Source organism: Microbacter sp. GSS18 (genome assembly GCA_029319145.1).
In the GTDB taxonomy this organism is placed as follows: Bacteria; Actinomycetota; Actinomycetes; order Actinomycetales; family Microbacteriaceae; genus Microbacterium.
Genome location: CP119753.1, coordinates 2,240,668 through 3,163,413, shown reverse-complemented (window position 1 = coordinate 3,163,413; position 922,746 = coordinate 2,240,668). Strand labels below are relative to the sequence as shown.

At 70.4% G+C, this 922,746-nt stretch carries 836 protein-coding genes, 4 tRNA genes, 3 pseudogenes and 1 riboswitch (2 of these 844 cut by a window edge); of the genes and pseudogenes, 495 read left to right on the top strand and 348 right to left on the bottom strand.

Features of this window, described 5'->3' with window-relative positions; translation table 11 throughout:
* From P0L94_14615 to P0L94_14600, 4 genes are all read left to right on the top strand, one after another.
* Nucleotides 1-1,169 carry the 3' portion of an amidohydrolase gene (locus P0L94_14615; GenBank protein WES63690.1) on the top strand. Its footprint begins 46 nt before the window's first position, so the window shows 1,169 of its 1,215 coding nt (coding positions 47-1,215); its start codon lies off the left edge, out of view; the stop codon is at nucleotides 1,167-1,169.
* Nucleotides 1,170-1,447: 278 nt separating this feature from the next.
* Entirely contained in the window at nucleotides 1,448-2,746 is a 1,299-nt protein-coding gene (locus P0L94_14610; protein ID WES63689.1) for a SufS family cysteine desulfurase, read from the top strand.
* The gene (locus P0L94_14605; protein WES63688.1) at nucleotides 2,743-3,201 is read left to right on the top strand and encodes an SUF system NifU family Fe-S cluster assembly protein; all 459 of its coding nucleotides are present in this window, start codon (nucleotides 2,743-2,745) and stop codon (nucleotides 3,199-3,201) included. The genes P0L94_14610 and P0L94_14605 overlap by 4 nt, the downstream gene beginning before the upstream one ends.
* Nucleotides 3,202-3,344: 143 nt before the next feature.
* The gene (locus tag P0L94_14600; protein ID WES63687.1) at nucleotides 3,345-5,372 is read left to right on the top strand and encodes a molybdopterin-dependent oxidoreductase; all 2,028 of its coding nucleotides are present in this window, start codon (nucleotides 3,345-3,347) and stop codon (nucleotides 5,370-5,372) included.
* Nucleotides 5,373-5,393: 21 nt separating this feature from the next.
* On the opposite strand, the gene P0L94_14595 is transcribed toward P0L94_14600, so the two are convergent.
* Together P0L94_14595 and P0L94_14590 are read right to left on the bottom strand one after the other, a co-directional pair.
* The gene (locus P0L94_14595) at nucleotides 5,394-6,380 is read right to left on the bottom strand and encodes an SRPBCC family protein (protein WES63686.1); all 987 of its coding nucleotides are present in this window, start codon (nucleotides 6,378-6,380) and stop codon (nucleotides 5,394-5,396) included.
* A 1-nt stretch (nucleotide 6,381) separates the two neighbouring features.
* Entirely contained in the window at nucleotides 6,382-6,747 is a 366-nt protein-coding gene (locus P0L94_14590; GenBank protein ID WES63685.1) for a winged helix-turn-helix domain-containing protein, read from the bottom strand.
* Between the two features lie 492 nt (nucleotides 6,748-7,239).
* Between P0L94_14590 and P0L94_14585 the strand changes: the two genes are divergently transcribed.
* The 5 genes from P0L94_14585 to P0L94_14565 are packed head-to-tail and all read left to right on the top strand — an operon-like array spanning nucleotide 7,240 to nucleotide 13,774.
* A complete protein-coding gene (locus P0L94_14585) occupies nucleotides 7,240-7,677 on the top strand; it encodes a hypothetical protein (protein WES63684.1) in 438 nt (145 codons plus the stop codon).
* Nucleotides 7,563-8,213 (top strand): N-6 DNA methylase, encoded by a 651-nt coding sequence (locus P0L94_14580; GenBank protein WES66328.1) that lies wholly within the window; start codon nucleotides 7,563-7,565, stop codon nucleotides 8,211-8,213. The genes P0L94_14585 and P0L94_14580 overlap by 115 nt, the downstream gene beginning before the upstream one ends.
* On the top strand, nucleotides 8,210-9,337 hold the full coding sequence (locus P0L94_14575) for a restriction endonuclease subunit S (protein ID WES63683.1): 1,128 nt from the start codon (nucleotides 8,210-8,212) through the stop codon (nucleotides 9,335-9,337). Before P0L94_14580 ends, P0L94_14575 begins: the two co-directional genes overlap by 4 nt.
* Nucleotides 9,338-9,340: 3 nt before the next feature.
* Nucleotides 9,341-10,414 carry a hypothetical protein gene (locus P0L94_14570; protein ID WES63682.1) on the top strand — a complete coding sequence of 358 codons (1,074 nt, stop codon included), beginning with the start codon at nucleotides 9,341-9,343 and terminating at the stop codon, nucleotides 10,412-10,414.
* A 48-nt stretch (nucleotides 10,415-10,462) separates the two neighbouring features.
* Nucleotides 10,463-13,774 carry a DEAD/DEAH box helicase family protein gene (locus P0L94_14565; GenBank protein ID WES63681.1) on the top strand — a complete coding sequence of 1,104 codons (3,312 nt, stop codon included), beginning with the start codon at nucleotides 10,463-10,465 and terminating at the stop codon, nucleotides 13,772-13,774.
* Nucleotides 13,775-13,835: 61 nt separating this feature from the next.
* Here the strand turns inward: P0L94_14565 and P0L94_14560 are convergent, their stop codons facing one another.
* The 4 genes from P0L94_14560 to P0L94_14545 form a co-directional block, all read right to left on the bottom strand.
* Nucleotides 13,836-14,543 carry a DCL family protein gene (locus tag P0L94_14560; protein ID WES63680.1) on the bottom strand — a complete coding sequence of 236 codons (708 nt, stop codon included), beginning with the start codon at nucleotides 14,541-14,543 and terminating at the stop codon, nucleotides 13,836-13,838.
* A 113-nt stretch (nucleotides 14,544-14,656) separates the two neighbouring features.
* The gene (locus tag P0L94_14555; protein WES63679.1) at nucleotides 14,657-16,141 is read right to left on the bottom strand and encodes a ThiF family adenylyltransferase; all 1,485 of its coding nucleotides are present in this window, start codon (nucleotides 16,139-16,141) and stop codon (nucleotides 14,657-14,659) included.
* On the bottom strand, nucleotides 16,138-16,497 hold the full coding sequence (locus P0L94_14550) for a hypothetical protein (GenBank protein WES63678.1): 360 nt from the start codon (nucleotides 16,495-16,497) through the stop codon (nucleotides 16,138-16,140). Before P0L94_14550 ends, P0L94_14555 begins: the two co-directional genes overlap by 4 nt.
* Nucleotides 16,497-16,763, bottom strand: coding sequence for a hypothetical protein (locus P0L94_14545; protein WES63677.1), 267 nt, complete (start codon nucleotides 16,761-16,763; stop codon nucleotides 16,497-16,499). The genes P0L94_14550 and P0L94_14545 overlap by 1 nt, the downstream gene beginning before the upstream one ends.
* Nucleotides 16,764-16,925: 162 nt before the next feature.
* On the opposite strand from P0L94_14545, the gene P0L94_14540 reads away from it, so the two are divergent.
* The 4 genes from P0L94_14540 (at nucleotide 16,926) to P0L94_14525 (ending at nucleotide 19,962) form a co-directional block, all read left to right on the top strand.
* Entirely contained in the window at nucleotides 16,926-17,222 is a 297-nt protein-coding gene (locus tag P0L94_14540) for a hypothetical protein (protein WES63676.1), read from the top strand.
* An 11-nt stretch (nucleotides 17,223-17,233) separates the two neighbouring features.
* A complete protein-coding gene (locus tag P0L94_14535; protein WES63675.1) occupies nucleotides 17,234-18,325 on the top strand; it encodes a HigA family addiction module antitoxin in 1,092 nt (363 codons plus the stop codon).
* 59 nt (nucleotides 18,326-18,384) lie between these two features.
* The gene (locus tag P0L94_14530; GenBank protein ID WES63674.1) at nucleotides 18,385-19,107 is read left to right on the top strand and encodes a hypothetical protein; all 723 of its coding nucleotides are present in this window, start codon (nucleotides 18,385-18,387) and stop codon (nucleotides 19,105-19,107) included.
* A gap of 330 nt (nucleotides 19,108-19,437) precedes the next feature.
* Complete coding sequence (locus P0L94_14525) at nucleotides 19,438-19,962, top strand: GNAT family N-acetyltransferase (protein ID WES63673.1); 525 nt, start codon at nucleotides 19,438-19,440, stop codon at nucleotides 19,960-19,962.
* A gap of 78 nt (nucleotides 19,963-20,040) precedes the next feature.
* On the opposite strand, the gene P0L94_14520 is transcribed toward P0L94_14525, so the two are convergent.
* Genes P0L94_14520 through P0L94_14510 form a run of 3 tightly spaced genes read right to left on the bottom strand, consistent with a single transcriptional unit; the run spans nucleotide 20,041 to nucleotide 22,324 of the window.
* Nucleotides 20,041-20,517 (bottom strand): DNA alkylation repair protein, encoded by a 477-nt coding sequence (locus P0L94_14520; GenBank protein WES63672.1) that lies wholly within the window; start codon nucleotides 20,515-20,517, stop codon nucleotides 20,041-20,043.
* A 56-nt stretch (nucleotides 20,518-20,573) separates the two neighbouring features.
* Nucleotides 20,574-21,338, bottom strand: a complete 765-nt coding sequence (locus tag P0L94_14515; protein WES63671.1) for an SDR family oxidoreductase — start codon at nucleotides 21,336-21,338, stop codon at nucleotides 20,574-20,576.
* 53 nt (nucleotides 21,339-21,391) lie between these two features.
* A complete protein-coding gene (locus P0L94_14510) occupies nucleotides 21,392-22,324 on the bottom strand; it encodes an NAD-dependent epimerase/dehydratase family protein (protein WES63670.1) in 933 nt (310 codons plus the stop codon).
* 51 nt (nucleotides 22,325-22,375) lie between these two features.
* On the opposite strand from P0L94_14510, the gene P0L94_14505 reads away from it, so the two are divergent.
* Entirely contained in the window at nucleotides 22,376-22,981 is a 606-nt protein-coding gene (locus P0L94_14505; GenBank protein ID WES63669.1) for a TetR/AcrR family transcriptional regulator, read from the top strand.
* Between the two features lie 201 nt (nucleotides 22,982-23,182).
* On the opposite strand, the gene P0L94_14500 is transcribed toward P0L94_14505, so the two are convergent.
* From P0L94_14500 to P0L94_14490, 3 genes are all read right to left on the bottom strand, one after another.
* Entirely contained in the window at nucleotides 23,183-24,013 is an 831-nt protein-coding gene (locus P0L94_14500; GenBank protein WES63668.1) for a hypothetical protein, read from the bottom strand.
* Nucleotides 24,010-24,939: an ABC transporter ATP-binding protein gene (locus P0L94_14495; GenBank protein WES63667.1), complete on the bottom strand. Its 930-nt coding sequence runs from the start codon at nucleotides 24,937-24,939 to the stop codon at nucleotides 24,010-24,012. The genes P0L94_14500 and P0L94_14495 overlap by 4 nt, the downstream gene beginning before the upstream one ends.
* Before the next feature lie 76 nt (nucleotides 24,940-25,015).
* Nucleotides 25,016-26,011, bottom strand: coding sequence for a DUF389 domain-containing protein (locus P0L94_14490; protein WES63666.1), 996 nt, complete (start codon nucleotides 26,009-26,011; stop codon nucleotides 25,016-25,018).
* A 125-nt stretch (nucleotides 26,012-26,136) separates the two neighbouring features.
* On the opposite strand from P0L94_14490, the gene P0L94_14485 reads away from it, so the two are divergent.
* On the top strand, nucleotides 26,137-26,826 hold the full coding sequence (locus P0L94_14485; protein WES63665.1) for a thioredoxin domain-containing protein: 690 nt from the start codon (nucleotides 26,137-26,139) through the stop codon (nucleotides 26,824-26,826).
* A gap of 31 nt (nucleotides 26,827-26,857) precedes the next feature.
* Here the strand turns inward: P0L94_14485 and P0L94_14480 are convergent, their stop codons facing one another.
* Nucleotides 26,858-27,754 (bottom strand): TerC family protein, encoded by an 897-nt coding sequence (locus tag P0L94_14480; GenBank protein WES63664.1) that lies wholly within the window; start codon nucleotides 27,752-27,754, stop codon nucleotides 26,858-26,860.
* A 69-nt stretch (nucleotides 27,755-27,823) separates the two neighbouring features.
* Between P0L94_14480 and P0L94_14475 the strand changes: the two genes are divergently transcribed.
* The 4 genes from P0L94_14475 (at nucleotide 27,824) to P0L94_14460 (ending at nucleotide 31,969) form a co-directional block, all read left to right on the top strand.
* Nucleotides 27,824-28,444 carry a DUF4395 domain-containing protein gene (locus tag P0L94_14475; GenBank protein WES63663.1) on the top strand — a complete coding sequence of 207 codons (621 nt, stop codon included), beginning with the start codon at nucleotides 27,824-27,826 and terminating at the stop codon, nucleotides 28,442-28,444.
* Between the two features lie 41 nt (nucleotides 28,445-28,485).
* Entirely contained in the window at nucleotides 28,486-30,831 is a 2,346-nt protein-coding gene (gene purL, locus P0L94_14470) for a phosphoribosylformylglycinamidine synthase subunit PurL (protein ID WES63662.1), read from the top strand.
* Nucleotides 30,832-30,862: 31 nt separating this feature from the next.
* On the top strand, nucleotides 30,863-30,997 hold the full coding sequence (locus tag P0L94_14465) for a hypothetical protein (GenBank protein WES63661.1): 135 nt from the start codon (nucleotides 30,863-30,865) through the stop codon (nucleotides 30,995-30,997).
* A 108-nt stretch (nucleotides 30,998-31,105) separates the two neighbouring features.
* Nucleotides 31,106-31,969 (top strand): hypothetical protein, encoded by an 864-nt coding sequence (locus P0L94_14460; GenBank protein ID WES63660.1) that lies wholly within the window; start codon nucleotides 31,106-31,108, stop codon nucleotides 31,967-31,969.
* A gap of 10 nt (nucleotides 31,970-31,979) precedes the next feature.
* On the opposite strand, the gene P0L94_14455 is transcribed toward P0L94_14460, so the two are convergent.
* From P0L94_14455 to P0L94_14440, 4 genes are all read right to left on the bottom strand, one after another.
* The gene (locus tag P0L94_14455) at nucleotides 31,980-32,897 is read right to left on the bottom strand and encodes a glycine betaine ABC transporter substrate-binding protein (protein ID WES63659.1); all 918 of its coding nucleotides are present in this window, start codon (nucleotides 32,895-32,897) and stop codon (nucleotides 31,980-31,982) included.
* 145 nt (nucleotides 32,898-33,042) lie between these two features.
* Complete coding sequence (locus P0L94_14450) at nucleotides 33,043-33,954, bottom strand: proline/glycine betaine ABC transporter permease (protein ID WES63658.1); 912 nt, start codon at nucleotides 33,952-33,954, stop codon at nucleotides 33,043-33,045.
* Nucleotides 33,954-35,261 (bottom strand): glycine betaine/L-proline ABC transporter ATP-binding protein, encoded by a 1,308-nt coding sequence (locus tag P0L94_14445; protein WES63657.1) that lies wholly within the window; start codon nucleotides 35,259-35,261, stop codon nucleotides 33,954-33,956. The genes P0L94_14450 and P0L94_14445 overlap by 1 nt, the downstream gene beginning before the upstream one ends.
* A 394-nt stretch (nucleotides 35,262-35,655) precedes the next feature.
* Nucleotides 35,656-35,949 carry a chorismate mutase gene (locus P0L94_14440; protein ID WES63656.1) on the bottom strand — a complete coding sequence of 98 codons (294 nt, stop codon included), beginning with the start codon at nucleotides 35,947-35,949 and terminating at the stop codon, nucleotides 35,656-35,658.
* Between the two features lie 158 nt (nucleotides 35,950-36,107).
* Here P0L94_14440 and P0L94_14435 point away from each other — a divergent pair, with 158 nt between their 5' ends.
* Complete coding sequence (locus P0L94_14435; protein WES63655.1) at nucleotides 36,108-37,253, top strand: AI-2E family transporter; 1,146 nt, start codon at nucleotides 36,108-36,110, stop codon at nucleotides 37,251-37,253.
* 42 nt (nucleotides 37,254-37,295) lie between these two features.
* Here the strand turns inward: P0L94_14435 and P0L94_14430 are convergent, their stop codons facing one another.
* The 3 genes from P0L94_14430 to P0L94_14420 form a co-directional block, all read right to left on the bottom strand.
* Nucleotides 37,296-38,486, bottom strand: coding sequence for a beta-propeller fold lactonase family protein (locus P0L94_14430; protein WES63654.1), 1,191 nt, complete (start codon nucleotides 38,484-38,486; stop codon nucleotides 37,296-37,298).
* A gap of 1 nt (nucleotide 38,487) precedes the next feature.
* Complete coding sequence (locus tag P0L94_14425; protein ID WES63653.1) at nucleotides 38,488-39,774, bottom strand: adenylosuccinate synthase; 1,287 nt, start codon at nucleotides 39,772-39,774, stop codon at nucleotides 38,488-38,490.
* A gap of 102 nt (nucleotides 39,775-39,876) precedes the next feature.
* Nucleotides 39,877-40,824, bottom strand: a complete 948-nt coding sequence (locus P0L94_14420) for a DUF1254 domain-containing protein (GenBank protein ID WES63652.1) — start codon at nucleotides 40,822-40,824, stop codon at nucleotides 39,877-39,879.
* Nucleotides 40,825-40,917: 93 nt separating this feature from the next.
* Here P0L94_14420 and P0L94_14415 point away from each other — a divergent pair, with 93 nt between their 5' ends.
* The 4 genes from P0L94_14415 (at nucleotide 40,918) to P0L94_14400 (ending at nucleotide 46,958) form a co-directional block, all read left to right on the top strand.
* Nucleotides 40,918-41,655 (top strand): Pr6Pr family membrane protein, encoded by a 738-nt coding sequence (locus P0L94_14415; protein WES63651.1) that lies wholly within the window; start codon nucleotides 40,918-40,920, stop codon nucleotides 41,653-41,655.
* 214 nt (nucleotides 41,656-41,869) lie between these two features.
* Complete coding sequence (locus P0L94_14410; GenBank protein WES63650.1) at nucleotides 41,870-42,607, top strand: Pr6Pr family membrane protein; 738 nt, start codon at nucleotides 41,870-41,872, stop codon at nucleotides 42,605-42,607.
* A gap of 60 nt (nucleotides 42,608-42,667) precedes the next feature.
* Entirely contained in the window at nucleotides 42,668-44,110 is a 1,443-nt protein-coding gene (gene argG, locus P0L94_14405) for an argininosuccinate synthase (protein WES63649.1), read from the top strand.
* 223 nt (nucleotides 44,111-44,333) lie between these two features.
* Nucleotides 44,334-46,958, top strand: a complete 2,625-nt coding sequence (locus P0L94_14400) for a penicillin acylase family protein (GenBank protein WES63648.1) — start codon at nucleotides 44,334-44,336, stop codon at nucleotides 46,956-46,958.
* 1 nt (nucleotide 46,959) lies between these two features.
* Here P0L94_14400 and mnhG read toward each other — a convergent pair whose 3' ends face one another.
* The 7 genes from mnhG to P0L94_14365 form a co-directional block, all read right to left on the bottom strand.
* Nucleotides 46,960-47,316 carry a monovalent cation/H(+) antiporter subunit G gene (mnhG, locus tag P0L94_14395; GenBank protein WES63647.1) on the bottom strand — a complete coding sequence of 119 codons (357 nt, stop codon included), beginning with the start codon at nucleotides 47,314-47,316 and terminating at the stop codon, nucleotides 46,960-46,962.
* A complete protein-coding gene (locus P0L94_14390) occupies nucleotides 47,313-47,582 on the bottom strand; it encodes a monovalent cation/H+ antiporter complex subunit F (protein WES63646.1) in 270 nt (89 codons plus the stop codon). The genes mnhG and P0L94_14390 overlap by 4 nt, the downstream gene beginning before the upstream one ends.
* Complete coding sequence (locus P0L94_14385) at nucleotides 47,579-48,169, bottom strand: Na+/H+ antiporter subunit E (GenBank protein ID WES63645.1); 591 nt, start codon at nucleotides 48,167-48,169, stop codon at nucleotides 47,579-47,581. Before P0L94_14385 ends, P0L94_14390 begins: the two co-directional genes overlap by 4 nt.
* A complete protein-coding gene (locus P0L94_14380) occupies nucleotides 48,166-49,770 on the bottom strand; it encodes a Na+/H+ antiporter subunit D (GenBank protein WES63644.1) in 1,605 nt (534 codons plus the stop codon). The genes P0L94_14385 and P0L94_14380 overlap by 4 nt, the downstream gene beginning before the upstream one ends.
* Entirely contained in the window at nucleotides 49,767-50,327 is a 561-nt protein-coding gene (locus P0L94_14375; protein WES63643.1) for a Na(+)/H(+) antiporter subunit C, read from the bottom strand. Before P0L94_14375 ends, P0L94_14380 begins: the two co-directional genes overlap by 4 nt.
* Nucleotides 50,324-53,248: a Na+/H+ antiporter subunit A gene (locus tag P0L94_14370; protein ID WES63642.1), complete on the bottom strand. Its 2,925-nt coding sequence runs from the start codon at nucleotides 53,246-53,248 to the stop codon at nucleotides 50,324-50,326. The genes P0L94_14375 and P0L94_14370 overlap by 4 nt, the downstream gene beginning before the upstream one ends.
* A 68-nt stretch (nucleotides 53,249-53,316) precedes the next feature.
* On the bottom strand, nucleotides 53,317-54,372 hold the full coding sequence (locus P0L94_14365) for a substrate-binding domain-containing protein (protein ID WES63641.1): 1,056 nt from the start codon (nucleotides 54,370-54,372) through the stop codon (nucleotides 53,317-53,319).
* A gap of 70 nt (nucleotides 54,373-54,442) precedes the next feature.
* Between P0L94_14365 and P0L94_14360 the strand changes: the two genes are divergently transcribed.
* Genes P0L94_14360 through P0L94_14345 form a run of 4 tightly spaced genes read left to right on the top strand, consistent with a single transcriptional unit; the run spans nucleotide 54,443 to nucleotide 58,363 of the window.
* Nucleotides 54,443-55,678 carry an MFS transporter gene (locus P0L94_14360; protein ID WES63640.1) on the top strand — a complete coding sequence of 412 codons (1,236 nt, stop codon included), beginning with the start codon at nucleotides 54,443-54,445 and terminating at the stop codon, nucleotides 55,676-55,678.
* Nucleotides 55,679-55,687: 9 nt separating this feature from the next.
* The gene (gene nucS / locus P0L94_14355) at nucleotides 55,688-56,386 is read left to right on the top strand and encodes an endonuclease NucS (GenBank protein WES63639.1); all 699 of its coding nucleotides are present in this window, start codon (nucleotides 55,688-55,690) and stop codon (nucleotides 56,384-56,386) included.
* Nucleotides 56,387-56,424: 38 nt separating this feature from the next.
* On the top strand, nucleotides 56,425-57,108 hold the full coding sequence (locus P0L94_14350; protein WES63638.1) for an HAD hydrolase-like protein: 684 nt from the start codon (nucleotides 56,425-56,427) through the stop codon (nucleotides 57,106-57,108).
* Nucleotides 57,101-58,363 (top strand): hypothetical protein, encoded by a 1,263-nt coding sequence (locus P0L94_14345; protein WES63637.1) that lies wholly within the window; start codon nucleotides 57,101-57,103, stop codon nucleotides 58,361-58,363. Before P0L94_14350 ends, P0L94_14345 begins: the two co-directional genes overlap by 8 nt.
* A 31-nt stretch (nucleotides 58,364-58,394) precedes the next feature.
* Here the strand turns inward: P0L94_14345 and P0L94_14340 are convergent, their stop codons facing one another.
* Complete coding sequence (locus P0L94_14340; GenBank protein ID WES63636.1) at nucleotides 58,395-58,601, bottom strand: cold-shock protein; 207 nt, start codon at nucleotides 58,599-58,601, stop codon at nucleotides 58,395-58,397.
* 353 nt (nucleotides 58,602-58,954) lie between these two features.
* On the opposite strand from P0L94_14340, the gene P0L94_14335 reads away from it, so the two are divergent.
* Both P0L94_14335 and P0L94_14330 read left to right on the top strand, forming a co-directional pair.
* Nucleotides 58,955-59,614, top strand: a complete 660-nt coding sequence (locus P0L94_14335) for a GntR family transcriptional regulator (protein WES63635.1) — start codon at nucleotides 58,955-58,957, stop codon at nucleotides 59,612-59,614.
* A 10-nt stretch (nucleotides 59,615-59,624) separates the two neighbouring features.
* Nucleotides 59,625-60,116 (top strand): GNAT family N-acetyltransferase, encoded by a 492-nt coding sequence (locus P0L94_14330; protein WES63634.1) that lies wholly within the window; start codon nucleotides 59,625-59,627, stop codon nucleotides 60,114-60,116.
* A 75-nt stretch (nucleotides 60,117-60,191) separates the two neighbouring features.
* On the opposite strand, the gene P0L94_14325 is transcribed toward P0L94_14330, so the two are convergent.
* Nucleotides 60,192-60,275 (bottom strand) — tRNA-Leu (locus tag P0L94_14325).
* A gap of 160 nt (nucleotides 60,276-60,435) precedes the next feature.
* Here P0L94_14325 and P0L94_14320 point away from each other — a divergent pair.
* The 7 genes from P0L94_14320 (at nucleotide 60,436) to pknB (ending at nucleotide 69,269) form a co-directional block, all read left to right on the top strand.
* Nucleotides 60,436-61,170 (top strand): DUF3662 and FHA domain-containing protein, encoded by a 735-nt coding sequence (locus P0L94_14320; GenBank protein ID WES63633.1) that lies wholly within the window; start codon nucleotides 60,436-60,438, stop codon nucleotides 61,168-61,170.
* Nucleotides 61,167-61,679: an FHA domain-containing protein gene (locus P0L94_14315; GenBank protein ID WES63632.1), complete on the top strand. Its 513-nt coding sequence runs from the start codon at nucleotides 61,167-61,169 to the stop codon at nucleotides 61,677-61,679. The genes P0L94_14320 and P0L94_14315 overlap by 4 nt, the downstream gene beginning before the upstream one ends.
* Nucleotides 61,680-61,697: 18 nt before the next feature.
* Entirely contained in the window at nucleotides 61,698-62,933 is a 1,236-nt protein-coding gene (locus P0L94_14310) for a protein phosphatase 2C domain-containing protein (protein WES63631.1), read from the top strand.
* Nucleotides 62,933-64,318, top strand: coding sequence for an FtsW/RodA/SpoVE family cell cycle protein (locus P0L94_14305; protein ID WES63630.1), 1,386 nt, complete (start codon nucleotides 62,933-62,935; stop codon nucleotides 64,316-64,318). Before P0L94_14310 ends, P0L94_14305 begins: the two co-directional genes overlap by 1 nt.
* 1 nt (nucleotide 64,319) lies before the next feature.
* The gene (locus tag P0L94_14300; GenBank protein WES63629.1) at nucleotides 64,320-65,777 is read left to right on the top strand and encodes a penicillin-binding transpeptidase domain-containing protein; all 1,458 of its coding nucleotides are present in this window, start codon (nucleotides 64,320-64,322) and stop codon (nucleotides 65,775-65,777) included.
* Nucleotides 65,774-67,498, top strand: coding sequence for a serine/threonine protein kinase (locus P0L94_14295; protein WES63628.1), 1,725 nt, complete (start codon nucleotides 65,774-65,776; stop codon nucleotides 67,496-67,498). Before P0L94_14300 ends, P0L94_14295 begins: the two co-directional genes overlap by 4 nt.
* Before the next feature lie 67 nt (nucleotides 67,499-67,565).
* The gene (gene pknB, locus P0L94_14290) at nucleotides 67,566-69,269 is read left to right on the top strand and encodes a Stk1 family PASTA domain-containing Ser/Thr kinase (GenBank protein WES63627.1); all 1,704 of its coding nucleotides are present in this window, start codon (nucleotides 67,566-67,568) and stop codon (nucleotides 69,267-69,269) included.
* A 10-nt stretch (nucleotides 69,270-69,279) separates the two neighbouring features.
* Here pknB and P0L94_14285 read toward each other — a convergent pair whose 3' ends face one another.
* Genes P0L94_14285 through P0L94_14275 form a run of 3 tightly spaced genes read right to left on the bottom strand, consistent with a single transcriptional unit; the run spans nucleotide 69,280 to nucleotide 70,882 of the window.
* On the bottom strand, nucleotides 69,280-69,918 hold the full coding sequence (locus tag P0L94_14285; GenBank protein ID WES63626.1) for a gamma-glutamyl-gamma-aminobutyrate hydrolase family protein: 639 nt from the start codon (nucleotides 69,916-69,918) through the stop codon (nucleotides 69,280-69,282).
* The gene (locus P0L94_14280; GenBank protein ID WES63625.1) at nucleotides 69,915-70,070 is read right to left on the bottom strand and encodes a hypothetical protein; all 156 of its coding nucleotides are present in this window, start codon (nucleotides 70,068-70,070) and stop codon (nucleotides 69,915-69,917) included. The genes P0L94_14285 and P0L94_14280 overlap by 4 nt, the downstream gene beginning before the upstream one ends.
* Nucleotides 70,070-70,882 carry a class E sortase gene (locus P0L94_14275; protein WES63624.1) on the bottom strand — a complete coding sequence of 271 codons (813 nt, stop codon included), beginning with the start codon at nucleotides 70,880-70,882 and terminating at the stop codon, nucleotides 70,070-70,072. Before P0L94_14275 ends, P0L94_14280 begins: the two co-directional genes overlap by 1 nt.
* Nucleotides 70,883-70,936: 54 nt before the next feature.
* On the opposite strand from P0L94_14275, the gene P0L94_14270 reads away from it, so the two are divergent.
* Nucleotides 70,937-71,173, top strand: a complete 237-nt coding sequence (locus P0L94_14270; GenBank protein WES63623.1) for a cell division protein CrgA — start codon at nucleotides 70,937-70,939, stop codon at nucleotides 71,171-71,173.
* 142 nt (nucleotides 71,174-71,315) lie between these two features.
* On the opposite strand, the gene P0L94_14265 is transcribed toward P0L94_14270, so the two are convergent.
* Both P0L94_14265 and P0L94_14260 read right to left on the bottom strand, forming a co-directional pair.
* Nucleotides 71,316-72,194, bottom strand: coding sequence for a rhomboid family intramembrane serine protease (locus P0L94_14265; GenBank protein ID WES63622.1), 879 nt, complete (start codon nucleotides 72,192-72,194; stop codon nucleotides 71,316-71,318).
* Between the two features lie 14 nt (nucleotides 72,195-72,208).
* Nucleotides 72,209-72,781: a peptidylprolyl isomerase gene (locus P0L94_14260; protein ID WES63621.1), complete on the bottom strand. Its 573-nt coding sequence runs from the start codon at nucleotides 72,779-72,781 to the stop codon at nucleotides 72,209-72,211.
* A 96-nt stretch (nucleotides 72,782-72,877) separates the two neighbouring features.
* Between P0L94_14260 and P0L94_14255 the strand changes: the two genes are divergently transcribed.
* Nucleotides 72,878-73,468, top strand: coding sequence for a hypothetical protein (locus P0L94_14255; protein WES63620.1), 591 nt, complete (start codon nucleotides 72,878-72,880; stop codon nucleotides 73,466-73,468).
* Nucleotides 73,461-73,934: a YbaK/EbsC family protein gene (locus P0L94_14250; GenBank protein ID WES63619.1), complete on the top strand. Its 474-nt coding sequence runs from the start codon at nucleotides 73,461-73,463 to the stop codon at nucleotides 73,932-73,934. Before P0L94_14255 ends, P0L94_14250 begins: the two co-directional genes overlap by 8 nt.
* A gap of 6 nt (nucleotides 73,935-73,940) precedes the next feature.
* On the opposite strand, the gene P0L94_14245 is transcribed toward P0L94_14250, so the two are convergent.
* Nucleotides 73,941-74,369 (bottom strand): NUDIX domain-containing protein, encoded by a 429-nt coding sequence (locus P0L94_14245; protein WES63618.1) that lies wholly within the window; start codon nucleotides 74,367-74,369, stop codon nucleotides 73,941-73,943.
* 97 nt (nucleotides 74,370-74,466) lie between these two features.
* Here P0L94_14245 and P0L94_14240 point away from each other — a divergent pair, with 97 nt between their 5' ends.
* From P0L94_14240 to P0L94_14230, 3 genes are all read left to right on the top strand, one after another.
* Complete coding sequence (locus P0L94_14240; protein WES63617.1) at nucleotides 74,467-75,081, top strand: hypothetical protein; 615 nt, start codon at nucleotides 74,467-74,469, stop codon at nucleotides 75,079-75,081.
* A complete protein-coding gene (locus P0L94_14235) occupies nucleotides 75,078-75,293 on the top strand; it encodes a DUF6186 family protein (GenBank protein WES63616.1) in 216 nt (71 codons plus the stop codon). The genes P0L94_14240 and P0L94_14235 overlap by 4 nt, the downstream gene beginning before the upstream one ends.
* A gap of 134 nt (nucleotides 75,294-75,427) precedes the next feature.
* Nucleotides 75,428-76,609, top strand: a complete 1,182-nt coding sequence (locus P0L94_14230) for an IS481 family transposase (protein WES63615.1) — start codon at nucleotides 75,428-75,430, stop codon at nucleotides 76,607-76,609.
* Nucleotides 76,610-76,661: 52 nt separating this feature from the next.
* Here the strand turns inward: P0L94_14230 and P0L94_14225 are convergent.
* Nucleotides 76,662-76,734: transfer RNA gene (locus tag P0L94_14225), tRNA-Ala, on the bottom strand.
* Between the two features lie 12 nt (nucleotides 76,735-76,746).
* Nucleotides 76,747-76,820, bottom strand: a tRNA-Ile gene (locus P0L94_14220).
* A gap of 131 nt (nucleotides 76,821-76,951) precedes the next feature.
* Between P0L94_14220 and P0L94_14215 the strand changes: the two genes are divergently transcribed.
* Complete coding sequence (locus tag P0L94_14215; protein ID WES63614.1) at nucleotides 76,952-77,671, top strand: VIT family protein; 720 nt, start codon at nucleotides 76,952-76,954, stop codon at nucleotides 77,669-77,671.
* A gap of 10 nt (nucleotides 77,672-77,681) precedes the next feature.
* On the opposite strand, the gene P0L94_14210 is transcribed toward P0L94_14215, so the two are convergent.
* The 7 genes from P0L94_14210 to dnaA all read right to left on the bottom strand — a co-directional run bounded on the left by P0L94_14210 (nucleotide 77,682) and on the right by dnaA (nucleotide 87,574).
* A complete protein-coding gene (locus P0L94_14210) occupies nucleotides 77,682-78,083 on the bottom strand; it encodes a DUF3566 domain-containing protein (protein WES63613.1) in 402 nt (133 codons plus the stop codon).
* Complete coding sequence (gene gyrA, locus P0L94_14205; protein ID WES63612.1) at nucleotides 78,080-80,635, bottom strand: DNA gyrase subunit A; 2,556 nt, start codon at nucleotides 80,633-80,635, stop codon at nucleotides 78,080-78,082. Before gyrA ends, P0L94_14210 begins: the two co-directional genes overlap by 4 nt.
* A 32-nt stretch (nucleotides 80,636-80,667) precedes the next feature.
* Nucleotides 80,668-82,698 carry a DNA topoisomerase (ATP-hydrolyzing) subunit B gene (gene gyrB / locus P0L94_14200; GenBank protein WES63611.1) on the bottom strand — a complete coding sequence of 677 codons (2,031 nt, stop codon included), beginning with the start codon at nucleotides 82,696-82,698 and terminating at the stop codon, nucleotides 80,668-80,670.
* Between the two features lie 130 nt (nucleotides 82,699-82,828).
* On the bottom strand, nucleotides 82,829-83,344 hold the full coding sequence (locus tag P0L94_14195; protein WES63610.1) for a DciA family protein: 516 nt from the start codon (nucleotides 83,342-83,344) through the stop codon (nucleotides 82,829-82,831).
* The gene (gene recF / locus P0L94_14190) at nucleotides 83,337-84,494 is read right to left on the bottom strand and encodes a DNA replication/repair protein RecF (GenBank protein ID WES63609.1); all 1,158 of its coding nucleotides are present in this window, start codon (nucleotides 84,492-84,494) and stop codon (nucleotides 83,337-83,339) included. The genes P0L94_14195 and recF overlap by 8 nt, the downstream gene beginning before the upstream one ends.
* 40 nt (nucleotides 84,495-84,534) lie before the next feature.
* Nucleotides 84,535-85,683, bottom strand: coding sequence for a DNA polymerase III subunit beta (gene dnaN, locus P0L94_14185; protein ID WES63608.1), 1,149 nt, complete (start codon nucleotides 85,681-85,683; stop codon nucleotides 84,535-84,537).
* 427 nt (nucleotides 85,684-86,110) lie between these two features.
* The gene (gene dnaA, locus P0L94_14180; GenBank protein WES63607.1) at nucleotides 86,111-87,574 is read right to left on the bottom strand and encodes a chromosomal replication initiator protein DnaA; all 1,464 of its coding nucleotides are present in this window, start codon (nucleotides 87,572-87,574) and stop codon (nucleotides 86,111-86,113) included.
* A gap of 306 nt (nucleotides 87,575-87,880) precedes the next feature.
* Here dnaA and rpmH point away from each other — a divergent pair, with 306 nt between their 5' ends.
* From rpmH to P0L94_14135, 9 genes are all read left to right on the top strand, one after another.
* A complete protein-coding gene (gene rpmH / locus P0L94_14175; GenBank protein ID WES63606.1) occupies nucleotides 87,881-88,018 on the top strand; it encodes a 50S ribosomal protein L34 in 138 nt (45 codons plus the stop codon).
* A gap of 8 nt (nucleotides 88,019-88,026) precedes the next feature.
* Complete coding sequence (rnpA, locus tag P0L94_14170; protein ID WES63605.1) at nucleotides 88,027-88,362, top strand: ribonuclease P protein component; 336 nt, start codon at nucleotides 88,027-88,029, stop codon at nucleotides 88,360-88,362.
* Nucleotides 88,359-88,715 (top strand): membrane protein insertion efficiency factor YidD, encoded by a 357-nt coding sequence (gene yidD, locus P0L94_14165; protein ID WES63604.1) that lies wholly within the window; start codon nucleotides 88,359-88,361, stop codon nucleotides 88,713-88,715. Before rnpA ends, yidD begins: the two co-directional genes overlap by 4 nt.
* 8 nt (nucleotides 88,716-88,723) lie before the next feature.
* A complete protein-coding gene (gene yidC, locus P0L94_14160) occupies nucleotides 88,724-89,827 on the top strand; it encodes a membrane protein insertase YidC (protein ID WES63603.1) in 1,104 nt (367 codons plus the stop codon).
* 25 nt (nucleotides 89,828-89,852) lie between these two features.
* Nucleotides 89,853-90,362 (top strand): R3H domain-containing nucleic acid-binding protein, encoded by a 510-nt coding sequence (locus tag P0L94_14155; protein WES63602.1) that lies wholly within the window; start codon nucleotides 89,853-89,855, stop codon nucleotides 90,360-90,362.
* Between the two features lie 24 nt (nucleotides 90,363-90,386).
* Nucleotides 90,387-91,010 (top strand): 16S rRNA (guanine(527)-N(7))-methyltransferase RsmG, encoded by a 624-nt coding sequence (rsmG, locus tag P0L94_14150; GenBank protein ID WES63601.1) that lies wholly within the window; start codon nucleotides 90,387-90,389, stop codon nucleotides 91,008-91,010.
* Nucleotides 91,011-94,617: 3,607 nt separating this feature from the next.
* Entirely contained in the window at nucleotides 94,618-95,457 is an 840-nt protein-coding gene (locus P0L94_14145; protein WES66327.1) for a ParA family protein, read from the top strand.
* Nucleotides 95,457-96,452 carry a ParB/RepB/Spo0J family partition protein gene (locus P0L94_14140; GenBank protein WES63600.1) on the top strand — a complete coding sequence of 332 codons (996 nt, stop codon included), beginning with the start codon at nucleotides 95,457-95,459 and terminating at the stop codon, nucleotides 96,450-96,452. Before P0L94_14145 ends, P0L94_14140 begins: the two co-directional genes overlap by 1 nt.
* A 30-nt stretch (nucleotides 96,453-96,482) precedes the next feature.
* A complete protein-coding gene (locus tag P0L94_14135) occupies nucleotides 96,483-96,827 on the top strand; it encodes a hypothetical protein (GenBank protein ID WES63599.1) in 345 nt (114 codons plus the stop codon).
* Between the two features lie 63 nt (nucleotides 96,828-96,890).
* On the opposite strand, the gene trxA is transcribed toward P0L94_14135, so the two are convergent.
* From trxA to P0L94_14115, 4 genes are all read right to left on the bottom strand, one after another.
* The gene (gene trxA, locus P0L94_14130) at nucleotides 96,891-97,214 is read right to left on the bottom strand and encodes a thioredoxin (GenBank protein WES63598.1); all 324 of its coding nucleotides are present in this window, start codon (nucleotides 97,212-97,214) and stop codon (nucleotides 96,891-96,893) included.
* Nucleotides 97,215-97,285: 71 nt separating this feature from the next.
* Nucleotides 97,286-98,269, bottom strand: coding sequence for a thioredoxin-disulfide reductase (trxB, locus tag P0L94_14125; GenBank protein ID WES63597.1), 984 nt, complete (start codon nucleotides 98,267-98,269; stop codon nucleotides 97,286-97,288).
* Nucleotides 98,270-98,339: 70 nt separating this feature from the next.
* Entirely contained in the window at nucleotides 98,340-99,944 is a 1,605-nt protein-coding gene (gene murJ, locus P0L94_14120) for a murein biosynthesis integral membrane protein MurJ (GenBank protein WES63596.1), read from the bottom strand.
* Nucleotides 99,941-102,145 (bottom strand): DUF6049 family protein, encoded by a 2,205-nt coding sequence (locus tag P0L94_14115; protein WES63595.1) that lies wholly within the window; start codon nucleotides 102,143-102,145, stop codon nucleotides 99,941-99,943. Before P0L94_14115 ends, murJ begins: the two co-directional genes overlap by 4 nt.
* Nucleotides 102,146-102,249: 104 nt before the next feature.
* Between P0L94_14115 and P0L94_14110 the strand changes: the two genes are divergently transcribed.
* A complete protein-coding gene (locus P0L94_14110; protein ID WES63594.1) occupies nucleotides 102,250-103,794 on the top strand; it encodes a methyltransferase in 1,545 nt (514 codons plus the stop codon).
* A gap of 10 nt (nucleotides 103,795-103,804) precedes the next feature.
* Complete coding sequence (locus P0L94_14105) at nucleotides 103,805-105,232, top strand: CCA tRNA nucleotidyltransferase (protein WES63593.1); 1,428 nt, start codon at nucleotides 103,805-103,807, stop codon at nucleotides 105,230-105,232.
* A 124-nt stretch (nucleotides 105,233-105,356) separates the two neighbouring features.
* Here the strand turns inward: P0L94_14105 and P0L94_14100 are convergent, their stop codons facing one another.
* Nucleotides 105,357-106,742, bottom strand: coding sequence for an aspartate aminotransferase family protein (locus tag P0L94_14100; GenBank protein ID WES63592.1), 1,386 nt, complete (start codon nucleotides 106,740-106,742; stop codon nucleotides 105,357-105,359).
* 231 nt (nucleotides 106,743-106,973) lie between these two features.
* On the opposite strand from P0L94_14100, the gene P0L94_14095 reads away from it, so the two are divergent.
* The 11 genes from P0L94_14095 to P0L94_14045 all read left to right on the top strand — a co-directional run bounded on the left by P0L94_14095 (nucleotide 106,974) and on the right by P0L94_14045 (nucleotide 121,709).
* Nucleotides 106,974-108,479, top strand: coding sequence for a lipoxygenase family protein (locus P0L94_14095; protein WES63591.1), 1,506 nt, complete (start codon nucleotides 106,974-106,976; stop codon nucleotides 108,477-108,479).
* Between the two features lie 90 nt (nucleotides 108,480-108,569).
* Nucleotides 108,570-109,910, top strand: a complete 1,341-nt coding sequence (locus tag P0L94_14090) for a GAF domain-containing protein (GenBank protein WES63590.1) — start codon at nucleotides 108,570-108,572, stop codon at nucleotides 109,908-109,910.
* A gap of 102 nt (nucleotides 109,911-110,012) precedes the next feature.
* Nucleotides 110,013-110,249 carry a hypothetical protein gene (locus tag P0L94_14085; protein WES63589.1) on the top strand — a complete coding sequence of 79 codons (237 nt, stop codon included), beginning with the start codon at nucleotides 110,013-110,015 and terminating at the stop codon, nucleotides 110,247-110,249.
* Nucleotides 110,250-110,347: 98 nt separating this feature from the next.
* Nucleotides 110,348-112,531, top strand: a complete 2,184-nt coding sequence (gene malQ, locus P0L94_14080; GenBank protein WES63588.1) for a 4-alpha-glucanotransferase — start codon at nucleotides 110,348-110,350, stop codon at nucleotides 112,529-112,531.
* A gap of 94 nt (nucleotides 112,532-112,625) precedes the next feature.
* Nucleotides 112,626-114,173, top strand: a complete 1,548-nt coding sequence (locus P0L94_14075) for an aldehyde dehydrogenase (protein ID WES63587.1) — start codon at nucleotides 112,626-112,628, stop codon at nucleotides 114,171-114,173.
* A gap of 144 nt (nucleotides 114,174-114,317) precedes the next feature.
* On the top strand, nucleotides 114,318-114,707 hold the full coding sequence (locus tag P0L94_14070) for a DUF779 domain-containing protein (protein ID WES63586.1): 390 nt from the start codon (nucleotides 114,318-114,320) through the stop codon (nucleotides 114,705-114,707).
* A gap of 175 nt (nucleotides 114,708-114,882) precedes the next feature.
* Nucleotides 114,883-115,971 (top strand): mechanosensitive ion channel family protein, encoded by a 1,089-nt coding sequence (locus P0L94_14065; protein WES63585.1) that lies wholly within the window; start codon nucleotides 114,883-114,885, stop codon nucleotides 115,969-115,971.
* Nucleotides 115,972-116,236: 265 nt separating this feature from the next.
* Nucleotides 116,237-117,868, top strand: coding sequence for an ABC transporter substrate-binding protein (locus P0L94_14060; protein WES63584.1), 1,632 nt, complete (start codon nucleotides 116,237-116,239; stop codon nucleotides 117,866-117,868).
* 88 nt (nucleotides 117,869-117,956) lie between these two features.
* Nucleotides 117,957-119,045, top strand: coding sequence for an ABC transporter permease (locus P0L94_14055; GenBank protein WES63583.1), 1,089 nt, complete (start codon nucleotides 117,957-117,959; stop codon nucleotides 119,043-119,045).
* 1 nt (nucleotide 119,046) lies between these two features.
* The gene (locus P0L94_14050) at nucleotides 119,047-120,039 is read left to right on the top strand and encodes an ABC transporter permease (protein WES63582.1); all 993 of its coding nucleotides are present in this window, start codon (nucleotides 119,047-119,049) and stop codon (nucleotides 120,037-120,039) included.
* The gene (locus P0L94_14045; GenBank protein WES63581.1) at nucleotides 120,039-121,709 is read left to right on the top strand and encodes an ABC transporter ATP-binding protein; all 1,671 of its coding nucleotides are present in this window, start codon (nucleotides 120,039-120,041) and stop codon (nucleotides 121,707-121,709) included. Before P0L94_14050 ends, P0L94_14045 begins: the two co-directional genes overlap by 1 nt.
* Before the next feature lie 26 nt (nucleotides 121,710-121,735).
* Here P0L94_14045 and P0L94_14040 read toward each other — a convergent pair whose 3' ends face one another.
* A complete protein-coding gene (locus tag P0L94_14040) occupies nucleotides 121,736-122,944 on the bottom strand; it encodes a hypothetical protein (protein ID WES63580.1) in 1,209 nt (402 codons plus the stop codon).
* 74 nt (nucleotides 122,945-123,018) lie between these two features.
* On the bottom strand, nucleotides 123,019-124,716 hold the full coding sequence (locus tag P0L94_14035; protein WES63579.1) for an FAD-binding protein: 1,698 nt from the start codon (nucleotides 124,714-124,716) through the stop codon (nucleotides 123,019-123,021).
* A gap of 178 nt (nucleotides 124,717-124,894) precedes the next feature.
* Here P0L94_14035 and P0L94_14030 point away from each other — a divergent pair, with 178 nt between their 5' ends.
* The 9 genes from P0L94_14030 to P0L94_13990 all read left to right on the top strand — a co-directional run bounded on the left by P0L94_14030 (nucleotide 124,895) and on the right by P0L94_13990 (nucleotide 131,580).
* A complete protein-coding gene (locus tag P0L94_14030) occupies nucleotides 124,895-126,088 on the top strand; it encodes an acyl-CoA dehydrogenase family protein (GenBank protein WES63578.1) in 1,194 nt (397 codons plus the stop codon).
* 157 nt (nucleotides 126,089-126,245) lie between these two features.
* Nucleotides 126,246-126,620, top strand: coding sequence for a 30S ribosomal protein S6 (gene rpsF, locus P0L94_14025; protein WES63577.1), 375 nt, complete (start codon nucleotides 126,246-126,248; stop codon nucleotides 126,618-126,620).
* Between the two features lie 4 nt (nucleotides 126,621-126,624).
* Nucleotides 126,625-127,119, top strand: coding sequence for a single-stranded DNA-binding protein (locus P0L94_14020; protein ID WES63576.1), 495 nt, complete (start codon nucleotides 126,625-126,627; stop codon nucleotides 127,117-127,119).
* Between the two features lie 93 nt (nucleotides 127,120-127,212).
* A complete protein-coding gene (gene rpsR / locus P0L94_14015; GenBank protein WES63575.1) occupies nucleotides 127,213-127,467 on the top strand; it encodes a 30S ribosomal protein S18 in 255 nt (84 codons plus the stop codon).
* 11 nt (nucleotides 127,468-127,478) lie between these two features.
* A complete protein-coding gene (rplI, locus tag P0L94_14010; GenBank protein ID WES63574.1) occupies nucleotides 127,479-127,931 on the top strand; it encodes a 50S ribosomal protein L9 in 453 nt (150 codons plus the stop codon).
* 531 nt (nucleotides 127,932-128,462) lie between these two features.
* Nucleotides 128,463-129,833, top strand: coding sequence for a replicative DNA helicase (gene dnaB / locus P0L94_14005; GenBank protein ID WES63573.1), 1,371 nt, complete (start codon nucleotides 128,463-128,465; stop codon nucleotides 129,831-129,833).
* A gap of 106 nt (nucleotides 129,834-129,939) precedes the next feature.
* Nucleotides 129,940-130,650 carry a lysophospholipid acyltransferase family protein gene (locus tag P0L94_14000; GenBank protein ID WES63572.1) on the top strand — a complete coding sequence of 237 codons (711 nt, stop codon included), beginning with the start codon at nucleotides 129,940-129,942 and terminating at the stop codon, nucleotides 130,648-130,650.
* Nucleotides 130,651-130,789: 139 nt separating this feature from the next.
* Nucleotides 130,790-130,996: a dodecin family protein gene (locus P0L94_13995; GenBank protein WES63571.1), complete on the top strand. Its 207-nt coding sequence runs from the start codon at nucleotides 130,790-130,792 to the stop codon at nucleotides 130,994-130,996.
* 278 nt (nucleotides 130,997-131,274) lie between these two features.
* A complete protein-coding gene (locus P0L94_13990; protein WES63570.1) occupies nucleotides 131,275-131,580 on the top strand; it encodes an SHOCT domain-containing protein in 306 nt (101 codons plus the stop codon).
* A gap of 43 nt (nucleotides 131,581-131,623) precedes the next feature.
* Here P0L94_13990 and P0L94_13985 read toward each other — a convergent pair whose 3' ends face one another.
* Entirely contained in the window at nucleotides 131,624-132,661 is a 1,038-nt protein-coding gene (locus P0L94_13985) for an LLM class flavin-dependent oxidoreductase (protein WES63569.1), read from the bottom strand.
* 191 nt (nucleotides 132,662-132,852) lie between these two features.
* Between P0L94_13985 and P0L94_13980 the strand changes: the two genes are divergently transcribed.
* The 7 genes from P0L94_13980 (at nucleotide 132,853) to P0L94_13950 (ending at nucleotide 141,760) form a co-directional block, all read left to right on the top strand.
* On the top strand, nucleotides 132,853-133,005 hold the full coding sequence (locus tag P0L94_13980) for an SHOCT domain-containing protein (GenBank protein WES63568.1): 153 nt from the start codon (nucleotides 132,853-132,855) through the stop codon (nucleotides 133,003-133,005).
* Between the two features lie 246 nt (nucleotides 133,006-133,251).
* Entirely contained in the window at nucleotides 133,252-136,392 is a 3,141-nt protein-coding gene (locus P0L94_13975) for a M14 family zinc carboxypeptidase (protein WES63567.1), read from the top strand.
* Between the two features lie 127 nt (nucleotides 136,393-136,519).
* The gene (locus P0L94_13970) at nucleotides 136,520-138,298 is read left to right on the top strand and encodes a GNAT family N-acetyltransferase (GenBank protein ID WES63566.1); all 1,779 of its coding nucleotides are present in this window, start codon (nucleotides 136,520-136,522) and stop codon (nucleotides 138,296-138,298) included.
* 86 nt (nucleotides 138,299-138,384) lie between these two features.
* On the top strand, nucleotides 138,385-139,512 hold the full coding sequence (locus P0L94_13965; GenBank protein ID WES63565.1) for an NAD(P)-binding domain-containing protein: 1,128 nt from the start codon (nucleotides 138,385-138,387) through the stop codon (nucleotides 139,510-139,512).
* A 69-nt stretch (nucleotides 139,513-139,581) separates the two neighbouring features.
* Entirely contained in the window at nucleotides 139,582-140,286 is a 705-nt protein-coding gene (locus P0L94_13960; protein ID WES63564.1) for a GNAT family N-acetyltransferase, read from the top strand.
* A 57-nt stretch (nucleotides 140,287-140,343) separates the two neighbouring features.
* On the top strand, nucleotides 140,344-141,075 hold the full coding sequence (locus P0L94_13955; GenBank protein WES63563.1) for an alpha/beta hydrolase: 732 nt from the start codon (nucleotides 140,344-140,346) through the stop codon (nucleotides 141,073-141,075).
* A 31-nt stretch (nucleotides 141,076-141,106) separates the two neighbouring features.
* Nucleotides 141,107-141,760 carry a hypothetical protein gene (locus P0L94_13950; protein ID WES63562.1) on the top strand — a complete coding sequence of 218 codons (654 nt, stop codon included), beginning with the start codon at nucleotides 141,107-141,109 and terminating at the stop codon, nucleotides 141,758-141,760.
* Nucleotides 141,761-141,778: 18 nt separating this feature from the next.
* On the opposite strand, the gene P0L94_13945 is transcribed toward P0L94_13950, so the two are convergent.
* A complete protein-coding gene (locus P0L94_13945; protein ID WES63561.1) occupies nucleotides 141,779-142,684 on the bottom strand; it encodes a LysR family transcriptional regulator in 906 nt (301 codons plus the stop codon).
* A 111-nt stretch (nucleotides 142,685-142,795) separates the two neighbouring features.
* Between P0L94_13945 and P0L94_13940 the strand changes: the two genes are divergently transcribed.
* The 7 genes from P0L94_13940 to P0L94_13910 all read left to right on the top strand — a co-directional run bounded on the left by P0L94_13940 (nucleotide 142,796) and on the right by P0L94_13910 (nucleotide 149,601).
* Nucleotides 142,796-143,824 (top strand): amidohydrolase family protein, encoded by a 1,029-nt coding sequence (locus tag P0L94_13940; GenBank protein ID WES63560.1) that lies wholly within the window; start codon nucleotides 142,796-142,798, stop codon nucleotides 143,822-143,824.
* A gap of 10 nt (nucleotides 143,825-143,834) precedes the next feature.
* Entirely contained in the window at nucleotides 143,835-144,527 is a 693-nt protein-coding gene (gene ligK, locus P0L94_13935; protein ID WES63559.1) for a 4-carboxy-4-hydroxy-2-oxoadipate aldolase/oxaloacetate decarboxylase, read from the top strand.
* A gap of 2 nt (nucleotides 144,528-144,529) precedes the next feature.
* On the top strand, nucleotides 144,530-145,483 hold the full coding sequence (locus tag P0L94_13930; protein ID WES63558.1) for an amidohydrolase family protein: 954 nt from the start codon (nucleotides 144,530-144,532) through the stop codon (nucleotides 145,481-145,483).
* A 1-nt stretch (nucleotide 145,484) separates the two neighbouring features.
* Entirely contained in the window at nucleotides 145,485-146,900 is a 1,416-nt protein-coding gene (locus P0L94_13925; GenBank protein WES63557.1) for a protocatechuate 4,5-dioxygenase subunit alpha/beta, read from the top strand.
* 72 nt (nucleotides 146,901-146,972) lie between these two features.
* A complete protein-coding gene (locus tag P0L94_13920; GenBank protein WES63556.1) occupies nucleotides 146,973-147,929 on the top strand; it encodes a Gfo/Idh/MocA family oxidoreductase in 957 nt (318 codons plus the stop codon).
* On the top strand, nucleotides 147,926-148,900 hold the full coding sequence (locus tag P0L94_13915) for an aldo/keto reductase (GenBank protein WES63555.1): 975 nt from the start codon (nucleotides 147,926-147,928) through the stop codon (nucleotides 148,898-148,900). Before P0L94_13920 ends, P0L94_13915 begins: the two co-directional genes overlap by 4 nt.
* Nucleotides 148,897-149,601: a substrate-binding domain-containing protein gene (locus P0L94_13910; protein WES63554.1), complete on the top strand. Its 705-nt coding sequence runs from the start codon at nucleotides 148,897-148,899 to the stop codon at nucleotides 149,599-149,601. The genes P0L94_13915 and P0L94_13910 overlap by 4 nt, the downstream gene beginning before the upstream one ends.
* Nucleotides 149,602-149,611: 10 nt before the next feature.
* Here P0L94_13910 and P0L94_13905 read toward each other — a convergent pair whose 3' ends face one another.
* Nucleotides 149,612-149,785 carry a hypothetical protein gene (locus P0L94_13905; GenBank protein WES63553.1) on the bottom strand — a complete coding sequence of 58 codons (174 nt, stop codon included), beginning with the start codon at nucleotides 149,783-149,785 and terminating at the stop codon, nucleotides 149,612-149,614.
* On the bottom strand, nucleotides 149,782-150,444 hold the full coding sequence (locus tag P0L94_13900) for a DsbA family oxidoreductase (GenBank protein ID WES63552.1): 663 nt from the start codon (nucleotides 150,442-150,444) through the stop codon (nucleotides 149,782-149,784). The genes P0L94_13905 and P0L94_13900 overlap by 4 nt, the downstream gene beginning before the upstream one ends.
* 128 nt (nucleotides 150,445-150,572) lie before the next feature.
* On the opposite strand from P0L94_13900, the gene P0L94_13895 reads away from it, so the two are divergent.
* Both P0L94_13895 and P0L94_13890 read left to right on the top strand, forming a co-directional pair.
* Nucleotides 150,573-151,268: an aspartate/glutamate racemase family protein gene (locus tag P0L94_13895; protein WES63551.1), complete on the top strand. Its 696-nt coding sequence runs from the start codon at nucleotides 150,573-150,575 to the stop codon at nucleotides 151,266-151,268.
* A gap of 100 nt (nucleotides 151,269-151,368) precedes the next feature.
* A complete protein-coding gene (locus tag P0L94_13890) occupies nucleotides 151,369-151,509 on the top strand; it encodes a hypothetical protein (protein ID WES63550.1) in 141 nt (46 codons plus the stop codon).
* A 36-nt stretch (nucleotides 151,510-151,545) separates the two neighbouring features.
* Here P0L94_13890 and P0L94_13885 read toward each other — a convergent pair whose 3' ends face one another.
* Both P0L94_13885 and P0L94_13880 read right to left on the bottom strand, forming a co-directional pair.
* Nucleotides 151,546-152,433, bottom strand: a complete 888-nt coding sequence (locus P0L94_13885) for an LLM class flavin-dependent oxidoreductase (GenBank protein WES63549.1) — start codon at nucleotides 152,431-152,433, stop codon at nucleotides 151,546-151,548.
* Between the two features lie 57 nt (nucleotides 152,434-152,490).
* On the bottom strand, nucleotides 152,491-153,222 hold the full coding sequence (locus P0L94_13880; GenBank protein WES63548.1) for an aspartate/glutamate racemase family protein: 732 nt from the start codon (nucleotides 153,220-153,222) through the stop codon (nucleotides 152,491-152,493).
* A gap of 122 nt (nucleotides 153,223-153,344) precedes the next feature.
* Between P0L94_13880 and P0L94_13875 the strand changes: the two genes are divergently transcribed.
* Nucleotides 153,345-154,547, top strand: coding sequence for an ROK family transcriptional regulator (locus tag P0L94_13875; GenBank protein WES63547.1), 1,203 nt, complete (start codon nucleotides 153,345-153,347; stop codon nucleotides 154,545-154,547).
* Nucleotides 154,548-154,576: 29 nt separating this feature from the next.
* On the opposite strand, the gene P0L94_13870 is transcribed toward P0L94_13875, so the two are convergent.
* The 5 genes from P0L94_13870 to P0L94_13850 all read right to left on the bottom strand — a co-directional run bounded on the left by P0L94_13870 (nucleotide 154,577) and on the right by P0L94_13850 (nucleotide 159,811).
* A complete protein-coding gene (locus P0L94_13870) occupies nucleotides 154,577-155,407 on the bottom strand; it encodes a carbohydrate ABC transporter permease (GenBank protein ID WES63546.1) in 831 nt (276 codons plus the stop codon).
* Nucleotides 155,404-156,378 (bottom strand): sugar ABC transporter permease, encoded by a 975-nt coding sequence (locus tag P0L94_13865; protein WES63545.1) that lies wholly within the window; start codon nucleotides 156,376-156,378, stop codon nucleotides 155,404-155,406. The genes P0L94_13870 and P0L94_13865 overlap by 4 nt, the downstream gene beginning before the upstream one ends.
* A 1-nt stretch (nucleotide 156,379) precedes the next feature.
* Nucleotides 156,380-157,681: an extracellular solute-binding protein gene (locus tag P0L94_13860; GenBank protein WES63544.1), complete on the bottom strand. Its 1,302-nt coding sequence runs from the start codon at nucleotides 157,679-157,681 to the stop codon at nucleotides 156,380-156,382.
* Nucleotides 157,682-157,766: 85 nt separating this feature from the next.
* On the bottom strand, nucleotides 157,767-158,654 hold the full coding sequence (locus P0L94_13855) for a sugar phosphate isomerase/epimerase (protein WES63543.1): 888 nt from the start codon (nucleotides 158,652-158,654) through the stop codon (nucleotides 157,767-157,769).
* Nucleotides 158,651-159,811: a Gfo/Idh/MocA family oxidoreductase gene (locus P0L94_13850; protein ID WES63542.1), complete on the bottom strand. Its 1,161-nt coding sequence runs from the start codon at nucleotides 159,809-159,811 to the stop codon at nucleotides 158,651-158,653. The genes P0L94_13855 and P0L94_13850 overlap by 4 nt, the downstream gene beginning before the upstream one ends.
* A gap of 129 nt (nucleotides 159,812-159,940) precedes the next feature.
* On the opposite strand from P0L94_13850, the gene P0L94_13845 reads away from it, so the two are divergent.
* Nucleotides 159,941-160,363, top strand: a complete 423-nt coding sequence (locus tag P0L94_13845) for a DUF2255 family protein (protein WES63541.1) — start codon at nucleotides 159,941-159,943, stop codon at nucleotides 160,361-160,363.
* On the opposite strand, the gene P0L94_13840 is transcribed toward P0L94_13845, so the two are convergent.
* Together P0L94_13840 and P0L94_13835 are read right to left on the bottom strand one after the other, a co-directional pair.
* Nucleotides 160,360-161,061, bottom strand: coding sequence for a hypothetical protein (locus P0L94_13840; protein WES63540.1), 702 nt, complete (start codon nucleotides 161,059-161,061; stop codon nucleotides 160,360-160,362). The genes P0L94_13845 and P0L94_13840 overlap by 4 nt on opposite strands.
* A 204-nt stretch (nucleotides 161,062-161,265) precedes the next feature.
* Nucleotides 161,266-161,691 (bottom strand): nuclear transport factor 2 family protein, encoded by a 426-nt coding sequence (locus tag P0L94_13835; GenBank protein ID WES63539.1) that lies wholly within the window; start codon nucleotides 161,689-161,691, stop codon nucleotides 161,266-161,268.
* A 182-nt stretch (nucleotides 161,692-161,873) separates the two neighbouring features.
* Here P0L94_13835 and P0L94_13830 point away from each other — a divergent pair, with 182 nt between their 5' ends.
* The 12 genes from P0L94_13830 (at nucleotide 161,874) to P0L94_13775 (ending at nucleotide 171,000) form a co-directional block, all read left to right on the top strand.
* Nucleotides 161,874-162,557 carry a hypothetical protein gene (locus tag P0L94_13830; protein ID WES63538.1) on the top strand — a complete coding sequence of 228 codons (684 nt, stop codon included), beginning with the start codon at nucleotides 161,874-161,876 and terminating at the stop codon, nucleotides 162,555-162,557.
* Nucleotide 162,558: 1 nt separating this feature from the next.
* Complete coding sequence (locus tag P0L94_13825; GenBank protein WES63537.1) at nucleotides 162,559-163,560, top strand: MerR family transcriptional regulator; 1,002 nt, start codon at nucleotides 162,559-162,561, stop codon at nucleotides 163,558-163,560.
* A 79-nt stretch (nucleotides 163,561-163,639) separates the two neighbouring features.
* Nucleotides 163,640-164,074 (top strand): DUF1801 domain-containing protein, encoded by a 435-nt coding sequence (locus P0L94_13820; protein WES63536.1) that lies wholly within the window; start codon nucleotides 163,640-163,642, stop codon nucleotides 164,072-164,074.
* Between the two features lie 63 nt (nucleotides 164,075-164,137).
* Entirely contained in the window at nucleotides 164,138-164,986 is an 849-nt protein-coding gene (locus tag P0L94_13815; GenBank protein ID WES63535.1) for a PhzF family phenazine biosynthesis protein, read from the top strand.
* 18 nt (nucleotides 164,987-165,004) lie between these two features.
* Complete coding sequence (locus P0L94_13810; GenBank protein ID WES63534.1) at nucleotides 165,005-165,478, top strand: hotdog domain-containing protein; 474 nt, start codon at nucleotides 165,005-165,007, stop codon at nucleotides 165,476-165,478.
* Between the two features lie 35 nt (nucleotides 165,479-165,513).
* On the top strand, nucleotides 165,514-166,755 hold the full coding sequence (locus tag P0L94_13805; protein ID WES63533.1) for an amidohydrolase: 1,242 nt from the start codon (nucleotides 165,514-165,516) through the stop codon (nucleotides 166,753-166,755).
* Nucleotides 166,756-166,792: 37 nt separating this feature from the next.
* Nucleotides 166,793-167,524: a tyrosine-protein phosphatase gene (locus P0L94_13800; protein ID WES63532.1), complete on the top strand. Its 732-nt coding sequence runs from the start codon at nucleotides 166,793-166,795 to the stop codon at nucleotides 167,522-167,524.
* A gap of 73 nt (nucleotides 167,525-167,597) precedes the next feature.
* Nucleotides 167,598-168,395: an alpha/beta hydrolase gene (locus P0L94_13795; GenBank protein ID WES63531.1), complete on the top strand. Its 798-nt coding sequence runs from the start codon at nucleotides 167,598-167,600 to the stop codon at nucleotides 168,393-168,395.
* Nucleotides 168,396-168,463: 68 nt separating this feature from the next.
* Nucleotides 168,464-168,853, top strand: coding sequence for a VOC family protein (locus P0L94_13790; GenBank protein WES63530.1), 390 nt, complete (start codon nucleotides 168,464-168,466; stop codon nucleotides 168,851-168,853).
* Nucleotides 168,854-168,862: 9 nt separating this feature from the next.
* A complete protein-coding gene (locus P0L94_13785; protein ID WES63529.1) occupies nucleotides 168,863-169,861 on the top strand; it encodes a hypothetical protein in 999 nt (332 codons plus the stop codon).
* 99 nt (nucleotides 169,862-169,960) lie between these two features.
* A complete protein-coding gene (locus tag P0L94_13780; protein WES63528.1) occupies nucleotides 169,961-170,677 on the top strand; it encodes a hypothetical protein in 717 nt (238 codons plus the stop codon).
* On the top strand, nucleotides 170,674-171,000 hold the full coding sequence (locus tag P0L94_13775) for a hypothetical protein (GenBank protein WES63527.1): 327 nt from the start codon (nucleotides 170,674-170,676) through the stop codon (nucleotides 170,998-171,000). Before P0L94_13780 ends, P0L94_13775 begins: the two co-directional genes overlap by 4 nt.
* 287 nt (nucleotides 171,001-171,287) lie before the next feature.
* Here P0L94_13775 and purB read toward each other — a convergent pair whose 3' ends face one another.
* Nucleotides 171,288-172,670 carry an adenylosuccinate lyase gene (gene purB, locus P0L94_13770; GenBank protein WES63526.1) on the bottom strand — a complete coding sequence of 461 codons (1,383 nt, stop codon included), beginning with the start codon at nucleotides 172,668-172,670 and terminating at the stop codon, nucleotides 171,288-171,290.
* Nucleotides 172,671-172,716: 46 nt separating this feature from the next.
* Complete coding sequence (locus P0L94_13765; protein ID WES63525.1) at nucleotides 172,717-173,223, bottom strand: low molecular weight phosphotyrosine protein phosphatase; 507 nt, start codon at nucleotides 173,221-173,223, stop codon at nucleotides 172,717-172,719.
* Nucleotides 173,224-173,384: 161 nt separating this feature from the next.
* Between P0L94_13765 and P0L94_13760 the strand changes: the two genes are divergently transcribed.
* Nucleotides 173,385-173,678: a hypothetical protein gene (locus P0L94_13760; GenBank protein ID WES63524.1), complete on the top strand. Its 294-nt coding sequence runs from the start codon at nucleotides 173,385-173,387 to the stop codon at nucleotides 173,676-173,678.
* Nucleotides 173,675-175,045 (top strand): hypothetical protein, encoded by a 1,371-nt coding sequence (locus P0L94_13755; protein ID WES63523.1) that lies wholly within the window; start codon nucleotides 173,675-173,677, stop codon nucleotides 175,043-175,045. Before P0L94_13760 ends, P0L94_13755 begins: the two co-directional genes overlap by 4 nt.
* A 96-nt stretch (nucleotides 175,046-175,141) precedes the next feature.
* Here P0L94_13755 and P0L94_13750 read toward each other — a convergent pair whose 3' ends face one another.
* A complete protein-coding gene (locus P0L94_13750) occupies nucleotides 175,142-175,531 on the bottom strand; it encodes a phage holin family protein (protein ID WES63522.1) in 390 nt (129 codons plus the stop codon).
* Nucleotides 175,532-175,595: 64 nt separating this feature from the next.
* Between P0L94_13750 and P0L94_13745 the strand changes: the two genes are divergently transcribed.
* The 4 genes from P0L94_13745 to P0L94_13730 are packed head-to-tail and all read left to right on the top strand — an operon-like array spanning nucleotide 175,596 to nucleotide 180,224.
* Nucleotides 175,596-176,702 (top strand): histidinol-phosphate transaminase, encoded by a 1,107-nt coding sequence (locus tag P0L94_13745; GenBank protein ID WES63521.1) that lies wholly within the window; start codon nucleotides 175,596-175,598, stop codon nucleotides 176,700-176,702.
* Between the two features lie 9 nt (nucleotides 176,703-176,711).
* The gene (locus P0L94_13740; protein ID WES63520.1) at nucleotides 176,712-177,854 is read left to right on the top strand and encodes a thiamine pyrophosphate-dependent enzyme; all 1,143 of its coding nucleotides are present in this window, start codon (nucleotides 176,712-176,714) and stop codon (nucleotides 177,852-177,854) included.
* Nucleotides 177,851-178,840 carry an alpha-ketoacid dehydrogenase subunit beta gene (locus P0L94_13735; protein ID WES63519.1) on the top strand — a complete coding sequence of 330 codons (990 nt, stop codon included), beginning with the start codon at nucleotides 177,851-177,853 and terminating at the stop codon, nucleotides 178,838-178,840. The genes P0L94_13740 and P0L94_13735 overlap by 4 nt, the downstream gene beginning before the upstream one ends.
* Before the next feature lie 13 nt (nucleotides 178,841-178,853).
* Entirely contained in the window at nucleotides 178,854-180,224 is a 1,371-nt protein-coding gene (locus P0L94_13730) for a dihydrolipoamide acetyltransferase family protein (GenBank protein WES63518.1), read from the top strand.
* Nucleotides 180,225-180,252: 28 nt separating this feature from the next.
* Here the strand turns inward: P0L94_13730 and P0L94_13725 are convergent, their stop codons facing one another.
* Complete coding sequence (locus P0L94_13725; GenBank protein ID WES63517.1) at nucleotides 180,253-180,903, bottom strand: hypothetical protein; 651 nt, start codon at nucleotides 180,901-180,903, stop codon at nucleotides 180,253-180,255.
* Between the two features lie 133 nt (nucleotides 180,904-181,036).
* On the opposite strand from P0L94_13725, the gene P0L94_13720 reads away from it, so the two are divergent.
* Genes P0L94_13720 through P0L94_13685 form a run of 8 tightly spaced genes read left to right on the top strand, consistent with a single transcriptional unit; the run spans nucleotide 181,037 to nucleotide 187,980 of the window.
* Nucleotides 181,037-182,005: a zinc ABC transporter substrate-binding protein gene (locus tag P0L94_13720; protein WES63516.1), complete on the top strand. Its 969-nt coding sequence runs from the start codon at nucleotides 181,037-181,039 to the stop codon at nucleotides 182,003-182,005.
* Entirely contained in the window at nucleotides 182,002-182,814 is an 813-nt protein-coding gene (locus P0L94_13715; protein WES63515.1) for a metal ABC transporter ATP-binding protein, read from the top strand. The genes P0L94_13720 and P0L94_13715 overlap by 4 nt, the downstream gene beginning before the upstream one ends.
* Nucleotides 182,811-183,680, top strand: coding sequence for a metal ABC transporter permease (locus P0L94_13710; GenBank protein WES63514.1), 870 nt, complete (start codon nucleotides 182,811-182,813; stop codon nucleotides 183,678-183,680). The genes P0L94_13715 and P0L94_13710 overlap by 4 nt, the downstream gene beginning before the upstream one ends.
* 53 nt (nucleotides 183,681-183,733) lie before the next feature.
* Nucleotides 183,734-184,147, top strand: coding sequence for a transcriptional repressor (locus P0L94_13705; protein WES63513.1), 414 nt, complete (start codon nucleotides 183,734-183,736; stop codon nucleotides 184,145-184,147).
* Nucleotides 184,134-185,162 (top strand): permease, encoded by a 1,029-nt coding sequence (locus P0L94_13700; GenBank protein WES63512.1) that lies wholly within the window; start codon nucleotides 184,134-184,136, stop codon nucleotides 185,160-185,162. Before P0L94_13705 ends, P0L94_13700 begins: the two co-directional genes overlap by 14 nt.
* Complete coding sequence (locus P0L94_13695) at nucleotides 185,155-185,913, top strand: TIGR03943 family protein (protein ID WES63511.1); 759 nt, start codon at nucleotides 185,155-185,157, stop codon at nucleotides 185,911-185,913. The genes P0L94_13700 and P0L94_13695 overlap by 8 nt, the downstream gene beginning before the upstream one ends.
* Nucleotides 185,903-187,318, top strand: coding sequence for a hypothetical protein (locus P0L94_13690; protein WES63510.1), 1,416 nt, complete (start codon nucleotides 185,903-185,905; stop codon nucleotides 187,316-187,318). The genes P0L94_13695 and P0L94_13690 overlap by 11 nt, the downstream gene beginning before the upstream one ends.
* A complete protein-coding gene (locus tag P0L94_13685) occupies nucleotides 187,315-187,980 on the top strand; it encodes a DNA-3-methyladenine glycosylase (protein ID WES63509.1) in 666 nt (221 codons plus the stop codon). Before P0L94_13690 ends, P0L94_13685 begins: the two co-directional genes overlap by 4 nt.
* A gap of 40 nt (nucleotides 187,981-188,020) precedes the next feature.
* Here the strand turns inward: P0L94_13685 and P0L94_13680 are convergent, their stop codons facing one another.
* Nucleotides 188,021-192,769: a hypothetical protein gene (locus P0L94_13680; protein WES63508.1), complete on the bottom strand. Its 4,749-nt coding sequence runs from the start codon at nucleotides 192,767-192,769 to the stop codon at nucleotides 188,021-188,023.
* Between the two features lie 387 nt (nucleotides 192,770-193,156).
* On the opposite strand from P0L94_13680, the gene rpmB reads away from it, so the two are divergent.
* The 5 genes from rpmB to P0L94_13655 all read left to right on the top strand — a co-directional run bounded on the left by rpmB (nucleotide 193,157) and on the right by P0L94_13655 (nucleotide 196,501).
* On the top strand, nucleotides 193,157-193,393 hold the full coding sequence (gene rpmB, locus P0L94_13675) for a 50S ribosomal protein L28 (protein ID WES63507.1): 237 nt from the start codon (nucleotides 193,157-193,159) through the stop codon (nucleotides 193,391-193,393).
* On the top strand, nucleotides 193,393-193,563 hold the full coding sequence (rpmG, locus tag P0L94_13670) for a 50S ribosomal protein L33 (protein WES63506.1): 171 nt from the start codon (nucleotides 193,393-193,395) through the stop codon (nucleotides 193,561-193,563). Before rpmB ends, rpmG begins: the two co-directional genes overlap by 1 nt.
* A gap of 2 nt (nucleotides 193,564-193,565) precedes the next feature.
* Nucleotides 193,566-193,871, top strand: coding sequence for a 30S ribosomal protein S14 (rpsN, locus tag P0L94_13665; GenBank protein ID WES63505.1), 306 nt, complete (start codon nucleotides 193,566-193,568; stop codon nucleotides 193,869-193,871).
* Nucleotides 193,872-194,151: 280 nt separating this feature from the next.
* Entirely contained in the window at nucleotides 194,152-194,439 is a 288-nt protein-coding gene (locus P0L94_13660) for an HU family DNA-binding protein (GenBank protein WES63504.1), read from the top strand.
* Between the two features lie 82 nt (nucleotides 194,440-194,521).
* Entirely contained in the window at nucleotides 194,522-196,501 is a 1,980-nt protein-coding gene (locus tag P0L94_13655; protein WES63503.1) for a cytochrome c oxidase assembly protein, read from the top strand.
* 7 nt (nucleotides 196,502-196,508) lie between these two features.
* Here the strand turns inward: P0L94_13655 and P0L94_13650 are convergent, their stop codons facing one another.
* Nucleotides 196,509-197,582, bottom strand: a complete 1,074-nt coding sequence (locus P0L94_13650) for a hypothetical protein (GenBank protein ID WES63502.1) — start codon at nucleotides 197,580-197,582, stop codon at nucleotides 196,509-196,511.
* Between the two features lie 43 nt (nucleotides 197,583-197,625).
* Here P0L94_13650 and P0L94_13645 point away from each other — a divergent pair, with 43 nt between their 5' ends.
* The 4 genes from P0L94_13645 (at nucleotide 197,626) to P0L94_13630 (ending at nucleotide 201,418) form a co-directional block, all read left to right on the top strand.
* Nucleotides 197,626-198,993, top strand: a complete 1,368-nt coding sequence (locus tag P0L94_13645; protein WES63501.1) for an AAA family ATPase — start codon at nucleotides 197,626-197,628, stop codon at nucleotides 198,991-198,993.
* Nucleotides 198,994-199,057: 64 nt separating this feature from the next.
* Nucleotides 199,058-200,329 (top strand): serine hydrolase, encoded by a 1,272-nt coding sequence (locus tag P0L94_13640; protein ID WES63500.1) that lies wholly within the window; start codon nucleotides 199,058-199,060, stop codon nucleotides 200,327-200,329.
* Nucleotides 200,330-200,339: 10 nt separating this feature from the next.
* Nucleotides 200,340-201,209, top strand: coding sequence for an EamA family transporter (locus P0L94_13635; protein WES63499.1), 870 nt, complete (start codon nucleotides 200,340-200,342; stop codon nucleotides 201,207-201,209).
* A 32-nt stretch (nucleotides 201,210-201,241) separates the two neighbouring features.
* Complete coding sequence (locus P0L94_13630) at nucleotides 201,242-201,418, top strand: hypothetical protein (GenBank protein WES63498.1); 177 nt, start codon at nucleotides 201,242-201,244, stop codon at nucleotides 201,416-201,418.
* A gap of 25 nt (nucleotides 201,419-201,443) precedes the next feature.
* On the opposite strand, the gene P0L94_13625 is transcribed toward P0L94_13630, so the two are convergent.
* Entirely contained in the window at nucleotides 201,444-202,403 is a 960-nt protein-coding gene (locus P0L94_13625) for a nucleoside hydrolase (GenBank protein WES63497.1), read from the bottom strand.
* Between the two features lie 89 nt (nucleotides 202,404-202,492).
* On the opposite strand from P0L94_13625, the gene P0L94_13620 reads away from it, so the two are divergent.
* A complete protein-coding gene (locus P0L94_13620) occupies nucleotides 202,493-203,329 on the top strand; it encodes a ribokinase (GenBank protein ID WES63496.1) in 837 nt (278 codons plus the stop codon).
* A 5-nt stretch (nucleotides 203,330-203,334) separates the two neighbouring features.
* Here P0L94_13620 and P0L94_13615 read toward each other — a convergent pair.
* Together P0L94_13615 and nhaA are read right to left on the bottom strand one after the other, a co-directional pair.
* Nucleotides 203,335-203,405 (bottom strand) — tRNA-Gly (locus P0L94_13615).
* A gap of 71 nt (nucleotides 203,406-203,476) precedes the next feature.
* Entirely contained in the window at nucleotides 203,477-204,775 is a 1,299-nt protein-coding gene (gene nhaA, locus P0L94_13610) for a Na+/H+ antiporter NhaA (GenBank protein WES63495.1), read from the bottom strand.
* Nucleotides 204,776-204,880: 105 nt separating this feature from the next.
* Here nhaA and dcd point away from each other — a divergent pair, with 105 nt between their 5' ends.
* On the top strand, nucleotides 204,881-205,486 hold the full coding sequence (dcd, locus tag P0L94_13605; GenBank protein ID WES63494.1) for a dCTP deaminase: 606 nt from the start codon (nucleotides 204,881-204,883) through the stop codon (nucleotides 205,484-205,486).
* Nucleotide 205,487: 1 nt separating this feature from the next.
* On the opposite strand, the gene P0L94_13600 is transcribed toward dcd, so the two are convergent.
* Entirely contained in the window at nucleotides 205,488-206,240 is a 753-nt protein-coding gene (locus P0L94_13600) for a hypothetical protein (protein WES63493.1), read from the bottom strand.
* Nucleotides 206,237-207,034 carry a winged helix-turn-helix domain-containing protein gene (locus tag P0L94_13595; protein WES63492.1) on the bottom strand — a complete coding sequence of 266 codons (798 nt, stop codon included), beginning with the start codon at nucleotides 207,032-207,034 and terminating at the stop codon, nucleotides 206,237-206,239. The genes P0L94_13600 and P0L94_13595 overlap by 4 nt, the downstream gene beginning before the upstream one ends.
* Before the next feature lie 135 nt (nucleotides 207,035-207,169).
* Between P0L94_13595 and P0L94_13590 the strand changes: the two genes are divergently transcribed.
* From P0L94_13590 to P0L94_13575, 4 genes are all read left to right on the top strand, one after another.
* Nucleotides 207,170-208,207, top strand: coding sequence for an ABC transporter ATP-binding protein (locus tag P0L94_13590; GenBank protein WES63491.1), 1,038 nt, complete (start codon nucleotides 207,170-207,172; stop codon nucleotides 208,205-208,207).
* A 100-nt stretch (nucleotides 208,208-208,307) separates the two neighbouring features.
* A complete protein-coding gene (locus P0L94_13585; GenBank protein ID WES63490.1) occupies nucleotides 208,308-209,489 on the top strand; it encodes an extracellular solute-binding protein in 1,182 nt (393 codons plus the stop codon).
* Nucleotides 209,490-209,556: 67 nt separating this feature from the next.
* Nucleotides 209,557-210,465 (top strand): ABC transporter permease, encoded by a 909-nt coding sequence (locus P0L94_13580; GenBank protein ID WES63489.1) that lies wholly within the window; start codon nucleotides 209,557-209,559, stop codon nucleotides 210,463-210,465.
* A 9-nt stretch (nucleotides 210,466-210,474) separates the two neighbouring features.
* Complete coding sequence (locus P0L94_13575; protein ID WES63488.1) at nucleotides 210,475-211,275, top strand: ABC transporter permease; 801 nt, start codon at nucleotides 210,475-210,477, stop codon at nucleotides 211,273-211,275.
* A gap of 21 nt (nucleotides 211,276-211,296) precedes the next feature.
* Here the strand turns inward: P0L94_13575 and P0L94_13570 are convergent, their stop codons facing one another.
* The 6 genes from P0L94_13570 to P0L94_13545 all read right to left on the bottom strand — a co-directional run bounded on the left by P0L94_13570 (nucleotide 211,297) and on the right by P0L94_13545 (nucleotide 217,727).
* Entirely contained in the window at nucleotides 211,297-212,262 is a 966-nt protein-coding gene (locus tag P0L94_13570) for an NAD(P)/FAD-dependent oxidoreductase (protein ID WES63487.1), read from the bottom strand.
* Nucleotides 212,259-213,647, bottom strand: a complete 1,389-nt coding sequence (locus tag P0L94_13565) for an FAD-dependent oxidoreductase (protein WES63486.1) — start codon at nucleotides 213,645-213,647, stop codon at nucleotides 212,259-212,261. The genes P0L94_13570 and P0L94_13565 overlap by 4 nt, the downstream gene beginning before the upstream one ends.
* A complete protein-coding gene (gene cobA, locus P0L94_13560; protein ID WES63485.1) occupies nucleotides 213,644-214,435 on the bottom strand; it encodes a uroporphyrinogen-III C-methyltransferase in 792 nt (263 codons plus the stop codon). Before cobA ends, P0L94_13565 begins: the two co-directional genes overlap by 4 nt.
* Nucleotides 214,436-214,445: 10 nt before the next feature.
* Nucleotides 214,446-215,189: a phosphoadenylyl-sulfate reductase gene (locus P0L94_13555; protein ID WES63484.1), complete on the bottom strand. Its 744-nt coding sequence runs from the start codon at nucleotides 215,187-215,189 to the stop codon at nucleotides 214,446-214,448.
* Entirely contained in the window at nucleotides 215,186-216,919 is a 1,734-nt protein-coding gene (locus tag P0L94_13550; GenBank protein ID WES63483.1) for a nitrite/sulfite reductase, read from the bottom strand. The genes P0L94_13555 and P0L94_13550 overlap by 4 nt, the downstream gene beginning before the upstream one ends.
* A gap of 118 nt (nucleotides 216,920-217,037) precedes the next feature.
* Entirely contained in the window at nucleotides 217,038-217,727 is a 690-nt protein-coding gene (locus P0L94_13545) for a CbiX/SirB N-terminal domain-containing protein (GenBank protein WES63482.1), read from the bottom strand.
* Nucleotides 217,728-217,891: 164 nt separating this feature from the next.
* Between P0L94_13545 and P0L94_13540 the strand changes: the two genes are divergently transcribed.
* Entirely contained in the window at nucleotides 217,892-219,808 is a 1,917-nt protein-coding gene (locus P0L94_13540; protein WES63481.1) for a BCCT family transporter, read from the top strand.
* 51 nt (nucleotides 219,809-219,859) lie between these two features.
* Here P0L94_13540 and P0L94_13535 read toward each other — a convergent pair whose 3' ends face one another.
* The 3 genes from P0L94_13535 to P0L94_13525 form a co-directional block, all read right to left on the bottom strand.
* Nucleotides 219,860-221,716, bottom strand: coding sequence for a substrate-binding domain-containing protein (locus tag P0L94_13535; GenBank protein ID WES63480.1), 1,857 nt, complete (start codon nucleotides 221,714-221,716; stop codon nucleotides 219,860-219,862).
* 166 nt (nucleotides 221,717-221,882) lie between these two features.
* A complete protein-coding gene (locus tag P0L94_13530) occupies nucleotides 221,883-222,440 on the bottom strand; it encodes a hypothetical protein (protein WES63479.1) in 558 nt (185 codons plus the stop codon).
* Between the two features lie 111 nt (nucleotides 222,441-222,551).
* On the bottom strand, nucleotides 222,552-223,949 hold the full coding sequence (locus P0L94_13525; GenBank protein WES66326.1) for an MFS transporter: 1,398 nt from the start codon (nucleotides 223,947-223,949) through the stop codon (nucleotides 222,552-222,554).
* A 127-nt stretch (nucleotides 223,950-224,076) separates the two neighbouring features.
* Here P0L94_13525 and P0L94_13520 point away from each other — a divergent pair, with 127 nt between their 5' ends.
* The 7 genes from P0L94_13520 (at nucleotide 224,077) to P0L94_13490 (ending at nucleotide 230,654) form a co-directional block, all read left to right on the top strand.
* The gene (locus P0L94_13520) at nucleotides 224,077-224,565 is read left to right on the top strand and encodes a TrkA C-terminal domain-containing protein (GenBank protein ID WES63478.1); all 489 of its coding nucleotides are present in this window, start codon (nucleotides 224,077-224,079) and stop codon (nucleotides 224,563-224,565) included.
* Nucleotides 224,566-224,569: 4 nt separating this feature from the next.
* Nucleotides 224,570-225,772, top strand: coding sequence for a cation:proton antiporter (locus P0L94_13515; protein ID WES63477.1), 1,203 nt, complete (start codon nucleotides 224,570-224,572; stop codon nucleotides 225,770-225,772).
* Between the two features lie 51 nt (nucleotides 225,773-225,823).
* Entirely contained in the window at nucleotides 225,824-226,429 is a 606-nt protein-coding gene (locus tag P0L94_13510; GenBank protein WES63476.1) for a hypothetical protein, read from the top strand.
* A 184-nt stretch (nucleotides 226,430-226,613) separates the two neighbouring features.
* Entirely contained in the window at nucleotides 226,614-228,485 is a 1,872-nt protein-coding gene (gene dnaK, locus P0L94_13505) for a molecular chaperone DnaK (GenBank protein ID WES63475.1), read from the top strand.
* 2 nt (nucleotides 228,486-228,487) lie between these two features.
* Nucleotides 228,488-229,114, top strand: a complete 627-nt coding sequence (locus P0L94_13500; protein ID WES63474.1) for a nucleotide exchange factor GrpE — start codon at nucleotides 228,488-228,490, stop codon at nucleotides 229,112-229,114.
* 15 nt (nucleotides 229,115-229,129) lie between these two features.
* The gene (locus tag P0L94_13495) at nucleotides 229,130-230,131 is read left to right on the top strand and encodes a DnaJ C-terminal domain-containing protein (GenBank protein WES63473.1); all 1,002 of its coding nucleotides are present in this window, start codon (nucleotides 229,130-229,132) and stop codon (nucleotides 230,129-230,131) included.
* 40 nt (nucleotides 230,132-230,171) lie between these two features.
* A complete protein-coding gene (locus P0L94_13490) occupies nucleotides 230,172-230,654 on the top strand; it encodes a MerR family transcriptional regulator (protein WES63472.1) in 483 nt (160 codons plus the stop codon).
* A 115-nt stretch (nucleotides 230,655-230,769) separates the two neighbouring features.
* Here P0L94_13490 and P0L94_13485 read toward each other — a convergent pair whose 3' ends face one another.
* The gene (locus tag P0L94_13485; GenBank protein WES63471.1) at nucleotides 230,770-232,146 is read right to left on the bottom strand and encodes a DUF2252 domain-containing protein; all 1,377 of its coding nucleotides are present in this window, start codon (nucleotides 232,144-232,146) and stop codon (nucleotides 230,770-230,772) included.
* A gap of 25 nt (nucleotides 232,147-232,171) precedes the next feature.
* Nucleotides 232,172-233,491: an ion channel protein gene (locus P0L94_13480; GenBank protein WES63470.1), complete on the bottom strand. Its 1,320-nt coding sequence runs from the start codon at nucleotides 233,489-233,491 to the stop codon at nucleotides 232,172-232,174.
* Between the two features lie 101 nt (nucleotides 233,492-233,592).
* On the opposite strand from P0L94_13480, the gene P0L94_13475 reads away from it, so the two are divergent.
* From P0L94_13475 to P0L94_13465, 3 genes are all read left to right on the top strand, one after another.
* Complete coding sequence (locus P0L94_13475) at nucleotides 233,593-234,672, top strand: hypothetical protein (GenBank protein ID WES63469.1); 1,080 nt, start codon at nucleotides 233,593-233,595, stop codon at nucleotides 234,670-234,672.
* A gap of 62 nt (nucleotides 234,673-234,734) precedes the next feature.
* Nucleotides 234,735-235,475 (top strand): ion channel, encoded by a 741-nt coding sequence (locus tag P0L94_13470; GenBank protein ID WES63468.1) that lies wholly within the window; start codon nucleotides 234,735-234,737, stop codon nucleotides 235,473-235,475.
* Nucleotides 235,472-236,584 carry an AI-2E family transporter gene (locus tag P0L94_13465; protein WES63467.1) on the top strand — a complete coding sequence of 371 codons (1,113 nt, stop codon included), beginning with the start codon at nucleotides 235,472-235,474 and terminating at the stop codon, nucleotides 236,582-236,584. The genes P0L94_13470 and P0L94_13465 overlap by 4 nt, the downstream gene beginning before the upstream one ends.
* A 27-nt stretch (nucleotides 236,585-236,611) precedes the next feature.
* Here the strand turns inward: P0L94_13465 and P0L94_13460 are convergent, their stop codons facing one another.
* The 4 genes from P0L94_13460 to P0L94_13445 all read right to left on the bottom strand — a co-directional run bounded on the left by P0L94_13460 (nucleotide 236,612) and on the right by P0L94_13445 (nucleotide 238,948).
* Nucleotides 236,612-236,965: an SHOCT domain-containing protein gene (locus P0L94_13460; protein ID WES63466.1), complete on the bottom strand. Its 354-nt coding sequence runs from the start codon at nucleotides 236,963-236,965 to the stop codon at nucleotides 236,612-236,614.
* Between the two features lie 33 nt (nucleotides 236,966-236,998).
* Nucleotides 236,999-237,412, bottom strand: a complete 414-nt coding sequence (locus tag P0L94_13455) for a DUF6325 family protein (protein ID WES63465.1) — start codon at nucleotides 237,410-237,412, stop codon at nucleotides 236,999-237,001.
* A 94-nt stretch (nucleotides 237,413-237,506) separates the two neighbouring features.
* Nucleotides 237,507-238,358: an LLM class F420-dependent oxidoreductase gene (locus P0L94_13450; GenBank protein ID WES63464.1), complete on the bottom strand. Its 852-nt coding sequence runs from the start codon at nucleotides 238,356-238,358 to the stop codon at nucleotides 237,507-237,509.
* Nucleotides 238,355-238,948 (bottom strand): hypothetical protein, encoded by a 594-nt coding sequence (locus tag P0L94_13445; protein WES63463.1) that lies wholly within the window; start codon nucleotides 238,946-238,948, stop codon nucleotides 238,355-238,357. The genes P0L94_13450 and P0L94_13445 overlap by 4 nt, the downstream gene beginning before the upstream one ends.
* Before the next feature lie 125 nt (nucleotides 238,949-239,073).
* On the opposite strand from P0L94_13445, the gene P0L94_13440 reads away from it, so the two are divergent.
* From P0L94_13440 to P0L94_13405, 8 genes are all read left to right on the top strand, one after another.
* Nucleotides 239,074-240,291, top strand: a complete 1,218-nt coding sequence (locus P0L94_13440; GenBank protein ID WES63462.1) for a glycosyltransferase — start codon at nucleotides 239,074-239,076, stop codon at nucleotides 240,289-240,291.
* A 6-nt stretch (nucleotides 240,292-240,297) separates the two neighbouring features.
* Complete coding sequence (locus P0L94_13435) at nucleotides 240,298-241,647, top strand: glycosyltransferase (protein ID WES63461.1); 1,350 nt, start codon at nucleotides 240,298-240,300, stop codon at nucleotides 241,645-241,647.
* Nucleotides 241,648-241,951: 304 nt separating this feature from the next.
* Nucleotides 241,952-242,971 carry a helix-turn-helix domain-containing protein gene (locus P0L94_13430; protein WES63460.1) on the top strand — a complete coding sequence of 340 codons (1,020 nt, stop codon included), beginning with the start codon at nucleotides 241,952-241,954 and terminating at the stop codon, nucleotides 242,969-242,971.
* Between the two features lie 25 nt (nucleotides 242,972-242,996).
* The gene (locus tag P0L94_13425) at nucleotides 242,997-243,290 is read left to right on the top strand and encodes a SelT/SelW/SelH family protein (protein ID WES63459.1); all 294 of its coding nucleotides are present in this window, start codon (nucleotides 242,997-242,999) and stop codon (nucleotides 243,288-243,290) included.
* An 88-nt stretch (nucleotides 243,291-243,378) separates the two neighbouring features.
* A complete protein-coding gene (locus tag P0L94_13420) occupies nucleotides 243,379-245,592 on the top strand; it encodes an AAA family ATPase (protein WES63458.1) in 2,214 nt (737 codons plus the stop codon).
* 181 nt (nucleotides 245,593-245,773) lie between these two features.
* Nucleotides 245,774-247,180 (top strand): MBL fold metallo-hydrolase, encoded by a 1,407-nt coding sequence (locus P0L94_13415; GenBank protein ID WES63457.1) that lies wholly within the window; start codon nucleotides 245,774-245,776, stop codon nucleotides 247,178-247,180.
* On the top strand, nucleotides 247,173-247,469 hold the full coding sequence (locus tag P0L94_13410; protein ID WES63456.1) for a rhodanese-like domain-containing protein: 297 nt from the start codon (nucleotides 247,173-247,175) through the stop codon (nucleotides 247,467-247,469). Before P0L94_13415 ends, P0L94_13410 begins: the two co-directional genes overlap by 8 nt.
* 55 nt (nucleotides 247,470-247,524) lie before the next feature.
* Nucleotides 247,525-248,304 carry a sulfite exporter TauE/SafE family protein gene (locus P0L94_13405; protein ID WES63455.1) on the top strand — a complete coding sequence of 260 codons (780 nt, stop codon included), beginning with the start codon at nucleotides 247,525-247,527 and terminating at the stop codon, nucleotides 248,302-248,304.
* A 114-nt stretch (nucleotides 248,305-248,418) separates the two neighbouring features.
* Here P0L94_13405 and P0L94_13400 read toward each other — a convergent pair whose 3' ends face one another.
* Complete coding sequence (locus P0L94_13400; GenBank protein ID WES63454.1) at nucleotides 248,419-249,000, bottom strand: nitroreductase family protein; 582 nt, start codon at nucleotides 248,998-249,000, stop codon at nucleotides 248,419-248,421.
* Between the two features lie 102 nt (nucleotides 249,001-249,102).
* Nucleotides 249,103-250,443, bottom strand: coding sequence for an MFS transporter (locus P0L94_13395; protein WES63453.1), 1,341 nt, complete (start codon nucleotides 250,441-250,443; stop codon nucleotides 249,103-249,105).
* A gap of 58 nt (nucleotides 250,444-250,501) precedes the next feature.
* On the opposite strand from P0L94_13395, the gene P0L94_13390 reads away from it, so the two are divergent.
* Nucleotides 250,502-251,014, top strand: coding sequence for a winged helix-turn-helix domain-containing protein (locus P0L94_13390; protein WES63452.1), 513 nt, complete (start codon nucleotides 250,502-250,504; stop codon nucleotides 251,012-251,014).
* A 189-nt stretch (nucleotides 251,015-251,203) separates the two neighbouring features.
* Nucleotides 251,204-251,668: a ribonuclease E activity regulator RraA gene (gene rraA / locus P0L94_13385; protein WES63451.1), complete on the top strand. Its 465-nt coding sequence runs from the start codon at nucleotides 251,204-251,206 to the stop codon at nucleotides 251,666-251,668.
* A gap of 6 nt (nucleotides 251,669-251,674) precedes the next feature.
* On the opposite strand, the gene P0L94_13380 is transcribed toward rraA, so the two are convergent.
* The gene (locus tag P0L94_13380) at nucleotides 251,675-253,042 is read right to left on the bottom strand and encodes a glucose-6-phosphate dehydrogenase (GenBank protein ID WES63450.1); all 1,368 of its coding nucleotides are present in this window, start codon (nucleotides 253,040-253,042) and stop codon (nucleotides 251,675-251,677) included.
* Nucleotides 253,043-253,097: 55 nt separating this feature from the next.
* Here P0L94_13380 and P0L94_13375 point away from each other — a divergent pair, with 55 nt between their 5' ends.
* Complete coding sequence (locus tag P0L94_13375) at nucleotides 253,098-254,891, top strand: glycoside hydrolase family 15 protein (protein WES63449.1); 1,794 nt, start codon at nucleotides 253,098-253,100, stop codon at nucleotides 254,889-254,891.
* 3 nt (nucleotides 254,892-254,894) lie between these two features.
* Here the strand turns inward: P0L94_13375 and P0L94_13370 are convergent, their stop codons facing one another.
* The 6 genes from P0L94_13370 to P0L94_13345 form a co-directional block, all read right to left on the bottom strand.
* Entirely contained in the window at nucleotides 254,895-255,989 is a 1,095-nt protein-coding gene (locus tag P0L94_13370; protein ID WES63448.1) for an ABC transporter permease, read from the bottom strand.
* Nucleotides 255,986-256,867 (bottom strand): ATP-binding cassette domain-containing protein, encoded by an 882-nt coding sequence (locus P0L94_13365; GenBank protein ID WES63447.1) that lies wholly within the window; start codon nucleotides 256,865-256,867, stop codon nucleotides 255,986-255,988. The genes P0L94_13370 and P0L94_13365 overlap by 4 nt, the downstream gene beginning before the upstream one ends.
* A gap of 44 nt (nucleotides 256,868-256,911) precedes the next feature.
* A complete protein-coding gene (locus P0L94_13360) occupies nucleotides 256,912-257,448 on the bottom strand; it encodes a nitroreductase family deazaflavin-dependent oxidoreductase (protein WES63446.1) in 537 nt (178 codons plus the stop codon).
* A 168-nt stretch (nucleotides 257,449-257,616) separates the two neighbouring features.
* A complete protein-coding gene (locus tag P0L94_13355; GenBank protein WES63445.1) occupies nucleotides 257,617-258,456 on the bottom strand; it encodes an exodeoxyribonuclease III in 840 nt (279 codons plus the stop codon).
* A gap of 171 nt (nucleotides 258,457-258,627) precedes the next feature.
* Entirely contained in the window at nucleotides 258,628-260,028 is a 1,401-nt protein-coding gene (gene pntB, locus P0L94_13350; GenBank protein ID WES63444.1) for a Re/Si-specific NAD(P)(+) transhydrogenase subunit beta, read from the bottom strand.
* The gene (locus tag P0L94_13345) at nucleotides 260,025-261,578 is read right to left on the bottom strand and encodes a Re/Si-specific NAD(P)(+) transhydrogenase subunit alpha (protein ID WES63443.1); all 1,554 of its coding nucleotides are present in this window, start codon (nucleotides 261,576-261,578) and stop codon (nucleotides 260,025-260,027) included. The genes pntB and P0L94_13345 overlap by 4 nt, the downstream gene beginning before the upstream one ends.
* Nucleotides 261,579-261,727: 149 nt before the next feature.
* Here P0L94_13345 and pyrE point away from each other — a divergent pair, with 149 nt between their 5' ends.
* The 7 genes from pyrE to P0L94_13310 all read left to right on the top strand — a co-directional run bounded on the left by pyrE (nucleotide 261,728) and on the right by P0L94_13310 (nucleotide 267,061).
* The gene (pyrE, locus tag P0L94_13340; GenBank protein WES63442.1) at nucleotides 261,728-262,306 is read left to right on the top strand and encodes an orotate phosphoribosyltransferase; all 579 of its coding nucleotides are present in this window, start codon (nucleotides 261,728-261,730) and stop codon (nucleotides 262,304-262,306) included.
* Nucleotides 262,307-262,364: 58 nt separating this feature from the next.
* Nucleotides 262,365-262,520, top strand: coding sequence for a hypothetical protein (locus P0L94_13335; GenBank protein ID WES63441.1), 156 nt, complete (start codon nucleotides 262,365-262,367; stop codon nucleotides 262,518-262,520).
* 33 nt (nucleotides 262,521-262,553) lie between these two features.
* Nucleotides 262,554-263,225: a class I SAM-dependent methyltransferase gene (locus tag P0L94_13330; protein WES63440.1), complete on the top strand. Its 672-nt coding sequence runs from the start codon at nucleotides 262,554-262,556 to the stop codon at nucleotides 263,223-263,225.
* Between the two features lie 39 nt (nucleotides 263,226-263,264).
* A complete protein-coding gene (locus P0L94_13325; GenBank protein WES63439.1) occupies nucleotides 263,265-263,726 on the top strand; it encodes a MarR family transcriptional regulator in 462 nt (153 codons plus the stop codon).
* On the top strand, nucleotides 263,726-265,009 hold the full coding sequence (locus P0L94_13320) for a glycosyltransferase (GenBank protein ID WES63438.1): 1,284 nt from the start codon (nucleotides 263,726-263,728) through the stop codon (nucleotides 265,007-265,009). Before P0L94_13325 ends, P0L94_13320 begins: the two co-directional genes overlap by 1 nt.
* 79 nt (nucleotides 265,010-265,088) lie before the next feature.
* Complete coding sequence (locus P0L94_13315; GenBank protein WES63437.1) at nucleotides 265,089-265,787, top strand: phosphoribosyltransferase family protein; 699 nt, start codon at nucleotides 265,089-265,091, stop codon at nucleotides 265,785-265,787.
* Nucleotides 265,766-267,061: an erythromycin esterase family protein gene (locus P0L94_13310; protein ID WES63436.1), complete on the top strand. Its 1,296-nt coding sequence runs from the start codon at nucleotides 265,766-265,768 to the stop codon at nucleotides 267,059-267,061. Before P0L94_13315 ends, P0L94_13310 begins: the two co-directional genes overlap by 22 nt.
* 123 nt (nucleotides 267,062-267,184) lie before the next feature.
* Here the strand turns inward: P0L94_13310 and P0L94_13305 are convergent, their stop codons facing one another.
* Nucleotides 267,185-267,757, bottom strand: a complete 573-nt coding sequence (locus P0L94_13305) for a YdeI/OmpD-associated family protein (protein ID WES63435.1) — start codon at nucleotides 267,755-267,757, stop codon at nucleotides 267,185-267,187.
* Between the two features lie 3 nt (nucleotides 267,758-267,760).
* On the bottom strand, nucleotides 267,761-268,570 hold the full coding sequence (locus tag P0L94_13300; protein ID WES63434.1) for an HAD-IIA family hydrolase: 810 nt from the start codon (nucleotides 268,568-268,570) through the stop codon (nucleotides 267,761-267,763).
* A 76-nt stretch (nucleotides 268,571-268,646) separates the two neighbouring features.
* On the opposite strand from P0L94_13300, the gene P0L94_13295 reads away from it, so the two are divergent.
* Nucleotides 268,647-269,606, top strand: coding sequence for an SDR family NAD(P)-dependent oxidoreductase (locus P0L94_13295; protein ID WES63433.1), 960 nt, complete (start codon nucleotides 268,647-268,649; stop codon nucleotides 269,604-269,606).
* Nucleotides 269,607-269,612: 6 nt separating this feature from the next.
* Here the strand turns inward: P0L94_13295 and P0L94_13290 are convergent, their stop codons facing one another.
* Nucleotides 269,613-270,248, bottom strand: a complete 636-nt coding sequence (locus tag P0L94_13290) for a metal-dependent transcriptional regulator (GenBank protein ID WES63432.1) — start codon at nucleotides 270,246-270,248, stop codon at nucleotides 269,613-269,615.
* Nucleotides 270,249-270,274: 26 nt separating this feature from the next.
* Nucleotides 270,275-271,702 carry an Nramp family divalent metal transporter gene (locus tag P0L94_13285; protein ID WES63431.1) on the bottom strand — a complete coding sequence of 476 codons (1,428 nt, stop codon included), beginning with the start codon at nucleotides 271,700-271,702 and terminating at the stop codon, nucleotides 270,275-270,277.
* 652 nt (nucleotides 271,703-272,354) lie between these two features.
* On the opposite strand from P0L94_13285, the gene P0L94_13280 reads away from it, so the two are divergent.
* Nucleotides 272,355-272,999 carry a TrmH family RNA methyltransferase gene (locus P0L94_13280; protein WES63430.1) on the top strand — a complete coding sequence of 215 codons (645 nt, stop codon included), beginning with the start codon at nucleotides 272,355-272,357 and terminating at the stop codon, nucleotides 272,997-272,999.
* Between the two features lie 9 nt (nucleotides 273,000-273,008).
* The gene (locus P0L94_13275) at nucleotides 273,009-273,917 is read left to right on the top strand and encodes an alpha/beta fold hydrolase (protein ID WES63429.1); all 909 of its coding nucleotides are present in this window, start codon (nucleotides 273,009-273,011) and stop codon (nucleotides 273,915-273,917) included.
* A 294-nt stretch (nucleotides 273,918-274,211) separates the two neighbouring features.
* On the opposite strand, the pseudogene P0L94_13270 reads toward P0L94_13275, so the two are convergent.
* From P0L94_13270 to P0L94_13255, 4 genes and pseudogenes are all read right to left on the bottom strand, one after another.
* Nucleotides 274,212-274,661: pseudogene (locus tag P0L94_13270) on the bottom strand (glycosyltransferase).
* A gap of 105 nt (nucleotides 274,662-274,766) precedes the next feature.
* Nucleotides 274,767-274,979, bottom strand: a complete 213-nt coding sequence (locus P0L94_13265) for a hypothetical protein (GenBank protein WES63428.1) — start codon at nucleotides 274,977-274,979, stop codon at nucleotides 274,767-274,769.
* 128 nt (nucleotides 274,980-275,107) lie between these two features.
* Nucleotides 275,108-275,929: a polyphosphate kinase 2 gene (gene ppk2, locus P0L94_13260; protein ID WES63427.1), complete on the bottom strand. Its 822-nt coding sequence runs from the start codon at nucleotides 275,927-275,929 to the stop codon at nucleotides 275,108-275,110.
* A gap of 65 nt (nucleotides 275,930-275,994) precedes the next feature.
* Nucleotides 275,995-277,320: an MATE family efflux transporter gene (locus P0L94_13255; GenBank protein WES63426.1), complete on the bottom strand. Its 1,326-nt coding sequence runs from the start codon at nucleotides 277,318-277,320 to the stop codon at nucleotides 275,995-275,997.
* Nucleotides 277,321-277,461: 141 nt separating this feature from the next.
* Here P0L94_13255 and P0L94_13250 point away from each other — a divergent pair, with 141 nt between their 5' ends.
* Both P0L94_13250 and P0L94_13245 read left to right on the top strand, forming a co-directional pair.
* A complete protein-coding gene (locus P0L94_13250) occupies nucleotides 277,462-279,438 on the top strand; it encodes a M13-type metalloendopeptidase (GenBank protein WES63425.1) in 1,977 nt (658 codons plus the stop codon).
* Nucleotides 279,439-279,527: 89 nt separating this feature from the next.
* A complete protein-coding gene (locus P0L94_13245; protein WES63424.1) occupies nucleotides 279,528-280,442 on the top strand; it encodes a class A beta-lactamase-related serine hydrolase in 915 nt (304 codons plus the stop codon).
* Between the two features lie 13 nt (nucleotides 280,443-280,455).
* Here P0L94_13245 and purU (P0L94_13240) read toward each other — a convergent pair whose 3' ends face one another.
* A complete protein-coding gene (gene purU, locus P0L94_13240; protein ID WES63423.1) occupies nucleotides 280,456-281,337 on the bottom strand; it encodes a formyltetrahydrofolate deformylase in 882 nt (293 codons plus the stop codon).
* A 128-nt stretch (nucleotides 281,338-281,465) separates the two neighbouring features.
* On the opposite strand from purU (P0L94_13240), the gene P0L94_13235 reads away from it, so the two are divergent.
* On the top strand, nucleotides 281,466-282,482 hold the full coding sequence (locus P0L94_13235) for a hypothetical protein (GenBank protein ID WES63422.1): 1,017 nt from the start codon (nucleotides 281,466-281,468) through the stop codon (nucleotides 282,480-282,482).
* A gap of 36 nt (nucleotides 282,483-282,518) precedes the next feature.
* Here P0L94_13235 and P0L94_13230 read toward each other — a convergent pair whose 3' ends face one another.
* A complete protein-coding gene (locus P0L94_13230; GenBank protein WES63421.1) occupies nucleotides 282,519-283,124 on the bottom strand; it encodes a hypothetical protein in 606 nt (201 codons plus the stop codon).
* A 286-nt stretch (nucleotides 283,125-283,410) separates the two neighbouring features.
* Between P0L94_13230 and P0L94_13225 the strand changes: the two genes are divergently transcribed.
* The 5 genes from P0L94_13225 to P0L94_13205 all read left to right on the top strand — a co-directional run bounded on the left by P0L94_13225 (nucleotide 283,411) and on the right by P0L94_13205 (nucleotide 287,804).
* The gene (locus tag P0L94_13225; GenBank protein ID WES63420.1) at nucleotides 283,411-284,394 is read left to right on the top strand and encodes an ABC transporter substrate-binding protein; all 984 of its coding nucleotides are present in this window, start codon (nucleotides 283,411-283,413) and stop codon (nucleotides 284,392-284,394) included.
* A gap of 82 nt (nucleotides 284,395-284,476) precedes the next feature.
* On the top strand, nucleotides 284,477-285,304 hold the full coding sequence (locus tag P0L94_13220; protein WES63419.1) for an ABC transporter permease: 828 nt from the start codon (nucleotides 284,477-284,479) through the stop codon (nucleotides 285,302-285,304).
* Nucleotides 285,301-286,125, top strand: coding sequence for an ABC transporter permease (locus P0L94_13215; protein WES63418.1), 825 nt, complete (start codon nucleotides 285,301-285,303; stop codon nucleotides 286,123-286,125). The genes P0L94_13220 and P0L94_13215 overlap by 4 nt, the downstream gene beginning before the upstream one ends.
* The gene (locus tag P0L94_13210) at nucleotides 286,118-286,924 is read left to right on the top strand and encodes an ABC transporter ATP-binding protein (GenBank protein ID WES63417.1); all 807 of its coding nucleotides are present in this window, start codon (nucleotides 286,118-286,120) and stop codon (nucleotides 286,922-286,924) included. The genes P0L94_13215 and P0L94_13210 overlap by 8 nt, the downstream gene beginning before the upstream one ends.
* A 49-nt stretch (nucleotides 286,925-286,973) precedes the next feature.
* The gene (locus P0L94_13205; GenBank protein WES63416.1) at nucleotides 286,974-287,804 is read left to right on the top strand and encodes a PaaX family transcriptional regulator C-terminal domain-containing protein; all 831 of its coding nucleotides are present in this window, start codon (nucleotides 286,974-286,976) and stop codon (nucleotides 287,802-287,804) included.
* A 74-nt stretch (nucleotides 287,805-287,878) separates the two neighbouring features.
* Here the strand turns inward: P0L94_13205 and P0L94_13200 are convergent, their stop codons facing one another.
* Genes P0L94_13200 through P0L94_13190 form a run of 3 tightly spaced genes read right to left on the bottom strand, consistent with a single transcriptional unit; the run spans nucleotide 287,879 to nucleotide 291,051 of the window.
* Nucleotides 287,879-288,364, bottom strand: coding sequence for a helix-turn-helix domain-containing protein (locus P0L94_13200; protein WES63415.1), 486 nt, complete (start codon nucleotides 288,362-288,364; stop codon nucleotides 287,879-287,881).
* Nucleotides 288,365-288,414: 50 nt separating this feature from the next.
* Entirely contained in the window at nucleotides 288,415-289,602 is a 1,188-nt protein-coding gene (locus P0L94_13195) for a thiolase family protein (protein ID WES63414.1), read from the bottom strand.
* 15 nt (nucleotides 289,603-289,617) lie between these two features.
* The gene (locus P0L94_13190; GenBank protein ID WES63413.1) at nucleotides 289,618-291,051 is read right to left on the bottom strand and encodes a hypothetical protein; all 1,434 of its coding nucleotides are present in this window, start codon (nucleotides 291,049-291,051) and stop codon (nucleotides 289,618-289,620) included.
* Between the two features lie 191 nt (nucleotides 291,052-291,242).
* On the opposite strand from P0L94_13190, the gene P0L94_13185 reads away from it, so the two are divergent.
* Together P0L94_13185 and menE are read left to right on the top strand one after the other, a co-directional pair.
* Nucleotides 291,243-291,653 (top strand): acyl-CoA thioesterase, encoded by a 411-nt coding sequence (locus P0L94_13185; GenBank protein ID WES63412.1) that lies wholly within the window; start codon nucleotides 291,243-291,245, stop codon nucleotides 291,651-291,653.
* A 72-nt stretch (nucleotides 291,654-291,725) separates the two neighbouring features.
* Nucleotides 291,726-293,396, top strand: coding sequence for an o-succinylbenzoate--CoA ligase (gene menE, locus P0L94_13180; GenBank protein ID WES63411.1), 1,671 nt, complete (start codon nucleotides 291,726-291,728; stop codon nucleotides 293,394-293,396).
* A 57-nt stretch (nucleotides 293,397-293,453) separates the two neighbouring features.
* Here the strand turns inward: menE and P0L94_13175 are convergent, their stop codons facing one another.
* A complete protein-coding gene (locus P0L94_13175; protein ID WES63410.1) occupies nucleotides 293,454-294,221 on the bottom strand; it encodes an IclR family transcriptional regulator in 768 nt (255 codons plus the stop codon).
* A gap of 420 nt (nucleotides 294,222-294,641) precedes the next feature.
* On the opposite strand from P0L94_13175, the gene P0L94_13170 reads away from it, so the two are divergent.
* From P0L94_13170 to purU (P0L94_13160), 3 genes are all read left to right on the top strand, one after another.
* The gene (locus tag P0L94_13170) at nucleotides 294,642-296,024 is read left to right on the top strand and encodes a DUF6351 family protein (protein WES63409.1); all 1,383 of its coding nucleotides are present in this window, start codon (nucleotides 294,642-294,644) and stop codon (nucleotides 296,022-296,024) included.
* A 148-nt stretch (nucleotides 296,025-296,172) separates the two neighbouring features.
* Entirely contained in the window at nucleotides 296,173-297,042 is an 870-nt protein-coding gene (locus P0L94_13165; GenBank protein WES63408.1) for a methylenetetrahydrofolate reductase, read from the top strand.
* A 16-nt stretch (nucleotides 297,043-297,058) separates the two neighbouring features.
* Nucleotides 297,059-297,943, top strand: a complete 885-nt coding sequence (purU, locus tag P0L94_13160) for a formyltetrahydrofolate deformylase (protein WES63407.1) — start codon at nucleotides 297,059-297,061, stop codon at nucleotides 297,941-297,943.
* A gap of 28 nt (nucleotides 297,944-297,971) precedes the next feature.
* Here the strand turns inward: purU (P0L94_13160) and P0L94_13155 are convergent, their stop codons facing one another.
* Together P0L94_13155 and P0L94_13150 are read right to left on the bottom strand one after the other, a co-directional pair.
* The gene (locus tag P0L94_13155; protein ID WES63406.1) at nucleotides 297,972-299,171 is read right to left on the bottom strand and encodes a cytochrome P450; all 1,200 of its coding nucleotides are present in this window, start codon (nucleotides 299,169-299,171) and stop codon (nucleotides 297,972-297,974) included.
* Nucleotides 299,172-299,186: 15 nt separating this feature from the next.
* Complete coding sequence (locus tag P0L94_13150) at nucleotides 299,187-300,170, bottom strand: PDR/VanB family oxidoreductase (GenBank protein ID WES63405.1); 984 nt, start codon at nucleotides 300,168-300,170, stop codon at nucleotides 299,187-299,189.
* A 111-nt stretch (nucleotides 300,171-300,281) separates the two neighbouring features.
* Here P0L94_13150 and P0L94_13145 point away from each other — a divergent pair, with 111 nt between their 5' ends.
* The 15 genes from P0L94_13145 to P0L94_13075 all read left to right on the top strand — a co-directional run bounded on the left by P0L94_13145 (nucleotide 300,282) and on the right by P0L94_13075 (nucleotide 315,939).
* Nucleotides 300,282-301,088 carry an IclR family transcriptional regulator C-terminal domain-containing protein gene (locus P0L94_13145; GenBank protein WES63404.1) on the top strand — a complete coding sequence of 269 codons (807 nt, stop codon included), beginning with the start codon at nucleotides 300,282-300,284 and terminating at the stop codon, nucleotides 301,086-301,088.
* A 414-nt stretch (nucleotides 301,089-301,502) separates the two neighbouring features.
* A complete protein-coding gene (locus P0L94_13140) occupies nucleotides 301,503-302,435 on the top strand; it encodes a LysR family transcriptional regulator (protein WES63403.1) in 933 nt (310 codons plus the stop codon).
* A 106-nt stretch (nucleotides 302,436-302,541) separates the two neighbouring features.
* On the top strand, nucleotides 302,542-303,915 hold the full coding sequence (locus P0L94_13135) for a hypothetical protein (protein ID WES63402.1): 1,374 nt from the start codon (nucleotides 302,542-302,544) through the stop codon (nucleotides 303,913-303,915).
* 129 nt (nucleotides 303,916-304,044) lie between these two features.
* Entirely contained in the window at nucleotides 304,045-305,034 is a 990-nt protein-coding gene (locus P0L94_13130) for a phosphate/phosphite/phosphonate ABC transporter substrate-binding protein (GenBank protein WES63401.1), read from the top strand.
* A gap of 14 nt (nucleotides 305,035-305,048) precedes the next feature.
* The gene (gene phnC / locus P0L94_13125) at nucleotides 305,049-305,843 is read left to right on the top strand and encodes a phosphonate ABC transporter ATP-binding protein (GenBank protein WES63400.1); all 795 of its coding nucleotides are present in this window, start codon (nucleotides 305,049-305,051) and stop codon (nucleotides 305,841-305,843) included.
* Nucleotide 305,844: 1 nt separating this feature from the next.
* On the top strand, nucleotides 305,845-307,482 hold the full coding sequence (phnE, locus tag P0L94_13120) for a phosphonate ABC transporter, permease protein PhnE (protein WES63399.1): 1,638 nt from the start codon (nucleotides 305,845-305,847) through the stop codon (nucleotides 307,480-307,482).
* Nucleotides 307,482-308,699: a cytochrome P450 gene (locus P0L94_13115; GenBank protein ID WES63398.1), complete on the top strand. Its 1,218-nt coding sequence runs from the start codon at nucleotides 307,482-307,484 to the stop codon at nucleotides 308,697-308,699. Before phnE (P0L94_13120) ends, P0L94_13115 begins: the two co-directional genes overlap by 1 nt.
* 42 nt (nucleotides 308,700-308,741) lie before the next feature.
* Complete coding sequence (locus P0L94_13110; GenBank protein WES63397.1) at nucleotides 308,742-309,296, top strand: HtaA domain-containing protein; 555 nt, start codon at nucleotides 308,742-308,744, stop codon at nucleotides 309,294-309,296.
* 43 nt (nucleotides 309,297-309,339) lie between these two features.
* Entirely contained in the window at nucleotides 309,340-310,512 is a 1,173-nt protein-coding gene (locus P0L94_13105; GenBank protein ID WES63396.1) for a cytochrome P450, read from the top strand.
* Nucleotides 310,513-310,807: 295 nt separating this feature from the next.
* The gene (locus P0L94_13100) at nucleotides 310,808-311,443 is read left to right on the top strand and encodes an iron-sulfur cluster-binding domain-containing protein (GenBank protein ID WES63395.1); all 636 of its coding nucleotides are present in this window, start codon (nucleotides 310,808-310,810) and stop codon (nucleotides 311,441-311,443) included.
* Between the two features lie 134 nt (nucleotides 311,444-311,577).
* Nucleotides 311,578-312,558 carry an ABC transporter substrate-binding protein gene (locus tag P0L94_13095; GenBank protein WES63394.1) on the top strand — a complete coding sequence of 327 codons (981 nt, stop codon included), beginning with the start codon at nucleotides 311,578-311,580 and terminating at the stop codon, nucleotides 312,556-312,558.
* A 149-nt stretch (nucleotides 312,559-312,707) separates the two neighbouring features.
* A complete protein-coding gene (locus P0L94_13090) occupies nucleotides 312,708-313,475 on the top strand; it encodes an ABC transporter permease (GenBank protein WES63393.1) in 768 nt (255 codons plus the stop codon).
* A complete protein-coding gene (locus tag P0L94_13085) occupies nucleotides 313,472-314,296 on the top strand; it encodes an ABC transporter permease (protein WES63392.1) in 825 nt (274 codons plus the stop codon). The genes P0L94_13090 and P0L94_13085 overlap by 4 nt, the downstream gene beginning before the upstream one ends.
* Entirely contained in the window at nucleotides 314,289-315,095 is an 807-nt protein-coding gene (locus P0L94_13080) for an ABC transporter ATP-binding protein (protein WES63391.1), read from the top strand. The genes P0L94_13085 and P0L94_13080 overlap by 8 nt, the downstream gene beginning before the upstream one ends.
* Before the next feature lie 28 nt (nucleotides 315,096-315,123).
* Complete coding sequence (locus P0L94_13075) at nucleotides 315,124-315,939, top strand: PaaX family transcriptional regulator C-terminal domain-containing protein (GenBank protein ID WES63390.1); 816 nt, start codon at nucleotides 315,124-315,126, stop codon at nucleotides 315,937-315,939.
* 34 nt (nucleotides 315,940-315,973) lie between these two features.
* On the opposite strand, the gene P0L94_13070 is transcribed toward P0L94_13075, so the two are convergent.
* Nucleotides 315,974-316,441, bottom strand: coding sequence for a DUF3237 domain-containing protein (locus P0L94_13070; GenBank protein ID WES63389.1), 468 nt, complete (start codon nucleotides 316,439-316,441; stop codon nucleotides 315,974-315,976).
* 77 nt (nucleotides 316,442-316,518) lie between these two features.
* Between P0L94_13070 and P0L94_13065 the strand changes: the two genes are divergently transcribed.
* On the top strand, nucleotides 316,519-317,682 hold the full coding sequence (locus P0L94_13065) for an acyl-CoA dehydrogenase family protein (protein ID WES63388.1): 1,164 nt from the start codon (nucleotides 316,519-316,521) through the stop codon (nucleotides 317,680-317,682).
* A gap of 67 nt (nucleotides 317,683-317,749) precedes the next feature.
* On the opposite strand, the gene P0L94_13060 is transcribed toward P0L94_13065, so the two are convergent.
* The 4 genes from P0L94_13060 to P0L94_13045 all read right to left on the bottom strand — a co-directional run bounded on the left by P0L94_13060 (nucleotide 317,750) and on the right by P0L94_13045 (nucleotide 321,714).
* The gene (locus tag P0L94_13060; GenBank protein WES63387.1) at nucleotides 317,750-319,276 is read right to left on the bottom strand and encodes a long-chain fatty acid--CoA ligase; all 1,527 of its coding nucleotides are present in this window, start codon (nucleotides 319,274-319,276) and stop codon (nucleotides 317,750-317,752) included.
* A 67-nt stretch (nucleotides 319,277-319,343) separates the two neighbouring features.
* Nucleotides 319,344-319,796: a MaoC family dehydratase gene (locus P0L94_13055; GenBank protein WES63386.1), complete on the bottom strand. Its 453-nt coding sequence runs from the start codon at nucleotides 319,794-319,796 to the stop codon at nucleotides 319,344-319,346.
* A 58-nt stretch (nucleotides 319,797-319,854) separates the two neighbouring features.
* Nucleotides 319,855-320,736, bottom strand: a complete 882-nt coding sequence (locus P0L94_13050; protein WES63385.1) for an amidohydrolase family protein — start codon at nucleotides 320,734-320,736, stop codon at nucleotides 319,855-319,857.
* Between the two features lie 48 nt (nucleotides 320,737-320,784).
* Nucleotides 320,785-321,714, bottom strand: coding sequence for an SDR family oxidoreductase (locus P0L94_13045; GenBank protein ID WES63384.1), 930 nt, complete (start codon nucleotides 321,712-321,714; stop codon nucleotides 320,785-320,787).
* A gap of 97 nt (nucleotides 321,715-321,811) precedes the next feature.
* Here P0L94_13045 and P0L94_13040 point away from each other — a divergent pair, with 97 nt between their 5' ends.
* Together P0L94_13040 and P0L94_13035 are read left to right on the top strand one after the other, a co-directional pair.
* Nucleotides 321,812-322,279 (top strand): MarR family winged helix-turn-helix transcriptional regulator, encoded by a 468-nt coding sequence (locus P0L94_13040; GenBank protein ID WES63383.1) that lies wholly within the window; start codon nucleotides 321,812-321,814, stop codon nucleotides 322,277-322,279.
* An 87-nt stretch (nucleotides 322,280-322,366) separates the two neighbouring features.
* Nucleotides 322,367-323,479 (top strand): 5-methyltetrahydropteroyltriglutamate--homocysteine S-methyltransferase, encoded by a 1,113-nt coding sequence (locus P0L94_13035; protein WES63382.1) that lies wholly within the window; start codon nucleotides 322,367-322,369, stop codon nucleotides 323,477-323,479.
* Nucleotides 323,480-323,654: 175 nt separating this feature from the next.
* On the opposite strand, the gene P0L94_13030 is transcribed toward P0L94_13035, so the two are convergent.
* Nucleotides 323,655-324,683 carry a VOC family protein gene (locus P0L94_13030; protein ID WES63381.1) on the bottom strand — a complete coding sequence of 343 codons (1,029 nt, stop codon included), beginning with the start codon at nucleotides 324,681-324,683 and terminating at the stop codon, nucleotides 323,655-323,657.
* Between the two features lie 186 nt (nucleotides 324,684-324,869).
* On the opposite strand from P0L94_13030, the gene P0L94_13025 reads away from it, so the two are divergent.
* Together P0L94_13025 and P0L94_13020 are read left to right on the top strand one after the other, a co-directional pair.
* Nucleotides 324,870-326,279 carry a hypothetical protein gene (locus P0L94_13025; GenBank protein WES63380.1) on the top strand — a complete coding sequence of 470 codons (1,410 nt, stop codon included), beginning with the start codon at nucleotides 324,870-324,872 and terminating at the stop codon, nucleotides 326,277-326,279.
* A 66-nt stretch (nucleotides 326,280-326,345) separates the two neighbouring features.
* On the top strand, nucleotides 326,346-327,122 hold the full coding sequence (locus P0L94_13020; GenBank protein WES63379.1) for an IclR family transcriptional regulator: 777 nt from the start codon (nucleotides 326,346-326,348) through the stop codon (nucleotides 327,120-327,122).
* Between the two features lie 63 nt (nucleotides 327,123-327,185).
* Here the strand turns inward: P0L94_13020 and P0L94_13015 are convergent, their stop codons facing one another.
* Nucleotides 327,186-328,805: a tannase/feruloyl esterase family alpha/beta hydrolase gene (locus P0L94_13015; GenBank protein WES63378.1), complete on the bottom strand. Its 1,620-nt coding sequence runs from the start codon at nucleotides 328,803-328,805 to the stop codon at nucleotides 327,186-327,188.
* 343 nt (nucleotides 328,806-329,148) lie between these two features.
* Here P0L94_13015 and P0L94_13010 point away from each other — a divergent pair, with 343 nt between their 5' ends.
* The gene (locus P0L94_13010; GenBank protein WES63377.1) at nucleotides 329,149-330,750 is read left to right on the top strand and encodes an AMP-binding protein; all 1,602 of its coding nucleotides are present in this window, start codon (nucleotides 329,149-329,151) and stop codon (nucleotides 330,748-330,750) included.
* A gap of 60 nt (nucleotides 330,751-330,810) precedes the next feature.
* Here the strand turns inward: P0L94_13010 and P0L94_13005 are convergent, their stop codons facing one another.
* The 5 genes from P0L94_13005 to P0L94_12985 form a co-directional block, all read right to left on the bottom strand.
* Nucleotides 330,811-330,984: a hypothetical protein gene (locus P0L94_13005; GenBank protein ID WES63376.1), complete on the bottom strand. Its 174-nt coding sequence runs from the start codon at nucleotides 330,982-330,984 to the stop codon at nucleotides 330,811-330,813.
* Nucleotides 330,985-331,027: 43 nt separating this feature from the next.
* Nucleotides 331,028-332,050 carry an alpha/beta hydrolase gene (locus P0L94_13000; GenBank protein ID WES66325.1) on the bottom strand — a complete coding sequence of 341 codons (1,023 nt, stop codon included), beginning with the start codon at nucleotides 332,048-332,050 and terminating at the stop codon, nucleotides 331,028-331,030.
* A 188-nt stretch (nucleotides 332,051-332,238) separates the two neighbouring features.
* A complete protein-coding gene (locus P0L94_12995) occupies nucleotides 332,239-333,039 on the bottom strand; it encodes a DUF1932 domain-containing protein (GenBank protein WES63375.1) in 801 nt (266 codons plus the stop codon).
* A complete protein-coding gene (locus P0L94_12990; protein ID WES63374.1) occupies nucleotides 333,021-333,920 on the bottom strand; it encodes an IclR family transcriptional regulator in 900 nt (299 codons plus the stop codon). Before P0L94_12990 ends, P0L94_12995 begins: the two co-directional genes overlap by 19 nt.
* Before the next feature lie 79 nt (nucleotides 333,921-333,999).
* Entirely contained in the window at nucleotides 334,000-335,385 is a 1,386-nt protein-coding gene (locus P0L94_12985) for a hypothetical protein (protein WES63373.1), read from the bottom strand.
* A gap of 311 nt (nucleotides 335,386-335,696) precedes the next feature.
* On the opposite strand from P0L94_12985, the gene P0L94_12980 reads away from it, so the two are divergent.
* The 5 genes from P0L94_12980 to P0L94_12960 are packed head-to-tail and all read left to right on the top strand — an operon-like array spanning nucleotide 335,697 to nucleotide 340,433.
* Nucleotides 335,697-336,452 (top strand): ABC transporter ATP-binding protein, encoded by a 756-nt coding sequence (locus tag P0L94_12980; GenBank protein ID WES63372.1) that lies wholly within the window; start codon nucleotides 335,697-335,699, stop codon nucleotides 336,450-336,452.
* Nucleotides 336,439-337,149, top strand: coding sequence for an ABC transporter ATP-binding protein (locus tag P0L94_12975; protein WES63371.1), 711 nt, complete (start codon nucleotides 336,439-336,441; stop codon nucleotides 337,147-337,149). The genes P0L94_12980 and P0L94_12975 overlap by 14 nt, the downstream gene beginning before the upstream one ends.
* 1 nt (nucleotide 337,150) lies before the next feature.
* Nucleotides 337,151-338,065, top strand: coding sequence for a branched-chain amino acid ABC transporter permease (locus P0L94_12970; GenBank protein ID WES63370.1), 915 nt, complete (start codon nucleotides 337,151-337,153; stop codon nucleotides 338,063-338,065).
* Nucleotides 338,065-339,150, top strand: a complete 1,086-nt coding sequence (locus tag P0L94_12965; protein ID WES63369.1) for a branched-chain amino acid ABC transporter permease — start codon at nucleotides 338,065-338,067, stop codon at nucleotides 339,148-339,150. Before P0L94_12970 ends, P0L94_12965 begins: the two co-directional genes overlap by 1 nt.
* Entirely contained in the window at nucleotides 339,147-340,433 is a 1,287-nt protein-coding gene (locus P0L94_12960) for an ABC transporter substrate-binding protein (protein ID WES63368.1), read from the top strand. Before P0L94_12965 ends, P0L94_12960 begins: the two co-directional genes overlap by 4 nt.
* 108 nt (nucleotides 340,434-340,541) lie before the next feature.
* Here the strand turns inward: P0L94_12960 and P0L94_12955 are convergent, their stop codons facing one another.
* From P0L94_12955 to P0L94_12925, 7 genes are all read right to left on the bottom strand, one after another.
* Complete coding sequence (locus P0L94_12955; protein ID WES63367.1) at nucleotides 340,542-341,198, bottom strand: GntR family transcriptional regulator; 657 nt, start codon at nucleotides 341,196-341,198, stop codon at nucleotides 340,542-340,544.
* Between the two features lie 206 nt (nucleotides 341,199-341,404).
* Nucleotides 341,405-342,013 (bottom strand): PadR family transcriptional regulator, encoded by a 609-nt coding sequence (locus tag P0L94_12950; GenBank protein ID WES63366.1) that lies wholly within the window; start codon nucleotides 342,011-342,013, stop codon nucleotides 341,405-341,407.
* Between the two features lie 97 nt (nucleotides 342,014-342,110).
* Entirely contained in the window at nucleotides 342,111-343,517 is a 1,407-nt protein-coding gene (locus P0L94_12945; GenBank protein WES63365.1) for a hypothetical protein, read from the bottom strand.
* A 61-nt stretch (nucleotides 343,518-343,578) separates the two neighbouring features.
* Nucleotides 343,579-344,463 (bottom strand): formyltetrahydrofolate deformylase, encoded by an 885-nt coding sequence (gene purU / locus P0L94_12940; protein ID WES63364.1) that lies wholly within the window; start codon nucleotides 344,461-344,463, stop codon nucleotides 343,579-343,581.
* Between the two features lie 16 nt (nucleotides 344,464-344,479).
* Nucleotides 344,480-345,346: a methylenetetrahydrofolate reductase gene (locus P0L94_12935; protein ID WES63363.1), complete on the bottom strand. Its 867-nt coding sequence runs from the start codon at nucleotides 345,344-345,346 to the stop codon at nucleotides 344,480-344,482.
* A gap of 258 nt (nucleotides 345,347-345,604) precedes the next feature.
* Nucleotides 345,605-346,159 carry a helix-turn-helix domain-containing protein gene (locus P0L94_12930; GenBank protein ID WES63362.1) on the bottom strand — a complete coding sequence of 185 codons (555 nt, stop codon included), beginning with the start codon at nucleotides 346,157-346,159 and terminating at the stop codon, nucleotides 345,605-345,607.
* A gap of 86 nt (nucleotides 346,160-346,245) precedes the next feature.
* Nucleotides 346,246-347,745, bottom strand: a complete 1,500-nt coding sequence (locus P0L94_12925; protein ID WES63361.1) for an aldehyde dehydrogenase family protein — start codon at nucleotides 347,743-347,745, stop codon at nucleotides 346,246-346,248.
* A 241-nt stretch (nucleotides 347,746-347,986) separates the two neighbouring features.
* On the opposite strand from P0L94_12925, the gene P0L94_12920 reads away from it, so the two are divergent.
* From P0L94_12920 to P0L94_12840, 17 genes are all read left to right on the top strand, one after another.
* A complete protein-coding gene (locus P0L94_12920; protein ID WES63360.1) occupies nucleotides 347,987-348,862 on the top strand; it encodes a transketolase in 876 nt (291 codons plus the stop codon).
* Nucleotides 348,862-349,824, top strand: coding sequence for a transketolase C-terminal domain-containing protein (locus P0L94_12915; GenBank protein ID WES63359.1), 963 nt, complete (start codon nucleotides 348,862-348,864; stop codon nucleotides 349,822-349,824). The genes P0L94_12920 and P0L94_12915 overlap by 1 nt, the downstream gene beginning before the upstream one ends.
* A 26-nt stretch (nucleotides 349,825-349,850) precedes the next feature.
* Nucleotides 349,851-350,915, top strand: a complete 1,065-nt coding sequence (locus P0L94_12910; GenBank protein WES63358.1) for an alcohol dehydrogenase catalytic domain-containing protein — start codon at nucleotides 349,851-349,853, stop codon at nucleotides 350,913-350,915.
* A complete protein-coding gene (locus P0L94_12905; GenBank protein ID WES63357.1) occupies nucleotides 350,912-352,429 on the top strand; it encodes a sugar ABC transporter ATP-binding protein in 1,518 nt (505 codons plus the stop codon). The genes P0L94_12910 and P0L94_12905 overlap by 4 nt, the downstream gene beginning before the upstream one ends.
* A 2-nt stretch (nucleotides 352,430-352,431) precedes the next feature.
* On the top strand, nucleotides 352,432-353,421 hold the full coding sequence (locus P0L94_12900; protein ID WES63356.1) for an ABC transporter permease: 990 nt from the start codon (nucleotides 352,432-352,434) through the stop codon (nucleotides 353,419-353,421).
* Between the two features lie 93 nt (nucleotides 353,422-353,514).
* Nucleotides 353,515-354,507, top strand: a complete 993-nt coding sequence (locus tag P0L94_12895; protein ID WES63355.1) for a sugar ABC transporter substrate-binding protein — start codon at nucleotides 353,515-353,517, stop codon at nucleotides 354,505-354,507.
* 86 nt (nucleotides 354,508-354,593) lie between these two features.
* Nucleotides 354,594-355,364, top strand: a complete 771-nt coding sequence (locus P0L94_12890; protein ID WES63354.1) for an SDR family NAD(P)-dependent oxidoreductase — start codon at nucleotides 354,594-354,596, stop codon at nucleotides 355,362-355,364.
* Nucleotides 355,365-355,373: 9 nt separating this feature from the next.
* Nucleotides 355,374-356,297 carry a sugar phosphate isomerase/epimerase gene (locus P0L94_12885; GenBank protein ID WES63353.1) on the top strand — a complete coding sequence of 308 codons (924 nt, stop codon included), beginning with the start codon at nucleotides 355,374-355,376 and terminating at the stop codon, nucleotides 356,295-356,297.
* 31 nt (nucleotides 356,298-356,328) lie between these two features.
* Entirely contained in the window at nucleotides 356,329-357,813 is a 1,485-nt protein-coding gene (locus tag P0L94_12880; protein WES63352.1) for an aldehyde dehydrogenase family protein, read from the top strand.
* Nucleotides 357,814-358,126: 313 nt separating this feature from the next.
* Nucleotides 358,127-359,131: an ABC transporter permease gene (locus P0L94_12875; protein ID WES63351.1), complete on the top strand. Its 1,005-nt coding sequence runs from the start codon at nucleotides 358,127-358,129 to the stop codon at nucleotides 359,129-359,131.
* On the top strand, nucleotides 359,128-360,051 hold the full coding sequence (locus tag P0L94_12870; GenBank protein ID WES63350.1) for an ABC transporter permease: 924 nt from the start codon (nucleotides 359,128-359,130) through the stop codon (nucleotides 360,049-360,051). The genes P0L94_12875 and P0L94_12870 overlap by 4 nt, the downstream gene beginning before the upstream one ends.
* 405 nt (nucleotides 360,052-360,456) lie before the next feature.
* Entirely contained in the window at nucleotides 360,457-360,933 is a 477-nt protein-coding gene (locus tag P0L94_12865; protein ID WES63349.1) for an ATP-binding cassette domain-containing protein, read from the top strand.
* On the top strand, nucleotides 360,923-361,699 hold the full coding sequence (locus tag P0L94_12860; protein WES63348.1) for an ABC transporter ATP-binding protein: 777 nt from the start codon (nucleotides 360,923-360,925) through the stop codon (nucleotides 361,697-361,699). The genes P0L94_12865 and P0L94_12860 overlap by 11 nt, the downstream gene beginning before the upstream one ends.
* A 73-nt stretch (nucleotides 361,700-361,772) precedes the next feature.
* On the top strand, nucleotides 361,773-363,362 hold the full coding sequence (locus P0L94_12855; GenBank protein WES63347.1) for an ABC transporter substrate-binding protein: 1,590 nt from the start codon (nucleotides 361,773-361,775) through the stop codon (nucleotides 363,360-363,362).
* 214 nt (nucleotides 363,363-363,576) lie between these two features.
* Nucleotides 363,577-364,398, top strand: a complete 822-nt coding sequence (locus tag P0L94_12850; GenBank protein WES63346.1) for an IclR family transcriptional regulator — start codon at nucleotides 363,577-363,579, stop codon at nucleotides 364,396-364,398.
* A 104-nt stretch (nucleotides 364,399-364,502) separates the two neighbouring features.
* On the top strand, nucleotides 364,503-365,078 hold the full coding sequence (locus tag P0L94_12845; GenBank protein ID WES63345.1) for a UGSC family (seleno)protein: 576 nt from the start codon (nucleotides 364,503-364,505) through the stop codon (nucleotides 365,076-365,078).
* Nucleotides 365,075-366,112: a hypothetical protein gene (locus P0L94_12840; protein WES63344.1), complete on the top strand. Its 1,038-nt coding sequence runs from the start codon at nucleotides 365,075-365,077 to the stop codon at nucleotides 366,110-366,112. The genes P0L94_12845 and P0L94_12840 overlap by 4 nt, the downstream gene beginning before the upstream one ends.
* A 53-nt stretch (nucleotides 366,113-366,165) precedes the next feature.
* On the opposite strand, the gene P0L94_12835 is transcribed toward P0L94_12840, so the two are convergent.
* Together P0L94_12835 and P0L94_12830 are read right to left on the bottom strand one after the other, a co-directional pair.
* The gene (locus P0L94_12835; protein ID WES63343.1) at nucleotides 366,166-367,278 is read right to left on the bottom strand and encodes a hypothetical protein; all 1,113 of its coding nucleotides are present in this window, start codon (nucleotides 367,276-367,278) and stop codon (nucleotides 366,166-366,168) included.
* Nucleotides 367,275-367,823: a UGSC family (seleno)protein gene (locus tag P0L94_12830; protein WES63342.1), complete on the bottom strand. Its 549-nt coding sequence runs from the start codon at nucleotides 367,821-367,823 to the stop codon at nucleotides 367,275-367,277. Before P0L94_12830 ends, P0L94_12835 begins: the two co-directional genes overlap by 4 nt.
* A gap of 240 nt (nucleotides 367,824-368,063) precedes the next feature.
* Here P0L94_12830 and P0L94_12825 point away from each other — a divergent pair, with 240 nt between their 5' ends.
* Nucleotides 368,064-368,918 (top strand): SDR family oxidoreductase, encoded by an 855-nt coding sequence (locus tag P0L94_12825; protein ID WES63341.1) that lies wholly within the window; start codon nucleotides 368,064-368,066, stop codon nucleotides 368,916-368,918.
* 35 nt (nucleotides 368,919-368,953) lie between these two features.
* Complete coding sequence (locus P0L94_12820; protein ID WES63340.1) at nucleotides 368,954-369,811, top strand: SDR family oxidoreductase; 858 nt, start codon at nucleotides 368,954-368,956, stop codon at nucleotides 369,809-369,811.
* Nucleotides 369,812-369,843: 32 nt separating this feature from the next.
* On the opposite strand, the gene P0L94_12815 is transcribed toward P0L94_12820, so the two are convergent.
* Entirely contained in the window at nucleotides 369,844-371,049 is a 1,206-nt protein-coding gene (locus P0L94_12815; protein ID WES63339.1) for an MFS transporter, read from the bottom strand.
* Nucleotides 371,050-371,099: 50 nt separating this feature from the next.
* On the opposite strand from P0L94_12815, the gene P0L94_12810 reads away from it, so the two are divergent.
* The gene (locus P0L94_12810) at nucleotides 371,100-372,362 is read left to right on the top strand and encodes an MFS transporter (GenBank protein ID WES63338.1); all 1,263 of its coding nucleotides are present in this window, start codon (nucleotides 371,100-371,102) and stop codon (nucleotides 372,360-372,362) included.
* 60 nt (nucleotides 372,363-372,422) lie between these two features.
* Here the strand turns inward: P0L94_12810 and P0L94_12805 are convergent, their stop codons facing one another.
* The 4 genes from P0L94_12805 to P0L94_12790 form a co-directional block, all read right to left on the bottom strand.
* Nucleotides 372,423-372,638 (bottom strand): dodecin family protein, encoded by a 216-nt coding sequence (locus P0L94_12805; GenBank protein WES63337.1) that lies wholly within the window; start codon nucleotides 372,636-372,638, stop codon nucleotides 372,423-372,425.
* A 219-nt stretch (nucleotides 372,639-372,857) separates the two neighbouring features.
* Nucleotides 372,858-374,237, bottom strand: a complete 1,380-nt coding sequence (locus P0L94_12800; protein WES63336.1) for a sulfatase — start codon at nucleotides 374,235-374,237, stop codon at nucleotides 372,858-372,860.
* Nucleotides 374,238-374,330: 93 nt separating this feature from the next.
* Complete coding sequence (locus tag P0L94_12795; GenBank protein WES63335.1) at nucleotides 374,331-375,518, bottom strand: 4-hydroxybenzoate 3-monooxygenase; 1,188 nt, start codon at nucleotides 375,516-375,518, stop codon at nucleotides 374,331-374,333.
* Between the two features lie 414 nt (nucleotides 375,519-375,932).
* Nucleotides 375,933-376,685 carry an IclR family transcriptional regulator gene (locus tag P0L94_12790; protein WES63334.1) on the bottom strand — a complete coding sequence of 251 codons (753 nt, stop codon included), beginning with the start codon at nucleotides 376,683-376,685 and terminating at the stop codon, nucleotides 375,933-375,935.
* A gap of 42 nt (nucleotides 376,686-376,727) precedes the next feature.
* On the opposite strand from P0L94_12790, the gene P0L94_12785 reads away from it, so the two are divergent.
* From P0L94_12785 to P0L94_12775, 3 genes are read left to right on the top strand one after another with little or no spacing between them, the layout of a single operon-like run.
* Nucleotides 376,728-377,504, top strand: coding sequence for an IclR family transcriptional regulator (locus P0L94_12785; protein ID WES63333.1), 777 nt, complete (start codon nucleotides 376,728-376,730; stop codon nucleotides 377,502-377,504).
* A gap of 24 nt (nucleotides 377,505-377,528) precedes the next feature.
* Nucleotides 377,529-378,911, top strand: coding sequence for a lyase family protein (locus tag P0L94_12780; protein ID WES63332.1), 1,383 nt, complete (start codon nucleotides 377,529-377,531; stop codon nucleotides 378,909-378,911).
* Nucleotides 378,908-379,699: an alpha/beta fold hydrolase gene (locus P0L94_12775; protein ID WES63331.1), complete on the top strand. Its 792-nt coding sequence runs from the start codon at nucleotides 378,908-378,910 to the stop codon at nucleotides 379,697-379,699. The genes P0L94_12780 and P0L94_12775 overlap by 4 nt, the downstream gene beginning before the upstream one ends.
* 14 nt (nucleotides 379,700-379,713) lie before the next feature.
* On the opposite strand, the gene P0L94_12770 is transcribed toward P0L94_12775, so the two are convergent.
* Complete coding sequence (locus tag P0L94_12770; protein ID WES63330.1) at nucleotides 379,714-380,538, bottom strand: LuxR C-terminal-related transcriptional regulator; 825 nt, start codon at nucleotides 380,536-380,538, stop codon at nucleotides 379,714-379,716.
* A gap of 100 nt (nucleotides 380,539-380,638) precedes the next feature.
* Between P0L94_12770 and hxlB the strand changes: the two genes are divergently transcribed.
* The 4 genes from hxlB (at nucleotide 380,639) to P0L94_12750 (ending at nucleotide 382,613) form a co-directional block, all read left to right on the top strand.
* Nucleotides 380,639-381,217, top strand: a complete 579-nt coding sequence (hxlB, locus tag P0L94_12765; GenBank protein ID WES63329.1) for a 6-phospho-3-hexuloisomerase — start codon at nucleotides 380,639-380,641, stop codon at nucleotides 381,215-381,217.
* 49 nt (nucleotides 381,218-381,266) lie between these two features.
* Nucleotides 381,267-381,890, top strand: a complete 624-nt coding sequence (locus tag P0L94_12760; protein WES63328.1) for an orotidine 5'-phosphate decarboxylase — start codon at nucleotides 381,267-381,269, stop codon at nucleotides 381,888-381,890.
* A 100-nt stretch (nucleotides 381,891-381,990) separates the two neighbouring features.
* Nucleotides 381,991-382,227, top strand: coding sequence for a hypothetical protein (locus tag P0L94_12755; GenBank protein ID WES63327.1), 237 nt, complete (start codon nucleotides 381,991-381,993; stop codon nucleotides 382,225-382,227).
* Nucleotides 382,224-382,613 (top strand): type II toxin-antitoxin system VapC family toxin, encoded by a 390-nt coding sequence (locus tag P0L94_12750; protein WES63326.1) that lies wholly within the window; start codon nucleotides 382,224-382,226, stop codon nucleotides 382,611-382,613. Before P0L94_12755 ends, P0L94_12750 begins: the two co-directional genes overlap by 4 nt.
* Before the next feature lie 45 nt (nucleotides 382,614-382,658).
* Here the strand turns inward: P0L94_12750 and P0L94_12745 are convergent, their stop codons facing one another.
* The 3 genes from P0L94_12745 to P0L94_12735 form a co-directional block, all read right to left on the bottom strand.
* Complete coding sequence (locus P0L94_12745) at nucleotides 382,659-383,336, bottom strand: hypothetical protein (GenBank protein ID WES63325.1); 678 nt, start codon at nucleotides 383,334-383,336, stop codon at nucleotides 382,659-382,661.
* A gap of 134 nt (nucleotides 383,337-383,470) precedes the next feature.
* Nucleotides 383,471-384,610, bottom strand: coding sequence for an NDMA-dependent alcohol dehydrogenase (locus P0L94_12740; GenBank protein ID WES63324.1), 1,140 nt, complete (start codon nucleotides 384,608-384,610; stop codon nucleotides 383,471-383,473).
* Between the two features lie 182 nt (nucleotides 384,611-384,792).
* A complete protein-coding gene (locus P0L94_12735) occupies nucleotides 384,793-385,755 on the bottom strand; it encodes a LysR family transcriptional regulator (GenBank protein WES63323.1) in 963 nt (320 codons plus the stop codon).
* A gap of 203 nt (nucleotides 385,756-385,958) precedes the next feature.
* Here P0L94_12735 and P0L94_12730 point away from each other — a divergent pair, with 203 nt between their 5' ends.
* The 8 genes from P0L94_12730 to P0L94_12695 are packed head-to-tail and all read left to right on the top strand — an operon-like array spanning nucleotide 385,959 to nucleotide 393,404.
* The gene (locus P0L94_12730) at nucleotides 385,959-386,927 is read left to right on the top strand and encodes a fumarylacetoacetate hydrolase family protein (GenBank protein WES63322.1); all 969 of its coding nucleotides are present in this window, start codon (nucleotides 385,959-385,961) and stop codon (nucleotides 386,925-386,927) included.
* Nucleotides 386,924-387,916, top strand: a complete 993-nt coding sequence (locus P0L94_12725; protein ID WES63321.1) for a cyclase family protein — start codon at nucleotides 386,924-386,926, stop codon at nucleotides 387,914-387,916. Before P0L94_12730 ends, P0L94_12725 begins: the two co-directional genes overlap by 4 nt.
* A gap of 42 nt (nucleotides 387,917-387,958) precedes the next feature.
* A complete protein-coding gene (locus P0L94_12720) occupies nucleotides 387,959-389,092 on the top strand; it encodes an FAD-dependent monooxygenase (GenBank protein ID WES63320.1) in 1,134 nt (377 codons plus the stop codon).
* Nucleotides 389,089-390,093, top strand: coding sequence for an amidohydrolase family protein (locus P0L94_12715; GenBank protein WES63319.1), 1,005 nt, complete (start codon nucleotides 389,089-389,091; stop codon nucleotides 390,091-390,093). Before P0L94_12720 ends, P0L94_12715 begins: the two co-directional genes overlap by 4 nt.
* Nucleotides 390,090-391,121, top strand: a complete 1,032-nt coding sequence (locus P0L94_12710; protein ID WES63318.1) for a fumarylacetoacetate hydrolase family protein — start codon at nucleotides 390,090-390,092, stop codon at nucleotides 391,119-391,121. Before P0L94_12715 ends, P0L94_12710 begins: the two co-directional genes overlap by 4 nt.
* Nucleotides 391,121-392,056, top strand: a complete 936-nt coding sequence (locus P0L94_12705; GenBank protein WES63317.1) for a VOC family protein — start codon at nucleotides 391,121-391,123, stop codon at nucleotides 392,054-392,056. The genes P0L94_12710 and P0L94_12705 overlap by 1 nt, the downstream gene beginning before the upstream one ends.
* Nucleotides 392,057-392,088: 32 nt before the next feature.
* Nucleotides 392,089-392,607, top strand: a complete 519-nt coding sequence (locus tag P0L94_12700) for an RpiB/LacA/LacB family sugar-phosphate isomerase (GenBank protein ID WES63316.1) — start codon at nucleotides 392,089-392,091, stop codon at nucleotides 392,605-392,607.
* Nucleotides 392,607-393,404, top strand: coding sequence for an SDR family oxidoreductase (locus P0L94_12695; GenBank protein ID WES63315.1), 798 nt, complete (start codon nucleotides 392,607-392,609; stop codon nucleotides 393,402-393,404). Before P0L94_12700 ends, P0L94_12695 begins: the two co-directional genes overlap by 1 nt.
* Before the next feature lie 9 nt (nucleotides 393,405-393,413).
* Here P0L94_12695 and P0L94_12690 read toward each other — a convergent pair whose 3' ends face one another.
* From P0L94_12690 to P0L94_12675, 4 genes are all read right to left on the bottom strand, one after another.
* Nucleotides 393,414-393,785 (bottom strand): hypothetical protein, encoded by a 372-nt coding sequence (locus tag P0L94_12690; GenBank protein ID WES63314.1) that lies wholly within the window; start codon nucleotides 393,783-393,785, stop codon nucleotides 393,414-393,416.
* Between the two features lie 41 nt (nucleotides 393,786-393,826).
* Entirely contained in the window at nucleotides 393,827-396,175 is a 2,349-nt protein-coding gene (locus tag P0L94_12685; GenBank protein WES63313.1) for an arylsulfatase, read from the bottom strand.
* A gap of 96 nt (nucleotides 396,176-396,271) precedes the next feature.
* A complete protein-coding gene (locus P0L94_12680; GenBank protein WES63312.1) occupies nucleotides 396,272-397,045 on the bottom strand; it encodes an IclR family transcriptional regulator in 774 nt (257 codons plus the stop codon).
* Nucleotides 397,046-397,115: 70 nt separating this feature from the next.
* A complete protein-coding gene (locus P0L94_12675) occupies nucleotides 397,116-397,637 on the bottom strand; it encodes a carboxymuconolactone decarboxylase family protein (protein ID WES63311.1) in 522 nt (173 codons plus the stop codon).
* A 138-nt stretch (nucleotides 397,638-397,775) separates the two neighbouring features.
* Between P0L94_12675 and P0L94_12670 the strand changes: the two genes are divergently transcribed.
* The 8 genes from P0L94_12670 (at nucleotide 397,776) to P0L94_12635 (ending at nucleotide 406,787) form a co-directional block, all read left to right on the top strand.
* The gene (locus P0L94_12670) at nucleotides 397,776-398,534 is read left to right on the top strand and encodes an SDR family oxidoreductase (GenBank protein ID WES63310.1); all 759 of its coding nucleotides are present in this window, start codon (nucleotides 397,776-397,778) and stop codon (nucleotides 398,532-398,534) included.
* 28 nt (nucleotides 398,535-398,562) lie between these two features.
* Complete coding sequence (locus tag P0L94_12665) at nucleotides 398,563-399,348, top strand: SDR family oxidoreductase (protein ID WES63309.1); 786 nt, start codon at nucleotides 398,563-398,565, stop codon at nucleotides 399,346-399,348.
* 34 nt (nucleotides 399,349-399,382) lie between these two features.
* Entirely contained in the window at nucleotides 399,383-400,258 is an 876-nt protein-coding gene (locus tag P0L94_12660) for a fumarylacetoacetate hydrolase family protein (protein WES63308.1), read from the top strand.
* Nucleotides 400,255-401,097, top strand: coding sequence for a fumarylacetoacetate hydrolase family protein (locus P0L94_12655; GenBank protein WES63307.1), 843 nt, complete (start codon nucleotides 400,255-400,257; stop codon nucleotides 401,095-401,097). The genes P0L94_12660 and P0L94_12655 overlap by 4 nt, the downstream gene beginning before the upstream one ends.
* A gap of 265 nt (nucleotides 401,098-401,362) precedes the next feature.
* The gene (locus P0L94_12650; GenBank protein ID WES63306.1) at nucleotides 401,363-402,928 is read left to right on the top strand and encodes an ABC transporter substrate-binding protein; all 1,566 of its coding nucleotides are present in this window, start codon (nucleotides 401,363-401,365) and stop codon (nucleotides 402,926-402,928) included.
* A gap of 54 nt (nucleotides 402,929-402,982) precedes the next feature.
* Nucleotides 402,983-403,924 (top strand): ABC transporter permease, encoded by a 942-nt coding sequence (locus P0L94_12645; GenBank protein ID WES63305.1) that lies wholly within the window; start codon nucleotides 402,983-402,985, stop codon nucleotides 403,922-403,924.
* The gene (locus P0L94_12640; protein ID WES63304.1) at nucleotides 403,921-405,945 is read left to right on the top strand and encodes a dipeptide/oligopeptide/nickel ABC transporter permease/ATP-binding protein; all 2,025 of its coding nucleotides are present in this window, start codon (nucleotides 403,921-403,923) and stop codon (nucleotides 405,943-405,945) included. The genes P0L94_12645 and P0L94_12640 overlap by 4 nt, the downstream gene beginning before the upstream one ends.
* Nucleotides 405,942-406,787, top strand: coding sequence for an ATP-binding cassette domain-containing protein (locus P0L94_12635; protein ID WES63303.1), 846 nt, complete (start codon nucleotides 405,942-405,944; stop codon nucleotides 406,785-406,787). Before P0L94_12640 ends, P0L94_12635 begins: the two co-directional genes overlap by 4 nt.
* Before the next feature lie 20 nt (nucleotides 406,788-406,807).
* Here the strand turns inward: P0L94_12635 and P0L94_12630 are convergent, their stop codons facing one another.
* On the bottom strand, nucleotides 406,808-407,734 hold the full coding sequence (locus tag P0L94_12630) for a LysR family transcriptional regulator (protein ID WES63302.1): 927 nt from the start codon (nucleotides 407,732-407,734) through the stop codon (nucleotides 406,808-406,810).
* A gap of 160 nt (nucleotides 407,735-407,894) precedes the next feature.
* Between P0L94_12630 and P0L94_12625 the strand changes: the two genes are divergently transcribed.
* The 6 genes from P0L94_12625 (at nucleotide 407,895) to P0L94_12600 (ending at nucleotide 414,494) form a co-directional block, all read left to right on the top strand.
* Nucleotides 407,895-408,461: a quercetin 2,3-dioxygenase gene (locus P0L94_12625; protein WES63301.1), complete on the top strand. Its 567-nt coding sequence runs from the start codon at nucleotides 407,895-407,897 to the stop codon at nucleotides 408,459-408,461.
* Nucleotides 408,462-408,465: 4 nt separating this feature from the next.
* Nucleotides 408,466-409,239 carry an alpha/beta hydrolase gene (locus tag P0L94_12620; protein WES63300.1) on the top strand — a complete coding sequence of 258 codons (774 nt, stop codon included), beginning with the start codon at nucleotides 408,466-408,468 and terminating at the stop codon, nucleotides 409,237-409,239.
* Between the two features lie 40 nt (nucleotides 409,240-409,279).
* Nucleotides 409,280-412,024 carry a family 78 glycoside hydrolase catalytic domain gene (locus P0L94_12615; protein ID WES63299.1) on the top strand — a complete coding sequence of 915 codons (2,745 nt, stop codon included), beginning with the start codon at nucleotides 409,280-409,282 and terminating at the stop codon, nucleotides 412,022-412,024.
* Nucleotides 412,021-413,283 (top strand): family 1 glycosylhydrolase, encoded by a 1,263-nt coding sequence (locus P0L94_12610; protein ID WES63298.1) that lies wholly within the window; start codon nucleotides 412,021-412,023, stop codon nucleotides 413,281-413,283. The genes P0L94_12615 and P0L94_12610 overlap by 4 nt, the downstream gene beginning before the upstream one ends.
* A gap of 181 nt (nucleotides 413,284-413,464) precedes the next feature.
* The gene (locus P0L94_12605) at nucleotides 413,465-414,061 is read left to right on the top strand and encodes a hypothetical protein (GenBank protein WES63297.1); all 597 of its coding nucleotides are present in this window, start codon (nucleotides 413,465-413,467) and stop codon (nucleotides 414,059-414,061) included.
* Nucleotides 414,051-414,494, top strand: a complete 444-nt coding sequence (locus P0L94_12600; GenBank protein ID WES63296.1) for a HEPN domain-containing protein — start codon at nucleotides 414,051-414,053, stop codon at nucleotides 414,492-414,494. The genes P0L94_12605 and P0L94_12600 overlap by 11 nt, the downstream gene beginning before the upstream one ends.
* Before the next feature lie 20 nt (nucleotides 414,495-414,514).
* On the opposite strand, the gene P0L94_12595 is transcribed toward P0L94_12600, so the two are convergent.
* The gene (locus tag P0L94_12595) at nucleotides 414,515-415,345 is read right to left on the bottom strand and encodes a class I SAM-dependent methyltransferase (protein WES63295.1); all 831 of its coding nucleotides are present in this window, start codon (nucleotides 415,343-415,345) and stop codon (nucleotides 414,515-414,517) included.
* Nucleotides 415,346-415,396: 51 nt separating this feature from the next.
* On the bottom strand, nucleotides 415,397-416,392 hold the full coding sequence (locus tag P0L94_12590) for a formylglycine-generating enzyme family protein (GenBank protein WES63294.1): 996 nt from the start codon (nucleotides 416,390-416,392) through the stop codon (nucleotides 415,397-415,399).
* Between the two features lie 179 nt (nucleotides 416,393-416,571).
* Between P0L94_12590 and P0L94_12585 the strand changes: the two genes are divergently transcribed.
* Nucleotides 416,572-416,892, top strand: a complete 321-nt coding sequence (locus P0L94_12585; GenBank protein ID WES63293.1) for a hypothetical protein — start codon at nucleotides 416,572-416,574, stop codon at nucleotides 416,890-416,892.
* A gap of 4 nt (nucleotides 416,893-416,896) precedes the next feature.
* On the opposite strand, the gene P0L94_12580 is transcribed toward P0L94_12585, so the two are convergent.
* The 3 genes from P0L94_12580 to xylA form a co-directional block, all read right to left on the bottom strand.
* The gene (locus P0L94_12580; protein WES63292.1) at nucleotides 416,897-417,670 is read right to left on the bottom strand and encodes an SDR family NAD(P)-dependent oxidoreductase; all 774 of its coding nucleotides are present in this window, start codon (nucleotides 417,668-417,670) and stop codon (nucleotides 416,897-416,899) included.
* On the bottom strand, nucleotides 417,667-418,989 hold the full coding sequence (gene xylB, locus P0L94_12575) for a xylulokinase (protein WES63291.1): 1,323 nt from the start codon (nucleotides 418,987-418,989) through the stop codon (nucleotides 417,667-417,669). The genes P0L94_12580 and xylB overlap by 4 nt, the downstream gene beginning before the upstream one ends.
* A 124-nt stretch (nucleotides 418,990-419,113) precedes the next feature.
* A complete protein-coding gene (xylA, locus tag P0L94_12570) occupies nucleotides 419,114-420,304 on the bottom strand; it encodes a xylose isomerase (GenBank protein ID WES63290.1) in 1,191 nt (396 codons plus the stop codon).
* A gap of 52 nt (nucleotides 420,305-420,356) precedes the next feature.
* Here xylA and P0L94_12565 point away from each other — a divergent pair, with 52 nt between their 5' ends.
* Together P0L94_12565 and P0L94_12560 are read left to right on the top strand one after the other, a co-directional pair.
* The gene (locus P0L94_12565; protein ID WES63289.1) at nucleotides 420,357-421,475 is read left to right on the top strand and encodes an ROK family protein; all 1,119 of its coding nucleotides are present in this window, start codon (nucleotides 420,357-420,359) and stop codon (nucleotides 421,473-421,475) included.
* 303 nt (nucleotides 421,476-421,778) lie between these two features.
* Complete coding sequence (locus P0L94_12560) at nucleotides 421,779-423,488, top strand: CocE/NonD family hydrolase (GenBank protein ID WES63288.1); 1,710 nt, start codon at nucleotides 421,779-421,781, stop codon at nucleotides 423,486-423,488.
* 77 nt (nucleotides 423,489-423,565) lie between these two features.
* Here P0L94_12560 and P0L94_12555 read toward each other — a convergent pair whose 3' ends face one another.
* Nucleotides 423,566-425,005, bottom strand: coding sequence for an MFS transporter (locus P0L94_12555; GenBank protein WES63287.1), 1,440 nt, complete (start codon nucleotides 425,003-425,005; stop codon nucleotides 423,566-423,568).
* Between the two features lie 49 nt (nucleotides 425,006-425,054).
* Complete coding sequence (locus P0L94_12550; GenBank protein ID WES63286.1) at nucleotides 425,055-426,389, bottom strand: condensation domain-containing protein; 1,335 nt, start codon at nucleotides 426,387-426,389, stop codon at nucleotides 425,055-425,057.
* 63 nt (nucleotides 426,390-426,452) lie between these two features.
* On the opposite strand from P0L94_12550, the gene P0L94_12545 reads away from it, so the two are divergent.
* Both P0L94_12545 and P0L94_12540 read left to right on the top strand, forming a co-directional pair.
* Nucleotides 426,453-427,295 carry an alpha/beta fold hydrolase gene (locus P0L94_12545; protein WES63285.1) on the top strand — a complete coding sequence of 281 codons (843 nt, stop codon included), beginning with the start codon at nucleotides 426,453-426,455 and terminating at the stop codon, nucleotides 427,293-427,295.
* 9 nt (nucleotides 427,296-427,304) lie between these two features.
* The gene (locus tag P0L94_12540; protein ID WES63284.1) at nucleotides 427,305-428,024 is read left to right on the top strand and encodes a hypothetical protein; all 720 of its coding nucleotides are present in this window, start codon (nucleotides 427,305-427,307) and stop codon (nucleotides 428,022-428,024) included.
* 41 nt (nucleotides 428,025-428,065) lie between these two features.
* On the opposite strand, the gene P0L94_12535 is transcribed toward P0L94_12540, so the two are convergent.
* Nucleotides 428,066-429,370, bottom strand: coding sequence for a hemolysin family protein (locus P0L94_12535; GenBank protein ID WES63283.1), 1,305 nt, complete (start codon nucleotides 429,368-429,370; stop codon nucleotides 428,066-428,068).
* Between the two features lie 202 nt (nucleotides 429,371-429,572).
* On the opposite strand from P0L94_12535, the gene P0L94_12530 reads away from it, so the two are divergent.
* The 6 genes from P0L94_12530 (at nucleotide 429,573) to P0L94_12505 (ending at nucleotide 435,295) form a co-directional block, all read left to right on the top strand.
* Nucleotides 429,573-429,722: a hypothetical protein gene (locus P0L94_12530; GenBank protein ID WES63282.1), complete on the top strand. Its 150-nt coding sequence runs from the start codon at nucleotides 429,573-429,575 to the stop codon at nucleotides 429,720-429,722.
* Nucleotides 429,723-429,753: 31 nt separating this feature from the next.
* A complete protein-coding gene (menC, locus tag P0L94_12525) occupies nucleotides 429,754-430,887 on the top strand; it encodes an o-succinylbenzoate synthase (protein WES63281.1) in 1,134 nt (377 codons plus the stop codon).
* Nucleotides 430,888-431,043: 156 nt separating this feature from the next.
* The gene (locus P0L94_12520; GenBank protein WES63280.1) at nucleotides 431,044-432,471 is read left to right on the top strand and encodes an FAD-binding oxidoreductase; all 1,428 of its coding nucleotides are present in this window, start codon (nucleotides 431,044-431,046) and stop codon (nucleotides 432,469-432,471) included.
* Between the two features lie 91 nt (nucleotides 432,472-432,562).
* Entirely contained in the window at nucleotides 432,563-434,023 is a 1,461-nt protein-coding gene (locus tag P0L94_12515; GenBank protein ID WES63279.1) for an aldehyde dehydrogenase, read from the top strand.
* Between the two features lie 56 nt (nucleotides 434,024-434,079).
* The gene (locus P0L94_12510; protein WES63278.1) at nucleotides 434,080-434,859 is read left to right on the top strand and encodes a TIGR01458 family HAD-type hydrolase; all 780 of its coding nucleotides are present in this window, start codon (nucleotides 434,080-434,082) and stop codon (nucleotides 434,857-434,859) included.
* 61 nt (nucleotides 434,860-434,920) lie between these two features.
* Nucleotides 434,921-435,295, top strand: a complete 375-nt coding sequence (locus P0L94_12505; protein WES63277.1) for a DUF4870 domain-containing protein — start codon at nucleotides 434,921-434,923, stop codon at nucleotides 435,293-435,295.
* Nucleotides 435,296-435,341: 46 nt separating this feature from the next.
* Here the strand turns inward: P0L94_12505 and P0L94_12500 are convergent, their stop codons facing one another.
* A complete protein-coding gene (locus P0L94_12500) occupies nucleotides 435,342-437,933 on the bottom strand; it encodes an MMPL family transporter (GenBank protein WES63276.1) in 2,592 nt (863 codons plus the stop codon).
* Nucleotides 437,934-438,036: 103 nt separating this feature from the next.
* On the opposite strand from P0L94_12500, the gene P0L94_12495 reads away from it, so the two are divergent.
* From P0L94_12495 to P0L94_12470, 6 genes are all read left to right on the top strand, one after another.
* Nucleotides 438,037-438,630 carry a TetR/AcrR family transcriptional regulator gene (locus tag P0L94_12495; GenBank protein WES63275.1) on the top strand — a complete coding sequence of 198 codons (594 nt, stop codon included), beginning with the start codon at nucleotides 438,037-438,039 and terminating at the stop codon, nucleotides 438,628-438,630.
* Between the two features lie 46 nt (nucleotides 438,631-438,676).
* Complete coding sequence (locus P0L94_12490; protein WES63274.1) at nucleotides 438,677-440,527, top strand: substrate-binding and VWA domain-containing protein; 1,851 nt, start codon at nucleotides 438,677-438,679, stop codon at nucleotides 440,525-440,527.
* Nucleotides 440,528-440,539: 12 nt separating this feature from the next.
* Nucleotides 440,540-441,565 carry a hypothetical protein gene (locus tag P0L94_12485; protein WES63273.1) on the top strand — a complete coding sequence of 342 codons (1,026 nt, stop codon included), beginning with the start codon at nucleotides 440,540-440,542 and terminating at the stop codon, nucleotides 441,563-441,565.
* Between the two features lie 127 nt (nucleotides 441,566-441,692).
* Complete coding sequence (locus P0L94_12480) at nucleotides 441,693-444,155, top strand: VCBS repeat-containing protein (GenBank protein WES63272.1); 2,463 nt, start codon at nucleotides 441,693-441,695, stop codon at nucleotides 444,153-444,155.
* A gap of 128 nt (nucleotides 444,156-444,283) precedes the next feature.
* Nucleotides 444,284-444,625, top strand: coding sequence for a hypothetical protein (locus tag P0L94_12475; protein WES63271.1), 342 nt, complete (start codon nucleotides 444,284-444,286; stop codon nucleotides 444,623-444,625).
* Nucleotides 444,626-444,752: 127 nt separating this feature from the next.
* Nucleotides 444,753-446,138: a glycine--tRNA ligase gene (locus P0L94_12470; protein ID WES63270.1), complete on the top strand. Its 1,386-nt coding sequence runs from the start codon at nucleotides 444,753-444,755 to the stop codon at nucleotides 446,136-446,138.
* Between the two features lie 46 nt (nucleotides 446,139-446,184).
* On the opposite strand, the gene P0L94_12465 is transcribed toward P0L94_12470, so the two are convergent.
* The gene (locus P0L94_12465; GenBank protein WES63269.1) at nucleotides 446,185-446,607 is read right to left on the bottom strand and encodes a DUF1801 domain-containing protein; all 423 of its coding nucleotides are present in this window, start codon (nucleotides 446,605-446,607) and stop codon (nucleotides 446,185-446,187) included.
* A gap of 1 nt (nucleotide 446,608) precedes the next feature.
* On the bottom strand, nucleotides 446,609-447,181 hold the full coding sequence (locus P0L94_12460; GenBank protein WES63268.1) for an HhH-GPD-type base excision DNA repair protein: 573 nt from the start codon (nucleotides 447,179-447,181) through the stop codon (nucleotides 446,609-446,611).
* 62 nt (nucleotides 447,182-447,243) lie between these two features.
* Here P0L94_12460 and P0L94_12455 point away from each other — a divergent pair, with 62 nt between their 5' ends.
* The 7 genes from P0L94_12455 (at nucleotide 447,244) to P0L94_12425 (ending at nucleotide 452,629) form a co-directional block, all read left to right on the top strand.
* On the top strand, nucleotides 447,244-448,746 hold the full coding sequence (locus tag P0L94_12455; GenBank protein ID WES63267.1) for an FAD-dependent oxidoreductase: 1,503 nt from the start codon (nucleotides 447,244-447,246) through the stop codon (nucleotides 448,744-448,746).
* A gap of 102 nt (nucleotides 448,747-448,848) precedes the next feature.
* The gene (locus P0L94_12450) at nucleotides 448,849-449,220 is read left to right on the top strand and encodes a hypothetical protein (protein ID WES63266.1); all 372 of its coding nucleotides are present in this window, start codon (nucleotides 448,849-448,851) and stop codon (nucleotides 449,218-449,220) included.
* A 1-nt stretch (nucleotide 449,221) separates the two neighbouring features.
* On the top strand, nucleotides 449,222-449,623 hold the full coding sequence (locus tag P0L94_12445) for a phage holin family protein (protein WES63265.1): 402 nt from the start codon (nucleotides 449,222-449,224) through the stop codon (nucleotides 449,621-449,623).
* The gene (locus P0L94_12440) at nucleotides 449,613-449,891 is read left to right on the top strand and encodes a hypothetical protein (GenBank protein ID WES63264.1); all 279 of its coding nucleotides are present in this window, start codon (nucleotides 449,613-449,615) and stop codon (nucleotides 449,889-449,891) included. The genes P0L94_12445 and P0L94_12440 overlap by 11 nt, the downstream gene beginning before the upstream one ends.
* Before the next feature lie 197 nt (nucleotides 449,892-450,088).
* A complete protein-coding gene (locus P0L94_12435; GenBank protein WES63263.1) occupies nucleotides 450,089-450,889 on the top strand; it encodes a uroporphyrinogen-III synthase in 801 nt (266 codons plus the stop codon).
* Nucleotides 450,886-451,887, top strand: coding sequence for a 2-phospho-L-lactate transferase (cofD, locus tag P0L94_12430; protein WES63262.1), 1,002 nt, complete (start codon nucleotides 450,886-450,888; stop codon nucleotides 451,885-451,887). The genes P0L94_12435 and cofD overlap by 4 nt, the downstream gene beginning before the upstream one ends.
* A 1-nt stretch (nucleotide 451,888) precedes the next feature.
* Nucleotides 451,889-452,629, top strand: a complete 741-nt coding sequence (locus P0L94_12425; GenBank protein ID WES63261.1) for a sulfite exporter TauE/SafE family protein — start codon at nucleotides 451,889-451,891, stop codon at nucleotides 452,627-452,629.
* Between the two features lie 215 nt (nucleotides 452,630-452,844).
* On the opposite strand, the gene cofC is transcribed toward P0L94_12425, so the two are convergent.
* The 4 genes from cofC to cofG are packed head-to-tail and all read right to left on the bottom strand — an operon-like array spanning nucleotide 452,845 to nucleotide 458,460.
* Nucleotides 452,845-453,570 (bottom strand): 2-phospho-L-lactate guanylyltransferase, encoded by a 726-nt coding sequence (gene cofC, locus P0L94_12420; protein ID WES63260.1) that lies wholly within the window; start codon nucleotides 453,568-453,570, stop codon nucleotides 452,845-452,847.
* The gene (gene fgd / locus P0L94_12415) at nucleotides 453,567-454,580 is read right to left on the bottom strand and encodes a glucose-6-phosphate dehydrogenase (coenzyme-F420) (GenBank protein WES63259.1); all 1,014 of its coding nucleotides are present in this window, start codon (nucleotides 454,578-454,580) and stop codon (nucleotides 453,567-453,569) included. Before fgd ends, cofC begins: the two co-directional genes overlap by 4 nt.
* A complete protein-coding gene (locus P0L94_12410; GenBank protein ID WES63258.1) occupies nucleotides 454,577-456,058 on the bottom strand; it encodes an NAD(P)/FAD-dependent oxidoreductase in 1,482 nt (493 codons plus the stop codon). The genes fgd and P0L94_12410 overlap by 4 nt, the downstream gene beginning before the upstream one ends.
* Entirely contained in the window at nucleotides 456,055-458,460 is a 2,406-nt protein-coding gene (cofG, locus tag P0L94_12405) for a 7,8-didemethyl-8-hydroxy-5-deazariboflavin synthase CofG (GenBank protein WES63257.1), read from the bottom strand. Before cofG ends, P0L94_12410 begins: the two co-directional genes overlap by 4 nt.
* A gap of 184 nt (nucleotides 458,461-458,644) precedes the next feature.
* Between cofG and P0L94_12400 the strand changes: the two genes are divergently transcribed.
* From P0L94_12400 to P0L94_12370, 7 genes are all read left to right on the top strand, one after another.
* Nucleotides 458,645-459,673 (top strand): LLM class flavin-dependent oxidoreductase, encoded by a 1,029-nt coding sequence (locus tag P0L94_12400; protein WES63256.1) that lies wholly within the window; start codon nucleotides 458,645-458,647, stop codon nucleotides 459,671-459,673.
* A gap of 364 nt (nucleotides 459,674-460,037) precedes the next feature.
* On the top strand, nucleotides 460,038-461,006 hold the full coding sequence (locus P0L94_12395; protein ID WES63255.1) for a transporter substrate-binding domain-containing protein: 969 nt from the start codon (nucleotides 460,038-460,040) through the stop codon (nucleotides 461,004-461,006).
* A gap of 86 nt (nucleotides 461,007-461,092) precedes the next feature.
* Nucleotides 461,093-462,301 carry a hypothetical protein gene (locus P0L94_12390; protein WES63254.1) on the top strand — a complete coding sequence of 403 codons (1,209 nt, stop codon included), beginning with the start codon at nucleotides 461,093-461,095 and terminating at the stop codon, nucleotides 462,299-462,301.
* On the top strand, nucleotides 462,298-463,170 hold the full coding sequence (locus tag P0L94_12385) for an amino acid ABC transporter permease (GenBank protein ID WES63253.1): 873 nt from the start codon (nucleotides 462,298-462,300) through the stop codon (nucleotides 463,168-463,170). The genes P0L94_12390 and P0L94_12385 overlap by 4 nt, the downstream gene beginning before the upstream one ends.
* Nucleotides 463,171-463,229: 59 nt before the next feature.
* Nucleotides 463,230-463,985, top strand: coding sequence for an amino acid ABC transporter ATP-binding protein (locus tag P0L94_12380; GenBank protein ID WES66324.1), 756 nt, complete (start codon nucleotides 463,230-463,232; stop codon nucleotides 463,983-463,985).
* A 41-nt stretch (nucleotides 463,986-464,026) separates the two neighbouring features.
* Complete coding sequence (locus tag P0L94_12375) at nucleotides 464,027-465,244, top strand: hypothetical protein (protein ID WES63252.1); 1,218 nt, start codon at nucleotides 464,027-464,029, stop codon at nucleotides 465,242-465,244.
* Nucleotides 465,245-465,266: 22 nt separating this feature from the next.
* Entirely contained in the window at nucleotides 465,267-465,572 is a 306-nt protein-coding gene (locus P0L94_12370) for an antibiotic biosynthesis monooxygenase (protein ID WES63251.1), read from the top strand.
* 74 nt (nucleotides 465,573-465,646) lie between these two features.
* On the opposite strand, the gene P0L94_12365 is transcribed toward P0L94_12370, so the two are convergent.
* From P0L94_12365 to P0L94_12345, 5 genes are all read right to left on the bottom strand, one after another.
* On the bottom strand, nucleotides 465,647-465,931 hold the full coding sequence (locus P0L94_12365) for a TIGR04076 family protein (GenBank protein ID WES63250.1): 285 nt from the start codon (nucleotides 465,929-465,931) through the stop codon (nucleotides 465,647-465,649).
* The gene (locus P0L94_12360) at nucleotides 465,928-466,206 is read right to left on the bottom strand and encodes a TIGR04076 family protein (GenBank protein ID WES63249.1); all 279 of its coding nucleotides are present in this window, start codon (nucleotides 466,204-466,206) and stop codon (nucleotides 465,928-465,930) included. The genes P0L94_12365 and P0L94_12360 overlap by 4 nt, the downstream gene beginning before the upstream one ends.
* Nucleotide 466,207: 1 nt before the next feature.
* Entirely contained in the window at nucleotides 466,208-467,119 is a 912-nt protein-coding gene (locus tag P0L94_12355; protein WES63248.1) for a hypothetical protein, read from the bottom strand.
* Between the two features lie 32 nt (nucleotides 467,120-467,151).
* Complete coding sequence (locus P0L94_12350; protein ID WES63247.1) at nucleotides 467,152-467,934, bottom strand: SDR family oxidoreductase; 783 nt, start codon at nucleotides 467,932-467,934, stop codon at nucleotides 467,152-467,154.
* A gap of 102 nt (nucleotides 467,935-468,036) precedes the next feature.
* Nucleotides 468,037-468,930, bottom strand: coding sequence for a PaaX family transcriptional regulator C-terminal domain-containing protein (locus P0L94_12345; protein WES63246.1), 894 nt, complete (start codon nucleotides 468,928-468,930; stop codon nucleotides 468,037-468,039).
* A gap of 197 nt (nucleotides 468,931-469,127) precedes the next feature.
* Between P0L94_12345 and P0L94_12340 the strand changes: the two genes are divergently transcribed.
* The 11 genes from P0L94_12340 (at nucleotide 469,128) to P0L94_12290 (ending at nucleotide 479,051) form a co-directional block, all read left to right on the top strand.
* The gene (locus tag P0L94_12340) at nucleotides 469,128-470,003 is read left to right on the top strand and encodes a tryptophan 2,3-dioxygenase family protein (protein ID WES63245.1); all 876 of its coding nucleotides are present in this window, start codon (nucleotides 469,128-469,130) and stop codon (nucleotides 470,001-470,003) included.
* Nucleotides 470,004-470,005: 2 nt separating this feature from the next.
* Nucleotides 470,006-471,268: a kynureninase gene (gene kynU, locus P0L94_12335; GenBank protein ID WES63244.1), complete on the top strand. Its 1,263-nt coding sequence runs from the start codon at nucleotides 470,006-470,008 to the stop codon at nucleotides 471,266-471,268.
* The gene (locus P0L94_12330) at nucleotides 471,265-471,768 is read left to right on the top strand and encodes a flavin reductase family protein (protein ID WES63243.1); all 504 of its coding nucleotides are present in this window, start codon (nucleotides 471,265-471,267) and stop codon (nucleotides 471,766-471,768) included. The genes kynU and P0L94_12330 overlap by 4 nt, the downstream gene beginning before the upstream one ends.
* Before the next feature lie 200 nt (nucleotides 471,769-471,968).
* Nucleotides 471,969-473,297: an AMP-binding protein gene (locus P0L94_12325; protein ID WES63242.1), complete on the top strand. Its 1,329-nt coding sequence runs from the start codon at nucleotides 471,969-471,971 to the stop codon at nucleotides 473,295-473,297.
* A 23-nt stretch (nucleotides 473,298-473,320) separates the two neighbouring features.
* Nucleotides 473,321-473,524, top strand: a complete 204-nt coding sequence (locus tag P0L94_12320; GenBank protein WES63241.1) for a hypothetical protein — start codon at nucleotides 473,321-473,323, stop codon at nucleotides 473,522-473,524.
* Between the two features lie 22 nt (nucleotides 473,525-473,546).
* Complete coding sequence (locus tag P0L94_12315; GenBank protein ID WES63240.1) at nucleotides 473,547-473,984, top strand: cupin domain-containing protein; 438 nt, start codon at nucleotides 473,547-473,549, stop codon at nucleotides 473,982-473,984.
* The gene (locus P0L94_12310) at nucleotides 473,981-474,844 is read left to right on the top strand and encodes a thioesterase family protein (protein ID WES63239.1); all 864 of its coding nucleotides are present in this window, start codon (nucleotides 473,981-473,983) and stop codon (nucleotides 474,842-474,844) included. The genes P0L94_12315 and P0L94_12310 overlap by 4 nt, the downstream gene beginning before the upstream one ends.
* Before the next feature lie 23 nt (nucleotides 474,845-474,867).
* The gene (locus P0L94_12305) at nucleotides 474,868-477,240 is read left to right on the top strand and encodes a bifunctional salicylyl-CoA 5-hydroxylase/oxidoreductase (protein ID WES63238.1); all 2,373 of its coding nucleotides are present in this window, start codon (nucleotides 474,868-474,870) and stop codon (nucleotides 477,238-477,240) included.
* 15 nt (nucleotides 477,241-477,255) lie between these two features.
* Nucleotides 477,256-477,672 carry a RidA family protein gene (locus P0L94_12300; protein WES63237.1) on the top strand — a complete coding sequence of 139 codons (417 nt, stop codon included), beginning with the start codon at nucleotides 477,256-477,258 and terminating at the stop codon, nucleotides 477,670-477,672.
* Nucleotides 477,669-478,544, top strand: a complete 876-nt coding sequence (locus P0L94_12295; protein ID WES63236.1) for a fumarylacetoacetate hydrolase family protein — start codon at nucleotides 477,669-477,671, stop codon at nucleotides 478,542-478,544. The genes P0L94_12300 and P0L94_12295 overlap by 4 nt, the downstream gene beginning before the upstream one ends.
* 108 nt (nucleotides 478,545-478,652) lie before the next feature.
* On the top strand, nucleotides 478,653-479,051 hold the full coding sequence (locus P0L94_12290) for a hypothetical protein (protein ID WES63235.1): 399 nt from the start codon (nucleotides 478,653-478,655) through the stop codon (nucleotides 479,049-479,051).
* Nucleotides 479,052-479,063: 12 nt separating this feature from the next.
* On the opposite strand, the gene P0L94_12285 is transcribed toward P0L94_12290, so the two are convergent.
* Both P0L94_12285 and P0L94_12280 read right to left on the bottom strand, forming a co-directional pair.
* Complete coding sequence (locus P0L94_12285) at nucleotides 479,064-479,885, bottom strand: hypothetical protein (protein WES63234.1); 822 nt, start codon at nucleotides 479,883-479,885, stop codon at nucleotides 479,064-479,066.
* Complete coding sequence (locus P0L94_12280) at nucleotides 479,882-481,420, bottom strand: ATP-binding cassette domain-containing protein (protein ID WES63233.1); 1,539 nt, start codon at nucleotides 481,418-481,420, stop codon at nucleotides 479,882-479,884. The genes P0L94_12285 and P0L94_12280 overlap by 4 nt, the downstream gene beginning before the upstream one ends.
* Nucleotides 481,421-481,514: 94 nt before the next feature.
* On the opposite strand from P0L94_12280, the gene P0L94_12275 reads away from it, so the two are divergent.
* The 4 genes from P0L94_12275 to P0L94_12260 are packed head-to-tail and all read left to right on the top strand — an operon-like array spanning nucleotide 481,515 to nucleotide 484,908.
* Nucleotides 481,515-482,576, top strand: a complete 1,062-nt coding sequence (locus P0L94_12275; GenBank protein WES63232.1) for an enoyl-CoA hydratase/isomerase family protein — start codon at nucleotides 481,515-481,517, stop codon at nucleotides 482,574-482,576.
* A gap of 4 nt (nucleotides 482,577-482,580) precedes the next feature.
* The gene (locus P0L94_12270) at nucleotides 482,581-483,402 is read left to right on the top strand and encodes an LssY C-terminal domain-containing protein (protein WES63231.1); all 822 of its coding nucleotides are present in this window, start codon (nucleotides 482,581-482,583) and stop codon (nucleotides 483,400-483,402) included.
* Complete coding sequence (locus P0L94_12265; GenBank protein ID WES63230.1) at nucleotides 483,399-483,941, top strand: hypothetical protein; 543 nt, start codon at nucleotides 483,399-483,401, stop codon at nucleotides 483,939-483,941. Before P0L94_12270 ends, P0L94_12265 begins: the two co-directional genes overlap by 4 nt.
* 37 nt (nucleotides 483,942-483,978) lie before the next feature.
* The gene (locus P0L94_12260; GenBank protein WES63229.1) at nucleotides 483,979-484,908 is read left to right on the top strand and encodes a DnaJ domain-containing protein; all 930 of its coding nucleotides are present in this window, start codon (nucleotides 483,979-483,981) and stop codon (nucleotides 484,906-484,908) included.
* Between the two features lie 12 nt (nucleotides 484,909-484,920).
* On the opposite strand, the gene P0L94_12255 is transcribed toward P0L94_12260, so the two are convergent.
* Complete coding sequence (locus tag P0L94_12255; protein WES63228.1) at nucleotides 484,921-486,483, bottom strand: hypothetical protein; 1,563 nt, start codon at nucleotides 486,481-486,483, stop codon at nucleotides 484,921-484,923.
* Nucleotides 486,484-486,615: 132 nt separating this feature from the next.
* Nucleotides 486,616-486,725: riboswitch (TPP riboswitch) on the top strand.
* On the opposite strand from P0L94_12255, the gene P0L94_12250 reads away from it, so the two are divergent.
* The 9 genes from P0L94_12250 to P0L94_12210 all read left to right on the top strand — a co-directional run bounded on the left by P0L94_12250 (nucleotide 486,717) and on the right by P0L94_12210 (nucleotide 496,475).
* Nucleotides 486,717-487,355 (top strand): ECF transporter S component, encoded by a 639-nt coding sequence (locus tag P0L94_12250; GenBank protein ID WES63227.1) that lies wholly within the window; start codon nucleotides 486,717-486,719, stop codon nucleotides 487,353-487,355. It overlaps the preceding riboswitch by 9 nt.
* A gap of 4 nt (nucleotides 487,356-487,359) precedes the next feature.
* Nucleotides 487,360-488,820 (top strand): ATP-binding cassette domain-containing protein, encoded by a 1,461-nt coding sequence (locus P0L94_12245; protein ID WES63226.1) that lies wholly within the window; start codon nucleotides 487,360-487,362, stop codon nucleotides 488,818-488,820.
* A complete protein-coding gene (locus P0L94_12240) occupies nucleotides 488,817-489,605 on the top strand; it encodes an energy-coupling factor transporter transmembrane component T (protein ID WES63225.1) in 789 nt (262 codons plus the stop codon). The genes P0L94_12245 and P0L94_12240 overlap by 4 nt, the downstream gene beginning before the upstream one ends.
* A gap of 50 nt (nucleotides 489,606-489,655) precedes the next feature.
* A complete protein-coding gene (locus tag P0L94_12235) occupies nucleotides 489,656-489,952 on the top strand; it encodes a UBP-type zinc finger domain-containing protein (protein WES63224.1) in 297 nt (98 codons plus the stop codon).
* Between the two features lie 69 nt (nucleotides 489,953-490,021).
* Nucleotides 490,022-492,289 carry a PAS domain S-box protein gene (locus tag P0L94_12230; protein ID WES63223.1) on the top strand — a complete coding sequence of 756 codons (2,268 nt, stop codon included), beginning with the start codon at nucleotides 490,022-490,024 and terminating at the stop codon, nucleotides 492,287-492,289.
* A 5-nt stretch (nucleotides 492,290-492,294) separates the two neighbouring features.
* Complete coding sequence (locus tag P0L94_12225; GenBank protein ID WES63222.1) at nucleotides 492,295-493,953, top strand: FAD-dependent oxidoreductase; 1,659 nt, start codon at nucleotides 492,295-492,297, stop codon at nucleotides 493,951-493,953.
* 59 nt (nucleotides 493,954-494,012) lie between these two features.
* Nucleotides 494,013-494,774: an SDR family oxidoreductase gene (locus P0L94_12220; protein ID WES63221.1), complete on the top strand. Its 762-nt coding sequence runs from the start codon at nucleotides 494,013-494,015 to the stop codon at nucleotides 494,772-494,774.
* 8 nt (nucleotides 494,775-494,782) lie between these two features.
* Nucleotides 494,783-495,559 (top strand): enoyl-CoA hydratase/isomerase family protein, encoded by a 777-nt coding sequence (locus tag P0L94_12215; protein ID WES63220.1) that lies wholly within the window; start codon nucleotides 494,783-494,785, stop codon nucleotides 495,557-495,559.
* An 82-nt stretch (nucleotides 495,560-495,641) separates the two neighbouring features.
* Nucleotides 495,642-496,475: an NAD(P)-dependent oxidoreductase gene (locus tag P0L94_12210; protein WES63219.1), complete on the top strand. Its 834-nt coding sequence runs from the start codon at nucleotides 495,642-495,644 to the stop codon at nucleotides 496,473-496,475.
* Nucleotides 496,476-496,505: 30 nt separating this feature from the next.
* On the opposite strand, the gene P0L94_12205 is transcribed toward P0L94_12210, so the two are convergent.
* From P0L94_12205 to P0L94_12185, 5 genes are all read right to left on the bottom strand, one after another.
* Nucleotides 496,506-497,321 carry a hypothetical protein gene (locus P0L94_12205; GenBank protein ID WES63218.1) on the bottom strand — a complete coding sequence of 272 codons (816 nt, stop codon included), beginning with the start codon at nucleotides 497,319-497,321 and terminating at the stop codon, nucleotides 496,506-496,508.
* A 46-nt stretch (nucleotides 497,322-497,367) separates the two neighbouring features.
* On the bottom strand, nucleotides 497,368-498,207 hold the full coding sequence (locus tag P0L94_12200) for an HAD family hydrolase (GenBank protein WES63217.1): 840 nt from the start codon (nucleotides 498,205-498,207) through the stop codon (nucleotides 497,368-497,370).
* A gap of 120 nt (nucleotides 498,208-498,327) precedes the next feature.
* Nucleotides 498,328-499,752: a glycoside hydrolase family 1 protein gene (locus P0L94_12195; GenBank protein WES63216.1), complete on the bottom strand. Its 1,425-nt coding sequence runs from the start codon at nucleotides 499,750-499,752 to the stop codon at nucleotides 498,328-498,330.
* Between the two features lie 79 nt (nucleotides 499,753-499,831).
* Nucleotides 499,832-501,697 (bottom strand): beta-glucoside-specific PTS transporter subunit IIABC, encoded by a 1,866-nt coding sequence (locus P0L94_12190; protein ID WES63215.1) that lies wholly within the window; start codon nucleotides 501,695-501,697, stop codon nucleotides 499,832-499,834.
* Between the two features lie 249 nt (nucleotides 501,698-501,946).
* Nucleotides 501,947-502,813, bottom strand: coding sequence for a PRD domain-containing protein (locus tag P0L94_12185; protein ID WES63214.1), 867 nt, complete (start codon nucleotides 502,811-502,813; stop codon nucleotides 501,947-501,949).
* Between the two features lie 91 nt (nucleotides 502,814-502,904).
* Here P0L94_12185 and rlmN point away from each other — a divergent pair, with 91 nt between their 5' ends.
* The 5 genes from rlmN (at nucleotide 502,905) to P0L94_12160 (ending at nucleotide 508,250) form a co-directional block, all read left to right on the top strand.
* Nucleotides 502,905-504,140, top strand: coding sequence for a 23S rRNA (adenine(2503)-C(2))-methyltransferase RlmN (gene rlmN, locus P0L94_12180; GenBank protein WES63213.1), 1,236 nt, complete (start codon nucleotides 502,905-502,907; stop codon nucleotides 504,138-504,140).
* Nucleotides 504,141-504,196: 56 nt separating this feature from the next.
* Complete coding sequence (locus tag P0L94_12175) at nucleotides 504,197-506,161, top strand: AarF/UbiB family protein (GenBank protein WES63212.1); 1,965 nt, start codon at nucleotides 504,197-504,199, stop codon at nucleotides 506,159-506,161.
* Between the two features lie 49 nt (nucleotides 506,162-506,210).
* Complete coding sequence (locus P0L94_12170; protein ID WES63211.1) at nucleotides 506,211-507,224, top strand: aldo/keto reductase family protein; 1,014 nt, start codon at nucleotides 506,211-506,213, stop codon at nucleotides 507,222-507,224.
* A gap of 10 nt (nucleotides 507,225-507,234) precedes the next feature.
* On the top strand, nucleotides 507,235-507,711 hold the full coding sequence (locus tag P0L94_12165; protein ID WES63210.1) for an NUDIX domain-containing protein: 477 nt from the start codon (nucleotides 507,235-507,237) through the stop codon (nucleotides 507,709-507,711).
* 167 nt (nucleotides 507,712-507,878) lie between these two features.
* Nucleotides 507,879-508,250 (top strand): VOC family protein, encoded by a 372-nt coding sequence (locus P0L94_12160; protein ID WES63209.1) that lies wholly within the window; start codon nucleotides 507,879-507,881, stop codon nucleotides 508,248-508,250.
* 3 nt (nucleotides 508,251-508,253) lie between these two features.
* On the opposite strand, the gene P0L94_12155 is transcribed toward P0L94_12160, so the two are convergent.
* The 3 genes from P0L94_12155 to P0L94_12145 are packed head-to-tail and all read right to left on the bottom strand — an operon-like array spanning nucleotide 508,254 to nucleotide 511,285.
* Nucleotides 508,254-508,712, bottom strand: a complete 459-nt coding sequence (locus tag P0L94_12155; protein ID WES63208.1) for a helix-turn-helix domain-containing protein — start codon at nucleotides 508,710-508,712, stop codon at nucleotides 508,254-508,256.
* Nucleotides 508,713-508,721: 9 nt separating this feature from the next.
* Nucleotides 508,722-510,332: a hypothetical protein gene (locus P0L94_12150; GenBank protein ID WES63207.1), complete on the bottom strand. Its 1,611-nt coding sequence runs from the start codon at nucleotides 510,330-510,332 to the stop codon at nucleotides 508,722-508,724.
* Nucleotides 510,329-511,285: an ABC transporter ATP-binding protein gene (locus P0L94_12145; protein ID WES63206.1), complete on the bottom strand. Its 957-nt coding sequence runs from the start codon at nucleotides 511,283-511,285 to the stop codon at nucleotides 510,329-510,331. The genes P0L94_12150 and P0L94_12145 overlap by 4 nt, the downstream gene beginning before the upstream one ends.
* A gap of 157 nt (nucleotides 511,286-511,442) precedes the next feature.
* Between P0L94_12145 and P0L94_12140 the strand changes: the two genes are divergently transcribed.
* From P0L94_12140 to P0L94_12105, 8 genes are all read left to right on the top strand, one after another.
* A complete protein-coding gene (locus tag P0L94_12140; GenBank protein WES63205.1) occupies nucleotides 511,443-512,564 on the top strand; it encodes a hypothetical protein in 1,122 nt (373 codons plus the stop codon).
* Nucleotides 512,565-512,664: 100 nt separating this feature from the next.
* A complete protein-coding gene (locus P0L94_12135; protein ID WES63204.1) occupies nucleotides 512,665-513,333 on the top strand; it encodes a GntR family transcriptional regulator in 669 nt (222 codons plus the stop codon).
* Nucleotides 513,330-514,856 (top strand): MmgE/PrpD family protein, encoded by a 1,527-nt coding sequence (locus P0L94_12130; protein ID WES63203.1) that lies wholly within the window; start codon nucleotides 513,330-513,332, stop codon nucleotides 514,854-514,856. The genes P0L94_12135 and P0L94_12130 overlap by 4 nt, the downstream gene beginning before the upstream one ends.
* 136 nt (nucleotides 514,857-514,992) lie before the next feature.
* Nucleotides 514,993-515,892 carry a methylisocitrate lyase gene (gene prpB / locus P0L94_12125; protein WES63202.1) on the top strand — a complete coding sequence of 300 codons (900 nt, stop codon included), beginning with the start codon at nucleotides 514,993-514,995 and terminating at the stop codon, nucleotides 515,890-515,892.
* 84 nt (nucleotides 515,893-515,976) lie between these two features.
* Nucleotides 515,977-517,170 carry a bifunctional 2-methylcitrate synthase/citrate synthase gene (locus P0L94_12120; protein ID WES63201.1) on the top strand — a complete coding sequence of 398 codons (1,194 nt, stop codon included), beginning with the start codon at nucleotides 515,977-515,979 and terminating at the stop codon, nucleotides 517,168-517,170.
* Complete coding sequence (locus P0L94_12115) at nucleotides 517,167-517,628, top strand: hotdog fold thioesterase (protein WES63200.1); 462 nt, start codon at nucleotides 517,167-517,169, stop codon at nucleotides 517,626-517,628. Before P0L94_12120 ends, P0L94_12115 begins: the two co-directional genes overlap by 4 nt.
* A 39-nt stretch (nucleotides 517,629-517,667) precedes the next feature.
* Nucleotides 517,668-518,852, top strand: coding sequence for a thiolase family protein (locus tag P0L94_12110; GenBank protein WES63199.1), 1,185 nt, complete (start codon nucleotides 517,668-517,670; stop codon nucleotides 518,850-518,852).
* A complete protein-coding gene (locus P0L94_12105) occupies nucleotides 518,776-519,651 on the top strand; it encodes a fructosamine kinase family protein (protein WES63198.1) in 876 nt (291 codons plus the stop codon). Before P0L94_12110 ends, P0L94_12105 begins: the two co-directional genes overlap by 77 nt.
* A gap of 90 nt (nucleotides 519,652-519,741) precedes the next feature.
* Here the strand turns inward: P0L94_12105 and P0L94_12100 are convergent, their stop codons facing one another.
* The gene (locus P0L94_12100; GenBank protein ID WES63197.1) at nucleotides 519,742-523,488 is read right to left on the bottom strand and encodes a S8 family serine peptidase; all 3,747 of its coding nucleotides are present in this window, start codon (nucleotides 523,486-523,488) and stop codon (nucleotides 519,742-519,744) included.
* Nucleotides 523,489-523,660: 172 nt separating this feature from the next.
* Between P0L94_12100 and P0L94_12095 the strand changes: the two genes are divergently transcribed.
* Nucleotides 523,661-524,605: a helix-turn-helix domain-containing protein gene (locus P0L94_12095; GenBank protein ID WES63196.1), complete on the top strand. Its 945-nt coding sequence runs from the start codon at nucleotides 523,661-523,663 to the stop codon at nucleotides 524,603-524,605.
* Between the two features lie 70 nt (nucleotides 524,606-524,675).
* Here the strand turns inward: P0L94_12095 and P0L94_12090 are convergent, their stop codons facing one another.
* A complete protein-coding gene (locus tag P0L94_12090) occupies nucleotides 524,676-526,331 on the bottom strand; it encodes a choice-of-anchor I family protein (protein ID WES63195.1) in 1,656 nt (551 codons plus the stop codon).
* Between the two features lie 236 nt (nucleotides 526,332-526,567).
* On the opposite strand from P0L94_12090, the gene P0L94_12085 reads away from it, so the two are divergent.
* The 3 genes from P0L94_12085 to P0L94_12075 are packed head-to-tail and all read left to right on the top strand — an operon-like array spanning nucleotide 526,568 to nucleotide 529,424.
* Nucleotides 526,568-527,728: an acyl-CoA dehydrogenase family protein gene (locus P0L94_12085; protein ID WES63194.1), complete on the top strand. Its 1,161-nt coding sequence runs from the start codon at nucleotides 526,568-526,570 to the stop codon at nucleotides 527,726-527,728.
* A 1-nt stretch (nucleotide 527,729) separates the two neighbouring features.
* Nucleotides 527,730-528,638 (top strand): 3-hydroxyisobutyrate dehydrogenase, encoded by a 909-nt coding sequence (mmsB, locus tag P0L94_12080; GenBank protein WES63193.1) that lies wholly within the window; start codon nucleotides 527,730-527,732, stop codon nucleotides 528,636-528,638.
* A gap of 9 nt (nucleotides 528,639-528,647) precedes the next feature.
* Nucleotides 528,648-529,424, top strand: a complete 777-nt coding sequence (locus P0L94_12075) for an enoyl-CoA hydratase (GenBank protein WES63192.1) — start codon at nucleotides 528,648-528,650, stop codon at nucleotides 529,422-529,424.
* 293 nt (nucleotides 529,425-529,717) lie between these two features.
* Here the strand turns inward: P0L94_12075 and P0L94_12070 are convergent, their stop codons facing one another.
* The 6 genes from P0L94_12070 to P0L94_12045 are packed head-to-tail and all read right to left on the bottom strand — an operon-like array spanning nucleotide 529,718 to nucleotide 535,052.
* Nucleotides 529,718-530,254, bottom strand: coding sequence for a MarR family transcriptional regulator (locus P0L94_12070; protein ID WES63191.1), 537 nt, complete (start codon nucleotides 530,252-530,254; stop codon nucleotides 529,718-529,720).
* A 44-nt stretch (nucleotides 530,255-530,298) separates the two neighbouring features.
* Complete coding sequence (locus tag P0L94_12065; protein ID WES63190.1) at nucleotides 530,299-531,360, bottom strand: branched-chain amino acid ABC transporter permease; 1,062 nt, start codon at nucleotides 531,358-531,360, stop codon at nucleotides 530,299-530,301.
* Nucleotides 531,357-532,235, bottom strand: a complete 879-nt coding sequence (locus tag P0L94_12060; GenBank protein ID WES63189.1) for a branched-chain amino acid ABC transporter permease — start codon at nucleotides 532,233-532,235, stop codon at nucleotides 531,357-531,359. The genes P0L94_12065 and P0L94_12060 overlap by 4 nt, the downstream gene beginning before the upstream one ends.
* A gap of 7 nt (nucleotides 532,236-532,242) precedes the next feature.
* Nucleotides 532,243-532,950 (bottom strand): ABC transporter ATP-binding protein, encoded by a 708-nt coding sequence (locus tag P0L94_12055; GenBank protein ID WES63188.1) that lies wholly within the window; start codon nucleotides 532,948-532,950, stop codon nucleotides 532,243-532,245.
* Nucleotides 532,947-533,717, bottom strand: a complete 771-nt coding sequence (locus tag P0L94_12050) for an ABC transporter ATP-binding protein (GenBank protein WES63187.1) — start codon at nucleotides 533,715-533,717, stop codon at nucleotides 532,947-532,949. The genes P0L94_12055 and P0L94_12050 overlap by 4 nt, the downstream gene beginning before the upstream one ends.
* 60 nt (nucleotides 533,718-533,777) lie before the next feature.
* Nucleotides 533,778-535,052, bottom strand: a complete 1,275-nt coding sequence (locus P0L94_12045) for an ABC transporter substrate-binding protein (GenBank protein ID WES63186.1) — start codon at nucleotides 535,050-535,052, stop codon at nucleotides 533,778-533,780.
* A gap of 359 nt (nucleotides 535,053-535,411) precedes the next feature.
* On the opposite strand from P0L94_12045, the gene P0L94_12040 reads away from it, so the two are divergent.
* The 7 genes from P0L94_12040 to P0L94_12010 all read left to right on the top strand — a co-directional run bounded on the left by P0L94_12040 (nucleotide 535,412) and on the right by P0L94_12010 (nucleotide 542,890).
* Nucleotides 535,412-536,188 carry an electron transfer flavoprotein subunit beta/FixA family protein gene (locus P0L94_12040; protein WES63185.1) on the top strand — a complete coding sequence of 259 codons (777 nt, stop codon included), beginning with the start codon at nucleotides 535,412-535,414 and terminating at the stop codon, nucleotides 536,186-536,188.
* A gap of 16 nt (nucleotides 536,189-536,204) precedes the next feature.
* Complete coding sequence (locus P0L94_12035) at nucleotides 536,205-537,173, top strand: electron transfer flavoprotein subunit alpha/FixB family protein (GenBank protein ID WES63184.1); 969 nt, start codon at nucleotides 536,205-536,207, stop codon at nucleotides 537,171-537,173.
* Nucleotides 537,174-537,185: 12 nt separating this feature from the next.
* Nucleotides 537,186-538,985 carry a cytochrome b/b6 domain-containing protein gene (locus tag P0L94_12030; protein WES63183.1) on the top strand — a complete coding sequence of 600 codons (1,800 nt, stop codon included), beginning with the start codon at nucleotides 537,186-537,188 and terminating at the stop codon, nucleotides 538,983-538,985.
* A gap of 33 nt (nucleotides 538,986-539,018) precedes the next feature.
* On the top strand, nucleotides 539,019-539,894 hold the full coding sequence (locus tag P0L94_12025; GenBank protein WES63182.1) for an LLM class flavin-dependent oxidoreductase: 876 nt from the start codon (nucleotides 539,019-539,021) through the stop codon (nucleotides 539,892-539,894).
* A gap of 178 nt (nucleotides 539,895-540,072) precedes the next feature.
* Complete coding sequence (locus P0L94_12020) at nucleotides 540,073-541,338, top strand: histidine kinase (protein WES63181.1); 1,266 nt, start codon at nucleotides 540,073-540,075, stop codon at nucleotides 541,336-541,338.
* On the top strand, nucleotides 541,326-542,030 hold the full coding sequence (locus P0L94_12015) for a response regulator transcription factor (protein ID WES63180.1): 705 nt from the start codon (nucleotides 541,326-541,328) through the stop codon (nucleotides 542,028-542,030). Before P0L94_12020 ends, P0L94_12015 begins: the two co-directional genes overlap by 13 nt.
* Entirely contained in the window at nucleotides 542,027-542,890 is an 864-nt protein-coding gene (locus P0L94_12010; protein ID WES63179.1) for a hypothetical protein, read from the top strand. Before P0L94_12015 ends, P0L94_12010 begins: the two co-directional genes overlap by 4 nt.
* Nucleotides 542,891-542,955: 65 nt before the next feature.
* On the opposite strand, the gene cofE is transcribed toward P0L94_12010, so the two are convergent.
* Both cofE and P0L94_12000 read right to left on the bottom strand, forming a co-directional pair.
* Nucleotides 542,956-543,747 carry a coenzyme F420-0:L-glutamate ligase gene (cofE, locus tag P0L94_12005; GenBank protein WES63178.1) on the bottom strand — a complete coding sequence of 264 codons (792 nt, stop codon included), beginning with the start codon at nucleotides 543,745-543,747 and terminating at the stop codon, nucleotides 542,956-542,958.
* Nucleotides 543,748-543,773: 26 nt separating this feature from the next.
* Nucleotides 543,774-544,280, bottom strand: coding sequence for a GNAT family N-acetyltransferase (locus tag P0L94_12000; GenBank protein WES63177.1), 507 nt, complete (start codon nucleotides 544,278-544,280; stop codon nucleotides 543,774-543,776).
* Between the two features lie 152 nt (nucleotides 544,281-544,432).
* Between P0L94_12000 and P0L94_11995 the strand changes: the two genes are divergently transcribed.
* Together P0L94_11995 and P0L94_11990 are read left to right on the top strand one after the other, a co-directional pair.
* Nucleotides 544,433-544,984 carry a thioesterase family protein gene (locus P0L94_11995; protein ID WES66323.1) on the top strand — a complete coding sequence of 184 codons (552 nt, stop codon included), beginning with the start codon at nucleotides 544,433-544,435 and terminating at the stop codon, nucleotides 544,982-544,984.
* A gap of 147 nt (nucleotides 544,985-545,131) precedes the next feature.
* Nucleotides 545,132-545,749 carry a hypothetical protein gene (locus P0L94_11990; GenBank protein ID WES63176.1) on the top strand — a complete coding sequence of 206 codons (618 nt, stop codon included), beginning with the start codon at nucleotides 545,132-545,134 and terminating at the stop codon, nucleotides 545,747-545,749.
* A 1-nt stretch (nucleotide 545,750) separates the two neighbouring features.
* On the opposite strand, the gene P0L94_11985 is transcribed toward P0L94_11990, so the two are convergent.
* Nucleotides 545,751-546,656: a LysR family transcriptional regulator gene (locus tag P0L94_11985; GenBank protein ID WES63175.1), complete on the bottom strand. Its 906-nt coding sequence runs from the start codon at nucleotides 546,654-546,656 to the stop codon at nucleotides 545,751-545,753.
* Nucleotides 546,657-546,743: 87 nt separating this feature from the next.
* Between P0L94_11985 and P0L94_11980 the strand changes: the two genes are divergently transcribed.
* The 7 genes from P0L94_11980 (at nucleotide 546,744) to P0L94_11950 (ending at nucleotide 557,938) form a co-directional block, all read left to right on the top strand.
* On the top strand, nucleotides 546,744-550,472 hold the full coding sequence (locus P0L94_11980; protein ID WES63174.1) for a bifunctional proline dehydrogenase/L-glutamate gamma-semialdehyde dehydrogenase: 3,729 nt from the start codon (nucleotides 546,744-546,746) through the stop codon (nucleotides 550,470-550,472).
* A 319-nt stretch (nucleotides 550,473-550,791) separates the two neighbouring features.
* Complete coding sequence (locus P0L94_11975) at nucleotides 550,792-551,829, top strand: LacI family DNA-binding transcriptional regulator (protein WES63173.1); 1,038 nt, start codon at nucleotides 550,792-550,794, stop codon at nucleotides 551,827-551,829.
* A gap of 160 nt (nucleotides 551,830-551,989) precedes the next feature.
* Nucleotides 551,990-553,324 (top strand): extracellular solute-binding protein, encoded by a 1,335-nt coding sequence (locus P0L94_11970; GenBank protein ID WES63172.1) that lies wholly within the window; start codon nucleotides 551,990-551,992, stop codon nucleotides 553,322-553,324.
* A 168-nt stretch (nucleotides 553,325-553,492) separates the two neighbouring features.
* Nucleotides 553,493-554,422 (top strand): sugar ABC transporter permease, encoded by a 930-nt coding sequence (locus tag P0L94_11965; protein WES63171.1) that lies wholly within the window; start codon nucleotides 553,493-553,495, stop codon nucleotides 554,420-554,422.
* Entirely contained in the window at nucleotides 554,422-555,369 is a 948-nt protein-coding gene (locus P0L94_11960; GenBank protein ID WES63170.1) for a carbohydrate ABC transporter permease, read from the top strand. Before P0L94_11965 ends, P0L94_11960 begins: the two co-directional genes overlap by 1 nt.
* Nucleotides 555,370-555,431: 62 nt before the next feature.
* A complete protein-coding gene (locus P0L94_11955) occupies nucleotides 555,432-556,943 on the top strand; it encodes an alpha-N-arabinofuranosidase (protein ID WES63169.1) in 1,512 nt (503 codons plus the stop codon).
* Nucleotides 556,944-556,948: 5 nt separating this feature from the next.
* On the top strand, nucleotides 556,949-557,938 hold the full coding sequence (locus tag P0L94_11950; GenBank protein ID WES63168.1) for an arabinan endo-1,5-alpha-L-arabinosidase: 990 nt from the start codon (nucleotides 556,949-556,951) through the stop codon (nucleotides 557,936-557,938).
* Nucleotides 557,939-557,951: 13 nt separating this feature from the next.
* Here the strand turns inward: P0L94_11950 and P0L94_11945 are convergent, their stop codons facing one another.
* Nucleotides 557,952-558,407 (bottom strand): hypothetical protein, encoded by a 456-nt coding sequence (locus P0L94_11945; GenBank protein ID WES63167.1) that lies wholly within the window; start codon nucleotides 558,405-558,407, stop codon nucleotides 557,952-557,954.
* Between the two features lie 231 nt (nucleotides 558,408-558,638).
* Here P0L94_11945 and P0L94_11940 point away from each other — a divergent pair, with 231 nt between their 5' ends.
* From P0L94_11940 to P0L94_11915, 6 genes are all read left to right on the top strand, one after another.
* On the top strand, nucleotides 558,639-559,505 hold the full coding sequence (locus P0L94_11940) for a patatin-like phospholipase family protein (GenBank protein WES63166.1): 867 nt from the start codon (nucleotides 558,639-558,641) through the stop codon (nucleotides 559,503-559,505).
* Entirely contained in the window at nucleotides 559,502-560,548 is a 1,047-nt protein-coding gene (locus tag P0L94_11935; protein WES63165.1) for a hypothetical protein, read from the top strand. The genes P0L94_11940 and P0L94_11935 overlap by 4 nt, the downstream gene beginning before the upstream one ends.
* Before the next feature lie 182 nt (nucleotides 560,549-560,730).
* Nucleotides 560,731-561,606 (top strand): hypothetical protein, encoded by an 876-nt coding sequence (locus P0L94_11930; GenBank protein WES63164.1) that lies wholly within the window; start codon nucleotides 560,731-560,733, stop codon nucleotides 561,604-561,606.
* A gap of 14 nt (nucleotides 561,607-561,620) precedes the next feature.
* Nucleotides 561,621-562,847, top strand: a complete 1,227-nt coding sequence (rocD, locus tag P0L94_11925; protein ID WES63163.1) for an ornithine--oxo-acid transaminase — start codon at nucleotides 561,621-561,623, stop codon at nucleotides 562,845-562,847.
* A gap of 107 nt (nucleotides 562,848-562,954) precedes the next feature.
* Nucleotides 562,955-563,248: a putative quinol monooxygenase gene (locus tag P0L94_11920; protein ID WES63162.1), complete on the top strand. Its 294-nt coding sequence runs from the start codon at nucleotides 562,955-562,957 to the stop codon at nucleotides 563,246-563,248.
* A 62-nt stretch (nucleotides 563,249-563,310) separates the two neighbouring features.
* Nucleotides 563,311-564,297 (top strand): VOC family protein, encoded by a 987-nt coding sequence (locus P0L94_11915; protein ID WES63161.1) that lies wholly within the window; start codon nucleotides 563,311-563,313, stop codon nucleotides 564,295-564,297.
* Nucleotides 564,298-564,324: 27 nt separating this feature from the next.
* Here the strand turns inward: P0L94_11915 and P0L94_11910 are convergent, their stop codons facing one another.
* A complete protein-coding gene (locus P0L94_11910; protein WES63160.1) occupies nucleotides 564,325-565,950 on the bottom strand; it encodes a molybdopterin-dependent oxidoreductase in 1,626 nt (541 codons plus the stop codon).
* 135 nt (nucleotides 565,951-566,085) lie between these two features.
* On the opposite strand from P0L94_11910, the gene P0L94_11905 reads away from it, so the two are divergent.
* From P0L94_11905 to P0L94_11885, 5 genes are all read left to right on the top strand, one after another.
* Entirely contained in the window at nucleotides 566,086-567,762 is a 1,677-nt protein-coding gene (locus P0L94_11905) for a circularly permuted type 2 ATP-grasp protein (GenBank protein ID WES63159.1), read from the top strand.
* A complete protein-coding gene (locus P0L94_11900) occupies nucleotides 567,756-568,688 on the top strand; it encodes an alpha-E domain-containing protein (protein ID WES63158.1) in 933 nt (310 codons plus the stop codon). Before P0L94_11905 ends, P0L94_11900 begins: the two co-directional genes overlap by 7 nt.
* Nucleotides 568,685-569,530, top strand: coding sequence for a transglutaminase family protein (locus P0L94_11895; GenBank protein WES63157.1), 846 nt, complete (start codon nucleotides 568,685-568,687; stop codon nucleotides 569,528-569,530). Before P0L94_11900 ends, P0L94_11895 begins: the two co-directional genes overlap by 4 nt.
* Nucleotides 569,531-569,630: 100 nt before the next feature.
* Entirely contained in the window at nucleotides 569,631-571,928 is a 2,298-nt protein-coding gene (locus tag P0L94_11890) for a glycoside hydrolase family 3 C-terminal domain-containing protein (GenBank protein ID WES63156.1), read from the top strand.
* A gap of 99 nt (nucleotides 571,929-572,027) precedes the next feature.
* On the top strand, nucleotides 572,028-572,519 hold the full coding sequence (locus P0L94_11885; GenBank protein WES63155.1) for a MarR family transcriptional regulator: 492 nt from the start codon (nucleotides 572,028-572,030) through the stop codon (nucleotides 572,517-572,519).
* A 7-nt stretch (nucleotides 572,520-572,526) separates the two neighbouring features.
* On the opposite strand, the gene P0L94_11880 is transcribed toward P0L94_11885, so the two are convergent.
* On the bottom strand, nucleotides 572,527-572,994 hold the full coding sequence (locus tag P0L94_11880; protein WES66322.1) for a MarR family transcriptional regulator: 468 nt from the start codon (nucleotides 572,992-572,994) through the stop codon (nucleotides 572,527-572,529).
* Between the two features lie 120 nt (nucleotides 572,995-573,114).
* Between P0L94_11880 and P0L94_11875 the strand changes: the two genes are divergently transcribed.
* Nucleotides 573,115-573,462 (top strand): hypothetical protein, encoded by a 348-nt coding sequence (locus P0L94_11875; GenBank protein WES63154.1) that lies wholly within the window; start codon nucleotides 573,115-573,117, stop codon nucleotides 573,460-573,462.
* The gene (locus tag P0L94_11870) at nucleotides 573,459-573,806 is read left to right on the top strand and encodes a hypothetical protein (GenBank protein WES63153.1); all 348 of its coding nucleotides are present in this window, start codon (nucleotides 573,459-573,461) and stop codon (nucleotides 573,804-573,806) included. The genes P0L94_11875 and P0L94_11870 overlap by 4 nt, the downstream gene beginning before the upstream one ends.
* 15 nt (nucleotides 573,807-573,821) lie before the next feature.
* On the opposite strand, the gene P0L94_11865 is transcribed toward P0L94_11870, so the two are convergent.
* The 7 genes from P0L94_11865 to P0L94_11835 all read right to left on the bottom strand — a co-directional run bounded on the left by P0L94_11865 (nucleotide 573,822) and on the right by P0L94_11835 (nucleotide 581,443).
* Nucleotides 573,822-574,190, bottom strand: coding sequence for a hypothetical protein (locus P0L94_11865; protein ID WES63152.1), 369 nt, complete (start codon nucleotides 574,188-574,190; stop codon nucleotides 573,822-573,824).
* A 97-nt stretch (nucleotides 574,191-574,287) separates the two neighbouring features.
* On the bottom strand, nucleotides 574,288-575,277 hold the full coding sequence (locus tag P0L94_11860; protein ID WES63151.1) for a serine hydrolase: 990 nt from the start codon (nucleotides 575,275-575,277) through the stop codon (nucleotides 574,288-574,290).
* 122 nt (nucleotides 575,278-575,399) lie between these two features.
* Nucleotides 575,400-576,839, bottom strand: a complete 1,440-nt coding sequence (locus tag P0L94_11855; protein WES63150.1) for a rhamnulokinase — start codon at nucleotides 576,837-576,839, stop codon at nucleotides 575,400-575,402.
* A gap of 133 nt (nucleotides 576,840-576,972) precedes the next feature.
* The gene (locus P0L94_11850; protein WES63149.1) at nucleotides 576,973-579,009 is read right to left on the bottom strand and encodes a bifunctional aldolase/short-chain dehydrogenase; all 2,037 of its coding nucleotides are present in this window, start codon (nucleotides 579,007-579,009) and stop codon (nucleotides 576,973-576,975) included.
* An 18-nt stretch (nucleotides 579,010-579,027) separates the two neighbouring features.
* The gene (locus P0L94_11845; protein WES63148.1) at nucleotides 579,028-579,888 is read right to left on the bottom strand and encodes an alpha/beta hydrolase fold domain-containing protein; all 861 of its coding nucleotides are present in this window, start codon (nucleotides 579,886-579,888) and stop codon (nucleotides 579,028-579,030) included.
* On the bottom strand, nucleotides 579,885-581,051 hold the full coding sequence (gene rhaI, locus P0L94_11840) for an L-rhamnose isomerase (protein WES63147.1): 1,167 nt from the start codon (nucleotides 581,049-581,051) through the stop codon (nucleotides 579,885-579,887). The genes P0L94_11845 and rhaI overlap by 4 nt, the downstream gene beginning before the upstream one ends.
* A complete protein-coding gene (locus P0L94_11835; GenBank protein WES63146.1) occupies nucleotides 581,048-581,443 on the bottom strand; it encodes an L-rhamnose mutarotase in 396 nt (131 codons plus the stop codon). Before P0L94_11835 ends, rhaI begins: the two co-directional genes overlap by 4 nt.
* Before the next feature lie 110 nt (nucleotides 581,444-581,553).
* Here P0L94_11835 and P0L94_11830 point away from each other — a divergent pair, with 110 nt between their 5' ends.
* Both P0L94_11830 and P0L94_11825 read left to right on the top strand, forming a co-directional pair.
* On the top strand, nucleotides 581,554-582,561 hold the full coding sequence (locus tag P0L94_11830) for a LacI family DNA-binding transcriptional regulator (GenBank protein WES63145.1): 1,008 nt from the start codon (nucleotides 581,554-581,556) through the stop codon (nucleotides 582,559-582,561).
* Nucleotides 582,562-582,697: 136 nt separating this feature from the next.
* Complete coding sequence (locus P0L94_11825) at nucleotides 582,698-582,985, top strand: DUF4242 domain-containing protein (protein ID WES63144.1); 288 nt, start codon at nucleotides 582,698-582,700, stop codon at nucleotides 582,983-582,985.
* 10 nt (nucleotides 582,986-582,995) lie between these two features.
* On the opposite strand, the gene P0L94_11820 is transcribed toward P0L94_11825, so the two are convergent.
* The 10 genes from P0L94_11820 to P0L94_11775 form a co-directional block, all read right to left on the bottom strand.
* The gene (locus P0L94_11820; GenBank protein WES63143.1) at nucleotides 582,996-585,572 is read right to left on the bottom strand and encodes an AAA family ATPase; all 2,577 of its coding nucleotides are present in this window, start codon (nucleotides 585,570-585,572) and stop codon (nucleotides 582,996-582,998) included.
* Between the two features lie 399 nt (nucleotides 585,573-585,971).
* Nucleotides 585,972-588,872: an FAD-binding and (Fe-S)-binding domain-containing protein gene (locus P0L94_11815; protein ID WES63142.1), complete on the bottom strand. Its 2,901-nt coding sequence runs from the start codon at nucleotides 588,870-588,872 to the stop codon at nucleotides 585,972-585,974.
* Entirely contained in the window at nucleotides 588,869-590,161 is a 1,293-nt protein-coding gene (locus tag P0L94_11810) for a four-carbon acid sugar kinase family protein (protein ID WES63141.1), read from the bottom strand. The genes P0L94_11815 and P0L94_11810 overlap by 4 nt, the downstream gene beginning before the upstream one ends.
* Nucleotides 590,154-591,410, bottom strand: coding sequence for a RuBisCO large subunit C-terminal-like domain-containing protein (locus P0L94_11805; GenBank protein ID WES63140.1), 1,257 nt, complete (start codon nucleotides 591,408-591,410; stop codon nucleotides 590,154-590,156). The genes P0L94_11810 and P0L94_11805 overlap by 8 nt, the downstream gene beginning before the upstream one ends.
* Before the next feature lie 4 nt (nucleotides 591,411-591,414).
* Nucleotides 591,415-593,409, bottom strand: coding sequence for a glycoside hydrolase family 127 protein (locus P0L94_11800; protein ID WES63139.1), 1,995 nt, complete (start codon nucleotides 593,407-593,409; stop codon nucleotides 591,415-591,417).
* On the bottom strand, nucleotides 593,406-594,086 hold the full coding sequence (locus P0L94_11795) for an aspartate/glutamate racemase family protein (protein WES63138.1): 681 nt from the start codon (nucleotides 594,084-594,086) through the stop codon (nucleotides 593,406-593,408). Before P0L94_11795 ends, P0L94_11800 begins: the two co-directional genes overlap by 4 nt.
* Complete coding sequence (locus tag P0L94_11790; GenBank protein ID WES63137.1) at nucleotides 594,083-596,686, bottom strand: family 78 glycoside hydrolase catalytic domain; 2,604 nt, start codon at nucleotides 596,684-596,686, stop codon at nucleotides 594,083-594,085. The genes P0L94_11795 and P0L94_11790 overlap by 4 nt, the downstream gene beginning before the upstream one ends.
* Nucleotides 596,687-596,847: 161 nt before the next feature.
* Entirely contained in the window at nucleotides 596,848-597,756 is a 909-nt protein-coding gene (locus P0L94_11785; GenBank protein WES63136.1) for a carbohydrate ABC transporter permease, read from the bottom strand.
* Nucleotides 597,757-597,768: 12 nt separating this feature from the next.
* Nucleotides 597,769-598,650 carry a sugar ABC transporter permease gene (locus P0L94_11780; GenBank protein WES63135.1) on the bottom strand — a complete coding sequence of 294 codons (882 nt, stop codon included), beginning with the start codon at nucleotides 598,648-598,650 and terminating at the stop codon, nucleotides 597,769-597,771.
* A gap of 108 nt (nucleotides 598,651-598,758) precedes the next feature.
* A complete protein-coding gene (locus P0L94_11775; GenBank protein ID WES63134.1) occupies nucleotides 598,759-600,066 on the bottom strand; it encodes an extracellular solute-binding protein in 1,308 nt (435 codons plus the stop codon).
* Nucleotides 600,067-600,209: 143 nt separating this feature from the next.
* Here P0L94_11775 and P0L94_11770 point away from each other — a divergent pair, with 143 nt between their 5' ends.
* Nucleotides 600,210-602,528, top strand: a complete 2,319-nt coding sequence (locus P0L94_11770) for a glycoside hydrolase family 3 N-terminal domain-containing protein (GenBank protein ID WES63133.1) — start codon at nucleotides 600,210-600,212, stop codon at nucleotides 602,526-602,528.
* A gap of 94 nt (nucleotides 602,529-602,622) precedes the next feature.
* Nucleotides 602,623-603,639 carry a substrate-binding domain-containing protein gene (locus P0L94_11765; protein WES63132.1) on the top strand — a complete coding sequence of 339 codons (1,017 nt, stop codon included), beginning with the start codon at nucleotides 602,623-602,625 and terminating at the stop codon, nucleotides 603,637-603,639.
* Between the two features lie 20 nt (nucleotides 603,640-603,659).
* Here P0L94_11765 and P0L94_11760 read toward each other — a convergent pair whose 3' ends face one another.
* Nucleotides 603,660-604,925, bottom strand: coding sequence for a trehalase family glycosidase (locus tag P0L94_11760; GenBank protein WES63131.1), 1,266 nt, complete (start codon nucleotides 604,923-604,925; stop codon nucleotides 603,660-603,662).
* 109 nt (nucleotides 604,926-605,034) lie between these two features.
* On the opposite strand from P0L94_11760, the gene P0L94_11755 reads away from it, so the two are divergent.
* From P0L94_11755 to P0L94_11745, 3 genes are all read left to right on the top strand, one after another.
* Nucleotides 605,035-605,874, top strand: coding sequence for an NAD(P)-dependent oxidoreductase (locus tag P0L94_11755; protein WES63130.1), 840 nt, complete (start codon nucleotides 605,035-605,037; stop codon nucleotides 605,872-605,874).
* Nucleotides 605,875-605,947: 73 nt separating this feature from the next.
* Nucleotides 605,948-606,319 (top strand): hypothetical protein, encoded by a 372-nt coding sequence (locus P0L94_11750; GenBank protein ID WES63129.1) that lies wholly within the window; start codon nucleotides 605,948-605,950, stop codon nucleotides 606,317-606,319.
* A gap of 121 nt (nucleotides 606,320-606,440) precedes the next feature.
* A complete protein-coding gene (locus P0L94_11745; protein ID WES63128.1) occupies nucleotides 606,441-607,013 on the top strand; it encodes a YdeI/OmpD-associated family protein in 573 nt (190 codons plus the stop codon).
* A gap of 64 nt (nucleotides 607,014-607,077) precedes the next feature.
* On the opposite strand, the gene P0L94_11740 is transcribed toward P0L94_11745, so the two are convergent.
* From P0L94_11740 to P0L94_11730, 3 genes are read right to left on the bottom strand one after another with little or no spacing between them, the layout of a single operon-like run.
* A complete protein-coding gene (locus tag P0L94_11740) occupies nucleotides 607,078-607,665 on the bottom strand; it encodes a flavin reductase family protein (protein ID WES63127.1) in 588 nt (195 codons plus the stop codon).
* Nucleotides 607,649-608,710, bottom strand: a complete 1,062-nt coding sequence (locus P0L94_11735; protein ID WES63126.1) for a methionine synthase — start codon at nucleotides 608,708-608,710, stop codon at nucleotides 607,649-607,651. The genes P0L94_11740 and P0L94_11735 overlap by 17 nt, the downstream gene beginning before the upstream one ends.
* On the bottom strand, nucleotides 608,707-609,696 hold the full coding sequence (locus P0L94_11730; GenBank protein WES63125.1) for a DUF1852 domain-containing protein: 990 nt from the start codon (nucleotides 609,694-609,696) through the stop codon (nucleotides 608,707-608,709). Before P0L94_11730 ends, P0L94_11735 begins: the two co-directional genes overlap by 4 nt.
* A gap of 123 nt (nucleotides 609,697-609,819) precedes the next feature.
* Between P0L94_11730 and P0L94_11725 the strand changes: the two genes are divergently transcribed.
* Nucleotides 609,820-610,761 (top strand): LysR family transcriptional regulator, encoded by a 942-nt coding sequence (locus tag P0L94_11725; GenBank protein ID WES63124.1) that lies wholly within the window; start codon nucleotides 609,820-609,822, stop codon nucleotides 610,759-610,761.
* Nucleotides 610,762-610,979: 218 nt separating this feature from the next.
* Here the strand turns inward: P0L94_11725 and P0L94_11720 are convergent, their stop codons facing one another.
* Nucleotides 610,980-611,255 (bottom strand): hypothetical protein, encoded by a 276-nt coding sequence (locus P0L94_11720; GenBank protein WES63123.1) that lies wholly within the window; start codon nucleotides 611,253-611,255, stop codon nucleotides 610,980-610,982.
* Between the two features lie 259 nt (nucleotides 611,256-611,514).
* Between P0L94_11720 and P0L94_11715 the strand changes: the two genes are divergently transcribed.
* From P0L94_11715 to P0L94_11700, 4 genes are all read left to right on the top strand, one after another.
* A complete protein-coding gene (locus tag P0L94_11715) occupies nucleotides 611,515-612,537 on the top strand; it encodes a mechanosensitive ion channel (GenBank protein WES63122.1) in 1,023 nt (340 codons plus the stop codon).
* Between the two features lie 68 nt (nucleotides 612,538-612,605).
* Complete coding sequence (locus tag P0L94_11710; protein ID WES63121.1) at nucleotides 612,606-613,799, top strand: NAD(P)/FAD-dependent oxidoreductase; 1,194 nt, start codon at nucleotides 612,606-612,608, stop codon at nucleotides 613,797-613,799.
* A gap of 292 nt (nucleotides 613,800-614,091) precedes the next feature.
* Entirely contained in the window at nucleotides 614,092-614,496 is a 405-nt protein-coding gene (locus P0L94_11705; GenBank protein ID WES63120.1) for a YciI family protein, read from the top strand.
* Nucleotides 614,496-615,659: a sigma factor gene (locus P0L94_11700; protein WES63119.1), complete on the top strand. Its 1,164-nt coding sequence runs from the start codon at nucleotides 614,496-614,498 to the stop codon at nucleotides 615,657-615,659. Before P0L94_11705 ends, P0L94_11700 begins: the two co-directional genes overlap by 1 nt.
* 62 nt (nucleotides 615,660-615,721) lie before the next feature.
* Here P0L94_11700 and P0L94_11695 read toward each other — a convergent pair whose 3' ends face one another.
* The 3 genes from P0L94_11695 to P0L94_11685 form a co-directional block, all read right to left on the bottom strand.
* Complete coding sequence (locus P0L94_11695) at nucleotides 615,722-616,114, bottom strand: VOC family protein (GenBank protein WES63118.1); 393 nt, start codon at nucleotides 616,112-616,114, stop codon at nucleotides 615,722-615,724.
* 3 nt (nucleotides 616,115-616,117) lie between these two features.
* On the bottom strand, nucleotides 616,118-616,396 hold the full coding sequence (locus P0L94_11690) for a metalloregulator ArsR/SmtB family transcription factor (protein ID WES63117.1): 279 nt from the start codon (nucleotides 616,394-616,396) through the stop codon (nucleotides 616,118-616,120).
* Nucleotides 616,397-616,658: 262 nt separating this feature from the next.
* Nucleotides 616,659-617,225: a dihydrofolate reductase family protein gene (locus P0L94_11685; protein WES63116.1), complete on the bottom strand. Its 567-nt coding sequence runs from the start codon at nucleotides 617,223-617,225 to the stop codon at nucleotides 616,659-616,661.
* A 288-nt stretch (nucleotides 617,226-617,513) separates the two neighbouring features.
* On the opposite strand from P0L94_11685, the gene P0L94_11680 reads away from it, so the two are divergent.
* From P0L94_11680 to P0L94_11665, 4 genes are all read left to right on the top strand, one after another.
* Nucleotides 617,514-618,149, top strand: coding sequence for a CPBP family glutamic-type intramembrane protease (locus P0L94_11680; GenBank protein WES63115.1), 636 nt, complete (start codon nucleotides 617,514-617,516; stop codon nucleotides 618,147-618,149).
* Between the two features lie 303 nt (nucleotides 618,150-618,452).
* A complete protein-coding gene (locus tag P0L94_11675; protein WES63114.1) occupies nucleotides 618,453-619,595 on the top strand; it encodes a ring-opening amidohydrolase in 1,143 nt (380 codons plus the stop codon).
* A 233-nt stretch (nucleotides 619,596-619,828) separates the two neighbouring features.
* A complete protein-coding gene (locus tag P0L94_11670; GenBank protein ID WES63113.1) occupies nucleotides 619,829-621,034 on the top strand; it encodes an amidohydrolase in 1,206 nt (401 codons plus the stop codon).
* Complete coding sequence (locus tag P0L94_11665) at nucleotides 621,031-622,488, top strand: chlorohydrolase family protein (GenBank protein WES63112.1); 1,458 nt, start codon at nucleotides 621,031-621,033, stop codon at nucleotides 622,486-622,488. The genes P0L94_11670 and P0L94_11665 overlap by 4 nt, the downstream gene beginning before the upstream one ends.
* A 17-nt stretch (nucleotides 622,489-622,505) precedes the next feature.
* Here the strand turns inward: P0L94_11665 and P0L94_11660 are convergent, their stop codons facing one another.
* From P0L94_11660 to P0L94_11650, 3 genes are read right to left on the bottom strand one after another with little or no spacing between them, the layout of a single operon-like run.
* Nucleotides 622,506-623,174: a GntR family transcriptional regulator gene (locus P0L94_11660; protein WES63111.1), complete on the bottom strand. Its 669-nt coding sequence runs from the start codon at nucleotides 623,172-623,174 to the stop codon at nucleotides 622,506-622,508.
* Nucleotides 623,174-624,964, bottom strand: coding sequence for a 2-oxo-4-hydroxy-4-carboxy-5-ureidoimidazoline decarboxylase (locus P0L94_11655; protein ID WES63110.1), 1,791 nt, complete (start codon nucleotides 624,962-624,964; stop codon nucleotides 623,174-623,176). Before P0L94_11655 ends, P0L94_11660 begins: the two co-directional genes overlap by 1 nt.
* Nucleotides 624,964-625,746 (bottom strand): aspartate/glutamate racemase family protein, encoded by a 783-nt coding sequence (locus tag P0L94_11650; GenBank protein WES63109.1) that lies wholly within the window; start codon nucleotides 625,744-625,746, stop codon nucleotides 624,964-624,966. The genes P0L94_11655 and P0L94_11650 overlap by 1 nt, the downstream gene beginning before the upstream one ends.
* Nucleotides 625,747-625,940: 194 nt before the next feature.
* Here P0L94_11650 and P0L94_11645 point away from each other — a divergent pair, with 194 nt between their 5' ends.
* The 6 genes from P0L94_11645 (at nucleotide 625,941) to P0L94_11620 (ending at nucleotide 632,252) form a co-directional block, all read left to right on the top strand.
* Complete coding sequence (locus P0L94_11645) at nucleotides 625,941-627,503, top strand: ABC transporter substrate-binding protein (protein WES63108.1); 1,563 nt, start codon at nucleotides 625,941-625,943, stop codon at nucleotides 627,501-627,503.
* 3 nt (nucleotides 627,504-627,506) lie between these two features.
* On the top strand, nucleotides 627,507-628,547 hold the full coding sequence (locus P0L94_11640; protein WES63107.1) for an ABC transporter permease: 1,041 nt from the start codon (nucleotides 627,507-627,509) through the stop codon (nucleotides 628,545-628,547).
* Nucleotide 628,548: 1 nt separating this feature from the next.
* Complete coding sequence (locus P0L94_11635; protein ID WES63106.1) at nucleotides 628,549-629,484, top strand: ABC transporter permease; 936 nt, start codon at nucleotides 628,549-628,551, stop codon at nucleotides 629,482-629,484.
* 1 nt (nucleotide 629,485) lies between these two features.
* Entirely contained in the window at nucleotides 629,486-630,397 is a 912-nt protein-coding gene (locus P0L94_11630) for an ABC transporter ATP-binding protein (GenBank protein WES63105.1), read from the top strand.
* Nucleotides 630,397-631,230 carry an ATP-binding cassette domain-containing protein gene (locus P0L94_11625; GenBank protein ID WES63104.1) on the top strand — a complete coding sequence of 278 codons (834 nt, stop codon included), beginning with the start codon at nucleotides 630,397-630,399 and terminating at the stop codon, nucleotides 631,228-631,230. The genes P0L94_11630 and P0L94_11625 overlap by 1 nt, the downstream gene beginning before the upstream one ends.
* A gap of 113 nt (nucleotides 631,231-631,343) precedes the next feature.
* A complete protein-coding gene (locus P0L94_11620) occupies nucleotides 631,344-632,252 on the top strand; it encodes a TIM barrel protein (protein WES63103.1) in 909 nt (302 codons plus the stop codon).
* 181 nt (nucleotides 632,253-632,433) lie between these two features.
* Here P0L94_11620 and P0L94_11615 read toward each other — a convergent pair whose 3' ends face one another.
* On the bottom strand, nucleotides 632,434-632,673 hold the full coding sequence (locus tag P0L94_11615; protein ID WES63102.1) for a hypothetical protein: 240 nt from the start codon (nucleotides 632,671-632,673) through the stop codon (nucleotides 632,434-632,436).
* Entirely contained in the window at nucleotides 632,670-632,933 is a 264-nt protein-coding gene (locus tag P0L94_11610) for a ribbon-helix-helix domain-containing protein (protein WES63101.1), read from the bottom strand. Before P0L94_11610 ends, P0L94_11615 begins: the two co-directional genes overlap by 4 nt.
* Before the next feature lie 152 nt (nucleotides 632,934-633,085).
* Between P0L94_11610 and P0L94_11605 the strand changes: the two genes are divergently transcribed.
* A complete protein-coding gene (locus tag P0L94_11605) occupies nucleotides 633,086-633,757 on the top strand; it encodes a DUF4304 domain-containing protein (protein ID WES63100.1) in 672 nt (223 codons plus the stop codon).
* A 188-nt stretch (nucleotides 633,758-633,945) separates the two neighbouring features.
* The gene (locus tag P0L94_11600) at nucleotides 633,946-634,395 is read left to right on the top strand and encodes an SRPBCC family protein (protein WES63099.1); all 450 of its coding nucleotides are present in this window, start codon (nucleotides 633,946-633,948) and stop codon (nucleotides 634,393-634,395) included.
* Between the two features lie 240 nt (nucleotides 634,396-634,635).
* On the opposite strand, the gene P0L94_11595 is transcribed toward P0L94_11600, so the two are convergent.
* Together P0L94_11595 and P0L94_11590 are read right to left on the bottom strand one after the other, a co-directional pair.
* Nucleotides 634,636-634,830, bottom strand: coding sequence for a hypothetical protein (locus tag P0L94_11595; GenBank protein ID WES63098.1), 195 nt, complete (start codon nucleotides 634,828-634,830; stop codon nucleotides 634,636-634,638).
* Nucleotides 634,827-635,060: a hypothetical protein gene (locus tag P0L94_11590; GenBank protein ID WES63097.1), complete on the bottom strand. Its 234-nt coding sequence runs from the start codon at nucleotides 635,058-635,060 to the stop codon at nucleotides 634,827-634,829. Before P0L94_11590 ends, P0L94_11595 begins: the two co-directional genes overlap by 4 nt.
* Nucleotides 635,061-635,156: 96 nt before the next feature.
* On the opposite strand from P0L94_11590, the gene P0L94_11585 reads away from it, so the two are divergent.
* Nucleotides 635,157-635,717 (top strand): GNAT family N-acetyltransferase, encoded by a 561-nt coding sequence (locus tag P0L94_11585; GenBank protein WES63096.1) that lies wholly within the window; start codon nucleotides 635,157-635,159, stop codon nucleotides 635,715-635,717.
* Between the two features lie 407 nt (nucleotides 635,718-636,124).
* On the opposite strand, the gene P0L94_11580 is transcribed toward P0L94_11585, so the two are convergent.
* The 7 genes from P0L94_11580 to P0L94_11550 are packed head-to-tail and all read right to left on the bottom strand — an operon-like array spanning nucleotide 636,125 to nucleotide 643,286.
* Nucleotides 636,125-637,867 (bottom strand): hypothetical protein, encoded by a 1,743-nt coding sequence (locus P0L94_11580; GenBank protein ID WES63095.1) that lies wholly within the window; start codon nucleotides 637,865-637,867, stop codon nucleotides 636,125-636,127.
* Nucleotides 637,867-638,622, bottom strand: coding sequence for an SDR family NAD(P)-dependent oxidoreductase (locus P0L94_11575; GenBank protein WES63094.1), 756 nt, complete (start codon nucleotides 638,620-638,622; stop codon nucleotides 637,867-637,869). The genes P0L94_11580 and P0L94_11575 overlap by 1 nt, the downstream gene beginning before the upstream one ends.
* 21 nt (nucleotides 638,623-638,643) lie before the next feature.
* Nucleotides 638,644-639,507, bottom strand: a complete 864-nt coding sequence (locus P0L94_11570; protein ID WES63093.1) for a phosphogluconate dehydrogenase C-terminal domain-containing protein — start codon at nucleotides 639,505-639,507, stop codon at nucleotides 638,644-638,646.
* Nucleotides 639,504-640,298: a TIM barrel protein gene (locus P0L94_11565; GenBank protein WES63092.1), complete on the bottom strand. Its 795-nt coding sequence runs from the start codon at nucleotides 640,296-640,298 to the stop codon at nucleotides 639,504-639,506. Before P0L94_11565 ends, P0L94_11570 begins: the two co-directional genes overlap by 4 nt.
* Nucleotides 640,295-641,062, bottom strand: coding sequence for a triose-phosphate isomerase (locus tag P0L94_11560; protein WES63091.1), 768 nt, complete (start codon nucleotides 641,060-641,062; stop codon nucleotides 640,295-640,297). Before P0L94_11560 ends, P0L94_11565 begins: the two co-directional genes overlap by 4 nt.
* Nucleotides 641,062-641,544, bottom strand: a complete 483-nt coding sequence (locus P0L94_11555; GenBank protein WES63090.1) for a ribose-5-phosphate isomerase — start codon at nucleotides 641,542-641,544, stop codon at nucleotides 641,062-641,064. The genes P0L94_11560 and P0L94_11555 overlap by 1 nt, the downstream gene beginning before the upstream one ends.
* Nucleotides 641,541-643,286 (bottom strand): dihydroxyacetone kinase family protein, encoded by a 1,746-nt coding sequence (locus P0L94_11550; protein WES63089.1) that lies wholly within the window; start codon nucleotides 643,284-643,286, stop codon nucleotides 641,541-641,543. Before P0L94_11550 ends, P0L94_11555 begins: the two co-directional genes overlap by 4 nt.
* 127 nt (nucleotides 643,287-643,413) lie before the next feature.
* On the opposite strand from P0L94_11550, the gene P0L94_11545 reads away from it, so the two are divergent.
* The 8 genes from P0L94_11545 (at nucleotide 643,414) to P0L94_11510 (ending at nucleotide 650,748) form a co-directional block, all read left to right on the top strand.
* Nucleotides 643,414-644,151 (top strand): FCD domain-containing protein, encoded by a 738-nt coding sequence (locus P0L94_11545; protein ID WES63088.1) that lies wholly within the window; start codon nucleotides 643,414-643,416, stop codon nucleotides 644,149-644,151.
* A gap of 32 nt (nucleotides 644,152-644,183) precedes the next feature.
* Nucleotides 644,184-645,434: an FAD-binding protein gene (locus tag P0L94_11540; protein ID WES63087.1), complete on the top strand. Its 1,251-nt coding sequence runs from the start codon at nucleotides 644,184-644,186 to the stop codon at nucleotides 645,432-645,434.
* A 20-nt stretch (nucleotides 645,435-645,454) separates the two neighbouring features.
* The gene (locus P0L94_11535; protein ID WES63086.1) at nucleotides 645,455-646,486 is read left to right on the top strand and encodes a Gfo/Idh/MocA family oxidoreductase; all 1,032 of its coding nucleotides are present in this window, start codon (nucleotides 645,455-645,457) and stop codon (nucleotides 646,484-646,486) included.
* Nucleotides 646,486-647,376 (top strand): transporter, encoded by an 891-nt coding sequence (locus P0L94_11530; GenBank protein ID WES63085.1) that lies wholly within the window; start codon nucleotides 646,486-646,488, stop codon nucleotides 647,374-647,376. The genes P0L94_11535 and P0L94_11530 overlap by 1 nt, the downstream gene beginning before the upstream one ends.
* Nucleotides 647,373-647,690 (top strand): hypothetical protein, encoded by a 318-nt coding sequence (locus P0L94_11525; GenBank protein ID WES63084.1) that lies wholly within the window; start codon nucleotides 647,373-647,375, stop codon nucleotides 647,688-647,690. The genes P0L94_11530 and P0L94_11525 overlap by 4 nt, the downstream gene beginning before the upstream one ends.
* Nucleotides 647,647-648,129 carry a heme-degrading domain-containing protein gene (locus tag P0L94_11520; protein WES63083.1) on the top strand — a complete coding sequence of 161 codons (483 nt, stop codon included), beginning with the start codon at nucleotides 647,647-647,649 and terminating at the stop codon, nucleotides 648,127-648,129. Before P0L94_11525 ends, P0L94_11520 begins: the two co-directional genes overlap by 44 nt.
* A gap of 100 nt (nucleotides 648,130-648,229) precedes the next feature.
* Nucleotides 648,230-649,288 carry a nucleoside hydrolase gene (locus tag P0L94_11515; protein WES63082.1) on the top strand — a complete coding sequence of 353 codons (1,059 nt, stop codon included), beginning with the start codon at nucleotides 648,230-648,232 and terminating at the stop codon, nucleotides 649,286-649,288.
* On the top strand, nucleotides 649,285-650,748 hold the full coding sequence (locus tag P0L94_11510; protein WES63081.1) for a DUF1593 domain-containing protein: 1,464 nt from the start codon (nucleotides 649,285-649,287) through the stop codon (nucleotides 650,746-650,748). The genes P0L94_11515 and P0L94_11510 overlap by 4 nt, the downstream gene beginning before the upstream one ends.
* On the opposite strand, the gene P0L94_11505 is transcribed toward P0L94_11510, so the two are convergent.
* Nucleotides 650,735-651,394, bottom strand: a complete 660-nt coding sequence (locus P0L94_11505; GenBank protein ID WES63080.1) for a helix-turn-helix domain containing protein — start codon at nucleotides 651,392-651,394, stop codon at nucleotides 650,735-650,737. The two genes, P0L94_11510 and P0L94_11505, sit on opposite strands and share 14 nt — an antisense overlap.
* Nucleotides 651,395-651,471: 77 nt before the next feature.
* Here P0L94_11505 and P0L94_11500 point away from each other — a divergent pair, with 77 nt between their 5' ends.
* From P0L94_11500 to P0L94_11485, 4 genes are all read left to right on the top strand, one after another.
* Nucleotides 651,472-653,931, top strand: a complete 2,460-nt coding sequence (locus P0L94_11500) for a glycoside hydrolase family 3 C-terminal domain-containing protein (protein WES63079.1) — start codon at nucleotides 651,472-651,474, stop codon at nucleotides 653,929-653,931.
* Between the two features lie 7 nt (nucleotides 653,932-653,938).
* Nucleotides 653,939-656,686 carry a glycoside hydrolase family 3 N-terminal domain-containing protein gene (locus P0L94_11495; GenBank protein WES63078.1) on the top strand — a complete coding sequence of 916 codons (2,748 nt, stop codon included), beginning with the start codon at nucleotides 653,939-653,941 and terminating at the stop codon, nucleotides 656,684-656,686.
* Nucleotides 656,687-656,715: 29 nt separating this feature from the next.
* Nucleotides 656,716-657,726: a PHB depolymerase family esterase gene (locus tag P0L94_11490; protein ID WES63077.1), complete on the top strand. Its 1,011-nt coding sequence runs from the start codon at nucleotides 656,716-656,718 to the stop codon at nucleotides 657,724-657,726.
* Nucleotides 657,727-657,788: 62 nt separating this feature from the next.
* On the top strand, nucleotides 657,789-658,550 hold the full coding sequence (locus P0L94_11485) for a phosphatase PAP2 family protein (GenBank protein ID WES63076.1): 762 nt from the start codon (nucleotides 657,789-657,791) through the stop codon (nucleotides 658,548-658,550).
* Nucleotides 658,551-658,618: 68 nt separating this feature from the next.
* On the opposite strand, the gene P0L94_11480 is transcribed toward P0L94_11485, so the two are convergent.
* The 8 genes from P0L94_11480 to P0L94_11445 all read right to left on the bottom strand — a co-directional run bounded on the left by P0L94_11480 (nucleotide 658,619) and on the right by P0L94_11445 (nucleotide 670,867).
* Complete coding sequence (locus P0L94_11480) at nucleotides 658,619-660,406, bottom strand: glycoside hydrolase family 3 N-terminal domain-containing protein (GenBank protein WES63075.1); 1,788 nt, start codon at nucleotides 660,404-660,406, stop codon at nucleotides 658,619-658,621.
* 52 nt (nucleotides 660,407-660,458) lie between these two features.
* The gene (locus P0L94_11475; protein WES63074.1) at nucleotides 660,459-661,970 is read right to left on the bottom strand and encodes a family 43 glycosylhydrolase; all 1,512 of its coding nucleotides are present in this window, start codon (nucleotides 661,968-661,970) and stop codon (nucleotides 660,459-660,461) included.
* Between the two features lie 38 nt (nucleotides 661,971-662,008).
* Complete coding sequence (locus tag P0L94_11470) at nucleotides 662,009-663,142, bottom strand: serine hydrolase (protein WES63073.1); 1,134 nt, start codon at nucleotides 663,140-663,142, stop codon at nucleotides 662,009-662,011.
* A complete protein-coding gene (locus tag P0L94_11465) occupies nucleotides 663,139-665,523 on the bottom strand; it encodes a glycoside hydrolase family 3 C-terminal domain-containing protein (GenBank protein ID WES63072.1) in 2,385 nt (794 codons plus the stop codon). The genes P0L94_11470 and P0L94_11465 overlap by 4 nt, the downstream gene beginning before the upstream one ends.
* Nucleotides 665,524-665,636: 113 nt before the next feature.
* The gene (locus P0L94_11460) at nucleotides 665,637-666,476 is read right to left on the bottom strand and encodes an ATP-binding cassette domain-containing protein (protein ID WES63071.1); all 840 of its coding nucleotides are present in this window, start codon (nucleotides 666,474-666,476) and stop codon (nucleotides 665,637-665,639) included.
* Nucleotides 666,473-668,338, bottom strand: a complete 1,866-nt coding sequence (locus tag P0L94_11455; GenBank protein ID WES63070.1) for a dipeptide/oligopeptide/nickel ABC transporter permease/ATP-binding protein — start codon at nucleotides 668,336-668,338, stop codon at nucleotides 666,473-666,475. Before P0L94_11455 ends, P0L94_11460 begins: the two co-directional genes overlap by 4 nt.
* Nucleotides 668,335-669,276 (bottom strand): ABC transporter permease, encoded by a 942-nt coding sequence (locus tag P0L94_11450; protein ID WES63069.1) that lies wholly within the window; start codon nucleotides 669,274-669,276, stop codon nucleotides 668,335-668,337. The genes P0L94_11455 and P0L94_11450 overlap by 4 nt, the downstream gene beginning before the upstream one ends.
* Before the next feature lie 61 nt (nucleotides 669,277-669,337).
* The gene (locus tag P0L94_11445; GenBank protein ID WES63068.1) at nucleotides 669,338-670,867 is read right to left on the bottom strand and encodes an ABC transporter substrate-binding protein; all 1,530 of its coding nucleotides are present in this window, start codon (nucleotides 670,865-670,867) and stop codon (nucleotides 669,338-669,340) included.
* 194 nt (nucleotides 670,868-671,061) lie between these two features.
* Here P0L94_11445 and P0L94_11440 point away from each other — a divergent pair, with 194 nt between their 5' ends.
* Together P0L94_11440 and P0L94_11435 are read left to right on the top strand one after the other, a co-directional pair.
* A complete protein-coding gene (locus P0L94_11440; GenBank protein WES63067.1) occupies nucleotides 671,062-671,760 on the top strand; it encodes a TetR/AcrR family transcriptional regulator in 699 nt (232 codons plus the stop codon).
* Nucleotides 671,757-674,174, top strand: coding sequence for a glycoside hydrolase family 2 TIM barrel-domain containing protein (locus tag P0L94_11435; protein WES63066.1), 2,418 nt, complete (start codon nucleotides 671,757-671,759; stop codon nucleotides 674,172-674,174). The genes P0L94_11440 and P0L94_11435 overlap by 4 nt, the downstream gene beginning before the upstream one ends.
* 27 nt (nucleotides 674,175-674,201) lie before the next feature.
* Here the strand turns inward: P0L94_11435 and P0L94_11430 are convergent, their stop codons facing one another.
* The 3 genes from P0L94_11430 to P0L94_11420 are packed head-to-tail and all read right to left on the bottom strand — an operon-like array spanning nucleotide 674,202 to nucleotide 677,676.
* Nucleotides 674,202-675,560 (bottom strand): MFS transporter, encoded by a 1,359-nt coding sequence (locus P0L94_11430; GenBank protein ID WES63065.1) that lies wholly within the window; start codon nucleotides 675,558-675,560, stop codon nucleotides 674,202-674,204.
* On the bottom strand, nucleotides 675,557-676,015 hold the full coding sequence (locus P0L94_11425) for a MarR family transcriptional regulator (protein ID WES63064.1): 459 nt from the start codon (nucleotides 676,013-676,015) through the stop codon (nucleotides 675,557-675,559). The genes P0L94_11430 and P0L94_11425 overlap by 4 nt, the downstream gene beginning before the upstream one ends.
* A gap of 50 nt (nucleotides 676,016-676,065) precedes the next feature.
* A complete protein-coding gene (locus P0L94_11420) occupies nucleotides 676,066-677,676 on the bottom strand; it encodes an MFS transporter (protein WES63063.1) in 1,611 nt (536 codons plus the stop codon).
* A 67-nt stretch (nucleotides 677,677-677,743) separates the two neighbouring features.
* Between P0L94_11420 and P0L94_11415 the strand changes: the two genes are divergently transcribed.
* The 7 genes from P0L94_11415 (at nucleotide 677,744) to P0L94_11385 (ending at nucleotide 684,896) form a co-directional block, all read left to right on the top strand.
* The gene (locus P0L94_11415) at nucleotides 677,744-678,595 is read left to right on the top strand and encodes an alpha/beta fold hydrolase (GenBank protein WES63062.1); all 852 of its coding nucleotides are present in this window, start codon (nucleotides 677,744-677,746) and stop codon (nucleotides 678,593-678,595) included.
* A 131-nt stretch (nucleotides 678,596-678,726) separates the two neighbouring features.
* Nucleotides 678,727-679,056, top strand: a complete 330-nt coding sequence (locus tag P0L94_11410; GenBank protein WES63061.1) for a hypothetical protein — start codon at nucleotides 678,727-678,729, stop codon at nucleotides 679,054-679,056.
* Nucleotides 679,057-679,128: 72 nt separating this feature from the next.
* Nucleotides 679,129-680,178, top strand: coding sequence for a biotin/lipoate A/B protein ligase family protein (locus P0L94_11405; protein ID WES63060.1), 1,050 nt, complete (start codon nucleotides 679,129-679,131; stop codon nucleotides 680,176-680,178).
* A gap of 105 nt (nucleotides 680,179-680,283) precedes the next feature.
* Nucleotides 680,284-681,357, top strand: a complete 1,074-nt coding sequence (locus P0L94_11400; protein ID WES63059.1) for a LacI family DNA-binding transcriptional regulator — start codon at nucleotides 680,284-680,286, stop codon at nucleotides 681,355-681,357.
* Complete coding sequence (locus tag P0L94_11395; GenBank protein ID WES63058.1) at nucleotides 681,354-682,862, top strand: sulfatase; 1,509 nt, start codon at nucleotides 681,354-681,356, stop codon at nucleotides 682,860-682,862. The genes P0L94_11400 and P0L94_11395 overlap by 4 nt, the downstream gene beginning before the upstream one ends.
* A gap of 126 nt (nucleotides 682,863-682,988) precedes the next feature.
* Nucleotides 682,989-683,834 carry a site-specific DNA-methyltransferase gene (locus P0L94_11390; protein WES63057.1) on the top strand — a complete coding sequence of 282 codons (846 nt, stop codon included), beginning with the start codon at nucleotides 682,989-682,991 and terminating at the stop codon, nucleotides 683,832-683,834.
* 66 nt (nucleotides 683,835-683,900) lie between these two features.
* Complete coding sequence (locus P0L94_11385; protein WES63056.1) at nucleotides 683,901-684,896, top strand: LLM class F420-dependent oxidoreductase; 996 nt, start codon at nucleotides 683,901-683,903, stop codon at nucleotides 684,894-684,896.
* On the opposite strand, the gene P0L94_11380 is transcribed toward P0L94_11385, so the two are convergent.
* Both P0L94_11380 and P0L94_11375 read right to left on the bottom strand, forming a co-directional pair.
* Complete coding sequence (locus P0L94_11380) at nucleotides 684,893-686,380, bottom strand: carboxylesterase family protein (protein WES63055.1); 1,488 nt, start codon at nucleotides 686,378-686,380, stop codon at nucleotides 684,893-684,895. The genes P0L94_11385 and P0L94_11380 overlap by 4 nt on opposite strands.
* Nucleotides 686,377-686,970 carry a helix-turn-helix domain containing protein gene (locus P0L94_11375; protein ID WES63054.1) on the bottom strand — a complete coding sequence of 198 codons (594 nt, stop codon included), beginning with the start codon at nucleotides 686,968-686,970 and terminating at the stop codon, nucleotides 686,377-686,379. Before P0L94_11375 ends, P0L94_11380 begins: the two co-directional genes overlap by 4 nt.
* 126 nt (nucleotides 686,971-687,096) lie before the next feature.
* Between P0L94_11375 and P0L94_11370 the strand changes: the two genes are divergently transcribed.
* Nucleotides 687,097-689,403, top strand: a complete 2,307-nt coding sequence (locus P0L94_11370) for a glycoside hydrolase family 3 C-terminal domain-containing protein (protein ID WES63053.1) — start codon at nucleotides 687,097-687,099, stop codon at nucleotides 689,401-689,403.
* A gap of 124 nt (nucleotides 689,404-689,527) precedes the next feature.
* On the opposite strand, the gene P0L94_11365 is transcribed toward P0L94_11370, so the two are convergent.
* The 7 genes from P0L94_11365 to galT all read right to left on the bottom strand — a co-directional run bounded on the left by P0L94_11365 (nucleotide 689,528) and on the right by galT (nucleotide 695,503).
* Nucleotides 689,528-690,280 (bottom strand): ABC transporter permease, encoded by a 753-nt coding sequence (locus P0L94_11365; GenBank protein ID WES63052.1) that lies wholly within the window; start codon nucleotides 690,278-690,280, stop codon nucleotides 689,528-689,530.
* A complete protein-coding gene (locus tag P0L94_11360; GenBank protein ID WES63051.1) occupies nucleotides 690,277-690,993 on the bottom strand; it encodes an ABC transporter ATP-binding protein in 717 nt (238 codons plus the stop codon). The genes P0L94_11365 and P0L94_11360 overlap by 4 nt, the downstream gene beginning before the upstream one ends.
* Nucleotides 690,990-691,565 (bottom strand): helix-turn-helix domain containing protein, encoded by a 576-nt coding sequence (locus P0L94_11355; GenBank protein ID WES63050.1) that lies wholly within the window; start codon nucleotides 691,563-691,565, stop codon nucleotides 690,990-690,992. Before P0L94_11355 ends, P0L94_11360 begins: the two co-directional genes overlap by 4 nt.
* An 11-nt stretch (nucleotides 691,566-691,576) precedes the next feature.
* Nucleotides 691,577-692,209 carry a YdcF family protein gene (locus P0L94_11350; protein WES63049.1) on the bottom strand — a complete coding sequence of 211 codons (633 nt, stop codon included), beginning with the start codon at nucleotides 692,207-692,209 and terminating at the stop codon, nucleotides 691,577-691,579.
* A gap of 5 nt (nucleotides 692,210-692,214) precedes the next feature.
* On the bottom strand, nucleotides 692,215-693,051 hold the full coding sequence (locus P0L94_11345) for an alpha/beta hydrolase (GenBank protein ID WES63048.1): 837 nt from the start codon (nucleotides 693,049-693,051) through the stop codon (nucleotides 692,215-692,217).
* A gap of 110 nt (nucleotides 693,052-693,161) precedes the next feature.
* Nucleotides 693,162-694,334 (bottom strand): galactokinase, encoded by a 1,173-nt coding sequence (galK, locus tag P0L94_11340; GenBank protein ID WES63047.1) that lies wholly within the window; start codon nucleotides 694,332-694,334, stop codon nucleotides 693,162-693,164.
* Complete coding sequence (galT, locus tag P0L94_11335; protein ID WES66321.1) at nucleotides 694,331-695,503, bottom strand: galactose-1-phosphate uridylyltransferase; 1,173 nt, start codon at nucleotides 695,501-695,503, stop codon at nucleotides 694,331-694,333. The genes galK and galT overlap by 4 nt, the downstream gene beginning before the upstream one ends.
* Nucleotides 695,504-695,607: 104 nt before the next feature.
* Here galT and P0L94_11330 point away from each other — a divergent pair, with 104 nt between their 5' ends.
* The 3 genes from P0L94_11330 (at nucleotide 695,608) to P0L94_11320 (ending at nucleotide 699,200) form a co-directional block, all read left to right on the top strand.
* Nucleotides 695,608-696,594 (top strand): substrate-binding domain-containing protein, encoded by a 987-nt coding sequence (locus tag P0L94_11330; GenBank protein WES63046.1) that lies wholly within the window; start codon nucleotides 695,608-695,610, stop codon nucleotides 696,592-696,594.
* A gap of 63 nt (nucleotides 696,595-696,657) precedes the next feature.
* On the top strand, nucleotides 696,658-697,635 hold the full coding sequence (gene galE / locus P0L94_11325; protein WES63045.1) for a UDP-glucose 4-epimerase GalE: 978 nt from the start codon (nucleotides 696,658-696,660) through the stop codon (nucleotides 697,633-697,635).
* Between the two features lie 440 nt (nucleotides 697,636-698,075).
* Complete coding sequence (locus P0L94_11320; GenBank protein WES63044.1) at nucleotides 698,076-699,200, top strand: glycerate kinase; 1,125 nt, start codon at nucleotides 698,076-698,078, stop codon at nucleotides 699,198-699,200.
* Between the two features lie 311 nt (nucleotides 699,201-699,511).
* On the opposite strand, the gene P0L94_11315 is transcribed toward P0L94_11320, so the two are convergent.
* The 8 genes from P0L94_11315 to P0L94_11280 form a co-directional block, all read right to left on the bottom strand.
* Nucleotides 699,512-700,957 (bottom strand): aldehyde dehydrogenase (NADP(+)), encoded by a 1,446-nt coding sequence (locus P0L94_11315; GenBank protein WES63043.1) that lies wholly within the window; start codon nucleotides 700,955-700,957, stop codon nucleotides 699,512-699,514.
* Nucleotides 700,958-701,064: 107 nt separating this feature from the next.
* Nucleotides 701,065-702,141, bottom strand: a complete 1,077-nt coding sequence (locus tag P0L94_11310; protein ID WES63042.1) for a mandelate racemase/muconate lactonizing enzyme family protein — start codon at nucleotides 702,139-702,141, stop codon at nucleotides 701,065-701,067.
* On the bottom strand, nucleotides 702,138-703,037 hold the full coding sequence (locus P0L94_11305; GenBank protein WES63041.1) for a 5-dehydro-4-deoxyglucarate dehydratase: 900 nt from the start codon (nucleotides 703,035-703,037) through the stop codon (nucleotides 702,138-702,140). Before P0L94_11305 ends, P0L94_11310 begins: the two co-directional genes overlap by 4 nt.
* Entirely contained in the window at nucleotides 703,034-703,981 is a 948-nt protein-coding gene (locus P0L94_11300; GenBank protein WES63040.1) for an NAD(P)-dependent oxidoreductase, read from the bottom strand. Before P0L94_11300 ends, P0L94_11305 begins: the two co-directional genes overlap by 4 nt.
* Nucleotides 703,978-705,327 (bottom strand): Gfo/Idh/MocA family oxidoreductase, encoded by a 1,350-nt coding sequence (locus P0L94_11295; GenBank protein ID WES63039.1) that lies wholly within the window; start codon nucleotides 705,325-705,327, stop codon nucleotides 703,978-703,980. Before P0L94_11295 ends, P0L94_11300 begins: the two co-directional genes overlap by 4 nt.
* 320 nt (nucleotides 705,328-705,647) lie before the next feature.
* A complete protein-coding gene (locus P0L94_11290) occupies nucleotides 705,648-706,646 on the bottom strand; it encodes a LacI family DNA-binding transcriptional regulator (GenBank protein ID WES63038.1) in 999 nt (332 codons plus the stop codon).
* Nucleotides 706,647-706,704: 58 nt separating this feature from the next.
* Nucleotides 706,705-707,742, bottom strand: coding sequence for a LacI family DNA-binding transcriptional regulator (locus P0L94_11285; protein WES63037.1), 1,038 nt, complete (start codon nucleotides 707,740-707,742; stop codon nucleotides 706,705-706,707).
* Nucleotides 707,743-708,063: 321 nt separating this feature from the next.
* The gene (locus tag P0L94_11280; protein WES63036.1) at nucleotides 708,064-708,945 is read right to left on the bottom strand and encodes a sugar phosphate isomerase/epimerase; all 882 of its coding nucleotides are present in this window, start codon (nucleotides 708,943-708,945) and stop codon (nucleotides 708,064-708,066) included.
* Between the two features lie 18 nt (nucleotides 708,946-708,963).
* Here P0L94_11280 and P0L94_11275 point away from each other — a divergent pair, with 18 nt between their 5' ends.
* The gene (locus tag P0L94_11275; GenBank protein ID WES63035.1) at nucleotides 708,964-709,095 is read left to right on the top strand and encodes a hypothetical protein; all 132 of its coding nucleotides are present in this window, start codon (nucleotides 708,964-708,966) and stop codon (nucleotides 709,093-709,095) included.
* A gap of 81 nt (nucleotides 709,096-709,176) precedes the next feature.
* On the opposite strand, the gene P0L94_11270 is transcribed toward P0L94_11275, so the two are convergent.
* Nucleotides 709,177-710,394, bottom strand: a complete 1,218-nt coding sequence (locus tag P0L94_11270; GenBank protein WES63034.1) for a dihydrodipicolinate synthase family protein — start codon at nucleotides 710,392-710,394, stop codon at nucleotides 709,177-709,179.
* 5 nt (nucleotides 710,395-710,399) lie between these two features.
* Nucleotides 710,400-711,599, bottom strand: a complete 1,200-nt coding sequence (locus tag P0L94_11265; GenBank protein WES63033.1) for a Gfo/Idh/MocA family oxidoreductase — start codon at nucleotides 711,597-711,599, stop codon at nucleotides 710,400-710,402.
* Nucleotides 711,600-712,143: 544 nt separating this feature from the next.
* On the opposite strand from P0L94_11265, the gene P0L94_11260 reads away from it, so the two are divergent.
* Nucleotides 712,144-715,611: a family 78 glycoside hydrolase catalytic domain gene (locus P0L94_11260; GenBank protein ID WES63032.1), complete on the top strand. Its 3,468-nt coding sequence runs from the start codon at nucleotides 712,144-712,146 to the stop codon at nucleotides 715,609-715,611.
* 135 nt (nucleotides 715,612-715,746) lie between these two features.
* Here P0L94_11260 and P0L94_11255 read toward each other — a convergent pair whose 3' ends face one another.
* From P0L94_11255 to P0L94_11200, 12 genes are all read right to left on the bottom strand, one after another.
* Nucleotides 715,747-716,757: a LacI family DNA-binding transcriptional regulator gene (locus P0L94_11255; protein ID WES63031.1), complete on the bottom strand. Its 1,011-nt coding sequence runs from the start codon at nucleotides 716,755-716,757 to the stop codon at nucleotides 715,747-715,749.
* A 175-nt stretch (nucleotides 716,758-716,932) separates the two neighbouring features.
* The gene (locus P0L94_11250; protein ID WES63030.1) at nucleotides 716,933-720,469 is read right to left on the bottom strand and encodes a PQQ-binding-like beta-propeller repeat protein; all 3,537 of its coding nucleotides are present in this window, start codon (nucleotides 720,467-720,469) and stop codon (nucleotides 716,933-716,935) included.
* A gap of 160 nt (nucleotides 720,470-720,629) precedes the next feature.
* Entirely contained in the window at nucleotides 720,630-722,153 is a 1,524-nt protein-coding gene (locus P0L94_11245) for an alpha-L-arabinofuranosidase C-terminal domain-containing protein (GenBank protein ID WES63029.1), read from the bottom strand.
* 85 nt (nucleotides 722,154-722,238) lie between these two features.
* Nucleotides 722,239-723,519, bottom strand: a complete 1,281-nt coding sequence (locus P0L94_11240; GenBank protein ID WES63028.1) for an extracellular solute-binding protein — start codon at nucleotides 723,517-723,519, stop codon at nucleotides 722,239-722,241.
* A gap of 93 nt (nucleotides 723,520-723,612) precedes the next feature.
* A complete protein-coding gene (locus tag P0L94_11235) occupies nucleotides 723,613-725,676 on the bottom strand; it encodes a beta-galactosidase (protein WES63027.1) in 2,064 nt (687 codons plus the stop codon).
* 48 nt (nucleotides 725,677-725,724) lie between these two features.
* Nucleotides 725,725-726,411 (bottom strand): hypothetical protein, encoded by a 687-nt coding sequence (locus tag P0L94_11230; protein WES63026.1) that lies wholly within the window; start codon nucleotides 726,409-726,411, stop codon nucleotides 725,725-725,727.
* Nucleotides 726,412-726,439: 28 nt separating this feature from the next.
* A complete protein-coding gene (locus tag P0L94_11225; GenBank protein WES63025.1) occupies nucleotides 726,440-727,384 on the bottom strand; it encodes a carbohydrate ABC transporter permease in 945 nt (314 codons plus the stop codon).
* Nucleotides 727,381-728,379 (bottom strand): sugar ABC transporter permease, encoded by a 999-nt coding sequence (locus tag P0L94_11220; protein WES63024.1) that lies wholly within the window; start codon nucleotides 728,377-728,379, stop codon nucleotides 727,381-727,383. The genes P0L94_11225 and P0L94_11220 overlap by 4 nt, the downstream gene beginning before the upstream one ends.
* An 86-nt stretch (nucleotides 728,380-728,465) precedes the next feature.
* Nucleotides 728,466-729,761: an extracellular solute-binding protein gene (locus P0L94_11215; GenBank protein WES63023.1), complete on the bottom strand. Its 1,296-nt coding sequence runs from the start codon at nucleotides 729,759-729,761 to the stop codon at nucleotides 728,466-728,468.
* A gap of 223 nt (nucleotides 729,762-729,984) precedes the next feature.
* Nucleotides 729,985-730,941: a family 43 glycosylhydrolase gene (locus P0L94_11210; protein WES63022.1), complete on the bottom strand. Its 957-nt coding sequence runs from the start codon at nucleotides 730,939-730,941 to the stop codon at nucleotides 729,985-729,987.
* Between the two features lies 1 nt (nucleotide 730,942).
* Nucleotides 730,943-732,031 carry a Gfo/Idh/MocA family oxidoreductase gene (locus P0L94_11205; protein WES63021.1) on the bottom strand — a complete coding sequence of 363 codons (1,089 nt, stop codon included), beginning with the start codon at nucleotides 732,029-732,031 and terminating at the stop codon, nucleotides 730,943-730,945.
* A 19-nt stretch (nucleotides 732,032-732,050) separates the two neighbouring features.
* A complete protein-coding gene (locus P0L94_11200; protein WES63020.1) occupies nucleotides 732,051-733,829 on the bottom strand; it encodes an ABC transporter ATP-binding protein in 1,779 nt (592 codons plus the stop codon).
* 54 nt (nucleotides 733,830-733,883) lie between these two features.
* Here P0L94_11200 and P0L94_11195 point away from each other — a divergent pair, with 54 nt between their 5' ends.
* Complete coding sequence (locus tag P0L94_11195; protein ID WES63019.1) at nucleotides 733,884-734,558, top strand: rhamnogalacturonan acetylesterase; 675 nt, start codon at nucleotides 733,884-733,886, stop codon at nucleotides 734,556-734,558.
* Here P0L94_11195 and P0L94_11190 read toward each other — a convergent pair.
* A complete protein-coding gene (locus tag P0L94_11190) occupies nucleotides 734,551-735,564 on the bottom strand; it encodes a LacI family DNA-binding transcriptional regulator (protein WES63018.1) in 1,014 nt (337 codons plus the stop codon). The genes P0L94_11195 and P0L94_11190 overlap by 8 nt on opposite strands.
* Nucleotides 735,565-736,036: 472 nt before the next feature.
* On the opposite strand from P0L94_11190, the gene P0L94_11185 reads away from it, so the two are divergent.
* Nucleotides 736,037-742,375 (top strand): fibronectin type III domain-containing protein, encoded by a 6,339-nt coding sequence (locus P0L94_11185; GenBank protein ID WES63017.1) that lies wholly within the window; start codon nucleotides 736,037-736,039, stop codon nucleotides 742,373-742,375.
* 195 nt (nucleotides 742,376-742,570) lie between these two features.
* Here P0L94_11185 and P0L94_11180 read toward each other — a convergent pair whose 3' ends face one another.
* From P0L94_11180 to P0L94_11135, 10 genes are all read right to left on the bottom strand, one after another.
* Complete coding sequence (locus P0L94_11180; protein WES63016.1) at nucleotides 742,571-743,317, bottom strand: cupin domain-containing protein; 747 nt, start codon at nucleotides 743,315-743,317, stop codon at nucleotides 742,571-742,573.
* Entirely contained in the window at nucleotides 743,314-744,216 is a 903-nt protein-coding gene (locus tag P0L94_11175) for a PmoA family protein (protein WES63015.1), read from the bottom strand. The genes P0L94_11180 and P0L94_11175 overlap by 4 nt, the downstream gene beginning before the upstream one ends.
* Complete coding sequence (locus P0L94_11170) at nucleotides 744,209-745,330, bottom strand: Gfo/Idh/MocA family oxidoreductase (protein WES63014.1); 1,122 nt, start codon at nucleotides 745,328-745,330, stop codon at nucleotides 744,209-744,211. The genes P0L94_11175 and P0L94_11170 overlap by 8 nt, the downstream gene beginning before the upstream one ends.
* 401 nt (nucleotides 745,331-745,731) lie before the next feature.
* A complete protein-coding gene (gene phnE, locus P0L94_11165; protein WES63013.1) occupies nucleotides 745,732-746,604 on the bottom strand; it encodes a phosphonate ABC transporter, permease protein PhnE in 873 nt (290 codons plus the stop codon).
* Nucleotides 746,601-747,419, bottom strand: a complete 819-nt coding sequence (gene phnE / locus P0L94_11160; GenBank protein WES63012.1) for a phosphonate ABC transporter, permease protein PhnE — start codon at nucleotides 747,417-747,419, stop codon at nucleotides 746,601-746,603. Before phnE (P0L94_11160) ends, phnE (P0L94_11165) begins: the two co-directional genes overlap by 4 nt.
* Nucleotides 747,416-748,222 (bottom strand): phosphonate ABC transporter ATP-binding protein, encoded by an 807-nt coding sequence (phnC, locus tag P0L94_11155; protein ID WES63011.1) that lies wholly within the window; start codon nucleotides 748,220-748,222, stop codon nucleotides 747,416-747,418. The genes phnE (P0L94_11160) and phnC (P0L94_11155) overlap by 4 nt, the downstream gene beginning before the upstream one ends.
* A gap of 65 nt (nucleotides 748,223-748,287) precedes the next feature.
* The gene (gene phnD / locus P0L94_11150; protein WES63010.1) at nucleotides 748,288-749,277 is read right to left on the bottom strand and encodes a phosphate/phosphite/phosphonate ABC transporter substrate-binding protein; all 990 of its coding nucleotides are present in this window, start codon (nucleotides 749,275-749,277) and stop codon (nucleotides 748,288-748,290) included.
* Between the two features lie 149 nt (nucleotides 749,278-749,426).
* Entirely contained in the window at nucleotides 749,427-750,113 is a 687-nt protein-coding gene (locus tag P0L94_11145) for a hypothetical protein (protein WES63009.1), read from the bottom strand.
* The gene (gene pgm / locus P0L94_11140; protein WES63008.1) at nucleotides 750,110-751,753 is read right to left on the bottom strand and encodes a phosphoglucomutase (alpha-D-glucose-1,6-bisphosphate-dependent); all 1,644 of its coding nucleotides are present in this window, start codon (nucleotides 751,751-751,753) and stop codon (nucleotides 750,110-750,112) included. The genes P0L94_11145 and pgm overlap by 4 nt, the downstream gene beginning before the upstream one ends.
* A 44-nt stretch (nucleotides 751,754-751,797) precedes the next feature.
* Nucleotides 751,798-752,298, bottom strand: coding sequence for a flavodoxin domain-containing protein (locus P0L94_11135; GenBank protein ID WES63007.1), 501 nt, complete (start codon nucleotides 752,296-752,298; stop codon nucleotides 751,798-751,800).
* A gap of 69 nt (nucleotides 752,299-752,367) precedes the next feature.
* Between P0L94_11135 and pheA the strand changes: the two genes are divergently transcribed.
* A complete protein-coding gene (pheA, locus tag P0L94_11130; protein ID WES63006.1) occupies nucleotides 752,368-753,330 on the top strand; it encodes a prephenate dehydratase in 963 nt (320 codons plus the stop codon).
* A gap of 222 nt (nucleotides 753,331-753,552) precedes the next feature.
* Here pheA and P0L94_11125 read toward each other — a convergent pair whose 3' ends face one another.
* Together P0L94_11125 and P0L94_11120 are read right to left on the bottom strand one after the other, a co-directional pair.
* Nucleotides 753,553-754,611, bottom strand: coding sequence for an LLM class flavin-dependent oxidoreductase (locus tag P0L94_11125; protein ID WES63005.1), 1,059 nt, complete (start codon nucleotides 754,609-754,611; stop codon nucleotides 753,553-753,555).
* A 222-nt stretch (nucleotides 754,612-754,833) separates the two neighbouring features.
* Complete coding sequence (locus tag P0L94_11120) at nucleotides 754,834-756,195, bottom strand: deoxyribodipyrimidine photo-lyase (protein WES63004.1); 1,362 nt, start codon at nucleotides 756,193-756,195, stop codon at nucleotides 754,834-754,836.
* Nucleotides 756,196-756,363: 168 nt separating this feature from the next.
* On the opposite strand from P0L94_11120, the gene P0L94_11115 reads away from it, so the two are divergent.
* The 4 genes from P0L94_11115 to P0L94_11100 all read left to right on the top strand — a co-directional run bounded on the left by P0L94_11115 (nucleotide 756,364) and on the right by P0L94_11100 (nucleotide 760,466).
* Nucleotides 756,364-756,753 carry a hypothetical protein gene (locus P0L94_11115; protein ID WES63003.1) on the top strand — a complete coding sequence of 130 codons (390 nt, stop codon included), beginning with the start codon at nucleotides 756,364-756,366 and terminating at the stop codon, nucleotides 756,751-756,753.
* Nucleotides 756,653-758,281, top strand: a complete 1,629-nt coding sequence (locus P0L94_11110) for a LuxR C-terminal-related transcriptional regulator (GenBank protein ID WES63002.1) — start codon at nucleotides 756,653-756,655, stop codon at nucleotides 758,279-758,281. The genes P0L94_11115 and P0L94_11110 overlap by 101 nt, the downstream gene beginning before the upstream one ends.
* A 150-nt stretch (nucleotides 758,282-758,431) precedes the next feature.
* A complete protein-coding gene (locus P0L94_11105) occupies nucleotides 758,432-759,526 on the top strand; it encodes a methyltransferase domain-containing protein (protein WES63001.1) in 1,095 nt (364 codons plus the stop codon).
* Nucleotides 759,527-759,635: 109 nt separating this feature from the next.
* The gene (locus tag P0L94_11100; protein ID WES63000.1) at nucleotides 759,636-760,466 is read left to right on the top strand and encodes an alpha/beta fold hydrolase; all 831 of its coding nucleotides are present in this window, start codon (nucleotides 759,636-759,638) and stop codon (nucleotides 760,464-760,466) included.
* 36 nt (nucleotides 760,467-760,502) lie between these two features.
* Here P0L94_11100 and P0L94_11095 read toward each other — a convergent pair whose 3' ends face one another.
* On the bottom strand, nucleotides 760,503-761,126 hold the full coding sequence (locus P0L94_11095; protein WES62999.1) for an HAD family hydrolase: 624 nt from the start codon (nucleotides 761,124-761,126) through the stop codon (nucleotides 760,503-760,505).
* A 55-nt stretch (nucleotides 761,127-761,181) separates the two neighbouring features.
* On the opposite strand from P0L94_11095, the gene P0L94_11090 reads away from it, so the two are divergent.
* The 7 genes from P0L94_11090 to P0L94_11060 all read left to right on the top strand — a co-directional run bounded on the left by P0L94_11090 (nucleotide 761,182) and on the right by P0L94_11060 (nucleotide 766,607).
* Nucleotides 761,182-761,538, top strand: coding sequence for a metalloregulator ArsR/SmtB family transcription factor (locus tag P0L94_11090; GenBank protein ID WES62998.1), 357 nt, complete (start codon nucleotides 761,182-761,184; stop codon nucleotides 761,536-761,538).
* Nucleotides 761,535-762,194, top strand: coding sequence for a cation transporter (locus P0L94_11085; protein ID WES62997.1), 660 nt, complete (start codon nucleotides 761,535-761,537; stop codon nucleotides 762,192-762,194). Before P0L94_11090 ends, P0L94_11085 begins: the two co-directional genes overlap by 4 nt.
* Nucleotides 762,195-762,563: 369 nt before the next feature.
* Complete coding sequence (locus tag P0L94_11080; GenBank protein WES62996.1) at nucleotides 762,564-763,205, top strand: hypothetical protein; 642 nt, start codon at nucleotides 762,564-762,566, stop codon at nucleotides 763,203-763,205.
* Nucleotides 763,206-763,279: 74 nt separating this feature from the next.
* Nucleotides 763,280-764,119 carry a hypothetical protein gene (locus P0L94_11075; GenBank protein ID WES62995.1) on the top strand — a complete coding sequence of 280 codons (840 nt, stop codon included), beginning with the start codon at nucleotides 763,280-763,282 and terminating at the stop codon, nucleotides 764,117-764,119.
* Between the two features lie 48 nt (nucleotides 764,120-764,167).
* Nucleotides 764,168-764,881, top strand: coding sequence for a GTP pyrophosphokinase family protein (locus P0L94_11070; protein ID WES62994.1), 714 nt, complete (start codon nucleotides 764,168-764,170; stop codon nucleotides 764,879-764,881).
* Between the two features lie 27 nt (nucleotides 764,882-764,908).
* Entirely contained in the window at nucleotides 764,909-766,114 is a 1,206-nt protein-coding gene (locus P0L94_11065) for a cation:proton antiporter (protein WES62993.1), read from the top strand.
* Nucleotides 766,115-766,118: 4 nt separating this feature from the next.
* Nucleotides 766,119-766,607 carry a hypothetical protein gene (locus P0L94_11060; protein ID WES62992.1) on the top strand — a complete coding sequence of 163 codons (489 nt, stop codon included), beginning with the start codon at nucleotides 766,119-766,121 and terminating at the stop codon, nucleotides 766,605-766,607.
* On the opposite strand, the gene P0L94_11055 is transcribed toward P0L94_11060, so the two are convergent.
* Entirely contained in the window at nucleotides 766,604-767,350 is a 747-nt protein-coding gene (locus tag P0L94_11055) for a hypothetical protein (GenBank protein WES62991.1), read from the bottom strand. The two genes, P0L94_11060 and P0L94_11055, sit on opposite strands and share 4 nt — an antisense overlap.
* A 115-nt stretch (nucleotides 767,351-767,465) precedes the next feature.
* Here P0L94_11055 and P0L94_11050 point away from each other — a divergent pair, with 115 nt between their 5' ends.
* Genes P0L94_11050 through P0L94_11035 form a run of 4 tightly spaced genes read left to right on the top strand, consistent with a single transcriptional unit; the run spans nucleotide 767,466 to nucleotide 772,639 of the window.
* The gene (locus P0L94_11050) at nucleotides 767,466-768,086 is read left to right on the top strand and encodes a sigma-70 family RNA polymerase sigma factor (GenBank protein ID WES62990.1); all 621 of its coding nucleotides are present in this window, start codon (nucleotides 767,466-767,468) and stop codon (nucleotides 768,084-768,086) included.
* Nucleotides 768,073-768,543 (top strand): hypothetical protein, encoded by a 471-nt coding sequence (locus P0L94_11045; GenBank protein WES62989.1) that lies wholly within the window; start codon nucleotides 768,073-768,075, stop codon nucleotides 768,541-768,543. Before P0L94_11050 ends, P0L94_11045 begins: the two co-directional genes overlap by 14 nt.
* Before the next feature lie 13 nt (nucleotides 768,544-768,556).
* A complete protein-coding gene (locus P0L94_11040) occupies nucleotides 768,557-770,116 on the top strand; it encodes a S8/S53 family peptidase (protein ID WES62988.1) in 1,560 nt (519 codons plus the stop codon).
* A 48-nt stretch (nucleotides 770,117-770,164) separates the two neighbouring features.
* Nucleotides 770,165-772,639, top strand: coding sequence for a CHAT domain-containing protein (locus P0L94_11035; protein WES62987.1), 2,475 nt, complete (start codon nucleotides 770,165-770,167; stop codon nucleotides 772,637-772,639).
* A 202-nt stretch (nucleotides 772,640-772,841) separates the two neighbouring features.
* Here the strand turns inward: P0L94_11035 and P0L94_11030 are convergent, their stop codons facing one another.
* Nucleotides 772,842-773,615 (bottom strand): LysR family substrate-binding domain-containing protein, encoded by a 774-nt coding sequence (locus P0L94_11030; protein ID WES62986.1) that lies wholly within the window; start codon nucleotides 773,613-773,615, stop codon nucleotides 772,842-772,844.
* A gap of 35 nt (nucleotides 773,616-773,650) precedes the next feature.
* Here P0L94_11030 and P0L94_11025 point away from each other — a divergent pair, with 35 nt between their 5' ends.
* Nucleotides 773,651-774,049, top strand: coding sequence for a DUF1304 domain-containing protein (locus tag P0L94_11025; protein ID WES62985.1), 399 nt, complete (start codon nucleotides 773,651-773,653; stop codon nucleotides 774,047-774,049).
* 13 nt (nucleotides 774,050-774,062) lie between these two features.
* Here the strand turns inward: P0L94_11025 and P0L94_11020 are convergent, their stop codons facing one another.
* From P0L94_11020 to P0L94_11005, 4 genes are all read right to left on the bottom strand, one after another.
* Nucleotides 774,063-774,671: a thermonuclease family protein gene (locus P0L94_11020; protein ID WES62984.1), complete on the bottom strand. Its 609-nt coding sequence runs from the start codon at nucleotides 774,669-774,671 to the stop codon at nucleotides 774,063-774,065.
* Nucleotides 774,672-774,713: 42 nt separating this feature from the next.
* On the bottom strand, nucleotides 774,714-775,121 hold the full coding sequence (locus P0L94_11015) for a hypothetical protein (protein WES62983.1): 408 nt from the start codon (nucleotides 775,119-775,121) through the stop codon (nucleotides 774,714-774,716).
* Between the two features lie 247 nt (nucleotides 775,122-775,368).
* Nucleotides 775,369-776,742 carry an aspartate aminotransferase family protein gene (locus P0L94_11010; protein ID WES62982.1) on the bottom strand — a complete coding sequence of 458 codons (1,374 nt, stop codon included), beginning with the start codon at nucleotides 776,740-776,742 and terminating at the stop codon, nucleotides 775,369-775,371.
* Between the two features lie 13 nt (nucleotides 776,743-776,755).
* On the bottom strand, nucleotides 776,756-778,243 hold the full coding sequence (locus P0L94_11005) for a CoA-acylating methylmalonate-semialdehyde dehydrogenase (GenBank protein WES62981.1): 1,488 nt from the start codon (nucleotides 778,241-778,243) through the stop codon (nucleotides 776,756-776,758).
* A 91-nt stretch (nucleotides 778,244-778,334) separates the two neighbouring features.
* On the opposite strand from P0L94_11005, the gene P0L94_11000 reads away from it, so the two are divergent.
* On the top strand, nucleotides 778,335-779,987 hold the full coding sequence (locus tag P0L94_11000; protein WES62980.1) for a PucR family transcriptional regulator: 1,653 nt from the start codon (nucleotides 778,335-778,337) through the stop codon (nucleotides 779,985-779,987).
* A 235-nt stretch (nucleotides 779,988-780,222) separates the two neighbouring features.
* Here the strand turns inward: P0L94_11000 and P0L94_10995 are convergent, their stop codons facing one another.
* The 10 genes from P0L94_10995 to P0L94_10950 form a co-directional block, all read right to left on the bottom strand.
* The gene (locus P0L94_10995) at nucleotides 780,223-781,347 is read right to left on the bottom strand and encodes a P1 family peptidase (GenBank protein WES62979.1); all 1,125 of its coding nucleotides are present in this window, start codon (nucleotides 781,345-781,347) and stop codon (nucleotides 780,223-780,225) included.
* 16 nt (nucleotides 781,348-781,363) lie between these two features.
* Nucleotides 781,364-781,720, bottom strand: a complete 357-nt coding sequence (locus P0L94_10990; protein ID WES62978.1) for a cupin domain-containing protein — start codon at nucleotides 781,718-781,720, stop codon at nucleotides 781,364-781,366.
* Nucleotides 781,717-783,147 carry an FAD-dependent oxidoreductase gene (locus tag P0L94_10985; protein ID WES62977.1) on the bottom strand — a complete coding sequence of 477 codons (1,431 nt, stop codon included), beginning with the start codon at nucleotides 783,145-783,147 and terminating at the stop codon, nucleotides 781,717-781,719. Before P0L94_10985 ends, P0L94_10990 begins: the two co-directional genes overlap by 4 nt.
* A gap of 181 nt (nucleotides 783,148-783,328) precedes the next feature.
* Nucleotides 783,329-785,035, bottom strand: coding sequence for an amidohydrolase (locus P0L94_10980; protein WES62976.1), 1,707 nt, complete (start codon nucleotides 785,033-785,035; stop codon nucleotides 783,329-783,331).
* A 136-nt stretch (nucleotides 785,036-785,171) separates the two neighbouring features.
* On the bottom strand, nucleotides 785,172-786,080 hold the full coding sequence (locus P0L94_10975; protein WES66320.1) for an ABC transporter permease: 909 nt from the start codon (nucleotides 786,078-786,080) through the stop codon (nucleotides 785,172-785,174).
* A gap of 2 nt (nucleotides 786,081-786,082) precedes the next feature.
* Entirely contained in the window at nucleotides 786,083-787,030 is a 948-nt protein-coding gene (locus tag P0L94_10970) for an ABC transporter permease (protein WES62975.1), read from the bottom strand.
* Nucleotides 787,023-788,216, bottom strand: coding sequence for a spermidine/putrescine ABC transporter substrate-binding protein (locus P0L94_10965; protein WES62974.1), 1,194 nt, complete (start codon nucleotides 788,214-788,216; stop codon nucleotides 787,023-787,025). Before P0L94_10965 ends, P0L94_10970 begins: the two co-directional genes overlap by 8 nt.
* A gap of 37 nt (nucleotides 788,217-788,253) precedes the next feature.
* The gene (locus P0L94_10960) at nucleotides 788,254-789,417 is read right to left on the bottom strand and encodes an ABC transporter ATP-binding protein (GenBank protein ID WES62973.1); all 1,164 of its coding nucleotides are present in this window, start codon (nucleotides 789,415-789,417) and stop codon (nucleotides 788,254-788,256) included.
* Between the two features lie 252 nt (nucleotides 789,418-789,669).
* A complete protein-coding gene (locus P0L94_10955) occupies nucleotides 789,670-790,464 on the bottom strand; it encodes a DNA-formamidopyrimidine glycosylase family protein (GenBank protein ID WES62972.1) in 795 nt (264 codons plus the stop codon).
* On the bottom strand, nucleotides 790,451-795,220 hold the full coding sequence (locus P0L94_10950; GenBank protein WES62971.1) for an ATP-dependent helicase: 4,770 nt from the start codon (nucleotides 795,218-795,220) through the stop codon (nucleotides 790,451-790,453). The genes P0L94_10955 and P0L94_10950 overlap by 14 nt, the downstream gene beginning before the upstream one ends.
* Nucleotides 795,221-795,386: 166 nt before the next feature.
* On the opposite strand from P0L94_10950, the gene P0L94_10945 reads away from it, so the two are divergent.
* Nucleotides 795,387-796,211 carry a hypothetical protein gene (locus P0L94_10945; GenBank protein WES62970.1) on the top strand — a complete coding sequence of 275 codons (825 nt, stop codon included), beginning with the start codon at nucleotides 795,387-795,389 and terminating at the stop codon, nucleotides 796,209-796,211.
* A gap of 68 nt (nucleotides 796,212-796,279) precedes the next feature.
* On the opposite strand, the gene P0L94_10940 is transcribed toward P0L94_10945, so the two are convergent.
* Nucleotides 796,280-797,977 (bottom strand): ATP-binding cassette domain-containing protein, encoded by a 1,698-nt coding sequence (locus P0L94_10940; GenBank protein ID WES62969.1) that lies wholly within the window; start codon nucleotides 797,975-797,977, stop codon nucleotides 796,280-796,282.
* Between the two features lie 251 nt (nucleotides 797,978-798,228).
* On the opposite strand from P0L94_10940, the gene P0L94_10935 reads away from it, so the two are divergent.
* Nucleotides 798,229-798,450, top strand: coding sequence for a hypothetical protein (locus tag P0L94_10935; GenBank protein WES62968.1), 222 nt, complete (start codon nucleotides 798,229-798,231; stop codon nucleotides 798,448-798,450).
* Here the strand turns inward: P0L94_10935 and P0L94_10930 are convergent.
* From P0L94_10930 to P0L94_10920, 3 genes are all read right to left on the bottom strand, one after another.
* Nucleotides 798,447-799,115: an alpha/beta hydrolase-fold protein gene (locus tag P0L94_10930; protein WES62967.1), complete on the bottom strand. Its 669-nt coding sequence runs from the start codon at nucleotides 799,113-799,115 to the stop codon at nucleotides 798,447-798,449. The genes P0L94_10935 and P0L94_10930 overlap by 4 nt on opposite strands.
* A 70-nt stretch (nucleotides 799,116-799,185) precedes the next feature.
* On the bottom strand, nucleotides 799,186-799,614 hold the full coding sequence (locus P0L94_10925; protein WES62966.1) for a CHRD domain-containing protein: 429 nt from the start codon (nucleotides 799,612-799,614) through the stop codon (nucleotides 799,186-799,188).
* A 113-nt stretch (nucleotides 799,615-799,727) separates the two neighbouring features.
* On the bottom strand, nucleotides 799,728-800,351 hold the full coding sequence (locus P0L94_10920) for a hypothetical protein (protein ID WES62965.1): 624 nt from the start codon (nucleotides 800,349-800,351) through the stop codon (nucleotides 799,728-799,730).
* A gap of 91 nt (nucleotides 800,352-800,442) precedes the next feature.
* Between P0L94_10920 and P0L94_10915 the strand changes: the two genes are divergently transcribed.
* The 3 genes from P0L94_10915 to P0L94_10905 all read left to right on the top strand — a co-directional run bounded on the left by P0L94_10915 (nucleotide 800,443) and on the right by P0L94_10905 (nucleotide 804,802).
* Entirely contained in the window at nucleotides 800,443-801,030 is a 588-nt protein-coding gene (locus P0L94_10915; GenBank protein ID WES62964.1) for an NUDIX hydrolase family protein, read from the top strand.
* Nucleotides 801,031-801,064: 34 nt separating this feature from the next.
* A complete protein-coding gene (locus tag P0L94_10910) occupies nucleotides 801,065-802,984 on the top strand; it encodes a Zn-dependent oligopeptidase (GenBank protein ID WES62963.1) in 1,920 nt (639 codons plus the stop codon).
* Nucleotides 802,985-803,218: 234 nt separating this feature from the next.
* Nucleotides 803,219-804,802 (top strand): DivIVA domain-containing protein, encoded by a 1,584-nt coding sequence (locus P0L94_10905; protein WES62962.1) that lies wholly within the window; start codon nucleotides 803,219-803,221, stop codon nucleotides 804,800-804,802.
* A gap of 76 nt (nucleotides 804,803-804,878) precedes the next feature.
* Here P0L94_10905 and P0L94_10900 read toward each other — a convergent pair whose 3' ends face one another.
* Entirely contained in the window at nucleotides 804,879-805,949 is a 1,071-nt protein-coding gene (locus tag P0L94_10900) for a low specificity L-threonine aldolase (protein WES62961.1), read from the bottom strand.
* 72 nt (nucleotides 805,950-806,021) lie between these two features.
* Between P0L94_10900 and P0L94_10895 the strand changes: the two genes are divergently transcribed.
* Nucleotides 806,022-807,506, top strand: coding sequence for an MFS transporter (locus P0L94_10895; protein ID WES62960.1), 1,485 nt, complete (start codon nucleotides 806,022-806,024; stop codon nucleotides 807,504-807,506).
* A 150-nt stretch (nucleotides 807,507-807,656) separates the two neighbouring features.
* Here P0L94_10895 and P0L94_10890 read toward each other — a convergent pair whose 3' ends face one another.
* Nucleotides 807,657-808,343 carry an SDR family NAD(P)-dependent oxidoreductase gene (locus tag P0L94_10890; protein WES62959.1) on the bottom strand — a complete coding sequence of 229 codons (687 nt, stop codon included), beginning with the start codon at nucleotides 808,341-808,343 and terminating at the stop codon, nucleotides 807,657-807,659.
* Between the two features lie 96 nt (nucleotides 808,344-808,439).
* Nucleotides 808,440-809,873: a DUF6421 family protein gene (locus tag P0L94_10885; protein ID WES62958.1), complete on the bottom strand. Its 1,434-nt coding sequence runs from the start codon at nucleotides 809,871-809,873 to the stop codon at nucleotides 808,440-808,442.
* Nucleotides 809,874-810,002: 129 nt separating this feature from the next.
* Here P0L94_10885 and P0L94_10880 point away from each other — a divergent pair, with 129 nt between their 5' ends.
* Entirely contained in the window at nucleotides 810,003-810,488 is a 486-nt protein-coding gene (locus P0L94_10880; protein WES62957.1) for an Lrp/AsnC family transcriptional regulator, read from the top strand.
* An 18-nt stretch (nucleotides 810,489-810,506) separates the two neighbouring features.
* On the opposite strand, the gene P0L94_10875 is transcribed toward P0L94_10880, so the two are convergent.
* The 12 genes from P0L94_10875 to P0L94_10820 all read right to left on the bottom strand — a co-directional run bounded on the left by P0L94_10875 (nucleotide 810,507) and on the right by P0L94_10820 (nucleotide 823,941).
* Complete coding sequence (locus P0L94_10875) at nucleotides 810,507-811,625, bottom strand: NAD(P)-dependent alcohol dehydrogenase (protein WES62956.1); 1,119 nt, start codon at nucleotides 811,623-811,625, stop codon at nucleotides 810,507-810,509.
* Nucleotides 811,626-811,921: 296 nt separating this feature from the next.
* Complete coding sequence (locus P0L94_10870; protein WES62955.1) at nucleotides 811,922-813,454, bottom strand: CoA-acylating methylmalonate-semialdehyde dehydrogenase; 1,533 nt, start codon at nucleotides 813,452-813,454, stop codon at nucleotides 811,922-811,924.
* A gap of 88 nt (nucleotides 813,455-813,542) precedes the next feature.
* Entirely contained in the window at nucleotides 813,543-814,853 is a 1,311-nt protein-coding gene (locus P0L94_10865; protein WES62954.1) for an aspartate aminotransferase family protein, read from the bottom strand.
* Between the two features lie 68 nt (nucleotides 814,854-814,921).
* Nucleotides 814,922-816,097 (bottom strand): ABC transporter substrate-binding protein, encoded by a 1,176-nt coding sequence (locus tag P0L94_10860; protein WES62953.1) that lies wholly within the window; start codon nucleotides 816,095-816,097, stop codon nucleotides 814,922-814,924.
* A gap of 76 nt (nucleotides 816,098-816,173) precedes the next feature.
* Nucleotides 816,174-817,004: an ABC transporter permease subunit gene (locus P0L94_10855; protein WES62952.1), complete on the bottom strand. Its 831-nt coding sequence runs from the start codon at nucleotides 817,002-817,004 to the stop codon at nucleotides 816,174-816,176.
* Nucleotides 817,001-817,834 (bottom strand): ABC transporter ATP-binding protein, encoded by an 834-nt coding sequence (locus tag P0L94_10850; GenBank protein WES62951.1) that lies wholly within the window; start codon nucleotides 817,832-817,834, stop codon nucleotides 817,001-817,003. The genes P0L94_10855 and P0L94_10850 overlap by 4 nt, the downstream gene beginning before the upstream one ends.
* On the bottom strand, nucleotides 817,831-818,781 hold the full coding sequence (locus tag P0L94_10845; GenBank protein WES62950.1) for an ABC transporter permease subunit: 951 nt from the start codon (nucleotides 818,779-818,781) through the stop codon (nucleotides 817,831-817,833). Before P0L94_10845 ends, P0L94_10850 begins: the two co-directional genes overlap by 4 nt.
* Complete coding sequence (locus P0L94_10840; GenBank protein ID WES62949.1) at nucleotides 818,778-819,833, bottom strand: TIGR03842 family LLM class F420-dependent oxidoreductase; 1,056 nt, start codon at nucleotides 819,831-819,833, stop codon at nucleotides 818,778-818,780. Before P0L94_10840 ends, P0L94_10845 begins: the two co-directional genes overlap by 4 nt.
* Nucleotides 819,834-819,897: 64 nt before the next feature.
* A complete protein-coding gene (gene hydA / locus P0L94_10835; protein ID WES62948.1) occupies nucleotides 819,898-821,334 on the bottom strand; it encodes a dihydropyrimidinase in 1,437 nt (478 codons plus the stop codon).
* A 186-nt stretch (nucleotides 821,335-821,520) separates the two neighbouring features.
* Complete coding sequence (locus P0L94_10830) at nucleotides 821,521-822,369, bottom strand: nitrilase-related carbon-nitrogen hydrolase (GenBank protein ID WES62947.1); 849 nt, start codon at nucleotides 822,367-822,369, stop codon at nucleotides 821,521-821,523.
* A 196-nt stretch (nucleotides 822,370-822,565) separates the two neighbouring features.
* Entirely contained in the window at nucleotides 822,566-823,255 is a 690-nt protein-coding gene (locus tag P0L94_10825) for a hemerythrin domain-containing protein (protein ID WES62946.1), read from the bottom strand.
* Nucleotides 823,256-823,428: 173 nt separating this feature from the next.
* Nucleotides 823,429-823,941 carry a hypothetical protein gene (locus P0L94_10820; GenBank protein ID WES62945.1) on the bottom strand — a complete coding sequence of 171 codons (513 nt, stop codon included), beginning with the start codon at nucleotides 823,939-823,941 and terminating at the stop codon, nucleotides 823,429-823,431.
* A 39-nt stretch (nucleotides 823,942-823,980) separates the two neighbouring features.
* Here P0L94_10820 and P0L94_10815 point away from each other — a divergent pair, with 39 nt between their 5' ends.
* Complete coding sequence (locus P0L94_10815; GenBank protein ID WES62944.1) at nucleotides 823,981-824,631, top strand: 2-phosphosulfolactate phosphatase; 651 nt, start codon at nucleotides 823,981-823,983, stop codon at nucleotides 824,629-824,631.
* A gap of 208 nt (nucleotides 824,632-824,839) precedes the next feature.
* Here the strand turns inward: P0L94_10815 and P0L94_10810 are convergent, their stop codons facing one another.
* The 3 genes from P0L94_10810 to P0L94_10800 all read right to left on the bottom strand — a co-directional run bounded on the left by P0L94_10810 (nucleotide 824,840) and on the right by P0L94_10800 (nucleotide 826,828).
* Nucleotides 824,840-825,328, bottom strand: a complete 489-nt coding sequence (locus P0L94_10810; GenBank protein WES62943.1) for a SprT-like domain-containing protein — start codon at nucleotides 825,326-825,328, stop codon at nucleotides 824,840-824,842.
* A 30-nt stretch (nucleotides 825,329-825,358) separates the two neighbouring features.
* On the bottom strand, nucleotides 825,359-825,886 hold the full coding sequence (locus P0L94_10805) for a tetratricopeptide repeat protein (protein ID WES62942.1): 528 nt from the start codon (nucleotides 825,884-825,886) through the stop codon (nucleotides 825,359-825,361).
* 78 nt (nucleotides 825,887-825,964) lie between these two features.
* On the bottom strand, nucleotides 825,965-826,828 hold the full coding sequence (locus P0L94_10800) for a fused MFS/spermidine synthase (GenBank protein ID WES62941.1): 864 nt from the start codon (nucleotides 826,826-826,828) through the stop codon (nucleotides 825,965-825,967).
* A gap of 51 nt (nucleotides 826,829-826,879) precedes the next feature.
* Here P0L94_10800 and P0L94_10795 point away from each other — a divergent pair, with 51 nt between their 5' ends.
* Both P0L94_10795 and P0L94_10790 read left to right on the top strand, forming a co-directional pair.
* Complete coding sequence (locus P0L94_10795) at nucleotides 826,880-827,635, top strand: LamB/YcsF family protein (GenBank protein WES62940.1); 756 nt, start codon at nucleotides 826,880-826,882, stop codon at nucleotides 827,633-827,635.
* A gap of 16 nt (nucleotides 827,636-827,651) precedes the next feature.
* Nucleotides 827,652-829,325, top strand: coding sequence for an urea amidolyase family protein (locus P0L94_10790; GenBank protein WES62939.1), 1,674 nt, complete (start codon nucleotides 827,652-827,654; stop codon nucleotides 829,323-829,325).
* 4 nt (nucleotides 829,326-829,329) lie between these two features.
* On the opposite strand, the gene P0L94_10785 is transcribed toward P0L94_10790, so the two are convergent.
* From P0L94_10785 to P0L94_10775, 3 genes are all read right to left on the bottom strand, one after another.
* Nucleotides 829,330-831,504, bottom strand: coding sequence for a caspase family protein (locus P0L94_10785; protein ID WES62938.1), 2,175 nt, complete (start codon nucleotides 831,502-831,504; stop codon nucleotides 829,330-829,332).
* On the bottom strand, nucleotides 831,494-833,824 hold the full coding sequence (locus tag P0L94_10780) for a CHAT domain-containing protein (GenBank protein WES62937.1): 2,331 nt from the start codon (nucleotides 833,822-833,824) through the stop codon (nucleotides 831,494-831,496). Before P0L94_10780 ends, P0L94_10785 begins: the two co-directional genes overlap by 11 nt.
* 137 nt (nucleotides 833,825-833,961) lie before the next feature.
* Nucleotides 833,962-834,543 carry a hypothetical protein gene (locus P0L94_10775; protein ID WES62936.1) on the bottom strand — a complete coding sequence of 194 codons (582 nt, stop codon included), beginning with the start codon at nucleotides 834,541-834,543 and terminating at the stop codon, nucleotides 833,962-833,964.
* Between the two features lie 325 nt (nucleotides 834,544-834,868).
* On the opposite strand from P0L94_10775, the gene P0L94_10770 reads away from it, so the two are divergent.
* The 3 genes from P0L94_10770 (at nucleotide 834,869) to P0L94_10760 (ending at nucleotide 843,088) form a co-directional block, all read left to right on the top strand.
* Nucleotides 834,869-838,363 (top strand): DNA-directed RNA polymerase subunit beta, encoded by a 3,495-nt coding sequence (locus P0L94_10770; GenBank protein ID WES62935.1) that lies wholly within the window; start codon nucleotides 834,869-834,871, stop codon nucleotides 838,361-838,363.
* A 49-nt stretch (nucleotides 838,364-838,412) separates the two neighbouring features.
* The gene (gene rpoC / locus P0L94_10765) at nucleotides 838,413-842,285 is read left to right on the top strand and encodes a DNA-directed RNA polymerase subunit beta' (protein WES62934.1); all 3,873 of its coding nucleotides are present in this window, start codon (nucleotides 838,413-838,415) and stop codon (nucleotides 842,283-842,285) included.
* Nucleotides 842,286-842,476: 191 nt separating this feature from the next.
* Nucleotides 842,477-843,088: a hypothetical protein gene (locus P0L94_10760; GenBank protein WES62933.1), complete on the top strand. Its 612-nt coding sequence runs from the start codon at nucleotides 842,477-842,479 to the stop codon at nucleotides 843,086-843,088.
* A 2-nt stretch (nucleotides 843,089-843,090) separates the two neighbouring features.
* Here the strand turns inward: P0L94_10760 and P0L94_10755 are convergent, their stop codons facing one another.
* Nucleotides 843,091-843,684 (bottom strand): hypothetical protein, encoded by a 594-nt coding sequence (locus P0L94_10755; GenBank protein WES62932.1) that lies wholly within the window; start codon nucleotides 843,682-843,684, stop codon nucleotides 843,091-843,093.
* A gap of 136 nt (nucleotides 843,685-843,820) precedes the next feature.
* On the opposite strand from P0L94_10755, the gene P0L94_10750 reads away from it, so the two are divergent.
* The 16 genes from P0L94_10750 to P0L94_10675 all read left to right on the top strand — a co-directional run bounded on the left by P0L94_10750 (nucleotide 843,821) and on the right by P0L94_10675 (nucleotide 868,016).
* Nucleotides 843,821-844,876 carry a hypothetical protein gene (locus P0L94_10750; protein ID WES62931.1) on the top strand — a complete coding sequence of 352 codons (1,056 nt, stop codon included), beginning with the start codon at nucleotides 843,821-843,823 and terminating at the stop codon, nucleotides 844,874-844,876.
* Complete coding sequence (locus tag P0L94_10745; protein WES62930.1) at nucleotides 844,876-845,367, top strand: hypothetical protein; 492 nt, start codon at nucleotides 844,876-844,878, stop codon at nucleotides 845,365-845,367. The genes P0L94_10750 and P0L94_10745 overlap by 1 nt, the downstream gene beginning before the upstream one ends.
* A 55-nt stretch (nucleotides 845,368-845,422) precedes the next feature.
* Nucleotides 845,423-846,079 carry a hypothetical protein gene (locus P0L94_10740; protein WES62929.1) on the top strand — a complete coding sequence of 219 codons (657 nt, stop codon included), beginning with the start codon at nucleotides 845,423-845,425 and terminating at the stop codon, nucleotides 846,077-846,079.
* Nucleotides 846,080-846,202: 123 nt separating this feature from the next.
* Entirely contained in the window at nucleotides 846,203-847,339 is a 1,137-nt protein-coding gene (locus P0L94_10735) for a serine/threonine-protein kinase (GenBank protein WES62928.1), read from the top strand.
* Entirely contained in the window at nucleotides 847,339-853,299 is a 5,961-nt protein-coding gene (locus P0L94_10730) for an Ig-like domain-containing protein (protein ID WES62927.1), read from the top strand. Before P0L94_10735 ends, P0L94_10730 begins: the two co-directional genes overlap by 1 nt.
* 16 nt (nucleotides 853,300-853,315) lie before the next feature.
* Nucleotides 853,316-854,281, top strand: coding sequence for a MoxR family ATPase (locus P0L94_10725; GenBank protein WES62926.1), 966 nt, complete (start codon nucleotides 853,316-853,318; stop codon nucleotides 854,279-854,281).
* Nucleotides 854,278-855,651: a DUF58 domain-containing protein gene (locus P0L94_10720; protein ID WES62925.1), complete on the top strand. Its 1,374-nt coding sequence runs from the start codon at nucleotides 854,278-854,280 to the stop codon at nucleotides 855,649-855,651. Before P0L94_10725 ends, P0L94_10720 begins: the two co-directional genes overlap by 4 nt.
* Complete coding sequence (locus tag P0L94_10715) at nucleotides 855,648-858,146, top strand: transglutaminase-like domain-containing protein (protein ID WES62924.1); 2,499 nt, start codon at nucleotides 855,648-855,650, stop codon at nucleotides 858,144-858,146. The genes P0L94_10720 and P0L94_10715 overlap by 4 nt, the downstream gene beginning before the upstream one ends.
* Nucleotides 858,143-859,588 (top strand): DUF5684 domain-containing protein, encoded by a 1,446-nt coding sequence (locus P0L94_10710; GenBank protein ID WES62923.1) that lies wholly within the window; start codon nucleotides 858,143-858,145, stop codon nucleotides 859,586-859,588. Before P0L94_10715 ends, P0L94_10710 begins: the two co-directional genes overlap by 4 nt.
* Entirely contained in the window at nucleotides 859,575-860,081 is a 507-nt protein-coding gene (locus P0L94_10705) for a hypothetical protein (protein WES62922.1), read from the top strand. Before P0L94_10710 ends, P0L94_10705 begins: the two co-directional genes overlap by 14 nt.
* Before the next feature lie 294 nt (nucleotides 860,082-860,375).
* The gene (rpsL, locus tag P0L94_10700) at nucleotides 860,376-860,744 is read left to right on the top strand and encodes a 30S ribosomal protein S12 (protein WES62921.1); all 369 of its coding nucleotides are present in this window, start codon (nucleotides 860,376-860,378) and stop codon (nucleotides 860,742-860,744) included.
* Between the two features lie 5 nt (nucleotides 860,745-860,749).
* The gene (gene rpsG, locus P0L94_10695) at nucleotides 860,750-861,220 is read left to right on the top strand and encodes a 30S ribosomal protein S7 (GenBank protein WES62920.1); all 471 of its coding nucleotides are present in this window, start codon (nucleotides 860,750-860,752) and stop codon (nucleotides 861,218-861,220) included.
* A gap of 131 nt (nucleotides 861,221-861,351) precedes the next feature.
* Nucleotides 861,352-863,415 (top strand): elongation factor G, encoded by a 2,064-nt coding sequence (gene fusA / locus P0L94_10690; GenBank protein WES66319.1) that lies wholly within the window; start codon nucleotides 861,352-861,354, stop codon nucleotides 863,413-863,415.
* 156 nt (nucleotides 863,416-863,571) lie between these two features.
* A complete protein-coding gene (gene tuf / locus P0L94_10685; protein WES62919.1) occupies nucleotides 863,572-864,765 on the top strand; it encodes an elongation factor Tu in 1,194 nt (397 codons plus the stop codon).
* Between the two features lie 119 nt (nucleotides 864,766-864,884).
* Nucleotides 864,885-866,729, top strand: coding sequence for a DUF4012 domain-containing protein (locus tag P0L94_10680; protein ID WES62918.1), 1,845 nt, complete (start codon nucleotides 864,885-864,887; stop codon nucleotides 866,727-866,729).
* Nucleotides 866,730-866,906: 177 nt separating this feature from the next.
* Nucleotides 866,907-868,016 carry a glycosyltransferase gene (locus P0L94_10675; protein WES62917.1) on the top strand — a complete coding sequence of 370 codons (1,110 nt, stop codon included), beginning with the start codon at nucleotides 866,907-866,909 and terminating at the stop codon, nucleotides 868,014-868,016.
* Here P0L94_10675 and P0L94_10670 read toward each other — a convergent pair.
* Together P0L94_10670 and P0L94_10665 are read right to left on the bottom strand one after the other, a co-directional pair.
* Complete coding sequence (locus P0L94_10670; protein ID WES62916.1) at nucleotides 867,963-869,129, bottom strand: glycosyltransferase; 1,167 nt, start codon at nucleotides 869,127-869,129, stop codon at nucleotides 867,963-867,965. The genes P0L94_10675 and P0L94_10670 overlap by 54 nt on opposite strands.
* Nucleotides 869,126-870,676 carry a sugar transferase gene (locus P0L94_10665; GenBank protein WES62915.1) on the bottom strand — a complete coding sequence of 517 codons (1,551 nt, stop codon included), beginning with the start codon at nucleotides 870,674-870,676 and terminating at the stop codon, nucleotides 869,126-869,128. The genes P0L94_10670 and P0L94_10665 overlap by 4 nt, the downstream gene beginning before the upstream one ends.
* Before the next feature lie 525 nt (nucleotides 870,677-871,201).
* Here P0L94_10665 and rpsJ point away from each other — a divergent pair.
* The 24 genes and pseudogenes from rpsJ to P0L94_10545 all read left to right on the top strand — a co-directional run bounded on the left by rpsJ (nucleotide 871,202) and on the right by P0L94_10545 (nucleotide 884,309).
* A complete protein-coding gene (rpsJ, locus tag P0L94_10660) occupies nucleotides 871,202-871,510 on the top strand; it encodes a 30S ribosomal protein S10 (protein WES62914.1) in 309 nt (102 codons plus the stop codon).
* Between the two features lie 8 nt (nucleotides 871,511-871,518).
* A complete protein-coding gene (gene rplC / locus P0L94_10655; GenBank protein WES62913.1) occupies nucleotides 871,519-872,178 on the top strand; it encodes a 50S ribosomal protein L3 in 660 nt (219 codons plus the stop codon).
* Between the two features lie 5 nt (nucleotides 872,179-872,183).
* Complete coding sequence (gene rplD, locus P0L94_10650) at nucleotides 872,184-872,843, top strand: 50S ribosomal protein L4 (protein ID WES62912.1); 660 nt, start codon at nucleotides 872,184-872,186, stop codon at nucleotides 872,841-872,843.
* A complete protein-coding gene (gene rplW / locus P0L94_10645; GenBank protein WES62911.1) occupies nucleotides 872,840-873,139 on the top strand; it encodes a 50S ribosomal protein L23 in 300 nt (99 codons plus the stop codon). The genes rplD and rplW overlap by 4 nt, the downstream gene beginning before the upstream one ends.
* A gap of 24 nt (nucleotides 873,140-873,163) precedes the next feature.
* On the top strand, nucleotides 873,164-874,003 hold the full coding sequence (rplB, locus tag P0L94_10640; protein ID WES62910.1) for a 50S ribosomal protein L2: 840 nt from the start codon (nucleotides 873,164-873,166) through the stop codon (nucleotides 874,001-874,003).
* A 12-nt stretch (nucleotides 874,004-874,015) separates the two neighbouring features.
* Entirely contained in the window at nucleotides 874,016-874,297 is a 282-nt protein-coding gene (gene rpsS, locus P0L94_10635; protein ID WES62909.1) for a 30S ribosomal protein S19, read from the top strand.
* 28 nt (nucleotides 874,298-874,325) lie between these two features.
* Complete coding sequence (gene rplV / locus P0L94_10630) at nucleotides 874,326-874,721, top strand: 50S ribosomal protein L22 (protein WES66318.1); 396 nt, start codon at nucleotides 874,326-874,328, stop codon at nucleotides 874,719-874,721.
* Entirely contained in the window at nucleotides 874,721-875,479 is a 759-nt protein-coding gene (gene rpsC / locus P0L94_10625) for a 30S ribosomal protein S3 (GenBank protein ID WES62908.1), read from the top strand. Before rplV ends, rpsC begins: the two co-directional genes overlap by 1 nt.
* A complete protein-coding gene (gene rplP, locus P0L94_10620; GenBank protein WES62907.1) occupies nucleotides 875,479-875,898 on the top strand; it encodes a 50S ribosomal protein L16 in 420 nt (139 codons plus the stop codon). Before rpsC ends, rplP begins: the two co-directional genes overlap by 1 nt.
* Nucleotides 875,898-876,101: pseudogene (rpmC, locus tag P0L94_10615) on the top strand (50S ribosomal protein L29). Before rplP ends, rpmC begins: the two are co-directional and overlap by 1 nt.
* A gap of 176 nt (nucleotides 876,102-876,277) precedes the next feature.
* Nucleotides 876,278-876,544: a 30S ribosomal protein S17 gene (rpsQ, locus tag P0L94_10610; protein ID WES66317.1), complete on the top strand. Its 267-nt coding sequence runs from the start codon at nucleotides 876,278-876,280 to the stop codon at nucleotides 876,542-876,544.
* A gap of 35 nt (nucleotides 876,545-876,579) precedes the next feature.
* Nucleotides 876,580-876,948 carry a 50S ribosomal protein L14 gene (rplN, locus tag P0L94_10605; GenBank protein WES62906.1) on the top strand — a complete coding sequence of 123 codons (369 nt, stop codon included), beginning with the start codon at nucleotides 876,580-876,582 and terminating at the stop codon, nucleotides 876,946-876,948.
* A gap of 3 nt (nucleotides 876,949-876,951) precedes the next feature.
* Nucleotides 876,952-877,311: a 50S ribosomal protein L24 gene (gene rplX, locus P0L94_10600; GenBank protein ID WES62905.1), complete on the top strand. Its 360-nt coding sequence runs from the start codon at nucleotides 876,952-876,954 to the stop codon at nucleotides 877,309-877,311.
* Nucleotides 877,312-877,346: 35 nt separating this feature from the next.
* Nucleotides 877,347-877,904, top strand: coding sequence for a 50S ribosomal protein L5 (gene rplE, locus P0L94_10595; GenBank protein ID WES66316.1), 558 nt, complete (start codon nucleotides 877,347-877,349; stop codon nucleotides 877,902-877,904).
* A 95-nt stretch (nucleotides 877,905-877,999) separates the two neighbouring features.
* Entirely contained in the window at nucleotides 878,000-878,398 is a 399-nt protein-coding gene (rpsH, locus tag P0L94_10590) for a 30S ribosomal protein S8 (GenBank protein WES62904.1), read from the top strand.
* Nucleotides 878,399-878,404: 6 nt separating this feature from the next.
* A complete protein-coding gene (gene rplF / locus P0L94_10585) occupies nucleotides 878,405-878,941 on the top strand; it encodes a 50S ribosomal protein L6 (protein WES62903.1) in 537 nt (178 codons plus the stop codon).
* 2 nt (nucleotides 878,942-878,943) lie between these two features.
* On the top strand, nucleotides 878,944-879,303 hold the full coding sequence (rplR, locus tag P0L94_10580) for a 50S ribosomal protein L18 (protein ID WES62902.1): 360 nt from the start codon (nucleotides 878,944-878,946) through the stop codon (nucleotides 879,301-879,303).
* A 161-nt stretch (nucleotides 879,304-879,464) separates the two neighbouring features.
* Nucleotides 879,465-879,983 (top strand): annotated as a pseudogene (rpsE, locus tag P0L94_10575) (30S ribosomal protein S5).
* On the top strand, nucleotides 879,983-880,168 hold the full coding sequence (gene rpmD, locus P0L94_10570) for a 50S ribosomal protein L30 (protein ID WES66315.1): 186 nt from the start codon (nucleotides 879,983-879,985) through the stop codon (nucleotides 880,166-880,168). Before rpsE ends, rpmD begins: the two are co-directional and overlap by 1 nt.
* 92 nt (nucleotides 880,169-880,260) lie before the next feature.
* Nucleotides 880,261-880,689: a 50S ribosomal protein L15 gene (gene rplO / locus P0L94_10565; protein ID WES66314.1), complete on the top strand. Its 429-nt coding sequence runs from the start codon at nucleotides 880,261-880,263 to the stop codon at nucleotides 880,687-880,689.
* 103 nt (nucleotides 880,690-880,792) lie between these two features.
* The gene (secY, locus tag P0L94_10560) at nucleotides 880,793-882,118 is read left to right on the top strand and encodes a preprotein translocase subunit SecY (GenBank protein ID WES62901.1); all 1,326 of its coding nucleotides are present in this window, start codon (nucleotides 880,793-880,795) and stop codon (nucleotides 882,116-882,118) included.
* On the top strand, nucleotides 882,115-882,723 hold the full coding sequence (locus P0L94_10555; GenBank protein WES62900.1) for an adenylate kinase: 609 nt from the start codon (nucleotides 882,115-882,117) through the stop codon (nucleotides 882,721-882,723). The genes secY and P0L94_10555 overlap by 4 nt, the downstream gene beginning before the upstream one ends.
* Before the next feature lie 13 nt (nucleotides 882,724-882,736).
* Nucleotides 882,737-883,570: a type I methionyl aminopeptidase gene (gene map, locus P0L94_10550; GenBank protein WES62899.1), complete on the top strand. Its 834-nt coding sequence runs from the start codon at nucleotides 882,737-882,739 to the stop codon at nucleotides 883,568-883,570.
* A gap of 55 nt (nucleotides 883,571-883,625) precedes the next feature.
* Nucleotides 883,626-884,309 (top strand): thioredoxin domain-containing protein, encoded by a 684-nt coding sequence (locus P0L94_10545; GenBank protein ID WES62898.1) that lies wholly within the window; start codon nucleotides 883,626-883,628, stop codon nucleotides 884,307-884,309.
* Nucleotides 884,310-884,433: 124 nt separating this feature from the next.
* Here the strand turns inward: P0L94_10545 and P0L94_10540 are convergent, their stop codons facing one another.
* Nucleotides 884,434-885,921 carry a hypothetical protein gene (locus P0L94_10540; protein ID WES62897.1) on the bottom strand — a complete coding sequence of 496 codons (1,488 nt, stop codon included), beginning with the start codon at nucleotides 885,919-885,921 and terminating at the stop codon, nucleotides 884,434-884,436.
* A 221-nt stretch (nucleotides 885,922-886,142) separates the two neighbouring features.
* Here P0L94_10540 and infA point away from each other — a divergent pair, with 221 nt between their 5' ends.
* The 7 genes from infA to P0L94_10505 all read left to right on the top strand — a co-directional run bounded on the left by infA (nucleotide 886,143) and on the right by P0L94_10505 (nucleotide 890,536).
* A complete protein-coding gene (gene infA, locus P0L94_10535; GenBank protein WES62896.1) occupies nucleotides 886,143-886,364 on the top strand; it encodes a translation initiation factor IF-1 in 222 nt (73 codons plus the stop codon).
* Between the two features lie 83 nt (nucleotides 886,365-886,447).
* Nucleotides 886,448-886,564, top strand: a complete 117-nt coding sequence (rpmJ, locus tag P0L94_10530; GenBank protein ID WES62895.1) for a 50S ribosomal protein L36 — start codon at nucleotides 886,448-886,450, stop codon at nucleotides 886,562-886,564.
* Nucleotides 886,565-886,733: 169 nt separating this feature from the next.
* Entirely contained in the window at nucleotides 886,734-887,108 is a 375-nt protein-coding gene (rpsM, locus tag P0L94_10525) for a 30S ribosomal protein S13 (protein WES62894.1), read from the top strand.
* Between the two features lie 34 nt (nucleotides 887,109-887,142).
* On the top strand, nucleotides 887,143-887,541 hold the full coding sequence (gene rpsK, locus P0L94_10520) for a 30S ribosomal protein S11 (GenBank protein ID WES62893.1): 399 nt from the start codon (nucleotides 887,143-887,145) through the stop codon (nucleotides 887,539-887,541).
* A gap of 175 nt (nucleotides 887,542-887,716) precedes the next feature.
* Nucleotides 887,717-888,706, top strand: a complete 990-nt coding sequence (locus P0L94_10515; GenBank protein WES62892.1) for a DNA-directed RNA polymerase subunit alpha — start codon at nucleotides 887,717-887,719, stop codon at nucleotides 888,704-888,706.
* A gap of 52 nt (nucleotides 888,707-888,758) precedes the next feature.
* Nucleotides 888,759-889,277, top strand: coding sequence for a 50S ribosomal protein L17 (gene rplQ / locus P0L94_10510; GenBank protein ID WES62891.1), 519 nt, complete (start codon nucleotides 888,759-888,761; stop codon nucleotides 889,275-889,277).
* A gap of 209 nt (nucleotides 889,278-889,486) precedes the next feature.
* Complete coding sequence (locus tag P0L94_10505) at nucleotides 889,487-890,536, top strand: GNAT family N-acetyltransferase (GenBank protein WES62890.1); 1,050 nt, start codon at nucleotides 889,487-889,489, stop codon at nucleotides 890,534-890,536.
* Nucleotides 890,537-890,555: 19 nt separating this feature from the next.
* Here P0L94_10505 and P0L94_10500 read toward each other — a convergent pair whose 3' ends face one another.
* Entirely contained in the window at nucleotides 890,556-892,898 is a 2,343-nt protein-coding gene (locus P0L94_10500) for an acyltransferase family protein (protein WES62889.1), read from the bottom strand.
* A 146-nt stretch (nucleotides 892,899-893,044) separates the two neighbouring features.
* On the opposite strand from P0L94_10500, the gene P0L94_10495 reads away from it, so the two are divergent.
* The 3 genes from P0L94_10495 to P0L94_10485 all read left to right on the top strand — a co-directional run bounded on the left by P0L94_10495 (nucleotide 893,045) and on the right by P0L94_10485 (nucleotide 896,477).
* Complete coding sequence (locus P0L94_10495; GenBank protein WES62888.1) at nucleotides 893,045-894,679, top strand: hypothetical protein; 1,635 nt, start codon at nucleotides 893,045-893,047, stop codon at nucleotides 894,677-894,679.
* Nucleotides 894,680-894,749: 70 nt separating this feature from the next.
* On the top strand, nucleotides 894,750-895,589 hold the full coding sequence (locus P0L94_10490; GenBank protein ID WES62887.1) for a universal stress protein: 840 nt from the start codon (nucleotides 894,750-894,752) through the stop codon (nucleotides 895,587-895,589).
* A 33-nt stretch (nucleotides 895,590-895,622) separates the two neighbouring features.
* Nucleotides 895,623-896,477: a tRNA pseudouridine synthase A gene (locus tag P0L94_10485; GenBank protein WES62886.1), complete on the top strand. Its 855-nt coding sequence runs from the start codon at nucleotides 895,623-895,625 to the stop codon at nucleotides 896,475-896,477.
* 3 nt (nucleotides 896,478-896,480) lie between these two features.
* On the opposite strand, the gene lepB is transcribed toward P0L94_10485, so the two are convergent.
* Nucleotides 896,481-897,188, bottom strand: coding sequence for a signal peptidase I (lepB, locus tag P0L94_10480; GenBank protein ID WES62885.1), 708 nt, complete (start codon nucleotides 897,186-897,188; stop codon nucleotides 896,481-896,483).
* A 159-nt stretch (nucleotides 897,189-897,347) separates the two neighbouring features.
* Here lepB and P0L94_10475 point away from each other — a divergent pair, with 159 nt between their 5' ends.
* Entirely contained in the window at nucleotides 897,348-898,040 is a 693-nt protein-coding gene (locus tag P0L94_10475; GenBank protein WES62884.1) for a hypothetical protein, read from the top strand.
* Between the two features lie 9 nt (nucleotides 898,041-898,049).
* Here P0L94_10475 and P0L94_10470 read toward each other — a convergent pair whose 3' ends face one another.
* From P0L94_10470 to P0L94_10455, 4 genes are all read right to left on the bottom strand, one after another.
* On the bottom strand, nucleotides 898,050-899,330 hold the full coding sequence (locus P0L94_10470) for a sulfotransferase (GenBank protein WES62883.1): 1,281 nt from the start codon (nucleotides 899,328-899,330) through the stop codon (nucleotides 898,050-898,052).
* Between the two features lie 175 nt (nucleotides 899,331-899,505).
* Nucleotides 899,506-900,138: a sulfotransferase gene (locus P0L94_10465; protein ID WES62882.1), complete on the bottom strand. Its 633-nt coding sequence runs from the start codon at nucleotides 900,136-900,138 to the stop codon at nucleotides 899,506-899,508.
* Nucleotides 900,139-900,484: 346 nt separating this feature from the next.
* Entirely contained in the window at nucleotides 900,485-901,396 is a 912-nt protein-coding gene (locus tag P0L94_10460; protein ID WES62881.1) for a rhodanese-related sulfurtransferase, read from the bottom strand.
* Between the two features lie 96 nt (nucleotides 901,397-901,492).
* Complete coding sequence (locus P0L94_10455) at nucleotides 901,493-903,157, bottom strand: DUF222 domain-containing protein (protein ID WES62880.1); 1,665 nt, start codon at nucleotides 903,155-903,157, stop codon at nucleotides 901,493-901,495.
* Nucleotides 903,158-903,706: 549 nt separating this feature from the next.
* Between P0L94_10455 and P0L94_10450 the strand changes: the two genes are divergently transcribed.
* Entirely contained in the window at nucleotides 903,707-904,606 is a 900-nt protein-coding gene (locus P0L94_10450; GenBank protein WES62879.1) for a DUF2690 domain-containing protein, read from the top strand.
* 41 nt (nucleotides 904,607-904,647) lie between these two features.
* Here P0L94_10450 and P0L94_10445 read toward each other — a convergent pair whose 3' ends face one another.
* The 4 genes from P0L94_10445 to P0L94_10430 all read right to left on the bottom strand — a co-directional run bounded on the left by P0L94_10445 (nucleotide 904,648) and on the right by P0L94_10430 (nucleotide 909,873).
* Nucleotides 904,648-905,619, bottom strand: coding sequence for a hypothetical protein (locus tag P0L94_10445; GenBank protein ID WES62878.1), 972 nt, complete (start codon nucleotides 905,617-905,619; stop codon nucleotides 904,648-904,650).
* The gene (locus tag P0L94_10440; protein WES62877.1) at nucleotides 905,616-907,103 is read right to left on the bottom strand and encodes a choice-of-anchor L domain-containing protein; all 1,488 of its coding nucleotides are present in this window, start codon (nucleotides 907,101-907,103) and stop codon (nucleotides 905,616-905,618) included. The genes P0L94_10445 and P0L94_10440 overlap by 4 nt, the downstream gene beginning before the upstream one ends.
* A gap of 248 nt (nucleotides 907,104-907,351) precedes the next feature.
* Nucleotides 907,352-908,305, bottom strand: coding sequence for a hypothetical protein (locus tag P0L94_10435; GenBank protein ID WES62876.1), 954 nt, complete (start codon nucleotides 908,303-908,305; stop codon nucleotides 907,352-907,354).
* A complete protein-coding gene (locus P0L94_10430) occupies nucleotides 908,302-909,873 on the bottom strand; it encodes a hypothetical protein (GenBank protein WES62875.1) in 1,572 nt (523 codons plus the stop codon). The genes P0L94_10435 and P0L94_10430 overlap by 4 nt, the downstream gene beginning before the upstream one ends.
* A 423-nt stretch (nucleotides 909,874-910,296) precedes the next feature.
* Between P0L94_10430 and P0L94_10425 the strand changes: the two genes are divergently transcribed.
* The 3 genes from P0L94_10425 (at nucleotide 910,297) to P0L94_10415 (ending at nucleotide 920,446) form a co-directional block, all read left to right on the top strand.
* Nucleotides 910,297-914,076, top strand: a complete 3,780-nt coding sequence (locus P0L94_10425; protein WES62874.1) for a hypothetical protein — start codon at nucleotides 910,297-910,299, stop codon at nucleotides 914,074-914,076.
* Nucleotides 914,073-918,968, top strand: coding sequence for a hypothetical protein (locus tag P0L94_10420; GenBank protein ID WES62873.1), 4,896 nt, complete (start codon nucleotides 914,073-914,075; stop codon nucleotides 918,966-918,968). The genes P0L94_10425 and P0L94_10420 overlap by 4 nt, the downstream gene beginning before the upstream one ends.
* Before the next feature lie 233 nt (nucleotides 918,969-919,201).
* The gene (locus tag P0L94_10415; GenBank protein ID WES62872.1) at nucleotides 919,202-920,446 is read left to right on the top strand and encodes a hypothetical protein; all 1,245 of its coding nucleotides are present in this window, start codon (nucleotides 919,202-919,204) and stop codon (nucleotides 920,444-920,446) included.
* A 69-nt stretch (nucleotides 920,447-920,515) separates the two neighbouring features.
* On the opposite strand, the gene P0L94_10410 is transcribed toward P0L94_10415, so the two are convergent.
* Both P0L94_10410 and P0L94_10405 read right to left on the bottom strand, forming a co-directional pair.
* Nucleotides 920,516-921,079: a hypothetical protein gene (locus tag P0L94_10410; GenBank protein WES62871.1), complete on the bottom strand. Its 564-nt coding sequence runs from the start codon at nucleotides 921,077-921,079 to the stop codon at nucleotides 920,516-920,518.
* An 87-nt stretch (nucleotides 921,080-921,166) separates the two neighbouring features.
* On the bottom strand, nucleotides 921,167-922,746 hold the 3' portion of the coding sequence (locus P0L94_10405; GenBank protein WES62870.1) for a DUF4012 domain-containing protein. It continues 172 nt past the right edge of the window; only the last 1,580 of its 1,752 coding nucleotides appear in the window; its start codon lies off the right edge, out of view; it ends in the stop codon at nucleotides 921,167-921,169.

Genomic DNA, 922,746 nt, shown 5'->3' with positions numbered 1-922,746 from the left:
CCGAGCTGTCGTTCCAGGAGACCCGCACGGCGGGCGTGATCGCGTCGAAGCTGACGGAGCTGGGAATCGAGTTCGAAGAGGGCATCGGGCGCACCGGCATCGCCGCGATCATCCGCAACGGCGAGGGTCCGGTCGTATGGCTTCGCGCGGACACCGACGGCCTCCCCGTGCACGAGCTCAGCGGGCTTCCGTACGCGAGCCTGGCGCGCGGCATCGACCCGGCCGGCACCGATGTCCCGGTCATGCACGCGTGCGGGCACGACATGCACATCACCGCGATGCTCGGCGCGCTCGAGCAGCTCGTGAGCTCGAAGGACGAGTGGTCCGGGACGATCGTGACCGTCTTCCAGCCCGCCGAGGAGTACGGCGCCGGCGCCCACGCGATGATCGCCGACGGCGTGCTGGACCGGTATCCGAAGCCCGACGTCGTCCTCGGCCAGCACGTCACCCCCCTGCCGGCCGGCACGATCGGCGTGCGCAGCGGCACGCAGATGGCGGCCTCCGATGGCCTGCGCGTCGTGCTGCACGGTCGCGGCGGCCACGGGTCCCGGCCCCACTCGACGATCGACCCGATCGTGATGGCGGCGGCCACGATCATGCGCCTGCAGACGATCGCGTCACGCGAGGTCGACCCGCGCGACGTCGCCGTGGTGACCGTGGGATCGATCCATGCGGGCCTGAAGAACAACATCATCCCCGCCGAAGCGACCCTCGAGCTGAGCCTGCGCTACCCCGACGACGCCGCGCGCGACAAGGTGATGCAGAAGGTCGAGCGAATCATCACGGCCGAGGCCGCGGCATCCGGCGCCGAGATCGCACCCGACATCACGATCGACCACACGCTCCCGCCGACGATCAACGACGTCGACGCGACCGCGCGCCTGCGCGCGGCCTTCGAGCGCAGCTTCGGCGAGGGCACCGTGGTCGACCCGGGCATGTTCACCGGCAGCGAGGACGTGTCGTGGTTCGCGCGCGAGTCCGGCGCCCCGCTCGTCTACTGGTTCTGGGGCGGCGTGGACCCGGAGAAGTACGCCCACGCCCTGTCCGAGGGGACGATCGAGAAGGACATCCCCACGAACCACTCGCCCTACTTCGCCCCCGTCATGCAGCCCACGCTCTCCAACGGCGTCGCGAACATCGTGGTGGCCGCCCGCGAGTTCCTGGCCTGACCCGCAATCCGGACGTCACCGCGCAACAGCACCTTCCAGGGTGCAGTTGCAGTGCTATCCCACCGTCACTGCGCAACAGCAGCTCCAGCGGGCGGGTTCCGGTGCAATCCCGACGTCACGGCACAACAGCACCTCCCCCGCCGGCAGCCCGTGCTCTCCCGCCGTCACGGCACAACAGCACCTCCCGGGCGCTGAAACCGGTGCTACCGCGCCGTGACGACCAGACAGGGGCGGATGCGGTCGGCCCGGGTTCAGGCGCGCCAGCGTAGCCTGGAGGGGTGAGTTCCCCCGTTTCCGCCGCTGACGCCCGCGCGCTCGACGCCGAGGCGCTGCGCGCCGACTTCCCCATCCTCCGGCAGGAGGTCAACGGGCACCCGCTCGTCTACCTCGACTCGGGCGCGACGAGCCAGAAGCCGCAGGCGGTCATCGACGCCGAGGTGGAGTTCCTCACCCGCACGAACTCCGCCGTGCACCGCGGCGCGCATACCCTCGCTGCCGAGTCCACGGACGCCTTCGAGGACGCCCGCGAGGCCGTCGCCGGCTTCGTCGGCGCGGATGCCGAGCAACTCGTGTGGACCTCGGGCGCGACGGCCGGCCTCAACCTCATCGCGTACTCGATCGGCAACGCCACCGCCGGCCGCGGCGCTCCGGCGAGCGCCCGCTTCGCGCTGAAGCCCGGCGACGAGATCGTGCTGACCGAGTCCGAGCATCACGCCAATCTCATCCCGTGGCAGGAGCTCGCCGCCCGCACGGGAGCACGGCTGCGCCACATCCCGGTGCGAGACGACGGCACGCTCGACCTCGAGGCGGCATCCGCCCTCATCGGCGCACGCACCCGCATCGTGGCGTTCCCGCACGTGTCGAACGTGCTCGGCATCGTCAACCCCGTCGCCGAGCTCGTGGCGATGGCGACGGATGCCGGCGCCCTGACGGTGCTCGACGCGTGCCAGTCCGTTCCGCACCTGCCCGTCGACCTCCCCGCGCTCGGCGTCGACCTCGCGGTGTTCTCGGGCCACAAGATGCTGGGCCCCTACGCCGTCGGCGGCCTGTACGGACGCGAGGACGTTCTGGCCGACCTTCCGCCGTTCCTCACCGGCGGATCCATGATCACGACCGTCACCCTCGACGAGGCCGACTACCTGCCGCCGCCCCAGCGGTTCGAGGCGGGCACGCAGCCGGTGTCGCAGGCGATCGGGCTGGCGGCGGCCGTCCGCTACCTCGAGGACATCGGGATGCCGGCCGTGCACGCGCACGAGGCGCACCTCGAGCGCCGCATGCGCGACGGCCTGCGCGAGATCCCCGGCATCCGCCTTCTCGGCGACGCCGAGGGCGTCGAGCGCGTCGCGCTGTCGGCGTTCGATGTCGAGGGAGTCCACGCGCACGACGCCGGCCAGTTCCTGGACTCGCGCGGCGTCGCCGTGCGGGTCGGACACCACTGCGCCCAGCCGCTGCACCGCCGCTACGGCCTCACCGCCACCGTGCGCGCGAGCGCCGCCGTGTTCACCACGGATGCCGACGTCGACGTCTTCCTCGACGCCGTGTCCGGAATCCGCTCGTTCTTCGGAGTCACCGCATGAGCCTCGAATCGCTCTACCAGGAGTTGATCCTCGACCATTCCAAGCGCCCCAAGGGCAAGGGCCTGGCCGACGAGGAGGGCCGCTCGGCCACCTCGTTCCAGCGCAACCCCGTGTGCGGCGACGAGATCTCGCTGCGCGTGCGGCTGACCGACGACGGCTCGGCGATCCGGGACGTCACGTGGGACGGGCAGGGATGCTCGATCTCGCAGGCTTCCGCGTCGATGCTCGTGTCGCTCATCGAGGAGGACGGCGGGGACGACGGCCTTCCGACCGAGGACGCCACGGCGCTCATCGACGGCTTCCGCGAGGCGCTGCGCTCGCGCGGCAAGATCCCGCTCGACGAGGAGACCTTCGCCGACGCCGCCGCCCTGTCGGGGGTGTCGAAGTTCTCGGCGCGCGTCAAGTGCGCCATGCTCGCGTGGGTCGCGCTCGAGGACGCGATGGCGCGCGCCTGACGAGCTTCACCCGATCGAGGTGCCCAGATCGCCTCGTCTGTGGATAACTTCTTCACGGGAGTCGCCGCCCGCGCTACGGTCGGAGCCAGCACCGCTCGAACGATCAACTGCGCGACGACGACGACACACGTGGAGGTGTCCGGTTGGCAGAGCCGCTTCCCCTCATCGTCCGGGGCGCGTGCCCCCATGACTGCCCCGACACGTGCGCCTGGCATGTGAGCGTCGAGGGCGACCGCGCCACAGCGCTCGTGGCCGATCCCGACCACCCCGTGACCCGGGGCACGCTCTGCGCGAAGGTGAATCACTACCTCGACCGCGTCTACTCCGACGCGCGTGTGCTGCATCCGCTCAGACGCACCGGCCCCAAGGGGTCGGGCGAGTTCGAACAGGTGTCGTGGGAGACGGCACTCACCGAGATCGCCGCCGGTCTCCAGACGCGCATCGACCGGCACGGCGGCGAGACGGTCCTCCCCTTCAGCTACATGGGCACCCAGGGGCTCCTGCAGGGCGCGACCGCCGGATCCCGGTTCTTCGCCGGCCTCGGCGCCACCCGGCTCACGCGCGCCGTGTGCGCCGCGACCGGCTCGACCGGGGTCTCGCAGGCGATCGGCACCAACACGGGAATCCTGCCGCAGGAGATCGTGCACTCGCGGTTCATCATCCTGTGGGGAACCAACACCATCGTCACGAACGTGCACCTGTGGCCCCTCATCCGGGAGGCCCGAGCCGCGGGGGCGACCGTGGTCGTGATCGATCCCGCCGCCACCCGCACCGCTCGATCGGCCGACTGGCACGTCCAGCCGCTTCCCGGGAGCGACACGACCCTGGCGATGGCGATGACGCACGTGATCATGCGGGACGGCCTGCAGGATGCCGACTACCTGGACCGGCACTCGACGGGTTTCGACGACTTCGCCGCCCAGCTCGACGAGTTCTCTCCGGAGCGTGCGTCCGAGGTCTGCGGGGTCCCGGCGGACGAGATCGAGCGTCTCGCTCATGCGTACGCGACCACCCCGTCGTCATGCATCCGCCTGCTCGTGGGGATGGAGCACCGATCTTCGGGCGCCGAGACCTTCCGGACGATCGCCTACCTGCCGGTCGTCACCGGTGCCTGGCGCAGTCGGGGCGGGGGACTGCTGTTCCTGGCTGGAGGCGCGCAGTGGGACGCCATGAACGTCGCGCCGCTCGAACGCGAGGACCTCGTGCCGCCGGGAACGCGCGCGGTCAACATGATCCAGATCGGCCGAGCGCTCACCGACCCGGCGCTGGATCCACCGGTCACCGCCCTGATCGTCTACAACGCCAACCCGGTCGTCACCATGCCGAACCAGACGGTCACCATCGCCGGTATGAAGCGCGGTGATCTGCTCACCGTCGTGCACGAACAGTTCCTGACCGACACGGCCCGGCATGCCGACTACGTGCTGCCGGCCACCACCCAGGTGGAGAACCTCGACCTGATGTGGTCGTGGGGCCACGACCACATCGCCCTCAATCAGCCGGCCGTCGCTCCGCTCGGCGAAGCGGTGTCGACGACGGAGTTCTTCCGCAGGCTGTCCGCGGCGATGGGCCTCGAGGACGATCACCTCCATCTCACGGACGACGAGATGATCGACATCGCACTCGACAGCGACGGGTTCCGGAACATGGGCATCACCCGTGGGCTGCTCGATCGCGAAGGCTGGGCTCAGGTCCACGACGACCGCGCGGCGGCGCCCTTCGCCGCCGGCGGCTTCCCGACCGATGACGGCAGGTGCGCCTTCGTCGTCCCCACGGCGGGACGACCGCCGGAATCCTCCGACGCACGATGGCCGCTTCACCTCCTCACGGCGAAGGGCTCGATGCACTTTCTGAACTCCAGCTATGCGCACATGCCCTGGCACGCGAAGGCCGAGGGCGAGTTGGCGGTGGCGATCCATCCCGACGACGCACATGCGCGCGGCATCGCGGACGGCGACCGCGTCGAGGTGGTCAATGAGCGTTCGGCCGTCCGTGCCCGCGCCCACGTGGGGAGCGTGCGGAAGGGCGTGGTGTCGCTCCCCTCGGGGTGGGCGCGCGGGTCGGGCGGCACCTCCGCAAACGCCCTCACCCCGGACGGCCTCAGCGACGCGGGGGGCGGCGGCGACTTCCACGACGCCTTCGTCGACGTCAGGCCGGTCGCCGGCACATAGTCCCGCGACCGACCCCGTCGGTCACCGCCCGGACGACAGCAGCTCGCGCTCGAGGCGTGAGTACGAGGCCTCCATGCCGTCGGTCATCCCGGTGGCGAGCACCATGTCGCGCGTGGCGGCATCCGGATACTCGATCACCATCGTGATGAGCGTCGCGCCGTCCTCCTCGTACAGCTGAAGGTCGTTGAGGGTCGGCGGGTATTCCGTTCCGGTCATGTGCTCGGTCGAGACCATGCGGCGCGGCTCCTCCATGAGCGTCACCTCGCCGTCGAAGCCGAACGCCTCGCCCTCGCCGCCGGCGACGGGCGCCCACGCGTAGCGGTAGGGCCCGGGCGCGGATGCCGGCATCTCGCACGCCGTCATCTCCCAGCCGTCCGGGCCCAGCAGCCACTTCTTCATGAGCTCGGGCTCGGTGTGCGCGCGCCACACGAGGTCGCGGGGGCCGTCGATCAGGCGCGTGATCCGCACGTGCTGGTCGGTCAGGATCTCGGTCTGCGTGCCGCGACCCTGCGAGTACGCCCGCAGATCGTGCAGCACCCGGTCGAGCTGGCCCATCGCCAGGCGCGTGCCCTCGATCGAGCCCATCGCGATGACCTGCTCGAGCGCCTCGACCGACGTGAAGTGGCTCACGCACCGCACGCGTGTGCCGACGGGGGTCTCCTCGAACCCGAACACCATGCGCATCGAGGGCATGCCGGGAAGGGCGTCGCCGTCCTCGTCCACGAACGTGTCGAGCACCTCGAAGCGCACGGGCTCCTCGATCGCGAGGAACTCCCACGCTCCGCGAGCGACCTCGCCGCGCGGACCGTTCATGGCGTAGAGGGCGCGTCCGCCGACGGTCAGGTCGTACGCCGAGAACCGCGCCGGCCATCCCGGCGGGCCCCAGAAGCGCTCGAGCTGGCTCGGGTCGGTGTACGCCTTCCACAGGCGTTCGACGGGGGCGTCGAACTCGGCGACCACGGTCATGGTGAGCGACCGGGGGTCGCTCGTGATGTCGATGACGGGCATGTCAGTCTCCTTCCTCGGAGTCGGTGCCGGCGGGGTCTTCGGCCAGCAGCGCGTCGAGACGGTCGATCCGTCCGCGCCACAGGTCCTCGTACTCCGTGAGCAGGATGCGGGCGCGCGCGATCATCGCGGGATCGGCGCGGACCAGGCGCTCGCGCCCCTCGGCGCGCTTGACGATGAGCCGTGCCTCTTCGAGGACGGCCACGTGCTTCTGCACGGCCGCGAACGACATGTCGTAGTCCGCCGCGAGCTGCGACACCGACTGTTCGTGCACCGCGGTGCGGCGCACGATGTCCCGGCGCGTGGCCGCGGCCAGCGCGTGGAAGACGCGGTCGGTCTCGGCATCCGTGAGCTCATTTTGTGCAACCATTTGGTTGTACGTTAGCCCCGCCGCCGCAACACGTCAACACTCGGATTGTCGGGAACGGGTTTAGGTGACACAAACGGGCTTTAGGTGACACACGCCTCGGATTACGTGACACACGGTGTCACGTAACGACACGCCCGGGCGAGATTCTCAAGAGACTTCGCGTGCCTGTGAGCGACCAGGCGCAGTTCGTACTCATGTATGAGCACCTTCGCCCCGCCAATGAGCCCCCCGAGCGGAAGAAATGGCTGCTCCCGCGGCAGAACCGCGATTTCCCCTCCACGATCGGCGTCTAGGTTGCATCGCAGGAAGGGAGCCTAGATGAGACCGGTCGAAGGCGCCAAAGAGATCACGACCCGCCACAGGTCGCGGCACACCGAGTTGCACTGGATCCCTCGCGTAGGCGAGCGCACTCCGGGCGGGCTCTCTCAGGAGTTCGCGCCAGTGAGCCGTGCACTTGGCGACCGGGACTGGGCAGCGACCGACCCTATGAGAGTGCGCGCCTCCAAGGGGGTGCGGCGCAAGTCAACACCGGCGATGTACTACTGGCAGCGAACCGCCTCCCATGTGTGGTGCGAATCCCAAGAAGAGCGCTGGGCGGTTCTGTGGCTCGACTACGGCGGTCAGGTGGAGCGGTTGTGGGCTCAGCCGATGGCGATCGGATTCGGGCACGGATCCCGGCTCTGGCAGCACTGGCATATACCTGACCTGCTGGCGCAGTTCGCCGACGGCAGCTACGGGTTGTTCGATGTCCGTCCGGCCGAGCGAATCGACGACCTCGCCCAGGCTCAGTTCAACGCGACTGCGGCGGCACGCTCATCCTCGCCAACCCGCCCTTCGCCGGGTCACTCGATTACGAATCGACCGCGAAAGACCTACAGCGCACCGTCAAGACGAAGAAGACCGAACTGCTCTTCCTCGCTCTCTTCCTGAAGCTCCTCAAGCCGGGCGGTCGCGCGGCGGTCATCGTGCCCGATGGTGTGCTCTTCGGATCGAGTACCGCGCACAAGGCGCTGCGCAAGATGCTCGTGGAGGACCAGAAGCTGGATGCCGTCATCAAGCTCCCCTCGGGCGTCTTCCGCCCCTACGCCGGGGTCTCGACGGCAATCGTCTTCTTCACGAAGACGAACTCGGGTGGCACCGATGACGTGTGGTTTTACGACGTGCGCGCCGATGGGTTCTCGCTCGACGACAAGCGCAACCCTGTGGAGGCGAACGACCTGCCCGATGTGCTTGCTCGGTGGCACGCGCGGGATGCCGAGACAGATCGCGCTCGCACCGACCAGTCCTTCTTCGTGACGAAGGCCGATATCGTTGCGCAGGGCTACGACCTCGCCCTCAACCGCTACAAAGAGGTCGTTAGCGACGAGGTCGAGCACCGCGCCCCGCTCGACATCATCGCCGACATCGAGAAACTGGATGCCGAGATCGCGGTAGAGCTTGCCGAACTGAAGGCGATGCTCGCGTGAGCACAACTCGCATCAGCGCGCTGGTCGAGCGCGTGCAGACGTGGAACCCGGCACGGGAGCCCGAGCGCGAGTTCGACTACATCGATCTCAGCGCGGTCGACAACTCGAGCAAAGCAATCACTGGCGCTACGCGAGTGAGCGGCGTCGAAGCTCCGAGCCGTGCGCGTCAGCTCGTTCTTGCTGGCGACGTGCTGGTTTCGACCGTTCGCCCAAACCTCAACGCTGTCGCGGTGGTGCCGCCGACGCTCAGCGGAGCAACCGCCTCAACCGGTTTCACAGTCCTGCGGCCGAGTCCGAGAATCGACGCCAGGTACCTATTTCACTGGGTCCGATCCCCGCAGTTCGTCAGCGACATGGTGCGCAAATCGACGGGCGCGAGTTACCCCGCCGTCTCAGATCGGATCGTGAAGGACTCACTGATCCCAACTCCAGACCTCGCCGAGCAGCGACGGATCGCCGCGATCCTCGACCTCGCCGACGCGATCCGTACGAAGTGGCTTCAAGCCCTCGCTCACCTCGAATCGCTTGAGCTGTCCCTATTCCGTGACACGTTCGGACCACCACACCACTGGACCTCCGCGCCCGTAGGCGATCTCGGGCGGGTAACCACCGGAAGAACACCCCCGACGGGAGCGGCCGGGATGTTCGACGGTCCAATCCCCTTCGTCACACCTGGGGATCTTTCATCCGGCGTCCCCGTCGTCCGGAAGGTTACAAAGCAGGGGGCCGCCGCAAGCCGTCTGGTCCGGGCAGGGTCAACTCTCGTGTGTTGTATCGGAGCGACGATCGGCAAGGTGGGTGTAACGACGGAGCCGTCCGCCTTCAACCAGCAGATCAACGCGGTTGAATGGGGCGATTCGATCGACGATGCGTACGGACTTGCGGCTATGCGAAATCTGAAGCCCGTGATCGTCGCACGGGGTGCCTCCACGACGCTCCCGCTCCTCCCCAAGGGACAGTTCGTCAAACTGCAGATTCCAGTGCCGCCGCTCGCGGTACAGAAGTCCTTCGCCTCGCGCATCGCTCAAACTCACACGCAACGTGCCGTGATTACCCGCGCCCTCGCAGTCGCCGACGAGCTCTTCGCGTCGCTCCAGACCCGCGCGTTCCGAGGGGAGCTATGACCCATGCCGGTTGAGATGAGGATGTGGCGGATCGACGGGCAGACGCCGAAGCCGCTGTCGCCTGCGGCGCTGCCGACCGAGAACGAGCTGCACCAGTTCCTGAAGAAGGATCCGTCGCTTCTCGGCATCCCGCTTCTCGTGATCGGCAGTGAGGTGCCGACACCGTACGGCAAGCGTCTCGATCTGCTCGCGGTCGACGGTGACGGCAACCTGCACGTGCTGGAACTCAAGCGTGAGAAGACGCCGCGCGAGGTGGTGGCGCAGGTGCTCGACTACGGCTCGTGGGTTGCGACGCTCTCGCGCGACGACGTTATCGACATCTCCGAGAAGTACCTTCCCCAACCGTTCGAGACGGCGTTCGAGGAGGTCTTCGGGTCGGCGCCGCCCGATGAGCTGAACGCCGAGCTCCAGCTCAGCGTCGTAGCGTCGGCGCTTGACTCCAGCTCGGAGCGCATCGTCACCTACCTGCGCACCTTCGGCGTGCCGATCAACGCCGTCTTCTTCACCTACATCGAAGATGACGACCGGCGATACCTGGCGCGGTCGTGGCTCGCGGCATCCGTCGATGCTCCTGTTGGCAAGACGACGAAGTCGTCGTCGAAGAGGGCGCCGTGGAATGGCGTCGACTGGTATGTCTCGTTCGGTGGGGATCGGCCGTGGGAAGACGCGCGCCGCTTCGGTTTCGTGTCTGCCGGCGGTGGCAAGTTCTACTCTCAGACGCTCCGGTCGCTGCCCGTCGACGCCCGCGTGTGGGTCAACGTGCCGGGCACCGGCTTCGTTGGTGTAGGCACCGTTGTCGGCCCTGCGGTGCGATTCGAAGACGCATCCGTGAACGTCAACGGCGATCTCGTGCCGCTCAGCGCGCAGCCTCTTGCCGGGGCGTACGTGCATCAAGGCGACGAGATCGACGAGAACGCGGAGTGGGTCGTGCCGGTCGAGTGGCTCGCCACTGTGCCCGAGAAGCACGCCTACTGGGTGAAGGGCATGTTCGCGAGCCAGCACAGCGCGTGCAAGCTCCGGCAGGAGTTCACACTGGATCGCCTCGCCGAGCATTTCGGCATCCACGACGACGAGTGATGTGACGACATGGGGAACTTCGATTTCGTTCGGCAGACGCTGCCGTCAATGCATGACGACTGTGCACGGGCGGAGTCGTATCTGTCCTCAGACCCTCGATCGGCCTGCTTCTACAGCCGCCGCGTCATCGAGGAGCTCGTGGGGTACCTGTATGAGGTCCTGTCCCTCCGGGCCCCCTATCGCGATGACCTCGCCGCGAGGATCAGCGACGCCGGCTTCAAGACGAAGGTGCCCGCCGGCATCACCCAGAAGCTGACGTCGATCCGCCGGATCGCGAACACGGCCGTGCACGAAAACCGCCAGGTCGGCGCCGATGTGGCCCTCATGGTGCTGCGGGAGCTGTTCCACGTGGTCGTGTGGGCGTCGTATCATCACTCCCCGCAACCGGCAGTTGTCCCGCTGCAGGCACAGTTCGATCCGTCGCTCGCGGCGAAGGCTGCGCCGCTGTCCCGTGAGGACATCGCGCGGCTTGCTGCGAAGTTCAAAGAGCAGGACGAGGCACACGCACGTGCGCTCGCGGCGAAGGATGAACGACTCGCAGCCCATGAAGCGGAGATCGCGAACCTCAAGGCGCAGATCGCTGCTGCGCAGGCGGCCGTGGCCCCGGATACGCGCGACTACGACGAAGCCGGGGCGCGCGACCTGTTCATCGATGTCCTGCTCCACGAAGCGGGCTGGGAATTGAGCGACGACCGTGATCGCGAGTACGAGGTCACGGGGATGCCGAACGCTGAGGGCAAGGGCTTCATCGACTATGTCCTGTGGGGCGCGGACGGGTTGCCCCTCGCCGTTGTCGAGGCGAAGCGCACATCGAAATCCCCGGAGGTCGGTCAGCAGCAGGCGAAGCTGTACGCCGACTGCCTGGAGAAGCAGTTCGGTCGCCGTCCCGTGATCTTCTACACGAACGGGTACGAGCATCGGATCTGGGATGACGCTGGCGGCTACCCGCCGCGCGAGACTCAGGGCTTCTACACCCGTGACGAGCTCGAACTGCTCATCCAGCGGCGCAGCACGAAGCAGCCTCTGTCGTCCGCCCCTGTGAACACCGAGATCGCGGGCCGCCCGTACCAGGCGCGTGCGATCAAGGCTGTGGGCGACACGTTCGACCGGAAGCAGCGTGAGGCACTGCTTGTCATGGCGACCGGGTCGGGGAAGACGCGCACCACCATTGCACTGGTTGACCTGCTGCAGAAGGCGAACTGGGTCAAGCGGGTGCTGTTCCTCGCCGATCGCACGGCTCTGGTCCGTCAGGCCGCCAACGCGTTCAAGGCTCATCTGCCGGGTTCTACGACGGTGAACCTGGTGACCGACAAGGTGGTCGACGGCCGCGTCTACGTGTCGACCTACCCGACGATGATGAACCTCATCGACGACGTCGACGGCGGCACCCGCCGGTTCGGGCCCGGCTACTTCGACCTCATCGTGATCGACGAAGCCCACCGCTCCGTCTACGCGAAGTACGGTGCGATCTTCGACTACTTCGACGCCATGCTCGTCGGTCTCACCGCGACACCCAAGGACGAGGTCGACCACAACACCTATCGGCTGTTCCACCTCGAAGACGGCGTCCCGACGGACAACTACTCGCTCGACGAGGCAGTAGACGCCGGCTACCTGGTGCCGCCGAAGGGCATCAGCGTCGGCACCCAGTTCCTCCGCTCCGGCATCCGATACGACGACCTCAGCGAGGAAGAGAAGGACCAGTGGGATGCACTCGACTGGGGCGAGGACGGCCCTCCCGACGAGGTGGGCGCTGAGGAGCTGAACCGGTTCCTGTTCAACGAGGACACAGTCGACAAGGTCCTCGAGACTCTCATGGTGCAGGGCTACAAGGTCGCCGGCGGTGACCGGCTGGGCAAGACGATCATCTTCGCCAAGAGCCAGAAGCACGCCGAGTTCATCGAGAAGCGGTTCAATCTCGCCTACCCCGACCTCGCCGGCCACTTCGCACGCGTCGTCACGCACGGCACCCCGTACGCGCAGTCCCTCATCGATGACTTCTCGATCATGGACAAGGCCCCGCACATCGCGATCAGCGTCGACATGCTCGACACCGGCATCGACGTCCCCGAAGTCGTGAACCTGGTGTTCTTCAAGATGGTGCGATCGAAGTCGAAGTTCTGGCAGATGATCGGACGCGGCACCAGGCTGCGCCCCGACCTGTTCGGCCCCGGAGAGGACAAACAGGACTTCCTGGTCTTCGACTTCTGCGGCAACCTCGAGTACTTCAGCCAGGACCTCCCCGGATCGCAGGGGCAGGTCCAGAAGTCGCTCTCTCAGCGCCTCTTCGAGTCCCGCCTCGGGCTCGTGACCACGCTCAAGGACTCCGAACCGGAACTCCGAGAGTCCACGATCGAGACCCTGCACGAGTTCGTCGCAGGAATGAATCTCGACAACTTCGTCGTCCGCCCTCACCGGAGGACTGTCGAGGAGTTCGCCGACGCGGATGCCTGGACCACGCTGACACCCGACAAGACCGACTCGGTTCTCCTGCTCGCGGGCCTGCCTTCGTCGGTGCGGGATGACGACGAGGACGCCAAGCGATTCGATCTGCTGGTGCTGCGCCGCCAGCTCGCCCAGCTCGACGGCGACGCCATACTGTCGGAACGGCTTCGCGAGACCATTCAGCAGATCGCCACCGCCCTGCTCGGGAAGACCACGATTCCGTCGGTCGCGGAGCAGGCGGTCCTGCTGGAGTCGGTGGCGGGCGACGAATGGTGGGTGGATGTCACACTCCCCATGCTCGAGCTCGCCCGGCTCCGCATCCGTGGCCTCGTGCGATTCGTCGAGAAGACAACCCGCAACCCGGTCTACACGGACTTCGAGGACACCATCGGCGAAGGCGTAGAGGTCGTCCTGCCAGGCACCACGCCCGGCACGAACTTCGAACGCTTCCGTTCCAAGGCCGAGGCGTACCTCCGCGAGCACCTCGACAACCTCGCCCTCCAGCGGCTTCGCCGCAATAGGCAGCTCACGCCGAGCGACCTCACCGAGCTCGAAGGAATGCTCGTCGAATCCGGAGGGCAGCCGATCGACATCGTCTGGGCTAACGAACAGGTCGGCGGCCTCGGTGTCTTCATCCGGCAGCTCGTCGGACTTGACCGCTCCGCCGCGACAGAGGCCTTTGAGGGCTATCTCGACAGCACGAGGTTCTCTGCGGATCAGATCCGGTTCGTGAGCCTGATCGTCGATGAGCTCACGAAGAACGGGGTGATGGAACCAGCGCGCCTCTTCGAGTCCCCGTATACCGATCACGCCCCGACAGGACCGGACTTCTTCTTCACTGACTCCGACGTTGACGTCATTGTGGGCACGCTCCGCCAGATCCGGGAGACCGCAGTTCCCACAGCAGTGGCATAGGCACCTAGAGCGCCCCTCGCTCGCGACACGGCCGTTACGGCCGGATGTCAGGTTTGGGCTGCTAGGGCGTCCACGCGTCTTGCTGAGGTCGCGGACGGGCGGCGGACTCGCTTGCGGTCGCCAGCCGGCGGTTTGCGTATCGGTCGTAGAACTCGAGCCATCTCGTGTGGACGTCCGTGTCCATGAGGTGGCTGCCAATGAGCACGCCGCCGTACCCCGAGTGGACGAGGATTCGGTCCCATCCGCCCTCGGCCTCGGCGAACCGGTAGGTCAGCTGTCCCCATGAGGGCTCGTCGTAGATGACATGTGCCTCGTTGCGGTCTGAGAAGACGATTCCGGAGATATCGCTCGCGAACGTCCCCTCCTTGATGCGGTCGTCGCGGTACGACAGTCGGCGGTCTTCGACTGCGAGTCGTAGCCCCTCTTTCGCGTCGGATTCTTCTGTGTGGTTGCTGATGCAGGTGCGGTAGCTGAAGTCCACCTGCGACCCGTCCACGCGTTTGATCCAGATGCCCGTTGCGTCAGACCGCACGTTGAACTTGTCGCCGTCGCTAGTCAGGCCGACGTAGAAGTAGTCGACTCCTCCGCCGATCTTCTCAGAGGCGTCGGGGTGAAGATCCAGCACTTCGCGAAGCATCAGGTCGTGTGAGGGGTCGGTGATGCGGTCGTAGGGGGCGTAGGGGCCGCCGGTGTGCAGGAGCCTGAAGTCGTCGAATGCCGCCTTCTTGGAAGGCCAGCGGAATGATGGAAGGACTACGGGGATCGCCATGGCGGTGTCTCCTTGTTGATGTGGTTGGTCAGATTGGTGGAATGGGCTAGCTGGCTAGTGTCGGATGCCCGGTCGACATCGGCCCGGTAGCGAGTTTCAGCGATCGGGACGCCTCAGCTTCCGTAGCTGTCGGCGAGCCACCCTCGCAGCCGGCGGAATCGCCCGCGGAGTGTGCGCGCGGCGCGGTGCCGCGACAGGACGATGTCCTCGGCGTGGGCGTGCCCCGTCGCAATCGGAATCCGTGAGTCGCCAACGGCGAGTGCCGTCTCCCACGGACAGCATGGTGCCGAAGCGTCTTCGAGCTTTTCGAGGACGTGCGGGCGATAGTGGTAGCACACCGGACCTGGTACGCCACGCCCGCCAGGCGCGACGGTCAGACTCACGAACTGAGCGAGAAGCAGTGCGCTGACCATCGCGGAGAGCGTCGCGACGTTCTGGCCAGCGCGCTCCAGGTCGATTTCAGAGCGGCGAACGTACTCAGGGTCATCGAGCAGCCCCTCCCGATCCAGCGCCACTCTGGCTGGTTTCAGCTGACGCGTGCAGGCCATGCATGGCTGGCCGGGAACCAGCGTGTGCGCGCGCGCAGTTGCCCGGTTGAATGTGTCGTCGTCGGCGACCTCGATGTTGATACCGCCGTCGATGACCGGGATGAGGTCCGCGTAGGCGATCTGGTTGAGCACCGCTCGCGGCCACGGTCTGTCCACGCAAGAGAAGACGATGTCGTAGTCCAGCGCGACGCGCAGCCCGTCCGGGTCACAGATCGACATCTCGTGCCGGCGGATGTCCGGATGGGCTGCGGTGGCCTGTGCCCGGAGGAGCCGGGCAGCGACGTCAACCTTCGCGACCTGATCTCGGGCGTCCTGGCGGCGGGCCCCGATCATCCGGTCGAGGTTTCGGTGTTCCACGGCATCGAAATCCATTACGCCGACGGTGCGGATCCCGGACGCCACAAGTCGCTGTGCGACGTCCAAGCCAACACTGCCTGTCCCCACCACCAACACTCGGATCCGGGCGAGATCCGCCTGTACAACCGAGCCCCAGGCGCTCACCGTCCGGATCTGCGCCGACGTTGCTTCCGGCGCTGGGACAAGAACCGGGTTGAACGAGGGAGCGAACGTCGCCCCAACCACTCGCACCGATTCCGCGTCAACCACGCTCGTCCGCGAGAACCAGAACCGTGCCGACCACACCTGCCCAGCACCTCCCCAGGTCATCCCAATCACTGGGAGCCGGGTCGCCGCACTTCCGAGTCCGGCGTACCCCGACTCAGTCGCTCGGTCCGTCGTGCTCATCGACTGCCACGTCGTCCCTCGAGGGTGGGAGTGCAGCAGAACCAGGCCCTCCCCTGCAGCCACAGCTTCCTCTGTGACGCGCATCACGTAGTCGGCAGTGAAGGATGCGTTCCCGTGTACGTGCCGCTCGCCGGGTTGCGGGAGAAACACACGGCGCAGGAGCGCCGAGGTTCGTTCCCGTCCCGTCGAAGGAGCGTAGGTGGCGAGGACCACATCCTCCTGCCCGTCCTCTCGGTCCAGATGCGCCGTGAGGATCTCGGCTACCGCGGCCGGCATCGCGACCGAGTATCGCCGCTCGCCCGTCATGATGCCCCGGCCAGGGTGGCGCGGGCGTGACCGAGCCAGGCGCGGCCCGGTTCGGTCACCTGCTCCCATCGCTCGATCTGTCGCGAGTGTCGCGTCCACCCCGGCTGCGTGTCTGACTGATCGGCGTGCACCTGCGGGAGCGTCACCGACGACGGGAAGTGGACCCAGTGGGGAGGGACCAGCGGCCAGGATGCGAGCTCATTCGCGGCGACTGCACTCTCGAGCACCTCGCCCTCCAGCACACCACTCGGCGCACGCACCGGGAACACAACCCAGGACTCCACGACTCTTGCAGGCGCGCCCCACTCGGCGAGGTCGTCGATGAACCCCTGCACGCCCTGCCCCGCGGTGCTCATCAGGCGACGGGTCCGTCTTGCTTGACGGACTCGAACTCGTCGCCATCCTCGACCTTGACGATCTGCCGGTCCTTGAACCGCTTCAGCGTGCCGTTGCGCTTGATCTGAGCCAGGTCATACTCGGCCGGATCAAGGCCTGCGAGGAGGAGCAGGGCGCGCGCCTCCCAGTCGTCGTCGTTCACCTGGTACTGCTTCGAGTCGATCGTGATCGTCATCACCGGGTTCTTCTTGTTGCTCGCATCCGCGAGGTTCGGCTGCGTCGTCATGCGACACTCCTTTGTTTGTAGATCTATATCTGGTCATCACCTAATCACCCTTGGGGTGATGTTACTAGTGTAACATGGAGACACGGGGGTGAGTTTTCACCACCCACACGGACGTCGGTTATCGTTGCAGTATCAGTTCAGGGGTGAAGAGCGGAATGCGCGTTGCAACTGCAGTTCGGGGACGGGGAGTTGGAACGCCTCGCGTATGAGACCGCGTCCACCGCGGGCGGTTGGTCCGCATCGCTCCTGCGCCGCTACCGGCGAGTCCTTCAGATGATCGGCGCCGCGACCGGGCCGGGCGATCTGGAGGCACTGATGAGCCTGCGGGTGCAGCCTTCGACAACGCGAGGGGTGCGCGGCGCGACACTGCGGATCGACGACGAGCATCAGCTGCGCGTTTCCTACCCGGATGCCAGCGGTACCCCCACAGCCGTCATCGAAGCCGTCGAACAGCACTGAGGAGGAGCACTATGGACAAGCACCTTGCCGACCAGGTTCCACCCGGAGAGCTACTCGCGGAGGAGCTTGAGGCGCGGCATTGGTCCCAGGCAGAGTTCGCAGAGATACTCGGGCGCCCCACCCAGTTCGTCTCCGAGATCATGTCCGCGAAGAAGGAGATCACCCGCGAGTCGGCCGCACAGATCGCGGCCGCGCTCGGGACGTCGGCTGAGTTCTGGTTGAACCTACAGAACCGGTACCTACTGTCTCGTCAGGCCCAAGACACCGAGACGCAGAGCCAGCTTCACAGCGTGAAGGTGCGTGCCCAACTGAACCAGCTCGCACCCGTCTCCGTGCTCCGTAAGCGTGGCTACATCACCGGAAACAGTCTCGACGAGCTCGAAGCCGAGATTCGAGACCTGTTCGAGATCGAATCGATCGACGAGGAGCCCGTTTTCGCGGCCGCCGCTCGACGCGCCAACCCCGACGTGCCGCTCACTCCTACCCAAAAGGCCTGGCTTGCGGTCGCCCGTCGGCAGGCACGCAGACTCACAGTTGGGGCCTTTGACAGGGGGGCCCTCGGCGAGCTCGCCGAGAACCTCGCGCGCAAGGTGCGAGATGTCTCATCCTTCGCGGATCTGGCGACGCTCTTTGCCGACGTTGGTGTGCGGCTTGTCTACATCGAAGCGTTCCCCGGCAGCAAGATGAACGGGGCCACGTTCCTCCTCGACGACGACGAAACCCAGCCGGTGATTGCGATCTCCGGACGAGGTAAGCGACTCGACAAGGTTCTGTTCACCCTCCTGCACGAGCTCGCGCACCTTGTCCGCGGTGACGTGCGCCCCGGCGGCATCATCCTCATCGACGACGGTGAAACGCACACCATGGGAGACGAAGAGGCGACCAACCAGCTTGCCGGCGAGTGGGCCATTCCAGGCGGCCTTCCCGCCCCGCCTCGCCCGATTCGGCAGAACTGGGTGTCCACACAAGCCGAACGGCTTGGTGTTCACGAGATCGTCATCGTGGGGTTCCTGCAGCACCACGGCCACCTCGACTGGCGCACCCAGCTCGCCAAGGGCGCCCCTTCGGTTACAGAAGAGCTCAGCAGGTGGGCGTCCGCGTAGGCTGCTGGCGCCTGTGAGCGCGGAATCACAGACGGCTGATGCCGCTATGGTCATCTCTCATGGACATCGACCAGCACAGCCTTCGCCTTCTGTTCGCGGTCGCTGATGACCCTGACACGCCGGCCCCGCTTTTGGAAGAGCTCGCGCGTTCCCCCCACTCGGCGGTCCGGTTCAAGGTCGTGTACAACCCCAACGTCACAACGGAGATTCTCCATGACCTCGCCCGTGACGAGAATGACCCGATTAGGGATGCGGTCGCCGGCCACAGGAAGACCACGACCGAAGACCTTCGCATGCTTGCTCTTGACCCGTACCCATACGCGAGGGCGTCCGTCGCCGCGAACCCGCGAACACCAATCGACGTTGCTGAAGTGCTCGCCTCGGACGACGATGCGGTCGTCCGCGCTTCTGCCGCCAACTGGGCTGACCTGTCCGAGTCGACGCTGCGACTGCTCGCGCGGGATCTGGACGACGAGGTTCGACGAGGTGTCGCCTACAACCGCAGAACCCCCTCGTCGGTGATGACAGATCTGGTTGACGACCATTTCGAAGGTGTGCGCTTCTACGCTGCGGTGAACCCGGCGACACCGCCAGCCGCCGTCATCATGCTCACTCGAGACCAGAGCAGTCAGGTTCGCCGAAACGCTCGCGCGAGCGCGTGGCGGTCCCCGGAAGTCATCATGCGGATACTTCGCGTGAGCGACCTGGCGGCGGTTGAACGTGACATGCGCGAGCGGCCAGAGGTCGTTCGCAGCGCCCTTGGCTGGGAGTCGGAGAGCTGACACAAGTTCAGCGCGATCCGGCGACGAGAGTGCCGAGGTGCAGGCGTAGGCGCGATGGGCGTTGTCACGATCCGGTCGCCCGGCGGGTGTGGTGCTCGGGAAAGTGTCACGACAAAGTCGCCTCGGATCGTCCAGGTCCGCCCGCTATTCGTGACATCTAGTGTCATCTCACTCCGTTCCCGACACGGATGTCGGAACGCGTCGCGGTGACGGTCGGCTCGATCCTGTTCCTCGTCTGCGGGGGCGAGTTCCGCTGCGCCGATCGCCTTCCTGCAGGCGCGCTGAGGCCCGCCACCGATTCGCCGACTCCCGCGTGACTAGGCTCGTGCCATGCCCGAACCCGCACCGCCGTCCGTCGCGCCGACGCAGGATCGCCCGGTCGAGATCGTGTCGGTGGCGCACGACGACGACCGCGGGGCGCGCCTGCGCGACGCCCTCGACGCGGAGCTCGACGCGCGGTACCACAGCGACGACCCCGAGCCGCCCGACGTCACGGCCGCGCGCGCCGAGGCGATGCGCGTGCATCCCGACCAGCTCGTCGTGACGCTGCTGGCCGTCACCGCAGACGGCGAGGCCGTGGGGCACGCGATGGTGCGCCGGCTGGGCGACGATTGGGAGCTCAAGCGCCTCGTCGTCGCGACCGATCTCCGCGGCACCGGCGTCGGGCGCCGTCTCGTGCAGGCGGCGATCGACCGGGCCCGTGCGGGCGGGGCCCCGCGCATGATCCTGCAGACAGGGCCGGCCCAGCCCGAGTCGGTGGCGCTGTACCGATCGTTCGGCTTCACTCCGATCCCGGTGTACGAGCCGTACATCGCGACGATGCCGGATTCCCTGTGCTTCGCGGTCGCGCTCTGACGACCCGTCGCCGCAACGCCGTCGCGGCGACAGCACGGGCGTGAGCGTCCACCCACGGCCGTTCCCGCCCACGGCCGGTCACAGCAGCGCAGCCGCTGTGCGGAGCTCCTCGGCGTCCGCCGCGGCCCACCGGGCCACGATGCGCCGGGCACGGTCGGCCTCGGCGCCGGTCAGGCGGGCGAGCAGTGGCCTCACCACGTCGACGGCGAGCGGCTCGATCAGGCCGGGTGTGCGGGCATCGCGGAGGAACCCCTCGACGCGGGTGAGGTCCTTACCGGTGAGCGTTTCGACCTGACCCTGCAACAGCACGATGGCCGCGAGGCGACGCTCGAACACCGGCACCGCCCACAGCTCCGACGCGAGTGCCGTGACGTCGTCGTGCCCGAGACCCCGATGCCGCCGAAGCGCGTCGCGGACGGTGCCGCGGATCGCGCCGACCGAGGCGCCGTACACCCGCAGTCCGCCGACAGTCGCATCGCCGTCGGCCCACGTGCGCCACTCGGACGCCTCGGCCCGCAGCGTGCGGTCGATGAAGGCGGCGGCGGGGGACTCCACCCCTCCATCCTCGCCCGAAGCCGGGCAGCGGGGGCGGCCGCCGTCCTCTGCTGCGCTCAGGTGCCGCCGGTGACCCGCAGGTCGGCGCCGGAGGTGAAGGCGGCGCCCGCACCGAAGAAGTAGGCGACGGCGTCGGCGACCTCGTGGGGATGCGCGGCGCGCCGCAGGGGGATGGCGGGAGCGCGCTCTTCGGGAGCGTTCGGACGGCCGCCGTCGGCGTGGATGGTCGTGTAGGTGGTGCCGGGCGATACGGTGTTGACGCGCACGCCCTGGGGGCCGAACTCCTTGGCGAGGCCCGTCGTCATCGCGTTGATCGCGCCCTTGCTCATCGCGTACGGCACGTACGTGTTCGGCGCGCCGCTCGTCGCGGCACCGGAGGAGATGTTGACGACGGTGCCGCCTTCGCCGCCGCGCTCGGTCGACATGGCCTCGAGGGCGTCGCGCGTGATGGCGATCGGGGCGAGGACGTTGATGCGCAGCATCCGCTCGACCTCCGGGAGGTCGATGCCGATGAAGTCGCCGATCCGCATGGTGACCCCGGCGTTGTTGACCAGGCCGGTCAGCCGGCCGAACTCGGCGAGCGCGGCGGGCACGACACGGGCGGCGTCCTCCAGGTCGGCGAGGTCCGCCCGGACGAGAAGGACCCGGGCTCCCAGGGCCCGGCACGCCGTCGCCACGGCTTCGGCCTCCTCGCGGGCGACGCGGTAGGTGAGCACGAGATCGTGGCCGTCTGCGGCGAGCCGTTCGGCGACCGCCGCGCCGATGCCGCGGCTTCCGCCGGTGACGATCGTGACGGGTCGGGGTCCGGTGGAGGGCGCCATACCGCCAGCCTAGGTTCTGTCCGGGCGCGCCGGCGGCGAGGGGGAAGAGCTCGTCACCCCATCGCGAACGCGTCGAGTGAGGCCCGGACCGCCTCACCGAGTGGAGTGGGGCGGATGCCGAACGCGGACTGGATTCGCGACGAATCCACGACGAACGGCTCCTCGAACTCGTACATCATCTCGGGCAGCTCGCGCACAAGAGGGGAGAAGAGCCCGAGGACGGATGCCGTGCGCCGGCCGAGCACCGAGATGCGCGGATCGCCTTCGCGACCGGCGGCCCGCCACACCAGGCGCGCGAGTTCGCGCGGCGTGACGGCGGGCTGCGCCGGCGCGATCCACGCGGCTCCCCAGCCGTCATCGCTCGTTCCGACCGCGGCGAGCGCACGCCCCGCGTCAGGCACGTACGTATACGCGTGCGGCTGATCCGCGCCGCCGAGGAACGTCATCCGCCCGCCTGCGAGCGCGGGCCGGAAGAGCTCGACTCCGCTGCGCTCGTAGCGGGGGCCGAAGAAGTTCGAGGGTCGCACGAGCGCGACGCGCAGCCGCCCCGCGCGATGCGCCTCGAGCGCGGCGTCGGCCATGCGGGCGCGCAGGGCGCCCTTGCGGGACACCGGCTCGCGCGGGCTGTCCTCGTGCAACACCCCGACCGGGCGCCCGTAGCCGTACAGGTTGTCCGCGACGACGAGGTTCGCGCCGGCGCGCGCCGCAGCCTCGATGACCGCGGTCTGCAATGGTTCGAAGTCCTCGAGCCACCGGTGGTACGGCGGCTGAGCGCACTGATAGACGCACGCCGCCCCCGCGACCGCCCGGTCCAGCGACTCCGGGTCGCGCACGTCCGCGGCGACCGACTCGACTCCCTCTCGCTCCGGCGCTCCGGCTCCCGTGCGGCTGACCACGCGCACCCGCTCGCCCCGTTCGACCAGCGCCTCGGCGGTGGCTGCTCCCAGCGCTCCTGCGCCGATCACGACCTGCATGAAGACCTCCATGTTACCAGTGGATACATTGTTCGAGGGCGACACTATGGCACAATGTGACCGATGTCAACATCAAGCGGCTACCACCACGGCGACCTGCGCAACGCGCTCCTGGAGACCGCCTCGCACATCGCCGCGGAGGGCGACCCCGACGCGCTCACGCTGCGCGCGGTCGCGCGCCGCGCAGGCGTGAGCCACGCCGCCGCCTACCGCCACTTCGCCGACAAGCGCGACCTCCTGCAGGCGCTCGCGCTGCGCGGCTTCGCGGCGCTCGGCGATGCGATGGCGTCCGCAGGCGACGGAGCCGAGCCGACCCTGGCCGATGTCGCCGCGGCGTACGTGCGGTTCGCGCGCGGCCACAGGGTGGAGTTCCGGCTCATGTACGACCGGGCGCTGTGCGCCCCGCCCGGCGCGCCCGACCCGCTCGCCGATGCCGGCGCCCGCGCGCTGGCGGGACTGGAGGAGTTCCTCGGCACCCGATGCGGCGTGCCGGCCGACGTGCGCGAGGATGCCGCCCTCGCGGTGCTCAGCCAGATGCACGGACTGGCGACGCTCATCCTGGAGACCCCCGCGCTCAAGGACGTCGACGACGCCCGCGCCGACGCGCTGGCGCGACGCTGCGCGGACTTCCTCGTCCTGGGAGACCCGGCACGCGGGGCTCGTAGCTGACGGCCCGCGGCCGGGCGCGCGGTGCGGGGCGCTGGCGACCCCTCGACGCCCAGGTGGCACGTGAGGCCGCCTCGCGAGCGCGCGAGCGGCACAACGCGCCACCTTCGCGCCCGCGAAGGTCGCCGAGGTGGCAGAAGTGTCCACATCGGCGCACGGGAGGCGGCAGGTGCTGCCACCTCCGGCGCGACGCGGGCGCGCAGCTCAGCCCAGGATGTCCCGGCGCGACAGCGCGAAGGTGCCCGCCGCGATCAGCAGCACCGAGCCGCCCCACAGCAGGCCGAGACCACCCCAGTCGTATCCATCGACGAGCGGATTCGCGTAGAAGGCCCAGTCGTACGGCGAGAAGCGGTGCAGCCAGTCGAGGTCTTCGCTGTTGTTCGCGACGGCCTGCATGACGAACCCGACGATCGCGACGGCCGAGCCGGCACCGACCGCCCACGCGCGGCGTCCGGTCGACGTGCCGACCACGAACGACGCGGCCGCGGTCAGCATCCCGAGCCCCATCCACGCGACGGTCGCCGCGAGGAGGTTCCCGGCGTCGAGCTCCAGCTCGGCGGGGGCGTCGTACAGCCACACCATGCCGTAGCCGACCGCGCCGATCACGATGACGCGCACGAGCAGCACGCCCGCGGTCTCGAGCGCGTACTGCACACGACCCACGCCGTGCCCGAGCGTCAGCTCGAGGCGCCCGGACTCCTCGGCGCCGCCGGTCAGCGACGAGCCCCACCCGATGCACGCGATGCTCAGCAGCGCGAAGCCGGTGAGGCCGAAGAACGTGGCCTGCACGTAGCCCGCGCCCGACGTGATGTCGCCGTAGTTGAGCGTGTTCACCAGCTCGGGCGGCAGCGAGTCGAGCATGCCGGCGAGCTCGGGCGACGCCATCGTCGGGAACAGCGGCACGTACACGCTCACGACGGCGGCGATGCCGATGATCCAGCCGAGCAGGCCCCGCCACCCGTCCACCAGCGCGCGGCGCATCATGGGCAGCGGCGCGGAGACGATGCGGGGAGCGGATGCCGCGACCGCGGTCATGACGCCCCCTCCGTCCGGGCGTACAGATCGAGGACCGACTCCTCGAGGTCGGGCTCCTCCACCGTGAGGTCGCGGATCTCCCCGAGGGTGAGCGCCCGCATGACCGCATCGATGCCGTTGTGGGCCGTCGCCGACACGAGCACGAGGTCCGCGGCTCCCGGCGAGTCGGCGACGTCGAGGTCCTCGACCTCGGGCACTGCGGCGAGCGCGGTGCGCAGCGTCTCGGCATCCGCCCCCGCGACCGTCGCGCGGATGCGGCGCACGCTCGCGATCCGCAGCGACGCGACGTCGCCGCGGGCGACGATCCTCCCATCGGCGAGCACCGCGACGTCGTCGGCCGCCTGCTGCACCTCGCTGAGCACGTGCGAGCTCAGCAGCACGGTCTGCCCCGCCTCGCGCGCCTCGCGCAGCATCACGAGGAACTCGCGCTGGATGAGCGGGTCGAGGCCGCTCGTCGGCTCGTCGAGCACGAGCAGCTCGGGTTTGTGCATGAACGCCTGCACGAGGCCGAGCTTCTGCTTGTTGCCCTTCGAGAGCGTGCGCACGGGGCGCGTGAGGTCCAGCGAGATGCGCTCGGCCAGCTCCTCGATCGCGCCGGGCGCGACCGGGCCGCTGATCTCGGCGAGATGGCGCAGCAGAGCGCCGCCCTTGACGCGCCCCTCGAGCCGCAGCTCGCCGGGGATGAAGCCGATGCGTCGCCGCAGATCGGCGCCGCCGGCGCGCGGGTCGACGCCCAGCACCGTCATCGACCCCGCCGTCGGCCGGATGATGTCCAGCAGCAGGCGGAGCGTCGTGGTCTTGCCCGCCCCGTTCGGACCGATCAGCCCGAACACCGAACCGCGCTCGACGGCCATGTCGAGCTCGCGGATCGCGGTGTGCGAGCCGTAGCGCTTGGTCAGCGCGGTGGTGGTGATGGCCGCGGTCATGGTGCGGAGGCGTCCCTTCGTCTGCCGGGTGCGGACAGCGCCGGTGCATCCGATCGTCCGCCGGTCGTGTGGGGTCTCACAAGGACCATCGTCCCGCCCCTCCGCCGGGCCCGCGGCGGCGGAGCCACCGGGGATCGCCCCAGCGGCGCGACAGCCGGCGGCGCAGGGGATGGCTGACGTGCAGCTGCACGGCGAGCGTCGCCGTGCCGGCGATCAGTAGTCCCAGGATGTTGATCCCGAGCTGCGCCGCCGCCGCGATCGCTTCGTCCCACGCGCCGACGGCCAGGGTCAGTGAGATGGTCCCGGCGGCGGGAACGGTGGTGATCGAGATGAACACCCCCACCAGCGCCGAGGACTTCTCGGTGGTCAGGGACAGCACTCCGGCGACGCCCGCGAGCACGGCGATGACGAACGACCATGCGTTGGGCTCGATGATGAATGAGGTCCGTGCGCCGGTGGTCGCCGCCGTGAAGGTGATCCAGCCCGCGCCGTACACGACCGCCCACACCGCCCACGAGATGACGATCGCGGCGGCGAACCCCGCGACGAGGGTCAGCACGGCCTCGCCGGCGATGCGGCGCTTGCCCCGCACGATGGCGTAGCAGAGGGCGGCGATGGGGGCGAACTCGGGCCCCACGACCATCGCCCCGATGATGAGGATCGGCTGATCGAGGATGCGGCCGACGCCCGCGATGAGGGTGGCCAGCAGCAGGAACACGAAGAACACCCACGAGGGCCGCGCGTCCTCCTGCGTCCGGTCCGACAGCTGCGCCCACACCACACCGTCGGCGGGGTGCCCGGGCGCCACCCGTTCGGCGGCGGCGGCGTCCTCGGAGATGACCGTCAGCGGCTCCGAGACGACGATCGAGCCGTCCTCGGCCACGCCGGCGTGCCGGAGGTCCTGCATGACGTCGTTCGCGCTCTCACGCGCGAGGTCGAAGAAGAGCAGATCGTGCTCTCCGCCCGCCGCGGCGGGGACGATGATCAGGTCGCTGACGGTCGGCTCCGCCTCGAGCATGACGCGGACCCGCTCCGACACCTCTCGCGTCGCCGTGACGCGCACCGTCAGCATGCGATCATCCTGCCCCCGCTCGGCGCCCCGGCGCGGAAGCGACATCGCGCTTCGCGACTCCGGGGGCGATTCCGACCCGACTCGGGCGGCCAAGTGTGGTCAGACCACAGGTGTATGATTCCCCCGTGCGCACTTCATTCCGCCGCGTCGCCGTCGCGGGCGCCTTCGCGCTCGCGACCGCCTCCCTGCTCACCGCCTGCACGTCGGCGGCTCCCGCCGACTCCACGACGCCGGAAGCGGCGTCTGCACTCATCGTCGATGGCATCCGCGTCGGCGACGGGCCTGTCGAGGTGGTCGTGTTCGGCGACGCCGCGTGCCCGCACTGCATGGTGCTCGACGCCGAGGTGGGCGACGCCCTGGCCACCGCCGTCGACGCGGGCGAGATCACGCTCGTCCTGCATCCCATGACCTACGTCAGCGAGAAGCGCGGCGACACGACCGACTACTCGGCCCGCTCGGCGGCGCTGCTGTTCGCCGCGGCCGACGCCGGCGAGGTCGACGCGATCCCCGAGCTGTACGCGCTGATCCAGGAGAACCAGGTCGACGAGACCGGCGCACCCTCGGATGCCGACCTGCTCGCCTACGCGGCCGAAGCGGGCGTGACCGCCGACCTCGGCGACGCCCCCGCCGGCGAGGAGTATCTGACACTCGCCCGCGCCGCCAACGACTACTGGCTCGGCCGCGAGATCCCCGGCACGGGCGTCACGCTCGAGTTCGTGCCGAGCGTCGCCGTCGACGGCGCGTTCTTCGAGGTGCGCGAGGACGGCACCGACCTCGCGCGGCTGCAGACCGCCATCTCCGACTCGGGCGCGTGACGGGCAGCGACGGCACCGACGCGCGGTCCGCTCAGCCGAGCCCCGCGCGCTCCTGACCGTCGCCGGCCTCGCCCGCCACGGGCTTGCGCGACAGTCCGACCGACCCGGAACCGGGCCCGGCCGACAGCGCGGCCGACACGGCGACGGACTCGTCGACGTCGGGATACTGCGGGCGCAGCCGCACGGCGCTGCGCCGCTTCTGCTCGCGCTTGGCCCGGCGCGACGCGGCCAGCAGGTTCAGCGCCTCGACGAAGATCGCGAAGGCCATCGGCCCGTAGATGAACGCCTTGTCGATGTGGAATCCGAACCCCTCGGCGACGAGGAAGACGCCGATCAGCAGCAGGAACGACAGCGCGAGCATCTTCACGGTGGGGTGGTTGTTGACGAAAGCGAAGATGAAGCGCGCGGCGAACAGCATGATGCCGAACGACAGCACCACCACCGTGATGATGATGAGCAGGTTCTCGGTCATGCCCACCGCCGTGATCACGGAATCCAGCGAGAACACGATGTCCAGCAGGAGGATCTGCGCGATCACCGAGCCGAAGGTGATCGCCTTCGTCCCGCCGGCGCCGTGCTCCTCTTCGGCTCCCTCGAGCTTGTGGTGGATCTCGGTCACGGCCTTGTACACGAGGAAGAGGCCTCCGGCGATGAGGATGATGTCCTTCCACGAGAAGCCCATCCCCCACAGCACGAAGATGTCCTCCTTGAGCGTGATGATCCATCCCGCGAAGAGCACCAGGATCACCCGCATCAGCATCGCCAGCGTCAGGCCGAGGTTGCGCGCCTTCGCCTGCTGCTCCTGCGGGAGCTTCGAGGCGAGGATCGAGATGAAGATGACGTTGTCGACGCCCAGCACCACCTCGAGCACGAACAGCGTCAGGAACACGGCGATGAGGTCGGGCGTGAAAGCGAAGGAGAAGTCCACCAGATCATCGTAGGGAGCGGCGGCCGCGATCCGACATCATGGCAATACCCCCTGGGGTATACTGCTTCCATGAGCGATGCCACCGCCGACCGCACCGTCCGCCCCGTGATCGGCCAGTGGGTCGACGGCATCGACGTACCCGTCGTCAACGAGCGCGCCGTTCGGGCATCCGCGGGCATCCTGTTCCTGCTCGGATTCGCCGCGTGGATGTGGGGCTTCGCCACCGGCGACCTGCAGCCGATGCGGGGATTCGGCATCCTCTTCGCCGTCGAGATGATGCTCCGCCTGTTCGTCGGTACCCGCTACACCCCGACCCTGGCGCTGGGCACGCTCATCACCCGGCCGCAGCGCCCGGAGTGGGTCGAGGCGCGCTCCAAGCAGTTCGCGTGGGGCCTGGGCCTCGGGATGGCCCTGCTGGGATGCTTCAGCCTCGGCTGGCTGGGGCTTCCCGCCGTCATCGCCCAGACGATCTGCGCCGGATGCCTGCTGCTGCTTTTCGTCGAGGCCGCGTTCGGCATCTGCGTCGGGTGCGAACTGGCCCGCCGGTTCTCCCGCGAGAAGCCGACGATGTGCGCCGGCGACACCTGCACGTACACGCCCCCGAAGCTCGGCGAGCGCCACAGCGTGCTGCCCTCGCCACCCTCGGACCCCGATCCTCTGGGGTCGCACTCGCCGGCCCGGATAGACTGAAGCGTCCGGCATCCGCAGAAATCCTGGAGCTCAGCCGCGTCATGACTTCCCTCGACACCGCCGCGGCCGCGCGTCCCGCCGCAGACACGGTCGACAACGCCGCCGCCACCCCTGAGAAGGAGCAGCCGTACGCGGCACTCGGCCTCAAGGACGACGAGTACGCCGAGATCCGCTCGCTGCTGGGGCGCCGCCCCACGTCGGGCGAGCTGGCCATGTACTCGGTGATGTGGAGCGAGCACTGCTCGTACAAGTCCAGCAAGATCTACCTGCGCCAGTTCGGCCAGAAGGTCTCGGACGATATGCGCGAGCGCCTCATGGTCGGCATGGGCCAGAACGCCGGCGTCGTCGACATCGGCGAGGGCTGGGCGGTGACCTTCAAGGTCGAGTCGCACAACCACCCCAGCTACATCGAGCCGTTCCAGGGCGCCGCCACCGGCGTCGGCGGCATCGTCCGCGACATCATCTCGATGGGCGCGCGCCCGGTCGCCGTCATGGACCAGCTGCGCTTCGGCGCCATCGACAACCCCGACACCGCGCGCGTCGTCCACGGCGTCGTCAGCGGCATCTCGTTCTACGGCAACTGCCTGGGGCTGCCGAACATCGGCGGCGAGACCGTCTTCGACCCGGTGTACCAGGGCAACCCGCTCGTCAACGCCCTCGCCGTCGGCGTCCTCCGCCACGAGGACCTCAAGCTCGCCAACGCCTCGGGCGCCGGCAACAAGGTCGTCCTGTTCGGCGCGCGCACCGGTGGCGACGGCATCGGCGGCGCGTCGATCCTCGCCTCCGACACCTTCGCCGACGGCGGCCCGACCAAGCGCCCCGCGGTCCAGGTCGGCGATCCGTTCGCCGAGAAGGTGCTCATCGAGTGCTGCCTCGAGCTCTACAAGGGCGAGCTCGTCGAGGCCATCCAGGACCTCGGCGCCGCCGGCATCTCGTGCGCGACGAGCGAGCTCGCCGCCAACGGCGGCTCGGGCATGCGCGTCGACCTCGAGAACGTGCTGCTGCGCGACCCCACGCTCACGCCCGAGGAGATCCTCATGAGCGAGAGCCAGGAGCGCATGATGGCGATCGTCGCGCCCGAGAAGCTCGACCGCTTCCTCGAGGTCGTCGCCAAGTGGGAGGTCGAGACGAGCGTGCTCGGCGAGGTCACCGGCGACGGACGACTGCAGATCTTCTGGCACGGCGAGGAGATCGTCAATGTGGATCCGTCCACGGTCGCCGTCGACGGGCCCGTCTACGAGCGCCCCGTCGCCTACCCGACGTGGATCGATGCGCTGCGCGACGACTCGGCGCAGGCGCTCCCCCGCCCGTGCGACGGCGAGACGCTGCGCTCCCAGTTCACGCAGCTGGTCTCGAGCCCCAACCTCGCCGACACGTCGTGGATCACGAACCAGTACGACTACTACGTCATGGGCAACACCGCCCTGTCGTTCCCGGACGACGCGGGCATGATCCGCGTCGACGAGAACTCCGGACTCGGCTTCGCGATCGCCACGGACTGCAACGGACGCTACTGCCAGCTCGACCCGTACGAGGGCGCCAAGCTCGCCCTCGCCGAGGCTTACCGCAACGTCGCCGTCACGGGCGCCGTGCCGACGGCGGTCACGGACTGCCTCAACTTCGGGTCACCGGAGAACCCCGAGGTCATGTGGCAGTTCTCGCAGGCCGTCGAGGGCCTGTCGGACGGATGCCTCGAGGTCGGCATCCCCGTCACGGGCGGCAACGTGTCGTTCTACAACCAGACCGGCGACCAGCCCATCTTCCCGACCCCGGTCGTGGGCGTCATGGGCATCATCGACGACGTGGCCCGTCGCATCCCCAGCGGCTGGCAGGATGCCGGCGAGAACATCTACCTGCTCGGGGTCACGGCCAACGAGCTCAGCGGCTCGCAGTGGGCGGCCACCGTCCACGGTCACCTCGGCGGGCGTCCGCCGCGCGTCGACCTCGCCGGCGAGAAGCGCCTGGGCGACCTGCTCCACGCCGCGGGCCAGCAGGGACTGGTCTCGAGCGCCCACGACCTGTCGTCGGGGGGCCTCGCCCAGGCCCTCGCCGAGGGCGTCATGCGCTTCGGCGTCGGCGCGCGCGTGTGGCTCGACGAGATCATGGAGCGCGACGGCGTCGACGCCGCCATGGCTCTGTTCTCGGAGTCGACCGGCCGCGTCATCGTGTCGGTCCCGCGCGAGGACGACGTGAAATTCCGCGGGCTGTGCGAGGGCCGCGACTACCCCGTGCTGCGCATCGGCGTGACCGACGCGCCGGTCGACGGCAGCCCGGCCTCCCTCGAGGTGCAGGGCCTGTTCACGGTGTCGGCGCCGGAGCTCGCGGGGCTGTCCACCGCGACGCTCCCGGCCGCCTTCGGCCCCACCGTGGTCGAACCGACCGCCTGACCCGCACCCGCACCGAATCCTGAGGGGGACCATGACCGACGACGAAGAGTACGGCGTCTACAGCGATGCGCGCCAGCGGCGCATCAAGGTCGTCGCGTGGGTCGTCATCGTCGCACTGATCCTCGTGGGCGGCGGCGCCACGGTCTTCGCGCTCCTGTTCGGCTGATCCAGGACCAGGCCCGGGCCCCAGGTCCGGATGCCGCACGAGGCTCGCGCCGACGACTGAGGGTCCATCGTCCCGCGCCGCCCGGGACCCGCCGGTTAAGATGGCCCCGTGGACCCGTGGCTCGAGCTCCTCGGCGCCTGGTGGTGGGTCGCTCCGACCGCCATCGGCGCCGGCGCTGTGGGCTATGGGGTGATCTCAGCGCCACGACGGCGGGCGCGGCGCCTCGAACTCGACGCCGCGCGTCATGAGGTCTCGACCGCCTACAACGCGCTCCAGGCCGCACGCGCCCACGAGCGCGAGGCGAAGGCCCGCCTGCAGGCCGCGCAGACGCAGCCGGGCGTCGTCGTGCCGGGGCTGCCATCGGTGTCGCAGGCGCGCAGCGAGCTTCAGGCGGCCAAGGCCGAGCATCGCACCGCGACGCTGCGGCTTCGCGCCAAGCGCAGCAGCGTGAAGTCCGCACGTGCCCATCTTCACGCCGCGACCGGTGAGACCGGTCTTCCGATGGCGCGCCTGCTGGCGCGCCACGATGCGGTCACGGCGCGCTGGATGGAGTACGAGACGGATGTCGCCAAGCAGATCGCGTTCCCTCAGATGAGCGATGCGCGGCATCCGCTCACCGGGGCTTTCCTGTCGACGCAGCAGTACGCCCTGCAGCTGCGGCCGGCGACGGCCCGCGCCCGCATGACGCCCGACGAGTTCGTGCGCTACCGCGATGCGGTCGCCGCCGTCGAGACCTCGTTCGCCGCGGCGGAGAGCGCCGCGTGGCAGGAGGCGCGAGCGAGCGGCGCGGTGCCCCCGAATCCCGAGCCCCCGCCGGTCACCGCGTGGTCGGCGGTCGCGCAGCAGGTCGTGTCACTGTCGGCCGAGGCGATCGCGCAGGCCGCCGAGGCTGCGGCGACGGCGCTCGCGAACCGCCCGCCCCGAGACATGACGAAGGGCGGGCGGCCCGAAGGCCACCCGCCCCGTCAATGAGCGCGAAGACTCAGGACGTCAGGGAGTCGACGTAGTCCTGGTTCTCGGCGATCCAGTCCTGCACGACGGGACCGTAGTCGTCACCGTCGTACTGGTTGAACATCGCGTCCTCGAGCGAGTACAGCAGGTCGCTGGGCATGGCCCAGTTCGACAGCCACTCGTTGACCTCGGGGAAGTCCGACTCGAACGTCGTCGCCGTCAGGGTGTGGATGCCCTCGGCACCGCCGAGCGCGCCCTCGGGGTCCTCGAGGTTCTTGATCGGGAACGCGTTGTAGGCCCAGTGCGGGGTCCACAGCGTCACGACGATGTTCTCACCGGCGTCGGTAGCCGACTGCAGCTCGGCGAGCATGGCCGGGGTCGACGACTCGATGAGGTTCATGTCCTCGAGGCCGTAGCCCGGCACGACGGAGTCGCGCATGGCGCCCATGAGGCCCGAGCCGGGCTCGATGCCCACGATCTCATTGCTGAAGTCGTCGGCGGCGGCCGCGAGCTCGGTGAGCGAGTCGATCGGCGCGTCGGCGTTCACCGCGACGGTGAGGGCGGCGTCCTCGTTCCAGGGGCCGAGGTCGACGAGGTCGTCGCCGTACTCCGTCATGTAGTCCGCGTGCGTGACCGGCAGCCAGCCGTCGAGGACGAAGTCGAAGTCGGCGTTCGCCAGACCCGCGAAGACGGGAGCGACGTCCGCGTAGGTGAGCTCGACCTCGTAGCCGTGCTCGGTGAGGATGGCCTCCCACAGGTAGGACGCGGCGATGCCCTCGTCCCAGCCGTTGAAGACGGCCAGCTCGATGGCGCGGTCGGCGCCGCCGGTGCTGTCGCCCGAGTCACCCGAGTCGCTCGAGCCGGAATCGCTCGAGCAGCCCGTCAGGACGAGTGCAGCCGCACCCGCGAGGGCGATGCCGGTTGCCAGGTGCTTTCTCTTGGTCATCATGATGACGTCCTCTCCATCCGCGTTGCTGTCCGCGGAACGGTCGTTGTGTGTCAGACACGCGGGTCCCGCGCGTCTCCGGCGAGCTGATGGGTCTCGCCTGGTCTCTCTGTGGCGCGGATGCCGAGGCTTCCGCGCGTGTTGTGGGTCAGGCCGTCGCCGCGGGCTGCGGCTGGGCCTGGTCGTCGGCCTTCTCGTCGTCGGAGGAACCCGACGACGCCGGACCGCGGTTCTTGCGCGGCTGCGCCAGCGCCGACGTGATGCGGTCGAGGATCATCGCGAGGATCACCACGGCGATGCCCGCCTCGAAGCCGAGTCCGACGTCGATGCGGCCGATGGCGCGCACGATCTCGCCGCCGAGACCGCCAGCGCCGACCATGCCGGCGATGACGACCATCGACAGGCTGAGCATGATGACCTGGTTGACACCGGCCATGATGCTCGGCAGTGCCAGCGGCAGCTGGATCTGTCGCAGGATGCGGCCCGGCGTGGCGCCGAACGCGTTCCCGGCCTCGACGACCTCCTTGTCCACGCCGCGGATGCCCAGCTCGGTGAGCCGGACGCCCGGCGCGAGAGCGAACAGGATCGTGGCGATCATGCCGGGGACGGCGCCCACACCGAAGAAGATGATCGCCGGGATCAGGTAGACGAACGCCGGCATGGTCTGCAGGAAGTCCAGCACGGGGCGCACGGCGCGAGAGACGTGGTCGTTGCGCGCCGCCCAGATGCCGACGGGGATGCTGATCGCGGTCGCGATGATCGACGCGACGAGCACCAGGGCCAGGGTGTCCATCGAGGTCTCCCACTGATCGAGGAAGACGATCAGGAGCAGTCCCAGCGCGGTTCCGAGCGCCAGCTTCCATCCCTTCACCCAGAAGGCGACGGCGGCGATGACGATGATGATGACCCAGAACGGCGGCGTGACCAGGACCCACGAGAGGCCGTCGTACACGGCGCCGAGCACCGTGGCGATGGCGTCGAACAGCCAGCCGAACACGTCGCCGAGGAAGTCGACGAACGCCTCGACCCAGTCACCGAGGGGGATGCGGAGGTTCTCCATCACACGCCCCCTTCCGTCGCGGCCTGGACCGGCACAGCCGGCTCCTCGACCGCGGCGATCGTCTGGTCCAGCTCCAGCGCCGAAGCGGGCGCCACCACGTCGACGATCGGGATCGAGCGGGTCTCGGGCGCGACGTTGCCCAGCGCCGCCAGCAGCGTGACGCGGGGGATGACGCCGACGAGACGATCGGTGCTGTCGACGACCGCGACGGGGATGTGGGACTCGACCGAGCGATCCAGGACCTCGGTCAGCGGGTCGTCGGGGTGCACCGTGGGCTGGACGTTCTCGACGAGGCTGCGCAGGTCCGTGCGCCCCTCCTTCACCGCGCGGATGACCGCGCGGTCGGTGACGGCGCCGATGAACTTGAGGTTCTCGACGATCGAGACCGAGCTCGCCTGGCGGTCGCGCATGACCTTGAGCGCACCGCGCACGCCGGCATGCAGCGTCGAGACGGTGGTGGGCTGCTCCATGACCGAAGCCGCGGTGAGCACGCGCGCGCGATCGACGTCCTGCACGAACTGCGCGACGTAGTCGTTCGCGGGGTCGGTGAGGATCTCCTCGGGAGTGCCGTTCTGCACGATGCGGCCGTCGCGCATGACGGCGATGCGGTCACCGAGGAACATCGCCTCGTTCAGGTCGTGGGTGATGAACACGATCGTGCGGCCGAGCTCCTGCTGCAGGGTGATCAGCTGCTCCTGCATCTCGCGGCGGATCAGCGGATCCAGGGCCGAGAAGGCCTCGTCCATGAGCATGATGTCGGTGCCGGCCGTGAGGGCGCGGGCGAGGCCGACGCGCTGCTGCATGCCGCCGGACAGCTCGTCGGGCATCGCGTACGCGCGGTCGCCGAGTCCGACCTTCTCGAGGATCTCGAGCGCACGGGCGCGGCGCTCGTCCTTGCCGATGCCCTGGATCTCGAGGCCGTAGGCGGCGTTGTCGATCACCGAGAGATGGGGGAGCAGCGCGAAGTGCTGGAAGACCATCGAGATCGAACGCTGGCGGATCTCCCGCAGCTCCTTCGGCGAGGCCTTGCCGATGCTGTGGCCCTGAACGGTGACATCGCCCGACGTGGGCGGGTTGAGACCGTTGAGCATGCGGATGATGGTCGACTTGCCTGAGCCCGACAGGCCCATGATGACGAAGATCTCACCCTTGTTCACGGTGAAGCTCGCGTCGATCACGGCGGCGGTTCCGGCATCCGCGACGTCGGCACGGGTCTCGCCGGCCTGAAGCCGGCGCACGGCGTCCTGGGGGTTCTTTCCGAACACCTTGTAGAGATTCTTCGCTTCGAGAGCGACTTCGACGGTCACGTTTTCACCTCGGCTGTGTGGGGGCCACACGTGCATCGGTTTCGTCCGGGTCGGGATCATCGGCGTCGGCATCACGCTCTCGAGAACGCGGCAACACTCCGGCGGGGCACATCGGGAGCCCCGTCAAGACCGCCGGCCATACGCCCGCGACGCACGTCCCCTCGGGGAAATCCCACGCGCCACGACCGCGGACTGGTCGTCAGTGGGCACTGAGGCCCACTTCGACGCTAACCACGTTGCCGTCTCGTCGCAAACGCGCGCCTCCGCCCTCGGAGGGACGAAGCGTGGTATCGCGCGCGCGTCAGCGCGGATAGAAGCGTTGACAACAAGTTGGTAACGGGCTCGCGGGCGCTGCGATGTCGTTACCGCCCGGACGCGGGTGCGCCGGCTCTCCTCAGCGGGCGTCGGCGGCGGCCGTGTGGTGGCGGATGACCTCGGCGACGACGAAGTTGAACCACTTCTCGGCGAAGGCGGGGTCCAGGTCCGCCTCTTCTGCCAGCCGCCGCAGGCGCGCGACCTGCTGCTCTTCACGGGCGGGGTCGGAGGCCGGCATGCCGTGCTCGGCCTTGAGCTGACCGACCTGCTTGGTCGCCTTGAACCGCTCGGCCAGGAGGTGGATGAGCGCGGCGTCGATGTTGTCGATGCTGCCGCGCAAACGCAGCAGCGTCGTCCCGGGGTCCTCGGTCACGGCGTCCTCCACTTCCTCGTCGCCACACGATACCCCGCGGGCGCGTGCGCGCCCGCGGGTGTTTCGTCCGGCGACGCGATCCGGCCCCGTTCTCCGGGGGCCGCGACGCGGCGATTCTGCATGGTCGCCGACGCCGCGGCGCCCCTAGAGTGTGAGGCATGACCGACGCGAACCCGACCGCTCCGGCTTCTCCCGAGGCATCCGGCGCCGACTCCTTCTACGAGCCGACACCCAAGATGAAGTCGGCCCTGCAGCGCTGGGCGAACCTGAACAACCCGTTCACGATCGGCTTCACCCTGACACTGGGCGGGCTCGTCGCGCTCGCACTGGGCCTGGCGTTCACGAGCCTGTCCACGATCGTCATCTACGTCGCGCTGGCGCTGTTCGTCGCGCTCGGGCTGGACCCGGCGGTGCGCATGCTGGGGCGCCGCAACGTGTCACGGGCGTGGTCCATCGTCATCGTCTACTCGGCCTTCGCGATCGTCCTGATCGGCGTCCTGCTGCTGATCATCCCCACCGTCGTCGCTCAGGTCGCTCAGTTCTTCCGGGATCTGCCGTCGCTCGTCGACGACTTCCAGCAGACCGCGGTCTACCTCTGGGCCACGGGGATGTGGGGCGATCCCATCGAGACGCTGACCACCGAGATCACGAAGTTCATCTCGGACCCGGGGAACATCGCCACCGTCGGCGGAGGCGTGCTCCAGGTGGTCGTGGGCATCGGCACCGCCGTCTCGGGCGGCATCATCGTCATCGTCCTGAGCCTGTACTTCCTGGCCTCGCTCGATGCGATGAAGCAGGGGATGTACCAGCTGGCCGCCGCACACAACCGTCCCAAGGTCGCCTCGCTCACCGAGCAGATCACGGGGTCGATCGGCGGGTACCTCGTGGGGATGGTGATGCTCGCGTTCTTCAACGCGACCTTCACCTTCATCATGTATCTGATCCTCGGGCTGCAGTTCGCAGCGCTCATGGCGGTGACGTCGTTCTGCATCACGATCATCCCGCTCGTCGGTCCCGTGCTCTTCTGGATCATCGGGTCGAGCGTCGCGCTGTTCCTCGACCCCCTTGCCGCGCTGATCTTCGCGATCGCGTACCTCGTCTACATGCAGGTCGAGGCCTACGTGCTCACGCCCCGTGTCATGAACAAGGCGGTGTCGGTGCCGGGTGCGCTCGTGGTGATCGGCGCGCTCGTCGGCGGAACGCTGCTGGGGCTCCTCGGCGCGCTCGTCGCCGTGCCGGTGACCGCGTCGCTGCTCATCATCCTCAAGCAGGTCGTCATCCCGCGCCAGGACGCCAAAGTCTGACGCCGCGCGTTCGCGCGGCGGACGGGAGTGCTCGCCGGACCGTCAGCGCCCGACGTCGGGCGTCAGGCACGTCGGACTCGGCACCGCCACCCGGTGACGCACACGGCCGGGGACACCGGTTCTGGCGTCGAGCGCGAGCGACACGACCTCGTGCGACAGCTGTCCGGCCACCAGCAGCGTGTCGCGCACCACGACGTGGTGCCGCGGCCACCCTGCTCCCGCCTCGACGAGCGCGATCGGCTCGAGCTGCGAGCCGTCCCCCCGCACCCGGACGGTGGCGATCGTGTCACTGCCGCGCAGTCCGGCATAGAGGAAGGCGCCGTCCCGCGACGCGGCGAGCTCGGCGGCGGCATCGCCCGCGAGCATCCCCGGGCTGAGGGCCGTGCCCGCGACGATCCGCCACACGCCCTCGCGATCCGCGGCGAGCGCGAACACCTCGCACGAGTGCTCGCACACCACGTACAGATGCCCGCTGGGGTGCCACACGGTGTGGCGCGGCCCTGAGCCGCGGGGGAGCGCCACCCGCTGCACGAGCTTCATGCCCGCGACGCCGGCCCGCCAGATCCGGACGACGTCGAACCCGAGGTCGGTGGTGGCGACCAGCCCGCCGTCGAGGAACCGGGCCTGATGCGCGCGTGACACGCGCACCGCATCCGCCTCATCCGGCTCGTCCTCGGCCGCAGCGGCGGGGGCGTCGTGGGCGGGGATGAGATGCGCGTACTCCTCCCCCGCCGCCTCCCGCAGCGCCCGTGCGGCGGCGGCGAGGTCGAGGTCGGGCGGCCCCTCCGGGACGGGGGCGCCGGCATCCGCTCCGTAGGGGTCCTCCGCCGCCGGCGCGACCGTCGGCGACGACGGCCGCCCCTCCGCATCCAGCCGCATCCGCACCAGGTGCCCGTCGCCCCAGCAGCTCGCCAGCAGCGACCCGGCGTTCGGGGCGATCGCCACGTGGCACACGAGCTCCCCGACGGGCACGGCCGGCCCCAGTCGTACGAAGGACTCGTCGCCGGTGCGGCGGAACGCCTGCACGGCGCCGGTCCCCTCGAGGGCCGCATAGAAGACGTCGAGCGAAGGATGGGCCGCCACCCATGACGGCGACGGCGCCTCGACGATCGACTCGGCGAATCCGAGCTGTCCGCCCGCGAGCGGGGAGTCGGCCTCGCCGGCGGTGAGCATTCCGATTCCGGAGGCGGCGCCGTCCATATCGGCGGTGTAGCCGCCGACGAGGAACCGCACGTCAGTCGATCAGGTCGTGGCGCACGATCACCGCGTCGCGCGCGGGACCGACGCCGATGACCGAGATCCGGGTGCCGCTCATCGCCTCGAGGGCCAGGACGTAGTCCTGCGCGGCCTGCGGGAGGTCCTCGAAGGTGCGGGCCGTCGAGATGTCCTCGCTCCAGCCGGGGAGGTACTCCAGGATCGGCGCGGCGTGGTGGAAGTCGGACTGGTTGACCGGCACCTCGTCGAACCGCGTGCCGTCCACGTCGTAGGCGACGCAGACGGGGATCTGCTCGAGGCCGGTGAGGATGTCGAGCTTGGTCAGCACGAGGTCGGTGATGCCGTTGATGCGGGTGGCGTAGCGCGTGATCGGCGCGTCGTACCAGCCGACGCGGCGCGGACGGCCCGTGGTCGTGCCGAACTCGAAGCCGCGCGAGCGCAGCCAGTCGCCCTGCTCGTCGAACAGCTCGGTGGGAAAGGGGCCCGACCCGACGCGCGTCGTGTAGGCCTTCACGATGCCGACGATGCGGTCCAGCCGCCCGGGTCCCACGCCGGAGCCGGTGGCCGCCCCTCCGGCCGTCGCCGACGACGACGTCACGAACGGATACGTGCCGTGGTCGACATCGAGCATGGTCGCCTGGCCGCCCTCGAAGACGACGACGTCCCCGGCGTCGAGCGCCTCGTTCAGCATCAACGACGTGTCGGCGACCATGGGGCGCAGGCGCTCGGTGTAGCCGAGCAGATCCTCGACGATCTCGTCGACGCCGATGGCGCGACGGTTGAAGACCTTCACGAGCAGATGGTTCTTCTGCTCGAGGGCGCCCTCGACCTTCTGGCGCAGGATGTTCTCGTCGAAGAGGTCCTGGACGCGGATGCCGACACGGTTGATCTTGTCGGCGTAGGCGGGTCCGATGCCGCGCCCGGTGGTGCCGATCTGGCGCTTGCCGAGGAAGCGCTCGCTGACCTTGTCGAGCGTTCGGTGGTAGTTCGTGATGATGTGCGCGTTCGCGCTGATGCGCAGACGCGACGTGTCGAGACCGCGCGCGTTCAGCGCCGTGAGCTCGTTGAAGAGCACCTCGAGGTCGACCACGACGCCATTGCCGATCACCGGGTTCACGCCGGGCGAGAGGATGCCGGAGGGCAGCAGGTGCAGGGCGTACTTCTCGTCGCCGATGACGACGGTGTGACCGGCGTTGTTGCCGCCGTTGAACTTCACGACCCAGTCGGTCCGGTCCCCGAGCAGGTCTGTCGCCTTGCCCTTGCCCTCATCGCCCCACTGGACGCCGACGATCACGATGCCTGGCATGGCCTACTCCCCCGTTGTCGGACGGTTACACCCGATCCTATCGGGCGCGCCCGCAGGCCCCGTGAGACCCGGCCGGTCGCGAGGCCGACCGGGGGCCGCCCCTCACGCGACCGGCTCGATGTCCGGGAGGGTCCAGGAGCCGTCCGTCAGCGCGTTCCGGGGACGATAGAAGCGCACGACGACGTTCCAGCCCTCGGGCACGGGGATCGCGTTGGGCACCGAGGTCCCGGTGTCGGCGGTGAAGCGGACCGTGACCGCGCCGTCGGGGTCCGGGATGCCGGTGACGCTGTTCACCGTGTAGCGCCCTGCCGGGTTGGCGGCGAAGAAGCCGTGTGCGTCGTAAACCGACACCGACCAGAACGCGTCGACGGGGACGTCCTGCATCGTCAGCGCGTACTCGCCCGGCTCGAGGTCGGGGTTGATGGCCGTGTAGATCGTCTCGGAGTTCGGCAGTCCGCCCCATCCGGACGCCGTTCCGATCAGGTGCCTGACCGGATCGACCTCGTGCGGCGTCCCGAACGCGCGGTCGTAGTCGCTCATCCCCGCGGCGAGGGTCAGCAGCGCTTCGCGCGTGGCGTCCATGCTCGCGGTGTCATAGTCCGGCAGGACGAACGGGCGCGAGGCCCCCGCCTCGACGCCCAGCCCGTCCTGCAGCGCGGCGACCGCCGCGAGATCGTCGGGATCCCCCGGATCGACGAGGATGCGGACCGCGACGAGCGCGTACTCCGAGCCGCAGTTCGCGGCGCTGAGCGAGAAGTCGCCGGCGGAGTGGTGGATGGCCATGACGTAGTGGTCCTCGTTGACGACCATCGCCGAGAGGTACCGGCCACCGGCGTCGGGAAGGGTCACGGTCGCGCCCTCCGACACGTCGATGAGCGCGAAGCTGTAGAGGGTGTCGCGGTTCATGCGGATGACGGTCTGCTGATCGATCGGCGTCGGCTCGCGGTGATGACCGAAGACGCCCACCCCTCCGGCGACGGCGGCCATCCCGGCGAACATGCGATCGGTCTCTGCGCGGACGAAGTTGTCGACGTTGACATGGATTCTCATATCATCACTGTCGCGGCGGTGGTCGCGACAGGGCGGGACCTTGGTCCCTTTGACTATCTGTACGGCGGGCAGGCCGTGGCTCACACTGATCCCATGATCTGGGCAACGATGCGGATCGCAGCCGCCGTCCTGGCTGCATCGGGGTGGATCGCGGGGTTCGTCGTCAACGTCTCACGTGCGCAGCGATTCGATGAGGATCTCGGCCTCGTGATCATGAACTACTTCAGCTTCCTGACGATCTTCACCACCCTGCTCACGGTGATCATCCTGACCGTCGCGGGAGTGTGGGATCTGCGGCATCCGGGCACGTCGCCCGAGCCCTTCGCGGTAGCGCTCAGCGTCGCGATGGTGACCGCGCCCGCGATCCTGATCGGCGTGGTGTACAACATCCTGCTGCGGGGGCTCCCGTCCGAGGCGGCTCTCACCGACCCGCCGTTGATCTACTTCTGCGATCGGTGGGCGATCGAGGTGATGCACGTCGTGCTGCCGCTGTATCTGCTGGCCGACCTGCTGTTCGCCTCGCGCCGGCGCGCACTGCCGTGGTGGTCGCTCTCGGTGCTGGTCGGGTATCCGCTCGTGTGGACGGTGTACACGATGATCCGGGGCGAGCTCGTCGTCAGTCCCGACGGGAACAACCCGTGGTGGTATCCGTACCCGTTCCTGGACCCCCACGGCGAAGGCGGATATGCCTCGGTGTTCATGTACATCGGAGCCATCACCGGCGCTTTCATCGTCATCGGCGTGATTCTCATCGCCGTCGGACGTCACCGGGCGCGGCGCGCGGCGCGGTCCGCGCCGGCGATGGTCGACACCGGTTCGCCGACGCCCTGAACCCGCCACCGATTGCGCGGAGATCGGCTGCTCGACTGTCGGATCCTCACGTCGATTTCGCTGTCTCTTGTATGTATCCGACAGATTCTTGACCCGGTATACGGCACGCGCACGATCCTCGGCGCCAATATTCCGTGAGGGGCGACTACTGAGCCGCTAGATCTGATCTCGGGAGAGGGTCGACAGGTATTGGGTGAGCCGAAGGGTCGTCGACATGTTCTGGAGTCAGATGAGGATCGCAGCCGCCGTCATGGCGCTGTGCGCAGTGGGTGCCGGGCTCGTGGTCAACGTCGACCGCGCGGCTCGGCAGGGGCAGGATCTCGCGGCGGTGCTCGCGAACTACTTCAGTCTCTTCACGATCGTGTCGTCGTCGCTCGGCGCCGCTGTCCTCGTCGCCGCCGCAGTGTGGGACATGCGCAATCGCGGCGACTCGCGCGAGCCGGTGGCCATCGCCCTGGCTCTGGCTGCGGTGTCGGGCCCGATCCTGCTGCTGGGCGTGGTCTACAACGTCCTGCTGCGCGGCATCCCGTCCGCCGTCGCCCTCGGCGACACCGCCGGCATCGCGATGCTCGACGAGTTCGCGATCGAGGTGCTGCACGTGGTGCTCCCGCTCTACGTGCTGTTCGACCTGCTTGCCGCGCCGCGGCGACGCGGACTGTCGTGGCGGATGCTGCCGGTGATCGTCGGGTATCCGCTGACGTGGACCGTGTACACGATGGTGCGGGGAGAGCGGGTCGCGAACCCCGACGGCACGACGCCGTGGTGGTACCCCTATCCCTTCCTCGACCCGCACGGCGCCGGAGGCTACGGCACGGCGCTGACCTACATCGGCGGCATCCTCATCGCCTTCCTCGCGATCGGATCGGGCATCATCGCGATCGGCCGGTACCGGGAGCGCCGGGCCACCCGGCGCCACACCGCGACGCCGATGATCGGCGCGGCACCCGCGTGACCGGTCGCTGGCCGTCACCGAGTAGGGCGGCCGCGGGCTCGCTCGGTAGAATCGTGATCCATGTCCAAGGTGCTTGAGTCCCTGCCCATCGGCGAGCGCGTCGGCATCGCCTTCTCGGGAGGTCTCGACACCTCCGTCGCGGTCGCGTGGATGCGCGACAAGGGCGCGATCCCCTGCACCTACACCGGCGATCTCGGCCAGCCCGACGAGGACGACATCGAGTCGATCCCGGGTCGCGCGCTCGAGTACGGCGCCGAGGTCTCTCGCCTCGTCGACTGCAAGACGGCGCTCGTCGAAGAGGGCTTCGGCGCCCTCGCGTGCGGCGCGTTCCACATCCGCTCGGGCGGCCGCACGTACTTCAACACCACGCCCATCGGGCGCGCCGTCACCGGCACGCTGCTGGTGCGCGCGATGAAGGAGGACGGCGTCGACATCTGGGGCGACGGCTCGACCTACAAGGGCAACGACATCGAGCGCTTCTACCGCTACGGGCTGCTGGCGAACCCCGCGCTGCGCATCTACAAGCCGTGGCTCGACGCCGAATTCGTGTCGGAGCTCGGCGGGCGCCAGGAGATGAGCGAATGGCTCGTCGCGCACGGCTTCCCGTACCGCGACTCGGCCGAGAAGGCCTACTCCACCGACGCGAACATCTGGGGCGCCACCCACGAGGCGAAGACGCTCGAGCACCTCGATGTGTCGCTCGAGACGGTCGAGCCCATCATGGGCGTGCGCTTCTGGGATCCGGCCGTCGAGATCGAGAGCGAGGACGTCACCGTCACGTTCGAGGACGGCCGCCCGGTCGCGCTCAACGGCGTCGAGTACACCGACCCGGTGCAGCTCGTCTTCGAGGCGAACCGCATCGGCGGCCGCCACGGCCTCGGCATGAGCGACCAGATCGAGAACCGCATCATCGAAGCCAAGTCGCGCGGCATCTACGAGGCGCCCGGCATGGCGCTGCTGTTCATCGCGTACGAGCGCCTCGTCAACGGCATCCTCAACGAGGACACCCTGGCGACCTATCACGAGCAGGGCCGGCGCCTGGGCCGCCTCATGTACGAGGGACGCTGGCTCGAGCCGCAGTCGCTCATGCTGCGCGAGTCCATCCAGAAGTGGGTCGGCTCGACGATCTCCGGCACCGTCGCGCTGCGCCTGCGCCGCGGCGAGGACTACACGATTCTCGACACCACGGCGACCCGCCTGTCCTACGCGCCCGAGAAGCTCTCGATGGAGCGCGTCGGCGACGCCGCCTTCGGCCCCACCGACCGCATCGGTCAGCTGACCATGCGCAACCTCGACATCGCCGACTCCCGTTCGAGCCTGGAGTTCTACGCGTCGCGCGGCATCATCGGAGGCGCCACCGGCGACCTGGTGGGCTCGCTCGAGCAGGGCGGAGCCGCCGAGATCACCGAGCACGCCGTGGAGTACAGCGCCGAGCGCGAGGAGCTCGCCGAGGCCACGGACGCGGTCAACGAGGCCTCGGCGTTCGACGCCGGCACCGACTGACGCGCCTCGCCTGAACGTCCCGCGCGGTGTGCGTGCCGCTCGGGGCGATGAACGCGCGTGCTCTGACACCGCGGCGCACCGGGGGTGCGCCTGCGTCTCGTTGGATCTGCGGGCGACCGCGGGTTACGATGCGAATCACCTCTCATGCGACCCGAACCCATGAGAGCGAGTGTCGTGGAGCCCGAAACCGCGTTCGCTCACGCCTGCCCCCGAAAGGCCCCCGATGACGGTCCCCCCTGCGCTGTTCGCCGACGACGACGCCGGCGCACCGCCCCCTCGCTCCCTCGGCCGCCGCGTGGCGATCACGCTGTACATGATCGTGGCCTCCGTCACGGTGCTCGCCCTCGTCGCCGCCGGCTTCGTCGTCTTCACGATCCAGCGCTCGTTCCCGCAGCTGGAGGGCACGGCGGCCGCCGCGGGCCTGAGATCGGACGTCGTGGTGCAGCGGGACGAACTCGGCGTCCCGACGATCACGGCGGCCAACACGCACGATCTGTTCTTCGCCCAGGGCTACGTCCACGCGCAGGACCGGTTCTGGGAGATGGACTTCCGCCGCCACGTCACCAGTGGACGTCTGTCGGAGCTGTTCGGCGCCTCGCAGGTCGCCACCGACACCTTCCTGCGTACGCTCGGCTGGCATGCCATCGCCGAGCTCGAGGTCGAAGCCCTCGACGAGACCACGCGGGCGTACTACGAGGCGTACGCCGATGGCGTCAACGCCTACCTCGCCGAGCGCGACGGCGCCGACGTGTCGCTGGAGTACGCCGTGCTGGGCCTGCAGAACCCCGACTACGAGATCGAGCCGTGGACGCCGGTCGACTCGGTCGCGTGGCTCAAGGCCATGGCGTGGGATCTGCGCTCCAATGTCGAGGACGAGACCGAGCGCGCGATCACCGCGCAGAACCTCTCCCCCGAGCAGATCGCGGAGCTGTACCCCGCCTACCCGTTCGATCGCAATCCGGTGATCGTCCCCCGCCTGACGTCTCTGCCCGACGTCGCGACCGCTTCGCACGACGGCGGCGAGGACACCGACGCGTCGACGGCCTCGGCGTCGATCGAGTGGACCGAGGTCGGCGGCGTGATCGAGGCCGTGGGCACCCTCGTCGGCGATGCGGGCGAGGGCATCGGCTCGAACTCGTGGGTCGTGTCGGGCAACCTGACCGAGTCGGGCATGCCCCTGCTGGTCAACGATCCGCACCTCGGCGCCTCGCTCCCGAGCGTCTGGCACCAGGTCCAGCTGCGCTGCCGGACGGTCGACGAGAGCTGCCCGTTCGACGTGGCGGGCTTCTCGTTCTCGGGTCTGCCGGGCGTCATCATCGGCCACAACTCCCGCATCGCATGGGGTTTCACGAACCTCTCCAGCGATGTCACCGACCTGTACGTCGAGCGCATCGAGGGCGATTCGTACTGGCGTGACGGCAGCCTCGTCCCCCTCGAGACCCGCAGCGAGACGATCCGGGTGGCCGGCGGCGACGATGTCACGATCCAGGTGCGCAGCACCGTGCACGGGCCCATCGTGTCCGAGGCCGCACCCGATTTCGACACCATCGCGACCGAGCCGTACGTGGGCGAGACCGATGCGGCCGTACAGCCGTCGTCGGCGCCCGCCGGGGAGTACGCGGTGAGCCTGCGCTGGACGGCCCTGGACCCGGGGACCACCGCATCCGCGCTCTTCGCGCTGAACATCGCCCGCGACTTCCCGGCGTTCCGGGCCGCCGCGTCGATGTTCGACGTGCCCGCGCAGAACCTCGTCTACGCCGATGTGGACGGCAACATCGGCTACCAGACCCCGGGCCGGCTTCCGGTGCGGGGCAGCGGCGACGGCTCCATGCCCATGCCCGGGTGGTCGTCGGCGTACGACTGGCAGGGATTCATCCCCTTCGAGAACCTGCCGGTCCTCTTCAATCCCGATGACGGATACATCGTCACCGCCAACAACGCCGTCGTGACAGACGACTTCGGCTACGACCTCACCCGCGACTGGGACTACGGGTGGCGCGCGGCGCGCATCACCGAGCTGATCGAGCGGCGCATCGCCGAGACGAACGGCGTCCTCACGGCCGAGCAGATGCGCGACATCCTCGCCGACAGCGAGTTCTTCATGGGCAAGCGACTCGCGGCGGTCTTCCTGACGCGCACCTCGGAGGACCCTCAGGTCGATGCCGCGCTGGACCTGCTGCGCACGTGGGATGCCCACAGCTCGGCCGACTCCGCCGCGGCCGCCTACGCCAACGTCCTGTGGGACGAGCTGGTGCGCAATCTGTTCGTGCTCGGCCGTGAGTCCGCCGCCCCGATCAGCGACCACAGTCGGCTCTTCCTGCTCGTGGACCAGCTCTTCGACGATCCCGAGTCACCGTGGTGGACCAACGTGGGCCTGGGCGTCGAGGGCATGGACGACATGCTCGACCGCAGCGCCGCCGACGCCTACCGCCGCCTCTCGGTCGCCCAGGGTCCGAAGCCCTCGCGCTGGCGCTGGGGCGCGCTGCACGCGCTCGAGCTGCGCAGCGAGACGTTCGGGGAGTCCGGCATCGCGCCCATCGAAGCGCTCTTCAATCGGGGACCGTACGAGACCTCGGGCGGCACGTCGCTCGTCAATGCGACCGGCTGGCGGCTGGGCGGCGACTTCTCCACCGTCACGGTTCCCTCGATGCGCATGATCATCGACCTGTCCGACTTCGACCGGTCGAGCTGGAACCACCTCACCGGCAACAGCGGGCACGCGTTCCACCCGAACTACATCGACCAGACGCAGGCGTGGCAGCAGGTGCGCCTGACGCCCTGGGCGTTCTCGCGGGATGCGGTGGATGCCGCCGCGACGCACACCCTGACGCTCACGCCGGCCGGCTGATTCAGCCGCCGGATCCCGGCGGCGTCTCGTGGGACTCGGCGAGGTCGTCCGCGACCAGACCCGGACGGTCGATCGTGCCGTTGCGATAGGCCTGCCGGCCGACGATGTGGGCTGCCAGCGGCGCGGTGGCCAGCTGGATGAGCACGACCGGGACGAGGAACGCCACGACCGGCCACGATCGCAGCGACAGTGCGACGGCGACCGCGATCAGGAGGAACCCCAGCACCTGCGGCTTGGTGGATGCGTGGAGCCGGCTCGGGACGTCGTGGAAGCGGACGAGCCCGATGGCGGCGGTGAGACACAGGATCGCGCCCGCCAGGATCAGGGCGAGCGAAAGGATGTCGAGCAGGACGGTCATCGGTCTGTCTGGTCCCTCCGCGCGACGAATCGGGCGATCGCGATGGAGCCGAACACCCCCACCGCGGCGATGATCAGGAGAACCGGGAGCGAGCGCGTGTGGTGGTTGATCGCCATCTCGACCCCGAGCACGCACATCACCTCGGTGAGCAGGACGTCCGACGCCACGGCCCGATCGAGGATCGATGGCCCGACGACGATCTTGTAGACGGTCACGAGAGCGGCGACCGCGAAGATCACCGCCGCGATGATGAGCACGACGTTCATGTGCCGCCCCCTCCCCCGGCCCGCGCGGCCCGCAGCTGCGCGACCTGCGCCCGCGAGCCGACGGCCATCACGATCCGCCGCTCCCAGCGCAGCACGCTCTCGCGCTGACGCTCGACGTCCCGCTGGTCGCTCACGCCGATGACGTGCAGGTAGAGCACCCGTCGCTCGCGGTCGGCCTCGAGGACGAGCGATCCCGGGATCAGGGATGCCGTGACGGCCGTGTGAGTCATGATGAGGTCGTCGTCGGTGACCAGAGGCACGGCGATGATCGCGGCGCCCGGCTGCCCGCGGGGGCTCACCGCCTGCCATGCGACCGTGAGCGATCCGGCCACGAGCGACCCGAGGAACTCGACGACGAACACGAGCCCGTACCAGAGGTTCACGCGGCCGGACAGCTCCACGGGGGGCAGCCGGAACACGCGCGTCACCACGATCGCGGCGATCAGCCCGGTCAGGAACGCCGTCCACGTGAACTGCCCCCACAGCAGCATCCAGAGCACCACGAGCCATACGAAGAAGGGCAGCTGGCGCCGCAGGCGCGTCAGCGCCTCGCGAGCACGCGGCGGAGCGGGGTCGATCGGGGTCATGGCACCTCCTCCAGCGGCTCGGTCTGACCGGTGCTGTCGTCGTGCTCCTGTTCCAGCTGCACGACCGAGGCGGGTTCGAGCAGCGCGCCGCCGATGCGCGCGCAGATGTCATAGAGCGGGCCGGCGAACACCGTCAGCGCGACCGTCACCACGACCATGCCGGTCGTGGCCGCGGTCATGATGCGCGGGATGACGCGCTGCTCGGTCATGAGGGCGGCGTCGGGGGCGTCATCCAGGTACGCGATGCGCTCCTCGGTCTCGGCGGAGTCGTCCTCCTCGCGCCAGAACGAGAGGTTCCACGCACGCATGAGCGCGTACAGCGTGAGCAGCGAGGTCACGACGCCGCCGACGATCAGGACGATCATGAGCGGCGTGCCGACCTGCGCCGCGGCGTCGAACAGCGCGAACTTGCCGATGAAGCCCGAGAACGGCGGGAGTCCTCCGAGATTGACCGCGGGGATGAAGTACAGCACCGCGATGACCGGCGCTGCGCGCATGAGCCCCTTGACCCGCAGGATCGACGTGGAGCCCGCGCGCCGCTCGACGAGGCCCACCGCCAGGAAGAGGGTCGTCTGCACGACGATGTGGTGGACCATGTAATACACCGTGGCGCCGATCGCTGCGGGCGTCGCGATCGCGAGCCCGAAGATCATGTAGCCGATATGGCTGACGAGCGTGAACGACAGGATGCGCTTGAGCTCGGCCTGGGCGACGGCGCCGAGGACACCGACGATCATGGTCGCGAGTGCGGCGTACATCAGCACGGTGTTGACGTCGCTGTCGAGGAACAGCTCGGTCTCGGTGCGGATGATCGCGTAGACGCCCACCTTGGTCAGCAGGCCCGCGAAGACCGCCGTCACCGGTGCCGGCGCCGTGGGATACGAGTCGGGGAGCCAGAAGGACAGCGGGAACACCGCCGCCTTGATGCTGAACGCCACGAGCAGCAGCACATGCAGCACCAGCTGGGTCTCAGTCGGCAGCTCCGACATCCGCTGGGCGATATGGACCATGTTGACCGTGCCGAGGGCGCCGTAGATCATCGCGATCGCGGCGAGGAACAGGATCGACGACACCAGCGAGACGACGATGTACACGGCGCCCGTGCGGATCCGGGACCGGGTGGAGCCGAGAGTGATGAGCACGTAGGACGCCACGAGAAGGATCTCGAACCCGACGTACAGGTTGAACAGGTCTCCGGCGATGAAGGCCGTGAAGATCCCGGCCGCGAGCACGAGGTAGGTCGGGTGGAAGATCGACACCGGCGTGTCGTCGTCGCCGTCCGCCGCGCCCTGCCCCACCGAGAAGAGCAGGACCGCGAGCAGCACGACGGAGGAGACCATCACCAGCAGCGCCGCGAACCGGTCGACGTAGAGCACGATGCCGTACGGGATCGGCCAGCCTCCGACCGAGACCGCGATGGCCTGGTCCCCGAGGTCGACGACGGCCAGCAGGACGCCCGCGATCGCGCACACCACGGTCAGGGTCACGATCGACACCGTCACCTGCACGCGACGGTGGCGTCCGGCGATCAGCGCGATCGCCGCACCCAGCAGGGGCAGGGTGACCAGCAGCGGCACGAGCGCGGGGGCGACCGGGGTCATTCGTCGCCCCCGTCCTGGTCGCGCGGCGATCTGCGGCGGCGTCCCGTCACGCCCTGCGCGCCGCGCGCCGCGCGGCCGGTGGGGATCGTGATCGGCCGCGTCTGGACCTCGACGAAGTCGGTCGTGGCATCGGACGCCTCGACCTCGGTCTCGGCGTCCAGCGACTCCTCGTCGGCGACGCCGCGCTCGCGGACCTCGCGGTCGGCCTCGTCGTCCTCGACGGTGTCGGCCTGCCCGAGCTGCCACGACCGGTAGATGAGCGCCAGCAGGAACGCCGAGACCGCGAACGTGATCACGATCGCGGTGAGCATGAGCGCCTGCGGAAGGGGGTCGGACATCTCGCCCGGCTCGCCGGAGTTCGCGAAGGGGGCGATGCCCGGCGCCCCCATGACGATCAGCAGGAGGAGGTTCGCCGCGTTGCCCAGCAGCAGGAAGCCGATCAGGACGCGCGTGAGGCTGCGCTCGAGCATCGCGTAGACGCCCGCCGCGAACAGCACCGCCATGATGACGATGAGCACCATCGACACGCTGAGTCCGGAGTCGGCCGCCTCGTTCATGCACGCACCTCCGCAGGCTCGCCGGCCAGGCGCTGGCGGTCGACCTCGGCGCCGAGGCTCCGCAGGACGTCGAGGACGAGTCCGATGACGACGAGGTACACGCCGATGTCGAACAGCGTCGAGGTGACGAACTCGACGTGTCCGAGAACCGGCAGCGTCGTCTCGACGAAGCCGCGTGTCAGCGGCGCTGCGCCGAACAGCAGGGGAACGACGGCGCATGCGACGGCGATCGACATCCCGACGCCGAGCAGTCGCCCGGCATCGGCCGGCGCCGCAGCCCCCAGTTCGTACCTGCCCCCGGCGATATACCGCATGACCAGGGCCATTCCCGCCACGAGACCGCCCGCGAAGCCGCCACCGGGAAGGTTGTGACCCGCGAAGAGCAGATACAGCGAGATGACGATGATCGTGTGGAAGAGGATGCGCACGATCACCTCGAGCATGATCGACCGCTCGCGTGCGCGCACCCGCTGTCCGCCCAGGAGCCAGGCCGTGCGCGTGGAAGACCCCTCGGCGCCGCCGTCGGCCCCGTGCGTCTCGACGATCGGGCGGCGGTGCCGCGTGATGTCGCGGGGGAGCGGCTGCGTCAGGTCCGACAGCGTGTCGGCGCGGTGAGTGACGAACACCAGCGATGCCACGCCGGTGGCCGCCAGGATGAGGACCGACAGCTCCCCCATCGTGTCCCACCCGCGCAGATCCACCAGCGCGACGTTGACGACGTTCGTGCCGTGGCCGATCTCGTAGGCCAGGTCGGGGAACGCCTCGGACACCGGCCTGTACACGCGAGCCGACACCGCCACGACGGCGACCGCGGCCATCGTCGCCCCGACGGCCGCGCCGAGGATCGCCCGCAGCGCGGGCTTCACCGACGCGTTGCGCTCCCCCAGCCGCGCCGGGATCCGGCGCAGCACGAGCGCGAAGGCGATCATCGTGACGGTCTCGATCAGGATCTGGGTGAGCGCGAGGTCGGGCGCGCCGCTGGTCGCGAACAGCACCGTCATGCCGATGCCGGTGACCGAGACGAGGACGACGCCGGTGTAGCGCTTGCGCGCACGGACGGCGATGATCCCCGCGGCGATCATGAGCGGCGCCACGACCCACTGCATCGGATTCTGGAACACGCTGAGCTCGAGGTCCCACGGTCCGCCGGCGACGAGCGCGACCGCCTCGGCCGAGACCAGGACGGCGAAGATCGTGCCGACGTAGATGGGCAGCGAGCCGCGCTGCGTGACGCTCGTCGTTGCAACCGACAGCCGGGCGATGCCGCGCAGGACGCCGTTGTACACATCCCATGCGGTGAACGGAATAGAGCGTCGCGTCGGCGTCCACCGGCGGGTGAGCGCGAACACGCCGACGCCGAGGGCGAGCGTCGCCAGCGAGATCCACAGGGCCGGCTCGAACCCGTGCCACAGGGCCAGGTGCGCGGGGTGCGCCGGCGGCTCGACACCCGCCGAGGCCGCGGGCGCCGTATCGGCGTACGGTGCGAGCACGACGTCGAGCGGAGCGGCCGCGAATCCACCGGCGAGGCTCAGCGCCGCCAGCAGGACGGGTGCCGTGACGAATCCGAACGGCGGACGCGGCCACTCGGTCGGCGCCTTCATGCCGCCGTCGGCATTCTTCTTCGTCGCGAACGCCCCCCACAGGAACCGGATGCCGTAGGCGGCGGTGAACACGGACCCGACAGCGACGCCCGCCAGCGCCACGACGCCCCACACGGCCCCGCCGAGGGCTTCGTCCAGGAGAGCAGCGAGCGCGCCCTCCTTCGCGACGAATCCGATCGTCGGGATGACGCCCGTCATCGAAGCGATCGCGATCGTGGATGCCGCCGCGGTCACCGGGGCGCGGCGGCCGAGGCCGCTGAGCTCGGCGATGTCGCGCGTCCCCAGCTGCCGGTCGATCACGCCGACCACCAGGAACAGCGCTGACTTGAACAGCGCGTGTGCGATGAGCAGCGCGAGCCCGGCGAGCGCCGCGTCGCGGGTTCCGTAGCCGAGCACGACGGTGAGCATGCCGAGCTGGCTGACCGTTCCGAACGCGAGGATCCGCTTGAGGTCGGTCTCGCGCAGCGCCTGGAAGCCGCCGAGCAGCATCGTGAACACTCCGAGACCGATGACGATCGGTCGCCACGCGGGCGATTCGGCGGCAACCGGGGCGACGAGGGCGATCAGGTACACGCCCGCCTTGACCATCGCGGCGGCATGGAGATACGCGCTCACGGGCGTGGGTGCGGCCATTGCCCCCGGGAGCCAGAAGTGGAACGGGAAGATGGCCGACTTGCTCAGCGCCCCGACGAGCACCAGCACCAGCGCGACGTTCACGAGTGCGCCGACGGGGGGATCGGCGAGCATGGCCGAGATGCTCGAGGTGCCGGAGCGGACGACCAGCAGCACGACGCCGATCAGCATCACGAGCCCGCCGAGCGTCGTGACCAGCAGCGCCTGGAGGGCGGCGCGCCGGCTCGGAGCCCGGCGGTTGTAGTGCCCGATGAGCAGGTACGACAGGACGCTCGTGATCTCCCAGAACATCACCAGCACGACCAGGTCGTCGGTGAGCACGAGTCCGTACATGGCGCCGGCGAAGGCGAGCAGGACGGCGGCGAACCGGCCGAGCCCTGATCCGCCGTCGACGAAGTACCACCGGCAGTAGAGCAGCACGAGCGCGCCGACACCGGTGACGATGAGCGTCATGACCCAGGACAGCGTGTCCATCCGCATCGACAGCTCGATGCCGAGCGACGGGATCCAGTCGAATGCCTCGAACGGAATCTCCCCCGCCAGGACGGCCGGCGTCTGGACGAGGGCGTGGATGAAGGCGGCGAAGGGCAGGACCGCCGCGATCGTGAAGGCGCGCGGGCCGAGGCGGGCGACGAGCCACGGAACGAGGATCGGCAGGATCGCGAACGCGGCGAGGACGAGGAGCATGGCGGCCTCCTCGGCTCGTCGGGGCGGGAGATGTCCCGGCTCAGGCGATCAGGTCGTGGTGGCTCAGTCTATCGGTCGCGGACCGGTGGGGGACCGGTCGTATTGCCCTCGCGGAACGTGCTCGTGAATGAGATCGAGTCGGCCGGGGCCCCCTCGATCAGGGCTGCGACAGCGCGACCGGCCGCCCGTCCCTTCTCGTTCGCCGGCTGCACGAGGGTCGTGAGCCGATACGGCGCGAGGCCGTCGACGACGATGCCGTCGAACCCGGTCACGCTCAGGTCGGCTGGAACGGCGAGACCCGCCTCCTCGGCGGCCCGGATCACACCGGCGGCCAGCAGGTCGCTCTGGGCGATGATCGCCGTCGGCCTCGTCTCGGGGTCGGCCAGCAGCACGCGCCCGGCAGCCAGGCCCTCGTCGATCGAGCTCGCCGCGGCGGCATAGGCGGGCACGTCGGGATACACGTCGCGGATCGCCTCCAGCCGGTCGCGGGTCACCTCCACGCGGATGTCGTCACCGGGTCCGATCCAGCCGGCGGTCCACCCCGTCCGCACCGGCAGCGCCAGCGCCGCCACGCGCGTGTGCCCCAGTTCGCGCACGTGCGCGGCCGCCTGACGCTCCGCCTCGCGGTTGTCCAGGTCGATGCGTGGCACGCCGGGCCCGGCGTCCCCCTCGATGACCACGACGGGGATGCCCCGGGCACGAACGGCGTCGAGCGACTCGCGCAGCATGCCGCTGCATCCCACCAGCACCGCGGCGTCGAGCGGGGCCGACAGCAGCGTCGGCGCGGCAGCGGCCGGCTCCTGATCGCGCAGGAGGAGCAGACCTGCGCCCAGCGGAGCCACCGCGTCGGCGAGGCCGTCCATCATGAGGGTCTTGACGGGGTCGAGGAAGGCCCTGCCGAGGTGCTCTTCGAAGACGACGCCCACGATCCCCGACCGTCCCGTGCGCAGCGATGCCGCGACCGGGTCGGGCCCGGTGTAGCCGAGCTCTGCCGCGGCGTCGAGGACGCGGGCTCGCGTCGCCTCCGACACGGCGGTCTTCCCGCTGAAGACGACAGACGCCGTCGACGCCGCGACGCCCGCCCTGCGGGCGACGTCGGCGATGGTGGCGCGTCGCGGGCTCATGTCGGCGATGCTACCCGGCTTCGCCCTCCGCGTGGTTCCGCGGTTCGAAACGATTCGATATCCTTCTCGGGTGGATCTCGTCCTCTCCCCCTCGCAGTTGCTCCGCTGGCGCGTCGCGATCTTCGCGATCTTCCTCAGCAGCGGGCTGAGCGTAGCCACGTGGGCCGCGCGGGTCCCCGAGATCAAGGACGCCGTCGCGGTCGATCGCGCGCAGCTCGGCCTGATGCTGCTGGTCGGCGGCATCGCCGCCATCGCCGGGCTCTCGGTGTCCTCCGTCGTCCTCGCGCGCTTCGGCGCCCGGCGGGGGATGATCGGCTCGATCGTGCTGTTCGCTACGGGACTGGCGATCATCGGCATCGGCGCCGACACGCTGCACTCGGCGCCGATCGTCGCGCTGGGCCTGGCCGTGTGGGGATTCGGCAACGGCGCGGTCGACGTCATGATGAACGTCGAAGGGGCGGCGATCGAGAATCAGACCGGAAAGACGCTCCTGCCCCTCTTCCACGCCTTCTTCAGCTTCGGCACAGTGCTCGGCGCAGGCCTCGGCCTCGTCGCCATCGCCTGGACGATGGCCCCGATCGTGCACCTGCTCGCCATGGCGGTGCTCATCATCGCGATCGGCGTCGTGAGCGTGCTGAACGTCCCGCGACGCGAGGCCGCCATGGACCCGGACGCGGGGGAGGGGCGCGCCGGCTGGCGGGACCGCCTCGCGCTGGCCCTGTCCGCCTGGCGCGAGCCGCGCACCTACGCCCTGGGTGTCATCATGCTCGGCATGGCCTTCGCCGAGGGCGGCGCGAACGACTGGCTCGCGCTCGGCGTGGTCGAGGGCCATGGCGAGAGTGCGGCGCTGGGGGCCGCCGGGCTCGCCGTCTTCTCGATCAGCATGACCGTGGTCCGCATGTTCGGCGGACCGCTCGTCGACCGCTTCGGTCGCGTCGCGGTCCTGGCCGTGCTGTCGGTGCTGGCGGCCGCCGGGCTGCTGCTGTTCATCTTCGCCCCGAGCGCGCCCCTGATCTTCGTCGGCGCCGCCCTGTGGGGCGCGGGCGTATCCCTCGGATTCCCCCTCGGCATGTCCGCGGCCGCCGACGACCCGGCCCGCGCCGCGGCGCGTGTGAGCGCCGCCGCGACGATCGGCTACATCGCGTTCCTCGCGGGCCCGCCCCTGCTCGGCCTCATCAGCGAGCACATCGGTCTGCTGAACACGCTGCTGATCCTCGTCGTGCTCATCGTCGCCTCGGGACTGGCCTCGCCGGCCGCGCGCCCCCTGGCGCGCACGGGCGTCGGCGCCGGACCGCGAGCCGACTAGGATCTTCGGGTGCGCCTCGTCATCGCCCGCTGCTCGGTGGACTACACCGGACGCCTCAACGCGCATCTGCCCCTCGCGACGCGTCTGCTGGTCCACAAGGGCGATGGGAGCCTGCTCGTGCACTCCGACGGCGGCTCCTACAAGCCGCTGAACTGGATGAGTCCGCCCTGCCGGCTCGAGGTCGAGGATCCGGATGCCGACTCCGCCGCCGCGGGTGTCCTCGAGCACTGGCGCGTCACGCACGCGAAGACCGGCGACGCCCTGCTGGTGCGCATCTACGAGGTGCTCCACGACTCCTCGCACGAACTGGGCGTCGACCCCGGATTGCAGAAGGACGGCGTCGAGGCGGACCTCCAGCGCCTGCTCGCCGAGCAGGTCGACGTGATCGGCGACGGCCTCAGCCTGGTCCGGCGCGAGTTCCCGACGGCGATCGGACCGGTGGATCTGCTGCTGCGCGACCCCGCATCGGGTGGCACCGTGGCCGTGGAGGTCAAGCGCCGGGGCGACATCGACGGTGTCGAGCAGCTGACGCGCTACCTCGAGCTGCTGGGTCGCGACCCGCACCTCGCGCCCGTCACCGGCGTGTTCGCCGCCCAGGAGATCAAGCCGCAGGCGAAGGTGCTCGCGACCGACCGCGGCATCCGCTGCGTCACGCTCGACTACGAGGGCATGAAGGGCGTCGAATCGGGCGCTCCGCGCCTCTTCTGAGCGAGCCGGGCGCGAACCGCGGCGGGTAGCGTAAGGGCATGCCGATGCGCTCACCCTGGTCATGCATCCTGTGGGATGTCGACGGCACCGTCGTCGATGCCTCGGACGGGATCCTGCGCCGACTCACGATCTGCCTGGAGCACTTCGGCAAGAAGCCTCCGACCCGCAGCGAACTGGTCCACTGGATCGGCCCGCCCATGTACGACTCGTTCCAGGTCAATGTCGGCATGACCCAGGCGGAGTCGGCGGAAGCCGTGACGTTCTACCGAACGCTCGGGCGGGCGGACGGCTACACGACGGGTGCACGGCTGTTCGACGGCATCGGGGACCTCATCCGCGAGCTCGCCGACGCCGGCATCCCGCAGTCCACCGCGAGCTCGAAGCCCGAGGTCCAGGTCGATGCCCTGATGGACCATTTCGATCTGTCGCCGTGCCTGACCGCCATCGTCGGCGCGACCCCCGACGAGAAGACGCTGAGCTCGAAGGCCGACGTCGTCGGGGAGGCGCTGCGGCGGCTCGCGGCGGCGGGCGTCGACACGAGCCGCCCCGTGCTCGTCGGGGACCGCCACCACGACGTCGACGGCGGCGCCGTGCACGACGTCCCGGTGATCTTCGTGCGCTGGGGGTTCAGCTGGCCGCACGAGTCCGAAGGCGCGCAGGCCGCGGTCGACACCGTGGACGAGCTGCGAGCGCTCCTGCTCCTCGAGGACGTCGATGCCTGAGCTCGTCGGGGCCGTGCTGGGCTGGCTCGTGCCGGCCGTGGTCGTCTTCGGCGTCACGGCCATCGCCGTCACCGTGGCCGTGTGGGCGATCCGGCGCGCTCGTCGCTCCCCCCGTGCACGCGCGGCCGCCGAGCCGCTGCGCGCCGCCGCCGGCGTGGAGCTGGTCCGACTGGACGACGCCGTCGAGGAGCTCGACCTCGAGGTCGGGCTGTCGGGGGCGCTGTACGGCGGCACAGCGCCGGCCTCGCTGCGCCGCGCGCGCATGACCGCTCAGCACGTGCGCGACGAGTCCTTCGAGGAGTACCGGCGCCTGGGGGAGGACGGCGTCCACCCGGTGGAGATCCGGCGGGGATCCACCCGCATCCAGCGCCGCACGGGCGAGGCGCTGGCCGCCATCGCCGCGGCCCGACGGGAGCATGCGGCGTGGGTGGCCCAGAACGTCTCGGCTCCGCGTCAGGTCGCCGCCGCGCGCGAGCGCCTCACCCGACTGCGGGCCGAGATGGGCGACCCGACCGCGCTCGTCACGGCGCTCGCCTCACGGTTCGAGGAGGACGAGTGGGCCGACGCGCGACGCGCGTCGGCATCCGCCCGGCAATCCGCGGACACCGCCCAGTCCCTCCTCGCACGGGCGTCGGCCGCCGCGGAGGATCCGAGCACGTCGGTGCTCGGCGATCTCGCCGCCGCCGAACGGGCGCTGCGCCAGGCGGAGGCCGACTCGCGCATCCTCGAGGAGACCCACCGGCTCGTGACGCAGGCGGCCCAGGCCCTGCCGGGGGAGTTCGAGGCCGCGCGCGCGGCGCTGCGCCAGGCGATGGTCACGCGCGAGCATCTCGAGCCGGCGGACGCCGCGCGCCTGGGTGCCGAGGTGCGCGCGCTCGGCGAGCAGCTCGACACGCTCGAGACGCAGGCGGCACGTCGCCCGACCCGGACCGTGGACGCGATCGCGCGCGTGCGGGATCGGCTCGATCTGGCGCTGGGGGACGCGCGTACTGCTCAGCAGCGTCTGCGGGGCGCCCGCACCGCGCTGCCGGGCACACTGGCGGCGGCGCGGCAGGCGATCGCCCATGCCGAGGCCGCGATCACCCGGACGCGGGCGGGGGCGGATGCGCGCACTCGGCTGCTGTCGGCGCAGACCGAACTCGCCGGCGCACGTCAGGCCGCCGACCCGGTCGAGGCCCTGGACGCGGCGAGGCGCGCGATGCGGGATGCCGAGGATGCCAAAGCACTCGCCGACTACCAGCGCGTGAACCGCTGATCGCCGGAGGCCGGCGGCATCCGCTCAGGGCTCAGATGGCGCGGATGTTCTCCGCCTGCAGACCCTTCGGGCCCTGCGCGATGTCGAACTCCACGCGCTGGTTCTCCTCCAGCGAACGGTAGCCCTTCGCCTGGATGGCCGAGAAGTGCGCGAACACGTCGGCACCACCCTCATCGGGTGCGATGAACCCGAAGCCCTTCTCCGAGTTGAACCACTTCACTGTGCCCTGCGTGCTCATCCAACGCCGTCCTGTGCGATCGCCCCGCGCCGACGACGCGGGATCGGCTCCCACGCTAACGAATCGGGGCGGCGTGTCGACAACCCCCGTGGAATTCAGTGACAAAAACGTTGCACAACGGATCCGGGCCCATCGCGCGCCCGGGCTGAGCTGAGCTCGAAGCCCGGGCGCCGACGGATCCCCCCGGATAGGTCACGCCGGAAGCGTGACACCCGCAGTCTACTCGCCGAGCACCGCCTCCGTCGCGCCGCGCAACGCCGTACGGATGCTTCTTTCCGCCGGTCAACGCCTGTTTTCGGTCACCCGAAGCCGCGCCTGGCCCTCGCTGGTCGCGGGCGTACACTTGAACACCCATGTCGTGCTCACTCTCCCCCCTGGATCCGCGCGGCACCGTCCTCGGCGACGAGGTCTACCGCCGCCTCGGCGAGGCCATCCTGTCGGGAGAGCTGGCGCCGGGCGAGCGGCTGCGAGATCACGATCTCGCGCGCCGGCTCGGCGTGTCCCGCACCCCGGTGCGCGAGGCACTGCAGCGCCTGGAGATCAGCGGCATCGTCGAGGTCATCCCGCACCGCTATACGCGCGTGTCGATACCGAACGACCAGGCGCAGACCGACACGTTCGCGCTGATCGCCTATCTGATGGGGAACGTCGTCCACATCGTCTGCACGACCGGGTGCGCTCCGGACGCGGTCGAGACCGCCCTCGCGGACGCCGACGCGATGGTGGCGGCGTCCCGCGCAGACGACCACCGGGCGCTCGCGGACGCGAGCTTCGCCTTCTTCTCCCAACTCACGCGCGCCGCCGGCAACCTCGCGATCCTGCGGTTCATGCAGGCGTCGGAGTTCGCGCTGCGGCGGCACCTGCAGCGCTGGCATCCGCGCATCGTCGACCCCATCGTGCGCACGGCGCGATACGAGGAGTTCCGCGACGCGATCGCCGCGCACGACGCCGCCCGCGCCGAGGAGCTGCTGCGCGAGATCAACGGCCTGGCCGCGGACGCGCCGGCTCGCTAGCGTTGGCCCCGTGGCCCATATCGATCTCCGGGCGGTCGACGACGACGACATCGACGCGATCTTCGACATGATGCGCGATCGCGAAGCCATCGCGATGGCGGCGTTCACCGCGGAGGACGCCGACGACCGGGCGGCGTTCGACGCGTGGTTCGAGCGTGTGACGTCGTCGCCCGACGTGACCTACTTCGTGGTGACGGAGGACGGCGGCTTCGCCGGCACCGCCGCGGCCTTCACCGTCGGCGACGATCGCGAGGTGACGTACTGGATCGCCCGGCACGCATGGGGACGCGGTGTGGCGACCGAGGCGCTGCACCAGCTGGTGGCGCACGAACCCGTCCGCCCTCTCTTCGCGCGCGCGGCGGCGCGGAACACCGCCTCCATCGCGGTGCTGCGCAAGGCGGGCTTCACCGAGGTCTCCCGCGCGCGGGCCTACGCGCCCGGCATCGGCGAGGACGCCGAGGAGGTCGTGTTCACCCTGGTGCCGAACCTCGACGGTTCGTGACGCTTCCCGTGAAACACGCGCCGGGATCGTGGAATGACGAAAGGGCCCCCGATCCGGGAGCCCTTTCGACGTGTGTGCGCGAGGGGGGAGTTGAACCCCCACGCCCTTTCGGGCACTGGCACCTGAAGCCAGCGCGTCTGCCTATTCCGCCACTCGCGCGAGTCGCGGCATCCCGGGGATCCCGCGAACTCAACCTCCCGATCGTAACATGACACCCGCACAGCCGACGAACCGGGGACGACTCCGGGCCGTGGACACCGCCGCGCGGCGACTGTGCAATTAGCATGTTTCAAACCGGCACCCGAGCCCGAGGAGCCCCGTGGGACTACTTGACAGCTTCGAGAAGGGTCTCGAGCGCGCCGTCAACAGCGCGTTCGCCAAGACCTTCCGCAGCGGCATCCAGCCCGTCGAGATCGCCTCGGCACTGCGCAGCGAGCTCGACAAGAAGGCGGCTGTGGTCTCTCGCGACCGCATCCTGGCGCCCAACACGTTCACCGTGCGGCTGTCTCCCACCGACGAGGCGCACATGTCGGGATTGGGCGAAGCCCTCGGCGATGAGCTGCACACGCTCGTCACCGAGCACGCCAAGGCGCAGGGCTACACGTTCGCCGGCCCCGTCTCGATCACCCTGCGGCGCGACGACCAGCTGTCGACGGGAACCCTGGGTGTGGACAGCTCGACCGCCGCGGGACGGGTGTCCTGGCGCGGCATCCTCGAGATCGACGGCAAGCGGCACCCGCTCGTGAAGTCCCGCACCGTGATCGGCCGCGGGTCCGACGCCGACGTCACGATCGCCGACTCCGGCGCCAGCCGAAAGCACGCCGAGATCCTGTGGGACGGCGAGCGGGGCATGGTGCGCGACATGAAGTCGACCAACGGCACCAAGCTCGACGGCCAGCCGATCACCGAGGCCCGGCTCACCGCGGATTCGACCGTGACGATCGGCCGCACCGATATCGTGTTCCGCGTAGTGGCGCAGGCGGCGCCCCCGAAGCCGCCGCTTCCCGACGCCACGCGCGCCTACGACATCCGCGAGCAAGGGCCCCTCACGTGAGCGAACTGACCTATCTGCTGCTTCAGATCGGCTTCCTGCTGCTGCTGTGGTTCTTCGTGTTCTCGGTGGTCTACTCGCTGCGCGCCGACCTGTTCGGCGTGAAGGTGCGTCGTATGCCGGACGCCGCCCCGGCCCCGGCCCCGACGGGCTCGGGATCGGCACCGGTCCGACCCGCGACCCCGCCCGCGCCCAAGAAGGGCGGGAAGGCCACCGCCGACGCCGTCTCGCGCATCGTGATCACGAGCGGCCCCAAGGCCGGGCTCGAGCTGCCCCTCGGCGACGAGCCGCTGACCATCGGGCGGTCCAGCGAATCGGGCCTGGTCATCCGCGACGACTACACCTCGAGCCACCACGCGCGCCTGCTGCTGTGGGGGGAGCAGTGGATGATCCAGGACCTGGACTCCACCAACGGCACGTGGCACGACGGCGTGCGTGTCAGCACGCCCGTCCCGGTCGTCGTCGGCGCGCCGATCAAGGTCGGCGCCACGACGTTCGAGCTGCGGAAGTAGCGAGCGGGTCCGTCCTTCATGGTCTTCCAGGGTTCGAGCGCGGCGATCTCGCACACCGGCCGCGTGCGCTCCAACAATCAGGACTCCGGCTACGCCGGATCCAACCTCTTCGTCGTCGCCGACGGCATGGGCGGTCACGCGGGCGGCGATGTCGCCTCCAGCATCGCCGTCCACCGGCTCGAGCGGATCGACCACCCGTACGACGGGACGGCGGCGGCGGAGCGCGAGCTGCGCGACTCGATCGTCGACTGCGCGACCGAGCTGATCGACACCGTCGTCCAGCGACCCGAGCTCGCGGGCATGGGGACGACCGTCAGCGCACTGCTGATGGTCGATCAGTACGCGGTCATCGCCCACATCGGCGACTCGCGCATCTACCTGTACCGCGACGGAGCCCTCACGCAGATCACGACGGACCACACGTTCGTGCAGCGCCTGGTCGACTCGGGCCGGATCACCCCCGAGGAGGCGCGCTACCACCCGCGTCGCTCCGTGCTCATGCGCGTCCTCGGCGACATGGACCCCGACCCCGAAGTCGACACCTTCATCATGCCGACCGAGCCGGGGGACCGCTGGCTGCTGTGCTCGGACGGCCTGTCCGGCGTCGTCGACGACGCGCACACGTCCAAGGCGCTCGCCCTCGGTCTCGCGCCGGGTCGCACCGCCGACGTCCTGCTCAAGCAGGCCCTGGACGGCGGCGCCCCGGACAACGTCACGATCGTGATCGTCGACGTCGGGGGAGCGCACCCGGTGTTCTCGGGGACGGCGTCGATCGTCGGCTCCGCCTCGACGCCCGAGGGCGTGGAGGTCCCTGCGGCGCGCCCGGGTCGCACGAGCTGGCTGCACCCGGGCCGGCAGGCGGCCAACGAGCCGACCCACTTCGAGCCGGCCGCGGAGTTCCTCGAAGAGCTCATCGAGGAGGATCGCCGACGCGCCCGCGGTCGCCGGATCGGGTGGATCGCGGGGCTGGTCCTGGTCCTGCTGCTGCTCGGGGCGGGGCTGTTCGGCGCCTACCAGTGGTCGCAGACGCGGTTCTTCATCGGGGCGGATGCCGACTCCGTCGTGATCTACCAGGGAATCCAGCAGGACATCGGTCCGATCTCGCTGTCGACGGTCTACGAGGACACCGGCATCCTGCTGGACGATCTGTCGCCGTTCACGCGGGCTACGGTGGAGAACACCATCAGCGCGGACTCCCTCGAGAACGCCCATGCTGTGGTCGATCGACTGCGTGCCGTCTCGGGAGGTGACTGATGAGCGCCACCGAGGAGCTGAGCACCGACACGGCGGTCGTCCGCGCCCTCAAGCGCATCCGCGTGCCGCAGACGCAGCGCAACCGCGAGCTGTTCCTGCTCGTGTTCGCGTTCGCCGTCAACGGCGCCGCCATCGCGCTCGTCCAGCTGGGCGCCGTCGGCGCCATCGACTGGACGTTCCTGGTCTACTGCGTCGGCCCGACGGCGCTGGTGCTGGCGCTGCACATCGTGCTGCGTCTGCGGGCACGCGACGCCGACCCCTTCGTCGTCCCGATCGCCACGCTGCTGACCGGGATCGGCCTCGCGATGATCTACCGGCTCGACCTCGCAGCCGATCAGCACGGGTGGGGTGCCTTCTCGACGCGGCAGCTCGCGTGGGCAGCGATCGCGATCGTCCTCGCCATCGTCGTGGCCGTCGCGCTGCGGAACTACCGCGTGCTGTTCCGGTACACGTACCTGTCGGGGCTCGCGGCGATCGTGCTGCTGCTTCTCCCTCTCGTGCCGGGCCTGGGCACCGACGCCAACGCCGACGTCTGGGTGTCGTTCGGCATCTTCTCGTTCCAGCCGGGTGAGATCGCGAAGATCCTGCTGGCGATCTTCTTCGCCGGCTACCTGGTGCGCACCCGCGAGAGCCTGTCGTCGGTCGGGACGCGCTTGCTCGGCATGACCTGGCCGCGGGCGCGCGAGCTCGGCCCGCTGCTGGTCGTGTGGCTGATCTCGGTCGGCATCATCGTCCTCCAGCGCGACCTCGGCACCGGCCTGCTCATCTTCGGCATGTTCGTCGCGATGCTCTACGTCGCGACCGGCAAGACGAGCTGGGTGCTCATCGGCGTCTCGCTCGCCGTGGCCGGCGCCGTGCTGGCGGCGCAGGTGCTCACCTACGTCGGCTGGCGCTTCAACAACTGGCTCAACGCCTTCGACCCCGAGGTCATCGACGCGACCGGCGGCAGCTATCAACTGGTCCAGGGCATCTTCGGCCTCGCTCAGGGCGGACTGCTGGGAACGGGACTGGGGCAGGGCCGGCCGTATCTGACGCCGGTCGCCGAGAGCGACTACATCTTCGCCAGCCTGGGCGAGGAGCTCGGCCTCGTCGGCGTCTTCGCGATCCTGTGCCTGTACATGGTGTTCGCCAGCCGCGGCGTGCGGATCGGTCTGGCGGGCCAGGACGACTTCGGCAAGCTCCTCGCGACCGGCCTGTCGTTCACGCTCGCGCTCCAGGTCTTCATCATGGTCGGCGGCGTGACGCGCGTCATCCCCCTCACCGGCCTGACGACGCCGTTCCTGGCCGCGGGCGGATCGTCGCTGGTGGCCAACTGGATCATCGTCGCGCTGCTGCTGCGCATCTCGGATGCCGTGCGCTCGCGTCCGCGGGTGGTGATCGGCTGACATGACGAAGGAGCTCCGCCGACTCAGCATCATCATGCTGCTGATGTTCCTCGCGCTGTTCGCGTCGACGAGTGTCATCCAGGTCGTCCAGGCCGAGACGCTGTCGGACAATCCGCGCAACACCCGCGCCCTGTACGACTCGTACGAGGTGCAGCGCGGATCGATCATCGCCAGCGGCTCGGCCATCGCGTCGTCGCTGCCGTCGCCCGACGTCTACAGCTGGCAGCGCGTGTACACGGATGCCGAGATGTGGGCTCCGGTCACCGGCTACATCAACCCCGCGCTCGGCTCCGCGATCGGCATCGAACGGGCGATGAACGGCGTGCTGTCCGGCCAGGACGACTCGCAGTTCTTCGCGCGGCTCGAGCGGATCTTCACGGGTCAGCCGCCGCGCGGATCGAACGTCGTGCTCTCGCTCGACGCCGAGGTGCAGCGGGCCGCGTTCGAGGCGCTGTCGGGGCTGCAGGGGGCGGTCCTCGCGATCGAGCCGTCGACCGGGCGCGTGCTCGCGATGGCCACGAGTCCCAGCTACGACACGAATCTGCTGGCCTCGCACGATTCGGCCGCCGTGAACACGGACTACGACGCGCTCATCGCCGACCCGTCCGATCCGCTGTACAACCGCGCGATCGCGGGCGACCTGAATCCGCCCGGCTCGACCTTCAAGCTCGTGACGGCCTCGGCGGCCCTCGCCTCGGGCGAGTACACGCCGCAGTCGACGCTCCCGAACCCCGCGACCTACACGCTCCCCGGTTCCACCGCGGTCATCCGCAACGCCGGCGGCGGCACGTGCGGCGGCGGCTCCGAGGTCACGATCGCCGACGCGCTGCGGCTCAGCTGCAACATCCCGATGGCGGAGCTGGCGGTCGAGCTCGGCGACGCCGCCATCCGCGAGGAAGCCGAGAAGTACGGGTTCAACCAGTCGTTCGAGCTGCCCCTGGTGTCGACGCCTTCGAGCTACCCGCGGGCGCTGGACGACGCGCAGACGGCGCTGACCGGGTTCGGGCAGGGACAGGTCACGGCAACGCCCCTGCAGATGGCGATGGTGTCGGCGGGGATCGCCAACGGTGGCGTGGTGATGGCGCCTCGCATGGTCGACCGCGTCATCGGCGCGGACCTGTCGGTGCAGCAGACTTTCGACGACATCGAGTACGGTCGCGCCCTCGACCGCGGCCTCGCGGCGGAGATGGTGGCGATGATGGTCGCCAATGTCAGTGAGGGCGTCGCGTCGGGTGCAAGAATAGACGGGGTCGAGGTGGCCGGGAAGACCGGCACCGCAGAGAACGGAGACAGTGAGCCATACACGCTGTGGTTCACCGGCTTCGCCCCGGCTGACGATCCCGAGGTCGCCGTCGCCGTGGTCGTCGAGGACGGCGGGGGTCTGGGACAGTCGGGCAGCGGCAACACGGTCGCCGCTCCTATCGCGAAGAAGGTCATGGAGGCGGTGCTGGGACGATGAGACCGACGCAGGGTGTGACCTTCGGCGGCCGCTACGAGCTTGATACTCGGATCGCCATCGGCGGTATGGGCGAGGTGTGGGAGGCGACCGATCACGTCATCGGACGCACGGTCGCGATCAAGATCCTCAAGGACGAGTACATGGGGGACCCCGGGTTCCTCGAGCGCTTCCGCGCCGAGGCCCGGCACGCCGCCCTCGTCAACCATGAGGGCATCGCGAGCGTCTTCGACTACGGCGAGGAGAACGGCAGCGCCTTCCTGGTGATGGAGCTCGTCCCCGGCGAGGCGCTCTCGACGATCCTCGAGCGCGACGGAACGCTCTCCACGGACCGCACCCTCGACGTCGTGGCGCAGACCGCGGCCGCGCTGCAGGCCGCCCACGCCGCGGGGCTCGTCCATCGCGACATCAAGCCCGGCAACCTGCTCATCACGCCCGACGGCCGCGTGAAGATCACGGACTTCGGCATCGCGCGCATCGCCGACCAGGTCCCCCTCACGGCGACCGGTCAGGTGATGGGCACGGTGCAGTATCTCTCGCCCGAGCAGGCGTCGGGCCACCCGGCCTCGCCGGCCACCGACATCTACTCGCTGGGCATCGTGGCGTACGAGTGCCTCGCCGGCAAACGTCCGTTCACCGGCGAGTCGCAGGTCGCGATCGCGATGGCGCAGATCAACGAGCAGCCGCCTCCGCTTCCGGCGACGGTGGCCGAGCCGGTGCAGAACCTCGTCATGGCCATGATCGCCAAGAAGCCCGAGGACCGGCCGGCGTCGACCGCGGCCGTGGCGCGCGCCGCCACCGCACTGCGCCGCGGCGATCTCGAAGCCGCTGCGGCGGCCGTCCCCGCGCTGGCTGCAGCGGGCATGATCGCCGACGATTCGACGAAGCTGCTGACCTCGAGTGCAGACACGGCCGCGGCGACGCAGCTGATGGCCGCTCCGGTCCCGCTCGAGGGCGAAGAGGCGATGGCCGCCCCGAAGAAGCGCAGCCCGTGGACGTGGCCGCTCATCGCGCTCATCGTGCTGCTGCTGCTCGTGCTCGGCGGGACGGTCTGGGCGCTGCTGGCGAACCAGCCGGGAACCCCCACCCCGAGCCCCAGCGAGAGCAGCGCGAGTGCGACCCCCACCCCGTCCCAGACGCCGACGCCGACCGATGACGGCCGCGTCAACGTCAGCGAGCTCGACCTGGACGGCAAGACCTGCGACGAGGCCCGCGCCCTCGTCGAGGACGCCGATCTGGTGGCCAGCTGCGTCGCGGGCAACCCCGCGCCCACGGCGGCGGACGAGAACGTCGTCTACAACGTAGACCCGACCGGTCGCGTCGAGACGGGCACGACGATCACCCTGACGTACTACGCCGCGCAGCAGGCGATGAACGTGCCCGCCGCCCCCGTCCTGAACGCCGCGACCGTCGCCCCGGGCGCGACGATCGAGGTCACATGGGAGGGCTACACCTGCATCGCCGGCGAGGGTTCGGTCAGCAGGTACGACTTCACGGCGACCAACGGGATCTTCACGGACTCCGGCGCTGCGACAGCGACGTTCGACCCGGTCCGCCGCACGGCGAGCATCACGATCCCGGACACCGCGTCGGGAACGCTCATCGTGACATACACGGTCACGTGCTCCGGCGGGCCGTCGGGCACGCGCACGTCGGATGAATCGCCGGAGGCGACCGCGACGATCGTGATCCCGCCGTCGCCGTCCGCGTCGGGCACCCCCTGACCGGTCCACAGCCGCGCCGACCACTGCGCGAGGCTCGGCTAGTCTTGCGGAAGGTTCTCATCAGGGAGTGACGTTGACTGCTGCCACGCGCGTGCTTGCCGGCCGCTACCGCGTCGACGAGCCCATCGGCCGCGGCGGCATGGCGAGCGTGTTCCGGGGCTACGACATGACGCTCGGGCGCGAAGTGGCCATCAAGGTCCTCGACCGCGAGCTGGCGGGCGACAACGCCTTCCGCACCCGCTTCCGGCTCGAGGCGCAGGCCGCGTCGCGCATGTCCCACCCCACGATCGTCCGCGTCTACGACGCGGGAGAGGACTCCGAGACGCTTTCCGACGGCACGACCCGCGCCGTCCCGTTCATCGTCATGGAGCTCGTGCAGGGGCGCCTGCTCAAGGACATCATCGCCGACGGCCCCGTACCGGTCGACGACACGGTCCGCTACGTCGACGGCATCCTCGAGGCGCTGGAGTACTCGCACCGCGCCGGCGTCGTCCACCGCGACATCAAGCCCGGAAACGTCATGGTCACGCCCGCCGGTCAGGTGAAGGTCATGGACTTCGGCATCGCCCGCGCGGTGTCCGACAGCTCGTCGACCGTGGCCGAGACGACGGCGATCATCGGAACCGCCGCGTACTTCTCGCCCGAGCAGGCCAAGGGTGAGCCGGTCGATGCGCGCGCCGACCTGTACTCGACGGGCGTGGTGCTCTACGAGCTGCTCGCCGGGCGTCAGCCGTTCCGCGGTGAGACACCGGTCGCCGTCGCCTATCAGCACGTGAGCGAGGCGCCGGTGGCTCCGTCGGAGATCAATCCGACGGTTCCGCGCACGCTCGACGCCGTCGCACTGCGCGCGCTCGCGAAGGATCCGTTCCAGCGCTACCAGGACGCGGCGGCGTTCCGCTCGGCCCTCGATGCGACCGTCGACAGCAAGGCGCCCTCCAAGCGTCAGATGGGCGCTCTGACCAGCGAGCTCTACGGACCGAACCCGCGTCAGGCGGCGGAGACGGCGCGGTCGCTGCGTCAGCTGAGCACCGACACGACGATGAAGCGCACGCAGTCGGGTCCTCCCGTCGCGTGGATCTGGACAGGCGTGGCGCTGCTGGCCGTTCTGCTCATCTCGCTGCTGTTCTGGGTGCTGTCGATCCAGCCCGAGGCGGAGGTGCCGTCGAACGCCCGCATCGTCCCCGACGTCACGGGCATGACCTACGAGCGCGCCAACGGCGAGCTGGGTGACGAGGACCTCGTGGCCTTCCGCATCGACGAGCCCAACTCCGACATCGCCGAGGGCAATGTCATCCGCACCGATCCGATCGCGGGCGAGTCGGTCAATCCGGGTCAGGAGATCCGCGTGTACGTCTCCGAGGGTCAGGAGATGGCGACCGTCCCCGACATCCAGGGTCTCGGTCTGGATGCCGCGGAGTCTGCACTGAGCGATGCCGGCCTGTCACTCGGCTCGGCGAGCGCCGAGAACGATCCCGACCTCGCCGAGGGGACCGTGATGTCCTCCGACCGGAGCGCCGGCGCGTCCGTTCCGGTGGGAACCGTCGTCAACGTGGTTGTGGCCTCGGGCCGTGTGACCCTCGTGGATGTCACGGGATACACGCTCGATGCGGCGCAGCGGGATCTCGAGGCGATCGGACTGGAGGTCTCGACGTCCGAGGATCCGGGCTGCGAGGCCAGCAGCCCCCCGACGGTGTCGAACCAGTCGCTGACGCCCGGAGACGTCCCGATCCATTCGTCGATCACGCTGACGTACTGCACCGGAACCCCCTGACGCGGAGTCGTCAGCGGTGCGGATGCAGTGTCGCGCCGATCGCCGGAGCAGCGGGGTAGCCGACGCGCGCGAGCCAGTTGCCGAGCAGCCGGTATCCGCCCTCGGTCAGCACGCTCTCGGGATGGAACTGGACGCCTTCGATCGACAGCGTGCGGTGGCGCAATCCCATGATCACGCCGCTGTCCGTGCGGCTGCTGACCACCAGCTCGTGCGGAACCGACTCGGGGAGGACGGCGAGGGAGTGGTATCGGTTCGCCGTGAAGGGCTCCGGCAGGCCGGCGTACAGCGGCGACCGGTCGTGATGGACGGGTGATGTCATCCCGTGCATGAGCTCGGGAGCATGGTCGACGCGGGCGCCGAACGCCTCGGCGATCGCCTGGTGGCCCAGGCACACGCCCAGCAGGGGGACGCCCGCCCGCGCCGCCGCGCCCACCATCGCGATCGAGGCTCCCGCGCGCGCGGGTGTCCCGGGCCCGGGGGAGATCAGCACGCCGCGGCGGCCGGCGAGGAGGCTGCCGGGGTCGCTGACGGCATCCGCCTCGATCATGTCGGTCTCCGCGCCCAGCTCGTGCAGGTAGCCGACGAGCGTGTGGACGAAGCTGTCGTGGTTGTCCACGACGAGCACGGGATGCGGTGTCGGCCGGCTCATTCGACGATCACGTCCTGCGGCGCGACGATGTCGGCGACCCAGGGGAAGACGAGGAAGAACAGCCCGTACAGAACGGCGGCGAGCAGCAGCACGAGCAGGAGAACCCTGATCCACCAGGGTCCGGGCAGGATCCGCCACAGGGCCGCGTACATCAGGCGCCTCCGCCGAGGGAATCGGGCGCGCCGTCCGCACGCGGTGTGAAGGACTCGAAGACGCTGTACGCGATGATGCGCTCGGCCGCCGAGTACAGCGGGCTGCAGCTGGTCATGGTCATGTACCGCGAACCCGCGGGAGCGGCGTCGATCTGGGGCACCGGCAGCAGGACCTCGACGGCCGACGGGACGACGTACTCGAGATTGCGAAAGCGGTACGTGTACCACCCGACCGCGGTTTCGATCACGAGCGCGTCTCCCACGTGCAGCTCTGCGATGCGGTTGAACGGCGCACCATAGGTCGTCCGGTGTGCGGCGACGGCGAAGTTCCCCACCTCGCCCGGCATCTGCGTCCCGGGGTAGTGACCGATCCGCTGCCTGTCCAGGGTCCCCGCGCGCGTGACTCCTCCCGCCATCGGCACGGCGTAGTCCGCGCCGAAGCGCGGGACGTGGAGCACGCCGAAGTCCTCGGCTCCGGCCGGCTCCTCGAGGATCACCGGCGCGACCGCGTCGACCTCCGGTCCGCCCGTCGGCGAAGGGGTCGGGGAGGGAGCGGTGGCGGGCGGCGACGGTGCCGGCGCGCCGTCGTACTGCTGCGCCCATGCCTGCGACAGATCCTGTCCCTGTGCATTCGCCTGCGCGCCGTAGATGACGTCGCCCAGCCACAGCTGCCAGACGACGTAGAGCAGAACGACGGCGCCGGCGGTCATGAGGATCTCGCCGATGACGCCGGCGACGGATGTGCCGGTTCTGCCGGCCGATCGTCCAGCCGGTTTCGGCGCGACGCGCGACGGCACCCGATCCTCCTCCACATCGGGATTCTAGTCAGGGTCGGGCGTACGCCCGTCGCCGGTTAGACTGGGTGCATGGCAAGACCCGGCAACGACGACGAGCTCGTCGAGCGCGCAGAAGGTGACGCGGCACCCAACCCCGTGTGGTTCAAGCCGATCATGATCGGACTCATGCTCGTGGGTTTGATCTGGGTGATCGTGTTCTACCTCAGCGGCATGCAGTACCCGATTCCGGGCATCGATGCCTGGAACCTGGTGATCGGCTTCGGCATCGCCTTCCTCGGCTTCCTCATGACGACGCGCTGGCGCTGACGCACAGCGTCGATCCTCTTCTCCGAGCGCAGGACCCACGCGGGTCCTGCGCTCGTCGCATGTGGGCTCCCGGCGAAGTTATCCACAGGTTCTTCCACAGCTGGGGATGAATCACACACGTGTAATTCCTGTCATCCCCGGGTCAGAACATCACCGCCGGCGGCAGCAGCAGGAGTGCGATGAGCACAGCCTCGAGCCCCGCCAGCAGACCGATCTGAAGACCACGCTGACGCGCGGACCGCGTTCGGGCGTAGATCAGACCGACCAGCGCTCCGGCCACCAGTCCTCCCACGTGCGCCTGCCACGACACGTTGAAGCCGGGGATGAATCCGATGACCAGGTTCAGTCCCAGGATGATGGCTATGCCGGTGATGTCGGCTCCGATGTGCCGACCGATGACCAGTAGCGCGCCGAAGAGTCCGAAGATCGCGCCCGATGCCCCCACGACGGGGGTCGTGAACGACAGCAGCGTCACCGCGACCGAGCCGCCGAACGCGCTGATGAGGTACAGCACGAGGAACCGCCAGCGTCCGAGCATCGGCTCGAGGATGCGTCCGATCATCCACAGGGCGAGCATGTTGAGTCCGACGTGCCAGAAGCCGTCGTGCACGAGCGAGACCGTCAGCAGCCGCCACGGCTGGAACGTCCCGGTGAGAGCGGGGTAGAGGTACGGCGCCCAGAAGAGCAGCCAGTCGCGCACCGCCGACCCCAGCCCCGGGATCAGCCCGATGAGCCAGAACAGCGCGCTGATCGCCACGATCGCCTGCGTGACGATCGGACGCCCCGCGGCGGGAGCGAGGAAGCGCGGACGTGACCACCGCCGCTGTGCCTTCCGCTGAGCCGGGGTTCGTCCGGACTGCTGATTGCGCAGGCACTCGGGACAGATGACCCCGACGGGGGCGGGGGTCTGGCACTCGGTGCAGATCGTGCGCAGGCAGCGCTGGCACAGCACGAAGCTCTGCCGGTCGGGATGGCGGTAGCAGAAGTCGTCGCTGTTGCGACGCGGCGCGTCGGTGGTCACGCGGTGGCGGGGCCTCAGGCTGCGGCGATGTCGATCGAGCTGATGACCACCGGCTCGACGGGACGGTCGCCGGCGGCGGTCGGCACCGAGCTGATCGCATCGACGACGGCCTTGGACGCGTCGTCGGCCACCTCGCCGAAGATCGTGTGCTTGCCCTGCAGCCACTCGGGGCCGCGGCCGCCCTGGCCGGGCACCGTGATGAAGAACTGCGAGCCGTTCGTGCCCGACGGCTTGCCGGTGAGCGCGTTGCGACGCAGACCCGCGTTGGCCATGGCCAGCTTGTAGGGCTCGGTGAAGGTGAGCTCGGGGCTGATCTCGTCGTCGAACATGTAACCGGGGCCGCCCGTGCCCATGCCGAGCGGGTCGCCGCCCTGGACCATGAAGCCGGAGATGATGCGGTGGAAGACGACGTCCTTGTAGAGCGGGCCGTCGCCCGGCTTCCCGGTCGCCGGGTCGGTCCACTCGCCGGTGCCGTCGGCGAGTCCGACGAAGTTCTTGACGGTCCGGGGGGCCTGATCCCCGAAGAGGTTGACGACGATGTCGCCGTGGTTGGTGTGGAACGTGGCGACAGCAGTGTGAATCGGCATGACGACATTCTCTCAGAGTTCCCCCCAACCCCTCCCGACACCGATCGGGTCTGGCAAGATGAAGACAACGACATCCCCATCTACCGGGAGGGCACCGTGAGTCTCAGCCGCAAGCGCAAGAAGGAACTCGACAAGCTCCAGAAGCAGGCGACCAGCCTGTGGGAGTCTCAGCAGGTGCTGGCGGGTGAGGCGGCGACACTCGCGCGCGAGGCCGGTCGCCAGATCGGCAACTACAACCGCGAGCAGATCGTTCCGACTGTGCAGGCAGGGTATTCCAAGTACGCGGCGCCGTACGTCGACAAGAGCGCGAAGTACTCCAAGCACGTCCTCCAGGACAGGATCGTCCCGACGGCGGGCGCCGTCGTCGGCAGCGCGCTGTCGGTGTGGGATGCCGCCAACGACACGCGCGCGCGACTGTCGTCGGGCAAGGGCTTCGCGATGCCCGACGGCGCGGTCTACGCCAAGAAGGCGGACAAGTACGCCAAGGACGCCGCGGGCAAGCTGGCGGCCAAGCTCAGCGTCATCGAGCCGGCCCCCCGGAAGAAGGGTCTGGGCGCAGGCGGCGTGATCGCCATCATCCTCGGTGCGGCCGCGGCCATCGGCGTGCTCTACGCCGCGTGGCAGACGCTGCGAGCCGACGACGAGCTGTGGGTCGCCGACGACCCGCTGCGCGCCCCGGATGCCTGACGGGCTCGAACGCGTCAGAACCGCCGCCGCCGACCGGGGCCTGGAAGTCGCCTTCCACGAGCGCCCGGCGGCGAAGAGCCTGCCCGAGGCTGCCGAGCTCCTCGGAATTCCAGAGTCGGGGATCGTGAAGACCCTGGTGGTCAAGCGCGCCGACGACACGTATCTGTTCGCGCTGGTGCCGGGGGATCGGGTCATCTCGTGGCCCAAGCTCCGCGCCGTGGTCGGCGTGAATCGTCTGCAGCTCCCGGATCCCGAGCGAGCGCTCGCTGCGACCGGGTACGAGCGCGGCACCATCGTGCCGATCGGCAGCTCGACCGACTGGCCGGTGTATGCGGACGAGCGGATCGTCGGTGAGCGGATCGCGATGGGCGCGGGCGCTCACGGTTACAGCCTCTTCGTGGACGCCGACGCGCTGATCGCCGCGTACGGCGCAGTCGTCGCGGACATCACGGACCTGCCGCGCTGATCCTCGTCAGAGCCTCAGTCCGGCCATGTCCAGAGCGATGTCGACGAGTTTGACGCGCTGCAGGGATCGCAGGTGGTGGCGTTCGAACCACGCCGCCCGGTCGGTGCTGCCGTCGATCTCGTTGCGGAGTCTTCCACCCGTGATGCGTGCGCGATAGACGATGCGCAGAGTGTGCAGGGGCACGCGACTTCCCGCGGTGATGCGCCGTCCCGGCGGGATGACACGCGAATGGATCCCGAGCAGGTCCTCGACCGCGACCTTGTAGCCGGTCTCCTCCCGTACCTCCCGCACCACGGCGTGCGCGGGGTCCTCGCCGTCCTCGAGCCCGCCGCCGGGCATCGTCCAGCCGGACCGGCCGCTGTCGTTCCAGTGCGCCAGAAGGACGCGGTGCTGGGCATCGACGATGACGGCATAGGCCGCCACGCGAAGATCCATGGGGTCACCATACCGAGCCCCGCCGATCTCGGAGCGTCGATCGGGGCCTCGACCACGCCCTCTGCGCGGGCCAGGATGGGGCCGAAGGGGGCGTGACATGTCCAGCGACGAAGCCGGGGCCGCGACCCCCGGCGCCGCCCGACGGAGACCGAGCCGCGGCGCCATGCTGTGGCTGACGGTGATCCTGCTCGTCGGGATCGTGCAGCTCGGACGCGGTCAGTGGGGCGATGCCGCACTCTTCGCCGTCGCCGCCGGTGTCGTTCTCGTCTCGGCGCTCACGCCGACGTCGGGCAGGCCGGCCGGCATCGCGATGCTGCCGCTCGTCGCCGGCGCGGCCGTGCCCGCGGTGGTCCTGAGCGTCGTGCCGCGTCACTCCGCCTGGTCCGCCATCGCGGTCATCACGGCGGGGATCGCGGCGGCCGCCGTCGCGTGGCGGGTACCCGGTGAGCGGACGGCCCCCGCCGCGAGCCGGTGGACGCCGGCACTCCGCGCGCTGGCGTGGAGCTGGGCGATCGTGATCGTCGTCGCATGCCTGTGGGAGCTGCTCCAGGTCACCCGCGGGCGCACTCTTCCCGGTGGTCGCGCAGCCTATCCGGCGCTCAGCGATCTGCTGGATCCGCTCATGACCCCGCCCGTGGGCCAGGCGATCTTCGCCGTCGGCTGGCTCGCCGTGGGGATCTTCCTCGTACGGCGGGGGGCGACCCGGCGATGATCCTCAGCCCGATCGTCTTCGCGTTGTGCGCCGCGGCACTCGTCGTGTCCGCCGTCGTGGTTCATCGACGGGATGCCGACGCGACCGCCATCGCGATGTTCGGCGCAGCCATGGCGGATCGATCGGTGAGACTGGCCGTGCTCATGTGCTGGTGGTGGCTCGGCTGGCACTTCCTCGTCGCGCAGACCGTCGATCCCGGCTTCGGCCAGTGACCGCGGGCGGCGGATGCCGCGCGCGCCCGCAACCGGGCCGTCCTGTGATGTGGAGCCTAGGATGTGTGGGTTCATGACATAGGTGACGGGTGATGGGTGACACGTGAGTCGCGTCATCGGCGACAGTCACGTGCATGTCGAAGCATCGGGTCGTGGTGTTGAAGGTCGTCTCGGGCGAGCTGTCGGTCTCGGCCGCGGCCGCGGAGTACGGGATGAGCCGTCAGCATCTGCACCGTCTGCTCGTCCGCTACCGGGAGGGCGGGCTCGATGCGCTCGAGCCGCGGTCGCGGGCCCCGCTGTCCAGCCCGCATCGCACGACCGACCGGGTGCGGGAACGCATCATCGTGCTGCGGCTGAGCCTGTCGGCATCCGGGCTGGATGCCGGACCGGTCACCATCGCCTGGCACCTCACCCAGGAAGGACTGCGGGCACCATCGACCTCCACGATCCGGCGGATCCTGACCGACGCGAACCTGATCACCCCCGAACCACGCAAACGCCCCCGGTCCTCCTACATCCGGTTCGAAGCCGCGCAGCCGAACGAGACCTGGCAATCCGACTTCACACACTGGCGACTCGCGGACGGCACCGACGTCGAGATCCTGAACTGGCTCGACGACCACTCCCGCTGCCTGCTGTCCTGCACCGCGCACATCCCGGTCACCGGCGATGATGTCGTCCACACCTTCCTCACCACCATCGACGTCCACGGCATCCCCGCCTCGACCCTCACCGACAACGGCCGCGTCTACACCGCCCGCTCCGGTGGCGGCCGCAACGCGTTCGAATACGTCCTCCCCGTCCTCGGCGTCCGGCAGAAGAACGGCTCCCCGAACCACCCGCAGACCCAGGGGAAGATCGAACGCTTCCACCAGACCCTGAAACGCTGGCTCGCCCGGCAGCCCGCCCCCACCACGCTCCCCGACCTGCAGCACCAGCTCGACCGGTTCCGCGAGTACTACAACCACCACCGGCCGCACCGCGCCCTCGACGGACACACCCCCGCGACCGCCTACAACGCCACACCGAAAGCCGTTCCCGCCGGCTCCCGAAACCCGGTCCACTACCGGCTCCGCTACGACAAAGTCGGCGACGGCGGCAAGATCAGCTTCCGACGCGCCGGCCGCATGCACCACCTCGGCATCGGAACCAGCCACGCCGGCAAACGCGTCCTCGCCCTCGCCGACGACCACACCATCACCGTCGTCCACCTCGACACCGGCGAGATCATCGCGACCAACACCATCGACCCCACACGCGGCTACTGGCGCAACACACAAAAAGAGCCCGGCCGATGGCCGGGCTCTCTCACTTGATGTCTCCCATGTCGCGACTCAGATGTCATCTATGTCGCGACTCATCACAATGTGGAGCCTAGGAGATTCGAACTCCTGACATCCTGCTTGCAAAGCAGGCGCTCTACCAACTGAGCTAAGGCCCCGGGGCGAAGGAGTGGGGCTACCAGGACTTGAACCTGGGACCTCTTCATTATCAGTGAAGCGCTCTAACCGCCTGAGCTATAGCCCCGTCTGCTGCAGCGCTTCCGCGCTGGCAACCTCCAAGACTTTACCTGAATTCGCACGAATTCACGAATCGACGACGATGAGGGCAGGCGATCCTACGTTGCCCCGCCCGTTCGCGATTGCTTGACTGACCGCATGACCGATTCCGGCGCCCTGCACGAGGCCGAACCCCATCGCACCGATGTCAGTCAGCGGCTGAACTGGCTGCGGGCAGGAGTGCTCGGCGCCAATGACGGCATCGTGTCGGTGGCGTCCCTCGTCGTCGGCGTCGCGGGGGCGACGACCGACACGCCGGCGCTGCTCCTCGCGGGCACGGCAGGACTCGTCGGCGGCGCCATCTCGATGGCGCTCGGCGAGTACGTGTCGGTGAGCAGCCAGCGCGACTCGGAGCGCGCGCTCATCGCGAAGGAGAAGCGCGAGCTCGAAGAGATGCCCCAAGAAGAGCTCGAAGAGCTCACCGAGCTCTACCGGCAGCGCGGGCTGTCCCACGAGACCGCTCGTCAGGTGGCCGAGGAGCTGACGGCGCACGATGCCCTGGCCGCTCATCTCGAGGTCGAGCTGCACATCGACCAGGACGACCTCGTGAATCCGTGGCACGCTGCGCTGTCATCGGCGCTGGCGTTCACCCTCGGTGCGCTTCTGCCTCTGCTCGCGATCCTGCTGCCCCCGCCCGAGTGGCGCGTGCCGACCACCTTCATCGCCGTGATCATCGCCCTCGGGCTGACCGGGACGATCTCGGCTCAGGTCGGCGGTTCGGGTCGTCGCCGATCCGCGGTCCGGCTCGTGGTCGGCGGCGCGCTCGCGCTGGCCGCGACGTGGCTGATCGGAACCCTGCTGGGAACGACCGTGATGTGACGCGATCCGCTCAGTTCGACGTGAAGCCGACCAGCAGGCCGCCGGTCACCTTGACCGCGAGGTTGTAGATGCCGGCGACGACAGCGCCGAGCACCGTGACCACGATCAGGTTCAGGATCGCCAGGATGGCCGAGAAGGCCACGACCTGCGGGAAGCTGATGAAGTCCGATACGAGGATGCCGTCGGTGAGGCTCCCGATGAACTCGTCGGCCTGATCGATGAGACCCGTCGTCTGGATGACGAGGAACACCATGACGATCGACACGACCGTCACGATGGCGATGGCGATCGCCGCGAGGAAGGAGAGCTTCACCGCGGACCAGAAGTCGATGTAGACCAGACGCAGCCGCACCTGCTTCGCATTCGTGCGCGCGCTGGACTTCTTCGCGAGCTTGTCGGCTACCGTGCTCATGCGTCAGTACTCTCTTCGGGGGTCTCGGGGGCGGCGTCGGGGGCGCCGGTCGGGGCCTCGGCATCGTCGCCTGCATCGGCGAGGCTCCGTTCGCCGTTGCGTGCGATGGCGATGATGCGATCATCGTCTCCGGCGCGGGCGAACACGACACCCATGGTGTCCCGACCCTTGGCAGGGACCTCAGCCACGGCAGAGCGTACCACCTTGCCGCTGGCAAGAACCACCAGGACCTCGTCGTCCTCGGCGACGATGAGACCGCCCGCGAGGCTGCCGCGATCGTCGCTGAGGCGCGCGACCTTGATGCCGAGTCCGCCGCGACCCTGCACGCGGTACTGACTCACCTCGGTGCGCTTGGCGTAGCCGCCTTCGGTGACGACGAACACGTAGGCGTCGTCACGGGCGACGGACGCCGAGAGGAGGCTGTCTCCTTCGCGGAAGGCCATTCCCTTGACACCCTCGGTCGAGCGTCCCATCGGTCGCAGCGCCTCATCGGTCGCCTCGAAGCGCAGAGACATCCCCAGCCGGCTGATCAGCAGGATGTCGTCGCCCTCGTCGACCAGCATGGCCGAGACGACCTCGTCGCCTTCGCGCAGCTTGATGGCGATGACGCCGCCCTGGCGGTTGGTGTCGTACTCGGTCAGACGCGTCTTCTTCACCAGTCCGCCGTGCGTGGCGAGCACCAGGTACGTGGCGACGCCGTAGTCCCGGATGTCGAGGATCTGTGCGATCTCCTCGTCGGGCTGGAGCGCGAGCAGATTCGCCACATGCTGTCCCTTGGCATCACGGCCGCCTTCGGGCAGCTCGTAGGCCTTGGTTCGATAGACGCGACCCTTCGTGGTGAAGTACAGCAGCCAATGGTGCGTCGTCGTCACGAAGAAGTGCTCGACGACGTCGTCGGCGCGCAGTTGCGCACCCTTGACTCCCTTGCCGCCGCGATGCTGCGATCGGTAGCTGTCGCTGCGCGTGCGCTTGATGTAGCCATCGCGCGTGACGGTGACCACGACCTCCTCCTCGGCGATGAGGTCCTCCATGGACACGTCACCGTCGAAGCCGTGCAGGATGTGCGTGCGGCGGTCGTCGCCGAAGCGGTCGACGATCGCGGTGAGCTCTTCGCGCACGATGGCACGCTGGCGAGCGGGGGTCACGAGAATGTCGTTGAGGTCGGCGATCTTGGCCTCGAGCTCGGCGGCCTCGTCGATGATCTTCTGGCGCTCGAGCGCGGCGAGACGGCGCAGCTGCATCGCGAGGATCGCATCGGCCTGGGTGTCGTCGATCTCGAGCAGCTTCTTCAGCCCCTCGCGAGCGTCGTCGACGGTGGGAGAGCGACGGATGAGGGCGATGACCTCGTCGAGGGCGTCGAGAGCCTTGAGGTAGCCGCGCAGGATGTGCATGCGCTTCTCGGCCTCACGGAGACGGTAGGTCGTGCGCCGCACGATGACCTCGATCTGATGATCGAGCCAGTGCGTGATGAACGCGTCGAGCGGCAGCGTGCGCGGCACACCGTCGACGATCGCGAGCATGTTCGCGCCGAAGTTCTCCTGCAGCTGGGTGTGCTTGTACAGGTTGTTGAGCACGACCTTCGCGACGGCATCGCGCTTCAGAACCACCACGAGTCGTTGGCCGGTGCGGTCCGAGGTCTCGTCGCGGATGTCGGCGATGCCGGTGATCTTGCCCTCACGCGCGAGATCGCCGATCTTGACGGCGAGGTTGTCGGGATTCACCTGGTAGGGGAGTTCGGTGATGACCAGGCACGTGCGGCCCTGGATCTCCTCGATCGCGACGACGGCGCGCATGGTGATCGAACCGCGTCCCGTGCGGTAGGCCTCGCGGATGCCCTTGGTGCCGAGGATCTGGGCCCCGGTGGGGAAGTCGGGTCCGGGGATCCGCTCGAGGAGCGCGTCCAGCAGCTCCTCGCGGGAGGCGTCCGGATTCTCGAGCGCCCACAGCGCTCCCGCCGAGACCTCGCGCAGGTTGTGCGGGGGGATGTTCGTCGCCATGCCGACGGCGATGCCGACCGATCCGTTGACGAGCAGATTGGGGAATCGGGCCGGGAGGACCGACGGCTCCTGGGTCTGACCGTCGTAGTTGTCCTGGAAGTCGACGGTCTCCTCTTCGATGTCGCGCACCATCTCCAGCGCGAGGGGAGCCATCTTCGTCTCGGTGTATCGGGGCGCGGCGGCGCCCATGTTGCCGGGGGACCCGAAGTTTCCCTGGCCCTGGGCGAGGGGGTAGCGCATCGACCACGGCTGCACGAGGCGGACGAGGGCGTCGTAGATGGCCGTGTCGCCGTGAGGGTGGTACTGGCCCATCACCTCGCCGACGACGCGGGCGCACTTCGAGAACGACTTGTCGGGCCGGAATCCGCCGTCGTACATGCCGTAGATGACGCGGCGGTGCACGGGCTTGAGCCCGTCGCGCACGTCCGGCAGCGCGCGGCCGATGATGACCGCCATCGCGTAGTCGAGGTAGCTGCGCTGCATCTCCAGCTGCAGGTCGACCTGGTCGATGCGGCCGTGGTCGTGCTCGGGGACGGGACGTTCTTCGTCAGCCATGTGCTCTCGTTCTCAGTTCCTTCAGCGCCCGCTCAGATGTCGAGGAAGCGCACATCCTTGGCGTTGCGCTGGATGAAGCCACGTCGCGACTCGACGTCCTCGCCCATCAGGACCGAGAAGATCTCGTCGGCCGCAGCGGCGTCGTCGATCGTCACCTGCTTCAGGGTGCGGGTGGTGACGTCCATGGTCGTCTCCCACAGCTCCTTGGCGTTCATCTCGCCGAGGCCCTTGTAGCGCTGAACGCCCGAGTCCTTCGGGAGCCGCTTGCCGCTCGCGGTGCCGTCGGCCAGCAGCGCGTCGCGCTCGCGATCGCTGAACACGTACTCGTGGGGTGCGTTCGACCACTTCAGCCGGTACAGGGGCGGCTGCGCGAGATAGACGAACCCGGCCTCGATGAGTCCGCGCATGTAGCGGAAGAGCAGCGTCAGCAGCAGCGTGGTGATGTGCTGGCCGTCCACGTCGGCATCCGCCATCAGCACGATCTTGTGGTAGCGCGCCTTGGCGATGTCGAAGTCCTCGCCGATGCCGGTCCCGAAGGCCTGGATCATCGCCTGCACTTCCTTGTTCGACAGCGCCTTGTCCAGTCGCGCGCGCTCGACGTTGAGGATCTTCCCGCGCAGCGCGAGGATCGCCTGCGTGTGCGGGTCGCGACCCTGCACCGCCGAACCGCCGGCGGAGTCTCCCTCGACGAGGAAGATCTCGCTGATCGAGGGATCCTTGCTCGTGCAGTCCTTGAGCTTGTCGGGCATCGCCGCGGACTCGAACACGCTCTTGCGTCGTGCCGTCTCACGCGCCTTGCGGGCCGCCATGCGTGCGGAGGCGGCGTCGATCGCCTTGCGGATGACGTTCTTGGCCTGCGCGGGGTTGCGGTCGAACCAGTCGCCGAGCTGATCGCCCACGACCTTCTGAACGAACGCCTTCGCCTCGGTGTTGCCGAGCTTGGTCTTGGTCTGGCCCTCGAACTGCGGCTCGGAGAGCTTGACCGAGATGACGGCCGTCAGACCCTCGCGGATGTCCTCGCCCGTGAGGTTGTCGTCCTTGTCCTTGAGCAGGTTGTTGGCACGCGCGTACCGGTTGACCAGCGCCGTCAGCGCGGCACGGAACCCCTCTTCGTGCGTGCCGCCCTCGTGCGTGTTGATCGTGTTCGCGAACGTGAAGACGTTCTCGGTGTAGCTGGTCGTCCACTGCATCGCCATCTCCATGGCGATCTTGCGCTCGGTGTCCTCGGATTCGAAGTCGATGATCTCGTCATTGACGGCATCCGCGTGGCGCACCTTGTTGAGATAGCCGACGTAGTCGACCAGTCCCCGCTCGTAGAGGAAGCTGTCATGTCGCACCTCGGGCTCGGCGACGGCCGCCTCCTCCACGTCATCGACGACCTCGAGGGCGCGCTCGTCGCGAAGATCGATGCGCAGGCCCTTGTTGAGGAACGCCATCTGCTGGAAGCGCGTGCGAAGCGTGTCGTAATCGAAGTCGACGGTGTCGAAGATCCCGGCATCGGGCCAGAACGTGATCGTGGTGCCGGTTTCGGAGCTGGCCTCGCCCTGCGCGAGGGGCGCGCGCGGAATGCCGCCGCCCTCGTAGGACTGGCGCCACACGTGACCCTGGCGGCGGACCTCCACCTCGAGGCGAGACGACAGGGCGTTGACGACCGACGATCCGACGCCGTGCAGACCACCCGAGACGGCGTAGCCGCCGCCGCCGAACTTGCCGCCGGCGTGCAGCACCGTCAGCACGACCTCGACCGTCGACTTGCCCTCGGTCCGGTGCATGTCCACCGGGATGCCGCGGCCGTTGTCGACGACCCGCACGCCGCCGTCGGCGAGGATCGTCACTTCGATGGCGTCGCAGTACCCCGCGAGCGCCTCGTCGACCGAGTTGTCGACGATCTCGTAGACGAGGTGGTGGAGCCCGCGCTCACCGGTCGAGCCGATGTACATGCCCGGACGCTTGCGGACGGCCTCGAGACCCTCGAGCACCTGGATGGCGTCTGCCCCGTATTCGGTGGGTGCGCTTCCGCCGGATCGCTTCTCGGGGTCCTCGGGAGCGCTGTCGGGGTTCACGGACGTCATATTCTCGAGCGCTCCACATCTGTCGGCGGCGTTGCCGACAGTCTATCAAGCGGATGCCGCTGTACGCGGTTCTACGCCCGTGTGCGGCGATGAAAATGCTCAGGGCAGGTACGGACGTGCCTCAACCGTAGGTATCGCGCGGGCCGCGGCCTGGAATGGCTCTGGGACCCCATTTCCAGGAGGGGACGTCCGGTCCGATGAAACGGATAGTCTCGACGCCCGCCTCGGGGAACCGCCTCATGATCTCGGTCAGGATGTGGGCGCGCATCAGCTGCAGCTGCTTCGCCCAGGCGGTCGAGTCGGCCTGCACGGTGAGCACGCCGTCGTGGAACGCCACCGGGCGCGTGCGCCGGGCGGTGTCCGCGCCGGCCACTTCGTCCCACGCGCGGACCACGTCCTCCCGTGCGAGCTGCGGGTCCCAGCCCGACTCTCGCGTCAGGTTCGACAGGACGTCTCCGAGCCCGTGGGGGTCGCGTCCCGGCGTGAACGGCTGATTCTCGTCGTCGCCCGAGCCGGCGCGCCGCCGCCGGCGCCGGTACGCGCGCGGCGAGGGCTCGAGTCCGCGCAGGCGCAGGTATGTGGCGATGGTCTCGGGGATTGCGCCGGCGTCCTCGGGTGCCGCACCGTGCTCACTCATCGTCCGCCTCCGCGATCGTCCCCGCTTCAACGCGCACGAGGCGGGTGCGCAGCGCCGCCGGAACATCGGCCTCGACGGCGGCCGTCACGATCACCTGCTCGTAGTCGGCGACCAGTCCGGCCAGTCGCGCACGCCGGCCGGCATCCAGCTCGGCGAAGACGTCGTCGAGGATGAGCACCGGATCGCCCAGGCGCGACTGGGCGCGCAGGAGCTCGGCGGACGCCAGTCGCAGCCCGAGGGCGACCGACCACGACTCGCCGTGCGAGGCGTACCCCTTCACCGGCAGTCCGCGAAGCTTCAGCCGCAGGTCGTCGCGGTGGGGTCCGACGAGCGTCAGTCCGCGCTCGACCTCGGTGCCGCGCCGATCGGCGAGGGCCGCGCGGAACGTTTCGGCCAGACGAGCGGTGTCGGCGAGCGTTCCGACGTCTTCGGGATCGTCCTCCGGGTCGCCGCCGGCGATCGAGAGCGCCCAGCCGATCTGCGGGTCGTGATCGTCGCCGGCGATCGCCTCGTAGGCGGCCCCCATCGGTCCCGCCAGTTCGGCGGCGAGCAGCAGGCGCGACTGGATGACCTCGCTGCCCAGCGCGACGAGCTTGTCGTCCCACACGTCGAGCGTCGGGAGGGCATCGGCGCGCATGCCGCGCGCTCGTGCGGATTTCAGCAGCGCGGTCCGCTGTTTGAGCACGCGATCGTAGTCGCCGAGGACTCCGGCCATGCGCGGGGAGCGCTGGATGAGCAGCTGATCGGCGAACCGCCGCCGGGCGGAGGGATCGCCGCGCACGATCTGCAGATCCTCGGGGGCGAAGAGCACGACTTGGGCGTACCGCGGCAGCTCGGCGGGCTTGACGGCCGCGCCGTTGACCCGCGCCTTGTTGGATCCCTGGCGATTGATCTGCACCTCGAGCTGGACCCGCCGGTCGCCGTGCGCCAGACGCTCACGCACGATGGCGGCATCCGCCCCGTCTCGCACCATGGGAGCATCGGCCGTCACGCGGTGCGAGCCGAGGGTGGCGAAGTAGCCGATCGCCTCGGCCAGGTTGGTCTTGCCCTGCCCGTTGCTGCCGACGAACACGTTGGCTCCGGCGCCCAGGGAAACGTCGGCCGCCGCGTAGTTGCGGAAGTCGACGAGACTCAGGTGCTCCACGATCACCGGTCAAGCCTAATGACGGGTGCGGACGTCGGCCGCTGCGTCAGCGAAGGAGCAGATTCGGCTGCAGGAGGTACTTGAACGACTGCTCTCCGGCTGTGTCCGCCGACGTCTGCGGCGTGATGAGGACGGGACTCAGCTTGTTGGCGTTGTCGCTCGACGTGAACGTGATGCGCACGAACTCGCTCCGCACGGCGCCGAGCGACTCCAGCAGGTACTGCGGATTGAGGCCGAGCGTGACGTCCTCGCCTGTGAGGTGCGCCTCGACCGACTCGGTGGCACGCGCCTGCTCGGAACCTGAGGCGTCCATCGACACGCTGTCGAGCGCGAAGGTGAACCGCAGCGGGGCCGAGCGGTCCAGGACGAGGGCGACGCGGCGCACGGCCTCGATGAGATCCGCCGTGTTCGCCACGGCGTGGTGCTCGGTCTGCTCGGGGAACAGTCGTCGCACCGGCGGGAAGTTGCCCTTGATCAGCAGCGACGTGACCGTCTTGTTGCCGGCCGTGAACGCGATGATCTCGCGATCGCCCGAGCCGGAGAAGGACACCGAGATTTGGCCCGAGTGCGCGAACGTCTTGCCGACCTCGGTGAGCGTGCGAGCGGGGACGAGAGCGGTGGTCGTGTCGCCGCCGCCGTCGGGGCCGTCCCAGGGGATCTCGCGCAGCGCGACGCGGTAGCGGTCGGTGGCGACGAGGCTGAGCGCCGTGCCGGTCACTTCGAGCTGCACCCCTGTCAGCACCGGGGTGACGTCATCGCGCGAGGCCGCGAAGGCGACCTGCGAGATCGCGGTGGCGAAGTCCTCGGCCGGCACGAGGCCGGACTCGCCCGTCACCTCGGGGATGGCCGGGTACTCCTGCACGGGCATGGAGGCGAGCGTGAATCGCGCTGAGCCGCAGGTCAGCAGGATGCCGCCGTCCTCGTCGACCTCGATCTGGATCGGAGCGTTCGGCAGGCGACTGGCGATCTCGGAGAGCAGGCGGCCGTGGACGAGGATCGTCCCGGGATCGTCGACCGTCGCCTCGATCGTGGTGCGGGCCGAGGCCTCGTAGTCGAACGCGGCGAGAGACAGTCCGTCATCGGATGCCTCGATCAGGACGCCCGCGAGGATGGGCTGCGGATTCCGCTGGGGCAGAAGCTTGACGACGAACGACACGGCTTCGCTGAACACATCGCGGTTGACGTGGAACTTCACGAACGCTCCCTCTTGCGCGGGTTGGGCTCTCTCATGCTAGTGGTCTGCGCGCTGTGCGCCAGTGCGCGTCGTCGCGTCGGTCGATGCGAGGACGGCGCGGGCGTCCGAGGTGATCGGCCCACCTGAATTCTCTATCTCTCTGTCATGTTGTTAACAGCTGTGGAAACTGTGGATAACTCGGCTGATGCCTTTCCCGGCCTGGGAACCACATCCGTGTCATTTGTGGATGGGCTGCGGATGGCGTCGGGGACGGGGATCGCGCGGGTTGCGCCTTTGCGATGCGATTCCACAGACAGTCGAGCCTCCACTCACAGGTTTTCCACGCCGCGACGAGTTATCCACAGGTTTTCCACACTGTGAAGAACGGGGCATGATGGCCCCGCGCCGCGTCGATGTCAAGTTCCGATGCGGGAATGGGGCGCGGGGTTCAGCGTCCGTTGCGACCGAGCTGCGCGGTGATCTCGGAGACCTGGTTGTAGATCGAGCGACGCTCCTTCATCAGATCGCTGATCTTCTTGTAGGCGTACATGACGGTGGTGTGGTCGCGGTTGCCGAAGAGCTGGCCGATCTTCGGCAGCGACAGGCTCGTGCGCTCGCGGCACAGGTACATGGCGATCTGCCGCGCGGTGGCGACGGACTGGGAACGGCTAGACCCGTAGAGATCATCGACGGTGAGCTTGAAGTACTGCGCCGTCGCGCTGATGATGTCGGTCGGCGAGATGATGTTGGCGTCGTCCTGGTCGACGATGTCCCTCAGCACGGTCTGGGCGAGCGACATGTCGAGGTTCGAACGGTTGAGACTGGCGAACGCCGAGACGCGGATGAGCGCGCCCTCGAGCTCGCGGATGTTGCTCGAGACCGCGCCGGCGATGTATTCGAGCACCTCGTCGGGGATGTGCAGCCGCTCGCTCTGCGCCTTCTTGCGGAGGATCGCGATGCGGGTTTCGAGGTCCGGTGCCTGAACGTCGGTGATGAGGCCCCACTCGAACCGGCTGCGCATGCGGTCCTCGAACCCGGTGAGGTGCTTGGGCGGCACGTCGCTGGTGATGACCACCTGCTTGTCGTGGTCGTGCAGCGTGTTGAACGTGTGGAAGAACGCCTCCTGGGTCTCGGCGCGCCCCTGGAGGAACTGGATGTCGTCGATCAGCAGGATGTCGACGTCGCGGTACCGCGCCTGGAAGGCGGATCCGCGGTTGTTCGCGATCGAGTTGATGAAGTCGTTGGTGAACTCTTCGCTCGAGACGTACCGCACCCGGATGCCCGCGTACAGGCTGAGGGCGTAGTCGCCGATCGCGTGGAGCAGGTGCGTCTTGCCCAGTCCGGAGTCGCCGTACACGAACAGCGGGTTGTAGGCCTTCGCGGGCGCTTCTGCGACAGCCACGGCTGCGGCGTGGGCGAAGCGGTTCGACTGGCCGATGACGAAGTTGTCGAACGTGTACTTCGGATTCAGGCGTGTGTCGGTGCGGAACGGCGTCGGCGCGGCATCCGCCGCGCCGTCCATCGCGGGGCGTCCGATGACCGGCGCGATCGGGGGAGCGGGCTCGGCTGTGGATGAAGCCGTGGACGGATCTGTGGACGCGATCGTGATCGGGGCCGTGAAGTGCATGTCGGCCAGGTCCGGGTTGACGACGACGCGGAAGTTCGACGCCGGCTCGGTGACGTCGTCCTCGACGTTCGCGAGCGCCTCCATGATGGGTGTCCTCATGCGCTTGGTGAACTGCGCAGCGGTGAGGTCGTTGGGGACGTCGAGGTACAGGGTTCCGCCCATCACGCCCTGTGCGACCGCCAGGTTGAGGAAGCCGTGGAGCTGCGGCGTGATGCGGTCGTCGTCGGCGAGGCGGCCGAGGACGGCCGACCACACCGGGACGTCCGGCGCTTCAAGAGATGACATGAACCCCCCCGGGTCGATGATGCGCCACAGGCTGTGAGTGAAGCTCCGTGCGAACCTGTGGATAACTGCCGGAGCCACGCTAGTCACGTCCCCCGGCGGGGGCAACTCCACTCTTCGCCACGCGCGTGTCATTCCCGCCGGCGCAGTGGCGAAGATGAGAGGATGCCGGGCTGATCGCGGTCAGTTTGAGTTATCGTCCATCTCGACGTAGCCTTAATCGGTTGACTTATGCCCGTTTCGGGCTGTCTCTGTACGTCGTCCCCGGTCTGAGCGTCCCGAGGACACCTGACCCGGAAGTGATTTCCCATGAGCAAGCGCACCTTCCAGCCCAACAACCGCCGCCGCGCCAAGAAGCACGGTTTCCGCGCCCGCATGCGCACGCGTGCCGGCCGCGCGATCCTGTCGGCCCGTCGCGCCAAGGGCCGCACCGAGCTCTCGGCCTGACCCGAGCGGTGCTCGCGAGGCCGAACCGGCTCACCCGCGGTGCGGATTACAGGGCCGTCGTCCGTCGGGGCCGTCGTTGCGCGGGTGCGCACACGGTCGCGTATGTGGTGACGACCGAGTCGGGACGGCCTTCGAGGTTCGGGTTCATCGTGAGTCGTCAGGTAGGTTCAGCCGTCGTGCGCAACACTGTGCGCCGACGGCTGAAGGCCGTGTGCGCGCAGTCTCTTCCGGGTGTGCGCGCCGGCAACGACATCGTCATCCGTGCTCTTCCGGCTGCGGCGACGGCGTCGTTCGCCGAACTCCGCGACGAAGTGTCGCGCTGCCTGGCTCGGCGGGCGGCATGAGCGTCCTTCCCGCGTACGCCCTCGGCGACGCGCATCTCGACCCGGCCCATCTCGTCCGTGCGGTTCCCCTTCTGCCGCGGAACGCCGGCCTTCTCCTGCTGTACGCCTACCGTGCCACCATCTCGCACACCTACGGCGATGTGTGCAAGTACTATCCATCGTGCTCGGCCTACGCTGTGGGCGCTGTGCAGCAGCACGGTCTTGCGAAGGGCGTGGTCATGACGGCCACGCGCCTCGCGCGCTGCCATCCCTGGGCGGAGGGCGGCGTCGATGACGTCGCTCCTCATCCCTCGTTCCGCCACGGACTCACCCGACACGGGTTCGTCGTCCCCGCTCCCCCCGGAAAGGACTGATCCTCCTCATGGATCTCTTCCTCGCTTCCACGCCCGCCCCGGACGCCGGGGGTGGGTTCGATCTGTTCGGAACCATCCTGTGGCCGCTGAAGTGGGCGGTCGAGGCCGTCCTCGTCGCGTGGCACTGGCTGCTGACGGCGATCGGCATGCCGCCGGCCGAGGGCTTGACGTGGGTGCTCTCCATCGTCGGCCTCGTCGTCGTCGTGCGCGCCGCTCTGATCCCGCTGTTCGTTCGCCAGATCAAGAGCCAGCGCAAGATGATGGAAATCGCTCCTGAACTGCGGAAAATCCAGGAGAAGTACAAGGGCAAGAAGGATCAGCTCTCTCGCGAGGCGATGAGCCGCGAGACCATGGCGCTCTACAAGAAGCACGGCACCACGCCGGTGTCGAGCTGTCTGCCGCTGCTGGTGCAGATGCCGATCTTCTTCGCCCTGTTCAGCGTGCTGAACGACGTGACCCGTCATGCGGCGGCGGGTGTGGGTGGCGTCGGACTGCTCAACGCCGAGCTGACGCAGGAGTTCTACGACGCCCAGCTGTTCGGTGTGGCTTCGCTGCACGAGACGCTGATCGACGCGGTGAACTCCAACAACACAGCGGCAATCACCATTCTCGTCACTCTCGTCGTTCTCATGATCGCGTCGCAGTTCTTCACGCAACTCCAGATCATCTCGAAGAATCTGTCGCCCGAAGCCAAGACGGGCCAGGCGTACCAGATGCAGAAGATCATGCTGTACGTCCTTCCGTTCGCGTTCGTCTTCTCGGGTGTCTTCTTCCCCCTCGGTGTCGTCATCTACTGGTTCGTGTCGAACCTCTGGACGATGGGTCAGCAGTTCCTCGTCATCCGTGAGATGCCCACTCCAGGGTCGGATGCGGCAAAGGCGCGCGAGGAGCGCCTGGCACGCAAGGGCAAGGCGCTCGACGCTCACGGCAAGGTCATCCCGATGGAGAAGTACGTCGCCGAGCAGCAGCGCCTGCTCGAGGAGGCCGAGGCGGCGAAGGCGGCTCAGCCCAAGCGTCAGCAGCCGATGAGCAAGCAGCGTGCGAAGAAGCAGTCCCAGAAGGGTCAGAACAAGCCCGCGGATACCGGCGACGCCTCGGGCGCCGCTTCCTGATCCCGCGCTTTCGAACGGAGACACGATGACTTCCGAAACCGCTCCCGCCGTCGGCGACGACCGCGCTCCGGCCACCGTCGAGCAGCTCGAGGAGGAGGGCGACATCGCCGCCGACTTCATCGAGGGTCTGCTCGACATCGCCGACATCGATGGAGACCTCGCCCTGGACGTGCGCTCCGGCCGCGCCTACGTGTCGGTCGAAGGCGACGACGACGCCTCGCTGACGGTTCTGTCGGAGCCGACGACCGTTCAGGCGCTTCAGGAGCTCACGCGCATCGCGGTGCAGAACAAGACGGGCCGGTTCTCGCGACTGATCCTCGACATCGGCGGCTCGCGTGACACCCGTGAGCGCGAACTCGAGACGCTCGTCGACCGCGCGATCGCGCGCCTGGACGACGGCGCTTCGCAGGCGTCGCTCCCGGCCATGTCGAGCTACGAGCGCAAGCTCGTGCATGATGTCGTGGCGCGCCGTGGCTTCGTGTCGGAGTCGTACGGCGACGGTGCCGACCGGCACACCGTGATCCGACGCGGCTGACGCGACGTTTCACGTGAAACGACGATGATCGACATCGAGCCCGAGCCCGCGGTCGCCGCGGAGGTCTTCGGCGACCGCATCGAGCAGGCGCGTGCGTTCACGGCGACCCTCGGCCAACAGGGGGAGGAGCGGGGTCTGATCGGCCCGCTCGAGCCCCCGCGGCTGTGGACCCGCCACATCCTGAACAGCGCGATCGCGGCGCCCCTCTTCTCGGGACGCGTCGGTGACGTCGGATCGGGTGCAGGTCTCCCAGGTCTGGTCCTTGCGATCGCGCGGCCGGACGTGGAGTTCGTGCTCATCGAGCCGATGGAGCGGCGGATCGCCTGGCTCTCGGAGCAGGTCGCATCGCTGGGTCTCACCAATGTCGAGGTGCTGCGGGCCCGTGCGGAGGACTGGTCGCGAGGCCCGGTTCTCGATGCGGTGACGGCTCGAGCCGTGAGTGCGCTGCGCACGCTGATTCCCATCACTGCACCCCTGGTCCGAGATGGGGGCGAGCTGGTTCTGCTCAAGGGGGTTTCGGTCGCGAACGAGATCGAGTCGGCGCAGAAGCAGATCCGCAAGTTCGGTCTGTCGGATGTCCGCGTCGAGATCCTCGGCGAGGGCTTGCTGAGCGAGCCGACCCGAGTCCTCCGTGCGACGGTTCGCTGACGCCGACGAGCAGTACGACGGGTGCCGGCACCAGATTCCGTGGCGGAGCCGCTCACGATGCCTGATGATCGGCTGACGTCGCATGGGGTTTCACGTGAAACATCTCCGAGCCGGCCGGGCTGAGCCGATGGCGTTGAGTCGGAACCCGTCACGGGAGCACGACCGATCGAGGTCGCACACGAGCCGGCGGGGACGCCGCGCGCGGCTGACGTCGTCCGACCTTCGGACCTGCGGGCACATCGTGATGCGGCCGTCGGTCGGGCGCGGCGACCATCGCTCGGGCTGAGGCCGAGTCCGGAAGGACGGTCTGCTCCGTGGCGGGTGGGTTCACGGCGCCCGGCGGCTGCGACAACCTGGCGCCGAACGCGCCGTTTCACGTGAAACATCGCGGTCGTGGGGGTCATCGGTGGGTGCGTTCCGGGCGAACCAGTCAACGACGGTGAACGCCGCAGTATGCCTCGACTCGGCGAGAAGCGTGTCCGTGTCCATGTCGGAGGCGCGGTGCCGCGGTGCTGCGGGTATCGCCGAACGCGGCGGCATCGGGCGCGTGACCCACCTACGGGTCCGGCATGCGGGCGTCCTCGTTAGCGCGGCGGCGGGCGGTTGCGTCGATGCTGCGGACGGATGGAGTCCGGAGCCGTCTGGGCAGCGTCGGGCACGAGACCGCCGCCACGGGCGGTATGCGACGCGTGCGGTGGCCGGGGCAGGGGCCCGGCTGACGCACTGCCTGCGGGCCTGCAGCTGTCCGTGCGACGCCGCGTCGGCGCGCGAGACGTGGGGATGGCCGCCCATGCATTGCCGATGGCCCTCAGGGAATCGGGCACTCGCACAGCGCCGGTGAACCGTTCCGGCACCGCGGCGACGGCCCTGGCGTGTACGCCGTGCACCGCGGGGTCGCGCACCGTGGCGATCGCGGGAAGCCACCGTGACGCAGACCCACTGCGACACGCACCCACTGTGGCGCGATGGTGCGGCGCGATGGTGCGGGGTAGGCGTTGGTTGGCGGCATCGCCTCGAAAGCGATGCCGCAGCCGTGTCGCGAGAGGTCACCGCGGACGAGTCGCACGTCGGACGAACGGGAGAATCGAGCGTCGACGTTGTGGCGTGCGCCGTTTCACGTGAAACGGGTCATGACCAGTTCGCGCCGCTGTCTGCGGCCCGCTTGTGCCGTCACCAAGCACGAGCGCGGTCTTGGGGGCATGATGGACGCAATGGATCGGATGAATGCCACGCCGGCGTGGCAGCGGGCCCATACCGCGGTGAAATCCGGTGAGGCGAAGGCAATCGTCGTCGTGTCCGGGAAGAGGCGTCGTCCCGATGCGGGGGAGGAGGGGGACAGATCCGAAGACGAGGAGGCCACCGTGGGCTGTTGGCCCGCCGGCATCGAATGCCGCTCTTCGAGCACGGGGGATGCCGGAGCGGACGGGACACGGCGAAAGGCATGCTCTTGTGTGGCCCGCGCATTCCTCGGCTTCGGTGTTCCCCACACATGTGCAGGCGATGAACCGGGGTCGGACGGGCATCGGACGTGCTCGGCCAGTGCGCGGAGAGCGTAGGGCTCGCGCCCGCTGTCTGGACGTAGGCCCCGATGCGGCACAGTCTTGTTCGGCCGGCGTGACCCCGCGAATGCAGGCGCGCTCGGCACGGACGTCTCGTTGCCCGCGGCTGGGATGTTCGTGACCTTGTTTCGAGGAGAGGAGACCTCCTGGCTTCGTGGAGCTGTCCAGCCCGCACGGCCAGGAGGTCTCGTGTTCAACCCCACCGCGCCGTCGACACGCGGCGGGTTGTCGCTTGTCGAGCAGCGATCGGCGGTCGATCCGTCGCTCACGCGGCGAAGCAGCTCGGTGTGTCGGGGCGGCGCGCACATCGCTGATCGGGCGGCTCCGCCGTCTGGGTGCGGGCGGATCGGCTGAGCGGTCGTTCAGGCCTCGTGCCTCACCGAGGCGGACGGCGCCGTGGGTCGAGACGTGGGTGCTCGCGCTGCGGTGCGAGCTGCGGCAGGGGCCGGACCGGATCGGAGCTGCGTTGGAGTGCCGGCGCGTACGGGGGCGCGATCGTTGTTGGCAACGCGATGCCCCGCCTGTCGGAGTATGACCCGCTCACCGCAGGGTGATCCGGGCGTTCAGCTCGACCCCGAACCGCGCCTGAGCATTGTCGAATCAAGAAGCTGGAGTCCTTCGCGGCGGCATCACGGCGAGGGCCGGCTCGGGTGGGCACAGGACAGCGAGGTTTCACGTGAAACATGAATCGCAGCGGGGCCGAGGCGCGCGCCCGGTTCCGAAAGTGGTGCTCCCGACGCGTGGTCGATCAAAGAGGAAGCGCGCCTACGGGGGCGACCGGGGGATGACCGGGGTCTCGCGGGGACCGGGCGACCGGGACCGGGGGGCGACCGCGGGCCCCGGGGGGTGCGAACGGGACCGGGGGGCGAACGGGACCGGGGGCACGCCCGGGACTCGGGGACGACCGGGGGGCGGGGGGCGACCGGGACTCGGGGACGACACGGGCGACCGGGGGGGGCACGCCCGAGACCGGGGCGACCGGGACCGGGGGCGACCGCGGGCAGGGGGGACGAAAGAGGGGGCGACCGGGGCCACGCCCGGGGCCACGCCCAGGACGCCACGACGGCGAGGCATCGACGGGGGTGGTCCGAGCCGGACGGCAAGGCACATGTGCCTGCCGCGCCCTCGTATCGGTCGCGTGCATCCGATACGCCAGCGACGACCGAAACGAGCGGAGCGCCGATCGATGCGCGGTGCCCGATCGACCGGGCGTGCACACAGCCACGACGATCGGTGGGCGCAGCCGCCGCGCACGGCCTGGCCGGTTGTCGCGCTGGAGGAATGGTCGCTCAGGCGCCAAGGGCGGTTCGATCGCGGAGCGGAGCTGAAGACCGAGGGAACGGTCGATGCTGAGGGCATGCGGGGAACTGCCGAGGCGATCGCCGGTGAGAGCTCTGGCGCGCTTCGACGCGGGATGAGAGCGACACGTCCCGGCTGGTCGACGGGCAGGGATGTTTCACGTGGAACAGTGCCGGCATACGCGTGAGTGCGCTGCCACGCGCAGAGCGTGGCGATGAGAGTGCACGACGTGCGACGCTTCCCTGGCATCCCTCCGCGGCCACGGGTGGTGCATCCTCGCGGCCATGGGGGAGGCGAGATGGTGCAGGAATGCTCGAGTTGCGGGGCGAAGAAGACCATCGATCACTCGCCCGGTCCGACACGGGGTCCTCCGCCTCGCGAACCGGTGACAGAGAGCGGCTCGTCGGCTCGCCACGACGCATGCTGCACGACGGTGAGTGTGCCCGGGGGCGTTGGATCGGCGGGCATCGGAGGCGTGTTTCACGTGAAACGGCAACGGGACCGAAGGTGTCTCGACGGGCGGAATCGGTTGGCCGGGAAGGTCCGGACGGCGCCATCGGAGGCGGATGATGTCGACCGCGGCGACTAGAGTGGAGGACGTTGTTCTTCGCCGTGCGAATGGGAGAGTGTTTCACGTGAAACAACCCGACGAGACGGACGCGACGACCTCCTTCTCGTTCGATGACACCCCGCTCGCACGCGAGATCGCCGACCTTTCAGCTCGGCGTCGTGTGCTGGACACCATCGACGTGGAGTTCACGGGTCGCACGCGTGTCCTCACCATCTCGAACCAGAAGGGCGGTGTCGGCAAGACGACCACAACGGTCAACATCGCCGCCGCTTTCGCCGCGCTCGGTGCTCGCGTCCTCGTCATCGACCTCGACCCGCAGGGCAACGCATCCACCGCCCTCGGGGTTCCGCACTCCGCCGATACGGCGAGCATCTACGACGTCCTGATCGACGGCATGCCGCTGCGCGAGATCATCCAGACGAGTCCCGAGTCCGACAACCTGCTGTGCGCGCCGAGCACCATCCACCTCGCCGGCGCCGAGATCGAGCTCGTCTCGCAGGTCGCGCGCGAACACCGCCTTCGGACGGCGCTCACCACCTATCTCGACGAACTCGACGAGCGACTCGACTTCGTGCTCATCGACTGCCCGCCGTCCCTCGGTCTGCTCACGATCAACGCCTTCACCGCAGCGGGCGAGCTGCTCATCCCGATCCAGTGCGAGTACTACGCGCTCGAGGGACTGAGCCAGCTGCTCGGCACCGTGACGATGATCCAGCAGCACCTGAATCATGGACTCGAGCTGTCGACCATCATGCTCACCATGTATGACGGACGCACACGGCTCGCCCAGCAGGTCGCCGACGAGGTTCGAGAACACTTCCCGAGCCAGGTTCTCGACACGATCATCCCGCGATCCGTGCGCGTCTCCGAGGCACCGAGCTTCGGTCAGACCGTGATCTCATATGATGCGCAGTCCGCAGGCGCGATCGCTTACAAGGAAGCCGCCGTCGAGATGGTCCGACGAGGCGAGCGGAATCTCGGCGAGGCAGAGCAGCACACGAACGAAGGGGAGTCCTGATGGCCAAGCGCACGGGTCTGGGACGAGGCATCGGGGCACTGATCCCGACGACGGAGCAGACGGAGGGCCGACCGGCCGACGTCTTCTTCCCCCGGGGTTCCGAGGATGCAGGCAAGCCGGCGCCGGTCGCCGACCTCGCCGGCGAATCGGTCGAGCAGGTCGACGCCGCCGAAGAACTCGTCGCCGTGCCCGGGGCCCGGCTGGCGCACATCGATCCGCACGCGATCGTTCCCAACCCGCGTCAGCCGCGCACGAACTTCGATCCAGATGACCTCGCCGAGCTCATCCACAGCGTCCGTGAGTTCGGGGTCCTCCAGCCCGTCGTCGTGCGTGCCAGGGGTGGCGACGAGTATGAGCTCATCATGGGGGAGCGGCGCACGCGTGCTGCTCGCGAGGCCGGGCTCACGTCCATCCCCGCGATCGTCCGCGATACCTCCGACGAGCATCTGCTCCGCGATGCGCTGCTCGAGAATCTCCACCGCTCCGAGCTCAATCCGCTCGAAGAGGCGTCGGCATACCAGCAGCTGCTCGAGGACTTCGGCATCACGCAGGAGGAGCTCGCGGGGCGCATCGGACGCTCCCGGCCCCAGATCAGCAACACGATCCGTCTCCTGAAGCTCCCGGTTCCCGTGCAGCAGCGAGTGGCGGCCGGTGTCCTGTCGGCGGGGCACGCGCGCGCGATCCTGTCGCTGTCGAACCCCGAGGCGATGCAGCGGCTCGCCGACAAGATCGTCAACGAGGATCTTTCCGTCCGCGCCGCCGAGGCAGCGGCCAAGACCGAGGACTCGGCGCAGTCCCGGTCGATCAAACCTCAGGCGGGTGCCCGTCGGGCATATCTCGACGAGGTGGCAAGCCGACTCGGCGATCGGCTGAACACGCGCGTCCGCGTCTCCCTCGGTGCACGAAAAGGCCAGATCAGCATCGATTTCGCCAGCATCCAGGATCTGAACCGCATCCTTGAGGAAGTGGGAGAGAACGGTTACGGATCGGCCTGAGCAGTCGCACGTCCGTCGTACCCTTGATAGGTGACGGATGACGATCGGACGCAGCGGCGAGCCAGTCTCGAACTGCTGCGCGCCGAGGCCGGCGACGAACTCGCCGCGCTGATCGCCGAGCGCCTTCGCGCCGGTGAGGATCCGTGGGACTTCATGGACGAGCTGCCGAGCGTGGACGAGCTCGTGGTGTTCCTCCTGCGCGCCGACAACATCGCCGCCAACGGCGGCGTCCGCCCGAATCGCGCTCGGCACTATCGCGTGCTGCGCCAGATCGCGCTGGACTATCCGCCCCTGACCCCGGCCGTGTGGCGCCTCCTCGGCGACGCGGAGCACCATCGGCGCTGGGATGCCACCGTGCGGGCGGACGTGTCCTGAACGACAGAGCCCCGTCCCTCCCGCATGACGCGGGAGACACGGGGCTCGATCAGATCGGGAGGCTCAGCCGATGTAGGCGGCGAGGTCCTTCTCGAGGGCGAACTTCGGCTTCGCACCGATGATGGTCGTCTCGACCTCGCCCTTGTTGAAGACCTTCATCGCCGGGATCGACGTGATCTGGTACTTCATCGCCAGGTCGGGGTTCTCATCGACGTTGAGCTTGAGGACCGTGATCTTCTCCGGGTGCTCGCTCTGGATCTGGTCGAGCACGGGTGAGACCATGCGGCACGGGCCGCACCACTCTGCCCAGAAGTCGACGAGCACAGGGCCGTCGGCGTTGAGGACGTCTTCGGTCCAGGTGGCGGAGGTGGTGTCCTTCGCGGTCATGGGTTCTCCTTCGGAAGTGGTCGGTCGATAGCGATGTGAACGTGTGCGCGAGGTGCGTTGTTCCCGTGGCCTCAGGCGACGACGGGCGCGACGCTCGCGATCTGGTCGCCCTCGGGGTCCGGAGTGCCCGCCTCGCCCAGCGCGGCGAGGTAGTGCTCGACGTCCAGGGCGGCGACCGTTCCGCTCGCAGCGGCGGTGACGGCCTGCCGGTACGTGGGGTCGACGACGTCCCCGGCGGCGAACACGCCCGGAACCGACGTGAGCGACGACCGACCGTCCACCCAGATCGTTCCGTCCGCGGTGAGGTCGAGCTTGTCGTGCACGAGGTGGGTGCGGGGGTCGTTCCCGATCGCGACGAAGACGCCGTCGAGCGGGAGCTCGGAGCGGGTGCCGTCGACGGTGTTCTCGAGCACGACGCCGGTGACCGCGTCCTCGCCCGTGATGTCGACGACCGCGCTGTTCCACACGAACTCGATCTTGTCGTTCTTGAACGCGCGCTCCTGCATGATCTTCGAGGCGCGAAGCTCGTCACGGCGGTGGATGATGTACACCTTCGACGCGAACTTCGTCAGGAAGGTGGCCTCTTCCATGGCCGAGTCGCCGCCGCCGACCACGGCGATCGTCTTCTCGCGGAAGAAGAAGCCGTCGCACGTGGCGCAGTAGGAGACGCCGCGACCCGACAGGCGCTGCTCGCCTTCGATGCCGATCTTGCGGGGCGCCGAGCCGGTTGCGAACACGACGGACTGCGCCTCGTGCGACGCGCCGCTGCCGAGCGTGATGCTCTTGACCGGTCCATCGACATCCAGTTCGACGACGTCGTCGTAGACGACCTCGGCACCGAACTTCTCTGCCTGCTCCTGCATCTTCGCCATGAGCTCGGGGCCCATGATCGCCTCGGGGAAGCCGGGGAAGTTCTCGACCTCGGTGGTGTTCATCAGCTCGCCGCCGGCCTCGACGGAACTCGCGACCACGAGCGGGCTGAGGTTGGCACGGGCGGCGTAGATGGCAGCCGTGTAGCCCGCGGGACCGGATCCGATGATGATGACCTGACGCACGAGCGCCCCTTTCGATTGGTTCCCAGTGCAGAACAAATGGTAGCGGCGGAAGATTCCGCGCTCCTATGAGTCAGCCGCGGGGCGGAAGCACGCGGCGGGCCATCGAGACGGCCGGCCCGAGTTCGGGTGCGCGCAGAAGCGCGAGAAGTCCGAGGTAGACGGCGAGCACGACCAGGCCGATGATGCCCGAGCCGATCGCGCCCAGCAGGGGACCCGAGACCGTCCATCCGGCGTCGCCGCCCAGCAGCACGTACGTGCCGAAGCCGGCGGCGCCGGCGGGGATCGCCGCCAGGGCGAAGCGACCCAGCGCGAGCGTCCACGAGGCTGTGCCGATTCCCCCGAGCCGGCGTTCCAGCAGCCACGTGGCGATCACCACCTGCACGGTGCTCGAGAGGGATTGGCCGAGGGCGATGGCCGCGGCGAGCTGTTCCACCGGCGCCACAGCCGATGCGATGAGTGCTGTGACGATGACCAGAGCGGCCTGGACGAGCGTGAAGAAGAACGGCGTGCGGGTGTCGTCGTACGCGTAGAACGTGCGCTGGATCACGAAGAGGACCGACAGCGGGATGAGCGACACCAGGAAGCACAGCAGCACCGGAGCCGCCTGCTGCGCCTGCTCCGCCGAGTTGGTGAAGATGCGCGAGGCCGGGACCGCCGCCGCGGCCAGAGCGGCCGTCGCGACCACGATGAAGAGCCCGAGGGTGCGGATGCTGCGGCCGATGTCGCCGCGCACCTGGTCGTCGCGCCCGGCGGAGGCGTGCTCGCTGAGCTGGGTGAAGTAGGGGGTTCCGATCGACAGAACGATGATCGAGTACGGGAGCATGAACAGCAGCCACGCGTTCTGCGACGCCAGCGTCGCGGGCCCGCTCCCGGATGCACCCGACAGCACGCGCGACTGGACGAGACCGGCGAGCTGGCCGGCGATCACCATGAGGAACGTCCAGCCGGCCATGCGCCCGACGTGGTTCAGGCCCACACCGCGCCAGCGGAAGTCGGGGCGGACGGGCAGATTCGCCCGGCGCCAGAACAGCAGCAGCACGATCGACTGCAGCACGATCCCGCCGGTCGCCGTGCCCGCCAGAAGGGTGATCATCGCGGGTGTCCAGTCCGCGACCTCGGTGACGGGGCCGCCGAAGACGACGACGAACACCGCGAAGCCGGCGATCGAGACGATGTTGTTCACGATCGGCGCCCATGTGAACGGTCCATAGACGCGACGGGCGTTCAGAGCCTCGCCGACCAGCGCGTACAGCCCGTAGAAGAGGATCTGCGGCAGGCACCAGTAGGCGAAGGCCGTCGCCAGCGCGATCTGGTCGGGGGCGAACTCGGGGCCGTAGAGCTGGACGAGCCACGGCGCGCCGATCGTGGCCAGAGCCGCGGTCGCCAGAAGCACCACGGTGCCCAGCGTGAAGAGCTTCGACACGAACGCGCTGCCGCCGTCCGAGTGCGCGGCGGCCTTGACGATCTGGGGGACGACGACGGCGCTGAGCAGCCCTGCCGAGATGATCGCGTAGACGATGTTGGGCAGCTGGTTGGCGAGCCCGAAGGCGTCGCCCGCGCGGGATCCGACAGATCCGATCGCCGCGACGAGCACCACTGAGCGCAGGAGGCCCGTCACCCGCGAGACGACGGTGCCCGCCCCGATGAGGACGCTCGCGCGCCCGATGCCGCTCACGCGTCGTCACCCGCGCCGGGCGCGGCACCGGGCGTCGAATCGACATCCGTCGGTTCTGTCGAGGCGGATTCGGATTCGCGACGACGGGCGCGCAGGCGCAGCACGGTGCGGATCGCGCCCGCGACGACCAGCCCACCGACGAGCACGGCGAGCACGGCGATGCCCACGCCTTCCCACTCCGCGCGAACGTTCACCACCACCGTCTGCGTGGACCCGATCGGCACGCCGGTCGGGCTGTTCAGCTGAAGCTCGAGCGACACCTGGCCGTTCCCGATGCGCGCCTGCACCGGAACCACGACCCGGCTGTTGCTGTCGGCGGTCGCGGCGACCGGGATCCCCGATTCGACGGACAGCCGGAGGTTGTCGGACGAGGTCAGCAGCACGACGTCGGCCGGATAGGGGAGATCGTTGCGCACCCAGAAGCGCAGGGAAGCAGTCGAGCCGGCGAGTGTGATGTCGCTCGTGGGAAGGAGGGCGACCGAGTCGAGGGTCTCGCGGACGTCTTCCTGATGAGCGGTCGTCGCCGAGAGCGCCGCGAGCGGGTCGTCGGACCAGGCGGTACCGAGCAGCTGGAGGATCTCGGCGCGCTCCGGGCCCGTCAGCAGCGTCTGATCCTGCAGGATCGTGGCGAAGCGGGCGATCGCGGCTTCGCCGTCGAGCAGACGCCTCACCTCCGCGACCCGCGCCGCGTCCGCGTCGGCCTCGGTGATCGTGACGCGGCGCTGCGTGGCCGTCGGCAGGACGTCGATCGATGACAGTGCGATGCCCGGTGCACCTTCTGCCGCCGACATCGCCAGGGTCGAACCGGTGCGCGTGGGCAGCTCCGCGCGATCGAGAGCGATCGCGATCGGCCGGCCCGAGGATTGCGCCGCGGCGAACGACAGCTGCGCCGTGGCGGCCGCGATCGCCGCGCTGCGGTCGATGGGATCGTCGGCCGATGCCGCGGCGCTGAGCGCTTGCGAGGAGTCGGCGTCGAAGACGAGCACGGAGGCGGCGTCGGCCGCGGCGCGCGCACTCACGGTGGCGCCTGTCGCGCCGCCGCCGGTCGAGCGGGACGACACGACCGTGAGCGCATCCGCGTCGGAGCCGGATGCGGCGAGCATCGCGACCGTCTCCGGCGTGACCGAGCTCGTGGCGGGCCAGTAGACGTCGCCGAGCGCCTCGCCGATGTCGACGAGGTCTTCCAGCGAAGGGATGCCGGGGCCCGCGTCGTCCGCGGACTCGGTCGGCTCCGGAGTGGGCAGACCCGTCGGCTGAGGCTCGTCCGTCGATTCGTCGACGCCGGTGAAGTCGTTGGGATCGATGTACGCGGTCAGATCGAGCGGAGCAAGCGGCCCATCCAGTCCGGCCTGGAGCTGGACGCCCGGGTCGGCGTCGCCGAACTGCAGCGCGAAGCGGTCGTTCGGAAGGGCGAGCAGGTCGACCAGCCACTCCTGCGCCGAGACGGGTGCGTCATCTCCGAGCACCCGGATCGCGGCCGGGATGGCGGGATCGACCGCGAGGACGGCGGGTGTGCCCTCGGCGGCGGCGAGCTGAGCCGTGAGCGAGCCGTCGAACGCGGTGAGCGTCTCGAGCTCCGCGGCGGTGAGGAGTCCCGCGGTCCGCGGTCCGGCCGTGATGGGCATGATGACCACGGTCTCGGCGTCCGGGGTGTCGGGGTCGGGAACCACTACGGCGCTGGTCGCCGTGGTCGCCGGATCGCCGTCGACGCCGAGTACGGCGGCGAGGGGGTACACCCCGGGATCCAGGTCCTGCAGCGCGTCGGACGATGCCGGCACGGTGATGGACCGCACGGAGGCGTCGGCGGGCTCGGCTGCCGAGAGGCTCGTCTGCGCCAGTGACGTCGTCTCGACACCCGACACCGTGCCGGCCAGCCATGACGACAGCGCGGTGCGGCTGCGGAGCGGCTCCGTGCCGATCCCGAGGGTGACCGGCGACTCCGGCACGACGGATGTCGTTCCGTTGGCGAGCCGCATCGTGACCGTCAGGCTGTCGCCCGGCTCCAGGACGCCGCTGCGGACGGGAGCGAGCGTGAGGTCGACCGTTCCCGACGCGTCGGCGCCCGGTGTCGGCTCGGGGGTCGCGGTGGCGGCGGCGGCCGGCAGCGCCGACAGCGATGAGAAGGCGAGCAGACCGGAGACCGCCACGGCCGCGATCGCGCGACGGCGCGACGCACGCGGGGGCTGAGAGGTCACGGTCATTGCAGATTCGCTTCTTGTGCGATGTCCGGACCGCACGATCACATGAGATTCTACGGAACCGAACCCGGACGCACGTCGAGCCGCGACCGCGGTTGAATGGATGCGTGCTGCCAGAACCGGATGCAGACCGCTGCCGCGCACTCGCCGGCGATCTCGCGGATGCAGGATTCGAGGCCGACGCGGTGCGCGCGGCGTGGGGACCGATCGCCGACGACGCCGTCGGGAGGGGACTGCGAGCGCCTGCGCTCAGGGCGCTCGCGGGGCGCGGCGATCCGCTCGCCGTCCTCGCGCGGATGTTCGTGATCGGGATGCCGCAGCCGATCGCGGCCGTCGATGCGGCGCTCCCGCGGACGCGCGCATCGGGACTGTCTGCGCTCGGCCTCGCCGTCACCGAGCAGGATGAGGTCGTCCCCACCGCCCTGGTGCATCCCCAGGCCTTCGCGGATGCGCACGGCGATGGGCACTGGTGGATCGCGAGCGACCTCGACGAAGCCGCCGTGGGCGGTCCGCTGCCCGAGGACCATGTGCTGGGGGTGGGCGGTGCATCGCTGACGCTCGCCGGTCTGCAGCTGCCGCTGCCGGCACGGCGCGCGCTCGACGTCGGCAGCGGGTGCGGCATCCAGTCTCTGCGCGCTCGTCGTGACACGGCGGAGGTCGTCGCGACCGACATCTCGGAGCGCGCTCTGCGCTTCACACGGCTGAACGCCCTGCTGAACGGTGTCGACGGCATCCGGATCCGTCGCGGCAGCCTGTTCGAGCCGGTGGCCGGCGAACGATTCGATCGCATCGTCTCCAACCCGCCGTTCGTGATCACGCCCCGCCGGGACGGGGTGCCCGCCTACGAGTACCGCGACGGCGGCATGGTCGGCGACGATCTGGTGGCGGCGTTCGTGCAGGGAGTCGGAGCGCATCTCGAGCCCGGCGGCGTCGCGCAGCTGCTGGGGAACTGGGAGACGCGGCGAGATGGCGCGGGCCTCGACCGGGTGCGTGAGTGGGTCGCGGGCTCGCCGGTGCCGCTGGATGCATGGGTCGTGGAGCGGGAGTCGATCGATCCGCTGGCCTATGCCGAGCTGTGGGTGCGGGACGGCGGCACCGCGCCGGGCTCGCCCGGATACGGAGCTCTCATCGAGGCCTGGCTCGAGGACTTCGGCTCTCGAGACGTGTCGGCGATCGGGTTCGGGTACATCCTGCTGCGACGCCCCCGGAACGCAGAGCCCACACTCGCGAGGTACGAGAGCGTGTCGCATCCCGTGCCGGACGGTCTCGGCGCGCACCTCGCGACGGCGCTGGCCGTCCACGACAGGCTGAGCGGGCTCGACGACGATGCGCTCGCGGCGGCGGTCCTCACCGTCGCGTCGGATGTGACCGAGGCGCGACACCACGTGCCCGGCGAGCCGGATCCCTCGGTGATCGAGCTGCGGCAGGGCGGGGGATTCGCCCGGTCGCTGTCGGTCGACCCGGCCCTCGCCGCGCTCGTCGGAGCGTGCGACGGCGACCTGCCCGTCGGGCGGCTGATCGATGCGATCGCCGGGCTGCTCGAGGTGGACGCGTGCGAACTCCGAGCCGACCTGATGCCCCGCGTTCGCGAACTGGCGTTCACCGGATTCCTCGCGCTCCCCGCCGTCACGGACGGATCGGCGCCGGATTAGGCTTGAATCCATGCTCAACATGGCCGAGGGCGTCGCGCGCCTCGGCGCGCTCGCCGAGTCACCCGTCGTCTCGACGCTTGCGCGCGCCTTCGCCGACGCCGGTTTCGACCTCGCGATCGTGGGCGGTCCGGTCCGCGACGCGCTGCTGGGTCGCGAGACGAACGATCTCGACTTCACCACGGACGCGCACCCCGACGACATCCTGCGCGTCATCAAGCCCATCGCCACCGCGCACTGGGACATCGGCCGAGCGTTCGGCACGATCGGCGCCAAGGTCGCGGGCGAGACGGTCGAGGTCACGACGTACCGGGCCGACAGCTACGACGGCGTGACCCGAAAGCCGACCGTCCAGTTCGGCGACGCGCTCGACGGCGACCTCGTCCGCCGCGACTTCACCGTGAACGCCATGGCGCTGCGCGTGCCCGCCCGGGCGCTCGTGGACCCCACCGGCGGCGTCGAGGACCTCATCGCCGGACGGCTGCGCACCCCGGCAGATCCTCACGTGAGCTTCGGCGACGACCCGCTGCGGATGCTGCGGGCGGCGCGCTTCTCGTCGCAGCTGGGCTTCGACGTCGACGAGGGCACGATCGCGGCGATGATCGAGCTGCGCGCGACCCTGGGGATCGTGAGCCCCGAGCGCATTCAGAGCGAGCTGGTGCGGATGCTGCAGACCGCCGACCCGGTGCGCGGCATCCGACTGCTCGTCGAGACCGGGCTGGCCGACGAGTTCCTGCCCGAGGTGCCGGCGCTGCGTCTCGAGGTCGACGAGCACCACCACCACAAGGACGTCTACGAGCACTCGCTCACGGTGCTGAACCAGGCCATCGAGCTCGAGCGGTCCCGGCATCCGGAGGAGGCGGCCGATGTTCCGCTGCGCCTCGCGGCGCTCCTCCACGACATCGGCAAGCCCGCGACGCGCAAGCTCGAGCCGGGCGGCGGCGTGACGTTCCATCACCACGACATCAAGGGCGCGCGCATGGCGCGCAAGCGTCTGAACGCGCTGCGCTTCGACTCCGACACCACCAAGGTCGTGACGCGGCTCATCGAGCTGCACCTGCGGTTCTTCGGCTACGCCGAGGGGGCGTGGACCGACTCGGCGGTGCGCCGGTACGTGCGCGACGCCGGCGACGAGCTCGAGCGGCTGCACATCCTCACGCGCGCCGACGTCACGACGCGGAACAAGCGCAAGGCGACGCGTCTGCGCAAGGCCTACGACGACATCGAGGAGCGCATCGCCGAACTCGCCGCGCAGGAGCAGCTCGATGCGATGCGACCCGAACTGGACGGCAACCGCATCCAGGAGCTCCTCGGCATCCGCCCGGGCCGCGAGGTCGGGGAGGCGTACCGGTTCCTGCTCGACATCCGCCTGGACGAGGGGCTGATCGGCGAGGACGAGGCCGCGCGGCGTCTCAAGGACTGGTGGTCAGCGCGCGCCTGAGGCGATCGCCGGCGTGCCCGTCGGTGGAGAATCGGGTTCCGTCCCCGTCCCGCGGCACCGGTGATCCCGACGACGAGCGCCCGCCCCGATGACCGGGACGGGCGCTGCGTGACGCGGGATCGGGTTACTTCGTGAGCTCCGACGCCAGCTCCTCGAACACCGCGACGTAGGCGTCGATCGCCTCATCGGTGTGGGTGACCGACAGCGTCCACTCCTCTTCGCGGCCAGGCGTCATGAAGATGCCGCGGTTGAGGTTGAACAGCCACGCGAGGTTCGCGAGGTCGGCGTCCTGGTTCTCCTTGAACGACTCGTAGTCGACGACCTTCGTCGTCGAGAACGTGACGCAGCCCTTCGAGCCGATGCCGAGCGCGTAGCCGGGCAGCTCGTAGCGGTCGACGACGTCCTGGCAGCCGCTCACGATGCGGTCGTTGAGGTGGCCGAGGTGCGCGTACGCCTCGGGCGTGAGCACCTGCTCGAGCGAGGCGCGCGCGGCGACCATCGACAGCGGGTTCCCGTTGTAGGTGCCCACCTGGTAGACCGAGCCGTCCTCGACGACCGACATGACCTCTTCGGTGCCGCCGATGGCACCCGAGGGCAGGCCGCCGCCGAGCACCTTGGCCATCGTGACCATGTCGGGCGTCACGCCGAACTTCTCGGTCGCGCCGCCGGCGGCGATCGCGAGGCCGGTCTTGACCTCGTCGAAGATGAGCACGATGCCGTGCTTGCGGGTGATCTCGCGAACGGCCTCGAGGTAGCCGGGCTCGGGCAGGACCACGCCGAGGTTCATCATGGCGGCCTCCATGATGACGCACGCGGGCTTGCGGCCTTCGGCGGTGAGGCGCTCGATGCGGCGCTCCATGGCGCCGGCGTCGTTGAAGGGCACCGCGACGGTCATGTCGACGACCGACTGCGGGATGCCGGCGCCGTAGGCCAGCGATGCGAGGTTCTCGCGGTCGCCGATCTTGTCGTACTCCACGCCGATCGACACCATGACGGTGTCGTGGTGGCCGTGGTACGAGCCGAAGATCTTCATGACGGTGTCGCGGCCGGTGAGGGCGCGGGCGATGCGGATGGCGTCCATCGTCGCCTCCGAACCCGAGTTGGTGTAGCGCCACTTGGGGAGCCCGAAGCGGCGGGCCAGCTCATCGGCGACGAAGACGTCGTCCTCGGTGGGGCAGCCGAAGTGCGTGCCCATCGGGTAGCGCTCGGCGATCGCGGCGCCGATGGCCGGGTGCGCGTGACCCTGGACCATCGAGCCGAAGCCGTTGTGGAAGTCCCACATCTCGTTGCCGTCGACGTCCCAGACCTTCGGACCCGAGCCGCGCGAGATGTAGATCGGCCACGGGTCGCGCAGCTGGTAGCTGGATGCGACGCCGCCGGCGAGGTGGACGCTCGCGCGCTTGTACATCTCACCGGATGCTCCGGTTCGCTCGTCGAGGCGGGCGGCCTCGCGTGCCGTCAGCTCGGCGATGCGAGCGCGATCGATGCGTGTTGTCGTAGGGGTGCTCATGCTTCCTCCCGCATGATGACTGCCGATCGGCCTGGCATCGACGGGTTGCGGAAAGCACGGCCCTCCGGTCGGCCTGGCGCCGGAGGCGGTCAATATGACGGGGACATTCTACCAAGCCGGCGACGGGCGTGAGAATCCCCGGTCAGGGGTCATTCGGCGGTCCGTGTCAGGCACACCTCCGACGACGCTCGACCATGGCGCCCGCGGGGCGGGATCAATAGCATGCCGACCATGGTCAAGATGTGGGGTGCCAGACGCCGGCTGTGGAACCGGATCGCGACGCTCAAGTTCGCCGGGGCGAAGGTCGTCGACATTCGCGTCCCGGACGGTGGCGGAGCACACGTGCGCGCGGTTCCGCTGTCGACGCGGTTCCCAGGCATCGGCATCCACGAGGTCCTGGTGGCGGACCGGATACCCACCGGGGAGGGCGATGCACGCGCCGAGCGCTTCTACCGGCTGATGGCGCGTCTGTTCCGGGTGTTCTCGCCCAACGTGCCCGGCCTGCCGTCGATCGACGCCGATCGCCGGGCGGCTCTCGGCGCGGCATACACGGACCGGCACCGCGCACTCTTTCCGGCGCCGGAGTTCCCCGACGAGTTCCGCGACCTGGACCTCGGCCTCATGGCCACGACCGGGCCCTACGCCCACTACGTCACGGCGACCGGGCCCGACACGTACGAATGGGATCTGCGCGCGCTCGGCGACTACGACGTGCACGACGGGCTCGTGCGCCTCGGAGTGCACGTCCGCTTCGTGCAGGAGGGCACCCGGCTGCGTGCCACCGAGATCGCCAGCGCACTCGGAACCGTGGTGCCCGGCGACACCGACTGGGACCGATCCGTCGGCCTCGCACTGTGCGCGGCGACCACGCACACCTCGCTCATCCGCCACTACAACTGGGTGCATCTGATCCCCGGCGCCGCCTTCGCGATCGCGACCCGCAGCGCGCTTCCGGCGGACCATCCGCTCACGCGACTGCTGTGGCCGCACATCTACCGCACCGAGTTCAGCAACTGGGTCACCACCGTCGGGCAGCTCAGCCCCGGGGGCGACTTCGAAGAGATCTTCAGCTTCACTCGCGAGTCGCTCCTGCGGCTCTTCGACGACACGTGCCGCAGCTTCGACGCGACCGTCGTCGACCCGTGGGCGGATGCCGACAGGCGCGGCATCGTCGGGCGCGGCCTGGACCTCCCCGTCCTCGAGAACTCGCTCGCCCACCACGACGTGATGCGAGCCCACGCCGAGCGCTATCTGCGCGCCTACTACGCCGATGACGCGGCGCTGGCCGCCGACGCCGACGTTCAGCGCTGGTTCGCCGAACTGGACCACCTGATCCCGAACGGCGCGGAGCCGCTGGGCGGCACCACGACACTGGAGTCGGCATCCCGCCTCATCGGCTCGCTGATCCACCTCGTCGCCTACCAGCACGAGGCCTACGGCACCCTGCTGTGGAACTACCAGCTGTGGACCCAGGTGCAGCCGATCCGGGTCCGCGCCGACGGCGCCCCTGAGCCGGTCGACGTCTATCAGCGGCTCGTCAACGCCGACTTCGGCCTCAACATCCGGCGCTCGCCCATGATGCAGGACTTCGCCTTCCTCGCGCTCGACGGCCGGGGCCGTGCGGCCTTCCGCGCCTACCTGTCCGACCTGCTCGCGCTGCAGACGCGGCTCGAGGCCGAGCCGCACGCGCTCTACAACGTGTATCCCGACATGCTCGAAGCGAACATGAACGGCTGAACGCGGCGCCCGGCCCCGCCTCCCCACCTCGGGGTCGCACGATCCGGCCTACACTTGACCCACGCTCCCGCCAGAGACGATCGGAGCCGCATGTCATCGCCGTGGACGCCGAGACGTGACGTCTCGCCCGAGACCTCCCGCCTGCTGATCGAGCGCGCCCACGAGGAGATCCTCGCCGGCAACGCCGCCGACCAGCGCCTGCGCGACGTGCGCCCGCTCGTGCGCGAATCCTGGACGCGCGCGCTCGCCGATCTCGTGGGCGCCGAGGCGCTCCCGCCTCTGGACCTCAGCGCCGCCGATCTCGAGGAGTACCGCCGCGCGCACCCGCTGTCGGGTGTCATGGACATGGTGCGCGGTCTCCTGCTCCCCGGCGAGCAGGACGACTCCGGTGTGGTCGTCGCGGTCGGCGACGCCGCCGGGCGCCTGCTGTGGGTCGAGGGCGATCGCAGCATCCGCTCCCTGACCGGTGCGATGGGCTTCGTCGAGGGCGCCAACTGGTCGGAGGAGGCCGTCGGGACCGCCGCACCCGGAACCGCGCTGCGTCTGGACCGATCCGTCCAGATCCACGGCGCCGAGCACTTCAACCGGCTAGTGCAGCCCTGGTCGTGCACGGCCGCGCCGGTGCACGATCCCGAGACCCGCCGCATCCTCGGTGTCATCGACGTCACCGGGGGCACCGAGGCCGTGTCGGCCCAGGCCCAGCTGCTCGTGGACGCCACCGCCCGTGCGATCGAGGGTGAGCTGATGGTGTCGCGGCTGCGGGCGCGCGCCGAGGCTCGGCCGAAGCCGCGTCGCTCCCAGCCGCCGCGCGAGGCGACGCGGGCGACGCTGCGCGTGCTCGGGCGCGACCGCGGACTGCTCGACGTCGTCGGCGCCGAGGGGGAGCGCGTGCACGAGCTGTCGACGCGGCACGCCGAGATCCTCCTCATGCTCGCCACGCACCGGCAGGGGCTGTCGGCCGAGCGGCTCGGGGAGCTCGTGTACGGGGGAGCGGATGCCGCCGACACGCTGCGTCCCGAGATGGTGCGGCTGCGCAAGGTGCTCGAACGGTCAGCGCCCGCGCTGGTGCCGGCATCCCGCCCGTATCGACTCACCGCCGAGCTCGAGACCGACGTGCAGCAGGTGATGTCACTGCTGGACCGCGGCGCTCACCGCGTCGCGCTCGCCGCCTACCGCGGGGACGTCCTGCCCGACTCGGTGGCCCCGGGGGTGGAGGAGCTGCGCGACACCGCCCGCCTGACGCTGCGCGAGGGACTGATGGCCGAGGCGTCCGTCGACGTGCTCCTGGCGTACGCCGAGACCGCGGCCGGCGCCGAGGACGACGAGCTGCTGCGGCTGTGCCTCGGGATGCTGCCGCCGCGGTCGCCCAAGCGGGCCGCGATCGTCGCGCGGCTGGAGCGCATCGAGGCCAAAAAAGAGGAGATTCCCTGAAAATCATTCTCATGAATGGTTATCGCTAGCCAAACTAGGAATTATTCGCTAGTTTGACTAGCGAAGCACAAAGCGGTGCTTCGAGATTCGAAGGGGAATGACATGCGCAAGAAGATCGTCGCAGCACTCGCAGGCGGGGCTCTCGCCATCGGCGCAGCGCTCGCCGCCCCGGCCGCCGCCTCGGCCGCGGGCTACGGAAAGCAGATCAACGACGGGTGCGGGGCCAGCTACGGCCAGCTCGTCTCGATGGCCCGCGACGTCGGCCACGTCACGGGATCGGTCGGCGGAGCCAAGAACTTCGTCGAGAGCGGCCTCGCCGCCGCACACGGGTGCAGCTGAGACTCATCCGCCCGGGGGGAACGGAAGGACGTCGCGGCCCGGCCGCGACGTCCTTCTCTCATGCTCCCCAGACGGCCTGATTCCTGGCAGGATCGGGCATGACGGGGGAGGACGCCATGACCGACCACAGCGGCACCGACGAGATGCCCACACCCGCACTCAGCGCGCTCGCCGAAGCGCACGGCATCGCGACGTCGTACTGGTCGTTCTTCGGCCAGCATGTCCAGGTGCCGGCCGCGACCCTCCGGGCGGTGCTGGCCGCCATGGGCGTCGATGTCGAGGCCGACCCGCAGGCCGTGCTCGACCAGATGGAGGAGGCCGCGTGGTGGGAGCTGCTCCCCCCTTCGCGGGTGGTCCGCCAGGGGAGCGGCGAGATCGTCGTGAACGTGCAGGACGGTCACGACGTCCGGCTGGAGGTTCGGCTCGAGGACGGCTCGTGGCGCGACATCCCGATCCCCGGACAGCAGCCGCAGGCGCGCGTCGTCGACGGCGACATCGTGTGGCGCCTGCACGTCCCCATCCCGGGTGAACTGCCGCTGGGCTGGCACGAGCTGTACGCGCAGCAGATCCCGCACGGCTCGCACGGCGCCGACCGCACGGCGACCTGCACTCTCGTCGTGACGCCCACGCGTCTCGCCCCGCCGCCCTCGCGGCCCGGGAAGGGCGGACGGGCGTGGGGCCTCATGGCCCAGCTCTACTCGGTGAGATCGACCGGGTCGTGGGGCCTCGGCGACTTCGCCGATCTGGCCGATCTGGCCGCGGTCGTCGCCGACAGCGGCGCCGACTTCCTGCTGGTCAACCCCATCCACGCCGCCGAGGTCGTGCCGCCGATCGAGCCCTCGCCCTACCTCCCCGCGACCCGCAGGTTCGTCGCACCCCTCTACATCCGTCCCGAGGACATCCGCGAAGTCGCCTATCTCGCTCCCGCCGACCGGGCGCGCGTCGCCGAGGCGCACGCGGGCATGGCCGCATCCAACCGGGACCCCGAGCGCGTCGATCGCGACGCGGCGTGGGAGGCCAAGCGCGCCGCCCTCGAGATCGTCTTCACGGCGCCGCGGACGCCGGCCCGCCAGGCGGCCTTCGACGCGTTCGTCGCCGAGCACGGCGAGCACCTGGCGGACTTCGCGCTGTGGTGCGCCCTCGAGGAGCACTACGCCGACGTCGACGAGCGTCCCGACGAGGCGTGGAACATCGAGTCGCCGCTCGTCGCGCAGCTGCGCATCGACCTCGGCGACCGCGTGGCCTTCCACACGTGGCTGCAGTGGATCGCCCAGGAACAGGCCGAAGCTGCCCAGGCAGCCGCGCGCGGCGCCGGCATGCGCATCGGCGTCATGCACGACCTCGCGGTCGGCGTGCACACCGAGGGATCGGATGCGTGGTCGCTGCGCGACATGTACGCGCAGGGCATCACCGTCGGCGCCCCACCCGACATGTACAACCAGCAGGGTCAGACGTGGGGCCAGCCGCCGTGGATGCCGGGGGCGCTCGCGCGCGCCGGGTACGCGCCGCTGCGCGACATGATCCGCGGCCTGCTGAAGCACGCCGGCGCGCTGCGCATCGACCACATCATCGGGTTCTTCCGCCTGTGGTGGATCCCCGACGGGCTGGGGCCGGCGGCCGGGACGTACGTCCGGTACGACCACGAGGCCATGATCGGCGTGCTCGCGCTCGAGGCGCACCGCGCCGGCGCCGTCATCATCGGCGAGGATCTCGGCAACGTCGAGCCGTGGGTGCGCGAGTACCTGTCGGACCGCAACATCCTCGGCACCTCGGTGCTGTGGTTCGAGATGGAGGGCGACCGCCCCCGTCCGCCCGAGCAGTACCGGAAGGCGCTGCTGGCGACGGTCAACACGCACGACCTGCCACCGACGGCGGGCTACCTCGCCGGCGAGCACGTCGACTTGCGCGCCCGGCTGGGGCTGCTCGAGCAGCCCGTCGAAGAAGCCCGCGCCGAAGCGCGCGCCGAGCAGGAGGCCGTGCTGTCGGTGCTGCGCGAGCGGGGGCTCATCGCCGAGGACGCCTCCGAGGAGGAGATCATCCAGGCGCTGCACCTCTACCTCGTCGCGGCGCCCAGCGAGCTGCTGGGCGTCGCGCTCGTCGACGCGGTGGGGGAGCGGCGCGTGCAGAACCAGCCGGGAACCGACAAGGAGTACCCGAACTGGCAGATCCCGCTCGCCGACTCCGACGGCGAAGCGGTGCTGCTCGAGGACATCCCGGGCATGCCGCGCTTCCGCGCGCTCACCCGTGCCGTGGACCGGGCGCTGCGGGACGCCGCCTACTGAGACGCTCGCAACTCGATGCAACGTTGCCCGTTCTAGCTTCGACGCAACTCAACCGCGACGACCGACGTCGCGGACGCAGTCGAAGGAGACAGCAATGACCATCGTCGAAGAAGGCGTCTCGAGCGTCTACGCCGCCCCGGGCGAGCGCGGCAGCGTCGCCCAGTACCGCTCCCGCTACGGCCACTTCATCGGCGGCGAGTGGGTCGAGCCGATCAAGGGCCAGTACTTCGAGAACATCACCCCCGTCACCGGCAAGCCGTTCGTCGAGGTCGGCCGCGGCACCGTCGAGGACATCGACCGCGCCGTCGAGGTCGCATGGAAGGCGTTCGAGTCCTACAAGCGCACCACGGCCGCCGAGCGAGCGATCATGCTCAACAAGATCGCCGACCGCATGGAGGAGAACCTCGAGAAGATCGCCGTCGCCGAGACGTGGGAGAACGGCAAGCCGGTCCGCGAGACCCTCGCCGCCGACATCCCGCTCGCGATCGACCACTTCCGCTACTTCGCCGGCGTCCTGCGGGCTCAGGAGGGCTCGCTCAGCGAGATCGACGGCGACACGATCGCGTACCACTTCCACGAGCCGCTGGGTGTGGTCGGCCAGATCATCCCGTGGAACTTCCCGATCCTCATGGCGACGTGGAAGCTCGCCCCCGCGCTCGCCGCCGGAAACTGCGTCGTGCTCAAGCCCGCCGAGCAGACCCCCGCGTCGATCCTGTTCCTCATGGAGCTGATCCAGGACCTCATCCCCGCGGGCGTCGTCAACGTCGTCAACGGCTTCGGCATCGAGGCCGGTGCGCCGCTCGCGCAGCACAAGCGCATCCGCAAGGTCGCCTTCACGGGTGAGACCACGACGGGCCGCCTCATCATGCAGTACGCGTCGCAGAACCTCATCCCCGTCACCCTCGAGCTCGGGGGCAAGTCCGCGAACGTGTTCTTCGAGGACGTCTGCCGTGCGAACGACGACTACTACGACAAGGCACTCGAGGGCTTCACGTTCTTCGCCCTCAACCAGGGCGAGGTGTGCACGTGCCCGTCGCGCGCGCTCATCCAGCGGTCGGTCTACGACCAGTTCCTCGGCGACGGCCTCGACCGCGTCGCGAAGATCAAGCAGGGCAACCCGCTCGACCCCGAGACGATGATCGGGGCGCAGGCCTCGAACGACCAGCTCGAGAAGATCCTGTCTTACATCCAGATCGGCAAGGACGGCGGTGCGAAGCTGCTCGCCGGCGGTGAGCGCGTCGACCTCGGCGGCGAGCTGTCGGGCGGGTACTACGTCGCCCCGACGGTGTTCGAGGGCACGAACGACATGCGGATCTTCCAGGAGGAGATCTTCGGGCCCGTGGTCTCGGTCACGAGCTTCGACGACTTCGATGACGCGATCGACATCGCCAACGACACGCTGTACGGCCTCGGCGCCGGTGTCTGGAGCCGCTCGGGCGACACCGCCTACCGCGCCGGCCGCGCAATCGAGGCCGGCCGCGTCTGGACGAACACGTACCACCAGTACCCCGCGCACGCGGCGTTCGGCGGGTACAAGCAGTCCGGCATCGGCCGCGAGAACCACCTGAAGATGCTCGACCACTACCAGCAGACCAAGAACCTGCTGGTGTCGTACGCCGAAGGCTCCATGGGCTTCTTCTAGAAAGCACGGCGGGTGCCCGAAGTCCCCAGCGCGGGCGCCCGCCGCGTGCCGCAGCGCAGGAGATCCGCGCCGTTGATCGGGGGATCCGGCCCGGGACCTCCTTCTTCCTGCGTTGCGGCACACCCCTCTCGGAAAGGTGATCCCATGCCCACCCTCACGCGCGTCGCCGTGACGGACGACGCCGCAGCCCTGCTGCGGCAGCTGACCGCCCAGCACGGCAAGCTGATGTTCCACCAGTCCGGCGGATGCTGCGACGGCAGCGCCCCCATGTGCTACCCGATCGGGATGTTCATGACCGGCCCGAGCGACGTGCTGCTCGGCACGATCGAGGTCGGCCTCGACGACCCGATCGAGGTGTACATGTCGGAGTCGCAGTTCGAGTACTGGAAGTACACGCACCTCACGATCGACGTCGTCCCCGGCCGTGGCGCCGGCTTCAGCGTGGAGGGTCCGACGGGCATGCGGTTCCTCATCCGCTCCCGCATGCTGGACGACGCCGAGCTGCAGCATTTCGGCCTGAAGGAGCCCGCGTGACTGCCGGCGATGAGGCCGTCACGGCGCGATAGCACCGGACCAAGGTGATTCCGCACCGGCTTGCCGGGGATTCGGGTGCGATTGCGCCGTGACGGCTCAACCGCCCGGGGCGCGCCGGTTTGCACCGCGCCCGCCGCTCTGCCTAGCGTGAGTCCACGCCGATAGAAGGAGTGCCGTGGACGACTTGCTGGCCAGTGCCGACCCCTGGGAGCAGTGGAGCGCGTGGGGGATCGTGCTGGGGATCCTGATCGGCGTCGTGATCGTCGTCTCGATCATCGCCGCCGTAGTGCTCGCGGTCATCGGCCGCCGGCACAGCTGGCCGAAGGCGCTGAGCGACCGCACGAAGTGGCCGTTCCGCGTCACCCTGCTGCTGATCGCCCTCATCATCTCGACGGTCGTCGCCCCGATCGGCGAGGACTGGATGACCGGGATCGTCCACTTCTTCGTGATCCTGCTCATCATCTCGGTGTCGTGGCTGGCGGCGCAGCTGTTCCTGTTCTTCCTGGACTCGGGGGCGCGCCGCTACAACATCATGGAGAAGGACACGGCGTCGGCGCGCAAGATCCAGACGCAGATGCAGATCGTGCGGCGCCTGGTCATCGCGACGCTGGTCATCTTCGCGGTCGGTGCGATCCTCATGACCTTCGACGGCGTGCGTGCTCTCGGGGCGAGTGTCCTGGCGTCCGCGGGCGTGGCGTCGATCGTCGCCGGTCTCGCGGCCCAGTCGGTGCTCGGCAACCTCTTCGCCGGCGTGCAGCTCGCCTTCAACGAGGCGATCCGCGTCGGCGACGTCGTGGTCGTCGAGGGGGAGTGGGGCCGCATCAACGAGATCACCCTCAGCTACGTCGTGATGCAGGTGTGGGATCAGCGCACACTCGTGCTGCCGTGCACCTACTTCACCAGCACGCCCTTCGAGAACTGGACCAAGCTCGGCCGTGAGCTGCTGGGCACCGTCTACTTCGACCTCGACTGGCGCATCGACGTCGACGAGATGCGCGACGAGCTCGACCGCATCCTCGAGGGCACCGACCTGTGGGACGGCAAGACCAAGGGGATCGCCGTGACGGATGCCGTCGGCGGTGTGCTGCAGGTGCGCGTCACCGTCAGCGCGGCCGACTCCGGCGCACTGTGGGATCTGCGCGTGCTCGTGCGCGAGAAGCTCGCCGCGTGGGTGCGCCGCGAAGCGCCCGACGGCCTTCCCGCCCGACGCATCCTGGCCGCGGGCGCGATCACGACCGAGCCGGAGTCTCCGCCGGCGGGCTGATCTGAACCGAGGCCCGACATGGTCGCCGGCCTGCCCTCTTCTGCGCCGCTCGCGAGGAGAGTACCGTGGCGCGCATCGACGACCTGTGGGGGGTCGGCCGTTCGGCGTGCCCGCGCACATGAGCCCGAGTCCGACCGTGGCTGGGACCACGTTTCAGTCTGGTTACGGTTCGTTCACCGGATTGCCGATCTGCGTGGAGCGGGCGCAAGATTGCCGAGGGTCGCGCCCACCGACGCGACCGACTCCTTCACAGCAGAGGTGGAACATGTCACTTCATCACAGCGCGCGCGGCCGTGCGGGCCTCGCCGTCGCAGCGCTCGGCGCTTCGGCACTCCTGCTCGCCGGCTGCTCCGGCGGCGGCAGCACAGATGACGGCGGCACGTCTTCGGGCGAGCCGATCATCGTGGGCACCACCGACAAGGTCACGACCCTCGATCCCGCGGGATCTTACGACAACGGCTCGCTCGCCGTCCAGACCCAGGTCTTCCCGTACCTCGTGAACACCGACTACAACTCGACCGAGGTCGTGCCCGACCTGGCCGAGACCGCGGAGTTCACATCGGAGACCGAGTACACCGTCACGCTGCCGGCGGGCCTGAAGTGGGCCAACGGCAACGACCTGACCTCGTCGGACGTGAAGTTCTCGTTCGACCGCAACCTCGCCATCGCCGACCCCAATGGCGCGTCGAGCCTGCTCTACAACCTCGACAGCGTCGAGGCGCCCGACGACACCACGGTGGTGTTCCACCTCAAGTCGGCGAACGACCAGGTGTTCCCCTTCATCCTGACCAGCTTCCCCGGCGCCATCGTCGACGAGGAGGTCTTCGCGGCCGACGCGATCACGCCCGACCAGGAGATCGTCGACGCGAACGCCTTCGGCGGTCCGTACACGATCACGTCGTGGGACTTCAACAAGACCGTCGAGTTCACGCCCAACGAGGACTACGTGGGCCTGCTCGACGCGCCGGTCAACAGCGGCGTCATCCTCAGCTACTTCGCCGAGTCGTCGAACCTGAAGCTGGCCGTCCAGCAGGGTGACATCGATGTGGCGTACCGCTCGCTGTCGGCCACCGACGTCGAGGACCTGAGCACGAACGACGCCGTCCAGGTCATCGACGGCCCCGGCGGCGAGATCCGCTACATCGTGTTCAACTTCAACACGCAGCCGTACGGAGCGACTACGGCAGAGGCCGACGAGGCCAAGGCGCTCGCGGTCCGCCAGGCCGTCGCCGACCTCATCGACCGCGACGCTCTGTCGGAGCAGGTCTACAAGGGCACCTACACCCCGCTGTACTCGTACGTCCCCGAGGGCTTCGCCGGCGCGACCGAGTCGCTGAGGGGTCTCTACGGAGACGGAGACGGCGGACCGGATGCCGAGGCGGCCGCAGCGCGGCTCGCGGACGCCGGTGTCGAGACGCCGGTTCAGCTGAGCCTGCAGTACAGCCCCGACCACTACGGCCCGTCGTCGGGTGACGAGTACGCGCTGATCAAGTCGCAGCTCGAGGCCGACGGTCTGTTCGAGGTCGACCTGCAGTCGACCGAGTGGGTGCAGTACTCCAAGGACCGCACCGCCGACGTCTACCCCGCGTACCAGCTCGGCTGGTTCCCGGACTACTCCGACGCCGACAACTACCTCACGCCGTTCTTCCTGACGAACAACTTCATCGGGAACCACTTCAGCGACGCTGAGACCGAGGAGCTCATCCTCGCGCAGGCGGTCGAGACGGACCCGGACACCCGCATCCAGCAGATCGAGGCGATCCAGGACCGCGTCGCCGAGCTGCTGTCCACGGTGCCCTACCTGCAGGGCGCCCAGGTGGCGGTCGCGGGCACCGACGTCGACGGGGTCATCCTCGACGCGTCGTTCAAGCTGCGCTACGCGCCGATCACCAAGTAACGCCGACGGCGGCGGGGCGGTCCGCATTCATCCGGACCGCCCCGCCGCCCCACTCCCGGCGCGCCCGGTGCACAGTTAGGCTCCCCCCATGACCAGTGACGTCGCTCCGGCGTCGATGCAATCGCCTCCGGCGCTCGACCCCACCAAGACAAGATCGCGCGGCACATTCGGCCGCTACATCCTGGTGCGGTTCCTGCTGATGATCCCGACGGTGCTGATCCTGGTCACGCTCGTCTTCTTCCTCATCCGTCTGACGGGCGACCCCATCACGGCGGCGCTCGGCGGTCGGCTGCCTCCCGACCAGCTCGCCGAGCGCATCAGCGAGGCCGGCTACGACCGGCCGATCATCGTGCAGTACTTCGAGTACCTCGCGCAGATCCTGGTGTTCGACTTCGGCACGACGATCACCGACAATCAGCCCGTGAGCCAGGTGCTGCTCACGTACGGCGGCGCCACCCTCGAACTCGTCTTCTACTCGCTTATCGTCGCCTTCATCCTCGGCATCCCGCTCGGCATGGTCGCCGCGGCGATGCGCGACCGGTGGCCGGACGCGGTGCTGAGAGTCTCGGCGATCCTCTTCTACGCCACGCCGGTCTTCTTCTCTGGCCTGGTCGCCAAGCTCGTCTTCTCGGTCTGGCTCGGCTGGTTCCCGGTGAGCGGCCGCGCGAGCGTGCGCACCGAGATCGCGCTGACCCGCGACGGCGGGACGGGCCTGTACCTCATCGACGCCATCGCGTCGGGCAACCCCGCGTACGTGTGGGATGTCCTGGCGCACGCGGTGCTGCCCGCGATGACCCTGGGCCTGCTGACAGCCGGCATCTTCCTCCGTCTGGTGCGCACCAACGTCATCGGCACGTACAACATGCCGTACGTGGACGCGGCGCGGTCGCGCGGGGTGAGCGAGTTCCGGCTCGTGCGCAAGCACGCCTACCGTCCGGCGCTCATCCCGATCATCACGGTGATCGGTCTGCAGATCGCACTCATGCTCGGCGGCGCCGTGCTGACCGAGACCACGTTCGAGTGGAAGGGCCTGGGCTTCCAGCTCGCGGCGTACCTCTCGGCCCGAGACTTCGTCGCGGTGCAGGGCATCGTCGCGATCATCGCGATCATCGTCGCGGTCACGAACTTCGCCGTCGACATCATCGCGGCGTTCATCGACCCGAGGGTGAGGTTCTGACATGGCGAAGCGCCGCATCGTCGACCGCCTGCCGGTCGTCCACCAGTTGCGCCAGAGCGTCGGTCTGCAGCGCGGGATGCTCGTCGCCGGTCTCGTCCTCACGGCGATCTTCCTCTTCTTCGCGGTCTTCGCTCCGTGGCTCGCGCCGTACAGCTACGACCAGCTGAGCGGACCCGACGGCAACTTCGGCGCGCAGCAGCCGCCGAGCGCCGAGCACTGGCTCGGCACGACGGTCGGCGGGTACGACGTGCTGTCCCGCGTCATCTGGGGTGCCCAGACGGCGCTCATGGTGATCGTCGTCGCCCTCGTGCTGTCCGTCTTCCTCGGCATCCTGCTCGGCCTGCTCTCGGGGTACCTCGGTGGCTGGGTCGACCGTGTGCTCGTCGTCGTCGCCGATGCCATCTACGCGTTCCCGACGCTGCTGCTGGCGATCGTGGCGGCCATCGCGATCTCGGGCGGGCAGTCCGGCCTGTGGCCGGGGATCATGGCCGCCGCGGTGTCGATCACAGTGGTCTTCATTCCGCAGTACTTCCGTGTCGTGCGCGCCGAGGTGGTGCGCGTGAAGGCTGAGGCGTTCGTGGAGTCCGCCAAGGTCATCGGCGCTTCGACCCCGCGCATCATGTTCGTCCACGTGCTGCGCAACTCCACCCGCACGCTGCCGCTCATCGTGACGCTGAACGCCTCGGAGGCGATCGCGACTCTGGCGGCCCTGGGCTTCCTGGGCTTCGGCATCGAGCCGACGGCGGCCGCCGAATGGGGCTACGACCTCAACCGCTCGATCAGCGACGTCGCGGCGGGCATCTGGTGGACGGCGATCCCCCCGGGCACCGCGATCGTCCTCGCGATCCTCGGCATCACGCTCATCGGCGAGAGCCTCAACGATCTCGCCGACCCGCGTCTGCGCGCGCGTCGGCGCGCGGCGGGCGGCACGCCGGCCGACGCGGTCTCGGGATCCGAGACAACGACGCAGGAAGAGCTCGGGGAGGTGCCGTGATGACGACGTCGGCTGTGAACTCCGGCGACATCGCCGTCGACATCCGTGACCTCGAGGTCACCTTCGCGACGGATGCCGGAGGCGTGCGCGCGGTGCGCGGTGTGACCCTGGACGTCCGGCAGGGCGAAGTGCTCGCGATCGTCGGTGAGTCCGGCAGTGGCAAGTCGGTCACGGCCCGCTCGATCATCGGGCTGCTGCCCGAGACGGCGACCACGAGCGGCGCTGTCGTCCTGGACGGCACGGATGTGATCGGTCTGGATCCGCGAGGACTGCGTCAGGTGCGCGGCTCGAAGGCGGCGATGATCTTCCAGGAGCCCTCGACGGCGCTCAACCCCGTCTACACCGTGGGCTGGCAGCTCATCGAGGGCCTGCGCGCCCACGGCAAGTACACCGCCGCCGAGGCGAAGGAGCGAGCGGTCGAGATGCTCGGACGCGTCGGCATCCCCGACCCCGAGCACCGCGTCGACGACTACCCGCACCAGTTCTCGGGCGGGCAGAAGCAGCGCATCGTCATCGCGATGGCGCTTGCGCTGAACCCGGGTGTGATCATCGCGGACGAGCCGACGACGGCGCTCGACGTCACCGTCCAGGCCGAGATCCTGGATCTGCTGCGGCGGCTGCGCGACGAGGACGGCACGGCGATCGTGCTGATCACCCACAACATGGGCGTGGTCGCCGATCTGGCCGACCGCGTGGCGGTGATGCTCAACGGCGAGATCGTCGAGACCGCTCCGGCGGTCGAGCTGTTCGCCCAGCCGAAGCACGAATACACGCAGCGGCTGCTGGCGGCGGTGCCGAGACTCGAGATCGCCGATCGACGGATGGCCGAGTCCAAGGCATCCGTCGCTCCCGTCGTCGAGGCCACGGGTCTGGTCATCGAGTATGCCGGGCGCTTCGGCCGGGCCGGTTTCCGCGCCGTTCAGGGGATCGACTTCTCGATCGCGCCGGGTGAGGTCCTGGGGCTCGTGGGAGAGAGCGGTTCGGGCAAGACCACCATCGGCCGGGCGATCGCAGGGCTCACCCCGGTCTCGGGCGGCTCGCTGCGGGTCCTCGGCACCGAGATGCTCGGCGTGAAGGAGCGCGCGTTCCGCGCGAAGCGCAAGGAGCTCGGCTTCGTCTTCCAGGATCCGGCGACGAGCTTCAACCCGCTGCTGACGATCGCGCAGAACGTCGCGGAGCCGTTGATCGTGCACGCCGGGGCGCGGGATGCCGCCTCTGCGCGCGGCAAGGTCGACGAGCTGCTCGAGGCGGTGCAGCTGCCGAAGGACTTCGGCGATCGGTTCCCGCACGAGCTGTCGGGCGGTCAGCGGCAGCGGGCGTCGCTGGCGCGCGCGTTGGCCCTCGACCCGAAGCTCCTCATCGCCGACGAACCGACGAGCGCCCTCGATGTCTCGGTGCAGGCGCGGGTACTGGACCTCTTCCGCGATCTGCAGGAGCGGTTCGGGTTCGCGACGCTGTTCATCACGCACGATCTCGCCGTCGTCGACATGCTCGCCCACCGTGTCGTGGTACTCCACCACGGCGCGATCGCCGAGGAGGGCCCGACGGCGAAGGTGCTCGGCGACCCGCATGACGACTACACGCGGAGGCTGATCGCGTCGCTGCCGGTGCCCGACCCCGCCGAGCAGGCCATACGGCGCGAGCAGTGGCGCGAGACCCGCGACGCCTGACGCCGCCCGAACGGCACCCGCCGCGCTCAGGGCGCGAATCCGCCGAGGAGCCCACCGAACAGCAGGGCGAACCCGCCGAACTGGGCGAAGATCCAGAAGCCGACGACCACGCCGATGATGATCACGACCGCCCACGGCACGCCGCGGCGCAGCCGCCTTCCGGGCGCGGCGACCCCGGGCGGCGGCCGCAAGGCGGTGGGCGGCGGCTGGAAAGGCACCGCCTGGTGTCCCCCCGGAGCCGGCATCCGCCCGGCGGGGGGAAGGGGAGCGGATGCCGCCCGCGCCGCTGCGGCGGCATCCGCCCTCAGCCGTTCGTCGCGCCACCGCGCCCACTGCTCGAGCTTGTCCAGCAGCGCGCCGACGACCGAGAACAGCCAGGCCCACATCGCCGGGTCGAGCGTCGAGAAGTCGCGCTTGGCGTAGAGGAACAGCCAGTCGTCCACGATTTCGACGTCGAGGGCGGCGGCGTTGTCGATGAAGCGCGCCATGATGTCGGGCGTGAACAGGTAGAGCGCGTCGCGCTCGTAGCCGCGCGGGCAGTACAGCGCGAAGTAGCGGTCGAAGTCGCCCTCGAGACTCAGCCGCTGGCCGCGGTCGAAGGTCGACGGCAGATTCGAGCCGAACAGGGTGTTGTTGCTCGTGGCGTCGAGCACGATGTGCGGCAGGGGCACGTCGAGCTTGACGGCGACGTACCCCCACGTGTGGGTCGTGCTGTTCTTCCCCGAGCCGGTCGTGTACCGGTAGTTGGCGAACTCGACGAAGCGCGGACGGTCGCCGCGCACCAGATCCAGCGACTGACGCGAGTGACCCTGCCCGAAGATCATCCCGGGCAGCGGCGGCGTCTTCAGCACGGGCACGTAAGACATGCCGTTGGCGCGCGCGAAGCGGTCCAGCCGGTACCGCTTCTCGCCTGCGCCCCGCATGCGGCGGAACACGAAGATGCCGACGGCGGCGAACACGCCCATGATGAACAGGATCGGCACGAACGCGACGAACGGGACGAAGGCCAGCTCGCCCTCTCCGAGGGCGACGATCATCGCCCCGATCGCGCCGACCAGGATGAACCCGAACATGCCGACGAAGACGACGGCCATGACCGCGAACACGACGGCCACGACGATGTTCGTGCTCGACGGGACGCGTCCCGAGGCCCGCATCGCCCGCGCGTGGGCACGCACCGCAGTCCGATCGACCGGTTCGATCAGCGGGCGTGCGTCGAAGGGCGCGGCAGCCATGCGGCCAACCTATCGGCGGACGCCGTCTGCGCAGCGGGTTCGCGACGGACGTCCCGTCCGGCCGCCGGAGAGTGTCAGCGCGTTGCGGTGACCGGCGCGTCCCCGGGCGCGACCGTGCTCGTGTCGGCCGCCGCGCTGCTGCGCACGCCGGCCATGGCGCGCGCAGCCCGCATCCCGAACACCATCGCGGGGCCGATCGTCGACCCCGGCCCGGGGTAGGTGCGACCCATCACGGATGCCGAGTTGTTGCCGGTCGCGTAGAGCCCCTCGATGACCGAGCCGTCCGCGCGCAGGGCGCGCCCGTCGGCATCCGTCACCACGCCGCCCTTGGTGCCGAGGTCGCCGACCACCAGCCGCACGGCGTTGAACGGGCCCTTCTCGAGAGGGCCGAGGCACGGGTTCGGCCGCACGGTGGGGTCGCCGTAGTAGCGGTCATACGCGGACTTGCCGCGCCCGAAGTCGCCGTCGACGCCCGCTCGCGCGAAGCCGTTGAAGCGTTCGACCGTCGACCGCAGGCGCTGCGGGGCGACGCCGATCGCGGTCGCGAGCTCTTCGATCGATCGAGCCTGCCGCGTGATGCCCTGGTCGGCGAGCGCCTTGTTCGCCCGCGGATCCATGGCCCACGCGCGCAGGTACCGCCGTGCGTGCCGCGCGTCGGCGACGAGCCAGTAGGCACCGTCGCGGTCGTGCTCGAGCATGCGGTGGCCGATGTCGACGTAGGACTCCGACTCGTTCGCGAACCGGTCGCCCTGCGCGTCGACGATGATCGAGAACGGCAGCGACCGCTCCGACACCAGGAACGTCGGCTCCCCGCCGGCGGGCGCCATCGTCGAGGCGCCCCACCACGCGTCGTCCATGAGCTCGAGAGCCGCGCCGGCCGCCTCGGCCATCGCGATCGGATGACCGAGGGCGCCCGCGCACCCGGACGGCGAGCCGTCGACGCCCTGGTACTTCTGCCGCCACTCGACGTTGCGGTCGAAGCCGCCCGCCGCCAGCATGACGCCATGGGTCGCGCCGATCGCGACCGGCCGGCCCTCGTGCGTCGCGCGGATGCCGACGACGCGGCCGTCCTCGATGATGAGGTCCTCGACGGGGGACTCGAGCCACAGCGGCACCCCCAGGCGCTGGACGACGGCGTCGAGGTACGCGGTGCCCAGGGCCGCGCCCATCCCCACCAGCAGCTTTCCGCGCGCCAGGCCCAGGGCGGTGCGGCCGGCCAGCTGCACACCGCGCGCGAACCCGCTCGACGTCGACCAGGCGCGGCCGAGGAGCCAGAAGTCGTCGGTCTTGGCCGGGAACGGTATCAGTGCGGTGCTCGAGCCCCACCAGTCGCCGATCTTCCGGCGGTCATACGGGGTCGGCTCGATCGCGCGGCCGATCTTGCCGCCGGGGAGCTCCGGGTAGTAGTCGGGGTAGTCGGTGGCGCGCGAGAAGCGGATGCCGTGCTTCTCGCTGGTCAGCACGAGGTCCGCCACGCCGTCGACGAACGCCTCCTTGCGTGCGCGGGAGGTGCTGCGTCCGGTTTCGCCGACGGTGGCCTCGAGATAGGTCAACGCCTCCTCGCGCGAATCGCCCGCACCGGCGCGCTGCATGAGCGGGTTGTTCGGCAGCCACATGCCGCCGCCCGACATGGCGGAGTTCCCACCCCACTTCTCGGTGGACTCGAGCATGAGCACCGACAGCCCGGCGTCTGCAGCGCCGAGCGCGGTGGCGAAGGCGCCGGCTCCCGAGCCGACGACGACGACGTCGTATGTGTGGTCGAACGTGGTCACGATCATCTCCTCGGGCAGGACTACCGGACATCATGGTCCGGTTCACATGCTTCACGATAGACGCGCCCTGGCGAAGGGCGAAAGTCCCCCCGTGGCCTCATCGTGGATGCGTCCCGCCGGCCGGTCGCCCACACTGGAGGAGCACGCGCCACGGTGGCGCGGCGGCGAGGAGGCGGCAGTGGAGCCCAGGGATCCCGACGACATCGCGATGCTGCGCACGGCATCGGACGTCCTGGACATCGACGCGCTGCTGACGGACGACGAGCGGGCGGTGCGCGATCGCGTCCGCGGGTTCGTGGACGCCGAGATCCGGCCGCACATCGCCGACTGGTTCGATCGCGCCGTCTTCCCGGCCGAGCTGGCGCCGAAGCTGGGCGAACTCGGTGTCCTCGGAATGAGTCTGGACGGCTACGGATGTCCCGGTCGCGGCGCGGTGGAGTACGGTCTCGCCGCCCTCGAACTCGAGGCCGGCGACTCGGGCGTGCGCACGTTCGTCTCGGTGCAGGGGTCGCTCGCGATGAGCTCGATCCACCGCTGGGGATCCGAGTCGCAGAAGGCGCGGTGGCTGCCTCCGATGGCGCGCGGCGAGGTGATCGGATGCTTCGGGCTGACCGAGCCGGGGTCGGGCTCGGACCCGGCGAGCATGACGACCCGCGCCCGGCGCGAGGGTGCCGACTGGGTGCTCAGCGGGTCCAAGCGCTGGATCGGCATGGGGACGATCGCGCACATCGCGATCGTGTGGGCGCAGACCGATGAGGGCGTTCGCGGGTTCATCGTGCCGACGGATGCCGACGGGTTCGCCGCGCGCGTGCTCGAGCCGAAGGGGTCGATGCGGGCATCGATCCAGACCGAGCTGACCTTCGAAGGTGTGCGGCTGCCGGCGGACGCCGTGCTGCCCGGCGCGCGGGGGCTGCGCGGGCCCTTCTCGGCGCTCAACGAGGCGAGGTACGGCATCGCGTGGGGCGCGCTCGGTGCCGCCCGCGACAGCTACGAGGCCGCGCTGCGGCATGCGCTGCGCCGAGAGCAGTTCGGCCGGCCGATCGCAGGGTTCCAGCTGACCCAGCGCAAGCTCGCCGACATGGTCGTCGAGCTGCAGAAGGGCGCGCTGCTCGCGCTGCACCTCGGGCGGCGCAAGGAGGTGGGCGCACTCACGCCCGAGCAGATCTCGCTGGGCAAGCTCGCGAACGTGCGCGCGGCGATCCAGATCGCGCGTGAGGCCCGCACGATCCTCGGCGGCGACGGCGTGCTGCTGGAGAACCCACCGATCCGCCACGCGGCGAACCTCGAGTCGGTGCGCACGTACGAGGGCACCGACGAGGTGCACACCCTCGTCCTCGGCCGACACCTGACCGGCATCCCCGCCTTCGCCTGACCCGGTGGCCCCGATGTGCGGTGCGCTACGGCATCCGGTACCATAGGAGGGTTGTCTGCGCATGCGCACGCCCGTGCGCCTGCCGGACGACGTGCAACACACCCTCCTGCTCACGGGAAATGCCCGCGAGCCGTTCTAGTCCGAAGGAGGTGGGTTAGTGACGCACACGCACGAGTACGAACTCATGGTCATCCTGAACCCTGAGATCGACGAGCGCCAGGTCGGCGCCAACCTCGACAAGTTCCTCGCAGTCATCACGAACGACGGTGGCTCGATCGACAAGGTCGACATCTGGGGCCGCCGCCGTCTCGCCTACGAGATCCAGAAGAAGACCGAGGGCATCTACGCCGTCGTCAACTTCACCGCGACCGCCGACGCCACGCAGGAGCTCGACCGCCAGCTGAAGCTGAGCGAGCAGATCATGCGCACCAAGGTGCTGCGCGCCGAGGAGGCCATCGCCCAGGTCGCCGCCGAGGCCAAGCGCGCCGAGGAGAAGGCTGCCCGCAAGACCGCCAAGGCTGCGAAGGCCTGAGTCGATGGCCGGCGAGACGATCATCACCGTCGTGGGAAACCTCACGGCTGATCCCGAGCTGCGCTACACGCAGAACGGTCTGCCCGTCGCGAACTTCACCATCGCGTCGACCCCCCGCACGTTCGACCGCCAGGCGAACGAGTGGAAGGACGGCGAGGCGCTGTTCCTCCGCGCGAGCTGCTGGCGCGACTTCGCCGAGCACGTCGCAGGCTCCCTCACCAAGGGCATGCGCGTCGTCGCTCAGGGTCGCCTGAAGCAGCGCTCCTACCAGGACCGCGAGGGCAACAACCGCGTTTCGATCGAGCTCGAGGTCGACGAGATCGGCCCGTCGCTGCGCTACGCGACCGCGCAGGTCACCCGTGCCGCCGGTGGCGGCGGCGGTGCCCCGCGCCAGCAGGCGCAGGTCGCCGACGAGCCGTGGTCGACCCCCGGTTCGTCGAACAGCGGCGCAGACGCCTGGAGCACTCCGGGCTCCTACGGCGACGACACTCCGTTCTAAGAGATCTCACACACAAACTCCGGATGCTTCATCCGCTCGGTCCGTTGAGCGAGCGCAGCGAGACGAAGCATTCACCTCACACGAAGGAAGACCATGGCTGGAAAGTCGAGCGGCGACCGCCGCAAGCCGCGGAAGGGCGCGAAGAACGCCGCTCCCGCGAAGTCGATCCGCGTGGGCGTCATTGACTACAAGGACGTCGCCACGCTTCGCAAGTTCATCTCGGAGCGCGGCAAGATCCGCGCCCGTCGTATCACCGGTGTCTCGGTGCAGGAGCAGCGTCTGATCGCCAAGGCGATCAAGAACGCGCGCGAGATGGCGCTCCTGCCTTACGCCGGCGCTGGCCGTTGAGGAGTACCGGAATGGCAAAGCTGATTCTCACGAATGAGGTCGCCGGGCTCGGGAGCGCCGGTGACGTGGTCGAGGTCAAGAACGGGTACGCCCGCAACTACCTCATCCCCCAGGGCTTCGCTGTGGCGTGGACCCGCGGTGGCGAGAAGCAGGTCGCGTCGATCCGCGCCGCTCGCGACGCCCGCGCGATCCACGACCACGAAGAGGCCGTGGCGCTGAAGAACACCCTCGAGTCGAACACCGTCCGCCTCTCGGTCAAGGCCGGTGGCGAGGGTCGTCTGTTCGGTTCGGTCAAGCCGGCCGACGTCGCCGACGCGGTCAAGACCGCGGGCCTGGGTGACCTCGACAAGCGCAAGATCCACATCACCGCACCGATCAAGTCGGTCGGCGAGCACGAGGCCACGGTCCGTCTGCGCGACGACCTGACCGCTGTGATCACGCTGCAGGTCGTCGCCGCCAAGTAAGGCACGCGCGCCCTCTGCGACATCGACGGATGCCGCAGCCCCCGCTCTTCGGAGCAGTGGGCTGCGGCATCCGGCGTTTCCGGCGCGGTGAGCGCGCGGCGGCTGCATACCGCCGCGGGAATACTCCGCGAATCGGCATCTGAGCGCTCGGGATCCGAACTCTAGACCTCACTCGGGCCGCGCGCCAGACCTGATTCTCGGGGCGACGTCGGCCAAAAGGCCGACTTGCGCGAACGGCGAAGTTGTGCACAGGTGAACCCTCACCCACCAACCTTCAACCACCACTTCAACCGCAACGTTATCCACAGTGTGTGGAAACACAAACCCCTGGTCAAGGTGGGTAAAGTCCGAGAGAACCCGGGTGTGAATGGAAATTGTCCACAGGCCCTGTCCACATGACACTCGGCGTTTCACGCAGGATGTCCACAGAGTTATCCACAGGGCGTGTTGCGGGTGTCGGAGGCCCTCCATAGCTTGGACTCGGCCCTCGGGGGGAGGGCCCCTGCGTCATTTCGAGAGGAACTGCCATCTATGGCGATCGCTGACATCTCGGACGACCGGCTCGGTGCTCCGCGCGAGCAGGAACGGACGCCCCCGCACGATCTGCTCGCCGAGCAGAGCGCCCTGGGCGGCATGCTCCTGTCGAAGGACGCCGTCGCCGACGTCATCGAGACCCTGCGGGGAACCGACTTCTACATCCCCAAGCACGAGGTCATCTTCGAGGCGATCCTCACGCTCTACTCGCACGGCGAGCCGACCGACGTCGTCGCCGTCACGGACGAGCTGATCAAGACCGGCGACCTGCAGCGCGCCGGCGGCGCGGACTACCTGCACACGCTCACCTCCATCGTCCCGACCGCCGCCAACGCCGGCTACTACGCCTCGATCGTGTCCGAGCGCGCGCTGCTGCGCCGCCTGGTCGACGCCGGCACGCGCATCGTGCAGCTCGGCTACCAGGGCCAGGGCGATGCGGTCGAACTGGTCAACAACGCGCAGGCCGAGATCTACGGCGTCACCGGCGCGGAGGCCGCCGAGGACTACGTTCCGCTCGAGGTCGCCGTCAGCGCCGCCGTCGACGAGATCGAGGCCGCTCGCGGCCGCGACGGTCAGATGACCGGCATCCCGACGGGGTTCCAGCAGTTCGACGAGCTCACCAACGGTCTGCACCCGGGCCAGATGATCGTCGTGGCGGCCCGACCTGCGATGGGCAAGTCGACGCTCGCGCTCGACTTCGCCCGGGCCGCGTCGATCAAGCACAAGATGCCCACGATCTTCTTCTCTCTCGAGATGGGCCGCAGCGAGATCGCGATGCGCCTCATGAGCGCCGAGGCGTCGGTTCCGCTGCAGAACATGCGCAAGGGCACGCTGGACTCGCGCGACTGGACGACCATCGCCTCCACGCGCGGCCGGATCAACGACGCACCTCTGTACATCGACGACAGCCCCAACATGACGCTCGTCGAGATCCGCGCCAAGTGCCGTCGGCTCAAGCAGCGCGCGGGCCTGAAGATGGTGATCATCGACTACCTGCAGCTGATGTCGAGCGGCAAGAAGGTCGAGTCGCGCCAGCAGGAGGTCAGCGAATTCTCGCGTGCGCTCAAGCTGCTCGCGAAGGAGCTGCAGGTGCCGGTGATCGCGCTGTCGCAGCTGAACCGTGGTCCCGAGCAGCGCACCGACAAGCGCCCCCAGGTCAGCGACCTTCGCGAGTCGGGTTCGATCGAGCAGGATGCCGACATGGTCGTCCTGCTCCACCGCGATTCGGTCTACGACAAGGACACCCGACCCGGCGAGGCCGACCTGATCGTCGCCAAGCACCGCAACGGCCCCACCGCCACCATCGAGATCGCCTTCCAGGGCCACTTCTCGAGGTTCGCCGACATGGCGGTCGGGGAGTTCGGCTGATGTCGAGGTGACGATCACCAGGCGCTGACCCGTCGATCCGGTCCCCGTGAGCGCAGGCAGACAGGGCTTGGAAATCGAACGCGACGACGACGGATAGGGTGGCGAGGTGACAGCGTCCGCCCCGCAGAGTCCCAGCCCGGTACCGCGGCCGGGTGCCATCTACTTTCTCGGCCGCGTGATCCTGCGGCCGCTGTTCTGGCTGATGTACCGCCCGCGCATCGAAGGTCGCGGGAACGTGCCTGAACGTGGGCCCGTGCTGCTGGCCAGCAACCATCTTGCGTCGCTCGACACCGTCATCATCCCGACATCCGCGACCCGTCCTGTGCAGTTCCTCATCAAGTCGTCGTACTTCACGGGTACCGGGACGCTGGGCCGCTTCAAGCGCTGGTTCTTCACCTCGATCGGCGGTGTCCCGGTGTACCGCGCGACCGGTCGCGATGCCCGCGCGGCGCTCGACGCGGGCAGCAGCATCCTGCGGGCAGGGAGCGTCTTCGCGGTGTTCCCCGAGGGAACCCGCTCACGCGACGGCAAGCTCCACGCCGGTCACGGTGGCGCGGCGTGGATGGCGCGCGACACGGGCGCCGCGGTCGTGCCCGTCGGGCTGATCGGGACCGGCACCGTCAAGCCGCTGAGCCATCTGCTGCCGGGGCGGCCGCGGCTCGAAGTTCACTTCGGCCGGCCGCTCGACCTCGCGGACCTCGACGGCGTGCCGGACGGCAAGGCCCGTCGCGAGATCACCGAGCGCATGATGGCCGCCATCTCACGGCTGAGCGGACAGGAACGCTCGGGCAGCGTCAACGCGACCTCGCGCGACTGAGCCGCTCGGCGATGAACGCCCCGTGCGCCGAGACCCCGCGTCTCCGGCGCAGGGATCGAAGCCGCAACGGAAGCCCTTCCGCAGGGGCGAGCGAAAGAGAAGGATGGAGGAGTCAGCGTCGAGCGACAAAGGAGTCAAGATGAGCGTCTATCGAGTAATCGACGTCGTCGGCACGAGTGAGTCGTCGTGGGAGGAAGCGGCCCGAGAAGCCATCACCACCGCCGGAGGATCGCTGCATGACCTCCGCGTCGCAGAGGTGGCGAAGCAGGACATCGTCGTCGCTGAAGACGGGACGCTGCTGTTCAGGTCGCGGATCCAGCTCTCCTTCAAGTACGTGCCCGAGTAGGCCGACCTGCCGCAGCCCGACACGCGTGGCGTCGCGGTTCGGCGCCGCGAGCCGTGCCCACGCGCGCCCGCGCGGCGCCACACGAGGGTGCGACAGAGCCGCGGGAGATCTCGCCGCTCCGAGCATGGATCCTGCGCCATGACGTCGTTCGAGGTCGGGACCTTCGTCCCACGCCGGCAGTCGTCGAGCGACGTAGCCTGGACTCGGCCGCAGATACCCGCAGGGGGTATCTGGCCGAATCGGTCGACGGCTGCGCCGACGGCGAGGAGTGAGTCCAGATGATGTGGGACTGGGACGACGATGGAGGCTTTTGCGGGATGGGATTCGGCATGGGCGGGGGCTGGTGGGGCATTCTGTGGCTCATCCTGCTGCTCATCGGGATCGGTCTGCTGGTGTTCGTCGCGATCCGTCTGAGTATGCGATCCAAGAGCGGGCAGAATCCCCCGGCGACACCGACCACGACCGGATCGGAAGCAGGCGCGCCCGGCGGCTCAGCGCGGCAGATCCTCGAGGAGCGATACGCACGGGGAGAGATCGACACCGATGAGTTCACAGAACGGATGCGTGCGCTGACCGACCGGTGATGCGGGTGGACGCGAGGATCCCGCGCGCACCTGGACGAGTCGGTCAGGCGGTCGCGAGCAGCTCGCGCACGCGAGGCACCACCTGCGTGCCGTACAGCTCGATCGAGCGCATCAGGTGCGCGTGCGAGAGCGGGCCGTTCGAGAACTTCAGGTCGAATCGGTTCAGGCCCAGCAAGCGCACCGTGTCCGCGATCTTGCGTGCGACGGTCTCGGGCGATCCTGCGTAGACCGCGCCCTCCGGACCCAGATCGCGCTGGAAGGCGAGACGGCTGTAGGGCGGCCAACCGCGCTCGGCGCCGATGTTGTCGCGGTTCACCTTGAGAGGAGGGAAGAGCGCTTCCCAGGCCTCCTCGTCGGTGTCGGCGACATGTCCGGGGGAGTGCACGCCCACCGGGAGGCTTCCATGGCCGAACCCGGCGGACTGCCGGTGGAACAGGTCGACGTACGGGCGGAAGGCCGCCGCGGGACCTCCGATGATCGCGAGCATGAGCCCGTACCCGTAGCGCGCGGTGCGCACCACCGATTCGGGCGAACCGCCCACGCCCACCCATGCGCGGATGCCGTCGCCCTCGGTCTTGGGGAACACGTCGGCATCCTGGAGCGGGGCCCGAGTGCGCCCCTGCCAGCTCACCGGCTGCTCCTTCAGCAGCTCGCTGAACAGCTCGAGCTTCTCCTCGAAGAGCGCCTCGTAGTCCGACAGCGAGTAGCCGAACAGGGGGAACGACTCGATGAACGATCCGCGACCGAGGATCACCTCGGCGCGACCGCGGGACACGGCGTCCAGTGTGGCGAAGCGTTCGTACAGGCGCACCGGGTCATCGGACGAGAGGACCGTCACCGCCGTGCCCAGATGGATGCTCTGCGTTCGCGCCGCCGCTGCGGCCAGCACGATCTCGGGGCTCGAGACGGCGAATTCTCGTCGATGATGCTCGCCCACCCCGAAGAACGACAGCCCGACGGCGTCGGCGAGCTCCGCCTGCTCGACCACGTTGCGGATCGTCTGAGCGTCCGAGAGAAGCTCGCCGTTCTCGTCCGCCGTCACGTCGCCGAAGGTATCCAGCCCGAATTCCACGTCACCCATTACGCCCTCTTTCATTCGCACGCATATAACGCGCGCGGCACGAGGCTATTCCACCCGACCGGCCGCGGCGACCCCGCGAGGCGAACGAGCGCCGCCTCTCGCGAGGTCGCTGTCGCGCTGTGGATGAACACAGGCGCGGTGCATCGCCGACGGGTATGCTCAAGCGTCTGCCCGAGACATGGAGGCATCCCATGGAGGACGCTGCGCGCATTTTCCGGCCGCCACCCGCGGCCGAGCGCACACCGGTATACGAGTTCGCCAAGCTCGCTCAGCTGTACGACGCCGGCGTGATCAGCCTCGACGAGTTCGACGCGCGGATGTCCGACCCCTTCCGAGCCGCCTGAGCGACGTCATGTCGTGATCGAACGGCCTCCGGCTGGGCCGCGGCCGTTCTGACCGGAACGGCCGACGCCCGGCGGAGCCGCGGGCGCATGCCCGCCGTCGACGAGTGACGTGCCTGATCAGTGACCCCGTTTCGCCGGACCGAAAGATCCGGTACGGTCATGCCCACGTGCACGATCCGACTGCGGGACCGGTGGCCGCAAGGAAGCGGCCGAAGGGGGAAAGCACCAATGATCACGCGTTCGCGGGTGAAGTATCTTGCCCTTGCAGCTACAGCCGCTCTCGGCCTGGCCCTGCTGCCGACCACCGCTCACGCCGACCCGCCGGACACGTCACCGCCCGAGCATTCGGATGCGGGTGGGCGCCTCGACCTCTACGAGTTCGACGCCACCGCCGATGTGCTCGCCGCGATGATCGCCGAGGGATACGACGTCGTCTCCACGGAGCCGAACGGCGACGACACCCTGCACGTCGAGGTGGTCATGTCGCCCGCCGAGGCCAACAAGGCGAACAAGGCGTACGACCTCGACATCGACCTGAAGCGCAACAAGGACGGGGTGCCGACGGTCGACGCCGCCTTCGAGGAGGGCGACGACGGCTACGACGTCTTCCGCAAGTGGTCGAGCCCCGGCGGCCACAAAGAGGAGATGGAGTTCCTCGCGCAGAAGTACGACGACCTCACCGAGCTGATCACGATCGGCCAGTCGGTGCAGGGCCAGGACATCTACGCCATGCGTGTGACCGAGAAGGCCGACACGAAGGCCGCGGGCTCGCGCCCCGCCGTGCTGTACATCGCGAGCCAGCATGCACGCGAGTGGATCACGCCCGAGGTGAACAGCCGCCTGCTGAAGTACATCCTGTCGAACTACGGCAGCGACCAGCAGGTGACCGACATCGTCGACTCGACCGAGCTGTGGTTCGTCATCTCGGCGAACCCCGACGGGTACGACTGGACGTTCGAGGACGGCCAGCGCCTGTGGCGCAAGAACCTCGCCGACAACAACGGCGACGGCGAGATCACGACGATCGACGGCGTCGACCTCAACCGCAACTTCGCGACCAACTGGGGCTACGACAACGAGGGGTCCAGCGACAATCCGAGTGGCCAGACCTACCGCGGCACGGCACCGCAGTCCGAGCCCGAGACGCAGGCGATGGACGCCTTGATGGGGTCGATCGACTTCTCGTTCATGGTCAACTACCACTCGGCCGCCGAGCTGATCCTCTACGGCACGGGCTGGCAGGTGGACTCGCCGAGCCCGGATGACATCATCAACATCGCGCTCGCGGGTGACGATGCCGATCCGGCGATCCCGGGGTACGACCCCGACCTGTCGGCCGAGTTGTACATCACGAACGGCGACACGACCGATCACGCCGGTGACGCTCACGGGATCATGGCGTACACGCCCGAACTGGCGACGTGCCAGACGGCGCTGACCTACCCCGAGAGCACGCTCCCCGGCGACTACTGCGTCGGCCGTTCGCAGTTCGAGTTCCCCGACGACGAGGCGCTCGTCCAGGCGGAGTTCGAACGCAACCTGGATTACGCCCTCTCGCTCGCCGAGTCGGCGGAAGACCCCGCCAACCCGATCTCGTCGCTCGGCCTCGAAGCGGCCGACTTCGAGATCCAGGAGTTCGACGAGAGCTGGGGCAGCTCGCAGGAGGTCGCCGTATGGGCCAAGCGCGAGTTCAAGCAGCTGCGCATGCACAGCTCCATCAACGGCGGCACGGCGACCAGCCAGGCGGTCAGCGAATGGGCCGGCGGCGAGGTCTACGGCAATGAGGGCAACCTCTGGTACGGCGAGTACCGGGGGACGGTGTCGGGGCTCGCTCCGGGTGACTCCGTGGAGGTGTGGTTCAGCGCGGTCGACACGCCCTCCGGCGGCGGGGGCGCGAAGGCGACCAAGGTCGAGAGCGATCGATTCGCCTTCGACGTGTCGGCCGAGGGCACCGGAGCCGACGTGCTGATCGTCTCGGACAACAGCCCGGGCACCGGGCTCGGCGGCGGCGCCCCGCTGCAGTACCTCGACTACTACACCGATGCGCTTGACGCCAACGGCGTGAGCTACGACGTGTACGACGTGGGGGTCACCGGGCCGGCGCCCAACGCCACCGGCGTCCTCAGTCACTACGACGCCGTGATCTGGTACGAAGGCGACAAGCTCGTCACCGACTACCAGGGCGGACTCGACACCACCCTCGTCGCGCACGAGATGAACATGGTCATGCGCGACTACCTCAACGAGGGCGGCAAGATCCTTGCGACCGGCAAGAACCACGGCTTCGAGGAGTTCTTCCCGTTGGATTACGGCACCAACGGCGCGCCCGATCAGGTGTGCCACGGCGGTGACTGCCTCGTGATGACCGACGACGTCTACCAGTACTGGTTCGGCGCGAACAGCAGGGCCCGCCGCGGTGGCCTCGCGGCCGACCTGACGGCGCTCGACGTCCGCGGCAACGGCGGAGTCTTCGACGGCTTCACGTTCGGTCTCGACGGAGGGGACAGCGCCAACAACCAGGGCGCGGGCGACGGTGCCCCGAACCCCACCGGCGGCACGGGAACGGCATCGTTCATCGTGACGTCGAGCGTGCTGCCCGAGGACGAGTTCCCGCAGTTCGCCTCGGAGCGGTTCGCCAGCTGGGACGTCGGGGGCCTCACCCCATACGAGCCGGTCACCGGTGAATGGCAGATGGCGACCGATCACGCGGATGCCGCCTACAAGCGGCTGGCGCGCACGATCGACCTGACGGGAGCGACCGCCGCGAGCCTGGAGTTCTCGACGTCGTACGCCATCGAGGCCAACTGGGACTACATGTTCGTCGAGGTCCACACGGTGGGCCAGGATGACTGGACCACGCTGCCGGACGCCAACGGCCACACCGGCACCGGCACCGGCGACTCGTGTGATTCCGGTTGGGCCGACGAGCTGCATCCGTTCCTGTTCCGCTACCAGGATGCCGACTGCAACCCGAGCGGCTCGACCGGCGCGTGGAACGCCGCCACCGGTGCGTCGGACGGCGTCGAGGAGTGGTCGATCGATCTGTCCGCCTACGCGGGCAGCGAGATCGAGGTGTCGATCAGCTACGCCACCGACTGGGCGACGGGCGATCTCGGTGTCTTCATCGATGACGTCGTGGTCGACATCGACGGCAGCGCGACGACAGAGAGCTTCGAGGATGGTCTCGGCGCGTGGTCGGTGCCCGGAGCGCCCGAGGGCAGCGCCGGCAACGCCAACGACTGGGAGCGCGTGGGCGTCCTCTTCGAGGTCGCCGCGATCGTCGCCACCGACGACACGCTGCTGTTCGGCTTCGGCTTCGAGGGCATCTCGACGGCGGACGAGCGCAACGAGGTCATGGCCCGCTCGCTGGAGCACCTGCTCGGCTGACGGTCGAATCCACCGCCTGATGCGGGGCGGATCCACCTCGGTCCTCCGAGCGGATCCGCCCCCGCATCGCTGTCGGCGCGGCCCGGCGAGGATGCGTGGAGGAGATTAGCTGACTAAAGTCAGAGGTATGTCGGACAGCCCCCCTCGTGGAACAGACCGCATCAGCATTCTGCGCGCCTTCAACCGCACGGTGACCGAGCGCATCGGCGTCCTCGAAGATCACTACCTCGACCGCGGGCGCTCGCTCGCCCTCGACCGCCTGCTGTGGGAGATCGGCAGGGACGGCGCGGACGTGCGCGAGCTCCGCGCGCGGCTGGACCTCGACTCCGGATACCTCAGCCGCCTGCTGCGGTCGCTCGAGACCGAGGGACTGGTGGAGACGGTCGCCTCCGGCGACGACAGCCGGGTCCGCCGCGCCGTGCCGACACCCGCGGGCCGGGCCGAGATCGACGTCCTGGACGACCGCTCGGACGAGCTCGCCGACGCCATCCTGTCGCCGCTCACCGAGAGCCAGCAGCAGGAGCTCGTCGACGCCGCGTCGACCGTGCAACGGCTCTTCACGGCATCCGCCGTCGAGGTCGGCGAGGCCGACCCGGACTCCGTCGAGGGACGGTTCGCCATCGGCGAGTACTTCGCCGTGCTCGCCGAGCGGTTCGACGTCACCTTCGACCCGGCTGTCACGCGGCCCACTCCCGGCGACTCGATGCGCCCGCCGGCCGGACGGTTCCTGCTCGCGACCCTCAAGGGCGTGCCCGTCGGATGCGTCGGGGTGAAGCTGCATCACGACGGCGTCGGTGAGATCAAGCGCCTGTGGGTGGCGCGGCAGGTGCGTGGAACGGGGCTCGGGCGACGCCTGCTCAACGCGATCGAGGACGTCGCCCGCGACGCCGAGGCGACGGTCGTGCGGCTCGACACCAACCGCAACCTCACCGAGGCGATCCGGCTGTACCGCACGGCCGGCTACACCGAGATCCCCGCGTTCAACGACGAGCCGTACGCGCATCACTGGTTCGAGAAGCATCTGACGCACGGCCGGGCCGGATTCCTCGGGCTCGGGCTGATGGGGTCGATCATGGCGCGGCGGCTCGTCGGGGCCGGCGTGCCGCTCACGGTCTGGAATCGCTCGGATGCCGCCCTGCGCGACCTCGAGAGCGCGGGCGCGGTCGCGGCACCGACACCCGCCGATGTGTTCGCGGCATCCGACACGGTCATCATGATGCTCCGCAACGAGCAGGCCATCGACGCCGTGATCCGCGACGACACCGGGGCGATCGGCTCCTTCGTCGCGGGCCGGACCCTCGTGAACATGGGGACGATCGCGCCGGAGGCATCTCGGCGGCTCGACGAGGACATCCGCGCCGCCGGCGGCACCTACGTCGAAGCGCCGGTGTCGGGCTCGCGCGTGCCTGCGCAGAACGGCGAGCTCCTCGCGATGATCGCGGGGCCGGAGGACGCGGTCTCCCGCGTCCGTCCCCTCATGACCCCCCTGTGCGCGCAGGTCACACCGTGCGGCGAGGTGCCCGGCGCCCTCACGATGAAGCTCAGCGTCAACGTCTTCCTCGTGTCGCTGCTGACCGGCCTGGCCGAGTCGTTCCACTTCGGGCGGGAGCACGGGGTCGACCTCGCCGTGCTTCGTCAGATCCTCGATGCCGGGCAGATGTCGTCGCCGATCTCACGCGTCAAGACCGACAAGCTCGTGCGGGCGGACATGTCCGCGCAGGCGTCCGTCGCGGACGGGGCCGCCAACGCCGGCCTGATCCTCGGGGCGGCCCGCGCCGCGGGGATCGCGACACCCGTGATCGACGTGTGCGCGCAGCTCTTCGCCGACGGTGTCGCGCGGGGCGATGGGCACCTCGACGCCATCGCGGTCATCGAGACGATGAGCGACCTGAACGCGCAGGCGTAGAGCGCGACGGTGCGGTCCGGCGATCTTCATGCATAGGAATGGAAGTCGGTCGCGAGGCGTTGTCCTCGAGCGTGGATGACGACGGCATGCGGACCGGAGGCTTGGGGGAGCCCGCGCGCGCGACGGTCGTGGTCATCGGGGCCGGCCAAGCGGGCCTGTCCGCTGCCCACCACCTGCAGCGGCGCGGCTTCACCAGTGCGGTCGCCGACCCGGCCGGCGACCGCACCTTCGTCGTCTTCGACGCGAACAGCCGGCCCGGCGGTGCGTGGCAGCACCGGTGGCCGTCGCTGACGATGGAGACGGTCAACGGCATCTTCGACCTGCCCGGGATGGCGCAGCGCGACGTGGATCCCCACGCCGCCAGTCGGCAGGCCGTCCCCGACTACTTCGCAGACTATGAACGCGCGTTCGATCTGCCGATCGTCCGGCCCGTGCACGTGACGAGCGTCGCGCGCGTGGATGTCGACCCGCACGGCGACCTGCTCGTCGAGACCGATCGCGGGGCGTGGCTGGCCGGTTCCGTCATCAACGCGACCGGCACGTGGGACAACCCGCTGCGCCCCGAGTACGCCGGCGCCGCGACGTTCCGCGGACGTCAGCTGCACACCCGCGACTACGCGTCCCTCCAGGAGTTCGCGGGCCACCGCGTCGCGATCGTCGGCGGAGGCATCTCGGCGGTGCAGCATCTCGAGGAGATCTCGCGGGTCGCCCCCGTGTTCTGGTACACACGCCGCGAGCCGCGATGGCTCGACGTCGAGTTCGAGCCCGAGACGGTGGGGCGCGAGGTGATCGCCCGGGTGACCGCGGACGCCGAGGCAGGGCGTGCCCCGCGGAGCGTGGTCTCGTACACCGGGCTCCCGCACACCTCGTACACCCGCGCCGCCGAGGAGCGCGGCGTGCTCGACCGCCGCCCGATGTTCAGCGCGATCGAACCCGACGGGGTGCGCGAGGCGGACGGGTCGTTCACGCCGATCGACACGATCGTCTGGGCCACCGGCTTCCGGCCCGCCCTCGCCCACCTCGAGCCGCTCGGCCTGCGCAACCCGGCCGGCGGCATCGCCGTCAGCGGCACGCGGGTGCAGGACGAACCGCGGCTGCACCTGATCGGCTACGGGCCCTCGCAGTCCACCGTCGGCGCCAACCGAGCGGGCCGCGCGGCCGTCGCCGAGATCACCGCCGCGCTGCGTCCGCGCACCGCTCGGTCCGTCGCCTGATCGAACGGCGGCGCGCTGCCGCGACAACACCCGGGCGATCCCAACCGGTAGAACGGGAGGGTGACGGTCATGTCCGAGGAGCTGTCTTCGCGGGCTCGGGAGCGCATTCTGGCGGCATGGGCGAGCGCCGTCGGCACCCCTCCGGATGAGCTTCGTCGGGGCGAGGAGACGATCGTCGAGCGCCCGGACCTCGCCGCCGTCATCGTCGCCGAGGTCGACGGCCACCGCCTGGTGGCCGCGCCCCCGATCGTCGTGGACACCGTGCGCGCCGCGGCGTGGGAGGCGCTGATCGACGCCCATGCCTTGGCCCGGATGCTGCCCGTCCCCGCCGCGCCCATCGGCACCGCAGACCTGCTCTTCACCGAACGCCGTCCCGACCGGCCGTGGGTGCGGGTCACGGAAGCCGGCCCGGCAGACCTTCGCGCGGTGCGCACCGGGGTCGCCGAGTCGGAATGGCAGGAGAGCGGCCTCGATGAGATGCACCGAGCATGGGTCTCGTGGGCGGCAGAGGGCCGACCGGCAGCCGTCGCGGGCTTCTCCCCGTGGCACACGCACCTGGCCCAGCTCGGCGTGATCGCCCGCGCCGAGGGCCGCCGCGCGGGCTTCGCGAGCGCGGCCGCCGCCACGGCTGTGCGGGCGGCGATCGAGGCGGGCCTGATCGCCCAGTGGCGGAGCCGCCGGGGGAACGACGCATCGATGCGCCTCGGGCAGAGGCTCGGATTCGTCCGTCTCGGCGTCCAGTCGGCCGCGGCGCTGACCGCCTCGCGTCCCTGATAGCCTCCACACGTCGCTCGGCGTTCTGAGGCGACGCCACTCGAAGGAGAGCCCGACATGCCCGCAGCCAAGCCACCGATCGTCCTCGTGCACGGCGCCTGGGGCGGCGGCTGGATCTGGCGCCGCGTCATCGGCCCGCTCCGCGACGCCGGCCACGAGGTGCACGCCGTCACCCTCACCGGAGACGGCGAGCGGGCCCACCTGCTGCGGCCCGACATCGACCTGGACACCCACATCGCCGACGTGGTCGGTCTCATCGCGGCCGAGGAACTCGAGGACGTCGTGCTGGTCGGCCACAGCTACGGCGGCATGGTCATCACCGGCGTCGGCGCAGCGCTCCCCGGGCGCCTCGGCGGCATGGTCTACGTCGATGCCATGGTGCCGGCCCCCGGCGAGGGGTGGGGCGTCGCGCATCCGCCCGAGATCGTGGCATCGCGCCTGGCCGCCGCCGCCGAGAACGACAACTGCCTTCCGCCGCCCGACCCCGAGGAGGGCTTCGGGCTGAGCGAAGCGGATGCCGCGTGGCTGCGGCGCCGGCACGTGCCGCATCCGTTCGGCATGTACCGCCAGCCGCTCCATTACGACGCCTCGCTGCTCGAGTCGCTGCCGCGGCTGTTCGTCGACTGCAACCAGCCCGCCTACCCGACGATCGCGCCGAGTCGCCAGCGTGTGCGCGAGGAGCCGGGCTGGCAGGTGACCGAGATCCCGACCGGCCACTTCGTGATGGTCACCGAGCCCGACGCGCTGGTCGAGAAGCTGCTGGCGTTCGCCGGCGGCATCGCCGGGTAATCACTCGACGTGGCGGCGTTAGGCTCATCACATGGCTGAATCCACGCCGAACCAGGCGACGCGGTGGGAGCGGCTCGACGCCGCGGATGTCGCGGAGCTGCTCGCTCCGACCCCCGTCCGCTGGTGGCTCTCGGGCGGATCCGCCTACGACCAGTGGATGGGCGAACCGCTGCGTGAACGCGACAAGACGACCGTGAGCCTGCCGTACGCTCAGGTCGCCCAGCTCGTCGAGGCGCTGCCGGTGGGAACCACCGCGTGGGTCTCGGACGACGACGAGCTGACGCCGTGGACGGACCTGCCCGAGGATGCCACCTACCTCGCCGTGCGCCTCTACGACGCCCAGAGGGATGCGTGGGTGCTGCAGGTGAACATGGAGGACGGCACCGCCGACCGCTGGGTGTATCGCCGCGACCCCCGCCTGCAGCTGCCGTGGGAACGGGCCGTGCTCGACGTCGACGGCATCCCCACGGGTGCTCCCGAGGTGCAGCTCATCTGGAAGGCCTTCCACCCCAAACCCGAGGACGAGGCCGACAAGGACATCGTGCTGCCGCTGCTGTCGGAGGAGGCGCGGACCTTCTGGGAGAAGGCGATCCTCTCGATCCACCCGCACTCGACGTGGTCCATCCACGTGCGCAGCCCCTTCGCGCCGGCGAAGGCCAGCTGGAATCGCTCGCGGCGCTCCTGACCCGTCCTCGAGCCGCGGTCATACCTCGCTGCCGGGTTCCACGACCGCGCCGTGGACGAGACGGCGGAACCATCGTTGCGCCGGGGACAGGCTCGACTCGCGCCTGGTGAAGACGGCGACGGGCGTCGAGTGACCGGGCCACGGGAGCTCCGCGATCCGCAGCACCGGGAACCATCCGCGGAACACCTCGGCCACGTGCCGGGGGAGGAATGTCACGAGGTCTGTGTCCTGCAGGACCGCGGGGAGGGTTCCGTACTCCTCCACGGTGAGGGAGACCTGCGGCATGAGGCCGTGCTCGAGGAGGAGCTGCAGCGGGTAGACGTGCCCGCCGCGCGACGACACGCGCACGAAGCCGCGGCCGGCGAACATCTCGGGCGAGGTCGGCGGGAGCGGATGCCGGCCCGACGACAGCGCGACGTACTCGACATCGCGCACCGGTGTGCGCCACAGTCGCGAGGCATCCATCAGCGACACCGTGATCGCCAGGTCCAGGGTGCCGCGCACCAGCTCCTCCTCGACCTGGTCGGCATCGAGGCGGTTCACCGCCAGCCGCGCGCTCGAGTTCTCGCGGGCGAGCGCGGCCATGATCGGGGGGAGGAACGTCTGCTCGCCGATCGACGTCAGTCCGAGCGAGAGCTCGCCCGTGAAGCCCCTCGGGTCGAAGTCGGCGACATTGCTCACGGTCGATTCGATCTGGGCGAGCGCTTCGTGCAGAGGGCCGAACAGCTGCGTGGCCCGCGTCGTCGGCACCATCACGTGGCCCTCGCGGCGGAAGAGGTCGTCCGCGAACCTCTCACGCAGGCGTGCGAGCGTGTAGCTCACGGTCGGCTGGGTGACATGCAGGAAGTCCGCCGTGGCGGTGAGACTGCGCAGCTCGTAGAGCACGACGAAGGTCCGCAGCTGGTTGAGGTCGGGTATTGACATCCATTGATCCCATCTATGGAAGTGCCTACCAGAATCTATTGGACCATGAGAAACGGCCGCCGTACAGTCGGCGTAACGGACCGCCCCATCCAGTGACAAGGACGACACTCGGTGATCATCGACATCCACGGCCACTACACGACCGCACCCGCTCAGCTGGGCGCGTGGCGTGACCTGCAGATCGCCTTCACCGAGGGTCAGGGCGAGGCTCCCGATCCCGCGACGCTGAAGATCAGCGATGACGACATCCGCGAGACCATCGAGGCCAATCAGCTGCGGCTCATGAACGACCGCGGCACCGACTTCACCGTCTTCAGCCCACGTGCCTCGTTCATGGCCCACCACATCGGCGACCTCGCGGTCAGCAAGACGTGGGCCCGCATCTGCAACGACCTCGTGGCCCGCGTCAGCGAGCTCTTCCCCGACCGCTTCCTCATGGGCGCCATGCTGCCGCAGTCGCCGGGCGAGGACCCCGCGACCGCCGTGGACGAGCTCACGCGCGCCGTCGAAGAGCTCGGCGCCGTCGAGATCAACCTCAACCCCGACCCGTCCGGCGGCCTGTGGACGGCGCCGGCGCTCACCGACCGCTCGTGGTATCCGATCTACGAGAAGCTCGTCGAGTACGAGATCCCCGCGATGATCCACGTCTCGACGTCGTGCAAGCCGCAGTTCCACACCACCGGCGACCACTACCTCGGCGCCGACACGACAGCGTTCATGCAGCTGCTCAAGGGGGACCTCTTCCGCGACTTCCCCGACCTGAAGTTCGTCATCCCGCACGGCGGCGGGGCGGTGCCGTACCACTGGGGACGGTTCCGGGGCCTCGCGATGGCGCTGAAGAAGCCCGAACTCGAGGAGCACCTGCTGAACAACGTGTTCTTCGACACCTGCGTCTACCACCAGCCGGGCATCGACCTGCTGACGAACGTCATCCCGACCGACAACATCCTGTTCGCGAGCGAGATGATCGGGGCCGTGCGCGACGTCGACCCGCGCACCGACCACTACTTCGACGACACCAAGCGCTACGTCGACGCGACCCCGAACCTGACAGGCCCCGAGCGCGCGCAGGTGTTCGAGGGCAACGCCCGCCGGGTCTACCCGCGCGTCGACCGAGCCCTGATCGCCCGAGGACTGTGAGGAAGAGAACATGCGACTGAACAACCTCGGCATCGTCCACACCAAGATCGAACGTCCCGACCCCGCCGACGTCGAAAGGCTGTCGCAGTTCGGCGTCGCGACCATCCACGAGGCCATGGGCCGCGTCGGCCTGCTGCGCCCCTACATCCGCCCGGCCTACACCGGCGCGAAGCTGTGCGGCCCGGCCGTCACGGTGCTGCTGCAGCCCGGCGACAACTGGATGTTCCACGTCGCCGCCGAGCAGGTGCAGGAAGGCGACGTCATCGTCGCCGGCTGCACCACCGAGAGCGAGGACGGCTTCTTCGGCGAACTGCTCGCCACCTCGCTCACGGCGCGCGGCTGCAAGGGCCTGGTCATCGACGGCGGCGTCCGCGACGTCGCCGACCTGGAGAAGATGGACTTCCCCGTCTTCTCGCGCGCGATCAACTCCAAGGGCACCGTCAAGGCGACCCTCGGCTCGGTGAACATCCCCGTCGTCGTCGCCAACGCGCTCGTCAACCCCGGCGATGTGGTCGTCGCCGATGTGGACGGCGTCGTGGTCGTCCCGCGCGAGCTCGTCGGAGCGGTGGCGGATGCCAGCCAGAAGCGCGAGGACAACGAGGAGGCCAAGCGCCAGAAGTTCCGCGAGGGCGTCCTGGGCCTCGACATCTACGGCATGCGCGAGCCGCTCGCCGCCGCCGGCCTCGAGTACGTGGAGGACTGACGATGACCGAAGAGCTCACGATCGCACACGGCGAGACCAGCGGCGGCTTCGAGAAGACGCCCGGCTGGCTCGACTGGTACGACGGGCCCACGACGCCGACGTTCCAGGTGCCGGCCGGCGCCGTCGACGCGCACTGCCACGTCTTCGGCCCCGGGGCGCAGTTCCCCTACGCGCCCGAGCGCAAGTACACGCCGTGCGACGCATCCGCCGACCAGCTGTTCGCGCTGCGCGACACGCTCGGCTTCGACCGCAACGTGGTCGTGCAGGCCACGTGCCACGGCGCCGACAACCGCGCATTGGTCGATGTTCTGCGGCGCAGCGAAGGTCGGGCACGCGGCGTCGCGACCGTCCGCCGAGACGTCTCCGCCGAGCAGCTCGCCGAGCTCCACGAGGCCGGCGTCCGCGGTGTGCGGTTCAACTTCGTCAAGCGCCTCGTCGACCGCGTGCCCACCGAGTCCCTCGGCGAGATCGTCGAGAAGATCGCCCCGCTCGGCTGGCACGTCGTCATCTACTTCGAGGCCGAGGACCTTCCCGACCTCTACGAATTCTTCTCGAGCATCCCGACCGACGTCGTCGTCGACCACATGGGCCGGCCCGACGTCACGAAGGACCCGGACGGACCCGAGTTCGGGCTGTTCCTTCGCTTCATGCGCGAGAACCCGAACGTGTGGACCAAGGTGTCGTGCCCCGAGCGGCTCAGCGTCACCGGCCCGCGCGCCCTCGATGGCGAACAGCACGCGTACACCGACGTCGTGCCGTTCGCCCGTCGCGTGGTCGAGGAGTTCCCCGACCGCGTGCTGTGGGGAACGGATTGGCCCCACCCCAACCTCAAGGACCACATGCCCGACGACGGGCTGCTGGTCGATTACATCCCGCAGATCGCCACGACGCCGGCGCTGCAGCACAAGCTGCTCGTCGACAACCCGCGGCGGCTGTACTGGCCCGAAGGAGAATGACATGGGACTCGAGAAGCCGTACAAGGACATCCCCGGCACGATCATCTTCGATGCAGAACAGGCCCGAAAGGGCTACCACCTGAATCAGTTCTGCATGTCGCTGATGAAGCCCGAGAACCGCGAGCGGTTCCTCGCGGATCAGGAGGCCTACCTCGACGAGTGGCCGCTGAACCCCAAGCAGCGCCAGGCGGTGCTCGACATCGACCTCAACGCGGCGATGGCCGAGGGCGGGAACATCTACTTCCTCGCCAAGCTCGGCGCGACCCACGGCCTGAGCTTCCAGCAGATGGCCGGTTCGATGACCGGCATGTCCGAGGCGGCCTACCGCGACATGATGATCGCGGGTGGCCGCAACCCGGAGGGCGTGCGGCTGAAGGACCTCGACGGGTGGACGCCTCCCGCCAAGGGCGAGAAGGCCGAGACCATGCGCCCGAACGCGCCGGCGAAGTACACCTCGGCGCTGTTCACGCCCCACGTCCCGGCGATCGGCGCCGCGATGGACCTCGGCAAGGACCACGAGCCGTACTGGCAGAAGGTCTTCGCCGGGTACGAGTGGACGCGCCAGTGGGCCAAGGAGAACACCCCCGACGTCGTCATCATCGTCTACAACGACCACGCGACCGCGTTCGACTCCTCGATCATCCCGACGTTCGTGCTCGGCACGGGCGCGGAGTACCCCGTCGCCGACGAGGGCTACGGTCGCCGTCCGGTGCCGGACGTGAAGGGATACCCCGAGCTCGCGGCGCACATCGCGCAGTCGGTCATCCAGGACGACTTCGACCTGACCCTCGTCAACGAGATGGTCGTGGACCACGGACTCACCGTGCCGCTGTCGCTCGTCTACGGCAAGCCCGAGGAGTGGCCGGTCCGGGTGATCCCGCTCGCCGTGAACGTGGTGCAGTACCCGGTCCCCTCCGGACGCCGCTGCTACGAGCTCGGCAAGGCGCTGCGTCGCGCCCTCGACAAGTGGGACGGCCCCGAGCTCAACATCCAGATCTGGGGCACCGGCGGCATGAGCCACCAGCTCCAGGGTCCGCGCGCCGGTCTCATCAACAAGGAATGGGACAACGCGTTCCTCGACCACCTGATCGCAGACCCGCTGGGCCTGACCGAGTGGCCGCACATGGAGTACGTCGACGAGGCGGGCTCCGAGGGCATCGAGCTCGTCGACTGGCTCATCGCGCGCGGCGCCATGGACGACCAGTTCGGCGGCGGCGCTCCCGAGGTCAACCACCGCTTCTACCACGTGCCCGCCTCCAACACCGCGGTCGGCCACCTGGTGATCTCGAACCCTGTCGCCGCCACAGACGGTGTCGCCGAGCAGGCCGACGAAACGCAGACCTCCGACGACGGGACCACCCCCGCCGAAGGTGAGACGGTGAAGCCCTCGTGGGACCCCGTCGGCTCCCTGGCCTGAGCACCATAATCGCTGAGTGGAGGGAGTGGGCGGCTCACGCGGCCGTCCGCTCCCCGCGAAGGAGATACGAAGATGAGCAGTGACAAGGTCCGCGTCGCGGTCGTCGGCGCCGCCGGCGCCTTCGGCATGAAGCACCTCGACGGCCTGGCGAACATCGCCGACGCCGAGGTCACCGTCGTCAGCGGCACGAAGCCCGAGCCCACACAGGCCGTCGCCGAGAAGTACGGCGTTCCGAACGCGGTCGTCGGCTACGACGCCGTGCTCGAGCGCGATGACGTCGATGCGGTGATCCTCGCGACGCCCACCGGCCTGCACGCCGCGCAGACCCAGGCGGCGCTCGCCGCGGGCAAGCACGTTCAGGTCGAGATCCCGCTGGCGGATTCGCTCGCGGATGCCGAGGCCACGTTGGCCGCGGCCGAGGCATCCGATCGCGTCGCGATGGTCGGTCACACCCGGCGCTTCAACCCGTCGCACCAGTGGATCCACAACAAGATCACCGACGGCGACTTCAACATCCAGCAGATGGATGTGCAGACCTACTTCTTTCGTCGCACGAACACCAACGCCAAGGGCGAGCCCCGCTCATGGACCGACCACCTGCTGTGGCATCACGCCGCGCACACGGTCGACCTGTTCGGCTACCAGGCGGGAAAGATCGTCCAGGCCAACGCGATCCAGGGCCCGATCAACCCCGACCTCGGGATCGCGATGGACATGTCGATCCAGCTGAAGGCCGAGTCGGGCGCGATCTGCACGCTCTCGCTGTCGTTCAACAACGAGGGACCGTTCGGCACGTTCTTCCGCTACATCGGAGACACCGGCACCTACATCGCCCGCTACGACGACCTCGTCAACGGCAAGGAGGAGCCGATCGACGTGTCGCACGTGGCCGTCAGCATGAACGGCATCGAGCTGCAGGACCGCGAGTTCGTCGCGGCGATCCGCGAGGGCCGCGAGCCCAACTCGTCGCTGCGTCAGGTGATCGACTGCTACCGCGTGCTCGGCGCCCTGGAGGAGCAGCTCGCGTGAACCTGCCCCGCATCGGACTCGGATGCATGGAGCTCAGCCACGCCTACGGCGTTCCGCCCTCGTTCGAGGACGGGGTGCGGATGCTGCGTGAATCGCTCGACGCGGGCGTGACGTTCCTCGACACCGCCACGCTCTACGGGGCCGGGCGCAACGAGGAACTGGTCGGGGCGGCGATCGCCGGGCGGCGTGACGAGATCGTGCTCGCCAGCAAGGGCGGCATGGCCCCCGTCGACGGGGTCAAGACCATCGACGGCCGCCCCGAGACCCTCAGCGCCCAGGTCGACGCGTCGCTCGAGCGCCTCGGCGTCGACCACATCGACCTGTACTACCTGCACCGGTGGGATCCGAACGTCCCGATCGGAGACAGCGTCGGCGCGCTCGCGGACGCCGTCGCGTCGGGCAAGATCGGCGGCATCGGGCTGTCCGAGATCTCGGTGGCGCTGCTGCACGAGGCGCTCGCCGTCGCGCCGATCGCGGCCGTTCAGAACGAGTACTCGCTGTGGACCCGCAACGCGGAGCTCGGGATGCTGGAGGCCACGCGCGAGGCGGGAGCAGCCTTCGTCGCCTTCTCGCCCGTCGCCCGGGGATTCCTCGCCGACGCCGTCGCCGATCCGGATGCGTTCGCTCCGAAGGACATCCGACGGTCTCACCCGCGGTTCCAGCCCGCCAACTGGCCGGCCAATGCCGCGCTGCTGCCCGGCTGGCGCTCCCTCGTGGCCGAGGCGGGATGCACGCCGGCACAGCTCGCTCTGGCGTGGGTGCTCTCGCGCGGCGAGCATGTCGTCGCGATCCCCGGCACCACACGCGTCGAGCACCTGCGCGAGGATCTCGCCGCTGCCGAGATCGTCGTGGACCCGGCGATCCTCGCGCGGGCGGGCGAGCTGATCAGCACCGCGACGGTGTCGGGTCCGCGGTACAACGAGGCCCAGTCGCGCGAAGTGTTCGCCGAGACGTTCGAGGATGCCGCGTGAGGGGCATCTCCTCGATGGCGACGCGCCACGTGCTCGCCGACCTGCTCGCCGCGGCCGAGAACGCCGGGCTGCCGGCCGTCGACGTCGAGTCGGTCGGCGGTGTGGATGCCGCGACGCGCGTGCGCGCGGGGGAGCTGTTCGACCTGGTGTTCCTGGCCGATGGCGCACTCGCGAAGCTCGCGGCCGACGGTCACGTCGACGCCGCGACGCTGACCCCGCTCGTCGTCTCGAGCGTCGCGGCGGCGGTGCCCTCGTCGGACGCCGGGCCGGCGGCCGACCCCTCTGCCGCTGCGTTCGCGGACGCGGGCGCGATGCGCGACGCCATCCGGCGCGCCGAGAGGATCGGCTATTCGACGGGCCCGAGCGGCACGGCGCTGATCCGGATGATCGAGGACTGGGGCCTGAGCGACGAGGTGGGCGACCGGCTCGTGCAGGCGCGCCCCGGCATCCCGGTCGCGAAGCTGCTCGCCGACGGCGAGGTGGACCTCGGGTTCCAGCAGCTGAGCGAGCTCGTCGGCCAGCCCGGCGTGCGCATCCTCGGCTCGCTCCCGCCCGACTGCGCGATCGTCACCGTGTTCAGCGGCGCGGTCGCAGCGGTATCCCCGGTCCCGACGGACGCCCGCGCGGTGCTCGACTTCCTCTCCTCGAACGAAGCCGCACCGATCGTGCTCGAGCACAGCTTCGAGGTCCCCGCGCGCTGAGCGGGCACGGTCACGCGGCGGGGGCGGCCGGCGGAGCCGGCGCTTCACCTCCGGCCTCCGACGGCGTGGAGGGGGCGGTGGTGGGCACGAAGCACACGTCGCCCTCGCAGACATACGCGCCGGTCCCGACCATCATGAGCGGCTGGAACGTGTCGGGCGTGGACGACGCGGTGCCCTCGCTCACGCCGCCTCGGTCTCGGCCTTGACCGTGGTCAGGACATCCGCGAAGGTGCTGCTGGGCTGAGCGCCCGACACCCCGTACTTGCCGTCGAAGACGAAGAACGGCACGCCCTGGATGCCGTAGGCCCGCGCCTGTGCGACATCCGCCTTCACCGCGGGGAGGTGCTCCTCGGACTCGAGGGAGCGCACGACATCGTCGCGATCGAAGCCGATCGAGGCGGCGAGGTCGGCGAGGTCGGGGATCCGGCCGACGTGCCCGCCGTCGACGAAGTAGGCCTTGAGCAGCGCCTCCTTCATCTCGGCCTGGCGCCCCTGCGCCTTGGCGTAGTGGAGCAGTTCGTGCGCCTTGACGGTGTTGGTCTGGTGCGTGTGGTCGAAGTCGTACGCGAGGCCCTCGTCGGCGGCGAGCTTCGTGACGTGCGCGAGCATCTGCTCGACCTGCGGGCGGGCGAGGCCGCGACGCTGCATGAGGTAGTCGGCGGGCGTGCCGTCGTAGCCGATGGGCGTGTCGGGGGAGAGCTCGAACGAGTGGTACTCGATCTCGACGTCGACGCCCGAGGCCGTCACCGCGCTCTCGAAGCGCCGCTTGCCGATGTAGCACCACGGGCACTGAACATCGGACCAGATGTCGACCTTGACGGGGGTTCGGGACGTCTCGCTCATGGGAGAGGCCAACCGCGGAGGAGGCGATTGTATTTCCGCGCATAAAACGCACCCGCGGGATCATCCGCCGCGCGTGCGCCCCGCGAGGCGGGCATGAACTCCGCGCTACCCGTCATAGGCTCACCGTGATGAAGACGATCGGCGTGCTCGGCGGTATGAGCTGGGAGTCGTCCCTCGAGTGGTATCGCCGCGCGAACGAGGCCGTGCGCGATCGGCTCGGCGGCTATCACTCGGCGCGCATCCTGCTGGACTCTCTCGACTTCGCCGAGATCGAGCAGCTGCAGGCGTCAGGGGAGTGGTCTGCGGCAGGACGCATCCTCGCGACCCACGCGAGCAGGCTCGAGACCGCCGGGGCGGACGTCATCGTGCTGTGCACGAACACCATGCACATCGTTGCGGACGACATCGAGGCGGCCATCGACGTGCCGTTCCTCCACATCGCCGACACCACGGCCGCAGCGATCACGACGGCAGGCATCCGCACCGTCGGGCTCCTCGGGACGGCCTTCACGATGGAGCAGTCCTTCTACCGGGATCGCCTCGCCCGTCAGGGCATCCGCACTCTCGTTCCGGGTGCCGATGACCGCGAGACCGTGCACGGCGTCATCTACTCGGAGCTCGTCCACGGCGTGGTGAACCCGCTCTCCCGCGAGCGGTATCGCGACGTGATGGCGCGACTGGTCGAGGCCGGGGCCGAGGGAATCATCCTCGGGTGCACCGAGATCGAACTGCTCGTCTCGCAGGACGACAGCGCGGTCCCCGTCTTCCCGACGACCGCCCTGCACGTCGTGGGCGCGATCGACGTCGCCCTGCGCCCCGGGTGACGGGCCGCCCTCGAGTCGGTCGGGTTCAGGCGCGCCGTCGCGACCTGGGAGAAGCCGATGAACCCGTCTCGACGTCGCACGGGATCCGTAGGCTCTCACCATGACGGTGCGTGCGGGGGATCCGCGTGGCTGCCCGACCTGCGGCGATGCTCTGACGTTCGAGATCCTCGACGATGAGCGATTCCTCGTGGCTTGGTCGTGCATGAACTGCGGTCTGATCCGCACCACCGAGCCGGCGTAGCGGGCACTGCGGCCGACGGTCGGGCGGCCGGTCGCGTCAGCGCAGCGAGGGAAGCAGTTCGGCGACCTCCTCGAGCACCGCCTCGCTCCCGGCGTAGAGCCCGTGGGCTCGCGGCCGGTGCGACACGACGTCGGTGAAGCCCAGCCGCCGCGCGCGGCCCACGGCATCCTCGAACGCGGCGGCGCTCGCCATCGAGTAGCGGGCCTCGCCGTCGAGCGACAGGAAGCGGTCGAGCTCGCCGGGGTCCCGGCCTTCGGCCGCGCACGCGTCCTCGAACCGGGCCACGAGGTCGGCGACGCCCGCCCACCACTGGTCGTGCGACTCCTCGTTCCCGCCGGTGGTGACCCATCCCGACCCGTGGCGTGCGGCGAGCCGCAGAGCCCGCGGGCCTTGGCCGGCCATCACGAACGGCATGCGCGGATGCTGTGCCGGCTCGCCGACCATGCGAGCCGAGACCGACGTGAACCGCTCGCCGGCGTAGGAGATGCCGTCACCCGAACCCCGCTCGAATCGCAGCAGCGCGTCGAGGGCCTCGGTGAACTCGCGGAAGCGCTCGAAGCGCTCCCGGGGCGACAGCGCGTCCTGGCCGAGCACGAACGCGTCGAAGCCCGTGCCGCCGGACCCCAGGCCCAGCAGCATCCGACCACCCGAGATCTGATCGACGGACGCGATGTCCTTCGCGAAGGGCACGGGGTGGCGGAAGTTCGGACTCGCGACGAACGTGCCGAGCCGGATGCGCTCTGTGACCATCGCCGCTGCGGTCAGCGTCGGCACGGTGGCGTGCCAGAGCTCGCCCGCGAGCCCCCGCCACGACAGGTGATCGTAGGTCCAGGCGTGGTCGAAGCCGAGGTTCTCGGCCTGCCGCCAGAGGCGGCCCGCCTCGGGCCAGTCGAACTGCGGCAGGATCACGAGGCCGAAACGCATGCTCGGAGTGTACGACGAACGCCCGACCGGGGCGCACGCTGCCGGCGGCTAGCTCGGCTAGCTCGACCGGGCGGCGAACGGCGACCAGCCGGCCCAGCGCTTGTCGCGATCGACCGGCGCGAACGGGCCCTTCTTGCTCGTCGTCTTGCCGAGCCGCACGAGGCTCTCCGCCAGGACGACCGCCGAGGCGACCCCGTCGAGCACGGGGACGCCGAGACGTTCTTCCAGAGCGCGGTCGAGTCCGGCGAAGCCGGCGCAGCCGAGGACGATCGCATCCGCCCCCTGCGCGATGAGAGGCTGCGCCGTGGCCGCGAGGGCGTCGACGGCCGCCGGGGAGTCGACGTGGATCGAGAGCACGGGCGTCTCGGCTGCGGCGACCGCACTGCACCGGGACAGGATGCCCGCGCCCTCCAGACTCTGGCGGATGCCCGAGAGGGTCGAGCTGACGGTGGTGACGACCGCGAACCGGTCGGCCACGAGAGTCGCGAGATACGCGGACGCCTCGGTGACGTCGACGACGGGGACGTCGACCAGCTGGCGCACGCCTTCTCGGCCATGCTCCCCGTACCCTGCCATCACGATCGCGTCGTAGTCGTCTCGGCGCGAGATCGCATCGATGACGGCCGCGGCCGTCATGAAGCTCTCCAGATATCCCTCGGCCGACGCCGGGCCCCACGAGGGCTGGATGGTGATCACCTCGGTGTCCGGCGACGCGGCGGCACGCGCACCCGCGTCGATGGAGGCGGTGACGTCCTCGGACGTGTTGCAGTTGACGACGAGAAGTCTCATCGGTGGGCCTTTCCGGGGTGGAGGTCGCGCGTGTGTGCGTCGCGAATCCCGAGTTATGTCCGGGAATCGTACTGAAGCTGTCGAAATTCGTTCTGCTGAACGAAGTGTGAGATAAAGAACGGGTGACCGATACGTCCCGCAGACCGCGCGCGAGCTCGTGGGGCGATGCGAGCGACGTCCTTCGGCTTCTGCTGGACCGGGGCGAGTGGACGCGGTCGGACATCGCGCGAACCCTGTCGCTGTCTCGATCGACGATCGCGCTGCGACTGGACGCGCTCCGCGATGCGGGTTTGCTCCGCGACGCGGGCCGGCTCGCCCCCGAGGGCGGTCGGCCGACGACGAAGATCGCGCTGAACGACGCCGTGCGCAGTGTCGCCGCGATCGAGCTCGGCCACTCCTCGAGCAGGGTCAGTCTCGCCGACCTCGGCGCCTGCCCCCGCGGCACGGTGGAGCTGCCGGTCGCTCAGACCGACGGCTTCGAGCAGATCCTTCGCGCCGCCTCCGAGGGCCTGCGCACCCTCTTGCGCGAGCAGGCGGAGCGCCTCGGTCCGCTCAGCGGCGTCACGCTCGGTGTGCCGTTGTCGGCCAAGGTCGGAGCGGTCGGGATGCGCAACCCCTCCGGTCAGACGGGCTGGGCCAGCTTTCCCGCGCAGGAATGGCTGCAAGAAGAGCTCGGAGTGCCCGTCCACGTCGAGAACGACGTCAACCTGATGGTGCTGGGCGAGCAGCTCGAGGTGTTCCCCGATGCGCGCGACCTGATCCTCCTGCACGCAGGAGACGGCATCGGGCTCGGCGTCATGGCCGACGGAGCTCTGATCCGCGGCGCAGCGGGACAGGCGGGCGAGATCGCGCACGTTCCCGCGCTTCGCGACAACGACGAGCAGTGTCTGTGCGGCAACATAGGGTGTCTGGGCGCCGTGGCCACGCTCCCCGCCATCCTGAAGATGCTGAGGGGCGAAGGGGTGGACATCGACTCGATCGAGGGGCTCACCTCCGCCGTCGCGGCCGGAGACGCTCGCGCCGGACGCGCGGTGCGTCAGGCCGGACGTGACGTCGGCGACGTCGTCGCGTACGCGATCGCGACGACCAACCCGGGTCTGCTCGTCGTCGGCGGCGAGCTGTCCGCCGTCGGCGATCACTTCGTCGCGGGCGTCAAGGAGTCGCTGTTCCGCCGCGGCGCCCCCGCGCTCACCGACGGCCTCCACGTCACCCGCTCCAGCCGATCGGCCGGCGCAGGGACCCTCGGGGCGCTTCGGCTCGCCGCCGACGGCGTGCTCGCCGGGCGGGCGCTCTTCGACCTTCTGGGGACGTCGAGCGCGAACTGAGCGCCCCACCGCCCCTTGCCGCAGCGGCACTACTTCAGGCCTGCCGTCGCAACGCCCTGGATGAAGTAGCGCTGCAGGAACAGGAACAGGATGAGCACCGGCAGGAGGATCACGACGGCTCCGGCCAGGAGGATGCCGTAATCGAGGGTGTTGGACCCCTGCGCTGCGGACGCCAGTCCCACGGGGAGCGTGTACGTGTCCTGCGACTGGGCGACGATCAGCGGCCAGAGGAACGCGTTCCACGCGGCGAGGAACGACAGGATGCCGACGGTCGCCAGAGCCGGCCCCGCGAGAGGCATGAAGATGCGGGCGAAGATCCGCCACTCCCCGGCGCCGTCGACGCGGGCCGCTTCGAGCAGTTCGCCGGGGATGGAGTACGCGAACTGGCGCATGACGAAGACGCTGATCGGCAGCACGAGGATCGGAAGCACGATTCCGAGGAGCGTGTCCACCGCGCCGAGCTGAACGACCACCACGAACTGCGGCACGAACACCGCGACGTAGGGGACCGCCATCGCGATGATCACGCCGGCCATGACGAGCGGCTTGCCGCGGAACTCGAGCTTGGCGAGGGCGTATCCGGCCATCGCGCTGAGCACGATGTTCGCCAGGACCGCGATCGCGACGACGATCCCGCTGTTGGCGAAGTAGGTGCTGAAGCCCTTCTCGGTGAACAGGGCGACGTAGTTCTGCCACTCGAAGCTCTCGGGCAGCCATCCGCCCGGGTTCGACATGAACTCCGCCTGGCTCTTGAGGGAACCGGAGAGCACCCAGACGAACGGCAGCAGCATGAAGACCGCGACGATCGTGAGCGCGCCGTAGGACAGCGCGGTGCGGACGCGGGAGGAGGAGGAGGTCAATGCTTCGGCCTTAGAACGCGGAACTGAACAAGTGCGACGATTCCCACGAGCAGGAGCAGGATGAACGAGCCGGCCATCGAGCCCGCCACGTTCCCGAATCCGAACTGCTCGTAGACCCACAGGGCGATCGACCGCGTCGAGCCCAGCGGTCCCCCGCCGGTGAGGAGATACGGCTCCTCGAAGATGTTGAGGAACGCCACGGTCATGAGCACGCTCACCAGGAGCGTGGTGGGCCGCAGGAGCGGCAGCGTGATCGACCACGCCGAGCGCAGACCGCCGGCGCCGTCGAGGGATGAGGCCTCGTACAGTTCGTTCGGGACGGCCTGGAGGCCGGCGAGGAACAGGACCATGCACGTGCCGATGTTGCGCCACACGCTCAGGATGACGACGTTCGCGACGGCCCACGCGGGATCGCCGAACCAGTTCGGTCCTGCGACCCCCAGGGACTCGATGGCGGTGTTCACCGGACCTGATGGTGTGAAGGCGTACTGCCAGATGACCGCCGCGGCGACGATGTTCGCGATGACGGGGACGTAGATCACCGCGCGGAACGTGCTGCGGAGGCGACGGATCCCGGTGTCCAGAGCGAGAGCCAGCACGAAGCCGATCACGAGGCTGAGAGGCACGCACAGCGCGACGAAGACGAGGGTCGTCAGGAGCGCGCGCTGGAAGGTCGGGTCCGAGAGGACGTCGATGAAGTTGTCGAACCCGACGAAGTCGACCGCGAGAGGGTTTCGGATCTCGCGTGAGCGGATGTCGGTGAAGCTCATCGCGAACGAGGTCGCGACGGGGATGGCGGTGAAGAGTGCGAACAGGATCAGGAACGGCGCGACGAACAGCCACCCGGTCCGGCTCTGAACCGCGCCCGCACTGTGCCACGACCGGCGGCGGGAGGTGGCCCGCACGACGGGGGGCCGGGGGGAGCCGGCCTGGCCGGCTCCCCCTGTGGTGCGAGTGAGGGTGAGAGACACGTCAGTCTCCGACCCCGATCGCCTCGGCCTGCGCCTGGGCCTGGTCGAGGGCTTCCTGGGGCTCCGCCTGGCCGCGGGCCACGCGCTCCATCGCCTCGGCGACGACCTCGCCGACCTCGCCCCACGTCGGGACCTTCGGCACGGTCACGCCCACCGAGATCGAGTCGCGGATCGGTGCGAGAACGGCGTTGTCCGCGATCTCGGGCTCGTCCCACACGCTCTCGACGGCGGGGAGGTTGCCGAAGATCTCGTACCAGTGCAGCTGGTTCTCGGGCTCGGACATGAAGCGCGCGAACTTCCACGCGGCGTCGGGGTTGGCCGCGTCGACGGGGACCGCCCAGTTGCCGCCACCGACCTGCGCGGCACGCCCGCCGTCGGGGCCGGCGGGCGGCTCGATGAGGGCGATGTTCTCGTCCACCCACTCGGCGCTGTTCGCGTCGACGAGCCAGCCGCGGAACCACGGTCCGTTGTAGAGGCCGGCCGATCGCCCGCTGGACAGGTACGACACCCAGTCCATCGTGACCGGCTCATCGGGCGACGCGAGGCCGTCGGCGTACAGGGAGCCCCAGAACTCGAGCGCCTCGACGTTGGCGGGGTCGTTGATCGTCCACGCGCTGAGGTCGTCGCTGATGAGTCCGCCGCCGGCCTGGTGGGCGAACATGTCGAACTGCAGCGACGTGTACTGGTTGAAGGGGATGACGAGGTCGAGCGGGGTCTCCACACCCGAGTCCTGCAGCGTCTCGGCCCACGCGCGCAGGCCGTCCCAGTCGGTGGGAACCTCGGCGCCGGCCGCCTCGGTCAGGTCCGTGCGGATGATGAACGGGCGGGCGTAGGTGTACCACGGCACGCCGTAGGCGACGCCGTCGACGACCGAGGCATCCCAGGCGGTGTCGAAGAACGCCGCATCGTCGACGAGACCGCTGGGAACGGGGCTGAAGCCGCCGGTGTCCAGAAGCGTCGGCTGGAACTCGGTGAACAGGTACACGAGGTCGGGCACGGATCCGCCCGAGATCGCGGCGGTCATCTTCGCCACGAAGTCGTCCTCGGGAACCTGGGTCATGTTGATCTCGACGTCCGGGTTCTGCTCCTGGAACAGGTCGAACATCTCGGGGAGCTGCTCGCCGTCGCCGCCGGCGGCCCAGATCTCGATCGTGCCCGTCGCGGGGGCGTCGTCGATCGCCTGAGGCGAGGCGGCGTCTTCAGGGGCATCGGCGCGACCGCAGCCGGCGAGGACCACGGTCAGGGCGGCGATTCCGGCCGTGGCGGCCATGAAGGTGCGCGGCCGGGGGGACCTGCTGTGCATGATGGTGTCCTTTCTTGGATGGTACTTCTGGGGCACGCGGCGGGATACCCGCGTGGTCGGAGGGGTGCGCGGACGCACGGGGGTGCTAGCCGTCGGCCCGGGGCTCCCAGGTCACGCCGCTGAAGCGGGACGTGAAGGCGGTGCGACTCTGCGCGACGGAGTCGAGTTCGGAGAGCTGCGTGTGGTCCTGCTCGAGGAACATGTAGTCGAACGAGGGGAGGGTCGCGACCTCGTCGAGGATGTCCTGGATGGGGAGGATGCCGGTGCCGATCTCGGTGAAGCAGAGCGGATCCTTCCGGCCCTCGAAGACCTCCTGCGTGATGTTCTCCGTCGGGGAGATGACGCCGTCGAAGAGGTTGAGGGGCTGCGGCGCGTCGGCCGGGAAATCCTTCTGGTGCGACAGCACCACTCGGTCGGCGCACTTGCGCATCCACTCGATCGGGTCGTGTCCGCCCCGGTAGATCCAGTACGTGTCGAGCTCGAGCTTGACCAGGTCGGGATCGGTGTTCTCGAGGATCAGGTCGTAGACGAGGTCGTCGCCGAACCGCTGGAACTCCTGGAAGTGGTTGTGGTAGTAGAACCGCATGCCACGCTCGGCGGCGAGGGCGCCCACCTGATTGAAGATCTCGGCGCGGCGCAGCACGTAGTCCCGGTCGCCGTACGGGTAGAACTCGATGTCGCAGCCGAACTGGAGGTTCCCGAGCTCGGCCTGGTAGTCCAGCGCGCGCGGGAGGATGTCGACGTCGAGCGGGTTGATGTGGCAGCCCACGATGCTCATGCCGAGGTCGGCGAGGCGATCGCGCAGGCTCGCCGCGTCGACGCCGAAGCCGACGCCCGGGTCGGTGCGTGCGGAGTGGTTTGCCGCCTCGAGGGTGCGGAAGCCGAGGGCGGCGAGCTTCTCGAGCGTGCCCCACGGGTCGGCGGCGAGGGACTGCCGGACCGAGAACAGCTGAAGGCCGATGTTGACGGTCAAAATGCGAGCTCCTCTGCGAGGGTGGTGTCACGGACGGGGGCGGGGCGCTCTGCGGACGAGGCGATGCTGATCACGCTGTGCTCGGCGCTGGAGCGGTCGATCGCGGCGAGCACCTCGAGCACGTGGAGCGCCAGCTCGCCGCTCGCGCGGTGCGGGCCGCCGCGCAGCGCGCCGACGAGGTCGTCCACGCCGATGCCGCGGAGGATCTGCTCGGGCGTGCCCGGCTCGCCCGTGAGGGGGAAGGCCGGCGGCAGCGTGCGCCAGTCGTCGTCGGAGTGCAGGCGCACGCGCACCTCGGTGTCGTACTCGTTCGGGTCGCCCATCTGCAGGGCGCCCTTCGTGCCGTGCAGCTCGATGAACGGGATGTCGGTGTCCCAGATGTCGAAGCTCGAGATCAGGGTGACGACGGCGCCGCCGGCGAAGCGCAGCGAGGCGGATGCGTGCGTGGGCACGGTGACCTCCACCGAGTCCACGCGCCGCTCCGAAGCCGTCACGGTGCGCGTCGGGGCGCCGATGCGGCTGAACGCGCTGACCTCGGAGACGGGGCCGAGGAGGTTCACGAGCGCCGAGACGTAGTAGGGCCCGAGGTCGAGCGACGGTCCACCGCCCTCCTGGAAGAGGAAGGTGGGGTCCGGGTGCCATTCCTCGGCACGGGAGTAGCGGATGCAGGCCACGGCGCCGATGACGTCACCGATGAGGCCCTCGTCGATCGCCGCGCGCGCCGTCTGCGACGTGCTGCCGAGGAACGTGTCGGGAGCGGCGCCGACGCGCAGGCCCGCGGCCGCGGCGGCGTCGAGGACTCCGGCAGCGGATGCCGGGTCGACGGTGATCGGCTTCTCGACGTACACGTGCTTGCCCGCGCGCAGGATCTCCAGCGTGACCTGCTCGTGGGCATTCGGTGTCGTGATGTTGACGACGATGTCGATCGCGGGGTCGGCCAGCAGCTCCTCCGGCGATGCGTAGGCGCGGATGCCGGAGCGCTCCGCGAGCGCGGCGGCTGCGGCCGGGAAGATGTCGGCGCATCCGACGATCTCGAGGGTGTCGAAGCGGCGCATACCCGTCACGTAGCGATCGGCGATGTTGCCGCAGCCGATGATTCCGATGCCCGCCGGCTCGGCGCTGCCGAGTCCGGTGAGGCGTCCCTGGTCTGATTGCATGAGGACTTTCTAGCAGTCCTCGACAGCTAATGTCCGAAAATCAGACATTAGAAACAAGGGCTTTACATGCCCGCAATCCAGCGCGCTCACGGAGGAGCTTTCGCGGGGCGGCGGAGCAGAATGGCCACCATGGGCGACGATGCATCCGAGAGGCGCTGGAGTGACGAGGAGCTGCGTCACCTGTCGGGCCTTCGCGAGCTGCAGATCTGCGTGCTGCGCGCAGCCGGGGGGTGCGGGCCCTGGACGCCGATCTGGGTCGTCGTCGTCGACGCCGGTGTCTACGTGCGCACGTGGCGCCGACGAGAGACCGGCTGGTACGGGCAGGCGCGGCGCTCGTCCAGCGCCCGCATCCGGGTGTCGGGCGTTCCGCTCGACGTGAGCGTGACCGCGGTGGCCGGCGATCGCTCCGATGCCGTGAACGAGGCCTATCTGGGCAAGTACGGCGCGGCGGGCGCGCGGTCGATGGTGACCGCGGAGGCGGTGGCGACGACGCTGCGGCTCGCGCCGGCCGGTGCGGCAGGGGGCGACCGCCCGCAGTCGTCGCTCGGCTAGTGCGCGAGCGCCGCGGCGATGGCGTTCTCGACCGCGTGACGGTCGATGCCCGGCACCTCGGTGGCGAGGGTGCCGAACGTCGCCGGATCCCAGTCGAGGTCGAGCGCCGCGTTGACCTGGGTGAGGACGTCCGCGAAGCGCGTCACGTCGCCGAGGGGCACCATCCCGCTGAGCAGGCGCGCGCCGCGGACGGCGCGCTGGGACGTGCCGATCAGCTTCACGACGCCGCGTGCGTTGATGCTGAACTCGCCGGGGCAGTACTCGCCGGGCACGTCGCCGACCCGGGCGTCGACGCCCAGACTGCGCAGAGCCCGCGCGAGCGCATCGCCGATCTCGCGGAAGAACCGCGCCTGGTCGATCGCATCGCCGTGCTCGCGCGTGACGATGTCGAAGACGACGCACGTCTCGTCATAGGCGACGGCGCGCCCCCCGGTGGGGCGGATCGCCGGGGCGAAGCCGTGGAGGCGAGCCAGGCGCTCGGCGGTCTCGAACCCGGGGAGCCGACTCTCGCGACGGCTCATCGCGACGGTCGCCACCGGCGTCGACAGGCGCACGACACGGTCCTCGGCGATCGCTCCCGCAGCCACGGCGCGCAGCAGCTCGACCGAGCGGGCGAGGTCGGCGTCTGCATCGGGCCGGTCTTCTTGACGGATGACGCGGGTCCGCTCGTGCGCGGATGAAGCGTCGGTGACAACCATGGGGGAACACTCTCACAGCGGCTCGTGGGGCGGGGCTCGCTTTCACCTCCGGATCGGTGGGGCAGGGCTAGCGTGGACGAGACGGGCGCCGGGAAGGCGAAGGATGCGGGCGGACCCTCGTGCGGACGCGGAGCGCGGCGCGAGTCACGTGGCTCTCGCCGACCGGTAGCGCACGCCCCCATCCGCCGGTGGCACTCCGGCGTGTCAGCCTTCGAACGACTGCCCGTCTGCCTGCGCGCTGTCGGGTGCGGACAGGTGCGTCTGGACGAAGCGCCAGCCGTCGTCCGTTCGGACGAGCCCCGCCGTCATCCGGAGCCCCGACATTTCGAAGGACTGACCGCCCGCGGAACCGGCGACCGCCACGTCGCAGTAGGCGAAGGCGGCGTCGCCGACCGTCGTGACGCGCATGTTGGTGAACGTGAACGCGGCCTCATCGGCCTGCGAGAAGTCCCGCAGCGCCTGGGTGCGGAACTCGTCGAGCCCGAACCGGACCTCGTCGGCGCCCGTTCCGACGAGCTGCAGATCGTCGCCGATCGCCGTTCGCAGCAGCGCGTCGATATCCCGTGCTCGGTAGGCGTCCGACCATTCCGCGATCAGTTGCTCCACCTCGTCGACAGCTGTCGTACTCATCGTGACCTCCTCGTCAGCGGATGAACAGCCTCAGTTTCCCACCGGGCGAGGTCGTCAGCCAGAGGGTCGGCGTGCCGGTGACTGCGGGTGATGGCGGTCGCGCCTGCCGCTCGATTCCCCGGATGCTGGACTTGACCTTCACACGGTGTCAAGGTCTTGAGTGGAGGCAGGAGGTGTCCACCGTGACCACGAACACCATGACCTCGTCCGCCCCGGCCGCGCCCGACCGGCTGCGAGCCGCGCTCGCGCACGAGGCGCCATCCGCACGCCTGCAGGCTGCGCTCGCCGCAGGGACCGCACCGGACCCCGCGTACGTCGACGCGCTCGTGGAGCGCTGCGCCGTCGAGCCGGACTTCTTCGTGCGCGACATGCTGACCTGGGCTCTGCTGCGGCATCCGTCCGACGGGACCGTGACCCGGCTCGTCGACGAGGCGGCATCGGCGAGCCCGCAGGCGCGCAGCCAGGCGCTGCACACGCTGTCGAAGATCGGCGACGCTCGGGGATGGGCGGCGATCACGTCCGGCGCAATCGCCGATCCTGATGACGTGGTGGCGACGACGGCCTGGCGCGCCGCGGTGCGTCTGGTGCCCTCGGGCGCGGAGTCGGCGCTCGCCGCAGCGCTCGCCGCGCAGCTGGGTCGCGGCGACCGCGACGTGCACCTGAGCCTCAGCCGCGCGCTTGTCGAGCTGGGGGATGCCGGCGACGCCGCGCTGGACACGGCCGCAGTGCATGCAGACCCGCGCATACGCGCCCACGCCATGGCCACGCGGCGACTTCGCGAGAACCCCGACGAGGCCTTCGACGCCGCGATCGACGAGGCCAAGCGCCACGTCGCCCTGGCGAACGCCCCGACCCCGCGGGACTGACGTGCTGATCGGCGAGGTGTCGAAGCGCACGGGCATCAGCGCCCGGATGCTGCGGCACTACAACGCGATCGGCCTGGTCGAGCCGAGCGGCCGGACGACCGGAGGGTACCGCGAGTACTCCGACGCCGATCTGCGTCGGCTCTTCCACGTGGAATCCCTCCGGTCGCTCGGACTGTCGCTCGCCGACGTCGGGCGCGCGCTCGACGACCCCGCCTTCGCGCCTGCTGCGCTCGTGGACGAGCTCGTCGCGAGCACACGGGAGCGCATCGAGCGGGATGAGCGACTGCTTGCGCGGCTCGCCGGGGTGCGCGCCGGCGAGCCGGCGGCGTGGGACGACGTGCTCGAGCTCGTCGCCCTGCTGCGCGGGCTCGAGGCAAGCAGCCCCGAAGAGCGGCAGCGGGCCGCGCTGAGCGACGAACGGCTGCGACTGCCGGCAGCGGCGCTCGCCGAAGCCGTGCTCGACGAGTCCGACCCGAACGTGGCCGGGGCGCTGCAGTGGGCGCTCGCGCGAGCGGGTGACGGTGCCGTCCCGATCCTCGCGCGAGGACTGCGATCCCCGGATCCCGTCGTGCGAACGCGCGCCGTGCGCGCGCTGGCGAAGCTCGACACCCGCGACGCCGAAGGCGTGCTCACGCATGCGCTGCGGCATCCCGACGATGACGTGCGCGCCGCCGCGGCGCTCGCCGTCGGCGGCCGTGGGAGCGAGGCGGCCATGCCGGAACTCGTGCGGATGATCGTCGCCGGCATCGACGACGTGGACGCGGCGGAGGCGCTCGGGGGATTGGCGCGCCGTCACGGCACCGCACACCGGATCGTCGCTGACATCCACGGCGAGCTGTCCCGTTTCGGTGTCGCAAGCGAGGCGAGAGTGCGCCTCGCGCAGGCGCTGGCCGAGCTGCCGGCCGATGCCGTGAGCCACGTCCTCGACGAGCTCGTCGGCGACGACGATCGCCGAGTGGCGCTCATCGCCACGTACCTGAGGCGCCATCGCGCCGACCGGTGAACCGGGCGAGACATCGGCGACCGGGAGACGTACCGTATGAGGCGACGAGAGTGAACGCCGGAGCACGGAAGGTGACGACATGGCCGAGGATTCCCGCGGAGGCTTCTCCGCCGACGAGAAGGCAGCGATGAAGCAGCGCGCGGCCGAGCTGCGCGCCGAGGAGAAGCGGGGCAGGAACCGCGCGGCGGGGCTCGCCGACGTCGAGAAGACGATCGCCGGACTGCCGCCGGAGGACCAGGCCCTCGCCGAGCATCTGCACGAGCTCGTCACCGAGGTCGCACCCGACCTCGATCCGAAGACCTGGTACGGCTTTCCGGCCTACGCCCGAGACGGAAAGGTCGTGGTCTTCTTCAAGCCCGCGTCGAAGTTCAAGAGCCGCTACGCGTCGGTCGGGTTCGAAGAGGCCGCGAATCTCGACGACGGCGCGCTGTGGGTGACGTCCTACGCCATCGTCGGCTGGGACGCCGCCGTCGAGAAGACCCTGCGCGACCAGGTCGCGCGCGCCGCGGGCTGAGGCGTCCACGCGGGTGCCATTGGCCCGCGACGACCCGCATCCGCATCGCATACCGTGGTGGGCATGAAGCGAGAGTTCCGTCAGATCGACGTGTTCGGGCAGGACCCGTACACGGGCAACCCCGTCGCCGTGGTGCTCGACGCCGACGGCGTCGACACGGAGGACCTGCGGCGGTTCTCGGTGTGGTCGAACCTGTCGGAGTGCACCTTCGTGCTGCCGCCGACGGACCCCGCCGCCGACTACCGGGTGCGCATCTTCAACCTCGCCACCGAGCTCCCGTTCGCCGGACACCCGACGCTGGGGACGGCGCGCGCGTGGCTGGACGCCGGCGGTGTGCCTGCCACCCCGGGCGTCGTCGTGCAGGAGTGCGGCGTCGGTCTCGTGCCGGTGCGCATCGACGACGACGTGCTCGCCTTCGCGGCACCGCCCCGCATCCGCTCCGGTCCGGTCGAGGCCGACCTCGTCGGAAAGGTCGCCGACATCCTCGGCATCCGCGTCGACGAGATCGTCGCCGCCGAGTGGCTCGACAACGGGCCATGGTGGATCGGCATCCTGCTCGCGGACCACGAGACCGCCCTCGCGCTCACGCCGGACGTTTCGCGGCACCCCGGTCCGTGGGACATCGGCGTCATCGCGCCGATCACGGGGGCGGATGCCGGCTCGCCGGCGTTCGAGGTGCGCGGGTTCTTCACCGACGGCAGCGGACCGCTCATCGAGGATCCCGTCACCGGCAGTCTCAACGCCGGCGCCGCCCAGTGGATGATCGCCAGCGGCCGTGCGACCGCGCCGTACACGACGCGGCAGGGGACGGCGCTCGGGCGCCGCGGGCTCATCCGCATCACCGAGGGTGACGGCGAACTGTGGATCGGCGGATCCACGCACGTCGCGCTGTCGGGAACCGCCGATCTCTGAATCGCTACGCTCGATCGCATGGCGAGTCGAAGCGACGCGGAGTGGTACTGGTCCGACGAGGGCGTGAACTTCCACACCCGCAAGTGGGTGCGGCCCGAGGACCTCAACGCCAACGGCTCGCTCTTCGGCGGGAGCCTTCTGCGCTGGATCGACGAAGAGGCGGCGATCTACGCCATCATCCAGCTCGGCAACCACCGCGTCGTCACCAAGCTCATCTCCGAGATCAACTTCGAGGCGTCGGCGCTGCAGGGGGATCTCATCGAGATGGGCCTGACCGCGACGCACTTCGGCCGCACGTCGCTGACGATGCGCGCCGTTGTGCGGAACATGATCACGCGGGACCGGATCCTCACGATCGAGCGCATCGTTTTCGTGAGCCTCGGCGAGGACGGAAAGCCCAAGCCGCACGGGTACAGCGCCATCACGTACGACCGCGATCGGATGCCGCGCGAGCACCCCGCGACCGGCACGCTGAAGCTCCCTCCGGCCTGAGCGGGCCCCTCGGGTCGCCGACCTAGGCTGGACCCATGAGCCGTACCCTCGCCGTCACCGGCGGCCGCGTCGTCCCCGTCAGCGCCGATCCGATCGAGGGAGGGACGGTCATCGTCACGGACGGGGTGATCGCCGCCGTCGGCGGGCCCGAGACGCCGATCCCGGACGGAGCCGAGATCGTCGACGCGACCGGCAGCTGGGTGCTCCCCGGCTTCGTGGAGGCCCACGGCCACCTGGGAGTGCACGAGGACGGCGAGGGATGGTCAGGGGAGGACACCAACGAGATGACCGACCCGAACGGCGCCCGCTTCCGAGCGCTCGACGGGATCGACATCGAAGATGTGGGCTTCCGCGATGCGCTCCGCGGCGGCGTCACCACCGCGGTCGTCAAGCCCGGCTCGGGCAACCCCATCGGCGGGCGCACCGTCGCCCTCAAGACCTGGGGCGGGCGCACCGTCGACGAGCAGGTGCTCGCGCGCGACGTGTCGGTCAAGTCCGCGCTCGGCGAGAACCCGAAGCGCGTGTACGGAGACAAGAAGCAGACCCCGTCGACGCGCCTCGGGGTCGCCGCCGTGCTGCGCGAGGCGTTCGTCGCCGCGCACGCCTACGCCCGCAGGCGCGACGCCGCGGCCGAGAAGGGCGAGCCGTTCGAGCGCGACCTCGGCAAGGAGACGCTCGCCGCCGTCCTCGACGGAGACCTGCTGTGGGACCAGCACTGCCATCGCCACGACGACATCGCCACCGCGATCCGCATCGCCGAGGAGTTCGGTTACACGCTGATCGTCAACCACGGCACCGAGGCCCACAAGATCGCCGATGTGCTCGCCGAGAAGGGGATCCCGGTGATCTTCGGGCCCATGCTCACGTCGCGCTCCAAGGTCGAGCTGCGCGACCGTGCCATCGGCAACCTCGCGCTCATCGCCGCCGCGGGCGTCGAGGTCGCGATCACGACCGACCACCCGGTCGTCCCGATCGACCAGCTGCGCCTGCAGGCGATCCTCGCCGTCGGCGAGGGGCTGCCGGCATCCGTCGCCCTTGAGGCGCTCACCGTCAACCCGGCCCGGATGCTGCGTCTCGGCGACCGCGTCGGCGCGCTCGAGCCGGGCCGCCACGGCGACCTCGTGGTGTGGTCGGGCGACCCGCTCACCGTCGGCGCCCGTGTCGAGCGCGTGTGGATCGAGGGGATGCCGGTGGTTCAGCCCACCGCCGTCGACGACCCGACTCCCCGCGTCGTCGAGCGCTGGGAGCGCTTCGGCCGCACGTCGTGGCTCGTCTGAGCTTCCGGCAACCATCCGCGATCCGCGAAGGGACACCATGACCGCTCTCGTCGAGCGCCTCGACATCTCGGGCACCTACAACTTCCGGCAGGTCGCGCCCGCCGGCATCCGCCCCGGGCGCCTGTACCGCTCCGACGCCATCGCGCGCCTGGGCGACAGCGGCCGCGCGCAGCTGGCGGGCCTGGGCATCCGCCGGATCCTCGATCTGCGCACCGAGGAGGAGGTCACGCAGCACCCCGATGACGTCGACGCCGAGGTCGTCGAGGTCATCGCGAACCCGCTGTTCGCCGGGTCGCTGTCGTCGATGCTGCAGCCCGGGTTCGGTCTGCGGGACCTCTACCGCCTGCTGATCGAAGACACCGGACTCGCCATCGCCGAGGCGCTGCACCGCATCGTGGACGCCGACGGCGCCGTGCTCGTCCACTGCACGGCCGGCAAGGACCGCACCGGCATCGTCGTCGCTCTGGCTCTGGCCGTGGCCGGAGTCGACCGCGACGTGATCGTCGCGGACTACGCCAGCACCGAGGGGTTCCTCGCCGGGGAATGGGCCGAGGCGATGATCGCGCGGGTGCGAGGGTACGGTGTCGAGCCGAGCGTCGAGCTGACCGAGATCCTCGTCGGGAGCCCGGCGCCGGCGATCGAGCACGTGTTCACCCTCATCGATGACACGCACGGCGGGCTCGAGGTGTACCTCGACGGCATCGGATTCGGCGCCGACGCCCGAACGGCGCTCGCGGACGTGCTGCGCGAGGTCGACACGGCGGAGTGAGGCAGGGCGCCCGCGTCGGACCGCCGCGCGAGCCCGATGCGCCGCAATCCGGGCGAACCGCCACAATGGGACGATGAACTCCGCCGTGCCCGCGATGACCCAGATGCCGTCGCCGCAGTTCGTGATGTCGGCCGAGGGCCACCGCATCGCCACCTACACGTGGGGCGACCCCGACGCCGAGCCGGTGCTGTGCGTGCACGGCTTCGCGTCGAGCTGCCGGGACAACTGGGTCGCCACCGGCTGGGTGCGCGACCTCATGCGCGCCGGCTACCGCGTGATCGGCGTGGACCAGCGCGGCCACGGTGCGAGCGACAAGCCGCACGCACCGAACGAGTACTCGATGGACGCGTTCGTCTCGGACCTGCTCATCGTGCTCGACACGTATCTGCTCGACACGGTGCGGTACGTCGGCTACTCGCTGGGCGCCCGCGTCGGCTGGCAGTTCGCCGTCGACGCCCCGATGCGCGTCGAACGGGCCGTGCTGGGCGGCATCCCCGACGGCCGCCCCCTGGCGCGGCTGCAGATCGAGCAGGCCCGCGCCTACGCCCTCCACGGCGAGCCGGTCCACGATCCCGTCACCCGCAACTACGTCACCCTGGCCGAGCGTGTGCCGCACAACGACCTGCGCGCGCTGGTGGCGCTCGCCGAGGGGATGCGCCGCGGCGACGCCGATCCCGACCCCGACATGCCGCCGCGCCAGCGGATCCTGTTCGCCACCGGCACCGACGACGCCATCATCGAGCGGTCCCGGGGCCTTGCCGCGGCCACCCCGCGCGGGACGTTCGCCGAGATCCCCGGGCGTCACCACTTCAACGCGCCCGGGTCGCGCGACTTCCGGCGCATGGCGGTGTCGTTCCTCGGCAGCGAGTGATCGGCGGCATCCGGTCGCGGGGAGCGTCGGCGGGTGACGAAGCGCCGGTCGCGCCGTAGCCTGGCCTCATGCTCGTCGTCGGCGCCATCGTCATCAGGGTCGACGACCTCGAGCGCCAGCTCGCGTTCTGGACGAGCGCCCTCGACTACGTCGTCCGCGAGCCGCGCGGCGACGACTTCGCCCTCCTGAAGCCGAGGTCGGGGTCGGGGCCGAACGTGTCGCTGGACGCCGCGCCCGCCGAGCGCGTGCTGCCCCCGCGCATCCATCTCGATCTGTACGCCGAAGACCACGACGCCGAGGTCGCGCGACTTCTTCGCCTCGGCGCTGCGCGCGTGGAGTGGAGCCGGATGCCTCCCGACGCCGACTACGTGATCATGGAGGACCCCGAGGGCAACCGGTTCTGTGTCATCGACGCGACCGGGTGGCCGGGGTGGGAGCGCGTCGGAGCCCGCGAGTAGCGTTCCACCATGCCGATCGACCGAGAGCTCCTGGAGTGGATGCTCGACTCCGACCCCGCACTGCGGTGGCAGGTCGAGCGGGATCTCGCCCACGAGCCGCCCGTGATGTGGCGGGCGACACGCGCCCGCGTGCCCGACGAGGGGTTCGGCGCGGCGCTGCTGTCGAAGCAGGATCCTGACGGGCAGTGGGCGGGCGGCGCGTTCTTCCCCGCCGATTTCGACTTCCACGGCCCTGAGGCAGTCCCCGGCGCCGGCCAGCCGTGGACGGCGACGACGTGGTCCCTGAAGTCGCTGCGCGAGTGGGGCGTCGAGCCCGACCGCCTCGCCGGAACGGTCGAGAAGCTGCGCGCGAACTGCACATGGGAGTACGACGACCTGCCGTTCTGGGACGGCGAGGTCGACGCGTGCATCAACGCGTGGACGCTCGCGGCCGGTGCGTGGCTCGGCGCCGATGTCACGGGAATCGCGCAGTGGTTCGTTGACCACCGGATGCCCGAGGGCGGCTGGAACTGCGAATGGGTCGAGGGGTCGACGCGCGCGTCGTTCACGTCGACGCTGAACTCGATCGAGGGGATCCTCTTCTACGAGCAGGAGACGGGAGGCACGCCCGAGCTGCGCGCGGCGCGGAGGGCGGGCGAGGAGTACCTGCTGCGCCGCCGACTGCTGTACCGCGAATCGACCGGCGAGATGTTCGCACCGTGGGCGAAGCGGTTCGCCTACCCGTTCCGCTCGTTCTACAGCGCGCTGCACGCCGTCGACTACTTCCGCGCGGCGTCGCTGCACGATGGCACGGCGCCCGATGAGCGCATCGCCGACGCCGTCGCGGTGATCCGCGCGGCCCGGCGCGCGGACGGCACGTGGGAACAGGAGCGGCGGCATCCGGGCCGCGTGTGGTTCGAGATCGACGTCCCCGCCGGCGAGCCTTCGAAGTGGCTCACGTTCCATGCGCTGCGGGCGCTGGAGTGGTGGGATGCCGCGCACGCCGCGGTCGACGAACCGGCGGCCTGACCCGCACCGGGGTTCGCGGTCTGACCGGCGCTTCCTCGGCGCGACGTAGACTGGAGGGGTCCGTGCCGTCCGGCATCCGCTCGCTCCATCAGGACCCTCGTGACCTCCACCCCCGCCAGCCGCAGCTTCGACGTGCGCCACGTGCAGTTCGCCCGCGCGGCGTTCCTCGCGCTCGCGGCCGTCATGATCACGTTCTCGCCCGATCACTCGGCCGCCGTCGGCCTCGCCGTCTTCTCGGGCTTCGCGATCGCGACGGGACTCGTCCTGATCATCTCGCTGTGGCTGGTCTATCCCGCCGGCCGCCGCATGACGCCGGCGCTCCTGGGCGCCGCGACGCTCATCGCCGGAATGGCGGGCGGGCTCGAGCCGCTGCGCACCGTGACCGGGTACTTCGTGATCGTGATCGCGTGGGCTCTCGTCACCGGAGCGATCGAGGCGGTGTCGGGCATCCGCACGCTGCGCCTTTCGGGCCGAAGCATCGACCCCGCACGACCGTGGGAGCAGGATGCCGTCGCCGCGGCGTCGGCCGTTCCCCGCGGCGAAGCGCGCGACGGCGCGACGATCGGCATCCTGACTCTCGTGCTCGGGATCGCGCTCGCGCTCGTCCCGTGGGACTACTCGCTCGACTACACGATCGCCGAGGCGGGACAGTCGTTCACGCTCACCGGCGTCACGATCGGCGTCGGGATCTTCGGCGGCTACGCCGCGATCGCCGCCGTCTACTTCGCCATCGCCGGCTTCTCGCCGCGCCCCACCGAACCGCTCACCGACGAGGCGGCGGCACTGCCCGCCGCCGACCGCAAGGAACACCCGTGACTGAAGAACGTCCCTCCCGCCGCGACCTCCTCAAGCCCGTCCAGCTGCTCGGGCTCGCCTTCGGCGCGGCGATCTTCGCGGGCGTCATCACGCTCATCTCGATGGGGTTCTTCCAGCAGCGCGGCGACGCGATGAACGCGATCGTCGTCGCGCTGATCATCGCGGGCGTCTCGTTCATCGCCGTGCTCGTCATCGTCTCGCTGCTGCTGCTCGCGATCGACCCCTCGCAGCTGTCGAAGTCCGTCGACAAGCCCGTGCTGCTGCCCGACGAGGACGAGGGCACCGACGCCTCCGGCGACGCGAAGGGCTCCGACAAGGGCTGAGCCCCGAGGCTCCTCGGCCCTCAGCCCGCACCGGGCCTCTTCGGCGCGCAGCCGCACCGGGCCGCCGCGACACCCGCGTGAAGGTGGCAGGAATGGTGGTCTCGCATCTGCCCAAGCGACCACACGCGCCACCTCTTCTGCGTGGGCGTGGAAGAAGGTGGCGCGAATGGTCGTATCCGGCTGGGCGAGATGACCACGATCGCCACCTTTGCGGCGCGCGCCATGAGGGCGCGCCGCAGCCGGATGCTCCGGCTCCGAGGCGGAGCGGGGCTTCGCGACGCCGCGGCTCAGTCCAGCTCGTCGACCAGGGCGGAGGCCAGGCCCGCGTACGTCGCGGGCGTGAGGGAGAGCAGGCGCTCCTTGGCGGCGTCGCCGATGTCGAGACCCTGGACGAACTCGGCGAGCTCGGGTCCGCCGACGCGGCGGCCGCGCGTGAGGTCCTTCAGCAGGGCGTACGGGTCGCTGATCTGCGAGCGTCCCGCGGCGATCTCCGCGCGGACGACGGTCTGGATCGCCTCGGCGAGGACCTCCCAGTTCGCATCGAGATCGGCGTCCAGCACCGACTGCGCGAGAGCGATCTCGCCGAGGCCGCGCAGCAGGTTGTCCAGTGCCAGCAGCGAGTGGCCGAACGCGACGCCGATGTTGCGCTGCGTGGTCGAGTCCGTCAGGTCGCGCTGCATGCGCGAGGTCACGAGCGTCTGCGACAGCGTCGACAGGATGCCGCCGGAGATCTCGAGGTTCGCCTCGGCGTTCTCGAAGCGGATGGGGTTGATCTTGTGCGGCATCGTCGAGGACCCGGTGGCGCCCGCGACGGGGATCTGGGAGAAGAAGCCCAGCGAGATGTAGGTCCACACGTCGGTCGCGAGGTTGTGCAGGATGCCGCCGGCGTGCCGCACGCGGTCGTACAGCTCGACCTGCCAGTCGTGCGACTCGATCTGCGTCGTGAGGATGTTGAAGTCCAGCCCCAGGCCCTCGATGAACGTCCGCGACACCTCGGGCCAGTCGACGTCGGGGGCGGCGGCCAGGTGCGCCGACCAGGTGCCGGTGGCACCCGAGAACTTCGCGAGGAAGGCTCCGGTGGCGATCTGGTCGGCGACGCGGGCGAGGCGCCACGCGAACACGGCGAGCTCCTTGCCCATCGTCGACGGCGTCGCGGGCTGGCCGTGCGTGCGCGAGAGCATCGCGGCGTCGCGGTGGTTCACCGCCAGGTCCTTGATGGCCTCGATGACGTCGCGGAGCTTCGGGAGCCACACCTGCTCGACGGCGCGGCGGACGGTCAGCGCGTAGGCGGTGGAGTTGATGTCCTCGCTCGTGCATGCGAAGTGGGTGAGCTCCGCGATCGCGTCCAGGCCCAGCGTCGACAGGCGATCGCGCACGAGATACTCGACGGCCTTGACGTCATGGCGGGTGACCGCCTCCTTGTCGGCGAGCCAGTCGATCTCGGCCTGCCCGAACTCGAGGTAGAGCGCGCGCAGCCGCGCCTTGTCGTCGTCCGACAGCGGCGACGTGCCGAACAGCGAGCGGTCGGTGAGGGTGATGAGCCATTCGACCTCGACCTCGACGCGGGCGCGGTTCAGGCCCGCCTCGGACAGGTAGTCGGCGAGGGGCGCGACCGCAGCGCGGTAGCGGCCGTCGAGGGGGCTCAGGGGCTGAGGGGGGAGAGAGGTCACGGGACTCCCGTCGTGATTCGCGTCGCGGCGCGGCGATCGCCCGGCGTCACACCGCCGGACGGATCGCGGGTTCGAGCTGCCGGAAGAGCGCCCGGCACGCACCCTCGATCATACCGAGCACCTCGTCGAACATCCCGGGTCCGGCGTAGTAGGGGTCGGGGATGTCCAGCGTCGGCGGGTTGGGGTCGAACGACATCAGCAGCGCGATCTTGTCGGCATCCGACTCCCGGCGCGCCCAGCCCCGCAGGATCCGCTCGTGCGTGCGGTCGAGTGCGACGACGAGGTCGCTGCGGGCGAAGTCCTGCTGCGTGAACTGGCGGGCACGGTGGTGCGAGCCGTCGAATCCGCGGCGCGCAAGCGAGTCGAGCGTGCGCTGGTCGGCCTGCTCGCCCACGTGCCAGTCGCCCGTGCCGGCGCTCGTGGAGGACACCCGCGAACCGAGCCCAGCGGCGTCGGCGTAGCCCCGGAAGACGACGTCGGCCATCGGGGACCGGCAGATATTGCCCGTACACACGAACACCACACGAAACGGGTCGGCGGCGCTGGCGGTCATGACCTCCATTGTGTGCACGCCGAGGCCCCGGTGAACAGTCCGAGGTTTACCGAATCCCGCCCGCCGGCTCGTTTCCTCCCCAGGAGCGACCGCGCAGCGCATGCTCACAGGTCCGCCGCCCGGCTGCGAGGCGCCTGTGGAGCGGCAGGACGATGGCCGGCATGACTCTCAACCTGTGCTCGGACACCGCGGCGGCGGCGTTCGCCGCGCACCGTCTCGACGTCGTGCTGCGAGACCTCGACGCGGTCCTGGTCCGGCTGGCCGACGCGGGCCTCGAGGCAGGAAGCCTGTCGGCCGGCACGGACTGGTCGGCCAAGGCGGCGCGCGCCTTCCACGAGGCTGCCGAGACGTGGGCCGTCGAGGTCCGTGCCCTGGAGGATGCGGCGCTCGACCTGCGCACCGACGTGAGGATCGCCCGCGATCGCGCCGCCGCGGGCGGGGCGTGGTGTCGGTGAGCGCAGGGGATCCGCTCCAGATCACCGGGGGCGGTGCCGTCGCCGTCGACACCGGGACCCTGCGTCGCACCGCATCGCGCTTCGCGCTCGCCGCCGGGGAGCTCGACGCCGTGGGTGCGCGCCTCGGGCCGCTCGGGAACATGCTGCTCGAGCATCACGCGTTCGCGTGGGACGCGGCGTGCGCCGCGTCCGCCCTCGCCGCGCGGATTCGCGAGGCGGTGGCCGGGGCCGAGCTCATCGCCCAACGGCTGCGCGAGGCGGCGGCCGTCTACGAGCTCGTGGAGCTCAACGTCGAGCACCGGGCGGCGTTCTTCGCCGGCGATCACCGCGCCATGGCGCGCATCGACGCGCAGCGCGAGGCGCTCATCGCCCTCCACCCCGATGCGGTGTGGGATGCGCGCGAAACGGAGTTCGGCCGCGCGATCATGTGGCCGGGCGACCTCGTCCGCCAGGCGACCGAGGCGGGGGTGGACCTGGGCACGCTGTTCGGGCCCGAGGGCGGCGCCATCGGCGGCGTCGCGCTGGGCGGGGGCGCGATCCTCGCGACGGCGGTGACGGGGATCGGCGGCTTGGGCATCATCCCCCGTGAGGCCCGGCTGACCGGCGCCGTCCCGGCGGTGACCCTCGTCCCGACGACGCCGACGGCAGCGGGCTCGCCGTCGCCGCTCGGCCTCGCCGGCGCGGCGGAGCGCATCCCGCGCGACGGGGACGCGCGCGTCCGCGTGGAGAAGTACACGATGGCCGACGGGTCGAGGCAGTTCGCCGTGTACGTCGCCGGCATGCGGTCGGCGGGGATGGGCGGCCAGGACCCGTGGGACGGTCTGTCGAACGTCGAGCTGTACAGCGGACAGCGCTCGGCGTCGTATCAGGCGACGGTCGCGGCGCTCGAGTCGGCCGGTGCGCAGCCGGGGGACGTCGTGCATGCGTTCGGCCACTCGCAGGGGGCCATGGTCGCCTCGCGGATCGCGCTCGAGGGCGGGTTCGACACCCGCACCCTCGTGACGTTCGGCTCACCCGTCGATGCGGATGTCGGTCCCACGACTCTCAGCGTCTCGGTCCGTCACACCGACGACCCGGTCGTCGCGCTTGCGGGCGGAGGTCACATGGGGGCGGTGGGCAGCGACGGCTCGATGGTGATCGAGCGGGAGGCGCATCCCCAGGTCGGGCCCGAGGATCTGCTGGCCCCCGGGCACGATCTCGTCGGCTATGCAGACACCGCGGCCCACGTCGACGCATCGACGGATCCGCGCGTCGACGCGCTGCGCGACGTGTTCGGCGAGCTTCGCCACGCCACGCGGGTCGAGGCCTTCGAGTTCGGCGCCGAGCGCGGTGAGCCGGTGCGGCCCGCGCCGCCGCTCATGGGGTGAACCGCCCCGCCGCCGATGGGCTGCGGGTCGGCGGGACAGGCAGAACGCGCCTCCGCACCCGGGACCGGTGCGGAGGCGTCCGATGTCAGCGGAGGCTCAGTCCTTCTTGGGGCGCAGGATCAGGCCGAAGATCCAGTTGAGCAGCGAGATGATGATCGCCGCGACCAGGCCCCACCAGAAGTCCTCGACCCGAAGGCCCCAGTTCCAGAACTCGGTGATCCAGGCGGTCAGCCACAGCAGGAACGCGTTGATGACGAGGCCGATCAGGCCCAGGGTCAGGATGTACAGCGGGAACGCCAGCACCTTGATGACCGTTCCGATGATCGTGTTCACCAGCGCGAAGATGGCGGCGACGATCAGCAGGGTCAGCACCAGCTGCAGCGTCTCGCCCGGGGGGAACGCGATGACGGTCACCCCCAGAGCGGGGATCAGGGTGACGATCCAGATGGCGAACGCATTGATGACGACGCGGATGAGGAAGCCCATGGCCGGAAGTCTGTCACGCCATCGCCGCCGCGTGCGAGAACGGATGCGCGCATAGACTCGGGGGGTGGCTGAGGCATCCGATTTCCCCGTCCGCGTGCGTCCCGAGATCGCGGCGCTCCCGCCCTACAAGCAGGGCCGGCAGGCGGCGGCCGACGCGTTCAAGCTGTCGAGCAACGAGAACCCCTTCGAGCCGCTCCCCGGTGTCGTCGATGCCGTGCAGGCGGCCACCGCCTACAACCGGTACCCCGATGCGACCGCGGGGCGCCTGCGCGAGTCCCTCGCCGAGCGGTTCGGCGTGACGATCGACCACGTCCACATCGGCGCGGGAAGCGTGTCGATCCTCACCCAGCTGGTGCAGGCCACCGCCGGCGCCGGCGACGAGGTGATGTTCGCGTGGCGCTCGTTCGAGGCGTACCCGTGGCTGGTCGTGCTCGCGGGGGCGACGCCGGTGATGGTGCCGCTCGCCGAGGGTGCCCGCCACGACCTCGATGCGATGGCGGATGCCGTGACCGACCGCACGCGGGCGATCATCGTGTGCAGCCCCAACAATCCCACCGGCCCCGTCGTCACCCAGGCCGAGTTCGACGCGTTCGTGGCGAAGGTGCCGTCCGACGTGCTCATCATCCTCGACGAGGCGTACGCCGAGTTCGTCACCGACCCGGAGGCCGTGGGCGGGCTGCGCGAGCTCGGGGCGCCCAATCCCGACAACGTCGTGGTCCTGCGAACCTTCTCGAAGGCGTTCGGGCTGGCAGGGCTCCGCGTCGGCTACGCGATCGGACACCCACGCGTGCTCGACGCCGCACGCAGCACCGCGATCCCGCTGTCGGTGACGGGGCAGGCCGAGACCGCGGCCCTCGCGAGCCTCGAGGCCCAGGCCGAGCTGGAAGAGCGCGTCGCGGTCGTCGCCGAGCGCCGCGACCGGCTCGCCGCGGCCCTGCGCGCCCAGGGATGGGCCGTCCCCGAGGCCCAGGGGAACTTCGTGTGGCTGTCCACGGGCGCCGAGACCATCGAGATCGCGGATGCCTTCCACGACGGCGGCCTGGTCGTCCGGCCGTTCGCCGGCGAGGGCATCCGGGTGTCGGTCGGCGAGGAGGAGTCTGTGGAGAAGGTCCTAGCGGTCGCAGCATCCATTGTCGAAGACCTCCCAGAGGGGCACGCGGCGAGGGGCTAGCGTGGAGGAGTGACCCCAGCGGCTCCCATTGAAGACCCGCGCCTGGTGCGCGTGCTCGCCGCGGACGGATCGTTCGCGCCGACGCCCGCCGCCGAGCGATATCTCGACCTCATCGACGGCCTCGGCGAGGCCGAACTCGGGGGTCTGTACCGCGATATGGCGGTCATCCGCGCCTATGACCGGCAGGCCACCAATCTGCAGCGGCAGGGCCAGCTTGCGCTGTGGCCGCCGAGCCTCGGCCAGGAGGCGGCTCAGGTCGGATCCGCCCGCGCCGCGCGGCCGCAGGACCACCTGTTCCCGTCGTACCGCGAGCACGTCGTCACCCGCATCCGCGGTGTCGACGGGATCGACATCATCCGCCTGATGCGCGGCCTGACGCACGGCGGGTGGGACCCGACCGATCCCAAGAACGGCAACACGCACATCTATACGCTCGTGCTCGGCGCGCAGACGCTGCACGCGACCGGGCTCGGCATGGGGCTCGTGTTCGACGGGCGCTGCGGGACCGGCGACCCCGAGCGCGACGAGGCTGTCATGGTCTACTACGGCGACGGCGCGTCGAGCCAGGGTGACGTCCATGAGGCGATGGTCTTCGCCGCGAGCTACCGCACGCCTGAGGTCTTCTTCCTGCAGAACAACCAGTGGGCGATCTCGGTGCCGGTGGAGACGCAGTCGCGTTCGCCGCTGTACCGGCGCGGCGACGGCTACGGCATGGAGTCGATCCCGGTCGACGGCAACGACGTGCTGGCCAGCTACGCCGTGACGCGGCTCGCGCTCGACGAGGCCCGCGCCGGCGACGGCCCCCGGGCGATCGAGGCGATGACCTATCGCATGGGCGCCCACACCACCAGCGACGACCCGACGAAGTACCGCACGTCCGACGAGGAGGCCGGCTGGGCCGGGCGCGATCCGATCGACCGCATGGCCGCGTATCTCCGCTCGCGCGGCGCCGGGGACGATTTCTTCGCCGGCGTGGACGCCGAGGCGGCCGCGGTCGCCGACGACATACGCATGCGCACCAACGAGCTCGACGGCCTCGAGCGCGACACGATGTTCGCCCACGCCTACTCCGAGCCGCACCCGCGCGTCGATGAGCAGCGGGCGTGGCTCGCCGACTACGAGGCGTCCTTCGACGGGGGGGGTGCGGCATGACCGCCACGACCGTGACGACGATGCCCTTCTCCCGCGCGCTCAACGCCGGGATGCGCAAGGCCATGACCGACAGCGACCGGGTCCTGCTCATGGGCGAGGACATCGGCCGCCTCGGCGGTGTCTTCCGCGTCACCGAGGGGCTGCAGGCCGAGTTCGGCGAGCAGCGCGTGCTCGACACGCCGCTGGCCGAGTCGGGCATCGTCGGGACGGCGATCGGGCTGGCGATGGCCGGCTTCCGGCCCGTCATCGAGATCCAGTTCGACGGGTTCGTCTTCCCCGCCTTCGACCAGATCACCTCTCAGCTGGCGAAGTTCACCAACCGTCACGAGGGCGCGGTGTCGATGCCCGTCGTCATCCGCATCCCCTACGGCGGTCACATCGGCGCGGTCGAGCACCACCAGGAGAGCCCCGAGGCGTACTTCGCCCACACACCGGGTCTGCGTGTCGTGAGCCCCTCGACCCCGAACGACGGCTACTGGATGATCCAGGACGCGATCGCCTCGGACGACCCGATCATCTTCCTCGAGCCGAAGGCGAAGTACTGGATGAAGGGCGAGGTCGACACCGCCGCCCGCGCCCTGCCGCTGCACGCGAGCCGCATCGTGCGCCGCGGCACCGACGTCACGCTCGTCGGGCACGGCGCGATGGTGCATACGCTGCTGCAGGCGGCCGCGCTCGCCGAGTCCGAGGGCACCAGCTGCGAGGTCGTGGACCTGCGCTCGCTGTCGCCGGTGGATTACGGGCCGATCCTCGAGTCGGTGCGCCGCACCGGCCGCATGGTCTACGCGCAGGAGGCCCCCGGCAACGTCTCGGTGGGCAGCGAGGTCTCGGCGACCGTCATGGAGCAGGCGTTCTATGCGCTCGAGGCTCCGGTGCTGCGGGTGTCGGGCTTCGACGTGCCGTTCCCGCCCGCCAAGCTCGAGGGCGTCTACCTGCCCGACCCCGACCGCATCCTCGAGGCCGTCGACCGCGCCCTCGCCTACTGATCCGGGAGATCCCATGAGCACGCAGACATTCGTCCTCCCCGACGTCGGCGAGGGCCTGACCGAGGCCGAGGTCGTGTCCTGGCGGGTCGCCCCCGGCGACACCGTCGCGGTCAACGACGTCCTCGTCGAGATCGAGACCGCGAAGTCGCTGGTCGAGCTTCCCTCGCCGTTCGCCGGCGTCGTCGGCGAGCTCATCGCGGCCGAGGGCACCACGGTCAACGTCGGCGCCCCGATCATCACGATCGAGTCCGCGGCGACGGCGTCCGCTCCCGCGACCGTCGGGCAGAGCGAGCACGGCGCGCCCCCCGAGCCGGCGGCGGGTGAGGGCGCCGTCCTCGTCGGCTACGGCAACGCCGGGGCCGTCGCCTCGCGGCGGAAGAAGCCGGCGGCCTCGCCCGTCGAGCGCGTCGCGAAGTCGGTCGGCGTGGTCGCCAAGCCGCCGATCCGCAAGCTCGCGCGCGACCTCGGCGTCGACCTCGGCGCGGTCGCTGCGAGCGGCCCGGCCGGAGAGGTCATCCGCGAGGACGTGCTGCGGCACGCGCAGCAGGCGTCGGTGTTCCGCAATATCGAGACGCCGGCGTGGAGCGAGGTGCGCGAGGAGCGCATCCCGGTCGCGCCCGACGTCGCCGCGACCGCCGTCGCCCCCGTCCAGGCCGAGGCGCCGTCGCAGCTGGCGGCGTCGGGCCGCGAGGAGACGATCCCGGTCAAGGGCGTGCGCAAGGCCGTCGCCAGCGGCATGGTCAAGAGCGCCTACACGGCGCCGCATGTGTCGGTGTGGACGGATGTCGACGCCACGCGCACGATGGAGCTGGTCAAGCGCCTGAAGGCGTCGCCGGACTTCGCCGACATCCGCATCTCGCCCCTGCTGATCATGGCCCGCGCCGTCATCTGGGCGGTGCGTCGCACGCCGCAGGTCAACGCGGCCTGGATCGACACCGAGGACGGCGCAGAGATCCGCGTGCGCCACTTCGTCAACCTGGGCATCGCGGCGGCGACGCCGCGCGGCCTGCTCGTGCCGAACATCAAGGACGCCCACACGCTGTCGACACGTGAGCTGGCCAAGGCCCTCGAGAACCTCACCCGCACGGCCCGTGACGGCAAGACACCGCCGGCCGACCAGCAGGGCGGCACCATCACGATCACCAACATCGGGGTGTTCGGGATGGACGCAGGGACGCCGATCATCAACCCGGGCGAGGCCGGCATCGTCGCGATGGGCGCGATCCGGCAGAAGCCGTGGGTCGTCGACGGCGAGGTTCGGCCCCGCTGGGTGACGACGGTGTCGGGCTCGTTCGACCACCGCGTCATCGACGGCGACGGCATGAGCCGTTTCGTGGCCGACGTCGCCTCGGTGCTCGAAGAGCCTGCGCTGCTGCTCGATTGAGGTCCGGGCCCCGGCCGATCGCGCAGCGTCAGACCGGCGGTGCCTCCGCGCGGCGCTGCGCGAGCGAGTCGGGGACGATGCTGCGTGGCCGCGGAACGACCATGACGACGGCGACGGTCGCGAGGCCCCCGAGCGTGCCGGCGAGCATGTCTGTCATCGTGTCGTGCAGTCCGCCCTGCGCGACGGTGCCGACGAGGGCGTCGCTGGCGTACTCGCAGATCTCCCACGCGGCGGCGAAGGCCATCGGGGTCATCGCGGTCACGGTCAAGGCGAACCATCGCGGCGAAGGCGCTTCGCTGCGCTCCTCGGCCCGGCGGACGAGCAGCAGCCCGAGCCAGGCAAGCAGCACGCCCGAGTCGGCGTGCACGATGGTGTCCCAGTTCGGGAACGCGCGATAGAGGCTCAGAGCGCTGCCGGCGAAGGCGCCCGCCGTGAGGAAGATCAGGAAGTGCACCTGGAAGACCAGCGGCAGCGTCGTGCGGAAGACGAGCTCGGCGAGGGTGGGCGTCCACAGCGCGATCACGAGCAGTGCGACGAGCCACGGCTGGACGGGGGCGCCGGCGAGCCCCAGGACGGCGGCAGCCACCACGTAGCCGATCTGCAACGGCAGGGCCCGCAGCGCCGACCGGCCCAGATGCGCGGCCGGGGGGAGCGCGCTCGACGCGTCCGCGCGGGTCATGCGCACACCATAGCGGGGGTGCGACACCGGTTCCATGCCCGGGCCGGACGCGTGCCCGCTCCGGGTGCACGCGAGATCACCGGAGCATGTCGTGAAGTTGAGAATCATTATCGATAACACGTACGATGGATGCATGACCTTCGCTCGACGTGCTCTTCCCGTGCTCGGCCTCGCCGCGGCATCCGCCATCGTCCTCGCCGGCTGCGCCGGAGGGGAGGGCGCGGACGCGGGCGGTGCCGACGACGGCATCACCGTCGTGACCTCGACCAACGTCTACGGCGACATCGCGGAGCAGGTCGCGGGCGGTCTCGTCGAGGTGACGAGCATCATCGAGTCCGCATCGATGGACCCGCACTCCTTCGAGGCCAGCGCCGCCGATCAGCTGACGGTCTCGCAGGCCGACCTGATCGTCGCCAACGGCGGGGGCTACGACAGCTTCATGGACGCCATGATCGAGTCCACCGGCACCGAGGCGCACGTCATCACCGCGTCCGAGCTCTCGCACGCGTGGCCCGGAGCGGAGTCCGGGGACGACCACGCCGACGAGACATCCGCGGACGACCACGACCACGTCGAGGGCTTCAACGAGCACGTCTGGTACGACCCCCACACGATCGAGGCGGTCGCCGAGGCGGTCGCCGCCGAGCTCGGCGAGCTGCAGCCCGAGAACGCCGACGCCTTCGCCGCCAACGCCGACGCGTTCGCCGCCGAGCTCGCGGGCCTCGAGGGCGACCTCGACGCGATCTCGGCTGCGCACGCCGGTTCCGGCGTCTTCGCGACCGAGCCGGTGGGGCTCTACCTGCTCGAGGCGGCGGGCCTGGTGAACCTGACGCCGGACGCGTTCAGCGAGGCCGTCGAGGAGGGGCAGGACGTTCCCCCGGCCACGCTGCTGGAGGCCCTGACGATCCTGCGCTCCGGCGATGTCGCGCTCGTCGTGGCCAACAGCCAGACCGGCGGGGCCGAGACGAACCAGGTCATCGACGAAGCGGATGCCGGAGACATCCCGGTCGTGGAGTTCACAGAGACCCTGCCGGACGGCCAGACTTACATCTCGTGGATGCAGGCGAACATCGACGCGATGAGCGAGGCGCTCGCAGCGTGACCGACGAGCCCGTTCTGCAGATCAGCGGCGCCGGACTCCACCGCGGCGACCGCGAGCTGTGGAGCGGGCTGGACCTCGACGTCGCGCCCGGTGAGCTGATCGCCGTGCTCGGCCCGAGCGGCTCGGGCAAGACCACGCTGCTGCGAGCGATCCTCGGTCTGGAGCCGTTGAGCTCGGGCACGGTCACCGCGCTCGGGGAGCCCGTGCGCCGCCGCGGCAGCCGGCGCGTCGGATACATCCCGCAGCAGCGACCGCTGCCGCGGGAGACCGCGCTGCGCGGCCGCGACCTCGTCACCCTCGGCGTCTCGGGTCACCGGTTCGGTCTGCCGATCCCGCGCCGCGACGACGCCGAGCGCGTCGACCGGCTGATCGCCGCCGTCGGCGCGACCGACTACGCCGACCGGCCCGTGGGGCTCCTCTCGGGCGGCGAGCAGCAGCGACTGCGGGTCGGGCAGGCCCTCGCCGACAACCCGCGCCTGCTGCTGTGCGACGAGCCGCTGACGAGCCTGGACCTGGCGAATCAGCGCGCGGTGATGAACGTCATCGACCAGCATCGTCGTCATGCCAAAGCGGGCGTCCTGCTGGTCACCCACGACATCAACCCGGTGCTCGGCATGGTCGACCGCATCCTCTACCTCGCCGGCGGCCGCTTCACCCTGGGCAGGCCCCACGAGGTGCTCACGTCGGCGGTGCTCAGCGATCTGTACGGCGCTCCGGTCTACGTCCTCGAGGCGGGCGGCCGGCTCGTGGTCGTCGGCGCGCCGGATGCCGAGGAATCCCATCACCACCACGACGAGGACCCGGCATGAACTGGAGCGACATCGCCGACGCGATGTTCGGCGGGATCCCGGTCTACGGGCAGATCCTCGCGCTCGTGTCGAACTCGGTGTGGGCGGGCGCCGTGCTGGGTCTGGTGGGCGGGTTGATCGGGGTCTTCGTCATGCAGCGCGACATGGCCTTCGCCGTGCACGGGATCAGCGAGCTGTCGTTCGCGGGAGCCGCTGCGGCGCTGCTGCTGGGCTTCGACGTCGTCACCGGTTCGATCATCGGCTCGGTCATCGCGGCGGGGCTGATCGGCTGGCTCGGCGCGCGAGCGCGCGAGCGCAACTCGATCATCGGCGTGCTGATGCCCTTCGGCCTGGGCCTGGGCATCCTGTTCCTCTCGCTGTACAGCGGGCGCAGCGCCAACCGATTCAGTCTGCTGACCGGACAGATCGTGTCGGTCCAGTCCGACCAGCTCGGGTGGCTCATCGCGATCGGAGCCTTCGTCCTGGCGGGCCTCGTCGTCATCTGGCGCCCGCTCCGGTTCGACTCGCTCGACCCGCAGGCAGCGGCCGCCCGCGGGGTGCCCACCACCGCGGTGTCGCTGACCTTCATGCTGCTGCTCGGCCTCATCGTCGCCGTCGCCGTCCACATCATCGGGGCGCTCCTGGTGATGGCGCTCGTGGTGACGCCGGCCGCCGCCGCGATGCGCGTGGCCACGGGGCCGGTGACGGTGCCGCTGCTCGCGGCGGTCTTCGGGCTGGTGTCGGCGGTCGGCGGCATCCTGCTCGCGATCGCCGGCACGCTGCCGGTGAGCCCGTACATCACGACGATCTCGTTCGTGATCTACCTGGTCTGCCGGGGCATCGGGTCGCGGCGCGGCCGGTTCGCCCCCGTCGCCGAGAGCGCGTGAGCGCGCGGGGGTTCCCAGGGACCGGTGGGGAGCGCGCGGGTAGACTCCCGCGCATGGCCCAGCGGAACACGTGGCAGCGCGAGCGCGTGCGCGAAGCCCTCGCCGACGCACGCGGGTTCGTCAGCGCGCAGTCGCTGCACGCGACGCTGCGCGGCGAGAACACCGGCATCGGACTGGCGACGGTCTACCGGGCCCTCGCGGGGCTCGCCGCACAGGGCGAGGCCGACTCGCTGCAGAGCCCCGAGGGCGAATCGCTGTACCGCGCGTGCCAGAGTACGGGACACCACCATCACCTCATCTGCCGGTCGTGCGGGCTGACCGTCGAGATCGCGGCCACCGACGTCGAGGAGTGGGCGCGACGCACCGCCGCGACCCACGGCTTCCGCGACGCCGAGCACGTCGTGGACATCTTCGGTTTGTGTGAGCGCTGCGCACAGATCCAGGACGGCGAGAGTGACGAAGACTGACCCGTACCGCACCGCGCGTCTCGAGCCGTCGCGGAGCGCGCGGGCGACGCTGTGGCTCGGGGTCGGGGCGGCGGTCATCGCGGCGCTGTTCCTGATCGACTGGCTCGCCCCAACGCTGTTCCCCGAGGCTCTGCCCACGCGCGCCCAGGACGGGCTCACGCTCGCCATCAGCGTTCTGATCGAGTCGCTGCCCTTCATCGCGCTCGGCGTCGTGCTGTCGATCGTCGTCCAGGTCTGGGTGCCCCCCGGGGTCCTCGAGCGATGGCTGCCGCGGTCGGGGTGGGGGCGCCGCGCGGTGCTGTCGATGCTCGGCATGCTGATCCCGGTGTGCGAGTGCGGAAACGTCCCCTTCGCGCGCGGCCTCCTGATGCGCGGCTTCAGCGTGCCCGAGACGCTGACGTTCCTGATCGCGGCGCCGATCGTGAACCCGATCGTCATCATCACCACGCACGCGGCGTTCGGCTTCGACGACGGCATCCTCGTCGCGCGCATCGTCGGCGGCTGGCTCATCGCCAACCTGATCGGCTGGCTGTACAGCCGGCACCCGTCGCCGGACGCGCTGCTGACCGAGCGGTTCCGCGACACGTGCGACATCGTCACCCATGAGCCGGGCGGCCGCTGGCGTCGCAGCCTCGCGCAGTTCGTCATCGAGCTGAGGGCCGTCATGCCGGCCCTCGTGATCGGCTCCGCCATCGCCGGCGCCGTGCAGGTGCTCGTGCCGCGTCAGGTCCTGCTCGAGATCGGATCGAACCCGGCGCTTTCGATCGTGGCCATGATCGCCCTGGCGATGGTGGTGTCGATCTGCTCGAACGTCGACTCGTTCTTCGCGCTGTCGTTCGCCTCGACGTTCACACCCGGATCGATCGTGGCCTTCCTGCTGGTGGGACCGCTCGTGGACGTGAAGATGCTGGCCCTGCTGCGCACGACCTTCACGACCCGCACGCTGACCGGAATCGTCATCGTGGTCGTGCTGACCGGCTTCGCCATCGGAGCGGGGGTGAACCTCCTTGTCTAGAACCCACGCGCTCGCGACGCGCTGGCTGGGCGTCGGGCTGTCGACGGTCCTCGCGGTCGTCACCATCGCCCTGGCCCTCACCGGGCGTCTCGGGCTCTACATCAATCCCGAATCGTCGTGGTTCGCCGTCGGGATGGCGGTCGTCCTCGTCATCGGCGCCGTCGCCTCGTTCCTGCTGCCGCTGGGGGCCGAGGAAGACCATGGTCACGACCACGGCGACGGTCACGACCACGGCGAGGCTCACCGGGAGCATCCTGTGGCCGCCGTCGCCACCGGCGTGGGCGGAGTCATCGCCTCGGGGGTCGTCGTGCTCATGCTGGTGCTGCCGCCGACGTCCCTGTCGGCGGAGCTCGCCGTGGCGCGCGACGTCGGCGCGGCCCCGCTGTTCGCCGGCGCGGACGCGGTGAATCTGGCCTCGACCGGCGACACCGCGACCTTCGGCGTGGGGGAGTGGTCGGCGGTGTTCGCCAGCACCACCAACCCCGAGGCCTTCGACGGCGCCCCCGTGGAGCTGACCGGCTTCGTCACGCCCGGCGAGGACGGGGACTTCGATCTGACGCGGCTGGTCATCACGCACTGCGTCATCGACGCGCAGCCGGCGACGCTCCCCGTCGTGGGCGGCGACGTGTCCGAGACCGGGCAGTGGGTCACCGTCACCGGCACGGTGCGATCGAGTTCGGACGGCCGGCTCGCCATCGACGCGTCGAGCGTCGAGGTCATCGACGAGCCCGAGGACCCGTATGAGTACTGAGGCCCCGACGCGGCGCTCGAGCGCGCGCAAGCGTCAGGGGCGTGCGTTCGCGGGTGCGTTCGCTGTCGTCGTGGCGGTCCTCGCCGTCATCGGCGTCGCGGCGGCCGCGACCAGCGTCGCCCTCGGGCCCCGTGTCACCGACGTGTCGGTCGACCCCGAGGCGGCGGTCGCGGCATCCGGGTCACGCGTCATCTTCACCACGACGCAGTCGCTCGCCGAAGTCGACCCCGCGCAGGTGACGATCACCCCCGAGACGCCGTTCGCCGTCGACACGTCGGGCCGCACGGTCGGCGTGCGGTTCGGGCTCGCGCTGCGCGAGGACACCGAGTACACGGTCCGCATCGACGATGTGACCGGCGTCGGGGGCGGGCCCGCGACCACGATCAGCGAGACGTTCCGCACCGCCGGCGCCGAGATCTTCCTGCTGCAGCGCGGCGGTGACGGCGCCGACGACACGATCTTCGCGTCGGGGATCGACGGCGAGAGCGCCGTGGCCGTGTTCACGCACGAGCACATCGAGGACTTCCGGGCGACCGCCTCGCACCTCGTGGTCTCGGTGCTGGGGTCCGACGACACCGCGGCGCTGATCGTCACCGCGCCGGACGGCTCGGGCGCGCGCGAGCTGCCCCTTCCCGGCGACGGCTACGTCACGAACCTGCAGGCGGCCGACCGGGGCGAGCGCATCGGCTACACGTACTCCGACCGCACGCTCACCGCCGATTCGGGGCTCGAGTCGATCCTCTTCACCGCGTCGCTCTCCGACGCCGCAGCCGATGCGGAGCCGACCCGGATCGAGCCCGACGGCGTGGACTCGCGCGTCGCCGAATGGCGGTTCGTGCCCGACACCGACAGCGTGCTGATGCTCACCTTCGACAGCACGCTGCTGCTCGCCGACGCCGAGGGCGCGAATCCCACGACCCTCGGCACCGCCGTCTCGATCGACGGCATCGCCGGAACCGAGGCGATCGTGGAGCGCATCGAGGGCTCGATCGTGATCGATCTCGCCGACGCCTCGGAACAGCCGCTCGTCGAGGCGGAGCCCACGTTCGGCATCCAGGGGGACGTGACCCCGGTGCCCGGCGGCGGCACGCTTCGCACGATGTCGATCGTGGGTGACGACGGTCTTCCCGAGCGCTCGGCGGTCGCTTTCGTCGAGGACGACGGGACGGCGCGGCTCGTGGCCGAGGCAGAGGCGGGCGATGCCGTGCTCGGCACGTGCGTGTCGCCGAGCGGGCGGTATCTCGCGACGCTCGTGGCCCCCGACGCGGTCGACAACCCCTACGACCGGTATCTGCTGCCGCTGCCGGCACGCGTCGAGACGCGCGTGACCGAGATCGACGACGGCGCGGAGGTCGTGGCGCTGGCGGGCTCCGACATCTCGTGGTGCCGGGTGCCCCCGCGTTGAGCGATGCGCTGCGGCCGGCGGCGCGCGACGACCTGCTCGCGCTGCCCCTCGAGGTGGCGCCGCGCCTGCTGGGCGCCGTCCTCACGGTCGCCGTCGACGGCGGCGAGGTCGCGGTGCGCCTGACCGAGGTCGAGGCCTACCACGGGCTCGGCACGGGACCGGTGCCCGATCCCGGATCGCACGCGCGCAGGGGCCGCACGGCCCGCAACGCCACGATGTGGGGCGAGCCGGGCCACCTCTACGTGTACCTGAGCCATGGCATCCACTCGTGCGTGAACGTCGTATGCGGTCCCGAGGGTGTCGCCGGCGGAATCCTGCTGCGCGGCGGCGAGATCATCGAGGGAGCGGATGCCGCGGCGAGCCGCCGCCGGGCCGCGCGGTCACCGCGAGAGCTCGCCCGGGGCCCGGGGCGGCTCGGGGATGCTGTGGGGTTGCGGCATCCGATCCACGACGGCCTCGACGCCGTCACGGGCGCCGCGCAGGCGGGCGCCACGGCGCGCCTGGCACTGCGCGACGAGCCCCTGCACCGCATCGCATCGGGGCCCCGGGTCGGCGTGGCCGGCCACGCCGGGACCGGTGCGTTCCCCTGGCGCTTCTGGATCCCGGGCGACCCGACGGTGTCGGCGTTCCGCTGGGGCCGCGGCGCCGGTCCGGTGCGCTGAGCGGGTGCGCACCCCTGTCAGCGCAGCGTCGTGACCGCCGTCAGCGCAGCGTCGTGACCGCCGTCACCGCGGTGCGGAGGGCCCGAATGTTCTTCTCGTATCGCGCGGCCAGCAGGATCAGCAGCGCGCCGCCGATGCCGAGCCACAGCCACCACGGCACCGCGTCATAGGCCGTGGAGATCCACGGCCACAGCTGCGCCACGGCATGCGCAAGGGCGACGACCGACCCGATCACGAGCGGGGCCTGCAGGCGCAGCACCGCTCCGACGACGATCGTGGCCACCGCGACGATGCCGAGTGCCACGATCCGCCACAGTGCGCTCTCGCCGAGGTCGTAGACCAGCGACGGCAGCAGGAGGAGCACCAGCCCCGGGCTGAGCGCGGGCCAGGATCGCGTGGACCGCGTCCGCCTCAGCGCCAGGGCGCCGAGCAGCAGCAGCCCGAGAGCCGGCGCGGCAGTGACGACCTCGACGGGGCGGGCGCCCACCGCGAACGCCGCCGCGCCGAATACGGCTGCCGCCACTGCGGCGGTCCCCGCGAGCGCCACGCCGACGCGCCGCCGCTGGAGCCAGCCCACGACGCCCGCGCCGCTCAGGACGGTCATCACGATCGCCGTCCGAGTCGCGGCCCCGTCGGAAGGCGCCGCGGCGAGCAGGGCGAATTCGGCCGCGGCGAACAGCGCGGTCGCCAGCGCGAAGCCCGCGCCGGCGACGGAGGCCACGCGCGGCGATGAGGACGCTCGCAGTGCCATGACGCCCACCGCGACGACGATGCCCACCGCGCTCGCCGCCCACAGATCAGGCTCCACACCGAACTCCCGCGGATCGGACACCCGCACGAAGCGCACGCCGATCGCCGCGACTGCGATTGCCGCTGCGCCGAGCGCGGTCACAGCCGCTGTCCGGACCCATTCCGCTCGACCGAGTACGGCCGCCGCGCCGACGGCCGCCGCGCCCGCGACCGTGCCGACGACCGCTGTGAAGGCGAGCTCACCGCCTCCGCGCACGGCGATCGCGATGGCGGGGACCACCGTGCCCGCGGCCGCGAGCAGAGGCGCCACCACGTCCCGCCCCTCGAGCCTCATCCACACCGTCACGGCGCCCAACCCGACCGCCCCCGCGCCGGCCACGACGAGCGGCATGACGCCCTGCCACCCAGCGGTCGGCACCGTCGCGTGCACGCCGATGCCGACAGCGCCGAGGCCCAGCAGCAGCGCCGACCGGGCACGCAGGCGTGAGGCCGGCGCCACCTCGGTCAGGGCCAGCCCCGCGCCGGCGAGCAGGGCCGCCGGGATTCCGAGCCAGACCCGCGGGCCCTCCACCGAGGCGAGCGATGTGGGGACGACCGCGAGCAGGATGCCGGTGAGCCAGGGGACCTCCTCCGGGCCGGGCCAGGGGCCACCCGCCCGTGCACGACGAAGCATGGCCAGCGCCGCGCCCGCCAGCAGCGCGAGCGCCAGCGGCAGGCTCACCGCCTCGATCGCGCCGTTCACGAGGCCCGTGGCTGTCGCACCCACGACGAGCGCGCCCGCGAAGGACGTCCAGCGGGTGGTCGCACCCAGAGGCACGGCGTCGAACGCCGCCGCCCCCAGGTGAAGGACGAGCAGGATGCAGACGGCTGCAGCGGCGACCGACCCGGCATCGTCGGTGAGGAGCACGATGAAGGCGACCGTGATCGAGGCCGCGGCGAGGCTCAGCGCCGGGGCGACGACGGCGAAGACCCGCTGTCCGATGGCGCCGGCGCGCGCGAACCCGGCGGCTGCTCCGTAGGCGGCCGCGACGAGGACCAGCAGCCACCATGCGTCGGTGGCGTCTGCGCTCCATCCTCTCGTCAGGGTGATCGTCGCGACGGCGACGAGCGCTGTCGTCGCCCCGGCGAGCGAGGCGGGTACGAGCCGGCACGCCCGCGTCCAGGCGAGGAGGCCCGCGCACAGCGCTGCGACGGCCAGCAGGATGATGCCGCGAGGGTCCTCGGCACCCGCTCCCGTCAGCGTCGGCCAGACGAGGCCGACGGCGAACGACAGCGCGATCGCGATGGCGGCCTCCGGATGCCGGCGGAGCCACGTGAGCGCCACAGCGAACAGCGCCAGCGCGACCGCGGGGGCGACGGTGTACGCCTCGATGGGCAGGTCGGCAGCCGCGGGAAGGTCATCGATACCACGCCACATCGCCCACGTCGCCACCCCCACCGCGGGCCAGGACAGCAGACGCCGCGGGGCGCGTGCGAGAGGGAAGCCGGTTCCGGGTGCGGAGGCGATGCCCTCGACGGCACGCGCCGTCGGCGCCGCCCAACCGCGGGTGACCGACGCCGCGGCCAGTGCCGCCGCCCCCAGCAGGAAGACCGCCCACGACACGTCGGGCGCGGCCTGGAGCATCAGCACCGCGGCGGTGCTGGGCGCGCCGGCATCCGCTGCGGTGCGCACCAGCCGGGCGGCGTCTGCGCCGGGTCGGACGAGGGCGAGCACGGCGCCCACGATGCACACGGCCAGGGCGACCGCGGCCGCGACGGCCGGGCGCGCGTCGGCGGCTCCCGCTGCGGCGATCGGCGCCGAGACCGCGGCGGTCGCCGTGCCGGCGATCAGAACCGCCGCAGCGGCGCGAAGCCCGCCCTCGACACGCGAGCCGCCGATGGCGATCAGGGCGAGGATGGCCACCCCCAGCACGCCCCGCACCGTGGCCGCCCATGGCTCGCCCAGGAGCGTCGAGACGGGCAGCTGCTCGTACGGCAGCAGGAGGCCGACCGAATCCGTCAGGAGCGTGATCAGCGAGACCGCGAGCAGGGCGACGCCCGCGACGACCACCGCACGCCGCACCTCGCGGAGAAGGGGCACCCACGCGCCGATCGCCAGCGTCGCGACGGCCACCCACTGCAGGAGCACCAGCGACGCGCGCAGGTCGCCGGTCGTTCCGGCGGCGGTGGCGATCGCACCGGGGGCGAGCAGGCATGCGACCGTCGCAACGGCGATCGACGCCAGTGCCAGCGCCGCCGATGCGCGCGGCACCGGGCGCGCGACGAGGGCTGCCGCGACCGGGACGAGCACGGCCGTGACGACGCCGGTCGCCCACAGTGACGGGCTCGCGAGGCCCGCCACGAACGCCGTGACGGCGCCGATACCGGCCACGACCCCCCACGCCCACCGGGAGTGCAGGCGCGACGGCGGACGCGACAGACCCCACAGCGCCACGGCGGCGAGGGCGATCGCGGCGGTCACCACGACGATCGGGATGCCGGTGCGCCAGGCGGCGGCCAGCACGAGCGCCGACGCCACGGCGATCCGGACGCCGCGCAGGCGCGGGCGGTCGAGCGCCGGCGCGAAAGGCAGCGCCAGCGTGATCGCACCGGCCGCGATCAGCGGAAGCCAGGCCCCCTCGACAACCGGAGCGGCGAGGGGGTCCGTGGTCCACATCGTCCATGTCGCGGCGGCGGTGACCACCCCCGTGATCGACCACGTGATGAACGAGCCCGCCGCGCTGAGCGCCGCGAGCACGCTGGCGATCACGGCGGCGGGCAGGAGGCGCCGCCATCGTGCGCGCAGACGATCGGTCAGCACCGCCACCGCGACCGCGACGACCGGGCCCGCGAGCAGGGCGAACACCGCCAGGTCGCTGCGCAGCGCGAGCTGCCACCCCGCGGTCGCGATGGACGCAACGCCGACGCTGGAGGCGACCCCCACCGCGACGGATGCCGACGGAAGCGCCGTCGTCGCACGCCGCACGGAGCCCAGCGCGGTGTAGGCGCCGGCGATCGCGGCGGTCGCCGGCGCCGCCCATACCGGCACCCAGACGATGTCGGGCGCGACCACCAGCGATGCCGCGGCGGCGGCGGTGAGCGACGCGATGCCGCCCCAGGCAAGGACCTCGCGCTCGGGGACCGCAGGCTGTCGCGCCGCCGACCACGGGGCCGGAAGCGCATGGGCGAGTCCGCCGGCCGCCCCGCCGAGCAGTCCCACGATGACGGCCTGCCCGTCGGGAAGTTCGATGACGCCCGCGGCGAGGAGGGCGAGGCCCGCCGGAAGTGCGAGCACCGAGGCCATGTCGGGCGCCCGCAGCTTCGAGTACCACGCCCAGGTGCGGCAGACCGCGGCCACAGCCAGGGTCGCGACGCCCGCGTACACCACGGCGTCCGTTCCGGCCGCGCCGAAGAGGTCGTTCGCGCGCACCGCCCATGCGTCGAGGGCGAGCAGCAGCACGCCCAGGACGGCGAGCGCCTCCGCGGTGGCCGTGAGCGTCCTGCGGCGCAGCAGCGACGCCCCCGCGATGGTGGCGAGGGTGATGCCGCCGATGATGAGTGCGCGCACGGCGATCCCCGCGACGAACCACGCGATGGTGAGGAAGAAGACAGCGGCGATCCCGACGAGGGACACGCCGACGATGAGCAGGAGCACCGGCACGGTCAGGCGGCGCGCAGGCCGTCGAGGCGACAGGACCGGTGTCGGCGGAGCGGGTCTGGGCGGCACTGCCGCCGTCCGCGCGTCGTGCACCGCCTCGAGCGGTCGCGACGGGATCGGCGGCGCGGCCGGCGCCCGCACCGCAGCAGCGCGCTCGCGCGCCGCCCGCTGCTCCGCCTCCGCTGCCGCGAACACCTGCCCGATGAGCTCGCGCCGCTCTCGCTCGAGCGCGATCATCTGCCGGCCGAGGCTCAGCACCTGCCCGGCGCGAGGGTCGGCGAACACGAACCCGCACGTGCCGCATCGAGGAAGCACGACGTCGGCGAAGCAGACGGGGCATCGCTGCGGATTCCCGAGGTCGACCGGCGACGCGGGCCAGGAAGGGTCAGGTGAGTGTGTCATCGAACCTCGCTCTGTGCAGAAGGGGGTTCCCCCAGGACGGCACCATGCTGGCATCGACAGCGAGCCAGCCCGCGGAATCTTTGTAGAATCGAGACAGCCGATTCGCGGATCGGTATGTAGAAACAGGCCACTTCCACGGGGCTGTCCGCCGAAAAGGGGACATCTCGACCGCGCGCCTGTTCGGGGCTCCGTCACGGGGGAGCCGGCCGCGGGTCAAGGCGACACGCCCGGCCGTGCTAGACTGTCTCTTTGTCTGCGCGCACTCCAGCACGCAGTTCGCATCCCCTCTCGACGATCAGGCCGGAAACGGCCGGGTTCCGTGCGGGGTGCAGACAAGGGATCTTGGGTGGAGCCGTCCGGCTTCACGGTATTGAAGGAGAAACCACCATGGCAGCAGTGTGCCAGGTGACCGGAGCGGTTCCCGGCTTCGGTCACAACATCTCGCACTCGCACCGCCGGACGAAGCGCCGCTTCGATCCGAACGTGCAGAAGAAGACCTACTACGTGCCTTCGCTCGGCCGTAAGGTCACCCTCAACGTGTCCGCCAAGGGCATCAAGGTGATCGACGCTCGTGGCATCGAGTCGGTCGTGAAGGACCTGATCGCGAAGGGTGTGAAGCTCTGATGGCGAAGAAGGCTCAGGACGTTCGTCCGATCATCAAGCTGCGTTCGACCGCCGGCACGGGTTACACCTACGTCACGCGCAAGAACCGCCGCAACAACCCCGACCGCATCGTGCTGAAGAAGTACGACCCGGTCATCCGCAAGCACGTCGACTTCCGAGAGGAGCGCTGATCATGGCCAAGAAGAGCAAGATCGCGCGCAACAAGCAGCGCCAGGAGGTCGTCGACCGCTACGCCGCCAAGCGCGCCGAGCTGAAGAAGCAGCTCGTCGACCCCACCTCGACCGACGAGCAGCGCGAGGCCGCTCGCGTGGGCCTGCAGAAGCTGCCCCGCAACGCTTCGCCGGTTCGTCTGCGCAGCCGCGACGTCATCGACGGCCGCCCGCGCGGTGTCCTCACGAAGTTCGGCATCTCGCGTGTCCGCTTCCGTGACATGGCACACCGCGGCGAGCTGCCCGGCGTGACCAAGTCCAGCTGGTAATCACAGCCGGTCCGCACCACAGCAGCGAAGGCCCCGACGTTCACGCCGAACGTCGGGGCCTTCTGCGTGCGACGGCACCGCCGTCACATCGGTAACAATCATCACTTCAGCCACCGACACGCCGTCCGGATCGGTGCGATTCCCGCGGAAATCCGCGGAAATCCGCGGATCGTGGCTATAGTCAAGGCGGTCGATCCGACCAGCCGGGGGGCAGCTAGGCCATCCGGTCCGAGTTATGAAGGGCGGCGGATCCCGCCTCTCCTTTGGAGGACACATCCCAATGGCAGACAAGTCCATCACCAAGACCGAACTCGTCGCGAGCATCGCCAGTGCGACGGGTCAGAGCCAGTCCACCGTCTCGGGCGTGCTCGACTCGCTCTTCTCCACCGTCTCCGACGCGGTCGCCAAGGGCAGCAAGGTCTCGATCCCCGGGTGGATCGCCTTCGAGCAGGTCGAGACGTCGGCTCGCACGGGCCGCAACCCGCAGACCGGCGAGGAGATCTCCATTCCCGCCGGCAAGCGCGTGAAGGTCACCGCGGGCTCGAAGCTGAAGGCCGCCGTCAAGTAGGTCACGCACGACGACGCCCGTGCGAAGGGGGATGCCGCAGACCGCGGCATCCCCCTTCGTCTCGCGCGATTAGGCTTGTCGGGTGAATTCCCGCGCTCTGCGGGCCGCCGGCCCCGCGATCCTCGTCGCGGCAGGTCTTGCCGTTCTCGTCTGGGCCCTCGCCTACGGCGGGGGAGCCGAGCCCCTCGTCATCGCCGATCCCGGTCCGGTCGTGCGCTGGGGGCTGCCCGCGTCGTCGCTGCTGTTCAACCTCGCGGCGGCGGGCCTCGTCGGCGTCCTGGTCACCGCGCTGTTCACGCTTCGGGCCGGGGAGCGCGAGTTCGACGTCGCCCTCGACGCCGCCTCCATCGCGGCATCCGTCTTCACCCTCGCCGCCGCCCTGACCGGCTTCCTCACCTTCCTCGACGCCTTCAACCCCGAACTGAGCCTCGGCCCCCAGTTCGGGGCGCAGCTGGCTCGATTCGTCGTCGAGACCGAGCTCGGCCGAACGTGGCTCATCACGACCGTCGCCGGCGCGATCCTCACGGTGCTGACCTTCGCGGTGCGCTCGTGGACGCCGACGTTCCTCGTCGCCCTGCTGGCCGTCGCCGCGCTGGTCCCGATGGCCACGCAGGGGCACTCCGGCGATGAAGCCGATCACAACTCCGCGGTCGTCGCCACCGTCCTCCACGTCATCGGCGCCGCGGTCTGGGTCGGCGGCCTGCTCCTGCTGATCATCGTGCGTCCCGTGCTCGAGCGCGGGCGGCTGGCCGACGCCGTCGCCCGCTATTCGAGCCTCGCCTTGGCCGCGTTCGTGGTCGTGGCACTGTCGGGGGTCGTGCGCGCGGTCATCGGGCTGCGGGTGTGGGACGCGCTGTTCTCGCCATACGGGATGATCCTGATGGTCAAGGTGGCGGCGCTCGTGGGCATGGGGATCCTCGGCGCGTGGTACCGGCGCCGGATCATCGGGCGCATGCGCGCCGACGACGCGGTCGCTCGTTCGTTCTGGACCCTCGTCGTCGCGGAGCTCGTGCTGATGGGCGCGGCCTCCGGTGCGGCCGCGGCGCTGGCCCGCACACCTCCGCCCGCGGACGCGCTGCTGCCGCTGTCCCTCACGCCCGCCGAGATCCTGACCGGCGCGAAGCTGCCCGACGAGCTCGTGCTGAGCAGCTGGATCACGGCGTGGGACATCGACTGGCTGTGGGCCGTGCTCGCCGGCTTCGGCGCCTTCTTCTACATCGCCGGCGTGCTGCGCCTGCGCCGCCGCGGCGACGCCTGGCCGGTGCACCGCACCGTGATGTGGCTGGTCGGCCTCGCGCTGCTGGTGTGGGTCACCGGCGGTGTCGTGAACGTCTACCAGGACTACCTGTTCAGCATGCACATGGTCGGGCACATGCTGCTGACGATGGCGATCCCGATCCTGCTCGTCGTCGGATCACCCGTGACGCTCGCCGCTCGCGCGATCCGCAAGCGCACCGACGGAACGCGCGGGGGACGCGAGTGGATCCTGTGGGGCGCGCATTCGCCGTTCGCGCGGGTCGTGACCAATCCGTTCGTCGCCGCGGGCCTGTTCGTCGGCTCGCTGTGGGTCTTCTACTACACGGATCTCTTCCGCTGGTCGCTCTACGACCACCTGGGTCACGAGTGGATGACCGCTCACTTCCTCATCACCGGATACCTGTTCGTGCTGACGCTGATCGGCGCCGACCCCGTGCCGTACCGGCTGCCCTACGCCGGCCGGCTGCTGCTGCTGATCGGCGTCATGGCGATGCACGCGTTCTTCGGCATCGCGATCATGATGCAGGAGGGTCTGATGGTCGCGGACTGGTTCGGCGCCATGGGACGGACATGGGGCGCGGATCCTCTCGAGGATCAGTACGTCGGCGGTGGCGCTGCGTGGTCCATCGGCGAGATCCCCACGCTCGCGCTGGCGGTGACGGTCGCCATCCAGTGGTCGCGCAGCGACAGCCGCGACCAGCGCCGAAGCGACCGCCACGCCGACCGTACCGGCGACGCCGAACTCGAGGCGTACAACGCGCATCTCGCCGCCCTCGCCGAGCGCGACGCGCGAACCCGCAGCTGATCCGTCGTCAGCCCTGACCGCCGACGGCGATCGACACGCTGCCGTCGGGCAGCACGGTGATCGTGCCCGTGACGGTGAACGGCACCGTCTCGGAGAGGTGGTAGATCGTGCCGTCGAACAGCGACTTCACGTCGACCTCGAGCGTCGCCGTCGCCTGCGCCGCGGGGATGGACCACACGGCGCCCGACGGGACGACGTCGACGGCCGGATGCGCCGTGATCGACCAGGCCGGGGCGGAGACGACGCGATCCTGCAGCACGTAGCCGAACGGGCACGATGTGGGCTGCAGGACCTCTTGCGTCGCGCACGCGTCCAGGAACTCGGTGACACGCTCCTGCACCACCGAGATGAACTGCTCGGTCGCGCGCGCCTGGATCGAGACGGGGATCTCGCGGAACGGGCTGTCCGAGAGCACGGCGACGCCGGGGCTGGACGAGATCGACGTGTCCACCGAGACGGAGTAGATGCCGGGGGAGAACACGAGCATCGGCAGGGGAGCCGTCGGATCGGCATCCATCCCGTCGACCGAGACCTGGCGCTTGTCGATCGTGAAGCCGTTGACGTCGAAGCTCATCGATCCGCCGACGGCGAGCTGCATGACGGCCAGCGGACTGCGCGCGAAGCGCCACGTCGGCGCGGGGCCGACCCAGCCGTCCTGCTCCACGGCGAAGGACGTCGTGCCGGGGTAGCCGGCGGCGCGGTACGACACGGCGACGGTGGTGATCCCGGAATCGGGATCCGTCGACTCGGACACGACCTCGATGTCGGTGATGGGGGCCAGGGCGGCCTGGCGCAGCAGGGCGTCCGACGCGGTCATGGGCAGGCCCGCCGCTTCGAGCTCCACCGAATCGACGGCGACACCGGGGACCGCGAGGGCCTCGGCCGCGCGGCCCTCGGCGAGAAGGCCGACATAGCGGCCGGCGAAGGCCGACGGGCTGTACAGCTGGTTGTACAGCACCGACACGGTCGCCCACAGCGCGCCCGCGAGGACGACGAACCCGAGGCCGATGAGCGTCAGATCGACCGCGAGCGGGCGACGACGCGCGCGCTGAGCGCTGCGCCCGGTCTCTCGCTGATCCACGCAGCAAGTCTAGGAAACGGCCGCTGAGAAGTAGCATGAACCGGTGACCGTCGCCTCGCTGTCCCCGGAGCAGGAGGCGGTGTACCGGCTCATCGAGGACACCCGCGAGCACGTGTTCGTGACCGGCCGCGCCGGCACCGGCAAGTCGACGCTGCTGCAGCACCTCGCGTGGAACACGTCGAAGCAGATCGCGGTGTGCGCGCCGACGGGCGTCGCGGCGCTCAACGTCGACGGCCAGACCATCCACTCGCTGTTCCGTCTCCCCATCGGGCTCATCGCAAGCAGCGACCTCGACCAGTCCGATGCGACGCGCAAGATCCTCAACGCGATCGACACCCTCGTCATCGACGAGATCTCGATGGTGAACGCCGACCTCATGGATGCCATCGACCGCTCGCTGCGACAGGCCCGCGGGCGACGGGGCGAGCCGTTCGGCGGCGTGCAGATGGTGATGTTCGGCGATCCGTATCAGCTGGCGCCCGCGCCGCCTCGCGGCGACGAGATGCGCTACATCCGCGACCACTACCGATCCTTCTGGTTCTTCGACGCCAAAGTGTGGGCGGGCGAGCGCAGCGACGACGGCGCGCCGGCGCTGCTCGAGATGGGCCGCTACGGCGCAGAGCTGCATGTCCGCGAACTCGCCGAGATCCACCGCCAGTCCGACCCCGCGTTCAAGGAGATGCTCAACGCGGTCCGCTACGGCCGGGTCACAGCCGACATCGCCAAGATCCTCAACGACACCGGCGCACGCACGCCGCCCGAGCCGGCCGACGGCGAGACGCCGATCATCACGCTCGCGACGCGCAACGACATCGTCAACACCATCAATCGCCGGCACCTCGACGCGCTACCCGGCAGGCTTCAGACCGCGAACGCCGAGATCAACGGAGACTTCGGCCGGGGCGAGGCCGCGTATCCCGCGGACGCCGAGCTGCGCCTCAAGGTCGGCGCTCAGGTGATGTTCCTGCGCAACGACGCGTCGAACTTCGGCGAGCCGCCGCGGTGGGTCAACGGGACGATCGGAACGGTGACGCGCATCGCCGGCGGCACGGTCCGGGTCGAGATCGACGGTGAGAGCGTGGACGTCGAACCGGCCGTGTGGGAGAGGTTCCGCTACGCGTACGATCCCGGATCCCGATCGCTCACGCGCGAGATCGTGGCCGAGTTCACGCAGTTCCCGCTGCGCCTGGCGTGGGCGGTGACGATCCACAAGTCGCAGGGCAAGACGTACGACCGCGCCGTGATCGACCTCGGCTCGGGCGCCTTCGCCCCCGGCCAGACCTATGTGGCGCTGTCGCGCCTGACATCCCTCGACGGCCTGTATCTGTCGCGCCCGCTGCGTCCCAGCGACATCCGCGTCGATCCGGACGTGCGGCGCTGGATGGCCGAGGCACGTGGGGCGTCGGTCTGACGCCGAATGCGCCGGTGGGCGATCCGTGTGTTTGAATCGAGGGGCACGATCACCGGGGGGTGGAATGCCACGTCGACTCATCACAGGCCGCGCCGGAGCGGCCATCGCGGCCGTCGTCGCGCTCACGCTCGGCCTCACCGCGTGCTCCGGCTCGGAGTCGATCCCGATCGACCTCCCCACGCAGGTCCCCGGGGAGTTCCCCGCCGACACCCAGGCGGAGCTGGAGGACGCGGTCTCCACGGTCATGACCGCGACCGGCTCTTCCGGGGCGATCGTCGGCGTCTGGGCGCCCTGGAGCGGCAGCTGGGTCGCGGGTCTCGGCACGACCACTCCCGGCGGCGCCGCTGTGACGGCCGACATGTCGTTCCGCGTCGGCAAGATCACCCGTGCGATGACGTGCGATGTGATGTACAAGCTGGCAGAGGAGGGCACGCTCCGTGTGGATGACGACGTCAGCGACTACGTCGGCGGCGTCGCCGGTCTCACCGATGTCACGTTGAAGGAGCTCTGCGACAGCACGAGCGGCATCGGGTCGTACACGGACTCCAAGCTCCTGTCGATGTGGCTGGAGAACCCCGAGCGCTCCTGGGATCCGCTCGAACTCGCCTCCTACGGCCTGGGCGCCGCGGGCGAGAGCACACCCGGCACCCGGTACCAGGACTCAGACGCCGGCTACCTGCTGCTGGGCCTCGCCCTCGAGCGCGCGAGCGGGCGCGGCGCCGCCCAGCTCATCCAGGACTACGTCGCCGGCCCGCTCGCGCTGGAGTCGACCTACCTCGAAGAGGGCGTGCCCGCCTCGGACGCCGGCCTGCTCACGCCCATGCGGTCCGAGCGGGTCGACGGCAGCTTCTCGTGCACCGAGCTGCAGGATCTTTCCGACCTGTCCGGCAGCACCGGCTTCACCGACTCGGGCGTGGTCTCGACGGTGGGCGACCTCGGACGGTACGCGCAGGCGCTGGCGGCGGGAAGCCTGATGCCGTCGGGCACGGATCGCTTCGACGACACGAAGGAGGCGTTCACGAACGCGCCGTCGTGGTTCACCTACGGCGGCGGGGTCTACCAGGCCGGGACTCTCGTCGGCACCTACGGGTCGACGCCCGGCTACCTCACCGGCGTGTTCGCCGACCGCGAGTCGGGCCTGACGGTCGTGGTCGTGCTCAACAACTCAGCCGCGGACGATCGGTACGGCCGGTGGCTCTCGTGGCAGCTCGCGGCCATCGCCTCCAAGGCGCCGGCCAGCGCCGGAGGCGCGCTCCCGGCCGCCGGCCTGCCGTGGACGGCCGACCAGGATCAGGACGTGATCGCCGAGAACGCGATCTGCCAGCCGGCGGAATAGCGATGCCGGCATGAGGCGGGGCGCCGCTCCCGCCGTCCTCTTCGTCGTCGTGGGCCTGGCATGCCAGGAGGTCGGCGCATCGCTGGCCGTGCTGCTTTTCCCCCGCGTCGGGCCACTCGGCATGGTGATGCTCCGCCTGGTGTTCTCGGCGCTGCTGCTGCTCGCGATCGCCCGGCCCCGCGTGCGCGGGCACTCTGCGACGGCGTGGCGCGCGGTCGCGCTCTTCGGCGTCGTGCTGGCGACGATGAACGGGCTGTTCTACCTCGCGCTCGAGCGCCTGCCGCTCGGCATCACCGTGACGATCGAGGTGCTGGGGCCCCTCGTGCTGTCGATCATCGCGAGCCGACGCTGGACGGCATGGGTGTGGGCGCTCGTGGCATTCGCGGGAGTCCTCTCGCTCGGCGGCGGGGGGTGGGACCGCCTGGACCCGCTGGGCGTCCTGTTCGCCCTCGGCGCGGCGGCGAGCTGGTCCGGGTACATCCTCGCGGCGGCGCGGGTCGGTCGGGAGTTCGCCGGGCTCGACGGGCTTGCGCTGGCGATGTCGGTCGGGGCGCTCATCGCGGTGCCGTTCGGGATCGCGGATGCCGGCGAGGCGCTCCTCGACCTCCCGCTCGTGGCGATCGGGGCCCTGGTGGCCCTGCTGTCGTCGACGATCCCGTACACCCTCGAGCTGCTGGCGCTGCGGCGGCTCGCCCCCGCGGCGTTCGCGATCCTGATGTCGCTCGCGCCCGCAACCGCGGCGCTGGCCGGGTTCGTGCTGCTCGGTCAGCATCTGTCCTGGCTCGAGGTGGTCGGCATCGCCCTCGTCATCGCCGCCAGCATCGGCGCGGTGCGTTCGTCGGCACGTGCCGCCCGCGGAGCCGCCGAACCCGTGGGCTGAGCACGCGGCGCGACGGGTGTACGCTCACGCCCATGACCGTTCAGGACGTCGACGCCACCCCGCGCTGCCCCGGGTGCGGAGCACCGATGACCGAGGTCGAGGGGGCGTGGGAGTGCACGAGCTGCAACGACATCCTCACGCCCACCGGGCCGATCCGGCTGCCGATCTCCGACGAGCTCTCGGCCGAGCGCGGATCGCGGGAGCGCTGACGGGAGCGCGGAGCGGTCCGAGGGCTCAGCCGCCGCCCAGCAGCGTGTCGAGCAGGTGCTCTGCAACGCTGTCGTCGGCATCCTGCAGCACGCCCGTGCGCACGCCGTCGTGGTCGCGCGGTCCCAGACGCTGACCGCGCATGTCCGCGATCGTCTGACCCCGCCCAGGACCGTCCGTCGTGTCGACGACGACGGGGACCCGCAGGCGCCGGCCGATGCCGGGGGCGCCCGCCGCGGCCAGCGCCGCCAGCGGGTCGTGCAGGGGCGAGAGCCGCTCGCCGAACTGCGGCAGATAGAAGTCGAAGTAGTGATCGAGGATGTGGCCGACCGCGCGCGCAAGTGGGTCGGCGGCGGCCACCAGCCGCAGCCGGTCGTCGTCGTGCAGCGTGTGCTTCATCGTGACATCCAGCGGAACCAGCGTGGTGTCCCAGTCGGCCGCGAGGACGGCGGCAGCTGCTTCGGCGTCGTTGAAGACGTTCGCCTCGGCGACCGGCGAGATGTTGCCCGGCGCAAGGATGGCGCCACCCATCGCGGTCACGCGGGAGACCCGCCCGGGGAGCGTCGGGTCCTCGGCGAGAGCGCGCGCCACGTTCGTCATCGGTCCGATGGTCAGTACGTGGAGGTCCCCGGCGTACGTGTGCGAGAGGTCGAGCAGCAGCCGGACGGCGTCGCGGGAGTCGGGCCGGGCGGGCGCGGACGGGAGTTCGACGCCGCCGATGCCGTTCGCGCCGTGGACGTGCGCAGCACCGCCGCCGTAGGGCTGCGCGAGGTGGTCGTGGGACCCGACGGCGACCGGGACGTCGGGGTGCCCGGCGAGGGCGAGCAGGTCGAGCGTGTTGCGGGCGGCGCGCGCGGCAGTCGTGTTCCCGCTGACCGTGCCGACGCCGACCACGTCGACGGCATCGGAGCGCAGCAGGTAGGCCAGGGCCACCGCGTCATCGACGCCGGTGTCGCAGTCGAGGTAGACGGGGATGCGGTCGGTCACGTCACTCCTGAGGGTCTGCGGTGGCGAACGGCGCGTACCCGTGCGCGAGCACTCCCTCGGTTATACCCCGTCGTGATGGAATGGACGGCGTGGCACCCCACGACTTCGGACCGCTGTGCGTGGTCGGCAGCGTCAACGTCGATGTGACCGCATCCGTGCTCGATCTGCCCGCGCCCGGCGAGACCGTGCGCGGGCTCTCTCTCGCGCGCGGGCCCGGAGGAAAGGGGGCGAACCAGGCGGTCGCGGCGGCGCGTCTGGGCGCCCGCGTGCGCATGGTCGGTGCGGTCGGCGACGACGCCGACGGGGGCGACCTGGTCGCCGCGCTGAGGGCAGCGGGCGTCGATGCCTCGGCGGTGCGGGTCGTCGGCGCGCCGACCGGCATGGCGCTCATCACGGTTGATGCATCCGGTGAGAACACGATCGTCGTCAGCGCCGGTGCGAACGATGCCGTCGTCGCGGACGTGCCGTTCGACGAGGCCGAGGCGGTCCTGGCCCAGCAGGAGATCCCCGGGGAGGTCGTCGCCGCACTCGCCGAGCGCGTCCGGGGCTTCTTCGCACTCAACGCTGCGCCGGCCCGCGATCTGGCCCCCGCCGTCATCGCGCGCGCGGACCTCATCATCGTCAACGACTCCGAGCTGGCGGCTCAGCCCGAGCTGGGCGCTGCACGACTGGTCGTCGTCACGCACGGTGCGCGCGGAGCCACGCTCCGGCGCGCGGGTGTCGAGGTCGCGAGCGCCCCGTCGCCGTCGGTGGAGGCGGTGAGCGCCGTCGGCGCGGGGGACGCGTTCTGCGCGGCGATCACGCTCGCCCTCCACGCGGGCTGGCCCGACGAGGACGCGCTGCGCGCCGCGTGCGCCGTCGGCGCGGACGCGGTGACGCATCCGTCCGCTCAGCCGCCGCTGAGGCCGCTCGGAGAGTATCGGTGAAACGGAGGGGCTGACGGGAATCGAACCCGCGCTGTCTGCTTGGGAAGCAGAAGTTCTGCCATTGAACTACAGCCCCGAATCGCCGGGAGGCCCGGCGACCCTGCTACCTTACCCCAGCCGATCGGCGAATCGGCCATCCGGTGCACGTCACGCCTCGGCGGACGCCTGAGCCTCGGCCCGCTTGTACGCGCGGTTGCGCGCGCCGAGCACGATGGCGGCGAGCACGGCCGCGATCACCGAGGCGATGAGGATCGCGACCTTGGCGTGGTCGTAGTCCGCGCTGCCGGACGGGAAGCTGAGCTCCGCGATGAGCAGGGACACCGTGAACCCGATGCCCGCCAGGATGCCGACCCCGACGAGGTCCAGCCACCGCAGGCTCGGATCGAGCTTCACGCGCGTGAGGGTCGCGACGAGCCAGGTCGTCGCCACGATGCCGATCGGCTTTCCGAACACCAGGCCGGCGATGATCGCGAGCGTGAGGGGACTCGTCAGGGCTGAGGTGAGCCCCTCCAAGCCTCCGATCGCGACGCCGGCGGCGAAGAACGCGAAGACCGGCACGGCGAACCCGGCCGAGAGCGGACGGAAGCGATGCTCGAACTCCTCGGCGAGACCGTGCTCGTCGGCATCCGCATCCTTGGGGGGCCGGACCGGGATCATGAATCCCAGCGCCACGCCGGCGATGGTCGCGTGGATGCCCGAGGCGTGCATGAACGCCCACGCGACGATGCCGATCGGCAGGAGGATCAGCCACGCCGCGAACGGACGGTGCTTGAACAGGTGCGGGAAGCGGTACGCGAGAACGCCGTACACAGCGATGACCGCGACCGAGATGATCAATGGGACGACCTCGATGTGGTCGGTGTAGAAGACGGCGATGATCGTGATCGCGATCAGGTCGTCGACGACGGCCAGCGTCAGCAGGAAGATTCGCAGCGCGCTCGGCAGATGCGAGCCGATGATGGCGAGCACGGCGACGGCGAAGGCGATGTCGGTGGCGGTGGGGATCGCCCACGCGCGGGTCAGTCCCTCACCCTGCGAGGCGATTGCCAGGTAGATGAGCGCGGGCACGGCGACGCCGCCGATGGCCGCCATGATCGGCACGACGGCCGTGCTGGGGTTTCGCAGGTCGCCGGTGACGAACTCGCGCTTGAGCTCGAGGCCGACCAGGAAGAAGAAGACGGCGAGCAGGCCGTCCGCCGCCCACGCGCCGAGGCTCAGCTGCAGGTGCCACGGCTCGTAGCCGATCTCGAAGTCGCGCAGCGCGAAGTAGGACTCCGACCAGGGCGAGTTCGCCCAGATCAGCGCGATCGCCGCCATGCCCACGAGGAGCATGCCGCCGACGGTCTCCTTGCGCAGCAGCTCGGCGACGCGCGCCGTCTCAGCGCGCGAGACGATGGCGGGGAAGACGCGCAGTCCGCGCGGTCCGGAGGGTGCCGGCGTTGTCATGGCGTATGGGTCCTGCGTTCGTGAGTGGGTGAGCGGGCCGGGTTCCAGCCTACGGGGCGGTCCTGAAGACGGGTGCCGGGCGGGCGCCGCCGCTAGGCTGAACGCGTGCTGCTGAGCGATCGTGACATCCGGGCCGAGGTCGAGGCGGATCGCATCGGCCTCGCGCCGTGGGAGCCCGAGATGGTCCAGCCCTCGAGCGTCGACGTGCGCCTGGACCGCTACTTCCGGCTGTTCGACAACCACAAGTACCCGTTCATCGATCCGGCGGTCGACCAGCCAGACCTCACCCACCTCATCGAGGTCGATCCCGATGAGCCCTTCATCCTCCACCCCGGCGAGTTCGCCCTCGGCTCGACCTTCGAGCAGGTGACGCTCCCCGACGACGTCGCGGCCCGGCTGGAGGGGAAGTCGTCGCTCGGGCGCCTCGGCCTGCTGACGCATTCCACCGCCGGCTTCATCGATCCCGGCTTCTCCGGCCACGTCACCCTCGAGCTGTCGAACGTCGCGACGCTGCCGATCAAACTGTGGCCGGGCATGAAGATCGGCCAGCTGTGCTTCTTCCGGCTATCGTCGGCGGCCGAGAATCCGTACGGCTCGGGTCCGTACGGCAATCGCTACCAGGGTCAGCGCGGCCCGACGGCGTCGCGCTCGTTCCAGAGCTTCCACCGCACCGACGTGGGCGTGACCGAAGCCGGCTCGCGCGGCGCCTGAGTCAGCAGCCGACGACGAGCACGAGCGAGGTGTCGCCGCACGCGAGCACTTCGCACCCGCCGCCGAGAGCGACCGGTGACACAGGCGGCTTGCGTGCCACCTCGGCGAGGCCCGGGAGACGCAGGATCGAGCCGGGCTCCCGGTGGGTGTCCGTCGACGTGACGACGCGGGCCGACGCGTTGACCACGGTCGCCGGGAGCGTCGTCGAGCCGAGCACCGGGAGCAGTTCTCGCTCCAGCCGGTCGACCAGTGCGTCGGCGCCCACCACGCCGACCATCGTGCCGTCTACGACCACCGGCGTGGTGATGGTGACCGTGTAGTCGTCGGTGCACACATAGTCCACGTACGGCCCCGTGAGGTGGCGGGCGCCGGTCGATGCGGGGACGCGCCACCACTCCAGTGCCGTGTAGTCGCGGAACAGCTCGCTGGAGGGGTCCTCGATCGCCCGCAGACGGTGCGCCGAGGGATCGGAGGCGGTCTCCCGCAGCCACCAAGCGAGGTGGTACGGAGCGTCCGGGAGGACCCCCGGGGTGGCGACGAACCCGGCGCCGGTCAGCAGCGTCTGCTCCGACACGGCGGGGACCGCGAAGGATGCGACGAGGGGATCGAGCGCCTCGGCGGTCAGCGAGGTCTCGCCGCCGAGCCTCTCGGTCAGCATCGCCTTCCAGTTGTCGATGGTCGCGAAGATCTCGTCGAACCGGGCGGCGACCCCTTCGGCGGCGGCCGCTGCGGCCCGGGCGTCGACCGTGGTCATGACGTGCCCTCCCTGGTCGATGTGGCGGATGCCGGCTCGGCGCCGAGCGGATGTCCAAGACGAGACCGCTCGACGATCAGCCAGCGGAACGCCGAGTCGATGTGCGCGACGGTCAGAGTGCGCGCCGTCTCGGCGTCTGCGTCGGCGATCGCGGCGATGACGCGCTCGCGTGAGCGCGCTCCACGGTCACGGTACTCCTGCTCGCGCAGGCACAGCCAGAGGAGCGGTCCCGCCTCGCCCTGCAGGCGCACCTCTTCGCGCACCAGGCGCGGGGACTGGCTGACGGCCGCGACCTCGAGTTGGAAGCGGGTGGTCGCGCGGCGGGCGCCCCCGGCGGTCGTCAGGTCCGCCGCTTCGGAGATGCGGCGAAGCGTGGCGACGTCGTCATCGCTGGCCCGATCGGCCGCAGCCTCGGCGGCCATGCCCGCGATGGCCGAGACGTGCAGGGCGAGGTCGCGCAGCTCGATGCGACTGATCGTGCGAAGGCGGTCTGAGTGGACGTGACTCGCGGACTCGCGGTCGAACGTGACGAAGCTGCCGCCCTCGCGTCCCCGGCGCGTGAGCACGAGCCCCTGATCGCGCAGCATCTCGAGGGCCTCGCGGGCCGTCACCAGCGCGACGCCGAGACTTCGCGAGAGCTCGGATTCACTCGGGAGGCGCTCGCCGTTGCGCAGCACGCCGCTGACGATGGCGTCGGTCAGACGCTGCGCCACGAGCTCTGCGCGGCCGGTCGGGTCCAGCGGTGCGAAGACGACCGCGCGGGCGGCGTCGAAGCGGCCGGTCGCCTGCGGCATGCGTCTCCTCGGGGATCGGCGAGGCGGATCGAGAGTGTTCCGCCTCATGCGTGACATGACCGTAACACGCTCGCCCATCTTTTGACATATGGCTCCATATGATTAAATTCACCTCGACATCGAAGGGGATCGTCCATGACCGCAGCACCCGGCACCGAGCCGCAGCCCGCCATCCGGCTCACCGGTCTCGCCAAGCACTTCGGCACCGTGAGCGCCGTCGACGACGTCGACCTCGAGATCGCCGCCGGCGAGTTCTTCTCGATGCTCGGGCCCTCGGGCTCGGGCAAGACCACAGTGCTGCGCATGATCGCGGGCTTCGAGCAGCCCACGGCCGGCACCATAGAGCTGTTCGGCGAGGATGTGACCGGCCGTGCGCCGTTCGATCGCGACGTCAACACCGTGTTCCAGGACTACGCGCTGTTCCCGCACATGACGGTCCTCGAGAACGTCGCGTACGGGCTCCGAGTGCGGGGCATGAAGCGCGCCGAACGCCGCGACCGGGCGATGCGCGCCCTCGAGTCGGTGCGGCTGGGGCAGATGGCCGAGCGCAAGCCGTCCCAGCTGTCGGGCGGGCAGCGACAGCGCGTGGCCCTCGCCCGCGCCACCGTCGTCCAGCCCAAGGCGCTGCTGCTGGACGAGCCGCTCGGGGCGCTCGACCTGAAGCTGCGCGAGCAGATGCAGGTCGAGCTCAAGCAGATCCAGCGCGACCTCGGCATCACGTTCATCTTCGTCACGCACGACCAGGAAGAGGCGCTGACGCTGTCGGACCGCATCGCGGTGTTCAACGCCGGGCGCATCGAGCAGCTCGGGACGCCGCGTGAGCTGTACGAGGCCCCGGCATCGCGCTTCGTCGCCGACTTCGTCGGCACGTCGAACCTGCTGGACACCGCGCACTCCGAGGCGCTGCTCGGCCGCGCGGGCGACCACTCGATCCGCCCCGAGAAGCTCACGCTCGCCGACGCCGCCGCGACCGCGGACGGCGAGCGGTCCGCTCCCGGAACCGTCGTGGAGTCCATCTACGTCGGCACCGGCATCCGTCGCGTCGTCGACCTGGATGCGGGCCTGCGCGTGACCGTCCTGGAACCCAACGACCGATCGCGCGCGGCCGATGACGAGCGCGGCGATCGCGTGCACGTCATCTGGCACGACGCCGACGTCGTCTCGCTGAGCTAGCGGGTCCCGCCACCGATCTCGCCGGATCCGCTCCGGCGCCGAGACCCCGGGCGATCGCCCGGGAACCACAGCACCACACAGCAACACCGAGAGGAACAGCATGATGAAGATCACGGGACGGGCGCGCAGCGGCGCGCTCGCCGCGATGGCGGCGACGTCGATCGTCGTCCTGGCCGGCTGCGGCACCTCGTCGGGCGGCACCGCCGCTCCGTCCGAGGCCGCCGCCGAGCTCGGCGACTACGAGGGCAGCGTCTCGATCCTGGCGTGGCCCGGCTACGTCGAGGATGGCAGCAACGACCCGAGCGTCGACTGGGTGTCCGCGTTCGAGGAACTCACCGGCTGCACGGTCGAATCCAAGACCTACGGCACGTCCGACGAGGCCGTGAACCTGATGAAGACCGGCGACTACGACGTCGTGGCCGCCTCGGGCGACGCGACCCTGCGCCTCATCGCCGCGGGCGATGTGACCCCGGTCAACACCGACCTCATCTCGAGCTACGCCGGCATCTTCGACTTCCTGAAGGACAAGGAGTGGAACTCCGTCGACGGCCAGTCGTATGGCGTGCCGCACGGGTACGGCGCGAACCTGCTGCTGTACAGCACGGACGTCTTCAGCGAGGCGCCCACCTCGTGGGACGTCGTGTTCGACGACGCGGCCGCGAACTCCGGCAAGATCACCGCGTACGACTCGCCGATCTACATCGCCGACGCGGCGGTGTACCTCATGGCGCACCAGCCCGAGCTCGGCATCGAGAACCCGTACGCGCTGGACGAGACCCAGTTCGCCGCCGCGGTGGACCTGCTCAAGGCCCAGCGCGAGCACATCGGCGAGTACTGGTCGGACTACCTCAAGGAGATCCAGGCGTTCCAGACCGGCGACTCGGTCGCCGGCACCACGTGGCAGGTCATCCAGAACGTCCTCGCGGGCGAGGGCGCGGCCACCGACGTCGTGCTCCCCGAAGAGGGTGCGACCGGCTGGTCGGACACCTGGATGATCGCGTCCGACGCCGAGAGCCCGAACTGCGCGTACGCATGGCTCGACTGGATCGCCAGCCCCGAGGCGAACGCGCAGGCGACCGCCTACTTCGGTGAGGCTCCCTCGAGCATCGAGGCGTGCGACTACCGCGACGACTGCGAGGCGTACCACGCCGGAGACGCCGAGTACGCGTCGCAGATCTGGTACTGGACGACCCCGATCGCCGAGTGCGTCGACGGTCGCACCGACGTCGAGTGCGTCGACTACGGCGCCTGGACGCAGGCCTGGGCCGAGATCAAGGGCTGACGCCCGCCCGAACGCCGGGGGCGGCGACGACGAAGCCGCGTCGCCCCCGGCCCGTCCCGAGGACACCATGACGACCGAATCCCTGCGCGTCGTACCGCCGCCGCGGCAGACCCCGCAGCGCCGCATGTCGGCGTTCCTGAGCGCCCACCCGCGCGCGCGCCTGACGCTGCTGCTGACCGCGCCCCTGTTCTGGCTCGGGCTGGTCTACATCGTCGCGCTCGTGCTGCTGCTGGTGACCGCGTTCTGGAGCGTCGACACCTTCACCGGCCAGATCATCACCGACTGGACCCTCGACAACATCATCACGGTGGTCACCGGCGCGCTGTACCAGACGGTGACGCTGCGCACGGTCGGCGTGGCGCTGCTGGTGACGATCATCGACGTCGCGCTGGCGCTGCCGATCGCCTTCTACATGGCCAAGGTCGCCTCGCCGCGCGCGCAGCGCATCCTCGTGATCGCGGTGCTCATGCCGCTGTGGGCCAGCTACCTCGTCAAGGCGTATGCATGGCGCTCGGTGCTGTCGTCCGAGGGCATCCTCGAATGGCTTCTCGCGCCCTTCGGCCTGCACACCCCCGGGTACGGACTGCCCGCCGTCGTCATCACGCTGGCCTACCTGTGGCTGCCGTACGTGATCCTCCCCATCTACGCCGGCCTCGAGCGGGTGCCCGATTCGCTGCTGGAAGCCTCGGCAGACCTCGGCGGCAAGACGTGGCGCACCCTCGGCAGTGTCGTGCTGCCGCTGGCCTTCCCCGCGATCATCGCGGGCACGATCTTCAGCTTCTCGCTGTCGCTGGGCGACTACATCACCGTGAACATCGTCGGCGGCGCGAACCAGATGCTCGGCAACCTCGTCTACACGAACGTGGGCGCGGCCAACAACCTGCCGCTCGCGGCGGCGATCGCCCTCATCCCGATCGTCATCATCTTCGGCTACCTGGCACTGGTGCGACGCACCGGCGCCCTGAACAACCTGTAGGGGGACCGAATGCGACTGGGAACCGGCGCCCGCGTGACGCTCGCCATCGTCACCGGCCTCATCCTGCTGGCGGTCTACCTGCCGCTGTTCGTGGTGCTGGTGAACTCCTTCTCGACGTCGACGTCGCTCACGTGGCCGCCGCCCGGCTTCACGCTGGAGTGGTGGGGGCGCGCGTTCCAGAGCGCCGGCGCGCTCGAGGCGGTCGGCACGAGCGTCTTCGTGGCGATCATCTCCACCGCCGTCGCGCTCGTGCTCGGCACCCTCATCTCGCTCGCGCTGCAGCGGTTCGAGTTCTTCGGCCGCGAGGCGGTGAACCTGCTGGTGATCCTGCCCATCGCGCTGCCGGGCATCATCACCGGCATCGCGCTGAACAACTTCTTCACCACGATCATGGGCGTCTCGCTGTCGATCTGGACAGTGGTCGTCGCCCACGCCACGTTCTGCATCGTGACGGTGTTCAACAACGTCATCGCCCGCCTGCGCCGCACCGGCACGAACCTCGAAGAGGCATCCGCCGACCTCGGGGCAGGCGTGTGGACGACGTTCCGCCTGGTCACCTTCCCGCAGCTGCGCTCGGCGCTGCTGGCGGGAGGCCTGCTGGCGTTCGCACTGTCGTTCGACGAGATCATCGTGACGACGTTCACGGCGGGCTCGGGCGTGACGACCCTGCCGATCTTCATCCTCAACAACATGTTCCGGCCGAACCAGGCGCCCATCGTCTCGGTGATCGCCGTGGTGCTCGTGATCGTCTCGATCGTGCCGATCTACCTCGCCCAGCGCCTGTCGGGGTCGGAGCAGACGCGCCGCTGACCGCGCCGCTGACCGCGCGGCTCAGTGCGCGGTGACGACACCCACCTGGTCGTGGACGAGCACGGCCGCGACGCGCGCGCCCTGGCCGGCGGCGACGATGAGCTGCTGCGGGCCGGGCGCCGCGGCGTCGCCCGCGGCGTAGAGACCGGCGACGCCCGTGCGACCGGACCGGTCGACCACGAGGTGGCCGTCGGCGTCGCGCTCGGCGTCGATCCCGTCGAGGAAGCCGAGTGCCGGGTCCCAGACCGGGCGGACGAAGCCGCCCTCGACGGGGACGACGTCGCCGTCCTTGAGGCGCACGCCCGACACCGCGCCGCGCTCACCCTCGAGGTCGGCGATCTCGCGTCGCTCCACCGCGATGCCTGCCGCCGCCAGCTCGGCCTCTTCGACCGTGTCGACCGCATCCGATCCGTTCGTGAACACCGTCAGCGCATCGGTCCATCGCGCCAGCAGGCGCGCGCGTGCCGCCAGGTCGCGCGTCTCGCCGATGAGCGCGAGTGGACGGTCCTGCAGCTCCCAGGCGTCGCACGCGGCGCAGCTGAAGACCGAGATGCCGTAGTACGAGCGCAGCGACTCGATCGCCGGCAGGGTCTCTCGCAGCCCCGTTGCGACGAGCACCGAGCGCGCGGCCACCGCCGGAGGGATGCCGTTCCCCCGGCCCGACAGCGCCACGACGAAGCGCTCGTCGCCTCCCCCGGGCTGTTCGATCACCCGTGTGGCGACGGCGCGGTCGAACACGCGGAGCGTCGGATACTGGGCAAGCTCGGCGCGCGCGAGCTTGCGCAGCTCCAGCGGCGGGACCCCGTCGCGCGTGAGGAACCCGTGGGAGCGCAGGGTGGCGGCGTTGCGGGGGCGCCCCGCGTCGATGATCGCGACCGAGAACCGTGCACGACCGAGGTTGAGCGCCGCCGAGAGGCCGGCGGGGCCCCCGCCGATGATCACGACGTCGAACACGGCGCCGGGGGCGGGACGGAGTGCCTCGCTCATGATTCGATCAGCGCTCCGGTGCGGGCGATCGCCACCTGCTCGTCGCGGGGGACGACCTTCACGCGCTCGCGGGTGTGCAGGTGCGAGGCGCCCAGCTCCCGCTCATGGGCATCGAGCGCACGCCACCCATCCCACGTGGTGAAGGCGACCTCGCGCTCGGTGAGAAGGTCGAGCACGTCGCCCTCGACGATCCGGGATGTCAGGCGCCCCGCCTGCGCGTCGGAGACGAGGTGGCCGATCGTCTCCATGGCGTCGGACTTCGTGTGGCCGATGAGCCCCACCGGACCGCGCTTGATCCAGCCGGTGGCGTAGAGACCCGCGACCGCGGCGCCGTCGTCGCCCGTCACGCGGCCCTCGACGTTCGGCACGACGCCCCGCGCGGCATCGAACGGTGCGCCCAGCACGGGCGTGCCGTAGTAGCCGACCGCTCGGTAGACCTGCTGAACCGCGATGTCGCGGAACTCGCCCGTGCCCGAGAACGTGCCGTCGCCGTTCGGGGCCGTGCGCTCGAAGCGCACGCTCTCCACGCCCGCGTCACCGAGCACCTCGACGGGGGAGTGGTGGAAGTGCAGGTGGAGGCGGCGCGTGGCGTCCGTGCGCTCCCGGCCCCGCCACGAGTTGAGGATGCGCAGCATCACCTTGAGCTGGTTGTTCTTCGCCGACGACGGATCCGCGTCGGCGAAGTCCTCGTCATGCACGACGATGTCCACACCGGGCACTTCGCCGAGCTCGCGGAGCTCGATCGGCGTGAACTTGATGTCGGCAGGGCCCCGGCGGCCGAACACGTGCACGTCGGTCACGGCCGAGGCCTCGAGGCCGGCCAGGACGTTGTCGGCGATCTCGGTCGAGCGCAGGTCCTCCGGGTGCTTGGCGAGCACGCGGGCGACGTCCAGCGCGACGTTCCCGTTGCCGATGACGGCCACGGAGGCGGCGTCCAGCGGCCAGTCGCGCGGCACGTCGGGGTGCCCGTCGTACCAGGCGACGAAGTCCGCCGCGCCGAACGAGCCCGGCAGGTCGATGCCCGGGATGTCGAGGTCGGCGTCGCGGATCGCGCCGGTTGCGATGATGACGGCGTCGTAGCGCTCGGCGAGCTCGTCCAGCGCGATGTCGCGGCCGACCTCGACGTTGCCGATGAACCGCGTCGTGCCGGCATCCAGCATCTCGTGCAGCGACGTCACGATGCCCTTGATGCGGGGGTGGTCGGGCGCGACGCCGTAGCGGATGAGACCGTAGGGCGCCGGCAGCGACTCGAACAGGTCGATCGCGACGTCGCCGCCGGCGTCGCGGACGGCGCCGGTGAGGATGTTGCCGGCGTAGATGCCCGCGGGGCCCGCGCCGATGATCGCGACGCGGAGGCTGGCGAGGGAAGAGGAGGCGGAGGTCACTGCGAGGGGCCTTTCACGGGGTCGAACGATGCGAGATCGAGGGTCTTGAGGTCATCGGGGGCGTACGGGCTCAGTCGCACCACATCGCCGACCACCACGACCGCGGGCGAGCGCACACCGCGCTGGGCGGCCTGCGCGGCGATGGTCGAGAGGGTTCCGATCGTCACGCGCTGGCCCGGCCCGTAGCCGTCCTCGACGATCGCGACGGGGCAGTCGGCGCCGCGCTCGCCGCGGGCGAGCGTGAGCGCGGAGTGGGCCAGCGTGCCGATGCCCATCAGCAGGACGACGGTGTGGTCGCGTGCGCCGCCGAGGTTCTGGATCTGGTCGTGCGCGGTCGCGACGGTGAAGGCGGTCGCCACGCCGCGGTGGGTGAGCGGGATGCCGGCGACGGCGGGCACCGACACGGCGCTCGTGATGCCCGGGACCACCTCGACGGCGATGCCGGCCTCCTGGCAGAACGCGAGCTCCTCGCCCCCGCGGCCGAAGATGTACGGGTCGCCGCCTTTGAGGCGCACGACGCGCTTGCCGTCGTGCGCGAGCTGCACGAGCAGCGCGTTGATGGCGTCCTGGGGCACGGCGTGATGGCCGGGACGCTTGCCGACGTCGACGACGTCGGCGGAGAGGCGGATGCCGTCGGCTTCGAGACCGTCGAGCACGGCGCGCGCCCCGAGCCGGTCGGCGACGATCACGTCGGCGGCTTCGAGGGCGCGCAGGCCCCGGAGCGTGAGGAGGCCGGGATCGCCGGGGCCGGCGCCGACCAGCTGGACGAGTCCGTTGGTGTCGGTCATGATCTCTCCGTCAGATGTGCAGACCGCACTCGGTCTTGCTGAAGTTGGCCCAGCGGCCCGAGCGCGGATCCTCGCCCTCGGCGACGGGCTGCGTGCACGGCTCGCAGCCGATCGAGGGGTAGCCCCACGACAGCAGCGGGTTGACGACGATGTCGCGCGTCGAGGCGTAGGCGGCGACGTCGTCTTCGGTCCATGCGGCGATGGGGCTGACCTTGACGAGGCCGTTGCGCTCGTCGAAGGCGACGAGCGGCGTGGTCGCCCGGCTTTCGGTCTCGTCACGCCGGACGCCCGAGAACCACACCTCGTAGCCGGCGAGCGTCTTCTGCAGCGGAATCACCTTCCGGCGCTGGCAGCACAGTCCCGGGTTGCGTGCGAAGAGGTCGCGACCGAACTCCTCGTTCTGGGCGGCGACCGTCTGCTCCGGGTAGACGTCGATGAGGCGCACGTCGAGCGTCCGCTCCACTTCGTGGCGCGTGAAGATCGTCTCGGTGAAGTGGTAGCCGGTGTCGAGGAAGATCACGTCGACGCCCGGAAGATGCTCCGAGACCATGTGGGGGATCGTCGCATCCGCCATCGAGGACGCCACCGCGGCGGCCTCGACGGCGAAGTTGCGAGCCACCCAGTCGAGCACCTCGTCGGCGGTCGCCTCGTGGTCGGTGAGGCTGCCGAGCTCGGCGTTGCCCGCTTCCGCGAGCGCGCGCAGCTCGTCGTGCGAGCGCAGGTGCTCGGCGCGAGGGGCGAGTGTCGCCGTCACTGCAGCGCCTCCTCGTCGGCCCGGTGAGCCCACTGGGCGAACGTCTCATCGGCATCCGCGTCGCGCTCCGCGAGGAAGCGGCGCACCACGCGCTCGGTGTAGTCCGCGATCCCGTCCGCCGCGACCTTGAGGCCGCGGACGGTGCGTCCGAGCCCGGCCTCGTCGCGGTCCTTCGAGGCGAGGCCGCCCCCGAGGTGGACCTGGTAGCCCGGAACCTGCGCGCCGTCGATGGTGACGAGCTGGCCCTTCAGGCCGATGTCCGCGGTCTGGATGCGGGCGCACGAGTTCGGGCAGCCGTTGACGTGCAGCGAGATCGGATGCGGCAGGTCGAGCCCGGCGAGGCGCTCCTCGAGCGCCAGTACGGCCGCGGTGGCGTTGCCCTTGGTCTCGACGATGGCGAGCTTGCAGTACTCGATGCCGGTGCAGGCGATTGTGCCGCGGCGGATGAGGCTCGGGCGTGCGGACAGCCCCAGGGCGTCCAGCTCGGCGACGAGCGACTCGACGTTGTCTTCGGGGATGTCGAGGACGACGAGCTTCTGGTGGGGCGTGGTCCGCAGTCGCGTCGAGCCGTGCGCCTCGACGACGTCGGCGAGCCTGGCCAGGGTCGGGCCCGAGACGCGGCCCACGATGGGCGTGACGCCGACGTAGAAGCGGCCGTCCTTCTGCCGGTGGACACCGACGTGGTCGCCGGGCGTCACCGGCGTCGGGGCGGCCGGCCCGTCGGGCAGCGCGTCGCCGAGGTACTCGTCCTGCAGAACCTGGCGGAACTTCTCGGGGCCCCATTCGGCGAGCAGGAACTTCAGTCGGGCCTTGTTCCGCAGCCGCCGGTAGCCGTAGTCGCGGAAGATCTGCGCGACGCCGTGCCAGGCCTCGGCCACCCGCTCGGGGGCGACGAAGACGCCGAGGCGCTCGGCGAGCCGGGGCGCGGTGGACAGGCCGCCGCCGACCCACAGGTCGTAGCCGATGCCGAGTTCCGGGTGCTCGACGGCCACGAAGGCGACGTCGTTGATCTCGTGGACGACGTCCTGGCTGGGGTGCCCGGTGATCGCGGACTTGAACTTGCGGGGGAGGTTCGCGAGGGACTCGTCGCCGATGAAGCGCGAGGTGATCTCGTCGATCTGCGGCGTGGCATCGATCAGCTCGTCGGCGGCGATGCCCGCGACAGGAGAGCCGAGGACCACGCGCGGCACGTCACCGCACGCCTCGGTGGTGCCCAGGCCCACTGCTTCGAGGCGTCGCCAGATCTCGGGGACGTCCTCGACCCGGATCCAGTGCAGCTGCACGTTCTGGCGGTCGGTGAGGTCGGCGCTGTCGCGCCCGAAGTCCTGCGAGATGCCCGCGATGACGCGCAGCTGCTCGGTCGTGAGCTGGCCGCCGTCGATGCGGACGCGCAGCATGAAGTACTCGTCCTCGAGCTCGTGCGGCTCGAGCGTCGCGGTGCGCCCGCCGTCGATGCCGGGCTTGCGCTGCGTATACAGACCCCACACGCGGAAGCGCCCGTGGAGGTCCGTGGGGTCGATGGAGGCGAACCCGCCCTTCGAGTAGATGCGCTCGATGCGGTCGCGCACGCTCAGGCCGTTGTCGACCTGCTTCCACTCCTCGTTGCCGTTGAGCGGGGCGGTGCCGTCGATCTTCCACTGCCCGTTCGGCTTGCTGGAGGGGCGCGGACGTGCGCGGCCGCCCTCGGGGCGGGCCGCGGGGTTGCGGGTGGAGGAGTCGCTGATCGTCACCTTGGCGAGATTACGGACGTCGCCCCGGCGCGGCCCGCCCGTGTGTCAACGACGGTTAATCACCGCAACACGGCGTCACACTCGCGTGTTGCGGGAATGCATCCGGGAACGGGTCGGATCAGCGGGCGGCTCGGTACCGGTCCACCACGAGTTCGACCAGCGCGTCGTCGGGAGCGTCGTCGTCCAGCAGGGGGCGCGCGACGACCGACCCCTCCGCGACCCGCACCGCGAGATCATGGAAGTACCCCGGCGCGAGCAGGTAGTCGGCCACCACGACGCGGTCGGCTCGCGTGCGTGCCGCGGCGACGGCGTCGGCGAGACGGGGCTCCGCGGCGGCGAGGAAGCCGACGTCGACCGGGCGGTCCATCAGTTCGGCGAGCATGCGGGCGGTCGCGCGGCAGTCGTCGTTGGCCCGTTCGTCGCTCGAACCCGCGACCGCCAGGACGACGGCGTCGTCGGGGCCGGGATGCAGGTCCCCCAGCCGTCGGGCGAGCAGGCCGGCCAGCCGGGCATCGGGGCCCAGGGCGCCGGCGATGGTCACATCGGCCCGATCCGCGGTCTGCTCCACCAGGTCGACGTGCACGTGGTACCCGGCCGAGAGCAGCAGCGGCACGACGACGACCGGTCGCCCCTCGCCGATCGCTCCGAGCGAGGCCGGCACGTCGGGCTGCTGCACGTCGACATGACCGAGACGCACCGGGACGTCGGGGAGCCGAGCGGCCACCGCGTCGACGAGGGCGGCGACGGCGGCCTGACCGTCCGGCGAGGCCGTGCCGTGCGAGATCGCCAGGAGAGCGGGCGTCGTCATGACCCCCATTCTGGTCCGTCGTCGCCACGCGCAGGGGCAGCCCGGCCGCGCTCGCCCTTCGTGGGGCGGGCCGACCGGCACTCGCCCGGCGGGTGATTCCGGGTTACGATCCCACACCGCTCTCGGTACGGTGAAGTCAAGACGAGCCGTCCGGAAGGTGCGAGATGACCAGCGAATCACCGACCACCAAGGCCCAGGATCCCCAGCCGCATCCGGGGATCGTCGCTCCATGGGTGATGTGGCCCGCGTCGATCGTCGTCGTGGCGTTCAGCGCATTCTGCCTCATCGCGCCCAGGGCGGCGGAGGCGATGTTCGGAGCCATCCAGTCGACGATCGTCAACGCGTTCAACTGGTACTACGTGCTCATCGCGGTCTTCTTCGTCGCCTTCTGCCTCGTCATCGGGTTCAGCAAGTACGGCGACATCCGACTCGGCGCCGACGATGATGAGCCGGAGTTCTCGGTCGGCGCCTGGTTCGGTCTGCTGTTCGCGGCCGGAATGGGGATCGGCCTGGTCTTCTACGGCGTCAGCGAGCCGCTCAGCCATTTCGTCTCTCCCCGACCCGGCGTGAGCGGAACGCCGGAGCAGCTCGCGGCGCAGGCGATGGGCCAGACGTACCTGCACTGGGGCGTGCAGGCCTGGTCGATCTACGTCGTCGTGGGTCTGGGACTGGCGTATGCGATCCATCGCCGCCGCCGGCCGATCTCGATCCGGTGGATCTTCGAGCCGCTCCTCGGCGAGCGGGTCAACGGCGCATGGGGCAACGTCATCGATGTCGTCGCCCTCGCCGGGACGATGTTCGGTGTCGCGACGTCGCTCGGGCTGGGCGTGCTGCAGATCAGCTCGGGCCTCGATTCGGCGGGCCTTGTCGAACCGTCGACGATCTCGCAGATCATCATCATCCTGGTCATCACCGTGTTCGTCCTGGCATCCGTGCTCTCGGGCGTGACCAAGGGCATGAAGTGGCTGTCGTCGACGAACCTGATGCTCGCCGGCGTCCTGGTGCTCCTGTTCCTGGTGCTCGGGCCCACCGAGTTCCTGCTGCGCGAATGGGTGCAGTCCATGGGCTACTACATCCAGAACTACGTCGCGCTGTCGTTCAACGTCAACGCCTGGCAGGGCGAGGCCGGCGAGATCTGGGAGGCCGGCTGGACGGCGTTCTACTGGGGCTGGTGGATCTCGTGGGCGCCCTTCGTGGGGATCTTCATCGCGCGCGTGTCGAAGGGCCGCACGGTGCGCCAGTTCATCATGGGCGTGATCATCGTGCCGACGCTGATCGGCATCCTCTGGTTCGCGATCCTCGGCGGATCGGCGGTCTACCAGGAGCTGACCGTGCCGGGGTCGATGACTCTGCCGGACGGCTCGGTGGACCTCTCGGGAGCGCTGTTCACGCTGTTGGGGTACATGCCGGCGACCACCTGGCTCACGATCGGCGTCATCATCCTGGTGGGAATCTTCTTCATCACGTCGTCCGACTCGGGTGCGCTCGTCATGGGCATGATCGCCACCGGCGGGCAGATCAATCCGCGCAAGCGCATCCGCACGCTCTTCACGCTGCTGACTGCGATCCTGGCGATCGCGCTGCTGCTCTCGGGCGGGCTCACCGCGCTTCAGACGGCGGCGATCATCATCGCGCTGCCCTTCAGTTTCGTCATGCTCGGCATCTGCTGGGCGACCATCGTCGCGTTCAGCCGTGAGCGCCGAGCCTACGATCGGGCGCAGCGGGCTCTCTTCGTGGACCGCATCGGCGAGTTCTACGGGCTGGAGACCGGCCCGGTGGACATCATCGGGCGCCGACGTCCCCGGTGGCAGCGTCGGCCGGCCGCCAAGGTCGGCGTTCCGACGGGCGCCGGCGAGGAGAAGGAGGAGCACATGGACCCGTTCGTCCTCACCCATGTCGACGGCGACCGCCCGCCGCGGCGCGCGTCGGCTGCGGCCCTCGAGATGGAGAACGCCGCGGTCGGAGGGGTGTCGACCGAGGACGTCGACGAACTCGTCGACCACGACCCGAGAGCGGCGGGCGATTCGCACCACATCCCGGATCGCAACGCCGACGACGACGGCAAGGACCCGCTCGGCTGAGCGGGCGCGGACGCGCCCTGCCGGATGGTCGGGCGCGTCCGGGCGTGGGCGCTAGAAGCTGGTGACGAGGTCTCCCAGCACCGACTTGACCTTGGTCGGGTCGGTGGCGTCGTAGTAGTGCGCGCCGGTCGCGCCCGAGATCGACTGCAGCGTCGCGACGTCCGCATCCGACCCGTAGGCCAGCGTGAACACGAGCACCGGCGAGTTGTGGTGCAGGTCCTCGAGGTGCGTGAGCATCTCCTCAGCCCCGATGGTCGGGCTCTCCGGCGTGTAGTTGGCCCCGTCGCTCAGGAGGACGATCGCGTTGATCCGGTCGTCGGTGGCCGACTCCGCCATCTGGGCCGCGTATTCGTCCACGGCTTCATAGAGCGGCGTGTGGCCGTACGCCTCGAGGGCCGACAGCGCGTCGAGGAAGTCGTCGCGGTTTTCGCTGATGTCGGCGACGGGCGCGACGATACCGGGTGTGAGGGCACCGCCAGGACCCTGGGCGAATGCGGCGAGCCCGACGTTGTCGCCGGCGGTGAAGTGGTCCAGGGCCAGCTCGATCGCGTCCTGCGCCGCCGAAAGCCGCGTGTCGTTGTCGTTGATGTCGTCCCCCATCGACCCGGAGGTGTCGATCAGGAACAGGACGTCGGCGCGCTTGCGCACGTCGGGGAACGCCTCGTTGACGGCCGCGACCACATCGGAATCCGGGAACTCCAGTGCTCCGACGGGTGCGGCCTGCAGTGCGCCCACCTCGAGCACCGACGTGTCGAGCTCGCCGTTGAGGTCGCGATAGCCCGATTCGCGCACAAGCTGCTGCCCCTGCGCGGTGCGCGCGTAGCGGAGGAAGTCCGCGGCGGCCTCGGCCTGCACATCGCTCACCCAGTCGCCGGTGAGCACCACCGCCGGGCTGTCGGAGACGTAGAAGCCATCGGTGGGGTAGATCGTGACGAGCTTCTCGCGCGGCGGCTCGGACTCGATGCGGGTGGCACCGTCGCGGCTCGTGATGCCGCGGTTGTAGTCCCACACCGACTTCTCGTCGACGATGACCGCAGAGAGGAAGTCGGCGGCCGAGCCGGCCTGCTCCGACTGGCGGGCGTGCCACAGGAAGTGCTCCGGGGTGGACATGTAGTGGCTCACCGACAGCTCCTGCTCGGTGACCGCCGCGGTCACCTCCGGATCGGCGATCGTGGCGGCGCTGAGGCCCTCGATGGAGCCGGATGCGGTGCCGTACGACGCGAACATCGCCGCCTCGCCGGAGGTGGCGGCCACCGGAGACGTCTTGCCGAGCTTGAACGAGCCCCACTCCGGATAGCCGAGATCCGACCAGAGGTTCTCGTCGGCGGCGGCAGTGAAGACGTCCGCCCACGACGGCGCCTCGTCCTCCCAGCCGATCGCCGCAGCGAGCGGCTGCGGCATCGCCAGGACGATGTTCGACTCGGCGGTGCTCTCTCCGCTGGCGGGGACGATGTCCTCGGCGCCCATGTCGCGGGCCACCGCGAGCCACGTGGAGGCATCCGGCATCCAGACGGTCGGCTGCTCCATCGCGGTGAGGCTGAAGCCGTCCGCGGCCTGCTCGGCGGCGAAGCCCGACTTCTCGCGCTCGGCGGTCACCGTGACGCAGGAGCCGCCGACGTCGCGGGGCTCGGCGTTGTAGCCGGCGGCGAGAGCCGCGACCATCTCGGCGTTCTCGAACGACGACAGCACCGAGACCTCGGTGCACGGGCCTGCGCCGGCCGCATCGGCCGGCTGGTCGTCGGGGAAGGCGATGGGCTCGTCGCTCGTGGCACGCACGATGAGCACCGACAGCGTGCCGATCGACGCGATCATCAGCACGATCACGGCGGCCGTGGTCCAGATGAGGATGCGGCGACGGCGCGCGGCTCGTGCGGCGCGTCGTTCGTCGATGGCGGAGGGAGTGCTCACCGGTGCCTCCGGCGGGTCGTGTGCGTCGGCGGCCTGGTCGGCGGCCGCCGCGCGTGCGGCTTTGGTCGGGGTGGCGCGGGGGCGCCGGGAACGGCGGGCGAGCCCGTCCGTCGTTGCCGAGCCTAGCCGACCCCGTCTGGGAAGGAACCGCGCGTGTGATCGCTCGTCAGCGCATCGCGGTGTTCAGCATCCCGATGATCACGGCGGTCCACCAGCTGACCTGCGAGACGGTGGCGCTCCAGATCGCCCAGGACCGCATGCGAAGCGGAAGCGCGCCGAACCGCACCCGCTGGGGCAGGCGCGCCAGCTCATCGGTCAGGCGCGTCATGGCGACCCCGTTCATCGCGGCCGTCAGCACGGCGGCCATCTTCAGCACCGTCAGCGGCTGCGTCAGGTCGGGCTGCAGGAAGGCGCCGGATGCCAAGAGGGCGAAGATCCCCATCCAGGCCAGCGGCGAGACCGTGTGCTCGATGCGCCGCACGTCCTCGACGGTGTTGCGCCCGACGGCCCACAGCAGGCCCTTCATCTCGAGCAGGACGGCGGCGCCGAGGCCGACGATGACACCGCCCAAGTGGACGAACAGTGCCGGGATCCGCATCCACTCCGGCGGGACGGCGGTCGAGCCGACCCAGAGCGAGAGGATCATCGCCAGCAGCACGGCCCAGTAGGCCAGAGCGCGTTCGTGGCGAGCGATACGGCGCGATTCGCGGAGTCGGTCGGACACGATCGGGAGGGGCTCTTTCTTCCGTGCGGACGGGGCACACCCCCCGCAAGGCAGAGTATCGGACTCCGGGGAGCGTGTCGTCGCGCCTGTGGAGCGGTGACGCCTCGCGCTTCAGTCGATGACCGCCTGCTTCGCGCGCACCGGGAGCATCAGCAGCAGACCTGCCAGCAGCACCAGCACGATGCCCAGAATGCCGAGGCGCGTGCTGCCCGACACGGCCACGGACAGCGCGAACAGGCCGGGCGCGAGGAACGAGACGGCACGGCCGGTCGTGGCGTAGAGCCCGAAGATCTCGCCCTCGCGGCCCGAGGGGGTGATGCGCGCGAGGAACGAGCGGCTGGCCGTCTGGATCGGGCCGACGAACGCCGTGAGGATGAGGCCCGCGATCCAGAACCCCAGCGCCGCGGTGCCGATGAAGAGGACGGCGGTGCCGGCCACCACGAGTCCGCCCAGCGAGGTCATGATGACGGCCTTGGGGCCGAACCGGTCGTCGAGCCGCCCGGCGAGGATGGTCGTGACGCCCGCGACGACGTTGGCGGCCACGGCGAAGTAGAGCACCTCGGACGACGAGAAGCCGAACACCTGGGCCGCGATGATGGCGCCGAATGTGAAGACCCCCGCCAGGCCGTCGCGGAACACGGCGCTCGCCAGCAGGAACATCAGCACCTGGCGGTTGCCGTGCCAGAGCTTCGTGATCGTGCCCCACAGCACGGCGTACGAACGGAAGAATCCGGGGTGGCGGCCCCGCTCGCGCGCGGGAGCCTCCGGCACGCGCACCAGCACCGGGATCGCGAACACGGCGAACCAGATTGCCGAGGCGAGCACGGCGACCCGGATGTAGAGCCCGTCGTCGGTCGGGATGCCGAGTGCTCCCGCCCGTCCGTCGACGCCGAAGCTCTGGATGAACAGTGCCAGCAGCAGGATGAGCAGCACGATGCCGCCGACGTACCCCATGCCCCAGCCGAAGCCCGACACCCGGCCCATGTTCTCCCGCGTGGAGACCTGGACGAGCATGGCGTTGTAGCTCACTCCGGCGAACTCGAAGAAGATGTTCCCGACGGCCAGCAGCGTCGCGCCGAGGACGAGGTAGGCGGGGGCGGCCTGCACGAAGAACATGGCGACCATCGCCAGGACGACGACGAAAGTGTTGATCCCGAGCCACAGTTTGCGGCGCCCGCTGCCGTCCGAGCGCTGGCCGAGCACCGGCGCGAGCACGGCGATGAGCAGGCCCGCCAGCATGAGCGCCCAGCCGACGACGCTGGCATTGTCGGCCAGCGCCCGCACCAGCGCCGGGTCGGAGTCGTCTCCGCCCGCCGCGGCAACGATGGCCGGGTCGACGAATGCCGTCGAGGCGAGATACGTGGAGAACACGAAGGTCGTGACCACCGCGTTGAAGGCGGCCGAGCCCCAGTCCCACAGCGCCCACGCCAGCACTTCGCGCTTGCGGGTGTTCGCGCCGGCCGGTGGCTCGGGGGCGGACTCGGGTGACGGGTGCTCGGGCAGCGGCATGTCGGTCACGGTAGGACCCTTCGGTGAACGGCGGGTTCCGCCACGGGTGCGCCGCTCCGTCGCGGCATGCGCCAGGGTACACGCGCCGACGGTCGGGTGGCCGCGCCGCTGATGCCATGATGGACGCATGTCCGTGCACGTCGAACGCGCCGAGCTGCCTGGGATCGGCACCCGTCATGACATCGAGACCGACGGCGGTCGCCGCCTGTCGGTCATCACCTTCCGCGAGGGCGGCCGCGAGATATCGGTCGCCGACGAGGATGATCCCGACCGCGCGGCGGAGACCGTGGCCCTCACCGACGAGGAGGCCACGGCGCTGTCGGAGGTCCTGGGCGGGTCGGTCATCATGACCCAGATCGCGGGCCTGCGCCAGCAGGTGGACGGGATCTCGACGAAGCAGATCACGCTGCGGGCGGACTCTCCCTACGCCGGACGGCCGCTCGGCGACACGCGCGCACGCACCCTCACGCGATGCTCGATCGTCGCGATCGTGCGCGATGCCGGCGTGATCCCCGCCCCGGCGCCCGACGAGGTGCTGCACGTCGGCGACACGCTCGTGTCGGTGGGGACGAGCGAGGGGCTCCAGAAGCTCGCGGACATCGTCGACGGAGTCTGACCCGATGTCTCATGGCGCGCTCGTTCTCATAGAGATCGGTGCGCTCCTGCTCGGGATCGCGCTGCTGGGCCGGCTCGCCGGCCGGCTCGGGATCTCGCCGATCCCGCTGATCCTGCTCGGCGGGCTCGCCTTCGGCGAGGGCGGCCTGCTGCCCTTCAACACGGGCGAGGAGTTCATCGAGATCGGCGCCGAGATCGGGGTGATCCTGCTGCTGCTCATGCTCGGGCTCGAGTACACGCCGCAGGAGCTCATGGGCAACCTCAAGACCTCGCGCGTGGCCGGCGTGTGGGACATGGTCCTCAACGCCACGCCGGGTGCGGTGCTCGCGCTCGCCCTCGGATGGGGGCCGGTCGCCGCCGTCGCGCTCGCGGGCATCACGTGGATCTCCTCGTCGGGCGTGATCGCCAAGATGCTCCATGACCTCGGGCGCCTGTCGAACCGCGAGACGCCGACGGTGCTGTCGATCCTCGTGATCGAGGACCTCGCGATGGCGTTCTATCTGCCGGTGCTCACGGCGCTGCTCATCGGTCTCGACCTGGGGGCGAGCGTCATCACGGTCGTCATCGCGCTCGCCTCGGTGATCGTGATCCTCTACATCGCGCTGCGCCATGGACACTTCGTGTCGCGGCTGGTGTGGTCGCGGAGCGCCGAAGTGCTGCTGCTGTCGATCCTGGGGCTCACGATGCTGGTCGCCGGGCTCGCGGCGCAGGCGAGCGTGTCATCGGCCGTCGGTGCGTTCCTGGTGGGCATCGCGATCTCGGGCCCGGTGGCCGAGCACGCCCATCGCCTGCTGATGCCGCTGCGCGACCTGTTCGCCTCGGTGTTCTTCCTGTTCTTCGGGCTGTCGACGAATCCCGCCGATCTGGTCCCGATGCTCGTTCCGGCCATCCTTCTCGCGATCGTCACGATGGGCACGAAGCTGCTGTCGGGATACCTGGCGGCGCGTGGAGCGGGCATCGCCGAAGCGGGTCGCTGGCGAGCCGGTTTCGCGCTCATGCCCCGGGGAGAGTTCTCGATCGTCATCGCGGGGCTGGCGATCGCCTCGGGGGTCGATCGGTCGCTGGCCGCGCTCGCGACCGCGTACGTTCTCATCACGATCGTCGTCGGACCGGTGCTCGCGCGCCTCCCTGATGCGCCGTGGTTCGCCGACTGGACCAAGCGGGTCCAGCAGGACCGGCGCAAGCGTCAGCGACTGGCCTCGCCGTAGCCCCGGGCCGCCGCCTGGACGTATCCGCGCCACGGGCGGCAGGATGAGCGCATGGACGCAGCCTCCGCCGCCGAGAACCCGGACACCCCCGACACCGACGAGAACGTCGGCGACGCCTACCGTGCGCGGCGGTCCCGCAGCGCGCGTCGCCGAGACGCGATCGCCCGCGAGGGCGGCGACGCCGGCCTGGTGTCCTATTTCAAGGAGCGCGTCTACGCCACCTTCACCGGGCTCGCGATCGTGCTCGTCGTCTCGGGCAGCCATCCCGACCCCGAGCACGCGTTCCTGGCGCTCATCTTCGGTGTGCTCGGGATCACCACGGCGGGATTCGTGTCGGAGATCGTCGGCCACCTCGTGGTGCACAGTCACTTCTCGTCGCGAGCCGAGGTGATGGTCCCTCTCCGCGTCTCGTCGGCCGCGCTCGCGACCGTCGTCCTCCCCGCCGCCTTCATCGGCGCGGCGTGGGCGGGATGGCTCGACATCGAGCTCGCGCTGATGATCGCGGCGTGGATCTACGTGGGAACCCTCGTGGTCATCGGCCTGCTCGCGGTGCGCAGTTCGCGGTTGCGGTGGTGGCAGACGCTGCTGGCGCTCGGAATGCTCGTGGCGCTGGGTGCGCTGGTGCTGCTGCTGCAGACCCTCGCCAAGTCGGTGTGAGGTCGCCGAACACAAACTTGAGTCGCCTCATATCAACTTCATTTGACACGCTCAGGCGCTCGGCGTACCCTTGAGTCGTTGCGGCTCAACCCGGGATCTGACCCGTGTCGCCGAGCCGCTCCCAGACTTGTGCACTACCCGGACCGCGGCTCGCGGCCTCGGTCCACACGAAGGAGAGAAACACATGGCACGTGCTGTTGGAATCGACCTCGGAACGACGAACTCCGTCGTCTCGGTGCTCGAGGGCGGCGAGCCCAAGGTCATCGCGAACGCCGAGGGCTTCCGGACGACCCCGTCGGTCGTCGCGTTCACCAAGGACGGCGAGGTGCTGGTCGGCGAGACCGCCAAGCGCCAGGCCGTCACCAACGTCGACCGCACCATCACCTCGGTCAAGCGCCACATGGGCACCGACTGGAAGACGCAGGCGATCGACGGCAAGTCGTACACGCCGCAGGAGGTCTCGGCCCGCATCCTGCAGAAGCTCAAGCGCGACGCCGAGCAGTACCTCGGCGACTCCGTGACGGATGCCGTCATCACGGTCCCCGCCTACTTCAACGACGCCGAGCGCCAGGCCACGAAGGAGGCCGGTGAGGTCGCGGGCCTGAACGTCCTGCGCATCATCAACGAGCCCACCGCCGCGGCCCTCGCGTACGGCCTCGACCGGGGCAAGGAGGACGAGCTGATCCTCGTCTTCGACCTCGGTGGCGGAACGTTCGACGTGTCTCTGCTCGAGGTGGGCAAGGACGAGGACTTCTCGACGATCCAGGTGCGCGCCACCGCCGGCGACAACCGCCTCGGCGGTGACGACTGGGACCAGCGCGTCGTCGACTACCTGATGAAGCAGTTCAAGGACACGACGGGCGTCGACGTCTCGGGCGACAAGATCGCGCTGCAGCGCCTCAAGGAGGCCGCCGAGCAGGCGAAGAAGGAGCTGTCCAGCTCGACCTCGACCTCGATCAACCTGCCCTACCTGTCGCTGACCGACTCGGGCCCGGTGTCGCTGTCGGAGAACCTGTCGCGCGCGAAGTTCGAGGACCTGACGAAGGATCTCCTCGACCGCACCAAGAAGCCGTTCGAGGACGTCATCCGCGAGGCCGGCATCAAGGTCGCCGACATCGACCATGTCGTCCTCGTCGGCGGCTCGACCCGCATGCCCGCCGTGTCGGAGCTCGTCAAGCAGGAGACGGGCGGCAAGGAGCCCAACAAGGGCGTGAACCCGGACGAGGTCGTCGCCGTCGGCGCCGCCCTGCAGGCCGGCGTCCTCAAGGGCGAGCGCAAGGACGTGCTGCTGATCGACGTGACCCCCCTGAGCCTCGGCATCGAGACCAAGGGCGGCATCATGACCAAGCTCATCGAGCGCAACACGGCCATTCCCACCAAGCGCAGCGAGACCTTCACGACCGCCGACGACAACCAGCCGTCGGTGGCGATCCAGGTCTTCCAGGGCGAGCGCGAGTTCACGCGCGACAACAAGCCGCTGGGCACCTTCGAGCTGACCGGCATCGCACCGGCTCCGCGCGGCATCCCGCAGGTCGAGGTCACCTTCGACATCGACGCCAACGGCATCGTGCACGTGTCCGCCAAGGACAAGGGCACGGGCAAGGAGCAGTCGATGACCATCACCGGCGGCTCGTCGCTGCCCAAGGACGACATCGACCGCATGGTGCGCGAGGCCGAGGAGCACGCCGCCGAGGACAAGAAGCGCCGCGAGTCCGCCGAGACCCGCAACCAGGCCGAGACCCTGTCGTACTCGGTCGAGAAGCTCATCAAGGAGAACGAGGACAAGCTCCCCGCCGAGGTGAAGGACTCGGTCCAGGCCGACGTCGACGCGCTCAAGACGGCGCTCGCCGGTGAGGACGACGACGCGGTGAAGACGGCTTTCGACAAGCTCAGCCAGAGCCAGTCGCAGCTCGGCGAGGCCATCTACGCGGCCGGCCAGGCCGCCGGTGAGAACCCCGACCCGGCCGCGAACGAGCCCGGCGCCGGCAACGTCCCCAACCCCGACGAGGACGTCATCGACGCCGAGGTCGTCGACGACGAGGACGAGAAGAAGTAACCATGGCGAACAAGGACCCCGAAGAGCCGATCGACAACGACGGTGACGAGGTCCTCGGTGGTGAGGGGCCGGACGCCCAGGCGTCCGGCCCCGAGCCGCAGGAGGGCGAGGCTCCCGAGGAGCGGCCCATCGAGGACGATCTGACCGTCGACGACATCCTGGGCGCGACCCAGAACGTCGACGCCGCCGCCGAGGATGCCGTGCTGGCCGACCTCGAGTCGGCGCTGCTGAACGACCTCAAGCGTCTGCAGGCGGAGTACGCCAACTACCGCCGCCGCACCGAGGAGCAGCGCGAGGTCGAGATCGAGCGCGCCAAGGGCGCGGTCGCCAAGGGGCTGCTGCCGGTGCTCGACGACCTCGACCGCGCCGACAAGCACGGCGACCTCGAGGAGGGCACCCCCTTCGCGGCGATCGCGGAGAAGCTGCGCGGCGTGGCCGAGCGCATGGGCATGACCGTGTACGGCGAGGCCGGCGAGGCGTTCGACCCGCAGCAGCACGAGGCGATCTTCCAGGCGCCGACCCCCGGCGTGACCGAGGCGACGATCCTGGAGGTCGTCGAGCCCGGCTACCGTCTGGGCTCGGTCGAGCTGCGACCCGCCAAGGTCGTGGTCGCCGTCCCGGCCGAGTAGGCGAAGGGAGCATCCATGGCCAGTCAGGACTGGTTCGACAAGGACTTCTACAAGGTCCTGGGTGTGTCGAAGGACGTCCCCGACGCCGAGCTGAAGAAGACGTATCGCAAGCTCGCGCGCAAATACCACCCGGACTCGAATCCGGGCGACTCCGCCGCCGAGGCGAAGTTCAAGGAGATCAGCGAGGCGTACTCGGTGCTCTCGGACCCCGAGCAGCGCAAGGAGTACGACCAGATCCGGGCGATGGGCTCGGGTGCGCGCTTCACCGCGGGCGGTCAGGGCCAGGGCGGCTTCGAGGATGTCTTCTCGATGTTCAACCAGGGCCGCGGGGGTGGCGGCGGCCGCTTCCAGTCGGGAGACTTCGAGGATCTGTTCGGCATGTTCAATCAGGGCGGCGGCGGAACGGGCTTCGGCTCGGGCCGCTTCGGCCAGCCCACCGGCGGATTCCGCGGGTACGGCGGTCCGAGTCGGGGTGCGGATGTCACGGCTCGCACGACGATCGACTTCATCACCGCCACCAAGGGCGAGACCATCACGCTGCAGGGCGAGGACGGCAAGCCGTTCAAGGTGAAGATCCCCGCCGGGGTGTCGGACGGCCAGAAGATCCGGCTGCGCGGGCGCGGCCGTCCGTCGCCGGACGGCGGTGAGACCGGCGACATCGTCGTGCAGGTCACCGTGCGTCCCCACCCGGTGTTCACGCGCGACGGACTGAACCTGCGCGTGACCGTGCCGGTCACCTTCACCGAGGCGGCGCTGGGCGCCACCATCGAGGTGCCGACGCTGGGCGGAGACCCGGTGAAGCTGCGCGTCGCTCCTGGCACACCGTCGGGTCGCGTACTGCGCGTCAAGGGTCGGGGCGTCCAGACCGCCAAGGGCACGGGCGATCTGCTGGCCGAAGTGCAGGTCGCGGTGCCGTCGCACCTGGACGATGCCGCGCGCGAGGCGCTGCAGCGATTCCACGACCTGGAACCCAAGGAGAACCCGCGCGCCGACCTCATGGCCAAGGCGCGGGGCTGAAGCATGGACGGGACGACGACGCCGAGGAGGTGAGCGAGTGATGGCGCAACCGCGCGAGTTCGATGAGAACGCGCCGATCTTCGCGATCGCCGCCGCTGCGGAGCTGGCGGGCATGCACCCGCAGACGCTGCGACAGTACGACCGCCTCGGCCTCGTCGTTCCGGACCGCACGCGCGGCGGGTCGCGCCGCTACTCGCTGCGGCACGTGGCCCAGCTGCGCGAGGTCGCCCGCATGTCGGCCGAGGGCATCGGCCTGCCCGCGATCGCCCGCATCCTCGACCTCGAGGATCAGGTGCGCTCGCTCACCGGTCGTGTCAACGCGCTCGAGGAGCGCATCCGCGCCGAGGTCGAGAACCGCCCGGGCGCCCGGGTGTTCGCCGCGGGCCGCGCCGGCGGCGTCATCCCGCTGCGACACGGCACGCGCGTCCGCCGCGCCACCGAGGTCGTGGTGTGGCGGCCCCGGCCGTCGCTTCCGCCGGCGGAGGGCGACGAACCCGACGAGTCCGAGCACGACGAGGCATAGGCGACCCACCCGCGCCGAGCGGAGCATATGCCCTCGCCGAATCCATAGCGCGTGCGCGCGCGGAAGCCGTGCACTCGGCGAGTGGATATGCAATGGACGGACGGAGTTCGCAGCGCTAGCCGTCCGCAGCGGATCCGGAGTGGGCGGCGACGAAGTCTGCGTGATCCTGTCGCGCGACGTCGGCGTACGCGAATGCCCAGGCGGTGATGGACTCGGCCGCGACCTTGCCGCCGCCCACGTACCCCGACACCGTCGCCGCGTTGGGGGACTGGCTGTGGGCGCGGGCGAGCACGGCGGCGCACAGCTGCGCGTGTCGCTGGAAGGGCCCCGCTTCGAGGGTCTCGGCGTCGATGCTGCCCTTGCTGTCGTGGAACTGGCGCAGGTAGTAGTCGGCGCGTGGACCGGTGACATGCCCCAGGAAGGGGTCGGACACCGCCTGAAGGATCCGCTGCATCGCGACCACGCGACCGCCCTGGGCGTTGCGGGCGATGTAGGCCGTCACCTGGTGCGGCTGCCGGATGGAGCCGGTCGTGAGCAGCACGCTCGGCAGCGCCTCCTTGGCCTGCAGGATCAGGGCGTTCCGGTCGCCGTCCTGCAGCAGCAGCAGGTAGCACCGCGTGCCGACGCTTCCCACGCCCACGACCCGCCGCGCGACATCGACGAGCTCGTAGCCGCGCAGGAGGGCGCCGATGTCGACGGGCACGGTCGCTCGGTACTCCTCGAACAGCTCGTTGACCCGCGCGAGCTGGTCCGAGAAGGCCCGCACCATCGTCGGAGCCGACTCGATGAAGCGCAGGCGACCGTCGGGTGCGGTCTCGGTGAGCTTGTGCGCCGCGCGCTCGCCGGTGCGCCGCTCGGCGTCCTTGATGGCGTCCTTCATGGCGTGCCGGGTCTCGGGATCCATCTTCTCGACTGCGCCGTCGAGTTCGAAGTGCTCGAAGTAGCGGTCGACGGGGCTCTTCTCGGCGTTCGCCTTCATCACGCGGGCGTAGGCGCGCACGGCATCCCGGCACGCCTCTCCGGCCACATCCGTTCCGAGTCCGGCGGCGTCCGCCGCGAGCACGATGCTGGTGGCCAGTCGCTTGACGTCCCACTCCCATGGCGCCCACGCCGCCTCGTCGAAGTCATTGAGGTCGAACACGAGCGTGCGCTGAGGCGAGGCGTAGAAGCCGAAGTTGGCGACGTGCGCGTCGCCGCACGATCCGACGAGGATGCCGCTGTTGGGGTCGGCGGCGAGATCGGCGGCCATGACGGCGGCGGTGCCGCGGTAGAACGCGAAGGCGCTCGCCGACATCCGCTCGATGCGCAAGGGAACGAGCTCGGGCACGCGCGTGGCGTTCTGCGCGTCGAGGATGCGGAGGGGATCGCGCGCGGTCAGGGTGAGCGCGTCCATCCCCTCACGCGGGTGATCGCGCCGGATCGCGCGGCCCGCGTCGATGCGGGCCGCGAGGGGAGTCAGCGGAGGCCACAGTGCCGGACTCGCGTCGGACATGCTCGGAGCATGACACGTCGGTCGCTCACGCGGAAGAGCCCTGCTCCTTCGGCGTGGCCTCGTCCGGCTCGCTCCGGTCGTGGGCGGTGTGCACGATCATCTCCGGTCCGCGCGAGACGAGCAGCCATGCCGGCAGCACCGCGACGCAGATCATCGGGATGAGGGTGATGTCGCCGACGATCGCGACCGCCGCGAAGATGCCGATCCAGCCGTCGCGCGAGATCGCGAGCGTGAACCCGAGCACGCCCGCCGACAGCGCGAGGCCGAGGGGGATGCCGGGGATCAGGGCGTGGATGAGCATGCCCGTGGCGATCCCGAGGAAGATCGCGGGGAAGATGCGACCGCCGCGGAAGCTCGCCGCCGCCGCGACGACGAGGGCGAGCATCTTCACGACGAGGATGATGGCGAGCTGCCCGGTGGAGTACGAGTCGGCGTTCTCGATCAGTTCGGCGCTCTGGTCGAGTCCTTTGAACAGCGTGACCGGTCCGCCGATCGCCCCGAGCGCGCCCAGGAGCACGCCGCCGACGGCGGGGACGAGGAACGGATGCCGCAGCGCCCGGCGCAGCAGCCGGTGCAGCGGCGGCAGCGCCCAGGCGGTGAGAAGGCCGAGACCGGCCGCGACCGAGGCGATCAGCATCCCCCACACGATGTCGAGGGGCTGGGGGCCGCCGTACGGCTCGATGCCCGGCACCGCGTGGATGCCGCCGCCGAGCAGGTGCGTCGTGACGGCGCCGGCCGAGGCCGCCGCGACCGGAAGGAACAGCTTGTCCCACAGCGATCCGCGGCCGGGGGCTGCCGCAAGCGGGCCGGTCAGGACGAGCGCCGCGGCGATCGGCGTGCCGAACAGGGCGCCGATCGTGCCGGCGAGCGCGAGGACCACCGACAGACGCACGGGGAACTTCGGCCACAGCTTCGTCAGTCCCCACACGGTCATCGCGGTGATGATTCCGATGATGGGACTCTCGGGCCCGAGGCTGACGCCGCCGCCGAGCGTGAGGATCGAGGCGAGCGCGATACCGGGAACGTACTTCATCGGCTGCACCGGTGCGTCGAGCTCGACGGTCGCCGAGTCCGGGCCGCCGTGACCGGGGACGAGCCACAGGACGAGGCCGACGAGGAGGCCCACCAGGGTCAGCGTCAGGAAGATCCACCATCCGGAGTCCGGATCTGCGCCGACCAGGCCCGGTGCGGCGTCCCACAGCACCCATTCGAGACCGAGGGACACTTCGTCCAGCAGCCACAGAACCAGCGCCGCGAGGATCCCCACGGCCACCGCCGGCACGCTGAGGGCGAGCAGCCGCCGCGGGGTCGGATCGATCGCAGCCGCCTGTCCGTCGCCGCTCATGGCACTCACCATAGACCGGCCGCGCGTCGCGACGGGGGAATCCGCCGCGATCAGCGCCCGGATCGGCTGACTTCGGGCGGCTGCGACGATAGCCTCGTGCCGTGAGCACGCCCACCTCACCCCAGGACGCCCGTCGAGCGCGCCTCGCCGCCGTCGCCCGCGAGGCGGCACGCGAGTTCGACGGCAAGACGGAGAGGTCGCTCGAGTCGCTCGCGATCACCGGCGGTGCGGTCTCGTTCATCGCGGTCGCGGCCCTGGCGATCCTCGTCTTCCAGCTCGACGACGCCCCGATCTCGGGGCCGGGCTCCATCGGACAGTATGCGGCGATCACCGGCGCGGTCGTGGCCATGGTCTCGTTCGCGGCCGGGCGGTTCATCGTGGTCCGCCGTCAGCGGGACCGCTTCCGGGGCTTCGACTACCTCGACGTGTTCGCGCTCGCCGTCGCCCACGGCGTCATCGCGCTGCTGACCTGGACGCTCCTGTCGGTCATCTTGGAGGACTCGTTCATCGGCGCCCAGGTCTTCGCCGTCCCGCTGCTCGTCCTCTCGGGCGCCGCGGCCGCCGTCACCGGCTACCTCGCGTTCTACTCGGCGACGCACATGGACCTCATGCTGCTCGCGGTCGTCCTGGCGGTGTTCCTCGCCGAGGGGATCATCGCGAGCATGCTGACCGCGAGCGATCCGCTGTGGTGGCAGGACCACTTGAGCTCGCTGGGCGTGACCGGCGACTTCTCGGCGCTGGCGTTCAACCTGACCCTGATCGTCGCGGGCCTGATCGTCACGACCCTCGCCCGCTACGTCACCCTCGCCATCCCGACCCCTCACCCGAACGGCCGGCGGAACATGCGGGTGTGCCTGATCCTCGTCGGCGTCCTGCTGGCTCTGGTGGGCGTCTTCCACGTCGACCGCTTCTTCTGGATCCACACCTTCGCGGCCTCGGGCATGGCGATCGCCTTCGGCGTGGCCGCCATCGGCATCCGGTGGTGGATCCCCGACATGCCGAAGACGTTCCTCGCGCTCGGCTGGTGGTTCTTCGCCGTGATCCTGCTGCTGGCGGTCTACTTCGCCTTCGGCATCTACACGCTCACCGCGGTGGAGCTGGTCGCGGGCGTGCTCGTCTTCACCTGGATCATCATGCTGATCCGCAACGCCGCGGCGCTGCAGGCCGATACGCGGCGCTGAGCCGCGCTCGGCCCCGGCGAGGCGCGCGCCGCGCGGCGCGACGGCGCAATAGTCTGCGGAGCATGTCGGACGAGCGCTGGGAGAAGCTCACCTACTGGCCCCTCATCGTCGCGTCGGTCCTGTTCATCGTCGCGTACTCGTGGCAGGTGATCGCCGTGCCGGTCGGGGCGGCCGAGGTGGTCACCCGGTTCGTGATGTTCGCCACGTGGGCATTCTTCGCGGTCGATTACGTGGTGCGGCTGACGATCGCGCCCCAGCGCACGCGCTGGTTCTTCCGGCACCTGTTCGATCTCGCGGTCGTGCTCATCCCGGCGATGCGGCCGCTGCGCCTGCTCAAGGCGCTCACGGTCATCGCCGCGCTTCAGCGCACGGCCGGGGCTGCGCTGCGCAGCCGCATCGCGATCTACGGCGCAGGAGCCGCCTTGACCCTCATCTGGATGGCGGCCCTGTCCGTCCTCGAGGCGGAGCGGCCCGCGCCCGACTCGAACATCCACACCTTCGGCGACGCCGTGTGGTGGGCGTTCGTCACCATCACCACCGTCGGGTACGGCGACTTCTACCCGGTCACCTCGTGGGGACGCATCGTCGCGGTGCTCCTGATGACCGGCGGCATCGCCGTGGTCAGCGTCGTCACCGCCACCGTGTCGTCGTGGGTGCTCGAGAAGGCGGTCGGCGAAGACGACGATCAAGAGCCCGCGACGCGGGGGCAGGTGCGTCAGGTGGCGCGTCAGATCACGGAGGTGGCGGCGCGCCTCGGCGACGAGCCGCCGGGACGGCGCGACGGCTCTAGCCTGGGCTCGTGAAGCGTCGCGTCGATCCACCCCAGCCCGCACCCGCATCTGCGTCCCCACCGCCGGCGTTGAGTCCGACGCTGCGCGTGGTCGTCGGGCTCGCGGCCGCCGCGGTCGCGCTCGCAGGACTCTACCTCGCCCGCGAGCTCGTCGGCCCGCTCGCGGTCGGTGCGGTCATCGTGATCATCTGCTGGCCGGTGCGCGCGCCTCTGGTCCGCCGCGGGTGGCCGTCCTGGACGGCCACCACCATCGTCATCGTCCTCGGCTACGCGATCCTCGCCGCGCTCGCGGCCATGCTGTGGTTCGCCGGTGCACAGTTCGTCCGCCTCGTCGCCGACCTGTCGGTGGACCTGCGCGACACCGCCGACGCGATCGTCGCCGGCCTCGCCTCGCTCGGCCTCGATCAGCAGGCGGGCGACGCGGTGGCCTCGGTGCTCGATCCGTCGAACCTCGTCTCGCTGCTGGCATCGCTCACCGGCCAGGCGCTGGGCGTGCTCACGGCGTTCTTCTTCGTGCTCGCCTATGTCATCTTCATGGCCGCGGACGGTGCCCGCTACGCGCGCGCCGCGACGGACTTCGGACCGTCCTCCCGCCCGGCGATGACCCGGTTCGCCGTCTACAACCGCAACGTCCGCCGCTACTACGTCGTCAATGCCACGTTCGGTGCGATCGTCGCGATCATCGACGGACTGGCGCTGTGGGCGCTGGGCGTTCCCGCCCCGGCGGTGTGGGCGATCCTGGCGTTCGTGACGAACTTCGTGCCCAACATCGGATTCGTCCTCGGGCTCGTGCCGCCGGCGCTGCTGGCGCTCGTCGTCGGCGGATGGCCTCTCATGCTCGTCGTCATCGTGATCTACTGCGTGGTCAACGTCACGCTGCAGGTGCTGATCCAGCCCAAGTTCGTCAGCGACGCGGTCAGCCTCAGCCTGACGCTGAGCTTCTTCTCGGTGATCTTCTGGACGTTCGTCATCGGGCCGCTCGGCGCGATCCTGTCGATCCCCCTGACTCTGCTCGTGCGCGCGCTCGTGCTCGAGCAGGACCCGAAGTCGGTGTGGCTGCGGTGGCTCTCGGGCGACACCGCGGCGACCGAGCGCGCGCCGGAGGACAACGGATCGGGGTGATCCCCGGACCCGCTGCCGACGTGCGCGTCACCCGAGCAGCTTGGCCTTCGCTGCGGCGAACTCGGCATCCGAGAGGATGCCGGCCTCCTTCAGCGCGCCGAGCTTCTGCAGCTCGGCGACCAGGTCGGTGCCGCCGCCGGCCGACGCCCCCGCGGGGGCGGGCGGAGCCGCGGGCATCTGCGCGGCGACCGCCTGCTGCGCGGCCGCGTTCATCGCGGCCTGCTGCTGGGCGGCCTGGTACTGCTCCTGCTCGTACTGGTCCTGCGCGCGTCGCTGCTGGCGACGCGACACACCGCCGCTGACGGCGCTGGCCGTACCCGCGACGACCGCCGTGCGGGCCGCCAGGCCGACCAGCCCGGGGCGTCCGAACCTTCTGGGCATGTCTTCTCCTGTTCTGCTTCTGCGACGGCGGACTCAGGCCTCGTCGGCCGCATCCATCACGGCGTTGACGATCGGGGCGGGGATGCGCTCGGCGCTGAGGACGACGGCACCCGAGGCGGCGACGCTCTCGGCGAGCTTGCGCGCGTAGAGCAGCTCGAGTGCGACGAGCGCCGCGGAGCCGCCCGGCTCGATGAGCTCGGCGAACTCCTCGATGTCCTCGTCGCCGGCGATGCCGACCTCGTAGAGGTCGAGCGGGAAGTCCTCGTCCTCGATCTCGGTGACCGTCAGGTCGCCGCCTGACGACTTCGAGATGAGCACGAAGTCGAGCACGCGCACCAGGCCGCTGTCGGCGAGGTCGCCGAGGGCCTGGAGCGTTTCCGGCGAGGGCGCCTCGCCCGCGAAGCCGACCAGGTAGAGCTCGACCGGTCCGTATCTGAATTCAGCCATCAGCGTCCTCTCGACAACGCGCGGTCGCACCTGTTCCGCGTCCTAGCCGGTCTATCACGCCGCCGCGACGGGGGCCAGTGTCCGGCGCCCCCGGTCACCCGCCGTTCATGTGATCGCGCCACCGCAGCAGCGGCGCGAGCGAAGACAGGTCGTAGTCCGGGCCGTCGATCGCGGGGATCAGCAGTCGGAACCCGAGGGCGTGAAGACGGTCCGGCGCATCGTCCTCGAGCAGCGGCCCGAACCCGCGGATGGTGAATCCCGTCGACAGTTCGATGTCGGCGGGGTCGCGTCCCTCCTGCGCGCACCACTCGTGCAGCACGCCGATCTTGTGCGGCATGCCTTCCAGACGCGTGAAGGTGTGCCAGATGTCGGCGTGCCGGGCGACCAGGCGCAGCGTCTTGCGCTCGCCCTGACCGCCGATCAGGATCGGGATCCGCCGCGTGGGCGGCGGGTTGAGCCGCTCCCACCGCGAGCGGATGCGGGGCAGGTCCTCCGCCAGGGCGTTCAGGCGCGACCCGACGGTTCCGAACTCGTACCCGTACTCCACGTAGTCCTGCTCGGCCCAGCCCGACCCGGTGCCGAAGATGAAGCGGCCGGGACCGCCGGCGCGCGCGCTCAGGTGATCGACCGTGCGGGCCATGTCGGCCTGCAGGTCGGGATTGCGGTAGGAGCTGCAGTTGACCAGCGGCCCGAACTCGACCCGCTCGGTCTGCTCCGCCATCGCGGCCAGGAGTGTCCACGCCTCGTAGTGCTCGGCCTCGTCGGGTTCGGTGAGCGGGAAGAAGTGGTCCCAGTTGAAGATGGCGTCCACGCCCATGTCCTCGGCCCGCAGGACGGCATCCCGGTACTCGGCGACCGTCGCGTGCTGGGGCGCGAGCTGCACGCCGATGCGCACGGGCCGGTGGGTTGCGGGGTGGACGGTGGCCGGCGCGGTGCTCTCGCTCATGCGGGATCGATCCTCAGGACGTCGGGGGATTCGCCGAGGGTGAGGTCCTCGACGACGCGGAGGGTGCGGGCCAGGTCGTCGACGGCGCCGATCACGGTGCCGAAGCGCTCGCGGTCGCCGCACACGGCCGTGAGCGTGACGAAGTGCGCGCCGGTGTCCCACGTGTACGACGCGAACGGCGGCTGAGCGGGGTCGGGAGGCAGCTCCATCGCGAGTTTCTCGCCCACGCCCAGATGGGGATTGCGGAACGACTCGGTGTCGTCGTACTCCATGGGCATCATCGCGCGCGCCGCGCGCAGCTGGTTCGTCGCCTCCTGCACCTGCGCCATCGCGACCAGCAGGTCGGGGTCGCTCTTCCACACCCACACGAGCAGACGCCCCGCGGTCCGCTTCATGAGCAGCGGCGCTGCCTGGCTCATCACCCAAGCGGCGACGGGGCTGCCGGGGCGCTCGGTCTGACCCATCGCGCGGTTCGCCTGCGTCAGAAGCATCCGGATGGCCGCCTTGCGGTGCCGGCGTCCTCGGAGCCCGAGCGAGCCGGTCACGGGGACCCAGAGGTCGTCGGATGCATCGGCCTGGAGTCGCGGCATTCCCCCAGCGTACGACCGCGCCCCGCCTGCCGGGCTGGGAGAACCCCTCGGGTAGAGTGGTGCGCGCGCGAGAGCCATCCGCAGCGCGCAATCCCCTCGCCGCACAGACAGGCCCACAGCATCCCGTGACCGACTCCGCGACGCCCGACGAACCCTCCGCCGACGCCGTGAACCCGCGTCCCCTGAAGATCCTGATCGGGGCCGACACCTTCCTGCCGCACGTCAACGGGGCGGCGCGGTTCGCTGAGCGCCTCGCCGCGGGCCTGGTCGCGCGCGGGCACGAGGTGCACGTGATGGCGCCCAGCAGGACGCATCGTGAGCACGGCGTGTTCACCGAGGTCATCGAGGGCCAGCCGATGACGATGCACCGCCTGCCGTCGTGGCGCTGGTACCCGCACGACTGGCTGACGTTCGTCATGCCCTTCCGCTCCAAGCACTACGCCCGGCGGGTGCTCGACGCCGTGAAGCCCGATATCGTGCACATCCAGTCGCACATCGTGATCGGCCGCGGGCTCTCGCGCGAAGCCGCCAAGCGCGGCATCCCGATCGTCGCCACCAACCACGTCATGGCCGAGAACATCCTCGACTTCACCACGCTGCCGCCGATGCTGGACAGGGTGGTCGTCAAGCTCGCGTGGGACGACGCCAAGCGCACGTTCGACCTGACCCGGGCGGTCACGACGCCCACGCGGAAGGCCGCCGACTTCCTCGAGGGGACGATCGACATCGACGGCGTCCTGCCGGTCAGCTGCGGCATCGACGCGTCGAACTACACCGCAGACCTCACGCCGCGCGACGCCAACCGGCTCGTTTTCGTCGGGCGCCTCACGACCGAGAAGCAGATCGACGTCGTGCTGCACGCGCTGACCAAGCTCGACCCGGCTCTGGATGTGAGCCTGGACATCGTGGGCAACGGCGACCAGCGACGCAACCTCGAAGAGCTCGCGGCGCAGCTCGGGCTGCTCGATCGCGTGCGCTTCCACGGGCACACGTCCGACGATGAGCTGCGCGCCTTCCTCGCGAACGCCAGCGCGTTCGTCATCGCCTCGATCGCCGAGCTGCAGTCGATCGCGACGATGGAGGCGATGGCCTCGGGTCTGCCGATCGTCGCCGCGGACGCCGTGGCGCTGCCGCATCTCGTCCACGACGGCGAGAACGGCTATCTGTTCGCGCCGGGCGACGCCGACGACCTCGCTGCGAAGCTCAACCGCGTGCTGCGCCAGACCCCTGAGGAGCGACTCGCGATGCAGAAGGCGTCGCTCGAGGGCGTCAAGGTGCACGACATGACGCGCACCCTCGACACCTTCGAGGCGCTCTACCGCGGCGAGCCCGTCCCGGAGTAGCCCGCCGTGCACGTCGTGATGTTCGCCGACCAGCACGTCCAGTCGCTGGGCGGCGCTCAGGTCTCGATGCGCCTGCAGCGGCGGTTCCTCGAGAGGGCCGGGCACACCGTCACGATCGTCGCGCCCGCGATGCACGGGGCGCTCGCCGCGCGGATGCTGGGCGACCGCGACCCGGCATTCGTCGACATGCCGTCGATCCCGATCACGCCCGACTTCGAGTACTCGTTCACGTGGCCCGGCCGCCGCACCGACCGCTGGGTGGACGCCGCGCTCGCAGGCCGACCGCCCGTCGACGTCGTCCACGTGCAGGCGGATTTCTGGGGAGCCTTCATCGGGCACCGGTACGCCCGCCGGCACGGCCTCCCTGTCGTGCACACGATGCACAACCGCGTCGACGTCGGCATCGAGGCCACCACGCCCTTCCCGCGGCTCGTGCTGCGGGCGCTGAACGCGTGGCAGCGGCGCGCGCTCGGCGGGTTCTTCGGGGCGAAGCCGGGGGGCCGTGACGGCTGGGCGTTCCTGCGGCGCTTCGCGTCGCGATCGGATGCCGTCACTGCGCCCTCCTCGCACTTCGCGCGCCGGCTCGAGGCGCACGCCGTCGTGCCGGGGCATCCGACGCTGTTGCGCTCCTCGGAGTCCGAGCGTCGCGCGCTCGCCGACGGCGTCGCACCCGCATCCGGGGGAGTCGACGTCATCTGGAACGGCATCGACGACGAGGTGCTCGACGCCGCGCTCGCCGCGGCGTCGACCGAGCGCGCCCCCGGGCGCCCGCGGCTCGTCTGGCTCGGGCGCATGAGCCCCGAGAAGCGGCTGCTGCCCTTCCTCGAGGCGGTGGCCGAGTCGGGCGTCGATGCCGACATCGAGGTCATCGGCGGCGGGGGACAGTTGCGCCCGGCGCGACGGCTCGTCGCACGGCGCGGCATCGACGCGTTCGCGGGTGAGGGCAGGGGGCTGTCTTCGGACGAGGCTTTCGCCGCGGCGGTGTCTCGGCCCGGCCCGGCGGTGGTCTTCGCCGGACGCCTGCCCTACCCCGAAACGCTGCGGCGCATCGCGGCGGCGGATGCCGTCGTGCAGACCTCCATCGGGTTCGAGACGCAGGGCATGACGGTCTTCGAGGCGGCGTCGCTCGGGACGCCCGCGATCGTGAGCGACCGCGACATCGCCGAGGAACTCGAGGCGGGGCACTGGACCGTCGCCGGCGAGTCGGTCGGGGCGCTCGCGGACGCGCTGCTCGCGGCATCCGCCGACATCGCCGCCGGCCGCTCCCCGCTGCCGCATCCGACGGTGCGCGAGCGCTTCCGCCAGTCCTCGCGGACGGCCGCGATGATCGAGGTCTACCGCCGCGCGATGGGGTAGTCCCCGGCGCCGAGCGCACATGCGATCACCGAGATGACGCGGGATGCGCGCGCACGGAGTGTGCGTTCGGTGACGGCATGTGCGCTCGCGGAGCGCCGGGCTAGGGCAGGCGCGTCCAGTCGGTGGGGGTGCGGCGGTAGCCGTCCCGGGGGAGGGCGTACGCTGTCGCGGCGACGCCGGCGACGGCCAGGGCGATGACGATGACGAGAGTGAACATGGCAGGAACGCTACGCTTGTGCCGAAACGGCCACGAGTGGCAGACTGGCCATAGTCCATCGTAAAACTGCCAACGCGTGAGGTTGTCATGAAGACCGTCGCCGCCATCGTCCAGCCCGGCTTCGCCCCGTTCGAGTTCGGTGTCGCGTGCGAGGCGTTCGGCCTCGACCGCTCCAACGACGGCGTGCCGAACTTCGACTTCCGCGTCGTGACGCCCGAACCGGGCGCCGTGCCCAGCAGCATGGGCTTCTCGATCAACGTCGACCGCGATCTCGCGTTCGCGGATGAGGCTGACCTCGTCGTCGTCACGCCCGTGCCTCGGGATGCCTGGAACCGCATCGACACGCGCGTCGCCGGGGTGATCCGCCGCGCCGTCGATCGCGGAGCCTGGGTGCTCACGGTGTGCTCGGGCGCCTTCGTCGTCGCCGCCTCGGGCGTGCTCGACGGGCGCCGCGCGACCACGCACTGGATGTACGCCGACACCATGACGCGGATGTACCCCGACATCGACGTCGACCCCGACGTTCTGTACGTGCAGGACGGTCGAATCATCACCAGCGCCGGCACCGCGGCGGGGCTGGACGCGTGCCTGCACCTGCTGCGGCAGGAACTCGGGGCGGAGCTCACCAACAAGATCGCGCGGCGCATGGTGGTCTCGCCGCAGCGCGACGGCGGACAGGCCCAGTTCATCGACAAGCCGCTGCCGGTCGCGGCGTCGCAGTCTCTCGCGCCGATCACCGACTGGATGCTCGACAACCTGCGCGAGGACCTGTCGATCGACCAGCTGGCCGTGCGCGCCCACATGTCACCGCGGACCTTCGCGCGCCGGTTCAAGGCCGATTTCGGAACCACGCCCGCCGCATGGCTGGCGCGCCAGCGCGTGATCCACGCGCAGCGGCTCCTGGAGCGCACCGACATGGGTCTGGATCGCATCGCCGAGGAGTCCGGGTTCGGCTCGGCCGCGGTGCTGCGCCAGACGTTCGCGCGCGTGCTGGGGATGACTCCGACGGCGTATCGGGCGCGGTTCTCGTGCACGACCTCCGAGCCGGGCGCGGACGCCGCCGACGGCGCTGCCGACGAGCTCGCACCGCTGGAGACGGTCGCCTGATCGGCGACCGCGAGAGGAGCACCGCGTGGCCAAGCCCCGCATCCGCATCACCTACTGCACGCAGTGCAACTGGCTGCTGCGCGCGCAGTGGTATCAGGGCGAGCTGCTGACGACGTTCGCGGACGACGTGGACGAGATCGCCCTCGCACCGGCGACCGGCGGCGTCTTCCGCGTCGACGTCGACGGCACCGGCGTCTGGAACCGCAAGACCGACGGGGGGTTCCCCGACATCACCGCGCTCAAACGCGCGGTGCGCGACATCGTCGCCCCCGGACGCTCATTGGGCCACGCCGATCGCACGCGATCGGGGGATGCGTAGCACCATCCGCTTCCGTCCCGACGCCCTTCTTTGGTAAAGTTGAGTGCATGCGACTCAACTTTGAGTCGCCGAGACTTCAGGAGAACACATGAACGCAACACAGATGCCGGGGCAGGAGGAAGCCACCAGCGCACTCGAGCAGTTCGGGATCAACCTCACCGACCGTGCGCGCCAGGGCAAGCTCGACCCGGTGATCGGGCGGGATGCCGAGATCCGGCGCGTGAGCCAGGTGCTGACCCGCCGCACCAAGAACAACCCCGTCCTCATCGGCGAGCCCGGCGTCGGCAAGACCGCCGTCGTCGAGGGCCTCGCCCAGCGCATCGTCGCGGGGGACGTCGCCGAGTCCCTCAAGGACAAGGAGCTCGTCACCCTCGACATCTCGGCGCTGGTCGCCGGGGCGATGTACCGCGGCCAGTTCGAGGAGCGGCTCAAGAGCGTCCTCAAGGAGATCACCGAATCCGAGGGTCGCATCATCACGTTCATCGACGAACTGCACGTCCTGATGGGCGCCGGTGGCGGCGAGGGCTCGGTGGCGGCCTCGAACATGCTCAAGCCCATGCTCGCGCGCGGCGAGCTGCGCCTCATCGGCGCGACGACGCTCAACGAGTACCGCGAGTTCATCGAGAAGGACGCCGCTCTCGAGCGACGCTTCCAGCAGGTCTACGTGGGCGAGCCGAGCGTCGAGGACACCGTCGCGATCCTGCGCGGGCTGAAGGAGCGCTACGAGGCGCACCACAAGGTCGCGATCGCGGATGCCGCCCTCGTGGCGGCCGCGTCCCTGTCGCACCGCTACATCCCGAGCCGGCAGCTTCCCGACAAGGCCATCGACCTCATCGACGAGGCCGCGTCGCGTCTGCGCATGGAGATCGACTCCGCGCCGCTCGAGATCGACGAGCTGCGGCGCCACGTCGACCGCCTCAAGCTCGAGGAGCTGGCGCTGAAGAAGGAGAAGGACGACGCGTCGAAGGAGCGCCTGGCGAAGCTGCGCGAGCAGCTCGGTGCCGAGCAGGCGAAGCTCGATGAGCTGCAGGCGCGCTGGGAGCGCGAGCGCTCGAGCCTGAACCAGGTCGGAGACCTCAAGACGAAGCTCGACGCCGCGCGCATCGAGGCAGAGCGGGCGCAGCGCGAGGGCAACCTCGAGAAGGCGTCCCGGCTGTACTACGCCGAGATCCCCGCGCTCGAGCGCCAGGTCGCCGAGGCCGAGCGCGACGAGCCCGCGGGCGACCGCATGGTCAACGACCAGGTCACCGACGAGGACATCGCCGCCGTCATCGCGGCGTGGACCGGCATCCCGGTCGGCAAGCTCCTGCAGGGCGAGACCGAGAAGCTGCTGCACCTCGAGTCCGAGCTCGGCAAGCGCCTCATCGGCCAGAAGGAGGCGGTGAAGGCCGTCTCGGATGCCGTGCGACGCTCGCGCGCGGGCATCTCGGACCCGAACCGTCCGACGGGCTCGTTCCTGTTCCTGGGCCCGACCGGCGTGGGAAAGACCGAGCTGGCGAAGGCCCTGGCCGAGTTCCTCTTCGACGACGAGCACGCCATGGTGCGCATCGACATGTCGGAGTACGGCGAGAAGCACTCGGTGTCGCGGCTCGTCGGCGCCCCTCCGGGCTACATCGGGTACGAGCAGGGCGGCCAGCTGACCGAGGCCGTGCGCCGTCGCCCGTACTCGGTGGTGCTGCTCGACGAGGTCGAGAAGGCCCATCCCGAGGTGTTCGACGTGCTGCTGCAGGTCATGGACGACGGTCGCCTGACCGATGGGCAGGGCCGCACGGTCGACTTCAAGAACGTGATCCTGATCCTGACGTCGAACCTCGGCTCGCCGATCCTGATCGACCCGACGATCTCGTTCGACGTCAAGCGCGAGCAGGTGCAGGCGCTCGTACGCCAGGCGTTCAAGCCCGAGTTCATCAACCGGCTCGACGACATCGTGATCTTCCAGGCCCTGTCGCAGGACGACCTCGCGCAGATCGTCGAGCTCGCCGTGGCCGCTCTGCAGCACCGGCTCCACGACCGTCGCCTCGAGCTCGCGGTGACGCCGGATGCCCGGACCTGGCTCGCCGAACGCGGCTACGACCCGGTGTTCGGCGCTCGGCCGCTGCGTCGACTCATCCAATCCGAGATCCAGGACCGCCTCGCCATGGCGCTGCTGTCGGGCGGCGTGCGCGACGGCGACGTCGTCCGCGTGGACGTCGCGGCCGACGGGTCGGCGCTGGTGCTCACGAGCGCCGGCCCCAAGCCTGCTCCCGAGGCCGGTCCCGACGAGGATGACGTCATCGAGGCAGAGCTGATCGACGAGGACTGACGCACGCCGGCGCGAGCCGCGAGAGAGGGCCGCTTCCCCCTGGGGAGGCGGCCCTCTCTCTGTCTGCGGCGGGCGAGGGATGGGGCTGGGCGAGGTGCACTTGCATACCCCTGGGGGTATTGCTACGATGAGTGCATCAGATACCCCCAGGGGTATCCACCCGAGACCAAGAGGAGAAGCAATGCTGCTGGAGCGCATCTACGATGAGGACCTCGCACAGGCGAGCTACTTCATCGGCTGCCAGGCCAAGGGCGAGGCCATCGTCGTCGACCCGCGACGCGACCTCGACGTTTACCTCGACATCGCGAAGCGCAACGGGATGCGCATCGTCGCGGTGACCGAGACCCACATCCACGCCGACTACCTGTCGGGCACGCGCGAACTCGCCGCCGCGACCGGCGCGACCGCGTACGTCTCGGCCGAGGGCGGGCTCGACTGGCAGTACGGCTTCGAGGCCGAGCGCCTGCACCACGGCGACGTCATCCGCCTGGGCAACATCACGGTCGAGGCCGTTCACACGCCGGGCCACACCCCCGAGCACCTGTCGTTCCTCGTGACCGACGGCGCCTTCAGCGACCAGCCCGGGTACTACCTCACCGGCGACTTCGTCTTCGTCGGCGACCTCGGCCGGCCCGACCTGCTCGACGAGGCCGCGGGCGGTGTCGACACCCGCTTCGCCGGGGCGAAGGACCTCTTCGCCAGCCTGCGCGACCACTTCGTGACGCTGCCCGACTGGGTGCAGGTGCACCCCGCCCACGGCGCCGGCAGCGCGTGCGGCAAGGCGCTCGGCGCCATCTCGTCGACCACCGTCGGCTACGAGCGCGAGTACGCGTGGTGGGCGCCCTTCGTCCGCGACAACGACGAAGAGGGCTTCGTCGCCGCGCTCCTGGACGGCCAGCCCGACGCGCACGCGTACTTCGGCCGCATGAAGCGCCAGAACAAGGTCGGCCCCGAGGTCATGGGCGCCCGCCCCGCACTGGTCGAGTTCGACAACGCCACCGTGGCCGCGAAGCTCGCCGCCGACGAGATCGTCTTCGTCGACACGCGCCACAACGCGAAGGTGCACGAGGGCACGGTCGAGCGCTCGCTCAACATCCCCGGCGTCGCCAAGGCCGCGAGCTACGGCGCGTGGGTCTATGACCCCGAGCGAGAGACGCGTCCGGTCGTCGTGCTGGCGAAGGACGCCGAGACGGCGGAGGCCATGCGCGACCACCTCGTGCGCGTCGGCATCGACCACGTCATCGGCTACACCACGAGCCTCGAGGGCCTGCCGCAGGTGACCCCGAAGGTCATCGGCCAGGACGAGCTCGCCACCACCGACCACGCCATGCTGCTGGACGTCCGCAACAAGACCGAGTACGCCGCCGGCCACCTGCCCGGCGCCGAGCAGCTCAGCGGCGGCCGTGCCCTGTGGAACCTCGACCAGCTGCCCAGCGAGGGCACCATCGTCGCGTACTGCCAGAGCGGCGTGCGCGTGAGCGTCACCGCCAGCGCGCTGCGACGCGCCGGATACGACGTGGCCGAGCTCGACGGCAGCTACGCCGGCTGGGTCGCCTACGAAGCCGAGAAGGAGAAGGCCCTTGTCTGACATCTCGATCAACCAGGCCTATGAGCGCATGAACCGCGACCTCGTCGTCGACGTGCGTGAGAACACCGAGGTCGCCGCCGGCCGCATCCCGACCGCGATCCACATCCCGCTCGGCGAGCTGTCGGCCCGCCTCGGCGAGATCGACCGCAATCGCGAGGTCATCGCGGTGTGCCGCAGCGGCAACCGCTCCAGCCGGGCCACGTCCCTGCTGAAGTCGGCCGGCTACAAGGTCGACAACATGACCGGCGGCATGATGGCGTGGCAGGCCGCGGGCCTGCCCACCGTCTGACCGCTCGACCACGGCCGGCGCACCGGAGGCTCGGTGCGCCGGCCGAGGCATGCCCATGACACTCACCATCGTCATCACCCTCGCCCTCGCGCTGCTGGTCGGCGTCTCGCTCGGACTCCTCGGCGGCGGCGGGTCCATCCTCACCGTCCCGATCCTGACCTACGTGCTCGGGATGCCTCCCAAGGAGGCCATCGCGGCGTCGCTGTTCGTCGTCGGCACGACCGCGATCGTCAGCGTCGTCAGCCACGCGCGCGCCGGACGGGTCGCGTGGCGCACCGGGATCATCTTCGGCCTCGCCGGCATGACCGGCGCCTTCCTCGGAGGCATCCTCGGAGGGTTCATACCCGGCGCGATCCTCATGCTGCTGTTCGCGGCGATGATGGTCGCCACCGCGATCGCGATGATCCGCGGCCGCAAGAAGAACGGCGGCGCCGGAGCGGAGCGCGGACACCTGCCGATCATCCGCATCCTGCTCGACGGCTTCGCCGTCGGCCTGGTCACCGGGCTCGTCGGCGCCGGGGGCGGGTTCCTCATCGTGCCCGCACTCGTGCTGCTGGGCGGGCTGCCGATGGCGCTCGCCGTGGGCACGTCGCTGCTGGTGATCGCGATGAAGTCGTTCGCGGGGCTCGGCGGCTACCTGTTCACCGTCGAACTGGACTGGCCGATCGTGCTGGCCGTCACGGCCGCGGCGATCATCGGTTCGTTCGCGGGATCCCGCCTCGTGGGGGTCGTCCCCGAGAACGCCCTGCGGAAGGGCTTCGGCTGGTTCGTCCTGGTGATGGGGGCGTTCATCCTCGTGCAGGAGGTTCCGCCCATCATCCAGTCCCTGCTGTAGATCGCGTTCGGCGGCGACACATGTTCTCGCCGAGTGCACACGTCATGTGAGGTCCACAACGGGTGCACTCGGCGAGAACATGCGCACTCGTCGGCAGGGCCGTGCGGGGGAGGGTCAGGCGTCGAGGAGCAGCGACTCCGCGACGGGGCGACGGGTGCGGGGCGCGCTCTCTCGGGCCTGAAGCTCATCCGAGGCCGCGGCGACATCGCCCAGCGCGCCGACGGCGATCACCGTGATCGGGACGAGTGCGGCGTCGAGCTCGAACGCGTCGGCGACGGCGTCGCGATCGAAGCCACCCATCTGGTGGGTCGCCAGGCCGCTCGCGTGCGCCTGAACGGTGAAGTGCGCGGCTGCCTGACCGGTGTCGTACAGGGCCCAGGCCAGCGGCTGGCCGTCGCGCTCGGTCTCGGCGACGAAGACGACCAGCGCGCCGGCGGCCGGTGCCCACGCTCCGTTGAAGCCCGACAGCGCAGCGGTGATCCGGGCGTGCGCCGCCGTGCCGCGCCGGGCGACGATGACGCGCCACGGCTGGATGTTCGCCGCCGTGGGCGCCCACCGCGCGGCCTCGAGGGCGCTTGCCAGCGCGTCCTCGTCGATCGGCGCCGCGGCGTCGAAGATGCGGGTGCTCCAGCGCTCGGCGAGGACGTCGAGGATCGGGGCTTCGGTGGTGGCGGTGCGGACGAGGGCGGTGGTCATGGGGACTCCCGGGATGTGGAACGGATGCTGCCGGGACGCCCTCGTCCCGCATCCATACAAGCGCATGAACCTGGGCGGAATTCCCAGGTGCGCCGCGGCCGCTCAGCGACCGTCCGTCGCGGGCTCGTCGGCGTGCGCGGACTCGGCGCCGGCGCCGGCGCCGGCATCCGGAGCGTCGTCGGCCGGCGCATCGGGGAGCGACCGCATCGTCCAGAAGGGCCCGAAGACCACGAACGTCGCCGACAGCAGTCCGCCGACGGCTCCGATCCACATCGTCGGCACCGTTCCGAGCCACTCGCCGAGCCCGCCCGCGATGAGCGCGGCGATGGGCATGACGCCCCACACGACGAACCGGATCGAGGCGTTCATGCGGCCGAGCAGACGGTGCGGCGTGATGCGCTGGCGGAACGTGACCTGCGTGATGTTGTACACCAGGACGGCGAAGCTCATCGCGAAGGACTGCAGCACCAGCAGCGGGAAGGCCAGTTCAGGGACGAGCGCGACGGCGGGCAGCGCGAGACCGGCGAGCGAGAAGCCGATCGACGACACCGGGATCGCAGGAGCCTCGCCGATCCGGCGCACGATGTGCGGAGTGGCGATGGCACCCGCCAGCCCGCCGACGGCGCCGAGGGCGAAGACGACCCCCATGCTCTCGGGGGAGATGCCGAGCTCTCGCAGCAGGAAGATCGGCAGCAGGGTGAAGCTCAGGGTGCTGAACAGGTTCGACACTCCGGTCGTCGCCACGATGCGGCGCAGCAGCGGGTTGCCGAAGACCCAGCGGAGGCCTTCGCCGATCGAGCGCACGAGCGGGTCGTGCTCGTGGGCGGCGGCGAGCTTCTCATGGTCGCGCGTGAACAGCAGCGCGACCATCGAGGCGAGGTAGGTGCCCATCGTCGCGAGCACCGCGAACGGCGCCGAGACGGCGCCGATCAACCAGCCCGCGGCGGCGGGGCCGGCGATGTGCGCGATCTGGGACGTCGACTCGAACTTGCCGTTCGCCTCGGCGATCTGCGTCGCGGGCACGAGCGAGGGGACGAGCGATTGATACGACACGTCGAAGAAGACCGTCGCCACCCCCAGCACGAAGGCGACGCCGATGAGGTGCCAGATCTCGAGCGACCCCATCCACCACAGGACGGGGACTGCTGCCAGCGCGACCGCGCGCACGCCGTCGGCGGCGATCATGACGTGCCGCTTGCGCATGCGGTCGATCCAGGCGCCCGCCGGAAGGCCGATGAGCAGGAACGCGGCGACATTGGCGGCGTTGAGGACCCCCACCTCGAACTCGCTCGCCTCCAGGAGGAGCACGGCCATGACCGGCACCGCCAGCTGGGCGACCTGCGCGCCGAACTGGCTGAGAGCCTGACCGCTCCAGATCGTCAGGAAGTTGCGGTCACGCCACAGCGACCTCGGAGCGGGTGGCGACTCCACTGATTGGGACATGCCAATCAGTTTTAGGCGAGTGATTGAGCATTGTCAATCACTCGCCTATCGTGGAGTCATGGCTGAGTGCGACGAACAGGACCACGCCGAGTTCGTCGCGCGCGCGCTGAGCTCTCCGTTGCGGCTGCGGGCGCTGCGTCTGTGCCGCTTCTACGCACGGACGAACAAGGAGCTCGCCGAGCTGCTCGAGGTCAACCCCGGCACGATGCTCCATCACGTCCGCACGCTCGTCGAGGCCGGGATGCTCGTGCCGGAGGAGGAGCGCACGGGCGCGCGCGGAGCGCGCGAGATCCCGTACCGGGCGACGGGCCTGTCGTGGGGGAAGCACTTCCCGAACCAGTCGGTCGTCGTGCTCGAGGCGATGCGCCAGCAGCTCGAGGGCGTCGACCCCGAGGACGTCGACTTCGGGTGGCTCGGGCTCAAGCTCAACACCGAGCACAAGGAGGAGCTCGGACGGCGCCTGTTCGAGCTGATGGGGGAGTTCAAGGACCGCGGGCCCGATCCCGACGGCGAGCCGTACTCGCTCGTCACGATCATCCACCCCGACCTCAATCCGCCGCCTGCCGGCTGACTGCCGGGTCCGTCCGCGCGGGCGACGGCATCCGCTCGCCTCCCGCGCGCGGACGGCACCGGCATCCGCCTCTCGTCGTGCACGTATGCAGGAGATTCGGCCCGCCACGCTTCACGACGCGCGAATTCCGCGCGTTCTTCCTGCGTTCTGACGCGGATGCCGTCGGCCGCGGGACCCTACGGTGGGACCATGACCGCCACAGCCGACCTCTACGACGACCGCGGCGAGGACGTCGACTCGCTTTCGCTGCAGCTGCAGGACATCGGCGGCCGGACGGCCTTCGACGGCCCGATCCGCACCGTCCGCTGCCACCGCGACAACGCGCTGGTCAAGGCCACGCTCGCCACGCCGGGCGACGGCGCCGTGCTCGTGGTCGACGGCGGGGGATCGCTCGAGTCCGCGCTCGTCGGCGACCTCATCGCGGCGTCCGCCGTCGAGAACGGCTGGGCCGGGGTGATCGTGCACGGCGCGATCCGCGATCGAGAGGCGATCGGCGAATTGCCGCTGGGGGTCAAGGCCCTGGGCTCCAACCCGCGCAAGAGCGCGAAGGACGGCGTCGGCGAGATCGATGTGCCCGTCATGATCGCCGGCGTGCTCTTCGCGCCGGGCAAGCGCGTGTGGGCGGATGCCGACGGCGTGCTCGTCGAGCGCTGACGCCGATCAGCTCAGCGGCGTCCAGTCGCCGGGGCCGTCCGACCCGGCCGCGTACTCCTCCAGCGGCACGTCGCCGCGGTGCCACGCGTCGAGGATCGGGTCGAGGAGCCGCCAGCACTGCTCGGCCGCGTCGCCGCGCACCGACAGCGCCGCGTCACCGTCGAGGATCGACGACAGCACCTCGCCGTAGGCCAGCAGCGCCCCCTCGCCCAGCTTCGCGTGCAGCCGGGTGCGCGACAGCGCGAACGGATCCTCGCCGCCGTTGACGTTCAGCTCGAGCGACATGCGGTCGGGGCCCAGCTCGAAGCGCAGCACCGACCCGGGCTCCTCCCCGACGAACCCGTCGGGGAGGTGGTGCACGGGCCGGAAGCGGATCAGGATCTCGTGCGTCTCGCCTCCGATCGCCTTGCCGGAGCGCAGGGTGAAGGGGACGCCCGCCCACCGCGACGTGCGCACCTCGAAGGTCGCTTCCGCGAGCGTCTCGGTCTCGAGGCGCGGATCGACGCCCGGCTCGTCGACGTACGCGGGGAGCTCGCGGTCCCCGATGACGCCGGCGGTGTAGCGTGCCCGCCGCGAGGAGTGCACCGCGTTGTCGTCCCACACGTGCGTCGCCCGCAGCGCCGCCGTCGTCGCATCGCGCAGATCCACCTCGTCGAGCGTCGCCGGCGGCTCCATCGCGACGACCGCGAGCACCTGCAGCAGGTGGCTCTGGATCATGTCGACCAGCGCTCCGGCCTTGTCGTAGTACCGTGCCCGTCCCTCGAGCCCGAGCGTCTCGTCGAAGCGGATGACCACGGACTCGACGTGGTGCGACGACCAGACCGGCTCGAACACGCGATTCGCGAAGCGCGCGCCGAGCAGGTTGAGCGTGGTGGAGCGCCCGAGGAAATGGTCGACCCGGAAGACCTGGTTCTCGGGCACGAGACGCGCGAGTGTCCGGTTCAGCGCGCGGGCGCCGTCGAGATCCGAGCCGAAGGGCTTCTCGAGGGCGAGGATCGTCCCGGCGGGCAGGTCGACCTCGGCCAGCGCCTCGCACGCGGCCGCGGCGATCGCGGGCGGCACGGCGAAGTACAGCGCCAGCCTGCCCTCGGCCCCCGACACCAGGCCCTGCAGGTCGGACGCCTTCGTGATGTCGGCGGTGCGGTACGTGGTCTCGGCGATCGCGTCGAACGCGGACTCGGCGTCCGCCGACCGGAACGCCGCGCGGACCGCCTCGACCCAGCGCTCATCGGTCCACTCGTCGATGCCCGCGCCGAGCAGCCGCACGCGCCGGTCGGGCTCGCGCGTGAGGAGCTGGCCGAGTGCCGGCAGGAGCAGCCGTGAGGTCAGGTCGCCGGATGCGCCCAGGATCAGGAGAGTCGTATCACCGCTCATGGCGGCCACGATAGACCCTGGCCCGCCGCCCCGAGAGCCTGGAAGAATCGTACGGATGCCCCAGCCCATCGAGGACTACGCCCTGCTCAGCAGCTGCCGCACCGCCGCGCTCGTCTCGTGCGAGGGCAGCGTCGACTGGCTCTGCGTGCCGCGGTTCGACTCGGCATCCGTCTTCGGAGCCCTGCTGGGCGACGAGAACCACGGATGCTGGAGCCTGCGGCCGCGCGACCCCGAAGCCACCTGCACGCGCCGGTACGACGGCGACACGTTCGTGCTCGTCACCCGATGGGAGAGCGCCGACGGCGTCGCCGAAGTGCACGACGTCATGCCCATCGACGGACCGCGCACCGACCTCATCCGCCGCGTGGTCGGCATCAGCGGCAGCGTCGAGTTCGCCCACGAGGTGCGATTCCGCACCGACTACGCGCGCGCGCTGCCGTGGGTGCGGCAGGTGGGCTCCGATCAGTCGCCGGCGCTGCTGGCCATCGCGGGACCCGATGCGCTCATCCTGCGCGGCGTCTCGCTGACCTCGACCGACCATGTCCATGTCGGATCGGTGCGCGTCTCCGCGGGTGAGACGACGGATGCGGTGCTGACGTGGTTCCCGTCGCATCACTCCGAGCCCGAGCCGCTCGACGTCGACCGCTCCATCGAGCGCACGCACCGCTGGTGGTCGGAGTGGGCGGCGCGCATCGAGCACGACGGACCGCATCAGGACGAGGTCGTGCGCTCGCTGCTCGTGCTGCGTGCCCTGACCCACGAGGACACCGGCGGCATCGTGGCGGCGCCCACGACGTCGCTGCCCGAGGAGTTCGGGGGCGTGCGCAACTGGGACTACCGCTACGTGTGGCTGCGGGATGCCGCGCTGACGCTCGAGGCGCTGCTCGCGCACGGCTTCGTGCGGGTCGCGCACCGCTGGCGGTCGTGGCTCGTGCGCGCCATCGCGGGGGACCCCCACGACGTGCAGATCATGTACGGCATCGCGGGCGAGCGTGATCTGCTCGAGCGCGAGCTGACGAGCCTGCCGGGCTACGACGGGGCCGCGCCGGTGCGCATCGGCAACGGCGCGGTCGACCAGTACCAGGCCGACGTGATCGGCGAGGTGATGATGGCGCTCGAGGCGACGCGCGCCGGCGGCGCCGAAGAGGACGCGTTCTCGTGGGCCCTGCAGCGCGCGCTGCTGGGGCAGGTCGTCGAGTGGATCAAGCGGCCCGATCGCGGCATCTGGGAGATGCGCGGCGAGCCGCACATGTTCACCCACTCGCGCGCCATGATCTGGGCGGCGCTGGACCGCGGCGTGCGCGCCGTGCGCGAGGGCGGGCTCGACGGCGACGCCGACACGTGGGCGAAGCTGCGCGACGAGGTCCGCGAGGAGATCGACCGCTACGGCTACGACGCGGACCGCGGGCACTTCGTGCAGCACTACGGGTCGACGGAGGTCGATGCCTCACTGCTGCTCCTGCCGCAGTCGGGCTTCTGCGGCTACGACGACCCGCGGATGCTGGGAACCGTCGCCGAGATCGAGAAGCGGCTCATGCGGGACGGGCTCGTGCTGCGCTATCGCACCGAGAGCTCCGTGGACGGACTGGCCGGCGATGAGCATCCGTTCCTCGCATGCTCGTTCTGGCTCGTCGAGCAGTATGCCCAGACCGGCCGTCACACCGAGGCCCGCGCTCTCATGGACCGGCTGTGCGGGTTCTCGAACGACGTCGGTCTGCTGAGCGAGGAGTACGACGTCGACGCCGAGCGGCACGCGGGTAACACGCCCCAGGCGCTGTCGCACCTCGCGCTCGTCCGGGCGGCCGACGCGCTCGCCGGTCACTGCGGGCGCGCGGCGCTGCGGTCCTGACCCCTACGACCGCAGCGCGTCGCGCAGCTTCACGCGCGCGCCCATGCGCAGCAGCGAGTTCTGGTAGATCTTCGCGGCGATCACGATCGCCGCGACGCACGTCGCGATCAGCAGGACGAGCGAGACCAGTGGCTCCCACCACTGGGCCTCGCCGAGGAACAGCCGCACCGGCATGCCGACCGGCGCCGAGAACGGCACGTACGACATGACACCGATCACGACGGGGTTGTCGAAGAAGAACACCACCGCGAAGTACGGGATCATGATCAGCATCGTCAGCGGCGTCGTGGTCGAGCCGATGTCCTCCTGGCGCGAGACCATCGACGCCGCGGCCGCGAACAGCGACGCCAGCAGGACGAAGCCGAAGAGGAAGAAGACCGCGAACCACGCGATCGGCTCGCCCAGCCCCGCCAGCAGCGCGCTCTGACCGGTCACGGCGAGCCCGGTCAGGGCGATCGAGGCGAGCAGCAGCACCTGGGCCATCGCCAGCACCGTGTTGCCGACGACCTTGCCGGCCAGGAGCGTCCGGACCGGGATCGCCGAGATCAGCAGCTCGACGACGCGCGTCTGCTTCTCCTCCACGACGCTCTGCGCGATCGTGCTGCCGAACAGGGACGCCGCCAGCAGGAAAACGACGCCGAACCCGATCGCCGCGACGTACCCCAGCGCCGAGGCGCCCGCCTCGGGGTTCAGCAGTTCGACGGGCGGCAGCTGTGCGAGGGCGAGCAGCAGCTGCGTGGGCGGGCTCGAGTCGGCGATCACGGCGTAGCCGGTCGGTGAGGCGGCGTCGCCGACCACGGCGGCGTCCACCGAGCCGTCGGTGACGAGGGACTCGGCCGCCGCGCGGTCGGCGGCATCCGTCAGCTCGAGTCCGGGGACACCCTCGACGTACTGACGGGAATCGGCCGTGACGGCGACCGGGGTCCCGCCCGCCGTCGCGGCCGCGAACCCGCCCCACAGAACCAGCGCGAGCGCTCCGAGGAGCAGGATCGCGGTCGAGATGACGAAGGCCTTGCTGCGCAGCTTCGAGCCGATCTCGCGCTCGGCCACCAGCCACACGCTGCGCGGCGCGCTCGGGGCCGTTGCGGGCGCGCTCATCGAATGACCTCCTTGAAGATCTGGGCGAGGCTCGGATGCTGCGGGGAGAAGCGCGCGACCGGCCCGCGCTCCAGCGCGAGGCGCAGCACGTGCTGCGCGGTCTCGTCGCTGTCGGCGTCGAAGACCGTGCGATCTCCGTCCGCGCTCACCACCGTGACGCCTGGCTCGCCCTGGACCGGAGGGGTCCCCGCCGCGACGAGCTCGAAGCGCCGCGTCGAGTGCTGGGCCCGCAGGTCATCCCGGGCTCCCGCCGCTCGGATCGACCCGCCGGCGATGATGACGAGGTCGTCGCACAGCCGCTCGACCACATCGAGCTGGTGCGACGAGAAGAGCACGGGCGCGCCCGCGGCCGCCCGCTCCTGCAGCACGCGGGCCACGACGTCGACGGCGAGCGGGTCCAGGCCCGAGAACGGCTCGTCGAGGATCAGCACGTCCGGATCGTGGACGAGCGCCGCGGCGATCTGGGCGCGCTGCTGGTTGCCGAGCGACAGCGTCTCGACGGCGTCGTGCAGCCGCTCGCCGAGCCCCAGGCTCTCGAGCAGGGCCGAGGCGCGCGCGGCGGCATCCGTCTTCGAGAAGCCGTGCAGGCGCGCGAGGTAGGTGATGTGCTCGAGCACCTTCATCTTCGGGTACAGCCCGCGCTCCTCGGGCATGTAGCCGAAGCGTCGGCGATCGGACGCCGTCAGCTCGGTGCCGTCCAGCGACACGGTGCCGGCGTCCTTCGCGAGCACGCCGAGGATGATGCGCATCGCGGTGGTCTTGCCGGCGCCGTTGCCGCCGACGAAGCCGGTCAGCCGGCCGGGACGGACGACGAACGAGACGTCGTCGAGGGCTCGGAGGGCGCCATAGCTCTTGGTCACCCCGGACAGCTGCAGCATGCGGCTCCTCGGTGGGTTCGACCCCCCACGCTAGAGCATGCGACTCAGGAGGACGCGTCGTCCGCGTTGTCCGTCGCCGTCTCGGCTGCGGCGTCGACCTCGCCGGCGTCGTGCAGGCGCAGCGCCTCGCTGATGCCGAAGAACGCCACGGCCTTCGCCTCGTCCTCGGGGAGCGGCGCGGTGTCGATCGGCACGATCTCGAACCCGTCCACGCGGTGGCGCCGCCCATCCACCCGCAGGAAGCCGGAGCCGGCGGCGAGCAGGTTCTGCACCCACGACGCCTCGCGCCCGTACACGAGCGAGACCACCCAGCCGTCGCCGTCGCGTCGCGCGCCCACGGGTGTCTCGTACTCGGTACCGGAGGTCCGCCCGACGTGCTCGATCACCGAGAACGGCTGCCCGGCATCGCCCGCCGTCTTCAGCACCTCGGGGTTGACCACGTCGCGCTGGAACTTCGTGAAGGCGCGGATGAACCGGCGGTTGCCGGAGCGCATGCCCACGATCGCGGTCGCGAGCGCGGCCCCGACCGCGATCGCGATCAGCGCCACGAGTATCAGCAGGAATCCCAGGAGACGCTTCATCTCGGTGTCCGTCCGTCGTCGACTCGGTCGGTGACTCTCGCGTCCCACGCTAGGGGCTGCACCCCGCGCGCACCAGGGTGATCCGATATTCGGAGGATCGTGGGATGCTCGGATGATGCGGCCCGGATGCTCCGCCGCAGCCGCGATTCTCCGACGTTCGGAGGGGCGTCAGAAGATCATCGGGCGGTCGTCGTCGTCCGGCGCCTCGAGGTCGAGGTCGACGGCGACAGGCACGTGGTCGCTGGGGCCGTCGCCCTTGCGCTCGTTCCGGTGGATCGCGGCGCCGGCGACGGCATCCGCGAACGCCTGCGAGCCCAGAATGAAGTCGATGCGCAGCCCCTCGTTGCGCGGGAACCGCAGCTGCTTGTAGTCCCAGTACGTGAAGCCGGTCGGCACGAGCGGCCGCACGACGTCCTGGAGGCCGGCCGCCTCGAGCGCCGCGAACGCCTCGCGCTCGGGCGGTGACACATGGGTGGAGAAGCCGGCCACGACCGACGGATCGCCGTTGTCGGCATCCGTCGGGGCGATGTTGAAGTCGCCGACGAGCGCCAGCGGCAGATCGGGGGACGCGGCGAGCGTGGACCGGGTGTACTCTTCGAGCGCCTTCAGCCAGTGCAGCTTGTAGTCGTAGTGCGGGTCGCCGAGCGCACGCCCGTTGGGCACGTACAGGCTCCACACCTTGACGCCGCCGATCGTCGCGCCGATCGCGCGCGCCTCCTGCGGGGCATCCGGCCCCTCGTGGCCCTTGGCGAAGCCGGGCATGTCGGGGAAGGCCGTCTCGACGTCCTCGATCGGTTCGCGGCTGGCGATCGCGACGCCGTTCCACTGCGAGAACCCGTGCGCCTCGACGGTGTAGCCGGCCTCCTCGAACTTCTCGAAGGGGAACTGCTCGACCTTGCACTTGATCTCCTGCATGGCCAGCACGTCGACGTTCTCGCGCACCGCGAAGTCGACGATCCGGTCGACGCGGGCACGGACGGAGTTGACGTTCCAGGTCGCAAGGCGCATGGGTTCCAGCCTAGGCGCGCGCGACGCGCGTCGACGTCGTCGCCGTCGCCTGCGGAGACAGGAGGGATCGCGGATCCAGGACGTGCCGACGGTACATCACCTGTTCCCGCGAGATCTCCTGTGGCGGAGGGCCGGCGCACGATGCGCCGGCCCTCCGCCGCGGTCCCTCGGCTAGAGCGACCGCAGGATGTCCTCCACGCGCTCCTTCGCGTCGCCGAAGAGCATCGCGGTGTTCTCGCGGAAGAACAGCGGGTTCTGCACGCCGGCGTAGCCCGAGGCCATCGACCGCTTGAACACGATGACGTTCGACGCCTCCCACACGCGCAGCACCGGCATGCCGGCGATGGGGCTGCCGGGGTCCTCGGCGGCGGCCGGGTTGACGGTGTCGTTCGCGCCGATCACGAGCACCACCGACGTGTCGGCCATGTCGTCGTTGACCTCGTCCATCTCGAGCACGATGTCGTAGGGCACGCGCGCCTCGGCCAGCAGAACGTTCATGTGCCCCGGGAGGCGACCGGCGACCGGATGGATGCCGAAGCGAACGTCGACGCCGCGCTCGCGCAGCCGCTCGGTGAGCTCGGCGACGGGGTACTGCGCCTGGGCGACGGCCATGCCGTACCCGGGCGTGATGATCACGCTCTGCGCACCCGCCAGCATCTCGGCGACGGTGTCGGCGTCGACCTCGCGGTGCTCGCCGACCTCCTCGTCGCCGGACTTCGGCGCCTCGATGCCGAAGCCGCCGGCGATCACCGAGATGAACGAGCGGTTCATGGCGCGGCACATGATGTACGACAGGTACGCACCCGACGATCCGACGAGCGCACCCGTGACGATCAGCAGGTCGTTGTTCAGCAGGAAGCCCGCGGCGGCCGCGGCCCAGCCCGAGTAGCTGTTGAGCATCGAGACGACGACCGGCATGTCGCCGCCGCCGATCGAGGCGACCAGGTGCCAGCCGAGGGCGAGGGCGAGGATCGTCACGATGACGAGCAGCCACAGCTCGGGCGTGATGACGTACCAGACCGTCAAGGCGACGAAGGCGACGAGGGCGCCGAGGTTCAGGACGTTCTTGCCCGGCAGCACGAGCGGCTTGGACGACATCCGCGCCGAGAGCTTGAGGAACGCCACGATCGAGCCGGTGAAGGTCACCGCGCCGATGAAGACGCCGATGAAGACCTCGGCGTGGTGGATGTCGGCGAGGGCCCCTTCGAGGCCGGTGTCGTACAGCGCACCGTTCCAGCCGACGAGCACCGCAGCCAGTCCCACGAACGAGTGCAGCAGCGCGATGAGCTCGGGCATGCCGGTCATCTCGACGACGCGGGCGCGCCACAGGCCGATCGCGGCGCCGACGACCATGGCGATCACCAGGAGCGTCAGGCCCAGGGGCGCCTGCGGCTCGCCCCACGACCCGGTGAGGGTGAGCCAGATGGTGGCGGCGAGGGCGATCGCCATGCCGACGATGCCGTAGGTGACGCCGCGGCGGGCGGTGTCGTGGCGGCTGAGCCCCGCGAGGCTCAGGATGAACAGCAGCGCCGCGACGAGATAGGCGGCGGTGGCCAGGGATGCGGCGGTCATCGGGCGGCACCCTTCTGGAACATCGCGAGCATTCGGCGGGTGACGGCGAAGCCGCCGAACACGTTGATGCTCGCCACGAGGACGGCGATCCCGGCGAGGATCTGCACCGGCAGCTCAGGGGCGGTCAGCTGCACGATCGCGCCGACGACGATGATGCCCGAGATCGCGTTCGTGACGCTCATGAGGGGCGTGTGCAGCGCGTGGGTCACCTTGCTGATGACGTAGAAGCCGACGACGATCGAGAGCGTCAGCACCGTGAGGTGCTGGGGCAGGGGAGCGGGCGCGACGGCGCTCACGAGGAACAGGGCCGCGATGCCGAGGGCGATCAGCCCGGTCTTCACGGCGGGCGTCAGCCACGACTTCTTCACCGGGGACGCCGCGGCCGCGGTGTCGACGGCCGGCTTCGCCGGAGCCGCCGAGACCTGCACCGGCGGTGGCGGCCACGTCGACTCGCCGTCGCGCACGACCGTCACCGAGCGCTGGACGACGTCGTCGAAGTCGAGCGTCAGCGCGCCGTCCTTGCCGGGCGTGAGCAGCTTGAGCAGATTGACGAGGTTGGTGCCGTACAGCTGAGAGGCCTGCGCGGGCAGGCGCCCGGCGAGGTCGGTGTACCCGAGGATGATGACGCCGTTGTCGGTGACGGTGCGCTCGCCCGCCACCGAGCCCTCGACGTTCCCGCCCTGCGCCGCCGCCATGTCGACGATGACGCTGCCGGGCTTCATGCTCGCGACATCCGCCGCGGTTATCAGCCGCGGGGCCGGGCGGCCCGGGATGAGCGCGGTCGTGACGATGATGTCGACATCGGCGGCCTGCTCGGAGTAGATCTCGGCGGCGCGGCGGTCGTAGGCCTCGCTCGTCGCCTTGGCGTAACCGTCGGCCGAGATCTCCTTCTGCTCGTCGGGGACGACCACCTCGAGGTACTCGCCGCCGATCGAGTGCACCTGGTCGGAGACCTCGGGGCGCGGGTCGGTGGCCCGCACGATCGCGCCGAGGCTCGAGGCCGCGCCGATCGCGGCCAGGCCGGCGACGCCCGCGCCCGCGACGAGCACCTTGGCCGGGGGCACCTTGCCCGCCGCCGTCACCTGGCCGGTGAAGAAGCGGCCGAACTCGTGCGACGCCTCGACGATCGCGCGGTAGCCGGCGATGTTCGCCATCGAGCTGAGCACGTCCATCGACTGGGCGCGCGAGATGCGCGGCACCGCGTCCATCGCGAGAGCCGTGATGCCGCGCGTCGCGAGCGCCTCGACGAGGTCCGGGCGCAGTGCCGGCGAGAGCAGGCCGATGAGGGTCGCGCCGTCGGCGAGCCGGTCGATCTCGTCGGGTGTCGGCGGATTCACCTTCAGCACGATGGGGGACGACCAGACGGTATCGCCGTCCGTGACGGTGGCACCGGCATCCGCGTACGCCGCGTCTGGGAACGAGGATGCCGCGCCGGCTCCCGCCTCGACCGCGACGTCGTATCCGAGGGCGAGGATCTTGGCGACGGTGGCAGGTGTGGCGGCGACGCGGTTCTCACCGGTCGCCTCGGCCACGATGCCGATGCGCGTCATGGGGACTCCAATGCTCAGTGCGCGGCGAAGGCGTCCGTGTCGGGTCGGGCGCGCCGCGTAGGGGCGAACAGTCAAGACTCTAGGTCTCGCACAACCCCTGCCGCTGGACATGACGCAAGAAGATCGCCGGAATTTATAGACTCGATGCCATGACCGTCGCCTCCACGTCCGAGCTCGAGCTCGACCGCCAGAACCTCATCGCGCTCATCAAGGGCGAGGCGGTGTTCCACGGCGACTTCACGCTCTCCAGCGGCAAGAAGGCGTCGTACTACGTCGACATGCGCAAGCTGACTCTCGACCATCGCGCCGCGCCGACGATCGGGCGCATCATGCTCGACCTCATCCGTGACGTCGACGGCATCGTCGCGGTCGGCGGACTGACCCTCGGCGCCGACCCGATCGCGAACGCGATCATGCACGAGTCGGCGCGCACGACGGTGCCGCTGGACGCGTTCGTCGTACGCAAGGAGCCCAAGGACCACGGCCGCGGCCGTCAGGTCGAAGGTGCGGACGTGACGGGCAAGCGCGTCGTCGTGGTCGAGGACACCTCGACCACCGGCCAGTCGGCTCTCAAGGCCGTCGAGGCGCTGCGCCGCGAGGGCGCCGAGCCCGTTGCGGTCGCCGTCATCGTCGACCGCAAGACCGGCGCGCAGGCCGCCGTCGAGGCCGAGGGCCTGCAGTGGCTGGCCGCGATCGACCTCGACGACCTGGGGCTGGCGCCGCAGTAGTGCGCGACGCGGCGGGTGTCGCCGGTACGATCGACCGAGACGACGACGGAGGTCAGTGATGTTCATTCTCTACGGTGTGCTCTTCATCGCCGGGCTTTACCTGTTCGGCCTGGCATTCAACGTCACCGAGTTCAACGCCCTCATCTTCGCCGCCGGCATCCTGTGCATCTCGCTGGCGATGGCGCTGCCGTTCCACTTCACGCGGCACGAATGACCCGCGGGCGCCGCGCCCGATAGGCGAACCGCGATGTCCGCACGTCATCGCTACCTCGAGCCCGAGCAGGCCGCCCGGGTCTATGACCGGATCGGTCGCTGGCAGGACCTGGGCGGGTTCTACGAGCACGAGGCGATGGCGGCGGCGCTCGATGCGGCGGACCTCGGCTCGGCCCGCCGCGTGGTCGAGATCGGATGCGGCACGGGCACGCTCGCCGCATCCCTCCTGCGTGAGCGGCTGCCCGCGGACGCCGAGTACCTGGGGCTCGACGTCAGCACGGCGATGGTCGACCGGACCCGCCGCCTCCTCGAGCCCTTCGGCGACCGTGCCGAGGTGCGGCTCGTGGACGGCCGGACGCCGTGGCCGATCCCGGACGGCGACGTCGACCGCGTGATCGCCGTGTACGTGCTGGATCTCTACTCGCCCGACGCGACGGATGCCTTCTTCGCCGAGGTCGACCGCGTCCTGCGCCCCGGGGGCATCGTGGCCGTCGCGTCGCTGACCCCAGGCGCGACGGGCGTCTCGCGTGCGGTCTCGGCGGTGTGGTCGGGCGCGTGGCGCCTCGACCCGCACCTGACCGGCGGATGCCGACCGGTCGATCTCGAGCCGCATCTTCCCGCGGGCTATCGGCGGCTGCTCGACACCGTCATCACGACGTGGGGCGTGAGCTCCCGGTCGGTCGTGCTCCAGTCTCCCGAAATGTAAGTTTCAGAAAGTTCTGAACGTCAGCGTATACTTCGGGGTATGCGGGACGATCAGGCGCGTGCCTACGCCGAAGAGGTCGGCGTCGTGCTCGCGCAGATGGGCACCACGCCGGCCTTCGGGACGCTGCTGGGCTGGCTCATGATCTGCGACCCGCCGCAGCAGACCAGTGCGCAGCTGTGCGCGGCGACCGGCCTCTCGAAGGGCTCGGTCTCGACCGGGATGCGGGTGCTCCAGCAGTCGGGCCTCGTCAGGCGTGTCCCGACCGCCGGGCGGGGTCACGCCTACGAGGTGCACGAGGACGCCTTCGCGCTCGCCGTGGATCCGACGGCCAAGATGCGCGACTTCCTCGCCGTCGTCCAGGAGGGCCTCGACCTGATCGGGGACGACGATGCGCCTCGGGCGAAGCGATTGGCCCGCACGCGCGATTTCTACGTGTTCATGATGAATCGGATGCCGGAACTGATGGACGAGTTCCGCGCATCCCAGGAAGGACGAAGCTGATGTCGCGGATCCTCGTGGTGACGGTCGGCTCGCGCGGCGACGTGCAGCCGTATGTCGCCCTCGCCAAGGGCCTGCAGGACGCTGGACACGAGGTCCTGCTCGCGACCTGTGGGCGCTTCGCCCCGTTCGCCGCCGAGCACGGCGTGCCGTTCGCGCCGCTGAGCGACGACATCCTCCTGCTGCTGGACTCCGAGGAGGGCCGCTCGACGCTCGACGAGGCATCCGGCATCGTCGGACTCGTCAAGACCAACATTCGGCTCGTGGGCGAGGCGAAGCGCATCAACGAGAAGCTCATGCACGACGTGTGGCAGGTCGCTGAGCCGTTCGCACCCGACCTCGTCATCTACCACCCGAAGGCGATGGCCGGCCCGCACGTCGCCGAGAAGCTCGGCGCCGCAGCTGTGCTCGGGCTCGTCGTGCCGGTCTCGGTTGCCACCGGTGATTTCCCGATGGTGGGTCTGCCGGCCCTGCCGTGGGGTGCCTGGTACAACCGCCTCACCTACAAGCTGGTCGAGGTCGGGTACGCGCAGTACGACAAGATCGTGAACCGCTTCCGCCGCGAGACTCTCGAGCTGCCCGAGAAGAAGGGCGCGGCGCTGACCACCACGCTCCCCGACGGACGTCCGATCCCGGTCATCCACGGCATCAGCGAGCATGTGCTGCCGCGGCCCGCCGACTGGCCCGCCCACGTGCACGAGACCGGGTACTGGTTCCTCGACGCCCCCGACACGTGGTCGCCGCCCGCGGAGCTCGAGGAGTTCCTGGCCGCCGGCGACCCGCCCGTCTACGTCGGCTTCGGCAGCATGGCGGGGCGCGACCCGAAGCGCATCACTCGTGCGGTCGTGGGCGCCCTCGAGCAGGCGGGCGTCCGCGGCATCATCGCGACGGGGTGGGGAGGCATGGAAGCCGAGGAGCTCCCCGACTCGATCCTGCGGATCACCGAGGCCCCGCACGACTGGATCTTCCCGCGCGTCGCCGCGGTGGTGCACCACGGTGGAGCCGGGACGACGGCCGCGGGCCTCCGTGCGGGGCGGCCCACGGTCGTGTGCCCCTTCATCGTCGACCAGTTCTTCTGGGGCCGGGTGGTCGCCGCCGCCGGGGCCGGCAGCACGCCGGTGCCGCAGAAGAAGGTGACGGCCGAGCGTCTCGCGGCCGCGATCCGCGAGGTCGTGACCGACGACGGCATCCGCTCGAGGGCCGAGGGCATCGGCCGCCGCATCCGCGACGAGGACGGCATCGCCGCCGCCGTCGAGCAGATCGAGGGGATCCTCGCACGGGTGTGAGCCCGCGCGGTCGCGGGACCTTCGCCTCTCACCTGCCCGCGCGCGTCGGCGCACGCTGGAGTCGAGCAGGAGGCGGACGATGAAGTGGCCCTCGGGCACGTCCTCACGGGCGGGCATGTTCAGAGACAGGGCGGACGCCGGCCGCCAGCTGGGCGCCGCGCTCGCCGTCATGCCGTGGCAGGATCCGGTCGTCCTGGGCCTGCCGCGCGGGGGTGTGCCGGTGGCTGCGCTGGTCGCCGAGGCGCTGGACGCACCGCTCGACGTGATCATCGTGCGCAAGCTCGGTCTCCCGTTCAGCCCCGAGACCGCCATGGGCGCGATCGGCGAGGGCGGGGTGCGCGTGCTCGACGAGGCCCTGGTCAGACGCTTCGGAGTCCGACGCGACGAGGTCTCCGCAGTGGAGGCGCACGAGCGGCGGACGCTCGACGAGCGCGTGGAGCGGCTGCGCGGCGGGCACGATCGGCTCGACCTCACCGGGCGCACCGCGATCATCGTCGACGACGGCATCGCGACGGGGGCCACGGCGCGGGCCGCGTGCCTCGTCGCCCGCCGGCTCGGCGCAGCCCGGGTCGTCGTCGCCGCCCCCGTGGGCGGACCGGATGCCCGCAAGCGCCTGGCGGACGCCGATGAGGTCGTATGCCTCCTGCAGCCGCAGTACTTCCAGGCCGTCGGCGCCCACTACGAGGTGTTCGGACAGACCTCGGACGACGAGGTCGTGCGGATCCTGGCCGCGCACCGCCGCCCGAAGGGGCCGACATGGACGCCGCCGACCAGCTGATCGCCGACATCCGCGACCTGGCGCATCCGCTTCAAGGGCCGGCGGACCTCGAGCCGGTGGTGCGCGCGGCGCGGTCGCGGCGCTTCGTCGCTCTCGGCGAGGCTTCGCACGGCACCCACGATTTCTACGCGTGGCGCGCAGAGCTCACCCGGCGCATCATCGAGGACGGCCGACCGACGTGGATCGGCGTGGAGGGCGACTGGCCCGACTGCTGGCGCATCGACCGGTGGGTGCGGGGCCTCACGGACCGCGACGCCGACGCCCGCATCGTCCTGCGGGGATTCGAGCGGTGGCCGACCTGGATGTGGGCGAACACGGATGTCGCCGACTTCCTCGACTGGCTGCACGAGCTGAACCTCACGCGCCCCGAGGCTCAGCGCGTGGGGTTCTACGGACTCGACGTCTACTCGCTGTGGGACTCCCTCGACCGCGTCATGCGGTGGCTCGCCGACCACCAGCCCGACGCGCTCCCGGCAGCGCTGCAGGCCTGGCAGTGCTTCGCGCCGTTCGACGAGGACCCGCACCGCTACGCATGGAGCACGCGCATGGTGCCGGCATCCTGCGAGAGCGACGTCGTTCAGCTGCTGACCGAGGTGCGCCACCGGTTCCTCGCCGACGGCGACGAGGCCTTCGACGCGATGCAGAACGCCGAAGTGGCCGTGCAGGCCGAGCGGTACTACCGCGCGATGGTGCGCACCGACCGCGGGTCGTGGAACATCCGCGACATCCACATGGCAGACACCGCAGAGCGGCTCCGCCGCCACTTCGGGACGGACTCGCGCGGCATCATCTGGGAGCACAACACGCACGTCGGCGACGCGCGCGCGACGACGATGGCGGATGCCGGAATGGTCAACCTCGGGCAGCTCCTGCGCGAGCGGCACGGCGACGATGCCGTGCTGCTTGTCGGGTTCGCCTGTCACCGCGGGTCGGTCATCGCCGGCTCGCAGTGGGGAGCCGCAGAGGAGCGGATGCCGGTCCCGCCCGCTCGCGCGGGAAGCCACGAGGATCTGCTCCACCGCGCGCTCGGCGACCCGAGCGTCATTCCGCTGATCGGACGGGAGCATCGGCCGTGGCCCGCGCACCGGGCCGGGCACCGCGCGATCGGCGTCGTCTACGATCCCGCCCGCGAGGCCGGGAACTACGTGCCCACCGTGATGGGCGCGCGCTACGACGCGCTGCTGTGGTTCGAGCGGGCCGAGGCCCTGACTCCGCTGCGCCACGAGGCGCGGCCGGACGAGCCGGAGTTCGAGACCGAGCCGAGCGGGTTCTGACCGGCGGGGCCGCAGCTCAGTCCTTGCCGCGGCTGCGCCACCACTGCCAGATGATCACCGTGAGGGTGCCGAGGATCGTCAGCGCGGCGACGGCGTAGATGAGGGTCTGCTCGGCGGGGCTGATCATGGGCGCTTCCCTTCCGCGGCATCAGCCACGATCTTCGCGATGCGCGCCGCCCGGGTCTCGGCGCGGCGGGCGGTGTCGACGGCGCTGATGCCGAGCTTGCGGGCCGACGGCGGGAACGCGTCCCACGCCGTTCGCGCGGCCGCGACCGCGTCGAGTGCGGCGGCCAGATCGTCGGGCTCACGCAGCGCCTCGGCGTTGTCGAGGACGGTCCACGAGCCGTTGGCCTTGGCCACCTCGATGGCGCGGATGCCGGCGGGCGCGAGCAGACCTGCGGCCTCGAGCTCGGCCACACGGGTCTTGTTGGTCGCCGCCCAGCCGCTCGTGGGGCGCCGCGGGGCGAACCACAGGCCGCTCGTCCTCTCGTCGAAGACGCGGATCGGTCCGTCGACCCAGCCGAAGCACAGCGCCTGGCGGATGGCGTCCTCGTAGTCGACGAGGGTCAGGCCCGAGCCGCGCCGCGGGCGCACCAGCCACGCCCCCTTCGTCGTGGCGTGGTTGGCTGACAGCCAGCCGCGCCACGACGCGGCATCGGCCGCCACGACCTTCTCGCCGTCGTCGAGCGCCCCCATCGACTAGAGACCCTCGGGCATCTCGGACTCGACCGGCTCGTCGGGAAGCAGCTCGGCCACCGAGCCGAGTACCTCGTCGGGACGGAAGGGGAACCGCCCGACGTCGCCGTCCTCGCTGATGCCGGTCAGGACGAGCACGGTGTGGAGGCCCGCCTCGATGCCGGCGACGACATCGGTGTCCATACGGTCGCCGATCATTCCCGTGGTCTCGGAATGCGCGCCGATGCGGTTCAGCGCCGAGCGGAACATCATCGGGTTCGGCTTGCCGACGACGTACGGGGCCTGATCGGTGGCCTTCGTGATGAGCGCCGAGATCGCGCCCGTCGCCGGCAGCACGCCCTCGGTCGACGGGCCCGTCGCGTCGGGGTTGGTGGCGATGAACCGCGCGCCGCCGCGGATGAACCGGATCGCCTTCGTGATCGCCTCGAACGAGTAGTTGCGGGTCTCGCCGACCACGACGTAGTCGGGGTCGGTCTCGGTCAGGACGAAGCCGGCCTCGTGCAGAGCCGTGGTGAGCCCCGCCTCGCCGATGACGAACGCCGAGCCGCCCGGGAGCTGCGATGCGAGGAACTGCGCCGTCGCCAGTGCTGAGGTCCAGATCGAGTCCTCGGGGACGACGAGACCGGATGCCTTCAGCCGCGCGCTCAGATCTCGCGGCGTGAAGATCGAGTTGTTCGTGAGCACCAGGAACGGCGTGCCGGTGAAGCGCCAGTGCTCCAGCAGGTCTGCGGCTCCCGGAATCGGGGTGTTCTCGTGGACGAGCACGCCGTCCATATCGGTGAGCCAGCACTCGATGTCGGAACGCGTGCGCATGGACCTCAGCCTACGGTCAGCGGCTCCATCGCGGTTCGTCACCTGTGTGACACATGCGGGGCGTAATGTCGGCATCGTGGCGAGCGAGGACCGACACCCCGAGGAGGCGACGAGTCTGTCCGGGCGCACCTACCTCATCACCGGAGCGAACGCGGGTCTCGGCTACTTCGCGAGCGAGCAGCTGGTCCGCCGCGGCGCGACCGTCATCATGACCGGGCGCAACCCGAACCGGCTCGCCTCGGCGCGCGCTGCGCTGCACCGACGCATCCCGGATGCCGATTCGGCCCAGGTGCAGACGATGATCCTCGACACCGCCAACCTCGGGTCGGTGCGCGCCGCCGCCGCGACGGTGGGCGCGCGCACGCCGCTGGCGGGCCTGCTGCTGAACGCCGGCATCGTGCATCCGCCCAAGGAGCGCATGACGACGGTGGACGGGCATGAGCTCGTCTTCGCCACGAACGTCCTCGGGCACTACGCGCTCGCCGGAACGCTGCTGCTGTCGCTGGCGCGCGCGGGCGGCCGCATGGTGTGGCTCGGCAGCATGTCGACGTCGCTGTCGCACTACGAACCCGTCGACCCCGAGCTGACGGAGGGCTACACCGGCTGGCGGGCTTACGTGCAGTCCAAGGTCGCCACCACCGCGCTCGCGTTCGAAGCCGACCGGCGTCTGCGCGAGGCGAACGTCGACGTCACGAGCGTCGTGGCGCATCCCGGCTACGCCATCGGCGGCCGCACCGTCGGCATCCACGGAGTGAACCAGCCGAGCCGGGGCAAGCGCTTCGTCGACAACCTGCAGGCGCCGATGTCGCATTCGAAGGAGTCCGGTGCGCGTGTGCTGGTGCACGCCCTGGTCGGGGCGGATGTCGAAGGCGGGCAGATGTGGGGGCCGCGGTTCCGCGTGCACGGCGCGCCGCACCCGCAGGCGGCCGACCGGCTCACGCGCGACCCCGAGGTCGCCGACCGGCTGTGGCACGTGTGCGAGGACACCACCGGCGTGCACTGGCCGTTCGGCAAGGCCGTCAAGGTCAGGCGCTGAGCGTCCTCACGCGGTGAGCCACAGCGCATCGGTCGCGCCCATGGGAAGGGGGACCGGTGCGCCGCCGACGCGGATCGTGGCGGCATCCGTCACCGTCACCTCCGCGCCGACCTCCACTCCCGCGCTCTCGATCGCCCGCAGCAGCTCGGGGTCGCGATCGCTCACGCGCAGGACGCGACCGGTGTGGCCGGGCCCGGCATCGGCGAGCAGGATGAACGGCTCGCGGTCGACGTTCCCGTCGGCGTCGGGGATGGCGTCGCCGTGCGGGTCGAAGCGAGGGCGGCCGAGGCGCGCGTCGATGCCCTCCAGCAGGCGGTCGCTGATGGCGTGCTCGAGGATCTCGGCCTCGTCGTGCACCTCGTCCCACGCGTAGCCGAACTCGCGCACCAGCCACGTCTCGATCAGGCGGTGACGGCGGCACGTCGCCGCGGCTCGGCGGCGGCCGGCATCCGTCAGCGAGATCGGACCGTACGGGCGGTGCGACACCAGGCCCTGGGCCGCGAGCTTGCGCACCATCTCGGTCACGCTCGAGGGCGCGAGACCGAGCGTCGTCGCGAGCTGCGACGGCGTGATCGGATCGTCCTGCCACTCGGTGTGGTGGTAGATCGTCTTGAGGTAGTCGTCCACGGCGGGGGATGCCACCGCTTCAGGGTACCGGCCGACGCCCGTCACGCCCCCGTGAAGACCAGCCACAGCAGGATCACGTTCAGGGCGATGAGGAAAACGGATGCCGCGATGCCGGCGATCGTCGTGGTGACACGGTTGCGATGGGCGCCGAGCACGTCCTTCTTCGCGGTGAGCGCCACCAGGGGGACGAGTGCGAACGGGATGCCGAACGACAGCACGACCTGGCTGAGCACGAGCGCGAGGGTCGGGTCGAAGCCGATGCCGAGGATGATCAGCGCGGGCGCGAGGGTCACCAGTCGCCGGGCCAGCAGTGGCACGCGGACGTGCAGCAGGCCGTGCATGATCTCGGCGCCGGCATAGGCGCCGACCGACGTGCTGGCGAGGCCGCTCGCGAGCAGGCCCACCGCGAACAGGGTCGCAACGATCGGGCCGAGCCCGGCGTACAGCGCCGCGTACGCCCCCTCGAGGGAGTCGGTGCCGGGGACGCCGGCGAGATTCGCCGCGGCCAGCAGCAGGATCGCGAGATTGACGGTGCCGGCGATCAGCATCGCGATCGTCACGTCCCACTTGGTCGCGCGCAGCAGGCGCGTCGTCGTGATGCCGCGCAGCGTGTCGAGCGGAGCGGCGATGCGCGCGCCGGGGCCGGGGTCTCCGGGAGCCTCGTGGCCGGCACCGGCGTGCGAGTGCCCGGCGGCATCGGTCGCGGCGGAGGATGAGGGTGTGCCGCCCTTCGCGTCGGGTGCGAAGCGGTCTCGGCTCAGGGCGCTGTGGGCGTAGATCGCGTGCGGCATGATCGTGGCGCCCAGGATCGAGGCGGCCAGCAGCACCGAGTCGGCTCCCTCGAAGCGTGGGATCAGGCCGGCGGCGACCCCGACGGGGTCGGGCGGGGCGAGGAACACGCCGAACGTGAACCCGATCGCGATGATGGCCACCATGCCGATGACGACGAACTCGAAGGTGCGGGGGCCCCGGCGCGACTGCACCAGCAGCAGGACGATCGACACGGCGCCCGTGATCGCGCCGCCCCACAGCAGCGGGATGTCGAACAGCAGCCACAGCGCGACGGCGCCGCCGATGACCTCGGCGATGTCGGTCGCCATGGCCACGAGTTCGGCCTGCACCCAGTAGGCGCGGCGGCCCCAGCGGCTGCCCATGCGGCGGCCGAGGATCTCGGGCAGGCTCTCGCCGGTGACGATGCCGAGCTTCGCCGACAGGTACTGGATGAGCCACGCCATGACGTTGCCGAGCACGACGACCCACACCAGCAGGTAGCCGTAGCGGGCGCCCGCGGTCATGTTGCTGGCGACGTTCCCGGGGTCGAGATAGGCGACGCCCGCGACCAGCGCCGGGCCGATCAGCCACGCCAGACGCGGCCCCGAGGGCGCGCGTCGGCGCGGTCCCGTGGGGGCGGACGCTACGCCGGTCGGCGCATCGGCGGGGGTTCGGAGGCCGTCCGGAGGTTTCGGCATGCCGAAACCCTACTCCGATATTTCGGTGAGCCGAAAGGTCGGAGGTCCCGTCGTGCACCGGTTCGGCGCGAGCCGGTCATGCCGTCCCGTCGTGCACGGTTCGGCGCGAGCGGGTGATGCCCGCACGTCGCGGACAGGTTGGCGCAGATGGTCGCGCTACGGCCAGGAAGCGACCATCTGTGCCAACCGAGGGCCGAGGCATCCGGTTGGGTTGGCTCTGGCTGCCGCGTGTGCGCCTGCCTGCGACCATCTGAGCCAACCGTCGGCTGAGGCATCCGCGTTGGGTTGGCGGTGGCTGCCGCGTGCGCGCTGGCCTGCGGCCGATCGCGCCAACCGAGGGCCGAGGCATCCGGTTGGGTTGGCGGTGGCTGCCGCGTGTGCGCTGGCCTGCGGCCGATCGCGCCAACCGAGGGCCGAGGCATCCGGTTGGGTTGGCGCTGGCTGCCGCGTGCGCGCTTGCCTGCGGCCGATGGCGCCAACCGAGACGGCGGCCTCGCGCGTGACGATGCCGCAGCTTCTGCCACTTTCGCCCGGGGTCCGGCGTGGACACCGCAGAATGGTGGCAGGAGGTGCGACCTCGCAAGGGCGGATGCAGCACCCACAGCCACCTTCATGCCGCCACGAGCGCGCCGCGGCGGGCTACGGTGGCGGGGTGAGCGACGAGCAGCCCGAGCCGACGCTGCCCCACGGCGTGGGACCGTGGCCCGGCGGACCCGACGCATGGCCGGAGGATCCCCGCTACGACCGCGAGCTGCTGGCGGACGGCGACCGCCGCAACGTCGTCGACCGGTACCGGTACTGGACGATGGACGCGATCGTCGCGGATCTCGACACGCGCCGGCACGGCTTCCACGTCGCGATCGAGAACTGGCAGCACGACATGAACATCGGCTCGATCGTGCGCAGCGCCAACGCGTTCGCCGCCGCCGAGGTGCACATCATCGGGCGGCGCCGGTGGAACCGGCGCGGAGCCATGGTCACCGACCGCTACCAGCACGTGCGCCATCACGAGGACGTCGCCGCCTTCCGGGTCTGGGCGGATGCCGAGGGCCTGTCGATCCTCGCCATCGACAACGTCGAGGGGGCGGTGCCGCTGGATCGCGCCGACGTCCCGGAGCGCTGCGTGCTCCTGTTCGGCCAGGAGGGCCCAGGACTCTCGCCGGAGGCGCTCGCCGCGGCATCCGCCGTGGTCGCGATCACGCAGTACGGCTCGACGCGCTCGATCAACGCCAGCGCCGCCGGCGCGGTCGTCATGTACGAGTGGTGTCGCCGGTGGGCGGAGGCGCCTGCGCCGTAGGATGCGGACGTGAGCACGCTCTGGGGCGGCACGAGTTCGGCGGAGATGGCGGATGCGGCGCGAAGCGACGCCGCGCTGAGCCCGATCGACTGGAGCGTCCACCCGCCGGGCTCCACGGCCGATGTTGTCGATGTTCCGAGCGGCCGGCTCGCGCGCATCGCGATGGGGTCGCCCGCGGGGGAGCGGGTCGTCCTGGTGCCGGGCATGACGGGGTCCAAAGAGGACTTCGTGCTGATGATGCCGCTGCTCGCCGCCGCGGGCTTTCACGTCGAGGCCTTCGACATGGCCGGGCAGTACGAATCCCACGCGGCCGGGCCCGAGAACCTCGACCCGCCCGGATCGCGCTACACCCTGGAGCTGTTCGTCGACGATCTCGTCACCGTGCTCGCCGCCCAGCGCGGGCCCGCGCACGTACTGGGTTACTCGTTCGCCGGGACCGTGGCCGCCGTCGCCGCCGTGCGACGCCCCGATCTCTTCGCGAGTCTCACGCTGCTATCGGCGCCGCCGCTGGCGGGGCAGGCGCTGCGCGGCTTCAAGATCCTGGGGCCCCTCAGTCCGTTCGTCCCCGGACGTGCGCTCGGGCGACCGTTCATCGCCGCCCTGAAGTGGAACGTCCACCGCGCGCCGCACGACCGGGCCGCCTTCGTCACCGCGCGGTTCGGCCTGACCCGGCCATCGAGCGTCGGCGACATCCTCGCTCTCATGAAGCGCACGCCCGACGTCGCCGCGGATCTTCGGGCGACGGGGATCCCCGTCCTGGTCGCGACCGGCACCGGCGACGTCTGGCACGTCGAGGCCCACCGGGAGTTCGCCGAACACCTCGGCGCTCCCTTCGTCGCACTGCGCACCGGGCACAGCCCCTGCGAGACGGCCCCGCATCAGCTCACCCTCGCGATGCTCGCGCTCGCCCGCGGGTGAGGGCGCGAGCGGCAGGACCGGGGTTGACTCGCGGGTGCTCCGCCGTGCGGCGCGGCGGAGCCGTCGGGCCCTCGAGGCCAGGGCCACGCGCCGCGGCCAGCTGACCTCGGCCCAGTTGACGCCGACGACGTGGAACGCCCAGGCCGCGCGGCGCCGCATGCCGGCGACGCTCTCGAACGGGCGCGCCGACACCCCGACGTGAAGATCGGGGTCGTACTCGACCGCCACGGCCGGGTCGAGGACGAAGCTGATGTCGAGATCGTCGTGGGCGCGCGGATCGTCGAGGTGGATGCGCTCGCGCGCGTCACGCCAGGCCTCACGCCGCAGGGCGAAGTTCGAGCCGAACAGCGGAGTGCGCCCGATGATCATGCCCATGAACCAGAAGTAGCCGCCGAGGTACACATGCGCGCCGAGGAACCGTGCGACCGGTCCGCAGCCGTAGAACGTGCCGGTCCCGGTGAGCGCGCCGAGCGTCGGGTCGGCGTCGAAGCGGTCTGCGAGGCGCTCGACCCAATCGGACGCGGGTCTCGAGTCGGCGTCGAGCCGGCAGATGACGTCACCGCTCGCGGCATCGAATCCGCGCGCCGTCGCGCGGAGAACACCGTGTTCGGGCTCGACCACGGCGACGGCGCCATGGGCCGCGGCGACGGCCTGCGTGTCGTCGGTCGATCCGTTGTCGACGACGATCACCTCGTCGGCGGGGCGGGTCTGCGATGCCAGATCGGCCAGGCAGCCTTCGAGCATCCGGGCGTCGTTCAGCGACGGAACGACGACACTGACGGTGCTCATCACTGCCGAGCATAGGGCTCCGTGTCGGCGGGGTGGGGCGCACCGCCGTCGGAGACGCGCTCAGCCGCGGTCGATGCCGAACGTGTGCCACATGAGTGCCTGGACGTCGCGGTCGAGGTTGTCGACCTTCTCCTCGAGTCGCCGGAACTCGCTGCGCATGCCGCCGAATTCGCTGCGCACGACCTGGATGAACAGCGTCGACACGATCGTGATCATGCCGAACATGGCTGCCGCGAACACGCCGATGATCGTCCACACCTGTGGTTCGGTCATCTCCAGCACCCTCCCATTGTGAGCCCTCGGGGGTGACGATGCCAGGGTGAGCCGGTGATCAGGCGGCGTCGGCACACGTGTGCATGGCCTCCCCGGACGTCCGCCTGGGGAGGAGCGGATGCGGGCGCTCAGTATGGCGTCGGGATGTAGCGAAGCGGCAGGTTCGGGTCGCGGTAGCCCCCGGAATCCTGACGCTCGGGCAGTTCGAGCTCCTCACGCTCGATCGGCTCGTAGGGGATCTGGCTCAGCAGGTGGGTGATGACGTTCAGCCGCCCGCGCTTCTTGTCGTCGGTGCGCGCGATGAACCACGGCGCCCAGCTGGTGTCGCTCGCCTTGAACATCGCATCGCGGGCACGCGAGTAGTCGAACCAGCGGCTGTAGGACTTCAGATCCATGGCCGACAGCTTCCAGATCTTGCGCGGGTCGTCGATGCGCCCTTCGAGCCGCCGCGTCTGCTCCTCGGGGCTCACCTCGAGCCAGTACTTGACGAGGATGATCCCGTTGTCGACGATCGCCTTCTCGACCAGCGGCACCTGATCGAGGAACCGGTCGGTCTCCTCCTGCGTGCAGAAGCCCATCACCGGCTCGACGCCGGCTCGGTTGTACCAGCTGCGGTCGAAGATGACGACCTCGCCGCCCGCGGGGAAGTGGGCCATGTAGCGCTGGAAGTACATCTGCGACCGCTCTCGGTCGTTCGGCGCCGGGAGGGCCACCACGCGGAACACGCGCGGGCTCACCCGCTCGGTGATCGCCTTGATCGTGCCTCCCTTGCCGGCGGTGTCACGACCCTCGAAGACGATCATGACCTTCGCGCCGGTGTGCTTGACCCACTCCTGCATGGCCACGAGTTCTCCGTGGAGGCGCTCGAGCTCCTTCTCGTACTCCTTGCGCTTCATCTTCTTCGGAGCGGTCTCGTCGGTGTCGCCGTGGTGCTTCTTCTTCTTGCCCATCGCGCCTCCTCCCGGCGGACTCTACGCCGCCCTGGGGCGCGGCTCCAGGCCCAAGGGCCCGTCGATCATGCTCCGGCGGTCATCCACTCCCGTCCGCGCACGCGCCAGCCGAGGGTGCCGAGGCGGGCGAGCATGTAGACACCGAAGAACGCGACGGCCAGCCAGGCGAGGCCCCACGCGCCGGTCGGATGCAGCAGCGCGATCACCACGATCGCGGGCAGGAACGGAATCAGGTTCAGCACGCCCGCGATCGCGAGGTACTTCGCGTCGCCGGCGCCGATGAGCACCCCGTCGAGGACGAACACGATGCCGCACACCGGCTGAGCGACGGCGAGCACGATCAGTGCCGGCTGCACGAGCGCGGCGACCGCCGGGTCGCCGGTGAACACCAGGCCGATGAGGCCCGAGAACCCGCCGATCAGCAGGCCCACGACGACTCCGAACCACAGCCCCCATGCCACCGTGCGGCCGAGGACGCGCGTGACGAGGCGGTCGTCTTCGGCGCCCAGGCCCTTGCCGATCAGCGCCTGCGCGGCGATCGCGAGCGCGTCGAGCGCGAACGCCGCGGTCGAGAAGATCGTGAAGGCGACCTGCCACCCGGCCAGCTCGCCGGTGCCGAGGCCGCCGGCGACCGCCACGGTGCCCAGGAGCGCGATCCGCAGCGACACCGTGCGCAGGAACAGCCATCCGCCCGAGCGCGCCGAGCCGCCGACGCCGTCGCGCTGCGGGCGCACCGTCGCATCGTGGCGGCGGGCGAGTCGGCCCACCACGACGACGAACGCCGCGACCATGCCCCACTGGGCCACGACCGTGCCGATGGCGGATCCGGCGATGCCCCACCCGAATCCGTAGATGAACAGGGCGTTGAGCACGGCGTTCGCGCCGAACCCGAGCCCGGCGATCCACAGCGGAGTGACGGTGTCCTGCATGCCGCGCAGCAGACCGGTCGCCGCGAACACGATGAGCATCGCCGGCAGGCCCCACATCGAGATGCCCAGGTAGATGCCCGCCTGCTCGGCGACCGCGGCGGTCGCTCCGAACAGCGGCACGACGACGGGGATGGCGATGTAGCCGACGAGGGCGAGGACGGCCCCGAGGCCGAGTGCGAGCCACATCCCGTCGATCCCCGCAGACACCGCCTTCGACGAATCGCCGGCTCCGAATCGCCGGGCAACCGCGGGCGTGGTCGAGTAGGCGAGGAACACCATCAGGCCGACGATCGTCTGCAGCACCGCCGAGGCGATGCCCAGGCCCGCCAGCGGCACCACGCCGAGGTGGCCGACGAGCGCCGAGTCGACGATGAGGAAGAGAGGCTCGGCCACGAGCGCGCCCAGCGCCGGCACCGCCAGGCGCAGGATGTCGCGGTTCAGCGTGTCTCGGGTGCGCTCCACGTCACCAGGCTACGGGCCGCCGCGGACACCTCCGGGCGCCGAGGCCCGGAGTCATCACGATGCGGTCACGTCCTGCGTCCGCTCGCGCCCGCCCGCCCTTCGGGCGCCCGCGGGGGCGGCGCCGCGCTCTATTGTGGAAGCATGACCGACAGCCCCCGCTCGGGCCTCGCGCTCGACGAGCTCAGCGCCGACATCCGCCCTCAGGACGACCTGTTCCGTCACGTCAACGGTTCCTGGATCGAGCGCACCGAGATCCCCGACGACAAGGCGCGGTGGGGTTCGTTCCATCTGATCGCCGAGCAGGCCGAGAAGGACGTCCGGGCGATCATCGAGGAGGCGCAGTCGGCCGAGCCGGGCACCGAGGCGCGCAAGATCGGCGACCTCTACACGAGCTTCATGGACACCGAGCGCATCGAGGCCCTCGGTGCCGAGCCGCTGACGGCTCAGCTGGCGCGCGTGGACGCGATCGACGGCATCCCGGCATTCCTCGCCGCGCTCGGCGAGCTCGAGCGCGACGGGGTCGCGGGCCTCATCCACCTCTACATCGAGCCCGACCCCGGCAACCCCGAGCGGTACGTTCCGTTCTTCGTGCAGGGCGGGCTGTCGCTGCCGGACGAGAGCTACTTCCGCCTCGACAACTTCGCCGAGACGCGCACGGCGTTCCGCGCGCACATCGAGCGCATCCTGGAGCTCGCGGGCGTGGCGGATGCCGCCGTCGCCGCCGACCGCATCGTCGCGCTCGAGACCGAGCTCGCCGAGCACCACTGGGACAACGTGCGCAGCCGTGACGCGATGGCCACCTACAACCTCATGACCGGCGACGAGGCCGAGAAGCTCGTGGGCGTCGACCTCGGCCCGTGGGTCGCGGCCGTCGCGCCCGGCTTCTCGGACGTCTTCGCCGAAGTCAACGTCACCCAGCCCAGCTTCCTCGAGGGGCTCGGGTCGCTGCTGACCGAGGACCGGCTCGAGGACTGGAAGGCGTGGCTGCGCTTCTCGATCGTCCACTCTGCGGCGCCGTTCCTCTCGCAGGCGTTCGTCGACGAGAACTTCTCGTTCTACGGCACCCAGCTCACCGGCGTCCCGGTCAACCGCGAGCGCTGGAAGCGCGGCGTGGGCCTGGTCGAGGCGGCGATGGGCGAGGCCGTCGGCAAGGTGTACGTCGAGCGCCACTTCCCGCCCGCCGCCAAGGAGGCGATGGACGAGCTCGTCGACAACCTCATCGAGGCCTACCGCGAGTCGATCTCGACCCTCGAGTGGATGAGCCCCGAGACGCGCGAGCGGGCCCTCGGCAAGCTCGACGCCTTCACGCCCAAGATCGGCTACCCGGTGAAGTGGAAGGACTACTCCTCCCTCGAGATCGACGCCGAGGACCTCGTCGGGAATGTCCGCCGCGCGAACGTGTGGGAGCACGACCGGCAGCTCGGCAAGATCGGCGGCCCCGTCGACCGCGACGAGTGGTTCATGACCCCGCAGACGGTCAACGCGTACTACAACCCGCTGATGAACGAGATCGTGTTCCCCGCGGCGATCCTGCAGTACCCGTTCTTCGAGGCGGATCGGGATGCCGCGGCCAACTACGGCGGCATCGGCGCGGTGATCGGCCACGAGATCGGCCACGGCTTCGACGACCAGGGCAGCCGCTTCGACGGCGACGGGTCGCTGCGCGACTGGTGGACGGATGCCGATCGCGAGGCGTTCGAGGACCGCACGAAGAACCTCATCGCGCAGTACGAGGCGCTCGTCCCCGAGGGGCTCGCCGAGGAGCACCACGTGAACGGCGCGCTCACGATCGGCGAGAACATCGGCGACCTCGGCGGCCTCGGCATCGCGATCAAGGCCTACCGTCTCGCGCTGGCCGCCGCGGCGGAGCCCGCCGACGGTTCCGACATCGACGGCTTCACCGGCATCCAGCGCCTGCTGCTGAGCTGGGGCCAGATCTGGCAACAGAAGGGCCGGGACGCCGAGACCATCCGCCTGCTGACCATCGACCCGCACTCGCCCAACGAATTCCGCTGCAACCAGATCGTCCGCAACATCGACGCCTTCTACGACGCCTTCGGCGTGACCGAGGGCGACGCGCTGTGGCTCGACGAGGAGCAGCGCGTCACCATCTGGTGACGACGGGGGAGCCCCAGCCCCCGATCGCGCTCGCCTGAGCGCAGCCCCATCCGCCCGAACACCCGATACCGGAAGGAAGCCCTGTGGGCATGTCCTCTGAGCCCAAGAGGGAGGCTGAGTCGCGTCGGGGGTCGCGACGCAGCAGCCGGCGACTGCCGAGGAGGGCGGCAGCCGCACGACCGACATTCACCGCGACGCTGAAGGCGCTCGACGACCTCGCGGGGTCGGGAGCGAAGATCTCGGTGCGCATCACCGATCTCGACCGCGGCACCGCCGTCCTCAACGGCGACGACTTCGTCACGCTGCCGGTGGCCGGACTCGGCGTCGTGCCGCTGCTGGTCGAGACCGCCGCCGGTTTCGAGGCGGGAACGCTCGACCCGCTCGAGATCCTCGATCGCTCGGTCATCGACCCAGTGGCCGTCGGCGGAGTGTGGCAGCACCTGAAGGCGCCCGCGCTGCCGTTGATCGACCTCGCCGTCCTGACCGCCTCGACCGGAGACGCCCTGGCTGCGAACGCGCTGCTGCACCGCGTCGGGATCCCGGCCGTGCGCGCGCGCATCGAGGCGCTGGGGCTGAGCCGCTCGGCGCTCCTCGACCGCTTCCGCGACGAACGCGGGCCCGATGACGCGCCGCACTTCGCGCTCGGTTCGGCGCGCGAGCTCGCCGAGGTGTTCGCGGCGCTGGTGAACTCGCAGGCGGTGTCGCCGGGGGTCAGCGCGCAGGTCGCCGAGTGGCTGAGCCTGAACCACGACCTGTCGCTGGTCGCCGCCGCGACCGGCCTCGATCCGTTCTCGCACGAGAACGACGAGCACGGGCTGCTGTTCATCAACAAGACCGGCCGAGACGACGGCATCCGGGTCGAGGCGGGCGTGCTCGCCGGACCCCGCGCGGGAGTCTCGTACGCGCTGATCGTGTGCTTCGACGACCTCTCGATCTACCACCGGATGCGAGCGCATGAGGCGTTCCGCACGCTCGGCATGGAGCTCATGGAGTACGTGTTCTGAGGCGAGGCGCGCGTCAGAACACGATCGTGTGGTTGCCGTGGCGCAGCACGCGGTCCTGCGCGTGCCACAGCACGGCGCGCGAGAGCACCTGGCGCTCGACGTCGGCGCCGCGCCGCACGAGTTCCCGATAGCTGTCGGCATGGTTCACGCGCACGGTGTCCTGCTCGATGATCGGGCCCTCGTCGAGGTCGGTCGTGACATAGTGGCTGGTCGCGCCGATGAGCTTGACGCCCCGGTCCTTGGCCTTCTTGTACGGGTCGGCGCCGATGAAGGCCGGCAGGAACGAGTGGTGGATGTTGATCACCGGCACGCCGACCTGCTCGAGGAAGTCGCTGGAGAGGATCTGCATGTAGCGGGCGAGCACGACGACGTCGACGTTGCCGCGCAGCAGCTCGACGATCTTGGCCTCGGACGCGGACTTGTCGGGACCCGCCACCGACGGCACGTGGAAGAACGGCACGCCGAACGAGCGGACGTCCTCGGCCGATGTCGTGTGGTTCGAGATCACCATCGGGATGCTGACGGGCAGGTCGCCGCGTCGATGGCGCCACAGCAGATCGAGCAGGCAGTGGTCCTGCTTCGAGGCGAGGATCGCCATGCGCTTCGGCGTCGACTGGTCGGTGAGGGTCCACTCCAGATCGAAGCCGTCGCCGAGTGTCGCGGTCAGATCCGCCTCGATCTCGGGGATGGCGGCGGCCAACTCGGGCCGATGGAAGACCACCCGCTGGAAGTAGGCTCCGCCCTCGGGATTGTCCGAGTACTGGTCCAGGGCCGTGATGTTCGCCCGGTGCCGGGTGATCAGGGCCGAGACCGCCGCGACGATTCCGGGCTGGTCCCTTCCGTGGACGATGAGGCAGGCATGGTCGGGCATCACGTGCGCGGAGGGCGAGGGCATGGAGACGATTCTTCCGTGTCAAGCCCCGCGGCTCCATTTGGCCCGGGGGAGCCCACGCCCTAGCGTCGAAGCCTACGAGCCCGTCTTCGACCGATCAGGGGGAACGACGTGACGGACTGGATCGCTTCGTGACGGATACCTGGCCGCTGTGGCCGAGCGTCTTCGCCCTCGTGGGCGCCGTGGTGGTGATCGTGTTCGCCGGATCCCGCCTGGCGCGGGCGGCGGATGAGATCGCGGACCGCACCGGGATCGGCGAGGCCGTCGCGGGGGCGGTGTTCCTGGGAGCGATCACCTCGCTGCCGGGCATCGTCACGACCGCCACGGGAGCCCTCGAGGGGGACGCCGCGTTCGCGCTGGCGAACCCGATCGGCGGCATCGCCCTGCAGACGGTGTGGCTCGCCATCGCCGACCTGGTCTACCGCCGCGCGAATCTCGAGCACGCGGCCGCGTCGCTCGAGAACATCCTGCAGGCGATCGTCCTCATCGGCCTCATCTCCCTGCCCGTGATCGCCTTCGCCACCCCCGAGCTGAGCATCGGGTGGGTCCACCCCGTGACGATCCTGATCCCGGTCTTCTACCTCTACGGTCTGCGGCTGATCCGACGCATGCACGACGAGCCGATGTGGCGTCCCATCCGCACCAGCGAGACGCGCGAGGACGAGGGCGGGCAGGCGTCGACGCAGTCGCTGCCGAGGCTGTGGGGCACCCTCGCCTCGCTCGGCCTCGTGGTCGCCGTCACCGGCTGGGTCATCGGCCACGCCGGGCTCTCGGTGGTCGCCGCCACCGGGTGGTCGAGTGGCGTCACGGGGTTCACCCTCACGACGGCGATCACGTCGCTGCCCGAGCTCATCGTGCTGATCGCCGCCATCCGCATGGGCGCCCTGACCCTGGGCGTGGCGAACATCATCGGCGGGAACGTCTTCGACGTCCTGACGCTGACGGTCGCCGATGCGTTCTACCTCGACGGCACGATCTACGCCTCGGCCGGCGCGGTGAGCCTCGTGTTGCTGGGCGGCACGCTGCTGATCACCGCGGTGCTGGGAGCCGGGCTCATCGTGCGCGATCGCCGCGGCATCGGGTTCGAGGGCGTGGCGATCCCGGCGATCTACGCCGCGACGATCGGGCTCGCGGTGTACGCGTCCTGACCGGGCGACCCGGCCCGGACGCGCACACCGCCCGGCTCATCGGTTGAGGATCTCGAGCGACACGTGGTCGACCGAGAACGCCGGCTCGAACGTGAGCTCGGCGACACCCCGGACCACGAGCGTCTCGCCGTCGGGCGTCTTGAGCACGCCTCGGGCGCTGTTCTCCGTCCAGACATCCGGAGCCTCGGCGCCGTGGAAGGTCGCGTAGAGGTTCGACATCACCGACCCCGCACCGTGGGCGATCCGCTCGGGGGTGGCGCCGGTCGCGAAGTACGCGGGGCAGTACGTGTCGAGCCACACGAACGCGTCCATCCCCTCGATGTCGTACAGGGCCATCTCGACGCGCGCTCCCCAGCGCTCGTGGTACGTCGCGCCCTCATCCGGCGGCGTTCCCTTGACCCGAATGAAGTGGGTCGCCGTCGGCAGATTCTCCTCGCAGAAGTCGCCGAAATCGCCGCCCGCCAGCAGGATGTAGGGCGGCTCGCCGTCACCGGTGACGACGTTGTCGTAGAAGAACTGCTCGCTGGGGATGTCGACCTTCTCGACGGTGGTCTTCGCGTACGCGGGGGCCGCCGTCAGGCCCACCAACGCCGCCACGGCCACCCCGATCCCCAGGATCCTCTTCGCCAGTGAGCTCTTCATCGTCGCTCTCCTCATTCGTCGGATACCGGTATTCCCGGTCGCCTCAGAGACTCCTCCCTCCCGGTATCCGTCCGGTATCCGTCCGTCAGGCGAGGTGAGCGAGGGCCTCGTTATTCAACTGTTTCATGACGGGCGTCAAAAGATGCTTGACAATCAGGGTGGTGGAAGCGACGATGAATGGCATCGACACGCTGGAGTGATCGACACGGGGTGAAGCAGCCCCACCACCTCTTCCGGCGTTGTCGGCGTCCCATCACCGCATCCACTGCCAATGAGAGGCACTTCGATGAAGAAGCTCCTGTCCGTCGTCGCACTCGGTGCCGCGGCCGTTCTCGCTCTGAGCGGCTGCACCGACTCCGGTGCCGAACCCACCACCGCCCCGTCCGACGACGCGTCGGGCGGCGAGATGCGCACGATCCGCATCGCGGCCCTGCCCATCGCCGAGACCGGCGCCCTGTGGGGCGCCATGGCCGAGGGCATCTGGGCCGACCACAACCTCGAGGTCGAGGTCGTTCCCTCGTCGGGCGGCGCGAACGCCATCCCCGCTCTGGTCAGCGGCGACATCCAGATCGCGATCGGTCAGCCCTTCGGCCCGTTCCGTGCCGACATCGCCGACCTCGGCATCGTCATGATCGGGGACTACGCCAACAGCCTCGAGACGGGCCGCGACGTCAACGCCGTCGTGTCCCTCGGCGACTCGGGCATCGAGCGCCCGGCCGACCTCGAAGGCAAGCGCGTGTCGGTGAACACCCTCGGCGCCGCGGGTGATGTCACGATCATGAAGGCCGTCGAGGACGACGGCGGCGACCCCTCGACGATCGAGTTCGTCGAGGTCATCTTCCCCGACGTGCAGGCGCAGCTCGAGGCGGGCAACATCGACGCGGGCTGGGTGCCCGACCCGTTCATGTCGCAGATCGAGGGCGCCGGCGGCAACATCGTCGTCTTCCCCTACCAGGCGACGATCCCGGGTCTCGAGCTGCTGACCTCGATCACCACTCAGGATCTGCTCGACAACGACCCACAGCTCATCGCCGACTACTCGGCGGCGATGAAGGAGACGCTGGAGTGGGCCGCGGCGAACGAGGACGGCGTTCGCGCCGCCATCGTCGACAACATGGGCATCCCCGAGGAGGCGGCCGCGGGCATCACGCTGCCGACCTGGTCGTCGGAGCTCAACCTCGCCAACATGCAGGAGCTGGCATCCCTGGCCATGGGCTACGGCGTCCTCGACACCGAGCCGAACTGGGACCGCCTGGTCCAGCAGCAGTAAGCACGATCGACGCGGGATGCCGGGCCCACGCCGGTCCGGCATCCCGCGTCGCCGTTCTCCCCTCACCTGCGAAAGGGTTTTCATGACTGCTGAGGCTTCTGTGGTTGCGGCTCGTTATCGGAGTGCGCGTGCGCGTCGGTCGGTGCGTAAGGTCGCGTTGGGTGCGGCGGGGATTGCGGGTTTTCTGCTGACGTGGCAGTTGATTCCGACTTTGGGTTTGTTGAATCCGGCGACGTTCCCGCCTGCGTCTGAGGTGCTTGCCCGGCTTGCTGCGGACATGTTGGATGTGGAGTTCTGGCGGAATGTGGGTCGGACGATGACGGCGTGGGGGATCGGTCTGGTGATCGCGGTGTCCCTGGCGACGGTGTTGGGGACGGTGATCGGTCTGGTTCCGTTCTTGCGGCGGTCGACGCATACGACGGTGGAGTTCCTGCGTCCGATTCCGTCGGTGGCTTTGATTCCGTTGGCGATTCTGATGTTCGGGATCCAGTTGCAGGCGGCGTTGGTGATCATCGTGTTCGCGAGTTTCTGGCAGGTGTTCGTGCAGGTGCTGTACGGGGTGGCGGATGTGGATGCTGTGGCTCGTGACACGGCTCGCAGTTTCGGGTTGAGTCGGGGTTCGCGGATTGTGAATCTGGTGTTGCCGACGGCGTTGCCGTATCTGATGACGGGTGTGCGGTTGGCGGCGACGGTGGCGTTGATCCTTGCGGTGACGGCGGAGATGACGATCGGGAATCCGGGTGTGGGTCGGGAGATCGTGTTCGCGCAGTCCGCGGGTGATTATGTCGGGGTGTATGCGCTGGTGATCGTGACGGGTCTGCTGGGGCTGGTTGTGAATCTGGTGTTCCGTGCGATCGAGCGTCGTGCGTTGTCGTGGCATCAGTCGGTGCGGGGGGAGGAAGTGCTGTGACTCTGTATACGAGCACTGTCGTCGTCCCGCGTCGGGGGCCTGCGCTGTGGCGGAAGGTCGGGGAGAGCACCGCGTATGCGCTGGGGCTGCCGATCATTCTGCTGGTGATCTGGGGTGTGTGGTCCTCGGTGTCGCCGGAGATCTTCTTCCCGTCGCCGTTGACGATCTTCGCGGCGTTCTGGGAGACGTGGGTGGGTCCGGCGTTCTTCGAGGACATCCTGCCGAGTCTGGGGCGTCTGGCGGGCGGGATCGTGCTGTCGGTCACGATCGGTGTGGTCGCCGGGACGCTGATCGGTTTGAACCGGTGGCTGCGTGAGCTGCTGGAGCCGATGCTGGAGTTCTTCCGTGCGGTGCCGCCGCCGGTGCTGATCCCGATCATCGCGGTGCTGCTGGGGCCGACCGATGCGATGAAGATCACGGTGATCGTGGTGGGTGCGGTGTGGCCGGTGCTGCTGAACACGATCGACGGGGTGCGGTCCACGGACAGTGTGATGACCGAGACGTCGCGGTCGTTCGCGCTCACGGTCGGTGAGACGATCCGTTTCCTGGTGCTGCCGGCGGCGAGCCCGCGGATCATGGCGGGGGTGCGGCAGTCGCTGTCGATCGCGCTGATCCTGATGGTGATCTCGGAGATGTTCTATTCGTCGTCCGGTCTGGGGTACCGGATCGTCTACTTCCAGCGCAATTACCTGATCGCGGAGATGTGGAGCGGCATCCTGCTGCTGGGTCTGATCGGTGTTCTGCTCGCGGCGATCTTCGGGTTCGCGGAGCGTCGGGTGCTGCGCTGGTACCACGGAATCAAGGAGGTCGAACGTGCCTGAACGTGACACGCTGCTCGAGGTCGAGCATCTGAAGAAGGTCTACGAGTCCGCGACGGGGTCCGTCGAGGCGATCGGCGATATCAGCTTCTCGATGCAGAAGGGTGAGCTGGTGTGCATCGTGGGCCCGTCGGGGTGCGGGAAGACCACGCTGCTGAAGTGCATCGCGGGGCTGCTCAAGCCCACCGAGGGGACGGTGATGCTGCATGGCGGCCGGGTGACCGCGCCGCCGCCGGACATGGCGCTGGTGTTCCAGGAGTACGGGCGGAGCCTGTATCCGTGGCTGACGGTGCGGGGGAACGTGGAGCTGCCGCTGAAGCACAAGAAGATGTCGAAGGCGCACCGGGACCAGCTCATCGACGACGCCCTCGAGGCGGTCGGCCTCGGCCATGCCCACAAGAGCTACCCGTGGCAGCTGTCCGGCGGCATGCAGCAGCGTGTCGCGATCGCCCGCGCCGTGGCGTACCAGCCCGAGGTGCTGATCATGGACGAGCCGTTCGCGGCCGTCGACGCGCAGACCCGAGCCGATCTCGAGGATCTGGTGCGGCGGCTGCATCTGGAGCGGGGCATGTCGATCCTGTTCGTCACCCACGACATCGACGAGTCCGTCTACCTCGGCGAACGGGTCGTGGTGCTCTCGAAGTCCCCGACCTGGGTGCAGGAAGACCTCGCCATCGACCTCGACGCCGACCGCGACCAGATCACCACCCGCGCCCTGCCCCGCTTCACCGAGCTGCGCACCCACGTGTACGAGCAGATCCAACGCGCCAAACGCGGCGAAGCCATCCGCCCCACCGCATGAACCCGACGACGAGAGCCCGGTGATGCGGCAACGGGGCGCCAAGGAGCTGATGCTCGCCTTCCTGGGTGAATACATGCGGAACTTGGGCATTTCGCATGTGCGGGCGATCGTCATCATCGGCGTCCTCGGGGAGGCCGGCATCAGCGCCCCCGCCGTGCGTGCGTGTCTTGACCGGATGGCTGCGAGCGAGCTGGTCCGGCGAGAGCGAGTCGGGCGTGAGATCGAGGTGCACCTCACCGAGCGTGCGCGGCGAGTTCTCGACGAGGGGTCACGGCGAGTCCACGAACGCAATCCGTTCGTCCCGCGCGGCGATGGCTGGACGCTCGTCAGCTTCTCGCTCTCGGAGGACCAGCGCGCCGTGCGACACCGGCTGCGCGCCGCGCTCGGCTGGGAGGGATTCGCCCCTCTCCGCGACGGACTCTGGGTCGCTCCGGGAGAGGTGGAGCTCTCGTCCGTCCTGCAGTCCCTGCCGCCCGACCTGCCGAGCGCGGCGATCATCGCGTTCCGAGCACAGGAACTGCCCGAGTTCCCCATCGCCGACGCGCTCGGGAACGTGTGGAATCTGGACGACATCCGCGCCGAGCATGAACTCTTCCTTGCGACGTGGGGGGAAGCCGGATCCTGGGATGGGATAACGAACCCCCTCGCCGCGCATGTGGCACTGGTCGCGGATTGGCTGGCATTGCTCCGCGCCGACCCCCGCCTCCCGGGGTCGGTTCTCGGCGCAGGGTGGCCTGCCGGAGAGAGCCTGCATGCCTTCCACGCGCGCGGCGCGGAGATGGGGGATGCCGCAGCTGAGTTCCGCCTTCTGACGCAACAGTCCGTCGCCCAGAGAACTCGGCAGCCGGGTGCCCGGAAGGGCGCTGCGCCGGCGGCGTGAATGCAGCGCCGGACGCCAGCCGGCATCCAGGAGTCGGCATCCACTGGAGCGCGCCCGGGGCGGTTCCTGGGGTCTTATATGTACTCCTGAATCGAGGCGCGCGGATCCTCGCCGTGAGGATCCGCGTTCGCCCTCGGTGTCACCGTGTACGTCATCTCTGTCGCCCTGATGACTCCACCGCAGTGATCGCAGGTCATTCGCGGCTCGCATGGGTGCTCGCAGCTCTTATGCGTGAGGGTGATCTCCGGGCCATCGCTTCCGAGCCAGGCGTCGCCCCACTGCTTCATCGCCAGGAACACCGGATACAGCGCCAGCCCGGACTCGGTGAGGATGTACTCGTATCGGTCGGGCCGGCGCTGATACCGCCGCCGTTCGAGGATGCCGGCGGCTACGAGCGACTTCAGCGTGCGAGCGAGCACCGACCGTGACACGCCGAGGAGGCGCTGAAAATCGTCGAAACGGCGCACGCGGAAGAACGCCTCACGCAGCACGAGTGAGGCGGCTCCCTGCCGAAGGAGCTCCCCGGTTCGCTGCACCGCAGTGGAGGTCGGTCGAGGCATGTGCCGACTCTAGCCAATCCGGGTGCGAGCGCCGCTGGAGCCGTTGCCGGTCATCCGTCGACCTTGATGACGACGCCGCCGGCGTCGTCGCCGGCGGCGCAGCCGACGAAGAGGCCGTAGCCGCCGCCGCGTTCGTGGAGGGCGTGGATCAGTTCGGCGATCGCGCGTGCGCCCGTCGGTGCCTGCGGGTGGCCGTAGACGAGCGAGGAGCCGTACACGTTCATCCGCTCGAGGTCGTATCCCGTCTCGTGCGCGAACCACAGATCGTTCACCGCGAACGGGTTGTGGGTCGTGACCAGGTCGATGGCATCGAGATCGAGCCCGGCATCGTCGAGGGCGTGGGCGGCCGCCTGCACCGGGGCCTTCGGCATGAAGGCGGGTTCGGCGCGGCCGAAGCCGGTGCCGAGGATCTGGGCGGTCGCCCCGCCGCCGAGCTCCCGCGCGGTGTCGCGGTCGGTGACCGCGATACCCGCGGCGGCGTCTGCGGGGTGCGTCTGAGACCCGAACGTGGTCACGCCGCCCTCGGTCGCCGGCCGCAGCGCGGCCAGACCCTCGGCGGTCGTCGGGAACACCCCGCCGTCCTCACTGATGACCGTTGTGCCCTTGCGTCCGGGGATGTGGATGTCGACCATGTAGCGGCGCTGGAAGGCGCGGTCGTCCGCGAGAGCCCGCCGGTACTGCTCGTTGCGCAGGAGCGTGAGTTCGTCGACCTGCTCACGCGTGAACCCGCCGTCCCGCGCGGTGTTCTCGGCCGTGTCGAGCATGCTCTGCCCGGTGGTCGGGTCGAGCGAGAAGTTGTCGAGCATCCAGTGCTCGGTCTGCGGGGCTCCTCCCATGCCGCGGGCGCTGGGGTAGATCATGAGCGGTGCGTTGCTCGTCCGATCGGTGAGCACTCCCAGCGTGGCCCGGTGACGCCCGAGCTGCACCTGCGTCGCGAGATGGTCTACGACCGCCGCGGACGTCGCGCACGCTCGGCTGATCCACGGTCCCGCGACATCTCCGGCTCCGAGCCGACGCGTCACCAGAGTCACTCCGTAGAAGGAGTGCTTCTGGATGACCGTCATGCCCAGCGCCCAATGTGTGAAGAGCCCCGGCGCGGTTTCACGCTGCTCGAGCGCCCGCGCGGTGACGTCGACGGCGAGATCGAGCGCGTTCACCTCGGCCAGCGCGCCCTGCCACTTGGTGAACGGGGTCGACCAGATGTGCGGGATCGGAATGAAGACGTTGTCGAATGCCATGAACAGGCCCCCTGCCTATGCCGAGGGTGTCGCGGTGAGTTCGGCGTTGGACTTGGCGCGGTAGGTCCGGGCGACGTCTCCGATGGGTGTCGGGGCGACAGTGACGCGGATGGTGATCTGCTCGTGGGGTTCGACGATGCCGCCGCTGCGGCTGCCGCCGCCGTCCTCGCCCCAGATCAGGGTGAGTTCGGTGCCGGGCTCGGCGAAGGCTTCGTCGATCGAGCCGAGGGACATCATGGCTCGCTCGTTGTAGCTGTAGGCGGGGTAGGTGCCGAAGCCCACGAGGTTCCCGTCCGCGTCGAGCACCTTGTCGTAGTGCAGCCGGCCGGTGGCGGCGACGGGCAGGTCGACGTGCAGAGCGGTCGGGCCATCGCCCACGAGCCGCTGGAACACCTGCGTGAAGTCGTCCGGGTGCCACAGCAGCGTGACCTTCTTGCGGTGCGGCTGGTCCGCCATCGCCTCGAGCGCCTCACGCCCGACGAAGTCGTGGTCGAACTTGATGATGTGGCCGTAGTTCAGGTCCCACGGGGTGGCGTAGTAGTCCTCCGGGTTCGGCGAGTAGAAGCTGCCGCCCAGCGACATCCGCGCTGACGCGCTGCGGTCGCTCAGCCACTCGCGGTACCCCTGCAGTGCAGGGCTGGTGTACACGGCCGAGAACGGCACCGCCCACCAGCCGGACTCCATCACGGTGCTGAAGTACGCGAGGGACCCGATCTGACGCAGCCCGTACTTCTTGCCCGCCGACACCAGCGCGGTCTTGACGTCCTTGCGGTCGTCCCACGGGCCCGACAGCTCCAGCCCCGGCACGCCGCCCATGCTGTGACGCATCGCACGCACCTCGTGACCGGCGATCGTGATCGTGCCCGACCGGAAGAACTTGATCTCCGGCAGCGGCCCGCCGTTGAGCTCCTCGAGCAGCTCATACGCGTGCGGACCCTCGACCTGGTACCGGTAGTTCAGACGGCGCTTGTCCTTGTTCAGCGCCCAAACCGGATCCAGCACGACCTCCACATCGAAGTCGCCGGTCTCGGCGTTGTACTGAACCCAGTCGGTGGACGCCGGGTTCCCGACCAGCAGCAGCTCCTCCTCGGCCAGGTAGTACAGGATCGCGTCGCCGATGACATACCCCTCCGGCGAGCACGCGATGAACTGCTTGGCCGCGCCCGGCCGGAAGGTGGCGAAAGAGTTGATGGCCAGCGACGTGAACAGTGCGAGCGCATCCTTGCCGCGGATCAGCAGGTTGTTCATGTGGTAGCTCTGGTCATGCAGCGCGATGCTGTTCCGCCACGACAGCTGCTCCGCACGCCACGTCGTGAACTCCGCACGAACCGCGTCCACGGGCATCATCACGCCGAAGACATTCAGCGCGGTCTTCGGTGAGTTCTGATAGAAGCGGTCCACGATGCTCGACGACGAGTCGATCACGGACTGCAGGTTCTGCTCGGCCATTGAGTCTCCCTGGGTGGATTCTTTTAGAGAACTGACTCGAACCGTAGCCGCATCCTGCTCGACCCGTCGTCGTCCTCCACTTGATCGGGAGAACCATGCTCTCGACGAGGGCGAGGTGTTGACGCTAGACCAGCGAGTGCGCGCCCGCTGCGATGGGTGCGCTTCGATCTGTTCGAGAGGAAACACCTGACATGCTCACCAACACACTCACCCGCCGCGTCGAGTGGGGGGACTGCGACCCTGCCGGGATCGTGTTCAACCCGCAGTTCTTCCGCTGGTTCGATCACGGCACGACCATGCTGTACGAGGCAGCGGGATGGCCGAAGCCCGAGATGCTCGCCCACTTCGATGCCGCCGGATGCCCGCTCGTACAGACGCAGGCCGAGTTCCGAGCCCCGTGCCGGTACGGCGACGACGTCGAGATCACGACCGAGATCGTGCGGGTCGGAGCGAAGAGCTTCGAGATCCGCCACACCCTGACGCACGACGGCGTCGTCTGTGTGGAGGGGACCGAAACCAGGGTCTGGACCGTGAAGGACCCCGAGCGTGGGATCAAGAGCGCTCCGATTCCCGAGGAGCTCGCCGCCCGATTCCGGGGCTGATCCGATTGCGCGGCGGAGGCCGCGCAACGCTTCATGTGGAGGATCCGTGGCGACCTCCCGCACGTCCGCATAGTGTCTGAGCGCGTCGAGGACGACGACACGTCGATGATGACGATCCCTGGAGGCAGATACGCGATGGTTCCCACCGGACACGCAATGATTCCCGATGGACTGGGCAACTGGATCCGCCGTCGTGCGGTGAAGTCGCGCGACTTCCCCGCGATCGAGTTTCGAGACCAGACTCTCACCTACGCCGAGCTCTCCCGCCGGATCGACAGTCTCGCGGCTGCTCTGGTGTCGCGCGGGATATCGCGTGGCGACCGGGTCGCCTACCTCGGCGGGAACCACCCCTCGTTCATCGAAGCGATGTTCGCGACGACGCTGCTCGGGGCGATCTTCGTGCCGTTGAACACGCGGCTCGCCATTCCCGAGCTGGAGTTCCAGCTCGACGACTCGGGCGCCACGATGCTCATCAGCACGGCCGAGCTCGAACACCTCGCCGCCGCTTCGTCGACCGGTCTCGACATCCGGCGGCTCGTCGTCAGCGATCCTTCGGTGGAGGGCCAGGAGGGGCGTCCACGGTGGGTCGAAGACTACGACGAGGCGATCCGCGACGCCGGCGAGCTGCGGATCGCGGAGCCGATGGAGTACCCGCCTCGCGTCGAAGGAATCGACACGACCCCCGTGACCATGGATGATCCGGCAGTTATTCTGTACACGTCAGGAACGACAGGTCATCCGAAGGGCGCCGTGCTGACCCACGGGAATCTCACGTGGAATGCGCTGTGCGTGATCGTCGACTACGACGTCGTGAGCGACTCCCGGTGGATTCTCATCTCACCTCTCTTCCACGTCGCATCCTTGGGGATGGGCCTTCTGCCGACACTTCTCAAGGGCGCCACCCTGCTGCTGCAGGAGCGCTTCGTGCCGGCTGAGGCTCTCGAGGCCATCGAGCGCCTCCGCGCGACGCACATCTCCGGTGTGCCGACGACATACCAGATGATGATGGAGGACCCTCGCTGGGCCGAGAGCGACATCTCGACCCTGCGGACACTCACCTGCGGTGGCTCTCCGGTGCCGCGCAAGGTGATCGACGCGTACGCGGAGCGCGGACTGGCCTTCTCGGGCGGCTACGGCATGACCGAGGCAGCGCCCGGCGTCGCCATGATCCCGCCGTGGGAGGCCGAGGCGAAGGTGGGATCGTCGGGTGCGCAGATGTTCTTCGTCCGCTTCCGCATCCGCGCGATCGAGACCGGCGAGATCGTCGGGGCAGGAGAGGTGGGCGAGATCGAGACCACCGGCCCCAACATCACCCCCGGCTACTGGAACCGGCCAGACGCGAGCGATGACGCGTTCACCGAAGACGGCTGGTTCAAGACGGGCGATATCGGGGTCGCCGATGAGGACGGGTTCCTCACGATCGTCGACCGGGCGAAGGACATGATCATCTCCGGCGGCGAGAACGTGTACTCCGCGGAAGTCGAGCAGGCGATCGCCGCGATCCCGGCTGTCGCCGGCGTGGCCGTGATCGGAGTCCCGGACGATCGATGGGGTGAGGTGCCTCACGCGATCGTAACGCTGATGCCCGGCGCAGAACTGACGGCCGCCGAGATGGTCGACTTCCTCACGAATCGCCTGGCTCGGTACAAGATCCCGAAGACGCTCGAGATCGTCGCCGAGCTGCCTCGGACCGCCTCGGGAAAGGTGCAGAAGCACCAGCTGCGGCTGGCGCGTGTCCAATGATCCACGCGGTGCCGGCGGGGGTGCGGCCATGCTTCGGTCGCGCCCCCGGTGGGCCGGCTACGCCTGCCCGCGGTACTGCCGCTGAAGCGCGCCGCTGATCGCCTTGGACGTCGGGATCAGGACTTCGAGGACTGCCGCCTCGCGTGGGTCCTTGGTCGGCACGATCGCCGAGATCGCCGCAGCGACACCGCCGAGAGGCGCGTGGACGGGCACGGCGATGGAGGTGGCGTCCGGGTGGATGTACCCTCGCGTGGTGGCGTAGCCCTGCTGCCGGACGCGAGTGAGCTGCCGGGTCATCTCGCGCGGCCCGGGTAGCGGCGCGTTCGCGTACGGCTTCAGTTCTTCGCTGAGGAACTCGTCTCTGGAGGCGGGGTCCATGAAGGCGGCCATGACGAGCCCGCTGGAGGTCGCATGGAAGGGAATCCTGCCGCCGACGACGATGAAGTTCACGACGGCGCCCGGGGCCGAGAGGCGCTCGAGATACAGCATCTCGTGGCCCTCCAGAATCCCCAGCTGCAGACTCTGCCCGATCGCGGCATGCGCTTGTCGCAGATACGGTGTGGCGATCTCGCGGATTCCGAGCGCGCCAGGCGTCCGGACGGCGAGCTCCCAGAGCCGCAATCCGATCCGGTATCGGCGGTCCGGCAGCCGCTCGACGAGTCCGACCGATACGAGCTCCCCGAGCAGGCGGTGTGCGGTGGACAGCGGCATCTGGGCCTTCGCGGCGATCTCGCTCGCGGATTGATCGCGCGTGCCCTCGTCGAACGTGTCGAGGATGTGAACCGCACGCTCGAGTGATGACATTCCGGCCGATGAACGGGCCACAGAGAACCTCCTCGTTCTTCTGTCGCGCGACCGCAGACGCTTGCTCGCCGCACGATCATCACAGATCGCGTCACGACGCAGCTTCTCCGTCGGCGATATCCCCGGGTCCCTGGTCAGGCCTCCGCGCGCGTACCGACGAACCTAATCGACCCAAGAACGAGTCTGACAGAGACCCTCCACTTCATGTGGATCCCAGCGTCCGGAGCGAACGCGATCGGTCGGGCGCCTGCTCGGAATGCCGGTCGAGGAGCGCCGAAGTGTCGAGGTGGGCCCAGTCATTCACTTCAAGTGCAGATCCGGACCCTTCGCCCTCGTCCACCGGTTAGCGTGCGGCGCAACCGGCGGTGAGTTCCGCGGCGAGCGTGGCGAATGAGAAGCAGCTCCTCGGACATGGCGCCTGTACAACGAAAGGGCTGGTCAATGAAGACGAAGCGAATGATCTGTGTGGCCTCGGCGGCCGCAATCGCGATCGCGCTCGGTGCAGCGGCACCGAGCTATGCCGAAGAGCTGCCACCGCAGCACGCGGGTGGCACGCTCCCCGACGGGCGGGCCACGTGGGTGGCGGATGTTCCCGCGGACTGGACGGGGACCCTGGTGCTCTTCAGCCACGGCTATTCCAGCAACCCGAGCAATCCCGCGACCAACGCGCCGAACGCGGCGACTGCGCAGGGGCTGTTGGACCAGGGATACGCGATCGCCGGATCGTCCTACGAGCGCCCCGGATGGACGCTCGACACCGCTGCGCAGGATCAGCTCGAGACGCTCGAGGCGTTCGTGGGCGAGTTCGGTGAGCCGACGCGCGTGATCGCGCTCGGCCAGTCGATGGGCGGGCTGGTGGCCGGGCAGCTGGCAGAGTCGGCCGGCGGGCTCATCGACGGCGCGGTGCCGATGTGCGGGCTCATGTCGGGGGGTGTTCAGCTGCTGAACTACCAGACGGACGGTCTGCATGCTCTGGCGGAGCTGATCACACCGGGCGGATCCGACCTGAAGCTCGGGGGCTTCTCGGGATTCGGCGAGGCGGCGGCGCTCGTGGGCGCACTGAATGCCGCCGTCGCCACCGCCGAGACGACTCCCGAGGGTCGCGCCCGCCTCGCGCTGGCATCCGCGTTCTTCCAGCTGTCGACATCGGCCTCGAACCAGAGCGCCCCCTCCAAGGATGCCGACGCCATCGCCGCTCAGCAGCTCGCGGTCTTGAAGGGCAACATCCCCTTCTTCGTCTTCGCCCGCTACGACATCGAGCAGACGCTCGGCGGCAACTCGTCGTGGAACGTCGGGGTGGACTACAAGACGCTCTTCCAGCACACGGCGACGCGATCGGTCGTGGAGAAGCTCTACCGCGCGTCCGGTGTCGACCTGCGCGAGGACCTCGAGCGACTCACCGAGACCGCCGACCTGGTCGCAGATCCGGCCGCGACCGAGCGCGCAGATGAGATCTCGGGCCTCGACGGCCAGCTGGAGATGCCCGTTCTCGCCGTTCACACCCTGTACGACACCCTCGTGCCGGCCCAGATCGAGGAGGAGTATCAGGAGACGGTCCGGGAGGCGAACAACCAGCCCCTGCTGCGCCAGGCGTACATCGACCGCGTCGGCCACTGCGCGTTCACGCCCGCCGAGTACGTCGCGGCCGTGAACGCGATGAACGAGCGGCTCGAGACCGGTCATTGGACCCCGGCTTCCACGCCGCAGGGACTGGATCGAAGCGCAGAGGCGCTGGACCTGGGTGAGTCGGCCTACTCGCCCGGTCTCGGCGTCGACGAATGGCTCGGCGATCGTGGAGGGGTGTTCGGCGGTCCCCTGTTCTGATCGTCGATGGGCGGGGCCGACCGAGATCGATCGGTCGGCCCTTCCCATTGATGGGGATCGGCCGTCGTCCTGCGCGCCACAGGAACTACGTTCTTGAACGGAGTCAGTACCAGAAGAGAACTTACGAAGGTGTAGGAAGGGACCCACCGTGGCAAAGACGACATCGGCAGCCCATTCGGAGTCGGCCATCGACTTGGTCGAGGGCTTCTCGCTCGAGATGACGGGCAAGGATGTCCCCGGTCTGCAGGAGGCGGCGCACGCGATCCCGGCGGGGACGAAGATCAATGTGACGTTCCTCGGGAACGAGGATCTCGATATGCGTGTGGCTGCGGCCAAGGCCGTGAAGGACCTCGGGTTCACCCCGGTCCCGCATATCTCCGCGCGGCGTCTGGGCAGCCAGGCGCAGCTCGAGGAGTTCCTCGGCCGGCTGCAGGAGGTCGGCGCGACCGAGCACGTCTTCGCCGTGGGCGGTGACCCGGCCGAGCCCGAGGGCCCCTATCCCGACTCGTTGAGCGTGATCCGGACCGGGATCCTGCAGCAGTACGGCGTCAAGGAGGTCTCGATCGCCGGGTACCCCGAGGGTCACCCCGACATCGCCACCGACGTGCTGTGGCGCCACCTCGAGGACAAGGTCGCCTCGCTCAAGGAGCAGAACCTCGACTGCACGATCCTCACGCAGTTCGCGTTCGACACCGACCCGGTCATGTCGTGGATCGACGCGGTCCGCGCCCGCGACATCGACGCGACGATCCGGATCGGCACGCCCGGCCCTGCCGGCATCAAGCGGCTGATCAACTTCGCCCGCCGGTTCGGCGTCGGTGCGAACGCGATGATCGTGAAGAAGTACGGCTTCTCGCTGACCAACCTGATGGGCACCGCGGGCCCGGACCGGTTCGTGACCGACCTGTCCGGCCTGCTCGCCGCCGATGAAGCCTCCGGGACGGTGAAGCTGCACATGTACACGTTCGGCGGACTGCTCGCGACGGCCGACTGGGCGCGCGACTTCGTCGCGAAGTGATCCGGGGAGAGTTCGCATGCCGATCCATCACGAGTCCCTGAAGGACCACGCCTGCCTGACCGTCCACGGCCCCGACCAGGCGGGCCTGGTCGCCGCGGTCACCGCACTGGTCACCCGCAACAAGGGCAACATCGTCACCCTGGACCAGTACTCCTCGAACCCCGAGGGCGGCGACTTCTTCCAGCGGGTCGTGTTCCACCGCCCCGACCTGTCCGCCGCGATGCCCGACATCGAAGCCGATGTCGCGAAGACCCTGAAGCCGTTCGGGATGCAGTTCACGCTGACCGACCAGTCCATCCCGAAGCGGATGGCCATCCTGGTCTCCACCAGCGACCACTGCCTGCTCGAGCTGCTGTGGCGTCACCGGCGCGGCGAGCTGCCCGTGACGATCCCGATGGTGATCTCCAACCACACCAACACCGCCGAGGACGTCCGCACGTTCGGGATCCCGTTCTTCCACGTCCCCAGCCAGGGGCCGGACAAGTCCGAGGCCGAGGCGAAGATCCTCGAGCTCGTGAAGGACAACGTCGACTTCATCGTCCTCGCCCGCTACATGCAGATCATCAGCGAGGACTTCCTCGACAACGTCGGCGTCCCGGTGATCAACATCCACCACTCGTTCCTTCCCGCCTTCATCGGCGCAGCCCCCTACCGCAAGGCCAGGGAGCGGGGAGTGAAGCTCATCGGCGCGACCTCGCACTACGTCACGAAGGACCTCGACGAGGGCCCCATCATCGAGCAGGACGTCGCCCGTGTGAACCACGCGATGACCGCCGGAGACATGCAGGCCCGCGGCGCCTACGTCGAACGCGCCGTCCTCTCCCGTGCCGTGCAATGGCACGCCCAGGACCGCGTCATCCGCCACGGCAACCACACCATCGTCTTCACCGACAGACCCTGACGCCTCGTCTCGTCGCTCCGCACCTCGCTCAGCGCACCCGAACCGGGATGCTCTCCCACCCGCGGAGGGTGTTGTTGAGGTGGCGGCGGCCGGGGCCGGTCTGCTCGAGCGACCCGACACGGTCCAGCAGGGCGTTGATCACCGCGAGCGCCTCGGCGCGCGCGACGTGCTGCCCGACGCACTGATGGATCCCCATGCCGAAGCCGACATGGCCGGAGGGGTCGCGGTCGAGGTCGAACTCGGCCGGGTTCTCCCACCGCCTGGGGTCGTGGTTGGCGCCGCCGAGGAACATGAGCACCTTGCGTCCGGCGGGGACGACGACGTCGGCGATCACGGTGTCGGTGGTCGTGGTGCGGAAGAACGTCTGCACGGGCGAGTCGACCCGCACGGCCTCCTCGAACGCGCGGGGGAGGAGCGATCGGTCGTCGCGCAGGCGGCGCCATGATTCAGGGTTGTTCGCAAGCGCCTGGAGCAGCGAGGCGATGCCGGTCACGGTCGTATCGACGCCCGCCGTCAGCAGCGACCGCACGATCAGCGGGGCCTGCGCCGAGGTGATCTCGCCATTGTCCGCGGCTTCCCAGATCTGGGCGCCGAAGCCGGTCTCCGCCAGGTTCTCGCGCAGGCACTGCCGCGCCACCCACTCCAACCGCGGCGCGATGTGCGCGGCCGCGTCCGTGACGCGCGCGTTCTGCGGCCCGAACGCGTTGAACGCATAGTCGCCGTAGGGCAGCAGGTGCTCACGACCCTCTTCGCCCAGGCCGACGGCGTCCGGGAACACGCGCAGCGGAAACACCTCGGCAAGATCGGTGACGGCATCGAACTCGCGCCCTCGGGCGAGGAGCGCCTCGACGAGCAGGACCGCGTCGGCCTGCCACTCGGCCGACAGGTCGCGCAGGCGTCGAGGCGAGAGCACCCGGGTCAGCACGGCGCGCGGCGCGTCGTGGCGCGGCGGGTCCGCCTCGAGGAGAAGGCTCGGCGGGCGCCACGGCTTCTCCTTGTTGAAGTCGGAGAGCCCGACCCCGGCCCCTGACTGCAGCGACTGCCAGTCGGTGAGGGCGCGGTGCACCTCGGCGTAACGGGCGATGCCATGGACGTCGTACTTCTCGAGCCGGAAGACCGGCCCGAGCTCACGCAGCTCCTCGAGGAACGGGAGGGGGTCGGCCAGGAACTCGTCGCTGAACGGGTCGAGCGCCGAGACGGGCAGCGCGGTGTCGGTGATGGCGGACATGCGGATCCTCACGGGTCAGAGGTCGAGGGCGAGGCGCTCGCCGCGGCAGCGTGAGACGCACGGGTACAGCGATCGGGACGCCGCGCGCTCGTCGTCGTCGAGCAGGGCGTCGCGGTGGTCGGGCTCGCCCTCCACGACGTCGGTCTCGCACGTGCCGCACACGCCCTGCGAGCAGGAGGTGATCACGCCGATGCCGACGCGGCGGAGTGCGGCGACGATGCTCTCGCCGCGTTCGACGGTCACGGTGGCGCCCGTGCGCGTCGCGACGACTTCGAACGGCCGCTCGGGTGCGGCGGCGGCGGCGGATGCCGTGAAGCGCTCGACCTTGGGCGCCCAGCCTCCCCCGACCGCGCCCCACTCCGTGATCGCGTGCATGAGCCGTTCGGGGCCGCACGCGTACACGCGCACGCGGGGATCGGTGGGGCGCCAGGCGTCGAGGTCGACACGACCGCGCTCGTCTGCGCAGTGCACCTCGACACGGCCTTCGTAGGCGGCGAGTTCGTCGACGTAGGCCATGCGGGGCCGCGTGCGGCCCAGGTACAGCAGCCGCCACTCGGCGCCGACCAGCTCGGCGGCGCGGATCATCGGGAGCAGCGGCGTGATGCCGATGCCCCCGGCGACGAAGAGGTACTCCTCGGCCGGCGCGAGGCGGAAGTTGTTGCGCGGGCCGCCGAAACCCACCTCGTCGCCCGCGAACACCTGGTCGTGCAGGCTGATCGAGCCGCCTCGGCCCTCGGCTTCGCGCTGCACGGCGATCGTGTAGGTCTCGGCATCCCAGCGATCTCCGCACAGCGAGTACTGGCGTGTGGTGCCGTCGGCCAGGATGACGTCGATGTGGGCGCCCGGCGCCCAGTCCGGCAGTCGCCCGCCGTCCGAGTGCTGCAGTCGGTACTCGACGACGCCGCCGGCGACCTCGGTCCGAGCGACGACCGTGAGTGAATCGCTCGCCGCCTGAGCTGCGTGGTCCGTGACGTGTGCAGAAACAGTTGGGGTGGACATCCGACCTCCTTGCCGAATCACCGATCTTCTTCGATCGGATCGAGAGTAGGCATCCGAGCATCCGTGACAGAGGGTGATGTCCATTGAGCGGGCAACGAGTACGATCTCGTCATGGCGCGGGGATCGCAGGGCCAGTCCGTCCTCCACCGGCATCTGCGGGTGATGGATGCGTTCGATGCGCTGAATCCCTTCCTCACCCTGGCGCAGATCACGCAGCGCTCCGGGCTCGCTCACTCGACCGCGCAGCGGATCGTCCGAGAGCTCGAAGGCGAACGGCTTCTCGAGCGCATGCCCGACCGCACGTACCGGCTCGGGTTGCGGCTGTGGGAGTTCGCCTCGCGCACGCCCGGCGGAGCGGGCCTGCGCGAACTCGCGCGCCCGTGGGTCGCCGCCGTCCACGCGCGGGTCCGCCAGCATGCGCAGCTGGGGGTTCGGAGCGGGCACGAGATCCTGTTCATCGAGCGCATGTCGACACCGGATGCCGTGGTCAACTCGACGATCATCGGAGGCCGGATGCCGCTGCCGGTGAGTTCGCTGGGCCTGGTGCTGCTCGCCTACGCCGGGGACGATGTCATCGACGCAGTGGTCGACGAAGGGTGGCCGGCGCCGACGAGATTCGCGCTGCGCGATGAAGACAGCCTGCGCGCACGCCTGCGGCGGGTGCGGGCGGACGGATTCGCCGTGACCGACGGCTTCATCTACGAGGAGTCCCGCGGCATCGCGGTCCCGGTGCTCGCGTCGCAGAACACGCCTACGCCGCATTGGGGGTCGTGGTCCCCAATGACGCCGCCGACCCCAGACCGATCATCGAGCTGCTCACGGTGGCTGCAGCGGGGCTCGCGAACGCGCTGCGGGACTCGTACCTCCCCGAGGGGGGTGCACGGTCCCCCGGTGGGATGCAGAGCCAGCCGTTGCTGAACCTGTCGAAGGCCTCCGCGGACTACATCGCCCGCCAGGCGGCTCGGGCGGGCGCCACGGACTCGCGCTCGACCCACGGGCGCTCGTGAGGGCGACGTGAGCAACACGGTGGCGAATCGCGGCCGGTTCCGATCGCTCGGTCAGGCGGGTCCCTCGCGTCAGAACGCGAACTCCTGCTAGCTTCGACCAACTAGAGAAGAGACTTCAATGACGAGAAAGATCCGCAGTTCTGTTTAAGTAGCCGTCGCTCCGGTCCTCCTGTCCATCCCGGAGCCGGAGGACTCCCCGGCCCGTCCAGGGGTGACCACATACCTGAGGTCGACCACGGCGAGGGCGGCGTGGACCTGGGAGCTCGTGGGTGACCACTTCTGACATGGTCGAACCGCGGTCGGAACCTTGGAAAGGCAGGTCCGGATGACCAACAAGCTCACTTTGCGGCAGCTTCAGCACGTCATCGTGTTGTCCGAGTCGCAGTCCCTCCGTGAAGCTGCCGCGACTCTCGGAATCACCGAGTCTGCGCTCGGCTCGTCCATCAGCCAAGTCGAGAAGCATGTCGGACGTCCCGTGTGTGTTCGCAAGCGTGCCGTGGGCATGACCATGACATCGGCGGGCCGACGTCTTGCCGAAGGTGCGCGAGACATCCTCACGCGGCTCTCAGACCTCGAAGACGAGGTCTCCGGTGCGCCGGGAACGTTGAGCGGCACCGTGCGATGTGGGGTCTCCGCGGTGCTGGTGGCAGAACTCGCGGTCGAGCTGGCTGCCGTTGCGCGAGATGATCTCCCCGGTGTCAAGCTCGAGATCCGCGCCGGATTGCGGGCCGACCTGTCGGCGGGTCTCGAGTCGGGCGCACTGGACATCGCCGTGATGTTCCTCGCCGACGAGACGGATACGTTCGCCTACACCTCGATTTCGAGTGTTCCCCTCGTGTTGGCCAGAAGTGCTCAGGGCTCAGGCGAGACCCGCGCGCCCCTCGAGGAAGCCCTGAAGCAGCCGTTCGTTCTCGTCGACAGTGTCCTCGGACGCACGATCGCGGGCCGCGTGTTCGACGGTGCCGGCTCACGACCGCCGCTGACTCGGCGAGCCCCCTCTCTCGACGTGGCGCTGGCAATGGTGTCGGCGGGGGCGGGATTCGGGTTGTTCCCCGACATCCGGGGACTTCGAACGGCCGCGGCCGATCGGGTGCAGCTGACTCATCTGGGCCCCCCTTTCGAGCCCGTGCAGATCGTGGCCGCGTGGTCGCACGAGAAGGGGCTCTCGGCCGGCGGCGAGGCTGTCCGCGATCTCCTCGTCGGGATCGGGCGGCAGCAGTCCAGCGATGTCGCCCCTCGGTCAAGTACTATGATCTGATTGCATTTACGACGCCTCTTCTTAGATAAGAGTTGACATTCCGAGATCGAGGGTGTCAGACTCCCTGCAACTCGCTGCCCAATCGATGAAGATTGAAGAGGCTCTGATGTCGTTGCAGACACGCATGGATGGCTTCACCGCACCCGCACAGATGCTGCAGGTTCCGCTCACGCGCGGAAGAACGTTCCCGTACCCTCTCGTCCACACGAACTGGCGAGACGAGCAGCGCGCGTGGTCCGAGGGCGCCGTCCTGTTCGACCAGAGTGCGCACATGACGGACCTGTTCATCTCGGGCCCGGATACACTGCGACTGCTCGCCGACACCTCGATCAACAGCTACGCCGGGTTCGGGCCACTGCGTGCGAAGCAGCATGTCGCGGTCAACCCAGACGGCTACGTCATCGGGGACTCGATCATCATCTGCCTGCCCGACGGATCCGTGAACATGGCGGGGTTCGAGTACTCGATCAACTGGGTGATGTACCAAGCAGAGGTCGGCGACTACGACGTGACGCTGAGTCGTGACGAGGCCAGCTTCGTCAACGCCCAAGGGAAGCGGCTGTTCCGCTACGAGCTCGAGGGTCCGCGTGCTCGCGCGATCCTTGAGGATGCGTCGTCCCACCCGATGCCCGACATCCCGTTCTTCCGCGTCGGCAGGATCGAGATCGCCGGCGTCGAGGTCCTCGCGCTGAATCACACGATGAGCGGCGTCCCCGGTGACGAGAGCAGCGGATTCGAGCTGCTGGGTCCTGCGCATGCGACGCAGACGGTCATCGACGCGATCGCCGAAGCCGGGGAGGAGCACGGTTTGGTCCGAGGTGGTGCACTCGCCTACATCTCCTCCCTCGCCGAGTCCGGCTGGATGGGGCGTCTCGTCCCTGCCATCTACACGGGCGACGCGATGGCTGCCTATCGCGAATGGCTGCCCGAAACCGCGATGGAGAACTTCGGGATGGGCATGACGGGCAGCTTCCACCCGGACGATGTCGAGGAGTACTACTCGACCCCCTGGGATCTCGGCTATGGCCGCCTCGTGCGGTTCGACCACGAATTCATCGGTCGTCCGGCCCTCGAGCAGATGGCAGGCGATCCCCCGCGCCAGAAGGTGTGGTTGGAGTGGGATCGCCAGGACACCGAGGCGCTGATCATCAGATCAGAGTTGTCCGAGCCGGGCGCGCCCCGCCTGTTGAATCCGCCGTTCACCGGCAACCGCGACATCGTGCTCAGCGGTGACCAAGCAGTCGGCGTCACGATGTCCCACGCGTTCACGGTGAACCTGGGCCGTTGGATCTCGCTGGCGTCCGTCGATACGGACCAGGCCGTCGACGGCAATACCGTCGAGATCCTCTGGGGGGATCACGACGGCGGGCGCTCCAACCCAACCGTCCCCGATCACGCGCCCATGAGGATCCGAGCCACGGTGAGCACGACGTCGCCGGCGCAGTCGGCGCGAAACCTCGCAGGTGCCGGTGCGCGGTGATCCACGCCCGACATGAGCGCCCACTCCCACTCCCTCCGCCGGCGGCCGATCGAAGCGGTCGTCGGACTCATGCACAGCTCGTCCCGCCATCGCAGCAGAGCCGCTGCACACACAAGAAGGAATCGGTCCATGCGTACATCACTCCGAGCACTCCCCGTTCTCGCAGCCGCCGTGCTGCTCATCGCCGGCTGCAGCGCCAGTCCGAACGCCCGAGAGGGTTCGGACTCCGACGGAGCCGCACCCGAGGAGTTGGTCTTCGGACTCGTGCCGACCGACAACAGCCAGGATCTGGAAGCCTCGACCCAGGCGCTGGCGAATGCGATCGAGGAGTCGACCGGCATTCCGGTCGAGATCCAGGTGGTCAGCAGCAATGCGGGACTCATCGAAGCGCAGGTCGCTGAGCGGGTGGACATCGCGACGTATGGTCCATTCGCGTACTACCTTGCCGCCGATGTGGCCGACATCACGCCGATCGGGATGGATCAGCTCAGTCCCGACCCCGAGTCCAGCGTGGTCTTCTCATACGCCGTCGCCCCGGCGGGGACCGATATCACCTCCCTCGAGGATCTCGGCGGCAGGGACATCTGCTTCACCGACCCTGGTTCGACGACCGGCTACCTCGCAGGCGCGGCCGGGCTCGTGGAGGCCGGCATCGATCCGGAGACCGATGTCAACGCCATCTTCACGGGTGCACACGATGTCGCTGTCACGCAGATGCTCGCGGGCGACTGCGACGTGGCGTTCACCGCGTCCACGTTCATCGATCTGCTCTTCCCCGCCTCGGGGCTGATCGAGGAGGGCGAGACCGAGGTGGTGTGGAAGTCCCCGGGAATCGCCGGCACCGCCCAGACCGTCGGGAACTGGCTGCCCGAAGAGGTCCGCTCCCAGATCGCCCAAGCGCTGACCGGCTACAACGCCGTCACCGCCGCCGAGGCAGGGTTCTGTGAGGGTGAGGAGCAGCCGGCTCCCGACAACTGGGGCCCGGACTACGCCGGTCAGGACTCGTGCCGCTGGAGCGGGACCGGCGCATTCGCCTATGCTCCCGCCGACGCGTCCGACTACGACTTCATCAACGACATCTGCGCGGCCACGCAGGCCGAGGTCTGCCGAGCAGAGTGACGGTCGGAGCAACGATGACATTGATCGTGAGCGAGTCGGATCCCATGGTCGCCGAGGCGATCCACCCCATCGAGATGAGGGGGGTGCGGATGGCCTTCGGCGAGCACGTCGTACTCGAAGACATCGACATCCGCGCCCGCGCCGGCGAGTTCATCGCCCTCGTCGGGCCCTCAGGCGCGGGCAAGTCCACCCTGCTGCGGCTCCTCAACGGCTCCCACCGCGCGGTCGCGGGACAGGTGTCGGTGCTGGGTCTCGACCTGGGCCGTTGCAGCCCGTCTGAGCTGCGACGCCTTCGAACGAGGGTGGGTTTCGTCTTCCAGCAGTTCGGGTTGGTCGGACGCCTGAGTGCGCTCGAGAACGTGCTCATGGGATCTCTCGGGTCGCTCCGAATGCCCCGCTACGGCGTGGCGACCTATCCACGGCGACTTCGTGAGCGAGCCCTGGACAATCTCGAGCGGGTGGGCCTCATCGACCAGCGCTTCCAGCGTGCAGACACTCTTTCGGGCGGGCAGCAGCAGCGCGTCGCGATCGCGCGAGCGCTGATGCAGGACGCCGAGGTCGTGCTCGCGGATGAGCCAGTTGCATCTTTGGACCCGCGAGCCAGCCTGAGCGTCCTGTCGACACTCAAGCGCCTGAGCGACGAGGAGGGTTTCACCGTCATCTGCTCGCTGCACCAGGTCGACTACGCCATGCAAGTGGCAGACCGGGTCGTCGCCGTTCGAAGCGGAGCGATCTGCCTCGACCGGCCTACCACGCAGACGACCGAGGAACAGATCCGGGCGATCTACGACGATCCGCCGGAGGCCTGACGTGCCTGCCATCCAGACCCGGCCGCCGTCGACGTCGTCGACTCCCGTCCCGCCGCCTCGGCAGCGGCGAGTCATCGCGACATGGGCCGTCCCCCTCGGGTACCTCGTCGTCTCCCTGTTCGGGATGTGGTGGATCGACGCCCGCCCCGACGCGGTCCTCGCGGGCTTCGAAGACATCGCCGCGCTGCTCCAGCGCATGGTCCCGCCGGTCGTGGACGACCCCGGGTCGCTCCTCGAACTCACGCTCGAGACGCTGTGGATCGCCATCGCGGGAACCGGCCTGGCGACCATCGTCTCGCTTCCCCTCGCCGCCGCCGCGTCGAATCGGTACAGCGGCCCCCGAGCGGTGCAATGGGTCGCCCGGGCGATCATCGTCCTCAGCCGCGCCGTGCCCACGCTCCTGTTCGCCATCATCTTCGTCCGTATCTTCGGGCTCGGCCCGTTGGCGGGAGCGCTTGCCGTCGCCGCGCACTCGATCGGCATGATCGGCAAGCTCATGACCGACGTCTTCGAAGAGCAGGACCCGGTGGCGAACGACGCCGTTGCCGCGGTGGGCGCGTCTCGCACCCAGATCTTCCTGGCCACGACGTTGTCGCGAGCGCTGCCCGCCGTTTCGTCGCTTGTGCTCTACCGGCTGGACATCAACATCCGTGCGTCGGCGGTGCTCGGCCTCGTGGGGGCCGGCGGGATCGGCGTGGCCCTGCAGACGGCGATCGGGAGCCTCAATTACCAGAGAGCCCTCGGGATCATCGTCTTCATCGTCGTGCTCCTGCTCATCCTGGAGCTCATCGCCTATCTCGTGCAGCGAGCGGTCGCAGAGCATGCAGAAGAGAACAGCGCTGTCGCGCTGTATGGGAAACGCGAGGATCCTCGCGTGCTCGGCTGGAACGTCTCTCGTGGCTTCCGTGTCGGCGGGGCGGTCGCGGCTGCGGGCGCGTTCATGTTCTCGCTCACCCAGCTGCAGATCGATTTCGCGCGGATGGGCCGCTCCGTCGATATCGCCCTCAGCATGCTCGCCGGCTTCTTTCCGCCGAACATCTCGGCTGAGGTTCTCATCGGTGTGCTCGAGAGCTTCCTGATGGCGATCACCGCGACGACGGTCGGTGGCGTCTTCGGCCTCGTGCTCGCGATCCTGTCCACCCGACATCTCATTCGGTTCGAGCCCCTCAGCCTCGCCATCCGAGGCGCGCTCGTCCTCGTCCGCGGTGTCCCGGACATCATCTTCGCGCTGCTCTTCGTGGCGGCGCTCGGACTGGGCCCGTTCGCCGGCTTCCTGGCGCTGACGATCTCGTGCACCGTGCTGTCCGCGAAGCTGTTCGCTGACTCCCTCGAGAAGGTCGACCCTGCGCCGATCCGGGCGCTGCAGGCCACGGGGGCGGGTCGCATCCAGGTGTTCGTGTCGGGAGTGTGGCCGCAGTTCGTGCCATCGTTCATCTCGAACGGGATGCTGACCAGCGATCTCGCGCTGCGCGAGTCCGCCGTCCTCGGGATCGTCGGCGCCGGCGGCGTCGGGTTCATCCTCGAGGAGTCGGTCGCCACGCTCGATTACCAGACCACGGCGGGAGTGCTCGTGAGCTTCGTCGCGATCGTCGTCCTGCTCGAAGCAATCGCCCGCTGGGCGAGAAGGAGGATCCTCTGATGACCATTCACGTCCCCGAGAACGCGACCGCTCCGCGACCGTCGGAGTGGTCACCGGCTCTCGACGAGACGTTCGGCAGCGCGCACGCCGACTACGCCGAACTCCGCAAGACGAACGGCTTTCCCTGGAGCAGCGACTTCGGGGGATTCTGGTCCGCGCTGACCTATGACGACGTCACCCGCATCGTCCAGGACGACGAAGGCTTCATCACCTCGGTGCAGAACGTCGTTCCCGCCGTTCCGCGCAAGTCGCCTCGCCCACCGCTGCACATCGACCCCCCCAAGCACGGGGAGTACCGGACGGCGATCGACCGGGTGCTGCGGCGGTCACTGCTCAAAGAACGGGAGGGCGAGTTCAGAGAGGCCGCACGCCGCGGTATCCGCGAGCTTCTGCAGAACCCGTCGCCTGATGCCGTGCGAGACTTCGCCGCGCCGTTCGTCATCGACTGCTTCGCCATTCTGATCGGTGCCCCTTCCGAACTGATGAATCGGGTCCGCGACATCGGAATCAGATACTCGTTCGCGATCCAGGACATGGATGCCGCGGTCATCGCGGAGTGCAGCGACCAGCTGTACGACATCGCCCGCACGATCTATCGCGAGCGACTCGAGGCCGGCGCCGATCCGGACACGGACATGGTCGCCAGCCTCCAGGCGGCCGCGGATGACCCGACGAACTCGATCACGTCCGAGTCCGCGCTCGCCACCCTGCGACAGCTGATCGTCGCGGGCATGGGGGCCCCCCAGGCGGTGATCGCAAGCTCGATCGTGCACCTGGCGATGGACCAGGACCTGCAGACTCATCTGCGACAGAACCTGGATGAGATGCCGGCGGCGGCCGAGGAGTTCCTCCGCATGCACGCGCCGTACCGGGTCTTCTCGCGCACAGCCACGAAGGACACCCAGATTCACGGACGCACCGTGCGCGCGGGCGAAGCAGTCGCGCTGATCTATCCCTCCGCGAACCGCGACGAGACGGTGTACGACAACCCCGACGAGTTCGTGCTGCGGAGAGCCGGCAACGCTCACCTCACTTTCGGTCGAGGAGCGCACAAGTGCCCCGCGGCCAACATGGGCCGCATGGAGGTGGCCATCGCGCTCGAAGAGCTGCTGAACGCAACGGAGCAGTTCACGCTCGACGGAGAGGTCCAGATGATGAACTGGCTGGAGTACGGGCCGAAGGCCGTCCCGCTCTCCCTTAGCCCTGCTCGTGGGTAGCGGCCCGCGCACAGACGGTCGACGAGCCGAAGACCAACGCTGATGTCGCTTCACGCGGGTGTGCCCGGCCCGGATCCTCGCGGCGAGGGCCCTCGTCGGGCCGACCTCGGACTCGCGTGGGGGGTCCGCGGGAGCTTCCTTCGATACGTGGTCGGCTCCGGTGGTCGGGCGCAGGTCCGGCGGGGGGCTGCGTCGACGATGTCGGGCGAGTTCTACTTTCCGCTCGTCGGAGTCGAGTATGACGAAGAGGGCTGTGTGAGGGAGGCGCGGTTCGGGGGTGAAGTCGAGTTCACGGCCCACGGAGGCATGCTGCGTGTCGTCATCGGCGATCCCCTGCTGACGGTGCACGGCCGGGCGGCCGTGCTCAGCTTCGTTCCCTCCGCCGGCGAATCGACGGAAGAGCCCATCGACGTCGTCGATGTCGTCCTCGAAGGCGCGAAGGCCGACGGCGCAGTCCAGATGTGGCATGAGGCTGCGACCGCGCTCACTCACACCGGTGCCGAGCTCTTCGGGTGGTCGTATGCCACGGGCGAGCCGATGGCGGCGCTGACGGTACGGGTTCCCGCCGGAAGGCCGTCGGGTCGCGAAGATGAGTAACTCCAATCTAGTTGAAGTAAATACCACCAATAGTCCGATTTAATTGGGTTTCAGCTATTCTCATCACATGGCTGACAACAACGGTGTCGTCGAACTCTTCGCGGCCGAATCGGACGAACTCGCTCGGTTGCGCGCCGAGCCGCCGGTGTCATGGAGCGAGGACCATGGCGGGTACTGGAAGCTGAGCACGTACCCCCTGGTGGTGGAGTGCTTGAGAGATCCGTCGCAGTATCGCAGCGGCCGGCCGTTCATGTTCGTGCGCGACCAGCCGAGCTTCATCCCCCTCACCTACAACGGCGAGGCTCACGCGCTCTATCGCGCGGCACTCACGCCTCTGTTCCGCCCGAGTCGCATCTCGCTCCTGGAACCGATGATCAGGCCGATCGTCCGCGACTACGTGGTCCGGTTCGCGCGAGCCGGAGGGGGCGATTTCGCCGACTCGGTCGGCGGGCCGCTTCCCGCGCACGTACTCTGTGTGTTCCTGGGGCTTCCCGTCGAGGATGTCGGGCTGCTGAAGTCTCTGTCCCTCAACCCGACAAGGCCGATGACGTCCGACGAACTCGCCGAGATCGATGGGCGGGTCAACGACCACATCGACTCGATCATCGCCGAGCGCCGTCGTGCCCCGCGCGACCCGGAGCACGACTTCTTCAGCGCGTTGTTCGAGACTCGTATCGACGACCGCGAACTCTCGCCGGACGAGCTTCGTGAGATCGGAAAACAGATGATCAGCGCGGGCCATGGCACGACGACCGCGGCGATGAACAGCATGATGGCCCGCTTCGCGTCCGATCCCGAGCTGAAGGAAGGGCTGAACGAGGGGCGATATGAGATTGCGGCCGCTGTCGAGGAGATCCTGCGGTGGGCGCCCCCGCTGGCGGGTGTGGGACGGGAGGCGAACGTCCCCGGAGAGGTGGGAAGCACGCCGATCGGACGAGACCAGGCCATCGAACTCGGAATCGCCGCGGCCAACCACGATCCTCAGGAGTTCGCCGATCCCGAACGCACGGACTATGCGCGTCGACCGAACCGGCACCTCTCGTTCGGCGCGGGGATCCACGCGTGCCTCGGTGCGCCGTTGGCGCGCCTGGAGCTGAGGATCCTGCTGGAAGAACTCGTCGCGAGCGGTCATCACTACGTTCTCGGTGATCGTCCGACCCCGTCGCCGTTCCGCCCATTCCGCTTCTTGTCGTTGCCGATCGCGGTGCGGAGCTGACATGGAACTCGTCGTTTCGCGGATAGAGCCCGTCGTGGACGAGGTCATCGAGATCGTCCTGGCTGCGACGGATGGGGGCCCGCTTCCGCAATGGAATCCCGGAGCTCACCTCGAGCTGGTGACACCTGTCGGGGCCGTTCGACAGTACTCACTGTGCGGACCGCGCGACGCCGTGTGCGAATGGCGGATCGCTGTGCTCCGCGAGCCCGAGGGCCGAGGCGGATCCGAATCTCTCCACACGCGCCTGGAGCCCCACCAGCGCGTCACCGTCCGGGGGCCTCGGAACAACTTCCGCATGCTCCCGGCAGCGGGGTACCGATTCGTCGCCAGCGGGATCGGGATCACACCGATCCTGCCGATGATCGAGCACTGTGAGGAAACGGGCGTGCCGTGGAGCCTCGATTACATCGTGCGGGAGCGCGGCAGGGCCGCGTACCTCGACCGGCTGCCTGAGAGGGGCGTGACGCTGCACATCACGTCCGAGCATGGCCGCCCCGATCTCGATGCCATCGCCTTCGGAGACGGAACCGGTCGACGTCTGTACGCATGCGGCTCGACGTCGCTGCTGGTCGGGCTGGAAGAGGCTGCGCGGCGGGTCGATGCGGGCCCTCTGCACGCAGAGTGGTTCGCGCCGCGGCCTGTCGTCGCCGCCGCCGATGCCCGGGATGAATTCGAGGTCGCATTCAACCGGTCGGGAGTCAGTGCTGTCGTTCAGGCCGCCGACTCGATCGTGGACGCGGCCTCCCGTGTGGGGGTGGACATCCCGGTGTCCTGCTCGCAGGGAGTCTGCGGGTCATGTGAGACCAGTCTCCTCGGCGGCGTCGTCGATCACCGCGACTCCGTCCTGACCGACACGGAGCGATCCGAGGGGCTCGTCATGATGCCGTGCGTATCCCGCGCGCGGTCGGACACTCTCGTGCTCGACGCATAACCCCTCGCGCTCCACATGATGAGGAAATAGCCTCAGACCTGAGGCGCATTCAGCGACCATCAGGACTGTGGCACGGTGGTGTGCCCGCCGTCACCGGAGGCTCGGTGACGCACCTCCGACGAAAGGTGACTTCAATGAAGAAGAGGCTTGCAATCCTGGGCATCATGGCAGCCGGCGCTCTCGCGCTGAGCGGATGCACCGACTCCGGCGCTCCGACGGCGACGGAGGGGGGCTCGGATGCCGATGGGGAGATGACCACGGTTCGCGTGGCCGCGCTGCCCATCGCCGAGACGGGAGCCCTGTGGGCGGCGATGGAGGAGGGGATCTTCGCCGACTATGGACTCGAACTCGACATCGTCCCCGCACAGGGTGGAGCGCTCGCGATCCCCGCGCTCATCAGCGGCGACATCCAGTTCGCGGTGGGTCAGCCGTTCGGCCCGATGCGCGCCGAACTCCAGGATCTGGGCATTGTGATCCTCAGCAACTACGCCGACAGCCTCGCCGAGGGCCAGGACGTCAACGCCGTCGTGGCGCTCGGGGATTCGGGGATCGAGTCGCCTGCTGATCTCTCGGGCAAGCGTGTGTCGGTCAACAGCCTCGGCGCGGCCGGTGACGTCACGATCATGAAGGCCGTCGAGGACGACGGCGGTGACCCCACGACCATCGAGTTCGTCGAGGTCGCCTTCCCCGACGTGCAGGCTCAGCTCGAGGGCGGAACCATCGACGCCGGCTGGGTCCCCGACCCCTTCCGCGGCATGATCGTCGGTGCCGGCGGGGTCGAAGTGGTGTACCCGTACCAGGCGACGATTCCCGGGCTGACGGTTCTGACGAACTACACGACGCAGGAACTCATGGACTCCGACCCGGAGCTCGTGGCCAGCTACACCAGTGCGATGGCCGAAGCGCTGGAGTGGGCAGCCTCGAACGAAGACGCAGTGGATGCGGCGATCGCCAGCAACCTCGACATCCCGCTGGAGGCCGCACAGTCGCTGACCATCTCGTCGTTCACGCCTGTGCTGGACGTCGACAAGGTCCAGGAGCTGGCACAGCTGGCCGTCGACTACGGAGTGCTCGACGAGATGCCCGACTTCGACGTCATGATCCAGCTCCAGTAGGAGCCTGACGATCGAGGGCGGGGTTCCCGGCGCTTCATGTGTCGGAGCCCCGCCCTCGATACCTCGTCCCCTGATTCGGAAGGGTTGTTATGACTGCTGAGGCTTCTGTGGTTGCGGCTCGTTATCGGAGTGCGCGTGCGCGTCGGTCGGTGCGTAAGGTCGCGTTGGGTGCGGCGGGGATTGCGGGTTTTCTGCTGACGTGGCAGTTGATTCCGACTTTGGGTTTGTTGAATCCGGCGACGTTCCCGCCTGCGTCTGAGGTGCTTGCCCGGCTTGCTGCGGACATGTTGGATGTGGAGTTCTGGCGGAATGTGGGTCGGACGATGACGGCGTGGGGGATCGGTCTGGTGATCGCGGTGTCCCTGGCGACGGTGTTGGGGACGGTGATCGGTCTGGTTCCGTTCTTGCGGCGGTCGACGCATACGACGGTGGAGTTCCTGCGTCCGATTCCGTCGGTGGCTTTGATTCCGTTGGCGATTCTGATGTTCGGGATCCAGTTGCAGGCGGCGTTGGTGATCATCGTGTTCGCGAGTTTCTGGCAGGTGTTCGTGCAGGTGCTGTACGGGGTGGCGGATGTGGATGCTGTGGCTCGTGACACGGCTCGCAGTTTCGGGTTGAGTCGGGGTTCGCGGATTGTGAATCTGGTGTTGCCGACGGCGTTGCCGTATCTGATGACGGGTGTGCGGTTGGCGGCGACGGTGGCGTTGATCCTTGCGGTGACGGCGGAGATGACGATCGGGAATCCGGGTGTGGGTCGGGAGATCGTGTTCGCGCAGTCCGCGGGTGATTATGTCGGGGTGTATGCGCTGGTGATCGTGACGGGTCTGCTGGGGCTGGTTGTGAATCTGGTGTTCCGTGCGATCGAGCGTCGTGCGTTGTCGTGGCATCAGTCGGTGCGGGGGGAGGAAGTGCTGTGACTCTGTATACGAGCACTGTCGTCGTCCCGCGTCGGGGGCCTGCGCTGTGGCGGAAGGTCGGGGAGAGCACCGCGTATGCGCTGGGGCTGCCGATCATTCTGCTGGTGATCTGGGGTGTGTGGTCCTCGGTGTCGCCGGAGATCTTCTTCCCGTCGCCGTTGACGATCTTCGCGGCGTTCTGGGAGACGTGGGTGGGTCCGGCGTTCTTCGAGGACATCCTGCCGAGTCTGGGGCGTCTGGCGGGCGGGATCGTGCTGTCGGTCACGATCGGTGTGGTCGCCGGGACGCTGATCGGTTTGAACCGGTGGCTGCGTGAGCTGCTGGAGCCGATGCTGGAGTTCTTCCGTGCGGTGCCGCCGCCGGTGCTGATCCCGATCATCGCGGTGCTGCTGGGGCCGACCGATGCGATGAAGATCACGGTGATCGTGGTGGGTGCGGTGTGGCCGGTGCTGCTGAACACGATCGACGGGGTGCGGTCCACGGACAGTGTGATGACCGAGACGTCGCGGTCGTTCGCGCTCACGGTCGGTGAGACGATCCGTTTCCTGGTGCTGCCGGCGGCGAGCCCGCGGATCATGGCGGGGGTGCGGCAGTCGCTGTCGATCGCGCTGATCCTGATGGTGATCTCGGAGATGTTCTATTCGTCGTCCGGTCTGGGGTACCGGATCGTCTACTTCCAGCGCAATTACCTGATCGCGGAGATGTGGAGCGGCATCCTGCTGCTGGGTCTGATCGGTGTTCTGCTCGCGGCGATCTTCGGGTTCGCGGAGCGTCGGGTGCTGCGCTGGTACCACGGAATCAAGGAGGTCGAACGTGCCTGAACGTGACACGCTGCTCGAGGTCGAGCATCTGAAGAAGGTCTACGAGTCCGCGACGGGGTCCGTCGAGGCGATCGGCGATATCAGCTTCTCGATGCAGAAGGGTGAGCTGGTGTGCATCGTGGGCCCGTCGGGGTGCGGGAAGACCACGCTGCTGAAGTGCATCGCGGGGCTGCTCAAGCCCACCGAGGGGACGGTGATGCTGCATGGCGGCCGGGTGACCGCGCCGCCGCCGGACATGGCGCTGGTGTTCCAGGAGTACGGGCGGAGCCTGTATCCGTGGCTGACGGTGCGGGGGAACGTGGAGCTGCCGCTGAAGCACAAGAAGATGTCGAAGGCGCACCGGGACCAGCTCATCGACGACGCCCTCGAGGCGGTCGGCCTCGGCCATGCCCACAAGAGCTACCCGTGGCAGCTGTCCGGCGGCATGCAGCAGCGTGTCGCGATCGCCCGCGCCGTGGCGTACCAGCCCGAGGTGCTGATCATGGACGAGCCGTTCGCGGCCGTCGACGCGCAGACCCGAGCCGATCTCGAGGATCTGGTGCGGCGGCTGCATCTGGAGCGGGGCATGTCGATCCTGTTCGTCACCCACGACATCGACGAGTCCGTCTACCTCGGCGAACGGGTCGTGGTGCTCTCGAAGTCCCCGACCTGGGTGCAGGAAGACCTCGCCATCGACCTCGACGCCGACCGCGACCAGATCACCACCCGCGCCCTGCCCCGCTTCACCGAGCTGCGCACCCACGTGTACGAGCAGATCCAACGCGCCAAACGCGGCGAAGCCATCCGCCCCACCGCATGAGCGCCGTGCCGTCGACGAGGGAGGAGTGATGCGTCAGCGTGCCGCGAAGCGGCTGCTGCTCGCGTTCTTCGGCGAGTTCGTCCATGACACCGGGGTCGGGCCCGTTCGCGCGGGCGTGATCATCGAGGCTCTCGACGGCGCGGGTATCGCGGCGCCGACCGTCCGCGCGACGCTGGATCGCATGGCTGCCGACGGGCTGCTCGAGCGTCGTCGCGTGGGCCGCGAGATCGAGTTCCAGCTCACCTCGCAGGCCCACGAAGTGCTGCAAGAGGGCGCGCGCCGTGTGCACGAGCCGCGGCCGTTCGACCCGCGCGGCGCGGGCTGGACGCTCGTGACCTTCTCGGTGCCGGAAGGCCAGCGCGCGCTGCGGCATCGCATCCGCGCTGTGCTCGGCTGGGAGGGATTCGCCCTGCTCCGTGACGGCCTGTGGCTCGCCCCCGGCGACGTCGACCTCGCGGCCGTGCTCGAGCCGCTGCGGCACGACCTTCCTCTCGGAGCGGTCACGGCGTTCCGAGCCGAGGAGCTCGAGGGCTTCCCGCTCGCCGAAGCACTCGGCGATGCGTGGAGCCTGAGCGACATCCGCGCGGCGCACGACGGATTCCTGTCCACCTGGTCGGACGAGGGGGCCGCGGACGGCGCCGATCGTGCGCTGTCGGCGCGCATCATGCTGGTGGCGGACTGGCTCGCGCTGCTGCGTGCCGATCCCCGGCTGCCTCCGCAGCTGCTCGGGGACGACTGGCCGGCGGAGCAGTCTTACGCGGTCTACCGAGCCCGTCGCGCAGAACTGTTCGGACCCGCCGAGGCCGAGTTCTCCCGGCTCATGGGGGCGAGAGTCGCCGTCTGAACGCGCGGGTCGACCGCCGGTCGGCGCACCCCGGTCAGAGGACGCGATACGCGTCGTACACCACGCGCGATGCTTCGCGCGCGGCCGCGGCGACGATGAGGCTGTCCTGCAGCGTGCGCAGGCGCTCGGCGGCGGTCTCGATCGTCACGACGACACGGAAGTAGTACTCGTCGGGCGAGCGCTGCTCACCGGCCAGGATCGCCTCGAGCACATCCGGGGGCCCGGAGCGCACCCCGCGGGTACGAATGTGGAGCAGTTCCCCGTCTGTGGTCCGGGCGGAGTATCGCGTATCGATCTCGAGCGTGCCATCGGCATGCACGACCTGCCAGTCGGCCCCACCGGGGAGGATCGTCGCGTCGACACCCTGCGACAGCGAGCCCCCGCTGATCGCCACGATGCGCCGGTGGCCGGCACGGGTCATGCCGTAGTCCTCGACGGCACCGACGGCGACCTCGGCGCGGAAGAGATGCTCGAGCCCTGTGCGCGGCGGTTCGATGGGCATGAGCTCATTCAACCATCGGTGCTGGAACAACCCGTACCTGTTGTCATGATAAATAGTTGTGATCTACAATAGATGACATGGTCAACGTAGCCCTGAAGCGAACGATCTTCGACGAGTCGCACGATCAGTTTCGCGACGCCGTACGTGAGTTCGTCAAGCGCGAGGTGGTGCCCAACCTCGAGGACTGGTCCGATGCCGGCCGTGTCGATCGCGCGCTTTTCAGCAAGGCCGCAGAGGCGGGCCTGATCGGGATCACCGCGCCCGAGGAGTTCGGCGGTGGCGGGGTCGAGGATTTCCGCTACAACGCGATCGTCATCGAGGAGTTCGCCCGCGTCGGAGCAAGCGACGTCTGCATGTCGATCAGCGGCGAGAACGATCTCATCGCGCCGTACCTGATCGCCTTCGGGACGCCGGCCCAGAACGAGCGTTGGCTCGCGCCGATGATCGCGGGCGAGAAGGTCGGCGCGATCGCGATGACCGAGCCGGGCGCGGGGTCCGACCTCGCGGCGATCGCGACGACGGCGTTGCCGTCCGGAGACGACCTCATCCTCAACGGCGCGAAGACGTTCATCTCGAACGGTCTTCTCGCGGACTTCTTCATCGTCGCGGTGCGCACGGATCCGGAGGCGGGACGCGAGGGCATCAGCCTTGTGATCGTCGACGCGGACACCCCGGGATTCAGTCGGACGGGGCCGCTGAAGAAGGTGGGTCTTTCCGCTCAAGACACGGCCGAGCTGTCGTTCGTGGACGCGCGCATCCCGAGCGAGAACATCCTCGGCACACCCGGCGAGGGGATGCGGCACATGCGCCGCAACCTCGCGATAGAGCGCCTGAGCATCGCGGTCATGTCGATGGCCCGCATGCGCGCGACGTTCGACCTTGCTCTAACCCATGCTCGCGACCGCAAGGCGTTCGGCCAGCGGGTCGTGGACTTCCAGGCGAACCGGTTCTACCTGGCCGAGCTCGCCACCGAACTCGAGGTCACGCAGACGTTCATCGACCGATGCATCGTCGACGCTTCCGGCCACGCGCTGGACGGAACGACGGCCGCGATGGCGAAATGGTGGGCCACGGAGCTCCACCAGCGCGTCATCCAGCGAGCCGTGCAGCTGCACGGCGGCTATGGCTTCATGCGCGAGTACGCGGTCGCCCGCGACTATATGGATTCCCGCGTTGCGACGATCTACGGGGGCACGACCGAGATCATGAAGGAGATCATCGGACGTCAGCTCGCGCGCTGATCACGCCGCACACGAAAGCGGGCCGCCTCACCCGGAGGCGGCCCGCTCTCGTTTGCGTGTCAGTGGGTCATGTCGTGCGGCCGAAGCGCTCGCGCAGGTCGGCCTTGCGGATCTTGCCCGACGCCGTGCGTGGCAGGTCGTCCACCACGACGACGTTCTTGGGCAGCTTGTAGCGGGCGAGCACGCCGTCCAGTCGCTCGCGGACCGTCTCGGTGTCGACCTCGGCGCCCTCGCGCACGGTCACGACCGCCCACGGCACCTCGCCCCATCGCTCGTCGGGCACACCCACGACAGCAACCCCCGAGATCCCCTCGATGTCGTTGATGAGGTTCTCGACTTCCGCGGGATAGATGTTCTCACCGCCGGAGATGATCATGTCCTTGAGTCGGTCGGAGATGTGAAGGTAGCCGTCCGGATCGAGGTATCCGAGGTCCCCGGAGCGAAACCATCCGTCGTTCGTGAACGACGCCGCGGTCGCATCGGGCAGGCCGTGGTAGCCGAGGAACACATTGGGACCCGAGACCTCGATCTCGCCCACGGTCCCGCGTGGCAGCATGTCGCCGTTCTCGTCGGCGATCCGCACCTCCGTGAAGAAGTGCGGAAGGCCCACGCTCCCCTGCTTACTCCGGGTCATGTCGGGGGAGAGCGACGTCGCACCGGGCGACGTCTCGGTCATGCCGTAGCCCTGCGAGAAGTGCAGGCCGCGCTCCTCGTAGGCGTTGAGGATGCGGGTGGGCACCGCGGATCCGCCGCAAGTGAGCTTCTGCAGGGTCGAGACGTCGGTCGACTCCCAGTCGGGGTGATCGGCCATCATCTGGTAAGTGGTGGGGACGCCCGAGAGCATGGTGATGCCGTGCTGCTGGATCAGGGCCAGCGCCCGACCGGGCTCGAAGCCCTTCTCGAGGACGAGGGTCGCTCCCTTGAGCATGGCGGGGAGCGCGCCCATGCCGAGCGATGCGACGTGGAAGAGAGGCGAGATCATCAGCGAAACGTCGCTGGAGACCACGTCGTAGTCGATCACACAGTTGATCGAAACCCAGGTCAGGTTGCCGTGGGACAGGACGGCGCCCTTGGGCTTGCCGGTCGTGCCCGAGGTGTAGATGATGGCGGCGGGGTCGTCGAGCGAGACGTCGGCGATGGTGTGGCCTCCGGTCGCCTCGGCCATCTGCCGCTGGATGCCCGGATGCCCGGGGATGCCGTCGCCGGTCACGATCACGTGCGCGATGCGCCCCTCTTCGACGCCGGGCATCGCCCGTTCCAGGAACTCCGGGTCGAGGATCAGCGCCCGGGCGCCGGAATCGGTGAGCACGTGGCGGATCTCCGGGGCCGCAAGTCGCGTGTTGACGGGGACGAACAGCGCCCCGATCTGCGCGGCGCCGAACATCACCTGCAGGAACTGCGGGCTGTTCTCGCCGATATAGGCGACGGCGTCGCCCTTGCGGATGCCGCGGTGCCACAGGACCGAAGCGACGCGGTCGGCCGCGTCGGCCAGATCACGGTACGTGATGGTCTCGTCGCCGAAGACGATGGCGGGCTTGTCGGGGTTCTTCAGGCGCCGCTTGGCGAGCCAGAAGCCGAGGCCGCGGTTGCGCATATCTCTCCTTCGAGCTTTGCGTCCGGGAGTGCCGTGCCCCACGCGAGCGTGGGGCACGGCATGAAGGTCAGGCGTAGAAGCGCGAAAGGCTCCGGGCGACGACGGCCGGCTTGGTGCCGCCCTCGACTTCGATCGTGATGTCGACCACGAGCTGGTAGCCGCCGGGCACCTCGATGACGTCGGCGATTGTGCCGACGAGGCGGATGCGGTCGCCCACCTTGACGGGCGAGACGAACCGCACCTTGTCGAGGCCGTAGTTCACCTTGGTGGTGACGCCATCGACGTCGAACACTTCGGTCTGCAGCGGGATCAGGAGCGAGAGTGTGAGGAAGCCGTGGGCGATCGGGGCGCCGAACGGGCCGTCCTTGGCCTTCTCGGGGTCGACGTGGATCCACTGGTGGTCGTCCGTCGCGTCGGCGAAAGTGTTCACGCGCTCCTGCGTGACCTCGAGCCAGGACGACGGGCCGATCTCGGTGCCGACGGCTCCGGGGAGGTCGGCGTAGGCGACGGTGGTGGTCATGATTGTCTCCTTCGGAGGGGTGGTGTTGACAGGGATTCGATGGGGTCGGCTCTGGGCGTCAGTCGAGCCCCAGCAGGCGCACGGCGTTGTCCTTGAGGATGCCGGGCATGACCTCGGGCTTCAGTGACGTCTGCTCGACGTCCCTCATCCAACGATCGGGGGTGAGAAGCGGGAAGTCCGAGCCGAAGAGGATGCGGCGCTTGAGGTAGGAGTTCGCGGCGCGCACGAGCGATTCCGGGAAGTACTTCGGGCTCCATCCCGACAGGTCGATCCACGTGTTGTGCTTGTGGGTCGCCACCGAGATCGCCTCGTCCTGCCACGGCACCGACGGGTGGGCCATGATGATCTGCAGGTCGCCGAAGTCGGCTGCCACCGGGTCGAGCAGGATCGGGTTGGACAGCCCCAGCTTGAAGCCGCGACCGCCGGGCATGCCGGCGCCGATCCCCGTCTGTCCGGTGTGGAACAGAGCGACGACTCCGGCGTCCTGCAGCGTCGCGTAGAGCGGGTAGTACGCCTCGTCGCTGGGGTCGAAGCCCTGCACGGTCGGGTGGAACTTGAAGCCCCGCACGCCGTGGTCCTCGATCAGTCGCCGGGCGCGGTCGACCGCATCCGTCCGGCGCGGGTCGACCGAGCCGAACGGAATGAGGACGTCGTTGTTGCGCGCGGCGCCTTCGGCGATGTCCGCGCTCGACACCGGCACGTGGTCGAGCTGGGTCTCAGCGTCGACCGTGAAGACGACGGCCGCCATCTTCCTCTCGCGGTAGTAGGCCGCGACCGAGTCGAGGTCGGGGCGCGGCCCGTCGGCCGAGAAGTACTTCGAGGCCGCCTCGACCAGGTCGGGCGGGAGCGAGGCGTGTCCGTGCGCGTCGACCTCGATGTGCACATGCACGTCGAGCGCGGTGAGCGCGTCGACGTCGATCGCGGGTTCGTAGCGGGTCATGGTTCCGTTCCGGGCGGCGAGCGGGTGAAGCGGGACGAAGCGTCCCGCTCAGGCCTCCGGCTTGGGGCGAACGAGCTCCTCGGGCAGCGGGGGGAACTTCTCGCCGACGGTCTGGAGGTCGCCGACGGCGTCGGTGAAGCCGGCCTGCAGGTCGTCATAGGACCAGCCGCCCTCGTGGTACGCGGAGACGATGGCTTCGGGGTGGGACCACAGCTGCAGGCGATCGCCGCCGATGCCGATCGCCTGGCCGGTGACACCGGCGGCCTCGTCGGAGGCGAGGTAGGCGACGAGTCCGGCGACATCGGCGATCGTGCCGAAGCCGAGATCGTGCCGGAAGAACGGCGGCATGGGCTCGCCGGCCGCATCCGCCTCCATGGCCGCCGCGAAGTAGGGGATCGTCGCGGTCATGGCGGTGGCGGCGACGGGGACGACGGCGTTGGCCGTGATGCCGGCCTTCTTCAGCTCCATGGCCCAGGTGCGGACCATGCCGACGATGCCGGCCTTGGCCGCGGCGTAGTTGGTCTGCCCGAAGTTGCCGCGCTGACCCGTGGGGGAGCCGATCGTGATGATGCGGCCGGGGATCTGGTTCTCGCGCATGTACGTCGCTGCTTCGCGCACGCACGTGAACGTGCCGCGAAGGTGCACCCCGATGACGGTGTCGAAGTCGTCGTCGCTCATCTTCCACAGCACGGTGTCGCGCAGCACGCCGGCATTGGTGACGAGGATGTCCAGGCGCCCGTAGGTGTCGACCGCGGTCTGCACGAGCTGCTTCGCCGTCTCGGTCGGACCCACCGGCGCGACCACCGCGACGGCCTTCCCGCCCGCCGCTTCGATCGACGCGACGGCGTCCGCGGCTGTTGCCTCGTCGACGTCGTTGACCACGACCGAGGCGCCCTGGCGGGCCAGTTCTTGTGCGTAGGCGAGTCCGAGCCCGCGACCCGAACCAGTGACGATGGCGACCTTGCCCTCGAGTGACATATGAAGCTCCCTTGCTGAATCTCAGGTCCATTCAAGACCAATTAGATTGAGAATGTCAATAGTTCTCACTCTCATCAATTTGGGCTACGATGCCACCATGCCCAGACCGACGACGTCGTCCGTCGGCGGCAGCCGGCTCGCCCGCTCGCCGCTCGCCGATGACCTCAGCTTCCTGCTCGCGAGGGCGAACGCGCTGGCGGTCGCCGAAGCCAACGCGGCCCTCGCCGAACACGGGCTCAAGGTGCGTGCATTCGCTGTGCTCGAGCTCGCCGCCGCCGATACGCGTCCTTCGCAGCGCGAACTGGCGGACTTCCTGCGGCTGGACCCGAGTCAGGTCGTCGCCCTTGTCGACGACCTCCAGCGTCGCGGGCTCGTCGAGCGGCGCCCGGACCCCGAGGACCGGCGGGCCAACGTCGTGGTCGCCACCGCCGACGGCGTTCGCGTCGCCGCTGCTGCCCGAGTCGTGGCGGAGGACTCGGAGCGGCGGGTTCACGCGCGCCTGAGCGAGCAGGAGCGGGCACAGCTCACCGACATGCTCAAGCGCATCGCGCTCGACGAGGAGTGAGTTCTGCGGCCGGCCCGCCGCGACATGACGACGTTGCGTGACGACACAGGGTCGATCAGCGCCCCGCAGAAGTCGTAGGCTCACGATATGTCGCACCAGCCTCCGTTCCGCGCCGACATCGTCGGCAGCTTCCTCCGTCCCGACGCCATCCACGAGGCGCGCCTCGAGTATGCGCAGGGGGATCTCTCCAAGCAGGCGCTGCGGTCCGTCGAGGACGACGCCATCTTGGACCTGGTCAAGAAGGAGGCGGACGCCGGGCTGAAGGTCGCCACGGACGGCGAGTTCCGCCGGTCGTGGTGGCATTACGACTTCTTCGGGCTGCTCGACGGCGTCGAGATCGTCGAGCTCGACCACGGCATCCAGTTCCAGGGTGTCCAGACCAAGCCGCGCGGCATCGAGATCTCGGGCAAGGTGGGCTTCAGCGACGACCACCCCTTCCTGAACCACTTCCGCTACCTACGCGACGTGCTTGCGCACAGCACGGGCGCGATGCCGAAGTTCTCCATCCCCGCGCCGACGGTGCTCGACTTCCGCCTCGAGCCCGGCCACCTCGCCGCGCCCTACGAGCACCGCGACGACATCGTCGACGACCTCGTGACGACGTACCGCGACGCGATGCAGGCGTTCTACGATGCCGGATGCCGGTACCTGCAGTTCGACGACACCGCGTGGGCGTATCTGTGCTCGGACGTCGAGCTGGCAAAGGCCCGCGATCGCGGCATCGAGACCGACGGGATCGCCGAGCGCTACGCCGACATGCTCAACCGCATCCTCGAGGGCAAGCCCGACGACCTCACCGTCACGACGCACGTGTGCCGTGGCAACTTCCGCTCGACCTGGATCTCGTCGGGCGGCTATGAGCCGGTCGCCGAGCAACTGCTGGGTGTGACGAACTACGACGGCTACTTCCTCGAGTACGACTCCGAGCGCGCCGGCGGCTTCGAGCCGCTGCGGTTCCTCCCCGAGGGCGACAAGACGGTCGTGCTGGGGCTGATCACCTCGAAGAGCGGCGACCTCGAGGAGGTCGGCGCCGTCGAGAAGCGCATCGACGAGGCCGCGGAGTTCGCGCCGCTGGACCAGCTGGCCCTGAGCCCCCAGTGCGGCTTCGCCTCGACGGAGGAGGGCAACGTCCTCACCGAGGAGCAGCAGTGGGCCAAGATCCGCGAGATCGTCGCGATCGCCGACGAGGTCTGGAAGTAGGAGACGTCGCGGCATCCCGCTCGGTTGACGCGGGATGCCGCTTCAACGGACTGTGGTGACATCCACGGCCAACTGATTGTCAGACATCCGCGCTCGGTTGTCGCGGGATGCCGCATCGCATGCCTTGCGCGGCATTGAGCGCCAATCGACGCCTCAGTGGGGCTGCGGTGCGGCGCTACTCGTTCTCGACGTCGCGCTCGGGGAGGACGAACTTCCGGCCCTCCAGTGCCGCCTGGTCGATCTCCTCCTGGTGGTCGACGTAGGGCGTGCCGTGCGTGTGGAAGGTGGGGATCGTCTTCATGCCCCACGCCTGGCCCTTGGCGCGTTCGGCCTGACTCCATTCGACCACCGGCCAGTCGGGGTCGAGAATGAGTCGGCCCTGCGCCGTGGCGAACTCGATGCGGTTGCCGCCGGGCTCCCACACGTACAGGAAGAACGTCTGGTTGATGGCGTGCTTGTAGGGCCCGTACTCGATGTAGATGCCGTTCTCGAGGCAGATGTCGGCTGCTTTGAGGATGTCTTCCCGGGAGTCCGGGGCGATCGCGAAGTGGTGGAAGCGTCCTCGCTGCTTCGTCCAGTCGTCGGAGTAGACGACATCGTAGGACTTCTGGTGGAACCGGAACCACCACGCTCCGTAGCCGCCGGCGTCCAGCTTCACCCGCTCGGACTCGCGTGACTTCATGACGTCGCGCCAGAACTCGCCGGCGGCGTTGACGTCCGACGCGAGATAGTTGATGTGGTCCATGCGGCGGGCGTTGATGCCGCGACCGGGATATGCCGACGCCTGGTTCTTCAAGGCCGGGCGATCCTCATCGTCGGGCACGTAGTGCTCGGTGTCGAAGTACAGCGCCATGAGGTGCCCGTCGGGGTCCTCGAACTCGTACGACCGGCCCACGCCGACCTCGGGGTCGCGCCAGCCGTGGCCGAGCCCGGACGCTTCGATCGCCTTCACGCGCCGGTCGAGAGCCTCTTCGCTGGTGGTGCGGTAGAGCGTGCGTCCGACGCCGTTGGTGTCGGACGCGGTGAGCTTGAGCGTGTACAGCTGGTACTCGTCCCAGCACCTCAGGTAGGCGGAGTCGCCGATCCGCTCGACCTCGCGCATCGCGCAGATGTCGCGGAAGAAGTGAAGACTCTCCTCGAACTTCGGGGTGAACAGCTCGATCCCGCCCAGATGGGCGAGGTCGAAGTTCTCGAACGTGGCCATGTCATGTCCTCCTCGACAAACAGGGGCTCAAGGCCCCGGCCAGGGCGGGAATTGACCCAGCCGTCGAAGACCCTTCGCGGTCGTGAGCATACCTATTGGCATAGGGATACGAAATACCTATTGACATAGGTAAATGAGGTTCGTAAGCTCGCATCGGACCAAGACGACGACGTCGAAGGAGACATCATGGCCGACAACCTCCAGGAGCTGCTCGACGAGCAGGGGAACATCGTGCAGATGCTCCGCGACTCGAAGCTCGGAACCTACATCTACCCGGTCGTTCCCGCCGAGTTCAGCAACTGGCGCCGCGAACAGAAGTCCTGGCGCGAGACCGCCGTGCTGTTCGACCAGTCGCACCACATGGTGAACCTGTTCATGTCGGGACCCGAGGCGATCAAGCTGATCAGCGACACCGCCATCAACTCGGTGGCGAACTTCCCGGTCGACACCGCCAAGCAGTACGTGCCGACGTCCTCGACCGGCGGCGTCATCGGCGACGGCATCCTCTTCCGCGAGGCTGAGGACGAGTACGTGTACGTCGGCCGCGCGCCGGCGGCGAACTGGCTGCAGTTCCATGCCGAGACCGGCGGCTACGACGTCGAGATCCGCTACGACGACCGCTCGCCCTCGCGCCCCTACGGCGAGGCCGTGCACCGCGAGTACTACCGCTTCCAGATCCAGGGCCCGAACGCGTGGGCGATCATCGAGAAGCTCAACGGCGGCCCGATGGAGAAGGTCAAGTTCTTCCACATGGGGTACATGACCATCGCCGGCGAGCAGGTGCGCACGCTCCGCCACGGCATGGCGGGCGCCCCGGGCCTCGAGCTCTGGGGTCCCTACGAGCAGCACGGCAAGATCCGCGAGGCGATCCTCGAGGCCGGCGCCGAGTTCGGCATCGAGCCCTGCGGTTCGCGCGCCTACTCGTCGAACACCCTGGAGTCGGGCTGGATCCCCTCGCCGCTGCCGGCGATCTACACCGGCGGGGAGATCGAGCGGAAGTTCCGCGAGTGGTCGGGTGCCAAGAGCTACGAGGCGATCAACGCCCTCGCCGGGTCGTTCGTCTCGGATGACATCGAGGACTACTACCTGAACCCGTGGGAGCTCGGCTACGGATCGTTCGTGAAGTTCGACCACGACTTCATCGGCCGCGAGGCCCTCGAGAAGCTCGACCCGGCGACGCAGCGCAAGAAGGTCACGCTCGCCTGGAACGACGAGGACCTCGCCAAGGTCCTCAGCTCGCCCCTCGACCGCGAGGGCCCCGGCTACCAGTTCTTCGACCTGCCCAACGCGAACTACGGCTCGTCGAACTTCGACGCCGTCATCGACGCCGACGGCAACACCATCGGCCTGTCGCTGTTCACGGGCGTGACCGCGAACGAGAAGCGCGGCCTGTCGCTGGCGACCGTGGACCACGACGTGCCGATCGGCGCCGAAGTGCGCGTGGTCTGGGGCGAGCCGAACGGCGGGTCGGGCAAGACCACCGTCGAGCCGCACGAGCAGATCGCGATCCGCGCCATCGTGAGCCCCGTGCCGTACGCCGAGACGGCGCGCACGGAGTACCACGGCGGATGGCGCACGGCCGCGACGTCGTCCTGATCGCAGGAGCCGACCGGGGCGACGCGCCCCGGCCGGCCGCGATCGGCGCTGACGAGAGAGACGAGCGTGGCGCATCGCTCTGACGGCGAGTCGGTGCTGCACAAGCACCTTCGCGTGCTGCAGGCGTTCGAGATCGACCGGCCGTTTCTGACGCTCACCGAGATCGCCGAGGCCACGGGGCTGCCGCCGACGACGGCGCATCGGCTCGTGGCCGCGCTCGAGCGCGAGGGCATGCTCGAGCGCGCGCCCGATCGCACGTATCAGCTCGGCATCCGGCTGTGGGAGTTCGCGGCACGCACTCCCGGCGCGCTTGGCCTGCGGGAGATCGCGCGGCCGTGGCTCGACGAGGTGCATGCCCGCGTCCGGCAGCACACCCAGCTGGGGGTGCGCAGTCGCCGCGACGTGCTGTTCATCGAGCGGATGTCGGCGCGGGGTGCCACGGTCAACGCCACGGTGATCGGCGGGCGCTTCCCGCTCGCGGTCACCTCGAGCGGACTCGTGCTGCTGGCTCACGCCGGTTCGGCAGTGGTCGACGATGTCGTGGCATCGGGTTGGCCCGCGCTCACGCCGAAGACGATCCGGACCTCGGACGAGCTGCGCGCGCGACTGCGACGAGTGCGCGCGGACGGCTACGTCGTTGCGGACGGCCATATCCACCCGGCGTCGCGCGGGATCGCCGTGCCCGTTCAGGGTGAGGGAGGCCGGGTGATCGCCGCGATCGGCGTCGTGGTCCCCAGTGACGGGTCATCGGCCCAGGCGAGCATCGAGATGCTGACGGTCGCGGCCTCCGGCATCGGGCGGGCCATCCGCGAGGCGCACCTGATCCGCGGTGCCGGCGGCTGACGGACCCGCGGGGCCCCGGCGAACCGGGACCCCGCGGGATCGACCTGCGTTCAGGAGCCGAGGTCAGTCGGCGACGCAGGTGTACGAACTGGCCTGATCGACCGAACCGTAGCCGTCGTACTCGGGCCAGGACGGGTACTCGCACATGGGACGGGTGCGGTCCGCGCCGGCGTTGCCGTCGCGGGCGACAAGTCCTGAGGGTGCGACGTCGTTCTCGACCCAGTCCACGATCGCGTCCAGTCCGTCGTACTGCGCGCGGAACAGGCCCTGTCCGTGGCCCCATCCGGGCACCGTGTAGAAGCGCACGAACGAGTCGAGCCGCTTGCCGAACTCGTCCTCGAGCGCCTCGTAGTACTGGATGGTGTTGTGCGGCGTGATGAAGTCGTCGATCGTGCCGTGCGTCAGGATGACCTTCCCGCCGTGCGCGCGGAACTGGTTCAGCGAAACGTCGGTGACGTCCATGATCTCGCCGACCTCCTCCACGCGCTCCGCGTAGTCGAGCGGGTCGGCCGTGTAGGCGTCGAACCCGGGCGGGTCTCCGGCGACGCCGTAGCGCATCGTCGCCTGGAACACGAGGAACTGCAGGCCCTGCGACTCGGCACTGGAGCCGAAGCCGGCGAAGCCCTGATACAGGGCCCCCTCCAGCAGCGCGCTCTTCGCGAAGATCGAGTTGCCCTCGATGTCGATGCCGAGGTCGTAGTCGGTCGTGATCTTCTCGGCGGCGGCGATCTCGGCTTCCGACAGGCATGTGTCCGTCGTGGCGGGATCGACGCCCTCCGCGCACGCGAGTGTCTGGATGTCGAAGGTCTCGTCGCATCCGCGGACGTTGCTGATCAGCCCGTCCTCGACACCGTCGAGGCCATCGCACGCCGCGTAGACGGCATCCGTGATCGTCGCGGTCTCGCCCGAGTTCAGGTGGCCCGCGCCGCCGTCCAGCTGCACCGCGTCACGGAAGTTCACCGCGCCCACGTGCATCATCGTGACGTTGTACGCGGGGTAGTTCGCGATCACCCCGTCGTAGTCGCGCGGGTACCGGGCTGCGGCGTCGAGCGCCTCGTGACCGCCCTGGGAGCCGCCGATGAAGTAGGACCAGTTCGCGTCGACGCCGTAGGCGGCGAGGATGACCGCGGCCGCGGCATCGTGGGCCTTCTTGACCGACCACTGCCCGTAGTTGAGGAACAGCTCCTCGTCGAGCTGGAACGTGCCGTCGAACCCGGGGGCGCCCTGGTGGCCGCCGTCGGAGCCGAGCGTCACCCAGCCCTGCGACAGCGCGGTGGGCGAGCCCGCCGGCTGCGCCGTGTACGCTCCGGTCGCCGTCACGAGCGATCCGTCGAACCCGCCGCCGCCGAACTGCAGCGTGCGGCGATTCCAGTCGCCGGGGAGGTTGACCTGGAACTCCATGTCCTGGGGGGCGCTGACGGCGAAGATCCAGCCGGTGACGGCGCAGTAGTCGCCGGCGTCGTTCCACGTCGCCGTCTCGACCTCGGCGCCGTTCGTCGGCAGGCCGATCTCCTTCGCGGGGATCGTGAAGCCGACCAGAGCCTCGCAGTCGGCTTGGGTGACCACCTGGGGCTCGCGCTCGGACGGCGGCGCGGCCGAAGCCGCAGACGCGCCCGCGGTGGCCGCGAGGACGGCCGCGATGCCCATCGACACCGCGGACAGTCTGGTGAGTGCAGATTTCATCGACGCTCCTTTGCGTAGTGACTGACGCGAGCGCCGCCCGGTGGCGAGGAGACAGCCGGCGCCCGATGCGACGCTCGCACGCCGTCCAGGCGGCGACAACGCCGCTTCCGGTCAGCGGCGGCACCCGTTCCTTCGCGTCGCGAGGCCGGGTAGGCTACGTCGCTCGCTTCGCCCGGGCGCGGCGTGTGCGCTCCCGCCTTCCATCGCCCGGAAGGGCGACGGCATCCCCGGTCGGTCCGCGTCAGACTGACCACGGCAGGACCAGGCCGCCGGTGACGACGCGACGGCCGAGGATACGAAGTGGGGACCGGGATGACCGCTGCACCGACCTCGGAGTTATGACGTGCGCGCTCACTATGCCGACGTCTGGCAAGCCGTCGCGCGCGCCGTGCCGGAGCGCGCCGCGATCCGGACGCAGGAGGAGGAGTGGACCTATGAGCGGTTCGCCCGTGAGGCGGGCGCGCTCGCCGCGACCCTCCGGCGCCAGGGCCTGGGTGCCGGCGACGCCCTCGCGATGCTGCTGCACAACAGGCCGGAGTTCCTGATCGCCCTGCTGGCGTGCCTGGCCACGGGGATCACGCCCGTACCGCTCAACTTCCGCCTGCGCGCCGGCGAAGTCACCGCTCTGCTGGACGACTCCGGCGCCGAGGCGCTGCTGTACCCGGGCTCGCTCGTGGAGGTCGCCTCGGCCGCCGCCGCGGAAGCAGCGGACGACATTCTGCTCATCTCCATCCCGGATGCCGGGTCGGGACCGTTCCCCGGCATCGCCTGGGCGGACGCCGTCGCGGACGACCAGGTCCTGCCCGCGTCGGCACCCGAGAGCACGGAGCTGTGGATCTACACCGGCGGGACGACCGGCCGCCCCAAGGCCGTGCGGTGGGACGATCAGGATCTGTTCGAGGCGCAGATGGTGCCGACCTACTCGCTCACAGACGTGCCGTGGCCCGAGTCTGTCGAGGAAGCCGCGCGCATCGCCGCCGATCCCGCCACGCCCCGGGTCGTCAACCTCCCGCTCGCACCGTTCATGCACGGCACCGCGCTGACGACGTCGATGAACACGCTCACCCTCGGCGGAACGGTGCTCGTGACCTCATCGGCGCGGCTGGACGCCGAGGCTGCCGTCCGATTCGCGAACGACGAGGCGGCGACTCGCCTCATCGTCGCCGGCGACGCCGTGGCCTTCCCGCTGGTCGAGGCGGCTGAGCGCCTCGGAGTGGGCCTGCCGACGGTGACGTCGGTCATGAGCTCAGGCATGCGGTTCAGCCCGGAGACCAAGCGGCGACTGCACGAACTGGGCGACCTCACGATCGTCGACCTGCTCGCCTCCACCGAGGGCGGTGTGTTCGCGGCCACGATCACGACCGGTGTCGACGATCTGCCGGGGCGGCCGAAGCTCTTCCCGTCTGCCGTCGTCCTCGACGATCAGCGACGCGAGGTGCAGGACATCCCGGGCGCCCTGGGCGTGCTCGCCCAGCGCGGCGCGCTACCGCTCGGGTACCACCGCGACCACGAGAAGACGCGCGCCACGTTCCCCGTGATCGACGGCATCCGCCATGTCGTCCCCGGGGACTGGGTGCGCGTGGAGGACGACCGGCACATCGAGTTCCTCGGGCGCGGCAGCGGAGTCATCAACACCGGCGGTGAGAAGGTCTACCCGCTCGACGTCGAGGAAGCGCTGCTGACGCATCCGGCCGTCGCCGATGTCGTCGTGCTCGGCGTGCCCGATCCTCGGTTCGGCGAGATCGTGACGGCGGTCGTGCAGCGCGCGGGCGACGTCACAGCCGACGAGCTGATCGAGCACACCGGTCGGCTGCTCGCCGGGTACAAGAAGCCGCGGCATATCGTGTTCCGCGCGTCGATGGACCGCACCCCGACCGGCAAGGTCGACGTCGGCCGGATGCGCGACGACGTGATCGCCGACCTGCGCGCCCAGCTCGCCCGGTAGCGACCCGCGCGTCTGGTCCCTCCCGGCACCTGAGGGCGGCTGCCGGGGACTCCCTGGGCTTCAGGGCGCAGGGCTGGTCACGATGTCGTCGTCGCTCCAGGACGCCGTGACGTTGCGGATGAGCCCGTCGACGTCGACCGTGAAGACATCGATGCCCGTGGTCGTGGTGGTTCGCTCGTCATCGTGTGGTTCTGTTCGCGCGGCTGAAGCGGCGCCCGCCGCCCATGACCTCATGAGCGGCGGACGTCGCCGGCCGGGAATCAGCGACCTCGTGTTCCTACAGGCTCTCGGCGAAGAACGCCGCGATCTTGTCGAACGGGATGATGTCGACCTGGTCGTACAGGTCGGTGTGGCTCGCTCCCTCGATCGTGAGCAGCTCCTTGTTGTCGCCGGTGAGCTTGGCGTAGGCGTCCTGGCTGAAGTAGTACGAGTGCGCCTTGTCGCCGTGCACCAGGAGGACCGGGTTGCGGATCTCGGCCGCGTATGCCAGCAGCGGCATGTTCAGGAACGACAGGGCCGTCGTCACGGTCCAGCCGCCGTTGGAGTTGACCGAGCGGGCGTGGTAGCCGCGGTCGGTCTTGTAGTAGTCGACGTAGTCCTTGAGGAACTGCGGGGCCTCGTCGGGCACTGCCGGCGGGAGGCCGCCGACGAGCGCGTACTCGCCGGTGCGGTAGTCCTCGGTGCGCTGCGCGTTCATGGCCTCGCGCTTGGCGTGGCGTGCCTCTTCGCTGTCCTCAGACCGGAAGTAGCCTTCGGCGTTCACGCGGGTCATGTCGTACATCGTCGAGGTGACGGTCGCCTTGATGCGGGTGTCGATGGCGGCCGCGCTCAGCGCCATGCCGCCCCAGCCGCAGACGCCCACGACGCCGATACGGTCGGCGTCGACGTTCTCCTGCACCGAGAGCAGGTCGATGGCGGCCTGGAAGTCCTCGGTGTTGATGTCGGGGGAGGCGACGTAGCGGGGGCTGCCGCCGCTCTCGCCGGTGAACGAGGGGTCGAATGCGAGGGTCAGGAACCCGCGCTCGGCGAGGGTCTGCGCGTACAGGCCCGACGACTGCTCCTTGACCGCGCCGAACGGGCCGCTGACGGCGATGGCCGGCAGCTTCCCTTCGACGCCTTTGGGCGTGTAGAGGTCGGCGGCGAGGGTGATGCCGTACCGGTTGTGGAACGTGACCTTGCGGTGCTCCACCGTGTCGCTCTGCGGGAATGTCTTGTCCCACTCCGAGACGAGTTCGAGATTCTCTTCCATCGGCGCTTCCTTCTTGTTCTCGATCGCACCTGTGGTCGGATCCGGCGGCAGACAGCCGCACCTCCGCACCACTCGGGCTCCGCATGTGTCGCGTGGTGATCTGCATCCATGGTGGATCCCGCATGACGGCGATCACCAGACACTGCCTCTCCACGTACTCGCAGTGCGTGCTTTTCGCATGGTGTCCGCGCGCCGGGGAATCCAGGCTGGTGGCGGTCCCGTCGATCAGAGCGGCGACGTCAATCGCCCGCGTCGGGGAGCCCCGCGACGATCCGCTGCATCCACGCGACCGTCGCGCGGGTCATGTCGGTCGGCTGGCCGGCCGTCTCGAGGAGTTCCAGCGCATCGCGCATCTCGTGCTCGCGTCGGACGGCGTGGATGTACGTGCCGTCGACCAGACGGTCCACCAGCGCCGCACCCGCGGGGCCCAGTTCGCCGGCGATCTGTCCGCGCAGCCACTCCTCGGCGCCCTCGGCGCGGGCCGCGCTCGTCCCCTCGATCACGAGGGTGGCCAGGCCCTTCATGAACACGCTCCGCAGCAGCTTCAGCCGCGCGGCCGCTCCCGCGGGGCCGTCGACGATCGTGACCGGCGCTCCGAGCGATCCGAGGACATCGGCCGTGCGAGAGGCCGCCGGGCCGCTGGCGAGCAGCGGCGTGGCGTGTCCGGCGCGCAGGACCGGGGCGAGGATCGCGACATCCGCCATCTCGACACCGGCATCCGCCGCCATGGCGGCGATCTGGCGCTTGAGGTCGGGTGCCGACGTGTTCATGTCCACGAAGAGCGTGCCCGGCGCGGCCACCGCGAACACGTCGGCGGCCGCGCCGCGACTCTCGGAAGCCCCGACGAGGCTCAGGACGACCTCGGCATTCGTGATCGCGTCGGCAACCGTGCCCGCTTCCCGCACGCCCACGGCCTCCACGCGCTTGAACGGGTCGTAGGCGCTGATGGCGGCGCCGGCGCCGTGCAGGCCCACCGCGTAGGCGCGGCCGGCCTCGCCGTGGCCCATGATCGCGATCGCCGTCACGAGGGATCCGTCCATGCGCGCTCGCCGTGGAGCGCGCCGACCTCGGCCGCGAGGGCTTCGAAGTACTCCAGCGACCGGCGGGAGGTCGACAGCAGCGGCTGCACGCTGTGCTCGGGCGGGGCGTCGTCGCCGTTGTCGGGCAGATACGCGCTCGCGAGGTCGCGCGTGATGCCGACGGCCGCCATCCGCAGCAGCTCGATCGCGGGGAGGGGGGTCGAGCCGTCGTTGGGGACGACGACGCCCATCGCGGCGTAGACGCCGCCGTGGGGGCCCATCACCGGAACCGCGATGCCGCGCGACTCCAGGTGGATCTGCCCCGCGGCGACGGCGAAGCCGTCGGCGCGCACGTGTGCGAGGCGGTCGCGCAGCGCGGCGCCGCCGCGCACGGTCTGGTCCGTGTAGTGCGGCCAGCCGTGCGCGATCACGTCGTCCACGAGCGCGACCTCGGCGTGGGCGAGCAGCACGAGGCCGCTCGAGCTGATCGGCAGGGGGATGCGCCCGCCGATCAGGGTCGCGTTGACGACGGCATCGCGCGTCGACATCCGCTCGATGAACAGCACGTCGCGGCCGCTGAGGACGCCCAGCTGGGTGTGCTGACGCACGCGCGCGTGGACCGCGCCGAGCCACGGCCGCGCCAGCTCGCGGAGGCCCAGCGCGCCCGGCGTGCGGGACGCGAACTCCCACAGCCGGATGCCGAGGCGGTACGAGCGATCCGGCATGCGCTCGAGCATGCCCTCGCGCTCGAGTTCGCCCACGAGGCGGTGCGCCGTCGACGGTGCGAGGCCGGCGGCATCCGCGATCTCGGACAGGCTCAGGAACGGACGGGCCGAGTCGAACGCGTCGAGGACGCGCAGGTGCTTGTGCAGCACCGACTCACCGGCGGACCCTCGCGCCATCGCGACCTCCTCGCGTCAGACTAGCGCCCGGTTCCGATGAACGGAACCGGGCGCTGGATCTCGATATCGCAGGACTGCGTCAGCTCGAGGCGTCGGCGCTCTCATCCGCGCGATACACGGTGCGCGCGAACTCATGGTAAGGCGCCGGGGCGACCGTGGCGCGGATGCGCACCTGGCGGTGCTGCTGATCGACGGCGGCCTTGCGCGAGATGGGGTCCTCGCCCCACACCACCTCGACCTCGGTGCCGTCGAGGACGTCCACGTCGAGCGACGCCAACGACATGTAGAGCTGGTCGAAGGCGATGTAGCCCGCATCGGTCGAGACGCCGACCTGAGCGCCGTCCTTCTCGACCGTGTCCATCTGGAACAGCCCGTACCGCGCCTTGGGGAAGTCGAGGAACTTCGCGGGAACACCGGGTTCCATCTGCGAGCGGACGACCGCGGCGACGTCCTCGGCGTTCCAGATCAGCGTGACCTTGCGACGGCGCTGATTCTCGGCGTGCTTCTCGAGGGCCTCGCGTCCGTGGAAGTCGTGGTCGAAGCGCACCGAGCGACCCAGGCCGATGTCGTACGGGGTCATGTAGTAGTCGTGCACGTCGGGGGAGTACAGCGAACCGCCGATCGACCCCGCCCGCGCGGCCGGGAGCCACTCGCGGTACTCGGCGAAGTCGTCGTCGAAGATGGCCGGGAACGGCGTCGGAACCCAGCCGGACTCCAGCGGGGTGGCCGAGTAGGCCTTCGCGCCGACGCGGCGGATGCCGAACTCCTCGCCCGCCTCCATCAGCGCGTCCAGCACGACTTGGTTGTCCTCCCACGCGCCGTAGAACTCGAAGCCGGGCTGGCCCGCCATGCCGTGGCGGAGCGCTTTGACCGGGCGTCCAGCGATCTCGACGTCGCCGATGTGGAAGAACTTGATCTCGGGCGCAGGTCCGCCGAAGACCTTCTCCATGACCTTGTCGGCCTCGGGCCCCTGCAGTTCGTAGCGATAGAACGTCGGGGGGCCCTGCCGCATGTGCGAGTTCGCCTCGAGTCGGTGGTGCACGTCCTTGCCGGCGGCAGCGGCCTTCTCGATGTTGAAGCGCACCCAGTCGATGAGCAGGTGGTGCCCGATGAGCACGAGGCCCTCGGGAGCATCCTCGTTCCAGAACAGGATGCCGTCGCCGATCAGGTAGCCGTCCTTGTTGACGGAGATCAGCTGCTTGGCGACGCCGGGGCGGAACGTCTTGAACGTGTTGGGCGAGATCGACGACAGCAGGTCGATGAGGTCCGCGCCTCCCAGGAAGAGCTGGGTCATGTGATGGGACTGGTCCATGAGGGCGACCGTGGAGTTCCACGCCCGCTGCTCGTCGCGCCAGTTTGTGAACTCCGGTGCCACCGGGAATGTGAACGCCGGCCAGTCCTGGTTGCGCAGGAACTCCACGGCGCTGCCGGAACGGGTGATCGCCTGAGCGAGTGATTCGGTCATCATCGACCTTCCTTTCAGTCCGCTCGGCACATTACGTTCGTCGCCGCGGCACCGGATGCGCAGATTCCATTGGACGGAATCGCTCGCGGCGCCCCCGGGACAGGCGGCCACGATGGTGTGTGAGAGGCGGTGTGCAGGACCGGTCCGGCAACGAATGCATAAAGACTCGGCCACGTCACACCAAAATCGTTGACAATCCGAAGCGGGGTACGTACGTTCCCCAAGTGAGGGGATCACCCGGTCCCCTCGGTCGTAGCAACGACGCGACGACACGAAAGGTGAGCATGGGCGCTCGACTGACCGTGCGAGACGTGAACCTGCATTTCGGTGGTGTCACGGTGCTCGATGAGGTGGGCTTCGACGTGGAGCCCGGCCAGATCCTGGGGCTCGTCGGCCCGAACGGTGCGGGCAAGACCTCGCTGTTCAACTGCATCAGCGGGCACTACAAGCCCAGTGCCGGTTCCATCCAGATCGACGGCACCGAGGTGCTCGGCGACCACCCCTCCACGCTGGCGCGGCACGGCCTCGCGCGCACGTTCCAGCACCCCGCGCTGCAGCTTCGCGAGACCGTCCTCGAGAACGTCATGCTGGGCGCCCACAAGCGGCTGCCGGGCGGGCCCATCGCGTGGTCGGTCCGGATGCCGTTCACGTGGCGCTCCGAGAAGGAGATGCGCGCCGAGGCGCTCGCGCTTCTGGAGCGCAGCGGGCTCGGCTGGGCCGCCGGCGAGCGGGCGGATGAGCTCTCGCACGGCCTGCACAAAGGCATCGAGCTGTGTCGCGCGCTGATGATGAAGCCCAAGCTGCTCCTGCTCGACGAGCCGGCGGCTGGTCTTCCGCACGCGGAGGTCGAGCACCTCGTCGAGACCGTCCTCCGCATCCGCGACGAGGACGACATCACGGTCATCGTCGTCGAGCACAACATGGGCCTCATCTCAGCGCTCACCGACCACGTGGTGGTGCTCGACCACGGCCGGAAGCTGATGGAGGGCACGGCCGCGGAAGCGCAGTCGGACCCCCGCGTCATCGAGGCGTATCTGGGCAAGGAGGAATCGGATGACGCTGCTTGAACTCGTCGACGTGACGGCGTCGTACGGTCGCGTGCAGGTGCTCGAGGGGGTGTCGCTCTCGGTGCCCGACGGCGGTGCGGTGGGCATCCTCGGCGCGAACGGCGCGGGCAAGACGACCACGCTGCGCGCCATCAGCGGCGTCGTCCGCACGGGCGGCACGATCCGGTTCCAGGACAAGGACATCCGCGGGCTCCGTCCCGAGCAGGTGGCGGCCCTCGGCATCGCCCACGTTCCCGAGGGACGTGGAACCCTGGGGAATCTGACCGTCCGCGAGAACCTGATGGTCGGCGCCTACCTGCGCAAGGACAAGAAGAAGGTCGCGCAGGACGTGGACTACCTCATCGAGCTGTTCCCGAACCTCAAGCGGCGCATCGGGCAGCCCGCCTCGGCGCTCTCCGGCGGCGAGCAGCAGATGCTCGCGGTCTCGCGAGCGTTCATGGCCTCGCCGACCCTGCTCGTCCTCGACGAGCCGTCGCTCGGCCTCGCACCGAGCACGGCACGGGACGTCTACGACGCGATCTCCCGACTGCGAGCCGAGTCGGGAATCTCGATGCTCGTGGTCGAGCAGAATGCGACGCTCGCCTTCTCGGTCGTCGATTCGGCCGTGGTTCTCGAGACCGGCAGAAGCGTGCTCACGGGCACCACGGAAGAACTGCGGGGCGACGACGCCATCCGCAAGGCGTATCTGGGGGCATGAGATGAATCAACTGGCGACATTCATCCAGCTCATCATCGATGGGCTCGCGCAGGGATCGCTCTACGCGGCCCTTGCGCTCGCGATCGTCCTGGTCAATCAGGCCACGGGCCTGGTGAACTTCGCGCAGGGCGGCATGGCGGTCCTCGGCGCGTACATCGGACTCACGGCGAGCAATCTCGTGACGCCCGTCGTCGGGCTGTTCGCGGGGATCACCATCGGCATCATCGTCGCCGTCGCGGCGTCGTTCGGCATCGGAGCCCTCATCGAGCGGTTCGTGATGCGCCGGTTCATGGGAGCCGAGGTCGACACCCAAGTGGTCGTGACCATCGGACTGTTCACGTTCATCGGCGGGTTCATCGGGATCGTGTGGGGCTTCAACTACATCCCGTACCCGTTCTACATCTCGGGGAACGAGAGCTTCACCGTCCTCGGGGTCTCGATCAGCGTGTGGTCGATCACGACCTTCGTCACGATCCTGGCGCTCATGATCGTCCTGCAGCTGCTGTTCCGCGGAACGAAGCTGGGACTGGGGCTGCGTGCGGTCTCGGACAACTCCGACTCCGCCGCGCTGTCGGGCATCCGGGTCGGCGGCATGCTCATGATCGGGTGGGGTCTGGCGGCATCGCTGGGAACCGTGGCGGGCGTCCTGCTCGCGGCGAAGGCGCAGCTGTACCCCGACAACTTCGACGGCATCCTCGTCTACGCGCTCGCCGCGGTCATCATCGGCGGCCTCGATTCGCCGATCGGCGCGGTGCTCGCCGCCTGGGTCATCGCGATCGTCGAGAGCCTCGTCGGAGTGTACGTGCCGTTCATCGGCCATGACCTGAAGGTGATCGTGCCGTTCGTCTTCCTCTTCGCCGTGCTCATCATCAAACCTCAAGGGCTGTTCGGCCGACGACAGGTGGTGCGTGTCTGATGTCGACGCAGCAGAGTCTCTACGCTCGGGTCGCCGAGAACCGCTGGACGGGCCTTGCCGTCGGCATCATCATCACCGTCATCCTGCTCGTCCTGCCGCTTGTCTCGGACCCCTTCACGAACCAGACGATCTCGCGGATCCTGGTCTTCGCCGTCGCGGTCCTCGGGCTCAACATCGTCATGGGGTATGCCGGCCAGGTGTCGCTCGGTCAGGTGTTCTTCGTCGGGATCGGCGCCTACGCCGCGGCGATCACCATCGAATCCGACTGGGCCGCCGCGCTCGGACCCGATCTGCTGCTGCTCGTGCTCGTCGTGGCCCTCGCGCTGGCGATCGTCCTTCCGGGCGTGGCCGGGGTCATCATCGGGATGGCCGCCCTGCGGCTGCGCGGTCTGGCCCTGGCGCTCGTGACGATCGCGCTCCCCATCATCGGCGTCCCGCTCCTCAAGCGTTTCGAGATCACCGGCGGCTCCGAGGGCATGTCGGCCCGCTTCATCCCACGGACCGACAGCTTCCCGTACCAGGACCAGATCCAGTACTTCGCGATCCTGGCGATCTCGGCGATCATGTTCGCACTCGCGTACTTCCTCGTGAGAGGAAAGTACGGCCGGGCCTTCGCCATCGTGAAGGAGAACGAGGCGATCGCCGCCTCGATGGGCATCTCGCCATACGGATACAAGGTGCTCGCGTTCACGGTCGCCGCGATCTACGGCGGCGTCGCGGGCTTCCTCTACGTCGTCGCGATCCAATTCGTCTCGCCGGACGTCATGGGCTTCGGCCACTCGATCGAGCTGGTCATCGCCACGATCGTCGGCGGCGCGGGCAGCATCGTCGGATCGCTCCTCGGCGGTGCCTTCTACGTCCTCATCCCGCAGCTCACCAACGCCGTCGGAGCGACCGGGTACACCCCGATCGTCCAGGGCATCATCATCCTCCTCGTCCTGTTCCTGCTGCCGGGGGGCCTCGCCAGCCTGCCCCGCGTCATCCGCCGCCTCGTCAGGCGCCGTCGTCGGCAGGACGACAGCGACGGCGACGGCGCCTCGGCCTCAGCACCACCCAACCACCAAGAGAGAGAGGCAATCCAATGATCACCACCGCAAGGGGGCGTCGTGTTCTCGGAGTCGCCGCCGCCATCGGCATCGCTGCCGTGGCGCTGGCCGGCTGTGCGCGAGGAGGCGACTCCGGCTCGACCGACGATGGTGAGACCGCGGCGTCGCCCGGAATCACCGATGACTCGCTTCTGTTCGGCATCAGCACACCGCTGACCGGAGCCACCGCTGGTCCCGGCAACTGCACCGCCGACGGCGCGCTGGCGTACTTCGGCATGCGCAACGCCGAGGGCGGCATCGAGTTCGGCGACGGGAAGACCCGCACGATCGAGATCAAGACCTACGACGACGAGTACAACCCCGAGAAGGCCGCGGCGAACTTCCAGCAGATGGTCGCCGACGACGTCTTCGCCGCGGGCATCGGCCTGGGCACCCCGACCAACCGGGCGTGGCGCGAGGCGGCCATCGAGGAGGGCATGCCGCAGGTGCTCATCATGACCGGCGACAAGATCTTCTCGACGCGTGAGGAGTCGCCGTGGCAGCTCGGCCTCGTGCCGACGTACCCGCAGGAGGGTGCCGCGTTCGGTGAGGCCCTCGTCGCCTCGGGCGAGGAGTACACGGTCGCCGCGCTCTACCAGAACGACGACTACGGACTGGGCTACTGGGAGGGCTTCCAGGAGGCCGTCGCCGGGTCGGACAACATCACCATCGTCAAGGAGCTCAGCTACGAGCCCGGGCCGGCCGGCAACACGCCGAACTACCTGGAGCCGCAGATCACCGAGCTGGCCGCGACGAACGCGGACGTGCTGTTCCACGCCGTCTCGGTCGTGCCCCGTGCGATCGAGGATCTGACGAAGGCCGACGCGATCGGCTGGAACCCGGTGATCTTCCTGCCGTCCAACACCGCCTCGCCGGGCGGAGTGCTGACCCCCGCGGGTGTCGACGCCGACACCTACCCGGGTGTCTATGCGGCCGGCTTCGCGCAGGCGGCCGCCGCGCCGCCGTTCGCCGAGACCCCCGAGGGTCAGGAGTACTTCGACGCGATCGCCGAGTACGCCCAGGGTCCCGACCAGGACGGCAAGTCGTTCCCGCACTGCCTCTGGTCGTGGATCGGAGCGGAGATCCTCGAAGAGGCGTTCACCAACATGACCGAGCCGACGCGTGAGTCGTTCTACGACGCGCTCACATCGATCGACAGCCTCGACCTGGAGTTCGCCTTCGGACCCATCAACACCACGACGGACGGCCTCCCCGCCATCCAGACCGTGGTGCTGCAGAAGTTCAACGGCGCGGGATACGCCAACGTCGACGTCGTCGAGTGACGATTCCGACATCGGGGCGGGCCGAGTCCACTCGGTCCGCCCCACCGCGGAACTGAAGCGGCCCTCCCCTTCCCGGGAGGGCCGCTTCTCGGCGTGAGAGGGGCGTCGTCACTCCAGGCTGCGCAGCACTGCGATGATCCCCGAGAGGTGATCGTTCGTCGCCCGGGCGGCGCCGTCGGCGTCGCCCGCGAGGATGGCATCGATGATGGCGACGTGCTCAGGCGCGGAGCTCGCGGCGCGTCCGGGCAGGAAGCTGAGCCGGAACTGATGGCGCGCGGATTGCGCGCGCAGGCGCTCCAGCAGCTGTGCCGCGATGGCGTGGCCGCTGATCTCGCGGATGCGTCGGTCCATTTCCTGGTGAAGCGAGGAGTAGCGCGGCAGGTCCGCCGCGTCGACGGCAGCCTGGATCTCGGTGCGAAGGCGCCGAAGGTCGGTCGCGCCGGCCGCGGTGAGGTTCTCGGCGGCCTTTCGGGCGACGAGCGACTCGAGGCCGACGCGAACCTCGACGATCTCGACGGCTTCCCCGACGGTGATCGCACGCACGCGGGCGCCGCGATTCGGCAGGCGCTCGACGAGTCCTTCGCCCGCCAGGTTCATCAGGGCAGCGCGGACCGCCGCACGGGATGCGCCGAAGCGGTCGCTGATGTCGGCCTCGATGAGGCGCTGATGCGGCGCGAACTCCGCGCCCAGGATCGCATCACGCAGCTCCTGGGTGAGGTCCGGCTGCGCCGACTTGTCGGCTCCGGGCGCGGTGCTCCCCGTCATCCGATCGACCTCCTCGTCACCGGACAGCACGGCGTCGTGATGTCCGGTTCGAGACTAGCCGTCGACGCCGGGATTGTCGACGAAGTTCGCGCCAATCGGGGAGATCATCGTGTCGACACGCGAGAGGGACGCGGTGCGACGGGAGCACGCCATCCGGACGCCCGTGAGGTGGGGCCGGGCCCCGCGTCGGGACGTCCCGACGCGGCTCAGGAGGCCGCGGCGTCCGGGGTCGTGTCGGGGTAGAGCCGGTCCACGAGCTCCAGCCCGCGGCGCGCCCAGTCGATCTCGACCTTGGCGCGCTCGACCAGTCCCTGATACGCGAAGCGCTTGTACTCGATCGTGCGCTCGCGCTCGGCATCCGGTGTCACGGCGAGTCGGCGCACGAGCATCGGGTTCGAGAGAGCATCGATGTGACGGAGTTCGCCCTCGAACTGCTCGAGTTCGCTCTCCCACTCGGCGATGTGTCCTTCGAGGAACCGCCGCGCGTCGTCGGGTTGCGCCGCCTCGAGATAGGCGGCGCGCAGATGAGCGGGATCGCGGACCCGCTGATAGGACAGCGGGCTGCGCATCCACTCGAGGAACGCCTGCTCGCCGGCGTCCGTGACGTGGTAGACGATTCGCGTTCCGCGCTCGCCGCGCGTCTGCTCCTCGGGCTCGATGAGCCCGTCGGCGTTCATCTTGCGCAGCTCGGGGTAGATCTGCGAATCGGGCGCGTACCAGACGTGCCCGACCGACTGCGCGAACTGCTTCTGCAGGTCATAGCCAGACAGCGGTCCCACGCGCAGGATCGCCAGGAGCGCGTACCGCAGGCTCATCGGCATCCCCTTTCGTGCCGTCACACGTTATCAACTGGTGGAAATGGTGCGGGGGAGGGCGGACGCGCGCGCGTCCGCCCTCCCCCGAGCTGATGGGTCAGGACTCCTTGTAGCCGGTGCGCCAGCCGCCGTGGTAGGTCTGGCGTGCGACCGTCGAGTACGGCACGGGCGAGACGACCGCGCGGACCTCGAGCTGCTTGTGCGGCTCGACCGAGGCCTTCTTGGTGCCGCCGTTCGGCTCGCCCCACACGACCGTGACCTCGGCGCCCTCGGGCACGTCGGGGTTGACCGTGCCGAGCGAGAGCGCGCGCTTCTCGTTGGAGCTGTAGCCGGTGAACATCGAGAACCCGATGTCGTTGCCGGCGGCATCCTTCACGGCGTCGTAGTTCGCCGACCCGTAGTTGGCCAGCGGCAGGTCGAAGAACTTGTAGCTCTCGCCCTCGGTGTCGAACAGCGACGCGAAGATCTTCGTGACGTCCTCGGGGTTCCACGCCAGCGTGACCTTGCGCTTCTGCGTCTCGGGGTCGACCTTCTCGAGCGCGTCACGGCCGATGAAGTCGTGGTCGAACTTCACGAACGAGCCGTACCCGAGCTCCCACGGGGTCAGGTAGTAGTCCGAGATGTCATCCGACACGAAGGATCCGGCGAGCGTGCCGGTGGCCTCGTAGCTGTCGACGCCGAGCCACTTGCGGTAGCCCGCCTCCTCGGCCCCGGAGTAGATGGCCGGCAGCGGCGAGGGGATCCACCCCGACTCGAGTGTGTTCGAGGGGTAGGCGCGCGATCCCACAGGGACGAGGCCGAACTCGGCGCCCGCCTCGACGATGAGGTCGCGGATGCGGTGGTGGTCCTCGTAGGGTCCCCAGATCTCCAGTCCCGGGGCGCCGGCCATGCCGTGACGCAGGGTGCGGACGTTCATGCCGCCGATCTGCATCGTCGACATGCTGAAGAAGCGCAGCTGCTCGAGCGGGCCGCCGTTGAGCTTCTCGATGACCTGCCACGCGGTGGGGCCCTGGATCTGGAAGCGGTAGTAGCGGCGGGCGACCGCGTCGCCGTAGGGACGCGAGGGCGAGCGGCGGTCGACCTCGACCTCGAGGTTGGCGTAGCCGCCGGTCTCGCCGTGGTACATCAGCCAGTTCGAGGCGGGTGCGCGGCCGACGTAGACGTACTCGTCCTCGGCCTCGCGGAAGAGGATGCCGTCGCCGATGACGTGGCCGGACGCCGTGGTCGGCACATACTGCTTGGCCTTGTTGACGGGGAAGTTGGCGACCGAGTTGATCGCGGTGTCGCTGATCAGCTTGATGGCGTCGGAGCCGCGCAGGAACACGTTGTCCATGTGGTGCGACTGGTCGTAGAGCACCGACGTGTCGCGCCAGGCCTTCTGCTCCTTGATCCAGTTCTGGAAGTCCGCGGGCACGACCGGGTAGATGTACGACCCGATCTGCGAGTTGCGGAGCAGCTCGACCGGGTTGGTCTGGTCGAGCAGCTGCTGAAGGTTTTCAGCCATGGGATGAACCTCTCTGTTCGTTGGTGGTTCTCTGGTGAGTCGCGGCCTGCCGCCGCGTGCGTCAGGGTCTGTCGGTGAAGACGATGGTGTGGTTGCCGTGGCGGATGACGCGGTCCTGGGCGTGCCATTGGACGGCACGGCTGAGGACGGCGCGTTCGACGTAGGCGCCGCGGGCCTGCATGTCTCCGGCGGTCATGGCGTGGTTCACGCGGGCGACGTCCTGCTCGATGATGGGGCCCTCGTCGAGGTCCTTCGTGACGTAGTGCGACGTGGCGCCGATCAGCTTCACGCCCCGCTCCCTCGCCTTGCGGTAGGGGGCTGCGCCGATGAAGGCGGGAAGGAACGAGTGGTGGATGTTGATGACGGGGACGCCGACGTTGTCGAGGAAGTCCTCGCTGATGATCTGCATGTAGCGGGCGAGGACGATGAAGTCGACGTTGTCCTTCACGAGCTCGAGGATCTTCGCCTCGGCCTCGGACTTGTCCGGCCCCTGGCTGGGGACGTGGAAGAACGGGATCCCGAACGTGCGGACGTCCTCGGCGGTGTTGGTGTGGTTGGAGATCACCATCGGGATCGTCACGGGCAGCTCGCCGCGCCGGTGACGCCACAGCAGCTCCAGCAGACAGTGGTCCGACGTGGACACCAGGATCGCCATCCGCTTCGGGATGGACTGGTCGGTCAGCGTGAACTGCATCCCGAACGGCTTCAGGGTCTTGGCGACATCGGCTTCGATGTCGGGCATCGCGGCGGCGAGGTCGGGGCGGTGGAACACCACCCGCTGGAAGAAGTCGCCGCCCTCGGGGTTCGAGGAGTACTGGTCCAGGGTGACGATGTTGCCCTTGTTGCGGGTGACCAGTGCGGTGACCGCGGCGACCAGGCCCGCCTGGTCGGGGCCGTGGACGGTCAGGCAGGCGTGGTCCTTCAGGGACTCGTGATGGATCGGCATGCGAACTCTCTCCCGGTCACTTCGCGACGAAGTCGCGCGCCCAGTCGGCCGTCGCGAGCAGTCCGCCGAACGTGTACATGTGCAGCTTCACCGTCCCGGAGGCTTCATCGGCTTCGAGCAGGCCGGACAGGTCGGTGACGAACCGGTCCGGGCCCGCGGTGCCCATCAGGTTGGTGAGCGAGAAGCCGTACTTCTTGACGATCATCGCGTTCGCGCCGACGCCGAACCGGCGGGCGAAGTTGATCAGCCGCTTGATGCCGGCGGGCCCCGGCGTACCGATGCGGATCGTGGCCGTGATGTCGCGGGCCCGGACGGCGTCGATCCACGACATCACCGGGTCGGTGTCGAACGCGAACTGCGTGAGGATCGTGCAGTCGAGGTTCTGCTCCCCCAGCGAGGCGACCTTGTCGTCGAGGTGGCGCCACAGCACATCGGTCTTGATGTCGGGGTGTCCTTCGGGATAGCCCGCGATCGAGACCTCCTTGACGCCGTACTGCTGCAGGATCCCGGTTCGGATCACGCTCAACGAGTCGGGATAGGGGCCCTCGGGCTCGGCCGGGTCGCCGCCCACGGCGAACACATGCTCGGTCGCGCCGACCTCCTGCAGCCGGCCGAGGAACTCCTCGAGCTGCGCCTGGCTGCCCAGGCGCCGCGCGGAGATGTGCGGGACCGGGGTGAACCCGAGATCCTTCACGGCCTTGGCCGCGGCCACCCGCATATCGAGATCCTCGTTCCCGAGGAACGTCACATTGATCTTCGTCCCCGCCGGGATCGCGTGCGCCGCCTCCTGCAGACCCGGGACATCCTTGCCCGTCATCTCGAGCGAGAAGCCCTCGACGAGGTCGATGGCAGCGGCGGTGTGGGAGTGAGCGGTGCTGGTCACTGGTGGGAGCCCTTCGTTCTCAGCCGGAGCGCCTCGTTGCGCTTCCGTGGATCACAATACCTATGTGCATAGGGAATGTCCATAGGTAAATCACCACGGTCCGGTCCGTCGTCAGTATCCGTGCTGAGTGCGACTCGATGATCTGAGGATTCCGCTGATCGGAAGCGCGCGGTCGTCGTTCGCTCGGTTTGGCGTTGCGATGTGCGCGCGTCGTGCAGGACGCCGGCGTGACGTCGCCTCCAACGGCGGAGCCGCGGATCAGGCCTCGTGTTCGTGTTCGAGGGCGGCGGACCGGGCGAGGGTGCGCTCGACGATCTGGAGGTCGCGCAGCTCCTCGAGCATGCGGTGGAGCAGCGCGTTGAAGTGCTCGACATCCTCCTCCGCGACGTGCGAGAGGATGAGCTCCTGGCCGCGCATCGACACCGGCATCATCTGGTCGTGCATCTCGGCCCCGTCGACCGACAGGTACAACGGCCGCGACCCGCGCGGGCCGTCCGAGAGCACCAGCAGATCGCGCTGCACGAGGACGTTCACGCTCTTGGAGACGATCGCCTTGTTCACGGCGAGGAATTCCGAGAGCTCGGTGGCCGAGCAGCCGGGTCGCATTGCGAGAGCGGAGATCACGCGCCACTCGTTCGTGCCCAGGCCGAAGCGTCGACGCAGCTCGTGCGACTCGCGCCATACCAGCGCGTTCGAGAGCAGGGCGAGGAGGCGCGGCGTGAACGACTCGGGGTCGATGGTCACCTCGAGCGGTTCGACGATCGTTCCGGGCGGAAGAGGCGGCCGCGGGGGCTCGACGACGTCAGTGGACATGCCGCTCCTTTCGTGGGTCGAGTCTGTCAGACGAACGTGGGGCACCGCGTCTCGTCCGAGCGCAGTGCCCCACGTGCGTCGTGGCCTCAGTGGGCCATGGCCGCCAGGGCGTCGGGATCGATCGTGGCGATCGATCGGGTGTCCTGGAAGGCGCGGACGCCCTCGATGCCCTGCTCGCGTCCGAACCCGGACTGCTTCATGCCGCCGAACGGGGCGCGCAGGTCCAGGCGCGTCGCGCCGTGGTCGTTGACCCACACGTACCCGCACTCCAGCTGCGAGCCGACGCGGCTGGCGGCCTCGGGCGAGTCGGTCCAGACGCTGCCGCACAGGCCGCCCCAGGTGTCGTTGGCGAGCGCGACGGCCTCATCCTCGGTGTCGAACGGGATGATCGGGATGACCGGGCCGAACTGCTCCTGCGTCACGACGCGAAGGCTGTGATCGGGGTCGACCACGATCGCGGGCCGCAGGAAGTTGCCGCCGGCCATGTCGCCGCCGGGCAGCGTCCCGTACTCGCGCACGTCGGCGCCCGCGTCCTTGGCCTCCTGGATGATCTCCTCGACGAACGCCTTCTGCGCCGGCTGGTGCAGCGGGCCCATGGTGGTGCCCTCGTCCAGTCCGTAGCCGATGACGGCCTTGTCCAGCCGGGCGGCGAGACCGTCGACGACCTCGTCCATGCGTGAGCGGTGCACGTAGATGCGCTTGGCGTTCATGCAGATCTGGCCGGTGGTGTCGAAGATCGCCGCGTAGAGCCGGTCGAGGTGGGTGTCGTCGAGGACGGCGTCCTCGAGGAACACCGCCGCGTCGTTGCCGCCCAGCTCGAGGGTCACGCGGGTCAGCGTCTTGGAGGCCATCTCCATCATGCGCTTGCCGCCGTTGACCGATCCGGTGAAGCACACCTTGGCGATGTCGGTGTTCTGGATCAGCGCGCCCATGTTCTCGTCCTTGCCGGTCACGACGTTCAGGACGCCGGGCGGCAGCTTCTCGGCGACGCGCTGCACGACGCGGGTCGTGGCCAGGGGCGCCGAGGGCGGCGGCTTCACGATCGCGGTGTTGCCCGCCAGCAGCGCGTGCGGGAGCGAAGCACCCAGGATCGCGATCGGCCAGTTGAACGGCACGATGACCGTCACGGCGCCCAGCGGCTGGTAGGCCACCTCGGTCGAGACGGGGATCGCCCCGGGGACGACCGGCAGGGTGTGGCCCTTGTCGACCTCGTCTGCGAGCATGAGCGCGAGGTTCCAGCGGATCTCGAACACGAGGGCGTCGATCCAGCCCTCCATCCGGATCTTGCCGTTCTCCTGCGACAGGATCGCCGCGTCCTCATCGCGGTCGTCCGCGATGCCGGCGATCGCCTCGGCCATCTTCGCCGCGCGCTCCTGCGCCGACAGGGCCGCCCAGGCCGGGAAGGCGGCGTTCGCGGCCGCCACGGCGTCGGCGACATCCTCGGCGGACGCCGCTGCGGCCTCGCCGACGATGACGCCGGGCTTGCCGGGGTCCGCGATCTTCAGGGTGTCGGCGGTGAATCGCTCCTCCCCGCCGATGAACAAGCCGGTCCGCACTCCCGCGGCCGTGCTCAGGGTGTCCGTCATCGAAATCGCACCTCTCTGTGTCTCTCGCGCCGACTGCAGCGTCGCCGCTCCTTCGAGCATCCCTCCGGTCGGAAGGGATGTCAACAGGTTTAGAACTATTCCTGTTTACGAGTAAATCAGATTGTGCTAGCGTCACTCGCGTCGCCCCGGTGAAGCCGCCGGGACGCACGAGTGAGAGTCGACGGAGACCTGCTCCCGCAGCATCCGATCGGCCCTTCGTGAACTCAACGAGGAGGCATGGATGGGTACGCATACCCTGGCGACGGGACCCCGCCCGAGCGTCGAAGATCTCGAGGACCTCGCGTTCGAACTCCGCACGAAGCTGCTGCAGCTGTGCGGGACGTACGAGGGAGCCGTCCACATCGGCGGAGACCTGTCGGCCGCCGACGTCTTCACCGCGCTGTACCACTACGGCCTGCGCGTGGATCCCGACGACATCGCCAACCCGGCGCGCGACCGCTTCGTGCTGAGCAAGGGCCACGCAGCCGTCTGCATGTACATCGCCATGGCCATGCGCGGGTTCTTCTCGTACGAGGGCATCGTCGAGACCTACGGCCAGCTCGACAGTGCGTACGGCATGCACCCCTGCAAGGTGCAGCTGCCCGGCGTCGAGTGCTCGACCGGATCGCTCGGCCACGGACTGCCGCTGGCCGTGGGCATGGCGCTCAGCGCCCGCCACCGCCGCGAGGACCACCGCGTCGTGTGCCTGCTCGGCGACGGCGAGACCGGTGAGGGAAGCGTGTGGGAGGCCGCGATGGCCGCCCGCAGCAACGAGCTCGGGAACCTGGTCGCCTTCATCGACCGCAACCGTCAGCTCATGACGAGCTTCGCCGAGGAGCGCGTCGTCTTCGAGCCCTACCCCGACAAGTGGCGGGCCTTCGGCTGGAACGTCGTCGAGGTCGACGGCCACGACATGGGCCAGCTGGTCGAGGCGATCGATGCGCTGCCGGCGACCGACAGCGACCGCCCGACGGTCGTCATCGCCGACACGGTCAAGGGCAAGGGCGTCGACTTCATGGAGCACAACCTCGCCTGGCACGCAGGATCCCTCGGCGCCGCCGACCTGGAGCGCGCCCTCGCCGCCCTCGAGTCCACCCGCAAGAAGGAGAGCGTCTGATGCCTGTCACCTTCACCTTCGGTGAGTTCCTCGGTGCCCGATCGGTCATCGGGTCGACCCTCGCCGAGCTCGGCGAGACCCACGAGAACCTGTGGGTCATCACCCCCGACATCGGGGCGACGCTCGTGGAGTTCCGCGACAAGTACCCCGACCGCTTCCTCGACGTCGGCCTCGCCGAGCAGGTGAGCGTCGGGATCGCCGCCGGTCTCGCGTACGACGGCAACATCCCGGTCGTCTCGGGCATGCTGCCCTTCCTGAGCATGCGAGCCCTCGAGCAGGTGCGCACGGACGTCTGCTACCCCAACCTGCCCGTGAAGATCATCGGCACGCACGGCGGCCTCGTCGGCAACGGCGGGTCGACCCACTACGCGGTCGAGGACCTGTCGCTGATGTGCTCGCTGACGAACATGACCGTCACCTCGATCGGCGACCCGCTGATGGTGGGCGAGATCCTGCGCCAGTCCATGACGATGCAGGGCCCCCTGTACATCCGCCTCGCGGTCGGCAAGAAGGACAAGGTGCTGTACGAGCCCGGTGAGCACGAGGTGCGCATCGGCAAGGGCATCGTCGCCCGGCAGGGCACGGATGCCACGATCTTCACGCACGGGACCACGGTCGCCCAGGCGCTCGAGGCCGCCGACAAGCTCGCCGAGGACGGTCGCTCGATCCGCGTCGTCGACATGTTCACGCTCAAGCCGATCGACGAGGACCTCATCCTGCAGTGCGCCGACGAGACCGGCGGCCGGTTCGTCGTCCTGGAGGACCACCTGGCGTACGGCGGCCTCGCGTCGCGCATCGCCGACGTGCTGGCCGACCGCGGCGTGTGCCTGAAGGGCTTCGAGCGCCTGGGCATCCCGCAGGTCTACGCCGGCTTCGGCGAGGACGAGCAGCTGCGCGACAAGTACGGCTACGGCCTCGAGGCGACCATCGCCGCCACCCGCCGCGTGCTCGCCGCATCCTGAACCGCATCCGCTCAACGGAGAGAACGATGAGAACAGTCGCCGTCACCAAGATCGGCAGTCTGCGCGACCCCGACGAAGCCACGCGGGGCAGGGTCGGCGTGGTCGACTTCCCCGACCAGCCGCTCGGGCCGGAGGACGTCCGCATCCGCGTCGCCTATGCCGCGATCTGCGGATCCGACCCGCACCTTGCCGAAGGGTTCTTCGGCACCGATGTGCCGATCGGGCTCGGCCATGAGATCTCGGGCGTCATCGAGGAGCTGGGCGAGCGCGCGCACCGCAACGGACTGCAGGTGGGCGATCGTGTCGCCGGGAACTTCCTGATGTTCTGCGGCACCTGCCGACCCTGTCAGGCCGGCGCGCAGCAGTTCTGCGAGAACATCCAGGACTACAACCGGCCCGGCATGGCCGAGACGATCGTGTGGCACGAGTCCCAGGTGTACAAGCTGCCCGACGACGTGTCGCTGCTGAAGGGGTGCCTGCTCGAGCCGACCTCGGTCGCCGTGCGCATCGCCGACAAGACCCGCATCCGGGTCGGCGACCGCGTCGCGGTCTGCGGCGGCGGCCCGATCGGCCAGCTCGCGCTCCAGGTGATGAAGATGTACGGCGCGACGTCCCTGACGATGATCGAGCCGATCGCCGAGCGTCGCGAGATGGCCCTGCGCCACGGTGCCGAATTCGCCGTCGACCCCGTGAACGAGAACCAGTTCGAGCGCGCCGACGAGATCACCGACGGCCGGGGGTACGACGTCGTGATCGACGCCTCGGGCTCGCCGCGTGCGGTGAAGGGCCTGCTCGACATCGCGGCCAAGGGGGGCATGGTCGTCTACGGGGCGATGTACCCGCACGACTTCGAGATGCCGCTGAACCTGTCGGATTACCTGTACCTCAAGGAGCTCACGCTGACGGGCGTGTTCGTCTCGCCGTACGCGTTCCCGCGGGCGCTGCAGGTGCTGCCGCACCTCGACGTCGACGAGCTCACCGAGGCGGTCTTCCCGCTCGAGCGCGCCGAGAAGGCGTTCGAGGTGCACGTCAGCGGCATCTATCCCAAGGTCGTGATCCGCTGCAACGACGTCGCGGACGTGGTGTCATGAGCGACCCGGTCCCGGCTTCCGGCACGCTCGCCCTCGAGGCCAGCGGCATCGTCAAGCGGTTCGAGGGCGTCCATGCGCTGGACAACGCGCGCCTCGACGTGCGCCCCGGCGAGATCCACGCCCTGCTGGGCGAGAACGGGGCCGGAAAGTCCACCCTCATCAAGGTTCTGACCGGTCTGTACGAGCCGGACGCCGGTGAGATCAGGGTGCGCGGCGAGAAGGCCGAGTTCGACAACGTGCGCGAAGCCAACGACGCCGGCATCGTCGCGCTCTATCAGGAGCTGTCGATCATCCCGACCATCAGCGTCGCCGAGAATATCCTGCTGGGTGAGCAGACCCCGACGAGCGGCGGCATCGTGCAGTGGGGGGCGCTGCGCAAGCGTGCCCAGGAGCAGCTCGACAAGATCAACAAGAAGATCCCGCTCGGCAAGCTCGGCTTCGAGCTGTCGCCGGTGCAGCAGACGATGGTGGCCTTCGCCCGGGCGCTCGCGACCGACGCGAAGATCCTCATCCTCGATGAGCCGACAGCCTCGCTCACCGACACCGAGATCGTCGACCTGTTCGCGGTGCTGCGGGGTCTGCGCGACCAGGGCGTGGCGATCCTCTACGTGTCGCACCGGCTCGAGGAGGTCTTCGAGCTGTGCGATCGGCTGACGATCATGCGGAACGGCCAGACGATCGTCACGAAAGATGTGGCCGAGTCGCACGTCGACGAGGTCATCTCGACCATGGTCGGCCGCAACGCCGACGAGCTGTTCCCGGCGCGGGCGACCTCGATCGGCAAGCCGGTCATGACCGTCGAGGGGCTGACCGGACGTCGCGTGCAGGACGTCTCGCTCCAGGTCCACGCCGGTGAGGTGCTCGGCGTCGGCGGACTCGCCGGGGCGGGGCGCAGCGAGCTGCTGCGCATCCTGTCGGGCGCCCAGAAGCACGTCCACGGCACCATCGCCGTGGGCGACGAGACCCTGCCGCACTCCCCGGGCGTCGCCCGCGCGCTCGAGGCGGGCGTCGCGCTCGTCCCCGAGGAGCGGCGCAGCCAGGGCGTGATGCTGAAGGCGTCGATCCAGGACAACATCGCCATCGCCAACCTGGCGTCGGTGAGCACATCCGGTGTGGTCGCGGGCGGCCGCATCATCGACATCGCCAAGCGCGGCATGGAGGACCTCAAGATCAAGGCGCGCAGTCCCCGCCAGCACGTCGGGGAGCTCTCGGGCGGCAACCAGCAGAAGGTCGTGCTCGCCAAGATGCTCGCCCGCAAGCCGCGCGTGCTGCTCATGGACGAGCCCACCCGGGGGATCGACGTCGGCACGAAGGCCGAGATCTACCGGCTCATCCGGCGACTGGCAGAGGACGGAACGGCGATCATCGTCGTCAGCTCCGAACTGCCCGAGCTCATCGGGATGAGTGACCGGATCATCATCATGCACGAGGGGCGGATATCGGGCGAGGTCCCCGCCGAGGATGCGGACGAAGAGGTCCTTCTCGCCTACTGCTACGGAAAGACCGGAAAGTGACCATGACGAACAACGACAAGGCCCCGACGACCAGCACGGTCGTGATGGGCCACGCATCGAACGCCGGGAAGTGGATGCTGCAGGCGGGGACGCTCGTCGCCCTGATCGCGCTGATCCTGTTCTTCTTCCTGATGCGACCGGACGTGTTCCTGGGGTTCACCAACGTCCGGAACATCCTCTATCAGGTCTCGATCCTCGCGATCATCGCGGCGGCGCAGACGATGGTGATGGTCGTCGGCGACTTCGACCTGTCGGTCGGCGCGAATTCCTCCCTCGCGGGAGCCACCTCCGCCGCGCTCATGCTCGGGGGGACGCCGATCCCGATCGCGATCATCGCGGGGCTGGTCGTCGGCACGCTCATCGGCCTCTTCAACGGCTATCTCGTGGCGTATCTGAAAGTGTCGGCGTTCGTCGCGACGCTCGCCTCGATGACATCCGTCATCGGCATCAGCTACCTCGTGACCGGGGGCACGACGCTGTTCAACTTCCCGCCGGAGTTCAACGCGCTCGGGCAGGGGCGGCTGTTCGAGATCCCGCTGCCGGTGTACTTCGCGGTCGTCGTCGCGGTCGCCACATGGTTCGTGCTGCGCTACACCACGATCGGCCGGCGCTGGTACGCCGTCGGCGGCAACCACGAGGTGTCGCGCCTGTCGGGCGTGAACGTGCGGCGCGTGCGCCTCATCGCCTTCGTGCTCGCCGGCACCGTCTCGGGCCTCGGCGGCATCCTGCTCGCCGCGCGGCTCGGCAGCGCCAGCGCCACCCAGGACGGCAACAACATGATGTTCGCCGTCGCCGCGGTGTTCCTCGGCATGACGATCGCCCGGTCCGGGGCCGCCAACCTCGTCGGCACGATGATCGGCGTCATGATCATCGGCGTCCTGGCCAACGGCCTCAACATCCTGGGCGTCAACGCCTACATCCAGCAGGTCATCACGGGCCTGATCATCGTGGCCGCGGTGACGCTGTCGGGACTCCGAAGCCGAGAACGCTAGCGACCCATTGCAGCGGACACCCGTTCGCCGCACCGAACCCGGCGAGCTCCCGCTCGTCGCACCAAGAAGAAACGCAGTGACAAAGGAGTAGACATGCGTAGGTCTTTCAAGGCAATGGCGGCAGTCGCCGCCGTGGCAGCCCTCGCGCTGACCGGGTGCTCGTCGTCCGGCGGCGACAGCGGAGGCGACACCGGGAGCGGCGACGAGCCGTTCCGCGTGGTGGCCTTCACCTCGGGCAACCAGACCCCCATCGGAGCGTGGTGGGTCAAGTCCGTCGAAGCGCAGGCCGAGGAGCTCGGCTGGGATCTCACGATGATCCAGGGCGACTTCGACTTCCAGAAGATGAACCCCGCCGTCGAGAGCGCGATCGGCCAGGGCGCCGACGCCGTCTTCGACGGGTACACCGACTACGCGTCGATCGGCTCGATCATCACGGCCGCGAACGACGCCGGCATCCCGATCTTCGCGATCGACTCGGGCACCGAGGCGACCGACGCCTTCGCGCTGAACATCACGACCAACCAGCAGGGCATCGTGGACCAGACCCTGGGCGCCATTTCGGACGCGCTGGGCGGCCTCGAGGGCAAGAACATCATGGTCATCGGGCACGACCCGCACCCGGGCATCCGCATGCGCTCCAACCTCGCCGCCGACGACCTGGTCGCCGCCGGTGCAGAGCTCGCCGGTGGCGAGATCCAGCAGGTGAAGTCGCCCGCGAGCGGCCGTACCGAGGCGCTCGCGCTCGTGGCCGACTACCTTGCCGCCAACCCGGACGGCCTCGACGCCGTGTGGGTCGGGTGGGACGACGCCGCCCTCGGCGCCTCGCAGGCCGTCCAGGAGGCCGGCTCGTCGGCGTTCGTGACCGGCGTCGACGCGGTGGCCGAGTCCATCGCCGCCATCCAGGCGGGGACGATGCTCGCCACCATCGAGCAGCCGTGGCCCTCGATCAACGAGGACGTCATCGCGGCGATCGTCGAGTACCAGAACTCCGGCACGATGCCCGCGAACAACTTCGAGACGGTCGACACGACGCTCGTGACCGAGTCGAACGCGGCCGACATCACCCCGTCGGACCAGCTCGAGTGACACCGATCGGCGGGGGCGCGCGATGCGTCCCCGCCGATCCCCCTCCCCGACATCCACCTGCAGCGAGGCAGAGAAGAGGAACGCGCATGCGTTTGAAGGACAAGGTCGCCCTCATCACGGGCGGCGCCAGCGGAATCGGACTGGCGACGGTCGAGAAGTTCATCGCCGAGGGCGCGAAGGTCGCCGTCGCCGACATCAACCTCGAGCGGGCCCAAGAGGTCGTCGACGGCCTCGAGCCCGGCAGCGCCGTCGCCGTGGGCGTCGACGTGTCGAAGCTCGCCGAAGTGGAGGCCGCCGTCCAGAGCGCGGTCGACGCCTTCGGAAAGCTCGACGTCATCTTCAACAACGCCGGCATCGCCGGCGGCACGCCCCTGCTGGATCAGGACCCGGCCACCGACTACGACCCCATGATCCGGGTGGATCAGGACGGGGTCTACTACGGCATCCTCGCCGCGGGACGGCAGTTCAAGAAGCAGGGCACCGGCGGCGTCATCATCTCGACGTCGTCGATCTACGGCGAGCAGGCCGCCGAGCTGTCGTTCACGTACAGCGCGGCCAAGGCCGCGGTGATCTCGTTCACGCGCTCGGCCGCGTACGAGCTGGCCGAATACGGCGTGCGCGCCGTCGCGATCACGCCCGGGCGCGTGGCGACGCCCATCATCAACCAGTTCTCCGACGAGCTGAAGGCGACCTTCGCGTCCGAGCAGCTGCGCAACAAGATGACCGCTCCCGAGGAGATCGCCAACGTCGTGGCGTTCCTGGCTTCGGACGAGGCCAACGTCATCAACGGAACCGTCGTGCACGTCGACGACGGTTACTCGGTGTTCAAGCAGCGGCTCGATCTGCCGGTCTTCTAGCAGGCGAGCATGACCTTCGAACTGGACATCGCGTGCCACCTCAGCGCGCTCGTGCCCGATCCCTCCGGTGACGAGGTGCCGGCGGTGCTCGACGCGATCGCCGAGGCCGGATATCGCCGGGTGGTGCTGCCGCCCGTGCCGCCGGACCTCGCTCTGGCCGAGAGCCTCGGTGAGGCGATCGCCGCCCGCGGTCTCGACGCCATCGCGATGTGCGGTCAGACGCCGGAGGCCGACGTCTCGTCGCCGGACCCCGACGTGCGCGAGGCCGGGCTCGCCGCGCTGCGCGATGCGCTCGCCTTCACGGTCGCGCTCGGGGCGGACCAGCTCAACGGCGTCCCCTACGCACCCTTCGGGGCCGGCGGACCGACCGGCGCCGACGCGATCGAGCGATCGGCGAAGAACGTCGGGATCATCGCGGACGAGGCGCACGAGCGAGGGGTCACGCTCACGTTCGAGGTCCTCAACCGCTACGAGACCTCTTTCGTGAACACCGCCGACCAGGCGATGCGGTATGTCGAGTTCAGCGGATCCGACCACCTGCGCATACATCTCGACACGTTCCACATGGCCGTCGAAGAGGCCGACATGAGCGCGGCCATCCGGACCGCGCTCCCGCGACTGGCGTTCCTCGAGCTCGGGCAGTCCGGGCGCGGTCTGCTGAGCCAGGGCACCGTGCCGGTCGCAGACGTCGTGCGCCAGGCGCTCGACGACGGCTACGAAGGGCGCTTCGGGCTCGAGTCGTTCTCGCGCCCGCTCATGGCCGAACCCGTCGCCGACATGCTGGCGATCTGGCGCGAGACCTACGACGATGGTGCCGTCATCGCACGCGACGCGATCGGCGTCATCCGTCAGGGATGGGCCGCCAGTACCGTGGGACGGCGTGCCCAGCGGCTGGCGCGGGGCGCCACCGGCCCCATTCCGCAGACGGTGTGAGATCCGCGCTGCACATCGACAAGGAGAATCCATGACGATCATCCAGGACACCGACGTCCTCATCGATCCGGCGGCCTTCGAGGGCCGCATCCACATCGACGGCGAGTGGGTCGACGGCGAGGGCGGGTCCATCGACTCCGTCGCGCCGGCTACCGGCGAGGCGATCGCCGCCGTCGGGCTGGCCGGTCCTGCGGACGTCGCGCGCGCGGCCCGCAGCGCCGCCGAGGCGCAGAAGGAGTGGGCGGCGCTGCCGCATCCCGCCCGCGCGGCGGTGCTTCGCAAGGCCGGGATGCTGTGGGAGCAGTACGCCGAAGAGATCTCGGGCTGGAACATCCGCGAGGTCGGCGCCATCCCGCCGCTGGCGGGTTTCGCCCTGCACGTTACGGCGGCGGAATGCTACGAGGCGTCCGCGCTGCCGTCGGCCCCCCTCGGCACCGTGCTGTCGAGCGAGGAGCCGCGCCTGTCGATGACCCAGCAGGTGCCGGTCGGCGTCGTCGGCGTCATCTCCCCGTTCAACGTGCCGCTCATCCTCGGGATCCGGGCCGTGGCCCCGGCCCTCGCGCTGGGGAACGCGGTGCTGCTCAAGCCCGATCCGCGGACCGTGATCACGGGAGGCGTCTCCTTCGTGCGCATCTTCGAAGAGGCGGGGCTCCCCCCGGGGCTCCTGCAGCTGGTCCCCGGCGGCGCGGACGTCGGCCAGGCCATGGTCGAGGACCCCAACGTGCGCGTCATCGCGTTCACCGGCTCCACGCGGGCCGGCCGCAGCGTCGGCGAGCACGCGGGCAAGCACCTCAAGCGCGCGCACCTCGAGCTCGGCGGCAACTCCGCGTTCATCATCCGCGCCGACGCCGACGTCGATCAGGCGGTGAACCTCGCCACGTGGGGATCGTTCCTCCACCAGGGGCAGATCTGCATGACGGTCGGTCGGCACATCGTGCACGAGTCGGTGTTCGACGCGTACGTCGACAAGCTCGCGGCGAAGGCGGACTCCATGGTCGTCGGCGATCCGGCCGCCGGCCCGGTGCATCTCGGGCCGCTGATCGACGAGGTGCAGCGCGACCGCGTGCACTCGCTCGTGCAGGATGCCGTGGCCTCGGGCGCCGAGCTGCGCGCGGGCGGTACCTACGAAGGGCTCTTCTACCGTCCGACCGTGCTCGCGAACATCCCCACCGACGCGCCGGCGTACTGCGACGAGATGTTCGGCCCGGTCGCCACCGTGGTGTCGTACGCGACCGACGACGAGGCGGTGCGGCTGGCCTCCGAGACCGACTACGGGCTCTCGCTCGGCATCGTCACCAAGGACGCGCTCGCCGGATGGGAGCTGGCTCAGCAGATCCCGACGGGCATCGTCCACATCAACGACCAGACGGTCAACGACGAGGCGAACACGCCGTTCGGCGGGACGGGCTCGTCGGGCACCGGCTCGCGGCACGGCGGCGTGCAGGCGAACATCGACGCGTTCACCGAGACGCGCTGGATCACGATGCGGCGCGAGCCGGGGCAGTTCCCGCTCTAGAAATCCGCGCTCCCTCGAGACACGGGGTCTTCCGCTGAGGCACGTGTCCCACTTCTGGTCGGCCGCGACAGCGGCAGGCGACCAGAAGTGGGACACGGCACGCTGAGGCGGTGGACCCCGTCTCCGTGCGCACGCAGTGTTCCGCACCGCGGAAGCATCCGTTGGTGATCGATCGCGGCCCCGACGATCGTGTAGCGCACACGGACGGACCGATCCCCGGAGCGGCCCGACCGTCAGGTCGAAGAGGACATCGACGGCGATGATCCCGGACGCGTGAGTCCACGGCCTCGCGCACACGGAGGGATCGGCGGGCATGAAGGCACTCGTCCTCTACATCGGCCGGCTTCTGCTGTCGAGCTTCCTGCTGTTCCTCGCGGTCATCACCGTCCTCTTCTTCCTGCTCGAGATCGCCCCCGGCGACCCGGTGCAGACGCTCGTGGGCGACGTCCCGCTGTCGCCGGAGTTCCGCGAGCAGATCGTCGCGGCGTACGGCCTCGACCAGCCGGCGTGGGTGAGGTACTTCTCGTACCTCGGCAACGTCCTGACCGGGAACCTCGGCTACTCCTTCGGGACGAACAACGAGCCGGTCCTGGATCTGATCCTCAGCCGCGCGGGCAACACGCTGGCGCTCGCGATCCCGGCCTTCGTGCTGTCGACGATCGGCGGCATCGTGCTCGGCTCGATCGCCGCGCGCACGCGCCGCCGGTGGCTCGACGGCGGCATCTCCGCCGCATCCGTCGCCTTCTTCTCGGTGCCCAACTTCTGGCTCGGGATGATGCTCATCATGGTGTTCTCGCTGTGGCTGGGATGGCTCCCCACCCAGGGCAAGAGCCCGTACGGACAGCCCGGCATCGAGTGGCAGTACCTCGTGCTCCCCGTCATCACGATGGCGACGAGCGAACTCGCGTTCAAGGCGCGCATCATGCGCTCGTCGATGATCGAATCGCTCGGACAGGACTTCATCGACACCGCACGATCGAAGGGCCTGTCGTCGCAGCGGATCCTGTGGCGACACGCGATGCCCAACGCGCTGCTGCCGATGGTCACGGTCGCCGGCTACAGCCTCGGCTTCATCTTCGCCGGGTCGGCGCTCATCGAGAGCGTCTTCGGCTGGCCCGGCATGGGGCTGCTCTTCATCGACGCCATCCACCGCCAGAACAACATGGTCGTGCTCGGCGTGGTCATCGTCATGACGGTCACGATCATCGTCGTCAACCTCCTGACCGATGTGGTCTACGGCATGGTCGACCCCCGCCTGCGCGCCCGATTCTCGCGTCGGCCCGAACCCGCGATGACCAGCACGGAGGCCAGCGCATGAGCACGCAGAGCAGCATCGAGACGCCGGTCGATCAGGCACCCGAGCCGGCCCCCGCGACCGAGCCGATCCGCACCGAGCGCACGAAGGGCACGCGGGCGTCGGCGTGGCGCGCGTTCCTGCGGGCGCCGTCGACGCTCGTCTTCCTGCCTCTGATGGCGATCATCACGCTCGTCTCGGTCATCGGCCCGGCCTTCGTCGGCGACCCGGTGGCAGCGGCGTACCCGGTGCTCCAGCCGCCGAGCGCGGAGTTCCCCATGGGCACCGACTTCCTGGGACGCGACTACCTGGCGCGTGTCGTCAACGGCGGGCAGGTGTCGCTGCTGGTCGGCATCAGCGTCGCGCTGCTGTGCATGACGATCGGCGTCGTGGTCGGCGGGCTCGCGGGCTACTACGGCGGATTCATGGACACCGCGCTGGTCAAGGTCGCGGAGTTCTTCCAGGTGCTGCCCGGTCTCGTGCTCGCCCTCGTGGCGGCGGCGCTCCTCGGCTCCAACGTCTTCGTCATCGTCGCGATCCTCGCCATCACGATGTGGCCGGCCGTGGCGCGCATCGCGCGCGCCGAGGCGATGCGCATCTCGCAGCTCGGCTACGTCGAGTCGGCGAAGGCCGCGGGTTTCCGGGGGCCCCGCATCATCTGGTCGGATGTCATCCCCAACGCGATGCCGCCGGTGCTGGTGGCGACGAGCATGACCGTCGGGCGCGCGATCCTCATCGAGTCGGGGCTGGCGTACCTCGGCGTCGGCGACGCGAACAATCCCAGCTGGGGTGCGCTGCTGAACTCCGCGCAGTCGTACATGCAGGACGGATGGTGGCTGGCCCTGTTCCCCGGCGCCCTCATCTTCCTCACCGTCCTGTCGATCAACATCCTCGGCGACCGCATGAACGACGCCTTCAATCCGACCGTCGGGAGGGTCAAGTGATTCCGTCCGCACAACCGCAGCCGGCGCCGCTGGTCGAGGTGGCGGGACTGCACGTGGTCCTGCCCACCGGCGACCGCGAAGAGGTCACCGCCGTCCGCTCCGTCGATCTCGTCGTCGGCGAGGGCGAGCGCGTCGGGATCGTCGGCGAGTCCGGTTCGGGGAAGTCCGTCACGGGCCGCGCGATCTCGGGCCTTCTCCCCACCTCGCCGCGCGTGCGCGTGGAGGGATCGGTCCGCATCCGCGGTCGCGAGATGCTGGGCGCCCCCCGCGCCGCGTGGGACGAGGTGCGCCGGTCGACGATCAGCATGATCTTCCAGGACCCCCTGACGTTCCTGAACCCGACGATGAAGATCGGCAGGCAGGTGGCCGAGTCGCTGCCGCGCCGTCAGGCGGAGTCGCGACGCGGTGCCGTGCATCGCGCCCTGCGCCTGGCAGACCCTCGAAGACGTCGAGGCGATCGCGGAGCGATTCCCCCACGAGCTCAGCGGCGGCATGCGTCAGCGCGTGCTCATCGCCATCGCCATCGCGAAGCAGCCCGACCTGATCATCGCGGACGAGCCCACGACGGCGCTGGACGCGACCGTCCAGGCGCGCGTGCTCAAGACACTCGGCGATGCGGTGTCGGACCTCGGCACGTCGCTCATCCTCATCTCCCACGACATCGCGGTCGTCGCCGCCATGACCGACCGCATCTGCGTCATGTACGGCGGCGTCGTGGTCGAGACGGGCCCGACCGATCAGGTCCTGCACGACCCGCAGCATCCGTACACGCGCGCGCTGCTGCGGAGCGTCCGCAGTCTCACGGATGCCGAGGTCGATCTGTACTCGATCCCGCCCGCGCTGCGCCGCAGCATCGCCGAGGAGGTGGCTCATGCTTCTTGAGGCCAAGAACGTCTCGAAGGTGTTCCGCGGCCGCCGTGGAGCGGCGCCGGTGCACGCCGTGCGCGAAGCGAGCGTGGTCGCCGAGCCGGGACGCTTCGTCGCGATCGTCGGCGAGAGCGGCAGCGGCAAGAGCACGCTGGCGCGTCTTCTGCTGGGGCTCCTCGATCCGTCCGGCGGCGCGATCGAGTGCGACGGCGTGGATGTGGCATCGATGGGCCGCGCGCAGATGACCGCCTACCGGCGACAGGTGCAGGCGGTCCTGCAGGACCCTGCCGGGTCGCTGAACCCCCGCAAGCGCGTGGAGCAGGCCGTGGGCGAGGTCGTCCGGCTGCACGGCATCGCCCACGGGCGCGAAGCGGTCCGCGCGACGGTGGCCGACGCCCTCGCGCTGGTCGGCATGACCCCCGCCGAGCAGTTCCTCGACCGGTATCCCCACGAGCTCAGCGGCGGGCAGCGCCAGCGTGTGCTCATCGCCCGCGCGATCGTGCTGCGGCCGCGCGTGATCGTCGCCGACGAGGCGGTCTCGGCCCTCGACGCGTCGGTCAAGGCCGGCGTGCTCAAGGTCATGCGGGATCTGCAGACCGAGCTCGGCGTCGGCTACGTCTTCATCACCCACGACCTGCCCGTCGTCGAGAAGGTCGCCGACGACGTCTACGTCATGAAGGACGGCCGCATCGTCGAAGAGGGCACGACGGCCGAGATCTTCCTCGCAGCGCAGCATCCGTACACGCGGACGCTCCTCGCGGCGGCGCCCGTGCTCACGTGAGCCGCGTGCCATCCACAACTGAACACCACCCGAACACGGACTCGCGTCCACCCATGCAGAGAGGCAGAGAACGGTGAACGATCACAGGAGAAGGAAGTACGGGGCGGCCGCGGTCCTCGCGGCGGCGGCGCTCGCGGTGGCGGGATGCTCGGCGTCCGCCGACGAGCAGCCGGCCGAAGAGGTCGTCTACATCCAGGCGATCGCCGACGACCCGATGGGGCTGAACGCGCAGCTGGTCAGCGGCGCGACGCCGTCGATGTTCAGCGCGCAGATCATGGACCCGCTGATCCGGGTCGACGACGCCGGAGAGCTCACTCCCGGTCTGGCGGAGAGCTGGGAGCTCAGCGACGACGGCCTCGAACTCACGCTGCACCTGCGGCAGGGAGTCGTGTGGCACGACGGCGAGCCCTTCACTGCCGAGGACGTGAAGTTCAACTTCGACGAGATCGTCGAGCTGCAGACGTTCGGCTCGCGGCTGGCGTCGGCGATCGACGACACCGAGATCGTCGACGAGCGCACGGTCGTCGTGCATTTCGGCTCGGTCTTCGGCCCGGTGCTCGAGACCGTGGCGCAGCAGTACATGGTGCCGATGCACATCTACGAGGGCACCGACTACGTGACCAACCAGGCCAACATCGAGCCGATCGGCACGGGGCCGATGATGTTCGACTCGTACACGTCGGGCGAGCAGGTCGTCCTGGTGAAGAACCCGGACTACTGGGACGGCACCGTCCAGGTCGACCGCGCCGTGTACCCGATCCTGGCCGACCCGAACAGCCGCGCGGTGGCCCTGTTCGCAGGCGAGATCGACCGCGCCGACATCGACGCCGCGCAGCAGGACCGCGTGAACGAGGACGACGCGCTCCACCTGATGGAGCGCGGGTTCTTCTCGCAGGACGTCGTGGTCATGTTCAACGGCGGCGCGGCGCCGCTCGACACCGTCGATGTCCGCGCGGCCGTCTTCGCGGCGATCGACCGGGATGCCGTCACCGACGTCGCGTTGAAAGGCCTGGGCACCACCGCGCAGGGCTTCTTCCCGCCCGGGCTGGAGTGGGCCGTGAACACCGATGTGAACTTCGACAGCGACTTCCCGCGCGACCTCGACGCGATCGGCGCCGCGCTCGACGACGCGGGCTATCCCGTCGGTGACGACGGGACGCGCTTCACGCTCGACGGGCGCTTCATCTCGGAGCTGTCCGAGGTGGCTGCGAGCGCGGAGCTGATCAAGTCGCAGCTGGCGGAGGTCGGCATCGAGCTGAACCTGATCGGGGAGTCCGGCTCGGTCTTCACCGAGAAGGTGTACACCGAGAGCGACTTCGACCTGGCCTTCCTGCGTTCGACGGTGGGTGCAGACCCGAGCACGGGAATCGTGCGCTGGTACGAGTGCAACCCCGATCGCCGCGCGGCGGCGAACCCGTCGCAGATCTGCGACGACCAGATCCAGGCGGCGGCCGAGGGGGCACTCATGACCACCGACCGAGAGCAGCGCGGCGCACATCTGCGCGACCTGCAGGCCCGCGCGAACGAGCTCATGTTCTACGCTCCGCTCACGTGGTACTACGGTGCCTATCCGACGGTGAACACGACGCGCTGGGAGGGGCTGCTGGACCCGCAGCCGATGACCAACCTGGTGCCATGGACGACCATGACGCTGACCGGGTGAACCCGACACCCGATGGGGTGGACGCGCCGCCGGCGCGCCCACCCCTTGGCATGCCCGCAGTCCTCGAGACGCGCATGTCGACCGGTCTTCCGTCAGGTGGAAGACCGGTCGCACGCGCCGGGGTCCGGGGGCTGTCCTGAGGGGGTGCGCATCGCGGCGCCGCCGGGATCGTCCCCAGGCGCCGCGATCATTCGCGCCGGCGTGAGGAGAGGCCATGTCCACATCATCCGAGGAAGCGACCAAGCTCACCGCGGCGGGGCGCCTGCTCGCCCTCCTCGGCGCCTTCACGCGCAGCGACGGACACCTCACCCTCTCGGAGATCAGCCGGCACGCGGGGCTGTCGTTGTCCACGACGCACCGGCTCGTGCAGGAGCTCCTCGCGTGGGACGGGCTCGAGGTCGACGACACCGGCCGCTACCGCCTCGGCCCCAAGATCCTCGAGCTCGCGTCGAGCTCGACGAACGGATTGCGCTTGCGCGAGCGGGCTCTGCCGCACCTCATCGACATCCACCGCCGCACCAACATGACGGTGAATCTCGCCGTGCGCGACGGGCGCAGCCTGCTCTATCTCGAGGCGTTGCGCCCGCACCCCAACTACACCGGCCAGAACCGCATCGGCGGTCAGCTGCCCCTGCATGTGGCGGCGGCCGGGCTGGTGCTGCTGGCATTCGCACCCGACGAGGTCGTCGACGAATACCTCAGCGCCCCCCTGCGGCGCTACACGCCCTCCACGGTGACGGAGCCTGATCGGTTCCGCGAGATCCTCGAGCGCGTGCGCACGGAGCGCTACGCGGTCACGAGCGGGACCCTGACCGTCACCGCCGGCTCGGTCGCGGCGCCGGTCGTCGGCCCCGACGGCGACGTCGTCGCCGCCGTCGGACTCATCTACTTCCTCGAGCATCACGACCCGGCCGCGTACGTCGACCTCGTGCGGTCCACCGCGGCACGGGCGTCGCGGGCTCTCAGCGACAACCGGCCGATCCGCATGAGCGAGAACGCGCGGGAGTTCCGCCGCCGGCACGCGATGCCGGCCTGATCGAGCGCGCGAGCGCAGTGTTCCGTGGAGCGGAAGGAGCACTCTGCGCTCGCGTCGACCCGCGCCCATAGTGGGGGAGGCGAGCGAAGGCGGAGGGCCCGGACATGTCCCCTACGACGACACGATCCACACCCGGGATCATCGACCCGACGGACATCAGCGTCCGCGGCGGGGCACCGTCGGCTCCGCGCGCGACGCGACCCGAGCAGCTGGCCGGCGCCCGCGTGGGCCTGCTGAGCAACACCAAGCGCAACGCGGACCGGATGCTCGACGCCGTGGGGGAGATCCTGCTCGACGATGGGCGTGCGGCCGCGCTGGTGCGCCGCGTGAAGCACGACTTCGCCATGCCGCTGGCCCCCGATCTGCGGGCGGAGCTCATCCGCGAGTGCGACGTCGTGGTGGTCGGGGTCGGCGACTGCGGGTCGTGCAGCGCGGCGGCGGTGGCGGACGCCATCGCGCTCGAAGGCGCCGGAGTCCCCGCCGCCGTCATCTGCACCGAGCAGTTCTCGTCGACCTCGCGTGCCATGGCGGCGCTGAAGGGCGACCCCGAGCACCCGATCGTGCTCACGCCGCACCCCGTCGCCAACCTCACGGCCGAGGGCATCCTGGACCGGGCGCGGGATCTGTCGGGCCAGGTCGCGGACGTGCTGACCCGCGCGACGCGTGGGGCCATCGGATGAGCTCCGACACCGACGCGACCCTCGACCCGCGGATCGCCGCCGCGGTCGCGGAGTACGTCTTCGACCGTGGGTGGTCCGACGGGCTGCCCGCGCTCGCGGCGACCGAGGAGGCGCGCGCCGACTTCCTGGCGCACACCGACCGCGACCCGGACGAGGTCATCGTGCGCCACGAGCAGCTCGGCCGCACGCTGACCGTCGGCGACGTCGCCACTCACGCCATCATGGCCGGCTGCCGTCCCGAGTTCCTTCCCGTCGTGATCGCGGCGTGGGACGCGCTCGCCCTCGACCGCACCGCCCGTGGCGGCGGGTGGCAGAGCACGAGCGGACCCGCCCCGCTCGTCGTGGTGAACGGGCCGCTGCGGCACGACATCGGCGTCAACTCCGCCGGCGGCGTGCTCGGGCCCGGCTTCCGTCCGAACAGCACGATCCCGCGGGCGATCGGGCTTGCGGTCCGCAACGGGCTCGGCATCCGCCCCCATGAGTTCGAGCAGGCGACGCAGGGCATCCCGGGCCGCTGGTCGATGGGCGTGGGCGAGGACGAGGAGTCGAGCCCGTGGGAGCCGCTGAGCGTCGACGGCGGTCTGGCGCAGGGCGAGAGCGGCGTGAGCGTCATGCTCGTGCGCACGTGCGAGTTCGTCGACAACCGGCACTTCACCGATCCCGTCGAGGTGCTGCGCGACATCGCCGACACGATGCAGCGCACGGGGTCCTGGATCTTCCGGCACGCTTCGGTCGGCGTCGTGATGAACCCCGACCACGCCCGCGTCCTCGCCGAGGCCGGCATGACCAAGCGCGACGTGCGCGCGTGGCTGTTCGCCCATGCGGGCAGGACGGAGGCGGAGCTCGCCGCGGTGGGCAAGGGGCTCAGCCGTCTTCCCGAAGGGCCGTTCCCGGACGATCACTTCCATCCGGTCTTCGCCGATGCCGAGCCCGCGAGCATCCCGATCATCGTCGCGGGCTCGGCCAACGCCGCGATGTCGATGGTGTTCCGCGTGTTCGGGCGCTGGTCGGGGACCTCGATCCGGGTCGGCTGATGCGCCGCCGACGGGGCCCCGGCACCGACTGCCGGGGCTCCGTCGCGCAGGACCTATGACTCCTCGACCGGGCTGAACGACGAAGGCCGCATGCGCGGCGCGAGGCCGAAGATCTCGACGACCGCGGACACCCCCGCGTTGGGCGCGCCCGCGACGACGATCTGCACGGCGTGGGGAGAGGTGAGCACCCGCACGCGCTCGGGGTCGACGCCTCCGGCCGACGCATCGGGCGTGGCGTCCGGGTGGACCGCCGGCACGCGCCAGTGCGTGTGCGTCGAGACGGCGTCCTTGCCGACGGCCGCGAGTTCGCTGCGGTGCCGCACCGCATGGGCGTAGACGTGCTCGCGCAGGTCGTCCCTGCTCCAGCCCGCGTCGGCGAAGAGGCGGGCATGCTCGGGGCTGACCACCAGCAGGGCGCTGGTGTACTCGTGGATGAGCGCGCCGGTGCGCCGGATGGTGTCGGCGAAGTCCAGGGCGAGCTGCTCGGGCGTCTGGCTGTGGCGCGCCTCGATGTGGATCACCGAGCGGACCACGAACGCGGTCACACAGCTCGTCCCGGCATCCAGTCCGTACTCCGTGTGCAGCGCCGGCCAGGGGCTCGCCTCCTCGTTCTCGGCGATGCAGCCGGCGTACTTCACCGGGGTTCCCTGCGTCGCCTGGTCGAGGGCGTGCGGGCGCAGCCCGAACACGTTGATGCAGGCAAGCCGGACCGCGCGACCGATCGTGGCGTTGGCCCGGTGGCCCGAGCCGAAGACGTTGCCCGCGCTGTTCAGCCCGATCGCCGCGCGGACCGGTCCGTTGACGACGGCGAAGGGGGCGGTTCCTGTGGTGCTCTGCCAGATGCCGCGCGCAGGGCTCGGCTCCTGAGCGATCGCGTCCCACAGCGCCAGCACGACAGGGAAGTACTCCGGGAGACATCCGGCCATGGCGGCGTTGACCGCCGCCAGCCGCACCGTGAGCGTGCGGTTCAGATGGGGGATCGTGAAGAGGGGATCCTGCGGGTGCCGTCCGGTGGTGGCGAGGAACTCGTCGAGGATCGACGCCGTGACCGGCACGACGGGAAGACCGTCGGTCCAGCCGCGACGCTGGTACTCCTCGAGCAGCTCGCGCACGTCCTCGGCATCCAGCACCCGCTCGTCGGCCGGGGTGATCGTCGTCTCGCTCATCGCGCGGCCCCCGTTCCCAGCACGCGGGCGACGTCGTCCACGATCGCGACGGCCCGCTCGCGCAGCGCCGGTCGGTCCAGGCTCGCCACGGGATGAGGGACCGTCAGGAACTCGTAGTCCGGGAATCCCTGCAGCTGCGCCATGGCGCGCCCCGAGACGAGGAACGTGTCGGAGCAGACGCTCACCGCCGGGGTCCCCGCCCGTTCGAACAGGATGCCGTCGGCCACCGTCGCCGCGCTGCACGAGCCGCAGTCGCCGACCGCCGTGACCACGACGTCGCATTCGAGCGCGATCCTGTCGATCAGGTCGGTCTTCGCCGGCGTGCCGAAGTAGTCCTTCGTGTACCGGCGGGTGGCGCCGACGCCGAAGCGGCGCTCGAGGGCGTCGCCGATCTCGTCGAGCAGAGGCGTCGCGTTCGGCTTGGTGTTGTCGAGCAGGCCGACCGTGAGTCGGGCCAGCGTTCCCGGCCGCGGAGCGAGCGTCGGTTCGTCGCGCGCGATCTCGAATCCGGTCGGGTCGATCAGCTCTTCCGTCGTGACGGTCATGGGGGCGCCTCCTGCCTGCGGCCGCGTCGTGTGCCGTCACCCAAGCACGCTCCTTCCCGCGGGTGGCTCATCGCTTCCGCACTGCGAAAGGGAGTGCGGCTCGCGCGCGCTGCGCCGCCCGCCGCGCCGAGACGGATTCCGCGGCGCGGAAAACCGCGTTGAGCGGCCGGGCGTGCGGGACCACAGTGGAGTCGAGGCGTCGTGGACCCGCCCGACGGACGGCTTCGGAGGAGAACCAGGATGCTCGATCGCCGCGTGGCGCTGATCACCGGATGCGGCAAGCCGGACGGCGCGGGGCGCGCGATCGCGGCCCGCCTCGTCGAGGACGGCTTCGCGGTCGTCGTGACCGACCGCGCGCCGCAGGGCGTGCCGAATGCCGGCGAGCAGGCACGTTCCGGTGGCGCCGGCATCGCGGACTACGCGGCCGAGGTCGAGGCATCCGGCGGCACCGCTCTGGCGCTGACCGGCGACATCGGCGACCCCGGCGACGTCGAGCGGATGGTCGGCGAGGCCCTCGCGCGGTTCGGACGCATCGACGTGCTCGTCAACAACGCCGCCGCACCCCAGGGGCCCGACCGCGTCGACATCGCAGACGTGCCGTTCGACGCCTGGAACGAGATCCTCCGGGTGAACCTCACGGGCGTCTTCCTCATGAGCCAGGCGGTGATCGGCCCGATGCGCGAGCAGCGCTACGGGCGCATCGTCAACATCTCGTCGATGGCGGGGATCGACGCCGCTCCGCGCTCGACGGCGTACTCGGCCTCGAAAGCGGGCGTGCTCGGCTTCACGCGGGCGCTCGCGATGGATGTCGCCCGGTGGGGCATCACGGTCAACGCGATCTGCCCGGGCCTGGTGAGCACCAGCCGGTCGATGCTCGGCCGCCGCGATGCGGACCGCGATGAGGCGATGCGCACGATAGGCGGCCGCATCGCGGTCGGCAAGGTGGGGCGCCCTCACGACGTCGCGAACGCGGTCGCCTTCTTCGCCGACGAGCGCACGGATCACATCACGGCGCAGGAGCTCCCGCTCGACGGCGGCGGGCTCAGCGCCTTTCCGCTGGCCGGACCCGACGACGCCGCGGCGCCGGCGCGGTGACGGGCCGAGAAGACGACGACACGAAGGAGTCATCGATGAACGCACAGACCGATTGGCCGATGCCGGTGGAGGATCCGCTCGCCGCAGCGGCCGGGCCGTGGCTCACGGGGAAGGTGGCCGTCGTGGCCGGAGGCGGGCTCAGCGGCCCCGAGGGAGGGATCGGATTCGCCCTCGCGTGGATGTACGCGCGGGACGGCGCGTCGGTGGCGATCCTCGACCGCGACGTGGATGCCGCCGAGCGCACGGTGGCGGGCATCCGCGAGGCCGGCGGCACGGCCGAGGCCTATGTCGTCGACCTCACCGACGACGCCGACGTCGCCCGCACGATCGACGCCGTCGTGGACCGGTTCGGCGCGATCGACGTCGTCGCCGACTCCATCGGCGGTGGCGGCGTCGAGGGCATCTTCGACACCACCGAGGAGGCGTGGGACTTCGCGATGGACCTCAACCTGAAGTCGGCGTGGTTCCTCATGCGTCATGCCGAGAAGCACATGACGCGAGGCGGATCGATCGTCCTCATCTCGTCGGGAGCCGCCGAAGGCCGGGGCCCGGGCCTGCCGTACAGCATCGCCAAGACGGCACTCGAGAAGCTGACCACCGGGGCGTCGGTGTCGCTGGCCGCGCGCGGCATCCGCGTCAACTGCGTTCGGGTGGGGATGATCTGGGGCGCGTTCGCGGCGAAGGGGATGACGCAGGAGCAGCGCGAGTTCCGCCGGCGGAACGTCGCGATGCAGGTCGAGGGCAACAACTGGGACATCGCCTCGGCCGGGTTCTTCCTCTCCACCGATCAGGCACGGTGGGTCAGCGGCCAGGTGATCGCGGTCGACGGCGGCGGCTTCGCGCCCCGCGATGTGGGCGCCGCCGGGTCGCCGTCGGCGAAGAAGAAGGACTGATCGCGGCGCAAAGCGACGAGGCGGTGAGTCCCTCAGCGCCCCTCGAGCACGTAGCGATCGCGTCCCGCGAGGATGCCGACCAGGCCCTGCCCGACGAGCACGGCGATGAGCATCGTGAGTGGAGCGCCCCAGCCGTCGGTGACAGCGTGCAGCCAGCCGAAGAGCACCGGTCCGGCCGCCGCGACGACGTATCCCACCGACTGCGACATGCCCGACAGTGCGCTCGCGCCGTCATGGTCGCGGGCGCGCTGGGCCATGAGCGTCAGCGACATGCCGAGCGATGCGCCCGAGCACAGGCCCGTGAGGACGACCCAGCCCGTGATGCCCGAGGGCACCGCGATGAGTCCCGCCACTCCGGCGATGCCGAGGATCGGCAGGAGCGCCGGGGCGAGCGTCTCGATGCGCCCGCGGAGGGCGAGCGGGAGCGCCAGGGCTCCCGCGACGGCGGCGATCTGATAGATCATCACGTCGATCCCGGCCGCGACCTCCGAGCGACCGGTCGAGGTCGCGATCGTCGCAAGCCACGTCACCTGCATGTAGAACGACGCGGACTGCAGCCCCATGTAGGCCGCGACGACCCAGGCGACGGGGTCCGACCAGATGCCGGTCCTGCCGTGCGCGCCGGAGCGACCGGTGCCGTGTCCGCGCCCCCGGGTCGCCCAGGCCCACACCCCGATGGCCGGGATCAGCAGGATGCCGCCGGTGACCAGCAGTGCGAAGCGCCAGCCGGCCGGCTCGCCGCCGAGCGGGATGTTCGACAGCGGCACGACGACGCCCGACGCGATCGCGCCGAACCCGCCGAGCAGGCCGGTGTACAGCGCCATCACGGCGGGGACACGACCGCCGAAGTCGCGCTTGACCACCGCGGGCATGAGCACGTTCGCGACGGCGAGGGCGACACCGATGAGCACCGTGCCGATCCACAGGCTCGCCGTCGGTCCGGGCAGGGATCGGACCGCCGTGCCCAATGCCAGCAGCACCAGTGCCCACAGCACCACGCGCGACATGCCGAAGCGTCGGCTGAGGTCGTGGGCGAGGGGCGAGACGAGGGCCCACGCGACCAGGGGCACGCTCGCGAGCATCCCCAGCGTGGCGGTCGCCAGACCCGTGTCCTCGCCGATCTGGGCGAGAAGCGGGCCGACGGCCGTGATCGTCGGCCGCATGTTCATCGCGACCAGGCACACCGCCGCGACGAGCGCGATCGTCGCACCCCGCGTGCGGGTGACACCTATGTCCATAGGTATCGGACTCTACTCCCGAACGGGGCTCGGGGAGTAGCGTGGTCGCGATGACAGAGGGTGCCGCGGGAGGTGGGGACGACCGCGCGCCCCGGGTGCCGGCGGGCGCCTACGCCGTCGGGCTCACGGTGGTCATCGTCCTCACGGCGGCGATGCTGCGCTCGCCCTTCGTCGCCGTGGCGCCGGTCGCCGGCGACATCAGCGCCGATCTCGAGATCACCGCCGGCGTCGTGGGCCTGCTCACCAGCATCCCCGTCCTGTGCTTCGCCGTCTTCGCCCCTCTGGCGATCGTCGTGATCCGTCGCGCGGGTCCTGACTTCGCTCTCACCCTCACGCTCGGCGGAAGCGTCCTCGGTTGCATCATCCGCTCGCTCGGCGGTGTCGAGGCGGCCATCATCGGCACCGCGGTCATGGGGGTGTTCCTGACCATCGGCAATGTCGTGATCCCCGTGATCATCGGCCGCGACTTCTCCCGGGCGCGCGCCCACACGATGACCGGGGTGTACACGTCCTCGCTGAACATCGGCACGATGATCGTCACGCTCACCACCGCGCCGCTCGCCGACGTCGTGGGCTGGCGCACGGCGATCGTCGCGTGGGCGGGATTCGGGCTGGCGGCGCTGGCGGTGTGGATTCCGCTTCGCGGGGTGCGCGCGAGCTTCACGCCGCGGGCGCACTCGCGTCCCGCGGACGGGGGCGGCGACCCGTCCGTCGTCCGGAATCGCGGGACGTGGCTGCTCGCCGCAGCCTTCGCTGGGCAGGCCTTCGCCTTCTACTCGACGACGGCATGGCTGCCGACCCTGCTCGTCGGAGAAGGACTGTCGCCCGCGGCGGCGGGTGCCGTCGCGGCGATCTTCCAGGTGGCGGGCATCGCGGGGAGCATGACGCTGCCGCTGGTGACGGTGCGCGCCTCGATCGCCGTCGGTGCCGCGGCCGCGGGCATCGCGTGGCTCGCGGTGCCCGTCGGCTTCCTGGTCGCACCCCAGCTGTGGCTGCTGTGGTGCCTCGTGGGCGGTGTCGCCCAGGGCGGAGGCATCACCGTCGTCTTCATCATGATCAGCGCCTTCGGCGGCGACGCGCACACCGCCGCGACCCGTTCGGGCATCGTCCAGGGCGTCGGCTACGCCGTCGCGGCCGCGGGGCCGATCCTGCTCGGGGCCATGCACGAGGCGACGGGCGCGTGGACGATTCCGCTCCTGGCGATCCTGGCCGCGGTGGTGCTGTTCCTGGTCTGCGGGGCACTCACGGCGCAGGTTCTGCGCCGCACCGTCGCGCACGCCGCGGGGGACGCCGGCCCGTCGCCCGAGGGCTGATCCGCGCGCATCCAGGGGTCGCGTGCCGGCCCTCGGGACCGGAGGCCGCGTACGCCTCGGCTACTCGGCGTCGTCCAGTCGGAACCCGACCTTGACAGTGACCTGAAAGTGCTGGATCGCGCCGTCGTCGATCTGCCCGCGCACCGACGTCATCTCGAACCAGTCGAGGCCGTGCAGCGTCTGGGATGCTCGAGCAACGGCGTTCCTGATCGCGGCGTCGATGCCGTCCGGCGAGCTTCCGACGACTTCGACGACGCGGTAGACGTGATCTGACATGGGGGACTCCTTCCGAGCTTCTCTCCGCACGCAACCAGTCGCCCGCACAGTCCGCAAGGCCGTCGACGGGTGACACCGCGGCGCGGTACCCGCTGCAGAGTGGTGCGGACAAGGGCCTGCGTTCGGATCGTGCCCGCGCTCTTGAACGGTGGAGATGCAGTTCGCCGGGCCGCTACAGCTCCGCCGGCGCGGATTCGGGGGCGAGCCAGCAGTGACTCATCAGCCGGTGATCCGTCGCCGACGTCGCGCCCACCATCGCGGTCGGAGCGATTTCTCGAACGCGCGGCGGGAGGGATCCGAAGTAGCGGCCATCCACGCCCGCAGAGATGCGCGCTTGGCCTCGAGGGCCGGGGTGTGAGCAGGGTCGGCGGCCAGATTCTTCAGGCTGTGCGGGTCTGAGGCGAGGTGGTACAACTCCTCGGTCGGGCGGTCCTGGTAGAAGGACACGCGATCGGCGATGTCCGGGTCGGAAGTGGCGGCAGCGACCATCGCCTTCCAGCTGAGGCCGCTCATGTTCTCGGCCGTGTACCGGGTCCTTGTGCCCGCCCATCCGTTCCAGATGTACCCGTACTCGCCGTCCTGGACGCAGCGCATCTCGTAACGGTTCTTTGCCGCCGTCTCGTGGAAGACGGTCACCACCTCGCTGTCGGCCTTCTCGGCGGTGCCGAGTAGCGCCGGCAGGAGGGTGCGACCGTCGGTGTCGCCCGCATCGACTCCCGCGACCTCGCAGAACGTCGGGAACAGGTCCAGCATGTTGACGAAGCCCTGGGGGCCACGGCTGCCCGGCGCGACCCGTCCTGGCCACCTCACGATGAGTGGTGTGTGGGTCGACTGCAGGTAGCAGTTCGCCTTGGAGAAGGGGAATGCCATGCCGTTGTCGGAGAGGAAGACCACGAGGGTGTCCGCGGCGTGCCCCGAATCCGCGAGGACCCGAAGCACGGCCGCAACGACGTCATCGCAACGACGGGACGAGCTGAGGTACTGGGCGTACTCCGTGCGAATGTCTTCGAGATCGGGGAGGTAGCCCGGGACGGGCGTCGCCTCATCCGGGGCGAAGATTCGGCTCGGTTCAGGAATCGTCTCGCGCTGGGCTTCGGTGAAAGTGCGGTCGATGCTTGTCGACCCGTGGAAAGGCCGGTGCGGGTCGTGGGCGTTGACCATCAGGAACCACGGTCTCTCACCGCTGGCGGCGATGAACTCCCTGCTCGACTCCGCATAGCGGGCCGGGTCTCTCCCCATGCCGAGTGAGGCCATGTCGACGATGAGGTCCCATCGGAAGCGCTCCACGGGAGCAAGATGCTTGACCTTGCCGAGAATGCCCGTGCGGTAGCCGGCCGCAGCGAGGAGCGTCGTCAGCAGAGGTACCTCATCGTCGATCGGCTCGAATCCCTCAGCGCCGTTGCGGTGTGGCCACATCCCCGTCAGCATCGCGGAACGGCTCGGCTGGCACACGGCGATGGGGACGTGCGCGCGTTCGAAGATCATGCCCTCCGACGCCAGCTCATCCAGTGCGGGCGTCACGCCCTCGGGCCCGCCGAACGCGCCGGGTGTGGTCCCCTCCATGTCGTCTGCGGTGATCAAGAGGATGTTGGGCTTCACGTTGCTCTCCGCATGGGGTGGGGGCCGCTCTGGCGTCTGATCATGCTAGGGGCTCGAAAGGGGCGCCAGGAGCGCACCACACGAGCGGCGCGGTCAGTTCCCGGTGTCGAGCGGCCAGCCGGTGTAAGCCTCGGCGAGGTAGCGACGACCTGCCTCGGATTCCACGACGCTGCGCAGCTCGCCGAGCTGACGGTGCCGGTCGAAGTCGCTGGCGTCGGGCGTCAGGTGAAGCATGGTTGTCATCCACCACGAGAAGTGCTGGGCCTTCCAGATGCGCTGCGACGCCGTCTCGGCGTATGCGTCGATCAGGCGCTCGTCGCCTTCGAGCAACAGCGTGCGCAGCGCCTTGTCGAGGAGGACCACGTCCGCGATCGCGAGGTTCATGCCCTTCGCGCCGGTCGGTGGCACCGTGTGGGCGGCATCCCCGATGAGCGCGGCGCGGCCGTGGCGCAGCTCCTGCGCGACGAAGCTGCGGAAGCGCAGCACGTCGCGCTGGAAGATCGGGCCCTCGTTGAGGGTCGTTCCCGGCACGCACGACTGCAACTTCTCCCACAGCTCCTCTTCGCTGAACGCGTTCGGATCTGTCTCGGGGTCGCACTGGAAGTACATGCGCTGGATGGTCTTGGACCGCTGGCTGATGAGCGCGAACCCGTTGGGGGAGTTGCTGTAGATGAGCTCCTCCGCACTCGGCGGCGCCTCGCACAGGACGCCGAACCACGCGAACGGGTACTCGCGGAAGTAGCCGCCGTGCGACGACCCCGTCACGGCCGAGCGGACCACGCTGCGCGAGCCGTCTCCGCCGACGACGAAGTCGGCCTCGATCCGCAGCGGCTGCCCCTCGGCATCCGTCGCGATCACGGTCGGGCGGTCGGTGTCGACGCCCTCGACGTGGTCGGCGGTCACGCCGAAGCGCAGGTCCTGGCCGCCTGCGAGGCGGGCGGCGATGAGGTCCTTCAGCGCCTCGTGCTGCGGGTATAGCCACACTCCGCGATCGACGAGGTCGGCGAAGTCGATGCGGTGGCCCTCGCCGGCGAAGCGCAGTTCGATGCCGTCGTGGCGCATGCCGACGGTGCGGGCGCGGGAGAAGTCGCCGAGCGTGTCGAGCACCTCGACAGCGCCCTGCTCGAGGATGCCGGCCTTGATCGTCTGCTCGATGTCCTCGCGGGTTCGCTGGTCGATCACGACGGACTCGATGCCCGCATCGGCGAGCAGGTGCGAGAGCATCAGCCCCGCGGGGCCGGCGCCGACGATGGCGACGCGGGTGCGAACGGTGGTGGTCATGGGTCGTCTCCTTCGACGAGGTGGGATGCCGAGACCAGTGTGCGCGCCGCGCGCCGCGCTCAACGCATCCGTTCCCGTTCAACAGGAACCAAATCCCGCCCCGCTCAGCGAGCCCGTGTCCCACTTCTGGCCGCCCGCGAAGCCGGGAGGCGGCCAGAAGTGGGACATGGAGTCCGGGGGTTGGAGGGTGTGTCCCGGTTTTTGCCGCCTGTCGCGCCGTTGCGCGGCCAGGAGTGGGACATGGAGTCCGGGGGTTGGAGGGTGTGTCCCGGTTTTTGCCGCCTGTCGCGCCGTTGCGCGGCCAGAAGTGGGACATGGAGTCCGGGGGTCGGAGAGTGTGTCCCAGTTTCGGCCGCCTGCGGCGCCGGCGCGCGGCCAGAAGTGGGACACGGTGTCGGGGTCCGGGCGGCGGGGTCAGTCGCGCGCGGAGCGCAGGGCGTTCTCGATGCCCCGGGCCGCGGCCAGGAGCGTCACCACGGCGTCGTCGGTCGGGGCGTCTCGGGGCAGGATCACCGACAGGGCCGCCACGACGCGGCCGCGGTCGCGGACCGGCACCGCGACGCCGGTCGAGACCGACTCCACCGAGCCCGGCGACACGACGAAGCCGCGCTCGCGGATCCCCGCCAGCACCCGCCGCAGGGCCGCCGGCTCGGTCACGGTGTCGGGGGAGATCGCCGGCAGCGGGCCCGACAGCACCCGCTCGCGCACATCGTCCGGTGCGTAGGAGAGCAGCACGAGCCCGGAGGACGATGCGTGGAGTGCCAGCCGTCCGGCGATGCGCGTGATGTTGGCGCCGGCCGCGGGGTGCGAGAGCCGCTCGACGAACAGCGCCTCGTCCTGCTCGAGCACGGCCAGCTGGGTGTGCTCGCGGATGCGGGCCTGGACGCCCTCCATGAACGGCAGCGCCGCCTGGCGCAGCCGCAGCGCGGACGAGCCGCGCAGCGCCAGCTCCCACAGTCGCATCCCCAGCCGCACACGATGCTCGTCGTCCCGCTCGAGGAGGCCGCTGCGCACCAGATCGTCGACGAGACGATGGGCCGTCGATGAGGGCAGGCCCGCGCGGCGGCCGATGTCGGAGGCGGTCTGCACCGTCCGGTCGGCGGTGAACGTCTCGAGGACCCGCACGAGACGGTCGATCACCGAGTCTCCCGACGGCGAGTTGGCCATGGGGCCCAGCGTGCCATGCCCCGGCGGCGGTAGCGTGAAGACGTGGCCAGGGCGGCGGACGACACCGGCGGCGAGGGGGTCCTCGACCGGATGCTCCGTGTGCTCGACTGCTTCAGCGAGGACGAGCCCGAGCTCACCGCCGCCGAGCTCTCGGAGCGCACGGGGCTGGCGTCGTCGACGCTGCACCGACTGCTGGCGCAGCTCGTGACCGAGCAGCTGCTCGGGCGGGCGGCCGGCCACCGCTACACCATCGGCGTGCGCCTGTGGGAGCTCGGCGAGCTGTCGCCGCTGTCGCTGCGGCTGCGCGAGACGGCTCTGCCGCACATGGCGCGGCTGTACGAGGCCACCGGCGAGAACGTGCACCTCGCCGTTCTCTCGGGCGCGACACCGCAGACCTCGTTCGCGCTCTACGTCGGCAGGATCACCGGGCGCGGCTCGATCGCGACGCTCAGCCGCATGGGAGGGCGCGGTCCGCTGCACGCCACAGGTGTCGGCAAGGCGCTGCTCTCGGCGCGCGACGAAGCGTGGCTCGAGCAGTACTTCGAGGCGCCGCGCGAGCGCGAAACGGTGCACACGGTCATCGACGAGGACGAGCTGCGCGCCGAGATCGCCCAGGCGCGCCTGCGCGGCTACGCCCACACCCGCGAGGAGATGACACTGGGGAACATCTCGGTGGCCGCGCCGCTGGGACCGGTCGAGGGCATGCCGCCGATCGCTCTCGGCGTGGTCGTCCACCTCGACCGCGCCGACGAGCGGAGGCTCGGACCGCTCGTCGTGCAGGCGTCGCGCGACCTGCAGGACCAGCTGCGCGGGAAGTGACGCGCCGTCGGCGGAAGGAGTGACGTGTCCGAACGCGACCTCGGCCTGCTGGCGCCGGTCACTGTCGGCTTCGACGACCCCGTGGCCGACGAGGCCGTCCTGGGTGCGCTCGTCGCGGCCGAGGTAGCGCTCACCCGTGCCTGGTGTACCGTCGGCGTCGCGCCGGCCGCGGCGGCCGACGCCGTCTCCGCGGCGTTCGGCTGGCGAGGCGCCGGAGAGCCGTGCGCGGGCCACGGCATCGACCCTGCCGCACTCGCGGCGGCCGGCGCCAGCGTCGGCAACCCGGTGATCCCTCTGGTGGGGACGATGCGTGAGCGCGTGGCCGTCGAGCACCGCCCGTGGATCCATCCCGCGGCGACGAGCCAGGACGTCCTCGACTCGGCTCTCATGCTCGTCGCCCGGCGTTCCGCCGAGGCGATCGACGCGCACCTCGTCGACGTCGAGGCGACACTGGTCGCGATCGCGGCCGCCCACCGCGACAGCGTCGCCGCCGCCCGGACGCTCGGTCAGCACGCCGTGCCCACGACCGTGGGTCTGCGGGCGGCGACGTGGCTCGCCGGCGTCCGCCGTGCCCGCCGCCGGCTCGCCGACGCCGCCGGCGCCCTCCCCGCGCAGCTCGGCGGAGCGGCGGGGACGCTGGCCGCCTCGGTCGAGACCGCGACCCGCACGCGCGGTCCGCGGGACGCCCTCGCGGCGGCCGAGGCGCTGCCCGCGACGTTCGCGGCCGAGCTCGCCCTCGCGACGCCCGACGCGCCGTGGCACACCACCCGCTGGCCCGTGACCGAGCTCGGCGACGCACTCGTGCAGGCGGTGGACGCCGCCGGCGTCGTGGCCGCGGATGTCGCGACGCTCAGTCGCACCGAGATCGGCGAGCTCGCCGAAGGCGCCCCGGCCGGATCGTCCGCCATGCCCCACAAGCGAAATCCCGCGGCATCCGTCCTCATCCGCTCGGCGGCGATCCGGGCGCCGCACCTGGCGGCCACGCTGCACACGGCCGCCGCCCTGGCGGTCGACGAGCGCCCGGACGGAGCGTGGCACGCCGAATGGCCCGCGCTGCGCGAGCTGCTGCGCCTGGCCCTCGGCGCGACCGGGACGCTCTCGCGGTTGATCGCCGGCCTCACGATCGACGACGCGGCGATCGCCCGCAATCTTGGGGCGACCGGCGGACTCATCGTCTCCGAGCGGGTGTCGGCCGTGCTCGCTCCCGTCCTCGGTGCGGATGCGGTCGCGCGGATCATCGCCCGGGCCGCGGGGGGAGAGTCGTTCGAAGGCCTCGTCCGCGAGGCCGTCTCGGCCTCCGGCGCGGACGTCGACATCGACGACCTGCTCGAGCCTGCCCGGTACACCGGGCTCGCCGGGCGTATCGTCGATCGCAGCCTCGACATCGGAGTGGAGGAACCCTCATGACCGCACCGTCCATCGCCCTCAGTGCCCCCGTCGGGTACGCGGATGCGCCGCTGCTCGTGCTCGGGCCGTCGCTGGGCACGTCGACCGTCCTGTGGGACACCGTCGTGCCCCGGCTCGCCGAGCGGCACCGTGTGGTCGCGTGGGACCTGCCAGGCCACGGCGCCGCGCCGCCCGCTAGCGGGCCCTTCACGATCGGCGAGATCGCGGATGCCGTCGCCGACGCGCTGCGCACGCACGAGCACGAGCACTTCCGCTACGCGGGCGTCTCGTTCAGCGGCGCGGTCGGGCTCGAGCTCATGCTGCGGCATCCGGGCATGGTCGACGGGGCTGCCCTGCTGTGCACGGCCGCGAGGTTCGGTGAGCCCGAAGGATGGCACGAGCGCGCGGCCGAGGTGCGCGCGTCGGGCACCTCGGCACTCACCGTGGGCTCGGCGCAGCGCTGGTTCGCGCCGGGGTCGATGGCGCGGGAACCCGAGCTCACCGCGCGTCTGCTGCAGGCGCTGCAGGACACCGACGACGAGAGCTACGCGCTGTGCTGCGAAGCGCTCGCCGGCTACGACGTGCGCGACCGGCTCGGCGAGATCGAGACGCCGGTGCTCGCCCTGTGGGGAGAGTTCGACGAGGTCACTCCCGAGCCGGCCCTGGTCGAGATCGCGGAGGGCGTGCAGGAGGGCGCCGTCGCGTGGATCGCGGATGCCGCGCACCTGCCGCCGGTCGAGCAGCCCGCCGCCGTCGCCAAGGTGCTCGGCGAGTTCTTCGCGGGGATCGACGAGAGGGTCTCGGCCTGAGCGTCGCCGGAGGATCAGCGCAGCAGTGAGACCAGCTCCACGCGATTGCGTGCCCCCGTCTTGTGCAGCAGGCGCGAGACGTGGAACTTCACCGTGTGCGGGCTGATCGCGAGCTCCTGAGCGATCTGCGCGTTGCGCGAACCCGCCGCCAGGAGGCGCAGCACGTCGCGTTCGCGCTCGGTGAGGTCGGAGACGTCCTCGACGGGCGACGGCGTCTGCGGGGGATCCAGGGGGATCACGATCCCGACGTCGCTGCCCCATCCGGGGGTCGAGGTCACCGTCATGCGGCCCTCCAGCGCCGAGACGTGCTCCGCGATCGGCCGGAGGGCGTCGTCGTGGGCGCGCAGCTCGCCGCGCCCGTCGTCCCGGATGCCGATGATCAGGTTCAGCCCGTCGCAATCCCACTGGATCCGGACGCGCCGTGCCTCGGCCGCGTCCACGAACGCCAGGACGGCGTTGCGCACGATCGCCCGCGCGGCCTGGGCCACCTCGCCCGGCAGGGCGCGTCCGTTGGCGGGCGGCTCGACGAACTGCACGTCGAGGTCACCGAAGCGCACGAGCGGGCGCAGGTCGCCCTTGAGGCGGGCGAAGGCTCCGACGACGGGTTCGAGCAGGTCGTGCCGGCGCTCGTCCGAGACGGTTCGCAGCTCGACCAGCGCGGTCGCGGCGATGTCGATCGCGTTCTGGCGAGCAGCCCGATCATCCAGTCGCGACGAGCGCAGCACCGCCAGCAGCGACTCGAGCACCACCGCGTGACGGTCGGCCTGCTCGGCGAGCAGCCGCGCCTGATCGTGGGCGCGCAGGCGGTCGGCGGGTGAAGCGGCGAGGGGAGCAGTCACTCGAGAACCCTACCCGGATGGGGCATACCTGCCCGAACGGGTAGGTTCTCTCCCCGACCGGCGGGCGGCATCGTGGCGCACAGCCGCGGATCATCGTGTCGTGACCACCGCGATCGCCACTCCCCGGACCGACCTGCTCGAGATCGAGATCGAGGTCTCGGCCGTCCTTCACCGAATCGCCGACACGCAGCGCGACCGGCTCGACCGGCTCGCGCGGGCCGTCGTCGCCGCGGATCGCGTGTTCGTGCTCGGCGCCGGCCGCTCGGGACTCGCGTTGCGGATGACCGCGATGCGTCTGATGCACCTCGGTGTGACCGTGTTCGTCGTCGGCGACACCACGACGCCCGCCATCGCCGCGGGCGACCTGCTCATCGTCGCCAGCGGATCCGGGACGACGTCGGGCATCGTGCGGGCGGCCACGACGGCACGCGACGTCGGCGCCGAGGTCGCGGCGATCACGACGGCGCCCGACTCGCCGCTGGCGATGCTGGCGCGGCCCGTGGTGGTCGTCCCCGCCGCCGACAAGCTCGATCGTTCGGGCGCCGCGTCCGTGCAGTACGCGGGCAGCCTCTTCGAGCAGACCGTGATGCTCCTCGGCGACGCCCTCTTCCACACGCTGTGGCGCGAGAGCGGCCGCAGCGCGGACGACCTGTGGCCGCGCCACGCGAACCTCGAATGACCCCGTCCCGCACGCCCTCGCGCAGGACAGAACCCCAGAAAGCAGAATCATGAAGATCCAGTTCGCCATCGACACGCTCACCACCGAGGACGCGCTGCGCCTGGCCGCGGCCGCTGCCGACCACGTCGACGTCCTCGAGCTCGGCACGCCCCTCATCAAGAGCGAGGGCCTGTCGGCGGTCACCGCGATGAAGCAGGCCCACCCCGACAAGGTGGTGTTCGCCGACCTGAAGACCATGGACGCCGGCGAGCTCGAGGCCGACATCGCGTTTCGCGCGGGGGCGGACCTCGTCACGGTGCTCGGTTCGGCCGACGACAGCACCATCGCGGGGGCGGTCAAGGCCGCGACCGCCCACGGCAAGGGCGTCGTCGTCGACCTCATCGGCGTCGACGACAAGGCGAAGCGCGCCCGCGAGGCCGTCGCGCTCGGCGCCGCGTTCGTCGAGATGCACGCTGGCCTCGACGAGCAGGCGAAGGAGGGCTACTCGCTCGAGGGGCTGCTCGAGGCCGGCCGTGCCGCGGGCGTGCCGTTCTCGGTCGCGGGCGGCGTGAACGCCGCGTCGATCCCGGCCGTGCAGTCTTCGGGCGCGCAGGTCGCCGTCGCCGGCGGCGCGATCTACGGCGCCGAGGATGTCAGCGCTGCGGCGGCCTCGCTCCGCGCCGCCGTCGTCTGACCCACTCGTCGGGCGGGCCGGTGGGGGCCGGCTCGCCCGACGTCTCACTATTGAGGCGCGCAGGTCGGCGGACTTAGCCAGACTTGGCTAAGCTGGTGCCGTGACCCAGGTGAACGTCCACGAGGCGAAGTCGCAGCTGTCGGCTCTGATCGCGCGCGTCCTGGCGGGCGAGCAGGTCACGATCGCGCGGGCCGGTGTGCCCGTCGTCGACCTGGTCGTCCACCGAGACGTGCAGGTCGTGTACGGGCTCGGTTCCGGTGAGCCCGTCCACGATCCCGGAGTCTTCGACGGAGTCGATGACGAGATCGCGGAGCTCTTCTACGGGTCCGGGTCGTGATCCTGCTCGACGCCAACGCGCTGCTGTGGCTCTACCGGGACGACCCGCTGCTCGGCCCTGAGAGCCGGATGCGGATCGACGAGGCGCAGCGCGTGCACTTCTCGGCGGCCACCGTCCTCGAGATCACGATCAAGAGCATGCTCGGGCGACTCGAGTTGCCGGGCGGCGACGGGTACCCTCAGGTCTTCGCCGACTCCGGCCTCGTCGAGCTTGCGTTCACCGCCGAGCACGCGGCCGCGCTCGCGGGCTTCCCGGCGTTGGCCCGCCATGACCCGTTCGATCGGATGCTGCTCGCTCAGGCCCGGGCCGAATCGATGGACCTGCTCACGTCGGATGCCGCACTGCTCGCGCTCGGCGAGCCCTGGATCCGCGACGCCCGGCGCTGAGAGCGGAGGCTGTCGCGGGGGCCAGGTGGAGAAAGAGCTCCTCGTTCATCGCGCACCTCCCGCGCTTCGCGATCCGGTCATCGCCCGCACTCGGCGAGCCTCGGATTCGCGACGTCCGGCGGGCGGACGCGGATGCCGCATCGAGTGATTCCCCGTTGCCGAGGGCGAAGCACCGCTCTTCGGTGCTTGCCGCTGCGCCCGGACTTCCGCCGACTTCCGGCGACGCCTCGGCGGTAGCGGATCCCACAGCAGCATGACGAGCGTCCACGCCGCGAAGACCAGGGTCGCGGTGACCACGGTTGCGTAGATGGCCGGCTCGAGGGTGGGGAGGATGCCGATGATGATGAGCAGCGAGCCGCCGGCGATCGTGGCATGCAGAGGCAGGCCGACGGCGACGAATGTCCGCCCGTAGGCGGGGTGTGCGTGTTCCCATTCGCCGCTCATATCGGGCTGGCGGTTGTCGATCACCACGAGCAGCAGGTAGACGATCAGCGCCACGATGGCGCACGTCAGCCAGAGCGCCCGGCCGGACAGACCGTAGCCGGCGAGGATGATCGGCAGCAGCGCGAACAGCATCGTGCTGCTCCCCATCCACACCATCGCGCGGAGGTACCCGCGTGCGTGGGGATCGCGGGATTCAGGGCTGCGCACGGCGATGAGAGCCCCGAATCCCACGAAGACGCCGCCGATCTCGGCCAGGTGGAGCAGGAGTTCCTCGTTCATCGTGCACCTCCGGCGATCCGCGACCCGGCCGTGGCCGGTGGCGGCCGCCCGGGCTCGCTCACGCCAACCGAACCGCTGATCACGGGTGCGCGCCAGAGTCTTTGGGCCCGTCGTCACGAGACCCCCGGCCCGGATCAGTCGATGCTCTCCCCGACCGGCACGAAGTCGATCACGCCGCGGATGATGTCGCCGGCGTGCATGTCGGCGTAGGCCTCGTTGATCTGGTCGAGCGTGTAGCGCTTCGTGACGAGTTCGTCGATCTTGATCCGGCCGGCGCGGTAGAGCTCGAGGATCGTCGGCATGGCGTCGCGCGGTGAGCCCATCCCGAACAGGGCGCCCTGGATGCGCTTCTGCATGAGTGCCGTGTCCGAGGCGTTGAAGCCCGGGATCGGGCCGTCGTCGTCTGCGGGGCCGAGGCCCGTCACGACCACGGTCCCGCCCTTGCGGATCGCCTGGTAGGCCTGGCCGATGTGCTCGTTCGTGACGACGCCCGTGGTCACGATCGCCGAGTCCGCCCCCTGCCCGTTCGTGATCGAGGCGACGAACTCCTGCGCGGCGGGCATGTCGGCGAAGACCTCGGTGGCGCCGAACTGCGGTGCCCACTCCCGCTTGCGCGGCGCCGGGTCGACCGCGACGACGTGGCTCGCTCCCGCCAGCGCCGCTCCCTGCACGGCGTTCATGCCGATCCCGCCGACCCCCATGACGATGACCACATCGCCGGGGCGCACGTCGGCGGCGCTGGTCGCCGACCCCACGCCCGTCTGCACGGCGCACGCGACGAGGCACACCGTGTGCAGCGGCAGTGACGGGTCGATCTTGATCAGCGACGTCTCATCGAACACCTGCCACTGCGAGAAGCCGCCCAGTCCGGTCATCGTCGCGATCTCGGCGCCGTCTGCGCGCATGCGGTAGCCACCGGACGGCTGCTCGCCGATCATGGCGTTCCCGCCCGCGTCGCACAGATTCTGCTGACCCCGCGCGCACCACTTGCAGCGCCCGCAAGACGGGATGAACGAGGTCAGGACGTGGTCGCCGACCGCCAGATCGGTGACGGCGGAGCCGACCTGCCGCACGATGCCGCCGCCTTCGTGCCCGGCCACGACGGGCGGATGCTCGAACGGCAGGTCCCCAGTGGAGATGTGGTCGTCGGAATGGCACAGGCCGGTCGCGACCATCTGGACGAGGACCTCGGTGGGTCCCGGATCGTCCAGGTCGACCTCCCGGACCTCCCACGTTCCGGGGGAGGTCCACAGCACCGCGGCACGTGTCTTCATCGTCGCCTCGAATCCGGTTCTCGCAGGCGCCGGACTCCGCCGTCGGGCGCGCTCACCGCATGATGGCACTCGCGCGTGATCGGCGCCATGAGGCTTCCGCGAGAGGGCAGACGCCCCTCGCCCCCCGGAGTCGCCACGGACCCTGTCCGCTGCATCGGGCCCTGATTCGCGAGGGCGCCGGCCTACGGCACCGGCGGCGCGACAGCCTGGCCGGCGTCGACGGTCGCCTGCACCTCGTCGGCGGCTTCGGCGAAGATGCTGCGCATCCAGGCATGCTCGGGATCGCGATCGTGGACCGGATGCCACCACAGCGCGTTCGCCGTCGGCGCGGCGTCGAACGGCGGATCGAGCACCCGCAGTCCGCTGTTGCGCGCGACCATCGGCGCGATCGCCGACTGCACGATGCCGAGGCGCCGGGTACCCGTGACGAAGTGTCCCAGCGACATGAAGCTCTCGACGACGACCTCGACCCTCGGGTCGATCCCCATGAGCTGCAGTTGACGGCTGGCCGACGTGAACGCGGACCGGGAGCGGTAGGTGAAGACCCACGGGGACTCCGAGAGGAGCTCCATCGTCAGACCGTCGGCGACCGCCTCGTTGTCCTCGGCCGCGACGATCACCCACCGGTCGTGCCACAGGTCCTGGAAGGGGAGGTCGGTGAGGTAGCCGTGCGGGATCACCATGGCGTCGACGGAGCGCAAGCTCGTCGCGGCGTCATCGACGATGGGGGTGGTGTGCAGCATGAACCGGAACCGGACGTCGGGCGCTACGCGCGCGGCGATGCGCGATACCGCTGCGCCGATCGTCGCGAAGCCGTAGTCGGAGCCGAACACCGAGAATTCCCGAGTGGAGTCCGACGGCTCCCACTCCGCCTGCGCCTCGAACACCCGGCGTGCGGCGTCGAGAGCGATCGCGGTGTGCTCCGTCAGGCGGGCCGCGAGGGGGGTCAACTCGTAGGAGTTGCCGCGGCGCGCCAGGATCGGGTCGTTGAAGTGCGTGCGCAGGCGCGCCAGGGACGCGCTCAGTGCCGGCTGGCTCAGGTGCAGGCGCTCGGCTGCCCGCGTGACGCTGCGTTCGGTCAGCAGCGCATCGAGCGACACGAGCAGATTCAGGTCGAGTCGCGACAGGGGGTTGTTGGCGGCCACGTCGTCGTGATCCTTCCGCGGTGATTCGTCGTCGGATGCGCTGTCAGCCTAGTCATAGATCCTGTGGATGAGCGGAATAGACGAAATCCGGTTCCCTTATGAAATGCCGGGTTCGATGATGGGGAAACCACAGTGACAGTGCGGTCGCGACGTCGCGTCCGTGCTGTGAGCAGCATCGCCGTTCGCGGCAGGAGGACACATCGATGACGACGTCTCGCGGCCCGGCCGCTCCTTTCGCCCTCGCCCGCTATCGGGATGGAGACGACGTGCGCCTCGGTCTCGTCGCCGGCGACCGCATCCGACCTCTCGACACCGAGACGCTCGGTGCGCCGACGCTCAACGCGTTCCTCGCCGCGCCCGACTGGGAGCGACTGGCCGCGCTGGCCGCCTCCCCTGAAGGCGGATGGATGCCGCTCGCCGACGCCGTCCTCACGGCCCCGGTCGAGCCGCGCCAGGTGCTGCAGGCCGGCGCGAACTACCGCGAGCACGTCATCGAGCTGGTCGCGGCGGGCCTGACCAACAACAGCGACCGGACGCCCGAGGAGGCTCGCGCGTTCGCGGCCAACCTCATGGACGAGCGCAAGAAGAGCGGCGAGCCGTACTTCTTCATCGGTCTGCCCACGGCGGTCGTCGGCGACGACGTGCCGCTCGTGCTGCCGTCCTACAGCGACGTCCACGACTGGGAGCTCGAGCTCGCGATCGTCATCGGCCGCGAGGCCTTCCGCGTCTCTCGCGACGAGGCGATGGATCACGTCGCCGGCTACACGATCGTCAACGACGTCACGACACGCGACCTGGTCTTCCGCAAGGACATGAAGGAGATCGGCACCGACTGGTACCGATCGAAGAACGCACCGGGCTTCCTTCCGACCGGGCCCTTCCTGGTTCCCGCAGCGCACGTCGACGGCGGGCACCTCGCCGTTGCGCTCGACCTCAACGGCGACCGCATGCAGGACGGGAACACCGACGACCTGCTCTTCGACATCCCGGCGCTCATCTCGGCGGCGTCGCAGAACATGCCGCTGCTGCCCGGGGATCTGCTGCTGACCGGCAGCCCCCAGGGCAACGGGCAGCACTGGGGTCGCTTCCTGCGCGACGGCGACGTCATGACCGGCTCGATCGAGGGCCTGGGAACGCAGGTCGTCCGCTGCGTGGCGGAGGACGCCTCGTGACCGCGCCGTCGGAGAACCCCGCCGACCTCGACCGGCAGAACCCCGAGGCCGAGATCGCCGCGCGCGCCGAGGCGTTCCGCAACTGGGGTCGCTGGGGCGAGGACGACGCGCTGGGCACGCTGAACTTCATCGACGCGGACAAGCGCGTCGAGGCCGCCGGCCTCGTGAGCGAGGGCCGGGTCGTCTCGCTGGCGCAGGCGTTCGACACCGACGGACCGCAGAAGGGATGGCGCCGCCGCACCAACCCGGTGCACACCATGACCGACACCGGGACGGATGCCGAGCGCGGCGCCCAGGGCTTCCCCCACGGCATCGGCGGGGCCGACGACGTCATCGCGATGCCGCTGCAGTGCTCGACGCAGTGGGACGGCCTCGGGCACATCTTCGACCACGGCACGGCGTGGAACGGGCGCCGGGCCGGCGACGTCGTCACGAGCGACGGCGACCTGGTCACGGGCATCGAGCATGCGGCATCCGTGATCGTCTCGCGGGGCGTGCTGCTCGACGTCGGTCGACACCTGCGGCCCGACTCCGGCGAGCTCGACGACGGCTACGCCATCACGGTCGCCGACCTCGAGGCGACAGCGGCCGCCCAGGGTGTCGAGGTGGGACGCGGCGACATTGTCGTCGTTCGCACCGGACAGTACGCCCGCACCCGCCGTGACGGCTGGGGCGACTACGCCGGCGGGCCCGCACCCGGGTTGTCGCTGACCACCGCCGCATGGCTGCACCGCACCGAGATCGCCGCTATCGCGACCGACACGTGGGGCTTCGAGGTCCGCCCGAACGAGTTCGACGCACCGTCGTTCCAGCCGTTGCACCAGGTGGTGATCCCGAACATGGGCCTCACGATCGGCGAGATGTGGAATCTCGACGAGCTCGCCGCCGCGTGCGCCGAGACCGGGCGGTACGCCTTCCTGCTGTCGGCGGCCCCGCTCCCGATCACCGGGGCCGTGGGCTCGCCGATCAACCCCGTCGCCATCCTCTAGACACACCCGAGAACACCCGCAGGAACAGAGAGGTTCTTCCCCATGACCGCAGTGAACAAGGTCGCCATCGCCGGATCCGGCGTCGCCGGCCTCGCCGCAGGCATCCAGCTCGCCAAGGCGGGCGTCACCGTCGATCTCTTCGAGGCGCAGCCCGAGCTCAGCGCCCTCGGCTCCGGTATCTCGCTGCAGGGCAACGCTCTGCGCGCCTTCGACACGCTCGGCGCGTGGGACGAGATCAAGGCCGCCGGCTACCCCTTCGAGGGGCTGAACCTGCGCGCTCCCGGCCCGGACGCCCCGATCGTCGCCGAACTGCCCGACGTCAAGACCGGCGGCCCGGACTACCCCGCCGCCATGGGCATGCCCCGTCCCGAGCTCGCGCGCATCCTCTTCGCTCACGCGGAGAAGGCCGGCGTGAACGCCACGTTCGGCGCGAAGGTGACCGGCATCGAGCAGAGCGGCGACGCCGTCGAGGTGTTCGTCAACGACGCGTCGGCGGGCACCTACGACCTGCTGATCGGGGCCGACGGGCTGAACTCGACCGTGCGCGATCTGATGGGCATCGAGACCAAGCCCGAGCCCGTGGGCATGGGCATCTGGCGCACGTTCGTGTCGCGCCCCGCCGAGGTCGTCCGCAGCGAGCTGTACTACGGCGGCCCGGTGTACATCGCCGGCTACACGCCCACCGGCGAGGACTCCATGTACGCGTTCCTCGTCGAGAAGGCGCAGGACCGCGTCGGCGTCAGCGACGCGGAGGCGACCCGCATCATGCTCGAGGAGTCGCGGGCGTACTCCGGTCCGTGGAACGCGATCCGCACCGATCTCGAGGCCGGCGCACACGCGAACTACACGTGGTTCACCAAGCACGTCGTCGCCGAGCCCTGGAACCGCGGTCGTGTCGTGATCATCGGAGACGCCGCCCACAGCTGCCCTCCGACGATCGCGCAGGGTGCCGCGCAGGGGCTCGAGGACGCCCTCGTCCTCACCGAGCTGCTCACCGGCGGCGACCAGGTCGACCAGGGCCTGTGGGATGCCTTCCACGCGCGGCGCCTGCCGCGCGCCACCGCAGTGGTCGAGGCTTCGGTGCAGCTGGCGCAGTGGCAGATCGACGGCGACCGGGACGCCGACGCCGGCGGCCTGATCTTCGGCATCGCGCAGAAGATGGCGCAGCCGGCATGACCACCGACGTCCACGCGCACCTGCTGATGCCCGGCCTCCATGCCGAGGTCGAGCGTCGTGCCCCCGAGCTCGTCGCCGAGGCGGCGGCGCTCGAGCTGCGCCGCAACGGCGCCGCGAGCCAGGCGGTGTCGGGCCCGATGGTCGGGTCGCGCATCCCCAAGCTCACCGACGTCAACGTGCGGCTGGCCGACATGGACCGCCAGGGAGTCGATCGCCAGTGGGTGTCGGCGTCGCCGAACCACTTCTATCCGTGGGCGCCCGGGGACCTCGCGGCCTGGGTCGCCGCCGAGGCTAACCGGCTCGTCGCCGAGCATGTCGCCCAGGCGCCCGACCGTCTGGTGGGTCTCGGCGTCGTGCCGCTGCAGCATCCCAAGCTCATCGTCGACGCGCTCGATGATGCCGTGCTCGGGCACGGGCTCGCCGGGGTCGAGATCTCGTCGTTCGCCGGCGACGTCGAGTTGTCGGACGTGCGGCTCGAACCGTTCTGGGAGCGCGCCGAGCACCTCGGCGCCGTGATCTTCCTGCACCCGTTCGGCTGCAGCCTCGACGAGCGTCTGGACCGCTTCTACCTCGCCAACACCGTGGGGCAGCCGGTCGAGAACGCCGTCGCGCTGTCGCACCTGATCTTCTCGGGCGTCCTCGACCGATACCCGGACCTGAAGATCGTCGCCGCCCACGGCGGCGGGTACCTGCCGACCGCGATCGGCCGCTCCGACCACGCGTGGCGCGTCCGGCCGGACGCGCAGAAGTGCGCGCACGAGCCGTCCTGGTACCTGCGCAAGATCTGGTTCGACACCGTCATCCACGATCCGGCGGTGCTGCGCCACCTGCTGGCCACCGTCGGCTCGACGCAGGTCGTGCTCGGAAGCGACTACCCGTTCGACATGGGCTCGACCGACCCGGTCGCGTTCGTGAAGTCCGCGGGGCTCACCACCGAGGTCGAGCGCCGCATCCTATCGGCCAACGCCGACGCCCTCGTGACGGTGGGGGTGCAGGCATGAGGATCGCCCGCTGGCAGCACTCCGACGGGACGATCGGCGAGGGCTTCGTCGAGGACGAGCGGGTGATCCCCTTCCCCGCCGGGAAGACGGTCGCCGACGTTCTCTCGGACGGGCTCGGAGCGGCGCAGACGCTTCATGCGGCTGCGCTCGCCGAGGGTCCGGAGGGCGCGCCGCTCGCCGATGTCACACTGCTCGCGCCGCTCGTGCCCGCCTCGGTCCGCGACTTCGTCACGTTCGAGGAGCACGTCGAGGGCGTCAGCGCGGGGGTCGAGGGCAAAAGTCACGTCGCCGACGAGTGGTACGAGTACCCCACCTTCTACTTCACCAATCCGCACACGATCCTCGGGCCCGGCGAGCCGGTCTCGCCGCCGGTGACCGAGCGCCTCGACTTCGAGCTCGAGCTCGCCGCCGTCGTCGGCGGCGTGTCCGGCTCCGACGGCGTGAACCTCACGCCCGAGCAGGCGGCATCCCACATCTTCGGCTACACGATCATGAACGACTGGTCGGCGCGCGATCTGCAGGGCCGCGAGATGAAGGTTCGGCTCGGTCCCGCCAAGGGCAAGGACTTCGGCACGTCTCTCGGACCATGGATCGTCACGGCCGACGAGCTCGAGCCGCACCTCGACGCCGACGGCTTCCTCGCCGTGCGCGGCGAGGTGCGCGTCAACGGCGAGCTCATCGGCGAGGACCTGATCTCGAACATGGGCTGGCCGTTCCCGGTGCTGGTGGCCTACGCCTCCCGCAACTCGGTGGTCAAGCCCGGCGACGTGCTGGGCTCGGGCACCATCGGCAACGGCGGCTGCCTCGGCGAGCTGTGGGGCCGCAACGGCGGCCTCACGCCACCGCCGCTGCAGGAGGGCGACGAGGTCGCCATGACCGTCCACGGCGTCGGCGAACTGACCGCCCGCGTGGGCGCCTGCGTCGCGGCCCCGGATCTTCCGCCGGCGTCGCCCCGGCCGCGCCTCCGGCACAACCCGAACGAATCCGCCGCGCTCGCCGCGGCATCCGAACAGAAAGAAGGTCGATGATGACGAAGCGACTGGTCGCGCATCTGCGCTACGCCGCACTCGCGGTGCCCAACTTCGAGGAGGAGCGCGACTTCTTCACGAAGTACTGGGGTCTCACCGAGGTGCACGCCGAAGAGGGCATCAGCTACCTGGCCGCCGAGGGCTCCACCGAGCCGTTCATCCTGCGCCTGCGCGATGACGAGAAGCGGATCGACCTGGTCGGCTTCGCCGTCGACGGGCGCGAGGACCTGCAGGAGCTCGCCGACAAGCTCCACGCCGAGGGCGTGCAGTTCGTGCACGAGCCGCAGGACCTCGACGGCTTCGGCGGCGGCTACGGCTTCCGCGTGTTCGACGGTGACGGCCGCGTGCTGGAGTTCTCGACCGGGTACCAGACGCGCACCGCCCGCAAGATCCGCGAGCGCGAGCCGATCCCCGCGAAGCTCTCTCACGTGGTGTTCAACTCCGCCGACCTCAACGCCACGGCGCAGTGGTACGTCGACCACCTCGACTTCTCGATCTCGGACTCGCTCATCCGCCCGGACGGCGCGAACATGATGCACTTCATGCGTTGCAACCCCAACCACCACTCGGTGGCGGTCGCGATGGGCCCGCACCATTCGCTGCACCATCTGTCGTTCGAGATGCGCGGCATCGAGGAGTGGATGCGCGGCGCCGGCAAGATCCTGCGCTCGGGCGCCCGCATGATCTGGGGCCCGGGCCGGCACAACGCGGGCGACAACACGTTCGCCTACTTCCTCAGCCCCGCCGGCAACACGATCGAGTACACCACCGAGCTGTCGGTGCTCGACGAGGAGAACTGGGAGCCGCACCGCCTCGACATCTCGCAGCTGTCGAACCAGGACCAGTGGGGCACCGCGCAGGTGATGAGTGAGATCATCGCGCGCGAGTCCTTCAACGACATCGACAAGGGCCTGTTCGTCGCGCCCCCGGTGTGACCGGCCCCGACGTCCCAGCGAGGAGAGAAGACATGACCAAGATCCACTTCGCCGCCGATCACGCCGGCTACGAGCTCGGCCGCGCCCTCGAGGCGCGGGCCCGAGCCGGCGGTCACGAGGTCGTCTGGCACGGCGCCGAGGCGCTCGACCCGGGCGACGACTACCCGATCTTCGCGGTGACGGTCGGAAAGGCCGTCATCGCCGACCAGGATGCCGGCGTCGACGCGTTCGGCGTGCTCGTCGTCGACGAGCCGGCCGCCGGCGTCGTCGCGGCCAACAAGGTCAACGGGGCGCGCGCCGTCACCGCGGCATCGCCGCGCGCGGCGGCGACCACGCGCGAGACCGTCGACGCCAACGTGCTCGTCTTCGAGGGCATCGCGTTCGAGGAGAACGCGTGGCTCACGATCGCCGCGTTCGTCACCACGTCGCTGCCGCACAACGTCGACACCGGGCGCCGCATCCTGCAGATCGAGGAGTACGAGAACTCCGGCACCATCGAGGGCTGGGCCGTCCAGCTCGAGCCCGAGCAGATCGCCGTCCAGCACGACTGATGACGCTGGCCGCGTTCGCGCCGCAGACGCTCTTCTCGCTGGCCGGACGAGTCGCGCTCGTCACCGGGGCCACGTCGGGCATCGGACTGGCGAGCGCGACCGCGCTCGCCGCGGCCGGAGCCAAGGTGATCGTCGCGGGCCTGGAGGGCTCGGACGATGTCGCGCGGCGGCTGCGCGACGCGGGCGCGACCGCGGTGGGCGTCGACGGTGATGTGGCCGCCGCCGATGCGCCGGCGCAGCTCGTCGCCGAGGCGATCGGACGATGGGGACGACTGGACGTCGTGTTCGCCAACGCCGGCTTCGCCGCCGACCCTCCCGATGCCGGCGACCACCCGGGCGGTGATGAGGCCCTGGCAGCGCTCGACGCGATGTTCGACCTGCACGTGCGCTCGGTGCTTCGACTCGCCGAGCATGGCCTGCCCTCGATCGCGGCGTCCGGCGGCGGGCTGTTCCTCGTGATGTCGAGTCTGTCCGGTCTCCGCGGCAACACCGCGATCTCGGGCTACGGGGCCACGAAGGCTGCGAACGCTCAGGTGGCGCGCAATCTCGCGGTGCAGTGGGGCGGTCGCGGCGTGCGCGTCAATGCTCTGTCGCCGGGAGTGATCGATACCGGCTTCGCGACGCCGATCACCGACGACCCCGAGCGCGCCAGAGTCAGGTTGGCGCGCACTCCGCTGGGTCGGTTCGGCCGCCCGGAGGAGGTGGCCGGCGCGGTGGTGTGGCTGGCATCCGACGCGGGGGCGTTCGTGACGGGCCAGAACATCGTCATCGACGGCGGGACGCTGATCGCCGATTGACGACGACTCCTATTCCGGCTGCCTCGCCACGAGTCCGACGACGTCGCCCGCGGGCCCGATCACATGCTGGAACCTCACGCCCCCGCCTTCCCCTGCGTCCCCGACGGTTGCGAATCCCTGCTCAGCGAGCCGGGCGACGGCGGCATCGAGGTCCTCGACGAGGAACCCGGCGACCTGGGACTGACCGGCGAACAGGTGCGGCGGCACCTCGGCGTCCGGACCGCAGTACTCGACGATGTCGCCGCGGGCCGTCTGCGCCATGATGACGTCGCCGGTGTCGGAGATCACGTCGAGTCCGATGCTTTCGACGAACGCGCGGGCCCTGGCGAGCTGCTCGGCGTCGACGCTGTGGGCGAGCCAGGTGATGGCGGTTGCGGTCATGGGTCCCCCTCTATGGACGTTCGATTCGGTCTTCGGGCCCGTCAGTCGATGAGCCGAGCGCTGATCTCGTCGATCGCGACGACGATCTCGTCGTTGTACGGCGCCTTGGCGCCGGGGGCGTAGGCGACGTCGCGCAGACCGCCGTGATAGCGGAACCAGCCGTGGCGTTCGTGAAGGTCCCAGTCGACCGGGCCGCCGCCGTCGTAGCCGACGCTGATGCCGGTGAACGGAGCCATTCCCATCAGCATCGGCACCCGCTCGGCCAGGACGGTCCGGGTGCCGTCGACGTCCACCGCGATGTCCCACGTGAACTCCTCGCGGGCCTCGAACGACAGCGTGACGGTCGAGACAGCATCCCCGACGGCGATGTCCTCGCGGTGCATATCGCCGTAGGCGTTGTACGAGAAGTGCAGCGCGCCCGCTTCGGCGAACAGGATGTACCCGCCGCCCTGGTCGCCGTGCGAGACGATCACGCCGTCGCCGACGGGGCCGTCGAACCGCGCCGTGACCGTGAACGAGCGCATCGCGATGAGCTTGTACGACCGCACGCGCTCCAGTCCGGGGGCGCCCGGGCGAAGCCGGACGGGCTGCTCGAGCTCCAGGTCGGTCGACGGGACCTTCACCAGCATCGTGGGGTCGTCGGGCAGCGGGAAGACGGTGTTGTGCCAGGCGGCACGCCGCCACTTCTCGGCGAGATCGGCGACGACCTCGGGGTGATCGCCGGCGATGTCGTCGACTTCAGTGGGGTCGGCGGTGATGTCGTACAGCTTCCAGAACGCGGGCCCGTCGCCGCCCTTCTCCCAGCCCATGCCCACGATCTTGAATCGGCCCTCGAAGTAGGAACGCTGGCCCATGAAGGTGACGTGCTGCCCATCGCTGCCGCGGTCTGCGTCGGATGCGCCGCGCAGCGCGTCGGCGAAGCTCGCGCCGTCCGGGGCGACGGTGGGCGCGCCGCGCAGCGTCTCGGGCCGCCTGACGCCGGTGAGCTCCTCGAGCGTCGGCGCCAGGTCGGCGACGAACGCGAAGTCGCGCCGGATGCCGGCATCCGGGTCGGTGCGAGGGAGTCCCGCCGGCCAGCTCACGATGAGCGGGCTGCGGATGCCGCCCTCGTGCACCGACCCCTTGTAGAGGCGGAACGGAGTGTTCGACACGTGCGCCCAGCCGGCCGGGTAGTGGCCGTGAACGCGGGGCCCGCCGATCTCGTCGAGGGGCCGCGGCACATCGCGCACCCAGTCGTCGGGAAGACCCGACGCGAAGGTGAACTGACTGAAGTAGCTGCGCGTGCCGGTGACGCCGCCCTCGGCGGTGCCGCCGTTGTCGCTGGCGAACACGATGATGGTGTTGTCGTACTCGCCGATCTCCTTCAGGTGCGTCACGAGACGCTCGACGCTGCGGTCGATGCCCGACACCGAGCCGGCGTAGACCTCCATGTGGCGGGCGTAGAGCGCGCGGGTCTCCTCGTCGAGCGACTCCCATGGCGGCACGCCCTGCGTGTTCTGCGGACCCGACGGCGACAGCTCCGTCTCGTCGGGGAAGAGGCCGAGCTCCTGCTGCCGGGCGAAGCGCTGTGCGCGCAGCGCGTCCCACCCCGCGTCGTACCGGCCGCGGTGCGGAGCGGTGTCCGCGGGTGTCGCCTGCACCGGGCCGTGCACGGCGTTGTGGGCGAAGTAGAGGAAGAAGGGCTTGTCGGGGCCGCCGGTGCGCACGCCGTCGATCATGTCGATCGCCTCGGAGGTGAGGCGGTCGGTGAGGTAGTCGTCGTCGGCGAACTCCTCCGTAATGGGGGAGTTGTCGCGCAGAATGCGATGCGGGTGGTACATCGTCGTGAAGCCCTCGAGCGACCCGAAGTACCGGTCGAATCCGCGCTGGATCGGCCACGTGGACTGGTCGGCGCCGTCGTGCATGCTCGTCTCGGGCGTGAGGTGCCACTTGCCGACCATGAGGGTCGCGTAGCCGTTGTCGCGGAACGTCTCTGCGAGGGTGGGCATGTCGGTCGGGAGTCCGCCGCGGATGCCGGGATACCCGGGGTTCATGTTCGCGACCGATCCGACGCCGGCGCGGTGCGGGTTGCAGCCGGTCATCAGGGCCGCACGGGTCGGCGAGCACACGGGCGCGACGTGGAAGTTGGTCAGGCGGTAGCCGTCGTCGGCGAGCGCCTGGATCGCCGGGGTGTCGATCTCGCTGCCGAACGGCGAGACATCGCTGAAGCCCATGTCGTCGATCAGGATCACGATGACGTTGGGGGCCTTCTCGGGCGGTCGCTTCGGGGCCGGCCACCACGGCGTCGACTGCGACGATCTCGGCGCGACGACGCCTCCGAAGCCGTCGTAGCCGCGCGGGCTCGCGCCGTCGGTGTGCCGGAGGTCGGGCGTGCTGTCGTCGTCGATCATGGCTCTCCTTCGTGCCGTGGTTCACCCTAGGTCGCTCGAGGCGCCGTGATGGGCCGCATCGGGAATCGTGATGAGCGGCGGTGTCCACCCGGCGGGTCAGGCCGCGCGAAGCCGCACCGAGATCTCGTCCGCGGTCGCGCTCAGCCGCTCACGCAGGGGGCCGCGCAGATCCTCGACGCTGTGGCGGCTGGTCGCCACGGCGATGTTGATCGCGGCCGCCGGGCGCGGGTCGCGTCCGAAGATCGGCACGGCGATCGAGCGCAGGCCGACCGCGACCTCTTCGTCCTGCACGGCGAAGCCCTGTGCCTTCGTCTCGGCGAGTCGCGGCAGCAGCTCGTCGATGGAACGAGCGGCGTGGGGCCCGGCGGCGCGCCCGAAGTCGAAGCCCGCGAGAGCGTCTCGCACCTCGTCCTCGTCGAGGTAGGCGAGCAGCAGCTTGCCCATCGACGTCAGCGGGGCCGGGAGCGTCGATCCCACCTGGATGTTGGCCGTCACGAGGTCGGCATTGCGGATGCGGGCGAGGTAGAGCACGTCCGCTCCGCGGAGCACCCCGAGGTTCACCGTCTCGCCGGTCACTTCGGCGAGCTGCCGCAGCGGCCGTTCGCTGATCTGGACGATGCTCGCACCGCGCAGCGCCGCCGAGCCCAGCGTGAGCACGGCGAGGCCCGGCCGGACGGCGCCGTCGGGCAGGCGCTCGACGAACCCCTCCTCCTCGAGCGTCGCGACGACGCGGAACGCGGTCGGCATCGGGATCCCGGTGCGGTCGCAGATCTCGCGGAGCTTGAGCGTCGTGGTCGACTCGTCGAACAGCCGAAGAACGTCGAGGCCCTTCGCGAGCGCCTCGATGCGGTATCGGTTGGGTTTGTCCACGCCTTCAGCTTTCATCGTTCGAAACCGTATTCTCTTGCAATCCGCTCGGGCAAGGTCCGCCGCGCGCCGCTCACGCCGCCACCCGGAATACGCGCAGCTGCAGGGCCAGCGTCGAGTAGTAGCCGACCAGCGTCGCGAGCTCGAACAGGGTCTCCTCGCCGAGTGCCGCGCTCGCGGCAGCCCACGCCGTGTCGTCGAGGTCGCCCGCCAGCAGTCCGAGCACCGCCTCGCCGAGCGCGGCATCCCGTCCTGTGAACGAGCCGAGGTCGGATGCGCGCAGGGCTTCGAGCTCGAGCTCGGTGAAGCCGAGCGCGCGCGCGATCGCCTCGTGCGACTGCTGCTCGAAGTCGCTCGACCAGTGGGCGGCCACCAGCAGGATCGCCAGCTCGCGCGCGCGATCGTCGAGTCCCGTGCGGTAGCGGATCGCGGCGCCGAGCTCCTGGAGGGCGGTGCCGAGGTCGGGCGACCGGAGCATCGCATCGAACGGGCCGCGAAGCGAGCCGTCCGGAGCGGCCAGCGCGAAGTGCTGAGGCCCCTGGGCGCGCGGACCGCCGGTGATGCTCTCGTACAGCACGCGCTGTCGGTCGGACATCTCCGCGGGTGTGAGTGGGCGGATGCGTGGCGCCACTGCTCCTCCTCGAGTCGTGTTTGACACCTGGCGAGACCCCAGGTTACATTCATTTCGCGAAAACTGCTTTCATTTAATGAACATCCCGCCGAAGGAGACGAGATGCAGGGACACGACGACTGGCTCGGTCTGACGGGCGCGCGCGTCCTGGTCGCCGGTGCCGGCGGCATCGGCGGCGCATGCGCCCGCGCCTATGCCCGGGCCGGCGCATCGGTCGCCGTGGTCGACCGCGACGAGGACGCACTCGAGGCGCTCGCCGCTGCCGGCGAGGAGCGGTTCGAGCTCATCGCCGCGGACCTGGCCGAGCATGGCTCGGGCGAGCACGTGGTCGCCGAGGCGGTCGAGCGCCTCGGTGGGCTCGACGTCCTGCTGCACGCCGTGGGGATCAACGACCGCCGCCCGATCCTGGACTTCACAGAAGAGGAGTGGGATCACATCGTGCGCATCAACCTGTCGACGGTGTTCTCACTGGCGCAGGCGGCGGGGCGCCGCATGGTCGATCAGGGCCACGGTCGTGTGCTGGCATTGTCGAGTGTCTCAGGGCTCCTCGCTCACCACTCACACGGCCCGTACGCGGCCACCAAGGGCGGCATCAACCAGCTGCTGCGCGTCATGGCGCACGAGTGGGCGCCGCACGGGGTCACCGTGAACGCGCTCGCGCCGGGCTACATCGAGACACCGCTGACGGCGGCGCACCTGTCCAAGCCCGGCAAGCGCGAGGCGCTCGAGAGCCAGGTTCCGGCCGGGCGGCTGGGGACGACCGACGAACTCACCGGGCCGGCGCTGTTCCTGTCGTCCCGCCACGCCGGCTTCGTCACCGGCCACGTCATGTACATCGACGGCGGGCGCACGCTCGTCTGATCGCAGATCACTCTCCAAGGAGGCAGAAATGACCCAGGCTCAGATCTTCCCGCGCTTCGCGGGCAAGACCGTGCTCGTCACCGGCGCAGGCACCGGATTCGGCGCCGAGATCGCGGTGCGGGCCGCGCAGGAGGGTGCGAAGGTCGCCGTCCACTACAACAGCTCGCGCGCGGGCGCCGAGAAGACGCTCGAGCGCATCCGCGAGGCCGGCTCCGACGGCATCCTGGTCCAGGCGAACATCGGCAGCTGGGACCAGATCAAGGCGATGGCGGATGCCGTGTGGCAGGCCTTCGGCACTCTCGACGTCCTCGTAAACAACGTCGGCGACGTCTCGAGCGAGCAGATGTCGTGGAAGGAGCTGACGCAGGAGTCCCTCGACGCCGTCATCGACATCGATGTCAAGGGCACGCTGCTGATGACGCACGAGTTCGGCGAGCGGATGCTGGAGCAGGGCCACGGCAACATCGTGAACGTCGGCTCGACCGTCATCGTGCGCGGCTCGCCCCGCGCCCCGCAGTACGCCGCGGCGAAGTACGGCATCCTCGGCATCACCAAGTCGTACGCGAAGGCATTCGCGCCGGCGGTGCGCGTCAACACCTTCGCGCCGGGCTTCATGGAGACCGAGCGCCTGCTGCAGCGCGAGGACTGGAAGAGCGGCCGCCGCGAGGTGCTCATCTCGCAGACGCCGATGGGGCACATCCCGCCGCCCGAGTTCGTCGCCGGCACGTGCCTGTGGCTCGCCACCGACGAGGCTGCCCACCTCACCGGCGGCTACATGCTCGCCGACGGCGGCTTCAACATGGTCGGCGCCTGACCGGCATCCGAGATCTGAGACAGGAGAGAAAGACATGAAGCTGATCACCTTCGACGGCGGCCGGGTCGGCCGCCTGGAGCTCGAGGAGGGGATCGTCATCGAGCTCGACGTCCCCTCGACGCGCGAGTACTTCGAGCGGGACGGCAAGGTCGCCGAGACCGGCGAGCGTCTGAACTACGCCGACGTGAAGCTCGAGGCCCCCATCCGCCCGAAGAAGTTCTTCCACACCGCGGGCAACTTCATCGATCACCACAACGAGCTGACCGCCGTCGACTGGTCGCATCCGGTGCACAAGGGCATCGTGTTCTTTCAGAACCTCGACGCGATCATCGGCCCCGAGGACCAGATCGTGTACCCCGAGGGCCTGACGAAAGAGCTCGACTACGAGCTCGAGATGGCGATCGTCATCGGCAAGTCGGGCAAGTTCTTCACACCCGAGGAGGCCGAGGACCACATCGCCGGCTTCACGGTGTTCAACGACATCACTGCGCGCGACATCCAGCGCAAGGAGATGGAGTCGGGCGTCTTCTCGTTCTCGAAGGGCATCGACACGTTCTGCCCCATCGGCCCGTGGATCGTCACGAAGGACGAGATCGGCGACATGCACAACCTGTCGATGCAGCTGCGCGTCAACGGCGAAGTGCGCCAGCAGGGCAACACCAACCAGACCCGCATCTCGTGGCCGCACCTGGTCGCCTATCACTCGCCGCAGATCTTCTCGGCGGGCGACCTCCTCACGACGGGCACCATCTCGGGCGTGGCAGCCGTGCAGAAGAATCCGTTCGACTTCTACCTGCAGCCCGGCGACGTCGTCGAGGCCGAGATCGAGAACATCGGAGTGCTGCGCAACACGGTCATCTCGTGGGAAGAGCGGTACGGCGAACCGGCACCGCAGCGGGTCGACTGGTGAGGGTCGCCAACCTGAGCGGCCGTCTTGTCCTCGTCACCGGGGACGAGACGGCGGTCGACGTCGCGACCGCGTCCGGCGGCCGGTTCGGCCCCGACCCGATGGCGCCGTACGCCGACTGGGACGCGTTCGTCGCATGGGCGGCGGAGGCGGGATCCGAGGGTGAGGCCTTCGACCGCAGCGAGCTCGGTCCACCTGTGCCGCGGCCGCCGCAGGTCTTCGCGATCGGCGTGAACTATCGCGAGCACGCCGACGAGGCGGGCTACCCGCCCGACAGCCTGCCGGTCACGTTCACGAAGTTCCCCTCGAGTCTGACCGGCCCGGCAGCCACCGTGGCGCTCCCCGAGGGCAATGTCGACTGGGAGGTCGAGCTCGTCGTCGTCATCGGGCGCGGGGGGCACGGCGTCCGTCGCGAGGACGCGTGGCGGCACGTCGCGGGCTTCACCGTCGGTCAGGATCTGTCGGAGCGCGTTGCCCAGCTCGAGGGCGTGCGCCCGCAGTTCAGCCTCGCCAAATCGCATCCCGGCTTCTCGCCGACGGGCCCGTGGGTCGTCACCGTCGATGAGCTGGAGGACCCTTCTGACCTGGCGATCTCGTGCTCCATCGACGGCGAGGTGATGCAGGACTCGCGAACGTCGCGCATGATCTACGACATCCCTGAGCTCATCGCGCGGCTCTCCGCGGTCGCGAGTCTGCTGCCAGGCGACATCATCTTCAGCGGCACGCCCTCGGGCATCGGCAACGCACGGGTGCCCAAGCGGTTCCTGCGCGCCGGCGAGACCCTCGCGTCCGTCATCGAGGGTGTCGGCGAGCTGACGACGAGGTTCCGCGAGCCCCGCTGACATCAGCGCGGCTATCAGTCGCGCTGATGCGGGCCATAGCGGACTCGGTCTTCCCCGATGACGCCCGGTCTGAGCAAGATGACTGCACCCGATCGGATCGGGTACGCGGGTCAAGCCACACTCACGTTAGGCGCAGACTAACCCTCCGTGCCTACTTCCGAATAGCAAAAGTGACTTTCACTAGTCACGATAGAGACACCCGCGGTCCCGACCGCCGGGCAGACACCGAAGTCCACCCACAGCACATCGATCATTGGAGATCAGGATGGTTCGTCATACAGCACGCACGCGCGGCGTGATCGCTGTCGCCGCGTTCGCGGCAACCGCACTCACCCTCACCGCCTGCAGCGGCTCCGGCGGAGACGCCGACGGCGGCGGAGAGGCCGACACCGCGAGCCTGGTGATCGGCCTCGACGCCGACCAGGCGCCCCAGGGGTACGACCCGCTGCTCTACAGCAACGGTCAGCGGTTCTTCTTCGAGGGCATGTACGACTCCCTGTTCGAGATCGGCGAGGACGGATCCGTGGTGCCGAGCGCCGCGACAGACTTCTCGTTCAATGAGGACTTCACGCAGATGACGCTGGACGTCGACACGACGCTCACGTTCGACGACGGCACCGCGCTGAGCGCGGATCTGGTCAAGGAGAACCTCGACCAGCGCGACAACCCCGATCTGAACGCCTACCGCGAACTCGGCGCCGGCGGCGAGACCGAGATCACCGACGTCGAGGTCGTCGACGAGGACACGCTGACCCTCACCTTCGCCGTGCCGCAGCCGGGCTTCCAGGGCAACCTCGCCTTCCCGGGCGGCGCCATCGTCGGCCCCACCGGACTCGCCGACCGCGCGAGCCTCGACACCGTCCCGGACGGCTCGGGTCCGCTTACGGTCGACAGCGACGCGACCATCAAGGGCAACTCGTACGTCCTGGTCAAGAAGGACGGCGCCGACCGCGCCGCCGACTACCCCTTCGACTCGTACGAGTTCAAGCCGATCCTCGACCCGCAGGCGCGCACCAACGCGCTCATCTCGGGTGAGGTCGAGATCACGCTGCTCGCGGCTGACACCACCGACCAGGTCGAGTCGTCGGGCAAGGCCGTGGCGCTCAACGGCGGCACGATCTGGAACCTCTTCGCGATGGACAAGGCCGGCGCGCTGAATCCTGCGTTCGGGGACCCGCTCGTGGCCAAGGCGCTGTCGATCGCCATCAACCGTCCCGAGTACGTCGCCGCCGTCCACCCCGGCCAGGAGCCGACGTGGAACGTGCTGCCCGCCGACAGTCCGGGGTTCATCCCCGAGCTCGAGGACGAGTACGCGTACGACCCCGAGGCCGCCAAGGATCTGCTCGCCGAGGCCGGCTACGCAGACGGACTCGAGTTCGAGTGGACGATCCAGAACCGCACACAGCGCGACCTCGAGGCGCTTCAGACGTACTGGGCCGCGATCGGCGTCGACGTCACGCTCAACATGGCGGCATCCACGGAAGAGCTCTTCGCAGCGGTGCGGACGAACTACATGGGCGGCCCGCTCAACCTCACGTGGAGCAACCCGCTCGGCAACATCAACGGCGTCCTGTTCGGCTTCGCGAACTTCCACGGTGCCGAGGGCCCCGAGATCCAGGCCGCAGCTCAGGCGTACGGCGCCGCGCAGGACGACGCCGCGCGTGCCGAGGCGCTGACGGGGATCAACCGGGCGATCGTCGATTCCGGCTGGCTGATCCCGCTGTATGAGGAGTTCGCGGCGTGGGGCTACGAGCAGGGCAAGGTCGCCGAGCCGACCTTCGCCGGTGCCGAGGCCTACCCGATCCTCGCCAGCATCCAGCCCGCATCCTGATCCGAGCCCGGGGCGTCGGCCACCGCCGGCGCCCCGGGTGAAGGGGCACTTCCCATGCTTGTCTTCATCCTCAAGCGCGTGCTGTTCGCCGTCATCACGCTGCTCGTCGCGTCGTTCGCGGCCTTCGCCCTCATGCACATGTCGGGATCGACGCCCGGAGCCGTCGTCCTCGGAATGGGCGCGACCCCCGACGACATCGTCGCCTACAACGAGTCCATCGGGTGGTACGACCCGTGGCTCGTGCAGTTCTCGAACTGGGTCGGCGGCGTCGTCACCGGCGACCTCGGCATCTCGCTCATCGACGGGCGCGACATCGGCGCCGACATCGCCAAGCGCCTGCCGGTCACCGCAGCCCTCGCAATCGGCGGAACGCTGGTCAGCTCGCTGCTCGGCATCACCTTCGGCGTGATCGCGGCCGTGCGCGGCGGCGTCGTCGATCGCATCATCACCGCCTTCTCGGGCGTCTTCCTCTCGCTGCCGCAGTTCTGGCTCGGCATCATCCTCGTCTTCGTCTTCGCCGTGCAGCTGCGGCTGCTCCCGGCCACCGGCTACGTTCCGCTCGAGGTCGATCCCGCCCGCTGGTTCGCGTCGCTCATCCTCCCCGTCATCACGATTGCGATCACCTCGGCGGGCTTCATCGCGAGACAGACGCGCGCCTCGATGGCCGAGGCGCTCGCGCAGGAGCACATCCGCACCCTCCGCGCCCTCGGCACGCACCGCCTCCGCATCGTCTACGTCCACGCCCTGCGCGGCGCGAGCCTGCCGATCCTCGCCAGCGTCGCCATCCAGTTCATCGTCCTCTTCGGCGGCTCGGTCATCATCGAGACCCTGTTCGCCCTGCCGGGGATCGGACAGGCGATGCAGGCCGCCGTCGGCGCCTCGGACCTGCCGATGGTGCAGGCCCTCGTGCTCGTGGCGACCCTGGTGGTCGTCGCCGTGAATGTGGCGATCGAACTGCTCAACCGCTTCCTCGACCCGAAGCTGAGGACCTCATGACCGACTCCACCACGACGATCGCCCTCCGCGCGCGCAAGAAGAAGCCCCGCGGGATCTCGGCCAGCATCCTGCGTTCCCCGTTCGCCCTCATCGCCGCGATCTGGCTCGTCGGTCTCGTCCTGGCCTCGCTGACCGCGCCGCTGTGGCTGCGCTACGGACCCCTCGAGCAGGACCTCTCGGCCGTGCTCCAGGGGCCCTCGGCAGCGCACCTGCTCGGCACCGACGAGCTCGGGCGCGACCTGCTGTCGCGGATCGTGACGGCCGCCGCTCCCACCATGTTCCTCGCGATGATCCCGCCGCTCGTGGCGATGGCCATCACGATCCCCGTCGTGCTCGCGGCCGGCCGCTACGCCAAGGTCGAATCCGTCGCCGGGCGCGTCAGCGAGATCTTCCTCTCGATCCCGACGATGGTGATCATCCTGGCGTTCATCGCCGCGGTCGGCACGAACATGCCGCTCGTGATGGTCGTGCTCGGTGTGCTGATGTTCGGCGGTCAGTACCGCATCCAGGTCGGGCAGGCGTCCTCGCTCCACCGGCAGCTCTTCGTCGAGGCTGCGGCGGTCGACGGCATGCGCCCCTTCGCGGCCAGCTGGCGGCACGTGCTGCCGAACATGATCACCACCGTCGCGGTGCAGTTCGTGCTGCTGTTCGGGGTCGGCATCCTGATCCAGACCGGCCTGGCCTTCATCGGCTTCGGCCCGCCGCCGCCCGAGCCGACGTGGGGCGGCATGATCCAGGCGGCCTCGAAGTTCATCTTCCAGCAGCCGTGGATGATGGTGCCCACCGGTGTCGTCCTGGCGCTGACGATCATCGCCGCCAACGGCATGGCCGATGTCCTTTCCGGCGGCAACGCGACGCCGCCGCCGCTGGTCGCGCTGCGCCGCACGCGGTCGCGCCGGTCCGCGGCGTCCGCTGCCGCAGCGACGACCGTCTCAGCCCCGACCACCGCGGAGGCCTCGAGCATGACCGCTGGCGACGACAGCATCGCCGACGGCGAACTGCGCGTCGAGGATCTCGTGCTCGGGGTCGACGATGGCCCGGCCCTCGTCACCGGCGTCAGCCTGCGCGTTCGCCCGGGAACGGTCCTGGGACTCGTCGGCGAGTCCGGCTGCGGCAAGAGCGTCACCTCGCACGCTCTGCTGGGCCTTCTCACGCCCGGGCTGTCGGTGCGCTCCGGTCACATCCGCTGGGGTGACGTCGATCTCGCCGGCGCGGATGACGCGGTGATGGCGAAGGTGCGCGGACACGACATCGCCTACATCTCGCAAGAGCCGACGCGCGCCCTCGACCCGATGTTCACGGTCGGCAACCAGCTCACCACCACGATCCGGCGCCTGCGCCGCGTCGGCGGCGGCGAGGCGAAGAAGATCGCCGAGCAGCTGCTGGTCGACGTCGGCATCGTCGATCCGCCCCGCGTGCTGCGCAGCTACCCGCACCAGATCTCGGGCGGCATGGCCCAGCGCGTCGCGATCGCGCTCGCGCTTGCGGGCACGCCCCGTCTGCTGATCGCCGACGAGCCGACGACCGCGCTCGACGTCACGGTGCAGGCCGAGATCCTGGGGCTCCTGCGCCGGCTCGTCGCCGAGCGCGGAATGTCGGTCGTGCTCGTCACGCATGACCTGGGCGTCGTCGCCGACATCTGCGACGAGGTGGCCGTGATGTACGCCGGCGAACTCGTCGAGACCGGGTCGGTGCGCGATGTGCTCATGAGCTCGGAGCATCCGTACACCATGGCGCTGCTGGCCTCCGACCCGCATGCGGCGGTCGAGCTCGCCCACTCCGATCGACTCGCCTCGATCCCCGGCCAGGTCCCGACACCGGGCTCGTGGCCGGCCGGATGCCGGTTCGCGCAGCGCTGCCGCTTCGCGACCGAGGCGTGCCATACCGCCGTCCCGCTCGAGTCGCGCGCCGAGGGCGACGGCGTCGTCCGCTGCGTACGCCGTGACGAGTTGCTCGGCCGCCAGGACGAGTGGTTCGCGCCCGCGCCCGAGCCCGTCGAGATCGTGGGAGGAAACCGATGACCACGCCGATCCAGCACGATCCGTCCCAGCCGCTGCTCGAGGTCGAGGACCTCGTGATCCAGTACAGCCGCAAGGCCGAGCCTGCGGTGAAGGGGGTGTCGTTCTCGATCGCCCGCGGCGAGACCCTCGGGCTCGTGGGCGAGTCGGGATCGGGCAAGACCACGATCGGCAAGGCCATTCTCGGGCTCCAGCCGGTCACGAGCGGCCGGATCATCTTCGAGGGCCGCGACATCACCCGCGCGACGCCGGCCGAGCGCCGAGCGCTGCACGGTGATCTGCGCGCGGTCTTCCAGGATCCCTTCTCATCGCTGAACCCGCGCCGCCCGATCGGCGACGCCGTCTCGGAGCCGCTGCGCGTCGCCGGGGTCGCCCGCGCCGAGAGGACCCGACGCGTCGCCGACGCGCTCGAGTCGGTGGGGCTGCCCCGGGACGCGGGTGAGCGACTGCCGCGCCAGTTCTCGGGCGGCCAGCGACAGCGCATCGCGATCGCCCGCGCGCTCGTGACCGACCCGCGGCTGGTGGTGTGCGACGAGGCCGTGAGCGCTCTCGACCTCTCCACGCAGGCGCAGGTGCTCAACCTTCTCGCCGAGCTTCGCCGCGGCGCGGACCTCGGCTACCTCTTCATCGCGCACGACATCGCGGTGGTCGAGTTCCTGGCCCAGCGCGTGATCGTGCTCAACCGCGGCCGCATCGTCGAAGAGGGGATCACCGCCGACGTCGTGCGCGACCCCAAGGAGCACTACACGCGCGTGCTCATGGCGGCATCCCCGGTCCCGGACCCCGACGAGCAGGCCCGCCGGCGCGAGGCATGGCGCGCTCTGAAGGAGACGGCGGCGGCGTGAACGCGGCGGCCGGCGGTCGGTCAGCGGGACAGCAGCTCGGGCGGCTCGGCCGTCTCGAGCGGCGACAGGTTGCGCGCCATGCGGCGAAACGCTGCCACCATCGGGTTGGGGTCGTCAGCTCGACTGCACAGCACGACCGTCGCGGGAGCGATGTCGTCGATGTGCGCGTGCGTGATGCCCTCGCGCCGGTAGTTGGCCACGGCCCCCTCGCCGCCGATGTTCACGCCGGCACCGGCGGCGACCAGGTCCAGCAAGCCCTCCACGCTGTCGGCCGTGGGGCCGCGGCGGGGGTGCGAGCCGTCCGGGCGCGGATCGACGATCCACCAGTCGACGATCTCGGGGTCTCCGCCGCCGGCGGAGACGAAGACCTCGTCGGAAGCCTCCAGGATCGAGATCGAGTCCCGCCCGGCCAGCGGATGGCCAACCGGGACGACGAGCACGCGCGGCTCCTCCCAGAGCTGCTCGACGCGGATCCGGTCGGGCAGCTTCATGGGCCACGGCGAGAAGACCACGTCGACGTCACCGCTGGTCAGCGCCGGCTCGACATCGAAGAACCCCAGGCGCCTCATCTCCACGCGCACGTCCGGCTCGGACTGCAGCATGGCCGAGATGATGTTCGTGGTCGGGACGGCAGAACCCGAGGCGACCATTCCCAGCCGAAGCGTCGGGGCATCGGATCGTGCGCGCAGGGTGCGCGCCCATGCCAGCAGCTCGTCGTGGTCGGACTGCACCCGCCGGGCGAGCGGCAGCAGTTCGCGGCCGCGCTCGGTCAGCTCGACGTGGCGAGGGCTGCGGTCGAACAGCCGCGTGCCGATCTGATCCTCGAGCCTGCTGATCTGCTGGCTGAGCGACGGCGGCGTGATGCGCAGGCGCTCGGCCGCGCGCCCGAAGTGCAGTTCGTCGGCGAGCACGCAGAACGACCGGACGGCGTGAATGGGGACATCCATGCCCGCAATATTAGCCATGGGCTAACGCGAGGTAGGTAGGTCGAACTTCCTCATACCCAGTTCAGCGATCAGAATCGAGGAACGGTGACCCGCCGGCTCAACAGTCCGGCAGTCGCCTGCGCCTAACGGCAATCCATGCTTCACAAGGAGGTAAAGCACAATGACCGTGACCGAATCGATGGCGATGACCTTTCCGGCCGACGACCCCGAGAAGACGCCGTTCGCGGGCGTCCTGCCTGCCGCACCGCGACCCTACGTGCTCGGCGAAGGGCAGGGCGAGAAGTCCCTCGTCTTCGACCAGCTCTTCGAGATCCTCCTGTCGGGAGACGAGACCGAGGACCAGTACGGGGCCTGGACGGTGAAGGCACGGCAGGGCGACCGCATCCCGGCTCATCTGCACCTGAAGACACACGAGTTCTTCTACATCGTCGACGGGGAGCTCTCGGTGTGGATGGACGACCAGGCCGACTATCACACCAAGGTCACGCTGACCACGGGCGACTTCGCGTACGTCCCCGCCGGCATCGTCCACGCCTTCAAGGTCGAGAACACCACGAAGGTGTTCGGCGCGGGAACAGCCGGATTCGAGCGCTTCTTCCACGCGCTCGGCGAGAAGACCGACCTGACCGAACCGCAGGGCATCTACGTGCCGCCCTTCGAGGTCATGCGCGCGGCCGGCGATAAGTACGCCACCGTCTTCATGCCCGAGTTCCAGTTCCGCGACTGAGCCGATGCCGACGGCGATCCTCGAGATCGACTACGCCCAGCCCGAGGGCTTCCGTCCGCTGTCGCTCGACCTGCGGATGCCGACTGCCGCAGGGGCGCCCGTCGTCGTGTTCTTCCACGGCGGCGGGTTCCTGCGCGGCAGCCGCAAGGTGTTCACGCCCGGTATCGCGGCCGAGGACTCCTTCGACCGCATCGTCGCCGCCGGGTTCGCGGTGGCGTCGTGCGAGTACCGCCTGAGTGGGGAGGCGCGCTTCCCCGCTCAGCTCGACGACGCGGATGCCGCGATCGACTGGCTGCGAGAGCACGCCGGCGAGTACGGATACGACGGCTCGCGAATCGTGCTGTGGGGGGTGTCGGCGGGAGCGACCATCGCGGCGCTCGCCGGACTCCGACGGGGCGATGTGCGCGGCGTCGTGGACTGGTTCGGTCCGGCCGAGCTGTTCGCCATGGCGCGCCAGGACACCGGCGAGGCGCCCGAAGCCACACGCGAGGCGCGCTGGCTCGGTGCGCCGGCCGACACCATGCCCGACGTGGCGCGCCGGGCGTCCCCGGCCCTGCAGGTCGGACCGGGCGCGCCGCCCTTCCACATCGCGCACGGCACCGACGACGTCCACGTGCCGATCGAGCAGAGCGAGCTTCTCGCGGCATCTCTGGAGCACGCAGGGGTCGACGTCGAGTTCCGCCGCGTGCCCGGTGGCCGCCACTTCTGGCAGGGTGTCGCCGACACCGGCCCGCTCTTCGACGACGCGCTCGCCTTCGCCCGTCGCGTCACCGCCTGAGCTGACGCGACCCGCCCGCAAGACCAGTGAGGAGAACCGCGTGACCACGCCCCGATGCGCCGACCTCCGCGTCGAGCACCTCACTCGGCCCATCGGGGTCGGTGTCGCGCATCCGCGATTCACGTGGACCGTCGGCCAGGCCGACGCGGTACACGAGCTCGAGGTCGCCGAGCTCGACGCCGGCGACGACAGCGGTCCGGTGTGGCGCCACGAGGGCAGCGGTGCCGCGGGCGTGCCGGTCGTGTACGCCGGTCCGCCGCTGCGGTCGAACACGGTGTATCGCTGGCGTGTGCGCAGCCGGCACGAGGGCGAACCGACGCCATGGGCCGTGTCGACCTTCACGACCGCGCTGCTCGACAGCGTCGACTGGTCGGCGTCGTGGGTCCGTCCAGTGCAGCAGCCCACCCTCGTCGAGCGCTGGAGCATCGTCGACTGGATCCGGGGCGGGGGCCCGTCTGCGCCGCCCGAGGAGCGTCTGCGCCCGGTGCAGCTGCTGCGCCAGCCGTTCCGCGTGGCCGGCGGGCTCGTGCGCGCGCGTCTGTACGCCACGGCCCACGGCGTCTACTCGGCGTGGGTGAACGGCTCGAGGGCCGGCGACGAGGTGCTCGCTCCCGGGTTCGACAGCTACGAGCATCGACTCAGCGTGCAGGTCTACGACGTCACGGCGGCGCTGGGCGAGGGCGAGAACGTCCTCGCCCTCGCCCTCGCCGACGGATGGTGGGCCGGGCGCATCGGTCTCACCGGCTCCAGCGCGCAGTTCGGCGACACGACCGAGGCGATCTGGCAGCTGCATCTCGACTATGCCGACGGCCGCAGCGGGCTCGTGACGTCGGGCGCCGATGTGCGCAGCGCCACGGGAAGCTGGGTCTACGCCGACCTCTTCGTCGGCGAGATGGTCGACCGCCGCGCAGAGCCGCAGGGCTGGAGGCTGGTCGGCTTCGACGACGCGGCGTGGACGCCGGTCGAGGCCATCGGGGCGGATGTCGGCACGCTCGTGCCGTTCTCGGGAGAGCCGGTGCGCCGGGTCGCCGAACTGCCGGCGGGCTCGGTGCGGGACACGCCCGAGGGGGCGGTGGTCGACTTCGGCCAGGTGATCGCGGGACGCGTGCGGCTGCGGATGCGCGGCACCGCGCCGGGACAGCGGATCGTCATCGAGCACACCGAGACCCTCGATGGCGCGGGGGAGTGGTTCGACAACATCGTCGGGATCGACAAGGACCAATCGGATGTCTTCGTCTCGGCCGGGGGCGACGACGAGTGGGAGCCGGAGTTCACGTTCCACGGCTTCCGCTACGCGCGGGTCCGGGGGCTGACCGAACCGCTCGCAGCCGACGACGTCATCGCCGTCGTGATCTCGAGCGACCTCGAGCAGACGGGTGCATTCGCGAGCTCCGACGAGCGGCTGAACCGCCTGCACGACAACGTCGTGTGGAGCCAGCGGGCGAACTTCCTGTCGATCCCGACGGACTGCCCGCAGCGCGAGCGCGCGGGGTGGACCGGGGATGCCCAGGTATTCGCCGCAGCGGCGACGAACAACGCGCACGTGGTGCCGTTCCTCAGCCGGTGGCTCGACAACCTCCGCGCCGATCAGCGAGCCGACGGGGCCGTCGCGATCACGTCGCCGTACTCGCCGTTCGACGCCGAGGCGGCCGCTTCCGCCGAGGGCATCGGATCGATCGTGGCGGCGGCCGGCTGGAGCGATGCGATCGCGTTCGTGCCGTGGACGCTGTACGAGCGATACGGCGATGAGCGCGTGCTGAGCGAAAACTACGACGCCGCGCTGCGGTGGATCCGGCACCAGCGCAGTCGCGCGCGGGCGGAGCTGCCCGCGCACCTCGACGCCGGCGAGCTCTCGCCCCAGCGGATCGCGGCGCAGCGGCTGCTGTTCAACACCGGGATGCACTTCGGCGACTGGCTCACGCCGTCCACGATGGAGGGCCGCCCCCTGCACGAGGCGATCGGGATGGCGCCGGCGCTCACGAGCGAGCTCATCGCCCCGATGTTCCAGGCTCAGACGCTCACCCTCGGGGCACGCATGGCCACGGTCCTCGGCAGGGACGAGGACGCATCGGCGCTCGCCGGGGAAGCCGAGGCGGTCCGGCAGGCCTTCGCCGCCGAGTACGTCGACGCCGAGGGACGGCTGCCGGTCGAGCTGCAGGGCCCGTATGTGATCGCCCTGGCGTTCGGCATGATCCCCGAGGATCGGGTCGCCGGGGCGGCCGACGAGCTGGTCCGCCTCGTCCACGCGCGCGGCGACCGGCTCGACACCGGGTTCCTCTCGGTTCCGTACCTGCTGGACGTGCTGTGGGATGCCGGGCACCGCGACCTCGCCCGCACGCTGCTCTGGCAGGACCAGGCCCCTTCGTGGCTGTACGAGGTTGATCAGGGGGCCACGACGATCTGGGAGTCCTGGGACGCGATCGCGCCCGACGGAACGGTGCGCCCCGTGTCGCTCAACCACTACGCGTTCGGATGCGTCGACGACTGGCTGTACCGGCGCATCGCCGGGATCCAGCCGACGGCGCCGGGCTACCGCACGGCGCGCGTCGCGCCCGACCTCGAATCCGGCCTCACGCACGTCAGCGCGCACGTCGGCACGCCCGCGGGGCGGCTCTCGGTCGATTGGCGCCTCGACGGCGATCGCGCCGTCATCGCCGTGACGGTGCCGCCGGGCATCGACGCCGTGCTCGAGGTCGATCGAACCTCGATCTCCCTCCCTGCGGGCACCTCGGCCCATACCCACTTCCTCGATTCCCGCTCATTCCTCACGGAGGCCCCACGATGACAGACCGCACTGCACCCGCCCGCGCGACCGGCGCCTTTCCTCCCGAGTTCCTCTGGGGCGTCGCCGTCGCCGGGCACCAGAACGAGGGCGGCAACGACGCCAGCGACATCTGGTTCCTCGAGAACGTCGAGCCGACCCTGTTCATGGAGCGCTCGGGCGACGCCTGCCGCGCCTACGACCTGTGGCCCGAAGACCTCGACCGCGTCGCGGGGCTCGGGCTGAACGCGTTCCGCTTCTCGGTGGAGTGGGCTCGCATCGAGCCGGCGCGCGGCGAGGTCTCGCAGGAGGCGCTCGATCACTACGAGCAACTCGTCGACGGATGCCTCGAGCGCGGCCTCGCCCCGATCGTGACGTTCAACCACTTCGCGGCCCCGCACTGGTTCGCCTCGTCGGGGTCGTGGCTGGCGCCGGATGCCCCGCAGCTGTTCGCAGACCAGTGCGATCGCGTCATGGCGCGCATCGGCGACCGCATCGCCGCCGGGGTCACCCTCAACGAACCGAATCTCGAGCAGCTGCTGCAGGACAAGCTCCCGCCGCACATCGAGCAGATCAAGCTCGACATGCTCGCCGCCGCGGCGCGCGCCGCCGGGAGCGACACGTACTACGCCGGCAATGTCATCCCCGCCGCCGCGCAGGAGGACTTCCGCGACGCGTTCACCCTCGTGCACCGTGCAGCGAAGACCGCCATCAAGGCCCGGCGGGCCGACCTTCCGGTCGGCGTCTCGATCGCCATCGCCGACGAGGTCGCGCTTCCCGGCGGCGAGGAGCGCCGCGACGCCAAGCGCGCCAGAGTCTACGACCACTGGCTCGAGGTCGCGCGCGACGACGACTTCATCGGGGTCCAGAACTACGAGAGGATCTACCACGGGCCCGACGGCGAGGTCGTCCCCGACGGCGAGCGCAACGGCATGGGCACGCTCGTCGAGCCCGGCTCGCTCGCCGGAGCCGTGCACTACGCGCACGAGAAGTCCGGCGTGCCGGTCTTCGTCACCGAGCATGGTCTGCAGAGCCCCGACGACGCCCCGCGGGCGGCATTCATCCCCGCGTCCCTCGACCTGCTCGCCGACGAGATCGCCTCGGGCACGCCGGTGCTCGGCTACTGCCACTGGACGCTCATGGACAACTTCGAGTGGATCTTCGGCTACGGCCCCAAGCTCGGCCTCTTCGACGTCGACCGCAAGACGATGGCCCGCACGGCCAAGCCGAGTGCGGGGGCGTACGCGGAATATGTTCGGGCGCAGGCCCGCGTGTTCGGCTGACCCGGATCGTCGCCCTTTGGCGGCCGCGGTGCCTACGCGCCGCGGTCGCCGCGCCGCAGGCGATCGGTGATCGCCTGGACGTCGCGGTCGAGGTGGTCCATGCGCTTCTCGAGCCCGTCGAAGCGGGCGTGCAGACCGGCGACTTGAATATTCCTTTAAGTGGAATGTATATTCCTGTTCTGTGAAGACTCTGCCGTCGCAGCTGACGCCGTTCGTGCGTTCCGATGCGGTCGGGGCACTGCTCGCCGAGACGCTCGGCCACCCCGACGCGGAGTTCACGCTGTCGGCACTCGGCCGGCTGACCGGCGTGAGCGGGCCGGTGGTCCATCGCGAGGTCACGCGCCTCGTCGAGGCGGCCGTGCTGCAGGACCGGATCGAGGGGCGCAATCGCCTCGTGCGCGCGAACTCCGAGCATCCGCTCTACGCTCCGATGCGCGAGATCATCGCGGCGACATATGGGCCGGTTCCGGTCCTGCGTGCTGCGTTCGACGGCGTCGACGGCGTCGAGCAGGTCTACATCTACGGGTCGTGGGCTGCCCGCCGGAGCGGCGAAGCCGGACCGTTCCCGAACGACGTCGACGTGATCGTCGTCGGAGACGTCGCCCGCAGGACGCTCAGCGCGATCGCATCCGACGCCGGTGATCGGCTCGCGGTCCCGGTGAACATCACGCGCGCATCCCGGGAGGACTGGGATGCCGCCGAACCGACTCCCTTCGTGCAGACCGTGCGGTCTCGTCCGTTCGTCGATGTGATGACGGGGGCCGTCCATGGCGGATGAGCCCGAGGTCATCGGCGAGATGCTTCAACGGCGGCGGCTCGAACGCGTCGCGGTGAACCCCGAGCACGCTCGGCGCGTCCTTCACGCGGCCGAGCAGCATGTGCGCACAGCACAGGTCATCGCCGCCACCGACGACCAGGCCATGGCGTTCACGGCCGCGTACGACGGCGCGCGCAAGGCGCTCGCCGCGGTTCTGGCCATGCATGGGCTGCGCGTGCGCGCGGTCGGCGGCGCGCATCGCAACACCGCCGTCGCGGCAGCCGCCTTCGTCGCCGACGACGCCCTCGAGGAGTTCGACTGGATGCGTCAGGTGCGCAACAGCACCGAGTACCCCGACGACGAGCGGCCGACGGCGACTCCGCAGGACGTCGTCGAGGCGATCGACGCGGCCGGCGCGATCGTCGAGGCGTGCGCGCGGCACGTGGGCTCCTGACACGGCGGGCCCTGGGCGGGTCAGCCCGGCTTGACGGCTTGAAGCGTGTAGCTGAGCGGCATGACGCCGCTCAGCTTGTCGAGGGCCCATTCGCCGCCGGGACGCTCGATCATCTGACCGGGGTACGCCTGCCACGGCAGGCTGTCATGCTCGGTCAGCCCGGTGAGGGTGAGGCCGGCATCCATCACGGCGGTCACGATCTCGCCGAGGCCGTGGTTCCACGAGTACGTCCGGGTCGCGGTCAGCGGCCGATCGACCGCGACATAGGATTCCTCCTCATCCCACGGCAGCGGCTCGGCCGTCTCGAAGTACGGGAAGCGCAGGTGGATGTCGCCCTCGATGCGCTCGTCGACGGCCCACACGATCGGATGGCTCTCGCGGATGAAGAGGCGCCCGCCCGGGGCGAGAAGCTCGGCGACCACGCGGGCCCAGCGCGAGACGCTCGGCAGCCAGCACAGCGCGCCGACGCCCGTGTAGACGAGGTCGAACGTGCCGGGCTCGAGCACGTCGGCGGCCGCGTACACGTCGGATTCGGCGAAGTCGACGTCGTCGCCGGCATCCTCGGCCAGCGAGCGGGCCTCGGCGACGGCGACCGGCGAGAAGTCCAGTCCGGTGACGCGAGCGCCCAGTCGCGCGAGTGAGATGGTGTCGGTGCCGATGTGGCACTGCAGATGCACCGCGCGCTTGCCCTCGATGTCACCCAGGCGCGAAACGTCGAACCGCACGACCTCCGAGAGGAGCGCGGGATCCTGGATGTAGCGGCCCACGTCGTAGCCCGAGCCGTTGCGTGCGGCATGGAGTCCCGCGCGCTCGTCCCAGTTCGCACGGTTGGCGTCGGTGAACTCCTGCACGGCGCAACCCTACCGACGATCAGCCTGCGTGGGGCGGGCGGCGCCCCGCTGTCAGCCGGCGGTCGGAGCATCGCCGACGGTGCGGAAGCCGGCGTTGCCCATCGACGAGTCCGGTGTGTTCTGCGACCGGGCAGAGTTTCGGTACCTGTTGCAGTACGAGATGTGGCACAGATAGCTGCCGCCGCGCAGGATGCGGGCGCCGCCGCGCGCAGGCCCAGGCGGGTTCGCCGCGGGCGAGACGCGATAGTAGTTCGGGTCGAACCAGTCGGTGCACCACTCCCACACGTTGCCGATCGGCTGCCAGAGGCCGTAGCCGTTGGGTGAGAACGTGCGCACCGGGGCGGTCGTGAGGTAGCCGTCGTCGAGGGTGTTCGTGCGGGGGAACTCGCCCTGGAAGATGTTCGCGCGCCATGAGCCGCCGGCATCCGGCTCCTCGTCGCCCCACGGGTACTTCTTCGAAGCCAGGCCACCGCGGGCGGCGTACTCCCATTCGGCCTCGGTGGGCAGCCGCCGGCCGGCCCATGCGCAGTACGCCTGGGCGTCGTTCCACGAGACGTGCACGACGGGGTGGTCGCCGAGGCCGTCGATGGACGAGTCGCGCCCTCCCGGATGCCGCCAGTCGGCGCCCTTGACTCCGAACCACCAGGGCGTGCCGGGAGGCTGGCCCAGGATGTCCTCCTCCGGCGCCGCGAGCGCCAGGTGGAACACCGCCGAGAACCCGAAGGTCTCGGCCTCGGTGGCGTAGCCGGTCGCTTCGACGAAGCGCGCGAAGTCGTCATTGGTGACGCTCGTAGCGTCGATCGAGAAGGAGTCGAGCGTCACCTCGTGCAGCGGCACCTCGCCGTCACCGGGATTGCGGTCGCCCGACGAGTCGCCCATGACGAAGGTGCCGGCCGGAATGACCGCCTGCTCGATGCCGTGCCGTCCGGGGCTCGCCGATCCGCCTGCTCCGCCGCTCGACGGTGCGGTCAGCGAGACGAACTGCGCGCGCCCTGGTGTGCCGCATCCGCATCCGCAGCCGGCGCCGTCCGCGCGTACCTCGTCCATCGTGTGTTCCTCCCGCTTCACCGTAACCCGCTCCGCCCCACGCTGGGCATCCGCAGAGTGCATGGTCCTTCGCGCGTCGACGTGCTGTGCGCTCCGCGTCGTGTCATGCATTCGAGGGGTGGTCCGGGGGAGCGGGGTGTGGTCCACTCGACGTTGGGAGGGCGATGGGAGGAGACGCCATGGACACCGCGCGCATCGTCGTGCTCAGCTGGCCGGGGTGCGGGTCGCACGATGACGCGCTCGCTCTGGTGGCCGACGCCCTGGCTGAGCTCGGAAGGCCGGACGAACCGGTCGTAGTGCGCTGGATCGAGACGCCCGAGGATGCCGAGGCCGCGCGCTTCGTCGGCTCGCCCACGATCCGCGTGGACGACGTCGACATCGTGCCGCCCCAGGCGGAGCGCTACGGGCTGACGTGCCGTGTCTACCCGGACGCCGAGGGACGCCTGGCGCCCCTGCCGCCGCGTGACACGGTGCTCGAGCGGCTGCGCGAGCTGCTCTAGAGGCTCACCGCCCCGCGATGCGGTCGGCCAGGTACTTCGCCCCGCCGCTCGAGGTGAACGCGCCGTCGACGGGCAGTTCGGCGCCCGAGATGTACGCGGCGGCATCCGACAGCAGGAACGCCACGGTTGCGGCGACCTCCTCCGGTCGGCCGAACCGCTCGAGCGGCGTCAATGCGAGCTGCGCATCGCGCATGGCGTCGGGTGCGCTCGCGGTCATCGGCGTCTCGATGTAGCCGGGGTGGACGATGTTGACCCGGATGCCGCGCGGGCCGAACTCGGTGGCGGCCGCGTGCGTGAGCCCGCGCAGCCCCCACTTCGACGTCGTGTACGCGACGGGGTAGTGCCCGGTGAGCGCCGCCGCGGAGCCGACGTTCACGATCGACGAGCCAGGGCCCATGAGGGGCTCGAGAGCCTGCATCCCGAGCATCGCGCCGGTGAGGTTCACGCCGATCACGCGCTCCCAGTCGGCGAGGTCGACGTGGCCGAGGCGCGCTCGGTGGGTGATGCCGGCGTTGTTGACCAGGCCGAGAAGCGGCTCGCCGCCGAGGGTGTCGGCGAGGTCCGCCGCCAGCGAGTCCCAGCCGACGTGGTCCGACACGTCCAGACGGCGATAGGTCACACCGGCCTCGGCGAGCGAGGACGGGGCCGCATCCGTCCGGTCGGCCGCGACGACGTGCGCGCCCTCGTCGGCCAGCAACAGGGAGAGGGCGAGTCCCTGGCCGCTCGCGGCGCCGGTGACGACGACGGTGCGGCCGGACACGCCGGGATGAGTGCTCACGCCCCGACGCTATCGGGCTCCTGCGAGACCCGTGCGGCCTGGCGCGCGGCGCCGAGCGCGACGTACTCCGCCGGGGCGGGGACCTCGACCGGCATCCCGAGGACGTCCGGTGCGATGCGGCGGACCGCCTCGGACTGCGCGCCTCCGCCGATCAGCAGGGCGCGCGTCAGCGGCACGCCGAGCCCGCGCAGCGCGTCCAGGCCCGCGCCGAGACCCGACAGCATCCCCTCGACCGCGGCGCGGGCGAGGTTCTCGCGGGTCGTCGACGCGAGGGTCATCCCGGTGAGCGACGCCGTCGCGTCGGGCAGGTTGGGGGTGCGCTCGCCCTCGAAATAGGGGACGAGCGTGAGTCCGGCCGCCGCCGGTTCGGCGGCGAGGGCGAGCTCGCTGAGCTGTGCGTGATCGACGCCGAGCAGGCGCGCGATCGCGTCGAGCACGCGGGCGGCGTTGAGCGTGGCCACGAGCGGCAGGAAGTGCCCGTCGGCGTCGGCCAACCCGGCGACCGTCCCCGACGGGTCGATCGTGCGCTCTTCGCTCACCGCGAAGACGGTTCCACTCGTGCCGATCGAGACGACCACGTCGCCCGGTCCTGCCCCGAGGCCCAGGGCGGCGCCGGCGTTGTCGCCCGCGCCTGCGCCGACACGGCGCCCCTCGGCGTCGGCGACCCACTCGGTCGGGCCGAGCACGCGAGGCAGGACCGCGTCGTGGCCGAGCGCCGCGGCGAGGAGCTCGCGGTCGTATCCGCCCGTCCCGGGGTCCCAGTAGCCCGTGCCCGAAGCGTCGGACCGGTCCGTGACGAGCTCGTCGAGCACCGGCCCGCGCAGGGAGTCGCCGACGGGTCCGAAACCGCGCAGGCGCCACGTGAGCCAGTCGTGGGGGAGGGCCACGGCCGCCACGCGCGCCGCGTTGTCGGGCTCCTGGTCGCGCAGCCACCGGAGCTTCGTGATCGTGAACGACGCCACAGGCACCAGGCCGGTGCGCCGGGAGAGCTCCTCGGCGCCGAATTCGGCGATGAGATCGGCCGCCGCGCCCGCCGAGCGGGTGTCGTTCCACAGCAGTGCATCGCGGATGACGCGGCCGTCGGCGTCCAGTGCGACCATGCCGTGCTGCTGCCCGCCGATCGCCCACGCCGCGACGTCGTCGATGCCGCCGGCATCCGCGATCGCCTGCTGCAGCGCGACCCACCAGGCGGCCGGGTCGACGGCCGTGCCGTCGGGGTGCGCCGCGCGCCCCTGCCGCACGATCTCGCCGGTCGCGGCATCCGTCATCACGACCTTGCAGGACTGGGTCGACGAGTCGACCCCCATGACCAGTGCCATATCGCTCCTTCGTCCGTTCGACGGCGTCCTCATCGGCCGCAGCCGTGACTGCTGGATGGTCGTGTCCCACTTCTGGCCGCCCGGCGGAGCCGGAGGCGGCCAGAAGTGGGACACGGATGCTGTGTCAGCCGCGGGCTCCCATGAGGTGCTCGGTGGCCAGCTGCTGCAGGCGGACGAAGCCGAAGCCCTTGCCGCCGAGGTAGACCGAGGGGTCGAAGTCCTCGTACGCGGAGCGGTCGGCGAGCAGGTCGTCGTACGACTCGCCGTCGGCCAGGGTCGGCTGCGACAGCTCGTAGACCTTCGCGTCCTCGAGCGCCTGCTGCACCTCGGGGTCGGCGCGGAAGGCCGCGGCCCGCTCCTTGAGCAGCAGGTAGGTGCGCATGTTCGCGGCGGCCGAGTCCCACACGCCGGACTCGTCCTCGGTGCGACTGGGCTTGTAGTCGAAGTGGCGCGGGCCGTCGTACGCGGGCGCGCCGCCGGGGCCGCCGTTCTCGAGCAGGTCGACGAGGGCGAAGGCGTTGTGCAGGTCGCCGTGGCCGAAGACGAGGTCCTGGTCGTACTTGATGCCGCGCTGGCCGTTGAGGTCGATGTGGAAGAGCTTGCCGTGGTACAGCGCCTGCGCGATGCCGGCGGCGAAGTTCAGGCCCGCCATCTGCTCGTGGCCGACCTCGGGGTTCAGGCCCACCAGCTCGGGGCGCTCGAGCGATTCGATGAAGGCGAGGGCGTGGCCGACCGTGGGCAGCAGGATGTCGCCGCGGGGCTCGTTCGGCTTCGGCTCGATGGCGAAGCGGATGTCGTAGCCCTTGTCGGTGACGTAGTCGCCGAGGAGGTTCACGGCCTCGCGGTAGCGCTCGAGGGCGGCGCGGACGTCCTTGGCGGAGTCGTACTCGGCGCCCTCGCGACCGCCCCACATCACGAACGTCTTCGCGCCCAGCTCGACGCCCAGCTCGAGCTGGCGGATCACCTTGCGCAGAGCGAAGCGGCGCACCTGGCGGTCGTTGGACGTGAAGCCGCCGTCCTTGAAGACGGGGGCCGAGAACAGGTTGGTGGTGACCATCGGGATCTTCAGCCCCGTGGCGTCGAGCGCGCCCTTCAGGCGGTCGATCTGCGTCTGGCGCTCCGCGTCGGTCGAACCGAACGCGAACAGGTCGTCGTCGTGGAACGTCAGCCCGTAGGCGCCGAGCTCGGCGAGCTTCTCGACCGCGTGGACGACGTCGAGGGGTTTCCGCGTCGGCCCGCCGAACGGGTCGGTGCCGTTGTAGCCGATGGTCCAGAGGCCGAACGTGAACTTGTCGGCGGGGGTGGGGGTGGGCATTGCACGCTCCTTCGCGGTTTTGTTGCGATCAACAACATACTATGCTGAACGCGTGGACGGAAGTGTCAGACAGCGAAACCTCGCCCGGATACTGCGCATCGTCCACCTCGACGGGCCGCAGTCCCGCGCCGCGCTCACGGCGGCCACGGGGCTGAACCGCTCGACGATCGGCGACCTGGTCGCCGAGCTGCAGCTGTCCGGGCTCGTGCAGGAGCGCCCCCCCGAGGCGGGGCGTGTCGGACGGCCGTCGCCGGTGGTGGCGGCATCCGCCGACGTCGTCGCGATCGCCGTGAATCCCGAGGTGGACGCCGTCGAGATCGCGGCCATCGGGCTCGACCGCTCGGTGCGTGCACGCGTGCGCCTGGATCAGGAGACCGCGCCGTCTCCGGAGAACGTCGCCGACCTGGTCGGGCGGTGGATCGCGGAGTCGGACGAACTGCGCGGCTCGACGATCGTGGGCGTGGGAATCGCGGTGCCGGGGCTCGTGCGCGCCAGCGACGGGCTCGTGAGGGACGCCCCGCACCTCGGTTGGCGTGACGTCCCGCTGCGCGACGTCGTCGAGAGCCGCGCGGGTCTTCCCGCCGACCTCGACAACGACGCGACGCTCGGCGCGCGTGCCGAGCATCTCTTCGGGGCGGCGCGTGGCGTCGACGACGCCGTCTACCTCAACGGCGGTGCCAGCGGCATCGGCGGCGGACTCGTCATCGGCGGCCAGCTGGTGCGGGGCCACAGCGGCTACGCCGGCGAGTTCGGACAGAACCGGCCGGGCATCGTGGAGCCGGCAGACCGCACGACCGCCGACGGTGTGCTCGAGGACGAGGTCACGCGTGCCCGACTGCTGGCGCTGGTCGGAAAGGCGCACGCGGACGATGCGGAACTGGCGGACGCGCTCGGCGGGATCCCGGATGGCGAGATCGAGCGGCAGCGACGCATTCTCGCCACCGCACTCGCCAACGCGGTGAACGTCCTCAACCCCTCCGTCGTCGTGGTCGGGGGGTTCCTCGCGATCCTCGTCGCACGCGATCTGCCCTCGTTCACCGCCGAGGTCCGTTCGCAGGCGATGTCGGCGAATGCGGAGGATGTCGAGGTGCGCGTCGCGGCGCTCGGCGGCGATCGGCTGCTGGTCGGGGCCGCGGAGCGCGTCTTCGAGGAGCGTGTGCTGGCCGGATGAGGCGGCGCGCGCCCGCAGCCGACTGACGCGGTGGTGCTTCGTTCCGCCTCGCCGCCGGGCATTCGGCGTGTCGCGCCACGTCGGCGCTCGCGCGGACCGGACGAGCTCGCCCCCGCACGGCGAGTGCGCCTGCCGTCCCGGCTGACATCGGTGTCACGTCCGGCTGCTTCGCGCGCTCGGATGCGGCCGGAATCGCCACCTTCGCCGGGCGCATCGCAACGCCCCGCCCCCACCCCGGGGCTGTGCCACGATGGCAGTGTCCGCGCGCCGGGAGGGTCCCGGCGCGCACCGAGAGGGGCCGGGATGACCACGCTTCGTCAGCGGCTCACGCGCGTGATGGACCGGCGTGGGAACGTCGACATGCGGCTCGGGCCGCACGAGCTCGAGGTCACCCGGGATCTGCGTGTTCCCATGGACGACGGGGTCGAGCTGCTGGCCGACCTCTACCGGCCCGTCGACGGTGACCCGGCGCTTCCCACGGTCGTCATCCGCGGACCGTACGGTCGCAGCGGGCTGATCGGCGGCATGGCACGCCTCCTCGCCTACGACGGGTTCACCGTGCTCTTCCAGAGCTGCCGCGGCACGTGGGGATCGCAGGGGGTCTTCCACCCGCAGATCGACGAGCAGCGCGACGGCATCGCCACCTACCGGTGGGTCAGGCGGCAGCCATGGTTCACCGGGCGCCTCGCCACCGCGGGCGAGAGCTACATGGGGTACACGCAATGGGCGGCGGCCGGCCGGATGCAGCGCGACGATCCCGAGAACGCCCCCGAGGCGCTCATCCTGCAGATCACGATGCCGGACTTCGGGGCCGTCACGTGGGACAACGGTGCGCTGTCGCTGCGCAACGCGCTCGGCTGGAGTCGCATGATGGACCGCATGGAGCGCGGTGGTCCGGCTCTCCTGGCGATCGCGCTGCCCGATCGCCGCCTCGCCAAGGCGTTCGATGCGCTTCCGCTCAGCCGCGGCGACACCGCCGCCACCGGGCATCCGATCCGCTGGTACCAGGAATGGATCCGCCACGAGAGCCTCGCCGACGAGTACTGGACGCAGCAGTCCCACACCGCATCCGTTCCCGACGTGACGGCGCCGGTCCTCATGATCACCGGCTGGTACGACATCTTCCTTCCCTGGCAGCTGCGCAGCTACCGGCAGCTCGTCGAGGCGGGGAACCCGCCGCGGCTCACGCTCGGTCCGTGGGGACACGTGAGCCCTGGGCGCGACGCTCCGGCGTTGCGCGAGAGCATCGCTTTCCTGCGCGAGACGTTCCTGGACGAGCAATGGGCCCGCCCAGCGCCCGTCCGCGCCTACGAGACCGGCGCCGAGCAGTGGTTCGACCTGCCCGAGTGGCCGCCTCCCGGGGCGACCCCCCAGGATTGGCACCTGCGCGCCGGCGGCGGGATGACGACGGATGCCGCGCCCGCGGGCATCACGTCGTACACCTACGACCCCGAGCATCCGACACCCGCGCTCGGCGGACCCAGCCTGCTGGCGAACACCGACCCCGTCGACAACGCCGGCCACGAAGGTCGCACCGACGTCGTGACGTTCCGGACCGAGGCCCTCGACGAACCGCTGCACGTCGCGGGCGAGCCCGCCGCGACGGTCCGCATCCGGTCGAGTGCGCGCAGCTTCGACGTGTTCGTGCGCATCACCGACGTGCACCCCGACGGACGGTCGATGACGGTGTGCGACGGCATCCGCCGCATCGGGGCGGTCGGCACGGCGGCGACCGACCCCGCGCGGGACGACGACGGCTTCCGCGATGTCGAGGTGCCGCTGTGGCCCACGTTCCACCGGTTCGCGGCCGGCCACCGCGTCGGCGTCCAGATCAGCTCCGGCGCGCATCCGCGCTACGCACGCAACCCCGGCACCGGCGAGCCCGCCTTCGATGCGGTCCGCACCGTGGTCGCGCACAACGAGCTGGCCCACGGCGGTGCGGGCGGCACCCGCATCGCGCTGCCGGTGTGGACACCTGCCGTATCTCGTTCATCAGCGCCCGAACCGGCGTGACCCACGGCATCAGCGCGAGCAGACGCGCCTGTGCGGCCGCGCGGCAGGATCGGCCGTCCGTCGATACCGGCGGGGACCTATGCGGGAAGGGACGGATGCGGCTCGTGCGGGTCGCGGTGGCGGGGGATGAGCAGCGCGATGGCGAGGGCCACGACCGCGACGATGCCGCCGATCACGAACGAGATCTGGAAGCCCTGCGGCGTCGGCACCGGCACGCCCTCGAAATCGACAGCATAGGTGGCGAGTACGGCGCCGATGACCGCGGCCGCGCTGCTGGTCCCGAGCGAGCGGAACAGCGCGTTGAGCCCGTTCGAGGCGCCCGTCTCGGACTGCGGCACCGACCGCATGATGAGCATCGGCATGGCCGCGTAGCCGAACCCGATGCCCATCCCGACCAGGATGTTGGCGACCAGCAGCTGCCACACCTCGCTCGAGAACAGCAGCGTGAAGCCGTACGCGACGATGAGCGAGATCGCGCCGAGGATCAGCAGCAGCTTCGGCCCGACGGTGCGCGCGATCTGGCCCGAGAACGGCGAGAGCACCATCATCACGATGCCCGAGGGCATGACGACGAGGCTCGCGGCCAGCAGCGACAGGCCGAAGCCGCCGGCCTCGACAGGCAGCTCGAGGATCTGCGGGTAGGCCACGTTCGAGGCGAACAGTGCGAAGCCCATCGCCACCGAGGCGATGTTGGTCAGCAGGACCGGCGGGCGCGCCGCGACCCGCAGATCCAGCAGCGGCTCGGGGATGCGCAGCTCGTACCATCCCCACACCAGCAGCACCACGACGCCGCCGAGTCCGCAGGCCAGCGTCGCCGGTGACGTCCAGCCCCATTCGTTGCCGCGCGAGACGGCCAGGAGGATGCCCACGAGGCCCACGGCGAGTCCGGCGGTGCCGACGTAGTCGAAGCGCCCGGCGGTGCGCAGGACGCTGACCGGCACGATCCACAGCACCAGGACGAACACGATGGCGCCGATGGCGCCGGCGACCCAGAACACCGCGTGCCAGTCGGCGCGCTCGGTGATGAAGGCGCTCACGGGCAGGCCCAGGGCGCCCCCGACGCCGAGGGTCGCGCTGATGAGCGCGATCGCCGAGTCGACGCGGTTCTCGTGCAGCACGTCGCGCAGGATCGAGATGCCCAGCGGCACCGCGCCGACGAACGCGCCCTGCAGCGCGCGGCCGACGACCACCCCCGCGATGCCGGGGGACATCGCCGCGATGACCGATCCCGCCACGAGACACGCCGCGAGCACCAGCAGGATCCGCCGCTTGCCGTACATGTCGCCGAGACGCCCCGAGATCGGCGTGATCACGGCACCGGCGACGAGCGTCGAGGTGACCACCCACGCGGTGTCCTCGCGGCTCGCATCCAGCAGTTCGGGCAGCTTCGACTGGATGGGCACGACCAGCGTGAACATGAACGACGACGCCAGGCCGGCCAGAGCCAGCACCGCCACGATGAGGCCTTGGGGCGGTATCCGGGTGAGTCTGCGGCGCTGGTCGTCTTCCCGGTTCACCGGGTCAGGCTATCGGCGCGCGGGGCGCTCGCGGGTCGCCTGGGGCGGATCAGTGCGACGTCACGGGGATGGGAGCATCCAGCGGGGATCGCAGCGCAGCGCACACGGCGTCCATCCACCGGCCGACGCTGTCACGGGCCTCCGGGGTGTCCGGGCACCGGTAGCGCAGGTGGAGCCCGGCCTCGTTGACGATGAACCAGACCATGACGTCGTCGGACTCGATGACGCTCGAGACGTACTGGATCTGCAGTTCGGGGGCCAGCGCCACCGGCAGACGGCGCGTGTCGAGCCACGACAGCGCGAACATGCCCGGTGCCACCGGCATCCCGCCGTACGGGGCGAGGATCGGCCCGAGCGGATGCGAGCCGAGCGCCATCGACTGGCGCAGCGCGGATGCGCACGCGGTCGGGTCGGCATCCGCGCACTCGATCACCGAATTCGTGATGAACCAGCCGACCGAGTCGTGCCAGCGGCGCTCGAACCGGCTGTGCACGGGGAACACCGCACGCAGCGGCGATGCCGAGAGCTCTCGCGTGACCCGGGTCAGATGCGACATCGCCAGGGCTGCCGCGCCGACGCCCGCGTCGTGGGCGCGGGCGGTGAAGCGATCCATCTCGTCACCCGAGAGCACGTCGCGCACCTCGACCACGGCAGGCCGCAGCTGCGACAGGTCGCCGAGGGGCAGGGGGAACAGCGGCATCGTGCCGCCCTCGGCGTCGAGGATCTCGGCCCAGCGGCGCGTGATCTCCTCGGGTGCCTCGTCGCGGGAGTCCAGCAGCGCCGTGTGCAGCGCGAAGGGCTCGGCGGGGGCCATGCCGGCGCCGGCGGGGCGGCCAGCGCGGATGTCGTCGAGGAACTGCACGAGGTCGTGCACGATCACCAGCAGCGACCACATGTCCACGTGCGCGTGATCGGAGCCGATGACCACGGCGCGACGGCGGTCCTCGGCATCCGCCGGCGGCTCGACGGTCAGCAGCCGATGCGACGGTCGTGAGAACGGTCGGCACTCGGCGTCGAACACGTCGCGCACGACATCCCGGGTCAGCCGGTCGGCGGGGGCGTCGTGCTCGACCCACTCGCCCTCGGCGAGCTCGGCGCCGTGCAGCGCGACGTGCCCGTCGTCCTCGAGCGAGAAGACCGTCCGCAGCGTCCCGTGGCGCTCGACGACGGCGCGCCACGCCGTCGCGAGGTCGGCGGGATCGGTCCCGTCGGGCGCGCGGAACGCGATAGCCATCCACGAGCCGGCGCGGTCGCCGCCGCCGACGTGGCGACCCTGGTCGAACGACACCGGGAGCCGGGAGCCGTCGCGATCGGCCACGCGCAGGGCATAGCTGCGCACGCGCCCGGGCGGGAGCGTCATCTGGGCGACGTTCGTCAATCGCATTCGCCGTAGTGTAGGGGCTCTAGGTTTCGCGTTTCGACGTTTTTCCTCAACAACGGAGGTCCCGTGCCCGCAGTGCTGGTCAACGGAGCGGTTCTCGACTTCGAGATCTCGGGGGAGGTCGGTCCGCTCGTCGTACAGCTGCATGGGCTCATGTCGAGCCGTTCGCGGGACGCGCACCTCGGCCTCGACCTCGGCCGCGCTCTCAACGGGCACCGCGTTCTGCGCATCGACGCGCGCGGCCACGGCGGCTCGACCGGCACGGACGACCCCGAGCATTACGCGTGGGACAGGCTCGCCGACGACCTGCTCGCCGTGCTCGACCACGTCGCCCCGGGCGAGACCGTCCACGGCCTGGGGCCGTCGATGGGAACCGGCACGCTGCTGCACGCGGTCGTGCGCGACATCTCGCGCTTCGAGAGCCTGACCCTCATGCTGCCGCCCACGGCATGGGGCACACGGCGTGCCCAGGCCGACGTGTATCTGTCCAACGCCGACCTCATCGAGGCGTCGGGAGTCGCGGCGTTCGTGGAGCTCGGCAGCACGACGCCGGTTCCGCCGGCGCTCGCCGAGGCGCCGCTGACCGGTCCCGCCGTCGCCGAGGTGCTGCTTCCGACCGTGCTGCGCGGCGCCGCGACGACCGACCTGCCGTCGCGGGACGAGATCGCCCAGATCACGGTGCCGACGCTGATCCTGGCGTGGACCGGCGACCACACGCATCCGCTGCGCACCGCGACCAAGCTCAATGAGACGCTGCCGCACAGCCGCCTCGTGGTCGCTCGCACGCCGTACGGCGTGATGGCCTGGCCGGGCCTGTTCGCCGAGCACGTGATCACGGCCGGTGTCGAGAGCCCCACCACCGGCGTCATCGAGCTGCCCACGGGGCGTCCGGCGAGCCGACCGGCGTAGTCTGACCGCATGGCCGACACCGCCCTCGAGACGCCGTCGGGCGTCCAGATCGTCGCGCTCGAAACGGTCGAGCAGGTCTTCGAGGCATCAGCGGTGCTGGCGGAGGTGTGGGGCGGCGACCGGTCGGGCATGCCGCCGAACCTGCTGCGCGCTCTCGCCCACGCGGGCAACTACGCCATGGGCCTGTACGCCGATGGGCGCATGGTCGGAGCATCCGTCGCCTTCTTCGCCGAGCCGGCCGCGCGGTCGATGCACAGCCACATCACCGGCGTGCTCCCGCCCTACCGCGGCGTGGGGCTGGGCCGCGTTCTCAAGCAGCACCAGCGTGAATGGGCGCTCGCGCGCCAGGTCGGTCGCATCACGTGGACGTTCGACCCCCTCGTCGCACGAAACGCGCACTTCAATCTGCGAATCCTCGGCACCCGCGTGACCGAGTACCTCGTGAACCATTACGGCCCGATGGACGACGGCGTGAACCGGGGGGACGAGTCGGACCGGCTGATGGTGTCGTGGGCGGTGGCCGCGCGCCCGGAGGTCACGCCGGCCGATGAGGATGTCGTCGCCGCCGTGGAGGTGCCGCACGACATCGAGGCGATGCGCGACGAGAACTCCGCCGAGGCCGCGCTGTGGCGCGTTCGTGTGCGGGAGCAGATCCTCGGCCACCTCGCCGAGGGGCTCGCGATCGGCGGCTTCGACGACGCCCGCGGATACCTGCTCGTCCGACGCTGAGCATCCTCGTCTACAGCCGACGGTGCCCCGCCCCGTCGGCATCACTCCCCGTCTGGGTCGTCCGCCGAGACGCGCGTCACGCGAACCTCGCGCACGCGGCGGGCGTCGGCGCGCGTGACGCGCAGGGCCCATCCCTCCCCGTCGATCGTGTCGCCCTGCCGCGCGAAGCGTCCCAGCCGCGCGACCACGAAGCCGCCGACCGTCTCGTACGGACCCTCGGGAAGCTCGACGCCGGTGGCGGCCCGGACCTCCTGGAGGATCAGGCCGCCGTCGACGTCGAACGTCTCGCCGCTGCCGCGCGTGATGTCCTCGGGGTCGCGGCTGCGGTCGTACTCGTCGTAGATCTCGCCGACGAGCTCCTCGAGGAGGTCCTCCAGCGTCACGATCCCGTCGGTGCCTCCGAACTCGTCGACCACGAGGACGATCTGCTGACGGTCGCGCCTCATGGTCGCGAGCGTCGCCAGCACGCGGTTCGTGCCGGGAAGCGCCGGAAGCGGCCGCACGAGGTCTGCGACCGTCGTCGCGTCGAGGATGCGCTCGTGGGCGGCGGCGAGGTCGCGGATGTGCACGAATCCCCGGATGTCGTCGACCGACTCGCCCCGAACCGGAAACCGCGAGTGCTCGAGCGGCAGCAGCGTCCGGAACGCCTCGTCGACACCGGAGTCGACATGGACGAACTCCACATCGGGGCGGGGCCGCATCACCTCGGACAGGTGGCGGTCGTCCGCCTGCAGCACGTCCACGAGGATGCGCCGGCTCGCGTCGCCCAGCGGCGCCGACACGATGAGCGCGCGGACCTCGTCGGCCGAGATCGCTTCGGCCGTCTGGCCGGGACGGATGCCGAAGAGCCGGAGCACGAGGTTGGTGGAAGACGACAGCAGCCAGATCACGGGCCGCATGAGGATCGCGAACCAGCGCAGCGGCGGGGCCAGCACGCGCGTGAAGGCGACCGCGTTGAGCATGGCGAGCCGCTTGGGCACGAGCTCGCCGAAGACCAGTGAGAGGTAGGCGACGAAGAGCGTCAGGCCGACGAAGGCGACGGTGTCGGCGATGTCGGGCGCCATTCCCCACCCGGCCAGCACCGGGGCCACGAGGGGAGCGATCGTCGAGGCGCCGTAGGCGGATGACAGGAAGCCCGCGACGGTCACGCCGACCTGAACCGCGGAGAGGAAGAGATTCGGGTCGCGGACCAGGCGGGCGATCCGCCGACCTGATCGGCCGCCGGCCTCGAATGCGCGCACCTGGCTCTCGCGCAGACTCACGATGGCCATCTCGGTGCCGGCGAAGACCCCGCCGATGAGCACGAACAGCACGATGACGCCCAGGTTCCACAGCACCGCATCCATAGCCCGAACGTATCGGCCCCCGGTGGCTGGTCGCGGCCCGCGGGAAGGTGGACGTCTCGATCCGCGAGCCTCCCGAGGTATCAGCGTCCGGAGCACTTCCTCCTCTTCTGCAGAGAGGACGAAAGGGTCGCCTCGGCGATTCCGCGTCATGGAACGCGTCGTCGTGCGTCTCACAGGGCGACGGACCGGAGAGGAGAACACGATGTCCGCACCCGCCGAGGCCCTGACCGGGCTGCTCCACCGCGCGCGGCGTCGTCCGTCGCGCGCCGCACGTCGCCTGCGCCCGCGCGAAGCGCGTTCGACCTACGTCCCCATCCGTCTCGAGACGCCCGCGCGCGCCCTGGGACGCTGATCCCGGTTCGGCGCCCGCGTACGCTGGCGTCATGCCGATCGCGCGTCAGGCCCCGCCCATCACGCTCGAGGGCGTCGAGCTGCGGGTGCTGCATCTGCCGCTCGTCTCGCCCTTCACGACCTCGTTCGGCACCGAGACGGTGCGCGAGGTGATCGTGGTGCGGGCGCTGACCACTGATGGCGACGGCTGGGGCGAGATCGTCACGCAGGACGCTCCGCTGTACTCGAGCGAGTACACCTACGGGGCGTGGGACGTCGCGCTGCGCTGGCTGATCCCGGCACTGCTGGACCGTCGCACGCTCGCGCCCGAAGACGTGGCGACGGTGCTGGAGCCGTTCAAGGGGCACCGCATGGTCAAGGCCGGGCTCGAGCTCGCGGTGCTCGACGCGGCGCTGCGCTCCGAGTCGCGCGGCATCGGGGAGTACCTCGGCGCCGAGCGCGACCGTGTCCCCAGCGGCGTCTCGGTCGGCATCCAGCGCGATCCGGCGGCTCTGGTCGAGGCGGTCGGCGGCTACCTCGACGACGGGTACGTGCGCATCAAGATCAAGATCAAGCCCGGTCGCGACGTCGTCGACACCGCCGCCGTGCGCGACGCCTTCGGCGGCATCCCGCTGCAGGTCGACGCGAACTCGGCGTACACGCTCGCCGACATCGACACGCTGGCCGAACTGGACCGGTTCGACCTGCTGCTCATCGAGCAGCCGCTGCAAGAGGACGACCTCGTCGACCACGCGACGCTCGCCCGGCATCTGAAGACCCCGATGTGCCTGGACGAGTCGATCACGTCGCGCAAGGCGGCCGCCGACGCGCTCGCGCTCGGGTCGGCATCCGTCATCAACATCAAGGCGGGCCGCGTCGGCGGCTACCTCGAAGCTGTGGCCATCCATGATCTGTGCCGCACCGCGGGTGTTCCGGTGTGGTGCGGGGGGATGCTCGAGACCGGCATCGGGCGCTCGGTCAACGCCGCGCTCGCCGCGCTGCCCGGCTTCACGCTGCCCGGCGACATCTCGGCGTCGGACCGGTTCTACGCCCGCGACATCGTCACCGAGCCCATCACGCTCGACGATGGACACGTCCGCGTCCCGACCGGCCACGGCATCGGCGTCGAGATCGATCCGATCGCCCTCGACGACGTCACCGTCGCCCGCGAAACGCTTCGCCGGTAGCCGGAGTCCGCGCGGAGCAGCGTCGGCCGGACGCGCCACCACCGGGATCGAACCCGACCGTTGACAGGTTGGGGATGACGGAGTACCGTCGCCCCCACGTTCGGTCGAACGACCGAACTGCTGGGATGGAACCGATACGCGGCTGGGGGCCGAGTCATGTCGATCACTGTGCAATCGCCCGTCGAGGGCGCCGTCACCATCACCGACGACGAGCTCGCCGGGCTCAGGATGCGCTTCCGCGGCGCGATCGTCTCGCCGGCCGATGACGGCTACGACGACGTCCGCGCGGTCGAGAACCTGGCGGTCGATCGGCGCCCAGGGCTCATCATCCGCTGCAGCGGCGTGGCCGACGTGATCGATGGGGTGAACCTCGCGCGCGAGCGCGGCTTCACCCTCGCGATCCGTGCCGGCGGACACCACATCGCCGGCCACGGCACCACCGAGGGCGGTCTCGTGATCGACCTGCGCGACATGGACGGGGTCTGGGTGAACCCCGCCGACAAGACCGTCCGCGTGCAGGGCGGCGCGACCTGGGGGCAGGTCGATCGCGAGACCCAGGTCCACGGGCTGGCGGTCCCGGGCGGGATCGTCTCGACCACGGGCGTGGCGGGACTCACTCTGGGCGGCGGGATCGGCTGGCTTCACCGCGCCTACGGGCTCGCGTGCGACAACCTGCTCTCGGCGCGCGTCGTGCTCGCCTCGGGCGAGGTGGTCACCGCGAGCGACGACGAGAACCCCGACCTGTTCTGGGCGATCCGCGGCGGAGGGGGGAACTTCGGCGTCGTGGTCGACTTCACCTTCCGGGCGCATCCCGTCGGGCCGGAGGTCGCCCTCGCGGCCGTCTTCTACGAGGCGGATGCCGGTCGCGAGCTGATGCCGCAGTGGCGGGACCTCGCGCTGCGGGCCGGGGATCGGGTCACCACGCGCGCGATGCACTGGTCGATGCCCGCGGTCGACTTCCTGCCGCCGCCGGTCCAGGGCAAGGATGTCTTCCTCTTCGGCGCCGTGTACGCCGGCGACAAGGCCGAGGGGCAGCAGATCATCGACGAGTTCCGCAGTCTGGGCGAGCCGCTGTTCGACATGTCGGAGTTCCTCCCGGACTACCGCACGTTCCAGGCGGGCTTCGACCCGCTGGCGAAGAACCTCTACGGCTACTGGAAGTCCGTTTACGTGGACGAGCTGTCCGACGAGGTGCTGGCGTTCATCGACGAGATCGGGATGTCACGCCCCGACCCGCGCACGCTCGTCCACGTGCCCATCATGGGCGGCGCGACCGCCGCCGTGCCCGCGGACGCCACGGCGTTCGGCGAGCGCGACGGCGGGTTCATGCTGAGCATCGACGGCGCGACCTCTGACCCCGAGGAGTTCGATCGCGTGAAGACGTGGGTGCGCGAGGCGTACGCCGCCGCATGCGCGCTGCCCGGGGCGCACGGTGCCTACCTGAACTTCTCGGCCGACGACGCCTCGGCCACCGAGGTCGTGCGGCGCCAGTTCGGCGGGAACCTCGACCGACTGCGAGCGGTGAAGCGCGCATACGACCCCGCGAACCTCTTCCACGTGAACGGCAACATCACGCCGGCCTGACGTCGGGGGCGGCATCCGCCGGGCGGAAGACCCGGTGACAACCCGGTCGCGGCGCGGTATCGAGGAAGGGCACGCACGAGGAGGTGCCGCCATGACCATCACCGTCGCGCCGGTCGAGGACCGGCTGTTCACCGGAGGCCGCTGGGTCGCCGCGCACTCGCAGGAGCGCATGGAGGTCCGCAACCCGTACTCCGGCGAACTCGTCGGTACCGCGGTCGACGGCGACGCCGAGGACGTCGCGGCCGCGGTCGCAGCCGCCGGCGAGGCGTTCGAGACGGGGCCGTGGTCGCGTATGGGTGTCGAGGAGCGCGCGGCCGCGATGGAGCGCCTGGCCGACGAGCTCGAGAAGCGCGGAGAGCGCACCGCGGACCTCGTGACCGACGAGATGGGGCAGCCGCGCACGCTGTCGCGGCCGATGAACGGCATCGTGCCGGCGGCGCATCTGCGGTACTTCGCGGGCCTGATCCGCGAGTACCCGTTCGAGCAGGAGCGGCCGAACGTGCTCGGCCCCGGATCCTCGATCATCCGCCGCGAGCCGCTCGGCGTCGCCGGGCTCATCGTGCCCTGGAACTACCCGCAGTCGCTGCTGACGACCAAGCTCGGCCCGGCGCTCGCCGTCGGCTGCACGGTCGTGATCAAGCCGGCCGGCGAGACGCCGCTGGACGCACTCATCCTGGCCGAGGCGGTCGAGGCCGCCGGCATCCCCGATGGCGTCGTCAACATCGTGACCGGGGGCCGCGACACCGGCGACGCGCTCGTGCGGCACCCCGGCGTCGACAAGATCGCCTTCACCGGCTCCACCGCGGCCGGCCGCCAGATCGCCCGCACCGGCGGCGAGCGGCTCGTTCCGGTCACCCTCGAGCTCGGCGGCAAGTCCGCCGCCGTCGTCCTCGACGACGCCGACCTCGACATCACCCTCGACGCCCTGCGGACGATGTCGTTCATGAACTCGGGCCAGACGTGCTTCCTGCTCTCCCGCGTGCTCGTGCCGCGCGGCCGGCGTGACGAGTTCGTCGACGGCCTCGTCGACATCGCGCGCTCGTTCCGCCACGGCGATCCTCATCGCGAGGACACCGAGCTCGGACCGCTGGTGTCCGAGCGCATCCGCTCCCGCGTGCGGTCGATGGTCGACCGGGCGCGCGCCGAGGGGGCGAGCATCCTCACCGGCGGCCGCGACCTGCCGGGCGAGCAGGGCACCTTCTACGAGCCGACGATCCTCACCGGCGCATCGCCGGATTCGCAGATCGCGCAGGAAGAGGTGTTCGGACCGGTCGTCACGGTGCTCGAGCACACGGGGGACGACGACGCGGTCGCCCTGGCGAACGACTCGGTGTACGGCCTCGGCGGCGCCGTCTTCTCGCAGGACCGCGACCGTGCGCTCGGGATCGCGCGCCGCATCCAGACCGGCACGGTCGGCGTCAACGGCTACGCTCCCGACCTCGCCAGCCCGTTCGGCGGCTACAAGGCGTCGGGCCTGGGGCGCGAGCAGGGTCCCGAGGTGTTCGACAACTACGTCGACATCAAGGCCATCAACGCCAGCATCGTGCCGTAGGGATCCGGCGAGCGGGTGACCGCGCGCCGCTCGCTCGGCGGGCGCATCATGGAGACATGGCCGGTGTGCTGCTCGACCTCGACGGTGTCCTGTACGTGGGCGACGAGGCGGTGCCCGGCGCCGCCGACGCCGTGGCATGGCTCGCGGCCGAGGGGATCCCCCACCGATACCTCACGAACACCACTTCCCGACCGCGCAGCGCCATCGTCGAGAAGCTGCGCCGACTCGGCATCGACGCCGATGCCGCCGAGATCCTCACTCCGGCCGTCGCGGCGTCCGACTGGCTGCGCGAGCGCGGCATCCGCACGCCGGCCCTGTTCGTGCCGGAGGCCACAGCGGCGGAGTTCGCCGGCCTCGACGTCCCGGAGCCGGATGCCGAGGCGGGCGCGGGCGCCGTCGTCGTCGGCGACCTCGGGCCCGCGTGGGACTTCGCCACGCTCAACCGGGCGTTCCGACTGCTCATGAGCGATCCGGAGACGCCGCTGATCGCCCTCGGCCTGACCCGGTACTGGCGAGCCGAAGACGGTCTGCGCATGGACGCGGGCGGGTTCGTCCGGGCCCTGGAGTACGCGACGGGTCGTGACGCGGTCGTGCTCGGCAAGCCCGATGCACGGTTCTACGGCGCTGCCGTGGCGGCGCTCGGGGTCGATCCGGGCGCCGCCGTCATGGTCGGCGACGATGTGCGCACCGACGTCGGCGGAGCACAGGATGCCGGCCTCACCGGCGTGCTCGTGCGCACGGGCAAGTTCTCGCCGGCGGACCTCGACGGCGCCGTCACCCCCGACGCGGTCATCGACTCGATCGCTGAGCTGCCCGGGTGGTGGGCCGGTCGATGAGCGGTCGCGCGCTGCGCGTTCGCCGCCGACCGCGCGTCGCGAAGCCCGTACGCTGGGCGTCGTGACCTCGTACCCGCCGTATCCGCCCTACGGACCGCCGCCGACGCCGAGCATGAGCCCGGCCGACGAGAAGCTGTGGGCGACCCTCATCCACCTGGGGGGTCTCTTCTTCGGCTTCCTCGCGCCGCTCATCGGCTATCTGGTGCTCAAGGATCGCGGTCCGTTCGTCCGCGCGCACACGGCCACCGCGCTGAACTTCCAGCTGACGCTGCTGATCGTGTACGTCGCCGGCTACATCCTGGCGTTCGTGATCATCGGCTTCTTCGTCCTCATGGCCGCGGGCATCCTCGCCCTGGTGTTCTCGATCATCGCCGCGGTCAAGGCGCACCAGGGCCAGTGGTACCAGTACCCGATGACGATCCGATTCGTCTCCTGAGCTGAACGACTGCGCCCCGCCTCGAAGGGCGGGGCGCAGTCGTGTGTCACGCCGGGGTGGGCGTCGAGGGCCGGTGCTCGTCGAGCTCGTCCTCGCTCTCGTCGACCCATGGGGCGTGGTGTGCGCGCTCGAGCTGCGCGCCCTCGACATCGACGTTCGGGATGATGCGGTCCAGCCACCTCGGCAGCCACCAGGCCGACCGGCCGAGCAGGTGCATCAGGGCGGGCATCAGCAGCATCCGCACCACGAACGCGTCGACGAGGACGCCGAACGCCAGCCCGAACCCGATCGAGCGGATCATGGTCGACTCGGCGAAGATGAACCCGCCGAAGACCGCCACCATGATCAGCCCCGCCGCCGTCACGACCGCACGGCCGGCACGCACGCCCTTCATCACCGCGAGCCTCGCCGGCGACCCGTGCACGTACGCCTCGCGCATGCCCGACGACAGGAACAGCTGGTAGTCCATCGCCAGCCCGAACAGGATGCCCACGAGGATCACCGGCAGGAAGCTCAGGATCGGACCGGTCGAGTGCAGGCCGATGATCTCGGCGCCCCAGCCCCACTGGAAGACCGCGACGGTCGCCCCGTAGGTCGCCAGCAGCGACAGGATGAAGCCGCCCGTGGCGATGATCGGGACCAGCAGCGAGCGGAACACGACGATCATGATCAGCAGCGACAGTCCCACGACCACCGAGATGTACAGCGGCAGCACATCGGCGAGGTTCTCGGAGATGTCGATGTTGATCGCCGCCTGTCCCGCGACGCCGAGCGCGTACTCGCCGTCGACCGGAGGCAGGGCGCGCAGGTCGCGCACGAGCTGATCGGTCGACACGGAGTTCGGGCCCTCGTCGGGGATCACCTGGAAGACGGCGAGGCTGCCGTCGTCCGAGATCGCGACCGGCGCGATCGCGAACACGGAGTCCTGCTCGGCGATCGTCGTGGCGATGTCGAGCTGGGCGGCGAGCTGCTCGTCCTCGTCGAGATCGCCCGGAAGGGTCGCGGTGACCAGGAAGGGTCCGTTCGCACCGGCGCCGAACGCATCCTCGGTGATCATGTGCGCTTCGTACGCGTACGAGCCCTCGGGCTCGCTGGCGCCGTCGGGAAGCCCCACGCGCATCGACAGGGCGGGGATCGCGATGACCAGCAGTGCGACGACGGCGCCGACGGCGGTGATGACGGCGCGCCACGTGGGCATGGGCTTGGCGCCGGTGTCCTCGTGGTGCAGCGTGCCCATGCGCGCGCGGTCGCGCTTGCCGAGCAGGCACGTGCCGAGGAGCCCCAGAAGGGCGGGCGTCAGCGTCACCGCGATGAACACCGCGACGAGCACGGCGAACGCGCCGACGGTCCCCATGAGGCCCAGGAACGGGATGCCGACGACGTTCAGTGCCAGCAGCGCGATGATCACGGTGGAGCCGGCGAAGGCCACCGCGTTGCCGGCGGTGCCGTTGGCGAGGCCGATCGACTCCTGGACGTCCGCGCCCTCGAGGAGCTGCCGCCGGTGCCGGTTGACGATGAACAGCGAGTAGTCGATCCCGACCGCGAGTCCGAGCATGACGCCCAGGACCGGCGTGACCGACGACATGTCGACGACGCCCGACAGTGACAGCGACGCGAGCACGGCGATGCCCACGCCCACGAGCGCCGTGACGATCGGCAGCGATGCCGCGATGATGCTGCCAAGCATCACCAGGAGCACGATGCCGGCGAGCACGACACCGGCGATCTCGCCGGGGCCGATGAGGTTCGGCGTCGTCTGGGAGATGGTCGTCGAGAAGGCGATCTCGACGCCGTCGACGGGGTTGTCCTCGAAGTAGGCGATGACCGCCTCCTTCGAGGCGGGGTCGAGCTCGAGCAGCGGCACGTCGAATGCGACGTTGAGGATCGCGGTCGAGCCGTCCTCGGACACGAGGCGGATGCCGTCGGCGAGCGCCAGCAGCGCCTCGCCCCGGTCGAGCTGCACGGCGGCGTCGGCGAGCTCCGCCGCGCCGTCGTCGAGGTCCTGCAGGTTCGCGGCGATCTCGGCTCGGGCGTCGTCGATCTGCTGCTGCTGGGCGTCCAGCTGCGCCTGCTGGGCATCGAGGGCCGCGATCTGGGCGGCGGGAGCGCCGAACTCCTCGGCCTGGGCGCGGGCGGCGTCGAGCTGCTCCTGCCCGGCGTCGAGCTGCTCCTGCCCGCTGTCCAGCTGTGCGAGCGCTTCGTCGATCTGCTCGCGCCCGTCGGCGATCTGCTGCTCGCCGTCCGCGACCTCGGTCCGGCCGTCGACGATGTCCTGGCGGCTGTCTTCGAGCTCCTGCTGAGAGGCGAACGGCTCGGCGATCTCGGCGACGTCGGGGAGGTCCTCCGCGCCGTCCGCGAGCCCGGCGATCGCGGCCTGCTGGTCGGCGGTGAACGGCTCGCCGTCCTCGGTGTGGAAGATGACCTGACCGCTCGCGCCGGAGTACTCGGGGAGCTTCTCGGCCAGTTCGTCGACGACCTCGCCGGATGCGGTGCCGGGGACGTCGAAGCTCGTCGCGAGCGAGCCGAACCCGATGGCGAAGGCGCCCCCGGCCATCGCGAGCACGGCGATCCACGACGCGATCACCACCCAGGCGCGTCTGGCCGAGGCCTTGCCGAGTCTGTAGAGCAGTTCTGCCATGGTGACGTGTCCTTCGGGGATCGCGGGGGAGGGGCCGACGTCGGCGGCGGCGGGGTAAGCATACGATACGTTGCGTCTCGCTTTCTGAACGTAGGATGAATCCATGACCGTTCGACGTGGTGGGGCCCCGCGCAGCGAGGCGGCGCGCATCGCGATCCTCGAGGCGACGGCGCGCCAGGTGGTCGAGCGCGGGTTCGCGCACATGACCGTCGAGGGCATCGCCGCCGACGCGCACGTCGGAAAGCAGACGATCTACCGCTGGTGGTCCGACAAGAGCGAGCTGGTCGCCGAATGCATGGTCGAGGGCTATCTGCTGGCCGGCCACCTGACGGTCAGCTCGACCGCGGACCTGCGCGACGACCTGCGCCGCGCCCTGACGGCGCAGTTCGCCTTCGCCGACGATGCGGCCCACGCCTCGCTGCTGCGCTCGCTGATCGCCGCGGCGACCGACAATCCCGCGATCGCCGATCGCGTGCGGCAGGCGCTGAGCGCCGACGGACTGCTCCGACGCCGGCTCGACCAGGGGGTGGTGGACGGAGACCTGCCTCCGGGCTCGCCGACGCAGACGATCGCGGAGGCGATCGCCGGCGCGTTCGTGCTCCGTGTCCTGCTGCGCACACCACCGGGCAACGTCTCCGACGAAGTGGAGCGCCTGCTCGATGCCGTCCTCGGGGCCGCAACAGCACGGCCGGAATGATGCACACGGTCGCGTGCGGCGACCGCGCCGGACGTAGGCTGGGGCCATGCCTGGGGACCCGCTCCGCAATGACGCTCCGCGCCGCCCGACGCGCCGCCGCGCACTGACGGCGACCGCGCTCGCCGCCGCGCTCGTGCTTCTGGCGGGCTGCTTCCCGATCTCGTTCGACGACGGGGGCTCCGACGGCGGCGGCGACTTCGCCGACGACGGCTGCACGAGCGTGGTGGTGGCGACGTCGTCCGAGAAGGTCAACATGCTCGACGCCCTCGCCGACGCGTTCAAGGAGTCGCCCGAGGCCGAGGCCCTCGACACGTGCGCGACGGTGCGCCCGATCGACGTCTCGTCGGGCAACGGCGCGCGGTTCCTCTCGTCGGGCGAGGACTGGCCCGACGACGATGTGCGCCGGTGGCCGACGATGTGGTCGCCCGCGTCGACGGTGTGGACCGACCGCGTCGCCGCCGCGGCATCCCCTTCCCTCGTCGGGGAGCCGGAGTCGTTCACGCACACGCCGATCATCTTCGGGATGCCCGAGACGATGGCCCGCGCCCTCGGATGGCCGGACGCCGAGATCGGCATCACCGACTTCGCGGACCTGTGCACGGATCCGGACGGCTGGGCGAGCGTCGGCAAGCCGCTGTGGGGCTCGTTCAAGATCTCGAAGACGAACCCCAACACCTCGACGACCGGACTGTCGACGATCCTCATGCAGTCCTACGAGGCCGCGGGCAAGACCGCCGATCTCACGGCAGCCGATGTGGCGGATGCCGCGGACTTCTCGCGCATCTTCGAGGAGTGCGTCATCCACTACGGCGACACGACGGGCAAGGTGCTCACGCGCCTGTACGACGAGGCGCAGACCGGCACGTCCGGTTCGGGCTACGTCTCGGCCGTGGCGCTGGAAGAGACGTCGCTCATCAACTACAACCTCGGCAATCCCGATTCGCACACGGTGCAGCCGGGCGAGACGCTCACGCCGCCGCGCGAGAAGCTCGTCGCGGTGTACCCGGACGGCGGCTCGATGTGGTCGGACAACCCGATCACGGTGCTCGGCGCCTCCTGGGTGACCGATGAGCAGCGCACCGCCGGCGAGGCGTTCGCGCGGTTCCTGCAGACCGACGCCGCCCAGCGCATCCTGCCCGAGTTCGGCTTCCGGCCGCTCGCCGACGGGGTCTCTCTCGGCGAGCTGTTCACGGTGGAGAACGGCATCATCGCGGACCAGCCGGTCACGACCCTCCCCAAGCCCGAGGTCGCCGTCGTGTCGGCCGCGATCGACCAGTGGACCGAGATCCGCAAGCCCTCGTCGGTGCTCGAGCTGATCGACATCTCGGGATCGATGGACGAGGGGATCGGCGACGGCCGGTCCAAGCTCGACGGCGCGATCGAGGGCGCGCAGACCACGCTCGCGCACTTCCGCCGCACCGACGAGGTCGGCGTGTGGGTCTTCACCACGGGGCTGTCGTCGGCGGCCGGCCCGGGCATCGGCATCCTGCGACCCATCGCGCCGCTGGGGAGCGATCTCGAGCGGCTGCAGACGTCGCTGGACGATCTGCGCTACGCCCAGCGCGAGGGGACGCCGCTGTACGACGCGATCGCCGCGGCGTACGACGAGATGACGGCGCGCGCCGAGCCCGGTCGCATCAACGCGATCGTCGTGCTCTCGGACGGGCAGGACACCGACTCGCGCATGTCGCTGGACTCCTTGATCGCCAAGATCGGCGCGACATCACGCGAGGGCGGCGACCAGGCCCCGGTGCGCATCTTCCCGATCGCCTACGGCGAGGGTGCCGACACGGGCGCGCTCGCACGCATCGCCGACGCGACCGGCGGGCAGTGGTTCGACGCATCCGACGCCGCCAAGATCGACCTCGTGTTCGCCTCGGTCATCAACAACTTCTGACGAGGGGAGCCGATGAACCAGGTGAACGCCGCAGCGGCCTCCGCCGGAGGGTATGTCGACGACGCCGCGGAGGCACTCCAGGGTTCGAACGTCTACGTATCGAGTGAGGTGGCTTCGAGCTCCGAACTGCAGGCGCTGCTCGAGCAGCACGTCGGCGACGCGTCGATCGGCGTCGCGGTCTTCTCGGACAACGCCGCCCTCGAAGCCTCGAACAGCGAGATCCTCCAGCAGCTGGCCGACCAGACCTCGTACGACACGATCATCATCGCCGTCGGCGACGATCTGTCGGCGGGTTCGTACGTGCTCGCCCAGGGCGAGGCGCCCCGCATCGCGAACGAGGCCGAGGCCTCCGCCGACTCGCTCCAGGGAGCGCTCGTGACCACGGTCGACGAGGTGGTGGCCGTCAGCGGCACGGGCCCCGACGTCGGCGGGGGCTTCGACGCGGGCCTGCTGATCGGCATCGTCGTCGCGGTCGCCGTCGTCGTCGCCGGCATCGGCACGCTCATCGCGGTGCGCCGCTCGCGCCGCCGCGCCCGTGCTGCTCGAGGCATCCCCGCTGAGATCCGTCCCCGCGTCACGGCGCTGCGCGAGCTGACGGGCGCGTACGCGGCCGTCGGTGCGGCGGGCAATCCGACGGCGCTCCAGACGAGTCAGAAGATCGCGGCGCTGTCGACGAATGTCGAGGAGCTCTTCCTGCGGCTCGCCCGCGGTCGTGACGGCTCACAGACCGGCATCGCGGCCGTCGAGTACGGCGACAAGCTGCGCAAGCTCAACGCGGCTCTCGAGCGCGAGTACCTCCTCGACATCCTCACGCATCCGAATCTGTGGGACGACCCCACCGAGCGCGTGCGCGAGGTGCAGAGCGCTCTCGACGCCGTCTCGCACGAGGTGATCGAGAACATCAAGCAGGTCAATGCGCGCCGCGCCCTGCACTTCCAGGTCTCGCTCGACGGCCTCATGGGCGGGCGCAAGGAGCTGCAGGACTGGCAGCGCGCATTCGACGCGGCCGGCGACGAGCAGCATCCGCCCCGGTCCTGACCCCGCCGGACACGTCCCGGCGGCCGGCGGCGATGCCGCGCGGTCCGGGGCCTTGCCGAGCGGGCGTCGTGGGTCTAGCGTGAGCGTCGCCCGGGAGGGGCGCATCGACGTCGATGGGGGTTCCGGAATGACCCGATTGCGAGTTCGCGCGAGCGCCGCCGCCATCGCATCCGCGGGCCTGATCGTCTCGATGACGGTGGCCGCTCCGTCTGCCGCGCTCGCTGCTCCCTCCCCCGCTGCGGCCGTGACGCCCCCGGCTCCGGCCCGCGTCGCGGCGGCGGGCGCCGAGGCCGCCTTCGCGACACCGGGGCTCGCGCTGCCGGCGTGGTCCGATACGCAGTGGGGCGCACCCGAGTACGGGACCACGATCCACACCGGCGACCTCGACGGGGACGGTCTCGCAGACCTCGCGGGCCGAGGTCCGTACGGACTCGAGGCGAACAGCTTCGACGGCGACCTGGGGCAATGGCTTCCCATCCCAGCCGGACCGGGGCCATGGCCGTTCTCGGACGCCGACGGCTGGGAGGCCGAGCAGTACTACGCCACGATCCGCATCGCCGATGTCGACGGCGACGGACGGGCCGAGGCGCTCAGTCGGGGCCCGAAGGGGTTCGAGGTGTGGAGCCTCGACACGTCCAGGAACGCCTGGGCGAAGGAGGGCGCTCCGGCGGCCTTCACCGGGGCGTTCTGGGACGAGGCACGGTACTTCACGACGATCGAGACCGCGGATCTCGACGGCGATGGGGACGCCGAGGTCCTCGGCCGCGGACGCGATGGTGTCGAGGCGTGGGACTTCTACGCCGCGACGGAGACGTGGGTGCCGCTGACGCTCCTCCGCGCGCTGTCGGACGACAACGGGTTCAAGCCGATCCCGTACTCCTCGACGTTCCAGACGGCCGATGTCGACGGCGACGGCCGGGACGAGATCCTGTGCCGCTCGAAGACGGGCGTGGTCGTCTACGGGCTCGCCGCGGACGGGAGCAGTTGGCCGCAGGAGCCCTCGCTCGCGCAGTTCATCGATGCCGACCCGTGGGATCTGCCGTCGTCGTACGAGACGATCCAGACCGCCGATCTGGACGGCGACGGCCGGGCGGAGGTGTTCGGGCGCGACAAGCACGGGATCGTGGCCTACGGCACCGACGCGCCGTCGGGGTGGGAGCCCCTGCGCGCACTGACCGGCGACTTCGGCGACACCGACCCGGATCACTGGGCGAGCAGCGCCGCCTACTACGCGACCATCCGGGCAGCCGACATCGACGGCGACGGTCAGGCCGAGATCCTGGGACGGGGCGTCCACGGCATGCACGTCTGGGCACTGACGAACTCGGGGCAGAAGTGGCAGCCGTGGGCGGATGCCGGCCCGTTCGCCGACGACCTCGGCTGGAGCCGCGCGCTGGCGTACCCCAGCATCCAGACGGCGAATATCGACGGCTTCACGCCGCTGCAGAAGTCGGGGAAGCTCACCGAGCCGCGTGCAGAGCTGCTGGGGCGCGGGCCCACCGGAGTGCAGACGTATCGGTGGGATCCGCAGGCCCGTACGTGGGTCTCGCCGACCGCGGTCTTCGCGGACTGGGATCAGCCCAGTGCGGGGGCTTACCACAACGCCTACGACTACGTGAACACGACGCTGGGCGGGAGTCTGAACCCGGACTTCGACCTGCGCGCCCTCTATCCCACGGCAGACAGCACCCAGCTCGACAGCTGGAAGTCCGCCATCGCCGCGATGACGCCGCCGCCGGGGATGCCGACTGCGCCGTTCACGGCCGTGACGAGCGAGCTCATCGACGAAGTCGAGGCGGTGAAGCAGGTCGCCGGCTGGTACGCCACCGTCGGCGCGAACGTCCACACGCTCTACGAGGGCCGGTCGATGGACCCGACGCGCGAGCTTCTGTCGTACGACAAGAACCGCTCGACCAAGCTCGAGGGGTCGGTGTTCGACGCGTTCGGCGGCATGATCCACGCGCTCGCCTCGACCCTGGGCCCGCAGGGCAACGGCATGGGCGCGGCGATCGCCTCGCTGATCTCGGCGGGGGTGGCGTTCGCCACGACCGCAGAGCTCAACTCGTTCGAGAAGGCATACCTGGACGTCGACGGGCTGCTCGAGCAGGCGTTCCAGGACGCGCTCGACGGTGTCCAGGCGGCCAAGCGGGCGGCGGTCACGGACCTCGGCCTCCTTCGCGCCGTCGCAGAGCTGGTCGACTCGGCCGTGTGGGAGCCCACGCCCGCCGACGGGACCGCGCTCGCCGCGGCGCTCAGACAGTACTCCGTGTGGGTGTGGCAGCTGCTGACCCCGCACATGTGGGAGGTGGGCGCGTGGTCCGACAGCAGGATGTACTGGGACACCCGCGGAGGCTGGAGCCTCGTCCACAAGGACATCTTCCATTTCGACGTCGGGAAGAAGATCCGGGATCAGCTGTTCGAACGGACCGACGCGGGGTGCCGGGCCGCGTGGGACCCCGCCACCTGCAACCTGCATGTGCCGAAGGAATCGGTGTTCCGGAGCCTCGACGGCTGGAAGATCGCATGCTTCACCGGGCGGAACACGCTGATCGCGTGCCCGCCGGGCCCTGAGGCGTCGAGCAGCCCCTGATCCAGGCGTCGTCGGGATCGTCCCCGTTCACGTCGCGGGCCGTTCGGCACTGATGCCGGCGCCGAGGCAGCGCCTACCGTGAAGGTGACGCCGGCCACCCCGTCGGCGCCGACGAAAGGGGGTCGGACATGCGCTCCTGGACGATCGTCCCCCGGACGCCGATCGGCGGCTGGTCCGTCGGGCTCGGCGTCGCCGTTCCCGTGCTGCTGGCCGTCGGGGCGTTCACCGCGACTCTGGCGGAGGGGCCGGCCGCAGACACCATCTGGGGCGACATCCTGGCCCGGCCCGTCGTGGCGCTGCCGATGCTCGCGGCGATGCTGAGTGCGCTCGCCGCGACGATCACCGGTCTCGTGGCGTTCTTCGCGCGGACCGACCGGTCGATCCTGGTGCTCGCGGCGTACGTGCTGTGCGGGCTGTTCGTGGTGTTCCTCATCGCGGAGTTCGCGCTGTCGCCGTGGTTCCCGCGTTGACGGCGGCCTGGCGGGCCCGGAGCGGAGTGACGGCGTCCGGACGACTAGAATCGTCGGATGCCGCCGCTCGCGGCATCCTGCGCGTATCCGCGCGATCCACACCCCCCTCCCGACCATTGGAGCCACCGTGGCCGAGCAGTCCCGCCTCGACAAAGTCATCAGCCTCGCCCGCCACCGCGGGTTCGTCTTCCAGGCCGGTGAGATCTACGGCGGTTCGCGCTCTGCCTGGGACTACGGCCCCCTCGGCACGGAACTGAAGGAGAACATCCGCCGGCAGTGGTGGAAGACGTTCGTGCGCGGCCGCGGCGACATGGTGGGGCTTGACTCCTCGGTCATCCTCCCCAAGCGCGTGTGGGAGGCCTCGGGCCACGTCGCGACCTTCACCGACCCGCTCGTCGAGTGCCTGCAGTGCCACAAGCGCTTCCGCGCCGACAACCTCGTCGAGGACTTCGAGGCGCGCAAGGGCCGCAAGGCCGAGAACGGCCTCGCCGACATCCCGTGCCCCAACTGCGGCACGAAGGGCCAGTACACCGAGCCGCGCGCGTTCTCGGGCCTGGTGAAGTCGTTCCTCGGCGTCGTCGACGACGAGACCGGTCTGCACTTCCTGCGCCCCGAGACCGCGCAGGGCATCTTCGTGAACTTCACCAACGTCCTCACCGCGAGCCGCAAGAAGCCGCCGTTCGGCATCGGCCAGGTCGGCAAGGCCTTCCGCAACGAGATCACGCCGGGCAACTTCATCTTCCGCACGCGCGAGTTCGAGCAGATGGAGATCGAGTTCTTCGTGCCGCCGGCCGACGCCCAGGAGTGGTTCGACCACTGGGTCGAGGCGTGCTGGGACTGGTTCATCGACCTCGGCATCGAGGCCGACAACATGCGCCGCTTCGACGTCCCCGAGGACGAGCGCGCGCACTACTCCGACGGCACCATCGACGTCGAGTACCGCTTCGGGTTCCCGGGCAAGGAGTGGGGCGAGCTCATGGGCGTCGCCAACCGCACCGACTACGACCTCGGCAGCCACACCGAGGCGTCCGGCCAGTCGCTGACCTACTTCGACCAGGCCTCGGGCGAGAAGTACATCCCGTACGTCATCGAGCCCTCGTTCGGCCTGACGCGCGCGATGATGGCGTTCCTCATCGACGCCTACCACGAGGAGGAGGCGCCGAACGCGAAGGGCGGCACCGACACCCGCACGGTGCTCAAGCTCGACCCGCGCCTCGCGCCGGTCAAGGTCGCGATCCTGCCGCTGTCGCGCAACGAGAAGCTGTCGCCCCTGGCGCGCGAGGTCGCCGACTCGCTGCGCGGCGAGTGGAACATCGACTTCGACGACGCCGGCGCCATCGGCCGCCGCTACCGTCGCCAGGACGAGATCGGGACGCCCTTCTGCGTCACGATCGACTTCGACTCCCTCGACGACCGCGCCGTCACCGTGCGCGACCGCGACACCATGGGCCAGGAGCGCGTGCCGCTCGAGGCCCTCACCGCGTACCTGTCGGAGCGCCTCAAGGGCGCCTGACGCCGAGTCTCGCGCGCCCCGTTCGCGCCGGAATCCGGAGCGCGCGTCAGTCGAGGACCGTGATCGTGGCGTACTCGCCGCCGCCGCCCGCGGCATAGGCGTACGCGCCCTCGACGATGTCGCGAAGCACGGCTTCGTCCACCTTCTCGAGATCCTTGATGTACAGGCAGCCGACGCCCGACGAGTGCGGGCCGAGGCGGGCGAGCTCCTCCTCGTGCGCAGCGATCGAGTCGAGGTAGATCGTCGAGGCGGTCTTCCGCGGAGCGAAAGCGATCAGCGGCATGTCGCCCTCGTGCCCGGTGCGGTAGCGATAGTGGCAGGCGCCGAAGCCGATGATCGTGCCCCACAGCTCCGGCTCGCGGCCGCTGATGTCGCGCATCATCGCGATCAGCGTCTCGGCGTCCCGCTGCCGCTTCGCCGGTGCGACGCCGGCGACGAAGCCGGCCACGCTGCCGCCCGTCCGCTCCATGTCAGCCCTTCGCCTTCGCCGCGGCCTTCATCTCGCGCTTGTACTCGCGCACCTTGGTCAGCGACTCCGGCGAGGTGATGTCGGCGACCGAGCGGAACGAGCCCTCGTCGCCGTACGAACCCGCCGCCTGCCGCCAGCCGTCGCCGGTGTAGCCGTACTGCTTGCCCAGCAGCGCGAGGAAGATCCTGGCCTTCTGCTCGCCGAAGCCGGGGAGCGCCTTCAGGCGCTTCAGGACCGTGGCGCCGTCGGGGGCGTCCCGCGTCCAGATCGCGGCCGCATCGCCGTCCCAGTCCCGCGCGATCGCCTCGCACAGCGACTGCACGCGCCCGGCCATCGACCCCGGGAACCGGTGGACGGCGGGCGTCTGCTTGAACGCCTCGGTGAACGCGTCGGGGTCGAAGCCCGCCAGCGTCGCCGCGTCCATCGACCCGACGCGCTCCCGGATCTTCAGCGGGCCCGCGAAGGCCGTCTCCATGGCGACCTGCTGATCCAGCAGCATCCCGATCAGCAGCGCGAGCGGGTCGTCGGTGAGGAGCTGGTCGGCGTCGGCGTCGCCGGTGATGTGGAGCGTCATGACGCCAGTCTCGCACCCGCCGCCGCGCCGCGCGATGCGCGGCCGATGCGAGGATGGATGCCGTGGAAGACGCACCCGGAGCCATCCCCGATCTGGTCGCGCACGCGCACGAGCGGCACGTCGTCGTGGTCGGCGGCGGCATCGCCGGCCTCGTCGCCGCCTACGAGTGCGCCAAAGTCGGGCTCACGGTCACCCTCGTCGAGGCGGATGCGCGCCCGGGCGGCACGATCGGCGACGCCGAGCTGGACGGGATGCCGGTGGGCACGGGCGTCACGTGCTGGGCGACGGCCGGGGGCGCGGTCGACCGGCTCGTCGACGAACTGGGCATCGCCGATGCCGTCGTCGAACCCTCGGCCTCGTCGGTGTGGATCTCGGGCCTGTCGTCGGGCGCCGCGCCGATGCCGCGCGAGACCGTGCGCGGCATCCCGGCCAACCCGTGGGCCGACGACGTGCGGGCCATCATCGGCTGGGGCGGCGCGTGGCGCGCGTACCTGGACCGCCTCCGTCCGCCGATGACCATCGGCGTCGAGCGCAGCCTGGCGCGGCTGGTCGGCTCGCGCATGGGGGGCACGGTGCTCGAGCGCATGGTCGCGCCGCTGACCGTCGGCGTCTACGGCATCCGTCCCGAGGAGATCGACATCGATGTCGCCGCGCCCGGGCTCAACGGCGCCTTGACGCGCACCGGATCGCTCGGCGGCGCGGTGGCCGAGGCGCTCGTGGGCCGCGGCGGGGGCGGCATCCGCAGCCTCGCGGGCGGCATGCCGAGGCTCGTGTCGGCGCTCGTCGGGCGTCTCGGGGAGCTGTCGGTCGACGTCCGGCCCGGCACCGAGGCTCTGCGCCTGGAGCGCGATGACGACGGGCACTGGATCCTGCACGTCGCCGAGGCGGACGACGACGCCCCGACGGACGACGACGCCCCGACGGGCCACGCCGAGCCGATCGCGCCGGCGGACGCCGTCATCGTCGCGACCGACGAGCAGGCGGCGCGGATGCTGCTGGAGCCGGTCGTCCCGGATCTCGCCGCGGTCGCCACGCGTGGACCGGTCGATCTCGAGACCGTGACGCTGATCGTGGAGTCGGCGGCGCTGGACGCCCATCCCCGCGGGACGGCGTGCTACCCGATCCCCGGAACCGCCGCGGCCGCGTCGATGCTGGACGAGACCGCGCGATGGGGCTGGCTCGCCGAGGCGGCGGGCGCCGGGCGCCATGTGCTGCGCCTGTCGTTCGGCACCGCCGACGAGCCGCCGGCTACCGCCGGGCTGGACGACGCCGAGGCCATCGAGGCGGCGGCGGATGCGGCGGCCGAGCTGCTCGGCATCGCGCGCGCCGAGCTCACGGTGCGCGACGGCGTGCGCGAGCGGCACATCCTCGCGCGCCCGGCCTCCGTCCTCGGGCACGCCGACGACGCCGCGGCGGTCCGCGCGGCGATCGGCGACGTCTCCGGCCTGTCCGCCGTCGGGGCGTGGGTCGCCGGCAGCGGTCTCGCTCACACCGTGGCCGACACCGTGACCGAGGCCGACGGCGTCCGCCGCGGGGTGCTGTGGGAGTCCGACACGCCCGAGTGACGCTTCTGACCGGCCTGATTCGTCGCGCCGGATGCCGCGCGCGGCATGTATGGCTAACCTGGGAGAGCCAGCAGGAGCACCACCCGAGCGGGAGGAGACCCCATGAGGGGCAAGGCAGGACTCGTCGTCGGACTCGCCGTAGGCTACGTCCTCGGCGCGCGCGCCGGACGTGAGAGGTACGAGCAGATCAAAGGCCTGTGGCTGAAGGTCTGGGAGCTCGAACCGGTTCAGACCCAGGTCGGCAAGGCGAAGGACTTCGCCAAGACCAGCGCGATGGCGCTCCCGAGCACGCTGTGGGACTCGGCGGTCAAGGTGAGCAAGGCCGCTGCGTCGAAGGGAACCCCGGGCCAGCGGCTCGACGCGGCCATCAAGACCGCCAAGGACTCGGCCGACGACGTCGAGAAGGCGGCAGAGACCTCGGCGAAGGCCGTCAAGGACGGGGCCGAGGAAGCCGTCGAGGACAGCGGGGCCTGATATGCCTCCGATCCGCGGATTCCGCGACCGCGCCGATGACAGTCTGCTCACCGTCATCGGCGACATCCCCGAACTGGTCCGCAACCTCGTCATCGCCGAGGTCGACGCGGCCAAGGCGTGGCTGGCCCGAAGCGCGAAGGACGGCGGGTGGGGCGCGCTGTGGGTGTTCGCAGCCCTCTTCGTGCTGTTCTGGTCCGTGCCGGCGCTGGGCACGTGGGCCATCGCCGGCCTCTCGTCGTGGTGGCCGGTGTGGCTGTCGGCGCTCGTGGTGTTCTTCGCGATGCTGCTCGTCGTCATCGTGCTGGCCCTGCTGGGCATGATGCGATTCCGCCGCCTCGTCAAGCGCACCAACCCCGTTCAGTCCATCACCCAGGACGTCAAGGAGGTCCGCGATGAGCTCTGAGGCTCCCGTCCCCCTGCCCCGCACCGCCGTGCCGCTGGACATCGATGACCCCGTCGAGCGGGCTCGCGCCGAGCTCAAGGCGGCGCTCGCGGCCATCGACGAGAAGGCGAACCTGCCCCGCCGGGCCGGCATCGCGATCGACAAGGGCATCGACGCGTCGCGCGCGTTCGCGCGCAGCAGTCCGGCGCTCGCCGCCGTCGCCGTGATCACCGCCGCCGCGGCGGCGGGTGCGGCTGTGTGGGGCATCGTGCGCCTGTACACGCGCTGAGTCGCAGGAGCGCTCCCAACCGCCGCAGCTCCGGCCACGGGACCGATGGCCCTGGCGCGCCGGCGCTGAGGCGGGGGTATGCTCGGACTCGCAGGCAGTGCGATGGTGCGGATGCTGCCGCCGTGTCACACCCGAGACGCGTCGGCTGGCTCGAACGTGGGGCGGCCGAGAACCGCGCCGTGAGAGCAGCAACCCCCATGAACACTCAGACCCGCCTGAGCACCGACAAGCCCCTGACCGGGTGGCGCGTGCTCGTGCCGCGTGGAGGACCGTGGGGTGATTCGGTCGCCGCGTCGCTTCGCCGTCAGGGCGCGACCCCGGTCATCGCACCGCTGATCAACTTCGCGCCGTGCACCGATCAGGAGACGCTCCTGACCGCGCTCGACGATCTGTCCAGAGGCGCCTTCGACTGGCTGACCGTGACCAGCGCCACGACGGTCGACGTCCTGCACGCGTACCGTGCGACGATCCCGGCGAAGACGCGCATCGCGGCTGTCGGCGAGACGACCGCGGCGGCGCTCGAGGCCGTCGGGTACACGGTCGACCTCGTTCCCCAGAGGGACAACTCCGCAGCGGGCCTCGCCGAGGACCTCATCGCGCTCGAGCCCCGCTCGCGACGGATCCTGAGTCTGCGCAGCGAGATCGCCAAGCCCATCCTCAGCACCCGTCTGACCGGCGCCGGCCACAAGGTGCGCAGCGTCGTCGCGTACCGCACGGTGGGCGTCCCCGTCTCCGATCGCGTCGCCGAGGACGTCCGTTCCGGCCGGATCACCGCGATCCTGGTCACCAGCGGCTCGGTGGCCGAGCAGGTGCGTTCGCAGTTCCCCGACATCCCGCCCACGACCCTCATCGCGGCGATCGGCCCGCGCACGGCCCAGGATGCCGGGGCCACCGGACTGTCCATCGACGTCGTCGCCGACCAGCAGAGCGTCGACGCGCTGATCGACGCCGTCGCCCGATACGCCGTGCCGCAGGACGCGGACGAATACGTCCAGTGACGGCATCCGATCTCTCGCCCCGCGTCGTCGTGCTCGCCGGGGGCGTCGGCGGCTCACGCTTCGTCGCGGGGGTCCGCGGCGCGCTCCGGGCGCGCGGCCTCGACGACACCGCGCGGGCCCTCACCGTCGTCGTCAACACCGGCGATGACCTGTGGCTGTCGGGGGTGCGGCTGCAGCCGGACGTCGACTCGATCCTGTACGCGCTCGCGGGCGTCAACGACACGCGGCGCGGGTGGGGCCGTGACGGCGACACCGAGCGGGTGAGCGGCGAGCTTCAGGCGTGGGGCGCCGGATGGCCGTGGTTCACTCTCGGCGACCTCGACCTCGGCACGCACCTCGCCCGCACGGGGTGGCTGCGCGACGGCCTGTCGGTCACCGAGGTGGTCGCCCGCCTCGGCGGTCGCTGGCCGCTCGGCCTCAGGATGCTGCCGATGACCGACGCCGAGGTCGACACGCACGTCATCGTGCGCGACGGCGATGACACGCGCGACCTGCACTTCCAGGAATGGTGGACACGGCACCGCGCCGCTCTCGCTCCGGTTCGCTTCGAGAACCCCGGGATCGAGCAGGCCCGGCCCGCGCCCGGCGTCGCCGAGGCGATCGCCGCGGCGGACGTCGTCCTGATCGCCCCGTCGAACCCGGTCGTCTCGATCGGCCCGATCCTCGCCGTCCCCGGAATCCGTGAGGCGCTGCGCGAGGCCGCGGCGCCCGTCGTGGGCGTGTCGCCCATCATCGGCGGCCGTGTCGTGCGCGGGATGGCCGACGTGTGCCTCACCGCGATCGGCGTGGAGACCTCGGCCGGCGCCGTCGCCGCCCACTACGGCGCACGCTCACAGGGCGGCCTTCTCGACGCGTGGCTTCTCGCCGAGGAGGACGCCGCGTCGGCAGGTGACGTGGCCGCGCTCGGCATCCGCCCGGTCGTTGCGCCGCTGTGGATGACCGACGCCGAGGCCTCGGCCGCGCTCGCCGAGCGGGCCCTCAAGGCCGCGGACGCGTGACGTGCCCGACCTGACCGTCCTCGCGTGGGCTCTGCTCGCCGTCGCCGCCGTCGTCATCGGCCTGTCCAAGACCGCCGTGCCGGGGGGCGGGACGGTCGCCGTGGCGATCTTCGCCGCGGTGCTGCCCGCACGCCAGTCGACCGGCACGATCCTGCTGCTGCTGATCGTCGCCGACGTGTTCGCGGTGCTCGCCTACCGTCGCCACGCGAACTGGCGGGCACTGCTGCGGCTCGCTCCCGCCGTGGTCGTGGGGCTCGGCCTGGGCGTCGTCTTCCTGGCCGTCGCGAACGACGCATGGGTCAAGCGCGTGATCGGGGTGATCCTGCTCGGCGTCATCGCGCTGACACTGCTGCGTCGGCGGATGTCGCGCACGGTCGCCGATGCGGAGCCCCACCGCGTCGCAGCCGCGACGTACGGCACGCTCGGGGGCTTCACGACGATGGTCGCCAACGCCGCGGGTCCGGTGATGTCCATGTACTTCCTCGCGGCCCGGTTCTCGGTGAAGGAGTTCCTCGGCACCGCTGCGTGGTTCTTCGCGCTGGTCAACATCAGCAAGATGCCGTTCTCGATCGGGCTCGGGCTCATCACGGTTCCGAGCGTGCTGCTGGACCTGGTGCTCGTTCCCCTCGTCGTGGGCGGCGCGCTCCTCGGGCGCTGGATCGCCGACCGCATCGACCAGAAGCTGTTCGAGCGTCTCGTGATCGTGTTCACGCTCGTCGGTGCGGTCTACCTGCTGTTCTGAGCCGCTCCCCGGGACCCGACGCGCGATCAGGTGTCGCTCGATGCCGGATGCCATGCTTCCGGTGGCGATCAGCGCCACGTGAATGGGCGCGCCGGTGGCGCGGTTGGCGGCGACGGTCGCGCGCACGGCGGGAATCGGCATACATCGCCAACCGAGCGGACGTGCTCGGCGCGCCGACTGCCGGCTGCGACCGAGGATCGACGCAGGACGCCTCGCTAGCGCACCAGCTCCCGCACGAGAGCAGCGGTGCGGGGGCCGAGACCCTGTGCCGCGGCGGCGCGGAGCTGATCGGCCGTGTCGACGTCGCGGCGCAGCGTGGACTCCGGCGCCACGTCCAGCGGCTCGCACCCGAGCGCGCGGTGCCGCTCGAACGAGTCGGTGCCGAAGGCGGTGTCCCACGCGACGCCGGCGCGCGCCGTCACCAGGGTCGAACCGGTGCCCTCGGTATCCGCCACGACACCCCGATCCACGAATGCCGCCACGTGCAGCGCCGCCGCGAGATCCGCCGGCCGCAGCGCCGGCACGTCGCCGAGAAGAGCGGCCCGCGGCATCCGCTCTCCCGCGCGGGCCGCGCCGGTCGCGATCGCGCCGTTCAGACCCCGCGCGCCGTCGGACTCGGGCACGAAGCGCAGGCCGGGGATGTCGTGCGCGTGCAGGGGCAGCTGTGCGTCATCGGTGACGACGTACACCTGGGCGACCGCGTCGCAGGCGGCCGTCGCCGCGATGGTGTCGAGCGCGATCGCGCGGGCGAGCTCGCGCCGGTCCACTCCGGAGGCGTCCAGACGCGACTTGCCGCGCTCCGGCGACTTCACCGGCACGACGACCGCCCACCGGTCCGCGCCGAACTCCACGGATCCGGCGCGGCCGGCGGCGGATTCACCCGGATCGGGCGGGCCGCCCCGCGCATCCGTGGAGTTCGGCCCGGGCCCGTCAGAGCTCACGCGCCGAACCGCTCCCGCAGGCGCGGCAGGATCTCGGTGCCGTAGCGGCGCAGGAACGTCTCCTGGTCGTGCCCGGGGTCGTGGAAGACGAGGTGGCGGAAGCCCAGCTCGACGTACCATGCGATGCGCTCGACGTGCTCGTCGGGGTCGTCCGAGACGATGAACCGGGACGCGGTGCGCTCGATCGGCAGCTGCTCGCCGAGGCGCTGCATCTCGATCGGGTCGTCGACGCCCATCTTCTCGTCGGGCGTGAGCGCGAGGGGAGCCCAGAACCGCGTCTTCTCCTGAGCCTTCTCGACCGTGTCGTCCAGCGACACCTTGATCTCCATCAGGGTGTCGATCGCGTCGGGCGCGCGGCCCGCCTTGTCGAGGCCCTCGTGCAGCGCGGGCATCAGGGTGTCCGTGTACAGCTCGCGCTTCTTGCCGCTCGTGGTGATGAACCCGTCCGCGATCCGGCCGGCCAGGCGGGTGGCGGCGGGTCCGGCCGCACCGATGTAGATCGGCACGGGCTGGTCGAGCTTGTCGTAGATCGTGACGTTCTTGGCCTGGTAGAAGTTGCCGTCGAAGTTCACGCGGTCCTCGGACCACAGACGCCGGATGAGGGTGATGGCCTCCTTGAGCCGCTGGAAGCGCTCGGGCGGATCGGGCCACGTGATGCCGAGGTTCTTCTCGTTGAGCGCCTCGCCGGTGCCGACACCGAGGATCACGCGACCCGGGTTGAGGACGCCGAGGGTCGCGAAGTCCTGCGCGACGACGGTCGGGTTGTAGCGGAAGGTCGGCGTCAGCACCGAGGTGCCGATCAGGACCTTCGACGTGCGGGCGCCGAGCGCGCCCAGCCACGGAATGGATGCCGGGGCGTGCCCGCCCTCGTGGAGCCACGGCTGGAGGTGGTCGGACACGAAGACCGAGTCGAACCCGACCTCCTCGGCCAGGATGCCGTAATCCAGCAGCTCTGCGGGGCCGAACTGCTCGGCCGACGCCTTGTAGCCGAACCGGATCGGAACGCTCATGATGCTCCCTTCTCGGCGCCCGCGGCTGCGAGCGCGAACTCGGATCCATCCGCGCGCGCGAGCCGCGCGCGGAACGCGTCGACGGTGCCCGGCCACAGCAGCGTCAGCCGCCCCGACCGGTCGTCGACGTACCAGTTGCGGCAGCCGCCGGTCATCCACGGGGTGGATGCCGCAGCGGCCGCGATCTCGTCGGTGTACGCGGCCTCGGCGGCCGGGTCGACCCGGAGAGGCTCGCCCGTGCGATCGCGGTGGACGAGGCACCGCACGGCGTAGGCCGCCTGCTCCTCGATCATCAGCACGGAGGAGTTGTGGCCGAGGGCCGCGTTGGGTCCGTCGAGGACGAACATGTTCGGGAAGCCCGACACCACCGTCGACCCGAACGCGGTCATGCCGCGTGTCCAGTGCTCGTCGAGTGTGACGCCGTCCTCGCCGGTGACCAACTCGGCGTAGGGCTGTCGGGTCGTGGCGAAGCCGGTGGCGAGGACGAGCGCGTCGACCTCGTGGCGCGCGCCACTCGCCGACACGAGCGTCCGGCCGTCGACCTCCGCGAGCGCCGAGGCTTCGAGCGTCACGGCGGGCGAGGCGACCGCGGGGTAGAAGTCGTCCGAGAGCAGCACGCGCTTGCAGCCGAAGGCGTAATCGGGCGTCAGGGCCCGGCGAAGGTCGGGGTCGCCCACCTGAGCGGCGAGGTGAGCGTGTGCGACCGCGCGAGCGGCCTGCGCGGCGGAGGCATCGCCGGAGCGCGACGCGAAGCGCGCCTCGCCCTCCGCGTACAGGCGGGCGCGCAGGCTCGCGAGCTCGCCGGGATGCGTGGCGAACCGCTCGCGGTCCGCATCCGTATAGGGATGCGCATCGCGCGGGACGATCCACGCGGGCGTCCGCTGGAAGAGCGCAACGTGCGACGCCGTGCGCGCAAGCTCGGGGACGAGCTGGACGGCGCTGGCGCCCGTGCCGACGACGCCGACCCTGAGGCCGGCGAGGTCCGCCGTGTGGTCCCAGCGCGCCGAATGGAAGATCGGACCCGGAAACGACTCGAGCCCGGGGATGTCGGGGATCGACGGCTCGGTGAGCCGGCCGCACGCGAGGACGAGCACGTCCGAGGTGAGGGCCCCGCGCGAGGTCTCGAGCCGCCACACGCCCCATTCGTCGTCCCATGCCGCGCCGCTGAGCGCCGTGCCCAGGCGGAGGCGCTCGCCGAGCTGCTCGGTCTCGGCGACGTCCCGCAGGTAGCGGTGGATCTCGTCGCCGCGCGCGAACAGCCCCGACCAGTCGGGGTTGGGGTGGCTCGCGAAGCCGTAGAGGTGGGCGGGCACGTCGCACGCGACACCCGGGTAGGTGTTGTCGCGCCAGGTCCCGCCGACCGAGCCTCCTCGCTCGAGGATCGCGAAGTCGTCGCGACCGGCGCGCCGGAGCGCGATGGCCATGCCGAGGCCGGCGAACCCGGCACCGACGATGGCGATCTCGACGTGCGCGCTCATGCCGTCGCTCCCGGGTCGCGGTAGTCGGTGGTGCGCAGCCGGAACGGCCGGAACAGCCGCGCCGCGATGCCGCGCGCGACGGCGACGGGCAGCTCCTGGCCGTGCTCGATACCGGTTTCGGGCCGGACGCGGCCATCCAGCAGCGTCCCGCCCAGGTCATCCCCGCCGGCCTGAAGCAGCACCGCCGCGGTGTCGCGACCGACGCGCGTCCACGGGATCTGGATGTGCGGGATCCTGCCCGACAGCAGCAGTCGCGAGACGGCGACCATGGCGCGGTGCTCGTCGACCGCCGTGCGCCCGGGCACGAGCGGCACGCCGCCGGCCGGGCCCGGCAGAGGGATCGGCACGAACTCGCGGAAGCCGCCGGTGCCGCTCTGGATGTCGCGGAGCGCGCGCAGATGGTCGATGCGCTCCGCGGCGGTCTCGACGTGGCCGTAGAAGAGCACCGAGGTCGTGCGGAAACCGGCGGTGTGGACGGCGCGGATGCCTTCGATCCACCGTGCGATCTCGAGGTCTCCGGGCGCGATGAGGCGGCGGACGCGCTCGCTGAGCACCTTCACCCCGGTGCCGGGCATGGTGTCGACGCCGGCGTCGCGCAGCCGTGAGAGCGCCTCGTCGAGGTCGATGCCGGACCGATCGGCGAGGTCCCACACGTCCTGCGGACGATAGGCGTGCAGGTGGATGCCGGGCGTCGCGCTCTTGATGGCGCGGGCGATGTCGAGGTAGGCCTGCGGTGTGACGGTCTCGGGCAGGAGCCCTTGCACGCAGATCTCGGTGGCGCCGAGGTCGACGGCATCGCGGGCGATCGCGGCGGCGTCCTCGAGTGTGAACTGGTCGGGCGCGGCGGCGACGCCGGTCGTGAATCCCGACGACGTCAGGTTGCGGTTGACCACGAGGGTCACGGCCTCACCCACCGTGTACCGGCGCACGTCGTCGGCGGTCTCGACGAGGGCTTCGAGCCCGGTGCCGGTCGCGGAGAGCAGCGCCTCCCACTCGGCGTCGTCGAGGGCCAGCGGGTCGGCCGCCGCGCGCTCGGCGAGGTGCCGCGCGGAGCGGTCGTCCGAGGCTGCGGGCCGCGGCAGGGCAGAAGTCCACGGATCCGGGCGCGCGGGGACCGGCGAGGCGGTTTCGGCGCCGAGCCGGCGCGGATCCGTGGAGTTCTGCGCGCCGGGCCGCCCGGCGAGGCCCGTCGCCGGGTCCGCGAGCGCGGCGACCGGCGCGTGCATCGCGGGATCGAGCCAGCCGTCCGGATCCGCGATGTACTCCGGGTGCGCGGTGAGGCGCTCGCGCAGCTCGAAGCCCAGGTCGGAGGTGAGGCGCGCGAGATCGTCGAGGTGCGGCCACGGGCGCTCGGGGTTGACGTGGTCGGCGGTCAGCGGCGACACGCCGCCCCAGTCGTCGGCGCCGGCACGCACGAGGAGCCCGAGCTCGGCCGGGTCCGAGAGGTTCGGCGGCACCTGGATCCGCATCCGCGGCCCCATCACCAGCCGCGCGACGGCGACGGCGGCGAGGTATTCGCGCAGCTCGGCATCCGGTGCTCCCTGCATCGCGGTCCGGGGCTTGGCGCGGAAGTTCTGGACGATGACCTCCTGCACGTGACCGTGCCGGTCGTGGGCGTCGCGGATCGCGATCAGCGACTCGGCGCGGTCGCGAAGCGTCTCGCCGATCCCGACGAGGATGCCGGTGGTGAAGGGAACACGGGCGCGCCCCGCGTCCTCGATGACACCCAGGCGCACGTCGGGATCCTTGTCGGGGGAGCCGTAGTGGACCTGCCCGGGCTCGTCGTACAGCCGCCGCGACGTCGTCTCGAGCATCATGCCCATCGACGGGGCGGTCGGGCGCAGTGTCCGCAGCTCGTCCTCGCGCATGACGCCGGGGTTCAGGTGCGCGAGCATGCCGGTCTCGGCGGTGATGAGCCGCGCGATGTGGCCGACGTAGTCGAGGGTCGAGGCGAACCCGTGCTCGTCGAGCCACGCGCGCGCTTCGGGCCAGCGGTCCTCGGGGCGGTCGCCGAGGGTGAGCAGCGCCTCCTTGCAGCCGAGCGCCTGGCCCTGCCGCACGACCTGCAGAACCTGCTCGGGCGACATGTACGCCGGCTTGTGCTTCTTCAGCAGCTGGTTGGGAGTGTCGACGAACACGCAGTAGTGGCAGCGGTCGCGGCACAGAGTGGTCAGCGGGACGAAGACTTTGCGCGAGTAGGTGATGACGCCCGGGCGACCGGATGCCGCAAGCCCGGCGTCGCGCACGGCCGAAGCCGTCTCGAGCAGGGCCTCGAAGTCGGATCCCTCGGCGGCCAGCAGCGCTTCGGCCTCGTCCGCCGTCAGGGTCTTGCCGGCGCCCGCGCGTTCGAGGAGATCTGCGATGGTCGCGGGCTGCGCGTGCGATGGCTCGAGCAGTGTCACCGCACCAGTCTTGCACCGAGCGGGGCGCGCGGCGTCTGGAACCGTTGCGCATCGGTCGCGGGTCGTCAGAGGTTTCACGCTCGACCCATTCTCGAAACATGTCGGAATTGCGACGAACGCTAGCCTTGTGACATATCAGCCAACGTCGGCGTCCAGCGCGGCGTCACGCGACAGAGGAGATCTCGTGAACAGTGTCGGCGAACTCACCTTCAGCATCCGCGGAGTGGCCGGAATCGAGACCGACGGGAAGTCGGGTCTGATCGAGATCACGCGACTCATCGAGGATGCGGGATTCGACATGGTGTGGGCCGGCAACGACTTCCTCTCCACGGCGGGATTGGCGACGATCACGGCGATGCTGTGGACCAGCGAGCGGCTGAAGGTCGCCTCGGGCGTCCTCGACCCGGTGACGCTGCACCCCGGGCAGATCGCGCAGTTCGCCTCGGGCCTGCAGTGGATGTCGGACGACAGGTTCGTCCTCGGCATCGGGGCCGGGTCCGACGAGTTCTACAAGTGGGCGAGCATTCCGCATCAGAAGCCCGTGCCCCGCACCCGTGAGGCGCTGCTCGCGATCCGGGCGCTTACCGAGGGGCGCGACCTGAGTCAGGAGACGCTGGCGGGAGGGCCCTGGACGGCGACGGCTCACCTGCACCACCCTCGCGCGGTGCCGATCTACGTCGGGGCGATGGGGCCGAGGATGCTGGAGATGTCCGGTCGCTACGCCGACGGCGTGATCGCCCTCGCACTGCCGCCGAGGTACGTCTTCGAGGTCGTCAAGAGCGTGAAGGTGGGGGCAGACAAGGCCGGCCGGGACATGGCCGACATCGACGTCGCCGCCGGAGTGTGGTGCGGTGTCTCGGACGAGCCCGATCAGGCGCGGGCGGAGTTGCGCCGTCACATCGCGATGATGAGCGGCTCGCTCTCGACCGACGCGCTCGTGTCCAGCGGGCTCGATCCGGCCGAGTTCGCGCACGTGCAAGCCCTGCTGAACGAGGGCCGTGAAGAGGACGCGGTGGCTGCCGTGACGCCCGGCATGATGGAGCTCGCCTTCGTCGGCGGGCCGTCCGAGGTGATCGATCAGTGCGCCGTGCTCATCGAGGCCGGCGTCAAGCACATCTCGTTCGGCATGCCCGGGGTCTCGCAGAAGGTCGAGGCCATCAAGCTGCTCGGCGACAAGGTGATTCCGGAACTGCGGCGAATGGCCGCCGCATAGCGACCGCGTCGCGTCATCCATCGACGCGCAGGCGTCACCTGGCCGACCCCGCATTCGTGCGGGGTCGGTCTCGTTCGTGCGTTGCGGGGTGGGGCGATCGAGGCGAGTGGGCGCCGGGGTGCGCGGGCCCGGTCACGCGCCCGGTCACGGGTCGCAGAGAGAGGCTCGTCGCACCCGCATGCCGATCTGTCATTCACATGTCGACCGACACGAAATTGTAACATCGCGCACATCCCGTGAAACGTCGCTGTGACACCCGGCGGCTAGAAACGAGATTGATCGTGGCGACGTGCACCAGAGACCCGATCGTGTTCCACGCTCGTACCCGACGGCGACCTCGCCGACAACCCTTACAGGAGTCCCTGTGATCGAAATCAAGAATGGCTCGCGCGGTCGTCTGATCGCCGCGTCGCTGCTCGGCGCGACCCTGCTCGCCGTGACCGCCTGCTCGTCAGAGCCGTCGAGCGCGCCCGCCGCCGCCGAGGCCCCCGCCGAGGGGGAGAACGCGATCTACGACATGCTTCCCGACAGCATCAAGGAGTCCGGCGTGATCCTGGCCGGCGGGCTCTTCCAGACGCCTCCCGTCCTGGGCGCCGATTCCGCCGACCCGAGCGTGGCGGTCGGCATCGCCCCCGACCTCGCCGCCGCCATGGAGCCGGTCCTGGGGGTCGAGATCGAGTTCGTCGACACGCAGTGGCCGAACCAGATTCCCGGTGTGCAGGCCGGCAACCTCGACGTGCTCTGGGGCCAGATCTCGGACAACGCCGAGCGCGAGCGCAGTGCCTTCGACTTCGTGCCCTTCATGGCCGGCGTCGGCGGGCTGCTGATCCCTGCGGAGAACCCCGAGGGAATCGACAGCATCGCGTCGATGTGCGGCCTGACGATGGCTGTCGCCAATGGATCGAACACGGCCGAGATCGTCTCGGCAGTCAGCGACGAGGCGTGCGTCGCCGCCGGGCAGGACCCCATCGAGCTGATCGCGCTGCAGGGCGGTGCCGACGCGTATGCCGCGGTGAAGGCCGGCACGACCGACGCCTGGTACGACTCCTACTCCTCCATCGCCCAGGTCGCCGAGACCGATGACTTCTTCGGCGCCGTCGAGCTCGACATCGAGGAGACCCCCCTCGAGATGCGCAACTTCAACGGCATCGCCGTTCTGAAGGACAATGCCGGGCTGACCGAGGCCCTGTATGCCGCGATGGGTGAGATCAGGGACAGCGGCGACTACCAGGCCGTCTTCGACGAGTGGGGAGTCGGCACTGACGTGATCCAGCCCGAGTACTTCCGGATCAACCCCTTCACCGACACGCCCGTCGGCGAGACCGCAGAGTGACGAGCTCGCCGGGGCGGAGCCAGCTCTCCGCCCCGGCGAGACCCGCGCTGCACAGCCCTCACGAATCGCCGGAAGGACACGTCCCCATGGAAACCGCCATCGCGCCACAGGAGGCGCCCTCGAGCCTCGAGGAGTTCGGGCTCCACGCGCCGGAGACGCCGGAGCTCGTGCTTGAGAATTCGCGGCTCCTTCGCTCGATCACCGCCGAGGAGGCTGCCGAGAGCGAGCGGCTCGGCCGGATGAGCGATCGGATGGCTGCCGCGATGCGGGCATCCGGCGTCCTGCAGATGGCCTTCCCCGCCCATCGAGGCGGAGTCGAGGCTCCTCTGGCCGTCCAGACTCAGGTGATCGAGCAGATCGCGACCGCCGACGGCGGGATCGCGTGGAACGCCGGCGTTCTCGCAGCGACCGGCTTCTACGCAGGGCGCCTGGGCGACGAAGCGTTCGCAGAGCTGTATCCGACCCTGAACATGCCCACCGCGGGCTGCTTCTGGCCGCGGGGCCGGGCCGAGATCGTCGACGGCGGCTACCTCGTCACGGGCACCTGGCAGACCGGGTCGGGGATGCAGTCCGCCCCCTACGTCCTGGGCGGCTGCGAGGTGTTCCGCGACGGCGAGCCGGTGCTCAAAGACAACGGTGCTCCGCTCGTCCTCGCGCTGTGGCTGCGCACCGAGGACGTCGAGATCTTCGACGACTGGTACGTCCTCGGGATGCGGGCCTCGAGCAGCAACGGCTATGCGGTGCGGGACCGCTTCGTTCCCGAGAGCCACACGTTCGATCGCTACTTCACCCCCGGCACGTACCGCGGTCCGCTCGAGACGCTGCCCGAGCTTCCCTTCTACTCCATGCAGGGCATCCCGGTCGGTATCGCGCAGCACGCCGTCGATCTGGCCGCCGCGAAGGTCATCGCCAACCGGGAGCGCGGCAGAGAGCCCGATGCCCGCGTCATCGGCCAGCTCGGCGAGTGCGAGTCTCTCGTGCGCTCAGCGCGAGCCGCGGTCATCGCCGGCGCCGAGCGCATCGACGCCCTCCTGTTCTCGGGAGAGGTGCCGACCCCGTACGACGCGGTCGGGTCCGAGGGCACCGTCGCGACCGAGCTCGCGCAGCGCGTCGTCCACATCGTCTCCGACATCGTGGGATCCGCGTTCATCTACGACAAGAACCCTTACGAGAAGCTGGCGCGCGATCTCTACCCGCTGGCCGTCCATGGCACCGGCAAGCCCTCGATGTGGGTCTCCACCGGCCATGCCGTTCTGGAGCACTACTCCGACCCGACGAGAGGGATGACCCGATGACCGCGAGTGCGCTTCCGCAGACCGACGCCAGCTTGGTGCTGAAGCCGCCGAAGCTCAACGTCGTGCCCGTGCGGCACTACGGCCGGGGCGTGTTCGCGGTGGTCGTGGGCATCCTCGTCTTCCTCGCCATCCGTGGCCTGGCGGAGAACCCGAACCTCGAGTGGTCGATCGTCGGGGAGTACGTGTTCAGCCCCGCCATTCTGGAGGGCCTGCAGAGCACGCTGCTCATCACGATCGTCTCCATGGTTCTGATCCTCATCGTCGCGATCGTGATCGCCGTGATGCGGCTCTCCAAGAGCTGGGTGCTCAGCGGGTTCGCCGCCGCCTACTCGTTCTTCTTCCGGGCCGTGCCCATGATCGTGCTGCTCATCTTCGTCGGGAACCTGGGCCTGTTCTTCCAGAACTTCGAGTTCACGATCCCGTTCACCGAGATCACGGTGTTCTCCATCCCCGTGCGAGACGTCATGACCCCGTTCTGGGCGTCGGTCATCGGCCTCACCCTCGCCGGATCCGGCTACGTGTCGGAGCTCATCCGCGCGGGGATCATCTCTGTGAGCAACGGACAGTGGGAGGCGTCCTCGTCCCTCGGCATGAGCCGCGGTCAGACCCTGCGACTCATCGTGCTCCCGCAGGCGATGAAGGTCCTCATCCCTCCCATGGGGAACGAGTTCATCGGCCTCATCAAGGCGGTGGCGCTGGTGTCCGTCATCGGCGGAGGCGACATCCTCACCGTCGCGAATGCGATCGGCGCCAACACCTTCCGCCCGCTTGAGATGCTCATGGTCGTCGCCATCTGGTACCTGATCGTGGTCGCCGTTCTCTCGGTGGGCCAGCACTTCCTCGAGCGACGTATCAACAAGGAGCGATGAACGTGGCGAAACTCACCCCCATCCCGGACCCGGTTTCGGCTGTCCCCGAGGACGTTGCGATCTCGATCCGGAACGTCGACAAGTGGTACGGCCAGCATCAGGTGCTGCATGACATCAACCTGGACGTCAGGAACGAGGAGGTCGTCTGCCTCATCGGCCCGTCGGGCTCGGGCAAGAGCACCCTGCTTCGGTGCATCAACCACCTCGAGAAGATCAACACCGGAAGCATCGTCGCCGGCGGCGAGCTGGTCGGCTACAAGATGCGCCGCGGACGGCTGCACGAGCTCCGTGAGAAGGAGATCGGCGCGCAGCGGGCGAAGATCGGGATGGTCTTCCAGCAGTTCAACCTGTTCCCTCATCTCACCGCGCTGCAGAACGTCTCCCTCGCGCCGCGGAAGGTCAAGGGCGAGGCGGTCGCACCGAGCGTCGACTATGCGCGTTCGCTCCTGGAGCGGGTCGGACTGTCCGGCAAGGAGGAGAGCTACCCCCCGCAGCTCTCGGGCGGGCAGCAGCAGCGCGTGGCCATCGCGCGAGCCATGGCGATGCGTCCGGAGGTGATGCTCTTCGACGAGCCGACGAGTGCGCTCGACCCCGAGCTCGTCGGCGAGGTCCTGGCGGTCATGAGGGATCTGGCGCGGACCGGCGGCAAGACGATGGTCGTGGTGACCCACGAGATGGGCTTCGCCCGCGAAGTCGCCGACCGCGTGGTGTTCATGGACGCAGGCCGCATCGTCGAGGTCGGGCCCCCGGATCAGGTCCTGGGCGATCCGAAGAACGAGCGTACGAAGGCATTCATCTCCGCGGTGCTCCACTGAGCGCGGTCGAGAGCCAGAACAGCAAGAGGTAGGGATTCCTGATGAGCATGACCGAGACCGCAGTTGACACCCCGTCCGAGTTCGCGGAACTGGGACTGGAGCCGAAGACCTCGGCTGACGCGATCCTCCGCAACGCGGATCGCATTCTCGGAATCATCGAAGAGGAGGCGGACGAGATCGAGCGCCTCGCGCGCCTTTCGCCTCGCGCGGAGCGAGTCATGCGCGCGGCGGGCGTCTTCGAACTCGGCTACGCCCGCCACCGTGGCGGCGTTGAAGGCACGCTGCGCCACCAGGTCGAGGCGTGTGCGAAGCTCTCGGCGGTCGACGCGTCAGCGGGATGGAACGTCGGCGTGCTGAACGCCGGAGGCTACTACGCCACGCGCCTCCCGCAGGAAGGGTTCGACGAGCTCTACGGTGACAGCCTCGACCATCCCACGAGCGGGGCGTTCCACCCGCCGGGCCGTGCCGACGTCGTCGAGGGCGGCTACATGGTGACGGGTGACTGGGGGTGGGGGTCCGGGAGCTACTCGGCGGACTACATCGTCGGCGGGTGCCTTCTGTTCAAGGACGGGAAGCCGGTGACCGGCGCCAACGGCAAGCAGGCGCTCTACGGCATGTACCTCCCCAAGGACGCGATCGTGATTGCGAACGACTGGCAGACGCTGGGCGTCCGAGGGTCGGGGAGCACGTCATACTCGGTGCCGGAGCCGACCTTCGTGCCGGATCGCCACGTCTTCGATCGGAATCCGCTCGATGACGGCGGCAAGGACCCGCTCAACAAGTCGGTGCACATCGCCTTCTTCGGTCTCACCGGCATCTGTCTCGGAGTCGCGGAGCACGCGGTCCGGCTTGCGACCGACTTCCTGCGAGAGCGGTACGCCGCCAATCCGGACCGAGTCGATTCGAACATGCTCCAGTGTCTCGGTGAGGCCGCCGTCGAGACCGAGTTCGCCTACGCCGGCGTGCGAGCGGCGGCGGATGCCGTGGACGAGGTGCTGTTCGCGCCCGGGAAGGCACTCGAGCCGCTCGACCTGGCCAGGATGAGCACGGCCAACCAGCAGGCGGCGATCGCGCTTCGTCGGGTGCTCAACCTCACCAGCGAAGTCGCCCAGTCCTCGTACATTCTCGACCGGGAACCTCTCCAGCGCGTGCTGCGTGATGGCTACTCGGCGCTCGCCCACGCCGGCACCCGCCGGGCCGGACTTCAGATGGTCGCCAAGGCGCACCTCGACACGGCCGACGCCGACTGGGTCCTCTGACCCCGACCCTAGGAGAACCGCAATGATCATCGTTCACGCCGAGCTTCCCGTCCGCCCCGAGATGAAGGCCGAGGTGGAGGCACGCGGCGAGCAGTTCGCGGCGACGTGCACCGCGGAGGACGGCTGCATCGCCTACGTGCTCTCCTGGAAGTTCGGGCACGAGGCGACCCTGCGCCTCGTCGAGAACTGGGAGTCGCTCGACGCCTATGAGGCGCACACCGCGCAGCCGCATGTCGAGGAGTGGGCCGCGTGGATCCCGTCGCGGGCGGCCGGTCCGCTCGACGGCACGCGCTACAACGTGGACGTCGTGGAGCCGCAGACCAGCTGACCGCGCGCTGTCATGCCGCCGGCCCCTGCTCCGCGAGTCCTTCGCGGAGCAGGGGCCGGCTTCGGTTCGGGGCGTCAGTCGTCGACCATCGAGAGCCGGACGACGGTCCGCTCCGGGCCGTCCGCGCACGTCGTCGCCGGCCGCTCGGTGCGTATCCACTCCTCCGTCGTCTTGCCTTCCGGGCGCACGGCCATCAGCCCGAGCACCTGGTTGAGGATGTAGAGGCAGATTCCGCCCTGCGGGGTCTCCACGAGCTTGCCGTCGACGATGTCGAACGAGTCTCCTGCTGCATAGCCGCACATGGAGTAGCTGGTCGACTCGACTTCGGCCCTGATGTGCTGTGCCTTCGCGCCGGTCATGGCGCCACCTCCTCGATGATCTCCATCTTCACCACGACCTGCTCGTTCGCGTCGGGGCTGATCAGGAACGGCTTTCGATTGATCCACGATGTCGGGTCCACGGCCATCTGCTTCTCGAGCAGGACCGGAACGACGGCGCTGAGCAGGTAGAGCGGGAAGGCCTTGCCCTCGGGGATGGAGATCTTCTGCGGGCGGATCTCGAAGCAGTCGCCCACTTCGGCACCGTGCTTGGCGTTCTCGGCCTTCACCACGGTGACCCTGATGTTCTGCAGCACCTCAGCTCCTCACGGCCGCCGACAGGGCGGCGGCGCAGTCGACGATCGCGTCGTAGGTCGAGGCTGGGTCCGGAAGTGCGACGACGCGCCCGCCGTACCGGACGAGAGAGCGGAAGCCCGAGGTCGCGGCGAGCGCGGCGGCGAGCGGCTGTGCCCGCTGTCCGGCTTCCAGGACGAGCAGGGGCAGGCCCTCGCTCGGGCCGGGGTGCAGCAGGCTTGCGCCGGTGCCCTCGAGGGCCTCGCCGACGACGGTCGAGGCGAACGCGGCGAGGCGCCAGACGCGATCCTCCCCGACGAGCCCGTCCGGTGAGAGCGTCGTGGGGGCGGTCTCCTCGGCGGGGCGGTACCAGCCGGACGGGATCGCACGGCCGTCCCACAGCGACGCGTGCGTGGACCAGAACACGGCGCTCGCGCTCCGGGGCGGAGCGCTGCGGACCCAGTCGACCGCACCGGTCCAGTCCCAGTAGACGCGGGCACCCGCCGCGATCCCTGCCTCTGTCAGCCGCGAGATGTCGAGCCGCGACGCGGAGCGCACGTCCGCGGCCCGGAAGACGAGCACTTGGTACTCGTGGCCGTACCACGCGACGAAGTCCAGAAGATCGCCGGTGCTCAGCGCGTCCTCGCCGGGAACAGGGCGATAGCGGTTGTGGCGGCCGATCGAGACGGGCAGGGAATCGATGAGGCGCTCGGCCGCTGAGTCGAGTCCGGCCGGCGCGAGCCACGGATGTTCGATCCGGTCGCGCGGCGGGGCTGGATCGAAGTCGGCTGCCAGAATGTCGGCGAACGGGATCCCCGCGGCGTCCTCGGCGGCGAGGTCGCGATGGTCCGGAAGCTGCAGAGGCGCGGCGGTCGTGCCCTCCGCCGGGTCGTCGAGGTCGCGTTCTGCCGCAAGGGCGCGCGCTCGGTCGAGCATGGTCGAATCCTTCCGGAAGGGTGGCGCAGAGGTCATGACCAGATCGGCTCGCCGCCGGTGACCCAGAGGACCTGACCGGTCAGCGATGTCGTCTCCACGAGGGCGAGGATCGCCTCCGCGACCTCGTCGGAGGTGGGGAAGACGGGCAGCGCCATGCGCGAGAGCAGGTGACGCGCGGCCTCGGCCATTTCGGGGGAGGGCTCCAGGTCGTCCGCGGGATCCACGACGCGGCCGGGTGCGACGATGCCCGCGAGGATCCCGTGCCTGCCCTCCTCGTGGGCCACGTAGCGGGTCAGGGTCGTCGCGGCGGCCTTCGCCGCACCGTAGAGACCGAATCCCGGCACAGCTCGTGACATCAGAGCGCCCGAGACGTAGACGATGCGTCCGTATCCACGTTCGCGCATCGCGGGGACCACGCGCGAACACAGGCTCGCGTGCGCCGCAACGGCATCGAATTCGGTCCGGACCTGGTCGGTCGTGGCATCGGCCACGGCGACGGGCGGTTGGTGCGGATGCGCGGCGTTGACCACGATCTCCACCGGTCCGAACCGCTCCTCCGCCGCCGCGACGGCGGCATTCAGATCGCCGGGATCTCCGACGTCGGCACGAATCGCCATTGTGCTCTGCGCCCCGAGCTCGGCCACAAGGCCCTCCGCGATCTCGGAGCGATTGCGGTAGAGCACGACCACCTGCGCGCCGCGTGCGGAGAGCGCCCGCGCGGTCGCGACGCCGATCGGCCCCGTGCCGCCTGCGATCAGGGCGACGCGCCCGGCTGCCGTGCGCGGATCGTCCTGCGGGTTCCCGACAGATGCCATGCCCAATTCCTATCGGGCGGATGTCACGGACTCATGTCGTCCGATGAACTCCATGTTTCACATCAGTGACCTTCGTCAAGTCTGCGACATACGGCGCGTCGGTCACGGCCCGCTCGGCAGTGGTTCCGGTGTGGCGCCGGAGCCCTCCCGGATGTGGCTCCCGAGCCCCGTTCCGGTGACCGTCGAGACGAAGTCGGCCGCGGGAGCCCGGTACCGGTCTCGCAGGTGAAGCATCAGGCGGCTTCCCTCTTCTCCCGGCCAGTCGTGGGGCAGCAGCTCCCGCGGAAGGCCCGGATCGATGTAGGGGATGATCCGCCACGTGTCGATGCTTCGCACATATCTGGCGAAAGCCTCGCGGCCCGGGATGTCGTCGGCCTCCACCTGGTGGGCGTGCTCGGTGATGAACGTGTCGTAGTACGAGCGGATCGCGTCGAGATCCCACCAATGCGCTACAGCATCGGCGAGGTCGCCCGCGACCCGTGGCCGGTGTGCCACGAACACGGTGGCGCGATCGCGCACCGCGAGGTCGACGAGGATGTCCTCGACCTCGTCGACCAGGTACGCCGGCGCTATCCACAGTGCCTGGGAGACCGTGCCGCAGCCGATCCAGTGCAGGCGACGCCGCAGTTGGTGGCGCAGGTGCCGCTCCTCCTCGGGGATGGAGAAGGACACGAGGCACCACTCGCTGTCGAGGTCCATGGCGCGAGGGTGATAGATGCGGCGATCGCCGCTCTCGAGCATGGGGACGGCGTCGGCAGCGAGCCGGTAGCCGATGACCCGATCGCGGGCTTCCGGGATCAGGATCTCCTTCTTCTTGAGGCGAGCGATCGCCGTGCGCGCCCGAGGCGGCGGAACCTCGAGTGCGTCGAGCAGAACGAGCAGGTCCGCGACGGCGATCCAGCCGCCCAGCTCGCGAAGATAGACGCCGATGATCGTACGCAGAAGCGATGTCGTGCTCCCGGGGCGGGAGTCCAGGTCGTCGAGAATGTCAGCCATTGCGCCTCATCGTGGCGGCAGTATATATCGGCGCGGAACCTGGATATCGGCGGTGGAACGCTGCGAGTCGCGGGTGCTTCCCGGCCTGCGAGGCCGGCTGTGGGCGGAACCGGCATCCCTCAGGCGGCGTGCTTTCGAATGCCGGAGGGACTGATAGCATCTCACAAAAGTTACGAGCGTCACGATCATGACCGCATATGGACGAGCAGGAGGTGCGCATGGGCGGGAATGCCAACACGCGGGACCTGGAAGACGGAATCATCACCGACCTGCGACAGCAGCTCACCTACGGGTCCTACCTGTCGCTGGACACTCTGCTCTCCGCTCAGCAGCCACTGAGCGCTCCCGAGCATCACGACGAGCTGCTGTTCATCATCCAGCACCAGACCACAGAGCTGTGGCTCAAGCTCGTACTGCACGAACTGCGCGGCGCATGCAGCGCTCTGGCGGCCGATGACCTCGCCGCAGCGCTGAAGATGATCGCCAGGGTCAAGCACATCCAGAAGACGCTCACCGAGCAGTGGTCCGTTCTCGCCACCCTGACGCCGACCGAGTACGCGCAGTTCCGGGGCTCGCTCGCCAACTCCTCGGGGTTCCAGTCGGGGCAGTACCGCGCCGTCGAATTCGTGCTCGGCAACAAGAACGCCCGCATGCTCGATGTCTTCGACGGAGAGCCCGGGACGCGCGCCGTGCTGGAGGAGTTCCTCGAGGCGCCGAGCCTGTACGACGAGTTCCTCCGCCTTCTCGCCCGTCGCGGTCACGCCGTCCCGCGCGCGGTGCTGGAGAGGGATGTGACGGTGGCTCACGTGGAGAACGCCGACCTCGTCGGGGTCTTCAAGCGGATCTATGAGAACGAGTCGGAGTTCTGGGCCGAGTACGAGGCGTGCGAGGAACTCGTCGACATCGAGGAGAACTTCCAGGCCTGGCGCTTCCGGCACATGCGAACGGTCCGGCGGACGATCGGGATGAAGACGGGCACCGGCGGATCCAGCGGCGTGGAGTTCCTGCAGCGCGCGCTGTCGCTGACCTTCTTCCCCGAGCTGTTCTCCGTGCGCACCGAGATCGGACGATGAGCATGACCACGCATCCCGTCAGCCTGGCGGCCGAGCTGGACGCTCGCGACCCCCTGGCGACCTTCCGCGCGCGCTTCGTCGCCGCGGACGACCCCGCCGTAGCGGCCTACCTCGACGGCAACTCGCTCGGTCGCCCGCCCGCGGTCCTCGCTGAGCGCATGGCCGCCTTCGTCCGGGGTGAGTGGGGTGTGCGCCTCATCCGCGGCTGGGACGAAGGCTGGTTCGACCTTCCGCTGACCCTCGGCGACCGCGTCGCCGAACTCACGCTCGGCGCAGCCCCGGGCCAGACCATGGTCGGCGACTCCACGACGGTGTCGCTCTACAAGCTGGTGCGCGCCGCGCTGGCGGCACGGCCCGGCCGGAGTGAGATCGTCATCGACCGGGGGAACTTCCCGACCGACCGGTACGTCGTCGAGGGCATCGCGGCTGAGACCGGGCGAACCGTCCGGTGGATCGAGACCGAGGCGGGGGCGGGGGTGTCGCCGGAGCACGTCACCGAGGCCGTGGGCCCGGAGACGGCCGTCGTCGTGCTGAGCCACGTCGCCTATCGGTCCGGCTACGTCGCCGATGTGCCCGAGATCACGCGGATCGCGCACGAAGCGGGCGCCCTCGTCGTGTGGGACCTGTGCCACTCGGTCGGGGTCGTCCCGATCGAGCTCGACGCGTGGGGGGTCGACTACGCGACGGGATGCACGTACAAGTACCTCAACGGCGGGCCCGGCTCGCCGGCTTTCCTCTACGTCCGCGCTGATCTCCTGCCGACGTCATCGCAGCCGGTGCAAGGCTGGATGGGCGTCAAAGACTCATTCCGCATGGGGCAGGGCTACGAGGCGGCCGACGGCATCCGCCGATTCGTCAGCGGTACGCCGCCGATCGTCGGGATGCTCGCCATGCAGGCCACGCTCGAGCTCATCGCCGAGGCCGGCATCCCCGCCATCCGCGCGAAGTCGATGGCGCTCACGTCCTACGCGATCGACCTCGTCGATGAGCGGCTCGCTCCGCTGGGCGTGATGCTGAGTACGCCGCGCGAGCCCGATCTGCGCGGTGGGCACGTCACGATCGATCACCCGGTGTTCCCGGAGCTCATCTCCGAGCTCTGGGCGGCGGGCGTGATTCCCGACTTCCGACCGCCCACCGGCATCCGTCTCGGCATGTCGCCGCTGTCGACCTCCTTCACCGAAGTGGAGGCGGCTGTCGCGGCGATCGAGCGCGCCCTCAAGGATCGGATGCCGACCCAGACCCCCGATGCGAGGAGCGCCGCATGACCTTGGAACGCAAGCTGCCCGACCCGGCTCTGCTTCGACAGACCTTTGCCCTCTTCCCGTCCGGTGTCGCGTGCATCGGGGCCGTGGTCGACGGCACGAATGAGGCTCTCGTGGCGTCCTCGTTCACGGTCGGCGTCTCTCTGGACCCGCCGCTGGTGTCATTCGCGGTGCAGAACTCGTCGCAGACATGGCCGATCATCCGCAGCGCCGGCCGCATCGGAGTGTCGGTCATGGCATCGGATCACGACGCGATCTGCCGCCAGATCGCGTCGAAGGACCGGGCCAAGCGCTTCGACGGAGTCGATACGCACATCGCCGAATCGGGCGCGCTCCTGCTCATGGGGTCGCCCGTCTGGCTCGAGTGCACCATCTACTCCGAAGTTCCCGCCGGCGACCACCACCTTGTGCTGCTCGAGGTCGACGGGCTCGGCCTGAACCCCGATCTGAACCCACTCGTCTTCCACCGCTCGGGCTTCCGGCAGGTTCAGGACGCCGACTGAACCGAACCTCCTGAGACGGCCCCAAGCGGTCCCACACTGCGCGCCGCGGCACCTCCGAGGTGCCGCGGCGCGAGCGTGCCCGCGGTGCCGGTCCCATGAAATCCAAACTTAACATTCCAGAAAACTGACGAACGTCACGTCCGCGATACATTCAACTCCACGCCGGAACCGCGGGTTCCCCGAGATCGAGTAGAGGTGCCATGGACACGTCCCCGTACTGGAACCCCAAGACCGAGACGATGGCTCGCGAGGACCTGCGGGCGCTGCAGCTGGCGAAGCTCCGCCGCGTCGCGGAGTGGGCGAACGCGCGCAGCCCGTTCTACCGGCGCAGCTTCTCGGCCGCGGGCTTCTCGCCCGACCAGCTGAACACCTGGGCCGACATCGAGCGCATCCCGTTCCTCACCCGCGAGGAGTGGATGCAGAGCCAGTCCGAGCACCCGCCCTTCGGCGAGCTGCCCGTGGCAGGCGCGGATGCCGCCATCCGGCTGCACACCACCAGCGGCACGAGCGGCAAGCAGCCGCTGCGCGCGCTGGACTCGCGCAAGGACTGGTCCTGGGCGGCTGAGATGTGGTGCTACTCGCTGTGGGGCGCCGGTGTGCGGCCGCACGACATCGGGTACGTCGCGTTCGGCTACGGCTCCTTCATCGGCTTCTGGGGACTCCACAACGGGCTCGAGAAGCTCGGCGCGCTCACCATCCCCGGCGGTGCGCAGGCCACGCCCGCCCGCGTGAAGCAGATCATCGACTTCGGCGCGACCGTGGTGGCGTCGACTCCCACCTACGCGCTCCGCATGGCGCAGGAGGCCGAGTCCCTAGGCATCGACCTGCCCGCGTCGCCCGTCCGCATCATCATCCTCTCGGGGGAGCCCACTCCCGCTGCGACGCGCGACCTCATCGAGGCGCAGTGGGGCGCCAAGGTGTTCGACACGGCAGGAATGACGGAGATCTCGACCATCTTCATGTTCGAGCCGGCCGACCAGCCCGGCGGCTGCCACATCATCGAGGACCACTTCATCGAGCAGGTGATCGACCCGGAGACCGGCCGTGAAGTCCCGTACGGCGAGGCAGGGGAGCGCGTCACGACCTCCTTCGGTCGCGGCACGATCCCGCTGCTGCGATACCGGACCAAGGATCTGGTCGTGAAGATCCCGCACACCGCGGCGACGAACGGGCGCACCTGGGACCTCTACGAGGGCGGCATCCTCGGCCGCGTCGACGACATGAAGCTCGTGCGCGGAACGAACGTCTACCCCCGGGCCGTCGAGGGCATCGTCCGCCAGTTCACGGACGTCGACGAGTTCCAGGTGGAGATCACGCGGGAGGGGATCCGCGACGAGATCACCCTCCACGTCGAGACGATCGGCGGACTCGACGACGCGCGGTGGCCGACGCTCGCGGAGTCGCTGCAGACCGAGCTCGCGGACGCGCACGAGGGGCTTCGCTTCCACATCCGCCGGCGCGCGGCCGGCGAGCTCCCGCGATTCGAACTCAAGGCCCGTCGCCTGACCGACCTCCGGTCGGCCGGCTGAACTGACGGAACGGAGAAGACGCCATGACCACCGACCTGCTGGGCACCCCGCTCACCGACGCCGAGACCGAGCTCGTGCGGCTCTACGAGGGCCTCAAGGCCTTCGCGACCCGCGACGACCTCGCGCCCTCGACCCGCGCCGCGGCACTCACCGCCATCGCCCCGCTCGGCGTCGCCGTCGCCGACCTCGGCATCGAGCTCGAGCATCTCACCGACCTCGGCGCCTGAGCCGCCGCAGAAAGGATCCGCCATGACCATCGACAGCACCGCCGCCGTCGCGCCCGTCGTCACGCGCGCCGGACACGAGAGCGCCGACACCGCAGACTCCGGAGGCGCGCATCGGGTGTCCGGCGTCAGCATCGGTCACACCCCCGCGACGAAGATCTGGTTCGGCCGCGTCAGCAACGAGCCGGGCTTCCGGTCTCTGCCGCACCACCACGGCGAGGCGGAGACCGGCGGATATGTCCTGCGCGGGACCGCGCGCATCTACTTCGGCGAGGACTACACCGAGTGGGTCGACATGGCGCCGGGCGACTTCGTGTTCGTCCCGCCGTTCATGCCCCACGTCGAGGCCAACATGAGTGCGACCGATGAGCTGGTGTGGCTGACCGCCCGCACCCCCGACAACATCGTCGTGAACCTCGACGACGTGCCCGACTCCTCGCTCGCCGGATACCGCCGCGCGTGAGCGCCATCGCCGGATTCCGCGACGCCGTCGCCCTCGAGCCACTCGGGGACGACGTGTTCGTCGCGCGCACACAGCCTGTGCCGTGGCCGAAGTCCTACGGCGGTGACCTTCTCGCGCAGGCGGCGGCCGCCGCCATCCGCACGGTCGGCCCTGACCGCGCGCTGCACGCGACCCACTCGCTGTTCGTCGCGCCGGCCTCGATCGGCGCGGAGCTGCGATGCGAGGTCGAGCGTCTGCGGGACGGCCGATCGTATTCGACGCGACGCGTCACGCTCCGCGAGGGCGAGCGCGTCGTGCTGAGCGCCATGCTGTCCTTCCATGTGGGAGAGGCATCGCCTCGTCGCTCGGCCATCGCCCCGCCTGCCGGGGATCCGTCGACTCTCGAGCCGGCGGCGGACCGTCTCGCCGGTGTCGAGGACCCCGGATTCGTCGACTACTGGGCTCGGGGCCGCAGCTTCGATATCCGTCACGACGGAAGGGCCCTCTACGCGCAGCCCGTCGGCGAGCCCAGCGGCGAGATGCGCCTGTGGCTGCGCTCCCTCGAAGAGCTCGGCGACGACCCGGACACCCACCGGCTCGCCCTGGTCTACGCGTGCGACTACGCCATGCTCGAGCCTGCGCTGCGCGCCGAGGGTTATGCGTGGACGGACGCCGGACTCGTCACGGCGAGCCTCGACCACTCGCTGTGGTTCCACGAGGAACTGCGTGCCGATCGGTGGCTGCTGTGCGCGCTGCGTCTCGTCTCGCACTCGCACGGCCGCGCCCTCGTGCAGGGCGAGTTCTTCGCCGAGGACGGCACCCATGTCGCCACGGTCGCCCAGCAGGGGATGATCCGGCGCCTGGCCGGCTCCGCCCACTGACACCGAAACGAAGGAGCATCGACGTGCGCATTGCCGTGATCGGCGGAGGCCCTGGTGGCCTGTACTTCTCCGCGCTGATGAAGCAGCTCGACCCCGCCCACGACATCACCGTGTGGGAGCGCAACGCCCCGGACGACACCTTCGGGTTCGGCGTCGTCTTCAGCGACGAGACCATTGAGGGCATCCGCGCCGCCGATCCCGACATGTTCGAGGGGATGGCGGCGGAGATGGCCCGGTGGAGCGACATCGACGTGCACTACGCCGGCGAGCGCGTGCAGGTCGGCGGCCAGGGCTTCTCGGCATTGAGTCGAAAGCGCCTGCTCGAGTTGCTGCAGGAGCGCTGCCGCGCGGCGGGCGTGCGGATGCACTTCCGGACGATCGCCCCGGATGTCGAGCAGCTCGCGGCCGAGTACGACCTGGTCGTCGCTTCCGACGGGCTCAACTCCCTCACGCGCAACCGCTGGTCGGAGGACTTCGGCGCTTCCCTCGACCCCCGCCGGTCGAAGTACATCTGGCTGGCGACGGACAAGGTCTTCGAAGCGTTCACGTTCGTCATCAAGGACACGCCGTACGGCACGATGCAGGTGCACGGGTATCCGTACTCCGCGACCGAGAGCACGTTCATCGTCGAGATGCACCCCGCGGTCTGGGAACGCGCCGGTTTCGCGGCATGGGCGGACCCCGCTCTGCCGCCGGGGCAGAGCGACGAGCGCTCGATCGCGTTCCTCGGCGAGCTGTTCGCCGACGAACTGGACGGACACCGGCTGATGGCGAACAACTCGCGCTGGCTCACGTTCACGACCGTGCGGAACGAGCACTGGAACCGCAAGAACGTGGTCCTTCTGGGCGACGCCGCCCACACGGCCCACTTCTCGATCGGCTCGGGCACGAAGCTCGCCCTCGAGGACGCGCTCGCGCTCGCCGCAGCGCTCGACGAGACCGCAGACGTCGGCGAAGGTCTCGAGCGCTACGACGCGCAGCGGCGCCCGGTCGTCCTCTCTCTGCAGCGAGCCGCGCAGGCGAGCCTGGAATGGTTCGAGAACATCGGCCAGTACGTCGAGCAGGACCCCATGCAGTTCGCCTTCAACCTCCTGACGCGCTCGCGCCGCATCACGCGTGACGGACTCGAGGTGCGCGATCCCGGCTTCGCCGCCAGGACGGACGCGCACTTCGCGGATGCAGTGCCCGACGGCCGGGCCGCTCCGGCGATGTTCCAGCCGATCCGGATCGGCGAGCTCAGCCTGGACAACCGCGTCGTGGTGTCGCCGATGGACATGTACAGCGCCGTCGACGGCCTGGCGAACGACTTCCACCTTGTGCATCTCGGTTCCAAGGCGATGGGCGGCGCCGGGCTGGTGATGACGGAGATGATCGGCACCTCCGCGGCCGGCAGGATCACGCTCGGCTGCACCGGGCTCTACACCGACGAGCAGGCCGCCGCCTGGCGTCGTGTGGTGGACTACGTGCACACCCACACGCCGGCGAAGATCGGCGCGCAGGTCGGGCACTCCGGGCGCAAGGGATCGACGCGGCTCATGTGGGAGGGCATCGACGAGCCGCTCGCCGACGGCGGCTGGGAGCCGCTCGGCCCGTCGCCCGTGCCCTACAAGGAGAGCGGGCTCGTCCCGCGCGAGATGACGCGCGCCGACATGGACGGTGTCATCGGCGAGTTCGTCGACGCCGCTCGGCGCGCGGATCAGGCCGGATTCGACCTCATCGAGGTCCACGCCGCTCACGGGTACCTCCTGTCGTCGTTCCTGTCGCCGCTGAGCAATCAGCGGTCCGACGAGTACGGCGGATCCATGGAGAACAGGCTCCGCTTCCCGCTCGAGGTCTTCGACGCCGTGCGCGCTGCCGTCCCGAAGCACAAGCCCGTCACGGTGCGCCTGTCCGCCGTCGACTGGGCCGAGGGCGGCAACGACGTCGACGATGCGGTGGCGATCGCCGACGCGTTCATCTCTCACGGCGCGGACGCGATCGATGTCTCCAGCGGGCAGGTCGTGGGGCACGAGCAGCCGCGCTTCGGGCGCAGCTACCAGGCGCCCTTCGCCGATGCGATCCGCAACCGCGTCGCCGCACGGGCGGGGATACCGGTGATCGCCGTCGGTGCCATCTCCTCATACGACGACGTCAACTCGCTGATCCTCGCCGGCCGCGCCGACCTGTGCGCGCTGGGGCGCACGCATCTCTACGACCCGCAGTGGACGCTGCACGCCGCGGCAGACCAGGAATACCGCGGAGCCGGAGTGTCGTGGCCATTGCCGTTCCGTGCCGGCAGGCGCAAGCCGCCTTCGGCGCGAACCGACGCCGTCCGCCCCCGCCTGCATCTTCGCGAAACCGAACCGGCCGCCGCGATGCCCGCCCGGTGGCGACCGGCGGCGCCCGTGACAGCCTGATCGAGAGGGACCACCATGCCGCACACCTTCGTCAATCCCGGGACGTTGGCCCGTCCGTCCGGCTTCGCGCACGCCGTCGTCGCGGGCGACACCGTCCACCTGGCGGGTCAGACCGCCATGCTCGCGGACGGGAGCATCGTCGCGGGCGGCATCGTCGCGCAGTTCCGCCAGGCCTTCGGGAACCTGCTGGCGGCGCTGTCGGCGGCCGGGGGGTCGCCGACGGATCTCGTGAGCGTCACGATCTACCTCACCGATGTCGCCGATTATCAGGCGCACGGTCGTGAGATCGGCGCGGCGTGGCGCGAGCTCGCCGGAGCGCACTACCCGGCCATGGCGGGCATCGGCATCAGCCGGCTGTGGCAGGAGGAGGCGATGATCGAGATCTCCGGCGTCGCGGTGCTGGCCCACGCGGAGTCGGGGGGTGCCGCGTGAGACTCGCGACGCTGCGCACCGGCGATGGCACGCGCGCCGTGCGCGTCGACAGTGCTTCGGGCACGGCTGTCGAGATCGGGGAATGGCCGGACCTGGGGGACCTGCTGCGGCAGCCCGACTGGGAGAAGCTCGCGTCGGAGGCGGACGGGCGGGTGCGGATGCTCGCCGACCTCGCGTCCGATGCGTGGGCGCCGGTCGTTCCCCGTCCCGGCAAGATCTTCTGCGTCGGATTGAACTATCAGGCGCACATCCTCGAGATGGGGCGGGAGCTGCCGACGCATCCCACGCTGTTCGCGAAGTTCGCCGATGCGCTGATCGGCGCCGGCGACGAAATCCTCATCCCGCGCGACGTCGCGGGGAGCGTCGACTGGGAGGGCGAGCTGGCGGTGGTCGTCGGCCGGACCGCACGCTTCGCCACCGGAGCGGCCGCGGACGGTGCGATCGCCGGGTTCACCGTCATGAACGACGTCACCGTCCGCGAGTATCAGTATCGGACGACGCAGTGGCTCCAGGGGAAGACGTTCGAGAGCAGCACTCCTCTCGGGCCCGTCATGGTCACCCCGGATGAGCTGCCCGCGCACGCTCGTCTGACGACGTTCGTCTCGGGAGCCAGACGTCAGTCGGCCTCGACGGCCGGGTTGGTGTTCGATGCGGCGGCACTGATCGCCTACATCTCCCGCATCGTCACGCTCCACCCCGGGGATGTCATCGCGACCGGCACGCCCGCCGGTGTCGGGCAGGCGTCCGCGCCGCCGGACTACCTCGTCGACGGCGAGCAGGTGGTGGTCTCGATCGAGGGGATCGGCGCATTGCGCAACAAGCTGCGGATCGTCGATCCGGCGTGGCAGTCCACCGCCCGGACGCGGGCATGACCGTCTGACGCTCGCGCGCGGGTGGCAGAGACTCGGCGTCGGATGATCGTTGCCGTCCTGTGAGCAAACCGGTCCACGCCCGCTTGCGCACGCTGGCAGACTATGAGCATGGTCACGCTGATGCTCGACTCCACACGGCTGGAGGTCGTGCTGTCGGGCGCCGAGAAGGCGATGGCATTCCGCAAGAAGAATGTGGAGATCGAGCGCTCCACCATCGCCAAGATCCAGCTCGTGGACGACGCCTGGACGTGGCTGCGCGGCATCCCGAGCCCGGGAACGCACCTGCGCGGCATCGTCGCCATGGGCATGTGGCGCTCGGCCACCGCCGACGACTTCGTCATCGTCCGGCGTCACCGCCAGGGCGTGGTGATCGACCTGGACGGGCACCCCGAGTTCCAGCGCGTGCTGCTGACGACCCGCCACGGACTCGATCTGGTCAAGGCGCTGCGGATCGACGTCCACGAACGCACCCCCACCGACGTCGTCGACATCGTCGCAGACGCCTGAGCGCCCGCCGGGTCAGCTGACGTCGCGCCGCCAGCTGATGAGGTAACCCAGCGCGATCAGCACGACGCCGTACGCGAGCAGCACCAGTCCGCCGACCCACCAGTCCAGCGCGGAGGCCATGCTCCCCGGCATGCTCGTGAAGACGCTCGCGCCGACGAGCGCATCGGATGCGGCGCCCGGCAGATACTGCATCGCATCGGACAGGCCGTCGACGAAGGCTGCAGCCGCGCGGCCGACCGGCTCGAGGAACTGTGTGAAGACGAGCACGATCACGATGGCGCCCACCTGGTTGCGCACGAGCGCTCCCACCCCGATGCCCACGAGCACCCACAGCACCGACGCGAGCAGCATCCGTCCGAGCAGAGCCCAGATGTCGGGGGAGCCGAGTTCGGTGTCGAGCCCGAATCCGGCGAGGAAGGGCGCCGACGGCCCGACCGATGCGATGACGCCCGCGACGCCGTAGATCACGCCCATCCCGATGCCCACGGCGATCTTCGCCAGCAGCACGAAGCCGCGCCGCGGCGTCGCGAGGAACGTGGCGGTGAGGGTCTTGTGCCGGAACTCGCCGGTGACCATCAGGGTTCCGATGAGCAGCGGGAACACGTAGCCGATCGCGGTTCCGGTGGAGTAGAGGATCTGCGGCAGCCCCTCCGACGGCAGTTCGCCACCGGTGGTGCCGCCCGGCAGACTGCCCGTCGCGGAGGCGCCGAACACGGCGCCGAGGATGCCGGCGGTGAAGGCGACGTAGCCGACGAATACCACGATGAGCACCCACCACATGGCGGTGCCGAACTGCTTGGTCGTCTCGGAGCGCGTCGCTGCGGCGAGGCTCATCGCTGCTCACCCCCGTCGCGGTGCTCGTCGTCGTCCTCGTGTGCGGCCGGCTCGGCGATCTCGGGCCGCGTCGCGGCGTCCTCGGCCCGTGCGCCGTCGAAGGACGCGAAGAACCGGTCGGCCTCCTCGTCGGCCTCGGTCCGGACGAATGTCTCCCACGGCCGGTCGTCGTCGCCGGCCGTGGCCGGAGGTTCGTCCGCGCCCGGTTCCGGTGGTTCGTCCGCATCCGGCTCGCGATGCTCCTCGGCGTGCCGTGCGCCATCCGGCCGCGGGTGCACGTCGACGTCCGGCTCGGTCTCGGCCTCTGGCGCCGCCGTCGCTTCGGGTTCGGTCTCGGCTTCGGCTTCGGCCTCGGACTCGGCCTCTGGCTCCGCCGTCGCTTCGGGTTCGGCCTCGGCGTTCGGTTCCGCCGTCGCTTCGGGTTCGGCCACGGTGTCGGGTTCGATCTCCGGCTCGGGTTCGGCCTCCGACTTCGCCGTCGCCTCGGCCTCGGACTCGGCCGTCGCCTCGGCCTCGGACTCGGCCGGCGCCTCGGCCGCGGACTCGGCCGTCGCCTCGGACGGGGCCTGCGCCTCGGCCGGTGCTGGGGCGGCCGCCGCGGCCTCCACGGCCGGCATCGCGGCATCCTGCGTTTGCTGCACGCGGGTGCCGTTGACGAGGTCGAGGAAGACCTCCTCCAGGGCGGGGCCCCGGCGATGCAGCGAGGACAGCGCGACGCCCGCGGATGCCGCGATCGCACCGACCTCGGCCGGCGAGAGCCCGCTGACGACGAATCCGGAGCGCAGCAGATCGAACGAGACGTCCGCTGCGCGCAGCGCGCCCGCGAGAGCCTCGCGGTCGGGCGCGTCGACGACCGTCGCGTGATCGTCGCCGGCGGCGAGTTCGTCGATGCCGCCGGTGAACACCAGTCGTCCGCGCGAGATGATGAGCAGGGAGTCCACCGTCTGCTGCACCTCGGCGAGCAGATGGGACGAGACCAGCACCGTGCGCCCTTCGCGGGCCAGTTGTCGCAGGAAACCGCGCATCCAGCGGATGCCCTCGGGGTCCAGGCCGTTGGCCGGCTCGTCCAGGACGAGCACGCCCGGGTCGCCGAGGAGGGCGTAGGCGAGCCCGAGTCGCTGGCGCATGCCGAGCGAGAAGCCGCCGATCTTTCGCCCGGCGGCATCTGCGAGGCCCACCAGGCCCAGCACCTCGTCCACGCGCGACCGGTCGATGCCGCCGGCGTGCGCGTACGCGGTCAGGTGGGTCGCCGCGGTGTGCCCGGGGTGGTAGCTCGAGGCCTCGAGCACGGCGCCGACGCTGCGCATCGGATGCCGAAGCCCGGCGTAGGCGGTGCCGCCGATCGTGGCCGAGCCCGCGGTCGCGCGGATGAGTCCCAGCAGGACGCGGAGGGTCGTGGTCTTGCCGGCGCCGTTGGGGCCGAGGAACCCGGTCACCCGCCCCGGCTCGACACGCGCCGTGACGTCGGAGACGGCGGTGATGGTCCCGAACCGCTTCGTGAGGCCGGAGAACTCGAGGACCTGTCCGTCGGGCATGCGAACCTCTCGTCATCGGTGACTGACGCACACCATCCTGGTGCACGGCGCCCGCGGGCGCCGGGATTCACGCGCGGCGGGTAACGTGGCGATCGTGACCGTCGACGACGAACCCCGCGTCCTGGCCCGCACGCGCGGCGGCCTCGGGCATCTCACGCTCAACCGGCCGCGGGCGATCAACGCCCTCGACCTCGGCATGATCCGCGACCTCACCGCTGCGCTGGACTCCTGGGAGTCCGACCCCGAGGTCGATCTGGTGCTGCTGGACGGCGCCGGCGAGCGGGGACTGTGCGCCGGGGGCGACGTGCGCGGGCTCGCGGAACTGATCCGCGCCGGCCGCGCCGAGGAGACATCGGTCTTCTTCCGGGCCGAGTACGCGCTGAACGCCCGCATCGCCGAGTACCCCAAGCCCATCGTGGCGGTCGCGGACGGCATCACGATGGGCGGCGGGATCGGGCTCGCCGGCCACGCCGCCATCCGCGTCGTGACCGAGCGGTCGAAGCTCGCGATGCCCGAGACCCGCATCGGGCTCACCCCCGACGTCGGGGGCAGCCTGCTGCTCGCGAGGGCGCCGGGGCGCGTGGGGGAGTACCTCGGGCTCACCGGAGCGGCGATGGATGCGGCCGATGCGCTGTACGCGGGCTTCGCGGACCACCTGGTCCCCTCCGATCACCTCGATGCCCTGCGCGACGCTCTCGAGACCCGAGCCGATCCTGCCGGTCCCACCGAGCTCGTGCTGCTGTTCGACGAGACCCCCGAGCCGTCGACGCTCGAGGCGTCGCGGGCGTGGATCGACGACGCGTTCTCGGCGGCGACGGTGGCCGAGATCGTCGATCGACTGCGGGAGAGGGACGAGCCCGAGGCCCGCGCGACCGCGGACACGCTCGGTGAGCTCTCGCCGACGGCGCTCACCGTCACGCTGGCCGCCGTCCGCCGCGCCCGCGAACGGGACGGACTGCGTGCGGCGCTCGAGCAGGAGTACGGGCTGGTGATGTGGTTCGCGACGACCCAGCCCGACCTCGTCGAGGGCATCCGCGCCCAGCTCGTCGACAAGGACCGGAATCCGGCGTGGCGCCCCGCCGCGCTGGCCGACGTGGAGCAGGATGCCGCGCAGCGCGCTCTTCGGCACGTGCCGGAGACGCCGCTCTGGGAGTGACGAGATGAAAGACCGGCAGGAGCTGCGACGGCGCTACTCCATCGGCCTCGCGGTCGATTGGTTCTTCTTCGTCTTCGCCGGCGTCGCGGCCGTGTGGCTGGCGTACCTCGGCCTGACCACGACGTTCCAGGTCGGATGGTGGGGGTTCCTCGTCGCCGTCGTGTTCTGGGTGCTGCTGGCCTACCTCGTGCTTCCTCGGCTGCACCGCATCCTCACCACGATCTACGTCCCGCACTACTTCATCGGTCGCGCCCGCACCAGCGACGGCCTGCTCGGAGACCCCGTGAACCTCGCGGTGCTCGGCACGTTCGAGCAGCTCGATGCCACGATGGCCGCCGCGGGGTGGACCCGCGCCGACCCCGTGACGCTGCGGTCGTCGTGGCGCATCATCACGTCCACCATCACGCGGCGCAGCTACGACGAGGCGCCGGTGAGCCCGCTGTTCCTCTTCGAGCGCAAGCAGGACGTCGCCTACCAGAAAGAGGTCGACGGCAACCCCGCCAAGCGGCACCACGTCCGGTTCTGGAAGTGCCCCGAGGACTGGCCGCTCCCCGGCGGTCATCGCGTCGACTGGCTGGCCGCAGGCACCTTCGACACCGCCGTCGGACTGTCGCTGTTCACGCTGCAGGTCACCCACCGCATCGACGCCAACACCGACATCGAGCGGGACTTCATCGTCCAGACCGTGCGGGAGGCGGACGAGCGCGTGCGGCTCGAGGTCATCGAGGACTTCTCGACCGGCTACCACGCCCGCAACGGCGGCGGCGACACGATCCGCACCGACGGCGATCTGCCGATCATCGACCTGCGGGCGGTGATCGCGTGAGCCAGGAGCGCAAGCGTCCCGCGTTCGAGCCGGCCGCGGAGCTGATCAAGCGGACCGAGTACGACCCCGGCATGACGCGGCCCCCGGCCACGACGGCCGGGGCGGTGCTGGTGCTGCTGCGCGCCCTGGCGGGGGCGCTGTGGGTCGCGTCGATCGCCGGGCTGTGGCCGCAGGTGGTCGCGAGCGTCGACCTCGACCTGATCGAGGGCGGAGCCGATGCGCTCGGGGCCGCCATGTGGCTGTTCGTCGCGATCGGCGCGATCGTCATCGCGGCCGACATCGTGCTCGCCGTGCTGATCCTGCGCGGCTGGAACTGGCCGCGCGTGATGGTGATGACGTGGGCGACGTTCTTCATCGTCACGGCGTTCATCGGGTGGTGGTTCGCCGACGAGGTCATCACGATCGAGACGACGCTGATCTCGGTCGGGCTCGACGTCCTGCTGCTGCTCGCCCTGTCGAGCCGCGAGGCGGCCGCCTACGCCCGGCGCCGCGAGCGCGGCCCCGGCCCCGCGGCCGACGCGCCCCCTGCGCCCCGATAGCCTGGAATCGGCCGCATCCGGCCGAGAGGGGTGATCCGTGTTCGACAGTCCGCTGTCGGCGTCCGCATACGACGTTCTCGGCGTCGCCCCGGATGCCGATGACGAGGCCCTGCGCCGCGCGTATCGCCTGCGGCAGCGCCAGACCCACCCCGACACCGGCGGCGACGCCGCCGCGTTCATCCAGGTGCAGCGGGCCTGGGAGCTGGTCGGCACGCCGGATGCCCGTGCCGCCTACGACCGCGGGCACGGCTTCGGCACCGCCGCGCCGCCGGAGTGGTCGCCGTGGCAGGCGCCCCGCACGCCGGCGCGTGACACGCGCCCCCGCGCGCGTTCCTACGGCCACCCCGGTGGGTGGCGCCGCGAGCGCTATCTGTCGCTCATCCGGGAGTGGGCCGGCCGCGGTGTCGAGCTCGCCGACCCGTACGACCCCGCACTCGTGCGCTCGGCGCCCCATCAAGTGCGGCGCCTGCTGGCCGACGCGCTCGCCGAGGAGGCGACCGCGCGCATCGTCGCCGATCTCGGCATGGGCTACACCGTGTGGCACGACGTCGAGGCGGCGGGGCGCGGCGGCACCGCCGACGACAAGCTCGACCACATCGTCCTGGGCCCCAGCGGCCTGTACGGCATCCTGTCCGAGGACTTCGGCGGCCCGGTGCGCGTTCGGCGTGGCGAGCTCATCGGCGACGGCGTCGGCGATCCGCCCATCGCGGGCCTCCTCGCCCGGATGCGGGTGATCGCGCGCGCGGCCCGGGTACGGTTCAGCGGCGCCATCGTCGTGCTGCCGGATGAGGACGTCCTCGAACTCGTCGACGAGCTCGGGAAGGTCCGCGGGATGCCGGTGGCCGTCGTCGCGCGCAGCGCGCTGTCGACGGTGCTGCGGCGGGGCGTCACCGGGGTGCGCGACGTCGGCGGCAACGAGGTCTTCGACGTGCGCACGCGACTGCAGCGCGTCGTGCGCTACGTGTGAGGGGGAGCCGGCTCAGTCGGCCAGGCCGAACAGCACCAGCGGATGCGTCAGGCGCCACCAGGCCGAGGGGGGCTCGACGTCCCGCGCGAGCGTGAGCGCGACGGAGGTGGAATCGAGCGGCCCGTCGACGTCGAGCTGCCCGACCTGGTCGCCGGCGGTGCGGCTGTCGCCGAGGTCGAACGTGGTCGTGACCGTGCCCGATCCGCCGTTCCACAGGATCACGGAGGCATCGCCCGACGCGATCACGTCGACCTGCTCTCCCCACCGCGTCTCGACGGTTCCCGCCACCGTCCCGGCCGTCACCGACGGGCGGGGCTGGAGCTCGGCCTCCATCTGGTCGTAGAGCGCGCGGGACGCTGCGAGGCGGGCGTCGTCGTCGGGCTGCCCGAGCACCGACGCGTACAGCCGCACCGTGGTGTCGCCGATGACGACGTCCTTCGCCGACAGCAGGTTCCACGTGTCGAGCGTGCCGGTCTTGATGCCCACGACGCCGTCGTCGGCGAGGAGCTCATTGGTGTTCTCGACGCTGCCGGCGCCGGGCAGGTCCACCTGCCGCTTCGCGACGATCTCGGCGATGACGGGGTTCGCGAGCGCCTTCTGTGCCAGCGTGATGAGCGCGGCGGGCGTGGCCGTGTTGCCCGCGTCGAACCCGGTCGGCTCGACGACGGTGATCCCGGGCACGCCGTGCGTGTCGAGCCAGTCGCCTGCGGCCGAGGCGTAGACGGCGTCGGTCGGCCAGATCCGGTTCGCGAGGCGGTCGGCGTAGTTGTTGGCGGAGCCGATCAGCATGCCCTCGAGCATCTGGTACTGCGTGAGGCTGCCGCCGACGGGCACGTCGAGCGCCGACTCGCCGCGGGCTCGGTAGTTCCAGTACGCCAGCGTGTCGTTGTAGCCGAACCAGTAGTCCGGGCCCTGCTCTCCGGCGGCGAGCGGCATCTCGTCGAGCACGACGAGGGCGGTGACGAGCTTGGTGATGCTCGCGATCGCGTCGGGCGAGTCGGCGGACGACAGCGTCCCGCGGATGCCGGCGACCGAGATCGCCGCGCTGCCGCTCTCGGGCCACGCCGGAGCCGCGGCCGCCGCGGGCAGCGGCGTGACCTCGTCGGCGGCGATCGTCGGTTCGATGGCGTGCAGCGGCCACAGCAGCGTGGTGAGGCAGTAGGCGACCACCACGGCCAGGGCGATAGCGGTGGGCGCCAGCACACCCGGGCGCAGCAGCGTGCGTCGCGGCGGCCGGTCGAGCAGCCCCGCCGACATCAGCATGGGGGTCGTGATCGGGCGCGGCGTCAGGGTGCGCTCGTCCAGCCACTCCAGCGCCATCCGCCGGTCGGGATCGTCCTCGACATCCTCCGAGGAGGACGTGTCAGGCGCCCCCGCGGCGCTCTCCCCGTCGACGGTCCCGTCGTCGACCGCCTGCTCGTCCGCCGCCTCGTGGGGGGTCCCGTCGTGGACCATCTCGTCGGTCTCGACGTCGGCGACCGGCAGGGCGGCCGTGTCGGCGGCGACGACGCCGTGCTCGTCGGGCGCACGGTCGAGTGCGACGTCGTCGTCCGTCATGTTCTCGTCAGCCGTCATGAGTGCCGTCCCCCCGGCGTCGATCGGCGCAGTCAGGCTGCCTCGCGCACGGGCTTCGCGGCGTGACAGGGGTGGGGCGTCGTCGACGGTCACCATAAGAAAATACCCTGCGTGCGGGGCTATACTCGCACCCACACAAACCACGGGAGTCCGGCGTGCCGGGCTGAGAGGAAGCGAACCGCGCTTCGACCGTCGAACCTGATCCGGATCATGCCGGCGCAGGGAGGAGTCAAATGAACACGTCTGCATCCACGTCCGCACCCGCCACGGGGACCGCCTCCGCTCGTCGCAGCCTGCGCTGGAGGGTCGTCGACATCGTGGTCGCCAGCGTCATCGGCGTCGCGTCGGGGCTGATCTTCCTGCTGTGGAACGTCGGCTACCTCGGCCCCTCCGCGCTTCTCGAGCCGCTGCTGCCGGGCCTGCAGGGTCTTCTCGACGGACCCTGGCTGTTCGCCGGCGTGCTCGGCGCGCTCATCATCCGCAAGCCGGGCGCGGCGATCTACACCGAGACGCTCGCGGCCGTCGTGTCGGCACTCGTCGGCAACCAGTGGGGCGGCTTCCTCACGCTCGAAGCCGGACTGGTGCAGGGGCTCGGGGCCGAGCTGATCTTCCTGCTTTTCCTCTACCGCCGGTGGAACCTGCCGGTGGCGATCCTCGCGGGGGTCGGCGCTGCGCTGGCCGGCGCCGTGAACAACCTCATCCTCTGGTACGCCGGAGCCGACACCGTCTTCACCGTGGTGTACCTCGCGAGCGCCATGGTCTCGGGCGCCCTCATCGCGGGCCTCCTGTCTTGGCTGCTCGCCCGGGGCCTGGCGGCGACGGGGGCGCTGGACCGGTTCGCGTCGGGGCGCGAGGCTCGCGCCCGCGTCTGAGCGCGTGGGCACGGAGACGCCCCGCGCGGCGGCCGTCGAGGCGCGCGATTGGGGATGGCGCCACGCGTCGCGTCGGGCCTGGGCGCTGCGCGACGTTTCGCTGCGGATCGACCCCGGCGAGCGCGTGCTGCTGCTCGGGGCATCGGGCTCGGGCAAGTCGACGCTGCTGCACGCGCTCGCGGGCGTGGTCGGCGGTGAGGAGGAGGGCGAGTCGCAGGGCGAGATCCTGGTCGACGGCCGGCCGGCGTCGGCCTCGCGCGGGCGCGCGGGCCTGGTCCTGCAGGACCCCGACGCGCAGGTGATCCTCGCGCGCGTCGGCGACGACGTCGCGTTCGGCTGCGAGAACCTCGGGGTTCCCCGGCAAGAGATCTGGCCGCGCGTGCGCGAGGCGCTCGAGGCCGTGGGCCTGGATGTGCCGCTCGACCGCGAGACCAAGGCGCTCTCCGGCGGGCAGAAGCAGCGTCTCGCGCTCGCCGGCGCCGTCGCGATGCGCCCGGGTCTGATCCTGCTCGACGAGCCGACGGCGAACCTCGATCCCGACGGCGTCGCCGAAGTGCGCGATGCCGTCGGGTCGCTGCTCGAGGCGCATCCCGCGACGCTGGTCGTCGTCGAGCACCGGGTCGACGTGTGGCTCCCGCTCGTCACCCGCGTCATCGTGCTCGGCGCCTCGGGCGTGATCGCCGACGGTCCGCCGGACCGCGTCCTGCGGGGCGAGGGCCGGCGCCTGGCCGAGGCGGGAGTGTGGGTTCCCGGGATGCCGCCCGCGCATCCGGCGGCGCCCGCTCTCGCGCCCGGTGAGTCGCTGCTCGAGGCGAGCGCGCTCGCCGTGCAGCGGGTGACGGGGCATCCTGTCGCGGCGGGGATCGACCTCGACGTCCGCGCCGGCGAGGCCCTCGCGATCACCGGACCGAACGGCGCGGGCAAGTCCACGCTCGGCCTCACGATCGCCGGGCTCCTGCCGCCGGCATCCGGCGAGCTGTCCGCGACGGCCGCCCTCGCCGGCGATCTGGGGGCCTGGCCCGTGCGGTGGAAGTCGCGTCACCTGCTCACGCGCATCGGCACGGTCTTCCAGGACCCCGAGCACCAGCTGCTGTCCCGCACCGTGCGCGAGGAGCTCGAGGTGGGGCCGCGCGCCCTGCGGCTCGACGCGGGCGAGACGCGACGGCGCGTGGACGCGCTCCTCGAACGGCTGCGGCTCGAGCATCTCGCCCGCGCGAATCCGTACACCCTCTCGGGCGGGGAGAAGCGACGACTGACGGTGGCGGCGGCGCTGGCCACCCGCCCGCGGGTGCTCGTGCTGGACGAGCCGACCTTCGGGCAGGACGCCCGCACGTGGGGCGAGCTCGTGGCGCTCCTGGCGGGTCTGCGCGACGACGGCGCCGCCGTCGTCGCGGTCACCCACGACCGCGACGTGGTCGAGGCGCTCCACGCCCGCACCTACGCGCTGGCCGGGGGTGCGGCGTGACCCTGCTGGACGCTCGCGCGCGCGTCGGCGCCGTCGCCGCGATCAACCCGGTCGCCAAGCTCGGCGCCGCGGCGATCATCGCCGTGCCGCTCGTGTTCACGCTCGACGTCGTCTCGGCCGCCGTCGCTCTGATGCTCGAGCTGGCGCTCATGCCGTTCGCGGGTCTGGGGTGGCGGGAGTTCTGGACGCGCACGTGGCCGGTGTGGATCGCGGCGCCGCTGACCGGCCTCACGATCGCCCTGTACGGCGAGGCCTCCGGCGAGATCCACCTGGAGTGGCTCGCCGTGCGCGTCAGCGACGGGTCGCTGCTGCTGGCCGCCGCCACGATGCTGCGCGTGCTCGCGATCGCGCTGCCGTCCGTGGTCCTGTTCGTCACCGTCGATCCGACCGACCTCGCCGACGGTCTCGCGCAGGTCCTCCGGCTGCCCGCACGGTTCGTGCTGGGTGCCCTCGCCGGACTTCGCATGGTGGGACTGTTCCTCGACGACTGGCGCGCGCTCGAGCTGGCCCGGCGTGCGCGCGGCGTGGCAGACCGCGGCCGCATCCGCCGCTTCGTCGGGATGGCGTTCGCCCTGCTCGTCCTCTCGATCCGCCGGGGCGCGAAGCTGGCCACGGCGATGGAGGCACGCGGCTTCGGCGCCCCGGCCCGCCGGACGTGGGCGCGCACGTCGCGATTCGGCGGCCGCGAATGGGTGCTGATCGCCCTGGGCGCCGGCATCGCGGCCGTGGCGGTGGCAGCCGCGATCGCCGCGGGCACGTGGAACTTCATCCTCGGCCCGGGGTGACCGGAATCCGTCGTCTTCGGTAGCATCCGGGCAGGACGAGAGGCGGATCGATGGCGAGCACCTGCACCCACCTGGACACCGTCCGCGACGTCACACCGTCGGGCGCCGGCTGCGAGGAATGCCTGCGCACGGGCGGGCACTGGGTCCATCTGCGCATCTGCATGGCCTGCGGGCACGTCGGATGCTGCGACAACTCGCCGGGCAGGCATGCCACCGGCCACTGGCACGAGCACGAGGATCACCCCCTCGTACGGTCGTTCGAGCCCGGGGAGTCGTGGTGGTGGTGCTACCCGGAGAGACTCGTGTTCGAGATCGACGGTGCCGCACCGATGCGGCCCGCGGACTGAAGACCCGCCGTCCTGGGGCTACCGCCCGCCCGCACCGCTGGATAGTCTGACCGGCAGGCTGGGGCTCGCGTGCGGACCGACCGCGCGCCGGACGAGGGAGCTGCCGTGCGCGAACGCGGGTTGATCCTGCTCATCATCGAGAACGAGGACATCTCCGATGCTCTCTCGGCGATCCTCGAGGAGAACAGCTACGACGTGCGCACCGCCACCGGTGCCGCGGACGACACGATGGCGGCCCTGCGCGGCTCGCCGGACCTCATCGTCGTCGGCGCGTACCTCCGCCAGGTGGATTCCTTCGCGCTGGTCGAAGAGCTGCGTCGGACGCCGGTCGCCGAGGATCTGCCGGTCGTCTTCGTCGCGGCCGAGGACGACGCCGACACCAGGGTGCGCGGTCTCGAGGCCGGCGACGACCTGATCGTCACCCCGCTGGACGCCCGCGAGGTGCTCACGCGCATCGAGCGTCAGGTGACGGTCTCGAAGGTGCGCCTGGCGCTGCGCGAGTCCGAGGCGAAATTCCGCTCGGTCATGGAGTCCGCGATCGACGCGATCATCTCGGCGGACGCCGAGGGCATCATCCGCAGCTGGAACAGCGCCGCCGCGGCCCTGTTCGGCCGCAGCGAGGCCGAGGCCGTCGGGCAGCGACTCGAGCTCATCATCCCGGACCGCTTCCACGAGGCGCACCGCATCGGCGTCCACCGCGTCTCCTCGGGCGGCGAGACCCACGTGATCGGCCAGACCGTCGAGCTCGCGGCCGTGCGCGCCGACGGCTCGGAGTTCCCCATCGAGCTGTCGCTGGCGACGTGGTTCCTCGACGAGGACCGGTATTACACGGGCATCATCCGCGACATCTCGGAGCGCAAGCAGGCCGAGCAGAAGTTCCGCTCGGTCACCGAATCGGCCATCGACGCCATCATCTCGGCGGACCACACCGGGTGCATCGTCTCGTGGAACTCCGCGGCGACGCGCATCCTCGGCCATACCGAGGAGGAGGCGGTGGGCCGCAGGCTCGAGTTCATCATCCCGGAGCGCTATCACGACCTGCATCGCGCCGGCATGAAGCGGTACACCGAGACCGGCGATCCGCACGTCATCGGCACCACCGTCGAACTGTCGGCGATCACGAAGGCGGGCGACGAGATCCCGATCGAGCTGTCGCTGTCGACGTGGACCGTCCGCGAGGACCGCTACTACACCGGCATCATCCGCGACATCGCCGAGCGCAAGGCGGCCGAGGAGGCGCTGCGCCTGAGCGAGCAGGAGCTGCGTGAGAAGAGCGACGAGCTGGGCCGCAAGAACACCGAACTCCAGGCGACGCTCGAGCGCATCGGCCAGATGCAGGACCAGCTCGTGCTGCAGGAGAAGATGGCCTCGCTCGGCAAGCTCAGCGCCGGCATGGCCCACGAGATCAACAACCCCGCGGCGGCGGCTCAGCGCGGCGCCGCGCAGGCGATCGCGATCTTCTCCAAGCTGCAGCAGGCGCAGCTGAGCCTCGGCTCGCTCGGTGTCTACGAGGCGAAGCTCAAGCGGCTCTCACGGCTGGACCGCCTCGCCGAGGACCGCGCGCGCGAGCCCCTGTCGATCAGCGCGCTCGATCGCAGCGATCGCGAGATGGAGCTCGAGGACTGGCTCGACGAGCGGGGCATCGACGACAGCGGCGAGCTGGCCCCCGCGCTCGTCGCTCTGGGGCTGACGAGGGAAGGGCTCGACGAACTCGAGGAGGGGTTCACCTCCGACGAGTTCGACGTCATCGCCCCGTGGCTCGGCTACAAGTACATGATCTACACGCTGCTCGCCGAGATCACCGTGGGAACGAACCGCATCGTCGAGCTCGTCAAGGCGCTGAAGACCTACACCTACATGGACCAGGCGCCGGTGCAGGACGTCGATGTGCGCGCGGGGCTCGAGAACACGCTGATCATCCTCCACAACAAGCTCAAGCGCGGCGTGACGGTGATGCGCGAGTACGCCGACGACCTCCCGAAGATCCAGGCCTATGCGAGCGAGCTGAACCAGGTGTGGACGAACCTCATCGACAACGCCATCGACGCCATGGGCGGTGAGGGGACCCTCGTCGTCCGCGCGCACCGCGTGGACGATTGGGTCGAGGTCCAGATCCAGGACGACGGTCCCGGCATCCCGGCCGGGAACGTCTCGCGCATCTTCGACCCGTTCTTCACCACCAAGCCGCCGGGCGAGGGCACAGGGCTGGGGCTGAACATCTCGCACAACATCATCGTCCAGAAGCACCGCGGCGAGATCACCGTCACGAGCGAGCCCGGCGCGACGTGCTTCTGCGTGCGGCTGCCGATCGGCATCAGCCCGGCCGACGAGGAGTGACGCCCATGGTCAAGCCCGTCATCTTCAGCGTCGACGACGAGCCCCATGTCCTCGGAGCCATCGCCCGCGACCTGCAGGCGCACTATCGGCAGGATTTCCGCATCGTTCGCGCGGGGTCGGGCGCCGAAGCGCTCGAGGCCGCGCAGGAGCTGAAGCGGCGCGGGACGCCGGTGGCGCTGTTCCTGGTCGACCAGCGGATGCCGGGGATGAGCGGCACGGAGTTCCTGGAGCGGGCGATCGCGCTCTATCCCGATGCCAAGCGCGTGCTGCTGACGGCGTACGCCGACACCGACGCCGCGATCGCCAGCATCAACACCATCGATCTCGACTACTACCTGCTCAAGCCATGGGATCCGCCCGAGGAGCGTCTGTACCCGGTGCTCGACGAGCTGCTGGGGGACTGGCGGGCGAACGTGCCCGTCGGGTACGACGGCATCCGCGTCGCCGGCACACTGTGGTCGCCCGCCAGCCACGCCGTGAAGGACTTCCTCGCGCGCGGGCAGATCCCGTACCAGTGGCTCGACATCGAGAAGGACGCCCAGGCCGCGGCCATGGTGGACGCTTCGTCGGGCGAGCAGGTCCGGCTCCCGGTGATCTTCTTCCCCGACGGCACGACGCTGGCCGACCCGCCGCTGGCGCAGCTCGCCGAGAAGGTCGGGCTCCGCGCGCCCGCCCAGCAGCCCTTCTACGACCTGATCGTCGTGGGCGCGGGACCGGCGGGGCTCGCCGCCGGCGTCTACGGCGCGTCCGAGGGGCTGCGCACCGTCGTCATCGAGCGCGAGGTCGCCGGTGGGCAGGCGGGGACGAGCTCGCGCATCGAGAACTACCTGGGATTCCCCAACGGGATCTCGGGAGCGGATCTCGCCCGGCGCGCCGCCACGCAGGCCAAGCGCCTGGGCGCCGAGCTGCTCGCCGCGGTCGAGGTCACGGCGGTCCGCGTGGACGGCGACTACAAGATCATCACCCTCGACGACGGCACGGAGCTGCGCTGCCACGCTCTCGTGCTCGCCACCGGTGTCAAGGTCCGCACGCTCGACGTCCCCGGAGCCGAGCGACTGCAGGGCGCGTCGCTGTACTACGGCGCCGCCGCGTCCGAGGCGGCGGCCTACGCGGGGCGGCACGTCATGGTCGTGGGCGGCGCGAACTCGGCCGGCCAGGGCGCGATGTTCCTGTCGCGGTACGCCGCGCAGGTCGACATCCTGGTGCGCGGGGACTCCCTCGCCCACAGCATGTCGCGCTACCTCATCGACCAGATCGAGGCGGTGCCGAACATCGCCGTGCGCCCGCACATCCAGGTGCGCGAGCTGATCGGCGACGACCACCTCGAGCGCGTGCGCCTGAAGGACGCGCGCACCGGCGAGGAGACGGAGGAGGATGCCGACGCGATGTTCGTCTTCATCGGCGCCGTCCCCTGCACCGCCATCGTCGACGGACTCGTCGAGACGCAGGACGGCTTCGTGGTGACCGGGCAGGACCTCATCCGCGAGGGCCGGCGGCCGCGCGGATGGGCGCCCGCGCGCGACCCCTTCCTGCTCGAGACGAGCGTGCCGGGGATCTTCGCCGCGGGTGACGTGCGGCACGACGTCATGCGCCGCGTCGCCTCGGCAGTGGGCGAAGGCGCCGTCGCGGTGAGCCTCGTGCACAAGTACCTGCAGACGGTGTGACGCGATACGCAGTCCCGCGTATGCTGAGACGGCATCCCACAGAGTTCGAAGGAGAACGCATGGACATCACCGGTGCATCCGCTCTCGTCACCGGAGGCGCGAGCGGCCTGGGCTTCGCGACGGCCCAGCGGCTCGCCGCCGGCGGGGCGCATGTCACGATCGTCGACCTGCCGACCTCCGCCGGCGACGAGGCCGCGGCCTCCATCGGCGGGACGTTCGCGGCCGCCGATGTCACGGATCCGGATCAGGTCGCGGCGGCGGTCGAGGTCGCCGCCGGTGCCGGGCCCCTGCGGGTCGTCGTCAACTGCGCCGGCATCGCACCGCCCGCGAAGGTGCTGGATCGGGAGGGTCGCCCGACGCCGCTCGCGGCCTTCGAGCGCATCGTCCGCGTCAACCTCATCGGCACGTTCAACGTCATCCAGCAGGCGGCCGCGGTCATCGCCCGCACCGAGCCCGCCGACGGCGGCGATCGCGGCGTCATCGTCAACACCGCCAGCGTCGCGGCCTTCGACGGGCAGATCGGCCAGCCTGCGTACTCGGGCAGCAAGGGCGGCGTCCACGCGATGACGCTGCCGATCGCCCGCGAGCTCGCGCGCTACGGCATCCGCGTGTGCACGATCGCGCCGGGCATCATGGAGACCCCGATGCTCAAGGGCCTGCCGCCGGCTGCGCAGGAGTCGCTCGGGCAGCAGGTGCCCTATCCGCAGCGGCTCGGCCGCCCCGACGAGTACGCGGACCTCGTCGCGGCCATCGTCGCCAACGGCTACCTCAACGGCGAGACGATCCGGCTCGACGGCGCGATCCGGATGGCGCCGAAGTGAGCGCGCCCGTGAACGACGCCGTCCTGCTGTCGGTCGACGACGGTCTGGCGAGGCTCACCCTCAACCGGCCGCAGCGTCTCAACGCCTTCAACATCGACCTCGCCCATGCGTGGGCGGAGACCACCGTCGAGGCGACGAGCCGCGACGACGTGCGGGCGATCCTGCTGGATGCGACCGGCCCGGCGTTCTGCGCCGGTGGCGATGTGGTCGAGATGGCCACGACCATGGGGTCGGGTTCGGACATCGACCGCCTGGCGGGCGTGATCAACACGGGCATTCGCGCGCTCACCGAGTCGGCGATCCCGGTCGTCGCCGCAGCGCACGGAACCACCGCGGGCGGCGGACTCGGCATCCTCATGTGCAGCGACTACGCGGTGGTCGGGGAGGACTCGCGCATCGGCAGCCTCTACGCGAACATCGGCCTGACGCCGGACCTGTCGGTCTCGGCCCACCTCGCCCGCGCCGTCGGCGAACGGCGCGCGCTGCAGCTCGTGCTGCAGGACCGGCTGCTCTCCGCCGCCGAGGCGAAGGAGTGGGGGCTGGTCGCCGAGGTCGTGGCGCCGGACGCGGTCCGGATGCGGGCCGAGGAGATCGCACGCGGCTGGATCGCGGGCGCCGCGGGCGCCTACGGGCAGGCCAAGCGCCTGATCCGGTCGCAGCCGGCGCGCACGTTCGCCGAGCAGCTCGCCGAGGAGGCGCGCTCGATCGGCGCCGCGTTCGAGACGCCCGACGCCCAGGCCCGCATCGCCGCCTTCGCGGCCCGAGCCGCGAAGGGCTCCCGCTGACCCCCCAGACCGTGTCCCACTTTCTGCCGCTCGGCGACGTCGCAGGCGGCAGAATGTGGGACATCCAGAAGAGAGGACGAGGATGATCTCGCTCAACGGAAAGACCATCCTGATGTCGGGCGGCAGCCGCGGCATCGGCCTCGCGATCGCGTTGCGCGCCGCCCGCGACGGCGCCAACGTCGCGATCCTCGCCAAGACCGACGCGCCGCACCCCAAGCTCGAAGGCACCGTCCACACGGCCGCCGAGCAGATCCGCGCCGCCGGCGGTCAGGCGCTGCCGATCGTCGGCGACGTGCGCAACGACGACGACATCACCGAAGCCGTGCTGACGGTGCAGGGCGAGTTCGGCGGCATCGACATCGTGGTCAACAACGCCAGCGCGATCGACCTGTCGGGCTCGCTCGACCTCGACGCGAAGAAGTACGACCTGATGCAGGACATCAACGTCCGCGGCACCTTCATGCTGTCGCGCGCCGCGATCCCGATGCTGAAGGATGCCGAGAACCCGCATATCCTCACGCTCTCGCCGCCGCTCAACCTCTCGCCGAAGTGGCTCGGGGGCCACACCGGGTACACGCTGGCCAAGTACGGCATGACGATGGTGACCCTCGGCATGGCCGCGGAGTTCGCCGGAGACGGCATCGCCGGAAACACGCTCTGGCCCCGCACCACGATCGCGACCGCCGCGGTGCAGCACTCGCTCGGCGGGGACCGCATGATGAAGGTCAGCCGCACTCCCGAGGTGTACGCGGATGCTGCCTACGAGGTCCTCGTCAAGCCGTCGCGCGAGTACACCGGTCAGACGCTCGTGGTCGAGGACGTGCTCGAGGCCGCCGGGGTCACGGACTTCTCGGGCTACGCCGCCGTACCGGGCACGCCCGATTCCGCGCTGTTCCCCGACATCTTCCTCGACTGACCCGTCCGTTGATGAGCCGGCCGGTCCGCGTCAGCCGACGACCGGCACGGCGATCGCGGTGATGGTCACGACGCCGTCCGCGCGCCATTGCAGATCGAGCAGCTCCGTCTGGGGCGGCCGCAGCGCGACCGCGATCTCCTCGACGGGCAGGTACAGGTGCAGTGCCCCCTGCGCGGCATCCGCGACGGTCTCGCACGAGTGCCGGATGTTGCCGTGCCGTTCCAGGAGCAGGCAGTGCCGGCGCCCGTCCGGCGCCTCGATCCCGTAGATCCACAGCTCCCACCCGAAGACGTCTCCCAGCAGCGAAGCCCAGTCCACGTCGCCGACGACGGGGATCGTCGGCCAGGACTCGGCCAGATCCACCTCGAGCGAGTTGCCGAGCGGGCCGGTGATCTCGATCCGGTCGATGATGTACGTCTCGGCGGCGGGCGCCGTGGGCAGGGGGTCCGCCGTGCTGAGCGGCTCGGGCCGGGTGGCCCAGAAGAAGGCCGCGGCGATCGCGAGGGCCCCGGCGACGCCGGCGGATGCCGCGATGAGCGTTCGGCGGTGCCGCGCGGGGGCGCGCCCCGTTGCGACGGCCGGCTCATCCGCGGAGGCAGAGGTGTCGTCCGTGGTGGATTCGTCGCCGGTGACGGGTTCGCCGTCGAGGTCCGATCGGCGCGGGTGGGCATCCGTATGGGGAGGGTCCTCGGCCCCCGTGGCCGCGACGCTGCCGCGGGCCGCGCGGGCGCGATCCTCGAGCTCCGCCAGGCGGGCGCCGGCCGCGGGATCGTCGGCGATGTCGGCATCCGGGCCGTACGCACGTCGGCGCAGCGCTTCGAGCTCGGCGCGGGCGTCGTCGTCCATCGGCCTCCACGCTACGCCGACGATCGGTCGGCGGGGCCGGGACGCGTCAGATCAGGCCGTGGCGGCGGAAAGCAGTCCACACGCCGTCGGCGCGGACGCTGGTGGTGACCTCGTCGGCGATCTGCTTGAGCTCGTCATCGGCGTTGCCCATGGCGATCCCGACTCCGCACACCTCGAACATCTCGACGTCGTTCCAGCTGTCGCCGATGCCGATCGCGTCGTGCGCGCCGATGCCGAGATGCGCGAGCACCTCGACGATCGCGGCGCCTTTGGTGGTGCCGTGCATGCCGATCTCGCCGTTGGACCCGCCGGGAAGCGGCATGCTGCCGGGGACGACATGGAACGTGTCGCCGAGGTCCTCGCGCGCGCGGGCGACGGCATCCGTCGAATCGCTGATGAAGACCGCCTTGGCGATGCGCGTGAGGTCGGCGTCGGCCAGGTCGTGGAAGCGGGGGCGGCCCTGCGGCGCCGTCTGCGCATCGTCGGCGCGCTCGTGGCCGACCCAGCGGCGGATCATCTCGGTCATCGCATCGCGCACCGGTGCGGAGGCGTAGATGCCGTCGTCGGCCTGCAGGAACAGCAGGATGCCGGCGGCTTCGGCCCAGGCCAGCAGACGCTCCGGGGCGCCCGCGGGCATCGGGTCGGCGACCACCGTCTCGCTGCCGCTGACCGCATACGCGCCGCCGTTGGTGATCGCCCCGTCGAAGCCGATGTCGCGGACCGCAGGGTGGATGTCGGCTGCCGCGCGACCCGTGCTCAGGTACACGAGATGGCCGGCGGCGCGGGCGCCCCGGACGGCCTCGACGGTGGAGTCGGCGATGGTCTGGCCGTGGTCGAGGATCGTCCCGTCGACGTCGAGGAAGGCGATGCGGCGTGGAGAGGTCACGTGTTCCATTCTGCGGTGTGTGCGCGTATCGCCGAGCCGCCCCTTCTTGCAGACCCACCCCTGCGCTCGCGCGGAGATGGGGGCCGGTCGCAGCGAAAGGGGCGGCTCGGCGGGGTCGGGTCAGCGGGTGAGCGCGCCGCCGTTGGTGCGGATGACGTCCGCGTACCAGTCGAACGACTTCTTCTTGTACCGATCGAGTGAGCCGGTGCCGTCGTCGTTGCGGTCGACGTAGATGAAGCCGTAGCGCTTGCTCAGCTGTGCGGTCGAGGCGCTGACGATGTCGATGCAGCCCCATGTGGTGTAGCCGAGCACGTCGACGCCGTCCTCGAGGGCCTCGCCGAGCTGGACGAGGTGGTCGTTGAGGTAGGCGATGCGGTAGTCGTCGACGACGGTCTTGACGCCGTCGACCTCGACGAGCTGGTCCTTCGCGCCCAGTCCGTTCTCGACGATGAACAGCGGCTTCTGCCAGCGGTCCCAGAACGTGTTGAGCACCAGGCGCAGGCCGATCGGGTCGATGGCCCAGCCCCACTCGCTCGTCTCGAGCGTGGGGTTCGGGACGCCGCCCATGATGTTGCCCTCGCCCGCGACCTTCTTGGCCGGGTCAGCGGTCTCGGCGATGCTCATGTAGTAGCTGAACGACACGAAGTCGACGGTGTTCTTGAGGGTCTCGCGGTCCTCGTCGGTGATGTCGAGCTCGATGCCGTTCTCACGCAGCGTGCGCAGCGCGTAGCCGGGGTACTCGCCGCGGACGTGGATGTCGCCGAACATGAAGTTGGAGTGATCCGCTTTCATGACGGCGAGGAGGTCCTTCGGGTCCGGCGTCAGCGGGTAGGTCGGCATCGCGAGGATCATGCAGCCGATCTGCGCGTCGGGTGCGACTTCGCGGGCGATCTTCGTCGCCGAGGCGCTCGCGACCAGCTCGTGGTGGATCGCCTGGTAGAGATCCTTCGGGGTCAGCTGCTCCTTCGGAGTGGCGATGCCGCCCGACATGAACGGTGCGTGCAGGACCGAGTTGATCTCGTTGAACGTCAGCCAGTACTTCACGCGCGAGCCGTAGCGCTCGAACAGCGTGCGGGCGTAGCGCTCGTAGAAGCCGATGAGGTCGCGGCTGACCCAGCCGTCGTACTTCCGGGCCAGGTTCAGCGGCGTCTCGTAGTGCGAGATGGTGACCAGCGGCTCGATGTCGTACTTCTCGAGCTCATCGAGCACGCGGTCGTAGAACGCCAGGCCCTCTTCGTTGGGTTCGGCGTCGTCGCCGTTCGGGAAGATGCGGCTCCACGCGATCGAGAACCGGAAGACCTTGAAGCCCATCTCGGCGAAGAGGGCGATGTCCTCGGCGTAGCGGTGGTAGAAGTCGATGCCCTCGAGCTTGAGGTTGTCGGGCGTCGGCTCCGCGGTCGGCGGGGTCATGAGGCCCTGCGGCATGACGTCCTGGATCGACAGGCCCTTGCCGCCCTCGGCATAGGCACCTTCGATCTGGTTGGCGGCGGTCGCCCCGCCCCACAGGAAGCCCTCGGGGAACGGGGTCGGGATGGTGGTGCTCATGGTGTTTCCTTCGTGATGGATCGTGAGGCGGGCAGGGGGACGGGGGTGCAGCCGGTGGCCGGCTGCACCCCCGTGGCGGTCAGACGCCGGCCGGAGCGGTCGCTGCCGGGGCGACGGCGGTCGCGAAGTACAGCGTGTCGCCGTGGGCGATCGGGCCTGCGGCGCGGTCGCCGACGATCTCGTGCTGGTCGCCGTTGGTGACGATGACCGGGGTGGTCATGTCATAGCCCGCGGCCTTGATGGCCTCGAGGTCGAACTCCACGAGCACGTCGCCGGCTGCGACGGTCTGGCCCTGCTCCACCTTGAGGGTGAAGTGCTTGCCGGCGAGCTTGACGGTGTCGATGCCCAGGTGGATGAGCACCTCGGCGCCGTCGGCGCTGCGCAGGCCCACGGCGTGGCCGGTCGGGAAGGCAGCTGCGACCACCCCGTCGAACGGGGCGTACAGGACGCCCGCGGCCGGGACGATCGCGACGCCGTCACCCAGCGCACCCTCGGCGAAGGCGGCGTCGGGAACCTCGGCCAGCGGCACGACGGTGCCGTCGAGCGGGCTGCGGAGGTCGAGGTCCTTGGCCTCTGCGGCGACGGTGGCCTCCTCGACCGGGTCCTTGAACCCGACCACGAGGGTGAGCACGAAGGGCAGCACGATCGCGACGCCGACGCCGATCCACATGAGCGCCTGGTTGCCGATCGTCATGAGCGAGGGGATCGACAGCAGCGAAGGCAGGGCACCGGGGTTGTTCGAGGCGACGCCGCCCATCGCGATGAGCGCACCGCCGATCGCGCCACCGGCGATCGCGAAGCCGAAGGGGCGACGCAGCGGCAGGGTCACACCGTAGATCGCGGGCTCGGTGATGCCGGCGAGGAAGCCCGAGAGCGTGGCCGGAGCCGCCAGCGAACGCAGGTTCTTGTTGCGGGTGCGAGCCCACACACCGGCGGTGGCGCCGGCCATGGCGAGCACGGCGGCCCAGAGCGGAGCGGCCATCGCGATGGAGCCCATCTCCTGGTACTGCAGCACGATGATCGGGACGAAGCCCCAGTGCAGGCCGAAGATCACGAAGACCTGCCACAGGCCGCCCATGATCGCGCCGCCGAGCCACGGTGCCACTTCGAACACCCAGTTCACGCCGCCGGCGATGCCGGAGCTGATGAAGGACGACAGCGGGCCGATCGCGGTGAGCACGAGCGGGACGGCGACGAGCACGACGATCATCGGCGTCAGGAAGCGGCGGATCGAGGAGTGCAGCTTGGCGTAGAGGAACTTCTCGGCGTAGCTCTGCAGCCACACGATGATGATGATCGGGATGACGCTCGAGACGTAGCTGACCATCGTGACCGGGATGCCGAAGAAGTCGATCGGGTCGGGGCTGCCGTTCAGCGCCACGATGGACGGGTACACCAGGGCGCCGGCGATCGCGAACGACGTGAACTCGTTCGCCTTGAAGTACCGCGCCGCCGTGAAGGCCAGCGCGAGCGGCAGGAAGTTGATGAACGCGTCGGAGAGCGCGTAGAGGATCGTGTAGGTCGTCCCCGCGGTGTCGATCCAGCCGAAGGTCGCCGCCGTGACGAGGAAGGCCTTCAGCAGACCGGTGCCGGCGAGCACCCACAGCAGCGGGGTGAAGATCGCGGCGATCATCGAGATGGCACGGTTGAACAGATTGCCCTTGGGGGCGTCGGCCGCTGCCTTGGCCTCGCCGGAGCCGAGCTTGGAGATCTTGCCGATCTCGGCGAACACCTCGGGCACCTCGTTGCCGACGACGACCTGGAACTGGCCGCCCGCCTCGGCGGTGGTGATGATGCCGGGGACCTTCTTGATGGCGGCGGCGTCGGCCTTCGACTTGTCCTTCAGGACGAAGCGAAGCCGGGTCGCGCAATGCACGAGCGACGTGACGTTCTCCTCGCCGCCGACGCCCTTCAGGACGCCTTCGGCGACTTTGCGGTGATCCATCGTGGATCCCCTCCCTCCGCCGCTTCCGCGCGGCGTCTTTCTTGTGTGGAGCGAAGCCGTCGGCCTGTTTCGGGCAACAAAAAAACCTGAGCTGTCGACCAGGTCCGTCAGGACTCAGGTCAGCTCAGGTTTTGCCTGCGTGCGCAGTAACAATCCGAAGACTGGGGCGAATCGTCGATTCGCGAGGCTCACGTTAGCACAGGGTCCGGCACATCCGTATGGGACCAAAGTCCCATTGGATGGGAACGCCTACGCGCCCACCCGCTGCGTCAACCGCTCGACGTGCACGATGATGTACAGCCGCTCCTCGTCGGTGAGTTCAGTGCCCGCCGCGGCATGGATGTACTCGGCGACCACGTCGGCGCACTCGGCCGCGCGCGGATAGCTCCTGCGGGCGAACTCGTAGAACGACGTGTCCCCGCTCTGCAGCATGCTGTCGGAGACGAGCCGCTGCAGCAGGAACTTCACGTGAAGGATGAACCGCGCGTAATCAGGGCTTTCGGTGTCCAGTGAAAGGTCGAAGAAGCTCTCGACGGTGCTCGCGATGTGCTGCACCCGGCGGAACAGGAGAGCGGCCGTGCCGTTGGGCGCATCCTGTGTCGCGTTGACGAGATGCATCGTCAGGAACACCTTCTCCTCGTCGGGAAGGTCGACGCTCAGATCCGTGCTGAGCTGCTCCACCATGAGCTCGGCGGCACGGTACTCCTCGGGGTAGAGCACGCCCAGTTCGGGCATGGGCGCGGTCGGGATGCGGATGCCCTCGCTCAGCCGCTGCAGCACGAACTGCAGGTGATCGATGATCGCCACCGGCAGGCTCCTGCCGAGGTCGCGACCGAGACTTCCCTGGGCGACGACGATCGACTGGTCGACCGCCTCGACGAGCGCGTAGGGCACGTTCGCCAGCGTCTCCTGCGCGTGGGCGCGGTCTCCCTCGAGAAGGAACGTCTTCTCGATCTTGTCGGCGTCGATGGGGTCGCCCGGCTTGACCTGGAACCCCAGGCCGCGGCCCATGAGGACGACCTCGGTGCCCTTGGTGCCCACCGTGACCACGACGTTGTTGTTCAGCACCTTGTGCACGACGCCCGGTCCGCGCCGCGGCTCCGTCCGGCTGCCCATGCTCCGATCCTACGGCGGCCGGGGCGCGTGCGGACTTCTGCGACGTGGCCCGCCAGCCTTCACGCAGGTGCGCCCCGGTACCCTGGGGGGCATGACGACATCCTCCGAGTCCCCCCGCGTGCGCCAGGTCCGCCCGGCCACCGAAGGCTGGACCCAGAAGAAGGATGCCGAGGGTCGCCCGCTCCTGCAGTTCGCCTCGCCCAAGCGCGGCAAGCCGCCGGTGCACCTCGCCGATCTGACCCCCGAGCAGCGGGTCGAGAAGGTCAAGGAGCTGGGCATGCCCGGCTTCCGCGCGAAGCAGCTCGAGAAGCACTACTTCACGCACTACACCAGCGACCCGTCGACGATGACCGACCTGCCGGCATCCGGGCGGGAAGAGCTCGTCGCGGGCATGCTGCCCCACCTGCTCACCGAGGTGCGCCGCCTCGAGACCGACCGCGGCGACACGATCAAGTTCCTGTGGAAGCTCCACGACGGCGCCCTGGTGGAGTCGGTCCTCATGCGCTACCCGGGACGCATCACGCTGTGCGTGTCGAGCCAGGCCGGCTGCGGCATGAACTGCCCGTTCTGCGCGACGGGGCAGGCGGGCCTGACCCGCAACATGTCGGCGGCCGAGATCGTCGAGCAGGTCGTGCGGGCCAACCGGCTCATCGCCGACGGCGGTCTCGGTGACCCGCGCAAGGTCGGCCACGAGGGCGAGCGGGTCACCAACATCGTCTTCATGGGCATGGGGGAGCCGCTGGCCAACTACGCCCGCGTCATGCAGGCCGTGCGGGTGATGACCGACAAGACGCACGGCATCGGCATGAGCGCACGCGGCATCACGGTGTCGACCGTCGGGCTCGTGCCGGCGATCACCAAGCTCGCGAACGAGGACATCCCGGTGACCTTCGCGCTGTCGCTGCACGCACCCGACGACAAGCTGCGTGACGAGCTGATCCCGGTCAACTCCCGCTGGAAGGTCGACGAGGCGCTCGACGCCGCACGGGCGTACTTCGAGAAGACGGGTCGCCGCGTCTCGATCGAATACGCCCTCATCAAGGACATGAACGACCACGGCTGGCGCGCGGATCTGCTCGGCGACAAGCTCAACGAGCGCGGCCGCGGCTGGGTTCACGTCAACCCCATCCCGCTGAACCCGACGCCCGGCTCGATCTGGACCTCGTCGGAGCCGGCCGTGCAGGACGAGTTCGTGCGCCGGCTCGAGGCCAAGGGCATCCCGACGACACTGCGCGACACCCGCGGCAAGGAGATCGACGGCGCGTGCGGGCAGCTGGTCGCGACCGAGGACGACCAGCGCGTCGCGGAGTCCACTCCGGTCTCGTGACGCATCAGGGGTCTTAGGGCCTCTTCCTCCGGCGTTCCGGCTGACAGAATCGCCGTATGCCGGCCTGGCTCGTCTTCGCGCTGTTCGCGCTCGTCTTCGCGGGCGCGGGCGGCTGGCTGGCCCGCCGGCTGCTCGACTCCCAGGTCGGCTGGGTCCGCGCCGGCGTCACCGCGTTCGTCGTCTTCGCCGTGAGCGTGCCGCTGGTGTGGTGGACGCTGCGCCAGGCGGACGTCGTCCGCGGCGACGGCACCTTCGTGGTCGACGCCCCCGTGGCGGTGGCGTTCCTCCTCCTCATGGTCGGCTGGGTCTTCGCGCTCACGGTCATCGCGATCGTCACACTCGAGTTCCTGTGGCCGAGTCATGGCTGGCGCAGCCCGGTCGCGACGGTGCGCGACGCCTTCCGCCGCCGCGACCGGGCGCGTCGGTACGCCCAGATCCTCACGATCGCCTCGCGGCACGGTCTCGGTGCATTCCAGAATCGGCATGCAGGCAGCGAGGAGCTCGCCCACGCCATCGTCGCGGCGCTCGACGAAGCCGGCGTGACCTTCGTCAAGCTGGGCCAGGTGCTCTCGTCGCGCGAGGACGTGCTCCCGCGCGAGCTCATCGACGCGCTGTCCACGCTGCAGATGGACTCGACGCCGATTCCGTGGTCCGAGGCCCGCGCCGCGATCGAGAAGGAGCTCGGGCGCGGCATCGACGAGGTGTTCCAGACGATCGACGAGACCCCCATGGCCGCGGCATCCGTCGCTCAGGTGCACACCGCGACCCTGCTGTCCGGGGATGAGGTCGTCGTCAAGATCCAGCGGCCGCGGGCCCGCGCCCAGGTCACCACCGACCTCGACATCCTCGAGCGCCTCGCCGCCGACGCCGAACGGCGCACCGACTGGGCGCGCGACTACGGGATCTCGGCGCTCGTGGCGGAGTTCGCCCGCACCCTCAGCGCGGAGCTGGACTACCGGGTCGAGGTGGCCAACATCGCGCTGCTGCGCGGCGCGATCGAGCAGTCCGAGTCGATGCGGCTGCGCCTGCCCACCGTCCACGAGGACCTGTGCACGAGCCGCATGATCGTCCAGGAGCGCATCCGCGGCGTCCCGTTCGGCAAGCTCGACGCCCACGCGCTGCCCGAGGAGCAGGGGCGGGCGATCGCGGACGGCGTCCTGGATGCGGTCTTCGAGCAGATCGTCGTCCGCGGCGTCTTCCACGCCGACCTGCACGCGGGAAACCTCATCCTCTGCGACGACGGAACCGTCGCGCTCATCGACTTCGGCGCCGTCGCGATCGTCGAGCGGAGCATGCGGCGCCTGCTGATGCCGCTGATGCTCGGCATCGCCGCCGATGACGACGTCGCGACCACCGACGTCGTGCTGATGCTGTGCGACGCGGGGCCCGACGCCGTCGACCAGGCGTCGCTGCAGCGCGACATCGGCGTCATGCTGACGCGCCTGCGCAACGTGCCGGCCGACGAGAACGTCTTCCGCTCCCTGCTCGACGCGCTGCGCCGCCACCGCATCGCCCTCCCGCCGTCGCTTCTCCTGGTCTTCCGCACGCTCATGTCGCTCGAGGGATCGCTGCGACGCGTCGTGCCCGGGTACGACATGGTCGGCCGGGCGCTCGAGCGCGCGCCGCACTTCGCGCGCGCGTCGGTGTCGGCATCCGATGTGTGGCTGTCGGCGCAGACGCAGCTCGCCCTCGCCGTCGCGAGCCTGCGCGGCATCCCGCGTCGCCTGGAGAACCTCGCGCGCGGACTCGAGGACGGGACGCTGTCGATCCGGCTGCGCGCCTTCGAGGATGCGGGAGAGCGCAGCTGGATCGAGAGCCTGCTGGGCACCATCACGACGACCGTCATCGGGGTGGCGCTGCTGGCCATCGGCATCACGCTCGTCGTCGCTTCGGGCGGGCCGATGCTCACCTCGGATGTGCCGCTGTACCCGTTCTTGGGCAGCACGATCGGTCTCGGCGGTCTGCTGCTGATCGCCCGGAGCCTCCGCAGCGCGCTGCGGCGACGCTTGCCCGGCCGCTGACCGCACGCGGCGAGACGAAGCTCCTCGTCCGCGCGGCTAGCCTGGAGGGATGGTCAACTATCGATATCTCGGCAACAGCGGTCTCAAGATCTCCGAGATCACGTACGGCAACTGGATCACCCACGCTTCGCAGGTCGAGAACGACGCCGCGATCAAGACGGTCCACCGCGCGCTCGACCTCGGGATCACGACCTTCGACACCGCCGACGCCTACGCCAACACCGCGGCGGAGTCGGTCCTGGGCGAGGCTCTGAAGGGCCAGCGCCGCGAGTCGCTCGAGATCTTCACGAAGGTCTACTGGCCGACCGGCCCGGCCGGCCCCAATGACACGGGCCTCAGCCGCAAGCACATCATGGAGTCGATCAACGGGTCGCTGGAGCGCCTCGGCACCGACTACGTCGAGCTCTACCAGGCCCACCGCTACGACTACGAGACGCCGCTGGAGGAGACCATGCAGGCGTTCGCCGACATCGTCCGCCAGGGCAAGGCCCTGTACATCGGCGTGTCCGAGTGGACGGCCGAGCAGCTGCAGGCGGGGCACGCGCTGGCGAAGGAGCTGAACTTCCAGCTCGTGTCGAACCAGCCCCAGTACTCCGCTCTGTGGCGCGTCATCGAGGGCAAGGTCGTGCCGACGGCAGCCGAGCTCGGCATCTCGCAGATCGTGTGGTCGCCGATGGCGCAGGGCGTGCTCACCGGCAAGTACCTGCCCGGCCGGCCGCTGCCGGCTGGATCGCGCGCGACGGACGAGGCCGGCGGTGCGCGGTTCATCCAGACGTTCCTGCGCGACGCGGTCCTCGAAGCCGTGCAGAAGCTGAAGCCGATCGCCGAGCAGAACGGCCTGACGATGCCGCAGCTGGCGATCGCGTGGGTGCTGCAGAACCCCAATGTGTCCGCCGCGCTCGTGGGGGCCTCCCGTCCCGAGCAGCTCGACGACACCGTCAAGGCGTCGGGCGTCACCCTCGACGAGGACACCATGACGGCGATCGACGAGGCGCTGTCGCCGGTGGCGGTCACCGACACCGAGGAGACGTACTCGGCCTCGCCGAAGTCCCGCGTGGCCTGATCGGGTCGCCGTGGTCACGACCAGCGCCGGCATCCTGCTGTACCGCCGCGTGCCCCGCGTGCAGGTGCTCATCGCCCACATGGGCGGGCCCTTCTGGGCGGCCAAGGATGCCGGCGCGTGGTCGATCCCGAAGGGGGAGTACGACCCCGATGCCGAGTCCGCGTTCGAAGCGGCGCGCCGCGAGTTCCGCGAGGAACTGGGCATCGAGCCGCCGGAGCGCGCATATGCCGACATCGGAACATTCGCCTACTCGTCGGGGAAGCGTGTCACGGTGTTCGTCGCCGACGGCACCGGGCTGTCGCTCGACGGACTCGCCTTCGGGGAGTTCGAGCTGGAGTGGCCGCCGCGGTCGGGACGCGTCGCCCGGTTCCCCGAGGTCGACCGCGTCGAGTGGACGGACGCGGATGTCGCCCGCGAACGCCTCGCGAAGGGTCAGCGGCCCGCGCTCGACGCGCTCGTGGCGCACGTCGCGGACGCCGGAGACTGAGCCGCCGCACGAGACGGCGGGGATCGTCGCCGACACACCGGCGAACCTCTGGGCGGCGCGGCGTGTCGGCCGCAAGTCCCGCTGCGTCGTACCCGAGGAGCGATTCGTCAACCCCTTGCCGATGTCGCGGGCCGGGTCCACACTGGCGGCGGACGGAAGGGGCTCTCATGGCTCACGGCGACATCACCCACATCGACCTGCCTGTCACCGACTTCGCGCAGGCGAGCCGCTTCTACTCGGCGCTGTTCGGCTGGACGATCGCGGAGGCTCCGGGGTTCGAGGGCTATCCGATGTGGCAGGCGCCCAACAAGATCTCGGGCGGCGGACTGGCGCCCCGCAGCGACGACTTCACGCAGCCGCGATCGTACGTCGAGGTCGACTCGGTCGACGAGGCGATCGCCACGGCCGAGGCGAACGGCGGATCGGTGCTGATGCCGAAGTCCCCGATCAGCCCGACCAGCTGGTGGGCCACGATCGTCGACCCCGACGGCAACGTCATCGGCCTCTACGAAGGCACCACCGACGTCGAGGACTCCTGACCCTCACTCGTGCGTGCGCTGGGTCCGCCACTCGTCGACGAGCTCCGGCATCCGCACGGCGAGGAATCGCAGGAAGTCAGCGGTCTCGTGCGCCCGAGCGACCGAGGCGGGAGCACTCGGGTTGGCCGACCCGATCGCGTCGATGAGTCCCGCCAGGGCGGTGAACATCGGCGCCTGGCCGACACTCACCCCCTGGAAGGCGCCGTCGGCCAGGTCGTAGCGGTCCCTCCGGTCGCCGGGCCGGGAGATGCGCTGGATGAGCTGCATCGACTGCAGGTAGCGCACCGCGCCCGACACCGCCGCGGGGGACACTCCGAGCCGCTCGGAGAGCTCGGCTGCGGTGTACCCCTCGTCGGGCGACCCGACGAGGGCCATCATGACGCGGGCGGGCATGCGCGCCATGCCGGCCGCGGCCAGCATCGCGGCGGCCTGCTCGGCTTCGTCGATCCCGGGATGATCCACGCGGTGCTCCTAACCGGATGCCGCGAGCTCGCGGCGCCGCATCAGCACGAGTGCTCCGCCGATCCCCAGCACCGTCACCGGTGCGAGCCACCACAGCCCGCCGAGGTCGATGTCGTCACCGGCGACGCCGGGTGCTGCCGCGATCGGCGACGCGTTCACGAGTGCCTCGGGGAAGCCGAAGAGCGGGCCGAAGAATCCGAGCAGCAGCGACACGAGGACGAGCGACCACGCCAGCGGGATCGTCAGTCGCGGAAGGGCGACGAAGACCACGGCGGCGATCGCGACGAACACCAGGGCGGCGGCGAACTGTCCCGCGCCCATGATCAGCACGTCGCGGATGAGTCCTTCGTCGGAGCCCTGCGCGAGCACGCCCCCCGCCGCCGCGACGATGGCTGCCCCCACGGTGAGGGCGATGCCGATGACGGCCATGACCACGTAGCCGCTCAGCCAGCGCACGCGCGCGACGGGAGCCGACAGCACGGGCTCGACCGTGCCGCCGGCCTCCTCCTGCCGTGCGCGGATGACGATCTGCACCGCGCACGAGGCGGCGAGCACTCCGAGGATCGTGAAGAACGCGGCCACCGTCGCCTGCTCGGTGTCGGCGCTCCCGGCGATCTGGCTCAGCAGCTGTTCGATGGCCGGGTTCTCGGCGCTGAACTCGTCGACGACGCTCGCGAGAGATGTCGACATCGCACCGACGACGAGTCCGCCGATGATCCAGCCCAGGATGCCGCCGCGGGTCAGCCGCCACACGAGCCCGAGGGGCGAGCCGAGCGCGGCTCCGGCCGAGGCGCGGCCGCGTCGCGACGGGACGAGCCCCTCGCCGAGGTCGCGCGCGGTCTGCAGGACGATCGACACGCCCGTCAGGACCAGCCCGAGGGCGAGCAGAAGCAGCAGCGGCCATGGATTGTTCTCGTCGTAGGCCCGCATGTTCTCGGCCCAGCCGAACGGGGACAGCCACGTGAGCCACGAGCTCTCCATGCGCTGCAGATCATCGGACGGCGTGCCGAGCGCATTGCCGAATCCGCACACGAAGAACAGCGCCGTGACCGTCCACACCGACGCCGCGTTCGCCCCGCGCGACGTGCGCATGAGCTGGGCCGCGAGGAGGCCGACGCCGAGGAAGGCGACACCCACGCCGCCGATCGCGAACCCCGCGATGAACGCCCCCTCGACGCCCAGCCCGGACGCCACGAACGCCGCCGAGACCAGCAGCGCGAGCACCAGATTCGCGGCGAGGCCGTGGATCGCCGTGGCGATGAGCGGCCTCGTGCGGGACACGGGGGTTGCGGCGACGAGTTCGGCGCGCCCTGCCTCCTCATCGCCGCGCGTGTGGCGGACCGCCAGGAACGTGCTCATGAGCGCCGCGAGGAACGCCGTGGCGGGCAGGATCAGGAAGATCACGAGGGCGCCTTCGCTCGATCCCGACGGCAGCCCGCGGAAGAGCAGGATCACCGGATTGGCGATCGCCGCAGCCAGCAGCGACACGCGATCCTGCTCGGTGGCGAAGGTCTCACCGCCGGCGACGTAGCCCATGTACGCCAGCGCGCTGATCCCGAGGATCCACAGCGTCAGCTGCACGGCATCCCGGCGCAGCCGCTGGGTCACCAGGTGGATCATGAGCGCGATCCCGTCCGCGCGCGCCGGCGGGTCGCGGGCGGCGCGTCTGCGGCGGTGAGGTCGTCGCCGTAGTGACGCAGGAACAGCTCCTCGAGCGAGGGCGGCGCCACCCGCAGCCCCTGGACCCGCCGACGCGCGAGCTCGGGGAGCACGTCCGCGATCGCGTCGCTGTCGACCGTGAACTGCGCGCGGCCATCCACGACGCTCAGATCGTGCGTTCCGGGGATGCCGTCGACGGCCCCTCCGCCGTCGAGGGCGAAGGACACCTGGGTTCGGGTGAGGTGCCGCAGATCCGCGAGCGTTCCGGATTCGACGATGCGGCCGGCGCGGATGATCGACACGCGATCGCATACCTGCTCGACCTCGGACAGGATGTGGCTGGACAGCAGCACGGTCGCACCCGCGTCGCGCACGCGCCGCAGCTCCTTCTGGAACGCGACCGCCATGAGCGGATCCAGGCCGCTGGTGGGCTCATCGAGCACATAGAGGTCGGCCGGCACGGCGAAGGCGGCGATGAGCGCGACCTTCTGGCGGTTCCCCTTCGAGTAGGCCCTGCCCTTCTTGCGCGGATCGAACTGGAAGGCCTCCATGAGCCTCTCGCGCTCCGCCCGGTAGCCGCGGTCGTCGGTGCGCGCGCCCCGCAGCCGCGCCAGGAAATCCACCGCCTCGCCTCCCGAGAGGTTCGGCCAGACGCTCACGTCTCCGGGCACCGACGCCAGACGACGATGCAGCTGCTCCGCATCGCGCCACGGGTCGCGCCCGAAGACCTGCGCCTCGCCCCGTGTCGCGCGCGCGAGTCCCAGGAGGATGCGCAGGGTGGTGGTCTTGCCGGCGCCGTTCGGCCCGAGGAACCCGTGGATCTGGCCCGCGTCCACCTGCAGGTCGAGACCGTCCAGCGCATGCACGGCTCCGTAATGCTTGGTGAGCGCCCGCGTCAGGATCACATCTGTCATGTCCCGGACGCTACACCCGATTCATGAATGTGTGAATAGTCTGAATCCGCGACGCCATGCGATGTATCTGCCGTCATGCCGGATGCTCTCGCATCACAGGGGAGACAAGGGAGCGGATCGCACTGACGTCATCGGCGACCCGCGGAGCGGAGTCGACATGAGTGCAGCACCCGCCCAGAAGATCGCGCAACGACGGCGGAGGTTGGCCGCCTGGCGCAACCGGGCGCTCGACCAGTGCGCCGAGCTGACCTTGACCGCGGAGCACACCCGGGCCGCCTCGGGCGAGCGTGCCGACGACCCGGGATGGGACGCGGTGACCGGCTGGCTGGACGAGGCCGCGACGGTCGCTCGGGCGGAGCCGAGGTTCCGCCAGCGCGTCCGGTGCTTCTGGCGCGGCAGCGACATCGACGCGGCGTGGCTGGCGATCCACCGGGCCGAAGTCGCGATCACGGAGCTGACGCCGGACGCGACCGTGTACGCGCCGCGCATCGTCGACGCGCGCGAAGTGGGCGAGATGTTCCTGAAGCCCGACGATCACCGTCTGCGTGCGCTGGCCGGTGCCGAGAAGTCGGTGAAGGACAAGGAGGAAGAGCGGAGCAAGGTCGCATCCGTTCCGGCGGCTGCGCAGACGGCCGCAGACTCCGAGGAGCAACGGCGCAAGGCGCGCGAACTGACTCCGGGCTCCATGGTGCGCGCCGCCGCCGTGCTGCGCGCCGCCTACGCGGCGGGATCCGAGAAGTACCGTCAGGTGCGCGACTTCCGGAACATCCTCATCCTCACCGGCCTCGTGACCTTCCTCATCGCCACGACGCTGGGGATCGCGGGCCTGGTGGCGCCGGCGGCGCTCGATGCCTGCTGGGACGGGATCTGCCCGTCGGGCAGGGCCGTGCCGCACCCCGGCGACGTCACGATCATCCAGCTCTACGGCCTCGTGGGGGCGGCAGCCACCGGCGCCATCGCGGTGCCCCGCCTGCGGGGAACCGCGACACCATACGCCGTGCCGATCTGGTCTCTCGTGCTGAAGCTGCCGCTGGGGGCGATCACGGCCTACCTCGGGCTGACCCTGCTCCACGTGGTCAACGGCATCACGATCACGAGCGTCCAGGAGCTCGCCGCCTGGGCGGTCGTGTTCGGCGCCTCGCAGGAGGCTCTCACGCACATGATCGACCAGCGAGCCCAGAGCGTCCTCAACAGCGTGCCCAGCGCCGCGATGGACCAGGCGGATCCGGGCGATCGCCTGCTGGCCCGCATCAGGGACGTGCGCTACCGAGAGGCATAGTGCTTCTGTATACGCAAGGGAAGTGCTGAGGCATTCGCGTGCATTCCTGTTGGGCTTGTGTATACACTAGGGCCCGAACTGCGGTGACGAGGAGGTGCGGATGCGGGCCAGCGACCGTGCGTACGCGACGCTCCTCGACGAGATCCAGTCGGGCGCGATGCCGCCGGGCGCCGTCCTCGCCGAGGTCGAGCAGGCCTCGCGGCTCGGAGTCAGCCGCACGCCGCTGCGCGAGGCCCTCGGTCGCCTCGCCGCCGACGGACTCGTCGTGCAGCAGTCGCCGCGCGTCACCGTCGTGGCCGACATCGACGCCGACGACATCCGGGAGCTGTTCGAAGTGCGTCGCGCCCTCGAAGAGACCGCTGCTCGCCTGGCGGCCATGCGGGCCGAGCCTGCCGTCTTCAGCGGTCTGGCGGCCGAGTTCGCCGCGGTCACCCTCGACGACGCCGATGGGCGCGACACGTACTACGGGCTCATCGCACGCTTCGACGCGGCGCTTGACGCCTCCGTCGCCAACGACTACCTGATCGCGGCGCTGCGCACGATCCGCACCCACCTCGTCCGCGTGCGCCGGCTCGCGCGCGACAACCCCGAGCGGCTCACCGCCTCGGTCGCCGAGCACCGCCTGATCGCCGCGGCGATCGGCTCACGCGACGCCGACCTGGCCGCGCACGCCACCCACGTCCACCTCCACAACGCGCTGGCAAGCGTCCTCGCCTCTCTCGGCGGCGGCACGTCCACCGGCGCCGTCACGACCCAAGGAGCAGCATGACCGTCACCCACCACCTTCGCGTCCACCGCAGCGATGAGAACCTCGCCCGCGAGGGACAGCTCGCCTGGCACATCGCCGAGGTCGCCGCCGATCCCGTCGCGGTCGAGCCCGAGGTGGTCGACATGATCATCAACCGCGTCATCGACAACGCGTCGGTGGCCGCGGCATCGCTCACCCGTGCTCCTGTCAGCGCGGCGCGTCAGCAGGCGCTCGACAACCCCGTCTCGGTCAGCGGGAGGGGCGCCACCGTGTTCGGCGCACCGCTCGACCGCCACGTGGGCGTCGAGTGGGCGGCGTGGGCGAACGGCGTCGCCGTGCGCGAGCTCGACTACCACGACACCTTCCTCGCCGCGGAGTACTCGCACCCCGGCGACAACATCCCGCCGATCGTGGCCGTCGCCCAGCACGTCGGCGCCGACGGTGCGGCCCTCGTGCGCGGCCTCGCGACCGGATACGAGATCCAGATCGACCTCGTGCGCGCGATCTGCCTCCACAAGCACAAGATCGACCACGTCGCCCACCTCGGCCCGTCGGCCGCGGCGGGCATCGGCACGCTCCTCGGCCTCGACGTCGAGACGATCTACCAGGCTGTGGGCCAGGCGCTGCACACCACGACCGCGACGCGTCAGTCGCGCAAGGGCGAGATCTCGACGTGGAAGGCGCATGCGCCCGCGTTCGCCGGCAAGATGGCCGTCGAGGCGGTCGACCGCGCGATGCGCGGCCAGACGAGCCCCTCGCCGATCTACGAAGGCGAGGACGGCGTGGTGGCGTGGATGCTGGACGGTCCCGACGCGTCGTACGACGTGCCGCTCCCGGCTTCCGGTGAGCCCAAGCGCGGCATCCTCGATTCCTACACCAAGGAGCACTCGGCCGAGTACCAGGCCCAGGCGTGGATCGACCTGGCCCGCAAGCTCCACAACGAGCGTCCCGAGCTCGGGGACCCGGCGAACATCGCCTCGATCGTCCTCCACACCTCGCACCACACCCACTACGTGATCGGCTCGGGTGCGAACGACCCGCAGAAGTACGACCCGAAGGCCTCGCGCGAGACCCTCGACCACTCGATCCCGTACATCTTCGCGGTGGCGCTTCAGGACGGCGGCTGGCACCACGTCGACTCGTACCTGCCCGAGCGCGCCGCGCGCGAGGACACCGTCGAGCTGTGGCACAAGATCACGACGGCCGAGGATGCCGAGTGGACGCGCCGCTACCACTCGACCGATCCGAACGAGAAGGCCTTCGGCGGCCGCGTCGAGATCACGCTCGCCGACGGATCGACCGTCGTCGACGAGATCGCCGTCGCCGATGCCCACCCGCTGGGTGCGCGGCCGTTCGCTCGGGAGGACTACATCCGCAAGTTCCGCATCCTCGCCGAGCCGGTGCTGGAGCCCGCCGAGATCGAGCGGTTCCTCGACCTCGCGCAGCGCCTGCCCGAGCTGACGCCCGCCGAGGTTCTCGAGCTCAACATCGTCGCGGGGCCCGGCGTGCTGGCATCCGCTCCGGCTCCGAAGGGCCTGTTCTGATGCGCGGCCTCGGCACCGCGCGGTGCACAACTCCACAGAACCGGCCGGTGACTGACCGGCAGCGCGCCGTCACGGGCCGCGCGGGCGCGGATCCGTGGATTTCTGCACGCGCCGTCCCGCAGAGGGGGGACGTCTGATGCTGTACGCGCAGACTCCGGCCGCCGAGAAGCGGCGCCTGTTCCGCGAGCGGCTCGCATCGGGGGAGCTGCTGCGCTTCCCCGGCGCGTTCAACCCGCTGTCGGCCCGGCTCATCGAACGCAAGGGCTTCGACGGCGTCTACATCTCGGGTGCGGTGCTCTCCGCGGATCTCGGGCTCCCCGACATCGGACTCACGACCCTCACCGAGGTCGCCGGCCGGGGCCAGCAGATCGCCCGCATGACCGAGCTGCCGGCGATCATCGACGCCGACACCGGATTCGGCGAGCCGATGAACGTCGCCCGCACGATCCAGACACTGGAGGATGCGGGGCTCGCGGGCACCCACATCGAGGACCAGATCAACCCGAAGCGCTGCGGCCACCTCGACGGCAAGGCCGTCGTCGACGAGGACACCGCGGTCAAGCGCATCCGCGCCGCCGTCGACGCGCGCCGCGACCCGAACTTCCTCATCATGGCGCGCACCGACATCCGGGCCGCGGAGGGGATGGACGCGGCGATCGACCGGGCCAAGGCCCTCGTGGATGCCGGAGCCGACGCGATCTTCCCCGAGGCCATGCGCACCCTCGACGAGTTCGAGGCGATGCGCGCGGCCCTGGACGTGCCGATCCTGGCCAACATGACCGAGTTCGGCAAGTCCGATCTGTTCAGCGTCGACCAGCTGCGCGACGTGGGTGTCAACATCGTCATCTGGCCGGTGTCGCTGCTGCGCATCGCGATGGGCGCAGCCGGCCGGGCGCTGGATACGCTGACCGAAGAGGGGCACCTGACCTCGAAGCTGGGTGAGATGCAGCACCGCGCCGACCTGTACGACCTGATCGACTACGAGCAGTACAACCACTTCGACACGAACGTCTTCAACTTCCACATCAGCCGCTGAAGAACTCCCCATGTCCCGATTTCTGCCGCCCGGCACGGCCGGGAGCGGCAGAAATCGGGACACGGACACCCCAAAGGAGAGAGCATGACCGACACGATCGAGATCAAGAAGGGGCTTGCCGGAGTCACCGTCGACTACACGGCGATCTCCAAGGTCAACCCCGAGACCAACTCGCTGCTCTACCGGGGCTACCCGGTGCATGAGCTCGCCGCCACCCAGCCATTCGACGCCGTGGCCCACCTGCTGTGGCACGGCGAGCTTCCGACCGACGAGCAGCTCGCGGCCCAGCGTGAGGACGGGCGGCGCTTCCGGCCGCTCGACCCAGCGGTGAAGACCGCCATCGACCAGCTGCCGCTGGACTGCCATCCGATGGACGAGGTGCGCACCGCGGTCAGCATGATCGGCGCGACGCAGCTCGCCGGCAAGGGTTCGGTGCTCGACGCCGTCGGGACGCCCGAGGAGAACCTCGCCCGCAGCTCCCACCTGTTCGCGGCGCTGCCGGCGATCGTGGCCTACGGGCAGCGCCGCCGACACGGGCTGGAGCCGGTGGAGTCGCGCGAGGACCTCGACTACGCGTCGAACTTCCTCTGGATGACCTTCGGGGAGGAGCCCGCCCCGGTCGTCGCCGATGCGTTCAACAAGTCGATGATCCTGTACGCCGAGCACTCGTTCAACGCGTCCACGTTCACCGCGCGCGTCATCACCTCGACCCTGAGCGACCTCTACTCGGCGGTCGTCGGCGCGATCGGCGCGCTCAAGGGCCCGCTGCACGGCGGAGCGAACGAGGCCGTGCTGCACATCTTCGACGAGATCGGAGACGCCGACAACGTCGTGCCGTGGCTCGATCAGGCCCTCGCCGAGAAGCGCAAGATCATGGGCTTCGGCCACCGTGTCTACAAGCGCGGCGACTCGCGCGTGCCGACCATGAAGGCGGCGCTGGACGAGCTCGTCCACCACTACGACCGACCGGACGTCGCGGCTCTCTACGCGACGCTCGAGAGCGAGTTCGTCGCGCGCAAGGGGATCTACCCCAACCTCGACTACCCGTCGGGTCCGGCCTACAACCTGATGGGCTTCGACACGCTCACCTTCACCCCGCTCTTCGTCGCGGCGCGGATCGTGGGCTGGACGGCGCACATCATGGAGCAGGCCGCCTCGAACGCGCTCATCCGCCCGCTCTCTGCCTACAGCGGCCCGGACGAGCGCCACGTCGATGGTTACGTCCCCGATACCGCGGCCATCGACATCTCGACGCGAGCGGAGGAGGCCGCCGGGTGACCGTATGGTTCGGCGACGTGTCGTCGATCGACCTGCCCGCGATGTCGGCGCAGAGTCTCATCGACCACCTCGGCATCGAGTTCGTCGAGCTGCGTGATGATGCGCTGGTCTGCCGGATGCCGGTGGACCGGCGCACCATCCAGCCGGCGGGCGTGCTGCACGGCGGCGCGTCGGTCACGCTCGCCGAGACGATGGCGTCGTGGTCGGCCTACCTCGCCGTGGACCGTGAGCGGTTCCACGTGGTCGGCATGGAGATCAACGCCAACCACGTGCGGCCGATCTCGTCCGGCTGGGTGATCGGGACGGCGAGCCCGGTCAACATCGGGCGCCGAGCGCACGTCTGGGAGGTCCGAATCACCGACGAAGCGGGCAAGCTCGTGTGCATCTCGCGCTGCACGATGGCCGTCATCGAGCAGAAGAGCACGTACGCCATCCCCGAGGAGCGCGGCGCCGGCTGACCCGCTGACATCCGTGACGAGTCGAGGCACGATGGAGACATGACACGCACCGCCGTCATCGTCGACGTCGTCCGCACCCCGTCCGGCCGGGGCAAGCCGGGAGGGGCGCTGAGCGACCTGCATCCGGTCGATCTCGCCGCCGCGATGCTCACCGGACTCCTCGAACGCAGCGGGCTCGAATCCGCCCAGATCGACGACGTGCTCATGGGCTGCGTCAGCCAGACCGGCGATCAGTCGATGAACATCGCGCGCCAGGCGCTGCTCGCGGCAGGCTTCGACGAGGCGGTGCCGGGCGTCAGCATCGACCGGCAGTGCGGCTCGAGCCAGCAGGCCGCGCACTTCGCGGCGCAGGGCGTGATGGCCGGCGTCTACGACATCGTGATCGCGGCAGGCGTGGAGTCGATGAGCCGGGTGCCGCTGGGCTCGGCGTGGCGGGACGCGACCGTGCCGGATGGCATCCGTCGTCGCTATCCGCAGGGGCTCGTGAACCAGGGCGTCTCGGCCGAGCTCATCGCGCATCGCTGGGGGTTCTCGCGGCAGGAGCTCGACGCGTACGCCGCGGAGTCCCACTGGCGCGCGGCGGATGCCTGGAAGCGCGGACGTTTCGACAGCCAGGTCCTGCCCGTGCTCGCCGGCGGCGAGGACGCCGTGGCGTTCGATGAGACGGTGCGCGAGGGCACGACGGTGGAGAAGCTCGGCGGACTCGCGCCGGCCTTCCGGACGGATGCCCTCGCCGACCGATTCCCCGAGCTGGACTGGCGCATCACCGCCGGCAACTCGTCCCCCCTGACGGATGCCGCCTCGGCCGCCCTCATCATGGGCGAGGACACCGCCGCGGCTCTCGGCCTCACCCCCCGGGCCCGGTTCCACTCGTTCGCCGTCGTCGGCGACGATCCGATCATGATGCTCACCGGCCCGATCGCGGCCACCCGACGCATCCTCGAGCGCAGCGGCCTGACCCTCGGCGACCTCGATGCCTACGAGGTCAACGAGGCGTTCGCGTCGGTGCCGCTGGCGTGGCTCGAGGAGTTCGACGCCGATCCGGCGCTGCTGAATCCGTGGGGCGGCGCGATCGCGCTCGGCCATGCGGTCGGTGCGTCGGGGACGCGGCTGCTCGGCACGCTCGTCGCCTACCTCGAGGACACGGGTGGCCGCTTCGGGCTGCAGACGATGTGCGAGGGCGGGGGAATGGCCAACGCCACGATCATCGAACGGCTCGCATAGGGCCCGTCCTCGCGTCGTGCGCGAGACTGGGCCCGTGCCCACGATCGTCAAGCGCCGCCCGGACGCGCCCCGCGGGTTCTTCGAGGCCGAAGCGGCCGGGCTCGCGTGGCTCGCCGCGGCGGAGGCCGTGCGCATCGTGGGCGTCGCGGGGGTGGGCGCCGGCTGGATCGAGCTCGAGCGCATCGACGAGGTCCGCCCCACCGCGGCATCCGCGGCGGCGTTCGGGACGGCGCTGGCCCGGATGCACGCCGCCGGAGCCACGGCCTTCGGGTCTCGCCCCGACGGATGGGACGGGCCGCTGTTCATCGGCCGGCGCCCGATGCCGGCGGCGGCCGAACGATCCTGGGGCGCGTTCTACGCGCGAGACCGCGTGCTGCCGTTCCTGCCGCCCGCTGTCGACGCCGGGTTCCTGACGGCGGGCGAGCAGGCCCTCGTCCGTCGCGCGTGCGACGAGATCGCCTCGGGCCGGTTCGACGACGACGAGCCGCCGGCTCGACTTCACGGCGATCTGTGGGCGGGGAACGTGCTGTGGAGCCGCGACGGCGTCGTGCTCATCGACTCCGCGGCGCACGGCGGCCATCGCGAGACAGACCTCGCGATGCTGGCGCTGTTCGGATGCCCGTACCTCGAGGTCGCGCTCGCCGCCTACGACGAGGCGGCGCCGCTGCGGGAGGGCTGGCGGGAGCGGGTTCCACTGCATCAGCTGCATCCGCTCGCCGTGCACGCGGCTGGCCACGGGCGCTCCTACGGGGCCGCGCTCGCCGATGCCGCCCAAGCGGTGCTCGCGCTGGCCGGCTGACGCTGACCTCCAGGCCGGGAGCACGCGATGATCCCCGCAGCGCCCTGGTCAAGACGCTGCGGGGATCGATGCGCACCCGCTCGATGCGGATCAGCGCAGGCCGTAGGCCCGCGTGATCTCCTGCTCGAGCGTGTTGCCGGCGGCATCCGCCACCTCGACGCGAACGGACACGAACTCGGCGTCGGCGGGGAGCTGGCTGATGACGGCGCGCAGGCCGTCCTTGCCGTGCCGCTGAACCGAGGCCTCACGCCACGACTCGCCATCGTCGGTCGAGATCCAGAGCCGGGTGGAGGTGATCGCCGCTTCCGCCGCGCCGGGCTGGTGCGAAACGTCGATGTCCACATGATGCGCCGCGCCCGATGCCCGGTTGAGCAGGTCGACGTTCGGCTTCAGGTCCGCGCGCAGCAGCGGCAGGACCTCGGTCTCGCCGGCCTCGGGCGCGCTCTGCACCGTCCACGCGGTCGAGGTCGCGGTCGACATCGTCCACCAGTTCGCATTGCGTGCGACGTCGAGCTCGAGGCGGTACTCGGCGGGCTCGGCGCCCACAGTGAACGTGCCCTTCGCCCGGTAGTTCTGCGCCTTCTGAACGCCGTTCTCGTACAGACGGAACTCCGAGGAGTCGCTGCGGTAGAACCACTCGCCCCAGCGTCCGTCGGAGTCGACCCACTCGGGGATCGACAGCGCCACCTTGTTGCCGGTGCGGGTGGCCGACTTGCCTCCGAAGAGCTGGAAGCCGGGCGCGATCACTGCGGACTGGATGTTCTCCTCGACCTTCGTGCCCGCCTCATACGCGTGACGCGTGTCGGCGACGTATGCGCCGTAGGGGTTCGAGGGCGCCGCATTGATGTAGTAGTTGTGGCCCCACATCGTGTCGGAGTCGGTCGTGATCATCTCGATGCGCACCATGGGCACCTCGAGGATGCGGATCAGGCCGAACGCCGAGGATTCCCAGGGGCGCCAGCGGTGACGCGTCTCGGCGATGCCGACACCCTCGACCTGGGCACGGTAGTTCGCCGTGACCGTCGCCGAGTTCCTGGCCGTGACCTTCAGATCGAGCGTCTGCGGGATGCCGCCCGCGAACGGGAACATGGTCTCGTACAGGTACGGGCTCGCCTTGATCGCGTCGATGTGTACGTCCGCGACGCCATCCGTCATGAGGTCTCGGATCGCCTGACCCTCGGCCTGCGACAGCGTCATGTGCGGAGCTTTGCCGCCGATGCCGTTGATCATGATCAGGCCGGGCTCGCTGTTGTAGATCACGACGGCTCGGGCGCCGGCTGCCGTGGCATCCGTCACCTGCTTGTTGAAGGCGTTCCCGGAGCGCTCGACGAGGGCGATCCTGCCCTCGACGTCGATCTCGGCGAGCTCCTCCGGGGTGCCCGCGCCGGCGTCGACGAACTGTGTGTCGATGACGCCGTCGAGGCGGTCGCTCAGACGCGAATAGCGCAGCGTGAGGTCGAGCGAATCGCTGACGGATGCTGTGATCTCAGGCGCGCGCAGCGTCTGGGAGTTGTACCACTCGAACTGCCCGATCGAGACCTCGTCGGTCGGCAGCACCGAATGCTGGTCGATGGGGGCGGTCATGCTCCATGTGTGGGAGAACGGCGAGCCCTTGGCATCCTTGCGCTGGTACGCGAGGATCGTGCCGATCACCTCGGCGTCCTCTGCGGTCTCGACGTCGATCTCGACCGCCTCGCGGGCGTCCAGCACGACGGTGACGTCATGCTCGACGAGCACCTCGGGCGCCTGCACGCTGGTCTCCTCGTCTGCGTACTTGCCACCCTCGTCGTAGGTGAAGGTGACGCCGCCGACGCTGTAGTGGCCGGCCGGCACGCGGAAGGCCGCCACGCCGTCGACGTACTTGACGGCCGCCTCGGCGAAGATCGCGCGGTCATCGACATTGATCACGTCGATGCTGCTCTGGCCCGTCGCGGGCTCGCCGTCGCGGTCGAATGCCTTGACGATCAGGTCGTAGCGCTCGGCCTCCTTGGCGAAGCCGACACCCGCGCGAAGCACGCTGCCCGATGCGTCGGTCGCGGTCAGGTAGCCCGCGTAGACGCCAGGCTCTCCGATCTGCGGGTCGACGGTGACCTCGACGGTGGCGGTGCCGCCGGCCGGAATCGTCACCGCGTCGTGGTGCAGCGTCAGCATGCCGTCGGCCGGAGCCGCGCCCTGCTCGTCGACGACGTCCATGGCGATGTCGAGGGTCACGTCGGCGTCACCGATGTTGGTGTACGTGATCGAGCGCGTGACGGCCGCGGCCTCGGTCTGCGGGTAGTCGAAGAACCCCATGCTGAGCGAGCCGGTGTCGGCGAGGACCGCCGTCGTGGATGCATGCGTCAGGTCGATGCGGCCGGTGCCCTGATCCCAGATCGAGCCGGCGGTCTGCAGGGCTGTCGAGGCCAGCAGCCCCTTGAGCTCCTGGCCGGTGAGATCGGGGTGCTGCTGCAGCAGCAGCGCGGCGGCGCCGGCGACGTGCGGCGTCGCCATCGAGGTGCCGCTGACCGCCGTGTAGTGGTCGTCGACGATCGAGCCGCGCTTGGTGCCCGCGGCGCGCGCCGCGACGATGCCGACGCCGGGCGCGGTGACATCGGGCTTGAGCTGGTAGTCGCCGGCGCGCGGGCCGCGCCCCGAGAAGTTCGCGACCACGTCGTTGTCGTTGACCGCGCCGACAGTCAGCGCCGCGTCAGCGGAGCCCGGCGTGGAGATCGTCCCGGCGGCCGACCCGTTGTTGCCGGCTGCGATGACGAACAGCACGCCCGATTCCTCGCTCAGCTCGTTGACCGCCTGCGCGGCAGGGTCGCTTCCGTCGGTCCACACGCCGTTGGATCCGACGCTCATGCTGACGACATCCGCGCCGCTGGCGACCGCCCACTCCATTCCCGCGATGATCTCGGACGTCGCGCCGGAGCCGTAGTCGTTGAGGACCTTGCCGTTGAGCAGTTCCGCATCGGGGGCGACGCCGGTGTAGAGGCCGTCCGATGCGGCGCCGGTCCCGGCGATCGTCGAGGCGACGTGCGTGCCGTGGCCGTGGCGGTCGACGGCATCCGACGCCGTGCTGAAGTTCTGCTCGGCGATGATCTTGCCGACCAGGTCGGGGTGGGTGGGGTCGATGCCCGAGTCGAGCACTGCGACGACCATGCCCTCGCCGGTGTAGCCCGCCTCCCACATCTCGTCGGCGCCGATCTGTGGAACGCCGTCCTCGAGCATCACCTCGACGCGCGCGTCGAGCCAGATCTTCTCGATCGCAGGGGCCGCGATGCGCGTCCGGCTGGTCGACGCACCCGCGTGAGCGATCAGGGCCTCACGGAAGGCGGCGGCATCGTCCTTGTCGATGTCGGCTCCGACCGCGCCGATGGACGTCAGCGTACGCTCCACCTCGATGCCGGGAAGCGCAGCGCTGCGGCTGCGGGCCGAGGGGACGGTGTCGCCGTAGTCGACGATGACCGGGATGCCCTCGGCGCCGGCGTCGTCGTAGCCGGAGTCGATCAGCTCGCGCACGTCGAACAGGGCCGGGTCGAGCAGGTCGCCGACCAGGGCCGCGACATCCGACGGGATCACGTACGTGTGGCCGCCGTACTCCTGCTTGCTGAACACTGGTGCGACGCCCTCGGGGCGCTCTGCGGCCTCGATGTCGATCGAGATCGCATCGTCGGGGTAGGTCGTCACGTGCACCTTGTCGCCGGTCAGCAGGGTGACGACGGTGGTGCTCGTCGCGGATGCCTGCTCGGCGGGCGACGGGGGCTCGGCGGTCTCGGCCTGGGCGCTCGTCACGAGCAGCGGGACCGCAAGCAGTCCGATGCACGTGCCCGCCAGGTATCGCCTGAACGATTTCACGCTGGGGTTCTCCTTGTATCTGCTGGCCAGCAGGGGCCGCCACCGGGGCGTCGGCGGCCCGGGGCTGGCCGAGTCGTGAGGGATAATCTAAGAGCCGCACGAGAGCCGATCCGGCCAAATCGGTGGCGACGTCAAGCCAGTGGCTCACACTCGCCACCGCGGTGAGGAGACCATGTCCACGCTCGACCGTTTCGGCCTGGACGCCGAGGAGCAGGCGGTCTATCTGGCGCTGCTCGAGGCCGGTCGCGCCGACGCGACGGCGCTGTCGGCATCCGCAGGGATCTCGGGCGTCGAGGCCGTTCTCGCACGCTTCGAAGAGCGCGGCATGGTCGCCCGGTCGGCAGACGCGTACGTCCTCGTCGACCCCGCTTTCGCGCTGTCGGACATCGTGACCGCCCACGAGCGCGACCTGCATCACGCCCGGCTCGCGCTCGACGACCTGACGACGCGATACCGGCGGCGGCAGGGTGAGGGCGTGATCGACGCGTCGCTCGAGACGGTGGTGGATCCCGAGGCGGCCAGGCGACGACTCGAGCAGATCTACCGGGGCGCGCGCCGCGAGGTGATGGCGATGGAGCGGCCGCCGTACTCGAGTTCCCCGGCCGAGCCGAATCCGCTCGAGCTCGAGCTCCTCGGCCGCGGAGTGCGGCATCGGGTGCTCTACGAGAACAGCGCCGTGGACCAGCCGGGGCGGCTGGACGACCTGCTCGTGGGAATCGCCGCGGGTGAGGAGGCGCGGGTCACGCCCGAGGTTCCGGGACGCCTGCTCATCGTCGACCGCACCTACGCGGTGCTGCCGTCGACGGCCGGGGCCCTGCTGACCCATCAGCTGCATGTCGTGCATCGGGGCGCCATGCTCGACATGCTGGTGGCGCTGTTCGAGGCCACGTGGGACCGCTCGATCCCCTTCCGCGCAGAGGAAGCGGTCGGAGACGAGGATGCCGATCAGGCCATCCTCGGGCTGATGGCGTCAGGACTGACCGATGCGGCCATCGCACGTGAAGTGGGGCTGAGCCCGCGCACGCTCCAGCGACGGATCCGGGAGCTGTGCGACCGGCTGGGCGCACAGTCGCGCTTCCAGGCGGGGATCCAGGCCGCACGCCAGGGCCTGATCTGACACGTCCCGACGGACCGAGAGGACGGGCCCCGCGGCTCGTCGCCTGCGGGGCCCGTCCGGCTCTGTCGCTTCAGTCGGTCGCGGCGATCGCGAACAGGGTCGTCGTGCCCGAGACCTCGTTGCCCACGGCGAGCAGCGGGTCACCCGTCGGCGAGGCGCTCGCCGGGATGAAGGCCAGCCCCTCGGGGCCGAGGTCGCCGGCCTCGGACGACTCGGCGTCGACCGAGAAGTCGCGGTTGTTCACGTACGTCACGAACGCGGCCGACGCCGGCTCGGTGATGTCGTAGACCATGACGCCGCCGACGCGCTCGAGACCGATGAAGGCGTAGGTGCGACCGTCGACCTCGCCGATCGCGATGCCCTCGGGCTCGGGACCCTTGGCGTCGCTGCGCGCGTCGAAGTCGTCGTTGTCGTCGTTGCTGGAGTTGAACGCCGCGGGCGCCGCGAGCGCGGTGTACTGCTCGAAGTCGTCGCCCGAGTCGAACACCTGCGTGCCGTCGGTCGTCCAGATCGAGAACGAGCGGGCCCCGAACGAGTACAGCGTGTCATAGCACTCGCCGTTGAAGCCGTTCTCGCGCGTCACCTCGAGGCGTCCCAGGTCCTCGTTCTCGAGCAGGCCGGCGAGCGGACCGTCGCACACGGGGCCGTAGCCGTCATCGTCGAGGTCCTTCGCTCGCACCGGCTCCTCGTAGTCGCCCCATTCGCGGGCGTCGCCCTCGTTCGCCGTGACGAGGTAGGTCTGCCCGGCGGCCGTGTACGAGTCGATCGCGTCGGGCTGATACATCCCGACGACACCCGGCCGGGTCCGGATGTCGATGGCGTCGTCGCGGTCGGAGGCGTCGATCCCGCTGCCCGCGGCGCCGTAGTCTTTGAACCCGAGCGCCCAGATGTCGTCGACCTTCGCCGAGTTCAGGTCGACGACGGCGATCGCGTTGTTCTCCTGCAGCGTGACGTACGCCGTCGTGCCGACGGTCGTGATGTACTCCGGCTCGAGGTTGCGTGAGATCGGGTTGTCGGCCTCCGGCTGCGGCCCGAAGACGCGGACGTCCGCGGGGAGCGTCTTCTCGCCGCCCGCCTCGAACTCGTGGAAGTCAGCGGTGCGGACGTTGCCCTGGTTCGACGCGCGCTTCTTGGTCGGGTGCAGCTTGATGACGCTGACCGTGCCCTCGGGGTCGCTGGAGAAGTCGTCCGCGGGCTCGCCCTCGTTGGCGACGACGGCGTACTTGCCGTCGTCGGTGATGGTGACCATGTCGGGCAGCGACCCGATGGCGACCTCGCCGAGGTGGGCGGATGCCGCGTCGTCGGCATCCGCGTCGAAGAACACGACGTGTCCGGCCGAGACCTTGTCGGGCGCCTCGAACGCGACGACGCCGAGGCCGTCCGCGCGGACGGCGACGGAGTTGGCGATGCCCGCCGAGGCGATGGAGAACAGCTCGGTCGGGTTCGCGGGGTCGGCGAAGTCCAGCACGGTGACCGCGCCGGCCTGCGCGTTGACGATGAAGAGGCGGTCGCCGTGGGCCTGGACGATCTCGGCCGCGGACTCGTCGAAGATCCCGGTCTCGTGGGTGCCGATGGGTGTGAGCGACAGTGCGGCGTCGCCCGCGGAGTAGCTGATGGGCGCCGCGACGATCGCCGCGTTCGCGGCGAGCGGCGTGAGCGCGAGCGTGCAGGCGGCGACAGCAGCCGCACCCGCGGTCACGGTGCGGCGGTGCAGTGATGAAGGCATCGGTGTCCTCGGATTCGTCGGGTCCTCGTCTGCGCGCGGGTCGCGCGCATGCCTCCGTTCGTAGCGAGCGCACATGGAATCGATGTGAACGGCAGGGGAACGACGTGGATGAACGGACTCCCATTTATATAGTTGGAAGTCCATGTAAAATGAGCACGGTGCCCATGACGGCACACTCTGCAGCGGCAGGATGCCCCACAAGGGCGCCCCGCACGAACGAAGGAGCACCGGTGTCGATGACGATCACCCCGCCCGCCGCATCCGCTGTCAGCGCCGACGAGCGCGCCGCCATCCTGGAGGCCGTATGCGACTTCGCCGCATCCGAGCTCGCGCCCCACGCACAGGAGTGGGACGCCGTCGGGCACTTCCCGCGGGACACCCTTCGGATGGCCGGGGAGCTGGGGCTCGGAGGCATCTACATTCGGGAGGACGTCGGCGGCACAGCACTGAGCCGGTCGGACGCCGTCGAGATCTTCGCGGCCCTCGCCGAGGGCGACCCCACGATGGCGGCCTATATGTCGATCCACAACATGGTCGCGTGGATGATCGACACGTACGGCACCGAGGCGCAGCGCCACGGATGGCTGCCGCGGCTGGTGTCGATGGGCGACCTCGGCAGCTACTGCCTCACCGAGCCGGGGGCCGGTTCGGACGCCGCCGCCATCACCACGACCGCCATCCGGGACGGCGAGGACTACGTGATCACCGGTGTCAAGCAGTTCATCTCGGGCGCCGGTGAGGCAGCCGTCTACATCGTGATGGCGCGCACCGGCGAGCCGGGGGCGCGCGGGATCACGGCATTCCTCGTGCCGGCCGGTGCACGCGGGCTCTCGTTCGGGGCCAAGGAGCGCAAGATGGGCTGGAACGCGCAGCCCACGCGTCAGGTGATCCTCGACGAGGTGCGGGTTCCCGCGGGCGACATGCTCGGTGGCGAGGGAGAGGGATTCAAGATCGCGATGTCGGCGCTCGACGGCGGCCGCATCAACATCGCGGCCTGCTCGCTCGGCGGGGCGCAGTGGGCGCTCGACCGAGCGACCCGATACGTCAAGGAGCGGTTCACGTTCGGCGAGCCGCTGGCCGACAAGCAGGCTGTCGTCTTCAAGCTCGCCGACATGGCGACCGAGCTGCGCGCCGCCCGAGCGCTCGTGCGGGATGCCGCCGCCGCGCTCGACGCGAAGGCGCCGGACGCCTCCATGCAGTGCGCCATGGCGAAGCGGTATGCCACCGATGCCGGGTTCGGCATCGCGAACGAGGCCCTGCAGCTGCACGGCGGCTACGGCTATCTGCAGGACTACGGCATCGAGAAGGTGGTGCGCGATCTGCGGGTGCACCAGATCCTCGAGGGGACCAACGAGATCATGCGCGTGATCATCGGGCGCGCGCTGTTGGAGGCGTGACATGAGGATCGCATTCCTGGGCCTGGGGCACATGGGGCGCCCCATGGCGCACAACCTCACGGACGCAGGGCACGAGGTGGTGGGCTTCGACGTCGTCGACGTCGCACGGGATGCCGCCCGCGCCGAGGGGCTCGAGGTGGCAGAGTCGGCGACGGATGCCGTGGCCGGCGGTGCCGAGGTCGTCATCACGATGTTCCAGACCGGCGCGCAGGTTCTGGACGCCTATCGCGGGGTCGACGGAGTCCCGGGGCTCCTGGACGTCGCGACGCCGGGAACACTGTTCCTGGAGTGCTCGACGATCGCCGTCGACGAGGCGCGCCAGGCGCACGCGCTCGCGGAAGCCGCCGGCCACCGGTGCCTCGACGCCCCGGTCTCGGGGGGAGTCGTCGGCGCCGAGAACGCCACGCTCGCCTTCATGGTGGGGGGCGTCGCCGCGGACTTCGCTGCGGCGCAGCCGATCCTCGAAGCGATGGGCCGGCGCATCGTGCACTGCGGCGAAGCGGGGCTCGGCCAGGCCGCGAAGGTCTGCAACAACATGATCCTCGCGGTGTCGCAGATCGCCGTCGCCGAGGCCTTCGTGCTCGGGGAGCGGCTGGGGCTCAGCCACCAGGCGCTGTACGACGTCGCCTCGAACGCGTCGGGGCAGTGCTGGGCGCTGACGACGAACTGCCCCGTTCCCGGACCCGTGCCGACGAGTCCGGCCAATCGCGACTACCAGCCGGGCTTCGCCGGGGCGCTCATGAACAAGGACCTCGGTCTCGCCGAGCACGCCATCGACGCCACGGGCGTATCGGCGCGCATGGGATTGCTGGCCCGCGAGATCTACCGTGAATTCGCGAACGGCCCGGGCGCGGGGCAGGATTTCTCTGGGATCATCACCACGATCCGCGCCGACAGCACCGACGCCTGAGGGAGCCGCATGACCGAGTACGCCACGATCCTCGTCGAGACGCGCGGACGCGTGGGGTGGATCACCCTGAACCGCCCCGAGGCCCTGAACGCCCTGAACTCGCAGGTCATGCGGGACGTCGTGGCGGCGGCATCCGCCTTCGACGCCGACGAGCAGATCGGCGCGATCGTCGTCACCGGTTCGGAGCGCGCGTTCGCCGCCGGCGCCGACATCAAGGAGATGGAGTCCAAGTCCGGGCTCGAGATGCTCGTCGGCGACCACTTCGGCGACTGGTCGCGCTTCGCTGATGTGCGCACGCCCGTCATCGCGGCCGTATCGGGCTACGCCCTCGGCGGCGGGTGCGAACTCGCCATGATGTGCGACATCATCCTCGCCGCCGACTCGGCGAAGTTCGGTCAGCCCGAGGTCAACCTGGGCGTGATCCCCGGCATGGGCGGAACGCAGCGCCTGATGCGGGCCGTGGGGTACTCGAAGGCGGCCGACCTGATCCTGACCGGGCGCATGATGGATGCCGCCGAGGCCGAGCGCTCGGGCCTCGTCGCGCGCGTGGTGCCGGCGTCCGAGCTGCTCGACGAGGCCGCGAAGGTCGCCGACACGATCGCGTCGAAGTCACTCCCGTCGCTGTACGCGGCCAAGGCGGCGCTGGACGCGGCGATGGAGACGCCGCTGGCCGAGGGCCTGCGGTTCGAGAAGCACGCGTTCGCGGCGCTGTTCGACACCGAGGACCAGAAAGAGGGCATGACCGCGTTCCGCGAGAAGCGCGCGCCCGAGTTCCGGAACCGCTGAGCTCGCGCCCCGCGGTTCCGGTACGGCTGAGCTCGCGCCCCGCGCCCCGCGCCCCGCGTCGCCCGACGCCTCGGCCGGGTGTCACAGCTCAGGCAGGGTCGCGCGACGCGCCGTGACCGCTCGGCGTGTCGTCGCGATCTGCCTGAATTCGCGCACGGTGGGAGCCGGCGAAGGGGCGGGTGCGGAACCCTGCGGCGGCTTGGGCTGCGGCCGGGGGCCCGGGCGGGGTGGGTGCGGAACCCCGCGGCGGCTCGGGCTGCGGCCGGGGGCCGTGCGGGGGCCGTGCGGGGCGGCTAGAGCGGCTCGGGCTGCGGGCGCGGATCGGTGAAGTCGCCGGCGCCCTTGCGCAGCCGCGCGATCAGGCGCACCACCTCGGCGGTCTCCTCCGGCGCCATGCCCGGGCTCTCGAACACGTTCGTGTTCAGCGCCGCCGTCGCCCGCTCGACCAGGTCGCGGCCCGCCTCGGTGATCACGAGCATCGCCGCGCGCCCGTCGACGGGGTGCGGTTCGCGCTCGGCGAGCTCGTCGCGCACGAGGCGATCGACGGTGTTGGTCACGCTCGTGGGGTGCACCTGCAGGCGGGCGATGGCGCTGGCCATCGGCATCCGCCCCTGCCGCGTGAAGGCGAGCAGGCGAAGCATCTCGTAGCGCGCGAACGACAGTCCGAACGGCTTCAGCGTCGCGTCGATGCGTGCCAGCAGAAGCTGGTGGGCGCGCATGATCGACGTGACGAGCGTCATGCCGCCGGCGGAGTCCTCCCAGCCGTGGGCGATCCACTGGCGCTTGGCCTCGGCGATCGGATCGACCGGCAGCGGTGCGTTCCTCGGCATCGGTGGCTCCTTCCGCGCAGGACAACGCTACCGGCGCGGCGGCGTCAGGCGCGGCCGGGGCGGCGACCGGGCAGTCTGTCGACCGCCGGAGCGAGGATGCCGCGCAGCAGGCCCACGAGGCCGTAGGGCACGAAGAACGCGAAGACCATCAGCACGACGCCGTACGTCACACCCGTCGCCGATGTGCTGAGCGCCGAGGTCCACGTGGGCACGTACTGCACGAACAGCGCACCCAGTACGGCGCCAGGCACCGTGGCGAGGCCGCCCACCACGATGAGGGTGACGAACGAGATCGACATCGCCAGGCCGAAGTTCTCGGGGCCGATGAACTCCAGCAGCAGCGCGTAGAGGCCGCCGGCGACGCCGGCATAGACCGCGGATGCCGCGAAGAGGCGCGTCTTGGTCTGCCACACGTCGACGCCCAGCGTCTCGGCCACGAGCTCCGCATCGCGGACGGCCACGAACGACCGGCCCAGGCGCCCCCGCCCGAGGCGGCGGGTGACGAGGTAGGCGATGCCGGCGCACGCGAGCGCCAGGTAGAACACCCACTGGTCGTGCTCGAGGGCGACCCATGCCGGCGGGTCCGCATCGATCGCGATGCCGCGGTTGCCGCGCGTGAGGTCTCCCATCGCCCGGATCGCCGACGGGGTGGCGATCGCCATCGCGAGGGTGACCAGGCCCAGCTGCAGCCCCTTGAGGCGCAGCGCGGGCAGCCCGATCAGGTATCCGATGACGAAGGGCACGGCGCCCGCCACGACGAGCGTCAGCGGATGCGGCCAGCCGGCCTGGCCGGCCAGCGCGACGCTGTAGGCGCCCATCGCGAAGAACGCCGAGTGTCCGAGCGAGACCTGGCCGCCGAAGCCGACCAGCAGGTTGAGCCCCAGGCCCACGATCGTCCAGATCATGACGAGCGTGACCGTCTGGTTGATGTACGACGGATTCACCAGCGGCAGGGCGAGCAAGGCGGCGGCCGATCCCAGGCCGACGGTCCAGCGCAGCCAGACCGGCGGATTCAGGGCGGCGCGGGGACGGCGCAGCCACTCCACGAGCGACGCGCGGGGCGGGGCGGCGTGCTCCACCGTGCGGACGGGGGTCGTGGTGGTCATGCGCGCACCAGCTCCTTCCGGCCGAAGAGGCCCTGCGGCCGTGCAAGCAGCACCCCCACGATCAGGGCGAGGGCGACGACCTGTCGCAGCTCCCCGCCGACGGCCGGCACGAGCGTGCCCGCCAGGTTCTCGATGACGCCGACGGCGACGCCGCCGACGAGGGCGCCGAACGGCGACTCGAGCCCGCCGAGGATGGCCGCGGCGAACGCGTAGATGAGGACCGGCGCCATCATGCCCGGGTGCAGGAACAGCTCGGGGGCGATCAGGACGCCCGCGACGGCGCTCACGGCACCCGCGATCGCCCATCCCGTCGACATCATGCGGCCGGTCGAGACACCCGACAGCTCCGCCGACTCGGGAGCCGACACCGACGCCCGCATCTGCAGGCCGACGCGCGTGTAGCGGAAGAACACCGCGAGCAGCAGCGCGATGGTGGCGACGCTGAGAACGATGCCGGCATCCTGTCGCGACACCGCGACCGGGCCGAGCTGGATGATCCCGGCTCCGAACAGCGGCGGGATCTCCTTGGTCTGGTACGTCCACACCCAGCCGACCAGCGCGTTCAGCGCGATCATGAGCCCGAGGCTCACGATGATCACCGGCAGATGCTGGTGACGGCGGACGAGGGGCCGGAAGAGGATCCGCTCGGCGCCCACCGAGAAGAGCGCCATGAAGGCCACCGACACGACGAGCGCGAGCCAGGGCGGAGCGCCCCACGCGATGGCCTGCCAGGCGACGTAGGCGCCGAGCAGCGCGAACTCGCCCTGGGCGAAGTTTAGGGTGCGCGAGGCGCGGAAGACGAGGACGATCGCCAGCGCGAGAGCGCCGTAGATGGCTCCCGTCGCGATGCCGTCCGCCAGCTGCTGCAGGATCATGTCGGCCTCACACCCCCAGGTACGCGCGGCGCACGTCGTCGTTGCCGCGCATGAGCTCGGCAGGCCCGGCGGCCACGATGGCGCCGCTTTCGAGGACCATCGCGTCGTCCGCGACGTCCAGGGCGAGATCGGCGTTCTGCTCGACCACGACCATGGCCACGCCGGTCTCGCGGCAGACCTCGTCGAGCGACGCGAACATCTCGGCGGTGATCTTGGGGGCGAGCCCGAGACTCGGCTCGTCGAGCAGCACGACGCGCGGACGGGACATGAACGCGCGCGCGATGGCGAGCATCTGCTGCTCGCCGCCCGAGAGCGCCGCGGCGTTCTGGTCGATGCGCTCGCCGAGGCGCGGGAACCGCTCGATCCACCGCTCGAGGTCCTCGGCGGCCTCGGCGCGCGTGCGCGTCGTGGCGCCGACGAGCAGATTCTCGCGCACCGAGAGGTCCTTGATCGTGCCGCGGCCCTGGGGGACGTGGGCGATGCCCGCCTGGGCGATGCGGTGCGTGGCGAGCCCCATGAGCTCGCGGCCGTCCAGGCGCACGTGGCCGCGCGCCTGGCACAGCCCGCTGATCGCCCGCAGGGTCGTGGTCTTGCCGGCGCCGTTGCCGCCGAGGATGACGAGGCGCCCGCCTTCGGCGACGTCGAAGCCGACGTCGCGCAGCACGGTGACGCGGCCGTACCCGGCCGATTCCAGTTCGACACTGAGCAGGGTCATGCCGCCGCTCCTCCCAGATAGGCCGCGACGACCGCGGGATCGTTCGCGACGTCGGCGGGCTCGCCCTCGGCGATCTTGCGGCCGAGGTTGAGCACGACGACGCGGTCGCACACGCGCATGACGAGCGCCATGTGGTGCTCGACGAGCAGGATCGCCGTGCCGCGCTCGCGGGCGAGGCGCTTGATGGTGTCCGCGAGTTCGAGGACCTCGCTGTGGATGAGCCCGTTGGCGGGCTCATCGATGAGGAGCAGGCGGGGCTCGCTGACGAGCGCGCGGGCGAGCTCGACGCGCTTGAGCGTGCCGAACGGCAGCACCGCCACCGGCACGTCGGCGACGGGGGCGAGACCGAGGGCCTCGAGCACCGCCATCGCGGACGCGCGCTGTGACCGCTCGCTGCGCTTCACCTGGGGCAGGGCCAGCGCGGTGGCCCAGTAGCCGCCGTGCGAGACGTGGTAGGTGCCGGCCATCACGTTCTCGAGCACGGTCTGCGACATCAGCAGGCCGATGTTCTGGAAGGTCCGGCTCACGCCGAGGTCGGTGATGCGGTGGCGGGGCATGCCGATGACGTGCCGCCCGCCCACGCGGATCATGCCCGACTGCGGTCTGTACAGCCCGTTGATGCAGTTGAAGAGGCTGGTCTTGCCGGCTCCGTTGGGTCCGATGAGCCCGACGATCTCGCCCTCGTTCACCGTGAAGCTCGGGCCGTCGAGCGCTTGGACGCCGCCGAAGGACAGTTCGACTTCGGCGACCTCGAGGATGGCGTTCATGGTTCTCCTGGAACAGCGGAGCGGAGCCGGCCATGTGCGGCCGGCCCCGCCCCGTTCGGATCAGTCGACGGTGTAGGTGCCGTCCTGCAGGTCCCACGTGTTGCCGTTGAACACCTGCACGCCGATCTCCTGGAACGTGTAGGGGTAGTCGGACGACGTGGACACCGGAATCGGCGACAGGTCGAGTTCGAGGCCGTCGAACGACGTCGCCGCGTCGAGGAGCGCCTCGCGGGTGCAGCCGTCCATCGACGCCAGCGCCGCTTCGAGCAGCTGCGCCGTCTGGTAGCCGGCCGCCGACGGCGCGAACATCGCGTTGACCTCTTCGGGGTGGGCGGCGGCGAACTCGGTCCACGCGTCGAAGCCGGCATCGCCCGCGAGCGATGGGTCGGTGATGTCCTTCGTGTACGCGATCGAGACGACGCCGTCGGCCGCGCCCTCGCCGGCGGGCTTCAAGAAGAACGTCGCGTCGGCGGCGGGCGCGCTGATGACCGTCGTCGCGTCCCAGCCGAGTTCGAGCTTCTTCTTCAGCGACTGCGTCGCGAACGCGCCGACGGCCCAGTCGAGGAAGATGTCGGCGTCGGATGCCGCGAGCGCGGTGACCTGGCTGTCGACCGAGGCGGCCGACAGCTCGTAGCTCTCGGCGGCGACGATCTCGACGCCGGTGCCCTCGAACACCGCTTCGAAGCCCTCGTAGACGCTCTCGCCGAAGTCGTCGTTCTGGTACAGGATCGCGGCGGTCGCGTCGGGGTAGGTCTCGGTGATGTAGGTCGCGAGCGTCTCGACCTCGAAGCTGTACTGCGGCATGAAGCCGATCGTCCAGTTCGTGCCGTCGGTGTGGAGGGCGGGGATGGCGTCGGTCCCCGTGCCGACGAAGAGATTCGGGATGCCGTTCTCCTCGACGTACGGGGCGACGCCGATGGCGGCGCCGGTGCCCAGCACGCCCGCGAGGGCGAACACCTCGTCCTGCTCGACGAGCGTGCGGACGTTGGTCGAGGTCTTGGCGGGGTCGTAGCCGTCGTCCATGACGATGACCTCGACGTCGCGCTGCGTGCCGTCGGCGAACGTCAGACCGCCGTCGGCGTTGATGTCGTCGAAGTAGACCTTCATGGTCGTCCCGATCGCGCCGTACGCGGCGGCCGGACCCGACAGCGGCAGACTCGTGCCGATGGTGACCGTGTCGTCGGTGAACCCGGGGTCGCAGGCCTCGGCCATGCCGGTGTCCTCGGGGGTGTTGCCGGCGTCGCGACCGGCGCAGCCGGACAGGGCCAGGGCTCCGACGAGGCCGACGGATGCGAGCGTGATCAGGCGTGCTCTTGTGATGTGCGGATGAGACATCGTTCCTCCTCGAACGGTGCTTCGGTCTTGCGCTGTTGACGGCAGTCTGCCAAATCACCGGCCGAATGTCACGAATTTTGTTAATTGTGATTCACGTGTGCATGATCGCTGTGCGGCCTGCGAAGAGCCTGATGCCGCATCAGAAGTGAACATCACGTCACAGCGACGTCCGGCGCGCGTACGCAAGGATGCCCGCCAGCGGCGGCACGCGACCCGCGCGGAGCCGTTCCTGGTCCGTCGTCAGCAGTCCACAAACGGAGCGCGCGCCCCGCGGGCATCGTTCGTAGGTTTTCTCGCCCCGGGTCGGGAGGGTCCGGCGGCGTGAATAGACTCGTCAGAGTCGAAGGAGCAGATTCGAAATGAAGATCGTCGTCCTGGTCAAGGAGGTCCCGGACACCTACGGTGACCGGAAGCTCAATCTCGAGACGGGGCTCGCCGAGCGTGATGCGAGCGACCGCGTGATCGATGAGATCGGTGAGCGCGCCCTCGAGGTGGCGCTGTCGTATGCCGACGCGAACGCGGGAACCGAGGTGGTGGTGCTGTCGATGGCCGCCGAGGCCTCGGCGGCGACCGTGCGCAAGGGGCTCGCGATGGGGGCGGCATCCGCCGTTCAGGTCGTCGACGAGCAGCTCGCCGGCGCCGACCTGGGACTGACGGCCGAGGTCCTCGCCGCCGCACTGGAGCGCACCGGGTTCGATCTCGTGATCGCCGGGAACCTGTCGACCGACGGTACGGGTGGCGTGATCCCGGCGATGGTCGCCGAGATCCTCGACGTGCCGGCCGCGACGATGCTCAACACCATCGAGATCGCCGAGGACACCGTGTCGGGGCAGCGCGCGACCGATGGCGCGACCGCGGCGGTGTCCGCACCGCTGCCCGCTCTGATCTCGGTCACCGAGGCGCTTCCCGACGCGCGGTTCCCGAACTTCAAGGGCATCATGGCGGCGAAGAAGAAGCCGTTCGAGACGCTGTCGCTCGCCGACCTCGACCTCGACCCCATGGACCCGGCCGCGGCGCGCTCGATCATGACCACGATCAGCGAGAAGCCGCCGCGCGAGGCGGGCGTGAAGATCACCGACGAGGGCGATGCGGGCGAGCAGCTCGCGGACTTCCTCATCCAGAACCGGCTCGCGTAAGGGGGAGCAGAACAACATGGCTGATTTCGCAAGCGATTCGATCCTGGTCCTCCTCGATGTGACCCCGTCCGGAGCGCTCGCCGCTTCGTCGGCGGGCCTGCTGGGCGCCGCCTCCACCGTCGGGACGCCCGTCGCACTCGTCGTGGGCGACGAGAAGCTCGCGGCGGATGCCGCTGCGCTCGGTGCGAGCACCGTCCTGGTCGCCGCCCCCGGCGACGGCCTTGTGGTCCCGGTCGCGGACGCGCTGACCGCCGCGGCGGATCTGGTGAAGCCGGATGCGGTGCTCGCGTCGCACTCGATCGAGGGCCGTGAGGCGGCCGCTCGGTTCGCGGCGCGCACGCGGGCGGGGCTGTGCGTAGACGCCGTGGGCGTCTCGCGCGACGACCTCGGCGTGGTGGCGCAGCACTCTGTGTACGGCGGCGCGTACAACGTCGAGGCGTCGGTCACCTTCGGCGCCCCCGTCATCACCGTCCGCCAGGGCTCGATCGACGCCCGTGCCGAGGCTGTCGCCTCGCCGGTCGTCGAGAAGCTCGAGGTGGCCGCCTCCGGCCGCAAGTCGGCGACGGTCGGTGCGGTCGAGGAGGCCGTCGTGACCTCGTCGCGTCCTGAGCTGCGCGGTGCCGCCAAGGTCGTCTCGGGCGGCCGCGGTCTCGGATCCGGCGAGAAGTTCTCGCTGGTCGACGATCTCGCCGACGCGCTCGGCGCCGCCGTGGGCGCGTCACGCGCGGCGGTCGACGCCGGCTACGTGCCCCAGTCGTATCAGGTCGGTCAGACGGGTGTGTCGGTGTCGCCGCAGCTGTATGTCGCGCTCGGCATCTCGGGGGCGATCCAGCACAAGGCGGGTATGCAGACGGCCAAGACGATCGTCGCGATCAACAAGGACGCCGATGCGCCGATCTTCGAGATCGCCGACTTCGGCGTGGTCGGCGATCTGTTCACCGTCGTGCCGCAGTTGATCGCGGCGCTCGAGGCGAAGAAGAAGTAGGGCCGGGCGAGGATGGCGACGTACGCGCGCACGGTCCGGCAGGGCCTGCCCCGCACGCCCGGCGGTGCCGCCTGGCCGCCCGCCGGCGAGGCTCCCATCGACGTGGCCGAGCAGGCGGACCAGGTCGTCGATGCTCCCGCCGCCGCTGCGCCGGAATCGGCGCCGTCCGCGCCAGCCGCGCCTGCCGCCGCGGCACCGGCCGCGGGGACCCCGCAGCCCGCCGAGGCCGCTGCTGCTCCCGCCCCCGCCGCTGCTGCTCCCGCCCCCGCTGCTGCTGCTCCCGCCCCCGCTGCTGCTGCTCCCGCCCCCGCTGCTGCTGCTGCCGCCGCCGCATCCGCCTCCGCCGCCGGGGCTCCCGCCGTCGCCGTCCGCCGCGGGCTGCCCCGCACGCCGGGCGGGGACCCGTGGCCGCCCGCCGACTTCGCCGCCGGCGGCGCAGCCGCCGACGCTCCGGCACGACCTGACTCCGAGCCCGCGGCGCCGTCGGCGCCTGCCTCATCCGCGCCCGCCGCCGCATCGACGGTGGCCGAGCAGGCGCCGCCGGCCGAAGCGCCCGCGGCAGTGCCCGCCGCCGTGGCGGCATCCGATGTCGCCGTCCGCCGAGGCCTTCCGCGCACACCGGGGGGCGAGCCGTGGCCGCCCGCCGACTTCGCGGCGGCCGCCGCGCCGGCGCCGACCGAGGCACCGGCTGCCGCCGCAGCCGCAGCCGCAGCCACGGCCCCAGCGCCCGCGCCCGCTGCTGCGCCCGCACCCGCTGCTGCGCCTGCGCCCGTGCCTGCTGCCGAGGCCGTCCCGGCCAAGGACTACTCGACGCCGCTGCCGTTCACCCGCACCGTCTGGGCGGGCGAGACGGCGTTCACGCGACCCGCGCCCGCGCCCGAGCCCGTTCGCGTCGGGCCGTTCACGAAGGGCCAGTGGGCGGGGGCGGTGATCGTCGGCGGCGCCGGACTGCTGTTCGCCGCCGGCATGGTCGTCGTCGCGGTCCAGTGGCTGCTGAGCCTGCCGTTCATGCAGGACTTCCTCACGACGTATCCGGGCGAGTACCACCTCCCCGAGGGTGCGCCCATCGGTGTGCCGGCGTGGCTCGGCTGGCAGCACTTCTTCAACATCTTCTTCATGGCGCTGATCATCCGGACGGGTCTGCAGATCCGGACCGAGAAGCGCCCGACCGCATTCTGGTCTCCGCGCGGCGGCAAGAAGGTCAAGACGAGTCTGACGATCTGGTTCCACCAGGCGCTCGACGTGCTGTGGCTGGTCAACGGCGTCGCATTCGTGGTGCTGCTGTTCGCGACCGGGCAGTGGATGCGCGTCGTCCCGACGTCGTGGGAGGTGTTCCCCAACGCGCTCTCGGCCGGGCTGCAGTACGTGTCGCTGGATTGGCCGACCGAGAACGGCTGGGTCAACTACAACTCCCTGCAGCAGCTCGCCTACTTCACGACGATCTTCATCGCGGCTCCGCTGGCGGCGATCACCGGCGTGCGCATGTCGTACGTGTGGCCCCGAGACGCGAAGGCGCTCAACACGGCGTACCCGATCGAGTGGGCGCGGGCGGTGCACTTCCCGGTGATGCTCTACTTCTCGCTGTTCATCTTCGCGCACGTCGTGCTGGTGTTCGCGACCGGTGCGCTCCGCAACCTCAACCACATGTTCGCCGCACAGGGGTCGGTCGATCCCGACGCGTACGCGATGAACTGGACGGGCTTCTGGATCTTCACCGTCGCCATGCTGGTCGTGGCGGGTGCGCTGGTCGCCGCTCGGCCGCTTGTGATCGCCCCCATCGCCCGCCTGTTCGGCAAGGTCTCGGGCCGCTGACGCAGCTGCGACGCGCCGTGGCATGGTGACAGGGTGACACTCAGCCGGATCAGCCTCATCGTCCCGCCCATCGGGCCGTGGCGCGATCAGGAGCGCTGGTACCGGTGGGGTGAGGACGTGGGCTACGACGTCCTCTACACGTACGACCACCTGACGCACGCGACCGCACCGGACCTGTGGCTGGGCGAGGCGTTCACGACGCTGACCGCCGCCGCGGCCGTCACCGATCGCGTGCGACTGGGGACGCTCGTGGCGTCGGCGGTGTTCCGCGGCCCCGTCGCCCTCGCCCGGGTGGCGATGACGGTGCAGGACATCAGCGGCGGCCGGCTGGTGCTGGGCCTCGGGCTCGGCGCGCCCTCGTGCGCCGTCGCCGAGAGTGGCGAGGAGCCGGCGCTGCGGGACATGTCGCGCCGGTTCGCCGACGTCGTGCGCGGGTACCGGGCGGTGCTTAGCGGGGCGACCGAGTGGCGGGGCGAGGCACTCGCGTTCGGCGGCCTCGGCACGCTGCCGGCGCCGGACGGCCTGCCCGAGCCCGAGCTCGTCCTCGCCGCCCACGGGCCGCGCGCGCTGGGGCTCGCCGCCCGCTATGCCGACACGTGGAACACGTACGGCGGGCCCGGCTCGACGCAGCTCGACGCCGACGAGTTCTGGGACCTGCTCGCCGGGCAGGCCGCCGGCTTCGCCGCGCAGTGCGCCCGCCATGGTCGTGACCCCGCCGCGGTCCGCCGCTCGCTCCTCCTGGGCTTCGGACGCGTGCGGCCGACCTCCGACACGGGTTCGTACCTCGACGCCGTCGAGCGGGCCGAGGCCCTCGGCTTCGACGAGCTGGTGGTGTACGCCCCCGACGCGCCCGCCGGCATGGGATCGGACCCGCGCGTGCACGAGCAGGCGCTGGCGCGCCTGCGCTGACGCAGCGCCGAGAGCACATGGCGTCGCCGAGACGACACGGCGTGCGCGTGCACGTCGGGTGCACTCGGCGAGAGCATGTGCTCTCGAGGAGCCGGGGCAGCGTGCTGGGGGATAACCCGAACAGAACAGTACGGAAGACTCTGGCGCGCCCGCGGACCCCGAGTCCTAGCTTGGAGTCATGTCCACAGCAGACTCCACTTCCCCGCCCTCGGTGGCCTCCCCGCTGCGCGTCCTCGGCGCGTCGGCGCAGCTGGCCGCGATGGGTGTCATCGGTCCCGCCGTCTTCACGGTTCTGGCGACCTTCCTCGGCCTGGGCCTCGGCCTGCTGCCGATCCTGGGCGTCGGAATCCTCTTCCTCCTCGCCTTCATCTATCTGATCTTCGCGCTCGGGTGGTTCGAAGCCGCCCGCGTCGACGGGCTGTACGGCTTCGGCATCCCGCCCCACCGTCCGCGGCGCAGCGGACGGCCCGGGTTCGGCGGCTTCATGAAGACGCTCTGGATGCAGCTGATCGACCCGGCGGCGTGGCGCGGCGTCGCGAACGCCGCCATCGCCACCGTGCTCGGCTGGATCGTGCTCACCATGGTCGGGCTGTTCGCTTCTGGCGTCGTCCTGGCCTTCTCGCCGCTCTTCGCGCGCAGCGCCGGCATCCCGCTGTCGGGCACCGGGTTCGATGTGCCGGTCGCGTGGGCGGTGCCCGTCGGCATCCTCGCGGCGCTCCTCGGCGCGGCGGCGATCATCGGCCTGTCGATCCTGCACGGGTTCATCGCCCGGGCGATCATGGTTCCCTCGCGCGAAGCGCAGCTGACGGCAGCGGCGCAGGCCTCGAACGCGCAGCGTGCCGGCGCGGTGCGTGCTGCCGACGTCGAGCGCACACGCATCGAGCGCGACCTCCATGACGGCGTGCAGCCGCGACTGGTGTCGGTCGGCATGACGCTGGGGTTGGCCCAGCAGAAGATCGACAGCGACCCCGAAGCCGCCAAGGAACTCATCGGCGAGGCGCACACCTCGACGAAGGCCGCCATCACCGAGCTGCGACAGCTCGCCCGCGGCATCCACGCATCGGTCCTCGACGACCGCGGGCTCGACGCCGCGCTGTCGGCGCTCGCCGGACGGTCCGTGATCCCCGTGCACCTCGACGTGCGTCTCGACGGCCGGTGCAGCCGCGACGCCGAGGCGGCCGCGTACTTCGCGATCGCCGAGTCGCTCACCAACGCGGCGAAGCACTCGCGGGCCACGGAATGCCGCGTCGTCGTGCGACTGCGCGACACCGGGATGCTGTGGGCCCGCGTCGAGGACAACGGCGTCGGCGGAGCCCGGATCCTGCCCGGCGGCGGCCTCGACGGCATCGTCAACCGCATCGCCGCCGCCGGCGGCGAAGCCCGCATCGACTCCCCGGCCGGGGGGCCGACCAGCCTGGAGGTGAGTGTGCCGTGCGCATCCTGATCTGCGAGGACTCCGCGCTCCTGCGCGAGGGCCTGGTCCGCCTGCTCGAGGACGCCGGCCACGACGTGGTCGCGGCCCTGGCGGACGCGACGCATCTCAACGAGACCGTCGACGCCGAGGCGCCCGAGCTCTGCATCCTCGACGTGCGGCTGCCTCCCACCTGGACCGACGAGGGCATCCGCGCGGCGCTCGATCTGCGGGCGCGCCTGCCCCGGCTGGCGGTGCTGGTGCTGTCGCAGTACGTCGAAGAGCGTTACGCGTCCGACCTCATCGCCGCCAGCGACGGCGCACTCGGCTACCTGCTCAAGGACCGCGTCGCCGACGTCGGGGACTTCCTCGAGGCGGTCGGGCGCATCGGCGAGGGCGCGACCGTCCTCGACCCCGAAGTGGTCGCCCAACTGCTCAGCCGCCGCCGCAAGGACGAGCGGATGCAGCGACTCACCGACCGCGAATCCTCGGTGCTCGCGCTGATCGCCGAAGGACGCTCCAACGCCGCGATCGCCAGGACGCTGCACGTCTCGGAGGGCAGCGTCGAGAAGCACATCACCGCGGTCTTCCAGAAGCTCGACCTCGAGCAGGACGACGTCGGCAACCGGCGGGTGCTCGCAGCGCTCGCCCACCTCGAAGCAGGCGGCACCCTGCCGCCCCACACAGCAGGCGGTACGACGCCGCAGAACGGAACGAACCGATGAGCACCACCGTGACTCCTCCCACCCCGCCGGCACCGCCGGCGCCGGAGCCCGCCGGGCAGCCGCAGCGCCCCGGCCCGTCCAACGCAGCCAAGGCCGTCGCGATCCTCGCGATCATCTTCGGTGCGTTCGTGCTGGTCGGAGGCCTGGCCTCCACCGCACTGTCCACGATCGCCGCGGCGAGCGTGTCGACCCAGTCGCAGACCGAGTCGGCCGCCGGTGTGACGATGCTCGACGCCGATGTGTCGGCCGGCTCGCTGCGGATCGAGTTCGCCGACGTGCGTCAGGCCGAGCTGGACGTCACCCGCGCATGGGGCGCCGGCGAGTGGACGCTGGAGCGCAGCGGCTCGACGCTCGTCATCGCCTCGCCCGAGGGCGCGTGGGGCTCGGGCTGGTGGTGGTTCGGCGGCACCGGCGACGCCGTGCTGCGTCTGCCGCTCGGCGTCGAAGGGGCCGACGCCGATCTGACGCTCTCGGCGGGCAGCCTCGCCGTCGACGGCGAGTTCGACGACATCCGCCTCGAGCTCGGCGCCGGCAGCGCCGACGTCTCGGGCGTCGCGGACTCCATCGTCGCCGACATCAGCGCGGGATCGGGGAACGTCGACCTCTCGGACGTCGCCGATGCCGACCTGTCGGTCAGCGCGGGCTCGCTCGATGTCACCCTCAGCGGGGCAACCCCCGAGGACGTCTCCCTCGAGGTGTCGGCGGGCTCGCTGACCGTGACCGTCCCCGACGACGTCTACGACATCCGCTCCGACGTGTCGGCCGGCGACTTCGAGAACCGCATCGGCTCCACCGCCGGCGCGCCGAACAGCATCGACGTCCAGGTCTCGGCCGGCCAGGTGGTGCTGCGCTCGCGCTGACGCGCGGGCGCCGGGGGACCGGATGCCGGGAGCCGCGTGCTCCCGGCATCCGTCGTGTGTGAGGGTTAGGGCGCCTCGGTCCCGGCGGCGCGGCCGGCGGCGAAGCCCTCGGCATACGCCTCGTCGGTGCCCAGGCGGAACATGTCGCGGTCCAGCGACCGCACGATCGAGCGGGCGCCGGGCAGGTCCAGCGAACCGACGAGGTCGCCGCGTCCGCGCACGACCGCGACCGGCAGCCGCGCGGCCTTGCCCTTGACCAGGTCGCCGGCGGCGGCCAGCTCGTCGGCCACGCACGGCTGCGTCACGACGAGCGGGCGGCCCTCGGCATCCGTGCCGCCGCGCAGATCCTCGAACACATGGACTCCGCCGGCCCCGATCGCGTGGTCGGTCTGGCCGTCCCGCCACGCGCGCCCGAGCGTGTCGGTGACGATGACGCCCACCTCGACGGCGAAGCGCTCGCGCAGGCGCGCCGCGAGCGCGCGCGCCGACGCATCGGGATCCTCGGGCAGCAGCAGCACGGTCCCGTCGGGGGTGTTCGAGGCGTCCACGCCGGCGGCCGCCGACACGATCCCGAGGCGATTCTGGACGATGCGGGTGACCCCGCCGTTCGCCCCCGGACGCGTGGCGACGACGCGGACGGTCTCGGCCGTGATCGCGTCCTCGCGGTCGTCGGCGTGCAGCATCCGCCCCTCGGCCTTGGAGACGATCTTCGACGTGACGACGAGGATGTCTCCGTCGCGGAGGCCCGTGTCGGGATCGGATGCCGCGGAGGCGGCCGCAGCGTCGCCGATCAGGGCCGCGAGGTCGTCACCGCCGGAGATCTCGCCGATCCCGGGCAGCGCCCAGACCTGAAGCATCCCGGATCCGCCGACGCGCGCGCGGGTCAGCGGACGAACCGCACCTCGGTGAGCGTCTCACCGAGGAAGGGCTCGGTGTGCGACGCGCCGTCGAGGGCGAAGCCGTTGCGGGCGTAGAACCGGTGCGCGCGGGGGTTGTCCTCGGCCACCCACAGGTACACCGGCTCATCGGGCTCGATGACGGCGTCGAAGAGCTTCTGCCCGATGCCGGTGCCGTGGAAGCGGTCGAGCAGGTAGATGAAGTAGAGCTCGCGGTTGCGCGGTGCGTCACGGTCGCGGGCGGGGCCCGAGCCGGCGAAGCCGACGATCTCGTGGTCGACGAGCGCCGCGTACATCTTGAAGTCGGGGCCCTGCACCGCCCAGTGGGTCCACAGCTCGGCCAGGCGCATCGGCGAGACCTTCTCGAGGGCGGCCTTGCTGATGAGGTGGTCGTAGGTCTCGTGCCAGCTCGTGGCGTGCACGCGTCCGAGTGCCTCGGCGTCCACGTCGCGAACCGGACGGACGACGATGTCGGTCTGGAGTTCAGCTCCCATGGGCAGGACTCTACGCCGGGCGAGGCGGGACGAGAAATCGACCGGGGACCGGACAGTGCGCCGTGACAGCGGGCCGAATCGGACTGTAGACATTCCACAATCGCTTGGTGCGCGCGAGCGCCGCGTCGCTACGATCGGCCCTCGTGAACGTGATGTGGCGGACGATCCTGGTCATCCTGCGCGCGCGCCTGCGGCTTCGTCGTGAAGGCACGATCGCGCCGCAGAGCGTCGGTCGGGTGCGCCTGACGACGCTGCCGACCGACATCGATTTCCTCGGCCACATGAACAACGGCCGGTACGCATCGCTGTTCGACCTGGGGCGTTTCGACCTGCTCGTGCGCACCGGGATCTGGGACGCCGTCGGGCGTCGCGGCTGGTACGCCGTGGTCGCGAGCTCCACCATCACCTTCCGCAAATCGCTCAATCTGTGGCAGCGCTTCGACATCGAGTCGCGCCTCATGGGGCACGACGACAAGTCGGTCTATCTGATGCATCGCGCGGTGGTCGACGGCGAGGTCTACACCGAGATGATCGTGCGCGCCCGCTTCCTCAAGCGCTCGGGCGGCACCGTCACCCACGAGGAGCTGTTCGCCGCCGTCGGGCGCCCCGACGATCTGCCCGAGATCGAGCCGTGGGTGCACGAGTGGGCTGCGGCATCCGCTCTTCCGCCGACCAAGGCGGCGGCGCCGAGCATGTGGCCCTGAGTCCCGGACTCCTTCTGGTTCGACGCGCGCGTTAGCGTGCGAGGACCTCGCGCGCAAGCCGTTGCCCGCGGCGGGGCGCACAGGGTTCAGTGGGGCGGATGCCGGCGCGACACCCCGCGGCCGGCTCCGACCGAGAAGGAGCGTGACGTGGACACCACCACCCTCATCTGGATCATCGTCGGCATCATCGCCGTCGTCGCCGTCGTGATCGCCGTCTTCGCGCTGACCGCGCGCGGCCGGTCGCAGCGCCGGCAGCAGGCGCAGCACGCCAAGGCCGAGCAGCTGCGCTCGCGGGCTCGCGACTCCGAGATCGCCGCCCGCGAGAAGGAGGCCGAGCTGGCCCAGGCCCGTGCGGATGCCGCGGCGGCCGTGGCGACCGCCGAGCAGTCCCGCGCCCGAGCGGCGCAGGCAGAGGCCGACGCCGAGCGCGTGGGCGGCCGCGTCGAGGAGCACCGAGCCGAAGCCGACCGTCTGCGCGGCGAACAGGCCGAGGCCCTCCGCGAGGCCGACGACATCGACCCGCGTTCGCCCGAGGCGACGCCGGCCGAGGGCTCCGCCGACGGCTCCGACGAGCGCCGGACCGAGGAGTCGCATGCATCGCAGCAGCCGATCACGCGCCCTCGCGGCGACGAGCCTGAGCTGCGCCGTCCCCGCTACTCACAGACGGGTCCGGACGCCGAGGAGTCGACCGCGTCTCCCGACACCGAGCGCGACTCCGACGCCGAGCCGGAGTCGCGCCGCGCCGCGCGGGCCGAGCGCGCCTGAGTCAGGAGCGATCCCGCGCCGGCGGAGGCGCCGAGTCGAAGGCGTCGCGGAGCGCATCGCGCACGGCCCGGATCGCCGCCCGTGAGGTGGACGAGCGCCGCACGACGGTGAACACCTCGCGGGCCGGCGCCTCGGGCAGCTCGACCAGCTGCACGCGCGGAGCGCTCCCCGACCACATCAGGTCGGGGAGCATCCCGATGGCGTGTCCCGCGGCGATCAGCTCGGCGTGGGCCATCAGATCGGCGACCTCGAACCGGACATCGGGCTCGAAGCCCGCCGCCCGGCACTGCTGGACGGCCCACTGGCGCGCCGCCGTTCCGGCGGGCTCGAGGATCCAGGGGCGCTCGCGCAGCGCGGTGAGCGTGCGGGCGTCGTCGCCGGGCGGCAGCGCCAGGCGGATGGGGTCTCGACCGAGCGTCATGCGCTCGAGGCCCGGCCGGTGCTCGCGCGTCTGCCCCGGGTACTGCTCGGCGACGGCGAGGTCGAAGCGCCGGGCCGAGACCTCGAACAGGCCCTCCTCGGGCGGCGCCTCGCTGACCTCGACGCGCAGCAGCGGCTCGCGTTCGGCCAGCAGCGACAGGGCGACGGGAAGGATGCCGTGGACCACCGTCTGCATGACCGCCATCCGGACCGGGGCGCCGCCCGGCTGCAGCGCCTCGAGCGCTCCGCGGACCTGCTCGTCGCGGTCGAGGGCGTCGGCGGCATGGGCGACGAGCAGCTCGGCGTGCTCGGTCAGCCGGACCCGGCGGCCGTCGGGGACGAGCAGTGCGACGCCCGCCTCCTTCTCGAGCTGCGACAGCTGCTGCGAGATCGTCGACGGACTGTACGACAGGGCTTCGGCGACGGCGCCGATGGTCCCGCGCAGCGCGAGCTCGTGCAGCATCCGCAGTCGGCGCAGATCGAACATCCCGATCCGATCATTCGGTTTGACTGAACGGTATCGATCGTAGATCATCGCTTTTCTTGAACGGATGCATGCCGCACGCTCGATGCCATGACGAGTGTCGAGGTGCAGTCTGGAGTGGTGATGGATGACGCCCCCGAGGAGAACGCCACGATCGCGGACGAGGCCATCTCGCTGGCGGCGCGCTGGGTGACCGAGGCCGCCGATGCCGACGTCGACCCCGCGGCCGAGCGGCTGGCGGGCGTCCTGAAGGATCCGAACGGGCTGCCGTTCACCCTGGGCTTCGTCGACGGGGTCATGCGCCCCGAGAGCGTCGTCGCCGCGGCATCCCGGCTCAACCACGTCGCGCCGATCGTGCCCGAGTTCCTCCCGTGGTACCTGCGGGGAGCCGTGCGCGTGGGGGGAGCCGTCGCTCCCGCGCTTCCCGTCCCGGTCGTGCCGATCGCCCGCCGCGTGCTCCGCGAGATGGTCGGTCACCTGATCGTCGACGCGCGCCCCGAGAAGCTCGGCCCGGCGATCGCGACGATCCGCGAGTCGGGAGCCCGCCTGAACCTCAATCTGCTCGGCGAGGCCGTGCTGGGCGAGCGCGAGGCGCTGCGCCGGCTCGACGGCATCCACGACCTCATCCGTCGCCCCGACGTCGACTACGTCTCGGTCAAGGTGTCGGCCATCGTCAGCCACATCTCGATGTGGGCGTTCGACGAAACCGTCGACAAGGTCGTCGAGCGCCTGCTGCCGCTGTACCTCACGGCCGCGACGGACGGGACGTTCATCAATCTCGACATGGAGGAGTACCGCGACCTCGATCTGACGATCGCCGTGTTCACGCGCCTGCTCGACGACGAGCGCCTGGCGGGACTCGAAGCGGGCATCGTGCTGCAGGCCTACCTCCCCGACGCGCTGCCGGCGCTGGAGCAGCTGACCGCGTGGGCGCGAGAGCGCGCGGACGCCGGCGGCGCGCCGATCAAGGTGCGTCTGGTCAAGGGCGCGAACCTCGCGATGGAGCGCGTTGACGCGATCATGCACGGGTGGGACGTCGCGACCTACGACACCAAGCTCGACTCCGACGCGAACTACGTGCGCTGCCTGAGGTTGGCGCTCGACCCCGAGAACACCCGCGCCGTGCGCATCGGCGTCGCCGGGCACAACCTGTTCGACATCGCCTACGCGTGGCTGCTCGCCGGTGAGCGCGGCGTCACCCACGACGTCGAGTTCGAGATGCTGCTGGGCATGGCCCAGGGCCAGGTGCGCGCGGTCAGCCGCGACGTCGGGCACGTGCTGCTGTATGTGCCGGTCGTGCGGCCGGACGAATTCGACGTCGCCATCAGCTACCTCGTGCGGCGGCTCGAAGAGAACGCCTCGACCGAGAACTTCCTCTCGGCCGCGTTCGATCTGCACGACGACTCCTCGATGTTCGAGCGCGAGCGCGGTCGCTTCCTCGCGTCGCTCGAGCGGGCGGACGACCCCGGGCTGCCGACGGGGCCGCGGCGCCGGCAGCGGCGGGGCGGCGGAGACGACACCGGAGATGCCCGTGGGGTCGCCGGCGCCGAAGCCCAGGCCGTGGCGGCCGAGCCGACGCTCACGGGCGCGGTGCTCGAGATCGCGGCGGGCTCGGGCGGCGCCGAGGACGGCGATGCGGAGGGCGGCGGCCGGCCGTACGCGGACGACTCGTTCGTGCAGACGGCCGTGTTCTCCCATCGCGAGTCCCCGCGCGCGGCATCCGGAGCCCCGGGATTCTCGAACACCCCCGACTCGGATCCGGCGCTGCCGCACGTGCGCGCGTGGGCGCGCGACGTGCTCGCCCGCATCCCGTCTTCGACCGCCGGAGAGGTTCAGATCGCGGCCGCGCGGCTGACCGGATCCGATCAGGTCGACGATGTCGTCGCCCGCGTGAGGCGGGCGGGCACCCGATGGGGCGAGCGTCCTGCCGCCGAGCGCGCCGACCTGCTCGAAGCGGCGGCGCGGATGCTGGAGTCCCGCCGCGCCGAGCTCATCGAGGTGGCGGCATCCGAGACGGGCAAGGTCTTCGCCGAAGCCGACATCGAGGTCAGCGAGGCCGTCGACTTCGCCGGCTACTACGCCGCGAACGCGCGCGAGCTCGATCGCGTCGGCGGCGCGGTGTTCGTCCCCGCCCATGTGACCCTGGTGACGCCGCCGTGGAACTTCCCGCTCGCGATCCCGGCCGGAGGCGTCCTCGCCGCGCTCGCCGCGGGATCGGGCGTCGTGTTCAAGCCGGCGCCGCAGGCGCGGCGGTGCGCGGCCGTCATCGCCCAGGCGCTGTGGGACGCCGGCATCCCGCGCGACGTGCTCGCGCTGGTGGACATCGACGAGGGCGGGCTGGGGAAGAAGCTGGTGTCGCACCCCGACATCGACCGCGTCATCCTCACCGGCTCGTGGGAGACGGCGGCGCTCTTCCGCTCGTGGCGCCCCGACCTGCCGCTGCTGGCCGAGACCAGCGGCAAGAACGCGATGATCGTGATGCCGTCGGCCGACCTCGACCTCGCGGCATCCGATCTGGCCAAGAGCGCGTTCGGGCATGCCGGCCAGAAGTGCTCGGCGGCGTCCCTCGCGATCCTCGTCGGTCCCGTCGGTCGCTCGGAGCGGTTCATCCGGCAGTTGAAGGACGCCGCGACGTCGCTGCGCGTGGGCCCGCCGACCGACCCGACCTCCGAAGTCGGCCCGGTCATCGAGGTGCCGCACGGCAAGCTCGACTGGGCGCTGACGACCCTCGACGCCGGCGAGGAGTGGCTCGTCGCACCGCACATGGTCGCGCCCGAGCTCGGCGGCGGCGCAGCACCGGACCCGTGGGCCGGCCGGCTGTGGCGACCCGGCATCCGCACCGGCGTGAAGCCCGGCTCGCGCGTGCACATGGAGGAGTTCTTCGGACCGGTGCTCGGCATCATGCGCGCGTCGTCGCTGACCGAGGCGATCGAGCTGCAGAATGCCGTCGCCTATGGGCTGACCGCCGGACTGTACACGCAGGACTCCCGCGACCTCGCGCTGTGGCTCGACGAGGTGCAGGCGGGCAACCTCTACGTCAACCGCGGCATCACCGGCGCGATCGTGCAGCGCCAGCCGTTCGGCGGCTGGAAGCGCTCGTCGGTGGGCCCCGGTGCCAAGGCCGGCGGCCCCAACTACCTGATCGGGCTCGGATCCTGGCGCCCGTCGGCCGCGGGCGCACCGTCGCAGACGCTTCACCTGCGCGGCCTGGATTCGCGCATCCGGGAGGCGATCGAGGCCGCTCAGCCGTCGCTGGGCTACGAGGCGTTCGAGTGGCTGCGCCGTGGAGCGCTCTCGGACGCGCTCGCGTGGAACCGCGAGTTCGGAACCGTCAAGGACGTCTCGCACCTGGGTGTCGAGCGGAACCTGTTCCGCTACCGTCCCGTGCCGGCAGTTGCGGTGCGCGCCACCGCGGATGCCCCGTGGCAGGCCCTGCTGCGCGTCGTGCTCGCCGGCATCCGCGCGGGCACGGACATGACCGTCAGCGCGACCGCGGGCGTCCCGGCGCCGGTGCGGCGTTCGCTCGACGAAGCCGGGATCGCCCTGTACGTCGAGAGCGACCAGGAGTGGATCGAGCGCATGCAGGCCGCCCACCCCCGCCCGCCGCGCGTGCGTCTCATCGGATCCGAGACCGCCGTGGCGAAACTGCACCGCATCCTCGCCGACGCGTTCGACGGCGACCCCGATCTCGCCGTCTACGACAGCCCCGTGACGACCGCCGGCCGCCTCGAGCTGCTGCCGTTCCTGCGCGAGCAGTCGATCTCGATCACGGCGCACCGGTTCGGCAACCCCGACGACTGGTCGGCAGACGTGATCTGACCGGCCATCGGGCACCGGTGCGTCAGAAGCGGCGGGGATGCCGGCCGACACGCCGGTGCCGGCATCGGTATGTCGGCGTGTCGCCCAGGATCCCCGCCGGTGGTGACTCAGGTCGGCGCCGGTGTGGATCGAGCATCCGAACCTCGGAGACTGCCGCTGAACGCGGGTGATCCAGGACGGATGCTCCGCGCTACGGGTCGATCTCCGAAGCTCGGATGCTGCGCGCCGGGGCTTCGGCGGCGGGCGATGAACGAGCGGTCCTGAAGGATTCTCTACAACGTTGTACTCGCTCGGGTACAGTTGATCCCGAGGAGGCTGCATGGCCGCAACGCTTCACGACGTCGCCCGGCTGGCCGGGGTGTCGATCAAGACGGTCTCGAACGTCATCAACGACTATCCGCACGTCCGTCCGGCCACGCGCGAGAAGGTCCAGGCGGCCATCGCCGAACTCGGCTACACGCCCAACCTCACCGCGCGCAACCTGCGCTCGGGCAAGACCGGGGCGATCGCGCTCGCCGTCCCCGACCTCGGGCTGTCGTACTTCGCCGAGCTCGCGGCCGACGTCATCGCCGAGGCCGAGAAGGCCGGAGTCGTGGTGCTCGTGGAGCAGACCGGCGCCGACCGCCGGCGGGAGCTGGATCTGCTGCGCAGCCCCCGCCTGAAGCTCACCGACGGGCTCATCTTCAGCCCGCTCGGGATGGGGCAGGAGGATGTCGACGCGCTCTCGGTGCCGTATCCGATGGTCCTTCTCGGCGAGCGGATCTTCGACGGGCCGGTCGACCATGTCACGATGCAGAACGTCGACGGTGCGCGCGCGGCGACGGAGTACCTGATCGCGAACGGCCGGCGACGGATCGCCGTCGTGGGCGCGCATGAGGGCGAGATCATCGGCTCGGCGGGACTGCGCACGAGCGGATATCGCCAGGGGCTCGAGGCCGCCCGCATCCCGTACGACGAGGACCTGCTGTCGTACACGACCACGTGGCACCGGGCCAACGGCGCGACGGCCATGCGCGAGCTGCTCGCCCGAGGGGTCGACTTCGACGCCGTCTTCGGTCTCAACGACACGCTCGCCCTGGGCGCCATGCGCGTGCTGCAGGAGGCTGGAATCGACGTGCCGGGTGACGTGCACGTCATCGGCTGGGACGACCTGGACGAGGCGAAGTACTCGATCCCGTCGCTGACGACGGTCGACCCCGGGCGGCGCTGGATCGCCGGGACCGCCGTGCGGACGCTGCTGGATCGCATCGCGAATCCGACCGAGGACCACCGGTCGCTGCAGCTGGCGGAGTTCCGCATCGCCGAGCGCGAGTCGGCGCCGGCGCTGGAGCGCGAGCTCGCTCCGAAATCTTCCTGAGCACCCTTGACATCTGCCGGATGCGGCGGCAACATGTCGTTTACAACGTTTACTTCTAACGTTGTAAATCGCAGGACTCAGCGAGGAGCAATCCCCGCGACGGCCCCGCGACCACTCCGTGAACACCGGTGTTTGCACCGCGAGAGGAAGCACACAGCCAATGAAGTCGAAGGTTCTTGCCGGGCTCGGCGTCGCCGCCGTCGCCACGGCCGCACTGACAGGATGCGCGGGCGGATCCGCTGCAGAGTCCTGCACCAACGAGATCCTCAACCCCGACGCCACGCAGGTCAGCGTGTGGGCGTGGTACCCCGCGTTCGACCAGGTCGTCGACCTGTTCAACGAGACCCACGACGACGTCCAGGTCTGCTGGACCAACGCCGGCCAGGGCAACGACGAGTACACGAAGTTCTCGACGGCTCTGGAGTCGGGCAGCGGCGCACCGGATGTCATCATGCTCGAGTCGGAGGTGCTGGCGAGCTTCACGATCCGCGACGGCCTGGTCGACCTGACCGAGTACGGCGCGAACGACGTGAAGGGCGACTACACCGAGGGCTCGTGGAAGGACGTCTCGAGCGGCTCGGCCGTCTACGCCATCCCGGTCGACGGCGGCCCCATGGGCATGCTCTACCGACAGGACATCCTCGACGAGTACGGCATCGAGGTGCCGACCACGTGGGACGAGTTCGCCGACGCCGCCCAGAAGCTGCAGGATGCCGGCGCCCCCGGCGTCTTCGCCGACTTCCCCCCGAACGGCCGCGCCTACACGCAGGCCCTGTTCGCGCAGGCCGGCAACGTGCCCTTCACCTATGACAGCGCCAACCCGCTCGAGATCGGCATCGACGTCAACGACGCCGGCTCCAAGGACGTCCTGGCGTACTGGAACGACCTGACCAGCAAGGGCCTGGTCGCCACCGACGAGGCCTTCACCGCCGACTACAACACGATGCTCGTCGACGGCACCTACGCCATCTACATCGCCGCCGCGTGGGGCCCCGGCTACCTGAAGGGCCTCGAGGGCACGGATGACACCGCCGAGTGGCGTGCCGCCCCGGTTCCGCAGTGGGATGTCGACAACCCCGTCCAGATCAACTGGGGCGGCTCGACCTTCGCCGTGACGACGCAGGCCGAGGACGTCGAGGCCTCGGCGCTCGTGGCGAAGGAGATCTTCGGCACCGAAGAGGCCTGGAAGATCGGCGTCGAAGAGGCCTCGCTGTGGCCCCAGTGGGTCCCGATCCTCGAGTCGGACTACTTCGTCGAGCGCGAGGACCCGTTCTTCGGCGGTCAGCAGATCAACAAGGACGTGTTCCTCGAGGCGGCCGCGGGCTACCCCGGCTTCACGTTCAGCCCCTTCCAGAACTACGCCTACGACCAGCTGCAGGAAGAGGTCACGGCGGTCGTCGTGGACGGCTCGAAGGATGCCGGTACCGCGCTGGACGACCTGCAGGCCACTCTGGAGCAGTACGCCACCGATCAGGGCTTCGAGCTGACGAACTGATCGCCACGGGGCCGGTCCTCCGGGGCCGGCCCCACCCCGGCGGGCACCGTCCGCCACGTGATCCACCACCCCCGGACCTCGGCCCGGGCGATCCACCACCCGGGCTCCGTGCCCGCGATCCACCACTTCGGGGCCCCACCCCGATCCACCGAACCGAAGGGAATCGCCATGACGACGACCGTCATCGACGCCCCGGCCGCGCCGCCTCGACGACGACGCAGCGCCACCGAACGCCGCCAGAAGGTCGGCTGGGTGTTCGTCACCCCGTTCCTGGTTGTCTTCGCAGCCTTCCTCGTCTTCCCCCTCGCCTACGCGTTCGGCATGAGCCTGTACAGCTCGACCCTCGCGACGGGCACCCGTTTCGTCGGCCTCGAGAACTACATCAAGGCCTTCACCGACCCGCTCTTCCTCGGCGGCCTCGGACGCGTCGCGCTGTACGCGATCGTCATGATCCCCGTGCAGCTGCTCGTCGCGCTCGCCGCGGCGCTGCTGCTGGACAACCTCGCGACGTGGCTGTCGAAGCTGTCGCGGCTGCTGATCTTCGCGCCGTACGCGATCCCCGTCGTCATCGGCACGCTGATGTGGAGCTTCCTCTACAGCCCGCGCTTCGGCCCGGCCGGCACGATCTTCGAGCTGTTCGGGCTCGAAGCACCGAGCTTCTTCTCGAGCGACACGATCTTCTTCAGCCTCGTCAACGTCGTCACGTGGCAATGGGCGGGCTACTACATGATCATCATCTACGCCGCGCTCCGGGCGATCGACCCCTCGATCTACGAGGCGGCGCGCATCGACGGCGCCAACGGCTGGCAGATCGCGACACGCGTCAAGGTCCCGATGATCTCGTCGTCCATGGTGATGGTCATCACCTTCGCCCTCATCGGCACGCTCCAGTTCTTCACCGAGCCGACCGTGCTGCGCAGCGTCGCCTCCGGCGCCCTCCCCGCCGACTACACGCCGAACATGTACGCGTACGCGCTGGCCTTCAGCTACAGCCAGTTCAACTACGCGTCCACGATCGCGTTCGCCCTCGCGATGGTCGTGTTCATCGGGTCGTTCGGGTTCCTGTTCCTGACCCGCAAGCAGAGTGGACTGAAGTGATGGCCGCCGTCCTGAACCCCGGAACCCTCGACACCGAGCTCGTCACGACCGACCCCAAGCAGCGCCGGCGCGACCGCCGCCGCACCGAGCACGGCCCCGCGACCGGCGGGCGCAAGATCGGCTCGCACGTTCTGCTGGTCATCATGGCCTTCTACTTCGTGGTGCCGATCTGGTGGCTCATCGTCGCGTCGACGAAGAGCACCGGGAGCCTGTTCTCGAGCCCCGCCTTCTGGTTCGACAACCCCTCGTCGTTCTTCACGAACATCCAGGGTCTGTTCGAGCACCAGAACGGCATCTACTGGACGTGGCTCGGCAACTCCTTCCTCTACTCGTTCACGGCGGGCATCGGGGCGACCATCGTGGCGGTCCTCGCCGGCTACGGGTTCGCGAAGTACTCCTTCAAGGGCCGCAACGTGATCTTCGCGATCATCCTCGGCTCGGTCATGGTGCCGCTGACGGCTCTGGTGATCCCGCAGTTCATGCTGCTCAGCCAGTACGGGCTCATCAACACCGGCTGGGCGGTGATCCTGCCGTCGCTGCTGAACCCGTTCGGGGTGTACCTCATGCGCGTCTACACGCAGGACGCCATCCCCGACGAACTGCTCGAGGCGGCGCGCATCGACGGCGCCGGCGAGTGGCGCACCTTCCTGCAGGTCGTGTTCCCGCTGCTGCGGCCCGCGATCGTCACCGTGCTGCTGCTGAGCATCGTCGGCACGTGGAACAACTTCTTCCTCCCGCTCGCGATGCTCACGAGCCCCGACACGCTCCCCGTCACCGTCGGTCTCAACCGATGGCTCACCCTGTCCAACGCCGGCGCCGGCGGCGAGCAGGTGTGGAACCTCATCACGTCGGGCGCCTTCATCTCGGTGGTGCCGCTGATCCTGTCGTTCCTGTTCCTGCAGCGCTACTGGCAAGGGGGCCTCGCCATCGGCGGCGTCAAGTCCTGAGCCCGGCGCCGCGCCGGCATCCGTCCCTCTTCATCCCCACAAGCACGAAAGAAAGCACACTCATGCCTTCCGCACGCATCACGGTCGACCCGCACTTCGCGATCGGCCCCATCCAGCGCAAGCTCTTCGGCGGCTTCGTCGAGCACCTCGGCCGCCACGTCTACGACGGCATCTACGAACCCGGTCACGAGACGGCGGATGCCGAGGGCTTCCGTCAGGACGTCATCGACCTGGTCACCGAGCTCGGCGTCTCGACCATCCGCTACCCGGGCGGCAACTTCGTCTCGGGCTTCCGGTGGGAGGACTCCGTCGGTCCCGTCGAGGACCGTCCCCGTCGCCTGGACCTCGCGTGGCACTCCACCGAGACGAACGAGGTGGGCCTCCACGAGTTCTCGGGCTGGCTCGACAAGGTCGGCAGCGACCTCATGATGGCCGTCAACCTCGGCACGCGCGGCACGCTCGAGGCGATCGATCTGCTGGAGTACTCCAACATCCGCTCGGGCACCGCGCTCAGCGACCAGCGCGTCGCCAACGGCAAGACCGACCCCTTCGACGTGCGCATGTGGTGCCTCGGCAACGAGATGGACGGGCCGTGGCAGCTCGGCCACCGGTCGGCGGACGACTACGGCAAGGTCGCGTCGATGGCGGCCAAGGGCATGCGTCAGCTCGACCCCTCGATCGAGCTCGTCGTGTGCGGCTCGTCGTCCGCCCACATGCCGACCTTCGGCGAGTGGGAGCGCACTGTGCTCACCCACACGTACGACGACGTCGACTACATCTCGTGCCATGCGTACTACGAGGAGCGGGGCGGCGACCTGGCCAGCTTCCTGGCCTCGGCGGTCGACATGGACGGCTTCATCGAGACCGTCGTGGCCACGGCCGACCACGTCGGCGCCGTGCGCGGGTCGAAGAAGAAGATCAACATCTCGTTCGACGAGTGGAACGTCTGGTACATCGAGCGGTTCCACGGCGTGGACAAGATCGAGGGGATCGACAACTGGCCGGTCGCCCCTCGGCTGCTCGAGGACGTCTACTCGGTGGCGGATGCCGTCGTCTTCGGCAACCTGATGATCTCGCTGCTCAAGCACGCCGACCGCGTCACGAGCGCGTCGCTCGCACAGCTCGTGAACGTCATCGCGCCGATCATGACCGAGCCCGGCGGGCCGGCCTGGAAGCAGACGACGTTCTTCCCGTTCTCGGTCACCTCGCGCCTCGCGCAGGGCGACGCGCTGCAGCTCAAGCTCGACGCGCCGACGTACACCACCGAGGTCTACGGCGAGGTGCCACTGGTCGACGCGGTCGCCACCCACGACGCCGAGACCGGCCGCAGCGCCGTGTTCCTCGTCAACCGCAGCCAGACCGAGGCGATCACCGTCACCGCCGACGTCTCGGCGCTCGGTGACGTGTCGGTGCTCGAGACCCACGCCATCTGGGACGAGGACGTGTACGCCAAGAACACGCTCGAGGACCGCGCACGTGTAGCGCCGAAGACCAACGACACCGCGGCTGTGGCGGACGGCACGCTGACCGTCACGCTGCCCCCCGTGTCGTGGACGGCGATCGCGCTCGGCTGATGCGCATGACTCGGCGGACGCGGCTGACCCGGTGGATCGCAGCCGCGTCCGTCGGCCTTCTCGCGGCGACCCTCGCCGCGTGCTCGGGCGGTCCGGGGGAGCTCGAGGGCGACCTCGCCACGCATGACCCGGCCCTCGCCGTCCAGGACGGCACGTGGTACGTCTACTCCACCGGCAACGGGACGATCGCGAACGGCAACATCCAGGTGCGCTCGAGCCAGGACGGGCAGGCGTGGCGCTACGAGGGCGAGGTGTGGGAGACCAAGCCCGACTGGATCCGGGAGCAGGTGCGCGGCGTGGACAACCTGTGGGCGCCCGAGCTCGTCGAGCACGGCGGCACCTGGTACCTGTACTACTCGGCGTCGACGTTCGGCAAGAACACGTCGGTGATCGCCCTCGCCACCAACACGACGCTCGATCCCGACGATCCCGACTACGCGTGGATCGACCAGGGGCCCGTGATCGCGTCGAGCCCCGATGACGACTTCAATGCGATCGACCCGGGTGTCGTGACCGACGACGAGGGGACGCCGTTCATGGCGTTCGGCTCCTTCTGGAGCGGCATCCGCATGATCGAGCTCGAATGGCCGAGCGGACTGCGCGCCGACGACGCCGAACCGCTGCGCCTGGCCGATCGGCGCGAGCCGCCCAACGCCGTCGAGGCGCCCTACCTGCTCGAGCACGACGGCGACTGGTTCCTGTTCGTCTCGTTCGACAGCTGCTGCCGCGGCGCCGACAGCACCTACCGAATCGCGGTCGGCCGCGCGGACGCACCCACGGGGCCGTTCGTCGACCGCGAGGGCGTTCCGCTCCTCGACGGAGGCGGAACCGTGCTGCTCGAGACCGACGGCTCGCGCATCGGGCCCGGCGGACAGTCCATCGCCGACGGCATCATGGCGTTCCACTGGTACGACGCCGATCTGAACGGGCAGTTCCGCCTCGGGCTGTCGCCCGTGGGGTGGGACGCCGACGGCTGGCCCGAGCTGGGGTGGTGACCGCGGGGCCGGCTCATTCGTCGTCGTCGCGCCCCGTCGCCTTCTTCGTGTAGGCGAGCATCGAGTCATCGAACTCCGCGATGGCCCGCTCGCACCCGCGGACATAGGCGTCGAAGCCGTCGGCATCCGCCTCGTCGGACCCGCTGCGGGCGTCGCGCTTGCGGCGTTCACGATCAAGCCGGCGACGAAGGGCGTCCACGGCCACCGCGGCATCCGTGGTCCTGCCGAAGATCTTCTCGATCCCCGTGGCCACGACGATGGCGAATCCGAGAACCGGAGCCACCCATTCCGGCCATCCGAGCGCCGCGGCGAGCGGAACCGCAGCACCGGCGGCGAGGACGACGAGCCACGTTGCCTGCATCGTGAACGACCGCAGGCCCACCTCCCACGTCAGCCGCCGGCGCCGGCGTGCGATGTCGCCCTCGTATCGGCTACGCCCGTTCTCGACCACACCGCTGCTCACGATCACGCCCCCCTGCGTCAGCCTCAACGTAGCGTGCTCGACCTTCCGTCTCTACGGCGAGCCCCCGCTCGCCGTGGACGCGCTGATGCTCTTCTGCTTCGAGGCGCCAGTCCCGACGTCGTGGCGGATGCCGCCCACGGGGCGGCCGAACAGGCCCTCCGGCCCGTGACGGCGGCGGGATCAGGCGCTAGCGTGAGCACCGGAGGCGCCCGCTCGCTGGGTGCGGAAGGGACTGCGATGAGCGCGCCGCGGTGCGCCTTCGTCCTCGGCGGCGGAGGCAAGTGGGGGGCCGTCGAGGTCGGGATGCTGCGTGCCCTGGTCGAAGCGGGCATCAGCCCCGACATCGTGATCGGAACCTCGATCGGTGCGCTCAACGGAGCGGTGTTCGCCGCGGACCCCGGCCCGGTCGGGGTGATGAGCTTGGAGCGTCTGTGGCGCGAGATCGGCGAGACCGGCTTCCTCGGCGGCAGGATGCTCGACCGCGTGCGCACGGCGGTGCGACTGCGCGTGGGCCTGAACGACCCGGACGCGCTCCGCGACCTCGCCCGCGGGGCGCTGGGCGAGGTCGCGATCGAGGACCTCGATGTTCCGTTCCAGTGCGTCGCCGCCTCCATCGAGCGGGCGGCCGAGCGATGGTTCACGTCGGGGCCGGTCGTCGACGCGCTCGCCGCATCCGCCGCGATCCCGGGACTGTTCGCACCGGTGGAGATCGACGGCGAGCACTTCTACGACGGCGGTCTGGTCAACTCCATTCCGGTCGACCGCGCTGTCGAACTGGGCGCCAGCGAGATCTACGTGCTGCAGGTCGGCCGCGTGGAGCAGCCGCTGCGGGCTCCGACGAAGTTCTGGGAGCCCGCGCTCATCGCGTTCGAGATCTCTCGCCGGCACCGCTTCGCCTCGGTCCGGGACGGCAAGACCGGGGGTGCCGACGTGCACGTGCTGCCCAGCGCCAACGTGCTCGACTTCGACGACCGGCGTCAGCTCAAGTGGCGCGACATGGGGGATGCCGACGAACTCGCCGCCCGCGCCTACGAGGCATCCCGCGACTACCTGGCCGCCCTGCCCGCGCAGCGGGCTGGAGCGGTCGCCGAGAGGGAATCGTGAAAGGTCCGCCGCCCTACATCGTGCGCAGGTTCGTCCTGGCGCCGCTGGCCATCCTGCTCGCGCTCGTCCTGCTGGGCACGTTCCCGATCTGGCTGATCGCGGCGGCGTTCGCGTCGCGCTATGTCCCGGGCCGCTGGCGACCTCTGCGCGTCGGATGGTTCTTCTTCCTGTACACCGAGCTGCAGGCCATCATGATCGTGGTCTACTTCGCCCAGTGGATCGCGTCGGGGTTCGGTGCGAGGCTGAAGACTCCGAGGTTCCAGGACCTCACCTACCGGACGGCGGCGTGGTGGCTGCGCCGGGTGATGGGCAGTGCGCGACGGACGTTCTCGCTGCAGATCGACTTCCACGGCGACGACCTCGCGGGCGAGCGGCCGCTGCTCCTCCTGACGCGGCACGCCGGGCCGGGGGACTCCTTCCTGCTCGTCGACGACGTGCTGAACTTCCTCGACCGACGCCCGCGCATCGTGCTGAAGGACATGCTGCGCGTCGATCCGTGCATCGACATCCCGCTCAGCCGCGTGCCGACGCGGTTCGTGCCGAGCCGCGGGCGCGCGGGCGCGGCCGTCGTCGAAGCGATCCGCGACCTCGCCGGGACGATGGGGCGCAGGGACGCCTTCGTGATCTTCCCCGAGGGCGGCAACTTCACGGTGAAGCGGCGTGAGCGTGCGATCGCGAAGCTCGACGAGATCGGCCGCCCCGACCTCGCCGACCGGGCGCGGGCCATGATCCACGTGCTACCGCCCAAGCCGCAGGGGGTGCTCACCGCGATCGCGGCGGCCCCGGACGCCGACGTCGCGTTCATCGGGCACGTCGGCCTGGAGCGGCTGTCGACGCTCCGCGCGCTGTGGCGCGGCATCCCGATGGACAGCGCCATCGAGGCGACGGCGTGGCGCGTCCCCGCAGAGCAGGTGCCGCCGCCCGAGGAGCGCGAAGCCTGGCTCTACGACCACTGGCAGCAGATCGACGACTGGGTGGACGCCCGTCTGACCGCGTCCGCCGACCCCGCGGAGCCGACCGAACCGGCCGCGACCGAGAGCTGAGCGGCGAGGCGCTCGCGCCGTCCCGCGTGCAACGCGGTCGCGCGGTCGCGCGCCGTGTCAGAATGGACTCCGGCGTGCCCGTGTCGCACCCTTCCCCGCGACCGTGGTCACCCCCGGACGAGCGGGTCGAAGGGCCGCTGGGCCAAGAGGACAGCGTCCGCCACCTTTCCCGAAGGAGCACCATGTCCCCGCACGAGAGCACAGGCGTCCCCCGCTCATCCGCCCCCGAGCGCATCCAGCAGCGCCGCACGTACCTGATGTGCCGCCCCGAGCACTTCACGGTCAGCTACAGCATCAACCCGTGGATGGAGCCGGCCAACCCGACCGACACCGGCAAGGCCGTCCGCCAGTGGCAGGAGCTGTACGACACGTACATCGCGCTCGGCCATGACGTCCAGCTGATCGACCCGATCGAGGGTCTGCCCGACATGGTCTACACCGCCAACGGCGGCTTCGTGATCGACGGCGTCGCCTACGGTGCCCGGTTCCGCTTCGACGAGCGCGTGCCCGAGGGGCCGGCGTTCATGGACTGGTTCGGCGCCAACGGCTTCGAGGTCGCAGACCCCGCGGAGGTCAACGAGGGCGAGGGCGACTTCCTGCTCGTGGGCGATGTGATCCTCGCCGGCACCGGGTTCCGCTCCACCGGCGACAGCCACCGGGAGGTCGGAGAGGTCTTCGGCAAGGAGGTCGTCTCGCTCACCCTGGTCGACCCGCGCTTCTACCACCTCGACACCGCGATCGCGGTCCTCGACCCGGTCGAGGGGCCGGGCGGGGCCGACCGTGCCAACATCGCGTACCTGCCCGGTGCGTTCGACGCCCACAGCCAGGCCCTGCTCGCCGAGCGCTTCCCCGACGCGATCCACGTCTCGGATGCCGACGGCGCCGTGTTCGGCCTGAACTCGTCCAGCGACGGCCGCAACGTGATCATCTCCCCGCGCGCGACCGGATTCGAGCGGCAGCTGCGCAAGCGCGGCTACACCCCGATCGCCGTGGACCTGTCCGAGCTGCTGCTGGGCGGCGGCGGCATCAAGTGCTGCACGCTCGAACTGCGCCGCTGAAGGGAAACCCGACAATGACTCCCACGTCCCCGCACCTCGCGACCGCCGCGATCCGCATCATCGACTCCGAGGACGAGCACGTCGCACGCAACTACCACCCGCTGCCCGTGGTGCTCGCACGGGGGGAGGGGGCATGGGTCACCGACGTCGAGGGCAAGCGGTACCTCGACCTGCTGTCGGCGTACTCGGCGCTGAACTTCGGGCACCGGCATCCCGAGCTCGTCGCGGCCGCCACCGAGCAGCTCGGGCGCCTCACCCTGACCAGCCGCGCCTTCCACAACGACCGCCTCGGCGAGTTCGCCGCGGCCCTCGCGGACCTGTGCGGCAAGCAGCTCGTGCTCCCCATGAACACCGGGGCCGAAGCGGTCGAGACGGCCATCAAGGTCGCTCGTGCGTGGGGCTACCGCGTGAAGGGCGTCGAGGCGGATGCCGCCTCGATCGTCGTCGCGCACGGCAACTTCCATGGCCGCACCACGACGATCGTCGGCTTCAGCGACGACCCCGATGCGCGAGACGACTTCGGGCCGTACGCCCCCGGCTTCGCCGCGGTCCCGTTCGGCGACGCCGCCGCGATCGAGGCGGCGATCGACGAGAACACCGCGGCCGTGCTCATCGAGCCGATCCAGGGCGAGGCCGGCGTGGTCGTGCCGCCCGAGGGCTATCTGCGCGACGTCCGTGAGATCTGCACGAAGCACAACGTCCTCATGATCGCCGACGAGATCCAGTCGGGGCTCGGACGTGCCGGAACGACGTTCGCGTGCGACCGCGAGCAGGTCGTGCCGGATGTGTACGTGCTGGGCAAGGCGCTCGGCGGCGGGATCGTGCCGCTGTCGGCGGTCGTCGCCGACAGCGACATCCTCGGCGTCATCCGGCCGGGAGAGCACGGCTCCACGTTCGGCGGCAACCCTCTCGCGGCGGCCGTGGGGCTGCGCGTGGTCGAGATGCTCGCCTCGGGGCAGGTGCAGACGCGGGCGCAGGCGCTGGGCGAGCACCTCGAGGGGCGTCTGGCCGAACTCGTCGGCCACGGCGTCACCGGCGTGCGCGTCGCCGGCCTGTGGGCGGGAGTCGACATCGACCCGTCCGTCGGCACGGGACGCGAGGTCGCCGAGCGGCTGCTCGCGCGCGGCGTGCTGGTCAAGGACACGCACGGCCAGACCGTGCGGCTTGCGCCGCCCCTGGTCATCCGCGCGACCGAGCTGGACTGGGCCATCGAGCAGTTGAAGGTCGTCCTGGCCGACTGACCCGTCGCGCGAAGACGTCGGCTTCCGCGGCGCGGAACCGGCCGTGCGCCGCTCGGGCGGCGCGGGGCAGAGTGATGCTCGGCAGAGGTTCGATGAGGGGCGGGTCCATGGTGCACGCGGCGATCGTCGAGTTCCGGATGGATCCGACGCGGCTGGACGAGGCCGAGACGGTGTTCGGCGAGATGCTCGAGACGTCGAGGGCGTTCGAGGGCTGCGAACGGCTCGACTGGCTCGTCGACCGCGACGACCCCGCCTGCTGGACGCTGTACGAGGAGTGGTCGTCGTGGGAGGCCGAGCAGGCCTACCGGGACTACCGGGCCGGGGCGGGAGCGGTGCCCGAGCTCGGACCTCTGCTCACCGGCCCGCCGCGTCTGGTGCGCCTCGAGCCGTTCGACCGCTGAGGTCCGCGCCGGCCGACATCCGGCGCGCGTCGCCTGCTTCGGGAATGCATTCAATCGGATGCATGTTTCCCCCTGGCGTGAACTCCGCAGCCTCATCCTCCCGCCGTCGCCGGACCATCGTGATCTCGACGGCGGCAGCAGCCGTGATCGCCGTCGTCGCGGTCGTCCTGGTCGTCCTCCTCACCGCCCGCCCGTCGCAGGCCGGCGGCGACGTGCCCTCCGCTCCGCTCCCGGACGACACCGCGATGGGGACGGTCGACCTGGAGGTGGTCGACCTCGAGGTGATGCGCGCCTACTACACCGGCGCGCTGGGGCTGCCGGTGATCGAAGAGGACGCCGAGCGTGTCGTCCTCGGCTATGACGAGCCCCTGGTGACGCTGTCCGCGGGGGCGGAGGGCGCCGACGATCCCGCCCAGGCCGGGCTGTACCACACGGCGATCCTCTATCCGGACGAGCCCGCGCTCGCCGCCGCTCTGCTTTCCGTGGCCACTCTCGCTCCACAGTCGTACCAGGGGGCGGCCGATCACGCCGTGAGCCTGGCGTTCTACTTCGGCGACCCCGAGGGCAATGGCGTCGAGCTGTACGTGGACCGGCCCCGTGACGAGTGGGTGTGGGAGGACGGACAGGTGAGCATGGGATCCGCCTTCCTCGACCCGAACGCGTTCATCTCCGAGCACGCCGACGGCGAGCCCGCCACCGATGCCCAGGTCGGCCACGTCCACCTGCGCGTGGGCGACCTCGACCAGGCCCGTGCCTTCTACGCCGACACCCTCGGCTTCGCGGTGACCAGCGAGACCGACGGCGCCCTCTTCTACGCCGCCGGCGGGTATCACCACCACCTCGCCACGAACACGTGGCTCAGCGCGGGCGCTGGGGAGCGCGGCGAGGGGCCGGGGCTGGGCGCCTTCGTCGTGCGGGTGCCGACGCAGGGCGACCTCGACGACGTCGCGGCGCGGCTCGAGGCCGCCGGCGTCGCGCATGAGACGGCGGCCGGTGCGATCGAGACGGCCGACCCGTGGGGCAACGTCGTCAACGTCCTGGTGGACTGATCGGCCGCGGGGCTTCGGCCCCGTCGCTCACTCGACGGTGACGTCGATGCGGTGACGACCGGTGGCGCCGTCCGGTGCGGGCGGTGCGGCGTCGTCCGTCTGCACCTCGCCGGTCGCGCTGATGGCGCGGCAGCGGACCTCGTGGCGTCCCGCCGTCGCGGTCCACGGGATGCTCCACTGCACCCACGTGTCGTCCGAGATCGCCGTCGCGAGCGTCGCCGGCATCCACTCCCCGCCGTCGATCTGCACTTCGACACCGGCGACGCCGACGTGCTGCTGCCAGGCCATGCCGGCGATGACCGTGTCGCCCGGTGCGAGACGGGTGCCGAAGCGCGGCACGTCGATGCGCGACTGGAGCTTGATCGGGCCGCGCGCCGACCACCCTCGCGTCGTCCAGTAGGCGGTGTCGCTGTCGAACCGCGTGACCTTGAGTTCGGTCACCCACTTGGTCGCCGACACGTAGCCGTACAGCCCCGGCACCACCATGCGCACCGGGAAGCCGTGCTCGACCGGCAGCGGCTCGCCGTTCATCCCGACCGCGAGGATCGAGTCGCGGTCGTCGGTGAGGGCCTCGAGCGGCGTCGAGGCGGTCCAGCCGTCGATCGACCGCGAGAGCACCATGTCGGCGTCCGGTGACACGCCGGCCTTCTCGAGCAGATTCCGGATCGGGTAGCCGAGCCAGCGGGCGTTGCCGATCAGCCCGCCGCCGACGGTGTTCGACACGCACGTGAGGGTGGTGTCGGTCTCTTCGAGCGGCAGCGCGAGCAGCTCGTCCCACGTGAGGCTCACTTCGCGGTCGACCATGCCGTGGATGCGCAGCGACCAGTCCGCAGGGTCGATCTGCGGCGCCACGAGAGCGGTGTCGATGCGGTAGAAGATGCCGTTGGGCGTCACGACCGGCGCGAGGTCGGGGATGCCGAGCTCGGCGCCGGCCGGAATCGGCGGCGCGGAGCGGGCGGGTGACGGAAGCCGCAGAGCGTCGCGCACGGTCGTGGCGGCCTGCACGCCCGCGCGTGCGACGTTGCCGACGACCAGCCCGATCATGCCGACGGCGGCCGCGGCGCCGGACCACGCCAGGAAGCCGCGCCGATCGACGCCGCGCGATGACGGTGCGGCGGGTGACGGCTCGGGCGCACCGGACGCCTCGCCCGCGCGCCCATCCGGCGACCCGGCGTCGCCGAGCGCCGGCACGGCGGTCTGCGGCGGGTAGGCGCGAACCGCCAGCCGCACGAGCATGCGCATCGCGATCGCGGCGGCCGCACCGGCGACCGCCGCGGGCAGCCAGGCGAATCCGCTCGCACCCGCGCGGCTGGTCGCGACGACGATGCCGACGACGCCGAGTGCGGCGGCGATCACCGAGCCCCACGGCGGCCGCCGAGACTCGAGCACGCCCGCGCCGGCGGCCACGAGACCCATCACGATCGCGATCCCGATCAGGAGCGCGACCTTGTCGGCCAGACCGAACAGCTCGATCGCGAGATCCTTCGCCCACGGCGGCGCCGCATCGATGAGCGCTCCGCCGACCACCGCGAACGGACTCGACTCGGGCACCGCGATCGCGGCGGTCGCTTCGCCCAGTCCCGCCCCGAAGGCGACGCCGCACACCCCCGCCGCCGCGGCGGCGAGGAGGGAACGCGTGCGGGTGGTCGCCACATCGCGAGCCTAATCCGACGCGCCCGGGATGCACCCGCGGCAGATATGACGATCCGAGGACGTCCGCCACTATCGCATCGACGACAGATGTCAACCGAAACAACACGGCAACACGTCCCCGACTAGGCTCGTGCCATGGGCGATCTGTTCGACGGCTACGGCTCCACCACGGCGCCCCGCAAGACACCGTCCGGGGTGCCGGCGTTCGACGAGATGTTCGGCAGCGACCTCGGGGTGGGCGCGGTGCCCCAGTCCCGCGAGGCCTATAAAGAGCTCTACCAGGCGCTCGCGCAGATGACGCAGGAAGAGCTGCGCGGGCGAACCGAGTCCCTGGCGAGCTCCTACCTCGCGCAGGGCGTGACGTTCGACTTCGCGGGTGAGGAGAGACCCTTCCCGCTCGACGCGGTGCCCCGCGTCATCGACTACGACGAGTGGTCGAAGACCGAGGCCGGTGTCAAGCAGCGCGTCAGGGCGCTCGAGGCGTTCCTCGACGACGCGTACGGACGCCAGCACTGCGTTCGCGACGGCGTGCTGCCCGCGCGCCTGATCGCGTCGTCCCAGTACTTCTACCGGCAGGCGGCGGGCATCCATGCCGCCAACGGCGTGCGCATCCAGGTCTCCGGCATCGACCTGATCCGCGACGAGCACGGCGAGATGCGCGTCCTCGAGGACAACGTCCGCGTGCCGTCCGGCGTCAGCTACGTCATCTCGAACCGCCGGGTCATGGCCCAGACGCTCCCCGAGCTGTTCGTCTCGATGCGCGTGCGCCCGGTGGGGGACTACCCGAACAAGCTGCTCGCCGCGCTTCGCGCATCCGCCCCGCCCGGCGTCGAAGAGCCCAACGTCGTCGTGCTCACGCCGGGCGTCTACAACTCGGCGTACTTCGAGCACACGCTGCTCGCGCGCCTCATGGGCGTCGAGCTCGTCGAGGGCCGCGACCTGCTGTGCGTGGGCGGCAAGGTCTTCATGCGCACCACACGCGGACCGCAGCGCGTCGACGTGATCTATCGCCGCGTCGACGACGACTTCCTCGATCCGCTGCAGTTCCGCTCGGACTCGATGCTCGGCGCCCCGGGCCTCATGCTCGCCGCGCGCCTGGGCAACGTCACGATCGCCAACGCGGTCGGCAACGGCGTTGCGGACGACAAGCTGCTGTACACGTACGTGCCCGACCTCATCCGCTACTACCTCGCCGAGGAGCCGATCCTCAAGAACGTCGACACGTGGCGCCTCGAGGACCCGAACGCCCTCGAAGAGGTGCTCGACCGGCTCGACGAGCTCGTGGTCAAGCCCGTCGACGGCTCGGGCGGCAAGGGTCTGGTCGTGGGACCGGATGCCTCCAAGAGCGAACTCGACAAGCTGCGCAAGCGGCTGCTCGCCGATCCGCGGGGGTGGATCGCGCAGCCGGTCGTGATGCTCTCGACGATCCCGACCCTCGTCGAGGACGGCATGCGGCCGCGCCACGCCGACCTTCGTCCGTTCGCGGTCAACGACGGCGACGACATCTGGGTGCTGCCCGGCGGTCTCACCCGCGTCGCGCTGCCCGAGGGGCAGCTCGTGGTCAACTCGAGCCAGGGCGGCGGGTCGAAGGACACGTGGATCGTCGGCGGGGCCGCTCCCGGTCACGTCGAGTACGGCCAGGGCACCGGCGGGGTTTCAGGGCTCGTCGACGACCAGGCGGCCGTGACCTCGGCGATCCCGATCATCTACGACGCGCAGGCCGAGCCCGCCCACTCGCCGCAGGACGTCCCCGATCCCGTGAACGAGCAGCACGAACAGCAGCAGCAGACGGGCGGTGACCGCGCATGCTGAGCCGCATCGCCGAATCCCTGTTCTGGATCGGACGCTATCTCGAGCGGGCCGACGGCACCGCCCGCATCCTCGACGTCCACCTGCAGCTGCTGCTGGAGGACCCGTGGATCGACGAGGACGTCGCATGCCGGTCGCTCCTGGCCGTCATGGGCTCGTTCCCCGACGAGGGCGCCGACACCGTCGGCCGCGAGGACGTGCTGCAGCAGCTGGCCGTCGATCGCAGCAACTACTCGAGCATCGCCTACTGCCTCGGCGCCGCGCGCGAGAACGCGCGCCGGGCGCGCGAGATCGTCTCCACCGAGCTGTGGGAGACCCTGAACACCACGAACGCCCGCATGCCGCGGCGCCTTCAGGTCGACAAGGTCCACAACTTCTTCCAGTGGGTGCGTGAGCGCACGGCCCTGTCGGTCGGCGTCGTGGATTCGTCGACGAGTCGCGACGAGGCGTGGCAGTTCTTCACCCTCGGCCGCTCCATCGAGCGCACCGACATGACGGCGCGCATGCTCGCCACGCGATCGCTCACCGAGGCCTCGGGTCCGTCGTGGACGACGATCCTGCGCTCGTGCGGCGCCTACGAGGCGTACCTGCGGACCTACAAGGGGATGCCCGGCGCGCGCAACGCGGCCGAGTTCCTGCTGCTGGACCGGCTGTTCCCGCGCTCGATCATCTACTCGATCCAGAGCGCGGAGCAGTGCATGAGCGCCATCGACCCCCGTGCCGACCGCGTCGGGCACTCCAACACGGTGTTGCGCGCCCTCGGCCAGATCCGCAACGACCTCGAGTACAGCTCCCTCACCGAGATCCTCAACGAGCTGCCCGAGCACATGGAGCGCGTGCAGGTCGTGACCCGCGATGCGTCCGAGGCGATCCGGCAGAGGTTCTTCCCGACGCAGACCGAGCCGAGCTGGATCGGAGAGATCTCATGAAGCGCCTTCGCATCGAGCACCAGACCGGCTTCACGTATCAGGGCGACGTGTCGGCGTCGTACAACGAGGCGCGGATGCTGCCGGGCTCGACCGACAGCCAGTTCGTGCTCAACGCGGCCCTGGACATCGAGCCCTCGTCGTCGGTGAACCAGTACGTCGACTACTTCGGCACGCGTGTGGCGTCCTTCGACGTCCTGCACGGGCACACGAAGCTGATGCTGACGGCCCGTTCGCTCGTCGAGGTGCGTCCGCGGCCGATCGAGCCGACCGACTTCTCGTGGGCCGACCTGTCGCGGGAGGCTCCGCTCGCGATCGCGACCGTGGAGCAGCTGGGTCAGACCGAGCGGACGAAGCCGCATCCCGAGATCCTCGACCTGGCCCGCCGCATCGCCGCAGACCACACCAACCCGGGTCTGGCCGCGCGCGCGATCGCCGAGGCCGTCGGCGACGCGGTCGAGTACATGCACGGCATCACCGGCGTGCATTCGACAGCGGCGGACGCGTGGGAGGAGCGCAAGGGCGTGTGCCAGGACATCGCGCACATCACGCTCGGGGCGCTGCGCGCCGTCGCGATCCCGGCTCGCTACGTGTCGGGCTATCTGCATCCGCGCGAGGACGCGGAAGTCGGAGAGCCGGTGTCGGGTGAGTCCCATGCGTGGGTCGAGTGGTTCGCGGGCGATTGGCAGGGCTTCGACCCCACGAACAACATCGAGATCGGCGACCGGCACGTGCTCGTCGGTCGCGGGCGCGACTACAACGACGTCCCGCCCCTGCGTGGCGTCTACGCCGGCCCGCACAAGAGCCACCTGCACGTCGACGTCACCATCACGCGCGAGGCGTAGCACCCGCGCGCCCTTCTTGCCGCCGCCCGTGGAGCCTGCCAGAGTGGCCGCGAGGGCGGTGTGGGGTCGCCCGATCGTCGACGAACGATGAGGTGGCCGCGTGACACGCGACGAAGACCGACGCATCGCGCTCAACGACTTCGCCGGCGGCGGTGTCACGCCGCTGTCGTATGCCGACGGCCCGTGCGGCATCCGCGGTGACGACGGAGCGACGGCGCTGCCGAGCGCGCTGACCCTGTCGGCGTCCTTCGACACGGAGCTCGCGGAGCGCTACGGAGACCTGCTGGGCGCAGAGCTCGTGGCCTCGGGCCACAATGCGCTGCTCGGGCCCGAGCTCGACATCGGCCGCGACCCGCGGGCGGGTCGGCTCGCGGGAGGACTGGGGGAGGACCCGCTGCTGGTCGGCGAGCTCGGCGGGCGGATCGTGCGCGGAGTCCAGGGGCACGGCGCGATCGCCGTCGCGAAGCACTACGTCTGCTACAACCTCGAGCGGCTGCGCGCCGGCGAAGGGCCGATGGAGCAGCGCACCGACGCCCGCGATGTCCGCGTGGGCGAGCGCGAGCTGCACGAGGTGTATCTGGCGCCGTTCCGGCGGGTCGTCGAGCGGTACGGCGTCGTGGCGCTGCTGGCGGCGTATGTGCGGGTCAACGGAACGTACATGGCGCAGTCGCGCGATCTGCTCGATCTCCCGAGGCGGCTGTGGGGATTCGAGGGGTTCACGGTGCCGGACTTCCTGTTCGCGGTGCGGGATGCCGAGGCGGCGCTCGCCGCTGGGCTGGACCTCCCGGCGATCGTCGTGCCGGGGCCCCCGCCGCTGTCCGAGCGCACGGCGGCGATGGTGGACGCGCTCGATGATGACGCCGTCGCGAGCATCGGAACGCACGTGCGCTCGGCGTTCGCCGCGGTGGGTCTCGTGGCGCCCAGCGGTGTCGTCGACGGCGCGGCGCTGGGCACGCCGGAGGCGCTGCGGCTGGCGGAGCGGGTGGCGACCGAGGGCGCGGTGCTGCTGCGCAACGACGGCGTCCTGCCCCTCGCGCCGGACGCCCGTGTGGCTCTCATCGGCGGCGAGGACATCGAGCACCGGCTCGTCACGGGTGGCTCCGCGGGTGTTCCGCTCGTCGGCGAGCGGCTGCCTGCGCTCGAGGATGCGCTCGCGGCGCAGGGGATCGTCGTCGCCGCGCGCGCCGGCGGGCTCCCCGACATCCCCGTGCCGCCGCTGTCCGCCGGCGACGGCGTGACGGTGTCGGCGGTGATCGAGGATTCGACCGGTCGCCGCACGGTCGAACTCCCGCTCGCCGAGCTCCCCGTCGACGGCATCGACCACGGTCAGCCCTGGCGGGCGGAGCTGTCGGTCCTCATCCCGCCGGCATCCGGGCCCGCCGTGGTCGCCGCAGAATTCGCCGGAGCGGTCGATCTGATGCTGGACGGCGAGGTCATCGCCGAGGGCTTCCGCGACGCTTCACCGCTGCTCGCCGGGCCGCACTATGTGCTGCGGGCCGAGCTGCCGCCCGCCGCCGCGTCCCGCACCCTCGTCGCGCGGTTCCGGACCGGGCCCGCGTTCGTCTTGTCGGAGATGGGGCTCGTTCCACGCCTCTCGCTCGGCGTGATTCCGCTCGCGCCGGCCATCGACGCCGTCACGGCCGCTGCCGAAGGCGCCGACGCGGTCCTCGTCCTCGCCGGGCGCGCGACGGGTGCGGGGATGGATGCCGACGCGCTGGGGCTGCCCGCGGGCCAGGCGGCGCTCGTCGAAGCCGCGGCCGCCACGGGGCGCCCCGTCGTCGTGATCACGCACGGTGCGGGGCCTGTCGCCGCGCCCTGGCGCGACAGCGTGTCCGCGCTCCTGCACCTGGGCCTCGCCGGCGAGCGCTTCGCCCCGGCTGTCGCGGCTCTGCTGTCGGGAGCCGCCGAGCCCGGCGGACGCCTGACGCTCACGTGGCCCGACGGCGCCCCGGCCGTGCCGCCGGCCGACGTCGATGCCTCGGGGACGCTCACCTACGCCGAGGGGGTCGACGTCGGGTACCGCAGCTGGGAGCGCGCGGGGGCGGAGCCGGCCTTCTGGTTCGGGCACGGGCTCGGCTACGCCGACATCGACCTCATCGAGGCGACGGCCGACGGCGCGGCGGTGCGGGTGACCCTGCGGTGCGGGCCGGAGCGCGGCGGCAAGGCGGTCGTGCAGCTGTATGCGCGCTCGGGCGCGGGCGAGACCCTGAGGCTCGTCGGGTTCGCCGCCGTGCGCCTCGCCGCGGGCGAGGTGCGGACGGCCCGCATCGCGGTCGAGTCCGATGCGCTGGGGCGATGGGCGGAGGGCGCCTGGCAGGCGGCATCCGGCGACGTCGACGTGCATGTGGGGTTCTCGCGGGGGGACCTCCCGCGGGTCGTCACGGTCACGACCCCATGATCAGGTGGGCCCCCGCCGGAGCGGCCGATTCTACCCGAGGCGACGGGTCCCGCGTGCCCGCGTGCACAAGCGCCCCGATCCAGGGCAGAATCTATCCCGATGAATGAGCGCAAGTCGGGCGAGGGGTACTGGTACGCCGACGCCGAGGACATCCGCGCGTCGTCCGTGATGGAGGCGCTGCGCGGATACCGAGCGGCCGAGGTGGCGATGCGGCGCCGCACGCGACAGTCCATGGACATGGGCGAGAACGAGCTGCTGGTGCTGCGCTTCCTCATGCGGGCTCGCAAGACCGGCGAGGCCGTCACGCCCGCGAACCTGGCGCGATACCTCGGGATCACGACGGCCTCGACCACCGCGCTCCTGGACCGCCTCGAGCGCAGCGGTCACATCACCCGCGCGCCCAATCCGGGCGATCGCCGCAGCGTCGTCATCGAGGCGAGCGACAAGGCCGACTCCGAGATCCGGCACACGCTGACCGCAATGCATGAGCGCATGGTCGAGGTGGTGCGCCCCATGGCGGACCGTGATCGGGCGGTCGTCATCGGCTTCCTCGACGCGATGCGCCGGGCCGTCGACGACATCGACGCCTGAGGCCCGCTCAGCCGACCGCGACCTCTTCGGCGACGTCGGCGATCGACTCCAGGAACTCGATGATGGTGCGTCGTGACTCGTCGTCGAGGTCTTCGGCGAGCGCAGCCACGCGGCGTTCGTACTCGTCGACCGTCGCCGAGAGCGTCGCGGCCGCCGACGGCGTGGGCGTGATCAGCACGCTGCGTCGATCGGTCGGGTGGCTGACGCGCTGGAGCGTGCCGGCACGTTCCAGGCGGTCCAGCAGAGCCGTCGTCGACGCCGACGAGATGCCCAGATAGCGCGAGATCGCGCTCGGTCTGACGTCGATCCCGTCGCGCTGCGCGCTGAGAAGGTAGCGCACGAGGCGCAGCTCGTTGTCGCCCATACCGGTCTTGGACCGCACTCGCGCCTGACGCGCGAGATCGGCGTGCCGAGCACGGTCGAATGCCGAGAGGAGGGCGGAGGTCTCATCCGCCGCACGCTGATCGTGATACATACTCACCCCCAGGGTTTCTCGGAACCCCAGTATACAGCTTTTCATTTATCTCACTTGACGAACTAGTTACTCCGTGAGTAACCTTCCGGAAGAGCTTCTCTCAACCAGAAGGAGTCGACGATGGGTCGCCTGTACTACAGCACCAGCACCGACGCGATCGAGATCCCGGATCGCGTCCTCGCGCACCTGCGCACGCTCACCACGACGAAGCTGCGCCGTTCCGAGAGCTTCACCGTGTCGTTCTGCCACCCGGCAGGGCGCTCGACGATCTGGCTCCACTGCGCGATCCCGCTGCGGTTCGAGTTCGACTCGGCCGAGTCAGACGCGCTCGACCGCGAGTACCTCGAGGAACTCGCTCGCTCCGCCGCGGCATCCGGCGGCGTCGTGATCGATCTCACCGAGACCGATGACGTCCAGGAGCCCGAGCAGCTGAGCGTGGCGCGCGCTCGTCTGGGGCGTGCCGCATGAGCATCGCACTCTCCGAAATCCCTGTCCTCTCCGGTCGCCGCGTCATCTGGGAGCAGGACGCCGGCAAGCGCCACGTCGCATCGCTGAACGGCGATGTCGTCGGCCTCATCGACCGGAACGCCGACGGAAGCTTCGTCGCGTTCGACGATCGGACCACTCCGATCGGGCGCTACGCGACGTTGCGCGAGGCCAAGCGGTCCGTCGGCGACGTCGCGCGTGGAGCGGCGGCGACGCGATCGGAGCGGCTGACACGCGTTGCGCAGCCGCTGGCGTCGGCCACCGGGATCATCTCGGTCGCACTGCTGGTCGCAGCCGGCGCCGAGGCGGTGCTGCCGATCGTCTGACGGACGAGGGCGGGCTCAGGACTCGACGACGCGGCGCTTGGCCGCGACCGCGGCGTCGGTCTTGGTCTGCAGGAAGTCGCAGATGCGCGCGAGCGTGTCGAGATCGTGGGCCAGGTCCGCGACACCCGGGGCGTCGAGATCGAAGCTGTCGGAGCGGGCTTCGAACGTGACGATCCACACCGGCTCGCCTTCGCGCATCACCGGCTGGACATAGGTCACGGTCGAGGCGTTGCGCAGTGAGACGACGACGAGGCCCGACTCCGGGCCCGCGGTGAAGTCCTGATCCAGCACCGAGATCTCGGTCGCGATGTCGTGGTTGACCTGCAGGAACTCACGAAGCCACGAATCGACGGTCGCTCGATCGCGATAGGGCATGGGACTCACCGGGCACTCTCTGTGCCAGCAGGGGGCACGTTTCCTATTATGCAGAATGAACCGGGAAAACGTTCCAGGGAATGTGTGCGCGAGAGCGCGGATGAGCTCATCCGCCGGTCACCACTGCGTTGTCGAGTTCGTCGATGTCGACGCCCGGGCGCTGGGCGCGGTTCGTCAGGAGCACCCACGCGACCCCGGCCGACGGATGCACCCAGAACTCGGTGCCGGCCCAGCCTCCGTGGCCGTAGCAGTCGCGGTCGATGAGACCGGGCGCGCGCGTGCGCAGATTCCACGTGAACCCCCAGTCCTGCCCGCGCTCGGCGGGATACGGGTCCAGCCGCGGGATGTCGCCCGTGAGCGGCCGCAGCATCATGTCGAGCGTCTCGGGGTTCACGACGGTGCGTTCGCGGCGGAGCCCCGTTCGCAGCAGTGCCGACCCGAGCGCGAGGAGGTCGGACGCCCGCCCGAGGAACCCGGCGCCCGGATGGCGCGCGGCGATGAACCGGTCGATGTCGACGCCCGCGGACGCGGCATCCGCCACCTCGTGCGGCTCCGCCGACTCGTCGAGCGTGAAGCCCTCGGCGCCGATCTCGGCGGCCCACTCCGTGATCGCCGCATCCCATGCCGTGCCCGTCGTGCTCTCGATCAGCGCCGCGATGCCTTCGAATGCGAGCGTCGAGTAGCGCGACATCGATCCGGCCGCGAAGTCGCGCCCGTTTCGCACCAGGAGCTCCCTCAGGGGCAGCGCGGGGTCCAGCGGCGGCTCGCTGATGCCGGACGTGTGACTCGCCAGGTGCCCCAGTCGCACGATGTCGTCGCGGTTCGTCCCGAACGCCGGCAGAGCCTCGCTCAGCGGCGTCTGCGGCGTCAGCCGGCCGTGTTCGATCGCGCGCGCCGCGGCGATGCCCGTGAGCGGCTTGGTGATGGAGAACAGCCGGTAGTGGTCGTCGACGCCGGCCGTTCGTGGCCCCGTCGCCCCGAAGGCGTCGAGCGCGACGACGCCGTCGGCCGTCGCGATGCCGAGCACGGCGGTGGGGAGTCTGCCGTCGTCGACCGCGCGGCGGGCCCAGTCGAAGGCGTCACTGTAGGCGGTCATGCGGGCTGATTCCTCTCCGTGGTGTGCGATTCGCCGACGGCACGGGGTGTCGGCGAGTGCACGGGCTGCGGACGGGCTCCAGCCCGTGCATTCGACGCTAGCCCGTGCACCCGGCGAGCGTCTCAGCCCCGCGGCTCGTAGCGCTTCGGGGGATGCGTGCGCGCGACGAGGTCGCGCATCTGCTCGAGCGTCGCGTCGTCGCCGAACCAGCCCGCAGCCCGCGCCTGCACCAGGACGTTCCCGAGCGCCGTCGCCTCGACGGGCCCGGCGAGCACCGGCATCCCCGCGCGGTCGGCCGTGCGCTGGCAGAGCAGCTGGTTGAGCGACCCGCCACCGACGATGTGGATCGCCTCGACCGTGCGGTCCGCCAGGGAGGCCGCCGTGCGCACGGCGCCCGCGAAGGCCTCGGCGAGGCTCTCGACGATCGCACGCGTGAACGCTGCGCGATTGGCGGGCACGGGCAGGCCGTTCTCGCGATACCACTGGGCGATGCGACCGGGGAGGTTGCCGGGCGCGAGGAACCGCGGGTCGTTGGCGTCGAAGACCGCGACCGAATCGGCCGGCACCTCTGCGGCGTCGGCCAGCAGCGTGGGCAGATCCAGGGTCAGGCCGCCCTCGCGCTCCCACTGCCGCACCGACTCGCTCAGCAGCCACAGCCCCATGACGTTGTGGAGGAACCGCACGCGCCCGTCGACGCCGCCCTCGTTGGTGAAGTTCGCCTCGCGTGCGGCATCCGTCGTCACCGGGCCGGGGAGCTCGAGGCCGACCAGGCCCCAGGTTCCGCACGAGATGTACGCGGACGTCGACGGGTCGGTCATCGGAACCGCGACGACCGCCGAGGCGGTGTCGTGCGAGCCGACCGCGACGACCTCGATGCCGCGGGATGCGCCGATGTCCTCGCGCACGGTCGGGCGGAGCTCGCCGATGACCGCGCCGGGGTCGACCAGGCTCGGGAACTGCCCGGCGTCGAGCCCCAGCGAGGCCATCAGCTCGGTGTCCCACGCGCCGTCCGCGACGCGCACGAGTCCCGTGGTGGAGGCGTTGGTGCGCTCGGCGACTGCCGCGCCGGTGAGCTGGAAGGCAAGGGCATCGGGCACCAGCAGGATGCGGTCGGCCAGCGCCAGGCATCCGCTCTCGCGCTCCGCGGCGAGCTGGTAGACCGTGTTGAAGGGGAGGAACTGCAGGCCGTTGCGGGCGTAGAGGTCGGCGAACGAGTGCTGTGCATGCACGGCCTCGACCGCGCGCTCGTTGCGCTCGTCGCGGTAGTGGAACGGCTCTCCGAGCATCCGGTCGCCGCGCACCAGCGCGTAGTCGACCGCCCACGAGTCGATGCCGATAGACGTGATCCCGGGCTCGGTGCGGATCGCGTCGGCGAGCCCGTGCAGCGCGTGGGAGTACAGCGCCGTCAGGTCCCAGTGCAGCCCCGACGCGAGCCGAATGGGCCCGTTCGGGAAGCGCGCGACCTGCTCGAGGGCGAGTGTGCCGCGCGGGTCCACGCGCCCGATCATCACCCGTCCGCTTGTGGCGCCCAGGTCGACCGCTGCCACGGATCCACCGCTCATGATGCGCTCCCTTCCCGTGTCGTCGTCGAACCGCCCGCTTCGCGTCGGGCCGCCCCCTCACCCGCCGGCCGCACGGGGGCGGCTCGGCGGGACAGGGGTGGCTCGACGACGGATGCCGGGATGCCGGCGGTGTTCATCGCAGGAACGCCTGCGCGACGCCGGAGTCGACGGGGATGTGCAGTCCCGTGGTGCGGCTGAGCTCGGGGCCGGTGAGGACGTACACCGCGTCGGCGACGTTCTCGGGCACGACCTCGCGCTTGAGGATGGTGCGGTTGGCGTAGAACTGGCCGAGGTCCTCTTCCTTCACGCCGTAGGTCGCGGCGCGGTTGGCGCCCCAGCCGGCGGCGAAGATGCCCGAGCCGCGGACGACGCCGTCGGGGTTGATGCCGTTCACGCGCACGCCGTGCTCGCCGAGCTCGACCGCCAGCAGACGCACCTGGTGGGCCTGGTCGGCCTTGGTCGCCGAGTACGCGATGTTGTTCGGACCGGCGAAGACGGAGTTCTTCGACGAGATGTAGACGACGTCGCCGCCCAGTCCCTGCTCGATGAGCGCCTTCGCGGCGGCCTTCGAGACCAGGAACGAGCCCTTGGCCATGACGTCGTGCTGCAGGTCCCAGTCCTTCTCGGTGGTCTCCAGCAGCGGCTTCGACAGCGACAGGCCGGCGTTGTTGACGACGAGGTCGATGCCGCCGAACGCCAGCAGGGTCGCGTCGATCGCGGCCTGGACGCCGTCGGCATCCGCCACGTTGGCTGCCACGCCGATCGCGACGTCCGCGCCGCCGAGCTCGGCCGCCGCGGCCTGCGCCTTCTCGAGGTCGAGGTCGGCGACGACGACGCATGCGCCCTCGGCCGCGAGGCGCGTGGCGATGGCCTTGCCGATGCCCGAGGCGGCGCCGGTCACGAACGCGATGCGGCCGGCGTGGGTCTTGGGCTTGGGCATGCGCTGGAGCTTGGCCTCTTCGAGGGCCCAGTACTCGATGCGGAACTTCTCGGCATCCGAGATCGGGGTGTAGGTCGACAGCGACTCGGCGCCGCGCATGACATTGATGGCGTTGACGTAGAACTCTCCGGCGACGCGCGCGGTCTGCTTGTTGGCGCCGTAGGAGAACATGCCGACGCCCGGCACGAGAACGATGAGGGGGTCGGCGCCGCGGATCGCGGGGGAGTCCTCGGTGGCGTGCGCGTCGTAGTAGGCCTGGTAGTCGGCGCGGTAGGCCTCGTGCAGCTCCTTCAGGCGTGCGATCGACTCCTCGACCGTTGCGGATGCCGGAAGGTCGAGCAGCATCGGCTTGACCTTGGTGCGCAGGAAGTGGTCGGGGCAGCTGGTGCCGAGCTCGGCGAGGGCCGGGGCGTTCTCGCTCGCGAGGAAGTCGAGCACGACGTCGGAGTCGGTGTAGTGGCCGACCATCGGCTTGTCGGTCGAGGCGAGACCGCGGATCGTAGCGGCGATCGCGGCGGCCTTCGCGTGGCGTTCGGCCTCGGGCAGGGCCTCGAAGCCCGACCGCACGGCGCCGAAGGGCTCGGCCTTGCCGTGCTCGGCGATGTAGGCGGCCGCCGTATCGATGATCCAGAGCGAGTTCTTCTCGCTCTCCTCGGACGTGTCGCCCCACGCGGTGATGCCGTGGCCGCCGAGGATGCAGCCGATCGCCTGCGGGTTCTTCGCCTTGATGTCGGCGATGTCCAGGCCCAGCTGGAAGCCGGGGCGGCGCCACGGCACCCACACGACCTTGTCGCCGAAGATCTTCGCGGTCAGCTCCTCGCCGTCGGCGGCGGTGGCGATCGCGATGCCCGAGTCGGGGTGCAGGTGGTCCACGTGCGCGGCGTCGACCAGCCCGTGCATGGCGGTGTCGATCGACGGGGCGGCCCCGCCCTTGCCGTGCAGGCAGTAGTCGAACGCGGCGACCATCTCGTCCTCGCGGTCGATGCCCGGGTAGACGTTCACGAGCGAGCGCATGCGGTCCAGGCGCAGGACGGCCAGGCCCGCCTCCTTGAGGGTGCCGAGGTCGCCGCCCGAGCCCTTGACCCACAGCAGCTCGACGGGCTCGCCCGTCACGGGGTCGGTCTCGGTGCCCTTGGCGGAGGTGTTGCCGCCGGCGTAGTTGGTGTTCTTCGGGTCGGCGCCCAGGCGGTTGCTGCGCGCGAGGAGGTCGGCGGCTGCGGGATTCGTCATGGGAGTGTTCCTTCGGTATCAGGAGGAGGTGGAGGGAAGGCGGGTGGACAGAGCGGCGAGGACGCCCGCGATGCGGTCGATCGACGCGGATGCCGCGGGCTCGGCGGGACGGTTGAGGTGACCGTGCTGCGTGCCGGGCTCGGTGACGACGTCGATCTCGCAGTCGGCCTCGCGCAGCGCGGCCGCGAAGGCCTCGCCCGAGACGCGCAGCTCGTCGGCGTCGCTGTTGATCATGAGGGTCGGCGGGAAGTCCGCCAGCTCGGCCGGGGTCGCAGCCCCCGGGATGGCGCCGAGCGGGGCGCCGTCCACGGGACCGCCGAGGTAGTTCTCGTACATGCCGCGGACGACCTCGGGGCCGAAGCGGTCGGCCTCCGGGTCCGCGTCGAGGGCGGCGCGCAGGTCGGGCCCTGGGGCGGGCTGGACGGCGTGCAGCGACGGGTAGGCGAGCACGACGAGCGCCGGCGTCGTCGGCGCCCCCTGCTCGCGCAGGCGAAGCACGGCGCCGGCCGAGAGGTTGCCGCCGGCGCTGGTGCCGCCGATCGCGAGCCGGTCGGTGTCGATGCCGAGGCGCTCGGCGTTCTCGACCGTCCACGACCAGGCCGCGAGCATGTCGTCCGAGGCGGCGGGGTAGTGCTCGCCGGCGCGCGGCTCCTCGCCCGGCATCCGTCCCCACAGCAGGGTCGGCGCGAGGCGGTAGTCGACCGAGACGACGGTGGTTCCGCGCGCGGCGAGCTGCCGGGCCACCCAGTCGGACTCGGGCATGTCGAGGTCGCCGTGGGCGAAGCCGCCGCCGTGCGCCCAGACGATGCCCGTGCCGTCCGGCTGGTGCGCGGGGTACACGCGCACCAGTCCGTCGGCGTCGAGGTACGGCTCAATCATGCGCCCCAGCCGGCCTGCGTGCCGCCGACGCGGTCGGCGACGATCTGCTGCTGGTAGCCCGAGGCGGCGTAGGCCGCCATCGGGTCGGCGGGGAGCCCGCGCGACTCGCGCCACTCGGCCAGGGCCGGACGCACGTCGGTGTAGAAGGCGTCCATGAACACCGCGTTGGCGGCGAGCACGTCGTTGGCGGCCTGCGCGGCGTCGAGGGCCTCGCGGTCGACGAGCAGCGCGCGGGCCGTCATCTCCTGGACGTTGAGCACCGAGCGGATCTGGCCGGGGATCTTGTCCTCGATGTTGTGGCACTGGTCGAGCATGAAGGCCACATCGGGGTTGTTCAGGCCGCCGCCGCGGATGACCTCGAACAGGATGCGGAAGAGCTGGAACGGGTCGGCGGCGCCCACGATGAGGTCGTCGTCGGCGTAGAAGCGCGAGTTGAAGTCGAACGAGCCGAGCTTGCCCAGGCGCAGCAGCTGCATGACGATGAACTCGATGTTGGTGCCCGGCGCGTGGTGCCCGGTGTCGAGGCACACCATCGCCTTGTCGCCGAGCGTGGCGACCTGGGCGTAGGACGTGCCCCAGTCGGGAACGTCGGTGTGGTAGAACGACGGCTCGAAGAACTTGTACTCCAGCACCAGGCGCTGCTCGTCGCCCAGGCGCGCGTAGATCTTCTGCAGGGAGTCGTTCAGACGGTCCTGGCGGGCGCGCATGTCCATCTGACCGGGGTAGTTCGAACCCTCGGCGAGCCAGATCTTCAGGTCGCGCGATCCCGTGGCATCCATGATGTCGATGCACTCGAAGTGGTGGTCGATGGCCTTCTGGCGGATGCGGTCGTCGTGGTGGGTCAGGGCGCCGAACTTGTAGTCCTCGTCCTGGAACGTGTTGGAGTTGATGGTGCCGAGCGCGACGCCGAGATCTTCGGCGTACGAGCGAAGCTCGGCGTAGTCGTCGACCTTGTCCCACGGGATGTGGAGGGCGACCGACGGGGCGAGCGCGGTGTACTTGTTGACCTGCGCGGCGTCGGCGATCTTCTCGCGGGGGTCACGCGGGGTGCCCTCGGTCGTCCACACGCGGAAGCGGGTGCCGGAGTTGCCGAACGCCCACGAGGGCAGTTCGATGCCCTGGCCTTCGAGGGTGGAGAGGATCTCGGGGGACAGCGTCGTCATGATGCACTGCTTTCTTCGGTGGTGGGCGAGGGTGCCGACTGTGCGGCGTGGAGCTGATCGGCGAGGTTGAAGACCTCGGTGAGGGGGGTGGCGGCCTGGTCGGGGCGACCGTCGAGGCCGACGAAGAACGGCGCCATCTGCGCCTCCCACTTCGCGGCGACCTCGGATGAGGCGAGGTACTCTTGCGCGGCCTCGTCGTCGTCGGTCTCGTAGTAGCCGATGAGCCGGCCGCCGTCGGCGAGGAAGAGCGAGTAGTTGCGGCGTCCGGCGGCGGCGATCTCGGCGAGCATCTCGGGCCACACCGGCGTGTGGCGGCGGATGTACTCGTCGAGCATGTCGGGCTTGACCTGGAGCTGGAAGCAGACGCGCGTCGGTGAGCCGGGGCTCGTCATCGAGGTGCTCCTTCGAGTGCGGATGCGGGCGCCACGGCGCTCCGCGTGGTGAATCGTTTCAAATCATAAGCCACATGTATCGTTTCACGCAAGAGCGGGAAGGGGGCGCCGTGGCTGTCAGCGTCAAGGACGTCGCCATCGCCGCCGGGGTGTCGGTGGGCACGGTCTCGAACGTGCTCAATCGCCCCGAGAAGGTGGCGCCGCAGACCGTCGAGCGGGTGCAGCAGGCCATCGACGAACTCGGCTTCGTCCGCAACGACGCCGCCCGCCAGCTGCGTGCCGGACGCAGCCGCAGCATCGGCCTGGTCGTGCTCGACGCGAGCAACCCGTTCTTCGCCGAGGTCGCGCGCGGCGCGGAAGAGCGCGCGGCAGCCGATGATCTGGCGGTGCTGCTGGGCAACAGCGACGAGCGCGTCGATCGCGAGGGCGCCTACCTCGATCTCTTCCGGGAACAGCGCGTCAACGGCGTGCTGGTCACCCCGACCACCGACGACCTGACCGCGCTCGAGCGTCTGCGCGACGGGGGCACCCCCGTCGTGCTGGTGGACCGCGAGGTCGCGGACGGGTCGTTCCCGTCCGTCGCCGTCGACGACGTGGAGGGCGGTCGACTCGCGGCAGAGCATCTGATCGACACCGGACGCCGTCGCATCGCCTTCGTCGCCGGCCCCCTCGCCATCCGGCAGGTCAGCGATCGCCTCGAGGGCGCACGTCGCGCCGTCGCCGAGCACGAGGGCGTCACGCTCGAGGTCATCGAAATGCGCGCGCTCACGGTCCTGCAGGGACGGGAAGCCGGCCAGCGCCTGCTGCTGCGCCCGATGGGCGAGCGGCCCGATGCGGTCTTCGCGGCCAACGACCTGCTGGCGGTCGGCGTGCTGCAGGCGCTCAACATCATGGCGGGCGTGCGGGTCCCCGAGGATCTCGCCCTCATCGGCTATGACGACATCGACTTCGCCGCCGCCGCCGTCGTGCCCCTCAGTTCCATCCGGCAGCCCGCGCAGCTGATCGGCTCGACCGCCGTCGACCTGCTGATGGCCGAGATCGCCGATCCGGGCGGGCCGCACGACCGCGCGATCCGCTATCAGCCCGAGCTGGTCGTCCGGGAGTCGACCGGACGCTGATCGCCCCGATCCCGCCTGATCTGGGGGGCGCCGTGGGCAACATGGGGAGTCGCCCCCGATGTCCCGCGCAGTGCGTTCGGAGAGCCTGGGAGCAGTCCGGCGCAGGGCCGGACGGATGCACACCCAGGAGGCAGAAATGCAGAGGTTCATCATCGAGCGCGAGATCCCCGGCGCCGGCGATCTCGGCCCGGATGCGCTGGCCGAGATCGCGAAGGCATCCAACGCCGTCGTCGACTCGCTCGGCGAGCCCTACACGTGGGTGACGAGCTACGTCGCCGGCGACAAGATCTACTGCGTGCACGAGGCCGAGAGCGCCGAGGCGATCCTCGAGCACGCGCGCCGAGGAGGATTCCCGGCGAACACGGTGACCGTCGTCGCGAACGAGATCGGGCCCCACACGGCCGAGCTCACACCCGCCGGCTGATCGCCCCGGATCAGCCGCGCATCGGATCCCCGGTCACGCCGGGGTCGCTGGGGAAACGCGTCCGGGCGTGGGCGCCGGCTTCGCGCCGGCCGTCCACGCCCAGGCGTGCCAGGATCGCCGAGACGTGATGGCCGACGGTCTTGTCGGACAGATGCAGCCGAGCCGCGATCTCGGCATCGGTCAAGCGCGCGCCCAGCAGGCGGAGAACCTCGACCTGGCGGGGCGTCAGGCCGTCGGGATCGGACGCCGTGGACACGCGTGCGCCCCGCGGAACGGCGCGCACGCCGCGAGCGCGTGCTTCGAGGCGCAAACGCGCCATGGTCGCTTCGGCGCCCAGTGCGGTGAGCTCCGTGAACGCCCTGCGCATGACATCCGGGTCGTCGCCGAGGCCATCGAGGACCGCGGCCTCGAAAACGCATCCGCGCCGGCGCCACATCTCGGCGGCGCCCGCGCGATCGCCGTCGAGTTCGCGGATGACCGGCTCGGGCACTGACGACCGCACCTCAGGCGGGACCAGGCCCGGGTCGATCTTGGCCAGCCAGAACACCGCGCCGCCGACGAGCCACGGACTCGGCCGGTCGCCTGCCGTCGTCGCCAGCGCGATTCCGTCCACGGCGGTGGCCGGGTCGGCGCCCGCGGTCCAGGCCGTCTCGGCTTCGAGCGAGGTCGCGAGGAGCGCGTCGTGGCTGGACTCCGCGGCGCATGCGGCCGCGAACGCCCGTGCCGCAGCCGCGCCCGGCGCGCCACGGCGCAGCAGGATCGTCGCCCGCGTGTGCGCGGCGCAGGACTGCCAGCGCAGTGCCCGCTGACCGTCGATCGTGCGGTCGCAGTCCTCGAGCGCTGCGTCCCACTCGCCGCGATACAAGCGCTGCAGCGCGCGGCTGTCGACCATGGCGTCCCACCAGAACGTCATGTCCTCGCCCCACGTCCATTCCAGGCCCTCGTCGAGCCACCGGTCAGCCTCGTCGAGGCGGCGTTCGACGACGGACTGATAGACGAGGTTGCAGTAGGCCCGCGCGGTCTGCTCGTCCGACCCCGCTCGGCGCGCGACCTCGAGTCCCTGCTCTAGACGCTCGACCCAGCGGTCGTCCGTGCCGTAGGCCGAAACGAGGACGTGCGCCGCGATCGCGAGGTTCCCCGCTTCGTGGGCAAGGGCGACGGTGCGGGTCCCGAGTCGCCGCGCGGAAGCGTCGTCTCCGACGAGCAGCGCACGCCACCAGCGCAGATAGCTCTCCTGGAGCGGATCGCTTCCGCCCGCGAGCAGGTCGATGCCCTCCTGGGCGAGCGCGGCGGCACGGTCGCTCTCGCCGGCGTAGTGGGCGAGGCGCGACAGCCACGCGGTGCGGCGCCCCTGCTCCGCGGGTGGCAGGTCGCGCGCGCGTTCGCGGAGCTCCAGTGCGCACGCGATCGCGAGGTCCAGATCATGCGCGAAGTAGGCCTCGTTGGCGCAGGCGTCGAGGGCATGCTCGACCTCGTCGGGCCGCAGGTGAGCGCGTCGCTCGAGCGCATGGGCGAAGTGGCGCGCCGCTTGGCGATGGGCCCCATCGGCGGCGGCCCGCCGCGCCGCGCGCAGCGAGTACTCGGCGGCGCGGCGGTCGTCGCCGGCTCCTATCGCGTGGGCGGCGACCTGCGCGATGTCGGCGGTGGTCGTCGCCCGCGACGCGAGCCGATCCACCAGGAGCTGGTGCACGCGCCGGCGCCGGAGGGGCGGGATGCCGTTCGCGAGCGCGGTGCGGACCAGATCGTGGCGGCACCGCAGCCGCGTTCCCGAGACCTCGAGCAGACCGCGCTCCAGTGCGCGGTCCGCGTCGGCCTCGGCGTCGCGGCCGAGCGCGGCGAGCAGGTCTGTGGGAACACCCTGGGGTGCGAGTGCGACGACGTCGAGGACTGTCCAGGCCGAGGCGGGAAGGCTCGCCACACGGGCCATCACCGCGTCCGAGACGGCTCGGGTCGGTTCGAGCGCAGGACTTGCCAGCAACTCCGTCACGAAGAACGGGTTGCCGCGCGAGTGCGCATACAGCTGCGCGACATCGACTCCGGTGCCTTCGGCGAGCCGGCCGACCCCCTGCATCGTGAGCACCGGAAGGTCGACGCGGATCGCGGATCGCGAGAGCTCCCCGAGCACTCGCCGCAGCGGGTGATCACGGTCGATCTCGTCGCTGCGATAAGCCAGGCACAGCAGGAGCGGCAGGTCGTCGATCCGTCGCCCCAGGTGGCCGATGAGATCGATAGTGGCTTCGTCGGCCCATTGGACGTCGTCGAGGATCAGTACGCTGGGCTGCTCCCGCAACGCCGCCGCGAGCGCGGCCGGAACCCGTGGACCGTCCCCGTCGAGGGCCGCCGTCACCGGGTCGGGCAGTGTGTCGGCCATGTCCCACAGCGGAGCGAAGGAGGCGGGCGTCGCGAGATCATCGCACCGCCCCGACCGCACCGGCATGCCGGCAGGGGCGCGCGCCGCGAATGCCCTCAGCAGCGATGTCTTGCCCGCCCCCGCCTCGGCGCCGACGAGCGCGATGGACCCGCTCGGCAGCCCGTCGGCGAGGCTGTCGAGGGCGGCGAGCTGCTCGTCGCGCTCCAGGAGCGGCATGGACCCACCCTATGAGGCCCCACGTCACGGAGGCTCCACGCGACGTACAACATCACCTCATACGCGATCCGACGCTGGTCGTCGCGTCCGACGACGAACCTCAGTCCGGGGGTCGCGGTCGCGGGCATCTACCTCTACGAGGGTCGGACGTATCGCGGATACGCGTACTTCTTCCCGGACGGCACGCCGCTGGCGGCGCCGGTCATCACCGACGACCAGATCTTCGTCCACTACAGCCTGAGCGAGTTCGACGCCATCGCGCAGATGCTGCGAGAGGAGAAGCCCACCTACCTCTACTCGTTCGGCGCGACCAACTCGGGTCTCATGACCGGGATGGAGCCCACCGGCGAGGAGGAGGGCGTCTCGGGCTGATCCGGCGGGCCGCGGAACCGGGCCGACTCACGCGCTGCGCGGGTCGGCCCGGGTCACGTCTGTGCGGGTGGCCCGCTCCGTGCCGGGCCCGGACTCCATCGGCTGCGCGGGCCGCGTCGCCTCCTCCAGCAGCTCGAGGACATGGCGGTAGCTCTCGCCCGTGGCCCGGGTCATGCCGAGCTCGCACGTGCGGTTGCACGATGCGTGGGCGGCGGCCCCCATCGCCGCGACGTCGGCCGCTTCGGCGGCCGTGGCGGACGCGGTGAGTTCTGGATGCAGCATGCCGCGGTCCCCGGCGAACGCGCAGCATCCCCAGGCATCGGGTATGCGGACGTCGTCCGCCACGGCGGAGGCGACGCCCACGAGCGCGGTGTCGATCCCGAGCTGGGTCGACGAGCAGGTCGGATGCAGCGCCAGCGTGCCCGCGAGGCGCGCGGTCACTTCGAGGCGCGGGAGCAGCTCGCGTTCCGCGAACGAGACCGCGTCCTCGACGACGGCGTCGACGCCCTCGTCCGCGAGGAGGTGCGCGAAGCCCTCGGTGCAGCTCGAGGCATCGCTGACGACGGGAAGCGTCGTCCCCCAGGAGCGGATCGCGTCGGCCACGCGACGCGCCATCGTGGCCCGCCCGCCGGGGTAGCCCTTCGACGTCCACGGCGTGCTGCAGCACAGCGACTCGATGCCCTCGGGCACGACGAGACGGACCCCGGCGCGTTCGGCGAGCCGGGCCATCGCGGCGGTGACGCCGATGCCGTCGCCGGCGGGACCGAACATGCTGTTGACGCATGCCGGCAGGAACACCGCGATCGGCGCGTCCGCACCCGACCCGATGCTCGGCCCCAGCCCGCGTCGGGCGGGGCCGCCGGCGGGCAGATCGCCCGAGTACGCGGGAACGGTGTCGGCGCCGAGCACGGCGCGGCCGACACTCGTGACCGCCGCGACCGCGGCCGCCGGGAGCTTTTCCGTCGCCGTCAGGGCGACCGATCCCAGCCGTGTCACGGGGCCCCACGCCGTGGCCGCGGCGTCCCATGCCGCCCCGATCACGGGCGAGCGGTCCTCGCTCCGCAGGCGCTTGACGAGGCTGCCGGTGTTGATGAGCACGGGGCAGGCCGTCTGGCACATGCCGTCGACGGCGCAGGTTTGGACGCCCGCGTAGTCGTAGTCGCGCTCGATGGCGTCGGCGAACGCCGTGTCGCCTTCGCGCTGCGCGCGGGCGACGGCCCGGCGGGTGACGATGCGCTGGCGGGGCGTGAGCGTCAGGTCCTTCGACGGGCACACCGGCTCGCAGTATCCGCACTCGACGCAGCGGTCGGCCTCGGGCTCGATCGGGTCGGCCAGCTTGATCCCGCGCACGTGCGCGTCGGGGTCGTCGTCGATGATGACGCCGGGGTTCAGGATGCCCGAGGGGTCGCACGCGCGCTTGAGCTCGCGCATCACGTCGTAGAGCTCGTCGCCGTACTGCCGCCGCACGTACGGAGCCATCGCACGACCGGTGCCGTGCTCGGCCTTCAGGTTTCCGCCCGCGGCCAGGATGAGGTCGACCATGTCCGCGGTGAAGCCCGTGAATCGGCCCAGCTGCTCGTCGGTCTCGAACCGGTCGGTGAGCATGAAGTGGATGTTGCCGTCCTTGGCGTGGCCGAAGATGACGCTGTCGCGATAGTCGTAGCGCTCGAACAGGTCCTGCAGCGATGCGCAGGTCTCGGCGAGCGCGGGAACGGGCACGACGACGTCCTCGAGCAGAGCCGTGGTGCCGCTCGGGCGCGCCCCCGCGACCGTCGCGTACAGCCCCTTGCGCAGCTTCCACGCCGACGCGCGCAGGGCGGCGTCGGAGGCCAGCGGTGCGCGGGCCCGCAGCGGCTGCGCATCGAGCACCCGGTGTCCTGCGGCGACGAGGTCGCGCAGCTCGTCGGCCTCGAACGCGTGGTACTCCACGAGCAGTGCCGCTTCGCCCGTGACCTCGAAGCCGGTGATCTGCGACGGGGCGCCGGCGAGCGACTGGCCGACGCGCAGCGACGTGGAGTCCATCAGCTCGAGCGTCGCGGCGCCGGTCTCGACGAGGTCGGACAGGGAGCGCGTCGCGGTGTCGAGATCGGGGAAGACCGCCAGACCCGTTGCCACGTGGGGACGGATGGGGACGGTGCGGTAGGTCGCCTCGGCGACGAACGCGAGCGTGCCCTCGCTGCCGATCACGAGGTGGGCGAGCAGCTCGGCGGGCGAGTCGAAGTCCAGGAACGCGTTGACGCCGTATCCGATCGTGTTCTTCATCGCGAACTGGCGCCGGATGATCTCCACCGAGCGCGCGTTGTCGACGACTCGGCGACGCAGGCGCAGCAGCGTGTCGACCAGGTCCGGTTCGGCGCGGCGGAGGGCGGCATCCGCATCCGGGGCCGCGGTGTCGACGATCGTTCCGGACGGCAGGACGAAGACGAGCGACTCCAGGGTCCGATACGTGTTCTCGAGGGTTCCGCACGCCATGCCCGAGGAGTTGTTGCTCACGACACCGCCGATGGTGCAGGCTGCCTCGCTGGCGGGATCGGGACCGAGGCGGTAGCCATGGCGGGCGAGGCGCGCGTTGACCTGCCGCACCGTCGCACCCGGCTGAACGCGCACGCGGCGACCGTCGTCGAGGACGTCGATGCGCCGGAAGCCGCGCCGCACGTCGACGAGGATGCCGTCACCCGAGGACTGGCCCGACAGGCTCGTCCCGCCCGAGCGGAAGGTGAGGACGGATGCCGACGCCGACGCCGCGCGCATCACCCGCGCCACCTCGGCGGCGTCTTCGGCGACCACGACGGCGTCGGGGGTGAACAGGTAGTGCGAGGCATCGCTCGCGTAGGCGACGCGGTCGATGGCGCGGGTCTTGATGCGGTCGGCCTCGGCGACGGCGGCCACGATCTGCGGCGGCACAGGGCGCACGTGCACGCCGCTCATGCGTCGGACGTCCCCTCGTCGCCGAGCGTGCGGATCCCCTCGAAGAGGTCGACATCGCCGACCTGTCCGCCCTTGAGCAGCAGCTCCAGCCCGTCGATCGCGGGGTCAGCGGCGTGCGCCTCGAGGAGCACGACGTTGCCGGTCGGATTGGCCGCGATCGACAGCGAGTCGACGCCGAGCAGCGTCGTGACGCGGCTGGACGTGTCGCCGCCGCATACGATGGCGCGACGCACGGCGCCGGTGCGGGCGATCCGGCCGATCAGATCGGCCGCGGTGTCGGCGAGCGCGCTCAGCACGTCGCCCGGCGCGAGCGCCGACACCTCGGCGTCATCCGAACTGAACGCGACACTCCGCCCCGACCGCAGCTCCGCGCTCGCGCGGCCGACGGCGTCGTCGCGGGCTCGGGGATCCAGCGGCATCGGCGCGACGAACCATCCCGCCTCGACGGCTGCGTCCATCTGCGCGCGGGTCCGTGCAGAACGGCTGCCCGAGACGGCGAGGACCGGACCGTGTCCGGCCGTCGAGCGCGGCAGGGGCGCGCTCGAACCCGGCGAGGCGCCGGCCAGCGCATAGCTGAGGCCGCCCGAGCCGAGCGCGAAGAGAGGCTCGTCGCCCGAAAGCGCCGTGAGGGCGGCGCCGATCATCTCGAGGTGCCCGTCGTCCGCGGCGTCGAGCACGAGCGCGGCATCGGGGGACTCTCGCACGGCGCAAGCCACGGCGTCGACCGACGTGTATTCCGTGAACGGGATATGGCCGATCGGCAGTGTCGTCTGTCGGGACAGGTGGGCGGCGAGGTCGGACTCCGTCATGGGGGTCGAGGGGTGCGTCGACATCGTCGGCTGGCGGTCGAGACGGTGGACGGTGTCGCCTTCGCGGGCGAAGTGGTGGCCGAAGAGCGTGTACCGCCCGAAGTCGGGCTGCGCGAACAGCAGCGGCACCGGCTGCTCCCCGACGACGTCGCGCGCGATCTCGATGACCCGTCCGAGGCTCCCGATCGTGGGCGACGAATCAGCCGTCGAACACGCCTTGTACTGCACGACCGCGGGCCGCAGCGCCCTGAGCGCTTCGAGGGCGGGACGCACCTCGGCCTCGAGCTCCTCGGTGGTCAGTGACCGCGCGATCCCCGCGATGCCGACCACGTCGACGTCGCGCGCCGCCTGCTCCAGCAGGCCCGGCGCGGGAAGCCCGGCGAACAGCCGACCCGTCCAGCCGCGCCGGGCGAACTGCAGCAGGACGTCGACGCTGCCGGTGAAGTCGTCGCCGTAGTACGCGACCCGCACCCTAGACACGGACCGGGCCGAACCTCTCGGTCGCGCGCCGCAGCGCCGTCGACCGCTCGAGCGCCTGCTCGGCGGTCTCTCCTGCTGCCGCGGACGCCCACGCCTCGCGCATGCTCGCCACGCCCGCGGCGGATCCGTCGGGATGCCCGTGGATGCCGCCGCCGGCGAGCACCAGCAGGTCCGTCGAGCCGACCGCGGCGTAGGTGGCGTGCGCCAAGCCGCCCCACTGGCCGGACGAGAGCACCGGCACGGTCGGCGTCGTGCCCAGCAGCGGCTCTCGGACGGCGGCGATCGCATCGAGCACCTGCGCGTCCGACTCGTAGAACTTGTTCGAGATGCCGTTCGTGTGCAGATGGTCTGCGCCCGAGAGACGCGCGAGCTGCTGCCACGCGCGGAAGTGGATGCCCACCTGCTCGGAGCGGCTGATCGAGCCGAACATCGCGCGGTGGCCGTGGATGGGGACCTGCGAGCGGCGGCTGAGGTAGTCGAGTCCGGCGAGGCCCACCATGTTGATGCACACCATGACGCACGTCCCGCCGGCGGCCACGACCATGTCGTGGTTGGCCTCGAGACGGTCGATGTCGTCGGTGATGTTGAAGGCGTACATCGGCTTCACGCCGGTGCGGTCGGCGTGGCGCTCCAGCACCGGCATCACCGCGGCGATCCGAGCGGCGAGCGGCGAGTGCGGTGCGTTGCCCTGCAGCTCGTCGTCCTTGATGAAGTCGATGCCGGCATCGGCGAGCTCGCCGACGAGCTCGCCGAGCTCCGCGGGGCTCAGCCCGATGCTCGGCTTGACGATGGTGCCGATCATGGCGCCCTCGGCCCGCGACATCAGCTGCCGGGTCCCGGCCACGCCGAAGCGGGGTCCGGCGTACCGGTCGGCGAAAGGCGACGGCAGCTCGAGGTCGAGCAGCTTGATGGCGGCGAGCTCCTTGATCTCGAAGAGGTTGCCGGCGACGGCGGCGAGAAGGTTGGGCAGCGACGGGCCGAAGTTGTCCAGCGGAAACCGCAGGCGCAGCAGCGCGCGCCGGCGGTCGGCTGGGTCGCCGACCGAGCCCGGCAGGGCCGACGCGCCGGTCGGCTCGAGCTCCTCGATGCTCTCCACCTGCGCGGCGAACCGTGCGCGCACCTCGTCGGATTCGCGCGCGACGCGCACGAACGTGCCGGTGGACTGCTCGCCGGCGAGCACCTCGGCCGCGTGCTGAAGGGGCAGCGACGTCTCGATGTGATAGGTCGCGATCACGTGCTGGCTGCTCATGCGATCACCACACCACCGGCATCCACACCGACATCTCGCTCGGACCGCGGTTGCTCCACGCGAAGTACGGGATCAGCCGCGCCGTCGCGGTGGCGACCTCGGCGTCGTCCAGGTCGTCGTAGAGCGTGTCGGCGACCGCCGGCAGGACGGCGATCTCGGCCTCGAGGGCCACGACCCGGTGTCCGGCGATCTCGGCCTCGACCGGGGTCGGCCGCGGGCCGCGGCGCAGCGCGGCCTGCTCGAGCGCGACGCCGGCGGGCAGGTCCGGGCTCTCGACGCAGTACACCACGGGGCCGCGCTGCACGGCGACCTGGTTCGTGATCTCCTCGGCGAGACGGTGGCCGCGGACGATGCGCACCGGCATCGGCAGGTCGAGCACCACGACATCCCCGGGCTGCCACGCCCGCTCGATGCGGGTGTAGCTGGACGGCGCGGTGACCTCGACGGGCTCGCCGTTCACGGTGAGGGTCGCGTCGCGCGACCAGCCCGGGATCCGCAGGTGGAGCGCCACCGTGCCCGCGGCGTCGGCGACGGTGAACGTCAGCCGCCCGTCCCACGGGTAGTCGGACTGCTCGTCGAGCGCGAGCATCCGCCCGTCCTCGAAGGCGTGGCGGATGCCGGAGCCGCCGTACTGGTGCACGAAGAGGCCGTCCCCCGAGACGGATGCGATGCGCTCGTGGAACTCCGACAGCGTCCGCGCGATGTTCGGCGGGCAGCAGAAGCAGCTGAGGTACTCCTCGCGCAGCCGAGCGTCCGAGGGCGGCGGCGACGGGACCGGGTGGAGTGCGGTGTCGCCGGCGCGGCGCAGGGGGAAGGGCAGGTCGCGGACCTGGCGGAGCGGGTTGGTGTAGAAGTACGTCTTCCCCTCCAGCCCGATGCTCGACAGAAGGGAGTTGAACGCGATCGTCTCGATGACGTCGGCGTAGCGTGCGTCGGCGTCGAGCGCCAGCATCCGCTCGCTCCAGAAGATCATCCCGATCTGCGCGCACGACTCGTTGTGGGCGGTCGTGTTGGGCAGCTGGAATGAGCGGCCGTACGCCTGGTGCACGCGGCTGATGTCCTCCTGCCACGGCGAGCCGTCGGGCGACGCCCCGTCGTACAGCGCGCCGCAGCCGCCGGTGATGTAGAGCTTGCTGTCGACGACGTCCTGCCACAGCGTGTCGAGCACCGTCCGCAGCTGCGGATCGCCCGTCTCGGCAACAAGGTCGGCGAGCCCGGCGTACAGATAGTTTGCGCGCACGGCGTGGCCGGCGACGGCGGTCTGCTCGCGCACCGGGATGCGGTCCTGGTTGTCGTCCCCGCCTTCCTCGAAGTCGTCGCGCACGCGCACGAAAGACTCCGCGAGCCGCAGGTACCGGTCGTCGCCGGTCGCGCGGTAGAGCTCGACGACGGCCATGTAGTGCGAGGGGCAGATCGCGCTGCGGGCGAGTTCGAGGGGCTTGTCGGTCGCGAGCATCTCGAGGAAGCGGGCGGCGCCCTTCGCGACGTCCAGCAGGGTCTCGGAGCCCGTGACCCGATGGTGGCGCACCGCGGTGGTGATCAGGTGGCCGAGGTTGTAGGTCTCGAAGTTGAACCGGTCGGCGAGGGCGACGACGTCCTCGTCGTTGTTCGCGGCGATCGTCGTCGGCGTGTGCACATACCCGTCCTCGCGCTGCACCGACGCGATCAGCTGCGCGATCTGCTCGATGCGGTCGGCGAGGACCGGGTCGGGGGCGGTCTCGAGCTGGGCGATCGCCGATTCGAGCCACTTGTAGGTGTCGCCGTCCATGAAGGGCGGACCCTGGTGGACGCCCTCTTCGAGGCCCGCGGCGACGCGGAAGTTGGTCAGGCCCGGGCTGATCGCGGGGTCGTCGAGCATGCGTCCCATCGAGGGCACCGTCACCTCGCGGGTCCGTTCGGCGACGGCGCCCCAGAAGCCGCTGCGCCACTGTGCGTCCGCCGCGGCGAGCGGTGTCAGCGGGGCGTGGCCGCGCAGCGCGGTCGTGCTCGTCGCGCTCATCGCGCATCCTCCTCTCCGCGGGCGGCGACGATCTCGCGCAGCCGCTCCACTCCCGGGGCGACACTGGTGAGCACCGGCACGCCGACGCTCACCTGCTCGGCAGCCGACGCCATGGACGCCTGCGCCAGCACGATGACGTCCGCGTCGTCGGCGACGCGCTCGACGGCGGCCGCGACGAGACGGTCGTGCGTGGCGCGGTCGCCGGAGGAGACCGCGGCGAACGCGCCGTCGATCACTTCGGCGCTGATGGTCGGAGAGGTGTCCGCGAGCGCCGCCCGCTCCTGGATGAGCGCGACCGTCGGGGTGCACGTGGTCGGCAGGGTCGCGAGGACCGCGATCCTGGGCCCTGTGGCGACGGCCGCGTCGGCCATCGCCTCGTCGATCCGCAGCACCGGGATGCCGACCTCCGCGGCCGTGGGCGCTGCCAGGGCCGAGATCGACGAGCATGTCAGCATCACCATGTCGGCCCCGCCCGCCTGCGCGGCACGCACGAGGTCCGCGACGCGCTCGGGCACCGATGCGGCGCGGTCGGGGTCGCCGAGGTCGGCGACGATGCGGTCGTCGAGGTAGTTCACGAACGTCGCATCGGGGATCGCGGCGCGGGCGCGGTCGCCCACGGGGCCGATGACGACGGCGCCGGTGTGGAGCAGGGCGATGCGGGGCTGCTGCGCGCTCATGCCGCACCCGCCACGGTCGCGAGGGAGCGTTCGTGCACGCCGTGGCCGACGGTCTCGGGCTCCCTGCCCTCGAGGTCGATCACCCCGGTCGCGCCGACGGGCACCTCGACGCGCACGCGCAGGTCGCCGTCCTCGAGCGACCACGCGATCGCCGACTCGCCGTACGGCGTGGTGTGCCGAGCCGATGCGGAGGTGAGGCCCCCGCCGGGTCGCGGCGCGAAGCGGATGCGGGCGTAGCCCGGCTCGTCCGGCGCCAGGCCCGCGACGACGCGGTGCATCCAGTCGGCCACGGCGCCCAGGGCGTAGTGGTTGAACGACGTCATGGTGCCGGGGTTCACGCTGCCGTCCGGGAGCATCGAATCCCACCGCTCCCAGATCGTGGTCGCCCCCATCGTGACCTGGTAGAGCCACGACGGGCACGAGCGCTCGAGGAGCAGGTCGTACGCGGTGTCGGGGTGCCCCGACTCGCTCAGCGCGTCGGCGATGACCGGCGTTCCGACGAATCCGGTCGCGATGCGGTTCCCCTCGGCGCGGACGAGCTCCGCCAGGCGGTCTCCGGCGGGTGCGCGCAGCTCGGCCGGCAGCAGGTCGAAGCGGAGCGCGACGGCGTAGGCCGTCTGTGCATCCGAGGTCATGCGGCCCTCGGGTGTGACATATTCCGCGACGAACGCGTCGCGCACCTCTGCGGCGAGCGTCGCGTAGCGCGACGCCGCGTCGTCCTCGCCGAGGACCGCCGCCATCTGGGCGACCAGGCGCGCCGACAGGGCGAAGTAGGCCGTCGCGACGAGATACCGGTCGGCGCGGGCATCCGCGGGATCCTGCGGCGGAGCGGCCGGGTCGAGCCAGTCGCCCAGCTGGTAGCCGGTGTTCCACAGGCGCGAATCGCCGGCGATCTCGGACTGGAGGTCGACCCAGCGGCGCGCGCTGTCGAACTGCGTGCGCAGCACCTCGCGGTCTCCGAAGCGCTCGTACAGCGTCCAGGGGACGACGGTCGCGGCGTCGCCCCAGGCGGCTCCCGGTCGCTGCGGCGTCCACATGGTGTCGGCGGGGATCACCGGCACGTACCAGGGGACGGTGCCGTCGGGGAGCTGCTCGGCCTCGAGGTCCCGGAGCCAGCCGGTGAGCATGCCCGAGCAGTCGAACAGATACGACGCGGTCGGCGCGAAGACCTGGATGTCGCCGGTCCACCCGAGGCGCTCGTCGCGCTGCGGGCAGTCGGTGGGGATGTCGACGAAGTTGCCGCGCATGCCCCACACGACGTTCTCGTGCAGACGGTTCAGCAGCGGGTCCGACGACGTGAACCACCCGGTCCGCTCGAGGTCGGTGTGGATCACGCGTGCGACCAGCGCCCCGTCCGCGACATCCGCGGAGAGGTCGCCGTGCCAGCCGTCCACCTCGACGTACCGGAAACCGTGGAACGTGAACCGCGGCTCCCACTCCTCGCCCTCCGGGCGCCCGGCGAACGTGTAGCGGTCGGTCGACAGCGCGTCGCGCAGCGGCCGGGTGTAGAGCTCGCCGTCCTGCAGCACCTCGGCGGTGCGCAGAGTGACGCGCGTGCCCGCGGGCGCGGTGGCGCGCAGGCGAACGACGCCGACGACGTTCTGGCCGAAGTCGAGGATGCGTCGTCCGGAGGGCGTCGTGAGCACCTCGACGGGGCGGCGCTCCTCGGTGACGCGCACCGGGGGCGCGGTCGGCGCCACGAACGTGGCGGGGTCGCGTCGGCGCAGCTGCACGCGCCCCCAGGCGGCGTCGTCGAAGCCGCCGCGCGACCAGCCCGGGTACTCCTCGCGCGCGTCGTAGTCCTCGCCGTCGTAGATGCCCGACGCGATGATGGGGCTCGGTGCCGCCTTCCACGACGTGTCGGTCGCGACGACGTCGCGCGTGCCGTCCGCGTAGGTCAGCTCGAGCTGGCCGATGAACGAGAGGTCGTCGCCCGACAGGTTGCGCCAGCCGCCGCGCCAGCCGAGGCGGCCGCGGTACCAGCCGTCGCCGAGCCACGCGCCGACGGCGTTCGTGCCTTCGGCGAGGAGGTCCGTGACGTCGTAGGTGTAGTAGCGCAGGCGCTCGCGGTAGACCGTCCAGCCCGGCGAGAGCACGTCGGTGCCGACGCGCTGCCCGTTGACCTCGGCCTGGTAGAGGCCGTGCGCGCTGGCGTAGAGGCGTGCGCCGACGAGACCCGGGCGCACGGTGAAGGCGCGCCGCACCAGCGAGGGGCGGCGGCGGTCGGAGGCCGGGTTCTCGTTCCAGATCGCCCCGATCGGCCCCGCGGACCAGTCGGATGCATCGAGCAGACCGGCTTCGACGGCCGCCCAGGGGCCGGGGTCGCTCCACACGCCGTCGTTCCCCCGGACCCTGATCCGCACCTCGGCGCGGGCGCGCGAGCTCAGCGGAGCCGCCGGCCAGGGCACGAGCACCTGGTCGCCCGAGGCGACCTCGAACGTCTGCAGGTCGCCGTCGCGGCGGACGTCGACGCGGTACGCCGTCTGGTGCCACCCGCCCGGTGCCTCGGCGATCGTCCACGACAGGCGGGGCTGCGCTTCTCCGATGCCGAGTGCTTCGCGGTGGTGCTCGAAGCGGGGGGAGGAAGCTGTGGCCGTCATCGGCGCTCCTTGTTCTCAGAGGGGTGAATCGTTCTCAGAGGGGTGGATCTCTGGGGATGGGGAGGTCCCGCATCCGTGGTGCGGGCAGGTCGGTGACGCGCACGTGCGTCGGGTTCGGCGGCGCCGGCGGGTGCCGTCCTCGCGACCCGCCGGCACCGGCATCAGCCCTTCACCGCGCCGGCCGCGAGGCCCTTCATGATGCGCTGGTTCAGGAAGAGGTAGAGCACGAGGATGCCGACGACCGTGATGCAGATCGCGGCGAACAGCGGCCCGTAGTTGATCGCGCCGTACTCTCCCGAGAAGTTCAGCAGGCCGACCTGGATCGTGTTCAGGTCGCGCTTGCCGCCGAAGATCAGGGCGATCAGCAGGTCGTTCCAGATCAGGAAGAACTGCACGATGGCGACGGTGACGACGGCGTTGCGCATCATCGGGAAGCCGATGGCGAAGAACGCGCGGATCATCGAGGCCCCGTCGAGCGTCGCCGCTTCGAAGATCTCGCGGGGGATGGCCCGGAAGTACGTCGCCATCATGAACACCGTCAGCGGCAGACCGGATGCCGTGTAGATGAGGATCATCGGCAGGTAGGAGTTGTTGATGCCCAGCTGGTAGAACGCGTTGAACAGCGGCAGCACGATCATCTGCAGCGGGATCATGATCCCGGCGAGGAACAGCAGCAGCACGCCGGCGCGGCCCTTGAAGACGAGCACCTCGAGCGCGTAGCCCGCCGCGGAACCGAGGATCACGATGAGCAGCAGCGAGGGGAACGTCACGATCATCGAGTTCGTGATGGTCGTGGCGAGGTTGCCCGTCTCCCACGCGATGGCGTAGTTCTCCCACTGCCACACCTCGGGGAAGGCGTACGAGGGGTTGCTCAGGAAGTCGCTGTTCGACTTGAGCGAGTTGATGAACATCCAGAACAGCGGGTACGCCGTCACGACGATCAGGAAGGTGATCGTGAGCCAGGCGGGGACGCGGCGCAGCACGTGCTTGGCGCGATCCCACGGCGTCCGGCGGTGGGGCTCGAAGCGCAGGCTGGTGGAGACGGCTGTGGTCTCGAGGGTGTTGGTCATGATCAGCGCTCCTTAGACCGTGTTGTCGCGCCGCGACGACCGGAAGATGATGAGGGTCACGATCAGGCTCATGATCGTGAGCAGGAGCGCGATCGTGGAGCCGTAGCCGAAGTCGCTGTACTGGAACGCGGTGCGGTACATGTACAGCGTCAGCGGCGTCGTGGAGTTGCCCGGGCCGCCGCCGGTCAGGGCGAAGACCGAGTCGAAGACCTTGATCGTGCCGTTGATGCTGAAGATGAACGACGCGAACAGGATCGGCAGCGACATCGGGAGCACGATGTGGCGGAAGAGGCTGAACGTCTTCGCGCCGTCGATCCGCGCGGACTCGATGATGTCGTCCGGGATGTCGAGCAGGCCTGAGAAGACCAGGACGCCGTAGAAGCCGACCGAGCGCCACACGTCCATGATCACGACGACGACGAACGCCGTGGCGCCCGAGCCCAGCCAGTCCACCGAGGACAGGCCGACGTTGACCAGCAGCTCGTTGACGAGACCGTCGGACGGCGCGGACTGGAAGAGCTTCTGGTACAGGATGCTGATCGCCACGGTCGGGAGGACCACCGGGAAGAAGACCAGGGTGCGCACGAGGACCGAGGACTTGCGCAGTACGAAGTGATACAGCAGCGCGAGGCCGTAGCCGAGCACGACCTGGAAGAGGGTGACGAGCAGGGCGTAGCGGACGGTGAACCAGAACGCGTCGTGGACGTACTGGTCGCCCCACAGACGGGTGAAGTTCTCGATCCCGTTGAATTCGAAGCCGCTGAGCACGTTGCCGGTGAAGAAGGTCAGGCCGAACGACCACAGGACGGGGACGAGGATGATGAGGGTGTAGACGACCAGCGCCGGGGTGAGCAGGAGCGTGATCGCCTTGCGGTCGCCGAGGACGGACTTCATGGCGAGCGGCCTTTCAGGGCAGAGCGGATGGGGGCGGTCGCGGCGGACGGAGCAGCGCGACCGGGATGGGCCCCGGTGCGCCCGCGCGGGCGCACCGGGGCGTGAGGGTCAGCCCTCGTCCAGGGCGTCCTGGACGAGCGTCATGAACTCCTCGGGCGTGATCTGGCCGGTGACCAGCAGCGCCGCGTTGGTGGACGAGATGTTGCTCGCCTTCGCGTTGAAGAGAGCCTCGAACCACAGGACGCTGTCGGTCGCCGTGGCGATCTCGTCGGCGACGGTCTGCGAGATCGCGGGCAGGTCGGCGGGCTCATCGGCGATGAAGCCGGTGATCTGGCCCTGCTGGAGCGCCTCGTTGCCGTAGTTTTCGACGATGCAGCCGAGCCAGTCGGCGACGCCGTCGGTGTAGGTGTTCGCGCCGAAGGTGGCGGGGAGGCCGACGTTCGAGGGGTACTCGTCGATCGAGCCGGCGCCGCCGGACACGGCGGGGAACTTCATGAAGCCGACGCTGTCCGCACCGATCTGGTTGGCGTCGCTGTTGATGTTGCCGAGCAGCCAGCTGCCCATGTAGATCATCGCGGCGTTGCCGGTGAGGAACTCGTTCGTCGCGGCGTCGTAGTCCAGCGACGTGACGTTGTCGCCGAAGTAGCCTGCGGCACCGAGGTCGGCGATGGCGGCAGCGCCCTCGATGTACTCGGGGTCGGTGAGCTTCGCCTCGCCGTCGGCGACCTTCTGGAGGGCGTCCGGGCCGAGCGAGCGGAACAGGTATCCGCTGACCAGGCGGGTGAGGGGCCAGCCCTGCTCGCCCGAGGCGGCGAAGGGGGTGTAGCCGGCGGCCTCGACGTCGTCGGCGAGTGCGACCAGGTCATCCCAGGTCTCGGGGACGGCCCAGCCGTTCTCTTCGAACATCGCCGTGTTGTAGAAGATGCCCTCGATGTTGTACTGGAAGGGCAGGAAGTTGAACGCCCCGCCGTACAGCTTCTCGATGGTCGAGACGGCGCCCTCGGCGACCTTGTCGCGGACGCCGAGGTCGGTGAGCGCCTCGTCGAAGTCGAGCAGGTAGCCCGCATCCCAGAGCTTGGCGCCCTCGGCCGGGTTGCCGCCGGCCGAGAACATCGGCGGCAGGCCGTCCTGCGTGGCCAGAAGCTGGACCTGTGCGTCGAGTTCGGCCTGCGGGATCGAGTTGACCTCGAGGGGCATGGCCGCCTCCTGGTCGGAGCACACGCTGTCCGCGAGGGCGCGCAGCACCGGCTCGGTGGTGGTGTTCTCGGCGTTCTTCAGGAACTCGAGGGCATCGGGATCCGAGCCCGCGCTGCCACCGCCCCCGGCGCATCCCGTGAGCACGAGAGCTCCGGTGCCGACGAGAGCCGCGGTGGCGAGCATCGGCTTCCGAAGACGCCGTCGTTCTGCTGTGAACACATTTCCTCCTTGAAATTGGCGCCCCATTTGAGACGTTTCAAGATTGGATGCTAGGGACTCGGGTAAGCGCTGTCAACCGCGATTTCCGCATTTTTGTGGCTTCGAGCATCCCCGAAGCGCGTGGATTGGCCCAAGATGGTCCCGTGAATCATGAAACGTCACAATCTGATCACGAGGCTGATCGCGGTCAGCCCGGAGCGATCGACGCGCTGATCGCCACGCTGGATCTCGAGACCAAGCTCGCCCAGCTCGTCGGACTGTGGGCCGGCGCGCGCGCCGATGACGGCGTGGCCCCGATGCAGGACCGGATGCTGGAGTCCGCCCGGCGTTTCGAGGAGGCGAGCGGTCGGGGCCTGGGTCAGCTGACGCGGCACTGGGGGACCGTGCCTCTGGGTGTCGCGGACGGGCTGGCGGCGCTGCGGGCGCAGCAGAGCGACCTGTCCGAGAGGATCGGGATCCGTGCCGTGGTGCACGAGGAGTGCCTCACCGGGGTGCTCGCGTGGGGTGCGACGACCTACCCGACGCCGCTCGCGTGGGGTGCCGCGTTCGATCCCGACCTGGTCGAGGAGATGGCCCGGCGGATCGGCGCCGATCTTCGCGCCCTGGGTGTTCATCAGGGGCTCGCCCCGGTGGTCGATGTGGTCCGCGATGCGCGCTGGGGTCGTGTCGAGGAGTGCATCTCGGAGGATCCGCTCGTGGTCGGGCTGATCGGCGCGGCATACGTGCGCGGGCTCGAAGCCGAGGGCCGGGTCGCGACGCTCAAGCACTTCGCGGGCTACTCCGGGTCGCGGGGCGGGCGCAATCACGCCCCGGTCTCGGTGGGCCTGCGCGAGCTCGCGGACGTCTATCTGCCCCCGTTCGAGCGTGCGCTGGCCGCCGGGGCGAGATCCGTCATGAACTCGTACGCCGACCTCGACGGTGTGCCCGCCGCGGCGTCGGCCGAACTGCTCACCGGAGTGCTGCGCGACGGGTGGGGTTTCGAGGGCACCGTGGTCGCGGACTACTTCGCCGTGACCTTCCTCGAGACGATGCACGCCGTGGCGGGGTCGGCCGGCGAGGCGGCCGCGATCGCCCTGAACGCAGGCATCGATGTCGAGCTGCCGACGGGCTCGGCCTACCTCGCGCCCCTCGCCGACGCGGTGCGCCGAGGCGACGTCGACGAGCGGGTCGTGGATCGCGCGCTGCGTCGCGTGCTGAGCCAGAAGAGCGAGCTGGGGCTGATCGGGCCCGCGCCGGGAGAGGAGGGCGACCTCGAGGTCGACCTCGACGCGCCGGGCAATCGCGCCCTCGCGAGGGGTGTCGCACAGGAGTCCGTCATCCTGCTCGCCAACGACGGTGTGCTGCCGCTGGACGACGCCCGCGTGGGCCGCCTTGCCGTGATCGGCCCGAACGCCGATCGGTTCGGCGCGGTGTTCGGGTGCTACTCGTTCGTCAAGCACGTGCTGTCGCGCCATCCGGGGGTCGATGCGCGCGTCGAGGCCCCCACGACGGCGCAGGCGCTGGCGGCACTCTGGCCGCACGACGTCGTCACCGAGGCCGGCTGCGAGGTGACCGGAGAAGACCGCTCCGGATTCGCCGCGGCCGCGCGGGCCGCGGCATCCGCCGACGTCGCCGTCCTGGTGCTCGGCGACGAGTCGGGGATGTTCGGCGCGGGCACGTCGGGCGAGGGATGCGATCGACAGGACCTGGCGCTGCCCGGCGTGCAGGAGGAGCTGCTGACCTCGGTCGTCGACACGGGGACCCCGGTCGTGCTCGTCCTCATCACGGGGCGGCCCCATGCTCTGGGTGCGGTCGTCGAGCGCTGTGCGGCGGTCGTCCAGGCCTTCCTCCCGGGGCAGGAGGGCGGGCGCGCGATCGCCGACGTGCTCACCGGCCGGGTGAACCCGTCCGGGCGGCTCCCGGTGCAGGTACCGTACCCGGACGGCCCGCAGCCCGCCGGCTATCTGCATCCGCGTCTGGGCGGTGCATCCGAGGTCAGCAGCGCCGACCCCTCGCCCCGCTACCCATTCGGGTTCGGACTGTCGTACACGTCCTTCGACCACGGCACCCCGAGCGTCGAGACCGCGCAGGTGCCGGTCGACGGCACGATCGCGCTCGAGCTGACCGTGCGCAACACCGGCTCGCGCCGTGGCGCCGACGTCCTGCAGCTCTACGCCACCGACGAGGTCGCGCAGGTCGTGCGTCCGGTGCGTCAGCTGGTCGCGTTCCGCCGCCTCGAATTGGAGCCGGGGGAGGAGCAGGCGTGGCGCGTCGAGATCCCGGCGGCAGCGCTCGCGTTCACGGGCCTCGCCGGCACCAGGATCGTCGAGCCGGGACGCGTGACCCTCACGCGGGCCTCGCACGCGGACGATCCGGGCGATGCTGTCGCGATCGACCTGGTCGGCGGCGTTCGCGCGGTCGGCGGCGTGGCGGACGAGCCGCGGTGGCGCCGCATCGACCGCGTCGCGGATGCGTCGGGGTGAGGTCGTCGCGGGTGGATTGAAACGTTCACAGGCATGATTCCGCGCCGCTGAGGGGCTGTACAATGAGTGTTCACTCGTGACGGGAGGTCGCTGAATGGCCAGGGTCGGCATCCGTGAAGTCGCGATCCATGCCGACGTCGCCGTCGGCACGGTCTCCAACTACCTCAACCACCCCGAGCGGCTCTCGCCCGAGAAGGCGGAGCGCATCCGCCAGGCGATCGAGGTGCTGGGATTCGTCCGCAGCAACGCCGCGCGCCAGCTGCGACTCGGAGTGAGCACGGTGATCGGCTACATCGCCCCGGACGTGAGCAACCCGTACTTCGCCGAGATCGCCGAGAGCGTCGAGCGCCGCGCGACCGAACGCGGCGTCTCGGTGTTCCTCGCCAACTCGCACCGCAGCCGGGATCGCGAAGACGCGTACCTGCAGGTCTTCGAGCAGCACCAGGTGCAGGGGCTGCTGGTCTCGTCGCACCTGCCGATCGAGGAGCGCCTCGCCCAGGTGCGGCGGCGTGGGACGCCGTCGGTGCTGGTCGGCCAGCGCGCGAGCTCGCCCGAGCAGCCGTCGGTGTCGCTCGACGACGTGTCCGGCGGGCGGCAGGCCATGCAGCACCTCATCGACATCGGATGCCGGCGCATCGCGTTCGTCGGGGGGCCGCTCATGGTCCCCCAGGTCGCCGACCGTCTCACCGGGGCCGGCGAGGCGGCTCGGGCATCCGGGGTCGTGACGCTCGAGGTGATCGACATGGGCGACCGCACCGTCCGCGGTGGCCACGAGGTCGGCGAGGCGCTGATGGCGCGCCCGCCCGAGATGCGCCCCGACGGCATCTTCGCCGTCAACGACCTCCTCGCCCTCGGCCTGATGCAGGTGCTGGTGCTGGGCGGCGTTTCGGTGCCTCAGGACGTGGCGATCGTCGGGTACGACGACAACGAGTTCGCCGAGGCCTCGCTCATCCCGCTGTCGACCGTCCGCGGGCGGCACGAGCTGTTCGGAGTGGCCGTCGTCGACGTCCTGTTCGACGCCATCGAGGGTGCGGCGATCGACGATCCGCACCGGATGTTCGATCCGACGCTCGTCCCGCGCGCCAGCACGCAGGGGTTCCAGCCCCGCTGACGGGCGTGCCCCGCGCGGGGTCAGTACTCCCAGACCGCGGGGCGGTCCTCGAGGTGGGCGATCATGTTCAGGACGAGGAAGTTCCAGTTCTGGAAGCCCCGCGTCATGATCGGCTCGCCGGTGTCGGGGTGGTAGTACTCGTGCAGTGATCCGTTCGTCTCGAGATCCCGTCCGAACAGTGCCACGGTGGCCTCGGCGAGCTCGCGCGCGTCGTCGGCGAAGCCGTACTTGTCCAGGCCTCGGAAGACGAGGTAGTTGCTGATGCCCCACACCGGACCGAGCCAGTTCGAGGGGTTGTTCGAGGCGCGCAGGTTGTACATCTTCTCGAGCTTCGAGAGGGTGCGTACGCCGTACGCGGCGTGGAACGTGCGACGGTCGCGGTAGCGCTCCAGCATCCGCTCGGCCTGCTCGGGCGACGCGATGCCCGCCCACATCGGCAGGAAGCTCGACCAGTTGTCGACCCGCAGCAGCACCGAGGACCACGACCGCGGTGCGCCTCGGTGCAGCCAGTCGTCGAGGTCGACGTCGCGCAGAGCGATGTCGGCGGAGTAGTACGTGCCGTCCCGCTCGTCCCAGCAGTGCGTGTTGACGGCGTCCGCGAGATCCTGTGCGCGTCCCCGCCATCGGTTGGCGTCGGCGACGCGCTCGAGACCCTCGAGCAGGTACGCGAACGCGAGCAGCTCGCGGTACAGGAGCGAGTTCAGGTAGATCGAGGCCGTGCTGCGATCAGGTCGGTAGTAGACCGAGGGGTCGTTGTCGACCCCGATGGCGAAGTCGGTCTGCCAGTACGCAAGACCGGTGGGCTCGTGGACGTGACTGGTCAGGTAGCGCTCCAGGAATCGCTCGAGCGCCGGCATCCGGTCGCGGATCCACTCGGCGCCGCCCCGGCGCCGCGACAGCAGCGCGGCGTGCTGCGCGACGATCGGCTTGTGCATGTTCTGCGAGAAGCCGCCCGCTCGGCCGGGGTCGCCGTGCAGGAGCGGGCCGTCGGGCTTGAGGAGGATCGGCATCACGCCGTCCTCGTCGGTGTGGTCGAGGAAGTTCCACAGCACGCCCTCTTCGTAGGAGGCGAAGCGCCCCTCCTGGCCCGTGTCGGCCTCGACCTGGCCGAGCGCGACGGAGATGAACCACGAGTCCCAGTCCCACAGCGTGTCGGAGTAGTACGGCGAGTCCGGGGAGCTCGGAACCGTGTAGGGGTGCGCGAGGATCCCCGACGGCTCCCGCATCATCTGCTCGCTGGCCGTGCGCACATAGTCCGCGAGCAGCGGTCTCCATCGATCCGTCATGGGCGGCTCCTCTTCGTCGGGGCAGGTGCCGAACGCGCGCGCGTCCGGCACCGCTTCAGTGTAGGGATAGAATTGTGACGTTTCAATCGCACGACGAGGGAGTGGGCGGATGCGGATCGCAGTCACGGGCAGCGGCGGCAAGCTGGGGCGGGCGACGGTCGCGGTCCTCGCCGAGCGGGGGCACGACGTCATCGGGTTCGACGTGGTCGGACCGGCGGGATTCGGCTTCACTCGGGTGGATCTGACGGACTACGGGCAGACTCTGGACGCGCTCCTGGGTGTGACGGCGCGGCACGACGGGCTGGACGCGATCGTGCACCTGGCCGCGATCCCCGTGAACGGGGTCGTCCCCGACGCCGCGACCTTCCAGAACAACGTCGCGGTCTCGTTCAACGTCATGTTCGCCGCGCATCGAGCCGGCATCCGCACGATCGTGTCGGCGTCGAGCATCACGGCGATGGGCTTCCCGTTCGACGAGGCGCCCGAGCGCCTTCCCGTCGACGAGACGTTCACGCGCGCGCACAACACCTACGGGCTCGGCAAGGTCGTCGAGGAGGCGATGGCGGCGCAGCTCGTCGGCTGGGGCGACGGCACGTCGATCACGGCACTGCGGTTCACCAATGTCGTCGCGCCCGACGAGTACGACACGTTCACGCGCGCCGACGACCCGACCTACCGCCGGGACCTCGTCGGGTCGTGGGTCGACGCGCGCGACGGCGCCCTGGCCGTCGCTCTCGCGCTCGAGGCGGCCAAGCCCGGGTTCGAGGTCTACAACGTCGCGGCGCCGGAGTCCGGGCTGAGCATTCCGTCGCGCCGGCTGGCCGAGGAGTGGTTCCCCGGCACGCCCATGGCCGACGATCTCGGCGAGTTCGAGTCGCTCATGTCGACGCGGAAGATCCGCGAGCAGCTCGGCTTCCGCGCGCAGCACGACTGGCGCCCGGCGCGCTGAGCGCCGGTCGGCGCCGCCGTCGCGCACCCGTCGACGACCCCATGGCGACGGGGAATCTCGCTACCATTCGACTATGGCGGCTGAGGATTTCGAGGCCTGGGTCATCTATGCCGAGTCGCCGGGGAGCGAGCCCCGGGCGACGGATGACGCCTTCTTCCCGTGGGAGTGGGGTGAGGTGATCGCGATCCTGCCGCCCGACGCGACCGCGGCAGAACGCGCGGCAGCTCTGTCCGCCGTCGTTCAGGCGAGCCACTTCGCGAGCCGCGAGAGTGCAGAGCTCCTTCAGTTCGCCCAGCGCGGGTCGTATCTGAGCGGGCAGGCCCGCGATGAGTACTTCGACGCAGTGCATCCGTACATCTCGGTCGGCAAGGCCGCGTCGCTCCGCTACGACCCTCCGGCAGAGGGCGAGGCGCGCGGACACATCCATTTCGAGCGCGCGGACTGACGCGATCCCGACACCGGGAGGCAGCGGAGGGCGTGCGGGAGCGCTTGCGGTGACGCGCCGTCGCGGAGCGAGCGCCGTCGGCGAGGGGGATGCTGTCGGTGCGAGGGTCTACGGTTCGAGGATGGTCGCCACATCTGCCAAGCCCGAGCTGCGCGTCGACACCGTCGAGGAGTGGGAGCGCTGGCTCGAGTCCGATCCCGGCCCCGACGGCGTGCGGCTGCGCCTGCGCAAGGTGGCGTCGGCCAAGCCGGGCATCACCTACGCCGAAGCCTTGGACGTCGCGCTGTGCTTCGGGTGGATCGACGGGCAGAAGCTGTCGGTGGACGCCGACTACTTCCTGCAGGTGTTCACCCCGCGCCGGCCGCGCGGCGTGTGGTCGAAGGTCAACATCGAGCACACCGCTCGCTTGATCGCGGCGGGGCGGATGCGGCCCGCCGGTCAGCGTGAGATCGACCGTGCCAAGGCGGACGGACGATGGGACGCCGCCTATCGCCAGAGCGACGGGGAGATCCCGGCCGAGCTCAAGGCGGCACTCGACGCCGATCCGGCGATCGCGGCGGCGTTCGCGGCGCAGTCGGCGCAGAACCGGTTCGCGATGGCGTTCCGTGTGGGCAGTCTCAAGCGGCCGGAGTCGCGTGCGGCCCGCGTCGCCGAGTATGTCGCCATGCTGGCGCGGGGCGAGACGCTCCACTGAGCCGACGGGTGGCGACCCGCGGCGCGGCCCGCGTCGCGCGGCGCCGGCCGGCCGATCGAGCGATTCAGTCCTCGATGCGGGAGTCCTCGCCCAGCCGGTGCCACGTGCGGTTGTGATAGACCAGCGCGTCGCCGGGTCCGCCCGGGTGGACATCGCGCTCGATGTGCGACTGGAGGGCGTGAGCAGCGATGACCGTGGAGGTCCCGGCATCCATGCGATCGATGACCGCGCAGCGCACCCAGGCGCGGACGTCGCGGAAGACCGGCTCGCCGGTGACCAGGCGGGACCAGCGGTGCGTCTCGGCGAAGCGGTCGATGCCGCGGGTCGCGCCGAGCTTCGCCACCTCGAGGTCCTGCGCGTCGAGCAGATGCACGACGACGGTCTCGGCGCGCGAGAGGACATCGGATGCCGACGACAGCGCCGAGATCGAGAAGATCAGCAGCGGCGGCTCGGCGCTCACCGACGAGACCGAGGTCGCCGTGAGGGCGACGGGCCCATCGCCCGCATCCGCCGTGATGACGGCGACGCCTCCGGGGTGCCCGCGGAACAGGGCTTTGAAGTCGTCGGGGGAGAGGGAGGGTGAGAAGCCGTGCTGTGACGCCCCCGTCGGGTCGACGGCGGCGGAGGCATCCGACTCAATGCTGCTCAACATCCAGCTCCTCACGAATGATGTTCGTTCCCGCGCTGAGCGCGCTCAGCTTCTTCAGTGCAACGTCTCGGGGGAACGGTGCCATTCCGCAATTCGTGCTGGGGATGAGATTTTCTGCATCGACGAACGTGAGCGCCGTGCGGAGGGTGTCGGCGACTTCCTCGGGGGTCTCGATCGCCTGGTTCGCCACGTCGATGGCCCCGAGCATGACCTTCTTGCCGCGGACGAGCTCGATGAGGTCCATCGGGACATGGGAGTGGTGGCACTCCAGCGAGACGATGTCGATGGCGGACCGCTGCAGGAGCGGGAACGACTCCTCGTACTGCCGCCACTGCGACCCGAGGGTCGCCTTCCAGTCGGTGTTCGCCTTGATGCCGTAGCCGTAGCAGATGTGCACGGCGGTCTCGGCGCGCAGTCCCTCTGCCGCCCTCTCCAGAGCGGCCACACCCCAGTCCTGGACCTCGTCGAAGAAGACGTTGAACGAGGGCTCGTCGAACTGGATGACGTCGACACCCGCCGCCTCGAGTTCCTTCGCCTCCTGGTTGAGGATGGTCGCGAACTCCCACGCCAGCTTCTCGCGGCTTCGGTAGTGGGCGTCGTAGAGCGTGTCGACCATCGTCATCGGACCGGGGAGGGCCCACTTGATCGGCCGATCCGTGGAGGCGCGGAGGAATCTCGCGTCCTCGACGAACACGGGTCGCTCGCGACTGACCGACCCGACGACGGTCGGCACGCTCGCGTCGTAGCGATCGCGGATGCGCACGGTCTCGCGCTTGTCGAAATCGACTCCGCTCAGATGCTCGATGAACGTCGTGACGAAATGCTGGCGGGTCTGCTCCCCGTCGCTGACGATGTCGATGCCGCGCCGGCTCTGCTCCTGGACGGCGATCCGCAGCGCATCCTGCTTGCCCTCGACCAGCGCATCACCCTCCAGCTTCCACGGAGACCAGAGGACCTCCGGCTCTGCGAGCCACGACGGCTTCGGCAGGCTGCCGACGATCGAGGTCGGCAGGAGCGTGTTCGCGGTCGACGACTCCCCGGCGGTCATGCGACTCGGGCGGCGTAGCCGGCGGCCCACTGCTCGAGCACGTCCCTGTGCGGCTCGATGAAGTGCTCCTTCGTGTACAGCCCCTGCTGGACCGCGAGCTGACTGCGCTCGACACGGTCGTAATCGATCTGGGTCCGCGAGTAGTCCTGCGCTTCCAGGCTCGGTCGGTAGATGTCGGCGGCGGCCGAGTTCGCGTTGTAGATCTCGGGGCGGTAGATCTTCTGGAAGGTCTCCATCGTGCTGATCGTGCTGATGAGCTGAAGGTTGGAGTAGTCGCCCAGCAGATCGCCGCGGAAGTAGAACGCGAGCGGCGCCACGCTGCCGGCCGGCATGAAGTAACGGACCTGCAGGCCCATCTTCGCGAAGTACTCATCGGTGAGCGAGAACGCGTCCTGCTCGTACTCGACGCCGAGGATCGGGTGGTGGTTCCCGGTCCGGCGGTACGTCTTGCTCGTCGAGACGCTGATGCAGATCACTGGCGACGCCGGGAAGCGCTCCCGGTACTCCGCCGAGTCGAGGAAGTGCTGGAAGAGCTTGCCGTGCAGATCGCCGAAGTCGTGGGGGACGGTGGGCTTGCCGCCGCCGCTCGCCGCCGGCAGCAGCACGCTGAAGTCGAAGTCGCGGACGTAGGACGAGAAGTTGTTCCCGACGATCCCCTGGTGGCGGATGCCGGTGTGTCGGTCGACGATCCGGGTGTCGAGGACCTCGAGCAGCGGGAACCGCTGATCGGTGCCTTCGGCGGTGAACTCCAGCTGCACGGAGACGATCTCGAGTTCGACGGCGTAGCGCTCCCGGGTGGGGTTGTCCCAGTGCGCGAGGTCGTTGAACCGACGGTTGATCATCGTCAGGGTGTTGCGCAGGTTCTGCTGACGGTGCTCGCCCCGGGCCAGGTTGGCGAAGTTCGTCGTGATCCGGGAGCTTGCCGACGGCGAGTAGTCCTCGTCGAAGCGGGTGGTGGTGAAACTGAACGTGAACGCGTCCGTCATGGTGGTGGGTCCGGTCGGTGTCGGGCCGGGATGGGCCGTCGAAATGTGGATGCATCCATGGTGCAAGCGCCCGGCAGATATCGGGTAACTCGGGTCTTCTATGTGTTCATATAGGGTTTGCCTATGTCTCGGGGATCGAGCGGCGTCACGCTGCAGCAACTCCACTACTTCGTCGAGGTCGCCGCGGAGGGGTCCATCTCCGCGGCCGCCGACGTCCTCTACGTCGCCCAGCCGACGATGTCCGCGGCGATGAAGGACCTCGAGACCCGGGTGGGCAGGGCGCTCCTGGTCCGCTCCGCCCGCGGCGTCACCCTCACCGCTGACGGTGCAGAGTTCCTCGGATACGCCAGGCAGGTGGTCGAGCAGGTGGAGCTGCTCGAGCAGCGCTACCTCGGCAGACCGCCGTCCAGGCGCCTGCTCGGAGTGTCGGCGCAGCACTACTCGTTCGCGGTCGACGCGTTCGTCCGGATGGTCAAGGCCGCGGATGCCCCCGAGTACGAGTTCGCGCTGCGTGAGACCCGCACGTGGGACATCATCGAGGACGTCCGGACGCTCCGCAGCGAGATCGGCATCCTGTACCGGAACGACTTCAACCGGAAGGTCATCGACAAGCTGCTCCGGGACTCCGGGCTGGCGTTCCACCCGCTCTTCCGCGCCGAGCCGCACATCTTCATCTCGCGGTCCAACCCCCTGGCCTCCCGAGATCGTGCGACTCTCGCCGATCTCGCCGATCTGCCGCGGCTCACCTTCGACCAGGGGGCGAACAACTCCTTCTACTTCGCCGAAGAGATCCTCTCGACCCTGTCGAGCAAGCAGGAGATCCGGGTCTCCGACCGCGCGACGATCTTCAACCTCATGATCGGACTCGGCGGCTACACCATCTCGACGGGCATCATCAGCGAGGAGCTCGACCCCGAGATCGTCGCCATCCCGCTCGAGGTCGACGAGCGCATCGAGATCGGCTGGATCGGCCACGCCGCGATCCCCCTCACCGAACAGGCCGAACGCTACCTCGCCGAAGTGCGGGCTGTCGTCGCCGGGTTCGGCGTGGAGGTGCTCGGCTGATCCCGGCGCGGATTCCCCCGAGGCGTGGGTCGGGACGACTCTCTGAGGCGCGGTGCCCGCCGACCGCCGGGTCGGCGCGAGTCGTCACCGGGTCAAGAGCGATCCGCGGGTCGGTAGCGTCGTGCGACCGCGCCCGATCGGAACTCGCGGTGAGCCACCGGCTATCGAAGCGGCTTCATCTCGTCGCCTCAGCCGGTCTTCGCGCGGATCGCTCGGCGTCAGCCTCCGGTGACGATGAGGCAGGTCGCGACGAGCTTGTCGCTTCCTTCGGCCGACGGATCGAGGTTCGGCAGACCGACCCGGCTCTCATAGCCGGGTCCGTCGCCCGACGGGTCCGATGAGTGCTCCCCGAGCGCCTTTCCGCCGAACTCGGCGACGGAATCACTCGTCGCGACTCCCCAGTTGCATTCCGGCGGTGCGGCGTTCGCCGGCGCCGCTGCCGCGAGCGCCAGCAGCAGTGCTGCGCCCGTGCCGATGAGCGTGCGTGTGACCATACGTACGACCCCCTTGTCCGTTGGGGCGACCGTATCCGCCACCGGGAGACGCGTCAACCGGTCCGGCTCGCGGCTGTCTTCCCCCTCGACCCGCGGCGCTCGGTGCCTCCGCCTGCCGGTCGTGCGACAACCGCCGGGTCGACTCACGGGGCTGCCGATGGCGACATGGCGATCGCCGGCGGCGGCATCCAGCGGACACCCGCGCGCGTCCTCGGCAAGCCCCCTCCCTTCGCAGGTCATCGTGTGGTCTGCTGGGCACATGCCGGCAGTCAGCACGGGAGTCGTCGAGATCTTCGACACCACGTTGAGGTGGTCCGATCTGATCACTGCGGCGATCATCGCCGTGGTCGCGATCGTGGTGTCCATCGTGCTGCGGAAGGCGATCGTGCGTTACTCGAGGCGCGAGGACGCCGCGCACACCTCGACCTGGTACACGCTGTCGCGACTGGTCGCCTACATCGTCCTGACGATCGGCTTCTTCCTCGTCATCGCCGAGCTCGGCGTCCCGCTCAGCCGATTCACCCTTCTCGCGGGGGCGCTCGGCGTGGGCCTCGGTTTCGGCCTGCAGCCGCTCGTCGGCAACTTCGTCGCGGGAATCGTCCTGCTGCTGGACAAGTCGCTCAAGGTGGGTGACTTCGTCGAGCTCGAGTCCGGCGCGACCGGGCAGGTGCGAGACATCCGGATGCGTGCCACCACGATCGTCACCAACGACAACATCGACGTCATCGTGCCGAATCTGGAGTTCGTGACCGGTCGGGTCGTCAACTGGACACACCGTGACGTGCGTCGTCGCGTGCGCATCCCCTTCGGCGTCGCGTACGGGACCGACAAGGAGCTGGTGAAGAAGGCGGCGCTGGAAGCGGCCGAGGCGGTGCCCTTCACCCTCGACCTCGATGGGCCGCTGCGGCCGCAGGTCTGGCTGAGCGAATTTGGAGACAGCGCCCTGGGGTTCGAACTGGTCGTCTGGCTCAATCCCGAAGCGACGATGAAGCCGATCGCCGTCACCGCCGCCTACAACTGGGCACTGCACACCGCCCTGAAGCGGCACGGCATCGAGATCCCGTTCCCGCAGCGCGACATTCACGTGCGGACGTTGTTCGGGCTCGCGCAGGAAGATGCGCGCGCCGCGCTGAAGCTCGAGGACCAGGACGACGTGGACGAGGCTCCCGTCACCCCGACCGCACGCGTCACGGGCGACAACGACGCGCTCGCCGACATCAGCGGTGAAACGGGTTACGCCCCCGACCGCGTCGACCGCACAGATGAGCGTGAGAACCGCTGACATGCCAGTCAGCTTCGCGACCGTCGACGAGTACCTCGCGGTGCAGGCATGAGCAGCGGGTGCGGGCAATGCTGAATGTCGAGGATGCTTCGGGATGCCCCGCCACGGAGCCGATGGACGCCGATGTCGTGATCGTGGGAGCCGGCCCCGCCGGCCTCGCCGTCGCCGCCGGTCTGCGGCGTCGCGGCGTTGACGTCCTCGTTCTCGATCAGGGCTCGTCGGTCGGGGAAAGCTGGGACCGCCGCTACTCCCGACTGCACTTGCACACGCCGCGCATCCAGTCCGCTCTGCCTGGCCTGCGCATGCCGAGGCGCTTCGGCCGGTGGGTCGCCAAGGGGGACGTCGCCTGGTATCTGCGCGTCTACGCCCGTCGTCATGGCATCCATCCGCGCTTCGGCACGCAGGTGACGCGCATCGATCACGACGGTGCCGGGTGGCAGCTCACGACGGATGCGGGCACGCTGCGCGCGGCCCAGGTGGTCCTCGCGACCGGCTACAACAGCGTTCCCCTCGCGCCGGCGTGGCCCGGGCAGAAGGGGTACCGCGGCAGTGTGATCCACGCCTCCCAGTACCGCGATGCCTCACCCTTCGTCGGCAGACGTGTGCTCGTGGTCGGCGCCGGCAACACCGGCGCCGAGATCGCCGCCGACCTCGCCGAGCAGGGCGCCGCCGAGGTGCTGCTGTCGATCCGGACTCCTCCGAACGTGATCCCGCGACAGGTGGGCCCCTTCCCGACCACGCTCCTCGCGGTGCCGATGGACGTCCTGCCCGCCTGGCTCGTCGACCCCGCCAACCGACTGCTGCAGAAGGCGACCCTCGGCGACCTGACGCGATTCGGAATGCCTCGCCCCACCGCCGGAATCGTCGCCCAGGCCCGCTCCGCCGGACGCACTCCGACCATCGATGTCGGTCTGGTCGCAGCCCTCCGCGCCGGAACGGTCACCCCCGTCGCCGCATTGGAGCGGTTCGAGGGCGACGAGGCCCTGCTCGCCGACGGCACGCGTGTGTCACCGGATGCTGTGATCGCCGCCACCGGCTACGCGACGGGCCTGGCGCCCGTCGTCGGGCACCTCGGGGTGCTCGGCGAGCGCGGCGAGCCGCTCGTGCTCGGGCGCCACACGCTGTCCCACGCACGCGGGCTCCGTTTCGTGGGAATCAGCACGCCGCTCAAGGGTCTGCTCTTCCAGATCGGGCTCGATGCCCGGGCAGCCGCTTGGGCGATCGCAGCGGAACTGCGGGTGAAGCCAACCCCGGCGGGATGAGCGGCAGGGGCGCGATCGCCGTCCTCGGACCGGTCGCATCCGTGAGTCGTCGAGATCCGGCGACTGGTGCATGCACACCCCGTGCGGGGGACGGTAGCAGCCGGTTCACCGTCACACGACCTCGCCGATGAGGCGCACGTCCGGCACGATCCTCGAGCGGCCGCGCCACCTCGAGGTGTCGTCAACGGGCGGCGGTGGGTTCCCGCTTCGGCGACCGATGTCGAGAACGCGAGGCCGGTTCCGTCTCCTCTGTGAAGCGGTCAGAATGGGCCGCACCGAACCGGAGGCTGACATGGCCAAGTATCTGATGCTGAAGCACTACCGCGGCGGACGCCCGGCGGCGAACCCCGTCCCGATGGACCAGCTCGCGCCCGAGGAGTGGTCGGCGCACATCCAGTACATGCACGACATGGAACAGCGCCTCATCGCCACGGGCGAACTGGTCTCATCCGAGGGGCTCTCGATGGGCGGCGCGTGGGTTCGCTTCGACGGGGAGGGGCGTCCTCCTGTCGTCGACGGCCCGTTCGCCGAGACGAAGGACCTCATCGCCGGCTGGATGATGATCGACGTCGACTCGTACGAGCGGGCGCTCGAACTCGCTTCCGAGCTGTCGGCCGCGCCGTGGGCCGGCGGGGCGCCGCTCGGCGAGTGGCTCGAGTTGCGCGAGGTGATGAGCGCCGCGCCCGCAGACGCGTGATGACCGGGGCGGATGTCGCGGCGCTGCGTCGCGCGATCCCCGAGGCGGTCGGCATCCTCGTCCGGCGCGGCGCGGACTTCACGTCGGCCGAGGATGCCGTCCAGACCGCGCTCGTCCGCGCGCTGGATCGAACCGATCTCGAGGGCGTCCGCGACCTGCGCGCCTGGCTCGTCACCGTGGCCTGGCGCGTGTTCCTCGACCAGGTGCGCAGCGACGGGGCCCGCGTCGCACGTGAGGCGCGCCTCGCGGCTGAGGCTGAGCCGGGTCCGGTGCCGCACCGCGACGACACGCTCGCCCTGTACTTCCTCTGCACCCACCCGCTACTCACTTCGACATCGGCGACCGCCCTCACCCTCCGCGCCGTCGCGGGCTTGACGACGCGGCAGATCGCGGATGCCTTCCTGGTGCCCGAGGCGACGATGGCTCAGCGCATCAGCCGTGCGAAGCAGCGGCTCGCCGGCGTCCCCCTCGATCAGCCCGGCGACCTGTCACGGGTGCTGCGTGTGCTCTATCTGCTGTTCAACGAGGGCTACTCGGGCGAGATCGATCTCGCCGCTGAAGCCATCCGGGTGACCCGGCAGCTGGTCGCTCTCATCGACGAGCCCGAAGCCCACGGGCTTCTCGCGCTGATGCTCCTTCATCACGCGCGGCGGCCGACGCGGATCGTCGACGGGCGGCTCGTGCCCCTTTCCGCACAGGATCGCGCCGGGTGGGACGCCGCCGCGATCGCCGAGGGCGTCGAGGTCCTCCAGTCTGCTCTCGCCCGTGACCGGCTCGGGCAGTATCAGGCGCAGGCGGCGATCGCCGCGCTCCACGCCGACGCGCCCACGGCGCCCGAGACGGACTGGGTTCAGATCGTGGAGTGGTACGACGAGCTGCTCGCCCTCGGCGACTCGCCGGTGATCCGACTGAATCGGGCGGTCGCGATCGGCGAGGCCGACGGCCCGCACGCCGGACTCGCCGCGCTCGCCGGGATCTCCGACGACGTTCCGCGCATCTACGCAGCGCGCGCCTACCTGCACGAACGGGCGGGCGAGCGGGATACGGCGGCCGCTGAGTACGCGGAGGCGGCGCGCCGCGCAACGAGCAGCCTCGAACAGGAGCACCTGGTGCGGCAGGCCGAGCGGCTGCGCGCCGGCCCCAGAGCGGCACGGGACGGGTGATGGATAGCGCGGCGTCAGCGGCGAGCGATCCGAGCGGCCGTGCTGCGCGCAGGGGCTGAAGTTCAGGCCGGGCTGGTGAGCTGGATGAGGTTCCCGCACGTGTCGTCCAGGACCGCGGTGACCATCGGGCCCATCGCGGTCGGCTTCTGCGTGAACTGCACACCTCGGGCGGAGAGGTCGGCATGCACGGCGGTGACGTCGTCGACGGCGAACGAGGCGGAAGGGATGCCGTCCGCAGCGAGCGCGGCGGTGTATGCCTTCGCGGCAGGGTGCTGGTCGGGCTCGAGCAGCAGCTCTGTGCCGTCGGGTTCGCCCGGCCCGACAAGCGTGAGCCAGCGGAACTCGCCGAGGGGAATGTCTCTCTTGGGGACGAAGCCGAGCTTGTCCGTGTAGAACTCGAGTGCCTTGGCCTGGTCGTCGACGAAGACGCTCGTCACGCTGATGCGGATGCCCATGTGTCAGTCCTTCGGGTCGGGAGTCCAGCGCTCGACGATCGCGCGCAGGGGCTCGGAGTGGATGTGGTGGATCTTCGTGCGCCCGGTTCGCTGCGAGCTCACGAGCCCCGCCTGCTCGAGGACCGCCAGGTGCTGGGATATCGCCTGACGCGTCGACGTGATGCCGTGCCGCATCGCCAGCCGCCCGCACAGCTCGAACAGGCTCTGACCGTCCTGGTCCGTCAACTCATCGAGGATGAGCCGTCGGGTCGAATCTGCGAGCGCCTGATAGACGTCTCCCACACCGTCAGAATAGGCAAGTGTCTACTTGCATGTCAATGCGGATGTGGAGACCGCCCCGTCGAACGCTCCGAAGCTCATCAAGGCGCCGCGTGCGATCCCCCACCGGGCAGTGCTCGATCGGCCCTGGTTGCGTACGTTGCGGGAAGCGCGCGGTAGATGCTCTTGTGCGGGCCGGCCACAGCAGGCTCTCGAGCGATGCTGAATCGGGATGTCTTCGATGGCTTGGTGCCGGTTGGGCGTCACGCCGGCGACACGTCGCGAGTCACGCATTGTCTCTGGGTCGGTAGCGCAGAACGGCCACCCCCGACTGGAAGTCGTGGCGATCAACGAGCTCGAGCTGAATGCGCTCGCGCAGCCCGGCGAGCAGTGTCGGCCCGTGCCCCGCGATGATCGGCTGCACGACGAACACGTACTCGTCGATCAGTCCCAGATCTGCCAACGCCTGCGGGAGCGTCACGCCGCCTACGAACAGGCCCTCGCCTGGTTCCTTCTTGAGCCTACGCACCGCTGACCCCAGGTCATCTCGCACCAGTTCGGCGTTCCAATCGACCGCTCCGAGCCTGCTCGACGCCACATACTTCTTCGCCCGGTCGATGGTCTCGGCGAACGGGATCTCCCACTCCCTCATCCAGTCGGGCCACGTTCCCGTGGCCGGCTGCCGCCAGGCGGACTCCATCATCTCGTAGGTCGTGCGGCCGAACAGCAGCGCATCGGCGAGACCCATCTCAGCAGTCCAGAAGCGCATCGACTCCTCATCGGGAGGCAGGCCCTCCTCATGATGGACGCAGCCGTCGAGCGTGACGTTGATCGCGTACCGAAGTGGTCTCATCTCGTCGTTCTCCTCACGCGCGCTGCACGTTCTCAGCGGACTCCGCTCAGACTATGGTCGGCGCCGATGCGCTGCCCGGTCTTTCGCACCCGCCCCTTGGACCGACCGACCTTGATCCTCATCCCGGGGCTTGGCGAGTCGGGGTGCCTCTTCGCGGCCGAACGTCATGAGTAGCATTCGAGTTGCCGCTCGAAGCGGCGATCGTCGCCGAGGGGCGTGAACCGGCCGAGCCGCCTGGCCCTCGCAGGGCGCCTCCTCCCGAACGGCGACCGCGATGCAAGGACCCCGATGACCGACACACTGCCCGCGCTCATGACCGTTGCCATCTTCGTCGCCTACGTGGCGTTGGTCGCTGCGCTGTGGAAGGCGAATCGCGTCGACTATCCGCGTATCGCGGACAGCAGCCGCACCCTGACCCGCGGCATCATCATCCCGATCGGGCTGGGGCTCTTCGGCCTTGGCGTCGCCACCACCGTCCTCGGCTGGTGGCCTGACGTCCTCACTCAGGAGCCGACCGGACCCGCGTGGGCGGTCGTTGTGCCGCTGCTCTGGTTGGTCGTCGGTGTCGTGACCGTAGCCCGCGCCGATCTCCGTGGGCTGGGCGCGCGCCGCGTCGTCATCCTCGCGGCTGCGGCCCTGGTGGTCGGCGCGGCCGAAGAGCTCCTTGCGCGCGGAATTCTCGTCGTCGGCGCACAGCAGGCGGGCTGGTCCCTCGCAGCCGTGTGGATGTTCTCGACCTCCCTTTTCGCCATCCTCCACGCGATCAACGGTCTGTTCGGCCTGACCTGGAAGGCGACCATTGGTCAGCTCGGCGCCTCGTTCGTCGGCGGCACGGCGCTGTTCGTGACGCTCATCGCGACCGGGAGCATGATTCTCGGCGCCCTCGGTCGAGCCTCTCGATGTCCCCGCGGCTGCGGTACCTGAGACGACGCTCCACCGCACATGCGATTCACCGGGGGCTGTACTTCCGCGATCGTGCAACGTGAACCCTGGTGATCCCGTCGAGCAGGCAGGTGCAGTTCGTATACAGATCACTCGACGAGTGCTTTCCAGCGCTGGCCCCGAAGGCATATCGCCCTACTTCGGTATACAGATTGAGCCGGTTGGTGCTTCCTGCTGGCGCATTTCATTGTTTCGCAACACGGATGCAATGCGCCGAACACGTGGAGCAGGGAATCAGAGACGGTTCGAAATCTCCAGGACACTCCGGGGCGTTACCGTCCCAGAGTGAGTCAGTCCATTGCGCCCGAATCCCTCCGCGAATCCGTTGCGATCGACGCAGTGCGCGTCACGCTCGACCACACCACCGATGTCGCCGCCCTGGAGAAGATGCACCGGGATGGCGCTCTCAGCCTTGACGACGTCGTCGCTGTGACGGGAAAGACCGAGGGCACCGAACCGGGCGAGACGTCGAGGGTCGACGCCGATCGTGCGCTGAGGCGGCTCCTGCTCGAGCGCGGTACTCGCACTGCCGAGCAGATAGCCGCCATCCCAATGTCCTTTACAGCGGGGGGCGTCGGCATTCTCACGCCACACGTCGTCGTCTATACGGGCAGGAGCGCACCTGCGACCACCCACTCGGGATCACGGTTGGCGATCGGCACTGCACGGTCGGCGATCATGCAGCCTGAGTGGACCGGGCGAGCACGCACCATCGAGGAGAACGTGGCGGCGATGCGTGCGGCCATCACGAACGGTGGAATGCAGCCCCACGAGGTCGAGTACCTGCTCGGCAAGGCGTATTACGTTCCGCGTGAACAATTGCGCGCAGCCCGAGCTTCCGGACAAGACGTGCGCGAGCTCGACGACGAGGCACTGTTCCGCAAGACGAGCGGCGGCGCGGGACTTGCTGCCGCGGTCGCGTTGGACGGACTGGTCGTCCCCGACGACGATGCAGTCGCACGTGACTTCGATCTTTGGTCGGGCAAGGCTTCCTTCTCCGCCAACGAGTGGGAACCGGTGGGTGGAGATGGGCCGCACACACAGGTCATCGCATTCGGCAACGCGTCTGGCGCGCCGGGACGGCTTCGGGTGGGGCATGCGGTCATCGCCGACTTCCTCGACGTCGGGGCCCTCGCCCGCGCGATACGCCGAGCTGGACTGGATGTGGGGGAGGAGCCACTGAGTGACGCCGACCGGGCTCGCGTGGTCGCGGTCTACGTGAAGGTCGGTCCAGGACCAGCGCCACAGTTGCGCGGACGTCGCCAGGTTGTCGAGAACCGCAACTACGGCAACGAAGTCAAGGCGGCAGTCGCTGGCATGTTCGCGGGACACCTGCAGGACAATCTCATCTACATCTCGGGATCGGCGACCCATCAGGGGCCGCCTGGAGGTGGAACTCTCGCGGTCATCGTCGACGTCGGCGATTGAGCCGGTCGTGAGGAAAGCGAACCCCTCCAACCGCTCGATTGGCGCTATCTGGCGCGCATGCCACACAGCGGCTGCGTCGCTCGCGGCCCCGGGTCCTCATCGGGACTGCAGGGATTCGGCGGATCGCTCGTCGAGGGCGACGTGATGGCGGATCTGTATACAAGCGCGCAACATTCGTGCCCTATTCTTCCGTAGACCATCGAACTGAACGAGAAACTGTATACGGAGCTGGAATGTCAGACATCACCATCTGGAATGCTCGACCATGGGGAGGCGCTGCCCGCGACATCTCCGTTCGCGATGGACGTGTGGTCGAGATCAAGCCTCATGACGTATCGGCCGCGCGTAGTGATGTCGATGTCGATGGAGCCGGTCGGATCATCGTCCCTTCGTTCACCGATGCGCACGTTCACCTGGACTCGACGCGCATAGGTCTTCCGTTCCGGCCGCACTCGGCTGAACCGGGGCCGATCTGGAATCAGATCATGAACGACCGCGCCAACTGGCGTTCTGCGGAAGCCTCGGTCGCTGATCGCGCGACAGAGACCCTGGGGCGCGCCATTGCGAACGGGATGACTCGGGCGCGTTCGTATGCTCAGGTCGATGCGGACTGTCGCCTCGAGCGCCTTGAGGGTGTCCTCGCCGCGCGCGACGAGCACGCCCTACGCAGCCGGGTCGAGATCGTCGCATTCCCGCAGGCAGGGCTCCTTCTCGAGCCGGGGGTTCCCGCACTGATGGAAGCCGGGCTGCGAAGCGGCGCCGACATCGTCGGCGGGATCGACCCGTGCGCCTTGGATGGCGACCCGCGGCAGCACCTCGACATCGTGTTCGAGCTCGCGGAGCGCCATCATGCGCGGGTCGACATCCATCTTCACGAGCCGGGAGAGCTGGGGCTCTTCACGGCGCGGAAGATCATCGAGCGGGTGCGTGCGCTGGACTATCGGTCACGGGTGACCATCGCGCACGCCTTCTTCCTCGCGGATCTGCCGAACGTGGCCCGACAGCAAGTCCTGGAAGACCTCGCCGAACTGGACATCGCCCTCACCACTGTGGCGCCCGCGGGTCGATCACCACTGCCATTCTTGGAGATCGCCGAGTATGGAATCCGCTTCGGTCTCGGTCAGGACGGACAGCGTGACTACTGGTCGCCGTACGGGAACACGGACATGCTCGAACGCACGTGGATGCTGGCCTACACCAATGGGATGCGTCGCGACGAACACATCGAGGGCGCGCTGCTGTCGGCGACGCTCGGTGGCGCAGCGGTGATCGACTCCGATACGCCAACGGGTCCGGAACGCGGGTTCGGGGTTGGGGATGCCGCCGACTTCGTGCTGCTTGACGCGGAGACAGCGACGTCGGCTGTCATGGATCGTCCGACCGACCGCACAGTTATCCACGAGGGGCGCGTCGTCGCGGACAAGGGATCGCTCCGATGACGGTCGTGCGCGCACGTTGGGTGCTTACCCACGAGGATGGCGAGCACCGCATGCTGGAGAACGGCGACGTCATCGTCGCCGGCGACCAGATCGCGGAAGTCCGTCCATCGCGCGGCGAGGATGTCGACATCGACTTGGGCGATGCTGTGCTTCTGCCAGGATTCATAGATCTGGATGCACTGAGTGACATCGACCACGCCATCCTCGATTCGTGGCACTCTCCATCCGACGCCCGCAGACTGCAGTGGTCGTCGCGGCATGCCGCCGACCCCGAGCGACAGCACGTGCTCACAAGCGGCGAACGCGCCATGATGCGGCGATACGCATTCGCGCAACTGCTGCTCCACGGTGTCACAACCGCGATGCCCATCGCCTCCGAGGTGCACTCGGAGTGGGCTGAGACGTTCGAAGACGCGCTCCAGATGGCGCAGGAGGCGCAAGACCTGGGGCTCCGGGTCTTCCTTGGGCCGAGCTATCGCAGCGCCGTGCCGGTCGTCGACGACGACGAGCTGCACTTGCACTGGGAACCGAGGCGCGGCGAGGATGGCCTGGACGATGCGATCCGGTTCATCGAGTGGACGCGCCAGTTCGAGTCACCCCTCATCACCGGTGTCCTGCTGCCGTGCCGCATCGAGACGCTGACGGACGAGGTGCTTGTCCGCACGGGAAGGTCAGCCAACGCCCTCGACACTTTGGTGCGCCTTCATTGCCTGCAGGGCCTGGAGGAACTCCGCCTGCTGCGCGAGCGCGGGACGACACCGCTCGACCTCCTGGAGAGCGCAGGCCTGCTCACGGAACGTCTGCTCATTCCGCACGGTATCTACACCGATGAGAACTCGCGGGTTGGATCGGCTGGTGGTGGATCGGTGCAGCGCATCGCGGATGCGGGGGCAACGGTGGTTCACTGTCCCCTCACGTCTGCGCACTACGGCGCGGCTTTAGAGAGCTTCGACGAATACCGGGCGGCTGGAGTGAAGATTGCCCTCGGCACCGACTCATTTCCGCCAGATCTGCTGCGTGGCATGGACATGGGTTCCTCCGTGGCGAAGATCCTCGCGGGGCGGCTCGATGCCGGTTCACATCGTGACTATCTCGATGCGGCAACGCTCGGCGGAGCGACGGCCCTCCGCCGCCCGGACCTCGGACGAATCAGCGCGGGTGCTACAGCAGACCTGACAGCAGTCAGACTCGGTAACGTTCGGGATGGGATCGTGGACGATCCGATCCGAACGATGATCCAGCACTCCTCCGCGCGCGCAGTGACGATGACCATGGTCGGTGGCGAGGTGCGCGTCCTCGACGGCGAGTTGGTCGGCGTCGACATGGCCTCGCTGCAGGACGCGGCGCAGCGAATCTTCCGCAAGCTTCGCGCCGGCTATGGAGCGCGCACCGCGGAACCTTCTCCGCCTGATGAGCTGTTCCCGCCGAGCTACCAGACGGCACACGCAGAGTAATCCCGGTCGGCCCGTTGTCAGGCGACGGTGTCGGCCGGTTCCGCGGCCAAGATCGTCTTCATCGCAGCGAGTGAGGGAACACGGCCCGCCTCGATGTGGGCGTACACGACAGCCTCGGCGAGTCGCTCGTTCCCAGACATGATGACGCTCGTGATCTCTCGATGCTCCTCACATGCGACACTCTGGTCGCGCTGCCTCGTGAGATAGAACAGCCACGACATGCGCCCGCTCGTCGCTCTCATGAGCCCGGAGAGCAGCTCGTTGCCGGCGGCGTCGACGAGGGCCTGGTGGTAGCGCGTGTTGGCCGTCGCCATTCCCAGCTCATCGCCCGCGGCAAGCTCGAGCTCCGATTCGCTCTGCACCTTGAGGAGCGCCTCCATCGACGCTCCTTCGCGCGCACGGGCGGCAGCGCGACGTGCCGCCGCCGGCTCAAGTGCGAGGCGGGCATCGAACAGATCGTGCACCAAGGCCGTGCGCCACCGTGTGACAACGGACCCCCGACGCGGAAGAGACGCGACGAAGCCATCGACCTCTAACTGCGGAATGGCCTCGCGCAGGGGGACGCGGGAAACGTCGAGCTCCTTGGCCAGACGCTCCTCAGCGAGGCGCGTCCCCTGCGGAATCTCTCCGACAATGATTCGCTTTCGAAGCGTGTCGTAGATCTGGGTCGAGAGGCGCGAGTCCATCAGGCTCCCCCTGCCATACTCGTCGAATGGGCCCCGGCTGCTCGGGTAATGCGTGCGGACAGAATATCCGTGACGGCTGCACGACTTCGGGCAAGCTCTTCTGCGGCGTTGCGGCTCAGGGCCGCCACCAGTTCTCGGGTCACCTCTTGTGCGGTTCGCCCGTCGGCAAGAGCAACCGCCCGGAATCCGAACCGTGCCTCGTACTCTCGTGCCGTCTCGGCGAGCCGGCGACGTTCCTGATCATCTGAGTGGTTGATGGCGCTTTCCTCCGCGTCGGAGAGTGCGGGTCGTGCCCCGCCTGCGTGCTCGCCGAATCGGCGGAAGTCCTCGAGTAGATCTATGAACCGACCAACGGTTAGGGCGCCGATGACGGCCTCGACGGTGGGACGGACGCTGTCCACTTGCACCGCGTCGAACGCGGACTGTCCCAGCGCATCGACGATCGCCGCGGCGATGTCAGGAGCCGCCACTGCATCCGAAACCACGTCCTGGGCGGCGCGTGCCTCGGCGCCCCCACGCATGCCTGTCACGGTTCGAACGAGCACCGCCCTTGCGTCCTCGGGCCGTAGCCAGCGGGGATACCTCGGTATCCCCGCAACAGCCGCGTCGAGGGCGGCGCGTGCCGCGCGCGTCTCGGCGAGAGTCAGATCCATGCCAGCGTCCGATGCCAGCGCCCGGGTCTGCGCGAGGCTGCTCGAAGCACCCCACACCCATTCGACGTGAGCTCCCATCCGTGACGGCACGATGCCGTGAGAGATGGGCGGAAACGCGCTGTCTCCGGATTGGATTGCGGATGCTGCGTCGCCGGGCATGTGCTTGAGATGTGCGAAGGATCCGGTGAGCGGTTTGAGCTGAGGGATGGGAAGCCCGGATTCCGCCGCTACGACGCGTGAGACGTGTGCGATCTTCTCCAGCGCGATACCCGTGTCCACGCCGTAGAGGACCTCGAGTGCGAGGACGACTTCCTCAAGTGGAGCGAAACCGGCGCGGTAGGACATCCCGTTCATCGAGACATCGGGGGAGGCGCCTTCGGAGGCGGCCGCGAGGGCCGCCGCGGTAGCGAGTCCGAATTCGTCGTGGACATGCATCGTCACATCGACGTCGCCGACGTGCGCCCGAAACCGGCGCACGAATATGCGCATGGCCTCGGGTGACATGGAGCTCGTCGAGTCCATGAGGTCGAGGCGTGCGGCGCCGGCGGAGACCGCGTGCTTGGCTACACGAACGAGGTCGTCGAAGTTGCGCAGTCCGACTTGCGCGAGTGTGATCGTTGTCGTCACGCCGAGTTCGGCGGCCAGCGCGAGATGCTCATCGAGTTGCTGCATCTGCCGCTTCTCGGCATCGGGATCCGGGGCTGGCACGATTCCCGGGGCGATCTGGGTTGCGCCTGCGTCGACGAGCGTTCGCAGCGCGTCGAGGTGGTGGATCGGCTGCGGATCCCTCCCGTTGCCGAGCAATGCATCAGACCACACGTTGACTCGCAGGGGGAGTTTCGCGTCCAGAACCGTGGTCATCAGCTCCCAGTCCTGGGGTGTCGGTACGTCATCCCCTGCCCAGGTCACGTTTAGACATGTCTCTGAGACACCGAGTTCGACCAGGGCCTCCGCGATGCGTGCGAATCCCAGTTGGCTGGTCGCGTTCCCAGCGGTGAAGTAGGTCTTTCGGATCGTGGAGTCGAGGATGCTGAGTCGCTCTGGGAACTGTGCCAGCGCGCGCGCTTCGGGCCAGTGGTTCGCCTCGGAGACGTGAAATCTCCCGGGCGCGGAGGCCATCCGGTCGGGGTTGATCATCAGGAGCTCCCAGGTGTGTTGGTCGTCGTGAGCGCGTCGATGTCTAGAGCGACGATCGCGGATTGGCGGAGGGGCCAGCCGGGCCGCGGCTTGTGTGCATTGGGCGGTGCGTATGGGCCTACCTTGCTCGTGCTCTTTCCCATTCGTACAAGCGTCTCCGACAGTCCGATCGCCGCCTGAACGCCATCGATCACCGGCACCCCTACGCGCTGCTCGAGTGCGACGTCGAGTCCGGCCATTCCCGCGCAGCCCAGCACGATGGCATCGGCGCCGGTCGCGACAAGGATCTCCGCTTCGGTCGCGAGGGCTGCCGCCGTTTCGTGGACGTCATCGTGGATGTCGAGCACGGGGATGCCTGCGGCGCGTACGCCGACGCATCGGGCGCTCATCCCCGACAGTGTCAGGCTGTCCCAGATTCCGGCAACCGTCGTGGACAGGGTGGTGACGACACCGTAGCGGTGGCCGACCAGCTGTGCCGCAATCGCGGCAGCCTCCGTGATGTCGACCACCGGGGCAGTCAACAGTTGCCTAGCACCTTCGCGTCCGTGTTCGCCGAACCCGGCCAACACGATCGCATCCGCGACGGGGCCGTGTTCCGATAGCGCATCCAGAACCGCCGCGGCGCTGACGTAGCTCTCGTAATAGCCCTCTGCGGAGGAGACACCCCACCCGGGCTGGACCATCACGATCTCGGTGCCGGCAGAAGCCGTGGCGCGGGCGATCGCGCCGATGGCGCGACTGGTGTCGGTCGACGTATTGCAGTTCACGACAAGGATCTTCATGCTCTCTCCGGCTTGGATGTCACAGAACTGTATACCGGCGGAATCGGTGCGGATGTGCGTGGCGCCGCTCTTAGCCCCTTTTGACTGCTTTGTTCATCCGAACGAAACAATGCGCCCCACACTCGAAACACCGATCTGTATACAGTTGCCACCGCTCCACCAAACATCCATCCCTCTGCCCGAAGGACCACACCGTGCCGAAGTCACGCAATCGCTACCTCGCCTCCGTGCCTCTGCTCTTGACATCCGCCCTTGTCATCTCTGCATGCGCCGCCCAAGCCCCAGCCGCCGAAGACGGGTCCGACGCCGCCGGGAGCACGATCGTCGTTTCCAACCGCAACGAGGTCACGACACTCGACCCTTCGCAGTCGAGCTACCTCCAGGTGGACACGGCCGTCAGCCCCATGTACGACACCCTCCTCACGTACGACGACACCGGCGCCCTCGTTGGCTCGCTTGCAAGCGACTTCACGTACAACGACGACGCCACCGAGATCACACTGACGATGCGCGACGATGTCGTGTTCCACGACGGCACGCCGTTTACCGCGGCCGATGCGAAGTACACCCTCGACCGGATCCAGACCATCGGAACCGGAATCGTCGGGCAGATGGCCGGCTACTCCAGCTCCGAGGCGGTTGACGACGCGACGCTCACCATCACCCTCGAAGCGCCGGACGCCCTCTTCGCTTCCAAGCTCTCGCGGGTGTACATCGTGAACTCCGCACTCGTGTCCGAGAACGAAGGCTCGGACAACGCACAGAGTTGGTTGCTCAACAACGATGCCGGATCTGGTCCATACTCGCTGGAGTCGAGCGATTCCGGGACGATCACGTACGCCCGATTCGATGACTACTTCGAGTTCGCGGACGACCGTCCCGGGACTGTCGTTCTCCGACGCATCGACGAGCTGTCGGCATCTCGTGACGAGCTGCTGGCTGGTACGGTCGACGCGACGAGTGTCTCCGCGGCCGACATTGCGTCGGTCGAGGACGCAGGCTACACAGTCGTGCCAGTCGGCTCCTCGATGGTCATCGTGTGGCTCAACAACGCCACCGGTGCAACAGCCGACCCTGCAGTGCGGGAAGCCCTTCGCCTCGCGTACGACTATGAAGGCGGGCTCGCGAGCATCCGAAATGGTGCCGGACAGCTCAACACGACCATGCTCCCTGCGGGACTGTCCTGTGAGGCCGATCTGCCCGAGGTGCATCAGGATCTCGTCGAGGCGCAGCAGATCCTTGCCGATGCTGGGCTTTCGGATCTGACCCTGACCCTCAGCTACCAGCCCGCCTTCGAGGAGCAGGTGCAGGAGGCGACACTTCTTCAGTCCAACCTGGCCGAGATCGGCGTCGAGCTCACCCTCGAGCCGATCGCCTACGCGGACTACCTCACCTCGCTCACCGACTGGTCGACGATTCCCGAGATGATGCTTGCCGGGGAGGGGCTACCCGTCCCGAATCCTGGAGTGATGATCACGCAGGTGTACGACTCGGCCGCGGTGGGCACGAACAAGCCTGCCTACAGCAACCCGGATGTGGACGCGCTGATCGCAGAGGTCAAGGCGACGCCGGACGCGGATGCGCAGTGCGGGCTCATCCAGGAGATCGAGACGATCCTGGATGCGGACAACGCGTCGCTACCTCTGTACTCGACTGACAGCTCGTGGGCGTTCAGCGACGCGATCGCTGCTCCGTCGAGCGCACCGCGCCTGCCGTCCGGCCAGCTCGCGATCGCCGACCTCAGGGTCGCTGACTGACCGATGACCACCGCACCGGCACGCATCGCCATCTTCTCGCTGCGCAAGCTCGCGGGCGCTGCGCTCACCATCTTCGTGCTGCTGACAGCCGTCTTCGTGCTGATCCAGATCACGCCCGGTGACGAAGCGGTGGCGGCGGCCGGCCCGGGGGCGAGCCCCGAGCAGATCGAGCAGCTCCGCGAGCAGCTCGGTCTCTCGGGGCCGCTCCTCCAGAGATACATCGCATTCCTCGGCCGAATCGGGACAGGTGACCTCGGAATATCCAGCGCGAGCCGTGGCCCGGTAGGGGACGAGATCGCCGCAGCGCTTCCGATCACCGCAGAGCTCGTTGTCGTCAGCGTCATCCTGTCGATCGCGATCGCTCTCCCCTTGGCTGCGCTCTCGGCCCTTCGTCAGACGGGGCGCGGAGAGTCCTGGCGGCGATTCCTCATCATTCTCATCTGCGGTCTGCCGACATTCTGGCTCGCCCTGATGTTCCAGCGACTGTTCGGATCGCTGTTGGGCTGGTTCCCCATCTCGGGCCGCTACACGATCGGCGCTGTCTCCGTCCCGAGGGTCACCGGCTCGACACTGCTGGACGCGATGCTCGCCGGCGACGCGCTAGCCGTGAGCGATGCTCTCGCGCACATCATTCTTCCTGCCACCGTGCTCAGCCTCGCGTTCATCGGACCCGCCTACCGGATTCTGCGCGCCGAGTTCATGTCGATCGCCCAGCGCGACTTCGTCATGGTCGCGCGCGCAAGCGGCCAGAGCCGATCCCAGGTCCTGCGAAGAAACATCGTCCCGCACGTCGTGACGCCCACGCTCATCTTGGTCGGCATCGAGTTCGGAAGCCTCTTCGGTGGCGCTGTCCTGGTCGAGTCGGTCTTCGCGCGCGATGGTCTCGGGTCCATGCTGACGAACGCCGTCGCACAGAAGGACTCGGCTGTCGTCATCGGCGGGGTTCTCGCCATCGGCGTCATCGTCGTTGTCACCAATGTCCTAGTCGACATCGTTCAGACGGCCCGCGACCCTCAGCTGCGGCGCGCGGAGATGGGAATCTGACATGACCCAGCTTGAATCTCCTCCCGTGACGAGTCCGGACGAATCGTCCGCTCCGCGGCGAATGAACGCCCACGAACGGTTCGCCCGGCTCACGGAGACCCGGCGCCGATGGCGCGGCGGCCACCAGACCACCGGACGCTTCCTTGATGCTCTCGGAGCGGTCATCGTCATCGTGGCTGTACTGGCGGCGATCATTGGACCGCTCATCGCGCCCGATGTTTATACCTCCCACATCATGGACGCACGGCTTCCGCCCAGCGCGGAGCACTGGTTCGGCACTGACGACCAGGGTCGTGACATCTTCTGGCGCGTACTGGTCGGAGCCCGGACGACACTGTTCGCAGCCGGTGCAATCGTCGTGCTCTACTCGATCATCGGCGTCATGGTCGCTGTGGGCGCCGTCCTTTCGCCGAAGTGGCTCGGTGACCTGATCATGCGTGGTGTCGACGTCATGCAGGCATTCCCTGCACTCATCTTCGCCCTCCTGATCGCCGCCCTGATGGGGCCGTCCCTCTGGTCATCCATCGTCGCGCTTGCCGCAACAGGCTGGGTGATCACAGCCAGGTTGCTCGCGGGGATCATGCGCGAAACGATGCACGAGCCCTATGTGGAGGCGGCACGCACGCTCGGCGTCCATACCCCCGCACTGATGACGCGACACGTGCTCCCGAATGCCCTGCCGGCACTGTGGGTCAAATGGGCCGGGGACATGGGAATGACGATCCTGCTCATCGGTGCGATGTCGTTCATCGGAGCCGGTGCCCAGCCGCCGTCTGCCGAATGGGGTGCGATGGTGCTCTCCGCGAAGAGCTACATAACGACCGCGTGGTGGGCGGCATTCTTTCCCGGGCTCGCCATCGCGGTGACATCGATGGGCTTCGCCCTCGTCGGGGATGCGTTCCACCACCGACAGGTCGCGCGCATGAGAGGACACTGACGTGGATGACTCGATTCTGCGAATAGAAGACCTGCGGTTGACTGCGCGCAGCCCGCGCGGACCGGTTCCGCTCGTTCACGGCGTCGATCTCTCGGTCGATCGCGGCGAGCGCGTCGCGCTAGTCGGCGAATCCGGTTCAGGCAAGTCCGTAACCGCCCGCGCAGTCCTCGGGCTGGATGACGGTATCGATGCAACCGGCCGCATCCTTGTGGACGGCGCGGAGGTGCTCGCCATGTCAGAACGTGAGCTGCGCCGGGTGCGTGGACGCAAAGTCGGCATGGTATTCCAGGACCCCCTGGGCTCGCTCGACCCGCTGCGCCGCATCGGCGAGCACCTCACCCCTCTGTACCGAGCCCGCGGAATGAACCCCCGCGAGGCGCGGGCGGCGACAGTGAGAATCCTCGCCGAGCTCGGCGTCCCCGAACCGGGCCTTCGGGCAATCTCATACCCGCACGAGTTCTCCGGCGGAATGCGCCAGCGAGTCGTCATCGCGATGGCGCTCGCAGGCGAGCCTGACCTCCTCATCGCAGACGAACCGACGACGGCGCTGGACGTACGCGTGCAGAAGCAGGTGCTCCAAGTCATGTCCGACGCCGCCGCGTCCCGAGGTCTGGCGGTCCTCCTGATCACCCACGACGTCGGCATCGTTGCTGGCTTCGCAGACCGCGTCGCTGTCATGTACCGCGGACGCATTGTCGAGCACGCGCCCGTCGAGTCGTTCTTCGGCAACCCTCGGCACCCGTACACGCAGGCGCTTCTCCGAGCCGTCCCGCGCATCGATTCCGACGCGCCCCTGTCCCCACTCGACCGGTCCACCATCCCCGAACCTGATGACGAGAACTCGCTCCTGGTGGAAGTTGCCGAAGGTCATTTCGTCGCCCGTTCGGGCCTTGTCGCGGGAGTGGTCGACTGATGCTGGAAATCAACAATGTGAGCAAGCGGTTCCGCACCCTCGGAAAACCGGACGTCGTTGCACTCGACGACGTGAGTCTGGAGGTCCAGACGGGACAGGTCGTAGGCCTCGTCGGCGAATCAGGGTCCGGGAAATCGACCCTGCTGCGCATCGTGATGAGGCTCGAACGTGCCGACGCGGGCAAGGTTGTCCAGGATGGCGCGTCCGTCCTGACCGCGCGCGGGGCGGATCTCAAGGCTTATCGACGCAAGACGCAGATGGTCTTCCAGAACCCGATGGGTAGCCTCTCACCGCGCCTCACCGTGGCCCAGATCATCGAAGAAGGCATGCGCGTCCACGGACTGCACCCGACATCGAGCGCCCGCCGACGCCGCGTCGGGGAGCTCCTCGAGATGGTCGGGATGAACGCGGCGGACGCGAGCCGATATCCCGCATCATTCTCGGGGGGACAGCGTCAACGTATCGCCATCGCACGCGCCCTTTCCGTGGAGCCCGACCTCCTCGTATGCGACGAAGCAGTCTCCGCCCTCGATGTCTCCGTGCAGGCTCAGGTGCTCAATGTGCTCAAGGAAATGCACCGTGAACTGGGACTGTCGATCCTGTTCATTGCCCACGACCTCGCGGTGGTCCGCTACCTGTGCTCCCACGTGTACGTCATGCAGTCTGGACGGATTGTCGAGAGCGGGCCCGCTGAGACGATCTTCGCCGCGCCTCGTCATCCCTACACTCGTGAACTCCTTGAAGCTGTTCCGATTCCCGACCCATCGAGTGACTGGCTTACGCGCGGGAACTCCCACACTACAGAAGGAGTAACAAGTGCGCCTCAGCCGTAAAGTGATCGAGTTCTCCGACTCAGGCGCCCTGCCGCCCCGTATGTCGTTGGAGACGGGCTTCAGTCTCGCTGGCCATGGTTGAGCTCGGGGAGCGGGCTCGTGGGAGCAGACCGATGGGAATCTGCCTTCGTGACTTGCCCGACCAACCGCCTCCTGGTGGGGGTGTCGATCTCCCGGCGGCGATCGCAACTGCGGCCAGATTGGGATTCGGCACGATCCAGCTGCCGTCGGTTCGACTAGTCAGCCCCACGCTCGACAAGGGGGAGCTCTCGGAGATCGGTGCGCTCGCAATCGCCTCGGGCATCACCTTGACGGCTGCGCTGCCCTCGGCCCACCCCGATCGCGTAGAGCGAAGCTGGGGACTTGATCGGCATGCTCCGCAGCATCCGTTTGCCCAGATCGATGCAGGCGACAGCCTTGGGATCGCCTCGTTCCACGTGGTCGTCGGCGTTGACGAAGACAGGTTCCGCGAGACACCTTCGTGGGCAGATCAACTCGACAGGACGAGCGGGGTTCTGACCAGCCTTGTGTCATGGGCGTCATGCCCGATCGTTCTCAAGACGCACGAAGAGATGACCACCTTCGAGGCCATTCGACTGTGTGATCGTGTCTCTGGGCTTTGGCTCGGTTTCAGCCCAGTCAACGTCGTGGCCCGACTTGAAGATCCGCTGTCGGCAGCGCGGCGATCGTCTCCTTTCGTGCACACAGTATTCGTCGACGACTGCGCCCTGGCGCGAACTTCCGAGGGCTTATCGCGACTGATGAGACCCATCGGCGCCGGCGCGCTACCGTGGCCATCGATGTTCGATGCGCTCCCGGCTAGCGCTGACGTCACGATCGATCTCCACCGCGCCGAACTATCGATGCCGCTCACCGACCCTCTGTGGCTCTCACATCAGCCGGAGCTGACGGATGACGAGCTCGCCAGTCTCTACGCGATGTCCGTGGCCGAAGGCTCGCCGAGCTCGCCCGTTGAGGAGCGACGAGCCATCGCGCTCCAGTTGGCCGTCGTGCCTGGATAGGGCGCGTCTATCGCGCGACACGGTCTGGAAGTCGCCCAGGTCACGGCCGCAAACCGGTCGGCGAGCGAACACATCTGGGCGTTGAACCGCGTGCGTTCGTCGGCACTCCAGTCATCCCGCGGCGTCGAGACCGGCCCGTGCGCATGGCGCCCCGTGAGCGTTCGCTGTGGCTCGATTCGACCTACGGCAGGAGGTCGAGCATCTGCGGTCTGGCCTTCATGGCGTGGATCACGAGTTCGTTGCCGCTGTCGAAGACCAGCACCACCAGCTCAAGCAGCCGTCCTTGCCTGTCGAACCCGAGCCGGAGTTGGCGTGCGGGCGAGTCGTCGTCGAGATCGTCGATCCACAGCGGCCACGATGCAGCCTGGATGATGTCTTCGGGCGCGATGCCGTGCTTGAGCGCAGAGTCGTGGACCTTCACGCCGCGTACGCAGCGATCGCTTCGCGAATGAGCTCCGAGCGGGTCTTGTGCTCCCGCTCGGCGCGAGCGTCGAGAGCGGCGAGCTCCTCGGATGTGAGCCGGAGCGCAACCACTTGCGCGGGCTCAGCTCCGCGCCCGGGACGTCCCCGCCCGCGCCGCTTGAGAGCCTGGACGTCGAAGCCGGCCTCGGCCTCCTCCGCCCACGCGGCGATCTGCTCTTCCGTCACCGGAACGCCGTTGATCGTCTCCTTGTCACCCATGGCGACATCGTAATACGAAAATGCGGACCGGACTACGGTTGACCGGAGCCGGGTCCCTTTGCATGCGCAGGCAAAGTGGACGAGCAGCCGCTTCCTGAAGAGAATCGGCAATGACCGCCGCGTCGCGGGAGCCTGGGACGGAGTAGAGCAGCGTGACCGAGAACGGCCAGCTAGCGAAGTCGATCTCCACTGCGCTGCACGAGGTCCTCAAGCCTGCTGGGTTCCGCAAGCGAGCCAATAGCTTCAACCGGAGTGTCAGCGACGGGCTTGTTCACCACGTCTCGGTCCAGCTCGGTTCATACGACCCCAGCGGGAAGCACGCGGTGCCAGGGCTACTTCCCGACCTCTACGGGCGATACCGCATTAATCTCGGCGTGTACGTTCCAGAGATGAACCGGATGGGTTCTCCGAGGAGCTCGTGGACCAACGACTACAACTGCCAACTGCGATGGGGGCTGGGCAACTTCTTGCCCGGCGGCTTCGATCGGTGGTGGGACCTCCGAGACCGGCTCTCGGTCGAGGAGGTGTCTCGGGTGCTCACCGACGAGGCACTCCCTCGCCTCGACTACTTCGACAACGCAGATCGCGTTCTTGAAGCTTGGGAAGCGGAGGGCCCGCCCGCGTTTGGCCCCATCACCCCAAAAGCGGCGGCTCTTGACGTTGCTGATCTGCTCATCTCTCGTAACCGGCGCGAGGACGCGCGAGCGCTTCTCGCCTCATACGTGGAGGCTGTGAGCATCGGAGACCACGCCGGGCACAAGCAGTATCTCCGGAAGTATCTCGTCGAACGAGACTTCGGCTCCCTCGCGGCGCAGCTGCAATAGTCGGTGGTCAAGCGCACACCGCCGAGACTCCTCGCCAATCCGGTCGCACGGTTTCGCCCGCTGACGCAGGAAGGGAGGCGGCGCTGACGCTGGAGCGGCCGCGCGCAAAGCGGGCGTGTTCGGGCATTCGGTGCCAGCCGCCGACCCCGGTGCTGGTCTCGACATTGCCCGCGTGCGAGAGTGGGGACATGGGAGCAGGGCGCGCTTCAGAGCACCGACATGTACGGAGCATCCTGGTCAGCGCACCTGTGGCAGAGGTGTTTGATCACATTTCTGAACCTCGCAACTTCGTCGCCGCCGATCCGGCGAACGTTGAGCTGACGAATGTCGAGATGAAGGCCGAAGGCAGCGGCTCAACCTGGGAGACGTCCTTCCGGGTTGCGGGCATGCCTGTGCACGCCCGATGGACGCGTCGGGAGTTCCAGCGGAACAACCGAATCGTCGATCATGCATCGACGGGCATGTCGTGGACCTTCGAGACCGCAGCGGAAGGACCCGCTACGCGACTCACGGTGAGCTTCGCCCCTGAAACGAGGTCAGGGGTCATCAACGCGATTCTCGACCGCACCGCCACGAGCGAGGAGCCTCAACTCGAGGCAATGGTTGAGGCCTACCGCGACGCGATCGAGTCGGCGTAGAGGCCCACGTAGTGCTACCCGCGTCTGTCGGCCACTGGTTACGCAGGCCCGGATTCCCAGGTCGTCCGCCAACGGCGTGACCCGCGCGGTAGCGCGTCCTGGAGCCCACGCATCCTGGTCAATCAGCCCACACCGCGCAGGGCGTAGCCGTGGAAGGCGGGCATCGGACGTCGTTGACTCGCTCCGCTCGGTGGCGTGCGTCGCGCGGGCAAACCGGGCCGCTACCGGGCAACGCTGGGCTCAGAGATCGAGGCAGTCGCCGAGCCTGGTACGGACCGCAGTGAGGCACTCAAACGACACCTCGCCCGCGATCTCGGTGAGCGTGTCCTGTGAGAGCGTGCGGGGCTGTTCGGTCAGGATCCACGACGGTCGATCGAGGCTGGCGATGCCATCCACCCGGACGTCGTTCGGCCCGCCAAGGTCCAGTGCGGTCACGACACGTCAGTCAGTTCGGTGCGCTCCCATTCGGCGGTCTCCTCTGCGTACGAATCGGCATCCGAACTGGTTGAAGCGCTGATCGCGGTCTTCAGCAGGCGTTGGCGCCAGCGCCGGTCCTCGGCGTCCGCGAGGTGCGCAAGGTGTGCGCCGAGCGTGAGCCCCTCACGTGCGGCTTGCGCCTTGAGCCGGTCGCGGAGTTCGTTGCTGACCTTGATGGTCGTAGTCATACCCAGAGTATGCCGGGGGATAGGGGGCGACGCCCGGCAGGAAGCAGAGGTCTGCCGGTTGGCCATCGCGCGTCTCCAGTCCGTTAGCGTTTGTGCATGTCCGTTCAGGTGCTGCCCGCCACGGGTCGCTGGGACGACTTCGCGACCTTTATGGTGCCGCGCCGACCGGGCGCCGGTGGGTGCGTATGCATGTCGTACCGGGACTCGCGGCTGGGGATGCCGGAGCGCATCGAGTACATGCGCGCCGAGTGCTCGACGAATCCGGGCCCGGGAGTACTCGTGTATGTCGACGGCCAGGTCGCGGGCTGGTGCTCGGTGGCTCCGAAATCCACTTACCGGCGGCTCATGAAGTCCCGCACGATCCCGCATCTGGATGAGGAGCGCGACCCGTGGTCGATCGTCTGTTTCGTCGTCCGGGCCGGGTTCCGCAAGCGCGGGCTGATGCACGACCTGCTGGAAGGGGCGGTCCACCATGCGCGCTCCGGCGGCGCGACGATTGTCGAGGGGTATCCGGTCGATACCGGCGGACGGGTCGATCAGATCTCCGGCTATGTGGGAACGGTCCACCTGTTCGAGGCCCACGGGTTCGTCCGGGTGCAGGCAACGGACGCCCACTCGGGCGGCGCCGAGCGCTGGGTGATGCGGCGCGAGCTTTGACCAAGCGAGCGTACGAGCTGACCGGCTCCGCTCGCTCGAGTGATCGAGGCTGAACCGCCCCGCCGTCACGTCGGTCGACCGGCATACGTCTCCCGTTCCCGACGAAGCCGAGGTCACCCGCATGGGCGGGCGTAGCGGGTGGCGCGGACGGAACCTGAGGTCAGGGATGAGGCAACGGCGGGGGCAAGCGCCGGCCGGGAGCCGAAGGAGGGACCCGCAGCTGACGTGTCCGCAGCCCGGGCCCTGATCGGGCGGTTCATCTGGCGATGTAAGTCCCCATGCGAACCGGTGGCCGCGGAATCGCGGTCTGTTCCGCACGACCCGCCCGGGCCCATGCACGCAGGCGGGTTGCCATACGAACGCAGTGTCACCGTCGATCCTTCGCACGGCGGTAGAGGGTGCGCGGGTCAGTCAGCCGCGTGCGCGACGGCGTGTCCGAACGGGGCGAGGTGGACGTCGATCTGGCCCGCCGGCGTCGCGATGTGCACGTCCCGAGCGACGGAGTCGAGATTGGCCGCGAGGACGGTGGTCGTGCCATCAGGACCCACCGCTCCGATCGCCCACACGAGCCCGTCGGGGCTGTCGCCGCTGAGCAGCTCCCCGCCCGCCAACGCGGCAAGAGCCTCCACGGCGGCGGCGACCGGGTACGGCTCGCCCGTCGAGGAGCGGATGCCGCGCGGCCCCCACTCCTCGAAGTAGGTCAGCGAAGCCACTCCGGGCACTGCGAGCGCCGCCGCACTGGCGATCAGCCACGCGGCGAGCTCGCGGGCGGACTGGCGCTCATCGTTCGCGCCCATGACCTCGGCGCCGTAGCCGCCTGCGAGGTCGTCGCGCGCGGGACCCGGCTGGGGCGTCGTCGCGACGTCGTTGAAGCGCGGCCGCAGGCACACCGGGCCGATGTGCACCGGCAGGCCGTCGGCATACATGAACGACTGCTGTGCGACGAGGCGCTGCATCGCGACCGACTCGATCAGCTGCTCGGTGCCGAGGGCGTGGAAGAGGGGTGTCGTGGTGACGGCGAGACCATCGAGGTCGGCAGGAAGGCGCTGCCGCTCGCGGTTGAGCTCGGTGAAGTGCGACCGGGCGCCGCCGATGACCGGGACATCCAGGCCCGCGTCCGCGAGCGCGGTGCGCAGCGCCTCGACAGCCGGTTCGTCCGAGACATGCCGCGCCGGACCGACGATCTGGAACACCGCGACCCTTCTCACGTCGGCATCCGCGAGGGCGGCGACGCCGTCGGCCAGCTGTGCATCGAGCTCGCGCGACGTGTTGTGGTCGAGCACGAACCGTACATCGAGCGGGAGGCCGCGCGAAGCCGCGCGCCCGAGGGCTGCGCGCCAGTTGCGCGTGCCCAGATCGAGCTCGACCAGGAGCGTCTCGCCGATGCGAGGAAGACCGACCGGAGCAGGATCGGGCGCGGTCGACGCGCCGAGCCCCAACGCTGGCACCGCGCCGGCGGGTGCCAGGGTGATCCGCGTGGCACCGGCATCCGTGGGCGCACCCTCGACCGCCCCGGCGACGCGCACCGTGATCGACTGCCGCACGCGCTCGCCCGCCGCGATCGGGTAGGGGAACGGCAGCGCCAGGGGCCTGCTGTAGGTCTTGTACGACGCATCGGTCCAGTTGCGCTGGTCCTCCATCTCGAACACGTCGCCCTCGAAGCCGACCGAGACGGCTCGTCCGTCGTGCCACACGAGCCCGGCGATGTCGAGCACCGGCTGATGGGGGCTGATCGCCACCGGGAAGGCGGTGTGCTCGGTCGTGTCGTCGGAATGCGTCACGTCGAGCGCGACCCCCGCCAGCTGGGGCGGGTGCAGCACCACGAGCCCCGTGCGGTTGGTCTGGAAGTCCCCGGCCGACTCCAGATCGGCGACGACGACGAGGGTGTCGGCGCGCGCCTCGACCCGCACGACCCCCGCGAAGCTCGACCCGAGCGCTTCGGAGTGCACGTGCAGCGTGAGCGTCGTGTCGGTCTCGCGGATGTCGTCGACGACGAGGGGCGCGGTGTCCCAATTGCGGTCGCGGACGACGGCACGAATGCTGCGCAGCACCGTGCCGCCGTCGAACGCCACGTCGGCGAGCTCGTCATCGCGAAGTTCGAGCGACCACGGGCCGCTGCGCCACCGTCGGCCGGGGGAGAGCCAGGTCATCAGAGCGAGGTCATCCCGCCGTCGACCTGGAAGGTCGCTCCCGTCGCGAACGCGCCGTCGTCGCTCGCGAGGTAGACCATGATCCCGGCGACGTCGTCGGGCGTGCCGGCGCGGCCGATCGGGATGCGACTGATGATCGCCGCACGCGACGCGGGGTCCTCGCTGATGGCGGCCACCAGCGGCGTCTCGGTGTACGCGGGCTGCACGGTGTTGACCCGGATGCCGCGGTCGGCATATGCGGCGGCGACGGTGCGGCCGAGGCCGTGCATGCCGGCCTTCGATGCGCTGTAGGCCGTGAAATCCTTGCCTTCGCCGTTGACGGCGGTGGGGCTGCCGGTGAGGATGATCGACCCGCCGCCGAGCTTCAGCATCGTGCGAACGGCGTACTTGATCGTCAGGAACGCGCCGGTCAGGTTGATGTCGATCGTGCGCTTCCAGACGTCGAGGTCGAGGTCGGCGATCTGCGCGTCCTGCCCGAACAGCTGGACCCCGGCGTTCGCGACCACGACGTCGGGCGCCCAGCCCGCTTCCTCGACCTCGGCGAAGGCGCGGGCAACCGCGTCCTCGTCCGAGATGTCCATCGTGACGGCGCGCGCCTGCGCGCCGATCTCGGCGGCCGCGGCGGCGGCGCCCTCGCCGTTCCGGTCGGCGAGGATGACGCGCGCCCCCTCGCGGGCGAAGCGCTGGGCGACGGCGAGGCCGATCCCCAGTGCCCCGCCCGTGATCAGCGCGGTCTTGCCTTCAAGCTGTCCCATGAGTCCGTGTCTCCGATGACCTCAGCGCTCGATGTGGTCGAGGTGCAGCATCCGCGCGAGGTTCTTGTCGAGCTCGTCGTCGCGGAAGATCTTCTTCCAGTCTTCCTTGACGATGCTCTCGCGGCCATAGTCCATGGCGATCAGGCACGCGTCGCTGAAGGGGTTGTCTCCGCGCAGGCCGTTGGCGAGCGCCACCTGCGTGTGGCCGTACAGGATGCTGCGGGCTGCGGCCTCGGGGACGCCCATGGTGTTGATCGCCTCGTCGAGGGCCTCGTTCAGGAGCGCGCCGATCATGCAGGCGACGGTCTCGACGAGTGTCGGCTCGAGCTGGGCGAGCTGCTTGACGGTCACGAAGTGCACGTCGATGACGGGCGCGTAGATCGCGCGGACGGTGGCCTCGACGATCGCCTTGTGCGCGGGGTCGTCGCTCTCGACGGCGGCGATGGCGTCCTGCGGGGCGGCGATGCCGCCGAACGTGTCGGCCCACTCCTCCTTGGTGGTCCGCTCGAGGAACACCGACGGGTGGCACGGGTGGGCGACGGCCTGGATGACGTCGTCGCGCGTGGTGAGGAGCCCGGCGTAGGCGGCGGCCGGGTCGAGCGTCAGCACGATGGCGCCGGGCTTCATCTGCGGCACGAGGTCGGCGGTGACCGGGCCGAGCGCCAGATCGGGGACGGCCAGCACGACGATGTCGGCGTCGGCGACGGCGGTGGGCGCGTCGCTCAACTCGCGACCGGCGGCGACGGTGCGCTCCTGGCCGGCGGGGGAGTTCTCGACGTACCAGACGGTGTGGCCGGTCTTGACGAGATTGTTGGACACGCGCATGCCCATCTTGCCGCCGGCGCCGATGACGGCGATCTTGTAGGTGTCGGTGGTGGTGCTCATCGTGTGCTCCTCAGGTAATCGATCGTGGCGCGGGTCCAGTCCCGCTCGGTTCGGATGGTGGTCTCGGCATCGCCCTGCCAGGGCAGCCAGTGCTCGACGATCTCGTTGACGCCGCGCTCGCGCGGGCGGACGGTCTCGAGCAGGTGCAGGTAGTCGTGCAGGCCCTCGCCCATGCGGGCGCCGCTGTAGGTGAAGCCCACCCACCCGGGCTGGCGCGCGAAGGCGAAGTCCTTGACGTGGACGTTCTTCACGAGGGATGCCGTGGCCTCGACGCAGTCGCGGGGGCGCTCGAGCCGCGCCACGACGTTGCCGGGGTCCAGGCAGATCCCGAGCTGCTCGCTGCCGACGCGCTCGACGAGCCCGACCAGGTCGGCGGTCGCCAGCTGCTCGTACGTCTCCAGGGCGAGGGTCACCCCGGCCGCTTCGTACGCGGGCAGCGCCTGCCGCAGCCACGCCTCGCCCTCGGCGAGCGTGGGCCGGGTGTCGGGGCTGTAGAGCATGCTCCGCACGAGGCGGGCATCGAAGACGCCGGCGATCTCGAGGAAGCGCGCCAGCCGCTCGGGCTCGATGCCCTTCGTGCCGAGCTCGATCGTGAGGCCGAGGTCGCGAGCGGCGGCGGCGGCATCGCGCAGCTCGGCATCCGTCATCGACTCGAGCGGCGCGTAGTCGCAGATCTGGAACAGGTCGACGCCCTGCGCCTTCGTGTCCTCGAAGGCGCCGATGAGCGACAACGGCGCGGGAACGCGGTCGGAGTGCTGCCAGAAGTAGGCGTAAGTTCCCAGGCCGATCATGCGCGGGCCTCCGCGAGGGCCGCCGCCTCGTCGAGGACCGCGAGGAGATTGCCGGAGTCGTGGGCGAAGCGGCCGAGGAAGAGCCCGTCGACGGAGTCGTCGAGACGCGTGAGCAGGCCGGGGCCGGCCGATCCGCCGTAGATCACCGCAGACCCTTCCCGTCCCGGCTGCGCGTCGAGGGCCTCCCGGAGGGCGAGGGCGACGCCGGCGATGTGGTCGATGGGCGCGGGCTCGGCGGCTCCGATCGCCCACACGGGCTCGTAGGCGACGGTGACCGGTCCGGCCGGGGCGCCGACGAGGTCGGCGTGCAGCTGCGCGACCGTTGCTGCCGCGGCGTTGGCGACCGGCATCCGCTCGCTCTCGCCGAGGCACAGCACCGGCGTCAGCCCGTGGCGGAGGGATGCCGCGGCCTTCGCGGCGGTGACCTCGTCGGTCTCGCCGAACAGGCGGCGGCGCTCGGCGTGACCGATCTCGGCGACGCGGACGCCCGCCTCGGCGAGTTCGGCGGCGGAGACCTCGCCGGTGTACGCCCCCGGCTCGTACTCCGAGACGTCCTGCGCGCCGATCAGCACCGGCGTCCCGGCGAACGCGTCGAGGGCGGCGGGGATCTGCAGGTAGGTCGGGATGACGAAGAAGCTGACCGCCCCGGCCGTGACCGCGGGGTGCGCGGCGACGCGGCCGGCGACGAGGTCGAACCAGTCGCGGGCCTGCTGGTGGCCGAAGTAGGTCTTCAGGCTCACCCCGACGGTGACGGGTCCGGGCATCAGCAGGAGCCGGTGGTCTCGTACTCGCCGATCACGGCGACCTTCGCCGCCGATGCGCTGGTCTCGTCGAAGCGGTAGGTGAGCCACTCGCGGACGAGGCGGCGGGCGAGTTCGATGCCGACGACGCGCTGGCCCATGGTGAGGACCTGGGCGTTGTTGGACAGCACGCCCCGCTCGACCGAGAACGAGTCGTGCGCGGTGACGGCGCGGATGCCGGGCACCTTGTTCGCCGCGATCGCGACCCCCAGGCCCGTGCCGCAGATCAGCAGCGCCCGGTCGGCGTCGCCCGCGGCGACCTGCTGGGCGGCCTCGATCGCGACCTTCGGGTACGGGGTGTGCCCGTCGGCGTCGACGCCCACGTCGACCACCGACGCGACGCCGGCGCTGTTCTCGAGGTCCTTCTTGAGGATCTCCTTGTAGTCGTAGCCGGCGTCGTCGCAGCCGATGACGATGCGAAGCGGAGCGGGAGTGATGTCGGTCATGCTCGGTCCTCCGGGACGAGGTCGGCCGCGAGCACATCGCCCACGGCGGTCACGATGAGGGCGAACGAGATCGCCCCCGGGTCAGGAGTGCCCACGCTGTGCTCGCCGTGCGAGCGTGCACGGCCCATGCGGGGGAGAAGGTCGGCGGTCGCGGTGGCGGCGCTGGTGGCGGCAGCGGCGGCGACCGACCACGCTTCGGTGAACGGTGCGCCCTGCTCGACGGCGTCGGTGAGCGCCTGCGAGAAGGGGACGAGGGCGTCGACCATCGTCTTGTCGCCCACCTCGGCCTTGCCGTACGACATCACCGCGGCGACGGCGTCGGCGACGCCCGCGGCGACCTCGGCGGCACCGGGCCGGGCGGTGTCGCCGAGCGCGGCGGCGAGGCGGGTGAGGATGACACCCCACAGGGCGCCCGAGGTGCCGCCGGCGCGGTCGGACCAGGCATCCGCCGCCCGTTCGAGGGTCGTGCGGGCGCCCGCGCCGGCCTCGAAGGCGGCCGTGCCGCCGGTGACGGCCGCGTGCGAGCCGCGCTGCATGCCGATGCCGTGGTCGCCGTCGCCGGCGATCGCGTCGATGCGGCCGAGCTCGTCGACGTGCGCATCGACGGTGTCCGCGATCGTCTTCAGGGCATGCTGCACCGTCGCCGCGAGCGCACGCGACTCGGCATCGGTGGGCGGGATCTCGGATGCGGCGGCCGCGGCATCCGTCGTGACATCGGCGCGCGCGGCGGCGGCGACCGCGCCGCGCCGGTAGGCGGGGGTGTCGACGGGGGTCTCCCACAGCTGCTCGAGCTCGTCGGTGAGCCAGAAGAGGGTGAGCGAGGTGCCGGCCATGTCGAAGCTCGTGCAGTACTCGCCCACGTGCGGGTCGACGATCTCGAGCCCGGCGTTCTCGAGCAGCTGCGCGATGCGCCGGTAAACGACGAACATCTCCTCGTACTTCAGCGACCCCAGTCCGTTCAGCACCGGGATCACCCGCGCGCCGGCGGCGTCTTCGACCCCCTCGGGCAGCTCCTCGAGAAGGCGGGAAACCAGCATCTCGGCCAGGCCGTCGGCGGTGGGGATGTCGGTTTCGTCGATGCCGGGCTCGCCGTGGATCCCGAGCCCCACGGCCATGCGTCCCTCCGGGACGGAGAACAGCGGCTGCTCAGCGCCGGGGAGGGTGCAGCCGGTGAACGCGACCCCGAACGACCGGGTCCGCTCGTTCGCCAGCCGTGCCAGGCGGGTCACTTCCGCGAGGTCCGCACCGGACTCCGCCGCAGCGGCCGCGATGCGGAACACCGTCAGGTCCCCGGCGATGCCGCGACGCTTGTGCTTCTCGGCCACGCGTGCGGAGAAGATGTCGTCGGTCACTGTGACCGTCTCGCACGGGATGCCTTCGGCGCGGAGCCGCTCCTGGGCCGCGTCGAAGTTCAGCACGTCGCCGGCGTAGTTGCCGTACGAGAAGAACACGCCGCCGCCGGCATCTGCTGCCTTCGCGACCGCGTGCACCTGCTGCGTCGACGGCGACGCGAACAGATTCCCCATCGCCGCGCCATGCGCGAACCCCGGACCCACCAAGCCCGCGAACGCCGGGTAGTGGCCCGATCCACCGCCCACGACCACCGCGACCTGGCCCGCGGGCACGACCGTCGACCGCACCACACCGCCGGTCACGCGACGCACATACCGGCTGTTCGCAGCCACGAAGCCCTCGATCATCTCGTCCGCGAAGTCGGCGGGCTCGTTCCACAGTCGCGTCATCGCGGCTCCTCGGTTCGTTCGCATCGGGGTCCCACCGGGCGCGGGGGACGGGTGAATGGACACCAGTGTGACAAACCGGTTGACCAATTGCAAGACATGGACGGCACTCGCGGGGTATCTTGTTCGCATGCCCGCCTATCGCGACGACCGCTCGGCCGAGATCACGGCATCGCTCGGCGCACTGCCGGCGGGGACCCCGGTGTCCGAGGTCGCGCGTCGCCTCATGGACCTCTTCACGAGCGGATCCATCGAGCCCGGCACGCGCCTGCCCCCCGAGCGCCAGCTCGCGCTCACCCTCGAAGTCGGACGGTCGGCCGTGCGCGAGGCGCTCGCCGCCCTCGAGATCCTGGGCATCGTCGATGTGCGCCCCGGCTCGGGCACGTACCTGCGCGGCACGGCGAGCGACCTGCTGCCGCAGACTCTCCGCTGGGGGCTGCTGATCGGGCGCAAGAGCACGGTCGAGCTGCTCGAGCTGCGGTCGGGGCTGGAGATCTACGTGGCGCGCCTCGCGGCGTCCCGCGCGACCGCCGCCGACCTCGACGCGCTGTCGTCGACGCTGGATCGCATGCGGGCCGGAACCGACAATCTCAAGGCTCTGGCGCGCGCCGACCTGGACTTCCACACCGCGCTGTCCGCCGCCGCCGGCAACGACACCCTGGTGGATCTGCTCGCGGTCGTCCGTTCGCTGCTGCAGGTGTACGCCGACCGTGCCGTGCAGGACGAGGCATCCGCGAGGGCCGCCATCGCCGAGCATCAGGCGGTCTTCGCCGCCGTGTCCGCCCACGACGAGAACGAGGCGGCCGCTGCGATGGCGGAGCACATGACCACCGCTTCGGCGCGGCTCGCCGCCGAAGCCACCCCCTGACACCGCGGCCCGCCGCGGGCGAGAGGAGTCCCATGGCGAGGAACTGGGCCGGGACCTACGAATACACCGCGCCCCGCATCGTCGAGGCGACGTCCGTCGCCGACGTGCGGGCGGCGGTCGCCGGGACCGGGCGCGTCCACGCGCTCGGCACGCGTCATTCGTTCACCGATCTGCCCGACACGACCGGCACGCTGATCGACGTCACCGGGCTCCCGCCGGTGTTCGCGCTCGACGAGGATGCGGCGACCGTCACGGTCGCGGCCGGCACCCGGTACGGGGTGCTGGCGGTGTGGCTCGACGAGCGGGGGTGGGCGCTGCGCAACATGGGCTCCCTGCCGCACATCAACGTCGCCGGCGCGACGGCGACCGGCACGCACGGCTCGGGGGACGCCAATCCGGTGCTGTCGGCATCCGTGCGCGCACTGACCTACGTCGGCGCCGACGGCGAGCTGCACGAGGTGCGGCGCGGGGACACCGACTTCGCCGCCCTCGTGGTGGGCCTCGGCGCCTTCGGCATCGTCGTGGCGGTGACCCTCGACATCGTGCCCGCCTTCCGTGTGCGCCAGGACCTCTACACGGGCGTGACATGGGACGCCGCGCTCGCGGATCTCGGGGCCGTCACCGGTGCCGGGTACAGCGTGTCGCTGTTCTCGCGCTGGGAGCCGGACACCATCGCGCACGTCTGGGTGAAGACCCGGCTGGAATCCGACGACGACTCCGTGCCCGAGACGATCCTCGACGGCGTGCGCGCGACCGGCGACGAGTCGCCGCTCAGCGGCGACGACAACGTCACCGAGCTCGACGGCGTCCCGGGCCCGTGGATGCTGCGCCTGCCGCACTTCCGCCTCGACGCCCAGCCGTCCTTCGGCGAGGAGATCCAGACCGAGTACTTCGTCTCGCGCGCCGACGCGGTGGGCGCCCTTCGTGCGGTGCACGCGCTGGCCGATGCCATCCGCCCGCACCTCATCTGGACCGAGGTGCGCACCGCCTCCGCCGACGACCTGTGGCTGAGCCCGGCGTACGAGCGCGACAGCGTCATCATCCACTTCACCTGGTACGACCACCCGGATGCCGTATGGGGTCTGCTCCCGGCCATCGAAGACGCCCTCGCGCCGTTCTCGGCCCGCCCGCACTGGGGCAAGGTCCACCGGTTCGACCGCGCCGCGATCGAGCGCGTCGTGCCACGGCTGGCGGACGCCCGCGCCGTGTTCGAGCGGCTCGACCCCGACGGCCGCTTCGTGAACGACCACCTCGTGCGCGTCGGCGTGCGAGAGCCGCGCTGACCCCGCACCAGGAGCTCCGCATGCTGCCGTCATCCCTTCCCGAGTTCGACACCTTCCTCCCCGCCCGCGGCGAGCCGGCGCTGCGCTGGGGCGTGATCGGCGCCGGCTGGATCGCCGGGTTCTTCGTCGATGCCGTCTCAGCCCACACCGCGCAGCGGATTACGGCGGTCGCGGCGCGCTCGCCGGAGCGCGCGGCCGACTTCGCCGTCCGCCACGGCATCGAGCGGTCCCACACGGACGTCGACGCGCTGCTGGCCGATCCGCACGTCGACGTCGTGTACATCGCGGCGCCCCAGAGCGAGCACCTCGACCTCGGGCTGCGGGCCATCGCGGCCGGCAAGGACGTGCTCGTCGAGAAGCCGCTGGCGATCACACCGGCCGACGCGCGAACTCTGATCGAGGCCGCGACTCGCGCGGGCGTCTTCCTCATGGAGGCGATGTGGAGCCGCTACCAGCCGCAGTCGCTGCTGATCCGGCGGCTGATCGAGGAGGGCGTGATCGGCGACCCGATGTCCGTCATCGCCGATCACGGCCAGCCGCTCGCCAAGGACCCGCATCACCGGCTGCTCGCGCCGGGGACCGGCGGCGGCGCGCTCCTGGACCTCGGGATCTACCCGGTGCAGCTGGACTCGATGGTGCTGGGCGCGCCCGACCGCATCGAGGTGACCGGTTCACTGACCGATTCCGGCGTGGACGCGACGTCGACGCTCGTCCTCGGCCACGGGGCGGAGCAGTCGACGCTCATGACCTCGATCCTCACGCGCACGCCGACCGTCGCCGCGATCTGCGGCGCCGAGGCGCGCATCGAGATCGCAGGGCCCTTCCATGTGCCGACCGCGATCACGGTGCGCAGCAACGATCTGTTCGAGCCTCCGCAGGAGTGGGCGGATGCCACCGGGGTGGCGCTCATGGACGGACTGGCGTGGGAGGCGACGGCGTTCGCGACCTACGTCGGGGAGGGCCGGGCCGAGTCTCCGCTGCACACCCACGCCGAGACGGTGTCGATCCTCGAGACGATCGACACCGCGCGTCGCCGCCTCGGAGCCCGCTGATGGGCTGGGCGCGGCGGCTGGCGCCGGGACAGAGCTGCCGCGTACGCGTCGCGGATGCGGCGACGGGCGAGGTGCGCACGGTCCACATCGATCGGAGCGTGCTCCTCGAGGCTCCGAACTGGTCGCGAGCGGGCGACCTCGTGCTCAACGGCGACGGAGTGCTGTGGCGGCTCGCCGCCGACGCGTCCGGGGGGCTCGAGCAGATCGCCATCGAGCAGCTCCCCGAGCTCAACAACGACCATGTGCTCGCCCCGGACGGCGAGACGGTCTACCTGTCGGCGAACGATGGGAACATCTACGCCGCGCCGATCGCCGGCGGCACGGCCGCGCGCATCACACGCGCTCCCGACGACCGCTACCACTTCCTCCACGGGGTCCGCCCGGACGGCGAGCGGCTGGCATACGTCTCGCTGCACCTGGACGCCGGATGGCAGAGCGCCGTCGTCCGCACGGTCGGCGTCGACGGCGAGGAGGATGCGCCGGTCACCGTGCCGCCCGGGCCCGACGACGGACCGGAGTACTCGCCCGATGGCGCCTGGATCTACTTCAACACCGAGCGATTCTCGACGGTGCCGGGTCACGCGCAGATCGCGCGCGTCCGTCCGGACGGGACGGGCATCGAGCAGCTGACCTTCGACGAGCGTGTGAACTGGTTCCCGCACGTCTCGCCCGACGGCACGCGCGCCGTGCACCTCAGCTTCCCGCCCGGCACCGAGGGGCACCCGGCCGACCTTCCGGTGCAGTTGAAGGTGATCGCCGAGGGTCGCTGGAGTGAGCCGGCCGTCGTGCTCGACGTCTTCGGAGGACAGGGCACGATCAACGTCAACAGCTGGTCGCCCGACGGCGCGTTCTTCGCGTTCGTGGACTACCCGATGGAGGGGCAGCAATGAGCGCGGACATCCGCTGGATGGTGACGACGCGGAGCGTGCCGTGGCGTCGACAGGACGGCGTGACCGTCGCCGAGCCGACGAGGGTGCCCGATGTCCTCGTGCAGCTGGATAGGCCGGCGCAGCGGATGGAGGGGTTCGGCGCTTGCGTCAGCGAGGACATGCCGGTGTCCCTCCTCGTCGGCGAGCGGGTGGTCTCCGTCGATCTCCCCGCCGATTCCTTCAGCACGATCGTGGTTCCCCGGAACTGCTCACCGACGAGAGGAGTGAATGATGGCCGACGAGACCGAGAGCACGACCCCGCAGGATGTGGATGAGGAGCACCTGGCGTACGCCGCCTTCGATGAGGAGGAGGCGTGGCAGCTGGGGAGCCTGCTGCGGCGCTGGGCGGTGGAGCGCGGCCATGGCGTCGCGATCGACGTGCGGCGGCCCTCGGGGCTGATCCTGTTCCGCGCCGCCCTGCCCGGGGCCACGGCGGATCAGGAGCACTGGATCCGGCGCAAGGCTGCCGTCGTCTTCCGGTTCGAGCGCAGCTCGGCGGGCGTCGTCGCGCGGCTCGAGGGCGTGGATGTCGCCGCGGCGGGGTGGTTCGACCCGCGTGAGTACGCACTGGCGGGCGGGTCGGTCCCCGTGAGGGTCCGCGGTGCCGGCGTCGTGGCCGCGGTCACGGTGTCGGGCCTCTCATCCGAGGAGGACCACGCGCTGGTCGTCGAAGCGCTGCGCGAGCGGATCGGGTCGTCGAGCCGGCCCGCATGACACGGCGGGGCGGGGCAGATCTGCCTCGACATATTGGTCAACCGGTTTGCCAATATGTCGCCCTGCCCGCTACTCTCGAACCGGCGAAAGGACGTCGACGATGACCCGCATCCCCTTACCCGACTCGCGCGCGGCGCACCCGGCCCGCGTCGCGTGGGTGCTCGGCACGGCGCCCTGGCAGGCGATCCCGCCGGCATCCGCTCCACGGGCTCGGGTCATCATCGACAACGACTTCTCGGGCGACCCCGACGACCTGTACCAGCTGGTGCACCACGTGCTCTCGCCGAGCGTGGAGATCCCGCTCATCGTGGCGTCGCATCTGCGCGCCGATGACCCCTTCGACTCGTCTGGCCGCAGCGCCGAGAACGCGGCGCTCGTCGTGCGCGACCTGTTCGCGCGGATGGGGCTGACCTCGACCGAGGTGATCCGCACCGGCGCGAGCGAGGGCCTCGCCGACCGGACGACCCCTCGCGCCGCGCCCGCCGTCCAGGCGATCATCGACGAGGCCATGCGCGAGGACCCTCGGCCCCTGTTTTACGCGGCGGGCGGCGGACTCACCGACCTGGCTTCGGCATATCTCGTCGAGCCCCGTATCGCCGAGCGCCTCACCCTCGTCTGGATCGGCGGAGCCGAGCACGACGGGCTGGCCGTGCCGCCGCCGAACGCCATGCCGATCGAGTACAACCTGCTGATCGACCCGATCGCGGCCCAGGTGGTCTTCAACGACTCGACCATCCCGGTGTGGCAGGTGCCGCGTGACGTCTATCGGCAGTGCCTGGTGTCGGACGCCGAGCTGCGGCTGCGCGTCGCGGCGACCGGGGCGCTCGGGCGCTACCTGTACGACGAGGTCGCGCAGGTCTTCGCGCTCGTCGGCACGCACCTCGGCGGCGCGGGCGAGACCTACGCCATGGGGGACTCGCCCCTGGTGCTGCTGACGGCGCTCCAATCGGTGTTCGAGCCGGACTCCTCCTCGAGTCGCCACATCGAGCGCCCGACGCCGGCGATCGGCGACGACGGACGCTACTCGGACGTGGACGGGGCGAGGCCGATGCGCGTGTACACGTGGGTGAGCACGCGCCTGATGTTCGAGGACTTCTTCCTCAAGCTCGCCGAATTCGAAGACTGGCTGGCCGCGACGGATGCCGGAGGTGCATCGTGACCGGGGGGACGGTGCCGCGCATTCCGCGACCGCGCACCATTGTCACCGCCGACCCCGAGCTCGACGACCTCAACTCGATGATCCGCTTCCTGCTGTACAGCAACGAGGTCGAGGTCGAAGGGCTCGTGTACGCGTCGAGCCGGTTCCACTGGCGCGGTGACGGCGCCGGGACGGAGTTCTTCCTGCCCGAGCGCGAGTACGACCGACCCCAGACCTCATGGCGCTGGGCGCCCGGCGAACGGTTCATCGACGATGCCGTCGACGCGTACGAGCAGGTGCACGGGCATCTCGTCGTGCACGACCCGCGCTATCCGTCGCCGCAGCGACTGCGCTCGCTCATCCGCGAGGGCAACGTCGACTTCGAGGGTGACACGTCGCACGAGTCCCCGGGCTCGAGGCTGATCGCGGACGTCCTGCTCGACGACCGCCCCGGACCGGTCTTCATCCAGCTGTGGGCGGGGCCGAGCACGGTCGCCCGCGCGCTGATGTCGATCGAGGAGCGCTTTGCGGGAACGGCGGAGTGGGAGCGTATCCGCGCCGAGGTCTCCGCGAAGGCGGTCATCACGAAGTTCGCGTCGCAGGACGCCACGTACGACGACTACATCCTTGCGCGCTGGCCCGGCATCCGGGTCATCGAGGTGGCCACGATGGCGTGGGGCTACATGATCCGGCAGACGATCCGCCCCGAGGATCTGCCGCTGCTGAGCGCCGGGTGGATGCGCGACAACATCACGAGCGTCGGCCCGCTCGGTGCGCTGTACCGGACGTGGGGTGACGGGCGGCAGATGGTGCCCGGAGACGTCACCGACTTCTTCCACCTGTCGGGCCTGACGGCCGACGAGCTGCGCGAGCAGGGATATCAGGTGTGGATGGATCCGCAGCCCGCCGGCGAATGGATCTCGGAGGGCGACACCACCAACATGCTGAACCTCATCGTGCCGAGCCTCCGCGGCCACGAGCATCCGGCGTTCGGCGGCTGGGGCGGGCGGGCTGCGCGCACAGACGTCGGTCCCGACACGTGGGCGATCGCCGACTCCCGATTCGGCGGCGACGGGGACGAGTCCTCGGTCACGCGCTGGTTCGCCGACGCGCAGGCCGACTTCGCCGCGCGCCTGGAGTGGTCGGTGACGCCGTCGTACGCCGACGCGAACCATCATCCGACCCTCGAGATCGTCCAGGGCGAGGACCTGTCGGTCGAGGCCGGCGAGGTCGTCCGGCTGTCGGCGGCCGCGGATGATCCGGACGGCAATGGCGTCGTGTGCCGGTGGTGGGTCTACGGCGAGGCCTGCACGTGTCAGGGCGATGTGTCCCTCTCATCGGTCCGGGGTGCGGAGACCTCCGTCGCCGTGCCGGCCGACGCCCGATCCGGGGATTCGATCCACGTGATCGCCGAGGCGCGGGACGATGCCGAGCGGCATCCGCTCGTGGCCTACCGTCGGGTGGTGCTCACGGTTCGCTGACGCCGGGGGGAGCCGGGGGAAGGCCCAGGGCTGCTCGGAACTCGCGCTCGACCAGCGCGGGGACGTCCAGCTCGCCGGGATGCAGCGCGTCGTACACCTGAAGCCCCTCCCACGTCGCGACGACGAGCGCCGCCCGCTCCTGAGGACTGAGTCCGTCCGCCGCAGCTCGGCCGGCGTCGCGCTGCCGACGGATCATCGTGCCGATGATGCGCGTCAGCTGGTCGTGCCGGGCCTTCAGCGCCGCCCGTGCGGGGTGATCGGGCGACCCCGCCTCGGCGGTCAGGATCGACAGCAGCTGCACGAGGCCGGGGTTCTCTGCGTTGCGCCGTGCCGTCGAGACGAAGCCCTCGATCAGCTGCTCGGGCGTCAGCTCGTCCGCGACAGCCGACAGATCGGGCGAGTCGGGCGGGACGTTCTGCTCGTCGTGCCAATGGAGGACGGCGAGGAGCAGCGCGGTCTTGTTCCCGAAATGGTGCAGCAGCGTCGAGTGATCGATGCCGGCCTCTCGGGCGATGCTGCGCAGGGAGGCGCCGTAGAAACCGTGCTGCGCGAACGCCTCGGCGGCGCGGGCGACGATGGCGCGCTTCGTCGCGCGGCCGGTGGCGTAGCCCGCTCCGTGCGCGGTCGTCGAGCGAGCGTCTGTCATGGCTCCATCCTGGGGCAGCTTATGGGACGCTGGGAGAATTCCACCACATGGTGGAAGTTCGACTAGGATAGAGCATCATGACCGATGCTGATCTGCGACTGCTCGACACGCGGGACGACGCTGTGACAGACCCGCGCATTTCGGCGATGACGCTCGCCGAGAAGGCGTCACTGATGTCGGGCGCGAACTTCTGGAACACGAAGGCGATCGAGCGTCTCGGCATCCGCTCGATCATGCTCACCGACGGCCCGCACGGACTGCGCAAGCAGGGCGGCGCCGCCGACCACCTCGGCCTGAACGCGAGCCTGCCCGCGACCTGCTTCCCGACCGCGGCCACCCTGGCCAACAGCTGGGATGAGGACCTCGCCGTCCGTGTGGGCGAAGCCCTGGGCGCCGAGGCCGCCGCCGAGAACGTCAGCGTCCTGCTCGGCCCTGGTCTGAACATCAAGCGCAACCCGCTCGCGGGCCGCAGCTTCGAGTACTTCTCGGAGGACCCGCTGCTGTCGGGTTCGATGGCGGCGTCGATGATCCGCGGCATCCAGTCGCGCGGGGTCGCCGCCAGCGCCAAGCACTTCGCGGTCAACAGCCAGGAGACCCACCGCATGTCGATCGACGAGATCGTCGACGAGCGGGCGCTGCACGAGCTGTACCTCGAAGGGTTCCGGATCGCCATCACGCGCGGCGGCGCCTGGACCGTGATGAGTTCGTACAACAAGGTCAACGGCACCTACGCGAACGAGAACCGCGACCTGCTCGACGACATCCTGCGGCGCCGCTGGGGCTTCGACGGACTCATCGTCACCGACTGGGGCGGGAACAACGACCGCGTCGCCGGGATCGTCGCGGGCAACGCGCTCGAGATGCCGTCGACGAACGGCGTCACCGACCGCGAGATCGTCCGCGCCGTCGAGAGCGGTGCGCTCGATGAATCGATCCTCGACGCGCGCGTGGGCGAGATGCTCGCGCTCATCGACCGCACCGCCGTCGTGGATGCGCCGCCCGCCGACCACGCCCGGCACCACGAGCTCGCGATCGACGCCGCCCGCCGCTCCATCGTGCTCGCCGCCAATGACCGCGGCACCCTCCCGCTCGGCCCCCGATCGGGGCGCATCGCCGTCGTCGGCGAGTTCGCGGCCCGGCCGCGCTATCAGGGCGCCGGCAGCTCGCTGGTCAACCCCACGCGCGTCGACTCGCCGCTCGACGCCCTGCGACGCACCGACCTCGACATCGTCGGCTACGAGCCGGGCTTCCGCCGGCGCGACGTCGCCTCGCGGCGCCTGCGCGACCGCGCGCTGCGCCTCGCGGCCCGCGCCGACGTCGTGCTGCTGTTCCTGGGCCTCGACGAGTCCGCCGAGGCCGAGGGCGTCGACCGCGCGCACATGCGCCTCGCGCAGAACCAGCTCACGCTCACGCGCGAACTGGTCGCCCTCGGCGTCCGCGTCGTCGCGGTGCTCGCCGGTGGCGCGCCGGTCGAGCTGCCGTTCGCCGACGACGTCGACGCCGTCGTGCTCGGCTACCTCGGCGGACAGGGCCTCGGCCCCGCACTCGCCGACGTGCTCACGGGGCGGGTCGATCCGAGCGGCCGACTGGCCGAGACGTATCCGCTGCGCTACGCGGACGTGCCGAGTTCGGCATCCTTCGGGCGCACCGAGGCGACGAGCGAGCACCGCGAGAGCATTTATCTCGGCTACCGCTACTACGACAAGGTCGGCGCGGCGGTCCGCTATCCGTTCGGCCACGGGCTCGGCTACACGACCTTCGCGTACTCGGACCTGACGGCGACCCGGACCTCCGCGCGCGTGACGGTCGCGAACACCGGCGAGCGCGAGGGCGACGAGGTCGTCCAGCTCTACGTCGAGGCGCCGGACGCCGCGCGCGGCCGCTTCCGCGCGCCGCGCGAGCTGGCCGGCTTCGCGAAGGTGCGACTGCTTCCGGGCGAGAGCGCGACCGTCGAGATCGCGATCGCCGAGCACGCCTTCCACATCTTCGACACCCGCATCCACGACTGGCGCGTCGAGCCCGGCGCGTACACCGTCATGGCGGGTGCCTCGTCGCGCGACATCCGCGTGAGCTCACGCATCGACGTCGAGGGCGAAGCCGTCGAGTCCGATGCCGCCGACGCCCTCCCGCACTACGCGAGCGGGCACGTCGAGCAGGTCGGTCAGAGCGAGTACGAAGCCCTGCTGGGACGCCCGGTCCCGGCATCCACCTGGCCGACCGATCGACCCCTGACGCGCGATGACATCATCGCGCAGACGAAGGGGCGCGGCGGCTTCGCGAGCGTGCTGCACACGCTCATCGTCACGACGAGCCGCATGCTGCTGCTGGTGGGGCGCCCCCACGCGGCGAACAACGTGCTCTTCGTGCTCGACCTGCCCTTCCGGTCGGTCGAGCGCATGTCAGGAGGCCGCGTCGACGCCGGCATGCTCGACGGCCTCCTGCTGATGGTCAACGGCCGATTCCTGCGCGGCGTCCGCCACGCATGGTCGGCCTGGCGCACGCGCCGCACCGAGGCGCGCGTCGCCGGTGAGAACTGAGAGAGAAATGGCAACACGGAAAGAGATCAAGACCGACGCCCGCGCACGCCTCGCCGAGGAGAAGGCGGCCGTGAAGCAGCGTCGCGCCGAGCTGAAGGCGATGCCGCCCGCCGAGCGCACGGCGGCCAGGGCCGCCGACCGCGCCGAGGCGCGCGCCGCCAAGAAGGCCGCGAAGCAGGAGCGCAAGGCCGCGCGCGCGTCGATGAGCCGCGCCGAGCGCCGCGAGGCGAAGCGGCGCGAGCGCGCCTACTGCCGGCTCAAGGCCCGCCCGCGCCGCATCGCCGGGTGGGGTGTGGCCGTCGCGATCGTCACCGTGATCGCCGTGCTGATCACCCCGGTCGTGCGCGACATCGGGCGACTGTTCTCGATCGACGTCGACAGCGCGACGGCCGCCGGCGCCGCCGCACGTGAGACGGGCGCCGAGGTCACCGAGGCGATCTCGGACGAGGGCATCGTGCTGCTCGAGAACACCGGGGACGTCCTGCCGCTGACCGACGGCACCGTGAACGTCTTCAGCTTCGCCTCGTTCAACCTCCACTACGGCGGCGCCGGATCGGGAGGAGCGAACCAGTCGAGCGCCGTGACGCTCTACGACGCGCTCGAGGCCCAGGGCATCGACTACAACCGCGAGCTGTACGCGGCGATGGAGGAGGCCGGGGCCGAGACCGCGGCCGGCTCGAGCAACGGACTCATCGCGATCGCGGAGATGCTGCTGAGCGGTGACGAGGGCGCCGAGCCCGAGCCCGACTACCTCACCGAGGACGTCCTCGCCCAGGCGCGCGAATTCTCGGACGTCGCGATGGTCGTCATCGGCGCCGGCGCCTCGGAGGCTGCGGACATGACCGCCGAGAGCCTGCGCATCACCGACGAGCAGCGCGCTCTGCTGGACGTCTTGACCGCGAACTTCGACGACGTCGTCGTCGTCATCAACTCGGGCAACACGATGGAGCTCGGCTTCATCGAGGAGTACCCGCAGATCACGGGCGCCGTCTGGATCGGCACGCCCGGCCCCGCGGGCGCCGTGTCGCTCGCCAAGGTGCTCACGGGAGAGGTCAACCCGTCGGGCCACCTCGCGGACACCTATGCGTACGACGTCACGAGCGCTCCCGCCACCGAGAACCTCGGCGACCACCGCTACGACAACGTCAGCCGCGGCGTGCTCGAGTACGAGGAGGGCATCTACGTCGGCTACCGCTACTACGAGACGCGCTACGCCGACGACGCCGCCTACGACGAAGTCGTCCAGTACCCGTTCGGCCACGGCCGGAGCTACACCACCTTCGACTGGGCCGCGGCGCAGCCGACGGTGGATGCCGACGAGGTCTCGATTGACGTGACGGTGCGCAACACCGGCGACGTCGCCGGCAAGGACGTCGTCCAGGTCTACTACGCGGCCCCCTACACGCCGGGCGGCATCGAGAAGTCGGCGATCGAACTCGCCGGCTACGCCAAGACCTCGCTCCTCGAGCCCGGTCAGGCCGAGACCGTTACGGTCGACTTCGCCGTGCGCGACATGGCGTCGTGGGATCAGGACGACCGTCAGGCGTACGTGCTCGAGGCGGGCGACTACGACATCGTGGTCGGCACCGACGTGCACAGCCCGCTGTTCACGTTCGAGACCACCGTGGCCGAGGACGTCGTCTACGCCGCCGACGAGGTGACCGGCGTCGCATACGAGAACCGCTTCGGCTACGCCGACGGCGACCTGACCTCCCTGTCGCGCGCCGACTGGGAGGGCACCTACCCCGACAGCTCCGACATGGACCTGACCGCATCGGACGAGCTGCTCGCGATCATGGATCCCGAGATCGAGCCCGCCGAGGGCGAAGCGCCGACGTACGGCGCCGACAACGGCCTGATGCTCGAGGACCTGAAGGGTCTCGCCTACGATGACCCGCAGTGGGAGCTGTTCCTGGACCAGCTCACCGTCGACGAGCAGATCGCGCTGTTCGCGCGCGGTGCCTACATCACCGAGGAGATCGAGCGTCTCGGCATCCCCTCGGCGATCCTGCTCGACGGCCCCGCCGGCCTCAACTACCTCTTCGGCGACATGACCGCCGCGTCGTTCGCCACCGAGGCTGTCGTCTCGGCGACGTGGAACACCGACCTCGCACACGAGCTGGGCCTGGCGATCGGCGCCGAGGCGAACGCGTACGGCGTGCAGGGGTGGTACGCCCCCGGCATGAACCTCGACCGCACCGCCATGGGCGGCCGCAACTTCGAGTACTTCTCGGAGGACCCGCTGCTGTCGGGCACGATGAGCGCCGCGATGGTCTCGGGCGCCGAGAGCCAGGGCGTGCTGACCTTCATGAAGCACTTCGCGCTCAACGAGCAGGAGGTCAACGCCCGCGCTCCCGGCGTGAACGTCTTCGTCGACGAGCAGGCGCTGCGCGAGCTCTACCTGCGCCCCTTCGAGATCACCGTCAAGGAGGGCGGCGTCTCGGGTGTCATGTCGTCGTTCATCAACATCGGCGGCCGCTGGTCCGGCGGCAACGAGCAGCTGCTGCAGGAGGTGCTCCGCGGCGAGTGGGGCTTCGAGGGCGTCGTGTCGACGGATGCCGTCCTCGGCGGCTTCATGGACCCGGCCCTCGCGGTGCGCTACGGCAACGACCTGATGCTCGCGATGCTCCCGAGCTCGACGGCATCCGCGACCGAAGAGGCCCTCGAAGCCGACCCGGTCGGCGTCGGCGGGGGTCTGCGCGACCGCGTCCACGCGGTGCTGTACGCGGTGCTCCAGACGGACCTGTTCGAGTGATCCGTCCGGCTTCGAGGAAGGCCCCTACCATGATCGAGACCACCCGTCCCGCTCCCGCACGCCCGCGGCGCCTGTGGCTGCGGCGGACGCTGATCGTCCTCGGCTCCGTCGTCGGCGCACTCGTGCTGACCGCCGGCGCCCTGGGCGCCTGGTTCCTCTACGCGCCCGCACCGGCGGAGCCGGAGCTGGATGCGCAGGTCGTCGAGGGCTCGGTGAGGGTCGGCGGGATGACGCGCGAATACCTCGCCGTCGTCCCCGACGACCTGCCCGAGGATGCCCCGGTCGTGATGGCGTTCCACGGCTCGCGCATGGATGCCGCGGGCATGCGCGCGGCATCCGGGTATCGCTTCGACGAGCTCGCGGTCGAGCGCGGATTCGTCGCCGTCTACCCCGAGGGGTACGAGTCGACGTGGCACGACTGTCGCGCCGAGACGCCGTACCCGGCGCGGCTGGAGGGCGTCGACGACGTCGCGTTCGTCGACGCGCTCATCGGCGACCTCGCGTCGGCCCACGGCACCAGCACCGACCGCGTGTTCGCCGCCGGGCTCTCGAACGGGGGCCACTTCGCGTTCCGCCTCGCCACCGAGGCGCCCGACCTCGTGCAGGGGATCGCGGCGTTCGCCGCGGCGTACCCCGCGGACGAGAGCAGCGTGTGCACGTGGGCCGGCGCGTCCGTCCCCGCCATGCTCGTGCTCGGGACCGCCGACCCCATCAACCCGTTCGAGGGCGGCGAGGCGGGAACCTTCGGCGGGACCCTCGGCACGGTGATGTCCGCCGACGACAGCGCCGCGTTCCTCGCGGAGCGTGCCGGCGACGCGACCCGGGCCGAGACGGCGCCGTTCACCAACACGGCCGCCGAGGGCGAGACGGATGTGACGCGCACGCTCTACGAGGGCGGGGCGCCCGTGGTGCTCTACGCCGTCGAGGGCGGCGGGCACGTCGTGCCCAACCCGATCTATGCGCAGCCCCGGGCGATGGGCGCGACGACCGCCCACCTCGACGGCCCGCTCGCGGCGGTCGACTTCTTCCTCGGCGACTGAGCGCCCGGAAGCGCCGTTCACCCGACCTCGGCAGCACCACCCACACGAAAGAGATATCGACGATGACGACGACATCCCCCTCCGCCACGACGTCCAGCGGTGCCCTCGCGCGGCGCCGCCCGGCTCGCCTGCTGTGGTGGGCGCTCGGCCTGACGGGCGCCTTCACCCTGATGGGCGTGCTGGTGGCGCTCGACGCCGAGCGGCCGTTCACCCAGGCCCTCGACGACGTGTGGCGAGCGTTCGTGGGCGCCTCACCCGACGGCGTCGCCTACCGCCAGCCGCTCGCGATGTTCTTCCAGCTCCTCGGCGAGGGACCTGGGGCGCTCGTGATGCTGATCCTCCTGCCCGCCGGACTCGCGATCGTCGGCCGCTGGCGGTCCGCGCTGTTCTTCATCGCCGCGTGCATGACCGGCATGGGCCTGTACTCCCAGGGCATGAAGAACCTCGTGGACCGCCCGCGCCCGGCGGCGGACGAAGCCCTGGGGCTGTTCGGCCCGCTGTTCTCGGTCGATCACGGCTCGTTCCCCTCGGGCCATGCCGTCTCGGCGGGTGTCCTCGCCGTCGCGGTGCTCGCGCTCATCCCCGCCACCCACCGCGTGCTGCGCATCGTATGGGGTGTCGTCGGCGGCCTCATCATGCTCGGCATGATCTGGCAGCGAACGCTGATCAACGCGCACTGGGTCTCGGACGCGGTCTTCGGCGCGATCGCCGGCTCGGCCGCCGTCCTGCTGATGTGGTGGGCGTTCTGGCCGTGGCTTCAGAAGGACTACGGCCGCCCTGTCTGGTTCCTGCACCGCGGGCGCCGCGCGTCGGCCGCGGCCTGAGCCGCGTGGGACGCCCCCGGGCCGGTCGCGAGGACCGGGCCCGGGGGCATCGACGTGGGAGGACGGGATCAGTCCGTCAGCGACAGCCCGTGGCCGAACCGGAAGAGCGGATTCGCCGTGTCGAACGGGAGATCGGGGCTCGACGCCTCGACGGCCTCCATGGAGCGGGGCACGTCGAATGGCAGCTTCCCGGTCGCCGGCACCGCGCCGGTGAGGACGTCGAGCAGCGCCGCCGCCGACGCTCCCCAGTTCGCCGTGACCGCCGCCGCCGTCTCGACGATCGGCGCGAGGATCGCGGGGCGGTCGAGGAAGACGTCCACGACCGTCGGCACGACCTCGGCGATCTCGCGCACGTGGGCGAGGGTCTCGTCGCCGAACTCGAGCGATCCGGCGTGGAAGAAGTTCTCGAAGGCCGTCTCGCGCTGTTCGTAGGGGGCGTGGATGCGCAGGATCGCGATATCGGCGTCGGCGGGCGAGTTCACCGCGGTTCCGTACGGGGCCAGCGACTCCGCGGCGATCCCCTCGGCGTAGATGCGCGCGCCGGAGCGGATCGGCAGCGCGGATGACGTGGACAGCACCGTGATCGAGGCGCGCTGCGCTGCCTCTCCCGCGGCGCGGAAGTCCGCCGCGCCGACGATCTCGTCCGCGCGGTCTGCGTCGACGTAGGGGTCGTCGAAGAGCCCGAGCACGAACTTCTCGCGAAGCAGGCGCCGCGCCGAGACGTCCAGGCGCTCCTCGGTCACGTCGCCGGCGCGGACCAGGTCGAGGAGCACGTCGGTGCAGTGCTCCCCGCCGAACTGGTCGACGCCCGCGTCCAGCACCTTCGCGACGCGCTCGCCGCGGGACAGATGCTCAGCGCCCCACGCGCGGGCGGGATGGTGGTCGCCCATGATGTTCGCGTCGCTGATCAACCCCCAGTCGGTGCACACGATGCCGTCGAACCCGAACCGCTCGCGCAGCAGCCCGGTGATGACCGAGCGGTTGAAGCCGAACCCGACCTCTTCGTGCTCGGTGCCCACGGGCATGCCGTAGTAGGGCATGATCTGGCTCGTCCCGGCGGCGAAGGCCTTGGCGAACGGCTCGAGGTGCTGCTCGAACGCGCCGCCCGGATACACCTGCTCACGGCCGTAGGCGAAGTGCGGGTCCTCGCCGTCCTTCTGCGGGCCGCCGCCGGGGAAGTGCTTGGTCATCGTCGCGACCGAGTCCGGGCCGAGCTCGTCGCCCTGGAACCCACGGATGTACGCCGCCCCCAGGTCGCCGGCGAGGTCGGCGTCCTCGCCGAAGGTCTGGAGCGCCCGCGCCCAGCGGGGCTCCGTCGCGAGGTCGAGCTGCGGATGCAGCGCCACCCGAAGACCGACGGCGAGGTACTCCCGGCGTGCGATGTCGGCGAACCGGTGGACGAGCTCGGCGTCCCGCGTGGCCGCGAGTCCCAGGGGCTCGGGCCACTGCGAGAACGCGCCGGCGACGATCGCCGCTCCGGGGTTCTCGCTGAACGAGTGGCGCGGGTCGGTCGAGACCGTGATCGGGATGCCGAGGCGGGTCGAAGCAGCGAGCTCCTGCAGCCGGTTGTTCCAGCGCGCGATCTCACCGGCCGAGCCGGCGCCGCCCAGGAGGTTGAAGTGCGCCAGGTGCCTGGTCTCGACGTAGTCGCTCGTCGATGGGATGCCGAACGCGGGCTCGCCGTCCGACAGTGCGCCGTCGGGCCCGACCATGATCATGGGCTGGAACATCAGCCCGACCTTCTCCTCGGGCGTCATCGCCGACAGCAGCAGCTCGACGCGCGTGTCGATCGGCAGTGACGCGTCCATCCACGGGCGCTCGCCGGGGGTTTTGGGGGCGGCGGTCTCGTCGTTCATGGCAGTACTCCTTCTGAGGCGCGTGAGGGCTTCGGCGGCGGGGCCGAGATCGTCATCGGTCGTGGCCCTCGGCGACCCATCGGGTGACGGCGACGCGGCCCTCGACGGCGTAGACGCCGATGACGCGGCCCGTGAACGACTCCGTGACCTCGGACGACAGGAAGCGCCCGTCGATCTGCGCGAGCTCCACCCGCTCGCCGTCGATCGTGGCGGCGAGGTGGAAGACGTCGCTGGTGGGGAGCATGCCGCTCGTGGGGCCCGTGGGCGCCTGCGAGGCGAGATGCAGGTCGATCGTGTCCCCGGTGAAGGGGTGCGACCACTCCTGATGCAGGCCCCCGACGTGTGCGCGCGCGACGACCGCGCCGCGGCCCGCCTCGATCTCGATACGGAACTGCTCGTCGTAGCGCACTGCGAGCCCGCCCACCCCGTCGGAGACGTCGATCGTCACCGTCACCTCGTTGGTGAGGTGTTCCTGGCGGCGGCCGGCGAAGACCGGCTTCGGGTCGGCGAGAGTGCTCCCGTCCGCCGCGAGCACGAGGCGGTCGCCGGCGACCTCGGAGAACTCCGACGGGAAACGGCGGACGCCGATCCACTCGTCTTCCAAGGGTCCGTCGAAGCGGATGTCGACGTTGGTCCCGTCGCGTGGGTCGAGCTCGACAGGAGCGATGGCGGGCCAGCCGTTCTCCCACGTCACGGGCGTCACGAACGTCTCGCGGCCGAGGGCCGAGAACGCGCGGGTGCCGCTGCGCGGACGGACGCCCAGCAGGACGCAGAGCCAGTCGCCGTCGGGCCCCACGACGAGGTCGCCGTGCCCGGTGTTCTGCACCGGGCGGGGCGTCGAACGGGCCGAGACGAGCGGGTTGCCCGGGGCGCCCTCGAAGGGTCCCTCGGGGGAGGCGCCGCGCGCGATCGAGATCGTGTGGCCGCGCTCGGTGCCGCCCTCCGCGATCATCAGGTACCACGTCCCGTCCACCTCGTAGAGGTGCGGGGCCTCGGGGAACATCAGCCCCGTACCCGACCACAGCGAGCGCGGCGCTTCGAGGGCGCGGTGGGTGGCAAGATCGACCTTCACCTGCTGGATGCCCAGGTGCGTGGGTGCGGTGGGGTCCATCTCGGCGTCGAAGTGAAGACCCGAGAACGTCACGTAGGTGGTGCCGGAGGCATCCCACGCGATGTCGGGATCGATGCCCGCGACGTTCGCGGACCCGTCCTGCGTGAGGATCAGGTCGCCGTCGCTCCACGGACCCGCAGCATCCGCGGCGGTGAAGTGCAGCATCCCTCGCCCCAGCGCGTCGGTGATCACGAGGTGGAACAGCCCGCCGTGATGGCGGATCGTCGGCGCCCACGCGCCGCCGCCGGTGGGCACGCCCTCGACGCCGAGCTGCCCCGGACGTGTGGCGACATGGCCGATCAGCTCCCACGTCTCGAAGTCGGTCGATCGGTGGATCGGGATGCCGGGCAGGTACTCGAACGAACTCGTCGCCAGGTACCAGGCGTCGTCGACCTTCACGACCGACGGGTCGGGGTGGAAGCCGTTGATCAGGGGGTTGTGCAGGGTGGTCATCGCAATCCTCGGCAGGCCGTCGGGGGGTGGAAGGAGTGTCAGCGGGACAGCAGGGAGCCCAGTTCGGCGGCGAGGGCGACCGCCCGCGGATCCGCGCCGCCGGGCCACGGGCCGCGTGCCACGGTGTAGGCGAGGGCGACGCCGGTGTCGGGGTCGACGCACGCCAGAGCCCCGGCGGCGCCGTCGTGCCCGAACGACCGGGGGCCGCCGAACGCGAGAGTGGGGCTCGGCTTCTGGAACACGATCGCGTGTGCGCGGTTCTGCTGGCCGAGCACCTCGTCGTAGCCGCGCACCTGCTGCTGTCCGATGACCTCGACGGTGTCGGCGCCGAGGACGGGGGCTGCGCCGTCGACGCCGGTGACCATCCCGGCAAGCAGGCGCGCGAGGCCGCGGGCGGATCCGGTGCCGGACCCGGCGGGATGTCCGAACCGCCAGCTCGCCTCGTCGTTCGCGAAGTCCACCGGGGGACCCGCCATCGTCATGACGACCGGGAGCAGCGGCGAGAAGTGGATCGTCGAGGTGTCCGAGACCGGCTTGATCATCGGGAGCACGGGAACGCGGCGTTCCCGCTCCGACTCAGGCAGCCCCAGATGGAAGTCGACGCCCAGCGGCGACCGGATCCCCTGCTCGTAGAACTCGTGGAGCGTGGACCCGGTGAGCCGGAAGATCAGTTCCGACGCCAGGTTGCCGATCGTGACCGCGTGGTACCCGAAGGCGCTGCCGGGCTGCCAGAACGGCCGGCTGGCGGCGAGCTTCTCCGCCGCGGCGTGGTGGTCGAGCAGGTCCGCCCACGTCAGCGCCGGCGTCGCCTGCGGCAGTCCTGCCTGATGCGACAGGAGCTGGCGGATCGTGACGTCGCCCTTGCCCTTGGCGGCGAACTCGGGCCACGATCGCGAGACCGGCTCGTCGAGGTCCAGGATGCCGCGCTCGATGAGCAGGCCGACCGAGAGGCCGATGGTGTTCTTCGTCACCGAGAAGGGCACCATGAGCGACTGCTCGCCCAGGTGTGGACCGCCCCACGCGTCGAGCACGGGCTCGCCGCCATGGAACGCCGCCACCTGGAACGAGTAGTCGGGATCCGCCGCGAGGAAGCCGTCGAGGCGCTCGACGACCGCCGACAGGCGCGGATCCGCACACCCGCGGGTGAGCCCGCTGATGCTGTCCAGGGTCATCGGGCAGCGACCTCCCACGACAGCGACAGCGGCAGCTCTACGGCCGACGCGCCGGCGCGCAGCGTGAACTCGCCTTCTTCGACGCTCCAGCCGGAGTCCCAGTGGGCGAAGCGTCGCGGCGGCAGCGGGATGCGCGCGGTGACGGTCTCGCCGGCCGCGGCGCGGACCACCGCGAACCCGACCAGCCACCGGACGGGCCGCTCGACGGCCGACTCCGGTCGCTCGGCGTAAACCTGCACGACCTGCTTGCCCGCGCGGCCTCCGGTGTTCGCGAGAGTGACCTCGACGGCGTCGGCGTCGCGCTGCGCGGCGCCCCACGACCACGTCGTGTAGCCCAAGCCGTGCCCGAACGGGAACGCCGGCGCGGCATCCGCCTTCAGCCATGCGCGGTAGCCGATGTGAAGGCCCTCGGTGTACTCGAGCCGCCCCTCCGTCGGGGTGACCTCGGTGACGGGAACGTCCTCGAGAGCCGCGGGCCACGTGGTCGGCAGGCGCCCGCCGGGCTCGGCCGCGCCGGTGAGGACGGCGGCGAGTGCCGAGCCGAACTCCTGCCCGCCGAAGTAGCCCTGCACGATGGCGCCGACCTGGTCCGCCCACGGGAGCACGACCGGGGAGCCCGCGTTGACCACCACGATCGTGGGGGTCCCGGTGGCGGCGACGGCGCGCACGAGGTCGTCCTGACGGCCGGGGAGGTCGAGATCCACGCGGTCGTAGCCCTCGGACTCCACCTTCGAGTTCGTGCCGACCACGACGATCGCGACATCGGATGCAGTCGCCGAGGCCGCGGCCCGCGCGATGAGCGCGTCGGGGTCGGTCTGCTCGGGCGCGATTCCCACCGTCGCCGACATCGCGCCGGCGAGCGCGCCCCCGCTCTCGGGGCGGAGTTCGACGCGGACGCGCCGGGGGGTGCCCTCGTCGAACGGGACCGACACAGTGAGCGACGGCGGGTTGAGGAAGGCGGCGCCCAGGTCGGTGCCGGTGATCACGGGGGTGTCGTCGAGCATCAGCTCGCCGTCGACGTACAGACGACCCGGGTGGGCGCCGGCGAACCCGAGGCGGACCTCGCCGGACTCGGGGAGCGTGAGGTCGGTCTCGATCACGAGCGTGCGCGTCGAGGCGATCGGCGCATCGCCGCCGAACCACACCAGTGCGGTCGACCGACGCTCCTCGGCGAAGATCTCGGCGCCCTCGGCGTCGTGCAGCGTGATGTGGGCACCCGGCTCGCCGGTGGCCGGATTGGTCATGGTGTCGAGCGAGAACTCTGCGACGCCCTCCTGGACGATCGCGCCGATCTCGTACGACACGTCGACGCCGGTGAGCGCCGCGCGGATGCCGTCGACGGGCGAGACGACCTTCTCGGGGAGAACGGTGGCACTCCCGCCGCCCTGGGTGCGCGCGTCGCGGGCGTTGTGGCCGATGACGGCGACACGGGCGAGCGCCGACGGGTCGAGGGGAAGGATGCCGGAGTTGCTGAGGAGCACCGTGCCCTCGACCGACGCCTCGCGGGCGAAGGCGATCCCGTCGACGGGGCTCGGCGTGACCGCATCCGTCCCCTCGAGTGCGCCGACGCGCTCGGCGAGCAGGAGCAGGCGCAGCACCTTGCGGTCGAGGTCCGCCTCCTCCAGGCGCCCGTCGCGGACGGCCTCGACCAGGCCCGACCACGCGGGTGCAGGACCCGGCATGGCGAGGTCCTGCGCGGCGGGGATCGAATCGAGCGAACGGACCGCGGTCCAGTCGCTGATCACGACTCCGTCGAAGCCCCACTCGCTGTTGAGCGGGGTCTCGAGCAGGTCGTTCTCGGTCATCGTGACGCCGTCCACCGAGTTGTACGCGCTCATGACGGTCCACGCGTGCGCTTCTTCCACGGTTCGCTCGAACGGTGCGAGGTAGAGCTCGCGCAGCGGCCGCTCGGCGACGCGGACGTCGACGGTGAACCGGTCGGTCTCGCTGTCGTTGGCCACGTAGTGCTTCGGGCACGCGCCCACGCCGTTGTCCTGCATGCCGCGCACGTAGGCCGAGCCGAGCCCTGACGTGAGCTCCGGGTCCTCGCTGAGGCACTCGAAGTGGCGGCCGCCGAGCGGCGAGCGGTGCAGGTTGATGGTGGGGCCGAGGACGACGTCCACGCCCTTGCGTCGCGCTTCGGAGGCCGCGGCGGCGCCATAGCGGTAGGCGAGGTCCTCGTCCCACGATGCCGCCAAGGCGGAACCCGACGGCAGGTTGAGCGACGGGTCGCGCTCGTCCCACTGGGGCCCGCGGACCCCGGCCGGGCCGTCCGAGAGCGTCATCGCGCGCAGGCCGATCTCGGGGATCGGGACGGTGGTCCAGAAGTCGGCGCCCTGGACGAGGGCGGCCTTCTGCTCGAGCGTGAGCTTTTCCAGCAAGGGGCGAAGGTGGTCGACCGGCGCGGTCATGAGTGGTACATCCAGTTCTCTCGAGGGTGGGGAGGCGGGAGGCATCGACGGGACGGGCAAACGGGTCCCGTCGATGCCTCCGATCAGGCGCTCGCCTCGGCGGCGAGCATCGCGCGCCGTGCTGCGCGCCGCTCCTCCTGCTTGTCGGGATCGGGCACCGGCGCGGCCATGAACAGCCGCTGCGTGTAGGGGTGCTCGGGGTGGGAGGTGACGCGGTCTCCGTCGCCGGACTCCACGATCTCGCCTCGGTACATCACCGCGACGCGGTGGCTGATGTGGCGGACGACCGCGAGGTCGTGGGTGACGAAGAGGTATGCCACGCCGGTGCGCTCCTGGATCTCGATGAAGAGGTCCAGGACGCGCGCCTGAGTCGACAGGTCGAGGGCCGAGACCGGTTCGTCGCACACGATCAGCCGCGGGCTCAGCGCCAGTGCGCGCGCGATCGCGACGCGCTGCCGCTGTCCGCCCGAGAACTCCCGAGGCAGGCGGCTGCGCGCATCGGCGGGCAGACCCACCTGGTCGAGCAGTTCGCGCACGCGCCGCTTGGCGTCCGAGGAAGACGTGCCGGCGGCGGTCAGCGGCTCGGTGAGGATCTGCTCGATCGTCATCGACGGGTTCAGCGACGAGTAGGGGTCCTGGAACACCACCTGGATCTCGGAGCTGAGCGCCCTGCGCTCCCGGCGGTCGAGGTGGGAGATGTCCTTCCCGTCGAAGATGATCGACCCCTCGGTGACGGGCGCCAGTCCGAGCGCCGCGCGACCGAGCGTGGTCTTTCCCGAGCCCGACTCGCCGACGAGACCCACGGTCTCCCCGGGCAGGATGTCGAGCGAAACGCCCTTGAGGGCGCGGAAGGGCTCGGCTCGGAACCCCTTGCCGGGGTACTCGACGACCAGGTCCTTCACATCCAGCAGCGGCGCGCTCATGCCTGTGCTCCCTTCGCGACAAGCGGTCCGCGGGCGGGACCCTCGTCGAGGATCGCGTCCAGCAGTGTCTTCGTGTACGGATGCTGCGCGTCGTTGAAGATGGCGCGGACCGGACCCTGCTCGACGAACAGGCCGTTCTGCATCACGGTGACGCGGTCGCAGAGGTCGGCGACGACGCCGAAGTTGTGCGTCACGAGGAGCATCGCCATGTGGCGCTCGCTCTGCAGATCGCGCAGGAGCTCCAGCACTTCCGCCTGCACCGTCACGTCGAGCGCCGTCGTCGGCTCGTCCGCGATGATGAGGTCGGGGTCGGTCGACACCGCGCCGGCGATCAGCACGCGCTGGGCCATACCGCCCGATACTTCGAACGGGTAGGCGTCGAAGGTGCGCCGCGGGTGGGGGATGCCCACTCGGGCGAGCAGGTCGAGCGACCGCTCCGTGGCCTCCTTCTTCGACAGGCCGAGGTTCTTGCGCAGCGGCTCCACGAGCTGGCTGCCGATCGTGAACGACGGGTCGAGGTTCGACATCGGCTCCTGCGGGATGTAGCCGATGCGGGCACCGCGCACGCCGGCGTAGACCTTGTCCGAGGCATCCGCGAGCTGCGTCCCCTCGTAGTCGATCGACCCCGCGGTGACGTGACCCCCGCGGGGGAGCAGTCCGAGGACGGCGAACGCGGTCTGCGTCTTGCCCGACCCCGATTCGCCGATGAGTCCGTGCACCTCGCCCTTGCGGATGTCGAGCGAGACGCCGTGCACGACCTCGATGTGGGAGCCATCGGGCTGGTCGTAGCCCACCCGCAGGTCCGAGATCTCGAGGACCTTCTCGCTCACCTTGCTGCGCGCGTCCTCGCGGTGGACGATGACGCCGGAACCATCGAAGACGGGCGGTTCGTCGAGATCGACGATCTCGTCGCGACCGCTCGTGGACACCGAGGTGGTCACGGCGGCGATCGATCCGGTCGCGGTGGCGACGGCGCGACGGCGCTTGCGGCGCACGGTGACAGTGCGCTCCAGCTCGTCCCGCATCACGTTCGCGAGCAGCGTCAGGGCGATACATGTGAGGCCCAGCGCCAGCGCGGGCCACAGCATCAGGATCGGCTCCTTGTAGATGTTCTTGAACCCGTCGTTGAGCATCGAGCCCCACGTCGGCACCAGCACATCGCCGAGGCCCAGGAACTCCAGGCCCGACTGGATCGCGAGGGCGATGCCCGCGATGATCGCCGCCTGGATGATGATCGGCGCTCGCACGACCGACAGCACATGCCGTCCGATGATGCGGGTGTCGCTCAGGCCCGACACGCGGGCGGCGTCGACGTACAGCTCGGATCGCACGGCCGTGACCGCGGCGAAGACGAGACGGAAGAACGCCGGGGCGAGCAGCAGGCCGAAGATGAACATGGCGACCCACACGGAAGGACCGAACACGGCGCGTGCGGCCAGCAGCACCACGATGCCGGGGAGCGCCATCGTCAGCTCGGTCACCCAGGTCGCGGCGGTGTTGAACCACCCCTGGTAGTAACCGGCGATGAGGCCTGCTGCGACGCCGATCACCAGCGAGACCACGATGGCGAGGAGAGCGGCCAGCACGGTCGTCTGGGTCGCGACCAGCAGTCGTGAGAGCACGTCGCGGCCGCTGCCGTCGGTGCCGAGGATGTGCTCGGCGCTGGGTGAGGCGAGCACATTGCGGATGTCTGCGAAGTTCGCGTCCTGGGGTGCGATCGCCGGGCCGATGACGGCGATGACCGCGACGAACGCGAGGAACACGAGTGAGGCGATGCCGAGGGGTCGACGCAGAAGGCGACGCCACAGGGCGACCCTCACGGGGGCGGTGGGAACGGCAGGAGGGACGTCGATGGCGGTCATGAGAGTCGCACCTTCGGGTTGAGCGCCGCCTGGGCGAGATCGATGAGGAGGTTGACGACGACGACGATGATCGCGAACGCGATCACCAGACCCATCACGACGGGGATGTCGCCGAGAGTGGTGGCCCGCACCGAGAGCTGACCCATGCCGGGGATGGCGAAGATCTGCTCGACGATGACCGCACCGCCCAGGAGGCCGATGAACTGGACCGCGAGCACCGCGAGGGCGGGACCGCCGGCGTTGCGCAGCACGTGCTTGTACACGACGGAGTTCGCCGGCAGGCCGCGCGAGCGCAGCGTGCGGACGTAGTCCCGCGACATGGCGTCGATGACCGAACCGCGCACCTGCTGTGCGACGGTCGCGATCGCGCCGATCGACAGCGCGATGATCGGCAGGGTCACCGACGACAGCCACCCGACGACCGACGTCGAGATGGGGATGTACCCGGTGGCTTTGAACCAGCCGAGGTTGATCGCGAAAACCAGGACCAGCATGAGCGCGATGAGGAACCCGGGGATCGCGAAGCCGATGAGCGAGAAGATCTGGACGCCGGCGTCGACGCCGCCACCGCGACGCGCGGCGAGGACGCCCAGCAGCACGGCGACGATCGCTGAGAGGAGCGTTGCTCCGATCACGAGCGAGAGGGTGACCGCGACGCGACCCGAGACGCCGACCGTGACGAGCTCGCCGGTGAACCAGCTGCGTCCGAGGTCACCCGTGAGCGCCGAGGTGAGCCACTCCCAGTACTGCACGAAGAACGGGCGGTTGAGCCCGAGCTCCTCGGCGCGCTGGGCGACCGTCTCGGCCGTGGCGTTCTCACCCAGGATGCGCCGGGCGATGTCGCCGCCTCCGAGATAGAGCAGAGCGAAGGCGAGGAACGAGATCACGAAGAGCAGGATGACGCCCGAGGCGAGGCGGCGGAGGATGAATGTGAGCATGGTGACTCTCCCATCTGGTGCGGGCCGTCCGCGCGGATGAGGCGCGGACGGCCCGAGCTGATCAGTTCTTCGGCGAGAAGCCGAAGATCGACGGGTAGGCGTTCACGCTCCACATCTCCAGGTCCGTGTTCGCGTCCACGGCGTACGTGCCCTGCACGCGGAAGAACGGAGCGAACCAGGCCTGGTCGACGAGATAGGCGTTGAGGTCCTTGGTCGCCTGCGCGGCTTCGTCCTCGGTGCCCAGCTGGATGGTGCTGATGTACTCGTCGACCTGAGGGTCCTGCGAGTGGAACGGGTTGAACGTCGCCTGGGGCGCGATCATGAAGTTGATCAGCTGCCAGTCGGGGTTCTGCTCCAGTGCCATCCACGTGGCCGGGTACTTCGGAGCCAGCATGTCCGCGATGAAGTTCGCCGCGCCCGGATCGGTGTAGTTCACCGTGATGCCGATGTCGGCCAGCTGCTGCGCGACGAGGTCGAACGTGGTCTGGAACGCGGGGGTCGACATCATGTCGATGTCGAATCCGTTCGGGTAGCCGGCCTCGGCGAGGAGTGCCTTGGCGGCCTCGGGGTCGTACCCGTAGGTGCTGTCGAGCGACTCGTCGTAGGCGACCGAGCTCGTCGGGAAGACCTGCTCCGTGACGGTGCCGTAGCCGGCCTGCAGAGCGCTCAGGAGCGCCTCGCGGTCGAACGCCATGTTGATGGCCTGGCGCACTCGGACATCGCCGAGCTCCGGGGCCATCGTTCCGTCGCGGTCGAGCAGGAGCAGACCCTGGAAGTCCAGCTCGTTCGCCTCGATCGTCCATCCGGATGCTTCGATCTCGGGGATCTGGTCGTTGAGGGTGATCTTCGCACCGTTCGCCTCGCCGGCCTTGATCGCGTTGAGCGTGGCGGTCGGGTCCTCGATGACGTTGATCGTGAGGTTGTCGTACTTGACCGCGTCGGCGTTCCAGTAGTCCGGGTTCGCCGTGTACTGGTATGTGGTGCCGGTCACGGTCGCCGCGGTGTCGAGGATGTACGGACCGGAGCCGATCGGCTCGGTGGCCGCGTTCGGGTCGTCGAAGGTCGACGGCGCCTGGATGAGGCCCGAGGTCTTGGTGAGGATGCTCAGGAGCGAGGGGTCCGGCGCGTCCTGCGAGATCTCGACCGTGGTCGCGTCGACCGCGGTGAACTCCTTGCCGGCGAGCGTCGCCGCCTGCGGCGAGCTGCCGTCGCGGAATCGCTCGAGGCTGGCGACGACGGCATCCGCATCGAGGGGCGTGCCGTCGGTGAAGGTCACGTCGTCGCGGATCGTGAGCGTGAGCACCGTGCTGTCGTCGTTGTACTCCCAGTCCGTCGCGATCCACGGCTCGATCTCGCCCGTCGCGCTGTTCATCAGCAGTGTGTCGAACACCGCCTGGAAGAAGGCGCTTCGGTTGCCCCACTCGGCGCCCTGCCCGATGTCGTAGCTGGTCGGACCGACGATCGCGGTCAGTGTGAGCCGGTCGGCGCGCCCGGAGTCAGTGCCGCCGTCCGACTCGCCGCCGCCGGCGCAGCCGGTGAGCGCGAGTGCTGCGATGGCGGTGAGGGCTGCTGTGGCCTTCCATCGGAACATCCTTGGTCCCTTTCGTTGGGGGCGATCCGCCAATGGAGCGCCGTCTGGGGGTCGACCGTAACAGCAATACCAAGCGAACGCTAGGTTTTTGAGATAAAAAACTAGCGAGTACTAGAAATTCGTTATAGAACGGTATCCGAAGGGTCCGCCCGCAGCGCCCATGAGGGTGCCCACGGGCGGGATACGGTGTGACGATGACGGACTCCGACGCGAACCCCGCGGTGACTCGCACGCGCAAGCCGCGCGGCGAGTATGCGAAGAGCGCCGCGACCCGCACGGCGATCCTGGATGCTGCGCTGGAGGTGTTCGCGCAGTCGGGCTACCGCAAGGGATCACTGCGCGAGGTCGCCGCGCGCGTCGGGATGAGCGAGGCCGGTCTGCTCCACCACTTCAAGAACAAGAGCGCGCTCCTGCAGGCGGTGCTGGACCACCGCGACGACCAGTCGCGCGCAGTCGTCGATTTCGACACGGTGGACGGTGTGGAATCGCTGCGCGGACTGGTGGCGCTCGCGAATCACAGCGCCTCCACCCCCGGTGTGGTTGAGCTGTACTGCACCGTGTCGGCGGAAGCCACGGATCCGGCCCATCCCGCCCATGATTACTTCGTCCGCAGATACGAGTACGTCCGCGAGAGCACGAAGCTCGCGTACGAGAAGGTCGCCGCGGCCGGCCGACTTCTGCCGGGGGTGGACCCTTACCGCGCGGCGGTCGCGACGATCGCGATGATGGACGGCCTGCAGGTGCAGTGGCTCCTCGACCCGACCTCGACCGACATGGCCGAGGCGCTCGCCGAGTTCTTCCGGGGGCTCGTCACGGGTTTCGATCTCGATGGGCTCGAGCAGGCGCTTGATGCGCTCGAGCCGGAGCCCGACGCCGCCGAGGGCGCCGCATGATCCGCACGCCCCTGCTCGACGGCTGGACCGTCGGGCCCAAGCTCGGGGCGTTCGAGCAGCCGACACCCGACACCGCGCCGCGTCCCGTGCGCCTTCCCCACGACGCCATGCGAGACCTGCCTCGGTCGGCGGACAGCGACCAGGGCGCGGCCGCCGGCTACTTCCCCGGCGGCGTGTTCGAGTACGCCCGCATCCTGGACGTCCCCGAGGAATGGCGCGACAGGTCCGTCGTCCTGGAGTTCGAGGGCGTCTACCGCGATGCCGTCGTCCTCGTCGACGGGAACGTCGTCGCGCACGAACCGAACGGCTACAGCGCCTTCACCGTGGCGCTCGACGCGTTCCTGCGGCCGGGCGCGACCCACCGGCTCACCGTGGAAGCGCGCGCGCACCGCGACAGCCGGTGGTACTCCGGCGCCGGCATCTACCGGCCCGTCCACCTGGCGGTGTCCGATCCGGTGCACATTCCGCTGGGTGGAACCCGGGTGACCACGCCCGACATCGACGCACACCGCGCGGTCGTCGAGATCATGACGATCGTCGAGAACGAGACCCGCCGGGCGCGGAGCCTGCGCGTGCACTGGGAGGTCGTGGGCCCGGGCGGCGACGTCGTCGCAGAGGCGACGGCGCCCGTGACGGTGCTGCCCGGCGAGCCGGCGACGGCGCGCATGCGTGTCGCCGTCGAGCGGCCGCTGACGTGGCATCCCGATCACCCGTGGCTGTACGAGGTGCGCGCGCGACTTGTCGATGCAGGCGACGAGCTCGACACGGATGCCGCCACCTTCGGCATCCGGCGCGTGCAGGTCGACCCCGCGCGGGGTCTGCGCATCGACGGCGAGCCGGTGCTGCTGCGCGGCGCATGCGTCCACCACGACAACGGGCCCCTGGGTGCGGCGACGATCGACGCGGCCGAGGATCGTCGCGTGCGCCTGCTGAAGGAGGCCGGCTTCAACGCGCTCCGCAGCGCCCACAACCCGATGAGCCGAGCGATGCTCGAGGCGTGCGACCGCCAGGGCGTGCTCGTCATGGACGAACTGGCCGACGTGTGGACGCGCTCCAAGACGGCCTTCGACCGCGCGCCGTCGTTCCCCGAGCACTGGCGCAGCGATGTCGCGGCGATGGTCGCGAAGGATCTCAATCACCCGAGCGTCGTGCTCTACTCGATCGGCAACGAGATCCTCGAACTCGGCACGCCGCTCGGCGGTGCCTGGAGCCGTCGCCTCGCCGAGGAGGTGCGACGGCTCGACCCGACGCGGCCGGTGACGAACGGCATCAACGGGATCATCGCCAACCTCGACCGCATCGCGGACGCGATGGCGGAGCTCTCCGAGACGGATCCCAACACGATGATGGCGAACATGGGAGAGCAGATGGCGCTCATGAACGCCTCTCAGCTCGTCAGCGACTCCATCGAGGAGTCCGCGGCCGCGCTCGACGTCGTCGGCTTCAACTACGCCGACTCGCGCTACCGGCAGGACGCCGTCGACCATCCGCACCGCGTGATCGTCGGCTCCGAGACCTTCCCCGCGCACATCGACGCGATGTGGGCGCTCGTCACCGAGCTGCCCCACGTCATCGGCGACTTCACGTGGACGGGCTGGGACTATCTCGGCGAAGCGGGCATCGGGCGAGTCGACTACACCGACGCCGAGGGCTACGTCGCGACCGGAACGGCGGGCCCGTTCCCGTATCTGACCGCCGAATGCGGCGATCTCGACATCACCGGGCACCGGCGGACGATCTCGTATTGGCGCGAGATCGTCTACGGGCTGAGAGCGGAGCCGTACATCGCCGTGCACCGGCCGCGCCATCACGGCCGGCCGACCGCGACGACGCCGTGGTCGTGGGACGACACCGTGGCCTCGTGGACGTGGGACGTCGAGCCCGGCGCATCGGTCCTGGTCGACGTCTACGCGGATGCCGACGAGGTCGAGCTGCTCCTCGACGGCACGTCGCTGGGCAGCGCGCGGGTGGGGGAGGCGAAGTCCTTCGTCGCGCGCTTCGAGACGCCGTACCGGCCCGGCGAGCTTCTCGCCGTCGCGCGTCGCGGCGGCGCCGAGGTCGGCAGGCATGCGCTGCGCACCGCCGAGCACCCGGGACTCCGGATCCGGGCGGAAGAGCCCGCGGTCGACGCGGACGGGCTTGCCTATCTCGTCGTCGAACTCGCCGGCGATGCCGGCGTCGTGGCATGCGACGCCGACCGGCTCGTCACGGTCGCGATCGAGGGTCCTGGCGAGCTCGCGGGCCTCGGAACCGGCCGGGCGCGCACGGAGGAGCCATTCGCCGGACCGTCCGTCACGACCTACGACGGGCGAGCCCTCGCCGTCGTGCGGCCGACCGGTCCCGGCGTGATCAGCGTCTCGGCGATGTCGGAGGGGCTGGACGCCGCGGTCGCGGTCGTCTCCGTGCGGGAGTGAGCGCGGCCGGTCGCACCGGTCCCGTGCTCAGCCGGCCGCGCGCGGCTCCCGGACGTCGGGACGGGCGGGCAGGGTGATCGGCGAGGTCGTCGCGACCTGCTCGCTGAAGTCCTCGGGCACGGTGTCGATGACCTCGAGGGGCCGCGTCTCGTCGATGGTGAGGCGGAACCGGCGCTGTGCGTGTCGGTGCACGCGTCCCGACGTCAGCATCCACGTCAGACCGATCGCGAAGCCCGCCAGCACCGCGACGGCTCCCACCGTGATCGCCACGCGCGGGCCGAAGGTCGAGGCCACCCAGCCGGTGATCGGCGCGCCGATGGGCGTCGCTCCCATGATGACGGCCATGTAGAGCGCGAGCACGCGTCCGCGCAGCGCCGGGTCGGTCGTGGTCTGCACGTAGCCGTTGGCGGTGGTGAGCATCGTGACCGTCGAGAAGCCGACGAACACCAGGGCGAGGGCGTAGAGGCCGTACGCGGGCATGACCGCCGAAACGAGGGACGCGAGCCCGAAACCGCCGGCGGCGAACACCATGACCCGCACGCGAGCGCGGTCGCGCCGCGCCGCCAGCAGGGCTCCGGCGAACGAGCCGATGGCCAGGATCGAGCTCAGCACGCCGTAGCCGTCGGCGTCCTGTCCGAACTCCAGCGCCATCGTCGAGGCGAAGATCGGGAAGTTCATGCCGAATGCGCCCAGCAGGAACACCATCGTGAAGGTCACCCGGAGGTCCGGTCTGCCCCACACGTACCGGAACCCCTCCGAGAGTCGCGCGCGTCCGGATGCCCGCACGCGCGGCACGAGCTCGTGCGTGTGCATCGACACGAGGGCCACCAGCATCGCGAGGAACGTCGCGGCGTTGATGACGAACACCCAGCCGGTGCCGACGACGACGATCAGGAGGCCGCCGACGGCGGGCCCGATGAGCCGCGCCAGGTTGAACGACGCGGAGTTGAGGGCGATCGCGTTCGAGGCGTTCTCGCGGCTGACGACATCCGAGACGAACGCCTGCCGCGCCGGCGCGTCGAACGCGTTGGCGACGCCGAACGCGAGGGCGAAGCAGAACATGATCGGGAGCGTCATCACGCCGGTGAGCAGCAGGATGCCCGCTCCTGTCGCGAGCAGCAGCAGGCTGGACTGCGTGATCATCAGGATCCGCCGCCGGTCGAAGCGGTCGGCGACCCAGCCCGTGAGGCTCACGAGCACGAGCGGCGGGCCGAACTGCAGCGCCATCGTCACGCCCATCGCGGTGGCGTCGTTGTTGGTCAGCTCGGTCAGCACCACCCAGTCCTGGGCGGTCGCCTGCATCCAGCCGCCGATGTTCGAGACGAGGGCGCCGAGGAACCAGATGCGGTAGTTGAAGGCCGAGAACGACCGGAACATCGCCTTCATCGCGCCACCGCCCGCTCCATGATCGCCGCGGCTCGGGCCAGAGCTGCGCGGTCGTCTTCGTCGAGGTCGGCGAGGACTTCCTCGACCCACCGGTCGCGGCGGCGCACCGTCTCGTCGACGACGTCGAGGCCGGCATCCGTGAGCGAGATGTTCACCTTGCGCCGATCCTCCTCGTCGGGCGCGCGCGCGACCCACCCCGACTCCTCGAGGCAGTTCACGGTGCGGTTCATCGAAGGCGCGGTGACCCGCTCCCGTTCGGCGAGCTCGCCCAGGGTGTGGGCGCCGTGCACCTTCAACGAGGCCAGCACGGCGAACTGCCCGTCGCTCATGGCGTCGACCGCACGCTCGGCGCGCATGCGGCGGGCGAACCGGAACACCGCCATCCTCAGCTCGGCGGCGGCCGGAGCCAGATGCGCGTGATCGTCGGGGGTGGCTGAGGCGGGGGAGTCGTTCATGCGATTCGTTAGCCTAGCTCATTAGGCATGCTAACGAAAATCGCGATGCGTCACGCGGGAGGCTTCGCGACGGACTCCTCGGCCTCTTCCCGCCGCAGGTCGCCGCGTCCGAGCGAGAGGGTGGCGAACAGCCCGATGGTGAGGAAGCCGGCGGCGGTGAACGCCGCGAGGCGCGTGCCGTCGCTGAACGCGGTCTTCGCGTCGTCGGCGATGCCCTGGGTGTCCGGCGATGCCTCGAGCCCCGCGATCGCCCCGCCGGCGCTGTCGACCACCGATGCGACGATCTGATCGCGCTGGTCGGCCGGGACGCCCCGGTCGTCGAGCAGTCCGCCGAGGATGCCGCCGGTGCTCGTGAACAGCACCGTCCCGAGGATCGCGATGCCCAGGGCCGAGCCGACCTGGCGCGACGTCGACTGGGTGCCCGACCCCTGGCCGGACAGATCCACGGGCACATCCTGCAGGATGAGCCCGGTCAGCTGGGCGGTAGCCAGTCCCACGCCGAAGCCGTAGACGGCGAGGGCGGGGATGAGCCACCCCCATGCCGCGTCGGGGGCGATGACGAAACCCGCCCACGTCACGCCGACGATCTCGGCGATGATCCCCGCGCGCACGATCACCACCGGCGCGACCCGTCCGCTGAGTCCGCCGGCGAAGCCGCTCGCCAGGAACGAGCCGCCCGCCAGCGCCAGCAGCATGAAGCCGGTCTGCAGGGCGTCGAAGCCGAGCACGAACTGCAGCCACAGCGGCAGCGACAGGATGAGGCCGAACTCGCCGAGCGAGACGACCAGCGCCGCGACATTGCCATTGCGGAAGGACGAGATCCCGAACAGCGACGGCTCGATCAGCGTTCCGCGCCCGGCACGGCTGCGGCGGATCTCCCACGCCGCGAACGCCGCGAGCGAGAGTGCGGCGACGGCGAAGGCGAACGGGATCGGCGAGATCGACCACGGCCAGGTGAATGCGCCGAAGTCGATGGGGTCGTTCGCCTCCCACCATCCGTAGGACCGACCCTCGATGAGGCCGAACACCAGCGAGCCGAACAGGAGCACCGACAGCACGGCGCCGAGGATGTCCATGCCCTTGTGGCTTCTCTCCCGCGATTCGGCCACGGTGAGCGACACCCCGATGAGGATCAGGATGCCCAGCGGGATGTTGATGCCGAACGCCCATCGCCACGAGAACTCCGTGGTCAGCCATCCGCCCAGCAGCGGGCCCACGGCGGCCATGCCGCCGATGGTGGAGCCCCACACGGCGAAGGCGATGCCGCGCTCGCGGCCGCGGAAGGTCGCGTTGATCAGCGACAGCGTCGTCGGGAGCATCATGGCGCCCCCGACGCCCTGGACGAGGCGGGCGAGGATGAGCAGGCCGCCGGTCGGCGCGAGAGCGGCGAAGATCGACGAGCCGGCGAAGATGACCACGCCGATCAGCAGCATCCGCTTTCGCCCCCAGCGATCGGCGAAGCTGCCGAAGAGCAGCAGCAGTGAGGCGAAGACCAGGGTGTAGGCCTCCTGCACCCACTGCACCTCCGTCGAGGTGATGCCGAGATCGTCGACGATCGCGGGGATCGCGACGTTGACGATCGTCGAGTCGACGATGATGAGCGACACGGCGATGCTGATGAAGACCAGGCCGATCCAGCGGCGCGCGAACATGTCCGTCATGATTCGCTAGATTATCTAGCAATATCCGATTCCGCCAGGGCTGCCGTGCGTGCCTAGACTCGGGGCCATGCCCGAGTTCATCGACGCGCACGGCATTGCGATCGTCTACGACGTCCACCCCGCCCGGACGACGCCGCGAGCGGTCGTCCAGCTGCTCCACGGCGTCGGCGAGCATGCGGGTCGCTACGGGGCGCTGGTCGAGGCGCTGACCGCAGAGGGTTACACGGTCTATGCCGACGACCACCGGGGGCACGGGCGGACCGGGCTGAAACAGCACTCCGGTGAGGTGGAGAAGATCGGACGCCTCGGCCCCGGCGGTCTCCGTGCCGCCGTCGCGGCGGTGTGGCAGCTGACGGGCATCATCCGCGACGAGAACCCCGATCTTCCGCTGGTGCTCCTCGGTCACTCGTGGGGCTCCTTCCTCGCGCAGATGCTCGTCGACGACCACCCCGACGGGTACGACGCCGTCGTGCTGAGCGGGACCTCGGCCCGCTGGCCCGGCTACCTCAACAGCGGAGCCCTCAACGCCCGGTGGGACGGCCCCGACGCCCACGGCGCCGAGTGGCTCGCGTCCGACCCCTCCGTCGGGCAGGTGTTCGTGGACGATCCGCTGACGACCCTCACCCCGCTCCAGAAGCTGTTCGGGCCGCTCGACACGCTGCGACTGGTGGGTCTGCCGCGGAAGAACCTCGAGCGGGACCTGCCGGCGCTCCTCATGGTCGGCCGCGACGACCCTCTGGGTGGTCCGCGCGGTGTGCACCGTCTCGCCAAGGCATACCGGGAGCGGTCGGGACTGACCGACGTGACCACGCTGGTGTACCCCGACGCGCGCCACGAGATCTTCAACGAGGTCATGCAGGCCGAGGTCCGCGCAGACCTTCTCGCGTGGCTCGACCGCCGCTTCGCGGCCCGCGACTGACAGCGGATAGCAGGTCGCCGCGGGTGCTGTCCAGCCCCCGCCTCCGATCACCGGTCCTTCGCGCCCGCTGGCTAGGCTGACCCGCGCTCGCCGAACCCGCGGCGGGTTCGTCAACGAGAAAGGCCACCACCGTGATCACTCTCAGCTGGCTCCTCCTCATCGCCCTCGTCGGCGGCGTGCTCGCCCTCGTCGACGGCGTGCTCCGGCTGCGCGGCCGCGGCGGCACCGTCCTCGGCATCATCGAGGTCGTCGTCGCGGCGCTGTTCCTGCTGTCCCTGTTCGTCACCGGCATCCCGTTCGGCTCCACCGTGCTGGCGGTCGCCGTCATCATCGTGCTCGTGATCGGGCTCATCCTGCGCGGGCGGGCCGCCCTCGCCCTGACCGTCGCGGCGCTCATCGTCCTGGCCGCGTGGATCGTGCTCGTCAACGAGTGGCTGATCGTCCCGGGAGTCAACGGCTGACCCGGCCACCGTGCGGCGCGGCCCGCCCCTCCGCGGGGACGGGCCGCGTGGCCGCGTGACTAGGCTGAAACCATGCACGGCGAGTACAAGGTGCCCGGGGGAAAGCTGGTCGTCGTCGACCTCGAGGAGCGCGACGGGCGCATCGCCGACTTCCGCCTCGCGGGCGACTTCTTCCTCGAGCCCGACGACGCCTTGGACGACATCGACGCCGCGGTCAACGGACTGCCGGTCGAGGCCGACGTCGCCGCGATCGCCGCCGCGATCCGCGCGGCCCTTCCTGAGGGCGCGCAGCTGCTCGGCTTCTCGCCCGAAGCCGTCGGCACGGCGGTGCGCCGGGCTCTCGTCACAGCGCCGGGCTGGCGTGACTTCGACTGGGAGATCGTCCACGAGCATCCGGTGTCTCCGCGCATGAACCTCGCCCTGGACGAGGTCCTCACCGGCCGCGTCGGCGACGGGCGGCGACGTCCGACGCTGCGCGTGTGGGAGTGGGACCAGTCGGCCGTCGTGATCGGGTCGTTCCAGTCGTATCGCAACGAGGTCGACCCCGAAGGGGCGGCCCGACACGGCTTCGACGTCGTGCGCAGGATCTCGGGCGGCGGCGCGATGATGATGGGCGCGAACGCGATCATCACCTACTCGCTCTACGTCCCGGCATCCCTCGTCGCGGGCATGACGTTCGCCGACTCGTACGCGTTCCTCGACGACTGGGTGCTGCAGGGGCTGCGCTCGCTCGGCATCGACGCGGTCTACCAGCCGCTCAACGACATCGCCTCACCCCAGGGCAAGATCGGCGGCGCCGCCCAGAAGCGCCTCGCCAACGGCGGCGTGCTCCACCACGCCACGCTCAGCTACGACATGGACGGTCAGATGATGACCGAGGTGCTGCGCATCGGGCGCGAGAAGCTCAGCGACAAGGGCACGACGTCGGCGGCCAAGCGCGTGGACCCGCTGCGGCGCCAGACCGGCCTGCCGCGCGAGGCGATCATCCAGAAGCTCGTCGACACGTTCGCCCACCTGTACGGTGCGGTCCCCGGCGGCATCTCCGAGGACGAGTATGCCGAGGCCGAGGCGCTCGTGGAGTCGAAGTTCGCCACGGACACGTGGCTGCACCGCGTTCCCTGACCTCGCTTCTCCGCATCGATCGAGCGGGCCTGGTGGGATCCGGCCTTGACTTCAAACGTTTGAATAGCTAAAGTCGCACGAAAGCCCGCTCGACGAGGAGATGACGTGACCCGGCGCCCGACCCTGAAGGACGTCGCCGAGCGCGCCGGCGTCTCGGTGTCGGCCGTGTCGTACGCGCTCAACGACAAGAGCACGGTCCCGCTGGCCGAAGCGACGAAGGAGCGCATCCGGGCCGCCGCCGACGATATCGGCTACGTTCCCAACCGCATCGCGCGTTCGCTGCAGGCGCGGGCGAGTGGCGCGATCGGCGTGATCCTCGACAAGCCGCTGACGCTGCCGCGGTACGCAGGCATCGTGCAGGGGCTCGGTGCGGGCCTGAGCGAAGCGGGGCTCCACCTCACTCTCGTGAGTGGCGTCGGCATCGACAGTGCACTCGAGGATGCCCGCGGAGGGCTGCTCGCGGGGCTGGTCTTCATCGGCCACGATGACCTGAGCGCTCCCGCCGAGCTCGTCGCGCGCGTGCGGAAGCACGGCATCCCGTTCGCCGCGCTCGATTGCGGCGACCCCGAGGCTCCCTACCCGAGCGTCGACTTCGACTACGCCCACGGTGTTCGTCAGATGATCGAGCACTTCGAGGGGCCGGGCATCGACCACCTCGTGTACGTTCGGCCCGACCTCGGCTCCCGTGCCGAGGTGCAGCGCGAGAGCGCGCTCACCGGCGAACTCGCGTCGCGCCCCCGGATCGATCTGACCGTCCTGTCCGACGGCATCACCGCCGAGCGGCTTCAGTCCTACGACGCCGATCCCGGCTCGGCGGCCGGACACGTGACGGCACTCGCCGCGAGCATCGAGAACACGCTGCGCGACTCGGGCGCTTCGCCCGGCCGCACCGCCGTGCTCTGCGCCTGGGGTGCCGACGCCGAGGCGGCCTACCGCGCCGCACGGGCCGTGGGCGGCGGCATCCGCGTGGGCTCCCTCGCGGCGGGCTCGCTCGCGCTCGAGCTCTGGCCCGACCTGGCCTACTCCCGTCTGCCGCTCGAGGCCGCTGGGCGCGCGTGTGCGGGTCTCATCGCCGCCGCTGCCGCCGGCCGCGCCGAACCCGAGCATCTGCTGCTCACCCCGACCCTGGGCGCCTCGAGCGTCTCGAATCCCCTCAGATCCACCGGAGGACCAGCATGACCAGACCGAACATCATCTTCATCATGTCGGACGACCATGCCGCCCATGCCATCTCGGCGTACGGCAGCCGCGTCAATCAGACGCCGCACCTCGACCGCATCGCGGCGGAGGGCATGCGCCTGGACGCCGTGTACTGCACGAACTCGATCTGCTCGCCGTCGCGCGCGACGATCCTCACCGGCACGTACTCGCACGTCAACGGCGTCTCCTCGATCTGGACCGAGATGGACTACCGGGTCCCGACGTTCATCGATGTGCTCCAGAGCGACGGCTACAAGACGGCCATGTTCGGCAAGTGGCATCTCGGCGAGCACGGGCAGTCGCTTCCGCGCGGGTTCGACGCCTGGAAGATCTTCCCGGGGCAGGGCGACTACGTCGACCCCGAGATGATCGACGAGAGCGGGTCGGCGAAGGTTCCGGGCTACGCCACCGACATCGTCACCGACCTGTCGCTGGATTGGATCGACTCGCTCGATGCGGATCAGCCGTTCGCGATGATGGTGCATCACAAGGCGCCGCACCGACCGTGGATCCCCGACGAGAAGCACAAGCACCTGTACGCGGACGGCGCCATCCCCGAGCCCGAGACGTTCTTCGACGACTACGAGACCCGCAGCAAGGCGGTGCGCGGAGTCCACATGACGATCGCCGACGACATGGGCGCGGACGACCTCAAGCAGGAGGTCCCCGAGCACCTCCGCGGCGAGGAGAACCGCGCGGCGCGCATGAGCTGGAAGTACCAGATCTACATGCGCGACTACCTGCAGTGCATCCAGTCCATCGACGACAACGTCGGCCGGCTGCTGGACCACCTCGAGGAGAACGGCCTCGCCGAGAACACCCTCGTGGTCTACACCTCCGACCAGGGCTTCTTCCTCGGCGACCACGGATGGTTCGACAAGCGGCTGATGTTCGACCAGTCCCTGCAGATGCCGATGCTGATGAAGTGGCCCGCCGAGATCGCCGCCGGCACCCGCTGCGAGGCCATCATCACCAACACCGACTTCGCCGCGACGTTCCTCGACATCGCCGGGCTGGATCCCGACCAGGCGCTTCCGACTTCGCAGGGCCGGTCGTTCCGTCCGCTGCTGCGCGGCGAGGAGGTCGAGGACTGGCCGGATGCGGCGTACTACCGCTACTGGGAGCACGACGACCCGATCCATGCCGCGCCCGCGCACTACGGCATCCGCACGAAGGATCACAAGCTGATCTACTACTACGGTGCCGGGCTCGGCGTGCCGGGCGCATCGGACCAGGTGTTCGAGCCGGAATGGGAGCTCTACGACCTGAACACCGACCCCACCGAGGTGCGCAACGTCGCGGACGACCCGGCGTACGCCGACGTCAAGGCGCAGCTGGAGGTCAAGCTCGCCGAGTACCAGAAGCACTACCGGGACGAGCCCTACGTCGGCCCCGGCACCCCCCGACCCGAATGGGGACCGTACGACGAGGAGCTGTTCGAGATGGTGCAGAAGTATGTCGAGGGGATCCGCTCCTCGAGCTGATGCGACGCGACACGATGCGCCCGGGAACGACCAATCCGGCCCGGGCGCGGGCGGATCTGGTGTTGTAGAGGGATGAGCGGCCCAGCGGCGAATCCAGCGGGTCTCGAATCGGCGAGCGACGCGTCCGTGTCCGTCGAGATCCACGAGGGCGACAACCTCGAGATCGCCCGCTCCTTCGACGACGGATCGTTCACGCTCGTCTACCTGGACCCGCCGTTCAACACCGGTCGACCGCGTGAACGCGTCGTGGAGACCGCGCGCCCCGCGGGCGAGAAGCCGGGCATCGTGCGCAGGGGGTTCCACGGACGCGAATACGAGCGGCTGCGCGGCGACATGCGCGCCTACGACGACCGGTTCGACGACTACTGGGGGTTCCTCGAGCCGCGTCTCGCCGAGGCCTGGCGTCTGCTGGCCGAGGACGGCACGCTCTACCTCCACCTCGACTACCGCGAGGCGCACTACGCGAAGGTGCTGATGGATGCGCTCTTCGGGAGAGAGCGGTTCCTCAACGAGCTGATCTGGGCGTACGACTTCGGCGCGAAGACGCGCAGGCGGTGGCCGACCAAGCACGACACGATCCTCGTCTACGTCAAGAACCCGGACCGGTACTGGTTCGACTCCGAAGCCGTCGATCGCGAGCCCTACATGGCGCCCGGGCTCGTCACCCCCGAGAAGGCCGAGCGCGGCAAGCTCCCCACCGACGTGTGGTGGCACACGATCGTCCCCACGACCGGTCGGGAGAAGACCGGTTATCCGACCCAGAAGCCCGAAGGGATCCTGAGGCGGATCGTGCAGGCATCGAGCCGTCCGGGCGACCGTGTGCTGGACCTTTTCGCCGGCAGCGGCACGACCGGGGCTGTCGCGTCCGCGCTCGGACGTGACGCCGTGCTGGTCGACGACAACCCGGCCGCCATCGACGTGATGCGGGCGCGGATGCCGCACGCCCGCGTCACCGACCGCGCGTCGCCGTAGCCGGAAGGCGTCGCCGAAGCATTCACGCCCTGGCGGCGGAAGTGGGAGCGCTCCTAGGCTGGCCGTATGCGATTCGGAATCTTCATCCCGCAGGGCTGGCGCCACGACCTGGTCGGCATCGACACGGCCGACCACTGGAGGGTCATGGGCACGCTCGCCCAGCACGCCGATCAGGGCCCCTGGGAGTCCCTGTGGGTCTACGACCACTTCCACACCGTGCCCGTTCCCTCCGAAGAGGCGACGCACGAGGCGTGGACCCTCATGGCGGCCTTCGCCGCAGCGACCGATCGCATCCGCCTCGGTCAGATGTGCACGTGCATGGGCTACCGCAACCCGGCGTACCTGGCGAAGGTCGCCGCCACCGTCGACATGGTGTCGGGCGGCCGGGTCGAGATGGGCATCGGCGGCGGCTGGTACGAGCACGAATGGCGTGCGTACGGCTACGGCTTCCCCGCGATCGGAGACCGGCTCGGGGCGCTGGACGAGGGCGTGGACATCATGCGGCAGGCGTGGTCGACCGGCACCGCCACACTCGACGGCAAGCACTATCAGGTCGACGGCGCGATCGTGCGCCCGCTGCCGATCCAGGAGGGTGGCATTCCGGTGTGGATCGCGGGCGGCGGCGAGAAGGTGACGCTGAAGATCGCCGCGAAGTACGCCGACTACACCAACTGGTCGAGCAGCCCCGAGGAGTTCAGTCGCAAGCGGGCGATCTTCGAGGACCACTGCGCCGCGATCGGGCGCGACCCGGGCGAGGTCGTCATGTCGGCGAACTTCAACACCGTCGTCGGCGAGACCGAGGGCGAGGTCGAGGAGCGCCTGGACCGGATCGAGGCGCGCATCGCCCCCTACCTCGGCGAGAAGACCGAGGCCTACATGGCCGAGTACCGCTCGCGCCGGGCCCTCGTCGGCACGATCGAGCAGGTCTCGGAGCGCCTCGACGACCTGCGTGCGCGCGGGCTCGCCTACGCCATCCACTACTTCCCCGAGCACGCGTACGACCGGTCGGGCGTCGACCTGTTCGAGCGCGACGTCATCCCCGCGATGCGCTCAGCGGGCTAGACGAGGGCTTCCACCGAGGCGTAGCCGTCGAGGCGGATGTCGCCGGTCGCCGCGTCGGCATCGAACATGCGCGTGGCGCCCGGCTCCTGAGACCACGGCAGCCAGCCGGGATCGCCGTGCCCGATGAGCGCGACCGCGCTGCCGTGGACCGCATCCGCGAGGGCCGGCGGCGGCGCATCGCCGGCGATGGCCGGAACGCCCGGCGCCGTGAGGCAGTCGAACCAGAAGGGCACGTCGATGCAGTGCAGCGCCCAGCGGAACGTCGGCGACGGCCAGGTGAAGCGGTAGACCCACGTGGGGGCGCCCGCTCGCGCCCGCGCGACGCGCACCACCGCCGACCGGAACACGGCATCACTGACGAAGCGGCCGAGCATCGCGGCGTCGCCCTTCGCCTGCTGCGCGCGATTGTCCTCGAGGTATCGCTCGAGTGAGAGCCCGTCCTTCAGGCGCAGACGGAGTGCCGCAGCGAGATCGATGTCGCCGGTCATGGCATCGGTCACCATCGTGAACTCGTCGTCGGTCGCGCCCAGCACGAGCGGCTTGTCGGCGCCGACCCCGTCGCGGATCGACGCGATCGTCGGGCGCGGGATCAGGTCGCCGTCGATCATGGGGCCCCACGCGAGGCCATCTTCGATCATCGAGACGATCGGGCCGAGGGCGCTCGTGGACGCCGGCGCCGCGACCTGCCGCTGCAGTTCGCTCACGCGCTCTTCGGAGAGCGTGGCGAAGCCGGCGCGGGTGGCGGGAACGCCCGCCAGCCGCGCCATCTCCACCGACAGCGCCTGCGCCCGCTCGAGCGGGATGTCGCGCAGCGGCCCCGACATCGACCACGCGGCGTGGAACAGGTGCTGTGCCGCGGGCATGCCCAGAAGCGTCAGGACGGCGCCGCCGCCGGCGGACTGCCCGGCGATCGTGACGCGGCCGGGGTCGCCGCCGAAGGCGTGGATGTTCTCCTGGACCCATTCGAGCGCGGCGAGCCAGTCGCGCACGCCTCGGTTGCCGGGAGCCCCGGGGATGTCTCCGAAGCCGTCGAATCCCAGCCGGTACGACACGGTGACGGTCACGACCCCGTCCCGGGCGAACGAAGCGCCGTCGTACCAGGGGCTCGCGGGCGATCCCGAGACGAAGCCGCCGCCGTGGATGTACACCAGGACGGGCATGGCCGGCGCGGTCTCGTCGGGCCGCGGCGTGAAGACGTTCAGATTCAGCGTGCTCTCGCCCGGCACGCTCGGCTCGGGGATGAGCGTGATCCCCGTGTCGCCGCGCTGGGGGGTGGCGCCGAACGCGGTGGCATCGCGCACGCCGTCCCACGCGGGCACGGGGGCGGGCGCGGCGAAGCGGAGGTCGCCGACCGGAGGCAGCGCGAAGGGGATGCCGAGGAAGGCGGCGGATGCGCCGGGCGTCCCCGCCTCGCCGCGCCAGGACCCTCGAACGATGCCCGGCGCGATCCGGACGTCGACGCCGGAGGTCGTCGCGGCGCTCATCGTGCGGCCTCCGCGTCGGCGGGCGACGTCGTGGCAGTGGGGTCCAGGGCCTGGAAGAGGGCCTCGATGTGCGCGGCCATGTCGATCGTGGAGTCCTGCATCCACTGCAGCTGGAGCCCATCGGCGACGGCGACGATGATGCGGGCGAGCGTGTCGGGCTCGACGGCGGACGTCAGACGTCCCTCGCGCTGCATCGCCGCAAGCGCCTCGGCGAAGCCGGTGCGCAGGCCGTCGCTGCGCTGGAGGAAATAGCGGTGCGCGGGGTGGGTGGGATCCGCGGCGTCCACGGCCAGCCGGGAGTAGAGCTGCACCAGACCGGGGACGTCGGCGTTGTGCCGGATCACGGCCACGAAGCCGTCGCGCAGCGCCGTCGGGTCTTCCGGGCGATCCGAGCCGAAGCTGCGGGAGTCCTGTTCATCCCTCTTGCGCAGCACCTCGGTGAACAGCTCCTCCTTGCTGTCGAAGTAGTGGAGGAGCCCCGCCTGGCTCAACCCGACCGCGTCCGCGAGCTCCTTCACGGACGCGCCGCGATAGCCCTCGCGCGCGATGACCTCGAGTGAGCGCTCGAGGATCTCCTCGCGCTTCGCCACTCCCTTTGCGTAGGAACCCCGCTGTGCCATGCCACCAGTAAACCGAATAATGCTTGATTTTTGAAAACCAAATGACATAAGGTTTTCTTGTCGCGCAGATCGCGGCAGAACGGAACGGATTCGACGATGACCGACACCACTCTGATCGCCTCCCCGGCGACCACCGCCGATCTCACGCTCGAGGAGAAGGCGTCCCTCACCAGCGGAGCGAGCTTCTGGTACACCAAGCCGATCGAGCGGGTCGGCATCCCGGCCATCATGGTCACGGACGGCCCGCACGGACTGCGCAAGCAGGCGGGATCGAGCGATCACCTCGGCCTCGCCGACAGCGTTCCCGCCACCTGCTTCCCGCCGGCTGTCGGCCTCGGATCGTCGTGGGACGTCGAGCTCGTCGAGCGCGTCGGTGAGGCGCTCGGCACCGAGACCGCGATCGAGAACGTCGGCGTCCTGCTGGGCCCGGGCATCAACATCAAGCGCTCGCCGCTGTGCGGTCGCAACTTCGAGTACCTCTCGGAGGACCCCATCGTGTCGGGCGTCATCGGCGCCGCGCTCGTGAAGGGCATCCAGTCGAAGGGCGTCGGCACGTCGCTCAAGCACTTCGCCGCCAACAACCAGGAGCACGACCGCATGCGCGCCAGCTCCGACATCGACGAGCGTCCGCTGCGCGAGATCTACCTGCGCGGGTTCCAGCGCGTCGTCGAGGACGCCCAGCCGTGGACGGTCATGTGCTCGTACAACCGCATCAACGGCGTCTACGCCTCGGAGGACCCATGGCTGCTCACGAAGGTGCTGCGAGACGAGTGGGGCTTCGAGGGTCTCGTGGTCTCGGACTGGGGCGCCGTCAACGAGCGGGTCGCGGGCGTCGCTGCCGGGCTGGACCTCGAGATGCCGTCGTCGAACGGCGTCACCGACGCGCAGATCGTCGCCGCGGTCCGCGAGGGCTCGCTCGACGAGTCCGTCGTCGACGTCGCCGCCGGGCGCGTGCTCGACCTCGTGCGCAAGGCGACCGAAGGGGCGGGTGCGGTCGAGGGTCCGCTCGACGTGGACGCCCACCATGCGCTCGCCCGCGAGGCCGCGGTCCGGTCGATCGTTCTGCTGAAGAACGCCGGTGACCTCCTGCCGCTGGCCACGAGCACGCGGCTCGCGGTGATCGGCGAGTTCGCCGAGAAGCCGCGCTACCAGGGCGCCGGCTCGTCGATGATCAACCCGACGCGCCTGGACGCGGCGCTCGACGAGATCCGCGCTCTTGCCGACGGCGACGTGACGTACGCGAAGGGCTTCTCACTGTCGCCGCAGGCGCCCACGCAGGACGAGCTGGCCGCGTGGCGGGACGAGGCCGTCGCCGCGGCCGCGGCCGCCGAGGTCGCCGTGGTGTTCCTGGGCCTTCCCGCGCGCCTCGAGTCCGAAGGCTACGACCGCACCGACATCGACCTGCCGGCAGAGCAGCTCGAGCTGCTCGACGCCGTCCTCGCGGCGAACCCCCGCACGGTCGTCGTGCTCTCGAACGGCGGCGTCGTGGCGCTGCCGTTCGCCGACCGCGTGCCTGCGATCCTCGAGGGCTGGCTGCTCGGGCAGGCCGGCGGCGGCGCGACCGCCGACGTGCTGTTCGGCGACGTCAGCCCGTCGGGCAAGCTCACCGAGACGATCCCCCTGCGACTGGAGGACACCCCCGCCTACCTCGACTTCCCCGGGGAGTTCTCGCACGTGCGCTACAGCGAGGGGCTGTTCGTCGGCTACCGCTGGTACGACGCGCGCCGCATGGACGTCGCCTTCCCGTTCGGTCACGGCCTGTCGTACACGACCTTCGCGTACTCGGATGTCGCCGTCGAGGTCGCAGTGTCCGGTGACCTCGAGGTGCGCGTCACCGTCACCAACACCGGTGAGCGCGCCGGCCGCGAGGTCGTGCAGGTCTACACGTCACTCCCGGTGAGCGACGTCCAGCGGCCCGAGCGCGAGCTGAAGACGTTCGCGTCGGTCGCGCTCGACGCCGGTGAGAGCCGCGAGATCGCGCTGGTGGTCCGTCGCAAGGATCTGGCCTACTGGGACATCCGCACCGATTCCTGGGTGGTCGAGGGTGGCACCTACACCGTCGATGTCGCCGCGTCGAGCCGCGACGTGCGCGCGAGCGCGGCCGTCGAGGTCGCCGGTGACGCCGTCGCCCTGCCGCTGACCCGCAACTCGTCGCTCGCCGAGGTGTTCGCCCACCCCGTGGCCGGACCTGTCGTGCAGCAGGCGATGACCGCGATGATGAGCGGCATGGCCGAGAGCGGTGCGGGCAACATCATGCCCGAGGGCGTGGACTTCAGCGAGATGATGGGTTCGTTCCCGATCGGCCGTCTCGGCATGATGTCGGGCATGAGCCCCGACGGCGCCGGCATCACCCCGGAGATGATCGACGAGCTGATCGCGATGGGCAACGCCCCGCAGGAGTGAACACGTCGTCTCGCCGCGCGCGCCGCGAGACGACGCATGCACAGAGGTGGCGGTCTTGGTCGCATCCGGACGACGGATTCGGCAGGGGCCGCCACCTTCTCGTCTCGGCTGGCGCGCGGTCGTCTCAGCGGTCGAGCTGCAGGCGATGCCACCACCACACCGTGCCCGCGGCGCACAGGGCCACGAACGCGAGCGTCACCGTCAATTGCACGCCGGACACCGCCGCTCCGGCCGAGATCGCCCACAGTGCGGGGGCTGCCAGCGGCATCCACCCGTCCGCCCCCGCGACCACCCCCACCTGGGCGACCACGACCAGCCCGATCGCGACGCTGACGCCGCCCAGCAGCGACCGGGCCGCGGTCGCGACCCACGCGGCCGGCACGGCGAGTCCCGCGCTGAACAGGCCGAGGGCGATCTGCCGCCCGGCGCCGGCCCAGGCCGCGGCGTCCGGCACCCCGAACCCGGCGATCAGGCCGAGCGCGAGGAGGGCGCCGGCGAGGAGGGTGCCGACCGCCGCCGCCCACAGGGCGAACACGATCAGCTTGGCCGCCGCGATCGCGCCTCGGCCGACCGGCAGGGCGAACAGGCCGGTGATCGTGCCGTCCCCGAATTCGCGGCCGAACAGCCACGCGGCGACGACGCCGAACGCCAGCAGGCCGCCGGCCGACGTGATCTGCGCCGCCGTGCTCCACAGTCCCGCCCATGTCAGGCTCGCATCGGGGCCGAGCTTCGCCACGAGCTGCGGGTCGCCGGCGGCGAGGGCGAGCAGCATGCCGCCGCACAGTGCGAGGATGCCCGCGACGATCGCCGCGCTTCCGATCAGCCCGACCCTCGAGCGGACGAGCTTCATGGCCTCGACCCGCACTGCCGCGTTCATCCGCGAACCGTCCGCTGCGCGTCGTCGGCCCGCACGTGCTCGAAGAACACGCGCTCGAGCTCGGGCTCGCCCGGTGTGAGCTCGCCGATGAGCCGTCCGCCGTTCATCACGACGATCCGGTGCGCGATGCGCGACACCTCGTCGAGATGGTGACTGCTCACCAGCACGGCGGCGCCGGCATCCGCCCGTTCGATCAGCGCGTCGCGCAGCACCAGCACGCCGGCCGGGTCCAGGGCGTTCGTGGGCTCGTCGAGGACGAGCAGATCGGGATCGTGCTGCAGCGCCGCGGCGAGGCCGACGCGCTGGCGGTTGCCGAGCGAGAGACGCCGCGTGCGGCGGTCGGCGTACGCCCGCAGAAGCCAGCGGTCGAGTGACTTTGCGACGCACGCGGGGTCGGCTCCCCGCAGTCGTGCCGACGCCTCGAGATTCTGTGTCGCGGTCAGTTCGGGGTAGGTGAGCGGCATCTCGACGAGGTGTCCCACACGCGCCCAGGCCGCCGCGGGAGCGCGGCCGATCGGATGCCCGAGCACGCGGACGTCGCCGGCGTCGGGTCGAAGCATGCCCAGGGCGAGTCGCATCAGCGTGGTCTTGCCGGCGCCGTTGAGGCCGACGAGCGCGACGATCTCGCCCGCGCCCACCGTCAGCTCGAGGTCGAACACGCCTGCGCCGCCGCGGAAGACGCGGGAGGCGCCGCACAGCTCCAGGCCGGTCATGGCGTCCGCCCCCCGGGCGTGCCGGCGACGCCGGCGTCGAGGGTGCGCAGCGCTCGGGCGATCGTCTCGCCGGGGTCGGCGGCGTCGGTCGTCGCCCAGTCCAGCAGCGCGGCGGTGAGGCCGGCGATCACGGCGGCGGCCACGACGACCGCCTCGATGCGGTCGGCTCCGCGCGATCGGAGCGCGGCGGCGATCGCCCGCTCGGACTCGTGGCTGCGGTGCGCGATGACGCCGCGCAACGCCTCGCTGGATGCCACGATGCGCAGCTGCTCGCGCATCGCCGCGGCCTCGGGTGGCGCGACGGCCTCCCACGCGTCGCGCACACCGCGCGTCGTCGCGGCGAGCGGCGGCTCGTCGGCGGGCCGCGCCGCGACGGCGGCGGCCATCAGCGGGTCATACGGGTCGTCGACGACGAGCGCGTCCTTCGTGGGGAAGTGGCGGAACAGCGTCATCTCGCTGACGCCCGCGCGCTCGGCGATCGCAGCCGTCGTCGCGCCGGCGTAGCCGCGCTCGGCGAACAGCTCCAGTGCGGCGGTCAGCAGCGCTTCACGGGTGCGCTCTGTCTTGCTCACAGCACAAAATGTTAGTCACTAACATTCGGTCTGTCCAGATCATGGGCGCGCTCGTCCGCGAGGCTCCCGGCCACCCAGTCGTAGAACGTCAGGGCGAGTCGGAACGGGCCGAGCTCGAGCGGCACGAAGTCGCGCGTGCGGACCAGCCGCGGTACGAGGTCCGGATCCGCCTCGCGCAGGTAGCGACGTGCGCGGAGCGCATGATGCGTGTTCGAGGCGATGCGGATGGTGCGGGCGGCGCGCAGCCAGGGGAGCGCGTTGACGATGTTCTCGCGCGTCGACCGCGCGCGTGTCTCACGCACGATCCGGTCGGCCGGCAGCCCGAGCCGCTCGCCGAACTCGGCCATGATGTCGGCCTCCGCGCGTTCGCCGTGCACCGCCGCACCCGAGAACACGAACACGGCGCCGGGCGGTGCCGATCGTGCCGCGATGCGCGTCCGCCACCGCTGCAGGAAGCTCGGCCGTCCGTCGGCGCGGGGCGGGTAGCCGAGCACGAGGACGACGTCCTCCCCGCCTTCGCCCGGCGACGCCGCAGGCGGGTACTCCGCGCGCGAAGCGCGCCACGCTCCCCACTCGCCCCACGCCAGCAGAGCCGCGCCCGCGGCGGCGGCGCCCACCAGCACGAGGAGCGGAAGCCGGCGCATGCGGCTCAGCCGAAGAGGAAGGCCAGAAGCGCCTCGTTGACCTCGGCGGCGTGCGTGCGCAGCATCCCGTGCGGCGCTCCTTCGATCTCGACATAGGTCGCCGCCGGCAGGAGCGTGCGGAAGCGGCGTGCTGTCGCGTCGATCGGCAGGATGCTGTCCGCGGTGCCGTGGACGATGAGGGTCGGGACGTCGATCTGGGCGATGTCCTCTCGGTAGTCCGTCGGCCAGCTCAGCGGCGTCGTCGCGATCGCGATGTTGCCTGCGCGGTTCGCGATCTGGACGCTGGCGGCGAGCGCCTCGGGCGAGATGCGCGTCCCGAGGTTCTCGTCGAGGTTGTAGAAGTCGCGGAAGAACTGCGTCAGGAACGCGTAGCGGTCCTCGCGCAGCGCCTGGGCGAGGCCGTCGAAGAACTCCTGCGGTCCGGCGCCGTCGGGATTGTCGTCGGTGATCAGCAGATACGGCTCGACCGAGCCGAGGAAGACCGCCTTGGCGACACGTGCGTCGCCGTAGCGCGACAGGTACCGGGCGACCTCACCGGTGCCCATCGAGAAGCCGACCAGGACGACGTCGCTCAGGTCGAGGTCCTCCATGAGGGCGTGGAGGTCCGCCGTGAACGTGTCGACGTCGTAGCCGCCGGCGGTCTTGGTGGACTCCCCGAATCCGCGACGGTCGTAGGCGATGACGCGGAACCCGGCCTCCAGCAGCGCCGACTGCTGGCGATCCCAGCTCTCGCCGTTCAGCGGGAAGCCGTGGATGAGCACGACCGGCTGGCCGGAGCCCATGTCGGTGTAGTGGAGATCGACGTCGACCGAGTTCTCGGTCCCGACGGTGATGTGGGCCACCTTCGCTCCTTCCGGTGCGCGGGCGGATGCCGCGCTCCCCGAACGACGCTAGGACGCCCGGTCGCCGTCCGCCAGGGGTGGTGCGTTCGGCGCCCCGCCGTCGGAGGCGATCAGTCCCGGTGCGCGCCCGCGGACGGCGTCACCGTGAACTGCGTCGGTGGGGCGAAGCCCCGCTCTGCGAACGCGGCGGACACGGCATCCGCCACGGCATCGACGTTCGCGCGCTCCACGAGCGCGATGGCTGCGCCGCCGAAGCCGCCGCCGGTCATCCGGGCGCCGACCGCACCGGCGGCCAGGGCTGTGTCGACGGCGGTGTCGAGCTCGGGGACCGAGATCTCGAAGTCGTCGCGCATCGACGCGTGCGACGCCACGAGGAGCCCGCCGATCGCGCCGGGGCCCTCTTCCTTCAGCACGCGCACGGTGTCGAGCACGCGCTGGTTCTCGGTGACGATGTGCCGCACGCGGCGGAAGGTGACGTCGTCCATGAGGCCGCGTGCACGGTCGAGGTCGCCGACGCCGACATCGCGCAGGGCCGGGACCCCCATGATCGCGGCGCCCCGCTCGCACGCCTCGCGGCGCTCGCGGTAGCCGCCGGTCGAGTGCGAGTGCTTGACGCCGGTGTCCATGACCAGCAGTTCGAGGCCCGCGGCGGCGAACCCGAGGTCCACGACCTGCGCGTCCAGAGAGCGGCAGTCGAGGAAGATGGCGGCATCGGGCCGGCCGAGGTTGCTCGCCATCTGGTCCATGATCCCGGTCGGGGCGCCGACCGCGTCGTTCTCGGCCGTGCGGCCGACGCGGGCGCGCGCGACGAGGTCGAGGTCGAGGCTCCACAGGTCGTCGAGCGCGGCGGCCGTGGCGCCCTCGATGGCGGCCGACGATGACAGGCCAGCACCGACCGGGACGTCGGAGGCGAAGGTGAGGTCGATGCCCGGGACGTCCGCGGCGTCGCGGCCGGCGGCCGCCAGAGCCGCCCACGCGACACCGAGCGGGTAGCGCGCCCACTCGACGATCTCGTCGCGGCGCTGGGGGAAGATCGCGTCGAGCTCGGCGACGGCGACGTCGACGGCTGCCTCGTCGAAGGTCGACGCCACGCGGATGACGGCGTCCTCGCGCGGAGCGGCGGCGACCCAGGTGCGGTGCTGGATCGCGAACGGCAGAACGAACCCGTCGTTGTAGTCGGTGTGCTCGCCGATGAGGTTCACGCGTCCCGGAGCCGACCACGTGCCGGTCGGCTCGGCCCCGGTGAGCTCCGCGAACAGGGAGCGGGCGGCGGAAGCGGTCATTCGGTCACCTCGGGGATGGAGTCGACGGCGGCGCGCAGGCGCTCGGCGGCCGTCTCGGGCGGGACGTCGCCGATCCACGCGCCCATCGCGGCTTCGGATCCGGCGAGGTACTTCAGCTTGTCGGCCGCGCGGCGCGGCGACGTGATCTGGAGGTTCAGGCGGACGGCGTCACGGCCGGTGTGGACGGGGGCCTGGTGCCACGCCGCGATGTACGGAGTGGGGGTGTCGTAGAGCGCGTCGATGCCGCGCAGCAGTCGCAGGTAGAGCGGCGCGAGCTCGTCGCGCTCGGCATCCGTCGTCTCGGTGAAGTCGGCCACGTGACGGTGGGGGAGCACGTGGACCTCGAGCGGCCAGCGTGCGGCGAACGGCACGAACGCGGTCCAGTGCTCGCCGGCGAGGAGCACCCGCTCGGATGCCCGTTCGAACTCGAGGATGCGGGCGAACATGTCGTCGCCCTGCTGCTCGATCGACCGCAGCAGGCTCGTCGTGCGCGGCGTGATGTACGGGTAGGAGTAGATCTGGCCGTGCGGGTGGGGGAGCGTGACCCCGATGGCCTCGCCCCGGTTCTCGAACGGGAAGACCTGCTGCACGCCCGGCAGCGCCGACAGTGCGGCGGTGCGGTCGGCCCACGCCTCGATGACGGTGCGGGCACGCGTGCGGGACTGGGTTCCGAAGGATCCGGCATGCTCGGGACTGAAGCACACGACCTCGCAGCGGCCGACCGAAGTGCGGGTGCGGCCGAGCCCGGGGGCGTCGAGATCGGCGAGATCCCGTGGGGCGTCGGTCGCCGCGGGGGCGTCGCCGTGTGCCTCGGCGAGGGCGGGGCCGAACGAGGGGGACTTGTTCTCGAAGACCGCGACGTCGTAGCGGGACGGGATCTCGGACGGGTTGGTCTCGGTCTGCGGCGCGAGCGGATCCAGGTGCGCCGGCGGGAGGAACGCGCGGTTCTGGCGGGCCGCCGCGACCGAGATCCAGTCGCCGGTCAGCACGTCGCGCCGCATCGTGGCGGTCGTCGGGCGGGGGTCGAGCGTGCGGGCGTCGACGCCCCGCTCGGGGCCGAGCGTCGTGCCCGGGTCGTCGTAGTAGATCAGCTCACGGCCGTCGGCGAGGCGCGTGGCGCGCTTGACGACGCCCGCGCCGAGGGTCTCGGGTGTCTGGAACTCCATCATGTTCACGTAAACACGGTAACCTATGAGGCATGGTAACGTCAACATGTCCGGATCCGTGGAGTTCTGCACGGGTGGACCGGGCGCGGCCGGAAGAGGGGATTCGGATGCCGGGACGACGAGTGTCGATGGCGGATGTCGCTGCGGCGGCGGGGGTATCGGGTCAGACCGTGTCGCGCGTCGTCAACGCGAGCCCCAACGTCGACCCGGCCACGCGGGAGCGCGTCGAGGCGGCGATGGCTGAGCTCGGCTACCGCCCGCACCGCGCCGCACGGGCGCTGCGCACCGGCCGGTCGCACACGATCGGCTTGGTCGCCTCGACGCTCGCGACGGTCGGGAACTTCCGGATGCTGCAGGCGGTCGTCGACGCGGCGACCGCCCGCGGCTACGCGGTGGCCGTGGTGACGGCATCCGGATCCGACGCGCTCGCCGCGGCGTTCGAGCAGCTGCGCGACCAGGGCGCGGACGGTGCGGTGGTGCTCAACGAGGCGACCGCGCTCGCCGCCGGATCGGCGTCGCCGGCGGGGCTCCATCTGGTCGTGGTGGATGCCGAAGCCGATGAGCGCTTCACGATCGTCCAGTCCGACCACGCCGGCGGCGCACGCCGGGCGGTCGAGCATCTGCTCGGCCTCGGGCATCGCACCGTCCACCACATCTCGGGGCCGGTGACCTCGTTCGCCGCGGCGGAGCGCGAGCGCGGCTGGCGCGAGGCGCTGGCGGGCGCCGGCGCGCCGGTTCCCGAGCCGCTTCGCGGCGACTGGTCCTCGTCATCCGGATACGCGCTGGGGACTCTGCTGCCTGCGGAGGCCACGGCGGTCTTCGTCGCCAACGACCAGATGGCGCTGGGCGTCCTGCGCGCCCTTGCCGAGGGCGGCCGCGACGTGCCCGGCGCCGTGAGCGTCGTCGGGTTCGACGACGTCGCGGACGCCGCGGACTACCGGCCGCCGCTGACCACGCTGCGCCAGGACTTCCCGGCGCTCGGTGAGCGGGCGTTCGCCGCACTGGTCGACGGCCTCGAGAACGGCGCCGCGCGCGGCACCGTGATCGTGCCCACGCAACTGATCGAGCGGTCGAGCACGGCCGCTCCGCACTGACCAAGACGCGCGGCCTCACATCCGCGACAATTGATCCGAACCGTTCCACCCCCGAGGAGTTCCATGTCCTGGCTCGTGACCGGAGGCGCCGGCTACATCGGCGCCCACATCGTCCGCGCACTCTCGGCCGCCGGGCTCTCGCCCGTCGTGCTGGACGACCTCTCGAGCGGCCACGAGGACTTCGTGCCCGCGGGCGTCCCGTTCGTGCGCGGCTCCATCCTCGATCGCTCCCTGGTGGAGCAGGCCCTCACGGAGCACGGCGTCACCGGAGTGATCCACGTCGCCGGCTACAAGTACGCCGGCGTCTCGGTGAAGCGCCCGCTTCACACGTACGCGCAGAACGTCGAGGGCACCCGCGTCGTGCTCGAGGCGATGGAGGTGGCCGGTGTCGCGAACATCGTCTTCTCCTCGTCCGCGGCCGTGTACGGCACGCCCGACGTGCCTCTCGTCACCGAGGACCTGCCGAAGCGTCCCGCTTCTCCGTACGGCGAGTCCAAGCTCATCGGCGAGTGGCTGATCCGCGACCAGGCTGTCGCGACCGCCGAGTCCGCCGCACCGCTGCGCCACACGTCGCTGCGCTACTTCAACGTCGTCGGCTCCGGCGACCCGACGGTCTACGACACCAGCCCTCACAACCTCTTCCCGCTCGTGTTCGAGGCACTCATCGATGGCCGTACGCCGAAGATCTTCGGCGACGACTACGACACCCCCGACGGCACGAACATGCGCGACTACGTCCACGTCGCCGACATCGCGGCCGCCCACGTGGTCGCCGCGCAGCGCCTCGAGGCCGGCGACCCGATCGAAGCCGCCTACAACCTGGGCTCGCAGAACGGGCTCAGCGTGAGGCAGATCATGGACGCGATGGTGCGCGTCACGGGCATCGACTTCACGCCCGAGGTGTCGGCTCGCCGCCCCGGCGACCCCGACCGTATCGTCGCGACCGGCGACCTCGCCGCACGCGACCTCGACTGGGCCAACCGCTACACCGTCGATCAGATGGTCCGCACCGGCTGGGAGGCCCGCCGGGCGGCGGGCTGAGCCCAGCGCGCGGACGGCGCTCGGCCCCGGCGGGCGGCCCCGGCGGGCGGACCCGGCGGCCGGCGACGGCGGGCGGCCCCAGCGCGCGGACGGCGCTCGGCCCCGGCGGCCGGCGCCGGCGGGCGGCGCTGGCGGGCTGACCCGGTGGGCTGACCCGGTGGGCTGACCCGGTGGGCGGCCCTTGGGTGGACCCGGTGGGCGGCGCTGGCGGGCTGGCCCTTGGGTGGACCCGGTGGGCGGCGCCGGTGGGCCGGTGGGCTGACCCGGTGGGCGGGCCCGGCGGGCGGATCCGACGCTCGGCCCCGACGCTCGGCCCCGACGCTCGGCCCTGGCGCGCGGAGGGCGCACGGCGCCGGCGGCCGGACCAGCGACTGCTCATGGAGATTCCTGCACATTCAGCAGGGATAGCGCTTTCCCAATGAATCCGCGACAATGGTCCCATGCCCCAGACGGTCGTGATCGCCCCCGACAGCTTCAAGGGATCGATCCCCGCGGCCGCGGCGGCCGCGGCGATCGCCGACGGATGGCGATCGGCGGATGCCGACATCGAACCGCGGGTGCTGCCCATGGCCGACGGCGGCGAGGGCACGCTCGACGCGTTCGCGGCGGCCGTTCCGGGCGCCGTCCGGATGCCGCTGACGGTGACGGGCCCGTCCGGCGATCCCGTCGAGGCCTCGTGGCTGCTGCTGCCGGCGACGCCCGAGGCGTCGCGCGGGACCGCGGTGGTCGAACTCGCCTCGACCAGCGGCATCGAGCTGCTCGGCACACCCCCGCGGCTGCGTCCGCTCGACGCCGACACGACGGGGTTCGGCCAGACGATCGCCGCGGCGCTCGCGCACGGCGTGAGCCGCCTCGTGCTCGGCATCGGCTCGAGCGCGTCGACAGACGGCGGCGCGGGGATGCTGACCGCTCTCGGGGCGAGGCTCTTCGACGCCGCGGGCGCTCCCGTGGCACCCGGCGGGCGCGGAATCGGCGACATCGCCACCGCTGACCTCGCCGGGCTGGCCGCGCTGCCGCCCGCGGGGGTCCAGGTGCTCAGCGACGTGACGAATCCTCTGCTGGGTGAGCGCGGCGCCGCAGCCGTCTTCGGCCCGCAGAAGGGCGCGACGCGCGACGACGTCCGCGCGCTGGATGAGTCGCTGCGGTCCTATGCCGCGCTGCTCCCGGCAGACCCCTCTGCTCCCGGCGCCGGCGCGGCCGGCGGTACCGGCTTCGGCCTGCTGGCGTGGGGAGCGCGGCTTGTGCCCGGGTCGACGGCGGTGGCCGAGCTGATCGGTCTGCGGGACGCCGTCGCCGGCGCCGTGCTGGTCGTCACCGGCGAGGGCTCATACGACGGCCAATCAGCCGCCGGGAAGGTGCCCGCGCACGTCGCGGCCCTCGCCGCCGGCGCGGATGTTCCGGTCGCGCTCGTCGCCGGACGCATCGCGCCGGATGCCGACATCTCGGCGTTCGCCGCATCCGTCTCTCTCACCGAACTCGCCGGTTCGCCCGCCGAGGCGATGGCCGATCCCGCCCGTTGGCTGCGCGAGGCCGGCGCCGCGCTGGCGCGCCGCACCCGCCGCTGATCCCGCCGGGCGGTAGTTGGGGTCAGCCGGCCCACGGCTGATCCAGCCCTCTCGTAGCGGCCGCGTCAGGCATCCATGTCCCACTCTTGGTCGCCTGCCGCCCCGCCGGGCGGCCAGAAGTGGGACATGAAGTAGCAGCGGCACCCGGTGACTGCCTGAGTGCTGCTGGTATGTCCCGTTTCTGGTCGCCTGCGCCCCCGCCGGACGGCCAGAAGTGGGACACGGCCCCCAGGCCGAAGACCCCCAGGCCGAAGACCCTAGGCCGAAGGCGGCAAGGCCGAAGCCCCTAGGCCGAAGGCGGCGGCGCCGGGCTACGGCACCCGCAACACGCCGTTGCGGCGGTGGGGGAGCGTCTCGAGGGCGGCGTCGCACAGCACGTCGGGGAGCAGACGCTCGGGGGCGTCCTGGAACACGACGGGGCGCAGGAACCGGCGGATCGCCGTCGCGCCGACGGACGTGTGCAGCGACGTCGTGGCCGGCCAGGGTCCGCCGTGGTGCTGCGACCATGTGACGGCCACGCCGGTCGGCCAGCCGGCGAACAGCACGCGTCCGGCGCGGCGCTCGAGGACGGCCAGCACGTCGGCGACATCGTCCGAATCCTCGGAGTGCAGGGTCGCCGTCAGCGAACCAGGGACGGCGCGCAGCGCCGTGAGCAGATCGGCCTGGTCGTCGTAGCGCACCAGCAGCGTGACCGGGCCGAAGCACTCCTCGAGCAGCGTGCCGGGGCGCTGCGCCACCGCCGGGGCATCCGTCGTCAAGACGACCGGCCGGGCCGAGCCCTCGGCCGCGGGCGCCCCATAGCCGAGGACCTCGACGGACGGGTCGGCCTCGAGATGCCCGATGCCGACCGGGAACGCGTCCGTGATGCGGTCGGTGAGCAGAGGCCCGCCGGCGGCGTCCGTGACGTGGGCGGCAACGAGGTCCTCGAACCCGGCCCCGCGCGGGACGAACACGACGCCCGGCTTCGTGCAGAACTGCCCGACGCCGAGCGTGAACGACCCGACGAGGCCCTGCGCGAGGGCGTCGCCGCGCGCTGCCAGCGCGGCCGGCGTGATGACGACGGGGTTCACCGACCCGAGCTCGCCGTAGAACGGGATCGGGTCGGGACGGCCGGACGCCAGGTCGAACAGCGCGCGCCCGCCGGCGACCGAGCCGGTGAACCCGGCGGCCTGGACGAGCGGATGCTGCACGAGCGCGTTGCCGGCCTCGCGTCCGGCGACCAACGCGAACGAGCCCTCGGGGGCGCCGGCGCCGACGAGCGCCTCGGACACCAGCTGCGCCGTGCGCTCGGACAGTCGCGGATGACCCGAGTGGGCCTTGACGATCACCGGGTTGCCGGCCGCCAGCGCCGACGCGGTGTCGCCGCCGGCGACCGAGAACGCGAACGGGAAGTTCGATGCCGAGAACACCGCGACCGGCCCGACGCCGGTGAGCATGCGGCGAAGCTCCGGACGCGGCGGTGTGGCCGAGGTATCCGCATCGTCGACGGTGAGCTCGAGGTACGAGCCCTCCTCGACGACCGCGGCGAACAGGCGAAGCTGCCCGGTCGTGCGGGCGACCTCGCCGCGCAGGCGGACGGGGCCCAGGCGCGTCTCCTCGTCGGCGATCGCGACGAGCTCGTCGACGTGCGCGTCGAGCGTGTCGGCCGCGGCGCGCAGCCACGCCGCGCGCATGCCGGCGCTCGCCGCCCGCCAAACGGGCGCCGCCGCCTCTGCGGCCTCGGCGAACTGCTGGATCTGCTGCTGACTGGTCGTCATGTCTGCGGTCCCTTTCTTGTCGTCACCGTGGGACAGCACCTGAACCGGTGCCGAACCGGTGCTGTATCGCGGTGACGTCATGACTGTGGGTGTGGGGGAGGAGGGGGTCAGGAGAAGCGGATGCCGAGGCCGACGTGGGGCCGCTCGGTGAGGCGGCCGTCGGCGATCGCGATGGGCGAGGCGTCGTCGAGGGCGCCGAGCGCGCCGAACCCGGCGTCCTCGACATCCTCGGCCATGGGCTCGCCGGCGCCCGCGGCGACCGGCAGGGTCAGCGCGAGCTGGCCCGAGAGCTCGGGCAGCAGGTGCGGATGCAGCGTCGCGCCGTGATCGACCGCCACCTGCGCGATGCGGCGGAACGGCGTGATGCCGCCGACGCGCACGATGTTCGGCTGGACGACGTGCGCCGCGCCGGCGCGCAGGAACTCAGCGAACCGGTAGGCGGTGTGCACGTTCTCGCCCAGGGCGATGGGCGTGTCGATGCGGTGGGCGAGCGCGACGTGCCCGGCGAGGTCGTCGGCGCGCAGCGGCTCCTCGATCCACGCGGGCGCGTACTCCTGCAGCGCGCGCACCGAGGTGACGGCGCGATCGAGGTCCCATCGCTGGTTCGCGTCGATCATGAGCGCGCGGTCTGGGCCGAGCACCTCGCGCACCGCGGCGACGCGATCGAGGTCCTCGGCGAGGTCGGGCTTGCCGACCTTGATCTTGACGGCGTCGAACCCGGCGTCGACCCACCGCCGTATCTGGGCCACCAGCTCGTCGAGCGTGTAGTGCAGGTTCACGCCCGAGCCGTAGGCGGCCACCGACGTGCGGCGGCGGCCGAGCAGCTCCGAGACCGCGACATCCCGCGCGCGGGCCTCGGCATCCCACAGCGCCAGGTCGAGCCCGGCCAGCGCGATCGTCGTGATGCCCCCGCCGCCCGCCTCGTGCAGGTGCTGCCACGCCGGCTGCCACAGGGTCTCGGGGTCTGCCGGACGCCCCACGGCGAAGGCCGTGATGTCGTGCGCGAGCAGCGCATGGACGGACTCGGCGCCGATCTGCGGCGTCCACGAGAAGCCCCAGCCCTCGGCGCCGTCCGAGCGCACGACATGCGTCGCGATCACGCCGACCGACGTGACGTCGGCCCCCCACGGCCGCGTCAGCGGGACCCGGATGAGGCGCGTGTCGAACGCGGCGATCGTCGTCACAGCAGCGCCCGCCCGGCCTCGAGGATGCCGGTCAGCTTCGCCTCCTGCTCGGGGGACGGGTCGATCAGCGGGGCCCGCACCGACCCCACGGGAAGACCCGACAGGCGCAGACCCGCTTTGATGAGCGACACCCCGAAGCCCGGCGTCTCGTCGCGCAGGGCGACGAGCGGCGTGTAGAAGCCGTCGAGCAGCGCTGTGCGGCGCTCCTCGTCGCCGTCGACGTACGCGCGGTAGTACGCGGCCGCGACCTCGGGGATCATCGCGAAGGCCGCCGACGAGTACAGCGGCATGCCGATGCCGCGGTAGGCTGCCTGCGACAGCTCGGCGGTGAGCAGGCCGTTGAAGAACGCGAAGTCGTCGCGCCCCTCGGCGGCGACCGCGCGCACGATCTGCTGCGCGACAGCGAGGTCGCCGGTGCCATCCTTGAAGCCGACGACCTTCGGATTGCGCGCCAGGCGCCGCATCGACTCGACCGAGTACTGCGCGTTGGCGCGGTGGTAGACGACCACGGGCAGGGGGGATGCCGCCGCCACGGCCTCGATGTACGCGACGAGCCCGCGCTGGGGTCCGCCCACGAGGTAGGGCGGGAGGACCAGCAGGGCGTCGGCGCCGGCATCCGCCGCGGCGCGCGCCAGCTCGATCGCCTGGCCGAGCGGGCCGCCGGTGCCGGCGACGACCGGGATGCGCCCGGCGACGGTCTCGGTCGCGGCGCTCACGACCTGGGCGACCTCCGCCGCCGACAGCGCGTGGAATTCTCCCGTGCCGCACGCGGGGAATATGCCTCCGGGTGCATGGGCCAGCGACGTCTCGACGTGGGTGCCCAGCAGGTCGAGGTCGACGCGGCCGGCGGCGTCGAAAGGCGTCACCGGGAAGAAGAGGATGCCGTCGAAGTTCACGCCGGGACGTCCTTTCGGGTCGTGATGGCGGGGGCGGGGTCGGTCCCCAACTCCCCGAGTTCGCCGCGCCACGTGCGGCTCGGCCGCCAGCCGAGCATGCGCCGGGCCTTCGCGTTCGAGAACGCCGGGGCCGTCCCGGTGAGAACGGACGCGATGTCGTCGCTGCCGGGGATGAAGCGCGGCATGAGGTCGGCGAGCGGCTCGCGTGCGAGCGCGTCGTCGGCGCCGACGAAGAACGTCTCGGCGTTCGGGATCTCGGGCAGGGCCTCGAGCAGTGTGTCGATGAATCCCGCGACGTCGCGTGCGTCGACGTAGTTGAACAGCGCCGGCGCCGACAGCGCGGGGTCGGCGAGGCGCTCGAGCACCGTGTGTCCCTGCTGCGTGGGGGCCCCGGCCCATTCCTCGGGGGCGATGACGTAGCACGGGCGGAACGCGGCGAACCGCGTCGCGTCGCCGGTCTGCCGCGCGAACATCGCGATCGTCTGTTCGGCGAGGTGCTTCGACAGCGCGTACGCGTTCCATGGCTTCGGCGGCGTCTGCTCGTCGAGGGGGAAGCGGTCGGGCAGCCAGCCCGTCGGTGCGCCGTAGCCGAGGACCGTGGGGCTCGAGGCGGTGACGATCTTCGGGATGCCGGCCGCGACGCCCGCGCCCACCGTGTTGAGGGCGAGCGCGGCGTTGGTGCGCAGGATCACGTCCTCGGGCGCGCTGAACGGAACCGCGATCGCGGCGAGGTGGACGAGGGCGTCGGCGCGCGCGTCGGACACGGCGCGCGCGGCGGCATCCGCGTCGGTCAGGTCGACGGCGACCTGCGCGATGTCGGCCAGCTCAGGGGCGTCCGAGACCGTCCGGTCGAGCGAGACGAGCTCGTGGCCGACGGCGGCGAGCCCCGCGACGAGGCTGCGGCCGAGGCGCCCCGCCCCGCCGGTGACGGCGATGCGGCTCACGCGCGCGCCTTCGCCGCGGCGTCCTCGGCGAGGAAGCGGATGCCGAGGTCGGCGGTCTCGACCGGGAGCCCGGTCGCCAGCGAGCGGTTGCCGGCGATGCCGACCGCGATCGCGCGGACACCGTCGCGCCAGTCGGCGGGGCGCGCGAGCGGATCCTCGCCCGGCCCCTCGAACACGTCGCGCAGCAGCAGCTGGTCGCCGCCGCCGTGGCCGCCGGCGAGGTTGGGGATCTCGACCTCGTACGCGGCCTCCCAGTGGCGCTGCACCAGCAGGCGCTCGCCCTCGGGGCGGAGAGACCCCGAAGCGCCGGCGTCCGTCGCGCTCGGGTCGAGAACGGGGTGCAGGCCCTCGTCGGCCAGGACGGCGCCGCGCTCGACGACGTCGAGTTCCACGCGGCCCTCCGTGCCGTTGACCGCGACGCGGTAGCCCTCCCACGGCGCGTGGGCGTTGAGCGAGTAGCTGAGCGTGGCGCCCGAGAGGTAGTCGACGACGAGGGCGAGGTTGTCCTCGATCGTGATGCCGTCGCTGAAGACGTCGAGGTCGCGCCGGTAGCCGTCGTGCTGCTCGGCGTCGAGGTACAGCGCTGTGAGGCGGGCGTCGTCGCGCAGGTCGAGCTCGAAGGCATCCGCTCCGTCGTGCGTGCCGCGCTCGGGGCGGCCCGTGATGCCGCGGGCAGCGGCGTTGTCGACACCGTAGAAGCGCAGGCCGCCGGAGGCGAACACGCGACGGGGAGCGGACCGGATCCACCAGTTGACGAGGTCGAAGTGGTGGCTGGACTTGTGGACGAGGAGCCCGCCGGAGTTCTTCTTCTCACGGTGCCAGCGGCGGAAGTAGTCGGCGCCGTGCTTGGTGTCGAGCATCCACGAGAAGTCGATGCTGGTGACCTCGCCGATCGTGCCGTCCTGGATGACCTGGCGCAGCGCGGAGTTGCGGGGGGAGTACCGGTAGTTGAAGGTGATGACGACCTCCCGGCCGGTGCGCTCGATCGCCTCCTCGATCGCCGCGGCGGACGGGCCGTCGATCGTGAGGGGCTTCTCGACGACGACGTCGGCGCCGGCATCGAGCGAGCGGACGATCAGTTCGGCATGCATGTCGTCGCGGGCGCAGATGATGACGCGGTCGACCTGCTCGTCGGCGATCATCGCCTCGAGGTCGTCGGGGCCGTGGACGGAGGGCGCCGGTGAGCCCGCGGCCGCCACGAGGTCGGCGTAGAACCGCGCGCGCACGGGGTTCGGCTCGCAGATCGCGACGAGGCTCGCAGTGTCGGAGTAGGGGCCGAGGATGGCGTCGACGTACATCTGGGCGCGGTGGCCGGCACCCACGAGCGCGTAGCGGCGGTGGCTCATGTCACTCCTTCAGGAAACGTTTTCTCACACTAGCACGGCGTGTGTTGCGGCGACCAGGGACAAGTCGCGCGCGACCGCCGGGTGCCCGGGTGTCGGATGCCGGATGCCGGATGCCGGATGGCGGATGCCGTGTGCCGGGTGCCCGGGTGCCCGGGTGCCAGGTTCCAGATGCCAGATGCCGATGCCGGATGCGGGGTGCCGGGTGCCGGATGCCGTGTGCCGGGCGCGGGGTGCGAGCCGCCGGGTGCCGGAACGCCGGGTCGGGGATCCGGGTCAACGCGTACCGGGCGGCGTGCCATGTGCCGGGCGTAGGCTCCGGGTCAGCGCGGCGCCGGGCCGGTGCTGCCGCGCACGACGAGTTCGGGGCGCAGCCACAGGGCGTCGCCGGGCGCTTCGCCGTCGAGCAGTCCGCGCATGCGCGTCCACGCCTGCGCGCCGAGCTCGGCCGCAGGAACCGCCGCGGTCGTGAGCGGCGGGGTCGTGTACCGGGCGAAGGGGATGTCGTCGAACCCGACCACCGACAGCTCGTCGGGGATGCGGCGACCGGCGGCCTGCGCGGCGCTCGACAGCCCCATCGCGACGAGGTCGTTGAAGGCCAGCGCGGCCGTCGCGCCGGACGCCAGGACCGCCGGCGCGGCAGCGGCGCCGCTGTCGAAGTCGACGCCGCACGGCAGCGTGTCCACGCGCATGTCGGGGTGTTCCCGCCGGAACGCGTCGATCGCCTCCAGGCGCGACGTGTTCGCGACGCTGCGGGCGATGCCGGCGAGGAACACGACCTGACGGTGCCCGAGTCCGTAGAGCAGATCGAGCTCGTCGCCGAGCGCGGTCCGGTAGTCGGCCCGGACCGCGGGGATCGCATCGGACGAGCGATTGACCAGCACGACGGGGTTCAGCCCGCCGACGAACGCGTCGAGTTCGGCCTGGGGCAGGCGCGGGGCACACAGGATGACGCCGTCGGTGCGACGTCGGGTGGTCTGGGCGAGCGCGCGCTCCTCGTCCACAGACTCCGCTGAGTCCGCGACGAGGACATGGTAGCCGTCCGCCGCGGCGGCGCGGCTGAGCCCGCGCAGGATCGCCTGGAAGGTCGGGTTGCCGAGGTCGGGGACCACGACCGCGATCGTCTGGGTACGGCCGAGCACCAGACTGCGTGCGACCGGGCTTGCGGTGTAGCGGAGCTCGGCGGCAGCCTCGCGGACGCGTGCGACCAGGGTGGGGTCTACCGTCGGGTTGCCGTTGAGGGCACGGGAGACCGTCGACAGCGACACGCCGGCGCGCGCGGCGACGTCGTTGATCGTCACGCCCTTGGGTGGCCGCGGCATCCGTGTCTCCTCGTCTTCCGCGGCCAGCATAGCCGCCAGGAAGCGCTTCCTCAGCCGGTCAGGCCCGCACGGGAGTGCTGCCGCGGACGACCACGTCGAGGGCGAGCGGGGGCTGCGAGGCATCCCAGTCCTCGTCGAGTACGGCGCGAAGGGCCCGGTAGCCGACCTCCTCGAGCGGGACGTGCACCGTCGTCAGGCCGGGGCGGATGTCGCGGCCGGTGGCGATGTCGTCGAAGCCCGCGACGGCGATGTCCGCGCCGACGAAACGGCCGGCTTCGCGGATCGCCGACATGATGCCGATCGCCACGACGTCGCTGATCCCGAAGATGAGCGTTCCGGCGGGGACATCGCGCTCGGTCAGCAGCTGCCGAGTCGCCTCGTAGCCCGCATCGCGCGTGAAGCCCGCGCGGACGATCTGACGCACGTTTCCGCCGCCCTCACCGAAGCCCTCGCTGAACCCGGCGATGCGGTCGTCCGAGGTGTGCACGCCTTCGCGGGCGCCGACGATGATCGCATCGCGGTAGCCCAGCGTGGTCAGGTGCCGGCCGAGCGCGCGCGAGCCGGTGCGGTTGTCGACGATGACCGAGCGGATGTCGCCCGCGACCGGTCCCAGGGCGACCACGCGCCCGCCCATCGCCGAGAAGGCGTCCAGTTCGGGCTCGAGCACGGCCGCTTCGGGGCCGTCGGTGCGCGAGGCGGCCAGGATCAGGCCGCGCGGGCGCTGACCGCGGAGGGCCCGGACGAGACGGGCCTCGCGCTGCGGGTCGCGCTCTGTGATCGCGATGGTCACGACCATGCCGGCCTCGTCGGCGCCGCGCGCCACCCCGGACGCGAGCTGGGCGAAGTACGGGTCGGCGATGTCGGCGACCAGCAGCGCGACGATAGCAGCGGTGCCGCGGGCCGTCGCCTGCGCGGACAGGTTGGCGGTGTAGCCGAGCTTCTCGGCCGCGGCCTCGACGCGCTCGCGGTAGCTGTCGGCGACCTTGCGGGTCGAGCCGTTGAGCACGCGGGATGCGGTCGCCAGCGACACGCCGGCCTCGCGTGCGACATCGTGCAGTGTCGCCGCGCCTCGGGTCGGTGTCGCGGACTCGCTCACAGCCTTGAGTCTAGGCTCTTGGCGCGCGAACCGCGCGACCGCAGCAAGCGCTTTCTTCCCGCGTCACGGACGCTCGCGGTGTCGGTTTCGCGGCGACGATCCGAGGCCGCGTCCCACCGGGCGGCGCGGTGCCCGGTGGGAGGCGCGCCGTGCCCGAACGCTGATCGCGGCCGCGCGGGGGCGGGCCGGTCCCGCGCACAACCCCGTGTCCGGAATAGGACGCGCGCCACGCCCGATCGCCGATCGCGGCCGCGCGGGGGCGGGCCGGTCCCGCGCATCACCCCCGTGTCCGGAACCGACCCGCGTCGCCGCGCCGCCCGGTCAGCCCGAGACGGCGGCGCGCAGGTACGGCGAGACCGCCGCGCCGAAGCCGGCCGCGGTCTCGCGCACGATGGTGTCGACGCCGCGCGACCAGATGTCGGCGTTGAAGATCTCGACCTCGATGTCGCGGTCGTAGCCGGTGGCCTCGACCGCCCGCGTGAGGGACGCGAAGTCGATCACGCCGTCGCCGGGGTAATGGCGGCTGAGCAGCACGTCCGCGGCGAGCGGGGTCTTCCAGTCGCACACCTGATACGTCGCGATGCGGCCCTCGTTGCCGGCGCGCGCGATCGAGGCGAGGACATCCGGATCCCACCAGATGTGGAAGGTGTCGACGGTGACGCCCACGACCTCGGGCTCGAAGTCGGCGGCGATGTCGAGGGCCTGGCCGAGTGTGGACACGATGCAGCGGTCGGACGCGTACATCGGATGCAGCGGCTCGATGGCCAGCTGCACGCCCGCCGCCTTCGCGTACGGGGCCAGCTCGCCGATCGCGTCGCGCACGCGCTCGCGCGCGCCGATCAGGTCGCGCGAGCCGTCGGGGAGACCCCCGGCGACGAGCACCAGCACCGGGAACGAGCCCGCGGCGCCGGCGTCGGCGAGCGTGGCCGCCTCGTCGATCGCCAGCCTGTTGTCGTCGATCGACGCGCGGCGCGCGGGGCCCTCGGGCATCGTGAAGAAGCCCGAGCGGCAGTGCGTCGAGAAGCGCAGCCCCGAGTCGGCGAGCATCGTCGCCGCCGTGGCGAGGCCGACCTCCTGCACGGGCTCGCGCCACAGGCCGATCGCCTGCACGCCGGCATCCGCGGTCGCGCGCAGCGCCTCGGCGAGGCTCGCGTGCTTGACGGTGCCCTGGTTGATGGACAGACGCGGGTCGGGGGTGCTCATCGCTCTCCTCGGTGATTCATGTCCCACTTCTGGCCGCTCACCGGCGCCGCAGCCGGCCAAAAGTGGGACATGCAGGAAGCGGCGGGTGCGGCGGGTGCGGCGGGTGCGGTGGCGGCGGTCATCGGCGGGCCCCGCCGGTGGTGGCGCTGAGGGTGTCCCACTTCTGGCCGCCCGGCGCGGGCGCGAGCGGCCAGAAGTGGGACGCGGATGCTGGGGGAGCCGGGCGCTCGCTCATGCGATGACCCCGGGGACGTCGATGCCGTTCAGGCGCAGCATGCCGTGCCAGCGGATGGCCGCGAGTTCGGGGTTCTCGAGGGCGCCCGAGGCGTTGGCGAGTTCGACGATGCGGGACAGGTGGGGCAGCGAGCGGGCCGAGTGCAGGCCTCCGACCATCTGGAAGGCGCGCTGGTGGCCGTTCAGCCACGACAGGAACGCGACGCCGGTCTTGTAGTAGAACGTCGGCGCGGCGAAGATCTGGCGGCTGAGCTCCTCGGTGGGGTCCAGGATCTCGAAGTAGCGGTCGGGGTCGTCGGCATCGAGCGCCTGGATCGCCGCAGACGCGACCGGCGTGATCGCCGCGAAGGCGCCCAGCAGCGCGTCGGAGTGCTGACGCGGGCTGTCGGGGCTGCGCTCGGGCTGGCGCGCCTGCGGCACGTCCTGCCCGCCGATGAGGCCGACGTAGTTGAAGTCGTCGCCGGTGAACATGCGCACGCCCTCGGGCAGGCGCTCGCGCACCGAGACCTCGGATGCCGCATCCAGCAGGCTCATCTTCACGCCCGCGATCCTGTCGGCGTTCTCGCCGATGATGTCGAGCAGGACCTCGGATGCCGTCTGCCAGTCGTCGGCGCCGAAGTAGCCCGCGAGCACCGGGTCGAACGCCGTGCCGAGCCAGTGGAGGACGACCGGGACCGTCGCGGACTGCAGCACCTCGCGGTACACGTGCCGGTAGTCGTCGGCGGATGCCGCGACGCGGGCCAGATGACGGGATGCCATCAGGACCGGTCCCGCACCCTGCTCCTCGGTGAAGTGCAGCTGCTGCTTGTAGGCGTCGATGACCTGGTCGAGCGAGATGTGCTCGTCGTCGACGTGGTCGGTGTTGACCCCGACGACCACCGATCCGCCCTCTTCGCGGGCGACCTGGGCCGAGCGCGCGATGAGGTCGCGCGTGGCCGCGGCATCAAGACCCATGTTCCGCTGGGCCGTGTCCATGGCGTCGGCGACGCCGAGGCCCCACGAGTACACCGCGCGACGGAAGTCGAGGGTCGCATCCCAGTCGACCTCGGCGGGCTGCCCGGGGGTGTTGTCGGCGTGGATCTTCGGGACCACGTGCGCAGCCGCGTACGCGACGCGACTGCGCAGGGGGCCTTGCGGCTTCGTGTACCCGGGGGCGTCGGCGAGGGCGACCCGTGCGGTCGCCCCCTCGGCTGACAGCAGCGTGAGGTGGCTCATCGTCGTCAGTCCAGGGACAGTGCGGGCAGCTCGACCTTGCGGCCCTCGCGGTCGGACTGCAGGCCGGCCTCGGCCAGCAGCACGCCGCGCGCGCCCGAGAGCAGGTCGAACTCGTACTCGGTGCCCAGCACGTACGACTCGAGGAACTCCTCCCACTGCTGGCGGAAGCCGTTCTGGAACACGTCGTTGGTGGGGACGGCAGCCCAGTCGGCGTCGTAGTCGTGGTCGTCGGCGAGGTCGGGGTTCCACACCGGCTTGGGGGTGGCATTGCGGTGCTGGATCTTGGCGCCGAACAGACCCACGACGGCCGAGCCGTGCGTCCCGTCGACGTGGAACTCGACGAGCTCGTCGCGATTGACACGCACGGTCCACGACGAGTTGATCTGGGCGACGATGCCGCCGTCGAGCTCGAAGATGCCGTACGCGGCGTCCTCGGCGGTGGCGGTGTAGGGCTCGCCCTTCTCGTCCCAGCGGGTGGGGATGTGGGTGGCGGCCTGCGCGTAGACGCTCTTGACGTCGCCGAAGAGGTTCTCCATCACGTAGTTCCAGTGCGGGAACATGTCGACGATGATCCCGCCGCCGTCCTCGGCGCGGTAGTTCCAGCTGGGGCGCTGGGCGGGCTGCCAATCGCCCTCGAAGACCCAGTAGCCGAACTCGCCGCGCACCGACAGGATGCGGCCGAAGAAGCCCGAGTCGATGAGGCGCTTGAGCTTCTGCAGGCCCGGCAGGTAGAGCTTGTCGTGGACCACGCCGGTCTTCACGCCCGCGGCCTGGGCGAGCTTGGCCAGCTCGACGGCCTCGTCGACGGTCTCGGCGGTGGGCTTCTCGGTGTAGATCGTCTTGCCGGCCGCGATCGCCTTGCGCAGGGCCGTCGCGCGGGCCTTGGTGACCAGGAAGTCGGCGTAGATCTCCCAGCGCGGATCGGCGAGGGCGGCGTCGAGATCGGTGGTGTAGTCCTCGATGCCGTGCGTCGAGGCGATCTCGGCGAGCTTGGGGGCGCTGCGTCCCACCAGCAGCGGCTTGACCGTCACCTTCGAGCCGTCGGCGAGCTCGATGCCACCCTGGTCGCGGATCGCGAGGATCGACCGCACCAGGTGCTGGCGGTATCCCATGCGGCCCGAGACGCCGTTCATGATGATGCCGATCTCGCGGACCTGCGGGGTGTCCGCCTCGGCCGGCGCCGAGGCGAGGGTCGTGTCGGTCATGAGGTCCTTCTCTCTGTCGAGGTTCGCCGGACGTCACCGTCGCGGCGGAGCCGGAAGTCGTAGCGGGTAAACGCTTTCCACCAGGGTGCCACGGAGCGGGTCGGGTGCGCAAGCGCTGATCTGCGACACGCCCGCTGCACCGGGGTGTGCGTGGTGCGGGAAACGCGCGATCAGGGGGGCTTTCGCTCGTTGTAGGAGGCGCAGCCATATTGAGTGTTCAAAGCTGGCTGAACAAGCGTTCAATCCAGATCATCGAGAGGTATATATCGAAAAGCGGACTTCTTCTGCCGCTGGCGGGGAACATCGACACAAGCGGCTCGGCTCGCTTGCGTTCACATAGAAAATTCTTGACTAATTCCCAGCCGTTCGTCAGGGTGATCCCCGAGGTGTTCTGAATCCATTCAATTCAGATTCAGAGCAGTTCAGGGATCAGCCGATCAATCCACGAAGGAGTGCGAGACATGAATCTGACATGCCCGGCAGTCGCGTCCCCGATGCGACGTCTCAGAGCGTGCCGACCATCTCGAGAGGCGGTGATCTCACGATGAGGAATCTGCTCAAGGCGACGCTCGTCACGACGGGTGTCGTCGCCCTCGCCGCACCGCTCGGGGCGACCGCCGCGTCGGCGGCTCCGCCGGCCGAGCGCTTCACCGTCGACGTCGGCGGCCTCAGCGTCAACGGCCGCGAGGATCAGCCGATCGACCTCGGCAGCTCCCGACCGCTGTTCGGCTGGTCGATGTCGGCCGAGGAGGAGCCGGGCAACCCGTGCTTCGACGGCTCGGTGCGCGGCACGTGCGCGCTCGACGCGCAGACCGGCTACGAGATCGAGGCGGCCGCTACTGTGGCCGCGCTCGAGTCCGGCGATCTGCTGTGGGACACCGGCAAGGTCGAGTCCTCGCAGCAGCTCAACGTGGTCTACGGCGGCGCCGAGGCGCTCGAGTCGCGCGACACCGTCGCGTGGCGCGTGCGCGTGTGGGACGCCCTGGGCAACCCCTCGGAGTGGAGCGACCCGTCGACCTTCACGGTGGGCCTGCTGCTTCAGGACGACTGGGGCGACGCGCAGTGGATCGAGCAGGCGGGCCGGACAGAGTCCGACCCACTGCCGATGTTCGCGCGCCAGTTCGAGCTCGCGCCGGGCAAGGAGGTCGACAAGGCCACCTTCTTCGTGTCGGGTGCGGGTCTGCACTACGCCACGGTGAACGGGCAGAGCATCACCGAGGAGCACCTCGCTCCCGGCAACACGAACTACCAGCTGTCCACCGAGTACCGCGCGTACGACATCACGTCGGAGCTGGTCGAGGGTGAGAACGCGCTCGGCGTGGAGCTCGGCAACGGCACGGCGTACGTGCGCCGTTCGATCCACAACGAAGAGGTCGGCCGGACGTCGCCGTACGCATGGTGGCAGAGCCAGATCAAGGGCAGCGGCGAGCTCGTGGCCCCGGTCGAGGCCGGCGCCACCAACGTCAAGCTCTCGAGCACCTCGAACTACCACGTCGGCGGAACGATCAACATCGACACCGGCGACGGCGGGGACGACCTCGAGCTGCGGGTGATCACCGAGATCGGAGACCCCGGCGTGGACGGGACGGGCATCTCGTTCGAGCCTGGTCTGGACGCGGCGCACCCCGAGGGCGCGCTCGTGACCGCATCGGGCAACAACATCGCCGAGACCGACCCCAGCGCGGGCGCGGCCGTGACGCCGCGGATGATCGGCCGCCTCGAGGTGACGTACACCGACGGCTCGAGCGACGTCATCGTGACCGACCGCTCGTGGCGCGCAGCGTCGAGCGCGCTGGTCACCGACGCTTGGTACTCCGGTGAGGACTACGACGCCCGCCGCGAGCAGGTGGGCTGGAACGAGCCGGGCGCCGACCTGACCGACGCCGCCGAGCGCCGCGACGGATCGAGCGTCAACTGGACCTCGGCCGGCATCGCGCCGCCGCCGAACCTCGCGACCAAGCTGATCGCGCGCGAAGGCGAGGGCATCTACGAGGCCGAGCGGTTCACGCCGCAGTCGATCACCAACCCCGCCGACGGCGTGTGGGTCTTCGACTTCGGTCAGAACTTCGCCGGGTTCGCGCAGCTGGATCTCCCCGAACTGCCCGAGGGCACGATCGTGAAGGTCAAGCCGGCGGAGAGCCTCAACGAGGATGGCACGGTGAACCAGGGCTCGCTCGGCCCGGGTGGACGAGGACGCGACCTGTTCAACTCCTACATCACCGCCGGGCTCGACGGTGGCGAGTCGCGCACGCCGATGTTCAACTACTTCGGCATGCAGTGGGTGCAGATCGAGGGTCTTCCGGCCGGCTACGAGCCGTCGGCGGACATCATCACCGGCATCCGCCTCATGGCGGCGACGCCGGACGTCGGGACCTTCGACTCGTCGAACGAGCGCATCAACCGCATCAACAAGATGGCGTACTACTCGATGGCCTCGCAGATCTTCTCGACGTTCACCGACTGCCCTGGTCGTGAGAAGCAGTCGTACCCGGCGGACTACACGATGCCGATGGACGGCTTCCACCGGTTCTTCGAGTTCGACGCGTACATGCGCACGACCCAGCACCACCTTGTGGAGGGTCAGTCGATCGCCGACTCGTACATGTTCGGCAACGTCGCCCTGAAGACTCCCGTCCACGACTGGGGCTACACGCGCCGGTTCGGCGACGAGATCAACTGGGGCAACGGCATCATCCTGGTTCCGGCCTTCCTGTACGAGTACTACGGCGACACCGAGACGATGGCGCGGTACTACGACCAGATGGTCAACTTCGTCGACTACATCCAGCGCGAGAAGGCCGACGGCGACATCGTCGAGGGCGCACTGGCCGACTGGGTCTCCGCCGAGCAGACCTCGGGCTTCATCACCGGCACGTGGGGCTACTACGTCATGATGACCAAGATGGTCATGATGGCCGAGCTCACCGGCCACGATGAGGACGCCGCGACGTTCGCGCAGAAGGTCGAAGAGATCAAGACCGCGTACAACGACGCGTTCCTGAACACCGAGCTGGGCTACTACACGGCCGACGGCAACGACGGCACCGACGGGGCGACCCAGGGTGCGCAGGCGCTGGCGCTCGACGCGGGGCTCGTCCCCGACGAGTACCGCGACAGCGTGCTGCAGCGTCTCGTCGACGATGTGAAGGCGTTCGGTCCGGACGACGGTCCGCACTTCAGCGCCGGCACGATCGGCCTCGCCGCCACGGTCCGCCAGCTCACCGACAACGGCTACGGCGACGTGCTGTTCGACGCGCTGCAGACCGACACCGAGCCCGGATACGGGTACTTCATGGAGTCGACGACCGCCAACCCCGGTGGCTTCACCACCATCGGCGAGCGGTGGTCGCGCGGCAGCTCGAAGAACCACATGATCCTGGCGCAGATCGTCGAGTGGTTCCAGACCGGACTGGTCGGCATCGACCGGGCCGCGGGATCGGTCGGCTACGACGAGCTGGTGTTCAAGCCCCAGCCCGCCGGCGACCTGACCTGGGTCGAGGGCAGCTTCGAGACGCCTCGCGGCGTGGCGAGCACCCGTTGGGACAAGACGGACGAGAGCTTCACGCTCACGATCGAGGTCCCGGCGAACACCTCGGCCGAGGTCTGGGTGCCCACCGGTGGTGACCAGGCCGTGCTCACCCCGAACCGTGCGACCTTCGAGCGCATCGAGGGCGAGTTCGCGGTGTACTCGGTCGGCGCGGGAACGTTCACGTTCGTCGCCGCCGAGAACGGCTACGGTGCGATCGACGAGGCCGTGCAGGCCTTCGTCGAGGACGGTGCTCTGTCCGAGCAGCTCGCCGACAACCTGAGCTCGTTCCTCGCCAAGGCCCTCGAGGCCTCGGCGGAGGGTGACGCGCAGGTGGCCGACAGCATGCTGCGGTCGTTCCTCAACCAGATCGAGAACGCCAACTCCTCGCGGGCATCCGATGAGGCGAAGGCCGAGCTGGCAGAGATGGCCGCCGCGCTGCAGGCCCTGCTCAGAGAGGAGGGTGGCATCCCGGTCGACCGGTGATGATGTGACCTGAGCGGCATGGCCGCGGGGCGGGTGCGATCGCGTGAGCGCGGGCGCACCCGCCCTTCTCATGTGCCGCGGAGCAGCGAGACGGATGCGCGGAGCAGCGAGACGGATGCGGCGGGGCGGCGACGCTCAGGCAGGCGAGGTCGATGCGCGCACGACGATCTCCGGCTGGAAGACGGTCTGCCGGGGGACGCTGTCGAGATCGGCGGCCTCTTCGAGCAGGACGCGCAGCGCCGTCCGGCCGATCATGCGACTGGGCTGGCGCAGCGACGACAGCGGCACGGCCGCCGCGGCCGCGAAGGCGATGTCATCGAACCCGATCAGCGCCATCTCGCGCGGGACCAGCATCCGGTCGCCCACGACGAGGGACTGGAGGAGTCCCAGCGCCACGAGGTCGTTCGCGGCGAACAGCGCATCGGGCCATTCCCGCCGCGGCCGAGCGAGGATGCGCCGGCCCGCTGCGACGCCCTCTTCGACACTCGTCGCCTGTGTGGGGATGACTTCGAGCGAGACCGGCTCCGAGGCGTTGTCGACGGCCGCGCGCGCTCCGGCCAGCCGATCGCTCACCTGGTGCAGGTCGAACGGGCCGCCGACGAACGCCAGACGTCGTCGCCCTGTCTCGATGAGGTGGGCGGCCGCGGCGCGGCCGCCCGCGACGTTGTCGACCGACACGCTCGAGAACCGCCCGTCGCCGCTGAAGCGATCGACGAGCACCGCGGGGATGCCGCGATCGCGCAGCCTTCTCAAGCGCGCCGTCACGTCGCCGTGCGGCGCGATGAGGACGCCCCGGACCTGCTGCTCCTCGAAGAGGTCGAGGTACATCCGCTCGCGGGCGACGTCCTCGTCGGTGTTGCCGAGCAGCACCGCGATGCCGCGCTGCGATGCCTCGTCCTCGGCGCCGCGGACGACCTCGTTGAAGAACGGGTTCTGCCCGCTGAGAACGACGAATCCGACGGTGGTGCTGACACCGGCGCGCAGTTTGCGGGCCGCGTCGTTGCGAATGTAGCCGAGATCGTTGATCGCGTTCATGACGCGCTCGGCCTTGGCGGCGCTCACGGCGTCGGGTCGGTTCAGGACGTTGGACACCGTCCCCACCGACACTCCCGCCGCCATGGCGACATCGCGGATGCTTGCCCGCACGGTCCCTCCCCAGGATCCGCCTTCGCGTCCGGCCTGCAGCTTCGGATGCACCGGACGTGACTCCACCGTAGCGGTGGCGGCGCGGAGCCCGAAACGCCGCGGGCGTGTCAGGTCCTGTCGCTCTTCGTGCACGCTGAGCAGCACGCGCTCGGCGTGGCCCTGCGGTCCTCCGCGGTCACTCGGTTCCCCACGAGGCGATCGTCGTCGCCATCGAGCCGAGGTCCCCGACTCCGTCGATGCCCGCGAGCACCGCGCTCCCGACCGCCTCGTTCGCCAGCGGCGCCCAGGCGAACGCCGGCGGGACATACGTGAGCAGGTTGCCCGCGAGGGTGAGTCCACCCGCGAACCCGGAGACACCGCTGCTGTACGCCATGCCGGACGCGATCGACGTGAACACGGCGTAGAACCCCTGGATGACGACGGCGATGTATTCGAAGTCGGTGGTCTCCCCGGGGATGGCGTCGCTCGGCCGGACCGCCAGTGGAGCGATGATCATCGCCAGTGGGATGAGCTGCGCGGCCTGCATGATGTCCCACAATGCGGTCCCGCCGTACTGCTCCACCTGCAGGCCGAAGCCGATGCCGATCTCGGCGAGCGCCAAGGCCCCGTAGGTCCCCAGCGCGAGGATGTTCTTCTCGAGCTTCTTCCCGTCGGTGAGGTCGATCGCGACATCCGCGGCCGTGTACGCGATCGACGCGAAGACGAACGCGTACTGCCCGTCCGAGAGCTTCTCGTCGTCGCCGAGGCCGCTCTCGTCGGCGGTCGCGATCACGATCTCGGTGGGGATCGCGATGAGAAGGCTCGCCAGGTTGAGGCAGGTGAGCTTCTCGCCGTTGGGTACGAGGGCCTCGAACACCTCTGTCAGCACCGGGATGTGGAGAGCCGTGCCGAGGATGCCCAGGACGTCGTCGACGAGGTCCACGAGTGCGTCGAGCACCGTCTCGGCGATGAGGACCACGGCGGTGAAGAGCAGCTCGGCCAGGTCGACCACGCTCTGAAGGAGCTCCGACAGCGCGAGATCGGCGTACTGCGACGGGTGCGACACGAGGCGCTCGAGCGTGTGGAAGGTCTCCTTCAGCTCGCTGTCCAGCTTCGCCGCGTCTGCACGCAGAATCGGCTCGATTTCGGAGATGGCACTCTCGAAGTGCTGCTTGAAGCTCGCGGCATGCGATTCGAGAGCGGCGAGGGCATCTGCGCCCACCGAGGGGGACGCGCCGTCTGAGCCGTGCGACACCTTGCCCGATGCCCAGCGCGAGGAGCAGTAGCTCTTCGCCCCGTGCATGCCGTAGAAGGCCTGCGGGTTGCCGAAGTCCTGCTGACCGCCGGCGGTCGTGTTCGTCGTGTCGGCGATCGCCTGGGCTGTCGACGCGTTCTGGTTGCCGCTCACCCAGGTCGTGAAATCCGAAGCCTGCGTCTTCAGCCCGCTTTGGAGCGTCGAGATCGCCGTCGTGATGCTCGTCGAGATCTTCTGCGAGCGGGCGACGATGTTCGCCCAGTCGAACAGCTGGCAGAACGCCTCCACGACCTTGTCGATGTCATCGATGACGGTCTTGAAGATGCCCGCGACCACCGTCGCGGCCTTCTCGACGGTGTCGACCACCAGGTTGTACCAGTCGCCTGCGTCGTCATGGATCTGCTTGACGAGGTGCTTGGCATCCTTCTCGGCGGTCCAGATGATGCGCCTGATCTTGCGGTGGCCGTGGACGACATTGTCGATGAAGCGGTCGAACCCGTTCTTCCGGTGCTTGGTGAAGCTCGCCATCAGCTCCGCTGGCGGCGTGCCGTCGTGGTACGTGGCGATGGCCCCGTCGAAATCGGTGTACCAGGCGCCGCTGGTCTGGCGATACGGGCGGTCGGCCGGCCCGACGGTGGACTGGAACGCGAGGTTCGAGGCGGTGCCCGCGAATGCGATGTAGGAGGGCGACGTCCCGGCCTGCACAGCGGCCAGGGAGGCCGTCGTGTCCCCCATGGTGTTCTTCAGCGTCGTCGCCAGGTCGGTCGCCTTGTCGGAGGTGTAGCCGGCATCGGCGATCGGCTTCGCGCCGGAGAAGTCGCTGAGGTTCAGCAGGTCCTGACCGGAGACGGAAGCGACCGCGCCGAGCGTGTCCTGGTCGGGGTAGACGACCATCGCCTCGTGCTCCTGCATGAAGGGCGCCCACATGTACAGCGCCGGGGCCGACAGCCCACCGGCGACGGAGGTCAGGCTCAGCTCGCCCATCCCGTCCGTGCGCGTCCAGAGCGGGTCTCCGGGACCGATCTTGTGGCTGCGGTCGCCGATCGTGACGGTCGTCCTTTCGGATGCCCAGATCTTGACCGTGCTGCCGGCGCGGGGGCTCTTGTTGGGGTGCACGCACAGCACCTGAGTCCGGTACGTCGGGTTGCTCGGCGTCGGGCGCTGGGTCGCGCCGTCACCCGCGGCCGATGCGGCTGCGTAGTGATCCGCCATGAGCTGGCTCTCGGTGAGGAACTGCGCGAACAGGCCCGCGAGGTTCACACCCTGGATCTTGATCCGCGCGGACTTGTCGGTCTTGCTGAAGTAGCAGACGCTCGAGTCGACGCCGACGATCGCGGCACCTGTGAAGCCGGCGTCGATGCGCACGGGCGTGTGGGCGGAGCCCGCGGTGCTGGGCGAGAGCGGAATGGCGATGATCTTCGCGCCGCTGGATGCCTGCCCGGCGACGTAGGCGAAGCCGTCCGAGATCACGATGCGACCATCGGAGAGGTCGTCGCCCGGGCTGGCCGTCCAGAGAATCGACTTCGCTCCGCCGGTGACGTCGGACTGCCCGACCGTCACCGCGAAGAAGGTGCCGGACGAGTCGCCGACGTAGAGCACGCCGTTGGCCACCGTGGGCACCGAATAGTCGATGTCGGATGCCGCCTCGATCGACCAGGTCTCGGTCCAGGTCGCGGTGCTGAGCGCGACGACCCTGGCCTTCTCGCCGTCGGCGTGGCGGGTCACGTAGTACAGCTCACCGAGGCCCGGCACGAGAGTGGGAACGACCGTGCCCGGGATGCCGTGGGCATGCGCGACGAGGCCCTCGAACTGGACCTGGAAGAGGTGGCCGCCCCACACGACGCAGACCCCGTCGGATGTGCCCACCGGAACGCCGTGCGGGGCGTCGGGATCGATCGGCTGCGCCACCGACGAGAGCACCAGCGTCCAGGCCTCGCCGCCGTCCTCCTGCTCGAGCACCACGAGCGCTCCGCCCTCGGCGAGGAACGCGATCTGCGTCCCGAGGTCCACGAGCGGGCAGCCGTCGGTCTCGGTGACGGTGTAGTCCTTCGCCCACAGCTGGAAACCGGTCGCCGGGTCGAGCGCGATGACCTGCGTGCGCGAGGCGAGGAAGATCCCGGCGGCGGTGACGAGTGGCGTCGCGAAACCGCCGACGATCGGCGGGCCGTCGGGGATCGGGTAGGTCCATTGCCTCTCACCGTCGGGCACCGACAGGCTGTAGGCGGACGACCCCGTCGTCTTGTTGACGTCGTAGGTGTCGACGACGATGATCGAGCCGCCGTCGAGGGCCGGGACCGCCGACGGGTCATGACCGGCGTCGCCCTTGTACAGGAACTCCGGCTGCGCCACGGTCGCGGTGGCGGCGCGCGCGATGTCGGGCGCGAACGCGAGCCCCGCGAGGCCGAGCCCCGTGCCCTGCAGCATGGTGCGACGCGACAGGACGAAGTCGAAGGCGGGCTCTCGGGTCTTCTCGGTCACGATCGTCTCCCTGCGGTCCCGGTGCATGCGCGGGGCGCGCCAGCGCAGACCCCTGCCGGAGTATCTACCGGACGGAATGCGGGGCGTCAAGGGGGACGTGCCCTCATCGGCATGCGCGCCGGTCAGGATTCCATTCGGAGAACGTATTCGTCGGGCCGGCTCACGCGAGGCGTACCGCGGCCCACGACACGGCGGGCAGCGTCGCGGTGAGCGCACCGTCGGCGACCTCGGCGCGGTCGAGCGGGCGCACGCCGACACGATCGGGATCGGCGAGCGTGTTCGCGGCGTACATGTCGTCCTCGTGAAGCAGATGCGACTCCACGACCCCGACGTCGCGACCCAGCGCCGAGACGAGCGGTCCCAGGTCGACCGCGAGGTCGGCGGCATCCGTCGTCGAGCGGTTCACGACGAACAGCGAGACGCCCTCGTCGTCGATCGTGGCGACGGCGTTGACCGCGGCGACCTCGCCGAACCTGGTGCTGGGGAACGTGCCCGCCTCGACGGGCACCCGCACGGCTCGGTCGCCGGCCAGGCGCGACGTGATCGAGAACGGGAAGAACGTCGTCTGCTTCCATGCCGGGCCGCCGGGCTCGGTCATGATCGGCGCGATCACATTGACCAGCTGGGCGAGGGAGGCGGAGCGCACACGGTCCGCATGCTGGATCAGCGTGATGAGCAGGTCGCCGAAGACGACCGCGTCGAGCGCGTGGTACTGATCCTCGAGCAGGCGGGGCGCCACCGGCCAGCCGGCCTCGGCGGGCTTGTCGTCGAGGCCGCCTTCGTCGTTGTGCAGGTACCAGACGTTCCACTCGTCGAACGAGATCATGATGCGCTTGTCGCTCTTCTTGGTGGCGGCGACCGCGTCGGCGATCGCGACGACCGATTCGATGAACAGCGCCATGTCCACCCCGGATGCCAGGAACTCCTGGGCGTCGCCGCCGTGCTCCTGGTAGTACGAGTGGCAGGAGATGAAGTCGACGTCGTCGAAGGCGTGCTCCAGAACGGTGCGCTCCCACGAGCCGAACGTGGGCATGCTGCGCGCCGACGAACCGCACACGACGAGTTCGACGCCGGGATCGAGCATCCGCATCGCCTTGGCGGTCTGCGAGGCGAGCTTGCCGTAGTCGTCGGCGTTCTTGTGCCCGATCTGCCACGGGCCGTCCATCTCGTTGCCGAGGCACCACATCTTCACCGCGAACGGCTCGGCGCGTCCGTTGGCGGTGCGCTGCGCGGTCCAGGTCGTCGTGGCAGAAGCATTGGCGTACTCGAGCAGGTCCACGGCCTCGGACGTGCCGCGCGTGCCGAGGTTCACGGCCAGCATGAGGTCGCTGCCGACGCGGTCGAGCCAGTCCTGGAACTCGTGCAGGCCCACCTCGTTCGTCTCGGTGGAGTGCCAGGCCAGGTCCAGGCGTCGCGGCCGCTCGTCGACGGGCCCGATGCCGTCCTCCCAGCGGTAGCCCGAGACGAAGTTGCCGCCCGGGTACCGGATGGTCGACACGCCGAGCTCGCGCACCAGCGCGACGACGTCCTGGCGGAAGCCGGCGTCGTCGGCGCTGGGGTGGCCCGGCTCGAAGATGCCCGAGTGGATGTGGCGGCCCAGGTGCTCGACGAACCCGCCGAAGATCCGGCGGTCGATGTCGGCGATGGCGTTGTGCGGGTCGAGGCGTGCGCGGGCGTCGGTCATGTCGGGCTCCCGAGGTCTGTGAGCGGGGGGAGAGAAGCGGATGCCGGGGCGGCCGTACCAGGCCCGCCCCGGCATCCGCTGAGGTTCAGTCGAGGATGACGTCGGCTTCGGAGAAGAAGGTGCTCACGGCCTCGTCGACCGTGATGGCGCCGAGTCCGAGCGAGCGGCCCAGCTCCCAGAAGGTCTGCTCGAGCGAGCCGTAGCCGACGACCGGAACGGGCGGGGCCTCGCCGACGCGGTCGGACACCGAGTCGATGTAGTCGGCCACCTGCTTGTCGACGCCCTCGAGCGTCGTGCCCGCGAGCTTGCTCGACGACGCGGGGAAGCCGAGGGTCGTGCCGAAGATCTCACCGGCTTCGGGGCTGTTGACGATGAAGTCCAGGAACATCGCCGAGGCCTCGGGGTGCTCGGTGTTCTCAGCGATCGCGATCTGCAGGCCGCCCTGCTGGTACAGATCCTGGGCTCCGGCCACGGCGGTCGGCGGTGCGACGATCGAGATGGACTCGGCCCCCGAGTCGGCGAGGTAGCCGCCGAGGAAGTTCGACCAGCTCATCTCGCTCGCCGTCAGCTGGGCGCCGAAGCCGGACATCGGGCTGATCTCCTCGAGGCTCTGCTGCGGGACCGTGATGCCGTCGCGCAGGTCGGCGCCGCTCTCCCAGTACGCGCGCAGCTCGTCCTCGGTGAACCCGAGCTCGCCGTCCGCGGTGTAGAGGTTCTTGCCCTCGGCGCGCAGCATCAGCTCGAAGGTCTGGATGCGCTGGGTGTAATCGGTGCCTCCGTAGACCTCGCCCCCGGTCGCATCGGTCACCGACGCCATCCACTCGTCGAAGTCGTCGAAGCTCGAGGCGCCCTCGGGTGCGTCGACGCCGATCTCGGCCAGCAGGTCGTCGTTGACGAAGTTCGCCCACATGCTGAAGCCGGTCGGCAGCGAGTACTGCACCCCGTCGAGCCGGCCGGTGCCCAGCAGCGAGTCCTCGAACGTGGAGAAGTCCACGTAGTCGGCGACCTCGCCCAGATCGAGCACGTGGCCGGTCTCGGCGTACTGGCGCAGGTAGCTGTCGGAGAACTGGAAGACGTCGGGGAGGCCGCCGCCGGCGGCCTCGGTCGCGCGCTTCTCCCAGAAGCTCGGCCAGTCGGTGAAGGTGGAGTTGATCGTGATGTTCGGGTGCTGCTCGTTGAACGCGTCGATCAGCTGGTTGTAGCGGTCGGCACGGTCGTCGTTGCCCCAGAAGGCGAACGTGAGCGTGACCTCGGCCTCGGCATCGAACTCGGCGCTCGGCGCTTCGCTCGAGCTGCAGCCCGCGAGGGCGAGGGCTCCGGCGGCGGCGAGGCCGACGAAGGTGAGGGTGCGTCGTGGGTTTCGCATGGCTTCCTTCCTTGGAATGCGCTTTCCTGTTGGGTATGGCGGACGGATGGATGAAGAGGTGGGACGGCCGGCTCGACCGGCGGCCGGCAGAGGCTAGCCGGGTACGGAGCTGAACGTGGGGGAGGGGTCGCTCTCGGCCGGGCGCTGCGCGACCGGAGCCGTGACGAACGCGACCTCCAGGGGCTGGAGCACACGGCGCGACACCGTCTCGCCGGTCTCGGCGTCGGTCCCCGTCAGCGCCACCTCGGCGGGCTCGTCGCCGTGATTGATGACGGTCACGAGGTCGCCGCGTCGTGCCGCCTCGACGCCCGCGGGCAGGTCGTCGACGACACCGGTGACGCCGGATGCCGCGATCACGGCCGCCGCGACGGCGTCGACGCCGTCGCGACCGGGCATCGTCGCGAGGTACCAGGCCGAGCCGCGCCCATGCTCGCGGCGCGTCAGCGCGGGCGAGCCCCCAGCGCGGCCGCCGTCGAAGCGGGAGAGCACGGCGGCGGTCTCGGCGTGCACCACTTCGGCCACGAGGGTGCCCACGTGGGACGACTCGCCGAGCCCGAACACGACGGTCTCGCCGTGTGCGCCGGTGCGCTCCGCCTGGGCTCCGACGCCCATGCCGCCCGTCGAGGCGCCGCCCAGGGCGCCGAAGTCCTCGAAGCGGATGCCGAGCACCGCGCCGAGCTGCGTGACGAAGCCGCCGGGGCGGAAGCGATCGTGCTCGTCGACGATGTCCGTGAAGGGCCCGGCCAGGAGCGTGCCGCCGCCGGAGACGAAGCGGGTCAGCGCCGCGGCGCCCTCGTCGCGCAGCAGGTACAGGGTCGGCGCGACGGCGAGGTCGTAGCCGTCGTCGACCTTCTCGGGCGGCACGATGTCGACCATGATGCCGCGGCGGTGGAACGCGCCGTACCACTCGAGCGCGATCGCGAGGTAGTCCGTCTCGGCCGGATGGTCGCGTCCCTCGACGGCCCACCAGTTCTCCCAATCGAACACCAGCGCGACGCGTGCGTCGCGGCCCGGTGCCGGGAGCTCGGGGAGCGCGGCGAGGCGTGCGCCCAGCTCGGTGACGGCGTGCCAGATGCGGGTGTTTGTGCCGGCGTGGGGCAGCATCGCCGAGTGGAACTTCTCGCTGCCGACGCGCGACTGACGCCACTGGAAGAACATGATGCCGTCGGCGCCGCGCGCGATCGACTGCGCGGTCTCGGCCATCAGCACGCCCGGTCGCTTTCCGGGGTTGGCCGGCCGCCAGTTGACGGCGTCGGTCGCCTGCTCCCACAGCAGCCACGGCACGCCGGGCTTGAGCGAGCGCACGAGGTCGCGCTGGAACGCGGCATCCCGCACACGGTCCGGGTTGGTCGGATCGGGATAGCAGTCGTCGGCGATGACGTCCATGTGCGGCGCCCACCGCGCGTAGTCCGCGGGCTTGAACGGGCCCATGAAGTTGGTCGTGATGGGCTGGGTGGCGCCAGCCGCGAGCAGGATCTCGCGCTCCATCAGGTAGCACTCCAGCAGCATGTCCGACGTGAAGCGGCGCCAGTCCAGCATCGACGACGGGTTATGGCTGTACGGTGCCAGCCGCGGGGGGAACACTTCGTCGAAGCCGCCGTAGCGCTGCGACCAGAAGTCGGTGCCCCACGCGTCGTTGAGCGCGTCCACGGTGACGTAGCGCTTGCGCAGCCATGCCCGGTAGGCGTCGCGGGCCGCGTCCGAGAAGTCCATCCACAGGTGGCATCCGAACTCGTTGCCGACATGCCACATGACCACCGCGGGGTGGTCGACGTAACGCTCCGCGATGCGTCGCACCAGCTCGCCCGCGAGGCGCCGGTAGGTCGGCGACGACGGCGCGAAGTGCTGGCGGCTGCCGGGCCAGTACGCGGCGCCGGATTCGTCGGCCGGGAGGGTCTCGGGATACGTCGCGCTCACCCAGGGCGGGGGAGACGCCGTCGCGGTGGCGAGGTTCACCCGGATGCCGCCGGCGTGCAGCTTGTCGATGACGGTGTCGAGCCAGTCGAAGTCCCACACGTGCTCCGACGGCTGGATCCGCGACCACGCGAAGATGCCGAGGCTGACGATGTTCACGCCCGCCTCCTGCATGAGGCGCACGTCGTCGTCCCACACGTCCTCCGGCCACTGGTCGGGGTTGTAGTCGGCGCCGTACAGCACGGAGGTGGCTCCTTCGGTCGAAGCGTGTCGGGGTTCGGCGGGCGCGGATCAGTCGCGCGGGCGCCGGGGTCGCTCGGGGATGGCGACGACGGCGAGCGCCGCGCAGCCGAGGGCCGGGACGATGAGCGGCGCGAGAGCCCACGTGGCGACGCCGACGAAGCCGGCCGTGGCGGCCAGGTACAGCGCACCGGGGATGTCGCGCACGAGCGAGCCGGGCAGGGCGCGCACGGCGCCGCGCCAGCCGGTCTCGGGTGTCCACAGCCCGGCCGCGCCGAGGAGTGCGACACCGAGGGCCGCGAGTCCGACCCATCCGACGACGGCCATCGCCTCGCCCCCGGGGAGCATCCCCGACCCGGCGATCGCGATGTCGAACGAGAGGATGAGCCCGAGCAGCGCCGCGACGGCGCCGACGCCGATGCCGCCGACGAGCCCCGACTTCACGTCGCCGAAGAACTGCGCCATCGACGAGCCCTCGGCGCGGATGAAGCGTCGCAGGTGCCGGACGCCGGCGGCGAGGGCGACCGGCAGGGTCACCACGGCGATGCCGACGAGCGCGACCAGAACTCCGGTCAGCAGCACTTCGCCGAGCAGCGCGAACTTCGCCGTCGCGCCCGGGAACCGCGCCGGCTCGCGCTCGCCGGCGGTGGGGCCGCTGCCGTCGAGATCTGCGCGGCGCGCGGCCGCATCGGCGCGGCGCGCCTCGCGACCCTGCTTGCGATCCATCGTCGTCTCCATGAGTGAGTCTGCCACCCGAGCGGGGCGGTCAGCCCTTCAGGCCCTGTGTCGCGACGCCGTCGACCAGGAAGCGCTGGAAGACCATGAAGAACACCAGGATCGGGATCAGCGCGACGAACGACGCGGTCACGGTGGCGCCGTAGTCGCTCGAGGAGGTCTGGTCGTTGTAGAGGCGCAGCGCGATCGGCAGCGGGTAGTTCTCCGGGCTCGTGAGGTACAGCAGCGGGCCCAGGAAGTCGTTCCACGCCCAGATGAACGAGAAGATCGCGCACGTGATGAGGGCGGGCTTGATCAGCGGGATGATGATCGCCCAGAAGATCCTGACGTGCCCGGCGCCGTCGATGCGCGCCGCCTCGTCCATGTCGCGCGGCATCTGCCGCATGAACTGCACCAGCAGGAACACGAAGAACGCCTCGGTGGCGAGGAACTTCGGCAGGATCAGCGGCCAGAAGGTATCGATCATGCCGAGATTGTTGAACAGCAGGTACTGGGGGATGATCACGACGTGGAACGGCAGCAGCAGCGTGCCGATCATCGCGGCGAACAGCACCGCCAGGCCCTTGAACTGGATGCGGGCGAACGCGTAGGCGGCCAGCGCCGACGAGATCACGGTGCCGATGACGGCGGCCGAGGCCAGCACGAAGGAGTTCCAGTAGAACTTCCACATCGGGACGCCCGCGATGCCCTCGAGGACCTTGAGGTAATTGTCGATCGTGGGGTTCTCCGGGAACAGTCCCGTGTTCTGCCCGAACTCCGCGTTCGGCTTGAACGTCGCGAAGACCAGCCAGATCAGCGGGTACAGGACGAGGGCCGTGAGGGCGATGAGCACCACGAACCAGATGACGGTCTGCCACGTCTTGCGCTTGATCCTGCGGCGCGGCGCGGGCGGCGGGGCGGAGGTTCCGGCGGTCTGCGGGTCGAGCTGGTGCTCGAGCTCCTGGACGGCGGGCTCGCCGAAGCTTGCGGTGCTCATCGGTTGTCTCCGGAGTAGTGGACCCAGTTGCGCTGGGTGCGGAACAGGATGAAGGCGATGATGGCCACGACGATCAGCAGCACCCAGGCGATGGCGGCCGCGTAGCCCATCTGGCCGTCGCTGAAGCCTCGCTTGTAGAGGTAGACGGTGATGAAGTTCGTCATGCCGGCGGGGCCGCCGGTGCCGTTGGAGATGATGTACGCCGACGCGAACACCTGGAATGCGCCGATGATGCCCAGCAGCAGGTTGAAGAAGATGACCGGCGAGAGCATCGGCATCGTCACGGCGCGGAAGCGGTGGAAGGGGCCGGCACCGTCCATCTCGGCCGCTTCGTAGAGCTCCTTGGGGATCTGCTTGAGGCCGGCGAGGAAGATCACCATCGTGGCGCCGAACTGCCACACGGCCAGGATGATCATGGCCGGGAGGACGAGGTCGGGGTTGCCGACCCAGCCGCCGAGGTTGATGCCGAAGATCTGCAGGGCGTTGTCGACCGGTCCGTCGGTGGAGAAGAGTGCGCGCCACACGATCGCCACCGAGACCGAGGCGGCGATGAGCGACGGGGCGTAGAAGGCCGAGCGGAAGAACCCGGCGCCCTTGTCGCGGTAGTTCAGGAGCATGGCCGTGCCGAGGGCTGCGGCGAGCATGACCGGTGTCCCCACGAGCACGTAGATGAGGGTGATCTGCGCCGACTGGATGAACTGCGGGTCGTTGGTGAACAGCCGCACGTAGTTGTCGAAGCCGATCCAGCGCGGGGGCTGGAAGATGTTGTAGCGCGTGAACGACAGGTACAGCGAGTAGATCATCGGGATGATCGTGAGGCCGAAGAAGCCGATCAGCCACGGGCTCAGGAACCCGTAGCCGGCGAGGGTCTCGCGCAGCTGCCTGCGACGCTGACCGGGGCGCGTGGAGGGGACTTCGCGGCGGCGGCGCGGCATCAGCCGCCCCTTGGGGAGGCGCCGGCCGGTGACGAGCGCCCTCGTCGATGTGGTGGTCACGTCATTGCTCCCGGTGAGGGTGGATGGGGGATGGGGTGGGTCCCGGGGGCCCGGATCTCGCGGAGCCGAACCCCCGGGCAGTCGGATCAGCCGCCGAGGACGACGTCCATCTCGGTGAAGAACCGGTCCACGGCCTCGTCGACCGTGAGGGTGCCGAAGCCCAGCTCGGTGCCGAGCACGCGGAAGGTCTCCTCCAGCGAGCCGTAGCCGACGACCGGGACCGGCGGGGCCGAGCCCAGACGGTCGGCGATCGAGACCTCGTAGTCGGCGATCTGCTGGCTCAGCGGGTCGAGCTCGGCCGCGGCGAGCGCGGTCTCCGAGGCCGGCAGGCCTCGGTTGGTGCCGAAGATCTCACCCGACTGCGGGCTGTTGACCAGGAAGTTCACCAGCGTGGCCGCGGCCTCGGGGTGCTCGGTGTTCGCGCCGATCGTGTGCAGCATCGACGGCTTCAGGTACAGGTCCTGCGCGCCCTCGACGGTGACCGGGGGAGCGACCAGGCCCAGCTCGGGGTAGGCCTCGCCGAGCTCGCCGAGGTAGCCGCCGCCGAAGTTGTCCCACGTCAGCTCACTCGTGGTCAGCGCAGCGCCGAACCCGGACAGCGGCGCGATCTCCTCGAGTCGCTGCTGCGGGATGACGACCTCGTCGTCGCGGATCGCGGAGCCGGACTCCCAGAACTCGGCGAGGCGCGCTTCGTCGAAGCCGGGCTCGCCGTCGTCGCTGAACAGGTACGAGCCCTCGGACCGCAGCTGGACCTCGAAGTTCTGGATGCGGCCCGTCCAGTCGGTGCCGCCGTAGATCTCGCCGCCGCTGGCGTCGGTGACCTCGGCCATCCAGTCGTTGTAGTCGTCCCAGCTGCCGCCGGCGAACTCGTCGACGCCGACCTCGGCGAGCAGCGTCGGGTTGGTGTACATGCCCCACGCGTTGGTCGAGGTGGCGATCCCGTAGGTCGTGCCGCCGACGACGCCGATCGAGAGGATGTTCTCGGGCAGCGGGTCGGTCTCGATGATGTCGCCGAGGTACGGGTCGAGGTCGAGCAGGAGCCCGTTCTCGGAATACTGGCGCATGTAGGAGTAGTCGAACTGCATGACGTCGGGGAGGTTGCCGCCGGCGGCCTCGGTCTGGCGCTGCTCCCAGAACTCGGGGAAGCCGAGGAACGTGGAGTTCACCGTGATGTTCGGGTACTCCTCCTCGAACGCCGCGATGACCTCGTTGTAGAGCTCGGCACGCACGTCGTTGCCCCAGAAGGCGAGGTCGAGGGTGACCTCTTCGTTCGGGTCGAACTCGCCGGACGACTCCGAGCCGCTGCCGGTGCAGCCGGCGAGGGTCAGTGCGGCGCCGGTCGCGAGGGCGACTCCGGCGAATACCCGCTTCTTGCTGAACATCCTTGTCCTCTCTTGAACGTCTGCGTTCGATTCTCCCGCTCGCGACGCTCGTTGTCCGTTGGTTGCGGTGTCGGGGCGCATCCCTTGGTGCTGAGACGGAAAGCGCTTGCCCGCTACGGTAGCGGGCCAAAAAACGTTTCGCAAGGCCTGGCTGCCAAATCGCTTGAACGATTCATAACGGTCGGGTCACAGGGACCCGGACGCGCGCGGCGCCTGTCGTGATTCAGCGCGCGCAGACCAGCACGCCGTCGCGCACGCCCAGCGACGCGACGTGGACGGCGCTGCGCCGATGCGCGGCGGCATCCGCTTCCTCGATCTCGGAGCCGTCCCACCACGGGTGCGTGAAGTAGTACAGCGACGCGGTGTCGCCGTGCACGACGACCATGCCGTGTCGGCCGATCTGGACGCCGCGGTCGGCGGGGCCCGACTCGCCCAGGATCACGTCGTCCGCGTCGCCCTGGCGCTCCCACGCGACGGCATCCGCCGAGCGGTGGACGGCCATGCCGCGCCATTCGTCGGTGATCATCCACCACCACCCGCCCAGCGCGAACACGAAGGGCCCCTCGTGGGGTCGGCCGCCGATCGCGGTGCCCTCCGGCCGCCATCCCGCCAGGTCCGCCGAGACGGCGACCTTCGTCACGGAGTCCGCGGCCTCGTCCTTGTACCACAGGCGCCAGCGCCCGTCGGGGCAGCGCGTGACCGCGGCGTCGATGACGAACGCGCTGTCGAGCGCGAGCGCATCGCGTCGGGACCAGCTCGCGAGGTCGTCCGAGACGTACTCGACGATGCGGCGCTCGTGCCCGGCCCACTGCGTCGGGATGCCGTCGATCTCGGTCAGGTACATGCGCCAGCGCTCGCCGTCGTGGATCACGTCGGGGGCCCAGTGCGTGCGGTCGACGGTCTCGGGCGGAGGGCCGGCGCGCAGTGCGAGCCCGCCCGGTGCCGGCTCGAGCGTGCCCGCGTACTCCCACCGGACGCCGTCGGAGCTCCGGGCGACGCCCACGCGCGTGCCGTGCACCCACGCGACGCCGGGACCGGGGTCCGGGTGCGACGCGCGGCGCTGGGTGTACAGCATCCGCCAGTCGCCGGGCCCGACGCGCACGACGACGGGATCGGTCGCGCCGTCGTAGACCGGGTCGCGGTAGATCTCGTGCGGCGCCGGTGCGTCGGGGTCGATCACATCAGCTCCGCAGGTCGGTGACGGGGCTCGCGAAGCCGCGTCGGTGGGTGGGGTGCGAGGCGAGGTCGGCCGGCGTCACGGGGCGTCCGTCCGCGGCGGCGGACGCGTAGATCGCCGCCACGAGCTCGAGCGAGCGGGCCGGCGCGTCGGCCGTCGGTGGCAGCGCGCGGTTCTCGAGCAGCGCGTCGAACACGTCGCGCAGCAGCGGTGCGTGGTCGCTGCGCTCCTCGGCATCGGGAAGGGCCCACGCTGCCGCCTCGTCCTCGAAGCCCGGAGCAGGCGTGATCGACCAGTCGTCGTGGCCATGGCCGTACAGATGGTCGACCGTCACCGTCGCCTTCTGCGTGTCGATGCGGATCGAACTGGTCTGGCGGGGTGAGACGGCGCTCGAGACGATCTGGGCGACGGTGCCCTGCGCGAACACGGCGGTGGCCGTCGACGCGTCCTCGGTGTCGGTCTCGCGGTCGAGCCGCCACAGACGCGCCTCGACGCTGGCCCAGTCGCCGAGCAGGAAGGCCAGCAGATCGAGCTGATGGATGCCGTGCCCCAGCGTCGTGCCGCCGCCTTCGGTCTCCCACCTGCCGCGCCACGGCACGGCGAAGTAGTCGGCGTCGCGGAACCACAGGGTCTGGCACTGCGCGAGGAGCGGCCGACCGAGCGCGCCGTCGTCCAGCAGCCGCTTCACATGGGCCGCCGCCGTGCCGGTGCGCTGCTGGAAGACGACCGCGAGCTGCCGGCCGGCCGCGGCGGCCGCCGCCCGCATCTCGTCGAGCTCGTCCAGGCTCGGTGCCGGGGGCTTCTCGACGACGACGTGGGCGCCGGCCGCGAACGCCGCCAGGGTCTGCTCGCGGTGGACGACCGGCGGCGTGCAGATCAGCACGACATCGGGGCGCTCGGCCTCCAGCAGCGCGGCCAGATCGGCGTGGACGGCCGGAACGCCGTGGCGCTCGGCGAACGCGGCGGCGGCCTCGGCCGAGATGTCGGTGACGGCGACGAGCTCGGCGCGCGGGTGCGCAGCCACGCCGGCCGCGTGCAGATTGGCCACGGCGCCGGTGCCGACGAGGGCGCAGCGCAGGGTGGGGGTGGTCATCGTTGTCCTCCGCTCGGGCTCAGTAGGTGGCGCCCGCCTGCGTCGCATGCAGGTGGGCGTAGCGGCCGCCGCGTTCCAGCAGCTCGTCGTGCGCGCCCTGCTCCACGATCTCACCGTGCTCGAGCACGACGATACGGTCGGCCTGGCGGATGGTCGACAGTCGATGGGCGACGACCAGGGTCGTGCGGCCCGCCATCAGCCGGTTGAGGGCATCCTTGACCAGTCCCTCCGACTCGGGATCGAGCGCCGACGTCGCCTCGTCCAGCAGCAGTATCCGCGGATCGCGGACGAGCGCCCGCGCGATCGCCAGGCGCTGGCGCTGACCGCCCGACAGCCGCGCGCCGCGTTCGCCGACCACGGTGTCCCACCCCTCGGGGAGGGCGTCGACGAACTCGGCCGCGTTCGCGTCGCGCAAAGCGGCGCGCAGACGATCCTCGGTGACCTCCTCGAGCCCGTACGAGATGTTGTCGTGGATGGATCCCTCGAAGAGCACGGACTCCTGGGGCACCACCGACACCGAACGCCGCACGGTGCGCAGATCGAGCTCCTGCATGTCCTGCCCGTCGAGCAGGATGCGGCCCGAGGTCGGCCGGACGAACCCGAGCACGAGATTGAGCATCGTCGACTTGCCCGATCCGCTCGAGCCGACGAAGGCCACCGTCTCGCCGGGTGCGATCCTCAGCGAGACGTCGTGCACGGCGTCGCGATCGGCTCCGTCGTAGCGATGCGACACGCGCTCGAGGTCGAGGCGCCCCCCGACGTCCGACACCGCGCGCTTTCCCTCGTTCTGCTCGAGGTCGGGCTCCTGCAGCACCTCCGAGATCGACCGCATCGACTCGAGCCCTCGCGCGCCGACCGGGATCAGCATGAGCAGCTGGGTGAGGCCCTGCGTGAGCAGCGTGAAGTAGGTCGCCAGCAGCACGACCTCGCCCGGAGTGATGGGGAGGATGCCGGTGAGCGAGAACACCGCCGCGAGGACGAGGCATCCGACGCCGAGCAGCTGCATCGCCACCCACGAGATCGAGGCGACGTGGCCGTTGAGCATGTCGAGGTGGAGGCCGGCGCGCCGCACGCCGTCGGCACCCGTCGCCACACGGGACACGGCGGTCTGCTCGAGTCCGTGCGCGCGGGTGACGGGGATGAGCGAGGCCATCTCGCCGACCCGTGCGGCGAAGCCCTCGACCTCGCGGCGGAACAGCTCGTTGCGCACGCGCGAGCGGTTGCGCAGGCCGTACCGGATGCCGATGGCGATCGGCACCGCGAGGGCGTAGACCGGGAGGAACTGGGGTACGGCGACGGCCGTCATCGCGAGCGCTCCGCCCATGACCATCGTCGCCGACAGCAGCGGGTGCGTCACCTGCTGCAGCATCAGTTCGACGTTCTCGACGTCGCGCACCACCTTGGTCTGCACGATCGAGGAGCTCACGCGCGTGTGGTAGCCGATCGACAGGCTCTGCAGGCGCGCGGCCAGGGCGTTGCGCAGGTCGGCGCCGGTGTCGCGCACGACGGTCATGAAGCTGCGGGTGTACACGATGTGCATCGGGTAGTTCTGCAGGAGCAGGCCGGCGGCGATCGCGAACCACACCAGCGCGGTGGTGACATCGCCCCCGGTCGCGACGATGTCGATGATCTCGGCGGTCACCACCGGGAGGAACCACAGCGGGATCTCCTTCATCGTGAACGCCAGGACCGCCAGCGTCATGCGGCCCGGTCGACGGGCGAGCAGGCGCACGACGGATCGGGCCGGGCGGGAGCCCTGAGCGATGCGGATGGTGCCGGTAAACGCTTTCTGCGTCATGATGACATCGTAACGACGGATGCGCGGCGCCGGGTCGCCGAGTCGGGAGGAAGCATGACCTACCACCTCGCCGGCGACTCCACGGTCGCCCCGGCCAAGCCCGAAGAACTGCCGATGACCGGGTGGGGCTCGTACATCGCGCCGTGGGTCGACGAGCCCGTCCGCAACCTCGCGTTCGGCGGCGCGACCTGCGATTCCTTCATCGCGAGCGGCGCCTGGCAGGCGCTGCTGGCAGAGGTCGGACCCGGCGACACCGTCGTGATCCAGTTCGGCCACAACGACCAGAAGGAACCGGCCACGCTCGCGTCTCGGGGTGGCTACACCGAGCGGCTGCGCGGGTTCGTCGCCGACGTTCGCGAGTGCGGGGCCGTCGCCGTGCTCTGCACGTCGTGCGAGCGCCGGTGGTTCGACGGCGACCGGGTCACGCCGACGCACGGCGACTATCCGAACGCGGTTCGAGATCTCGCCCGCGAGGTCGATGTGCCGCTGATCGATCTGACGGTCTTCACGACGTGGCTCTACGAGGACCTGGGGCCCGAGGCGTCGCGCGATCTGCTGTGCCATTTCGAGCCGGGCGAGCACGCGCACTGGCCCGAGGGGCTCGCCGACGACACCCACTTCCACGAGCGGGGCGCTCGGCGCATCGGGGCGTTCGCGGCGCGATCGCTGCGCGCGATCGCGCGCGCCGACGGCGACGAGCCGCCGCGGGGAACCCAGCTGGTCAGCTGACGCCCGTGGTCGAGGCGCGCACGACGAGCTCGGGCTCGTACACGACGTTCCGGGGCGGGTCCCCGCCGTCGCCGGCGATGAGCGTCAGGAGCAGCTCGGACGCGGTGCGACCCATCTCGCGCGCGGGCTGCCGCACAGAGGTCAGCGGGACCGTCGCGATGGCCGCGAACTCGATGTCGTCGTAGCCGACGACCGCGATGTCGTCGGGGATGCGGATGCCGCCCGAGACCAGGCCGTGCAGCACGCCGATGGCGAGGTGGTCGTTCGAGGTCAGGATGCCGTCGGGGCGGTCGCCGGCGGGCCGTGCGGCGATATCGGCGCCGAGAGCCCGGCCGGTCGTCGATGTCGTGCGCTGGGTCCACACGGGCTCGATCGTCGCGCCGTCCACGGCCGCCACCGCCTGGCGGGCGCCCTGGAGGCGTTCCCGCACCTGGCGCACCTCTTCGCGCGCGCCGACGAACGCCAGTCGCCGTCGTCCCGCCGCCAGCAGGTGCTCGGCGGCGAGGCGTCCGCCGGCGACGTCGTCGAAGGACACCGAGGGGAGCTCGCCGGCGTCGTCGACCGAATCGACCAGCACGACCGGGATGCCCCGGCGGCGCAGCCGCTCGAGCCACGGCCCGGTGTCGCCGAAGGGGCTCACGAGCGCCCCCTCGACCTGCACGCGCTCGAACAGCTCGAGGTGATCGCGCTCCTTGGTCATGTCGTCGCTGCTGTTGCCCACGAGCACGCGCATCCCGGCGGCGGATGCGGCGTCCTCGGCGCCGGCGACGAGTTCGGCGAAGTAGGGGTTGGCGATGTTGATGACGGTCATCCCCAGCAGTCCGCTGCGGCCGGCACGCAGCTGCTGCGCGGCGTGGAGAGGCACGTAGCCGAGCTGATCGGCGGCGTCCCGCACGCGGGCCACGAGCTTCTCGCTCACCAGATCGGGTCGGTTCAGGGCGTTCGACACGGTGCTGATCGACACGCCGGCGCGTGCGGCGACATCGCGGATCCCGACTCGCCTCATCGCACCTCGTCTCGTCATCTGTCGGCGCCGTCGCTGCGCGCGGAGCCCGGGTGGGACCCATCGTAGGAGACCGTGCCGAGAGCGCCGGAACCCCGGCCCGCGGTCCCGTCGGCGGGCGTCTCGCCGCGCGAAGGGTGCCCGCCGCCGAGGAGGTCCGTAATCACCTCGACGGCGAGCGTGAAACGTTTCGCGGCCGAGGTTAGGGCAGGTCCGCGGCGCCGCGCAACCGACGCGCGGAGCATCGAGAAACGTTTCGGAAAGCCCTTGCCAAGCGCTCGCCGGTCGTGCGAGACTGCTCGCACCTTCGCTGGGAATGCGTTTTCCAGCGAGGGGTCCGAAACGCCGGCGCCGGCCGGCGGCAACTGAACACCGACAGGGCTCGAGTCCGTACGCGCCCGGTTCACCGCGAGAGGATGCCGCACGGCCGCGGCATCCGTTCGCTCCTTTGCCGATGCAGACACAAGGAGGAACCGTGCCCCTTCCGTTCGAGCGGTCAGACGCCGCGAGACACGAGCACGACAGCTTCACGCCACCGCCGACGCGCGCCGCCCGCGGGCGCAGGATCACCGCAGCCGCCACGAGCGCCATCGTCGCCGGGGCGCTTCTGGCGGCCGTCCCCGGCGCCGCCGCCACCGGCATCGAGCCGAACGACGAGGGCGTGTACCTCTTCGACTTCGGCACGGGGGCCAGCCCCGTCGCCGACGGCTGGACCGAGGTCGTCCCCGGAACGGCGTACGACGCCGAGGCCGGCTTCGGCATCGTCACCGCGGACGGGGTGTCGCTCATCTCGCGCGACCGCACCGGAAGCACCGACCCCGCCGATCCGATGACCAACGACTGGGTCGGGGGCGGAACGTTCGAGTTCGTCGTCGACCTCCCCGACGGCGAGTACGACGTCGCCGTGACGTCCGGCGACCAGCTCGACGGGACCAGCACCGTCACGACGGATGTGACCCTGGAGGGCGAGGAGGTCGGCCGGGTGTCGGCACGCCGGGCCGCCGTCACCGAGACCTTCCGCACCGTCGTCGAGGACGGCCAGCTCACCGCCGGCTTCTCGGGCAGCGGCATCGCCGGGCTCGTCAATGGCATCGAGATCGCACCGGTCGTGCCCACGGTCCCCGCCGACGTCGTCATCACGCGCGTGGCGTACAACGTCGTCGAGCTCGGCTGGAGCGCCTCGGACGGCGCCGCGGCCTACACGGTCGAGCGCGCCGACGTCGATGCATCCGGCGAGGTGGGCGCGTTCGCAGCGGTCGCCGAGGTGGCCGAGACCGACTACGCCGACGACTCGGTCACCGTCGGCGGATCGTACGCGTACCGCGTGATCGGCGTGAGCGCGTACGACGTGGTGTCCGACCCCTCGGCCGTGGTCGCCAGCGGCGAGATCCCCGAGCTCGAGATCCCCGTCGCGGCATCCGACCTCGCGGTCGCCCAGGTCACCACCGACGCGGTCGTGCTCACGTGGTCGGCCGTGCCCAACGCCGAGACCTACCTCGTCGAGCGGGCTCCCGTCGGCACCGAGGACTTCGCCGTGCTCGGCACGGTCGATGTGCCGGGCTACACCGACTCCGGCGTCGACACCGACGTCGCCCACAGCTACCGCGTCACCGCGAGCAACCCCGCCGGAACGTCGCCGGCGACGATCGTCGACGCGCCCGTGTACATCTCGCCGGATCCGCTGCCCGACGGTGAGGTCGTGACGTTCGACTTCGGCCCGGGCGCCGTCGCGGAGGGTGCGCTCCCGGTCACGAGCGCCACGGCGTTCGACCCCGAGTGGGGATACGGCTTCACCGCACTCCCGACCGCGGAGGCGCCCGACGTCGACCGCGGCGGCGACGACGCGCTGCGCGACGACTTCGTCGCGGCCGACGGCGGCGTCTTCGAGATCGACCTCGGCGAGGGCGACTACGCGGTGCAGCTCATCGCCGGTGACGCCGAGGCCGAGAGCGTGCTCACGATCACGGCCGAGTCCATCCAGAAGGTGCAGCAGAACCCGCAGCTGGCGGGCGACTACCTCGAGATGGCCTTCACGATCGCGCTGGTCGACGGCATGCTGACGCTGGAGCTGGGCGGCGGCGAGACGGCGGCGCTGAACGCGCTGACCATCACGCGCCTTCCCGGTCGACTGGCCGGCGCCATCACCACGACCTACATCTCGGGCGACTCGACGGTGCAGACCTACGACCCGATCGCCTACGCGCCGCAGGCGGGCTGGGGGCAGATGATCGACCGGTTCTTCGCCGACGACGTCGCCTTCGCCAACCACGCGATCGGCGGCCGCTCGTCGAAGAACTTCATCACGCAGGGGCGTCTCGACGAGATCCTGCGAGCGATCCGCCCCGGCGACTACCACCTGATCCAGTTCGGCCACAACGATGCCACGCAGGGCGTCGACGACCGGTACGCCAGCCCCGAGGACTACAAGGAGTACCTGCGGGTCTACGTCGAGGGGACGCGTCAGCGCGGCGCGACCCCGATCCTGGTCACGCCGGTGTCACGGCGCAGCTTCGACGCCGAGACCGGCGAGTTCAACGTCAGCTTCCCCGAGTACGTGGCGAAGATGACCGAGCTCGCGGTCGAGGAGGACGTGCTGCTGGTCGACCTGTCGGCCTCCAGCCGCGCCTACCTGAACGAGATCGGGCCCGAGGCGGCCAAGGCGGTCTTCCTGCACGTCGACCCGGGCATCTTCCCCAACCGTCCGTCCGGAACGGTCGACGACACGCACTTCCAGGAGTACGGCGCCATCCAGATGGCCCGCCTGATCGCTCAGGACGTCGCCGACCTCGCCGACCCGCTCTCGGAGAAGGTCGTCGACGTCGAGCCGCCCGCCGAGGTGCCTGTCGCCCCTCGGAACCTGGTGGCCGGAGCCATCAGCAACGGCGGCGCGACGCTCCAGTGGGACGCCTCGCCGACGGCCGACATCTACAAGATCTACCGCCGGACCGTTTCGGACCCCGAGGGCGAGTTCGCCCTGGTGGGCAGCGTCACGCAGACCAGCTCCATCGTGCAGGGACTCGAGGAGGGCGTCGAGTACGAGTACTACGTCGTGGCGGTCAACGGCCGAGGCGACTCCGAGCCGAGCGACGCCGTGCGCTTCACCACCAAGGAGGCGCTGTACAAGTTCGACTTCCAGCTGACCGGCAATCCGCTGATGCCCGGCTACACCGAGGTGACGCCCGACATGGGCTACTCCGAGGACCGCGGCTACGGCTTCGAGACGCCGCTGGCCTGGAACGCCGGCCGTGACCGCGGCGATGCCGGCGGTGCCGCGAACGACCTCGTGCGCGACTTCATGCTCCCCGGCGACTCGAACACCTTCATGCTGGACGTGCCCAACGGCACGTACTCGGTGAAGACGTACTCGGGCGACTGGATCGGAACCACGCGCACCAGCTTCCGCGTCGAGGGGCGCGACGCCGGCACCGGAAACGCCGGGCGCGGCGGCGTGAACGAGACCCTTCGCGGGCCGTTCCTCGTCACCGACGGGCAGCTGAACGTCGAGGCCTACGGCAGCGCCGCGGGCACGCGCTTCAACGGACTCGAGGTCACGCCGATCCTCCTCGGCCCGACCGGGTTCGAGCTGATCGGAATCGACGCCGACCCGGCGGCGCCGACGGTGTCGCTGGCGTGGGACGACGAGCCGGGCCTGACCTGGAACGTGTACCGTCAGTCGCCGTTCGACACCGATCCGGTGCTCGTGGGCGTGGTCGGCGAGCCCGCGTTCGTGGACACGAGCGCGCGGGTCGGCCTCGACTACGCGTACCACGTGACCGCGGTCGATCAGACCGACCTGGAGTCGGTGCCGTCCTCGACCGTCGAGGTGTCGTTCATCGACGAGAGCGTCGACGTCCCGGCCGCGCCCGCCGACCTGTCGGTGCAGCGCATCGAGAAGCGCGAGGTGGAGATCGGATGGGCCGCGCCCGTCGACGCGCTCTATCATCTGGTGTTCCGGTCGACGGTCGCCGGTGAGCAGGGCGAGCTGGTCGGCGTCGCCGACACCAACCGGTACACGGACGCCGCCGAGGTGCTCACCACGATCCCGTATTACTACACGGTGATCTCGGTGAACGCCGGCGGCACCGGTCCTGCGTCGGAGCAGCTGGAGACCGAGGCGGTCACGGTGCTGCAGCGGCAGGCCGAGTATCTCGACCGGGCTCCGCTGGCGGTGCAGACCGACGAGGGCGTGCTGGTGACGTGGCGACTGCTCGGCACCGACCCGGCATCCGTCGCCTTCCACGTGTACCGCGACGGGACGCAGATCACGGACGAGCCGATCTCGGACTCGACCAACCTGCTCGACGCAGACGGCACGGCGGACTCCACCTACTTCGTCACCAAGGTGCTGAACGACGTGGAGACCACCGAGACCGAGGAGTTCGCCGTGCAGGCGGCCGACTACGTCCCGGTGCCGCTGCGGAAGCCGGCCGACTCGTACACGAAGGACGGCCAGCCCTACTCGTACACGGCGAACGACGTCAGCGTCGGCGATGTGGACGGCGACGGGCAGTACGAGTACGTCGTCAAGTGGTACCCGTCCAACGCGAAGGACAACTCGCAGGCCGGCTACACCGGGAACGTCTACCTCGACGCCTACCGCCTCGACGGCACGCGTCTGTGGCGGATCGACCTCGGCGTGAACATCCGCGCCGGCGCTCACTACACCCACTTCATGGTCTACGACTTCGACGGGAACGGCGGGGCGGAACTGATCGTGAAGACCGGTGACGGGACGATCGACGGCGTCGGTCAGCCGATCGGGAACGCCAGCGCCGACCACCGCAACAGCTCGGGGTACGTGCTGAGCGGGCCGGAGTACCTGACGGTGTTCGACGGGCGGACGGGCGCGGCGATCGACACGATCGACTACACCCCCGAGCGCGGCGATGTCGGGGCCTGGGGCGACGGGTACGGCAACCGGGTCGACCGGTTCCTCGCCGGTGTCGCCTATCTCGACGGCGAGAAGCCGAGCGCGCTGTTCAGCCGCGGGTACTACACCCGCGCCGTGATGGCCGCCTACGACTTCGACGGCGAGAAGCTCATCGAACGATGGGTGATCGATTCGGCCGATGACGGTTCCTACGGCTTGTACGGCCAGGGCAACCACTCGCTCGCGGTCGCGGACGTCGACGGTGACAGCAAGGACGAGGTGCTCTTCGGATCGGCCACGGTCGACGACGACGGCGAGCTGCTCTACTCGACGGGCCTCGGGCACGGCGACGCGCAGCACACCAGCGACCTCGATCCGAGCCGTCCCGGCTTCGAGACGTTCTCGGCGCACGAGGACATGTTCCGGTCAGAGAACCGCGGCGGCACGATGCGCGACTCGCGCACCGGCGAGATCCTGTGGGAGATCCCGGCGACCGTCGACACGGGCCGTGCCGCCTCGGGCGACATCGACCCGCGCTACGCCGGCGCCGAGAGCTGGGCGATCGGCGGCGACGCCTCGTGGAACAGCAGGGAGGGATACCTGATGGCGGCCGACGGCACGCGCATCGGCGACACCATCCCCGCGGCCAACTTCATGGCCTGGTTCGACGGCGACCCGTTGCGCGAGATCGTGGACCACACGTTCTACCAGGAGCCCTACTACGGCACCCCGACGGTGGCGAAGTGGAACTGGGAGACCCAGGAGGAGGAGATCATCCTCGAAGACTCCGGGGCCCGGTCGAACAACGGCACCAAGGGAACGCCGAACGTGCAGGCCGACCTCTTCGGGGACTGGCGCGAGGAGATCGCGTGGCGCTCGGCCGACTCGAGCGAGCTGCGCATCTACTCGACCACCGACGAGACGGATCTGCGCATCCCGACCCTGATGCACGACACCATGTACCGCACGGCCGTCGCGTGGCAGAACACCGGTTACAACCAGCCGCCGTGGCCGAGCTTCTTCATCGGAGACGGCATGGCGGAGCCTCCGCTGCCCTCGATCGCGGTCACGGGCTCGCCCGCGGGCGGATCGGACGACACCCCACCGGTGCTGTCCGGCCTCCCTGCCGACGGGTCGCTCGTGCCGGAGTCGGGTTCGCTCACCGTCGACGTGACGGCCGAGGACCCCGAGTCGGGAGTCCGCAACCTCGACATCGCGTTCGACGGCGAGCCCGTCGCCAACGGCGACGTCGTCGAGCTGGACGGCCTGGTCGGCCCGCACACGCTGTCGGTGCGCGCGGTCAACCACGACGGCCTGGTCTCGACCCGGACCGCGCAGATCCTGGTCTTCGCGGACGAGGGCGCGACCGAGGCCCCCGGCCGCGGTCACCTCTCGTCGAACTCGGGCTGGGAGAACGGACTGCGCGACGGCACCTACACGATCTCGATGAACCTGTGGTGGGGCGTCAACGGATCGGTGTTCCGTCTGTACGAGGACGGTGAGCTCATCTCGACGCAGCTGCTCGAGCCGGACTCGCCGAACCCACAGATCGCGACCGTCGAGGTGTCCGGCAAGAGCAACGGCACCTACGTCTACACCGGCGAGCTCGTCAACGCGGCGGGCACGACCGAGACGAAGTCGGTGACCGTTCGGGTGAGCGAAGCCGCGCCCGCCGCGCCCCGGCTGTCGCACGACAACCGGGACGGGGACGGCAACTACACCGTCAGCGCCGACCTGTGGTGGGGTACCAACGGCACGCTGTATCGGCTGTACGAGGACGGGGTTCTGATCGACGAGCAGGAGCTCGTTGCGGCGAGCCCCGATGCGCAGCACGTGTCCACGTACGTCGTGGGTCGAGGCCCGGGCACGTACACGTACGTGGCCGAGTTCTCCAACGCGGCCGGCGCCACCAGCTCGAAGGAGCTGACGGTGCGGGTGCGCTAGCGGGATTGCGAAAGGGCCCGGCATCCTCGAGAGGGTGCCGGGCCTTCGCGCGTCCGGCCGCGGGGAGTCCTTCGCCTCGGCCGCGGGGCGCGCTTCGTCTCGGTCGCTGCGCGTCCTCGCTCAGGGCTCGAGGGCCGCCCTCGAGCGCGGGTGGCGACGCGCCCTCGCTCAGGGGTCGGGCGACGCGTCGTCGCGTCAGGAGCCGGGCTCTTCGGGGGACGGCCAGTCCCACGTCTGCAGGCGCCCGCACATGCCGTAGCCGCGCTCGCCGGGAGTCCGCTCGCCGCGGACGACGGCGGCCTCGGCGAGGATGCCGGGCTCGCCCGACGCGAGGCGGTCGAGCTGCGCTGCGGTCCTCGCGGTCTCGGTCTCGACCGTCGCCGACCACAGGCGCTGCCAGCGCTCGACGCTCGGCTGCACCAGACGCGCGGCGCGCCTGTGGAGCGCAGCGAGCGCCGCGGGCCCGTGCGCCTCGAGGTCGTCCAGGAGCTGCCGGTAGCCGCGCAGCGCCAGGTCCCGGCGGGCACGCACGGCCTCGGCGCGGTCGGCTTCCGAGCCGGCGGCCGGCACCGTCGCGGCGCGTCGATACGCATCCGGATCGTCCAGCACATCGACGGGGAAGGTCAGCACGGCGTCGCCGGCCTCGGGGAGCCCGGTGTTCTGCATGACGACGACGAGTTCGAGATCGCCGTGGTTCACGAGCCGGTGGACGGTGCCCGGCGAGAACCAGACGACCTCGCCCGGCTCGAGGGCGTGGACGGCCCGGCCTGCGGCCGAGATGGTGTGCACCTCGCCCGTGCCGCCCGTGACGACATATCCCTCGCTCGATGCGGTGTGCAGGTGCGGCGAGCCGCCGCGGCATCCGTCCTCGGCCTGCCAGTCGTAGACCTGCAGGCCGCTGACGGCCACGCCGCCGGGGAACAGCGGGGGAGTGTCGCTCACGGCGCCAGCTCCGTCGCGAGCGCCCGAACGTCGTCGGCGTCGGGGATGCTGTCGAGGAACACGTGGCGGTGCGACAGCGAGACGTCGTCTCCGGGTGCGAGGACGATCGGCTCGTCGAAGGACGCCGACGGGCTGATGATCGGGAACGGCTCGCTGCGCACGAACCATCTGACGGCGGGCGCGCCGGTCGAGACGCCGGCGAAGACGAGCACCGTGCCGCCCCCGTCGACCTCGTCGTGCTCGCCCGACAGGGCGAGCCACGCGGTCTCGGCGCCCATGAGCGCATCGGCGTCGTCGGAGTCGGCCGACAGCACGCGGCCGCCGGTCCACGCGCGCGGCATGCGGATCGCGAAGCCGGTGTAGCCGGCGTTCGGCCGTCCCTCGGTGGTGGGGCTGCCGAGCTCGAGCTCGCGGTCCGAGACGTTGCGCAGCGTCGTGGCGAAGTCGAGCATCCAGAAGCCCCGCGCGGCGTCGAGACCGTGGAACCGGTGGGTGCGCGTCTCGGTGAACCACTCGTCGCCCGCCTGCGTGATCCACGTGAGCTCCTCGGTGAACGACACGTCGTCCCCGGCATCCGTCATCGTCGTGAAGCGGTCGTGGCGCATGCGCCCGACGTTGTCGAGCTGAACGTAGCCGGTGTCGCGCTGATACGTCGGGCCGCCCCAGAAGTTCTGGCCCGACACGGCGGTCCACGTCATCTGCAGACCCTTGTGCCAGCGGTGATCCCACGGGCGGAAGGCCGAGAGGACGGCTCCGTCGAGGGCGCGGACCGGGTGCATGTAGGGCTTCGGGCCCTCGGAATCCGCCCCGCCCGGGTCGAACACGTAGTGCGCGATGTCGACGCCGCCCGCGGTCACGACGGCCTCGGTGCCGGTCAGCGCGATCGAGAAGTCAGACACGGGCCGGCTCCTTCCCGAAGGCCCGCGCGGCGGCGGCCGGGTCGCCGCCGTGCATGGCGCGGGCGAAGGGGTCGTCGGGGGTGAGCTCGTCGCGCCGGACCGGCCGGCCCTCGACGGCGGACTTGTACATCCCCGCAACCAGCTCGAGACTGCGCCGCCCGTCCGCGCCGCTCGCGGGCGGGCGCTCGCCGCGGCGGTACGCGTCGACGAGCACGCGCAGCTGCGCGGCGTGCGAGCTCGCCTCGTCGGTGTCGGGGACCCAGTCGTCGGCCTGGGCGGCCTCGACGTGCGGCGCCGGCGTCCAGCGCCAGTGCGAGTTGTCGTAGCCGTAGAGGTGCTCGACCTCGACGGTGGCGTCGTCGAAGTCGAACCGCAGCAGGCTCGACTCGCGCGGCGACAGGAGGCTGTTGGTCATGACGCACATCGCGCCGGACTCCAGCCGCACGATCGCGGCCGAGACGTCCTCGGTCTCGGTGTCGCGCGCGAGGGTCCCCATCATGGCGGTGACCTCGGACCAGTCGCCCAGGATCGACAGCGCCAGATCCATCTGGTGGATGCCGTGCCCCATCGTGGGGCCGCCCCCTTCGGTCGCCCACTTCCCACGCCACGGGACCTCGAAGTAGGCGTCGTCTCGGTACCAGAGCGTGTGGCACTGGGCCACGCGCGGGGCGCCGAGCGTCCCCTCGTCGAGGTGACGGCGCAGGCGCCGTCCCGCCGAGCCGAAGCGATGCTGGAAGACGTAGGAGGCGTACGGGCCGCTCTCGCCCTCGTGCGCGGCCATCTCGTCGTAGTCGGCGAGGCTCAGCGCCGGGGGCTTCTCGCACCACACCCAGGCGCCGGCGTCGAGGGCGGCGATGGTGGCGCCCTTGTGGGCGCCGGGGGGAGTGGCCACGACCACGAGGTCGGGGGCGGATGCCGCGAGCATCGCGGCGACGTCGGTGAAGGCATCCGTCACGCCGAACTCGTCGGCCGTCTCGCGGGCACGCTCGGCGTCGACGTCGACCACGGCGGCGATCTCGATCTCGGGGTGCGCGGCGAGAGCCGGCAGGTGGATGCCGCGGGCGATGCCCCCGGCGCCCACGACGGCGGCGCGGATCGGTGAGTCGGCGGTCATCGGACAGGAGCTCCGTCGCGTTCTGTGCGCATGTCCTCCATTGTTCCCCAGTTTGCTGGAAAACGCTTGCCCAATCGTGGATCCGGGCGCATTCGGTCCGTCGCCGCATCTGTCCCGGCTCCTGCCGCATCCCGTCCCCGGGCCGGCATCCGCTCCCGGGTCGGCATCCGCTCCCGGGTCGGCATCCGCTCCCGGTCGGCATCCGTCTCCGCTCCCACCGCATCCCGTCCCCGGGTCGGCATCCGCCCCCGGTCGGCGTCCGTCTCCGGTCGGCCCTCTCATCGGTCTGTGTCCCACTTCTGGCCGCCCGGCGTCGCCGCAGGCGGCCAGCAGTGGGACACGGATGCCAGGGACGCCGGGATGGGGCGCCGGCGGGCGACCGGGAAAGGTCGAGCCTGCGCTCAGACGATCGCTTCGGCTTCTTCGCGACGCTCGCGCCGACGCGTACGGCGGCTGCCGCCCGAGATGATGCGCGCGCGCACCGCTCCCGAGACGGTGTCGACCAGGATCGTCACCACGATGATCACCACGAGCGTGATGCCGATCTGCGCCCACTCGCGCCGGTTGAACAGCTGCGACAGCAGCGACCCGATTCCGCCTGCGCCGATGACGCCCAGGACGGCGCTCGCGCGGATGTTGATCTCGAACCGGTACAGCCAGAACGCGACGATCTCGGGCAGGGCCTGCGGCAGGATCGCCCACCGGATGCGCTGCGAGGCGCGCGCGCCCGACGCGACCGCCGCCTCGACGGGGCCGGGATCGATGGACTCGACCGCCTCGGCGGTGAGCTTGCCGAGTGTTCCGATCGAGCCCACGCCGAGCGCGAGGGCGCCGGTGAGGGGGCCGAGACCGAAGATGGGCATGATCAGCACGATCGCCAGGACGATCTCGGGGAGGGCGCGGATCGCGTTCAGGAACTGACGCACGACCACCACGACACCGGCCGGCGCGATCGTGCGCGCCGCGAGGAATCCCAGCGGCAGCGACAGCACTGCGCCGATGAGCGTGCCGATCCACGCCATCTGCACCGACTCGAGCATGCGGCTCGTCGCGAGCGTCCAGTACTCGCTCCACGGGTCGGCGAGCGGGTTCTCCACGACGCCTTCGCTCATGAGCCCGGCGTAATTCACGAACGATCCGGGGAGGTCGAGCATGCGCGCCCAGTTGGCGTCGACGGCCCAGATCGCCAGCACGACGATGACCGCCGACACGACCAGCCAGATCGTCGGCCACAGCTTGCTCGGCGGCGTCGGCCGCAGCGCGGGGGCGCTCACGTGATCCTCCGCCGGATGACCTGCGATGCGATGTCGACCAGCAGCACGACGACGAACGTCGCGATGAACAGTGCCGAGACGTTCTCCCATGCGAAGCGGCCGAGCTGGACGATGATGACGTTGCCGATGCCGCCGGCGCCGGCGAGGCCGATCACGATCGAGGCGCGGATGTTCAGCTCGAACACGTACAGGCTGTAGCTCAGGAAGTTCGGGAGGACCTGCGGGTACACCGCCCAGCGTGCGCGGTCGACGCCGCTCGCGCCCGACGCGTCCACGGCCTCGATCGGGCCCCGGTCGACGGCGTCGATCGACTCGCTGGTGAGCTTCGCGACGATGCCCAGGTTGAACATGATCAGCGCCAGGATGCCGGCGAGCGAGCCGACGCCCACGAGGGCGACGAACAGGAACGCGTAGCCGATGTCGGGGATCGAGCGCACGACCGACAGCGACCACTTGACGACCTGGTGGGCGACGGGATTGCTCAGGGTGACGTTCGACGCGAGCATCGCGGCGATGAGGCCCGCGGTGCAGCCGACGAGGCTGGCGAGCACGGCGATCGACAGCGTCTCGAACCACGCGTTGCCGACCTGGAAGATGAACCCCCAGTTGGGTGCGAGGAACTGCTCGATGACCACCCATCCGCGGGCGAAGTCGGTGAACAGCGGCACGAGTGTGAAGTCGATGCCGAGTCCCGCCCACACCGTCAGGACGGCCGCGGCTGCCAGTCCGGCCCACAGCGTCCACGACGGGCGGGGCTTGGTCGGGCGGCGGGGCGCGGCCGGCGCCGGACGCGCGGCGGGGGCGACGCTGGTCATGACGGTGCGTCGCCCGTCGTCGCGGTCGTCGGGCTCTCGTCGCCCGGGAGGACGTCGGACGCCGTCAGGGAACGCCCGTAGATCTCCTCGAAGACGGCGTCGTCGGCCTCGTCGGCCGTGCCGTCGAAGACGATGCGACCCTGGCGCATCCCGATGATGCGCTGGCCGTAGCGGCGGGCCAGATCCAGGAAGTGAAGGTTGACGACGGTCGTGATGCCGAGTTCGCGGTTGATGCGCTCGAGGTCGCGCATGACCTGGTTGGCCGTCGGCGGGTCGAGAGAGGCCACCGGCTCGTCGGCGAGGATCACCTTCGGCTCCTGGGCCAGGGCGCGGGCGATCGCGACGCGCTGCTGCTGCCCGCCCGAGAGCTGCGAGGCGCGCACCCACGCCTTGTCGACGATGCCGACGCGCTCGAGGGCCTCGAACGCCAGCTCGCGATCGCTGTGCCTGAACAGGCCCAGCATCGATCGCCACAGCGGCGTGGCGTGCAGGCGGCCGACGAGGACGTTGTTCATGACGCTCGTGCGCGTGACCAGGTTGAACGACTGGAAGATCATGCCGACCTGGGCCCGCAGGCGCCGGAGCTGCCGCTTGCTCGCGCCGCTGACGACGCGATCGTCGACCTGGAGGGTTCCCGAGGTGGTCGGGACGAGTCCGTTGATGGTGCGCACCAGGGTCGACTTCCCGGCGCCGGACAGGCCCACAACCACGACGAACTGGCCGTCCGGGATCTCGAGGTCGATGCCGTCGAGTCCGAGCGTGCCGGTCGGGTAGCGGACCGAGACGTTGTCGAAGCGGATCACAGAAACTACTACTCTTTCGACTCCGGGTGGAGGGACGCGCCCTCCACCCGGAGTGATGGATCAGGTCAGCCGAAGTTCTCGTAGACGGCGCGCGCCTGGTCGATCGCGTCGAGGTCGGCGGGCACGAGGCCGTCGATCTCGTAGACCGCGTCGAGCGCCGCGGCGCCCTCCTCGGTGTCGGCGATCGCAAGGAACGCGTCGGTGATCTTCTGCTGCCACTCCTCGGACAGCGAGCCCGAGACCGAGACGCCGTCGTTGGGGATGAGGGTCGAGTGGGCGAACACGACGACCTCGGTGCCCACGTCCGGCGTCTCCTCGGCGATGCTGCTGCGGGCGTCGTTGAAGCTCACGCCGACGGTCGCGTCGCCGTCGTACACGGCGCGGACGGCGTTGGGGTGCCCGCCCGCGAAGAAGGCGCCCGACAGGTCGAACGGGTCGAGCCCGACGCTCTGAAGCTGCGTCGCGGGGTAGTAGTACCCCGACGCGCTGCCCTCGTCGACGAACGCGATGAGCTCGTCCTGGGCGATCTCGGCGAGGGCGTCCTCGCCGAGCGGGCCGACGTTGCCCTCTTCGGTGCCGTTGCAGAAGAGGTAGTCGACGCCGTCGTCATCCGTCTCCGTGACGATGTCGGTCATGCAGAAGCGGTCGGGCTCGTTGGTGAACCACTGCGTGACGTAGACGCTGTCGCCGAAGCGCACGGACTGCAGCACCGGCACGGCGCCCGCCTCGTCCTGCGCCTGCACGAGGCCGATGGGGCCGAACATGCCGATCTGAGCCTGGTCGGTCTGCATGGCCACGACGAGACCGGCGTAGTTGTCGGTGATGTTGACCTCGACCGGCACGCCGAGCTCGTCGCCCAGGAGCGCCGCGAGGGTGTCGCCGTCGGTCACGAGCTGGTCGACGTCCTGCGAGGGCACCAGGCCCAGGACGATCGACTCGGGATCCGCGGCAGCGGTCTCTTCGGTGCTGGTGCCGGCGCCGCCCGCGCAGCCGGCGAGCGTCAGCCCGAGCCCCGCTGCGACGGCGACGGTGCCGAGGATTTTGTGATTGCGCACGTCGTTCTCCTTCTTGGTCTCGTCCGCGATGCTGTGAGTCGCGCACTCCGGCCCAACCTAGCCATCGTCACGCACCCGCCCGGCGGGAAACAGCCAGACGTAGCCTGATGTTTACAGAGCCGTCGTCCTGCCGTTAACGGGACCGAGGATCACGCCCCGCGCGCCCACGCGGCGATGGCCGGGACGAGGCCGTCGAGAGACGCAGCACTCCAGTCGGCGGGACCGCGTCTCAGCGCGAACCGGTCGATCAGGCCCGTCCTGCCGCCGAGTGCCCGCACCGGCTCGAGGTCGTTGCGCCAGATGTCGCCGATGCTCGCGATCGCCTCGCCGCCGTCCGCGCCGGCGACGTCGGCGATGATGCGCGCGAGGCCCGCCGGCTTGCCCGCATCCCCGACGACGGCGTCGAACAGGTGCGTCATGCCGAGCCGCTCGAGGATCGGGTCGAGGCCGTCCCGCGGCGCGTTCGTGACCAGCACGACGCGTCCGCCTGCCGAGCGCACGGCGGCGCTGAGCTCGTCCAGCCCGGGAGCGCGCTCGGCGTGGATCTCGCCCGCGGTCAGTCGAGCGCGGCTGGCGAGGTACGTGCGGCTGATCCGCTCGGGCGACAGCTCCACCGCCTGGGCGATGCCCCACGCCGCCTGGTAGACGTCGTCGGCGTGCCGCAGTGCGTCGTCGGCGTCGGCGGCGCCGAGCGGATCCTCGATCCACGCGTGCACGCGACGCAGCAGGTCCGCGCCCTCGGCTTCGACGTCGAGCGCCGCGGCGTAGTCGAGCGCTGGTGCGTCGCCGATGCAGGCCGTTCCATCGAAGTCGACGATCAGGGTGCGCGGCGTCATGCGTCGGCGAGTGCCGCGCCGACGACTGCGCGCGCCTCCTCCTGCACCTGCGCGAGGTGCTCGGGTCCCTTGAGGGACTCGGCGTACAGCTTGTACACGTCCTCGGTGCCCGAGGGTCGCGCGGCGAACCAGGCGAACTCGGTCTGGACCTTCAGGCCGCCGATCGCGGCGCCGTTGCCGGGCGCATGCGACAGCTTCGCGGTGATCGGGTCGCCCGCGAGCTCCGTCGCGGTGACGGTCTCGGGGGCGAGCTTCGACAGGGCCGCCTTCTGGGCGGGCGTCGCCGGGGCGTCCACGCGCTGATAGGCCGACGAGCCGTACTCGGCCTCGAGTTCGGCGTAGCGCTGCGAGGGCGTCTTGCCGGTGACCGCGAGGATCTCGGCGGCGAGCAGGCACAGCAGGATGCCGTCCTTGTCGGTGGTCCACACCGAGGCGTCCTTGCGCAGGAACGACGCGCCGGCGGACTCCTCGCCGCCGAACACCACCGAGCCGTCGAGCAGGCCCGGCACGAACCACTTGAAGCCCACGGGAACCTCGAGCAGCGCGCGGCCCTCCGCTGCGACCACGCGGTCGATGATCATCGAGCTCACGAGGGTCTTGCCCACGGATGCCGAGGCGGGCCAGCCGGGGCGGTGCGCGCACAGGTAGTCGATCGCGACCGCCAGGTAGTGGTTCGGGTTCATCAGGCCGGCGTCCGGGGTCACGATGCCGTGGCGATCGGCATCCGCGTCGTTGCCGGTGAGGATGTCGTACTCCTCGCGGCGGGCGACCAGCGACGCCATGGCCGACGGCGACGACGGATCCATGCGGATCTTCTCGTCCCAGTCGAGGGTCATGAAGCGCCACGTCGGGTCGACCTCGGGGTTGACCACCGTCAGGTCCAGGTCGTACTTCTCGCCGATCAGCGCCCAGTAGTCCACCGAGGCGCCGCCGAGCGGGTCGGCCCCGATGCGCACGCCCGCCGTCTTGATCGCCTCGACGTCGATGATCTGACCGAGGTCCGCGACGTAGTGCTCGCGGAAGTCGTAGTGGTCGAGCGTGTCGCCGTCGATGTCGGCGTACTTGGTGCGCTGGACGCCTTCGAGCCCGGCCGCGATGAGCTCGTTCGCGCGGGCGGCGATCCAGCCCGTCGCGTCGGTGTCGGCGGGGCCGCCGTGCGGCGGGTTGTACTTGAAGCCGCCGTCGCGCGGCGGGTTGTGGCTGGGCGTGACGACGATGCCGTCGGCGCGGCCGGCATCCGTCTCGGTCCGCTCCTTGTTGTAGGCGAGGATCGCGTGGCTGAGCGCGGGCGTCGGCACCCACGAGTCGCGCGAGTCCACACGCACGTCGACGCCGTTGGCCACGAGCACCTCGATCGCGGTGCGCTCGGCGGGCAGCGACAGCCCGTGCGTGTCGCGCCCGAGGAAGAGGGGGCCGGCGATTCCCTGGCCGTTGCGGTAGTCGACGATCGCCTGCGTCGTGGCGAGGATGTGCCATTCGTTGAAGCTCGTCGACAGACTCGAGCCTCGATGGCCGCTGGTGCCGAATGCGACGCGCTGCTCGGGGACCTGAGGGTCGGGCCTGCGGTCGTAGTAGGCGTTGATCAGCTCATCGATGTCGATGAGGTCGGATGCTTCGGCGGGCTGTCCTGCGCGACTCATGGTCCCAGTCTGTCATTGCGGGACCCCGTGCGCGCGGACCGGTTTCAGAGTTGGTCGGCGATCCTGTCCGCCCAGGTGCGGATCTGCTCCCAGTCGCGCAGGTCGCGGTACTGCTCCGGGGTGTTGCGCGACATGGCCGTTTCGATGAATCCGTGCGGATCGTCCGGGAGCCGGCCGCCGAACACGACGTGCTCGCGAACGTGCAGCGCCTCGGCCTGCTGCATGACGGCGGCGGGCTCCAGCCAGGCCGAGTCCTTCTCGTCATCGCCGCTCGGCTCGCCGACGGGGCCGGTGCTGAAGACCCAGAACGGGATGAGCGCGAGCGCGTCGGCCTCATGCGTGAGGAAGCGCCGGGCCTCACGGCGCCATCGGCCCATGTACACGGCGCTGCCGAGCACGACGGCGTCGTACCCGTCGACGCGGGCCTCCCGGGCGTCGACGCAGTCGGCCGCGTGCCCGTGGCCGCGCAGTTCGTCGGCGATCGCCTCGGCGATCTCGGCGGTCGAGTGATGCTTGGTCGCGTAGGCGACGAGGATCCGTGCCATGCCTCCACGATGGGCGGCGGATCGGCGTGCGACCAGGGGCGAAGGTCCCTGGCTAGGCTGGACGGCGTGATGAGCGATCTCGACGCCGCGGCGCAGACCCGCCGCACGTACAGCTTCCTCGGCCCGGCAGGCACCTTCACCGAGGCGGCTCTGGCGCAGGTCGCCGAAGCCCGCGATCAGCACTGGCGGCCGGTGCACAACGTCGGCGAAGCGCTCGCCGACGTCGTCGAGGGCCGCTCGGACGCGGCGATGATCGCGATCGAGAACTCCGTCGACGGCGGCGTGTCGACCGCGCAGGACGCGTTGGCGACCATGCCCGGGCTGCGGATCATCGGCGAGTACCTCGTGCCGGTGGACTTCGTGCTCGTCGGCCGGCCGGGCGCGCGGCTCGAGGACGTCTCGCTCGTCTCGGGCCACCCCGTGGCGTACGCGCAGTGCCTGCAGTGGCTCACGCGCACGCTCCCCGGGCACGCCCACATCCCGGCGGCGAGCAACGTCGCCAGCGCCGTGGGGCTGCTCGACGGCACGAGCGACGCGGATGCCGCCATCGCCGCGCCCGGCATCGTCGAGCACCACGACCTCGAGGTGCTCGCCTCGGGGATCGGGGACAACCCGAACGCCGTGACGCGGTTCGTGCTGGTCAGCCGCCCGGTCGTGCCGCCGCCGCCGACGGGCGCGGACAAGACCTCACTCATCGTCGAACTCCCCGACGACCACCCCGGCGCACTGCTGGAGATGCTCGAGCAGTTCGCGACGCGCGGCATCAATCTGTCGCTGCTGGCGTCGCGCCCCATCGGCGACGAGCTCGGCCGGTACCGCTTCGTCGTCGACGCCGACGGCCACATCGAGAACGAGCGCATGGCCGATGCCCTCATGGGGCTGCGCCGCTTCAGCCCGAAGGTGATCTTCCTGGGCTCGTATCCGCGCGCGGATCGCGCGCTCGTGCGCTACCCGGACCGCTACTCCGACGACGTGTTCGTCGAGGCGCGCGACTGGCTGCGCAGCCTCATCAGCGGCGAGCCCGGGGTCTGACCGGTCGCGCGCCATCCGCGGGACCGGTCGCGCGCCGTCCGTGGGTGCGGTCGCGCGCGAAACTCCACGGATCGGCGGTGGAGCCGGGCGCTGCGGGCGCTCCGGGCGCCGCCGGGCCGTCGGATCCGTGGAGTTTCGCGCGACGGGCCCGCGCGTGGGCCGATTCGCCCGCGCGTGCGCCGATTCACCCGCGCGTGCGCCGATTCACCCGCGCGGGGCGGGTCAGCCCAGCGCCGCCGCCAGGAGCTCGAGCGTCTGCGTGCGGCCGGGCGAGGCGTCCAGCGGCTCGGAGTCGTACGAGCCGGCGATCGGCGAGATCATCACCTCGTCGACGGCGTGCTTCGCCGCGAAGGCCCGGATGTCGGATGCCACGTCCTCGCCGGTGCCGACGAACCACGTCGATCGCGCCGACGCCATGATCTGCGCCCCCATGCCGTCGACCGCGGCGGCAGACGCGCGCGCCTGCTCGACGGTCTCGGCCGGGATCAGCGGCTTGTTCGTCCGCAGGCGCATCATCGTCAGCTGATTGGGGAGCGACCGCTCCTCGGCCTCGTCGCGCGTCGGCGCCGCCAGCGCGTTGACGGTCAGGAATGTGCGGGGCTCGGGATGCCGCTCGTTCGGCTGGAACTGCGACCGGTACAGCTCGAGCGCCCGCTCGAGGCCCTGCCCCGAGAAGTGGTTGGCGAAGACGTAGGGGAGGCCCGTGGAGGCCGCCAGCTGCGCGGAGTAGTCGCTCGAGCCCAGCAGCCACACCTCGGGAGCACCGGTCGCGGCCGGAGTGGCGTGGATGTCGTACGTGCCTCCCGACGAGAATCGCACCGAGGCCCCTTCGGGCGACACGAGGGCGGCGATGTCACGGACGTGCTCGGGGAACCGCTCCACATCGCTCGTGGTTCCCGACTGGCGCAGCAGCTGGGTGATCACCGGGTCCGAGCCGGGCGCGCGGCCGAGGCCGAGGTCGATGCGCCCGGGGGCGATGGCCTCGAGCGCGGCGAACTGCTCGGCCACGACCAGCGGAGAGTGATTGGGCAGCATCACACCGCCTGAGCCGACGCGGATGCGCGTCGTGCGCGCCGCGGCCGCGGCGACCAGCACGGGCGGCGTCGTGGACGCCACGGCGGGCATGTTGTGGTGCTCGGCGAACCAGTACCGGCGGAAGCCGAGTCGGTCCGCCGCCTGCGCCAGATGCATCGAGGAGGCGATCGCCTCGGCGCTGGTCTGACCGGTGCGCACCGGCACCAGGTCGAGGACGGACAGGGCGGGGGCCGCGGTGATGCTCATCCTGGAAGTCAACCGCGCCCCCGCGGCGGACTATTCCGCGTCGTCTGCGCGCACGGCCGGAGCTCGCGGGGACCTCCCGAATCCCGGAGGATCGGGAGGTCCCGGGCTCCGACGTCCGGAGGATCGCGCAGTGTTCGGACCGGGGGAGCCGCACCCGTCCGCGATCGCGGTGCGACTGTCGAGTTCGGGCGGGTGGACGGACGCTCCGCGCGGGCGCGGTGCTCACCGCGCCCGCTTGACCGCCTCGTACGCGTCGAGCGCGGCCTGCCGGGACGCCTTGAGGTCGACCAGCGGCTCGAGGTCGGCGCTGTCGGGAGCCCACCGGCCGATGTACTCCCCGTGCCGGTCGAATTTCTCGGCCTGCAGCGCCGGATTGAACACGCGGAAGTAGGGGGCGGCGTCGGCGCCCGACCCGGCGACCCACTGCCAGTTGAAGGGGTTCGCGGCCGAGTCCGCGTCGACGAGCGTGTCCCAGAACCACTCCTCGCCCCGGCGCCAGTCGATCAGCAGGTTCTTCACCAGGAACGACGCCGTGACCATGCGCACGCGGTTGTGCATGAATCCGGTGCGCCACAGCTCGCGCATGCCGGCGTCGACCAGGGGGACGCCGGTGCGGCCCTGCTGCCACGCCTCGAGGTGGGTGGGCTTCAGACGCGGCCACGCGAACGCGTCGAACGGCGCGCGCCAGTTGCGCGTGGCGAGGTCGGGGAAGTGGAACAGCGTGTGCCACGCGAACTCGCGCCAGCCGAGCTCGGACAGGAAGCCCTGGGCGGGGCCCGGATGCCGGGACGCCGCCTCGGAGCCCACGGTCTCGTGCCACACCGTGTAGGGGCTCAGCTCGCCCCAGCGCAGCCGCGGCGACAGGTTCGACGTGACGCCGGCGGCAGGCTCGTCGCGGGCTCGGTCGTAGTCGGCGAGGTCCTCGTCGAGGAAGTCCCGCAGCCGCCGGCGCGCGCCGAGCTCGCCCGGCTCCCACGTCTCGCGCAGGCCCTCGGCCCAGTCGGGGTGCGTGGGCAGCAGCCCCCAGTCGTCGAGCTCGTCGGCTGCCGGCGCCGCCGCTGGTCCCGGGATCTCGCGCGGCTCCGGCAGTGGCGCGCGCGGCGCGGGCAGCGCCTGGCACGCCTTCCAGAACGGGGTGAAGACGGCGTAAGGCCGGCCCGATCCGGTCTGCACGGTCCACGGCTCGAAGAGGACGGATGCCGCGAGCGACGTCACGTCGACGCCGGCGTCCCGCAGACCCGCCTTCAGCTCGGCGTCCACGGCGCGCTCGGGGCCGCCGTAGCGGCGGTTCCAGAACACCGCTCCGGCTCCGGAATCCGCCACGACCTCGCGCACGATGCGGCCGGCGGGCCCGCGGCGCAGCACGAGTGCCGTCCCCCGTTCGCGCAGGCGCTCGCCGAGGGCGGCGAGGCTGTGGTGCAGCCACCAGCGCGCGGCGCCTCCGAGCGGGCGGATGCCGTCGGACTCCTCATCGAGGACGAACAGGGCGATGACGGGCTCGTCACGGTCGAGCGCCGCGCGCAGGGCGGGGTTGTCGGCGAGGCGCAGATCGTCGCGGAACCACACGATCGAAGGAGACGTCACGGCTCCATCCTGCCGTCACCGCGCGTGCCTGCGGCCGGGGTTGACACGTCCGCGCCGCCCGATGGGCGATGCGCCGGGTGATCCTGCACCGAAACGTGCAGACAGGCGTCCGAGGATGCATCGATCGGCCGACGCGCGGCGGGAACCGGCGTCCGTAGCGTCGGCGGCATGGACATCGCGATGCTCTCGGGCACGGTATCGACCGTGCTGTTCGCCGCGGCGAATCTGCCGATGGTGCTCAAGGCGCTGCGCTCGCACGATCTGCGCTCGTACAGCTTCGGGGCCCTCGTCGTCGGCAACGTCGCGAACGTGTTCCACACCGTCTACGTCTTCAGCCTGCCGTTCGGTCCCGTCTGGATCCTGCACCTGTTCTATCTCGTGTCGATGGGCGTCATGCTCGTGCTGTGGTTCCGCTACGGTCCCGCATCGCGACCGGCGCGGGCGATAGCATGCCCGCATGGCGGACCAGAGCGTCCTCGAGCGGGCGCGCGCGGCATTCCGGGAGCGCGACTGGGGCCCGGCCGTGGCGGACTTCGACGCCGCGCGCCGATCCGGTGACGTCGCGGCCGAGGATCTGCGCGCCCTGGCCGCGGGGCACTGGTGGCTGGGGCAGGGCCCCGAGTGCTTGAGTGTCTTCGAGGACGCGTTCCGTCGATCGCGGGCCGACGGGGCGGTCGAGGACGCCGCCGAAACCGCCCTGCTGCTGGCTCTGCTGCGCTTCACCGCGAGCGAGGTGACGGTCGGCGCCGCCTGGGCGCGGCGCGCCCGCCGGCTGCTCGAGCCGCTGCCCGATCGGCCGGCGCACGGCTTCCTCGCCTACCTCGAGGCGAGTATGGGGCTCGAGGGCGAAGAGCCGTGGTCCGCGGCGGGCGTCGCACGCACGGCGGAACTCGCCGAGACCACCGGCGACCCGGCTGTCGCGGCGCTGGCCGCGGTGGTCGCGGGCATGCACGACCTTCGCGCCGGCGACCCGGCGTCCGGCTTCGCGCACCTCGACGAGGCGATGCTCTCGGTGGTCTCGGGCGAGGTCGCACCCGAATGGGCCGGCGACGTGCTGTGCATCACGATCCACGCGTGCCATGAGCTGGCCGACTACCGCCGCATGGCCGATTGGACTCGCGCCACCGAGGCGTGGGCCGCCGGCTACGGCTCGGAAGCCGTGTACGCCGGCGTGTGCCGAGTCCACCGTCTCGAACTGAAGTCGGCGGCGGGGGACTGGACGGGCACCGAGGACGCGCTCGAGCGCGCATCCTCGGAGCTCGTCGCCGCCGACCCGTGGGTCGCGGGAGAGGGCTGGTACCAGCTGGGCGAGCTTCGACGGCTGCGGGGCGACGACGCTGGGGCGCGGCGGGCGTACGCGCTTGCGCGCGAGGCCGGCATCGATCCGGCCCCCGGTGAAGCGCTGCTCGAGTTGGATGCGGGGCGGCCCGAGCAGGCGTGGGGAGGTCTGGTCGCCGCGCTCGCGGGCCGCGACCGCCTCGCCCGGGCTCGCCTGCTGCGCCCCGGCGTGCGCATCGCCCTGGCGCTGCGCGAGCCGGACGAGGCCCAGCGCCTCCTCGAGGAACTGGAGGAGGACGCGCGCGACTTCGCGACGGACGGGTTCCGCGCCTGGGCGGAGCACGCCCGCGGCATGGTGGAGCTCTTCGGCGGTGACCCCGACGCAGCGCTGGTGTCGCTGCACGCCGCGCTCGACCGGCTCCGCCGCCTGCGGCTGCGCTGGGAGCAGGCCCACGTGCTGGAGTGGATCGCCGCCGCGCACGAGGCGCGGGGCGAGGACTCCACCGCCGCCCGGGTGCGCTCCGACGCCGAGGCGATCCTGACCGCGCTCGGCGCCGGCCCGCTGCCGGCGGTCGACACCGGCGCGGAGGTCGGTGGGACGATCGGGCCGCTCACCGAACGCGAGGGCGAGATCCTCGGGCACGTCGCCCGCGGCGAGGCGAACCGCGAGATCGCCGAGCAGCTCTTCATCAGCGAGAAGACGGTGGGGCGCCACCTGGCGAACATCTACCTCAAGCTGGGCGTCTCGTCGCGCACGGCGGCCGCGGCGTGGTGGCACGACGCGGCGGGCGGCGCCGGCGCACGCTGATCCGCGCACGGCCGGGCGATGCCGAACCGGTCTGCATCGGATCATGCACGTCCGGCGGCGGCGATTGCATGGTTCGGCCGACGCGGCCGCCCGTCCCCGATTCCTAGCGTCGAAGACATCACGAGATTCTCGACAGCAAGGAGCATCCCCATGTCCACCACCGTTCTTCCCGAACCCGCCATCGCGGCCGTCACGGTCGACGCGTTCGCCGACCGCGTCGTGTCTGCTGCGCTCGGCTGGATGGACCTGATGGCCATCCACCTCGGCTCGCAGCTCGGCTGGTACCGCGCTCTGGCGAAGGCCGGTCCGCTGGATGCCGACGAGCTCGCCGCGTCCACCGGAACCAGTCCGCGCTATGCGCGCGAGTGGCTCGAACAGCAGGCCGCGGGAGGCCTCCTCGAGGTCGCCGGCGACGTCGACGCCCAGCCCCGGCGCTTCGCGCTGACCGCGCCGGCGGCCGAGGTCCTCATCGACGGCACGAGCCTGTCGTACCTCGAACCGCTCGCGCGCATGCTGGCCGCGTCGGGAGCACGCATGGACGAGCTCATCGACGCCTATCGCACCGGCTCCGGCGTCAGCTGGGAGCGGCTCGGGCGTCACGCCCGCGAGTCGCAGGCCGACATGAACCGGCCGTGGTTCGACGACATGCCGCGTGTGCTCGCCGACGACGAGCCGACCGCCCGTGTTCTCTCGCGACCGGGCGCGCGCATCGCCGACGTCGGCATGGGCTTCGGCTGGTCGTCGATCGCGCTCGCACAGGCGCACCCGGGGCTGACGGTCGAAGGGTTCGACGTCGACCACGAGTCCGTCGAGACGGCGCGGGCGAACGCCGCTGCCGCCGGGGTCGCCGACCGCGTGCGCTTCCACGAGGTCGACGCCGCTCATCTGCCCGAGTTCGGGCCGTTCGACGGCGTGTTCGCCTTCGAGTGCCTGCACGACATGCCCCACCCGGTGTCGGTGCTGGCGGCGGCGCGCGAGGCGCTTGCTCCCGGCGGCGTCGCGGTGATCATGGACGAGGCCGCGGCCGATCGGTTCGGCTCGGATGCCGACGAGCTCGAGCGGCTCCTCTACGGCTTCAGCCTGTTCGTGTGCCTGCCGGACGGGATGAGCCACGCCCCGAGCGCCGGCACCGGCACCGTCATGCGGGCCGACACCCTGCGCGGCTACGCGCGGAGCGCCGGCTGGCAGGGTGCCGACGTGGTCGTTCCCGAGTTCGGCATGTGGCGGTTCTACCGCCTGAGCTGAGGGCGTACCACTCCGGCCCCGGATCGTCGATCGGACGATCCGGGGCCGGCTGCCGCATCGCCTTGCGGCGCGAAGCACCGGAACGTCGACATGCTGGCACGATGGGCGGATGGCCGCGCACCACCTGACTCGGGAGTTCGTCTGGCGCGGGCGCACCGTGGCGTGGGACCGCCTCGGCTCGGGCCCGTCTCTGGTGCTTCTGCACGGCACGCCGTGGTCATCGGCGCTGTGGCGGCCGATCGCGGAGGCCCTCGCGCCCCGGTTCACGGTGTACCTGTGGGACATGCCGGGCTACGGCGCCTCGTCGATGCGGCCCGAGCACGAGGTCGATCTGGGTACGCAGGGCGAGCTGTTCGCCGACCTGCTGGAGCACTGGGGCCTTGAGCGCCCGCATGTCGTCGCGCACGACGTCGGCGGCGCCGTGGCGCTGCGGGCGCGGCTCGTGCACAGGTCGCGCTACTCGTCGCTGTGCCTCGTCGACGTCGTCGCCCTGTCGCCGTGGGGCTCACCGTTCTTCACACTGGTGAAGCGTCACGCCGACGTCTTCGCGCAGCTGCCCGCGGCGGTGCACCGGGGCGTCGTCGAGGCCTACATCCGCGGCGCGAGCCATCGCGGGCTGCGTGACGACGACCTCGCCGCGCTCGTCGAGCCGTGGACGGGCGACGCCGGCCAGGCCGCCTTCTATCGTCAGATCGCGCAGGCCGACGAGCGCTTCACCGACGAGGTCGAGCCGCACTACGCCAGCCTCACGGAGCCGGTGAACATCGTGTGGGGCGCCGAGGACACGTGGATTCCGAGCGATCGCGCGGCGCGGCTGGGCGACGCGATCCCGCACGCGTCGGTCTCGCTCATCGCCGACGCCGGACATCTGATCCAGCTCGACGCGTCGGCGGCGCTCGCCGCCGAGCTCACGCGGTGGACCGACGCCGTGTCCCGCTGAACGCGGTCGCGCTGCGCGCCGGCGGACGAGGAGCGCTCAGTCCGCCAGTGCGCGTGTCAGGTCCTCCAGCGAATCCAGGCGGATGTCGGCCGCTGCGACGTCCGGACGCCGCGCGTGGATGTGCCCCCAGGGCCCGCGGCGCAGGAACGCGGTGCGCAGGCCGGCCGCGCGAGCGGGAAGGACGTCGTTGTCGAGCCGGTCTCCGACGTACAGGATCTCGGCGGCGTCGAGCCCCGCAGCCGCCGTCGTCCGCTGGAAGAACGCCGCCGAGGGCTTGGCCACGCCCCAGGCGGCCGAAGAGGCGATGAAGTCCGCCTCGATGCCCGCCGCGCGCAACTGCACGTCGACCCCAGCCGGCTGGTTGCCGGCCATGCCGACGCGGAGCCCGTGCGCCGCGACCGCACGAACGCAGTCGACGGCATCCGGGTACAGATCGACGTCGTCGATCGGCGGCGCATCGGGCGGAGCGACGCCGAGCAGGTCCCAGACCTGCCGGTGGTCCTCGTCGCGCTCGATGAGCGCGCCGAGCGTTCCCATGAGTGCGAACGGCGTCACCCCGGCGCGGCGGGCCTGGACGATCCACGACCGGGACTCGTCGACGAGCGTCTCGCCGACATCGAACACGACACCGCGGATGCCGGAGGGCAGCCTCTGAGTCATCGTCCGATGCTCCCATGCCCTCGCAACAGGTCAGTCACCGCTGTATATTCAGCCCATGCTGACCATTGCCTCGAAGCTCGACGTCATGAACCGGCTCGGCCGGGCCATGGCCGACCCGACGCGCTCCCGCATCCTCGTGAGCCTGCTGGACCGGCCGGGTTACCCCGCGACGCTCGCGCGGGATCTCGAGCTGACGCGCTCGAACGTATCGAACCACCTGGCCTGCCTGCGCGACTGCGGCATCGTCGTCGCCGAGCCGGAGGGACGGCAGACCCGCTACGAGATCGCGGATCCGCACCTTGCCCGGTCGCTGACCTCGCTGCTCGAGGTGACCCTCGCGGTCGACGAGAACGCGCCGTGCATCGACGACGCCTGCCCGGTGCCGGGATGCTGCGACCAGGCGGCCTCGTGAGTACGCCGATCACCGACGAACGACGGGCCGTGCTGCACCGGCGCGTGCGGTGGATCGTGGGTTTCACGATCAGCTACAACGTGCTCGAGGGCGTCATCGCCGTCACCGCCGGCGCCGTCGCCTCATCGGCCGCCCTCATCGGGTTCGGGCTCGACTCGTTCATCGAGGTGCTCTCGGCGGTGGCCGTGGCGTGGCAGTTCACGCGCAAGGACCCTGAGCGCTGGGAGAAGCCGACCGTCCGCGCCATCGGGATCGCCTTCTTCGCGCTCGCGGCCTACGTCACGATCGACGCGGTGCTCGCCCTCAGCGGCGTCGAACCGGTGGAGCACAGCCCCCTCGGCATCGGGATCGCGGTGGCGAGCCTCGTGGTCATGCCGGCGCTCGCCTGGCTGCAGTTCCGCACCGGCCGCGAGCTGGGCTCCAAGAGCGTCCAGGCCGATGCCAAGCAGCTGCTGCTGTGCATCTATCTGTCCGGCACCGTGCTGATCGGCCTGCTGCTCAACTCGCTGTTCGGGTGGATGTGGGCGGACTCGGTCGCGGCGCTCGTCGTCGCGGCGCTGGCCGTGCGCGAGGGCGTCGAGGCGTGGCGCGGCGATGTCGAATCGCCCATGGAGATGTTCGAGGAGATGTCCGAGGAAGGATCGGAGGTGACCTGATGGACTGCTGCGACCCCATGACCTGCCCGCCGGAGCTGTGCGACGAGGACTGCTGCTGATCGCCGGAAGCACCTCACATGTCGCGGGAAGAACGCCCGCACGTATCTGGTGGTGCCCATGGCGGCTCCTCTCCGGCAACGCACACACTCCGACGCGTGCTGCCGATAAGAGGCGAACGACATGGACGGCACACACGGGCAGGCACCCGTCGACGGCATGGCACATCCTGCCCGGAAGGGTGCGGGGATCGTGCCACGTGCGCGAATCTGGATGATGGCCGTCGTGGGGGCATCGGCACTGGCTCTCACGGCATGCGGAGCGGCTCCCGACGGCGGTGGCGCCGTGCCCTCGTCCAGGGAGACCCCGGCCGTGGAGTGTGCGACCGCGGAGCACCTCGACACCTGCCTCCCCGGCATCGTCTCCGGACTCGCCGAGCTCGACTTCTCGACCGCCGAGCGGGACGAGCGCATGGCGGCGGCAGCACGGTGGCTGCGGTGGCGCGAGATGCCGACGATCGATCTGTACGCGCAGTGCCTCGAGCAGGCGGATGAGGACGGATCGATCTGCGTGCCGCGCTTCGCTGCGGCACCGCTGTGCGGCCCGTCGTTCCCGCTGTCGCCCGAGGACGCGGTCGGGGTGGCGCTGCGCAATCCGCACATGCGCGATCTGTGGACTGCTGCGACCGAGACCGAGCGGCCCGTGCCCGCGATCCTCGAGCATCGGGTATGCGACCTCCTCGAGAAGACCGAGGAGCAGATCCGGCGAGAGAACGCTGCGGAGCACTACGCGCTGACGGAAGACCAGCTCGAGGCCTTCCGTGACGAGCTGGATCTCGATCTGCGTCGCCTTCGTCACGACCTCCCCGCCGCCGGCGCCGGAACATTCAACGCTCAGCAGGTCGACCGCCTCGCGCAGACCGTTCGCAGCATGAGGTCTGCGCCGAACGAAGCGGTCAGGCAGCAGGCGGCGCGGCTCAACGCGATCGTGATCGCGCTTCGAGGCCTGTTCTGACCTTCCCGGGAGCAGACGCGTGCACTCCGCCGTCTGTCTGGCAGGCGCGGGCGCGCGAGCGCCAGAATGGACGGATGCCGCACGAGCACGGGGCCGAAGACCTCGACGCCATCGCCGCCGAGCTGTACGCGCTGCCGCCTGCCGCGTTCACCGCGGCGCGGAACGCGCGGGCGGCCGCATCCGCGCCCGAGCTCGCGCGCCGCATCCGGGCGCTGCGCAAGCCGGTCGTCGCCGCGTGGGCCGTGAATCTCCTTGTGGCCGACGGTCAGCTGACGGAAGCGCTCGACCTCGCCGCCGCCCTGCGAGAAGCCCAGGACGACCTCGACGCGGTCGAGCTGGCGAAGCTCGGGCGCCAGCGGCGGCAGCTCGTCGCGGCGCTCGCCGCGCACGCGGTCGAGCTCGCCGCCGAACACGGGGTCACCGTCAGCCCGCCCGCCCGCGAGGGCGTCGAGAAGACCGTCAACGCCGGGGTGATGGACGCCGCCGCTGCGGCCGCCGTCAGCACCGGCCGACTCATCGCGCCGCTCGAGGCGGGCGGCTTCGAGCCTGCCGACCTCGCCGCGGCCGTGGGCGGGACGCTGCCGGGAGCCGAGACGCCGCCACCGCGCGACGACCTCGCCGAGCGCCGCGCGCGTCGCGCGGCCGAGAAGGCCGCGCGAGAGGCGGAGCGGGCCGCGAACGCCGCGGGGCGCGAGCTGGCGGAGCTGGCGGCGCGGCGCGACCGCGCGCGCGAGCGCGCCGCGCATCTGCGGGAGCGGATCGACGACCTGACGCGGGACCTGGCCCGCCTCGAGGCCGATCTCGGGTCCGTCGAGTCCTCGATCGCCGACCTGGACCGCGCGCACGCGGCGGCTGCGGCGACGGCACGCGACACGCAGCGCGCCGCCGAGCGGGCGCGATCGGCGCTGGAGTGACCGCGCACTCACAGGACCTTCGTAGACCCGCGTCCTAGGGTGTCGGGCATGGCAGTTCCCGCCGTCGCCACCGACGACGCAGACCCCGACAACACGCCGATCACCTTCACCGCCCACGAGCTGCGCGAGCTCCGTCTGGAGATGCAGCGCTTCCTTCTGGAGTACCGGTTCGGGATGCAGGAGATCGAGACGAAGATCTCGATCCTGCGGGAGGAGTTCCTGCAGACGCACGACTACAACCCGATCGAGCATGTGACGTCGCGGCTGAAGTCGACCGACAGCCTGCTCGAAAAGGTGCAGCGCAAGGGTGTCGAGGCGGACCTGCCGTCGATCCGTCGGCACATCACCGACGTCGCGGGCGTGCGGATCACCTGCAGCTTCGTCGCCGACGTCTACCGCCTGTTCGATCTGCTCGCCGAGCAGGACGACATCCGGGTGCTCCACGTCAAGGACTACATCGCCGAGCCGAAGTCGAACGGCTACAAGAGCCTCCACGCGATCCTCGAGGTGCCCGTGTTCCTGTCGACCGGGCGCATCGAAGTGCCCGTCGAGGTGCAGTTCCGCACGATCGCGATGGACTTCTGGGCGAGCCTCGAGCACAAGATCTACTACAAGTACGACCGGCGGGTTCCCTCGGAGCTGTTGGACAGCCTCAAGGACGCCGCCGAGACCGCGGCCGAACTCGACACCCGCATGGAGCGGCTGCACCGAGAGATCCGCGGCGGGGCACCACGGCCGACGACCGGCGTCATCCAACTCTGACGACGCGGCCGCCACTACGCTGAGCGCGTGGAACAGCACGTCGCCTCCCTGCTCGCGATCGCCCTCCTGGCGGTGCTCGCGCCACTCGCGGCTCGGGGGATCGGCCGGTGGGTGCGCGTCCCGGTCGTGGTCTTCGAGCTCGCGCTGGGGATCCTCGCGGGCCCGAGCCTGCTGGGTCTGATCCAGCCGGGCGAAGTCGTGGCGACGTTCAGCGAGTTCGGGCTCGCGCTGCTGTTCTTCGTCGCCGGCACCGAGATCCAGGCGAGCGCCCTGCGCGGACGCACCGGCCAGCGAGCGTGGATGGGGTGGCTCGTCAGCGTCATCGCGGGCGTCGCCGTGGGCTGGCTGCTGCTCCCGGGCGAGGGGGCGATCATCATCGGCATCGCGCTGGCATCGACGGCGCTGGGCACCCTGCTTCCGATCCTGCGCGATGCCGGAGAGCTTCAGACTCCGTTCGGAAAGGCCGTGAGCGCGCTCGGCACGGTGGGGGAGTTCGGGCCGCTCATCGCGATCTCGGTCTTCCTGGGCGGACGCAATCCGGGACTGGCCACGCTCGTGCTGCTGCTGTTCGCCGTCATCGCGGGCTTCGCCGTGTGGTTCGCGATGCGCGTGCCGCAGGGACGACTGCACGAGATCGTCGGCGCCACGCTCCATACGTCCGGTCAGTTCGCCGTGCGGGCGATGTTCCTGATCATCGCGGCGCTGGTGGCGCTGAGCATCGTGCTGGAGATCGACCTGCTCCTGGGCGCGTTCACCGCCGGTGTGGTGTGGCGCCTGGCGATGCGCGAGGCCGCGGAGCACGACCGGAATGCCGTCGAGAGCAAGGTCGAGGGCATCGCCTTCGGCTTCTTCGTTCCGATCTTCTTCATCTACACCGGCGTCACCTTCGACCTCCAGGCGCTGATCGACGATCCGCGCCTGCTCGCCTATGTCGCGCTCGCGCTGCTGGCGCTGCTGGTCGTGCGCGGCATCCCGTCCACCATCGTGGCCGAGCCCGGGGCGACCCTGCGCGAGCGCGCATCCCTGCTCCTCATGGGATCGACGGGCCTGCCCATCATCGTCGCGGTCACCTCGATCGGCGTTTCCGAGAAGATCCTCACCACCGCACACGCCGCGATCCTCGTCGGCGCCGGCATGCTGTCGGTGCTGATCTTCCCGCCGATCGCGATGGGGCTGCGCGGTGAGTCGCCGAGTCGCTCCGGCGCGTTCCCGCTCGAGGACGACGCGGCATGACGTCATGACGGATGCGTTCGCCGCCCTGTTCGCCGATGCCCGAGCGCGTGTGGCGGGGACGCCGCGCGAGGCGCTGGGAGAGCTCGTCCACCCGCGCCGCTTCCTCGGCATCCCGCGCGCCGAGCGCATCGTGCCGCGCGGCACCGCGTGGCACCTGGGGGCGCTGCTGCTCACCGACGACGCGGTCCTGGCCACCGGCGACATCGTTCGGGCGCGACAGGAGGTGCGGCGGGGCTACACCGCGGACGCGCAGCGACGACGGGCCGAACGCGCGGCCGCGGCGCGCCGGGGCGGGTTCGCCGAGGGTGAGACGGTGCACGTCGGGTGGCGGGTCCTCGACACCGCGGATGCCGGCGGCCCGGCATCCGATCCTCTGGGCCTGGTGGACGGGGTGCCCAGCGTTCGCTGGAGCGCACAGGGCGGCTTCATGCCCCTGTCGGCATACCTCGACGAGCGGATCGCGCTGCTGCGCGAACCGCCGGCCGGGACCTAGCGGCCCGGACCGAACCGCTTCGCGAACGCGCGCAGCAGGCGCGCCGGTTCGGTGACGGATGCGGCGCGCACGCGGCCGGCCACTTCATCGAACGCCGCCGAGTCGAAGTAGCCGTCGTTGCGGTAGACGACCATGCGCGCGACGAAGGCGTCGGCGGTGGGCTCGGGGTGGAACTGGACGGCGTACAGACGGTCGCCCACACGGTAGGCCTGCACGGGGCATCCGTCGTTGTGCGCGAGGTGCACGGCGCCGGGGGGAACCTCGCTGCTGCCCTCTTTGTGGGCGGTCAGCGCCGAGAACCGGTGGGCGAGCAGGCCGAAGAGCGCGTCGTGCGCAGCCTCGCGCGTGAGCTCGATGCGGGCGGGCCCGGTGTCCTCGGGGAAGCCGCGGGTGACTTCGCCGCCCAGCATCCGCGTCACGATCCCGATGCCGTAGCACGTGAACATCGCCGCGGGACCCGAGCCGTCGGCGACGCCGGCGGCCACGCGCTCGAGGGCCGACTCGACCCGCAGCTGAGCGTCGGTCTTCGTATGCTCGGGTTCGGTGACGTTGAACGGACTGCCGCCCACGACGAATCCGCTGTACCGGTCCAAGGCGTCCTCGGGCAGGGGCTCGCGCACGAGGTCCAGATGGTCGAGCTGATCGTGATCGAGGTTCATGGCGGTGCGGAACGACTCGTACTCCGCGTCCGCCGCGTCACGCTGCGGGCGCGCACACAGGTACAGCATCGGCGCGGTGGGCATGCGTGAAGTCTAGGTCGTGCGCCGTCCAGGCGACGAGACGGCCGAAGGTTTCTCGATCTGCGTGTATCAGAGGGGGTCTACCGCTCTCTGTACCGGTGTGGACACAATGGGCGCCATGACGAATGCGGAACCAGACGCATCCGTCGGCACTGGGGAACCGGCACGCTGGGAACGCGCCGCTGAGTACTTCCTGCGCTGGCGGGAGGGCGACGCGCGCGCGATGGACGACCTCGTGCGGCTGATGACACCGACGCTCTGGCACGTCGTGCGGGCGTACGGGCTCGACCGGGCGCTCGCCGAGGACGTCGTCCAGACGACGTGGATGACGCTCGTGCGTCGCCATGAGTCGATCAACGACCCGCAGGCGGTGTCGGGCTGGCTGACGGTCTGCGCGCGCCGCGAGGCGTGGCGGGTCGGCAAGCAGCACCGGCGAGCCGATGCCACCGAGGCCGAGTCCCTGGAGCCGCACCTGCCCGCCCAGGAGTCCGCCGAGCAGACTGCCGCCACCGACGACGAAGCCCGTCGGCTGTGGCGCGCGGTGGCGAAACTCAACGAACGATGCCAGCGGCTGCTGCGGATCGTCGCGTTCGACGAGCGACCCGACTACGCGCGCATCGCCGAGGACCTCTCGATGCCCGTCGGGTCGATCGGACCGACGCGGCAGCGCTGCCTGGCCAAGCTCCGGACCGAACTCGAGGGTGCCGGATGGGGAGGCGACGACGATGAAGAAGGATGACTACGCCGCTGACGCGGCGCTCTTCGCACGAATGCGCGGGGCATGGGAGTCGATCGACCCCGTGCCCGAGGACCTCGCGGACCGGATGGTCGCTGCGGTCGCCGTGGAGGACGTCTCGCGCGAGTACGCGCTGCTGACCCTCGTGGAGGGGGCCGAGCTGGGCGCGGTCCGCGGCGACGCGGACACCTCGACACTGCAGTTCAGTGACGGCACGACGAGCGTTCTGCTGCACATCACCGCGACCGAGCTGGGCGCGCACCGCATCGACGGATGGGTCGACGGCGACGTGCTCGCGATCCGTCTCGTGCAGGGCGAGCACGACACCACTGCCGCTCAGAGCGAGCAGGGTCGGTTCGCATTCGAAGACGTCAATACCGGCCTGTGCCGGGTGCGCCTCGTCGTAAAGGGTGGCGACGGGGAGCTTCAGGAGTTCCAGACACCGCAGTTCGAAGTGTGAGAGGTGAGAAGCGATGACGATCAACGACGATGTGAACCAGGAGCCGCCGCCTCCGGATGACGGCGGCCAGAACCCTCCGCCTCCGGGCGGTGGGGGCGGCGGTCGTGCGCGGCGCATTGCCCGAGTGGATGCCGCAGACGAACTGGTCGGGCCCGGCGACGAAGTCATCCCGGTTCAGCCCACGTTCTACGTGCTCGACGAGCTCGTGATCGATACCGAGAAGGCTCCCGGAGCCTTGGAGTACCTCCAGACCCGCGCACGCGAGGCGGGATGGTCCGCCGACGCAGAACCCAACTTGTCCAGCATCGAGGTCTACGGCGAACCGGAGGAACCTCTTCCCGCGATTCGGGTCAAGCTGAAGATCCCTCCCGGGGCGTGGCCGCCGCCGCCCGCCCCTGACGCATGGCAGCTGCTGCGGCAGGCCTTCGCAGAGGGTCGGGCCACGGGAATCGGACTCAACCACGTGGGCACATTCGACTCCTACGGAGTAGGCCCGTACACGGCGAACCCCTACACCGCGAACCCCTACACCGCGAACCCCTACACCGCGAACCCCTACACCGCGAACCCCTACACGGCGAATGTGCCCACGGGCATCGGCAGCTATGCCGTGCTCGGATTCGGCGCGCGGCAGCCGGTGACCTACGTCGGCCCGAAGCCGAAGGACGCAGGGCCCGACGGGCCGGTCGTCGCGGTGTTCGACACCGGCCTGGGGACCCACGACTGGATCGACAGTTCCGTCGAGTCCACCGTTCAGCCCCTCGGATTCCCGCTGGACGCCGGGCCGGAGAAGGACGCGAGGGTCTCCGAACCTCCCCTGCAGGGCAACATCGACGCCGCCTCCGGTCACGGCACCTTCATCGCGGGGCTCATCCGCCAAGGATGTCCGGATGCGCGCATCCTGCCTGTGCGGATCGCCGCCGGCGACGGTGTGATCGAGGAGGCCGATCTGCTGCAGGCACTGAAGAACCTGCGGACCTACATGGAGGCAGGTGGCCGGGTCGACGTGCTGAATCTCTCGTTCAGCTTCTACCCGGAGACCGGCAGCGCGTTTCCCGGGGCACCGGTCGAGGCCGTCCTCTCGCACATCCGCAACAAGCTCGACTGCGCAGTGGTGTGCTCCGCGGGGAATGGGGCCTCCGACAAGCCGACGTTCCCGGCATCGCTCGGCTACACCGTCGCTGTCGGAGCGCTGAACCCGCCGGGCGACTCGATCGCACTCTTCTCGAACATCGGGGACTGGGTCGACGTCTATGCACCCGGAGTGTCCCTGGTGTCGACGCTGCCCCCCGACTTCGAGGGCAGCGTGCAGGCCGGCATGTGCGACGAGACCGAGACCGACATCGCGACGGGCAAGAAGCTCCGGCGAACCACACTCGACATCGACGACTTCGGCGGCGACAATGCTCCGGGTGGCGGCGGATTCGCGGTGTGGAGCGGCACGTCGTTCGCCGCGGCGGTCATCTCGGCGGCCGTCGCCTGCGAGCAGTCCGCCGGAACCGCCGCCACCACGGGAGGGCTCGTTGCGAACGCCCTGGCGCCGTACGAGGACAACACGAGTTTTCTCGTCTGAGTCCATGAACGGTTTCGGACGAGGTGACTCTCGCGCCATGCTGGGGGCATGGCACTCTCGGCGGAGGAGCTGTTCGCGCGTGGGCGCGCCGATCTGAATGCCGGGAGAGCGGCCGCAGCACGGCGCAAGCTGACCCAGGTCGCCGCGCGCACCGAGGATCCGGACCTCGGTGCGCGCGCCGCCGGGCTGCTCGCGGCCCTCATGAGCCGGCACGGCGAACCGCAGGCGGCCGAGGCGCTGTGCCTCGAGGCGCTGGCCCGCCCGGGGCTGTCGGTGAAGACGAAGGCGATGCTGGAAGGCAAGCTCGGCCTGTTCGCCCTCGAACACGGCGACTTCGCGTTGGCGATCAGCCGCTACGACAGCGCGCTGGCGGGCATCGGCGACGATCTCGAGGAGCGTCCGTCGATGCTGATCAACCGTGGCGTCGCACTGATGCGGTCGGGCAGATACGCCGCTGCACGCGCCGACGACGAGGAAGCCGCGAGGTACTACGCCGAGCGTGGCGACGATGTGCCTCTCGCCATGGCCGTGCATAACGGCGGGTACACCGCCTTGCTCGAGGGCGACCTCGTCCAGGCGCTCGAGTCGATGTCCGAGGCCCGCACGGTGATGGAGCGGGCTTCCGCGGTGAACGCGGCGATCGGCGAACTCGACCGCGCCGAAGTCCTGCGCGACGCCGGTCTGGCCACCGAGGCCGAGCAGGCCCTGGAGCGGATCGTCGGAGTGTTCGGGGCGAACCGGATGCCTCAGGCCCGAGCCGAGGCGGAACTGCATCTGGCTCGCTCCCTTCTGTCACACGATCCCACGCGCGCCGCGAGAGTCGCCTCCGATGCCGCCCGCCGATTCCGGCGGCTCGCGAGCGAGGGCTGGGCCGTGCGCGCCGATGCGATCCGGATCCGGGCCCAACTCGCCGTCGACGTCTTGACGGATCCGTACCTCGGACGCCCTGCCCAGGCGGCGAAGGGAATGCCCGGGCGTGCCGAAGTGCACGAGACGGTGACGTCTCTTCGCGCCCACGGCATGCGTGCCGACTCCGCCGCGCTCGACTTCAGCGCCCGGCTGCGCCCCGCCTTCGACGACGGTGCGCCGGTGCGTGCGCCGCGCGACTCTCCCATCGACGTCCGTCTTCTCGCCCACCGTGTGCGGGTGCGGCGGTCGCTCTCGGCCGGAAGGCAGGCCCAGGCGCGACGCCAAGCGGCGCGTGCCGTGGACGAGCTCGCGCGCTGGCAGAGCGCGTTCGCGAGCCTCGACCTGCAGAGCGCCGTGACCATGCACGGAATTCCGCTCATGGCGGCTGCGATCGCGTCGGCGGTGGGTTCGGGACGTCCGGAGCTGGTATTCGAGTGGGCGGAGCGCGCGCGCCACTTCATGCTCCGTACCCGTCCGGTGAGGCCCACGCAGGATGCTGACGCATCCGCTGACCTCGCCGAGCTGCGCGCCCTCAGATCCGAGGCGGGGAGTGCTGATTGGCTCGCGAGCCCTCGTGCCGCGGAGCTGTACCAGCGCCTCCGGCAGCGGCAGTGGAGCGGGACGGCGGCGGGCGGAAGCGAAGACCAAGTCGCGATGGGTGAACTCCAGGCTGCGCTGGACGACGAGACGGCCGTGCTGTCCTATGTGTGGAGTGCTGAGCGCGTCGCCTGCGTGGTCGTCACCGCCCGGGATGCACGGCTCGTGTCGATTCGCGATTGGCCGGGGATGCGGGCTCTCCATTCGGGCCTCCGTGCCGATCTCGACATGGCCGCATCGATCGTCGCGGGACCGATGGCCTCGGTGGTCCACGCGACGCTGGAGAGCCGACTCGTCGGCATCTCGCGCGAGTTGGTCGATCCGGTGCTGGCCGACGTCGATGCCAAGCGGATTGTGATCACCGCGCCCGCTGTCCTGAACGGGATGACATGGAGCATGCTCCCTGCCCTGCGCGACCGGGTCGTCACGGTGGCCGCATCGGCGACTCAGTGGCTGCGTCATCGAGACGAGGTGTACGACAATCACCTGCCGGGATTCGCGCTCGGGCCGCTCGTCGCCCGCGGGCATGAGGAGCTTCAGCGCGCCGCCGCGGCGTGGGACGCCCCGACGCTGCTCGCCGATACCGGGGCGACGGTCGATGCGGTGACACGCCTCGCATCCGAAGTCGACGTCCTCCACGTGGCCGCGCACGGCAGGCATGCTGCCGAGAACCCGCTCTTCTCGGGTCTCGAACTGACCGATGGGGTGCTCTTCGGATACGACATCGACCGCGTTGCGGCGGTGCCGCCGGTGGTCGTGCTGTCCGCGTGCGAGGTGGGTCGTTCGTCGGTGCGCTGGGGCGAAGAGGCGATCGGCATGACACGGGTGTGGCTGCACGCCGGCACGGCCTGCGTGATCGCCGCGCCGGTCGTCGTCGCCGACGAGGTCGCGTGCGAGCTGCTGGGCGAGATGCACGTGGGGCTGGCCGCCGGAGAAGCCCCGGCGGTCGCACTCGCGGGGGCGGCTCGGCGGACCGGCATCGTCGCGCCCTTCCAGGCCCACGGCGCGGGGTTCTGACCGGTCCGCGGATCTTCTGCCGGAAGTTGTATCACCCGCACTCCCGGCTGCTCCTTCATATCGGAACCGCTCACGCAGCCGGCCGATCCTCACGGACGACGGGCACTGGGGGCAGGGGGACCACTGGGGGCGCTTCGGGGGCGTCGGGTCCTCTGAGCGGGTCCGGGGGATGTCGCAGAGACCCAGGTCGGCGACATCCCCCTCACGTGCGCGAGGAGTTCGCGGTCCGTCCCCGGACGATGCCGATGAACGTCTCGACCAGTTCCGTCGTGCGCTCGGCGGGCCATGCCAGCGCGACCGTCGACGTCGGCCCCTCGCGGAGCGGCCGGTACTCGGTGTCCTTGCGGTGATGCAGGCGGGCGAGCGACATCGGCACGATGACGACTCCGACCCCGGTGGCCACGGTCGCGATGGCCTGCGCCGTGTCGTCGGGAGCGTCGAAGCGGGGAGCGATGCCGCCGGGCACCTCCAGTGACAGCACGTCGTCACGCGGGACGATGATCACCTCGCCCGCGAGATCGGCCGCTTCCAGTTCGTCCGCGGCGGTCAGGTGGGAGTCCTTCGACGCGACGACGACCGTGATCTCGTCGTAGAGCGGGATGCTGTGCATGCCCGCCTCGTCCAGCGGCAGGCGCACGAGGGCGGCGTCGACCTCGGCCTCGCGCAGGGCGCGGCCCTGGTCGGCGACGGCGATGGGCGTCAGGACCAGTTCGACGTCCGGCATCCGGTCGTGCCAGATGTCGATCCACTTGCCGGGGGTCGCGCCGGGGATCGCGCCGAGCCGGAACGGCCCCTCGGGGGCGACGGCCGAGGCATCCGGACGCTGCTTTCCCGCGCGCGGCTTCGTCGGGGCGGGGCTCCGCCCGCCGGTGCGACCCGAGCCGGTTCGGCCCGAGCCGGAACGGCCGGCGGCGCCGCTGCGCTTGGCGTTCCCGCCGCGCGGGGGCTTGCGTGGGCCGCCGCCGCGTTTCGCCATGCCGCCCAGCGTAGTCCGGGCGATATGGTTCGCTCATGATCGCGATCATCGCCACGGTCTTCGCCGCGCTCGCGGCCCTCCTGCACGTGTACATCTTCGTGATGGAGAGCGTCCAGTGGTCGCGTCCGGCGATCTGGCGCCGTTTCGGCGTTCCGGACCAGTCCTCGGCCGACATCACGCGGCCCATGGCGTACAACCAGGGCTTCTACAACCTTTTCCTCGCGATCGGGGCGACCCTCGGCATCGTGCTGTTCTGGGCGACCGGGCCCGACACGGCCGCCGAGGTGGCCGGGCGCACGCTCGTGCTGTTCACGCTCGGCTCGATGGCGGCGGCCGCGCTCGTGCTGATCACCACCGGCCGGAAGTACCTGCGTGCGGCGCTCATCCAGGGAACACTCCCCATCATCGGGTTCGTCCTGATGCTGTTCGCCTGACCGTCGCGGCGGCTCAGAAGCAGGACGTCCATTGCCCGGCGCCGGCCGACCGGGCAGCGGCCTCGGCATCCGCGAACACCCCCGCGTAAAGGTCGTTCGGCTCGACGCGCAGGGCCTCGGCGGCGCCGGCATCGACGAGCTCGTGGTTGACGAAGACGCCGTCGGGAGTCCACAGGTACAGCAGCACGCGGCCGTAGCGGTCGTGCCACTCGGCATCCGGCGCCGCCAACAGCGTCGCGCCCTCGGGTGCCAGGGCGCGCAGCGCATCCGTCGCCTCGGGCCCCCAGCACTCCTCGTCGGGATACGTCTCGGGAGTGTCGATGCCGATGAGGCGCACCGACACCGATTCGGTGCCCGGCATCACCGGATTCGGGTCCTGCGCGTGCGCCTTCACGGTGTCGCCGTCGATGACGGAGGTCACGGTGATCGCGAACGCGTCGGAGGGCGGACCCGGGACCGCCGCGGACGGCGGCTGCGCGACAGGCGCTGAAGGGGCGCTGCCCTCGAGCGGCCCGAGACGGTCCGTCAGCGCCAACCACGCCAGCGCGATGAGCCCGACCGCCGCCAGTGCAAGGACCGCGCCGACCCCGCTGCTGCGGCGCCGGCGCGCGGTGCTGATCACATCGGAACCCTATCGGGACGCGCCGACCTGCTGCGCTCGCCGTCAGGCCGCGTGACGCTCGCCGCGGCGGTCCGTCGCGACGCGCTCGCCGTCCTCGATGCTCTCGTCATCGCCGATGAGCGAACCCACGGCGACCTTCGCGCCCGCGCCGACGTAGGCGCGGATACCGATCTTCGCGCCGGCGCCGATCGCGGCGCCGGGCCCGACATGAGCGTGCGTTGCGATGTCGGCGTCCGGGCCGATGACCGCATCCGTCTCGATCCACGCGCCGCGTCCGACGTGAACGCCCGCTGCGATACGAACCCCCGGTTCGACGTACGCTCCCGACTCCACCGTCGCGGTCGGGTGCACCTTGGCCCCGTGCGCGATCAGACCACGGCCGTTGGCGTGCTTGCGGTAGCGCAGCGTCTCGCCCCGGTCGTTCTCGATGTCGACGTAGTTCTTGCCCACAGTCCCCTCCTGCGGCCCCGCGCGGGGCCGGGTACAGAAAGAACGCGGCGTGTGCCGAATTCATTCCCCGGAATCGATCCTTCCTTGGTGAATTGTTCCGGCCGACCATGACATTCGGATGCACCTTGCGGAGATCCCCTGATGCAGATAAGAAACGGCGGGGATCCCGGGCGACACGGCGGTCCCGGAGTCGGGACCGCCGTGTCGCGGAGGATCCCCGCCGTTTGCGACGGTGGGACGCTGGGGTCTAGTCGACGTGGCGGTCGGCCGAGGCCAGGGCCCGGTCGATCACGTTCAATCCGCGGACCAGGTCGTCCTCGCCGATCACGAGCGGGGGCGCCACGTGCACGCGGTTGAAGTGCGTGAAGGGCCATACGCCCTCGCTCTTGCACGCGGCGGCGATCTCGGTCATGGGCGCGGCGTCCTTCCCGCTCGCGTTGAACGGCACCAGCTGCTCGCGCGTTTCGCGGTCCTTGACCAGCTCGATCGCCCAGAAGAGGCCCCGGCCGCGTACGTCGCCGACCGACGGGTGGCGCTCGGCCATCTCGCGCAGGCGGGGCTCGACGACGCGCGCGCCGAGATCGCGCACGCGCTCGAGGATGCCGTCGCGCCCGAAGACCTCGAACGTCGCCACGCCGGCGGCGCACGCGAGCGGGTGGCCCGAGTACGTCAGGCCGCCCGGGAAGGCGAGCGTGTCGAAGTGCCCCGCGATCCGGTCCGAGATCACGACACCGCCCAGCGGCACATAGCCCGAGTTCACGCCCTTCGCGAAGGTGATGAGGTCGGGCGTGACGTCGAAGGCCTGGAAGCCGAACCACTCGCCGAGGCGGCCGAAGCCCACCATCACCTCGTCCGCGATGTAAACGATGCCGTACCTGTCGCACAGCTCGCGGACGCCAGGAAGGTAGCCGGGCGGCGGAACCAGCACGCCGTTGGTGCCGACGACCGTCTCGATGATGATCGCGGCGATCGTCGACGCGCCCTCGAGCACGATCGTCTGCTCGAGGTGCTCCAGCGCGCGCTGCGTCTCCTCCTCGACCGACGACGAGTGGAACGCCGAGCGGTACGGGTAGGGGCCGAAGAAGTGCGCCACCGAGCCGTCCGCCGGCTCGTTCGGCCACCGTCGCGGGTCGCCGGTCAGCGTGATCGCCGTCGAGGTGTTGCCGTGGTAGCTGCGGTACATCGACAGCACCTTGCGGCGGCCGGTCACCAGACGGGCCATGCGAACGGCGTTCTCGTTGGCGTCGGCGCCGCCGTTGGTGAAGAACACCTTCTCGAAGCCGTCGCCTGCGACCGCGGCGATGCGGCGGGCGAGCTCACCCCGCACGTCGTTGGCCATCGAGGGCTGGATCGTCGCCAGACGTCCGGCCTGGTCCTGGATCGCCTGCACGAGGTCGGGGTGCTGGTGGCCGAGGTTGAGGTTCACCAGCTGCGAGCTGAAGTCCAGGTAGGCGTTGCCGGCGTAGTCCCAGAACGTCGCTCCGTCACCGCCGGCGACCGGCAGCGGGTCGATGAGGGCCTGCGCGCTCCACGAGTGGAACACGTGCGCGCGGTCGTCGGCGCGCACACGGGCATCGGCGTCGAGGTCGGGCGTGACGCCGGGCTGCTCGATGAGGGTCATGGGAGTCTCCGGATCAGTGGTTGCTCGGGAAGCCGAGGTCGACCTGCGACGGGGTGTGGTCGGGCCAGCGGGTCGTGACGACCTTGGACCGCGTGTAGAAGTGGATCGATTCGGGGCCGTAGATGTGCGAGTCGCCGAACAGCGAGTTCTTCCAGCCGCCGAACGAGTAGGCGCCGATCGGCACCGGGATCGGGACGTTCACGCCGACCATGCCGACCTCGATGTCCACCTCGAACTGGCGCGCGGTGCCGCCGTCGCGGGTGAAGATCGCGGTGCCGTTGGCGAAGGGGCTGGAGTTGATCAGCTCGACGGCCTCGTCGTACGTGTCCACGCGCACGACGGAGAGCACCGGGCCGAAGATCTCGTCGTCGTAGACCTTCATGCCGGGCTTGACCTGGTCCACCAGGGACACGCCGACGAAGAAGCCGTCGCCGTCGAACTGCTGCGCCGTGCCGTCCACGACGACCTTCGCGCCCTCTGCCTCGGCGCCGGTGACGTAGGAGGCGACCTTGTCACGGTGCTCGCGCGTGATGAGCGGGCCCATCTCGCTCGCGGGGTCGGTGCCGTCGCCGATCGTGAGGCCCTTGACGGCCGCTGCGACCTTCTCCACGAGGGCGTCGGCGACCTGGTCGCCGACCGCGACGAGCACCGAGACCGCCATGCAGCGCTCTCCGGCGGAGCCGTAGGCGGCGGAGACGGCGGCGTTCGCTGCGCCGTCCAGGTCGGCATCCGGCATCACGACCATGTGGTTCTTCGCGCCGCCGAGTGCCTGCACGCGCTTGCCGTTCGCTGTGCCGCGCTGGTAGATCGCCCGGGCGACCGGCGTCGAGCCGACGAAGCTGACGGCCTTGACGTCGGGGGAGTCCAGGATCGTGTCGACCGCGACCTTGTCGCCGTGGACGACGTTGAGCACGCCGGCGGGGAGCCCGGCCTCTTCGAAGAGCTTGGCGAGGTACACCGACGCGCTCGGGTCCTTCTCGCTGGGCTTGAGCACCACGGTGTTGCCGCAGGCGATGGCCGACGCGGTCATCCACAGCGGCACCATCGCGGGGAAGTTGAACGGCGTGATGGCGCCCACGACGCCCACCGGCTGCTTGATGGAGTGCACGTCGACGCCGCGCGCGACCTGCTCGCTGCGCTCGCCCTTGAGCAGGTGCACCAGGCCGGCGGCGAACTCGACGTTCTCGATGCCGCGGCTGATCTCGCCCTTGGCATCGGAGAGGACCTTGCCGTGCTCGCGGGTGAGGATCGCCGCCAGCTCGTCCTGGCGCTCGATCAGCAGCTGGCGCAGGCGGAAGAACACGTCCGCGCGCTTGACCAGGCCGGACGAGCGCCACGCCGGAAGCGCCGCCTTGGCTGCGGCGATGGCCGATTCGACCTCGGCCGCGTCGGCGAAGGCGACGTCGGCGACGACCTCTCCCGTCGCCGGGTTGTACACCGGCCCGGTGCGGTCGGCCGAACCCGTCTCGGTACCGTCGATCAGGTGGCGGATGAGCGTCATCGTGTTCCTCTCGGAGCTGTCCGGACAGATCGACCGGGCATCGTCTAGGCTTGGGTCGTCCCAGCCTTTCAGAGCAGAAGGATCCTTTACGGTGTCCGAAAGTCGTGAAGATCGAGGGATCCGGACGGATCGTCCGATCCCCGGCGCACCCGGCGTCACGCTGCCGACCGTGCGCGAGATCATCGCGCTGGACGCCATCGTGGAAGGCGTGCCCGAGGTCGTCGTCGGCGACGACCTGCTGGAAGCCCCGGTGCGCTGGCTGCACGTGTCGGACAGCATCACCGTGCCCCGCATGCTCTCCGGTGGCGAGCTGCTCCTGTCGACGGGGGCGACATGGCCCGCCGAGCCCGGCGAGCTCGCGCGCTTCATCGGCGACCTGGCGGATGCCGGCCTGTCGGGCATCATCCTCGAACTCGGCACGCACTACCGCTACCTGCCCGCGGTCGTGGCTCAGGCGGCGCGCGACGGCGGACTGGCCCTGATCGTCCTGCACCGCGAGCTGAGGTTCGTCGATGTCACCGAGGCCGTCCATCGCCGCATCATCGTGGGGCAGACCGACGCACTGCGCGCCCGCGACGAGGTGCGCGAGCGCTTCACAGCGCTCGCCCTGCGCGGGTCGCCGGCCGATTTCATCGTCCATCAGCTCAGCCAGACGCTCGGGGCGCCTGTCGTGCTCGAGAACCTCGCCTACGAGGTCGTGGCGTGCGAGGTCCCCCTGGCGCTGGAGAACGAGCTGTTCACGGACTGGGAGCTGCGCTCGCGCGCAGCGCATCGACGCGCACAGCGCGCCGCGACCCCGGCCCCCGACGACTGGCTCGTCGTTCCGGTGGAGGCTCGCGGCATCCGCTGGGGTCACCTGCTGGCGCTGCCGGGTCCCGAGCACCCCGCCGGTCGCACCGCCGTCCTCGAACAGGGCGCCATCGCTCTGGCCGTGGGGAGGCTCGCCGACGGATCGCACGACGAATGGGGCCGGATCGGCCGCCGCCGCCTCGTCGACGGTCTGCTCGCCGGACGCTTCGCCGGCGCCGGCGGTGCGGCGGCGCGCCTCGAGGCCGCCGGGCTCCCGTTCAGCGGTGCGGCGCTGTACGGCGTCGTGATCGCGGGCGCCCCGCTCGTCGTCGATGCCGCCGAGACCGCCGCGCGGGGACTCCGGGCTCGCGTGCTGGCGGGTTCGGGACCTGAGGGTGTGAGCAGCCCGGCGACGGCGCTGCTGCTGTCGATGCCGGTCGCAGAGTCGTTCGACGACGCCGCGGCGCTCGCATTCGCCCGTGCGTCGATCGACCCCGCCGCCGACGCCGATCGACTCGTGGTGTCGGTCGGACGGGCGGGATCGGACTTCGACGGGGCGCTGGTCTCGCTGCACGAGGCGGTCGATCTGGCTCGGGGGCGCCGCCGTCGCTCGGGTCGGGGGCCGCAGCTTCGTCGGGCCGAGAACCGGCCGCTCGTGCAGCTCGTGACGGCGCTGCGCGACGACCATCGCGTGCTCGAGCACGGCGAGCGGATGCTGGCGCCGCTGATCGTCCACGACCTCGGCCGCGGCGGCGATCTGCTGGATGTGCTCGAGGCGATGCTCGCCCATCCCGGCAACCGGACCGCTGCGGCGTCGGCGTCCCACCTGTCGCGGTCGGTGTTCTACCAGCGGATCGCCCTCATCGAAGAGCTGCTCGACGTCGACCTCGACGACGGTGAGACCCAGACGGCGCTGCATCTGGCGCTGCTGGTGCGTCGCAGCTCGGGGCGCTGAGACGGCGGTGGCCGCCGACCCCGGGCGGGATCGGCGGCCGGCGGGAGGTGCGACTCAGGGGGCAGTGCGGCGGATGACGGCGATGCGCCCGAGTACCGCGATGCTCACGCACGCGACGTTGAACGCGTGCATTGACAGCAATTCACTCAGTCGGACGCGAGAGCGCCATTCTCAACGCTGGATCGATGCGAATCCGTACGGATGCGGTGATTCGTGATTCACTTTCGAGGTTCGTCTAGGCGGACCGTGCGAACGCCGCGCGGATCTCGTCGTGGGGGATCGCGTAACTGGCGTGGCCGTCGCGGCCGGTGACATCCTCGGCGGCGACGAGCGCGTTCACCACGGCCTCCTCGACCGCCTGCACGGTGGCCGTGTAGAACGGGTCGATGCGCCCCCACGGCACGAAGGTGAGCGACTCGTACGGCGTCGGGTCGGCCATGCGGGATGTGAGTGCGCCCGGGTTCGCGGTGGAGAACGCCAGGAAGATGTCGCCCGAGAAGTGACTGCCCGTCGTTCCCGTGCGCGCGAGCCCCAGCGGGACCCTGCGAGCGAGGGCCGCGCACTGACCGGGGAGCAGCGGCGCGTCGGTGGCGACAACGACGATGACGCTGCCGGCTCCGGGAACGCATCTCGCCTGTTCGCCCTCGCGGATGAACCACTCGTCGTCCTCGATCGGCGCCGGGACGGTTGAATCGGGGCCGAGGCCGCGCCCCGCGACGGTGAGCTCCTCGCGCGAGCCGAAGTTCGCCTGCAGGAACACTCCGACGGTGTAGCCGGTGCCGTCGTGCTCGACCACACGCGAGGCCGTGCCCGACCCGCCCTTGAAGCCGTAGCAGTTCATTCCCGTCCCGCCGCCGACATTGCCTTCGGCCGGCGGGCCCGAGGATGCGGCGTCGAGTGCGGCTCGGGCGTGCGCGGGCTCCACATGGCCGCCGTTGATCTGGTTGAGGTAGCCGTCCCACGTCTCGCCGACGACCGGCAGCATCCACTGCACCGACACCTCGGGGTGCGTCTCGTGCATCCACTCGTCGACGCCGCGGTGCACCGCGCCGACGGCGTGCGAGTTGGTCAGCGCGATGGGCGTCGAAAACGATCCGGACTCGTCGATCCACGCGCGTCCGGTCAGCTCGCCGTTGCCGTTGAGCGAGAAGGTCGCGGCCGCGCACGGGATGCCGACGCCCGCGCGTCCTCGCGGGAGGATGGCGGTCACGCCCGTGCGTGCGACGCTGTCGTCGCCGGGCTCGCCGTGGATGATCGTGGTGTATCCGACCTCCACGCCGGGAACATCGGTGAGGGCGTTCAGTGGGCCGGTTCGGCCGGCGAACGGGACGCCCAGATCACGGGCGCGCGGGCGTGGCATGGCGGGATCCTCGTTCTCAGCGGGCGATGAAGATCTTGCGCAGCGTCTCTCGCACGGTCCACACCGTCTGCATGCCGTCGTCGAGGCGCACGACGGATCCGGGACGCAGCTCGATAGGCGGCTGGGCAGGTGAGACGAACTCGATCGTCGCGCTTCCGGTGAGCACGACGAACACCTCGTCCACTTCGGTGTCGCTCATGGCGCCGACCGTCATCTCCCACACGCCGATCTCGCGGCCTTCGCCGTCGTCGAGTGCGGCGTAGCCCGTCGCGGGAGCACCGGCGACGATCTGGTCCGCAGGCACCGGTTCGTGCGCGAGCGAGAGGCCGACCGCGTCGAGGAGGACCGCGGGTTTCAGCGGGGCGGTGCTCACGAGTCGAATCCCAATCCGACCGCATCGAGGGTCTTGAGCAGGACGTTGCGCTTGCCGCCGTTGTGGTCGGCGCGGTCGAGCGACCAGCGGGTGGCGTTGATGCCGATCGAGGCGGCGGGTTCGGGCGGGAAGGGCAGGGGGCGCTTGCGCACCATCTCGAGCTGCGTGCGCTCGGTCTTCTCGCCCTCCAGCAGGTCGAGCATGACCTCGCCCGCGAAGCGGGCCGCGCCCACGCCCAGCCCGGTGAAGCCCGCGGCGTAGGCGACGCGGCCCTTGCGGGCGGTGCCGAAGAACGCGCAGAACTGCGTCGAGGTGTCGATGGCGCCCGCCCACCGGTGGCTGAAGCGCAGCCCCTCGAGCTGCGGGAACGTCGTGAAGAAGTGGCTCGCGAGCTTCTCCCACGACTCCGGCCGGTCCTCATACGAGCTGCGGACCTTGCGGCCGTAGTGGTAGACGGCGTCGTAGCCGCCGAAGAGGATCCGGCCGTCCTGAGTGGGCCGGTAGTAGTGGAACTGGTTGGCCATGTCGCCGATCCCCTGGCGGTCGCGCCAGCCGACGGCATCCCACTGCTCGTCCGTGAGCGGGTCGGTCATGAGCACGTAGTCGTAGACCGGCACCGTCATGAGGCTGTTGCGCCGCAGCAGCGACGGGAACACGTTGGTGGCGAGGACCACGCGGTCGGCGGTCACCGCGCCCGCGTCCGTCGTGACGCGCACCTTCGCGCCGCCGGAGTCGATGCCGGTCGCGCGCGAGTGCTCGAAGATCGTCGCGCCCCGATCCTCGGCCGCCGAGGCCAGGCCCGCGGCCAGCCGTGCCGGGTGCAGGATCGCGTTGTTGCGCTGGTGCCAGACGGCGCCGAGATAGGTGGGGGAGGCGATGGACGCCTGCACCGCGGCCTCGTCGAGGAAGACCGTGTGCTCGTCGGCGTGCTCCATCTCCTCGTGCAGCCACTCGAGCTGGTACGGCTCGACGGCGACGTCGAGTTCGCCGACGCGCTCGAACTGCGCGTCGACGCCCCACTCGGCCAGGTCGGCCTCGAAGGCGTCGAGGTTCTCCATGCCGAGCCGCTCGAGCACGTCGATCTCGTCGGGCCAGCGGCTTGCCCCGTTGTCGTACCCGTGGGTGATGCTCGCCTCGCAGAAGCCGCCGTTGCGTCCCGACGCGGCCCAGCCGACGGTCTTCGCCTCCACGATCGCGACGCGGATGCCGGGGCTGCGGCGCAGGGCGAGCATGGCCGTCCACAGGCCGGTGTAGCCGGCGCCGACGACGACGAGATCCGCCTCGTGCTCGCCCGCGAGCGGCGGACGGTGGGGGGTGAGGCTCTCGGGCAGATCGTCGAGCCAGAAGGCGCTGTGCGCGGAACGGTCGAGGCTGTGTCGGATGACGGAGTCAGCGGGTCGCTGACGTTCGAAGACCGTGGTGCCCACGGCTATCACTCCCTGTTCGGTGGCCGGACGGCATCCGGCGGTTTCTGGTATCTGGTCGGAGGGCTCTGGTGGGCGGTGATGCCGGTGTCTCTGTGATCATGTCCCACTTTTCGCCGCCTGGCTTCGCCAGAAGCGGCGAAAAGTGGGACACGGTACCCCGGCCCGGGGGGATGCCGGGGTGTCAGACCGCCGAGAGCGGGGCGCCGGCGACCCGGCCGGGGGGAATGCCGGGGGTCGCGGCGTCGGCGGCGTACACGCGCTCGCCTTCGACGAAGGTCTGGAGCACGCGGGTCGCGCCGATCTCGTCGGCGGGCCCCGCGAACGGGTCGCGGTCGAGCACCACGAGGTCGGCGAGCTTGCCGACCTCGATCGTCCCGGTCACGTCGTCGAGGTGGTTCACCCAGGCCGAGCCGGCCGTGTAGGCGGTCAGGGCGGTCCCGAGGTCGATCGCCTGTGCGGGCAGGAACGGCTCGGTGTCGCCTTCTTCATGGCCGGGGCCCGACATCCGGTTGACCGCGACGTGGATCGCCGCGAGCGGGTCGGGCGAGGTCACCGACCAGTCGCTGCCCGCGGCCAGCACGGCACCGCTGCGCAGCAGGTCGCCGAACGGGTACTGCCATGCGCTGCGCGTGTCGCCGAGGAACGGCATGTTCAGCTCGACCATCTGCGGCGCCAGAGTCGCCCACAGCATCTGCATGTTCGCGGCCACGCCGAGTTCGCGGAAGCGGCGGATGTCCTCGGGGTGCACGACCTGGATGTGCGAGATGTGGTGGCGGTTGTCGCCGCGGCCATTGCGCGCGATGGCGTGCTCGACGGCATCCAGGCACTCGCGCACGGCGCGGTCGCCGATCGCGTGGAAGTGCACCTGGAAGCCGGCGGCGTCCAGCTGGGCGACGGCCTCGTTCAGGATCTCGGGCGGCACGAACGAGATGCCGGAGTTGTCGGTGCGGTGGCCGTGCCCGTCGCAGTAGGGCTCGAGCATCGACGCCGTGAAGTTCTCGGGCACACCGTCCTGCATGATCTTGATGCTCGTGGCGGCGAAGCGGCCGCCCTGGAACTTCTCGCGCTTGGCGATCAGCTCGGGGATCTGCTCCAGGCCCGCGGTGCGGTCCCACCACAGGGCGCCGACCACCCGCGCGGTGAGGTCGCCGTCGGCGACGGCCTTCATGTACGCGGGGGCGGGGTCGCCGGAATCGCCATAGGTTCCGACGATGGCGTCCTGCCAGCCGGTGATGCCGAGGGAGTGCAGACGGCGCTGGGCCAGAAGCAGGGCCTCGGTGAGCCGCTCCAGCGGCTCTTCGGGCATGTACCGGTTCACGAGGCTCATGGCGCCTTCGTGCAGCGTGCCGGACGGGTTGCCGTCGGCGTCGCGCTCGATGCGGCCGTCGGCGGGGTCGGGGGTGCTCGTGTCGATGCCGGCGAGCCGCAGCGCGGCCGAATTCACCCATGCGCCGTGCCCGTCGCGGTTGGGGATGAACGCCGGCCGGTCGGGCACCACGGCGTCGAGCGCGGCTGCCGTCGGCGTGCCGCCCGGGAAGGCCGCCATGTTCCAGCCGCCGCCGAGCACCCACTCGTCGTCGGGATGGGCGGCCGAGTACGCCGCGATGGCGGCGAGGTACTCGTCCGCGGTGTGGAGCTCGGACAGGTCGCAGCGCAGCATGTCGAGGCCGCCCCAGACCGGGTGGACGTGCGCGTCCTGGAAGCCGGGGATCAGCATCTTCCCCGCGAGGTCGACGACCTCGGTGTCCGGTCCGATGAGGTCGCTGACCCGGTCGCCGCCGACCGCGATGATCCGGCCGTCCCTGACGGCGACGAAGCTGGTGCGCGATCGCACCGTGTTCGCGGTGAAGACGGGACCGCCGGTGAAGACGAGATCGGCGTGGGGCATGGGTGGGACTCCTTGGTGCGGACGCTGGCGGATCGAGACGCGCTGCGGCTCGTCTCGTCGCTCCCCGTCCAACGACCGGAGCCCGGAGAACACGGGGTCGATCGCTGAACAGGGGCAGCGAGACGAGGGCGGCGGTTCAGCCGCCGGCCATGGTGCGCGCGATGTCGGTGGCCGAGTCGCCCGCGCGCTTGAGGACGAGTGCCACGACGGCCAGCGCCACCAGTGTGAGCAGCAGCATGATCGTCGAGACGGCCGCGATCTCGGGTCGCATGCCCGAGCGCACGGCGCTGAGGACGTACACCGGCCACGGCGTGGTTCCCGAGACCTGCACGAACGAGGCGATGATCGTGTTGTCCAGGCCCAGCGTGAACGCGAGCAGGAAGCCGGCCAGGACCGCGGGCATCGCCAGCGGCAGCGTCACCTTCATGAATGTCGCGAGAGGTTTGGCGTACAGGTCGCCCGAGGCCTCTTCGAGGTTCGCGTCCTGGCCGACCAGGCGTGCGCGGACGATGTACGACACCACGGCGGTGGCGAACAGCGACGAGCCGATCGACAGACGCACGATGCCGTCGCTGAAGATGCTCATGCCGAGGTCCTGGCCGAGGAACACCATCCAGGGCAGCAGCGCGACGGCGTCGACGATCTCGGGGGTCACCGAGGTGAACAGCAGCAGGCCCAGGAACCACCACGTCCACTTGCCGGGATGCCGCGCCATTGCGATGCCGGCGAGCGTCCCGAGGGCGGTGGCGATGATGGCCGCGATGAACGCGGTGATCAGCGACACCCGCACGGCGTTCTGGATCGCGGGCTTCTCGAGGATCGTCAGGAACGCGTCGAACCCGAACCCGTCCCACGAGATCAGCAGGCGGCCGGTGTTGAACGAATAGATGACGATCACGATGATCGGCGCGAACAGGAAGAGCAGCACGAGGAGGCCCCACACGTTCAGCGCGATGTCCGACCACGACTTGGGGGAGCGGGCGCGCCGCACCTTGGCGCCGGTCTCGGGCTCGTCGAGGCGCGCGATCGCCTCGGTCTTCGTCATGGTCACGACGACACCTCCGCGGGGGTCTTGGCGGTCCCAGTGGCTGCGGCAGTCGTCCCCTGCGCGTCGGCCGGGCCGAGGACGAGGCGGTTGCGCATGCGGAACGGCAGTGCGATGAGGTAGATGATCAGTGCGCACACCCCGATGGTCAGCGTGATGACCAGCATCAGCACGACGGCCATCGCCGAGCCGAGTGCCCAGTTCTGCGCCGTCTGGAACTGCGCGGCCACGAGCTGGCCGACCATGTTGCCCTTCGCGCCGCCGAGCACCGTCGCGGTGATGTAGTCGCCCATCAGGGGGATGAACACCAGCAGGACGCCGGCGATGATGCCGGGCTGCGACAGCGGGAGCGTGACGCGGAAGAACGTCATGATCTTGCCCGCGCCGAGGTCCTTCGAGGCCTCGCGCAGCGCGGGTCCGACGCGGTCGAACGCGACGAACAGGGGCAGGATCATCAGCGGCAGGTAGTTGTAGACGACGCCCAGCAGCACCGCCTCGCGCGTGAACAGCAGGTCGATCGGGCCGCCGAGGATCGGCGAGAGGAACTGCGAGACCGCACCCTCAGGAGACAGGATGATCTGCCACCCGATCGTGCGCACGAGGAAGTTCGTCCAGAACGGCACGAGCACGAGCGCGATCAGCAGACCGCGGCGTTCGGGGCGCACCTTGAGGGCCATCCAGTAGGCGACCGGCGCGCCGACGAGGAAGCACAGCACCGTGCCGGCAACGCCCACCCACAGCGTGTTCTGGAATGTGGTGAAGAAGGTCGGCGACAGCGCCTCGACATACCGGTCGAACGACAGGATGTCGGTGGCGTGGGTGCCGAAGATCCCCGGCTTGTAGCCGAAGCTGAAGTACACGACCATCAGCACCGGGGCGACGAAGAACAGCAGGAGCCACGCCCACGCCGGAATGGCGAGCGCGGCTCCTGCCGAACGGGTCTTACGCACCGGCCGCGGCCTTCATCGCGGAATAGATCTCGACGCGGCGCTGCTGCGAGTCGTTGAGCTCCTGCTCGTGCATGGTCGCCAGCTGCTCGGGCGTGAAGAAGATCATGTCGAGAAGGTCGAGACCCTCGTCGGCAGCCGCCTGCTCCATGTCCTTGCCGCCGACGTTGAAGCCGACGTAGTCGAGGTTCAGCAGCAGGTTCTCGGGCGTCATCGACCAGTTGATGAACGCGTGCGCGGCCTCGGGGTGGGGTGCGCCCGCCGCGATCGCCCAGTTGTCCATCCACAGCTCGGTCTGCGGGCCGGGGAGGACCCACTGCCAGCGCTCGGGGTCGGGCGACTCCTGGATGCCCAGGCGCGCGTCGCCGTTCCACGCCTGCATCAGCACGTGCGTGGCCTGCGGGATGCCGCCCGAGCCGGGGTAGGAGTCGAACGCCGAGATGTGGGGGGCGATCTCGTTGACGAGGAAGTCCTCGCACGCGTCGAGCTCGGCGGAGTCCTGGGTGTTCCAGTCCATGTCCCGGGCCCAGAAGTACGAACCGATGATCCCGGCCGGGTCGTCCGACATCGACGTCTTGCCGCTGGCCTCGTTCTGGGCGGCGTCGAAGAAGTCGTCCCACGTCGTCAGCTCGCGCGTGATGACGGTCTTGTCGTAGACGTAGCCGGTGGTGCCCCACGCCTTGCAGACGGTGTAGTCGTTGGTCGGGTCCCAGGCACGGCCGAGGTAGGCCGCGTCGAGGTTCTCCATGTTCGGGAGCAGGTCCTTGTTGAGCTTCTCGAGCAGGCCGTTCTCGATCATCTGCGGGACGAAGACGCCGGTCGGGACGACGATGTCGTAGCCCGAGGTGCCCTTCGCGGCGACCAGCTTGGCGATGAGCTCCTCGTTCGACGAGTACGAGTCCATCGTGATGGTCGGGCCGAGCTCGTCGGTGAAGTTCGCCAGGACGTCGGGGGAGTCGTAGTCGCCCCACGTGTAGATCGAGAGGTTGTCCTCGAGCGCGCCGCCGGTGGCCTGGGGCTCGGCGGCGGTGCCGCCGTCGGTGCCGCCGCTGGAGCAGGCGGCGAGGAACGCGGCGCTGCCCGTGATCGCTGCGACGCTCAGGAAGCGGCGGCGCGAGACCTCGCGCATGATTGCCTGCGCTTTGCCTTCGGGGGCGAGGATGCGCACGGTGCTGTGGATGTCGGACATCGGGTTCTCCTTCGGGTGGGGAGGCGGTGGTGCGGGGTCAGTGGGTGGGCGGTGCGATGTAGCCGCCCTGCTCGGCGGAGTCGTCGGACGGGAAGAGCAGGACGTTCTCGGCGCTCCAGGAGCACAGGACGGAGTCACCGACGCGCAGCGAGGGTGCGATGGGCGTGGGACGCCGCACGATGAGGCTCTGGTCGTCGCCGAGCCGGACGAGGTACTGCATCGTGTCGCCGAGGTGCGAGACCCCGATGAGGTCGCCGCGGACGGTGTTGGCCTCGGTGGCGGTTCCCTCGGGCGCGGTCTCGATCGTGATGAACTCCGGGCGTACCGCGGCCTCGCCGCGGGTCGCGCCGGCGAGGGCCGGCGCCGTTCCGCGCACCAGCGCGTGGGGCGAGGCGACGGCCGCGCCGGCCTCGGCGGCGTCGCCGTGGAAGAAGTTCTGCTGGCCGACGAACGCCGCGACGTATGCCGAAGCAGGACGCGCGTAGACCGTGTCGGCGTCGGCGAGCTGCTCGATGTGACCGGCCCGCATGATCGCGATGCGGTCGCTCATCGACAGCGCCTCGCCCTGGTCGTGCGTGACGAAGACGAACGTGATGCCCAGGCGCGACTGCAGCAGCTTCAGCTCGAGCTGCATCTCCTCGCGCAGCTGGCGGTCGAGCGCCCCGAGCGGCTCGTCGAGGAGGAGCACGGCGGGGCGGTTGACCAGGGCGCGGGCGAGCGCGACGCGCTGCTGCTGGCCACCCGAGAGCTGCGTCGGCTTGCGGTCGGCGAAGTGGCGCATCTGCACCATGTCGAGCGCCTGGCTGACGCGCTCGCGAACTTCGGACTTCGGGGTGCGGCGCTGCTGCAGGCCGTACGCGACGTTCTCGGCGACCGAGCGGTGGGGGAACAGCGCGTAGGCCTGGAAGACCGTGTTGACGTCGCGCCGGTAGGGCGGGACGTTCAGCACCGAGGCGCCCGAGATGCTGATCGAGCCCTCATCCGGGTGCTCGAATCCTGCGATCATCCGGAGCGTCGTGGTCTTGCCGCAGCCGGACGGCCCGAGGAACGAGATGAACTCGCCGGGCTCGATCGACAGGGACAGGTTGTCCACCGCCACGGCATCGCCGTATCGCTTGGTGACGCCCTCGAGGCGCACGGCCCCGCGTCCGTCGATCGGGGCGGACGCTGCCGCCGTGTCGGTCTCGGTTGCCGTGGTCACCTCTGCCGGGCCCTCCTGGTCTCACCGCGCTGCCGTGCGCGGTCGTGGAACGTGTTGGGTCATTCAATACATCTGGTCTCAGATGATGCAATGGCGGGCGGAGCTAACCGGACGATTCGGGGGTGTGGCGACGGCTCTCGGACACTTCGTCCGACGCTGTGTAACGGCGCGGAAATGCGGGCGTATCCTCGGCGGCATGAACCTCTGATCACCGCTTCGCGCCGTGATGCGACAGATCGTCCGCCCGTCCGTTCACGAGGGGCTCTGACAGCGCGGGCACCAGAACACGATCCGCTCGCGCGTCGGGTCGGCTCCCAGACTCCCGCTGCGGATCGGCGTGCCGCACCGGCGGCACGGCCGATTCTCGCGGCGGTACACCCACGTCGTGAAGCCTCGTCTGGCATCCCCCGTGAAGGTTCGGTGTGCGCGGTCCCGATTCGCGCGGATCATGCGGGCGCCGACGTCGACCAGGGCGGCCGTGTCGACGTCGGCCGCGGGCGTGGACGGGTCGAGGCCGCGCACGAACAGGATCTCGTTGACGTACTCGTTGCCGAACCCCGCGACGTTGCGCTGATCCTGCAGGGCGACGTGCACGGGACGGTCGTCGGCGCGGAGGCGGCGAGCGGCCTCCGCGGGGTCCCAGCCGTCGCCGAGGGGGTCGGGCCCCAGATGCCCGATCAGCTCATCCTCGTCCGCGGTGGGGACGAGGGCGACGTCGGCCACGTCGAACCCCACGGTCTCCCAGCGGGCGCCGTCGGGCGCCGTCGCCTCGATGACGACCCGGGCGGTGTGCGCGGGTCGCGGCCAGCGCTCGCCCGGCCGGTGGATGTGCCACCGGCCCTCCATCTTCAGGTGGGTGCGCAGCGTGTCGCCCCCGATGCGGTGGAGGATGTGCTTCCCGCGCGAGACCACGTCGTGGATCGCCGCGCCGCTGAGGTCGGCGGTCGCCAGCCGGGGAACGCGCAGGTCGAATCGCGTCACGGTCGCTCCGGCGAGCGCGTCGTCCAGTCGGCGCGCGGTCCGGAAGACGGTGTCACCCTCGGGCACGGGCCGCCTCGCGCGCTGCATCGCCGGCCGTGAGGCGGCGGAGGGTGAGGCCGCGCGGCGACTCGACGAACCCCGCATCGCGCAGGCACCGCGCGATGCCGCTGCCGTGGATGAAGGCGCCGTTGACCTGTTCGATCGTCAGGGTCTCGAGTCGTCGGGCGTGCGCCGTGGCGACGAGGTCGGCGGCGGCCGCCGCCAGCACGGTCTCGTCGCCCGTGAACGCCAGGGCTGACTTGCCGCCGCGCTCGAGGTACAGCACGAGCGCGCCGTCGACGAGCACCACGATCGCGCCCGCCTTGCGGCCCGGCCGGTGGCCGACACCCTCGAGGGGCGGCCAGGACAGCGCCGACCCGTAGGGGTTGGCGGGATCGGTCGACGCGAGCGTGACGGCATGGTTCGGCGGGGGGTCGCCGCGTGCGGCGAACTCCCGGATGCGGTCGATCGTCGCCGACGTCGCGAACTGCGCCGCGCCCAGCTTCTCGACGATGTATCCCCGGCGGCAGTGTCCGGCGTCCTCGAATCCGGCCAGGACGCGGTACGTCTGCGCGAAGCCGCCGGGCACGCCCTCGCTCTGCACGGCGCCGCGCGTGACCACGCCGTAGCGGTCCAGGAGCAGGCTCGCCGTCGCCGCGGCCCGCATGCCGGCATCGGGCTCGGGGTCGGGCAGCAGAGACCAGCGGCCGCCGACGTTCGCGGGGCGCGCGGGGACGGACGCGGCGACCGCGCGCACCGCGGCGCCGCGGTACAGGCGCGACCGCGGTGTGCGCCGCGACGTCCGGTGCGCGCCCGAGCCGCCGAGCAGCGTGCGAAGCGGCGCGAAGGTGTCGTTCGTGACACGCCCCGCCCAGGCGAGCCGCCACAGGGCCTCGAGCACGGCCTGCTCGCTGTCCGCGCCCGTCGCGGTGCGCAGCTGCGCTGCGAAGTAGGCGCCGCCGCCGGCGAGGGCCCCGATCAGCTGGGCGTCCAGGGACCCCGGTGCGACGTCGTCGGACACCGGCGGGAGCGTCAGGGCGAGTCCATCGGCGGGGTGCAGGGCGATCCACCCGTCGCGTCCGGGGAGCGCGCCGTGCCCCGACCAGACCACCTCTCCCGTGGAGGTGAGCTCGTCGAGCATCGCGGGGGAGTAGTCGACGACGCGGGCCGGGAGGACGAGGGACTCCCACGCGCTCGCCGGAATCGGAACGCCGGCGAGCTGCTCGATGGCGGCGGCTACGCCGTCCACTCCTTCGAGCGGGCGCGACACGTGCTGCCAGTCGGGCAGGAACCGCGCGAGCGCCTCCTGCGGCACCGGTTCCACGCTGCCTCGGATGGCTGCCAGCGAGCGCAGCCGCAGCCGTCGCAGGACCTCGGCGTCGCACCACTCGGCTTCGTCCCGGCCGTCGGCGGTCTCGGGGGCGGGCAGGAAGAAGCCGCTCGCGAGGCGACCCTGCGCCTCGAGACGCTGCAGCGTGTGCCTCGCCACCGCCACCCCGATGCCCAGGCGGTCGGCCACGGCGTCGGCGCGGAACGGGCCGTGGGTGCGGGCGTGCCGAGCCACGAGGTCGCCGAGGGGATCTGCGACCGGTTCGGTGAAGGCAATGGGCACGCCCACCGGCAGTGCCGCGCCGAGGGCGTCGCGCAGTCGTCCCGCGTCCTCGACCGCGGCCACGCGCGTGCGGCCCGCGATGGCGACGACGATGGCCCGCCGTGCCGCGACGAGCTCGTCGAGCATGCCCTGCGCCTGAACGGGGGTGACGTCGTCGACGCCGTCGCCGGGCTCCGCCCGCGCCGCGACCTCGTCGGCGTCGAGCGGGCCGAGCAGGCGCAGAAGATCGGCGACGCCCTCGACGCCGCGCACGCGGCGGGCGGGGTCGAGTCGCTGGGCTTCGCGCTCGAACTGCGCGATGACGTCGGGGTCGAGCAGCTCGCGCATCTCGACGGTTCCCAGCAGCTCGCTCAGCAGCGCCGGGTCGACAGACAGTGCAGCGGCGCGCCGCTCGGCCAGGGGCGAGTCGCCCTCGTACATGAACGCGCCGACATATCCGAACAGCAAGTCGCGTGCGAACGGCGACGGCTGGCTGGTCGTCGTCTCGACGAGGCGGATGCGGCGCTCGCCGATGCCGCGCATGATCCGAAGCAGCGCCGGCACGTCGTAGACGTCCTGCAGCACCTCGCGCAGCGTCTCGAGGATGATCGGGAAGGTCGGATGCCGCCGTGCGACCTCGAGGAGCTGCGCGGAGCGCTGGCGCTGCTGCCACAGCGGACTGCGGCGCCCCGGATTCCGCCTCGGCATGAGCAGGGCGCGGGCGGCGCACTCACGGAAGCGCGAGGCGAAGAGGGCTGAACCGCCGACCTCCTCGGTCACGAGAGGATCGAGTTCGTCGGGGTCGAACACGAACAGCTCGGCGCCGGGCGGCTCCGCCTCGGCGTCGGGGATGCGCGCGATGATGCCGTCGTCGCTGGCGACCGCCGAGCCCTCGACGCCGAGGCGCTCGCGGATGCGGGCGTTGACGGCGAGCGCCCACGGTGCGTGCACTTGCATTCCGTACGGGGAATGGAGGATCACGCGCCAGTCGCCGACCTCGTCTCGGGAGCGCTCGACGGTCAGCGATCGATCGGTCGGCACGCTCCCCGTCGCCTCGCGCTGCTCGGCGAGGTAGGCGCGGAGGTTCGCGATCGCCCGGTCGTCGAGGCCGGCGTCGCGCAGCCGGGCCTCGGCCTTCGCCGGATCTGCGCTCGACACCTCGCGCGAGAACCGGCCGAGCGCCTCGCCGAGTTCGGCCGGCCGGCCGAGGCCGTCGCCGTGCCAGAACGGCACTTTGCCCGGCTGCCCGAACGCGGGGACCACGTTGACGCGATCGTGCGTGATCTCGACGATCCGCCAGCTCGTCGTGCCGAGGGTGAAGACGTCGTTCACGCGGGACTCGTAGACCATCTCCTCGTCGAGCTCGCCGACCCGGGCGTTCTGGCTCTCGCCGGCCACGAAGACGCCGAACAGCCCTCTGTCGGGGATCGTCCCGCCGCTCGTGACCGCGATGCGCTGGGACCCGGGCCGTCCCGTGAGCGTTCCGTGATCGCGGTCCCACACGACGCGGGGGCGCAGCTCGGCGAACTCGTCCGACGGGAACCGGCCGGACACGAGGTCGAGCGTGGCCTCGTAGGCGGATCGAGGCAGCGAGCGGAACGGCGCGCTGCGGCGAAGGGTCTCGTACCAGCCCTCGACGTCCACGGGGCCCAGCGCGCACGCGGCCACGGTCTGCTGCGCGAGGATGTCGAGCGGATTCTGCGGGATCGAGATCGCCTCGATCTGCCCGGCGAGCATGCGCTCGGTCACCACGGCGGTGTGCAGCACGTCGCCGCGGTGCTTCGGGAACAGTGCGGCGCGGCTCACCTCGCCCACCTGGTGCCCCGCGCGTCCGATGCGCTGCAGTCCGGATGCCGCCGACGGCGGCGCCTCGACCTGGATCACGAGGTCCACCGCGCCCATGTCGATGCCGAGCTCGAGGCTGCTGGTCGCGACGACGCACCGCAGCGCGCCGGACTTGAGCTCCTCTTCGACCTGCGCGCGCTGCTCCTTCGACACGGAGCCGTGGTGGGCCTTGGCGAGCACCGGGTCGGCCCCGGCGGTCGCGCCCGTCCGGGCCTCCCCGCCACGCGGCGCCTGCGCGCCGCGCGGAGCCTCTGCTGCGTGGGCCCCGGTCGCCGCCGGCACCGCCGGCTCGGGAAGGTCGAGTCCCAGCCGGTCGGAGTAGATCTCGTTCAGCCGTCCCGTGAGCCGCTCCGCGAGACGCCGCGAGTTGCAGAACACGATGGTGGAGCGTCGCTGCAGGATGCGATCGACGATCGCCTCCTCGACGTGCGGCCACACCGAGCCGGTCATCTCGGTCGATTCGGGTCGGCCGCGCGGTTGCGCGTCGAGGAACCAGTCGTCGTCGGACGCGGCGGCGTCGGCATCCGCCGCGTCCTGGAAGCCGGGCGCCGGGGGCGGGTTGAGCATGTCGTCGACCGGCACGACCACGTGCATGTCGAACGCCTTGGTCGCCCGGGGCGCCACGATCTCGACGGGCGCGGCGCCCCCGAGGAAGCGCGCCACCTCGTCGATGGGGCGCACGGTCGCCGAGAGTCCGATGCGCTGGGCCGGGGCGGATGCGGGGTCGTGCGCCTGTCGAAGCGCATCCAGCCTTTCGAGGCTCACCGCCAGGTGCGCCCCGCGCTTGGTCGCGGCGACCGCGTGCACCTCGTCGACGATCACGGTGTGAACGTCGCGCAGCGTCTCGCCCGCGCGGCTCGTGAGCATCAGGTAGAGGGACTCGGGGGTCGTGATGAGGATGTCGGGCGGGGCCTGCACGAGCTTGCGACGGTCGCTCGAGGTCGTGTCGCCCGAGCGCACGCCGACCGAGACGGCCGGGACCTCGAGGCCGAGGCGGCGCGCCGACTGGCCGATCCCCACGAGCGGGGAGCGCAGGTTCCGCTCCACGTCGACGCCCAGCGCCTTCAGCGGCGAGATGTAGAGGATGCGCGTCCCGCGTGCCGGTTCACCGCGACGGCGGGATCCGGTCGGCAGCGCGGGTTCGGCATCCAGGTCGTGGAACACGCGATCGATCGCCCACAGGAACGCCGACAGCGTCTTCCCCGAGCCGGTGGGCGCCACGACGAGAGCGTGCTTGCCCTGGGATATCGCCTCCCACGCGCCCGCCTGGGCGGCGGTCGGCTGCGCGAAGGCGCCCCGGAACCAGCCCTGCGTCGCAGGACCGAACCGCTCGAGCACATCGCCCACCCCCCTATCTTGCTCTCCGGTGCAGACATCGGCGCGGCTGCGGGATGACGGTGCGAGGTCGCGGAGGCCGTCCACGGCCCGTCTGCAGGGGTCGTCGACGACACGTAGAATCGGGCGGACGTGCGCGGCGCCCGCCGCGGGCGGAGACCGATTCGGACGGAGGCGGATGGACGCGCAGCATCCTGCCGAGCCGCCGAGGACCCGGGCCGAAGCGCGCGCCCGCGCGGCCGAAGCCCGCGATCGAGTCATCGAGACCCACGACGCCGTCGAGCCCCACGACGCCGTCGAAACCGTCGACACCGACGACGCCGTCGAAACCGTCGAGAGCGAGGACGGCGTCGACGAGTTCACGGCTCTGCTCCAAGGGGCGACCGAGGTCCTGCCCCGCGACACGGCCGTCCTGCCGCGTGTGATCGCGGCCGTGCCGAGCGCATCGGCGATCCGCGCGCGGATCGCGGCCATGCCGAGCGCATCGTCGATCCGGGCGCGGAGCGCGGCGCTGGTCGCGTGGGCGACGGCCGCGACGACGCGCGCTCGCGCCGCCCTCGTCGAGTCGGCCCGCTCCGGCCGGTGGATCCGCCCCGCGGGCTTCCTGGTGGTCGGGGGCGCCGCGGTGCTCGGCGCTTCTGTGCTTCTGACGGCGGCCGTCATGCTCGGGACGTCGGGCGGTGCGTCGTCCGCGCTGCAGGGCCCGGCGCCGGGACCGCTCACGCCGTCGCCCACGACGAGCGCCGTCGATCCCACTCTGCCCGCGCGCACGCCGACCTCCACCCCGACTCCGAGTGCGACGCCGACGCCGTCCCCGACGGAGTCCGCCGACCTCGGGACCGAGCCGGCGCCGCCCGGGGACGAGCCGGTCGTCGAAGCGACGCCGACACCGATCCCCAGTCCGGAAGCCACGGCGCCGGGCAACGGCCCTCCCCTCGAGGACCGCGGCAACCGGTCCACCGCTCCGGGCCACACCAAGCCGACACCGACGCCGACCCCGTGACGACGCCGACCCCGTGACGACGCCGACCCCGTGACGACGCCGACCCCGTGACGACGCCACGCGGCCGGCTACGCGGGTGCGTCGCGTTCGTCGATCGCCCCCGTCACGCCGATCGACAGCACGCGATCGAGTCCCAGCCGGGCGAGGAACGCGTCGTCGTGGCTGACGACGAGGACCGCGCCGCGATAGGCCGACAGTGCTGCGACCAGCTGATCGACGGTGTCGAGGTCGAGGTTGTTGGTCGGCTCGTCGAGCACCAGCAGCTGCGGCGGCGGATCCGCCAGCATCAGCCGCGCCAACGCGACGCGGAATCGCTCGCCGCCTGACACCGACGACACCGGCCGGTCGACCGCCGTACCGCGGATCAGGAACCGTGCGAGGCGGTTGCGCAGCTCGACGGTGCCGGTTCGCGGTGCGGCCGCCGCTACGTTGTCGAGGATGGATGCGGCATCGTCGAGCCCATCGACGCGCTGCGGCAGGTAGCCGACCCGGTCGGTGAGCGCCCGCGCCGTGCACCCGCGCACGTGGATCGGCGCCGCGGCCGGCGGCATCCGCTCCTCCCCGTGTGCCTCGCCGGAATCGGCGTCCATCGCCGGCGCGCGCCCTTCGGAGCCCGCCGCCGAGGCGACCAGCCGCTCGAGAAGCGTCGTCTTCCCGGCTCCGTTCGGACCCACGAGCGCGACGCGTTCGGGGCCCTGGATCACCCATGTGCGGTCGCCGTCCGAGAGCTCGGCGATCCTGCGGCCCGCCGGCACCGACGGATCCGGAAGATCGATGCGAACGGTGTCGTCGTCGCGGACGCGCCGCTCGGCGGAGTCGAGGGCGTCCCGCGCCGCCGCCTCGCGGTCGGCCTTCTCGCCGCGCAGCCTGCCGGCCGACACCTCGGCGGCGCGCTTGAGGCCTCCGGCGACGATCGGCGGAACGCGCTTCTCGAGCTGCGCCTTGCGCCCGTATGCCTGCCGCCGGGCGATCTTGGTCTCGGCCTCGATGCGTTCGCGCTTCTCTCGGCGGACGACCTGGGCGGCGGCGCGCTCGGCCTGCAGCGCGGCCGCCTGCTCGGCATCCAGCCAGGCGCGCCACTGCGAGTACGGACCGCCGAAGACGCTCAGGGTGTCGGCGTACAGCTCGGCGGTGTCGTCCATGAGTTCGAGCAGGGCGACGTCGTGGCTGACCACCACGAGGGCGCCGTGCCACGACCGGACCAGCCCGTGAAGCCGGGCCCGCGCATCGCGGTCGAGGTTGTTCGTGGGCTCGTCCAGCAGCGTGATCGGCGCGCGGCGCAGGCGGATGCCGGTGATCGCGGCGAGCACGGCCTCGCCTCCCGACAGCTCGCCCACGCACCGGTCGAGCACGGCCGGATCCAGGCCGGCTTCGGCGAGGGCGGCGCCGGCGCGGGCCTCGACGTCCCAGTCGTCGCCGACCGCGTCGAAGTGTCGCGGATCGGGATCACCGGACTCGATGGCGCGCAGCGCGCGGAGCGTCTCGCCGACGCCGAGAAGGTCGGCGACCGGCCGCGACACCTCGAGGGTCAGACGCTGCGGCAGGTATGCGACGTCGGCGGGCCGCGTGATGTGTCCCGCGCCGGGAGCGAGGTCGCCGGCGACGAGGCGCAGCAGCGTCGACTTGCCCGAGCCGTTGCGGCCGACCAGGCCCGTGCGGCCGGTGCCGAACGAGCCCGAGACATCGGTCAGGGCGGGGGAGCCGTCCGGCCACGCGAACGAGACGCGGTCGAGGACGAAGGATGCAGTGGTGGTGTGAGCGGGCATGAGGCCTCCGGTGTCGTCGGGTGCTGACACGCGGATGCCGCGATGAGCGGGCGCGGCGGAAGGCCGGAGGTGCCCGGGGGAGCGGCGGGTCGACGGTCAGCGCGATGGGGGGCGCCGGCACGTCGGGATCGACGGATCAGCGCGTTGTCACGCGGTCGCGTCGATGCTCTTCAACGGCTCGTTCCTCACACTCGGGACAGGGGCGATGGCAACCATAGTGCACCACGCGCCTGGACGGGTACTGTCGGAGCATGTCCGACACCGGTGACGGGGACCGCGGGCCCGACGATCGCAAGCCGGATGCCGCCAGCTGGGGTGCCGGCCTCGCGATCGGCGTCGGCGCCGGCGTCGCGATCGGCGTCGCCATGGGCAATCTCGCCCTCGGGATCGCCATCGGGGCCGGCATCGGCATCCCCATGGCCATCGCGCTGTCGGCGGACAAGCGCCGCCGCCGCGGCGGGGGAGGCTCCTAGGACTCGCCGGTCTCGATCCGCTCGAGCTGCTTGTCGAGGAACGCCCGCACGTCGTCGAGCTCGGCCTCCGACACGCTGTGGGTGAGGCCCGGGTAGACCCGCCCGGACAGGTCGGCGTGCGCCGGCAGCCACTCGACGGTGTGCGCGACGAGCGGCTCGGGGATCACGTCGTCGCGCGTGCCGCGGCCCCAGAAGACCGGCGGGCGCCGTTCGGCCAGGTCGGCGTCCCGTGGCAGGTCGCCGGGGGTGACGTAGCCGCTCAGGTTCACCGCGAAGGAGAACCGGTCGGGGTCCCGTCGCATCGCCTGCAGTGACACGGCTGCGCCCTGCGAGAAGCCCAGCAGGCCGACGGATGCCGCACCCGCGGCGTGAGCGTCGACCCACCCGATCAGCGCGTCGGCCGCGGCGGTGACGTGCGACGGATCGCGTCCGTCCAAGCCCTCGATCGGGTACCAGGACCGACCCGGCATCGGCCACGGCGGCGTGAGCGGCGCTGCCACCGAAGCCACGACGAGTTCCGCAGGCAGATAGGCCGTGAGCCCGAACAGGTCGCGCTCGTCCGAGCCGTACCCGTGCAGCAGCACGAGCAGGTGGCGCCCGGCGAGGTCGGTCGGTGTGTGCGACCACAGGACGGCCGCGGCGTCGAGGGCGAGCGGTTCCGACATGCCGACATCCTGCCACGAGGGCACGACGCGGCATGTCGGATCCCGTTGCCCGCGACGCGGCAGCGCGGATCTACTTCAGCTGGCCGCGGACCTCGCCCGGCGGGTAGGTCGGCGTGTGCACGTTGACGTAGTACGCGCCCGGATCCGCCGAGATCGCTGCCAGCACTCCTTCATCGGCGGTCGTGCAGTCGCTGACCTCGAAGTCGGTCTCCGCGGGCACGACGAGCGGCACGACGACCGGGCCGGCGACATTCCTCGGGCCGACGTGGATGTGGGCGGCGACCGCCGGCGCACTCAAGCGCTCGACCTCGAGCCAGTAGCAGAGTTCGTCGCCGTCGATGACGTAGCTGAAGAAGCCGTGGGCGCCCCCCTGGGCGCCGGGCGTCTCCTGCCCGTTGTTGAGGGGGATCGCGGGGGCGGCCGACGCGGCCACCGATCCTCCCAGTGTCAGGGCGGCGGCTGCGGCCGCGGCCAGGACGGCGCGGGTGATCGTGCGCATGAGACCCTCACTTCGCTGTGATCGGGTGGATGGTCCGAACGCTACGCCCGCGACGGCGGTCGGACAAGAGGAGTCGTTGCCGGCCCGCCCCGGCGTCGTCGGCCGGGTGGCTCTCAGATCTTGATCGGGAACGTCAGCAGGATGGCGATGCCGACGATGTCGAGGACCACAGCCATGCCGAGCAGGCTCCGTCCGACCCACGTCTTGACGTCGCGCTGCGACATGGCGGTGAGGAACAGCACGAGGGCGAACATGACCGTCAGCAGCGAGTAGTTGTCGCCGCGCTGGTTGTTCTCCAGTGCCGCGGCGAACTTCTCGTCCGCCGTCGCCGAGAGCTCCTCGGCCTCGACGGACCCCGGCGGCACGTAGTCGTCGCGGGCGAACGGACCGTTCTCGATCATGCCGTCGGCGACCCAGCCGTCGAACGCAACGGCGAAGTGGGGGGTGAAGCGCTCCTCGATGTACTGGGCGAGTTCGTCCTTGCCGTCGGCGGTCGCCACGACGTACTGCGCGAAGATGCTCAGGTCGAACTGGCGCGCCGCCTGCGCCTCGCTCTCGGCAGCCGTCGCCTGGATGCGTGCGGACGAGGCCTGGCTGAAGGCGATCGACATCTCGCCGCCCCACTTCGACGCCTCGAAGCCGCACCACGCGGTGAGGACCGCCGTGATCGACAGCACGAACACCGCCACGATGTCCTGGACGCGCTGGATCGTGCTCTCGCCCTCGTCGCCGCTCACGGTCATTCCCCTGTCTGCATGTTGAGGGTAAGGATAGGGGCATTCGGAACCGCCGTGCACGCGTGAGGCGGGGGAGCGGTATACAGGACGCATGGCCGTTCGCACTCCTGACCCCGAGCCGGCGGGCGACGAGCCGTTCGGCCCGCCGTCCGGCAACGTCTCCAACCCCGCCTGGCTGACCGACATCGAGCTCGCCGAGGTCCGTCGGCGCCTGCCGATGCTCTACGTCGAGGGGATCCCGGTCCGCACCGACGGCATGGGGATGGTGACGCAGGTCGGCATCCTGCTGCGGGCGACGCCGGTGGGAGAGATCACGCGATCGATCGTGTCTGGCCGCGTCCGCTACGGCGAGACGGTGCGCGACGCTCTCTTCCGGCACCTCGAGAACGACCTGGGCCCCATGGCCTTCCCGCTGCTCCCGCCGCAGCCGGTGCCGTTCACCGTGGCGGAGTACTTCCCGCTGCCGGGCGTCACCGCCTTCCACGACGATCGTCAGCACGCCGTGTCGCTGGCCTTCGTGGTGCCGGTCACCGGCACGTGCGAGCCGCGACAGGACGCCCTCGAGGTGACGTGGATGTCGCCCGAGGAGGCCGCGTCGGAGTCGCTCGCGGACGAGATGGAGGGCGGCCGCGGCACCCTCGTGCGCATGGCGCTGGCGAGCGTCGGCGCGCTCCCCTGAGCGCCGCCCGGCCGGTGAGCCGTAGGCTCGTCGGGTGACCGAGATCGAACCGCTCGAGCTGCCCTCCGACCTCGACTCCTGGATCGCCTTCGCGACCGGGCGTCCTGCCGAGCGACGCGAGCGCGTGGCGCGCATCGACGAGAGGCTGAAGGCGGATGCCGCAGGCCTCGGCGTCCTGGACCGCCTGCGGCTGTGGAACGACGCGGACGCCGCACTCGGCGAGGCGCTCCACGCGAGCTACCTGGTGAGCGAGTCCCACCCCGATGCCCGCGTGCGCGAGGCCGCCGAGGCCCAGATCGAGCAGACCGAGTCGCTCGCGAGCGCCCGTCTGCTCGACCGCGGACTGTGGGAGGCCTTCGCCGACGCTTCGGACGAGGGCCTCGACGAGCAGGCGGCGCGGATGCTGTCCCACCTGCGCCGCGACTTCCGCCGCGGCGGCGTCGACCTCGACGAGGCGTCGCGCGAACGCGTCCGCGAGCTGACCGATCGCGACAGCGCGCTGTGCGTGACCTTCTCACGCAACCTGCGCGAGGCGCGTCGCGAGGTGCGCGTCGCTCCCGAGGCGCTCGTCGGCCTCCCGCAGGACTTCGTCGACGCGCACCCCGTCGGCGACGACGGCCTGGTCCGGCTCACCACCGACTATCCCGACCTCATGCCCGTTCGGGAATACGCTGCGGACCGGGCGACCCGCGAGGCGCTCGTGAGTGCCTACAACGAGCTCGCGTGGCCCGAGAACGAGCCGGTCCTGGCCGAGCTGCTCGCGGTGCGCGCCGAGCGCGCGGCTCTCCTCGGCTACGAGGACTGGGCGGACTTCGAGACCGAGACGCGCATGATCGGCTCGGGCGCCGAGATCCCGCGCTTCCTCGACCGGCTCGACGCCGCGTCGCGCGAGGCGGCCGCGCAGGAGTACCCGGTCCTGCTCGAGCGCCTGCGTCGCGACGTGCCCGAGGCCGACGAGGTCACGATCGCGGACTTCTGGTACCTCCTCTCCACGCTCAAGAACGAGCGGTTCGACGTCGACGCGCAGCTCGTGCGCTCGTACTTCCGCTTCGAGCGCGTCGTCGACGGCGTGCTGGCCACCACGGGGCGCCTGCTCGACGTCGCGTACATCCCGGTGGACACCCCCACGTGGCACGCGGATGTCAGGACCTACGACGTGGTCCGCGGCAGCGTGCGGCTCGGACGCATCCACCTGGACCTGCATCCCCGCGAGGGCAAGTACGGTCACGCCGCGTGCTTCGGGCTGGTGCCCGGCATCGCCGGACGGCAGCTGCCCGAGTCGGTGCTGCTGTGCAACTTCGCCCGGGGGCTGCTCACCCACGACGAGGTCGTGACCTTCTTCCACGAGTTCGGGCACCTCGTCCACGCCATCCTCGGCGGGCACCAGCCGTGGGTGCGCTTCAGCGGCGTCGAGACCGAGTGGGACTTCGTCGAGGCGCCGAGCCAGCTGCTCGAGGAGTGGGCATGGGACGCCGACGTCCTGGCGACCTTCGCCCGCGACGATGACGGCGAGCCGATCCCGGCCGACCTCGTCGAGCGCATGCGGACGGCCGATGCGTTCGGCCGCGCCCTCGAGGTGCGGCGCCAGCTCGGCCACGCCACCGTGTCGTACCGCCTGCACGTCGACCGTCCGGCCGACCTGCAGGCGGCCACTGAGCGGTTCTACGCCGAGACGAGCCCCGTCCAGCCGCTGCGGGGTCTGCATCCGTATGCGGGCTTCGGGCATCTCACCGGGTACGGCGCCTGCTACTACACCTATCAGTGGAGCCTCGTCATCGCGCGGGACCTGCTCAGCGGGTTCGACGGCGACCTGATGGACCCGCGCGCCGACGAGCGCTACCGCACGCGGATCCTCGAGCGCGGCGGCAGCCGTGACGCCGCAGACCTCGTCAACGAGTTCCTGGGGCGCCCCTTCGCGTTCGACGCCTATCGGGCCTGGCTCGCCGGGAGCTGAGCGGCTCCCATCCTGCGGGCCACGCGTTCGGAGCACTCACGGGCGGCGGGTAGGATTTCTCGTACCCGAAGCGCAGGCTGCCCCCGCTGCGCGACACATCCCCCCATAACGACGTCGCCGTCGGTGACGTGACGTCGCCTGCCGGACCCGCGATGTTCCGCCTCGCGGATCGCGAGCCTGGCGCGCACGGTCCCGACTGCGCCGCTCCCAGCGTTCCAGAAAGCGGAGAGTTGCATGACCGACCAGCAGACGTTCGGATCCGGTTCCGGTGCCCCATCGCCCTTCGAGGAGCTGATCGGCCGCGGCTCCGCCCCCGAATCCCCGTCCGGCTCCGGTGAGAGCGGCGGCGTGACCTTCACCACCGCGTTCCGCGGCTACGACAAGGACGAGGTCGACGCCGCGTTCGCCAACATGTCCGCGCGGCTGCGGGCCGAGACCGAGAAGTCGGCGATGCTGCGCGACCGTCACGAGCGCGCCGGCGAGCAGCTGCACCAGCGCGCCCGCGAGACGGTCGAACGGCTCGAGAAGGAGCTCGCCGCCGCCGACTCCGAGCGACGCGAGGTCGTCGCCCGGCTCGAGAAGGACCTCGCCGAGTCGCAGAAGAAGCACCAGGCGCTCACCGAGAAGCTGGGCGGATCGGATGCCGAGCACCGCGGCACCATCGCACAGCTCGAGGCCGAACTCGCCGCCTCGCAGGCGAAGATCGCCGCTTCCGAGCAGAAGATCGAGGCGCTGACCGAGGAGCTGAGCGATTCGTCGGGCGAGTCCGACAGCCGTCGCAATTTCGAGGAGATCCTCCGCGTCGCCGAGGAGCAGGCGTCGACCCTCATCAAGAACGCCACGATCCAGGCCGACCGCCTGCTCGAGGCCGCGCGCGGCGAGATCGCCGCCCGGCGCAGTGAGGCCAATACGGACGCCGAGGCGATCATCGCGCGTGCCGAGCACGACGCCCAGCAGGTGCGCCTGCGCATCGAGACCGAGCTGACCGCCCACCAGGCGCAGCTCGAGCGCGAAGCCCAGCACGCCGCCGAGAAGGTGTCGCAGGCCGAGCAGGAGGCTGCCGCCATCCGCACCGAGTCCGAGAAGGGCGCCGCGGCGCTGCGCTCGCTCGTGGCGCGCGAGACGACGCAGCAGCGCAGCGAGGCCGAGGAGGCCGTCAAGGAGCTGCGCATGCGCGCGCTCGAGTTCGAGGAGTCGCTGACGCGCCGTCAGGATGACGCGCAGCAGGAGTTCCTCATGCTCCACAACCAGGCCGTGGCGCACGCCGAGCGCATCACGCAGGACGCCAACGAGCAGGTCGCCGCCGCCCTCGAGCACGCTCAGCGCGTCGGCTCGAAGGCCGACGACTTCGACCGTCTGATGCGGGCGCAGGCGCAGCAGGTGGAAGCCGACGCCAAGCTCCGCGCCGGCGAGCACCTCGACCGCGCGCGCAGCAAGGCGCAGAAGATCATCGAGACCGTCACGGTTCACTCGCAGGCGGTGCTGCGCGACGCCGAGGACCGCACGCGCCAGCTGCGCTGGCAGCAGCACCAGCTGACGAGCTTCATGGCCGAGGTCACCGAGCTGATCCGCGCCGAGCAGAAGGACGGGATGTCCTTCGACGACGAGGCCCCCGCCGCGGCCGAGTCGGTCGACGCGGAGCCAGCCGTCGAGGCCGTGGCCGTCGGCGCCACCGCGGATGCCGAGGCCGACGAGCCCGCCGCGGATGCCGTCGAGACCGAATCCGTCGAGGCGGAGCCCGTCGCCGAGGAGTCGACCGAGGACACCGCCGAGGACGAGGTCGCCCCCTGGCCGGCATCGGGAGACGACGAGAGCTGACGCGCGTTCCCGGCAGCCTTCGCGCCGGGACGTCGATGACAGCGGCGGCCGGGGGATCCCGGTCGCCGCTGCCGTCTCAGGACGCCGTGGTCTCGCGCGCGATCGCCGAGACGAACGCGTCGACGTCGTCCTCGCTGGTGTCGAACGAGCACATCCAGCGCACCTCGTTGCGGGCGGCATCCCAGTCGTAGAAGCGGAACGACGCGCGCAGGCGGTCGGCGACGCCGTCGGGGAGCGTCGCGAAGACGCCGTTGGCCTGCGTCGGCTGCGTGAAGGCGACTCCGCGGATCGAGCCGTCGGCCAGGCCCGCCTCCACGCCCGCGCGCAGGCGCTGCGCCATCGCGTTGGAGTGGCGGGCGTTGCGCAGCCACAGGTCGTCCTCGAGCAGCGCGACGAGCTGCGCCGAGATGAAGCGCATCTTCGACGACAGCTGCATGTCGAGCTTGCGCAGGTAGATCAGGCCGTGGGCGGCATCCGGGTCCATCACCACGACCGACTCGCCGACCATGGCGCCGTTCTTGGTGCCTCCGAAGCTCATCACGTCGACGCCGGCATCGCGCGTGAACGCGCGCAGCGGCAGATCGAGAGCCGCCGCGGCGTTGGCGATGCGGGCGCCGTCCAGGTGCAGGCGCATGCCGCGGGCGTGCGCGTGGTCGGCGAGAGCACGGATCTCGTCGGGGCTGTAGAGGGTGCCGAGCTCGGTGGACTGCGTGATCGACACCACGAGCGGCTGGGCGCGATGCTCGTCGCCCCAGCCCCAGGCCTCACGGTCGACCAGCTCGGGGGTGAGCTTGCCGTCCTCGGTCGGGACGTTCAGGATCTTGATGCCCGCGACGCGCTCGGGGGCCCCGCCCTCGTCGACGTTGATGTGGGCGGTCGAAGCGGCGATCACGGCACCCCAGCGGGGGAGCATCGACTGCAGTCCGACGACGTTCGCACCGGTGCCGTTGAACACCGGGAACGCCTCGACGCCCGCCCCGAGGTGGCGGGCGAAGAGCTCCTGCAGGCGCGCCGTGTAGTCGTCCTCGCCGTAGGCGATCTGGTGGCCGCCGTTGGCCGCCGCGATCGCGGCGAGCACCTCGGGGTGCACACCGGAGTAGTTGTCGGAGGCGAAGCCGCGGACGCTGGGGTCGTGGATGGTCGTCACGATCTTCCAGCCTACGTCCTCGGCGCCCGGCGGCCGCATCGCGGTGTCGGCGGCGCGGAGTACGATCTGCGCGTGGAAGACTCCTCGCCCGGCCCGTCGTCGGGGGCAGACCGGGCCGACACGAACGCCGGCTCCGGAGCATCCGCAGCCGAGGCCTCGGCGTCGGCTGCGGCGATCACGCCGCCGCCGAACGGCATGCGCACGTTCCTCCAGGTGCTGGTCAACACCGCCGTGGCGAACATCACGACGAGCTTCCTGTGGTTCGCCCTGACCTTCTGGGTGTACATCGAGACCCAATCGGTGCTCGCCACCGGCATCATCGGCGGGGCCTACATGCTGCTCGTGGCGCTGTTCGCGATGCTGTTCGGCACCCTCGTCGACCGCTACCGCAAACACCGCGTGATGGTGCTGTCGAGCCTCGTGACGCTCGGGTCGTTCCTCGTCGCCGGCGCGCTGTACATCGCGCAGCCCGAGTCGGCGCTGCTGGATCTCGGCGGCCCGTGGTTCTGGCTGTTCTCGGGCATCATCCTGTTCGGCTCGGTGATCGAGAACATGCGCAACATCGCGCTGTCGACGACCGTGACGCTGCTCGTCCCGGTCGAGCGCCACGCCAACGCCAACGGCATGGTCGGCACCGTGACAGGCATCGCGTTCATGGTCACGAGCGTGTTCAGCGGACTGTCGGTGGGGCTGCTCGGCATGGGCGGCACGCTGGTCATCGCGCTCGTATTCACGGCGCTCGCGCTCGCGCACCTGCTCACGCTGCGCATCCCCGAGCCCCAGCCCGAGCCCGACTCCGAGCATGGCCCGCCCGTCGACGTGCGCGGCGCATGGCGCGCCATCCGCTCGGTGCCGGGCCTTATGGCCCTGATCCTGTTCACCACCCTCAACAACCTCATCGGCGGCGTGTACATGGCCCTCATGGACCCGTACGGCCTCACGCTGTTCCGCGTCGAGGTGTGGGGCGTGGTCCTGGGTGTCGCGTCGACGGGCTTCATCCTCGGCGGCGCCGTCATCGCGAAGTTCGGGCTCGGCCGCAATCCGATCCGCACGATGCTGCTGCTGGTGGTCGGGATGGGGATCCTCGGCGCCCTGTTCACGATCCGCGAATGGTGGCTGCTGTACGCCGTGGGGATCTGGCTCTACATGGCCGTGGTCCCCGCCGTGGAGGCGGCTGAGCAGACCGTCATCCAGAAGGTCGTGCCGTTCCGCCAGCAGGGTCGCGTGTTCGGCTTCGCCGCGGCGTTCGAATCGGCTGCGGCGCCCGTCACGGCCTTCCTCATCGCGCCCATCGCGGAGTTCTGGATCATCCCGTACATGGAATCCGACGGCGGGCGGGCGACGTGGGAGTGGCTCCTGGGGCCGGGGGACGCCCGCGGCATCGCCCTGGTCTTCCTCTTCTCGGGGCTCATCCTGTCGGTGCTGGCCGGGCTGGCGTTCCTCACGCGGTCGTACCGTGTGCTCTCGCTGCGCTTCGCCGGCCAGACGGCTTCGGTGCCGGTGGCCGATCCACCGCCTCAGGACGTCGGGAGCGAGGCGGTCGATCCGCGCCGCTGAGCCGCCCCGCGCGTGGACGCGGCCGTCGGTCGGAGCCCCGGATGGACGGCCCGCGGACGCGTGCGACGGGGCCTGCCCGTCCGGCTTCGTCGGATCGATGTTCCGGGCGGACGTTTCCGCGCTGCGTGGACGCGGCATGCACGTCGCGTCTCAGGCGGCCTCGGTGAGGTCGATGACGGTGTCGTTCACGGCATCCGCGTCCCGGTCCCACAGGGCGCAGAACGCGTTCGCGAGGGCGTCCTCGAGGCCGGCGAGGGTCTTCACGCGGAAGATCACGGCGGCGGCCCGCAGCGGCTCCCCGCCGTCGCGCGCGGCCTTCGCGAACCCCTGCGCGACGGCGCGGGTCCAGGCTTCGGTCGCGGCCTTGACGGCGGCGTAGTTGGCGCCGCCGGCGAGCGGCCGGGTCACCGCCGTCGAGGACACGACGGCGAGGCGTGCGGCCGTCGATGCTCGCAGGTCGGCGTCGAAGGCGCGGGAGACGTGGCGAAGCGCCGTGAGCGAGTTCTCGAGGAACCGGTAGTCCGCGTCGCTCTGTCCGGCGAGGCCCCCGCCACCGCGCCAGCCGCCCACGAGATGCAGCACGCCGGCGACCGGCCCCGCCGTCGCGTGCACGCGGTCGGCGAGTGCCAGCACCGCGGCTTCGTCCGACAGGTCGCACGTCTCGGTCGTCACGCCCGGTACCTCGGCGGCGAGGTCGGCGAGCTTGCCGGCATCCCGCCCCACCGCGATGACGCGGGCGCCCGCGTCCGTCAGCGCGCGCGCTGCCGCCGTCCCGCTCTCGCTCGTCGCCCCCGCGATGAGCACCGCCCGTCCCGCGACCTGCCGGTCAGCAGTCATCGAGCCACCCCTTTCCGCAGAGCCACCCTGCCTCCACCGTCGCAGAAGGGATGGGTCGGCGGAAAGGGGGTGGCCCGGCGGGCGCGCATGCGGGGGTCAGGCGCGACCGGTGATGCCGGACGTGGAGGCGATCACGGGGCGCATCTTCTTCTCGAGCGCTTCATAGAACATCGACAGCGGGAACTCGTCGTCCAGCACGGCGTCGGTGTAGCCGCGCGGGGGACCGGCCAGCACAGCGTCCGGCAGACCGCGCGCCCACGTCGATGCGGGGTTCGGCGCCAGGGTCTGGCGGATGAGTTCGTACGCCGCCAGCCAGTGCGCCGTCTTGGGCCGGTCGATCGAGCGCCAATACAGCTCGTCGATGGCATCGCCGAGGGCGATGACCGCCGCGGACACGTCGGCCCAGTCGATCGCGAGCGCCGTGTCGGTCCAGTGCAGCACGTCGCGCTGGTGCAGCCACGCGAACAGCAGCTGACCGCCGAGTCCGTCGTAGTTGCGCACGCGCGAGCCCGTGATGGCGAAGCGGAAGATCCGGTCGAACAGCACGGCGTACTGAACGAGCTTCGCGTGGTCGAGCATCTCGCTCTCGCTCGCGTCGAGCTCGTCGCCGGTCGCCACCCGCGCTTCCAGGCGCTGCTGGATCGCGACGCACTCGCGATAGGCCGTCAGGTCGCAGCGCAGCTCCTCGAGGGAGTACAGGAAGTACGGCATCCGCTGCTTGATCATGAACGGGTCGAACGGAAGATCGCCGCGCATGTGCGTGCGGTCGTGGATCAGGTCCCACATCACGAACGTCTTCTCGGTGAGGTCCTGGTCGTCCAGCATGAGCGCGGCGCCCGCGGGCAGGTCGAGCTTGGTGATCTCGGATGCGGCCCGCACGACGCGCCGGTAGCGCGCCGCTTCGCGGTCCTGGAAGATCGCGCCCCAGGTGAAGGTCGGGATCTCCCGCATCGCGACCGTCTCGGGGAACAGCACGGCCGAGTTGGTGTCGTACCCCGGCGTGAAGTCGACCAGACGCAGCGACACGAACAGGCGGTTGGTGTATTCGGTCTCGAGACGCGCGATGAAATCGGGCCAGATCGCCTCGGCGATGAGCGCCTCGACGAACCGGTTCTGCGAGCCGTTCTGCGTGTACATCGGGAAGACGACGAGGTGGCGGATGCCGTCGACGCGGTGCTCCTGCGGCTGGAACTGCACGAGCGAGTCCAGGAAGTCCGGCACGCCGAAGCCGTCGGCGGCCCAGCGTTCGAAGTCGCGCACCACTGCCGCCAGGTAGGCGCCGTCGTGGGGGAAGGCGGGCGTCAGCGCGCGGATGCCGGCGGTGATGGCGTCGACCAGTCCGGCGGCCGCGGCGCGATCGGCGGCGTCCGGAACGCTGCCGTCCTTGGCCTGCAGGGACTGCAGGCGCGTCGCGGCGTCCTTCAGCAGGAGCCACGCGGCGGAGGATTCGGCGATGCGCGCGTCCTCGACGACCTCGGGCTCGCCGATGATCGCCGTCGGCGCGGGAAGCGCGGGCGTGATGCCGGGCATGGGAACCTCCGATCCTCGTACGGTCGTCTTGGGTGTTTCTCGCTCGATTGTAAGAGGAATGTCGTGCAGAGCATGTTCTGGCAGGAAAACTTCCGGCCCAGACCCTCCTCCACCGGTAGGGTCGAGTGCATGACGGTGAATGAACCCAGCGCCCCGGCATCCGCACCCCGCCTCGACGACGCCATCGACGCCCGCATCGTCGCCGAGGTCTCACGCGACGGCCGGGCGACGCTCGCCGATCTGTCGGCCGCGGCCGGCCTGTCGGTGTCGGCGGTCCAGGCGCGCCTCCGCCGGCTCGAGGCCCGCGGCGTCATCACCGGGTACCGCGCTGTGGTCGATCCCGAGGCCGCGGGCAAACCCCTGTCGGCCTTCATCGAGATCACGCCGCTCGACCCCGCCCAGCCCGACAACGCCCCCGAGCTGCTCGAGCACCTGCCCGAGATCCTGTCGTGCCACTCCATCGCCGGCGACGCCGCCTACCTGCTGTTCGCGCGCGTCGAGAGCCCGCGGCGTCTCGAGGGCCTCATCCGCGACATCCGCGCCGCCGCCTCGGTGAACACCCGCACGACGGTCGTGCTGCAGACCTTCTTCGAGAACCGCCCGCTGGTGTCGTGACGGCGTCGGGCCGGCGCACTACAGCGGCGAGATGCGCACGACGGGCTTGATGACCCTGCCCGAGAGGCTGTCGGCGATGGCGGTCTCGACGTCCGCGAGGTCGTAGAACTCGATGAGCTCGTCGAAGGGGAAGCGCCCCTGGGCGTGCAGGTCGATGAGGGCGGGGATGAACTCCGCGCTCGTGGACGAGCCGCCGAGCGTCCCGATGATGCGCTTGCCCCACAGCGCCGGCAGATGATCGACGGTGAACGACGCGCCCGCCGGCGCCCCGCCGATGAGGAGCACCGTGCCGAGCATGCCGATGATGCGGACGGCCTGCTCGACCACCGCGATGACGCCGGTGCATTCGACCGCGTAGTCGACGCGGCCTCCGCACGCGGCGAGGATCGCCGCGTCGGCGTCCGGATCCTTCGCGTTCACCGTGGCGGTCGCGCCGTACTTCCTCGCCAGCTCGAGCCGCGAATCGTGGAGGTCGACGGCGACGATCGCGGTCGCGGGCGTGGTGCGAGCGGCCATGATGGCGGCGAGACCGACCGCACCGGCGCCGAAGACGACGACCGTCTCGCCGGGCGCGGGCTTCGCGGTGTTCAGGATCGCGCCTGCACCCGTGCTCAGGCCGCACGCGAGCGGGCCGAGAAGCTCCAGCGGAGCGTCCTTCGGGACCTTCACGAGAGATGTGGCGAGGGCGATCGAATACGTCGCGAACGAGGACTGCCCGAAGAAGTGCCCCGAGATCGCCGAGCCGTCCGGACGGTGATACGCGCTGGTCCCGACGAGCGGTCCCTGGAAGCGCACGCCCGCCGCGACCGCGGGGCCGGTCTGGTCGCAGTACTTCGGCTCGCCCCGTCGGCAGTTGCGGCACTCGCCGCAGAAGGCCCAACCCATCACCACGTGGTCGCCGACCTCGACCGAGGTGACGCCCTCGCCGACGGCGTCGACGACGCCCGCGCCCTCGTGGCCGAGCACGCCCGGCAGCGGCAGCGGCAGATCGCCGTCGCGCGTGATGGTGTCGGTGTGGCACACGCCCGTCGCGACGAGTCGCACGCGCACTTCGCCGGGGCCGGGATCGTCCAGCTCGAGCTGCTCGAGTTCGATGCGCGCTCCGGTGTGGTCGGCGACGGCGGCGGTGATCTGCATGGGCGTTCCTCTTCTGCGAGTCGGCGGGTCCGGGCGCCGTCCGGATGATCGTCGTCGATGCGATCCCGACCGTGCGCGCGCGTTCGATCGCGTTCACGCTATCGGACCGCGCCTCCCTTCGGCCCGCACCGCTCGAGACCGCGCCCCATCCCTCCCTGTGTCCCACTTCTTGCCGCTTCGGCGCCGTCCGGGCGGCAAGAAGTGGGACATGCAGGTCGAGCCCGCCGGGGTCGTCAGGTGCGCTGCGGGAACCCGAGGCTGAGGCGCCGTGCGATGGGTCGAGCCTGCCCGGGCGGTCAGGTGTGCTGCGGGAAGCCGAGGTTGATGCCGCCGTGCGACGGGTCGAGCCATCGGCTCGTGATCGCCTTCTCGGCGGTGAAGAACTCGAACCCGTGGGGGCCGTAGGCCTTCGCGTCGCCGAACAGCGATGCCTTCCAGCCGCCGAACGAGTGGTAGGCGACCGGCACCGGGATCGGCACGTTGATGCCGATCATCCCGACCTGCACCTCGCGCTGGAAGCGGCGCGCCGCTCCGCCGTCGTTGGTGAAGATCGCCGTGCCGTTGCCGAACGCGCCCGAGTTGATGAGGTCGAGGCCCTCCTGGTAGCCGTCGACGCGCACGACCGACAGCACGGGGCCGAAGATCTCCTCGCGGTACGCGGCCGACGTGATCGGCACGCTGTCCAGCAGCGTCGGGCCCACCCAGAAGCCGTTCGGGTCGCCGTCGACGTCGATGCCGCGTCCGTCCACGACCACCGAGGCGCCGTCGCCCGCGGCGACGTCGACGTAGCCGGCCACCTTGTCGCGGTGGACGCCTGTGATGAGCGGACCCATGTCGCAGCCGCGCAGCCCGTCGCCGGTGCGCAGGCGCCCCATGCGCTCGGCGATCTTCTCGACGAGCTGATCGGCGATCGTGTCGACCGCCAGCACCACGGAGATCGCCATGCAGCGCTCGCCGGCCGACCCGAATCCGGCGTTGACGGCGGCGTCGGCGGCGAGGTCGAGGTCGGCGTCCGGAAGGACCAGCATGTGGTTCTTCGCCCCGCCGAGCGCCTGCACGCGCTTGCCGGCGCGGGTGCCCGTCTCGTAGACATAGCGGGCGATGGGCGTGGATCCCACGAACGAGATCGAGCGGACATCCGGATGCTCCAGCAGCGCGTCGACGGCCACCTTGTCGCCGTGCACGACGTTGAAGACCCCGTCGGGCAGTCCCGCCTCGGCGAGCGCCGCGGCCATCCAGTTCGCCGCGGACGGATCCTTCTCGCTCGGCTTGAGCACGACCGCGTTGCCCGCGGCGATCGCGATCGAGAAGAACCACATCGGCACCATCGCCGGGAAGTTGAAGGGGCTGATGATCCCGACGACGCCGAGCGGCTGGCGGAGGGTGTAGACGTCGATGCCGCTGGAGGCGTTCTCGCTGTACGCGCCCTTCGTGAGCTGTCCGAGGCCACACGCGAACTCGACCACCTCGAGGCCGCGGGCGATCTCGCCGTGCGCGTCCGAGAGCACCTTGCCGTGCTCGCTCGTCAGGATGCGCGCCAGCTCGTCCTTTCGGGCGTTGACGATCTCGCGGAACGCGAACATGATCTGCTGGCGCTTGGCGATGCTCACATCACGCCACGCTTCGAACGCATCCGATGCGACCGAGACCGCGTGGTCGACGTCGTCGGCGGTGGCGAAGCGCACCTCGCGCTGCACCGTGCCGAGCGCGGGGTTGTAGACCTCGCCGGTGCGGTCGGATGCTCCCGCCCAGAAGGCGCCGCCCACCCAGTGGTCGACGATCGTGGTGGCGGCAGGCGCAGCCTGCTCGAGCGTGCTGGTGTCGGTCATGTCGGTCCTCTCCATCGAGGGCCCTTCGTGGGGGCCGTCTACCAGTCTGCGCCCGGACGCCCAGGACGCAACCCCCTCGACGGCCCGCTCAGGCGCTCTCGACGGCCGTCAGCGCCTCGTCGAAGACCGCCATCGCCTGGGCCACCTGTTCGGCCGTGACCACGCAGGGCGGTACAACGTGCAGGCGGTTCTCGACGATCATCGGCATGACGCCTCGCGCGATGATCTCCTTCTTCAGCGCGCCCATCCCCGCGGCCGGCAGCGCCTCGCGCGTGGCTCGGTCGGCGACCATCTCGGCCACCCAGAACACACCCTCGCCGCGCACCTCGCCGATGAGCGGGTGCCTGTGCGCCAGATCGAGCAGGCCCGGTCCGATGGCCGACGCCCCGATGACCGCCGCATGGTCGACGATGCCTTCGGACTCCATGGCGTCGATCGAGGCGATGATGGACGCCGCCGCGAGCGGATGCCCCGAGTAGGTCAGCCCGCCCGGGAAGACGCGCTCGTCGAAGACCTCAGCGATCGGGTCCGAGATGATCACGCCGCCGATGGGGACGTACCCGGAGTTCACGCCCTTGGCGAAGGTGATGAGGTCGGGCACCACGTCGTAGCCGTCGAACGCGAACCAGCGGCCGGTGCGCCCGAAGCCCGCCATCACCTCGTCGAGGATCAGCACGATGCCGTGCTTGTCGCACAGCGCGCGGACACCCGCGAGGTAGCCCGGAGGCGGGATGAGGACGCCGGCCGTGCCGGGTACGGACTCCAGGAGCACGGCGGCGATCGTCTGCGGGCCCTCGGCCTGGATGACGCGCTCGAGGTGGTGGAGGGCGCGCGCCGACTCCTCTTCGGGCGTCGTCGCCCAGAACTCCGAGCGATACAGGTACGGGCCGAAGAAGTGCACGTGCCCGCGCGCGAACTGGTTCGGCATGCGCCGCCAGTCGCCGGTGGCCACGATGGCCCCGCCGGTGTTCCCGTGGTACGAGCGGTAGGTGGACAGCACGGTGTCGCGTCCGGTGCGCAGCCGCGCCATGCGCATCGCGTTCTCGATGGCATCCGCGCCGCCGTTGGTGAAGAACACCTTCGAGAACCCCTCGGGCGCCTTCGCGACGATGCGCGCGGCGGCCTCGCCGCGCTTCAGGTGCGCCGTCGCGGGGCCGATGGTCGCGAGCTCGGCGGCCTGCTCCTGGATCGCCTGGACGACCTTCGGATGCTGGTGGCCGATGTTGACGTTGACGAGCTGGCTCGAGAAGTCAAGCATCCGATTGCCGGCGTGGTCCCACACCGTCGTGCCCGACCCGCCCGCCACGACGGGAAGGTCCAGGCCCGCCTGTGCGAGCCACGAGTGGAACACGTGCGCGCGGTCGAGCTCCTTCGCGCGGGCATCGAGATCTTCGGTCATGAGGCCGATCCTTCCGGAAATGGGTGTGGGGCGCCACGGCCTCGCCGTGACGCCCCACGTCGTCGCTGCTACTGGCCGCCCTCGGTGAGGGTGACCTCGATCGGCGTGTACTCGCCGGCGACCTCGACGCCCTCGTCCGCGAGCTCGGCCAGGGCCTGCTCGATGTACTCGTTCGAGTACGCGGTGTCGCTCGGCTCGGTCGTGATCAGCTCGAGGCCGTCCTGGTTGACCGCCGACAGCGCACCGGCGACGGTCTTGTCCCACGCGGCGGCGTCGACGACGCCGAAGTCCGCGCCCGTCCAGATGAGCTTGTTGACCTCGTTCATCTGCCACAGCTGGTGGACGGGACCGACCGGGAAGGCCGCCTCGGCGTTCGACGCGATGTCGTAGACGATGCTCGCCGCGTCCTCGGGGTTGTCACGCGCGTACAGCCAGCCCTTCGTGATGGCCTTGAGGAAGCGAACGGCTGCGTCGGCGTAGGCCGGGTCGGAGTCCAGGCGCTCGGTGTCGGCCCAGATGGCGTCCTGCAGCATGGCGCCCTCGGTGTCCTCGTACGACACGACGTTGAAGTCGTCGGGCTGATACAGCTCGCCCGTCTCGGGGTTCGTGACCTCGAGGATCTGCGCCCACTCGTTGTAGGTCATCGCCTGCGCGGCGTCCACGTCGCCGTCGAGCAGGGCGTTCATGGAGAAGTCCTGCGTCGTGATCGACACGGTGGTCGAGTCGAGGCCGTCTGCGGCCATCGCCGCGAAGATCTCCCACTCGTTGCCGAAGCCCCACGAGCCGATGCGCTTGCCCTCGAAGTCCGCGACCGAGCTGATGCCGTCGTCGGCCCACGACACCTGCAGGGTGCCCGAGGTCTGGAACACCTGGGCGATGTCGGTCAGCTCGACGCCCGAGGCCTCGAGCGTGCCGAGCACCTTGGGGACCCACGCGATGGCGAAGTCGACGTCGCCGGCGACCAGGGCGTCCTGCGGGACGATGTCGCCGCCGGACGGGACGATCTCGACGGCGTCGAAGCCCTCCTCCTCGAAGTAGCCCATCTCCTGGGCGATGTAGTAGCCGGCGAACTGCGCCTGGGGCAGCCACTGCAGCTGCAGGCTGATCTCGGTGAGGGGCTCGAACTCGTCCGTCGTGGCGTCGTCCGTCGACTCGCTCGTGCCGCCCGAGCACGCCGCGAGCGTGAGGGCCGCGACGGTCAGGGTGGACGCGGCGATCAGGCCGCGTCGGATGCTGTGTCTCATGGTGTTCCTTTCACGATGGGGTGGTGCAGGTTGGTGCAGGGGTGTTGCAGGGTGGTGCTGGTGGTGCAGGTGCCGGTCAGGCCGGCGGACGCCTCGTCACCAGCCGCTCGAGCAGCGAGGTGGCGAGGAAGAAGATGAGGCCGATCAGGATGCCGCCGAACACGTACGCCCACGCCAGCGCCGCGCGCCCGGACTTGGCGTAGGTGGCGATCGCGGTGCCGATGCCGTCGGCGGGGCCGCCGAAGTACTCCGCGACGAGCGCGGCGATGACGGCGAGCGAGCTGGCGATGCGCAGGCCCGTCATGAGGTGGGGGAGGGCTGCGGGAAGCGTCAGATGGCGGAACGTCTGGGAGGCGGAGGCCGCCGAAGCTCGCATGAGATCGCGGTGGACGGGGTCGGTCTGGCGCAGGCCCCGCAGCACGTTGATGAACACCGGCACGAACGCGGCGATGGTCGCGACGGCGATGCGTCCGAACTGGCTGGACGCGCCGAACATGGTGTTGAAGATCGGCGTGAGGGCGACGATCGGGACGACCGCGATCGCCGCCACCAGCGGAGCCAGCATCCGATCCGCGGGGCCGACGGCGGCGGCGAGGCCGGCCAGCACGAGCGCGAACAGCGTGCCGAAGGTCAGCCCGATCAGGGCGTTCGTGCCCGTGATGAGCATGTCCTCCGAGATGATGCCCCAGCGCGTGATGAACTCGGCGATGACCGCGAACGGACTCGGCAGCATCCGGGGTGCGGCGCCGAGCACGTCGACGTAGATCACCCACAGCACGAGGCCGATGACCCCGACGGCGACCGGCGCGACGAAGCGCAGCCACGACGGCAGCGGGCGCTCCTGCGAGGCACGCCGCACCGGCCGGGCGCGCGTGAGCCCGACATCACCGGGAGGGGCGGCCGTCATCGCTCGTTCGCCCTCTCGATGCGGGTGCCGTGCAGCGCCTCGCGCACCGCGGTGACGCGCTCGAAGTACGCCGGCGATTCGCGCAGATCCTCGTCGCGGGTGTCGCCGAAGGTCGTCTCGATCACCTCGGTGATGCGGCCCGGTCGCGGGCTCATCACCACGACGCGATCCGACAGGAACACCGCCTCGGGGATTGAGTGGGTGACGAACACGACGGCGGCGCCGGTCTCGGCGGCGATGCGCGTGAGCTCGGACTGCAGGTACTCGCGCGTCATCTCGTCGAGGGCGCCGAAGGGCTCGTCCATCAGCAGCAGACGGGGGCTCGCGGCGAGCGCCCGTGCGATCGCGACGCGCTGCTGCATGCCGCCCGACAGCTCATCGGGGTAGCGGTCGACGAAATCCGACAGGTTCACGAGTTCGGCGAGCTCCGCGACCCGCGCCGTGCGCTCGGCGCGGGCGTGGCCGTGCAGCTCCAGCGGGAGCGAGATGTTCCCCGCGACGGTGCGCCAGGGCAGCAGCCCGGCCTGCTGGAACGCGATGCCGTAGTCCTGATCGGCGCGGGCCTGTGCGGCCGGCTTGCCGAAGATCTCCAGCGACCCCGCGGTCGGCCCGTCGAGGTCGGCGATCAGACGAAGCAGCGTCGACTTGCCGCATCCCGAGGGGCCGATGAGCGAGACGAACTCGCCCGCCGCGACCTCGAGGTGCACGTCGGTGAGTGCGGTGATGTCGCCGGTCTTGGTCGTGAAGACCTTCTCGACCCCGCTCGCCGACACCGCCGGAGCGGTCGTGGTCGTGGCCGACGGGGCGGCATCCGTGGTGCGTCCGGTCATGCGGTCGCCTCTCCTCTGCGGTAGTTCTTCAGCCCGACCCCGAGGAGGGCGACGGAGCCTGCGGCGATGAGGCCGATGAGGATCGACCCGAATGTGGGGCCCCAGGGGGCGGCGGGGTCGGCCGAGGCCTGCCCGGCCAGCTGCAGCAGCATGCGCCCGATGCCTCCGCGCATGCCGATCGAGACCTCGGCGACGACGGCGCCGACGACGGCGTTGGCTGCGGCCAGGCGCAGCGCGGGCAGCAGATAGGGGACGGATGCGGGCAGACGCAGCCGGACCAGCGTCGCCCAGTAGCCGGCGGCGTAGGTGCGCATCAGGTCGACATGGATGCGATCGGGGGCCGCGAGGCCGCGCAGCACGCCGACGGCGACCGGGAAGAAGGCGAGGTACGACGCGATGACGGCGACCGACAGCCACTGCGGCCACGGCATGACGTCGCGGTCGATCTGGTTGCCGATCGCGTTGACAACCGGCGCGAACGCGATGAGGGGCACGATCTGGCTCACGACGATCCACGGGAGCAGGCCCCACTCGACGAGGCGCCAGCGCTGCATGACCAGTCCCAGGACCCCGCCGACGACGACGCCGATGACCCAGCCGACCGCGGCGATGCCGAGCGTGAGGAACGCCGCGCCCAGGACCGTCACCCACAGCGCCGGGGTGTCGCCGCCGCTCGTGGGCTCGAACAGGCGCGCCACCATGTCCCACACGTGCGGCATGGCGCGGTCGTGGGTGCGCGGGAGGAGCATCACGCCGGATCCGGTCTCGCCCTCGACGGCGCCGACGACCAGGCCCTCCGCCGGGCCGAGGAACTTGTAGACCTCCCACACGAGGATGACCGCGAGGACGCCCAGAACGCCCCAGCCCGCCGTGTACCACCGGCGCGTGCGCGCGAGCGACCGCGCGGCGCGCGCCGCGGGCGGGGACTCCGGCGGGGCGGCCGTCATGCCTTGGCCGTCACGTGCTCGGTCAATGCGGGGATCACGGTCTCGCCGTAGACCCGCATCGTCTCCTCCTTGTTGTCGTGCTGGAGGTAGCCGGCGAACTGCGTGACGCCGAGGTCGGCGAGGGCCTTCAGCTTCTCGATGTGCTGCTCGGCGGTGCCGAGGACGCAGAACCGGTCGACGATCTCGTCGGGCACGAAGTCGACGTGGTCGTTGTCCGCCTTGCCGTGCGTGTTGTAGTCGTAGCCGGTGCGGCCGGCGATGTAGTCGGTGAGGGCCTGCGGCACCCCGTCGCCCTGGTGGCCGTACTTCGAGACGATGTCGGCGACGTGGTTGCCGACCATCCCGCCGAACCAGCGCGTCTGGTCGCGCATGTGCTCGATGTCGTCGCCGATGTACATCGGGGCGGCGACGCAGAACGCGATGTCGTCGGGGTTGCGACCCGCCGCCTCGGCGGCATCCCGCACGGTCTTGATCATCCACGCGGCGATGTCGAGGTCGGCCAGCTGGAGGATGAAGCCGTCGCCGACCTCACCGGTGAGCTTGAGCGCCATGGGGCCGTACGCTGCGACCCACATGTCGAGCTTCGATCCGCGGCTCCATGGGAACTGCAGCGTCGAGCCCTTGTACTCGACCGGGCGTGAGTTCGCGAGCTCGCGGATGACGTGGATCGACTCGCGCAGCTCGGCCATCGACGACGGGCGCCCGTTGGTGACGCGCACCGCGGAGTCACCGCGGCCGATGCCGCAGATCGTGCGGTTGCCGTACATCTCGTTGAGCGTGGCGAACACGGATGCCGTGACCGTCCAGTCGCGCGTGGCGGGGTTCGTGACGAACGGGCCGACGGTGACGCGCTTGGTCTCGGCGAGGATCGCCGAGTAGATGACGTACGGCTCCTGCCACAGCAGGTGGGAGTCGAAGGTCCACACGTGGCTGAAGCTGTGGGCCTCGGCCAGTTTGGCCAGCTGCACGGTGCGTGCGGCGGGCGGGTTGGTCTGCAGGACGACGCCGAAGTCCATGTCGATCCCTGCCTCTCTGGTGTCGGTGTGGTTCATGTCCCACTTCTGGTCGCCTGCGGCTTCGCCAGGCGACCAGAAGTGGGACACGGGGTGGTACGGATCAGGTGAGGTACTGGCTGAGGCCCCGCTTGAGGAACTTGCCGTCGCCCTTCGCGCCCAGGTACTGGTCGCCGTCGACGACGACCTTGCCGCGGGCGATGACGGTGTCGACGTGGCCGTCGATCTCGTAGCCCTCCCACGCGGAGTGGTCCATGTTCATGTGATGGGTCTTCTCATACCCGATCGACGTGTGCCCGTCGGGGTCGTAGACGACGATGTCGGCATCCGCTCCCGGCTGGATGACGCCCTTCTTGCCGTACAGGCCGAACATGCGCGCCGGCGTCGTCGAGGTCAGCTCCACGAAGCGCTCGAGCGTGAGCTCGCCGGTCACGACTCCCTGGTACATGAGGTTCATGCGGTGCTCGACCGAGCCGATGCCGTTGGGGATCGCGCGGAAGTCCGCCAGGCCCAGCTCCTTCTGGTCCTTCATGCAGAACGGGCAGTGGTCGGTCGAGACCATCTGCAGGTCGTTGGTGCGCAGCGCCTGCCACATGTGATCCTGGTGGCCCTCTTCGCGCGAGCGAAGCGGCGTGGAGCACACCCACTTGGCGCCCTCGAAGTCGCCCCATTCCTCACTGGTCGCACCCAGCTGCTCCTCGAGCGACAGGTACAGGTACTGCGGGCAGGTCTCGCCGAACACGTTCTGCCCGTTGTCGCGCGCCCACGCGAGCTGCTCGACGGCCTGCTTCGCGCTGACGTGCACGACGTAGAGCGGCGCGCCGGTGAGGTTCGACAGCATGATCGCGCGGTGCGTGGCCTCTTCCTCCATCTGCCACGCGCGCGCCTTGCCGTGGAAGTAGGGGCTGGTGTTGCCCTTCGCGACCAGCTGCTCGGCGAGCACGTCGATCGCCGGGCCGTTCTCGGCGTGCATCATCGTCAGCATCCCGGTCTCGGCCGAGATCTGCATCGCCCGGAGCACCTGCGCGTCGTCGGAGTAGAACACGCCCGGATAGGCCATGAAGAGCTTGAAGCTCGTGATGCCCTCGTCGATGAGCTTCGGCATCGCCGCGAGGGAGTCCTTGTCGACGCCGCCGATGATCTGGTGGAAGCCGTAGTCGATGGCGCAGTTGCCGGCCGCCAGCTCGTGCCAATGGGCGAGGCCGTCCTCGACCCGCTCGCCGTACTTCTGCACCGCGAAGTCGATGATCGTGGTGGTTCCGCCCCACGCCGCCGCGCGCGTTCCGGTCTCGAACGTGTCGGACGCGAACGTGCCGCCGAACGGCAGCTGCATGTGCGTGTGGGCGTCGATCCCGCCCGGGATCACATACTTGCCGGTCGCGTCGATGACGGTGTCCACGGATGCCGTGAGGTCGGTGCCGAGCAGCTCGGATCCCGGCGCGAGCACCGCGACGATCGTCTCGCCGTCGACGAGGACGTCCGCTTCCCCGCGGCCGGTCGCCGAGACGACGGTCCCGCCTTTGATGAGTGTGGTTGCCATTGCTCCTCCTTCAGGTCGTGCGGTGCGCGGCGCATGCGCTGCGTCTGTCGGTGGCCCGCTGCGCGGTGCCGATGTCGCCGTCGCATGCCCCCGGCGGCCTTCGGTCGCCTCCCGCCAGACCCGATGCCGGCGACGGCGACATCGGCACCGCTTCGCTCGCCTCGTCGGACATGGCCGCGGGTGGGGTCAGGGGGCGACGATGTCGCCGTAGGTGTCGGGGCGGCGATCGCGGTAGAACTGCCAGTCGTCGCGCATCTGCTGCACCAGGTCGAGGTCGAGATCGCGCACGAGCAGCTCCTCGTGCTCGCTCGAGCCGATGTCGCCGACGAAGTTGCCGCGGGGGTCGATCACCTGGCTGTTGCCGTAGAAGAACACCGCGTCGTCGCCGTACTCGTTGTCCTCGAGACCCACGCGGTTCGGCTGGAGCACGTAGTAGCCGTTCGCCACAGCTGCGGCCGGGCCCTCGATCTCCCACAGGCGGTTGGACAGGCCGGGCTTGGTCGCGTTCGGGTTGAACACCATGTGCGCGCCGTTGAGCCCGAGCTCGCGCCATCCCTCGGGGAAGTGCCGGTCGTAGCAGATGTACATGCCGATCTTGCCGACGGCCGACTCGAACACGGGGTAGCCCATGTTGCCCGGGCGGAAGTAGAACTTCTCCCAGAACTTCTCGACGTGCGGGATGTGGTTCTTGCGGTATTGGCCGAGCACGGTCCCGTCGGCGTCGACGAGGACCGAGGTGTTGTAGTACACGCCGGTCTGCTGCTCCTCGTAGATGGGGAGCACCATCACGACCCCGAGCTCCTTCGCGACATCCGCGAAGCGCTGCACGATGGGGCCGTCGGCCGGCTCGGCGAAGCGGTAGTACTTCTTGTCCTGCGTGATCCCGAAGTACGGCCCGTAGAAGAGCTCCTGGAAGCACATCACCTGAGCGCCCTGGGCGGCGGCGTCCCGGACGAAGCCCTCATGCTTGTCGAGCATGGACTCCTTGTCGCCGGTCCACGTGGTCTGCGATATCGCTGCACGTACTGTCGTCATGGTCCATCCCCGTTCCTGCTGCACCGCTTCGGACTGGCCGACGGGGACCGGGTCGGGTCCCGTGGGTTCCACCCCGTGAGGCGATCTTTCTGCTCCCACATTTCCCCGCGGTTTCGGCCTATGTCCGAACAGTAAAGCCTTCGCCGTCCGCGCGGCAGGGGGGGTGCGTGGCGGGACGCTCCTCGCGGGGTGCCGCTCAGGGTCGGCGCCCCTCGAGCACCACACGGTTCTTCTCGTATCGGGGCTTGCCGATCACACGCCAGACGAGCCGGAACGGTGCGGGGAAGTCCTCCCGCAGCGTCGCATCGGGATCGGGCTGCGCGCGCAGGAGCGTCCCGATCATGTTCCAGGTCTGACCCTTCGGCGTGGCCTTGCGCCCGTGCTCCGAGAACCACTGCGCCTCCCTCTCGGTGATGGTCGTCTCCATCACCGGCACGATGTTCTCCTCTTCGTCGGGCAGGTGCACCGCGAGGGCCGCGTTGATGCCGTCGAGCGCCTGCAGCACGGCCTCGGGTCCGGTCGCGGTGGCTCGCCATGCCGGCAGCGCGGCGTCCAGCGCGTGCAGGTGCGTCAGCATCTCGGCGTGCTGCTGCTTCATGCGCCCGACGTGCTCGGCGCAGCTCGGCGCCCGCTGTTCGAGCGGACCCCACAGCCGCTCATCCTCGCCCTCATGGTGGGCGTGGAGGCCCACCGACAGCATGTTCAGCTGCGCGGCGACGGCTTCGGCGTGTGCGGTGTCGCCCGCGGCGACGCGCCCGACGAGGTCCGGGCCTTCGCCGAACCCGACGCGAAAGACCCGGTGGATCATGGCCATGCCGCTGGCGTCGCACGTCTTCACGCCGTCGGGCGGCGGCCCGCCCGTGGGCGGCATGGCTTCTGCGGGCATCGGCTCCTCCTGACCTCGGGCCGAAGATAGCGCGGCATGCGGCAGGGGCGATAGGGGGTGTGACTGCGCCGAGGCTCGCGGGATCGTCGCCGGGGCGTCGGCCGTCCGAAAGCCAGGCGCCCCGGCCGCCGGAGCGTGGTCACCGACGCGCCGGGAGGTCGAAGGTCCGGGACCTAGGTCGACTCGGCTTCGCCGGTCTCGGGATCGTGTGCCCACGTCGGAGCCATGGCGCGGATGCGGGCGCCCCGCCACTGCCATGTCGCCCACAGCATGGGCCACAGGGCCGGTGCGGCGGCGCCGCCGATCACGAGGCGATCCCGCCACAACGTCTTCGACGGGTCGCCCGGAGCCGGGGAGACGGCCATCTGGTGATCCCACACGTCCAAGGCCGCCAGGGGGCCGGTGAGCGGGATGCCGGAGTCGCGCAGGATGCGCACCGGACCGCGCGAGTCCTCGACGTAGCGGTCGCTGACGTGGATGAGCTGGCGACCCACCGGCACTCCGGCCGCCGACAGCACGACGGGCACATCGGCCCCGGGTTCGAGCGCGGTGGGCAGGCCTTCGGCGGCCATCGGCGTCATCTCGAGCAGGGGACCGTACAACTCGGCCACGGCCCGCGGCGAGTGCAGCGCGCGCCACGCGGCATCCGCATCGCAGTCGATCACCAGCTTCAGCAGGATCCGCATGCCCCCAGTGTGTCATCACCGACCACGTACCCTGGAAGGATGCCCGACCATATCTCGAGCCCGTACGACCAGCAGCGATACCAGGTCCGCCACGAATGGGGTGTGATCGGCCTCGGCCGCCTCGCGCCCGCCGACGTGGTGGTGGTCGTGGACGTGCTGCGGTACTCGACCGCGGTGACCGGTGCGGTGGCTGCGGGGGAGCGCGTGCTGCTGGATGACGACGCGCACGCGGTGTCGCTCAACGGTGCACCCATCGTCGGACGGGCCGCCGAGACCGCCGGACTGGTCATGCTCGGGTGCCTGCGCAATGCGTCGGCCGTCGCGCAGGCGATCGCCGACGAGCAGGACCGTCGCGGCGAGCGCACCAGTGTCGCGGTGATCGCGGCCGGCGAGCGCATCGGCTCGGACGTGCACGCGCCGGTCCGCTTCGCCGTCGAGGACCTGCTCGGCGCCGGGGCCGTCATCGACGCCCTCGCCGAACACGGCATCGATCACACCTCGCCCGAGGCCGCCGCCGCGGGGGAGTCCTTCCGCGGGCTCGGTGGCTCGATGCGTCACCTGATCGCCGCGAGCGGATCGGGACAGGAGCTCATCGGACTCGGCGAGCAGGACGACGTGCTGCACGCCACCGAGGTCGACGTCGACGTGACGGTTCCCGTCCTCGACGCCGGCTACTTCCGCGCCCTCTGAGCGCCGCGTTCCGCCCGAGGTGGCGGTTCCTGCTGCCTCGCCGCGGTTGAGGTGGCTTCTTCTGCCACTTTCGTGGTGGGTGCGGGGGTCGCCCGGGGGAGGGTGGCGCTTGGGGCGGGTTCCGGGGTGCTGTGGGGCGCAGGTTCTGCCCCCTGCAGCCCCTCGCGAGAGGAGCCGCGGCGCAGCTTCGGTGGGTCGATCAGCCGGGTCAGCGCGGGGTCAGTGCGGCCAGGCGCGTCGCGGGCGTGATCTCACGGCGGGTCCACGAGAACAGGTAGCGCTCGTCGAAGTGGGGCGCGCACTTCGCGCACGAGGTCGCGCGCGTGACGCGCCGATGCCGGTACGCGACATGGCCGCCCGGGCACACGCCGACCCACGGGGCCAGCTCGGTCGCGGTCTCGCCGTGGTGGGTGGTGCCGCCGACGTAGCCGAGCTCCCGCGCCTGCGCCTTCCACTGCGGCCCGTGCCCGGCGCCGGCGCCTGCCAGCGCGTGCGCGACCTCGTGCAGCAGCGTCTGGTGGTTCGTGTCGTCGTCGTAGCGCGCCGCGAGGTAGCGCGACACGCTGATGCGCTTGCGCGTGTAGTCGCACAGGCCCGCGCGTCGCTTGGCGTTGTCGAACGCGAAGGTCCACGACGCATCGAGGTGGAGTGTGATGAGGGCCTCCGCCCAGCGGCGGACATCGCGCAGTTCCGACATGCCCGTGATATTAGAACGTACCTACGACACTCAGCTCGCGACCGCGGCGGCGGCCTGGCGGCGCTCGGCGGCGTCGACGGCGAGGAGCGTGGACTCGAGCTGCTCGCCGGTCGCGCCGGCATCCTGTCTCAGGAACAGCGCGCGCTTGAAGTCCGATCGGGCAAGATCGTAGTCCTCGGTGTCGAAGTACGCCTTCCCCCGGTGCTGGTACGCGAAAGCCGCGATCCCCGACCACTCCTGGCCCTCGGCCTCTTCCGCGCACATCGTGAGCTCCTGGACGGCGGCCGCGTACGCGCCGCGCCACTGCTGCACCGACGCGTGCAGGATGCGGGCCCGCAGCAGGTCCTTGCGGGTGCCGGCCATTCTGGCGACACGCACCGACTGGTCCGACAGGACGATGGCCTCGTCGAGGCGGTCCAGGACCTTCAGCAGCCACACGCGCTCGAGCAGCGCGGGGAGGCTCCGCTGCTCGCCGATCTCCGCGAGGCGCTCCGAGCACCGGCGCGGGTCGACCTTCTCGCGCAGTGTGTCGGGGTCGTACCCGAGGATGTAGCTCACCGTGTCTCCTTTCGCCCATCCGGGCTCGCCAATCCAGTGTGCCCGGAGCCGCGTGCTTTGCCCGGGAGCCGCGCCGCTTCAGCGGTCGAAGACGGATGCCGCAGGCTTCGGGGACGCCGTCGCATCGGCGTCCGTGCTCACGCGCGCGCCCCGGACGAACTCGTCCAGCTCGGCCCCCTGGGCGACCTTGGCGGGGTGGGGGCCGGCGGCCATGATGCGCGGCAGCCACGCGGTGGGAAGCGGCGCGGGGGACGCCGCGACGACCAGGTTCCCGAAGCGCCGGCCCTTGAGCGTCTGCACCTCGGCGAGGACGATGACGTGCTCGAGCACGACGCGCACGGTCGCGACCTGCCGACGTGCGAAGGCGAGCCCCGCCCCGTCGGCGACGTTGACGAGAAGGACGCCGTCGGGGGCAAGCATCCGCGCCGCCGCCGTGTAGAACTCCAGCGTCGTCAGGTGCGCGGGCGTCTGGGCGCCGCTGTAGACGTCGGACACGAGCAGGTCGACGTTCCCGACGAGCCCCGCGGGCAGCCGCGAGAGGACGTCGCGTGCGTCGCCGATGCGCATGCGGATCGATGCGCCGCGCGGCAGCGGAAGGTGCTCGCGCACCAGGTCCACGAGGGGCTGCTCGATCTCGACGACCTGCTGACGCGATCCCGGCCGGGTGTGCTCGATGTACCGCGGGATCGTCAGCGCCCCGGCGCCGAGATGCACGGCGGTGAGCGGCTGGCCCGGCATCCGGAGGCGGTCGATCACCGCGCCCATGCGCGCGACGTATTCGAAGTGCAGGTGGGTCGGGTCGTCGAGGTCGACGTGCGACTGGGGAGTGCCGTCGACGTCGAGCTCCCAGCCGCCGGCGTACCGGCCGGGGACGACGCGCGCGATCGTCCCGTCCGACAGCCGCGCCTGCGGTGCGTCGGCGTCGTGTCGTGCCCGCGCCATGGACTCCACGGTAGCCGCCCGACGACGCGGCGACGCGGCTAGCGTGGAAGCATGGCCACGATCGATCTTAACGCCGACCTCGGCGAGACGGTCGAGGGCGTGCCGACGGCCGACGACGAGGCGATGTTCGCCGTCGTCTCGAGCGCGAGCGTCGCGTGCGGCGGGCACGCCGGCGACGCGGCGTCGGTGCGCGACGCGGTCGTGCGTGCGGCGCGGCATCGCGTCGCGATCGGCGCGCATCCCTCCTACCCCGACCGGGCGAACTTCGGGCGCACGGCCATGAGCCTGCCGCCCGCCGTGCTGCGGGCGAGCTTCCACGAGCAGGTCGCGCGCCTGCACGAGGCGGGCGCGGACATCCGCTACGTCAAGCCGCACGGCGCGCTCTACAACACGATCGTGGCGGATGCCGAGCAGGCGGCCGTCGTCGCCGACGCGGTCGCCGAGCTCTCGGAGCGGCTCGGCCGCGCGCTGCCGCTGCTGGGCCTCGGCGGCGAGGTCGCCCGCGCCGCCGCCGAGCGCGGGCTGCCGTTCGTGCAGGAGGCCTTCCTCGACCGGGGCTACCGGGCCGACGGCACGCTCGTGCCCCGCTCCGAGGCGGGCGCCCTGCTCGAGGACCCGGCCGAGGTCGCCGAGCGCGCGGTGTCGCTCGCGGTCACGGGAACCGTGATCGCCGTCGACGGCGCCACGATCGAGGTGCAGGCGCGGTCGCTCTGCGTGCACGGCGACACCCCGGCTGCCGTCGCGATGGCGCGGTCGGTGCGCGAGGCGCTCGCCGCGGCCGGCGTCGACGTGCGGGCGCCGTGGTGAGCGGACGGCGCCGGTGATGCGCATCCTTCCCTTCGGCGCGACGGCGCTGCTGGCCGAGGTCCCGACGCTCGGCGACGTGCTCGCGCTGCACGCCGCGCTCGCCGCATCCCGCCCCGACGGCGTGGTCGACCTGGTGCCCGCTGCCCGGACGGTGCTCGTCCGCGTCGACCCGGAGGTGTGCGCGCTCGCAGCCGCGAAGGCGTGGATCGAGCGAGCGGAGGGGGCGGATGCCGCGGCCACGGCGACCGAGTCCCGCGCGATCGACATCGACGTGGCCTACGACGGGGCCGACCTCGCCGACACGGCGGCGCTGCTGGGGCTGTCGGCGGACGAGCTCGTCGCGCGGCACACGAGCGCGGCGTGGAGGGTCGCGTTCACCGGATTCGCCCCGGGGTTCGGCTACCTCGTGAGCGACGACTGGCCCTTCGACGTCCCGCGCCTGGCGTCGCCGCGCACGCGCGTGCCGGCGGGGTCGGTGGGCGTGGCCGGCGAGTTCAGCGGCGCGTATCCGCGCGACACTCCGGGCGGCTGGCGTCTGCTCGGCACCACCGCCGCCCGCCTGTTCGACCCCGATGCGGATGCCCCCGCGCTGCTGACTCCGGGCGACGCCGTGCGGTTCCGGGCGGTGCGGTCCGTGTCCGCCGGGGTGTCGGCATCCGCCGTCCCACCCGCCTCCGCGGAGGCCGCGGCGTCCGCCCTTCCGCCCGCCTCCGCGGAGACAGGAGATCTCGCGGGGACAGGAGGTGCGGCGCAGGATTCTCCTGTACCCGGGGGAGCGGATGCGGCTGATGCGGCGGATGCCGGGCCGCGCGACACCGCCGCGGCGGGCATCCGCGTCGTCGAGGCGGGGCTGCTGGCGACGCTGCAGGACCTCGGGCGGCCGGGGGCCGCCTCGATCGGTGTCGCGGCGTCCGGAGCGCTCGACCGGGCCTCGCTGCGGCTGGCGAACCGGCTCGTGGGCAACCCCGAGAGCGCGGCATGCATCGAGGTCACGATGGGCGGGTTGCGGGCGGTCGCGACGGCGGATGCGTGGGCCGCCGTCACCGGCGCGTGGGGGCCGGTGACGCTGGCGGGCCGTCCGGTCGACCCCGGCCGCGCCTTCCGGTGGGGGGCGGGCGAGGAGCTCTGGATCGGCTGGTTCGCGCAGGGCGCGCGCGCCTACCTCGCCGTGCGCGGCGGATGGGACGGGCCGGTCGTGCTCGGCTCGCGCGCGACCGATCTCATGGCGGGGCTCGGCCCGCGGCCGCTCGCCGCGGGCTCCGAGGTCGCGTTCGCACACGTGCCGGCGCAGACCCCTCCCGCGGCCGACATCGCCCCGTGGACGCCTCCGGATGCCGAGATCGTGGTGGAGCTGGCCCCGGGTCCGCGCTCGGGCTGGTTCACGCCTGACGCGCGCCACGTGCTCTACGACGCCGTCTGGACCGTGTCGGGGCAGGCCGACCGGGTCGGCATCCGCCTCGACGGCCCCGAGCTCGAGCGTATCCGGGACGGCGAGGTGCCGAGCGAGGGCATGGTGCCCGGCGCCCTGCAGGTCCCGCCCAGCGGCCGGCCCACGGTGCTCATGGCCGACGGTCCCGTGACGGGCGGCTACCCGGTCATCGCGGTGGCGACCGATGCCGGCATCGACGCGTTCGGGCAGGCGCGGCCCGGCACGCGCGTGCGGTTCCGCCACGCGCGCGTGCCGGCCTGAGCGCTCAGGAGCCCCCCGCCTCGACCAGGTCGGCCGTCGCCCGCAGGATCGACACCACCGCCGCGGTCCGCGCGTCCAGACCGGCTTCGCGCGCCGCGGCGGGCGCCGCCGGCGCAGCCGGAGCCGGCGCGACCGCGGCGCCGCCCAGCAGCGGCAGGACGATCAGCTCCGCGTCGCCGGTGAGCACCGGCGTCTGGTCGCGATCGGTGCCGAGCTTGTCGAGGACCGCGGCCAGGAACTCCTTCGCGGTGGCGCCCGGAGTCGCCGTGAGCACCTGCAGGGCGGCCTGCGTGAACACGCCGTGCCCGCCGGTCTCCCACGCGACCTCGTTCGGCTTGCACGCGCTGACCAGCACCTCGCGTCGCGCCACCTCGGGGCGGTTCTTGGTGAGGTTCGCCGCGCGACCGGGCTCGGCGTCGAGCACAGCCGTCCGCGCCGCGGCGAACACCTGGTCGCCGCGGAACACCGAGCGCTGCGCCTGGTAGCGGTCGATCGTCGGGCCGTCCAGCCGCACGAAGCGGGCGTGGCGTCCGGACGTCGGCTGCGGCGTGTCGGCGCGCGAGGGCAGGCCGCGGCTGGCCGTGCCGGAGTGGCAGCAGTCGAACAGCAGGGTGACGGCGACGCCCACCGGGATGACGTCCCAGATCGGGGCGAGGTCGTCGTCGATCACGAGTCTGCCGTCGCGGAAGTCCACCGGGCACAGCGCCTCGTCGTATGCGCCGAACGCCTCGACGTCGTCCTCGTCGCCGTCGAGGTCCTCGACGAACGTGCCGTGGCCGGCGTACTGGATGACGACGGTGTCGCCGGCCTTGGCGGTGGCGACGGCGTCCAGCATGCGCGCGAGGATCATGTCGCGCGTCGCCGCCGCGTCGACCAGCAGCTCGGTGTCGAAGCCGGCGCCCGAGAGCCAGTCGGCCCAGTCGCGTGCGTCCGCGACCGCGCCCGACAGCGGGTCGGACGGGTACGCGTCGATGCCGATGCACAGGGCCGTGCGGGCGGGGGCGCCGCCGCGCGCCGCGGCGGGCGCCGCCGCCGGCAGGGGCATCGGGGTCACGGCGCGTCCGCCGCGCACGAGCGGCGTGAAGGCCGTCACGCTGTCCGTGCCGGTGATGCGACGGGCGACGGATTCCATCGTGGGCGGGTCGTTGTCGAACCCGCCGTGCGACGTCGAGCTCGAGCTCGTGCGGGGGCCGCCCGTGATGGGGCCGTACACGAGCCGCTCGCTGCCGGCGTTGAGGTATCGGACCGTGTTCCCCGCCGCGCTCAGGTGCTTCTCCATGCCGAGGATCGCCGCGCCCCGCTCGGGCTCGAAGGAACGCGAAACCAGGTACAGCAGCGATTTGCGGTACGCCCCGACGACGTTGTCGTCCTGCTCGTGCTCGTCGTCCATCGTGAAGATCGACAGCTCCTTGATCGCCTGCCGGCGCGCGAGCGGCAGCAGCTTCGACTCGAACGTGTCGACGCGCACCGCCGGGGCGAGGAACGTCACCGTCTCGAACTCCCGGATGCGCGGGTTCGCGCCGCCGAGGGCCTTCGAGACGAAGTGCGAGTGGAAGATCGACCCGGCGCTGTGGCCCACGGCGTGCAGCGAGATGTCGACCTGGTCGGTGGCGATGAGGTCGCGCAGGGCGTCGATGAGCACGTCGCCGCCTCCGCCGGGGAGCGAGGCCGCGGCGGCGTCGAGCTTCATCTCCTCCCAGATGGCGCGGCCGCCGAACAGCCGCGCGGCGACCTCGATGATGCTGTCGGTGACGTCGAAGAAGCCGCGCGCACCCACGGTGCGCCGCGCGATCGCGCCCGAGATCGAGGACATCAGGCCGCTCTCCCACACCATGTGGATCGGGTAGACCCCGTTCGCCTTCCACCACGCGATCTGCTCGAACGCGGTCGTGAAGCCGGCCTCTTTGTCGACCAGTCCGCCGTGCGCCCAGATGACGACGGGGACGCGCACGCCGGGGCGATCCTCGACGAATCGGCGCAGGTCGTCCGCGACGAGGCTGCGCACGTCGTCGGCCGTGGTGGCGAACTCCTCGATCGTGCGAGGCGTGGCCGTGGACGTCTCGGAGAGCCGGCCGTCCTTCATATGGATCACGTGCCCGCGCATGTCCGCCAGCTGGGTCGGCGTCAGCGAGAAGCCGCCGCGGGTGGCGCCCGCGGGCGCCGGGTTCTCAGTGGTCATCGTTCCTCCTGTTGCCGGTTCCGCCGGTGGTCAAACGTGAGCGCGGGTCGGCGAACACCGCGAACGCCAGCGCGCTGGGGTCGCGCGCGCCGCCGGCGGCCGACCGGGCGGCAGCGGTCGCCTCGCCGATGGTCTTCCCCTCCGCGAACACGGCGCGGTAGAACGTGCGGACGAACGTCGAGGCGACGTCGTCGCGCACCGCCCAGCCGCAGCCGATGAAAGCGCCGGCGCCGCCGTGCAGGAACGCCTCGGCGAAGCCGCCGAGGCCGGGCCCGTCCGAGCTCAGGCGCCCCACATCGCACGCCGACAGGAACACCAGCGGAGCGGATGCCGGCGCCGCGCCCGACAGGTCGGTGCGCGCATCCGCATCCGTGTAGGCGCCGTCGGTGTCGCCGTCGTCGCGGAACGACGCGAGCAGGAGCTCCTGGCGCCGCGGGGCGTCGTCGCGCCAGCGTCCGTGGCCGGCGAAGTGCAGCAGGTCGAAGTCCCCGCCGATCCGGCCGCTCAGGTCCTCGCGGTGCGGGACGACGGCGGCGGTGACCGACACCTGCTCGTCCAGGGCGGTCAGCTCCTCCGCCGTGCGCGAGAGCCGGAACGACTGCTCTTCGTAGTCGGGGGCGATGGCGAGCACGTGTCCGGGCCGCACCACGATCGTCTCGGGGTGGACGGTGTCGTACACCCAGCGGGTCACACCCGCGTCGGCGAGGAAGCGGGGAGCGCCGCCGGCCGGTGCGCCCGGCTCGTCGATCGTGACGATCTCCCACGGCAGATCGATCTCGCCCGAGGTCTGCACGATGATGCCGTCGAGGTCGTCGCGACGCCGCCACAGCAGGTCGGCGATGTCGCCGCGCAGCAGCGCCCGGGTCATGACCCGGCCGATGTCGGCGATCTGCCGCGCCGCCTCGCGGGCCCGGTTCTCCGCGGGCTCGCGCTCGATGGCGGCGCGGACGCCGTCCAGCCGGCGGTAGATCCGGTCGATGAATGCCACCTTGTCGCCGATGACGACGGCGCGTTCGGCGCGCTCGTCGCCGACGACGAGCGCGATCCGCAGGGTCGAGCGCCCCGCGGCGATCGACTCGTCGACGCGCAGCGTCGGCAGGCCCGCGACATCGGCGGCGGCACCCGAGACGAGCGCCCGCGCCTGGAGGGTCGGCGCGGGAGCGGCGTCCTCGGCGGCGACGATCGGCGCGGTGAGGCGCAACGTCGCCAGGGGAAGCTCGACCGGGCCCTGGCGGACGATGACCGAGACCTCGCCGGTCCCGATGTCGATCGGCACCAGACCGACGCGGATGACCGCGGGCGGTTCGCCGTCGGGCGGAAGCATGAGGCTGTGGGTCGATCGATGACCCAGGGCGAACGCGAGTCCGCGCGGCACGACGACGAGGTCGACCGGACGCCGGGGATCGATCCGGATGCTCGCCTCGGCGTGCGCCGCGCCGGGCGTGGCCTGCAGGGGCACGGGGGAGAGGCGAACCGTGACGTCGATCGCCTCGCCCTGGACGAGCCGCCCCGGCATCTCGGCGTCGATGTGCGCCGAGACCGGCTCCGCGGCCGGCTCGGCGCGGGGCGCGGCCGTCGGCGGCGGCGCCATGCGGGGCACGCCGGGACCGGCGCCGGCATCGATGCCGAACGGGGGCGCGGGACGGCGCGGGCGCGGGGCCATGCGCGGGACGCCCTCCGGCGGGGCCTCCTCTGCCGGCGCGGCCTCCTCGCGAGCCGCTTCTTCGGGTGCGGCTTCCTCCGGCGCGGCCGCCTCCGCCTCTTCGGGTGCCGCTTCCTCGAGCGGCACCTCCTCGGGTGGAGCCTCCTCGACCGGCGCCGCCTCGGGCGCCGTCTCCTCCGGCGCGACCGCGTAGCCGGACGAATAGCTGTAGGCGCCCCGCGGGCCGACGGTCTGCGCGTGCTCGGCGAGCATGCGCGCCACCAGCGCGCCGGTCGCCGCCGCTCCGGGATCGCACACGTAGCGATCACGCTCGGCGGCGGTCGAGAACGACACCAGCACGATGACGGCGAAGCGCGCCCGGGGGCGGGCCGGGACGTCCGCGACGAGCGATCCCCGCCGCCGCCGCGCGACCGCCGCGATGATCGTGCCGTCGTCGAGGACGATCAGTGCGGCGCCGTGGGGCACGTCCTCCGGATAGGGTGCGGACGCGACCGCCGCGCCGTCCGCGATCCACTCGAGCAGCGCCGCCGCGATCACCCGCCCGGCTCCCGCGAGGTCGTCCGCGAGCTCGGGCGCCAGCGCGGACGCCGGGCGCGCGGCACCCTCGACGTGCGGCTGACCCTCGCCCAGCGGCGTCATGACCGATCCCCTCGTCACGACCGGATCCGCGGGCGATCACCCGCGACAACCCCGTTAGAGCGGAGTGTATTGATGCCTGATACGCCGCACCAGGGTGGTCGCGCTCGCGCCGCGTCGTGGGTGCCGCCCGTGCCGGCGGTCCGGGGCGTCCCGGATCACGGCGACGGGTCGTACCACTTGGACTCGGTGGTCACGGAACCGTCCCAGTTCGTCTCCATCGTGGTGGTCGCGTTGTCGTTCGACCACGTCTTCGTGCCGTCCTGCACCGTCGGCTCCGAGCCGTACTGCTCGGTGTAGTAGTCGGTGAGGTCCTCCGCCTCGTTCCCCGGGTAGGTGGTCTGCTCGGTCGCCGACCGCGAGCCGTCCCCATGCGTCGTGGCGTAGTCGTAGGGCTCCTCGGACGGCGGGATGTCTGCGGGCGGCGCGGGGTAGGTGTCCCAGTCTTCGCGGGCCTCCCGCATCCGCTCCTCGTAGTCGCTCCCGGGCTCCTCGTCGTCCGATCCGCCCTCGTCGCCGGAGTCCCCCTGGTCCCCGGAGTCGCCCTGGTCGCCGGAGCCCTGGTCGCCCGCGTCTTCGCTCGCCTCGTCCACGAACTCCTGCGCGCGGTCGATGAAGTCGTTCAGGTCGTCGAGATCGTCGACGTCGCCGCATCCGGTGAGCAGCAGTGCACTCGCCACGGCGAGCGCGGAGAGCGCGGATGCGCGCGCGAGGCGGGTCGGTGCGGACGGTCGTGCCATGGCGGGTCCCCCAGACGCTGACGGCTGATCGCGACGCTAGCAGCGGGCGCGCGGACCGGACAAGTGCCCGCGGAAGTGCTCGGACGCCCGCGGGTTATACCCCAGCGATTCGACGAGGTCAAGAATCGGGCTGGACATGGCGCGTCGCGCGAACTATAGTTGGTAGTTGCGCTCGATGGATTCTCCCTGCCCTCATATGGTGGTCGGCTGTGTCCGCATGTCCCCGCGTTGATCGCGGTGCGTGACGTGCGGCTTCGGAGACGTTCGAGCACTCCACCACGACAAGGAAACGAGCCCCCGATCCGGGCCCATGGAGGTTATCCCCTTGGCTGCTGCGCCCAACGCATCCACCACCACCCCCAAGAGCGGACGCGGAGCATCCCGCCTCTCGTTCGCCAAGATCTCCGACACGCTGACGGTCCCCGACCTGCTGGCGCTGCAGACCGAGTCCTTCGACTGGCTCGTCGGCAACGACACGTGGCGCGAGCGCCTCGCCGAGGCGCAGGCCCAGGGCCGCACCGACATCGCCCTCAAGAGCGGTCTCGAGGAGATCTTCGAGGAGATCTCCCCGATCGAGGACCTCTCCGAGACGATGCAGCTGTCGTTCACGAACCCGTACCTCGAGCCCGAGAAGTACTCGATCGAGGAGTGCAAGGAGCGCGGCAAGACCTACGCCGCCCCGCTGTACGTCGAGGCCGAGTTCATGAACCACCAGACCGGTGAGATCAAGACCCAGACGGTCTTCATGGGCGACTTCCCGCTGCAGACCGACAAGGGCACGTTCATCATCAACGGCACCGAGCGCGTCGTCGTGTCGCAGCTCGTGCGCTCCCCGGGCGTCTACTTCGACAAGACCCCCGACAAGACGTCCGACAAGGACATCGTCTCGGCGCGCGTGATCCCCAGCCGCGGCGCCTGGCTGGAGTTCGAGGTCGACAAGCGCGACCAGGTGGGCGTGCGCATCGACCGCAAGCGCAAGCAGTCGGTCACCGTCTTCCTCAAGGCCCTGGGTCTGACCAGCGAGGACATCCTCGAGGAGTTCGCCGGCTTCGACTCCATCGAGGAGACGCTGTCGAAGGACACCATCCTCACCAAGGAGGACGCGCTCCGCGACATCTACCGCAAGCTCCGTCCGGGCGAGCAGGTCGCCGCCGAGGCCGCCCGCGCGCTGCTGGACAACTTCTACTTCAACTCCAAGCGGTACGACCTGGCCAAGGTGGGTCGCTACAAGATCAACCAGAAGCTCGGCCTCGAGCTGCCGCTGGACGAGTCGGTGCTGACGGTGCAGGACATCGTCGCGACGATCAAGTACCTGGTGCGCCTGCACCGCGGCGACGTCACGTTCGAGGGCTCGCGCGGCGGCAAGACCACCGAGATCCGCCTGGATGTCGACGACATCGACAACTTCGGCAACCGCCGCATCCGCGCGGTCGGCGAGCTGATCCAGAACCAGGTCCGCACCGGTCTGTCGCGTATGGAGCGCGTCGTCCGCGAGCGCATGACCACGCAGGACATCGAGGCGATCACGCCGCAGACCCTGATCAACGTGCGCCCCGTCGTGGCGGCGATCAAGGAGTTCTTCGGCACGTCGCAGCTGTCGCAGTTCATGGACCAGAACAACCCGCTCGCGGGTCTGACCCACAAGCGCCGCCTCTCGGCGCTGGGCCCCGGCGGTCTGTCGCGTGAGCGTGCGGGCGTCGAGGTCCGCGACGTCCACCCGTCGCACTACGGCCGCATGTGCCCCATCGAGACGCCGGAAGGCCCGAACATCGGCCTGATCGGGTCGCTCGCGTCGTTCGCGCGCATCAACTCGTTCGGCTTCATCGAGACGCCGTACCGCCGCGTCGTCGACGGCCACGTCACCGACACGATCGACTACCTCACCGCATCCGAGGAGAACGCGTACATCGTCGCGCAGGCCGGTGCGGCGCTCAACGCGGACGGCTCGTTCGCGAACGAGCGCGTCCTGGCCCGCCGCGGCATGGGCGGCGAGGTCGACCTGTTCCCGGCAGGCGACATCGGCTACATGGACGTCTCCCCCCGCCAGATGGTTTCGGTGGCGACCTCGCTCATCCCGTTCCTCGAGCACGACGACGCCAACCGCGCCCTCATGGGTGCGAACATGCAGCGCCAGGCCGTGCCGCTGCTGCGCAGCGAGTCGCCCGTGGTCGGCACCGGCATGGAGGGCTACGCCGCGATCGACGCCGGCGACGTCATCACCGCCCAGAGCTCGGGCGTGGTGCTCGAGGTCTCGGCCGACGTGGTGACGGTCCAGCTCGACGAAGGCGGCACGCAGGACTACTTCCTGCGCAAGTTCGACCGCTCGAACCAGGGCACGTCCTACAACCAGCGCGTCGTGGTCTCCGCCGGCGAGCGCGTCGAAGCCGGCGAGGTCATCGCCGACGGCCCCGCGACCGAGAACGGCGAGCTCGCCCTCGGCAAGAACCTGCTCGTCGGGTTCATGACGTGGGAGGGTCACAACTTCGAGGACGCCATCATCCTCAGCCAGGACCTGGTGAAGGACGACACCCTCTCGTCGATCCACATCGAGGAGTACGAGGTCGACGCCCGCGACACCAAGCTCGGCAAGGAGGAGATCACGCGTGACCTCCCCAACGTCAGCCCCGACCTGCTGAAGGACCTCGACGAGCGCGGCATCGTCCGCATCGGCGCCGAGGTCCGCCCCGGCGACATCCTCGTCGGCAAGGTCACGCCCAAGGGCGAGACCGAGCTGAGCGCCGAGGAGCGCCTGCTGCGCGCCATCTTCAACGAGAAGAGCCGCGAGGTCCGCGACACGTCGCTGAAGGTCCCCCACGGTGAGCAGGGCACGATCATCGCCGTCAAGGAGTTCAACGCCGAGGACGGCGACGACGAGCTCGGCTCGGGCGTCAACCGCCGCGTCGTGGTCTACATCGCCCAGAAGCGCAAGATCACCGAGGGCGACAAGCTCGCCGGCCGCCACGGCAACAAGGGCGTCATCGCCAAGATCCTCCCCGTCGAGGACATGCCCTTCCTCGCCGACGGCACGCCGCTGGACGTCATCCTCAACCCGCTCGGCATCCCGGGCCGAATGAACTTCGGCCAGGTCCTCGAGACCCACCTCGGCTGGGTCGCGAAGCAGGGCTGGAAGGTCGAGGGCGAGCCCGAGTGGGCGATCAAGCTCCCCGAGAACGCCCGTGAGGCCGCACCGAACACCAAGGTCGCCACCCCGGTGTTCGACGGCGCGTACGAGGAGGAGATCGCGGGTCTGCTCGACTCGACGACGCCCACGCGCGACGGCGTGCGCCTGATCGACCGCAGCGGCAAGACGCAGCTGTTCGACGGCCGCTCCGGCGAGCCGTTCCCGGCTCCGATCTCGGTCGGCTACATGTACATCCTGAAGCTGCACCACCTCGTGGACGACAAGATCCACGCGCGCTCGACCGGCCCGTACTCGATGATCACGCAGCAGCCGCTGGGTGGTAAGGCGCAGTTCGGCGGCCAGCGCTTCGGTGAGATGGAGGTGTGGGCCCTCGAGGCCTACGGCGCCGCGTACGCGCTCCAGGAGCTCCTCACGATCAAGTCCGACGACATCCTCGGCCGCGTCAAGGTGTACGAGGCCATCGTCAAGGGCGAGAACATCCAGGAGCCCGGCATCCCCGAGTCCTTCAAGGTCCTCATGAAGGAGATGCAGTCGCTGTGCCTGAACGTCGAGGTCCTCTCGGCCGACGGCACCGCGGTGAACCTCCGCGACACGGATGACGACGCCTTCCGCGCAGCGGAGGAGCTCGGCATCAACATCTCCACCCGGTTCGAGTCGTCGTCGATCGACGAGATCTGATCCGCGACCGGCAACCGACTCCAACTGAATTTTCGACACAGGAGAACTAGTGCTCGACGCAACAACCTTCGATGAGCTTCGCATCGGCCTGGCCACCGCCGACGACATCCGCCGTTGGTCCTACGGTGAGGTCAAGAAGCCCGAGACCATCAACTACCGCACGCTCAAGCCCGAGAAGGACGGCCTCTTCGGCGAGCAGATCTTCGGGCCCAGCCGCGACTGGGAGTGCGCGTGCGGCAAGTACAAGCGCGTCCGCTTCAAGGGCATCGTCTGCGAGCGCTGCGGCGTGGAGGTCACCAAGAGCTCCGTCCGCCGCGAGCGGATGGGCCACATCGAGCTGGCCGCCCCCGTCACCCACATCTGGTACTTCAAGGGCGTGCCCTCGCGCCTCGGGTACCTGCTGGACATGGCGCCCAAGGACCTCGAGAAGGTCATCTACTTCGCCGCGTACATGGTGATCTCGGTCGACGAGGATGCGCGCCACCGCGACCTCGCGACCCACGAGAACAACATCCGCCTCGAGATCAAGAACATCGGCGACCGCCGTGACTCCCGCATCGCCACCCGCCTGGCGAAGCTGGAGGAGGAGCTCGCCGCTCTCGAGGAGGAAGGCGCCAAGGCCGACCAGAAGAAGAAGGTCAAGGACGCCGCCGAGAAGGAGATGGCCTCGATCCGCAAGAACGCGGACGACAGCCTCGCCAAGCTCGAGCGCGTGTGGGAGGAGTTCCGCACGCTCGAGGTCGGCTCGCTCAAGGGCGAGGACGAGATCTTCCACGAGCTCCAGGACCGCTTCGGTCAGTACTTCGAGGCCCACATGGGCGCGGAGTCGATCAAGCGCCGCCTCGAGACCTTCGACCTGGCCGCCGAGGCGGAGAGCCTGCACCTGCAGATCGCCGAGGGCAAGGGCCAGCGCAAGATCCGCGCGATCAAGCGCCTCAAGGTCGTCAACTCGTTCCTGCAGACCGGCATGAGCCCGGCGTCGATGGTGCTCGAGGTCGTCCCGGTGATCCCGCCGGAGCTGCGCCCGATGGTCCAGCTGGACGGCGGCCGCTTCGCGACCTCCGACCTCAACGACCTGTACCGTCGCGTGATCAACCGCAACAACCGCCTCCGTCGCCTGATCGACCTCGGTGCCCCCGAGATCATCGTCAACAACGAGAAGCGGATGCTGCAGGAAGCCGTCGACGCGCTGTTCGACAACGGCCGCCGCGGTCGTCCCGTCACCGGCACCGGCAACCGCGCCCTGAAGTCGCTGAGCGACATGCTCAAGGGCAAGCAGGGACGCTTCCGTCAGAACCTGCTCGGCAAGCGTGTGGACTACTCGGGCCGTTCGGTCATCATCGTGGGTCCCCAGCTCCAGCTGCACCAGTGCGGTCTGCCCAAGCAGATGGCTCTCGAGCTGTTCAAGCCGTTCGTCATCAAGCGCCTCATCGACCTCGGCCACTCGCAGAACATCAAGGCCGCCAAGCGTGCCGTCGAGCGCTACCGTCCCGAGGTCTGGGACGTGCTCGAGGAGATCATCCGCGAGCGTCCGGTTCTGCTGAACCGTGCGCCCACGCTCCACCGCCTCGGCATCCAGGCCTTCGAGCCGCAGCTGGTCGAGGGCAAGGCCATCCAGCTCCACCCGCTCGTGTGCGCGGCGTTCAACGCCGACTTCGACGGTGACCAGATGGCCGTGCACCTGCCGCTGTCGGTCGAGGCCCAGGCCGAGGCCCGCATCCTGATGCTGGCGTCGAACAACATCCTGAAGCCGTCGGACGGCCGCCCGGTGACCCTGCCCTCGCAGGACATGATCATCGGCCTCCACCACCTGACCACGGTCAAGGAGGGCGCCCTCGGCGAGGGCCGCGTGTTCGGCTCGGTGTCCGAGGCGATCCTGGCGAAGGACGAGGGCACCCTCGACCTGCAGGCCAAGGTCCGCATCCGCGTCCCCGGTCTGACGTTCCTCGAGGGCGAAGCGCCCGAGGGCTACGAGCGTCACGGCCTCCTGGATGCCTCGCTCGGCCAGGCGATCTTCAACGACACCCTGCCCAAGGGGTACCCGTTCGTGCGCGAGCAGGCCGACAAGGGCAAGCTGTCGCAGATCGTCAACAAGCTGGCCGAGGAGTACCCCAAGGTCGAGGTCGCAGCTTCGCTGGACCGCATCAAGGACGCCGGCTTCTACTGGGCCACGCGTTCGGGTGTGACCGTCGCGCTGAGCGACATCCTCACGCCGCCGGAGAAGAAGGACATCGTCGCCCGCCACGAGCAGGCCGCGGCCAAGGCTCAGGCGCAGTTCGAGAAGGGTCTCACGACCGACGCCGAGCGTCGTCAGGAGCTCATCAAGATCTGGACCGAGGCGACCGACGAGGTCCAGAAGGCGATGCGCGACAACTTCCCGGAGGACAACACCATCAACCGCATGGTGTCGTCGGGTGCTCGTGGTAACTGGCTGCAGATCCGCAACATCGCGGGTATGCGAGGCCTGGTGAACAACCCGAAGGGTGAGATCATCCCGCGTCCGATCATCTCGTCGTACCGCGAGGGTTTGTCGGTGGCGGAGTACTTCATCGCGACCCACGGTGCGCGAAAGGGTCTGGCCGACACCGCCCTCCGCACCGCGGACTCGGGCTACCTCACGCGGCGCCTCGTCGACGTCTCGCAGGATGTCATCATCCGCGAGAACGACTGCGGCACCTCGAAGGGTCTGGACTTCATCATCGCCCGCGAGGGCGCTGACGGCGTCCTCCGCCGCGACGAGAACGTCGAGAACTCGGTGTTCGCGCGCACGCTCGCAGCCGACGTGGTCAACGCGGCCGGCGAGGTCGTGCTCGCGGCGGGCGAGGACGTCGGCGACCCCGAGATCAACCAGCTGGTCGAGGCCGGCATCGAGTCGATCAAGGTGCGCTCGGTCCTCACGTGCGACTCGGCCGTCGGCGTCTGCGCGCAGTGCTACGGCCGCTCGCTCGCGACCGGTTCGCTCGTCGACATCGGCGAGGCGGTCGGCATCATCGCCGCCCAGTCGATCGGTGAGCCCGGCACGCAGCTGACGATGCGCACGTTCCACACCGGTGGTTCGGCGTCGGCCGATGACATCACGCAGGGTCTTCCCCGCGTGCAGGAGCTCTTCGAGGCCCGCACCCCCAAGGGCGCGTCCCCGATCGCCGAGGCCGACGGCCGCATCACGATCGAGGAGACCGACAAGAGCCGCAAGGTCATCCTGACGCCCGACAACGGCGACGAGCCGCACGTCTACCCGGTGCTCAAGCGCGCCACGCTCCTGGTCGAGGACGGCCAGCGCGTGACGGTCGGCCAGGCGCTGCAGGTCGGCACGCTCGACCCCAAGGAGGTCATGCGCGTGCAGGGTGCCCGCGAGGTGCAGAAGTACCTCGTCAACGGCGTCCAGGGCGTGTACCGCTCGCAGGGTGTGCCGATCCACGACAAGCACATCGAGGTCATCGTGCGCCAGATGTTGCGCAAGGTCACCGTGGTCGACCACGGCGACACGGCGCTGCTTCCCGGCGAGATGGTCGACCTCAAGCGCTACCAGGCGATCAACCGCGAGGCGGTCGCCGGCGGCAAGCGCCCTGCGTCGGGTCGTCCCGAGCTGATGGGTATCACGAAGGCGTCGCTCGCGACGGAGTCGTGGCTGTCGGCCGCGTCGTTCCAGGAGACCACCCGCGTCCTGACGCAGGCGGCCATGGAGGGCAAGAGCGACCCGCTCGTCGGCCTCAAGGAGAACGTCATCATCGGAAAGCTCATCCCCGCCGGAACCGGCCTTGCGAAGTACCGCAACGTCACGGTCGAGGCGACGGAGGAGGCCAAGAGCGAGCGGTACCCCAACCGCATCTTCGCCTCGGACGGCGCGTACAGCGACGCCGACCTGAGCTACGTCGACTTCGACAGCTTCACCACCGACGACTTCAGCGGGAACTACAACTGAACCGTCCCCGGTGAGCGCGGAGCGGGCTGAGCCCGCGCCGCGATGACCCGGACACGATGGGCCTCGGCATCACGCCGGGGCCCTTCGTCGTGCCCGCGTCGGGCTCCGGCGCGCGTGCGGACACGCCGGACCGCTGCGCGCCGCGCCCGGCCCCCGCGCCCCGCCGCCTACCGTGGAGAGCGGAGGTGGGGATGGCACGGACAGGGGGTCGGAACCTGTGGATCGCGGTTCCCGTGACCGCGATCGTGTTCGCCGTCGTGGCGGCGCTGGTGTGGCTCGCCCTGCCGATGGTCCCCGTCGCCTTCGCGTGGGTGGGCGACACGCTGCGTTCGGCGACCATGCGAGGGCAGCAGGTCGACGAGCAGCCGGCCGCCGCGACGCTCGACCTCGATGCAGCCGACTGCCGCGACGTGTACCCCGGCGATCTGTGGGCGGAGCTTCGGTACACACCGGGCGTCGCGCTGGCGCAGGACGCCTCCGCGCCGCCGACCGCGGTCGCGGGGCTCGCCGAGGCCGTGTCGGCCGACGTCGCCGTCACGTGCACGTGGACCCGCGATGCCGGCGGGTCGATCGTCACGACGCTCTCGGAGGTGGCGGCGGATGCCGCCGAGACCGTGCCGGCGGCGCTGCGCGACGAGGGGTTCTCGTGCGCGGTCGCCGACGGCGTCCTGGAGTGCGCGCGGCTGGAGGGGCGCGTGCGCGAGGAGCACACGCTCGCGGGGCGGCTGTGGCTGGTCAGTCTCGAGTCGGAGTGGCTGCCGCGCGGCTACGGCGATCGCCTCGACGCCTGGCTCTTCGGCTGATCTCAGCCGAAGACGCTCTCGACGATGGCGTCGGTGTACCCGGACGGCGCGAGGTTCGAGTACCGCGTGTCGATCAGCACGTCGTCGCGCCAGAACAGCGTGCGGCCGTCGGTGACCGGGTACGTCTCGTTCTCCCACGTCTTCTCGCACCGGGTGCCGCCCGACGGCGTGTAGCAGGTGAAGTCCTCCTCGGCGACCAGCTCGTTGAGCAGATCCAGCGCCGGGCCGCGGTACATCCGCGTGATCGTCGTCGTCAGCGACGTCGTGTCGGCGGCCGGGTCCGCCCACACGCAGATCAGCGAGCCGTCGGCCTGCGCGCCGGAGGCCCCGAAGGCGGGATCGTTCAGCGGGATGTCCTCCAGCTGCGCCAGGACGGCGTCGTCGAGGATCACGCGGCAGTCCGTCGGGATGCGCACGGCCGCCGCGGGAGAGGCCGATGCTTCCGGGAGGGTCGTCGCGATCGGCGTGGGGGGCGTGGAGACCGACGGCGACGGGGACGTCGCGACGACGTCCGCCGGCGCGCACGCCGACAGCGCGGCGACGGCGAGCAGCGCGGACGACGCGGCGAGCACGGCGCGGATCGGGAGCAGGGGCATGCGACCAGGCTAGGCGCGGCCCCGCGGGCGGGCGCGGCGCCGCGCCCGCGATTCCCGGCACGCCTGCGCGGTGCGCGGGGTGCTGGACGCTACCCTCGCGAGTGCGGGGAACGGCCCCGCGTGAGGAGCGCACCGGATGAGTGACCCCAAGCCGACGTACGGCGAGCCCGTCGAGGAGCCCACGCCGGTGGACGACGTCGTCGGGACGGCCAACGAGGGACTCGCCGAGGCCGAGGCGGCTCGCGGCGAATCCCAGCCCGCGGCCGAGAGCGCCGAACCCGAGCCCGAGGCCTCCGAGCCTGCGCCGGAGGCCGCCGAATCCGCGCCCGAGCCCGCGCCGGCCGCCGCCGAGACGTCCGAGCCCGCGCCGGTCGCCGCAGACACGTCCGAGCCCGCTCCGGAGCCCGCTTCGACGCCGGAGGAGTGGGACGCCGCCTATGCGGAGTCCGGGGGCGGGGCGGTGCCCCCAGCCCAGACCGAGGCCCCTGCGGCGCCGGCCCCGGAGAGCGCACCGGTTGCCGAAGCGCAGCCCGCGCCGGTCGCCGCGCCCGTTGAGCAGACGGAAGCCGTGCCGCCGAGCGAACAGCCCGCCGACACCGCCTACGCCGCCCCGGTGATGGGGCAGCAGGCGATCTTCGTCCAGGCGCCCGAGGCGCCGCGGCCGCGGGGCAACCGCGCCGCCGCCGGTGCGATCGGACTGCTGGCCGCTCTCTCGTTCGCGGTGCTCTACCTCGGCGCATGGCTCGGCCTGCGGCTCGTCACGGGCGAGGTCGAAGCGGCCAACGCGGGGCAGGCGGTCCTGGACCTCCTCGGCACGTGGATCCTGTGGACTCCCATCGTGGTGTTCTACCTCGCCTTCTGGCTGCTCGGCGCCATCATCAACCGCGGACGCTGGGGTGCGTGGGTCATCTTCGGTCTGCTCGTCGGCGCCGCCGCGTATGGCGGTCACCTGCTGGGCGTGCTGTTCCAGGCGCCGTTCTGGATGCTCACGGCCTCCGAGGGCGCGGCGCTGATGCAGGGCGAGCTGTTCGCGCCGTCGGCGATCTTCGCGCTGGTGATCGGTCGCGAGCTGACGATCTGGTTCGGTGCGTGGGCCGCCGCCCGCGGCAAGCGCGTGACCGAGCTCAACGTCGAGGCGCAGCGGGAGTACGAGCGCACGCTCGAGGCGGGCCCGCAGCTGGTCAGGCAGTGATGACGGACGGATCCGGCGGCGGTGCCGGCGGATCCGTGCCGCCGGTCCAGGCCCTCGCGTTCGCGTCGGTCGCCTTCGTCGCCCTCCTGATCGCGGGGCTCGGGCTGACGAGCCTCGCGCTCGATGCCGACGTGATCGCCGAGCCCGGGCTCGGGCCGGTGCCGGGCGTGGCCGCCACGGCGACCGGGACCGCGGCGTTCGCGCTCGTGCTGTGGCTCGGGGTCCGCGGGCCCGCGCGAACGTACCGCACGTCGCTGTGGTGCGCGGCCGCAGCCTATGCCGGCTACGTCGCGGGCGTGTGGCTGGGAGCGCTGCTGGCAGGCGCCGGACCGGGTGCCGCCTTCGGCGCCGCCGGCGGCGTGGCGGTGTCGTGGTTCGGTCTCGTCGTCGCCGGTGTCGGCCTCGTGTGCGGCTGGGGCGGCGTCGCGCTGGCGCGCACCCGCGCCGAGCGACCCCGCTGGCCGTGGGAGGACGACGAGGAGGACGGCTGACCCGCGAGGCGTCGAATCCCTGCATGACCGGCCCTTCGGCGGTACCGTGGTCCGTGTGGAGCGCTCCCTCGAGACGCAGGTGAGCCAGGCGGTCGACGCCTGGCTGCGCTGGCTTCCCCGCTGGGAGCCGGCCACGCACCGCGGGCGCATCGCCGTGTGCCGTCGCTGCTTCGGCTCGCCGGTGCTGTCGGCGGCCGGTCTCGGAGCGGATGTCCCCCACGGCGTCCAGCACGGGCTCTCGACCCGCGTCAAGACGATCGTGGATCACGCGGTCGCCGACTACACCGCCCTCAACCTGCCGACGCTGCAGGCCGAGCTCGACCAGCAGGCCCTGCGCAACCGCGCGCGCAGCTATCGCCCCGGCGAGGGCCTCGAGCCCGAGTTCGAGGGGCTGCCGCTGGATCCCGATCCGGTGCCCGGCGCCCCGTTCCTGTTCACGATCGCGGGCCTGGCGCAGGAGGCCGACGCCGACGTGCCGGCGCTCCCGCCCCTGAGCGACGAGGCCAAGGCCGCGCTGCGGCAGGAGGTGGGGCTGGCCGACGACTACGCGAACATGGTCGGCCGTGAGATCTGCTCGATCCTGCTGCACCATCGACTGCGCATCCAATCGGCGATCACGACGTACGTCGAACCGCAGATCGAGCAGATGCTGGCCGAGCTGACGCAGTCGCTGGACGCCCCGTTCGACCCCAACGATCCGCTCGCGGGCTGAGCCGGGGCAGCGCGCGCGGCGGCCTGGCTCTCGGCGTCGCTTTGTTAGCATGGGCGGGCTCGCGGGTGTTCTGAGCCGCCCGCTCCGTCGGCTCTCGCCGGTGCGGTGTCGAGAGGAGGGCGGGTGCCGCAACGACTGCCCTCCACGCCGCCGATCCTCCCGGGCCTGGCGTACATCCGGCCCCTCGGATCCGGCGGCTTCGCGGACGTGTTCCTCTATGAGCAGGACATGCCGCGGCGGGACGTCGCCGTGAAGGTCCTCCCCGCCGACATCCGCGATCCGGACCTGCGCCGCATGTTCAACGTCGAGGCGGACGTCCTCGCCCACCTGTCGGCGCACCCCGCGATCGTGACGGTCTACCAGGCGGGCATCTCGGCCGACGGCCGGCCGTACATCGTGATGGAGTACTGCCCGGGCGCGCTGGCCCAGCGGTACCGGCTCGAGCGGATGCCGGTCGAGGAGGTCCTGGCGATCGGCGTGCGCATGGCGGGGGCGCTGGAGTCGGCCCACCGCGCCGGTCTCATCCACCGCGACATCAAGCCGAGCAACATCCTCGTCACGACGTTCGGGTCGCCGGTGCTGGCCGACTTCGGCATCTCGTCGTCCCTGCTGCGCGCCGGCAGCGACCACGTGCTGGCGATGTCGGTGCCGTGGAGCGCACCCGAGGTCGTCGCGGAGGAGACGACCGGCACCGTCGCCAGCGAGGTGTGGGGTCTCGGCGCGACGGTGTATTCGCTGCTGGCCGGGCACAGCCCCTTCGAGCGCCGCGAGCGCGGCCAGAACTCCCGCGAGCTGCTGCGACGGCGCATCGCCCGCGCGAGCTACACCGACATCCCGCGCGCCGATGTGCCCGCGTCGCTGCAGCGGGTGCTGGCGACGGCGATGAGCCGAGACCCGGCCAAGCGTCAGCCCTCTGCACTCGCCTTCGCCGAGGAGCTGCGCGAGGTCCAGGCCGAGCTCGGCCTGAGTCGCACTCCCGTCGACGTCCCCGAGTCCGGTTGGGAGCCGGTCTCGCGGGGGGTCGACTTCGACGACAGCGGGCTGCGGGGGCCCGCCCGCAGCCGCCTGGAGCGCACGACGACGCGCAAGACCGACGGGGCCGACGGGTTCACGCGGATCGCGCGTGACGAGGACGAGCCCCTCGAGGCGCCCGGGGGTGCGCCGCGGCGCGTGCTCCCGTGGCTGATCGGCGCCGCGGCCGCGGTGGCCGCCGCCGCGGCGGCGGTGGTGGCGACGCTCATGATCACGGGGGGCCTGTGATGCGCCGCCGCTCCGTGATCGGGTTCGTGGCGGCGGTGTCCGCCGGCGCGGTGCTGATCGGCGTGGGGATCGCGTGGCCGGGCCTCGACGCGCGCGAGACGCCCGACGTCGACACGGCGGTGTGGGCGCTGCAGACGGGGGAGGGTCGCCGCTACGCCCGGGTGAACACCGCGATCGGCGAGCTCGACACGGTGCGCAGCGTCAGCAACCCGTCGCAGGTGGTGCAGGGCTCGGGTTCGGCGTATCTGTACACCGACAGCTACAGCAAGCTCGCCCGGATCGACGGCGCGCTGCCGATCGACCTCGACGCGCAGGCCCTGCAGGAGGCCGTCTCGACGCCGCGCGGCACGACCGACGTCGCCACGGCGGGCGATTTCGCGGCGTACCGGACCGATGCGGGCGCCGTGTTCACGGGCCGGCTGTCGTCGGGGGAGACCACGCAGGTCGACCCGTTCTCGGAGCCGGACGACGACGGACCCCGGTACACCGCGGATGCGATCGCGGTGGGTGCGGACGGCGTGCTGGTGGCGTACTCGAGGGCCGACGGCTCGGTGCTGCGCTACGACATCGTCACGGGTCGCCCGCTCGTGCGCGACCCGCTGGACGTGTCGGGGCTGACGTCGCCGGCGGTCACGGCGGCGGGGGCGACGTGGGCCGTGGTGGACACCGACGACGGCGACGTGTGGCTCGCGGATGCCGATGAGCCGCTCTCGGCCCCCACGACGGGTGGGATCGTCGTCGGCCGGCCCGATCCGGGCGCCACCGGGGTGTACCTCGCCGACGAGACGGGCCTCGTGCGCGTGGCGGCGGACGGGTCCGCCGTCGAGCGCAGCGTCGGCGACGGCAGCTCGGTGCTGGGCGCTCCCGCACAGCCGATCGTCCACGACGGCGAGACTTACGCGGCGTGGCTCGCCGCGGGAGCCGACGGCGGCACGCTGTGGCGATCGACGTCGGGATCCGCACCGCTGGACTACGGCGGCGGCGAGCTCCCCGATCAGCGTCGCCCGGTGTTCGTCGCGAGCGATTCGGCGGTGATCCTCAACGAGACCCGCACCGGGTGGGTGTGGACCGTCCCCGACGGTGCGCTCGTCGCGTCGAGCCAGGACTGGGCGCTCGACGAGCGCACCGATCCGGCCGCCGTCCCCAGCGACGAGCAGCTCAGCGTCGTGCTGGACCCGAAGCCGCCGGTCGCCGAGCCCGACGCGTTCGGGGTCCGCGCGGGTGCGCTGGTGACCCTGCCGGTGCTCATGAACGACCACGACCCGAACGAGGACGTGCTCTCGATCGATCCCGAATCGGTCACGGGTCTGGACCCCGGCTTCGGCGAGGTGTCGATCACCGACGACGGTCAGCGACTGGCCGTCCGCGTCGCCGCGACCGCCGCGGGCGAGGCGACGCTGCAGTACTCCGTCACCGACGGCACCGCCGACCGCGGCCTGCGTTCTGCCGCGACCACGGTGACGCTGACGACGGTCGCGGAGTCCGAGAACGCCGGCCCCGAGTGGTGCGGCGTCGACGGGTGCCTGCTGGACTGGCCCGAGCCCGAGGTCGCGCGCGGCGGGACCGTCACGGTCCCCGTGCTGCCCGGCTGGGTCGACCCCGAGGGCGACCCGCTGCTGCTGCTGTCGGTCGAGAACCAGTCGGGGATCGGCAGCGTCGCGGCCACGCCCGCCGGCGACGTCGTGTACCAGCACGACGACGACGGCTCCGCGGCCGAGCAGCTCATCACGCTCGCTGTGACGGTGTCCGACACCCGCGGTGCGACCTCGACGCGCCAGCTCATCGTGCGCGCCTCGTCGGCGCCGGTCCTGGTGGCGCAGTCGTTCGCGGTGATCGACTCGATCGACGCAGGCATCTCGGTCGACGTCGCGCCGCACGTGACCGGGACGGTGGGTGACATGACGCTGGAGTCGGTGCGGGTGCTCGACGACGCCGCGGCGACGGCCACCGCGGTCGCGGGGTCGACGAGGTTCGACTTCGCGCCTCGCGCCACCGGGACGTTCCGCGTCGGATTCACCGTGACCGACGGACGGTCCAACGCCTCCGGCACGGCGCGGATCACGGTGCTGGCCGCCGACGCGCCCGCGCAGCTGGCGACCTCGCCCGTCGTCGCCTTCGTGCGCCCCCAGCAGGATGCGACCCTCGACGTCTTCGCGGCCGTGAGCAATCCGACGCGACGCGTGCTGCTGCTCAGCGACGTGCTCACCGAGCCCGAGCCCGGCGCCTCGCTGACGGTCGACGCCGTCGCCCAGAACCACCTGCGGGTGTCGGGGACCACCGCCGACGGCTCGGCCGGGCGCCTCGGGACGGTGCGGTACGTCGTCAGCGACGGCACGGACGACGCGGGCTCGCGCGTCGAGGGCGAGGCGACCGTGTACCTGCTGCCGCCGGCGCCCGAACTGGCGCCGATCGCCGTCGACGACACCGTCCTGGTGCGCGCGGGGGCGCAGATCGACGTGCCCGTGCTCGACAACGACATCGCGCCGGCCGGCGGCCGGCCGATCCTCAATCCGGCCTCGGTGGTGTCGTCGGCGCCCGAGGCGCTCGCCTTCGCGTCCGGCGACATGCTGCGGTACCTCGCTCCCGAGGAGCCGGGGGAGTACACGGTGGAGTACGCCGTGTACACCGCCGGATCGCCGTCGCTGGCCGACACCGCCGTCGTCCGCATCAGCGTGCTCGACGCCGAGGCGAACCGCGCGCCGCTGCCCGACACGCTCGAGGGACGCGTGCTCAGCGGTCAGTCGACGCTGATCGAGTTCGACGGATTCGGCATGGACCCCGACGGCGACGTCGTGGCCCTCGACGGCATCACCGCCCAGCCCGAGCGCGGGGCGGCCGCCATCGGGGCGGACGGCGCATCGATCGTCTACACGAGCGTCCCCGGCGACCGCGGCCAGATCGCCTTCCGCTACCGCGTCGTCGATGCCTTCGGGCAGACCGGCGAGGGCACGGTGCGCGTCGGCGTGCTCGACGCCGAATCGAACCCGAGCCCGGTCACGTACACCGACTACGTCCAGGTGCAGGCGGGCGCCGACAGCCGCATCCGCATCAGCCCGCTCGCCAACGACGTCGACCCGACGATGGGCGAGCTCACCCTGACGCAGGTGCGGCCCGACGTCGCCCCGGCCCTGGACGACGGCACGCCGAACCCCGAGTTCACGCGGACCGCGAGCCTGATCCGGTCGACGCGCGACGACACCGTCGTCATCTCCGCCGGGACCGTGCCCGGTGTCATGAGCTTCCTCTACGACGTGGAGTCGTCATCGGGCAACACCGGCCGGGGGCTCATCGTCGTCAAGGTCGTCCGCGACAGCGTGCCGGACTATCCCATGGTCGCCGACACGGTGCTCACCGCAGAGACGCGCGAGGACTTCCCCGGGGGCGTGGACGTGCTCGTCGATCGCGTCTCGTGGTCCAGCGGCGACGTCTCCGAGCTGACGGTGTCGCTGTGGGGCGCGCCCGAGGGCGTGTGGGTGGACGGGCCGCGCATCGGCGGCGAGCTTCCCGAGAGCTCGCGCATCATCCCCTTCGCCGTGACGGGCACGGGCGCCTCCGGCGAGGTGACGACCTACGCGTTCGTGCGCGTCCCCGGGGACGACGACCTCGCGCTGGCGCTGCGCACCGGGTTCGCCGCTCCCGAGGTGGACGAGCTCGGGTCCGCGGTGTTCGACATGGCCGACCTCGTCGCGATGCCGCGCGGCGCGACGCTCGAGGTCGGCGCCGACATCGTCGCATCGGGTGCTCGTCCCGAAGCGGCGTGCAGCCGGGCGGGAGCGACGACGGTGCGGTACGACGCAGGCTCGGGGGCGCCGTGGGCCGACGCCTGCCGCGTGCCGGTGCGCACCGACGGGCAGGACGAGTGGACGTACCTGTCGGTGCCCGTCACGGTCTTCGCGCTCGACCCGCAGCCCGAGCTGCGCGCGGGATCGCTCACGGTCGGACCGGGCGAGGTGCACACGTTCGACCTGACCGACCTGACCACGTGGCAGCTGCGCGCCGACTGGGAGGGCATCCGGTACGCGGTGGACTACTCGGGCACCGCGTTCGAGGTGTCGCTGGAGGGCAGCATCGTCACGGTCGTCGGGGGCGACCGGTCGCTGCCCGGCGCCGAGGAGGCCGCGATCGTCTCGGTCCGCAGCCACAGCGCCGTCGCTCCCGTGCGCCTCATCCTGCGGGTCGGGGCGGCGCCCTCGACGCTGCCGCGCGGCGGCACGGTCGCCGAGCAGTGCACGCAGGCCTCGGGGTCGAGCTGCACGATCACGGTCGTGGGCGCCTCGGGCGAGGTCAATCCGCTGCCGCGGACGCCGCTCGAGGTCATCGACGTGCGCGCCACGGGCGCGTGCGTCGGCGTCAGCTTCCAGGTCGCCTCGAGCACCGCCGTGACCGCCACGTGGGACGAGGACGCCCCGGGTGCGACGTGCACGGCGTCGTTCTCGCTGCGCGACGCCCAGCAGCGGCGCACCAACGCCGAGCGCGACGGCACCATCGCCCTGGACCTGCTCGGCTACCCCAAGGCGCCCGCGAGCGTCTCGCAGACCGCGTACGGCGACGGGCGGCTGACGCTGCGGGTCGACCCGGGCGACGCCCGCCAGGCGTACCCCGCACTGACCGGCTTCTCGATCCTCCGGTCCGGCGAGGTGGTCGCCCGCTGCGACGCCGACGGGTCGTGTCCCGACATCGCCGCGCCCAACGGCGAGGCGCGCGAGTACGAAGCCGTCGCGGTGAACCCCGTCGGTGTCTCGCGCGCGAGCGTGAGCACCGTCGCGTGGGCCTACGAGCCGCCGCCCGCGCCCGAGAGCGTGGACGCGCGGCCCGTCGTGACCGCCGGCGACGGCCGTCTGGTCGCCCTCACGATCACCGGCATCGACGGCCGCGAGACCGGTGCGGTCGAGGTCACCAGCGAGACCGGGGAGACGCTGACCCTCTCGGTGCCGCGCGGACAGACCCGCCTCGAGGTCCCGTCCTACCGGATCGGCACGAACGAGCGCACCGCGGTGACCATCACGCCGGTGTCGCGGTTCGATCTGCCGCCGGGCCTCGAGGGAACCCAGGCCGGCACGGCGGTGACGATCCAGACCAACGGCGTCGGCGCTCCGCTCGATCCGCAGCTCACGCTGGCGTCGGCGTCGAACGGCGACGGCACGTCGACCGTCACGGCGCGCGCGAGCGCGGCATCGGGCGGCGACGGCTCGACGCTGCGGTACGGGATCGTCCCCGACGGCGCGGCCTGCACGACGACGGCGGACGGCTCGACCGCCACGTTCTCGGGCCTCGCCGACGGCGAGGAGTACCGATACACGATGTGCGCGGAGTCGTGGATCGGCGACGTCTCGTACGGCCGCGTCACGACGACGGCCACGGTGCGGGCCCAGCAGACGGGCCGGGCCCCGAGCGGGTGGACGTTCGTCGTGGATGCGGCCCCCGACGTCGCCGCGGGCCGCGCCGAGTGGATCATCCGAGACCAGCCGACCTCGGACGAGCGCGTGCCCAACAACAACACCGTCGAGTTCAGCGGCGCACCGCCGACATCCGTGTTCGGGCGCGACCCCGGCATCCTCGTCCGGTACGTGCACCGGGTGTGGGACCGCGCGACGCCGTGGGCCACGGTCGTCCCGGCCGCCGGCAGCGCCCCCTACCAGGTGCAGGCGAGCTGGACCGTGTCGGCGTGCGTCGGCGGCGGCGCACTCGAGCTGCAGGGCAGCTCGTCGGCCGCGCCGTCCGGCGCGGGGGCGTCGATCGCGTTCTCGAACGCGGCGCTGGTCTACCGCGACGCCGACGGCGCCGTGCTCGCCCACACGGCCGGCACGTGGGACGTGCCGGTGGGTGCCGTGAGCGTGGACGGGATCGGCGTCACCGCGAACTGGGACGCCCAGGGCTGGGGCCTGGCCCCGGCGAGTGCGACGTTCTCGGCATCCTGCACCCCCAACCTCCCCCCAGACGACTCCGGCACCGCGCCCTGATCCGGAAGGCCCCGACATGACCATCACCCAGGAGCAGGCGACGTGGTTCGCCCAGACCTTCGACCAGATCGCCGACAACGTCGAGCGCGCCGTGCTCGGCAAGCGCCACGTCGTCGAGCTGGTGCTCACCGCCATGCTGAGCGAGGGTCACGTGCTGGTGGAGGACGTGCCCGGGACCGGCAAGACGTCGCTCGCGCGGGCGATGGCGCAGTCGGTGCAGGGCACGAACACCCGCATCCAGTTCACGCCGGACCTGCTGCCCGGCGACATCACCGGCGTCACCGTGTACGACCAGAAGGAGGGCGTGTTCGAGTTCCACGCCGGGCCGATCTTCGCCAACGTCGTGCTCGCCGACGAGATCAACCGCGCCAGCCCCAAGACCCAGTCGGCGCTGCTGGAGGTCATGGAGGAGGGGAGGGTCACGGTCGACGGCGTCACCCGTCAGGTGGGCGTGCCCTTCCTGGTGCTCGCGACGCAGAACCCGGTCGAGCAGGCGGGCACCTACCAGCTTCCCGAGGCGCAGCTGGACCGCTTCATGATGCGCACGTCGCTGGGGTACCCCGACCACGCCGCCACCGTCCGCATCCTCGACGGGGCTGCCGTGCCCGTCGCCGACCTCGCGCCGATCATCACGCCGCAGGCGATGGTGGGGATGGCCGACCTGGCGTCGCAGGCGTACGTCGACGCGCTCGTGCTGGACTACATCGCCCGGATCGTGGACGCCACCCGCTCGGCCGACGAGGTCCGGCTGGGCGTGAGCATCCGCGGTGCGCTCGCACTCACGCGCGCCGTGCGCACCCGCGCGGTGTCGCGGGGACGCACCTACGGGACCCCGGACGACGTCAAGGCGCTCGCCGTCGCGGTGCTGTCGCACCGGCTGATCCTGCTGCCGGAGGCCGAGTTCGACGGCGTCACCCCCGAGTCGGTCGTGGGCCAGGTGCTGCTCGACGTCGATCCGCCCAGCAGCCGCGAGGCCGTATGAGCCTCGGCGATCCGCGTCTGACCCGCACGACCGTCGCCACCGGGAGCGGCGGCCGCGGCGAGGAGACCGCCACGTCCGTCGCGGGCGGCTCGGGCGGCCGCTCCCTGGTGCGCGTCGTGGTGTGGTGGACCCGCGCGCGACGCGCGCTGGTCGCCGCCGCACGGGACGGGGCGGACTGGACGGCGCGCACGGTCCGGCCGGCGGGGGCCCTGGTCGTCCTCGCGGCCACCGCGGGGCTGGGGCTGGGCATCGCCTTCGGGTGGGTCGAGTGGATGATCGCGGGCGTGGCGTCGCTGCTGCTGCTGGCGGCCAGCATCCCGTTCCTGTTCGGCGTGCGCTCCTACGACGTCGACCTCATGCTCTCGCGCGAGCACATCACGGCGGGTCAGCGCATCACCGGCGCGATCGAGGTGCGCAACGTCCACCGGAGGCCGGTGCTCCCCGGGCGGCTCGACATCCCCGTCGGCGAGGGACTGGTCGAGTTCGGCGTGCCGCTCCTGCGCCCGGGCCAGTCCGACGCGCAGGAGATCGAGATCCCGGGACTGCGCCGCGGCATCGTGACGGTCGGTCCCGCCACGACCGTCCGCAGCGACCCCGTCGGGCTCCTGCGCCGCGAGCACGCCTTCGCCGACGTGCACGAGCTCTACGTCCACCCGCGCACGGTCGCGCTGCCCTCGACCGGGGCGGGCCTGATCCGCGACCTCGAGGGCACCGCGACCAGGCGCCTCGTCGACGCCGACATGTCCTTCCACGCCATCCGCGAGTACGCGCCCGGCGACGCGCAGCGGCAGGTGCACTGGAAGTCGACGGCGAAGACGGGCCGGCTCATGGTGCGCCAGTACGAGGAGTCCCGCCGGTCGCGCATGGCGGTCGTGCTGGGGCTGGGAGCCGGCGAGAGCCTCGACGACGACGAGTTCGAGCTCGCGGTCTCGTGCGCGGCGTCGCTCGGCCTGCGGGCGATCCAGGACGCGCGCGATGTCGAGATCGTCGTCGGCGCCGAGGTGCCGCGCGTCGTGCGCACCCGGCTGCGATCGATCCGCCGCCTTCCGGCGTCGTCGCCGCGGGCCATGCTCGACGGCTTCAGCGGCGTGACCCGAATCGAGGACGCCGCCCCCATCGCCGACGTCTGCCGGCTCGTGGGGGAGAGCGGCGCCGGAACGTCGGTCGCGCTGCTGGTCGTGGGGTCCACCGTCTCGCTCGCCCGCCTGCAGCAGGCCGCGCTGACCTTCCCGGTCGACACCGTCGTGATCGCGGTCGTGTGCGACGAGCGGGCGCACCCGCGGATGCAGGTGCTGTCGGGCCTGACCGTGCTCACGGTCGGCACCCTCGACGACCTCACCGGGCTCCTCCATCGGGGAGCGGCGTCGTGAGCACGAGGTCGGATGACACGACGCGGGCGCGGCGGCCGCAGCCCCGCGTCGTCGCCGGCTCGGTGTTCGCCGCGGCGATCGTCGTGATCGCCTTCGTCGCCGCCTGGCCGGTCTACCGCACGCCGTGGCTCTTCGTCACGGCGGGCGGCGCCGTGATCGCCGGCGGCGTCATCGCCACGGTGGCCGGCCGGCTCGCGTGGCGGGCCACGACCACGATCTGGGTGGTCGCGGTCGCCTTCCTGGTGCTGGGCATCCCGCTGGCGATCCCGGCGCGGCTGTCGGACGCGGGGGCGCTCGGGCAGGGGGTGGGCGAGCTGGTCACGGGCGTCGTGGTCGGCTGGAAGGACCTCGTCACCGTAGACCTGCCCGTCGGGACCTACCGGAATCTGCTCGTCCCCGCCCTCGCTGTCTTCCTGGCCGGGACGTGCGCCCTGCTCCTGCTGGCGTGGCGGCGGGACCGTCTCGCCTACGCCGCCATCCCCGTGGCCGCGGCGATGACCTCGTTCGGCCTGCTGTTCGGCGCTCCCGTCGTCAGCGACCCGCTCGAGGCGGGGCCCGTCGCGATTCCCGCTCCGGTGGAGACGACGCTGGGCGCGCTGACCTTCCTGGCGTGCCTGGCGTGGCTGGTGTGGCGCGGCACCGACGAGCGGATGCGGGCGCTCGCGTTCGGCGCCGAGACCAGCGGCGTCACCCTCGCGCGGCGGCGGACGGCGGCGGACCGCCGCCGCGGACTGCTCGCGGGCGGCATGGTCGCCGTCGCGCTCGCGGTCGCGGTCGTCGTGGTGCCGTTCGCCGCCGAAGGCACCGAACGCGACGTCCTGCGGGCGGCGGCGGGCCCCGACATCGCCCTGTCGGCGGCGGTCAGTCCGCTCACGCGGTATCGAGCGCAGTTCGCCGACGACCGCGCCGACGAGGTCCTGTTCACGGTCACCGCCGACGGCCCGCTTCCCGAGCGGATCCGCCTGGCGACGCTCGACACGTACGACGGCGAGGTCTTCCGCTCCGGCGACGACGGCGCGCTCGACGACGCGCGCTTCGTGCGGGTCCCCGCCGTCCTCGAGGCCGGCGACGGCGAAGCGCTGGCGGCCGAGATCACCATCGGCGCGCTCGAGGGGATCTGGATGCCGACGGTCGGGCGCGTGCGCTCGGTCGACTTCGGCGGTCCGCGTCAGGGCGCGCTCGCCGACAGCTTCTACTACAACCGCACCGCCTGGGCCGGCGTGCAGACCGCCGACGGCGGGCTGGCCGCGGGCGACGTCGTGCGGGTCGACGCCGTGGAGCCGGCGCCCCGCTCGCCGTCGTCGATCACGGCTCCCGGCGGCGCGCCGTCGTCGGTCGCCGCACCCGAGGCCCTGACCGTGTGGGTCGAGCGTCACGCGTCGGGATCCGACGGGGCGGCGCTGGCCGGGCTCGTCGCCCTGCTGCGCGAGCGCGGATACCTCAGCCACGGCCTCGACGAGGACGCGGGGTCCGTGTGGATGAGCTCCCTCGAGGACTACAGCTTCCAGCCCAGTGCATCGGGGCACTCGCTGGCACGCATCCAGGCGATGTTCGCGCGTCTGCTCGAGCGGGAGGACGACCCTCGGGCCGAGGCATCGGGCGTCTACGTCGCCGCGATCGGCGACGACGAGCAGTTCGCCGTCGCCGCCGCGCTCATCGCGCGCGAACTCGGGTTCCCCAGCCGCGTCGTCGTGGGGGCGCGGCTGTCGTCGGACGACGCCGGGCTTCCGGTGTGCGACGAGGGCGTCTGCCGCGCGCAGGACCTGGCCGCGTGGATCGAGGTGCAGTCCGCCGACGGCGCCTGGGTGCCCGTCGACGTCACGCCCCAGCACACGCGCTCGCCGAGCCTGGTGGTGACCGAGGCGCGCGATCCCGAGAACGTCACCGATGTGCGCCCCGAGGCGGTCGAGGAGGTCGTGCCCCCCGATTCGCTGCAGGAGGACACCGGCGTGCGCGAACGCGCCGGCGCCGCCGACGCGATCGATCTGACATGGCTGTGGCGCCTCGCGCGGATCGCCGGCATCGGGATGCTGCTCATCTTCGTCGCCTTCGCGCCCTTCCTCGTCATCGTCGCGGCCAAGGCCGTCCGGCGCCGTGGCCGGCGGCGCGCCGGGACCGCGGAGGGCCGCATCGTCGGCGGCTGGGACGAATACGTCGACGCCGCCGTGGACGCCGGGCTCCCGGCTCCCCGCCGCCTGACGCGGACCGAGCTGGCCGACGCACTCGGCACCGCGGACGGCGCACGGCTGGCGACGACCGCCGACCGTGCCGTGTTCGGCGGCGAGGAGGTCGGCGAGGACCTCGCCGACGACTACTGGCGCCGCGTGGATGTCGAGCGGGGCGCCATCCGTCGTGGTCTGACGTTCTGGCGCCGGGTCGCCATGACCGTATCGTTGAAGTCGTTCGTCCGTCCGCTGGCGCCCGCCCGCGCCGACCGGATCCACTCCGAGAGGGGGAAGCGCGCGCCCGCCGCGGCCGCACGCAACGCACCATGACCACGCAAGACCCGACCCCGGTCATCGCCGCCATCGCGATCTCGCTGCTCCTGGGCGCAGCGCTGTACGTCTGGACGGCCCTCGCCCTGGCAGCCGTGTTCGGCAAGAGCGGCCGCGAGCGGTGGAAGGCGTGGGTGCCGTTTCTCAACATCTTCGTGCTCCTCGAGCTCGGCGGGCTCTCGGGCTGGCTCGTGCTGCTGGCCTTCGTCCCCGGCATCGGGTCCGTGGCCCTGTGGGTGGTCATCGTCGTGGCGTGCCACCGCGTGGGCCGCTCGTTCGGCTTCGGCGCGGGCATGACGGTGCTCGCCGCCCTCGTGCTCCCCGTGTGGGCGAGTGTGGTCGGCTTCGGCTCGGCCCGCTGGCTGGGCGCCGCCGCGGGGCCGGCGCGCGGCCCGGCCCGCGCCCGCTCCACCGCGGTGCCTCCGCCGCCCGCGCCGCGCGCTCCCGCCGCCCGGCCCGCCGCCGCCCCCGCTGCTCCTCCCGTCGTCCCGGCGGCGCCGCCGGCTCCGGTCGCCGCGGCCGCTCCGGCGCCGGCGGCTCCTGCTCCTGCTCCTGCTCCCACTCCTGCTCCTGCTCCGGCCGTGGCCGCCGCAGCGGTGGCCGCAGGGGACGCCGCGGACGAGCCCGTGCCCGACGCCGACCCGGCTCCGGTCGCCGCCGCGGCGGCCGAGCCGCTCGCGGCGACGCCGGCGTCGGCGCGTCGCGCGGAGCCGTGGACGGACCTGGACACCGATGTCGACACCGCCGGCGAGATGACGGGCGGCGTGAGCGACGCCCCCGCGCCGATCGCCGCCGTCCCTGGGCGCTCGGACGAGCCCGCCCCGGCCCCGGCGCGCACCGCGGCGGTCACCCACGTGCCGCCGATGGCGGCTCGCGAGACCGCGGAGCCCTGGGCTCCGTCGGACGCGGCTCCCGCCACCGCGCCCTCGCGCATCGTGGCCGAGCCGTTCCCTGAGGAGTCCGACGAGGTGTCGGCCATCGCCGCCGCGCCGGTGGCGGACGGTCCGCGGTCCGCGCGCTCGTCGGTATCGGCGCAGCACGTGCGCCCCGAGATCCCCGACGACGAGTTCGAGCGCACCGAGATCGCCCGCCGGCGCCGCGTGCGCTGGTCGCTCACGGTCCCGTCGGGGGAGTCGATCCCGCTGACGGCCGACGTCGTCATCATCGGGCGCCGCCCGACACCCTCGTCGGCGTTCCCGGGAGCCCAGCTCGTGCCGATCCCGGACGGGACGATCTCGAAGACGCACGCGCGACTGCAGCGCGACGGCGCGCTGTGGCACATCGTGGACCTCGGCTCGACGAACGGCACGGTGCTCATCGGCAGCGACGGCGGCGAGACCGAGATCGAGCCGGGGAGCCTGCATCCGCTCCCGGCGCGCTTCCTGGTCGGCGACGCCGAGGTGTCGCTGGTCTCCGACGAGAGCGGTCGTGACGCCGACTGACCACGGCGCGGACGCCCCGGACCGTGGCGACCGCGAGGAGGGCGACCGCGACGACACCGTCCGGTCGCCGCGGCCGCGCGCCGACGACCCGGACACCACGGTCGTCTCGTCGCGACCGCGCGACGCTGCGACGGGATCGTCGGCGGGCGCGCTCGGCCCGACCGCGGTCTCCGCGCACGAGGACGTCGACGAGACGGAGCGGCGCCCCCGGCGCTCCCGTCCGGCGGCGGCGCCGGCCCGGACGCCGGGCGACCGCCGTGCGGTGGAGCCGGATGCCGACGCCCTCCGGTCGCCGCAGCGGCCGCGCGCCGACGGCGCGGTGCGGGTGCCGCGCGATCCGGTGCCCGCGCCGCCGTCGGGCGGCGCCGTTCCCGGGGACGGCATCGCCCGCGCGCGCCGGCGCCGGGCGTTCTCGCGGGTGCTGATCGCCGTCGCGGTCGTCGCGGGCGTCATCGCCGCGGCCGTCGCGGGCATCGCCACGATTCTCGGGTGATGCCGAGCAACGGCGTTTGCTCGTCCCGCACCACCTCACGTATCATGGATCGGGTGTGCGTTCGCGCGCGCCATGCGACGTGCCCCGGCACGCCCGCGCGGAGCGTCGAGCGCATCATCTCAGGGACGGGCCTGCGAACAGGCCACCCCCACGGCATACCCACCGCACAGCGTGCGTCGGATCATTCTGACCCACGGGTGGGTCCACGTGAGCCCGGGACACGCGGATCGCGAGATCCGACGCCCGGGGGAGACCACGAACGCTGTCACCGTGCAGCACTACATAGGAGAGAACGTGCCAACCATTCAGCAGTTGGTTCGCAAGGGCCGGTCGCCGAAGGTCGCCAAGACCAAGGCTCCCGCACTGAAGTCGAACCCGCAGCAGGCGGGCGTCTGCACCCGCGTGTACACGACGACCCCGAAGAAGCCGAACTCGGCGATGCGCAAGGTCGCCCGTGTCAAGCTCCGCAACGGCACCGAGGTCACCGCGTACATCCCCGGCGAGGGCCACAACCTGCAGGAGCACTCGCTCGTGCTCGTCCGCGGCGGCCGTGTCAAGGACCTCCCCGGTGTCCGCTACAAGATCGTCCGCGGTGCGCTCGACACCCAGGCTGTCAAGAACCGTAAGCAGGCTCGCAGCCGCTACGGCGCGAAGAAGGGCTGAGAAAGATGCCTCGTAAGGGACCCGCCCCGAAGCGCCCCGTCGTCAACGACCCGGTCTACGGCGCCCCCGTCGTGACCCAGCTGGTCAACAAGATCCTCGTCGACGGCAAGAAGTCGATCGCCGAGGCCATCGTCTACGGCGCCCTCCAGGGCGTCGAGGCGAAGAACGGCCAGGACGCCGTCGCCACGCTCAAGAAGGCCCTGGACAACGTCCGCCCGACGCTCGAGGTCAAGAGCCGTCGCGTCGGCGGTTCGACCTACCAGGTGCCCGTCGAGGTCAAGCCGCACCGCGCGAACACGCTCGCGCTGCGCTGGCTCGTCAGCTACGCCAAGGGTCGTCGTGAGAAGACGATGACCGAGCGTCTGCAGAACGAGATCCTCGACGCCTCGAACGGCCTCGGTGCCGCGGTCAAGCGCCGCGAGGACACCCACAAGATGGCCGAGTCGAACCGCGCCTTCGCGCACTACCGCTGGTAACAGCCTCCGTTCGCCGGCCGGGGCCACCGTCCCGGCCGGCGACACCGAAACACCTCCCGATCCAGGTAAGGAAGACACCCGTGGCACAAGAAGTGCTCACCGACCTCAACAAGGTCCGCAACATCGGCATCATGGCGCACATCGATGCCGGCAAGACGACGACGACCGAGCGCATCCTGTTCTACACGGGCGTCAACCACAAGATCGGCGAGACGCACGACGGCGCTGCCACCACCGACTGGATGGAGCAGGAGCAGGAGCGCGGCATCACGATCACCTCGGCCGCCGTGACGTGCTTCTGGGAGAACAACCAGGTCAACATCATCGACACGCCCGGTCACGTCGACTTCACCGTCGAGGTGGAGCGCTCGCTCCGCGTCCTCGACGGCGCCGTCGCCGTCTTCGACGGCAAGGAGGGCGTCGAGCCCCAGTCCGAGACCGTGTGGCGCCAGGCCGACAAGTACAACGTCCCCCGCATCTGCTTCGTCAACAAGATGGACAAGCTCGGCGCGGACTTCTACTTCACCGTCGACACCATCATCAGCCGCCTGAAGGCGACCCCGCTCGTGCTGCAGCTGCCGATCGGCGCCGAGAACGACTTCGTCGGCGTCATCGACCTGATCTACGAACGCGCGCTGGTGTGGCCGGGCGACGCCAAGGGCGACGTGACCATGGGCGCCAAGTACGAGATCCAGGAGATCCCGGCCGACATGGTCGACAAGGTCGCCGAGTACCGCGAGAAGCTGCTCGAGGCCGTCGCCGAGTCCGACGAGGTCCTGCTCGAGAAGCACTTCGGCGGCGAGGGACTCACCCCCGAGGAGATCAAGGGCGCGATCCGCAAGCTCACCATCGCCGGCGAGGCGTACCCGGTGCTCTGCGGCTCGGCGTTCAAGAACCGCGGTGTGCAGCCCATGCTCGACGCCGTCGTGGACTTCCTCCCCTCGCCCCTGGACGTGCCCTCGATCGAGGCGCACGACCCCAAGGACGAAGAGAAGATCATCGAGCGTCACGCCGACCGCGACGAGCCGTTCGCGGCGCTCGCGTTCAAGGTCGTCTCGCACCCGTTCTTCGGTCGCCTGACCTACATCCGCGTGTACTCGGGTCACCTCGACTCCGGCTCGGCCGTCGTGAACTCCACGAAGGGCCGCAAGGAGCGCATCGGCAAGATCTTCCAGATGCACGCCAACAAGGAGAACCCGGTCGAGTCGGTCACGGCGGGGCACATCTACGCCGTCATCGGCCTGAAGGACACCACGACCGGCGACACCCTGTGCGACGCCTCGGAGCAGGTCGTCCTCGAGTCGATGACGTTCCCCGAGCCGGTCATCGAGGTCGCCATCGAGCCGAAGACCAAGGCCGACCAGGAGAAGCTGTCGCTGGCCATCCAGAAGCTCGCCGAAGAGGACCCGACGTTCCGCGTCGAGCTCAACGCCGAGACCGGCCAGACGGTCATCAAGGGCATGGGCGAGCTGCACCTCGACATCCTCGTGGACCGCATGAAGCGCGAGTTCAAGGTCGAGGCGAACGTCGGCAAGCCCCAGGTGGCCTACCGCGAGACGATCCGCAAGACCGTCGAGCGTCACGACTACACCCACAAGAAGCAGACGGGCGGCTCGGGTCAGTTCGCGAAGATCCAGTTCCGTCTGGAGCCCATGGAGGTCGAGGGCGACAAGATCTACGAGTTCGGCAACGAGGTCACCGGTGGCCGCGTTCCGCGCGAGTACATCCCCTCGGTCGACGCGGGCTTCCAGGACGCCATGCAGGTCGGCATCCTCGCCGGCTACCCGATGGTGGGCGTCAAGGCGACCCTCACCGACGGTGCGTCGCACGACGTCGACTCGTCCGAGATGGCGTTCAAGATCGCCGGCTCCATGGGCTTCAAGGAGGCCGCTCGCAAGGCGAGCCCGGTCATCCTCGAGCCGCTCATGGCCGTCGAGGTCCGTACTCCCGAGGAGTACATGGGCGATGTCATCGGCGACCTGAACAGCCGCCGTGGCCAGATCCAGTCGATGGAGGACGCCGCCGGCGTCAAGGTGGTGCGTGCGAACGTGCCGCTGTCCGAGATGTTCGGCTACATCGGCGACCTGCGCTCGAAGACCTCGGGCCGTGCCGTCTACTCGATGGAGTTCGACAGCTACGCCGAGGTCCCCAAGGCCGTCGCCGACGAGATCGTCCAGAAGAACAAGGGCGAGTAACGCTTCGGATGCCGGGGCGCGCGCGTCCCGGCATCCGGTCACAACTGCATAAGAAGAACCACCAGAACCTCTCCACTAAGGTGGAGGAATCCCCGTAGAGAACCGGTCGCAAACCAGCGCCCGGAGCTTCTACACGACAGTCCTGAGGAGGACCCAGTGGCTAAGGCCAAGTTCGAGCGGACCAAGCCGCACGTGAACATCGGAACGATCGGTCACGTCGACCACGGCAAGACCACGCTCACCGCGGCGATCTCGAAGGTGCTCGCCGACAAGTATCCGTCGGCAACCAACGTGCTGCGCGACTTCGCGTCGATCGACTCGGCTCCCGAGGAGCGCCAGCGCGGCATCACGATCAACATCTCGCACGTCGAGTACGAGACCCCGAAGCGTCACTACGCTCACGTCGACGCCCCCGGTCACGCCGACTACATCAAGAACATGATCACCGGTGCCGCCCAGATGGACGGCGCGATCCTCGTGGTCGCCGCCACCGACGGCCCGATGGCCCAGACGCGCGAGCACGTGCTGCTCGCCAAGCAGGTCGGCGTCCCCTACCTGCTCGTCGCGCTGAACAAGGCCGACATGGTCGACGACGAGGAGATCCTGGAGCTCGTCGAGCTCGAGGTCCGCGAGCTGCTCTCGAGCCAGGACTTCGACGGCGACAACGCTCCCGTCGTCCAGGTCTCGGGCCTGAAGGCCCTCGAGGGCGACGAGAAGTGGGTTCAGTCGATCCTCGACCTCATGGAGGCCGTCGACGAGTCGATCCCGGACCCGGTGCGTGACAAGGACAAGCCGTTCCTCATGCCCGTCGAGGACGTCTTCACCATCACCGGTCGTGGCACCGTCGTCACCGGCCGTGCCGAGCGCGGTACCCTCGCGATCAACTCGGAGGTCGAGATCGTGGGCCTCCGTCCGACGCAGAAGACGACCGTCACCGGTATCGAGATGTTCCACAAGCAGCTCGACGAGGCGTGGGCCGGCGAGAACTGCGGTCTGCTGCTCCGCGGCACCAAGCGTGACGAGGTCGAGCGCGGCCAGGTCATCGTGAAGCCCGGCTCGGTCACCCCTCACACCAACTTCGAGGGCACCGCGTACATCCTGTCCAAGGACGAGGGTGGCCGCCACAACCCGTTCTTCACGAACTACCGCCCGCAGTTCTACTTCCGCACCACCGACGTCACCGGCGTCATCACGCTGCCCGAGGGCACCGAGATGGTCATGCCCGGCGACACCACCGACATGTCGGTCGAGCTGATCCAGCCGATCGCCATGGAGGAGGGCCTCGGCTTCGCGATCCGTGAGGGTGGCCGCACCGTCGGTGCCGGCACCGTCACGAAGATCCTGAAGTAAGGACTTCGCACCCCGTGAAGGGGGTCGGACCCTCGGGTCCGGCCCCCTTTCGGCGTCTGTGGGCGGGTTCCCCGGATGCTCACGGCGAATCCGGGCGCTCGCTCGCCTAAGATGCGAGGGTGCCCGACACTTTCGACGATCTCGCCGCGCCCGACGCAGAGCGCCCCGTACGCCGCCGGCGTCGCCGCTGGCCGTGGGTCGTCGGCATCATCGGCGGCTTCGTCGTGGTGCTCGCGGCGCTCGGCATCGGGGGAGTCGCGCTGGCGGGCCAGGCGCTCGAGGTGCGCGACGACCTCGAGGCGGCGCAGTCCGAGCTCAGCAGCGTGCCCGCGCTCGTGCGCGAGGGCGACACCGAGCAGTTCGACGCGGCAGCCGAGAGCATCCTCGCCCACACGTCGAGCGCCGACGACACGGTGAACGGCCCGCTGTGGGAGTTCGCGAGCTGGATCCCCGGAGTCGGGCCGAACGTCGCGGCGGTGCGCGATGCGACCATCGCGGCGCACATCCTGGTCCGTGACGCCCTGCCGGCCAGCTTCGAGATCCTCGGCGCGGTCGACCAGACCAAGATCCGCTTCTCGGACGGCGGGTTCAACCTCGAGCCGTTCAAGGCGGTCGTCGACGTCCTGCCGGGCATCGACGCGGCCTTCGCACAGGCACGCAACCAGGTGGCGGGCATCGACCGCAGCTCGCTGCTGCCGATCGTCGACGACGCGGTCGGCGAGGTCGTCGACGTCATCGACGAGACGGCTCCGCTGGTCCACACGGCGACCGGGGTGCTGCCGACGGCCCTCGACATCCTCGGCGACGACGGCTCGCGCACGTACTTCGTGATGTTCCAGAACAACGCCGAGATCCGGGCGACGGGCGGCAACCCCGCGGCGTCGATGCTCATCAACGTCGACAAGGGCCGCGTGACGATGGGCGAGCAGTCCAGCTCGACGACCTTCAACGAGTGGGCGCTGTACAACCGGCAGTTCGTCGATCTTCCCGCCGAGACGATGGCGCTGTACGACGACGAGTGGGCGCGGTTCGTGCAGAACTACACCAAGACGCCCAACTTCCCGACTTCGGCCAAGATGTTCCAGGGGATCCTCGCCGAGACGGGCGTGCAGGTGGACGGCGTGTTCTCGCTGGACCCGGTCGCCCTGTCGCACATGCTCGAGGTCACCGGGGGCGTCAAGGTCGACGGCATCAAGCTGAACGCCGACAACGTCGTCCAGGAGCTCCTCAGCGAGACGTACCTGCGCTATCCCGGTTCGCAAGAGCCCGCCGACGCGTTCTTCGCGTCCGCGTCGGCCGCGGTGTTCAACAAGCTCGTGGTCGGCAAGTGGGACCCGCTGCGCATGATCGAGGCGCTGCAGAAGTCGGCCGACGAGCAGCGGGTGTACGCGTGGTTCCCGCGCGAGGAGGAGGAGGCGGCGGCCGCACAGCTCGGGATCACCGGCGAGCTCGCGACCGACAACACCGCGGCGACCGAGGTGGGGATCTTCATCAACGACTCCGGCGTCGGCAAGATGGAGTACTACCTCGACGCCTCGGTCTCGGTCACGTGCGACGTCGAGGCGCGCTCGGTCACGACCTCGGTGACGATGACCAACAGCGTCGACCGCGACGATCTGACCTTCCACATCCTCTCGCGCCGCACGCCCACCTACGGCGGAGCCAAGACGAGCATGCTCCTCGACATCGTCTACGTCGCCCCGCCGGGCTCGTCGGTGGATCGGGTGGATCCGGTGGGCGGCGACGCCCCCGCGCTCGCGCGGACGGGAGTCGAAGAAGGCCGCGACGCCGAGAGCGTGTCGATCCTGCTCGACCGCGGCGAGACGCAGACCGTGTCGTACACGAGCGTGCTGCCCGAGGGCGACCTGGGGCCGCTCTCGGTGCGGTGGACGCCCACCGTGACCGACACTCCCGTCGCGATCGACGGCGCGTGCGGCGAACTGACGGGCGAATCCGCTGGCTGACCGGGGCTTGCGTCGCGGCAGGGCGATCCCTCTAGGATGGGGGGACCCGCTCTGGGGGAAGCGATTCGGGATCCCGACCCGAAACGCAGAGCGGGGTGCCCGACCCGCCGACTTAGGGGCAACGATGACCGCAGCACACCGCAGGCCGAGCCCAGGCTCCTCCCCGGGGGAAGCCGCATGGCCGGCCTGATCGTCCACGAGTGGCTCGAGGCGAGCGGCGGATCCGAGAACGTCTTCGAGACGCTCGTCCAGACGTTCCCGGATGCCGGCCGCGTCTGCCTCTGGAACGACAGCGGCGGGCGCTTCGCCGACGTCGAGGAGACGGTGCTGGCGCGAACGCCGTTGCGCCGGAGCAAGGCGCTCGCGCTGCCGTTCATGCCCGCCGTGTGGCGCTCGCTGCCGGAGCGGGACGCGGACTGGATCCTCGCGAGCAGCCATGTGTTCGCACATCACGTCCGATTCGGCGGCCCCGCGCGCGATGTCCCCAAGCTCGTGTACGCGCACACCCCGGCCCGCTACGTGTGGGTTCCCGAACTCGATCAGCGCGGCGACAGCCTCGCGGCGCGTGCGATGTCGGCGGCGCTCAAGCCCATCGACCGCCGTCGCGCCGGCGAGGCCACCGCGATCGCCGCGAACAGCCGCTACATCGCGGCGCGCATCGCCGAGAAGTGGGATCGCGAGGCCGAGGTCATCTACCCGCCGGTCGACGTCGGAGCCTTCGCCGCACCGCTGGATCTCACCGACCAGGAGCAGCGGGCGCTCGATGCCCTCCCGAGCGAATTCCTGCTCGGCGTCAGCCGTTTCGTGCCCTACAAGCGCCTCGACGCCGTGATCGAAGCGGGCCTCGCCTCGGGGATGCCGGTCGTGCTCGCCGGGGCCGGGCCCGAGGAGCGCCACCTCCGCGAGATCGGCGCGCGGGCGGGCATTCCCGTCGTGCTCGTCCACCAGCCGTCCTACGCGCTGCTGCGGGCGATCTACCGGCGCGCGTCCGCCCTCGTGTTCGCGCCCGTCGAGGACTTCGGGATCGTGCCCGTCGAGGCCATGGCCTCGGGGACGCCGGTCATCGCCAACGCCGTCGGCGGGGCGTCCGAGTCGGTCATCGAGGGCGTGACGGGCGCGCACGTGGCGACGTGGAAGCGCGGCGAGCTGCGCGATGCCGTGGCCCGTGCGCTCGAGGCGCGCCCGCAGGACTGCATCGCGCGCGCCGCGGACTTCGACACGAGCGTGTTCACCTCACGCATCCGATCCTTCGTCGGCACGCATGCCGGTCTGGAAGCGCTGGTCTGACCCGGACGCCGCGTCCGGCACGTAGGGGGAGAGCCACGCGAGCAGATCGCTGTCGAAGGCCTCGGCGTCGAACCGCATCGCGTGCGTGCTGACCCGGTCGCGGGGAATGCCCGCGCACACGTCTGCGGCGGCGGTCGTCTCGGCGGCGGAGCGAGGGTCGAACAGAGCCCCGCTGACCCCGTCGACCACGGACTCCTCCGCCCCTCCGCGCCGATTCGCCATGACGGGCGTCCCGGCCGCCATCGCCTCGACGGCGACGATCCCGAAGTCCTCGACGGGCGGGAAGACGAACAGCGACGCCCGCTCCATGAGCGCCCGCACGAGCGCGTCGCTGGGTGCGACGAGCACCTGAACGGGAACGGATGCCGCGTCCGCCGCGGCGCGCAGCTCGGCCTCGAGCGGCCCGGAGCCGGCGATCACGACCGGACGGTCCAGCGCCTCGCCCACGGCGATGACCTCGTCCATCCGCTTGTAGGGGATGAAGCGCGACACCCCGAGCACGAAGTCCGCCGGGAGCGCGTCGAGCACCCGCCGGTCGCTGTCGGTGAGGTCGCCGCGCCAAGCGCCTGACCGGATCGCGGCGACATCCACCGGCGGGTGCACGACGGTCGCCTCGCGGTCCCAGGATCGGGCGATGCGCTCGGCGACGAACCGGCTGTTCGCGGCCAGCGCGGTGGCGCCCGCCGCCGCGCGGCGGTCGATCGCGCGCAGCGGCGGCCCCGCGACGCGAGCGGCCAGGTTGTCGCCGCGGGCGTCGAGCTCGGGAGCCCACAGATACCGGGCCGGCGTGTGCGCGTAGACGAGCTTGGGTGCGCCGGCCTCGGCGCGGACATGGTGGGCGAAGGCATGCGAACTGACCAGGGTCCAGTCGTGGCCGCGCCGGCGGGGGATGCGCCACGTGATCGGCATCACGGGAAGCGCGAGCGCCTTCCGGCGTCGCAGCGGCGTGCGTGCCAGCCACGTCTCGCGCACGATGCGATCGGGGTACCGCCCCGGCGCGTCGTTCCACAGCGCCAGCATGTCCGCGTTCGGGAAGAGCATCGCCAGGCGGTCCAGCACGCGCTCGGCTCCGCCGGCGGGCTCGATCCACTCGGTGACGATGAGGCCGGTCACGCGGCGGTTCCGCCCGGGCGCAACGCTGCGCGCGCGGTCCGGAAGAGGATCACCAGATCGCCGACGAGCGTCCAGTTCTCGACGTACGACAGATCGAGGCGCACCGACTCCTCCCACGACAGGCTCGAGCGCCCGGACACCTGCCACAGGCCCGTGATCCCCGGCTTGACCATGAACCGCCGGTGGACGTGGTCCGCGTACTTGGCCACTTCACGCGGAAGCGGCGGTCGCGGACCCACGAGGGACATCGACCCCGTGACCACGTTGAACAGCTGCGGCAGCTCGTCGAGGCTGTAGCGGCGCAGGAAAGCGCCGATCCTGGTCGCGCGCGGATCGCGCTGCATCTTGAACAGCACCTCGTTGCCGGCGTCCTGCAGAGCGTGCACGTCGGTCAGGAGCTCTTCGGCGTTGTGGACCATGGTGCGGAACTTGACCATCCGGAACTCGCGCCCGTCCAGGCCCACGCGGGTCTGGAGGAACAGGGCGGGTCCTCGGGAGGTCGCGCGGATCGCCGCGGCGATCGCCAGCATGACGGGACTGAGGAGGACCAGCGCCACCGCGGCCAGCACCACGTCGGTGGAGCGCTTGACCACCTTCTGGCCCTTGCTGTAGCGAGGCGTCTCGACGTGGATCAGCGGAAGGCCGGCCACCGGCCGCGTCTGGATGCGCGGGCCGACGACGTCGACGATGCTCGGCGCGAGCACGAGATGCTGCCTGCCGGCCTCGAGATCCCACGAGAGGCGCTTGACGCTCGAGGGCGGGAGATCGTCGGTGCTGGTGATGGCCACGGTGTCGGCGGATGCCGCCCGCAGGACCGCGGCCACGGCCGTCACGTCGCCGAGGACCGGGATCCCCAGGCCGTCGACCTCGTCGCCGCTGCGTTCGCGGCCGCCGGGGACGCACGCCCCGACGACGTGGTAGCCGGCACTCGGCACCCGCGTGAGCGCTTCGCCGATCTGGGCGACCGAGCGCTCCGAGCCGACGAGCAGGACGCGGGCGCTGAACTCGCCGCGCCGCCGCCGGCTGATGAGCCACTGCCGCCAGATCCGCCGCTCCAGCAGCAGCACGGCCACGCCGAGGGGCAGGCTGATGAGCAGGTAGCCGCGCGCGACGTCGACGCGCAGGAGGAACGCGGCGATCGCGATGATGCCGAACAGGCGGGTGCTGACCGAGATGATGCGGATGTACTCGGTCGACCCGGTGCCGAAGACGCGGTCGGTGCGCGAGTCGATGAGGCTCAGCGACCACATCCACAGCAGCACCAGCCCGGTGGAGAACAGCCAGTACGAGAACACGCTGAGACGCGAGTCCTCGCGGATCGACACGCTCGCGCCGCCGATGCCGAACCACAGCAGCTGCGTTCCGTAGACGACGGCGACGAGGACCAGCAGGTCGCTCAGCCACAGCACGCGCGAATACCGCACGCGCCAGTCGGCTCGGTGCGGAGCGGGGGCGGCCGTCGCTACACGACGGATCTCCGAGGTCTTCAGCTCCTCGGGCTCCGGATCGCTCGGCGTCTTCGCCGGTCCGATGACGTTCGACGCCACAGCACCCTTCCCCGCCGCCGGAGCGGCGACACCGTCCGACGAGGGGTTCGGGCGGCGCAACGACGACCATTCTGCCACTGCGCGTCCCGCCCGGATACGGGTTGTGCTCTGATCGTGACGGCCTGCGACACTGGGAAGGTCCTCCATACCCCGGATCGCGACACGCCCGGGTTTGCGACACGCCCGGGAGACCCGTAGACTAGTCAGGTTCCACATTCCGGCGCGCCTGTTGGCGTGCGCAGGATCACTGCCAGGGCAGTGCATAGGCGGCGCGATACGCGCAGGTCCTAGGCCGCGGGCAGCAGAACACGACATCCGAAACCCCCTCCCGGAAACGGGATCCGCACGTGCGCGTGCCGGCCGGGGGAGCAGGAGCCGGAGCGAGCCTCCGGTTTGACATCAGAACAGCGGTGCAGCAGCACCAGCCCAGCTGGTGGAAGTGCCATGGCGCGAAAGCGCCACCGTGCGTCCAATGCCCTCGGGGAGCCCGAGAGGTAAGACGCGAGAAAGAGAGTGAGCAGACAAATGGCGGGACAGAAGATCCGCATTCGCCTGAAGTCGTACGATCACGCCGGCCTGGACTCGTCCGCCCGCAAGATCGTCGAGACCGTGACCCGTGCGGGCGCGAGCGTCGTGGGCCCGGTGCCCCTTCCGACCGAGAAGAACGTCGTGTGCGTCATCCGGTCGCCCCACAAGTACAAGGACAGCCGCGAGCACTTCGAGATGCGCACCCACAAGCGTCTGATCGACATCATCGACCCGACGCCCAAGGCCGTCGACTCGCTGATGCGCCTTGACCTTCCGGCCGACGTCAACATCGAGATCAAGCTCTGAGGTTCGACATGGCTGACATCAACTCCAAGATTTCCAAGGCTCTGCTGGGCACCAAGCTCGGCATGACGCAGGTCTGGGACGAGAACGGCAAGCTCGTTCCCGTCACCGTGATCGAGGTCGCCCCCAACGTGGTGACCCAGGTCCGCACCGTCGAGAAGGACGGCTACAGCGCCGTCCAGATCGCCGCCGGCCAGATCGACCCCCGCAAGGTGAACAAGCCGCAGACCGCTCACTTCGAGGCTGCCGGCGTCACCCCTCGCCGCCACCTCGTCGAGGTCCGCACGGCCGACGCCGCTGACTACTCGCTCGGTCAGGAGCTCACCGTGGACGGCACCTTCGAGGCCGGCCAGCTGGTCGACGTCGTCGGCACCAGCAAGGGCAAGGGCACCGCGGGTGTCATGAAGCGCCACAACTTCAAGGGCGTCTCGGCTTCGCACGGTGCGCACCGCAACCACCGCAAGCCCGGTTCGATCGGCGCCTCGTCGACCCCGAGCCGCGTCTTCAAGGGACAGCGCATGGCCGGCCGCATGGGCAACGACCGTGTGACCGTCCTCAACCTCACGGTCCACGCCGTCGACGCCGAGAAGGGCCTGCTGCTCGTCAAGGGCGCCGTCCCCGGTTCGCGTGGCCGCACCGTCTACGTCCGCAACGCAGTGAAGGGTGCCTGAATCTCATGGCTGACTCGACTCTCGCGCTCGACGTCGTGAAGGCAGACGGCAAGAAGGCCGGCTCCGTGGAGCTGCCCGCCGACCTGTTCGACGTCAAGACGAACATCCCGCTCATCCACCAGGTCGTCGTCGCGCAGCGCGCGGCGGCTCGCCAGGGCACCCACTCGACCAAGCGTCGCGGTGAGGTCTCGGGCGCCGGCCGCAAGCCCTTCAAGCAGAAGGGCACGGGTAACGCCCGTCAGGGCTCGATCCGCGCGCCGCACATGACCGGCGGTGGAATCGTCCACGGCCCGAAGCCGCGCGGCTACGCGCAGCGCACCCCCAAGAAGATGATCGCCGCCGCCCTGCTGGGCGCGCTGAGCGACCGCGCGCGCGGCGAGCGTCTCCACATCGTGGAGTCGTTCGGCATCGAGGGTGCTCCGTCGACCAAGGCCGCCGCGTCGGTCCTGAACGGTTTCGGCGCCACCAAGAACGTCCTGGTCGTCATCGACCGCGACGACGACCTCAGCATCCTGAGCCTGCGCAACCTCGCGTTCGCCCACGTGCTGACGTTCGACCAGCTGAACGCCTACGACGTGCTCGTCTCGGACGACATCGTCTTCACCAAGGACGCCTTCGACGCGTTTGTCGCCTCGAAGTCGGCCACCGAGGAGGTCTCGGCATGAGCGCCGTGAACAAGGACCCGCGCGACATCATCCTGAAGCCGGTCGTCTCGGAGAAGAGCTACGGGCTCATCGACGAGGGCAAGTACACGTTCCTCGTGGACCCCCGCGCCACCAAGACCGAGATCAAGCTCGCGATCGAGAAGATCTTCGGCGTCAAGGTCGCAGCGGTCAACACGATCAACCGCGTCGGCAAGGCCCGCCGCACCCGCTTCGGCACCGGCAAGCGCAAGGACACCAAGCGCGCCATCGTGACCCTGAAGTCGGGCACCATCGACATCTTCACGGCAGTCGGCTGACGGTCGGGATAGAGGACTAGAGATATGGCTATTCGCAAGTACAAGCCCACGACCCCGGGTCGCCGCGGCTCGTCGGTGGCGGACTTCGCCGAGATCACGCGATCGACGCCCGAGAAGTCGCTGCTGCGCCCGCTCGCCAAGACCGGTGGCCGCAACAACCAGGGCCGCATCACCACCCGCCACATCGGCGGTGGGCACAAGCGCCAGTACCGCGTCATCGACTTCCGTCGCAACGACAAGGACGGCATCAACGCCAAGGTCGCTCACATCGAGTACGACCCCAACCGCACCGCGCGCATCGCGCTGCTGCACTACTTCGACGGCGAGAAGCGCTACATCCTCGCGCCCGAGAAGCTGAAGCAGGGCGACGTCGTCGAGTCGGGTGCCGGCGCGGACATCAAGCCCGGCAACAACCTGCCGCTGCGCAACATCCCCACCGGTACCGTCATCCACGCGATCGAGCTCCGCCCCGGCGGCGGCGCGAAGCTGGCGCGCTCGGCGGGTGCCTCGGTTCGCCTCGTGGCGAAGGACGGCCCGTACGCCCAGCTGCGTCTGCCCTCGGGCGAGATCCGCAACGTCGACGCGCGCTGCCGCGCCACCATCGGCGAGGTCGGCAACGCCGAGCAGTCGAACATCAACTGGGGCAAGGCCGGCCGCAACCGCTGGAAGGGCGTCCGCCCGACCGTCCGCGGTGTCGCCATGAACCCGGTGGACCACCCGCACGGTGGTGGTGAGGGCAAGACGTCCGGTGGACGTCACCCCGTCACTCCTTGGGGCCAGGCTGAGGGTCGTACCCGCCACCCCAACAAGGAAAGCGACAAGTACATCGTCCGTCGTCGCACCGCCGGCAAGAAGCGCAAGTAGGAGTAGAGGAAGATGCCTCGCAGCCTTAAGAAGGGCCCCTTCGTCGACGAGCACCTGCTTCGCAAGGTCGTCTCGCAGAACGAAGCCGGCACCAAGAACGTCATCAAGACCTGGTCGCGCCGCTCGATGATCGTCCCGGCAATGCTGGGTCACACCATCGCCGTGCACGACGGACGCAAGCACATCCCCGTGTTCGTGTCCGAGACCATGGTCGGCCACAAGCTGGGCGAGTTCGCGCCCACCCGCACCTTCCGCGGCCACGTGAAGGACGACAAGAAGGGCCGCCGCCGCTGACGCGGGGGCGATAGAGGAGAGAGAAATGGTGGAGTCCATCGCACGCGTGCGACACATCCGCGTGACCCCTCAGAAGGCTCGTCGTGTCGTCGCGCTCATCAAGGGCAAGCAGGCCGAGGAGGCCCTGGCCATCCTCAAGTTCGCGCAGCAGGGCGCGAGCGAGCCGATCTACAAGCTCGTCGCCTCGGCGATCGCGAATGCTCGCGTGAAGGCCGACAAGGACGGCGAGTACCTGGACGAGCAGGACCTGTACGTGAAGAACGCGTACGTGGACGAGGGGACGACGCTCAAGCGTTTCCAGCCCCGCGCCCAGGGCCGCGCGTTCCAGATCAAGAAGCGCACCAGCCACATCACCGTCGTGCTGTCGACCCCCGAGGTCGCCGAGACGGCGCCGGCTGCCAAGACGAAGAAGGCGAGCAAGTAATGGGACAGAAGGTCAACCCGTACGGCTTCCGCCTCGGCATCACCACCGACCACGTGTCGCGGTGGTTCTCCGACTCGACGAAGCCGGGCCAGCGCTACGCGGACTACGTGGCCGAGGACATCAAGATCCGCAAGCTCCTCACCACGCAGCTCGACCGCGCCGGTGTGAGCAACATCGAGATCGAGCGCACGCGTGACCGCGTCCGCGTCGACATCCACACCGCCCGCCCGGGCATCGTGATCGGTCGCCGCGGCGCCGAGGCCGAGCGCATCCGCGCCGACCTCGAGAAGCTCACCGGCAAGCAGATCCAGCTGAACATCCTCGAGGTCAAGAACCCCGAGGCCGACGCTCAGCTGGTCGCCCAGGGCATCGCCGAGCAGCTCTCGGCTCGCGTGGCCTTCCGCCGCGCGATGCGCAAGGGTCTGCAGGGCGCGCAGCGCGCCGGCGCCAAGGGCGTCCGCATCCAGGTCTCCGGCCGCCTCGGCGGCGCCGAGATGAGCCGCTCGGAGTTCTACCGCGAGGGTCGTGTGCCGCTGCACACGCTGCGCGCGAACATCGACTACGGCTTCTACGAGGCCAAGACCACCTTCGGCCGCATCGGCGTGAAGGTCTGGATCTACAAGGGCGACCTCACCAACAAGGAACTGGCCCGCGAGCAGGCGAACCAGAAGCCGGCCCGCGAGCGCGGCGACCGCCGTGGCCCCCGCCGCGACAACCGCTCCGCTGAGGCCCCCGTCGCAGAAGGAGCGTCTGCCTGATGCTTATCCCCCGCAAGGTCAAGTACCGCAAGCAGCACCACCCCAAGCGCGACGGCCAGGCCACCGGCGGCACGAAGGTCTCCTTCGGCGAGTACGGCATCCAGGCCCTCACCCCCGCTTACGTGACCAACCGTCAGATCGAGTCCGCTCGTATCGCGATGACCCGTCACATCAAGCGCGGCGGCAAGGTGTGGATCAACATCTACCCCGACCGACCGCTCACCAAGAAGCCGGCCGAGACCCGCATGGGTTCCGGTAAGGGTTCGCCGGAGTGGTGGGTCGCAAACGTCAAGCCGGGTCGCGTCCTCTTCGAGGTCGCCGGTGTCAACGAGGAACTCGCTCGCGAGGCCCTGACCCGTGCCATCCACAAGCTGCCGCTGAAGGCACGCATCATCAAGCGCGAGGAAGGCGACGCATAATGGCGATCGGCACCAAGACGCTCGCCCCGAGCGAGCTCGACACGTTCGAAGACCAGCGCCTCGTCGAGGAGCTGCGCAAGGCCAAGGAAGAGCTGTTCAACCTGCGCTTCCAGTCGGCCACCGGCCAGCTCGAGAGCCACGGCCGCATCCGTGCGGTCAAGCGCGACATCGCGCGGCTCTACACCGTGATCCGCGAGCGCGAGCTCGGCATCCGTGCCACGCCCGCTCCGGTCGAGGTGACGAAGGCGAAGAAGACGAAGGCCAAGAAGGCGGACGCCGCCGAGGCCGTGAAGGAAGAGGCTGAGTGATGGCCACCACGAAGAAGGCTGCCGCTGAGGCGACCGAGGTCGTCGCGGGCCACGAGAGCGCCGAGCACGACGTGCGCGACGCCGACGCCCGCGGTTACCGCAAGGCCCGTCGCGGCTACGTCGTCAGCGACAAGATGGACAAGACCATCGTCGTCGAGGTCGAGGACCGCGTTAAGCACCCGCTCTACGGCAAGGTCATCCGCCGCACCTCCAAGGTGAAGGCGCACGACGAGAACAACACCGCCGGCATCGGCGACCTCGTCCTCATCAACGAGACCCGTCCGCTCAGCGCCACCAAGCGCTGGCGCCTGGTCGAGATCCTCGAGAAGGCCAAGTAAGCCCTCGGGCCTACTTGGAACCCAAGGAGTAAGAAGTGATTCAGAACGAATCCCGCCTCAAGGTCGCCGACAACACCGGCGCCAAGGAGCTGCTCACCATTCGTGTGCTCGGCGGCTCCAACCGGCGCTACGCGGGCCTGGGCGACGTCATCGTCGCCACGGTCAAGGACGCGATCCCGGGCGGCAACGTCAAGAAGGGCGATGTGGTCAAGGCCGTCGTCGTCCGCACCGTCAAGCAGACCCGTCGTCCCGACGGCTCGTACATCAAGTTCGACGAGAACGCCGCCGTCATCCTGAAGAGCGACGGGGAGCCCCGCGGCACCCGCATCTTCGGCCCGGTCGGCCGCGAGCTTCGTGACAAGAAGTTCATGAAGATCGTCTCGCTCGCACCGGAGGTGATCTGACCCATGGCCAGCATCAAGAAGGGTGACCTGGTCCAGGTCATCACCGGCAAGAAGCAGGACAACGGCGGCGACCGCGGCAAGCAGGGCAAGGTCCTCGAGGTCCTCGCCGAGCAGAACCGCGTCATCGTCGAGGGCGTGAACTACGTCACCCGTCACAACCGCGTGGGCCAGACCCAGCGCGGCACCAAGACCGGCGGCATCGAGACCTTCGAGGCGCCGATCCACATCTCCAACGTCGCCCTGGTCGACCCCGAGACGAAGCAGCCGACCCGCGTCGGGCACCGCGTCGAGGAGCAGGTCAAGGACGGCGTGAAGCGCACGGTCCGCGTGCGCTACGCGAAGAAGTCAGGCAAGGACCTCTGAATATGAGCACCGCCACTGCCGTGGAGGCTGGCAAGATCCAGCCCCGCCTGAAGCAGAAGTACAACACCGAGATCAAGAAGGCTCTGCAGGACGAGTTCGGCTACGCCAACGTCATGCAGATCCCGGGCCTGGTCAAGGTCGTCGTGAACACCGGTGTCGGCGAGGCCGCTCGCGACTCCAAGGTGATCGAGGGTGCGGTCGACGACCTCACCAAGATCACCGGTCAGAAGCCGGTCGTCACCAAGGCACGCAAGTCGATCGCGCAGTTCAAGCTGCGTGAGGGCCAGGCCATCGGCGCGCACGTCACCCTCCGCGGTGACCGCGCGTGGGAGTTCATCGACCGCCTGGTCAACCTCTCGCTGCCCCGCATCCGCGACTTCCGCGGTCTGTCGGCCAAGCAGTTCGACGGTCACGGCAACTACACGTTCGGTCTCCAGGAGCAGTCGGTGTTCCACGAGATCGACCAGGACAAGATCGACCGCGTGCGCGGCTTCGACATCACGATCGTGACGTCGGCCGACACGGACGACGAGGGCCGCGCGCTCCTGCGCCACCTCGGCTTCCCGTTCCGCGCCGAGAACGCTCAGGCCTGACACACCCTGTGGGCCCGGGACATCCGGGCCCACACCACCACAGGTCGGCCGTCGTGTAACGGCGTACGAAACCTGGTGAACGAAGGAAACACGAAATGACAATGACAGACCCGGTCGCAGACATGCTGACCCGTCTGCGCAACGCGAACTCGGCTCACCACGACTCCGTGTCGCTGCCGAGCTCGAAGCTCAAGTCGCACATCGCCGAGATCCTCAAGCAGGAGGGCTACATCTCGAGCTGGGAGGTCGCGGAAGCCCGCGTCGGCCAGACTCTCACGATGACCCTCAAGTACGGCCCGAACCGCGAGCGGTCGATCGCCGGCATCAAGCGCGTGTCGAAGCCCGGCCTGCGCGTCTACGCGAAGTCGAACGAGATCCCCAAGGTCCTCGGTGGCCTCGGCGTCGCGATCCTGTCCACCTCCTCCGGTCTTCTCACCGACCGCCAGGCCGAGCAGAAGGGCGTGGGTGGGGAAGTCCTCGCCTACGTGTGGTGATCTGACATGTCGCGTATTGGACGTCTTCCCATCGACATCCCCGCCGGCGTGACCGTTTCGGTCGACGGCCAGCAGGTCGCTGTCAAGGGCCCGAAGGGTGAGCTGACGCTCACCGTCGCCAAGCCCCTCGAGGTCAAGGTCGAGGAGGGCCAGGTTCTGGTCTCCCGTCCCGACGACGAGCGCGAGTCGCGGTCGCTTCACGGCCTGACCCGCACGCTCATCAACAACAACATCATCGGTGTCACCCAGGGCTACACCAAGGGCCTCGAGGTCGTCGGCACGGGCTACCGCGTGCAGCAGAAGGGCTCGAACATCGAGTTCGCGCTCGGCTTCTCGCACCCCGTCCTGGTCGAGCCTCCCGCTGGCATCACGTTCACGGTCGAGGGCAACAACAAGGTCACCGTGAGCGGCATCGACAAGCAGGCCGTCGGCGAGACGGCTGCGAACATCCGCAAGATCCGCAAGCCCGAGCCGTACAAGGGCAAGGGTGTGCGTTACGCGGGCGAGGTCGTCCGCCGCAAGGCCGGAAAGGCTGGTAAGTAACCATGGCTGTGAAGTCGAAGACCGACGCGCGCGCGCGTCGTCACGCCCGCCTTCGCAAGAAGGTCGTCGGCACCACCGAGCGTCCCCGCCTGGTCGTCACCCGTTCGTCGCGTCACGTGTTCGTCCAGATCGTGGACGACTCGAAGGGCCACACCGTGGCCTCGGCCTCGACGCTCGAGACCGACCTGCGTGCCTTCGACGGTGACAAGACCGCCAAGGCGCACAAGGTCGGCGAGCTCCTCGCCGAGCGCGCCAAGGCGGCCGGTGTCGCCGACGTCGTGTTCGACCGTGGTGGCAACCGCTACGCCGGCCGCGTCGCCGCGATCGCGGACGGCGCCCGCGAGGGAGGTCTGAACCTGTGAGCGAGAACAAGGAGAACACCGTGACCGAGCAGGCAGCTGCCGAGGCTCCGGCCGAGGCGCCCGCCACCGAGCGCGAGCCGCGCGAGCAGCGCCGCGGCGGTCGCGACCGCAACCAGCGCAACGACCGCGGTGGCCGCGACCGCGGTGACAGCCAGTTCCTCGAGAAGGTCGTCACCATCAACCGCGTGTCGAAGGTCGTCAAGGGCGGTCGTCGCTTCAGCTTCACGGCGCTGGTCGTCGTGGGCGATGGCAACGGCGTCGTCGGCGTCGGCTACGGCAAGGCCCGCGAGGTGCCGCTGGCGATCTCGAAGGGTGTCGAGGAGGCCAAGCGCAACTTCTTCCGCGTGCCCCGCGCCGCCTCGACCATCCCTCACCCCGTCCAGGGTGAGGCGGCTGCCGGTGTGGTGCTCCTGCGCCCCGCCGCCGCCGGTACCGGTGTCATCGCCGGTGGCCCGGTGCGTGCCGTGCTCGAGTGCGCCGGCATCCACGATGTGCTGTCGAAGTCGCTCGGCTCGTCGAACACGATCAACATCGTGCACGCGACGGTCGAGGCCCTCAAGCAGCTCGAGGAGCCCCGTGCGGTCGCCGCTCGGCGTGGCCTCGAGTTCGACCAGGTGGCCCCGGCGCGCCTCGTGCGCGCGGAGGCCGAGGCCGCCGCTGCCCCGAAGGTTGGTGCATGATGGCCGCGCGCCTGAAGGTTACCCAGGTCAAGTCCAAGGTGAGCGAGAAGCAGAACCAGCGCGACACGCTGCGTTCGCTGGGTCTCAAGCGGATCGGCGACTCGGTCGTCCGTCCCGACGACGCGCAGACGCGCGGCTACGTCAAGACCGTCTCTCACCTCGTGAAGGTTGAGGAGATCGACTGATGGCTGAGAACGCCAAGAAGGCTTCTTCCAAGAAGCCGGCGGCCGCCAAGGCCGACGAGAAGAAGGACGCCGCGGCCGCGCGCCCCGGCGTGCTGAAGGTCCACCACCTGCGTCCGGTCCCCGGCGCCCACACCGCCAAGACCCGCGTGGGTCGCGGTGAGGGCTCGAAGGGCAAGACCGCAGGCCGCGGCACCAAGGGCACCAAGGCCCGCTACCAGGTCAAGGTCGGCTTCGAGGGTGGCCAGATGCCGCTGCACATGCGCACCCCGAAGCTGCGCGGATTCAAGAACCCGTTCCGGGTCGAGTACCAGGTCGTGAACCTGGACAAGCTCGCCGAGCTGTACCCGAACGGCGGAGACGTGACCGTGAGCGACCTGGTCGCCAAGGGTGCGGTCCGCAAGAACGAGAAGGTCAAGGTGCTCGGCACCGGAGACATCTCGGTGAAGCTCAACGTGGCGGTCGACAAGGTCTCGGGTTCCGCCGAGCAGAAGATCGTCGCCGCAGGCGGCACCGTCAAGTAGTCCACGCCAGGGGGCCGGAGAATTTCGCTCCGGCCCCCTTGCGTTACCCTGGAAGCCGGTGCGCCCGTGCGCGCTTGCATCCCCCTCTCCTGGAGGCATCCTCTTGTTCAGCGCCCTCGCGCGGGTCTTCCGTACCCCCGACCTTCGTCGGAAGATCGCATTCACCCTGGCCATCATCACGATCTACCGGCTCGGCGCCCACGTGCCCGCGCCGTTCGTCGACTTCCCGAACGTGCAGTCCTGCCTCGCGCAGTCGGCGAGCACCGACGGACTGCTGTCGCTGGTCAACCTGTTCTCCGGCGGTGCGCTGCTGCAGCTGTCGATCTTCGCCCTCGGCGTCATGCCGTACATCACCGCGACGATCATCACTCAGCTCCTGCGCGTCGTCATCCCGCACTTCGAGTCCCTCTACAAGGAGGGCCAGGCGGGCCAGGCCAAGCTGACGCAGTACACCCGCTACCTCACCATCGCCCTCGCGCTGCTGCAGTCGACGACGCTTGTCACTGTGGCCCGCAGCGGCCAGCTGTTCGGCATCACCGGCATCCCCGAGTGCGAGCAGCTCCTCACCAACGATGTGTGGTGGGCGCAGCTCCTGATGATCATCACGCTCACCGCGGGCACGGGCCTCATCATGTGGTTCGCCGAGCTCGTCACCGAGCGCGGCATCGGAAACGGCATGTCGCTGCTGATCTTCGTCTCTATCGCCGCGGCCTTCCCCGCGTCGCTGTGGGCGATCTGGCAGTCGAACGGCTTCGAGGTCTTCCTCCTCGTGCTGGCGGTCGGCATCGTCATCATCGGCCTGGTCGTCTTCGTCGAGCAGTCGCAGCGCCGCATCCCGGTGCAGTACGCCAAGCGCATGGTCGGGCGCCGCACCTACGGCGGGACGAACACCTACATCCCGATCAAGGTGAACATGGCCGGCGTCGTGCCCGTCATCTTCGCGTCCTCGCTGCTGTACATCCCGGCGCTGATCGCCCAGTTCAACCAGACGCCCGACGCCGACGGCAACATCGCTCCGTGGGTCGCGTGGATCCAGCAGTACATGACGCAGGGGGACCACCCGCTGTACATGCTGCTGTACTTCCTGCTCATCGTCGGCTTCACGTACTTCTACGTCGCGATCACGTTCAACCCGGTCGAGGTCGCCGACAACATGAAGAAGTACGGCGGCTTCATCCCGGGCATCCGCGCGGGTCGTCCGACGGCCGAGTACCTGGACTACGTCCTCACGCGCATCACCGCACCCGGATCCATCTACCTCGGTCTGATCGCCCTGGTGCCGCTCATCGCCCTGGCCACGGTCGGCGCGAACCAGAACTTCCCGTTCGGCGGCGCGTCGATCCTGATCATGGTGGGTGTCGGACTCGAGACCGTCAAGCAGATCGACGCACAGCTTCAGCAGCGACACTACGAGGGGCTTCTCCGATGACCAACGCACCGCAGGCACGTCTTCTGATCGTGGGGCCGCAGGGCTCCGGCAAGGGCACGCAGGGCGTGCGCATCGCCGAGGCGCTGGGGATCCCGGCGATCTCGACGGGGGACGTGTTCCGCGGTGCGGTCGCGGCCGGCACCGATCTCGGTGTGCAGGTCAAGGCCATCATCGAAGCCGGCGACCTCGTGCCGGACGAGCTGACCAGCGCGGTCGTGCGCGAGCGCCTGTCCCAGGACGACGCCACCGGCGGCTTCCTGCTAGACGGCTACCCGCGCAACCTCGGCCAGGTCGGCGACCTCGACGCGTTCCTCGGCGGTCGCGGTGAGGCGCTCGACGCGGTCATCGAGCTCACCGTGCCGCGCGACGAGAGCATCTCGCGTCTCGCGCTGCGCGCGAAGGATCAGGGTCGCACGGACGACACCGAAGAGGTCATCGCCAACCGTCTCGCGATCTACGAGCGCGAGACGGCGCCGATCCTCGACGTGTACCGCGAGCGCGGCATCGTCGACCCGATCGACGGCGTCGGCTCGCTCGACGAGATCACGGCGCGCATCGTCGAGGCGCTCGAGGCCCGCGGGCTCGAGCGCTCGGCGGCCGCCTGACGGGAGCCGTGGCTTGCGCCGCTCCATCTACAAGACCCCCGCGCAGCTGCGCGCGATGGTCGAGCCCGGACTGATCACGGCCGCGGCCCTCGACGCGGTGCGGTCGCTCATTGCCCCCGGCGTCACCACGGCGCAGCTGGATGCCGCCGCGCACCGGGCCATCACCGGGCGCGGAGCGCGATCGAACTTCCAGATGGTGCGCGGCTACCGCCACACGATCTGCGCGTCGGTGAACGAGCAGGTCGTCCACGGCATCCCCGGCAAGCGTGTGCTCGAGCCCGGCGACATCGTCTCGATCGACGCCGGAGCCGAGTACAAGGGCTGGAACGGCGACTCGGCCTTCACCGTCGTCGTCCCCGACGCAGCCCGTCCCGACGTGGTCGCCGAGCGCGAGCGGCTGAGCGACGTCACGCGCGGCTCGCTGTGGGCCGGCATCGCGGCGCTGGCCACGGCGTCGCACCTGGGCGAGGTGGGCGCCGCCATCGAGGAGCACATCGAGCAGAACGCCCCCGAGGGCGGATACGGCATCCTGCGCGACTACGTGGGCCACGGCATCGGGCGCAAGATGCACGAGTCGCCGCCGATCTTCAACTACCGCACGCCCGACCGCGGGGCCGACGTGCGCCCGGGCCTGGCGGTCGCCATCGAGCCGATGGTCGTCATCGGCGATCAGGCGACGTTCGTCGAGGATGACGACTGGACCGTTTCGACCCTCGACGGCACGGCCGGCTCCCACTGGGAGCACAGCGTGGCGGTGCACGATGGGGGCATCTGGGTGCTCACGGCACCCGACGGCGGCGCGGCCGGGCTGGCACCGTTCGGTGTCACGCCCCAGCCGATCGCCTGAGCCTTCCCGAACCCGGACGTCCCGCGTCCGCCCTCCCCACAGCAAGGAAAGAGTGATGGCAGCACAGGCACGGAAGACCAACTGGTTCGCGATCTGGGTGAGCGTCGGCGTCGTCGTCGCGCTGGCACTGGTGGCGGTGCTCGTGGTCACCCTCAACAGCGCCGAGCAGGGACCCACCACCGCGCCGCAGGCCGCGGTCGTCGAGGAGGAGACCGGCGCCATCGTCATCGGCGACGGCGAGAACCGACTCGACACGTACATCGACTTCATGTGCCCGATCTGCAACCAGTTCGAGCAGCTGTACGGCGAGTCGATCCTCACGCTGGCCGACGAGGGCACCGCGACCGTCGGCATCCACCCCATCGCGATCCTCGACCGCTTCTCGCAGGGCACCGAGTACTCGACGCGCTCGGCGAACGCCATGTACTGCGTGGCGGTGGCCGACGGCGAGGCGGCCGTGCCGTTCATGCAGGCCATGTTCGAGAACCAGCCCGCCGAGAACAGCACGGGCCTCACCGACGAGCAGATCCTCGACATCGCCGCGGGCGTCGGCGTCACCGGCATCGACACGTGCGTCACCGAGGGCGAGTACGTCAGCTACGTCACGCGGCTGACCGAGGAGACCCCGATCCAGCCGGGCCTGTCGGGCATCGCGACGCCGACCGTCGCGGTCAACGGCGAAGCCATCGCCAACTCCGACCTGCCCGAGCCGGAGAACCTCGCGTCGCTCTTCGATTGAGCCGCCGCCGGACGGACAGCCGGCACGCACGACGGCCCGGACCCCCGTGGGTCCGGGCCGTTCCGCATGTGCGGGGATCGGTGTTCGGGGCGGGGGTCGCCGGGGCGGGGCCCCCGGGCGCGCGTCAGGTCTTCAGCGGAGCGTAGGGCAGGCGCAGCGCCGCGCCCGTGGCGACCGCGGTGCCCGCCATGAGGAGGATGCCGGCGATCCCGAGGATGATGCGGCCGGCCGGCCATGCATCGGCCGGATCGAACAGCGCCTCGCTCACCCAGAAATGGCGGGTGCCCCACCACAGCCCGCCGACGACGGCGGCGGCCGCGACGCCGGGTGCGGCGAGGGAGATCCATCGCGGCCGCGCGAGCGCCACCGCGATGAGGATCGCCAGCGCGAGCACGGCCTGCTGCAGGTAGCGGCCCTGTGCTGCGCGGATCGTCTCGTTCCACAGCCACGTGCGCAGGCTCGGGATGGCGAACATGATGAGCGTGAGCACCCACGCGCCGTTGAGGATGACGACGAGGCCGGGGGAGCGGCGCAGCAGCCAGGAGCCGTAGACGATGAGGGCGAGCGCGCCGATGCTGACGGCGTAGTGCAGGATCGACGGGCGCAGCGGGGTCTCGAGCCAGCCGAGGTTCATCCACATCGACTTGGAGACCTCTTCGACGAACGCGACGGTCCAGCCGGCGAACCGGTCCCACGTGTAGGTGAACTCGGTCGCTCGCGAGACGGTCGCGAGCGTGCCGTATTGCATGAGCGTGTAGACGTAGAAGCTGAAACCGGTCAGGGCGATCGCGGCCGCCACGATGAACGGCCGCCAGATGCGCGCGCGATCCGCCCGCCACCGCCAGAGGTATGCGACCGGACCGAGCGGAGCGAGCGCGAGCGCGAAGCCCTTGGTCAGCAGCGCGACCGCCAGCGCGGCCCCGGCGATGACCGCGATGCGCATCCGCAGATCGCCGGTGACCACCCGCACCAGCATGGCCAGGAACACCGTCGAGGCCAGGACCAGCAGAGCGCCGTTGTTCACCGTCGCGCCGATGTGAGTGAACTGCACCCAGGCCGCGGGGACGACCGCGGCGATCAGCGCGGCGGTCGGCGGCAGGCCGATGCGCGTGGCCGTCCACGCCAGCAGCGCAGGGATCGGCAGAAGAAGCAGGGCCGAGGCGAGCCGGAGCACGAGGAGCATCGTCGTGACCGGCGCCTCGTCGAGCGAGAACGCGTGCAGCCACAGCGCCAGGTAGGCGTAGTACAGGGGCGGATGCTGGGTGATCTGGTTGGTCTGCTCGGCGTCGATCTCGGGGGCGGGCCCGCCGCGCAGCTCGGCGAGCGAGGGGGCGTCCGGCGGCAGCATCGCGGCGGAGACCGGTCCGCCGTCGCTGAACATCTTCGACACCCCGGGGAAGCCGAACCACTCGTACGACGCGCGCATGCCGGAATCCAGTGGCGCGGTGTTGGGCTCGGCCCACTCGCCCTCCAGCGCGAGATCGATGACCGCGGAGACGTGGTTGGGCTCGTCCGGCGCCCGGAACCCGGGCGTCACCACGGCCCATGCCAGCAGCGCCGCCGCCAGCAGCGCCGTCGCGGCGGCCGTTCCCCAGAGCCGGGCGCTTCGCATGAGCGAAGGCGCGGCCACTTCGCTTTCGCCCATCATCTTGCGGCGAAGCTACCATGTCGGCACGCGGCGCGACATCATCCGTCGGCGCTGCCGTCAAGTTGCCGTGCGCGCGACTATCACGTACCATTGATCTTTGGTGTCTTGCGCCCGTTGTGGCGTGTCGCGACACCACGCACCCATCCACCGCAGACCGACCGGTCTGCACAAGCGTAAGCGAGGCTATGGCCAAGAAAGACGGTGTCATCGAGATCGAGGGCACGGTGTCCGAGGCGCTGCCCAACGCGATGTTCCGCGTTGAGCTGACCAACGGACACAAGGTGCTCGCCACGATCTCGGGCAAGATGCGGCAGAACTACATCCGTATCATCCCCGAGGACCGTGTCGTCGTGGAGCTCAGCCCCTACGACCTCACCCGCGGGCGCATCGTCTACCGCTACCGCTAGACCGGTCGAGAAGTAACGCCCCGGTTCCGGCCCGCTTCGGCGCGGTCGGGAGTGCCCGGCGAAGACAGCGAACAGGAAACATCATGAAGGTCAACCCCTCCGTCAAGCCCATCTGCGACCACTGCAAGGTCATCCGCCGCCACGGCCGCGTGATGGTCATCTGCAAGTCGAACCCGCGTCACAAGCAGCGCCAGGGCTGATCCCGACGGATCACGGCTTGCCGGATGCCGGTTCCGCCGGCATCCGGAACACATAACTCAACACGAATACACGGCAGGATCAGAACCCGCGCGAGCGGGGGACACCTCGGGCTGGAGGCCCGGGCACCGATCTTGCTCCACACCTCCACGACACTCCTAGGAGAGCCGCATGGCACGTCTCGCCGGCGTCGACATCCCGCGCGACAAGCGCGTGGTCATCGCCCTGACCTACATCTACGGCATCGGCCGTACCCGCTCGAACGAGATCCTCACCGCGACGGAGATCGACGAGAACATCCGCGTCAAGGACCTCAGCGACGACCAGCTCGTCGCGCTCCGCGACTACATCGAGGGCACCTACAAGGTGGAGGGTGACCTTCGCCGCGAGGTCGCCGCTGACATCCGCCGCAAGGTCGAGATCGGCTCCTACGAGGGCCTTCGCCACCGCCGCGGCCTTCCCGTGCGCGGTCAGCGCACGAAGACCAACGCGCGTACCCGCAAGGGCCCGAAGCGCACCGTCGCCGGCAAGAAGAAGGCGCGCTAAGCGCGGCCGCCGCAGGGTTTAGGAGAACAAGAACATGGCACAGGCCAAGTCCGCTGCGCGCAAGCCGCGCCGCAAGGAGAAGAAGAACATCGCGCTGGGCCAGGCCCACATCAAGTCGACGTTCAACAACACGATCGTCTCGATCACCGACCCCTCGGGCGCCGTCATCAGCTGGGCGTCCTCGGGCGGCGTGGGCTTCAAGGGCTCGCGCAAGTCGACCCCCTACGCCGCTGGTATGGCCGCCGAGTCGGCCGCCCGCCAGGCGCAGGAGCACGGCGTCAAGAAGGTCGACGTCTTCGTGAAGGGCCCGGGCTCGGGTCGCGAGACCGCGATCCGCTCGCTGCAGGCCGCGGGCCTCGAGGTGGGTTCCATCCAGGACGTCACCCCCCAGGCCCACAACGGCTGCCGTCCCCCCAAGCGCCGCCGCGTCTGATCTGCCGCCGGGCGTCGTGCCCGCCTCGTGACCCCTCTGGGAGACGACGGCGGGCCGGCTCCCGGCTAGAGCACGTTTCGAACGGATGCCGGCCACGAGGCATCCCGGATCAAAACTCAACACCTCTCATCCACCACGTGTCATATGGCGGGCACGTGATCGAAAGGAACACACAGTGCTCATTGCACAGCGTCCCACTCTGACCGAGGAGAAGATCGGGGAGTTCCGCAGCCGCTTCGTCATCGAGCCGCTGGAGCCCGGCTTCGGCTACACGATCGGCAACGCGCTGCGTCGCAGCCTCCTGTCGTCGATCCCCGGTGCGGCCGTCACCAGCATCCGCATCGACGGCGTCCTGCACGAGTTCAGCACCATCCCCGGTGTGAAGGAGGATGTCACCGAGATCATCCTCAACATCAAGCAGCTGGTCGTCTCGTCCGAGCGCGACGAGCCCATCACGGCTTACCTGCGCAAGACCGGCGCCGGCGAGGTCACCGCGGCCGACATCTCCGCCCCCGCGGGCGTCGAGGTGCACAACCCCGACCTGGTCATCGCGACCCTCAACGACACCGCGAAGTTCGAGCTCGAGCTCACGATCGAGCGCGGCCGCGGCTACGTGTCGGCGACCCAGAACCGCAACGAGTACGCCGAGGCCGGCCAGGTCCCGGTCGACTCGATCTACTCGCCGGTCCTGAAGGTGTCGTACCGCGTCGACGCGACGCGTGCCGGTGAGCGCACCGACTTCGACAAGCTCATCCTGGACGTCGAGACCAAGCCCTCGATCGCCCCGCGCGACGCCGTCGCCTCGGCCGGCCGCACCCTCACCGAGCTGTTCGGCCTCGCCCGCGAGCTGAACGTCGAGGCCGAGGGCATCGAGATCGGCCCCGCACCGGTCGAGGCCGTCGTCTCGAGCGAGCTGTCGATGCCGATCGAGGACCTCGACCTCTCGGTCCGCTCGTACAACTGCCTCAAGCGCGAGGGCATCAACACCGTTTCGGAGCTCGTCGCCCTGTCGGAGACGCAGCTGATGAACATCCGCAACTTCGGCCAGAAGTCGGTCGACGAGGTGCGCGACAAGCTCGTCTCGCTCGGTCTGTCGCTGAAGGACTCGGTTCCCGGGTTCGACGGCGCGCACTTCTACGGCGGCTACGACGACGAGAACGCCTGAGCGGCGTCCTGACGTCGTCCGGATCAACTTCCCACCCCTGGAGTAACTGAGAATGCCCAAGCCCACGAAGGGTCCCCGCCTCGGAGGCGGCCCCGCCCACGAGCGTCTGCTGCTGGCGAACCTGGCCGCTGCGCTGTTCACCCACAAGTCGATCACCACGACCGAGACCAAGGCGAAGCGCCTGCGTCCGCTGGCCGAGCGCCTGATCACGTTCGCCAAGCGCGGCGACCTGCACGCGCGCCGTCGCGTGCTGTCGGTCATCGGGGACAAGGAAGTCGTCCACGTCCTGTTCTCCGAGATCGCTCCGCTGGTCGCGGACCGTGAGGGCGGCTACACCCGCATCACCAAGGTCGGCAACCGCAAGGGTGACAACGCCCCCATGGCCGTCATCGAGCTCGTCCTCGAGCCCGTGACCAAGAAGGCCAAGGCCGCCCCGAAGGCGGCTCCGGCCGCCGAGGAGGCTACCGTCGAGGAGGCTCCCGTCGAGGAGGCTCCGGTCGAGGAGGCCGCCGCCGAGGAGACCACCGAGGCTCCGGCCGAGGAGGCTCCCGCCGAGGAGAAGTCCGAGTGATCGGATGGCCGGGCACTCGAGCCCGGCCGGGTCGGCTCTGACTGACCGACTGTGCATCGCGAGACCCGCGGACCCGTCTGGGCCCGCGGGTCTCGCTGCGTTCCGGGCCTGACCGCGGCTGCCGATCGCGCACGAGGGGCGGAAGGTCCTGGACGGCGTGTGCGGTCGGTGATGTCGCGGATCGCACAGGGCGACGTATCGTGGAGCGGATGAGCACCTCGGACAACGCACCTACGTTGGCGGAGCGGATCGCCGCGGCCGGGATCGACATCTCGGGTCCCGCCGCTCCGCAGCACCCCGACATCGCGCACTGGCGCGGTGCGACGCGCGACGACATCGACCCGATGCACGCCGTGATCGCGGCGGCCGACCGCGTCGACCACCCCACGTGGGTGACGCCCCGCGAGGACGTCGCGGACGGGTTCGATCTGCCCGAGCTCGACCACGCCCGCGACACGATCCTCGCCGTCGCGCACGACGGCACCGTCGTCGCCGTCGGCACGGCGCTGCGGCACCCCGACGAGACCGTCCGCATCAAGGCGTATCTGCAGGGCGCCGTCCACCCCGACTGGCGTCGTCGCGGCATCGGCACGCAGGTCGCGCGCTGGCAGTACGCGCGGGCGATGCAGCAGCTCGCGGCGTCGGCGTCGTCGCTGCCCGGCGAGGTCGACTTCTACGCCCACGACGGCAACGACGGCGCGATCGTGATCGCCGAGGCCTTGGGGCTGCGCACGGCGCGATGGTTCGCCTCGATGGTGCGCGACAACGACGGGCCGGTGCCCGACCTGCCCGCGCGCGACGGCGTCCGGATCGTCGGCTACAGCGCCGACCGTGCCGACGACGCCCGGCTCGCGCGCAACGACGCTTTCCGCGACCACTGGGGGAGCCTGCCCTCGGCGCCGGAGCGCTGGCAGCAGTTCGTCGGCGGTCCGTTCTTCCGGCCCGACCTGTCGACCCTCGCGGTCGACGCCGACGGCCGGATCGTGGCGTTCTGTCTCGCCTCGGTCAACGAGGACGACTGGGCGACGCTGGGGGCGTCGAACTCGTACATCGACCTGATCGGCGTGGTGCGCGACCATCGCGGGCAGGGGCTCGCGCCGCGTGTGATCGCCCGCACCCTGCAGGCGATCACCGACGCGGGCCTGTCCAAGACCGTGCTCGACGTGGACACCGACAGCCCCACCGGCGCGAACACGCTGTACGAGGGGCTGGGCTTCGTCGCGACCGAGCGTGAGCGGGTGCTGGTCGCCGAGTTCTGAGCGGCTACTGCGGGACCGGCTACTGCGGGACCGGAAGGCCGTCCTCGCGGGCGGCGTCCCGGCGCTCGGCGAGCCGTTCGCGGCCGAGGTCGAGCCGGCGCTGCTCGCCGCGCTCGACGGCGTCGAGGACGGCGGCGGCATAGCGGCGTCCTGCGGCGGCGCCCGGGTGGATGCGGTCGCTCGCGAGCTCGCCGGCGTGCGGGCCGATCGCCGAGGCCCAGTCGGCGACGATGACGTTGTCGTGGGCGTCGGCGAACGCCCGCAGCGTCTCGTTGACCCCCGGGATCCAACTGCGCGGCGCCGACGCGTTCACGAGCACGATCGTGCGGCGTGGGCCGGCGACGTCCGCGACGGTGTCGAGCGTCGACGGGTCGATCGGTCCGTTCGTCCCCAGGGCGATCACCAGCACGTCGCGCAGGCTGCCCGCATCCGTCAGCGCACTCACGAGCCGCGGCGCCGCCCACATCGACCGCGAGACCTCGGCGTCGATGCGGATGCCGGGGAGCGCCTCGAGCAGAGCGGGCGAGGCGGCGAGCATGACCGAGTCGCCGATCGCGTCGACGGCGGTGCCGGCGATCCCGCGCGTGGTGTCGACCGCACCGGCCGAGGCTGTCCCGGCCTCGCTGCCGGAGCGTGCAGCCTCCGCCGTGCCGCCTGACTCCGCCGCGGCGTCCGCCTCTGCGAGCGCCTCGAGCGCAGCCTGGCGTGCCTCCTCTGCGAGCGCGGCCTCTCCGGCGGCGACGGCCGCCTGAGCCGACGTCTGCTCGGGCGCGGCGGCGATGGCGCCGGTCGTCCCGGCGATGACGACGACTGTGGCGAGGGCGATCACGGCCGGGCGCAGGCGGCGGGCGCCCCCGGCGCGCAGCGACGCGCCGAAGCGTCGCGCGGCGCCGCGGAACCCGTGGCGCCGGACCGGCTCCTCGACGAAGCGGTACGACGCCCACGCCACGGCGACGGTCGCCACGAGCACTCCGGCGCCGATCCACGCGGGCACGCCGGTCTCGGGCCCGGCGCCGGTCGCCGCGAACACCGCGAGCACGAGCAGCGGCCAGTGCCATAGGTACAGGCCGTACGAGCGCTGTCCGACCCAGCGCAGCGGCGCGGCATCCAGGGCGCGCCCGATCGGCGACCCCGGCCACACCGCGGCCACCACGACCGCGGTCGCAAGCGCGCTCGCCGCGAGCAGCGACGGCGCGTACGCCGTCTCGGCCGTGCCGGCGGGGGCGACGGCGACCCATACGAGACCGGCCAGGGCGGCGGCGCCCACCAGGATCGTCCACACGCGCGTGAGCGTGCTCGCCCGCGGAGCCTCGGGCGCCGCCGGGCGCGCCGACGGCGGGAGCACGATCGTCCAGCCCGCGGGCAGCACAGCGTACGCGGCGTCGAGGGGATCACCGGGCTCCGGGGGCTTGGGCGGCACATCCACGAAGCGCAGACCCTCGCCCGGCGCGATGGTGCCGCGCGCGCCGGCGGCGACCCTCGTCTGCTGGGGTGTGGTGCCTCGCGCGTCGGCGGTGACCTTCGTCTGCTGGGGTGTGGTGCCTCGCGCGCCGGCGGTGACCTTCGTCTGCTGGGGTGTGGTGCCTCGCGCGCCGGCGAAGACCCTCGCCCGCTGGGGTGTGGTGCCTCGCGCGCCGGCGGCGACCCTCGCCTGCTGGGTTCTCGTGCCGCCCGAGACGGCGGGCGCCGCGCCGCGGCTGAGCACGGGAGCGAGCGCGAACGCCGTCGCCACACCCAGCAGCAGGCCGAAGGCGTGGGTGTCGGTGCCGTAGTACACGCGCGCCGGGTCGGCTCCACCCGCGAGCAACAGCCCCATCTGGGATGCCGACGCCGCCGCGAGCACCAGGGCCGCGGCCACCAGCATCCACGTGCGCTTGAGCAGGAAGAACAGCGGCAGCACGAGCGGCAGCAGCAGGTAGAACTGCTCCTCGACGGCCAGCGACCACACGTTCCGGAAGATCTCGGGCGACGACGCGGCGAAGTATCCGCTGTCGGCGGCGATCGTCCACCAGTTGTACGTGAAGGTCGCAGCCCCCGCGACCTGGGCCCCGACCCGGTACAGCACGTCGCCGCCGACGACGAGCCCGAGCGACGCGCACACCGCGATCATGACTCCCAGGGCCGGCAGCAGCCGTCGCGCGCGACGGCGCCAGAACGCCGTGATGCTCGCGCGGCGCTGCACGTGCTCGCGCAGCAGCAGGCTCGTGATGAGGAACCCGCTGATGACGAAGAAGACGTCCACGCCGATGAACCCGCCGGGAAGGATCCCCGGCGGGAACAGGTGGTACACCAGGACGAGGGCCACCGCGATCGCGCGGAGGCCGTCGAGGCCCGCGTAGCGGGCGGCAGAGGGCGAAGACATGATCCGAGACTCCGACGTGGCCGGCACCTCAGGGTAGATCCGTCGCCGTCCACGGCCTCGCATCCCGCGCCCACCGCCCGCGTATCCGGCGGTTCCGCGCCCCGGCCGGCGCGGGGCCCCGGCGGGGAACCCCGTACACTGCGAGTGTGCCCGAGCAGCTGTGCGTCCACGCCGTCGGCGCACGCATCGGCATCGACCTCGAGGGCGTCGACGATGACGTCGCGCAGGCGGTCCGGCGGGCATGGGCGGATGCCGTATGCGGCGGCACCGAACCGGTCGACGCGACCGTGAAGCCCATGCCGGGCGAGCTGAGCCGCGTCCTGGAGTCCCTCTCTCAGCAGGTGACGCTGGCGGCGATCGAGGCGCGGCGCGGGCAGGTGTGGATGCTGCACGCCGCCGGGGTCGCCGGTGAGACAGGCGAGGTCGTCGTGCTGGTCGGGCCCTCGGGCCGCGGCAAGACGACGGCATCGCGGGCGCTCGGCCGGGTGTTCGGCTACGTGTCGGACGAGACGATCGCGATCGAGCAGTCCGGCGCGGTGCACGCGTACCGCAAGCCGCTGTCGGTCATCGAGGAGCCGACGCGCCCCAAGGTCCAGATCCCGCCCTCCGAGGCGGGCCTGAAGCCGCTGCCCGACGCCCCCTTGCGGGTGCGCGCGATCGTGCTGCTCGACCGGGATCCCGCGCACGAGGGCGTTCCGACGCTCGAGCCCGTCGACCTCGGCGAGGCGCTCGAAGAGCTCGTCGCGCAGTCGAGCTTCCTCGTGCACGCCGACGCTCCGCTGCGGTTCATGGCCGCGGTCGCCGAGGCCACGGGCGGTGTGCGGCGTCTCGCGTATGCCGAGGCCGCCGACCTCCCGCCGATCGTGGAGCGGATGCTCGCGGCCGGCCAGGAGCCGGTCCGCATCGCAACGACGACCCCGTCACCGCGTGGAGCCACGGTCGTCCAGGCTGCCGAGGCGCCGCCGGTCGCTGGGTCTGCTGATGCGGCGACGGCCGCCGGGTCTCCTGATGCGGCCAGGGTCGGTTCTGCTGATGCGGCGCTGGCCGCTGGGTCTGGCGATGCGGCGCCGGTCGCTGAGGGTACCGGTGCGGCCCAGGCCGCTGGGTCTGCTGATGCGGCACCTGTCGCTTCTGCGGATGCGGCGCTGGCTGCTGGGTCTGCTGATGCGGCCCAGGTCGGTGCTGCTGCCGATGCCGCCCCGGTCGCCGGATCTGCCGGTGCGGCGCCGACCCCGCCGCGCTTCTCGCGCGCTCCGTGGGCCGACGACATCGATCTGGACGATCCCGACCGCGTCTCGATCCTGACCGTCGACGAGCGCGGGCGCGGGGTCGTGCACGTCATCGCCGGCGTCGCCCCCGCGCTGTGGCGCGCGGCCGAGGCGGCGACCATCGACGAGCTGGTGGACGTCGCCGTGGCGGTGTACGGCGCGCCCGAGGCGCAGCATCCGCGCCCCTCGGTCCTGATGGTGGTGGCGGCGCTCATGGACGCGGGCCTGCTCGTGTCCGACGAGCCGCGCGTGCGGCGCCGCGAGGACGTCGCATGGGTCGACCGGGAGGACCGCGTGTACGCGCTGGCGCTGGGCGACCTCGCCTCGCAGCCGCGTCTGCTCGCCGACACCGCCGCCGTGATCTGGGACTGGCTCGAGGAGCCGACCACGCTGACGCAGCTCGCCGCGCGCGCCACCGCCGAGTCCGGCGTGATCGACCCGCAGGTCGCGGTCGACGTCGAGGCGTATGTGGCCGAGCTCATCGCGACGCAGCTCGTCGAGCGGCTCGCCTGAGGGCCCTTCGCCCCTGGCGCGGTGCGCCGCGCGCTTCTACGTTCGAAGTACAACCGAGAGAAAGGTCGACATGAGCGACAAGGTCCTGGTCGGAGTCCTCCCGGGCGCCCCGCGTCCGCACGTGCTCGCGTGGGCGGCATCGCACGCGCAGGGACGGCAGCGCACGATCGAGCTGATCTCGATCGTCGGCGGCGCCGTGGGCGCGGTCGGGGAGAAGTCGCTCGTCGAGGCCGCCGAGGCCCATGCCCGTGAGGCGCTCGAGGCGCAGCGCGACGCTCTCGTCGCCGAGGGGCACAGCGTGACGATCCACGTGGGCCACGGCAACCCGGTCGCCGGACTCGTCGAGGCGTCGAAGGATGCCGCGATGCTCGTGATCGGCAGCGACTTCCGCGGCGAGGGCCACGGGCCGGTGCGCGGGCCGCACGGCATCCGCATCGTCGGCGCCGCCCACTGCCCGGTGGTCGTCGTGCGCGAACCCGACGACCGCGAGCGCTCCGGCGTCGTCGTGGGCGTCGACGGGTCGGAGCTCAGCGAGAAGGCGATCGCCTTCGCCGCGGCCGAAGCCGACCGTCTCGGCGAGCCGCTGATCGCGGTGACGACGTGGGCGCCGATGGAGGTGCCGCGCAGCCCCGGCCTGTACCCGGCCGAGTACATGCGCTCGCTCGCGGCGCTGGCCGACGAGGCATCCGGCATCTCGCTCGCGGGCCTCGCGCAGACCTACCCCGACCTCGTCGTCGAGCGTCGTGTCGTGCAGGGCTACCCGGGCGAGGCTGTCGTGGATCAGGCCTGGCACGCCCACCTGACCGTCGTCGGCTCGCACGGTCGCGGCACGATCGCGCGGTTCCTGCTGGGGTCGGTGAGCGAGGAGCTGCTGATGCGGCTGCCGAGCTCGGCCGCCGTGGTGCGCTGAGGCGCCGCGAGCCGGCGCCGATAGGCTGACGGCGTGCGCATCCGGCTCGACATCGCCTACGACGGCACGCACTTCCGCGGCTGGGCGCGCCAGCCCGGCCTGCGCACGGTGCAGGGCACGATCGAGGATGCCGTCGCGCGCGTTCTGGGCGGCGACCCGCGCCTCGTGGTCGCCGGTCGCACGGATGCCGGCGTCCACGCATCCGACCAGGTCGCCCATCTCGACCTCGACGAGGACCAGCAGGCGCGGCTCCTGTCCGCGCGCGGCCGACGCGGATCGGGCGAGCCGGTCGATCAGGCCGCCGCGCTCGCGAACCGCATCACGGGGGTGTTCGGCCAGTACTCCGACGTCGCCGTCGTGCGCACGGGGCTCGCGCCCGCCGGCTTCGACGCGCGGTTCTCGGCGGTGTGGCGCCGCTACGCGTACCGCATCGCCGACCGTGAGGCCGGCTACGACCCGCTCGAGCGCAACCGCACCACGACCGTGAAGGCGACGCTCGACGTGTCGAGGATGGATGCCGCGGCGCGCAGCCTCATCGGGCTCCACGATTTCGCCGCCTACTGCAAGCCGCGGCCCGAGGCGACGACGATCCGCACGCTGCTCGAGTTCGACTGGCACCGCGATCGCGACGGCGTGCTCGTGGCGAACGTCAAGGCCGACGCGTTCTGCCACAGCATGGTGCGCGCGCTCGTCGGCGGCTGCGTCGCCGTGGGCGAGGGGCGCCTCGAGGTCGGTGATCTCGCGCGGATCCGAGACGGCCTCGAGCGCATCCCCGAGGTGAAGGTGCTCGCCGCGCGCGGCCTGACGCTCACCGAGGTGGGCTACCCGGCTGATGAGCTGCTGGCGTCGCGGGCCGAGCAGACGCGTGCGCGGCGGGATCGCGAGTAGGGGCTACAGTCCGCTCCACCGGCCGATCGGCCACAGGATGACGACGGCCTTGCCGACGACGCCGTCGCCGGGCGCGAACCGCCAGCAGTCGTCGCCTGCGCCGGGCGCGCGGCACAGGCGGGCCGAGTCGGCGGAGTTGGTGCGGTTGTCGCCCAGGACGACGTACGAGCCGTCGGCGACCGTGACCTCGGGGAGACACCGCTGCGACGCGGGGTCGGACTCGCAGTCGAGTTCGCCGGGCACGAACGGGAAGTCGCTGCCGAGGTAGGTCTCGTCGAGGGGTTCGCCGTCGACGACGACGCTGCCGTCGGCGTCGCAGCATTCCACGGTCTGCCCGGGCCCGGCGATGACCCGCTTGATGAGCGTGTGCGGGCCGGTCGGCCCGAACCCGCTGATCTCGCCGATCCAGCGCAGCACGGCGCGGACCGGGTCGGCGGGCGTGCCTCCCGTGATGCCCCACGTTTCGTCGGCGTCGAAGACGATGACATCACCGGTCGCCGGCTGCGCGCCGACGTAGGCGAGCCGGTTCACCAGTACGCGGTCGCCGGGCTCGAGGGTGTCGGCCATCGACGACGACGGCACCCAGAAGGGCTTGGCGACGAAGCTCAGCACGAGGCCCGTGAGGACGATGGCCGCGGCGAAGTGGAACCACGTGCTCGAGACGATCCGGCGCCACAGCGGCGGGCGCTCCGACGCCTCGGTGGTAGTCACCTCGACACCGTATCGCGCCCTGCGCCTGGTGTCGTGACGGTGTGTCGGGGCCGGCCGGGCGAGGGTTCCTGGTGGTTCATGTGAGCCGCCTCGACGCTCGCCCAGCACCGGCCGAAAGTCATACCGCCGAAACACCGGCGGGCATAGGCTGGCATCGAAATGAAGGTCATCTCGTACAACCTGCGCAAGCATCGGGCCGCGACGGAGCTGGACATGCTCGTCGAACGACATAACGTCGACGTGCTGTGTCTGCAGGAGTGCGATTCGACCGACATCCCGTCGAACATCCACGGGCTGCGCCTGGCTGAGGCGACGCAGCGCAACCGCCTGGGCCTGGCCGTCTACTACCGCGAGAACACCTATCGCGCCGTGGACGTGCGGGCGATCGCGTTGAAGAAGTCGTTGCACGACTACGTCCTCAAGCCGGCTGAGGAGCGGATGCTGGGCGTGCGCCTGCACGACATCGACGCCGCCCGCGACATCATCGTCGCGTCGTTCCACGCCGCGCCGCTGACGGCCCTCAACTCGCTGCGACGTCATCAGATCCGCACGGCGCTCGAGGAGGTCGAGCACCTCGGCGACGGCCTTCCGGCGCTGATGGTCGGCGACTACAACTATCCGGTCTTCAAGGAGAGGCTGGGCCAGCACGTGCGCCGTCACGGGTACGAGCTGTCGCTGAGCGATTCGCACACGTACACCCGGTATCGCTTCTTCAAGGGGCACTACGACTTCGCGACGTCGTCGGGTTTCACGATCGACAAGGTCAAGACGCTCCCGCAGGGTCTGAGCGATCACCTGCCGATCCTGGTCACGGCTCGCGTGACCGAGGAGGCTGCGCTGGGCGTGGCCTGAGGCTCGGCGCTACCGCTCGAACGTCCGGTCGCGCTTGAGCGTGCGGGTGGGCCGCAATGCGCGCGTGCGTCGCAGCCGGACGCGGGCGATGCGGATGGCGGTGCCGCGGCGTCCCGCACGCAGCGCCTCGCGTTCCGACCACAGCCACGACTTCCCCGGGTCGTCGTCGGCTGTCGGAACGATCGCGACGCCCGCCAGCGCGGCGCGGACGAGGGTGTCCTCGAGCAGGGCGGCGTCGAGGAACGTGAACGATGCGAGTGGCATTCGTCGCCTCGGGTGGTCCCCGGTGTCGTAGCCGCGGGGGCGCAGCTCGTCGAAGCACATGGTCGCGATGACCTCGTCGAGGTCGTCCGCGTCGCGCCGCCACGCGAAGGCACGCTCCGGGTCGATCGCGGTGGCGTTCTTCGCCTTCCACCATTCGCCCGACGACACCATGGCCGCCGCCGTGCGTTCGGGGGAGAGCATGCCGGGGTCGAAGCGGATGCCGATCGCCGCGCACAGGGCGGTGAGGGTCGCTTCAGGGTCGGCGAGGAAGTCCTCGAATCGGACTTCGGTGATGCGGGCCGCGATGCGGGGGTCCTGGCGTGCGCGTGCGAGTTCGCGCACCCACGAGGACCACATCCAGGCGTTGGCGACGCGCGAGGTCGTCGCCCATGGCAGCCCCACGAGGGAGCGGGCGACGTCGCGGGGGTCGCGTACGACGTGGATGATCGGCGCGTCCGGGAACTGCTCGACGATCTCGGCGAGTCGCCAGATGTGGTTCGGAGTCTTCTCCACCCAGCGGCCCGCCGTCCCCGGCCCGGCGGCGCCCGGTTCGGTGGCGCCCGGTCGGGTCGTGCCGGGTTGGGTTGCGCCGGGTCCGGTCGTGCCGGGTTGGGTTGCGCCGGGTTGGGTCGTGCCGGGTTGGGTTGCGCCGGGTCCGGTCGTGCCGGGTTGGGTTGCGCCGGGTTGGGTTGCGCTCGGTTCGGCGGCCGCCTCGAAGAGTGCAGCCAGCATTGCGGCTTGCGATGGCCGCCGTGTGCGCAGGTACGCCGCCACTTGGTCGGGCGTCACCCCGAACATGTCGATGACGCGCTCATCGTCGCGCGTCAGCGACTCGAGCAGCCGGGCCGCCTCGGTCGGCCACTCCGGGTCTGCGACCGCCGCTTCGCGGTCGGCCGCGGCGAGGTTGTTGAAGAAGTGGGATTCCGGTCCGCTGCGCATGTCCGGGTGCGCGGCGATGGCCGCGGCGACCAGGGTCGTTCCCGAGCGCGGCGCTCCGACGACGAACACCGGCGGGGTGTCGGTCACCGCCGGCCCGTCCTCATCCTGCGGCCGTGAGTCATCGCGCGGTCATCGGTCATCGCGCGGTTATCGGTCGTCGGGCGGTCATCGGTCATCGGGCGGCCGTCGGTCATCGGGCGGTCATCGGTCATCCCGCGGTGGTCGGTCGTCGCGGGGTGGTCCGTCATCGTGCCGTGATCCGTCATCGCGCGGTCATCCGTCGCAGCTTGTCGCGCACGCGCTGCGTGACGGTGCGGCTGTTGCCGAGCTCGACGCGCTGCTGCGCGCTGTTGGCGTGGGGAAACGGCACGTCGGGCACGGGGACGCCGAGGAACGCGGCGAGCTTCTCCCAGCCGTCGCCGTCCTCGAGTCGCATGACGAGCAGGTCCTGCGGGCGGTCGGCGAAGTGGGCGAGCACGTCGGCGTTGTGCCGCTCGTATCGTTCGCGGTAGATCTCCTCGTTGCCGACCGGCGAGCCGGCGCCGTCGTAGATCCACTCACGCATCGGGGTCGTCCGCGTGCCGAAGTGCCGCTGCTGGCTGGTGAGCCACTTGTCGGTGTCGCGCACCGTGAGGATGAACCGACTGCCCGGGTAGAGCTCATCGAGTTCGCGGAACAGGATCGGCCACGGGTTGTCCTGGAACATGTCGTACTGCTCGACGAGCTGCTTCGCCATCGGCAGCGCGTTGCGGGCGATGTCGGGGTCGTCGACGCCGTTGGGCCCCGTGACCCGGTACCCGAGCGCCTCGAACGCCTCGGCGAGGCTCGACGTGCCGGTCTTGTGGAAGCCGATGCAGAAGACCTTCGCCGGCGCGGCGTCGTCTTCGGGCGTCATGTCGGCTCGCTCCGCTCGTCTCGTCCGGCGCCGCTCGTCGACAGGGTCGACCGGTCGCGGGCACCGAAACTCAGCAGCACGCCCCGGCGGCGCGCTCGGACTCAGCGTACTGTGTGCCTCCCGCCACGAACCCGTGCCTCCCGCCACGAACCCGTGCGTCCGGTCACGAACCCGTGCGTCCCGTGACGAACCCGTGCGTCCCGTGACGAACCCGTGCGTCCGGTCACGAACCCGTGCGTCCCGTGACGAACCGGTGCGTCCCGTCACGAACCCGTGCGTCCCGCTGCGGGCCTGTGCGTCCCGCTGCGGGCCTGTGCGAAGCGCCTCGCCGTTGGGACGGGAGCCGTCAGGCCACGAGCACGGGATGCTTGGCGCAGTTCGCGGGGGTGCCGGCATCCGTGCATGCGTCGCACTGCACGACCCGCACCTTGCAGTCGGCGCTCGCGCAGTTGACCATGAGCGAGGACGGCGCGTCGCACGTGAGGCATCGCCCGATGACAGCGGGGGCGGATCCGAACGACATCGCCTCGCGCCCGTCGAAGACGTAGAGCGAGCCCTCCCACAGGCCGGTGTTTCCGAAGCTCTCGGCGTAGCGGACGATGCCGCCGTCCATCTGGTAGACCTCGTTGAAGCCGCGCGAGACCATGAGGCTCGACAGCACCTCGCAGCGGATGCCGCCGGTGCAGTACGTGACCACCGGGCGGTCCTTGAGGTGGTCGTACTTGCCGGAGTCGAGCTCGGCGACGAAGTCCCTGGTCGTGGCGACGTCGGGGACGACGGCACCCTTGAAGCGCCCGATCTCGGCCTCGAAGGCATTGCGGCCGTCGAAGAACGCGACGTCGTCGCCGCGCTGCTCGACGAGTTTGTGGAGCGCGCCCGGCGAGAGGTGGGTCCCGCCGCCGATGACGCCGTGCTCGTCGACCTGCAGTTCGCCCGGGGCGCCGAAGCTGACGATCTCATCGCGGACTTTGACCGACAGCCGCGGGAAGTCGAGGCTGCGTCCGTCCTCGTCGAGCCCCGTGCCCTCGGACCACTTGAAGTCGATGTCGGCGAAGCCGGGGTACTCGCGGGTCTTGCGCCAGTACGTCTTGACGGCGTTGAGCTCGCCGCCGACGGTGCCGTTGATGCCGTCCTTCGAGATGAGGATGCGACCGCGAAGCCCCAGGAGCTCGCACAGGTCGCGCTGCCACAGCCGCACCGCGTCGGGGTCGGCGATGGGGGTGAAGCGGTAGTAGAGCAGGATCTTCGAGACGGGCACCGGCCAAGATTACCCGCCGGGCCTGGGAGAAGGTCGTCCGGCATCGGCCCGAACCCGCCTGCATCCGCCACCGTTCCCGGCACCCAGTCGCGCCCATCATGCCGCGAAGTCATACAGCGCCCTCCCTCCCAGCCGTGGTGTTCGCGCGGCATCGACGTCGGCGGGCGGAATGAGCCACACCGCGGAGTCCCTCCGTGCCCCGTCGATGCGGATCTCCCAGCCGTTGTCGTGCACGCGGTGATGGCAGCTCTCGCACAGCAGCACGCCGTTCGAGAGGTCGGTCGGGCCGGCATCCCGTTGCCACCAGCGGATGTGGTGGGTCTTCGTCCAGCCGGGCGGCGCACCGCACATGGCGCATCCGCCGTCTCGTTCGACGAGCGCCATCTTCTGCGCCGGCGTGAAGAGGCGTCTCTTGCGTCCCCAGTCGAGGATCTCGCTGTCGCCGCCGAGCACGCACGGTATCACCGCCCCGCCCGCCGCCATCCGCCGCGCGGTCTGAACCGAGACGGGAGTGGTGAGTCCGTCGATCGTGGCGTATCCGTCACCGGATTCGAGATCTTCGAGGGTCATCCGCACCACGACGGTCGCTCCCTCGAGGGGCAGGTCGGCGTCGCAGCTCATCCCGTGCTCGATGAGGTGGATCAGAGCCTCCGCCTGCATCTGCGGAATGCTTCGGCGCGCGTCGCTCACACCCGCATCCACACCAGCGTGCGCGCTCGCATTCGCCTGCGCGCCCGCATCCGCTTGCGCGCTCGCCGCGCTCGTCGCCCCATTCGCTGCCGCGCTCGCACTCGGCGCCCGGTCGTCGCCGTCGACTCCGGAATCATGGCTCGCGCGACCATCCGCCCCAGCGCCCGTGCTGCCGCCGGTACCGTCGACTCCGCCCGCCGCCCGGCGGCCGTGCGATGTCATCGCTTCGCCATCGACACCCGCCGATCCCTCTCGCGGTGCACGCGCTGTGGCGCGTTCGCGCTGCGCCCGCAGACGCGAGGTGACGATCTGCTCGATCGCCGTCTTGAACACCGCGCCGTGCTCGGGGTCGAGGACCGCCGAGATGTGAACCAGACCGTCTCGACCCTCGCGGATGTGCAGCGAGCGCTTGCGGCGCATCTCGCTCTCGCGGTCGGCGACCCCGCGCGGGTCGAGCCAGGCTTCTGCGCGGGCGAGCACACGATGGAGGTCGTTCATCGAGAGCTGCCGCGCCTTCTCGACCAGATCAGCCTCGGCGCGGGCCAGTGTCTCGGGATCGGTGCGCAGCGCGACCTTGTCGAGGAGCCCCACGATCGCTCCCGCGGCGGCGACGCCGATGCGCCCCTGCTCGAGCGCACGGGCGACAGCCGGGTACTTCGGCGGCTTGACCTCGTCGCCGAAGCCCTCGCGCGGCGAGGTCGCTTCGCCGACCTCGATCAGGCGCGCAGCCTCGGCCGTCGTCACGCCGGTCGTCGTCGCGATGTATGTGGTGGGGGAGCGGAAGCCGCGGACCTTGGCGAACCCCTCAGGGCCCAGGTCCGGATGCGACTTGCGGGCGACCTCGCGAGCGACGCGGGCTTTGGCCGCATCCATGTGGCGCTGCGCGACCGTCAGCTCGTCGGTCAGCAGGGCGAGCTCTTCACTCGACAGCTCGGCCGGATCGCGCCCGTCGCGCCACACCCGGCGCGCGGCATCGACCGCCTCGCCGAGAGGGAGCAACGGGTTCGTCATGTCACACACGCTACGCCGGGGCTCGGACATTTGTTCGATGGTTGGCGTTGCTGTGGGCAAGGTGCGTCACCGTCGCGGTTGGGGAGGAGGATGCCGTCGAACTCTGGCCTCCGGCACTGCGCAGCCCCGAACCGCTGCGCCGGCCCCCGAACCGCAGCATCGGCCCCCGGCCCCCGGCCCCCGGACGCAACCGCTCCCGACCCCGGCACCTCCGCCCCCGGCGCCCCCGACCCCGGGAACCCGCCCTCGAGCAGCGCCCCAGGAGCGACAGTAGTGACGGGCCCCGTGGCGGGAACGGGGAGGGGCCGCCGAGCCCCTCCCCGACAGTTCGGGATGCGTCGCTTGCGAACCTCCCCCAAGGTTCCGACTGCGATGCCCGCCCCGGCGCGCGATCCGATCCCCCGATCGGAGCGCGGCGCATGGCAATTCAACCGCGCCCGACGAACCCGTGCCTTCCCGCTGACCGCGATTCGGACGGATCCGGAAGAACCGGACACCCCGTCTCGTCGTGCTTATATAAGTGGTGGGCGGTGGGGACCGCCCTTTCACAGCACAGCAAACTGGGGAATGCGAATGACAGAGGCGCCGTCGACGAGCGACGACAGGAACATGTCCGCGACCGACACGAAGGAGCGGTTCGCGGCCGATCTGCGAAAGCTCCGGCTCGACGGGGGCAACCCCACGCTGAAGCGGCTGCAGGACGAGACAGGCATTTCGCGGTCGGTGCTGTCGGAGGCGTTCGCGGGCCGGGCGCTGCCGACCGCTCGCACGGTCGACGGCGTGGTGCGGGTGTGCGGAGGCGACACCACGGCCTGGCTCGATCGCCGCGACGTGCTCGCCGGGCTCGCCACTGCGCCGCCGATCCCCTCGGAGGCGACGGATGCCGCACCCGCAGCACCCGCCGCCCCGACAGCCCCCGAGCCCGCCGTTCCGGCGCCCATCGTGGGCATGCGCAAGCGCACCGCGATCTGGATCGCGGCGGCGGCGTTCCTGCTGGGCGCGACGACCAGCGGCACGGCGGCATCCGTGCTGACCGCGCAGGTCTATCAGTCGGAGCTCTCGGCGGCGCAGCAGACCGCCGCCCAGGACGACGCAGCAGCGACCGAGGGTACGCCCGCATCCGCCGACGACGCCCCGGCCCCTCAGATCGACGTCCCCACAGGCGAAGACCCCGCCTACACGCCATGCATAGACGACGCGAAGGTGGCGAAGGCCGCTCGCCGCATCGACAACGCGCTCATCGAGATCATCTGGTCGGACCAGTGCTACGCGGGCTGGGCGCGCCTCACGCGCTACGACGCGAAGTACGAGGGCAACACGGTCACGATCGCGATCTACCCCGAGACGGCGCCGAACGGCCTGGAGCGGCAGGAGGCCACAGAGCCCGATGTTCGGGGCGCCTACACGGGGCTCATCGTGCGCCCGACTCCCGACACGCTGCTGTGCGCCGAGGGAAGCTTCACGGTCGACGGCGAGTCCTTCGACCTGGGCGATCCGATTTGCATCTGACCGGTCCGCGCCGCGTGTGAGGGCGGATGCCGGACCGCGGGTCACTCGGGCGGCAGCGGCTCCCACGCCGTGCCGTCGGCGTTGAGGCGGTGGCCGTTGACGATGTCGCCCGGCAGCGCCTGCGTCGCCGGCTCCCACGCGCCCGCGGCTGTGAAGCGCCACCCGTTGGCGATGAGCCCGACCGGCGGAACGACGGATGCCGATGCCGCCAGAACCTCCGCCTCGGGCGCCCCCGCGCCAGCCGCCCCCGCGCCAGTCGCCGCCCCGGGCACCGCCGCCCCGGGCGCCGGCCCCGCGGCCCCAGGCGCTCGCGTCCCCGGTACGGCCGCCCCCGGCACTCCCGCCCCCGGCCCCCCGGCCTCCGGAGCCGCCTGCACCCCTGCCACACCCGCCGCCGCACTCACCGCACCCACGGCCGTTCCCGCTCCACCGGCCACCGCCTCGGGCAGCCGCAGCACCGCCGGCAGGTTCAGCTCCACCTCGCGGGCGGCGATCGGAGTTCCCTGGCATGACAGCGACGCCGTCAGGTGCGCGCGTCCGGCCTGCACGGCCGTCATCCGTCCGTCGCGCACGACGACCAGCGCGCCCTCGATCAGCGTGGCGAGGGATACGTCGAAGGCAACGCTCACGAGCGGCACCTCGTTGACCACGATGTCGACGGCGGGGGAGTAGCCGGACTGCAGGGTCTGGTCGGCGAGGGTCACGATCGCTTCGGAGCCGGGTGTCTCGGCGGTCGCGCGCAGGGCGTCCGCGAGTTCCTCGTTCTTCATGAGCGCTCCGCCGAGCATCCCGCCGAGGTCGACGTTCAGCATGTCGCCGAGCAGAGCGCCGATGCGCTTGCCGAGGATGTCGAGCCCGAGCGGTGTGAGCTTCGACAGCGCGTCGCCGAGTCCGCTGCTCTGGGCCACCGTTCCGACGGCCTGCGACAGCTCGGGCGGGATGTCTCGGCCCGGCATCAGCAGGTCTTTGACCGAGTTCGGGACGGCCGCCGGGCTCATCACCGGTGTGCTCATGATCGGTCCTCCAGGTGGATGCTGTGGTCGACGGTTCCCTGTCTCGCGACGAGGCGGAATGTCGGGGCCTTGGGCGTCGCCGGCGTCTTCGAGGCGGGCGTCGCCGCGGAGCTCCCGACGGTGTCCTGCCGCGGCGTGAGGCGCACGTGCTTGCGCAGCAGCCGTGTCTGCCGGGCGCGGGGCGTGTTCGCGGCGACCGTCGTGGCAACGGCGGCGGCGAGGACGACGGCGGCTCCGCCGGCGAGCACCGGCACCCACGGGAACGACGGCGCAGGCGGAGGCGGCGGCGGGATCACGATGACGGCGCGCGCGTTGACGTCCGCCGCTCCGGCGACGATGACGGTCCCGGACGCGGTCTCTCCGCTGATTCCGATGGTCGCCGACCCGGGCGCCGACGGGATCACGGCGAAGCTGAAGGTGAGCGTGTCGCCGGCGGCGATGGCTTCGGCATCCGCGAATTCCAGGCTCTGTCCCGACACCTGCGGCTCCCCGACGCCGGATGCCGACCCGGGCACGTACGCCATGCCCGCGGGCAGGTCGACGCGCAGCTGCGACACCTGCTCCTCGGCCTCGTTGGGGTTGTCGACGGTGGCGGTGACGGTCACCGGGTCGCCGACGCTGACATCCGGCTCGCCGATGGTGAGGGTGGCGGGCAGCGGGACGGTCGGCGCGACGGTCGTGATGCCGCGCGCGGCCAGCAGCACCCACGAGTCCCACTGGTCGTCGCTCCCGTCGGCGATGGCGAGCCGCATGGTGTTGGGCTCATTCGGCTGCACACCGACCTCGCATACGAGCACCACGGTGAGGCCGTCGGGCTGGATCTCGAGGGTGGCGTCGGTGTTGTCGCGGAACAGGTCGGGTCGCACCGGCGCACTGCCGTCGTCGGGGTTGCCGCCGTTGATCGTGTTGATCGACACGGGGTCGCCGGTGTCGGTGACGGCGCAGTTCTCGCCGTTGACGAAGAACGCGAACACGTCGTTGAAGGTGCCGTTCGCGTACTCGCTGTACTCCTCCGACGCGAAGACGTAGCTGATGTAGACCGTGTCGGCGACCGGGACGAAGTCGAACGCGAGCACCGTCGCGTCGAACGTGTCGTACCCGGCGAGGGCGCTGAGCTGCTCGTCGCCGGGTGTGTTCAGCTGCGTCGTCGTGTTCGTCCGGTCGTTGGCGCCCCCGAGGTCGCGCACGGCTCCGGTCGAGAGCACGACGCCGTCATCGAACCCGAAGACGGCCGGGTCGGTCTCGATGAACGTCCCCGCAGAGACGTCGCTGCCGGTGTACTCGACGTTCGACACGGTGACGCCGGGGCCGGCCAGCTTCTGGGCGAGCTCGATGGGTGTCACCGCACCGCTCAGGTCTTCGGTGCCGGTCACTGCCTGCGCCACCGGGGTCAGCAGTGCGGCCCCGGCGAACGCGGCCGCGGCGCCGACCGCGAAGGCGCGCGAGAAGCGGATGCCGGTGGAGCGCCTCGTTCGCTTCGTCATCGAGCCCCCAGACACGATCAGCACGCTGCTCGAGCACCGTCGCCGGGCGGCGGATCGGGTGAGCCGCGGTGCTCTCACGGCCATGATGCTCCTGCCCGCGCCGCGGCACCAGGTCCGTCGACGCAGCGAGCTCGGCAACGCCGGGCGACGCAACGAGCTCCGCAACGGGCGGCGACGGATGCCGGCCCGGCAACGCCCGGCGACGGATGCCGGCCCGGCAACGCACGGCGACGGAAGCCGCGGCGGACTCACCCCGGCGGCAGCGGCTCCCACGCGTTGCCCGCGGCGTTGAGCCGGTGCCCGTTGACGATGTCGCCCGGAAGGTAGTGCGTGACGCGCTCCCACTGACCGGATGCCGTGAACCGCCAGCCGTCCTGGATGAAGCCGACGGGCGGCGGGGTCGGTGGCGGCGGGATCGAGGGTGAGGGTGCGGGGGCGGCGCCGGCAGGCTGCGCGGGGGCGGCGCCGGCAGGCTGCGCCGGCGCGTGCGGCTGGGATGCCTGCGGGCGCGGGGCTTGCGCGGGCGCCGGTGCGCTCGGCTGCCCGGACGGCAGCGGTGCGGCCGCGCCGGCTGCTCGCGCGGCGCTCGCCGCAGCTCCGGTCACCACCGGTCCTGCGGCACCCCGCGTCGCGGAGGTGTCCGCCGACGGCATCCGCAGGATTCCCGCGAGGTCGTAGTCGACCTTCTTCTTGGCGACCTCGACCCCCTCGCACTTCAGCGTCCCGGTGATGGTTCCGCGGCCGGTGCGCACGGCGACGATCTCACCGCCCTTCACGACGATGAGTCCGCCCTCGATCTTCGTCTCGAGGCTCACCTCGAACGGGATGCTGGTGACCTTCTTCTCGTCGACGATCACGTCGACCGAGGGCTTGTAGCTCGACTCGAGCTTCTGATCCGCGAGCGTCACGACCTCTTCGGCCTTCGGGTCGTTCTGGGTCTTGGTGATCGCGGCGACGATCTTCTGGTTCTTCGTCAGCGCCGAGCCGATGATTCCGCCCAGGTCGGCGCCCAGCAGGTCGCCCACGACGTGCCCGATGCGGGCGCCGACGATGTCGAGCCCGATGGCGGTGAGGCGCGCGATCTGGTCGGCGACGCCGCCGTGCTCGGCGGCCTTCGCGGCCTGCTCCCGCAGCTTCGGGGGCGGTTCGTCCTCGGGCAGCAGGACGTCCTTCACCGTCGTGGACGCGGTGGCGGTGGTCATGGCTCCTCCTCGATCACGCGATGCTCCCATTCGCCGGGCTTGCCGGCGAGATGGAACGACGGCGGTGTCGGCGCGGGCACGTCGGGCGTCGATCTGTTGTGGATGGTGGTGGCCTGTCGCGGCATGAGCCGGACGTGCTCGCGCACGAGCTTCTTCTGCAGCCGGCGCGGGGCCCGGATCGCGGCGATCGTCGCGACGGCCACGATGATCAGCAGCACCGCCCCGCCCGCGCCCCAGGCGACCAGGCGCGGGTCGATCTCGCCTCCTCCGCCTCGGTCTGTGGGCTCGATCGGCGGTCGCGGCGCGTCCCGCACCGTGATCCCCCCGACGGCGGGGCGCACGGGCGCACCGCTGCTGGTGACGCCCGACAGCTCGATCGCGCCGCGCCCGGCGCTCGTGGCGTTCACGGCGAACACGAACTCGAAGGGAGTGTCGGGCGCCAGCGTCACGGTGCCGAAGTCCAGCCTCGATCCGGTGATCGTGGGCTCCCCGATCGGCGAGGCCGTTCCCTCGACGTAGGACACGCCGGGCGGCAGGGTGACGATGAGGGGGTCGATCTCCTGCCGGAACCCGTTGGGGTTCTCGATCACCGCGGTGACCTGCACGTCGTCGCCGACGGTGGCTGCATCGGTGCTCAGGAAGATCTGGGTGGGCAGCTCCTGCGCCTCGGTTCGGGCGAGGGCCGTCCGCAGCGACAGCACCGTCGGGTCGGGACTGGCGAGGAACGTCCAGCTCAGGGCGATGGCGTTGGTGGTCACGGCGTCGGCGCTGAGGACGGAGTCGGGCAGCGGGCGCCGCGTCGAGATGGCGCCCCAGACGCGGTCCGCCGAGCCGTACAGGTAATTGCTGCCGGGCGTGAGGGGGACGAACTGAAGCACGCGGCCGCCCGCTTCGATCGTTCCCGCGTCATTCGCGGCGAGGCAGCTGACGGCGCCCGTGTCCGGACTGTACGAGCCCAGGCCTTCGAGCGAGCCCCCTACCTGGCAGTTCCCGGCGTGGTAGATGGTGGTCTCGACTCCGAACTCCTCGTCTTCGAGGCCGGTGACGATGATGTCGGTGGTGTACGACTCCTCACCCACGACGTAGCTGTCGATCTGCGTGACGCGGATGAAGCCGACGTCCGTCTGACTCGTGATGGCGTAGGGGTCGTCGGGGGTGCCGCTGCCGCTGAAGCCCTGATCGCCCTGCGGATCCCACGGGGTGTAGTTCTGCCCGAGAGAACCTTCGAGGATGCCCCTCGGCCCGTAGACGCGCTCGCCCCGGGCCGCGAGGGTGCCGCATCCGGCCCTCTCGGAGAGCACGGGCAGGGCGTCATCGATGTGCTGCACCGTGCAGGCGAGGTCGGGCGTGATGTCGATCAGCGTGAGCGGCCCGCTCGACTCGATCACCCGCGCCGGAAGCGCCCCGCCGGCACTCGTCGCCGGCTGCGCGCCGATCGCCCGGCTCGGTGCGGCATCCGCAGTGCCTCCGCCCGGTTCGGCGCCGATCGCGGGCGCGGACGCCGCGCACAGGCCGAGCGCGACCAGGGCCGCGGCCGTCGCGGCGATCCCTCTCGTCCTGCCTCGCATCGAATCACCTGGAATTCACATGCGCAGTCCCCGTGGCCCACGCTACTCACGAGGACGAGGTCGCGTAAGGCCCCCTCGGATACCGTGCGTTCAGGGTTCGTCGAGCGCGCCGCTGCGCTCGTGCCGGTCTGCCTGCTCGGGTATGGCCGTGCTGCTGGGCGATCACGTGCCTGTAGCGGGGCGCCCCCGCCGCCCTCTTGTCGGTCCCCGAGGACGGGTCTAGCCTGTGGCCAGGACGATCGGCCGGCGGGGACGCGATGGGGATCGGACGGTCCGACGAGGTATGACGCACGCATCGACGCGGGCCGCCCGCGCGGGTGCGCGAACCGCGTGACGGGCAGTGCGGTGGCGCGGTTCCCTGAACCAATGAAGGGCCGATCCACTCTTGGGAGCGCCTCGGCCGCGCAATACCGAGGAGGGGCCATGCCCCCGGACGATGCGCAGACGCCGATCATCCTCGACGTCGTGCGCCCGGCAGACCTGTTGCAGTTCCGTGTCGAGTTCCGCGGGTGCGAACGGCGGCGCGGCGTGCCGACCGAGCCCGTGTGGGCGATGGCGGTCACCGACCATTCGCGCATGATCGTGCACTTCTCGTTCCAGCACGCGCACGAGGAAGCCGTCTACGACGGACCGCCGAAAACGGTCATCCCCGACCCGGACGACCCGACGAAGACGCTCAAGCCGTCCGCGACGACCGCGTCCCACGACCTTCCTGTCGGCTTCGCACCGGCGCGCGCGAGCCGTCTCGTGTTCGAGATCCCCGAGAACGACGGCGCCCAGCTGAGCACCGAGGGCATCCTCGCGGCGATCCAGAAGTTCCCGCTCGCGCTCGCCGATCGTGCACGACCCGACGCCCCCGAGCCCGAGGACGATCCGGCCGACCTCGGCATCGCGTTCCTGCTGAGCGTCGACCTCAAGGTGCTGATCCACGCGAACCGCATCGTCCTGGCCGAGCCCGACGCGGCCGAGAAGCGGATCGTCATCGCGCGGGACGCCGCGTCCCCCGCGATCCGCAATCAGATCCTCGCCGCGGTCCGGCGCGAGGCCGCACGCAAGCCCATCGTGGCGCGGGAGCGCGACGAGCGCCTGCTCGAGCACCTGAGAGGCTTCGGCCTGTCTGGCAGCCGCATCCGCCCGCCGGACCTGCGCCGGCTGAACGACTTCAGTGCTCCGCCCGCCGACGACGAGACAGCGATCGAGGCGCCGTACCGGCTGATCATCTCGCCGAACGCCCACGCCGGCTGGGCGCATGCGGCCGGCCCTGTCCGCAGCGCCGCCGACTCCGAGCACGTCGAGCTGTGGCACACGCGGCTGTCGTACCGGCGCCGGGACGGGTCGCTCGACGAGCATCCGGGCTATATGCGCGTGGTGCGGGCGCTGTGGGCGCGCGATCGCGACGGGCTCGGCAATGCGTGGAAGGCATCGGACGCCGACCGGCCGCCGGGACCGCTGAGCACGCCGTCGTCGACGAACGAGCGGCCGTTCAAGGGGTCGCTCACCCGTGCCGACCGCCACCAGATCGTGCGGCAGACCGCCGAGACGTGGTCGGTCGGCGGCGACAGGATCGAACCGCGGCCGGTGCGCGCGGACCGGCTCCACCTCTCGGCGCTCGGCGCGTGGCTGGACTTCCACGGCACGTGGGAGACCTTGGGATACTCGGGCCTGTCGCACCCGCATCTGCCCGCGAATCAGCGCCTGCAGTCGATCCTGAAGTGGGACCACATCGCGCCGCAGGGGCGCGACCAGTTCGTCCGCGTGATGTACCCGGGGTATCTGTATCCACTCGGGCACCGCGCCACGCTCGTGAAGATCACCGAGCGCAAGATCCGCGGCACCGGCACCAACGCGTTCACGAAGCCGGCGGCGGCGCTGTACCAGCGCATGTTCATCGTCCTCGGCGACGTGCGCCGAGACTACGGCCTGTCGGATCTGCCGTTCACGTCGGTCGCCCTCGCGCCGATCGTGACACCGACCCTCGACGACCCGCAGAACGGGCCCGCGGACGAATCGATCGACACGTGGTTCTGGCCGCGGCTGGGCGGTGTGCCGTTCGTGTTCTCGTGGGACACCACGGACCGCATCCACGCGCACGGCAAGACGCGCGCCCCGCTGATGTGGGTGCGTGAGTCGTTCGGGCAGTTCACGTCTCTCGACGGCATCTACGACAAGGCCAGCGAGCGGATCCTGCCCTTCGACGGGCAGGACGTCGACTTCGCCCCGCCCACCGCCGGCGGCGACGCGAAGCTGCAGACCCAAGCCATCCTGCTGCGCGGCGAGGCGACGGCGGGAACCTCGACCCCACGCATGAGCTCGGCGCGCGTCGTGCTGCCGGCCGCGCAGCGCCTCACCGGGCTCGGCGCCGTGCCGATCACGTACGAGGCCCACTTCCGCGACGGCACGCAGGATCCGGCCGTCGGGGTGTGGGGCGCGATCGTGACCAACGACATCGTGAACGACGGCGCCTCCTATGGCAAGCATGTGCTGCATGCCTTCGGCCAGCCCGGTCCCGCAGACGACGACGCCCTGGCCGACACGCCGGTCCTGGCCTTCGGCAAGACGCCGCCGGTCCCGGGCCTCCCGGCCCAGCCCGAACTGAACGGCGAGGTCGGCAGCGATCGGGGCGGCGGATTCTTGCAGCCGAACCTCCCGCTGCGGGCGCTCAGCACCGAGCAGGGTCCGGTCGGCGACCTCGCGCAGGCGACGGCGGCCGTGTTCGATCCCGCCAAGGCCCTCAAGGGCGCGCTCCCGCGTCTGTTCGGTCTCGTGAGCATCGCCGACCTCATCCCCGACTCGGCGTTCGAGAACGCCCCGAGCGTCATCACGAAATCCCTCGACGCACTCCAGCAGCTCGTCACCGACATCGCCGAGATGCGCGACCGCGTGCAGAAGCTGGCGGATGCTGCGAACGGGGCGGGACCGGCGCAGGACGCCAAGGTGCTGCTCGACCAGCTCGACGCCGAGCTCACGCAGCTGACGAGCGACTTCGACCCGGTGCACCTCGTGACGATGCTCGGACAGCTGCGCGCCGCGGCCGACAAGCTCCGCCAGGCTCTGCCGGCGGCGACCCCGTTCGTGCGCAGCAGGCTCGAGACCCTCATCGCGGCGATCGACACCGCGCTCGCCGCGGAGCCCATGCTCGACGTGCTGAAGGCGCTGCGCGACGCGATCCCGGTCGCAGGCAAGGACATGACGTTCCGGTACGACTGGGAGCCGGAGCTCGCGGCGTGGCCGCAGGGCGGTCCGATCATCACGTTCGCCGATGACCATCCGCATTTCACCATCGCCATCGAGGGCAGGATCCCGGCCGGGGGCGGCACGCCGCGGTTCGAGGTCCTCGCCGAGCTCCTCGGCTTCACGCTCGACCTGCTGCCGGGCGCGCGCCTGCTGAAGGTGCCGTTCGAGCACATGTCGTTCCGGGCGAGCGCGACCGGCAAGACCGAGGTCGACGTCGTGCTGGGCGACCTGGAGTTCCAGGGTGCCCTGTCGTTCATCAACGACATCAAGGACCTCATCCCGCTGGACGGCTTCAGCGATCCGCCGTTCATGGAGGTGTCTACCGAGGGGGTCAAGGCCGGGTTCTCGCTGGCGCTGCCGAACCTCGCGATCGGCGTGTTCTCGCTGTCGAACATCTCGCTCGGTGCCGACGTGCACGTGCCGTTCCTCGGCGAGATCGTCACCGTCGGGTTCAACTTCTGCACGCGTGAGAAGCCGTTCGTGCTGTCGGTGTGCTTCCTGGGTGGCGGCGGGTTCTTCGCGCTGCGCCTGTCGCCCGAGCGCGTCGAGATCCTCGAGCTCTCGCTCGAGGCGGGGGCCTACTTGTCCGTCGACTTCGGCGTCGCGTCGGGCTCGATCTCGGCGGCCATCGGCGTGTACATGCGGATGCAGGACGACAACGGCCTCATCTCGGGCTTCGTGCGCCTGCGCGGCGAGGTCGACGTGCTGGGGCTCATCTCGGCGTCGATCGAGATGCTGATGGCGCTGGACTACTACCCGCAGACCGGCAAGGTCATCGGCCGCGCGAGCATCACGGTCAAGGTCGAGGTGCTGTTCTTCTCGGCCACGGTCCGCATCGAGGCCGAGCGGCAGTTCGCGGGCTCCAACGGCGACCCGACGTTCCGGGATGTCTATCTCGAACCCGGCGGCACGCATCTCGCCTGGGATCGATATCTGGACGCATTCGCACCAGAGGAGGTGCCGGCATGAGCACCGAACGGTTCGTCGTCGTCGCGCTGCCGCATTCGTCGGCGGCGGGGGCGGAGTGGCACGTCACCGCGTTCATCACGCCCAAGATCGACACCGCAGACCCGCAGGCGGTGCTGTCGCAGTTCCCGCTGTTCCTGGACTGGGCGCACCGCATCGACGAGCAGGGCGAGTTCACCATCTGGGACCAGGACGGACCGATGGACACCGTGCGCATCGACTCGGGCGTCGACGCCGGGGTGTGGAGCGCCGCGTTCCCGCCCCACACCCCGGTGCGGGCGAACACCGTGCCGGACTGGAGCAACCGCAACAAGGTCACCTACAACGCCGGCATGACGGCGATGGTCGCGAAGGCCCTGCACCTGCAGACCGCGTTCCTGTCACCCGACAGCCCGCCCGCGCCCAGCGAGCACCTGCTCGGACCGGCGTTCCGCCGGCTGGGCGAGAGCGGCGCGCTCGCCGTCCCGGGACGCGTGCGCGAGAGCACCGGCGGGGTGGACGCCCCGATGTCGATCCGGGAGTTCTCCGAGGGGCGGCTGCGCGAGCTGCTCGACGACCCGGGCGCCGGCGTCGAGCGGCTGCGCGGGTTCATGACCACGCCCGGCACCACGCCGGATGCCGGGGCGGCGGTGCCGTGGGCGGTCGCGGCGCTGACGACGATGCACACCGCCGCGCGGTTCTTCGAGCCCGCGTCGCCCCCCGACACCCGCGGCGAGCCGCCGGACAAGCGCACCACGCCGCCGCCGCGGCTCGCCGAGGTCGCGGGCGAGTTCCACAAGCGCGTCGCGGCCGCCGGCGACCACCCCGGCCTGCTGCGCGCGCTGCGTCTGTCGGTGCGGCTGAAGGGCGACCCCGCCCGGTTGGCGCGGGCGCGGACGCTCGCCGTCGAGCTGTCGATCGGCGGCGACCTGACGCTCGGCAGCTTCCCGCGCTCGATGGTCGCCCACCCGGGCCGCGGCACGATGGTCGTCGCGACGCGGCAGGGCGACGACACGAGCGTCGACGGGGCCGTCACCCTCGGCGAGTCGCCGTACCTGGTGATGGACGTCGACCCCGACGGCTCGGCACTGAAGGACTACAACTACCTGCTCGGCTTCGTGCGTACGATCGCGTCCGAGCAGAACGGCGACGACGTCACCGCGGCGACGCCGGCAATGCGCGCGCCGGGGCTCATCGTGACACGGGCGGGGCGATCGGATGCCGCCCACGCGGCCCTCACCGGGCAGAAGGCGCTCGAGGGGCAGCTGACCTCGCCGGTGCGGGCGAACGATTCCGCCGTGGCGCCGCTGTTCGCCGACCAGGTGACCAAGGGCCTGCGGATCGAGGTGTGGGACGACGCGGTCAAGAAGTGGGCGAGTCTGCACTCCCGCATCAGCACCGTCAAGGTCGACGGCTTCCCCACTGCCGTCGCTGACGAGGTCCCGAACGAGGGCTACCTGCAGGGGACGGCGGCGTCGGAGCGGCCGCCGCGCGGCCCGGACGGCGAGCCCGAGGCGCAGCCGGCGCCCGATGCCGACATCCACATCCACGAGACGGTGTTCGGGTGGGAGGGATGGTCGCTGTCGGCCCCGCGCCCAGGCAAGACGATCGTCGACGCGTCCGTGCCCGACCCGAACACACCCACCGGGTTCCGGCAGACCGAGACCGCGGTCGACGACCCGGCCGCGCTCGACCCCCGCACACCCCCGCATCCCTTCCGGGTCACCCACCGTGCGGCCGCCGGCACGCTCCCGCGGCTCCGCTACGGCCGCGCCTACAGCTTCCGCGCGTGGGCGGTCGACCTCGCCGGCGAGGTGCGCACCCACACGCTCAATCCGCAGCCGCTGCCGCCCGTCGCGATCGAAGCGGCGGTGAACCGGCCGGCGGTCACGCGTCCGCTGGCGCGGCGGCGCGCAGTGAACTCGCTGCTCGCGGCCGAGGGCGTCGCCGATCTGCAGCGGGCCGTGCGCCTGGCTGCGCGCTCACGGCTGCGCGTCTCGCGACGCGCGGGCAGCGGTGCCGTGCCGGTCGAGGATCTGCCCGACGACATCCGGGAGGCGGTCGTCGCCGCGATCGGAGCGGGGGCGCTGACGGTCCGCTCGGGCGTCGGAGTGCTGCGCCGGCCGCGGCTGTCCGAGGCGGCGTGGGAGGCGCTGTCCCAATCGACGGCGCCGATGGACCTCACCGGGGTCCGGGTCGACGTCCGCGACCAGATCGATCTGCTCGCCTCGCACGCCGTGGCGGTGGGGGCGGCATCCGTCGGCGCCGCAGTCCGGCCGGGCGCGCTCGCGCAGGCCCTGCGCACGGTCACGTCGCCGTTCCCGTTCCTGCGCTGGCATCCGGTGCCGCCGCCCGCGATCGTGGCCTACGCCCGCTTCACCGAGGGCGAGTCGCTGCGCACGATCGTGGTGCGCTCGGGGGTCGGCGTCGATCAGGTCACGGGCGAGCCGGTCGTGCTCGAGGGCGAGGCCTTCTTCGTCGACGTCGAGTCGCGGCATCCGGGGTTCGTCGCCGCCCACGGCCTGCGCGACGCGGGTCGGCGTCACGTCGCGCCGCCGCGCATCGCGCAGGGCGACGTCGAGTTGCACGGACTGTTCGACAAGGCCCTCACCGCGCCCGGGGTCGACCGCGACACCGCGCGTGAGCAGGTGCTCGCGTGGTCGCTGCGCGAGGACGGCAGCTTCTTCAGCAAGACCGTCGTCGACCTGAGCGCTCCGCTGTCGGCGGGACTCGACCAGCTCGACATCGCGCTCGTCGCCGATCCCGGTGCGGATCCCGCGACGCTGCGCACACTCGACGAGGTGCAGCCCGGGCCCCCTCCCGCGCAGGGCAACGCCCCCGGCCCCGGGCAGTACGTCGTCCACACGAACGAGAAGCTGCGGCTGCCCTACCTGCCCGACCCTGTCGCGGCGGGGCTGTCACTGACCTTCGTCGACGCGGGCTTCACCATTCCGATCCCGTTCCCGCACCGCAGCGAGGGGCTGACGGTGCAGTACCCGGGGGACTGGCCCGAGAAGCAGCCGCTGTTCGTCCGGCTGGAGTCGGGACCGGCGTCGGCCGACCTGGTGGATCACACCCTGACGATCACGCTCCCGCCGGGGGAGCGGGTCAAGGTCGTCTTCTCGAGTTCGCTCGATCCCGCGTACCTCGATCACCTCGCCATGTGGTCGATGGTGTCGACCTCGGCGCTGGCGACCCTCGACTTGAAGGACGAGGTCGTCGACGGCCGGCTCTGGTCGCTGACCCCGGGGGAGGGGGTGGTGTTCGTCAACGCGACGCCGCGCCCGGTCGAGCGCCCGGTGCTCATCGACGACCCGTTCGTCGATCGATTCCTCGGCAGCAGCCTGGCGACGCTGCACGCGACGTTCACTGCGCACGGAGCGTCGACCGAGCACCTCACGATCGAGGCTGCGTGGGTCGACGATGTCGACGACCTCGCCGACCCCACGGGCCCGGGTCTCGCGCCGGGGCGGGCCGTCGTCCTCACCGAGCCGCTGGTGTCGTGGGAGAAGATCGTACCGTTCGGGATCGAGCCGCACGACTTCGAGGTCGCCGAGCTCGGCCGCATCCGCTCCCACAGCGGCGAGCACGCGATGCCCGACACCAAGCACCGGCTCGTGACATACAGGTTGCGGGCGCAGACGCGCTACGCGGAGTACTTCGCGCCCGAGCTATTCCAGGTGCCGATGATCCCGTCGGCCGTGCCGGGCGATCCGGCGACGCCGGCGACGCTGCCCGACACCGGCATCGCGCCCGACGGCTCGGATGCCGCGATCGACGACGGCCAGAGCCTCGTCGGGCGGCCGTTCACGGTGCACGTTCCCAACACGAGCGTCCCGGCGCTGCCGCTGGTGGTCTCGACGCTGCCGCTGCTGCGCTGGTTCCGCGAGGGCGAGCCCGATCAGCCGGCCGCTCGCCGCCACATCCGCCGCGGCGGCATCCGCATCTATCTCGAGCGGCCGTGGTTCGACACGGGGTCGGGCGAGCTGCTGGCGGTGCTCCTCAACCCCGCCGGCGAGACCGCCGCGCAGGATGCGCCCGAGTGGCACTCGCAGTGGGGCGCCGATCCGATCTGGGACGGCACACCGGTCGCCCGGCGCTCGATCTCGGTGGCGCAGCTCGACCATTCGCTGCGGTGGCAGGGCGACGACGACCGTCCCGCACGTCCGGGCCGGCCGATCGGTGATCCGATGCCGCTGAACCTTCCGGCGCCGCCGAAGCCGTCGGCGACGCTCGGCCCCAACCCCGCGTCCCCGGTGCGGCGGGTGCTCGCGGCCGGCTATCGGCCGCAGTTCAACGCCGACCGCGGCCTCTGGTACGTCGACGTCGCGTTCGACGCGGATGCGATCTTCTGGCCGTTCGTCAGGCTCGCCGTCGCCCGCTTCCAGCCGCACTCGGTGACCGGAGCCCACCTCTCTCAGCCGGTGCAGCTGGACTTCGCCCAGCTGGTGCCGAACCGCACGTGCTCGGTGTCGCGGACCGACGAGCGCACGATTCGGGTGGCCGTGGGCGGCGATGTGCTGCTGCGCGGGCTCGCGGGCCGCCGCGCGGAGGACGGTGGCCCCGACCGCACCGACGCGGAGAGGTTCGCCGCCGATCGCCGGCTGATCGTGAAGCTGCAGTTCCGCGCCGACCCCGACGACGGCGACCTCGCGTGGGAGACGAAGGTCGAGCGCGAGCTGCCGCTGCGCGACCTCGACCTCACCCACGGGCGGTTCGTGTGCGAAGGCGAGCTGTCGGCCGACGGCGACATCGCCCTGCGCACCCCCCAGGACGAGGACGACAAGGCGTCGTGGCGGGTGCTCGTGGAGGAGTGGGAGAGCTTCCCCGCCGACCCGGCCTCCGGCCGCCCCGATTCTCCCCGCCGCCTCACGATCGAGCAGAGGATCGTCTTCGCCGACGAGTTCTTCCTGTGAGCATTGGGGAACTCGGCTGGGCGGGTGACGCTGAGCCCCTTACCTGTGCACGTGGCTGTGATGGGGGTGTGGCCTGCAATCATCTCTGCTGGCGCCTGAGGACTGGCGTCTCAGTGACGCGAGTGCCACTAGCGCTGTGTTCGCGGTGGGTCTATATCTAGTTCTCGGGGGACGATGTCGGGCACGGGGGTGCCCGACATCGATGTTGATGTGCATGACAGGGGGTCAATGCCATGAGCACGTTGGATGAACTGGCAATGCAGAAGGCGCGCGCCGATGCCGAGGCCGCCGAGGCAGCGAAGGAAGCCGCGATTGCGCAGAGGCTCGAAGCGCAGGTGACGCTCCAGCAGGCTCGGAGCACCTACGCAGAGTGGCGGGAAAGTGCGGCTGCGAGGAAACGCACGGCCGATCTCACGGCGCAGGGAACGCAGCTGGACAATGTGTCCAAGTTGCAGACCGCGGTCAAGGCGGCGACGCCCGACCTAAGCAACGTCGCGAGAGGAGAACTCGCGACGCCGGACGATCGCGTGGTGTTCGCGGAGGCCTTGAAGACCGCCGCACTCGAGAACGCTGCCGACAAGGTTCGAGTGGCCGTCGGGCGCGTACAGAAGCACCGACTGGTGATCACCGCCGACTCGTCGCTGCTCCAACGTGACGCTCTGCGTGTCGGAGTTCAGACTCAACTGGAGAGCTTGACGTCCATCTTGGCGGCATTCCCCAGCCCCGCGCCGCGCGCTCCCATGGAGCCGAGCGCGTTGGGCGTGGCCGGCGGTGTGGTGACCGCGGCGCTTACCGCGACCGCACAGGTCGTGCCCGGATTGCTGAGTCTATTCGCCGCACATCGCAAGCTGACGTCTCAGGACCTGACGGTCGAGAACGAAGAGGCGCTGTTCGCGGTTGCCGGGTCCCTTGTCGCTGCTGAACCTGAGGCCCGAATCGTGGTCGACTCATTCCGCTTCCTCGGTGATGCCGCCGGGGGGCTTGAGTCTCCGGTTCTCAAGGCACGAAACACCATGCAGTCGGCGTTGATCGACCTGCAGACGAAGGTCGCGGCCGAGATGGCCAAGTCGGAGGGGGACCAGGACAAGGGCTGGATAGCTGCGGCGAATTCCCTCGCAGACAGCGCTCGCGACGTGCTGGCTGCGTTGGATTCGATCCCGGCAGGGTCGTCAATGAGCCCGCTGGCTGCTGCCATGGCGGTGGAGCGCCTGAAACTCAGCGACGACAACGGAATCGTCTTCGTCCAGGTCGCCGGTGCGTCCGCGTCAGTGCTCACGAGTGACCGCGCGTCATTCCTCAAGGACCGGGTCCATGGGGTTGCGACGGTCTCTCTGACGTATGCGCTCATTGACCGAGAGGACTCTCACGTGAAGGCCGCGGGCGTGGCGGCGGGGCACAGTCAGATTGTTGGACGACTCGGCTCCACCATCGACATCACGCGGGCGGTCCAATCTCCGCTGCCGCTGCCTCGTTCCTAGGCCTCACAGCGACAGAAATCCCCCGGCAGCTTCGACCGCCGGGGGATTCCTCTATGTCGTGATGTCGCCTTACGCGTCGACCTTCGCGCGATTGCGGCGGATGGAGGCCGCGACGGCGATCGCGCCGCCGGCGAGGATCAGGGCGCCGCCGCCGACCCACAGGCCGAGCAGCTCGCCGCTCTCCATACCGGTGACGGGAAGCGTGCCGCCGTCCGAGCCCGAGCCCGAGCCGGTGGCGCTGACGGTGACCGAGGCGCTGCCGCCGGCCGACGTCGACGAGGACGCGGTGATGTTGTAGACGCCGGATGCGTCGGACGGGAAGGTGAGGCCCGTCGACAGCGAGCCGGTCGACGACGAGGTCGAGGTGCCGCTCGAGGTCGTGGCGAACTTCATGAAGCCGACGCTGACCGAGGTGGCGCCCTCGACGGTGATGGTGACCTGCTCGCTGGGCGAGAAGGTGCCGTCCGAGCACTCGAAGACGACGCGCGAGTTCGGCGACGCGACGGTCGGGGCGACCGTGCAGGCGTTCGACGGCGGGTAGATGGTCGAGGCCTGGGCAGCCGAGCCGAGTCCCAGAGTCGAGGCTGCGACGAGTGCTCCGATGGCGACGGCGTTGCGAATCTTGTTCTTCATGGTCCCCAATGTGTCTTCTCGTGCTGGCTCGAAGGCTCCCGTGGAACGGGGTGGACAGCAGTAACGCCGCATCCGGTAGTACCCGGGCTACGGCGACCCCTGCGTTGAGTCTAGGGGTCTCATCAGACACGGTCCAACTTCTGGCGTTACTTCTGCGTTAACAGTGGGGGTCTGCCGAACCGCCAATTGAGCCCCCGAGGGCTGCGTCGTCCGCACCGCGATGTGGGCCGTCGCGGACTCGCCGGGAGCGAGCAGAATCTCGAAACTGAGCACCTGCCGGCCGTCGATGAAGGCGCCGCCGAAGCCGTCTCCGGTCGACAGCGCCGCGTCGACGAGCTCGAATCCTGCGGGCAGGTAGACGTAGCCGACCGTCGATGCCGACCCGGGTTCGACGCCGTACGCGCCGCCGCCTGTGATGTACTCGGCGAGCCCCGAGTCCGGCGCTTCGTTGGCGATCGTCACGTCGACGACGGCGGTTCCGGATGCCGCGCCTGCGGCATCGAGCGTGCACGCATCCCACATCGCCGTCGTCTCGACGGTCTGGTGGTAGTCCATCTTCGAGCCGGTGCCGTCGTTGAGGTACACCCCGAACGGAGAGATCCGCCGAGTCGTCTCGAGCGGAGCTCCCGCGAGCGTGGTGTCGGCGAGCACGGCCTGATCGTCGTCGTGCGCGCTCCACAGCATCACGCGATACTCGTCGCCGGCGCGGGCGAGTCCGGCCAGCATCCCGCTCGCGTCGAAGCCGTTCTGCGTGAGCGTGGTGAAGATCGCCGAGGTGGTGTCCGAGAAGAACTGGTTCTGCTCGGCCGGATCGGGGTAGCGCACGTAGACCTCGTTGAGCAGCAGCTCGACGGCGTTGTCGGCGCTGATCGTGTCGCCCAACGGCAGCTCCACCGGCCCCGTCGCTTCGAGGATGTACGACAGCGTGACCGGATCGAGAGCGATGACGCCGTCGACCTCGATGCCGTGCCGCTCGGCCCACATGGCACGCGCAAGCTCACCACTCACGGCGAAGTCGGGCACCTGCGTGACGTTGTGCATCCACGTCGCCGGCCGCACGCCATAGACCGAGGTGAGTTCGGGGCCCAGGTCCATGACGGGCGGGATGAACACCCCCATCGACGCCGCGTAGTCCTGCTCAGTCAGGGTCAGGTCACCGTCATCGGTGTGGACAACGGCGAGGGCGCCGGCGATCCCGCCGAGCGATCGCCACTCGGCGTTGTTCTGGAAGATGACGAGGTAGTCGCGTGGTCCGTCCTGCCCGAGCATCGCCGGGACGAGTACGGATGCCCGTGCGAGCGCATCGGTGGCGTGGGCGGTCTCGGTGAACAGGTCCGAGACCTCGTCGACGACCTCGGCGAGCGGCGGGACCAGTCCCGGCGAGTTGGCGAGTTCGACCGCATCCGCGGCTCCGCCCATCGATCGCGCCGCTTGCGCCGCCGCGTCCTGCACCGCGACGAATCCATCAAGGCTGATCCGCCCGTCGACGGGACGGAACGCGTCGGTCGACAGCGTCGAGGCGACCTCGGCGAGGGGGGTCAGCGCATCGCGGGTAACGTTGTCGGCGGATGCTGCGATGGTCGAGATCGCTCGCAGCTGGGGCCCGATCCAGGGGAGCTGCTCGACGATCCGCCACGCGGGGTCGCTCGTGAGTCCGCGTGCCGTGC

Coding starts and splice junctions, on each gene's coding strand:
- P0L94_12815 (WES63339.1), bottom strand. CDS start 371,049: ATGGACATAGGTGTCACCCGCACGCGGGGTGCGACGATCGCGCTCGTC.
- P0L94_12660 (WES63308.1), top strand. CDS start 399,383: ATGAAGCTGATCACCTTCGACGGCGGCCGGGTCGGCCGCCTGGAGCTC.
- P0L94_14515 (WES63671.1), bottom strand. CDS start 21,338: ATGGCGCCCTCCACCGGACCCCGACCCGTCACGATCGTCACCGGCGGA.
- P0L94_12820 (WES63340.1), top strand. CDS start 368,954: ATGAACGCACAGACCGATTGGCCGATGCCGGTGGAGGATCCGCTCGCC.
- P0L94_11650 (WES63109.1), bottom strand. CDS start 625,746: ATGAAGATCCTTGTCGTGAACTGCAATACGTCGACCGACACCAGTCGC.
- P0L94_12975 (WES63371.1), top strand. CDS start 336,439: ATGACGCTGCTTGAACTCGTCGACGTGACGGCGTCGTACGGTCGCGTG.
- P0L94_12610 (WES63298.1), top strand. CDS start 412,021: ATGACAGACCGCACTGCACCCGCCCGCGCGACCGGCGCCTTTCCTCCC.
- P0L94_11050 (WES62990.1), top strand. CDS start 767,466: ATGACGAATGCGGAACCAGACGCATCCGTCGGCACTGGGGAACCGGCA.
- P0L94_12135 (WES63204.1), top strand. CDS start 512,665: ATGCGGGCCAGCGACCGTGCGTACGCGACGCTCCTCGACGAGATCCAG.
- P0L94_11845 (WES63148.1), bottom strand. CDS start 579,888: ATGATTGAGCCGTACCTCGACGCCGACGGACTGGTGCGCGTGTACCCC.
- P0L94_13315 (WES63437.1), top strand. CDS start 265,089: ATGAAGTGGCCCTCGGGCACGTCCTCACGGGCGGGCATGTTCAGAGAC.
- P0L94_13345 (WES63443.1), bottom strand. CDS start 261,578: ATGACGCGCATCGGCATCGTGGCCGAGGCGACCGGTGAGAACCGCGTC.
- P0L94_13765 (WES63525.1), bottom strand. CDS start 173,223: ATGACCGCCAGCGCCGCCGACCCGTTTCGTGTGGTGTTCGTGTGTACG.
- P0L94_12065 (WES63190.1), bottom strand. CDS start 531,360: ATGACCACCACGACCCCCGTCCGCACGGTGGAGCACGCCGCCCCGCCC.
- P0L94_12825 (WES63341.1), top strand. CDS start 368,064: ATGCTCGATCGCCGCGTGGCGCTGATCACCGGATGCGGCAAGCCGGAC.
- rpsK (WES62893.1), top strand. CDS start 887,143: ATGGCACAGGCCAAGTCCGCTGCGCGCAAGCCGCGCCGCAAGGAGAAG.
- P0L94_12350 (WES63247.1), bottom strand. CDS start 467,934: ATGGCATCTGTCGGGAACCCGCAGGACGATCCGCGCACGGCAGCCGGG.
- P0L94_12870 (WES63350.1), top strand. CDS start 359,128: ATGAGCACGCAGAGCAGCATCGAGACGCCGGTCGATCAGGCACCCGAG.
- P0L94_11655 (WES63110.1), bottom strand. CDS start 624,964: ATGATCAACCCCGACCGGATGGCCTCCGCGCCCGGGAGATTTCACGTC.
- P0L94_11970 (WES63172.1), top strand. CDS start 551,990: ATGAAGTCGAAGGTTCTTGCCGGGCTCGGCGTCGCCGCCGTCGCCACG.
- P0L94_12925 (WES63361.1), bottom strand. CDS start 347,745: ATGACGGACACCCTGAGCACGGCCGCGGGAGTGCGGACCGGCTTGTTC.
- P0L94_11895 (WES63157.1), top strand. CDS start 568,685: ATGAAGCGCCTTCGCATCGAGCACCAGACCGGCTTCACGTATCAGGGC.
- P0L94_13800 (WES63532.1), top strand. CDS start 166,793: ATGACCGCTCTCGTCGAGCGCCTCGACATCTCGGGCACCTACAACTTC.
- P0L94_11750 (WES63129.1), top strand. CDS start 605,948: ATGGCGGCTGAGGATTTCGAGGCCTGGGTCATCTATGCCGAGTCGCCG.
- P0L94_12320 (WES63241.1), top strand. CDS start 473,321: ATGACCACCGACCTGCTGGGCACCCCGCTCACCGACGCCGAGACCGAG.
- P0L94_10755 (WES62932.1), bottom strand. CDS start 843,684: ATGCCCCTGCTCCCGATCCGCGCCGTGCTCGCCGCGTCGTCCGCGCTG.
- P0L94_13880 (WES63548.1), bottom strand. CDS start 153,222: ATGAGACTTCTCGTCGTCAACTGCAACACGTCCGAGGACGTCACCGCC.
- P0L94_13310 (WES63436.1), top strand. CDS start 265,766: ATGGACGCCGCCGACCAGCTGATCGCCGACATCCGCGACCTGGCGCAT.
- P0L94_11025 (WES62985.1), top strand. CDS start 773,651: ATGATCGCGATCATCGCCACGGTCTTCGCCGCGCTCGCGGCCCTCCTG.
- P0L94_13190 (WES63413.1), bottom strand. CDS start 291,051: ATGGCCGAGCAGAACCTGCAGTCCGTGATCGACTCGTCGTCGAGCATC.
- P0L94_12235 (WES63224.1), top strand. CDS start 489,656: ATGGCGAGCACCTGCACCCACCTGGACACCGTCCGCGACGTCACACCG.
- P0L94_13710 (WES63514.1), top strand. CDS start 182,811: ATGAACTGGAGCGACATCGCCGACGCGATGTTCGGCGGGATCCCGGTC.
- yidD (WES63604.1), top strand. CDS start 88,359: ATGAGCGTCCTTCCCGCGTACGCCCTCGGCGACGCGCATCTCGACCCG.
- P0L94_14510 (WES63670.1), bottom strand. CDS start 22,324: ATGGAGGTCTTCATGCAGGTCGTGATCGGCGCAGGAGCGCTGGGAGCA.
- P0L94_12325 (WES63242.1), top strand. CDS start 471,969: ATGGACACGTCCCCGTACTGGAACCCCAAGACCGAGACGATGGCTCGC.
- P0L94_14310 (WES63631.1), top strand. CDS start 61,698: ATGGTCTTCCAGGGTTCGAGCGCGGCGATCTCGCACACCGGCCGCGTG.
- P0L94_13720 (WES63516.1), top strand. CDS start 181,037: ATGACCTTCGCTCGACGTGCTCTTCCCGTGCTCGGCCTCGCCGCGGCA.
- P0L94_12715 (WES63319.1), top strand. CDS start 389,089: ATGACCACCGACGTCCACGCGCACCTGCTGATGCCCGGCCTCCATGCC.
- P0L94_11760 (WES63131.1), bottom strand. CDS start 604,925: ATGACGGATCGATGGAGACCGCTGCTCGCGGACTATGTGCGCACGGCC.
- P0L94_11850 (WES63149.1), bottom strand. CDS start 579,009: ATGACGAATCCCGCAGCCGCCGACCTCCTCGCGCGCAGCAACCGCCTG.
- P0L94_12030 (WES63183.1), top strand. CDS start 537,186: ATGGCGACGTACGCGCGCACGGTCCGGCAGGGCCTGCCCCGCACGCCC.
- P0L94_13405 (WES63455.1), top strand. CDS start 247,525: ATGACACTCACCATCGTCATCACCCTCGCCCTCGCGCTGCTGGTCGGC.
- P0L94_10825 (WES62946.1), bottom strand. CDS start 823,255: ATGCCCGCAGAAGCCATGCCGCCCACGGGCGGGCCGCCGCCCGACGGC.
- P0L94_11230 (WES63026.1), bottom strand. CDS start 726,411: ATGGAGACGACGATGGATCGCAAGCAGGGTCGCGAGGCGCGCCGCGCC.
- P0L94_10845 (WES62950.1), bottom strand. CDS start 818,781: ATGACGGCCGCCCCGCCGGAGTCCCCGCCCGCGGCGCGCGCCGCGCGG.
- P0L94_10850 (WES62951.1), bottom strand. CDS start 817,834: ATGACCGGACGCACCACGGATGCCGCCCCGTCGGCCACGACCACGACC.
- P0L94_14475 (WES63663.1), top strand. CDS start 27,824: ATGAGCGATGCCACCGCCGACCGCACCGTCCGCCCCGTGATCGGCCAG.
- P0L94_13995 (WES63571.1), top strand. CDS start 130,790: ATGAGCGTCTATCGAGTAATCGACGTCGTCGGCACGAGTGAGTCGTCG.
- cobA (WES63485.1), bottom strand. CDS start 214,435: ATGACCGACACCAACGGACTCGTCCAGCTGGTCGGCGCCGGCCCCGGC.
- P0L94_12620 (WES63300.1), top strand. CDS start 408,466: ATGCCGACGGCGATCCTCGAGATCGACTACGCCCAGCCCGAGGGCTTC.
- P0L94_13885 (WES63549.1), bottom strand. CDS start 152,433: ATGCGTTTCGGCCTCGTGATCCTGCCGCAGTTCGACTGGCCCGAGGCG.
- P0L94_12345 (WES63246.1), bottom strand. CDS start 468,930: ATGGCTGACATTCTCGACGACCTGGACTCCCGCCCCGGGAGCACGACA.
- P0L94_13025 (WES63380.1), top strand. CDS start 324,870: ATGGCCGACAACCTCCAGGAGCTGCTCGACGAGCAGGGGAACATCGTG.
- P0L94_11780 (WES63135.1), bottom strand. CDS start 598,650: ATGAAGTCCGTCCTCGGCGACCGCAAGGCGATCACGCTCCTGCTCACC.
- P0L94_12300 (WES63237.1), top strand. CDS start 477,256: ATGCCGCACACCTTCGTCAATCCCGGGACGTTGGCCCGTCCGTCCGGC.
- P0L94_13360 (WES63446.1), bottom strand. CDS start 257,448: ATGAAGCGTCTCCTGGGATTCCTGCTGATACTCGTGGCGCTGATCGCG.
- P0L94_10490 (WES62887.1), top strand. CDS start 894,750: ATGAGCGACAAGGTCCTGGTCGGAGTCCTCCCGGGCGCCCCGCGTCCG.
- P0L94_14260 (WES63621.1), bottom strand. CDS start 72,781: ATGCCGATTCACACTGCTGTCGCCACGTTCCACACCAACCACGGCGAC.
- P0L94_13515 (WES63477.1), top strand. CDS start 224,570: ATGTCTCATGGCGCGCTCGTTCTCATAGAGATCGGTGCGCTCCTGCTC.
- P0L94_14455 (WES63659.1), bottom strand. CDS start 32,897: ATGATGACCAAGAGAAAGCACCTGGCAACCGGCATCGCCCTCGCGGGT.
- P0L94_10775 (WES62936.1), bottom strand. CDS start 834,543: ATGGCACGACCGTCCGCACCGACCCGCCTCGCGCGCGCATCCGCGCTC.
- rplW (WES62911.1), top strand. CDS start 872,840: ATGAGCGCCGTGAACAAGGACCCGCGCGACATCATCCTGAAGCCGGTC.
- P0L94_11460 (WES63071.1), bottom strand. CDS start 666,476: ATGAGCGCGCCGCTGCTGGATGTGAAGGACCTGGTCGTCGAGTACCCC.
- P0L94_13595 (WES63492.1), bottom strand. CDS start 207,034: ATGCCGCAGGCGACCGGCCGCTTCGACGCCGCCCGCGCGGTCGTCTTC.
- P0L94_12020 (WES63181.1), top strand. CDS start 540,073: ATGTCCACAGCAGACTCCACTTCCCCGCCCTCGGTGGCCTCCCCGCTG.
- P0L94_14195 (WES63610.1), bottom strand. CDS start 83,344: ATGAGTGAGCACGGTGCGGCACCCGAGGACGCCGGCGCAATCCCCGAG.
- P0L94_10465 (WES62882.1), bottom strand. CDS start 900,138: ATGACGCCCGAAGACGACGCCGCGCCGGCGAAGGTCTTCTGCATCGGC.
- P0L94_13065 (WES63388.1), top strand. CDS start 316,519: ATGGTCAACGTAGCCCTGAAGCGAACGATCTTCGACGAGTCGCACGAT.
- P0L94_11570 (WES63093.1), bottom strand. CDS start 639,507: ATGAGCACCACCACCGACACCTACAAGATCGCCGTCATCGGCGCCGGC.
- P0L94_12495 (WES63275.1), top strand. CDS start 438,037: ATGACCGTTCGACGTGGTGGGGCCCCGCGCAGCGAGGCGGCGCGCATC.
- P0L94_10435 (WES62876.1), bottom strand. CDS start 908,305: ATGACCACCGCCACCGCGTCCACGACGGTGAAGGACGTCCTGCTGCCC.
- P0L94_14280 (WES63625.1), bottom strand. CDS start 70,070: ATGTACGCGGCCCTGTGGCGGATCCTGCCCGGACCCTGGTGGATCAGG.
- P0L94_10810 (WES62943.1), bottom strand. CDS start 825,328: ATGTCGGAACTGCGCGATGTCCGCCGCTGGGCGGAGGCCCTCATCACA.
- P0L94_13245 (WES63424.1), top strand. CDS start 279,528: ATGTCCTCTGAGCCCAAGAGGGAGGCTGAGTCGCGTCGGGGGTCGCGA.
- P0L94_14550 (WES63678.1), bottom strand. CDS start 16,497: ATGAGCACCGCGGGGCAGGGCGTGCAGGGGTTCATCGACGACCTCGCC.
- P0L94_13925 (WES63557.1), top strand. CDS start 145,485: ATGGGACTCGAGAAGCCGTACAAGGACATCCCCGGCACGATCATCTTC.
- P0L94_12225 (WES63222.1), top strand. CDS start 492,295: ATGGTCAAGCCCGTCATCTTCAGCGTCGACGACGAGCCCCATGTCCTC.
- P0L94_10865 (WES62954.1), bottom strand. CDS start 814,853: ATGACCGAAGATCTCGATGCCCGCGCGAAGGAGCTCGACCGCGCGCAC.
- P0L94_11475 (WES63074.1), bottom strand. CDS start 661,970: ATGACCACCCTGCACAACCCCCTGATCAACGGCTTCCACCCCGACCCG.
- P0L94_10420 (WES62873.1), top strand. CDS start 914,073: ATGAGCACCGAACGGTTCGTCGTCGTCGCGCTGCCGCATTCGTCGGCG.
- P0L94_12625 (WES63301.1), top strand. CDS start 407,895: ATGACCGTGACCGAATCGATGGCGATGACCTTTCCGGCCGACGACCCC.
- P0L94_12475 (WES63271.1), top strand. CDS start 444,284: ATGCGCTCCTGGACGATCGTCCCCCGGACGCCGATCGGCGGCTGGTCC.
- kynU (WES63244.1), top strand. CDS start 470,006: ATGACCACGCATCCCGTCAGCCTGGCGGCCGAGCTGGACGCTCGCGAC.
- P0L94_12890 (WES63354.1), top strand. CDS start 354,594: ATGCGTTTGAAGGACAAGGTCGCCCTCATCACGGGCGGCGCCAGCGGA.
- malQ (WES63588.1), top strand. CDS start 110,348: ATGACGGGGGAGGACGCCATGACCGACCACAGCGGCACCGACGAGATG.
- rpmJ (WES62895.1), top strand. CDS start 886,448: ATGAAGGTCAACCCCTCCGTCAAGCCCATCTGCGACCACTGCAAGGTC.
- rpmB (WES63507.1), top strand. CDS start 193,157: ATGGCAGCAGTGTGCCAGGTGACCGGAGCGGTTCCCGGCTTCGGTCAC.
- P0L94_13570 (WES63487.1), bottom strand. CDS start 212,262: ATGAGCGAGGCACTCCGTCCCGCCCCCGGCGCCGTGTTCGACGTCGTG.
- P0L94_14400 (WES63648.1), top strand. CDS start 44,334: ATGACGGTCCCCCCTGCGCTGTTCGCCGACGACGACGCCGGCGCACCG.
- P0L94_12510 (WES63278.1), top strand. CDS start 434,080: ATGGCCGGTGTGCTGCTCGACCTCGACGGTGTCCTGTACGTGGGCGAC.
- P0L94_12485 (WES63273.1), top strand. CDS start 440,540: ATGAACCAGGTGAACGCCGCAGCGGCCTCCGCCGGAGGGTATGTCGAC.
- P0L94_12340 (WES63245.1), top strand. CDS start 469,128: ATGGACGAGCAGGAGGTGCGCATGGGCGGGAATGCCAACACGCGGGAC.
- rplR (WES62902.1), top strand. CDS start 878,944: ATGGCTGTGAAGTCGAAGACCGACGCGCGCGCGCGTCGTCACGCCCGC.
- P0L94_13890 (WES63550.1), top strand. CDS start 151,369: ATGACGGTGCGTGCGGGGGATCCGCGTGGCTGCCCGACCTGCGGCGAT.
- P0L94_13005 (WES63376.1), bottom strand. CDS start 330,984: ATGAGGTCATGGGCGGCGGGCGCCGCTTCAGCCGCGCGAACAGAACCA.
- P0L94_10430 (WES62875.1), bottom strand. CDS start 909,873: ATGCGAGGCAGGACGAGAGGGATCGCCGCGACGGCCGCGGCCCTGGTC.
- P0L94_11545 (WES63088.1), top strand. CDS start 643,414: ATGCCCGCCTATCGCGACGACCGCTCGGCCGAGATCACGGCATCGCTC.
- P0L94_11450 (WES63069.1), bottom strand. CDS start 669,276: ATGCTCACATTCATCCTCCGCCGCCTCGCCTCGGGCGTCATCCTGCTC.
- P0L94_11585 (WES63096.1), top strand. CDS start 635,157: ATGTCCGTTCAGGTGCTGCCCGCCACGGGTCGCTGGGACGACTTCGCG.
- P0L94_11950 (WES63168.1), top strand. CDS start 556,949: ATGACTCGGCGGACGCGGCTGACCCGGTGGATCGCAGCCGCGTCCGTC.
- nhaA (WES63495.1), bottom strand. CDS start 204,775: ATGACAACGCCGGCACCCTCCGGACCGCGCGGACTGCGCGTCTTCCCC.
- P0L94_12775 (WES63331.1), top strand. CDS start 378,908: ATGACCGCACCGTCCATCGCCCTCAGTGCCCCCGTCGGGTACGCGGAT.
- P0L94_13575 (WES63488.1), top strand. CDS start 210,475: ATGCGACTGGGAACCGGCGCCCGCGTGACGCTCGCCATCGTCACCGGC.
- P0L94_13130 (WES63401.1), top strand. CDS start 304,045: ATGCGTACATCACTCCGAGCACTCCCCGTTCTCGCAGCCGCCGTGCTG.
- P0L94_10795 (WES62940.1), top strand. CDS start 826,880: ATGGCCACGATCGATCTTAACGCCGACCTCGGCGAGACGGTCGAGGGC.
- rpmH (WES63606.1), top strand. CDS start 87,881: ATGAGCAAGCGCACCTTCCAGCCCAACAACCGCCGCCGCGCCAAGAAG.
- P0L94_12315 (WES63240.1), top strand. CDS start 473,547: ATGACCATCGACAGCACCGCCGCCGTCGCGCCCGTCGTCACGCGCGCC.
- P0L94_11350 (WES63049.1), bottom strand. CDS start 692,209: ATGCGCCGGCTTCCGCTCCTCGTGCTGGTGGGCGCCGCCGCCGCGGGC.
- ppk2 (WES63427.1), bottom strand. CDS start 275,929: ATGGGCAAGAAGAAGAAGCACCACGGCGACACCGACGAGACCGCTCCG.
- P0L94_11620 (WES63103.1), top strand. CDS start 631,344: ATGGGAATCTGCCTTCGTGACTTGCCCGACCAACCGCCTCCTGGTGGG.
- P0L94_13635 (WES63499.1), top strand. CDS start 200,340: ATGAGGCGGGGCGCCGCTCCCGCCGTCCTCTTCGTCGTCGTGGGCCTG.
- P0L94_11670 (WES63113.1), top strand. CDS start 619,829: ATGTCAGACATCACCATCTGGAATGCTCGACCATGGGGAGGCGCTGCC.
- P0L94_12740 (WES63324.1), bottom strand. CDS start 384,610: ATGAAGACACGTGCCGCGGTGCTGTGGACCTCCCCCGGAACGTGGGAG.
- P0L94_10760 (WES62933.1), top strand. CDS start 842,477: ATGGCACGGACAGGGGGTCGGAACCTGTGGATCGCGGTTCCCGTGACC.
- P0L94_11870 (WES63153.1), top strand. CDS start 573,459: ATGAGCATCGCACTCTCCGAAATCCCTGTCCTCTCCGGTCGCCGCGTC.
- P0L94_11725 (WES63124.1), top strand. CDS start 609,820: ATGTCTCGGGGATCGAGCGGCGTCACGCTGCAGCAACTCCACTACTTC.
- P0L94_11785 (WES63136.1), bottom strand. CDS start 597,756: ATGACCAACACCCTCGAGACCACAGCCGTCTCCACCAGCCTGCGCTTC.
- P0L94_13525 (WES66326.1), bottom strand. CDS start 223,949: ATGCCGCTGCCCGAGCACCCGTCACCCGAGTCCGCCCCCGAGCCACCG.
- P0L94_10725 (WES62926.1), top strand. CDS start 853,316: ATGACCATCACCCAGGAGCAGGCGACGTGGTTCGCCCAGACCTTCGAC.
- P0L94_13035 (WES63382.1), top strand. CDS start 322,367: ATGTCGCACCAGCCTCCGTTCCGCGCCGACATCGTCGGCAGCTTCCTC.
- P0L94_13400 (WES63454.1), bottom strand. CDS start 249,000: ATGACCACCGCCCTCGTCCGCACCGCCACCACCGAAGCCCCGATCCTC.
- galK (WES63047.1), bottom strand. CDS start 694,334: ATGACCGCTTCCGCCGCCCGCTCCCTGTTCGCGGAGCTCACCGGGGCC.
- P0L94_14070 (WES63586.1), top strand. CDS start 114,318: ATGCCCACCCTCACGCGCGTCGCCGTGACGGACGACGCCGCAGCCCTG.
- P0L94_13920 (WES63556.1), top strand. CDS start 146,973: ATGAGCAGTGACAAGGTCCGCGTCGCGGTCGTCGGCGCCGCCGGCGCC.
- P0L94_13060 (WES63387.1), bottom strand. CDS start 319,276: ATGCGCAACCGCGGCCTCGGCTTCTGGCTCGCCAAGCGGCGCCTGAAG.
- rplB (WES62910.1), top strand. CDS start 873,164: ATGGCTATTCGCAAGTACAAGCCCACGACCCCGGGTCGCCGCGGCTCG.
- P0L94_13640 (WES63500.1), top strand. CDS start 199,058: ATGCCACGTCGACTCATCACAGGCCGCGCCGGAGCGGCCATCGCGGCC.
- P0L94_10830 (WES62947.1), bottom strand. CDS start 822,369: ATGACGACAGTACGTGCAGCGATATCGCAGACCACGTGGACCGGCGAC.
- P0L94_12140 (WES63205.1), top strand. CDS start 511,443: ATGAGTGCAGCACCCGCCCAGAAGATCGCGCAACGACGGCGGAGGTTG.
- P0L94_13110 (WES63397.1), top strand. CDS start 308,742: ATGTCGCTTCACGCGGGTGTGCCCGGCCCGGATCCTCGCGGCGAGGGC.
- P0L94_11380 (WES63055.1), bottom strand. CDS start 686,380: ATGAGCGCCGCGACGACCTCCGGCGTCGACGTCCGGATCGCGCCGGGC.
- P0L94_13225 (WES63420.1), top strand. CDS start 283,411: ATGAAGAAGCTCCTGTCCGTCGTCGCACTCGGTGCCGCGGCCGTTCTC.
- P0L94_14560 (WES63680.1), bottom strand. CDS start 14,543: ATGGCGATCCCCGTAGTCCTTCCATCATTCCGCTGGCCTTCCAAGAAG.
- P0L94_14410 (WES63650.1), top strand. CDS start 41,870: ATGTTCTGGAGTCAGATGAGGATCGCAGCCGCCGTCATGGCGCTGTGC.
- P0L94_13705 (WES63513.1), top strand. CDS start 183,734: ATGGCCCAGCGGAACACGTGGCAGCGCGAGCGCGTGCGCGAAGCCCTC.
- P0L94_12205 (WES63218.1), bottom strand. CDS start 497,321: ATGGACGACGACGCCCGCGCCGAGCTCGAAGCGCTGCGCCGACGTGCG.
- P0L94_11045 (WES62989.1), top strand. CDS start 768,073: ATGAAGAAGGATGACTACGCCGCTGACGCGGCGCTCTTCGCACGAATG.
- P0L94_11525 (WES63084.1), top strand. CDS start 647,373: ATGAGCGCGGACATCCGCTGGATGGTGACGACGCGGAGCGTGCCGTGG.
- P0L94_12440 (WES63264.1), top strand. CDS start 449,613: ATGAGCTCTGAGGCTCCCGTCCCCCTGCCCCGCACCGCCGTGCCGCTG.
- P0L94_14095 (WES63591.1), top strand. CDS start 106,974: ATGGTCAAGATGTGGGGTGCCAGACGCCGGCTGTGGAACCGGATCGCG.
- P0L94_11880 (WES66322.1), bottom strand. CDS start 572,994: ATGTATCACGATCAGCGTGCGGCGGATGAGACCTCCGCCCTCCTCTCG.
- P0L94_13520 (WES63478.1), top strand. CDS start 224,077: ATGTCCGTGCACGTCGAACGCGCCGAGCTGCCTGGGATCGGCACCCGT.
- P0L94_11010 (WES62982.1), bottom strand. CDS start 776,742: ATGACCCTCATCGAGCAGCCCGGCGTCACGCCCGACCTCGACGCCGAT.
- P0L94_13300 (WES63434.1), bottom strand. CDS start 268,570: ATGCGCACGCGTTCCGACATCGAGTGCTGGCTCACCGATATGGACGGC.
- P0L94_11260 (WES63032.1), top strand. CDS start 712,144: ATGAGGAATCTGCTCAAGGCGACGCTCGTCACGACGGGTGTCGTCGCC.
- rhaI (WES63147.1), bottom strand. CDS start 581,051: ATGACGACGCTGTCCCCCGAGATCCTCTCCACCCTCGAAGGCCAGGGC.
- P0L94_11420 (WES63063.1), bottom strand. CDS start 677,676: ATGACGGACATGTTCGCGCGCCGCTGGATCGGCCTGGTCTTCATCAGC.
- P0L94_13285 (WES63431.1), bottom strand. CDS start 271,702: ATGCCGAAACCTCCGGACGGCCTCCGAACCCCCGCCGATGCGCCGACC.
- P0L94_14140 (WES63600.1), top strand. CDS start 95,457: ATGGCCAAGCGCACGGGTCTGGGACGAGGCATCGGGGCACTGATCCCG.
- P0L94_10475 (WES62884.1), top strand. CDS start 897,348: ATGAAGGTCATCTCGTACAACCTGCGCAAGCATCGGGCCGCGACGGAG.
- P0L94_11995 (WES66323.1), top strand. CDS start 544,433: ATGTGGCGGACGATCCTGGTCATCCTGCGCGCGCGCCTGCGGCTTCGT.
- P0L94_13730 (WES63518.1), top strand. CDS start 178,854: ATGAGCACGCAGACATTCGTCCTCCCCGACGTCGGCGAGGGCCTGACC.
- P0L94_12435 (WES63263.1), top strand. CDS start 450,089: ATGAACACTCAGACCCGCCTGAGCACCGACAAGCCCCTGACCGGGTGG.
- P0L94_13540 (WES63481.1), top strand. CDS start 217,892: ATGACCAGCGAATCACCGACCACCAAGGCCCAGGATCCCCAGCCGCAT.
- P0L94_12645 (WES63305.1), top strand. CDS start 402,983: ATGCTTGTCTTCATCCTCAAGCGCGTGCTGTTCGCCGTCATCACGCTG.
- P0L94_12650 (WES63306.1), top strand. CDS start 401,363: ATGGTTCGTCATACAGCACGCACGCGCGGCGTGATCGCTGTCGCCGCG.
- P0L94_12280 (WES63233.1), bottom strand. CDS start 481,420: ATGCCCGACGGACAGGTCCTCGAGTTCTCCGGCCTCACGAAGCGGTTC.
- P0L94_13795 (WES63531.1), top strand. CDS start 167,598: ATGAACTCCGCCGTGCCCGCGATGACCCAGATGCCGTCGCCGCAGTTC.
- P0L94_12640 (WES63304.1), top strand. CDS start 403,921: ATGACCGACTCCACCACGACGATCGCCCTCCGCGCGCGCAAGAAGAAG.
- P0L94_13845 (WES63541.1), top strand. CDS start 159,941: ATGGGCGACGATGCATCCGAGAGGCGCTGGAGTGACGAGGAGCTGCGT.
- P0L94_12965 (WES63369.1), top strand. CDS start 338,065: ATGTCGACGCAGCAGAGTCTCTACGCTCGGGTCGCCGAGAACCGCTGG.
- P0L94_13955 (WES63563.1), top strand. CDS start 140,344: ATGCCCGCAGCCAAGCCACCGATCGTCCTCGTGCACGGCGCCTGGGGC.
- P0L94_12290 (WES63235.1), top strand. CDS start 478,653: ATGGTCACGCTGATGCTCGACTCCACACGGCTGGAGGTCGTGCTGTCG.
- P0L94_13055 (WES63386.1), bottom strand. CDS start 319,796: ATGACCACCACCGTCGCCTACGCCGACCTCCCCGGAGCCGTCGGCACC.
- P0L94_14340 (WES63636.1), bottom strand. CDS start 58,601: ATGAGCACGCAGGGCACAGTGAAGTGGTTCAACTCGGAGAAGGGCTTC.
- P0L94_13600 (WES63493.1), bottom strand. CDS start 206,240: ATGACCACGGTCGACGCCCGGGCCGCAGCGGCCGCCGCCGAAGGGGTC.
- P0L94_10815 (WES62944.1), top strand. CDS start 823,981: ATGCCCGACCATATCTCGAGCCCGTACGACCAGCAGCGATACCAGGTC.
- P0L94_11695 (WES63118.1), bottom strand. CDS start 616,114: ATGGGCATCCGCATCAGCGTGACGAGCGTCTTCGTCGACGACCAGGCC.
- P0L94_14370 (WES63642.1), bottom strand. CDS start 53,248: ATGCTCCTCGTCCTCGCCGCGTTCGCGATCCTGCCGATCCTCGTTCCG.
- P0L94_11275 (WES63035.1), top strand. CDS start 708,964: ATGTCCCACTTCTGGCCGCTCACCGGCGCCGCAGCCGGCCAAAAGTGG.
- P0L94_11740 (WES63127.1), bottom strand. CDS start 607,665: ATGTTGAGCAGCATTGAGTCGGATGCCTCCGCCGCCGTCGACCCGACG.
- P0L94_13395 (WES63453.1), bottom strand. CDS start 250,443: ATGTCCCAATCAGTGGAGTCGCCACCCGCTCCGAGGTCGCTGTGGCGT.
- P0L94_12010 (WES63179.1), top strand. CDS start 542,027: ATGAGCACCACCGTGACTCCTCCCACCCCGCCGGCACCGCCGGCGCCG.
- P0L94_12090 (WES63195.1), bottom strand. CDS start 526,331: ATGCCTTCATCACTGCACCGCCGCACCGTGACCGCGGGTGCGGCTGCT.
- P0L94_12805 (WES63337.1), bottom strand. CDS start 372,638: ATGTCAGATCACGTCTACCGCGTCGTCGAAGTCGTCGGAAGCTCGCCG.
- P0L94_11270 (WES63034.1), bottom strand. CDS start 710,394: ATGAGCCACCTCACGCTGCTGTCAGCCGAGGGGGCGACCGCACGGGTC.
- rplF (WES62903.1), top strand. CDS start 878,405: ATGTCGCGTATTGGACGTCTTCCCATCGACATCCCCGCCGGCGTGACC.
- P0L94_14525 (WES63673.1), top strand. CDS start 19,438: ATGCCCGAACCCGCACCGCCGTCCGTCGCGCCGACGCAGGATCGCCCG.
- menC (WES63281.1), top strand. CDS start 429,754: ATGCCGATCGCGCGTCAGGCCCCGCCCATCACGCTCGAGGGCGTCGAG.
- P0L94_11040 (WES62988.1), top strand. CDS start 768,557: ATGACGATCAACGACGATGTGAACCAGGAGCCGCCGCCTCCGGATGAC.
- P0L94_10410 (WES62871.1), bottom strand. CDS start 921,079: ATGAAGAACAAGATTCGCAACGCCGTCGCCATCGGAGCACTCGTCGCA.
- P0L94_11170 (WES63014.1), bottom strand. CDS start 745,330: ATGACCGCCGACTCACCGATCCGCGCCGCCGTCGTGGGCGCCGGGGGC.
- P0L94_12520 (WES63280.1), top strand. CDS start 431,044: ATGTCGATCACTGTGCAATCGCCCGTCGAGGGCGCCGTCACCATCACC.
- P0L94_13820 (WES63536.1), top strand. CDS start 163,640: ATGGCCGAGGATTCCCGCGGAGGCTTCTCCGCCGACGAGAAGGCAGCG.
- yidC (WES63603.1), top strand. CDS start 88,724: ATGGATCTCTTCCTCGCTTCCACGCCCGCCCCGGACGCCGGGGGTGGG.
- P0L94_12330 (WES63243.1), top strand. CDS start 471,265: ATGACCTTGGAACGCAAGCTGCCCGACCCGGCTCTGCTTCGACAGACC.
- P0L94_10890 (WES62959.1), bottom strand. CDS start 808,343: ATGACTGCTGACCGGCAGGTCGCGGGACGGGCGGTGCTCATCGCGGGG.
- P0L94_11820 (WES63143.1), bottom strand. CDS start 585,572: ATGCCGCTCCTGGAGCGCGACGAGCAGCTCGCCGCCCTCGACAGCCTC.
- rpmD (WES66315.1), top strand. CDS start 879,983: ATGGCCGCGCGCCTGAAGGTTACCCAGGTCAAGTCCAAGGTGAGCGAG.
- P0L94_14450 (WES63658.1), bottom strand. CDS start 33,954: ATGGAGAACCTCCGCATCCCCCTCGGTGACTGGGTCGAGGCGTTCGTC.
- P0L94_13365 (WES63447.1), bottom strand. CDS start 256,867: ATGCTGCAGCTGTCCGGGGTGACCAAGAGCTATGGCGCCCTCCGAGCC.
- P0L94_11665 (WES63112.1), top strand. CDS start 621,031: ATGACGGTCGTGCGCGCACGTTGGGTGCTTACCCACGAGGATGGCGAG.
- P0L94_11515 (WES63082.1), top strand. CDS start 648,230: ATGACCCGCATCCCCTTACCCGACTCGCGCGCGGCGCACCCGGCCCGC.
- P0L94_14570 (WES63682.1), top strand. CDS start 9,341: ATGCCGGTTGAGATGAGGATGTGGCGGATCGACGGGCAGACGCCGAAG.
- P0L94_10995 (WES62979.1), bottom strand. CDS start 781,347: ATGCCACGCCCGCGCGCCCGTGATCTGGGCGTCCCGTTCGCCGGCCGA.
- P0L94_13430 (WES63460.1), top strand. CDS start 241,952: ATGAAGACCGTCGCCGCCATCGTCCAGCCCGGCTTCGCCCCGTTCGAG.
- P0L94_13840 (WES63540.1), bottom strand. CDS start 161,061: ATGGTTGTCACCGACGCTTCATCCGCGCACGAGCGGACCCGCGTCATC.
- P0L94_14305 (WES63630.1), top strand. CDS start 62,933: ATGAGCGCCACCGAGGAGCTGAGCACCGACACGGCGGTCGTCCGCGCC.
- P0L94_12880 (WES63352.1), top strand. CDS start 356,329: ATGACGATCATCCAGGACACCGACGTCCTCATCGATCCGGCGGCCTTC.
- xylA (WES63290.1), bottom strand. CDS start 420,304: ATGCCCACCCCCACCCCCGCCGACAAGTTCACGTTCGGCCTCTGGACC.
- P0L94_13135 (WES63402.1), top strand. CDS start 302,542: ATGTCGTTGCAGACACGCATGGATGGCTTCACCGCACCCGCACAGATG.
- P0L94_12930 (WES63362.1), bottom strand. CDS start 346,159: ATGTCCACTGACGTCGTCGAGCCCCCGCGGCCGCCTCTTCCGCCCGGA.
- P0L94_13095 (WES63394.1), top strand. CDS start 311,578: ATGAAGAAGAGGCTTGCAATCCTGGGCATCATGGCAGCCGGCGCTCTC.
- P0L94_11405 (WES63060.1), top strand. CDS start 679,129: ATGCACGGCGAGTACAAGGTGCCCGGGGGAAAGCTGGTCGTCGTCGAC.
- P0L94_13860 (WES63544.1), bottom strand. CDS start 157,681: ATGCACAGCAGGTCCCCCCGGCCGCGCACCTTCATGGCCGCCACGGCC.
- P0L94_14415 (WES63651.1), top strand. CDS start 40,918: ATGATCTGGGCAACGATGCGGATCGCAGCCGCCGTCCTGGCTGCATCG.
- P0L94_13480 (WES63470.1), bottom strand. CDS start 233,491: ATGAGCGGCGACGGACAGGCGGCTGCGATCGATCCGACCCCGCGGCGG.
- P0L94_11565 (WES63092.1), bottom strand. CDS start 640,298: ATGATCGGCCTGGGAACTTACGCCTACTTCTGGCAGCACTCCGACCGC.
- P0L94_13485 (WES63471.1), bottom strand. CDS start 232,146: ATGTCCGACGCGAGTCCGGCACTGTGGCCTCCGCTGACTCCCCTCGCG.
- P0L94_12985 (WES63373.1), bottom strand. CDS start 335,385: ATGACCGAATCACTCGCTCAGGCGATCACCCGTTCCGGCAGCGCCGTG.
- P0L94_13735 (WES63519.1), top strand. CDS start 177,851: ATGACCGCCACGACCGTGACGACGATGCCCTTCTCCCGCGCGCTCAAC.
- P0L94_13545 (WES63482.1), bottom strand. CDS start 217,727: ATGACGACGCCCGCTCTCCTGGCGATCTCGCACGGCACGGCCTCGCCG.
- P0L94_11330 (WES63046.1), top strand. CDS start 695,608: ATGCCGGGACGACGAGTGTCGATGGCGGATGTCGCTGCGGCGGCGGGG.
- P0L94_12130 (WES63203.1), top strand. CDS start 513,330: ATGACCGTCACCCACCACCTTCGCGTCCACCGCAGCGATGAGAACCTC.
- P0L94_11900 (WES63158.1), top strand. CDS start 567,756: ATGCTGAGCCGCATCGCCGAATCCCTGTTCTGGATCGGACGCTATCTC.
- P0L94_12250 (WES63227.1), top strand. CDS start 486,717: ATGAACACGTCTGCATCCACGTCCGCACCCGCCACGGGGACCGCCTCC.
- P0L94_11095 (WES62999.1), bottom strand. CDS start 761,126: ATGACTCAGAGGCTGCCCTCCGGCATCCGCGGTGTCGTGTTCGATGTC.
- P0L94_11805 (WES63140.1), bottom strand. CDS start 591,410: ATGAGCAGCCAGCACGTGATCGCGACCTATCACATCGAGACGTCGCTG.
- P0L94_13265 (WES63428.1), bottom strand. CDS start 274,979: ATGACCGAACCACAGGTGTGGACGATCATCGGCGTGTTCGCGGCAGCC.
- P0L94_12540 (WES63284.1), top strand. CDS start 427,305: ATGGCCGACACCGCCCTCGAGACGCCGTCGGGCGTCCAGATCGTCGCG.
- ligK (WES63559.1), top strand. CDS start 143,835: ATGCGACTGAACAACCTCGGCATCGTCCACACCAAGATCGAACGTCCC.
- P0L94_10505 (WES62890.1), top strand. CDS start 889,487: ATGAGCACCTCGGACAACGCACCTACGTTGGCGGAGCGGATCGCCGCG.
- infA (WES62896.1), top strand. CDS start 886,143: ATGGCCAAGAAAGACGGTGTCATCGAGATCGAGGGCACGGTGTCCGAG.
- pntB (WES63444.1), bottom strand. CDS start 260,028: ATGACCGCCGCATCCCTGGCCACCGCCGCCTATCTCGTCGCGGCGCTG.
- P0L94_13200 (WES63415.1), bottom strand. CDS start 288,364: ATGCCTCGACCGACCTCCACTGCGGTGCAGCGAACCGGGGAGCTCCTT.
- P0L94_12480 (WES63272.1), top strand. CDS start 441,693: ATGACCCGATTGCGAGTTCGCGCGAGCGCCGCCGCCATCGCATCCGCG.
- phnE (WES63012.1), bottom strand. CDS start 747,419: ATGACCAGCGTCGCCCCCGCCGCGCGTCCGGCGCCGGCCGCGCCCCGC.
- P0L94_12255 (WES63228.1), bottom strand. CDS start 486,483: ATGACGGCTGACGAGAACATGACGGACGACGACGTCGCACTCGACCGT.
- P0L94_12945 (WES63365.1), bottom strand. CDS start 343,517: ATGGCTGAAAACCTTCAGCAGCTGCTCGACCAGACCAACCCGGTCGAG.
- P0L94_11975 (WES63173.1), top strand. CDS start 550,792: ATGGCCGCAACGCTTCACGACGTCGCCCGGCTGGCCGGGGTGTCGATC.
- purL (WES63662.1), top strand. CDS start 28,486: ATGACTTCCCTCGACACCGCCGCGGCCGCGCGTCCCGCCGCAGACACG.
- P0L94_11495 (WES63078.1), top strand. CDS start 653,939: ATGGCAACACGGAAAGAGATCAAGACCGACGCCCGCGCACGCCTCGCC.
- P0L94_12675 (WES63311.1), bottom strand. CDS start 397,637: ATGTCCGACCGACAGCGCGTGCTGTACGAGAGCATCACCGGCGGTCCG.
- P0L94_11030 (WES62986.1), bottom strand. CDS start 773,615: ATGGCGAAACGCGGCGGCGGCCCACGCAAGCCCCCGCGCGGCGGGAAC.
- P0L94_12810 (WES63338.1), top strand. CDS start 371,100: ATGACAGAGGGTGCCGCGGGAGGTGGGGACGACCGCGCGCCCCGGGTG.
- P0L94_12530 (WES63282.1), top strand. CDS start 429,573: ATGTCCGCACCCGCCGAGGCCCTGACCGGGCTGCTCCACCGCGCGCGG.
- P0L94_12515 (WES63279.1), top strand. CDS start 432,563: ATGACCATCACCGTCGCGCCGGTCGAGGACCGGCTGTTCACCGGAGGC.
- P0L94_13790 (WES63530.1), top strand. CDS start 168,464: ATGCTCGTCGTCGGCGCCATCGTCATCAGGGTCGACGACCTCGAGCGC.
- P0L94_12055 (WES63188.1), bottom strand. CDS start 532,950: ATGACCCTGCTCAGTGTCGAACTGGAATCGGCCGGGTACGGCCGCGTC.
- dnaB (WES63573.1), top strand. CDS start 128,463: ATGGCGATCGCTGACATCTCGGACGACCGGCTCGGTGCTCCGCGCGAG.
- P0L94_12730 (WES63322.1), top strand. CDS start 385,959: ATGACGACGTCTCGCGGCCCGGCCGCTCCTTTCGCCCTCGCCCGCTAT.
- P0L94_13835 (WES63539.1), bottom strand. CDS start 161,691: ATGAGTACGACAGCTGTCGACGAGGTGGAGCAACTGATCGCGGAATGG.
- P0L94_11070 (WES62994.1), top strand. CDS start 764,168: ATGGCAGTTCCCGCCGTCGCCACCGACGACGCAGACCCCGACAACACG.
- P0L94_11965 (WES63171.1), top strand. CDS start 553,493: ATGACGACGACCGTCATCGACGCCCCGGCCGCGCCGCCTCGACGACGA.
- P0L94_11660 (WES63111.1), bottom strand. CDS start 623,174: ATGGACTCGCGCCTCTCGACCCAGATCTACGACACGCTTCGAAAGCGA.
- P0L94_13580 (WES63489.1), top strand. CDS start 209,557: ATGACGACCGAATCCCTGCGCGTCGTACCGCCGCCGCGGCAGACCCCG.
- pgm (WES63008.1), bottom strand. CDS start 751,753: ATGAGTCGCGCAGGACAGCCCGCCGAAGCATCCGACCTCATCGACATC.
- P0L94_14380 (WES63644.1), bottom strand. CDS start 49,770: ATGACCCCGGTCGCCCCCGCGCTCGTGCCGCTGCTGGTCACCCTGCCC.
- P0L94_14495 (WES63667.1), bottom strand. CDS start 24,939: ATGACCGCGGCCATCACCACCACCGCGCTGACCAAGCGCTACGGCTCG.
- P0L94_13070 (WES63389.1), bottom strand. CDS start 316,441: ATGCCCATCGAACCGCCGCGCACAGGGCTCGAGCATCTCTTCCGCGCC.
- gyrA (WES63612.1), bottom strand. CDS start 80,635: ATGGCTGACGAAGAACGTCCCGTCCCCGAGCACGACCACGGCCGCATC.
- P0L94_11125 (WES63005.1), bottom strand. CDS start 754,611: ATGAGCATCACCGCGGCCCCCGCCCTGTCCGTCCTCGACCTGGTGCCG.
- P0L94_13155 (WES63406.1), bottom strand. CDS start 299,171: ATGTCCGCCATCACCGACACCGCGCTGCCCGTCTCGGCGCTCGACCCG.
- P0L94_14230 (WES63615.1), top strand. CDS start 75,428: ATGTCGAAGCATCGGGTCGTGGTGTTGAAGGTCGTCTCGGGCGAGCTG.
- P0L94_11455 (WES63070.1), bottom strand. CDS start 668,338: ATGACCGCCATCGACGTCCCTCCTGCCGTTCCCACCGCCCCCGTGAGG.
- P0L94_13460 (WES63466.1), bottom strand. CDS start 236,965: ATGCCCAGAAGGTTCGGACGCCCCGGGCTGGTCGGCCTGGCGGCCCGC.
- P0L94_13785 (WES63529.1), top strand. CDS start 168,863: ATGCCGATCGACCGAGAGCTCCTGGAGTGGATGCTCGACTCCGACCCC.
- P0L94_14115 (WES63595.1), bottom strand. CDS start 102,145: ATGACCGTGACCTCTCAGCCCCCGCGTGCGTCGCGCCGTCGCGCGATC.
- P0L94_10945 (WES62970.1), top strand. CDS start 795,387: ATGGACGCGCAGCATCCTGCCGAGCCGCCGAGGACCCGGGCCGAAGCG.
- P0L94_10710 (WES62923.1), top strand. CDS start 858,143: ATGACCACGCAAGACCCGACCCCGGTCATCGCCGCCATCGCGATCTCG.
- fgd (WES63259.1), bottom strand. CDS start 454,580: ATGAGCGTTCCGATCCGGTTCGGCTACAAGGCGTCGGCCGAGCAGTTC.
- P0L94_13355 (WES63445.1), bottom strand. CDS start 258,456: ATGCGCCTTGCGACCTGGAACGTCAACTCCGTCCGTGCCCGCGTCGAC.
- P0L94_13195 (WES63414.1), bottom strand. CDS start 289,602: ATGGCATTCGACAACGTCTTCATTCCGATCCCGCACATCTGGTCGACC.
- P0L94_11730 (WES63125.1), bottom strand. CDS start 609,696: ATGACGGACGCGTTCACGTTCAGTTTCACCACCACCCGCTTCGACGAG.
- P0L94_10440 (WES62877.1), bottom strand. CDS start 907,103: ATGACGAAGCGAACGAGGCGCTCCACCGGCATCCGCTTCTCGCGCGCC.
- P0L94_13250 (WES63425.1), top strand. CDS start 277,462: ATGACCGACAGCCCCCGCTCGGGCCTCGCGCTCGACGAGCTCAGCGCC.
- P0L94_11835 (WES63146.1), bottom strand. CDS start 581,443: ATGACGAGCCCCGGCTCACCGACGCGCGTCTGCTTCCAGCTCCAGGTC.
- P0L94_12720 (WES63320.1), top strand. CDS start 387,959: ATGACCGCAGTGAACAAGGTCGCCATCGCCGGATCCGGCGTCGCCGGC.
- P0L94_11200 (WES63020.1), bottom strand. CDS start 733,829: ATGACGCAGAAAGCGTTTACCGGCACCATCCGCATCGCTCAGGGCTCC.
- P0L94_14245 (WES63618.1), bottom strand. CDS start 74,369: ATGGATCTTCGCGTGGCGGCCTATGCCGTCATCGTCGATGCCCAGCAC.
- P0L94_14040 (WES63580.1), bottom strand. CDS start 122,944: ATGGCTGCCGCGCCCTTCGACGCACGCCCGCTGATCGAACCGGTCGAT.
- P0L94_13455 (WES63465.1), bottom strand. CDS start 237,412: ATGGCTGAATTCAGATACGGACCGGTCGAGCTCTACCTGGTCGGCTTC.
- P0L94_11445 (WES63068.1), bottom strand. CDS start 670,867: ATGTTCCGATGGAAGGCCACAGCAGCCCTCACCGCCATCGCAGCACTC.
- P0L94_13470 (WES63468.1), top strand. CDS start 234,735: ATGTCGGACGAGCGCTGGGAGAAGCTCACCTACTGGCCCCTCATCGTC.
- P0L94_12665 (WES63309.1), top strand. CDS start 398,563: ATGACCCAGGCTCAGATCTTCCCGCGCTTCGCGGGCAAGACCGTGCTC.
- P0L94_13725 (WES63517.1), bottom strand. CDS start 180,903: ATGACCCGCGCGGACGCGTCGAGCGCGCTCCCCCCGGCCGCGCATCTG.
- P0L94_13420 (WES63458.1), top strand. CDS start 243,379: ATGAACGCAACACAGATGCCGGGGCAGGAGGAAGCCACCAGCGCACTC.
- P0L94_11790 (WES63137.1), bottom strand. CDS start 596,686: ATGACGGCCACAGCTTCCTCCCCCCGCTTCGAGCACCACCGCGAAGCA.
- P0L94_12150 (WES63207.1), bottom strand. CDS start 510,332: ATGATCCACCTGGTGACCCAGCGGCTGCGCCGGGATGCCGTGCAGCTG.
- P0L94_13185 (WES63412.1), top strand. CDS start 291,243: ATGCTCACCAACACACTCACCCGCCGCGTCGAGTGGGGGGACTGCGAC.
- P0L94_11115 (WES63003.1), top strand. CDS start 756,364: ATGGACATCGCGATGCTCTCGGGCACGGTATCGACCGTGCTGTTCGCC.
- P0L94_14335 (WES63635.1), top strand. CDS start 58,955: ATGTCGTGCTCACTCTCCCCCCTGGATCCGCGCGGCACCGTCCTCGGC.
- P0L94_11560 (WES63091.1), bottom strand. CDS start 641,062: ATGCCCGGACCCGTCACCGTCGGGGTGAGCCTGAAGACCTACTTCGGC.
- P0L94_11205 (WES63021.1), bottom strand. CDS start 732,031: ATGACCACCCCCACCCTGCGCTGCGCCCTCGTCGGCACCGGCGCCGTG.
- P0L94_12185 (WES63214.1), bottom strand. CDS start 502,813: ATGGGCAGCCGGACGGAGCCGCGGCGCGGACCGGGCGTCGTGCACAAG.
- P0L94_12410 (WES63258.1), bottom strand. CDS start 456,058: ATGAGCGCGCACGTCGAGATCGCCATCGTCGGTGCCGGGTTCGCCGGC.
- P0L94_12835 (WES63343.1), bottom strand. CDS start 367,278: ATGAGCGAGACGACGATCACCCCGGCCGACGAGCGGGTGCTGGATGCC.
- P0L94_12145 (WES63206.1), bottom strand. CDS start 511,285: ATGACAGATGTGATCCTGACGCGGGCGCTCACCAAGCATTACGGAGCC.
- P0L94_12585 (WES63293.1), top strand. CDS start 416,572: ATGGACACCGCGCGCATCGTCGTGCTCAGCTGGCCGGGGTGCGGGTCG.
- P0L94_12500 (WES63276.1), bottom strand. CDS start 437,933: ATGGCAGAACTGCTCTACAGACTCGGCAAGGCCTCGGCCAGACGCGCC.
- P0L94_14240 (WES63617.1), top strand. CDS start 74,467: ATGTCCAGCGACGAAGCCGGGGCCGCGACCCCCGGCGCCGCCCGACGG.
- purU (WES63423.1), bottom strand. CDS start 281,337: ATGCCCTCGCCCTCCGCGCACGTGATGCCCGACCATGCCTGCCTCATC.
- P0L94_12695 (WES63315.1), top strand. CDS start 392,607: ATGACGCTGGCCGCGTTCGCGCCGCAGACGCTCTTCTCGCTGGCCGGA.
- dnaA (WES63607.1), bottom strand. CDS start 87,574: ATGTCATCTCTTGAAGCGCCGGACGTCCCGGTGTGGTCGGCCGTCCTC.
- P0L94_14420 (WES63652.1), bottom strand. CDS start 40,824: ATGAGAATCCATGTCAACGTCGACAACTTCGTCCGCGCAGAGACCGAT.
- P0L94_11280 (WES63036.1), bottom strand. CDS start 708,945: ATGAGCACCCCCGACCCGCGTCTGTCCATCAACCAGGGCACCGTCAAG.
- P0L94_13630 (WES63498.1), top strand. CDS start 201,242: ATGACCGTTCAGGACGTCGACGCCACCCCGCGCTGCCCCGGGTGCGGA.
- mmsB (WES63193.1), top strand. CDS start 527,730: ATGAGGATCGCATTCCTGGGCCTGGGGCACATGGGGCGCCCCATGGCG.
- P0L94_14605 (WES63688.1), top strand. CDS start 2,743: ATGAGCCTCGAATCGCTCTACCAGGAGTTGATCCTCGACCATTCCAAG.
- P0L94_13330 (WES63440.1), top strand. CDS start 262,554: ATGTCCGCACGTCATCGCTACCTCGAGCCCGAGCAGGCCGCCCGGGTC.
- P0L94_13810 (WES63534.1), top strand. CDS start 165,005: ATGGCGAGTCGAAGCGACGCGGAGTGGTACTGGTCCGACGAGGGCGTG.
- P0L94_13375 (WES63449.1), top strand. CDS start 253,098: ATGCCCCAGCCCATCGAGGACTACGCCCTGCTCAGCAGCTGCCGCACC.
- P0L94_10935 (WES62968.1), top strand. CDS start 798,229: ATGTCCGACACCGGTGACGGGGACCGCGGGCCCGACGATCGCAAGCCG.
- P0L94_11005 (WES62981.1), bottom strand. CDS start 778,243: ATGACGCTCATCCGCCACCTGATCGACGGTACCGAGACGGGTTCGGCC.
- P0L94_11395 (WES63058.1), top strand. CDS start 681,354: ATGACCAGACCGAACATCATCTTCATCATGTCGGACGACCATGCCGCC.
- P0L94_11885 (WES63155.1), top strand. CDS start 572,028: ATGAATGAGCGCAAGTCGGGCGAGGGGTACTGGTACGCCGACGCCGAG.
- P0L94_11135 (WES63007.1), bottom strand. CDS start 752,298: ATGGCACGGATCCTCGTCGCCTACGCGACCAAGCATCACTCGACCGCC.
- P0L94_13205 (WES63416.1), top strand. CDS start 286,974: ATGCTCGCCTTCCTGGGTGAATACATGCGGAACTTGGGCATTTCGCAT.
- P0L94_10840 (WES62949.1), bottom strand. CDS start 819,833: ATGAACCACACCGACACCAGAGAGGCAGGGATCGACATGGACTTCGGC.
- P0L94_13490 (WES63472.1), top strand. CDS start 230,172: ATGGCGCAACCGCGCGAGTTCGATGAGAACGCGCCGATCTTCGCGATC.
- P0L94_14100 (WES63592.1), bottom strand. CDS start 106,742: ATGAGCACCCCTACGACAACACGCATCGATCGCGCTCGCATCGCCGAG.
- P0L94_10925 (WES62966.1), bottom strand. CDS start 799,614: ATGCGCACGATCACCCGCGCCGTCCTGGCCGCGGCCGCAGCCGCCGCC.
- P0L94_13335 (WES63441.1), top strand. CDS start 262,365: ATGTTCATTCTCTACGGTGTGCTCTTCATCGCCGGGCTTTACCTGTTC.
- P0L94_12060 (WES63189.1), bottom strand. CDS start 532,235: ATGATCCTGCAGCAGCTGGCGGACGGCATCGCGACGGGAGCCATCTAC.
- P0L94_13040 (WES63383.1), top strand. CDS start 321,812: ATGCCCAGACCGACGACGTCGTCCGTCGGCGGCAGCCGGCTCGCCCGC.
- P0L94_10975 (WES66320.1), bottom strand. CDS start 786,080: ATGACGAAGACCGAGGCGATCGCGCGCCTCGACGAGCCCGAGACCGGC.
- P0L94_12860 (WES63348.1), top strand. CDS start 360,923: ATGCTTCTTGAGGCCAAGAACGTCTCGAAGGTGTTCCGCGGCCGCCGT.
- P0L94_11940 (WES63166.1), top strand. CDS start 558,639: ATGAGCGCGCCGCGGTGCGCCTTCGTCCTCGGCGGCGGAGGCAAGTGG.
- P0L94_11435 (WES63066.1), top strand. CDS start 671,757: ATGATCCGCACGCCCCTGCTCGACGGCTGGACCGTCGGGCCCAAGCTC.
- P0L94_12915 (WES63359.1), top strand. CDS start 348,862: ATGCCTGTCACCTTCACCTTCGGTGAGTTCCTCGGTGCCCGATCGGTC.
- P0L94_10880 (WES62957.1), top strand. CDS start 810,003: ATGACGGTGAATGAACCCAGCGCCCCGGCATCCGCACCCCGCCTCGAC.
- P0L94_10745 (WES62930.1), top strand. CDS start 844,876: ATGACGGACGGATCCGGCGGCGGTGCCGGCGGATCCGTGCCGCCGGTC.
- P0L94_10965 (WES62974.1), bottom strand. CDS start 788,216: ATGTCCGACATCCACAGCACCGTGCGCATCCTCGCCCCCGAAGGCAAA.
- P0L94_11825 (WES63144.1), top strand. CDS start 582,698: ATGCAGAGGTTCATCATCGAGCGCGAGATCCCCGGCGCCGGCGATCTC.
- P0L94_14530 (WES63674.1), top strand. CDS start 18,385: ATGGACATCGACCAGCACAGCCTTCGCCTTCTGTTCGCGGTCGCTGAT.
- P0L94_14545 (WES63677.1), bottom strand. CDS start 16,763: ATGACGACGCAGCCGAACCTCGCGGATGCGAGCAACAAGAAGAACCCG.
- P0L94_11920 (WES63162.1), top strand. CDS start 562,955: ATGGTGCACGCGGCGATCGTCGAGTTCCGGATGGATCCGACGCGGCTG.
- P0L94_13690 (WES63510.1), top strand. CDS start 185,903: ATGAGTACTGAGGCCCCGACGCGGCGCTCGAGCGCGCGCAAGCGTCAG.
- P0L94_12710 (WES63318.1), top strand. CDS start 390,090: ATGAGGATCGCCCGCTGGCAGCACTCCGACGGGACGATCGGCGAGGGC.
- P0L94_13660 (WES63504.1), top strand. CDS start 194,152: ATGGCAGACAAGTCCATCACCAAGACCGAACTCGTCGCGAGCATCGCC.
- P0L94_14270 (WES63623.1), top strand. CDS start 70,937: ATGGCAAGACCCGGCAACGACGACGAGCTCGTCGAGCGCGCAGAAGGT.
- phnC (WES63400.1), top strand. CDS start 305,049: ATGACATTGATCGTGAGCGAGTCGGATCCCATGGTCGCCGAGGCGATC.
- fusA (WES66319.1), top strand. CDS start 861,352: ATGGCGCACATCGATGCCGGCAAGACGACGACGACCGAGCGCATCCTG.
- P0L94_13680 (WES63508.1), bottom strand. CDS start 192,769: ATGACACACTCACCTGACCCTTCCTGGCCCGCGTCGCCGGTCGACCTC.
- P0L94_10720 (WES62925.1), top strand. CDS start 854,278: ATGAGCCTCGGCGATCCGCGTCTGACCCGCACGACCGTCGCCACCGGG.
- P0L94_13050 (WES63385.1), bottom strand. CDS start 320,736: ATGACCCGCTACGAACCCGCGATCGACGTCGACGCGCTCACCGCGCTC.
- P0L94_11370 (WES63053.1), top strand. CDS start 687,097: ATGACCGACACCACTCTGATCGCCTCCCCGGCGACCACCGCCGATCTC.
- P0L94_11470 (WES63073.1), bottom strand. CDS start 663,142: ATGACCCTGGACAGCATCAGCGGGCTCACCCGCGGGTGTGCGGATCCG.
- galT (WES66321.1), bottom strand. CDS start 695,503: ATGATGGAGTTCCAGACACCCGAGACCCTCGGCGCGGGCGTCGTCAAG.
- P0L94_11215 (WES63023.1), bottom strand. CDS start 729,761: ATGTTCAGCAAGAAGCGGGTATTCGCCGGAGTCGCCCTCGCGACCGGC.
- P0L94_11295 (WES63039.1), bottom strand. CDS start 705,327: ATGAGCCACCGCCGCTACGCGCTCGTGGGTGCCGGCCACCGCGCCCAG.
- P0L94_11855 (WES63150.1), bottom strand. CDS start 576,839: ATGAGCGGTGGATCCGTGGCAGCGGTCGACCTGGGCGCCACAAGCGGA.
- P0L94_11425 (WES63064.1), bottom strand. CDS start 676,015: ATGAACGACTCCCCCGCCTCAGCCACCCCCGACGATCACGCGCATCTG.
- cofE (WES63178.1), bottom strand. CDS start 543,747: ATGCTTCAGGTCTGGGCGCTGCCCGGGATCGGCGAGATCTCCGGCGGT.
- P0L94_12370 (WES63251.1), top strand. CDS start 465,267: ATGATCATCGTTCACGCCGAGCTTCCCGTCCGCCCCGAGATGAAGGCC.
- P0L94_12120 (WES63201.1), top strand. CDS start 515,977: ATGACCGACACGATCGAGATCAAGAAGGGGCTTGCCGGAGTCACCGTC.
- P0L94_14535 (WES63675.1), top strand. CDS start 17,234: ATGGACAAGCACCTTGCCGACCAGGTTCCACCCGGAGAGCTACTCGCG.
- P0L94_12955 (WES63367.1), bottom strand. CDS start 341,198: ATGACGGGGAGCACCGCGCCCGGAGCCGACAAGTCGGCGCAGCCGGAC.
- P0L94_13965 (WES63565.1), top strand. CDS start 138,385: ATGCGGACCGGAGGCTTGGGGGAGCCCGCGCGCGCGACGGTCGTGGTC.
- P0L94_11415 (WES63062.1), top strand. CDS start 677,744: ATGCCCGAGTTCATCGACGCGCACGGCATTGCGATCGTCTACGACGTC.
- P0L94_12995 (WES63375.1), bottom strand. CDS start 333,039: ATGGACGGATCCCTCGTGACGGCGATCGCGATCATGGGCCACGGCGAG.
- P0L94_12960 (WES63368.1), top strand. CDS start 339,147: ATGATCACCACCGCAAGGGGGCGTCGTGTTCTCGGAGTCGCCGCCGCC.
- argG (WES63649.1), top strand. CDS start 42,668: ATGTCCAAGGTGCTTGAGTCCCTGCCCATCGGCGAGCGCGTCGGCATC.
- P0L94_10875 (WES62956.1), bottom strand. CDS start 811,625: ATGCAGATCACCGCCGCCGTCGCCGACCACACCGGAGCGCGCATCGAA.
- P0L94_10425 (WES62874.1), top strand. CDS start 910,297: ATGCCCCCGGACGATGCGCAGACGCCGATCATCCTCGACGTCGTGCGC.
- P0L94_12590 (WES63294.1), bottom strand. CDS start 416,392: ATGGACGAGGTACGCGCGGACGGCGCCGGCTGCGGATGCGGATGCGGC.
- rplP (WES62907.1), top strand. CDS start 875,479: ATGCTTATCCCCCGCAAGGTCAAGTACCGCAAGCAGCACCACCCCAAG.
- P0L94_12685 (WES63313.1), bottom strand. CDS start 396,175: ATGATCGACGACGACAGCACGCCCGACCTCCGGCACACCGACGGCGCG.
- P0L94_13930 (WES63558.1), top strand. CDS start 144,530: ATGACCGAAGAGCTCACGATCGCACACGGCGAGACCAGCGGCGGCTTC.
- P0L94_11530 (WES63085.1), top strand. CDS start 646,486: ATGGGCTGGGCGCGGCGGCTGGCGCCGGGACAGAGCTGCCGCGTACGC.
- P0L94_13390 (WES63452.1), top strand. CDS start 250,502: ATGGCTGAGTGCGACGAACAGGACCACGCCGAGTTCGTCGCGCGCGCG.
- P0L94_14500 (WES63668.1), bottom strand. CDS start 24,013: ATGACCGCGGTCGCGGCATCCGCTCCCCGCATCGTCTCCGCGCCGCTG.
- P0L94_11190 (WES63018.1), bottom strand. CDS start 735,564: ATGAGGCGAGTCGGGATCCGCGATGTCGCCGCACGCGCCGGCGTGTCG.
- P0L94_11710 (WES63121.1), top strand. CDS start 612,606: ATGCTGAATGTCGAGGATGCTTCGGGATGCCCCGCCACGGAGCCGATG.
- prpB (WES63202.1), top strand. CDS start 514,993: ATGCTGTACGCGCAGACTCCGGCCGCCGAGAAGCGGCGCCTGTTCCGC.
- P0L94_14590 (WES63685.1), bottom strand. CDS start 6,747: ATGGTTGCACAAAATGAGCTCACGGATGCCGAGACCGACCGCGTCTTC.
- P0L94_12705 (WES63317.1), top strand. CDS start 391,121: ATGACGAAGCGACTGGTCGCGCATCTGCGCTACGCCGCACTCGCGGTG.
- P0L94_13015 (WES63378.1), bottom strand. CDS start 328,805: ATGAAATCTGCACTCACCAGACTGTCCGCGGTGTCGATGGGCATCGCG.
- P0L94_14565 (WES63681.1), top strand. CDS start 10,463: ATGCATGACGACTGTGCACGGGCGGAGTCGTATCTGTCCTCAGACCCT.
- P0L94_12760 (WES63328.1), top strand. CDS start 381,267: ATGAAGATCCAGTTCGCCATCGACACGCTCACCACCGAGGACGCGCTG.
- purU (WES63407.1), top strand. CDS start 297,059: ATGCCGATCCATCACGAGTCCCTGAAGGACCACGCCTGCCTGACCGTC.
- P0L94_14350 (WES63638.1), top strand. CDS start 56,425: ATGCCGATGCGCTCACCCTGGTCATGCATCCTGTGGGATGTCGACGGC.
- P0L94_14060 (WES63584.1), top strand. CDS start 116,237: ATGTCACTTCATCACAGCGCGCGCGGCCGTGCGGGCCTCGCCGTCGCA.
- P0L94_13145 (WES63404.1), top strand. CDS start 300,282: ATGGCGCGGGGATCGCAGGGCCAGTCCGTCCTCCACCGGCATCTGCGG.
- P0L94_12830 (WES63342.1), bottom strand. CDS start 367,823: ATGACCGTCACGACGGAAGAGCTGATCGACCCGACCGGATTCGAGATC.
- P0L94_11815 (WES63142.1), bottom strand. CDS start 588,872: ATGAGCGGCGTGCACGTGCGCCCTGTGCCGCCGCAGATCGTGGCCGCC.
- rplC (WES62913.1), top strand. CDS start 871,519: ATGGCTGACATCAACTCCAAGATTTCCAAGGCTCTGCTGGGCACCAAG.
- P0L94_11315 (WES63043.1), bottom strand. CDS start 700,957: ATGACGACCAGTCAGCAGCAGATCCAGCAGTTCGCCGAGGCCGCAGAG.
- P0L94_14490 (WES63666.1), bottom strand. CDS start 26,011: ATGCTGACGGTGCGCGTCACGGCGACGCGAGAGGTGTCGGAGCGGGTC.
- P0L94_12630 (WES63302.1), bottom strand. CDS start 407,734: ATGGATGTCCCCATTCACGCCGTCCGGTCGTTCTGCGTGCTCGCCGAC.
- P0L94_11555 (WES63090.1), bottom strand. CDS start 641,544: ATGACCGACATCACTCCCGCTCCGCTTCGCATCGTCATCGGCTGCGAC.
- P0L94_10980 (WES62976.1), bottom strand. CDS start 785,035: ATGCCCCACGCCGATCTCGTCTTCACCGGCGGTCCCGTCTTCACCGCG.
- P0L94_11575 (WES63094.1), bottom strand. CDS start 638,622: ATGGGACAGCTTGAAGGCAAGACCGCGCTGATCACGGGCGGGGCACTG.
- P0L94_12900 (WES63356.1), top strand. CDS start 352,432: ATGACGAACAACGACAAGGCCCCGACGACCAGCACGGTCGTGATGGGC.
- P0L94_10820 (WES62945.1), bottom strand. CDS start 823,941: ATGCGGATCCTGCTGAAGCTGGTGATCGACTGCGATGCGGATGCCGCG.
- P0L94_14425 (WES63653.1), bottom strand. CDS start 39,774: ATGCCAGGCATCGTGATCGTCGGCGTCCAGTGGGGCGATGAGGGCAAG.
- P0L94_13495 (WES63473.1), top strand. CDS start 229,130: ATGGCCAGTCAGGACTGGTTCGACAAGGACTTCTACAAGGTCCTGGGT.
- P0L94_13150 (WES63405.1), bottom strand. CDS start 300,170: ATGTCCACCCCAACTGTTTCTGCACACGTCACGGACCACGCAGCTCAG.
- P0L94_14250 (WES63619.1), top strand. CDS start 73,461: ATGCCTGACGGGCTCGAACGCGTCAGAACCGCCGCCGCCGACCGGGGC.
- rplQ (WES62891.1), top strand. CDS start 888,759: ATGCCCAAGCCCACGAAGGGTCCCCGCCTCGGAGGCGGCCCCGCCCAC.
- P0L94_10905 (WES62962.1), top strand. CDS start 803,219: ATGACCGACCAGCAGACGTTCGGATCCGGTTCCGGTGCCCCATCGCCC.
- P0L94_11105 (WES63001.1), top strand. CDS start 758,432: ATGTCCACCACCGTTCTTCCCGAACCCGCCATCGCGGCCGTCACGGTC.
- P0L94_12445 (WES63265.1), top strand. CDS start 449,222: ATGCCTCCGATCCGCGGATTCCGCGACCGCGCCGATGACAGTCTGCTC.
- P0L94_11600 (WES63099.1), top strand. CDS start 633,946: ATGGGAGCAGGGCGCGCTTCAGAGCACCGACATGTACGGAGCATCCTG.
- P0L94_12170 (WES63211.1), top strand. CDS start 506,211: ATGGTCAACTATCGATATCTCGGCAACAGCGGTCTCAAGATCTCCGAG.
- P0L94_11745 (WES63128.1), top strand. CDS start 606,441: ATGGTCGCCACATCTGCCAAGCCCGAGCTGCGCGTCGACACCGTCGAG.
- P0L94_11110 (WES63002.1), top strand. CDS start 756,653: ATGGCGGACCAGAGCGTCCTCGAGCGGGCGCGCGCGGCATTCCGGGAG.
- P0L94_14365 (WES63641.1), bottom strand. CDS start 54,372: ATGAGCCCGCGACGCGCCACCATCGCCGACGTCGCCCGCAGGGCGGGC.
- P0L94_11590 (WES63097.1), bottom strand. CDS start 635,060: ATGACTACGACCATCAAGGTCAGCAACGAACTCCGCGACCGGCTCAAG.
- P0L94_12040 (WES63185.1), top strand. CDS start 535,412: ATGAAGATCGTCGTCCTGGTCAAGGAGGTCCCGGACACCTACGGTGAC.
- P0L94_11060 (WES62992.1), top strand. CDS start 766,119: ATGACGGATGCGTTCGCCGCCCTGTTCGCCGATGCCCGAGCGCGTGTG.
- P0L94_13220 (WES63419.1), top strand. CDS start 284,477: ATGACTGCTGAGGCTTCTGTGGTTGCGGCTCGTTATCGGAGTGCGCGT.
- P0L94_11680 (WES63115.1), top strand. CDS start 617,514: ATGACCGACACACTGCCCGCGCTCATGACCGTTGCCATCTTCGTCGCC.
- P0L94_12075 (WES63192.1), top strand. CDS start 528,648: ATGACCGAGTACGCCACGATCCTCGTCGAGACGCGCGGACGCGTGGGG.
- P0L94_10930 (WES62967.1), bottom strand. CDS start 799,115: ATGTCGGAACCGCTCGCCCTCGACGCCGCGGCCGTCCTGTGGTCGCAC.
- P0L94_11875 (WES63154.1), top strand. CDS start 573,115: ATGGGTCGCCTGTACTACAGCACCAGCACCGACGCGATCGAGATCCCG.
- P0L94_12375 (WES63252.1), top strand. CDS start 464,027: ATGAGCATGACCGAGACCGCAGTTGACACCCCGTCCGAGTTCGCGGAA.
- P0L94_14465 (WES63661.1), top strand. CDS start 30,863: ATGACCGACGACGAAGAGTACGGCGTCTACAGCGATGCGCGCCAGCGG.
- P0L94_12845 (WES63345.1), top strand. CDS start 364,503: ATGTCCCCTACGACGACACGATCCACACCCGGGATCATCGACCCGACG.
- P0L94_12670 (WES63310.1), top strand. CDS start 397,776: ATGCAGGGACACGACGACTGGCTCGGTCTGACGGGCGCGCGCGTCCTG.
- P0L94_13445 (WES63463.1), bottom strand. CDS start 238,948: ATGCCGCGACTCCAGGCCGATGCATCCGACGACCTCTGGGTCCCCGTG.
- xylB (WES63291.1), bottom strand. CDS start 418,989: ATGGCACTGGTCATGGGGGTCGACTCGTCGACCCAGTCCTGCAAGGTC.
- dnaK (WES63475.1), top strand. CDS start 226,614: ATGGCACGTGCTGTTGGAATCGACCTCGGAACGACGAACTCCGTCGTC.
- P0L94_13850 (WES63542.1), bottom strand. CDS start 159,811: ATGCAATCAGACCAGGGACGCCTCACCGGACTCGGCAGCGCCGAGCCG.
- P0L94_11500 (WES63079.1), top strand. CDS start 651,472: ATGACCGATGCTGATCTGCGACTGCTCGACACGCGGGACGACGCTGTG.
- P0L94_11795 (WES63138.1), bottom strand. CDS start 594,086: ATGAGCGCGCAGCAGCCCCGCATCGCCCTGCTCCACACCGGCGCCGTC.
- P0L94_13945 (WES63561.1), bottom strand. CDS start 142,684: ATGTCAATACCCGACCTCAACCAGCTGCGGACCTTCGTCGTGCTCTAC.
- P0L94_10750 (WES62931.1), top strand. CDS start 843,821: ATGAGTGACCCCAAGCCGACGTACGGCGAGCCCGTCGAGGAGCCCACG.
- rpsG (WES62920.1), top strand. CDS start 860,750: ATGCCTCGTAAGGGACCCGCCCCGAAGCGCCCCGTCGTCAACGACCCG.
- P0L94_11145 (WES63009.1), bottom strand. CDS start 750,113: ATGACGCCGCGCACCCTGATCGTCGACTTCGATGGAACGGCCTGCATC.
- P0L94_11360 (WES63051.1), bottom strand. CDS start 690,993: ATGACCGGCCTGGAGCTGTGCGGCGCCTCCCGCGTCTTCCGCGGCGGC.
- P0L94_10790 (WES62939.1), top strand. CDS start 827,652: ATGCGCATCCTTCCCTTCGGCGCGACGGCGCTGCTGGCCGAGGTCCCG.
- P0L94_13900 (WES63552.1), bottom strand. CDS start 150,444: ATGAGCGAGACGTCCCGAACCCCCGTCAAGGTCGACATCTGGTCCGAT.
- P0L94_14210 (WES63613.1), bottom strand. CDS start 78,083: ATGAGCACGGTAGCCGACAAGCTCGCGAAGAAGTCCAGCGCGCGCACG.
- P0L94_11980 (WES63174.1), top strand. CDS start 546,744: ATGACGAGTGTCGAGGTGCAGTCTGGAGTGGTGATGGATGACGCCCCC.
- P0L94_11860 (WES63151.1), bottom strand. CDS start 575,277: ATGACCGCCTACAGTGACGCCTTCGACTGGGCCCGCCGCGCGGTCGAC.
- P0L94_11100 (WES63000.1), top strand. CDS start 759,636: ATGGCCGCGCACCACCTGACTCGGGAGTTCGTCTGGCGCGGGCGCACC.
- P0L94_13815 (WES63535.1), top strand. CDS start 164,138: ATGAAGCGAGAGTTCCGTCAGATCGACGTGTTCGGGCAGGACCCGTAC.
- P0L94_11055 (WES62991.1), bottom strand. CDS start 767,350: ATGCCCACCGCGCCGATGCTGTACCTGTGTGCGCGCCCGCAGCGTGAC.
- P0L94_11755 (WES63130.1), top strand. CDS start 605,035: ATGCGGATCGCAGTCACGGGCAGCGGCGGCAAGCTGGGGCGGGCGACG.
- P0L94_13750 (WES63522.1), bottom strand. CDS start 175,531: ATGGGCTTCCTCATCCGCGTCGTCATCAATGCGTTCGCCATCTGGATC.
- P0L94_10545 (WES62898.1), top strand. CDS start 883,626: ATGGCAGCACAGGCACGGAAGACCAACTGGTTCGCGATCTGGGTGAGC.
- P0L94_12550 (WES63286.1), bottom strand. CDS start 426,389: ATGCGATTGACGAACGTCGCCCAGATGACGCTCCCGCCCGGGCGCGTG.
- P0L94_11705 (WES63120.1), top strand. CDS start 614,092: ATGGCCAAGTATCTGATGCTGAAGCACTACCGCGGCGGACGCCCGGCG.
- P0L94_13805 (WES63533.1), top strand. CDS start 165,514: ATGAGCCGTACCCTCGCCGTCACCGGCGGCCGCGTCGTCCCCGTCAGC.
- mnhG (WES63647.1), bottom strand. CDS start 47,316: ATGACCGTCCTGCTCGACATCCTTTCGCTCGCCCTGATCCTGGCGGGC.
- P0L94_12745 (WES63325.1), bottom strand. CDS start 383,336: ATGAACGAGGAACTCCTGCTCCACCTGGCCGAGATCGGCGGCGTCTTC.
- P0L94_12160 (WES63209.1), top strand. CDS start 507,879: ATGGCTCACGGCGACATCACCCACATCGACCTGCCTGTCACCGACTTC.
- P0L94_14345 (WES63637.1), top strand. CDS start 57,101: ATGCCTGAGCTCGTCGGGGCCGTGCTGGGCTGGCTCGTGCCGGCCGTG.
- P0L94_13950 (WES63562.1), top strand. CDS start 141,107: ATGGCTGAATCCACGCCGAACCAGGCGACGCGGTGGGAGCGGCTCGAC.
- P0L94_10885 (WES62958.1), bottom strand. CDS start 809,873: ATGCCCGGCATCACGCCCGCGCTTCCCGCGCCGACGGCGATCATCGGC.
- P0L94_14375 (WES63643.1), bottom strand. CDS start 50,327: ATGAACGAGGCGGCCGACTCCGGACTCAGCGTGTCGATGGTGCTCATC.
- pheA (WES63006.1), top strand. CDS start 752,368: ATGAGCGATCTCGACGCCGCGGCGCAGACCCGCCGCACGTACAGCTTC.
- P0L94_10730 (WES62927.1), top strand. CDS start 847,339: ATGCGCCGCCGCTCCGTGATCGGGTTCGTGGCGGCGGTGTCCGCCGGC.
- P0L94_12850 (WES63346.1), top strand. CDS start 363,577: ATGTCCACATCATCCGAGGAAGCGACCAAGCTCACCGCGGCGGGGCGC.
- P0L94_12210 (WES63219.1), top strand. CDS start 495,642: ATGATCTCGCTCAACGGAAAGACCATCCTGATGTCGGGCGGCAGCCGC.
- P0L94_11535 (WES63086.1), top strand. CDS start 645,455: ATGCTGCCGTCATCCCTTCCCGAGTTCGACACCTTCCTCCCCGCCCGC.
- P0L94_10860 (WES62953.1), bottom strand. CDS start 816,097: ATGAGACACAGCATCCGACGCGGCCTGATCGCCGCGTCCACCCTGACC.
- P0L94_13320 (WES63438.1), top strand. CDS start 263,726: ATGTCGCGGATCCTCGTGGTGACGGTCGGCTCGCGCGGCGACGTGCAG.
- P0L94_11430 (WES63065.1), bottom strand. CDS start 675,560: ATGAAGGCGATGTTCCGGTCGTTCTCGGCCTTCAACTACCGCATCTGG.
- P0L94_11960 (WES63170.1), top strand. CDS start 554,422: ATGGCCGCCGTCCTGAACCCCGGAACCCTCGACACCGAGCTCGTCACG.
- P0L94_13170 (WES63409.1), top strand. CDS start 294,642: ATGAAGACGAAGCGAATGATCTGTGTGGCCTCGGCGGCCGCAATCGCG.
- trxA (WES63598.1), bottom strand. CDS start 97,214: ATGACCGCGAAGGACACCACCTCCGCCACCTGGACCGAAGACGTCCTC.
- P0L94_12600 (WES63296.1), top strand. CDS start 414,051: ATGGCGGATGAGCCCGAGGTCATCGGCGAGATGCTTCAACGGCGGCGG.
- P0L94_12490 (WES63274.1), top strand. CDS start 438,677: ATGCCTGGGGACCCGCTCCGCAATGACGCTCCGCGCCGCCCGACGCGC.
- P0L94_13305 (WES63435.1), bottom strand. CDS start 267,757: ATGGGGGCGCTCGACGACGGCGAGAAGGTCGTGGCGGCCGATGCCGCG.
- P0L94_13115 (WES63398.1), top strand. CDS start 307,482: ATGACCATTCACGTCCCCGAGAACGCGACCGCTCCGCGACCGTCGGAG.
- P0L94_11290 (WES63038.1), bottom strand. CDS start 706,646: ATGCCGCGGCCACCCAAGGGCGTGACGATCAACGACGTCGCCGCGCGC.
- P0L94_12895 (WES63355.1), top strand. CDS start 353,515: ATGCGTAGGTCTTTCAAGGCAATGGCGGCAGTCGCCGCCGTGGCAGCC.
- rplI (WES63574.1), top strand. CDS start 127,479: ATGGCAAAGCTGATTCTCACGAATGAGGTCGCCGGGCTCGGGAGCGCC.
- P0L94_10555 (WES62900.1), top strand. CDS start 882,115: ATGACCAACGCACCGCAGGCACGTCTTCTGATCGTGGGGCCGCAGGGC.
- P0L94_10915 (WES62964.1), top strand. CDS start 800,443: ATGGCCGTTCGCACTCCTGACCCCGAGCCGGCGGGCGACGAGCCGTTC.
- rlmN (WES63213.1), top strand. CDS start 502,905: ATGACGACATCCTCCGAGTCCCCCCGCGTGCGCCAGGTCCGCCCGGCC.
- P0L94_12700 (WES63316.1), top strand. CDS start 392,089: ATGACCAAGATCCACTTCGCCGCCGATCACGCCGGCTACGAGCTCGGC.
- galE (WES63045.1), top strand. CDS start 696,658: ATGTCCTGGCTCGTGACCGGAGGCGCCGGCTACATCGGCGCCCACATC.
- P0L94_12635 (WES63303.1), top strand. CDS start 405,942: ATGACCACGCCGATCCAGCACGATCCGTCCCAGCCGCTGCTCGAGGTC.
- P0L94_11540 (WES63087.1), top strand. CDS start 644,184: ATGGCGAGGAACTGGGCCGGGACCTACGAATACACCGCGCCCCGCATC.
- P0L94_11720 (WES63123.1), bottom strand. CDS start 611,255: ATGGTCACACGCACGCTCATCGGCACGGGCGCAGCACTGCTGCTGGCG.
- P0L94_13230 (WES63421.1), bottom strand. CDS start 283,124: ATGAAGAGCTCACTGGCGAAGAGGATCCTGGGGATCGGGGTGGCCGTG.
- purU (WES63364.1), bottom strand. CDS start 344,463: ATGCCGATCCATCACGAGTCCCTGAAGGACCACGCCTGCCTGACCGTC.
- P0L94_14105 (WES63593.1), top strand. CDS start 103,805: ATGCTCAACATGGCCGAGGGCGTCGCGCGCCTCGGCGCGCTCGCCGAG.
- P0L94_14385 (WES63645.1), bottom strand. CDS start 48,169: ATGACCCCGATCGACCCCGCTCCGCCGCGTGCTCGCGAGGCGCTGACG.
- P0L94_12110 (WES63199.1), top strand. CDS start 517,668: ATGACACGCACCGCCGTCATCGTCGACGTCGTCCGCACCCCGTCCGGC.
- P0L94_13450 (WES63464.1), bottom strand. CDS start 238,358: ATGAGCGAGAGCACCGCGCCGGCCACCGTCCACCCCGCAACCCACCGG.
- P0L94_11700 (WES63119.1), top strand. CDS start 614,496: ATGACCGGGGCGGATGTCGCGGCGCTGCGTCGCGCGATCCCCGAGGCG.
- P0L94_11480 (WES63075.1), bottom strand. CDS start 660,406: ATGAACGACGAGACCGCCGCCCCCAAAACCCCCGGCGAGCGCCCGTGG.
- rpsJ (WES62914.1), top strand. CDS start 871,202: ATGGCGGGACAGAAGATCCGCATTCGCCTGAAGTCGTACGATCACGCC.
- P0L94_10870 (WES62955.1), bottom strand. CDS start 813,454: ATGACCGACACCAGCACGCTCGAGCAGGCTGCGCCTGCCGCCACCACG.
- P0L94_10855 (WES62952.1), bottom strand. CDS start 817,004: ATGACGGCCGCCCCTCCCGGTGATGTCGGGCTCACGCGCGCCCGGCCG.
- P0L94_13370 (WES63448.1), bottom strand. CDS start 255,989: ATGAGCGCGCCCGCAACGGCCCCGAGCGCGCCGCGCAGCGTGTGGCTG.
- P0L94_12460 (WES63268.1), bottom strand. CDS start 447,181: ATGACGCTCCACATCACCGGCGACGCCGACGCCGACCAGCTCCTCACC.
- P0L94_11225 (WES63025.1), bottom strand. CDS start 727,384: ATGAGCACCGCAAGCTTCGGCGAGCCCGCCGTCCAGGAGCTCGAGCAC.
- P0L94_12000 (WES63177.1), bottom strand. CDS start 544,280: ATGGGAGCTGAACTCCAGACCGACATCGTCGTCCGTCCGGTTCGCGAC.
- P0L94_12885 (WES63353.1), top strand. CDS start 355,374: ATGACCTTCGAACTGGACATCGCGTGCCACCTCAGCGCGCTCGTGCCC.
- P0L94_10800 (WES62941.1), bottom strand. CDS start 826,828: ATGGCGCGGGCACGACACGACGCCGACGCACCGCAGGCGCGGCTGTCG.
- P0L94_11635 (WES63106.1), top strand. CDS start 628,549: ATGACCCAGCTTGAATCTCCTCCCGTGACGAGTCCGGACGAATCGTCC.
- P0L94_12450 (WES63266.1), top strand. CDS start 448,849: ATGAGGGGCAAGGCAGGACTCGTCGTCGGACTCGCCGTAGGCTACGTC.
- P0L94_14050 (WES63582.1), top strand. CDS start 119,047: ATGGCGAAGCGCCGCATCGTCGACCGCCTGCCGGTCGTCCACCAGTTG.
- P0L94_12465 (WES63269.1), bottom strand. CDS start 446,607: ATGGAGCGGACGGGCGGCAGCGTGGCCGGCTTCGTCGCCGGCGTCGCA.
- P0L94_14020 (WES63576.1), top strand. CDS start 126,625: ATGGCCGGCGAGACGATCATCACCGTCGTGGGAAACCTCACGGCTGAT.
- P0L94_12875 (WES63351.1), top strand. CDS start 358,127: ATGAAGGCACTCGTCCTCTACATCGGCCGGCTTCTGCTGTCGAGCTTC.
- P0L94_11365 (WES63052.1), bottom strand. CDS start 690,280: ATGAACGCGGCAGTGCGGGTCGAGGCCATGAAGCTCGTCCGCTCGAGG.
- P0L94_12285 (WES63234.1), bottom strand. CDS start 479,885: ATGAGCCTCGCCGCAGCGACGCGCTCCGAGACGACCAAGCAGTTCGGC.
- P0L94_13045 (WES63384.1), bottom strand. CDS start 321,714: ATGTCACTCGAGGGCAAGGTCGCCATCGTCACTGGTTCGGGTCGCGGG.
- P0L94_11905 (WES63159.1), top strand. CDS start 566,086: ATGGGCGATCTGTTCGACGGCTACGGCTCCACCACGGCGCCCCGCAAG.
- rpsC (WES62908.1), top strand. CDS start 874,721: ATGGGACAGAAGGTCAACCCGTACGGCTTCCGCCTCGGCATCACCACC.
- P0L94_11035 (WES62987.1), top strand. CDS start 770,165: ATGGCACTCTCGGCGGAGGAGCTGTTCGCGCGTGGGCGCGCCGATCTG.
- P0L94_14285 (WES63626.1), bottom strand. CDS start 69,918: ATGAGCCGGCCGACACCGCATCCCGTGCTCGTCGTGGACAACCACGAC.
- P0L94_14595 (WES63686.1), bottom strand. CDS start 6,380: ATGCCCGTCATCGACATCACGAGCGACCCCCGGTCGCTCACCATGACC.
- P0L94_11265 (WES63033.1), bottom strand. CDS start 711,599: ATGACCGACACGACCCTCGCCTCGGCGCCGGCCGAGGCGGACACCCCG.
- P0L94_12535 (WES63283.1), bottom strand. CDS start 429,370: ATGGATGCGGTGCTGTGGAACCTGGGCGTCATCGTGCTGTTCGTGCTC.
- P0L94_13510 (WES63476.1), top strand. CDS start 225,824: ATGGACGCAGCCTCCGCCGCCGAGAACCCGGACACCCCCGACACCGAC.
- P0L94_12385 (WES63253.1), top strand. CDS start 462,298: ATGACCGCGAGTGCGCTTCCGCAGACCGACGCCAGCTTGGTGCTGAAG.
- P0L94_10675 (WES62917.1), top strand. CDS start 866,907: ATGGCCGGCCTGATCGTCCACGAGTGGCTCGAGGCGAGCGGCGGATCC.
- P0L94_10445 (WES62878.1), bottom strand. CDS start 905,619: ATGAGCACACCGGTGATGAGCCCGGCGGCCGTCCCGAACTCGGTCAAA.
- P0L94_11195 (WES63019.1), top strand. CDS start 733,884: ATGACCTACCACCTCGCCGGCGACTCCACGGTCGCCCCGGCCAAGCCC.
- P0L94_12355 (WES63248.1), bottom strand. CDS start 467,119: ATGCTCGACCGAGCGCGCGCCCTTGCGGCAGAACGCGACCTCGACGAC.
- P0L94_14045 (WES63581.1), top strand. CDS start 120,039: ATGACGACGTCGGCTGTGAACTCCGGCGACATCGCCGTCGACATCCGT.
- P0L94_14085 (WES63589.1), top strand. CDS start 110,013: ATGCGCAAGAAGATCGTCGCAGCACTCGCAGGCGGGGCTCTCGCCATC.
- P0L94_11800 (WES63139.1), bottom strand. CDS start 593,409: ATGAGCGCGACGAGCACGACCGCGCTGCGCGGCCACGCCCCGCTGACA.
- P0L94_14505 (WES63669.1), top strand. CDS start 22,376: ATGTCAACATCAAGCGGCTACCACCACGGCGACCTGCGCAACGCGCTC.
- P0L94_12270 (WES63231.1), top strand. CDS start 482,581: ATGAAAGACCGGCAGGAGCTGCGACGGCGCTACTCCATCGGCCTCGCG.
- P0L94_14295 (WES63628.1), top strand. CDS start 65,774: ATGAGACCGACGCAGGGTGTGACCTTCGGCGGCCGCTACGAGCTTGAT.
- P0L94_11735 (WES63126.1), bottom strand. CDS start 608,710: ATGACCGCCGGGGAGTCGTCGACCGCGAACACGCTCCTGCCGACCTCG.
- P0L94_12840 (WES63344.1), top strand. CDS start 365,075: ATGAGCTCCGACACCGACGCGACCCTCGACCCGCGGATCGCCGCCGCG.
- P0L94_10415 (WES62872.1), top strand. CDS start 919,202: ATGAGCACGTTGGATGAACTGGCAATGCAGAAGGCGCGCGCCGATGCC.
- P0L94_12070 (WES63191.1), bottom strand. CDS start 530,254: ATGCCGAGGAACGCACCGCTGCCGGTCGATCCGATCGCCGAGGCCAAG.
- P0L94_14155 (WES63602.1), top strand. CDS start 89,853: ATGACTTCCGAAACCGCTCCCGCCGTCGGCGACGACCGCGCTCCGGCC.
- P0L94_12950 (WES63366.1), bottom strand. CDS start 342,013: ATGAGCCTGCGGTACGCGCTCCTGGCGATCCTGCGCGTGGGACCGCTG.
- P0L94_11640 (WES63107.1), top strand. CDS start 627,507: ATGACCACCGCACCGGCACGCATCGCCATCTTCTCGCTGCGCAAGCTC.
- P0L94_10940 (WES62969.1), bottom strand. CDS start 797,977: ATGCCCGCTCACACCACCACTGCATCCTTCGTCCTCGACCGCGTCTCG.
- P0L94_13590 (WES63491.1), top strand. CDS start 207,170: ATGACCGCAGCACCCGGCACCGAGCCGCAGCCCGCCATCCGGCTCACC.
- P0L94_13380 (WES63450.1), bottom strand. CDS start 253,042: ATGAGCGGTGATACGACTCTCCTGATCCTGGGCGCATCCGGCGACCTG.
- rpsN (WES63505.1), top strand. CDS start 193,566: ATGGCCAAGAAGAGCAAGATCGCGCGCAACAAGCAGCGCCAGGAGGTC.
- P0L94_11930 (WES63164.1), top strand. CDS start 560,731: ATGTCCCCGCACGAGAGCACAGGCGTCCCCCGCTCATCCGCCCCCGAG.
- P0L94_12220 (WES63221.1), top strand. CDS start 494,013: ATGGACATCACCGGTGCATCCGCTCTCGTCACCGGAGGCGCGAGCGGC.
- P0L94_12095 (WES63196.1), top strand. CDS start 523,661: ATGTCCACGCTCGACCGTTTCGGCCTGGACGCCGAGGAGCAGGCGGTC.
- P0L94_14055 (WES63583.1), top strand. CDS start 117,957: ATGACCAGTGACGTCGCTCCGGCGTCGATGCAATCGCCTCCGGCGCTC.
- P0L94_10785 (WES62938.1), bottom strand. CDS start 831,504: ATGACCACTGAGAACCCGGCGCCCGCGGGCGCCACCCGCGGCGGCTTC.
- P0L94_12365 (WES63250.1), bottom strand. CDS start 465,931: ATGACCGGCGCGAAGGCACAGCACATCAGGGCCGAAGTCGAGTCGACC.
- P0L94_12190 (WES63215.1), bottom strand. CDS start 501,697: ATGGATCACCGCAAAGTCGCCGAAGGCGTCCTGAAGGGCGTCGGCGGC.
- rsmG (WES63601.1), top strand. CDS start 90,387: ATGATCGACATCGAGCCCGAGCCCGCGGTCGCCGCGGAGGTCTTCGGC.
- P0L94_11610 (WES63101.1), bottom strand. CDS start 632,933: ATGGGTGACAAGGAGACGATCAACGGCGTTCCGGTGACGGAAGAGCAG.
- P0L94_11485 (WES63076.1), top strand. CDS start 657,789: ATGACGACGACATCCCCCTCCGCCACGACGTCCAGCGGTGCCCTCGCG.
- P0L94_11580 (WES63095.1), bottom strand. CDS start 637,867: ATGACCTGGCTCTCCCCCGGCCGACGGTGGCGCAGCGGCCCGTGGTCG.
- rpsS (WES62909.1), top strand. CDS start 874,016: ATGCCTCGCAGCCTTAAGAAGGGCCCCTTCGTCGACGAGCACCTGCTT.
- P0L94_14215 (WES63614.1), top strand. CDS start 76,952: ATGACCGATTCCGGCGCCCTGCACGAGGCCGAACCCCATCGCACCGAT.
- P0L94_13760 (WES63524.1), top strand. CDS start 173,385: ATGACTCTCAACCTGTGCTCGGACACCGCGGCGGCGGCGTTCGCCGCG.
- P0L94_12795 (WES63335.1), bottom strand. CDS start 375,518: ATGACCACCACCGTTCGCACCCGCGTCGCCATCGTCGGCGCCGGCCCC.
- rpmG (WES63506.1), top strand. CDS start 193,393: ATGGCGAAGAAGGCTCAGGACGTTCGTCCGATCATCAAGCTGCGTTCG.
- P0L94_13985 (WES63569.1), bottom strand. CDS start 132,661: ATGGGTGACGTGGAATTCGGGCTGGATACCTTCGGCGACGTGACGGCG.
- P0L94_11625 (WES63104.1), top strand. CDS start 630,397: ATGCTGGAAATCAACAATGTGAGCAAGCGGTTCCGCACCCTCGGAAAA.
- rraA (WES63451.1), top strand. CDS start 251,204: ATGACCGCCACAGCCGACCTCTACGACGACCGCGGCGAGGACGTCGAC.
- P0L94_13980 (WES63568.1), top strand. CDS start 132,853: ATGGAGGACGCTGCGCGCATTTTCCGGCCGCCACCCGCGGCCGAGCGC.
- P0L94_12085 (WES63194.1), top strand. CDS start 526,568: ATGACGATCACCCCGCCCGCCGCATCCGCTGTCAGCGCCGACGAGCGC.
- P0L94_11320 (WES63044.1), top strand. CDS start 698,076: ATGCCCCAGACGGTCGTGATCGCCCCCGACAGCTTCAAGGGATCGATC.
- P0L94_11075 (WES62995.1), top strand. CDS start 763,280: ATGCCGCACGAGCACGGGGCCGAAGACCTCGACGCCATCGCCGCCGAG.
- P0L94_11985 (WES63175.1), bottom strand. CDS start 546,656: ATGTTCGATCTGCGCCGACTGCGGATGCTGCACGAGCTCGCGCTGCGC.
- P0L94_13500 (WES63474.1), top strand. CDS start 228,488: ATGGCGAACAAGGACCCCGAAGAGCCGATCGACAACGACGGTGACGAG.
- rpsH (WES62904.1), top strand. CDS start 878,000: ATGACAATGACAGACCCGGTCGCAGACATGCTGACCCGTCTGCGCAAC.
- P0L94_13585 (WES63490.1), top strand. CDS start 208,308: ATGATGAAGATCACGGGACGGGCGCGCAGCGGCGCGCTCGCCGCGATG.
- rplX (WES62905.1), top strand. CDS start 876,952: ATGGCCAGCATCAAGAAGGGTGACCTGGTCCAGGTCATCACCGGCAAG.
- P0L94_11685 (WES63116.1), bottom strand. CDS start 617,225: ATGAGACCACTTCGGTACGCGATCAACGTCACGCTCGACGGCTGCGTC.
- P0L94_12045 (WES63186.1), bottom strand. CDS start 535,052: ATGTCTCATCCGCACATCACAAGAGCACGCCTGATCACGCTCGCATCC.
- P0L94_11765 (WES63132.1), top strand. CDS start 602,623: ATGGCCAGGGTCGGCATCCGTGAAGTCGCGATCCATGCCGACGTCGCC.
- P0L94_10500 (WES62889.1), bottom strand. CDS start 892,898: ATGTCTTCGCCCTCTGCCGCCCGCTACGCGGGCCTCGACGGCCTCCGC.
- P0L94_12560 (WES63288.1), top strand. CDS start 421,779: ATGACCACGCTTCGTCAGCGGCTCACGCGCGTGATGGACCGGCGTGGG.
- pyrE (WES63442.1), top strand. CDS start 261,728: ATGACCGTCGCCTCCACGTCCGAGCTCGAGCTCGACCGCCAGAACCTC.
- P0L94_14300 (WES63629.1), top strand. CDS start 64,320: ATGACGAAGGAGCTCCGCCGACTCAGCATCATCATGCTGCTGATGTTC.
- P0L94_12050 (WES63187.1), bottom strand. CDS start 533,717: ATGAACGCCATCCTCGAGGTCGCCGAAGTCGAACTGTCCTTCGGCGGC.
- P0L94_12175 (WES63212.1), top strand. CDS start 504,197: ATGCCGGCCTGGCTCGTCTTCGCGCTGTTCGCGCTCGTCTTCGCGGGC.
- P0L94_14075 (WES63587.1), top strand. CDS start 112,626: ATGACCATCGTCGAAGAAGGCGTCTCGAGCGTCTACGCCGCCCCGGGC.
- P0L94_13030 (WES63381.1), bottom strand. CDS start 324,683: ATGGCCACGTTCGAGAACTTCGACCTCGCCCATCTGGGCGGGATCGAG.
- P0L94_12970 (WES63370.1), top strand. CDS start 337,151: ATGAATCAACTGGCGACATTCATCCAGCTCATCATCGATGGGCTCGCG.
- P0L94_11715 (WES63122.1), top strand. CDS start 611,515: ATGCCGGCAGTCAGCACGGGAGTCGTCGAGATCTTCGACACCACGTTG.
- P0L94_11385 (WES63056.1), top strand. CDS start 683,901: ATGCGATTCGGAATCTTCATCCCGCAGGGCTGGCGCCACGACCTGGTC.
- rocD (WES63163.1), top strand. CDS start 561,621: ATGACTCCCACGTCCCCGCACCTCGCGACCGCCGCGATCCGCATCATC.
- P0L94_13960 (WES63564.1), top strand. CDS start 139,582: ATGTCCGAGGAGCTGTCTTCGCGGGCTCGGGAGCGCATTCTGGCGGCA.
- P0L94_13100 (WES63395.1), top strand. CDS start 310,808: ATGCTCCCGGCAGCGGGGTACCGATTCGTCGCCAGCGGGATCGGGATC.
- P0L94_12910 (WES63358.1), top strand. CDS start 349,851: ATGAGAACAGTCGCCGTCACCAAGATCGGCAGTCTGCGCGACCCCGAC.
- P0L94_11490 (WES63077.1), top strand. CDS start 656,716: ATGATCGAGACCACCCGTCCCGCTCCCGCACGCCCGCGGCGCCTGTGG.
- P0L94_13895 (WES63551.1), top strand. CDS start 150,573: ATGAAGACGATCGGCGTGCTCGGCGGTATGAGCTGGGAGTCGTCCCTC.
- rpsM (WES62894.1), top strand. CDS start 886,734: ATGGCACGTCTCGCCGGCGTCGACATCCCGCGCGACAAGCGCGTGGTC.
- P0L94_12035 (WES63184.1), top strand. CDS start 536,205: ATGGCTGATTTCGCAAGCGATTCGATCCTGGTCCTCCTCGATGTGACC.
- P0L94_11240 (WES63028.1), bottom strand. CDS start 723,519: ATGCGAAACCCACGACGCACCCTCACCTTCGTCGGCCTCGCCGCCGCC.
- P0L94_10540 (WES62897.1), bottom strand. CDS start 885,921: ATGCGAAGCGCCCGGCTCTGGGGAACGGCCGCCGCGACGGCGCTGCTG.
- P0L94_11505 (WES63080.1), bottom strand. CDS start 651,394: ATGACAGACGCTCGCTCGACGACCGCGCACGGAGCGGGCTACGCCACC.
- P0L94_13970 (WES63566.1), top strand. CDS start 136,520: ATGTCGGACAGCCCCCCTCGTGGAACAGACCGCATCAGCATTCTGCGC.
- hydA (WES62948.1), bottom strand. CDS start 821,334: ATGGCAACCACACTCATCAAAGGCGGGACCGTCGTCTCGGCGACCGGC.
- P0L94_11915 (WES63161.1), top strand. CDS start 563,311: ATGTTTCCCCCTGGCGTGAACTCCGCAGCCTCATCCTCCCGCCGTCGC.
- P0L94_14435 (WES63655.1), top strand. CDS start 36,108: ATGACCGACGCGAACCCGACCGCTCCGGCTTCTCCCGAGGCATCCGGC.
- P0L94_11090 (WES62998.1), top strand. CDS start 761,182: ATGCTGACCATTGCCTCGAAGCTCGACGTCATGAACCGGCTCGGCCGG.
- P0L94_14555 (WES63679.1), bottom strand. CDS start 16,141: ATGACGGGCGAGCGGCGATACTCGGTCGCGATGCCGGCCGCGGTAGCC.
- P0L94_11520 (WES63083.1), top strand. CDS start 647,647: ATGGCCGACGAGACCGAGAGCACGACCCCGCAGGATGTGGATGAGGAG.
- P0L94_12690 (WES63314.1), bottom strand. CDS start 393,785: ATGACCGCAACCGCCATCACCTGGCTCGCCCACAGCGTCGACGCCGAG.
- P0L94_11550 (WES63089.1), bottom strand. CDS start 643,286: ATGACGCGACTGTGGAACGAGCCCGCCGACTTCGCGGACGAGATGATC.
- P0L94_11955 (WES63169.1), top strand. CDS start 555,432: ATGCCTTCCGCACGCATCACGGTCGACCCGCACTTCGCGATCGGCCCC.
- P0L94_14235 (WES63616.1), top strand. CDS start 75,078: ATGATCCTCAGCCCGATCGTCTTCGCGTTGTGCGCCGCGGCACTCGTC.
- P0L94_11440 (WES63067.1), top strand. CDS start 671,062: ATGACGGACTCCGACGCGAACCCCGCGGTGACTCGCACGCGCAAGCCG.
- P0L94_14090 (WES63590.1), top strand. CDS start 108,570: ATGTCATCGCCGTGGACGCCGAGACGTGACGTCTCGCCCGAGACCTCC.
- P0L94_10450 (WES62879.1), top strand. CDS start 903,707: ATGTCCGCGACCGACACGAAGGAGCGGTTCGCGGCCGATCTGCGAAAG.
- P0L94_13075 (WES63390.1), top strand. CDS start 315,124: ATGCGTCAGCGTGCCGCGAAGCGGCTGCTGCTCGCGTTCTTCGGCGAG.
- P0L94_12390 (WES63254.1), top strand. CDS start 461,093: ATGGAAACCGCCATCGCGCCACAGGAGGCGCCCTCGAGCCTCGAGGAG.
- P0L94_14390 (WES63646.1), bottom strand. CDS start 47,582: ATGAACGTCGTGCTCATCATCGCGGCGGTGATCTTCGCGGTCGCCGCT.
- P0L94_13140 (WES63403.1), top strand. CDS start 301,503: ATGACCAACAAGCTCACTTTGCGGCAGCTTCAGCACGTCATCGTGTTG.
- P0L94_13990 (WES63570.1), top strand. CDS start 131,275: ATGATGTGGGACTGGGACGACGATGGAGGCTTTTGCGGGATGGGATTC.
- P0L94_11245 (WES63029.1), bottom strand. CDS start 722,153: ATGACCGACGCCCGCGCACGCCTCGACCCGCACAACGCCATCGCCGAC.
- P0L94_12905 (WES63357.1), top strand. CDS start 350,912: ATGAGCGACCCGGTCCCGGCTTCCGGCACGCTCGCCCTCGAGGCCAGC.
- rpsR (WES63575.1), top strand. CDS start 127,213: ATGGCTGGAAAGTCGAGCGGCGACCGCCGCAAGCCGCGGAAGGGCGCG.
- P0L94_12195 (WES63216.1), bottom strand. CDS start 499,752: ATGAGCACCACCATCCCGACCCCGTTCCCCGAGGGCTTCCTGTGGGGC.
- P0L94_12790 (WES63334.1), bottom strand. CDS start 376,685: ATGGCCAACTCGCCGTCGGGAGACTCGGTGATCGACCGTCTCGTGCGG.
- rplD (WES62912.1), top strand. CDS start 872,184: ATGGCTGACTCGACTCTCGCGCTCGACGTCGTGAAGGCAGACGGCAAG.
- P0L94_13325 (WES63439.1), top strand. CDS start 263,265: ATGCGGGACGATCAGGCGCGTGCCTACGCCGAAGAGGTCGGCGTCGTG.
- P0L94_12990 (WES63374.1), bottom strand. CDS start 333,920: ATGGCGCGAGGGTCCGCCGGTGAGTCGGTGCTGCACAAGCACCTGCGC.
- P0L94_13415 (WES63457.1), top strand. CDS start 245,774: ATGCTGCTGGAGCGCATCTACGATGAGGACCTCGCACAGGCGAGCTAC.
- P0L94_12920 (WES63360.1), top strand. CDS start 347,987: ATGGGTACGCATACCCTGGCGACGGGACCCCGCCCGAGCGTCGAAGAT.